Origin of the sequence: Deinococcus sp. AB2017081 (assembly GCF_034440735.1) — a bacterium.
Classification (GTDB): domain Bacteria; phylum Deinococcota; class Deinococci; order Deinococcales; family Deinococcaceae; genus Deinococcus; species Deinococcus rufus.
This window is the reverse complement of record NZ_CP140098.1, coordinates 2,057,824-2,956,217: the sequence shown is the minus strand read 5'-3', so window position 1 is coordinate 2,956,217 and position 898,394 is coordinate 2,057,824. Positions and strand designations below refer to the sequence as shown.

The window sequence follows — 898,394 nt, the reverse complement described above, 5'->3', positions numbered from 1 at the left end:
TGGGCGACCCGGCGCTGGCCGCCCGCCTGATCCCGCTGGCCGTGCTGGTAGGGATCGCCGTGGGCGTGCTGGTGTGGCGGGTGTTCGCCGTACAGGCCACTGCGCCGGCCGTCAGCGCCCAGGAACGCATGGTCGAGCGCTTCGCCCACCGCAACGGGGGCCGCTTCACGCTGGGTGACCTGAGCGAGCGCAGCCCCTTGAGCGCCGAGCAGGCCCGTACCGTGACCACCCGCCTGGTGGGCGCGGGCCGCCTGATCCGCGACGGCGACACGTTCCGGCTGTCATGACCACCCCGGACGCGCTGGCGACCCTGCTGGACGAGGCGAACCACGACCCCTGGGAGAGCGTACAGGCGGCCCTGGCGCTCATCGACGGGCAACCGCACCCCCGCGTGGGCTGGCTGACCACCCACCTGCGGGCCACCAAACATGAGTACTGGACAGTGATTGCTGCCGCCACCGGCACCCCCGCCCCGCCCGACGACGCCGGCCTGACGCGCCTGATGACGTGGGAAGTCCAGGCTGCCCGGTCACTGCGGCCGGAGGCGCTGGACGTGGCCGTGGCGCATGCAGGCCGCACGTTCACCGTCGCGGGTCTGCTACGGGTGAATGCCCGGCACACCGCGTGGCACGCCGGCCAGATCGCTGCCCTGGCGCCCACCGAACGCCGTGCGTGACGTGCCCACCGAGCGGCCCTTCCTGACCGATCCCAGCCCAGCCGGAGAGCGTCCGGCCGGAGCCGTGCCGGACGCTCTGTACGATCTCGCTGTGAACCGCGCGTGGCTGGTCGTGCGCGGCGTCGGCCACGCGGACGCGCTCTCGGCGTGGCATGCCCGCACGCGCTTCGCCCGCCGCGTGCCGCTGGAGCAGGTGCGTCGGTCGCTGGCAACCCACCCCGGCCCCGGCGAGTGGCACTGGGCGGGCGGCCCGCAGGGCACATGGGTGCCGGGCCGCGCCCCATTTCCGTAACCGGGACGGACGCTCAGCGCGGGCGTGGCAGGGCGGGGGCGTGCCCATCCTGCACCACCGTCCGCGCCGCGATCTCGACCGCCCGCGTGATCTCCGGCTGCGGCAGGTAGGGCAGGGGAGGGCGGTCGGCCGGCCACGCCAGCGCCACCGCCGCGTTCGCCGGCACGTGCAGGAAGCCGCACGGCACGTGTCCCCGCCCGGCCTGTGCCAGCCGGTGCCGGGCGTGGTACAGCACGAAGTTGCACACGTACAGCCCGGCCGTGTTGCTGATGTGCCCCGGAATCCCGGCCGCGTGCCATGCCGCCAGGATCGCCCGCAGCGGCAGGGTGCTCAGGTACGCGGGAGGAGCGCCGTCCTCGGGGCACGCGGGGGCGTCCTGGTACGTGGCGCCGGCGTTGTCGGGAATCTGGAAGTCCATGACGTTCAGGCCCACACGCTCCAGCGTCACGTGGGGGCGGCCGGCGGCCAGTCCGGTCATGAGCACGGCGTCCGGGCGGTGGGTGTCCAGCAGGGCGTCCAGCGCCCGGCCCGCCGCGTGCGGTTCCACCGGCAGCAGCGCCGAGGTCACGTGCGTCTCCCCGATCTCCATGCCGTCCAGCGCCCCTGCCGCGTGGGCACTGGGATTGTCCGGGTGCGTGTGGAAGGGCTCGAACCCGGTCAGCAGCAGCGTGGGCATGGGCGGAGCATAGCGGGGACAGCCCAGGCGCTAGCCTGTCCCGCATGAGTGCCGACCCGCAGGCCGTGACGGTTCACGCCATCATCACCCCGCACCCCGAGCACGTCGCCGAGGTCGAGGCCGAGCTGCGGATCATGGTGCGTGAGACGCGCCAGGAACCCGGCAACCGGCGCTACGACCTGCTGCGCGAACAGACCCCGGACGGCATGGTGCGCTTCCATGTGCAGGAGCGCTATCGCGACCTGGACGCCGTGCAGGCCCACCGCGACTCGCCGCACTATCAGGCGTACCGTGCGAAGGCCGCCACGTGGTTCCTGGAAGCCCCGCAGGTCACGTTGCTGTCCGACGTGGAGGTGGGCGGCTGACCGTGGAACCGTCACACTGCACCCGGCAGGCCCGCCCGGCCCGGCCTATGCTGCCCGTATGCCGGAACTGCCGGAAGTCGAGACCACCCGCCGCAAGATCGAGCCGCTGCTGCGCGGCCGCACCATCCTGAGCGTCACCCACGACGCGCCACACAAGTACCGCGACACGCACCTGGCCGTGGGCCGCCGCGTGCAGGGCCTGTCGCGCCGGGGCAAGTACCTGATGCTGCAGCTGGCCGCCGCCGATGCTGCCGAGGACGATCCCCACGATCTGGAATTCATCGTCCACCTGGGCATGACCGGGGGCTTCCGGCTGGAGAGCGGGAAGCACACCCGCGTGGTGCTGGAGACCGACGCGGGCACCCTGCACTTCGACGACGCCCGCCGCTTCGGCAAGATGGCCGTCGTGCGCCCCGGCGAATACGCGGGCATGCCGACCCTGGCCGCCATGGGGCCGGAACCCCTCTCGGACGATTTCCGGGAGGCGGAGTTCGTGGCGCTGGCACGAGTCGCGGGCGCGGTCAAGCCGTGGTTGCTGTCGCAAAAGCCCGTGAGCGGCGTGGGCAACATCTATGCCGACGAGGCGCTGTGGGAGGCGAGGATCCACCCCGCCCAGACCCGCCTGACCGCTGCCGAGGGCAGGCGCCTGTACCGCGCCATCCGTGAGGTGATGGGCCGCGCCGTGGAGGCCGGCGGCAGCTCCCTGGGCGACGGTGTCGGCAATTACCGCCAGCACGACGGCGTGCCCGGCGCGTACCAGCACGAGCACCACGCCTACGGCCAGGAGGGCACCCCCTGCCCCCGCTGCGGCACCGACATCGTCAAGACCGTGCTGGCCCAGCGCGGCACGCACTCCTGCCCGACGTGCCAGGTGCTGCGTGCAGAAGGCAAAAGGCGGAAGGCAGATGACTGATCGACGGTCTGGCCTTCCGCCATCTGCCATCAGCCGTCCGCGCGCCGGACTCGCAGAGCCGCAGAGCGGAGGCGCATATGACTGACCTCACCGCCATGCGCGTGTCCTACGCCCGTGCCGAGCTGCGCCGCGCCGACCTGAATCCTGATCCGCTGGCGCAGTTCCAGGGCTGGCTGGACGAGGCGCTGAGGGCCGAGCTGCTGGAGCCGTATGCCATGCAGCTGGCCACGGCGTCGGCCAGCGGGCGGCCGTCGGTACGGACTGTGCTGCTGCGCGGGGCCAGTCCGGAGGGACTGACCTTCTACACCAACTTCGAGTCGCACAAGGGCCATGACCTGGGCGCGAACCCGCACGCCGAAGTGCTGTTCGTATGGGGGCCACTGGAGCGGCAGGTGCGGGCCTCCGGTGCCGTGACCCGCGTGCCCGACGCCGAGGCCGACGCCTATTTCCACGTCCGGCCGCGCGACTCGCAGCTCGCCGCGCACGCCAGCGACCCGCAGAGTGCCCCCATATCTGACCGGGCGGCGCTGGACGCGAAGGCCGCCGCGCTGGCGGCGCAGTACCCGGAGGGCACCGTCATTCCCCGCCCGATCTTCTGGGGCGGCTACCGCGTGCACGTGCAGGAGTGGGAGTTCTGGCAGGGCCGCGAGAACCGCATGCACGACCGGTTCCGCTACACCCGGCAGGAGGGCGGGCAGCAGATCGGCTGGAACATCGACCGCCTGATGCCCTGAGCGTGTTCCCGGCGCAGGAACCCGGTGCGTGTAGCCTGCGCTGCTGTACACGGGTGTGGCGGCGCGGCATCCTCATACGGTGAGCAACCTCTATACCGCAGAAGCTGTCGCCACCGGTGGCCGCGCCGGACACACGAAGTCCACCGACGGTCGCCTGGATCTGGGCCTCAGCGTGCCCGCCAGTATCGGCGGCGACGACGGCCCCGGCACGAACCCCGAGCAGCTGTTTGCGGCAGGCTACGCCGCGTGCTTCCAGGGTGCCCTGGGCGTGATTGCCCGCCGCCAGAAGCTCGACCTGGGCGACGGGACGACCGTCACGGCGCGGGTGGGGCTCCAGCGGGCCGGGCTGTCCTTCGGTCTGGACGTGGAACTCGTCGGCCATTTTCCTGCCCTGAGCCCCGAACAGGGCCTGGAACTCATGCACGCGGCCCACGAGGTCTGCCCATATTCCGTCGCCACGCGCGGCAATGTGGACGTGCGGCTCAGCGTGGTCTGATCGCCGGCGCGGCGGGCTCCGGTGGTGGAGCTTCGCCCGGTTCGGCGAACCTCAGCGGCCGGGACTGCCGGCTACGTCCCGGGCGTCCAGGGTGGGCTCACTGCCGTCGTCGCCCAGCAGGGCTGCGCGTTCCTGTGGCGTCAGGGCGACCATCACGCGGCGCAGTACCACGTCGACGGCCTGATCCGCGCTCTCGTCCAGGGTCAGGCCGTCGAGGAGCGGGACGTCCTGCTTGCGGGCCAGGTCTTCCAGCTCCTCCTGCATCATGCGGATCTCTCGGAAGTACTTCATGTAGCGGTGCATGGGGCGGCTCGCGGCCGTCTCGGCGTCGCGGGACTGGAAGTGCCGGCGGTGCTCCTGCTCGTCGGGCAGGCTGACCAGCATGGGAATCACCAGGGCACCCTCGAAGGCCTCGGCCCGCAGGTACCCGGGCACCAGATGCACCCCCTCCAGCACCAGACTGCTGCCCTCCTGCACGCTGCGCTGCACGACGGCGTTCAGACCCACGCTGACCTGCTGCACCTGATCCCGGAAGCCGGCCAGCAGCGCGGCGCGGCCGGGCTGTTCCGGGCGGGCGGTGCCAGGCGGCAGCAGCGCCTCCCACGCGCTGAAGGTGCTGGCGTGCAGGGTCGGCAGCAGGGCCGGCGAGACCATCGCCCGCATGACCTCCCGGATGGAATCGGTGCTGACCACCCGCGCGATCCCCAGCCGGTACGCGATCTCGGCGGCCAGGAAGCTCTTGCCGGTGCCGCTCACGCCGCCCAGCAGCACGATCACCGGGCGGGGCGGGCGGCGGATCACACGCAGCAGCCGGTAGCGGGCGCTGATGTCCGGCCCGACCTCGTCGCGCAGCAGTCGCTCGACCTTCTCGCGGATCACGCGGCTGCGCACCACGCGGTCGTCACTGCCGCGCAGGTCGCGCTGTGTGATCCGGGCCACCCGGCGGGCCACGTCGGGAGCGACCCCGGCTGCCAGCATGGACTGGGCCAGGATGCCCTTGGAAAAGGGCGTGGGCGCACTGTCGTCGCTGCCCTGCACCCCCAGCTTGCCCCGGTTGCGCCGCAGGTAGCGGTACGTCTGGCGCAGGGCGGGGCCGTAGGTGTCCTCCAGCATCTGTTCGGTGCGGTTGTCGATCTCATCGGCGCTCAGGTGGCGCACTCCACTGCGCCGGAACTGCACGTCGAGGGCGCTGGCCGTCGCGTAGGCCTCGCGCCCGGTCAGGCCGGTGTCCTCCAGGGTGCGGGCCAGCACCCCCCGGCTGAACGGCAGGTTGCCCTTCTTCGCCGTGACCTGGATATCCACGAACGCCGGGGTCTGCCGCGCCGCCTCCGTGCTCACGGTCTCGCCACTCACGTCCTGGGCGACCTCGACCATCAGCGCCTGGAGTTCGTCGGCAGTCACCAGCGTGCGCCGCGCCAGCCGCAGCTGCTGCTCGACGCGCCGTGCGGCCGCGGCCGCCTCTCCGGCCGGTGCGCCGGCGTTCACGAGGGATTCGACGATCAGCCCCCGGCTGAACGGGAACGCGTGGCGGGCCGTGCCGATGCGCAGGTCGGGGTGGGTGATGGCAGTGAACCTCCGGTGTGATGTCAGACGCGCCCTGCGCTGCTGGGGGGTAGTGTACCCCCGCCGCCTGACAGATCCCTGTCAGGAACGACGTTTCACTGGTCGCGTCAGGGCCGCGTGGGCGCCGGATCGCGGCTGACCGCACCGTCCAGCAGCAGGTTCAGCGCCAGGCGCATCTCCTCCTTGAGGGGACGGTCCGTGCCGTACGCGGCCCAGCGCAGCGCGACCATCAGGTAGGTGTCCGCGATCAGGTTGCTCACGCGCTGGAGGCTCAGGTCGGTGCGCAGCTGTCCCGCCTGGTGCAGCGGCCGCAGGATCATCTCGATGACCTTGCTCAGGGGCAGCGCCTGGTATGCCGTGCGGGCACGTTCCGGGTTGGGGTTCAGCACCTCGTACGCCAGCGGCGGAAACAGGTCGCGCTCGGTGGTGTTCTGGTCGGCCAGCTGGTCCCAGACCTCGTACAGCACGGTCAGGGGCGCGGCTCCCTCGCGCAGGCGGAGGTCCGCGTGGTCGCGCAGGCGATCCATGACCTCGCTGCCGTAGTCGAGGAGCACCGCCTCCTTGTAGGGGTAGTAGTTGAAGAAGGTGCCCCGCGAGACGTTGCTGGCGCGGGCGATGTCGGTCGCCGTGGTCGCCTGGAAGCCGCCGCGCTTGAACAGCTCGATGGCCACCCCGTAGATGCGGGCACGCCGCCGTTCCTTCTGTCGTTCGCGCAGGGAGCTGGAGTCCATTGCTCTCATGTTATACCGACCGGTTCAAAATTACACCACGTCCAAGAAAGCGCGGCGGCCGGACGGATCCGTCCGGCCCGCCTGACACGCCGTCCGGCCGCGTGCCGTAGGCTGGGGATCATGAGCGTGATCCTGGGCATCGACATCGGCGGCAGTGGTATCAAGGGCGCACCCGTGGACACCACCACCGGACAGCTCCAGACCGAGCGCGTCCGCATTCCCACGCCGGACGGTGCCCGGCCCGAGGACGTCCGGGACGTGGTCCGGCAGCTCGTCGATCACTTCGCGCTGCCCGGTGCGGTCGGCGTGACGTTTCCGGGCATCGTCCAGCACGGGCATACCCTGAGTGCCGCCAACGTCGACAAGGGCTGGATCGGGCTGGACGCCGACACGCTGTTCACCGACGCCACCGGCCACGACGTCCACCTGATCAACGACGCCGACGCTGCCGGGCTCGCCGAGGCGAGATTCGGGGCGGGGGCGGGTGTCCCCGGCACCGTACTGGTGCTGACCTTCGGCACCGGGATCGGCAGCGCCCTGATCCAGGACGGCACGCTGATCCCCAACACCGAGCTCGGGCACCTGTGGCTGCGCGACAAGCATGCCGAGACCTGGGCCTCGGACCGGGCCCGCGAACTCGACGACCTGAACTGGAAGCAGTGGAGCAAGCGCGTGAGCACATACCTGCAACATCTGGAACTGCTGTTCAGCCCGGATCTGTTCATCATCGGCGGCGGCGTGAGCAAGCGTCCGGAGAAGTGGCTGCCGCACCTGCAGCTCGGCCGCAGCCGCGTCGTGCCCGCCCAGCTCCAGAACGAGGCCGGGATCGTCGGGGCCGCCATGATGGCCGCGCAGTCCCGCGGGCGCACCACCCGGCCGGCTGGCCCGGTGATCGGTCAGGCCACCGTGCCGCGCAAGCTGCGCGCCGATCCGACCCTGGCCTCGAAGAAGGCGGCGCCGTCGGGCAAGGCCAAGGTGGCCGCGGGCAAGAAGGCCGCCCCGAAACGCTGAGGGAGCCGCCCGCTCGGCCCTCCGGGAACCCGGCACGGGGCTGCCCCGTACCGTGATGCGTATGGGATTCCTGAAGAGAATGATGGCCGCCGTCGGAGTGGGAGGAGCCCGCGTGGACGCCCGCGTGAACAGCACGTCGGTGAGGATCGGGGAGGCCGTGAGCGGCGTGGTCGTGATCCAGGGCGGCAGCGTGGATCAGCGCATCGAGCGGATCAACCTCGGCATCGCCACGCGCTACCGCCACGAGGACAGCTACATGACCCACCAGCTCTCGAAGCAGCCGGTGGTGCCGGGCTTCGACCTGCGCCCCGGCGAGACCCGCGAGTTCCCGTTCAGCGTGCCCGTGCCGCACAACACGCCCCTGAGCCTGCCGGGTACTCAGGTGTGGCTGGCGACCGACGCCGACATCGCCGGCGCGGCCGACCCGGGCGACCAGGACCACCTCCAGATCCTGCCCAGCCGCGAGCAGGAGACCCTGATCGGGGCCGCGCAGCGCCTGGGCTTCCAGCTCGCCTCCAGCGAGGTCGAGTACCACCACGGCCACATCGTGCAGGAACTGGCGTTCCGCCCTCCCTATGGGCAGTACCGGATCAGCGAGATCGAGATGATGATGCTCCCGTCGGGCGGCGGCCTGGACGTCATGCTGGAGGTCGACCGCCGCGCCACCGGCATGGCCGCCCTGTTCACCAGCGAGTTCGAGCAGCGCGGCCGCTGGCACCTGTCGGCCGGCACGCTGGCCCAGGGTCAGGACGCCGTGGCCCGCGAACTGGAAGCACGGATCCGGGCACTGATGTAGAGAGCACGCCGTCACTGGTGCTGACGCGACTGCGAGATGTTCAATCTCACGGTCGCGTTTCGTTCTCTGCCCCTGCCCTAGCATGCCGGCATGACTGCTGACGCCTTCACGCCCCGGCTGCTGACCTGCGACGTGCTGTACACCGGCGTGGGCGGCGGGCACGCGCCGGGCGGGGTGGTCGTGGTGGGGGAGACCATCGCCGCGACCGGATCGCCGGACGACCTGCGCCGCGCCTACCCGCACGCCACCGTGGAGCACGTGGGGGGCGTGATCGCGCCGCCGCCCGTGAACGCGCACACACACCTCGACATGAGCGCCTACGCCTTCCAGGCCCTGCCCTACTTCCGCTGGCTGCCGGAGGTGGTCGTGGCCCAGCGCGACCTGCGCGGCGTGGCAGGCGCGCAGGCGGGCGCGGATACGCTGGCGGGACTGGGTACGGGCGGCGTGGGTGACATCGTGTGGGCGCCGGAGGTGATGGACGCCCTGCTGGATCGGGACGACGTCTCGGGCACTGTGTACTTTGAGGTGCTGGGGGCCTTCCCGGAGCAGGCCGACGACCGGTTTGCGGCGGTGCGGGCGCGCATCGAGGGCTGGCGGCGGCGCGGCCTGCCGGACCGCGTGCGCCTGGGCCTCACGCCCCACACGCCGTTCACCGTCAGTCACCGGCTGATGCGGCTGGTCATGGACTACGCGGCGGGCGAGGGGCTGCCCGTGCAGATCCACGTGGCCGAACATCCCAGCGAGCCGGAACTGTTCGCCACCGGCGCGGGGCCGCTGTGGGAACACCGCCTCAAGCCCTTCACGCCCGACACCTTCGCCCAGATCATCGGTCGGGAGCCGGAACCCGGCCTGACCCCGGTGCGCTACCTCGACGAGCTGGGAGTGCTGCGGCACGCGCCCACGCTGATCCACATGGTCAACGTCACTGCGGACGACATTGCGCGGGTGGCACGGGCCGGGTGTGCGGTGGTGACGTGCCCCCGCAGCAACCATCATCTGGAGTGCGGCGCGTTTCCATGGACGGATTTCGCGGCGGTGGGGGTGGAGGTGGCGCTGGGAACCGACTCCGTCGCCAGCGGGGGATCGCTGGACGTGCGCGACGACGTGGCGTTTGCCCGGACGCTGTACCCGAATCTCGATCCCCGTGTGATCGTGCGGGCGGCCGTGAAGGGGGGCAACCGCGTGCTCGGTCGCCAGGCACCGTTCCTGCGGCGGGGAGAGGTGTGGCGCGACGCCTATGTCTGGGAGACGGCGGCGGCCGAGGGCTAGACGCCATCCAGTCGGCGGTGTAGGGGCGCCGGCAGGGCCGACAGGCCGCTCATGGCCACGGTCGCCGCACCATCAGCCGCCACGTGCACGGCCTCCGGTGGCCGACCTCCGGAACGCGAGCCGGCTGCTCAGGGTATCTGGCTCAGGGCGTCTGGCTCAGGACGGCCTCGCAGGTGCCGTTGGCGACGGCCTTGCCCAGCCGCTCGTAGGTCAGTTCGCCGCGCAGGGGGCTGGCGGCGGCCTCCATCACGCGGCAGGTGTAGGTGATGCCCTCGCCCTCGCCGACCCAGCGGAAGCGGGCCACCCGCCGGCTGCGGTCGAAGTCGGCGACGGTGAAGCCCGCCTGACTCCGCTCGAAGGCGGTGATCTGATCGCTGGCGTTCACGCTGCCACTGCCGCCGGGGACATCGACCAGATCCCGGATCGAGATGGTGGAGGTGACCGAGCGGCCGTCGACCAGTCCGCTGACGGTCCACGTCTGTCCGACGACCAGCGGGCCGGCGCGGCGCGGCGCCGGGCCGTTCGTGTCGCGGTCGGCGAGCATGGCGTTCAGGGGGGCACACGCCCCCAGGAGGGGCAGCGTCAGCAGGGCAAGACGGTACATGGAGGCAGCATACGGGCCGCAGATGAGGGTGCACACATCCTGGGCACCGTGCTCCGGCGGGTTGCCGGCCGGGCCGCCCAGGCTGAGTCGCCCGCGCTCAGGTTGCTTTCGCACGTCTCACTGAAATCGTGACGTTCCGGTCAGGCTGCGGGCGGTATACTCGCGTGTCATGTTCCGTGTCCTGAACAAAATGTTTGATACCAACCAGCGGGACGTCGCACAGATCGTGAAGACGATCGTGCAGCCCGTGAACGCCCTGGAAGACGAGACGAGGAAGGTCGAGGATCTGGCCGCCGCGTTCATGGAACTGCGCCGTCAGGTTCAGGAGGACGGCAAGTCTCTCGACGACGTGGTCGTGCCGGCCTTCGCCCTGATCCGCGAGGCGGGCCGCCGGTCCATCGGCAAGCGGCACTACGACGTGCAGCTCATCGGCGGCTACGCCCTGCACAAGGGCCGCATCGCCGAGATGCGCACCGGCGAGGGCAAGACCCTGGTGGCGACCCTGGCCCTGGCCCTGAATGCTCTGGAGGGCAAGGGCTGCCACCTCGTCACCGTGAACGACTACCTGGCGCGCGTGGGCGCCGAGGAGAACTCGCTGCTGTTCCGCACGCTGGGGCTCACCGTGGGTCTCGCCAACCGCGAGCTGCAGCCACACGAGAAGCAGGCCGCGTACGGCTGCGACATCACCTATGTCACCAACAGTGAACTGGGCTTCGACTACCTGCGCGACAACATGGCCCAGAGCCGCGAGGCGCTGGTGCTGCGCGCCGACACGCCCCTGAACTTCGCCATCGTGGACGAGGTGGACTCGATCCTGATCGACGAGGCCCGCACGCCGCTCATCATCTCGGGCGCGGCGGAGAAGGCGACCGATCTGTACTACGTGTACGCCAAGCTGATCCGCCGCCTGAAAAAGGGCCTGCCCGCCGAACCGGGGGTGCGCGCCGAGGCGACCGAGGACTACACCATCGACGAGAAGGGCAAGCAGGTGCACATCAACGAGGCCGGCATCTCCAAGATCGAGCGCCTGCTCTCCCTGAACGACCTGTACAGCCCCGAGAACATGGACAAGGCGCACATGATCACCCAGGCGATCCGCGCGTCCGAGCTGTACCACCGCGAGAAGGACTACATCGTGAACGCCGAGGGCGAGGTCATCATCATCGACGAGTTCACGGGCCGCAGCATGCCCGGCCGCCGCTACGGCGAGGGCCTGCACCAGGCGATCGAGGCCAAGGAAGGCGTGAAGATCGAGAACGAGAACCAGACGCTCGCGACGATCACGTACCAGAACTTCTTCCGTCTGTACCGCAAGTTCTCGGGCATGACCGGCACGGCCAAGACCGAGGAGAAGGAGTTCCTCGACATCTACGGCAGCGACGTGCTGGTGATCCCCACCAACCGCCCCGTGGTGCGCAAGGACGCCGAGGATCTGGTGTACCGCACCAAGCTCGGCAAGTACCGCGCGGTCGTGGAAGAAGTGCGCGAGATGCATGCCCTGGGGCGCCCGATCCTGATCGGGACGGCCAGCATCGTGACCAGCGAGCAGCTCAGCGGCCTGTTGCAGGACGCGCAGATTCCGCACTCGGTGCTGAACGCCAAGTTCGAGGCGCAGGAGGCGAGCATCATCGCGCAGGCGGGCCGGTCGGGCACCGTCACCATCGCGACCAACATGGCCGGGCGCGGCACCGACATCAAGCTCGGCGGCGACGCGGAGTTCATCATCGGGGAGGCCATCGAGCAGCAGCTCGGCATCAGCCGCTTCTCGCCCGAGGCCGAGAACTTCATCAAGGCGGTCAGCCGCGACGACCCGCAGGCGGCGGAACTCGGGCTGCTGATCCCCGGGATCACGCCGGAGTTCATCGCTCAGGCGCAGCAGCTGCACCGCGACACCATCGCCGACCACACCCGCGTGCAGGAACTCGGCGGGCTGCACATCATCGGCACCGAGCGCCACGAGTCGCGCCGGATCGACAACCAGCTGCGCGGGCGTGCCGGCCGCCAGGGCGATCCCGGCAGCAGCCGCTTCTACGTGTCCTTTGAGGACGACCTGATGCGCCTGTTTGCCAACGACCGCGTGGTCGCCATGATGGATCGGCTGGGCATGGACGACACCCAGCCGATCGAGGCCAAAATGGTCACGGGGGCCATCGAGAAGGCGCAGGCCCGCGTGGAAGACCGCAACTTCAGCACCCGCAAGCAGCTGCTGGAGTTCGACAACGTGATGAGCAAGCAGCGCGACACCGTGTATGCCCAGCGCCGCGAGGTGCTGCTCGGGCCGGACGCGGACGTCGAGGAATCGACCGAGGGCATGATCGCGGACTTCGTCGACATGCAGCTCGCGACCCACCTGCCGATCGACCAGAACGCCGACACCTGGGATATCGACGGCCTGCGCACGGCCGTGATCGATGCCGTACCGCAGCTGGAGGGCTTCGATTTCGAATCGCTGCGGGCCATGAGCCCTGCCGATGCGCAGAACGCCATGCTGCAGGCTGTTGCGGACGCCTTCGACGCCCGCCGCGAGGAACTGAGCCCGACCATGCTGAACTCGCTGTCGCGCTACGTGCTGCTGCAGGTCGTGGACCAGCACTGGAAGGAGCATCTGCACGGTATGGACGTGCTCAGGCAGGGCATCGGCCTGCGCGGCTACGGCCAGCGCGACCCCTTCACCGAGTACAAGTTCGAGGCGACGAACATGTTCAACGACATGATCGACACGCTGAAGGCCGAGGTGACGAAGTTCATCTTCCGCATGCAGTTCGGCGGCGCCGCGTAGGCCAGCCGGAATCACGACGGGGGGCGGCCGGTGTCTGGGCCGCCCCCCGTCCCGTTCTGCCGCGTCCTGCCCCCGCCAGGGGGGGCCACTGGGGGCCGTGCTGGACGGGGTTTCTGTCAGAGTGGTGTCCGGGCCGGATCCATACCGTGAGCCATGTCCCAGCGTCCTTATCTGACCGGTGCGCAGGCGGGGTCCTGCCGTTCCGGACACGCGGCGGTTCGCCATGCCCACTGATTTCGGTGTCCAGCTCGACTGGGTTCCGCACGCGGCGGTGGACACCGCCGTGCCGGCGGATCTGACCGGCCCCCTCCAGATCGGCCCGTGGCAGGTTCACGTCAGCATGGAGGGCGCGCACCGGTGCGTCTGTGCGGCGTCCGGTGTGGTCTCGCTGCTGCACGGCCACCTGTACGGCACGGACGTGACGGCGATCCCCGCCCTGTACCGCCAGCATGGAGCGGCGCTGGGACGCGTTCTGGAAGGGGCGTACACCCTGCTGGTGCTCGACGCACAGCTGGGTACGGTGCGCGTCTTCACGGATCGGGTCGGGTCGCACCGGCTGTATGCCGCCCACGATGGTGACCATGTGGTGCTCGCCACGCGCGCGGACTGGCCGGGATTCCATCCCCGCCCGCTCGATCCGGCCGGCGTGGCGGCCTACCTGGCCACCGGTACCATGTTCGGCGGTCTGACCCTGCACCACGGGGTGCGGGCGCTGCCCCGCGCCACCGTCGCGCTGCTCGGGCGCGACCGGCTGGAGTGCACCGAATACTGGACGTTCGCTCCCGGCCCCCTGACGGGCGGCGTCACCGAGGCGCTGACGCGGGACCTGGCGGCCCTGCTGCGCGAGGCCACCCTGCGGCGCGTGCCCGCGACGGCCGGCCCGCTGCATCTGTCGCTCAGTGGCGGCTACGACTCCCGTGGACTGCTGAGCATGCTGTCTGGGACTGGCCGGGACCTGCATACCTTCTCGTACGCCCTGGGGGCGCCGGGGCGGGGGACGGACTCCAGCGTGGCGGCGCAGCTGGCCCGGCACTATGGAGCGCAGCACACCACGATCAGTGCCTACGGAGGCAACTTGCTCTCCACGGTGCGGCACAATGCGCAGTGGGGGCAGGGGGTGACCCACTTCTGTGACGAGGCCGACGCGTGGGCACTGCTGACGACCCTGGCCCCCACGGACGTGTTCACGGGCGAGCAGCCCTTCGAGCTGTGCACCCACCCCCTGAAGACCGTGCCAGAACAGCTCAAGAACCACCACCTGACCGGCTTCTCACCGCTGGCGTGGCTGCGGGATCACGTCCCTGCCGGCCACTATGCCACCCTGCGTGACGCGTGGCAGGCGGAACTGGACATGATCACGGTACGCACCCTGAACTGGGATCATCCGGCGCAGCGTGATCTGATGCTGATGCTCGACCAGCACCTGCCCCACGTGCTGCTGCCGTGGCGTGAGTGCTACGCGGGACGGGCGGCGCGCGTCCATACCCCGTTCCTGGACTCGCAGGTGCTGGAGTTCCTGGGCCGTGTGCCGCTCCCCGCCCTGGCGGACAAGGCCCTGTTCCGGGCGGCCCTGATGCATCTCGATCCGCAGCTGGTGCGGGTGCCGATCGCCGGCCGCCAGGGCTACGAGCCGGACTGGAACGCACAACTCATCGGGCAGCGGGTGGACGTGGAGCAGAGCGTTGCCCGGCGCCCCAGCCGTGTGGACGAGTTGCTGGATCCCGGCCTGATCCGCACGCTGTTGGGCGGCCTGCGGCACCCCACCCGGCAGGCCGTGCTCAAGGCGGGGCTGCGCACCCATCTGGGCCGACTGCGCCGCACCCCGCTCGGCACCCGCGTGCTGGGCGTCCCGGGCCTGCGGATCGGCCACGTCGACCACGCGACCTTCCTGATGCGTCTGTTGACCCTGCGTGAGGCCGACCAGATCGTGCAGTCGCGTCCCGCCCCGATGCGCCGCGTGGCTGCAGGTGGCCCGGATCGTCCCCCACGCCCCACGTACTCCGCCCCGGCTGGCGACTGAGTCGGCCGAACCGGGTTCAGCCCTCCAGCCTGCCCGTCAGTGACGGAACTCCGGCGCGCTGTCGCGGCCCCGTGCCACGTCGCGCACGCCCCGGCGACCGAAGGCGTGCGCGAGGTCACGCTCGGGCAGGCGCAGCACGGTGGGGCGGCCGTGCGGGCAGGCCCACGGCTGCTCGCACGCGCTCAGGGCGGCCAGCACCAGCTCGGCCCGCGCGTGATCCAGCATGCCGGCCTTGAGGGCGGGCGCGCACGCCAGCCGCGCCAGGACGTCGCGGCGTGGATCGGGCGAGTCGCCCAGCGCGGCCTCCACGATCTGTTCGTGCAGCCGGGGCACCGCCAGCGCGGCCAGGGTGGCGGGCACGGTGCGCAGCCGCGCCAGGCCCGCGCCGAAGTCCTCCAGGGTCAGCCCCCAGGTCTGGAGGTGCGCGGAACGCTCGTGCAGGCGGGCCGTCTGCTCAGGGGTCAGGTGCAGCAGTTCGGGTTCGGGGAGCTCCAGGGGCGGGGCGTCCTCCAGGCCACGGATCAGGCGCTCGTACAGGGCGCGTTCATGGGCCGCGTGCGCGTCGACGACCCACAGGTCGCCCTCGCCGTGGGCCAGCACGTACAGGCCCTGGTACACCCCGACCAGCGTGAGCACCGGGAAGGACGTGCCGCCCGTGTCCCGCACCGGGGCCGGCGGGGCACTCAGGGTCGGGGCCAGCCGCGCCAGGGGATGCGCAGCCAGGGCGGCGGCGACCGCCTCGCGCACGCGGGCGGCCACGGCCCCCAGATCCGCCAGCGCGACCATCTGCTTGGCCGGGTGCACATTCGGGTTGTGATCCTCGGGCGCGACCGTCAGGTCGAGGACACACAGGGGGGCAACCCCGGCCGGCAGCAGTTCGGCGTAGCCCTCGATGACCGCCTTCTCCAGTTCCGGCGGGGCCAGCACGGGCCGGCCGTTCACGCTGAAGTGCATGCGGTCGCGCCGGGCCCGCGTGAGTTCCGGGCGCGACACCACGCCGCGCACGCCCGGCCCGTCGACCGTGAGCACGCGGTTGGCGCTGAGCGGCCCGTACACACTGGCGACCGCGCCCCGGTGGTCGGCCGGTGCGTGGGTCAGGCGGGGCTCGCCGTCCACCGCGACGCGCCAGTGGATGTCCGGATGGTGGAGCACGTAGCGGCCCAGCAGCGCCGTGATCTCGCGCACCTCGGTGGCCGTGGGCAGCTGGGTCCGCCGCCGGGCGGGCAGCGCCTCGAACAGCGCCAAGACCGTCACGGTCGTGCCCGCCGGAGCGGACGTGCGGCCTAGCCGGATGTCCTCGCCGTGGGCGTGCAGCTCGGCCGCCCCCACCTGCGAGGCCGGTCGGGTCACCAGGTGCAGGCGCCCCGCCTGAGCCGCCGCCCACAGCGCCTCGCCCCGGAAGCCCAGGGTCGTGACCCGCTCCACGGCCGCCACATCGGGCGGGAGCTTGCTCGTGGCGTGCCGCACGGCCGCCAGCGCCACCGACGCGGCCGGGATGCCCACGCCGTTGTCGCGCACCCGCACCACGCGCAGGCCGCCGTCCTCGATGTCCAGCTCGATGCGGGTGGCACCGGCATCCAGGGCATTGTCCACGAGTTCGCGCACCACGTCGAGCGGGCGCGACACCACCTCGCCCGCCGCGATCAGGCGGGCCACGTGGGGCGGGAGGACGTGGATCACGGTGGCAGCGTAGCGCACCTGCACGGGGCCGATTGAGGCGTGGATTCCGTCCAGGCCGGCCTGAAGCGTCCGGGCGGTCACCACCCGGCCCGACCGGTCGCGCTTACAGCAGGTTGCAGGGGGAGTGCATGAACCTCTCACTCCCCCTGAACCGAGCGGGGCGAGTGACGGACACGGCAGCGATTGGACGTGGAAGTGAGGGGTATCCGTTCAGCCCCGGCGCGGAATTGAACACCGCTGTCAGTCCTCCAGCGGCGCGACCCAGATGTTGCGGAACTGCACCTCGCTGCCGTGATCCTGCAAGACCACCGGCCCGTCCGAGGCGGCCTCCGGCTCGCCCAGCAGTGTGCTGCCACTCAGGGCCACGTCGTCCTGCACCTTCTCACCGTTCAGGTACACGGTCACGCGGGCGTCGGCGGTCTTCTGGGTGCCCTCCCAGCGGGCGGCCCGGAATTCGATGTCGTAGCTCTGCCACGCGCCGGACGGCAGCGCGGCGTTCACGGCCGGGGCGTGCTGTCCGTACACCGCGCCCAGGTCGTCCTGGCCGGTCGGCGGCTGCCCATAGGAATCGAGAATCTGCACCTCGTAGCGCCCCTGGAGGTACACGCCGCTGTTGCCACGCTCCTGTTCGGGCAGGCCACCACGCGTGACCGGCACCTTGAATTCCAGGTGCAGGTGCATGTCCCCGAAGGTCTCGGCGCTGCGCAGGTCGTTGCTGCTCGCGGCGTCGCCCGGCTTCGCGGTGCTGCGCACCGTCATGCGACCGCCCTGCACGGGCCAGTCGGCCGCGCCGCCGCTGCGCGACTGCCACGCGGCGGCGCTGTCGGCCCCGGACGCCAGCAGCACCGTGGCGCCGGTGGGTGGGGCCAGATACGCCAGCGGGCGCAGGTCGATGTTGCGGTAGGTGACCTCGGCCCCCTCGGCCTGGAGGGCAATGCGGCCTGACCGCAGGGCCGAGCCGTCCGGGGCACGGATGCCGGTCACGCGGCTCGTCACCTGACCGTCCACGACCTGCACCGCCTCGTCGCCCGACACGATCAGTTCCACGTCGTTCCAGCCGCTGGCATTCTCGGGCACGTCGGTGGCCCGCTGCACGCGCTTGTAGCTCTCGGCGGGAAACTGGGTCGTCAGCGCTTCCCCGAACGGGTCATACCTGGGATCGCCGTCGCTGCCGCTGCTCACGGTCGTGGACAGGTTCGTGCCGTTGATGGCCCACAGATCGCCGGTGTTGCCCTCCATGATCTGGAACTCCATCGAACTGGGCCAGATGGTGTCCGGGCCGGTCAGGTGGTACAGGATGCCCGCATCGCGCGGCAGATCCTTGCGGGGCGCGAAGGTCGTCTTGCCCCAGCGGTACTGGAGCCGCAGGCGGTAGTCGGTGTACGGCGCGGTGGTCGCCACGTAGCCGAAGTCCCGCTCCGCCCCGGTGTCCTCGACCTGCAGGACACGCAGCTCGCCGTCCTGAACCCGGAAGATGCCGGCCGGGTCGCGGCCGGCGCCGGTCGAAGGCAGCCACGTCATCCATCCGCCCAGATCCCTGCCGTTGAACAGGGGGGCCCACGCCGTCTGGGGCTGCAGGGGCGCGGCGGGCGCTGGGGTCGGGGCCGGCGTGGCCGGTGCGGCGCAGGAGGCCAGGACACTGCCCAGCAGCATCGTCAGGACACCACGGGCCGGGCGGGTGTGGTGACGGTCTCGGGCATGGGCTGGGGCTCGGGGGGCAGTGAACATCGGTCTCCTCCACAGCGAACCCCGGTGATCTCCGTGGCCGGCTACCTCACTGTCGTGTGTGGGTGCCATAGGCAAGTGAGCCGACCCACAACTGGCTCCGGCGCTTCTCCTCACGCCCTCCTCAAGGCGGAGTGCAGGGCGTGCGGCTCCAGTCGGTGCACCCGGTGCGTCGCCCGGCACCGTCCGGCACGCTGCCGGCCGGGATCGCTGCTCCTGCGGCCGCGCCGGAGACGGGCACGGGCGGCCGCGGGTGGCCGTCCGGTTGCCGCTCATGGAGGTGCATACCGGGCGTTGCAGATCGCCTCATGTGCCGCGATCAGGGAAGGATCTTGCCGGGGTTGAGCAGGCCACGCGGGTCGAGCAGGGCCTTCACGCCGCGCATGACGTGCAGCGAGTCCCCATGCTCGCGGGCCAGATGGGTGCGCTTGTGCAGCCCCACCCCGTGTTCGCCGGAACACGTGCCCCCGGCGTCCAGCGCCAGTGAGATCATGTGATCGTACACGTCGTTCACCGTGGCCCATGTTGCGGCGTCGTCCGGGGCCGCGTGGAACAGCACATGGAAGTTTCCGTCGCCCACGTGTCCCAGGAAGGTCGCGTCGAGGCCGGCGGCGTCGCAGCGTTCACGGCTGGCGGCGAGCACGTCGGGCAGGCGGTGCAGCGGCACGCACACGTCGGTGCTCAGCCGGGCGTGAGTGGGGTGCAGCGCCTTCATCGCCGGATACGCATGGTGCCGTGCGGCCCACAGTGCGGCCCGCTCTGCCGCGCTGCGGGCGGTGTCCACGTGCAGTGCCCCGGCGTCCCGGCACAGGTCGGTGCACGCGGCCACCGCGTCGTCCAGGGCGCCTCCGCTGGCTGCCGCGAGTTCGATCCACAGGGTCGGCACCTCCGGGTAGGCCGTGCCCTCGTAGGCGTTCACGGCGCGGATCCCGTGCTCGTCGATGAGTTCCAGCCGCTCGGGCTGCAGCGCGGCGCTCATGATGGCCACGGCGCAGGCCGCGGCGGCCTGCACGGTGGCGAAGGTGCCGCGCACCACCGTCACGTGGGCGGGCAGGGGCCACAGGCGCACCGTGAGCTCCGTGATCACCCCCAGCGTGCCCTCGGCACCGATGAAGAGGTGTTTCAGGTCGTAGCCGGCGCTGGTCTTGCGGGCGCGGCTGCCCGCGCGGATCACGGTGCCGTCCATCAGGGCCACGCGCAGTTCCAGGACATTGTCGCGGGTGGTGCCGTACCGTACCGCCGCCGTGCCGCTGGCGTTCGTGGAGGCCATGCCGCCCAGGCTGGCCTCGGCGCCGGGATCGACCGGGAAGAACAGGCCGTGGGAGCGGGTCTGCCGGTTCAGTTCGGGATAGGTCACGCCGGGTTGTACGGTCGCCTGGAACCCGCCGGGCTCGATGGACAGCACCCGGTTCATACCGCTCACGTCGAGGGACAGGCCGCCGTGAACCGGGATCACCTGCCCTTCCAGACTGCTGCCCACCGCGAAGGGCGTGACCGGGAAGCCGTGGGTGACGGCGAGCCGCAGGGCATCCACCACATCCGCCTCGCTGTGGGCGAACAGCACGGCGTGGGGCGGGTGGATCGTCGGGTGGCTCTCGTCGCGCCCGTGGGCCTCCAGCACGGGGGCGGCGGTACTGAGCTGCTCGCCGTAACGGGCACGCAGGGCGTCCAGGGCGTCGGTGTTCACGGGGCACTCCTCCGGGCCGGGTCGGCCCACGTCCTTCATCCTGCCGGGTCTCCATCCTGGCAGGTGCAGCCCGGCGGCGGCCCGACCACCGGCGGCCGGGCCTTCATCAAATGGCCGCACGGCCCGCCCGGTGGCGGCCCATGCCAGACTGAACCTACCCATGGCTCTGCCCTACCTGAACCTCCGCGAGATGGAAGAGGCCGCCGCCGCCGTCCTGTCGCCTGCCGCCCTGGCGTATTACGTGGGCGGAGCGAACGACGAGGTGACCGTCCGTGCCAACCGGGACGGCTACGCCGCGCTGAAATTGCGGCCCCGCATGCTGGTCGACGTGTCGCAGGTTGACGTGTCCACGACGGTGCTGGGCATGCCGCTGGCCTTCCCGGTCGGCATCGCGCCGTGTGCCCTGCATGGTCTGGCCCACCCGGACGCCGAGGTCGCCACGGCCCGCGCCGCTGCCGGCCTGGGCAGCGTCATGACCCTGAGTACCCTGAGCCACCGATCCCTGGAGGACGTGGCGCTCGCCGCTCCGGGGCAGTGGTGGTTCCAGCTGTACGTGTACCGCGACCGCGAGGTGAGCCGCGCCCTGATCCAGCGGGCGACCGCCGCCGGAGCGCGGGCACTGGTGCTCACGGTGGACGCCCCGCAGCTGGGCCGGCGGGAGGCGATCATCCGCACGCCTGTCCATGTCGAGCCGGGCACGGTGTTGCCCAACGTCGGCCCGCGCCGGCCCGGCAGCGAGCATCTGGACGACCTGAGCTATTTCAACTCGCTGCTCGATCCGGGGCTGTCGTGGGCCGATCTGGCGTGGCTGCGGGCCCAGACCGACCTGCCGATCGTCCTCAAGGGCCTGCTGACGGCCGAGGATGCCGACCTTGCGGTGCAGCACGGCTGCCACGTGTGGGTCAGCAACCACGGCGGGCGGCAGCTCGACACCGCCGTGACCGCCCTGGACGCCCTGCCGGAGATCGTGACCGCTGTGGCCGGCCGCGCCGAGATCTACCTCGACGGCGGCGTGATGCGCGGCACCGACGTCCTCAAGGCCGTGGCGCTGGGGGCGAGCGCCGTCTTCGTGGCCCGCCCCGCGCTGTACGGTCTGGCGCTGGCCGGCGAGGCGGGCGTCCGGCACATGCTGGAACTGCTGCGCGACGAACTGCGGCTCGCCGTGGCGCTGTGTGGCAAGGCCCGGATCGGCGACCTGGGGCCCGACCTGATCTTCCGGGGCTGAGCCGCTGCCCGTCAGGGCACGTTCAGGTCGGGGTGGGCGCGGTGTCGGCGCTCCCACTCATCTCGCGCTGCCAGCGGTGCAGGAGTTCCAGGGCCTGCAGGGGGGTCAGGCGCGACACGTCCAGCGTGGCGAGTTCGCGCACGAGCGTCCGGTCGTCGCCGCCCGCATTCAGGGCGGTCAGCAGCCGCGCCGCGCGGGCCGTGACGTTGCCCGGCAGCCCGGCCAGCCGCGCGACCTCCACGCCGTAGCTGTGCCGCGCCGCGCCCGGCACGACCTGATGGTAGAAAGTCAGGCCGCCGCTGCCGCCCTCGCGCGCCTCCTCCTCGGCGGCCACGTGCAGGTTCACGAGACCCGGCAGCTCAGCCTCCAGCCGGGTCAGTTCGAAGTAGTGGGTGGCGAACAGGGTGTGTGCGCCGGTCGCGTGCAGGTGCTCCAGCGCGGCCTGCGCGATCGCCAGGCCGTCCAGGGTGCTGGTGCCGCGCCCGACCTCGTCCAGAATGATCAGGCTGCGGGCGGTCGCGCCGTGCAGGATCGCGGCCAGCTCGCTCATCTCGACCATGAAGGTCGAGCGGCCCCCGGCCAGGTCGTCCGACGCGCCGATCCGGGTGTGGATCGCGTCGTACACCGGCATCTGGGCGTGGTCGGCGGGCACGAAGGAGCCGATCTGGTGCAGCAGCGCACAGATCGCCACGGTGCGCAGGTAGGTGCTCTTGCCCGCCATGTTCGGCCCGGTCAGCAGCAGCAGGAAGCGGCCGGCGTCCAGCGCGGCGTCGTTGGGCACGAACTTCCCGCCGGTCGCCCGCTCCACGACCGGATGCCGCGCCTGCGTCAGTGCGATCTCGGCGTCCGGCACGGTCTGGGGGCGCACCCACGAGCAGTCCACCGCCAGCTCGGCCAGTGCCGACAGCACGTCCAGCTCGGCCAGCGCTCCCGCCGCCTCCGAGAGCGCCTCAGCATGGGCAGCCAGCGAGTCGCGCAGCTCGGTGAAGACCTGGGTCTCCAGCCGGGACGCCGCCGCGTCCAGCCGGGCGATCTCGCGCTCGCGCTCGCGCAGGTCGGGCCGGGTGAAGCGGGCACGGTCTTTCAGGGTCGCCACCTGCCGGTAGTCGGGCGGCACCTTGCCCAGGTGTGATCCTGTGACCTCCAGGTAGTAGCCGAACACGCTGTTGTAGCCGACCTTCAGCGACCCGATGCCGGTGCGCGTGCGCTCGGTGGCCTCCAGCTCGGCCAGCCACGCCCGGTGCGACAGCGAGCCGCTGCGAACCTCGTCCAGCTCGGCGTGGAAGCCGTCGCGGATCAGGCCGCCGTCGCCCAGGCGCAGGGGCGGGTCGTCGACCAGCGCCGCCCGGATGCGTGTGACCACGTCCGGCAGGGCCGACAGCCGCGCCCGGACGCCGCCCAGCAGCCCGACCTGCTCGCCCAGCAGCCGGGTCGCCTCGGGCAGCAGTTCCAGGGTGCGCGCCAGGGCCGCCACCTCGCGCGGGGTGGCCCGGCGGGTCGCCACCCGCGCCGCCAGCCGCTCCAGATCATGGGCGCGGTACAGCAGCGACCGCACGCCGCCGCGCAGATCGGCCGCCCGCGTGAGCGCCTCCACGGCGTCCAGCCGGGCACGGATGCTCAGCTCGTCCAGCAGCGGGGCCCGCAACCACGCGCGCAGCCGCCGCCGCCCGCCCGCCGTGCGGGTCTGGCACAGGATGTCCATGAGGGTCACGCCCTGGGGCGACTGCGGCGTGAAGACCTCCAGCGCCCGCAGGGACGACTCGGCCAGCCGCATGTGCGCGCCGGGCTCGAAGCGCACCACCCGGCGCACCATGCCCAGCTGCCCCTGGAGCGTCAGCCGCGCGTAGCCCAGCACCGCGCCGCAGGCCCGCAGCAGGGCCGGGGTGGACAGGGTGCCCGGCACCTCGCCCAGCGCCGTGTCCAGTTCGCTCCGGCAGCCGGCCTCGCCGAAATTGGCGGGCGACAGCATGACCGGAAAGCGGGCCTGGAAGTCGGCCAGCAGCGCGGCGTTGCCCGCCAGTTCGGGGGCCAGCAGCACCTCGCGTGCCCGCCAGCGCGACAGCTCGTCGTACAGCGCCAGCCGCGTGTGGAAGGCCGCGCAGCGGAACTCGCCGGTCGAGACGTCCAGCAGCGCCAGCGCGTAGCCGTCACCGGTCGCCACCGCCGCGAGGTAGTTTTCGTCCACGCCGAGGTGCCGCTCCTCGGTCACGGTGCCGGGCGTCAGGAGCTGCGTGACCTTGCGGTCGACCAGTCCCGTGCCGGGTTCCTCGACCTGATCCGCGACCGCCACACACACGCCCGCCGCGAGCAGCTTCTCCACGTTGCCGTCGAGTGCCCGCAGCGGAATCCCGGCCATGGGCGTGGAGAAATCCTTGCTCGACTTGTGCGTCAGGGCGATGCCCAGCAGCCGGGCGGCGCGCTCGGCGTCCTCACCGAAGGTCTCGTAGAAGTCGCCCACCTGGAACAGCAGCAGCGCGTGCGGGAGCTGCGCGGCCACCTCGTCGCGCATGGTTACGTACTGCTCCAGCATGGGCGGCAGCGCACCCTGTCCGGTGCCCTTGAGGACGCTCTGCGCTGGCTGGGCACGCATAGGGAAAGAGGATAGCGCGGCCCCGCAAAGGAGCGCAGGGAGAGGGGGAACGATTGGGCGGTCACGGCGCGGTCACTGCCTGCGGCGCATCCTCGATCAACCCGATCCGGAAGGGGACGGGCCAGGGAGACATCACATGACCATGAGCATCACTGGAACCGCTGGCGTCGCTCTCACCCACTCGCGCAAGATCTGGTCACCGGTCACGGATCAGCGGCGAATCGAGATCGCTCTCGCCGATGGCCGTCACCTCGTCGTGCCAGTGTCGAGTGAGATCGAGTTCCTGGCGCTGAGCCTGCTGCTGAACGAGCCCAACGTCGTGATGCTTCCGGACGGGGCTCTCGTGGGCTGGCGCTGACCGTCCTCAATCACCTGACTTGAACCGCATCCCCACTCATCCCCTGATCCGCGCCGTCCTTCTACCCTCGGGGCATGGCGTACGATCCCCGCATGGCCTATGACCGAGACCGCCTCCTGACCGACGGTGACGTGCAGGCCCGCAAGGCCCCCGGCTGGTGGGGCGACGACGGCCGGCTGTGGCGCGAATTCGCGTTCGACACGTACCAGGCGGGGGTGGACTTCGCCGTCCGGGTCGCCGCGCACGCCGAGGAGGGGGATCACCACCCGGACATCCTGATCGGATACCGGAAGGTGAAGGTCACGTATTTCACGCACGACGCGGGCGGCATCACGGATCTGGACATCGCGGGTTCACAGGCCGTGAATGCGCTGTACGGGGCGTGAGCGAGCTTCCCGAGGCCCACGCCGACTGGGACGCACTGATCCCGGCACGCCGTTTTGAGGTGTTCCTGACGGTGGGCCCTGAGGATCTGGACGAACTGGAGCACGTGAACAACGTCGTGTACCTGACGTGGTGCGAGCGCGTGGCCCGAGCGCATGCCGCCAGCCTGGGCATGGACACGCCCGCCCTGGCCGCGCTGGGGGCCGTGCCCGTCGCGCGGCAGCACCGCATCACGTACCACGTGCCGGCCGTCCTGGGCGACCACGTGCGCGTCCGCACCCTCCTGACCGAGAGTGCCGGCCTGCGCTCGGTGCGGGTCTACACGATCGACCGCGTGAACGACGGTGACCCGCCCCAGGGGGTGCGGCTGGCCGAGTGCCGCACCGACTGGGTGTGGGTCGATCCGGTCAGTGGCCGCCCGAAACGCACGCCGGCCGAGGTCATGGAGCGCTTCGGGTTCGGCGTGCGGTAGAAGCTATCCGCCGTCGTCCGTGCCCGGAGCCTCGGCCACCACGTCCGATCCCGGCTCGATCACAGTCAGGGATCTCAGGGTCTCGCCCTGGTGCCAGCCGTACTCGGGGTGCTTCAGGCCCAGCGCGGCGGCGATCGCCTCGGCAGCGCTGCGTTCGGGCTCGCCGTCCAGGCAGAACAGCAGGAAGCGCCGCCCACCGGGCGCGATGCGGATGAACAGGTCGGGGCCGATCTCCAGCTGCTGGGTGCGGTTCAGGCGGGCGGCGCGGCCCTGCGCGTAGGTGATCGCCTCGCGGATCTTGACGGTGACGGTAGGGTTACTCACGGCGGGCTCCTGTGGTCTCGGCCCTCAGGCCGCGCAGCAGCATGTCGGCGAAGGTGTCGGCCACGTCGCGGGGGGTGAGGGGCCCGCCGGGCCGATACCACGTGTACGCCCAGTTCACGGCCGACAGCACCAGATAGGCTGCCGACTTCGGGTCGAGATCGGGGCGGAACGCGCCCGCATGGACGCCCTCCGTGATCAGTTCGCGGTAGAACGCATCGATGGAATCGCGCCAGCTGGTCACGCGGGCGTAGGCGGCGGGCGACAGGTGCTTCCACTCGTGGAAGAACACGGTGGCGCTGTCCATGTTGTCGGCCACGACCTGGATGTGGCGGCGCATGGCCTCGCGCAGCTTGTCCTCGGGCGGCAGGGGGACGTCCCGCAGGGTGAACAGCGCGGCGTCGAACTGCCGGGACGCGCGGTTCACGATCTCGACGAGCAGTTCCTCCTTGCCGCTGATATGCGCGTACAGGCTGCCGCCCTGCATCCCCAGCTCGCTGGCGAGGTCGCGCATGGACGTGGCGTGGTAGCCGCGTTCCGAGAACAGCCGGCTGGCGGAATCGAGGATCTGTTCTCGGCGGGATTTGACGGGATCGGTCATGGGAGCGGTCGCGCCCGGAGCGCGGTGATCCGAGGGTAGCACGCGCCCAAACGCCCGTTTGGCCTGACCGGACGACGCGTCTGGACGGCCTGTGGCGCGGTGGTAGAACTGGACACATGACCCGCACGCCCCTCGCTCCTCAGGACGCTGCCCCCCTGGACGCGCCGACCGGTATCCGCCGCGCCGTGCGTGACGTGCCTGCCTATCCCTTCACGCCCACCGACGCGGCCATCAAACTCGATCAGAACGAGAACCCCTACGACTTCCCCGAGCGCCTCAAGGCCCTGGCCGTGGCCCGCCTGATGGAACGCCCGTGGAACCGGTATCCCGACCTGCATGCCGATGAGCTGCGCCGCCGCATCGCTGCCCTGGAGGACTGGGACGAGCACGGGGTGGTGGTCACGCCCGGCAGCAACGTGCTGATCAAGCTGCTCACCGAACTCGCCGGGATCGGGCAGACGGTGCTGACTGTGAATCCCACCTTCAGCGTGTACACCCTGGAGGCCCAGCTGCTCGGCGCGAATCTGGTGCAGGTCGCCCTGAACGACGACTTCTCGCTGCCGGTGGCGGGCCTGCTGAGGGAACTGCGCACCCGGCCGCCCGGCGTGCTGTACATCACGCAGCCGCACGCGCCGACCGGTCATCTGGACGCCCAGGCTGACGTGCAGACGCTGCTGGAGGCCGCCCACGGCTGGGTCGTGGTGATCGACGAGGCGTACCACCAGTACAGCCACAGCGATTTCCGGTCACTGGTGCAGGCGCACCCGAACGCCCTGAGCCTGCGCACCTTCAGCAAGGCCTGGAGCCTCGCGGGCGTGCGGGCCGGCTACGCGCTGGCTGCGCCGGAACTGGCCGCGAACATCCAGAAGCTGGTCTCGGCCTTCACCATGAACGCCCTGACCCAGGCGGTGCTGGAGGTGGCCCTGGAGCACCCCACGTATGTCCACGAGCGCGTGACCGAGGCCGTGGCCGAGCGGGGCCGGATGCTGGACGCGCTGCGCGATCACCCGACCTGCATGGCCCTGCCCAGTCAGGCGAATTTCTTCCTGCTGCGCACCCCGGACGCCGACGCCGCGTACCGGCACTTCCTGAGTCGCGGGATCGTGGTGCGCCGCCAGGATCGCCTGCACCTGCTGGCCGGCTGCCTGCGCGTGGCGGTGGGTACTCCCGCCGAGAACGACGCCTTCCTGGCCGCTGCCGCCGACCTGCGCTGAGTGGCCGACCCCTTCTTGCCGCCCGCCGGCTATGGCCCCCGCTCGACGCTGGTGCGGGGGTGCACGGCCTGCGGTGCGTGCTGCGCGGCCCCGGACATCGCGGCGCTGGACAAGCCGCTGGGCGTGCCGTGCGTGCATCTGGGAGCCGGGTGCCTGTGCGCCATCTACGCCACCCGGCCGCAGGTCTGCCGCAACTATGCCCCGGACTGGGTCTGCGGCGAGGTCGCGCCGCTGCAGACGCTGGAGGCCCGTGTCCGCCGCTTTCTGGAGATTTACGGCCTACAGGATGAGCTGCCCCAGTAGCGCACAGCCCAGTACGACGGCCCACGCCGGCACCCGCCCCGCTGTGAGGGCCGCATATCCCAGCAGGGCCAGCGCCAGATCACGCGGCCCCCGGATACCCCCGGTAAAGACCGGCGAATACAGCGCCGCCAGCAGCAGCCCGACCACGCCAGCGTTCACGCCGGCCAGGGCCGACCGGGCCGCCGGCCGGGCCGACAGCGCCGACCACAACGGCAGCGCCCCGGCCATCAGCAGCAGGCCCGGCAGGAACACGCCGACGGTCGCCAGGACGGCCCCCAGGGCAGGGGAGACGGCCCCCTGCGCCGCGCCCAGGTAGGTGGCGAAGGTGAACAGCGGCCCCGGCACCGCGTTGGCGGCCCCGTAGCCCGCGATGAAGGTCTCGTGGCCCAGGAACTGGGGGACGAATCCGGTCTCCAGCAGCGGCAGCACGACATGCCCGCCGCCGAACACCAGGGCACCGGCGCGGTACGTGCCGTCCAGCAGCGCCCAGGCGGGCGACATCGGAGCCAGGAGCGGCAGGATCACCAGTCCCGCCCCGCAGGTCAGGAGCAGCAGCACGCCCGTCTGGCGCGACACCGGCACCGGCGGCAGGTGCCCTTCCTGAACCTTTCCCGCCGGGAGGACGCGCCACCCGATCACGGCACACGCCAGCAGCACCGCGATCTGCCACCCGGCCCCCGGCAGCGTCACCAGCAACGCGGCCACGCCCAGCGCCAGCGCGACCCGCACGCGATCCGTGACCAACGTGCTCCACATTCCCGCCACCGCCTGCGCGACCACGGCCACCGCCGCGACCTTCAGGCCAGCGAGCCACCCGGCTCCGGTTACGTCTCCCACACGCGTCACGCCCAGCGCGAACGCGGTCATCAGCAGTGCGCTGGGCAGCGTGAAGCCCAGCCACGCGGCCAGTGCCCCCGGCCACCCGGCCCGCAGCAGGCCCACCGCGAAGCCAGTCTGCGAACTCGCCGGGCCGGGCAGGAACTGCGCCAGCGCGACCACATCGGCGTAGCCCTGCTCGGTCAGCCACGCGCGGCGCTGTACAACTTCCGCCCGGAAGTACCCCAGGTGCGCGACCGGCCCGCCGAAACTGGTCAGGCCCAGCCGCAGGAACACCAGAAAGACCTCAAGCACGCGCATGGGGAACAGGGTATAAGGCTCGCACGTCACGCCCCGGTCAACGGGAACAGCCCCGGCGCGGGGCCAGGGCTGTCAGGCACAGGGTACGCACTCAGTCGTCAGCGGCCTGCCCCGAACCGCCGGGCTCCGGCTGGCCGCGCCCCGGCACCTCGGGGTTCTCGACGAACACGGTCGGGTCGTACTGGTCGAAGCCGATCTCCTTCTCGTAGTCGCCGATCTTCGCGTGCAGCCGCCGGACGTCGCCCTCGATCTGTCCGTAGTCGAAGGTGTCCCAGATGGCGGTCGTGCGCGGATTCTGGCCATCAAAGTCCGGCACCTCGCGCGTCTTGCGGATGCCCTCTTCCAGCGCCTTGCGGCTCTCGACGCCCAGGTTCCGGAAGGCGACCTGCATGACGTCGCGCTGGAAGTCGCGGGGGCCGTAGATCCCGGCGCGGTACACGGTCTCCTGGAACTGCGCCCAGTCGGGAATCAGTGTGGCGGCCGGCATGGAGAACTGCCCGATGATGCTGCGGATCGCCTCCAGCGTCTGCTGGGGGTAGTAATACAGGTACATCCGCACGCCTTCCAGGAAGAAGTTGTAATGCGCGGCCTCGTCCACGGCGATGGTCTGGGCCACCTTGGCCAGCACCGGATCCTGCACACCCGCCAGGTGCGGCTTCTCGCTCTTGCCCTGGGCGATCTTCATCATGTTCAGGTAGTTCAGCTGCGTGGCCCGCTCCTGGAACACGGTGTACACCAGATTGTGAATCGCGTCCGGGAAGGGCAGTTCCCACGTCTGCGACTTCAGGCGGTGCTTGTATTCCTCGATGTACTGCGGGCTGCGCTGGCCAGTGAACAGCAGGGCGTTCTCCCACGCATCGGCGTGTTTCTCCTCCTCGCTGCCCCAGCGCATCTGGAAGTGCGAGCGGCCGTGGCTGCGTCTCACGAGGTGGATCAGGGAACTCGTGAAGTCCGGCGCGTACTGCTCTACGGCGAAGAAGCCCTGGATCACGGTGATCAGCTCGGGCGGCAGATCCTGACGGATGGAGCGCCACTCGAAGCTGCGATCCGGGTTCCAGTTGCGCGTCTCCTGGCTGCGGGCGGTGTACCAGCGGTACAGGCCCAGGAAGCCACGTTCGATCAGGCGGTCTTTTTCACGGTTGCTCAGCAGCGCGGCCGGGGTCGGCGGGCGCTCCTTGAGGGTATCGGGGGGCAGGATATCGGCCATGCTGGATGCCTCCTCATGTACCGCCGGTCAGAGGCGCAGATTGTGGACGGTACCAGTCCACCGTACGCCCTGGCGGGGCGCGGGGCCGTAATCGTGAACGCGGTTCAACATTCTGGATGTTGAGACGGCGCACATCCTGACCTCAGGGGATGTACCTGCCTCACATGCGCCCCGGATCGTCGGGCTCTCGCGGTATGGTCGTGCCAGATGAAGCCCCTGTCCGGTGTGGCCGTCGGTCTGTCGATCCTGCTCACTGCGTGTCCGGCGAGTCCGGCTCCGGTGCCTATGTCCCGTCTCGACGTGAAGATCAGCGGCGTGGCCAGTGCTCCTGTCGTCATCACCGATTCCATCACATCGGCCGTGGTCTTCGACGGCACCATCGAGGGCAGCAAAACCTTCGAAGCTCTGGCGGCGGGCAGAGCGCTGCGGGTCGATGGCCACCCGGTCGTGGGGTATAACACGCCGGAGCCGCAATACGTTACCGTGACGTCCACGACAGCCGTGACCCTCACCTACACCCTGACGCCCGCGCCCGTGCCGAAGCCTCCCATCGGGAACGTGCGTGGCACGGTGCGGCTCTCGCTCGGAACGCCGCCGGCCCCAGACAGTGGTGCTGTCGGCTGGACGGTCTTCTACGGCTACAGCACGCGCGGAGCCTTCCAGGTGTCGCCTGGGACAGTCAACACCCAGCTCGGGTTCGACATGGTGCTGAACGAGGATGCAGGGATCGCCTCGGCCGGTGTCGGTACTGTCGTCGATGCCCTGACCTTGGGCTGCACCGTGACGGCGCGTGCCATCAGCGATCCCGCCGCCAGGATCAGCCCGATTGGCGCGCAGAACGACGGCGCGTTTTCCCTCTACACGCCGGGTGCGGCGGAACTCCCCCTGTATGCGGTCGTGAGTGAGACCGACCGCACCCGTACTGAACTGGTCTACGCCGACCGGCCGGTGACCGCGACCGTGAAGGCACAGTGCTCCGGTGCAGCCGTGACCGTCAACCTCCAGCTCACGCGCGGCTGGAACGTCGTGGCGCACGGCTCCGGTCACGGTGTGGCTGGACAGGTCAACCTGACATCGTCGGGCATGTCGCCACTGAACCTCCTGCTCATCCCCTGAGGTCAAGTGGTCTGATCGCGTCATGGGCGAGGTATCGGGCATCGTGCCCCATCCTCACCATCTCGTCAGGCCCGTGCCCGCTACACTTCGCGCATGACCACTGCGCCCGCCACCCTTGTCGGCCAGCCTGCGCCCGACTTCACGCTGCCCGCGTCGACCGGGCAGAACATCACGCTCAGCTCGTACCGGGGGCATCAGCACGTGGTGCTGGTGTTCTATCCGCTGGATTTCAGCCCGGTGTGCAGCATGCAGCTGCCCGAGTATTCCGGCCGCCAGGACGACTTCGCCGATGCCGGCGCGGTCGTGCTGGGCGTGAACCGCGACTCGGTGCATGCCCACAAGGCCTGGGCCGCCGAGTACGGCATCGAGGTGCCCCTGCTGGCCGACATGAAGCTGGATGTGGCCCGGCAGTACGGCGTCGCCATCGACGAGCGCGGCATCAGTGGCCGGGCGATCTTCGTGATCGACCGCAGCGGCGTCGTGCGCTACCAGCACGTTGAGGAGACGACAGGCGCGTACACGGTGCGCCCCGAAGCGGTGCTCGCGAAGCTCCGCGAACTGTAGGCGTGCCGGAGGTCATCAGTTTCATCAACCTCAAGGGCGGCGTCGCCAAGACCACGACCGCCGTGCAGCTGGCCGACACGCTGGCCTTCATGAAGCAGAAGCGCGTGCTGGTCATCGACCTCGACCCGCAGACCAACGCGACCCTGGCCCTGATCGGCGAGGAGCGCTGGGCCCAGGCCGACGAGGCCGGGCAGACCCTGGCGCACCTCTTTCTGGATCAGGTGAACGGCACGCAGGGCTTCGAGGTGAACCGCGCCATCATCCGTGGGGCCAGCAACCTGAACCGGGTGCCCGAGACCGTGATCGACCAGCTCCCCGAGGACTCCCGCTATGGCCGGGTGGACGTGCTGCCCAGCTCGATCCGCCTGATCGACGTGCAAGACCGGATGCAGGACATCGCCGCCCGGTCGTTCTACGCCGTGAATCCCATGGAGGTCGTCCGCAAGTTCATTGCGCCGCGCTTTACGGCCTACGACTACGTGCTGCTCGACTGCCCGCCGAATCTGGGCTTCATCACGCAGAACGGGCTGGAGGTGAGCGACCACTACGTGATCCCCACGATTCCCGACCGGCTCAGCACCTACGGCATCCCGCAGATCGCCGGACGCATCGGCGAGATCCGCCGGGCACGCGACCTGAAGATCCGCTGCCTGGGCGTGGTCATCACCAAGTACCAGTCGAGCAGCACGCAACATCGGCAGGGCCTGGAACGTCTGCCCGGTGACCTGGAACGGGCCTTCGCGAACACGGGCGAAGCGGTGCCGCCGATCCTGAAGACGGTCATGCCCCAGACCAATGCCAGCGCCGAGGCCATGGGTTTCGACCGGCGCACCAGCACGTACCGCGACAAGTACGGCAGCACTCAGGTCGGCGGGCAGGCCGCGTACAAGTACGGCCTGGATCTGGCCGACGAACTCGAAGACCGCCTGATGCCCGCGCCGCGCTGAGTCGCTACAGCGCCAGCGGATCGACGACCATCGCGGTCTCGACCTCGAAGGCCTCCGCGTAGCGCACGCGGCCCAGGGTGCCCCAGTAGCTCTGGCGGGCACGGCGGCGCTCGACGATCTCCGGCGTGACCGTCTCCGAGATCGCCGCGCCTGCGAACTGGCTCTCGTGCGCCAGGATCGCGGCGGCCCAGACCTCCTGCACGGCCTCGACATCCACCAGCAGGGTCGGGGTGATGTCGGCGTTGCCCTGGTACAGCAGCACGCGCGAGACCCGGTGCGGCTCGCCGCCCACGTACGCCTTCTGGAGCTGCGCGAGGTGCACCGCCCGCTTGCTCAGGTGATAGGCGCCGAAGTGATCCGGGTGGCGGTCGTTGAAGTGCGGCACGACCAGCACCTTCGGCCGCAGCGCACGCAGCACGGCGGCCAGCCGGTGTGCGGCCTTGGCCGTGTCCACGATCTCGCCGTCGACCAGTCCCAGCTGCCCGCGCCACGCGAGGCCCATGAGCTGCGCCGCCCGCGCACATTCCTGGCCCCGCACGTCCGGCGTGCCCTGCGTGCCCTTCTCGCCGCGCGACAGCTCCAGGATGCCCACCTTCTTCCCGGCCTGCGCCACCCGGATCAGGGTGCCGCCCGCGCCGATCTCGGCGTCGTCGGGGTGGGGAGCCAGACACAACCAGTCCAGCGGCTGAACGTCACCATGTACCGTCTCGAAGCCCGCGTTCATGCGGCCAGGATAGGGCCTGGGCAGACGTGTCCTCCCGCTTGACACCCCCCGCCTGCGTTCCTATACTCTCTGAGCTTCCGTCGGAAGTGTGGTCCGCGCCAGTGTAGCTCAGTGGTAGAGCAGCTGATTCGTAATCAGCAGGTCGTCGGTTCAAGTCCGACCCCTGGCTCCAGAACACAAGTGCCCCCGTCCTGGACGGGGGTTCCTTCTTGTGAGGCTGCTCAGGAGGAAGCGTGTCCAGCAGCCGTCACGGGACGAGCCGCCGCTGGGTCAGGCGCCCCTCCGGTTCCAGGCGGTGGCGACGCAGGACATTGACGCCGGGTTCACGTGGCGGGCCCGCGTGGGCGGTGCCGGCCGTGAGCGGCAGCCCGAGTACCCGCCGCCTCGACCACGTCACCCCGTCCAGTGGGAGCGGGCTGGTCAGGAGGTCTGGCCGTGTGCGAGCAGGTCGTCACAGAACACCCCGGCGATGTCCGGGTCGAACTGCGTGCCGGCGCTGCGCCGGATCTCGGCCAGGGCGTCACCCGGCAGCCATGCCCGCTTGTAGGGTCGCTCGCTCACCAGCGCGTCGTACACGTCCACCACGCTGAAGATCCGGGCCAGGAGGGGGATGTCCTCGCCAGCCAGACCGTCGGGGTAGCCCGTGCCGTCCCAGCGTTCGTGGTGCGAGCGCACGACGGCGCGGACCTCGCGCGGCACGAAGATCTCGTCGCGCAGCATGTGGTCACCCATGATCACGTGCGCCTGCATGACCGTGCGCTCATCCGGGGTCAGCGGACCGGCCTTCAGGAGCAGGGCGTCGGGCACCGTCACCTTGCCGATGTCGTGCAGGTACGCGCCCCAGCGCAGGTGCTGCAGCTGCTCCGGGGCGAGGGCCAGCGCCTGTCCCAGCTGTCCGGCCAGGGTCGTCACGCGGTCCGTGTGCCCGAAGGTCTCCCCGTCCCGGCCCTCGATCACCCGGCCCATGGCGCGCACGGCGGCCTCCCGGGTCTGCTGCAGGTGGTCCAGGGCGGCGGCACGTTCCAGCGCGTGGTCGATCCGGGCCGCGACCACGTCCAGCAGCGTCAGGATCTCCGGCTCGATCGCCACGTGTTCGTCGAGATGCATCAGACCGATCACGCCGACCGGCTGCCCGCCGGAGCGCAGCGGCGCGGCCACCGCAGAGCGCATGCGCGATACGCCGGGCACGGCGTAGGGGGACATCAGGTAGTCCTTGACCGCCACGCTGCGGTTCGTGGCGAGCACCTCACCGATCACGCCACGAGGCGTGTGGGGGATACCGAGCACGTCCGCCACCTGGCGGCGCGACTCCGGATCGCCCTCCAGCACGCTCAGCTGCACCAGACCCTGGGCGTCCACATTCACGACCGCCCCCACGGTGAAGCCGCTCAGCGACAGCAGGGTCGTGAGGGCCTCGCGGGCGATGTCCTCGGGGTGGGTCAGGCGCTCGAAGCGGGCGGACAGCTGGGCGAGCAGTTCGAACTGCCGGGCGGTGCGCTGCGCGCGTTCCAGCGCCCGCCAGCGGCTGTACGCCACACCGGCGGCCTGACCGAGCAGCATCAGGGCCCGGGCGTCGGCCTCGCCGAGGTGCTCGTCACTCTCGGTGGTGTCGGCCGACAGCACGCCCAGCACGTGGCCGTCCGGATCGAGCAGGGGCACGCCCAGGTAGGTGGCGGGCACCGGACGCCCCGCCAGGAAGTGGGCGTCCGGCAGGAGCTGGGCACGGTTCAGCAGCTGTGCCGTGCCGGTCTCGATCACGCGCCAGCCCAGGGCCTCGCCCCGCCGCAGCTGGCGGCCCCGGGCCTCGGCCGACCGTCGTCCGGCCGCCGCGATGACCTCCAGTACGTCCTGTTCCGGCCGCAGCAGGGCCAGCGTGGCGGTGGTCGCCCGGGTCGTCTGCAGGGCCAGCGTCACGCAGCGGGCGAACACGTCCTCGGCCGACTGCGCCAGGAGGACCACCGTGGCGATGTCCAGGGGCGGTTTGGGCGACAGGTGATCCCAGCTGTCCGGCGTGAAGGCGTGATCCGGCATCATGTCCCCGCCCCGCCCGGCAGGCGTTGACTGACGCTCAGGGTGGGACGAGGCCGCATGGACTCACTGTACGCCGCCCGGGCTCTGCGGCCCGCCGGATTACCCCTGCTGGGCAGGGTACTTACGCTCCGCTCACGCCCCGGCGGGCATGCTCGTGGGGCGCTGCGCGGTGCCGTGGCGTCCGGAGGAGCGCCTATGTCCACCCTGTCCCTGCCGAGTCGCCACGTGCCGAGTGCTGACGTCTCCAGCGTCGACGGCCCACGATGCCACCTCGACCTCGGTGCGCCGTCCCGGTGCCACCTGACGCCCCGGCAACTGGACATCTGGGCCCTGCTTGCCAGCGGGTACAGCAATGCAGCCATCGCCGATCACCTGGGCCTGACCCCCCGGTGGATCGACAATGCTGTGGGCGCGCTGTACGGGGCGCTGGGCATCGACACGCTGGACCGGAAGGTGAACGCCCGCGTCTACGCGACCGTGCTGTACTTCCAGCGGAGCGCTGCCGGATGGCCATGACCGGGTGATCCCACGGAGCGCTGCCGGGATCACCCCATCCGGGTTCGGATCACTCCCACTCGATGGTCGCGGGCGGCTTGCCCGTGATGTCGTACACCACCCGGTTGATCTCGTGCACCTGGTTCACGATGCGGTTGCTCATGGTGGCCAGGAACTCATACGGCAGCCGGGCCCACTCGGCGGTCATGAAGTCGTCGGTGGTCACCGCCCTCAGCGCAGCCGTGTAGCTGTAGGTGCGCTCGTCGCCCATGACGCCCACCGACTGGATGGGCGTGAGGATCGCCAGCGCCTGCGAGCAGCCGTCGTACAGGCCGAATTCGCGCAGACCCGAGATGAAGATGTCGTCGACCCGCCGCAGGATGTCCATCTTCTCCTCGGTGATCGCGCCCAGGCAGCGGATCGCCAGGCCGGGGCCGGGGAAGGGGTGGCGCATGCGGATGTGCTCCGGGAGCCCCAGCAGCCGCGCGATCTCACGCACCTCGTCCTTGAACAGCGTGCGGAAGGGTTCCACCAATTTGAAGTTCAGGTCGTCGGGCAGGCCGCCCACGTTGTGGTGGCTCTTGATGTTCGCTGCGCCCTCGCCGCCGGCGGACTCGATCACGTCCGGATACAGCGTGCCCTGCGCCAGGAAGTCGAAGTGCCCCAGGCCCCTGGCCTCGCGCTCGAAGGCCCGGATGAACTCGCGGCCGATGATCTTGCGCTTCTGCTCCGGATCGCTCACGCCGTCGAGCGCCCCCATGAACTCGGCGCGGGCATCCACCGTGATCAGGTTCACGCCCAGCGGCCTCAGGGCGGCCTCGACCTGCTCGCGCTCGCCCAGGCGCAGCAGGCCGTGGTCGATGAACACGGCGGTCAGCTGCTCGCCCACGGCGCGGGCCAGCAGCAGGCCCAGGGTGGAACTGTCCACCCCGCCCGAGATCGCCAGCAGCACCTTGCCGTCGCCGACCTGCGCCTGCACGTCTGCGATCAGCTCGTCGATGATGTGTTCGGCGTTCCAGTCGCGGGTCACGCCGCAGATGTCCAGGAAGTTCGCCAGCAGCTGCCCGCCCTTGGGGGTGTGCACGACCTCCGGGTGGAACTGCACGCCGTAGCGGCGCGTCCCCGCGTTCTCGATGGCCGTCACGGGCGTGTCCTCGGTCTCGGCCACGACCTCGTAGCCCTGTGGGAGCGCCGTGACCGAGTCGCTGTGGCTCATCCACGCGACGAATTCGCCCTGGATGCCGGCAAACAGCTGCCCGCCGTAGCGGGTCAGGTCGGCCTTGCCGTATTCGCGTTTGCCGGCCCGCTTCACGTCTCCGCCCGCCTGCTGCGCGAGGTACTGCATGCCGTAGCACACGCCCAGGATCGGCACGTCCAGCTCCAGCACGCCCGCCGCCGGCTTCGGGGCCGAGTCGTCGTAGACGCTGCTGGGGCCACCCGACAGCACGATGCCCTGGGGATGTTCCTGCAGGATGCGCTCCAGGGGCGCGGTGCCGGGCAGGATCACCGAGTACGCGCCGAGCTCGCGGAACCGCCGCGTGATCAGCCGCGTGAACTGACTGCCGAAATCCAGAATGACGACGCTCATCAGACAGCGATTGTGTCACGCCCGGCCGTCTCCCCGTGACCGCCGGGGCAGACGGGTGGCCGCGCCGCCCGGCTACGGCCCCAGATTGATCGTGACGGGCTGGGTGCGCGGCGCCGTCACGCTCAGCTCGCCCGGTGCGTATCCGTCTGCGTCCACCCGCAGGCGATACGTGCCCGGCTCCGGCAGCCGCAGCTGGCCCGGCACGCGCCCCAGATCCTGGCCCGGCGTGAGGTTCGCGTCCGGCGGTGCCGACACCACGCTCACGCGGGCGGTCGCGCCGGCCGCGCCGCGCAGCGTGAACGCCACGTCACAGCACACGGCGGTCGCGGCCGGGGCCCGGCTGATCCGGTTCACCACCCCGGCAGCCAGCACGGTCAGCAGCGCGGCGCCCAGTACGGGCAGCAGCCAGCGTGGTGCCCTTCGCCGGGACGCAGGCGGCTCCGGAGCGGTCTTCACGACCCGCCAGGAATCGTCCTCATCCCAGCCGATCCGGATCGGTGCGCCGGCCACGTGCCGCGCCGGGAGCCGACCACTGGGCAGTTCCGGTGCGGGTTCAGGTTCCGGTGCCCGCCGCAGCGACGCCGGGAGGCGCTCGACGTTCCGCATCTGGAGACGTGGCCGGGGTGACGCGTCGGGCGCGGGCTCGGGATCCGTCGGCGTCCCCGGCCATGCCGGGAGGTCGTCCTCGCCCAGCACAGCGGAACCGTCCCCGGTGCCGCCCGCTGCGCCGCCCGCGAAACCGATCTGGATGCGGGTGGGGGGCGCAGCCTCGGCCTCGGCCCGCAGGCGCTCGGCCTTGCGGGCTGCCGCCGCCTGCATGTCCAGCATGGCCTGGGCCCGGCGCTCCTCGTTCTGCCGCCGCCGCCGCTCCTGCGGGGTCTCCACGGTGCCGGCCGGGGCGTTCGAGTATGCGGGCACGGGCGACCCGGTGGGAGCGCTGTCCGGCGCGGATGGCGGAGCAGGAGCCTCAGGACTGGGCCCGGCCTGAACGGCCCCGACAATGTGGCTGTCCGGCACGGCCTCCGGTGCAGACTCGACGGCGGGAGGTGCCGGCTGGGGGGTGGCCGCCTCCGGCACGGGGGATGCGGGGGGAGCGGAGGACTTGCGCTTCCTGCCCCGTCCGGAGGTGCGCTGGGATGCCGGTGGGCTGCTCTGGCCCGGATCGGTACGGGAATCGACGTCCGGCGGCGTGGGCGCGGCGGCCTGGATCTCGGCCACGTCGCTGCCCAGCACGATGGGGCTCCCGTCGTGGCGGGTCTCCGGGGTCGGGGTGGCGGGTGCAGGCGGGATCGGAGGTGCCTGGAGCGGCGCGGCCACGATCTGGGGCGCGGTGGACATCCCGTGCGGTGCCGGATCCGGCGTGTCGCTGGCGTGTGGCGTGGGGTCGGCGGGCGGCGAAATCGGGGCGGCGGGACGATCCAGCAGTGACAGGGCCGTCCGGGCGTCCATGCTGTCCGGAGCCTCGCGCAGGGTCGACAGGGCCGCCGGCAGCCCACCGATGCTGTCCACGGTACGCGCCAGATCACGCAGGTCTCCGCCGGTCGTGGGATCGTCCTGCCACGGCAGGCCGGCACCGGCCAGGACGACCCGGCCGTCCACCTCCCACAGCTGGGCGGCGCTGATCCCCCCGTGGGTCAGCCCGTGCATGTGCAGCGCAGCCAGCGCCTCCAGGCCGTCGCGCGCCGCGAGCAGCGCGTCGCTGGCCGGCGTGGCCTGCATCGGCAGTTCCGTGACCACGTAGCCGCCGGTACCGTCGTCGCCATGATCGACGATGGGCAGCAGCTGGGGGTGTTCCGGCAGCGCCGGCAGCCGGGGCGTGTGGGGCAGGACGTGCAGCAGCACGGGCATACCCGTCAGGCGATCGGTCGCCCGCAGCGTCTGGATGGCGGCGTGTTCCGGGCCCGCCGGCACGTGCCGGGCGGCCACGTAGGAGCCGATGGACTTCACGACCGCAAGTATAGATGCTGCCGTCCCGCGGCGGCGGCACGGTTCAGGCGTCCGTCTGTGACGTCGTGGCTTGCTGCGGCTGTGTTCATGCGGTACTAATGGCGCATATGCGTGAAGCCGTGATGGCTGCCCTGGGCACCGTGAATGATCCTGAACTGCACCGTGATCTCGTCTCGCTCGGCATGATCGAGCGTGCCGAGGTCGACGGGGCCGGGGTGGCCCACGTGAAGGTGAACCTCACCACCCCGGCGTGCCCCCTGAAAGACCGGATCGAGGGCGATGTGCGCGCGGCGGTGCAGGCGGTGCCCGGCATCCACGGCGTTGTCGTGACCTTCGGCGCGATGGTGCGCGCCGCCGCGCAGCCCGCCCTGCCCGGCGTGAAGCACGTCATCCTGGTCGGCAGCGGCAAGGGGGGGGTCGGCAAGAGCAGCGTGGCCGTGAACCTCGCGGCCAGTCTGGCCCGGGACGGCGCCCGCGTGGGTCTGCTCGATGCCGACGTGTACGGCCCCAGCGTGGCACACATGATGGGCCAGGGCGCCGCGAAGGTCACGGCGAACGCTGAGCGCAAGATGCAGCCCCTGGAGGCCCACGGACTGAAGTTCCTGAGCATGGCCAACCTGTCTCCAGCCGGCCAGGCGCTGGTGTGGCGGGGCCCCATGCTTCACTCGGCCATCCAGCAGTTCATCAAGGATGCCGCGTGGGGCGAACTCGACTACCTGATCGTGGATCTGCCGCCCGGCACCGGGGACGTGCAGCTCTCGCTGACCCAGACCGTTCAGGTCACGGGTGCGGTCATCGTGACCACCCCCCAGGACGTGGCACTGATTGACGCGGCCCGCGCCATCGACATGTTCCGGAAGGCCAGCGTACCGGTGCTGGGCGTCATCGAGAACATGAGCTACTTCGTCGCGCCCGACACGGGCCTGACCTACGACCTGTTCGGCCGGGGCGGCAGCCGCCGGCTGGGCGATCAGTTTCCCCTGCTGGGCGAGGTGCCCATCGACGTGGATCTGCGTGCGGACGCGGATCAGGGCACCCCGGGTGTCCTGGCCCACCCCGGTTCTGCAGCGTCGATCGCGCTCGCACATGCGGCGCGCACGCTGGCCGGCCAGATCAGCGTGCGTTCCCTGGCCAGCCTGCCGGATCAGCTGACCGTCGTATGAGACCGACTCTGCTCTACTGCGCCACCACCGGGACAGCGCCGGTCGCGGCTTCACTGCGCAGAGCCGGTCTCTCTGTCCTTCTCTGCTTCGCAGCTCTACGAGTCCCTTCGGCCGGATTGAATCGGTTCAAGGAACCGACTCAATCGGAATCGGTATGAGCGCGCTGCCCGCCCTCGGCACGCCCATGCCGGAGCGCACCAAGTCCCGGCTGCTGGAACTCGTCAAGCGGCACGGCCCGCTGACGGCGCAGGATCTCGCACAGCGGCTGGAGGTCAGTGTGCCCGCCGCGCGGCGGCACCTGGGTGACCTCCAGGAGCAGGAGCTGATCGTGTGCCGCACCGAGCGTCCGGGTGGGCGTGGCCGGCCCCAGCACGTCTTCACGCTGTCCGAACGGGGCGAGGCCGCGTTTCCCAAGACCTACTCGACCCTGTGTGTCGATGTCCTGCGGCATATCGAGTCGCTGTTCGGAGAGGGTGCCGTGCTGCGCGTCCTGGATGCCCGCAACGTCGAGCTGGCCGGGCGCCTGCGCGACGATCTGGCCGCTGCCGGTTCCCTGGGCGAGCGCGTGCAGACCCTGGCAGCCCGGCTGGACGAGCAGGGCTTCGATACCACCGTCGAGCAGGACGGCGACGTGTGGTACCTGACCGAGCGCAACTGCCCGAACCTGACGGTGGCCCGGCAGTATCCGCAGCTGTGCGAGTCCGAACTGGGCCTGTACCTGCAGGTGCTCGACGTCCCGGTGCAGCGGGATCGACGCATCGCGTGCGGGCAGGCGGCGTGCCGCTACCGTATCGGCTGAAGGCGCACGCACCCATGACCACTCCGCCCCCGGTCGTCGACGTGACCGGCCCCCTGCATTCGGTGGTCGCGTGGCCACCGGCGGTGCTCGACACCTGGATGCGGCGGCTGCAGCGTGACCTGAACGTCGCCGGATTCGGGACGCCGCACCTGAACCTGCGGGCACCCTTCCAGACGCCGCTGTCCAGCAGCGAGCTGGTCTCCGGCCTGCGCTCGGCCCTGCGTGACCTGCCGGCCTTCGAGGTGCGTCTCCGGGGCTGGAAGCGCCTGCCCGGTGTGATCTTCCTGGAGTGCGAGCCGGATGGTCCGCTGCTGCACCTCCATGACCTCGTCCTCGGGGTGGGGCCGAGCAGCCGGGCACCCTACGACGGCGCGGACTACCGGCCCCACCTCACGCTCGCGCTGGGCGTGCTTCCCTGGGCCGCGGACATGCTGTGGCAGGACGTGCAGACCCGTCAGCCGCCGGTCAGCACCTTCACGGTCGAGGCCCTGAGCCTGACCCGTGAATCCAGGGGGGAGGTGCAGGAACTCCACACCTTTCCGCTGCGTCCGGCGGTGGAGGCCAGGCCGGACAGGTCGTCTGGTTCTGAGGCCACCACGTTCTGATCCATGGTGCAGGTCACACCGAAGGCTCGTCCTTGACATGAAGAGACCAGCGGCGGAGCGCCGATCTCGTTGTCGGCAGCGCCGGATCGGGCGAGAGGAGAGCGCTCCAGACGATCACCGGGGTGCGGTGAGCATGTCGGAACACCCTCCGGGAGCCGGAACTGGCAGCGCGCTCTCAGGCAGGTGCCGTGGTTGCTCGGGCGAGTGGGTGCACCGCGCCGTCAATGCAACCCGATCCGCGATATGGGACCTGAGTGCCAGACCCGCCTCCTACCTCTGTCTGCTCACTGGGCCTCATGCAAATGAGAGGAGCGAAGGATACCGTCCTTCTTGTGTGTCGTGTGCAGGGCTGATAAATCATAAATAACATTGATTTCTCAATCAGAGGCAGTTTAGTGATATTTTTGTGCGCTTGACGTATCTTAGATTGTCTGAAGTATTTTAAAATGATCGTAGAATCAAAGCGAGGCGCAACGAATGATGTGTCGATCCCAATCCTGACTCATCTCTGTGTTCAGAAACGGTTCGAACCATCTGATGGACGGCACCCTGATTGGGGTGGCCCGAATGGCGAACCACACCGTTTCGGCGCGTGAAGTGACGTGGCTGGGACAGACAACAGACGATTCTGAAACTCTCATGAACGAGAGTCACATCGCTGGTGCTACAGCACATCTGCCGCCTCCGCCGGGCAGAGGGCGGGCTCGGCTGGCCCGTCGTGAGCACGGGGGTACGGCCATCATCACGGTGCTGATGACGGGCATGACGCTCACGGCCGTGATCGTGGCGACCACCCAGGTCAGCCTCGGCACCCGCCGCACGGCCACCGACGACGCGGCCAGCGCCCGTCTGCTGCTGGGTGCAGAATCCGGGATGGCCCGCTTTCTGGACTGCACCCGCCAGGGCATGAACTTCGGCAGCGCCACGAATGCGGCGACCCTGGACACGGCGCTGGCCAGCACCGCGTGCTCAACGGGCGGAACCATGAAAGCCTTCACGGTGACCGACGCCAGTGTGTCGATGAAGGTGGTTCGCACCGTGCCGGCCTCGTTCAGCAGCGTGAATGAGCTGAATGCCGTGGACATCACGAGCACGGCGACCAGCAGCCTGGGCCGCAGCAGCGTCACCCAGCGCTTCGCGGTGTCGCAACGGAACCTGCCCCGCCTCACCGTGCCCGGCGCGGTCACGTCGTACCCCGGCGTGAACCTGAACGGAAACGCCAGTGTGGGTGGGGCCACGTTGGGCGATCCGGCCGGTGCGGTCTACCCGTCCTACCTGAGTCTGAAGCGCAAGAGTGCCCTGGGTGTCTCGGAGGGCACCCCGGTCGTCATGGACGCGAGCGCCAGCAATGCCCGGCTGCTCCGTTCGCTGGTTGCCGGCAGTTACGTCCGGATGCCGCTGGTGTCCAGCGTGACCGGCACCCTGGGAGTGGGTGCCCCGACCGGCCTGTTCCGGGTGGATGCCAGTGACGCCGCCGCACAGACCGTGACCCTGACCCCGACGGATCTCCCGGCGTCCCTGCTGACCCCCTACGTGCCCGTCGCGGCCAACGCAGATCTGGTGCTCAACGGCCTGACGGGCCTCACGGCCAGTAGCATGACCGTCCACAACAGTGAGACCTTCCTCCAGGGCGACCGGGTCGCGGTGACCCTGGGCGTTCCGCCGATCACATACTCTGCGACGGTCAGCTCAGTTCCCGCCACCACGGCGTCCGGCACGTCGTTCGGCGTGACGTGGTCGCCGACGACGCCGAATGCCGTGGCCCTGGCGACCTTCAACGAAGGCCAGCCCGTCTCGAAGTCCACGCTGGGTGTGGTCACGGCCGGCACCTTCAGTCCAGGCAAGGAAGCCCCGGTGGGCGGCGTCATGTCGCTGGCGAGTACGACCATCGTGCCCAGCCCACTGGGCGACACGCTGTTCACCAAGACCTTCGGCACGACCCCCGACGATCTGAGGGCGATGTCCAGGGTCGTCGACGAGTCAAAATTCTCGGCGGCCGGCCGCACCGTGTCCGGAGTGACGTGGCTCACCTCGACCACCCATTCGGTGAACCTGAACGCCAACCCGAAACTCAACGGCACCGGCATCCTGATCGTCGACGGCGACCTGACCATCAACCAGACGCAGTCCGACGCCTGCAACATGAACGGCCTGCTCTACGTGCGCGGCAATCTGCGCATTCAGGGCAACCTGCAGCTGTGTGGGGCCATCGTCGTGGAGGGCAGTGTGCTCGATGGCAACAACGATGTGGTTGCCATCGACAACACCACCACGGAGTTCCTGGGCACCGGGCGCAAGATCCAGTACGACCCGAAGGTGTTGTACGACATCACGCAGGGCACCGGAGCCGTGACCTTCGCGCCGCAGGCCGGCACCTGGCGGCAGCAGTGAGACGCGGCCCAGTGCAGGGCTTCACCCTGATCGAGCTGCTGATCGGCCTGGCGATCCTGGGCATCGTGCTGGGCATGGCCGTGCCCGTGTATCTGCGGTACCTCGCCACCCTGGAGACCGCGCAGGTGGCCGGGGCCTACCAGCAGCGGCTGGAGGCAGCGCGTGGCCTGGCCCGCCGGGGAGCACAGATCCGGCTGAGCGTGACCGCCGGCAGCAACGTCGCCACGGTCGAGACCTTCACGGCGGGCGCGTGGACACCCACCAACACCTACACCCTGGGCAACGCCAGAGCCAGCGCGGCCAGAGCGGTCATCCTGTATCCGCCCTACGGCACGCTGGACGCCGCGCCGGTCACCGTCTCCTTCGCGTCCGGCCGCAACGCCGCCATCACCCGGAACGTACGGATCATCAGCGTGATGGGCAAGAGCGTGACACCATGACCGGATCTTCTCCATCCACCCAGGGCTTCACGCTGGTCGAGATGCTCGTGGCCATCTCGCTGCTGGCGATCATCATGCTGGCCACGGCGGGGGCGCTGCCGGGCCTGAACCGCGTGAACCAGACCAGCAGTCAGGAGCAGCGGGCCGTGCTGCTCATGCGGGCCGGGTTCGAGCAGGCGCGGCAGCAGCTGGAGGCGGATTTCGACCGCACTGCGCTGTCCGTGACCCTGACCGGCAACGACGAGAGTGGCGTGACCTGTGGTGCTCCCAGCATGGCGACACTCCGCAGCGGCACCATCGGCACGAGCCCCACACCACGGCCCATGCTGATCCAGGTGAGCATCACCTGTCAGCTGGGCACGGGCAGCACCGCCCCGACCCGCACCTACCGGGTGGACATCGCGAGGCCCGCGTGACCCGCACGGACGGCTTCACGCTGATCGAGATCCTGGTCGCCATGGCGATCTTCGCGGTCGTGACCATCGCCGCGCTGGAACTCCAGGGCAGCACCACCCGGCTCAGCGGCGTGCAGATCAGCCAGGCACAGCGCCTCCAGACGCTCAGCGACACCAGCGGCTATCTGGCCGACCAGATCCGGGCCGGGGCGGGCGTGTACACCGGGCTGAGCCTTCCGGACGGACTGGGCGGTACCAGCACATGTGCCCTGACCGGGACGCAGCCCTGCCTGGCCGTGCTGGTGCCTGTCACCCAGCCGCTCACATGCACGGCCGATCCCAGCACCATCGTGGCGTGGCGGCTGCATGCGTTCCGGTACGTCCCCCGCACCAGTCTCCCTGCGACCTACAAGGGCAACACCGTGCACGACGCCGACGCCTATGGCCTGCTGGAGGTGCGGATCAGCGACCCCGCCAACCCGGCCCCGGCTCCCGGGGCATGTGGCACCGAGCACGCCACCATCCCGACCAGCGTTGCCGCGTATCAGACCAGTTCCAGTGCGGTGACCGCGCCCCTGGCCGACGACCTGTCCATCCCGGCGGGCACCGTGCCCTTTGCCTTCGACGCCACCACGAATGTCGTGACCCTGCGGCTGCAGTCGGCCAGCCGGACGCAGGGCAAGCTGAGCCTGACGCCGGCCACCCCCTACGAGCTGAAGGTCAAGACCCGCAACCGGTAAGGCCCCTCGTGTCGTGACCGGGTGGCGTGTGCCTGCCTGAACGGTGGGGAAGATCTGCGCCCTGACGGTGAGGTCATCGAGTGGTCTCACCGCCACGAGGTTCCACCTCTGCAGGTGATAACGGAGATGCCCACCAGATGAGCTGGTGGGGCATCTCCGCTACACGGCTCCGGTCACACGCCGGCGGGCACCTTCAGCAGGCTCGCCAGGGCGGCCGTGAAGCCGTCGTAGCCGGCGAAGTCCAGCTGCTGCTCGTTGTCGCTCAGGGCGGTGGCGGGGCTGGGATGCACCTCGACGTGGATGCCGTCCGCGCCGACGGCCAGGGCCGCCTTGGCCAGCGGGATCAGCAGGTCGCGGCGTCCGGCGGCGTGCGTGACGTCCACGATGACCGGCAGGTGCGTCTCCTGCTTGGCGAGGGCCACGGCCGACAGGTCCAGGGTGTTGCGCGTCCACTTCTCGAAGGTGCGGATGCCGCGCTCGCACAGGATGACCTCGTTGTTGCCCTCCGAGAGGATGTACTCGGCGGCGTACAGCCATTCCTCGATGGTCGCGGACAGGCCGCGCTTGAGCAGCACCGGGCGGCGGGCCCGGCCGACCTCGCGCAGCAGGGCGAAGTTGTGCATGTTCCGGGCGCCCACCTGCAGGATGTCCGCGTACTCGGCGACGATCTCCACATCCCTCGTGTCCATGACCTCGGTAATGAACAGCATGCCGTTGTCCTTGGCCACGCGGTTGCCGAGGATCAGGCCGTCCACGCCCATGCCTTGGAAGCCGTAGGGGCTGGTGCGGGGCTTGTATGCCCCGCCGCGCAGGATCTTCACGCCACGCGCCGCGAGGAACTGGGCCGTCTGCTCCATCTGCTCCTCGGATTCGATCGAGCACGGCCCGGCGATGATCGTGGGCGCCGCCCCTCCGCCGATCCGCACGCCGTCGATGTCGAGCACCGTGTCGTCGCTCTTGACCTTGCGGGACACCAGCAGCTGCTTCTTGTCGTTGGATTCCTCCAGGGCCAGACTGGCCTTGAAGATCTCCTTGAAGATCGCCTTGACGGCGGCAGCGGTGAAGGGGCCGGGATTCAGGCCCTCGAGTTCGCGCAGCTGCTGATCCTCGCGGGCGGGATCGTAGTGGTTCGGTCGGCCTTCCTGGGTCTTGGCGTGCCCGATCTGCGCGACGACCTCGCCACGGCGCGACAGCAGCGTCAGGAGGTCACGGTTGATCTGATCGACCTCGGCGCGGAGGTCATCGATGGAGCGTTGCGTCATGGGCGCAGTCTAGTTAAGGCCTCCCCGGGCCGGGTCAACCGTACTAGTCAAATGTAAAGAGTTGTCCATGTACTCGGTGGGCGTGGTGCTTACCTGTGATCCGGCGTGTTCACCATGTGGACAGCCACGCGGGACAGCGCCGTGTAGAGTTCCTGCGCGTCGGCCGGGGCGATCTGCGGCGTGGCTGCCAGGGCCGCGGCCATGCACGCCATCCACGCCTGTGCCCGCCGGGGTGTGACCTCGTGCGGCAGGTGCCGCGCCCGCAGCATGGGATTGCCGTAGCGCTGGTGAAAGAGTGGCGGCCCGCCCATGAATCCGGTCAGGAAGGCCAGCTGCTTCTCGGCTGTGACGGTCAAATCAGGAGGGAAGATCGGGGCCAGCTCAGGGTCGGCCGCCACATGCGTGTAGAAGGTCTGCACCAGCGCGGCCAGCGCCTCCGGCCCGATGCGCTCGTACAGGGTGCCGCCCGTGGTCAGGGCAATAGGCGCGGTCATGGCCTCAGGCTAGCGCTGTAGCCGACGAGAAGGGGAGGACACGCGGCCCTCCCCCTGGGTGTGGTGCAGCTCAGACGTCGCGGCGGTCGAAGGCGAAGATGCTCATCAGTCCGAAGCCCGCTGTGTAGATCAGCAGCAGGATCAGGGGCTGCACGATGTCGCCCTGCTGGGCGTAGATGCCCAGGTGCGAGGTCAGCAGGATGCGCTGGATCGTCTCCGGGAACACGACCAGTAGGCGCATCAGGATCAGGGTGGCGAAGGTGGCCAGGGCCGCCGCCGCCGTGTTCAGGTACAGGACGCCGTACAGCAGGGACAGCGCGGCGATCGGCATGAGCGCCACGCCGGCCAGGGCGGTGCCGCGCACGACCTCGGCGAAGGCCGCGCCGCTGGACAGCTGCCCCACCCCCACGAACAGCCCGGGCCCCAGGCCCGTGCCGCCCAGGAAGGTGCCGAAGCCCAGCGGGATGCCGGCCAGCAGCGAGCCGACCACCGTGGTGGTCAGCAGGATGAACGGATAGGTCAGGGCCACGATCAGCTTGCTGGCGATCACCTTCGTGCGGTCGACCGGCCGCAGCAGCAGCGGAGCCAGGGTGCCCTGCGCGACCTCCGCACCGATCATCTCGGCGACGGTCAGCGCGATGAACAGCGGCAGCAGGTACTGGATGGTCACGCCGATGCTTACGGCGGGAAGCTGCCAGCCGCTGATCAGGTTGACCCGGATCAGCTCGGTCAGGCGCGGCGCGAAGGCCCAGACCAGCGGCAGCAGCAGGGTCACCAGCAGGGCCAGCTTGACGCTGCGCGCTCCGAACAGCTTGCGGTACTCGAGCATCAGCAGGGTCAGCATGGGCGGCCTCCGGGCACGGGGTCAGGGAACATGGGGCAGGGAACAGGCATCAGGCCTGCTCCACGCGTTCGCGGTAGTACTCGTACAGGTCGAAGTGATCCGGGCTGGCCTCGAACACCCGGATGCCCTCGGCACCCAGGTGGGCCAGGGCGTCGGGCACGCGGGATTCGCCGCCCAGGTGCGCCACGGCATACGGCGTGCGGGTGCTGACCTTGCGCACGAAGGGCAGGCGTTCCAGCACGGCCGCCGCCGCCACCGGATCGTCCACCCGGAAGCGGTACGCGGCCTGACGTGCCCGCAGATCCACCGTGTCGACCAGCCGCCCGGCGGTCAGGATGCCGACCGTGTGCGCGTAGGTGGCGATCTCGCGCAGGTGGTGCGTGCTGAGGATCACGGCGCAGCCGCTGGTCGCCAGGCTGGTCACGATCCGGTGGATCAGGCCGATCCCCAGTGGATCGAGCCCGCTGGTGGGCTCGTCGAGGATCAGCACCTTGGGTTCGGCCAGGATGGCGCTCGCCACCCCCAGGCGTTGCCGCTGGCCCAGCGAGTATTCCTGCACCTTGCGGTCGGCCATGCGCGTGAGTTCCAGCAGGGCCATGACCTCGCGCAGGCGCTCGCGCCCGATCCGGCGGCCACCGGGGGCCATGGTGGACAGGTTGGCATGCACCTGCAGGTTCTGCGTCCCGGTGAGCTGCGGATAGAACTTCGCGGGGGCCTCGACCACGGCCCCCAGGTAGGCCCGTGCCCGCGAACCGTCGGAATGCACGTCGCGGCCCAGCAGGCGGATCTCGCCGTCGGTCGGGAACGCGAGTCCGGTCATGGTACGGATCAGGGTGGTCTTGCCCGCGCCGTTCGGGCCAGTCAGGGCGTAGACCTCGCCCGCCCGGACGGTCATGTACACGTCTTCAAGGATCGTGCTGGAACCGTATTTCTTGTACAGGCCGCGCACCTCAACGGCAGGAATCGCCGGTGCACCTGGTTTCGTCGCCGTCACCCGGACAGCCTAACCCACGAATCTCCACTAAGTTCTTACAGTTTTCACACGGCGGGCCACCGACGCGTCGCAGGGAAGTGCGCGTGCCGAGGCCGCCGACCGACTGCGTGGGATGACGATGAGAACGCGCGCGCAGCAGACATGAGAAGGGGGGCAGGCCGATTGGGTCTGCCCCCCTCCTCATGTTCCAGATTCGGTCAGAATTTCTTGAACCGAGTCAACTTGAAGGGCGCCTCTGGCGTGCCGCCCTGCAGCTTGTTCAGCTGGCCCTGCGCCACGACCAGATCGCCGCCGACCGCTGTCAGCGTGGTGGGGAAGCGCAGGCCGGTCAGCGGCTCCTCGCTGGTCACCGTGCCCGAGGTGTAGTCCGCGTTGAGTGTGACCTTCGCGATCACCTGCTCGGCATTGCGAACCACATACAGCGTGCGGCCGTCGAGCAGCATGCCGTCGCCCCGGGTCAGGCCACCCATGACGCGGCTCACGGCCTTCGTGCGCAGGTCGATGCGCCACAGGTCACCTGTGTTCAGCTGCACGGCCAGCAGCGCCCGGCCGTCCGGCGTGGCGACGATGCCGTTCAGGTTGATGCCGGGGCCGTATTTCAGGGGTGTGCCTGCCAGATCCAGCCACGCGCTGAGCTTCAGATCCGGCGTGACCCGGAAGATCACGGGGCGCGTGGAATCCGTGACATACACGTTGCCGTCCGGGGCCGGCGTCAGGTCGTTCACGTAGGCGTCCGGTGAGGGCGGCGTCTTGAGGATCGCCACGGGGAAACCGTCGGTGCTGAACACGGTGACCGTGCCGGTCGCGCCGCCGGCAGCCCACACGCGGCCCAGGGTATCGACCTTCAGGCCCAGGGCACTGCCCCGGCCCTGACCGCCGCCCTGGTTGAAGACGCTCACTGCGCCGGTATTCGCGTTCACGGCGTAGATCGTGCCGTTCGCCGCACTGCCGGCGTACAGCACGCCCTTGCGGGCATCGTAGGCCACCCCCTCCGGGAAGTCCTGCGGGCCGGGCAGGGTGTAGTCCCGCACCGTGATGTCGCCGCGGGTGATGATTCCGCAGCGCTCGCGGGCACCGGTCATCCCGGAGGGGTCGCTCTTGTAGTCGTCGGGCTGGGCATGGATGACCAGAGTGCGGTTCAGCACGCCGGTCATGCCGGTCAGGCTGAACTTGTCGGTCGTGAAGGTGGCCCGCCCGGTGCCGTCCGCACCGACGGTCAGCATGGGGGCGTCGCCACCGTGCCCGTACTTGTTGCCGGCCGTGGGGGAATCGTGGTTGCCGCTCATGCCGGGGTCGAAGTGCCCACCTGCCCCGCCGAAGGGCACGATGGTGTTCGTCGCCGCATCCACGCCCGGCGTGCACTTGCCCAGGTCATGCACGTGCATGCCGTGCTGCCCGGGGGTCAGGCCCGTGGCCGTGACGGTCACGCGCACGCCAGCTCCCACCTGCTCGAAGGTCGCGGTACCGGCTGCCGCCCCGTCGGGCGTGCGCAGGGACGCGGTGGCCCGCAGCGGCGTGGTGGCCGGGGCGGCCATCGCCATCGGCATCTCGGCCCCGCCTCCCAGCGCCAGGCCGCCGGCTGCCAGCGCAGCGGTCATCCCCAGGGTGCCCAGAACGAGTGCGCGCATGTCAGTTTCCTCCCGTGTACAGCACGCGGTACAGCACGCCGCTCTGGTCGTCCGTGAAGAGCAGGCTGCCGTCGGTGTAGGTCGCCACGCCGGCCACCCGGCCGAACTGCTTCCAGACGTCACCGTCCTGGAACACGAAGCCCGTCACGAAGGGCTGGATGCCAGTGGGGCGGTTCTGGTCATCGAACACCAGTCGGGAGATCTCGTAGCCGCTGGGCTGGTCGCGGTTCCACGATCCCCGGTACGCGATGAAGGCGTCGTTGCGGTACTCGGCCGGGAACTGCGTGCCCGAGTAATAGTTCATGCCGATCGCGGCCGCGTGCGCGGTGTAGTTCAGCACGCTGCCCTGGGTGGTCGCGCAGTACGCCTCTTTCGTGATCTTGCCGGGGATATTGCCGACATTCACGTAGGGGTCGGGCACCTTGTTGCCGTAGCAGAAGGGCCAGCCGTAGTTCTTGCCCCGCTCGATGACATTGATCTCTTCAGGCGGAATGTTGTCGCCGTGCCAGTCGCTGCCCTGGTCGGCCCCGTACAGCACGCCGGTCGCCGGGTGCCACCCGAAGCCGATGGTGTGCCGCAGCCCGCGGGCATAGACCTCGCGGGTCTTGCCGTCGGGGCTGATCCGCAGGATCGTCGCTTCCTCGGGGTTCTGGGTGGGCGAGTCGTTGTTGGTCGAGCCGAAGGACGCATACAGGTAGCCGTCCGGCCCCCACTGCACGTCGCGGGCCGGGTGCTGGCCGGCGTCGGGGAAACCATCTGCGAACACGCGGGGCACACTCAGCGAGCCGTCCTGGGCCATGTCCATGACCCAGATGGTCTTCTCGCCTACCACGTACATCTTATTGTTCTTCACGTCCAGGCCGTGCGCCAGCTTCATGTTCTGGGCGACCTGCTTTCTCTCGACAGCCTCGATTTTGCCGTCCTTGTTGACGTCCTTCATGTACCAGACGTCGCCCTGGGCACGGCGCGACAGGTAGATGCCGCCGTCAGGCATGACGTGCAGCATCCGGGCGTTGCCCAGACCGGTCGCCATGACCTTGATCGTGAAGCCGGCGGGCACCTTCAGCCGGGAGAGCTTGTCGGGCGTGAATTCCAGCGGCGTCGGTTCGTTGCGGGTCGCCGTGACCGTCACGGGGGCCTCGCCGGGCGCGATGGGCCGGGGGGTGGGCGGGTCAGTCTGGGCCAGAGCCGGTGAGGACAGCAGGGCAGCGGAGAGAAGACCGGTCAGGATCGATTTCATGGTGTGCTCCAGGACAGAGGAAGGAAGGACGCCCTCGCCGTCAGGCAAGGGCATCCGGAACGGGCACTCAGCGGACAGTCGGCAGCCAGCGCAGCAGCGCGGCGTTCATGGCCTGCGCCTTCTCGAAGGTGGCCGCGTGGCCGGCACCGGGAATCTGAACCAGGGTGCTGCCGGAAATCGCGTTCTTCATCTTCAGCTGCAGTTCGGTCGGGGTGACGTTGTCCTCGACCCCGGCCACGATCAGCGTGGGCACGGTGATGGTGGCCAGAACCGGGTTGGCGTCCGGCCGGGTCGCCAGGGCATTCCCTCCGCCCACCGCGCCGTTCAGGCTGGCGTTCTTCACCAGGGTGCTCAGGTGCGCGACCTGGTTGGGCATGGTCGTGCGGCTCACCGAGGTCAGCATGCGCGGCAGCAGGCCGGGCACCAGGCTGGCCACGCCCATCTGCTGCGCCTGCTGCGCGTTCCCGCGCCACGACGCCGCCTCGGCCACGCCTGCCGGGTCGGCGGTCGTATCAATGAGGATCAGGCCCCGGAAGCGCTCAGGAGCCATCTTGTACATCTGCAGCAGGGTCATGCCGCCCATGCTCATGCCGCCCACCACGGCCTTGTCGATCTTCATGGCGTCCATGAACGCCAGCATGGTCATCGCGTAGTTCTCGATGCTGGCGTTCGCGTCCGGCGCGACGCTCTTGCCGAAGCCGGGAAGGTCGACCGTGATCACCTGGTAGCCCGGCAGATTGCGGTTGTTCTTGAACAGCTCGCCGTTCAGCGGGTAGCCGTGGATCAGCACCAGGGGCTGGCCCGTACCGGAGGTCTTGTAGAACACCGATGCGCCGTTCACGGTCACGCTGCCGCTGGTCATCGGCATGGCGGGCATCTGGGCGCCGGCGCCTCCGGCGAGGGCGGACGTGCACAGCAGGGCGGTCAGGGTCGTTAGGGTGGTCTTCTTCATGGGAAACCTCGTTGTGTGGGCGTGAGCCGGAGTCCTTCTCCTCGCAGGGAGATGACGGAGCCGAACCGCAGTGCGGGCCGGTGGTGACCTCCGGGTGAATGCCTTACGGGCCCACAGTCCCAAACGAACCAGACCCTGATTGAGAACGAATCACTTTGTGAATCGACCGTCAGCATGGTCTCAAGTTCACGTCAGGACTTGATGCAGCGACATTGAAGCACCTGGCCTTGACAGCGTGCTGGCAGCCGTCCATTGACCTTCAGTTCAGCGCCACGAAGAGCGGCTGTTCAGACGGACGGGCGGCCCCCACCTTGACGGCGCGACGGTGCAGTTCGCGCACCGCCCGCTCGCCCTCGTTCCCCACATCGAGTGAGAACTCGTTCACGTACAGGTCGATATGGGCCTGCATGACGGCGTCGGACATCTCCAGCGCGTGCTGCCGGATGTACGCGCGGGCGGCCTCCGGGTGGGCGTAGGCGTACTCCAGGCTGGCCCGCAACGCCGCGTTCAGCTCCTGCTGGGTCTGCTGTGGCAGATCGCGCCGCACCAGGATCGCGCCCAGCGGAAGCGGCAGCCCAGTGTCCTGTTCCCACCACGCGCCCAGATCCAGCCGCTGTGTCAGGCCATAGTCCTGGAACGTGAAGCGCGACTCGTGGATGATCAGGCCCGCATCCACCTGCTGGCCCTGGTACTCGCCGCGCTGAACGGCGGGCATGACCTCGTCGTAGCGCATCCGGACGACCTGTACCTGTGGGAAGACCATCCGGAGGAGCAGTTTCGCCGTGGTCAGCGCGCCCGGCGACGCCACCACCCGTCCGTTCAGGTCGTCGACATCGCCCCGCGTGACGACCAGCGGCCCCACCCCCCGGCCCAGTGCCCCGCCGGAGCGCAGCGCCACGTACTGATCCATGACCCCGAAATACGCGCGGTAGCTGATCTTGGTCATGGGCAGGCGGCCCTGGACGGCCCACTCGTTCAGCGTCTGCACGTCCTCCAGCACCTCGCGCACCGGCAGCGGCCCCTGTACCAGTCCTGCGTGCAGCGCATGGAAGATGAAGGTGTCGTTCGGGCAGAAGGAATAGCCCAGTTCCAGGGTCGCGGGCAGGGCAGAGGGGGACGTCATGCCCCGAGGGTAGCGCCGACGCGGGCACAGGAATGGAGCGGGCTGCGCACGTCGCCGCGTGAACCGCTCAGCTGACCGTCAGACGCGGCCGCTACGCTGCCCGGCATGACCCGCCGCGTGCTGCTTGCCCTCGCCGCCCTGAGCCTGACGTCCGCCGTGGCCGGTGGCGGCGGTGCCCCCGCCGGTCAGCCGCCGCTTCCCCGCACCTGCCGTGACGGCTACGTGCGCCCGGATCTGGCGGCACTGAGCCGGGATCTCCAGGCGGCCCGTGCCCGCTGGACGGCCTCCGGCGTGACCTCGTACACCTACGACCTGCACCAGATCGCTGCGCCCGTCCTGTTCCCGGATACCCGCGTGACCGTCCGGGCGGGCCGCGCGGTCAGCACCGCGATTCTGCCTGGCCAGGAGGGTACGCCGAACCCGCTGGCGAGACAGACCATGGAACAGCGCTTCGACGACATCGCCCGGACACTCGCGTTTCAGCGCGGCCGGACGTGCCCCGAGGTACGCGTCACCTTCGACGCGCAGACCGGCCACCCGACCTACCTCTACAGCGGTCTTGGCGACGCCGGGATCGCCGACGGCTTCGGCGAGTGGACGGTCACGACCTTTACGCCGACCCGCTGACGATCAGCGCACGTCGCGCAAGACGTCCCGCGCCGCCTGGGCGTCCCGCGCGATCTGGGCCTTCAGCTCGTCCAGGCCGCTGAATTTCTGCTCGCCGCGCAGGTGGGCGAAGAACTTGACCTGCAGCTCCTGGCCGTACAGGTCGCCGTCGAAATCGAAGACGTTGACCTCGAAACGCCGCGCCTTGCCGTCCACCGTGGGCCGGAAACCCACGTTTGCCACGCCGTGCCAGCGGGTGCCGTCGTCGGCCAGCACGACCACCGCGAAGACGCCCAGCGGCAGCGCCTTGCCGTCGGGCACGCGGATGTTCGCGGTGGGAAAGCCGATGGTGCGGCCCAGGCGGTCGCCCTGCACGACCACGCCCTGCGCGTCGTAGTGGCGGCCCAGCAGCCGCTGCGCGCCCTGGACATCGCCGGTCTTCAGGTATTCGCGGATCCGCGTGCTCTTGATGTCCTCGCCGCCGAGCTGGTGCATGGGCAGGGCGACGACCTCCGGCGCGACGGTGCGCAGGTCATCCACGCCGCCCGCCCGGCCCTTCCCGAAGTGGAAGTCCTCGCCCACCACGACCGTGCGGGGCCGCAGTGAGCGCAGGTCGTCCAGAAAGGCGTCCTTGGGCCGCGCCGCGAACTCGGAGGTGAAGGGCACGGCGATCGTCTCGTCTACCCCGTAGCGGGTCAGCAGATCCAGTTTCTCAGGCAGGGTCGAGAGGAACTCCACGCCCTGCATCAGGACCCGCGTGGGCGGGTCGAAGGTGTAGACCACGCTGGGCACGCGGTGCTGGCGCGACTTGGCCTTGAGCTGCGCGATCAGCGCCTGGTGACCCAGATGCACGCCGTCGAACGATCCCACCGCCACGACCGTCTCGGTGTCGGGGCGCTGGCTGGGGGAGACGTAGGTCTTCACCGGCCCGGTGCCACGGGCGCGGTTCGCAGCAGCCCGTACAGCGCCGCCGTCACGGTGGACGCGCTGCCCACCAGCGTGCCGTCTTTCAATCCGTCCAGCACCGCCTGGGGTTTCATCCACAGCACCTCGATGTCCTCGTCCTCGTCGTGCGGCAGCTTGCTCTCGCGCAGGTTCGTCGCGTGGAACACCGTCAGCGCCTCGTCGCAGAAGCCGGGGCTGGCGTAGAAGTGCGTGAGCTTCTCCATGTCGCCGTCCAGCCCGGCCTCCTCCTGGAGTTCCCGCCGGGCCGCCGCCGCGGCGTCCTCGCCGTCGTCCACCAGCCCGGCCGGGGCCTCCACCGTCACCGCGCCCACCGCGCGGCGCTCCTGGCGCACGAGCAGCATCTCGCCCGCGTCGTTCAGGGCCAGCACCGCCACCGCGTCCGCGTGCCGCACGATCTCCCACTTCCCGTCCATCAGTTCCAGCCGCACGATGTGCCCGTCGTAGATGACCTTCGTGTCCCTGCCTGCGTCGTTCATGTCCCGATCGTAGAGGGTTTCTTGCCACCACGGCACGCCGTGGCCCCAGACTGGTGGCCTGGGTGAACCCCGCGCCCCGCGCACCCGTACTGCTGGAGAGACCCATTCTCGTTCCCGGAGGCACCATGAACTGCACGCCGCACAGCTCCGCCCCGAAGGCCCGCCATGCCTGACCCGACTCCACAGACCGCCCTGGTCATCGGGGCGGGGCAGGCCGGGGGGCCGCTGGCCGGCGCGCTGGCAAAGGCCGGCTGGCACGTCACCCTGATCGAGCGCGGGCACGTGGGCGGCACCTGCGTGAACGAGGGCTGCACGCCCACCAAGACCATGATCGCCAGCGCCCGCGCTGCCCACTTCGCCCGTGCATCGCACGACCTCGGCGTGGACGCCACGCCGACCGTCGACCTGCCGCGCATCGTCGACCGCACGCAGGGCATCGTGCAGGCCTTCCGCGAGGGCAGCGAGGCCGCGCTGCGCAAGGCCGGCGTGACCCTCCTGCGCGGCGACGCCCGCTTCACCGGCGTGCGGCAGGTCGAGGTGACCGTGAACGGCGAGGCCCACACCCTGAGTGCCGACCACGTGGTCATCAACGCCGGGGCGCGCCCCCGCTGGCCCGACCTGCCCGGCCTGGACGGCGTGGGGGCCATGGCCTCCAGGGACATCCTGCTCCTGAAGGAACTGCCCGCGCACCTGCTGATCCTGGGCGGCGGGTACATCAGCCTGGAATTCGCGCAGCTGTACGCCCGCCTGGGCAGCCGCGTGACCGTCGTCGAGGCCGGCGACCGCCTCCTGCCCCGCGAGGACGCCGACGTGGTCACCGCGCTCCAGGGCGTGCTGGAGGCCGAGGGCGTCACCTTCCGGCTGGGCGCACAGGCCCGCCGGGTCGTCCGCCACGGCGACACCCTGTCCCTGGACATCACCGGGGATGGTGGGGACGAATCCCTGAGCGGCTCGCACCTGCTCGTCGCCGTGGGCCGCGTGCCGAACACCGACACGCTGAACGTCCAGGCCACCGGCGCGCAGCTCGACCGGCACGGCTTCATCGTCGTGGATGACCATCTGAATGCCGCCGACGGCGTATATGCCCTGGGCGACATCAAGGGCGGCCCCGCCTTCACGCATATCTCCTACGACGACCACCGCATCGTCCGCGACGCCCTGCTGCACGGCACGCAGCGCAGCACGGAGGGCCGGATCGTGCCGTACACGCTGTACACGGATCCGCAGCTCGGGCGCATGGGCATCGACCGCACGCAGGCCCGGAGCCTCGGCCGCCCCACCCGCGTGTACACGCTGCCCATGACCAGCGTCGCCCGTGCCATCGAGACCGGCCAGACCGCCGGCGTGATGCGTGCCGTGGTGGACGAAGCGACCGACCTGCTGCTCGGCGCGACCGTGCTGGGCCCCGAGGGCGGCGAGATCATGAGCGCCCTGCAACTGGCGATGCAGGGGGGCCTGACCGCCACCGACCTGCGGGACACCACCTTTGCGCATCCCACCCTGTGCGAGAGCATCAACAACCTCTTCATGACCACGCCCGAGACACTCACCGGCCAGGATTGAAGAGGACGGCGGCGGTACAGTGACGCATGAAAGTCCTGTTCATCGGCGGTACCGGCATCATCTCCAGCGCCAGCACGCAGTTCGCCCTTGACCGCGGTGTGGAGCTGTATCTCCTCAACCGCGGCGAAAGCTCGCGCCCTACCCCTCAGGGCGCGCATGTCCTTACCGGCGACATCCGTGACGCCGCCTCCGTGACCGCAGCCCTCGGCGACCACGAGTTCGACGCTGTCGTCGACTGGGTCGCCTTCACGCCCGAACACATCGAGACCGACCTCGCCCTGTTCACCGGTCGCACCCGCCAGTACGTGTTCATCTCGTCGGCCAGCGCGTACCAGACGCCGCCCCAGACCCTGCCCGTCACCGAGAGCACGCCCCTGAGAAACCCCCACTGGCAGTACTCCCGCAACAAGATCGCCTGCGAGGATCGCCTGATCCGCGCGTACCGCGACGGCGGCTTCCCCGTCACCATCGTCCGGCCCTCGCACACCTACGACCGCACGCTGCTGCCCTTCGACGGCGGGTATACAGTCGTGAACCGCATGCGGCAGGGTCGGCCTGTCGTCGTGCACGGCGACGGCACCAGCCTGTGGACGCTGACGCACCACGCCGACTTCGCGAAAGGATTTGTGCCCCTGCTCGGGCACCCCGCCGCCATCGGCGAGACCTACCACATCACCGGCGACGAGTGGCTCCCGTGGAACGCCATCTACGAGATGGTCGCCCACGCCGCCGGCGTGAAGGCCGACCTCGTGCACGTCCCCAGCGACGTCATCGCCGCCGCCGACCCCGAGTGGGGCGCGGGGCTGCTCGGCGACAAGGCGCACTCCATGATCTTCGACAACCGCAAGATCCGGCGGATCGTCCCGGACTTCCGGTGCACCATCCCCTTCCACCAGGGCGCGCGGGAGATCATGGCGTGGTACGACGCCGACCCCGCCCGCCAGCGGGTGGACGAAACAATGGACGCGACGATGGACGCGCTGGTGGCGCGGAGCCGGGGCTAAGCGGCGCTGCGCCGGGCACCGTGAGCGTCAGCACGTCACGGGTCGCGTGCGACGGTCGGTGGAGGCGTCAGGGGCTGCTGAGCGCGCGATTTCGGCATCATCCGCGCCTCTCGACGGTCTGCGGGTGTGGATCGCGTGCCCGCGTGCCGTCGTCGCGCAGCGACGGAAGGAGCGTCGAAGGCCTGTGCGGTACAGGGAGCGGGCGACCAGCGCCCTCCCTTCGCGGACTCCACCAGACCGGGGCCACACATGAAGACTCCGCCAAGCTCGGGTCTGCTCCGTACGCCGTTACGCGTATCGCCCCTCCAGCGGCGTGCGGCTACGCTGGGGGCAATGAGCGACGACGTCATCTGCCCGAAGCGCTGAGGCCCGGCCCCGGCGCGTGCCCCGCCGCGCTGCGGCGTGTGGCCTGACCTGTCGTTGCACTCCATTCCCCTGGAGGTTCTGTCATGACCGTAACCGCTTCCCCGGCGGCGTCCCCGCGGGCGTCCGTGGACATGTCCGCTCCCAACCGTGACCTGAGCGCGCGCGAGATCGCGCTGGATGTCCGCAACCTCGTGAAGGGCTTCCGCAAGAGGTCGGGCGGGACGCTGCTGCGCCCGCAGTACGCTGAGAGCCGCGCGGTGGATGACGTGAGTTTCCACGTGCGCCGCGGCGAGATCTACGGCGTGCTGGGCCCCAACGGCTCCGGCAAGAGCACCCTGATCCGCGCCATGAGCACCCTGCTGATCCCCGACCAGGGCACGGTCAGCGTGTTCGGGCTGGACGTGGTGCGCGACGAGGCGCAGGTGCGGCGGCTGCTGAACCGCGTGTCGGTGGACGCCGCGTTCTACAAGAAGCTCTCGCCGCGCGAGAACCTGCTGTACTCGGCGCAGCTGTACGGCCTCGACCGCCACGTGGCCGAGGAGCGTGCCCTGGTGACGCTGCGCCGCCTGGGCCTGAAGGACAAGGCCTTCCAGGAGCCGCTGGAGGAGATGAGCCGCGGCATGCAGCAGAAGGTCGCCATCGCCCGCGCGTTTCTGACGAGTCCCATCGTGGTGCTGCTCGACGAGCCGACGACCGGCCTCGACCCCAAGTCCCGCCGGGACGTGCAGGAGTTCGTGCTGGAACTGCGCGACGTGCACGACGCGACCATCATCCTGACCACCCACGACATGCCGGAGGCCGAGCGTCTGTGCGACCGCATCGCGTTCATCAGCGGCGGGAAGTTCGTCGCGGAGGGCACCGCCGAGCAGCTCCGCGCGCTGGCGGGCCCCGGCAGGACGCTGGAGGACGCCTTCATCGAGCTGACCGGGGAAGACCTGGCCACAGAGGAGACCGCATGACCACCCCGCACGCCTCCCCGCCCACGCCCGCGCCCGATCCGGCGCGCACGACGCCGGGCACGCTGGCGCACCAGATCCGCGCGGCCTTCGCCTTCGTGTTCCGCGATTTCCACCTGACCCGGCGGTACTGGTCGTGGGTGCTCGTGTTCACGTTCTACGACATGGTCTCGGCGGCGTCGATCATGCTGATCGGCGTGGCGGCGCAGAACCCGCGCCTGACCCTGACGCTGCTGCTGGGCGCGGTGATGTGGTCGTTCCTGGGCCGACTGTTCGGCGAGATCGCCAACTCGATCAGTTACGAGCGCTGGGAGGGCACCATCGAGTACACCTTCATGGCCCCCGTGAGCCGCCTGACGCACCTCGTGGGCGTGAGCCTCTTCGCGGGCGCGTACGCGCTGCTGCGCGGGGTGCTGGTGTTCCTGTTCATGGGCCTGTTCGTGGACATCGGCGCGAGTGTCACTCAGGTGCTGCAGTGCCTCGTGGTGTTCATGGTCGCCTCGCTGGGCTTCATGGGCATCGGCCTGATGGCGGCGGTGCTGCCCGTCATGAGCACCGAGAACGGCGCGCAGGCCACGAACATCATCCAGGCGGTGTTCCTGCTGATCTCCGGCGTGTACTACCCGGTCAGCGTACTGCCGGCGTGGATTCAGCCGATCAGTGCCCTGTCGCCCGCCACGTACGCGCTCGACGCCTGCCGCAAGATCCTGGGCGTGAACGGCACGGGCACGGCCTTCCAGCTGGGTGTGGGGCTGGGCGCGGTGCTGCCGGAACTCGGCATCCTGCTGCTGTTCGGGGCGGTCACCATTCCGCTGGGCCTGTTCGTGTTCGGCAGGGCCGAGACGTGGGCTAAACGAACGGGCAAGCTCAAGCGCGCCGGGTAGGCGTAGCGTGGGCACATGCACCGCGTCAACGATCTGATCGTCCTCGACCTCGAAACGAACGTGAACGGCACCCACCGGGTGTTCCGCCCGTCGGCGGTCGTCATGCCAGACGGCACGCTGACCCTGATCGACACCGGCCTGCCCGGCATGGCCGACCTGATCGACGCGCAGCTGCGCGAGGCCGGATTCTCGCTGGGCGACGTGACGCAGGTCATCGTCACGCACCACGACCTCGACCACATCGGCAGCCTGGACGACATCGTGGGGCGCACGGGCGCGCCGGTGCTGGCGCTGGAGGCCGAGGCCCCGTACATCGACGGCCGCAAGCGCTCGCAGAAGATGCCCAGTGAAGAGGAAACCGCGCGCCTGCTCGCCGACCCCGACCTGCCCGAGGGCCGCCGCGCCATGCTGACCCGCCCGCCCGTGAAGGTACCCGTGACCCGCACCCTGCACGACGGCGAGGAGCTGCCGGGCGGCCTGCGGATCATCGCCACCCCTGGGCACACCGTCGGCCACGCCAGCGTGTACGTGACCGGCAGCCACACCCTGATCACCGGCGACGCCCTGACCGCCGAGGACGGCATCCTGAAGGGCCCGAATGCGGGGGCCACCCCGGACATGCCGACCGCGCTGGAGTCCGTGAGGAAACTCGGCGGGCTGGAGGACGTGCAGACCATCCTCGCGTACCACGGCGGACTGGTCACCCAGGACGCCGCCGGGCAGCTCCGGGGCCTGTCCAGCTAAGTCCGTTCGTGCCGTCCGTTACCCGGGCCGGCGCTGCATCAGCATCGTCCGCTTACACTGCGCGACCAGCTCACCGTGCTGATTGAACGCCCGGTGCTCGACAGTCACCACGCCCTGCGTGGGCCGCGAGCGGCTCTCCCGCGCCTCGACCACCTCGGACTCGGCGCGGAGGGTGTCGCCGTGGAACACGGGCCGGGGGAACGTCACGTCGGTCAGGCCCAGGTTGGCGACCAGGGTACCCAGGCTCAGCTCGTGCACGCTCAGGCCGACGAGCACGCTCAGGGTCATCATGGAGTTGAACAGCGGGCGGCCGAATTCACTGTGGGCGGCGGCCTCGAAGTCCAGGTGCAGCGGTTGCGGGTTCATGGTCAGCGTGGTGAACAGGATGTTGTCGGACTCCGTGACCGTGCGGCGGATGCGGTGGCGGATGACCGTGCCGACCGGCAGTTCCTCGAACCAGCGGCCCTGGGGGCGTTCCAGATCCTCATTCATGCGCTGTCCTCCTGGCTCAGGATCGCGCGGGCGCGGGCGAGCATGGGTTCGTCCACCATCTGCCCCTCGAAGCTGAAGGCCCCGTGGCCGGCTGCCCCAGCGGCGTGCGCGGCGTCCAGCAGGGCGTGGGCGCGGGCGACCTCGGCGGGCGTCGCGCCGAAGACCTCGTGCGCCAGGGCGACCTGGGCGGGATGGATACACAGCTTGCCCGCGTAGCCCAGGGCGCGGCCCTGCGCGGCGTCGGTGCGGAAGGTGTCGGCATCGTTCAGGGCCGTCACGACGATATCCAGCGCGGCCACACCCGCCAGCCGCGCCGCCAGCGCCACCTGCGAGCGGGCGTACAGCACCTCCAGGCCGCCCGGCGTGCGCGTGCCGCCCAGGTCGGCCACGTAGTCCTCCGCGCCGAAGTAGGCCCAGGCCACGGCAGGGTGACTCAGGATGTCGTGCGCGTGCCACACGCCCGCGCCGGTCTCCAGGCCCGCCAGCAGGGGCAGGGTCAGGCCGTGGGTGCCCATGGCGTCCACGACGAGTTGCACGTCTGCCACGGCCTCCAGCTTCGGCACGACCACCCCGGCCAGTTCCGGTGTGAGCACGGCCAGATCGTCCGCGAAATACGGCGAGTGCGGGGCGTTCACGCGCACAAAGACCGGCAGCTTCGGCGCGGCGGCGATCAGGTCGCGGGCGGCGTCACGGGCGACCGGGCGGGCGCTGGCCTTCGCGTCCGGCGTACCCGGAATGGCGTCCTCCAGATCGATCACCACGGCATCTGGGGCACTGCGGGGCAGTTTGGCGATCAGCTCCGGGCGGTTGCCGGGGGCGAACAGCACGGAGCGGGGGCGGGCCACGGCCAGGGTCATGGCTCCGAGGATAGCCGGGGCACGGCGGGGGAGCCCTGCGCTGCCCGGCCCAGCCCGCGCAGGGTGGGCGAGAGCAGGCCGAGCACGCACACCACGGCGCTGAGGGTGCCGCCCACGACGAACAGCCCCCGCACGCCGATGGCCTGCCCGAGTGGCCCGGCGATCGCCAGCCCCAGCGGCCCGGCCAGCCCCATGACGGTGCTCAGGAGCGAGAGCACCCGCCCCTGGAGCTGGTTGGGCACGCCGCTCTGGAGCAGTGCGGTCATGGGCGCGTTCCCGAAAGAGAAGCTCAGGCCGCTGACCACCCACCACACCACGCCCAGCCAGAAGGTCTGCGCCGGGGCCAGGGCTGTCAGTGCCAGCGTGCCACACGACACGGCCAGGGCCAGCAGCACGGTCACGATCCGGTTCTTCGGTGCCAGCACGACGGCCAGCACGCCGCCCGCGATCATGCCGACCCCCGACAGGCCCTCCATCAGCGCGACCTGCGCCGCGCCGCCGCCGAAGTGCGCCTTGACCAGCAGCGGGGTCAGGGTGAAGGTCGGCATGATGGTCAGCACGACCACGGCCAGCAGCAGGTACAGCCGGCGCAGACCGGGGTGCTGCCACACGGTGTCCACGCCCTCGCGGAATTCGGCCCACACGCTGCGGCGCTCAGCGCGCGGCGTGCGGATCTGGGGAATGGAGTAGATCAGCAGCGGCACCAGTCCCAGCAGCGCCGTGACCACGTCGATCGACAGGGCCGCGCCCAGCGGCATCACCGAGATCGCCAGCGCCCCCAGCGGCGCGGCGGCAATCGTCATGATGCCCATCAGCGTCTGGTTCAGTCCGGCGGCGCGGTCGAGAAACTCCGGCGGCACCAGCATGGCCGTGCTGGCCGCCGACGCCGGTGCCTGGAACGCCTGCATGCAGCTGCGAATGAACATCATCACGTACACGTGCCACAGCTGCACCTGATCGGTGGCAAACAGCACGATCAGCACCACCATGCACGCGGCGCTCACAGTGTCGGCCACGATCATGATCACGCGGCGGCTGTAGCGGTCGGCCAGCGTGCCGCCCAGTGGCCCCAGCAGCGCCTGGGGCAGCAGGGCCGCCATGCCGGCGGTGCTCAGGGCGGCCACGCTGCCGGTGGTGTCGGTGATCCACCACAGCAGCACGAACTGCGTCAGGGCCGAGCCGATCAGCGACAGCGCCTGCCCGACGAACACTGCCCAGTAGCGGCGCTGCCAGCCGGGGCCGGGGTGGAGCGTGGCCGGGGTCAGCGTGTCCATGCGATCAGCTCCTCTTTCAGCGCGGCGGCCTCGGCCGTGTCCAGGCGGGTCGCGTGGATGAACTGGCCCGACCAGTACCCGTCGCAGGCCAGGCGCACGGCCTGGGCACGGCCGACCGGGATCCCGTCCATGCGGGCGGCCTGGGTGGCCTCGCCCAGCTCCGGCCCCAGCCTGTCCAGCATCTGCACGCTGTCCAGCAGCGGCGAGAGCGCCACGATCAGCGACCGTTCCTGGGCATCCTCCTGAAAGCTGACCTCGATGTAGGCCCGCAGCCACGCTCCTGGCGGTGTGACGCTGTTGCCGTGGACGGCTGCGACCCGGTTCATAAACCGGCGGTTAAGGTCGCGGGCCAGCTCCAGCACGAGCGCCTCGCGGTTGGGGAAGTGGTGCAGCAGACCGCCCTTACTCACGCCCGCCGCGTGGGCCACGGTCTCCAGCGAGAAGGTCGGGCCGACCTCCAGCAGCACGCTGGCAGCGGCCTCCAGAAGGCGGGCTCGGGTCTGCTCTGGGTCGCGGGTGCGGGGCATGGATTTAACATACCGTCCAGACGGTCGGTAAGGAAGAGGGTTATGATCGGATACCGTAGTCTGGTTGGGGGGACGGCACGGTCAGGGGATTGTGGTTTCGATAGGGCTGCGTGCGACCCCTCTGCTTCGCAGCTCTACGAGTCCGCTCCTCCGGGCCACCTTCTTTTATGGGGAGGTAAGGACACACCCGTCTGGCACATCCTCTTCGCTCCTTCCCAGGGGACTGGGCTCCGGAGCGGACGGTGTGGTTCGCGTGGGTTCTGAGTTGAAAGAAAGCCCGTGACTGTACGGTGCCCCCGCTGCCTAGTTCCGGTCGTTGACCATCCCGGCGCACGGCGGCTACACTGCCCGGCATGATCGCGGCTGCGAACAACGTGAATGACGATCCTCGCTAGGGGACGCCACGCCGCTTGCCGCGCCCCCGACCCCACCACGGAGTCGGGGGCGTTCCAGTGAAGTCCAACACCCCGTAAGGAGCCCCATGACCACGGAACCCCAGCCCGCCACCGAGACCCCCGCCCAGTCCCTGCCCCGCACCTTCACGCGCGACCTCGCCGCGCACGACGGGCAGCAGGTGCGCCTCCAGGGCTTCGTCCACGCCCGGCGCGACCTGGGGGGCGTGCAGTTCGTCGTTCTGCGCGACGTGTCCGGTATCACGCAGTGCGTGGGCAGCGGCCTGAGCCTGCCGCTCTCGGAGAGCAGCGTGGAGATCACCGGCACCGTCAAGGCGCACCCCAAGGCGCCGGGCGGCTACGAGGTGCAGATCTCAGACTTCCGTGTGATCAGCGCGGCGGTCGAGGCTCCCCCGGTCGAGATTCCCAAGATGGAATGGAACGTGAACCCCGAGACCATGCTGGACTACCGCGTGGTCACGGTGCGCGGCCTCAAGGAGCGCGCCGCGCTGAAGGTGCAGGCTGAACTCGTGGCAGGGTTCCGCGACCACCTGATCACCGAGGGCTTCACCGAGATCAGCACGCCCAAGATCGTGTCGGCCGGGGCCGAGGGCGGCGCGAACCTCTTTCCCATCGACTACTTCGGGCACCCGGCGTACCTGGCACAGAGCCCGCAGCTGTACAAGCAGATCATGGTGGGCGTGTTCGAGCGGGTGTTCGAGGTCGCGGCCGTGTACCGCGCCGAGGAGCACGCCACCAGCCGCCACCTGAACGAGTACCTGAGCCTCGACGTCGAGATGGGCTTCATCGACGACGAGGAGGACGTGATGGCCCTCCAGAACCGCGTGCTGGCCGCGATCATGGTGCGCCTGCGCGAGCGGGCCGGGGCCGAGTTCGCGCTGCTGGGCGCGACCATCCCCGACGTGCCCGCCCACATCCCCCGCATCACGCTGCTGGACGCCCGGGCGCTCGTCACCGAGAAGTACGGGCACCAGGTCGGCGGCAAGGATCTCGACCCCGAGGCCGAGCGACTGCTGAGCCAGCACTACGCCGAGGAACACGGCAGCGACTTCGTGTTCGTGACCAAGTACCCCCGCGCCGCCCGGCCCTTCTACGCCCACCCGGACGCCAACCCCGACGGCACCCAGAGCACCGACATCACGCGCGGCTACGACCTGCTGTTCCGGGGCATCGAGATCACGTCCGGCGGGCAGCGCATCCACGACCACGCCATGCTCATGGAGTCCATCGCGGCGTACCGCCTGAAGCCCGAGTCGCTGGAGGGCTACACCGAGGTCTTCAAGTACGGCATGCCTCCCCACGGCGGCTTCGCCATCGGGGCCGAGCGCCTGACGGCCAAGCTGCTGGGGATCAGCAACGTGCGCTACGCCCGCGCCTTCCCGCGCGACCGCCACCGGCTCACGCCGTAAGTCCAGTCGCTCCAGCCCGGGCGGGCTAGCATCCAGGTATGGACGTACTGATCGAAGAGTTCGCGCAGTTCACGGTGGGCGGGCAGCGTGTATACGGCATGCTGCACCGCCCCGATGGCACGGCCCCGGCGCACGGCTGGCCCAGCGTGGTCATCCTGCACGGCTTCACCGGCAACCGGGGCGGCGACCACCGGCTGCTGCCGCTGCTGTCGCGCTTCCTGGCGGCGCGGGGCGTGGCGAGCCTGCGCTTCGACTTCCGGGGCAGCGGCGAGTCGCAGGGCGACTTCAGCGAGATGACCGTGTCGCGCGAGGTCGAGGACACGCAGGCCGCCTTCGCGTATCTGCGCCGCCAGCCCGGTCTCGACCCCGAGCGCACCATGCTGCTGGGCTTCAGCATGGGCGGCCTGGTCGCGGCGCTGAGTGCGCCCGCCGTGAATCCGCACCGGCTGGCGCTGTGGGCCCCCGCCCTGCCCGAGCTGTGGCTGCCCTTCCTGCGCGGCGGTCTGTTGCCCCCGACCATCACGGACTACGGCGGCTGGCCGGTCGGCCGCGACTTCCTTCAGGAGATGGTGCGCCTGCGCCCGCTGGAGGTCGTGGCCACGTGGGGGGGCGAGGCCCGTGTGTTCCACGGGGACGCCGACCAGACCTGCCCGCCCGAGTTCGGCGTCCGCTACGCCCGGGCGCTGGGGGCGGACGCCGTCGCCATTCCCGGCGCGGGCCACACCTTCGACTCTCTGGATCACGTGGACATGCTGCTGCGCGAGACGGCGCGGTTCCTCACCGGGGGGTAGGGCAGGCCGTCTCTGGAACCTTGCTCATTCTCGCGCTGCTCGGGTTCGCCTCTGGCTCACCTGGGTCTGGGCCACCCAGATGGTGTGCCATCCACCCCTGGCCTCACGTGCCCGTGCCCGCCGCACGTCCACTGCGTAACCCGCCCGTTCCAGCGCGGCCGTGAAGCGCGGCACCGCCTCCACGCTCCACACGGCCAGCACGCCGCCGGGGCGCAGGGCAGCGCGGATGGCCGCCAGTCCCTTCGGCGCGTACAGCCAGTCGTTGCCGGTGTGGGTCATGCCCTCGGGGCCGTTGTCCACGTCCAGCAGCACGGCGTCGAACTGCTGCCGGGAGGCCCGCAGCAGCCCCGCCACGTCGCCCACGTGGACACGCGTGCGGGGATCGCGCAGCGGGTGGGCCGCGACCTCGCCCAGCGGGCCCCGGTTCCACTCGACGACCTCGGGCACGAGTTCCGCGACCGTGACCACCCCGGTCTGGCCCAGACCGCGAAGCGCGGCGGCCAGTGTGAAGCCCATGCCCAGGCCGCCGACCAGCACGTGCGGGTGGGGCCGCCCGGCGACCAGGGGCACGGCGTAATCCGCCAGTGCTTCCTCGCTGGCGTGCTGGCGGCTGTTCATCAGCTCGCTGACATAGCCGCTGATGCGGATGCTGAACTCCTCGCCGCGCTGCCACAGTTCCAGCGCGTCGGGCGAGCCAGGAATCGTGGCGCGGCCCAGCGGCACCCAGGGCTTCACGGCGCGGCCGTCCGGGGGCAGGGAACAGGAAAGGAACCGGGCATCACGGGAGTGTACCCGCCCACGCGGTACCAACGAACCGCGCCGCCTGGACTGTTCCGGGCGGCGCGGTCAGAAAGCTGACTCAGTGGTCGTGCGAGTCGGGCGTGTGGGCGTGCCCGTGGTCGAGTTCCTCGCGGGTGGCGTCGCGCACGCCCAGCACGGTCACGTCGAAGTTCAGGGTCTCGCCGGCCAGGGGCGGGTTGAAATCCACCTGCACGGTGTCACCGTTCACGGCGATCACGGTGAAGGGAATCACGCTGCCGTCCTCGGCCTGGGCGTAGTACGTCGCGCCGATCTCCACGTCGTCCTCGAAGTCGGTGCGGTCGAGCTCCTCGACGTTCTCCTCGTCGCGGGCGCCGTAGCCGTCCTCGGGAGCCACGGTGACCTGCACGCGGTCGCCGGTGGTGTGGCCTTCCAGGGCCTTCTCCAGACCGGGGATGATGTTGCTGTGGCCGTGCAGATACGTCAGGGGCTCGCCGGACTCGCTCTGGTCGATGACCTCGCCGTTCACGGTGAGTTTGTAGTCGAGATCGACAACTTTGTCCTGGGTGATGTTCATGGGGGTCTCCGATCCTGCGGTGAGGTGGTGCAGCCCCCGGAGTGTACCCCCTGGCCTGCGTGGCGGGAATGACCCGGTTTTTTCATGTGGGAATCATCGGTCGCCGTTTATCCGCGCTCAGCGCACGCGGAAGGCCCAGCTGACCCGCCCGGCCGTGGTCACGAAGCTCACCCGCACGGCTGCTCCGGCGGGCAGCGGTCGCCGGGGCAGCAGCACTGCCGCGCCCTGCGCTGCCAGCACGTTCCGCCCCGCCTGGGTGTCCGCCTCCGCCCCGCCCTGGAAGGTCTGCGCGGTCAGCAGGCACGCCGCGACAGGGCGGCCGTTCACCTTCAGCGCGGCGTTGCGCACGGTGGTGTCCGGGCCGAGCAGCAGCGCCACCGGCGCTCCCAGCGGCCCCGGGTTCCCCGGACACGACGCCATGGGGTCGGGCCACTCCGAGGTGGCGGCCACCGTGTAGGGACTCACGCGGCCCGGTGCGGGAAAGCGCACGGGGTACGTGCCCGTGCCCTCCAGCCCCCGCTGCACGTCCAGCACGGCGGCCGACTGCACCGGGCCCGAGTCGTCGTGCGCCACGCCCAGCGCCGCGCGGGACAGGCGCGGGTCGATCAGCTGCGGCAGGTGGAACGCACCGGTCGCCCAGTACGCCACGGCCCGCTCAGCGCCAGAGTCCGCCTGCGACGACACGAAATAGTGTCCGGCCGCACAGGTCTCGCCCGCCGCCGTGCGGTGTGGGCTGGCCGGGTCTTCGCGGTGCTCGCCCCGGTCGGTTCGCACCAGATACCGGGCGTGAGATGTGCAGCCTGGAGCCCAGTCGGGCTCGCCGGTGACCGCCGCCACCCCGGCCAGTGCCCGCACTGCGTTTACAGATGTCATTGGAGAGTGCTCGGCCGGTGCCGGTGGAGGAGACGCCGGCGTGGCAGGTGCCGGGGAGGTCGGCTCAGGCGTGGCTGCTTCGGGTGGCACCGGTTCTGGCGCTGGGAGCGGCGGCACCACCACTGTCGGAGGCACACCCACCGGTTCCGGTGACGGCGCTGGCGTGGAGGAGGCTGCCTCTGGCCCAGACCGCTGCCCCGGCAGCCAGCCGGCCGCCCACAGGCCGGCCACGCCGAGCCCGAAGAGAACGGCGAACAGCAGCAGCGCGAGCACGGCGCGGCGGATCATGTGAGGTCATGGTACGGACGGCAGGGACGCGTGGATCACCGCCCACGCCTATCCTGCCTTCATGACCGCTCCCCGCCCGGACTTCCCCATGCACGTCAGCGTCGAGCAGGCCCGCGAGATGCTGGCCGCCCTGCTCCCCGCCCCCGCGACCGAGACCGTGGGCCTCGCGGACGCCCTGGGCCGCACCCTGGCCGCGCCCCTGGGTGCCCTGGTCAGCCATCCCAGCGCCACCGAGAGTGCCCTGGACGGCATCGCATGCCGCGAGGCCGATACGTGGGCGGCCACGGCGGCGGCCCCGGTGCGCCTGCGCGTGGTCGGGGAGAGCCGCGCCGGGCTGCCTTTCACCGGCACCGTGGGCGAGGGCGAGTGCACGCGCATCTACACGGGCGCGCCCATGCCCCCCGGCACCGAGGCGATCTGCCCGGTCGAGGAACTGGCTGATGACGGCGACGACGTCCTGCTGCGCCGTCCGGCCAGCCCCGGCGACGTCCGCCCCGAGGGCGGCGACTTCCGTGCCGGAGATGACGTGATGGCGGCGGGCCTGCTCCTGACCGCCCCCCGCGTGGCCCTGGCTGCCGCGCTGGGCCACCGTGAGCTGGCGGTACGCCGCCGCCACCGTGTGGCCCTCCTGAGCACCGGCGACGAGGTCGTGGAGCCCGGCGAGCCCCTGAGTGCCGGTCAGGTCTACGACTCCAACCGCTACGGCCTGGCCGCCATGCTGCGCGAGTGCGGCTGCGACGTGCTGATGCTGGGGCACGCGCCGGACTCGCCGGACGCGCTGCACGCCGCCATAGAGAGCGCGGGCGGGGCCGACCTGCTGGTCACCAGCGGCGGCGTCAGCATGGGCAGATACGACTTCATGCGCGACCTGCTGATCGAGCATGGCCGCGTGGCGTTCTGGAAGGTGCGGATGCGGCCCGGTGGCCCCGCGCTGCTGGGGGGGTGGCAGGGCCTGCCGGTGATCGGCCTGCCGGGCAATCCGGTCAGTTCCCTGGTGGTCTTCCACGTGATCGTGCGCCCCGCCCTGACCGGCCAATCCCTCCAGTCGCTGACCCTGCGGGCCGCCACACCCTTCCGCGCCCTGCCGGACAAGACGGCGTTCTGGCGCGGTGTGATCGACGGCGGCACCGTGCGTGACTACGGCAGGCAGGGCAGCGGCATCCTGCGCTCGCTCAGCGACGCCGACGCCCTGGTGATCGTGCCCGAGGGCCGCGCGGTCGCGGCGGGCGACGACGTGCAGGTCGTGCTGCTGTAGGACAGGTCGGGGGAACAGGTACCGGCCTTCATCACGTCTTGATCTGGCGCTGACCCGGCGGTGGGACGGTAGGCTGTGCTCTGCACTGAACAACTGTTCACGGGCACGTGCCATCCGTTTAGGTGGCCGCGCCCTGGAGGTCGACCCATGAACCGATCCCGTCTCACGCTGTCCCTGGCCCTGCTGACGGTTCCGCTGGCGGCGGCCCAGACCGTGGCCCCCGCCCCCCTGACCGTGCCTGGCGACACGCGCCCCGACGCACCGGAACTCGCTGCCCGTGGGCAGTACGCCGTCGGCGTCCGCACCCTGAACCTCGTGAACAGGGGCCAGCAGGACATCGTGAATGCGCCGAAGGAGGGAGCGATCCCGCGCTACGACCGCCCGCTCACCGTGGAGGTGTGGTACCCCGCGCCCGGCGTGAGCGGCAGCGGCAGCACCACGTACCCCGACGTCCTGGGCAGTGGCCCCGGCGACCCCAGACGGCCCAACACCCCCTTCGAGACGCCGGGCCGCGCCACCCGCGACGCGCCCGCCGTGCAGGCCGGGCCGTTCCCGCTGGTGATCCTGTCGCACGGGTACCCCGGCAGCCGCATCCTGATGTCGTACCTGGGCGAGAACCTGGCGAGCAAGGGGTACATCGTGGCGTCGATCGACCACACCGATTCCACGCACGGCGACAAGGCGGCATTCGCGAGCACCCTGGTGAACCGCGCGCTGGACGACACGTTCGTGATCGGCGAGATGGCGCGGCTGGGCGCGGCCGGCAGCGGGTCGTTCCTGAGCAACGTCGTGAATGCCGACCAGACCGGCATCGTCGGGTACTCCATGGGCGGGTACGGCGCGCTGAACGCCGCCGGGGCCGGCTTCGGCCCGCAGATGGCCCCCCTGGTGCCCGGCGGCGCGTTCGCGCAGCGGCAGGTCGGCAACTACACGGTCGATCCACGCATCAAGGCCGTCGTGGCCCTCGCGCCGTGGGGCGGAGACGCCGCCGTGAAGGCCATCGGCGTGAACTTCGGCGGCAAGTACGGCTTCTGGGAGGATGCCGGGCTGGCGAACCTCAAGGTGCCCACCATGTTCATCGTCGGCGACCGCGACGACGTCGCCTTCTACGAGGGCGGCGTGAAACCCCTGTTCGAGAACGCCGTGAACACGGAGCGGTACATGGTCGTGTACCAGAACGCCTCGCACAACAGCGCCCCCAACCCGCCGCCTACCGCGTCCCTGGGCAACTTCGACGACTACATGCACTACGCCGAACCCGCGTGGGATCTGGGCCGCCTGAACAACCTCAACCAGCACTTCGTGACGGCGTTCCTGAACCTCAAGCTCAAGGGCCAGGCTGCCGCCGCCGAGTACCTGAACGTTCCCGTGCAGAAGTCCAACGACATCAAGTTCAGCCGCAACGCCGACGGCACCCCCAAACCCGACGACACGTCCTGGAAGGGATTCAAAGATCGGACGGCACGCGGGATCGAGCTGTACAAGCTGATGCCGAAATAGTTAAGTAGATCGAAGTTGATCTTTAGATCAACCGAGCGGACTCGCAGAGCTGCGAAGCAGAGCGAGTATCGAAAAAAGTACGTCGTAGCGAGAATGGAGAGATTCCGGCGCTGTCGCGGAAGCTCGTAATGGTAGCTACGACGTACTTAGCGGAACTCGCCGACCCGCAGCAGCGGCCCTCCCCGTCCGTCGATCCGGGCGGGGAGGGTCTCGGTGCGGACGACCGCGCCCGTGTCCGCATCCACCGTCTCGAAGGTCGCGCGGCGCTGCGCCGGGAACAGCGTGAGCAAGGTCATGGTCGAGCGGGCCGTGCCGGGATGGCCCACGTAGTCTCGCCCGCCGATGCCGCCGCTGGACAGGATGTTCAGACGGCCCAGCCGACCGGGGTAGTACGCGGCGTGGTGCCCGTGGACGTACAGCAGCACGTCGCCCGCCTCCATGACCTGCCGCAGCGCGTCGGCGTCGCGGATGACCTCGCCGGGGCGGTTCTTGTCGGCGCTCACCCCGGCCAGCGGCAGGTGCCCCACGACCAGGCGGAGGCCCGCCGCCCGTGCCGGGGCCGACGCGAGCTGTGCGGCCAGCCACGCACGCTGCGCGGCGTCCACGTCCGGCCCGCTGGCATCCAGCGACGCCACGAACACCGAGCCGTCGGCCAGAGTGAAGCTGGAGCGGAACGGGAACGCAGCCCGGTCGGTGGAGGTCACGTCCGGCACGTGCGCCGCCCAGTACGCCCGTGCCTCGCGCCGGTCGCGGGGGGCGGCGGGGCTCGCGTCGTGATTGCCCAGCGTGAACACGAACGGGATTCCAGCGTCGGCCAGAGGTCGCCGCACGTCCCGGTCGAAGGCGGCCCACATGGCCCGCACCTGCACGTCGGTCAGGCTGGCCTTCTGCCCCCCGATCAGGTCGCCGGCCGACAGCACGGCGTCAGGCTGCCACTCCTGTGTGATGCGCGTGATGCTGCGACCCAGCGCGGGAGGGTACGTGATGCTGCCGTAGGGGCCGTTGAAGTCGCCCAGGATCGCCACTCGCACGGTAGCTGCCGGCGCGTTTGGAACTGGTGGCGTGGCCGACAGCATCAGCGGCAGCAGGAGCAGGAGAAAGAGGCGCGGCACGTCCGCAGTTCATCACGGTTCCTTGAGCCGGGCATCAGCCGGAGCTGACGCGGGTGGCCCAAGCTGGGGTATGCCCACCGATAACCGCGATCCCCTGCCCGTGAATCCCACCCTGATGCCGCACACAGAACCCGTCCGCGACGACCAAGCCGCCGAGCAGGGCCATCTCCCCGACGTCCTGCCCGACGCGCCGGGCGTTCCGGTGCCCACCACCGACGGTCTGAGTGCCCAGGAGGTCACGGATCTGGTCGGCGGTGGGGATGCCTCCATGGTCGAGGCCAACCGGGCGCTGGAGCAGGCCGAAGGGCTCGATCCGGACACCGAGAGCTGACGGGGGGGGAGCTGACCCTATCCTGCGGGCATGCAGTCCATCGCCGACGTCCGTGCCGCGTGCGCCGCGCTGCCGCACTCGCAGGAGACCTTTCCCTTCGGCCCGACCACGCTGGTCTTCAAGGTCGCCGGGAAGATGTACGCCCTGACGGACATCCACGCCGACCCCGTCACGGTATCCGTGAAGGTGCGCCCCGAGCGCGGCGATGAGCTGCGCGCCGCCCACGATGCCATCACGCCCGGGTACCACCTGAACAAGCGCCACTGGATCACCGTGACCCTCGACGGCCGGGTGCCGGGCGACCTTGTCCGGGAACTGCTGGCCGGCAGCCACGCGCTCGTCGTGGCGGGCCTGACCCGTGCGCAGCGGGCGGAGCTGGGCCGGTGAGGGTCATCCTCGGCGCGGGCGAACAGCGCTGGGACGGCTGGGTGCCCACGCAGCGCGCGGAACTCGACCTGCTTGACCCGGACACCTTCGTCGCCTTCTTCAGCGACCGGCGGGCCGATGCGTTCCTCTGCGAGCACGTGTGGGAGCACCTGACGGTCGAGGAGGGCGAGCGCGCCGCCCGGCTGGTCTTCGGATACCTGAAGCCCGGCGGGGTGCTGCGCGTGGCCGTGCCCGACGGGCACCACCCCGACCCGGCGTACCGCGCGCTGGTCGCCGTGCACGGCCCCGGCCCTGCCCACGACCACGAGGTGCTGTACACCCTGGAGACCCTCGTGCCCGTGTTCACGCGCGCGGGATTCGACGTGCAGCCCCTGGAGTGGTGGGACGCGGCGGGCACCTTCCACCACGTGCCGTGGCAGGTCAAGGACGGCCCCATCTACCGCAGCCGTCTGCTCGACCACCGCAATGCCGAGTGGCGAGAGGGCAGGGGAGGGCCGGGCTTCACGAGCGTGATCCTCGACTGCCGCCGCCCATGAGGGAGGGTCACAGTCTGGCCGCTGGCACTGCTCGTGGTGCAGGGCCGAGGGCCAGTGTGGTCAGCCTGCCTTACTGGAGCAAAAACAGAAAAGCCGTGCCGGTTGGCCTTTTCCCTGTCTCCCCCTGAGGGGAGGTGCCCCGCAGGGGCGGACTCGCAGAGCGCGAAGCGAGGGGTTTGCCCACCGTGCTACCGAACCCCCCGCTCTGCGCTGGCCCTGAGGCATTGCCCCCACCCCGCCTCCGAGCAAAAACCAGGCTCGAATTACGCTATTTACATATCGACGGAATGCCGCTAAGCTGAAAGGTGAAACGCCCCACCATCCCACTCTGCACGAGGTTCCCGCATGATCGTCGAAACCAAGCTCATCGGCCGCCGCACTCCGTTCGAACGCCGCCCCATCGACCTGCCCGACGGCCCGCACACCCTGCGCGGCCTGCTGACGCATCTCGTCCACCACGAGGTCGCCGCGTACCACGAGCGGCAGGCCGGCGTGGGCATGCTGCGCGTCATGACCGAGCGCGAGCTGCAGGACGGCGCGGCCGGTGGCCGCGTGGCGGTGGCCCCACAGGAACGCGGCGTGGCCGTCAGCGCCGACGACGCCACCCGCACCGCCCTGACCGCCTTCGGCGACGGACTGTACTACGTGTTCATCGACGACCGGCAGGTCTCCGACCTCGACGCGCCCGTGGCCCTGCGCCCCGACAGCACCCTGCTGATCGTGCGCCTGACCGCACTGGCCGGGGGCTGACCGTGGACGTTCAGGAACTCCTCCGCTCGTACGAGCAGCCGTGGAAGGCGGACTTCGAGACGCGGCTGGGCACCCTGCCGCCGGAGCTGGCCGGTCCCCTGCGATCCGTCCACCGGGGCTCCGGCGATCCCCAGGAGCGCGAGCGGGTGCAGGAGGCCGTCACCGCCGCCCTGCACGCCAGCGACGCTGCCACCCGCCACGCCATCGCCGCCGTGTTCTTCCCGCACTTCCCGGACGTGGCCGCCCGCACGCTGGACGCCCTGCTGACCCGGCACCCGTACCCGCAGGGGTACGCCCGCCGCGCCTTCCGCGCGCCCGGTCACGTGCTGGCCGCGGCGCACGCGCAGGCGTGGCTGTGGCAGACGTGGCACGTGACCCGCGAGTACCCGCAGCCCATCGAGTGGTTCGCGGTACACGCGGGTCTGCTGAATGCGTGGCAGGCGCACGGCCTGGGCCTGCTGCTGGGGCAGGCGGTCAGCGACGGCGACGAGGAGGTCTTTCAGATCCTGCGCGACACCGCCGGCACGCAGCACCCGGTCGCCCGCATGGGCCGCCATGTGCCCGCCGCCCTGCTGTCCAGCACCCGCGAGGACGCCTGGGCACTGGCCGAAGGCCTGTTGCTGGCCGCCCAGCGCCAGGAGGGCCTGCGACAGGTGATCCTGGAGACGGTGGACGAGGCCAGCGTGGACGCCTTCACGCGGATGCTGCGCGTGATCCTGCGCGACGACCTGCTGCGCTTTGCCGCCACGCTGCGGGCCGCGTGCGTGTGGTTCGGCCTGAACTACGACGTGACCGACGTGAAGACCGTGCGGGCGCTGCTGACCCAGGCGCTGAGTTATCTGGAGGACAGCGAGGCGGCCCGCGCGGCCGTGACCTCCGGCGCTGCGGTGGATTCCTACCTGGCCCTGTTCGTGCTGGGGATGCGCGACGCCGTGCAGGCCGCCGACGTGGCCCGCCCCCTGCTGACCGACCCGGACGCCGCCCTCCGCATGGCCGCCGCCCAGTACCTGATTGCCGCCGACCTCCTGACCGACGAGGATCGCCGCACGCTGCTGCGGGACGCCGACCTGCGCCTGGCCGCGCTGGCCGGGGGGGCGGTGAGCCGCTGGGGAACCAGCAACACCGTCTTCACCTTCGAGGAGTACGAAACCTACGCCCTGCGCCTGCCGGATGCCGCGCGGCACGACCCGCTGTTGTTCCCGTGGCAGGGGCACGTGCCCGCCCGCAGTGACGCGCTCGATACCCTGCCCATCCTGCGCGGTGAGCGGCCCTTCTCAGCGCTGGCCCCGCACCTGGGTGGCATGAGCATCTACGGCAAGACCGCGCTGCTGCGCCAGCTGGCCGAATATGCCAAGTCGCACCCGCTGGACGCGCCGACCCGGACACTGCTGCTCACCCTGCTGCAGGATCGCAACAGCAGTGTGTCGCAGGAGGCCGTGACCGTCATGGCCCACTTCACCCCGCACCCGGACGAGGTCGCGGTGGTGCATACCCTGCTCAGGCGCAAGAGCGCCGACCTGCGCCGGGGTCTGATCCGCCTGCTGGCCGCCGACAGGGACATCGCGCAGAGCAGTGCCCTTGCGCTGCTGGGCACCACGAACGCCGAGCAGCGGCAGGCGGGCCTGCAACTGCTGCTGGAAACGGGCCGCCCCATCCCCGAGGGTTTCACCCCGAAGAACGTCACCGAGCAGACGCTGCTGGCCCGCCTGACTGACCCCGGCGCGCAGGTCACGCTGCGCGACGGGCTGGGCCTGTTCGACCCGGCGGGCCTGACCCGGCCCACGCCGCCCGCCGTGCGGGAGCGCGACTACCCGGCCGACCTGCAACGCGGCGCGGAGCTGCTGCGCTCACTGGACGCCGTGATCGTCGCCCACCGCGAGACACCCCTGACCGGCATGGGCTGGGACGGGCAGGAGACGATCCTGCTGGGCAACGTGTCGGGCTGGAACCTGAGGCCCCGCGAGAACCGGCCCATGCCGCTGCTCGACCTGTGGCAGGGCTGGTGGCAGGCCCGCCCGGATGCCCAGGACGGCGACCTGACCCGCATGCGCTGGACACTGTCGCACTTCGTGGAAAGGACGGACACCACGGCCGGCGAGCTGGAGGGGGAACTGGACTCCGGCGCTGACCTGAAGGCGGAACTGCTGGAGATCCTGGGGCTGGATCAGGACGATCTCGACGTGCTGGAGGACGCCGACGCCGACGAGCAGGCCGAGCACGAGGCGGCCATGACCTCCGCCCAGATCCTCCAGACCCTGCGCCGCTAGACGCTGCACCGCACGCTGGGGCCGCTGGTCGCCCTGCGGCTGGAGCACCCCGATCTGGTGGGGGCGGTGGTCAGCTTCCTGCACGGCGAGCACGCCACCCCCACCGACACCGACATGGCCCTGGACGCGTGGGAGACGGCGCTGTCGTACCTGCCGCCGGACGCCGAGATCCACGTCGATCCGCAGTATTCGTGGCGCTCCCAGGATCCCCGCGACCTGCTGTCACCGCTGCGGCCGTCCGGCGCGTGGACGACGTGGACTTCAGAACAGACCCAGCGCCTGTGGAACCTGACCGTGTACCAGGGCACGGCGTTCCCGAAGCTTCCCCGTCAGCGCCCCACCACCGTGCTGCTGCTGCACGCCTACGCGCACGGCTGGGCGACCCGTGACGACCTGTACGACCAGCTGATCGGCGAACGCCCGGAACGGCAGGGCTACTACTACAGCACCGATTTCGACGACCTGAGCACCTACACCCGCCGCACCGTGAAGGCCGACCTGCCCACCCACCCGGACTGGCGGGCCGCCGTGAGTGCCGTCCGTGACCGCGTGCTGGAGGTCGAGCTGGGGCGCGGCGACCTGGAGACGCCCGCCACCCGGCCCGCGCTGGCGGTGCAGGGCCTCCACGGCGCGGCGCTGACCCTGCGCCTGCTGGCGGGGCTGGGGAAGAATCCCCTGAAACGCGGCTACCAGGGCAGCAGCGAGAGCCGCGACGTGACCTTCAGCCACCTGACCCGCGTGTCGTTCCCGCAGCCCGGCGACACGGCCGCGAGCCTGCGCACCCAGGCCCACGCGCTGAAGATCCCGGATTCCCGCCTGCTGGATCTCGCGATGTTCGCGCCGCAGTGGGCCACGCTGGTCGCTGGGGCGCTGGGCTGGAAGGGCCTGGAGGGCGGCGTGTACTGGCTGCACGCCCACACCCGCGACACCAACTGGAGTGTGCCCGCCGACGTCCGCGAGGCGTGGGAGGCCGAGATCAGCGAGCGCACGCCCCTGAGCGCCACCGACCTGACCGAGGGCGCGGTGGATGTCGCGTGGTTCCACCGCACGTACAGGGCGCTGGGAAGGGAACGCTTCGCGGCCCTGCTGGACGCCGCCAAGTACGCGAGCAGCAGCGGCGGCCACAAACGCGCCGAACTGTATGCCCGCGCCGTCCTGGGAGAGCTGGACGAGACCGACCTCCGTGCCCGCATCCGTGAGAAACGCAACCAGGACGCCGTCCGGTCGCTGGGGCTGCTGCCGCTGGCCCGTGCGAAGGCGAAGGCCGCGAAGGAGCTGGAGGGGCGCTACCGCGTGATCAGCGACTTCCGCCGTGAGGCCCGGCAGTTCGGGGCGCAGCGGCAGGCCAGCGAACGCCTCGCCGCCGACATCGGCCTCCAGAACCTGGCCCGCACCGCCGGGTACACCGACCCGCAGCGCCTCGTGTGGGCCATGGAAGCCCGCACCGCGCCCGACTGGACACAGGCCGTCACGGTGGACGGCGTGACCCTGGGCATCGCCCTGACCCCCGGCGGCGAGGCCAGCGTGACCCTCCGGCGCGGCGAGAAGCCCCTCAAGACCCTGCCGCCCGCACTGAAGAAGGTGCCCGAGGTCGTCGCCCTGCGCGAGAGCGTCACAGAGCTGAACGCCACCCGCAAACGGATGCGTGCCGCGCTGGAAGAGGCGATGATCCGGGGCGACCACTTCCAGCCGCAGGAACTGCTTGATCTGGCGGCGCACCCGGTGATCGCCCCCATGCTGCGCGGCCTGGTGTGGATCGTGAACGAGGCGCACGCGGGCTGGTGGGACGGCGACACGCTGCACACGCCGAGCGGCCCGCAGCCCATCGGGGATCACGCGCTGCGGCTGGCGCACCCGCACGACCTGTTCGTGGGCGGCCACTGGACGGCGTTCCAGGCGCAGGTCATGGATCGTGGCTTGGCGCAGCCGTTCAAGCAGGTCTTCCGTGAGTACTACCCGCCCACCGCCGCCGAGCTGGACGCCCGCCGCAGCACCCGCTTCGACGGCCACCACGTCCAGCCCACGAAGGCCGCTGCCCTGCTCAAGACCCGCGGCTGGGTCGCTGTTCCCGAGGAGGGGGTGCGCAAGACCTGGCACGCCGAGGGCATCAACGTCTGGATCGACACCAGCCTGGGCTACGGCACGCCCAGCGAGGTCGAGGGCACCCCCCTGACCGCCGCGTACTTCGTCCAGCGCGACGGGCAGGAGGCCATGCCGCTGTCGCAGGTGCCGCCGCGCGTGTTCAGCGAGACCCTGCGCGACCTCGATCTGGTCGTGTCCGTGGCCCACGTGGGCGGCGTCGATCCCGAGGCCAGCCACAGCACCGTCGAGATGCGCGCGGCCCTGCTGCGCGAGACCCTGCGCCTGTTGACCCTCGATAACGTCCGCGTGATGAACGACCACGCCCTGATCGACGGCCACCACGCCCGCTACACCGTCCACCTGGGCAGCGGCACGGTTCACCGGCAGCCCGGCGGGTTCCTGTGCCTCATCCCCGTGCACAACCAGCACCAGGGCCGCGTGTTCCTGCCCTTCGCCGACCCCGATCCGCGCACGGCCGAGGTGATCAGCAAGGTGCTGCTGCTGGCCGAAGACCGCAGGATTCAGGATCCGACGATTCTGGAACAGCTGCGGTGAGGGGGCGTGCCAACCCCTCGCTTCGCGCTCTGCGAGTCCGCCCTTCGGGCACCTCTGCTTCGCAGCTCTACGAATCTCCTCAAGGGGAGGCAAGGAAAAGGCTGACCGGCACGCTTTTATTGGCTCCCGTTGAGGGGAGCTGGCCGCGGAGCGGACTGAGGGGTTCGCCCGCCCCCTCAGAAGCTCACCCCAGCGCCGGCAGCCCCACCCGCTCGCGGTACGCCGCCACCGGCTACGCCCGGCCACCACCCTGCCGTACCCACTCCACTGCGCCGTCCGCATCGCGCTGGAACCGGAACGCCTCGCCCACCGCGCCGAAGCCGGCCTCGGGCGCGGGAGCCAGCGTGTCGGCGTCCACCACCGTCAGCTCCGTGACGCTCAGGCCCGGGTCGCCCTGCGGGGACAGGGACACCAGACGGCCATTCAGGTTCACCACGTCGTACACGCCCCAGTCGGTCGCGTAACGCCCGGTGAAGCTGTCCAGGTCGAGGCCCGGCGCGTCCGTCTGCTCCTTGTCCGGAGTCTTCGCCGCCACATCGATCACCTTCACCAGATTCGTCGCCCACTCGGTCGCCGGGCCGCCCAGGCAGTTCGTCAACACCGACACAGACAGTCCTGACGCCGGATCGAGCCACGACTGCGTGATGTGCCCCGGAAACCCGCCCGAGTGACCCACCAGCGCCCGCCCGTTCACCTCGTCGATGATGAAGCCCAGCCCGTACCAGCGCCGCACGGGGCGTGTCACCTCTGATTCCCTGCGCTGCATCAGTCGCTTTGAGGCGTCGGCCAGCAGCTCGGTGCGCCCCGGCGTGTGCGCGGACAGGTAGGCGGTCACGTCTTCGGCGGTGCCGTAGAAGCCGGTGGCCGCCGCCATCGCCCGCGTGTCGCTGGACGGCAGCACGCGCCGCGCGTCGTTCCCGGCCAGCCGCCCGCTGTGCCCCGCCGCCAGCTCCGGCTCCCGCGCCGCCCGGAGTTCCGGCCCTAGGTTCATTAGCTTCAGCGGCCCGGTGATGTGCGCCGCGATGTAGTCCTCGTACGACTGCCGGCTGGCGGCCTCCACGATCAGGCCCAGCAGCGAGTAGCCCATGTTCGAATACTTGAAGTGCTGGTTTGCCGGGAAGACGCTCTGGGCGCGGCATAGCTCAATCAGCGCCTCACGGTTGGGGAAGTCGTGCAGCTGCTGCCAGTAGTCGCTGTCGGCCCCGTCGCGGTTGATGCCCGACTGGTGCCCCAGCAGTTCCCGAACTGTCAAGGCCGCCGCGGGCGAGCCCTCCAGTTCCGGCAGCCAGTGCCCCGCCGGGTCGTCCAGCCGCACGATCCCGGCCTCAAGGAGCTGTAACACCGCCGTCGCCGTGAAGGTCTTGGAGTGCGAAGCGATGCGGAACAGGTGCCCCGGCGTGAGCGCTTCGCCAGTCGCCTCGTTCGCCACGCCCAGCGCAAATGACGCCGCCAGCTCGCCACCCACCCGCACCGCCACCTGCACGCCCGGCACCCGCGCCAGATCCCGCTGGTACTCCAGCCAGGACTGGAGGTAAGGGGCCAGGGCGCGGACGGTGTCGAGGAGAGGCATGCGGCGAAGGTAGCGCGTCTGGCCGTTCGGACGCACGGCGGTTCAGGTGGGCTGGACGAACGGGCAAGGGCGTCCCGGTGTGCCCAGGACGCCCCGCTGTTCAGAAGCTCAGAACGCCGTTTCGAGTGCTCCCAGCGCTGCGTCGGCATCCGTCACGCCCGCCTGGGCCATGTCGGGCCGGCCGCCGCCCTTGCCGCCGCCGGCCGCGGCGAGCTTGCCGATGAGCTGGCCGGCGTGGGCACCGCGGGTCACGGCGTCCTTGGTGGCCTTGACGACCAGCCCTTTATCGCCCGCCAGCACGACCATGTCCGCGCCGCTCTGGTCGAGGAGTTTGTCGGCGGCGGCGCGCAGGTCGTTGCCCTCGATGCCCGCGAGCTTCAGGGTGGCCACCCGGAACCCGCCGAGGTCGCGGGTCTGCGCGGCGCTGCCGGTGCCGCCGCCCATCTGCGCCTCGGCGAGCTGGCGGCGGACGGCGGCCATGTCCTTGTCGGCGGCCTTGAGCTGCGCCTGCAGGCCGGTCACGCGGGCTTCCAGACCATCCGGGCTGGTGTTCAGCAGCGCAGAGGCCTTCGCAGCACCGTTCAGGCGTTCGCGCACCCACGCGGTCGCCTGCTCGCCCGCCAGCGCTTCCACGCGGCGCACGCCGGCGGCGACGTTCTCGTCGGACAGGATCACGAACGCGCCGATGTCCCCGGTGCGGGTCACGTGCGCGCCGCCGCACAGTTCCATGGAGCTGACCGGCTGCCCGGCGTAGTCCACGTTCCCGCCGACCCGCACGACGCGCACGGTCTCGCCGTACTTCTCGCCGAACAGCGCGGTCGCGCCCGCGGCCTTCGCCTCGGCGATCGGCATCTCCTGCCACGTCACGGGGAAGTTCGCGCTGACCCAGCGGCTCACCAGGGTCTCCACGGCGGCGATCTCCTCGGCGCTCAGGGCCGTGCCGTGCGAGAAGTCGAAGCGCAGGCGGTCGGCGGCGACCAGCGAGCCCTTCTGCTGCACGCCGCTGCCCAGCACCGCCCGCAGCGCCGATTGCAACAGGTGCGTGGCGGTGTGGTGCCGCTGGATGGCCTGCCGCTCGCCGGATACGACGCCGCGCACGCTCACGCCTTCCTTCAGCTCGCCGGACTCGACCAGCACGTCGTGCAGGAACACGCCCTGCGGCGTCTTGCGGGTGTCGCGCACCACGCCCATGCCACCGTCCCACTCGATGCGGCCCGTGTCGCCCACCTCGCCGCCGCCCTCGGCGTAGAAGGGCGTGCGGGACAGCACGACCGTCGCCTCCGACCCGGCGGGCAGGTGGTTCAGGCGCTCGCCCGCGCCGACGAGCGCCACGACCTCGCCGTCGGCTTGGAGGTGGTCGTACCCGACGAACTCGGTGGGGGAGAGGCCATCGAGCGCTTCCTGGTTCCCGCCGAACAGCTCGGACTTGCCGTACTTGCTGCCCGCCCGCGCGAGGTTCTGCGCGTTCTCCAGGCTCTCGGCGTACCCGGCCTCGTCCACGCTGATGCCGTACTCCTCGGCGATCTCCTTGGTCAGGTCGACGGGGAAGCCGTAGGTGTCGTACAGGATGAACGCGTCGTTGCCGGACAGCGTCGCGCCCTTCTCTAGGCCGGTCAGCAGTTTCCCGAGGCGCTGGATACCGCCCTCCAGCGTGCGCAGGAAGCTCTCCTCCTCGGCCTTCACGGTCGCCTCGATCTTCGGCAGGTTCTCGCGCAGTTCCGGGTACGCGTCGCCCATGCGCTCGGCGACGATGGGCACGAGCTTGTACAGGCTCGGCTCGCGCAGGCCCAGCAGGTAGGCGTGGCGGCACGCGCGGCGCAGGATCTTACGCACCACGTACCCGCGCCCGGTGTTGCTCGGCTGGCTGCCGTCCGCGACGACCATGCTGACCGAGCGGATGTGCTCGGCCACCACACGGTGCGACACGCTCTGCGGGCCCTCGTACGGCTGGCCGCTCAGCTCGGCCACGCGCGCCACGATCGGCGCGAACACGTCGTTGCTGTAGAAGTCGTACACGTCCTGCACGACCGTGGCGATGCGTTCCAGGCCCATGCCGGTGTCGATGTTCTTGAACGGCAGATCCTTCAGCACCGGCGTGCCGTCGGGCAGGGGTTCCTGGCGGTCGAACTGGGGGAACACGCAGTTCCAGATCTCCAGGAAGCGGGCGCTCTCGCGGGTGTCGGCGTACTCGGCCCAGGTGTCGTCGCCGTACTTCGGGCCGCGGTCGTAGAAGATCTCGCTGCACGGGCCGCACGGGCCGTTCGGCCCCTCCTTCGGCGCGTCGGCCGGCCAGAAGTTCTCGTCCGCGCCGAACCGCAGGATGCGCTCGGGCGGCAGGCCGTTCTCCTGCGTCCAGATCGCGAAGGCCTCCTCGTCGTCCTGGTAGATGGTCGCGTACAGACGCTCCTTGTCCAGGCCCATCCACTCGGGACTCGTCAGGAACTCCCACGCCCACGTCAGCGCCTCACGCTTGAAGTAGTCGCCGAAACTGAAGTTCCCGAGCATCTCCAGCAGCGAGCAGTGCCGCAGCGTGCGCCCCACGTTCTCGATGTCCCCGATCCGCAGGCACTTCTGCGCGGTGGTCACGCGCTTGCTGGCCACGCCGTCGAACACGGCGGGCGCGCCCATGAACTGCTCCTTGAACGGCTGCATGCCGGCCACGGTGAACAGGGTCGTGGGATCGGGGGCGATGGTGGAGTAGCTGGGCAGACGCAGGTGGCCCTTGCTCTCGAAGAAGTGCAGGTATTTCTCGCGGATCTCGGCGGTGGACAGCGGGCCAGTCATAAAGGACAGTCTAGCGCGGGGCGGGAAAGGGACAGGAACTGTCGTCCGCCTTCAGGCGAGGGGCAGCGTGTACAGCGTGACGTCGAAGCCCAGCACGGTGCGCCGCCCGACCGGCGTGAAGCCGTGGCCCTCGTACAGCGCGCGGAGTTTTGGGCGCGCGGTCGCGGTGTCCAGTCTCAGCGCGCCCACGCCCCGTACCCGCGCCTCCCGCGCCGCGTGGTCGAGCATCCACGCCGCCAGCCCCCGGCCCTGCGCGTCCGGGTGGACGGCGAGTTTGTGCAGGTACAGGGCGTCGCCGGGTGCGTCGTCCGGCCAGAACAGCGGATCGTGGGGCAGCAGGGACAGGCACGCCGCGGCCAGCGCCCCGTCCCACGCGACCCGCCACGACGCCGCCGGGTAGTGCCGCAGCAGGCGCTCCGGCGTTAGGGTGTGCGGGGGCCACAGCGGCTCGCCGCGCGCCTCCAGGGCGAGGGCGGCGGCGGTCAGGATGCGAGACGCGGCGTCCACGTCCCCGGACGTCACGGTCAGCGGCGGAGTGGCGGACGTCAACGCCGGCTCCCCTGGACAGGAAGCCGGCGCGCCACGAGGACGGGCATCCTCAGTCCATGTCCACGGCCCACCACGCCTCGCGCTGGGCGGCCAGGCGGGCGCGCGGGTCGCCGATGGAGTCCAGCGCCTTGGCGAGGCCCTGCCAGTCGGGTTCGCTCATGGGGTCGATGGCCAGGGCGCGCTGGTGGAACTGCGCGGCGTCCTTGGCCTTGCCGGCGGCGGTGGCGGCCTTCGCGGCGATGCCGAGCAGGCTGAACTGCTTCTGCTCCAGGCGGGCGCGCACGTCGTCCACCCACGGGCTGTCCGCGCCCGGCAGGAAGTTCCCGTACTGCCCGATGAGTTCGCGCATCTCCTCCAGGCCCAGGGTGCCCTGTTCGGCCTGCGCGGTCAGGAGTTCGAAGCGCTGCACGTCGTACTCGGGGTTCAGGTCGCTGTTCAGCGCGTAGCGGCGGTTCGCGCTGACCACCGCGTCGTTGCTCAGGCTGCGGCGCAGGCGGTGCAGGGTGGTGTGGAACAGCGAGCTGGCGCGCGCCTCGTCCTTCTCGGGCCACAGGGCCTCGGCGGCCTCCCAGGAGGTGACCTCCTTGTGCTCCAGCAGATAGAAGAACAGTTCCAGCGCCTTGCGGCTCACCCACGACACGGGCGCGCCCTGCCACACGACCTGCGCGGTGCCCAGGCCCTTGGCGAGCATGCCGCTCTCGCCCTGCAGGGTCAGGCCCGCGCGCCTGAGGCGGGCATCGACGGCGGTCGTCAGGTCGGCGGGCGTGAAGGGCTTGGGCAGGTAGTCGTCGGCCCCCAGGTTCATGCCGCGGCGCACGTCGTTGCGCTCGGCGTGGCTGGAGAGCAGCATGAACGGCACGCTGGCGAGCTGCGGGTTCTCGCGGATCTTCTCCAGGAACTCCAGGCCCGTCATGTACGGCATGACCACGTCGCTGACCACCAGATCCGGCGTGAAGACCTTCAGGAGGTCGAGCGCCTCCACGGGATGGCTGCTGGTGCGAACCTCGTGCCCGGCGCGTGAGAGGATCACGCTCACGAGCTTCAGGATGGCGGCGTCGTCATCCACGACCAATATCCGGGGCATGAGGAAAGTCTAACAGGAACGTGCCGCCTGTGAGGACGGCTGTGTGGGGTTCCTCACGTCGTCTGAGACGCACCGGACGTCTGATGTGCCCTACCCTGGAAGGCATGACCGCGCCCCTGACCGTGATTCATGCCCATACCCTGACCCTGGATGACGTGCAGCACGATGTTGAAGCGGTGGTCGTCGGCGGTGGGCGCGTTCTGGCGACGGGTTCACGCGAGGAGATGCGTGCCCTGGCACCGCGTGCGGAGGTGCTCGACCACCGCGACCTGCTGCTCACACCGGGCCTGTGCGATGCCCACATCCACCTCGTCATGTACGGCGCCTCCCTGTCCGAGGTGAATCTGGCCGGGGCCCGCAGCGTGGCCGAGGTGCAGGCCCGTGTGGCCCAGCGGGCCCTGGCCACGCCGGCCGGCACGTGGATCCGGGGGGGCGGCTTCCTGCTTCCGGAACTGGGCCTGAACGACTACCCACCGGCCACGCTGCTCGATGGCGTCAGCCCGCACCATCCGGTGATCCTGTATTCGCGCGACCACCACATGACCTGGGTGAACTCGGCGGCGCTGCGGCTGGCGGGTGTGACCGACAGCACGTCCGATCCGGCCGACGGGAAGATCGTCCACCCTCTGGGCTGTCTGCTGGAGGGTGCGTCCGATCTGGTTGCGGCACACCTTCCCCAGCCCACGGACGCCGAATGGCTGGCCCACGCACGGGCCGGCGCCGACGACCTCGCCGCGCGGGGATTCGTCAGCGCGCACACCATGGCCTACGAGGAGCCCGGTGCGCCGCGCGCGCTCCAGACCCTGGCGACCAGGGGAGAACTGCCGCTGCGCGTGTGGGCGTGCCTGCCGCACCAGCGGTTGGAACAGGCCCGCGACCTGGGCCTGGCGGGCAGCGCCGGCGGGATGTTCCAGTGGGGCGGCGTGAAGTTCTTTGCCGACGGAGCGCTGGGCAGCCGCACCGCGTGGCTCCACGCCCTCGGCTTCGCGGATGGGTCGGGCACCGGCATTGCCCTTGACCCGCCGGAACTGATCGTCGAGCGTGGGCGACAGGCCATTGCGCTGGGCCTCACACCCGTCACGCACGCCATCGGTGACCGGGCCAACACGGAAGTGCTGAACGCCTACGACCAGCTCCGCCCCGACGCCGAGGCACGCGGCATCCGCCTGCGGATCGAGCACGCGCAGCACCTGCGGCCCCAGGACATCCCGCGCTTCCGGGGCCTGACCGCCAGCGTGCAGCCCATCCACCTCCAGGCCGACGCCGCCATGATCCGCACGCTGCTGCCGCATCTGGAGGGCACCAGCTACGCCTTCCGGTCGCTGCGGGACGCCGGGGCGGTGCTCGCCTTCGGCAGTGACGCGCCGGTCGCCCCACCGGAGATCCGCGCCACCTTTGCCGCCGCCGTGTCCCGCGTCGGCGACGACGGTGGTCGCCTGGCCCCCGGCGAGGCCCTGACCGAACTGGACGTGCTGCACGCCTACACCCGTGGCCCCGCGCAGGCCGTGGGCTGGGACGACGAGGGCATCATCCGCCCCGGTGCCCGCGCCGCCTTCACGCTGTGGGACCGTCTGGGGGGCAACGCGCGGGCGCTGGTGCTGTAACCCTCACCAGTCGCCCCGAACGCAGCGCAGCCGCACCTCCAGCCGCCGGATCGGGATCAGCACGGCCGCGCCCCATGCCCACAGCGTCCCCTCCTCGGCCGCCGCTGCCTGGATGTAGCCGCCCATGCGGGCCCAGTCGGCCCCGGTGCCGCATCCGGCCACCCGCAGCGCCGCCAGTAGATCGGCGTGGATGTGCTCGCTCACCATCAGCTCGCCGCACGTCAGCGGGCCGGTCAGCGGCGCGGCGCACCCCGACGCCACCGCCGGCCACCCGCCCCCCTGGGCCAGGAAACTCCCGATGAACACGGGCAGCGTCCCGGTAAACCACGCCGGATCGTCGAAGGCGGGCAGGTTCGCGCAGCCGATCTCCAGCACCCGTTCCTGAATCCGCACGAACGGGGCCTCGTTCTCACTGACCAGTGGCAGCCGGGCAGCCAGCGCGGTTCGCGTGTCGGCGCAGGCGTTCACCGGGGCCGCGTGGGCGGTGCCCAGGAGCATCGGCAGGAGCACCAGCAGCGTCAGCAGAAAGCGCGGGATCACTTCTGGACGCTACGCCGGATTGGGGCGGCATGGAAGACGGCACCGAGACGTGCCCGGTGCCGCGTGGTGGAGATGGTCAGCCCTTGACGACGATGTTGATGATCCGGCCGGGCACGTAGATCTCCTTCACCGTCTCCCTGCCCTCGACGAAGCGGGCCACGTCGGCATTCGCGCGGGCAGCGGCCATCGCCTCGTCCTGGGTGGCGGTCTTGGAGATCGTGACCTGCCCGCGCACCTTGCCGCCCACCTGCACCCCGATGGTCACAGTGTCTCGGGTGGCGGCGGCCTCGTCCACGGCGGGCCAGGACTGCGTGTGCACGCTGCCCTCCAGCCCGCGCTGGTGCCAGATCTCCTCGGCGATGTGCGGGACGACCGGGGCCAGCAGGCGGTTGAAGATGTCCAACGCCTCGTCCCACGCGGCGGTGCCGGCGGCGGGCGAGCGCTTGGCCTTCACCAGCGTGTTCGTCAGTTCCATCAGCGAGGCGATGATGGTGTTGAAGCTCAGGCGGTCGAAGTCGCCCGTCACCTTCTTCAGGGTGCTGTGCACGGCGTAGCGCAGGTCGGCCTCGGTCGTGGTCTCGGCGGGGCCGCTCGTGCCGTCCTCGAAGTACACGTTCCACACGCGCGACAGCCACTTCGCGGGGCCGTTGATGCCCTGCGGATCCCACGGGCCGCCCAGCTCCCACGGCGCGATGAACATCAGGTACGTGCGCACGGTGTCCGCGCCGTACTCGCGCACCAGGTCGTCCGGGTCGACGACGTTCCCGCTTGATTTGCTCATCTTCTCGCCGTCCTCGCCCAGGATCATGCCCTGGTTGCGCAACCTTGCGAAGGGCTCGCTGTGCTTGGTCAGGCCCAGGTCGCGCATGACCTTCACCCAGAAGCGCGAGTACAGCAGGTGCAGGATCGCGTGCTCGATGCCGCCCGTGTACAGGTTCACCGGCATCATGCCGTCCTTGCTCGGGTCGAACGGGCCGTCGTGGTAGCCGGGGCTCAGGTAGCGGTACATGTACCAGCTGGAGTCCACGAAGGTGTCCATGGTGTCCGTGTCCCGCTCGGCGGGGCCGCCGCACACCGGGCAGGTCGTTGCCAGCCACGCCCTGTCCAGCTTCAGCGGGCTCTGGCCGGTCGGGGTGAACGCCACGTTCTCCGGCAACCGGACGGGCAGCTGATCCTCGGGCACCGGCTGCGCGCCGTGCTCGGGGCAGTGCACGAAGGGAATGGGCGTGCCCCAGTACCGCTGGCGGGCGAACAGCCAGTCGCGCAGGCGGTACGTGGTCTTCGCGGTCGCGATGCCGCGCGCCTCCAGCCGCTCCACGATCCCCGCGATGCTGGCCTTCCCACCGGGCAGGCCGTCGAACTCGCCGGAGTTCACGATCACGCCCTCGCCGGTGTACGCCTCTCCGGCGTCCGCGGCCATCGGCTCGCCGCCTTCGGCACGGATGACCTCCACGATGTCCAGGCCGAACTGCCGGGCGAACGCGAAGTCGCGCTCGTCGTGGGCGGGCACGGCCATGATCGAGCCGGTGCCGTACGTGACCAGCACGTAGTCCGCCACCCAGATCGGCAGCTGGTGCCCGGTGATGGGGTGCGTGGCATAGCTGCCGGTGAACACGCCGGTCTTCTCGCCCTCCTGCTGGCGTTCCACGTCCGTCTTGCGGCCCGCCGCCGCCACGTAGGCCTCCACGGCGTCACGCTGCTCGTCGGTGGTCAGCGCGCCCACCTTGGCGTGCTCGGGGGCCAGCACCATGAACGTCGCGCCCATCAGGGTGTCCGGGCGGGTCGTGAACACCGTCTCCGGCCCGGCCGGCGTGTCGAAGGTCACCTCCGCGCCCACGGACTTCCCGATCCAGTTCGTCTGCATCAGGCGCACCTTCTCGGGCATGTCGGTATCGCTGAAGTCCAGCAGCTCGTCGGCGTAGTCCGTGATCTTCAGGTACCACTGGCTCAGGTTGCGTTTCTCCACGGCCGTGCCGCAGCGCTCGCAGTGGCCGTTCACGACCTGCTCGTTCGCCAGCACCGTCTGATCCTTCGGGCACCAGTTCACGAAGCCGCCCTTCTTGTACGCCAGGCCGCGCTTGTAGAACTCGATGAAGAACCACTGGTTCCAGCGGTAGTACTCGGGGTCGCTGGTGGCGAACTGGCGGCTCCAGTCGATCATGGTGCCCATGCGCCGGAACTGCCCGACCATGCGCTCGATGTTCGCGTATGTCCACTTCGCCGGATCGACGTTGTTCTTGATCGCCGCGTTCTCGGCGGGCAGCCCGAAGGCGTCGAAGCCCATCGGGAACAGCACGTTGTACCCGCGCATCCGCAGCCAGCGCGCCCGCGCGTCCGGGGCCACGTTCGCGTACCAGTGCCCGATGTGCAGGTTTCCAGAGGGGTACGGGAACATCGTCAGCGCGTAGAACTTCTCGCCGGGAGCAGATTCGTCGAAGGTGTACAGGCCGCTCCTCTCCCACGCGTCCTGCCACTTCTGCTCGATGGCGTGCGGGTTGTACCGCTCCATGCGCGGCTCGGGGATGTGGATGGGGCTCTCGTTGTTCGTCTGGGTCATGGCTGTACTCCTTGGAAGGGTCAAAAAAAGCCCCGGCACGCAGCCGGGGACGCTCGAACACACCTTGCGGTCAGTCGAGGCGTCCCCGGATGGCAAGCGCAGAGCGGATCATGCCTGAAGTGTAGCGCAGCCCGGCGGGGAACGTCATGCGCCGACCGGCTCACCCCAACCGCCACCACAGCGCCAGCAGGCCCACGAGCAATACGGGCGGCGTGAGCACCAGCCCGGCGCGCAGGTACTCACCCCACGACACGCTCAGGCCGCGCCCCTTCAGGACGTGCAGCCACAGCAGCGTGGCGAGGCTCCCGATGGGCGTGAGTTTCGGCCCGATGTCCGCGCCCACGAGCGCCCCGTACGCGAGGGCCCGCTGCGCGTGGCCGCTGACGCCGCTCTCCTGGATGCCCAGGATGGCGGTCAGGAGGGCGGGCAGGTTGTTCAGGCCCGCGCTGAGTCCGGCGACGCTCACGCCCGAGGCGAGCACGGCGGGGAGGGTGCCGTGGGCGGCCCAGCCGCCCAGCCACGCGCCGTACGCGCCGGTGACGCCCGCTCCGCGCAGGCCCGACACGACCGTGTACATGGCGAGGCTGAACGCCACGACGTTCCACGGCGCGCCGCGCAGGACGGCGCGGCTGCCGACGTTCCCGCTGCGCGCCGCGACGATCCACACGGTTGCGGCGCACGTGACGACCACGGCGCTCAGGGGAATCCCGGCCCCCTCGGCCAGGAACGCGCCGGCGAGCAGCAGGGGCGTGACCACCCACCCGGCACGGAACACGCCCCAGGAGGTCACGGCGCTCGCGGGCTCCGGCAGCGCGGCCACGTCGTAGCGCGCCGGCAGCGTGCGCCCGTACACGGCGAGCAGCACGCCCAGGCACGCGAGCACCACGGCCGCGTTCACCGGGAGCATCACGCCCGCGTACGTCCCGAAGCCGATCCGGAAGGCGTCGGCGGCGATGATGTTGGTCAGGTTGCTGACCGTGAGCGGCAGGCTGGCAGCGTCCACCACGAAGCCCACGGCCAGGGCCACGGTCAGCGTGGCGGCGCGGCCCAGGTGCAGCAGGCCCGCGAGTTCCAGCACGATCGGCGTGAGGATCAGCACCCCGCCGTCGTTGGCGAACAGGGCGGCCACGACCGCGCTGAACACGACCAGCAGCGCCAGCAGCCGCCGTCCGTGCCCGCCGCCCCAGCGGGCCACGTGCAGCGCCGCCCAGCGGAACAGGCCCGCCGCGTCCAGCAGCAGGCTCAGCACGATCAATCCGACGAGGCTCAGGGTGGCGTTCCACGTGGCGTGCCACAGCCCCGGCAGGTCGGACACGGCCACCACGCCGGTCAGCAGGGCCACCGCGGCCCCCAGCGTGGCCGCGCGCGCCGCGCCGAGGCCCAGGGGTCGCCAGATGACCAGGGCGACGGTCGAGAGGACGATCAGGACGGCCAGCACGCGCGGAGTGTAGCGCCCGCACATCACCCCCGCCGACCGATACCGTCCCTTGGTGATGCACGTTACACTCAGGGGCACGATGCGACCTCAGCTCCGCCGGATCCGCTGGCTGCCCCGACTCGTGCTGTCCCTGCTGGCCGTGGGACTGGCCCTGACCGGGCTGGTCTATGCCCTGACCGACCACCCGAAACCGGTGCAGGCCGCCGACGTGACGTGTCCGGCCGACACGCCCCCACTGAAGGCCGGGCAGGACGTGAAGCTCCTGAGCTGGAACGTGCAGTACCTCGCCGGGCGCGGCTACGTGTTCTTCTACGACACCCTGGCCGGCGACGGCCCGGATACGCGCCCCACCCCGGAGTCGATCGCCCGCACGCTGGACGAGGTGGTGGACGTGATCCGTGCCGAGAACGCCGACGTGGTGATGCTTCAGGAGGTCGACCGCGATTCGAAGCGGACGGACTACGCCGACCAGCTCCAGCTCATCCAGGCGCGACTCGGCGGCGCGTATCCCTGCACGGCGACGGCGTACTACCACCGAGCCGCGTTCGTGCCGCACCCGAAGATCATGGGGAAGGTCGGCCTGAGCCTGAGCACCCTGAGCAAGACCAGCATCGCCGCTGCCACCCGCTACCAGCTGCCGCGCATCTGTGGCGACCCGGTCACGGTGGCCTTCAACTTCAAGCGGGCGGTGCTGGGCGTGACCCTGCCGGTGCAGGGCAGCCGGCCGCTGACCGCCCTGCACACCCACATGGACGCCTTCGCGCAGGGCTGCACCACCATGCAGAACCAGGTGGCTGCCGTGCAGGAGCTGCTGGATACGACTCCGGCCCCGTGGGTCATGGGCGGCGACTTCAACCTCCTGGGCACCCGTGCCGCCTACGACCGCCTGCGCGAGCGCGAACGGGCCTACTTCAACCCGGATACGGAACTCACCCCACTGATGGACAACTACGAGTCCTTCCCCAGCCGCGCCCAGATCGACTCTGGCGAACCGGAGTTCATCACGCATTACGCCAACGACCCGGCGGTGGGCCGGCCCGACCGCACCATCGACTACTTCTTCTACTCAGCGGGTCTGCCGCGCACCGCCGAGCGCGTCCGGCAGGACGACCCCAAGATCAGCGACCACTACGCGATGCTGACGACGGTGAGGCTGCCCTGAGGGCAGTGCAGAAGGCTCAAGGCAGCAGGCAGATGGTGAAGAGATCTAGAGCCTTCTGCCTGTTGCCATCTGCTGGCGCGTCAGCGCCCCCTCAGTCCTGGCTCGTGATGAACGGCAGATTCCGGTCGTACTGGGAGCGGTCGAGGCCGTAGCCGTACACGAAGGCGTCGGGAATCGTGAAGCCCAGGTACTCGACGGGCACCTCGACCTTGCGGCGGCTGGGCTTGCTTAGCAGGGCGGCGACCTTCAGGCTGGCGGGGCCGCGCCCCTCCAGGTAGTGCAGCAGGTAGTTCATGGTGATGCCGGTGTCGACGATGTCCTCGACCAGGATCACGTGGCGGTCACTGAGGGGAAACTGGAGATCCTTGACCAGCCGCACTTCACCGCTGGACTGCTTGGCGTTGCCGTACGAGCTGGCCTGCAGGAAGTCGATGGTGCACGGCACGCCCAGGGCCCGCACGAGGTCGGCGTGGAACATGAACGCGCCGTTCAGCACGCAGATCAGGTGTGGCTCACGGCCCCGGTAGTCGTCGCGGATCTTCGCGGCGAGTTCCTGGATACGCGCCTGAAGCTGCTCCTGGGTGATCTGGACGGGGCCGGTGCCGGGGGTGAGGCTCATAGGAGTCTCAGGCTAACACGGGCCTGTACGGCGGGCGAGGCGCGGCCCGTATACTCCGGCGCATGAGTGGCCTGCCGCCCCTGTCCCTGGAGTCCGTCCCCGGCGTGCTGGGCCGCATCGTGATGGAACGGGCCGCCGACTACCGCGCGGCCGATCCGGACGTGGGTGCACCGCGCACCGGCACCCGGCACTTCGAGGCCGCGCTGCGGGCCCCCGGTCTCTCCCTGATCGCGGAGGTCAAGCGGGCGAGCCCCAGCCAGGGGGCCATCGCGCCCCTCGACCCGGCGCAGGCGGCGCGGGCCTACGAGGCGGGCGGCGCGGCGGCCATCTCGTGCCTGACCGAGCCCCGGTACTTCGACGGCACCGCCCAGGCGCTGCACGACGTGGTCGCGGCCGTCCGCGTGCCGGTGCTCCGCAAGGACTTCGTGGTGCATCCCGTCATGCTGCGCGAGGCCGCCGAGTGGGGCGCGTCGGCGGCGCTGCTGATGGTCAGCGTGCTGGGCGGGGCGACCGGGGCGTATCTGGAGATCGCCCACCACCTGGGCCTCGACGCCCTGGTCGAGGTGCACGACGAGGCCGAACTGGACATCGCGCTGGTGGCGGGGGCGCGGATCATTGGCGTGAACAACCGTGACCTCACGACGCTGCATATCGATCTGGCCGTCAGCCCCCGGCTGATCGCGCGGGCACGGGCCGCCGGCTTCACGGGCGTGCTCGTCGCCGAGAGCGGCTACCGCACCCCGGCGGATCTGGAACGTGTCCGGGACGTGGCCGACGCGGTGCTGGTCGGCACCAGCTTGGCAGGCAGCGGTGACCTGACGCGGGCCGCCCGTGACCTGATGGCGCCGCGCTCTCTGACGGAGGGGTGAGGGCCAGCCCCCCCAACGCTCAACCTTGGGATGATGGGAACGGGGAACGCACTCCGTAGACTGGGCAGGATGACGACGGCCACCTCCGCTCCGCCCCGGTACGTGCGCTGGCTCGTGCTGGGCGGCGCCGTGCTGCTGCTGGTGGGTGTGGCGCTGCTGCCGGACGTGCGGGCCTTTCTGGTGCGCGGCTACGCGGCGCTGACCTCGACGGATCCGGCGGTCACGCACGCCTTCGTGGACTCGCTGGGGTGGGCGGGGCCGCTCGCGCTGATCGCGGGCTTTGTGGTTCAGGCGGTGCTGCCGGTGCTCCCGGCACTGGTCATGATCGCCGTGACGGCGCGGGCCTACGGGCCGGTGGAGGGCTTTTTCATCGTGTACGCGGGCACGCTGCTGGGCGCGGCGGCGGGCTACGGCCTGGGGCGCTGGGTCGGGGACGCGTTGGTGCGGCTGCTGGCCGGCGAAAGTGCCCGCCTGAAGGCCCACGCCTTTGCCGAGAAGTACGGCGTGCAGGGCGTGGTCATGATCCGCCTGATGCCGGTGCTGTCGTCGGACGTGATGAACCTCGTGGCGGGGGCGGCCCGGATGGGTTTCCGGCCCTTCATGCTCGCCACGGCGGTGGGGGCGCTGCCGGTCACGGCGCTGGTCGTGTGGCTCAGCGGCAACGCGCAGCGGCTGTTCTGGGGCGTGGGTGTGCTGTCGGGCGTCGTGGCGCTGGCGGCGATGGGCCGCTGGTGGCTGGCCCGCCGGGCTGGTCAGGACACCGGCCCCCGGCCGCCGGTCGGGTAAACTGCGCTCCATGCGCCCGCCGATGAGCTGGACGGCGGGGTGTGGGAGGGTCATGACGGACAGCAAGACTGACGCTGCGGCGTCCGCGTACGAACGCGCTGGCGTGAGCATCGATGCCGGGCACCGCGCGGTGGAACTGATGAAGGGTGCGGTGGCGCGGACTCACACGCCCGCGGTGCTGGGGGGGATCGGGGGCTTCGGCGGCCTGTTCCGCGCGGCCTTCTCGCACCTGAGTGACCCGGTGCTGGTCGCCAGCACGGACGGCGTGGGCACCAAGACCAAGGTGGCGGTGCGGGTCGGCAAACACGGTGGCCTGGGCGCGGACATCGTGAACCACTGTGTGAACGACATCCTGGTGCAGGGGGCCCGACCGCTGTTCTTCCTCGACTACGTCGCCATGGGCAAACTTCGCCCCGAGGTCGTGGCCGAGGTCGTCACCGGGGCCGCGCGGGCCTGCGAGGCGCTGGGCGTGGCCCTGCTGGGCGGCGAGACGGCCGAGATGCCCGGCGTGTACGTCGAGGGGGAACTCGACATCGTGGGAACCATCGTGGGTGTGGTCGATCGCCCCGCCCTGATCGACGGCACGCGGATCGAACCCGGCGACGCCGTGATCGCACTGCCCAGCGCGGGCCTGCACACCAACGGGTTCTCGCTGGCCCGCCTGGCGCTGGACGATCTGGACTGGAACGAGGCCCGTGCCGATCTGAACGGGCGGACCCTCGCGGACGTGCTGCCGGTGCCGCACCGCGCGTACCTGCCCGCCTACGATGCCCTCCACAGCGCCGGGGTCGACGTGCGCGGCATGGCGCATATCACCGGGGGCGGCCTGGTAGACAATCCCCCGCGCGTCTTCCCGGCGGGCGTGGGCATGCGGATCGAGACCACGTCGTGGACGGTGCCGCCTGTCTTCGAGCTGATCGTCCAGCGGGCCCAGGTCGAGCGCCGCGAGGCCTTCCGTGCGCTGAACATGGGCGTGGGGTTCCTGTTCATCGTGCCCGCCGCGCAGCAGGCGTCGGCGCTGGACGCGCTGGCGGCGGCGGGCGAGCGGCCCTGGGTGATCGGTGAGATGATCGCCGGTCAGGGCGTCACCTTCGCTGGCGGTCAGCCTTGACGCAGCGGCTCGCCCCGACCGGCTTCACCGCTCCAGACCGGGCCACCGCCACCGAATTCTGGGTCGTCCGCCACGGCGAGAGCACGTGGAACGCCGACGGCCGCTACCAGGGGCAGGCCGACGTGCCCCTGAGCCACATCGGGATTCTCCAGGCGGCCACGCTGGCCGAGCGTCTGACCGGGCAGGGCTTCGCGGCCGTGTATTCCAGCGACCTGCTGCGGGCCTCGCAGACGGCCCAGGCGGTGAGCGCCCGGCTGGCCGGTGCCCCCACCGTGCAGCTCGACCCCGGCCTGCGTGAGATTGACGTCGGGCAGCTCTCGGGTCTGGTCATTGCGGACATCCGCGAGCGCCACGCCGACTACCTGCAGGCACTGCTGGTCGATCCGTGGGCGACCCGCCGCCCTGGCGGCGAGAGCATGGAGGATCTGTATGCCCGCTGCGGCGCGGCCTTCCACGCGCTGCGGGAGCGGCACCCGGGACAACGGGTGCTGGTCTTCACGCACGGCGGCGTGGTGCGCGTCGCGGTGGGGCTCGCGCTGGGTGGGGTGCCCGCCAACGCGTGGTCGCGCCTGAGCGTCACGAACACCAGCATCACGCGGGTGCTGCTCGGCGACGGCAGCGGCACCCTGCTCGGCTTCAACGACGACGCCCACCTGGAGAACCTGCTGGAAGCGACCGAGGCGGACGACGTCCTCGGCCAGTCGCCGTGAGCACGCCCGCTCCCGACCTGACCGCCCGCTACGTGGCCGGCGATCCCCGTGCCCTGGCCCGCGCCGTCACCCTGGCCGAGGCAGGCCTGCCCGCAGCCCGGCCCCTGCTGCGCGCTGCCCGGAAGCACGCCGGACACGCCGTCGTGCTGGGCGTGACCGGCAGCCCCGGCAGCGGCAAGAGCACCCTGACCGACGTGCTGATCGCGCAGCTGCGTGCCCGTGGGCAGCGGGTCGCGGTGCTGGCCGTCGATCCCAGCAGTCCGTATTCCGGCGGCGCGATCCTGGGCGACCGCATCCGGATGCTGCGCCATCACGCGGATGCCGGCGTGTTCGTCCGCTCGCTGGCCAGCCGGGGGGCCCTGGGCGGCCTGTCGGCCCGCACCATGGGCGTGCTGGCCCTGCTGGAGGGGGCAGGCTTCGACTGGGTGATCTTGGAGACCGTCGGCGTCGGTCAGTCCGAGGTCGATGTGGCCGCCGCGTGCGACCACACCCTGCTGGTGCTCACCCCGGCCGGGGGCGACGGCGTGCAGGCCTTCAAGGCCGGGATCATGGAGATCGCGGACGTGGTGGCCGTGAACAAGGCCGACCTGCCGGGGGCCGACCGCACCGTGCGCGAACTGCTGGCCGCACAGGGCCTGGGGGCCCACGACGCCGGCACGTGGTTCGCGCCCATCCACAAGACGGTGGCCGCGACAGGAGAGGGCGTGGAGGCGGTCATCGACGCCGCCCTGGCGCACCGTGCCCACCTGGGCGAGGCCGGCCTGCGCGCCCGCCGCGAGGCCCGCGCCGAGTTCGAGGTGCGGGCGCTGGTGCAGGAGCGCCTGCACCGCCGTGCCCGCGAGGTCAGCCACGACCTGTATGCCCGCGTGGCCGCCGGCGAACTGGATGCCGAGACGGCGGCCGATGAATTGCTGGGCCGGACATGAAGGCCGGGCCGCTTGCCCCGGTGCTGGTGCTCGCTCTGGCGGCCCAGCGGCTGCTGGAACTGCGGGTGGCCCGCCGCAACGAACGCTGGGCGCGGGCGCACGGCGCGGTGGAATATGGACAGGCCCACTACCCGCTGTTCTTCGTCCTGCACCCGGCGTGGATGCTCTCCACGTATCTGGAGGGGCGGCGCTCGGCCGGGCGGGTGAACCTCCCGGCCCTGCTGGCGCTGCTGCTGGCCCAGCCCCTGCGCTACTGGGTGATCCGCACGCTGGGGCGGTACTGGAACACCCGCATCCTGATCGTGCCGGGTGGGGAACGCGTGACCGGCGGCCCCTTCCGGTACGTGACCCATCCGAATTACGCGGTGGTGGCGCTGGAGATCGCCAGCGCGCCGCTCGCGGTCGGGGCGTGGCGGACGGCCCTGGCCTTCACGCTGCTGAACGCCGCGCTGCTGCTCCTGATCCGTATCCCGGCCGAGGAACGTGCCCTGGCGACCTACCGCAGCGCTCCGTCCTCTCAGGGCTGAGGAAAGCGCCGCTCCATCACCAGGCCGCGTGGGGTGTCGGCCAGCTGCACGGCGGGCAGGATCGTGAGGCCCTGCAATTCCAGGCGCGAGCGGCCCGGCTCGTTGGTGCGCTCGACCGCGCACGCCACCCACTGCACCAGGTAACCCAGCTTCGATGCCTGCACCACGGCCTCCAGTTCCGGCAGGCCGTCCGTGAAGTGCTCCGTGACGATCACGGCGTGCTGTGTGCGTTCGGTCGGCTCGGTGTCGAAGCTCCACCATCCGGACTCCGTGTCGCGGGTCACCAGCACGGCGGGTACACCGCGCAGGGACGCGAGCGACCGCGCGAGGTCTTCTGCACCCGGCAGGCCGATCACCGCGTCGAATTCCGGCAGACCCACCACGAATTCGTCCACGATGCTCAGAACATCCTTCTCGCTCAGGTTCTGCAATCTGGACATCAGCCGTTCCTCGCTGGGCAACAGGGACGACACGACGGAACGAAATGACGGGGCCATGCCCTATGGTAGCCGAGTCCCGCCCTCCCAGACACTCTCCCCCCGCTGTCCGCCCTGCCGGTGGCACCCGCGTGGATGGCGGAGTAGGGTGCTCTGCATGCAGGCCACCGCGACCGTCATCGCCGCCCGCCACGCGGCGGCCATAGCCGTGGCGGTCACGGCCGGACACTTCATCAACGACGCGTACAGCGCCATGCTCACGCCACTGACGCCGGCGCTCCAGGCCAAGTATGGCGTGAGTATCGCCGCCGTCACGCTCCTTGCCAGTGTGTTCAGCCTGACCAGCTCGGTGCTCCAGCCCGTGCTGGGCATCGTCGGGGAGCGCCTCGACCGCCGCTACGCCGCGGCCCTGGGCCCGCTGATGACCGGCGTGGGCCTGACCCTCATGGGCTTCGTGCCGTGGTTCGGGGCGCTGGTGCTGCTCGTCGCCGTGGCCGGGCTGGGCAGCGGGTTCTTCCATCCGGCCGGGGCCGCGTATGTCGCCCAGCACAGCCCACCGGATCGGCGCGGGCTGTGGGCCAGCCTGTTCAGCGCGGGCGGCACCGGCGGGATGGCCCTGGGGCCAGTGTTCGCCGGCGTGGGCCTCACGCATCTGCCATGGTTCGCGCTGATCGGCGTGGTCGTCGCCGCCGTGACCTTCGCCGTCACGCCCAGCGGCGTCCAGAAGGCGCGCCGGGTGTCGGTGGCCGAGTACGTGGGGATCTTCCGAGGGCCGATCGTGTGGCTGTGGGCCATGGCGGTGCTGCGCAGCCTCGCCAGCATGGGCTACAACGCCATGCTGCCGTTCATCCTGCTCGGCCGGGGCTACGGGGCGCGCGAGGTCGCCATCACCCTGGCGGTGTTCGCCGTGGCCAGCGCCCTCGGCGGGATCCTGGGGGGCCGCCTGAGTGACCGTCACGGCCGGACGCCGGTGCTGCGCGGCGCGATCCTGACCACCATTCCCTTCTTCGCCGCGCTGATCCTGTCCAGTCCCGGCGACTGGTGGTTTTACCCGCTCACCTTCCTGGTCGGGGCGGCCGTCAATGCCAGCATTCCCGTCGGGGTGGTCACCGCACAGGAGTACGCGCCCGGCCACGTCGCGGTCGCCAGTTCGATCATGATGGGCTTCTCGTGGGGCTTCGCCGGTCTGCTGGTCTTCCTCGTGGGGGCGCTGGCCGACGTGACGACCCCGACCACCGCCGCCCTGGTGGCGCTGACCCTGCTGATCCCCAGCGCCGTGATCGCCACGAGGTTGCCGGAGCCGCAGAAGGCCGACTTCAGCTGAGGTGCGTGTCCGTCAGGGCTGACTCCAGTGCCCGGTGCGTTACCCCACCAGGGCGGTCGGCCGGTCGGCCACCTGCACGGCATCCATGATCAGTCCCAGCGCGCGGCGGCGCAGGGCAGGATCCGGCACATTCACGCTCAGGATCAGTTCGTCGGCCCCGGTGTCCTCGGCCAGCGCGTGCAGACGCTCCGCCACCGTCCGCGGATCGCCGATGATCGCCCGGCGGCGCATCCCGTCGGCCACCGCCCGCTCCTGCGGGGTGTACGGGTACGCCTTCGCCTCCTCCACGGTGGGGAAGGGCGCGCTCTCGCCGCGCGTCAGGCGCAGGAACATCAGGCCCAGCGGCAGGCTCTGCTCCTCGGCCTCGGCCGCGGTCGGGGCCGTGACCACGCTGGCCGCCACGATCACCCGCGGCTCCGGGAACGCCGCCGAGGGCTCGAAATGCCGCCGGTACGCGTCCGCCGCCCGCCGCGCCAGGTCGGTGTCCGGGTTGATGTGCCACGCGAACGCCAGCCCCGCCCCCGCCTGCGCGGCCACGTGCGCGCCGTGGCCGCTGCTGCTCAGGATCCACAGCGGCGGGAACAGCCCCTCGCCCGCCGGGGCCGCCACCGTCCCCGCGAAGGGATGCCCGGCCGGGAACTCGCCCGTGCCGTACGCGATCAGGTCGGACAGCTGCCGCTCGAAGGGTTCCTCCATCATGGCCCCCGCGCCCCGCAGCGCCCGCGCCGTGCGTCCGTCCGTGCCCGGCGCGCGGCCCAGGCCCAGATCCACGCGGCCCGGCGCGAGCGCGCCCAGAAGACGGTAGCCCTCCGCCACCGACAGTGGCGAATGGTTCGGGAGCATCACCCCGCCCGAGCCCAGGCGGATGGTCGAGGTCACCTGCGACGCCGCCGCCAGCACCGCCAGCGGCACGCTGGACGCCAGCGCCCCCATGTTGTGGTGCTCCGCGACCCAGTAGCGGTGGTAGCCCAGCGCCTCGGCCTCCTGCGCCAGCCGCAGCGCCTCGTGCACGCCCCCCGCCGCGTCCATGCCCAGCGGCACCGGCACCAGATCGAGAACGGACAGCGGCAGGGGAGAGGAAGCAGTCATGCCCGCGAGTGTGCGCCGGTTGGCGCGGGCAGACGCTGGACTGGATTACGAAGTGCTTTGCCCACTGACCCTGTTCCCCACACCCCTAGCCCACAGAGCCCCCGTGCCCTTTCCTCCGGCCCACGCGCGCCTATCCTGGGCCGTATGGAGTTTCGCGCTTGAACAACGACATTCCCGCGCACGTGCCCGGCGGTCAGGGCGAGGTGATGGCGCACGCTGTGGACGCCTGCGTGCACTGCGGGTTCTGCCTGCCCGCGTGCCCGACGTACGCGCTGCTGGGCGACGAGATGGACAGCCCGCGCGGCCGGATCATCCTGATGAAGGAGGTGCTGGAGGGCGGCCTGCCCCTGATGGACGCCGCCCCGCACCTCGACCGTTGCCTGGGCTGCATGGGCTGCGTGACCGCGTGCCCCAGCGGCGTGCCCTACGGGGAACTGATCACGGCCTTCCGGGGCTGGAGCGAGCCGCAGCGCACACGGTCGCCCCTCGACCGCGCCAAGCGCTACGCGATCCTCAAGGCGCTGCCCGCCCCGAAGCTGTTCAGCGTGGCCGCCCGCGTGGGCCAGTTCGCCAAGCCGCTCGCGCCGCTGCTGCCCGACGCGCTGCGCAGTCCCCTCGACCTGCTGCCCGAACACGTGCCCGCCATGCAGCCCAGCGCGCCCTTCACGCCCGCGCGGGGGCAGAAGCGCGGCCGGGTGGCGTTCCTCGTGGGCTGCGCGCAGCAGGCGCTCGCGCCGAACTTCAACGCCGCGACCCTGCGCGTCCTCGCGCGCAACGGCATCGAGGTCGTCGTGCCGGACGGCCAGGGCTGCTGCGGCGCGGCGGCGCTGCACACGGGCGCGCGGGACGAGGCCCTGAACCTCGTGCGGGCCAACCTGAACGCCTTCAACCCCGACGACTACGACGCGATCCTGTCCAACGCGGCCGGGTGCGGCGCGGGCCTCAAGGAGTACCCCATGGTGCTGCACGGTGAGCCCGACGAGGCCTGCGCCCGCGCGTTCGCGGACAAGGTCATGGACATCAGCGAGTACCTCAACGCCCTGCTGCTCGACGGCACCCTGGAGCCGATGGTGCCCGCCTCGCGCCCCCTGACCGTCGCGTACCACGACGCATGCCACCTCGCCCACGCGCAGGGCGTGCGGGCCGCCCCCCGCGCCCTGCTGCGGCACATCCCCGGCGTGACCGTGCTGGAGGTGCCCGAGGGCGACCTGTGCTGCGGCTCGGCCGGCACGTACAACCTCGAACAGCCGGAACTCGCCACGCAGCTCGGCCAGCGCAAGGCGCGGAACATCCTCTCGACCACGCCCGACCTGATCGCCAGCGGCAACATCGGCTGCCACACCCAGATCCAGAGCCACGTCCGCCGCCAGGGCAGCCCCGTGCCCGTCATGCACACCGTGGAAGTGCTCGATCTGGCGTACCGGGGGGAACTGTGATGGCTTCGCCTTGCAGAGGGCCGAGGGCCGAAGGCACAGAGCCGGATGCCTGGTGCCCCCTGCCCTGTGCTCCCGGCCCTCGGCGCGCCGGAGGTGCACCATGATCCCCGAGAAGCAGGCCCTCACCAGCACCTCTCCCGTGCACAAGCCGGTGTCCGGGGGCGGCTCCTCGAACGCGCTGGCCGCCGACCTGACGCGGGCGCTGGGGGCGCGGAAGGTGCTCAGTGGCCTGTCGGAGCGGCTGAACTACCGGTACGACGCGATCCAGTTCGGGGTGACGCCGCACTGCGTGGTGCTGCCGGAGAGCACGGCGGACGTGGTGGCGGTCATGCGGGCGGCGCGGGCGGCGGGCGTGCCGGTCGTGGGGCGCGGCGCGGCGAGCGGCCTGTCGGGCGGCGCGGCTCCCATGGTGCCCAGCGTGGTGATCTCGTTCACGCGCATGACGCGGCTGACCATCGACCCCGCGCGGCGCGAGGCACAGGCCCAGCCGGGCGTGATCACGCTCAAGGTCTCCGAGGAGGCCAGGCCACACGGGCTGGTGTACCCGCCCGATCCCGCCAGCTTCCGCACGAGCACCATCGGCGGGAACCTCGGGGAGAACGCGGGCGGCCCCATGTGCTTCAAGTACGGCGTGACCGGCGACTACGTCAGGGGCCTGGAATTCGTGGACGTGGACGGCGACGTGCACACGCTGACCCGCGACGCCTACGATCTCGCGGGCCTGCTGATCGGCTCCGAGGGCACCCTGGGCCTGATCTCGGACACCACCCTGCGCCTGACCACGCCCGCGCGGTTCACCCGTACCCTGATGGCCCACTTCCCCGAGGTCGGGCAGGCCGCCGAGGCCGTGAGCCGCGCCATCGCGGCGGGCGCGGTGCCGAGCAAGCTGGAGTTCATGGATCAGGCCTGCACGAACGCCATCGAGGACTACCTGCACCTGGGCCTCCCGCGCGAGGCGGGCGCGCTGCTGCTGGTGGACACCGACGGCGACGACCTGGACACCGTCGAGGAGGAACGCGCCCTGGTCGAGCTGGCGTGCGTCGCGGCGGGCGGGCAGGTGCGCCGCGCCGCCACGGACGCCGAGGCCGCGTCGCTGTGGCAGGCGCGGCGCAGCGTGTCGCCGGCGCTGGGCCGCATCCGTCCGCAGCGCATGAACGAGGACATCGTCGTGCCGCGCAGCGTGCTGCCCGAGGTCGTCCGTGAGATCCGCGCGCTGGGCGACGCCTCGGGCCTGACCCTGGTGCAGTTCGGGCACATCGGGGACGGGAACCTGCACCCGAATATCCTCTTCAACCCCCGCACCGAGTCGGCCGAGGCCGTGCACGACCTCGCGCACAAGATCGCCCTCGTCGCCATCCGGCACGGCGGCGTGCTCAGCGGCGAGCACGGCATCGGCACCATGAAACGCGACTTCATGACGGATGCCGTCGATCCCGTCACCCTGGGCGCGCTCCGGGACGTGAAACGCGCCCTCGACCCGAACGGCGCGCTGAACCCCGGCAAGATCCTGCCGGACGAGGCGGGGGAGGGTGCCCATGACCATCCTTGACCTCTCGCCCGGCGACCAGACGGTCACGGTCGGCGGCGACACGGGGCTGCTGGACGTGTACGCGGCCCTGCCCGCCGGGCTGTACCCGCCGTTCCCGCCGGTCGAGCTGCCGGGCGGCGTGGGCGGCCTCGTGGCGCGCGGGGGGTTCGGGCAGACGTTCTTCTTCGGGGCGGAGGTGCTGGGCGTGACGTTCCGCGCGCCGTCCGGGCGGGTCGTGCGGGCGGGCGGGCGCACCGTGAAGAACGTGCAGGGCTACGACCTGACCCGGCCCTTCGTGGGCAGTTTCGGCGCGCTGGGCGAGGCCCTGGAGGTCACGTTGCGCCTGCGGCCGGGGCTGGCGTTCCGGCACGTCGCCGCCCCCGGCTCCCTCTCCGACGTGTCCACCACGGCCGCCCGCTTCGCGTGGGAGCACGGCGGCGACCTTCACCTCCTGCACTTCGGCCACGCCCGCGAGGTCGAGCACGCGCTGTCGGCCCTCCCCGGTGCCCGCGAGGTCACGGAACGCGCCGACCTCCGCCCCCTGTTCCCGGATGGGATGGGCGTGGGCGACGGCGGCCCGCTCCGCGACGGGCGCTTCGGCTGGGTGAACGGCAGGGACGTGCCGGCCATGCCCGCGCTGTTCGGGAAGCTGGCGGCGAGCCTGTAGGACTTGCCGGAAGCGGGCTGCACAAGCTCAGTGTGCCTTGTCGGAGTCTGTGCCTAGAGCGGCTCCGAAGATTTGAGCCGGTGCGAGATCAACGGCCAGGACAGCGTCCTGATCATCCTTGTCTGTTCGGGTTTTCCAGGCGACAACGAACTGGGCGTGACACACTTCGCCGGCCCGGAGCGCCGGATACCGGACGGTCACGCCGGCGACCGATGCCTTGATGCAGCCGAACTCGAAGAACTCCGGCCTGTCGTGGAACCACCGCGGGGGCAGGTGAAAGTGTGCCTGCTCGGCGTAGAACTGGAGGGCGGTCGGCTCGATCGTTCCGAGGGCCACTTGCGTCAGTCCGTGCTCCCACGAGCGGGCGACGACAGACTGCCTGGACTCCCATCCCGTCTCCGTCCACAGCGTGTCCAGGCCCCACGTACAGCTGAACTCCTGGCACAGATGCTCGGGCTGATCGACTTCGCTCCGAACCCGCCACATCACGCCCCAGCACTCATCCACCCACTGTTCCTCCAGCTGGCCGGGATCCAGTCGCCCCAGCAGCAGTGCTCCGCTTGCCCCAGGCAGCGCGAAGGCCTCCGACGTGAAGGCACTCCCAGCCATCTGCTGGGAGCCGGACGGCTGGAGGACGCTCGATCCGATCGCAGCCCTGAGCAGGAGTGACCCCAGCGGGGTATAAATCGCCACGGCTGAGTGATCATTCCTACTCACTTACAGCGCTCGCGTCTGGAAGACCATCACGTCGCTGCCGCGTTCCAGCGGGCCGCCCTGGAAGGAGCCGGTCACGCGGGGGCTCTCGAACCCGGCGAAGCGCAGCAGCCACTCGACCTCGTAGCGGGTGTAGTACCGCTGGGTCAGGGTGTAGTGCCGGCGCTTGAGGGTGCCGTCCGGCTGGGTCGTATCCACGTGGTACTCGGTGGTGATGTGCTGGCGCACCTTGTCGTGCCGCTGGACGAGGAACACGTCGGTGCGTGCGCCGTCGGGCGTGTGGAAGGTCTCGCCCTCATGCCGCAGGGTGTTCGCCTTCCCGAAGCGCGGGACGTACAGGTCGAAGGCGAAGGGGGCCCCGGGGGTCAGGTGCGCGTGGATGTTCTCGAGGGCCTGGAGTTGCTCGTTCGGCGTGTACAGGTGCATCAGCGCGTTGAAGGGGGCGATGGCCAGCGCGAACTTCTGGTCAATGCGGAAGGTGCGGGCGTCGCCCTGTTTGAACGCGAGGGTGAGGTTCTCCTTTGCGGCACGTTCGCGGCCGCGCTCGATCATGCGTCCGCTGGGTTCCAGGCCCGTGATATCCACGCCCCGGCGCGCGAGGAACGCGGTGACGCGCCCCGTGCCCGCGCCGATCTCCAGCACCGGGCCGCCGGCGCGCTCGCCCAGGCCCCCGTAGAAGTGCAGGTCGTCACGGTAGACGTCGTACTGGTGGTCGTAGAGGTCGGCGAACGCGTCGTAGTCCACGAACCTGACTGTAGCGTTCCTGGTCTACCCGAACAGCTTCAGGAACGCCTCTCTGCTCAGAACGCTCAGCTGCGGGGGACGGGCACCATCCTTCGTGCCGTACGCGCGGCGCAGGACGTTGGCCCAGCGTCGCAGGCGGGTGCGGTCGGCGGGCGGCAGGTCGTGCGTCTCGAAGCCCACCAGCGCCAGCAGCGGAGCCAGGGCACTCAGGCAGTACACGACCTGGGCATCCGCGTATTCCGGGCGGGTCTTCAGGTCATGTGCCAGGGCACGGAAGTCCTGACGCCCACGCGGAATGCTGCGGCGGGGGCCGAGATCGACCAGCACGGGGTTATTGACATGGAACTCCACGCCGGACATGCCCCGCTCGGGCCGGAAGCCGTCCTTCAGCGTCAGGCCGCCGACCGGAAAGCGGGCGCGGCCCACGCGGAACAGGTTGTCGGCGCGGCTCCCGGCGGGCCGGATGCCGCCCACCCGGTCGAAGGCGCGATCCAGGGCGATGAACACGCGGCGTTTCAGGGCGGGCCAGTCGACGGGGGTCAGACCATCCACGCGCGACAGGGGCACGCTGCGGTAGCCGCGCTCACGCAGGGCCACGAGCAGACCCGGCAGCAGGGGCACGGTGACCCGGGCACCGGGGCCGGCATCGTGCAGGACGACCACGTCACCGGGCATCACGCGGGCCAGCAGGCGCTCCTGCACGGTGTCCGGAGTGGCGCCTTCCCGCCAGTCGCCACCCTCCACGCTCCAGTGGGCACCCGTCAGGCCCGCCGCCCGCTGGCCCAGCACGGTCGCCAGCGTGTAGGCGCCGTGCGGCGGGCGGTGCAGCGTCACGGACTGGCCCGTGACCGCCGAAATCCGCCGGGCGGCGTCGCCGGGATCGCGGTACGCGCCCCACGGAGAGCGCCACCACGCATGCACGTGCTTCACGGCGTGGGCCTGCACCTCGTGGCCCTCGTCCAGCATGCGCCGGATCAGCGCCGGGTGAGCCTCGGCACGGGCGGCCAGGACGAAGAAAGTGGCATGCATACCGGCGTCGCTCAGCGCGTCCAGCACGGCCGGCGTGGTTGCCGGATCGGGGCCGTCGTCGAAGGTCAGGGCGATCTCCAGCCGGGCGCGGCGGCCGCTGCGGAGTCGCCCCAGGTTCGCCCACTGTGCCAGCACGAACGGCACGCCGATATAGGCCGTGAGCCCCAGCGCGAGCCAGCGCCGGTTCACGCCCGCCCCAGCCGCCGCAGCAGGGTGGCGGCCACGCGGTCGGCGGCGTCGGGTACGCCCAGCGCTGCCGAGGCTGCCGACATGCGGGCGTGCTCGCTGCTGTCCAGGGCACGCAGCACCGCGACGCGCAGGGCGTCCGGCTGACGGGCCCACAGGGCGGCCCCGTGGCGTTCCAGGTACAGCGCGTTGTGTTCCTCCTGGCCAGGAATGGGCTCGTGGATGACCAGGGGGATGCCCAGAGTGGTCGCCTCCGCCACGGTCAGGCCGCCCGCCTTGCCGACGACCAGATCGGACGCGGCCAGCAGTTTCGGGAAGGCGGTGGAAAACCCCAGGCGGTGGATGGTCGCGCTTCCCAGCTGCTCCACGCCGCGCCCGCGTGCTCCGGCCATGACCAGCACCTGCACCGGTCGGCCCAGGTTCGACAGCTCGTGCAGCACGCGGCCCTGGGCCCGGAACGCGCCGGTGCCGCCGCCCGAGATCAGGATCAGCGGCTGATCGGCCCACAGGCTGTGGCGGGCCCGCAGCGCGGCGCGGTCGGCCCCGATCAGGGCGCGGTACGCGGCGGCGATGGGAATGCCCGTGACCTCGATGCGCTCTTCGGGAATGCGCCAGCGGATCATCTCCTCGCGGGCCTGCGCGGTCGGCACCATCAGCACATCGGCGTCGGGGCGCGCCCAGTGGTGGTGGATACGGTAGTCCGTGACCACCAGGGCGTTCAGATAATTCTGTCCCAGCTGCCGCCGGGCCGCGTCGGCCAGGGCGGTGGGACTGGGATACGAGCTGACGACCACCTCAGGCCGGAGGCGCTGCACGTCGCGCCGCAGGCCACGCAACCCCAGCGCCCGGAACGAACCGGTCACGACGCTGGGCTCGTTCTCACGGTCTGTCCAGTTGTAGAACGCCCGGTACATGCCGGGGGCGTGTTTCAGCCACAGGGCGTACGTGCCCGCCGTGATGGCCCGCTCGGCCGCGCTGAGGTAGGTCAGGAAGTCGGTGTGGTGGGCCTCCACCGGGGTGCCGGTGGCCTCCAGCGCCCGGCCGACCGCGTCGTTCGCCTGGTGGTGCCCGTTGCCGAACGACGCCGAGAGGATCAGGGCACGCAGCGGCCCGTGGATCACGTGCGCCTCAGCAGCAGCAGGCCAGCGGCGGCGAACACGACGTTAGCGAGCCACGCCCCCACTTCCGGCAGCGCGGGCAGCGCACCGGCCACGGTCAGGCCCACGAAGAACAGAAGGTAGTACGCGACCGCGATCATCAGGGCGATGCCCAGGCTGACGCCCAGCGTCCGCCCGTAGCGCAGCGCGAAGGGCAGGGCGGCCAGCGCGAGCACCACGTTGCCGAAGGGCAGGGCCAGCTTGCGGTTCAATGTCAGGCGGGCGTCCTGTCGGTCGGCCGGGGTGGCGGCCGGGTCACGCAGGGTACCCGTCAGCTCGCTCCAGCCCAGCGCGTCTGCGCCGATCGCGTCGGCGTACTGAGCCAGCGTCTGCTTGCGGCTCAGGCCGGTATCCACCATCAGGGGATCGGTGGCGTTCTCGGGGATGATCACGTTGGGGAAGGTCGCCTGCACGGCTGTCCGGAACGCGGCAGGGTCACCCTCGGGCACGCGCGACAGGGCGGCGGCGGCGGCGTAGTCCACCGTGAACACCGCGTAGTCCGTGAGCACCAGACGGTTGTCCTCGAAGGTGCCGCTGTTCGCGAAGATCAGCGTGCCGGTGCGTGGTGTGTCCGGCGACCACTTCTCCAGGCGCACGCCGGTCATGCGCCGCGTGGCCGGATCGTATCCGCCCATCGCCAGCGTGAGGTTGCCGCCCAGATCCACGGTCTTGCCCACCAGTTGCCCCAGCCCCGCTCCGGTCAGGGCATCCCAGTACAGACCACGTGTCTCGACGTTGGCGCGGGGCGCGACCCACAGGCTCAGCCACACGCTCAGCAGCGTGACCAGCAGGGCGACCACAGCGACCGGCCGGGCGGCGCGGCCCAGCGAGATCCCGCCCGACTGCACGGCGATCAGCTCGCGCTCGGTGCTCATGCGTCCGAAGGCCACCACCGTCATCAGCACGACCGCCATCGGGAAGACCTTCACCAGCGTGTCCGGGAGCTGGAACGCGATCCACTGGCCGATCAGGCCCACCGGTACCCCGGCCAGCCACTGGCTGGACACGAAGAAGTACCCGAAGCTCAGGATGGCCGTGAACAGCAGCGTACCCGCCAGCAGCGGCGGGATCAGCTCGGCGGTGACGTAGCGGGTCAGGCGGGTCAAGCCTGGTTTCCCCTTCCCGACAGCGAACAGGATCGTCGCCTCGGCCGCCACCACGCCGTCTACCTCGGCGCGGCAGGTGGTCTTGCCCAGGCCCCGGCGGGCGAACTCCAGTTTTGCGTGCAGGTGCAGCGTGTCGCCGGGCACGACCTTGCGCTTGAACCGCGCGCCCTCGACCCCGGCCAGGTAGCCGATCATGCCGGGCTCCAGCGAGTCCTGCATGCAGAAGAAACTCGCCTGCGCCAGCGCCTCGACGATCAGCACGCCGGGCATCACCGGCTCCTGCGGAAAGTGGCCGGGAAAGAACGGCTCGTTGATGCTCACGTTCTTGATGGCGTGCACGACGCCACCCTCCACACTCAACACCCGGTCGACGAGCAGGAAGGGAAAGCGGTGGGGCAGGGTCTTGAGGACGTCCTGGATCAGGATCGGGTTCATGGGGGCTCCTTCGGAGGGGGCTGTGGGTGCTGGGCAATAAAAGAGGGGAGGGGCTGTCTGGGCCGCCTCCCGTCCGTTCCTCATCGCTCAACGCCCAGAGCTCATCGCCAGATCGTTACCGTCTCAGGTAATTGTCGCTGCTGACCAGCGAATCGCCCAGCACCGGGATCATCTCCAGCGCCATGCCGGTGCCGACCGCGACGGCCTCGACGGCGTTCTCGGCTACGGCCACAGGAATGCCGGTCGTCTGGCGCAGCAGTTCGTCGAAGTTGCGCAGCAGCGAGCCGCCACCGGTCATAACGATCCCGCGGTCAATGATGTCGCTCACGAGTTCCGGTGGGGTGATCTCCAGCACGCGCTTCACGCCGTCCACGATCTTGGTCACGGGCTCGGACAGGGCCTCGACGACGTCGCGGCTGTCCAGCGAGATCGTCTTGGGCAGGCCGTTCACGAGGTCACGGCCCCGCACCTCGGCGGTCAGGTTCTCGGCGTCGTCGAGCAGCATGGCCGCGCCGACCTTGACCTTGATCTCCTCGGCGGTGCGCTCCCCGATCAGGACGTTGTGCTTGCGCCGCACGAAGCGGATGATGCTCTCGTCGAACTCGTTGCCGGCGATCCGCATGGATTCGGACACCACGATGCCGCCCAGCGAGATCACGGCGACGTCGGTGCTGCCCCCGCCGATGTCCACGACCATCGAGCCGATCGGTTCGGCGATCTTCAGGCCCGCGCCAATTGCGGCGGCCAGCGGTTCCTCGATCAGGAAGGCGCGTTTGGCGTTGGCGTTCAGGGCGGCCCGCAGCACAGCGCGTTTTTCCACGTCGCTGACGTTGCTGGGCACCCCGACCATCAGCTGCGGCTTGAAGCCGAACAGGCGGCCCGCGCTGCCCTGCACCTTCTGCAGGAACATCGAGATCATCTTCTCGGTGAGGCCCTCGTCGGCGATCACTCCGTCCTTGATGGGCCGCACGGCCACGATCCCGCCGGGCGTGCGCCCGATCATGCGGTAGGCTTCCTCGCCACCGCCTTGACCTGTTTGCTGTCGCGCGACATGGCGATCACGCTGGGTTCCTGCAATACCAGGCCGCGACTCTTGCTGTAAATCAGGAACGTCGCCGTTCCCAGGTCGATACCGATGTCTTTCTGACAGCCTCACACTCATCCTCCGGGACAAACCATCCAATCGTAAGCACGGGGGTAATGAGAGGCCCCTGAACGCATGTTAAGGCGTGCGGGAGCGGGTCATGGGCGGCTCAGGAACGCGGTTTGATATATGCCGCAAGCGCCGCCACCACACCGGTCACGCCGGTCAGGATGAGGGCCCGGTCGAGCGGCTCCATGTCCGGCAGCCCCAGCTGGCTGAGCACAGTCGTGGTGACGGTTCCTGCCGAGCGCAGCAGCAGCGGAGCGCCGCTGTTTAGGGACGCGAAAGCGCCCAGCGTGAGCGCTCCCAGCGTCAGTGCCAGAAGGATCAGCAGGGCCACCGCCAGCCATGCCACCCACTTTCATGGTGAGGTCACTGTCATGCGAGGGTTCCGTCCACGTGTACCGGGGGCATTCTAGTGACCCGCGTGTGGTGCGCCGTGAAGAACCTCACAGCGTCTATTCTTCATGGTGTGTCCCTGCCCGCCCGTGTCCGAGTGACCTGCCCGCCCCTGCCGCTGGCTCCGGCCCTGCGCACCGCTGCGGCCCGCCTGTGCCCTGGTGTTCCACCGGAGGCCGTCACGCACGCGGCCCTGGCGATTGCCGGCGGGTCGGTCATAGGAGCACACCTGCGCTGGAGTGAAGGAGACGTGCAGGCGATCGACAGCGGCTGGAGGGGGCGCGGTATCGAGGAAGCGCTCACAGCGGCCCTGGCCGGAACCTAACGCCCGTTTGGTAGGCTGACGTATGACCGCCGCCACCACCGCCAGCGAGGGCATGGCCTTCGCGCTGTCCGACGACCAGCGCCTGATCGTGCAGCACGTCCGCGAGTACAGCCGCGCCGAGATCGCGCCGCACGCCGCCGCCTTTGACCGCAGTGGCGAGTATCCCCGCGGGCAGCTGCGCGGCCTGGCCGACCTGGGCCTGCTGGGGGCCACGGTTCCCGAGCGCTGGGGCGGGGCGGGCCTGGACTCCGTGACCTACGCCCTGTGCCTGGAGGAGATCGCCGCCGCCGACGCCAGCGTGGCCGTGATCGTGTCGGTGCAGAACGGCCTGCCCGAGCAGATGATCCTGAAATACGGTACCGACGAGCAGCGCGAGCGCTTCCTGCGGCCCCTCGCCAGCGGCCAGCACCTCGGCGCGTTCTGCCTGACCGAGTCCCATGCGGGCAGCGACGCCGCCAGCCTGTCCCTGAAAGCGGTGCGTGACGGCGACGACTGGGTGCTGGACGGCACCAAGGCGTGGATCACCAGTGGCGGGCAGGCCGACACGTATCTGGTCATGGTCCGCACCGGGGGCGCGGGGGCACGCGGCATCAGCTGCTTTATCGTGCCGCACCCCAGCGCGGGCCTGACCTTTGGCACCCCCGAGGAGAAGCTCGGCCTGCACGCCTCCCACACCACCACCGTCACCTTCGACGGCGTGCGCGTCCCGCACGCGAACATGGTGGGCGAGGAGGGCCAGGGCCTTGTTATCGCGCTGGCGAGCCTGGACGCCGGGCGCATCGGCATTGCCATGCAGGCCCTGGGGATCGCCCGCGCCGCACTGGAACACAGCGCCCGCTACGCGACCGAACGCGAGCAGTTCGGCAGGAAGCTGCGCGAGTTCGAGGGCGTGTCCTTCAAGGTCGCCCGCATGGCGGCCCGGATCGAGAGTGCCCGGCTGGTCGCGCTGAAGGCCGCGTGGCTGAAAGATCAGGGCCGCCCCTACGGCAAGGAGGCGAGTATTGCCAAGCTGCTCGCCTCCGAGACCGCCGTGGACGTGACCCGCGACGCCATCCAGATCTTCGGCGGCAATGGCTACAGCCGCGAGTATCCCGTCGAGCGTCTGTACCGCGACGCCAAGGTCACCGAGATCTACGAGGGCACCTCCGAGATCCAGCAGCTGGTGATCAGCCGCGCGGTGTTCGCGGAGCTGGGGGACTGAGTGGCGTTGCCACCGCTGCGGCCCTCATTTCCGGGAGTAGGTGGTACCACCGATGACCAGCCTGCTGCGCTTCGCGTCCCAGAAGAAGCCGTAGGTGCGATCCACCCGGCCGCTGCGGTAGCGCAGTTCCAGGGTGTAGCCGCTCACGTGGTACGTTCCCTCCTCATCCGGCCGGCTCGACCCGGCCGACCCCGTGGTACGGGTCGCCCCGTTGTCCATGGTGCCGTACAGGTTCTGGCTGGCTGACCGGGTGAAGCGGCCGTCCGGCGTGAAGGTGTAGTACTGCCGCCAGACCGAGGTCGCGCCCCACATCAGCGTGCCGGAGGTGTACGCCGTCTCCAGGCCGTAGGTGCCGGTCAGGCGTTCGTTCTTCTGGAAGGGCAGGCCCGGCACCGCCTTCAGAGCCTCCCACTGTCCGCCGCGCTGCACCTGCAGGGCGCCACCGATCCGCCGCCAGCGCGTCCACTGTCCCGGCTCGCCCGTCACCGACGCGGCCACGTTCAGGTCGTGGGGTGTCCAGCGCAGGTTCAGGTACGCCCGCCCGTCCCTGAGCAGCAGCACCGAGCGCTCCTCGCCGGTCACGTTGACCCCGTCGTACCGGTTGTCGTAGGAATGCACGATGCCCTCGATCTGCGCGGATGTCGCCCCCGCCCCCGGCGTCGTGCGGTACAGGTTGAAGATCCGCTCCTGCTCGGCCTGCTCCCGCCTCGCGGCCTCGACCGGCGAGAGGCCGGCCGGCGCGCCGGCGGGCGTGCAGATCGTCTGGGTGGTGTCCGAGTCGGCGCCGTAGGCCTGCTGGCCGTACAGCAGCATCCGCCCGTCGGCACCGGTCAGGGCGCGGAACATGTTGTAGCGCGGGGCGTCGTCGCCCACGCCCCGGTACACCCCGGCCTCGACCACCAGATCCTCCAGCATCCGGTTGTCGTAGTCGGCGTCGATCTGGATCGCGCCGGTGTTCGCGTCGTAGGTGAAGCGCCCGGCCAGATCCTTGAGCGTGTATGGCGCGTTCGCCTTCCACTGGCGCTTCAGGTTCGTGGCCCGCAGGCCGTGATCCGCCCACAGGGTCAGGGTGTAGCGGGTGGTGCCCTCAAGGGTCTCGTTCTCGTCGGTGTCCTTCTGCACGCAGGTATAGGCGGCGGATTTCAATGCACCGCCGGGCCGGAACGGGGCCTGCCCTCCTGCCGCCACCAGCCGGGTCAGGATCGCAGAACGGTAGAACGGCCCGAATTCCGTGGCGGTCACGAACGGCCCGCCGGTGCCCGCTGTTCCTGGCGTGGTCGCTACCGGCGCCGGCGCGGCCGTGGCGGTTCCCCGGCGGATCTGGGCGGTCAGCGCGTACTCCTGGGGGTACTGCCGTCCCAGATCCGCGTGTCTCATCAGGAGGTCGCGCAGGTTCGCGCAGTCGGTGGCAGGGTTCTGACTCTCGCCCGTCAGGAGACGGTTCACCTCCTGCCGCCGTGCCAGCGCCGCCGAGCTCAGGCGATTCACGAGTTCCGGACTGGAACGTCGGAGGTACGTTTCGATGGCGGGCAGTCCGAAGGTGGCCTGCCACGCGGCATAGCCCCTGTCCACCCCGGCCCGCTGTGCTGGGGCCTGAGCCACGCACCAGTCCCGGATCAGTCCCCCCAGCTGCGCCGAGACGAACAGCGTGGAGGCCGCCTTGACCACCGCGTCGGTCGCTGTGGTGTCGGCGGCCTGGGTGCCACCTCGACCGGTCATCCCTGCGCCCACCAGCGCTGCTCCTGCCAGCAGCGCACGCCGTCTCCGCGTCCTGTCCCGCATCACGTCCCCCGGAGGTGGGCAGCTCCGCCGCCTCCACCCGCGCCGGAGTATAGGGGGAACTGACGGTGCGGTCATCTGCAGGGATGGCCCCCGGTGCCATGCTCCTCGGGGGCGGCCATTCCCGGGTTCTCCCGACCCTTAATGCATCCCGATCCGACTGCCGCGCTGCCCTCACCACTGACCGGCACACTCGGGTATGACCGTTTCCGCGCTGCTGGCTGTCTCGGCCCTGGCTGCCCCCTTCACCCTCCAGACGGCTCAGGGCCGCGACTGGTCACTGTCCAGCGCCCTGGGCCGCGAACGGATCCTGATCGTCCGCAATCCGACAGCGGCGTATCTGGACGCCATGCGGGCACAGGACACCGAGTTGCAGGTGCGTGATCTGCGCGTGGTGGCGCTGGTGCCGCCCGGCGACGCCCGCCTGAATGCGCCCGGCTCGCTGATGCTCACGGTGCTGGCCGATCCGGGGGGCAAGGTGGGTTCCCGGTACGGTGCTGCCGCCCTGATCGGCAAGGATCGCGGCATCAAGGCGACGTATCCGTCACCGCCGTCTCTGTCGACCGTGAACGCCCTGATCGACACCATGCCCATGCGCGAACAGGAACGGCGGCAGCGCGGGCGCTGAGCCGGCACGCGCCGCCGCCGACCGGGGGTGTCACACTGTGGACGATGCTCCGTCAGTTCCTGTGGATTCCCGGTCTGGTGCTCGTCGTGGCCGTCCTGGCCGATATGCTCGTCACGTGTATCCAGTCCGGCGAGGGTCGCCTGAGCCGGGCCATCCACCGACCGCTGTACTGGATCGTCACGACGGCGTCGAGGATCAGTGGGCGGCGCACCTGGCTGTCGTGGAGCACGCCCACCCTGATCGTCGGGACGCTGATCGCATGGACACTGCTGGTGTGGTTCGGCTGGACCCTGATCTTCTGGTCGCAGCCCGGAGCCCTGCTGGGTGCCGAGAGCGGGCAGGCCGCGACCTTTCCGGCCACCTTCTACTTCGTCGGGTACACGCTGAGCACCCTGGGTCTGGGCGAGATCATCGCGCCCGAGACCTTCTGGCGGATCATGACCGACATAGCGTCGATCAACGGCTTCTTCCTGCTGAGTTTCGCCATCACCTTCATCGTGCCCATCGCCCAGGCCCGCAGTGACCGGCGCGAACTGGCCCTGCACCTGCACCGCGCGGGGCCGGATGCCCAGAACCTGATCCTGCGGGCCCACACGGATCACGACCGGGGTCTGCTGAGCCTGACCACGGACCTGCACCTGATCCTGAACCGCATCGATGCGGCGCACCTGAACTCGCCGTACCTGCACCGCTTCCACGATCACGACCGGCAGGACGCCCTGGATCTGACGCTGCCGGCCCTGGGCGAGGCGCTGCTGATCATCCAGGGAGCGCTGGACAGCGACCGCCCACCCGGCCTGCAACGCGCGCTCGCGTCGGTCGACTCGCTGACCCGCACCTTCGAACGCGTGCACCACCAGCCCCTGCCGCCCACTCCACCCCCCCCGGATCTGGACATCCTGCGGGACGCCGGACTGGCCGTGCGCAGTGCGGACGAGTACCGCGAATTCCTGCACACGCACGACGCGCTGCGCCGCCGGCTGGCGGCCATGGCGCATGCCGGTTCCTGGCGCTGGGATCAGGTGGCGCGGGTCGAGAGCCGTCACTCGGCGCGGATCTGAGGGCGTGTCCGGGTCAGTACCAGCACCCGGTCGTCCGGCGCTCCCGCCTCGCCCGTCACCACAAAGCCCACGCGGGCCGCCAGCCGCAGCGACGCCGCGTTCTCCGGGCTGATGATGCAGAAGGTCTCCGCGCCCGGCAGGTGCGCGTCCCGCCAGCCCAGCACCGCGCCCACCGCCTCGCCCGCGTAGCCGCGCCCGTGCGCCCACGGCAGCGTCACCCAGCCCGCCTCGGGAACCGCGTCCAGTTCCGGCTGCCCCGCCAGCAGGTCACGCTTGAAGCGCCCCAGCCCCACCTCGCCCACGAAGCGTCCGGACTCGCGTTCCTCGGCCACCCAGTACCCGAAGCCCAGCAGCGCCCAGTGACCGGGGTGCCGCAGCAGCCGCGTCCACACGTCCTGCCGCGCCAGAGGTTTGCCGCTCGTGTACCGCGTGACCACTGCGTCCTGCCACAGCTCCACGCACGAATCCAGATCGTCCGCGCGGTGCGGGCGCAGCAGCAGGCGCGGAGTGGTGAGGGTGGGGGCGGTGGTCATAACTCGTCGAAATACTCGACATCGACCCGGCGAACGCGGTAAGTCTCCCGCGTAATCACACCGACCCCGTAGTCGATCATCAGGCGCGCCAACGTCGCCCCGTCGATCAGGATGATGTTGCCGATCTGGGCTGCCGTCTTCATTGCTCCGTCGCTGAACGCTGCGGTCGTGATGAAAAAGCCCTTGGACGCCCTGTGATAGGTCAGGCTGCCCGCGAAGGTGCGGATTTCCGGACTATGAACCGGGTTCTGCCATTTCTTGGCCTGAATGTAGACGCGATCCAGGCCCAGCGGATCCTGCTTGATGAGGCCGTCAATGCCGTTGTCTCCACTCTTTCCGATGGCCATTCCTGCGTCCCTCGCGCTGCCCCCGTAGCCCATGGCGACCAGCACGGCCACCACAAGCCGCTCGAATTGCTGCGCTGAGACGGTCTGGATTTGAGTCTGCAATTCTTTGACGAGGGCGTGATCCAGGGTGGCGGAGAGGGCTTCAAGCTGCTCCTCAGGGGAGAGGGTGGGTTGGGCCGCGTCCGGTACGACGGTGACCGTCGAATCGGCGGGCTCCCCGCCTGCCTGGAACTGCTGGAACTCGGGGAAAGCGAGCAGATCGCGTGTCGATACAGTGTTGGGGCGCTGTGCCAGCAGGTTTCTCCCGCGATCCGTAATGGTCACTGTTCCTCTCGATGGGCTGCTCAGAGCACCGGCCTTGAGCAGGTACGTCTTGGCCCACCCGATGCGGTTCGCATACGTGGCCTGCCGTCCGCTCGGCAGCATCTCGGCGAGGTCAGCCTCGGAGAGAGCAAAGTCGCTGGCGAGTCGTGCGTAGAGGTCGCGAACCATCCAGACCTCTCCATCGCTGGCGGCCACGAGAAGCGGTCGCATGAAGGATTGGTAGTCGGGAACGGGCACACCGTAGGCTACCCCAGGAAGATGGGCTGCCCACCTGAAAGTGCCGCGGCTCGCTCAGGTTGACTGTTCGACCTTCGAGCGCCCGCTCAGGCCGGGTTCTTCTCGTTCATCTGGGCTTCGAGCACCACGCGCATGGGCTGTGGTTCGCGGTTCAGAAGCTGGGTCAGGGTGGGGTCGGTGGCCGCGAATTCTTCCCGGCGGCTGGCGTGGAAGAGCCCCATCGTCACGGCGATTCTGTCCTCCGGCATGCCGCGTGCGACCAGCAGAGCCCGGAAGTCGTCATCGGGAACAACCGTGCGGCGGGTGGGATGGCCGGTCAGGGCAGAAAGCAGCTCTCCGATCTGGGCGAGATCAAGTGCGTGCGCGGCCGTCAGGGGTGGCGTGGGGCCGTCAAAGCGTCCCTCATCGGCCAGGATGATCGCGGCGGCCTCCGCCAGATCGGCGTGTGTTGTCCATGACACCGGGCCGTCCTGCGGGGCACTCACCTCGCCTGTCGTCCACGCTGGCCCGAGCAGAAACCGCGCACTGTCGGCATAGAACCCGTTGCGCAGCGACGTGTAGGGCTGACCAGATGCCCGCAGCAGCGCCTCGGTCGCCGCATGAAGGCGCATGGGCGGAAACAGCGAGTCCTCGCTGGCGGCCATGTGACTCGTGTACAGCACCCGCTGGGCACCGGCACTCCACGCGGCCTCGAAGGCGGTGCGGTGCAGGCGCAGCCCGTCCTCGCCCAGAACGCCCGACGACACCACCAGTACCTGTGTGGCGCCTTCAAAGGCGTGGCGCAGGGCGTCTGGATCGGCAAAATCGCCCTGCCTGACCCGGACGCCACGCTGGGCGAGCTCCTGCGCCCGGTCTGGATCGCGGACGCTGACCCCGACCTGCCCGGCCGGCACCCGCGTCAGCAATTCCTCTGTGATGGCCCTGCCCAGTTTGCCTGTTGCTCCAGTCACGATGATCATCGATACCTCCCTTTGAATATCACTGATAACACTACACGTTTCCAGCGATAACAGATGAGGAGTACAGAGCCTTGGGTGCAGCTCCGGCCGGCGGCCTCTATAGTCGGCACATGACCACCGCACCCCCGGACACCGTGGTCGACGGGCAGCGGGAGCGCATTGTGGACGCGGCCATCGCCCTGCTGATCCGCGATGGCCGCGACGCCCTGACCACGCGCAATGTGGCCGCCGCTGCCGGCGTGCAGGCCCCGACGCTCTACCGGCTGTTCGGCGACAAACGCGGACTGCTGGACGCCGTGGCCGAGCAGGGCTTCGCCCGGTACCTGCACCAGAAACAGGGCAGCGCAAGCGGCAAAGACCCGCTGGATGACCTGCGCGACGGGTGGAACCTGCATGTGGCGTTCGGTCTGTCACACCCGGCCATCTACGTGCTGATGGTGGGCGATCCGCGTCCAGATCGCGCACTCCCGGCCGACACCGCCGGCCGGGGCTACCTCCATCGGAAGATCCGGGCACTGGCCCAGGCCGGGCAGTTGCGGGTCAGCGAGGAGCAGGCGGCCCAGCTGTTCCATGCGGCAGGCAGCGGTGTGGTGCTCACCCTCCTGTCCCTGCCCGAAGACCAGCGAGACCTCAGCCTGTCGGTACTGGCACGCGAGAGTGTGCTGGCAACCATGACTGGCGGCGCGGCCCCGCGAAGCGGCACAGGGCTGTCACAGGCCGCCGTGACCCTGAACGCCCTGTTGCCGGAGTCGGCGGCCCTCTCCGCCGCCGAACGCCTGCTCATGACCGAATGGCTCACTCGCATCGCTACGCCTGCTCTGGAGGAAAGGCGACAATCCTGACGGCACCGTCCTGGGCGAACCACTGCGCATTCACGATGCCGTCCACTCCCGACGGAAGCTGCACCCGCTGCCGGGCGACAGTCAGGTTTTCTGGAGGCTCCTCCTGAACGAAAGGCCGCCCACCCGAAGGTGAAGCGACCCCATCGTTCGACTCTGAAGCTTCGTTCAGTCCGTGTACGCCCCGACGCTCGCGCTGCTGACCAGCTTGGCGTACTTGGCGAGCACGCCGCGCCTGTACCTCGGCTCCGGCTGCACCCACGCGGCGCGGCGGCGCTCGATCTCAGCGTCATCAACGTGCAGCGTCAGTTGCAGCGTCTCGGCGTTCAGTTCGATGGTGTCGCCCTCGTGCACCAGGGCAATCGTGCCGCCGACGAAGGCCTCGGGCGCGACGTGGCCCACGACCAGGCCGAAGGTGCCGCCACTGAAGCGCCCGTCGGTGATCAGGCCCACGCTGTCGCCCAGGCCCTTGCCGATGATCGCGCTGGTGGGGGAGAGCATCTCGCGCATGCCGGGGCCGCCTTTGGGGCCTTCATAGCGGATCACGAGCACGTCGCCGGCCCGGATCTGGTCGGCCATGATCGCGTGCATGCACTCCTCTTCACTGTCGAACACGCGGGCGGGGCCGGTGATCTTGATGCTCTTCAGGCCGCTGATCTTGGCGACACTGCCCTCCTCGGCGAGGTTCCCGCGCAGGATGGCGAGGTGCCCCTCGGTGTAGATCGGCTGGTCGTAGGGGCGGATCACGTCCTGCCCGGCGTCCGGCGCGTCCTTCTCGTCCGCGAGGTTCTCGGCGACCGTCTTGCCGGTCACGGTCAGGCAGTCGCCGTGGAGCAGGCCCTCCTTCAGCAGCATCTTCATCACGCGCGGGATGCCGCCGACCTCGTGCAGGTCGGTCGCCACGTACTGCCCGCTGGGCTTGAGGTCACAGAACACGGGGGTGGCCTCGCGGATGCGCTCGAAGTCGGCGAGCGTCAGGTCGATGTCGCAGGCGTGCGCGATCGCCATGAGGTGCAGCACGGCGTTGGTGCTGCCGCCCACGGCCATGATCACGGTGATGGCGTTCTCGAAGGCCTTCTTGGTCAGGATGTCCAGCGGGCGGATGTCCTGCTCGATGAGTTTCAGCAGGGCGCGGGCGGAGTCGGCAGAGGACACGGCCTTCTCGGCGTCCACGGCGCTCATGGTGCTGGAATACGGCAGGCTCATGCCCATGGCCTCGAAGGCGCTGGACATGGTGTTCGCGGTGTACATGCCGCCGCAGCTGCCGTTGCCGGGGCACGCGCGCTTCTCGATCTCGGTGAAGTCCTCGCGGGAGATCTTGCCCGCGCCGTAGGCTCCCACGGCCTCGAACACGGACACGATGGTCAGGTCTTTTCCGTCGTAGTGGCCGGGTTTGATGGTGCCGCCGTACACGAACACCGCCGGGATGTTCAGGCGGGCAATGCCGATCATGGCCCCCGGCATGTTCTTGTCGCAGCCGCCGACCACGATCACGCCGTCGTGGCTCTGCCCGCGGCTGACCGTCTCGATAGAGTCCGCGATCACCTCGCGGCTCACCAGCGAGCACTTCATGCCCTCGGTGCCCATGCTGATGCCGTCGGACACGGTGATCGTGCCGTAGATCTGCGGCATGCCGCCGCCCTCGCGGATGGCCCCCGTGATGTGGTCGGCGAGTTCGCCCAGCCCGTTGTTGCATGGCGTGATGTTGCTCTGCGCGTGCGCCACGCCGATGATCGGCTTCTCGAAGTCGCCGTCCTCGAAGCCCACGGCGCGCAGCATCGCGCGGTTCGGGGCGCGCTCGTCGCCCTGGGTGACGTGGTGGCTGTTCCAGTTGAGCTGCTTCTTGCCCGTGGTGGTCATGCCTCAGGCTACTCCCAGAGTGCCGGTGACCACTCCGGAGGTCTAAGGGTCTGTGCGGCTGACCGGAACCGGCCGGTCTGCGGACGTCCATGCGAAACCCGACACGGCGCGGCGGCAGCGTCGCCCGGGTGGCAAGTCGTAAGGCAGCGCCTGAACCGGCTCAGTAAGATTCGTGTCGCACCACGCCGCCTACCGTGCGGTGGTGCCTGAACGACTGCCTGAGCTGGGAGAACCGGTCGGTGAACTGCATAGTTTCACCCAGAACGCCGGGCCGCTCCGGGTGCTGTTCATGTCCGAGCTGCGCCCACCCCTGGGCGAGGCGGTGGGCGGGCGCAGCGCCTCGCTCCAGCAGTGCATCGTCAGCGACGCCACGCGGGCCGGCGACGCCATCCTGATCATGGGAGAGACCGCGCCCAACCTCGTGGTCATGCAGCTGTCGGCCGGCCAGCCCGACGCGGCCGCGCTGCTGGAGCATGCCCGGTTGTCGTGGCCGCAGACGGCGTTCCTGGCCTTCACGGCGGGGCCGGATGTGAACGCTCACCCCCTGGTCGAGACCTATGGCGACATGACCTGCCTGACCTCGCCGGATCTCGCGTCCCTGCACGCGGCGGTCGAGCAGGAACTCCAGCGGCTGTGTTTCGGTCTGATCCGGGGGGTGTCGCTGCCAAACCTGCTTCAGATGTTGCACTGGGAGCGGCGCAGCGTATCCCTGCTCGTCCGGCGCGGCGAGGGCCGGGCGTGGGGTCGTCTGCACCTGCGGGCCGGCGACATCGTCGACGCCTATGTGCACGAGTCCGGGCAGGCCGGCGAGACCGCCGCACTGGAGCTGCTGTCGTGGGAGCACGCGGTCACCACGCTGGAGCGCTCGTACCGCAACCAGCACACCGTGATCCGTACCCCGCTCCAGGGCCTGCTGATGGAAGCCATGAAGCGGCAGGACGAGTCGAGCCGCGCGCCTCCCACTGTGGCGGAGGCCGGCCCGACTGAGAACACGGATCCGTCCTCCGGCACGGTGCCCCCGCCCTCCACCCCGTCGTCTCTCCGCCAGCCCGAGCCGCTGCGCGATTCCACCCCCCGTGAGGTCTGTGCTATGTCGAACATCAACGCCACCCTGGAAACGGCCCTGAACACCATCGACGGAGCGTTGGCTGCCGCCCTGGTCGACCACAGCAGCGGCATGCCGCTGGGCAAGATGGGCAGCGGCGTCAATCTGGACATGGCCGCCGCCGGCAACACCGAGGTCGTCCGCGCCAAGCTCCGCACCATGGAGATGCTGGGCATCAAGGGTGGCATCGAGGACATCCTGATCACGCTCGACACGCAGTACCACATCCTGTACCTGATTCCCAGGCAGCCGCTGTTCCTGTATCTGGTGCTCAACCGCGACCGCGCGAACCTGGCCATGGCCCGCTTCAAGCTCAAGGCGCTGGGCAGCGAACTGACCATCTGATTGGCCCCCACCGCGGTTTGGCCGCGTACGGCACAGGCCCCGTCTCCGTGTGGAGGGCGGGGCCGTCTGGGATCAGCGGGGATCAGCCGATGTTCAGCCCCACGTCGAAGGTTGCCGCATAGCCCCTGCTGGCATCACCCTTCACGTCCAGCAGGAGCTGGTTCCCACCGTTGCGGTAGATCCCGTCGGTGGCGTTGGGCGTGTCGGCCTTCGTGCCCTTCTGGCGGTAGGGCGCGCGGGCGAACACGGCCGTGTTCACGTTCTCGGGGAAGAACAGCTGTGAGGTGAACTCGCCTGTGGCCCTTCCACTGGCGTCGAGCGGGCGCAGCTTGAAGTGGATGTGTACCGCCCGGCCCTGGTACCACCCCGGATAGATGGTCGTGAACCTCGCCCGGCCCTGCGCGTCCGTGACCTGCGAGCCGCGCAGGAAGTCCCCGGTGTTGCCCTGCACGTCCGAATACACGCCCAGCGCGTCGCAGTGCCACACGTCGATCAGGACGCCGCTGCGCGGCGTGCAGCCGCCTACCGCGACCCGGCTGACCACGAAGCTCAGGGTGAGCGGGACGCCGGCACTCAGCCTGCCCGTGGTGCTGTCCCTGCGGATGTCCGAACGGCGCGGCTCGCTCTCGACGAAATACGGCCCCTCGGTCATGGCCGGGCGCACCACGCAGCCGGGCAGGCCGGCCGCGCCGCTCGTGCCGGCGCTGGTGCCCCCGGCCCCTGACATCCCCCCGGGGCCGCCGCCTCGCTGGGCGAGCACACCACCCGCACCCAGGGCAGCGGCCCCACCCCCCAGGCCCAGCAGGCGCAGGGCACGGCGGCGGCTCAGGATCGTGCCGGTCATCCCATCGTCGGTGTCCCCGTCCAGATGGAGTGGGCTCAGGTCGGGTCGGTCGCTCGGGTTCATGTCGGGCCTCCTGTGGGCGGAGTGCCCGCCTGCACTGATGGTGCACCGTGCGGGTTAGCACACGGTTGGAAGGCGCGGGCGTGATCCTGCTCCGGTCGATCCGGCACCCGCAGGACGGAGGGGACAGGCACCGTCGTCCCTGTCCCCACTGTCCCGGTCTTCCCGTGGCCTCAGTTCGAGGGCGGCGTGGCCGGTTCGGCCGGCGTCGCGGGGGCCGGCGTGGCCGGCGCGGTGCCGGGAGCGGGCGCCGCTGCCGGTGCGGGCGCCGGGGCCGCGACCGTGACCACCTCGGGGCGCGACTCGATCTTCAGCTTGGCGATCTGGGTGTCCAGGTAGCGCTGCGCGGCCTCGCGGCCGAGCTGCTCGCGGATCAGGGGCGCCGCGTCGGCGGCGGGGGTCACGCCGGCCTCGGTGCGCTTGGTGACGACCAGCACGTGCCAGCCGAACTGCGACTGCACGGTCTGCACGGCGCCGACCTTGCCAGTGAAGGTCGCGCGGTCGAAGGTCTCGACCATCTGGCCGGGGCCGAAGCAGCCCAGGTCGCCGCCCTGGGGAGCGCTGCCGGGATCCTGGCTCTTGTCGGCGGCGACCTTCGCGAAGTCCGCGCCGGCCGCAAGGTCGGCCACGATGGTCTGGGCCTCGGCCTGGGTGGGCACCAGGATGTGCTTGGCGCACGCCTCGGCCGCTTTCGCGAACTTGGCCTTGTTCAGGTTGTAGAAGCCCGACACGACCGCGTCCCCGAAGGTAAAGCGGCTCTGGAGCGTCTGGAGATACGCGCCCACGACGGCCTGCCGCTCCAGTTCCACCCGCAGATCGTCGCTGCCGGTATACCCGGTGCCGTTCAGGGCGTCCTGGAAAGCCTGATCAGACTCGAAGTCGGCGCGGGCATCCTGAACCTGCTGATCCAGCGCCGCCGGATCGGCGGTGGTGTTCACGCGGGCCAGCTGGTACGTGGCGCGGTCGCGCAGGTACTGGGTCAGGAACTCGGGGCGGGCCGACGCGAATTCGGTCAGGTAGGAGTCCTCAAAGGGGATGCCCTGGGCATTGACCACGCGGGCCGCCGCCAGCCGGAACGCCCGCTCGAATTCCCCGAGGGTGACATTCTCGGTGCCGACCGTGCCGACCAGCGTGGCCGGATCCTTGGCCGGCGCAGCGGGGGCCGGCGCCGCGGGAGCCGGCGCGGGAGTGGTCGTGGCCGGGGGCGTGGCCGGCGTGGACGGGGCAGGCGTGGTCTGGGCACCGGCCGCGCCGCCCAGCAGGGCGATGGTCAGCAGAAGTTGTTTCACGTTGCCCACTGTAGCGTTCCTGGCCCGTGGCCGATTAAGGGCGGGGTGAACGTCCTGAGCGGGCTGCTACAATCCCCCCCGTGCGCCTGACGTTAGTCGAGACCAGCGATCCCCGCGTGTACGACGACGTGGTCGCCCAGCTGCCCATCACCAGTGCCCTGCAGGGCTGGGGCTACGGCGAGGCCCGGCGCGTGCTCGGGCACGTTCCCCAGCGCTACCTGATCCAGGAGGCGGGCCGTACGGTCGGTGCGGTGCAGCTGCTGCGCCGGCGGCTCGTCCCCGGCCTGAGCACCCTGTATGCCCCGCGTGGCCCCGCCCTGGAGAGCCTGGATCTGCTGCCGGACGTCGCGCACGCGCTGCGCCGGGTGGCACGGCCGACCGACGCCCTGCTGAAGATCGAGCCGCCGGTACCCCTCCCGGCGGTGGACGGCGCGGTCATCCCGGACGCCTATGGCCCCTTCCGCCGCGCGGAGAGCGAACAGCCCGAGCACACGATCATCGCTGACCTGACCCGCAGCGAGAAGGAAATGTTCGATGGCCTGTCCAGCATGGCCCGCCGCAACGTCCGCGCCGCCGAGAAGCAGGGCGTGGTGGCGGGCCGCGATGACGACTTCGACGCCTTCTGGGAGATCTTCACCGCCACCAACGACCGCGCGAAGCTGGGGGCCTTTCCCCGGAAGTACTACGAGACCATGCTGCGCGAGGGTAGTGGACACGGCGGCGAGGCCTACCTCGTACTGTCGCGCTCCCAGGGCCGGGCGCTGGCGGGCGGCTTCTTCCTGGGCATGGGGAAGGGGACGTCGTACCTGTTTGGCGGCAGCATCCGCGATGACCGCGTGGACGACGTGGGGCAGCCCCTGAAGGATGCCAAGGCCCCCGATGCGTTCTACTGGAACGCCATGCTCGACGCGAAACGGCGTGGCTACGAGCTGTTCGACTTCTGGGGCATTCCGCGCGTCCTGGACGAGTCCAAGCACTCCTATGGCGTCTTCCGGATGAAGCTCAAGTTCAGCGAGCAGCGCGTGTGGTATCCCGCGTATGACCTCGTGCTGAACCCCGCCGCCCCGGCCATCGTGAAGGCGCTGCGCTGGCGCAAGACCCGCAACAACCTCCGCAAGCGCGGCAGCGCCGACGACGTCCTGTAAGGGCAGCGAGGAGGTCTGGGGAACGACGGGCGGGCACCCCCGCCCCGCGTTCAGTTCAGCGTCCTGGCCGAACTGGGCACCATACCCAGCAGCAGCTCCAGGCGGTCGATCACGGTCGGAGCCCGCAGCACGTCCTCGCGCTGAGCGCCGTCCAGGGGCAGCACGTTGGCAGCGAAACTCGCCATGAGCAGGGGATCGGCCGGCGCTCCCTGACGGATCTCGTCGGCGTCGGCGGGGCGCAGCCGCAGCAGGGCGGCAAGCATCTGCTGGGCGCTGGCGTGTTCGGCATCCGGGCCGACGCCGCTGTCCTCCAGGGGCCACCGCCGCACGTCGGCGCTCAGGTACGGACGATCCAGATGGAACTCGGTGACCTCGAAGCGGTCGCCGCCGACCACCAGGATCGTGCTGGTGCCGTCGTCATGGAGCTGCGCCTGCTTCAGGTGGGCCAGGGTTCCGACCCGCGACACGCGCTCCTCGAAGGGCCTGGGGGATTCCTGCGAGGACGCCAGCACCCGCACGATGCCGAACGGAGAGCCCGTGTCCTGAACGTCCCGCAGCAGCGCCCGGTAGCGTTCCTCGAAGACGTACAGCGGCAGGGCCACGCCAGGGAACAGCACCAGATTGGGCAGGGGAAACAGGGGGACGAACATGCTGCCAGTCATCGTGGGCCTGTTCCGTCACGCGGACTTGCGTAAAAGGTACACATGCCGGCCACGGCTCCGTTCACTCGCTGCCGTCAGGATCGGCAGTTTTTCTCCGGCGGCGGGTGGGGGGCGGCGGCGCGTTCCAGGCCTGGAGCTGCGCGTGGGTGGCCCCCAGGCCCGTCAGGGTCACGGTGTCCTGCGGCGTGAGTCCCGCGCCGCGCAGCAGTTCCGGTCGGCGCTCCAGGGTGCGGGCGAGCGCCTGTGCCCGCCGCCACGCCGCGATGGCCCCGTGGTTTCCGCCGCGCAGCACGTCCGGCACCTCCAGGCCATTCCATTCGGGCGGGCGCGTGTATTCGGGGTAGTCCAGCAGGCCGGAGCTGAAGGAATCGGCGCGGTGCGAGTCGGGATCACCGATCACTCCCGGCACCAGCCGCGCCACGGCCTCCAGCACGCACGCGGCGGCGGCCTCGCCCCCCATCATCACGAAGTCCCCGATGCTGAGCTGGCGGGTGACCAGGGTGTCCACGCGGGCATCGAAGCCCTCGTAGCGGCCACACAGCAGTGCCAGGTGCGTGCGGGTCGCGAACTCCTCGGCGAGCGCCTGCGTGAACGGCTGGCCGGCTGGGGTCAGCAGGATCACCTCGTCGGCCGGGGGCACGCTGTCCAGGGCGCGTGCCGTGACATCGGCGCGGATCACCATGCCTGCGCCGCCGCCGTAGGGGGTGTCGTCGACCTTCAGGTGGCGGTTGCCCGCGAACCCGCGCATGTCCACGAGATTCACGTCGATTAGCCCACGTGACCGCGCCTTGCCCACGATCGCCTCCTGGGCGTAGGGGGCCAGGAGTTCCGGGAACAGGGTCAGGAACGAAAAGGTCAGCATTCAGGCCACGGGGGCGTCGTCCGGGTCGGCGTTCGCGGTGTCCAGCAGATCCTCGGGCGCGTCGGCGGTGAGGGACAGCGAGGCCGGGCGGCCGCGCGCGTTCAGGACGACCACCACATACGGCGCCTGGAGAGGCACCAGCGCGTCGCCGGCGCTGTGGCGCACCACCAGCACGTCCTGATGGCCCATGTCCCGCACGTCCACCACCTCGCCCTGCACGGTGCCGTCCGGGCCGCTCACGCTCAGGCCGCGCAGCTCGTGGTAGTAGTACACGCCCGGTTCCGGTGCCGGCAGTTCCGCGTCGGCCGCGTAGACCCCCAGGCCGCGCATGGCCTCTGCCGCGTCACGGGATGCGACCCCGGCCAGATGCAGCGCCACCCCCTGCGTCAGCGGCTCGACCCGGCGGATCTTCAGCCAGCCACGCTCCTCCACGTACACCCGCTCCAGTGCCCGGAACTGGGCCGGATCGCCCAGCACGTAGACCTTGATGCCGCCCTGCACGCCGTGTGGCCCCAGCAGGTGTCCCAGACGGGTTGTCTCCGTGTCCGTCACTGCTTGCGGGGGGCGTCCAGATCGACGTTCACGCGTTCGCGGGGATCGCTGGCCGCCCGAACCAGCGTGCGGATCGCCTGGATCACGCGGCCCTGGCGGCCGATCAGGCGGCCTTCCTCGCCCGGCGCGACCCGCACGATCACGGTCGGCCCCCGCCGCGACACGCGCACCAGCGGCGGCTGATCCACCACGCTCTGGGCCAGGTACAGGGTCAGGTCGACGGGATCGCTCTTCATGCCCGGCATTGTAGTGCAGCGGTATCACCCAGGGCAGACCACAAAAAAGGCTCCCGCAGGAGCCTGATCTGTGCCGCGTGCGGCCGTTAGAACTTGACGCCCTGGCTCTTGAGCACGCGCTTGGCGGTCTGGGTCGGCTGGGCTCCCTGGGCAATCCAGTGCTCGGCACGCTCGACATTGATCTTGACGTGGTTGTCGCTGGTCTTGCGGGGATCGTAGTGGCCGAGGTTCTCGATGTAGCCACCGTCACGGGGACGGCGGGCATCGGCGACGACGACGCGGTAGTGGGGGTTGTGCGTGGAGCCGAAACGGGACAGGCGGATCTTGACCATGATGGGAAAACCTCGGGGTATGGGTGGTGAGGGGTAAGCTCCCGCCTAGGTCGCGGGGGTCATGCGCCCGTCAGCAGCCAACCGGGAAGCGCACCGCAGGAGAGTATCAGGCCGGGGCAAGGCGTGACAAGGGGCACGGCGGACATCAGAAGCCGGGATTGATGTACGTGTCGCCGCGTTTGACCGAAAACCCCATGCGGCCCGGCCCGAACACCGGACTGCCCCCGATGCTGCCCAGCGGCGTGCCCTGCTGCACCCGGTCGCCCACACTGACCGTGGGCTCGCGCAGGCCCATGTACGCGGTGAGCAGGCTGCCGTGATCCACGATGATCACGTAGCCCAGCGTGCCGTACAGCGAGGCGGCCAGGACGTTCCCAGCGCGTGCTGCCGTGGCGGTCGAGGCGTCGGCCCCGCCCAGCACCACCCACAACGCGCCCTCCCGGCCGTAGGGGGCGGCCACCCGTCCCCCCGGCAGGGGGAAGGCCAGCGGCCCACTGGTCTGTGGCAGCGGCGCGAGCTGGATGTCGACCTGCTGCTGCTCGGCCTGCACCTGGGTCTGGCGGGCCTGCAGGGCCGAGCGCTCCTGCTGGAGCTGCTGCTCGCGCTGCCGCTGGGCCGCCAGCTGCGACGCCGCGACCCGCCGGCGTTCCTGCTCGGCCCGCACCCGCGCCAGCCGGATCGCCTCCAGCCGGGCACGTTCCTGGGCCTCACGGATGCGGCGGGCCTCCTCCTCACGGCGGCGGCGCTCCTCGGCCAGCCGGCGCTGGCGCTCGGCCTCGATGCGGGCACGTTCGGTGACCACCTGTGTGAACAGCGAGTTGATGGTGCCCGTCGTGAGCGCCTGTTCGGCCTGCCGCCGCGCCGCCAGGGTGCGCTGTCCGGCCTCGGTCTGGCGGAGCTGGGCCAGCAGGGCGGTCTGCTGCTGGCGCTGGGCCTGCAACCGGGTCAGGGCAGCGGTGCGCTGGGCCTGGGCCGTCTTCACCGCCTGGGCCTGCTGCGTCTGCTGCGCCTGCTGCGTGCGGAGGACCTGCACCTCGCCGCGCAGGGTCTCGATCACCTTCACGTTGTACTGCCCCGCCAGGTTGGCGTATTTCACCCGGATCAGCAGATCCGACAGGCTGGTGGACTGCGACAGCAGCTGCAGGTAGCGCCCGCTGCGGTCTTTGTACTGGGTGGCCAGGATCTCGCGCACGTCGCCCCGCAGGCGGTCCACGCGGGCCTGGGTGATGGCCAGCTGCGAGGTCGTGTCGGCCAGCGCCCGTTCGGCCAGCGCCACGCGGGCGGTCAGGGTGGCGACCTGCTGCTCCAGCGCCCCGACGTTGGCGGCCAGCGTCTCCAGCCGCGCCAGCGTCTGTTTCTGCTGGGCGCTGAGACTCGCGATGTTCGCCCGCAGGGTCTGGAGCTGCTGCGCCTGCTGGGCACTGAGCTGCTGCTGCTGCTGGAGCTGCTGCTGGAGCTGTTCCAGGCGCTCGCTGGTCGTCTGCGCGGCGGCGGTGGTCAGCAGGGCGGCCAGGGCCCACACCCGGCCGGCTCTGCCCGGAGCGGTCTGGCGCACGCTATTCCAGCTCCTGCAGGTAGCGCTGGGTGGCGAACAGGCTGCCCAGCAGCCCCACCAGGATGCCCAGCAGGCCCACGCCGCCCAGCACCGGCATGAGCGTCGCCTGATCCGTCACGACCGGGAAGACCGGCGCGAGCTGCTGCACGCGGCCCACCAGCTGCAGGTAGCCGGGGGTCAGCACGGCCAGCGCGATCACGGCCGCCAGCACGCCCACCATCAGGCCCTCGATCACATGAGGCATGCGGATAAAGGCCCGCGTGGCCCCCAGCAGGCGCATCACCGCGATCTCGTTGCGCCGGGCGTACATCGCCACCCGCACCGCGTTCAGGATGTTGAACAGCGTGCCCAGCAGCAGCAGGCCGACCAGCGCGTAGCCCACGCCGCGCACGGCCGTCAGGGTCTTCACCGTGGGATCGACGTAGCCGGCGCCGTATTCGACATCCTCCACACCCGGCAGCGCCGACACCGCCGCCGCGACAGTGCGGGAGTCCCCGACCCGGTTCACCCGCAGCCGCAGCGTGTCCGGAAAGGGATTCCCGACCAGGGCGGCGGCGTCCCGCGTGTACGGCGAGTCCTTCGTCATCTCGGTCAGCACCTGCTCACGGGTGACCAGTGTGGCGGCGCTCACCTGCGGCAGCGACCGGGCGGTCTGCAGCAGTCCGGCAGCATCTGCGCCGTCCTCCAGGAACGCCGCGACCTCGACCTGCGATTCGAGCTGTGCCAGGGTGCGGTTCACGTTCAGCGTGAGCAGCAGCACGGCCCCCAGCATCAGCAGCGTCAGGGTCATGGTGACCAGCGTGGCCAGGGTGGCCGTCAGGTTCTCGCGCATCGCGAGCAGCGCCTGTCTGAGGTGGTAGATCATGGGCGGCCCCTGGCCGGGCGGAGGGCGGACGGCAGGTGGCAGAAGGCCAGAACGGCCTCAGCGGCCTGCGATCCGCCATGTGCCGTGTGGCAACTGCTCCCCCTCACAGCGCGTACCCCCCGTAGGGATCGTCGCGCACCAGGCGGCCCTTGCGCAGGGTCAGGGTGCGGTGGCGGTAGGTCTCCACGAGATCCTTGGCGTGGGTGGCGACAACGACGGTCGTGCCGCGCAGGTTGACGTTCTGGAGCACCTTCAGCACCTCGCGGCTGTTGTCCGGGTCGAGGTTGCCGGTCGGCTCGTCGGCCAGCAGCAGGGGAGGGTTCGAGACGATGGCGCGCGCGATCGCCACGCGCTGCTGCTCCCCCTGCGACAGCTGCAGGGGCAGGGCGTATTTCTTGTGCTCCAGGCCCACGGTGCGCAGGGCCAGGGTGACGCGCTGGGGCCACTCGCGCTGGGGCACGCCGGTCACCCTCAGGGCGAAGGCCACGTTGTCGAAGGCATTCAGGTGCGACAGCAGCAGGTTTTCCTGAAACACCGTGCCCATGCGCCGGCGCAGCAGCGCGGTGCGCCGGCCCCGGTAACGGGTCAGCGATTCGCCGGCCACCCGCACCTCGCCCTTGCTGGGCAGCGCCCGCTTGAGCACCAGATTCATGAACGAGCTCTTGCCGGCGCCGGAATGCCCGACCAGATACGTGAATTCGCCCTTGCCGATGTGCAGGTTCAGGTCGTCCAGGGCCAGGGTACGGGTGACGGGATACTCCAGGGACACGTGCCGGAATTCGATCACGCGGCGCTCCACGGGGAGGGCGGCGGTGTGGTGCAGGAGGGAGTGGACATGCTCGACAGGAAGCATAGCCCAGCCCCCCCTGCGAACCATGAAGGATCGCTGCACCGCCGGCCCCGGATTCTCACCCACGGTGTCACGGGTGATCCAATCGTCCTCATCGGCGCACCCTATCCTGACAGCGTGAACGCCAAACGCCTGACCGTGCTCCTGACCGCTGCTGTCGCCACGGCTGCGGTCGCCTACGCCCAGATGGGGGCCTACACCCAGGCCGACCTGACCAAGACCGCCACCGGGCGCACCCTGCTGGAGGTCATCAGTGACCTCAACCAGTACTACCTGTATCCCGTCGATCAGGACAAACTGCTCCGTGGCGCGATCAACGGCGCGATCGGCAGCCTGGACGACGAGTTCACCTACTACTCCCAGCCCGAGGACACCGCCATCGACGCCGAGAACCTGAACGGGGAGTTCTTCGGGATCGGCGTGCAGCTCATCGCCGCGAACGCCGACGGCACCGGTGGCAAGATCGACAACGTCTACCGGGGCGGGGCCGCGTCCTCGGCCGGGGTGCAGATCGGGGACACCTTCCTCAAGATCGGGGACACGGATGTCAGCACCAGCAAGCTCAACGAGATCGTCCGGCTGGTGCGTGGCGCCAAGGGCACCACCGTCAGCGTGACCTTCGCCCGCGACGGCAAGCCCTACGTCGTGAAGATGGAGCGCCAGCCCGTCACCATCGTCAGTGTCGAGCAGACCATCCTGCCGGGGAACATCGGGTATATCGGCCTGAACACCTTCTACAACGCCAAGGCCAGCGAGCAGTTCCGGGCCGCCGTGGCGAGCATGAAGCAGAAGAACGTGGCGGGCCTGGTGCTCGACCTGCGTGACAACGGCGGCGGTCTGCTCAACGCCGGCGTGGACGTGGCCGACCAGTTCCTCCAGAGCGGCCCCATCGTGTCCCTGCGCGACCGCATCGGCAAGGCCACGGTGTTCGGGGCTGCGCGCCCGGCCGCCTCCGACTACACCGGCAAGCTCGTCGTCCTGATGAACAAGAACTCCGCGTCGGCCTCCGAGGTCGTCGCCGGAGCGCTGCAGGACACCGGCCGCGCGAAGGTCGTCGGGGAGCAGTCCTTCGGCAAGGGTGTGGCACAGATCCCGATCGACAAGCTGCCGGACGGCGGCAAGGTCGCCATCGTGAACAGCGCGTGGCTCACGCCGAAGAACCGCGAGATCCACAAGAAGGGCATCACGCCCGACGTGGTCGTCACCGACACCCGCTACACGGTGCCGCTGAACTTCACGGGCGGTGGTCTGAAGGCCGGCGAGAAGGTCACCCTGACCGTGGCCGGCAAGCCCGTGACCGTCACGGCCGACAAGGAAGGCAAGTTCAGCTACACCGGCGAGGCCGCCCGGCCCGCCCGCAGCGCCGCCCAGGGCGAGGCCATCGTGGACGTGAATACCGACGCGATCCTCAAGGCCGGACTGGCGCAGCTGAAGTAACGTCACAGGTAGCGGCAGGCTTTCCCACCTGAGGAAGCCTGCCGCTCATGCTGTCCATATTCAAGGGCACGTGACGCCCCGCTCAACGGCAGTTCACACGATTCCCAGCGGGTCGTATGTTCTGGGGCTCAACATGGTCGCATTCCACAAGGAGGCACCATGACGGCACTGAAGAACCTTCAAGATCTCTACGTCGAGCAGCTCAAGGATCTCTACTCTGCCGAGACCCAGCTCGTCGAGGCGCTGCCGAAGATGGAGCAGGCCGCCACCGATCCCCAGCTCAAGGAAGGCTTCCGCATGCACCTGGAGCAGACGCGCCAGCATGTAAACCGGCTGGAGAGCGTCTTCGCGGATCTGGGAGAGGAACCCGGCGGCCACACCTGCAAGGCCATGAAGGGCCTGATTGCCGAGGGAGCCGAGATGATCGATCAGGACGCGGCCCCGGCCGTGAAGGATGCCGGCCTGATCGCGTGTGCCCAGCGCGTCGAACACTACGAGATCGCCGGCTACGGCACCGTGGCCCGCTACGCCGAGGTTCTCGGCAAGAGGCAGCACCTCGAGGCCCTCCGCACCACCGAGACGGAGGAGAAGAAGACCGACAGCCAGCTCACGGAACTGGCGGGTTCGATCAACCAGACGGCCATGCGGGCCTGAAGATCCACGTAGCCGACGCAGGGCACGCTCCCCACTGCCGGGAAGCGTGCCCTGCGTCGGCTACGTGGATTACAGCGCGGCGATCACGGCGTCGGTAAATTCTTTGGTATTCGCGGTGCCGCCCAGGTCACGGGTGCGCGGCCCCTCGGCCAGCACCTTGTTCACGGCGGCGTCCAGGCGGCGGGCGGTCTCGTGGTCACCGATGTGGTCGAGCATGATCACGGCGGCCAGGATGCTGGCGGTGGGGTTGCTGATGCCCTGCCCGGCGATGTCGGGGGCGCTGCCGTGCACCGATTCGAAGATGCCGAACTTGTCGCCCACGTTGCCGCTCGCGGCGATGCCCAGGCCGCCGACCAGCCCGGCGGCGAGGTCGCTCAGGATGTCGCCGAACATGTTGGTCATGACCATCACGTCGAACTGACGGGGGTTACGCACCAGCTGCATGGCGGCGTTGTCCACGATCATGGTGCTGGTGTTCAGGCCCTCCACCGTCTTGCAGTGATCCAGGATGGTGTTCAGGAACAGCCCCTGCGTGACCGGCAGGACGTTCGCCTTGTGCACGACGGTCAGGCGCTTGTCGCGCTTCATGGCCAGGTTCGCGGCGTAGCGGCCGATGCGGTCGCTGGCGTCTTTTGTGATCACCGTGTCGGCAATGGCGACGTCGCCGTAGCGGCGCTCCTGCTCGACGTACAGGCCCTGCGTGTTCTCACGCACGATGACGAGGTCGACGTTCTCGTAGGCACCGGGCACCGGGCGCGTTTTCGTGGGACGCACATTGGCGTACAGGTTGTACTTCTGCCGCAGGTGCCGGATCGCGCCGTAGAAGCCCTTGGGTTTCTCGCCGGTGGGGCTGGTGGCCGCCCCGAAGAGCGTGGCGTCGGTGTTCTCCACGGCGTCGTAGGTGGCCTGCGGGACGCTGGTGCCGTGGTCGAGGAAGTATTCGTACCCGGCCTCGGCATGGACGTACTCGGCGTCGAAGCCGGCGGCGTCGAGCACGCGGCGGGTGGCGGGAATGACTTCGTGGCCGATGCCGTCCCCTTCGATCAAGCAGATGCGGTAGTTCGCCATATCCGGAACAGTGTAGTCCAGTGTGGCAATGGCACCCTGTTCCGTCACGGTGACAGGCCGTCACCGGCACCGTGACGGGCGATGCGGCCCGCCAGTTCGGCGGCCAGGAGCGGCCCCAGCAGGAATCCCTGGCTGCCCAGGCCCCGTAGGTGCCACACGCCGGCCGTGTCGGGCCCAGCGACCAGTCCAGAGACGCGGGTGCCGCTCCACGCACCCGTGACGGCCGTGTCCATCAGGGGAACCAGGGCCAGGCCCTTTCTCAGGAGCCATTCCAGGGAGGTCAGGGGCAGCACCTCCGGCCGCCACCGTGTGGCCGGCGCCTCGAAGGTCGCGCCGAGCACGCCTCCGTGAGCGGCCGGGGCGAGGTAGGCCCCGAAGCTCACGGGCGCGGGAGTGGCCGCCCGGTGCAGCCGCAGCATGGTTCCGGCGCGGTGCGTGCCGTCCAGGCCTGCCCATGTCGTCCCGACCGATCCCCCGCAGTGGACGACGTGGGCGGCGGGCAGGGTACGGCCGTCGTGCAGCGTCACCGAGGCCGCCGTCCATGCGGTCGCGCGGGCGCGGATCACTGTGGCCCCCGACGCCTCACGGACGGCGCGGGTGAAGGCGGCACCGTCGACCCACCCGCCCTGGGGCAGATACAGGACGGCGGTGTGGCCGGTGGTCAGCGCGAAGGGCACCTGCGCTGGGTTCTGCCACTGCGCGTCCAGCCCATCGGGGCGGTGCCGGTCGAACTTGGCGCGGGTCTTCTCGTCCGGCACGGGCCGGTAGACGCCCGCGGCGCCGTGCGGAATGTCGAAGCCGGCGGTCACGAGCGCCCGCAAGAGCGTCCACGTGAACGGCAGGCCCTCCAGCGCCCGCTCCGGCACCCGGCCCGCCTGTCCCCGCACTGGATTGAGCAGCGCCGAGGGCACCGTGCTGGCGGCGTGGATGCCCGCATCCACCACAGTGACCGGGCGCCCGGCGCGCGCCAGGAAGTAGGCCACGCACGACCCGGCGACGCCGCCGCCAATGACGACGACCGGGCTCATCCCGGTGCCCGCACGGCCCGCAGGCACTCGCGTTTGCCGGGGGCCCCGGGGCGACGCTGGGTGTCCAGGCCAGCAGCGGTCAGGGCGCGGCGCACATGTCCGGCTGCGGAATACGTGGCGAGGACACCGCCCGGCGCAAGAGCCTGGGCCAGCCGCGCCACGACCTCCGGCGTCCAGACCTCGGGGTTGCGCGCAGGGGAGAAACCGTCGAGGTACAGGGCGGTGGCCCAGTCCTGCGGCAGCGCGGAGGTCGTGATGTCCTCGAAGTGGATGGTCAACGTGATCCCGCCGGAACCGAGGTGAACGGATTCGACGGGAGCGGTCGTCGGCCAGCGTTCCAGCAGGGCCGTCCAGACCGGATGGCTGTCGCCGTCCGCCACGCCGCGCAGCACGTCCACCGGGGCGGGATCGAACTCCCACGCCACGTACTCCAGGGGAACGCCACGCCGGGCCACGTCCTGTACGGTCGCGCGGAAGTTCACGCCCAGGCCGAAGCCGACCTCCAGCACGCGGGGGGCGGGGTGGGTATGCGTGCCCGAGCCCTCGACGAAGACATGCCGCGCCTGGGTGGCCGCGCCGTGCCGCGAGCTGTAGGCCTCGCCGTAGCGGGCGCTCAGGGCCGTGCGCGAACCGTCCGGGGTGGTGATGATCGTCGGGTCTTCGGACGGCATGCCCGCCAGGATAGTGCGGCCGGCCCACCGCCTTCCGGGCCGGCCCTGCTACCCTGACCCGCGATGAGCGCCGCCCCCCCCGTCCAGTCCCGCCTGATCCTGGGGATCGACACGTCCTGCGATGACACCGGCGTGGGTATCGTGGAACTCGCGCCAGACGGCTCGCTGAGCGTGCGGTCAAACCGGGTGTGGTCGCAGACGGTGCACGCCCAGTACGGCGGCGTCATGCCGGAACTCGCCAGCCGCGAACACGTCGAGCGGATCGCGGCCATCACCACGGACGCGCTGGAGCAGGCCGGCGTGACCCTGGCCGACATCGGCGCGGTGGCGGCCACGGCCGGTCCCGGTCTAGTCGGGGCGCTGCTGGTCGGCCTGATGTACGGCAAGGGGCTGGCACAGGCGCTCGACGTGCCGTTCTACGCCGCACATCACCTGGAGGGTCACATCCACGCCGCCGCGGCCGAGGGAGATCTGCATGCCCCCTACCTGGCCCTGGTCGTGTCCGGCGGGCACACCCACCTGTTCGACGTGCCCACCGAGGGGCAATACGTGCTGGTCGGAGCCACGAAGGACGACGCGGCGGGCGAGGCCTTCGACAAGATCGCCCGTCTGGCGGGCCTGGGCTATCCGGGCGGCCCGGCGATCAGCGAGGCGGCCATACGCGGCGATCCGGACGCCGTGCCGTTCAAGGAACCCCTCCAGGGACAGAAGGGATTCGACTTCAGCTTCAGCGGCCTCAAGACCGCCGCGCTCCTGGCCCACCGCGCCGGGGCAAAACCCGAGGATCTGGCCGCCAGTTTCCAGCGCATGGCCGTGCAGTTCCTCGTCAAGACCACGGTGCGGGCGGCCGATGCGACGGGGCGGGACACGGTGGTCGTGTCGGGTGGGGTGGCGGCCAACCGGGCACTGCGGGGGGCCTTTGCGCGCACTGGCCTGAACGTCGTGTTTCCCGGTGCGGGGCTGAACACCGACAACGGCGCGATGATCGCGCTGGCGGGGGCTGCCGCACTGCGGGAGGGTCGCCCGGCCAGTCCGCTCGACGGTGGCGCGAGTGCATATGCGCCGCTGGCGAACGCCTGAGGGTGAGGGAGGCCAGAACTCCAGCGGTGGGGGTGGTGGAGACGGATTGCCCCACCCCTGCCTGCCGGCAGGGGGAGCCAAGCGCTGCGCTCGGCAAAGTGCGTGTTGGAGGGCGCTAGTGGCCATGTTCTCCAGGCTGTGTACGCTGCGTACCTTCTCCCTCCATTCACGCCGTCCGCGCCCGTGCGCTTCGCGCCCGATGGCATTCGGTCAGGGGCAAGGTGGGGGCCACATCGTTTGACCCCTCCCCCTTGTGATGCCTGATGCGCCACAGCGGTTCCGCCGTGCCAGCCGCTCTTGTGCTCCCCCCCTCCTTGTGGGGGAGGGCTGGGGAGGGGGTTGTGGCGGGCAACGTTTTCCCCGTGCTGGACGACCAACCATCCATGCCCCAGATCATGCACAACGCCCCCGGACACAGGTGCCAGGGGCGTCAGCTCACGCCTTCACTACGCGCTCGGGCGCTGGGCCTTCACCCGTTCACGCGCATCCTTGGCCAGCTCGCGGCGCAGGATCTTCATGGCGGCCGTCTTGGGCAGTTCCGAACGGAATTCCACGCTGCGCGGCACCTTGTAGGCGCTGAGCTGCTCGCGGCAGTGGGCGATGAGTTCTTTGTCGGTCACGGTCTGGCCGGATTTCAGGGCCACGACGGCGTGGACGCTCTCGCCCCGGTACTCGTCGGGGATGCCGACGGCGGCGGCCTCCAGGACGGCGGGGTGCGTCATCAGGATCTCCTCGACCTCGCGGGGATAGATGTTGAAGCCCCCGGCGATGATCAGATCCTTCTTGCGGTCGACGATCCGGAAGTAGCCGTCGGCGTCCATGGTGGCCATGTCGCCGGTCTTGAGCCAGGTCTGGCCGCCGTACTGTGCCAGCGTGGCGGCGGTCTCTTCGGGGCGCTGCCAGTAGCCCTGCATGACCATCGGGCCGGCCACCCACAGCTCGCCGGTCTCCCCGGTGGCGACCGGCTGGCCCTGGTCGTCCATGATGATCGCGTCCACGCCGGGGAACGGCAGGCCGATGCTGCCCTCGTGCTGCTCGCCGAAGATCGGGTTGGTGTGGGTGATGGGGCTGGCTTCCGTCAGGCCGTAGCCCTCGACCAGATTGGCGCCGTTGGTGATCTCGCGGAAGCGCCGGGCGGTCTCTAGCAGCAGCGGCGCGCTGCCGCTGATACACGCGCGGATGGTGGTCAGATCGTGCACGGCCGTGTCCGGGTGGTTGTTGATGGCGTTGTACAGCGTGGGCACGCCGGGGAACAGCGTGGCCCTCGTGCGCGAGATCCCGCCCAGAACCATGCGGATATCGCGCGGGTTGGGGATCAGCACCATGGTCGCGCCGGTCATGACGCTCAGGTTCATGGCGACCGTCATGCCATACACGTGGAAGAAGGGAATGGCGGCCAGCGTGACCTCCTGGCCCTCACGCAGCCCCTGCATCCACGCGCGGGCCTGCTCGGCATTGGCCACGAGGTTGCGGTGCGACAGCATGGCCCCCTTGGGCGTGCCGGTCGTGCCGCCGGTGTACTGGAACAGGGCAGTGTCGCCGCTGCTCTGGGTGATGTGCGGCGCCTCTGGCCGCTGTGACCGGATGACGTCTTTCAGGCGCATGACCCGTTCGGAGGACGGCACGGTCACCCACGTGCCCTCCCGCCGCGCCTTCACGGGATACAGCAGGTTCTTGGGGAACGGCAGGGCGTCCTGGATCCCGGTCACCAGCACGCGCCGCACCGGGACGTGCTCACGGATCTGGTCGTAGCGCGCGTAGAAGGTGTCGAGCATGATCAACGTCTCGGATCCCGAGTCACTCAGCTGGTGCTGGAGTTCGCTGGGCGTGTACAGCGGGCTGGTGTTCACGACCACCGCGCCGGCCAGCAGCGCTCCGTAGAAGGAGGTGACGAACGCGGGGCAGTTGGGAAGCATGATCGACACGCGGTCGCCGGTCTTCACGCCCATCTTGCGCAGGGCCGCAGCCAGACGCCGGGCGTCGTCGAGCAGGGCGCGGTACGTGGTCGTGGCCCCCAGGAAATCCAGCGCGACCCGCTCTGGCCACGTGGCGGCCGCGTGTTCCAGCAGCTGCGGCAGGGTGCGGTCCGAGGGCTGGAAGTCGTGTGGCACGCCACGTTCGTAGTGGGCAAGCCAGGGTCGGGGCTGGGAGTGGGTCATGGCGTCCTCGGGGGTGATGGCAGGAGTGGCGGCGTCGCGGGTCACGTCCGGGAGGGAGCGGCCACGCAGCGTGGTGGCGGGGGAGGCAGCGCTGGAACTGCACCGGGTTCTAAATTGAACTCAGTATAAGTAAAATGTCCCCCGACTCAAGTTCACCCTTCGGGGGACACCGGGCTGCCGCAGTGTCGGGGTGCGCCCTGTTAGCCTGCCGGTATGCGCTACCGCACCTTCGGCGAGCCGGACTACGCCGCCCTGCAGGCCCTCGACGACGTCATCGTGCGGCACGAGGATCCGGCCTTCGGCACGCTGCCCGACCGGGAACAGGCGGGCCGGCGCTCGACCAGCCTGCCGGCCCTGAAGTTCTACGAGCGCAGCGAGCACTCCTTCGTGGCCGAGGACGACCGTGGCCTGCGCGGCTTCACCTTCGCCCAGCACGTGTGGCAGGGCGACCGGCCCATCGTCCTGATCCGCAGCGTGTCCGTGGCCCCGGACGCGCCGGCCGGCACGGCCGAGGGCCTGTTTCAGGCGGTCATCAAGAGTGCCTACGACAGCGCGGTGTACGAGCTGCACTTCCCGGTCACGCCGGCGCTGCACGCCAAGGCCCGCGAGGAAGGGACGGTCAGTCCCGGCCCCTACGGGATCTGCCACCTGGGATCGCGCACCGAGACGGCGCCCGGCCTGCGCCTGGGGTCGCCCCACGGATTCACAGGGTGACACAGACACAGCCCCGTGGCGACGGCATAATGCCGCTATGAGTACCCCACCCACCCGCGTCCTGCTGGGCGTCCGCGGCATGAGCAAGGAGGCCGGGACGAAGGTCGCCACGGCCCTGCTGTCCACTCCCGGTGTGAGCCGTGCCACCCCCGACGAGGGCCAGATCGAGGTCTACTACGACGCCACGCAACTCACGGTGATGGACCTTGTGCGCGCGGTGCGGGCCCAGGGCTTCCTGGCCGGCATGCTCTGAGGTGGCCCTCGGCTACGTCGGCGTGCTGACCATCCGCGTGGAGATGCCGTGGGTGGGCAACCTGAAGGAAAAACGCGCCCTGGTGCGTCCTGTCGTGGAGCGGCTCAAGGCCCGCTATCCCCTGACGGTCGCCCGGCTGGACGGTCTGGATGCCCACGACTGGGAGGTGATCGGTGTGGCGACCATCAGCAACGACTACGGCTGGGTCGAGGAGACCCTGAAGATGGCCGCCGACTACATCGCCAGGGAGGGGCCGTACCGCGTCACCAGCGAGCACACCGTCATCACGCCGCTGGACGGGGATGACGGTGCGGATACGGATGATGGCGAGGACGGACCGTGACCGGAGCATGAGCCCCGGCCGCGCGGCGTCCTCTATTTCGCGCTGACCAGTTCAGTCTTCAGCGCCTGGAAGGCCTCGGGGCGCGACAGCACCCGCCAGTTCAGGACGTTCGCGCCGGTCAGGTCGCCCACGGCATTGGCGGTGCAGTCGTAGCGGGCGGTCGTCTTGCGCATGATCGGCCACACCACGGCCGCCGCCCGACCGGCCACGTCCCGCCGCGCCACCGGCCCGAACAGGCGCGAATCCTCCGAGCCGTTGGCGGTGCGGTTGTCGCCCATCACGAAATAGGAGCCCGCCGGCACCGTGATCTCCGGCTGGTTCGGCACCACGCCGTACGTGTCCGCGGTGGTCTGGGTGGCCAGCGGGCTCTGCGAGTCCCAGCATCCCTGTTCGCGCCAGTAGTCGGTCGTCCATGACGAATCGAGCTTCACGCCGTTGACCAGCACCTCACCGGCCTGCACCTTGATCCGGTCACCCGGCAGGCCGATCAGGCGCTTGATCAGGAACGGGCGGTAGGTGTAGAGCCCGAGCGCGCTCTTGTTCAGGTTGGCGATCTTGGCCGAGGCCTCCCGCGGGGGTTTGAAGATCAGGATGTCGCCCCGGCTGAATTCTCCCACGCCGGCCTTGTGCAGCCAGGTCTCGTACTTCGGCACGAAGACGCGTTCGCGGTCGCGCAGATTCGGCATCATGCTCACGCCATCCACGCCCACCAGGGTCGCCACGAACTGCGTGATGACCACCGCGAACACGATGGGTTCCAGCAGTTCCTTCCACAGTTTCTGGAGAGCGGTGGGGGCGGCCGTACGGAGTCTCGTCATGCACCGCGCAGGATAGCCCATCCCCTGTGCCGCGCCGCGTGCCAGGACACCACGGCCAGGCGGCCCGGTGGGGGCAGGGGTTTCCGGGAGGGCAACCTGTGCAGTAGGTTGGGACTGTGCCGCTCGCAGGACAGGTGGTTGGAGATGGAATCCGGCTCGTCCGCCCGGTCGGCCGGGGTTCCCACAGTCTGGTGTACTTCGCCGTGACCCGTGAGGGCCAGCCCTGTGCCGTGAAGATCTTTCCTCCACACCTCGCCGCGTTCGCCGACCGCGAGTTCCAGCACGCCCGTGATCTCGACCACCCCCGCCTCGGACGCATGATCGGCCGCGCGCTCGTCGATGACCAGCCGGCCCTCGTTGCGGTGCTCGCCCGTGGCGAGGTGTTCTTCACGCGCTACGCCCAGCGCCCGGCTGCCACGCACGACCGCCGGGCCTTCCTGCTGTCCTTGGCGCACATCCTGGACGGACTGGCGTACCTGCATGGGCTGGGGCTGGTGCACCGCGACATCAAGCCCGAGAACATCATCGTGGAACCCGATGGCAGCGCCAAGCTGGTCGACTTTGACCTGTCCGGCCCTGCGCTGGAGACCTTCGACGTGCCCACCCGGTTCGGTACCGCCGCGTTCCAGAGCCCCGAGGCGGCCCGTGGGGAACCGCTCGGCCCGGAGAGCGACCTCTACGGCATGGGCATCCTGCTCGGCTGGGGAATCCACGGGTACCTGCCGGAGCCCGGCGAACCGTGGCCGGAGACGGCAGATCCGCTGGCCCAGCTGCACGAGGCCCTGATCCGGCCCCACCGCGAGGAGCGCCTGACCGACGCGCAGGCCGCCCGCCGCGATCTGCTGCGGCTGACGGGCCTGCCGTACTGACCCGGTCGCTGCCGGGCGACCACGGTCAGCGGAGCACGATCCGGGCCTCGTTCGGGCGCAGCGCGGCGCCGGCCACGGGCTGGTCGCCCACGCTGCTCAGGAGCGTGCGCCCCTGCGCGAGGTCGCCCAGGGTCTGGGATGCCGAGCCGAAATTGAGCAGCACGGTCACCACCTCGCCGTCCAGGGTGCGGCGGAAGGCGAACACGTCCGCCGCGCCGCTGTCCTCACTGACGTAGGCACCGCCCACCAGCGCCGGGTGGTCACGCCGCAGGCGGGTCAGGGCACGGAAGTAGTTCAGGTCGCTGGCGGGATCCGACTCCTGCTGCTCGACATTCAGCGAGGCGAAGGCGTCGTCCACCGGGAGCCACGGCTCCACGTGCCCGGCGGTGAACCCGGCATTCGGCTGGGTGTTCCAGTGCATGGGCGTCCGCTCCGGGTCGCGGCTCGCGGCGGGGACATCCGGCTGTTGCACTCCGGCCGGATCGACCATCCGCTCGGGCGGGATGGGGACGTTCTGGAGACCGATCTCGTCGCCGTAGTACACGGTCGGCGTGCCGCGCAGGGTCAGCAGGAGCGTCTGGGCCACGCGGTACTGGGCGGCGCCCACGCGGGACTTGAAGCGGTGCTGGTCGTGGTTGCCGAGCACCCAGTTGGGCCATGATCCCGCCGCCACGCACGCTGCGTCGTAGCGGTCGGCGAAGTCGCGCACCCCGGCCGCGTGCCACGGCAGCAGGATCAGGTGGAAGTTGAAGGGCAGGTGCACCATGGGCTGCGCCGGGGTTCCCGCATACGGCAGGAGCTGCTCGACCGGCAGGTAGATCTCACCGACCATCATGCGGTCGTCGTACTCGTCGAGCACCTGGCGCAGCTCGCGGATGTACGCATGCGTCTCGGGCTGATCCTGTGTATAGACGTGCTGCAGCCGGGCATGCTCCACGCTGCCGGGCGTCCAGTCAGGGTTCTCGGGCTCGTCCAGAAAGCGGTCGTCCTCGGCCAGCAGCCAGATCACGTCCACGCGGAAGCCGTCTACGCCGCGATCCATCCAGAAGCGCAGCACGTCGCCCATGGCGCGGCGCACCGCAGGGTTGCGCCAGTTCAGGTCCGGCTGGCTGGGCAGGAACTGGTGCAGGTAGTACTGGCCGCTGGTGGGGTCGAGCGTCCACGCCGGGCCTCCGAAGAACGACACCCAGTTGTTGGGCGGCCCGCCGTCCGGCGCCGGGGCGCGCCACACGTACCAGTCGCGCCGGTCGCTGTCTGGCCCGGTGATCGCGTCCCGAAACCACGCGTGATCCGACGAGGTGTGGTTGGGCACGTAGTCGAGCATGACCTTCAGCCCCAGCCGATGCGCCTCCGTGACCAGCGCGTCGAAGTCACCCAGCGTGCCGAACAGCGGGTCGATGTCGCAGTAGTCGGCCACGTCGTAGCCAAAATCGCGCATGGGGCTGGTGAAGATGGGGGAGAGCCACACGGCCTCGACGCCCAGACTCGCCACATACGGCAACCGGGCGGTGATCCCGCGCAGGTCGCCCACGCCGTCGTCGTTGCTGTCCTGAAACGACCGGGGATAGATCTGGTAGATGATGCCGCGCTGCCACCACTTCAGCTCGCCTGCCGCTACGATCTGCTCGTTCATGGAAGCAGCGTACCAGGAACCGGAACAGTACTGAATCGATTCAGATGAGGATGAGATGGGGCACGGGCTCGGCCCGGTGCCCCGGAATCTGCTCAGGTGGTGCGGGTGCCCCGGGCGTAGGCGTCGACCACGTCATGGGATGCCCCCAGGGCCGCCGCTGCGGCCTGTACCCAGTGCGGGTCGCCCAGGTGCGGCCGGGCGATGGCGATCAGGTCGGCGTCCCCGTTCTGCAGGATGCCCTCGGCGCGTTCGGGCGTGTCGATCATGCCGACGGCCATGATCCCCAGGTTGGGGTGTGCCGCGTGGATCTGGGCGGCAAACGGCACCTGATAGCCCGGCCCGGCGGTGATCTGCTGCTCCGGGGTCAGGCCGCCGGAACTGACGTCCAGCACGTCCACACCCTCGCGCAGGAGCAGTCCGGCCAGCTGGGTGGTCTGGTCGGCGTCCCATCCGCCCTCGGCCCAGTCGGTGGCACTGACCCGTACGAAGACGGGCTTGTGCTGCGGGAAGGCCCGGCGCACGCCGCGCACGACCTCCAGCAGCAGGCGGGTGCGGTTCTCGAAACTGCCGCCGTACTCGTCGGTACGTGAATTCGCCAGCGGCGACAGGAACTGGTGCAGCAGGTAGCCGTGCGCCGCGTGCACCTCTACGGTGTCGAAGCCGGCGATCTCGGCGCGGCGTGTGGCGGCCACGAAGGCCCCCGTGATCCGCGCGATGTCCTCGGTGGTCATGGCGACCGGGATGGGGAATGACGCGTTGTAGGGTGCGGAATCCGGGCCGATGACCTCCCACCCGCCCCGCTCGGGCGGTACGGCCCCCTTGCCACGCCACGGCGCGTAGGTGCTGGCCTTGCGGCCGGCGTGCGCGAGCTGGATCCCCACCCGGCCGCCCTGGGCGTGGATGAAGTCCGTGATGCGGCCCAGCGGCGCGATCTGCTGATCGTCCCACAGGCCCAGATCCTCGGGGCTGATGCGGCCCTCGGGCGAGACGGCCGCCGCCTCGGTGAAGATCAGGCCCACGCCGGCCAGCGCGTACTGTCCCAGGTGAACCAGATGGAAGTCGTTGGCATAACCGTTTCTGGCCGAGTACATGCACATGGGTGACACGACCACACGGTTGGGCAGGGTGACGGATTTCAGGGTCAGTGGCTGGAACAGCCGGGGGGTGGGCTCGGACATGGCCCGACTGTAGGCGGGCATCCCGGACACCGCCAGACGGCGTTCACTTCACGAATGACTGAGCCGGGTCACCGTTCTGGTGTCCCGCCGGCACGCCGCTGCCCGAGCGCCACGTGGCGGGTCTGCGCCTGAACGGCCGCCGCGTGCCAGAAGCCCGTCTCCAGCGCCACCAGATCCGCGTGACCGCCGCGCCCCGGCTGGCGGTGGTCGGTGGTCTCCAGCCGCGTGAGCAGCGAGTCGTGCTGCTGTGCTGCCGCCGCGTACACCGCGCGCTCTGTGGCGTGGTGGGCGGCGTGAACCAGGGCACCGTACGCCCCGCCCAGTTCCTGCAGGTCGCGGACGCTCGCGGCGTACACCCACGGGCCGTACTCGCCCAGCAGGGCCAGGAAGCCGGTGCCCTCGGCGTGCAGCACGGCGGCCAGCACCGCGCGGCGCGGCGTGTCGGGGGCCAGCCACGGCCGCACGCGGCGCAGGTCGCCCGCAAACTGCGCCTCGGACGCGAACTCGGCTGCTGCGCGGTCGGCATCGGCGGGCCGGGTGATGTCCCGCAGCTCGGTCATGTGTGTAAGGCGGGAGCGCTGCGCTGGGGTAAGGCGGACGGCGCGGGGGGTGGGCAGGCCCAGCGCCGCCCAGTCGAACCCGGCCACGGTCAGCTGCTCGCGCTGGTGTAGCTCGCCACCGCGTAGCGCCAGAACAGCCGCGTGGCGACGAACAGGGCGGCGGCGACCAGCGGCGAGGCCAGCGCCACCGACAGGCCCAGCGTGCCCATCAGCGCCTGGGCGGGCACGGTGGTCACAAGGGCCACCGGCACCACGAAGGTCAGCACGAAGCGCACCGGCACCGGGAACGCCGACGCCGGAAAGCGGGCCGCGCCGAACACGCCGCTGAACAGTTCGGTCACGTTCTGGAATCCTCCCCATATGGTGTTTCAAAGAACCCTGTCACACCCAACCCCTCAAGAGTCGCCTTGACCTCTGCCCTCGGCTTGTCCCGACCACCCTTGGTAGAGATGTCATTGAAGTTCACGTACACCCTCAGCCCTAGGCGGTACATCAGGGAGTTGACCTCCTTCCAGTTCTCAGCCCCAATCTCTGCCCTCAGCGCTGAGATGTTCGCCTTCATCTGGTCAGTCTGCCGCCTCACCACGTCAGGGATGAAGAGGTTGCCTCTCAGGGTCACTACATCGTCCCTGGTGATTCCCAGGTTAGCTGCCTCCAGCCTCTCCCCAATCTTGAAGTGACCAAATGCAGCCTCCTTAGCGTCAAAAACCCCGAAAAGAGAATCATTGACAGTCACGCCCATGTCAGACAACACAGCAGATACCTTCTCATACTGTGCAGCCTTGTCCTCTATTTCTAGGTTAATACCGTCTAGCTTCTGCTGATGTTCCTCAATCTGGTCTTGGAACCGTCTAATAGTCGCTTGGAGTGTGTCTGAATCATCCAAGTCAAACGCCTTGTCAATGCGCTTGGATATTTTATCAATCTCTGCAATAACCCCCTTCCTGCTTTCCTTGAGGGCTTGCAGGTTGGTATACAGGTCTCTGGTGCCTAGAATAATCTGGGTCAGTTCCTCGGAGTATTTATCAGCAGAAGCATACGTAGCAGCAGAGTCCAAAAACTCAGTCACAACTTCCTTGATGAAGTTGAATACAACAGTACGCCGACACTCGGTATGGAGATGCTTACCAGTATTAATATAGTCAGCCCTCTTAACCCTGTTGTACTTCTTGCAGCCGTACACAAAGGTTAGCGGTCTGGTGCCGTCCTTCTTTGCCCTGGTCTGCCAGGGGAAGACCTTAGCAGCGCTACCACAGTGGGCGCAGTAGACCAACTCAGCAAACGGTTTATCTACTGTCGCCTTACTTCTTGTCTTGAGTTGTGCCGCCTCTTTAACTGCCTTGTACAGGTCATCAGAGATAATTCTAGGATAGGTAAAAACCCTATGATGTTCTCTTTCCTTGTTGTACCACTGCTTCTGGGGTAGTCCTGCGTAGATATCCAGCTTCTCAAGCAGGTATCTCAGGGTGTCATGGTTGAAAGGCTGACCAGTGCCGGTCTTGAATCCCTGTTCCCTGGCATAGGCTACGGCTTTGCCCTGGTTCCGAGTCCTGACAAATTCCCCCAAGAAAGAAACAATGCTGTCTTTCTGGGATTCATCAACTAAGACTTCTTTGAACTTCTTTCCATCCTTGGTAGTGGGGTTAGAGACGTATCCAAAGGGGAGGGCATAGACGTTAGAACCCCTGATGAACTGTTCTAGCTTGCCGTCATCAAACCTACCTGCAATGGTGTTCTTTTCCCACTGAGAAAAGAAACCATCAATAGCAGTCCCTTCAATAGCTTTTCTCTTTGTGGGGTACATCATCCCTTTGTCTACAATAGCAATCTTGCCCTTAGCATCATAGATTTCTTCAATAAACTGTCTCAGGACAACTTGGTCTCTCGCTGCACGGTCTACCTTCTTCCAGACCACATACTTAACCTTGCCCTGTTCCAGCAGTTCAATAACCTTGTTGACGTTTTTCCTCTTCTTGAACTCTGCCCCTGTGTGGGTGTCGTGAATCCAAGCCCCCTCAAGGTACGTCCATCCCTGGGATTCCCCAAACTCCCTGGCTGCCCTGTACTGCTGTTCATCGGATGTGTTGTCATCCTGACCCTTGGTAGAAACCCTGGTGTAGACGCAGAAATACTCTCTTCTGCCGTACCTGTCTCCGGTCATAGTGTGCCCTCCTCTCCCGCTTCCAGACGGAATTAGGCCCACAATACCTCTTGTGCATCCGTAGCACTAGAGGCTACAGTAGCTATGGGCTTAGACCCTAGGAGGGCACACAATGGCAGAACAGGAAATCAGGTCTCTCAGCAGCTACTTTGAGGACGGGGCAATCTTCGGAGAAGGAGACAACGCTAAGCAACTTTCACCCCTCAAAATGCACAAGGTCATCACGTCTCACCTGTCCAAAGGTGAACCACTTTACAAGAAGGTTTTTGCTGTACAGGAACATTTCTACGTTGACGCAGAAGGGAAGGTTCATACTTTTGCTAGTAGCGGAGAATTTAGGACTGAACGGGCAAAGAATCACGCTGAGGATTGGGTCACCAGAAGTAACAGGAACGGTAAGGAGGTTGTGACTCCTGCCATTCCTTACCGTGATTACGCCATTCTGGATGTTGCGGCGTTTGAAAAATGGGTTGCAAAGACTCTCTTGGATAATCCACAAACCTTGGCAGTGCTGAGGGGTAGAGGGGGAGAGGCAAAGAAGACCACTTCCAACAAGCCTTCATTGAAAGACTTCATGAGTGGTAAAATCCCTGACCTTGATGCACTTGCAGATGCCCAACACGCTACCGTTGCAACTCGGAAGGCGAGAGGGGCAGGTCTGGCCTCAGACCGGAAAAAGAATCAGGAGTCTTCAAAAAGCGGTGCCAAAAAGAAGTAGACTTCAAGAACTCAACATCAACCCACACAGGGAAGGTGCAGAGTTCCTAGCAGAAGAAGATTACCCAGAAGCAGCAGAATAGGCAAAACCCCCTCTGAAAAAGAGGGGGCTTTCTTATGCGAGGTAATCTATTTTCTTGTCGTTACTGTTCTGACTGTTGACCAGAGTGGTCACGTTGCCAAATGACCTATTCGCAACAATTCTATTTCCTGGCTGAGTTGTAGAGGTTTCTGTCTGGATTCCAATTCCGCTATACTGAATAACATTGTTTTCAATCACGTTCCCACCTGTACTGCCATAGTTCATGATAGCGACGCTAGATGCACCTGTAGCAAGCGTAGAGGGCACCTGACAAGAAACGTTATTGCTAGAGATAGTGCAGTATGTACCAGAATCGGAGTTGTAGAAGCGGTTCAGGTATCCTGTTCCGGCAGTCACTCCGGGCCTAAATTCTGGCCCTGCTATGTTGTCTCTAACAACAAGACGTTTAGCGCCTTGGTTAAAGATGCCTACACCTGTGAAGTTCTGAGACCTGATGTAGAAGCGGTTGTTAAGAATCTGGCTACCAGACCCAGTACCGTTGAACCTAATGCCATAGTCTCCAAAGTCTCTGAACGTATTACCTTGGAACAGTACGTCTTGGGCACCGTCAATGACCTGACACCCCCATCCACTAGAAGTACCGTTCTGAATAAGGTTGTTGATAACTTTGATGTTTCTGGTTTCAGACCTGCTGATGGAGATTGCTAGACCTTTATAGCCGTTAACCGTATTGTCTGTATATGTACAATCTTCTGAACCTGCTGCTTCTAAACCATATCCGAGGATTTTAGCGTCTCCACCATCAATGTAGTTTGAGGAGACAGTTGCATATTTAGTGTAGTCCAAAGAGATTCCGAAAACAGTATTGCTGTTATTGGTATTAGGTGCAAGCATCCTGTTCCCGTGAATGACAACGTCTTCCACTCCTCCCCATGTCTCAATAAATAGAATTGTTTCGTTGGCATCTAGAGTAATATTGGAAAAATCCCACACATTATTGATACAACGGAACATCTTGGAGATAGCGGTAGGTACTTCTGAATCCTTACCGTGGAACTGTGCTGTGGCAGGGCCATTGGTAATCTTGTTATTTTCAAACCAGACGTTTTGAGAACGCTGAGTCATGATTGCTTCACGGTAAACACCGTCAATTCTGTTGTTAAAAGCATACAGGCCGTTGATGTTCTTACCGTAGATAGCGCCTGCACCGTAGTTTTTCAGAGTGCAGTCAATAATTTGAACAAGTTTCGTAGAGTTGCTGATGAGTCTTGCCAGGGCAAACCCAAAGCCATATGTTCCAGTCAGGTTACCCCTGTTACCGTCTAAGGTTAGACCGTTGATGACTGCGCCTCCGCTAAGGAATAGCAGGCTGTTTGTTGCCCCTGTGAGTTTAAATCCACATCCCTCATACATTGCAAGGAGGATGGTGTCAGCAGGAACAGTAACGCCACCATCAACTGTGTACATCTTGTCTACAATGACAGTCTGACCAGCGAGGTTATTTAGTGTGGTTGTCACGGTAGCTGCTGAAACCGTGGCAGGAAGGTTGAGAATAGGGAAGTTACCTCCTGTGACAGAAGTAGTCCCTCCACCCCCTCCGCTTGGAACATCAATAAAGTCAGGACTTCCAGTGGTTGTGTTGACCTTGAGAAGCTTGCCGTTATTGCTTGTGTTGGTTAGTGCAGTGTATAGCTTTTTAGTAAATTTGGAATAATCAAGATTTGTCATTTAAACTCCTTACCTAGATGATGCAAATAAGTATTCAACATCCATAAAATCAACATCTGTTACTGACACCGATGAACTACCAACAGTCTTGGTGACTGCTACGCCATAACCTGTTTCTGACCCTGCGGTAATTGCAAGGCTTGTGCTGTTTGTTCCTACCGTGGCATTGTCTATCTTGAATGTGATGACACCAGCGGCAGTAGTGTTTATTTCAAACTTTCTCAGAACACCAGTTGAGGCTAAGACTCCGGTATCAATAACAGTCTCAACACTATTATTCCTTATAACTGCCTGCCACTTGCCCGAGTTAACTCCATCGGTATACCTAAAGTAAGCACCATAGGTAGAATCTCCTGTTACGGAGTCTATATAACCAACTCGGATGACATAGGTTTCTGTGGTGTTGGAAAGTGTTGCCAATGACAGGATTGCCCTAAGGTTTGTTGTGCCCTGGTTAAACCTGATGATAGGTACAGGGTTGGCAATAGCGACTCTTCCGGTAGGTGTTGTACCAGTAACAAACCTGACGGTACCAACAGCGTTATTGAGACCAGTGATGTTGCTTTGCGAGATGCTTACGCCAGTGCCAGACGCATACTGAACCCATTCATTCGTAGATACACTGCTGACAAATTCATTAGAAGTGTAGAACCTTCCTAATCTGTCCTGTGTCTTCGTTGTTAGAACTGTGCTGTTGTCGGGGGCAGTAATCTTTGTGTTGTCTACAATCCATGTGGCGTTAGTCCCGCTGCTGTTGGTGGTGACAAACCTAACAGTACCGTTGACTGTCCCGCCTCCATCGTTGGTGTGAATGACAACATTACCCTTCCCGTACAACCTAGTTTCATAGAATGAAGAAGTGCTGTAAATCTGGTACAACCCTCCTGTAAAGGTGTTGCCTGCTGCATCCTTGAAGTCAAAGCCGTTCACTGACTGGCCTGATGTAGGGCTAGGTCTGCTTAACATCAGGAGGTTGGTGTCTTGTGCAGAGTCATACGGGATTCTCTGATACTTGGTAAATGTGTTGGTTAGGTCAATACGGGCATAGCTTGTTGCAGCGATACCAGCCAGCTTCTCCGAGTCATCCACGACACCTGAGTTATTGGTGTCATAAGTTGCCTTAGCCATATCACCTGAACCGCTACCGCTTCCTCCGTCTGTGATTCCATATCCTGCAAGAGTTGTAGGCTTATTGGTCAGAGTGGAGAAATCATGTGAATGGGTAGTGCTTGCTTTACCAGACAGCGCAGAGTCAACCTCTGTCTTGGTGTAGGCGTCAGTAATGCCAAATCCACTTAGCGTAGTTGGCTTGCTAAGGATTTTTGACCAGCCAACAGAGGTAATTTGTGAATCCGTCAGCCCCGTAATCGTTCCAGCAAAAGAGGTCAATATCCCGTTGGTGAAAGTGAACCCAGCACCGTTCAGGTTAATGGTGTTGGTTGGAGAAGGAGTCAATCCACCTGTGTAGTTCTGAATCGTATTCTCTGAGAAGTGCATTGCAGAGAAGGCAGTCACGTTCCCTGCTGTTCCTCCAACTCCTGTAGAGGTACGGTTTGCCAGGAATCCTAGCTTGATGAAAGCAGTTCCCGTTGGGAAGTTAACGGACACGACTTGACCAGTGTTGGTAAAAGTGCCTCCGATGACTCCGCTATACGTAGTCCAAGTAGTAGGAATAGGAGTGTTGCCAACGTTTGTAAAGTATTGGTAGCTAGACGCTGAGTAACATGTGCCGATTGGGGTACCGACAGGCCACCCGTTCACATCATCTGGGTTGGCAATTGTCCAAGGCGTTGTCAGAGTCACAACGTTTGTGGAGAGGTTGACGTTAGCTGCCGTATATTGTCCTAGACCTCCAACATTCCTGCTGTAGCTTTTCGCAGGCCAGTAATACCCCTTGGTGTTTTTGAAGCTGTGGATTTTGATGTAGTTATTCGCTGCTGTCGCTTGCGTATCCCAAGCAGCCGCAGAGGTAAGCGTAATGGTTGTATCCCCTGGCTTTAAAGGGGCAGCAAGGGTGGTGTAGGTATCATTGTCAAAGGTGTAGTGAATCGGAAGGATTGAGTTGAGGTCTACATCGTAAGAGGTAGATGTCCCGTAGGCGTAGTTATTGCCCGTCACTAGGTTCAGTGTTTTTGCCGCAAAGGTAAACCTATAGTATTTAGCTGGGTCTACAGGAACAAACTCATCCTGAGTGTGGACGGCGTTCAGAACAGCAGTAGTGAATGACCCTCCCCCGGAGTACACCTCAGCAGCATTGAAGGTGAATTGAGAGAAGTTGGTGTTGTCGCCTGTCGTGCCAAACCCGTTGGTCAGCAGGTTCATTCCTCTGGACTGTGCCTGCACCCTGGTATACGCATCAGTGATGCCGTGACCAGCAAGGGTGGTCGGCAGAGAGGTCAGCTTAGAAAACCCAACTGACTTCACCTGATAGTCTTCAATATTTGACCCTGCATCCTGGCCTAGGTGGAAGACGTTTGCATAAGCCAGCTTCCAGACAAAGGCGTCAGTGGACGTGCCTCCAGACAAGTAGACATGACCAGTGCTGGAGAAGGTACCGCCTTCCCCGGCATACATCATCCTGACGTAAGTCCTCCACTTCCCAGTCCCGGCAGTAGAGGTAATCCATGTGTCTGTAGCGCCCGTGCCGGTAGGGTTGCCTGAACCAAACAGGGAGTAGCCAACGGGAATGTTGGCGATAAGAACCATTGCATAGACTTGGTTCGCTTGAGGCACCACACCCTGCCAGAAGCCACCTAAGCCAGGAGAAGCAGTAGAAGCGTTCTTAGTGATGGTCAGAACGTTCTTAGACTTGTTGGGGGCTGTTGCGTCTACATCCCTGGTGATGACAACAGCGCCATTGCCGAGGTTGTTGTAGGCGACAATGCCGTTATTGGTGGTGGCAAAGTCTGGGTCTCCGTAGAGGGGCTTGCCCGTCCTGGCGAGGATGGAGGAGAGGAAGGCGTCTGTCTTGGCTGTACCGCCTCCCAACGCCAGGGCTTGCCCGTCTGTGATGCCGTACCCAGACAAGGTGGTTGGTTTGCTGGTGAGGCTTGCGAAGGTGTGTGTATGGCCGACTGCTGCGGCATCCGTAATGCCGTACCCAGCCAGGGTGTTTGGGAGGTCACTCAGGCTAGAGAAGCTATGGGTATGGGAGACATTTGCCTTTCCAGCTAGCAACAGGTTTGCATCTGCCTTGGTGTAGTAATTTGTTAAGTCAGTGAATGTAGTAGAACCAGAAGAGTAGTCAACAACGTTAAGGCGTGTTGACTGTGTTATGGTTTTAATCCCCACACTACTAGGTGTAATTGGGGTAGTAATTGAATCACTCATGGTTTACCTCAAACGTTATTCATTTCATCAAATATCTTTTTAACGAGTCGCCTTACTACTTCTCTTTCTGCCACGTCAACCCAGGGCATATCCAGATAGAGTCCAATCATGGGAATGGAACCGTCTACGGTCTCTAGCCATGTGTAGGCGATATTGACAACCCAAGCTTCCTTCTCTGCGCCTTTAAAAGACTCAAGCGTAGCATTAGCTTCCCTAATAAGTCCTCTGATGACTGCCTCTACGTTGAACCTTTCGAGTAATGTTTCAATGTTCATAAAATCCCCTTATAAATACTTCTTACCTGCTGCCAGCCTTCTTATTCTGTCTGAGAGGCCAAGCATTGCACGTCCATTGACTAATCTAGTCACTGTGGCAATATCGTCTTTATCTGCGTACTGCAATATATTGTTGTGCTGGAAATAAGCCCCTGCTACTAATGCGCTGATACCATGCTGTAGGCAGAGGTCAGGATGAGTGTGTAACTCAAACCCAATTAGTTTCCCATACTTGGTGTAATTACTTTTTCCCGTCAATTGCAGGTAGCCCCTACCTCTGTACAGGTAGCCTTCTCCTGAGAGTTCAGAACCGTTCCCTAGCTTGTCGGCATAAACCCTGCTGCCGATTGCCTGGGGCTTGTAGGCGTAGACCTGGGCTGCTGCTATGTTGGGAAACTTAGAGGGGAAGACTTCAAACAATCTTTTGGCAGAGTAATTGAGGTTTTCTTCTTGAGGCTTAAAACTAGACTCATGGCCGATTTGCGCTAGCCAGTGCAGGACTCTCAGAGGAGTAGTTATCTGGAAGGTCTCTGCTGCCTTGTTCAGCTTCATGGCTACAGTGTCGGCATCTTGGACAGCGTAGCCATTGTTCATAGCCTTCAGGAGGCCAGAGGTTATCAGCATCCCTCTCTCTGCTTCTTGAAGAACTTGTTGACTGCGAGAAGGACTAGGAAGAGTCCTATTAATCCAAATATTACCAGAGGGTTAATTGCAGCGGTTGTAATAACCCCGTAGACAATGTAGGCAACATAGATAAGCATTCCACTTAAGGCGAGACCCTTAAGCTTCTTGTCTGAGATATTGTGGACTAACTCTGACAACTGCCAGATGATTAAAGCCCTAATAATAAAAAGAATAGCGAGAATAATTGAAGTCATTAACTGCCCCCTATGAATGGAATAGGGATGCCCAAAAGCCCCCCGATGATGACAACCAATCCCAGCAGGAAGAGGGCTACATACTTAATCCAGTCTGCGCCCCAATCAAAGGCTTTCTTGGTTCTGGTGTCTCCATCATCCTCCTCTTCTTCTACAGCTTTAACCCTATCTAGCAGAGTATCCATTTTGTCGTTAATGCTGTTTATCTGGTATGGCACTGCCTCAAATCGTTTCATGAATTCCTTGAACTCTGCATGACCGGATTTCAGATATTCAATATCCTTTTCCATCCCTGCTATTTTTGCTAATACGTTGATATTATCCATTAATGCTACTCCGCTGCTAACCTAGCTTCTATAAGTGCTGATTTCAGGGTTAGCCTTTTCGCTAACTCAACAGACACCGTGCCTGTACCTTCATCAATACTTATATTATTCACTTGTTCTACGATGGTCTGCCCTTCTAGTAGTCCATGAATCGTGATGTACTGCCCTGGCAGAGTCTTTAGCCAGAAAGAATCAAGGATACTGTTGAAGCTAACTGGTTCTGATGGTGCGGAGTGTTCATCGTAGACAGATAGTGCCCATTGGGTTAACGTCTCAATATCTTCAATCCCAGATGGATTGGCTATCTTCTTTTTTAACCTACCAAGTCTGTTGGGTCTGTCAGGATTGGGCGCAATAGTAATGCTGTATGTGGTGACTAGGGTTGAGTTCCCCTGATTGGTGGTTCTCTTGGCTGACGCTACCAACACGTTATATGTGTCGGAGAAGTCCTTTTCATACCTGACGTTGAATATCTCATCACCGTTGGCAAACTTGTATAATTCTTCAAGATTGGAATAATTGTGGACATAATAGGTTGGCTTGTTATCTGCTATCCCTGCGTATTCAAGGGTTGCGTTACCACCTAACTCTAGAATCTTGCTGACTATCTGCCACTTATCGGCATCAGTGTATTTCAAAGACCATGAGTAACCAGTAAGGGCATTTGTAGTCCTGATAAAGGAGATGCTGTCTGATACTCGGTTTAGCCAGTCAAGGTGGTTCTCTTTGTTAACTTCCTCAAACCTAAAGGAGTGGTACTTACAAGCGACTGAGTCAACCATGAAAAAAGCTTGTGCGTTATAGGCACCGTTGTAGTAGCTTTTATTGAAGCTGGCTTGGTTGCTGTAGGTGTAATCCTCTCCGTCAACGTTGAAGGTGATAGAGAGACCAACATAGAAGGTTGTTGCGTCCTCGGAGTAGCTGAAGACTGCCTTGAAGGGCGAGTTGTACAACATGAAGTAAGGAATGATTTTCCTTCCAAGCACAGAAGTAAATGGGTCAATCCTAATGTTCATCAAGAAGTTATTGGTACTCCCGTTCTTGGTCTTGATATACAGGTAGTATGGCCCTACGTTAAATAAACCCCCTGGTGTTGTCTGTGAGGGATTAATTGGTGCAGCAGTGGTATAAATACCGTCTCCTACGTTTTGTGTTTCTGTGGAGGTTTTATTTGACCAGTTATGTGAACCAACGTAGTAAAAGTTACGTGGGAATCCTGTACCCTCCATCTTGAGAATGTAGGAGGTCTGGCGGTTGTTGATTAACCACCTTGGGTAAATCTTCTGTCTGACTCCTGATGCTGCACCGTAGTAGGAGACGCCTTGGCCGTCATCAATGGCATTGACGTATGTCCCTTCAGAGTCGCTGTAGATATCGGCTACAAAGTAGCTGTCTCCGTACTGCCCCCAGTATGATTCAACCTCTGCTTCATTGAAGTCTGAATTGCTTCTATCCTGAATAGGGCTAGCTTCTGGAAGGTATTCATACTTATAGTTGGATAACTTATAGTCTCCAACAATAATGTCATCTTTGAGGAGTTGCAATATCTCAGTACAGCTTACATCCACAAAACCTGATTCAGTTGGAGAATACGTGTCAATGACTCCATGTAGGTAGGGCTTGCCGTCTGCATAAATAACTACCTGCCCTTGTCCTTCTGGAGTCGTAATCGCCCTGTCAAAATCAGAGAATGAAGAAAGAACGGAGAAGCTGAAACTACCAATGTTGTTGTATGACTTCTTGGTCTTGATGTTGGCCACATTCTTAAAAAATGAATAGGTGGCGTAAGTTTGTGGTGTCACTAGCTGTAGTTCAAAAATCATAAGTATCGTTCCTGCCATGTCAGTAGGGCTGTTCCTACACCGTCCATGTATATAGTGTTCCTGCCTGTCTCAAGGTATGGGAGTAGCGTCTTCTTTCCTGGGTAGTACGTGATACCAGCACTTGCAGCAGGAGGGTTGACAACAACATCACTGGTTATCCCGTTGAAGACAAAGTAATTACAGTTGTTTGCGGTAAATCCAAAATCATTTCCCCATACTGAATTGAAGCCGTTATGGATGACAATAGACGCATTTGCCCTATTGCTGCCGCTGTTGACGACGATGTTTGAACCATCCGTTATCTGACTGAACTGAATGATTGGTATATTCTTATGGATGGTTGCCATGATGTAATCATGGGGTAGAGTGGCGGCAAAGACTGCCTCCCAACCTTTGAAGTCTGCTTTATTTGTCGTGGAGTTATAAGCTGCCTTATTGTGCGCTTGGTTGACGGTATACCTGTTCCCATCGTAGTAGACTGCAATCTGATTGCCTTCAAACACTAAGCCCATAATTGCAAAGGTCTCGGTATACACAGTCTTTTCTAACAGAACGATATTACCAAAAGACAGTTTAAACTTAGGTGTTGCGCCAGAGTTATCAAGGCGTAATGTATAAGACCCGACAGTAAATATTGTGCTTGTTGTCGTGATTGACGGTAAGTATACCTGGCTAAAAATACTACCGACAAACGGCACAGTAACTTCTTTGCTGGCATACATCCCTTCATGAGTTAATGGTAAGATTGCTTGAATATACCCATAGGAACAGGGGAGGGCTTTAATTGCTGAATCTTCCAGAACAGTAAAGTCTAGAGAGATAGGCAGTACATAACCTCCATTCTTAGGCTTACGTGGAAGGCTAGAACTGTCCCATGACACTAAGTAATAACATTGGGGTTTGGCCCCCAGAACTAATTTAAACTCTGGCTTGTTCAGTGCAGCTTGTAGCTTCTCTAGTTCTTTCTCAAGGTCTAGAAAGCTGTCTGCTTTCAGGATTCCGCTAACAGAGATGTTAAGAGACTGTTTTGCCTTGCCAACAATCTTTTTCCTGTTGGTGTCTATAACCTGCTTATTATTTGTGGGCTGAATATCAAACTCAGTGATTATTAGTTTTGGTGAGAAATAGTCACCTATGATTGCGTAGTCCATTGTTACCTCTGTAATAATTTTAGTATGTTGGTTTTACCTAGTGCCCCAAATAAGAAATAGGGGGATTTCTCCCCCTATCGTTATCCAAGTGCTTTGATAAGCCTTTTCTCAACCAGACTTGCTACTTCTTCTGGATTAGACGCTTCATTGACATATATGGTCACGTTAGCGGTTCTTGTTTCAGTCTTGGAGGTTGCCCCTCCACTACTTGACCCTGTGCCGCCTACGGTTCCCGTATCAACGCTTGGAGTGTTAGCGCCGTTCACGCCTTCCAGTTCTGGCAACATACTCAGGTTGAATGGTTTCCATCCGAGAATGTCAATCCCATTCAGGAACCCTGCTATTGCATTCCATACTGTCTTGATGACGTTATAGATAGCCGTGATGATTGCAGAAGTGACCTTGAGGAAGAATGTCAGAACAGGCAGCAGCGGTTTAATCACAGACTCTAGAACTACCTTGAGGATATTCAAGAGAGGTTCTAGGACTGAGGCAAGGAGTTCAACCACAGGGGCAAGGATGTCCATTGCCACAAGGAAGATTTCTCCTACCCTCTGGAACACTAGCCCCAACTGAGGCATGTTCGCTAGAAGACCTCCAATCAGGTCTATGAAGTAAGCAAACTGTGGGAAGACGGCTTTTAGGCCAGTCACAGCGGCATTGAAGATGCCTACTCCCGCATTTTCTGCTGCTTCATGATTCGCCTTGGCGGTGTCCTCAGGTGTCGCACTTCCAGCCGCTAGCTTGCTGTTGTTGTCATAGATTGAAGCGTAAGCAGTAGATACGGCAGAGGACAAGTCTTTGACAAATTGTGCTAGTGCCTGCTTCCAAGCCTCTAGCTGCTTCCTCTGTGCCTTCTCAGCTTCCGTGGCAGTCTGCTTGATTTGGTCTCTTTCATGGGCGTAGGCATCATCAGCTAGCCTTTTCCTCTCGGCAAAGTAAGCTTCAATATCTTCCTTCTGCTTGGTGGTGAGACCTTCCTTATCCAACTGTCCTGCTAGTTCCTGCTTCAACGCCTCATCAGCGGCATTCTTTCTGACCTCTAGCGCTTCAAGTTGTGCTGCTGTGATTCTGTCCACGTAAGAGAGTTCAATTTCTGCCCTCTCTTGGTCGGTGGTTGCCAGTGACAGTTTTGCTGCCTTCTCATCCTCAAGCTTTTTCAGCTTGAACTCAGCGAGGGTTGTAGCGTTAGCCAGTTGGCTTGTCACGATGGAGTTGTCAGTAGCCAGGATGGAGTCTGCCGCAGCCTTCTCAGCCTTGGCCTTGGTGTCTGCTGCCTCCTTGTCAGCCTTGGCCTTGTTGGTGTCAAAGGTGGTGCCTAGCTGCCCCTGCTTGACTGTCCTAGCGGCTTGTACGTCGCCCTGAACTCCTCTCAGCCTGTCTGCCTCTGCCCTCATCAGGGCTGCCCCTGCCACGTCACCAGCGCCTTCTAGAACGTCTGCGTACTCTCCGGCAGAGGAGATAAGGTCATCGTATTTCGCAATGAGGGTGTCAAACCCAGCGAGACCCTGGGAGACAAACGCATCCTTACTGTCAGGGTCTAACTGAAGGTCGGCAAACTCCTTGTCAAGCCCTTTGAGTTGTCCTGCAATGGAAGAGAATCCTTTGACAGCTTCCTTGACCTTTCTTGCAGACTCATCAGAGACGGTTTTGATAGCATCGTTAATCTTGTCTACTGCCCCTAAACCACTCTCTCCCATTGCTAGGAATGAGTCTCGCAGGGCTTCAAGCTGTGTCTTGACCAGCGCTATACCAGCAGTATCTAAGCTTGAAAGTCCCTCAAGGTAAGCACTAACAATCGTATCGGCAGCATCAGAGTTAATTCTGACTCTTTCCTCTACAACCTTCTTATCCAGTGCGATTTCTTGAGATGTGATTTCAGCAGCAGACCTATTCCTGATGCCTGCAATAGTTGCAGTAGCGCTATTGCTGATAGCTACTCTAGTTGCCTCATACGCCTTAGTGAGGTCGGTTGTCTCGGCCCCAGCAAGTGTAGCTTCACTCAGTTCCTTATTGTAGGTCTCCTCAATCTTGTCTAGTTTGGCTTGTGTCTCGGCGTTTACCCTGTCTATCTCTATGGCGAGGAGTTGAGGGGCATACTTCTTCTTGATTTCAAGTGTTGCCGCCTCATTCCCTTCTACTGCTGCCAATTCAGCCGCCATAGCATTTTGAAGGGTTGTGACTCTGGTAGAGAAGTCTTCTGCCGCTATGGTCTGGTTGAATCCGTCAACAGCAGCAGTGACCTTGCCTTGTGCCTCTGCAAGCTGCCCAAGCGCATCAATTAGCCCTGCGGTCTGGGTCTGTTCCGCAGCCTTAGCCCTAGTCGCCTGTTCGGTGTAGAGAACTTCTAACAGCTTCTCTTTCTTGTAGTCCTTGGAGGCGCTAAGGACTTTTATCTTGCTGGCAATCTCTTCATCAGACATTGCCTTGGTGACTGACTTGAGGTTGGCAAGACGCTTTTCATAGTCAGCATCTAGCTTCTTTTGGTTTGCCTCATGCTTGGTCTTCGCATCTTTCGCAGCAGCAGCGGACATGGAGACAGCGGCATATGCAGATGCCTGACCAAGCAGCATCTTAATAGTAGCGTTGCCAGAAACCCCAGCTTCTTTGATGTTGGCGTTGATTTCATCTAGCCTACGCTTGTAGTTAATTGCTTGGTCTATTGTTATCTTGTTGTTATTAACTAAGTCTTTCTGACGTACAAGAAGGTCAGTCAACGCCTTAGCATTTTGCTTGACAGCGGCATTGGCCTCTTTGTCCTTCTGTGCCTGTTCTCTGGCTGCCTCTTTCGCTGTGAGTGCGGCTTCATGTGCCTTCCCTGCCGCAAGTGCAACGGCAGTGTACGCAGTGGCCTTGCTGAGAAGCGACTTGACACCAGCATCATTGGCAATACCTTCTCTCTGTGCCGCCTTAGCAAGGTCTTCTACGGATTGCCTAAAGTTGATAGCGTTATCAACCGTCATCTTGCCAGAGTCAACAAGACGCTTGTTGGAGGCAAGGAGACGGGTGAGAGAGGTTATCTCATCCTCTATGGCCTGCTTGCGCTTGGTGGCAGCGTCAGCCGCCTTCTTCGCTGCATCTTCAGATACCTTGGCAGCAGCGTTGGCGGCATCCACTCCGTAGTTCTGGAGGGCAGCCGGGTTGGACGCACTGTAGGAGTTGGCAGGGGGTTTTGGGAGGGTTGCGTTGGCAACGTTGACTGGAGGCGGCGTCTTGAGGTTTGCCTGAGTTGCCGCCACGACACCCCTTAAAGCACCTGTGTAGCCCTTCACGGCAGTAGCGGCAGTGTTATAGCCGTCTTCTACCTGCTTCATCCCTTTGGCAATGGTCGCTGAGTTTGCGCTAGCAGCATCAGCCTTACTCTTGATGTCGCTTACGGCAGAACCGAAGACATCTCCAATGACTCCAGAGACGGCAGACATGGCGACTTGTAAGGCATTCCCTACGGATATTCCAAGAGTTTTCAGAATGCCAAATACAGGTTGAAGCATCTGTGCAATTCTGTTGACTAGGCTTGATAAGCCTGTAACGATTCCTCTTGCGGCTGCTTGGAGTCCAACAAGGACAGGAACCCAAGGTTCAACAAACGCCCCATATAGGATGAGTCCTACACCAGACAGCATCAGCCCTACGCCCTTCACAATCTGTCCTATGGTCTGTGCAGTCAGCTTAAAGCCTTCTACAAAACCCTTCCAGAGAGTGTCAGAGTTATAGGTAACAAACTTGACGCCTTCTACAATCTTGCCGTAGATAGCAATGATGTTCTCAATAACTGGTTTGAGGAAGTCTCTAATGCCTAGGAAGTTATTCTTGTAGGCAAGGTATAAACCAGCAATAGCAGCAACAACAAGCGTAACAGGCCAAATAGCACTAGAGATGCTTGCGCCTATGGAGGTCATTGCGCCTCTGACGGCAGTTGAAGCAGCCAGCATTGCAGGCTTGATGGTGCCGACTGCACCAACCATCATCCCAATGACCGGGATAAGGGCAAGGACAGCGAGGGTGGCAGAGACGACGGCAGCAACCGTCACCTTGATTGGGGCTGGGAGGGTCTTAAACCAGCCGGTCGCCTCGGCAATCTTGTCTGTGAGGAAGGCAATAGCAGGGGTAAGCCCCTCTGCTACCTGCGTCCTGACCTCCTCCATGTTTGCCGCTATGACCTTCTGCTGTGTGGCAACGCCTTCTGAAGAGGCGCTGTAGGCGTCTAGCTTGTCCTTGGACTGGTCGAGGATGACGGCCAGGGTTGCTTGTGCCTCTGCCTGCTTGAGGGCTGCGCCGGTCAGCTTGTCCTTCCCCTCCGCTTGCAGCTTGGCTTTCACGATGTCTTGGTCAACGATGTACCCAAGTTCCTGAATGCTGTCTGTCTCGCCTCTGAGGGCAGCCGCTACGATTTCCTGTGCGTCTGCAACGGACTTCTCCCCCTCAGTCCAGCTAGAGAGGGCAGCCGCAAGGGTGGTGACCTGGGTAGACATCACGCCGACTTGGTCGGCACCAAACCCAATGGCCTTGAACGTCGCCCCAACGTCAGCAGCGAGGGCAGCCGCCTCCTTGGAGGTCAGCCCCATAGCAGCGGCGTTGGTGTCGGCCCACTTCATCACGTCATCAGACGCTTGTGCGAACACGGTAGAAATCTTCCTAACCTGTCCCTGAGTCTTGGAGGCGGTATCCGTCATAGCGGAGACAAAGCCCAATAAGGCGGCAGTATTCAGCGCCCCTGCAATAACGTCTCCGATACCAGACCATGCAGTAGACACAGACTTAGCATCAGCCGCCAGAGAGGTAGAGGTATCTTGTGATGCGGTCTCAGCCCTTCTCAGGCCAGACAATAGGTTGTTAATATCTGCTTTGACTTCTACCCAAATGGTGCTAACGTTCATGCGCTACCTCTTATAAACTTCTAATTCTTATAGTAATTACTTTTGAACCTGACTCTAAATTAGGAATAGTCAGTGTTGTAGGGCTTTGTGTCCATAGTGAAGGTTCTAGGGCGATACCATCCACTGATACTGAGAAGACGTTGCCCGCAGAAGACAGCGTAAAGACGCTTGTTCCTGTGGTTGTTGTGGTGAATTCTTCTCTGACTATTCCTGTTCTTGCGCCTTGCTGTAAGACCTGTACATAGTCGCCAGTGTTCAGGTTGGGAAAGGTTAGGGTTGTACCGCTAACGGAATACAGAGACGATTCCATCTCAAACCCGTTGACCTTTACAGAGGCCACAAGGTCTGTAGACGGTAGTGTGAATGTTGTCTGGCTTGCTGTAACGTTATAGGCACTGGGCGTGACACCAAACAGGTTGTCTACCTGCGCCTTGCTGTAATACCTGCTGTCGGATTCCGTCTTCTGGTAGTAACGGGCATCTGAGTCAGTCTTGTTGAAGTACTGCGAGGTATCTATCCCAGTACCAGAGATGTTGATTTCTTCAAGGCGCTGATTTAGTGCCGTAATCGCAGTGGACAAGTCAGCATAAATAGGCGTAGGCGCAATGCCCACAACACCTGAATATGTCCTGACTTCATCAATAGAGACGCTAGGCTTGACCGGCACATACGCTAGGAATGAGTCAATAAGGGTGCCATTGTCATAGAATTCAATCTTGTATCTCGCAGCAGCATCCGTGTTATTCCAAACATTGATACTAAAGTTGCCGTTTGTATCTGAATAGGTTTCTACATCAAAGTTTGCTGGGTAGACAATACCGTTGATGTAACCAGACTCTACTAAGAAGAATCTTACCTTCACGTTTATTAGGTTTTGTCCTTTGGGGTTTTTAATTGTCCCTGTAATAGTTGTCTGCATTATTCTCCATTGGGTATTTGAACACCATCATTCAAAAATTCCTTGACTTTCTTCTGAGACTCACTGGCAAAGTCATATCCTGTTGCGCCCATTCCAATTTGCTTAGAAAGCAGGTTGAAGCACTTCTCTACCGACAGATGAAATACTTCATCCGGTAACTCTAAAATCTCAGCGTATGTCCAGCCGTACTCCCTGCTGAGAATGGAGTAGAAATCCCCAGTATCAATCTCTACCTTGTTCTCAGCAGCTTGTTTCTTATGCCACTCCCTTACCCATTCTGGTTCAGAGGATTCATCAGGAGTATTGCTTTGGACTTTCCCAAAGATGGATTGACCTCAAATATTGCCTCAAGTGCGGTGTCATATTCGTCATACTCTATTTCTACTAAGTCGCCTGACTCTTTGGCATCAGGGTAGAGTCTTTCAAGTAGCCAGAGGTTATGGTCTGTACCAAGTTCTGTTGCGAGGTCTACAGTTGTGTTCTGGACGGTCTCTACGTACTTCTCTGCTTCATCAGTAGAGAGGTTCAGAGACTCCAATTCTCCTGACTCCATTGCAGCTTGAATCTTCATTAGCCTTCTCTGCATAGCCTGAACTGCCTTAAGCTTCTCTGCCTTTTCATTCATTAGCCTCTGAACATCAAACACTTTAAGACGCTTGGGGCTGTATACCTTACCATTAATTGTTACTGCCTCTTTTGTTCCTGCTAGCTTTTCTTCTACTGTTCTTTTTGTCTTCATATATGTTCTCCCTCTCTTACCTGAGATACTAATAGTTTATTATGGTCAGTATTTACTGTGCCCTTGAACGAGAAAACCCCCACTGTTTCCAGTGAGGGTCGGTAAGAGGGGGCTATGATTAGGTAATGCTGTATTCAATCTTGTAGACGGGGCCGGTAGCTGGTCTCATTGCATCCCACTGAATACCAAGCTTGACTTCTGAATCTTTACCAAAGGAGAGGTCTCCGCTGACCATAACAGATGCAAGGTATAGAGTGATAACAACGTTCTTCTTTTCGGTTGTATCGTAGCCCGTAAAGACGACTAGACCCTGGTTCACGGCAAAGCTGTTAGCGCTACCAGTCATAGAGTCAGAAGCAGCAGCGTAGTCAGCAGCAACACCAGAGGTCATGGCGGTGAACTGTTGCAGGTCAAAGTTATTGACAACTGCTTTGAGGCTGACGCTTCTGCCGGTGACAAGCTTACCAATAGCGTAGTCGGCAGACTGAGAGTTAATCTCACTGAGTTCTACAGCGTATGAGAAGGTTACGGCATCTGAGAAGTCAGAGATGGTGACAGCAGTACCACCAGTAGGGGTGTATACGATTGTCTTAGGTACTACTTGAAGCATTTTCTTTGTTGGCATAATTTATAAATCTCCTATATCAAGTTAAATCTTAGTGTCATATCTCCATTGGGTAACTGAAGCATTCCCTTTGGGCTTATAACATAAGTGTAAATCTGGGTATTATTGAACTGCCCCATAAGAAGGTCTACTATTCTAGGGGCATCATAACCGCCTATATAAAACTTTAAACTGACTTCTTGAAGGAAGGTCTTTCCTTGGTTGAGTCTAGGGCTGGTAAACTCAATGTTGTAAATGATGTAGGCTTTATCAGACCCAGGGGTTTTATAATTCTCTGGAAGAGTGTTGTAGGCAATTGCAGTAGGCGTAGAATCACTAGCAGTATCACTAAATGTGCCAATTAGATTCATTAAGTCGGGCAAGGAAGTCAGCGCAGAGTAAACAGCATCTATCAAAGGTTCTATAGGTTTCATAGATTGTTTTTCACCCTCTGCGCTAGATTCTTCTCCTCATCCTGTAACGGTTTGAGGAGGTATGGCGTTCCTTGGATAAAGCCTCCGTTCTTGGTGGCGTGACCCTCATGGACGTTCAAGGCATACTCCGTATTTGCCGACACTCTGACCTCAAACTCTCCAATCTTCTCAATCTGAATGGACTGCTGTAGGTTGCCAGTGTCCACAGGGACTAATTCTCTTGCCCCTTCCTGAACGGCAACGGCAGTCTCTTCAATCGCCTTCTCAATAGCGCCTCTTAGCTGTTGAATTATCTTTTGGTCAAACATCAGTGACCTCTAGTAACTGCGCTGTATTCCTTTGCCTACCCTTTCTAAACCCAATGACTTTGTAGGTTTTGCCGTCTGTCTTGAGGCGTTGTCCGACAGTCAGGATAGATTGGGTATGTAGAACGTAAGCACCGTTGTCCACGTAAGATTCAACTGAGTAGCGCTTGATGTAGTCTTCCTTGCTAAGCGGTGCGAAAGACCCAAGGATTGTTTCTGCATCAGTGTAGATAGCCCTCTCTCTTCCTGGGATACCAAGCTTGAAGCTGGTCTGGAGGGTGAGGGTAGTTACTGGGTACTGCACGATGTCCCCACAAGCACAGGAACCGAGATAAAAGACGAACCGTTACCTATACCCAGCTTACCGTTTAATTCTCTCTGGGAAATAAGTAGCTGCTTCTTCACTGCCTCTAGGTCTGAGAAGGTATAGCTACCTGACTCTTCTCCCAAGGATTGCAGCCGTTCTGGGTTAGTGCTAATTGCTAAATGGACTGCTTTAAATACTTGGTACTTATTCCCAAGCTTGGAGTCCTCTAGTAACTCTCCCCATTCTTCATCGGAATAACTATAAGGGGGGTTTTCCTTGGTGTCCCTGCTAATTTGCCTAACCCTGTACAGTGCGTAGCTAAGACTAGAAAAGTCTCTGGTAGGTGGTGTTGAAGGATAGGTAAACATTATTGGTCTCCAAAAGAGGGGGCATTAAAGCCCCCACTATTAAACAATCTTCTTGGTAACTCTTGCAGCAGACTGTAGTGCCTTCTGTGCAATACCAGCGTACCAATCAATTCTTGCTGTCCAAACAGGTGCAGAAGCGTTCTGGTCAGGGCTGATTAGCTTAGCCTCAGGGGTAGATGCCTGGATACCGTGAACTCCGTCAACACCAAATCTGACAGCGTAGACTTCTCCGTCTGCGAGGATGGAAGCGTTGGTTCCTAGCTTACCTGCCCTGTAGATAGGAACTCCACCGTAGGTAGAAATCCTTGTGCCGACAGTCTCAATAGAGTTGAAGGCAAGCATTCCAGAACCCTTAGCAAGTGCGTTGATTTTAAGAAGGGTCTTATCGTTCATGAACAGTGCAGAAGCGTCTGAGTCAAGGGAAAGAAGCAGGGAGTCAATGTCTGCAAGGGTAATCATGGTAAGTGCGTCTAGAGTTTCCTGTGAAGTACCAGTAAGCAGCTTCTTAAGGCCGTCAAAACCGTTAGCGTCTGTCGCTACATCTCCATTGAAGAACTGGTTCTGGAAGGCAATACCAGTGTATTTAGACTTAGCTGCAATCTGCGCTGCAAGCTGGTCATTGATGTCTGAACCAGTGACCTGTAGGAAGTTGTCAACCTGTGCCTTACCACCGAGTCTGCCGAGGGAGGCGGTAAGCCTTGTGAAGCCTACGGTCTCTTCTGTGTAGTCTGCGTTGATAGCACGGGTGTTGGAGACGGTGCCTACGCCCGGTGCCCTGGTGTAGACGTATGCTGAACCTGGGATGTTCTCAAAGGGGAGAAGTCCTACCAGTGGGTTAGCAAGGTATGTATTGAAAATAACTCCTGCCTGTACATCATCTTGCATGAGTTTTGCTGCTTCTACGAGTGTTAGTGCCATATTATGTTAATCTCCTGAAATTATTTATTAATTATTTTTGATAAACCGCTTGCAAGTTTCTGTTCAACTGGGATGTGTGTGTCATCTGACCTAGCAACACCAGTGTTAGGAAGAACAATAGTTTTCTTCCCGACTATAAAAGGATAGTCTTCAATAACTTGTTTGATTCCTGCTGCTAAATCCTCTGCATCTCCAAGCATCTTGGTTGCGAGTGTTCTAGCCTTAGCGTCAACAATACCTGCTTCATCAAGGGCGGAATTCAACGCCTTCTCTTTTGCGGCTTGTGTCTCTGCTTCCTGCTTAGCAGCTAATGATGTTTGTATCTCTGTTAGGCCACTTGTGAGAGTCTGTACAGTTCCTTTTAAGGTCTCTACTTCCTCTTTGTATTGCCTAAGCTTTTCCCTCTGTTGCCAGTTATCATTCTCTAACCTCTGTTCTTTGGTTAGCGGCTGGTCTGGTGTTCCAGTGTGGGGCTTTGCATCCTCTACCACCTTGGTAGACTCTGTGTTTGTTTCGGTTTCAATTGACATTCAATGACTCCATTAAGTTAAGTTGCAGTTCATCACTACATACTTATCTTAATGGCGGTATGTTTTCTGTTGCCCTTGTTAAACCACGACTGCCTGTAAATAGGATGAAGAAAAGGGATGAATAGGCATTGTAGGCGCATCTTCGTAGGGAATGTTGCCTTTGTCATGCCAAGGCGTACAAGCGCAATCCTTCTTATGCCTAACACCATATTTCAGTTTGACATGTTTGATGTGCTTAAACTCTTGGTAGGCGAGATTCTGAACATCATGCCAGACCCTAGAGGACTCTGTAAGCAAGAGACGCCTAACGTTATATGTAGACTGGTCTTTAAAAACCTTCCTAATTATTGGTTGTATCTGCTTGGGGGATTTACCCTCAGCAATCTTTGTCGCAATAAGTTTAAGAAGGCTATCTTCTGACGCCTTGGAGAAATCCCAGATGCGTTCTGAGAGGGCTACGCCTTTCCAAGGCTTGTTGACCCATTCATCCAGAATGGCTGCCTTGATGGTCGGAGACATGAAGAGGGATGTCCTAGCCAGGTCTTCCCCTGCGGTCTTGGCAGCCAGGAAGGTTTCAACCTGCCCCCTCTCATGGGCGTAAATGGCGTTCAGCATCTCGGCCAGGAAGGGGAGGAGGGCTGCAAAGCGCTTGCCTGCAAAGGAGGTAGGGGAGACACCCTTAGCCAGGAAGAGGCGTATCCCCTCAGGGTCAGCCTTGAAGAAGGCGCTGAGGTCGGCAGGGCTACCCCCTACCATCGAGGCCAGTTCTGGTAGGGCTGCCTCAATCACGGCGCTGTCCGCTTTTGCGCTTGCCTCTACAAGCCTCAGCAAGGTGTCATGGAGAGTCTGTGCGGTACTCACCTAGGGTCATCCTCTCAGGAGGGCTGTAAGGCCGTCTGGTGAAGCTGCCCCCTCCGTAGCCAAGGCGTCTAGTTCTGCTTGCGTGTTTTCCACAACATCAGCGGCATCAAGCAGAGTCTTTCTGGTGATACTACCGAGGCTATAGAGTTCCTTAGCCTGCTGGAAATTCAAGTCAGCAAGGATTGGGTTGTATCCCGCCACAAACACCTTGAATCCAGACTTACTAAAGCTGGTGGTGTAAGTGTAGTCAATCAGCTTAAAGATGGTGTGGTGTAGCTTCTTGATGAAGTTAGATATCTTCATCTGCTTCTCTGTGACTGCTGCTTGAAAGTCAGACTGCAAGTAGGCCAAGGCGACACCTGAGGGGGCTTGGCCTGTCAGGAGGCTTAAGGAGTTGGTTGCTACTGCTATCTCCTTGGTTAGTTCCTCAATAGATTCTTTGAGGGGCGTTATCTGAGGCATCTCTACTCTTCCAAACTTAGCGTCAGGGTCTTCTGTTTGAAGGGTCATACCTGCGCCCATAATCATAGGCTTAGCCTTGCCGTCTTCATCGTAGGCAGGAGTTACACCAGTAGCCGTATAGATTGGGAATCCGTGGTAGTGAGTAACTAGGCGTAAAGATGTGAGGGCATCATTCAGCGCCTCTTGCAAGGTAACAATGTGGTGAATATCGGAGTTGCTGTTAACCCCTGTTTCTAGGTTGTTGACCACAAACACAAGGGGGCCAATAGGCGTAGATTCAGTGCTGATTAGCTTGTAGAGTCCGCCTGATGTAATTTCATACCTTTCTATCCTGTCGGAATAAAAGACCTCTAGAGTCTTGCCGACTTGGATAAGTACGGAATCTTGTTTACCGTATTCATCGTATCTAACAATTGCCTTGTCGGAACCAAAGACGGCAAGGTCTATCCCTTGTAGGAATTCCTCAGGGGTAGAGACCATGATTCCACCGTCAGCGTCTCTTGGGAACGTGAAAACCAGCTTGACAACAGCATATCCGAAGAGTCCTTGGTATCTGGCAATGCTGGTGATTTTAGATTCAAAATCTATAGCTTCATGCCAAAGGGCGATATACTCCGCTAGCTTGGCATCCTCTGTTTCAATGCTGGAATACTTGCCTACTGTCGCTGAGGCAAACCTGTTGACAGTCTTGCTAATCCAGTTGTCAGAGACAAGGGTGTCCTTGATGGTTCTACCGAGTGGAAGCTGTACAGCCTTGGTCGGATAGTCGGTTACAAAATCATTGTTGTAATAGTTCCAGACCTTTTTACTTGATGCAATTAAGTTCAATTCTTTGTTTGTAAGATTCATCTAATTCCTCCGATTACTACCTGTCCTGATTTGCCCCCGCTAAGGATTGGGCGTAGGGCAATTTCCACTGCATCTAGTGAGTCGTCATGGACTCTGGCATTAGGAAAAGCTGACCATTCAGTCTTAAATACTCCCTCAGGGTCAAAGTCTGGACTGAGGGTAATTCTCTTGTTCTCAAAGTAAGGGGCTAGGAGGGTCATCCTTGATTCTTTGCCCTTACTGGTATGGCTAGGGATAACAGGAAGGTTGCTGGTCTTGAATAGCATCTGGTATGTAGCTTTCTGTGCAGCGTTGGACTCTACGGTTATCTTGAGAGGTCTGACGCCTTTATCCTTCCAGTAATTAAACTCCCCTTGGATATTCTCTAGGGTTGTGGGGAAGTCATGCCTACCCCTGTGCATCCTCAGGAGATATATCCTGTTGGTTTTCCTATGGTGTCCAATACTTGTGATGACGGTAAAGTCCGCTGTCTGCTTCTCCGAGATAGCAAGGTCTACGCCCATGTAGATATTGAGTTCTTTCCAAGGGGGGATTTCCTCTGCCAGTCTTAGCCATTCTGGTTTCAGGAAGGCACCCTTGAAGCTGCTGATATCGTTCTGATACTCCCTGAGGAATAAGGTAGAACCTGTCTCAGCCCTCCTCAGCAGAAGCCGTTGCAGAGGCCACCTGATAGGGTCTAGAACCTCTACTGCCTCCGTCTTGATTGCTACATCTACAATCACATCATTAGCATCTCTGATGTATTCATACTCCAACTCTTCTAGGGAATGGGATTGAATAGCAGACTGAACAATGGAATAGAAGGACTTGTTGCCTAGAATCTCGGAGTAGAGGTCATCCTTGGACTTTCGTGTTCCCAGGACAATAGTTCTGCCCCCTGCGAACACCAGGGAGGACAACTCCCCAAAGAATCTCTCCGAGAGTTTCAGCCTCTCAGCAGGGCTATCCGCCTTCTGTGAATCCGTGAGGTCATCACAGATGAGGAGGTCACAGCGAGACCCAACAGCAGCCGTACCTACGCCTATGGCCTTGATGGTCGGTTCTGTGTAGACGTTCTTCCTCTTGAGAGTCAGTCCTTCTGCACCCCATATACCGTTACCCTTCACGTCACCAAACAGTTTCTTGATTCTGGGGTTTGTCTCTAGGATGGTCTTAACTCTGTTCAGCATTCCGCTAGCCAGAGAGTCTGAGATGGTGACAATAAGTATCCTGAGTTCAGGGTTATAGAGAACCTTCCAGAGGAGATAGGCTGTTAGCGTAGAGGACTTGAGGTGTTCTCTAGGGGCAAGCAGCATGACCTTTGTGTAGGTCTCAAAGGAGTCTACCCAGCCTAGCTGATGTGGTCTGATGAACTCCTCTGGTATTTGGAGTATCTGTCGCTGGAAGAATTCAAAGTCTCTTTCCCCTGCGTCTCTGATTATTTTAAGTTGGTCTGCTGTGTTCAATTCTTTTTTCATTGGGGGGTGTGTCCATGTGCGGCACCTGCCTCAGCCTCGCTGGGGTAGGCTGGGAGGGTGCGAAAACTTGTGCTGCTGGCTGCCCTGCTGTCCTGTGGGGCTTCTGCCGTCAACCTTTCGGAGTTAAAGGCAGAGGAGATATGTGTTGAACCTAAATTCGTAACTATGGTAAGGGGAGATTATTTACAGGACTTAATACCTGAAGTATCTGTTGAAAATTCGACATCTCTGATAGACCTTGGTTTTGTCATAGGAAAGTCAATCAGATGTAAATATAAGCTACTAGGAAGCACTGACTTTTCCTACTTCGGTAAGCTTGATATTGGCAATGTAACAGCGACACTTTCCCTATATCCGATTGGTCTTCCGAGTCACAATACATTGCTAGTGAGAAGTGGTTATGAAACAACCTATTACACTGAGAAAATTTCTATTAGTGCTATTAACTTGAAGGTGGCACAATATGCCTATACTCTTTACGACGCTTTTATCAAGGATTGGAAGCAGGCACATCCTGAGGGCGTGAAGTGAAGCCTTTGCTGCTAGCTGTCTGTGTGTTATTAGCAGGGTGTCAGAAACCCGAGACTATGGCACAGAAGTATGAACGATTATATAAAGAGTGTATGGACTTCTCTTCCGCTGAGTATAAGCACATTGATACAACTCAATCTCTAGAGGAATACCTACGTGGTTCACAAGGTATGTGTTCAGGTATTGCCAAGGATAAAGTTATGTCGGAGATAGACCAGTAATCCCCTTTTTTCTTTGGGGGATTTTTGTTAGGTACTCCTAAAACTTTTTACCCTAAACCCAGTTAGAGGAACTAGTTAAACAATCTCTCTGCCACGTCAGCAGCAAGGCTGGTCAGTTCAGGGGTGGACAGGTTCTCTGTAGAGACCTGGGCTACCTCTGTTTTCGTGATGTCGGTAGGCTGACCGTTGATGAGTCTGTAGGTATCTAGGAGGGTCTTTAACTCCCTGGCTGATGCAGTCGGCTGTAGCAGAGGGAGAGAATCTGTGATGGTTTGAAGTAGGGACTCACTCAGCCCCCTATACACTTCCATCTCAGTCAAGACTCTCTTAGTGTCAGAATCCCTAACAATCGCTTCAATGACCTCTTTATCCTTCTGTGACAACTCCTCTAGCCTTGCCTTCCACTTTCCCGAAGAGGAATAGTTGTAGATAGTTTTGGGAGATTTCCCAGTGATACTAGCAACCTCTTCCATACTCCTCTCTTCTCCGAGATTGCACCAAATCCTAAAGCAGTCGTCTTCTGTATACTTACGCTTTTGCATCCTGCTTCCTGAGTCTCTGGAGTTCTGCTGACTTGGCTAAGATGAATGCCTCTGCTGTCTTCTGTTGTAATGCTGCATCCTGCTTCATCATCTTCTCTACTTCTAGTGATACTTCTTTCTTACTCATGTTGTTTTCTCCTTGGGGGGTTTTTAGTACCTGAGTCTGTTGGACAGGCTTGCCCTGAAATACTCAGGTTGAAGAGGAATGACATTCACTTTGCCGACATAACCAATAGCTTTAAAGTAAACGATAGCGACAGCAAGGACTTCATCTCTCTTGAGGCGACTCTTGAAGATGATTTCCTTGACCGTGCTATCTTCCCTTCTATTCTCTGTGTTGTAGCTAAAGATTGAGAAGACCTCTACTCCCTGCTTCCTGCATTCCTCTTTGATTGCTATGTGTTCTATTGGTTTTACTGCCATGCCTTATTGTATTTTCTTCTTGGGGGGTTTTGCCCCTGTTTCACCCGTCAGCTTCTTCAACTTCTGCACCATCTTCTCTTCTTGGTCATCATCCCAAGATTGAAGCAGGGAATATACCTGAGAGGTTTTGGGCAGCCCTAGTATTGCTGCTGCCCTGGCAGGGGAGACCTCAAGGTCTTTGTAGTCCGAGGGTGTCAGGTCATACCCTGGTAACCCTATGCACTCTGAACACTGGTACTGCCTATAGCTATGAGGGATGTAGCGACTCTTGCAGGTCTTGCACTGTGGCCTATGGTGGTACGGGATGGTGTAGCCTGCTTTCGATAGCCTCACAAGCAGCTTGAATTTATAGGTAAGGTCATCAGACGTGACATACCTACGGAGTTGCCCTTTGGTAAATCCGAGTCTTGTTGTTATCTCGGCATAGCTTGTGTTGTTAGCTTTCAGGAGGGTTTCTAGTTCTGAATTCATTGAACCTCATATGATGTAAATACGTCTTTTGGAATAAGGTATAAATAAGTGTCTGAGTCATTCTGTTTGTTCTTTACTACTCGGGGGGAATTATCTTTTATCCACTCTCGGAGGTCATCTGACCTCATGGCGTACAGGGTGGAGTCATTCACAAAATAGATAAGGTAGACATCTGCCTTAGTAGAAACAATGCCTGAGTCCTTGCCTCTAGAACTGAACTCTATTGCTAGGTTGTTACTGATACTCTTGTCTGTCTTTATCTCTATTGTTAGTTCTTTCCCGTGCGGGGTTTCTATCTTTAAATCCCAATCCTTAAAGTTACCCTTGTCTCTCGCTGAATCAATGACTGTATTGCCTCTATTGATAAACCATTGGGTAACTGTATCTTCTCCTGCTTCCCCTTCCTTCAATAGCTTTCTAAAATTGTTGTAATCATCCTTAATCATAATAGTCTTAACCTCTACAACTATTATATTAAGTGTTTGTGAATAATACTAATTAATCTCTGTAATTGTCAGTGCGTCTTCTCCATAGACAGAATCAACAGTCTTCTTACCGTCACTGCCCCAATGTACCGTTACTTCAATGAACTCTTTATACCTTGTCGTCAAGTTACCAAAGGCTTTCCACCACTTGTCCTTATTCCAATCATACGCCTTGATAATCCGAGTAGGATAGATAATGCCATCAAAAGATAACTGAGGAATGATGGTGTCCAATACTCTCTTTTCCTCCTCATCCGTTGTTGTTTTCCTGATGATATTTAGTGTACGCATTTGCTTGTGCCTCCTGTGCTTCCTGCTGTGATGCAAAATAACCAACAGATTTGATTCCATTGGGGGTTTTTATCGTCGCCTTCCATTTTTTGAAGCCCTTACGCTTCTTTTCGTAACTCACTCCAATAAATATCTTGGGGTTATTGACAACCCTTCTTTTTTCTTGAGGGGGTTTTTCCCTGTGGTACTTAATGACTGAAAGGTCTAAGCCTAGCTGTAGTAGGTCATACTCCGATACATCTAAGCTTCCTAGAAACAGCTTCTCTACTTCTTCTTTGTGGTTTAGAAACGTGCAGTAGATATGCCCGCCTCTGGTCACATAGAACTCTTCTCCAGAGAACATGGCATACCAGCGCTTGTTTCCTTCTAGAAAACCTACCCTCTTACCTTCTTGGTTTCTAATCACATTCTTATATCGTTTAGACATGCCTACCCCTGAGGATAGGCGTTACCCTATCCAATCAATTTGTAATTCTTGTGTTGCTTCCTCTTGCCTGAGAGGGTTTGAGATAAACTCCCCTGTGATAGTCCATGTTCTAAGCAGAACTGTCTGAGGCTGAATACCGTCAGGATTTCTCCTGAGGGGGTTTCTACAGCCCATGATTTAGCAGCGGGCTTGTTCTCCCTGTTCCACTGCTTCTGCTTCTCCGAGGAAGGAACACCTTTGCTGTACTGGTTGCCCTGCATCTGCCTCTGCTTGGCCTCTCTCAGTTGGGGGTTACGCTGGTAGGCAGCCTTTAGCCCCTCAGAACGCTTCTGTAGGGTCTCGGCGCTAGGGGTGTAGCTTCCACCCTCTCCCCCTGCTGTGAGGTTCACTAGGCGGGAATGAGGCGCAAGGGCAGCTATCCAGAATCGTTCCCTCTCCTGCCACCCCTCCTCAACCTCTTCTAGGATGGTCATGATTGGGGAGAGTGCATCCTTCTTGAGGCTGGCTATCCAGTTGGTTTTGTAAGGCCCATCTTTGGTGTCGGAGATGTGTTGAGACAGTCGCCTCTTCGAATGGTCGGTCTTTCCTATGTATCTGATTTCTTGTGTTCTAGGGTCTGATAAGCTGTAAATGTATGTAGTCATAGTTCCTCTTTAACTTACCTTAAGTATAACATTTGATGCTGAATAAACAAAATAAAAGGAGGCCATTTGGCCCCCTAGCTAATACAGATACTCTAGTGTTTCTTATTCCAGCTTATCAATCAGCTTTGCAAGTGCATCAGGGTCTAGAGACGCAATACGCACATCTACTGCATTGTCACCAGTACCAAACTTGAGAGAGGCGCTGTTTTTGACATCCAATGCTGTGATAGTGATACTCGGAACGTCACCAACCTTCCTTTCGTTAATCCAAGTCCTGATAGATGTGATGAAGTTGCTGAATCTAGATGCTAGGTCAGCCTGTAGCTTCTCCTCCATGTACTTACTTTCTGAATCTTCAATAATGTATCCTGCTTTAATACCCATAAAATACCTCTTTCGGGTTTCCCCTTCCTTTGATTTGTATACTTCATTATACCAGCAATGTTTGAATAACCAAAATCACTTAAGATAGCAGACAAGGTTATTAGCTTCATTCCAGTAAATACTATTGTTATCAAATGTAGCGAGGACTGATAGGTGTCCTTCCTTGTCGTTGTACACTAGGTAATTATCCTTGGGGGTTTTTTGATGCTTCTCCGTAAAGACTCCTACTGCTGTCCAAAGTCCGTAGGTGTCTGGAACAGGCACAGTTATCCAAGATTTGAAGTTGTACTTAATTGCGATACCTACGCATGACTCATAATTAACTGCTGAGACTTGCGCTGTTGCCGTGGCATAGAGGGTTAGTGCTAGAACTGCTGTAAGTATTTTTTTCATATTTTCTCCTTAATCTGCTGCTTCTTTGTACACATGGGCTAGTAAGTAACCCTGTGCATTCTTGCCGTAATTCTGTGCATTAGGTAGAACTCCGTGTTCACCTAAGGCGTTACTAAGCCTACCAATGAAGTCAGTACCCTCTTCCTCTTGGATTGTGTCTAGTGCTGAGGCTAGCTGCCCCTTGGTGAAGTGTCCGTTCTCTCGCCTTATGTGTTCAACTGCCATGACCTCTAGTGTCATTTCAGGCTTAGTTGACTTCTTTCTAGGAAGCTTCTTAATTGCCTTAGCGCTGACACCCTCAAACCTGAGGTTGTGTATTGGCATTGGGGGTTTTTTACTCTTGAATTCTTTTATCAACTTGGCTTGCCACTCTAATGCCCTCTCCCTGCTATCACCTAGGAGGTTTTCTATGTCTTCGTAAAAGGTCACAGACTCGGCAGTAAGGTTACCGTTCTTGTTCTTGAGTCTTCTTCCGACGATGTAGAAGAGTCCATTAGGGTCAAACGGTCTTTCTGGGTTTTCCCCTTCTTCCAGTTTCACAAAACCTAGTCTGATGAGACACTTCAAGCCTTCAATGATAGTGTTTCTACTCCATCCTCTGTAGCTTTCAATTTCGTGGAGGGTTGTCAGGGTGCCTACTTTGCCTTCTCTCCACTTATGAGAAGCTATTTCTAGGTCTCCTGCATTTCTGCCATAGAAGCTGGCATCTTTCCTGTAAACCATGTCCTGTAGGAAGAGGTAAATATCCCAAGCAGCGTTAGACCTGAGTAGTGCTGATTCTGGTATTCTGAAAAAGTTTGAAAAGTCCTTTGTAAAGAAGGTAGTCATGTTAGTTCCCCTTGATTGCCTCAAGGATTTTTAGGGTTAGGTAGTTACTAACGGTTCTGTTTTCCTTGCGTGCGTTTTTAGTTATCTGTGCTTTAAACTCTGGTGTTACTCTCAGTGCTATCAATTCTGTCTTGGTCTCGTTCATAAGTCTCCTGATGTGTAAAATGTTGTTAAACAGATGGAAGAAAGAAAATGCCCCTGGCCTAGGGGCTTTTTTTTTTCTTGTCTTCCTTCTTTACTTCTTAAGTATAGCACATCTTCTCATAAAGTCAAGCATTGTATTACATTACTGATATAAACCCTTGCTTCTTTATACCTACAGTAAAGCAGGGGTTGTTGGATAACTCAAGTTGGTTTTTCTTCGGGGGGATTTTAACCACTCTAAAGACCCTAGTTGTCAGTCCACTGACACCCCATGTCAATCCACTGACACCCTTTGTCAGTCCACTGACACACTTGCCTCAAAACGTGTCAATCCACTGACACCCCCATGTCAATGCACTGACACCCCAGCCCCCCTTGTTTTTGCCTGAAACCCTATCCAGTACAGCGAAAAACGCCGCCTATTTCTTCCCTTAGTAGATAACGTTTAGTAGATAACCTATAGCAGATAATCTCCCTCGCCCTAGGTCGGGCGAAAGTAGGTCTTGAAAACATCTAAGGTCAAGGTCAAAAGATAGGGATGAAGAAGAATCAGAATTAGTGACCTCAGGAAAATCCCCCAAGGTCAACAACAAGCACTTCTTCTATTCCTGTCTTTTCTCAACAGTAACATCCACTGATGAGAGACTTCTAATTAATCCTACGTCCACAAGAAACCCCCTGGGAATTATCGCAGAGGGTAGGGGAGAGTCCTTGGACATTGGGCAGGGCAAGAAATAGTCCTGAGAGTTTTCGCCCCTGGGAAAAACAATCCTTGCCTTCTCCATCCCTTACCTGTAAGCTGGTACTAATCAAACAACAGAGGTTAAGACTATGGAAGACAAAATACTACAGGCTTATTTTACAGCAGCAGAAAGAAGGCATGACAGGCTAAAGGCAGCCTTTGAGGAATTTGCAGAGGGTATCTCGGATGACCTTATTAACCTGTCCCTAGAGATGGAGGCGTTGAAGGCAGACCTCCAAGACCTGAGGGCAGCAGGTGTGACCCTCGGAGACACCCTCCAAGCCTCACAGGAGGCGCTAGGGGAGGCCACAGTTGACCCTTCTGCTATCCTGGCCTCTCTCAAACCCTGAACCCCCTTCCACAGGGGGTTTTTTCGTGTCGCTGATTTGGGGGTGTCTCGGCTGGTGCGGCTTGGTAGTCTCGGCTATGTCCATCGCAGAAATACCGCCGGTTGTGAGTGCTGCCGCTGCTGCACTGCCTCCTGTCAACTGGCCTCTAGAACTCCTAAAGCTGTTTGTTCCTCCCATACTGACCCTTATAGGTGTCTACATAGCCTTTAAGCTTGCCAACCGTGGGAGAAAGTACGAAATCCTCTACAAGGAGAGGTATAGGGCAACAGAGGAAGTAATAGGACATTTGTATAGTGTGTCCGGTGCAGTTATTAATATGAAAAATAGGGCGTTTGAACTTTCAGTTTTCCAAAATGATGAAAAAATACTGGCAAGTGGTGAAGCTTCTGCAAAACTTCTGACGCTAGTGGATGAGTTCAATCCTAAATATCTAGTGGTACTTAAGCCAGAGGACAGAGATAGCTATTTTGACCTTATGAGGAGACATTTTACTCTTCACACGATGATTATTCAGTTTAAACACGATAGGAGGCAGTTAGCAGAAATTCCAGATATAGAGGAACAAGAACAAATAACAGCTATGATGGGCAAGGTGGACGCTGTATTCTTTCAATATAACGTAGACAGCTTGGAACTTATCTCTAAGCTTTACAACAGTCTGGAACTGCCGCAGAGGTAAAAGGTTCACGCCCCAACCCGTGAGGGCTGAGGCGCTGGAAGTGTCTAGGAGGGCACCTAGACGACTAAATAGTAGCACCCAGACGGTGTAGAAGGCTGAACAACCATTCTGGGGAAACTCTGGGTCTTCACGAACCAGAACGCGGTCGTGCTCAGGCCCAGCCAGATGCAGTACACGATCACCAGCGCCGACACGTACAGCAGCGCCGCTGCCAGCACCCCGCCCGGCGTGACCGTCAGGGCCGCGCAGGCATAGGCGATCAGGCCCAGCCCGATCACGATGTCCGGCACGCGCAGCACGTTCAGGTGTCGGGTGCTCACGTTGAACTGCGCGTCGATGGGCTTGAGCAGCGTGAAGTCCATGTTCCCGGTGCGCACAGCCTCCGCGACCTTGCTCATGTTCGGCTGCACGAATACCGCGATAAAGCCCTCGGTGAGCATGAAGAAGCCCGTGACCAGCAGCGCCTCGCGGAACGTCCAGCCGCCCACGGTGGTCGTACCCGGCTGCCCGAACAGCACCCCGATCCCCAGCAGCGCGACCCCGACCTCGCCCAGGCTGGCGAGCACCGCGCCCACGAAATTGGCCCGGTACTCCAGCTGCGCCGAGATGGTCGCCCCGGTGAAGATGCGGACGAGTCGCAGATAGCGCCTCACGGGGTGCTCCTGCGGAGGGGAGATGGGTGATGAGGCATGAGGGATGAGAACCGCTCCGCCGTCTCATGTCCTGCCGTCATGCGCCCACCGCGCCGTATTTCTTCAGGCCGGCCCGCCACGCCGTCCAGCGCACCACCCAGAACACGGCCAGCCACGCGGCCAGGATCAGCGCCCCCTGCGCAGCCTGGACAGGCGTCGCCTTGCCCGCCAGCAGCTGTGACGGCAGACCCAGCATGTATGGGAAGGGTGTCCAGACCGCGATCCTCTGCACCCACTCCGGATAGAAGGTCAGTGGCGCGAACATGCCGCCCAGCGCGGCGTACACCAGCCACACGAGTTCCTGAAAGGACGTGCTGGAGTCCGTCCAGAACGCCAGCAGCCCGATGGTGTACTCCCACAGGAAGCGGGCCCCGAAGCCCAGGACGACCAGTCCCAGCGCGGCCGGATACGCCCACAGCTGGCCGGTGAACTGCGCGCCGGACAGCCACGTGAACGCGCCCACCAGCGCCAGCATCGGGATGATGCGGATGAACCGCTCGGAGACGTGGCCCAGCAGGTGCTGCCAGAAGGGGTCGAGGGGCCGCAGCAGCTTGGGCGACAGCGTGCCCTGCCGGATCTCGAAGTCCAGTTCGTGCGAGACCCACACGACCAGCAGCTGCGACACCAGCCACGTGGACAGGAAGTACGTGGCGAAGTCCGTGGGCGTGTAGCCGCGCACCGCGCCGCCGGGGGCGGCCGCCGCCTGCGCCATCCAGACCAGCATCATGACCAGCGACAGCGTGCCGGACAGCATCCAGATCACGACCTCGGCGCGGTACTCGGCCATCAGCGCGAACTGCGTGGCAAACAGCACCCGCACCTTGCGTCCCGTGGCCCGCAGACGGGCGGTCATGCGGGCACCTCCGGCTCCGGGCCGGTCACAGCGGTGCCCGGTCTGTTCGCGCCGAACAGTTCGGCCATGACCGTCTCGATGGGCGGGTCTTCCACCGTCAGGTCGGCCACGTCCAGATCGGCCAGCAGCCGGGCCGCCCGAGCGCTGACCTCGGCCCGCGGCACGGTCAGCTCGGCGCTCAGGCCGTCGGTGCTGACCACCTGTCCATACGCGGCCAGCGCGTGCGCCGGAGTGGGCTGGCGCAGCTGCACACGGATGGTCTTGCCCCCGCTGCCCTGCCCGGCCAGCGCCGCGAGGTCTCCGTCGAAGACCAGGGTGCCGGCGTCGATCACCAGAATCCGCTGGGCCAGCGCCGTCACGTCGGCCATGTAGTGGCTCGTCAGCATGACGGTCGCGCCGTAGCGGCGGTTGTACTCACGTACGAAGTCCCGCACGGCCTCCTGCATGTTCACGTCCAGACCGATGGTCGGCTCGTCCAGGAACAGCACCTGCGGCCGGTGCAGCAGGGCTGCCGCCAGCTCGCACTTCATGCGCTCGCCCAGGCTGAGCTTGCGCACCTGTTTGGTCAGGATGCCGCCCAGATCCAGCACCTCGGTGAACTCGCGCATGGTGTCGCGGTACTGCTGATCCGGGATCTCGTAGATCGCCTGGTTCACCAGAAAGCTGTCCAGCGCAGGCAGATCCCAGATCAGCTGCTGCTTCTGGCCCATGACCAGTGTGATCTGCTTCAGGAACGCCGTCTCGCGCCGCCGGGGGTCGAAGCCTGCCACCCGCGCCGTCCCCTCCGACGGGTGCAGGAGCCCGGAGAGCATCTTCAGGGTGGTCGTCTTTCCGGCACCGTTCGGCCCCAGGAAGCCCACCACCTCGCCGGGCTGGAGGTCGAAGGACACGCCCCGGACGGCCTCGACCTGCCGGGTCTTGCGGTTCACGAAGGACTTCAGGCTGCCCAGCACACCCGGCTCCTTCTCGTGCACGGCGTAGCGCTTTTTCAGGTCACGGACGTGGACGGCGGCGTCCGGCGGGGAAGTCGTCATAGATGTGCACAGAATACGTCGGGGACGGATTTTATATCTGGTGTAGGCCACATGACGTAACAGACCGCTCGATGCCATATATGCGGCATCACCGGCGAGAATTTGCCTCTACAGTGGCCGTGTGACCCCCAAAAAACTCTGGCCCCTGAGCGCTTTGACCCTTCTGCTGACCGCGTGCCCCGCCACGACTGTTCCAGCCCCAACACCGGTGAACGGGGTGAGCGGCACAGTGATTGAGGTGAAGTCGTCCAACCCGACGCTGACGACTGGCCCGTGGACGGGAGGGGCCGGACGGGTCGACGGCTTCATGGATATCGCGCCCCTGACCTCCCACCAGACCGAGGTCGTGACGACGGGAGCCCTCGCCGCCAGCGGAGACTTCACCCTAAGTATGCCCACCACGGTTCCCACGACTGCGCTGATGCCATTCAATCCGGAGACAGTCGTCCTGACGGGGTTGTTCGTTTCCCTGACCAATGGCGAGGCCACCTGCACGGGCACGCCGACCTTCAGCACCAGAAGCGCTCAGCAGTCATCTCTGCGCCTGGGAGCCATCGGAACCGTCTCTGGGGAGATGCGGCCACAACTCCTGACAGAGACGCAGACGACCCAGACCACGGCGCAGGGCGAAGTGATCAAGACCTCCAGCGTCCTGCAGGAGGGTGCACTGGTCTACTTCGATGCCCCCGTGACCCTGAACGGCACCGTGACCTGCTCTGGCCCCGTGGCTTTGGCGCCTTCCGGGACAGTCACCGGGAAGGTGGTGTTCAACGCTAAGTTCGTGAAGGGTTGGAACAAGGCGAACATCACCCTTGACCAGAACGCGGTGGTCACCACCACGTCGTCCACCGTCAATGCAGACATCACCCTGAACATCACTTTGACGGCCGGGAGTCTTCCGACGGACAAATGGACAGTCGTGTCGCCTATCCCGACCAGCCAGGGCGTGAAGGCTCCTCGCAGCTTCTTCATGCGCTGAGTTCCCTATCCCCTCACCAGCACTTCACAATCTGGGCTGATGGCCCCCCACGGCGGTATCGCTCGCCGTGGGGCTTTTCTACACTCGGGATGTGATCCGGCCACCTTTCCTGCTCCTGACGGGCATTGCCCTGCTTCTCGCGGCCTGTGGCGGCGGCCCGGTGGAACCGCCGCTGGAACCCGCCGTGGCCATTACTGGCCTGTCGGGCGTCGTGGTCGAGGATGCCTCCACCCAGGCCGGGGTCACGACCAGGGCGTGGAGCGGCGGGGCAGGCACCGTCCGCGGCGAGATCATCGTCGGCAGCGGGGATACGGCCCGAACCGAACACATCGCGTCCGGAACCATCTCGGCGAGCGGTGACTTCACGCTGGAGCTGCCTGCGCAGTTGGACAGCGCCCTGCTGCACACCTTCACCGGATCCTCGTTCGATATGGAGGCGACGCAGCCGACCGCGGTCGGCAACACCACGTGCACCGGCACGCCGAGGCTGAGCACAGCCGGCGCACGCGGCGTGACACTGCTCGTGAACGTGCAGTCGGCCGTCAAGGGGGGCATCCTGCCCGTCGTGCAGACGCCGCCGGCCACGCCCGGAGCGGCCACCTCGTTCCAGCTGGGCGGCGTGGTGTATGTGGACACGCCGCTGTCCATCGTGGGCAGCGTGTCGTGCCGGGTCACGTACTCCGGCGAGACGACCTCCAATACGGTTACCTACCGGCTGAATCTCGCGGCCGGCTGGAACAAACTGACCATCGCCGAGACGGCGGGCAGCGGGTCGATGCCGGGAGCGCCCACCCAGAACTTCACCCTGACCAGCGGCGCATTCCCGACCGATGCGTGGCTGTTCTCGCCCAGCACCGCTGTCGTGCCCGTGAACCCGGAGTGGCTGCGGCCCAGGAGCCGCTGACCCGGACGGAGCAGACAGAGCCCCCCGGCGGGTGGGCCGCAGGTGCGAACTGCTGGCGTGACCGATCCCGCTACGGTGAGGCATGGCTCTCGGTTGTCTGGCGGCGCTGTTCGGCGTCAAGGAAGCACCCCCTCCTCCTACACCCACGACTGAGCGCACCGTGCCGGACACGCTGCCGATCGAGGTCAAACGCTACTTCTTCAGCCGGGACGAGAACGCCTTCTACACGGCCCTTCTGGAGGGGACACAGGGCACGACGTACCGCGTGTTCCCGAATGTCCGGCTGAACGACCTGTTCCGGATCACGGAAGTGGGCTCGAAGGCGGCGACCCTGGGCCGACTGCGCGACAAGCACGTCGATTTCCTGCTGGTAGACGCCGCCCAGGACTTCCGCCCTGTGCTGGGGATCGAACTCGACGGCCGCTCGCACGCCTCGGAGCGCCAGCAGCACCGGGACGCGGTCAAGGACGTGGCGTTCCGCAGCGCCGGCCTGCCACTGCTGCGCCTGCCGTCGCGGGCCTATTTGCCGGCCGAGATCCGGGCCGAGGTCACGCGGGCGCTTCCTCGGCGCTGAAGGCCTGCCAGCAGCACCATCTGCCGGCAGGCTGGCCGCTAGACTCCGTCCATGACGCGCCGGGATGGTGATGCACGGACACAGACACTGGAGCGCACCCAGACGCAGCGCCCCCGGCTGTACCGGGTGATGCTGCTGAACGACGACTACACGCCCATGGACTTCGTGGTCATGGTGCTGGAGCGGTATTTCCGCAAGGCTGAACAGGACGCGCAGCTGATCATGCTGGCGGTGCACCACAAGGGCCGGGGCGTGGCGGGCGTGTACCCGCGCGACGTGGCCGAGACGAAGGTGGCGCAGGTGACCTCGCACGCGCGGGCCGAGGGCTATCCCCTGCAGGTCGTGGCAGAACCGGAGGCCCAGGAATGATCGGTGAACATCTGCAGGTGACGGTGGGGCGGGCGGCGGACTACGCCCGCGAGGCGGGACACGAGTACGTGACGCAGGAGCACCTGCTGCTGGCCCTGACCCACGATCCCGAGGCGCGGGAGGCGCTGCTGGCCCTGGGGGTGGACGTGCCCCGCCTGCGCGACGACCTCCAGGACGCGCTGGCTGATCTGGAGGTCGTCGACGATGCCGAACCGGACTTCACGCTGGGGGTTCACCGGGTCGTGCAGGGCGCGGTGCTGCAACTGCACGCCAGTGGCAAGGGCCACGAGCAGGCCGACGGTGCGCGGGTGCTGGCCGAGCTGCTGGAGGAACCCGACAGCCCGGCCCGCGCCGCGCTGGAGGCGCAGGGCGTGTCGCGTCTGGACGTCCTGAGCTACGTGTCGCACGGCGTGGCGAAGGTGGACGGCCGGGGCCGCGAGCGGGTCACGGCGGGCGTGGACGGCCCGGACGCTGGAGCCGAGGCCGAACCGCAGCAGAGTCCGCTGGAGGCCTACGCCGCGAACCTGACCGAACAGGCGCGGGCCGGCGAGTTCGATCCGGTGATCGGCCGCGACCCCGAGCTGGAGCGGGTCGTGCACATCCTGGCGCGGCGCGGCAAGAACAACCCGGTGCTGGTGGGCGAGCCGGGCGTGGGCAAGACCGCGCTGGCCGAGGGCCTTGCACAGCGCGTGGCCGACGGCAAGGCACCGGGCTTCCTGAGGGGCGCGTCGGTGTATGCGCTGGATCTGGGGGCGCTGCTGGCCGGTACCCGCTTCCGGGGCGATTTCGAGCAGCGTCTGAAGGGCGTACTGGCCGAGCTGGACGGGCAGAACGCGGTGCTGTTCATCGACGAACTGCACATCCTGGTCGGGGCCGGGGCCACCGAGGGCGGCAGCGTGGACGCCGCGAACCTCCTGAAGCCGGCGCTGGCGCGGGGCAGACTGCGCGTGCTGGGCGCGACCACCCCGGCCGAACTGCGCCACCTGGAAAAAGACCGGGCGCTGTGGCGGCGCTTCCAGACCGTCGAGGTGCCCGAGCCGTCCGAGGCCGACGCCCTGGCGATCCTGCGCGGGCTGGCCGGGCGCTATGCCGAGCACCACGGGGTCACGTACACCGATCCGGCGCTGGACGCGGCGGTGCGGCTGTCGGTGCGGCACCTGCGCGACCGCTTCCTGCCGGACAAGGCCATTGATGTCCTTGACGAGGCCGGCGCAGCCCGCAGCAGTGCGGGCACGGGCGGCGTGATCGACGTGCCGGACATCGAGGCGACCGTGGCGCGCATGGCCCGTGTGCCGGTCGGCGCGGTGAAGGCCGAGGAGATCAGCTCGCTGGCGACCCTGGAGGCCGACCTGAAGACCCGCGTGTACGGCCAGGACGAGGCGGTCAGCGCGGTCGCGTCGGCGGTCAAGCTGGCGCGGGCGGGCCTGCGCGACGTGCAGAAGCCGCAGGGCATGTTCCTGTTCGCCGGGCCGACCGGCGTGGGGAAGACCGAACTGGCCCGCGCCCTGGCCGACCGACTGGGTGTGCCTCTGACGCGCTTCGACATGTCCGAGTATCAGGAGCCGCACACGGTGGCGCGGCTGATCGGCGCGCCTCCCGGCTACGTGGGTTTCGACCAGGGCGGCCTGCTGACCGACGCCGTGGCGAAATCGCCCCACGCGGTGCTGCTGCTCGACGAGATCGAGAAGGCCCACCCGGACGTCTACAACATCTTCCTGCAGCTCATGGATCACGGCACGCTGACCGATCACGCGGGCAAGAAGGTCGACGGGCGCGGCCTGGTGCTGATCTTCACGACCAACGCGGGCGCGGCCGACGCGAGCCGCCCGGCGCTGGGCTTCTCCCGCGAGGGCCGCGCCAGCGAGTCCGCCGAGGCCGTGAAGCGCACCTTCACGCCGGAATTCCGCAACCGCCTGGACGCCGTCATCCACTTCCGGCCCCTGTCGCGCGAGGTCATGACGGGTGTGGTCGACAAGTTCCTGCGCGAACTCGCGGCGCAACTCGCCGAGCGGAACGTGACCATGACGGTGACCGACGCGGCCCGCGCCCGCCTGGCAGAGCTGGGATACGACCCCACCATGGGAGCCCGTCCGCTGGCCCGAGTGATCGAGGAGCGCGTCAAGCGTCCTCTGGCCGACGAGCTGCTCTTCGGCCGCCTGAAAGACGGTGGCGCGGTCACGGTGGATGTCGGCGCACAGGGCTTCGACCTGCGCTGACCCGGCGGTTGCCGCAGGTCGGCTGCGCCCTCATCTCCTGACTGGAAGTGAACGAACCATTCACGCACATGAAGTGAGATTGGGGGTCATTTCACGGGGGTAACGGGACTGGACTGGAGACTCAGGCCATGAAGAACATCCTTCTGATCCTGATCTCCGCTTCCATGCTGGCCGCGTGCGCGCCGGAGGCTGACACCTCGACCTCGACGACCGGCACCACGACCTCGGACACGGCGACGACCGACACCGCCACGACGGGCACCGATACCACGGCGACCGACACCACCACCGACGCGACCGCGACGGACACCACCGACACCACGGCTGCTGACGGCACCACCGACAACGCCGCCGATCCCGGCACCGACAGCACGCTGACCAATGCCGATGACGCCACCGTGGGCGAGGAGATGGACATGGCCGCCGGGGATGGCCTGGAAGGCACCGTGACCGCGTTCGACGGCACGGCCCAGACCTTCACGCTCAACGAGAACGACGCCAATTACGCCGTGACGATCACGCCGGACACCGTCTTTGAAGGCGCCGCCACTACCGCAGACGAGTTCTTCGGCACCGACCGCGCCAACGCCTCGGTCGCCGTCGAGGGCGAGATCAACGAGGGCCAGAGCGAACTGATCGCCAACAAGATCACGCTGAACTGATCTGAAGGCCCGGACGCCGCGCCGGCTGGAGTGGACTGCACTCCAGCCGGCGCGCGGTCGTCTCGGGCCAGAGCCGGGATGGTCATCCCAACGGTGAATGACTTCGCGTCATCTGCCCGCTATGCTCGCGGCGTGCGAGTTCGTGTGATCATCGGCGTGCTGCTGGCGGCGGTCGTCGCCACGGTGGCTCCCGCCGCGCCGTTCCTGGCCCGGTACGGAGCGGTGCCCCACCGACCCGAGACCCCGGTCACGGTACTGCTGGCAGGCGTCGCTCCCAGGTACGACGAATCCGCCCCCGTGTGGCCATGGCCGGCGAAGGCGGAGGACTACACCGGGACGACGGACACCATCGTGCTCGCGCAGATCCGGCCCGGTGGGCAGCTCAACCTGCTCAGCATCCCGCGCGACTCGTGGATGAACATTCCCGGCTGGGGCTGGGGCAAGATCAACGGTGCGAATCCGCACGGTGGCCCCGACATGCTGGTCGGCGCGGTCGAGGATCTCACCGGGGTGAAGGTGGACGGCTACGCCTTCCTCTCGCTGTACGCCCTGCGGGCCCTGGCGGATGCCGCCGGCGGCGTGACACTGGATGTGCCCACCCGCATGAAATACGACGACAACGCGGGCAGGCTGCACATCGATCTCCAGCCGGGCGTGCAGCGCCTGAACGGCACCCAGGCCGAGGGCTTCCTGCGTTTCCGCCACGACGCCCGGGGGGATATCGGGCGGGTGGAGCGCCAGCAACTGTTCCTGGCTGCCCTGAGCGATCAGGTGAAACGCCCCCTGAACTGGTGGCGTGTGCCGCTGATGGTCAGTGCGTTGGATCGCAACACCCGGACGAACCTGGATCGTGCGACGGTCGGGTCGATCCTCGGCGCGGCGGCCGGCGGCCTGAAACTGAAGACCCTCACGGTGCCCGGCTCCTTCGGCTTCCGGGGAGCAGCCAGCGTCTGGGCGGTGGATCAGGCGGCGCTCGACCGTCTGATCGCCACAGATTTCCGCGATCCGGGCGATCCACGGTTCCTGACGGTGGCCGTGGTGAATGTGGGGGCCCCCGCCGGCAGTGCGCGGCGTCTGAAGATGCGTCTGGAGGAGCTGGGCTACCGCCGGGTGACGGCCACGAATGGGCCGGGCGACCAGTCGGGCACGACCATCACCGGGGCGCTGGCCGGGCGGGTGCAGCGGGATGTGGGCCACGGCACCGTCGCGCCGGAGGGCAGTGTGCCCGGTGCCGACATCACGGTGCGGCTGGGAGCCGACACACCGGCAGAGTGACCGGCGTGCCGGCGACGACCCGGACAGGCCGCCAGCTCACCCGTAGTCAGGCAGGGTATCCGTGAACTGACCATCCAGCAGATGCAGCACCCGGCCGGCGTGCTGGGCCAGCCGCTCGTCGTGGGTGACCAGCAGCACGCCGGCTCCGGTTTCCCGCGCCAGTTCGACCAGCAGCGCGGCGACGGTCTGAGCGTTGGCACGGTCGAGGCTGCCGGTCGGCTCGTCGGCCAGGACGGCGGCCGGGTGGGCGGCCAGGGCTCGGGCCACCGCAACGCGCTGGCGCTCGCCGCCGCTCAGCACGCCGGGCATGTCCCGGCCACGCCCCGCGAGGCCCACGCGGGCCAGGAGGTGCTGCGCGTGTTCCGGGTCTGGCCGTCCGGCCAGTCGGCCCGGAATCAGGACATTGTCCAGCACACTCAGGTCGTCGAGCAGGTAGTGGTGCTGGAACACCAGGCCGATCCGGCCCGCCCGGCGCTGGGCCCGGCGCTGGGTGTCCAGGGTGTCGGCGCGTTCGCCGGCCCAGTACACCTCGCCGTGCTGCGGGGTGTCCAGGCCGCCCAGCAGGTGCAGCAGGGTGCTTTTGCCGCTGCCGCTGGGGCCGGTGACGGCGACGACCTCACCCGCATGGAGCTCCAGCGAGACGCCGCGCAGGACGGTCACGTCGCCGTAGGCCTGGGTCAGGTTCACGGCGCTCAGGGCGGGGGGGGTCACGCGGCGCATGCTACCCGAAACCGGCGCGGCGGCCGCCGACCGCAATCCTGGTAGCGGTTCGCCGTGCGCCCGACAGGATAGGATGCACGGGATGTCCCGGCAGGAAATCCTCAGACGCAACCCGCTGCTTCACGATGTTCCCGATGCCGCCCTGGACGAACTGGCCACGATCGTCACCGAACGGCGGCTGGCCCCGGGCGAGGTGCTGATCACCCAGGATGACCAGGGGGAAGCCCTGCACCTGCTCACCGAGGGCATCGTGCGCGTCAGCCGCGTCAGCCTCGGGAGCCGCGAGCGTGTCATGGGCGACGTGTACGCGCCGGGCGTGATCGGCGAGACGGCCGTGCTCTCGCTGTCCAGCGAGCGCAGCGCGACGGTGACCGCCCTGACCGCCGTGACCACACTGATGCTGTACCGGCCCCATTTCGAGCAGCTGCTGCGGCGCTATCCCCGGTTGCTGTGGAACCTCAGCCGCATCCTGGCCGAGCGCGTGACGTTCCTGAACGATGAACTGATCGCCTTCGGCATGAACACCGAGGCGGCGCTGAGCCACGTGTTCACGCACCTGTACGCCCAGCGGGTGCAGGCCGGCGTGCCGCGCCCGGAACTGCTGCCCCTGAGCATGCAGGACATCATGCTGCGGATCTCGTCGAGCCGCGAGACCGTGTCGCGCGTGATGCGCAAGCTGGAGAAGCAGGGCATGGTCAAGATCGGCACGCAGGGTGTCATCCTGCTCGACCCGGACGCGCTGGAACGGATTCCCCTGGAGCAGCCGGACGCGGGCGAGTAGGACTGGAGCACCGGGCCGGCGGCGCCGCCGTGTCCGGATCGGCTGGATCTGGGGGCGTCCGGCATGGGCGCCGCGGTGCTGGACGGTATGCTCACCGGCATGCGTATTGTCCGGATCCAGCATGAGGGCGCGGCCCGGTGGGGCCAGCTCGACGACCAGACCGTCCACCTCCTGACCGGTCTGGGTGGTCAGACGACGGGGGAGACCGTGCCGCTGGACGCCACGGCCCTGCTCGCCCCGGCCGAGCCCAGCAAGATCGTGTGCGTGGGCCGCAATTACCTGGATCACATCCGCGAGCTGGGCAACGACACGGGCGACCTGCCCAAGGAACCGGGCATCTTCCTCAAGGGGCCGAACACCCTGGCCGAGCCCGGCGGTACCGTGGATCGCCCGGACTGGACTGAGAACTTCCACTTCGAGGGCGAGCTGGCCCTGGTGATCGGCACGCGGGCGCGGCACGTCACGCCCGACACGGCCCTGGCTCATGTGGCCGGGTACACCTGTGGTCTGGATCTCACCGCGCGCGACCGCCAGAAGACCGACCTGCAGTGGTTCCGGGCCAAGGCGGCCGACCGCTTCTGCCCGCTGGGGCCGTGGCTGGAGACCGAGTTCGACCCGGCCGACGTGCGCGTGATGACCCGCGTGAACGGCGAGACCAAGCAGGATGGCCGCACCGCCCACATGATCTTCGACGTGCCGGCCATCCTGGCCTACGTGACCCGCTTCGTGACCCTGGAACCCGGCGACGTGGTGCTCACCGGCACTCCCGAGGGTGTCGGCCCGCTCCAGAGTGGCGACACCGTCGAGGTGGAGGTCGAGGGTATCGGAGTGCTGAGCACCCGGATCGGCTGAGGCGATCTCGCCGAACCGTCCGCCCGTCCGGAGGGACGCCGGTGGCTGGCAGGACAGACGATGGGCGTCGGCAAGGCGCTGCGGCAGCGCGGCGGGACAACCTGCTGTGCACCGCGCCGGACTGTGGTGTCTGGTGTGGGTTGACGGGCCAGACGGCGCGGACTCACGATGACGTGTGCCGGGATGACTGGCACATCTGGAGTCGGCCGCAGGTCTGGGCGCGCCGTCTGCCTGCGGTCAGGCCGTACGCCTGGATCCGGTCACGACGAGCGGCGTGGTGGTGTGGAGGAGGTCACGATGGGACGATGGATGCGGGCAGGCGTGGGGGTGGCGTGTTTCTTGATCGGACTGGGCACCGCCGAGGTGATGCGTGTCCGGGCCCAGGGCGCGGTGCCGGCGACCGGGCGCTACTCCATCTCGATGGGATGCACCGACACGTCATGCCACGTGTTTGTCCTCGACACGTCGACCGGCCAGACCTGGACGAAATGGGTCTCCAAGATTGGCAACGCTTCGTGGCAACGAGACGGCACACTGCCCTAGCGCGAGCCGCAGTGCTGCGGATGCATGGCGGTCATCCCCGGCGTGTGGGGGCCGGGGGTGACCGCCATGCATGGGCCGCCTACTTCAGCAGGGTGCGGCTGATGATCACGCGCTGGATCTCGTTGGTGCCCTCGTAGATGGTGTTCAGCTTGCTGTCGCGCAGCAGCTTTTCGACCGGGTACTCGCCCACGTAGCCGTAGCCGCCGTGCACCTGGATCGCCTCGTTCGCGGCGTCGAAGGCCATCTCGCTGCAGTACGCCTTGGCGATGGCGCTCTCGAAGCCGTGCGGCTGGCCCTGGTCGACGAGCCACGCGGCCTTCTGGTACATCAGGCGGCCCGTCTCGATGCCCATGGCCATCTCCGCGAGCTTGAACTGGATCGCCTGGAAGTCCGCGATGGGCTTTCCGAACGCAGCGCGCTCCTTGGCGTACTTCACGCTCTCGTCCAGGGCCCGCCGCGCGATGCCCACCGAGCCGGCCGCCACGGGAATGCGGGTCTTGTCGAGGGTCTTCATGGCGATCTTGAAGCCGTCCCCGAGGCCCCCGAGCTGGTTCTCTTTCGGCACGCGGACGTTCTCGAACACGAGCTCGCTGGTCAGCGACGCGCGCTGGCCCATCTTGTGCTTGATCTTGTTGTACGAGAACCCCGGTGTGTCCCTGGGCACGACCAGGGCGACGGTCGCGCGGTGCCCGCCCTGCCGATCCGTGGTCGCGAAGACCACGGTCAGTTCGGCCACGCCGCCGTTGCTGATCCACATCTTGGTGCCGTTGATGACCCACTCGTCGCCGTCAAGCACCGCGGTCGTGTGCATGGCGGCGGCGTCCGAGCCGTTGTTCGGCTCGCTCAGGGCGAACGCCGCGAGACTGGGCTTCTCCGTCAGTGGCGTCAGGAAGCGCTGCTGCTGTTCCTGGGTCGCGCCGACGAGCAGAGGCGTGATGCCCAGCTCCGAGGCCATCAGGATCGTATAGATGCCCATGCAGCCGTAGGCGAGCTCCTCGCCGATCAGGCACTCGTCGAGCATGCCCAGGCCCAGGCCGCCCGCGTGGTCGGGAATGCCGACGTTCAGCAGCCCGACCTCGAAGGCCTTCTCCACGACCTGCCACGGCAGCTCCTCCTTCTGGTCGTACTCGCTGGCGACCGGGATGATCTCCCTGCGGGTGAAGTCGCGGGCCAGCTGCTGCAGCTGGCGTTGCTCGTCGGACAGGCTGAACTCCATGGGGCACTCCTTGGGGGCACGGGGCAGGGCCACCGGCCGCATTGTTTTGAACCGAGTATAAACCCAGGGCCTGCCGTGCGCACCCCCGTCCGTGTTACAGGCTGAGCTGCACGATCAGGCGTTCGAGGGTCACGGCCGGATCCAGCCCGCGCTTCATCGCCAGATCGGCATCGAGAATCCGCTCCAGGTGGACACGGATCTTCGGCTCGTTCAGCCGACGGGCGACCTCCAGGGCCTTCTTGGCCGGGTAGGGTTTGACTCCCAGGCGCTGCGCGGCCGCCGTCTCGTTCACACGGCCCTCCTGCAGGGTCAGCGCCACGCAGCGGGCGACCAGCGAGTACTGCCACACCACGGCCCCCAGCAGCCGGAAGGGATCCTCGCCGGAGGCCATCAGGCGGCGCAGCTGCATGACCGCCTCGGCGGGCCGTCCGGCAGTCGCCGCGCCCAGCATGGCGAAGCTGTCACCGGGCGGCTCACGCCCCACGACCGCCGCCACACGCTCACGGGTAAGGGAACCGTCCAGCAGTTCCAGCTTGGTCAGTTCGCCCGCGATCCCGGCCAGATCCAGGCCAAACACGTCGGCCAGATAGACGGCGGCATCCCGGCCCAGGGCCAGCTTCATGGTCTTCGCACGGGCCAGGATCCAGCCGGTCACGTCGCCCGGCCGGGCGGGGCCGGGGGTGGGAATCACCTCGCCACGGCTCTCGTACACCTTCAGGCGGGTGGCGGCCGGTGACTCGTCGAGCACCGCCACGGTCACGGCTGCGCCCGCGAGCAGTTCCAGCAGCGCCTTGTCGGGCTTGGCGCCGGCCAGATCCACGACCACCCCGCCGTCGCCGAACAGGCCCGGCGACAGGTGCGGAATCAGCTCCGCGGCGCTCACCTCCTCGCCCGCCAGCCACGGCAGGTCGCGCACGTGCAGGCCGCGACCGGTCAGCGTGCGGCGCAGGGTTTCCTCGGCCAGGAAGCGCGGGCCGGAAAAGACGATCAGGGGCACGGCGGAGCGTGGCCGCCCGACGGCTCGACCGGGAGAAAGCCCAGGGTATGACGGGCCCGGCACAACTCCCGTGTCATCGCCTCGGCGCTGTCCGGCCGCTGGCGCGGATCGCGGTGCATGGCGCGGAGCAGCAGCGGGTGCAGCACCTCCGGGCCGGGCAGCGGAGCCAGGACATCGTGCAGGCCGGCCAGCCAGCCCAGCGCGTCCTCGAAGGGCGGGTGCCCGGCGAGGCAGTCGAACAGCAGCACGCCCACCGAATACAGGTCGCTCCGGGGATCGCCACGGATGCCCCGGAACTGCTCGGGGGCCATGAAATGCGGCGTTCCCATGCGCGTGCCGCTGTGGATATCCAGCGGCAGCGCCCTGGAATGGCTCATGCCGAAGTCGATCAGCCGCACGTTCCAGAACCCCGCTTGGCCCCGGAACAGCAGGATGTTCTCCGGCTTCACGTCGTGGTGCGTGACGCCCTGTGCATGCAGGTAGTCCACCGCGTTCAGGATGCCCAGCGCGACCTCGATCGCGTGTGCGGGGGTCAGGGGGCCACGGTCCAGACACTCGCGCAGGGTGCCGCCCTCGATGAAGGGAAAGACCAGCTGGCGGGTCGTGGCCGCCAGGGGGGAGACCACCAGCGGGTGGTTCAGCGACGCCGCCACCCGCCCCTCGTGCTGGAAGCGCACGATGGCGTCGGGATAGTCGACCGTCAGGGTCTTGACGAACACCGTGCGGCCTTCCCACATGGCCAGGGCGCACCGCACGCCACCGTGCTCGCTGAGCGGTTCCAGGGCGCCGAGCCCAGGGATATCCCTTAGTTCCTGCACGGTCTCACTCCGTTCATTGTTCCACGAATCGGTTCGACACACCATGGCGACCGGCTGGACGCCGCCCCGTGAACAGCGCGGAGACGGGCGCCCGGCGGCCGGGCGTGCCGGGCCATACACATCGACCCGGTGCCGCTGCAGCGGTACCGACGAGAGCGGCGCCGGGTCGCCCGCGTCATGGAGTGATGCCGCTGCGGCGTCCCACACGCGGCCGTCACGGCGGCCGGGGCCACCGTCTCGCCAGCCGGTGCCGTCAGTTCAGCAGGATCGAGTTGGTGAGGGTACGGATGACCGTCTCGTTCCGGGAGTAGTCCTTCTGATTCCCGGCGATGGTCAGCACCAGCATCCGGCCACCCAGGCTGGTCACCATCAGTTCCCGGCGCAGGTCATCGCCCTGGGACGCGCTGGGGGGTGTCGTGAACACGAATTGGGCCCAGGGCGTCCGGCCGACCTGAACCACTCCGGCTTTCAGGGTCTTGATGTTCGGCACCTGGGCGCGGATCACCGAGGGAAACTGCGCGACGAGTTTCTCGATCTCGTTCACGGCCAGCTTGCTCGTCCGCCATTCGAAGGCCATGCTGACCTTGCGATCCTCGGTCATGAACACGGCGTCCGGACGCCCGGCTGCAGCGGGGAAGGCCGTCCGGATCCCCTCGCCGCTGAGGGTCAGCAGGCGGGCATTGGGCTCCACCGACAGGGGAAGGTTCGCCAGTTTCACGGGCACCGCAGCGGCCGACGTGCCCAGCACGGCGGCGCACAGCAGCGGGATCAGGGAAGAGCGGGTCATCTTGTCGTCAACCCTACCGGCCCGCCCCCACCTGCTCATGAGGCAGACATGAGGATCGTGCGGGGCCGGTCACGTGGTGATCAGGGCGACGTCAGCCGTCTGCCATCAGGGGAGGCGCGGCGTCCGGATCCTGCGGCACCGTGGTGTCCAGCTCGGCGGCCACCGCCAGCCACCGCCCGTGGCGGGCCAGCACCACGCTCATGTCCTGGAGCCGCAACACCAGCAGATCCTGCAGGTACTGGGCCGCGAACCCCGGCAGCACGGCGGCCAGCCGGCCCTGGAAGTCCTGGCGCAGGGTCAGCGCCCGGCCGCCGATCAGCAGGGTCAGGGGCTCGTCATGCAGGTGGAGGCTGATCGGCTGACCGTCCAGCGGGAGGTCGAGCTGGGAGGACGTCATGGGCGGCGGCAGCGTCTCGGGTCGGTGCAACGCCACGTGCAGCCGTTCGGTCAGGCGGGCCGCCAGGGCCGCTCCCAGCCCGATGCTCCGGCTGGCGTCGTGCACCGACTGCGCGAGGTCGCTGGCCGACATGGTGTCCAGCCGGGTGAGCAGGGTGGAGATCCCCTTGCGCGCGAAGGACAGCAGCGCCTCCTGCGACGCGACTCGGTACCGCTCAGCGCTGTGTGCCCCCAGGGTGTCGGCATCCACCCGACCGTCCCGGAGCCACTGCGCTGTCGCCCGGGCCAGGCGCAGGGACGCGTAGGCACCCGCCGGTTCGAGCAGCAGCGCCACGGCACGCCCGGTCGCCATCCGGCGCCCCAGTTCCTCCTGGGGCGACACGTCGGCCCGGAGCAGGGCGAAGTCGCCGCTCAGAAACACCCGGAAGGTGCCGGACGGCGTCGTGAGCTGGACACGGCGCGACTCGGCAGGTTCTGCCGGCCGAAGCAGGGCCACCTGCGAGTCTGCCAGCAGCTGCCACTGGGCGCCGATGAACTGCCAGCGCCAGTCGACAGCGCGCCAGCGGGTCGCCTGACCACCCGGCAGATACACCACCAGTTCGTCGGCAGCGTCGTCCGGGGCCCCCAGCGACAGCTCGGGCTGCTGGGCATACAGCACGCTGTGGTGCGGTACCGTGCCCATGGTCGTGGACGGCCCCCCGGACAGCAGCGGCTCGAACTTGGCCACGAGCGCGCGCACCGTCTCCCGGATGGCCGGCCGCTCCCGGGGATCGCGCGGCAGCGGGTAGGTCTCACGCAGGGCCCGGATCAGCGCGTCGCGTTCCTCGGGGGTGCGCCGTTCCCGGCTGATCGCGTCGATCCGGGCAGCCAGCACATCCTCGTCCGGGTGTCTGGGGAAGGGGGCCTCATGAATCTCGGACAGGGCGGCCCGCAGCCGCGCCTCGCCGTCCCGGCTGACGAGCAGACCCGAGACGGCCTGCGCCAGCTCCTCCTGCACCGACCGGTCGAGCAGACTGACCAGCGGATCGTTCGAAACCGGCACCGCCAGCCGTTCCCGCCCGGCGTGGAGCAGGCGCTCGGCGTTCTCGGCCATGGCATACAGCACCCGCAGGCTCAGGAGATTCAGTTCCTTCGACCACTCGGTGATCCACCCGCGCAGTTCCCCCACCACGCGGTCGTGCCATGCCAGGCGCTGCAACTCCTCCCAGGCCAGCGCCTCTTCGGGCCGGGCAGTGATCGGGGCCTGCCACGCCGCCTGCGGAATGGCCCGCTGCAGCACGGTCGTGCCGGTCTGGGGTGCCTGTCCAGTTCTGGTGAACGCCCGGAACTGCCGGTCGGCCTCGATCAGCCGGCGCTGCAGTGCCGGCTCGAGTTCCCTGCCCAGCAGGTCGCTGCGCAGGTTGAGCAGGGACCGTTTCCCACCGCGTGGGACGCGACCCTCGACCAGATCCGCGACCTTGTATTCGTACAGCTCGAGGAGTTCCATCCAGCGGCTCATGACGGGCCTCCGGCGCGCCGGAGCCGGCACACCGCCGCGTCCGGCGGGGTCAGGTGGCGGTCGGTGCGGCGCCTCATGGACGTCCAGTATGCCGCGCCGCGCCCCCCACGACCACCTGACCGGTTGGGGGCGACGCCCGTCGCTGGAGGCCGGTTGTAAGTTCTCCGCAAGGGGCGGCGGGTATAACTTGAGGCAATGAGCGCGTTGTCCGGCACGTCCATCCCAGCGGTACGGAGAGCATCGTGACGCCGCTGCTGCTCACGGCGCTGTTCGTCGTGGGCCTGCTGCTGTTCGTGAGGGCCTCCGAGCGCGTGCTGACCATCATCAGCGCGGTCGCGGTGCTGGCGATCCTGGGCCTGCTGGCGGCCGTCACCCTGCACCAGCCGCTCGGGGCCGGCAAGGGCCAGTTCACGCTCTCGGGGATCGGCCGGCTCCAGGGCTTCCTGGCCGTCGCGGCCGTCGTGGTGGCGAGCGCCCCCTTCCTGCTGGGCCGCGCCGCGCAGTCCATGCGCCGTTCCCGACCGACGCCCAGGCCGGTGCGGATCCAGCGCACCGCGCCGCCCTCGCCACCGTCGCGCCGGACGACCATCACGCAGACCGTCGCGGATCTGCGCTTTCAGGACTACGAGGTGCTCGACCGGATCGGCATCGGCGGCATGGGCAGCGTGTACCGGGCCAAGCGCCGCCAGGACGGCCGGATCGTGGCGCTGAAGGTGCCGCAGGAGAAGTACCTGGCCGACGCCAAGTTCGTCAAACGCTTCTACCGCGAGGCCGAGGTGCTCAAGCGCTTCAGTCATCCGAACATCGTGCGGGTCTACGACTACCGGATGCAGACCCCGGAGCACTACATCGCCATGGAGTTCCTTGACGGCGACAGCCTGGAAGGTGAACTGGAGAAGCGCACCCTGACCTTCAGCGAGAGCGTGCAGGTCATCCGTGCCCTGGCCGACGCGCTGCGCCACATCCACATGCAGAACGTCGTGCACCGCGACATCAAGCCCGCCAACGTGATGGTGCTGAAAAACGCCTTCGTGGACGGCCAGCTGCGCGAGGGCGGCGTGAAACTCATGGATTTCGGGATCGCGGTCGGCAAGGTGCTGACCCGCCTGACGATGACCGGGGCGCGGGTCGGCACCCCGATCTACATGGCTCCCGAGCAGGCCAAGGGCAACCGCGTGGACGCCCGCAGCGACGTGTACTCGCTGGGACTGCTCGCCTACGAGATGGTCACCGGCCAGACCGCCTTCCGGGGCTCCTACGAGGCCGTCGTGCACCAGCAGGTGTTCGAGTCGCCCAAGCCGCCAAAACAGGTGCGCCTGGAGGTGCCGGGCAAACTCAACGACCTCGTGCTGCACATGATCGAGAAGGATCCCGCCCAGCGGCCCACCCTGGACGACGTGATCGCCCGGATCGACGCCGGCGTCATGACCGACGAGGTCTTCGACGACCCGGTCGCGCTGGCCCTGTCGGTGGGGGAAAAGCGCGGGACGCTGCGGCTGCTCGACGTGCGCGGCAAGCTGCGCCAGAGTCTCAAGGATCAGGGCAGCGGGGCCAGCAGCCTGCCCACCGCGCCCAACGCCGTCGCCGGCGATCCGGACGGCAACCTGTACGTCACCATGGCCGAGTACCGCCAGGGCAAGAGCGGCGGCCTGATCCGCAAGCTCAGCCCGGACGGCCGCGAACTCGTCAGCTTCGGGGCGTATGGGCTGTCGGCGGGTGAACTGCTGCAGCCGGTCGATCTGGCGGTCACCCAGAACCACGTCTTCGTGCTCGATGCCGAGGCCCACCACGTGGTCGTGTACGACCAGCAGGGGCGTTACGTGCGGCAGTTCGGGGGCCGGGGCCAGGGCATGGGCCGCTTCGAGAAGCCCCGCTCGATCGTCGCGTCGCCCGACGGTCATATCTACGTGCTGGATACCGGCAACAACGAGGTGCAGCGCTTCAGCGCCCAGGGCGAGTACGTGAGCCGCTACGCCTTCCGGCTCGACCGCACCAGCGAGGCCCTGCGCCAGCTCGACGGCCTGGGGATCGACCAGTACGGCGCGGTGTACATCGTGGACGGCGTGGCCCGCAAGCTCCGCAAGATCGAGGCCGACGGCACGCCCGGCGCGACCTTTGCCCTGGACACCCTGGTGGGCGAGCCCTCCGACGCGCCGTGGCTGATCGAGGTCGCGCCCGAGGGGCAGATCTTCGCCGTGCGGCAGGGGGGGCAGGTGCTGCGCACCTTCAGCAACGTGGGCGACCTGATTACCCAGACCGACATGTACGCTCCGGTGCTGGCGATGTCCGTGCTGACCCGCGAGCCCACCGCGCAGCGCATCCCGGCGTAGCCTGCGGGGCATGGCGCTTCCTGTCCTGACGCTGTACACCCGTGCCGGCTGCCACCTGTGCGAGCTGGCCGAGGCCCACCTGACCGCCCTGGAGTTCCGCTACACCCCGGTCGATGTGGACAGCGACCCGGCGCTGCGGGCCCGCCACGGCGACGACGTGCCAGTGCTCGCGCAGGGAGAGCGGGTGCTGGCCAGAGGCGTGCTGGGGCGGCAGCGGCTGAGCACGCTCAAGCTGATCCTGCTGCGCGAGACTCCGTCGACCTGACGTGCTGCTGGCGACGTGATGCCACCGTTGCCCGCCCGGTCGGACGCTATGGTGAGGGATATGATCGCCACCACCTCCCTTCATGTGTTCCCGGCGGCCCGCGCGTGAGCTGGCTCGAACGCCTGCGCGACGGCCTGAGCAAGACCCGCAAGCAGATCAACGACACTGCCGGCTTCCTGGGCCAGGACGTCCGGGACGTTGTCACGAACCGCCTGGACACCATCGAGGATCTGGAATACGCCCTGATCGCCGCCGACGTGGGCCGGGCCGCCACCGAGGAGATCCTGGACGACGTGCGCCGCAGCGAGGGCCGGAACCTCCAGGACGCCCTGATGGACGCCCTGACCCTGCAACTGGAACCCGACGCCCGCCGCGCCGAGTTCCGCAAGCTGGGCTTCGCGCCGGATGCCCGCCGCAAGACGGTCGATCCGAAGGGGCACGTGGTCATGGTCATCGGCGTGAATGGCGTGGGCAAGACCACCACGATCGCCAAGCTGGGCCAGTACTACATGACGCGCGGCAAGAGCGTGATGTTCGCCGCCGGCGACACCTTCCGCGCCGCCGCCGGGGCCCAGCTGGGCGAGTGGGGCGACCGGCTGGGCGTGCCGGTCGTGCAGGGGCAGGACGGCGGTGACCCGGCCGCCGTGGCCTTCGACGCCGCCACCGCCCGCGCGTCACGCGGCACCGATCTGCTGTTCGTGGACACCGCCGGCCGGCTGCACACCAAGCACAACCTGATGGAAGAACTGAAGAAGGTTCGCCGCGTGATCGACAAGGCCGATCCGGGCGAGCCGACCGAGGTGTGGCTGGTGCTGGACGCCGTGACCGGACAGAATGGTCTGCAGCAGGCCAAGAAGTTCCACGAGAGCACCCCGCTGACCGGCGTGGTCGTCACCAAACTCGACGGCACCGCCAAGGGCGGCATCCTGGTGCCGATCGTCCGGGAACTGGGCGTGCCGATCAAGTTCATCGGAGTGGGCGAGCAGCCCGGCGATCTCCAGCCCTTCGACAGCCAGGAGTTCGTGCGGGCGCTGTTCGACGTGGATATCCCGAAGGGGTGAGCGGCGGGATTCAGGGGCGGGGAGCTGGACTACTCGTTCTGCGCTCCCGGCCCGTCACGGAATCGTCAGATCACCCCGCCAGCCCGGTTCCAGCGCCAGCAGCATGTCCAGCGGCGTCTGGCCGTGCTTGAGCAGATAGGTCAGGAAATTCATGTGGCGTTCCTGCGGCTCACCGTCAGGCAGCAGGTGGGCGTTCAGGCGGGTCAGCTGGCCGCTGCGGTCGTCCTCCTGGCGGGCCAGGGCGCGCACGGCGAGGGTCTGGAGGCGTTCCAGCCGGGGCAGGGTGCGCGTCAGGGTGCGCTCGGCGGCCCCGGTCAGGGTGGGATCGAGGTCGGCGATCTCGCGGGCGATCTCGGTGAACTGCGCCTCCAGGCTGGCCAGCCGGTCACGGGCCAGCGCGGCGGCTCCCCGCTCCCGCGCCAGCGAGCGCCCCAGCACGCCGTCCGGGTCGGCCTGCACCTGCGCGGCGGTGGCGTCCAGGCGCGTGAGCAGCCGCGCGACATTCGGCTCCAGCCACGTTACGCTCAGGCGGGGCCACAGCAGCGGCTGCTGCAGGCCGTGCAGGGGATAGACGTCTGTGAGCTGTGCCCCGTAGGCGATCTCGCCCGGCCCGACCACGAAGGCCAGCGTGGGCAGCAGCGTGTCCTGCACGATGGGGCGCAGGCCCGCCGCCGGGGTCACGCGGGTGGGGTCGGCGTCCAGCAGGGCCAGCAGGTCGGGCAGCGGGTAGTCGCGGGTGTCAGTGCGCAGGGTGCGGCCGTCCATACGCAGCAGGCGGCGCTGGCCGTCGTCCTCCTCGATGAAGACGTTGGTGGCCCCGGCCGGTCGGCGCAGCTGGGGTGTGAAGCCCGCTGCCTCCAGCCGTCCCGCCGCCGCTTCGATCCGGGCCGATGATGCCAGCGGATCATTCAGCTCGCGGGCCAGCGCCGGAGCCATCAGGCGGGCCAGCGCGGGATGCAGCGGGTCGAGCACCAGCACGCCCGCCCGGCCCAGCAGTCCGTGGATCAGCCGGGCGAACACGTCCGCGACACTGCCGCCGGGGGTCGTTGCGGTCACGAGGCGCTGCCGGACAGCGGACACATAGTCGGCCGGCGCGTCGAAGGCGTCCAGCAGGGCCAGCGTCTGGGCGGTGAACTCCACTGTCCACGGCAGTCGGCCCACCGGCCGGCCCTGCGGCAGCTCGAGGGCGAGGTGGTGGAGCGTCTCCGACATGTCCAGCAACGCCGTGGACGCGACTTCGGCGGCGTCGTGATCCTGGCTGGCAATCCAGTACACGGCGACCACGGGGGCGTCGTCGGTGTGTAGCTGCCGGGCCAGCAGCGCGGCGTCAGCTCCCTTGTGCACCGAGTACGCCGGGCCGGTCAGGACACCCGCCTGCTGCCCCGTGACGACCACCCGCGACGCCGGATGCGCCAGCCGGGTCAGCTGCGCCTCCACGTGGGCATCCAGGGTGCCCAGATCGGTGTGGTAGGCCCGCAGCGCCCCCACCAGCGCGTCCCGGTCGATGTCCGGCCGTCCGGCCGCCGCCGCTCCCTCCAGATCGCCCGGCGTCAGGCGGACGAAGTCGCCCAGATTCCCTGCCATGTACTCCGCTGCCACGCTCCGCGCCACATCAATCCCATTCCTTCCTGTCCGGACACGCGGCCGCACAGCTCAATTCAGTGTCAGAAGCCGCCGACGCGGTTCCAGTGCTCCCGATCTTTTCATGGATTTCCCGGCCAGACCGTCCGCAGTCGCGGCCCCCGGAATCCCCGGCTCGCTCAGCGCAGCGGCTCCTGCATGGCGCGTACCAGACCGTCGCGGTCGGTCAGGACGATCCGGCGGTAGCCGATGTCCAGCAGGCCCCGGCTGCGGAAGTCGCCCAGCAGCTTCGTGATCGTCTCGCGGGTGCTGCCCACAACGTGCGCAAGGTCCTGGTGCGAGACCCGGTCTTTCAGGGCCAGCGTGCCGCCCGGCGGCCACCCTCCCTCGCGCTCGGCGAGGTTCAGCAGGGCCAGCGCCAGCCGCTGCGAGACCTCCAGAAAGACCAGTCCCGACAGCCGCTCCTGCACGCCGCGCGTCTGGCGGGTCAGCTGCTCGCCCAGCGCCACGGCCACCGCCGGGTGCGACTGCCGCACACGCGACAGCACGTCCTGGCCCAGCATCAGCGCCTCGGTCTCGTCCATGGACTCGGCATACATGCCGTACGGCGCTCCCGGCGTGAGGCTGTTCACGCCCAGCAGCTCGCCCGGCCCATGGACATCCAGCGTGACCTCGCGGGCACCGGTGCCCAGCCGGTACAGCCGCACGGCCCCACGCACGAGGATGAACAGGGTCTGCGCGGCATCCTCCGGATGGAACAGCAGTCCACCCCGCGACCAGCGGCCCGCCCGACCTGCGCTCTGCAGTTGCGCCTGCGCGTCAGCAGGCAAAGCACCAAACGCTCCGGGCAACATGCATAGCAGTATGCCGCACCCACCGCCCGGCGGCGGCGCGGCAGCCCGGCCGGCCCCGGCACGCATTACAATCCCGGCAGCATGACCGTCTCGCCCCTGCCCACGCGGCTGTCGCTGTTCGACCTGCCGCTCGATCCCGTCACGCTCGACCAGGCCCTGGGCCAGCTGGGCACCTGGATGTTCCAGGAGGCCCGCGCCCCGCACACGGTCGTCACCCTGAACCCGGAATTCATCGTGCAGTGCCAGACCCAGCCGGACTTCGTGAAGGCCATCCAGGCCGCCGATCTGGTCACGGCCGACGGCGTCGGGATCGTGTGGGCCGCCCGGCAGCTGCTCCAGCAGGAGGTGCCGCGTGCGCCGGGCTTCGACCTCGTGACCGGCCTGATGCAGCGCCACCGGGGCGACCTGAAGGTCTTCTTCCTGGGAGCCAAGCCCGGCGTGGCCGAACTCGCCGCGCAGAACGCCGCCCGCGACTACGGCATCGGGGTGGCCGGCACCCACCACGGCTATTTCGACCTGCCGGAAGACCAGCGGGTCGCGGAACTCGTCGCCGCCAGCGGGGCGCACCTGTTGCTGACCGCCATGGGCGCGCGGCGGCAGGAGACCTTCAACCAGTACTGGCGGCAGGTCATGGGCGTGCCCGTCATGATCGGCTGCGGCGGCGTGCTGGACGTGCTGGCCGGCAGCGCCCAGCTTGCGCCGGACTGGACGCGCCGCATGGGCGTCGAGTGGATCTGGCGCGTGGCCGGCGACCGCAAGCGCTGGGGCCGGGCACCCCGGCTGTTCCAGTTCACGCAGATGGTGCAGGCGGAGAAGAGACGACCGAAGGGCTGAGGGACGAGTATTGAGGGATGAGGTCGTGGCTCAGCCCGGCACGTCCGTCAGTGCGCCGTCCAGCAGGTTCAGCAACTCCTTCACTTCGTCCGGTGTGATGCTCAGCGGCGGCCCCAGCAGGAGGTGGTCGCCGCGCACGCCGTCCACCGCGCCGGTGCCGGGATAGGTCAGCAGGCCGCGTTCCCGCGCCGCCGTCGCCACGCGCTCCGCGAGGCCGGGCGTGGGGGAGGCCTGTCCGGTGGCCGGATCGCCCAGCACCACGCCCAGCAGGAGGCCGTGGCCGCGCACCTCCAGTATGTGTGGGTGGCGGTCTTTCAGAGCGTGCAGGCCCGCCAGGAGCTGTGCCCCCCGCTCCCGCGCCGCGTCGACCAGCCCCTCCCGCTGCACGATGTCCAGCACGCTCAGGCCCGCCGCCACGCTGACCGGGTGCCCGGCATACGTGAAGCCGTGTTTGAAGGCCCCGCTGCCGTCCATGACCGTGCGGTACACGTCCGCACTCGCCATGACGCCGGCCAGGGGTGCGTAGCCCGCCGCGAGGCCCTTACCCAGCACCACGATGTCCGGGGTCACGTCGCCGCCCAGGCGCACGGCCAGCGGTGCTCCGCAGCGGCCCATGCCGCTCATGACCTCGTCCGCGATGAACAGCACACCGTACTCCCGGCAGATCGCCGCGATCCGTGCGTGGTAGCCGGGATTCGGGGCCAGCGCCGCGTCCGACGCCCCCACCACCGGCTCGCACATGAAGGCGGCGACCGACTCCGGCCCCACGGCCTCCAGCACGGTTCGCAGGCGATCGGCATCATCCTCGCCGGACAGCGACGGATCGGGTTTCGGCAGCTTGGGCCATGCCTCCTCACGGATCAGCGGCGTGTACACCTCGCGCCGTGCGCCCATGCCGGACGCCGCCAGGGCGCCCAGCGACGCCCCGTGATAACTGGGCACCCGCGTCACGACCCGGTAGCGCCCCGGCTCGCCGCGTTCCACGTGGTACTGCCGGGCCAGCTTGATCGCACTCTCGCTCGCCTCGGAACCGCCCGACACGGCCCACAGCCGGAAGTCAGGCAGGGCCAGGAAGGCCGCGAGGCGGGTGGCATAGTCCTCCAGCACATCGCTTGTGAGCTGCGAGCCGTGGACGAAGGCGAGCGTGCGGGCCTGCGCCGCCATCGCCTCGGCGACCTCGTCCCGGCCGTGCCCGATGTTTGCCACGAGCGCTCCGGACGAGCCGTCGAGATAGCGGCGGCCAGCGGCGTCGTAGATGTAGATTCCCTCGGCCCGGACGGCGGTGGGGTAGGATCTGGTGCTGCGGTAGAAGACGTTGGACATGGAGTTCCTTGCGGGGATCACAGTCGGAGGCTCACCACGTGTCCCCACCGCCGGGGGGCGGCCACAGGCCCAGCGCCTGCCGGATCGAGACGACCTGACCCAGGTGGTACACGCCGTGCCCGGTGAAATTGACGAGGATGACGCCCCACGGCTGTCCCTGGGGCGTGGATGTGGAGGCGAGGTCGGGGTCGCGGGCGAGGTCGCGCAGTCTGGCCTGGGCACCGAGCAGGTCACGGCGCAGGGTGTCCCACTCGCCGGGATCGGGCCATCCTCCGGCTGCGTGTTCGGGCCACGGGCGGGCGGTGCCTGTGGCCGCGTCCAGCAGCCACTGTTGCCAGAACTGGACGTGGGCCACGACCTGCGCGACCGAATGCGGCAGTCCGGCGGGCACGCGGGCGGCGTCCCCGGCGCTCAGGCCCTCCAGGGCGGCGTCCCACGACACGTTCGCGCGGCCGCCCCGGAACAGGTTCCCGACGGCCCGCATGGCCGGGTCGTTCACCACGTGTCGCCGCCGCCGGGTGGGGGCCACGCGCCCAGCGCCTGCCGCACCGTCACGATCTGCCCGAAGTGGTGCGCGGTATGCAGGGCGAAGTCGGCCAGCAGTTCCCCGATGGTCTCCTCGTGGTTCACGGGGTTCGCCAGGTCGGGCCGCGCGGCATGCGTGTCCACGCGGGCCAGCAGTTCATAGAACTCGTTGCGGACACGGCCCCAGTCGGCCGCTCCGACCTCCGGCCACGTGTCGGTCGCGTGTTTCGGGTACGGCTGCGCCTCGCCCATCTCGATGATGTCGAGCATCCAGCGGTTCCACCAGTTCACGTGTGCGACCAGTTCAGCCACCGAATGCGGCAGGCCCTCCGGGCGGGTGGCGGCCAGCTCGCCGTCCAGGCCACTCAGGGACGCCTCGACGCCCACGAAGGCCTGTCCGCCCCGGAAGAGTTTCGGCAGCAGGCGGGCGAAGGCCAGCTGGGCGCGGGCCGCGCGGTCGTCGGGGGTGGGATCGGTCATGCCGTCAGTCTCGCACTGGTCTGGCCGGGTACGCTGCAGCCATGAAGAACTCCGGTGCGCCCCGCGTGATCGCCACCGCCCGCGACCTGAGGGTGCCGGTGCTCACGTGGGCCGAGGTGAACACGGTGGTCGGTGCGGCGCTGGGCGTGGACGGCCTGATATTGACTGAACACGACGTCGCGCCCGAGTTCTTCGACCTGCGCAGCGGACTGGCGGGCGAGACCTTCCAGAAGTTCACGAACTACCGTGTGCCCGTGGCTGTGGTCGTCCCCGACGCCGCCGCGTACGGCGGGCGCTTCGCCGAACTGGTTCACGAGCACCGCCGTCACCCGCTGATCCGCATCGTCTCTTCCGAGGCCGAGGCGAGGGCGTGGCTGGAGTCGTTGCCGTGAATCCATGTCAGTACCGCTGGGCGACGGTCTTGGTCTGGAGGAACCAGAACAGGTAATCCGGGCCGCCCACCTTGGCGTTCGTGCCGCTCATGCCGTAGCCGCCGAAGGCGTGTGTGCCCGACAGCGCCCCGGTGCACTTGCGGTTGATGTACAGGTTGCCCACGTGCAGCCGCTGCCGTGCCGCCGCGATCTTCGCCGGGTCGCGGCTGTAGAAGGACGCGGTGAGGCCATAGTCGCTGTCGTTCGCCAGCGCGATGGCGTGCTCCCAGGAGTCGGCCCGCGTGAAGGTGAGCACCGGCCCGAAGATCTCCTCCTGGAACAGCGGATCGCGGGGATCGACATCGGCCAGGATGGTGGGGGAGACGAAGCCGCCCGTGCGCCCGCCGGTGTCCGGCCGGTCGCCGCCCAGCACCAGCCGTGCCGCGCCGTGGTCGGCGGCCAGCATGTCCATGATCCGCGCCGCGCTGCGCTCGTGGATGACCGGCCCGAGATCGGCGTTGTCTTCCGGCAGGCCGCCCTTCAGGCCACGGGTCAGGGCCGTGACCTTCTCCAGCAGTTCGTCGTGGATGCTGGCCTCCGCGATCACGCGGGAGCACGCACTGCACTTCTGGCCGCTGTAGCCGAACGCGGCTTGCACGATGCCCAGCGCGGCAGCGTCGATGTCGGCGTCGGCACAGACCACCGTGGGGTCTTTCCCGCCCATCTCGGCGATCACGCGCTTGAGCCACTTCTGGCCCGGCTGCACCTTGGCGGCCCGCTCGTAGATCCGGCAGCCGACGGCCCGGCTGCCCGTGAAGGCGATCATGCGCACGCCCGGATGGTCGACCAGCGGATCGCCCAGCACGTCGTTGGTGCCGGTCAGGAACTGGATCACGTTCCGGGGCAGACCCGCCTGGAACAGCAGCTCGACCATCAGGTAGCTCGACAGCGGGGTCTCGGGGGCAGGTTTCCACAGCACGGTGTTCCCGGCGGCGATGGCTCCCAGCGCCATGCCCAGCGGGATCGCGCTGGGGAAGTTCCACGGGCTGATGCACGCGATCACGCCCAGCGGTTCGTAGTGCATGGTGACGTGCTCGTCCGGCATGGGGTAGACCGGCTTGCCCTGCGCCCAGCGAAGCGTCTCACGGGCGAAGACCTCGAAGTGATCCACGCTCTCGGCGACCTCGCCGTCGGCCTCGGCCCAGTTCTTGCCGTTTTCCAGGGTCATGACGGCGTTGAACTCCAGTCGCCGGGCCCGCAGCAGGTCGGCGGCCCGCTTGAAGATGCTCGCCCGTTGCAGGGGGTCGCTGAAGCGCCAGTCCTCGAACGCGGTCTGGGCCGCCTGCACGGCGCGTTCCAGCTGATCCGGCGTGGCGTTCTGGAACGTCCACACGACCTCGCGTGTGTCGGCCGGATTCACGACATCGGTGGTGCCGCTGCCCTGCTCCTCCCGCCCGGCGATCAGCAGGGGGAACGTGCGGCCCACATGGGTCTCGCGCACGGCATGGAAGGCGGCCCGCTGGGCGTCCGCGACGGCGGGGTCGGAAAAGCGGTGGTAGGGCTCGTGTTCGAAGGGCAACAGGCCCGCGCTCAGGGTGTCGGTCATGGCTACGCTCCTTGTGGTGGCGCGAGCGTAACACGTCGCCTGGAATGGCGGAAGAGGCGCTGTCAGACGGCAAATATCGGTGGTGCTTCCCGGTCTGGCGACCCCGTGTTCGACCCGGCGGCTTTGCACATGTAAGGCGGTCATGCCCCGGTCATATATCGCCGGTCACCCTCCAGGCACAGACCCGGGACAGGGTCTGCGCCCGGCCCCAGGAGGTCACGATGCATGTCCCGGCAGTTCCGCACGGTTCCCATCCCATCGGCAATTACCGCGTTCAGCTCGATTCCGGCGTGGGGGGCACCTTGATCGAGGTGCAGGTCGCCGGGCGGTGGCACCTCGTCACGCCCCGCACCCCGGACGAGGGCCGGACGCTGATCGCGCTGCTGCACTCCCCGTTCGCCACGGTCGAGGACGGCTGGATCGTCGGCCGCCGCTCGCCCACACCGTAGGTCAGGGGCTCCTGCCGGCCCACAGCGCCGCCCCGATCAGGCCGGCGTCGCCACCGAGCTGCGCATGAACGACCTCGGGCCGGTAGCGTTCCGGAAAATGGGTCAGGGCCGTCCGCACCCGTTCCAGATAGCCGCCGCGCAGGCCCACACTGCCCCCCAGCGCCACCCGCGTGATGCCCAGCAGGGCGGCCACATCGGCACACTTCCACGCGATCATGGCGGCTGACCGGGCATAGATCGCCGCTGCGCCCACGTCGCCGGATTCGGCTGCGTCGCACAGGGCGCGGGCGTCCGCGAACCCCAGAGCCGTGGCCTGCCTGCCCAGCGCCGTGCCGCTCGATTCGAACTCCAGCGGCCCCAGGTCGCCCAGGAGCGGCACCGCCACGCCGGGGGTCCACACGGCGGGCACGCTCACGAAGCCCAGTTCGGCGTCCAGGCCGTTGCCGGCCAGATGCAGGCGCCCGCCCAGGATCAGCCCGGCCCCCACCCCGGTGCTGACCGTCACGAACATGAAGTCCGGGGTGTCGCGGCCCGCCCCGACCTGGGCCTCGCCCCATGCGGCGGCGCGGGCGTCGTTCAGGGCGCGGCACGGCAGGGTCAGCCCGTGCTCCACACGCTCGGCCAGGGGCACGTCGATCCAGCCGGGGAAGGTGTGCGTGGCGGTCGCCGTGACCCGCCCCTGCGCGACGGCACCCGCGCACGCCACGCCCACCGCGGCTGCGTGCGCGGCCAGCGGGGCGGCCAGCGCCAGGGCAGTCGGGATCACGGCGTCCGGCGTGGAGGGCTTCGGGGTCGCCGCCTGCACCCGCGCGGTGATCCGGCCGTCCTCGACCAGCGCCGCCCGCATGGAGGTGCCGCCGATGTCCAGCGACAGCAGGGCCCCGCTCATGCGCGGCCCCCGACGGTCAGCGGGAAGACGCCCGTGAACAGGCGCGGCCACGCCAGATGGGCGCGGCCCACCTCCAGCGGCAGGCCGGTGCCGGCGAAGTGCGTGTCCCACAGCGCCCGGATGCGCGGCGTGATCAGCTCGCGCAGGTGCGCCTCGGCCGCTGCCCGCTGGTCGCCCAGGTCGAAGGGACTGGGTGCCACGAGCCGCCCCCGCACCTCGGCCCGGGTCTGGCCCTGGTACAGCGCGTCGTCGACCATGCGGGCGAACAGCGCTCCGGTGTGGGCCGATCGGTCGGTGACCGCCGCCGCCAGCTTCCCGAAGGCGATGGCGCTGCCCAGCGTGTTGCCCGCCGTGTTCCACGCGCTGTAGCCGGCCAGCTGCGCCAGCGGCAGCGTCTGCATGAGTGTCCACAGTCGCCACTCCGCGCCGTTCGGATACGCGATGTCGGCCACGCTGACCGTGCGGCCGGCGCGCAGGTCGTCGCGCAGCGCGTCGACAAACGCGGGCAGGTGCCGGTGTGCGGTGTCCACGGTGGCGTAGTCCGGCTGCCGGTGTGCCTGCCGCACCCCCGGCGTGTTGACCGCCAGGACGAACTCCGCCTCGGCGGGGGTGTCGGCCAGCACGCAGCCGGCGGCCCGCAGGTGGGCCCGGACGAGTTCGCCGGCCGGGCGATCCTCGTAGGCCATGCCCGTGCGCGCGCCGTCCAGACCGCTGTAGCGCACCCACACCCGTGCCGGCGCGGGGTGTAGTGCCCGGGCGATCAGGGCACACGGCACCTCGTCCGCGCCGGGGTAGATGTCCAGGTGTTCCCACACGCCCAGGGCGTCGGCGCGGGCCTCCAGCAGCCGGCGGTCGTGGGCGGCCAGACCGTACTCGCTCGTGTCGTCCAGGGTGATGCACAGGTGGTTCAGGACGCCGGCGTGCAGCAGTTCCAGTGCCCGCAGGTGCAGGGTCCGGTTGCGCTCCCGCGTGGCCAGCCAGTCTGCCAGGATGTCGGCCGGAATCGCCGCGTGCGCTGCGTCCAGGGCGCTGCGTTCCCCCTCGCCGTGCCGGGCGTGGCGGTCGAAGGCCGTCGAGTAGGCCCGCAGCTCCCGGCCCCACTGGCCGTAATACGGCTTTTCCTCGTGAGGATCGTTGTCGTGGGCCACCCGCACGATCACGCCGAAGGCCAGGATCTGTATGCTCGGATGGACATCCCGGATGCGGCGCAGCACCTCCAGTCGTCCCAGCGCCGTGTCCAGGCGGTCGGAGACGCGCCGGGCGGGGATCATGCCGCCCAGACACAGGGTCTCCAGACACACGACCAGCACGTCCGCCATGGGGGCCTCGGCCTCCAGCCAGCGGCCCAGGAGACCGGTGTCGCCGGGGGTGTGGAAGTCCGGCAGCGCCGCCGGGGGTGGCACCGCCACGTCTGTGCCGGTCATGCGTGCCAGCGCGGCGGGCAGCTCCAGGGTCGGGGGGCGGGTGTCGGGCGGGATCAGCAGCACACGGGAGGGCATCCCGCCCAGCGTAGACCACTCCGGCACGGCAGCGCCCCGCCGGACTCCGGCGGGGCGCTGTTGAAATCTGTGCTGGCGCGACTCAGGCGGCCAGGGGTTTGGTGCGGGTGTCCTTCCAGATGCCACGGCTGCCGGCACGGAGGAGGTCAGGACGCTCGGTCGAGGAGGACGGCACGGACAGAGTGGGCTGGGGCCGGACGGGACGCTCTACGTGGATGGTCTGCATGAAGGCCTCAGCGGAACTTCGCGGCGAGCGCACTGACGTTCAGCGTGCCGGCCCCCAGTTCGGGGTTGTAGATGGTGTCGAGGTTCGGCTTGGCACTCGTCTGCACGGCGGAGGCCACCACGCTGCTGGTGACGCCGGCGGACATCGCCAGGGCCAGGGCGCCGGTCACGGCCGGCGCGGCGAAGGACGTGCCGCTGGCCTTCACGAGGCGGCTGTCGGGGAAGGTGGTGAGCACCAGCTCGCCGGGCGCGGTCATGGTCATGTTCTTGGCGTACTGACTGAACGCGGACTTCTTCAGGGTCAGGTCGACGCTGCCCACCGAGATCAGCCCGCTGTTCAGGGGAAGCTGCGTGGTGCCCAGGGCGGCGCCGGGGTACACGATGCCCTGCGTGCCGGCGTTGCCGCTGGAGTTGACGACCAGCACGCCCTTGGCAAGTGCTGCAGCGATCGCCGTGTTCAGGGCGACCGAGTTGCTCGTCGCGCCCAGCGACATGTTGATGATCTGTGCGCCGTTGGCGACGGCCTTGTTCACAGCCGAGGTGACCACGGAGATCCGGCCGGCGCCCATGGGGTTCAGGACCCGGTACGACTGGAGGGTCGCCTGGGGAGCGATCTGGAGGATCACGCCGGCGACGGCTGTGCCGTGACCGTACTTCATGGCTCCAGTCGGATTTTCCTCCTGAGGCGTGGCGTCACTGGCCACGAAGTCCCAGTCGTTCACGGTGTCGACGCGGTCGCGGAGCAGCGGGTGATTCAGGTCGATGCCCGTATCCAGCACCGCGACCCGGACGCCGGCCCCCAGTTCGGGAATCCGCCGCTGTCCGTCAGAGATCCCCAGCGCGTTCCAGTATGCGGAGGCGCTGGCCAGATCGGCGCTGTTCAGGAAGCTGGCTCCACCGGCCCACGTCAGCGCACCGCCGGCCCACGTGGTCAGGCCGCCCGCCCACGTGGTCAGGCCGCCGGCCCACGTCGTCAGGCCCAGGGCCTCCGCTTCGGGATCCTCGGCATTCAGCACCTTCATGACTGCGTCGTCCTCGACCGCCAGGACGCCGGCGTCCAGCTGGCCCAGCCCCTGGGTCTTCAGGCTGCTGCTCGACAGGGTGCGGGCGGTGGCGGCCGGCACCGCGACGACGGCGCGGCTGGTGGCATGGTCGAGCACCAGCACCTGTGCGCCGGGCAGGGTCGAGGTCAGGCCGGCGCTGCTCACGCCAGGGCCGACCCGGAGGGTCACCAGCTTGTCGCCCGCACCCGCACCCACCGGCACCGGCGTGTCTGCGACCTGCGGCGTGGTGCCGCAGGCAGTGATCGCCATGGCCATGACGGCCAGGGACATGAGGCTAAGGGGTCGGGTGCGTGTGGTCATGGGGGTGGCCTCCGGAAAGTGCGGCTGGTTCTCCGATCGGGGGAACCGTGAAGTTCTACACACTGAGTCTCCGGCAGGTGTGTGACTGTCCCGTGACCACCACGTGGGAACGACCGATCCCCCCCTGGGGGGGATTACGGGGGAATTCGGCGACACAGCCGGCATTTCCGGCCAAAGTCACATTCAAGTCACAATGCGGTGCGCTGTGACCCCCGTGCGTCCAAAAGAACCGTGCTGGTGCTGGAATCGTCGTGTCAGAGTTCTGTCAGGATGGCTGCCGGGACGTGTCCGCCCGGCACGTCGGCCCCGGCAGGATCACCCCATCGTCTTGAGTGTGGTGACCACGTCCGCGATGACCTGCTGCGCGCTGCCATACAGCATGCTGGTGTTCTCCTGGTAGAACAGCTCGTTCTCGATGCCGCTGTAGCCGGCGCCCCGGCCGCGTTTGACCACGATGACCTGCGCGGCGCGGTCGGCATCCAGGATCGGCATGCCGTAGATGGGACTGCTCCTGTCGTGCCGCGCCACCGGGTTCACCACGTCGTTGGCGCCGATCACCAGGGCCACATCGGTCAGGGGGAAATCGGCGTTGATCTCCTCCAGGTCGAAGATCTTCTCGTAGGGCACGCCGGCCTCGGCCAGCAGCACGTTCATGTGGCCCGGCATGCGGCCCGCGACCGGGTGGATGGCAAACCGCACGTCCACGCCGGCGTCTTCCAGCAGCCTCGCCATCTCCTGCACCTTGTGCTGGGCACCGGCGACCGCCATGCCGTAGCCGGGCACGATGATCACGCGCTGGGCGTAGCGCATGGTCGCGGCGGCGTCCAGGGCGCTGAGTTCGCGCATGGTGCCTGCCACGCCGCTCCCGCCGGCCAGCGCCTCGCCGGTCATGGGCGTGAAGATGATGTTGCGGATCGGGCGGTTCATGGCCCGCGCCATCAGCTGCGTGAGCAGGGTGCCCGACGCGCCGACCACGATCCCCGCGATGATCAGCGCCGGGATGCCCAGCACGTAGCCCTCGAACCCCACCGCCAGGCCCGTGAAGGCATTCAGCAGCGAGATCACGACCGGCATGTCGGCCCCGCCGATGGGCACGGTGAGCACCACCCCGAGCACCAGCGCCAGCACGAAGAACGGCACCAGCACGGTACCCGACGCGCCTGCCGCGACCGTCACTATCCCCAGCAGCACCACGATGGCGGCCAGCACGGCGTTCACCGTATTCTGGGCCGGTAGCCGCCACGCGCGCTTCACAACGCCCTGCAGCTTCAGGAAGGCGACCACCGAGCCGCTGAAGGCCACTGAGCCGATCAGCGAGCCCAGCACGGCCAGGGTCGCGGGCAGCGCTCCGGTGATCTCGCCGCGCGCGAATTCCAGGGCGGCAATCGCCGCCGCCGCACCGCCGCCCATGCCGTTGTACACGGCGACCATCTGCGGCATGTCGGTCATCTTCACGACCCGGCCCAGGTACCACGCCGCGCCGCCGCCCAGCAGGATCGCCAGCAGCATCAGGCCGATGTTGCGCAGGCCAGGGCTCAGAACCGTTACGACGGTCGCGAGCACCATGCCCACACCCGCCCACACGATGCCGCGCCGCGCCGTGGCCGGCGACGCCATGGCGCGCAGACCCAGGATGAACAGCGCCGCCACCACGACATACGTCAGGTCGATGAAGGTCTGCATGCCTACTTCACGCGTTCCGCATCCGGCATGGCGGAGGCTGTAGGCCGGTCGCTGCGGAACATCGCCAGCATCCGCTCGGTGACCACGTAGCCGCCTGCCGCGTTCGCCGCGCCCAGCAGCACCGCAACGAAGCCGATGGTCTGTTCCAGGGGGGTGACGGCGTGCCCCAGCGCGACCATAGCACCGACCAGCACCACGCCGTGCACGAAGTTCGAGCCGGACATCAGCGGCGTGTGCAGGATCACCGGCACCCGCGCGATCACCTCGTAGCCGGTGATGGCGGCCAGCATGAAGATGTACAGGTAGAACAGATCCATTCCGGTGTCCTCCAGGGAGATCAGGTCAGGTTCAGGGTCTGGCGGACGCGGTCATGAACGACCCGCCCCGCGTGCGTGAGCGCCGTGCCGGCGATGACCTCGTCGTTCCAGTCGAGATTCAGCGCGCCGCCGGCCAGGGCCGGAGCGATGAAGTTCAGCAGGTTCTTCGCATACATCTCGGAGGTGTGCACCGGCATCCGCGACGGCACGTGGGTGGGGCCGACCACGCGCACGCCGCCCAGCACGACCTCCTGATCGGCCACGGTGCCCTCGACGTTGCCGCCGGTCTCGGCCGCGAGATCCACCACCACCGAGCCGGGGGCCATGCCCGCGAGCATGGCCCCCGTGACGATCACCGGAGCGCGGCGGCCGGGAATGGCCGCCGTCGTGATCACCACATCGCTGTCGGCCACCGCCCGCGCGAGCTTCTGCGCCTGGGCGGCGACCTCGCCCTCGGTCAGTTCACGGGCATAGCCGCCGGTGCCGGCCGCGCTCACGCCGGTATCGACGAACCTCGCGCCCAGCGACTCGATCTGTTCCCGGGTCTCGGGCCGCACGTCGTAGGCCGACACGACCGCCCCCAGGCGCCGCGCCGTGGCAATCGCCTGGAGGCCAGCCACACCGGCCCCCACCACCAGCGCCCGCGCCGGCCGGATGGTGCCGGCCGCGTAGGTGAGCATCGGGAAGAACTTCGGGGCCAGCGACGCCGCGATCAGGGCCCCCTGGTACCCGCTGGCCGCCCCCTGCGACGACAGCACGTCCATCGCCTGGGCCCGTGAGATCCGCGGCAGCAGCTCCATGGCGAAGGCTGTGATTCCCCGGTCGGTCAGGGCCTGCACCCGCGCCGCACTGCCGTACGGCTGGAGCAGCCCCAGCAGCACGCTCCCGGGCCGCAGCCGGGCCAGCACCTCGTCTGGTGGCGGCCCCAGCGTCCACATCAGGTCGGCGCAGGCCAGCACCTCGGCCGCCGAATCCACCCACGTCACGTCCGGGTAGGCATCTTCCGCGAAGGGCGCACGGGCCGCCGCACCACGCTGCATCACGACCGCTGCGCCCAGCCCGGCCAGTCTGCGGGCCACGTCTGGCACCACCGGCACCCGGCGCTCGGCCGGATCGTCACTGACCACCACTCCCACCACTGCTGCCATGCGCCTCCCGAATGACTCGTTCGTCGTGACTGCTGCTGCGTTGTCGGTGATCCACCCTATCCCGCCGCACGGCTGCCCGGAAAGGGCCGATCGTCCGGGTGCGGGGTCAGCCGGCCCACGCCCGGACGACTTTCAGCGTCTGACCGTCACCGTCCACCACGGCGACCAGCGCGCCGTCCAGCGTGACCACGTGGCGGCCCACGGCCGGGTGCGTGGGGCGCTTGCCCTGGCGCAGGTGCAGGGCCAGCGCGGCACCGGCCTCGATGCGGGGAAACTCCAGCGCGTCCAGATCGTCCAGGCCGGTCGCGTCCTGCACGGCATCCAGGGGCACGGTGTCCTGAAGGTGGTGGCGGCCCACGCGGGTGCGCACCAGTCCGGCCAGATGCGCGGGCACGCCCAGTGCCGCGCCCACGTCGCGGGCCAGCGAGCGCAGGTATGTGCCGCTGCCGACCCGCGCCCGGAGCAGCAGCGTGGGGTGCTCGCCCAGCGGCTCGGGCAGCGTGAACGTCCGTCCGGCGTCGTCCGGCGCCCAGCCGTCCGGGGTGGGGGAGAAGGTGCGCGGCGCGGCCTGCACGCTGGGGAAGGTGCCCAGCAGTTCCAGCTCGTGGATCACCACGGGTCGGGCGGGCAACTCGATCTCGCCGCCGGCTCGCGCCACCGCGTAGGCCCGCACGCCGCCGACCTGAATCGCCGAGTACTGCGGGGGAATCTGCTGCTGTGGGCCGGTGAAGGTGGCGAGCACGGCCCGGATGGCCTCCCCGTCCAGCGGTGGCACGTCCCCGGTCACGTCCACCGGCCCCTCGGCGTCCAGCGTGACAGTCGAGGCCCCCAGCGCCACCCACGCCAGATAGTCCTTGCTGTCGGCCTCCATGAACTGCACGACCTTGGTGCTGTCGTCCACCGCGAGCACCAGCACGCCGGTCGCCAGGGGATCGAGCGTGCCGGTGTGCCCCACGCGCTTCGTCCGGCGGGCACGGCGGGTGCGGTCGACCACGTCGTGCGACGTCAGCTTCAGGGGTTTGTCCACGGCGATGACCGGCATGTGGCCGAGGCTACCAGAGCGGATCGTCTGCCCCGGTGCGGCGGTGGGTCTGTCCGGTGCGGGTCTACACTGATCGGCGTGTTGCGTGCCGTCTATGCCATCACCGGTCTGCTCTTCGTGCTGACCGGCCTGTACCTGTACTTCCTCCCGCCCGGGGTCGCCGCGCTGCTGGGCGTGGCTCCCCTGTGGCTGGCCCGCGCCAGTGGGGGCGTGGTGCTCGCATGGGGTGCGGTCACGCTGGCCGGCAGTGCCCGGCCCGACACCCTGCGAACCGGGGCGCTGGTGGGCGGCAACCTGCTGCTGGTGGCGGCCCTGCTGCCGCCGGTGATCGCCCAGGGCGGCGTGCTGCCGGCCGCCCTTCGCACGGTGCTGCTGGGCGTCGCGGCGGTGCTGGCGGTGCTGGCGGTGCTCGCCGTGGTCAGCCATCCGTCCGTCCGGCGGCGGGGCCTGTGAGCGAGCGTCTGCACAAGCGTCTGGCCCGGGCGGGGATTGCCTCGCGCCGCGCGGCCGAGGCCATGATCACCGCCGGGCGCGTCAGTGTGAACGGCGTGACCGCCACGCTCGGCCAGTCCGTCACCGACGCCGACGACGTCCGCGTCGACGGCCAGCTGATCGAGCTGGAGCGTGCCCCGGCCCGCACCTTCGCGCTGTACAAAACCACCGGGTACGTCACGACCGCCAGCGACGAGTACGGCCGCCGCACCGTGCTGGACGCCATGCCGCCCCTGCCCGGCCTGCACCCGGTCGGCCGCCTCGACCGCGACTCCGAGGGCCTGCTGATCCTCACCACCGACGGCGACCTGACCCTGACCCTGACGCACCCCCGCTACGGCCACGAGAAGGCGTACCGCGCGTGGACCGACGGGGAACACGACCCCACCGCCGACGAGCTGGACGCGCTGGTCGAGGGCATCACGCTCTCGGACGGCCCGGCCCGTGCCATCAGCGCGTCCCCGGCCACGGGCGGGGCGTTCATCGTGCTGGGCGAGGGCCGCAAGCGTCAGGTGCGCCGGATGCTCGCCGCGATCGGCCACCCGGTCGTGCGCCTCATGCGCTACCGCACCGGCGGGCTGTGGCTCGGCAATCTGGATGTCGGGGAATACCGCGAACTCGGCCCGGACGACATGGCCGACCTGCTGCGCCCCACTGGGGCCGGCTCGCCCAACTGGGACAGGAACTGGGAACTCATGCGCAGACGCTGGGGGTGAGGAGTGGGGCGGAGAAAGGAAAGACGCACCGGACAGCAGGTCTGGTCATTCCTGATCCTCCGGTTTCCATCTGCGCTATCCTCGCCACGCGGGGGAATGCACGGCCGCGCCCGGGCGTGAGCCCTGGTGAGGAAAGTCCGGGCACCGCAGGGCAGGATGCCAGCTAACGGCTGGTCGGCGAGTCGAGCGTCCACCCGAGCGCCCGTACGGGTGGGAAGCGGCGAAGCCGAAGGACAGTGCCACAGAAACCAGACCGCCAGCGTGCAGCGTGCAGAACGTGGAGCCCCGGCGCGGGTGGCCCGCTGGTCAGGGTGAAACGGTGCGGTAAGAGCGCACCAGGCCCGCAGGAGACTGCGGGCGTCTGGTAAACCCCATCCGGTGCAAGACCCGACAGTGCGCGAGGGCGGCCCGCCCGATGACCGCCAGGATGGTCGCTCGAGGCGCCCTGGCAACAGGCGTCCCAGAGAGATGGCCGCGCAGCCACGCAAGTGGCGGACAGAACCCGGCTTACAGTTCCCCCGCACCACCAGACCCCCGGCGGAAAGCCGGGGGTCTGTTATGCCCGCCGGGCGTCCAGCGCCGCCAGCACGAAGCCGCCGATCATCAGCACGCCGCCGATGGGCGTGATCGCCCCCAGCCAGCGCACCCCGCTCAGCGCCAGAACATACAGGCTGCCGCTGAAGATCACGGCCCCCAGCGTGAGCCACAGCCCGGCACGCTGCGGGCGGCCGGTGCTGCCCAGAGCGATCAGGGCCAGCGCGGCGTACATCTGGTAGCGCACGCCGGTCTCGAAATTCGCCAGCAGTTCGGCAGTCAGCTGTGATTTCAGGGCGTGGGCACCGAAGGCCCCGAGGGCGACGCCGAGTGCGGCGAGTACCGCACCCGCCTGAAGGGCGGGAAAGAAACGGGGCTCAGGAGTCATGCATGCAGGGTAGGTCGGGGGAGGGAGTGGGAACGTCCTGCCGGTGGGGCCGGGTGGGGGAGCAGCGTGGAAGCCCATTCCCCACGGCCTCCAACCACCGCAGAAGGTGGTACTTTATGCGTCAGGGACGGCACTGCGGTGACTCCGGCCCGCTCCGCACCCTCTGCTGCACTTCGGCGCTCCGGGGGAACCCAGTGGGAAAACGGGACGGGTTCCGGGGGAAAGCGGGGGAAAACGTGGGAACGGGTGGTAAATCGTGGTAGGGCTTGTTACACTCCGTGCAACAGCCTGAAACGGTTCCTCATGCACCTTTTCAGGCTGATCGGCCTGCCTGCTCCGCGCCACGTCTGGTGGGACGGAGTGGGAACGCAAAGGAGTGAGGTTGCCGTTCGGAGAGTTCCCGTACACCATCGACGACAAGGGACGTGTGGTCATGCCACCACCGTTCCGCGAGTTCGTCGAGGACGGGATGATCCTCACGCGCGGGATGGAGGGCTGCCTGTACGTCTTCCCGCTGGCGAGCTGGCGGCGCGTGGAGGAACAGCTCGAGGGCCTGCCCCTGACCGACGCCGAATCGCGATCCTTCGTGCGCTTCTTCTACTCCGGCGCGAACAAGGCCCGGCTGGACAACCAGAGCCGCGTGTCCATCCCACAGACCCTGCGTTCCTTCGCACAACTCGACGGCGACGTGATCGTGGCCGGAGCGCCGGGGCGGCTCGAACTGTGGAGTCCCGCGCGCTGGGAAGCCGCCATCACCGCCGTGCAGGACAACCCGCCCAAACCCGAACTCCTCAGCAATTTCGTGGCCTGACCGTGACCGATTCCATGACCGATCCCACTCCATCCCCCCTGACCCACCGGCCGGTGCTCGCCGCCGAGGTGATCGAGGCGCTGGCCCCCGCTCCGGGCAAGGTGTTCATTGACGGCACGCTCGGCGGGGCCGGGCATACCGGTCTGCTGCTCGATGCCGGCGCGACAGTGTATGGCATCGATCAAGATCCCTACGCGCTGGAGCGTGCCCGCGCCGCCGCCCGGCCCGGTCTGACCGTGCTGGAGGGCAACTACCGCGACATGCGGGCGCTGCTCGCGGCGGCCGGCGTGAGCGCCGTCGACGGCGTGCTGCTCGACATCGGCGTCAGCTCCTTCCAGCTCGACGACACCCGTCGCGGCTTCTCGTACCACACCGACGCCCCGCTGGACATGCGTATGAGCCAGTCCGGCGAGAGTGCCGCCGACGTCGTGAACACCTATCCCGAGGAGGAGATCGCCGCGATCATCTACGAGTACGGCGAGGAACGTCACTCGCGCCGCATCGCGCGGGGCATCGTGTATGCCCGCGAGCGCACCCCCATCGAGACGACCGTGCAGCTCGCAGACATCATCAAGCGCTCGTATCCAGGCTTTTCCAAGGGCATCCATCCGGCGCGGCGGTCGTTCCAGGCGCTGCGCATCCATGTGAACGACGAACTCGGAGCGCTGCGCGACGGTCTGGCCGGGGCAGAGGCGCTGCTGGGGCCCGCTGGGCGGCTGGCGGTCATCTCCTTCCATTCTCTGGAAGACCGCATCGTGAAGCGCTTCATGCAGGGCAGCGAGATCCTCAGCCCATTGACCAAGCGTCCGGTCGTGGCGACCGAGGCTGAGCAGGCGGAGAATCCGCGTGCCCGCAGCGCAAAACTCCGCGCAGCCGAACGGCGCGGGCTGGCCGGGGCGGCCCTGTGACCGGCCGGCGGCTGCACTGGCCCACGCTGGATACCAGTCCCGGCACGTGGCGGGGGCGGGCACTGCGCTACCTGCTGATCTACCTGCTGCTGCTGCTGGCGCTGGTGGGGGTGCGCTACATCAACCGTGACGTGCGCCCCACCCTGCGGGCGGCCGTGGCGCAGGAACGGCAGCTGCTGAGCCGGCGCGAGGAGCTGGCCCTGGAGATCCAGTCGCTGTCGAACGTGCAGCGGATCCGCCAATGGGCCTTCGCCAACGGCATGCACCGCTTTGCGGAGGCCGGCAAGACCAGTCAGACCATCCCGGCGATCCGTCCGGGCAGCGCTTCCGACACCCCGTCATCATCGCCCCGTACCGTGGAGGTCAGGACCGAGTGGAAGTAAAGATCCGGAACCGTTCCCGCGTCATGCAGTTCATCGCCACCCTGATGTTCCTCAGCCTGGTGTGGGCGTACGCCCAGCTGGAATGGGGCACCCCCCAGGGCGTGAAGGTGAAGCTGTTGCAGGCGCGAGGCAGCATCGTCAGTGCTGACGGCAAGGTGCTCGCCCGCAGTGTGGGCGACCGGCGGCTGTACCCGCAGGGCCAGCTGGCCGGGCAGGTGCTGGGTATCCTGGGCAAGAGTCAGGGGCTCGAGGGGCTGGAGTATGCCTTCGACCGGGAGCTGGCCTCGGGTCAGGATCTGAAACTGACCATCGACACCGGCATCCAGGCGGCAGCCGAGTCGGCGCTGGCGCGGGCGGTGCCCAAGCACCAGGCCGAGTACGGCTCGGTCGTCGTACTCGATACCCGCACCGGGAAGGTGCTGGCCGCGGCGAGCTACCCGCCGTTCGATCCGAACGACTGGCGGCCGTACCCGCAGGAGGCACGCCGCAACCGCCCCTTCCTGGACGTCTTCGAACCGGGCTCCACCATCAAGGGGCTCGTCGTGGCCGCCGCGCTGAACGAGGGCCTGACCACGCCGGGCACGTCCTACAGCACGCCCATGCGCCGGCATGTCGGCGGGCGCTGGGGCAGCGTCATCAACGACGCAGTCGACCACCCCCCCAGCCTGACCACCCAGGGCATCCTGCGGTACAGCAGCAATGTGGGCATGAGCCACATCGTGGAACCCTTCACGCCGCAGAAGATGCGCGATTACCTCACCGCGTACGGCTTCGGCACCTACGTGAACATGCCGACCGTGCCCAGTGCCAAGGGCTCGCTCCAGCCGCTGCGGCGCTGGGACGATCTGGTGCGCGCCACCAACGCCTTCGGACAGGGGATGAGTTCGACGGTGCTGCAGCTCGCCGCGGCCTACAACGCCCTGGCGAACGACGGCACCTACGTGTCGCCGCGCCTGATCGAGGGGACGGCTGGCGACCGGCGCACGGTGCTCCGTCCCGAGACGGCCCGCGTGACCCGCGACATGCTCCGCAAGGTCATCGAGGAAGGCATCCCCGGTATGGCGGGCATCAAGGGCTACGAGATCGCCGGCAAGACCGGCACGGCGCAGGTCGTCGTGGATGGCCGCTACTCCTCGACGCTGTACGACAGCGTGTTCGCCGGATTCTTCCCGTCCACCGCCCCGCGCGTGACGGTGGCCGTGATGGTGCACGGTGCCAAACACGACTATCACGGAGCCCAGCTGGCAGCCCCGATTTTCAAGGACATCTCGACCGAGGTGCTGTCGAGCTGGGGTGCCGCGCCCTCCCTCAAGGAAAACACCACCCAGGCCCCCTGATGGTGACCTCCCTGGTGGCGGTCACCGGGCGGCGACCGGGGTGCTCGGCGCACCGGTCACCGCAGATCTGACATGTGAGTCCTGTGAGAGTCTCGGGGACTGTCCCGAGGACTTCGGGTGTACCGGTGAAGTGACATTGGGTGACTGCTGGGTCAATTGTCAATCCCTATACATTGATGCCGGACTTTTGGATCAAACGTCAGGGTTCGGTGGGTCTGACGGGCCAATAAGCCAGAAACATAATGAGAGCATGAATGAGTAGATGAGATAAGATCTCATGAAGTGCAGACGTCTGGTACGACGTTGTTCGTAGATTCATGGAATCACAGAGATATTCTCTGCTCATCAGATGAGTCGTTCGGCCCCATCTTCTTAGAAAATTGCCATGTGACCCCCTTAGTCTCATCTTCGAAGTTCAGGGGGGTCGTTGTCCCTGCCCACAGGCTTCAGTGCCCGTCCGCAGACCACATCCGGGTGGGCTGATCATCGCCGCCCCGGATGCGAGCATCGTCAATCGTACCAAGGAGAGTCATGTCCCACGTCCTACTGCGCTGGATGACGTCCATCGCTTGTGTTATGACGGCCCTGGCCGGGGCCACCCCCGTGCTGCCCGATCCGTCGCTGGCGGCGGCTGCCGTCCAATCTGCCCTGAGTGTGCCGCAGACCGCTTCCTCCCAGGCGGAGGCCGCCACACTCCGTGCGGCGGCGGTCGCCCAGACCGAGGCGGCATCGCGCACTGTGCCCAGCGACACTGTGGCCTACACGCCGGTGCGGGGCAAGGTCGCCATCGTGCGGGCCACCGCCTACAACAGCATCCCCAACCAGACGGACTCCACGCCGTTCATCACTGCCACCGGCACCCGCACCCGTCCGGGAGTGGTCGCCCTGAGCCGGGATCTGCTGCGGCAGTTCCCGTACGGCAGCCGGATCATGATCGAGGATCTGAGCGGACGGTACAGCGCCCAGCTCAAGGGCCGCGTGTTCATCGTGGAGGACACGATGGCGGCGCGGAAGACCAACAGCCTGGATATCTGGATGACCACGCGCAGCGAGGCCATGCGGTTCGGTGCCCGGCAGGTGCGCATCACCGCCGTACGCTGAACGGCCGTTACCGACGAGACGCGGGCGTTCCCCAGGGAACGCCCGCGTCGCTGTGCTCCGTCTGGCGCGGCACCGGCCGCCACGACGCCGGTGGACGGCACTGCGGGCGTGGCGCGGGGGGTCTGCTATCCTCCGCTTCGCATGTCCACCGTTCCCCGCGCCGAATCTCAGACTGCCCTGGCGTGGTCGCTGGCCCGCGCCCACCTGGGACGACGGCGGATGCAGAACGTGCTGACGATCCTGGGCATCGCCGTGGGCGTGATGGCCCTGATCGCCGCGTTGAGCCTGACCAACGGCTTCACGCGGGCGCTGGTCGACGCGACCCTGCGGGCCAGCCCACACCTGAGCCTCACTGCCTTTACGCCGGCCGTCCGTGACCGCGAACTCGAAGCTGCCCTGAGGACGGATCCGGACGTCCAGGCCTTCACGCCCTTCGTGGCTGACAAGGGGTTGCTGACCCGGCCGGCCGGCGATGGCCGCCGCGCCGGCTTCGATTTCGTGACGCTCTTCGGCGTGACGCCTGATGCCTCGCGGGTGCTGCAGCTCCAGCCGGAGGAGAGTCAGGTGCTGTCCACGCTGAAGCCCGGCCAGATCATGCTGGGATCGGCGCTGTCCCGCTCGATCGGGGCGTTTCCGGGTGATGAGCTTCGCCTGCTGAACAGCACGCAGCGCCGAACCTCCCTGCGGGTCGCCGGGCTGTTCACGACCGGGAACTATTTGATCGACAGTGCCTACGCGTTCACGGCGCTCGAGACCCTCCAGACGCTCCAGGGCACTGCCACGGTCACCGGCTATCAGCTGCGGCTGCACGACCCGGATCGGGCACCACAGGTGGGCCTGCGCCTCACCCGGGTGAGGTCGTACAGCCCGTTGCCATGGCAGGACATCTACGGCACGTTGCTCGATCAGCTCTCGCTGCAGAAGAAGGTCATCTCCTTCGTCGTGTTCCTGATCGTGATCGTCGCCGCCTTCGGGATTGCCAACGTCCTGACCCTGGCCGTGTTCGAGAAGACCCAGGAGATCGCCATCCTGCGGGCCATCGGGGCCACCCGCAGTCTCATCACCCGGGTGTTTCTGTTCGAGGGGCTGGTGCTGGGGATTGGCGGTCTGCTGGTCGGTAATCTGCTCGGGCTGGGAATCAGCGCGTACTTCACGGTTCGACCGTTTCAGCTGCCCGGTGACCTGTATTTCCTGACGTCGCTGCCGGTGGAGGTGCGCTGGACGGATCTGCTGGCCGTGAACGCGATGGGGCTCGGCACGACCCTGCTCGCTGCCCTGATCCCGGCCCGCCGCGCAGCGGGAATCGAGCCCGCCCGGGTCATCCGCTGATCCCCGGACGCGGGAGCGAGCGGTTCGAAGATGAGCGTCCACGCAGGTGCCACGGCCGCGGATGGGCGCCGGGCTGGACGTCAGTACGCCCACTCAGTCCGTGCGGACGGCGACCTGGACGGCAACGGGCCCAGGCTGATCCAGCCGGTCATGCACCTGACGGTGACCTGAAACACTATTAACATTCCACCCAGGGAGGCTCATGGCCCGTCATGTTCCCCCCCGTAGGCTTCATGGCGGAGGTACCACATGAACAAGCTTCTGATGATCCCCGCGGCCCTGCTGCTCTCGACCGCCGCTGCCGCCCCGAAGATCAGTGCCCAGAGCATCATCGTCAACCCGACCACCCCCGATCTGACGGTCGCCGTCCGGATCGACAAGGACACCAGCGGGAACCAGAACCCCGCGTACAAGGTCGGGGACGGCATCACCGTGAGCGCCACCGTGAACCGTGACGCCTACGTCTACCTGTTCAACGTGAACCCCGACGGCACCGTCGACCAGATCCTCCCCAACCGCCTGAGTGCCGAGAACCTCGTCAAGGCCAACACCACCAAGTCCTTCCCGGCCGAGGGCGACAACTTCAAGTACACCGTCGCCGGCCCCATCGGGCAGAACAAGGTGCTGGCCCTGGCCAGCCTGACGCCGCTGAACCTCGACCAGCTCAGCTCCTTCAAGACCCAGCAGGATCAGTTCGCCACCGTGAACGCCAAGACCCAGGCCGGCCTCGCGCAGGCCCTGAGCATCGTGGTCACGCCGCTGCCGCAGAACAGCTGGGTCAGCGACACGGCGTTCTACACCGTGGCGGCCGTGAACCCGGTCGCGACCGGCAGCCTGTTCATCGGCACCAACGTGGCCAACGCGACCGTGATCCTGAACGGCCAGCGGCTGGCGGGGCGAACGTCACGTACTCCAACCTGCGGGCCGGGAACTTCCCGATCCGGGTGCAGGCCCCCGGCTTCCGGGACTACACCACCACCGTCTCGATCCGTGGCGGCACCACCACCAACGTGAACGTCGAGTTCGCGCAGGTCGTCGCGCCGACCCCCGCCCCCGCCGCCAACTTCACCGTGAGCATCCGCAGCGGCGTGAACGGTGCCCGCGTGTTCGTGGACGGCACCGAGGCCGGCACCATCCGCAACGGTGGGCTGGACGTGCAGGTGTCGCGTGGTGCCCACGAGATCGTGGTCATCGCCCCCGGCTTCCGCACCTTCATGAGCACCTACAATGTCACCACCAACGGCCAGATCACCATCAACCAGGTGCGCTGAGTCCCTGAGCAGGTGACCGCCCCCTCCGCGAATCGTGCGGAGGGGGCGGTTCCGTTGTCTGATCGCTAGCGGGGGCCAGCGCCCAGCAGGTCGTGCAGCACCCGCGCCGTCATGCCCCAGATGTCGTGACCTTCCCAGGGGTAGGTGTACAGCGTGACCACCGAGCCGTCCGGCAGCGAGCGCTGTTCCTCGCGGGGCACGATGGCCCGTAGGTCGCTCACGCGCGGAAGCAGCAGCTTCACGACCTCGGCCGACAGGTGCAGCGCCGGCTGGGCTGGCAGGCGGGCCAGCACTGGCGTGACATGAAAGCCGATCGGCGTGAATACGTCGTCCAGCTCTCCGAGCACTGTTACGCCCGCCGGATCGAGACCGACCTCCTCCTGCGCCTCACGCAGGGCGGCTTGCACGGGGGTCTCACCGGCGTCCAGGCTGCCGCCGGGAAAGCTGACCTGCCCCTTGTGGGTGGGCAGATCCGCTGACCTGACTGTGAGCAGGACGCGAGGATCAGCCTCGCGGGTCAGGCCGACCAGCACGGCGGCGCGGCGGTAGTCCGGCAGGTGCAGGGCGGCGCGCTGCCGACCGGAGGCCCATGCCTGCCAAGGGTCGAGCATGACATCGTCGGGGAGGGGGGGCGTACTCAAGTGTCCCCGCCCTCGGGCAGGGCCTCCAGGCGCTGCTGCGTGTGCTCGCGCAGGGCGAGTTCCGCGTCGATGCCGTGGGCGCCGGCCCACGCGACCACCGCCGCGAGCACCTGCGCGATGCCCTCGCCGGAGTCCGGCGCCGTGTTCAGCACCGCCTGCACCTCGGCACGGGTGCCCCGGTGCCCGGCCAGCCGCTGGGTCTGCGCCTCGCGGGACAGGGCCCCCAGGCCGCTGGGAACCCGCTGGGCCGGCCGCCGGGGTCGATCCCCGTGCTCGGCGGCCTTGATGGCCTGCCACGTGCTCACGACCTCACGGCTGTCGGCGACCGTGGCGTCCCCGAAGACGTGGGGATGACGGCGGACGAGCTTCTCCACGATGTGGCGCTCGACATCGGCGTAGGTGAAGGAGCTGTTCTCCTCGGCGATCACGCTGTGGAAGGCCACCTGGAGGAGGACGTCGCCCAGTTCGCCCGCCAGCTCGGCTGTCTCGCCGGCCGTGATGGCATCCACCGCCTCGGCCGCCTCCTCCAGCAGATAGGGTCGCAGGGACTCGTGCGTCTGTTCCTGATCCCACGGGCACCCGCCGGGGCCGCGCAGGCGGCGCATGATGGACAGCAGTTCCTGCATGGAGGCCATGCTACCGCGCTGGTTTCCATGTGGCCGCCAGAAACTGGTCATCTGTGCCCCATATGATGCCCGCTGTCATGGTTCGACTTCCACATCCCCGTCCGCTGTCTGCCGCCGCTGCGCTCGCTCTGCTGGGGCTGACGGCAGCCCTGGCCCAGACGTCTGCACCGGCCACTCTGCCGGCCGCATGGACACATGAACGGCTCTCCCAGGCCACCTTCGTGATCGCCGACCCGGAGATCCGGGGCAATGCCGGTCTGGTCAACGACTCGCAGCGGGCGGGCATCCTGAAGGCCATGCGCAAGGATTCCGGCGACGCCCTGAAACGCCGTTATCCCCAGGCCGTGCTGTCGTCCGGGGCAGTCAGCTCGGATGCCATCCGCGTGACACCGGTGATGGAGGCCCCGGCGGCGCTGCGGCCGTGGTCGAGCCTGACCGCCAGCCTGACCTTCGATCTGCCGGAGGGTTCCACCGTGGTCGTCAAACAGCGCTTCAGCCTGCTGACCCTGTGGCAGCGTGGATCGGGTGCGGCCAACTTCGCCTTCGACCAGATCGCCAATCGGCTCCCCTGACCACCGGCCGGAGGCGTCCCGTGGGCCGCCGTGTGTCGATCCCCCTGCGCCGGGCCGGGTCTTGGTGTACCATGGGCCTCATGCTTTTCGAGGAGACTTCCTTTGGTGCAGCTTGATTCCGGCGCGGTGGCAGAGGGCCGCGTCACGCGCGTGACTGATTTCGGCGCGTTCATCCAGTTCGAGAACGGCGAGACTGGCCTGGTGCACATCTCGCAGATCGCCCACTCCTTCGTGCGGAACATCCACGATCACGTCCGAGAGGGCGAGAACATCGAGGTGAAGGTGCTGGGCCGCGACGAGCGTGGCCGCCTCGATCTGTCGATCAAGGAACTGCTGGAGGAACCCGAAGAGGTGCCGAGGCCCCGCGCCATCGGTCGCCAGAGCCCCCAGTTCGAGGCGAAGCTGCGCTCGTTCATGCGGGACGCCAAGGAGCGCACGCACGGAGGCGGCGGCAGCGCGGCCAAGAAGCCTGCCGGCGGCAAGCGCAAGAAGTAATCCAGCACAGGACGGCACCCCGACCATGACATCGGGGTGCCGTCCTGTGTTCCATATGACGCATGATCCGGTGGGAGTTCCGCGCCTGGGATCCAGGGATCGGCCGTCGGCCCAGGGCTCCACGTCTTCCCGTCACCGTTAACATTCATATAACCGCACACTGGCACACTCAGATCCATGAAACGACCTCTGTCCATCCTGGCCCTGACCGGTACCCTGGCGCTCGGTGCCTTCGCCGGATTTCAGGTCAACGACCGATTCTCTGAAGCCTCCACCGTGACCGCGGCCGTGCCCCAGGGGCAGATGATCCCGGCCGTCGCGCAGGCGACGCCGACGGCGCCCGCCACCTACGACAATGGCCGCGCCCGCACCGAGTCCGAGGCGAACACGGTGAACGTGGTGAAGGCCCGGCAGAACGGTCTGGTGTACATCAGCGTGACCGAGAGTGCGGACACCAGCCCCCAGGCGCAGCTGCGTCAGCAGTTCCAGCAGCAGCTCCCCTTTGGCTTCGCCACGCCGGATAACAGCCAGCCACAGACCGGCACCGGCAGCGGCTTCTTCGTGAACGCCCAGGGCGACATCATCACGAACAACCACGTCGTGGAGGGCGCCAGCGAGATCACGATCCGCCTGCACGGCAACAAGGCCACGTACAAGGCCAAGGTCATCGCGCGTGCCCCCGACTTCGACCTAGCCCTGATCCGTGCCGAGGGCGTGCCGGCGTCCGCCATCCAGCCGATTCCGCTGGGCGACAGCGACAATCTGGACGTGGGCCTCAAGGCCATCGCCATGGGCGCACCCTTCAACCTCGACTTCAGCGTCTCGGAGGGCATCATCAGCTCGCTGGAACGCACCGTGCGGGTCGGGACGAAGGAGATCTACCAGAGCGTCATCCAGACGGACGCCGCGATCAACCCCGGCAACTCGGGCGGGCCGCTGCTGAACTCCAGTGGGCAGGTCATCGGCGTGAACACCCAGATCCTGACCGGCGGGGCGGGCCAGAGCGCGGGCGTGGGCTTCGCCATCCCCGTGAACACCGTCAAGAAGATCCTGCCGCAGCTCCAGGCCGGCAAGGGCGGCGTGATCCAGACCCCCACGCTGGGGATCCAGTTCACGGATCTGAGCGGCCTGACCAGTGACCAGCGCTCCCAGGCGAAGCTGCCCGCCAGCGGCGCGCTGATCCAGTCCGTGGCTCCCAACAGCCCCGCCGCCGCCGCCGGCCTGAAGGGGGGCAGCAACCGGGCGCTGAACCTCGATCCGTCGGGTCAGGCGGGTGCCCAGGCCACCGTCTCGACCGACGGCGACATCGTCACGGCCATCGACGGCCAGGCGATCTCGGCGGGCGACGACCTGCGCCGCGCGATCATCGGCAAGAACATTGGAGACACCGTGAAGCTGACCGTCGTGCGGGGCGGCCAGACGCGAACCGTGAACGTCGATCTGAAGGCCTTCACGTTCCCGACCACCGCCCAGCAGTAAGCGCACCCACCCGGGGCGGAGGTCAGGTGGCCTCCGCCCCGCCGTGCTGTTCCGGGGCAGCGAACAGCGGCCCCAGATCGGTCATCACGCCGGTCGCCTCGGGCACACCGAAGGTGTACGTGCCGAAGACCGCGTGGAATTCCTGGGGCGAGAGCTGCCGGGGCTGCCCGCTGGGGCCGCATGCCAGCACCTCCTCGCCGCGCACGGTCAGGCGGTACTCGCCCAGTTCGCGCACCGTAGCCTTCTTCCCCCGCCCGGCACGCAGGAGGGCGGTGACCCGGTATTCCCGGCCCCCCCGCGCGGCGAGGAACACGAGCAGGTCGTTGGGCGTCATGCGCGGCAGGATACCAGAGTGGCCCGGTCGCCCTACTCGACGACGGTGCCCGCTCCGGCCAGCGCGGCGCTGACCGGCTGACCGGCCCGCGCGTCTCCGAAGATCACGCGCCGCACACCGCCCTGCACGGCCTCGGCGGCGCCCAGCACCTTCTTCTTCATGCGATCCTGTGCGAATTCCAGATACGATTCCACATCATTCGCCGGAATCGAGGGAATCAGGCTGGATTCGTCGGGGTAGGCCCGCAGCAGGCCCGGCACGTTGGAGAGCAGCAGCAGCGCGTCGGCCTTCAGGGCGACCGCCAGCGCGGCGGCGGCGCGGTCGCCGTCCACGTTGATCGCCACGCCCTCGTAGCTGCTGGCGGGCGGCGTGAGCACCGGCAGGTAGCCGGCACCCAGCAGCAGCTCGATCAGGCCGGTGTTGACCTTCTCGACGGTGCCGGTGTGGTCGCCGCGCAGCACCTTCACCTTGCCGTTCTCGACTGCCCGCACCGAGTCCTTGTGGCGGCCCTCGAAGATCCGGCCGTCCAGGCCCGACAGGCCCACGGCATTCACGCCCAGTCGCTGGAGGCGCTCGACGATCCCCTTGTTCATCTTGCCGCAGTACACCATCTCGAAGATCTCCAGCGTCTGCCGGTCGGTGAAGCGCGAGGTATAGCCGCTGGGGCTGGTCACGAACTTCGGCGGGTGCCCCAGCGCCTCGGCCACGCGGTTCGTCTCGCCGCTGCCCCCGTGTACCAGGATAAGTTTCTCGCCCGCTGCCCACCGGGCCGCGATATCGGCACATACCGCGTCGTAATCGATGCCTGCACTGCCGCCCACCTTCACCACGATCATGCCGCTGAAGGTATCACATGGAAAGTCAATCCGAGAATCACATCTCAAATGCAAGGGAAAGCGTGTGGTCAGAGCACCACGGCGATCCAGAGGGCCGCCAGGACGACATCGCCCACGATCCACAGCACCGCGATGCGCCAGAAGACCCGCTGGTAGCTCAGCTTGCGGGTCTTATGTCGGAACACCTGCTGGGCCAGCAGCGATCCGGCCCACCCGCCCCATGCCTCGGTGCGGTGCAGCGTCCGTTCGGGCACACGGCGGCGTCCGCCGGACGCCAGCACCTTGTCGCGCCAGATCGACACGAATGCGATCAGGCCCCACACGACCTGCCACGCCACGAGCACACGGAACGCGGCGGCCAGCGCGTCCACGTGAACAGGGGAGACGGTCACTGCATCGTGCGCGGCAGGGCGTCACCCGGCAGGATCTTCCTCGGCTCGCGGAACTCGATGTCCTCCCACTCGCCCTCCTCGATGACCGCCAGGGCCGGATTCAGCGTCCGGAAGTGGGCCACGACCGCCTGCACCAGATCGTCCGGCGTGCTCGCGGCCGACGTGATGCCCACGCTGCTCACCCCGCTCAGGTCGATCCTGTCCAGATCCGCCACGGTCTCCAGACGCTCGGCCCGCCCACAGGACTCGGCGGCCAGCTCCAGCAGGCGCATGCCGTTGCTGGAATGCGTGCTGGTGAGCACCAGGAAGGCGTCCACCTGCGGCGCAATGGCCTTCACGGCGTCCTGGCGGTTTTTGGTGGCGTAGCACAGATCCTCGCTGGGCGGCACCACCAGCGCCGGGAAGCGGGCCTTCAGGATGTCCACGGTGCGGCGGGTGTCGTCCACGCTCAGGGTCGTCTGGGTCAGCACGACCAGCTTCTGCGGATCGGGCACCTCGACGGTGTGGGGGTCGTGCAGGCCCTCGCCGGTCTTGCCGAGCACGCCCACCAGAATGGTGCTGTCCGGGGCCTCCCCCCGCGTGCCGATCACCTCCTGGTGCTGGGCACTGTCGCCGATCAGCAGGATGGTGTACCCCTCGCGGGCGTACTTCTTGGCCTCGGTGTGCACCTTCGTGACCAGCGGGCACGTCGCGTCGATGGTCGCCAGACCCAGGGCCCGCGCCCGCTCGCGCACCCTCGGGCTGATGCCGTGGGCGCTGAACACGACGGTCTCGCCCCCCTGGGGCAGCGCCTCCACCGCATCGAGATCCTCGACAAAATGCACCCCGTGCGCGGCCGACAGCCGCTCGACGACCGTGTGGTTGTGGACGATGGAGTGATACACCGTCACCGGCCGCTCCTCGGTCACGGCGGCCCGCTCGACCGCCTGGATCGCCATGACGACCCCCGCGCAGAACCCACGGGGCCGGGCCAGGAACACGCGCTCAATCATGGTCATACCTCGACGACGGGCACACGACAGCAGAGACCTTCATCCTGACAGTCTACGGAAGGCCCGTCCCGCAGACCGTGCGCGGGCCGCCGCTCGCCCACCCGCCAGGTCAGTCCACCAGATCCTGCACGACGTTCGGCTGCCAGCGTTCTTCGGGAACCGGGCGGCTGCCGGTGTTCCACACCTCCTCGAAACTCGCGTTCTGCTCGGCCACAGCTGTGGGGTCGTCGGTGGCCAGGGCCGCCTCGGCCAGACCCAGGCTGCCCCACGACGCGAAGTGGAAGTTCATGCTGCCCGTCACCACGATCTCGTTGTCGACCGTCAGCGTCTTGGTGTGCATGTTCGCGGTCGTGTAGCGGGCCTCGAAACGGTCTTCCAGGCCCCGGCGGCGCAGTTCGCGGCGCAGCAGCGCGACGCCACTGCGGTTCGGGGCGGCCCCGATGCCGTAGCTGACCAGCAGCAGCCGCACGTGCACGCCGCGCTGCATGGCAGCCAGCACATGGGTCATGTATGTCGTCCACTCGCGCACCGGGCACGTGGACGGATTGAGGTACGCATACCAGCAGGTCAGGGGTGGGCCGAAGTCCGCCTGCATGAGATCGACCTGCGTGAGGGCCCCGTCCAGCAGGGCCAGATGGGCCAGATCGGCGTGGTCGACCCCAGTGCGGCGGTACAGCATGAAGGCCCGCGCTGTCCCGGTCGCAACGGCGGCCCGCGCCGGCGCCGGGTGGCTGGGGGGCGGGGCGGCCTGCATCGTGCAGCGTGCCGCGACGTCGCCAGCCGCGACGTCGGCCGGACAGACCAATTCCAGGCTGTGCCGCCACAGATCGTCGAAGACTGCCACCCCGCTCTGCGCGACCGGGCCGGACACCCGCAGGCCCAGGTCGCGCAGGTCACGGCCGCCGGGCTCGCTGGACGGCAGATGCCAGTCGGTGTAGTTGTACCCGGCCACGGTCATGTCCGTGCCGTCGATGACATGCAGTTTCACGTGGCTGTGTGGAAGGTAGCGGTAATTCAGCACCGTCAGCGTCCAGCCCACGCGGTCGTCGCGCAGCGGCACGCCCAGAGAGCGCAGGTCGCGGGCGGCCAGCAGCGGCTGGGTCGCGCCGTCCGGGCGGATCACGTCAGGGAACCCGCCCAGCAGCAGCCGCACGGTCATGCCCTGCGGGTACGCGGCGGGGTCGGCGGCCACCTTCGCGTACAGGTCGCGCACTGCCTGAGCGAAGGTCATTCCGGGATTTCCGGCCCCCGCCCGCCATTCCATGGTCGTGAGCAGCACCTCGCTGCGGGCGGCGCGGATCTGTTCGGCGGTGATCTGGAAGGCATCCCGTGGCGTATCGGCGCTGCGGGGCGTCCGCAGGAACCCCAGGAAGGCGTTCCCGCACGTCAGGTCTGGCCCGGCCTCCTGGCGCGCCAGCTCCCACAGGCGCAGGGCCAGACGGCCGGTGGGGGCCTCGCACGGCGGTGGGGGCACCGACAGCGGCGCCGGCGGCTGCATGGAGCCCGGCCACAGGGGCAGGTCAGCCGCCCCGGCGACCGGGAGAGTGAAGGCCAGCAGCACCAGAACCGGCACCAGGCGCCGCAGGGAGAACAGCATCACCGGGGTAGCATAGGCAGCTTAGGTGAAGACCTGTTGAAGATGTGACGCACGGAACAGCGGTCGGCTTGAAGCCTGCTGTCACCGGAGCCGTGACAGCGGTTCCCTCACCTCAGTCCACGACCTCAAAGCCCAGCTTGTGCGCCTCTTCGACGAAGAAATTGATGTTTTCGGACAGGGTCTGCTGGCCCAGGCTCTTGCGGCCGTGCTCGCCGGTCGCGGCGATGATCAGCGTCTCGGCCAGACACGCGGGCACCGCGCCCTCTCCGAACTGGAGGTCAATGTGGCTGGTCATGCCGCCCGGCGGGCGCACCACGCCGCCCGGAATGATCCGCACCCCCGGCACGGTCCGGACGCTCTCGTCCACGTCGGCGGGGCGGCCCTCGTCGAAGATCCACGCGCCGGGCTGCACGTGCTGCGGGAAGATGACGGGATTGGGGTCGCTGGTCGCGGTGAAGATCAGCGCGGCCTCGCGCAGGCCGTCATACGAGGTCGTCGTGATGATCTCGGTGTCCTTCACGGCCCGGCGCAGGGTGGCGGCGCTGCGTTCCAGGCGTTCGAGGTCGCGCCCGACCATGATCAGGCGTTTGACCTGCGGGGCAATGGTACGGGCGATCCCGAAGGCGACCACACCGTTCGCGCCGACCACCGCCGCCGTCGCCTCCCTGAGGTCGCGGCCCGTGGCGGCAAAGTGCTCCAGAATGCCGGGAATCGCGGCCTTGATGGTGCCCGACGTGTACGCCCCGCCGTTCGTGATCGTGATCTCGGGCACCGCGGCCTGCACGTCCAGGCCCTTGTTGCCCACGACCGACCAGAACGCGCCCAGGCCGAAGACCTCGGCGCCCAGCTCACGGGCCAGCCGTGCCCCCTCGATGGCCCGGCGCGTCGCCAGCTCCGGGTCGTCGCGGAACACGTCGGGCAGCAGGGGGCTGGAGAGCAGGTAGCAGCGGATGCTCTTGCCATCGACCGTGCGGATGCCGTGGAGTTCGCCGACCTTCATGGGCCGCAGCGTCCGGGCCAGATCCCGGACGCTGGCCTCGCTGACCAGCCCCCGCTCGACCAGAGGCCGCAGCCACGCAAATCTCCGCGCCTGCCAGAAGTTCTCCAGCGTCATCGGATGGATCATGAAGGCCGTGACGACCTCGTCGGCGCGCTGTCCGGCCAGCGGCACGGCGTCACCCAGCCGGGGTTCGGTGCCGTCCAGGATGCGGCCCAGGTTCTCCTTGAAGCGCCACGTCGCCGCGATCAGCAGGCCCAGCGCCGCCAGTTTCGCCGGTACCGGCGTGGGCAGCAGCCCCACCGTCAGCGCGAAGGCGAACAGGCCCGACAGGGTGCCCAGCGTGACAAAGCCCCAGTACCCGCTGACGGCCGCGTACACCACGACCGGCAGGGCGGCGGCCCACAGGGGCACAGCCTGCGTGACGGCCAGCCCGGCCAGCACGCCCAGCAGCACCAGATTGCCCCGGCCGCGCGGCGGCATCGGGCCGTACAGGCGCGGCGGCGGATTGAGGTGGCCCAGGTACGCGGCCAGCGCACCCAGCACCGCCACCTCCGGCACCTGGATGCTCGCGGCCATCAGCACAGCCACGAAGCCCTTGGCCGCGTCCAGCAGCGCCGTGGTCAATGCCAGCCCCGGCCCCACGCGGCGCAGGACGTTCTCGACGCCCAGGTTGTACGCGCTGTGCATGCGTCCGTCCACGCCGACGCGGGCCAGCAGGGTGTGCCCGACCGGCGCACTTCCCACGAGGAAGGCCACAGCGAGCAGCAGCATGGACACGAACAGCATGGGCGGCATTCTATACCGGCCGCCCTGACGGCCCGGTCGCTCAGCGGGGCGTGGCCGACTCCATGTCCTGCTGCACTTCCCAGACCAGGTCCCGCCAGACCCAGCCGCTGCCCGGAAAGCGCAGCCCCGTGCGCAGCTCGCCCAGCAGCCGGGCGCGGGCCTCGCGCAGGGTGATCTCGCCGCGGTCGACCAGGTGGCCCAGGGGCGGCATCGGCTCCGGCAGGCGACCGGAACGGCCGGGCACCGCCTGGAGTCGCAGGCGGAACCACTCGAAGCGGTCTCTGGCCTCCAGCCGACCCTCGCGCCGGGCCTTCACCACGAACTGTGCCACCTGGACGACCGGCACCTCCGCCTCGCGGGCCACCGCCCGCACCGAGCGACCGCCCTCCAGATCGAACAGGGGCTCGGCACCCCGGTAGTACCGGCTGGGGCTGCCGATGACCGCACAGATCTCCTTCCATTCGTCGGTCGTGCGGGCCCAGTCGGACATCACGTGGTTGAACGCGCCCAGTGCCCGGCCGGTCACGGCGCGGCGCTCGAAGGCGAACGACCCGACCTCGGCCAGCAGGGGACTGGCATACAGGGCATCCAGACCGATCCAGTCGACAATCCCGCCCGACACGATCTCACCGCCCACGAACGCGACCGTGTAGGGCACCTCCGTCTGCACCTCCAGCACCCCGGTCTGCCGGGTCGCATGGATCAGTTCGAGTGCGCCCAGCAGCGGAATATCACTCAGCAGGCCCTGCATGCTAGCGACCGTACCATGGGCCCGCCGGGCCACTGCGGATCACGTCCATCCACGCGCCGCCCAGTTCCTGTGCCACGTCCGAGGCGATCAGACCATATCCGTGTGCGGCCCCGGCCCGCTCGCCGGCCCGAGCGTGCAGACGCACGCCGGCGACCGCCGCGTCCGGCGCGGTCATGCCCTGGCCCAGCAGCGCCACCAGGACGCCCGACAGTGTGTCGCCCATGCCGGCGCTGGCCATTCCCGGATGCCCGCCCCGCGCCACGCTCAGCCCGCCGGCGTGGGCCACCACGCTCGGGCCGCCCTTCAGGACGACCACGCCGCCCAGCCGGTCGTGGAGGGCTCGCGCGATCCCCAGCGGATCCGCAGTGATCTCGGTGGTGGCGCAGCCGAGCAGTCTGGCGGCCTCGCCGGGATGCGGCGTCCAGATCACCCGGTCGTGCCCGGCACCGGCCAGGTCTGGCTGCAGGGCATCGGCGTCCACGACGGCGGGAATCTCCCACGAGAGCAGCTCGCGCGTCACCGCGACCGCCTCCGGCCCCAGCCCCATCCCGACCGCCACGGCGTCGGGCCGGGGCGCGTCACGCAGCCGTGTCAGGGCAGGTGTCCACGCCGCGTGCCGCCGCACCATCAACTCGGCGGTGATCAGCGGTACGTCGGCGGTGGAGTGCACGGTGACCAGACCGGCCCCGGCCCGCAGTGCGCCCACCCCGGCCAGGGCCGGAGCGCCGGTGGTGCCGGGGTGGCCGCCCACGATCCACACCCGCCCGGCGGTGCCCTTGTGGGCGTCGGCATGGCGGCGGGGCAGCAGGGCCGCCACCCGCGCGTCGGTGGGCCACGCCGCCAGTGCCTCCTGTTCGATCCACGCCGGCATGACCGACAGCGGAGCGACCGTCACCTCGCCCGCCAGGGCGGCGGCGGGGCCGAACAGCAGGGCCGGCTTGATGCCCATGAACGTCACGGTCGCGTCGGCCTGCATGGCCCCGTCCGGCACGTGGGCGTCGGTCGCGTGTACGCCGCTGGGCACGTCGATCGACACGACCTGCCCAGCGGCGTGGCGCCAGGCGTTCACCATCCCCGTGAGTTCCGCCAGCGCCGGGCGCAGCGGGGGCGTGAAGCCGGTGCCCAGCAGGCCGTCCACGACCACGGCCGCGCCGCGCAGCTCACGGCGCAGGGTCGCCGGCCCCAGCGCGGCCACGGCGCCGCCGACCGCCCGCCAGCGCCGCCGGTTCAGCACGGTCAGTGGGTGGGTCGAGGGCCGGGCGAGCACCGCCGCCTCCATGCCCCGCACCATCAGGTGCCGGGCGGCCACGAAGGCGTCGCCGCCGTTCGCGCCGCCGCCCGCCAGCAGCAGGATCCGGCCCCCGCCTGCGCGGGCCGACACGGCATCGGCCACCGCCCGCCCCGCGTCTTCCATGGTCAGATCCAGCAGCCGCGCTCTGTCCAGCCGGGCGTCGATGCGGCGGGCACCGTCCGGGCCGAGCACCCACTGCGGCGAGCCGGGCGTGGACACCGGTCAGCCGACCGCGCTGCGCAGCGCCAGCGCCACCAGCACCACGATCACCACCAGCAGCGCCATCCGGCCCCAGCGCAGCACCGGCGTGGCGGCAAACTGCTCCTTCATCTCGGCCTCCGTGTCGTCCTTCGAGCGGCGCATGCCCAGCCGCTGGCCCCGGCGGATCGCGCCGACGGCCTCGCCCACACGGCCCTGACGCCGCAGCGCCACGCCCAGGTTGTGGTGGGCGCCGTCGAACTCGGCGTTCAACCGGATCGCCTCGCGGTAGCGGGCCTCGGCGGCCCCGGCGTCACCGGCCTCCAGGCTGAGGTTGCCCAGGTTCGTCATGGCGCGGTAGTGTCCGGGATCGCTCGCCAGGGCCTCCTCGAACAGGTCGCGGGCACGGTCGGTGTCGCCCAGGGCGGCGGCCCTCACCCCCAGGGTGTTCAGCGCCTCGGCCCGCGTGAGGGCCACGGTCAGCGCCGGGGCCAGGCTGGCCTCCAGATCGGCCTGTTCGGGCAGGTCGGCAGCCCGTGTGGACACCGCCGTCAGCGCGGCCTCGATGGCGTCCAGGTCGAGGTGTCGGCGCAGCACCGTGAACTCGGGAGCCGTGCCCCCCGCCAGCGCCTCGCGCAGGTCGCGCAGGGCCCGCCGGGCGGCGGGCGCCCGCCGGGCCCGCACGGCCTCCAGAATGCCGACTACGGCCGACAGCGCGTCTTCGAGCTCGGCGTCAGCCCGGCCCACGCGGGCGGTGGCCAGGGCACGGCGCCACTCACCGGCCCGGATCAGGTCACCCAGATCCGGCAGGGCCAGATCCGGAGCGTCCTGGCGCGTCACTCCGGCGGGATCGGTCATGGCGAGAGTATACTGACGCGCCTGCCGGACGGTTCCACACGCGCCGGTCACGATGGAGTCAATGGAGTCAGCCGTGTCCCAGTCCCAGCCCGATGCCCACAGTGCCGCCCACGGCGATCCTGCCCGTACCCCACCCCTGTACTCGCCGGCCCGCGTGCGGGAACTGCTCGACCGGCACGGGCTGCGGCCCACGAAGAGCCTGGGTCAGAATTTCCTGATCGACGGCAACATCCTGCGGGCCATCGCGGAGGCCGGCGGCGCCGCGCCCGGTGTGCCGGTGCTGGAGGTCGGCCCCGGCCTGGGGGTGCTGACCGGCGAGGCCGCCCGACGTGGCGCCCGCGTCACCGCGCTGGAAAAGGACGAGCGGCTGCGTCCCGTGCTGGCCGAGACGCTGGCCGGACTGGACGTGCAGATCGTGTGGGGCGACGCGCTGGAGTTCGATTACGCGTCGCTGGAGCCCGGCACGCGGGTGGTCGCCAACCTGCCGTACTACATCACCGGCGTGCTGCTGTCACGGTTCATGAACGCTCCGGCCATCGAGTCGGCCACCGTGCTCGTGCAGAAGGAGGTCGGCCAGCGCCTGACCGCCCGCCCAGGCGAGGATGCCTACGGCTTCCTGAGTGCCCTGGCCGCCCTGCACGGCACTGTGCGGCATGTGCGCGACGTGCCCCGTGGGGCCTTCCTGCCCGCCCCCGACGTGACGAGTGCCGTCATGCGGCTCGATTTCGACCGCAGCCGGCCGCTGCCGGAACCGGCGCTGCTGCGCTTCGTCGAGGCGGCCCTGCACCACCGCCGCAAGACGCTGCGCAACAACCTGCGTCTTGTGGGATACGCTGCAGACGCCATCGATGCAGCCCTGACCCGCACGCAGCTGCGGCCCGACGTGCGGGCCGAGGACGTCCCCCTGGCTGCACTGCAGTCCGTTGCGCGGGAACTCGGCGTGGTACGGTAAATCAGGTCACCGACCAGTTCAACCCCACACCATCACCCAGCAGGGGCCAGCACGCCGGCCCCGGAGGTCTTCACCGTGAAGTTCTACGTTATCGGCGATGTCACCGTCGACCACCTGTATCACCTGACCCGTCTGCCGCGCTCCGGCGAGGAAGTCACGCCGCTCCAGGCCAGCATGAAGCCCGGCGGCGCCGGCGGCACGATCAGCGTGACCCTGGCCCGCCTGGGACACACGGTCACCCTGGCCGCCCGGGTCGGGGTCGATCCGTTTGCAGACTACGCCCTGAGCCACGTGCGGCAGAGCGGCGTCGGCGAGGGCGCCATCCAGCGCGACGAACACCTGCTGACCAGCACCATTACCGTCATGCAGACCGGCAGCGGCGAGCGGGCCATGATCAGCGACGGCGCTGCCAACCGCGAACTCGATCCGGTCAAGCTGAAAAAGAAGGACATCGAGACCAGCGACGCCCTGATCGTCAACGCCTACGCCCTGATCGAGGGGCCGCAGCGCGAGTACGCCCGGCAGGCCATCGCGTATGCCCGGAATGCCAAGAAGCCCGTGCCGGTCTTCGTCGACCTCGGTACCGGGGCCGTGAACAAGGCCAGCACCAGCCTGCTGGACGACGTCATCGGAGCCGACTACCTGACCCTCAACCAGCACGAACTTCAGGCCCTGACCGGCACCGGCAGCATCAGCGCCGCCCTGGCGAAGCTCGGCCAGGCGGGGGCGCAGCGCGTGGTGGTCAAGGTCGGCAAGATGGGCTCGATCACCTGGACACCCACCGATACCGAACTCGTGGACGCCGTGCTCCCAGAGGGCGATGTCGTGGACACCACGGGGGCCGGCGATACCTTCACCGCCACCTTCGCGCATGCGGTGCTGGGCGGCGTGAACATGGCCGAGGCGGCGCGCGCCGCCAACGCCGCCGGTGCCCTGGCGGCGACCAGCCTGGGAGCGCAGGAGCGGCCGATCACGCCAGCGGATCTGGAGGGCGTGCTCCCCAAGGTGCGCAAGACCCGCGAACCGGCCCGCGATCCGTCCTGAGCCTCGACTGAACGTCGCCCTGTAGGTCATCGGCCCCGTCAATCACTTGACGGGGCCGATGTTCGCTGGAGACGGCGGTCGTTGAGACATGCAAGCAGAGCAGGACGTACAACGCACGCGCTGTCGCGGTCGAGGAGAGCGCCCGGGAACACACTTGATGTGCAGGGGTGGAGTGCAGTGCAGATGCAGATGCGCCGATCTGCGACGGCCGCTGCCCACACCATGTCGGTGGTGGTCTCCACCACCTGTCCACCAACTGCCACACAGCAGACACCCCCCTGACCGGGGGGCGTATCCTGCATCCGATGAAACACACCGCCTTTCTGATCGGTGCGCTGCTGCTCGGCGCGGCCGGCGCTCAGACCGTCGACCTCCGTATTCTGGAAACCACGGATCTCCATACCAACGCCCTGGGGTACGACTATTACCAGGACAAGCCGACCGGCGAATACGGCCTGGAATACACCGCCACGCTGATCAAGCAGGCCCGGACGGAGAAGGTCAACACCCTGCTGTACGACAATGGTGACCTGATCCAGGGCACCCCGCTGGGCGACTACGTGGCCCGGATCAAGCCCCTGGCGCCCGGCACCATGCACCCCATGCACGCGGCCATGGCGCTGCTGAAGTACGATGCCGGCAACCTGGGTAACCATGAATTCAACTACGGTCTGCCCTTCATCCAGCAGGTCGTCGCGGCGTCGCCCATGCCCATCGTCAGCGCGAACACCTATGCCGAGGACGGGGACGGCAACCCGGCCAACGACAAGAATGCCTTCACGCCGTATCTGATCCAGCGCAAGCTCGTGCGCGATACCTATGGCCGGCCGTACTACATCAATGTCGGCGTGATCGGCCTGCTCCCGCCGCAGATCGTGCAGTGGGACAAGAGCCACCTCGATGGCAAGGTCACCACCCGCGACATCGTCGAGACGGCCCGCAAGTTCGTTCCCGAGATGAAGGCCCGGGGCGCAGACCTCATCGTCGCCATCGCGCACAGCGGTATCACGGCCGACTACCAGCCCGGCCAGGAGAATGTCGCCACCGAGCTCACCAAGGTGGATGGGGTGGACGTGGTGCTCTCCGGCCACAGTCACCAGGTGTTCCCCGGCCCGGTGTACAAGAGCATTCCCGGTGCGGACATCGACAACGGCACCATCAACGGCAAGCCCGTCGTCATGGCCGGCTTCTGGGGCAACGATCTCGGCATCGTGGATCTGACCCTGACGAAGAAGGGCAACCGCTGGGTGATCAGCGCCGGCAAGGCGTCGGTGCGCCCGATCTGGGACGCGGCAGCCAAGAAGAGTCTGGTCACGCCTGATCCGCAGATCGCCGCCGCCGTGAAGGCCGCCCACGAGGGCACCCTGACCTACGTGCGCGGCAAGGTCGCGGATCTGACCGCGCCCATCACCTCGTACTGGGCGCTCGCGCAGGACGATCCCAGCGTGCAGCTCGTCAGCAATGCCCAGACCGCGTACGTCAAGAATGCCCTGAGCACGACCGAATACAAGGATCTGCCGGTGCTGTCGGCCGCCGCGCCCTTCAAGGCCGGTGGGCGCAGCGGCCCCAGCTACTACACCGATATTCCGGCCGGCACGCTCGCCATCAAGAACGTTGCCGACCTGTATGTGTACCCGAACACCGTGCAGGCCGTCGTGGTCACCGGTGCGCAGGTGCAGGACTGGCTGGAGCGCTCGGCTGGGCAGTTCCGCCAGATCGACCCGGCGAAGACCGAGCCCCAGGTGCTCGTCGACGACAGCTTCCCGACCTACAACTTCGACGTGATTGACGGCGTGACCTATGAGATCGACGTCACGCAGCCCAGCCGGTACGGCAGCAAGGGCGAGGTCGTGAATGCTGGCGCCCACCGGATCAAGAACCTGCAGTATCAGGGCAAGCCCATCGACCCCGCCGCGAAGTACGTCGTCGCCACCAACAACTACCGCGCCTCGGGTGGTGGCAGCTTCCCAGGCCTGGACGGGAAGAATATCGTCCTGGCGGCTCCAGACGAGACCCGGCAGGCCCTGGTCGGGTTTTTCAGTGAGCAGAAGACGGTGAACCCCACCGCCGACGGCAACTGGAAGCTCACCCCCATCCCCGGCGTGACCCTGCTGTACGTCAGCAGTCCCGCCGCCCAGAAGGCCCTGCCCGCTGGCGCGACGCTGGTACGTACCCGCGAGGACGGGTTTGCGGAGTACACGATCAAGTTCTGATCACTGAAGTGGTATGGCCCGCATCGACCGACCACGGACTGCGGGCCATTTTCACATCGGTTGGAGCTTATTCGTCTCCCTGTTTGACCCCTCCACTGACCACGTTCGTGACCTTAACCGTGACCGGCTGACCATTGCTGCTGGTACCGTAGAATTCCAGGTCACTCACACGGCCTACGCTCGCATCGGTCGCGACAACGAGGCTCCCCAGGCCACCATCCAGTCCGATGTTCAGATCTGCAGGCACGCCGTTGGCAGGTGTGGTGGGGTCATCGGGCGTACCCACGAAGGGACAGGAGTTCAGGCCATTGCGCGTTTTACAGAGGTACCCGGACGTGAGATACACGTCAGCCTTATTCACCTGAGGTGATGTCGTCGACGTCGTGGTTCCACTTGCTGTTGAGAGGACATCTCGGACGATCCGGTAGCCAGTGATATACACGGCGTCTGAGCCGGGCCGAGTCATGAAGGTGAAGGTCACGCCCTTACCGGGTGTGATGGTCCATGAGACCTTTGCAGGAGCTGTGTCAGTCGCCGGGGTGACGGCTTTGGTCGCCACTTCGACCGCCTCGGTATCGTTCACAAAAATACCGACGGATGCGCGGCTGTTTCCAGTAACCTGACCCGGGGCGCTGCCGCACGAAGCGATCAGCAGGGCGAGCATGGGCAGAGCAAGCAGCTTCTTCATTCAGTGTCCTCCGTCAGGGGAGCGTCTTTCAGGTGCGGGTTGAGGATGTAGAAGGCGAGGCGCTTCATGCCGGCGAGGAAGTCCACATTCTCGACAATGACAGCACGCCACTCATCACTGATTTCTTGCGCTCCGTTCTCGGCCGGCGGCTGAATGACGACCGGGGCGAAATTCAGGATGCCCCGCACGCCAGCGTCCACGAGCGCCTGGGCGGCGTCCTGGGCACGATCCGGGGGGACGGCCAGGAAGCCCATGTCCACAGTGTTCTGGGCAACGAAGGCTTTCAGATCGTCCATGTGGCGGACGGTCAGGTTGCGGATCTGCTGCCCCACGATGCTGGGGCTGACGTCAAAGAGGCCAGCGTACTGGAACTGGTAATCGCTGGCACCGGGGTAATTGGCAATGGCCTGCCCCAGGCGGCCCATCCCGACGATGACGACATTCCATGTCTGGTTCAGGCCCAGCACCCGCACGAGTTCGCGTTTGAGCACCGGCACCGTGTAGCCCATGCCGCGCGTGCCGAAGCGGCCAAAGTACGCGAGATCCTTGCGCACCTGAAAGGCACTGACCCCGGCGCGTTCGGCCAGGTCGCTGCTGCTGGTGCGGCTCACGTCCTGTGTTTCGAGCTGTTCGAGAATCCGGAGATACGTGACGAGCCGGCTGATCGCGGCGGTGGGAATTTCCGCCACTTCACCGCACCCGGAAGTGGTCGAGGCCATTCTCGCTCAGGCGGGTCTCGGTGCGGGTGACGGCGTCCCCGGTGTATGGCCCGACCAGCACCGTGACCTTCTTGCCATCCGGAGCGTTCACGGTGGGGTTGTAGCCGAGGTCGCGCAGCGTCTGGACGAGTTTCTGGGCGCTGTCCACGCGGTCGAAGGCACCGACCTGGAGGTACGTCGGGCCACCCGGAACGGCGGCCGGGGTGCTGGATGCCGCCGCAGTGGTGCGGCCACCCGATGTCGGTGTGGCACCGGTGCTGTTGCCCTGGGTGAGACTGCGGTTCCGGGGGGGATACAGCAGGGCACCCGGGTACGCCCGCTGGATATCGGCCAGGGCCTGCCGCGCTGTGGCCTCGTCCTCGAAGGGGCCGACCTGCGCGACGACCTGCGAGCCGAGGTCGATGGGGTAGACGGTGTACCCGAGGGCACTGACCGGCGCAGCCGCGTTGCCGGCGGCCTGCGCGGTGCTGAACGTCCCCAGGGTGATGCGGTAGTCACTCCGCAGCGGAACCCGGGACTCACTGGTGGCGACCGCACCACCGGATCGGGGCGTCGCTGAACCGGCGGCCGGGGGCTGGGCTTCAGGTGTCGTGGTGCCGGTCTCCGGAGTCGCGGCTGCCCCGGTGGGTTCGGCGGTGGGCGCGGTCGAGCTGATCGGTGGCGTCGCCTCCACGGGGGCGGCCGCAATGGTCGGGGGTTCGGCGGCGCTGCCGTCAGCGGCGACGTCGGGCGTGCCGGTCGGCTGGGTGCCGGTGGCCTGATCCCCGGCAGTCGCCGTGTCGGTCGCCCCGCCGGGTGCCGCCGGAATGGCGCTGGTGTCGGCAGTCGGTGTCGTGGGTGCGGTCTCGGTCGCGGGCTCCGGCGTGGTGGTCACGCCGGCCGTGCGGGGGTCGGGGCGCAGCAGCAGCAGGCCGAAGCCCACGAGCAGCAGCAGCACCAGCACGCCGATCAGGATGTCGGGCCAGCGGCGGGCCCGGGGCGCCGACCCCGTCACTTCAGGGCTCCCTGTGCGCGGACGCTGCCGAGGGTGGCGGCGGTTTTCAGAGAGGTGCGGGCCTCCTGCTCACGCTGCTGCGCACGCTGGGCCAGTCCGAGCATGTACCACGCCTCGGCGTTGCGGGCGTTTTCGGTGACCAGGCCGCGCAGCACCGCCTCCGCTTCAGGGTAGCGGGCACTGGCGAGCAGCGCGGATGCGAGGTTCTGGCGGGCGGTGGGCGTGGGGTCGAGCTTCACGCTCTCGGTCAGGGCGGTCGAGGCCAGGGTGTAGTCCCCGGCGGCGTAGGCACTCAGGCCCAGCCACAGCGAGGCGTCGGCGCTGGGGGCGGCCGCGTGGCTCGCCCCGAGGGCCTTGAGGGCCGCCGCGTACTGTTTCTGCCGGTAGGCGGTCACTCCCTGAACGTACTGTGCACGGGCCAGGGTCATTCCGGTCGGGTTGAGGGTCAGCGCGGCGCTGGCCTCGCTGCTGGCCTCGCTGCCGTGGTTCAGGCTGAGGTGCACGCCGGCCAGCGCCACGCGGTACGCGGCATTCCGGGGCACGAGCCGAACCGCGTTCTGGTAGGCAACGAGCGCACCGGGCCGGTCGCCCCGAGACAGGCGCAGCTCGCCCAGCCGGGCGAAGGCGGCGGCGTTGCGGCCGTTCTCGCGGGTGGCATTCTGGGCCGACACCACGGCTCCACGCGTGTCGCCTGCGGCGGCCAGCAGGTTCGCCTTGCGCAGCAGCAGGTCGCTGCGGTCGGCCGGTGCCGTCACACGCGTCAGTGCGGCGTTGAGTTCCCTCAGGCCGCGGTCCGGCAGACCCTGCGCGACATAGATGTCGGCCAGCAGGAGCGCAGCGTCGGCGCGGCCGGGCGCGCGTTTCAGCAGGGCATATACGCCCGGCAGCGCGGCCGCACCCTGGCCGGACAGCGTCCGGGCCTGGGCCAGTCGGAACTGCGCGTCCTCATCCGCAGGATCGAGGGCGACTACGGCCGCCAGGGTCGTGGTCAGGGCCGCGAAATCCGCCCTGCGAGTCTGCTCGGTCGCCAGGGCGTCGAGCACCTGCCGCTGTGCGGCGGGCGAGGCCTTGTCTTTCATCAGGGCTGCGGCGTCGCCGTACAGCTTCAGGGCGTCCTCGTAGCGGCCGGCGCGGGTGGCGATCACGCCCAGGTTGTATGGCCCCTCAAAGCGGTCGGGTGCCAGGGCCGTGAACTGACCCAGTTCGAACGCCGCTCCCCTGTCGTCCTTCTGCGCGAGCAGGGTCAGGGCCAGCCCGAAGTGCGGCTCCGGGTTGGTGTAGTTGGCGGCCACCAGCGCCTCGTACTGCCGGCGGGCCTGCGCGAACTGGCCGGCCTGGAATGCGAGCTGCGCCGTTTTCAGCAGCTGCTGCTGTCCGGCAGTCAGGGGCGTGATGGTCACCGCCGGGGCGGGGGTGGCCCCAGGGGTCGGCGCGGTGGCCGGATCCGTCGCTGAGGGCGCTCCAGGCACGACCGGCACCTTCAGCGTGTTGGTGGCATTGCTGGTGTTGAGGGTGTTCTGAATGCTGGTGGTCGTCACCGTCTCCACCAGGGTCTGGGCAGAGGCGGACGTGGCGACGGCCAGCAGCAGGCCGGTCAGTACGTAGTGGATCGGTTGCGTCACCTGAAAGCCTCCTGGAGTGCGGAAACGCGTATAGCGTAGCATTCACGTCTTGCTGAACCCTTACTCATCTGTCACAGCATGCCGGAAAGAACACGTGTCTCAGGCGGTGCCGGCGACCGCGCCGGGGCGTTTCAGGGCGAGCTGACCGCAGGCGGCGCCGGCATCCTTTCCGCGCGAGCGCCGCACGCTGACGTCAATGCCGCGTGCCTCCAGCGCGTCGTAGAAGGCCTGGATCTGATCCTCGCTGCTGGACTCGAAGCCCGAACCCTCCCAGGGGTTCATGGGGATCAGGTTCACGTGGCTGACCAGCCCGCGCAGCAGCCCGGCCAGTTCCTCGGCCTGCCACAGGTGGTCGTTCACGCCGCGCAGCATGGCGTACTCGAAGGTCACGCGCCGCCCGGTCGCTGCCTGGTATTCGCGGGCGGCGTCCATGATCTCCGCGACCGAGTTGCGGTGACCGGTCGGAATGATCGTGTTGCGGGTCGCGTCGTCCGGGGCGTGCAGGCTGATCGCCAGCTTGATGCCCAGGTCGTCCTCGGCGGCCAGCTGCCGGATGCCCTTTGGCAGGCCCACGGTCGACAGGGTGACGCGGCGCTTGCTCATGCCCAGGGCCAGGGGGTGCAGCAGGATCCGGGCCGCCGTCATGGTGTTCGCGTAGTTCAGCAGGGGCTCGCCCATGCCCATGAACACCAGATTGCGCAGCTCACGCGGCTCCAGCCCCTCGCCGCCCGCCACCGCCAGGATCTGCCCGACGATCTCGCCGGGGGTCAGGTTCCGGCCGAAGCCCATCGCGCCCGTCGCGCAGAACGCGCACTTCGCGGGGCAGCCGACCATGGTGGACACGCAGATGGTCTTGCGATCCAGATAGGGCATGTACACGGCTTCCATCTGCCGGCCGTCGTGCAGCGTGAACAGGTACTTCACGGAACCGTCCGCGCTGCGCACCGTCTCAATCTCCCGGTAGGGGCTGAGGTGGTACGTCGCCGCCAGCTCTGCACGCAGTTCGGTGGGCAGATTGGTCATGGCGTCGAAGGTGCCCACGCCCTGTCCGTACACCCAGTCCAGCAGCTGCCGCCTGCGGAAGCCCTCCAGGGGGTAGGCGTCGGGGTGCAGGTCGAGAAGAAGCTCCATCCCTCCAGTGTATAGGGGGGCGCTGGGCTACACCGTGGCCGGCAGCAGCGGCGTGGCGCGGCCACCCACCCAGACGTCCATACCCTGTCCGGTCTGTTCGAACTGGGCGCTGAGCTGCGCGGGCGTGCCGGGCATGCGCTGCGCGGCGCGGAGCAGGTTGGTGTCGGCCGGCAGGCGGTTGAGGTGGCCCAGCACCCCCACCAGGCACGCGAGCATGTTGCTGCTCGCGGCGTCCTCCAGAAAGCCCTTCAGCGGCCCGAAGGCCCGGAAACTCACGTCGGCGCGGTTCGGGCCGCCCGCTGTGAAGACGATCAGGCCGGTCGTCCCCGTCGCGCGGTTCACGGCCGAGATCGCGGCCTCGTCCACGTTGAAGGTGTCCAGCGCGGCCAGATCCGGCACATCCACGACGAAGTTCGGCCGTTCCGTCCGGGCCGTCCACGCCCGCCGGGCCCCCAGCCCCAGGGCCGAGAGGTCGCTCTCGACCTCCGCCACCATCACGGTGCCCTGCCGCAGCAGCCACTCGCCGCCGCAGAGCTGCGCGTCCTGCGTCTCGCCACCCATGCTGACCGTCATCAGGTCGGAGACCGGCTGGGTGGCGGCCCACCACGTCAGGGCCGCCACGGCTGCGCTGTCGGAGCTGCCTTTCTCTCGGGCAGGGGTGAACACCCTGAGCGAGAGGGTGGTCGCATCGCCCCCCTCCACGAAGACGCTCAGCGGTGCGCCGGCCACCGACGCGCGTGCCTGGAGGTCTCCCGCCGTCTCGGGGAACACCGTCACGCGCTTTCCACCGTCTGAGCCGGTGGGGGAGAAGGTGCGGTACAGGACGGAGTCAGGGTTCATGATGGGTCATTCCAGCACGGACGTCGCCAGGCGACCAGATGTTGTTTACGCGCTGACCCACTCGCGCAGCAGTTCCTCAAGGTGCTCGTCGTCGAGGTCGTCGTGCTCGGCGAGGGCCTTGATGTGGTCGGTGACGCGGCGCAGGGCGTCCTCGCCGTAGTGCAGGCCCAGTTCGCGGGCCTTGTAGGCGATCGCGTGCTTGCCCGTGACCTTGCTGGCCGCCTGGATGCGCCGGCCCACGCCGAAGGCCCCGGGCGGAATGGCCTCGTAGGCGCCGGGATTCAGGTAGATGGCTTTCAGGTGCATCCCGGCCTTGTGGTTGTACGCGAATTCACCGGTCAGGTAGTTGTTCCAGGGAATCGGCAGGCCGACCATCCGGGCGATCATGGCGTCCAGCTCGGGCAGCAGTTCCAGGTTGTACTTCTCGACCAGCCCCTGCGGGTCGAAGGTGAACATGCGGGCCAGGAAGCCGCCCAGCGGCGTGATGCCGTTGCGCTCCCCGATGCCCAGGATGGTCGTGTCGATGTGGGTGGCCCCGGCCTCGACGGCCTCGTAGGCGTTGCTGACCGCACAGCCGGTGTCGTTGTGGCCGTGGAATTCGATGCCGCACTCGGCGTGGATCACCTTGCGGACTTCCCGCACCAGCGTGTACACCTGCCGGGGCGTGGCCACACCCACGGTATCGGCCAGCCCCACGCGGTGCACGCCCAGGTCGCTGACGGCTCGGTACACGGCCATCAGATCCGCTTCCTCGCTGCGGAAGGTGTCCTCGGCGCTGAAGCGGATCTGGAGTTCCGGATGGTTGTCCTTGATCCAGCCGATCACCTTCTGGGCCGACGCAATGATTCCAGCGATGTCTTTGCCGTGCGAGAACTCGCGCAGGAAGGAGCTGGTGCCGAACAGCAGATCCAGGCCGTGGACGCCGGTATCGACCGCCCGCTGCACGTCGTCCATGTGGCAGCGCACGTGGGTCAGGAACTTCGACTTCAGGCCCAGCGACGTCAGTTTCAGGATGTCGGCGTGGGTCTGGGCGCTGACCATCGGGGTGGTCACCTCGATGAACTCGGCCCCGAAGGCATCGAGTGCGCGGGCGATCTCGACCTTGTCATCCGATTTGAAGTTGCCCCGGGCGAACTGCTCGCCCTCCCGCAGGGTGGAGTCGATGATCGCCCACGAGGTCGCGGGGATCAGCGGGACGTAGTTGACGGGAGCTTCGGGGAGTTCTGGGGTCATGGGTGCCTCGTGCGTGGCATTCTGCCTGTACGCCTGATGAATGTCAAGAAATTTGGATAAATGGTTTTCGAATGAAAGCTTATTGGGCGAGCCGTGGTTTGAGTGAATTCTGAATCAGTGGGCTGGACTCAGAGGCGGCGACGTTCGATCACTGCCCTAAGGCTGACGTCAGTATTTCGAATCCTTTTCGCAGAAAAAACAGGCAATCGCCGGACGTGAGCTGCAGCACGCCGTGATGGCCAATAACGACATGGCACTTGACGTCCACTTGGAAGAAGTTGAGGCGGCCGTAGAGCTCATCCGCAATTTCCTGCACAGCTTCTACGACAGCTTCGCTGGAATGTGACAAGTAAGTGGAAATGTGACATACATTATCCGAATCGTCGTGTCTATACACAATGGCCTGATGTGCATCTGTGATCTGCCCAAGACATGCCTGCACAAGATTCAGTTCAATAAGTGCTATGGCACCACTTCCGGACATTTAATTCCCTGACTCCATGCATTCTGTTCGCGCGATACCAGTCATGTCATTCACGCCGGGTGCAGACCCGCGAACTCCAGCCCGGTCGTCTCCGCCCAGCCCTGGCTGATGTTCAGACTCTGGATGGCGTGGCCGGCAGTGCCCTTCACGAGGTTGTCGATGGCCGACATCAGCACGACTCGTCCCGTGTCCTGATCCATCTCAAAGCCCAGGTCGCAGTAGTTCGTGCCGTCGAGGAGCATGGGATCGGGGTAGCGGTGGATGCCCTTGGCGACCTTGACGATGCGGATGAAGGGCTCCTGGCCGTACACCTCGCGGTACGCGCTCCAGACGTCCTTGTCGCTCCAGCCGTCCGGCACCCACGCCTGCACGGTGGTCAGGATGCCCCGGACGCGCGGCGTGCTGATCGCGGTCAGGTGGATGGGGAAATTGCCCGGCAGTTCCTGTCTCGCCTCGGCGGTGTGCCGGTGCCCGACGGGCTTGTACACGCGCAGGCTCCCGGCCCGCTCGGGGTGGTGCGAGCCGTCGCTGGCGCTCGCCCCGGCGGCCGACGACCCGACGAGGCCGGTGGCGATGACGTCTTTCGGGAGCAGCACGCCCAGTTTCAGCAGCGGGTACAGCGCCAGGATCACGCTGGTGGCGAAGCAGCCCGCGCATGCGATCCGGGTCGCGCCGACCAGTTCCTCACGGTGCAGTTCCGGGTTGCCGTAGACCCATTCGCCCAGCTTGTCCGGGGCGGGGTGATCCTCGCCGTAGGTGGCGCGGTACACGGCCGGGTCTTTCAGCCGGAAGTCGGCCGACAGGTCGATGATGATCCGGCCCTTCGCCTCGAACTCGGCAATCCGCTTGGCGGCGCTGTTATGCGGCAGGGCCAGCACGACCACGTCGGCGGCGTCCAGATCGGCGGCTTTGCGGAACTTCAGGTTCGTCCGCCCCCGCAGGTTGGGATGCACCAGACCCACCGGCGTGCCCGCGTTGCGCTCGCTGGTCACCTGCGTGACGTTCAGGTGGGGGTGGTTCAGGGCGAGGCGCAGGAATTCCCCGCCCGCGTAGCCGCTGCCGCCGACGATGGCGACGCTGAGTTGTTCGGATCCCGTCATGGCGAAGAGGATAGCGTGCCCACTGGAGACTATCCGGATGATATGTCTATGCCCACCTGAATATTGCAATTGAAAAGCCCGCCTCGATCATGAGGCGGGCGGCGTGACCGGTGTGCTCAGGCCTTGGCGGGCTGGCCCCCGGACTTGCGCCGGCGGTTCCACTCCTCGAAGTACACGACGAGCGGCGCGACGATATAGATGCTGGAGTACGTCCCGATGATGATGCCGACCAGCAGGATGATGCTGAAGTCGCGCAGCACCGGTCCGCCGAAGATCAGCAGGCTGATCAGCGGGAGCATGGTGCTCACCGAGGTCATGATCGTGCGCGACAGCGTCTGGTTGATGCTGGTGTTCACGATCTGGCGGTACGACTTCCCGCGCATCTCCTTGATGTTCTCCCGGATCCGGTCGGACACGATGATCGAGTCGTTCAGCGAGTAGCCGATCAGGGTCAGGACGGCCGCCACGGTGGCGATCGAGAACTCCAGCCCCAGCAGCGCGTACAGGCCCATCACGATGCCCACGTCGTGCACCACGGCCAGGATCGATCCCAGACCCATGATGAAATCGAAGCGGAAGCCCACGTAGATCAGGATCAGGGCCATGCCCAACAGCACAGCCTTGATGGTCTTGTCGGTCAGTTCCCGGCCCACGGCCGGACCCACCGTCTCGGTGGCCTGCACCTGACCGCCCGGCACCTTCGCGATGGCGGTGCTCAGGGTGGTCGTCTCGGCGGCCGTCAGCTGCGGCACCTTCACGGTGTACTGGGCTCCGCTCTGTGCGGGTGTGATGTCGCGCTGGATCGCGGCGCTCTGGGCCGTGACCTTCTCGATGCCGGCCCCGGCCACCGCCGCACGCACCTGTTCGGTCGTGCTCGTGCCGTCGGCCCGCACGGTCAGGGTCGTGCCAGAGGTGAAGTCCACGCCGTAGTTCAGACCCCGAGTGGCGAGCACGCCCAGTCCTGCCAGTGCCAGCAGCACGCTGGCCGTGGTCACGATCGGCGCCGCCTTGATGAAGTCGAAGTTCGTGTGTTTGATCCACATGGGTGCCGTCATGTTCGGCCTGCGGGCCGCCAGCCACTCCAGGAACCACTTGGCGAACACCAGGTTCGAGAACGTGCTGGCGACCACCCCGATGATCAGCGTGACCGCGAAGCCCTTGACCGGACCGGTGGAGTAGTTGTAGAGCGCCAGGGCCGACAGCAGGTGCGAGGCGTTCACGTCCAGGATGGCGGCCGTGGAGTGCTGGTACCCGGCGTTGATCGAGTTGCGGATGCCCTTGCCCTTCTGCATCTCCTCCTTGATGCGCTCGAAGGAGATGACGTTGCCGTCCACGGCGGCCCCGATGGTCAGCACGAGTCCGGCGATGCCGGGCAGCGTCAGGGTCGCGCCGAAGCCGGCCAGCATGCCCAGGATCACCACCGACGAGAACAGCAGGCCCAGCGCCCCGACCAGCCCGAACCACAGGCCGTAGTAGAAGAACAGCATCAGGAACACCAGACCGATGCCGACGACGGCCGCGATTGCGCCGCTGCGGATGGCGTCGGCCCCCAGCGTCGGGCCGACCGCCCGCTCGGCTTCGGTCTTGATCTTGATCGGCAGCGCCCCGGATTTGAGCACCAGTGCGAGCTGGTTGGCCTCCTCGGCGCTGAAGTTCCCGGTGATCTGCACGTCGCGGAACAGGCGCTGCTGGATGGTCGCCACGCTCTGGATCTGGTCATCGAGCACGACGGCCATGAGTTTGCCGACATTCTTGCCGGTGAAGTCACCGAAGGTCGCTGCGCCCTTGTCGGTGTTCTGGAAGGTCACCACCCAGCGCGACGATTGTGGATCGGTCGCGGCCTGGGCGCTGGCAATCACCTCGCCCGTCGCCTGCACCGGCCCGAGCTGCGCCAGGGTGTAGCCGCTGCTGCGCGGACTCCTTGCCAGCACGGCCTGATCGGGCTGTGCGCCCTGCTGAACGATCCGGAATTCCAGCCGGGCCGTGCGCTGGATGATCTCGCGGGCCCGCTGCTGCACCGCCGGGGTCGCGCCGGGGATCTCCACGACCACGCGCCGGCCACCGGACACGGTCACGGTCGGTTCGGCCACGCCCAGCGCGTTGATGCGGTTCTCGATCACGGTCTTGACGCGGTCGAGTTCGTCGCGGGTGGCGGTGCCGGATTCCGGGGCCAGTTCGATCCGCAGGCCACCCTTGAGGTCGAGGCCCAGCGTCACGAACTCGTACCTGCCTGGATCCCACACCGTCCAGAGGTTGTCGCGGTGCTCCCACGGCCGCCAGATGTACGCCAGGCTGGCGAGCAGGGTGAGCAGCAGGAAGAGGGGCGTCCAGCGGGAGGTGGAGGATCGGCCGGTCGGGGCGCGGCGCGGTGGTGGGGGCCGGCGGTCGTTGCCGCCCCGGTTGCGGTTGGTGTTCTTGTTGCCGTAGGTCACGGGTCTGTCTCCTGATCGATTGAGGGGTCAGCGGGAAGGGCCGGTCCAGGTGTGGCCCGTCACCCACCATCCGTCTGCCTTCGGCCCAGCACCGTCAGGTCGGGTCGCTGTGCCTGGACGCCCCACATCGCCGTGGAGAGCGCCGCCATCAGCACGGTCGGCCCTGCCCATTCCGGCAGCGGAGCGGGTGGGGGGAGCACCGGCACGCCCGGCGACGGCTGGGGCACTGCCCGCAGTTCCGGCGTGAGCGGCGTGACGGTTCCTGCCGTCAGGCGCGGGGCCTGTTCCGGCACCCGCGCGGGCGTTCCCAGCATGACGGCCAGCACCGACAGCACCGTCAGCAGCCCCGGCCACGCCGACAGACGGGCGTGCCACGTGGGCGGAATGGTGCGCAGTCTGCTCAAAGCGCCACAGCATACCAGACCCGTCCTGATCGTCCGGTGACCGGGGCGCGTTCAGCGCCCATTCAGCCATGTTAGCCCCGCCCTAACCGCGCCCGCGCACCGTGGGGGTGTGGACGGAACTGGAACCCCCGCCACAGAACCCCAAGGAGTGTGACCCGTGAACGAACAGATTCCCCGACCCGACACCGCCGCTCGCACCCGCAAGACGGCCCGCCTGCCGCTGATCGCACTGGCCGCGCTGCCGCTGACCGTGGGCGTCGTGCTCGCCCAGCAGAGCACCAGTGGCACCGCCGCTGCACCCACCGCGCAGGCCCAGCGGGTGCAGCCCGTTCAGCCCGGCCAGACCCCCACCACGCCCGTCCAGCCTGGACAGGCGGCTCCCCGGCCGGTCAGCGGCACCAATTATGCCGACGTGTTCCTGCAGAACCTCGCCGCGCAGCTCGGGATCACCACCGCCAAGCTCAAGTCGGCGGCCATCGCGGCGGGCAGCGCCACCATCGACCAGGGCGTGAAGGCCGGCGATGTCCCCAGCGACCGCGCCGCCGAGATGAAGCAGCGCCTGGAGCAGAACCCCTTCGCCATCGGCGGCGGGCGGGGCGGCCCCGGAGGACATGGCGGGCATGGCCCCGGCATGGGCCGGCACGGTGGTCCAGACGGCCCGGACGGCAGAGGCCCCGACAGCCCGCATGCCCCCGATCCGCAGGGGGCCCCCGACGCGCCGGCAGGCACGACGTCGGGCACCAGCGGAACCTGACCGCACCACACAGCGCAGGGGCCGGACGTTGCGTGTCCGGCCCCTGCGCTGTGGTCATGCTCGGGCTTACGCCGGCGTGACCTCGACCATCTCGCTGGCCTCAATGATGTCGCCTTCCATCACGTTGTCCCAGTCCACGTTGATCCCGCACTCGTAGCCGGTCTGCACCTCACGGACATCGTCCTTGAAGCGCTTGAGGCCCACGATGGTGCCCTCGTACACGACCTGCTTGCCACGCGTGACCTTGGCCTTGGCGTTGCGCTTGAGCGAGCCGTCCGTGACGTACGACCCGGCGATGTTGCCGCTGCGCGGGTGCTTGATGATCATGCGGACTTCCGCACGGCCCAGGTACTTCTCCTCGAACACTGGCTCGGAGGTGCCCTTGATCAGGCGGTCGACCTCGTCGATCAGCTCGTAGATGATCCGGTAGGACTTGATGTCCACACCCTTGCTGTCGGCGATCTTCTTGACCCCCCCGGCGGCGGTCACGCTGAAGCACAGGATGGTGGCCTCGGCGGTGCTGGCCAGCAGCACATCGGCCTCGCTGGGCGCGCCGATGCCGGCGAACATCACGTTGATCTTGACGTCGTCGGATTCCTTGCGGGCCAGGATGCCCTGGATCGCCTCGACGCTGCCCTGGGTGTCGGCCCGCAGGATCAGGTTGACGGTGCGTACCGAGCCGAGCGACCCCATCATCTCCTCCAGGGTCAGGCGGCTGCGGACGCGGGCGTTCTCGACGTCGCGGCGGTCACTGGCGCGGGCCTGCACGATCTCGCGGGCCGCATGCTCGTTCTTCGCGGCGACGACCTTCTCGCCGCTGTCCGGCACCTCGCTGAAGCCCAGCACCTGCACGGGCGTGCTCGGCCCGGCGGACTTGATGCGGCCCCCGTTCGTGTCGGTCATGGCCTTGACCTTGCCGTACTTCTCGCCCACCACCAGGAAGTCCCCGAGGTTCAGCGTGCCCTGCTGCACCATGACGGTGGCGAGCACCCCGGCCTGCTTGTCGACCTTGCCCTCGATGATCACGCCGGCGAACTCGCCCTTCGGATCGGCCCGCAGATCCTCGATCTCGGCCGTCAGGATGATGTACTCCAGCAGGTCCTCGATCCCTTCACCCGAGCGGGCACTGACCGGCACCACGACCAGATCCCCACCGTACTCTTCGGGCACCAGATTCAGCTGGGTCAGGTCGGTCTTGACGCGATCCGGATCAGCCTGCGCGAGGTCGATCTTGTTGATCGCGACGATCATCGGCACCTTCGCAGCCTGCGCGTGGGCGATGGCCTCGCGCGTCTGGGGCATGAGGCTGTCGTCGGCGGCAATCACGATGATCGCGATGTCCGCGACGTTCGCGCCGCGCGCGCGGATGGTCGTGAACGCCTCGTGGCCCGGCGTGTCGATGAACACGATGCGGCCCTTGCTGGTCTGCGCCTCGAAGGCCCCGACGTGCTGCGTGATGCCCCCCGCCTCCTTGGCCGCGACCTTGGTCTTGCGGATGTAGTCCAGCAGGCTGGTCTTGCCGTGGTCGACGTGACCCATGATGGTCACGACCGGGGCGCGGTGGGGCAGTTCGGTGGTGGCTGTCGCGGCCGGACGCTCCTCGACCTGGGTGGCCGTGGCGGCGGGTGGGGTCGGACGGCCCTCGCTGGACATCTGGCCGGGCGCGGGCTCCGGCGGTGCCGTCACGGCGGGTGCCGTCGGCTGCGCGGCCGTGGCGGGCGCCGATGTCGGGCCTGTGCCCGGCTCCGCCGCATCGACTGTGGGAGAGACATCCTCCACCTGACCGCCCGTGACCTGGGTGCCTTCCTCGGCGAGGATCTGTTTGATGAGTTCGACGGTGTCCTCCTCGATGGTCGAGCTGACGCTCTTGTACTGCACGCCGAGGCCGTCGAGGATCTCGAGCATTCGGTGGTTCTCCACGCCCACTTCCTTGGCGAGGGTATAGATTCGGATTTTCGACATGCTCACCTCCGGTGAGTTCCGCGGGCCCTGGGGCGGCGCGGCATGAACTTGGTCGATGACATCACTCGCTGGCTCCGAGCTGGACGCTGAGGGCCGGGGCCTGGGCCCCGAAGGTTCGGCGCAGCCGCCGATCCTGCCAGCACGCGGGGGTGTCAGCGCAGACATACGCGCCCCGCCCGGTGCGTGGCCCCGGCACGACCCGCCACACGCCGTCCACGCGGGTCACGCGCCGCAGCTCGGGCTGGGGCCGCCGTCGGCGGCACGCCACGCAGCTGCGTTCCGGCACGTGCCGGTAGGTGGGGGTGGCGCCCTGGCCGGTCACCGGGTCACTCCTGCGCGTCGTCCGGGCTGGCGGTCGCCACCGACTTGCTGTCCTTGAACAGCGCATCGAAGGCCGACTTGGCGGCGTCGCCGTCGCTCTTGCTGCCCTGCTCGTCGGCCAGCGCCTGCTGCATGGCGCTGTCGAGGTCGCTGATCGCGGCCGTCTCGCGCAGGTCGATCTTGAAGCCGGTCAGCTTGGCGGCCAGGCGGACGTTCTGCCCGCCCTTGCCGATCGCCAGCGACAGCTGATCCGGCGTGACGGTCACGGTCGCCTCGCGGCGGTCGACCATCACATCGATCAGTCCCACCTTGGCGGGCGACAGGGCGTTGCGGATGAAGTCCCGCGTGTTGCCGTCCCACAGGATCACGTCCACGCGCTCGCGGCCGAGTTCGCCGGTCACGGCCTGGATGCGGTTCCCGCGGTGCCCGATGCACGCGCCGATGGGATCGACGTTGCTGTTGTGGGAGAACACCGCGACCTTGCTGCGCTGTCCGGCCTCGCGGGCGATGGCCTTGACCTCCACGATGCCGTTGGCGACCTCGGGAATTTCCTGGCGCAGCAGGTAGTCCAGCAGGCGCTCGTCGGCGCGGCTCGCGAGGATGGTCGGCCCCTTGGGCGTTTTTCGGACTTCTTTGAGGTAGATCTTCACGCGGTTGCCGGGAGTCAGCTTCTCGCCCGGGATCTGCTCACGGGGCGGCAGGATCGCCTCGCCGGCGCCCAGTTCCACGAACCAGTTGCCCTTGTTGTCGCTGCGCACGACCTGGGCGGTCAGCACCTGGCCCTCGCGATCCTTGTACTCGTTGAAGACCACGTTGCGCTCGGTCTCGCGCATCTTCTGGGTCAGGGTCTGCTTGGCGGCCTGGAGGGCGATCCGCGAGAACTTCTCCTTCTCGACCGGGAACTCCATCTCCATGCCGATCTCGACGCCGGAGTCCAGCTCCAGCGCGTCGGCCAGCGAGATCTGGAGGTGCTCGTCCTCGACCTTCTCGACGACCTCGCGCACGACGAGCACTTCCAGCTCGCCGCTCTGGGGATCGAGGTGTACCTCGATGCGGCGATCCGGCTCGACGTTGCGGGTGTAGGCCTGCGCCAGCGACTGCTCGAAGGCCTCGATCAGCTGCAGCTCGTTGATGTTGCGGGCCTGCGCGACCTCGCGCAGCGCGTCCGCGAAATTGAATTCCGGCTGGGTCATCTCACTCTTCCTTCCGGCCCCATGGCCGGCCATGCGGGGGGCGTCAGCGGTGTGACGGGGGAAACTCGGCCAGGTTCGCCACCATGGTTCCGGCCTGAAGCGTCACGTCGTCCCCGTTCACGTCGAAGGTCACGGCGTCGCCCTGCACCGCCTTGATGGGCGCGGTGAAGGCGTGCCCGTCGGCACGGACGCGGGCCTTGAGGCCCACCATGCGCTCGAAGTGCCGCGCGCGCAGCAGCGGACGTTTCGAGCCGGGGGACTCGAACTCCAGACGGTACTCGCCGGGAATCGGGTCAAGGCGGTCGAATTCCGCGTCGGCGGCGCGGCTGGCGGCCGTCAGGTCGGCCATGGTCACCGGCTGCTCGTCGAGCCGGTCGATCCGCACCAGCACGATGCGTTCGCCCCCGGCGAGGTGCTGCTGTACCTCCAGCACCTCGAAGCCGAGTGGCTCGACGGCGGCCCTGGCAATGTCCTGAAGTCTTGAGTTGTCGGCTGTGGTGTGTCTGGCTGGGTTGTTATTCATATTGTGTCGGCCCCGTGCTGGCAGCCTGGAAACCACCCCCTTCACGAAAAAAGGTGGGTCAGCCCCACCCCTCGTCCGAGGAATCCAGACGGCAGTATACCGCACCGGGTCGGTGCGGCGATGGTGTCGCTCACACTCGCGCGGTGGGTGCCGTCCCTACTTCTGGGCGTCGATCACGATCACGCCGCCCTGCAGGCGGGCGAATTCGGCCACCGCCGGCCCCTCGCGGCGCTGCATGTTGCTCAGGCTGCTGCCCTCCGGAGCACGGGCCACCGCGTCCCCGATGCGGATCTGGGCGCTGGCGATGGGCCGCGCCCACACGATCGCGTCGGCGTAGCCGCCCTGTCCGGCGTGCGCGACCCCACGCAGCGCCCCCACCACGATCACGTCGCCTCCGGCGATGACCTCGGCGCCGGGGTTGACGTCGCCCAGCACGATCACGCTGCCCCGGTATTCACGCCGGTTGCCGGCCCGGATGCTGCCGGGGACAATCACCGTGCGGGCACTGTCGAGCGGACTGGCGGTCGGCGCGGCCGGGGCTGTGCCGGGAGCACTCACCGTCACGCGCGGTGCCCGCACGCGGCCCGGTGTGCCTCCCGCCGACCGGATGGCGTGCAGCGCGGCCTCCAGTGCCTCGGGATCGGCGTCTCCACCGACTTCCAGTGTGACGGACTGCCCCCCCAGCTCGCCCCGGCCACGCAGCGCCTCCGACACGCTCTGCGCAGTATCGCCGGGTTCGAGCAGGAGGTTCAGGCCACCCAGGGTGCCGCGCAGCTTCATGATGCCCAATCTAGCGTCGGGGCGGGCCGGTGTGCGCCCCCGGACAGAGGCTGGCGCCGGGCACCACAGCGACGGGCACCCCACACTGGAGTGCCCGTACCGGAGGGGTGGTGGTCAGGCCCGGCGATCGGCGCTGCGCTTGGCCTTCGCGGCGGCGTCGGCCACATCGTTCGCTGCCTTCTCCGTCTTGTCGGCGGCTGTCCGGGCCGTCGCCTGCACGTCGTCCCGGGCCTTCGCGGCACTCTGTTCCATGTTGGATTTCACGTCGCGGGCGGCATTGCGGGCACTCGCCGCCAGATCCTGGGACGAGTCGCTGGCCTTCGCGGCGGCGTCGCTGGCAGCGGCCTTCACGTCGGCGGCCACCTCCTTCGCCTGGGCCGCCACGTCCGGCGCGTGATCCTTCGCGGTATCGGCCGCCCCGGTGACCGCTTCACGGGCGGTGTCAGCGGCCTTGCCGACCGCATCCTTGACGTCACCGGCGACTTCCCTGGCCTTGTCGACGGCGGCGCTCGCCCCGCCGGCAGCGGCGTCCTTGACGTCGCCCGCCTTGTCGGCGATCACGGCCCCGGCACTGCTGGCGGCGTCCTTCGTCTTCTCCCAGCCCTTGGTCACGCTCTGGCCCACGTCCTGCGCGGCATCTTTCAGGCCCAGTTCGGACAGCTTGGCGTCGAGGGCCCGGCGGTTCTGTTCGCGGCTGAAGTAGTACGCGCCGGCACCGATCAGTGCCCCGAGCACCAGCAGCCGCTTGATGGGAAAATGACCTTCGCTACGGTTCAACATGAGGCCCAGCCTACGCGGCACACACAAACGCGGGATGAGCCTGTGTTTACACCGGGTTTACGCCCCTGGACGCAGCAGCCCCACACGGGTGGCGAGGGTGCGGGCGAGGATCCATTCCTCGGGCTCGTCCAGTCCGGTCACGCGCACCAGCACGCAGTCCCGGTCCAGGTAGAAGGCGGTGATCTTCGCCCACGCGTCCTCCTCCGTCTCGGCCGTCTCGTCGATGTCCTCCAGGGTGCCCCACACGTCGCCGTCCACATCGGCGCTCTGGAGGGCCTCGGCGTGGGCACTCAGGGTGTAGGCGTCGACGGCCTCGTCGCGGGTGTAGGTGCCGCCGGGTTCGCGCACGGCCAGCGTGTCGTCACGTTCGTACAGGCTGTCCAGAAAGTCCTGCCACTGCCCGGCATCCAGGGTGACGACGGCGGCGTCCTCGAACGGGGGGGAAGAAGTCATGCCCGGAGTGTAGCCGCGCAGACTCCTGTCCCCCGTGCGCCGTAGACTCCTGGCATGCGCCACACCGTAGCCCGCTCCGGAGCCGCCCACCGCATCGTCCCGGCCGTGCGCTGGCTGGGGGTGCTCGCCACCGTCGTCCTCCTGCTGACCGTGTTCCCCGGCCACCTGGGCAGCGCCCAGTCCGGCGGCGGCTTCGGCGGAAGCTCCAGCGGGGGATCGTCGGGCGGTGGGGGCGGAGGGGGCGGCTACTCGGGTGGCGGCGGGTATTCCGGTGGGGGCGGCTACTCGGGGGGCGGGGGCTTCGGGCCGGTGATCATCAACGGTGGCGGCTACGGCGGGGGCTACTCCGGAGGCGGTGGCCTGAGCGGCTTCGGGATCGTGCCGCTGATCATCTTCGGGGTGGTGATCTTTGGCGTGGTCGGGGCGATGCGGCGCAGCCTGGGGGGCGGCGGGGCCCGCGGCGTGGGGAGCGGCATGCTCTCGACCCTGAGCGGCACCGCGCAGGCGGTCAGCGTGCAGCTGCTGCTGGCCGAGGGCGACGAGGTCAAGGGTGCCCTGCAGCGCGTGGCCCAGACTGGCGATCCCGACACCAACGAGGGCCTGGCCCGCATGCTTCAGGAGGCTGCGCTGGTCGCCCTGCGGCACCCCGAGCGCTGGGTGTACGGCAACGTGGAGCGGGCCCAGGGAGCCCCCACCGCAGCCGAGAGCCAGGTCGGCGCGTGGGCGACCGAGGCCCGCGCCGCATTCACCGACCAGACGACCAGCAACTACCAGAACCGTGACCCGAACTCTGGCTACTCCCGCCGCACCGACTATTCGTACAGCAAGGACGCCGGTGACCAGTACCTCGCCGTGACCATCGCGGTGGCGGCCCACGCCCTGGGGACGCTGCCGCCGGCGGGTGTGACCACCATGGCCGAGGCGCGCGCGGCCCTCCAGACCATCAGCGCCGTGAGTGCCGGCGACCTGATCCGCGCCGAGGTCGTGTGGAGTCCCGACATGGAGGGTGAGTTCCTCAGCGAGGATGAAGCCATCCAGAAGTACCCGAAGCTGACGAAACTCTAGACGCGCCCCGTAGCGTGGGCGGATGGCCCGCCGTACCGCTCCCAGTTCGTGGCCGCCGCCCGCGGCCCCACCGCAGGTGTGTGCGCTGTGTGGCCGGGCGGTGCCGCTGCTGACCGAGCACCATCTGGTGCCCCGGTCGCGGGGGCGACGGCGCGGCCTGAAGCCCCAGGAACTGCCCACGGTACAGCTGTGCCGCGCGTGCCACCAGTTCCTGCACCGCACCTTCAGCAACGAGGAACTGGAGCGCGAGTTCCACACCCCGCAGCGACTGCTGGAGCACGACGCCGTGCGCCGCTTCGTGACGTGGCTGCGCACCCAGCCGGCGACCCGAACCGTGCGGGTACGCTAGGTTCTGTCCGCAAAGTGTCATCCACAGGCAAGAATGACGTGTGGTACGACGCTATGAACTGACGGACGAGCAGTGGAGCCAACTGGCTCCACTGCTCCCACCTCAACGCCAGCGCACCGGACGGCCCTCCCTCGATCACCGCTCGGTTCTGAACGGCATCCTGTGGATCAAACGTTCCGGAAGTGCGTGGCGCGACCTCCCCGAACGCTATAGCAACTGGAAAACGGTGAGCTCTCGGTTCTATCGTTGGCAGCAGCAAGGCCTCTGGACACAGCTTCTCGCCCGTGTACAGGAACGAGCAGATCATGCCAGCCACGTCAACTGGGACGTCCACATGATCGACAGCACCATCGTGCGCGCCCACCAAAGTGCGGCAGGCGCAAAAAAGGGGACGGCGACGAAGCGCTCGGCCGCTCACAAGGCGGCTTCGGGACGAAGATCCACTTGAAATGTGATGGCCATGGAAGGCCGGTGGCCTTCCTGCTGACCGCTGGGCACCGCAATGAGATGCTGATGTTCGAGGCGCTGCTGGACGCCGGGCAGATCAAGCGCCGGAGTCGGGGCCGGCCCCGACTCCGGCCCACGTACGTCCTGGCGGATCGGGCGTACAGCGGCGACAAAGCACACCGGCTCTGTCGAAAACGAGGAATTCGTCTGGTGGTTCCTCCAAAGCGGGATCACCGGCGTCCCCGGTCATACGACCGGGGACTGTACCGACGTCGCAACGTCATTGAACGGCTGGTGGGTCGCCTGAAGCGCTCTCGGAGAATCGCGACTCGGTTTGAGAAGCGGGCGTGTCACTACGCCGCGATGGTCACCATCGCCTGCATCATGGAATGGCTTTGAAGGTTTGCGGACAGAACCTAGCGGTCTACACGCGCGCCGGTACCTCCGGGCTGGAGGGTGTGGCCGCGCGGGCCATGGGCATCCAGCGGCGCAACAGTGCGGGCACGCCGTGGGTCGCGACGAGCACCAGCACGGCATAGCGCAGGGCCCGCACCAGTCCCAGATCACGCAGGCCCTGCGGCAGCAGCGCCAGCCCGAAGTACACGGCGAAGACCACAAGCAGGCCCACCACGGCGACGAGCACCCGGCCCGTGGCCGTGTCCGGCGTGCGGAAGTTGGGGCGCGAGGCCCAGAAGCCGGCCAGCATGCCCAGGCCAGCCCCGTACTCACGCGGACTGCCCGCCGGTAAGAAGGCCGCGACGGCCAGAGCGATCCCGGCCGGTACCCAGCGCATCAGATCCCGGTTCGGCACGGTGACCCGCGCGGCCATGACGGCGAAGGCGGCCCCCAGCAGCAGGCCCACCACGATGTCCTGCACGTAGTGGACGTTCAGCGCCAGGCGCGACACGGCGATCAGGACGATCAGAATGCCGGCGGCGATCCAGACCCCGGTGCGGCCGAGCTGCGCGGCGATCCCGCCCCACAGCGTGGCCGCCATCTGCGCGTGGCCGCTGGGGAGCCCCGGCCCGCCCGCCGTTGCACGCGCCGCCTCCGAGGCCACCGACGGATCGACGGTGAACGGCCGGGGCTCGTTCAGGCCGTACTTCAGGGCGGTGTTCACGAGGTAGCTGGCCGCGAAGGCCACGCCCAGATCACGCCCGCCGGTCGGTCTCAGCAGCCACGTATACAGCGCGAGCACCACGATGAATACCTCGTCACGCCCGAGGGTCGTGACTGCCAGCCAGAATGCTTCCATCCCGACATTCTGAGGCCCGTCTTCCCACAGTCCTAGGGGGTCAGCCCACGGCGCGGGGCGGCGCTACAATCCGGAGCATGAGCGCCCCCACTGCCGACGTCCTGCGCGAGGTGCAGCACGCTTCCGAGTACGCGCTGGAACTGCGCGAGATCACCAAGAGGTTCCCGCTGGTGCTGGCCAACGACCGCATCTCCATGCGCGTGAAATGGGGCAGCGTGCACGCCCTGTGCGGCGAGAACGGCGCGGGCAAGAGCACCCTGATGAAGATCGTGTACGGCATCCAGCCGCCCACCAGTGGCGAGATCGTCGTGGACGGCGAGGTCGTGAACCTCCACGACCCGTCCGACGCCATCAAGCGCGGCATCGGGATGGTCTTCCAGCACTTCATGCTGGTCGAGACCCTGACCGTGACCGAGAACGTCATCCTGGGGATGGAGCCGACGGCCGGCACATCAATCAATTACGGCGCGGCCCGAAAGCGCGTGGGCGAGCTGATCAAACAGTTCAACTTCGACCTGAACCCGGACGCCATCGTGGGCGAGCTGCCGGTCGGCCTCCAGCAGAAGGTCGAGATCCTCAAGACGCTGTACCGGGGGGCGCGCATCCTGATCCTCGACGAGCCGACGGCGGTGCTCACGCCCAGCGAGACCGACGAGCTGTTCGACTTCCTGGTCAACCAGTACGCGAAGAGCGGCAACGCGGTCGTGTTCATCTCGCACAAGCTGCACGAGGTGCTGCAGATCAGCGACACGATCTCGGTCATCCGCGACGGGAAGATGATCGGCACGATTCCCACACCCGGCGCCACCACCGAGATCCTGGCCCGCATGATGGTCGGCCGGGACGTCTCACTGAAGGTCGACAAGGCTCCCGCCCGGCCCGGCGAGGTCGCGCTGGACGTGCAGGGTGTGGTCGTGAAGGGCGAGCACCGCAATGCCGTGGACGGCGTGAGCTTTCAGGTGCGGGCCGGCGAGATCGTCGGGATCGCCGGGGTGGAGGGCAACGGCCAGAGCGAACTGGTCGAGGCGATCACCGGCCTGAGTGCGTACACGGGCAGCATCCTGTACCAGGGCCGTCCCGCGCATGGCGTCCCCGGCGTCGAGGCCGCCGGGGTCGCCCACGTCCCGGAAGACCGCAACGAGCGCGGGCTGGTGCTCGACATGACCACCGCCGAGAACTACATCCTGGGCAAGCACGACAACGCCCCGTACGCCGGCCGTTTCGGCCTGCTGAACCAGGACGTGATCGACCGCAACGCCCGCGACCTGAGCGAGAAGTACGACGTGCGGCCCCGCAGTGCCAGCCTCCAGGCCAGCCGCTATTCGGGCGGCAACGCGCAGAAGATCATCGTGGCCCGCGAGATGAGCAAGGCCCCGAAGATCCTGGTGGCCAGTCAGCCCACGCGCGGCGTGGACATCGGTGCGATCGAGTTCATCCACGCCCGGATCGTCGAGGCCCGTGACCAGGGCCTGGCCGTCCTCCTGATCAGCGCCGACCTGGGCGAGGTCATGAATCTGGCCGACCGGATTCTGGTCATGTACGAGGGCAAGGTCGTGGGCGAGGTTCAGGCCGACCGCGCCACCGAGACGCAGCTGGGTCTGCTCATGACCGGCAGCGGCGACGGTGGGCACGGAGCGAGCGGGCGCAGCGGCGAGGTCAGCGCCACCCAGGAGCTCGGCGAGCGGAACTGAGGGTCAGTCCGGTCTTTGTCTCTGGCTCCAGTCCCCGTCGATCAGCCGCAGGAGCCCCAGCGGATTCGCGGCCTGCAGGGCCGGCGGCAGCGCTGCGTCCGGGAAGTTCTGGTAGGCCAGGAGCCGCGTGAAGCGCGTGATGGCGTGGGTGCCCACGCTGGTGCCCGCGCCCACCGTGGTGGCCGGGTAGGGGCCGCCATGCACCGTCGCGTGCCCGACCTCCACGCCGGTCGGGAAGCCCCCGAAGAGCACCCGACCGGCCCGATCCTGCAGAGCGGCCAGTAGGTCGGCCAGTGCCGGCAGTTCGTCCGGCGCCGCGTGCAGCGTGGCGGTGAGCTGCCCTTCGAGCCCACGCATCAGGGCCGTGACCTCGGCCACATCGTCGTAGCGAACCGCGAGACTGACCGGGCCGAAGACCTCGGACTCCAGCGCGGGTGTGAAGTCGCGGGCAGCGACGCTGTAGAGCTGGGCGGTCGCCCCGGTGTCGCTGGGTGTCCCGGTCGTGATCGCACGCACGCCGGAGTGTGCCCGGACGCCGGACGTCCCCTGATTGAAGGCGGCCTGGATGCCGCCCGTCAGCAGCGTGCAGGCTGGCGTGGAGTCCAGCTGTGCGGCGGTCGCGTTCAGGAAGGCATCGCCCGCCTCTCCAGACGGCACGAACAGCAGCCCCGGCTGGGTGCACAGCTGTCCGCCGGAGCCGCTGATGCTGGTCGCCAGCGCCGCCGCCAGTCCCGCGCCGCCCCGCTCAATCCCCGCCGACGTGAACACCACCGGATTGACCGAACTCATCTCGGCATACACGGGAACAGGCACCGGCCGCTCCTGCGCGGCCCGCAGGAGCGCCAGCCCGCCAGCGCGGGAGCCCGTGAATGCCACCGCCTGCACCAGCGGATGCCGGGTCAGGGTCAGTCCGGCGTCGTGGCCGTCGTCGTAGACAATGCCGAAGACGCCAGAGGGCAGACCGGAATCTCGCGCCGCATCCGACAGCGCCTGCGCGGCCAGGGCGGACGTGCCGGGGTGCGCCGGGTGGGCCTTCACGACCACCGGACAGCCCGCCGCCAGCGCTGAGGCCGTGTCGCCGCCCGCCACCGAGAACGCCAGCGGGAAGTTGCTCGCGCCGAACACGACCACCGGCCCCAGCGGCACGCGCATGGAGCGCAGGTCAGGTTTCGGCGGCGTGCGGGCCGCGTCCGGGGAATCCAGGCGGGCCTCCACCCACGAGCCCTCGGCGGCCACGCGGGCGAACAGCCGCAGCTGGTTGGCGGTGCGGGCCAGCTCACCGCGCAGCCGGGCCTCGGGCAGGGCGGTTTCGAGCATTGCCCGAGCGACGATGTCATCTCCCAGGGCTTCAAGATTCGCGGCAGCGGCGGTCAGAAACTCCGAGCGCACTGCCCCGGTGGACTCGCCATAGGAGCGGGCGGCATCGGATGCAGCCTGCACGATGGCGTCCAGCGCTACGGCGTCCGTGACTGGGTAGGCAGGCTCCAGCGCCTCGCCCGTCGCCGGATTCATCCCCCGGAACTCCCGAACCGTCATGCCTGAGCGGCCCGCAGCAGGTCGCGCACCATCGCCTGCTCGTCGGCGGTCAGTTCCAGGCGGGGAGCACGCACGCGGGCGTTGCCGTGGCCGACCTCCTCCTGCACGAACTTGATGAGCTGCACGAACTTGTTCACGGTGTCCAGGCGCAGCAGCGGCAGGAACCAGCGGTACAGCTCCTGCGCCTGTGCCCACTCGCCGGCGCGGGCCAGTTCGAACAGACGCACGCTCTCGGCGGGGTAGGCGTTCACCAGTCCTGCAACCCAGCCGGTCGCGCCCGCCGCCACGCCCTCCAGCGCCATGTCGTCCAGGCCGACCAGGATGTCCACCGTGTCTGGCAGGGCCGCCCGCAGGGCCGTGACCCGCCGGGAGTCGCCGCTGGATTCCTTCACTCCGCGCAGGTTGGGGTGCTCGGCGCTCAACTCCGCGACCTGCGGGGCCAGGAAATCCGTGCGGTAGGCGATGGGGTTGTTATACAGGATCACCGGCAGCTCGGTCGCGGCCAGCACGGTCGCCACGTGCGCCTTCATCTCGCGCCAGTCGCTGGTGTACACGTAGGGCGGCAGCACCATCAGGCCCCGGCAGCCGATGTCGCGGGCGGCCTGGGCGAGCTGCACGGCCCCGTGGGTCGACAGGCTGGCGATGCCGGGAATGACCGGCGCGGTGCCCAGCGCGTCGACCAGGGTTTCCAGGATGGCGGTCTTTTCGTGATAGTCCAGCGTGTTGCCCTCGCCCAGCGATCCCAGCGGGATCATGCCGGCGTTTCCGGCGTCCATCATCCAGCGGGCGTGTTCGCGCAGGAACCCGTGATCGACGCTGCCGTCGGCATTGAAGGGCGTGGTGATGGCGGGAAACACGCCCTGGAAGATGGGATTCGTGGTCATGGTGGGGCCTCCTGGGAGAGAAACTGTGGATTTAGTGGTCGGCCAGCAGATCGGAGAGGGGCAGCGGCACCAGCGGCGGGCGGACGCCGCTGAAACGCCAGCCATACAGGGTTTCCGTGGCGGGACCGCAGACCCGTCCCTGGCACGTGCCCATGCCGCAGCGGGTCTTCAGCTTGGCCTCCGTCCAGCTGTGCTGTCCGCGCAGGGTGGCGTGGGTCACGTCCTCGCAGCGGCAGACGGTCGTGTCCGGTGACGGCAGTGCCCGCAGTTCGGGCCGGAGGGTAAACGCTGTGTCCAGCGCGGTCTGGAACGCCCGGTGCCGGGCAGAGGTGGCGGCAGCATCGCTCAACCGCTCAATCTGACCGGTCGCCGCGCAGCCGGCCACCCGGCCCTCGTGGCAGGCCATGTCCACGCCGCCCACGCCGGTCACCTCGCCGGCTGCGTACACGCCGGGCACGCTGGTCTGGCTCCATGCATCCACCCGTACCGCGCCCGAGTCTGTCAGGGCGCAGCCCAGCAGCGCGGCCACCCGCGTTTCGGGTACCAGGCCGAAGCCCGCCGCGAGCCAGTCGCACTCGAGCGTCACGTCCCGGCCGCCCCGGCGCAGCGTGACGGTTTCCAGATGCCCGTCACCGTCGGCGTGGAGGGGATACGTCCCCGGCCAGTACGGCACGCCGCGCAGCGCCCACGCCAGCCCGGCGGCCTCGCGTGTCTTCCCGCCCAGCCGCGCCGCCGCCAGTCCGAACCGCGCTGCGCTGACCATGGGGGCCTGCTCGGCCACGCCCAGGACGACCGCGCCCGCCGTCCGGAGCCCGGCGGCCACGGCCAGCAGCAGCGGCCCGCTGCCCGCCACGACCACCCTCTGACCGCGCACGACCAGCCCGGCCTTGACCATCGCCTGGAGTGCCCCCGCACCGACCACTCCGGGGAGCGTCCAGCCGGGGAAGGGGAGAAAGCGCTCGACGGCCCCGGTGGCGAGGATCACCCGCCGGGCGGGCTGCCGGCTCAGGCCCTCCGGACTGCTCAGGATCAGCTCCCTGTGTGTACCGTCGCCCTCGACCCACGCGACCTCGGTCTGGCCGCGCCAGCGCACGTTTGGGCAGGCGTCGAGCTCCCGGAGCAGGGTCGTGGCCGGGCCGGGTCTGTCCGCGTGGGCGCCGCGCCAGATCTGACCGCCCCGGCCGGGCTGGGCGTCGATGACGAGCACGTCCGCGCCGGAACGGGCTGCGTGCAGGGCGGCCGTCAGGCCCGCCGGGCCGGCGCCGATCACGGCGATGTCCACAGGCGCGTCAGTCCGCATGGTCACCCGTCAGCAGGGTCACGCGCTGGCCGTTCCTTGCGGGGGTCACGCAGGTGCGGACAATCCGGCCGTCGACCACGGCGCGGCACTCGTGGCAGCTGCCCATGCCGCACAGCGCTCCGCGTGGCTCTCCGCTCCGGCTGTGGCGCAATGTCCGGTATCCGGCATTCTGGAGGGCGGCCAGCACGCTCGTTCCCTCGGCCACGGTGACGGCACGGCCCTCGATCATCAGCTCAGGCATGGGCGACCTCCGGCCTGAAGCGCTCCACCCCGAAATCGAAGGCCGACAGCGCTGATGGGGTGCCGAATACCTGCGCAGCCAGCAGCTCCGCCGTTCCCAGTGCCGTCGTGATGCCCAGGCCCTCGTGTCCGGTCGCGACGAAGACCGTCGTCCGCTGTGGGTGTGGCCCCACGATCGGCAGATGATCCGGTGTCGCGCAGCGCTGGCCCGTCCAGATCCGCAGGGCGGCGAGGTCACCCAACTCCGGCAGGAAGTCACGCGCCCGCGCCAGCATGCGCCGCAGCAGCGCCCAGTCGAGTCCGGAGTCTGGTTGGTCGAACTGACGGCTGGAGCCGATCAGCAGTTGCCCGGTGGGCCGGGGCTGCACGTTGAAGGCCACGCTGTCGTCGTCGCTGGCGTGGGCACTTTTCAGGTACCCCAGTTCGACGAGCTGGTGGTGCACACTCGGCGCCCGGCGCTCGGTGATCAGCAGGTGACCCTTGCGCTGGCGCAGTGGCAGCTCGGGCAGCAGCTCCAGCGAGCCGATCCCGCCCGCGACGACGATCAGATCGGCGCTCAGGTGCTGGCCCCCGGCGAGCCGCACGCCGGAATCGTCCAGGGCCACCGCTTTCCCCCGGATCAGGGCCGCGCCGCTGCGCTCCAGCAGGAAGGCCGCGGCGACCGGCGCGTAGACCACGCGGTCGCCCGGGACGCGCAGACCGCCGGCCAGCCCATCCCGCAGGGCCGGTTCCAGCCGGGCCAGTGCCGGGGCGTCGAGCAGGTCGGCCTCGCGCCCCGCTTCCCGGTAGGCCGCCTGCTTTGGGGCGACCGCCTCCAGCTCCTCGTCGTCGCTGGCGACCCAGATCGTGCCGCTCGGGCGGTACTCGGCGCTGGCAGGGAGCGACGGGGCCAGATCCTCCCACAGTTCCAGACTGCGGGCGGTCAGGGCCAGCTGCGCGGGGCTGTCGTCCATGACGACCAGATGACCCATGCCTGCCGCCGTCGCGCCGCCGCCCACTGCGCCCGATTCGACCACCGTGACGCGGGCACCGTGCCGCGCCAGCACGTCCGCGCACGCCGCGCCAACCATGCCGCCGCCGACCACCACTGCCCGCAGAACCGACGTCACGGGGCCGCCGTCATCCCGGAATGCCCCACGCGAAGGGATCGCCGTCCTGCACGACCAGTTCTCCGACCGCCGTGATGTACGCCCGCCCGGTGATGACCGGATGCACCTCGTCGCCCCGCACCGTGTACGTGCCCTCAAAGGCGCTGCCGATCACGCTCTGCTGGTGCCAGACCTCGCCGGGCATCAGCTGGCCATCGGCGGCCAGACACGCCAGTTTCGCGCTGGTGCCGGTGCCGCAGGGGCTGCGGTCGTAGGCACGGCCGGGACACAGGACGAAGTTGCGGTGCGTGCCTCCGTCGCCCGGCGCGTGCCCCATGAGTTCGATGTGGTCGATCACCGCACCATCCCGTCCGGTCACGCCCTGGGCCTCCAGCGCCCGCCGGATCGTCCACGCCACATCAGTCAGTTCATCGATGCGCTCCGGGCCGAGTCCGGCACCGCCCAGACCGGGCTGCGTCATGTCCACCAGATAGAACCAGTTGCCGCCCCACGCCACATCGCCGCGCACGGGGCCGATGCCGGGCACGTCCACCGTCACGTCCTTTGCATGGCGGTAGGCGGGCACGTTCGCCACACTCACGCGTCCGTCTTCATGCAGCGTGGCCGTGACGATGCCCACCGGCGTCTCGATGCGGTGCTCGCCCGGCGTGATCCGGCCCAGGTGCGCCAGGGTCGCCACCACGCCGATCGTGCCGTGGCCGCACATGCCCAGCGGCCCCACGTTGTTGAAGTAGATGACGCCGGTCACGCAGTCCACGTCTCGTGGGGGCACCAGCAGGGCACTGACCAGCACGTCGTTGCCACGCGGCTCGTTGTTCACGCGCTGTGCCCACGGCGCGTACTCGCCGGCCAGGGCCTCGCGCTGCTGGGCCAGCGTGTGCCCCGGCAGTTCCGGGAACCCCGAGAGGATCACGCGCGTCGGTTCTCCCGCCGTGTGCGAGTCGATGAACGTCAGGGCGGTCATGGCTCCAGCGTAGGCTCCGGGGAGCTGCATGTCTTGTACGGACTCGAAGCCTCAGACGCCGAATCCGGCATAGTTAGAGGAATGACCCGGCCCGGTGCTCCGTTCCCCGTCCCGGCGCTGCCGACCGGCACCCTGGCCGGACTGACCACCCTTCTGGATGTCCTGCCGGACACGGTTGCCTTCGTCAAGGACGTGCAGGGCCGCTACCTGTATGCCAACCGCACCCTGATCTCACGCCTGCGGCTGGACAGCCCATCTGCGCTGATCGGCCGGCTGGCCCAGGACGTGTTTCCCGGCGGACTCGGCACAACGTATACCCGGCAGGACACGCAGGTGCTGGCCGGGCACGACCTGACCGAACACCTGGAACTGCACCTGTATCCCGGCGGCCAGACCGGGTGGTGCCTGACCACCAAACGGGCGCTGACCGGAGAGGGGAGACTGACCGGTCTGGTGGGCCTGTCGCGTGACCTCGCGCTGCCCGCTCCACACGCCAGTGCCCTGGCCGCCGCCATGACCCGCCTGCACGCCGACTATGCCCAGCCCCTGGGCGTGGCCGATCTGGCCCGCAGCGCCGGCCTGAGCGTCAGCGCCTTTGAGCGGCAGACGCGGCGCGTGTACGGGCTGACGCCCACGCAGCTCCTGACCCGCGTGCGGGTAGATGCTGCCACAGAGCTGCTGCGGAGCACGGATCTGCCGGTGGCGCGGGTGGCGGTCGAGTGCGGGTACTTCGACCACAGTGCGTTCACGCGGGCGTTTCGGGCGGCGGTTGGACTCACGCCGAGTCGGTATCGGGCGTATGTGCGGGGAGGTTGAAGGTGGGCGCCTGCGGCGGGCTACCCCACCCCCAGCCCCTACCCCAGAGGGGCAGGGGAGCGGCGCTGCGCTGAGCAAAGTGCGCGTTGGGCAGCGCTGGTGGTCGTGTTCTCCAAGCTGTGGAGGCTGTGTATCTGCCCTTTGCGTTCTCGCCGTCACCGCCCGTGCGCTGCGCGCCCGATGGCATTCGGTCAGGGGCAGGGAGGGTGTTTCGGCTTTGAATGCAAGGAATTTGTTGTCAGGGTCGCTGGCCGGCTTCCTTGGCTCCCCTTGAGGGGAGCTGGCCGCGTAGCGGTCTGAGGAGTTAGATCGCGGCCCCATCGTCAATCCAATGCCCTCACGCCGCCACTGGCGACTCCACCTGCCGGCTCGTCAGATGCACACCTGCACTGGCCACGATCACACAGGCCATGGCCGCCCACTGCAGGGGCGTCAGGCGTTCATGCAGGAAGATCAGGCCGCTCAGGGCTCCGAAGGCGGGTTCCACACTCATCATCACGCCGAAGGTGCGGGCGTTCAGGACGCGCAGGGCGCTCATCTCCAGGCTGAAGGGGAGGGCCGCCGAAAGGGCCGCCACGCCCAGCCCGGCCGCCAGCACCGGCAAGGAGAGCAGCGCCGTGCCCGCGTGCGCCACGCCCACGGGCACGCAGATGACCGAGGCGATCAGCAGGCCAGCGGTGACGCCGGTCACGCCGGGTACCCGGCGGCCCACCACACCTCCCAGCACGATGTACAGCGCCCAGAATGCGCCCGCCAGCAGCGCCAGCGCCACGCCCAGCCCGTCGACTGCCGAGCCGGCATTGCCGCCATGCGGAGCGATCAGTGCGATCCCCACGCCCGCCAGCGCCACCCACACGAAGTCCAGAACCCGCCGCGACAGGATCAGCGCCAGCCCCAGTGGCCCGATGAATTCCAGCGTGACTGCCAGCCCCAGCGGCAGCCGACTCAGCGCCTGGTAGAACGCCAGATTCATCAGGCCCAGGGTCAGGCCGTAGGGCACGATGGCCTGCCAGTCGGCGCGCCTCAGGGCCTGCAGCCGGGGTCGGAACAGCGCCAGCAGCAGCAGGAAGGCCAGTCCCACGCGCAGGGCCGTCGCTCCGGGCGGGCCGACCTGTGGAAACAGCATCTTGGCGAACACCGCGCCCCCCTGGATGCTGAGCATCGCCAGGATGACCGCCGGAACCGGGGGGAGGGCAGGCACACGCACCGGGGCATTAGAGCAGGTCGCCGGGGTGGGTGCTCAGGGCCGGCACACGCTGGATGTGGACGTCCACCTCATCGACTGCGTGGCGACAGGGCCTCCCACACGCTCCGGCGCCGACGGTTCACTGCTCGTTCTGCGCATCCCGCGCGGCGAACACGCGCCGGGCCGTGTTGACCGCGCTCAGGCCAGCCGGGACGCCCGCGTACACGGCGACCTGGTGCAGCACGTCACTCAGGTCACGTTCGCTGACTCCGGTGTTCTCCGTGGCGCGGATGTGGCCTTCCAGTTCCTTCTCGCGGCCCAGCGCCGCCAGGATCGCCAGCGTGACCATGTGGCGCTCGCGATCCGTCAGGTTGCCGCGGCCCCACGCGCTGCCCCACGCGTACGCCGTCAGGAAGCGCTGGAAGTCCGCGCCGAAGGCGTCCGGGTCGAGGGCCGCCGCCACGTACTGCCCGCCCATGACCTGGGTGCGCTTGCTCAGGCCGCGCTCGTACTGCTCCTGGGGAATGCCGTTCGGATCGTCGCTCATGCCTGAGGGTAGCGGGCACGGGGCTGGTGGGTGCTGGGACATGTGGCAACAGCGCCGCGCCGCCCCGATCCTGGGGCGGCGCGGCTCGTGGTCATGTCAGCGGCAGGTACTCACGCCCACTTGATCAGCCCGGCCTCGAGGTCGTTGCTCAGGCCGTCGATCTCGGGAACCATGCGCACGCCCACCGAGTACAGGCCGCTGTCCTTCAGGGGCACGTCGGCGCGGAACGTGCCGTCACCCTGGCTGGTGAGCGGCACGCGGGTGATGTGCCCGCTGCGGTCGAGCACCGCCTCGACGCGCAGCTGATCGAGATTGATGCCGGCAGCATTGACCTGGGCGGTCACGGGCACGGTCTGACCCGGCTGCGTCGTGGCGGGCAGGGTGGCCTGGGCGCTGAGGCTGGTGTACGGCCACTGCTGGCGCACCCAGGTCTTCCAGCCGGCGATCTCTCGGGCCTGGGCACCGCCGCTGGCCGCAACCGCTGCGCCACGCGCCGCGAGCGGCAGGTAGTACTTCTGTACGTAGTCGATGACCTGACGCTGCATCGAGAACCGGGGCGAGCACGTCTCGATGGCGCGGCGCACCGTGTGGGCCCACGAATCGTCGCCGCCCGCGGTGCCGTAGTAGCGCGGCACGATGTCGTGTTCCAGCGTGTGGTACAGGCTGAAGGCGTCGGCGTCGTCCTGCACGTTCAGGTCGGCGTACTCGCGCTCCTCGCCGATGGGCCAGCCGTTGGTGCTGTCATAGCCCTCGCGCCACCAGCCGTCGAGCACGCTGAAGTTGGGCGAGCCGTTGAAGCTGGCCTTCATGCCGCTGGTGCCCGACGCCTCCAGGGGGCGGCGGGGGTTGTTCAGCCAGATGTCCACGCCCTGCACCAGATGCCGCGCCACGTTCATGTCGTAGTTCTCGAGGATCACGATCTTGCCCCGGAACTCGGGCTCCTGGCTGACCTTGTAGATCTCCTGGATGAAGGCCTTGCCGGGGTTGTCGGCGGGGTGGGCCTTGCCGGCGAATACGAACTGCACCGGGCGATCCGGGTTGTTCACGATCCGGCTCAGGCGGGCGCGGTCACGGAACAGCAGCGTGGCCCGCTTGTACGTGGCAAATCTCCGCGCGAAGCCGATGGTCAGGGCCGTCTCGCTGAGCAGGGTGTCGGTGGCCGCCACGTCGGCGGCCGATGCGCCGTTGCGCAGCATCTGCTCGCGCATGCGGCTGCGGACAAAGGCGATCATCTCGCGCTTCATGGTGAGCTGCACGCCCCGGAGCTGCTCGTCCGTGAGCTGCTCCACCGCCGTCCACATCTGCTCGTCTTCCAATCTCTCCGTCCAGTCGGCGGGCAGCACGGTCGAGAGCAGGTCGCGCATGGCCTGCGACGTGAAGGTCAGGTTGTGTGCGCCGTTGGTGACGTGCCCGATCGGCACTTCCTCGGGCTCGGCCCCCTCGTACAGGAAGTTCCACATCTTGCGCGAGACCTCGCCGTGGAGCTCCGACACGCCGTTCGCCGCGCGGCTCATGTTCAGCGCGAAGACCGTCATGGAGAAGGTCGGCACCAGGTGGTTGTCCCAGACCTGTTCGTGCCTGGCCAGCGCGTACAGGTCGTCGCGCGTCGTGGCGAGACGGCCCGGCCACTTGCCCAGGTAGCGGTCGACGAGGTCGTAGCCGAAGGCGTCGTTGCCGGCGGCGACCGGTGTGTGCGTGGTGAACAGGGTGCTGCTCGCCACCGTCTCCAGGGCCGTGCGGAAGTCCAGGCCGGACTCCACCTGCTCGCGGATGCGCTCGAGCGACAGCAGCGCGGCGTGGCCCTCGTTCATGTGGTACACGTCGCCCGGAATGTTCAGCGCCCGCAGGGCACGGATGCCGGCCACACCCAGCAGGACGTACTGCTGGAGCCGCAGTTCCTGGTTGCCGCCGTACAGGCGGGCCGTGAGCTTCCGGTCCTCCTCGCTGTTCTCGGGCACGTTGGCGTCGAGCAGGATCACCCGGATCCGGCCCACGTTCAGGTTCCACAGGCGGGTGTGGATGTCCCGGTTCCCGATGCGCACGCTGACGCGGGCCTCCTGGCCATCCGGGGTGGTGGCGGGCGTGATCGGCAGCGTGGTCAGGTCGAGTTCGTCGTACGTCTCGTTCTGCCAGCCGTCCTTGTCGAACAGCTGGGTGAAGTAGCCCTGGTGGAACAGCATGCCCACGGCGGTGAAGGGAAGGCCCAGATCGCTCGCACTCTTGCAGTGGTCACCGGCCAGCACGCCCAGGCCACCCGAGTAGATGGGCAGCGACTCGTGGTACGCGTATTCCATGGAGAAGTACGCGACCGGTTTCATGTCCGGCGCATTGCGGCTGGCCCACGTGTCCGTCTTGCCCATGTAGGCGTCGAAGTCAGCCATGACCTGCGCATAGCGGGCCAGATACGCGGGGTCGGCCGCCACCTGCTCCAGCCGGGCCTGCGGCACATCGAGCAGGGTGCGCACCGGATTGTGGTGGAAGCGCTCCCAATTCTGGGGATCGAGATCCTGATACAGCGCCTGGGCCTGGGGGGTCCACGACCAGTAGAGGTTGTAGGCCAGCTCGGACAGCCGGGCCAGGCCGGGCGGCAGCTGGGGCAGCACAGTGACTTTGCCAATGACGTTCATACCTGTTGAGCTTACACCACGTCCTGCCGGCCGGGCAGGCCGACGGAGTGCGGCGCAGCGGGGAGAATCCGCCTGTCTGGACAGGATGGCGGCCGGCAGCGGCTCCGGTGACCGGTGTGATCCGGGCGCGGCATGAACCCGCTCTGGCCGCGCATCCGGGCTTGCGGGGCGGCGTCCCGGACGCCACAATGGAACACGCACCATGACTGCCCCTGCTCCCATACGGACGCCCGCCCGGTGGCTTCCCCTGGAGGATCACCCGGCCGCGCTGTCGCCGCTGGACGTGGGCATCGTGCGCGTGGGGCTGGAGGGTCGTGTCCGCGCCCTGCTTCACGCGCTGCACCTCCCGGACACCGACAGCCTCAGCACGCGCCTGCTGACCCAGCAGGGCGGTCGGCTGGCCGTGCACGCCGCCCATCTGGACACGCTGACGGCGGCCCTCAGCGCCGAGCAGATCCTGGCTGTGCACGTGGCGCTGGGGATCGCCGCCGACGCCGGTCCCCCGGCGGTGCCGTCGGCCCGCCCCCGCCCGGAGTTCATCCAGCAGGCCGCGCCGGGCACCCGCTCGGTGGCCCAGCCCGGCGTGTCCCGCCCGGCCGATTCGCCGGCCACCGTCCTGGCCCGCGCGATCGTGGCGCACGCGGACGACCTGGGCGTGCTGACCGCGTACAACGCGGCCCTCGTCACCGAGGCGCTGCGGGGGGTCACGTGGCACTGGCTGGAGCAGCGCAGCGCCCTGCACCTGGAACTGCTGTGCGGTCTCGACACGGTCGGCGGGGCCGGTGCGGAGCTCGCGAGCGCCGCCATGCATCAGGTACAGTCCACCCTGAGCGGTGGCCGCCGCAGCGCCGCGCGCGGCCTGATCGACGCCGCGCGCACCCAGCATGCGGCGCTGGCGGCCCACCACGCCGCGCAGCGGCAGACCCGGCGCGCCGTGATCCGCGCGTCCGTGCAGGTGGCCTCGGTGCTCAGCCGCGCCGGCTGGCTGAACCGTCCGGCCGATGCCCGCTGGCTGACCCCCACCGAACTGCGTGACGCCCTGGACGGCACCCTCGACCCCGCCACCCTGCGGGGTCTGACGCAGCTGCGCCGCTTCCAGCACGCTCCGCCCCCACCGACCCCCACGTGGACCCTGGTCGACCGGCAGTACAGCGTGGTGCCGCTGTCGCCGGGCGTGCGCGACGGCGAGCTCCACGTCTGGATCCCCGGTCAACCCGTCCCCGGGGGCAGCATTGTCCTGTGCGAGGAGGCCCGCCCATGGCACCGGGCACAGCTTGCAGAGGCCGCCGCCGTGATCCTCGACCGCGCCGGGCCCCTGTCGAGTGCAGCGCTACACGAGCGCGGTGCGGGGCGCCCGGCCGTGAGTCTGCGCGGCCGCCGTCCCGAGTGGCTGCAGCCCGGCGCGTATGTGCGCGTGAACGCCCATCAGGGCACCGTGACCCTGCTGCGCCGCGCCGACGATGCCCTGGCCGGGGCCTCCACGCCGGCCGAGTCCCCCGTGGCCGGCGGCCACGGGCCGGCGACGGCTCACCCCGCCGACGAGGTCGTCCTGGCCGGACCACCTGCGGCGGTTCCGGCGCGCGCCGTGCCCTCGGAACTGACGGCCATCAGTCTGGACTTCGATCCGGTGTGATCCAGCCGGCCGGTCACGGCACCGTGGCGATGGCCCTCAGCAGCCGGTCAAAGAACGCCGGATCGTCCACGCCGACCGCGACCCGGGCGTTGGGCGCCCGGCCGGTCACGCCATAGACATCACAGGTGGTGCGGCCGAAGTTCGGCCCCTCGTGCACCTCCACCTGCACGTCCATCGCGGTCCACTCCAGCAGCTCCGGCCACAGCACGGCGGCGACCGCCAGGGGATCGTGCAGCGCTCCTCCGTTCAGGCCGTAGCGCTCGCGGTAGACCCCGGCATAGAAGGTCAACAGCTCCGCGCTCACGGCGCCCGCCCGGGTGCCCAGGTCGCGCAGCGCCTGCACGCGCTCCGGGGTGGCAATGCACTGCATGGTCACGTTCAGGCCGACCATCCGCAGCGGCACGCCGGAGTCGAACACGATCCGCGCCGCGTGCGGGTCGGCCAGCGCGTTGAACTCGGCCGCCGGGGTGCGGTTGCCCAGCGCGGTGCTGCCGCCCATCCACACGACCTCGCGCAGCAGCTCCGGCAGGTCCGGGGCCAGCCGGAACGCCAGCGCCACGTTCGTGAGGGGCCCGGTGGCGATCACCGTCAGCCCGCCCGGCTGGGCCCGACCGTGCCGGATCAGGGCTGCGACCGCGTGCTCGGCCTGTGGGGGCTGCGTGGGGTCGGGCAGGTTCTGTGCCGGTAGCCCGGTCGCGCCGTGCACCGCCGCCGCCGTCACCGCTCCGCGCACCAGGGGCCGGTCGGCGCCCGCGTGGTACGGGCGGTCGGCGCCGGCCAGCGCCAGGGTGACTCCGGCGTTGCGTACCGTCAGCGCCAGGGGAACGTTGCCGTGCACCGCCGTGATGGCCCGCACATCCAGATCCGGGCTCGCCAGCGCCAGCAGCCACGCGACCGCGTCGTCCAGGCCGGGATCGCCGTCCAGAACGACAGGCAGGGGAGACGTGGGGAGGCTCATGGCCGCAGTGTAGGGCAGCCGGAACGCGGGTTCATACGAACCCCGATTGAATCCCGCAGGATTGCGGGATCAATCCGACCGAAGGGAGAAGGAGAGACGACGGACTCCGGGAGATGGACGTACATCCGGTTCGGTTCCGGATGTACGGGAATCGGACGGAATCCGTATCAGGTGCCCGGCACCGGCTGTCCGGCCACGGCCGGCCGCTCGCGCAGGTGCTTGAGCGCGGCCGAGGCGTGGGCGGCCGGATTCGCGCTGCGCCAGCGGGCCGCGACCACGCCCTCGGGATCGATCAGCACCGTCTCCCGGGCGGCCATGTTCAGCAGGCCCGACAGACCGCCCATCACGCCGTAGGCGCGGCACACCTCGCGGTCACTGTCCGGCAGGAGCGGATAGCTCAGGCTGCAGGTGTCACGGAAACTCGCCTGCCGCGCCTCGGTATCGGTGCTCACGCCGATCACGGTCGCCCCCAGCCGCTCGAATTCCGGCAGCGCCGACTCGAAGCGCTGCGCCTCGATCGAGCAGCCGGCGGAACTGGCCCGGGGATAGAAGAACAGCACCACCCAGTGGCCACGCAGGGCGCTCAGGCTGATCGTGCGCCCGTCGTCGCTGCGTTTCTCGAACACGGGTGCGGGGTCACCGGGGCGGACACTCATGCCGGGCATTCTACCGGTCGGGCCCGGATGCTGCCGTGCAGGACACCACGGTGACCGGGACGTCGGGCCGGGCCGCTCCGTAGAATGCGCCGATGTCCGACCCGCCCCGCCCGCCTGTCCGCGTGCCGCGTCCACTGGCCCGGCCGCTGGACGTGTACCGCGCGCAGACTGTCGTGGCGGCGGTGTCGGGCGGCGCAGATTCGGTGGCGCTGCTCGTGGCGCTCCACACCATCGGGGCGCGGGTCGTGGTGGCGCACCTGGACCACGCGCTGCGGCCCGAATCGCCTGCCGACGCCGCGTGGGTGGCGGCCCTGGCGGCGGATCTGGGCGTGCCTGCGGTGCGGGAGCGGGTCGAGGTGGCTGCCGTGGCCGCCCGGCGCGGCTGGAACGTGGAGGACGCCGCCCGCCGGATCCGCTACGACCTGCTGGGCCGGGTGGCCCGGGCCCACGGTGCCCGGATCATTCTGACCGCCCACACCCGCCGCGACCACGCCGAGACGGTCCTGATCCAGCTCCTGCGCGGCGAGGCCGTCCTGACCGGCATCCCTGCCCGGCGCGGCCCGGTGCGTCGGCCCTGGCTGGACGTGGGCCGCGCCGACCTCGAGGCCTTCTTACACGCCAATGGTCAGACGTGGCGCGAGGACGCCTCCAACGCCGATCCTGCCTACTCCCGGGCGTGGCTGCGCACCCAGGTCATGCCGGTCCTGACCGCCCGCTATCCGGGGCTGGAGGTGGCCCTGGCGCGGCTGGCCCACTTCCAGACGCAGGACGACGCCGCGCTGACCGCCGGGGCGATGGCCCTGAGCCCCCACGCGCCGCGTGAGCGGGTGCCGCTGGCGGTGCTGCGCCGCCGGGTGCGCCAGGACCTGCGGGCGGCGGGCCTGGACGTGCATGCCGGTCACCTCGACACGCTCGTGGCGGCCCTGCATGCGGGCCACACCACCCACCTCACCCTGCCCGGTGGCCGGGACGTCACGGTGACGGGCGGCGACCTCCATCTGAAGCCGCTGGACTTCGCGCCGCCCGCCTTCGACAGACCGGACGGCTGGACGCTCCGGACGCCGGCCTCCGGTGACCGGATCGGCCTTCCGGGCGGGACACGCCTCGTGAGCGACGTGCTCACCGACCGGAAGGTGCCGCGTGCGGATCGCCGCCGGGTGCCGGTGCTGGTCGATCGTTCCGGACAGGTGCAGTGGATCGGCCTGCACCCGCCGGTGTGGGCCGGCGGGGCGCGGGAGACGGCGGATCAGCGTGCCGATCCGCTGCACACGGCCATGGGGGAGGCCCTCGTGCTGGCCCACGAGGCCGCCGCTGGCCACGAGGTGCCGGTCGGGGCGGTCGTGCTGGGGCCGGAGGGCACGGTGATCGGGCGCGGGCGCAACCGCAGCCGTGAGCACGGCGACATGACCCGCCACGCCGAACTGGACGCCCTGCGGGAGGCCGCCGTGACCCTGGGCACGCCCTACCTGACGTCCTGCACGCTGGTCGTCACGCTGGAACCCTGCCCGATGTGCGTGGGCGCGGCGCTGGAAGCCCGGATCGGGCGCGTCGTCTATGGCGCAGCGAATCCGAAGGCCGGAGCGCTGGGCGGCGTCACGGATGTCCTGGCGCACCACTGGGGCGTGCGGCCCACCGTGGTTGCAGGTGTCCGGGCCCGCGAGGCCACCCGGCTGCTGCGCGAGACCTTCGCGGCGCTGCGGGGCCAGAAGGCGGGGGCTGCCGGTCAGGAACCGGTGCCCGAGGAGGGGGCGAGCCGGTGAGGTCAGACTGCGTGACCGGTGCGTTCCGGGCCGCCACCCGTCCCCGCAGCGCCACAGGGCTCAGCCTCCCGCTGTGGCGCAGATGATGCTCGTGCCGAGCCGCCCATCGAACGCACGGACGACGGCCCGTCCGCACCCCGCCTCACACTTCCAGCGGGGCGGGGACGGCCTTCTTGCGGCTGTCCAGCACCGCCAGGACGCCAGACACGCACACCAGGGCCATGCCGGTCAGCGCCACGGCGTCCGGCAGGTGGTGGAACGCCAGCCAGCCCACGATGGCCGCGAAGACCAGTTGCAGGTAGGTCAGCGGAGCCAGCAACGAGGCGTCGGAGGTGCGGTACGCGACGGTCAGCAGGTAGTGGCCGCTGCCGCCGGTCAGGCCCAGCACGGCCATCAGGCCCAGGTCGGCCCACGACACCGGGCCGCCCTGCCGTGCGAGCAGCACCGCCCCGATGCCGAACACGCTGCCGGTCAGGGCCGAGTGGTACAGGAGGTGCAGTGACGGCACGCCCTGGAGCACCCGCGACAGCAGCTGATACCCGGTGTTCAGGGCGGCAGCCAGGAAGGCCAGGGCCACGCCCACGGCGTCGAGGTTCCCACCCGGCCGCACGATCAGCAGCAGGCCCAGGAAGCCGCCCACCGTGCCGATCCAGCGCAGCGGCCCCGGCCGCTCCCCCAGCAGCGGCACCGCCAGCACCGTGACCAGCAGCGGCGCGAGAAACGAGATGGCGGTCGCCTCGGCCAGTGGCAGGCGGGCAAACGCGCCCATCATGACCACGGTCAGACTGGCCAGGCACAGCGAGCGCACCAGCACCAGCCACGGCGAATATGCGGCGTCGCGTGGCGCGGCCCGCAGGGGGCGGGGCAGCAGGGCCGTGAGCAGCAGCGCCTGCGTGCTGTAGCGCACCGCGGACACCAGCGCCGGCGAGTGATCCTGGACGAGGTGCTTGGCCAGCCCGTCCTGCCCGGCGAAGATCAGCAGGGCCAGCGCGTACAGGCCCAGACCGCGCAGGGAGGCGGCCGCGTGGGGCGTGGTGGCCGTGGTGGCGCTCACCGGCGCGGGGCGAGGTGGGGAGGACAGACGGCTCGGCTCAACAGGATCATGTCACCTCAGACTCCGGGCCGCTTCGCCCTGGAGTGCCGTTACCCTAGCTGCTGCGGGGGCACGCTGTCCGGGGGTGTCCGGACACGTCGAACACGAGAGACCGGGGCTCATGGCCACCGGACACGGTTCGGCGCCGTGTCGTTCATACCGGCGCGGTGCCGTCCTGCCGCAGCGGGAAGCCGGTCGCCTCGGCATAGGCGTCGCGTACCGACGCGATCAGGGTCGCGGTGTCGGCCGTGCCCGGCACGTCGAGCAGGCGCACGATCTCGCTCGGGTCGAGGGCCGGGTTCGCGCACGCGCGCATCAGCGCGTAATGCACGAGGCTGGTGCCGGGCCGCGCTCCACCAGCGGGCGTCCACGATTCCCGCAGGCGGGGCAGCAGCAGACCGGCGAAGGCCACCACCTCCTGTCCGTGCCGGCGCAGTTCGCCCTGAAGGGCGCCGACCGAGTTCACGCCGACATACTGGAGCAGGCCTGCCAGCCGCTGCGGACGCTCCGGGTCGGGCCAGCCGGTCAGGAGCAGCACATTCAGCGCGGCGGCCACCTGCGCGTCCAGATCGTGAACCGGGGCATGGTCGAGCATGTACTTCACACTCTGGGCGTCGATGTACACGCTGTCCGGCGTGTCACGCACGCGCTCGGGCAGGGTCGCGGCGTAGTCCTTGGACAGGCGGTCGAGCGCCATGAACTCCTCGTCGGCCATCTCCAGCAGGCCGGCCAGCCGGTAGAAGCGCCGCCGCACCTCGCGCGGCACGGCCTCGCGGTTCTTGTAGCCCAGGTCGTGTTCGATCTCGGCCCACGCATGCTGCAGGATCGAGCGGATCTGGATCTCGAAGGGATGCGATGCGAACGCGGCAGCGTCCGGCCCGCTGCCCAGGGGGCGCACCACGTAGTGCACGCCCATGTACCCGAATCGGTCGGGATCGTGCATCCGGCTCTTGTCGATGGAGTGGTTCCAGTCCACGTCGAACTGCGCCTCGACCAGCCGCGACACCGCCTGCAAGTCGGACTCGAAGTACGTGATGACGCGCACCGCCACGAGGTCCGTCACCTCGTCCAGGGCGTGGTAGCGGCCGGGCTTGCGCAGCAGCTTGTCCGCCAGGCTGGCGGGGCGCTTGACCCGGCCGGTCACGTGGTGGATGTTCAGGCCGGAGCGGTCGAGCAGTGCATTCGTGTGCGCCACCGCCGCGTCCCGCAGGCGCTCGTACTCCGGAAGGGCCGCCTCGTACGCCTGAACCAGCACGTCATTCATGTCTGCGGCCCAGCATACGCCCGCGCCGCGTCCGGGTCGGCTCATTTCCGCCCGCCACCCGCGTGCTACACCGGCGTATGCGCCTCCCCCCGCGCCTTCTGGTCCTGCTGCTGGCTGCCCCCGCCCTGCTGTCGGCCGCTCCCTCCGGTGCTCCTGACGTGTTCGTGGCGTATCCGGAGAACGGCGCGACCGTCGCCTTCGACCACGTGATCCTGGAGGGCAGTGTCCGTCCCGGCGGCGACCTGCGGATCGGCGGTGCGGCCGTGCCGGTCGGGCCGGACGGCCTGTTCATGGAGTGGTGGCCGTTGCGGCCCGGTGTGAACACCCTGACGCTGGTCACCACCCGCGCCGGGCGCACCGGTACCCTGACGTGGCGCGTGACCCGCACGGTGCCGCGTACCCTGCTGGCCCGACCGACCGCCATCGAGCCGGGCAGCGTGCTCCCCCGGTCGGCCGTGACGTTCTGGGACGCCGTGAACGACACCCCGGCCGAGCGGGCCGTGAGGATCGAATTCCGGGGGTCACCCGGAGGCCGCGCGGCGTACCGGCTGGCCGGCAGTCCGCCGGTGCCCATGCTCGAGGGGCCGGCCGGGACGTACCGCGCGGTGTACACCCTGCCCACCACGGCGCGGCTGCTGGACGCCGCCGTGGGTGTCACCCTGACCGGGCCGGACGGCCGCACCGTCACGGCCACGGCCCCCGGCCGCGTGACGAGCACACCGGCCGGCCCGCGCGTCGCCACGCAGCGGCCCGGCACGGTGCGGGGGCTGGCGCTGAACGACTCGCAGACGCTGCTGACCGATCTGGATGGCCTCGCCCGCCTGTACCCCCGGGACGGCATGACCTTCACCGCCGTGGGCCGCGTGGGCGAGGATCTGCGCGTGCGCCTCGCGCCGGGGGTGCCGGCCCTGGCGACGGCCGCGCAGCTCGACCTGTCGCTCGGTTCGGTGCTGGCCGCGCGGGGCGGCGCGGTCACCGTGGACGGCGGCACTGAACTGGCCACGGGGCCCGCCGCACCGCTGCCGCTGCTGGCCCAGGTCTCTGCGGCCCCCGACGTGTCCGACGTGCCGCAGGTCGCGGGAACCCCTGAACTCGCCCCGCTGCCGATCCGTCCCGCCCCGCCGGCACCCGCATCTCCCCGTGCCGGCGACCTGCGCGTGCGGGTGCCGCTGGGCGGCGTGCGGCTGCCGTACACGCTGGAGCAGCGGTCGGGCGGTTCGCAGCTCCTCCTGACGCTGTACGGCACCCTCACCGCGCCGCTGACCGGGCTGTCCGGTGTGGCCGATCCCCTGCTGCGCAGCGTGGAGGTGCAGCCCGGTACCCCCGGCGTCACGGTCGTGACCCTGACCCTCGCCCCCGGCCAGGCGTGGGGCTTCCAGGCCGGCTATGACGGAGGTGATCTCCTCGTCACGGTGCGCCGGCCACCGGTGCTCGATCCGGCCCGGCCCCTGAGCGGGCGCGTGGTCGTCCTTGATCCCGGCCACGGCGGCACCCAGAAGGGCGGGGCCGGGAGCCTACGGGTGCCGGAGAAGAACCTCGTGCTGCCCATCGCCCTGCGGGCGGCCACCCTGCTGCGGGCACAGGGGGCCACGGTGGTGCTGACCCGCACCACCGACGTGACGCTGGGCCTGTACGACCGGGGGATGATCGCCGAGACCGCCCGCGCCGACCTGCTCGTCAGCATCCACGCCAATGCCCTGCCGGACGGCCGCGATCCACGCGGCATCCGGGGCCCCGAGGTGTACTTCTCGCACCCGCAGGCGCAGGGCGTGGCCGCGTCGATCCTGGCGGGCCTGCGCCGCACGCTGCCGGAACTCGGCCCCGGCGAGGGCCTGAAGGGCGCGGCCGACCTGGCCCTGACCCGGCCGACGGCGCAGCCCAGCGTGCTCGTCGAGACCGCCTACCTGACCGATGCCGGGAATCTGCGCGTGCTCCAGAGCCCGGCCGGACAGGAGCGGCTCGCCCAGGCGATTGCGGCAGGGATCGCGGATCACTACGCGGCCCAGCTCCGGTAGACCGTTGCCTCGCCTCCGGTCTGGGTCACGGGTGCATGGTACGTTCGCGCCATGACGACCGACGCAACGAAGTCCAGAAAGACCGCCTTCATCACCGGGGCCAGCAAGGGCATTGGCGAGGCCGTGGCGCAGGCCCTGGTAGAGGCCGGGTACGCCGTGACGATCACCAGCCGCAGCGACCGCGAGATCACCGCCGCCGCCGAGAAGATCGGGCAGGGCACGCGGGGAGTGGTCTGCGACGTGAAGGATCCGGCCGCCGTCCAGCGTGAGGTCGATGCGCACGTGGCGGCCTTCGGCGGTCTGGACGTGCTGTTCGTGAACGCGGGGGTGGGGCACTTCGCCAACGTCGAGGACATGACCCTAGAGCAGTGGCAGGACGTGATCGACACGAACCTCAGCGGCGCGTTCTACACCATCAAGGCCGCGATTCCGGCGCTCAAGGCCCAGGGCGGCTACATCTTCACCCTCTCCAGCCTGGCCGGGAAGAATCCCTTCGCGGGCGGCGGCGCGTACAACGCCAGCAAGTTTGGCCTCAACGGCCTGTCCGAGGTGCTGACCCTGGATCTGCGCCACCACGGCATCAAGGTCACGCAGATCATGCCGGGCAGCGTCGCCACGCACTTCGGCGGGCACACGCCCAGTGACGCCGATGCGTGGAAGATCCAGCCCGAGGACATCGCGCAGCTCACGGTGGATCTGCTGGCGATGCCCGCCCGGACGCTGCCCAGCCGCGTGGAAGTCCGGCCCAGCCAGCCGCCGCGCAAGTAGGCCGCTCCTCCGGATGAGGGACGGCGGCCCGCGGCCCGCCTGCTAGAATGCCGCGCGTGTACACGAACCGCCGCGCCCAACATGAGTACGAACTGCTCGATCGGTTCGAGGCGGGCATCGTGCTGACCGGCAGCGAGGTCAAGAGTGTCCGTGCCGGCGGCGTGGACTTCCGCGACGCCTTCGCGCGGCTTCAGGGCGGCAACATCGAGCTCGAGGGCCTGTACATACCCACCTACACCCAGGCCACCTACAACAACCACGAGCCCCGGCGCACCCGGCGTCTGCTGCTGCACCGCGAGGAGATCGGCAAGCTGCGGCGCGGGCTGGAGCAGAAGGGCCTGACCCTGGTGCCCACGCGGCTGTACCAGAAGGGCCGGGTCTTCAAGGTCGAGGTGGCCCTGGCGCGTGGCAAGAAGCTCCACGACAAGCGCCGCGCCGAGGCCGACAAGACCATGCGCCGGGAGCTGCGCGAGCTGTGATGGCGGGGCGCACGCGGCGTCTCGGCGTCCGGTGGCGGCTGGCGGTGCTCGGCAGCACCCTGGTCGCCGGGGTGACCCTGGCGGGACTGGGCGGGGCGCAGGTGACGTTCACGCAGCTGAAGCTGGCCGGCCAGACGGTGCAGAGCATCCAGCTGTACGGTGCGGAATACGCCAGCGAGACCATCCTGGGCCGCGTGCTGCGGATCACCCGCGACGACCGCCTCGTGACCGTGACCGGTTTCGGCCATACCCTGCTGTTCCCGCTCGACGAGGATCAGCAGCGGGCGACCACCGACTTCAACACCGTGCAGCTCGACACGGCGCGCCGCCGGGCACGCACGGCCACGCTGGTGAATGGAAACCTGTATCTGCCGCTCGACACGCTCGCGGCCGGGCTGGGGGCCAGCTACGCCAACGGGGCCTTCACGATCGCGCCGGCCCAGCTGCTGGGCGTCAGCAGCCGCGCCGGCCGGGACAGCGACCGGCTGGTGCTGGACCTCAGCCGGGACGTCGAGGTCATCGACGAGCAGCGCGGCTCGGGCGTGGTGCTCACCCTGCGCGGTTTGAGCGGGCAGGCGCGGCGCTACACCACGCGCGGCGCCTTCGTTCCATCGGCCGAGGTCAAGCAGGTGGGGAGCGACGTCACCGTGACCGTGCCGCTGCCGGCCTCGGACGGCTACCGCACCTACAAGGTGGTGCGCGACACCGGCGTGCGGGTGGTGCTGGACGCCGGCCCCGGCATTCCGCGCAGCAGCCCGGACCTGCTCACGCGGGTCACGCGGCCCCTGATCGTGCTCGACCCCGCCCGCGTGCCCGGCGTGGGCCGCGACGTCACGCTGGACGTGGCCCGCCGCGCCGCCGAGCTGCTCACCAAGGCGGGCTGGCGCGTGCAGGTCACCCGGGATCCCGGCAGCGCCCTGAGCCTGGAGGACACCCTGAAGCTCGCGCGGCAGAGCGACGTGTTCCTGGCGCTGGATCTGGGCCGGTTCCCGAATTCGGCCCGCAGCGGCGTGACCGTGTACGAGCAGACCGGCCGGGCCAGTGCCCAGATCATCAACGACATCCGCGCGGGGCAGGCCCCGCCCTACGGCACGCTGGTGGTGGCGGGTACCGGCAGCTCGCGGCGGCTGGGCGACCTGCTGCGTGGCGAGCTCAAGGGCGGCGGCGTGACGGCCAAGCAGGAGAGCACCTCCCGCGTGTTGACCCTGGGCGAGGCCCCACAGGCGGCGCTGCTGCTGGAGCTCGGGTGGGCGAACAACGCCACGGATCTGGCGAATCTGGGGGTCGACGGCCGTCTGAAGATCATGGCGGACGCCGTCGCCCGCGCGGTCGCCACGTACCTGACCGCCCGGGCGAACAACAACGCGAACGTCTCGGCCACCACACCGGAGGCCCGGCCATGAGGCGGGTGCTGTCGCTGTTCAACGTGCTGTGCGCGGCGCTGCTGGCGGTCGCGGTGCTGGCCTCGCAGGCGGTGCAGCGCGTCCCGCCCACGCCCGAGCCGCCGGCCCTGCAACTCGCGGAGCGCTCGGTGCTGAGCGTCAAGGTGTACTTCACCGACCCGCAGGTGCAGCGCGTCCTGCCCGAGACCCGCACCATCCAGGTCACGCAGCGCAACCCGGCCGCCGTGGCGCAGGCGTCGCTGGCGGTGTGGGCGGCCGGGCCGGCGCAGTCCGGGCACCTGGGCGCGGTGCCCCGGGGCACCGCCGCGCCGAAGGTCTACCTGCGCGGCACGCACTACTTCGTGGATCTGCCCGCCGCGTACGGCAACCTGCGCTACGGCACCAGCGGAGAGCGCATGCTGCTGTGTACCATCACCCGCACCCTGCTGGAGACGCGCGGCCAGGACGTGACCTTCGTCCTGAACGGGCAGCCGGTCGAGACCCTGGGCCACATGGATCTGCGTGAGCCGTTCACGCGCCAGGACTGCGCGGATCAATGAGGGGCGGATCAGTGAGGGGGAGGTCAGGTCAACCGCTCTGAGGGTCTGACGGTGCGGATTCGTCTCGCCCTCTGACCTCCAGATCTGCTGACTGCCGGTTTCATGCTGCACTCAATCACCCTCCAGGGCTTCAAATCCTTCGCCGACCGCACCCGCCTGGAGTTCGGCCCCGGCGTGTGCGCCGTGATCGGCCCCAATGGCAGCGGCAAGAGCAACGTCGTGGAGGCGCTGCGCTGGGCCACTCACCACGCGCGGGCACGCGAACTGCGGGCCGGGCGCGGCACCGAGCTGATCTTCCACGGCAGCGGCGGCAAGGCGCCCCTGGGGCTGGCCGAGGTGCAGGTCGAACTGCAGACGGAGGCCGGGCGCGTGAACCTCGCGCGGCGCGTGTACCGCGACGGCACCGGCGAGCAGGATCTGAACGGCCGCGCCGTGCGCGTGCGCGACGTGCAGGGCGCCCTGCGCGGCACCGGCCTGGGGCCCGGGGGGCTGGCGGTGATCGGCCAGGGCGAGGTCAGCGGGGTCGTGCAGGCCGAGGGCCGCACGCTGCTGGGCTATGTCCAGGAGGCCGCCGGCCTGTCCCGCGCCGTCAGCGCCCGCCAGGAGGCCGAGGCCCGGCTGCGCGAGGCCGACACCCACCTGAATCAGCTGAACCTGATCCTGGGCGAGCGCGAGGCCGGGGCCGTGCGCCTGGAACGCGCCGCCGACGCCGCCCGCCGCCACCGTGCCCTGAGCGCCACGGTGGCGATGCTGGAGGATGCCCTGCGCCGCGAGCGCCAGCTGGCCCTCCAGCGCGAGATCCACGCAGCCCAGGCCGACGTGGCCGCCATGGAGGCCCGCAGCGCCGCGCTGGGGGCCGAGGTGCAGGCGGCGGCCCGCGCCGTCGAGGACGCCCGAGAGGCCGCGCAGGAGGCCCGTGCCCGTCGCGATGCCCACGCCGGTGCCCTGGAGACCCTGCGGGCCGCCCGTGAGGCCGCGGCGCAGGCGGCCCGCTACCGCGACCATCTGACCCAGGAGGCGGCGGCCCTGACGGCCGAACTGGCCGCGCTGCCGGTGGAACCCCCGGTGGGGGAGGCCCCGGATCTGGCCGCCCACGAGACTGCTGCCGCGCAGGCACGCATCCACGCCGAGACGGCCGAGCGTCACCTGCGGACGCTGGACGATGCGGTGGCCCGCGCCCGTGCCCAGGCCGCCCGCGCCGCCGAGGCCCACGCCCGCGAGGACGCCAGCCGCGACACGCTGCGCGCCGAGCTCGACCGCGCCGAGGGCAACCTGGGGCAGGTGCTGGAGTCGCTGGACGCCGCCCGCGAGCGGCTGACGCTGGCCCGCCATGCCCGCGAACATGCCGAGGCCGCGTATGCCGCCCTGCGCGATGAGCGCGAGGCCGCCACGGCGCGGGATCGTCACCTGAGCGGTGAACTGTCGCGCCTGCAGGCCAGCGTGGCGCCGTTGCGCCGCGAACGCGAACGCCTGGAAGCGGCCCTGAACTCGTATGCCCGCTACGGCGAGGGCGCCCGCAACGCCCTGCGGCTCGACCATCCGGGCATCGTGGGGTCGGTGGCCGACCTGTTGACCGTGCCCGCCGAGTACGAGGTGGCCCTGGGAGCGGCGCTGGGCCGCCGGCTGGAACAGGTCGTCGTGCAGCGGGCCGACGACGCCCGCGAGATCATTGACGAACTCAAACGGTCGGGGGGCCGGGCGACCTTCCTGCCGCTCGACCTGATCCGGGCCCGGCCCCGCCGCGACGGACTGCTGCTGCGCGAGGCCGGCGTGCTGGGCAACCTGGCCGACCTGTGCCCCAGCGATCCGCCGCTGGTCGCCGAATCGATCCTGGCCGATACGCTGGTCGTGGATGACCTGCGCACCGCCAACCGGATCGCGCGGGCCCACGCCAGCCGCCCCCGGCTGGTCACCCTGGACGGCGAACTGGTCGAGCCCGGCGGCGCGATCACCGGGGGCCGCCAGCGCGACGGGGGCGGGGGCGTGCTGGCCGACCAGCGGCGTTTCCAGGAACTCGACGCGGAACTGGAGGCCACCGACACCCAGGGCGTGACCCTGAACCGAGCGCTGGAGGACGTGCGCGCGTCGCTGGCGGCCAGTGTCGAGCGACACGACACCGTGCTCGCCGCCCGCGAACGCGCCGCCCGCGAGGAACACGACGCCGAGCGCCGCGTGACCGAGCTGGACGCCCAGGCCCGCAGCCTGGACGCCAACCGCGAGCGCCTGCTGACCCGGCTGACGCCGATGCCGGCCCCGCCGGAGGCTGCCACCCCCCTGCCGGATCTGGAGGCCCTGGACGCCGATCTCCTGGCTGCCCGGCACGCGGCTGAACAGGGCCGGGTCGCCGAACGCGCCGCCGCCGAGACCCTGGCCCTGGCGCGCGAACTGGACGCCGCGTGGCGGGCCCACCGTGCGGCGTCCACGCGCGCGGGTGCGCTGCAGGCGCGGCTGGACGTGAACGCGCAGTCGGCCACCGCTCAGGGCACCGCCCTGGACGCCGCCCAGGCCGAGGTCGCCCGCCGCGAGACCGCACTGGGCACCCTGGACGAGCACGAATTCCCCCGCGCCGAGCAGGCCCGCGAGGCGGCGGCGCTGGCCTACGCGAATCTGATCGGCACCCAGAACGCGCTGCGCACCCGCCTGGACGAACAGCGCCTGCTGATCGCCCGCCGCCAGGGCAGCGTGGAGGACATCGCCCCTGGCGTGCTGCCCCCCGGCACCCCCCGTGAGTGGACGGCGACCCTGACCCGCACCCGCGCCGAGCTGGACGCCCTGGGGCCGGTGAACGCCCGCGCCGAGATCGAGCACGCCGAGGCCCTGGCCACCCTGGATGCCCAGCGATCCGAGGTGCAGGACGCCATGAGCGCCGCCACGGAACTGCGCACCCACCTGGCCGAACTGGAGGCCGCCGAGGGCACCGCCACCCGCGCCGCCTTCACCCGCGTGAACGCTGCCTTCCGCGAGTACAGCGCCGAGCTGCTGGGCGGCGACGGCGACCTGGAACCCGAGGAGGACGCTGGCGGCCGCCTGACCGGGCTGCGCCTGGCCGTGCAGCCCAGGGGCAAGCGCACCCGCTCCATGACCCTGCTGTCGGCCGGGGAGCGCACCATGGCCGGCCTGGGCTTCCTGTTCGCCCTGAACCACGCGGGCGGCGAGGGCAGCGCCGGCGGCCTGCCCCTGGCCGTGCTCGACGAGGTCGATGCGCCGCTCGACGAGGCCAACATCCGCCGCTTCACGGCCTTCCTGACCCGCTTCAGCGAGCGCGGGGCGCAGTTCCTGCTGGTCACGCACCAGAAGGCGACGATGGAGGTCGCGCAGGCGCTGTGGGGCGTGACCACGGATCAGAGCGGCGCGAGCCGCGTCCTGAGCATCCGTCGCCCCGACGAGGTGCGGGCCGGCTGATCCGGGACGCCGCGTTCACGACCGAGCCGCGCTAGAGTGCCCACAGACGACCGATCCCGTTCCTCCCCCCGCGAGACCACCCATGCCACACACCCCAGACCCTGTCCAGACCCTCCGCGACCACATCACCGCGTGGCAGCGCGGCGAGACGACCCGAGACGACCTCATCCGCGTGTTGCTGCGTGTGCCGCCGGAAGACGGACAGGTCGTCCACGACGTCATTCACGACCTGTGCGGCGGGGACGTCCTGCCCGGCACCACGCACGGCACCACCGCCGACGACTGGCGGGCCGAGCTGATGGCCTCGCGTGCCCGCACGTGGCGCGTGCCGGAGGTGGCCGGGCTGCTGGTCGGCCCCGAGGTGCTGGTGCTCACGGACGGCCGCACGGGCGCGGTACTCCGGGAGTCCGGCACCCAGTGCCTGCCCGCCAGCGTGTGCGCCTCCATGATGCTGCTGTGCGAGACCATCGTCATGGCGCACACGGCGCTGGATCAGGAGGAACTCCTGAAACTCCAGCGCCAGCGCGTGGACGCCACCTCCACGTCGCTGTCGGAGATCGACCGCATTCCCTGAGCTGGAGCAGGTACGAGGACGCCGGGTTGAGCTTCCCCGGCGTCCTCACTGTTTCGTATCAGGGCAGCACGAAGGCCGCCGCGTCCTGTGGCGGCAGGCTCAGGTGCAGGTAGCCGCCGCTCACGCTGACCTTCGCGTCCTGCCCGGCGAACAGGGTCTTCGTGGCGCGGATGTCCGCTGCGCCGAGCTTCAGCCCCGCGAGTTTCAGGCTGTACGTTTCACGGGTCTTGCCGCCGTGCCACGCGGCGAGCACCCGCTGACCCTGCACCGTGCGCGTGAACAGCAGGAGGTTGCCGGCCTGCGCGTCCGGCACGTTCAGCAGCGCCAGCGTGCCCCGGCTCAGGGCCGGACTGGCCTTCCGCGCGGCGATGGCGTCCCGTGCCACGTCGTACACCGCCCTCTCGTCGGGAGTCCACTGATTCTCGAAGCGCATCTGGCGGCGGTTGTCCGGGTCGGCCCCGCCGCGCTGTGCGATCTCGGTGCCCTGCCACAGCACCGGGACGCCGCGCAGGGTCATCAGGGCCCGCAGGCCGTACTTCGTGCGTTCCCGGCCCACGTCCTCGAACAGGCTGCCCTGGGCGAAGCGGGGAACATCGTGGTTGTCGAGAAACAGCGCGACCTCGCCGGGCCGGGGCAACTCGCCCTGACGCTCCAGCACGGCCCGCACGGTGTCCAGCCCCTGTCCGCCCATGATCGAACTCTTCATGGCCGCCTGCATGCTGAACAGGAACAGCGAGTCCAGGCCCGCCTTCTGCCAGTCCGCGACGGTGCCGGTGTCAGCGTCGTACCACTCGCCCAGCGTCCACGTACCGGCGGCCCGGTCGCGGGCGAACAGCGTTTTCAGGAACGGCCCTTCCACGTGCTTGATCGCGTCGTAGCGGTAGGCGTCCACGCCCTGGGTGCGCCAGAAGTCGTCCGCGCCCAGCAGTACGTCCGCCACCTCGGGGTTGCTCTGCTTCAGGTTGGGCAGACCGGCCAGGGGACAGTCGATGTCCTTCTGGGCGCTCGCCTGACACTCGGCGTCCGTGGTGAACCACTGCGGCCTGACCTTCACGGCGGCGGCCTCGTAGCCGTAGTGGTTGATGACCTGATCGAGCACGACCTGCATTCCGCCCCCGTGCGCCGCCTTCACGAACGCGGAGAAGTCCGCGAGCGTCCCGAAGTGCGGATCGACACTGCGGAAATCGGCGGGCCAGTACCCGTGGTACGGCGCGGTGCCCGACGTGTTCGCCGTCTGCTGCTGGTACACCGGCGTGAGCCACACCGCCGTCGCGCCCAGCGCCCGGATATAGTCCAGTTTCCCCGTCAGGCCCGCGAGATCGCCCCCATGCCACGCGCGGGGATCGTCCAGATTCACCCCCTGGTTGTTGGCGGGATTGCCGTCAGCAAAGCGGTCCGGCATGACCTGATAGATGACCTGACCCTCGAAGGAGGGAAGGGGAGCGGTCTGCGCACCGGCCTGAACGGAGGCGAGCAGCGCACCCAGCAGCACGAGTGAACGCATACCGCGCATGCTAGAGCGTCTGCCGGCCCTTGCGTCCGCACGCCGCGCGGCGCACCCTGGACGGCGTGGACTCCCTCTCCCTGAAGCCCGGTGAACGTGCCGACCTGCCCGGCCTGCCCGCCCAGGTCGGCACCCTTCACTTCCCGGCCGGTACGGTGCTGCCGCCCACCTCTCACGAGCAGGACGAGATCAGCTTCATCCTTGCCGGCGTCCTGCAGGCCGAGAGCGGCGGCCAGCGCACCACGCTGCGGGGCGGCGACGTGTCTTTCATCCCGGCGGGCGAGCGCCACAGCGCGGTCGTCGAGGAGGCCGTGACCCTGAGCTTCGTGCTGCTGGCGCGTCGGTAACGGCCTGCTGAGGGGCGCTGGCATCAGCCCGTGTTGCGCACCCCGGCCGCAATCCCCTGGATGCTGAGCAGCAGCGGGCGCTCGAACTCGTCCAGGCCGCCGTCGGTGGCGCGGGCGCGGCGCAGCAGTTCCACCTGGATGCGGTGGATGGGGTCGATGTATGGATTGCGCAGGCTGATGCTCTCCTTCAGGCGCGGCTCGTTGCCGAGCAGTTCCGCGCCCACCACGCCGGACACCAGCGCCACGGTCTCCTGATACGCGGCCCGCAGCTGATCGGCCAGGGGGTGCTCGCCGGTCAGGCCCAGGTACTCGTCGAAGATCAGCGGGTCGCTCTTGGCCAGGCTCATCTGCGCGTTGTCGAGCACGGTGCGGAAGAAGGGCCAGCTCGCGTACATCTCACGGGCGAGATCCACGCCGATCTCGGTCAGGCCCTCGCGCAGGCCGTACCAGCCGGGCAGGTTGGCCCGGTTCTGTGTCCAGCTCATGACCCAGGGAATGGCCCGCAGGTTGCTCAGGCTGGGCGCACCGGGCCGCCGCACCGGGCGCGACGCGATGTTCAGGCGGGCGATCTCGTGGATCGGCGTGACCTGCTCGAAGAAGGGGATGAAGTCCGGGTGATCAACGAGGTCTCGGTATGCGGCGGCACTGGCCTTCGCGGCGCGCGTCATGGCGTCCGTCCATGCAGGGTTCAGGTCGTCGTCGCGCCGGGCGGCGGCCAGCAGCAGGCCATACAGCGCCTGTTCCAGGTTGCGCCGCGCCAGGATGGGGTGCGAGTACTTGTCGGCCAGCGCCTCGCCCTGCTCGGTGATGCGCAGCCCGGCGTCGATGGTGCCGGCCGGCTGCCCCAGGATCGCGCGGCTGGCCGGGCCGCCCCCGCGCCCGATGCTCGTGCCGCGCCCGTGGAAGAAGCGCCAGCGGACGCCCGCCTTTCGGCACACGTCGCTGACACGTCGCTGGGCCTCGTGCAGCGCCCAGTTCGCAGCCAGGAACCCGGCGTCCTTGTTCGAGTCGCTGTACCCCAGCATGATCTCCTGCACGCCGTCGCCCAGCACCGCGCGGTACTCGGGCAGGCTCAGCAGTTCCCACACGACGTGCGGCGCGTTGTCCAGGTCATCCAGCGTCTCGAAGAGCGGCACGGGCAGAATCCGGAAGCCGACCTCGCGGGCCAGCAGCAGCGGTTCGAGCACGTCGCTGACCGACTCGGACATGGACACGATGTAGCGCCCGAACGCCGCCGGCCCGACCTGCCGGGTCGCCCGCTGCACCTCGCGGATCGGGCCGATGGCGGTCTCCAGGTCGTCCGGCAGCGCCTCGCCGGCCGGCCACAGCGGGCGGCGGGAGCGCAGTTCGCGGGCCAGCACCTCCTGTTTGGCATGTTCTGGCAGGGCCAGATACTCGGCCTCCACTCCCGCCTCGCGCAGCAGGGCCGCGACCGCCGCGCCCGTCTGCGCGGAGTGCTCGCGGACGTCCAGGCTCACCAGATGCTGCCCGAACACCCGGGTGATCACCAGCAGCGGCGTGAGCAGCGTGTCGGCCGAGCGGTGCTGCCCGTCGGCGTGCAGCTGCTCGTGCAGCGCCTCCAGCCGGGCACGCAGCTCCACCGGCTGCCCGTCGCGCACGGCGTTGTGCAGGGCGCGCAGTTCGTCGCGGTAGCCCTCATGGCCCCCCTCCTCCTGGCTCAGGTCGGCGTAGGCCTGCTTCACGGCATCGAGCAGCAGTTCCCGTGCCCGCTCGCGGTGCACTTCCAGCGCCTCGCGGGTCGCCTCGGGCGTCACGAAGGGGTTGCCGTCGCGGTCGCCGCCCATCCACGACGAGAAGCGCACCGGCACCTCGGCCTCGGAGTCCACGCCGTACACCTGCTTGAACGCCCGGCGCAGGTCGCGCTGCAGTTCCGGCAGCGCCCGCGCGATGCTGGTGATGTAGTTCAGGCCGCCCTTGACCTCGTCCAGCACGGTGGGCTTCAGGCGGCGCAGCTCCGGCGTCGTCCACATCGCCTCGACGTGCGCGGTCACGCGGTCGAGTGCCCCCTCGTCCGACAGATCGGGGATGGCGCGGGCCACCTCGACGAGGTGGTTGCGGATGGTGCGCCGGCGCATCTCGGTCGGGTGCGCGGTGAAGGTCAGGCCCAGATCCACGCGCTCGATCAGCGCCTCGACGTCGGCGGCGCTCAGGCCCTGCGCCTTGAGGTCGGTCAGCGCCTGCTCCAGGCTCTGGGGCCGCACGCCCGTGACCGACCGGAGCACCCGCACCCGCTCATATTCCTCGGCCAGGTTCACGAGCTGGAAGTACCACGTGAAGGCCCGCGCCAGATTCCCGGCGTCCTGCCCGGACAGCCCGCGCAGCATGGCGTTCAGCTCCGCGTCGTCGCCGCCGGCCCGGACGTCGCGCACCAGCGCCCGCGTGCGTTCGACGAGGTCGAAGAAGGCCTCGCCCTCCTGCTCCTTCAGTACCGTGCCCAGCGTGCGGCCCAGCAGATTCACGTCACTCCGGATACTCATGGCCTCAGTCCTCCCCACCCACCGTGGTGCGCGTGGGTCTGTCGCGTGCGGTGATCCGGCCCCGGACGGGCCGACGTGTCGCGGCTGACGGGAGACATCCCGCCCGGCCGCTCACTCCTCGACGTAACGGTAGCGCTCAATGCCCACCGCTCGGCCGTCCTCTATCTGGACAAACACGGCATTCAGCTCCGCCCGCCCCGAGGCCACCCCGAAGCGGTGCGGGCGCTCGGTCAGGAACTTCTGGATGGGAGCGGCCGCGTCCGAACCGATCACGGAGTCGTGCGGGCCGGTGAAGCCCACGTCGGCCTGGAACGCCGTGCCGCCCGGCAGGAGGCGCGTGTCGGCCGTCGGGACGTGGGTATGGGTGCCGATCACCGCCGCCACCCGGCCGTCCAGGTGCCATGCCAGCGCCTGCTTCTCGCTGGTCGCCTCGGCGTGCATGTCCACGAACACCGCGCCCAGGTCGTCCCGCGCCAGCAGGTCATCCATGGCCCGGAACGGATTGGCGACCGCCTCCATGAACACGCGCCCCAGCACGTTCACGACCGTCAGCCGCTCGGTGCCGCCCGGCGTCGTCACGTCGAAGCTGCGCCAGCCCACCCCCGGCGCTCCCGGATCGCTCAGGTTCAGGGGCCGCACGATCGGATACTTCAGTTCGTCACCCATGAGCGCGTAGATGTCCTTGTGGTGCCACGCGTGGTTGCCCAGCGTCAGGCAGTCCGCGCCCGCCGCCAGCGCTCCGTCGGCGGCGTCGCGGTGCATGCCGAAGCCCCCGGCCGAGTTCTCCATGTTCACGATGGCGAACTCCGCCTGTTTCCTCAGGCCCGGCAGCTGGGCGGCCAGCACCCGGCGACCCGGCTGGCCGAACACGTCCCCCACGAACACCACACGCATCATGCCGGGCAGCGTAGCGCGTGGGCGCGGGTGGCTATGCTGCCCATGTGATACAGAATTCAGGTGAGCCGAAGGCGAACCCGAGCAAAGCGAGTATGAATGACATGCGGAACAGGAGCTATGGAGGGACATGCCGATCTTCCCACGGCATGTTCTGGAATTGCGGAGGTTCCGCATGACGCTGCCCACCGTGACGCTGTCCGATTCCCCGCCCACCGATCCCGTCACCCTGGTGGTGCGCCGCCGCATCCGTTCCGGCCAGGAAGGTGCCTACGAGGCGGCACTGACGCGCCTGAGCGAGCTGCTGGCCCGTGTGCCCGGATTCCGGGGCACCGGCATCCTGCGCCCGTCGGGCGGCAGCCGCGAGTACACCGTCGTGGCCCGCTTCGATTCGCTGACCAGCGCCGCCGCGTGGGAACTGTCGCCCGAGCGCACGGCGTGGCTGGACACCATCGCGGACCTCGTGGACGATCAGCTCAGTTTCGAGCGGCAGCCGGGGCTGGACTTCTGGTTCACGCCCCCTGCCGCGCCCACCCTGCGCCAGCCGCCCCGCTGGAAGATGGCCGTGCTGACCCTGCTGGTGCTGTACCCGGTCAGCGTGGGGATCACGCTGCTGCTGTCGCCGCTGACGGGCGGCTGGCCGCTGGGGGTGCGGGCGCTGGCGCAGATGCTGCTGGTCGTGCCGGCCATGACGTATCTGTTCATGCCGGTGGCCACGCGGGCGGCTGGGCGGTGGCTCACGCCGTAACTCGCCCGTAATGCTGCAGGCGGATGGTCTGGTCAGGAGGACTCCATGACACGCATCCTGGTCACGACGGACGGCAGCCCCCTCGGTCACCTCGCCCTCGACCACGCCCACCCGCTGGCCGACGCCCTGCACGCCGACGTGGTCGCGCTATACGTGCAGGTCGACCCGGCCCTTGCCCTGGCCGGCGAGTTCGCGTATGTTCCGCCCGCGGATCCCGTGGCCCTGACGGCCGAGGCGGACGCCATGGGCGCCGAACTCCGTGCCCGCTGCCCCGGCGCGCGCGTGCGTGTGGAGGACGCCCACGGGCTGGGCGTGCCGCAGGTCATCCTGCGCGCCGCCACCGCAGAGCACGTGGACCTGATCGTCATGTCCACGCACGGGCGCAGCGGGCTGGGGCGCATGCTGCTCGGGTCGGTCGCCGAGGGTGTCCTGCACGCCTCGCCGGTGCCGGTGCTGCTCGTCCGGGCCGGTCAGGTTCCCGCGCCGTGGTCGTCGGAACCGGTCGGCGTGGGCGGCAGCGTCTGCTGAGCACACAGGCCGCGCGTCCCGCCGTCAAGTGTGGGACGCGCCGCTGGCTCCCCACCGCGTGACCCGCTACACTGGCGCGTTATGCCCAGGCCCCGCGTGAAACCTGAAGTGATGAGCCCTGTCGGCGGTGACGCCCAGCTGCGGGCCGCCGTGGAGGCCGGTGCCGACGCCGTGTTCTTCGGTGTGAACTTCGGACACGGGCGGGCCGACGGCGCCGGGGCCGGCTTCCATGCCCGTGCCAAGGTGGGCTTTGATGCCGACGCGCTGCCCGACCTCATGCGGGGGCTGCATGAACGTTGCGTGCAGGCGTTCGTCACGTTCAACGTGCTAGTGTTCGACCGCGAACTGCGGCAGGCCGAGCGTCAGATCATGGCCCTGGCCGAGGCCGGCGTCGATGCCCTGATCGTGCAGGATCACGGCGTGGCGCGGCTGATCCGCGACATCTGCCCGGATCTGCCGGTGCACGGCAGCACCCAGATGAGTGTCACGTCGGCCGAGGGGGCCGAACATGCCCGGCGCTTCGGCGCGAGCCGCGTGGTGCTGGGCCGGGAACTGAGCCTGCGCGACATCGAGCGCATCGCGAACCAGACGGATCTCGAACTGGAGACCTTCGTGCACGGGGCGCTGTGCGTGTCCTACTCGGGGCAGTGCTTCTCCAGTGAGGCGTGGGGGGGGCGCAGCGCGAACCGGGGCCAGTGTGCCCAGGCGTGCCGGCTGCCCTACGACCTGTACGTGGACGGAGAACGGCGTGACCTGGGCGACGCCCGCTACCTGCTGTCGCCCGGCGACCTGTACGCGCTGCACCAGGTGCCGGAGCTCGTGCGGATCGGTGTGAACTGCCTGAAGATCGAGGGCCGGTACAAGGACGCCGAATTCGTCGCCCTGACGACCGCCGCGTACCGGAAGGCCGTGGACGAGGCGTGGGCCGGACTGCCCCTGAGCGTCACGCCCGCCGAGGAGCAGGATCTGGAGCAGGCGTACTCGCGGGGGCTGGGGCCTCATTTCATGGCGGGCACCAACCACCAGACGGTCGTGCGCGGTCGGGCCCCCCGGCACCGGGGCGTGCGCGTGGGCACCGTGACCGGCACCACCGAACGTGGCGTGCTGGTGGCGCTGGAGGAGGCCGTGAAGCCCGGCGACGGTCTGGTCTTCGATCCCGCCAACTGGCGTGCCCCGGAAGGGCGCGAGGAGGGCGGCTTCCTGTACGGCCTGTGGCGGGATGGCCGGCAGACCGAGGACGTCCGGATCGGGAGTGCCTACGAACTGCGCTTCGGGCGCGGCGCGGTCGATCCCGCCCGCGTGCGGGTGGGCGACCCGGTGTGGCGCACGCACGATCCGCAACTGGCGGCCCGCGTGAAACCCCTGGTCGACGCCGCCGATCCCGTCCATACCCGCCCGGTCGCGGCGCACTTCCGGGGACACGTGGGCGAGCCGCCCGCCCTGACCCTGACCGACGACCACGGCCATCGCGTGACCGCCACCCTGCCGGACGCGCTGGCCCCGGCCCGCAACCGCGCGCTGGACGACACGATGCTGCACGAGCAGCTCGGGAAACTGGGCGGCACCGGGTATCACCTCCAGGCCGTGACCACCGATCTGCGCGGCGAGGGCTTCCTGCCGGTCAGTGCCCTGAACGCCCTGCGGCGTGACGCCGTGGCGCGGTTGACCGATGCCCGTGGGCGTGCTCCACTCCGGCAGATCGCGCCGCACCTCGACGCCACCCTGGCCGCGCTTCCCGCTCCGTCCCGGTTCCCGGACTCCGACGCCACCCGCCTGCACGTCCTCGTTCGCACGCCGGAGCAGCTGGACGCCGCGCTGGAGGCCCGGCCCGACTCGATCACGCTGGACTATCTGGAGCTCTACGGCCTGAAGCCCAGCGTCGAGCGGGTGCGGGCCGCCGGGATTCCGGTGCGGGTCGCCAGCCCGCGCATCCTGAAACCCACCGAGCAGAACCTCCAGAAGTTCCTGACCGGGCTGGACGCCGGGATTCTGGTGCGCTCCGGCGGTCTGCTGGAGGGGCTCCAGGGACACGCGGGCCAGGAACTGACCGGCGACTTCAGCCTGAACGCCGCGAACGTCCTGACGGCCCGCGCCCTGCTGGCACTGGGCCTGACCCGTCTGACCCCCACCCACGACCTGAACGCCGCCCAGATTGCAGAGCTGGCCGGGCTGGTCGGGCCGCAGCGGCTGGAGGTCATCGTGTACGGGCACCTGCCGGTCTTCCACACCGAGCACTGCGTGTTCTGCCGGTTCCTGAGCAGCGGCACCGACTACACCAACTGCGGGCATCCGTGCGAGTCTCACCGGATCGCCCTGAAGGACGAACGCGGCGTGCAGCACCCGGTCATGGCCGATGTGGGCTGCCGCAATACCGTCTTCGAGGGCCGTGCCCAGATCGGGGCCGCCCATCTGCCCGCGTGGCACGCCGCCGGCCTGCGCGATTTCCGCGTGGAGTTCGTCCACGAGACCCCGGATCAGGTCGCGACGGTCATGGCCGCCCACCGCGCCTACGTGGCTGGCGAGATCGGCGCCGCGGCGCTGACCCACCGGCTGGATGCCGTGACCAGTCAGGGCGTCACCGAGGGCAGCCTGTTCGTGCCGCCGGACTTCGGCACCCTGGAGCCCCTCCCCCTGATCGGGGTCTGATCGTCGGCCGGATCTTCAGGATGGGTGAAGATCCGGCGTGTGGCCTGCCGCCGGGGGAGCCCGCTCCTGACCGGGTGGACAGGTCGATCCGGGCCGCCTCCCCCGATCCGGCGGGGCCTCATCCGCGGCTCCGGCCCGCCCGCTACGCTGGGTCATGCAGCGAGACGCGCACCCGGTCAAGATTGAACGGCACGACGTCCACGCCCGCGAACACCACACCAATACCGGGTGCCGCCCGGTGCAGCACTACCACGAGACACCGCACGGGCTGTACGTGGCCCGGCCGTTTGTGGCGCACCCGCGCGTCCGGTACTGGCAGGCGCATCTGCTGCCCGAACATCATCTCGTCGTGTGTCGGTACGATTTTCACGACCGCCGCGAACACGACTATTACATCGACGTGGCCCAGATCACCCGCGAGGGTGACGTCTGGACCGTGCGCGACCTGTACCTGGACATCGTGCTCCACGACGGCCTGATGGCCGAGATCATCGACACCGAGGAGCTGCTGGCCGCCCGCGACGCCGACTACCTCACCGAGCGCGAGATGCACCGCGCCGTCACGGTGGCGCACGACACCCTGGCGACCCTGGCCCGTGCCCGCTACAGCCTGCGGGACTGGCAGGACGCCCACGGCCTGACCCTGGCGTGGCCGGCCAGACCGGTCGTGACGGCGTGATCGACAGCGTGACCTGAACTTCAGGGTCAGTGAGCCTCGCCTCAGCCAGTGGATACGCATGGCAGGCAGACTGCCGGTCACATGGCCCGATTCTCTTCCCGCAGTCTGAGTAGCCTCCCCGCCGGGCGCGGCACCCGCGTGGCCGGCAAGAAGGTGCTGGTGCTGATCCTGGCCGGGGGCAAGGGTCAGCGGCTGGGCGTGCTCACCCACGAGCGTGCCAAGCCGGCCCTGACCTTCGGCGGCACGTACCGCCTGATCGATTTCGCCCTGAGCAACTGTATGCACAGCGGCCTGTCAGACGTGTGGGTGCTGGAGGAATACCAGCTGCACACGCTGAACGACCACCTGACCAACGGACGGCCGTGGGATCTCGACCGCACCCACGGCGGGCTGGAGGTGCTGCCCCCCAGTCCCGACACGCTGACCGGCACCCTGGAGGACGCCGGGAACGCGGATGCCCTGCACGCGAACCGGCACCTGATCCGCTCGTACGCGCCGGACGTCGTGGTCGTGCTGTCGGCCGACCACGTGTACACGCTGGACTACGGCGACGTGATCCGCCACCACCTGCAGGTCGGGGCCGACGTCACGATGGTTACGACCGACCTGCCCGACGGCGAGGACGGCCGGCGCTTCGGGAACGTGGCCGTGACCCGCAGTGGGCGCGTGAAGCGCTTCGACTACAAACCGGACGAACCGCGCGGCGGGCAGATCACCACCGAGGTCTTCGTCTATGACGCGCCCGCGCTGCTGCGCACCCTGGACGACCTGCGCCGCGACACCCCGGCCGGGAGGGGCCTGGGCGATTTCGGGCACGCCCTGATTCCCGCGTTCGTCGCGGCGAAGACGGCCCACGCCTTCCCGCTGGACGGCTACTGGCTGGACGTGGGGCTGCCCGGCGCGTACCTGCGGGCCCATCAGGATCTGCTCTCGGGGCGCTCGGTGGCGCTGGACACCCCGGACTGGCCGATCCTGAGTTCCAGCATTCCCCGGATGCCCGCGTGGCTCGCGGGGGAGGCCCGCGTGTCGGACAGCCTGATCTCGTACGGCTGCCGGGTGGAGGGCCGGGTGACGCGCTCGGTGCTGTCGCCCGGTGTGACCGTCGAGGCGGGTGCAGTGGTCGAGGACGCCGTGATCCTGCGTGACGCGACCATCCGCGCCGGGGCACACGTGCGCCGCGCCATCGTGGACGAGGAGGCCGTCGTCGCGGCCCGGGTGGACGGTGGGGACGGTGTGGCGGTCATCGGGGCGCGGGCCCACATCGCCGCTCCCATACGCGGCGACATGCAGGTGGAACCGGGCCGGCGCTGGCGGCGGGGGTCGCGGCCCACGGTCACCGGCGACGTGTGACCTCTGCGTCAGACGTGGCCCGGTACGCTGCGCCACGTGATCGACGTCAGCCACTACACCAAGCGGTACGGCCGGCATGAGGCGGTCAGCGACCTCAGTTTCAGCGTGCAGCCGGGCGCGGTCTTCGGCCTGCTGGGCAGCAACGGGGCGGGGAAGACCACGACCATCCGCGCTCTGGTCGGCCTGACCCGCCCGAGCAGCGGCACGGTGCGTGTGCAGAATGTCGACGTGTGGCGGGAACCCGTGAAGGCCAAGGCGGCCTTCGGGTACATCCCGGATCGCCCGTACCTGTACGGCAAGCTGACGGCCCGTGAACTCCTGCGCTTCGTGGCGCAGCTCTACCGCGTGCCTGCGGCTGATCCGGAGATCGACCGCTGGCTGGAGTTCTTCCGCCTGAGTGATTTCGGCAACGAACTCATCGAGACGTACTCGCACGGCATGCGCCAGAAGGTCGCCATCATCGCCGCGCTGCTGCCCGATCCACCGGTGCTGATCGTCGACGAACCCATGGTGGGCCTCGACCCGCACGCGGCGCGGCAGGTGCGTGAGCTGTTCCGCGCCCATGCCGACCGGGGCCGCACGGTGCTCCTGACCACCCATTCGCTGCCGCTCGCGGAGGCCGTGTGCGACCGGCTGGTGGTGCTCGACCGGGGCAAAGTGCTCGGTGAGGGCACCATGGACGACCTGCGGGCGCGCACCGGCACGGCGGCCGGCGGGGTGCACGGCGACAGCCTGGAACGCATCTTCTTCCGCCTGATCGACGAGGAGCAGCAGGAGGAGCTGCGCCGCCGCGAGGCCGCGCCGCACGCATGACGACCACGCCTGCGCCCGTGCCGGTGACCCGTGTCCGGCCCCCCAGCCTGCTGTCCCTCAAGGTGACCACGCTGCGGCACACGCTGGAGCGGGCCTCGAAGCCCGGCCTCGCGCTCCTGATGCTCCTGGGCGTGATGCTGGTGTGGGCCGAGGTCTACGGCGTGTGGCGGGCCCTGACCTTCCTGGGCACCTTCGGGGACATCGGCACCAATGTCTTTGCCCGCGTGCTGGAGATCGGCCTGATCACGCTGTCCAGCGGCGTGACCTTCAGCGCCACCACCGCCGCGATCAGTACGCTGTACCTCAGCGACGACCTGAACTTCCTCCTCACGCAGCCGCTCGCCACGTGGCGGGTCTTTGCCCTGAAGGTCAGCGAGACCTTCCTGAACGCCGCGCTGGTGCCGGTGTTCCTGACCGTGCCGCTGCTGCTGACCGTCGCCGTGTATTTCCACGCGCCGTGGTGGGCGTACCCGGTCATGATCCTCGCGGCCATCCTGACCTTCGCCGCGCCGGTGGGGCTGGGGGCACTGCTCGCCGTGGGGCTCATGCGTGTCGCCCCGGTCGGCCGCGTGCGCGAGGTCAGCACCGCGCTGGGGGTGCTCCTCAGCGCCGGGCTGGTGTACGCGATCCGTGCCCTGCGCCCCGAGGTGCTGGTGCAGAAGATGCAGGATCCCACGAAGGTCGAGGCTCTGCTGCGCGATTTCGCCGGGCCGTCCAGTCCGCTGCTGCCGCCCTCGTGGGCCGCCCAGGGCATCTGGCAGGCCGCACACGGTCAGCTGGCCGCGGCGCTGCTGCCGCTGCTGGTGCTGACGATTGGACTGTTGCTGGCCGCCACCATCCTGGCGACGAAGGCGTATCAGGAGGGCTGGGCACGTGCGCTGGACTCCAGCACGCCGAAACTCGATCCCACGCCGAAACGTGCCCGTGTCATCGAACGCCTGCTCTCGCGCCTCGGCCCCGGTGGCAGCCTGGCCAGCAAGGATCTGCGTGTCACGCTGCGCGACCCGACGCAGTGGAGCCAGCTGCTCGTCGTCGCCGCGCTGGCGGGCGTGTATCTCGTCAGCGTCCGCGCCGTCCCCATCCCCATCCCGCAGTTCCGGGGCATCCTGGGCTACATCCAGCTCGCGTTCCAGGGCTTCATCATCGCCGGGATTGCCGTCCGGCTGGCATTCCCCGCTGTGTCCACCGAGGCGAGGGCCTACTGGCTGCTCCGCACCGCGCCCATCGCCCCCCGGCAGATCGTGGTCAGCAAATTTCTGGGCGTCCTCCCGGTCACGCTGGTCGTGGGACTCGTGATGGGCGTCGCCAGCGCCGTGTCCATGAGCCTCGGCCCCACGCTGCTGCTCCTGAGTGTGCTGGTCAGTCTCAGCAACGCCCTGGTCATCACCGCGCTGGGCGTGGGTCTGGGCGCAGCGGCCCCGAAGTTCGACGCCGACAATCCTGCCGAGATTGGCGTCAGTGCCGGGGGGCTGGCCTACATGGGCCTGAGCCTCGCGTACAGCGTGCTGTGTCTGCTGCTGCTCGCCCGGCCCGCCGCCGGGAGTGTCCTGCGCCCCGACCTGTATCCCGGCTTCAGTGCGCTGGGCACGCCAGAAGGGGTGCTGGGCCTGATCGGCCTGGGGCTGGCGACCGTATTCGGAACGTGGCTGAGCCTGACGTTGGGGTGGAAGAGGCTGGACGGGCTGGAGTGAATGATCAGGGTTTCAACCGCTTCATCCAGAACACCTGATAGGTCTTGTAGACACCCAGAACTGTACCTGTCGTCGACTGCACACCCGTCAGTTCCCAGCCCGCCTGTCCGAAGGCATTCATGACCGTGACCCTCCAGGGTTCGAAATCATTGCCTCCCTTGAGACCATTAGGGTCGACCTTGACCCCCGTGGCGGTCAGGATCAGGCTGGGTAAACTGGTGCCCGAGCGGCTGGCGAACAGGATGCGCCCAGCCACCGTCCAGGAGTATTCCTGATCCTTGACCTATTTACGGTCTTTCGAATACACGTCAGCGAAGCTCAATACGCCATATTCCCAGACCTGCTGGGCCTGGGCGACCGATGACGTGAGCAGGGCCGCGAGGAGCAGGCTTTTCATGTGATGCACTCTAGAGGCGGCCATGCTGGTTCGTTGCCACAACTCCGCAAGTGGCCGAATGCGAAAACGGGGCCGAGACTTCTGCCTTGAAGTCGGCCCCGACTACGTTGTCGTTACTTCACCAGTTCAATCCCCGCCAGTTCGTCCACGGGCAGACCCCAGGTGTTCATGGCATCGATGAAGGGGTCGGGGTCGAGCTGTTCCACGTTCCACACGCCGGGCTGCATCCACGTGCCATTCAGCATGAGCATCGCGCCGATCATGGCGGGCACGCCGGTGGTGTAGCTCACGCCCTGCGCCTGCACCTCGCGGTAGCACTCGGCGTGATCCTTGACGTTGTAGACGAAATGCACATTGGGCTGGCCGTCCTTGCCCGGCCCCTTGGCCTGCACGCCGATACAGGTCTGGCCGGCGTAGTTCTCCGCGAGGCTCTCGGGGGCCGGCAGCACCGCCTTCAGGAACTCGATGGGCGCGATCTTCTGGCCCCGGAAGTCGATGGGCTCGATGCTGGTCATGCCGATGCCCTCCAGCACATTCAGGTGCTTGATGTAGTTCTCGCCGAAGGTCATCCAGAAGCGGGCACGTTTGATCGTCGGGAAGTGCTTGACGATGCTCTCCAGCTCCTCGTGGTACAGCACGAAGCTCTTGCGGGTGGCGACCTTGGGGTAGTAGATGTCCTGGGAGATCTCCAGCGGCTGGGTCTCGACCCACTGGCCGTTCTCCCAGTAGCGCCCGTTGGCAGTGATCTCGCGGATGTTGATCTCGGGGTTGAAGTTGGTGGCGAAGGCCTTGCCGTGGTCGCCGTTGTTGCAGTCCACGATGTCCAGTTCGTGGATCTCGGTGAAGTGGTGCTTGGCCAGGAATGCCGTGAAGGCCTGGGTCGCGCCGGGGTCGAAGCCGCAGCCCAGCAGTGCCATCAGGCCCTTCTCCTTGAACCGATCCTGGTACGCCCACTGCCACGAGTACTCGAACTTTGCCACGTCCTTCGGCTCGTAGTTGGCGGTATCCAGATAATGCACGCCGGTCTCCAGGCACGCGTCCATGATCGTCAGATCCTGGTAGGGCAGGGCCACGTTGATGACCATGACGGGCCTGAAGTCGTTGATGAGCTTCACCAGCTCCGGCACGTTGTCGGCGTCCACGGTGGCGGTGCTGAAGGTGGCCCGGCTATCTGGCATGTGCTGCTTAATTTCCGCCACGATCTTGTCGGCCTTGCTGACGGTGCGGGTGGCGATCAGGACGTCGGTGAAGACGCTGTCGTTCTGCGCGCATTTCTTGGCGACGACGTTCGCGACGCCGCCCGCTCCGATGATGATGACCTTGCTCATGGGGCGCAGTTTACTGTCCTGGCAGTGAGGGGCTGGTCAGGGTAGGCTCGGGCCATGACCCGGCCCCCACCATCCAACCCGCTGAGGGCGCTTCCGCAGCGCGAGGTCACGCCCGAGATGAGGCGGCGCACGGCGCGGACGTTCTGGCTGATCTTGCTGGCCTTCGTGACCGGGATCGGTGTCATGGTGGCGACCCTGGCGTGGCAGGGCCGGGCGGCGCGGGACTACGCGCAGGCGGTGCGTGCGGCGGCGCTGGCCGGGAACCCCTCTCCCAACGTGGGCTACACGGTCGCGTGCGAGCAGGTCAGGCCGGGGCCGCTCCCGCGTGGCGTCGAGTCCTGCGAGGTCTCGGTGGCGGCCGGTGAGGTCAGCGTGAAGCTGGCGTTCCAGGGAGGGCGTGAGTTCACCCTGAGCCGCTGAGGGCACCCGTCTTGAGTGGGCGTTCATGTTGTTGAGAACGATTCCTATCTGGGGGTAGGGTTTGGGGGTTCCAGCCATCCTCTCGACCGCCTTTCTACCCGCCTGGAGGCCCCCATGAGCGACGACAAGATCTTCAAGCCCAGCGAACCCACCGACATGACCGCGCCGCGGGAGAGCACGACGGCGCTGACCAACGCGCAGGGCGATCCGGTCGCCAGCAACGAGAACTCGCTGACGGCCGGACAGCGCGGCCCGGTGCTGCTCCAGGATCACCACCTGCTGGAGCGCATGGCACAGTTCAACCGCGAGCGCGTCCCCGAGCGTGTGGTGCACGCCAAGGGCAGCGGGGCCTTCGGCACGTTCCGCGTCACGCGGGCCATTCCCGAACTGACCGTCGCGCAGCTGTTCCAGACGGAAGGCACCGAGTGCCGCATGCTGGCCCGCTTCTCGACCGTGGCCGGCGAGCGCGGCTTCGCCGACACCGTGCGCGATCCGCGCGGCTTCGCGCTCAAGATGTACACCGAGGACGGCAACTGGGACATGGTCGGCAACAACACGCCCGTGTTCTTCGTGCGCGATCCCGTGAAGTTCCAGGACTTCATCCACAGCCAGAAGCGCCACCCCGCCACCGGCCGGCGCAGCGAGACGATGATGTTCGACTTCTGGGGCCTGCGCCCCGAGACGCTGCACCAGACGCTGTACATCTTCGGTGACCGGGGCATTCCGCGCGGCTACCGCTTCATGAACGGCTACGGCAGCCACACGTACAGCCTGTGGAACGCTGCCGGCGAGCGCTTCTACGTGAAGTGGCACTTCCACAGCCAGCAGGGCGTGCAGAACCTGACCGAGGAAGAGGCGACCGAGATCGCCGGGAAGAACCCCGACTTCTACTTCCAGGATCTGCACGACGCCATCGAGCGCGGTGAGTTCCCGAAGTGGAGGGTCAGCATTCAGGTGATGCCCGAGGCCGAGGCCGAGACGTACCACATCCATCCCTTCGACCTGACCAAGGTGTGGCCGCACGCCGACTATCCCCTGATGGAAGTGGGCGAGTTCGAGCTGAACGAGAACCCGAGGAACTACTTCGCCGAGATCGAGCAGGCGGCCTTCGAGCCGAGCAACATGCCGCGCGGCTTCGGCGCGAGTCCCGACAAGATGCTGCAGGGCCGCCTGATGAGCTACGCCGACGCGCACCGCTACCGGATCGGCGTGAACTACGCCCAGCTCCCGGTGAACAAGGCCGCCTCGCCGGTCAATACGTACAACCGCGACGGCCAGACGCGCTTCGACGGCAACTACGAGGGGGCGCCGGTCTACGAGCCGAACTCCTTCGGTGGCCCGGTCGCGTCCGGCGAGGCGGTGCAGGAGCCGCCCCTCAAGCTCACGGGCGAGGCGGGACGCTACGGCTGGCCGGAGACGGACGAGGACTACTTCGCGCAGCCGGGCGCGCTGTTCCGTCTGATGAAGCCCGCCGAGCAGCAGCGCGTGTACGGCAACTACGCCCGCCACCTGGGTGCCACGCCGCAGTTCATCCAGGACCGCTACCTCGGGCACCTCGACAAGGTCGATCCCAAGCTCGGCCAGGGTGTGCGCGACGCCATCAATGCGATGAAGGCGGAGGCCGACCCGCAGATCCGCACGGTGCTCACCGAGACGCACACGTACGCGGCCGGCGGGCAGATGAAGCCGCAGCCGCAGGCCGTCGGCACCGACGACTGAATCCCACCCCGCCCGTCACGACCCCGCCGCGACTGGCGGGGTCGTTTTGCTGACCGACGTGTCAGACGGCACTTTCCGCTTGCACTCTGTCGCAATTGCTTCATACTGTCTTTAGGTCAATCGATTACAATTCTCACCGCATCACATCCATGCAGTTGCGCGTGTCGTCCGGCTCCGTGCCGGCAAGGGGGATATGTGTTTCCAGCGGCCTTCGAGTACGTCCGTGCCCACTCCGCCGAGGAGGCCCTGTCGCTGCTCGCGCAGCACGGGTCGGACGCCCGCATCCTGGCGGGCGGCCAGAGCCTCATTCCCGCCATGCGCTACCGCCTCGCGCGGCCCACGGTGCTCGTGGACATCGGGCCACTCAAGGAGCTGAAGTACCTGCGCGACGACGGCCCCGGCGGGTTCCTGCGCGTCGGCGCGATGACGGCCGACATGACCCTGGAGCGCGACAAGCACGTGCGCGCCCGCTACAGCCTGCTCACCGACACCAGCGACGTGGTCGCCGATCCCGTGGTGCGCTGCGTGGGCACCGTGGTCGGCAGCCTGTGCCACAACGACCCCTCCGGCGACTGGGGCGCGGCCGCCCTGGCCGCCCGCGCGGTCATGGTCGTGCGCGGCAAGGACGGAGAGCGCGAGATCCCCATCGACGAGTGGCTGGTGGACTCCTTCCAGACTGCGCTGCAGGAGGGTGAGATGGCCGTCGAGGTGCGCTTCCCCACGCCGGACGCCCGCACCCAGGGCGCGTACCAGAAGATCGAGCGCAAGGTCGGCGACTACGCGACCGCCGCCGCGGCCGTGCAGCTCACGGTGGACGAGGCCGGGCGTGTCACGCACGCGGGCGTGGCCCTGACCGCCGCCGGCCCGCGCCCCGTGCGCGTGGACGCCGCCGAGCGCATCCTGGTCGGGCAGACGCTCTCCGAGAACCTGATCCGCGCCGCGAGCGACGAGGCCCGCGCCATCAGCGAGCCCTTCGCGGACACCCGCGGGGGCGTGGACTACAAGAAGGACATGGCCCGCGTGCTCGTCGCGCGGGGCCTGCGCAAGGCCGCCGGCCGCCTGAACCTCGACCTGGGAGCGTCCGCATGACCACCGCCGAACCCACCGACACCGCCGAGACCACCCACCGCATCACCCTGAAGATCAACGGCCGGGCGTACAAGCAGGACGTCGAGCCGCGCAAGATGCTCGCCTACGCGATCCGCGACACGGGCCTCAGGGGCACGCACGTCGGCTGCGACAGCTCCTCGTGCGGGTGCTGCGTGGTCGTGCTCGACGGCGACACGCCCGTCAAGTCGTGCACCATGTTCGCCGTGCAGGCCGAGGGCCGCGAGATCACCACCGTCGAGGGGCTCGGCGCGCCCGGCGCGCTGCACCCCCTGCAGCAGGCGTTCTGGGATCAGCACGGCCTGCAGTGCGGGTACTGCACGCCGGGCATGCTCATGACCAGCTACGCCATGCTCCAGCACCACACCGACCCCACGGATCAGGAGGTGCGCGAGTTCCTGGGCGGGAACCTGTGCCGCTGCACCGGCTACAACAACATCGTCAAGGCCGTGCAGCAGGCCGCGCAGGCGCTGCGCGACGACCAGGCCGGGAAGCTCGACACGCTGGCCGCCGCGGCCACGGGAGGGAGCCAGTGACCACCACCCCCAAAGAGAAGCACGCCATGGGCAAGGGCATGAAGCGCAAGGAAGACCCGCGCTTCCTGACCGGGCAGGGCAACTACGTCGACGACCTCGTCATTCCCGGCATGCTCAGCATGGCGATCGTGCACAGCCCGTACCCGCACGCGCGCATCCGGTCGATCGACAAGACGGCCGCGCTGGCCGTGCCCGGCGTGAAGGCGGTCATCACCGGGGAAGACCTCGTGGCGGCCAGTCTGGGGTGGCTGCCCACCTTCCACGGCTTCGACAAGCAGATGGTGCTCGCGGTCGGCAAGGCGCTGTTCCAGCACCAGGAGGTCGCCGCGGTGTTCGCCGAGACGCGCGAGGCCGCCATGGACGCCGTGGAACTCGTCGAGGTGGACTACGAACCGCTCGACCCGGTCACGTCGCCCTTCGACGCCATGAAGGACGAGACGATCCTGCGCGACGACCGCGACGACAAGACCAACCACATCTACCACTGGGAGAGCGGCCACCGCGACGAGACCGACGCCGCGCTCGGCGACGCCGAGGTCGTCATCAACGAGAAGGTGTACTCGCCGCGCTGCCACCCCGCGCCGCTGGAACCCTGCGGGTGCGTGGCGCAGTTCGACGCGATGGGCCGCCTGACCTTCCACGTGACCAGCCAGGCCCCGCACGTGTACCGCACCGCGATCTCGCTCGTGACCGGCATTCCCGAGGACAAGATCCGCGTGGTCGCCCCGGACATCGGCGGCGGTTTCGGGAACAAGGTGCCGGTGTACCCCGGGTACGTGTGCGCCATCGTGGGCGCGCTGATCCTCAAGACGCCCGTGAAGTGGATCGAGACGCGCACCGAGAACCTGACGACCACCGGTTTCGCCCGCGACTACCACATGGACGTGACCATCGGCGCGAAGAAGGACGGCACCGTGACCGCCCTGAAGGTCAAGACCGTCGCCGACCACGGGGCCTTCGACGCCGCCGCCGACCCCACCCAGTACCCGGCGGGCATGTTCGGCATCGTGACCGGCAGCTACGACTTCCCCGTGGCGTTCACGGAACTCGACGCGTACTTCACGAACAAGGCCCCGGGCGGCGTGGCGTACCGCTGCTCGTTCCGCGTCACGGAGGCCAGTTACGCCATCGAGCGCGGCATGGATCTGCTGGCCGGCGAGCTGAAGATGGATCCGGCCGAGCTGCGCAAGAAGAACTTTGTGCAGAAGGACGAGTTCCCGTACAAGAGCGCGCTGGGCTTCACGTACGACAGCGGCGACTACGCGGGCACCCTCGACCACGCCCTGAACCTCATCGGCTACGACGAGCTGAGAAAGGAACAGGCCGAGAAGCGCGCCCGCGGGGAACTCATGGGCATCGGGCTCTCGACCTTCACCGAGGTCGTCGGGGCGGGCCCCAGCAAGCACTTCGACATCCTGGGCATCAAGATGTTCGACTCGGCCGAGGTGCGCATCCACCCCACCGGCACCGGCATCGTCCGCGCCGGCACCAAGAGCCAGGGCCAGGGCCACGAGACGACGTGGGCGCAGATCGTCGCCGAGGAGCTCGGCCTCGACCCCGAGAACCTGCTCGTGGAGGAGGGTGACACCGACACCGCCCCCTACGGCCTGGGCACCTACGCCAGCCGCAGCACGCCGGTCGCCGGGGCCGCCCTGGCGCTCGCCGCGCGCCGCGTGCGCGAGAAGGCGAAGAAGGTCGCCGCGCACCTGCTGGAAGCCGCCGAGGACGACGTCGAGTGGAAGGACTACCAGTTCTCCATCATGGGCGCGCCCGAGAAGTCCGTGACCATGAAGGAGGTCGCCTTCGCCGCGTACACGAACCCCGGCGAGGGCAACGAACCCGGCCTGGAAGCCAGCCTGTACTACGACCCCCCCAACATGACCTTCCCGCACGGCACGTACATCGCCGTGGTGGACGTGGACGGCGAGACCGGCGAGGTCAAGGTGCGCCGCTTCCTCGCCGTGGACGACTGCGGCACCATCATCAACCCCACCATCGTGCAGGGGCAGGTGCACGGTGGCCTCACCGAGGGCTTCGCGATCTCGTTCATGCAGGAGATCCCCTACGACGCGCAGGGCAACAACATGGCCCCCAACTTCATGGAATACCTTGTGCCCACCGCGGTCGAGAGCCCCGTGTGGGAGACCGGCCACACCGTCACGCCCAGCCCCCACCACCCCATCGGCGCGAAGGGCGTCGGCGAGAGCCCCAACGTCGGCAGCCCCGCCGCCTTCGTGAACGCTGTCATGGACGCCCTCTCGCCCCTGGGCGTCAAGCACATCGACATGCCCCTCACCCGCGAGAAGATCTGGCAGGCCGTGAGGGACGCTCAGGGACAGAAGGCCGGGGATTGAGCGGGGGAGAACCCCTCCGCCCTCCGGGCACCTCCCCTCCCTGCGGGCTCTGCGAGTCAAGGGGAGGCAACGAGCACATCTTTGGCTCCCCTTGAGGGGAGCTGGCCGCGCAGCGGACTGAGGGGTTTGCACGTCGCCCAACCGCACACCCACTCCCCCCGCCCCTCACCGGGCGGGCTCTCGTTGGAGGAGAATGACCTATGACTGAACCGCACGTGTCGGCGCGGGATTCGGAGTCGATTCCCGACGTGCCGCAGCGTCTGGCCGAGCTGGCCCGCGAGGGGGCGGCGGTGGCGGTGGCGACCGTGATCTCGCGCCGCGCGCCGGTGAGCGCGCAGGTGGGTGATAAGGCGCTGATCCACGCGGACGGCCGCATGGAGGGCTTCGTGGGCGGGGCGTGCTCGCGGGAGATCGTGCGGCGGCAGGCGCTGCTGTCGCTCCAGGGCGGGCAGGCGCGGCTGGTGGTGATCGTGCCGGGCGCGGCTCCGCAGGACGCCGAGCACGCCTTCGCGGAGCGCGTGACGGTGCCCATGAACTGCGCGTCGGAGGGCGCGAGCGAGGTGTTCATCGAGCCGCTGCTGCCGCCGCGGCTGCTGGTCGTGGTGGGTCACACGCCGGTGGCGCAGGCGATCGCCACGCACGCCCGCGTGATGGGCGACCGCGTGTGGCGCGTGCTGGACGACGACGAGGCGGGCGCGCACGGCGAGGGGCCGGACGTGGTGCCCCTCTCGGAACTCGCGGACAGGCTGGCGGGCCTGCCGGCGGCGCAGCGCGCGCGGGCGCGGTCGGTCGTGGCGTCCCAGGGCCACTACGACGAGTCGGCGCTGGAGGTGCTGCTGCGGGCCCAGCCGAACCCGGTGGGCCTGCTCGCTAGCCGCAAGCGGGCGGAGAACGTGCGCGAGACGCTGCGGATGCTCAGCTCGTTCGGCGACGCGGAACTGGGGCGCATCCGGGGGCCGGTGGGCCTCGACCTGGGGGCCCGCACGCCGCACGAGGTCGCCGTGAGCGTGCTCGCCGAGATGGTACAGCTCGACCGGGCGGGGAAGGGGAGGGTGCCGGTGGCGGCTGTGCCGGAGCCTTCGGCCGAGACACCTTCAACCGAACCGTCCACTCCCGCGCCGTCCAGCCCTACATCGCCGACTCCCGCCGCTTCGTCCTCGCTGCTCTCGGCTGTGATGGGACTGGGAGAACTCCCGGTGACGCAGGCCGCTACCGCGACCGATCCCGTCTGCGGCATGACCGTCACGCTGCCCGCGAAGCACACGGCGGAACACGGGGGGCAGGAGTACGCCTTCTGCTGCCCGCACTGCAAGGCGCGCTTCCTGAAGGAGCCGGCGAGGTACGTGGCGGGATAGATGCTGAACGGAGGTGGCTGCTCCGGGGGCGGTCTGCGCTTCACCGTGCGGGGGGCGCGGGCATCCGATCCGTCAATCTTGACTTGATCGCTCGGAATACTCCACTATCGGGGACATGCGACCGATCCTGCTCACCCTGGGCCTCCTGGGCACCATGTCCAGCGCCAGTGCCGCCGACCTGGGCGGCGTCAAGACGTACCTGGACGGCAAGCTGGGGACGCAGCTCAGCGGCACGCTGGCCCTGAAGACCGCAGCGGACGCGTATTACGACCTCGCCCGGCAGGCGAGGTTCGACTACCGCGCCCTGGCCCGCACCCCGCAGGCCCGCGCCGCCGTGCTCGCCGCCCGCCGCGGCTGGACGCAGGCCAGCCCCGCGTACGAGGACATCGAGGGCATCGTGGCCGGCGTGGAGACGCTGAGCGCCTTCGACGTGATCCTCGACGCCGGCACCAGCGGCGCGGAGGGCGGTGAGGACGTCGTGCCCTTTGACCTGACCCTGCCGTCCGGGAAGGTGCTCGCCAAGCCCGGCAACCTCTTCGGCGTGACCGAGGGGACGCTGTGGGGCACAGTGAAGGCCTTTGGCAGTGGGGTGCCCGCCGACCTGAACGGCAACGGCCGGATGGACTTCGGCGACACCATGCCCGACGCGGACGTCCTGAAGGCCGCCGCCGCCGAGCTGCACGCCCAGAGCGGGAAGCTGCAGCGCGCGGCCCGCGCGTGGAGCCCCACCCGCCAGGACGTGTTCGGGGCGCTGATCGGCAACGTGCCCACGGTCGGCCCCGTGTTCTTCGAGGACTGGAAGACCAGCCCCTTCGTGCTGGGGGCCCGCAGCCAGCGCACGGACTTCGTGGTGATCTCCCGCCTGTCCGACCTCGCCGGGAACGTCAGCTCGTGGCGGGCCATGTACCGGGGCCTGAGCGCCGATGTGAAGGGCCGCAACCCCGCCCTCGACACGCAGATCCAGGCGGGGCTGAACGAGCTGGCCACCTACGTGGGCCGGTTGGTCAGCCGCGAGCAGACCCGCCGCTACACGCCCGAGCAGGCCGAGGCCGTGCAGCGTGAGGCGCAGAACCGCGCCACCGTGATCACCGGGCGGCTCACGCAGGCCGCCGCGCTGCTGGGCGTGAAGGTCGACTGACATGTGGCTCCGGATCCTGCTGATCGCCGCCGCGTGCGGCGTGCTGCCGGGCGCGCGGGCGGCCACCGCCGACCTCGCCACCGCCACCGAGACCCTGCGGGCCCGGCTGGCCGACGCCTCCCTGGAGGTGGAGTTCGACCGCGCCGAGGCCACGCGGCTGGTCGGTCAGGCGAGCGCCGCGTACGCGGCCGTCGCCCCCCGGATCGCGGCGGTCGATGCCGACGCCGGGGCGCGGGTGCAGGCCGCGCTGGCGGCCGCCGGCACCGCAGCCGGGCAGGGACGTCCGGCCGCCCTGGCGCGGGCCGGGGCCCAGGCGTGGACGGCCGTCCTGCACGGCGTCACCACCGGCCTGGAACGCAGCGTGCAGGCCGCCGACGCGCCCGCCGCCCGCGAGTGGCTGGCCGCCCGCGAGTACCGCGTGGCGAGCAGCCTGACCCGCGGGAACGCCGACGCGACCACCGCCGTGGAGGCCCTGGCGGCCGGCGACCTCGCGCCCGCCGACGCCCTGACCGCCGTGCGCTCGGATGTGCTGGGCGCGTACCAGGCCCGGCTGTCCGACGCGCTGCGCGCCCTGGCGGACGACCGCGCCCGCGGTTTCACGACCCTGGCCGCGGGGCACGCGGCGCTGGCGCAGGGCTACTTCGCGCTGCTGCGGGATGCCTTCGTGGCGCAGCGGGGCGAGGCCGCCGCCACGACGCTGGACGCCCACCTTGCGGCCCTGCCCGCCAGTCTGGACGCCGTGAATGCCGCCCTCGCCGACTTCCGCGCCGCCCCCCTGAGCGGGCGTGAGGTCGCGGCGCGGGCGTCGCAGGTCACGCGCTTCCTGGGTCTGGTGCCCGTCGAGTACGGGCGCGGCGTGAAGCTCGACGGCACCCGCGCGGTCGTCACGCAGACGGTCGAGGTGAACGAGGCCCGCACCTTCCTGAGCGGGGCCCGGTCGGCCCTGGCCGACCTGACGCCCCTGCTCCCGCCGGCCACGGCCGCGCCGCTGACCCGCGCCATGACCGCCCTGCACGACCGGCTCGCGCCGGAGGCGCTGGCCCGCACCGTGCCGGCCCCCGACACCCTGCGGGCCGACGTGGAGACGCTGCTCCAGGGCCTCCGGACGGCCTTCCCGCGCGAGTGGCAGCGCGCCGACGCCGGAGCCGACCTCGACGTGGTGCGCACCCAGCTCGACGCGGTCGTGGCCGCGGCCCAGGCCGGCGAGTGGACGGCCGCCGAGACCGCTCGCCTGGACGCCTACGCCCTGCTGGAGAGCGGCACCGAGGCGCGCATCGCCGTGTTCAACCCGGAGCTCAAGGCCACGCTGGAGGGGCTGATCTGGAACGGGCAGCATCCGGCCGGGCTGGCGGCTCTGATCCACGCCCGCGCGCCCGCCGCCGACTTCCGGGTCACCCGCGCCGCCCTGGACACCACCCTGGCCGACGTCGCCCGCATCCTGGGCACCGAGACCGCCCCCGGCGCGGTCGCCACGAACGCCGGGATCATCGTGTTCCGCGAGGGCCTGGAGGCCGTGCTGATCCTCGCCGCGCTGATGGGCAGCCTGCGGCGCGGGGCCGTCCGGCACCTGCGCCGCCCGATGTGGCTGGGCGCGGCCGGGGCGTTCGCAGCCACCGCGGTCACGTGGTTCGTCCTGCAGGGCGCGCTGTCGCTGCTCGGCCGCTACGGCGAGAAGCTGGAGGCGGTGGTCAGCCTCGTCGCCATCGGCGTGTTGCTGCTGATCATGAACTGGTTCTACCACCAGGTGTACTGGACAGACCGCATGGCCTCCATGCAGCAGCACAAGCATGCCCTCACCCACGGCGCGGGGCACCGGGCCCAGTGGTGGGGGCTGGCGGTGCTGGGCTTCACCAGCATCTACCGCGAGGGCTTCGAGACGGTGCTGTTCCTGCAGTCGCTGGTGCTGCAGGTCGGCGCGGTGCCGGTGCTCGGCGGGGCCGCGGCGGGTCTCGCGGCCGTGTGCGGCGTGGGGCTCGCCGTGTTCCGCTGGCAGGCGAAGCTGCCCATGAAGAAGCTCCTGATCTGGACGGGCATCCTGATCGCGGCCGTGCTGGCGGTCATGGTGGGCAACACCGTCCACACGCTGCAGCTCGTGGGCTGGCTGCCGGTGCACCCGCTGCCCGTGGCCCTGCCCGCCGCGCTGGGCCTGTGGCTGGGCGTGCACGCCACGTGGGAGGGCGTGGGCCTGCAACTCGCGTCCGTGGTGGCCGTGGTCGGCTCCTTCCTCGCCGCCGAGGCGCTCAAGGAACGCGACCTCGCTGCCCGGCGCTCGGGCAAGCCCGTCTCGGCCTGAGGTGCGGGTGGCGGCAACCGGAGGAATGAGCGTTCCTCCGGTCTGTCGTATGGGTCGGCGGTGGGCGGCGCTACGTCGGATCCGGTGTGTGGGCCGGCGGCAACCCGTCGGGCCCGCTGCCCACTGCCTGCTCCACGGCACCCACGATCTCCGCGACGCTCAGGGTGAACGCGCCGGCCTCGCCACGTGCGAAGGCCGCCTCCCAGTGGCGCAGGCCGGACAGGTCGCCGGGCAGGGGCACGTGGGTCTCGATCAAGGCCGTGACCGAGGCGCGCAGCGACGCCTCGGCGATGGGCGAGTGGGACAGTTCGGTCTGCTCACCGTGAGGAGTGCGCAGGCGCAGTCCCTCCACGCGGATGTGCACGATGCCCCCGCCGGGGCTGTCGTCGCGGGCCAGGATCAGCACCGTGGATCTCGGCTCGCCGGGGCGGGTGGCATACGACCAGCGCTGGCCGGGAGCGAAGTCGGGCATGGAGCCATGGTAGGACACGCCGGGACGCGCCGCTGTCTTGCCCGCGCTCCGGCTGGCCCGGCCGCACGCGCTAGCCTCGCGGCATGAGTGCCGATGGTCTGCCCGAGCGGTTCGATGTGGTCGTTCACCCCGCGCCGGAGCTGCGGGGCGAGCTGCGTGCCCAGCCCAGCAAGAACTACACGACCCGCTACCTGCTGGCGGCGGCGCTGGCCGACGGTGAGACCCGCGTGGTGGGCGTGGCGACCAGCGAGGACGCCCACGCGATGCTGGCCTGCCTGGAGGCCTGGGGCGCGGGCGTGGAGCTCGTCGGCGACGACGCGGTGATCCAGGGCTTCGGCGCGTCCCCCCGCGCCGGCGTGACCCTGAATCCCGGCAACGCGGGAGCGGTGGCCCGCTTCCTGATGGGCGTGGCGGCCCTGACGACCGGCACGACCGTCGTGACCGATCACGCCGACTCGCTCGGCCGGCGGCCCCAGGGGGATCTGCTGGCCGCGCTGGAGCGGCTGGGCGCACGGGTGACCAGCCGGGACGGTACGCTGCCCGTCACGATCAGCGGCCCGGTGCGGGGCGGCGTGGTCGAGGTCTCGGCCGAGCGCTCCAGCCAGTACGCCTCGGCGCTGATGTTCCTCGCGCCGCTGCTGGAAGGTGGCCTGGAACTGCGCCTGACCGGCGATATCAAGAGCCACGCGCCGCTGCGCCAGACCCTCGACACCCTCGCGGCCTTCGGGGTGCGGGCCAGTGCCAGCGACGACCTGAGCCGCGTCTCCATTCCCGGCGGTCAGGTGTACCGGCCGGGGCGGGTGCTCGTGCCCGGCGACTACCCCGGCTCGGCCGCGCTGCTCGCGGCGGCGGCGCTGCGGCCCGGCGAGCTGCGGCTCTCGAACCTGCGCGAGCACGACCTCCAGGGCGAGAAGGAGGCCGTGGCCGTGCTGCGCGACATGGGCGCGGACATCGAGCGCGAGGGCGACACGCTCGTCGTCCGCGGCGGGCGGCCCCTGACCGCCGTGACCCGCGACGGCGACGGCTTCACCGACGCCGTGCAGGCCCTGACCGCGGCCGCGGCGGGCGCGGAGGGCACGACCACGTGGGAGAACGTGTACACCCTGCGCCTCAAGGAGTGCGACCGCATCAGCGACACCCGCCGCGAACTGCAGCGCCTGGGCCTGACCGCCACCGAGACCACGGACTCCCTGAGCGTCACCGGGGCGGAGCGGATCGCGGGCGGCGTCACGGCCGACGGGCACGGCGACCACCGCATGATCATGCTGCTCACGCTGCTCGGCCTGCGCGCCGACGCGCCCATCACCATCACCGGCGCGCATCACATCCGCAAGAGCTACCCGCTGTTCTTCCGGCACCTCGAACACCTCGGCGCGACGTTCGAGTACCGGCCGACCGACGGGCACTGAACCGCTGGTGGTGGGCGGTCGCTCATTGCCCGGCCCGCGCACCTTCATGGCCCTGCCGGCCCCCTCTCACCGCCGGGTGATCCACTGGGATCATGCCCTCCCATCTGCGGTATGCGGCTCTAGGCCTCCTGGCCGTGTCCTGTGCGAGCGCTCCGGCTGCCGCCCAGACCACCCCGACCCTGAAGGCCCCCGACGGGTTCCGGATCACGGAATTCGCGGACGGGTTCAAACAGCCCCGCTTCATGACGGTCGCCAGCAACGGTGACGTGCTGCTCAGCGACATGGGGGCCGGCTCGGTGTACGTCCTGACCGACGCCAATAAGGACGGCCGGGCCGAGGGCAAGCACGTCTACGTGACGGGCCTCTCGCAGCCGCACGGGCTGGCCATCCACGGCGGCTTCCTGTATGTCGCCGAGACGGACAAGGTCGTGCGCTTTGCCTACAAGCCCGGTGACACGAAGGCCAGCGGGCAGCCGCAGACCCTGCTGACGCTCCCCAGCGGGGGCGGGCATTCCACCCGCACCGTCACCTTCGGCCCGGACGGGAAGATGTACGTGGCGGCGGGCAGTTCCTGCAACGTCTGCGAGGAGAGCGACGCGAAACGGGCCGCCATCTGGGTGTATGACGCCGACGGCAAGAACGGCAAGGCCTACGCGACCGGCCTGCGCAACGCCGTCGGGATGGAGTGGGTCGGGAACACGCTGTACGCGACCAACAACGGCCGCGACCAGCTCGGCGACGACATCCCGCCCGAGGGGTTTTACAAGGTGACGTCCGGCGGGTTCTACGGCTGGCCGTACTGCTACACCACGAAGGCCGGTCAGGCGCAGGTCTGGGACAAGGACTTCGGGAAGAAGACGGCGGCCGCGTGTGGGAACGCCACGCCCGCCTTCGCCCTGACCACGGCGCATTCCGCGCCGCTGGGAATGGCCGCGTACAGCGGCTCCTCGTTCCCGGCCAGCTTCAGGGGCCAGCTGTTCATCGCGCTGCACGGCAGCTGGAACCGCAGCGAGAAGAGCGGGTACAAGGTGGTCACGGTCGATCCCGCCAGCGGGAAGGTCAGCGACTTCCTGACCGGCTTCCTCCAGGGGCAGAAGACGGTTGGGCGCCCGGTCGATCTGGCCGTCATGCCCGACGGGGCGCTGCTGCTCACCGACGACGGGGCCGGCAAGGTATGGCGCATCCAGTATTCGGGTTCCTGAATCGCCCGGAGGGCAGTGCGGCGCCGGTGTGCTGGCCCGTCCGGACACGGCATGACCCCGTCCATGGTGACGGCACCGACGTTTCGTGAGCACTTCTGTCACAGCGAACGCGCTAGACTCGGGGGCGTGTTTGTTTTCGAGCCCCTGACCGCTCTTCCGGCGGCCCGGTCATGAAGCTCAGCCGTCTGCCCCCCGGCTTCGGACTGGATACCGCCGCGCAGGGTCTGGCGCTGCGCGAGGGCGCGGTTCAGGGCATCACGCGCGAGTGGACGGACTCCGGATGGCGGGTGGCCGGTACGGTGCACGACGGCGGCACCGAGTACGACGCCAGTGCCGAACTGTTGCCGCCCCCCGATCCCCAGCTGCGATCCTCCAGCTGCACGTGCGGGCGTTACCGGTGCCGGCATGTGGCGGCGCTGGTTCTTGCCACCGATCCGCCGAGTACGCCCAGGCCGGCGGCGCCGGCCGTGTCCAGCGCCGCCACCGGCTCGCTGCCCCCTGTGGACGATGTGCTCGATGCCCGCACCCAGCAGTGGCTGGCGTCCTTTCAGGAGCAGCCGGGCCAGTCGCGCGGGCGGCAGTTCGAACTGCGCTATGTGCTGCGGCTGCTCGCCGCGTCCAGTGGCAGCGGTGCCCGCCGGGTCGCGCTGCAGATCATGCGGCTTCCCGTGCGGGGCGATGTGCCGGACCTGCGCGCGGCCGAGCGGTACGCCATTCCGAAGACCCTGTCCACGGCGCCCGGGTTCGTGCGGCGCGACGCCCGGATCCTGCGCCTGCTCGAGATGGCGACCGCGCCGGCCCATGAACCCGGCCGCTACGGCGAGGAACTGTACGCCCTGACGGATCATCCCGCCGGCGACCTGCTCATCGACTCCCTGCTGGACTCCGGCCGGCTGTGCTGGGAGCGGGTCGAGCGGCCGCTGCACCGTGGCCCGGAACTCGCCGGGGAACTCGCGTGGGCCAGCGATGCCAGGGGCGCCCAGACGCCCACCCTGAAAGCGCCCCAGGCGCCGGACGCGCTGATCCTGCCGGTCACGCCGGCGTGGGCGGTGTTGACGGACTCCGCGCAGCTCAGCCGCCTGAGCGTGAACGCCTCGGCTGATCAGGTGAGTCGCTTCCTGGCCGGCCCGACCCTGGCGCCGGCGCAGGCGACGGCCCTGGCCCACGCGATCACCGCCGCCGGGCTGCACCTGCCCATCCCGCAGACCGTCCAGATCCGCGAGGAGGATCTGCCGTACACTCCGCAGCTGCACCTGAGTGGCCGCACCGCCACCGTGTATGTCCGCGACGGCTGGGCGCGCCGTCCCGAGACGCGGGTGTTCCCGGCCGCCGAGCTGCGCCACGCCTACGGCGGCCTGGCCGTGCCGGACGGTGCCCACACCTCGGGCCCCACCCTGTACCGGGGCGGCGTGCTCACCCGCGTGACCCGCCGCCCCGATCGGGAGCGCGACGCCGAGCGCGACCTGCACCTCGCCGGCTTCCAGCGCCTCCAGGAACTCCACGACGGAGACTTCACGTTGCCCGGCGACCTGGGCGACCTGCTGGGTCTGGACAGCGACGAGGCGTGGACGGACTTCATGCGCCAGGGCCGCGCCGAACTGGAGGCCCAGGGGTTCACGGTGCTGCTGCACGCTGACTTCCCGCTGAACTACGCCCAGATCAGCGACTGGTACGGGCACGCCGACGACAGCGCCGGCGGGTGGTTCACGCTCGATCTGGGCATCGTCGTGGACGGGCAGCAGGTTTCCCTGATCCCGGTGCTCGCCGACCTGATCGCCCGGCAGCCCGAACTGTTCACCCCCGAGGCGCTCGCGGAACTCCAGGATGACGAAACCATCACCGCGCTGCTCGCCGACGGCCGCCGCGTGGCGCTGCCGGCCGGCCGCATCCGCGCGATCCTGAGCGTGCTGGTCGAGCTGAACCTGCGCGACCTGCCCCCCGGCCCCCTGAAGCTGCCGCTGCTGGACGCCGCCCGCCTGGCCGAGCTGGAAAGTGCCGTCCAGGCCCGCTGGCTGGGCGCGGAGCGTCTGCTCGACCTGGGCCGCCGCCTGCGCGATTTCGGCGGGATTGATCCCGTGGCCCCGCCGCCCGGCCTGCACGCCGACCTGCGGCCGTACCAGCAGCAGGGTCTGGCGTGGCTGCAGTTCCTGCGCCAGTACGACATGGGCGGCATCCTGGCCGACGACATGGGGCTGGGAAAGGCCCAGCCGCTGGATGCCCGCGTGCTCACGCCGTCCGGCTGGCGGCGTATGGGCGACCTGCGGGTCGGGGACGACGTGATCGGCCGGGATGGCCGTCCGACCGCCATCACGGGCGTCTATCCGCAGGGCGGGCGGCCGATCTACCGGGTCACCCTGACCGACGGCGCGAGCGTGCTGGTCGACGAGGATCACCTGTGGGCCGTCCAGACGCCCGTGCGCAGGAAGCGGGGGCAGCCGTGGCGCGTCCTGAGCACCGCCGAGATCGCGGCCGATCTGCGCGACGCCGCCGGCAACCTCAAGCACTATCTGCCGATGGTCGAGGCTCCTGTCTTCGATCCGCAACAGCTGCCCGTCGATCCCTACACGCTCGGGGCCCTGCTGGGCGACGGCCACCTGAGCCACGGCATCGGCATGACCACCGAGGACGTGCTGGTGGCGTCACTCGACCTGCCGGCGGGCGTGTTCGCCCAGCACGCCGCCCGGCTCACGGAGACGGTCTCGACGTACCGGCTGGTCAGTGCCGGACAGTGGACACCCAATGCCCTGAAAGATGCGCTGCGTGCCCTTGGCCTGCATGGTCTGAACGGGCACTCGAAGTTCATCCCGCCGGCGTACCTGCTGGGCACCCCGGCGCAGCGCCTCGCCGTGCTTCAGGGCCTGCTCGACACGGATGGACATGCGGGCGTAGTCGTCGAGTACACCAGCGTGTCGGAGGCGCTGGCGCGTGGCGTGGTGGAACTCGTCCAGTCACTGGGCGGCACGGCGCGGATTTGCCGCAAACTCACGACCCACGTCTACTTCGGGGAACGGAGGTTCGGCACGGCGTGGCGGGTCACGCTGAAACTGCCAGCGCACCTCGACCCGTTCCGCCTGCCGCAGAAGCTGGCCGCGTACCGCCGGCCCACGAAGTACCCGCCGTCACGCGGCGTCCGCCTGGTCGAGTACGTCGGGGTGCAGGACGCGCAGTGCATCAGCGTCGCGGCCCCCGATCGCCTGTATGTCACCGAGGCGTACATCGTGACGCACAACACCGTGCAGACTCTGGCCCACCTGCTGCTGGAGCAGGACTCCGGCCGTGCCGACCGGCCCAGTCTGGTCGTCGCGCCGACCAGTGTGATCGGCAACTGGCAGGCCGAGGCCGCAAAATTCGCGCCGTCGCTGCGGGTGCTGACGCTGCACGGCAAGGATCGCCGGGCGAGCTTTCCCCGCATTCCGGCGCACGACCTGATCCTGACCACCTACCCGCTGCTGCCGCGTGACCTGGAGGAGCTGTCGGCCTTCCAGTACCACCTCGTGATTCTGGACGAGGCGCAGAACATCAAGAACAGCAAGACGGCCGCCGCCAAGGCCGCCGGCAGCCTGGACGCCCGCTACCGGCTGGCGCTGACCGGTACGCCGCTGGAGAACCACCTGGGCGAGCTGTGGTCGCAGTTCAACTTCCTCGCGCCGGGGCTGCTGCACGACGAGCGCACCTTCCGCGAGCTGTACCGCACGCCCATCGAGAAGCGCGGCGACCCCGTGCGCCGCTCGGCGCTGGCCGCGCGGGTGCGGCCGTTCATCCTGCGGCGGGAGAAGCGCGACGTGGCCCGCGAACTGCCGCCCAAGACCGAGATCCCGGTGCGCGTGACCCTGGACGGCGACCAGCGCGACCTCTACGAGACCGTGCGCGTGACCATGCAGGGCCGTGTGCAGGAGGAACTGCGGGCGCGGGGGCTGTCGCGCAGCACCATTGCCATCCTGGACGCCCTGCTCAAGCTGCGCCAGGCGGTGACCGATCCCCGGCTGGTGAAACTGGAGGCGGCGGCCGGCGTGCAGAACAACGCCAAGTTCGACTGGCTGCAGGGCAACCTCCCGCAGATGCTGGAGGAGGGCCGCCGCGTGCTGATCTTCAGCTCCTTCGCCACCCTGCTGGGGCATCTGGAGCCGTGGCTGAAGTCCGAGGGCATCCCGTACTCGATGCTGACCGGGCAGACCCAGGATCGCCAGACCCAGATCGACGCCTTCCAGGCCGGCACCACCCATGTCTTCCTGATCACCCTGAAGGCCGGCGGCGTGGGCCTGAACCTGACGGCGGCCGACACGGTCATCCATTACGACCCGTGGTGGAATCCGGCCGCCGAGGATCAGGCCACGGACCGGGCGTACCGCATCGGGCAGGACAAGCCGGTGTTCGTGTACAAGCTGATCGCGGCGGGCAGCGTCGAGGAACGCATCCTGGATCTCCAGTCCCGCAAGGCCTCGCTGGCACGCGGCATCCTCGACGGTGGCCTGAGCGACGCCACGCAGCTCACGGCGGCCGATCTTGACCGGCTGTTCGCGCCGCTGGAGGACGGCGAGGAGCCGGAGGCCCGCCCGGGGAGCGTGGGGGAGACGGTTGGCCCTTGAGTGCGGCTCCCTGGCGCGGTATGCTCCGCGCATGTCCGTTCGCGGTGCGTGGTGGTGGCCCAGTCTCGCCTGGGTGTAACGCGCCGTCCTCCGAATGATCGCGCCCAGGTGGAAGTCCTCCACCGGGCGTTTTTCCTGTTCCCCCGACCCAGGAGCCGCATGACCCAGTCCGCCCCACCCGCCGACCCGCCCGTGCGCCCGGTTCATCTGGCCGCCACCGAACTGAACGCCGACCTGGACACCCCGGTCACGGCCTACCTGAAAGCCGCGCAGGGCGAGGAGGTCAGCTTCCTGCTCGAGAGCGTCGTGGCCGGCGAGACCCAGGGCCGATATTCCTTCATCGGTGTGGGGGCCCAGGGAACCTTCGAATACCACGCCGGGGTGGTGCGCAGCACTGGCGTCTTCGGGACGTACGACGGCCCGGAGGCCGATCCGCTGGCCCGCCTGTACTCGGTCACGACCCGGCCCGCCGAGGTGCCCGCCGGTCTGCCTGCCTTCGTGGGCGGCGCGGTCGGCTACGCGGCCTACGACATCGTGCGGGCGTACGAACAGCTCCCGGACGGCAACCCGGACGAGCTGCGTGTTCCCGATGCGTGCTTCATCTCGCCGCGCGGCATGGTCGTCTTCGACCACCTGAAGCACCGCCTGATCGCCGTGGCGACTGCCGAGGATCCCGCCGCCGCCCACGCCGAGGTCGACGCCCTGGTCGCCCGGCTGCGCGGGCCGCTGCTGGAGGTGCCGGGCCAGCAGCCGGTCGCCGCGCCGCAGTTCACCAGCAATTTCACGCCGCAGGGCTATCAGGACGCGGTGGAGCGGGCGCTGGAGTACATCCGGGCGGGCGACATCTTCCAGGTGGTGCCGGCCCAGCGCTTCAGCGCCGATCTGGGAGAAGTGCAGCCCTTCGCGCTGTACCGGGCACTGCGCCGTGTGAATCCCAGTCCCCACCTGGGCTACCTGCAGCTGGGGCCGGTCACGCTGGTCGCCAGCAGCCCCGAGAGCCTGCTGGCCAGTGACGGCCACACGGTGACCACCCGGCCGATTGCCGGCACCCGTCCACGCGGCGCGACGCCCGCCCAGGACGAGGCCCTCGCCGCCGAACTGCTGGCCGACGAGAAGGAACGGGCCGAGCACCTGATGCTGGTCGACCTGGGCCGCAACGACCTCGGGAAGGTCAGCGCCTACGGCAGCGTGCGCGTCCGGGATGCCTTCACCATCGAGCGCTACAGCCACGTGATGCATATCGTGTCCAGCGTGACCGGCACCCTCCGCGACGGCCAGACGCCGCTGCACGCACTGGCCAGTGTGCAGCCGATGGGCACGGTGAGCGGCGCGCCGAAGATCCGCGCCATGCAGATCATCGACGAACTGGAACCCGTGCGGCGTGGCCCCTACGGCGGCAGCTTCGGGTACATCGCGCTGGACGGCAGCATGGATATGGCGCTCACCCTGCGAACCATGGTGATCGCCCACGGACGGGTGCACATCCAGGCGGGTGCGGGTGTCGTCGCCGACAGCAATCCCGCCAGTGAGGAACTCGAGACACGCACCAAGGCCGCCGCCCTGATGCGGGCGGTGGAACTCGCTGCCGGGGGCCTGTAATGGGCCACGTGAAGATCTACGGCCACGCCGAGTTTCTCGCGTCGCGCCGCCAGCAGATCTCGGACGCGATCCACCGCGCCACCGTGCAGGAACTGCGGTTTCCCGAGGACAAGCGCTACCACCGGTTCATCGGTCTGGCCGCGGACGACTTCATCCACCCGGACGACCGCAGTGGCGCGTACATCGTGGTTGAGATCCACCTCTTCAGCGGCCGCAGCGAGCGGACGCTGCGGGCGTACCTGCTGGCCCTCCAGGCGGCGCTGGAGGACTACGCTGGGATCGCCCCGAACGATCTGGAGATCATCCTGCTGGAGACCCCGCCGGCCCACTGGAGCATCCGTGGGCAGACCGGCAACGAACTGCAACTCCCCTACGAGGTGAACCGGTGAGCGCCCCCCGCATCCTCCTGATCGACAACTACGACTCGTTCACGTACAACCTCGTGCAGTACCTGGGCGAGCTGGGCGCAGACCTGACCGTGTGGCGCAACGACGCCTTCACCCTGGACGACGTGCGTGAGCTGAACCCCGACGCGATCGTGGTGTCGCCCGGCCCGTGCACGCCGCTGGAGGCCGGACTGAGCGTGGACGTGATCCGCGATCTGGGGCCGCAGTACCCGACGCTGGGCGTGTGCCTGGGCCACCAGAGCATCGGGCAGGCGTACGGGGCCACCGTGGGCCGTGCCCTGCAGCCGGTGCACGGCAAGACCAGCCCGGTGCGCCACGACGGCACTGGCCTGTTCGCGGGCCTGCCGGGGGGCGTGACCGTCACCCGGTATCACTCGCTGGTCGTGCGCGACCTGCCCCCGGAACTGGTCGCCACCGCGTGGACGACCGATCCCGGCGAGGAGATCGTGATGGCGCTGCGCCACCGCGACCACCCGGTCTTCGGGGTGCAGTTCCACCCCGAGAGCATCGCCACCGAGCACGGCATGGACATGCTCCGCAACTTCCTGGCCGAGGTGCAAGCCTTCCGGCGTCCGGTGCCCGCATGATGCACGCCCGCCTGATGAACGGCGAACAGCTGTCGCAGCACGAGGCCGCCGCCTTCATGCGCGAGGTCATGACCGGCGAGATGAGCAGCGTGCGGCTGGCGGCGGCGCTCGCCGCTCTGCGCGTGCGTGGGGAGACCGCCGAGGAGATCGCGGGCTTCGCCCAGGCCATGCGCGAGAACGCCGTGCCGGTGAAGGTTCGGCCCCGCCCGGTGCTGCTGGATGTGGTCGGCACCGGCGGAGACGGTGCCCACACCTTCAACATCTCCACCACGACCGCCTTCGTGGTCGCGGGGGCGGGGGTGCCGGTCGCCAAACACGGGAACCGCGCCGCGAGCAGCCGCGCCGGCAGCGCCGACGTCCTGGAGGCCCTGGGTGTGAACCTCGACGCCGCTCCCGAGGTCGTGGCGGACGCCGTCGACACCCTGGGCATCGGCTTCATGTTCGCCCGCAACTACCACCCGGCCCTGCGGCACGCGGCGGCCGTGCGCTCGGATCTGGCGTCGCGCACGGTGTTCAACATCCTGGGGCCGCTGAGCAACCCCGCCGGGGCCACCCACCTCGTGGTCGGCGTGTTCCGGCCCGACCTGACCCGCACCCTGGCCGAGGTGCTCTCGCTGCTGGGTGCGGGCGGAGCCACGGTCGTGTACGGCGACGGCCTGGACGAGTTCAGCGTCTCCGGTGTGAACACCGTGTCCGGCCTGCGCGACGGCGTGATCATCGACCGCCAGCTCCACCCCGAGGAGGCCGGCGTGGGTCTGCACCCGCGCGAGGCCATCGTGGGCGGCACCGCCGCCGAGAACGCCGAGATCACCCGGTCGCTGCTCACCGGCGGCGGCACCCCGGCCCAGCAGGACATCGTCGCGCTGAACGCCGGGGCAGCCCTGCGTACGGGGGGCGTCGTGGGCTCCATCCGCGAGGGGGTCGAGCAGGCCCGCGAGGTCATGCGCGGCGGGCAGGGCTGGGACGTCCTGCAGCGCTACGCCGCGCATACCCGCCGGGGGTGACCCGCCGCGTGGCAGCGCTGCCTTAAGGCGACCACAAGCCGCACTGGATCAGGTGTTTCCTCCTTCCCCGTAGCCTGGAGGGTGGAGGAACAGCCATGACGGACACCAAGGCGCGGCCCGGCACCGACCGGGCGCTGAGCTTCACGGTCAACGGGCACGAACGCACGCTGGACATCCCCGTTCAGGCCACCCTGCTGGACGTTCTGCGGGAGAGACTGCACCTGACCGGCACCAAGAAGGGCTGCGACCACGGGCAGTGCGGCGCGTGTACCGTCTTCGTCGACGGCGAGACGCAGCTGAGCTGTCTGACCCTGGGCCTGTCCTGCGAGGGCCGGGCGGTCACCACCATCGAGGGGCTGGCCGCGGCGGGTGAGCTGCACCCCATGCAGGCGGCGTTCATCGAGCACGACGCCTTCCAGTGCGGGTACTGCACGCCGGGCCAGATCATGAGCGCCGTCGCGTGTGTCGGGAAGGCCCAGGCCGGCGACCCGGACGCGATCCGCGAGTTCATGAGCGGCAACCTGTGCCGCTGCGCCGCGTATCCGCAGATCGTGGCGGCAGTGCAGGATGTGGCCGGACAGGCGGTCACGGGAGGCCCGAGATGAGGCCCTTCGAGTACGCCCGCGTGACCGACGTGGCCGGCGCTGTCGGGCAGCCCGGCCGCTTCCTGGCCGGCGGCACCACCCTGATCGACCTGATGAAGCTGGACGTGGAACGTCCCGCACACGTGACGGACATCTCGGCCCTGCCGCTGACCGACCTCGTGGAGCACCATGGGGGCGTGCGGATCGGCGCGCTGGCGACGATGGCACAGGTGGCCGAGCACGTGCTGATCACGTCCCGGTATCCGGCCCTGAGCAACGCCCTGCTGGCGGGCGCGTCGCAGCAGATCCGCAACATGGCGAGCATGGGCGGCAACGTCATGCAGCGCACCCGCTGCCCGTATTTCCGAGACACGGCGTTCCAGGCGTGCAACAAGCGCGAGCCGGGCTCGGGCTGCGGCGCGATCCAGGGGCACCACCGCAAGCAGGCGATCCTGGGCACGTCGGAGGCCTGTATCGCCCTGCACGCCTCGGACGCCTCGGTGGCGCTGGTGGCGTACGACGCGGTGCTGACCCTCCAGGGGCCAGACGGCGAACGTGAGGTCGCCCTGCGGGACTTCAATCTGCTGCCCGGCGACACGCCCCACCTCGAACATGACCTGCGGGAGGGTGAACTGATCACGGCACTCACCCTGCCCGCGCCGATCGCCGGGCACGGCGTGTACCTCAAGGTTCGCGACCGCGAGAGCTACGAGTTCGCCCTGAGCTCCTGCGCTGCCGTGCTGGACGTGCAGGACGGCGTGGTGAGGGCCGCCCGGGTGGCCCTGGGTGGGGTGGGCACGAAGCCCTGGCGCTCGCCCGAGGCCGAGGCTGCCCTGACCGGCCAGCCCGCCACCCGCGAGACCTTCGAGGCCGCCGCCCACGCCGCGCTGGCCGGAGCCGAGCCGCTGCCCCAGAACGCCTTCAAGGTGCCGCTGACCGCGCGGGTCATCGTCCGGGCGCTGCTGGCGGCCCAGGCCGGCGAGAGCGCCGACGGAAAGGGGATCGCATGACCGTCACGGATCAGCAGACCTATGTCGGCCGCCGCTTCGACCGCGTGGACGGCCCCGCCAAGGTGCGTGGCGAGGCGACGTTTGCCGCCGAGCACGCTATCGAGAACCTCGCGCACGCTGTCCTGATCAGCGCCACTGTCCCGCACGGAACGATCACGACCATCCGCACGGCCGCCGCGAAGGACGTGCCCGGCGTGCTGGACGTGTACAGCTGCCGCACACCCGGCTGGACCCTGAAGGACGTGAAGGGCTACCCGAAAGGCCCGGCCGGTACCGGCATCCTGCCGTTCCAGTCGCCCGAGATCTCGTACCGGGGCGAACCGGTGGCGCTGGTGGTGGCCGACACGCTGGAGGCCGCGAAGCACGCCGCGCTGCTCGTCGAGATCGAGTACGAGGAGCGCGTGCACCGCGCCACCCTGGACGAGGCGCTGGAGTCGGGCCCGGCATCCGACCGCAAGACGCCGAAGGCCCTCCAGCACTCGCGTGGCGACGCAGCGAAGGTGCTCAAGACCGCCGATGTGATCGAGCGCGCCTACGCCACGCCCACGCACCACCACAATCCCATGGAGATGCATGCCGTCATCGCCGCGTGGGACGGCGACGAGCGGGTCACCATCTACGAGCCGACCCAGTGGATGCAGTCCGCGCAGGGCACCCTGGCGGCCACGCTGGGCCTGGAGCCGGACAACGTGCATGTCATCAGCCCCTATGTGGGTGGCGGCTTCGGGAACAAGGCCACGACGTGGCCCCACCTGCTGGTCACGGTGCTGGCTGCCCGCACCCTGAAGCGCCCGGTCAAGCTCGTGCTGACCCGCGCACAGATGTTTGCTGCCGTCGGGTACCGTGCCGCCACCCGCAGCGCGTACCGCGTGGCGCTGAAGGGCGGCCGGGTCGCCGCGATGGATCTGCACGCCCACACGCAGACTGGCCCTGTAGACCTGTTTCCCGAGCAGGTGGGCACGGTGCCGAAGATGCTGTACGCCAACGGGAACATGGACTTCACCCAGACGCTGGTGCGCACGAACGCTGGCCCCAACATCATGATGCGGGCCCCGGGCGAGGCGAGCGGCAGCTTCGGTCTGGAAGTCCTGATGGATGAACTGGCCGAGGCGGCAGGCACCGATCCCGTGGAGTTCCGCCGCCAGCACCACGCCGATACCGACCCCGAGAGCGGTCTGCCGTATTCCAGCAAGCACCTGCTGGAGTGTTATGACCGCGCCGCCGACGCCTTCGGGTGGTCGAGGCGCACGCCGCAGCCCGGCAGCATGCGGGACGGCGACACGCTGATCGGCTGGGGCATGGCGACCGCCGTGTACCCCGTGTATTCCAGTGCGGCCACCGCCCGCGCCCGCCTGTGTGCGGACGGCCGGGTGGAGATCGAGGCGGGATCGCATGACATCGGCACCGGCACGTATACGATCCTGGCTGGTATCGCCGCCGACGCGCTGGGGGTCGGGGTCGGTCAGGTCAGCGTGAAGCTGGGCGACAGCCGACTGCCCAAGAACGGCTACAGCGGCGGATCCCGCACGGCCGGCAGCGTGGGCAGCGCGGTGCTGGCCGCCGCGCAGGGTCTGCGGGCCGAACTCACCGAACGCGCCGTGAACGACTCCGACAGTCCGCTGCACGGCGTGTCCCCCAGCGAGATCCGGGCCGCTGACGGGCGCCTGTACGCTGGCCGGGCCTCCGACACCCTGACCGACATCCTGCGGCGCAGCGGGAAGGATCAGCACGAGACGTACCGCGAGATCGTCCCCAGTGGGGGCGGCCAGAAGGAACTCGATGCCCTGAAGAAGGGCGAGGACGGCAGTGTGGAGGCGGTCACCGACACCCACGCCCGCTACTCCTTCGGCGCGGTGTTCGTCGAGGTGCGCGTCGATCCGGACTTCATGACCCCGCGCGTGTCACGGATCGTGGGCGCCTTCGACATCGGGCAGGTGCTGAACGCGAAGACGGCCGAGAGCCAGTTGACTGGCGGCCTGATCTGGGGCGTGTCCGCCGCCCTGCACGAACACGGTGAGACGGATCCGGCCACCGGTCTGCTGCTGAACAGCAACCTCGCCGAATATCACATTCCAGTGAACGCCGATATCGGCGAGGTCACGGCAATCGCCCTGGAGGGCCATCCGGATTATCACACCAGTGCGCTCGGCGCACGGGGGGCGGGAGAACTCGGGATCGTGGGAACGCCGGCCGCCATCGCCAACGCGATCTACCATGCGACCGGCAAACGGATCCGCAGCACGCCCATCACTGTGGACAAACTGCTGGACTGACCGTCAGCCGTGATCCGTGGGGGAGGGGGCCGCCGGGTCGTCCTCCCCCTGATTGTCCTGACGGCTCAGGGCTGCCGCGTTCCGCAGCATCCAGCCCTGCAGGGGCAGCCCCTCCAGCCAGTCCTGCACGCTCGGGATGCGCCCCAGGTCTTCCAGGACATGCTGCTCTCCGATCAGGCGCGTGGGCACGTGTCGGCCGTCACTGGCGCGTTTCAGGGTCGGCCCGAAGAACTGCTCGCACAGGAAGATCCCGAAACTGCTGTGCAGCACGGCACGGTGCCGGGCGTCGGCCCAGTGGCCCTTGGTCTGGTCGAACCAGCCGTGGACGGCCAGGTAGTCGTCGGGCACGCCCCCGAAGCGGCGGGCACTGCTCTGCGCGTGGTGCCAGGGGTGCGCCATGTCAGAGCGGCAACCCGGTGGCGTAGCGCCGCCCGAACAGCTGGGTCACGCGGTTCAGCCGCTGCACCGCCGGATCGTCGCTGTCCTCGATCACCTGACGGGGCACGTCCAGCTCGGTGCCGGCGTCGTCCTCGTGATCCAGGGTCAGGTCGATGGGCGGCCGGCCGGGCGTCAGGGCCAGCAGGGACTTGGCCAGGGCGATCTCGAAGGCGGGCACCTGCGTGTCGATGACATGGAACAGGGTCAGCCCGGTGTGATCCAGCAGGTCACCGAGCTGGTCGTCGGTCAGCCACGTCGGCAGGGGTTGCTGCCGGCTCTGGAACCCCCGGTAGGCCTCCCGCACCGCCGGATCGAACTGTCCCGGTGTGTCCAGCAGCGCCGTCAGGGCCAGATCGGCACGCTCATCGACCTCCAGATCGTCGAAGTCCGCGCCCCGCATGGCCTGGATGGTCAGGCGGCGGGCGGCGGCCTCGGCCTCGTCCCGGGAGTCGTACAGGCCCGCTGGATTGACACCGTCCAGGGTCAGCGTGTGGTCGTCATACCACTCGTCGTTGAACTGCGCGAGTCTGTGGATCAGCAGATAGGCCGGACGCAGCTCGCTCATGCCCGTATATTATGTTACTGGCGTAATTGCGACAAGGGCAGGGTTCACCCCAGTGCCGTCAGCCGCCGGTGGTAGTTCATCTGTCCCAGGTGCCAGTTCAGGTGCCCATGCAGGTGGATCAGGAAGAATCCCGTGGTCATGCCGTCCGGGAAGCCTGGAAGTTGCCGGGCGTTCACCTCGTCCAGGCGGAGCGGTTCCAGCCGGCCCAGCGTGTCGTGGACGACTGCTGTCACGCGCTCCAGACCCGCGATCAGCTCAGCACGCGGCACGTCCCGCCGGGCGAACTCGGCCGGCCGGTCGCGCTCGTACGGCACGCCGCCCAGCTCCAGCCCGATGAACTGCGACAGATTCCCGATCAGGTGCAGCGCCAGATTTCCTGCCGGATTGATGATGTCGCCCTGCACCCGCCACAGCGAGGCTTCATCGGGGTACGCCTCCAGCTCGCGGATCACTGCGGCAAGGTCGCGGGCGTACAGGTCCTGGAGGTCGGCAAGCATGACCCACGATACGGCAGACCCGTCAGTCGACCTTGCGGGCCAGCGCGAGGTGCACGGTGGTGCGTGGCAGTTCCGGCCGGTCACGGATGATCCGCGCCGCGTACCGGTTGAAGACCCCTTCCAGTTCGCTGCGAAGATCAGCCAGCGTCGCGGCGTCGAAGCGGGCCGTCATCCAGAGGTTCAGCGCGTTGCCCTCGGGCACCAGCACCTCCTGTCCGATCTGCTCGACCGGGATCTCCTGCTGGGTCACCAGCCGGTTCTGATACAGCCAGATGCGGATCGCCCACCGGGACGCGACCTCGTCGGTATCGTGAATCACGGCCTCGCGCAGGGACGCCCACATGGGGCCATAGGTGCGGTCGACGATCTCCTCGGCCGCGTAGCCGCCCGCCGGGAGCAGCACGAACTCTGCCGCTGTCACGCGGTAGAGCTGGCCTGGCGAGCGGCTGCCACGCACGGGTGTGGCCTCGCCGACCCCTTCCAGGATGCCCGCCTGCACGTACCGGCCAACCCAGTACGCCATCTGGTTCGCCTTCACGCCCCGGTGCGCGGCGGCCTGGGCGACCGTGTGGGGTGCCAGGAAGAAGGGCAACAGGTTCAGGGTCCGCTGGTGGTCGAGCAGCAGCCCGATCACGGCCGGGTTCTCGATGATCAGGCGTTCACGCACGGTGGGATCACGGTAGCAGGCATTCAGGCACCGTTCACTCAAAACGCCGCCTGGGTTTTGAGCGTCCCCGAATCTACAGTTCTCTTCAGAAGGACGGCCCCGCCGCGCGCCGCGCACCGTCCCCACCACCGGGAGGCACCACCATGAAGACCGTGACCACGTCCGCCCTGATCGCCCTTGTCGTGATCGCCACCATGGCCAGCCCGGCGAGCGCCGCCACCGGGATCCTCATGGGTGACCGCACGGTGTCCACCACGCGTGACGGCCTGCTCGTGAGCGACCGCGCCGCAGCGGTCACCCGTGACGGTCTGCTGATGTCCGACTGATCCGGTGTTCCGTGCCACGGCCGGCCCCCGGATGAAGATTCCGGGGGCCGGCCGTGTGTCATCTCACCCCGGCGGGAGCAGCAGTTTTCCTTCCAGCGGGGTGCTCAGGACGATGCTGGTGTCGCACGTGAAGCCCATGGCGATCAGGTCGGTGAGCATGGCCTCCAGCGCGCCCACGTCGGGCACGGCGACCTTCAGGATGCAGGAGTTGTCGCCGGTCACGCTGTGGCATTCCAGTACGCCGTCGTGCCTGGTGGCCCAGCGCACCAGCGTGGGGTCGTTGCGCCCGCTGTCCTGCACGCCGATGAACGCCGTGATGGTGCGGCCCAGAGGCTTGCTCGCCACGCGCACGCCGTAGCCGAGGATCACGCCGGCGTCTTCCAGGCGGCGCACGCGTTCGGTCACGGCCGGGGCGCTCAGGCCCACACGCCGGCCGAGTTCGCGCATGCTCAGGCGGGAGTCCGTCTGAAGTTCCTTCAGGATGCGGTGGTCGAGGGGATCAAGGCTGCCGCCGGTCTGTCGCACCCAGCCATCTTAGCATTTGCAAGGTCTACGGTGGCGTTTGCGAGGTTCGCGTGCGCCAGATCTGGCACGCGAAGGGCAGTCTGCTCATTCAAATCGGGGGTGGCCGGCCCGGACAATGGGGCAACACACGTTCAGATGCTCAGGCGCACCGGAGGCCCCATGACCCGATCCACCCTGCACCCCCAGGCGACCACCCGGTCGCAACAGATGCTCCCCCGCAACCACCGGGCTCCGAAATGGGCCGATGTCCCCGACGAGCAGTGGTACGACTGGAAGTGGCAGCTGAAAAACCGCATCAACAGCGTGCCCGAACTGGAAGAAGTCATCCGCCTGACCGACAGCGAGCGTCAGGGGGCCAGTGCCGAGGGCATCTTCCGCCTCGACATCACGCCGTACTTCGCGTCCCTGATGGACGCCGACGACCCCACGTGCCCGATCCGCCGGCAGGTCATCCCCACGCACCACGAGCTGGAGAGCTTCACCAGCATGATGGAGGACTCCCTGGCGGAGGATAAGCACAGCCCCGTGCCCGGCCTCGTGCACCGCTACCCCGACCGGGTGCTGATGCTCGTCACGACCCAGTGCGCCAGCTACTGCCGCTACTGCACCCGCAGCCGCATCGTCGGCGACCCCACCGAGACCTTCAACCCCGCCGAGTACGAGGCCCAGCTGAACTACCTGCGGAACACGCCCCAGGTGCGCGACGTGCTCCTCAGCGGCGGCGATCCGCTGACCCTCGCGCCGAAAGTCCTGGGCCGCCTGCTGGCGGAACTGCGCAAGATCGAACACATCGAGATCATCCGCATCGGCACGCGCGTGCCCGTGTTCATGCCCATGCGCGTGACCCAGGAACTCTGCGACGTGCTCAGCGAGAACCACCCCGTGTGGATGAACATCCACGTCAACCACCCGCGCGAGATCACCCCGGAAGTCGCCGACGCCTGCGACCGCCTGACCCGCGCCGGCGTGCCCCTCGGCAACCAGAGCGTGCTGCTGCGCGGCATCAACGACCACCCGGTCATCATGCAGAAGCTCGTGCGGGAACTCGTCAAGATCCGCGTGCGCCCGTACTACATCTACCAGTGCGACCTCGTCCACGGGGCCGGGCACCTGCGCACCACCGTGTCCAAGGGCCTGGAGATCATGGAGAGCCTGCGCGGCCACACCAGCGGCTACTCCGTGCCCACCTATGTGGTGGACGCGCCCGGCGGCGGCGGCAAGATCCCCGTCGCGCCCAACTACGTCCTCTCGCACAGCCCCGAAAAACTCATCCTGCGCAATTTCGAGGGCTACATCGCCGCGTACAGCGAACCCACCGACTACACCGGCCCCGACATGGCCGTGCCCACCGAGTGGCAGCGCCGCGAACCCGGCCAGAGCGGCATCTACGGCCTGATGGAAGGCGAGCGCATCTCCATCGAGCCCAAGGAATTCAGCGAGAGCCGCAACCGCCCCGGCGCGACCAAGCACCGCCTGAACAGCCGCGAGGACAAATGGGCCGCGCACGGCATCGGAACGGATGCTGGAGTGACCGACACCGCGCCGGACGGGATGGTGCAGGAGCCGGTGGTGGTAAGCGGGGATTGAGCGAGAATCGGAGACATGGGTGCTTTCGACGTTCTCGTCGTGTCGCAAAAGTGCGATCAGTGCGGCATTGTCACGGACTTCCGATACCAGTTCAAGTACGGCACCCCTTGGCAGAAGCAATATGTTCTCGGCGACAGAGTTGATTGGGAAGGCAATCCAAATCGTTGGAATGGCCAACCCATGCCCGGCCTCATCGCTGTCGATGCAGAGCGAGAAGCGTGTCCCAACTGCCAGTGCGAATATGAATTCAGCATTGTGTACATCGACGATGGAATGTTTATCGGAGCCGGACGCAACGGCGGACGATTCAACTTTGGCAATGATGATTACGCACTGCCAATCGGACAGTACGCCCGGCTAACCGTTGAAGACACAAAGTAAGGAGCTTCCTATGACCACCCTTCCCAAACCCCGTCAGCCTGAACTCAAAACCGCTCTACCCGGCCCCAAAACGGCCGCGATCATGGAGCGCGATTCACAGCACCTCTCCACGTCGTACATGCGGCCCTACCCGTTCGTGCCGGATCACGGCGAGGGCGTGTGGCTCACCGACGTAGATGGGAATACCATGCTGGATTTCTTCGCGGGCATCGCGGTGTCCACGACCGGGCACGCGCACCCGCATGTGGTGCGGGCGGTGCAGGAGCAGGTCACGAAATTTACGCACGTGTGCCTGACCGACTACCCGCAGGAGATCACGACCAGCCTCGCCGAGCGCATGGTGAAGCACGTCGAGAAACCCGGTGAGAAGTGGCGCGTGTTCTTCGGGAACAGCGGCGCGGAGGCGGTCGAGGCGGCGGTCAAGCTGGCCCGCAACCATACCGGGCGGTCGCACATCATCAGCACCATCGGGTCGTTCCACGGGCGCACGTACGGGGCGATCACGCTGACGGGCAGCAAGACGAAGTACAAGCGGGGCTTCGGGCCGCTGCTGCCGAACGTGTCGCACGTGCCGTACCCGAACCCGTTCCGTCCGCCGCTGGGCGCGACGGCCGAGACGTGCGGGCAGGCCGTGATCGACCACATCGAGGGGCTGTTCCAGACGATCATCCCGGCGGACGAGGTCGCGGCCATCATCATCGAGCCGATGCAGGGCGAGGGCGGGTACATCGTGCCGCCGGCCGACTTCCTGCCGAAACTGCGGGCGCTGTGCGACCGGCACGGCATCATGCTGATCTTCGATGAGGTGCAGGCGGGCATGGGCCGCACGGGGAAGATGTACTCGTTCCAGCACTCGGACGTGCAGCCGGACATGATCACCGTGGCGAAGGGCATCGCGTCCGGGATGCCGATCTCGGCCATGCTGGCGAAGGAGAGCGTCATGACGTGGCCGGTCGGGTCGCACGGCAGCACGTACGGCGGGAATCCCGTGGCGGCGGCGGCGGCGCACGCGACCCTGGATCTGCTGGAGGGCGTGGTGAAGCACCCCGGCTGCGGGGCGAGCCTGATGGACAACGCGGCGGAGGTGGGCGCGTACCTCATGGCCGAGCTAAGGAGCATGCAGGCGGAGTTCCCGTTCATCGGGGACGTGCGCGGCGAGGGGCTGTTCATCGGCATCGAGTTCGTGACGCCGGACGGCCGTCCCGACGGGAAGCTGCGGGACGCGGCGAGCATGGCGATGTTCGGGCGCGGCCTGCTGAACCTCGACTGCGGCGAGGCCGTGATCCGCATCTCCCCGCCCCTGATCCTGACGCGCGAGGAGGCTGCGACTGGGCTTGCACTCATGCGGGAGGCGCTGCGGAGCCTGAGCTGAGGGCGGCGTCAACTTTTTCTTGACAGCAAGTCGAGTGTCAATGTAAAGTTGACACATGGAAAACAAGAGCGACCGGCCCACTGCCATCCGCCGCCCCGCCGCCGGCATGACCGTCCTGCTGGCCGCGATCCTCGCGTTCTACACGACCCAGATCGACAGCGTGTGGCGCTACCCGCTCGGCATCGTGGCGATCATCCTGGTGGTCGTCGCGATCCGGAACCTGCGCCGCGGCGGGCAGTGACCGCCGAATCGGCCCTCGACGAGCGGCTCTCCGACGCCATCGGCGCGTCCATGCCCGGCCTCTCGGAACGGCTTGCGCACGACCCCCAGGCGCACCTCGACGTGATCCGGCAGGTGGCCGCCGCCCGCGACCACGTGGACAGCCTGCTGCAGTCGTCCGTGGGCGCGGCCCGCAGCGCCGGGCACTCGTGGGAGGCGATCGGCAGCACCCTGGGCATGACCCGGCAGGCCGCGCAGCAACGCTTCGGGAAGGGCACTCCGGAGTCCGGCAGTGCTGCAGCGGCCCAGCCCGAGACGCGCCGCCTGACCCTCCTGACCTCGCTGAACGAGATGGACATCCTGAACCGCGCCGGGCGGTACGGGTGGCACTCGGTGGGCTTTGGGCCGCTGTACCACACCGTGCAGCGCGACACGGTGCAGTGGGAGCACCTGCGCGTCCTGGCCTTCGATCCCGGCCGGGCGGCCCTCACGGCGCAGGGCTGGCAGCAGGTGGGCAGCCTGTGGTTCCCGTGGGCGTACTACGCCCGCCCAACCGGTGAACCCGCCCTGGACGGCCCCGGCGAGGGCCTGGAGTTCGCCGCGCGCTGAACGTCATCGCTCGAATGTCCACCCTCGAAGTGGGCGCACGTCCAGACGATCTGCCGTGCGCCCGCTTCAGGTCGTCCACCCCTACCCGACCGTGCCCGTCGCCATCGGGTACGAGCCGATGATCTTCGCGTAGCTCGCCTTGCGCAGCACGCCGGCCAGCGCCTGCGCCACCTGCGGGTCGCGGGCGTCGCCCTCGATGTCCACGTACATCAGGTAACTCCACGCGCGGTCGCGGCGGGGGCGGCTCTCGATGCGGCTCAGGTTCAGGCCGCGCAGCTCGTTCAGCGTCTCGACCAGGAATCCCGGCGTGTGGCGTACGGCGAAGACCAGGCTGGTCTTGTGCGGCGCGTCGCTCGGGGCGGGCTCGTGGCGGTTGAGGATCATGAAGCGCGTGAAGTTGAACGGCTCGTCCTCGATGTTGCTCGCCAGGACATTCAGGCCGTACAGCTCGGCTGCGCGGCGGCTGGCGATGGCTGCCAGATCGCGCTCGCCGCTCGCCGCGAGGTTCTTGGCGCTGCCGGCCGTGTCGTGTGCGGCGACCGGCTGCCACCCGTGTTTGCGGATCAGGGCGGTGCACTGATCCAGGGCGGGCTGCTGGCTGGCCACCCGGCGCACGTCCTCCAGCGCCACGCCGGGCAGCGCCATCAGGCAGTGGGCGACGCGCACGACCACCTCGCCGGTCACATGCAGATCGGTCTCGCTGAGCAGGTCGATGGCCTGGTGGATCGCGCCCATCAGCGAGTTCTCGACCGGCAGCACGCCGTGCGCGGCCTCGCCGGACTCGACGGCCTGCGCGACCTCGTGGAAGGTCGGGTAGCCGCGGGTTTCGGTCGCGCCGGGCACGGCGTTCAGGGCGGCGATCTCGCCGTACGATCCGGGGTTGCCCTGGTACGCGACGGTCAGTTCTGGGGCCGGCGTGGTCATGCCCGCAAGGCTACCGCAGGGCGCGGGCGGCGGGCCGCGCCGCGGGTAGACAGTCTCGCCAGGCCGGAGCTGCGCGCCCCCGGAGCCGACGGTGAGCAGATTGGAGGCGCATGCGTCGGTGCCGGTCGGGGCGGTGCTCGGAGTCGCGACCTGGTTCAGCCCGCCCGGAGTTCGCGGTGCAGGCGGTCGGCGGCGACGAGCAGCACGTCCCACACGCTGGAGAACGGCGGGGCGTACGACAGGTCGGAGTCGAACAGATCCTGCACGGTGGCGCGCTGCTGGAGGAAGGCCGCGACGACATCCACCCGCTTGGCTGAGTGGTGGTTGTGCGCGACGATCTGCGTGCCGAGCAGCCGCCCGGTGCCCCTCTCGGCGGTGAGGCGCACGTGGATGGGCCGCGCGTCGGCGTAGTAGCTGGCGTGGTCGGTGCTGCTCACGTCCACCGAGTGGGCCTTCAGGCCCAGCGCGTCGGCGTCGGCCTGGGTGAGGCCGGTGCGGGCCACGCCGAGCTCGAACACCTTGAAGATGCCGGTGCCGAGGATGCCGGGAAAGGTCGCGTCGCCGCCCGCCATGTTCACGCCGGCCACGCGGCCCATGCGGTTGGCGGTCAGACCCAGCGGGATGTGCGCCTTACGCCGGGTGACGCGGTGGGTGGCCTCGGTGTTGTCGCCGGCGGCGTAGATGCCGTCCACGGTGGTCTCCTGCCGGGCGTTCACGGCGACCGCGCCGGTCTTCCCGATCCGCGCGCCGGCCGCCTTCGCGAGTGCCACGTTCGGCTTCACGCCCACGGCGACGACCACCACGTCGGCGCGCACCCGTCCGTCGTCCGTCTGCACGCCGGTCACGCGGCCCCCCCGGCCGGTCAGGCCGGTCACGGTGGTGCCGCAGCGGACGTCCACCCCCTGCTGTTCCACGACCTCGCGCACCCGGCGCTGGAAGTCGTGGTCGAGGACGCGGCCCGCGATGTCCGGCCCCTTCTCCAGCATGACCACGCTCAGGCCGCGCGCCCGGAAGTTCTCCGCGAGCTCCAGCCCGATGTACCCGCCGCCGACGATGCACGCGCGCTTCGCTCCCTCCAGGCTCGCCTGGATGGCCTGCCCGTCCGGGATGTCCTTGAGCACGTGCACGCCGCCCAGATCCGTCACGGCCCACTCGGGGCGGACGGGGGAGACGCCGGTGGCGATCAGCAGGCGGTCGTAGGGTTCGGTGGTCGTGCGCCCGGCCGCGCCGTCCCGCACGGTCAGGGTGCGGGCGGCGGCGTCGATGCCGGTCACCTCGGTGTTCAGGTGCACGCCGATGCCGCGGGCGCGCATCTGCGCGGGCGTGCGCGCGACCAGCGACTCGAAGTCGTCCACGTCGCCGCCCAGCACGTACGGCAGCCCGCACGCGCCGTAGCTGACCCACTCGCCGCGGTCGAGCACCACGATCTCGGCGTCCTTGCTGAACCGTCTCGCCCGGCTGGCCGCACTCATCCCCGCGGCCACGCCGCCCACGATCACGATTCGCATGCTCCACCGTATCCCGCCCGGCGGGGCGCGGCCTTTACCGCCCGTACACCTGCGCCCAGTACGTGGCGAACGCGGTCGCGGCCGTGCCGTTGCTCTCGGCCAGTCCCACCCGCATCCAGCGGGCGTCCATGACGATCCGACAGTGCGGCGGGCTGTCCAGCAGGGCCCGCACGGCCTCGTCCGGCGTCAGGGCGTCGTAGGCCAGGGTCTCGGCGACTTCCGGGTCGGGCCAGCCGGCCGCCGCGGCGCGGGTGGGCGGCGTGCTGCCGGTCACGGGATTCACGTGCCCGCGGAAGTCGTACTGCGGGAGCTCCGCGGCGTGCTGGGCGGCGGCGCGCGACAGGGTGCCGTCCCACGCGAGCGGCCCCACGCCGGGGTGGAGCGTGTCGCCGCAGCGCTGCCCCTGCCGCCGCGCCTCGTTCAGGCGGCGCAACAGTTCCTGCTCCCACACGGCGCGCGCGCCGAGGTCGAGTTCCGCCGGGCGCGCGTACACCAGCGCGGCGCGGCCCCCCTCGACCGCCACGCCGAAGCGCGGGTAGCCCACCCGCTGCCCGCACTGGTTCGCCAGCGAATCCCGCACCCGCTCCCAGCTCGTCAGCCGCGGGACGACGACCATGCCGGCCGCCTTGACCGGCAGTCCCGCCGCGCCGAAGGCCGCCCGGTCGACCTTGAAGCCGCGCAGCAGCCGCCCCGCGAGCTCGTTCAGGCGCGCGTCCGGCCGGGCGTCCTGCCCGCAGCTCCGGAAGTCCTGCCGCACCACCTGCGCGAAGGCCAGCGCGTCCGCGACCCCCGAGCCCGGCGCGGGGGGCCACGGCAGCGCGGCCAGGGCGTCCTCGGTCACAGTGCTCACGGCCACGGTGTCCGCGTGGGCGGCCGGGGCGGCGAGCACCGCGGCCAGCAGCGGCCCCACGGGCAGAAGTCTGTCCAGGACGCGCCGCGCGGTGGGGGAAGCCATGCCCCCAGTGTCCCGGCACGCGCCTGTCACCGCCCTGACCGCCCCCCACATGAAGACCCCGCCCCGGCCCGCAGTTCAGACGCCTGCCGCGCCCCGCCCCCCGCGCGGACTACCCTGGGGCATGACCCAGACCGCGCCCGCCCCGATGACGCCCGAAGTCCCGGAGTACACGCCCCTGCACCGCGCGCGCCTGATCGCCCCCGGCCCGGTCGAGGTCGCCCCGGACGTCCTGCTGCAACTCGCGCAGCCGCAGATGCACCACCGCGCGAAGGAGGGCATCGCCAAGCTCATGGAGGCCCGCGCGCAGCTCACGCAGCTCCTCGGTGACCCGTACGACGCCGTCATCACCACCACGTCCGGCACCGGGGCCTTCGAGGGCGCGCTCATCAGCACCACCCCCCCCGGCGCGCGCGTCGTGAACGCCCAGGCCGGCAAGTTCAGCGAACGCTGGGGCGAGATGGCCGGCCGTTTCGGCTACGACACCCATATCGTCGCGGCTCCGTGGGGCCACGTGCTCGACCCGCAGGAGGTCGCCGACGCCGCGAGGGACGCCCACACCCTCCTGATCACCCACAGCGAGACGAGCACCGGAGCCCTCCACGACCTCCATGCCATCGCGCAGGCCGCCCGCGCGCAGAACCCCGACCTCATCATCATCGCCGACTGCATCACCTCCTACGGCGTCGCGGAACTCCGCCCCGCCGCGTGGGGCGTGGACGTCATCGTGTCCGGCAGCCAGAAGGGCACCGCCACCCCCCCCGGCCTGGGCTTCGTGCTGTTCAGCCCCCAGGTGCAGGAACGCATGATCAGGAACCCCGAGAAGGGCTTCTACCTCGACATGACCCGCGAACTCGCCGGACAGAAGGCCGGGAACACCCCGCAGACGCCCGCCATCAACCTCATCTACGCGCTCAGCACCGCCCTCGACCGCCTGCTCTCCGTCCCCCTGGACGTCCTGTGGGCCGAGCAGCGGCGCAAGACCGACGCCCTCATCGCCGCCGGCACCGCGCTGGGCGCGCCCGCCTGGGCCCCCCGCACCAGCCCCGCCGTCGCCGTCCTCACGCCCCCCGCCGGGATCACCGGGCGGCAGGTCGCAGGCCGGCTCGCCGAGATGGGCCAGCGCGCCCTGCCCGGACAGGCCCCGCACGAGGACACCGTGTTCCGCGTCAGCACCATGGGCTACGCCGACCGGTACGACGCGCTGGCCATCGCGGGGATTCTGGAAGATGCGTTCGCGGGGCTGGGGGTTCGGTTCGAGCGGGGGGTGGCGGTTCAGGCCGCGTGGGCGGCGCTCAAGGACTGAGGGTTCTGGAGGTGCCTGCGGCGCGGCCCCACCCCCCAGCCCCCTACCCCGGAGGGGCAGGGGGAGCGGCGCTGCGCTGGGCATGTGGTCGCCATGCCGGTTGTGCGGCCCTCGTGGTGGTTCCGTCGGCGTGGGGTGGCGTACCTGCCACTTGCGTTCACGTCGTCAGCGCCCGCGCGCTTCGCGCACGATGGCATTCGGTGAGGGGCAGGGGGGGTGCTCCGGTTTTTGAACCGCTCCGGCCCGAGTGGGTCGGTGTTGACGCACTTCAAGCCGTGAATCTGCGTTGCCCGACCTGCACGTCAAACGAAATTGCCCCCTCTCCGATAGTTCGTCGGGAGGGGGCGGCGTTCGTGGTGTGGGGTCAGCCCGTGACGGTCGTCCGGCGGGCGCGGGCCCGGAGGATCGGGGGCAGCACCAGGGCGATGACGACGATCAGGAGGATGAAGACGGTCAGGGGGCTCTTCAGGAAGATGGTGGCGTCGCCGTTGCTCTGCTGGAGGGCGGTGCGGAAGAAGGATTCCGCCGTGGGCCCCAGCACCACGCCGATGATCGCGGGCGTGACGGGGAAGTCGAAGCGGCGCATGCCGTAGCCGATGACGCCGAACAGCGCGAGCAGGAACAGGTCGAACACACTGTTGTTCAGCGAGTACACGCCCACCGTGGAGAACACCAGGATGCCCGCGTACAGGAACGGCCGCGGGATCAGCAGCAGGCGCGCCCACACGGGGGCGAGCGGCAGGTTCAGCAGGAGCAGCATGACGTTGCCGATGTACAGGCTGGCGATCAGGCCCCACACGAGGTCGGCGTTCGTGAGGAACAGCAGCGGGCCCGGCTGGAGGCCGTACTGCTGGAACGCGGCGAGCAGGATCGCGGCGGTGGCGCTTGTCGGCAGGCCCAGGGTCAGCAGGGGCACGAGCACCCCGGCGGCCGAGGCGTTGTTCGCGGCCTCCGGGCCGGCGACGCCCTCGATGGCCCCCTTGCCGAACTCCTCGGGGTGCTTGCTGAGCTTCTTCTCCAGGGTGTAGCTGAGGAAGGTGGGGATCTCCGCGCCGCCGGCGGGAATCGCGCCGAAGGGGAAGCCCAGGGCCGTGCCGCGCAGCCACGGCTTCCACGAGCGCCGCCAGTCCTCGCGGCCCATGGTGGCCCCGCCCTCGAGCTTGATCACATCCTGGGTCTTACGGTAGCGGCTGGCCACGTACAGCGTCTCGCCGATGGCGAACAGGCCGATGACCACCGTGATGAAGTCGATGCCGTCGAGGAGTTCCGGGCGGCCCAGCGTGAAGCGCGCCTGTCCGCTCTGGAGGTCGGTGCCGATCAATCCGATCGACAGGCCGAAGAACAGGCTGATCAGGCCGCGCAGCGGGGAGCCGCCGAAGGTCGCGCTGATGGTCACGAAGGCCAGCAGGATCAGCGCGAACTTGGCGCTCGGCGGGATCGTCACGGCGATGTCCGCGATGGCCGGGGCGAAGAACGTCAGCAGGATCGTGCCGATGGTGCCGGCCACGAACGACCCGATGGCGGCGGTCGCCAGGGCGGCGGCGGCGCGGCCCCGGCGGGCCATCTTGTTGCCCTCCAGCGCCGTGATGATCGAGCTGCTCTCGCCGGGCGTGTTCAGCAGGATGCTGGTGGTGCTGCCGCCGAACATCCCGCCGTAGTAGATGCCCGCGAACATGATGAACGCGCTCACGGCCGGCAGTTTCGCCGTGACCGGCAGCAGCAGTGCGACCGTCAGCGCCGGCCCGATGCCCGGCAGCACGCCGACCAGGGTGCCCAGGGTCACGCCGATCAGCGCCCACAGCAGGTTCAGCGGATTCAGGGCCGTCTCGAAGCCCGCGAACAGGGCGGTGAGGGCCTCCATTACAGGATCCCCCGCAGCACGCCCGCCGGCAGGTTCAGGCCCAGGCCGCGCGTGAACACCACGTACGACACCAGCGCGACCGCCAGCGCGATCCCGGCCATCAGGGCGTAGCGGCGCTCTCCGAAGGCGTACGCCACCGAGAAGTACATGAGGGCCGTGCCGACCACGAAGCCCAGCGGCGCGAGCAGCACGCTGCCGAGCACGAAGCCGCCCAGGATGATGCCCGGGGACTTCAGGTCAGCGGGCGCGTCGGGGTCGGTGTCCTCCTCGGCGCTGGGTTCGGCGCGCTCGCCGCGCAGGGTCTGTACGGTCAGCACGATGCCCAGCGCCAGCGTGCCCACGGCGACGATCAGCGGAAAGACGCGCGGGCCGACCACCGCGTTGATGCCGAAGGGAATCTGCGTGGTGCCGATCAGGAGCAGCACGCCGATCACTGTGACGCCCAGCGCGACGAGCAGGTCTGGAATGCTCACGCCGGGTCGGGCAGGCACGGAAGCGGGTGGAACAGGGTCAGTCATGGACGACCTCCTCGGGAACAGCATGAATCGTGGAACGGGGCCAAGGGAAGGGGGCGGGTGACCGGCCGGGTCACGCCGCCCCCAGAGACGGGCGTTACTTCACCAGTCCGATGTCCGTCAGTACACCCTTGATGCGGGCGGCCTCGACCTTCAGGAACAGCGAGTACTTGCTGCCGCTCATGTACAGGTCGGTCCACTTGCGGGCCTTCAGGGTGTCCTGCCACGCTTTGCTGGCATGCATCTTGTCCAGCGCGGCGATCATGGCGGCCCTGTCGGTGGCGCTCACGCCGGGAGCGGCGACCACGCCGCGCCAGTTGGCCAGTTCCACGTTGAAGCCCTGCTCACGGAAGGTGGGCACGTCGATGCCTGCCTGCCGCTTGGGCGCGGAGATGCCGATCGCCCGCAGGCGGCCCGCCTTGATCTGCGCCTCGAACTCGCCGTAGCCGGCGATGGCTCCCGCCACCTGGTTGCCCAGGACGGCCGCCAGCGCCTCGCCGCCGCCGCTGAAGGGCACGTAGTTCATCTTCTTGCTGTCCACGCCGGCCGACTTGGCGAGCAGGCCCAGCAGGATGTGGTCGGTGCCGCCGGCGCTGCCCCCGGCAACGGCCAGACCGTTGTTGGTCTTCCAGGCGGCCGCGAAGTCCTTCATGTTCTTGTACGGGCTGCTGGCGGGCACGACCAGCACCTCGTACTCGCCGGTCAGGCGGGCCAGGGGGGTCACGCGGCTCAGGTCGACCTTGCTGGAGTTCGTGAGGATCGCGCCGACCATCACGAGGCCCATGGTCATCATCTGGCTGCCGTCGCCCTTGGCATTCGACAGCTGGGCCAGACCGATGGTGCCGCCGGCGCCGGGCACGTTGAACACGGTGACGGGCTTGACGATGTTCTCGTCCTGCATGACGGTCTGCATGGCGCGGCTGGTCTGGTCCCAGCCGCCGCCGGGGGCAGCGGGCGCCATGATGCGCAGGTTCGTGAGGCCCTGGGCCAGGGTCATGGGAGCGGCGAGCAGCAGGGCGGACAGAACCAGTACAGTCTTCTTGGCGTTCATGGAGCCTCCGGGTGACGGCCGCATCGGTGCAGCGTCAGGGACGTGGGTTGTGATTCGCCCAACCATAGCCCCACACGCGGCGCGGTTCAAGGCTTATGTGCGTCTGGCACGGTGTTTTGCATGACCGTAATGCACACTGGTGAACGGAATGCACGATTGGAACCGGCGGGGGGTGGAGCGGGTTCTACAATCACGCTCAGCACGTATGGTCACCTTACGCCCGTTCCGTTCCGGCCTGCAGGGCCGTCTGGTGCGCTGGCATCTCCTGGTGCTGTGCGGCATGACGGTGCTGCTGCTCGGCGTACAGACGGCGCACCTGTACCGCGAGGCCAAGGGCCGGCTGGGCGAGCGGGCCATGACCACCAGCCGCATCGTCGCGTCCCTGCCCGAGGTCGTCCGCGCTGCCGGGCGCGGCAGCCAGGACGCGGCCCTGAACACACAGGTCAACGCCATGCGGATCCAGGCTGGCGCCGATTTCATCGTGGTCGGTGATCGGCGCGGGATCCGGCTGGCGCACCCGCTGGACGACCGGCTGGGCAAGCCCATGGAGGGGGGCGACAACGTGGCCCCGCTCTCCGGGCGCGAGGCGATCTCGGTGGCACGGGGCAGCCTGGGGCTCAGCGTGCGGGGCAAGGTGCCGATCTGGGCGGGCGGGCAGGCGGGCACGCAGGTCGTCGGGGTGGTCAGCACCGGGTATCTCATGCCGCAGGCGTGGCACCTGGTCGGTGCGGCGCTGGTCAGTCTGCTGCCGTGGGTGCTGCTGGCGCTGGCCCTGGGCACCCTGGGTGCCGTGTGGGCCGCCCGGCGGCTGCGGGCCGAGATCCTGAATCTGGAACCCGAACAGATCGCCGCGCTGGCCCGCCAGCAGCGGGCGGTGCTGGCCGCGCTGCGCGAGGGGGTGATCGCCGTGGACGGGGCCGGACAGATCACGCTGGCCAGCGGCCGGGCGGCGGACGCGCTGCTCACGCCCTCCACGCCGGTGTCGCTCGCCCGCGTGTGGCCGGAACTCGCAGAGCTGCACCCGGGCGCGCAGCGGCAGCAGAACCTGGAACTCCGGCTGCGCGGCCAGCCCTTCCTGGTGAACATCGAACCGCTCGACGGCGGCGGCTTCGTGGCGGGCTTCCGCAACCGCGCCGAGGTGGTTGCTCTGGCCGACGAACTCACGCATGCGCGGGGATTCGTGGACGTGCTGCGGGCCCAGACGCACGAGTACCAGAACCGCCTGCATGTCCTGTCGGGGCTGCTCCAGCTCGGCCGGCACGAGGAGGCGCTGCGGGTGCTCAATGCCGAGATCCGCGCCGACGCTGAATTCCGGCAACTGCTGCGAGACGTGCAGGTGCCCCGGCTGGTGGCCCTGCTGGCGGGCAAACGCGAGCGGGCGCAGGAACTCGGGATCGACTTCCAGGTCGCCGAGGGCAGTCTGCTGTCGCCGGTGTGGGAGCGGCACGCCGACACGCTGGTCACGGCGGTCGGGAACCTGACCGAGAACGCCTTCGAGGTGCTGGCCGGACAGCCGGGTTCGGTCACGGTGCTGATCGGTGAGGATCCGGACGGTGTCCAGATCGAGGTCGAGGACTCCGGCCCCGGTGTCGTGGCAGACGTGCTGGAGCGGCTGTACACGCGGGGCGCCAGCAGCAAGGGGGAGGGCCGCGGCTACGGGCTGGCTGGCGTACACGCCCGCGTGCAGGCACTGGGCGGGCAGCTCCGGTACGTGCGGCGCCGTGGGCGCACGGTGTTTCAGGTGAGCCTGCCGCCGCCGGTGGGCGTGCCCGTGTCCGGTGCGGCGGTGGGCGCGTGACGCTGCGGGCCGCCACGGTGCGCGTCCTGCTGGTCGAGGACGACCAGCGGGTCGCCCGGATCAACCGTGACCTGCTGGAACGCGATCCCGACGTGCATGTGGTGGGCAGCGCCGCCACATGTGCCCAGGGTGACGCGCTGGCCCAGGCGCTGAATCCAGACCTGATCCTGCTGGACGTGCATCTGCCCGACGGCAGTGGGCTGGGTCTGCTGCGCCACTGGCGATCGGTCGGGCGCACCACCGACGTGGCCCTGATCACCGCCGCCGACGACGAGGTGAGTGTGAGGCTGGCCTTGGCGCACGGGGCCTTCGACTACCTGATCAAGCCCTTCACCGGCGCGCGGCTGGCGGAGCTGCTGGCACGGCACCGCGGACGCCGACTGCCCACCACGCCCGGCCAGCAGGAGGCCCGCCTGGATCAGGGCCGCCTCGACCGGCTGCTGGGGGTGCATGGGCGCAGCGCCGAACCCCTGCCGCGTGGGGTGGATCCGCACACCCTGGAACGGGTCGCCCACGCCCTGGCCGGGGCCGGCGGAGGCGTCAGCGCCGAGGACATCGGAGATCGACTGGGCCTGAGCCGCGTGACCGCGTGGCGCTATCTGGAGCACCTCGTCCGCACCGGCCGCGCCAGCCTGGAGCACCAGTACGGGCATTCCGGCCGCCCGGCCAAGCTCTACACGCCCACGCCGGAGCGTCCCGATCCGCCCGAATGATCCCGGGTGTGTTCCGGACTCGGGGTGTTCGAGTGCGGGCGAACCGGCCCGGCCAGCGCGCCCCCAATGGCCTACACTGAGGCCGCTGTGCGCGTCCTGCTTCCGCCGCTCCTCCTGGTCGTCCTCGCGCTGGGCCTGACCGGTTGTGTGCCGCACTGGCGCGTTCAGGACACACGGACACCCGCCCTCGACGTGACGGGGCCGGCGCCGGACGTGATCGTCCTGGGAGTGTCCGGGCGCTGCTCGCCGCCCTGTGTGGCCCCGCGCGACAACTGGGACTACCTCAGTTCGCGGGGCACGCTCGACGCGGTGGCGGAGGTCTACAGCGCGGCCGGCTACACCGTGCAGGTCGCCGGATACGCCAGCCACCCGGCCCACACGCACACGTCCCCCTACCTGAGCCGCCCCCAGCCGGGCTTCGCAGCGCTGGTGACCGATCTCCAGCGCGTTCAGGAGACGTGGCTGGGCGCCGCCCGGCCTCCCCGACTGGTGCTCGTGGCGCATTCGCACGGGGTGGTGTGGTCGCACCTGCTCACGCGGGTCTTCCCGACGGTGCGCTTCGAGATGCAGGTGGATCTCGACGGGCTGTGTGTGGCGTGGCGTTCGGATTACCGGTCGTCGGTTCAGGCGCTGCCGGCCGCGTCGGCCGACCAGCCGCAGCCGCTGGACGCGTGCGAGCCGGTGCGGGTCGCCGGGCGCACCGTGCCCCTGAAGGACGTGGTGTGGCCCAACGTGGCGGCGAACCTGGAGGTGCAGAGCAAGAGGGTACCGGCCCGGACCGGGCCCAGCGGGGGTCTGCCGGTCAACTACCTGTTCGAGACGTCCCGCAACGTGCGCCTGGACGGCAGCGCCGCCGGCATCACCCGTTTCGTGTCGGTACGGGAGGATCACAGCGCCGTCACCTATCCGAACAGTGACTCGGTGCGCTGGGTCACGGCACAGCTGCGCGAGAGGCTGACGACATGGCCACCGCCTCCGGCCCGATCCGGGCCCGGGGGCCCGGCAGACGGCCCTCCGGCCGGTGCACCGCCCTGATCAACTTTGGGCGGATCGGGGACTGTCCGCTGCCCCCCGCTCAACGACCGTCGTCTCCAGCCACGCCAGCGCAGCCCCGGCGTCGTGTACCTGGGGCCCGCGCTCCGGCTCAAACCAGGCCAGGAGGTCATCCATCGTTGCCGTGACGGGCCCGAACACGACCTTGTGATCCCCGTCGTTCAGGTGCAGCAGGCCCAGTGGCGATCCGGCAGGCCGGCTGCCCACCGGCAGCGGCGGCCCCAGCCACACGGCGTCCACCTCCGCGCCGTCGGCCGGATTCAGAGTACCGGGCAGGCAGCCGTAGTTCACCGGAGCGGGCCGCGGTTCGGTGCGGTACGGCACCACCCGGTTCCCTTGCCACACGAAGCGGTCGGTGGTGCCAGCCGTCCATTCCACCACGCCCACCCACGCGGCACTCACGGCTGCACCTCGTACAGCTCGACCTGCCGCAGCACCGTGCCGCCCAGCGACAGCACCGCCCGGTACGAGCCCGGCTCCGGGGCCTCCAGCGTGAAGGTGGCGCGCCGCTGGTCACCATCGACGTACACGCTGTCCTCGGCCAGCTTGCGGGGGCCGTCGAACCACTGCACCTTCAGGTAGCCGGCCTCGAAGCGGCCATCGACCTGCGCCTGCACGGTGAGCATGGCCCCGGCTCGGGTCAGCGTGGCGCCGGTCACGCGGGCCGGCATGGTGACCTCGACAGGTCGGGGCACGGCGGGCACGAACGCATACCGGCAGCCGCTCAGCCCCGTGGCGAGCAGGCCGGCAACGATCACGGTCAGGGCAGGGCGGGACATGGCGTGATGGTAGACCATGCCCGTGAGGTGCCTGTGCTCTCCTGCAGTGTCCGGCGCTCAGGGCAGGCGGCGCGCCTCGATGAACGCGAGCACGTCCTGGCGCGTCGGCCCCAGGAAGGTCAGGAAGCGCGTCATGGCCGCGATGATGGTGATGTGGCCCATCCCCGGCAGCACGGTGAAGGTCACGGGCACCCCGGCGGCGTCCAGGGCTGCCTTCATCTGCTCGCCGTTCTGCGGGTAGACCGTCCGGTCACTGCCGGCGACCAGCAGCAGATGTGGGGGCGCGTCCCGGCGCACGTGGCGGGCCGGCATGACGTCGTCGGGCAGGGCGCCGTCGGGGAAGGCCCGCGCACTCGACATTCCCCGGAAGTCGTAGGAGTATGGCCCGGCCACGCCGATTACGCCGCGCACGGCGCGGATGGGCACACCCGCCTCGCGCAGCCAGCGCTCGTTGTCGACGGCCTCGACCGCGTTGAAGGCCCCGGCCGAGTGGCCCATGACGAACAGGTTGTCCGGATTGCCCCCGAAGGTCTTCGCCGTGTCACGCAGCACCCGGAGCGCCGCCGCGGTGTCCTGCACGTAGGCCGGGTAGCGGTTCGCCGGAGCCAGCCGGTAGTTCATGACGGCCGTGACATACCCGGCGCGGGCCAGCGACTCGCCCACGAACTTGTGTCCTTCCTTGTCCCCCCCCTCCCACGAGCCGCCGTGGACAAACAGCACCACGGGCGCCGCGCTGGCCCCGGCCGGCGCGTACACGTCCATGCGGTTGCGGGGATCGGTGCCGTACACGACATCAGTGGTGACGGTCAGGCCACCGGTCGAGACGACGCGGTTCAGGGTGTTCTGGGCCCCCTGCTGGGAGCATCCGGTGATGGCCACGCCGAGCAGCAGGGCGCCGGCGACGAGGGCCAGGCGGTAACGGGAAACGGACAGGGCACGCATGACGTGCAGCATAGGCCGCGGCCCACCCGCCACACCGTGTCGGTGGCCCGGCGCTGCTTGATCAACCCTTGTCGCTCCGGGCGGGCCACATCGGCATGGCCGGTGGCCCGGAGCGCAATTCCCACACTCTGCTCCCCTCCATCACGCTAGCCTGACCCGGATGCCCGGTGCCGAACACAGCGACGTCCTGATCGTGGGTGGCGGCCCGTCCGGAACGGCTCTGGCCGCTGAACTCTCGCGGCGTGGCGTGGATGTCCGGGTGCTGGCCCCCCACCCTCCCGGCCCCTACCCGGCGACCTACGGCGCATGGCTGGACGACCTCCCGGTGTGGGCCCAGGGGTGTGCGGCCCAGGTCTGGACGGACGTGCGGGTCTACACCGGCCCCGAGCCCACGCCGCTCCTGAGACCCTACGCACTCCTCGACAACGCCGCCCTTCAGCGGGCGCTGCACGCCCGCGCCGGAACGGGGCTGCGCTGGACCGTGGGCCGGGCCACCCACGCCGAACCGTGCGCAGCCGGGACGCTTGTTCACGGCACACGCGAGGAGCGCTGGACAGCGCGGCTGGTCGTGGATGCCAGCGGGCACGGCGGCCGTCTGGTGCGCACCGCCTATCCGGACGGCCCGGCCTTCCAGACCGCGTGGGGTCTCACGGCGCGGTTCGACCGGCCGCCGGTGCCGCCGGGCTCCATGGTCTGGATGGATTACCGTCCGCCCAGTGGGCCCACGTCGGTTCCCACCTTCCTGTATGCCATGCACCTGGGGGGCGACCGATTCTTCGTCGAGGAGACCAGTCTGATCGCCCGGCCCGGCGTGAACCGCGCGGCCCTGGAGGCCCGACTGCACGCCCGCCTGAGCGCCGCCGGCACGCCCCCGCGTGAGGTGCTGAGCACCGAGTGGGTGGCGTTTCCCATGAACGGAGCGCTGCCCACGCCCACATCGGTGCTTCCCTTCGGGGCGGCGGCCGGGCTGGTGCATCCGATCAGCGGATTCCAGGTCTCGGCTGCCCTGCGGGTGGCTCCGGCACTGGCGGGTGTCCTGCACGCGGCCCTGCGCAGCGGTGCCGATCCCGTCCGGGTCGGCTGGGATCTGCTGTGGCCGCCGGAGCGCCGCGCCGCGCGGGAAAGTCATCTGCTGGGCGTCCGCGCCCTGCTGGGCCTGCCGGGGCCGGCCCTCCCGGAGTTTTTCGGCACCTTCTTCGACCTGCCGCCCGCGCAGTGGCGGGCCTTTCTCGACCCGGACACCCCGGCCGGGACGTTGTCGCGGATCATGCTGCGGCTGTTCGCCGTGGCCCCGGCCCGCGTACGCGCCTCACTGGCACGGGCCGGTGTGGCCTCTGCCGGGGTCAGTGCCCACGCCCTGTGGGCCGCCATGAAGACGCCCCCAGCGTCCTCCCATCCCCCGGGCGGCCACAACACGCACCGTGGAGGCATGACCCAGGACGACCGCAACACCGAGGGCGTGCGTGAGCACGAGGACATCGCCCAGCACACCGAGGTCACCGACGGCATGCAGGGCGCGACCGGCAGCGCCGACGCCAACGGCCTCGACCCCGAGGTCAACGCGGCCGCCAAACTGGCCGAACTCAAAGAGCATCTGGCTCCGGTCATCGGGAAGTCGTAGGCGCTGGGCGCATACTGCCCGCATGTCCCTGCTCGACATGATCGGCCCGGTGATGATCGGCCCCAGTTCCAGCCACACGGCGGGCGCGTGCCGCCTGGGGCTGGTCGCCCATCACCTGCTGGGCGAGGCGCCACGCCACGCCACCCTGGAACTGCACGCCAGCTTCGCCAAGACCGGCCGGGGCCATGGCACCCACCTGGCCCTGGTCGCCGGCCTGCTGGGCCTGCGCCCCGACAACGAGCGCCTTCCCCGCGCCGTCGAGGTCGCGCAGGCGGCCGGCCTGAGTGTCGAATTCCGGGATGCCGACCTGGGCGACGTCCATCCCAACACCGTGCGGATCGACGTGCAGGGCGAGACCCAGCGCCTGGTCATGCAGGGCAGCAGCACCGGCGGTGGCGTGATCCAGGTCACCAACGTGCAGGGGCTGGGCGTGAACTTCAGCGGAGCCAGTCCCACCGCCCTGCTGCGGTACACCGACGCGGTGGGCATGATCGCCCGGATTGCCAGCACCATCGCGGCCGACGGCGTGAACATCGCTGCGCTGACGTGTACCCGTGACACGCGCGGCGGACACGCCCTGCTCGCCATCGAGCTGGATCAGGCCCTGAGTGCCGAGGCCCTGGCGTTCCTGAACCGCTGGCCCGACGTGACCTGGGTACGGATGCTGCCCAAACTCATGGACGGCTAGGCGGCGTCACTCCCGGCGAGGGCCGGTAACCCAGTGTCCAGCTCACCTCGTCTGCGGCGTCTCTCAGGGTGCGCATCAGGGCCGCACGGGCACGGAGCTGCGCCGTCGGCACGCTCACGCCCAGCGCGGCCAGGACGGTGCCGGAGCTGTCCAGGATCGGGACGGCCACCCCTCCGGTACCGTGGGCCCACTCGTCCTCGGTGACGGCGGCAGCGGCGTGCCGGATGGCCTGGGCCTCGGTGGCCCAGGTGGTGGGATCGGTCACGGTGCGGGGCGTGTAGGCCAGTGGGGCGTCGGGCAGTGGCCGTCCTGTCAGCGCCAGCAGCAGCTTCCCGCTGGCGGTCGCATGCGCCGGCAGGTCGAAGTCCAGCTCACCGGCGACGGGCGGCCCATCACGCCCCTGCACCGATCGGGCCACGCAGAGCACGCGCTGGCCGTCCAGCACACACAGGAACGCCAGCCGGTGGGTGGTTCGCGCCACCCGCTCCATCGCCGCGTGCGCCGGGCCGTACCACGGCAGGCTGCCGTACAGCGCACACGACAGTTTCAGCAGCCGCCACCCCAGCCGGTACCGGCCCCGCCCCACCCGCGTCACCAGACCCGTCTCGCACAGCGCCAGCAGCTGCTCGTGCAGGGTGCTCGTCGGCACGCCCAGCTGCCGCGACAGATCCGACAGGCGCCACTCGGTGTGATCCGCGTCGAAGGCGCTCAGGACGTCCACCGCGCCCACGAGCAGGGAAGAGGAGGCCACGTTCCCAGGATGGCACGCTTCCGGCGGGGCCGGAACGGCCTGGAGCACGGGGTCGGGCCCCACCACGTCGTTACAGCGACAGTCCCGAGATCACCTCCGCTGCGCGCGCCACCCCGTCCTCGGCCCGGATACGGGCGCCCAGGGCCGCAGCCCGGTCACGCATCCCGGTGTCCGTGACCGCGCGGGTCAGGGCGTCGGCCAGCGTCCGGTCGTTCAGGGCGCGGCGGGGCACCGGGGCTGGCCCCACGCCCAGCTGTCGCACCCGTTCGCCCCAGAACGGCTGGTCTCCGAAGAACGGCACGACGATGTTCGGCACGCCCGCCGCGAGCCCCGCGGCCGTCGTGCCCGCTCCGCCGTGGTGCACCACGGCCGCCACGCGCGGGAACAGCCAGTCGTGCGGGACGCTGTCCGTCACGAACACTGTCTCCGGTACTTCGGCAGCGCTCAGGCCACCCCAGCCGCTGAGGAGCACTGCCCGCTGCCCGCTGCGCGCCAGGGCCGCCACGACCGCGCGGGTGGTCGCCTGCGGATCCGGGGTGGTCATGCTGCCGAAGCCGATGGACACCGGGGGCGGGCCGGCGTTCAGGAACGCTTCCAGCGCGGGCGGTGGCGTCCAGGCCTCCTGCGGCAGGAGCCAGGAGCCGGTCAGGTGCTGCGAGGCGTCCCAGTCGGCGGGGCGGGGCAGCACCGCCGGGCTGATGCCGTGCAGGGTCGGCAGAGATCGCAGGGGGCGCGGGCCGAACAGCGGTGCGGCGGGAAGGCCCAGCACCTCGCGCCGCGCGCGCGTGTCGGCGGCGCGGAACATCTGCCACATCACCTGCCGCGTCAGGACGTGCGACAGGCGGTTCGCCCAGCCGCCCAGCCGCGCGGTGGCCGGCGGGAAGATCGCCCCGGGGAACGCCCGCGTGGGATGGAACGGCACCACGTGCGCCTCCACGAGCGGCACGCGCCGCTTCTCCGAGAGGGCCTGCGCGACGTTCAGCCCCCCGAGGCCCGCCACGAGCAGGTCAGCGTCCCGCGCGGCCACGAGGCCGTCCTCGGCCCACAGCAGCGCCCCCTGCTGCGTGGCGCGCGCGGACACCCGGTTGATCGCCAGCATGTTCCCGCTGGCGAGCGCGGCGCGCATCTCGGGACTGTTCACGACCTCCTGCACGTTCCCGCGCATCGGGGCGAACTCCAGCCCCGCGCCCGTCACGAGGTCGCGGAACGTGTCATGCGAGGCGAGCCGCACCGCGTGCCCGGCCCGGCGCAGCCCCAGCCCCAGCGCCACGTAGGGCTGCACGTCGCCCCGCGAGCCCAGCGCGATCAGCGTGATGTTCATGCCCGTTCCGCCGCCAGCAGGGCCAGCAGCCCGTCCGCCACGCGCGCCGCCGTCACCTGCGGGTCGGGGAGAGGGTCGCCCGACAGCGCGCCCTGTACGGTGTGGCCCAGCACCAGCGCCAGGCCGGTGCGCAGCAGCTCGCCGGTGTCCACGCCGCGCAGCTCGGGGCGCGCGGCGAGCGCCTGCGCGCCCAGATCCGCCGTGCGGGTCAGCCCCTCGGCGAACGCGCGGCCCAGGTCGCGGCGGATCAGGCCCTCGGACAGGATCACGCGCAGCAGCCCCGCCTCGTCCTGCGCCAGGGCCGTCAGGGGCGCGGCCAGGAACGCCCGCAGGAAGTCCCGCAGGTTCAGGGCCGCCAGCGCCGCCGGATCGAGCGAGTCGCGCGCCTGCGCCCCCAGCGCGCCGAACAGGCCCAGGAGCAGGTCGTCCTTGCTTCCGAAGTGGTGGTAGAGGGTGCCCTCGGCCAGTCCCGCCTGCCGCGCGACGGCGCGCATGGTCGTCCGGTGGAAGCCGGCTTGCGCGAAGCAGGTCTGCGCCGCACGGAGGATGGTGGCCCGCCGCTGGGGATCGTCCGCAGGGCGGGGAGAAGTGCGCTTTAATCTGTCACCCTTTCCCGAGTGAGTGTTCACTCATTCATGATGCTCAACCGCAGGCTGAGATGCAAGAGGGGCGGTTGCTTTCCGGTCAGACCGGAAGATGCCGTTGCGACCTGCATGGCACAGGCGGAGGATGACGGCACATCCATCAGGCCAGGAGCGGGGAGGCGAGCCCAGGCCATCGCTGCAGCTGCCGCCATTCCGCACCACGCACACTGCCGCCCACCGGAGGACACCCATGACACCCCCCGCCCCCACCGAACCCGCCCCCGTCGTCCGCGCCCCGCGCGGCCCGCAGAAGACCGCGAAGGGGTGGGTGCAGGAGGCCGCCAAGCGCAAGCTCATGAACAACCTCGACCCGGACGTCGCCGAGCACCCGGACACCCTGGTCGTGTACGGCGGGCGCGGCAAGGCCGCCCGCAGCTGGGAGGCCTACCACACGATCGTGGAGACGCTCGACCGGCTGGAGGACGACGAGACGCTGCTGATCCAGTCCGGCAAGCCCGTCGCCGTCCTGAAGACGCACGAGTGGGCCCCGCGCGTGCTGCTCGCCAACAGCAACCTCGTGCCGCACTGGGCGAACTGGGAAACCTTCGACCAGCTCGACCGGGCGGGCCTGATGATGTACGGCCAGATGACTGCCGGAAGCTGGATCTACATCGGGACGCAGGGCATCCTCCAGGGCACCTACGAGACCTTCGCCGGAGCGGCCCGCAAGCACTTCGGCGGCAGCCTGAGGGGCACCGTCACCGTCACCGCCGGGCTGGGCGGCATGGGCGGCGCGCAACCCCTCGCCGTGAAGCTCGCCGGTGGCGTCAGCATCACTATCGAGATCGACCCCACCCGCATCCAGAAGCGCCTCGACACCCGCTACCTCGACGAGGTCGCCACGAGCCTGGAGGACGCCATCGCCCGCGCGGAAACGTACAAGGCTGAAGGTGTCGCCCGCTCCATCGGTGTGCAGGGCAACGCCGCCGAGCTCGTCCCGCAGCTCGTCACGATGAACTGGACGCCTGACCTGATCACCGACCAGACCAGCGCGCACGACCCCATGTGGGGCTACCTGCCCGTCCTTGCGCCCGACGAGGACGCCGCGGAATTGCGCGAGCAGCGGCCCGACGAGTACCGCCAGCGCGCGTACGACGCGATGGCGGCGCACGTCCGCGCCATCCTCGACCTCCAGCGGCGCGGCGCGGTCGCGTTCGACTACGGCAACAACCTCCGCCACCGCGCCCGGGAAGCCGGTGTGGAGAACGCCTTCGACTACCCCGGCTTCGTGCCCGCGTTCATCCGGGACTCCTTCTGCGAGGGGCGCGGCCCCTTCCGCTGGGTGGCGCTGTCCGGCGACCCCGAGGACATTCGCGCCACCGACCGCGCGCTGCTCGACCTCTTCCCCCACGACGAGCGCCTGCAATCCTGGCTCACGTACGCCGCCGACCAGATCGCCTTCCAGGGCCTCCCCGCCCGCATCTGCTGGCTCGGGTACCGGGAACGCGACCGGGCCGCGAGACTCTTCAACGAGATGGTCGCCGACGGCCGCCTGAAGGCTCCCATCGTCATCGGCCGCGACCACCTCGACGCCGATCGGTTGCCAGCCCCTACCGCGAAACCGAAGCCATGCTCGACGGCAGCGACGCCGTGTCCGACTGGCCTCTCCTGAACTTCGGCGTCGGCATCGCCAGCGGGGCCAGCTGGATGAGCTTCCACCACGGCGGCGGCGTCGGCCTGGGATTTTCGCAGCACAGCGGCCTCGTCATCGTCGCCGACGGCACCGAAGAAGCCGCCCGGAAACTTGCCCGCGCCCTGACCAACGACCCCGGCATGGGCGTCATCCGCCACGCCGACGCAGGCTATGACCTCGCGCTGGACGTGGCGCGGGAGAGGGGGCTTGATCTGCCCAGCCTCGGCATCAGAGACCAGAGGTGACGTGAACAATAGGCGCATGAAACCCTTTGTTCTGCCCCTCCTTGGCCTCCTGCTGACCGGTTCGGTCGGTGCACAACAGCACGGGCACGACCCTAAGCTGGCCGTCACAGTCACCACGAAGACGGGGAAGACGGTAGAGGTGAAAGGGCCAGAAGTCGCTCTGGAACCCGATCCTGACTTCTCTTGGGGTTGGGAGAGACCGTCTGTCCTTCCAAATCGATCGGGGAGCTTCATTGCCGTGCATTACTACAGAAACATACATACGAAGTACTGGGATGCGAATGTGTTTCTCGTTCGTCCAGACGGCCGAACCGAACAACTCAAGAACGACACCGTGCTCAATATCCAGTGGAGTGAAGACGGACGTTACCTGATCGGCACGGGCGATAACACCATCCGGCTCTGGAACCTGAACGGTGGCGCCCGGCAGGTCACCTTTCCCGACATCCGGGCCAGCCGCGTGACAGGGAAGACCCTGTGCCTGAACGTGAACTGGTACAGCCCCACGACGGGCCAGCTCAGCCGCACTGCTGAACTCCATCTCGCCCTGCCTTCGCTGACACAGGTCTCAGACAAAGACACCGACGGCGACGTGACCTGTGGGGCGCGCCCATGACCCACCTTCCCTACGGCGGCATCGCCACCTTCGCCCGCGCGCCCATCGTCCACCCGGCCGCGGAGTGGCGGGCGGACGTGGCCGCGCTCGGCGTGCCCTTCGATATCGCCCTGGGGTTCCGCCCCGGCGCGCGCTTCGCCCCCCGCGCACTCAGAGAGGCCAGCCTGCGGAGTGTGCCGCCCTTCACGGGACTGGACGGCGTGACGCGGCTGGCGGGCGTGACCTTCGCGGACGCGGGGGACGTGGTGCTGCCCAGCCTGGAGCCGGAACTGGCACGGCAGCGGATCACGGAGGCGGCCCGACTGGTGCGGGAACGCTGCCGCCTCCCGGTGTTCCTGGGCGGCGACCACAGCGTCACGTACCCGATCCTGCGGGCCTATGCGGACGTGCCGGAGCTGCACGTGGTGCAGCTGGACGCGCACCTGGACTTCACGGACACCCGCAACGACACCCGCTACAGCAACAGCAGCCCCTTCCGCCGCGCGTGCGAGGAGATGGAGAACCTCGTGCACATCACGACCATTGGCCTGCGTGGGCTGCGCTTCGATCCGGAAGCGGTCGCGGCGGCCCGCGCGCGGGGGCACGCCCTGATCCCCATGACGGACGTCGCGGGTGACCTGACGCGTGTGCTGGAGCGGCTGCCGCGCGGGAAGAACGTGTACCTCAGCGTGGACGTGGACAGCTTCGACCCCAGCGTCATTCCCGGCACGAGCAGCCCCGAACCGGACGGCCTGACCTACGCGCAGGGCATGGCGATCCTGGCGGAAACGGCGCGGCACAACACCGTCGTCGGCCTGGATGTCGTGGAACTCGCCCCGAGCCTCGACCCCACCGGACGCAGCGAACTGCTGATGGCGCGGCTGATCATGGAGACGCTGTGCGAGGCGGGCCTGGACGGTGACCGTCATGCCTGAGACGCTGTTCACGAACATCAGCCAGCTCGTCACGCCGGCCCCCGGCGTGCAGCGCGGCGCGGCCATGGGCGACCTGAGCGTCATTCCCGATGCCGCCCTGCTCGTCTCGGGCGGGCGTGTTCAGTGGGTCGGCCCGCGTGCCGAGGCTCCCGGCATGGTGCAGGAGCACGACCTGGGCGGCGTGGCGGTCGTACCAGGACTGGTCGACCCGCACACGCACTCCATCTGGGCCGGGGATCGCCTCGCGGATTTCGAGGCGCGCGTGCAGGGCGTCCCGTACGAGGAGATCCTCGCGCGGGGCGGCGGCATCCGCAGCAGCATGCGGGCGACAGGTGCGGCCAGCGTAAATGAGCTGGTGGCCCTGGCCCGGCCACGGTTGCACACGCTGCGGGCGTCTGGTGCGACCACCATTGAAGTCAAGAGCGGCTACGGGCTGGATTTCCGTGCAGAGGTGCGGATGCTGGAAGCTGTCCGCAGACTGCGACGGGAGCTGTTCGTGATGCCGACGCTCCTGATCCACGTCCCACCCACGGAAGGACGCACCGACTACGTCCGGGCCGTCTGCGAGGAACTGATTCCTGAGGTCGCCAGTTCCGGACTTGCTGAAACGGTGGACGTCTTCTGCGAGAAAGAAGCCTTCACTGTCGAGGAAACCCGTCAGATCTTCGTGGCCGCCCGCGCCAACGAGCTGGACTTCAAGCTCCATGCCGACCAGTTCCACGCCATCGGTGGGACGGAACTCGCCTGCGAGCTGGGAGCGCTCAGTGTGGATCATCTTGAAGCCAGCGGCCCAGCTCAGATCGCTGCCCTGGCGGCGTCGAACACCGTGGCGACCATCCTTCCCGGTGTGACGCTCCACCTGGGCCTGCCCGCCGCACCGGGCCGGGCACTGATCGACGCGGGCGCGGCGGTTGCCGTGGGCACCGACCTGAATCCCGGTTCCTCACCCGTGTTCAGTGTCCAGTTGGCCCTGGCCCTCGCGGTGCGCCTGAACCGCCTGACCCCCGCCGAGGCGTTGACCGCCTGCACCGTGAACGCGGCGGCGGCTCTGGGACTGGGCGACCGGGCAGCCCTCGCGCCCGGCCAACGGGCCGACTTCCTGGCCCTGCACAGCGCCGACTGGCGCGATCTGGCGTACACCCTGGGGGCGAATCCGGTGCGGGACGTCTGGATGGACGGTCGGCATGTCTGATCTGCCATTTGAAATCACTGATGAACTCCGCACCCAGCTCCTTGCTATCGGATGGTCTGAGGATCGCCGTGTCGATATATCGGCGGATGTAGCCCTGGCCGAGAAGAACGGCTGGCAGATTTTCCCCCTTGCGCGGGCAGTTCTTGAGCAGTTTGACGGTCTGGGGCTACGAAACAACATTCAATTCAACCTGAATGATGTTGGAACGAGTTGGACATATGACATTCAAACAGACGGCGACCCCAACTTCCCGGAGTTTGAACGATCTCACCAGCAGAAACTCTATCCGCTGGCCGTCGAGGACGCCTGGTCGCCACTCTTTATTACGGACTCAGGCCTGATTGTTCAATTTACGGACGATGAGCCACACTGGCGTGGATTGACCCCTCAAAAAGATTTTGAAGATCTTTTCGGGCAGATGTATATCTATCGTTCCAATAAGGAGCACCTGTGATTCTCGACCAACACCTGTCCCTGTCTGAATTCCTCTCCGTCGTGCGTGGCGGCGAGTCCGTGGAGTTGTCCGAGGCGGCGCGTGGACGCATTCTCCGGGCACGGGCGGTGATCGAGCGGATCGTGGACGGCGACGCCGCGGTGTATGGCGTGAACACGGGGTTCGGGAAGTTTGCGTCGGTGCAGGTGCCGCGTGCGGGGCTGGAGGAACTGCAGCTGAACCTGATCCTGTCGCACGCGATCGGCGTGGGGGAGGCCCTGCCGACCGAGGTGGTGCGCAGCATGCTGCTGCTGCGCGCGCAGTCGCTGGCGCTGGGGCATTCCGGCGTGCGGCCCGAGGTCGTGGAACTGCTGCTGGCGCTGCTGAACGCGGGGGCGCTGCCGGTCATCCCGGCGCAGGGCAGCGTGGGGGCATCCGGCGATCTCGCGCCGCTGGCTCACCTGGCGCTGGGCCTGATCGGTCTGGGCGACATGGAGTACCGGGGGACGGTGCGGCCCAGTGCCGACGTGCTGGCCGAGCTGAACCTGACACCGCTGACCTTGCAGGCCAAGGAGGGGCTGGCGCTGATCAACGGCACGCAGCTGATGGGCAGCCTGCTCGCGCTGGCCGTGGCCGATGCCCGGACGCTGCTGGGCACGGCGAATCTGGCGGCGGCCATGACCGTCGAGGCGATGTACGGCTCGCACCGGCCCTTCCAGCCGGACGTGGTGGGCCTGCGCCCCCATCCCGGCGCGGTCGCGGTCGCGGAGGAGCTGCGGTTCTTCCTGCGCGACTCGCAGATCGCCCCGTCGCATCTGGTGGGGGACGGGAAGGTGCAGGACGCGTACTCGCTGCGGGCCGCGCCGCAGGTGCACGGCGCGAGCCTGGACGTCCTCGCGCACGCCGAGCGGGTGCTGGCGGTCGAGTTCGCGTCCGTGACGGACAACCCCCTGATCTTCCCGGAGACCGGCGACGTGGTCAGCGGCGGGAACTTCCACGGGCAGCCGCTCGCCGTGACCATCGACGCGCTGAAGGTCGCGGTGGCGGAACTCGGCAGCATCAGCGAGCGCCGCTGCGAGCAGCTGTTGAATCCCGCCCTGTCGGGCCTGCCGGGGTTCCTCGCGCCCCAGGGCGGCCTGAACAGCGGGTTCATGATCGCGCAGTACACCGCCGCCGCCCTCGTCAGCGAGAACAAGGTGCTCGCCCACCCGGCCAGCGTGGACACCATTCCCACCAGCGCCAACCAGGAAGACCACGTCAGCATGGGGGCGCACGGTGCCCGGCAACTGCGGGCCATCCTGGAGAACGTGCAGAACGTCATCGGAATCGAACTGCTGTGCGCCGCGCAGGCCCTCGACTTCCAGACCCTCCACGCCGGGCGTGGCGCTCAGGCCGCGTGGGAACACATCCGCGCACACATCCCCAACATGACCCGCGACCGCTACTACCGCCCCGACCTCCTGAGGATCGTGGAGATGGTGCAGCGTGGAGAGCTGCTGCAGGTGGCCAGGGAGGCGTGAGCCCACACCCGCACCGCAGGGCCCGGAGCGAGCCATCCGACTATAGTCCATGGGCGGCGGGCCGCGGGCGGCGTACGCTGCCGGTGAATCTCGACAGCCGGGGGGACGGTGGTCGTGCGTCCGTCCGGGAAGGTGGGCCTCATGAACAAGCGTTCTGGCATGGTGGCGGGCAGTGTCCTCGTTCTCGGCGGCGGGATGCTGTGGGCGGCGCTGGCGGCTGCCCCCGCGGCCCCGGCTGCCCCCGAGGATGCGGTGGCGGCGCAGGTCAAATCTGGACTGTCCGTGTACGCCAAGAGCTGCCAGGGCTGCCACGGCGACAAGCTCCAGGGCAACCGTGCCCCGGCGCTGGTGGGGGCCGGAATGCTCGGGAAGTACGCGGGAGGCGATCACACCTACGCCGACCTTCATACCAAGGTCTCAAAGACCATGCCCAAGAACGCGCCGGGTACCCTGTCCGAACAGCAGTATCTGGATGTGGTCGCGCTGCTGTTCGAGCGGAACGGCGTGGCCCTCCCCGCCGGTGGTCTGAAGAAGGACGACCTGAAGGAGGCCGCCCTGAGTGCCCGCGCCGCGCAGGTTGCGGCCGGTCAGGCGGTCTACGCCAAGAGCTGCCAGGGCTGCCACGGCGACAAGCTCCAGGGCAACCGCGCCCCGACGCTGATCGGTGCGGCGTTCGTGGCGAAATACAAGACTGTGGGAGCCCTGCACGCCAAGGTCAAGACCATGCCGAAGAATGCGCCGGGCAGCCTGACCGACCGGCAGTATGTGGATGTTCTGGCCTTCGTCCTCGACCGGAACGAGGTGGCTGGGGGCACGGCCTCCATCGGGGCCGACGACTTCGAGAAGCCCCTGAAATAACGCTGGGGTGCGGCAGAATCCGGGATTGCGGGACGGGTCATGGCGGGCTGGCGGGGCATCCGGTAGGCTGGTCGTCTAGACCACTGACCCGAGGTTCCCCCTATGACCCTGGACGACATCCTCAACGCGCCCGCTCCCGCCTCGGCGTGGATTCTGGCCCAGGACTGTGCCGAGACCGGCCTGAATGCCGACGACATCCGCGCCGAGATGCTGCGCCGGATCGGTGAAATGCGGGACAGCATCCAGCGCGGCCTGAACTCCGATGCCCCCAGCATCACCGGCATGGTCGGCTGGAATGCCAGCGGCCTGTGGAACGCCGCCGATGCCCTGCAGAGCCCGCTCCTGAAGCGCGTGCAGGCCTACGCCATGGCCGTGAACGAGGAGAATGCCCGCATGGGCCGGATCGTCGCCGCGCCCACCGCCGGCAGCGCGGGCACGATCCCCGGAGCACTGATCGGCGTGGCCGACCACCTGGGGATTCCCGACGAACGGCTGGTCGATCCCATGATCCTGGCCGCCGGAATCGGCAAGGCCATCAGCAAGCGCATGTTCATCAGTGGCGCGGCCGGGGGCTGTCAGGCCGAGATCGGCAGCAGCGCCGCCATGGCCGCCGCTGCCATCGTGGAACTGCTGGGCGGCAGTCCTCGCGCCGCCGTCCACGCCGCCAGCATGGCCCTGATGAACACCATCGGTCTGGTGTGCGATCCGGTCGGCGGCTACGTCGAGGTGCCCTGCGTGAGTCGCAACGCCTTCTACGCCGTCCACGCTGTCAGCGCCGCGCAGCTGGCCCTGGCGCAGCTCGAATCCTTCATCCCGCCCGACGAGGTGCTGGGCGCTATGGCCTCCGTGGGCCGCATGATGCCCGCTGCCCTGCGCGAGACCGCCGACGGTGGCCTGGCCCAGACTCCGACCGGGCTGGCCGTGACCGCCCGCATGGAGGGCCGGGGCGACGGCGAATTGCCCGGCGGCATGGTCGAACTGCCAATGGCGTGAGGTGAAGGGAAACCGGGCCGATCTCGTGGTGGGGTCGGCCCGATGCTTGTGATTCAGGTCAGCGTCTGAACAGGGTTCGCCTGACCGTCAGGTGGCCCATGCTTCCCGCTGCGCAGGCCGCGATGACGGCCAGCACGGTCACGGCCTCGTCCACGAATCCTGGGTCACGTGGGGCCACGTCGCCCAGCACGGCCTGTAACGCCACCACGGTCAGCCACGCGCCCGGCAGATATGCCAGCGCGCCCACACCGACCTCGAGTACCCCGGTGCGCAGCGCGCCGAGAGCAGCGCCTACCAGCGCCACGGTGATCATGATGCCGAACCACAGCCCCGCCGGTGTGGCGTTCCGCCAGGAGACATGCACGACGAGAACCTGAACGGCACCAATCAGCGCAAACATCGCTCCGGCTGTGATGGCGGCTCTCCACCAGAACCGATGGGCTGCCACCTGCGTCTCCAGTGCCCACCCCGCATCCTCCACGCTCGCCGCCTCGTTCTCCATACCCTTCTTCCAGTCTTCCGGGGTCATGTCAGCGCTCCTTTTAGGCTGCGGGCAGGTGTACTCCGCTCGCGCCGCTCCCGCGCCAGCGTCAGGCCGGTCTCGGTCAGGCGGTAGATGTGGCGGGGGGGCTTGCCAGGGTGCGGAGAGTCCTCCCACTGGGCGTCCAGATAGCCCTGCTCGTGCAGGCGCTGGAGAATGGGATACAGGGTGCCGCTCTTCAGGTCGGTGGCCTTACTCAGGTCGTAGCCGTAGGTGTGGGCCGGGTACGTCTGGAGAAGGCTCCCGAGGACGGCCAGCGAGTGTGGGCTGGAGTTTGGAAGACGGGGCATGGAGTAATAGCAACATATGTAGACTTTGAAGTCAAGCAGGGTTGGGTCGCCCCGCTGTTGCGCTAGACCGGAAGCGATACACCCAGTGCGTCCCTCAGTTGCGCGTGCGACTGCATGAAACGGGTCACGCCCACGGCCTCCAGCTCGCTCCGGCTGTCGTGGGTGTGGTGGCCGCCCGCCAGCAGGCCCCACACGGTTGCGCCAGAAGCCACGCCTGCCCGCGCCCCCGGCACACTGTCCTCGATCACCACGCACTCACGCACATCCACCCCCAGCTGCGCGGCGGCGTACACGTACAGCGCCGGATCGGGCTTGCCCACGCCGCCGACCAGCGAGGGATCATAGGCATGGACGCCGACCAGATCGGTCAGTCCGGCGCCATCCAGTTTCAGCGTCAGCCGGTGTTTCTCACTGTTGCTCGCCACCGCACAGGGAATGCCAGCGGCCCGCAGCGCACGCAGGGTGCCGGCCGCCCCCTCGATGACGGGCACGTGGGCAAACGCCCCGTTGAAGCGCTCGCCCAGCATCGGCAGGAAATCCTCCGGGGCCTTCCAGCCGCGTTCCTCGTCCAGTTGACGCAGCACGCCCTCGAAGCGCTGGCCGCTGGTCAGGCGGGTGATCTCGGCGGCGCTCAGGTGCAGGTCGCGCTCCGCGAAGATCTCGGCCCACAGCGCCCCGATCAGCGTCTCGGTGTCGATCAGCACGCCGTCCAGATCGAACAGCACAGCGGCGAAGTCAGGGTGTGGCATCAGGTGTCGCTGTCCGGGCCGTGTTCCCACCCGGCCAGGATGTGGATGTGGGTGTGGAACACGACCTGCCCGCCGCCCGCGCCGCAGTTCACCAGCAGTCGGAAGTCCTGCGCGTGTTGCCGGGCGACCTTCACGGCCGTCAGCCACAGGTCGCCCATCTCGGTCGCGTCGGTGATCTCGTCCACCCGCGCCGTGGCCCGCTTGGGGATAACCAGCAGGTGGATGGGCGCCTTCGGGGCGATGTCGCGGATCGCCAGGTACTGGTCGTCCTCATACACGATGTCGCTGGGAATCTCCCGCGCGATGATGCGTTCGAACAGGGTGGGCTGGGCACTCATGCCTCCACTCTACGCGGCCCCGTTCCGGCCGTATGGGCGGGCTGCCCCCACGGCCCGACAGACCCTGCCGGCCTTCATGTGCCGTTCATCTCGGGGGGTGTCGTGATCCGGTTCGCACCTGCCCCGCTTATAGCCACATGTCAGCCACGGGCGGCAGGGGACACGACACCCGCCACCCCACCCCCTCGCACCACGACCTCACGTGTCCACGCTCCGGCGTGTCCACCGGTCACCTGCACGTTCCAAGGAGCACACCATGACGACGATTGACGAGTCCATCAGCACGGCCACCGCCACCACCGACGGCCTGAACCGCCGCGCCGCCCTGGGATTCCTGGGCAAGATCGGTCTGGGCACCGCTGCGCTGGGCCTGACCGGCACGGGTGCCCTGGCGGCGCCCGCCAAGAACATTGACGGCGATGTCCTGAACTTTGCCCTGAACCTGGAATACCTGGAAGCGGCGTTCTACCTGGCTGCCGTGGGCCGCGTGAATGAACTGAAGGCCATCGGCGGCGGGGCCGAGATCCGGCTGCCCGCCAGCCTGGACATGACGCGCGGCATGCAGTTCAAGGACAGCAACGTGCAGGCCCTGGCCAACGACATCGCCGAGGACGAACTCCAGCACGTCAAGTTCCTGCACGGCGCCCTGGGCAAGGGAGCGGCCATGCGCCCCGTGATCGATCTGGCCGGGGCCTTCGACGCCGCCGGGCAGGCCGCGAGCGGTGGGGCCATCAAGGGCTTCAATCCCTTTGCCAACGACCTGTTCTTCCTGCACGGCGCGTTCATCTTCGAGGACGTGGGTGTCACCGCGTACAACGGCGCGGCCACGCTGATCACCAACCCTGCATACCTGCAGGCGGCGGCGGGCATCCTGGCCGTGGAGGCCTACCACGGCGGCGCGATCCGCACCATGCTGTACCAGCAGCGTCAGGTCACGGCGGCGGCCGGCCTGTACGTCGGGCAGGTCGTCCAGGCGATCAGCAGCCTGCGCGGCAAGGTCGGCGGCGGCAAGGACATGGGCCTGAGCGACGCCAGTGGTCGCGCCGTCATTGCGCCCGCCGACAAGAACGGCGTGGCCTACGGCCGCAGCACCCGCGAGGTTCTGAACATCGTGTACCTGGCCCCCGGTGCCACCAAGGGCGGCTTCTACCCGAACGGCCTGAACGGCACGATCAAGTAAGCGGTCGTCACGCCCTGGTCTGGGTCTGATATGACCCGCGTGGCGTGATGGAGCAGATGGGCCGGGATCACTGCTTTCACCCCCTCCCCCTGCGGACGTTTGATCCGAATCAGCACGGTGACCGTGCCAGCTGTACCTCTGACTCCCTCCCCCTCCGTGTGGGGGAGGGCTGGGGAGGGGGGAACGGGCACAGCCCGTCGGCGTGCTTGACAGGGCTATAGACACCCGCCGCCCATCCATATGCAAGACCCACCTCCACCCACTGTGGCCTGACCAGATTCAGGCCACAGTGTTCTGTCGTGCGCTAAACTGTGACCGTGAGCCCAGACATCACCCCGGCGCTGCTTCGGGCGGCGGCCATGCAGACGGTGCGCCCGGCCGCAGACCTCCAGTCCGCCCTGAACGTCATGGGCTTCGTCCAGGCCGACCCGATCCGTGCGCCGGCGCGTGCCCAGGATCTGACCCTCATGCAGCGGGTGCGGGGGTACCGGGCCGGCGATCTGGAACGGCTGTATCCCACGCTGGATGCCGAGGAGGACATGATCCCGAACTACGGGTTCGTGCCCCGGCACGTGCAGGCGCTGCTGCACCCGCGCGTGGTGGCGTCCACCCGCATCGAGGGCGAGCACCCGGCGCTGCTGGACGACGTGCGGGCGGTACTGAGCGAACGCGGCGAGCTGCACCCCAGAGAGTTGGTCGCCCTGCTGGGGAAGCGCACGGCCACGACCTACTGGGGCGGGCAGGGCACCGCCACGACCCGCGCCCTGGACGCGCTGCACTACCGGGGCGAGGCCCGGATCGTGCGCCGGGAGGGCGGCGTGCGGGTGTATGGGGTGGCACCGCACCTGAGCGTCCTGCGCGAGACGCCGCTGCCCGAGCACGAGCGCCTGCGCCGGGTCATCCACCTGCTGGCCGCCCTGTACGGGCCGCTGCCACAGGCCAGTCTGGGGTATCTGGTATCGCTGTCGGGCTTCGGCCTGCCGCATCTGCGTCAGGAACTGCGGGCCGCCTTCCGGCACGCGGTCAGGGCTGAGCTGAACGCGGCGAAGGTGGACGGCGTGGCCTACGTCTGGGCACCCGAGCGTGATCTGGCCGATGTCGCGGAGGCACGCGGCGTGCGGATCGTGAATCCCTTCGATCCGCTGGTGTGGGATCGGCGCCGCTTCGAGCATCTGCACGGCTGGGCGTACCGCTTCGAAGCGTACACGCCGCCCGCGAAGCGGGTCATGGGCTACTACGCGCTGCCAGTGTTCCACGGTGACCGCGCCGTGGGGTGGGCGAACCTGAAGGTGGAGGGTGGAGAACTGCATGCAGAACTGGGATACGCGCCCGGCGTGCGGCAGACCGCCACGTTGTGCCGGGGGCTGGACGCCGAGCTGAACCGTTACCGGGCGTTCCTGGGACTCGGCGCTTCGGCCGCTGACCAGACCTGAAGTACCTGGGTCAGTGCGTTCCCGACGCCGCTGCCCGGTGTGCGCTGCGCCTGCCGGGCCGTGGTCAGGACATTCAGGGCCAGCCCGGCGCGTTCCTGGGCGGCCAGTTCGCTCAGAGTGAGCCTCAGGCCGTGGTGGGCGAGTTCCTCCCGATAGGCGTCCCTCAGCGCCGGGCCGAGCCGCTCACGTTCGGCGGCGTCCAGGCGGATCGCCAGCAGGTGTGCCAGATCCTCGCCGGGCACAGACGGGTGGGTCTGGCCGTAGTCGATCAGCACAGGCGGGCGGCCGTCACGCGGCCACAGCACCTGTCCGGCGTGGATGTCGCCGTGCACCAGCGTGACGGTGCGGGCAGCGGACAGCAGATCCGGCAGGGCGGCGGCGACGGCCGTGACCGCGCCAGCCGCCTCGCCGTACTGTGCCGGTGCCGCCGCCATCCGCTGTGCCCGAGCCAGAACCTCGTCGGGCTGCCACCCCCACAGGCCGGTCAGGGCCGGGTGCCCGTGGCCGGCTGGCCCGGCCCAGAAGGCGTGGTGGCGAGCCAGCAGGCGTACCACATCCAGCAGCCCGCGTTCCCGGTCGGGATCCGTGGAGAAGGCCCCCCACCCGGTCGTGTCGTTGGTCAGGTCGCGCGTCAGCAGGTGTGCGTGTGTGCCGGACGTGGCCGAGTGCAGATGTGGGGCATGTGCCACCGGCGACAGGGGCGCGAGGTCGCGCAGGTACGCCGCCTCGCGTTCCAGGCGGGTGCACGCGCGGACATCGTGCCACGTCAGCGGCAGGTATTTCAGGAAGAGTGGGCCGTGGGCCGAACGGTAGCGGGCGAAGGCCGCGCCCTCGCCCGTCCACGTTTCCAGTACGCGGCGTGACCCCGGAAAGGCGTCCGCCAGTGCCCATGGCCACACGTGGGCACTGACGGCTGGCCCACCGCGTCTCAGGGCACTCCAGCCTGCGTGCAGGCGTGCTCTCACGGGTGCAGGTGCAGGCCGGGCCTCACGTCAGCAGGCTCACCACGCCGCCCACGGCACTGCCCACGACCGCCATCCCGACGACGAACGCGCCCAGGCAGCCGAGCGGCCCGCGCGAGCGGCGCACCTGACGGTAATGGCCACCCTGGACGTAGTGCCCCCGGTGTCCGCTGGAGTGACTGTGCCCCAGGAAGCCTCCCCGGTGGCCGCTGGAATGGCTGTGGCGCAGGAAGCCGCCGCGACGGTGGCCGCTGCGGCTGAACGAGAACGACCCGATGGAGAATCCACTCATGCCCTCCGGTACGCGGGGGGAGGCGTGGCGGTTCCCACGCTGACCCGCCGTACAGGCATGAGCACGTTACACACATCACTCATGCCCGTATGATGGACGTATATGAGTTCAACGACAACCGAGCGCAAGTACTTCGGCACCGACGGCGTGCGGGCCGTGGCCGGCGAGTATCCCCTGACGGCCGCGTGGGTCATGGCGCTGGGTGCCGCCGCCGGCGAGGTGCTGGTGCAGGAGCGTGGCAAGGCCCGCGTGGTCATCGGCAAGGACACCCGTCAGAGCGGCGACATGCTGGAGGCCGCCCTGGCCGCCGGTCTGACCAGCCGTGGAGTCGATGTCGTCCATGTGGGCGTCTTGCCCACGCCGGGCGTCAGCTACCTGACCCGGCACCTGACGGCCGACGCCGGGGTCGTGATCAGCGCGTCTCACAACCCCTACGAGGACAACGGCATCAAGTTCTTCGGGGCCGACGGCCAGAAACTCAGCGACGGCACAGAGCTGGAGATCGAGGCCGCCATCGACCGCGTGCCCACCCTGGCCCCGGTCACGGGTGTCCAGATGGGCAGCGTCACCAACTACACCGAGGCCGAGCGGCTGTACGTGCAGTACCTGTGCCGCCACGCCCCGGATCTGCGCGGCCTGCGGATCGTGCTGGACTGCGCCAACGGCGCGGCCTTCCGGGTGGCGCCCAAGGTGTTCCAGGCCGCCGGCGCGGACGTGTTCGCCGTCTACACCACGCCGGACGGCCACAACATCAACCGGGGCTGCGGCAGCACGCATCTGGAACATCTGCAGCGCATCGTGCGGGACGGCCCCTATGACCTGGGCGTGGCCTTCGACGGCGACGCCGACCGCGCCCTGTTCGTGGACTCGCGTGGCAACGTCGTCCACGGCGACCACATGCTGCTGCTGAACGCCCGCGCCCGCGGCGAGAAGGCCGTCGTGACCACCATCATGGCGAACATGGCGCTGGAGGTGAAGCTCCAGCAGTCCGGTATTCCCCTGGAGCGCACCGCCGTGGGCGACCGCTACGTCCACGAACGGCTGCACGGGCAGCACCTGCACCTCGGCGGGGAGCAGAGCGGACACATCCTGTTCCTGGACGTGTCGCCGACCGGTGACGGCGTGCTGACCGCACTGCTGACCCTGGGCAGCATGCAGAAGCTGGGCACCACCCTGGATTCCCTGCACGACGACCTCGTGATGTTCCCGCAGACCCTGGTGAACGTGCGCGTGGGCGACAAGAAGGCCATTGCCCGCGACGACGTGGTGCGCTCGGCCGTCGAGCAGGCCGAGGCGCGGCTCTCGGGGCGCGGCCGGGTCAATCTGCGCCCCAGCGGCACCGAGAACCTGATCCGCGTGATGGTCGAGGGCCAGGATAGTGCGGAGATCCACGAGATCGCGCGCGAACTTGCGGCGCTGGTCGAGCAGCGCGGGCAGCTCCAGGGCTGACCCTGCCCGGTCGGGTCTCATTACGTTCACAGTAGAATGTCGGGCATGACCTCCGGAACTCCCGACACGCTGGTGCTGATCGACGGGCACGCCCTGGCGTTCCGCTCGTATTTCGCACTGCCACCTCTGACCAGCACCTCCGGCGAGGCGACCAACGCCATCGTGGGGTTCCTGCGGCTCACCCTGCGGCTGGTGCGCCAGAAGAGCAACCAGGTGATCGTGGTGTTCGACCCGCCGGTCAAGACCTTCCGGCACGAGCAGTACGACGGCTACAAGTCCGGCCGCGCCGAGATGCCCGCCGACCTGCCCGGCCAGATCAACCGCATCCGCGAACTCGTTGATGCGATCGGCCTGCCGCGCCTGGAGGAGCCCGGCTACGAGGCCGACGACGTGATCGCCACCCTGACCCGCATGGCTGAGGGCACCGGCATGCAGGTGCGGATCGTGACCAGCGACCGCGACGCCTACCAGCTCCTCGACGACCACGTGAAGGTCATCACCAACGACTTCAGGCTGCTCGGCCCCGCCGAGGTGCTGGAGAAGTACGGGGTGACGGTGCGCCAGTGGGTCGATTACCGCGCCCTGACCGGCGACGCCAGCGACAACATCCCCGGCGCGAAGGGCATCGGCCCCAAGACCGCTGCCAAGCTGCTTCAGGAGTACGGCACCCTGGAGGCCATCTACGAGGCGGCCAGGGCCGGCACCCTGAAGCCCGACGGCACCCGCCAGAAGCTGCTGGACTCCGAGGCGAACGTGAAGTTCAGCCACGAACTGTCGTGCATGGTCACCGACCTGCCCCTCAAGGTCGACCTGGGCCGGGGCCGCCTGCCGGGCGATCCGGCGCGGCTGGAGGCACTCCTGACCGAGCTCGACCTGCACTCGGTGCGCCGCGACGTGGCCGGCCTGGACGGGCGCGAGGCCACGCTGCCCGATGCCATCCACGACGAGACCGCACGCAGCGGCCCCGCCGCGCCGGAGCGGGATCAGGGCCACGTCGCGCTGCCCACCGTGGACGTGCAGCCGTGGAAGACACCGGGCCAGACGGTGGTCTGGGGCTACGTCCTGTCCCGTGAGGACGACCTGACGGCTGCGCTGGTGGACGCCGCGACCTTCGAGGCCGGCACCGTCCGCACGGCCCCCACGCAGGAACCAGCCGAGTGGAAGAAGGCCGAGGTCTACGCCGCGCCGGTCGGGCTGTTCGGAGACGGCGAGTCGGCTGCCCCCCCCACCAAGGCCCAGCAGAAGGCCGCCGAGAAGGCCCAGCGAGACATCGAGAAGGCCGCCGCGAAACTGCGCGAGCAGTACCCGGCCACCGTGGACGACGCTGAATTCGTCGGCCAGCGGCGGATCACGGCAGCGGGGGCCAAGGCGCTCGCCACCCACCTGAACGTGCGCGGTCTGTCCGTGGAACCCGGCGACGATCCGCAGCTGATGGCCTACCTGCTCGACCCGGCGAACACCAGCATGAGCGCCGCGTCTGAACGCTACGCGCAGGTGCCGTGGCCAGCTGACGCTGCCGGCCGCGCCGCGATCACCGCGCACCTGCTGGACATCCTGCCGGGGCAGCTCGACGAGGCCCGCACCACGCTGTACCGCGACATGGAGGTGCCCCTGTCGGCCGTGCTGGCCCGCATGGAGGTGCGCGGCGTGCGGCTCGACAGCGAGTACCTGCGCGGGCTGTCGGCCTCGACCGGGGCCCGCCTCGCCACGCTGGAGGCGCAGATCCACTCGCTGGCCGGGCGCGAGTTCCAGATCCGCAGCCGCGACCAGCTCGAAGCCGTGCTGTACGACGAACTTGGCCTCGCCAGCGGCAAGAAGACCAAGCTGACCGGCAAGCGCTCGACCGCTGTGGCCGCGCTGGAGCCCCTGCGGGACGAACACCCCATCATCCCCGCGCTGCTGGAATACCGCGAGCTGGAGAAGCTGCGCGGCACCTACCTCGATCCGCTGCCCAGCCTTGTCAATCCGCGCACGGGGCGGTTGCACACCACCTTCGCGCAGGCCGCCGTCGCCACGGGCCGCCTGAGCAGCCTGAACCCCAACCTCCAGAACATCCCCATCCGTTCCGAGACCGGCCGCGAGATCCGCAAGGGCTTCATCGCCGATCCGGGCTACTGCCTGATCAGCGCGGACTACTCGCAGATCGAGCTGCGGCTGCTGGCCCACATCGCCGACGATCCCCTGATGCAGCAGGCGTTCCTGGAGGGGGCCGACATCCACCGCCGCACGGCCGCGCAGGTGCTGGGGCTGGACGAGGCAACCGTGACCCCGAACCAGCGCCGCGCGGCCAAGACCGTGAACTTCGGCGTGCTGTACGGTATGAGCGCCCATCGGCTGAGCAACGACCTCGGCATTCCCTACGCCGACGCTGCCGGCTTCATCGAGGTGTACTTCAGCACGTATCCCGGCATCCGGGGTTACATCGACCGCACGCTGGAGTTCGGGCGGCAGCAGGGCTACGTCGAGACGCTGTACGGCCGCCGCCGCTATGTGCCGGAACTCGTCGCCAGCAACCGCACGCTGCGGGAAGCGGGGGAGAGATTGGCCTACAACATGCCGATCCAGGGCACGGCCGCCGACATCATCAAGCTCGCCATGATCAAGCTGGATCGGGAGCTGGACGCGATGGGCGCCCGCCTGCTCCTTCAGGTTCACGACGAACTGCTGATCGAGGCGCCGGAAGACAAAGCTGATGCAGTCGCCGCGATCACCAAAGAACTGATGGAGGGGGCCGCGCAGCTCAAGGTGCCGCTGGCGGTCGAGGTCGGCGTGGGGCCGAACTGGTACGACACGAAGTGAAATGACCCTGGGGGCTGTCATGAGACGAGCAGTGGTGATCGGAGGCAAGGGCAAGGTCGGAACCTATCTCGTTCCCATGCTGGTCGAGGACGGGTTCGAGGTCGTGAATGTCAGTCGCGGCGAGTCCAGGCCGTTTGTTCCCCACGGCTGCTGGAAGCGCGTCCGTCAGGTGGATCTCGACCGGAATCATCCGGCCTTCCCGCAGAAGATCGTGGAGCTCCAGCCCGATATCGTCGTGGACAGCATCTGTTTCCGTGAAGTGGACATGACGGCGCTGATCGACGCTTTGGCCGGGCACGTCACGCATTACCTCGTCACCGGGAGCATCTGGGCACATGGCCCGGGGTCAGTGGTGCCTGGCACCGAGGACGATGACCTGAACCCGATCGGCGATTACGGAACTGAGAAGCTGAAGATGCAGCGGGTGCTTGAGCGCCGGTACGCCGCGTCGCACTTTCCAGGCACGATCGTGCATCCGGGCCACATCGTGGGGCCGGGCCACCTGCCGATCAATCCGCAGGGCAACCAGAACCCCAGGGTCTTCGAGGCCCTGATGGCTGGAGAGCCGGTGGTGCTGCCCCACCTCGGTATGGAGACCCTGCACCACGTCCATGCCGAAGATGTCGCCGGGGTGTTCCGGGCCGCCATCCGGGCGGTCGGTGTGAGTCACGGTCAGGCCTTTCACGCCGTGTCGCCTGCAGCAGTGACGCTCCGAGGGTATGCCAGCGCCGTGGCCGCGTGGTTCGGCCAGGACGCCCATCTGGTCTTCAAGGCCTTCGACGTCTTTCGAAGCGATGTGGCGGCGCACGATGCCGACGCCACGCACGAGCACATCACGCGCTCGCCCAGCCATTCCATGCAGAAGGCCCGGCGTCTGCTGGGGTTCGCGCCCCGCCACAGTAGCCTCGACGCGGTCAGAGAAGCGCTCGACTGGATGATCGCCCATGAGGTCGTCGCCGTTCGGCAGGCCCGATAGAGTTGGCCAGACCGGGGGAAGGCTTGTCCTCGAAGTGGAGCGAGCGGAGCAGTTCGCCGCGTCAGACCGCCGCCCACTCGGAGGCGCAGCGGCATCCGCTGTCAGGCGACGGGTGGGCGGCGGTCTGATAGCGGGTCGCGCTGAGCGGCGTCCCGGCGTAGCCTGCGCCCATGACCATCAGGGCGCTGTTCTGGGATATCGGTGGGGTGCTGCTCACTAACGGCTGGGATCGGGAACAGCGGGCGGACGTTCTGGCTCGCTTCGGGCTGGACGCTGGCGAGTTCACCGAGCGGCACAAGCTGGTCGTGCCGGAACTGGAACTGGGCCGCATGACGCTGGACGAATACCTGACCCAGACGGTGTTCTACGCGCCGCGCGACTTCACACCAGACGCCTTCCGCGCGGCGATGGAGGCCGAGAGCCGCCCGCACGCGGAAGCGCTGGCCCTGGCGCGTGACCTGTCGACCCGCCACCGCTGCTACTCGCTGAACAACGAGGGCGCCGACCTCAACGACCACCGCATCCGCACCTTCGGGCTGCATGACGTGCTCCTGGGCTTTTTCACATCCTGTTACCTGGGCGTGATGAAACCCAACCCGGCGATCTACCGGCTGGGCCTGAAGCTGGCGAACGTGCGCCCGGAGGAGGCCGTGATGATCGACGACCGCGTGCAGAACGCGGAGGCGGCCCGGTCGGTCGGGATGCGGGCCGTGTGCTACAGGGACGCCGCGCAGCTCCGGGAGGAACTGGCGGCGCTGGGGGTCGAGTAGATCAGACCTTGACGAATTCCTGCACGCCCATCACGAACATGACGGCCCCGCCCACCGGAACCTCGACCGGGTCGCTCACCATGCTCTCGTTCTGCTCGCCCATCGGGACGCTGGGTGCGACCAGGCGGGTGCGGGTACGGCAGGTCTGCCTCACGAGCTTCTTGAGATCCTCCAGGCGCTCGTCGCCCACGCCGATCATCAGGGTGGTGTTGCCCTCGCGCAGGAAGCCGCCGGTGCTGGCGAGCTTGGTCACGTCGAAGGAGTGGTCAGCCAGGACGCGCATCAGCGCGGAGGCGTCGGCATCCTGAATCACGGCGAGAACCAGCTTCATGCCCGGCAGGATAGCAAACGGGGCGTAAGCCTGCGGTCAGGTACACGGCGACAACGACAGAGGCCCCGCGTGGGGGCCTCAGTGAACACGGTTCAGGTGCTTTACGCGACCTGCTTCTTGCGGCTGGGCTTCTCGGCGGCCTGCTCCTGGCCGAGGGCCTGCGTTTCTTTCAGGCGGAAGATGACCAGGCTGCCCACGAAGGTGCAGGTGATCATGCCGTGGGCGTTCAGGAGGCTCAGGGCGGTCATGACTTCCTCGCGGGTCATGCGCAGCTGCTCGCTCATGTACAGGGCGCTGTCGGCGCGGCCTTCCAAGTAGTCGCGCACCTTTTTCGCGCTCTCGGTCAGGGGCGTCGCGGGCACATCGGCCAGACCGGGATCGGCCAGACCATACACGGCGCGGGTGCCGGTGCCGGGCAGACGGCGCACACGGCCCTGGTCGAGCAGGCTGGCCAGCGCTGCGCGCAGGTGCGACAGCGCCAAGCTGGTCGTCTTGGCGAGTTCAGTTTCGACCCATTCGGGCTTACTTTCCAGGGCGCGCAGCACCAGCTTCTCGTTGGCGCGGCGGGTTTCCTGCAGATCTTCGAGGGTAGGGGGGTTGAACATGCGGGCCTCCAGGGAGCACTGCGGCGCGGGCCTTGTCCGGTACGGACGCAGGTTGAGGGGGGTCAAGCGAGCAGAGGGGACATCGGCAGGGGGGCTGATCGCTGGACTGAGTTCAAGTGCGCCGTTCAGCGCAACTTTCCTATTATATTCACTTTTTCTCTCATTTTGGATGAGGGGAGGCGCGATTGACATTATGGTTCGGGACAAGATTTCCCTTGCTGACGCCAGAAATCATCCTGTCCCCCCGGAAGGTGTCCCCATCGACAGGACACATGTCGGGCGGGTCGACCGGGCCAGCTCCGTTCCGGAGTCGCGCAACCTTCTGCTCCTGGCCGGCGTACCCTCCAGCATCTATGCCACCTGACACCGTGCCCCGGCGTACCCCCATGCTCGACCTGAACGGCCTGACCAAGGAGTACGGTGCGTTCCGGGCACTCCGGGGCGTGACGCTGACTGCCACCGACGCCGAGGTCTTCGGGCTGCTCGGGCCGAACGGTGCCGGGAAGACCACCCTGCTGCGCATTCTGGCAACCCTGCTCCAGCCCACCGGGGGAAGCGGCACGGTCTGCGGGCTGGATCTGCGGCGAGACGCCGAGGCGATCCGCCGGGCGGTGGGGGTCGTGAACGGCGGCATGGGTCTGCCGGCGCGTCTGACCGGGCGCGAGATCCTGCGCTCGTTCGCCGGGCTGTACAGCCTGAACCGCGCCCACACCGAGGCCCGCATCGCGGAACTGGACGAGCGGCTGGAACTCGGCCGCACGCTGGACATCCGCGCCAGTGAGTATTCGTCGGGTATGAAGCAGAAGGTGGTGATTGCCCGCGCGGTGCTGCATGACCCGGCCCTGTTGATCCTCGACGAGGCCGCCAGCGGCCTGGACATCTTTGCGCGGCGCTCCCTGCTGGATTTCGTGCAGGCCAGCCGGGCCCCCGGCCGCCTGACCGTGTATTCCACCCATGTCATGAGCGAGGCCGAGGAGGTCTGCGACCGGGTGGCGATCCTGCACCACGGACAGCTGCTCACGGTCGGGCGGATTCCCGAGGTGCTGCACGCGACGGGTGAGCGCACCCTGGAGCGTGCCTTCTTTGAACTGGTTCGTGCCCATGACCAGCGCGCCGGGGTGGCCCATGCCGTCTGAACGGCTGCGTCCGGCACTCGTCTGGCGGATTGCGGCGCGGGATCTGCTGTCCACGATCCGCGACCGCCGCACCCTGACCGCCACCATCCTGATGCCGCTGCTGCTCATCCCGCTGTTCACCCTGGGGCTGCCGCTGCTGCTGGGCAACCTGATCGGCGGGCAGCAGCAGGCCCGCCAGAAGCTGGGCGTGGTCGGCACGCTGCCAGCGGCCCTGAGCACAGCGCTGACGCGCGACGAGCGCCTGGGCGACGGCACCCTGGTGCGGGCGGGCGTGACCCTGGTGCCGGTTACGGACGCCCGCGCTGCCGTGCAGGCCGGCACAGTCGACGCCGCTGTCCGGCCCGCCACGGCCATTCCCACCCGCGCCGGGGCGGGGCAGGGCACGCTGGAGGTCTACGCGAAATTGAACAACCTGCGTGCCCAGGCCGGGGCGTATTCCAAGGTGCAGGACGTCGTGACCGCCTACAACCGCACCCTGACCATTGAGCGGCTGAAGGCCCTGGGCCTGGATGCCGGCGTGCTCACCCCGGTCACGATCCGGAGCGTGGATGCCAGCCCCCCGCAGGAGCAGCGCAGCGGCCAGCTGGCGTTCCTGATCCCCATGCTCATGCTCCAGTTCATCCTCAGCGGGGCCATGGCGACCGCCGTGGACGCCACCGCGGGCGAGAAGGAGCGCGGCACCCTGGAGAGCCTGCTGGTGGCTCCCGTGCGCCGGGGCGAGGTGGTGGCCGGCAAGCTCCTCGCCACGACCATCACCGCCCTGACGAGTGCGTGCTTCAGCGTGCTGGGCTTCATCCTCAGTGGGGTGCTGGTCGCCGCGTTCACCCGTGGCCGCACCGGTCAGGGCAGCGAGATCACGCAGGCCATGGGTGGGCAGCTCACCCTCAGCGTGGGCGGGGCGCTGGCGCTGCTGGGCGTGTCGCTCAGCGCCGCGCTGGTGATCAGTGCGCTGCTCATCACGGTCGGCATCTATGCGAGGTCGTTCAAGGAGGCGCAGACCTACATCGCGCCATTCACACTGGGCATCGTGCTGCCTGCCGTCCTGCTGCAGTTCAGCGATTTCCTGACCCTGGGGGCCGGCCTGTACGCCCTGCCGCTGTTCGGCGGCATGCTCAGCCTGCTGGAGATCGTGCGCGGCAGCGTGAATGGCGTGCACGTCCTGCTGGCGATCGCCGCCAACCTGATCGGCACCGTCCTGCTGGGCCTGCTGGCCCGGCGGTCGTTCGGACGCGAGGAGATCATCTTCCGGAACTGATCACCTGCCGGCCGGTGGCCGCCAGCGTGGCCCTGCTGACGATCTGGCGGCCCACCGGCCCTAGAATGCACGGCGATGCGGGTGGCGATCATCGCGGATGTTCATGGCAATGCCGATGCTCTGGATGCCGTGCTGAACGATCTGCAGCAGCAGGGCGCCGACCGGGTGATCGTGAACGGCGACGTCGTGAACCGGGGCCCGGATTCCGTCGAGGTGATGGAGCGGCTGCTCGGACACCCCGGTGTGCAGTTCACACTCGGCAACCATGACGACCTGCTGCGGCTGTGGCACGCGCGGAGCGCCTCGCTGCCCACGGCGTGGTTCGACGATCCGTTCTGGGGTGCGACGGCGTGGAGCGCCGATCAGCTCGACCGGGCGGGCCTGCTGCACGTGCCGGCCGCGTGGCCCATGACCCTCACCCTGGACGTGCCGGGCCTGCCCCGCGTGCTGATCGCGCACGGCACCCGCCAGCACTACCGCGAGGGCCTCAGCGAGCGCACGGCTCCGGAACGGATCGGAGTGCTGCGTCAGCCCGCCGACGGTTCACCGGCCGATGTCCTGATCGGGTCGCATATCCACCGCCCGGCGCACGCGACGGTGGACGGCGCGCTGATCGTGAACACGGGTGCCGTGGGCTTCCCGGCGACCGGCGATCCCAGGGCACAGTTCGTGCTCCTGACGGCCGGGGATGGCATCTGGACACCAGAGTTCCGGCTCGTGCCCTACGACCGCAGCGGCGTTGTGGCCCGCTTCCGCACGAGCGGCATGCTCGACACCGGCCTGAGTGCCGCGATCTTCCGCGAGGAACTGCTCCGTGCCTGCAGCCTGTATACGCCGTACTGGGACTGGACGGAACGCGATACCGTGATCCGCACGCCCGATTCGTGGTCACGGTTTCTCTCGGATCACGCCGCCACCACCCACTGACCCACACCGGGTCCCGATGGCGGGCAACACGACAGACCCGCCCCCAACAGGGAGCGGGCCGGACGTCGGTCGGCTTACTTCAGGGTGGGGGGGATCAGCACCGCGTCGATGCTGTAGGCCACGCTGTTCCCGGCCGTCATGGGCACGGAGTTGGCGAGCATGCCGCCGGTGATGGTGTCGCCGGACAGCACTCCGATCATGGTCATGGTGCCATCGGCCTTGAGGTCGATGCTGCTGCCTTCCACGCTCTTGAGCTGGGGCACGTTCAGGGCGGCGTCAATGACCTTGCCGGTGACCACGTGGAACAGCAGCACCTGACGCAGCTTGGCCGGATCGGCGTTCAGCGTGTCGAGGGTCGCCTGGGGCACCTTGGCAAAGGCGTCGTTCGTGGGCGCGAAGACGGTGTAGTCGCCACTGCTCAGGGTCTCGGCCAGACCGGCCTTCAGGATCAGGCTGACCAGCGTGCTGTACTGCGGCATGCCCTGGAGCAGCTCCACGAGGTTGGCCGGCGTCGCCGCGGCGGTGGTCGCAGCCGGAGCCGCCGTGGTGGTCGTGGCCGGGGCAGGGGTGGTCGTCGTCGCGGCCGCTGCGGCCGTGTCGGTCGTGGTGGTGGTGGCGGGCGCGGCCGGAGCCGCCGCGGTGGTGTCGGTCGTGGGAGCGGCGGCCGCCGGTGCCGCCGGAATCACCAGGTTGGGCGGCAGCAGCACCTTGTCGATCACGAAGATGGTGCCGTTGTCGGCGGAGATGGGTGCACCCTCGACCTTGCCGGTGCCGACCGTCTGCGTCGTGCCGTCCGAGGAGACGTCGATGCTGCTGCCCTCGGCGCTGGAGACCTGCTTCACGGCGGCGAGCTGTTCGCCGGTGCGTTTGCCGGTCGCCACGTGGTACAGCAGCACCTTGCGGAGCGTGTCGGGATCGCTGGCGATCAGCGCCAGCTGCTCCTGATCAAGCGCCTCGAAGGCGGCGTTCGTGGGCGCGAAGATCGTGTACTCGTTGGCCGTGAGCTGCTCGGTCAGGCCCGCGTCGCTGAGCAGGTCGCGCAGCGTCGAGAAGCGGTCGTCGCTGACCAGCACGTCGTACAGCGTGTTGGTGCTGGCGGCCGGAGCGGCCTGGGCCACGGGCTCGGTCGCAGCCGCTTCGGTGGCCGGCGCAGCTTCGGCGGCGGGCGCCGGGGTGGGTTCGGTCGCGGGCGCCGCGGCGGTGTCGGTGGTCGCCGGCGGAGTCGCGGCCGTGTCGACCGTGATGGTCGCGCCGCTCAGCGGCAGGGCCGGAATGGCCGAGATGTCGACCGGAGCGGGGGCCGCCGGAGTCGTGGCGGCGGGCGCCGGCTCAGCGGCCGCGGCCGCCGGGGCCGGTTCTGCTGCCGGGGCCGGCTCCGTGGCGGGGGCCGGCTCGGCTGCCGGAGCCGCCGGAGCGGGCGCGGCCTCGGCCACCGGCTCGTTGACCATCGGTGCGTCGGCCTCGGCGGCGGGCATCAGCACCGTGTCGATCACGTGGACGACGCCGTTACAGGCCGCCACGTTGGTGCGGGTGACATTGGCGTTGTCGACCTTCACGGCCGAACCGCTCACCGTGACCAGGATGCTGGAACCCTGCACGGTCTTCACCGAGGACAGGGTGGCGACCTGCGCCGCTGCGACCTTGCCGCTGACCACGTGGTACAGCAGCAGCGACCGCAACATGGCCGGATCGTTCAGCGCGGCGGCCAGCGTGTCGCTGGGGAGCTTGGCGAAGGCTGCGTTCGTCGGTGCGAACACCGTGAAGGTGCCGCCCTGCAGGGTCTGGGTCAGGCCAGCCGCATCCACGGCGGTGGCCAGCGTGCTGAAGTTGGGATCGCCGGCGACGATCTGGGCGATGGTCTTGCACGCGGCGGGCGTTGCGGGCGCGGCCGGGGCGCCGCCACCACCGGCGATTGCCGGGGTTGCAAGCATCAGGCCGAGCGTCACCAGACTGGTTTGCTTCTTCATCACATCTCCTCCGAATGGAACTGGGTTGCCAATTGTCCGAAACTCAATCTTTCCCAGAACAGCGCGGATTGCAAGCTGGGACGGGCCCGAACCGCGCCGTATAAACGAACGCACGCCACGATCCGGATGACCTCTCATAGGTGCCTCATGCGCGGATCAGGGTCGGGGGAAGGGCGCCCACACCCACCCCGGTGGCGGGCAGTCGTCGGTCAATGGAGAGGTAGGACATCACCTCCCGGACGGTTCCGGTTCGCTGACCTCACGTCATGTGCGATCTGGTCGGATGTGGTGGTCGCCCCACCGAGACCGGCCCGTGCGCTACTTCCCGAAGAACTGCGGGAGGTCGGCCTCGCTGACCAGGATGTCGCGCGGTTTGCTGCCCTGATGCTTGCTGACGATACCCATGGCCTCGAGCATGTCCATCAGCTTTCCAGCGCGGGCGTGGCCCACCGACAGGCGGCGCTGGAGACGGGACACGCTGCCCTGCCCTTCCTCGATACAGATCTGGGCGGCCTGCCGCAGCAGGGGGTCGCTGAAGTCCATGTTCGACTTGTCGGCCACTGGCCCGGACGCCTCGATCCCACCCTCGAAATCCGCCCCGTAGGTCTCGACAAACACGTCCTCGAAGACCTGGCGGCGCAGCTCCTCGGTGATGCGCACCGACTCCAGCTCGCTGATGTACGGGCCCTGCAGGCGCAGCGGCTTCACGAGCCCCGGCTGGTAGTACAGCATGTCGCCCATCCCGGTCAGGCGCTCGGCCCCCATGGCGTCCAGGATGGTGCGCGAGTCATGGCTGCTGCTCACGGCAAACGCGATCCGGGCCGGCACGTTCACCTTGATCAGCGAGGTCAGGATGTCCACGCTGGGCCGCTGCGTGGCCAGCACCAGGTGCATGCCGGTGGCGCGGGCCATCTGCGCCAGACGCATGATCGCGGACTCGACCTCCTTGGGGCTCGTGATCATCAGGTCGGCGAGCTCGTCGATGATGATGACCAGATGCGGGAGCTCCACATCGCCGGTCTGGCGCATCTTGGCGTTGAACTGCTCGAGGTTCTTGGCCCCGACCTGCGACATCATCTTGTACCGCCGCTCCATGTGGGCGACCGCCCCCAGCAGGACGCCCGCGGCATCGACCGGATTGGTCACGACACTGCGCACCAGGTGGGGAATGCCGTCGTAGGGCGTCAGTTCGACCATCTTCGGATCGATCATCAGAAAGCGCAGTTCCGTGGGCAGGTACTTGAACAGCAGTGACGTGATCAGGGTGTTCACGCACACCGATTTCCCGCTGCCCGTGCTGCCGGCGACCAGCAGGTGAGGCATCTTGGCGAGATCACCGACCATCAGTTCACCGTCGATGCTCTTGCCCAGGATCACGGGAAGCCGCGCCCGCGTCGAACGGAACGACGGGGCTGCCGCCGCCTGGTGGAAGGTGACGGGCTCGCGGTCGGCGTTCGGCACCTCCAGCCCGATCACGCTCTTGCCCGGCACCGGCGCCTCCACGCGAACGCCGCCCACCGCCAGCGCCCGCGCCAGATCGTTGCTCAGGCTCGCGATGCGGCTGATCTTCTCGCCGGGGGCCGGCTCGATCTCGTAGCGGGTCACGGTCGGGCCACGGGCGAAGTCGACCACCCGTGCCTGCAGGTTGAAGTGCCGCAACGTCTCGTCGATCAGTCCTGCCCGCTGCCGCGCCGAGGCGTCCAGCTGCGCGGTGTTCACGGCGGCCAGCGGCACCGGGTCGAGCAGGTCGTACCCCGGCAGGGTCAGCGGCAGGGCACCGACGGCAGGCCGCATGGCGATCTCGTCCACATCCGGCCCGCCGTCGTCCGGGTCGTCCCATGGGGCAGGGGCGGGGGCCTTCGGCGCGGCCGCCTGAACCCCGCCCTGTCCCAGCAGCACATCGGCCGCGCGGGGCGGTACGGGCGGCAGGGTGGTGCGGGCGGCCGGTTCCGAGCCGTCGGGGCCGAAGGGCAGGTCGTCGTCGTCCCAGCCGCTGAATGGATCGAGGCCCGCCGCGGCCGGTGCGGGCAGTGGGGTCACGGCCGCCGGCTCCGGGTCAAGGAGCGCCACTGCACTGGGGGCGGTGCTGCCCCGCGACAGTCCGGGAAGGGGCGCGACCGGCGTCGCCCCCACTGCCGCCAGGGGAGCCTGGAAGTCGAAATCGAGGCGGGGCGGCGTGGGCTCGCGGATCGTGCTCATCGCCTCGGCTCGGCGCAGCGCTTCCTCCTGTGCCCGCGCCAGACGCGCCTGCCAGCCCTCCAGATCCGCCAGCGTGCCCTGGGGATCGGTGGCGAGCGCGCCCGCGAGCCCGCCCGCCAGCTCGGTCGGTGCCCGGTCGAAGGCGGCCGCCAGTTCAGGCCAGCCGGCGTAGGTCTGTGCACGCTCCTGCCACGCCACGAATTCCGACGACAGGGCCTGCCATCCCAGGGCACGCTCGCGGTGCGCCGGCCACTCGCGGGTCAGGATCGCCGTGTCGGCCTTCGCGAGGGCCTTCTCGGACAGCTTGCGCTCGCGCTCCAGCCGCCCGGCGCGGCCTGCCAGGCGCTGCACCTCCATGACCATCGAGCGCCGCAGCCGTTCGAGCGCGCCACATGCCAGCGTGCTGGCCAGTTCCGTACACAGGTCATGCCGGCCCGCACGGATGTCGTTGGCGACAGCCTCCACGTTTGCACCGGCGTCCGGGGCCTCGGTGGCCACCAGATCCCTCAGGTCGCGCCCGGCGTTCGCCACAAAGGTCTTCGTGACCTCGCGCCACGCAGCCAGATCCTTGTCGAGGTGCTTGAGACCCGCCTCGTCGAGCGTCTTGACCGTCCGCTGGGTGGTCTTGAGTTCGTCGTGCTGGGCACGCAACTCCTTCGAGTGCGGATACAGGCGGCGCAGGGCATCCAGCTCCCGGGCCTGGGCCGACAGGGTCTGCCGCGCCTCTGCACGCGCCATGGCCGCCCCGCGTCCCTCCTGCCGGGCCTCAATCACGCCCTGCACTCCGGCACTCGCTCCGCCCAGCAGCACGCTCAGCTTCCGGAAGATCCCCTTGAGGATCGACAGCGGGGCGAGCCGGAGCATCAGTTCCAGACCCAGCGTGAAGGTCACCACCGGCAGCAGGATGGCCGCGTAGCTCACGGCCCGCAGCAGGGGGGTCATCACGATCTCGGCCAGCAGGCCCGCTGCGCCGGCCTGCACGACCTCGTGTGCGGCCATGACCGACAGGGCCACGATCACCGCGCCGGCCACCCGCCGGGTCAGGTTCTTCAGGTCACGGCCCAGGAAGACCAGGACGCCGTAGGCGACCGGCACCACCGGCAGCAGATACGCCCCCCAGCCCAGCCACAGCAGCAGCCCACCCCGCGCCTCGGTCATGATGCCCGCCGATCCGGCCCGGCGGCCCTCGTCGGCCGGCACCAGCAGCACGGTCACGGCCAGGAAGATCCCCAGCGCGAACAGGACGAGTCCAAGCGCCTCACCGTCAAAACGGCTGACCGGGGGAGCGCTTTTCGCACGAGCTTTCGCCATGCCGTGCAGTGTACTCCACCGTACCGCCAGAACCCACCCCATTGCGCGGCTGGCACGGCATTTGAGCGCACATCCTCGGGCGCACACGGCGCATACTGCGGTGGTGACCCTGCACCTGCCCGTCGCCCTGATCCATGCGCTGTGGGCGCACGCCGAACGGGACGCGCCGCGCGAGTGTGTCGGCGTCCTCGGCGGTGTGCTGGACGGTGAGACTGGCCGCGCCGAAGCCCTGTACCCGCTGGCGAATATCTCTGGGCGGCCGACCACCGAGTATCTTGCGGATCCCGTTCATCTGCTCCGTGCCCTGAAGGTCATGGCGGCCGATCGGCAGCACCTTGTCGCGCTGTATCACAGCCACCCGCTGGGCCCGGCGCGGCCGAGTGCCACCGATGCCCAGCTGGCGCAGTACCCTGTGCCGTATGTGATCGCGGATCTGAGCACGCGCACCCTGGCCGCGTTCCGCCTGCCTGGGGGCACGGTGGTACCGATCACGTCTGGTTGATGCCCCTTGGGTCGATGCGGGCCCGGCGGTCACCCGCGAATGTGACCGCCGGGCAGGCGCGCAGGAGCCGTTATTTGCTCAGGCTGCCGATGATGCTGAACATCGGGAGGAACATCCCGGCCACGATGGTACCCACGATGCCGCCCAGGAACACGATCATGATCGGCTCGATCGCGGCGGTCATTCCCTCGACCGCCTCGTCGACCTCGCGGTCATAGAAGTCGCCCACCTTGTCGAGCATGGAGTCCAGGGAGCCCGTCTCCTCACCGATCGCGACCATGCTGACCACCATGGGTGGGAAGATCTTGCTGGTCGCCAGACTGCTGCTCATCTGGTCACCGACCATGACTACGTTCTTGGCATTCTCGATCGATTCCTCGACGATGGCGTTGTTGGCCGTGCCCTTGGTGATCTCCAGGCTCTCGATGATGTTCACGCCGGAGCTGATCAGGAGACCGAAGGTTCTGGCAAAAGAGCTGATGGCGCTCTTCTGGAGCAGGTTTCCGAAGATAGGAATGCGGAGCTTGACGTCGTCGATGACACGGCGACCCTTCGGGGTCGAGTAGTACCAGCGGTACAGGAAGGTGACGGTGATTCCGATGGCGAGGATGTACAGCGTGCCGTGCTGGAGGAAGTTGGAGGTGGCCATCAGCACTTTCGTGATGCCTGGCAGGGGGGCGTTCAGCTGGGCCAGGATTCCGGCGAACTGGGGCACGATGGTCGTGAGCAGGAAGTACGTGATCAGGATGGCGAAGATCAGCACGATGACGGGGTACGTGAGGGCACTCTTGAGCTTGCCGCGCAGCGCGAGATCCTTTTCCTGGAAGGCCGCGATGCGTTCCAGCACCGAGTCGAGCGTCCCGCTGGTCTCGCCCGCACGAACGAGGTTGACATACAGGCGGTTGAAGAGTTTGGGATACTTGACCAGGGTCTCACTCAGCGGTGTTCCGCTCTCGACGTCCGTGCGCATGGCCTTCACGATCTCCTGAAAGCCCTTGTGTTCCATCTGACGCTGGAGGATCGCCAGGGACTGCACGAGCGGCACCCCGGCGTTGATCAGCGTGGCCATCTGCTTGCTGAAGATCGCCACCTGTTTCAGGCTCGGGGGGCGGTCGCTCAGGAAGGGAATCTTGACGTCGGCATTCAGCCCGCCCTTCGGCGGCTTGATCTCCACGATCATGAGGTTCTTCGCACGCAGGGCGTCACGCACCTGCGCCAGCGAGTCGGCCTCCATCTGGGATTTCAGCACTTTCCCGGAGCGGTCGCGCACACGGTATTCGAAGACGGGCATATCCAGCCGAGTATAGTCAGGGGGTCTTGCGGCCACCTTACAACGCGTGCGAACCGCGTTGTGCCCGCTGCCAAACGGACTGACCCATGCCAGAGCATCCACCATCCATTGACCCGGCCCAGCCCCTGCCTGACCTCCTCGCGCACGCGGTGCGGGTGCTCCAGAGCGGGGGCGTGGTCGCCTACCCGTCCGAGACCGTCTGGGGGCTGGCGGCCCATCCGGACGCCCCCGGCGGCATCGGCCGGCTCGTTGAGGTCAAGGGCCGCGATCCCCTCAAGCCCCTGCAGGTGTCGTGCGTGGACGCCCGCACGGCGTGTCGCCTCGCGCACCGGGACGAGGCCCTCCTGACCCTCGCTGCCCTGTGGCCCGGCCCCCTGACTGTCGTGGCCCGCGCGTCCGACCACTGCCCGCCGGCGCTGGCCCCGGACGGCCACGTGGGGCTGCGGGTGCCGGATCATCCGGTCGCCCGTGCCCTGCTGGCCGCCGTCGGGGGGATGCTGGTCACGACCAGCTGCAACGTGTCCGGTCATGCGCCGGCGGCCACCGAGGCCGACGCGCGGGCCACGGGACTGGCCGACGTGGTGCTGCCGGACGGTGGGGTGCCTGCGGCCGGCCTGGCGAGCACGGTCGTGCGGCTGCCCGGTGCGGCGATCGTGCGTCACGGCAGCGTGTCTGCGCAGGAGATCCACGCGCTGCTGGCCCGTGGGCACCGCCGGCCATGACGCGCACACGTGAACTGATCGGGGCGGCCCTGCTGGCGGCGGGGCGCCCCGTGAGTGCGCGGGAGCTGTCAGCCGTCCTCGAGCTGAGTGAGGACGCCACCCGGATCGAGGTCGCCGCGTACATGGCCGAGGTCACGGCCCACGGCCTCGGGTTTCAGGTCGAGGAAGTCGCCGGCGGCTTCCGGCTGGTGGTGCCGGCGGATCTGGCGGTGGCGCTGGCCCCGCTGCTGGCCCCGCCGCCGCTGCCGGCCCTCAGCGCGGCGGCCCTGGAAGTGCTGGCCGTGATCGCGTACCGCCAGCCGGTGACCCGCACCGAGATCGAGGCCATGCGCGGTGGGAGCGCGGGCACCGTCGTGACCCTGCAGGAGCGGGAACTCGTGAAGGTGGTCGGCACCTCCGACGCCGTCGGCCACCCGCTGCTGTACGGCACCACCGACCGCTTCCTGCTGGACTTCGGGCTGGGCAGCCTGCGCGATCTGCCGCCGCTGGACGGAGCTGACTTCGCCCACCTGTTGCGCGGCTGAGCGCATGGGGCGCGTCCGTGCCCCGCACGGGGGGAGGGGGACGCCGGGTGGGTTGCCCTTGGCGTGCGGATGAATGAAGATGTGAACGGCCACGGGTCGCGGCACCCCGCTTCCTGACCGGCTCCTTACGCATGACCCATTCCACGGCCAGTCTCGAAACCTTCGATTTCCTGGAACTGCTCTACCTCCTGACGGACCAGGGTCGGAGTGGCGTCCTGACGGTCTTCCGGCCCGACGGGCAGTTTCAGGCCTGGCTGGAGGGTGGCCGGATCCGGCATCTGGAATTCGGGCGCGACCGGGGCACCAAGGCCCTGGTCACCCTGATGTCCGATCCGCGGGGCCGCTTCCAGTTCGATGAGGGGCTGAGCCATCCGGATCCACGGATGGACGCCCCGCTGGACGAGGTCACGCTGGAGCTGCTGGACACGCTGCCGCCGCCGCCGGTGGGCTTCGACGGACCGGCACGGTTCACCTCTCGGGAGCGGCTGGCCCGGATCCGCTGGACACTGCGCGAACAGGCCACCCTCCAGCTGGTCGATGCGCAGCGGCCGGTCGCAGAGATCAGCGTCGATCCTGACGCCCGTCGGCTGCTGGAGAAACTGCACCGCATCGGGCTGCTCGTCAGCCGCAAATCCCGCGTGGCGCGGCTGACCGTGACCGTCACCCGCGAAGTACGGGGCGTGGCCCTCGTGGACGATCTGATCTTCCGGCGCTGGAAGGAGGACATGGTGCGCCTGCCCCAGACCATCGCCGTGCGGACGGACGACGGGGACGTCTACACCCTGCCGGTGCGCAGCGGCAACAACCTGGCGGCGCTGCTGATGCTGCCACCGGAACTCCTGATGCGCACCAGCCTGCGGGCCGGCGACAGCGTGCTCGTCCGGCCGCTGTAGGCGGCGGGCCCGGCGGGCAGCGTGCACAGCCGTGTACCGGCCGGGGCCAGCCCCGCTACACTGGCGCGGTATGTCCGGCCTGCCCTCTGCCACAGCCCTCGTCCGCGCGGTTCAGACGCGGGACACCACCCCACAGGCCCTGCTGGACGTGGCCCTGGCCCGCGTCCAGGCGGCTGCGCCGCTCAACGCCCTGGTCAGTGTGAATCCCCACGCCGCACAGGACGCCGCTGGCGTGGCGGCCCGCGTGGACGCCGGCGAGACCCTGCCGCTGGCCGGGCTGCCGATCATCGTCAAGGACAACATCAACGTCACCGGAACCCGCACGACCTGCGGCAGCCGCATCCTCGACCGCTATGTCAGCCCCTACACCGCGACGGCCGCGCGGCGGCTCCAGGACGCGGGTGCCGTGATCATCGGCAAGGCCAACATGGACGAGTTCGCCATGGGCTCCAGCACCGAGAGCAGCGCCAGCGGCCCGACCCTGAATCCGTGGGATCCCGCCCGGGTGCCGGGCGGCAGCAGCGGTGGCAGTGCCGCCGCCGTCGCCGCCGGACTCACGGCGGTGGCCCTGGGGAGTGACACCGGTGGGAGTGTCCGCCAGCCGGCCGCGCTGTGCGGCGTGTACGGGCTGAAGCCCACCTACGGCCGCGTGAGCCGGTTCGGGCTCGTCGCGTACGCCAGCAGTCTCGACCAGATCGGGCCGCTGGCCCACCGGGCGGAGGATCTGGCCCTGCTCATGAATGTCATGGCCGGACACGATCCGCACGATCCGACCAGCTTGGACGCGCCGCCCGCCTTCCGCACCGGCACTCCGGACGACCTGCGCGGCCTGCGCGTCGGCGTGATCCGCGAGAGCCTGGACGGCAACACGGCCGGCGTGACGGCCACCCTGACGGCCACCCTGGACGCCCTGCATTCGGCCGGCGCGACCGTGCAGGAGATCAGCGTGCCCCAGCTGCGCTACGCGATCGCTGCGTACTATCTGATCGCCATGCCCGAGGCCAGTTCGAACCTCGCCCGTTTCGACGGGATGGTCTACGGGCACCGCGAGCCCGGCAGCGACGTGACCGCCAGCATGACGCTGACCCGCGAACGCGGCTTCGGGCGTGAGGTGCAGCGCCGCATCATGATCGGTACGTATGCCCTGAGCAGCGGCTACTACGACGCCTACTATTCGCGCGCCATGAAGATCCGCCGGCGACTCGCCGACAGCTTCACGGCGGCGTTTGCCCACGTGGACGTCCTCGTGACCCCGACCAGCCCCTTTCCGGCATTCCGGCGCGGTGAGAAGACCAGTGATCCCCTGGCCATGTACGCGGCCGACGTGGACACCGTCGCCGTGAACCTCACGGGCCTGCCCGCCCTGAGCGTGCCGATGGGCTTTGAGACGGTCGACGGCACCGCGCTGCCGGTCGGCATCCAGTTCATCGCGCCGGCCCTGAACGACGAGCTGCTGCTGCGGGTGGCGGGTGGCCTGGAGGGACTCGGTGCCGTGCAGGCCCGTGTCGCGCCGGCCTACGCGTGACCGCTGCCGGATGGCCGGAGCTGCCCGCGTCGCGGACCTGATGCGCCGCACGCGAGGCGGGACGTGGCGGTCGGTTCGTCGACCGGATCCCGATGTCAGGGGCTGATGTCGGAGCAGATCCGGTCGCGGCCACTGTTCTTGGCCCGGTACAGCTGCTCATCGGCCAGGGAGATCAGCTTCTCGTGGTTGGCGACGTGCGGATCGGTGGCCACGCCGATCGACAGGCTCACCTTGAGCCGCGGATGGATCTGCGACCAGTCGTAGCCCCGGACGATGTCCTGCACGCGCTCACACACGCTTATGGCCTGCGTGAGCGAGGTGTTCGGCAGGACGAACAGGAATTCCTCGCCGCCGTAGCGGCCGACCGAGTCCGCGGCGCGGACGGCTGCCTGGAACAGCTGCGCCACCGTGCGCAGCACCTGATCGCCCACCAGATGGGAAAACTGGTCATTGATCTGCTTGAAATGGTCGATGTCGGCCATGCCGACGCTCAGGGCGCGCCGCGTCACGCGGGCCTGGGCAAATTCGTCCTGCAGGAGGTTCTCGATATGACGGCGGTTGAACAGCCCGGTCAGGCCGTCTTCTGACAGCTGGCGCTCCAGGAGCCGGGACTGTTCCTCAAGCATGTGCACCAGGCTGCTCTTCTCGGTGTTCGAGCGTTCCAGCGCCTCGTTGGCGCGGGCGAGTTCGATGGTGCGCAGGCGGTAGATCTCGGCCTCGGACTTGGCCCGTTCCACCTCCAGCTGCGACATCATCGACCGGGTTCTCATGGTCGAGGCCTGGTCGTGGATCTCGCGCTCCAGATCATGGTGCAGGCGGTAGAAATTGAAGGCGTCGGCGTGTTGCCCCTCGTGCGCCGCGATCTCGGACAGCTGCTGGTAGGTCAGCATCTCCAGATCGCGCATGCTCCGGTCCCTGGCCGCCGACAGGGCCTGCAGGTAGTACTCGCGGGCCAGCGCGTGTTCGTGGGCGTCATGGTACACGCGGCCCAGCTCGTAGCGGTTCCACGGCTCGTTGGCACTCAGGTTCGCCGCCACGGATTGGTCGATGGCCTCCCGCAGCAGCCTCGTCCCGCGCTCGACATCGCCCAGTCGGGCGGCCGCCTTGCCGGTCATGGCCAGCCCGAGGTTCATGGTCGGCAGGTTGCCCGTCTCGCGGGCCAGCGCGACCGCCTGCTCGGCCGCCTGGGCACACAGCTCGATCTGGTTCAGATCGAAGGCAATCGTCGCCAGCGTGTTCAGGGCGTCCTCCTGACCGTGCAGGACATCCAGGCTCCTGAACAGCTCCAGACTCTCCTGCACGAACTGCTGGGCCTGCAGCAGATCGCGGTTGCGGTAGCTGAGCGTGCCCAGGTTGTGCAGCAGCAGCGCCTCGCGCAGGCGGTCTTTGTGGTCGCGGGCAATGCGCAGCGCCACGCTCAGCTGATCCGTGGCCTTGGCGTAGTCCTGAAGGTTGTTGTACACGGCCGCGATGAAGTTCGCACAGTCGGCCTGGAGTCCGGGATCGTCCAGCCGCACGCCGATGTCCTGGCCCTGGGTCAGGTGGGCGAGGGCGTCCTCGTACTCGCCGGCCACGAGACAGTAGAACCCCTGGGTACGGTGGGCAAGGCCCAGCACGCGTTCATCGGTGCCGTGCCGCGCCAGGGTGATGGCCCGGTGTGCCAGCTCCGCACCGGTCATGCTGTCACTCTTGCGCAGGCTCCAGGCCCGGTCGACGAGTTCCTGCACTTCCAGGGTCTCGGGACTGCTCGCGGCCACGCGCCGCGCCGGGATCTCGACGAGGGCGCTCTGGGTGACCGTGGCGGGACTCTCCGCCGGGCTGCTGCCGTGGATCAAATTCACGAGATGCTGCACGATGTCCGGATCGAACTGGGTGCCGGCCTGCCGCTGCATCTCGTCCAGTGCCGCCTGCACGGGCCACGCGTCCTTGTAGGGGCGTTCGGTGATCAGGGCATCGAACACGTCGGCCACGGCCACGATCCGGCCGCTGATCGGGATGTTCAGGGCGCTCAGGCCGCGCGGATAGCCTGTGCCGTCCCAGCGTTCGTGATGCGTCATGGCGATTTCCTCGGCCACGCGCAGCAGCCGCGACGTGCTGCCCTCCAGCACCTTCGCGCCGATGATCGTGTGGAGCTTCATGCGCTCGAATTCCTCGGGCGAGTAGCGGCCACTCTTGAGCAGGATGTCGTCCCCGACACCGATCTTGCCGATGTCGTGCAGGCGGGCGGCCCAGCGCAGCAGGTCCGTCTCCTCCTGCGGCAGCCCCATCGCCTCGGCCAGGGACGCGCTGAGCTCCCCGACACGGCGCGTGTGCTGGCCGGTGCGGTCGTCGCGGTACTCGGCGGCCAGCCCCAGGCGATTGACGATCTCGATCTGCACCGCCTCCAGCTCGGCCGTCCGCAGCCGTACGGTTTCCTCGGCCTGGATCCGCGCCAGCTGGGACGCGTCGTTGAGCTGCCGGTACATCTCCGTCTCGCGGCGGGCCCGTTCGGCCTCGAACCGGGCGGTCAGGGACTGGGTCTTGCGCTCGTTTTCCTCGGTGAACAGTTCGCGTTCCAGATCGCGGTATGCCCGCAGGTACGGATATGCCTCGGCCAGCCGGCCCTGTGCCTCCAGTCCGGTGAACAGACTCTCCAGGATCGAGAGTTTGGAGGCGTGCAGTTCATGGGCCGTGGCCAGGGCCAGCGCCGAGTCCAGATGGACGTGCGCCTCCTGCGCGTTCGAGCGGCGGAATTCCAGGCGACCCAGGCTGAGCATGGCGTTCACCCGTCCCTGCACGTCGTTGGTCTCGGTCGCCCAGTACGACGACAGCCCGAACATCGACAGGGCCTCGTCGAGCGCGCCCTGGTCGAAGTGAACCTGTCCGACGTTGTCATACAGATCGATCAGGTGGTGCGTCAGGTCGTGGCTGCGCGCGAGATCGATGGCCTGCGTCAGGATGGACTGGGCCTGCTCGAATTCGCCCAGATCCTTGTGGGCCAGGCCGCTCATGCCCATCGCGCCCAACTCGGTCTCCACGTCCTCGCAGCGCCGGGCCTGTTCCAGACCGGGTTCCAGGAAGGACAGGGCCTGGGCGGGCTGCGCCATGGTCAGAAAGATCCGGCCGATATTGACATTGCATGCCGCACGGACGTCGTCCGGGATCTCGGTGTACTGGTCACACAGCTTCTGGCACTGGTACAGGGCCGCCAGCGCGTCGGCGTGGGCCCCCAGATACGACCACACCATGCCGATGTTGTTCAGGCACAGGCCCTGGCCCACCCGGTCGCCGTTGCGGGCCCGCAGCTCCACCTCACGCTGCAGGGCATTGACCGCGACGTTGAACTGGCTGCACTGCTGGGCGGCCGTGGCCAGCATGGACAGCGCCTCGACCTCCTGGGCGTCCTCACCCAGTTCGCGGGCCTTGTCGGCGTACGCCCGGCACGCGTCCACAAGTTCCTCGGTCTCGCCCTGGGCCGCCAGGGAGACGCAGCGGGCCGCGTACAGGTTCAGCAGCTCGGTCGGAGTTTCGGTGTCCCCGGGTGCGGTCTGGGCCACAGCCGTCGGCACGCCCATGAGATCGTTCATCGTCTCACCCATGGTATCGCCTGTCGGTGGCCGGCGGGCCGGTCAGGGGCTGGAGCGAATCGAGGGCCACACGGAACATCTCGGACACGCCGCCCGCGTGATCCGGGCAGACGGTGTCGGAATACTGGACATCCAGCGGGAACGGGGCAGAGGCCACGAAGTCAGCCAGCGTGCCCTGCAGCCGGTCTTGCCAGCCGCGCAGGGCCGAGATCCGGTTCACGCCAGACGGAAGTCGCAGCAGGCACGCGAAGGTCGCGCCGTTCAGGCGGTACGCGCGGTCCTCGGTGCGCCGCACGCCGTCCAGCACGCGGGCCAGGCGACCGATCAGGTCGTTGCCGCCCGCGTAACCGATCGTGGCATTCAGGAACCGGATGTTCGCCACCTCGACGACGGACAGCACGAAGCCGCTGCGGTGCCGTGTGGCATACGCGAGTTCCGCCGACAGGTCGGACAGGAACGCCTGCCGGTTCCCGAGCCCGGTGTCCTCGTCGGTCAGGGCAGTCCGTTCCATGGCCTGCATGTGCAGGTGCCGCGAGAGGTTCACGGCGATGGACTGCGCGGCCGATTCGAGCAGGGGCACGGTATCCGGCTGGCTGCGCTGGACACCCTGCGGATCGAAGGCATGGATCGTGAGCGTCTGTCCGTTCACGTCGCACTGCACGCTGACACCGCCGCGCCGCGTGCCGGCCGCCGTGACGCCGTCGATGGCCGCGCCGTCCTGCTGGTAGCACCCCAGCGCGGGTGAGTGGTCGCCGGCGTGCGGATACCACGCGGCGCAGGCGGCGTAGCCGGTCAGGCGGGCCAGCACCGGCAGGCCCAGCCGCATCAGATCAGACACGCTGGAGGCCTGTTCGAGCTGCCGGGAGAGCAGGTTCAGGAGCTCTGCTTGCTGGATGGCCCGCAGCAGCTGTTCGGTGCGCTGCTGAACCCGCGCCTCGAGCCCGGCGTTCAGCATTCGCAGTTCCTGCTCGGCCGAGCGTCGCAGGTCGATTTCCATGTTCAGCCGCAGCGCCGGATTGACCAGCGAGGCCACCGCTTCGAGCTGGGCATAGATGGTCACGTCCCAGGTCACGCCCGGTGCGCCCACGACGGCCAGCGTGCCCCACACCGTGTCTGCGCCGGCCAGGGGCAGCAGGGCCGTCATGTGGTGGTGGACGCCCCAGTCGGGGGTGTACAGCGGCTCGTAGCCCTCGACGCTCGGCAGCTCAGCCCACGGGATCCCGGTGGAACCGGCCGCGCCGCGCACCAGCCACGGCAGTCCCGCGGCCCGGTGGCCACCGTCGGGCCGGGTCAGCAGCGCCACGCCGCGCAGCTGCAGGTTGGCGGCCAGGGTCGCCTCGACCTCCTGCAACACGCCGTCGGTCGAGGTCACGCGCAGGATCCGGCGGCCCAGGTCGAGGAGCATCAGGGCGTCGCTGGACAGGTGGTGGTAGTGGGGCAGCGACTGCTGCTGCGGCGGAGCGCCGGGCCGGCGGTACCCGGCACCGCGCACCGTCTCGATCAGGTGATCGCCCGCCTTGCGTCGCACCCGTTTCACATAGGCGTCGACGATGCGGTCATCTCCCGCAAAGTCCAGTCCCCACACCCGTTCCAGGATCTCGGCGCGGCTGAACAGCCGGCCCGGATGCCGCTCCAGCAGCTCGAAGAGCGCCTCCTCCTTGGCGGTCAGGGCCGCGCGGGTGACGTCCGGCGGGAGGGTCACTGCGCCACCGTCCGGATGCCCGGGGACGGTGGGCTGGCCGGGTCACGGCCGGGATTCATGGCAGGGAAGGCGGGGTGAGCATCACACATCTGACATCCGTTCGGTACCAAAAATCTGGCTCCACATCGTCGTCCAGGGACGATCGTGCAATGTGAAGTAAACCTCATGCCCCATCGTCTCAGGCCGACGCTTACAGATTCCTTCCATGAGATCCGTGTGGACACGGTGCCGGAGGTGGCCCCCGGCGGGTGTCCGGCTACAGCACCCCACCCCGGACGCGCATCTCGGTTCTCAGGGCCTGGGCATTGATGGCCCGGACGCGCCCACCGTGCCGCTGCGCCGCCCACGCGGCCGTGATCCCGGCGGCCTCGCCCATGGTGTGACAGTTCTGCTGCACGCGGATGCTGGACTGCGCCTCGAAGGTGCTGCTCGCGGCCCGGCCCGGCACGAGCAGGTTCACGATCCCGACCGGTACGATGCAGCGCAGCGGGATCTCGTGATACGCGTCCTTCGCGAAGTACGGCGCGGAGCCCTCGCGGTCGTGCAGCAGGCGCTCGCCACCCTTCACGGAATGGATGTCCACGGGGTAGTGGTTGCGGCAGATGCCGTCGTCGAAGCGCGCGCAGTCGAGGATGTCCTCCAGCGTCAGCGTGTAGTCGCCTGTGATGCGGCGGGACTCGCGCACGCCCACCATCGGCGCGACCACCCCGATGAACGCCGATTCGCAGCCGGGCAGGAACGCGCGGCAGAACGCAGTCAGTCGGTCGATGGCCTCGCGGCCGTCCACCTGCGCGGCCGACAGCTGCCACGGATCGGCCCCGTCGTGCAGGTCTGGGCGGATGCGCGGACAGTTGAAGCTGACCTCGCCGAGCCGCCCCGGCACGCTGAAGCCCTGGAAGTAGTCGCCGTCGCGTTCCAGCAGCACGCCCGAGTCCACCGCGCGGCGGAACAGCGGCTCCAGTGTCGATTTCTTGTCCCACACCATCCAGAAGTGCAGGAAGTGCTCGCTCTCCTGCCATTGTCCCTGCGCCCGCAGGAACGCGCACAGCCGTGCCGTATCCACGCCCGCCAGCGTGAAGCGCAGGCTCATGGCCTGATGCACGCCGTCGTCGTCGCCGCCACGCATGGGCACCCCGCACAGGGCCGCCACATCCGCGTCGCCCGTGGCATCGATGAACGCCGCCGCCCGCAGTGCCTGGAGGCCGCCCTTGTTGTGGACGACCAGCGCGTCGATGCGGTCACCGTCCAGGACGGGCTGCACCACATGGGTGTGGTACAGCACCTCGCCCCCCGCCTCGAGCAGCATGTGCTCCAGCACGAATTTCATGCCCTCGGGGTTGAACCAGTTGTCGTTGCCGCCGGGATCGGTCGCGCCGTCGCCCCGGGCCTCCAGCCGGCGCTTGAGCTCATCCGTCAGGCCCCGGTTCAGGTTCTCGCCCGCCGAGACGTTGCGCATCAGGGGCGTGACCCACGCGTTGGTTCCGGTGCCGCCCAGGCTGCCCTGGGCCTCGATCGTCAGCACCCGTGCGCCTGTGCGCGCCGCCGCGATGGCGGCCATCGCCCCGGCGGTGCCGCCGCCAGCCACGATCACGTCCCAGTCTCTGTCCAGCGTGCGGTAGGGGAGGGTCATCGAGCCGTCACGCTAGCGCAGGCGCAGCCGCCGTGAGTGAATCGGCGCGGTGGGGGAGGGCCTCCATGCCTGCGGGGCCCATGCTCTGCTCGCACGCACGGCGCCGGACGTCCACTCCACTGCGAATGCTCCGGAGTCGGGCCGCCGTATTCGGCCGCTCAGCACCGCGCCCCCCCGGCGCGCGACACGGGCCTCAGCCCTTCACGGCCCCCTCCAGGCCCTTCATGAAGTAGCGCTGGCCGAAGGCGAAGACGATCAGGATCGGGATGATGGTGATCACGGCCCCTGCCATGACAGCGCGGCTGTTCGTGCTGAAGGTGCCGGACAGTTCCAGCAGCCCGGCCGACAGCGGCATCAGGTTCTTGTCGGGCAGCATGACGCGGGCCCACAGGAAGGAGTTCCAGTACGCGACGAACTCGAAGATCGAGAACGCGGCGATGGTCGGCATAGCGAGCGGAACCATGATGCGCCGCCAGATCTTCAGCTCGCTGGCCCCGTCGATGCGGGCGGCCTCGATCAGCTCCAGCGGCACGCTCAGGTAGGCCTGCCGGATCAGAAACAGGCCGACGATGCTGGCGATTCCGGGAATGACGATGGCGAGGTACTGCCGGGCCGCGTCCAGCACGGGATTGGTCTGCTGGAGCAGACCCAGCTTGATCACGGTGATGTAGTTGACGATCAGGCCGGACTCGTTGGGCAGCACCATCAGCGCGAGGATCGCGTAGAAGATCAGGTCGCGGCCGGGAAAGCGCATCTTGGCCAGCGGGTACGCGGCCAGCGTGGCGAGCGTGACGGTCAGGGTGACGCCCAGCGTGCAGACGATCACCGAGTTCAGGATCAGCCGCCAGAAGGGCACCGTGGTGCCGCGCCACATCTCGGCGTAGTTGCGCAGGCTCACGGCGGCGGGCAGGATCTTGGCCTCGTAGATGTTCCCGGTCGATTCCAGCGACGTGATCAGTGTCCAGTAGAAGGGATACAGCATGATCAGCGCGATCACGATCAGCACGGCGTAGGCCAGGGTGTTGACCGCACGTTCGCGGCGGCGGCGGCGGGCCTTGAGCTGCGCGGCGGCGGCCGCGTAGGCGTCGGTGGTCACCGGGGCGGCGGAGAGGGTCGCGTCAGCCATCGACCTTGCCCCCACGGGTGATCCGGAAGTTGATCAGGCCGAACAGGATGCTGATCACTGCGATGATGATGCCTCCGGCAGCGGCCAGGCCGTACTGGAAGTCCTGGAAGGCCTTGGAATACGTATAGAACAGCGCCGAATACGTGCTGCCCGCCGGGCCGCCCTGGGTCATGACGTAGATCTCCTCGAACACCTTGATGGCGCTGATGGTGGACAGCAGGCTGCACACCAGGATGGTCGGGCGCAGGCCCGGAATGGTCACGTTCCAGAAGACCTGCCAGCGCGTCGCGCCGTCGATGGTGGCGGCGTCGTCGAGTTCCTGGCTGACATTCTGGAGGCCGGCCAGATACAGCACCATGTAGTAGCCGATGCCCTTCCACAGCGTCACGAACATGACGGCCAGCAGCGCGGTCGCCGGATTGTTCAGCAGGCCTCGATCCTCGCGCATCAGGCCCAGCGACATCAGCACCGCATTGACCGGGCCGCCCTGCTGGTACATCCAGTTCCACATCAGGCCGGCCACCGCGAAACTGGTGATGGCCGGCACGTAGTACGCCGTGCGGAAGAAGGTGACGCCCTTGAGGGGGCGGTTGACCAGCAGCGCCACCAGGATGCTGATCACCTGGATGACCGGCACGACCAGGATGTACTTCAGCGAGTTGCGCAGACCGCTCCAGAACTGCTCGTCTTGGGCCAGCGACCGGAAGTTGTCGAGGCCCACCCACTCGGGCGGACTGATGATGTTGTATTTCGTGAAGCCCAGGTACGTGCCGAAGAACACCGGCCAGGTGTGGAACATCATCAGCAGGATCAGGAACGGCAGCATGAAGGCGTAGGCGGCCACGGTGTTGCGCAGCGTCACCCGCGCTCCCGCGCTGCCCACGCGGTGCTCGTCACGGCGCGACCGGCGCCGGGGGGTGGAGGTCATGGGCGGTAGTGTACGCAGTTCCCGGCGACGTGGCATGAAAAACCGGCCCGCGCACAGGGCGTGCCGGGCCGGTCAGGGGAGGTTGAGACTCAGACCTTAATGGCCGTCGCCGTCTTTGGCCTCGCGCTTGCCCTCGCTGTACTCGGCGTTGGCCTCGCGGTTGTGCACCTCGGCCTTGGCGCGGTCTTCCAGGGCCTCGGCCTTATGCTTGGTGTCCCCGGTCACGGCATGGGCCACGTTGTGTCCGGCCTCGCGGGCACGGTCGGCGGCCTCGTTGACCTTGGCCTTGGCGGCGTCCAGCATGTTTCCAGCGGTGCTCTTGTCACTCATCAGTCGAGTCCTCCTGAATTGAATTCCCGGAAATGGGTGAGTCCAGCGTGCACCGCCCGCTGCCCGGGGACATGAGCCGAATGTCAGTGCGCGTCCATCAAGGCTCCGTGGAGTCTTTGGGCAGCACTCATGTGCCGGTACCGCCCCTCCGGCGATGCCGTTAAGGTCACATGGACACTTACGTGCCGCCTCATGTTCTGAAGCGATACAGTGGGCCCCGACATGACGACCCACATCAAGGTGCCCGCACAGGGCGAGAAGATCAGCATGCAGTCCGGCAAGCTCACCGTGCCTGACCGTCCCATCATTCCCTTCGTGGAAGGCGACGGCACCGGCCCGGACATCTGGAACGCGTCTGTGCGCGTCATCGACGCGGCGGTGGCCAAGGCCTACGGTGGGCAGCGCCAGATCGAGTGGCTGGAGGTCTACGCCGGCGAGAAGTCCGTGCAGGTCTACGGCGAGGGCCAGTGGCTGCCCGAGGAGACCCTGACCGCGTTCCGCGAGTACCTGTTCGGCATCAAGGGCCCGCTGACCACGCCGGTTGGCGGCGGGATCCGCAGCATCAACGTGGCGCTGCGCCAGGAACTCGACCTGTATGCCTGCGTGCGCCCCGTGCAGTACTTCCAGGGCGTGCCCAGCCCGGTCAAGCGCCCGCAGGACGTGGACATGGTCATCTTCCGCGAGAACACCGAGGACATCTACGCCGGGATCGAGTACAGGGCCGGCACGCCCGAGGCCGCGAGGATGCGCGACTTCCTGGTGGGCGAGATGGGCGTGACCAAGATCCGCTTCCCCGACAGCAGCTCCTTCGGCGTGAAGCCCGTGAGTCAGGAGGGCACCGAACGCCTGGTGCGCGCCGCCATCCAGTTCGCGCTGGACAACGGCCGCAAGAGTGTGTCGCTCGTGCACAAGGGCAACATCATGAAGTTCACGGAGGGCGGCTTCCGCGACTGGGGCTACGACCTGGCCAAGCGTGAGTTCGGCGCGGTCGAGATCGACGGCGGCCCGTGGTGCCAGCTCCCGAACGGCATCGTCATCAAGGACGTGATCGCCGACAACTTCCTGCAGCAGATCCTGACCCGTCCCACCGACTATGACGTGATCGCCACCCTGAACCTGAACGGCGACTACGTCTCGGATGCGCTCGCCGCGCAGGTCGGCGGGATTGGCATCGCGCCCGGCGCGAACATCAACTACGTGAGCGGCCACGCCATCTTCGAGGCGACCCACGGCACCGCGCCGAAGTACGCCGGCAAGGACGTCATCAACCCCTCGTCCGTGATCCTCTCGGGCGAGATGATGCTGCGCTACATGGGCTGGACGGAAGCCGCCGACCTGATCCTGAAGTCGCTGGACGCCACCATCCAGCAGAAGTTCGTGACCTACGACTTCGCCCGCAGCATGGAAGGTGCCCACGAGGTCAAGACCAGCGAGTTCGCGAACAAGATCATCGAGAACATGGGCTGATCCAGCCGGAACAGCGGGGGGGCGGAGAGGCAATCTCCGCCCCCTTCGGCTGTCTCGCGCCTTATACGGACTCCGGGAGATGGACGGACATCCGGTTCGTTCCCGGAGTCCGTCCGTTCTCCTTCTCACCCCGGTCGGATGTTATCCCGTGTTCAACGGGATTCAATCGGAGTCCGTATTACCCGATCGCCAGCATCCGTTCGATCGGCACCAGTGCCCGCTCGCGGATGTCGGCCGGAACCGTCACGCGCGGTTCCAGGTTCAGCAGGGCGTCGCGGATGTTCTCCAGCGTGATCATCTTCATGTACTCGCAGCACGCCGTGCGGCTGACCGGAATGAAGGTCTTGCCGGGCACGTCGTTCTCCAGGCGCGTGACCATGCCGGTCTCGGTCACGACGATGAATTCCTGTGCGGAGCTGGCCCTGGCGCGGTGGATCATGCCCTCGGTGGAGTAGAGCTTCAGGTCGGGCAGCGCCCCCAGTACCCGGCTGGAGCATCCGCACTCGGGGTGGATCAGCAGCTCCGCGTCTGGGTGCGCGAGCTGCTGGCCCTGCACGTCCTCCGGGCGGATCGCCTCGTGGACGTGGCACGCGCCGTCCCAGACGTCCATGGCGCGGCCGGTCTCGCGGATCACGTGGGCGGCCAGGAAGCGGTCGGGCGCGAAGAGCACCGGCACGTCCGCCGGCAGGCTCGCCACGATCTGCACGGCGTTGCCGCTGGTGCAGCAGTAGTCGCTCTCGGCCTTCACGTCGGCGGTGGTGTTCACGTAGGTCACGACCAGCCCGCCGGGGTTCCTCGCCTTCCAGTCGCGGATGCCCTGCGCCGTCACGGTGTCGGCCAGCGAGCACCCCGCCCGCAGATCCGGCAGCAGCACGGTCTTGTCGGGGCTCAGGATCGCGGCGGTCTCGGCCATGAAATGCACCCCGGCGAACACGATCACGTCGGCGTCGGTGCGGGCTGCCTGGCGCGACAGCCCCAGCGAGTCGCCCACGAAGTCTGCGATGCCCTGAACCTCGGGCCGCTGGTAGTTGTGCGCGATGATCACGGCGTTGCGCTCCCGGCGCAGCCGCTCGATGTCGGCGCGGATCTGCGCCTCGTCCGGCAGCACCTCCAGCTGAAGCAGGTCACGGTGCGGCACCTGGGGGCGCGGGACGACGGGCGTGGGCTCGGTCACAGCTTGCGGGGTGTGGGTCATCGCAGATCCTCGGGCATGGGAATGAAGTTCAGGCTGATGTCGAGCGCCGGGGCCGAATGCGTCAGGGCTCCGGCGCTCACGTAGTCCACGCCGCTGGCTGCGACGCGGGGCAGGCGTTCCACGGTCATGTTGCCGCTGGCCTCCAGGGTCACGTGCGGGGCGAGCCGGTCGCGCACCCGCACGGCTTGGGTCAGCAGGTCATCGTCCATGTTGTCCAGCAGCACGCGGTCGGCCCCGGCGTGCAGGGCCTCCTCCAGCCCGGCCAGATCCGGCACCTCGCACTCGATCTTGAGCAGGTACGAGTGGTCGCGGGCACGGGCGATGGCCTCGCGGATGCTCCCGGCCGCCGCCACATGGTTGTCCTTGATCAGGATGCCGTCGTCGAGGCCGGCGCGGTGGTTCACGCCGCCGCCGTGACGCACGGCCGCCTTCTCCAGATCGCGCCACAGCGGGGTGGTCTTGCGGGTGTCGAGCAGCCGGGTGTGGCCGCCCCCGAGCGCGTCCACGTGCCGCCGCGTGTGGGTCGCCACGCCGCTCAGGCGCTGCAGCAGGTTCAGCGCGAGGCGCTCCCCGGTGAGCAGACTGCGGGCCGGGCCTGTGACCGTGCCGATGGGGCCACGGTTCCGCGCTGCGCCGTCATCGGTCGTCCACTCGACCGTCACGGCCGGATCAACCAGCGCGAACACGCGGGACGCCACCTCCAGGCCGCTCACGACACCGCGTTCCTTGAGCAGAACTTCGGCATGGGCGCGTTGCGTGGCGGGAATGGTCGCCAGCGTTGTGGCGTCCCCCCGCCCGATGTCCTCTGCCAGTGCCGCGCGCAGGCGGTCGTCGAGGCTCAGCATGGCCGTACTCCGGACATGGGCGGGTTCATGAGGGTCACGTGTGCCGTCACGCGCCGAACCCTAGCACGGCGGTTCCCACCGGCACGTGCTCCGGCTCGCCGCCCGTGGCCAGACGCTGCACCGTGTGCACGGGTGTGCTCTCTCCCGGCACGCCCTGGTGCGGGAAGCCCTCCTGCGGGAAGTCGGTGCGGAAGTGGCCGCCGCGTGACTCCCGGCGGGCCAGCGCCCCGCGCAGCATCAGGCCGCCCAGCAGGCGTAGGTTCGCGGCCTCCAGCTGCGGGCGTTCGGTGCCCTGGGCGTTGGGTTCGTGCCCCGGCCACTGCGACACCGCCCGGCTCAATGCCTCGCCGCTGCGCCGCAGTCCGGCGGCTCCGGCCAGTACGTCACGCAGGGCCGGCAACCCGGCCGGGTCGGCACCGGGCGCGGGGCAGGACACACCGTCCGACAGTGGCAGCCGGCCCTCGGCCAGGGCGGCGCGGGCCGCGCGGGCCCCGAACACCAGTCCCTCCGACAGGCTGTTGCTCGCCAGGCGGTTCGCGCCGTGCAGGCCGCTCGACGCCACCTCACCCGCCGCGTACAGGCCCGCCACGGTGGTGCGCCCGGCGGCGTCGGTCAGGACGCCGCCCATGGTGTAGTGCACGGCGGGCTGCACCGGGATCAGGTCACGGCCCAGCTCCAGACCCAGTGGCCTCAGCGTCTCGGCGATGGTCGGGAAGCGGGCGTGCACGAATGCCGCCCCGAGATGCCGCAGATCCAGGCTCACCCCGCCGGTGGCCGCGATCTCGGCGGCGATGGCGCGGGCCACCACATCGCGCGGGGCCAGTTCCGCCAGGGCGTCGTAGCGCGGCATGAAGCGCTCGCCGTGGGCGTTCACGAGCACGCCGCCCTCGCCCCGCGCCGCCTCGGTGACCAGATAGGCCGCGCCGCCGCGCACCACGGCGGTCGGGTGGAACTGCACGAATTCCAGGTCACGCAGGGCCGCGCCGGCGCGGTAGGCCAGGGCCAGGCCGTCCCCGGTGCCCTCGGGCGGCGCGGTGGTCACCGGGTACAGCCGGCCAAAGCCCCCGCTGGCGAGCAACACCCCTCCGGCCCGGATGGTGACCGGCCCCTGCGTCCCGAGCACATCCGCGCCGACCACGCTGCCGACGTCGGCACTCACGCGCAGGTTCTTCACGTGGGTGCCGTCCAGCAGCCGCAGCATCGGCCCCTCGGCAGCCCGCAGCGCCCGCGTCAGGGCCGCGCTGATGGCCGCGCCCGTCGCGTCCCCGGTGTGGCGGATGCGGGGGCGAGTGTGCCCTCCCTCCAGCGTCAGGGCGGGCGAGAAATGCACGCCGAGGTCGCGCAGCTGCTCCACGTGGGCCTGGGCCTCGGCCACGAAGGCCTGCACCGTCGCCGGCTCGCACAGGCCCCGGCCGGCCCGCACGGTGTCCTGCGCGTGGGCCTCCTGATCCGCCGGCTGGGCCGGCGCGGCGATGCCGCCCTGTGCCCAGCGCGTCGAGCCGCCGTACAGGGCGACCTTACTGACCAGCACCACGTCAGCGCCAAAGGATCGGGCGGTCAGGGCGGCGTAGGCCCCGGCGACCCCACCGCCCACCACCAGAAGTTCCGTGTCGATGCTTCTCACGACCACAGCGTACGGGCCGGTGCGCCCCGCCGATCCCTGCTGTGCCCCCCATTCTCACGTGCTCTATGCTCCGCGCATGTCTCGCGTGATCCTGGCCCTGCTCGGGGTGATCCTGCTCGCCGTGGTGGCGCTGGCCCTGTTGTGGTTGCTGGGTCAGGTGATGGTCGGTGTGGGGGCCTTCGTGGTGGGCACGGCCGCCGTCCTGTCCCGCCTGCTGTGGTTCCTGATCGTCACCGGGGTGCTCTCGGGGCTGGTGTACTTCGTGGCCAGCGCGTGGCGGCCCGCCGCGCGGATCGCCACCCCCGGCGTGCCGTCCGGCGTCCGGCTGGACACCGCCGCGACTGCCTTCGCGGTGCCCGCCCCGGCGGGCGGCCCTGCACAGAGCACAGCCCAGGGCCGCCCGCCGGAACACGCCGCCCCGGTCAGCGCTGCGCCGGCCGCCGCACCAGCCGGGCCCGCCGCCGACCATCCCGCCCGCTTCGACGGCCGGGCCGGGGTGTATGCGGCAGCCCGGCCCGGCTATCCCGAGGATCTTGGAACCTGGCTCGAGGAGGCTGGTCTGCTGGACGCCCCCGTGGCCGACATCGGAGCAGGCACCGGCCTGTTCACGCGGCTGCTCCTGGCGAGCGGCGCGACCGTGCAGGCCGTGGAACCGAACCCGGACATGCGGGCGCAGCTCCTGACCGCCCTGGCCGACGCCGTTCAGGCGGGTCGGCTGACGGTTCACGGCGGCACCTCCGAGGCCACAGGGCTGGCCGACGCGGCGGTGGGGCTGATCACGGCGGCGCAGGCGGCGCACTGGTTCGATCCGGAACCGACCGTGGCCGAATTCCGGCGGGTGCTGCGCCCCGGCGGGAGGGTGCTGCTGGTGTGGAACGACTGGCGGGGCGTGGAGCGGCCCTTCAACCGCGCCTATGGCGAGGCCATCCGCCCGTTCCTCGCCGCGGGCACGCCGGACGTGGCGACCCGTGTGCCGGAAGACCGCCTGCCCGCCCTGCTGCCCGGCGGCTTCGAGCGCCGCGAGTTCACGCACGAGGTCACCCTGACGCGCGAGCGCCTGCACGCCCTGGCGGCCAGCGTGAGCTACCTGCCCGGCCCGGACGACGCGGGCTATCCGGCCATGACCCGCGCCCTGGACGACGTGTTCGACATCTATGCCCTACGCGACTCGGTCACCTTCGGCTACCGCACGCACGCCTTCCTGGGCTCTGTGGAGGAGCCCGTGACCTGACCGCCGACGCTCCGGCGTGTTACGCTGGGGACAGAACGTGGCCCGCCGGGCCGGAAGGAGGAACGCTGCCATGACCACCGCCATCGACGATCCGCACCGCACCGGGTACGCCGCCGAGGTCGTGGCGAATTCCCTGCTGGACTGTGCCCGTGCCGAGGGCCGGCAGCTCACCCAGATGCAGGTGCACAAGCTGGTCTTCATTGCCCACGGCTTCACCCTGGCCCTGCTGGGGCGGCCGCTGATGTACAACACCGTGCATGCATGGCGCAACGGCCCGGTCGTGCGGCGCCTGTGGCAGCACTGGGGCGAACGCGGCACGCGGCCGATCGACGCGCCGCTGCCGGTGTCCCCCGGCGAACCCGACGTGACCGGCGACCCCGAGGTCATGGAGGTCATCCGCTCGGTGTGGAACGCCTACGGCAGCATGGACGGCGTGGAACTGTCGCGCCTGACCCACTCGCGGGGCAGTCCGTGGTCGCAGGTCTACGGCCAGACCGGCGACCTGATCCCCAACGAGATCACCCGCGAGTACTACACGGGCCTTGCCCGCAGTGCCTGAGGGCGCGATGCCTGAGACCGCAGTGCCTGACGCCACCGTGCCAGATCCAGCTGTGCCGCTCCCACCAGTCGTCAGCGCCGTGCCCCCCCAGGACGCCGGCGCGTCCCCCATCGCCCGCGCCATCATTCAGGGCGCGGCGGCCGAGCGCCGCAACGCCGATCTCGATACGCGCACCCGCGAGCTGCGCTACCGCGAACTCGTCGACCAGCGGCTGCTGCGGCTCCTGATCGGCCTGAGCGTGTTCGGCGTGTCCGTCCTGTGGCTGGTGGCGGATGTGACCCTGACCCTGGGCCAGGGCTTCGGCACGCTGTTCGGGCAGCCGTTCCGCCTCGACCCGACCATCATCATCGCGTTCCTGACGACCAGCACGGCCACGGTGATCGGCCTGTTCCTGGTCTTCCTGCGCTGGCTGTACCCCAGCGGCTCGGGTCGCGGCGAGGGGCGCGACGGGTGACCGGGCCGGCGGGCCTGATCCCGCACCCCCCTCAAAGGCGACGTGACGGGCGCTTCAGTCGTCATCCCCACGTCTGGTACACTGCGTGGCTGTGACGCGCGTGGCCTCTCCCTGACACTGGAGTCCCCGGGCGCCCGCCCGGAGGACTTTTGAGCTACTGGCGCAACACACTGAAACCCCTGCTGGACGCGGAAACCGGCACGATGTTCAAGCAGGCCCCGATCCGCGTGACCCTGGCCTTCCCGAACCGCTATTCGGTCGGCATGGCGTCGCTGGGTTATCAGGTCATCTACCGCATGTTCAACAACGAGGAGGGCGTCGCGTGCGAGCGTGCCTTCCTGCCCGACGATGTGGACGCCTTCGAGAAGACCGGGCAGGCCCTGCCCACCGTGGAGAGCGGCCGGGATGCCGGGGACTGCCAGCTGTTTGCCATCAGCGTGTCGTTCGAACTCGACCTGACGAACATCATCCGGACGCTGGACGTGGCCGGCCTGCGCCCCCTGCGCGAGGAACGCGACGATTCGGACGCCGTGGTCATGATCGGCGGGCCCCTCACGAGCAGCAATCCCTACCCGCTGACGCCCTTCGCCGACGTGATCGTGATCGGCGACGGCGAGCAGATCGTGCCGGTGGTCAGTGAAGCCCTGCGCGAGGCCGCCAGCCGCGAGGACTTCTACGACCTGATCGACGGAATGCCCGGCATCTTCCTGCCGGCGCGGCACAGCCACGAGCCGACATGGGCGACCGCGCCCAAGGAACTGCTGCCGGCATACTCGCAGATCGTCACGCCGCACTCGGAACTGAGCAACATGTTCCTGGTCGAGGCTCAGCGCGGCTGCCCGCGGCCCTGCACCTTCTGCCTGGCCCGCACCATGTACGGCCCCAACCGCAACAACCAGGCCCAGGAACTGCTGGACGTGATTCCCGACTGGGCCACCAAGGTCGGTCTGGTCGGCGCGGCCCTGTCGGACTTTCCCCATACCAAGTTCGTGGGCCGCACGCTGACCGACCGGGGGATCAAGCTCGGTGTGAGCAGCATCCGCGCCGATACCGTCGATGCGGAACTGGCCGAGATCCTCAAGGCCGGCGGCCTGCGCACCTTCACGGTCGCCTCCGACGCGCCCAGCGAACGCCTGCGCCGCTGGCTCAAGAAGGGGATCACCACCGAGGATCTCACCAAGACCGCGCACATCTCGCGTGACCTGGGCTTCAAGGGCATCAAGGTCTACATGATGATCGGCCTGGGGCCGGAGAACGACGACGACATCACTGAACTGATCTCGTTCACGAAGGAACTCGCGGCCATCAACCGGATCGCGCTGGGCATCAGTCCCTTCGTACCCAAGCGGCACACGCCGCACTTCGCCGATCCCTTCGCCGGCGTGCAGGTGATCGAGAAACGCATGAAGCGCATCCAGAAGGAACTGCGCACCACCGCCGAACTCCGCAACGTGTCCGCCAAGTGGGCGTGGGTGGAGAGCGTGATCGCGCGGGGCGGCCCCGAGGTCGGCATGGCCGCGTATCAGATCTACCGCAACGAGAGCATCGGCGCGTGGAAGAAGGCGCTGGACGACGTCGGCTGGACGGATTCCTTCGAGGCCAACGCCCCCGCCATCGACCTGCCGCCCGGTCAGTATGAGCCGCGTGAGGTGTCGGCCCACGCGCAGGGCCTGGCCGTCTAGGAGCGCTCGAGCACGAGGATCTGGCCACGGTTGAGTACGTCCCTGATAGAATCTGCGGTCAATATTCTGTACACTGACGTATGACCGAGCCGCGTGCCACCTTTCCCAGCGTGCGGGGTCGGGGCGCGGCGTTCAACGTGCCGGTGCGGTTCGAGCGCCTGTCGTACGACCCGCACGACACGGCCGAGGAGGGCTTCGAACTGCGGGAGCACGCGCCCCGCACGCAGTTCTTCCGCGACCACGCCCGCACCATCATCGCCACGAACACCTCGCCGGACATTCCGTACCGCGCCAGCATCAATCCGTACCGGGGCTGCGAGCACGGCTGCGCGTACTGCTATGCCCGGCCCACCCATGAATTCCTGGGCCTGAGCGCGGGCCTGGACTTCGAGTCCAAGATCATGGTGAAGCTGGAGGCTGCCCCGCTGTTGCGCAAGGAACTGGCGGCCCGCAGGTGGACACCGCAGGTCATCGCCATGAGCGGCGTGACCGACATCTACCAGCCGGCCGAGCGGCACTACCGCCTGACCCGCGCGTGTCTGGAGGTGCTGCTCGACCACCGCAACCCCGTGTCGCTGATCACCAAGAACGCGCTGATCACCCGCGATCTGGACGTGCTCGCCGAACTCGCCCGCCGGAACCTCGTGCGGGTGGCCCTGAGCATCACCACGCTGGACGAAGCGCTGCGCCGCAGCATGGAGCCCCGCACCAGTACGGCTCAGGCCCGGCTGGACGCGGTGGCCCGGCTCACGGAGGCCGGCGTGCCGGTCAGCGTGATGGTCGGCCCGGTCATCCCTGGCCTGAACGACGAGGAACTGCCGCGCATCGTCCGCGAGGCCGCCCGTGCCGGAGCGGTCAGCGCCGGGTACAACGTCGTGCACTTTCCCGGCGTGACCGCCGACCTGTTCATGGACTGGCTGACGCGCGAGCAGCCGCAGCGCCGCGCCCGCGTGGAGGCGCTCATCCGTGAAGTGCGGGGCGGCGAACTCGACGACCCCCGCTTCGGGCAGCGCATGACCGGCACCGGGCCGTATGCCGAGCAGCTCCGTGCGCTGTTCCGGGCCGCGGTGCGACAGGCCGGGATGCGCGGGCACGCCTCACCGCTGGACACGTCCCGCTTCCGGGTGCCTACGGCCATGCCGTCGCTGTTCGACCTCCCGGACTGACCTGTCAATCGGCAGGCGCGGCGCCACGAATTCCAGTCAAGCTCACGCCGCGCCCGTGGTGATCGCGCAGAATACCGGGCATGAGCGAAGCAGCGAACCGCCCGCAGACGATGGCGGAGAAGATCCTCTCGCGGCGGGGCGACCGCGCCGTGTATGCCGGTGACCTCGCGGTGGTCGAGGTGGATCAGGTCATGGTCGTGGATTCCATCGCGCAGAGCTTCATCGAGCGCATGCAGAGGGATCTGGACGCGCTGCCGAAGTTCCCCGAGCGCGTCAGCATCGTCATCGACCACGTGGCCCCGGCGTCGACCGTCAGCGTCGCCCAGGCGCAGAAGGAGGCCCGCGAGTACGCCGCGCAGACGGGCGTGCGCCTGTTCGACGTGGGGCGCGGCATCTGCCACCAGGTGCTGATGGAGGAGGGGCTGGCCCGTCCCGGCTGGATCGTGCTGGGCAGCGACAGCCACTCGACGACCTACGGCGCGGTGGCGGCCTTCGGCACCGGCATGGGCGCGACCGACATCGCCCTGGCCGCCGCGAGCGGCAAGACGTGGCTCAGGGTTCCGGAGAGCGTCAAGGTCAGCTTTACCGGCGACCTGCGCCCTGGGGTGACCGCGAAGGATGTGGCGCTGGAGATGATCCGCGTGCTCGGCGCGGACGGCGCGACCTACCAGAGCATCGAGATGCACGCCGCTGACCGCTTCACCCGTGGCGAGCGCATGACCCTGGCGAACCTGTGCGTCGAGGCCGGGGCGAAGGCCGGACTGGTCGTGCCCGGTGGCGAGATCCTGACCGGCTACGGCTACGACGTGCCGGACTGGGTCTACCCCGACGACGGCGCGACCTACGTGCAGACCGTCGAGATCGACCTGTCGGCCCTGAACCCCCGCATGTCCGCCCCGAACGAGGTCGACAACGTCTACGACGTGGCCGAGCTGCGCGACCAGCTGCGGGACACCCCCATCGATCAGGTATTCATCGGCACCTGCACCAACGGGCGCATCGAAGATCTGCACGCCGCCGCCGCCGTGCTGCGCGGCCAGAAGGTGGCCCCCGGCACCCGCCTGCTGGTCATCCCCGCCAGCTCCGAGGTCATGGAACAGGCCATGGCGGACGGCACGCTGCTGACCCTCCAGCGGGCCGGGGCGGTGCTGGGCACGCCGGGCTGCGGGCCGTGCATGGGCCGCCATCAGGGCGTGCTCGCGCCGGGCGAGGTCTGCGTGAGCACCAGCAACCGCAACTTCATCGGCCGCATGGGCGACAAGGACGCGCGGATCTATCTGGCGTCGCCCGCCGTGGCCGCCGCGACCGCGGTCATGGGCCGGATCGCGCTTCCGTCGGACGTGGGGCACGCGGCAGTGGGCGCGTGAGCGACGGCGAACCCTTCTGGAACGTCCTCGACGCGCTGGTGGCCGCCTCGGAGGTCGTCGTGGAACGCCCGGCGGGCAGCCCGCACCCGCGCTATCCGGACAGCACGTACCCGCTCGACTACGGCTGCCTGCGCGGCACCCGCTCCAGCGACGGGGCCGACATCGACGTGTTCGTGGGTCGGCCCGGCGCGCGGGACGTGACGGGCATCGTGGCGACCGTGGACGCCGTGAAGCGCGATGCGGAGGTCAAGGTGCTGCTCGGCTGCACGCCCGCGCAGGCCGACGCGGTACGGGCCTTCCTGGACTGGCCGGGCTCGTTCGGCGGCGTGGTGACGCTGCGGAAACCCGCAGGGCGAGCCGGTGACTGACGGCACACGGCCCCGGAACGTCCACGTTCCGGAACCGGCGGGAGGCAACTCACAGCGGTGTTCAGGTTCGCCCCGGGGCGGAACCGATGCCCCTCACTCCCCCTGACACCTGCTGTCAGTCGAGTGGAGTGAACTCGAAGGTGTCGGTGTCGCTGCCGCGCAGGACGCTGGCGATGTGCCGGCCGAGGTAGCTGCGCCCGGTGATCTCCTCCAGCGCTCCCCACACGGCACCGAGCGTGAACGTGCACTCGCGCGGGCTGCCCTGGGGTTCGCCGGCACTGCACACGGTTTCCCGCGTCTCGATGATGATCCGGCCAGCGTCTTCATACGAACGCGTCACGGCACACAGCCGGGTGCCGCTGGCGCCCAGGGCGGTGTTGAGCAGAGGCGCGAGTTCCGGGGTGGGCAGCGCCGTGTGGGAGACGCCGAGTTCCCGGGCGAGGCTGTGGCCGCGCACGCGCCCGGCACGGATGAACACCACGGCGGCTCCGTCGGTGCCGAGCGTGTCCTCGACGCCGGTGATGACGGCCTTGAAGCAGACGATGTTGCTGAAATCTCCGACATGGGGACGGTACTGGTGGGTCATGGTCACTCCTGGGGACGCGTGGGGAATTACAGGATGGCGGCGACGGCCTGCGCGGTCTCGCGCGCTTCCATGTGCAGCAGGCCGAGGTTGGCGTCCGGTGGCGTCACGACGGCGAGGACGGCCCGGGCGCCGGCGGTGTAGAAGAACACCTGTCCGGAGTGACCCGCCACACTCATCTCGCTGAGCGTCCCGGTGCCGAGCGTGTCGCTGATCCGCTTGCCGAGGCCGTTGGCCGTGGCCGCCATGGCCGCCACGCGCGAGGCGTCGGTGTTGTCGCTGAAGGACTTGGCGATCGGCAGCCCGTCGGACGTGGCGACGAGGGCACCGCGCACGTCGGGCATGGCGCGGCGCAAGGCACTGAGGGCAGTGTCGAGGCGATCAGTCTTGCTTGCAGTCATGGAACGCTCCTTTCCGGGTGGGTGCAGGACACGCGTCACGCCCGGTCATGTCTCTAACTTAATATTCGAATATAACAATGTTCTCACATGGCCTGGGGTGAAGGGTGTGCCCCCGGCGGAGGCCTCCTGCCGCGGTGGGAGTCGGCCAGGCCGCGGTTCCCACATGGGCCTCGGGTACACTGCCCGTGTGAAGCAGGGCATCCACGTCTACAAGGCCACGCTGTTCAAGGCCCTCAGCCACCCCCTGCGTCTGGCCATCCTCGACGCCCTGCGAGACGGGGAAAAAACGGTGACCCAGCTTCAGGAGCTCACGGGCGGTGAGCAGGCCACCATCAGCCAGCACCTCAAGGTGCTGCACACCCAGCACTTCGTCGCGTTCCGGAAGGACGGAACCCAGGTCTACTACCGCAACGAGGATCCGGAAGTGTACCTGTTCCTCGATCTGGGCCGTCAGGTCTACGAGCGGCAGCTCCACCGCCAGCGCGATCGTATCGACGCCATCCGGGAGCTGTGACGCCGGACTGGGACGCCTTGAACAGACGCCTGTGCGGAGTGGCCCGCGTCCCGGTCTACCCTGGAACCTGAGAGGACGTTCCATGCCCAGAATCTGGAAATTTGGCGACAGTGTAAATACCGACGACATCCTGCCCGGCAAGTTCGCGCCGTTCATGGCGGGCGAGGATGTCTTTCAGACGTTCGCCTTCCATTACATCCGCCCGGAATTTGCCGCCCAGGTGCAGCCCGGCGACGTGCTGATCGGCGGGCGCAACTGGGGCCTGGGCTCCAGCCGCGAGTACGCCCCGGCTGCCCTGAAGAAGCTGCGAATCGGCGGGATCGTGGCCCCCAGCTTTGCCCGCATCCACTACCGCAACCTGCTGAACCTGGGCATCCCGGCCTTCGAATACGACCTGACCGGCCTGCTGAACGACGGCGATCAGGTGTCGCTGGACGTGAACTCCGGCGTGCTGACCCACCCAGGCGGCACGGTGCAGCTCCCGCCGCCGCCGGAATTCCTGCGTGAGGCGCTGGCCGAGGGCAGCATCCTGGCCTTCTTCAAGAAGCACGGCCGCTTTCCCGGCGAGAAACCCACCTAGATCAGGTGTCAACAGACATGTGTTCTGTTGAACGGGTGGAGCGGGTGAATGGTGCCGAGCAGTCGGGAGAATGGAAGCGTCAGGCGGTCTGTGTCTGACGCTGGAATTCGGACGACTGCTCTAAACTGAGCGCATGGCGACGCTGGAAGTGGAATGCCCCGTGTGCTTCGAGGTGCTGGAACTGACCGATGACGACCGGGCGGGGCTGGAGGTCGGGGACGTGATCGTGTGCGATTCCTGCAACGCGGAGATGGAGGTGACCCGTAACGCCGGCGGCGAGGACTTCGAGCTGGAGCTGCTGGGCGTGCTGACGACCTGCCCGAACTGCGGCGAGGAGTTCGAGGTCACCGAAGACCTCGTGGCCGCGGCCCCCGTGGTGCAGAGTTCGGACGGGGTCGAGGTCAGCATCGTGCCGTGTCCACACTGTCAGGCGAGGATCGAACTCGAATTTGCTCCGGACAGCGACGCAGCTGTCTAGCTGATTTCACGCGACAGGATTCAGAGCGGCTAGCGTATCAAACGCAAGGAGTAACCATGTCTGTCATTCAATTTGAAAACCCTGAAACCGGTGCGACCATCGAACTGACCAACCCCGAGCTGGGCGAACTCGTCATCGACGATGAAACCGGTGTGGAATACGAGGTCGTGTCCATCGACCCGCCCCGCCTGGAAGCCGCGCCCAACGAGGCGGAGGACTGGGGCGAGTAAGTGGCCGGCACCCAGCGGTCAGTCCGGGCGACGTCCGGCTGACCGCTGGGTGTAGAGCACCCCTCCCCGGAACCCACCATGGCTGAACTTGCCGTCCTGTATGACCGCATCCGCCCCGACGAGAAGATGCTCTTCGAGGCCCTCGACGGGCTGGGCGTGCCCTACGACAAGGTGTACGTCCCGCAGCTGAAGCTGACCTTCGATGACCACGGAGCCGCGCAGGTGCCGTGGAGCGTCGCCCTCGAGCGCTGCGTGAGCCAGACGCGCGGGCACGCGGTCACCCGCGCCCTGGAGGGCTTCGGCGTCCAGGTCATCAATCCGGCGCACGTCATCGAGCTGTGCGGTGACAAGCTCGCCACGAACGCGGCGCTGCACTCGGCCGGACTGCCCACGCCCCGCACCGGGGTGGCCTTCGACGGCGACACGGCCCTGGAGCTGATCGAGGAGATGGGCTATCCCATCGTCCTGAAGCCCACCGTGGGATCGTGGGGCCGGATGGTCAGCCGCCTGAACGACCGCGCCGCCGCCGAGGCGGTCATCGAGCACAAGGAGGTGCTCGGTGGCCCCGCACATGGAGTCTTCTACGTGCAGGCGCTGGTCGACAAGCCGCAGCGTGACATCCGTGCGTTCGTGGTCGGGGGCGTGTGCATCGGCGCGATCTACCGCACCAGTGCACACTGGATCACCAACACGGCGCGCGGCGCGACGGCCAGCAACTGCCCGGTCACGCCCGAGATCGCTGACCTGGCGGTGCGGGCCGCGACGGCGGTACAGGGCCAGATCGTCGCCATCGACCTCGTGGAGGATCCGCACGCCAGCAATGCGTGGGGCGGTCTGACCATCATCGAGATCAACCACACCATGGAATTCAAGAACTCGGTCTCCACGACCGGTGTCAATATCCCCCGCACGATGGGGGAGTACGCGATCAGCCAGCTGCGCTGACGTCGGGTTGAGCACGTTCCGGCGCGCCGTGCCCAGTACACTGCGGTCAGATACGGGCACCGGGGAGGCGAGGACGGTGGACAGCGAGCATGAGGTGGAGCCGGAAAGCACACAGCGACGCAGCGACCCACCGGAGGGGCCGCACCCGGGTGCCCATGCTGTCGTTCCGGCCGTGGCGACGCCGGTGCGGTTGCGGCTGGGGGTGGATGGCGACCTGGAACTGCACCCGGCGACTCCACCGGTCGCCCGGCAGGCCGCGTATACACGGCTGAGCGGCGTGACCCTGCAGGCGCTGCTCGGCGCCCGCTGGGGCATCCCGCAGCACCTGCTTCCACCCACCCGACTGCACGGGGACGCCACCGTGGCCGCGCACGCCGTGCTGACGGCCGATCTCCGTGACCCGGCCGGGCCGGACGGACACTGGCTGAACCTGGTGTGGCAGGCCGACGCGCCGGCCGGCGCACCCAGCGTCCCGGTGCCCCGTCGGGTAGCGATCCCCCCGGACGTCCTCGCGTGGGCCGATCTGAGCCCTGAAGACGCCCTGAGTGCGGCGGGCGAACTCCTGCGCGAGTGCGGCGTCGCCCATGTCGAGGTGACCGACGGTGTCAGTCTGTACCAGCTGATCGTCGGCGACGGCCCGGTGCCCGACGGTGGTCATCGGCTGCTCCTGGGCTCTGCGGCGGAACCCCTGGGTCAGATCACCCTGAGCGTGGCCCCGGAGGCGGCGCCGGACGCGGTGCACGGCGCCGCGTGGATGCTGGGGCAGGTCTGCCGCCAGGCGATCCTGAGCAGCGAGGTGCGGCGCAAGGAACATGCTGCCCTGCGCGGCACCGACCTGCAGCGCGCCGTGCTGTCGGTGGTCGGGGGCGACGCGCCGCCGGAGGCCGCCCTGTATGCCGCGACCCGGCTCCTGCATGCGCAGGCGGGAACCCGGGTCATGGCCCATGCCGCCGGCGCGGTTCCGGAGGCCTACGGCGGCTGGCTGACCGACGATCTGCGCCGGCAGGTGACCGCGCGTCTGGCCGCCGGTGGGGATACGCGCCCCACCTACGCTGTCACGCCGGCCGAGCATGCCCCGGTGCTGATCGTCCCCCTGCCCGCCCAGGGCCTGCGGCGCGGGGCGTGGGTCTTCCAGCTCAGCCGCCGGCCGTGGTTCGTGCGCCCACATGTGCTCGACGCGCTGCTGGAGGCCGCCCGCCACCCGGTGCACCTGCACGGGGCGTGGAGCCCCCCGTCGCCGGAGCCCCTCGTGCCCGAGGAACGGGCGCCGCGCAGCGTGCTGGGTCTGCTCCAGAATCTGGTCGATCTGGACGCTCCGTCGGCCGTGGCCGCCCAGGGCCTGCACTACCTGACCCCGTCAGGCAGCGGCGCGTGGGGTGCGTATCTGGCGGTGCGCACCAGCCCGGACGATGGCCCCGGCGGCGGCACCGTGATCCTGAGCAGCATCCTGCGCACCGGGGCCGACCACGATCATCCCCCACCCAGCGCCGTGCAGGCCGTGGTGGCCGCGTTCTGGCACACCGTGGGCCGGGCGGGCGGCCTGAGCCTGAGTGCGCCGCACCCCCTGCTCGGCGCAGCCCAGCGGCGGCTGTCGCTCGCGCCGGTGCGCGCGGCCGGCACGGGCCGGGTCACGGGGGTCTTGCTGGTCGGCAACGGCCCCGAGGATGCCCGTACCGATGCGCAGCTGCCCACCCTGCTGGCGGTGCTGGCCCAGCAGGTGGGGCAGGCGGCGGAGCGGCAGCTGGCCCTGCGGCAGCTGTCCCGGACGCGGGAGCAGACCTTCCGGGTGCTGGGGCGGGTGCTCGAATACCGCAGCTACGAGACCAAGGGACATACGGACCGGGTGACGAGCATGGCGCTGCAGTTGGGCCTGCGCCTGAACCTCAGCACGGATCAGCTCACGGTGCTGCGCTGGGGCGCATACCTGCACGACATCGGCAAGATCGGGATCACGGACGCCATCCTGCACAAGGACGGCCCCCTGGACGATCACGAACGGCGCGAGATGCACGAGCACGTCATCATCGGGGAGGCGCTGCTGCGCGAACAGGATCTGGTGCCCGAGGGTGTACTCGAAATCGTGCGGTTCCACCACGAACGCTGGGACGGGCGCGGCTACCCCGATGGAACGCGCGGCGAGGCCATCCCCCTGCTGGCACGGGTGTTCTCGGTGGTGGACGTGTACGACGCCCTGATCAGTGAACGCACCTACAAGCCCTCGTGGACGCAGGAGCAGAGCCTGTCCGAACTGGCGCGGCTCTCCGGGCACGCCCTCGATCCTGTCCTGACCCGCGTGTTCTGCGACATGGTGCGCCGCGGCGACCTGAGTGAGGGCACGGGAGCCGGCGGCGCCCCGCTGACGCCCCCCGGGGTCTCGGCCGACTGATCCGGCGTGGATGGCCTCCCGGGCCACACCCGACACATCTGCACAGCGGCGCCTGTGCGTGCCCGGCGCGGCGCAGGGCCGCCCCTATACTGCCGGGCATGAAGCTCGTGATCGTCGGCGTCGGGAAGCTTGGGCTGGCCCTGCTGGAGGGTGTGACGGCCCGTGGAGTCATCCCCGCAGCCCAGATCGGCCTGCTGGACGCCAACGCGGCACGGGTCGAGGACATCGCTGCCCGCACCGGGGCCCGCGCGGTCACGCGGGCCCACCTGGGGGACGCCGAACGCATCCTGGTGGCCCTGCAGCCGCGCGTGTTCCCGGAGGTGAGCGAGTGGCTCGCCCGCGAGAACATCGGGTACATCAGCACCATGGCGGGCGTGAGCGTGGCCACGCTCGTGCGCCGGCTGGGGACACAGCGCGTCGTGCGGGTCATGCCCAACCTCGCGGCCACCATCGGGCGCAGCCAGACGGCCATCACCGGCCCGCGCGAGGCCCAGGACGCCGGCGACCTGGCGTTTGCCCGCGACCTCTTCGGCGCGGTCGGGGACGCCTACGAACTGCCCGAGCACCTGTTCAACGCCTTCACCGGCATGAGCGCGAGCGGCCCCGCCTACGTGGCGGTCGTGGCCGAGGCGCTGGCCGACGGCGGCGTCCGCATGGGGCTGCCGCGTCCGCTGGCGAACGAACTCGCCGCGAAGCTCCTCGTGTCGACCGGGGAACTGCTCCAGCGACGGGCGCATCCGGGCCTGCTCAAGGACGAGGTCGCCAGTCCTGGCGGCACCACCATCGCCGGTCTGGAAGCGCTGGAAGCCGCCGGTGTGCGCGGCGGTCTCATGAAGGCGGTGATCGCGGCCACGCGGCGCGGCACCGAACTCGGTCACGATCAGGAGTAACGCGGGCCGGCCGGTCAGACCGCTGTGACGCCCCTCCACCTACACTCGCGCGGACATGACCGCTCCTGCCTCTCTTCCTGCCCGCCACCGGATGGGCGCGGCGCTGCTCGTGCTGGCCCTGGGTGGGGTTCAGGCGGCCCCGCTGCCCGGATACTACCCGTACCAGTCCGGCACCCGCTGGACCTACACCAGCGGTGAGATGCAGGTCGTCGGCCCGGCGGTCGTGCACCGGGGCGTGACCGTCACGCCGGTCAGCCATCTGTACGGGGGGACGACCTACTCGCAGGATCTGCTGGAACTTCGGGCGGACGGCAGCGTGTGGCTGCGCGGCGTGAACACCGGGGGCCGCCTGGCGTGGTTTTCGGTGCCACTCACGGTGTACCCGCCCGGCCCGCTCCATCCCGGCATGGCCTGGTCGAGTGCGAACACGGCCATGACCCTGCGCAGCAAGGTCACCGGCATGAGCGCCCTGAAGCTCCCCAGCGGCACCTTCAACGCCCTGACGATCCGCACCGACACCACCGTGAAGGGCCGCGTGACCACCCAGACCACGTATTTCGTCCCGACCCTGGGCATCGTGCGCTACCAGACGGCCGACGGCTCGGTCATCGACCTGCAGCGCTAGCGCCCTACTTGCGTCTGGCGCGGTACGTCAGGAGCTGGGCGTACATGCGGGTGCGGGCCCCGGCTCCCTTCCAGAAGCCGCGCTTCTTCTCCTTCACGACCTGGGCCACGCTGGGCAGCTCGATGTAATCCCAGCGGGCGCCGGTGGCCTTCAGGTGGGCCGTGATCGCCGGTTCGGGCCAGCGCTCGTCGGTCAGGTGGGGCACGGCCAGCAGCCACTCGCGCCGGGCGGCCCGCTGCCCGCTCAGGTGCGGCGTGAGCTTGTTGCCCCAGTCGGTCACGAAGCCGCCGCCCTCGAACACGCCGATGCTCATGTCCAGGGTGCCGTCGAGCACCGGCTGTACCAGGCGCTCCAGGTGGGCGGGGGTCAGCCCGGTCAGGTCGGCGTCGAGCATCACGACATACGGCGCGTCGGTCGCCGCGAGGGCCGCTCCCAGCGCCCGGCCCTTGCCCCCGTTCTCGTGCAGTTCCACCACCGTGGCGCCGGCGGCCCGTGCCACGGCCGCCGTGTCGTCCGTGCTGCCGTCCGAGGCGACGACGATCTCCGGTGTGAACTGCTGCGCGACCCGCACGACGTCCGCGACCGTCCCGGCCTCGTTGAAGGCAGGGATGACGACCGCGATGCGCGGCCCGGGACGGTCGGACATGCCGACCATGCTACGGGGTCCCGACCATCATGGGCGATCCCGGCCACGGGGCCCGGCCCGGTCCGGCGCAGCGTGCCGTACACTCCGGTGTTATGGATCTCAAGTCGCAACTCAAGCACGCGGTCGAGGCCGCCGCCGCCCAGCTCGGCATGCCGGTGGACGCCGCCATCCAGGAGACCCCGGCCAGCAAGCCCGGCGACTACGGCACCCCCGCGGCCTTTCAGATGGCCAAGAGTGCCGGCGGGAATCCCGCGCAGATCGCGGGCCAGCTTGCCCAGACGGTGCAGCTGCCGGCCGGTTTCAAGCGGGTCGAGGCCGCCGGGCCGTTCCTGAACTTCTTCCTGGACGGCGGGGCCTTCGTGCAGGGTGTGGTCGCCACGCCCTTTGCGATGCCCGCTCAGGGCGGCAAGGTCGTCATCGAGCACACCAGCGTGAACCCGAACAAGGAACTGCACGTCGGGCACCTGCGCAACGTGGTGCTGGGGGATTCGATGGCCCGCATCTTCCGTGCGGCGGGGCACACGGTCGAGGTGCAGAACTACATCGACGACACCGGGCGGCAGGCCGCCGAGAGCCTGTATGCCATGGAGCACTACGGCCGCGTGTGGGACGGCGTGCAGAAGTACGACCACTGGCTGGGCGAGGGCTACGTGAAGCTGAATGCCGACCCCGTCAAGCCCGAGCTGGAGGCCGGCATCCGGGACGTGATGCACAAGCTGGAGGCCGGCGTGCTGCGGCCCCTGGTCGAGCAGACGGTGCGGGCCCAGCTGGAGACCTGCTTCCGCATCGGCGCGACCTACGACCTGCTGGTGTGGGAGTCCGACGTGGTCGGCAGCGGCTTCCTGGCCCAGGCGCTGGACATGCTGGAGGGCAGCGAATACACCTCGCACCCCACCGAGGGCAAGTTCGCGGGGGCCTTCGTCATGGACGTCTCGCCGTTCATGCCGGGGCTGGAGGAACCGAACGTCGTGCTGCGCCGCTCCGACGGCACGGCCATGTACGTCGCCAAGGACATCGGCTACCAGTTCTGGAAGTTCGGGCTGTTCGAGGGCATGCAGTTCCGGCCCTTCATGGACGACCCGAGTGGCAAGACCATCTGGACGAGCGTGCCGGATGGCGATCCCGACACCGGCCGCCGCTTCGGCCACGCGGGCGAGGTCATCAACGTGATCGACTCGCGCCAGAAGCACCCGCAGATGCTGGTGCGGAGCAGCCTGGGCGTGGCGGGCGAGCGGGAGAAGGAGCAGCGCAGCATCCACCTCAGTTACGAGTTCGTGAACCTGAACGGCCAGACCATCAGCGGCCGTAAGGGGATCACGCTGGCGGTGGATCACGCGCTGGAGGAGGCGGGCCGCCGGGGCTTCGCGGAGCTGAGCGCCAAGAACCCGGAACTCGCCCAGCGCCCGGACGCGCCCGAGATCGCCCGGCGCATCGGTGTGGGGGCGCTGCGCTTCGCGATGCTGCGCAACGAGCCGAGCCGCTCCTTCGACTTCGACCTCGACAAGGCGAGTTCGCTCAGTGGCGACACTGCGCCGTATATCCAGTACGCCGCCGTGCGTGCCGCCAACATCCTGCGCAAGGCCCAGGAGGCCGGGTACGCCGTGGACGGCACCGAGGCCGACTGGGAGGCGATGCCGGATATCGACGTGATGCTCGCCAAGCAGGTGGCGAAGCTGCCGGAGGTCGTCGAGCAGGCCGTCCGCGCCCACTCGCCGCACGGTGTCGCGCAGTACGCCCTGGATCTGGCGACCACCTTCAATGCCTGGTACAACGCCAAGGACAAGCGCGGCAAGCCCGCCACGAACGTCCTGCTCTCGGAACCCGGTCTGCGTGAGGCGCGGCTGGCCCTGGTCGCGCGCCTGCGTCAGGCCTTCGAGGAGACCCTCGACCTGATCGGCATCGAGATTCCTGCCGCCATGTGACGTGATGGCGGCAGGACAGATCCGGGGGGCTGACGGTGTGGATTCGCCACGGTCAGCCCCCCGGTGGTCTCCGGCCATCCTGTTCACCCCCACGCCGGCACCGCGCCGCCGACGGCTGAGCGTCGGGGCGCGGGTCACGGGGACAGTGGTGTCGTCCGGAACGGAGTGGGCGTTGCACACCGCTACGGGCGTGCGCCGATTCTGACCCGGCCACCGGCGCACATTGCCGGCGGGAATCCGGGAGACGGTGGAACCGGAGCGGGGCGGACGGATCGCCAGTCGCACCGGCAGAACAGGCCTCGAATTGGTACTAACCTCCTCCGAGGTGTGTGCACTCTAGCGGCCGAATCTGATGGGCGGCTGAACGCGAAAGTGCTGTGCTGAACGCTTAAGACGGTGTGCCGTGCAAGCGCTTACATGGCAGATCGGTGAGGGCGGAGGGTCGCTGCCTCGTTCCTCAGCTGCCGGTCAGCCGGATGGCGATCCACAGTGCCAGCGGACTGACCAGCAGGGCCGGCAGCAGGCTCCCCACCCGCACCCGCCGGTCGTCGAAGCCCAGCCCCGCCAGCATCAGGTTCCAGCTGATCCCGATGATCGTCACGCCGCCGACGCCCGTGACCAGCAGGACGTACAGGTTGGTGCGGAGCCCCTCGGGATCGGCGCCTCCCAGCACCCCGGCCGCAAGGGCACCGGCCCCCAGACTGATCCCGCCCTGCACGACCAGCACGGTCAGGGCGCTGAACCCGACACCGAGGCCGTACACGCCGGCCAGCGCCAGCGCCGCGATTCCGTCCAGCACGCTCTTGAGGACATAGGTGGAGCTGTCGCCGGTCAGCCCGTTCTGCAGGCCGCCGATCACGGTCATGGGGCCGACACAGAACAGCAGGCTCGCCGCCACGAAGCCCTCGGTGAAGCGTCCACTGCCCCGGAAGCGCGTGCGCAGGCGCTCGCCCAGACCCTCCAGGCGATCCTCGAGGCCCAGCGCTTCACCGATCACGGCCCCGACGGCCAGGCCCAGCAGGGCCAGGATGACGCCGGGCACCGCCCCACCGCTCACGCGGTTGAGGGCCCCCGCCATGTCCAGTCCGATGAACAGCACGGCCAGGCTCAGGGTCTGGAGCAGGGTGCGCTGGGTGCGCTGGGGCAGGCGGCCGCCCACGCCCAGGCCGATCAGGGTGCCCAGCACGACGACGACGACGTTGACCAGGGTGCCGGAGAGCTGGGAGAGCAGGGTCATCGCCGGTGATGCTAGTGCACCGGTCGGCACCTCATGACCCCCACCGGGAGTCCTGACCACACCTTTACAGTTGACCGTGCCCTGACCGTGCGTGTGTTACGCTCGGCGCACCTTGATGCGCGTCCTCGACCGATCCGGAGTTCCGTGCCCAGGGGGCAGCGGCCCCGGCGGCGGCGCGTGGGTGACCGAACTCAACCGACCTGAATTCCTGCTGGGGCCGCCGTGTGGCGGCCCCACGCGCTTTTCCGGAGGGCTGCATGACCTTGAGTGAACAGTTCCAGACCCTGCCCAAGCTCCTGAAAGTTGCCGAAGTGGCAGACTTCACTGGCACTCACGAACGCACGGTGCGCCGATGGATCCGTGACGGCCGGCTGGGCGCGGTCGAGCACGAGAGCGGTCTGAGGGTGCCGCGCCGTGCCCTGTGGCGCTTCCTGGGCCTGGATCTGGCCCTCAGCGCCTGAGGGCCGACAGGGTTCGGCTCTCGGCGGGCTCGCCTGTGGGCTGCGACACCTGCGGTGGGCTGACCTCCCGGTGTGACGTGGATCGACGGGTATCCTGACCTCGATGTGGACAGGCGGAGCGAGACGGGTCGTCCGGTGCGGGCGTCGGCGCGCCGGGGCAGGTCGGCCATGAGTCTGGCAGCTGCCCTCGACGCCGGGCGGGCCGACGTACACGCGATCTACGCGGCCCTGCCCAAATCCGAACAGGCGACGGCCGCGTCCCTGGCGCTGGCGTATGGCCGCCCTACGCTGGCGGCGGAGTGGGCAGGCGATCCCCGACATCCGCAGCCCCAGACGGCAGCCGCCGCACTGCTGCGCCTCGGGCAGGCGTCCGCGGCCCAGGTCATGCTGGATGACCTGCCGGACACCGCCCGCACGGCCGTGCTGCGGGCACGCGCACACTGGCAGCTGGGGCACCGGGCCGATCAGGTCGACGTGGCCCGGATCCTGGCCCGGCGCGAGGGAGACACGCCCGCACTCACGGCGGCGGTCACGCTGGCCGGTGAACAGTCCCTGGGGGCACCCTACGCCGCGCTGCGCATCCTGGCCGAGGGTCTGAAGGTCGCTGAGCAGACCGGCCAGCCGGCCGACGCCCACCTGCTGGCCATGGTTGCGCACGCGCAGGTGCACGTGGGCGGCACCCGGGGCCGCCGCACCGCCGAGCGCGCCCTGGAACGCAGCGTGGCCCGCAGTCCGGCCCGTGTGCTGTCTCTGCTCGCCCTGAACCGGGACGCCGACGCCCTGCGCGAGGCACGCGACGGAGAACTGCATCCCGTGTGGTGGGAGGCCCTGCGTGGCGGGCGGCCAGCGCGGACTGCCCGCGTGTCCAGTCCGCCCGACGACGGCTGAACACGCCACCCCGGGCCTATCCGCCAGTCACGTCCAGCCGGGCCAGGCCTCGGATCACGAAACCGCCCGTGTACTGTCCGAGCTCGTCCGGATCGCACAGGCGCAGCTCGGGCAGGGCGCGGCACAGCGCCCGCAGGCTCAGCGCGAGCTCCAGGCGGGCCAGCGGAGCGCCCAGGCAGTAGTGGATGCCCAGGCCGAAGGTCAGGTGGGGATTCGGCTGGCGGGTCAGGTCGACCTCGTCCGGACGGTCGAAGGCGGCAGCATCGCGGTTGCCACTGGCGTATAGCAGCGCGACCCGGTCACCCGGATGCAGGTCGGCCCCGTGCAGGGTCAGCGGTTCCAGGACGATCCGCTCGAACATCGGCAGGGGGGTGTCGAAGCGCAGGAGTTCCTCGACGGCCGTGCGGAACACCGGCAGGCTGCCGTCCTGTCCGGCGGCCTGAACCAGCGTGCGCCACAGGTGGGGGCGGCGCAGCAGCGCCAGGGTTCCGGCCGACAGGCCGTTCACGCTGGCCTCGTGTCCGGCATTCAGCAGCAGGATGGCGGTATCCACGAGTTCCTGTTCGCTCAGGCGGTCACCGCCGTCACTGGCGTGTGCCAGCGCCGTGATCAGGTCGTCCTGGGGATCGCGGCGGCGCTGGGCACGCAACTCGCGCAGCAGCGCACTGAACTCCTGAACCGCCCGTTCGGCGGCGTCCTGATCCTGAGGGGTGGCCGTGGGCTCGTAGAGTTTCACGATGGCCGCCGACCATGGCCGCAGGTGATGGCGCTCGGCTTCCGGAACGCCGAGCAGTTCGGCGATCACCGCGACGGGCAGCGGTTCGGCATACGCGCTGACCAGATCGAAGGAACCGGTGCCGCGCAGGGTGCCGAGCTGGGCGGCCAGCATGGCCTCGATGCGCTCCTGGAGCGCCTCCACACGGCGTGGCGTGAATGCCAGCTGCACCAGTGAGCGCAGCCGCGTGTGCTTGGGGGGCTCGCTGTCGAGGAGGTGGTTACTGTTGAAGGCGTCGAACGTCGCCTGGCGCGGATCCGGGAGCGGCCAGCCCAGCTCGTCGCGGGAGTAGCGGTGCAGGGCGCTGCGGCCGAAGCGGCGATCTCTCAGCACGCTCCCGATGTCCGCGTGGCGGGTCAGGACGACACGGTTCAGGTGCGGATCGTAGACGGCGGGGGCCGTCCGGCGGAGCTCGGCCAGGGTCGGATACGGGTCGCGCACGAAGGCCGGATCGGTGACGGGCAGCGTGACCTGGGGCAGCGTGGTGCCGCCGGACTCACGCACCCTGCTGGGTCTCCCGGGCCCGCAGGGGATCGTGGCTGCCGGCGCTGTCGTCCTGGGCCGCGCTGACCACCGGGACGCCGTCCGTGGGCAGAACCTCCCCGGCGGCCGGCATCTGTGGCGGGGGCATCAGCTCGTGAACGGGCAGTCGGGGAGCGCCCAGGGCCGTGTCGGCCGGCAGCTGGTGCAGCGCGGACATCTCGTTGAACGACGACATCAGCGAGCGGTATGCACTCAGGAAGTGCGCGTACTCCCCCCGGACACCGGACAGCCGCGCCGTGAGTTCCGAGTGGCGCTCGGTGAATTCCCGTTCCAGTTCCATCAGGCGCTGCGCCTGCATCCGGTCGCGCTCCAGCGTCAGGTCATGCAGCTGCCGCTCGAGTTCCGCGAAGCGGGCGCGGAACACCGCCTCCAGCGCGGCCGTGCGGGCCTGGTGCCGGGACTCCAGTTCGGCCGCGCGGCTGTGGGCGTCGCGCAGCACGCCCTCGCGCTGCGTGGTGGCCTGGGCCACCAGCAGTTCACTCTCGCGCGCGGCGTTTTCACGCAGCTCATGGGCGATCCGCTCGGCCGAGACCACGGCACGCCGGATCTCGTCCTCGTGCTGCTTGCGCTCGTCGAGCTGCTTCTCGAGATCCGTGAGGTAGTCCTGCTGCTCCTGCTGGCGCTGCAACAGCACCTCGAAATCCTCGGCGAGGTCGTTCAGGAAGGCGCGGACGCTGTGCCGGTCGTACCCGGACAGCCGCTGTGGAAACTCCTGGTGGCGGATGTCGAGCGGCGTGGATTTCACGTGAACAGACTCCTTCCCACCCGGATCAGGGTGGCACCGGCCTGCACGGCGAGGGGGTAGTCGGCGCTCATGCCCATGCTGAGTTCCGGCAGGCCCAGGTCGTGCGCTCGGGCGGCCGTCTCCTGGAACACCCGCAGGATACCCGCCGGATCCGCGCCGGCCCGCTCATCGGGCGCGATGACCATCACGCCGCGCACCTGCAGGCCGGTGGCCTGAACCGCGGCGAGCGTGGCGGGCAGATCGTGGGGAGGGACGCCGTGCTTCTGGACCTCGCCGTTGTGGAGCTGGATCAGCACGTCCGGGGCGTGGCCCCAGCCCTGGGCCGCCTGCGCGATGGCCTCGGCCTGCCACACCGCCTCGATGGTGTGGATCAGGGCGACCCGGCCGAGGTACTTGATCTTGTTGCGCTGCAGTGGCCCGATGAAATGCCACTCGAGCTCGGGGCGCTGCGTGGACTTGTCGCGCAGCTCCTGACCCCGGCTCTCGCCCAGCGGGAACGGGCCGTGGGGCAGAATCTGGGCGCCGATCTCGTCCAGGGTATGGCCCTTGGTCACCGCGACCAGTCGGGCGCTTCCGGCGGGTCGGCCGGCATCACGCTCCGCGGCGCGCAGGCCCGCGAGCACCTGGGGCACGCTCACCGGTCGGGCCCGGGCCGGTGCAGGGGTGTCAGGGAATGGGAGCCGCTCATCTCGATGATTGTCCCGCACGCGGGCGGCCAGCTCAAGTCCATCGTGGCCGGCGTCTGCACGCCGTTCCTCCGGAGCGCATCTTCACCCTTCTCAGCATCCGAGCCGCAAGTGTGGGAGCAGGCCGCGCCGTGCCCGGCCCCCCAGCGCACTAGAGTGTGGCGGCGCTGCGGGGCGACTTCAGGCCAGTGCGCGACACTAGGAGAATCATGCGACACCCCCTCACGCTTGCCGTCACCGTCCTCCTCGCTGCGCCTGCCGTCGCCCAGACGGCCGGCACCGTGCAGGATGTCACGGTCGTCGGCACCAGTGAACTGCTGGCCAATTTCCTGAGCGCCACCCTGACCATCCAACCCGGTGCGCCCCTCTCCAGCGTCAACCTGCGGCAGGTGGAACAGGAAGTCATCGCCAGCGGCTATTTCAAGACGGCGGTGGCCGAACTCCGCACCGTCAACGGCCGGGATACCCTCCAGATCACGGTCACGCCCAACCCCACCATCGGGGCGGTGGACGCCACCGGGCTGACCTTCCTGCCGGCCGACGGCTTCAAGAAATCCATCGGTGAACTGCTGAACATCGCGCCCGGCGCGACCCTGAACACCCAGCGCCTCGATCAGGCCAGGGAAGCGCTCGCCACCAACTACTCGGCCGAGGGGTATCCCTTCGCGCCGAGCATCAGCACGGATGTCAAGACCGCCGCCGACGGCACCGCCACGGTCAGCTTCGTGGTCGACGAGACCGCGCCGATCAAGCGGGTCGAGGTGGCCGGCGTGACGCAGCTCCCGGCCGCGACCGTCACCGCGATCTTCAAGCCGCTCTACGACGCCAAGAAGTTCACGCCCGACGCGTACTACGCGGCAGTGAACCAGCTCCAGCAGGCGTATGACCAGGCCGGCTACCTCCAGAGCGGCGTGAACACCCGCACCAGCGTCCTGACCGACGGTGTCCTGAAGGTCAACGTGGTCGAGGGCCGGGTCGCGGCGGTGGACACCAGCGATCTGGGCGAGGTCACGGGCACCCTCCAGACCCAGACGGGCAAGCCGGTCACGCTCGCCAGCCTCCAGGCCGATGTCCGCACCCTCGCCAACCAGACCGGCAAGCCCGTGGGCTTCGCGCTCCAGCCCGACGCGCAGGATCCCTCGCGGGTCACCGTGCTCTTCGGCGCGGCCGATGTCGCGAGTGGGCCGGTCAAGAGCATCGCGGTGAGTGGCAACAGCCTGATCCCGACGGCGCAGCTCCAGGCCGCGATCAAGACCAAGGTCGGCGATACCTATACCCCGCAGCTCGCCCAGGAGGACTTCCTGGCGCTGCGCGACCTGTACCGCAAGCAGGGCTACGAGATCAGTACGCGCGACGCCATCGCGTTCGACCAGGGCGTCCTGACCTACACGATCCGCGAGGTGAAGCTGGTCGGCTACGAGCTGCAATGGGCGGGCAAGCACCGCACCGTCGACCGCGTGATCCTGCGCGAACTCCCGGCGCCCGGCAGCGCCTTCAACCTGAATACCCTGCGCGCCTCGCTGGGCTCGATCGCCCGCCTGGGCTTCGTGAAGGTGACCACCGAGACGGTGCGCAGCGATCCCCAGAATCCGGAGAACGTCACGTATGTCCTGGGCCTGAGCGAGACCACGACCGGCATCCCGGTCAACCTGGGCCTGACCTACGATTCCTTCGCCGGCGGATTCGGTGGCGACGCCGCATATACCAACAACAACGTGTTCGGTCTGGCGCACACGTTCTCGGTGGGGATCGGTGCCCAGCAGAACCAGGCCGGGCAGAACCTCGTCGGCAACGTGTCCTACACCATCCCGTGGCTGGATCTGGACTTCCTGGACTTCCGTAAGACGCCGACCAGCGTGGGCGTGTCGGCCGGCAGCACGGTCACAGGCAACACGCCCATCCTGACGACCGACGGAAGCGGTACCCTCACTGGCACGGACGGCACCACGGTCGTCACGCCCGATCCCGGCAGCGATACCGGCTTCGACTACACCACCCGCACCACGAGCTTCAGCGTCACGGCAGGCCGCAGCCTGACCCAGAACCTGCGGGCCAACCTCGGGGTCGGGGTGTCGTACCGCACCTACTACATCGAGGCCCTGGAGGCCGACAGCACCACGGCGGTGGATGGTGCCAACGCCAAGGTAAAGGTCAAGTCCACGGACGTCGCCGGGACGGTCAGCGAGACCGAGGTGCTGGTCACCCCCGCGTACGCCACCCCGCTGATCCCGGATGCCTCGGTCACGACCCGGCTCAGTGGCAGCCTGACCTACGACAGCACCGACAACCCCGAGTTCCCGGGCAGGGGCCTGCGCGGCGGGCTGGCCGCCGGCTACAACATCGGCCGCCAGGGGGATACCCCGCTGTCGTGGGCCGATGCCCAGGTCGGGGTCAGTACGTACTACGGCTTTGGCCGCACGCTGGAGAAGGAACTGAACGTGCAGACCAAGCAGCAGGTCTTCGCCGTGCGCGTGAATGCCGGCACGATCCTGGGTGCTGGCACGGCGCCGGCCGGTACCGGCTACTCGATCGGCGGCGGCAGCAGCAACACCGCGTTCCAGCTGCGTGGTCTGGACAATGCCCAGCTGTTCGGCACCAACTACGTGACCAGCAGCGCCGAATACCGGTATGACTTCGGCCTGAAGTCCGGGATCGCGCAGGGCCTGTATGGCGTGCTGTTTGCCGATGCCGGCACCGCGTGGAGCGACACCACGGCTGCGACCCTGAACTACGGCTTCGGCGCGGGCGTGCAGCTGAACCTGGGGATCGGCGGCACCCTGCTGCCCAGCCTGCGCTTTGACTACGGCTACTCCCCGCAGAACGGCAGCGGCAAGTTCTCGTTCCGCCTCGGCAACTTCTGGTAATACAGCGCCGATGGAACCGGACATCCTCATGACCGGGATGTCCGGTTTGCCGTGTGGGCGCTACCATGCCCGGATGACCTCCGACCTGTCTGCTCTTCGTGGAGGTGCCGCGTGGAAGGCCTGATGCTCGCGCGGGTGCTGCGTGACCTCGCGCCCATGCTGCCGGCCCGCACCCTGGGCTGGGTGTTCCCGGACGAGACGACCGCCGCCCTGCTGCTCGACGGTGTGGGGAATCTGGTGCTCGGGTACCGGCCACCGCAGCCGGTGCTGTTCGTGTCGCGCGAGCGGCTGCGGGGGGATCCGCGCAGTCCCTTCCAGCGAACCCTGGCCGCCCGCGCCCGTGGCGACCTGCTCCGGGTCGAGCAGCTCAAACTCGACCGGGTGGTGGCGCTGCACTTTGCCGGCGAGAGTGGCTTCGTCGATCAGGCGCCCACCCGGCTGATCTTCGAGGTCACCGGCCGCAACGCCAACGTACTGCTGCTCGAGGAGGGCGAGGGGTTTGGCGGCAGGATCCTGATGGCGGCCCGTGAGGTGACCGGCCGCCGCAACCGCTTCCGCACCATCCGCAGCGGGGGCCCGTACACGCCGCCGCCGCCCTACGACAAGCCCGATCCACGTACGCTGACCGACGCACAGGCCCAGGCGCTGGCATCGGTGCCGGTGGAGCGCTGGCGAGATCACCTGGACGGACTGGGGCCGCTGCTGGGGGCGGAGCTCGTGCGCCGCGCCGGACTGGAGCCAGGGGACGTTCCCGGGCAGGCGTGGCCGCAGGTGCTCGACGCGCTGCGCAGCGTGGTGGCCGATCCCAGCGTCAGCGAGGGCACCATGCAGGGCGGGGCCCGTGCGGCGGCCCGCAGCGAGAAGGCAGCGGCCCTGCGCAGGGCGCTGCGCGAACCGCTGGACAAGCGGCTGACCCTGCTGCACAACCAGCTCGCCGACGTGGGCCGGGCCGAACGGGGCCTGGAGGATGCCCACGCTGACCGCGCCGACGCCGATCTGCTGATGGCCTATGCCGCGCAGGTGCCGCCCGGGGCGGCCAGCGCCGAGCTGCCGGCCTTCGACGGCAGCGGCCTGCGCGTGGTGGCGCTGGAGCCGCAGCTCAGTGCCGTCCAGAACGCCGAGAAGCGGTACACGCGGGCCCGCCGCCGCGAGGACGTCTACCTGCGGCTCGCAGAGCGGGAGCCGGGGCTGCGCGCCGAGCTGGCCGAGGCCGAGCGCCGCGCCGCCAGGCTGGAGACCGCCACGCTGGACGATCTCGAAGCGCTGGAGGCCAGCCTGCACGATGGGCGGCCCGAGAAGAGCCCCTTCGGCATCCGGGCGATCACGCCGGGCGGCCACGAGGTGCTGATCGGCCGGAACAACAAGGAGAACGCCACCCTGACCCACCGGGTGGGCCGCAGTACGGACTACTGGTTCCATGCCCAGGGGTATCCGGGGAGCCACGTGCTCGTCCGCACCGGCGGGCGCGACCTGGCCCCGCCGGACATCCTGTACGCGGCGCAGCTGGCCGCCGCACACAGCAGGGCGCGGGGCGGGGGCAGCGTGCCGGTGGACTACACCCGCGTGAAGTTCGTGTGGCGGCCCCGCGGTGCGCCCGCCGGACAGGTGCACTACACGGATCAGAAGACCGTGTGGGTCGACGCCACCATCCCGCCCGCCGCTGCAGGCAGTCCGGCCTGATCCCGCCACCCATCAGGGGGCCGGAACTGCCGGGCACGTCAGCATTAAGGCGAAGCTCATGGAATGCTACACTCCGGGCGTGTCCCGCCCGTCAGCGTGGTCGTATGTGGTGCTCCTGCTCTTCGTGGGAGCTGTCGGGTACGCGTCCCTGACCGATCAGCCGGCGCTCCTCGGCGGCGCGGCGCTGCTGCTCGGTGTGGTGTCGTGGCCCCTGGGCGGAATGCTGCGGTGGCTGGCGCCGGTGGCCTACGCCCTGGGATTTCTCGTGTCCCTCACGCTGCCCGGCCACGAGGCGAGTCTGCTGGAACTGCTGGGCGTCCTGCTGATGCTCGGCGGCCTGGGCTTCATCACGCTGCGGGATCAGGGATCGGCACGGGAACTCGCGTGGCAGCGCAACACCATCGCCGCGCTGCGGGCCGGCAGTGAACGCCTGGCCGAGGCCCGGGACGCCGACGCGATCATCCGGGCCGGGATCAACATCCTGGACAAACTGCAGGTCGCGCCCAACATGGCCTTCGTGGCGTACCGCCAGGGCACGCCCATGATTCTCGCCGCCCGGGGGGCCTTCGAGGGTTTCCTGGAGCGGCCGATTCACCCCAGCGACAGCGACAGCCGGTCGGTTCAGGCCGACCACTGGGTCGCCGAGGAAGTGCTGGCCCTGCTCAAGAAGCCCCAGCGCCGGAAATACCACGTGGCCGCCGTGTACGGCCGGGCCACCACCCACCTGGGCGTGCTGATCCTGACCCGCAACGAGGACGTGGAGTTCGACGAGGACGAGACCAGCGTGATCGCGTCCTTCGCGCGTCTGCTCGGGGCACAGCTGGGCCAGTGGAACGCGATCCGCGAACTGCGCGACGCCAACGACCTGACGCTGCGTTCGCTGGGGGCCGCACTGGAACGCCGTGACGACGACACCGGTGGACACACCACCCGTGTCGTCCGCAGCTCGGAGCGTCTCGCCAGCCGGCTGGGCTGGGCCGAGGATCAGGTCAAGGCGCTGCGCTGGGGCGCGTACCTGCACGACCTGGGCAAGCTCGCGATCCCGGACGCCGTGCTGCACAAGCGCGGCCCTCTCGACCCGCAGGAGCGGCGGATCATCCAGACGCACACCACCGTCGGGTACGACATGCTCCAGGATCTGCACTTCCTCCCTGCCGAGACGCTGGATCTGGTGCGCTACCACCACGAGCGCTGGGACGGCACCGGGTACCCGGCCGGGCTGCGCGGCCAGAACATCCCGGACACCGCCCGCCTGTTCACGATCATCGACGTGTACGACGCCCTGACCAATGCACGGCCCTACAAGCCGGCGTGGACGCGCGACCGTGCCCTGAACGAGATCCGCATGCAGGCCGGTCGGCAGTTCGATCCCCAGTACGTCGATGCCTTCCTGCGCATGATGGCCGAGCAGGACGACGCCCACCTCGTGCTGTGACCGGATCGGGGGCGTGACCACGTGCCGCGCCGGCCCGGTCACCGGGCCCGGCGCGGCCTACCGTCAGCCCAGCGCGTCCAGATCGGCCTGGGTGGGTGCATAGGCCCCGGCGTGGGCGCACGCCACGGCCGCTGCCTTCAGGCCCACGCGCAGGTGCTCCGTCCACAGCGCCTCCGGGCGGCGGGTGGCGCTGGAGAGCAGCCCGGCACACAGGGCGTCCCCAGCCCCCACGGTGTCGGCCACCGTGACGGGAACGGTCGGGAGGTTCACGGTGCCTGCCGAGTGGTACAGCGTCGCGCCCTGCGCTCCACGTGTGATGACGATGGGGGCGTCGTGGTTCAGGCCGCGCAGCAGGCGCAGCGCCTCCTCCTCGGTGGTCTTCGGGAAGAAGAAGTCCAGATCCTCATCGCTGAACTTGATCAGGTCGGCCACCCGCAGCACCCGCTCGAACACGGCCGGGTAGTCCGGGTGCCGGTGGGTGATCCGGGCGTTGGGGTCGAAGCTGATCTTCACCCCGGCCGCCCGGGCCGAGTCGATCACCTCCAGCAGCGTGTCGGCCAGTGGCCAGCGGCTCAGGCTGATGCCGCCCACGTGCAGCCAGCGCGCGGCGCCCAGCCAGCCGTGGGGCAGCGCGGCCGGGTCGAACAGCAGGTCGGCGCTGTTCTCGCCCAGGAACCGGTACGCCGGCGGACTGGCCGAGTACACGACGGCGATCAGCGTCGGTGCGGCCACCTGCTGCAGGAACCGCGCGTCCAGCCCGGCGGCGTCGCTGGCAGCCTTCAGGTCATCCCCGAAGTTGTCCTGGCCCACGGCCCCGGCAAAGGCGCTCGGCACCCCCAGAGCCGCGCAGGCCCGCGCGACGTTCCATGCGGCGCCGCCCGGGTGCGCGTGCCACGTGCTTCCGCCCCCGGTCACGAGGTCGATCAGGGCCTCACCCGCACACACGATCAGGGGCAGGGCAGGGGGCGCGGCCGGAGCAGAGGGATCTGACATACGCTCCCGATCGTACCGTGTGACGCCCGTTCCACCGATCATGGTCTGATCATGGGCCACGGAGGATGATCGGTACAGGCGTCGTTCCGGCCGCACTTCCGGGGGGGAGACACTCGCCGGAACGCGCCCACTCCACAGGAGGGGACAGCATGACCACCCACACCACATCCGCCTTGCCCGGTGGCGACATCCCGCACGTCGGTCCGCACGACCTCAAGGCCCTGAGCCGCGAGGTGAAGGCCCTGCATGCCCGCGTGCGCGAGCTGGCCGCCTCCGACCGGCTGGAGGAGCTGCTGAAGATCATTCCCCGACCCGGCTGGACGACCCCGGCTGAATTTGAACTCGTGCGCGGAACCGTGGCGTACATGAACCGGCAGGTGGCCGCGCTGGATGAGGCACAGGACATGCTTCTGAAGGGAGCGAATCTGGTCGGCGCCCGCACCTGAACCCGCCAGAGCTGGCGGCCAGGGCGAGACCTGCTGGCCGCCGTCGTGTGTCCTCGGCAGATGGCCCGACAGGACGGCGCTGCGACAACATCTACCGCCAGTGTGCGCCCATCGGCCGAAACCCGGAGGTGGCCCGAAGCTTCGGGCGCCAGGGTGCCGTGTCGAGGTTCAGCGCACGGCCGCCCTGCCCATGAGCCTCCTGCACGGTTCGGTCAGACACCTGCTGGACGGGCCGCCAGCCGGGTCATGCGGCGGCCACCACACCTCGTCCCCAGCCTTCGGCCGGCGGCGGTGATGATCACATTTGTGGACGAGGCCTCGACATCGCTGCGGGTGCTCTGGGCGCACGTCATCCGCTGTCCAGCGCCGGGGCGGGTTCGATGCCGGTGGCCCAGATCTGGGCACCGCGCCGTTCCAGCCGCACGCGCGGCAGGGGAGCGCGCGCCTTGCCGAACTCGGCCACGCCGGCCTGAAGCGGATCGAACACGCTGTAGTGGCAGCGGCAGCCCAGGCGCGGATGCGGCGCGTCCTGCGGCGGTCGGTAGTTGAAGGCGAAGGCCAGCACCTCCGGGTCGCGCACGAGGTTCACGGTGCAGCCCAGGTGCGTGCAGACGCGGGAATACGCGACGAGATGGGTGGCCGTGTCACCGGATGTGGTCTCCAGACCGCCCGACACCGCCTGGGGCACGCGCAGCAGCGTACAGGGCCGTCCCGCGTAGGTGAAGGTCTGCTCCGACCATTCGGCGCTCAGGGCCGCGACGGACGCGACCCTCCGGGGTGGGTGCGACTCGAAATCCGGTGATCCGGCCCGTTCCCGGCCGAAGGTCACCCGTGCTCCATACCATCCCAGATAGCCGAAGGCCCCCAGCGTTCCTGCCACCGGCAGCATCCACCAGCGCTCCAGCACGTGGCGCCGGGTCAGCTTCACTGGCCCGCCTTCTGCCAGTCCTCCAGCAGCGTCAGCAGCAGGGTCAGGTCGCGCCCGGACAGCTGCGGATACGCGGGCATGGCGCCCTTGCCCTGCCGGATGATGGTCGCCATCGCGGCGCGGGTCAGGGTCGAGACGCGCAGGTTCGGGCCGATGCCGCCGCCGCCAGCCGGGCCGTGACAGCTCGCGCAGTTCGCGGCGTACACGGTCAGCGCGGGGTCGCTCTGCTGCAGCCGGGTCCGCAGCGCCGTGATCAGCTCGTCCGCCTCCCGGCCCGATGGACTCAGCGTGCGGTAGCGCTCCAGCGCGTCCAGGGCGTCCCGACTCTGCCCGAACCGGGCGAGCGTATAGCCGAGCAGCAGCTGCGACTCCGGATCGCTCGGCGCGAGCTGCGCGGCGGTTTGTACCAGCAGCGCCGCCTGCGTGGCGTCCTGCTCGCTGATCTCCTGACCCGTCTGCTCGCCGCGCGTGAGCAGTAAGATTCCCAGCCGCCGCAGCGCCACCGGCTGCCTGGGGTCGAGTTTCAGCGCATTCCCGTAGGCGGTGAGCGCCTGGTCATAGGTGCCGGAGTCGAACGCGGCCTTCCCCCACGCCAGGTAGTCGGTATTGGTCTTCGTGCGCTCGGCGGTCGCCCGGAGCTGCGGCAGATCCAGCACCGCCTGCACGTTGGCGGCCTCGCCGGTGTCCAGCGACGCGAGCTGCCAGCGCGGCACGACCGTGAACGCGGCGATGGCCGTGACCAGCAGCGCGGCCACAGTGCCGATCAGGGCCAGCCGCCGTGCCCCACCACGGCCCGGTGCAGGCGGCAGGGCGTCCAGGGCACGCAGGGTGCGGGCGGCGCGGCGTTCCAGATCCGGGCGGCGGTCACCTGCGGCGGGGTCGGCCAGTTCCATGTACAGCCGGTCGCGTTCGGCCATCAGGTCATCCCGCTGCGCCGCGTCCGGGTCGGCCACCTGCCCGCGCCTCAGCGGTTCCAGGGTCAGGTACAGCGCGGCGAGCACGATCAGGCCCAGCACCACGAGGCCCGCCATCAGCGCTCCCCGCCGGGGCGGGTGTCGCGCCTGACCTGATCCAGATACGAGTCGTAGGGCTCGGGTTCAGTCAGAGGCGCAGCCGGAGTGCCCGGTGACCGGCGCCGCAGGAACGTCCACCACACGCCGCCGCCGGCCACCAGGGCCAGCAGCGGGCCGCCCCACAACAGCAGGTTCCGGCCACTGCGGGGCGGGTCGAGCAACACGAAGTTGCCGTAGCGCTGGGCAAAGAAGGCATAGATCTCGTCGCTGGGCTTCCCGGCCGCCACCTGCTCGCGTACGCTCTGGCGCATCTTGATGCTGATATCGCTGCGTGACTGTTCGATGGACTCGCCGGTGTCGCACAGCGGGCAGCGCAGGTTCTTCTGGATGGCGACGGCGCGGGCCTCCTGCGCCGGGCTCAGGGCGGGGGCGGCAGCCACGGCACTTCCCAGCAAAGAGGCGGTCAGAAGAACTGCAGTGAGCCGAGCTGCCATCAGATGCCGGGAACGCCGATCGCGCTCAGTCCGGCATTCAGGCGCTCGCGCGTCAGGCCGCCCCGATCCATGTACTGCACGACGCCCTGTTTGTCGATGAACACGGTCTCCGGGATGCCCGATACGCCGTAGTTCACGCCGGTGTCGATGCCGGGATCGCGCAGGTTGGGGTACGCCAGACCGTATTCCTGGATGAAGTCGCGGGCGTTCTTCTCGCTGGTCTCCTGAAACAGGATGCCCAGGATCGCCACGTCGGACGCGCCGCCCTGTTTGGCCGCCAGTTCGCGGAACATCGGCGCCTCCTCGCGGCAGGGCCCGCACCACGACGCCCAGAAGTTCAGCACGACCGGGCGGCCGCGCAGCTGCTCCAGGCGTACAGGAACGCCGTCGAGACTGGTCAGGGTGAAGGATGGTGCCGTCTTGCCGATCAGCGGCCCGCCGGTGGTGGCGTTGTGGGACGGCCGCAGCAGTGTGTACCCCAGCACCGCGACGAGCGCGGCAGCGAACAGGGGGGGCATGAGTCGTCGCCACGCCGGGACGGGGGCGGCAGGAGGACTGGACTGGGTCTTGGAGGTGGTCATCGGCTTACTCGGTCTCCAGAAGTGCATGGGGGGTCGTCAGTCGGTCGCGGGTGCCAGCCCTGCGGCCACCGTCCGGGGCGCGACGCGGCCCGGCGGCACCAGCGTGAGTCCGGCCCCGACACAGATGATCAGGGTGCCCCACCAGATCCACGACACCAGCGGGCTCTCGATCAGGTGGACGCTGACCCACCGTGGGGTGGCGGCGCTGTCCTGGGCCGTGAGCACCAGATACGTGTCGCCCAGCAGGGAATAGCGCACGGCGGGGGCAGGGAAGCCGGTGCTGCCCGCCTGGGTGTAGGTATTGATCCGGGCCTGGAAGGGCCGGCCGTCGATCAGGACGGTCGCCACGGTCGAGCCGCCATAGGGCCGCAGCTCGCGCCGGATGCCCTGCACCTGCACCTGCTCGTGCAGCAGGGTCGTGGGGGCGGCGTTCACGGTCAGGGTGGCCTGCGTCTCGGCGCGGTATGCCCCGCTGAACGCGAGCCCCAGCGCCACGACGACCAGACCCACGTGCGCCAGATACGCTCCGTAGCGGCGGGGATTGGCCCGGAGCGTGGTGCCCAGTCCGCCCGCCTGCCGCGCCGCGCGGGCGGTCAGCAGGCCCAGGCCCAGCAGGTTGTACGCGCCCAGCGCGATGGTCGCCAGCACACCGGCGCTGCGGATGCCCAGACCGAAGGCGATCAGGCCCGCCCCCAGTCCGGCGACCAGCAGGGGCCGCAGCGCCCGCCACAGCGACTGTCCGTCGGCCCGCCGCCACGGCAGCAGCGGCCCCACGCCCATCAGGGCGAGGAGTGCCAGCCCCAGCGGAATGGCGAAGGCGTTGTAGAACGCCGGGCCGACCGAGGCGTCCCGCCGGCCCTGCCACGCCTCGACAAAGGTGGGGAACAGCGTGCCCAGCAGCACCATGAACGCGAACACCAGGAAGATCCAGTTGCCGGCCAGGAACGCGCCCTCGCGGCTCACGGGTTCGGCCAGGTCGGCGTCGTCGCGCAGGCGGGGAGCCCGCCACGCGGCCAGAGCGATGCCGGACACCAGCAGCAGCGCCAGGAAGCCCAGGAAGACCGGCCCGACCGGCCCGCCCGCGAAGGCGTGCACACTCTGCACGATGCCGCTGCGGTTCAGGAACGTGCCCAGCACGGTGCTGGAATACGCCAGGACGATCAGCCACACGTTCCACGAGCGCATCAGGCCGCGCCGTTCCTGGATCTGAACCGAATGCAGGAACGCCGTGGTCAGCAGCCACGGAATGAAGCTGGCGTTCTCGACCGGATCCCACGCCCAGTAGCCGCCCCAGCCGAGCGTCTCGTAGCTCCACCATCCACCGGCCACGATCGCGGCGGTCAGGAACGTCCACGCGACCAGCGTCCAGCGGCGCGTGACCGCAACCCAGTGGTCGCTCAGGCGGCCCGTGACCAGGGCAGCCACGGCGTACGCGAAGGGCACGCTCAGGCCGACGAAGCCCAGGTACAGCAGCACCGGATGCACCGCCATCATCCAGTGGTTCTGGAGGGCCGGGTTCGGCCCCCGGCCGTCGGCGGGGACGGTCGCCATCGGCGTGAACGGCGAGGCCACGCTGGCGCACACGCCCACGAAGAACAGCAGGCTCACGAACATCGCGCCCAGGGCCCACGGCCGCAGCGCGTCGCGGCGCAGCGTCAGGCTCAGGATGAAGGTGTAGCCGGCCAGCAGCCACGCCCACAGCAGCACGCTGCCCTCCAGCGCCCCCCACAGGCTGGTGATCTTGACCCACAGCGGCGAGGCCCGCATGGAATGTTCGGCCACGTACCGCACCGTGAAGTCGTCCTGGAGCAGCGCGACCATCAGCACGGCGCACGCCACGGTCACCAGGGCGAAGACCGCCCACGTGGCGCGGCGGGCCGCCTCGGTCACGCGGGCGTCCGGGCGTACACCGCCCACCGCGGCGAGCCCCAGGCCGGCCAGCGTGAACGCCAGCGCGGCCAGCAGGGCGATCTGCCCCAGCGCACCGAGCGGACTGGACGTAAAGGAGATCAGGTTCAGCACGGCCCGGGCCTCACTCGCTCCGGCGCAGCAGCTGATCCATGTCGGCCTGCGTCTTGGGCACGTTGTATTCCTCGGAATGCTTCACGATCAGCTCGGAGGCGTGGAAGATGCCCCCCTGGAAGGTGCCGCGCACGACCACGCCCTGGTTCTCCCTGAACAGGTCGGTGACCGCGCCCGTGTAGGTCACGGGGTAGCTCGCGCCGCCGTCGGTGACCGTGAAGGCCAGTTTCAGCGTCTGAGGGTCGTACGTCGCGTTTCGCACCAGTCCGCCGATCCGCAGGGGGCGGCCCTCCAGCGTGGCCTGCTGCTGGGCGTACTCGGTGGGGGTCACGAAATACTCCAGGCTCTTGCCCAGGTTCCCGAAGGCGATGAACCCCGTGAGCCCGACCAGCGCCACCACGCCCAGCACGACCGGCAGCGGCGAGCGCCGGCGCTGCCGGGCCTGGGGCAAAGGGGACGGGGTGGGTGGCAGGGGAGACGTCATGGCCGGCTCCGGTCATCCGGCGTTCCGGCCCGCAGCCGCAGCCACATCCACGCCAGATACGCCGCGAGCAGCCCGAAGGTCACCACGTACACCACGATCACGTAGGCCGCGTACTTATCCACGGGCAACCCCCAGGGTGCTCACTGCATCCGGCATCTCCAGCTCGTCGCGGGCGTCCTCGCGGGCGGCCAGGATGGCCCGGACGCGCAGCAGGTACACGTACAGCAGCGTGAAGGCGACGGTCGCCACCAGCAGCACCCAGCCGTAGACCGGTGCCGCGTCGAAGCGCACCTTGCCCAGCAGCTTCAGGGTCTGGGTCTGGTGAACTCCGCGCCACCACTCCACGGCCATGTAGTTCACCGGCACGTACAGCGTGCCCACGAGCCCCACCACCGCCGACACGCGGGCGCGGCGCTCGGGGTCGTCGATCATGGTGCGGATCAGCAGGTACGCGCCGTACACGACCAGGCTCAGGGCCGTGGTCGTCAGGCGGGCGTCCCACACCCAGTACGTGCCCCACGTGGGCTTGGCCCACAGCATCCCACCCACGATGGTCACGACCGTGAACAGCACCCCGATCTCGGCGCTGCTCATGGCCAGCCGATCCCAGCGGCGCTCGCGGCGGATCAGGTACAGCAGCCCGAACAGGCCGGTGCCGCCGTAGGCGAGGTAACTCAGCCACGCGCTGGGCACGTGGACGAACATCAGGCGCACCAGCGAGCCCTGGTTGATATCCAGCGGCGCGCTCAGGCCCAGCCCCACCGCCACCAGCAGCGTGAGCAGGGTCGCCGCGCCCAGCAGCGTCGTCGTGAGATCTCTTCGCATGTCGCCTCCCATTCTGAACCTCCCACCGTGGCCTCACCGTGAGGCGGTGCGGGAGCACCGTCCAATACCGGCACAATCGCAAGAAATGGGGTTTGCGGGCAAGTGCGAGTGTCCCCATCCGACCAAGGTCTATGCTGTGCCCAGACCCCTGTCCCCCTCCGGAGCGTCCTGTGCAGACCTGTACCACCATCCAGTTCAGCACCCGTGTCGGATCCGCACGGCGGTGCGCCGCGACCTGACATGCGCGTCGCGGCCCTGTACGACATCCACGGGAATCTGCCCGCGCTGGAGGCGGTGTGGGCCGACCTCTTGCCCCGGCAGCCGGACGTGCTGGTCTGTGGCGGCGATGTCGTGAGCGGGGCCATGCCGCAGGAGACCCTGGCCTTCCTGCGCTCGCTGCCCGTACGGGTGGAGTACGTGCGCGGCAATGCCGACCGCGAGGTCGTGGCCTTCGCGCAGGGGTTGGTCGATGACGCCCTGCCAGACTCCGTCCGAACCCTGACGGCGTGGGTGGCGGCGCAACTCGGGCCGGATGACCTCGCGTTCATGGCCGGGTGGCCCCTGACCGGCACCCTGAAGGTGCCTGGCGTGGGTACGGTGCTGTTCTGCCACAGCACGCCGCACGCCGACACGCCGGTCTACACCCGCGAGACGCCGTTGGCGCGGGTGGCCGCCTACTTCCAGGGCGTCACCGCCGATGTGGTCGTGGTCGGCCACACCCACATGTCCTTTGACCGACAGATCGGTTCTGTGCGTCTGGTCAATGCCGGCAGTGTCGGGATGCCCTACGGCGAGCCCGGTGCCCACTGGCTGTGGCTGGACGGTGGCGTCTACCACCGCCGAACCGCCTACGACCGGGTACGGGCTGCGGATCGCGTCCGCGCCAGCGCGTGTCCGCAGCGGGACGATCTGGCGGCCAGCCTTCTGGCCCCACCCAGCGAGCATGAAGCGCTGGAGGTGTTCGGCCGGCTGGCAGAGGCGCAGGAGTGATCCGGTTCAACCCTCGGCGGCGAAGGGGAACAGCAGGGTCGCCAGGATCACGGTGCCCACGTCCAGGGCGGCCAGGAACGACAGCCACGTGGCGACCTCAGGCGACCAGCCGCCGTCCAGCAGCAGGGCCGTCGCCTTGACCGTGGCGATCACGACCGGCACCACGATCGGGAAGGCCAGCGCCGGCAGCAGCGCCTCGCGGGCCCGCAGGCTGACCGTGATGCTGCCGTAGAAGGTCGTGCCGGCCGCAAAGCCCGTCACGCCCAGCAGCGTGGTCAGGGCCAGCGCCGCCCACGGCACGGCCCGCCCCGCGCCCGCCGCGCCGAACAGGATCAGACCGGTGGGCACCGCGAACGCCGCGACCAGCAGCAGCGGCCCCAGCACTCCCAGCAGCTTGCCCAGATACAGAGCGCCGTGTGGCCCCGGCAGCAGCAGCAGCTGTTCCAGCGCCCCCGCCTCCTGTTCCTGCGCGAAGGCCCGCTGGGCACCCACCGCGGCCGACAGCGCCAGCGCCGTCCACAGCGCCCCCGCCGCCACCGACGCCGTCTGGGTCGGCGTGCGCCCGTCGCTGCCCCCCAGCGCGAGGCCCAGGATCAGCAGCACCAGTCCGGCAAAGAATGCCGTGGCAAGCACGGACTCGCGCGTGCGGCCCGCGACCCGCAGATCCTTGGCGGCCACGGCCCACGCCAGCCGCAGGGCCGCATTCACGCCTCCACCAGCTGTCCGCCGGTCAGGCGCAGGGCGTGGGGAGCCACCTGCCGGGCCAGTTCCGGCTCGTGGGCGGCGATCAGCAGCGCCACGCCGCGTCCCTGCAGGTCGCGGAGCAGCTCGATCACCAGTGCCCGCCCCGCGTCGTCCAGGTTGGCGAAGGGCTCGTCGACCAGCGTGACGGGCCGGGCCAGCAGCCACGCCCGGGCCAGGGCCAGCCGCTTGCGCATCCCGGCCGACAGGTGCCGCACCCGGCGTGTCGCCGCCCCCTCCAGGCCCACCCGTGCCAGGGCAGCCCGCACGTTACCGGGCTGCCCGTACACCCGCAGGGCGAACTCCAGGTTCTCCGCGCAGCTTAGATCCGGGTACAGCCCGGCATCGACCGGCATGAGATGGATGACCTCGCGCACCGAGCGGCCGTCGCGCAGGTCGAAGCCCAGCACCCGCCCCTCGCCACGGGTGGGCCGCAGCGCCGAGGCCACCACCCGCAGCAGGGTGGTCTTGCCTGCGCCGTTCTCGCCCAGCAGGGTCACGCCCTGCCCGGCGGGGACGTCCACGGTCACGCTGCGCAGGATCACCTCGCGGCCCAGGCGCAGCCACACGTCTCGTAGCTGGACGGCGTGGGGGGTGGTGGGTTCGGGGGAGGTCAGACCAGCGCCTACCGGATCAGCCATGCCGGCATCACCTGCGAGAAGAAGGTTGCCAGCCGCGTGAACTGCCCGCTGACCATCAGCAACCCGACCGCCACGAGGATGGCGCCGCCGACCTTCTCGAAGATTCCGGCGTAGCGGTTCAGGCGGCGCAGGTTCAGGCGGTGCCACAGCAGCGCGGCCAGCAGGAAGGGCGCGGCCAGCCCCAGCGTGTACGCGGCCAGCAGGCCGACCCCGCTGCTCAGGCTGGCGCTGCTGGCGGCCAGCCCCAGGATGCTGCCCAGTGTCGGCCCCAGGCACGGGCTCCACCCGAAGGCGAAGGCCGCGCCCAGCGCCACCGGCCCGTAGCCGCCCGCGTCGGCCAGCGCCCGCGTGTCGCGCATGAGCAGCAGCGGGCGCACGGCTCCCAGCATGACCAGCCCGAAGAAGATGATCAGCACGCCGGCCACCTGCCCCAGCAGGATCTTGTGGGGGGCCAGCACCGCCCCGAGGGTGCTGGCCGTCGCTCCCAGCGCGATGAACACCAGGCCGAAGCCGGCGATGAAGCCCAGCGCACGGGCCAGCGGAGCCCGCGCCCCACCGATCACGCCCAGGTAACTGGGCACCAGCGGCAGCACACATGGACTCAGGAAGGACAGCAGGCCTGCCGCGAACGCGATCAGCAGCGTCGGAGAGGCGGCGGCACCGGTCATGCGCGGAGTCTAGAGGATTGCTCCGGCGGTCGGCGGGGCAGGCGTCCTGTGGCCGGGTTCAGGGCTGGCCCGGGTCATCCAGCCCGGCCAGCCCCAGGTCGCCCGCAAAGGTGCCCTCCCACGCGTTCAGGATGCGCCCGCCCTGCACCAGCAGCACGGCGGGGTAGGTGCCGACCCGCAGCGTCCGGGCGAAGGCCGTGGCGTCCGCGCCGCGCCACGCCGGCACGCCCGTGGGCGCCGGCGCGGGAATGTCCTCGGCGTTCACGGCCCGCACCGGCAGTCCACTCGCCAGGATCGCCGTCCACAGGGCACCCAGGTCGCCGCAGTCGTGGCTGTAGACCACGACCACCTCGCGCCCCGCGCTGACCCATGGATGCGCGGGCAGGGGTTCGCCCAGGCGCACGCGCGCCTGCGCGGGCATGACTCCCACGGCCAGGAGCAGGGTCAGCAGGGGGGCGCGGCGTCGGCTCATGCCGGCATGATGTCCCGCCGGGCGTCGGGTGTCGTGGGGAATCCGTGAGAGGGCCGCCGCCGGGGGATCACGGCGTGCTGGGAACCGGCACGGTCTGCGGCGCGTTGCCGGCGCTCCGGGCCGCCTTCACGGCCGCCGGATCGGGCGTCTCGTCGGGCAGCGGCTGGGGGCTGGGATCGGGCGCGTACGCGGGCAACTGCTCGATGTACACCCGGCGCTGGACGATGTTCTCGGGGGGCGTGAACTCGGTCGCCTGGCGGTTGGTGGTGCGATCCACGCTGATCAGCACGGTGCGGGGGTCGGTGGCCGGCCGCCGGTACGAGGTCTCGCGGTACTGGGTGGGCGTGGGGGCGTCAGCCTGCACCTCGGTGTTGGCGGCGTCGCGGTACTGCGGGTCGAGCACGGCGATCTTCACGTCCCGCAGGTAGCGGGGATCGGGCGTGTCGGCATACAGGATCCCCGGCGGCTCGCTGAACTGGCGCACCGTCTGCCCCTGGTGCGCGAGTTCCATCATGCGGCGCCAGATCGGCGCGGCGACCTGTCCGGAATAGTAGTACTCGGGGTTGCCACCGCCCTGCTGCTTGCCCACCCACACGGCCCCGGTGTAGAGCGGCGTGGTGCCGACGAACCACAGATCCTTGACGAAGTTGCTGGTGCCGGTCTTCCCAGCCACCGGCCAGTCGCCGAATTTGGAGCGGGCCGCGAGACCGCCCTGAGGCTCCGTCCAGTCGTTCACGACGCCCCGGATCATGTCCAGGCCCAGGAAGGCGACCTGTGGGGTCCAGACGCGCGTGGGCCGCAGCGGATCGTTGGCGGCGTCGTACAGCACCTCACCCCGGGCCGTGGTCACCCTTGAGATGTAGCGAGGTGCCCGGTACAGCCCGCCGTTCACGAAGGGAGCATAGGAAGCCGCCATCTTGATCGGGGTGGTCTCGACGGCGCCCAGCGCCGCCGCCAGCCCGGTGCCGTCGTTCGGGGGAATGCCCAGTTCGCGCAGCTTGCCGAAGAAGGTCTGCAGGCCGATCCGGTCAGCCAGGCGCACCGTGACCAGGTTCAGCGAGCGGTCGAGGGCCTCGCGCAGGGTCATGGCGCGGTTCTGGGTGGCGCCCTCGAAGTCCTTGGGGGCATAGACGCCGCCCGCGCAGCCCGGACAGGGATAGGAGACGGGCTTGTCGTCCTCCTCGTGGGCCTGGGTCAGGCCGGTCGACAGGGCCGTGGTGTACAGCAGCGGCTTGATGGTCGAGCCCACCTGCCGCTGGCCCTGCGCGGCGTTGTTCCAGTCGGCGGGGGGTTCGCTGCCCCGGAGTTTCTGACCGATCATGCCCAGCACCTCGCCGGTGTAGGGGTCGATCACCGTCGCGGCCAGGGTCGCGCCGGGAGGCAGGTAGGTGGTGTCGCGGCTGGCGGTCTCGGTGGCGTTCTGCACCTTGGGGTCGAGCGTGGTATACACGCGCAGCCCGCCGGAACCGTAGACCTTGTCACGCCCGAAGCGCCGGACGAGTTCCTGTTCGACCTGTCCCATGAAATGAGGAGCGCGGGTGGTGACGACGGCCTTGAGTTCCTTTTGCGTGCGGTCGACCAGTTTTGCGCTCGTTACATTCCCGTTGGTGTCGTAGATGACCTTCCATCCGCGCGGCTGGAGTGGTTCCCTCCATGCGGCGTCGGCCTGGGCCTGCGTGATCCACCGGTCCTCGACCATGCGGGTGAACAGGGTCTTCATCAGGGGCCGCATCGCCTTGTAGTCGAAGTAGCGACCGGCCCTAGGCACCAGCACGGTCAGGTACGCACTCTGGGCCAGGGTGAGTTTCTTCGGCGTGGTGCGGAAATACGCCTGCGCCGCCGAGTAGATGCCGTACAGCTCGACCGGCCCTCCGTCGCCCCAGTAGATGGTGTTCAGATACGACTGGAGGATCTCCTCCTTGGTGAACGAGCGCTCGACCTGTACGCTCAGCAGCCACTCCTTGACCTTTCGGTCTGGGGTACGGGCCTGGTTGTACTCGGCCAGCAGCAGGGTGTTCTTCACCAGCTGGTTGGTCAGCGTGCTGCCCCCCTGCGCGGTGTCGCCCCGCGCGACCCGCTGCACCTGCCGGCCCAGGCCGTAGGGATCCAGGCCGTAGTGCTCGAAGAAGCGCCGATCCTCGTTGGCGATCAGCGCCGCCTCCATGAAGGGACTGATCTCGTCCAGGGTCACGATGGTGCGGCTGATCGCCTGCTCCCCGATGCGCGGGATCAGGGTGCCCAGCGGGGTGCTGTCGCGGGCGTAGACCTTGGTCTCCGAGCCCAGCGAGCGGGTCAGGTTGTCGAGTTGCCGGTAGTCGGGAAGTTCACGCCACCATTTTGTGCCGTACGTGGCGGCCACACCGATCCCGGCGACCAGCGCGGCGATCAGCAACGAGAACAGGAATTTGAAGAACCGCAGGACAAAGATCAAGGTGGACGCTCCGTTCTGCCGGCCCTCCGGGCTAGCGTCGCCGCGCTTCCACCAGCTGGTTCACGCGGCCGCGCAGGTTCTTCCCGGACAGCGGCTTGTATACGATATCGTCTGCGCCCACGAGTTTGGCGTGGTCGCGTGTCTGATCATCGTCGAAGCCCGTGAGAAGAAGGACAGGAACGGAACGCAGGCGCTTGATGCGCTTGACCCGCGAGCAGATCTCGAAGCCGTCCATGTGGGGCATCTTGACGTCCAGGAGCATGGCGTCGGGCGTGTGGTCGCGCAGGTAGTCCAGCGCGGCCTTGCCATCCGACACGGCCACGATGTCATGCCCGTCGGCCGACAGGATGACCTCCAGCATGGTGCGGATGGCCGGTTCGTCGTCCGCGACGAGAATGGTGTACGCCATGCGGGGCATCATAGTGCAGCGAATCTGACGCTGTTCACACAGAACCGGGTGCATCTGGGGCGGCTGCGGTGCCCACACGACGGCCGCCGGCGTGGCGGCGTGGCCCCGCCCCAGTCCTGCGGTGTGAACGGTCGGCCCAGTGCCGGACGGGAGCCCGTCCACCGGCACTGGGCCGGCGGTCAGTTGACCGGGTCGGGGAGGTCGTGGCGGAAGATCGTGTCCGCGACCCGCACGTCGTTGCGGCCCTGGGCCTTGGCGGCGTACATGGCGGTATCGGCGCGCGCCAGAACCTGATCCGGATGCTCACCGGCCCTGGAACTCGCCACGCCGAAGCTGGCGGTCACCCCGCTGACCGGCCCCAGCACCAGGCCGCGCAACTGCGTGCGCAGGCTGTCGAGCCGCGCCCGGATCTCGGCCCGGTCGTGCCGGGGCAGGATCAGCAGAAATTCCTCGCCGCCCCAGCGGGACGCCACGCTGCCCGGCGGCAGGTGACGGATGGCGCCGGCCACGCCGCGCAGCACTGCGTCGCCGGTCGCGTGCCCGTAGGTGTCGTTCACGCTCTTGAAATGATCCAGATCGAACAGCACCAGGGTGAAGGCCGTGTCGCCCTGGGCCAGGGCCGCGAGGTGCTCCTCGGCGGCGCGGCGGTTGGCCAGGCCCGTCAGGACATCCGTGTAGGCGGCCGTGCGGGTGGCCATCAGGCGGTGGTGCTGCACCCCGATCGTGCGGTTCAGGACGATCAGCACCGCGCCGGTGAGCAGGAACTGGGCCGAGGCCGCCGCCAGCTTCAGGCGCATGTCGTCCGGCACTGTCATGGTCACGTGCCACGCGCAGATCGCGGTGGCCAGGATCAGGATGCCGCTGGTGACGACGGTGGCCAGCCGGGACGGAAAGGTCAGGAACGCCGCCGCGTAGATCACCGCGAACCAGTAGGTGTTCTCCATCAGGGTCACCGACGTGGCCGGCATCACCTCGTACTGGTGCGAGAGCGCGAGCAGCACATACGTCGCGCCGCCCAGGTAGGCGGTCTGGAGTGCCGCCGAGAGAGTGATCCGCTTCAGCACCAGCAGGCCCTGAAGAACGATCAGCAGCGCGGACATGCCTGGCAGGGCCCAGATGTCCAGCGGATCGAAGGCCGGCCGCTGCAGGGCCAGGGCGACCGCGCTGGCCAGCGTGACCAGGATCACCAGCGCCAGGAACATCTGCCGCTGGCTGCGGTGCCACTCGGACGGGTTCAGGGCCAGGTTCGGGGCAGGGGATGGACTGGGCAATCGGACTCCAGAAGCGGAAGGTCGGGATCGGGGGTGACGACCGGGAGTCTATCGTTTCACGTTCATGGATTCAAAAGGATCTGGGGGCGTTCCTGTGCCGTCCACGCGGGCAGCCCGCCGGCCAGCCCCACACGTGGGCCGCGCCGGCCGCGGTCTGCACGTCATTCGCCGCTGCGCACCACGTGGTGCACTCGGCAGCGGGCCTCGTAGCTCTCGAGGGCCCCCACCAGCACCACGGGGTCATCGAAGCGGGCCGGCTCCCCTCCGATCAGGCGCTGTGACCGCGTGGCCGGCGCTCCGCACACCGTGCAGATCGCGGTGAGCTTCTCCACGCTCTCGGCGCGCGCGAGCAGATCCGGCATCCACCCGAAGGGCTCGGCCCGGAAGTCGAGGTCCAGGCCAGCCAGGATCACCCGCACCCCCTGATCCGCGAGCTCCAGGGCCAGCGGTACCACCTCGCCGTTCAGGAACTGCACCTCGTCGATGCCGACGACATCGGGCAGGGGAGGTGGCTCCGCCCGCAGCAGTGTGTCCTCACCTGCCAGGTGGGCCCGGATGTCGGCGGCCCCGCGCACCGCCACGGCATCCACCGTGCGGCCGGCGTGACTGGCCACCGCCGCGGCGTGGTAGCGGTCATCGATCGCCGGCTTGTAGACCTGCACCCGCTGGCGGGCGATCACGGCGCGGGTGACGCGGCGGATCAGCTCCTCACTCTTGCCGCTGAACATCGGGCCGACGATCACTTCCAGGTGACCGCCGTGGTAGGGGGACTTCAGCACGGTGGGAGTATGGCAGACGGTGCCGTTTGCCGGCACAGGCCATGAAAAGATCCCGCATTGCTGCGGGATCCGGTCGATGTCGGTCTTACTTCTTCTTGGTGCGGTACGAGTCGCCGAAGCGCTTGTTGAACTTGTCCACGCGGCCCTCGGTGTCGACGAAGCGTTCCTCGCCGGTCCAGAACGGGTGCACGCCGCTCCACACATCCACGTGGATCTCGGGACGGGTGCTCAGGGTCTCCATGACGACCTTGCCCTGGTAGATGATCTTGGTGGGAACGACCTTCGGGTGGATATCCTTCTTCATCTGTCTGCCTCCTCCGTCACGTCTTGCCGGTTCGGGCCGGGTGTGCGTCACGGACAACCGAAGGAGTATACACGAGACAGGGGTCAGGCGGGAGGGGCCCCGGCCACGACCTGAAGCCACGGCCAGCGGCGGACATAGCTCGCCATCTTGGCCCCGAACAGCTGAGGCGTGTGGTTGCGGCCGTTCAGCCGCAGCCGGCCTGCGGCGAGGTCAGCCAGGCCATAGGGCGTATACACCCCACCCCTGGCGTCGATGCCCACGCACGTGCACACGGCCAGGAATTGATCGATGCCGACGCAGACGCTGCGCAGCGGTGGCCGCTCCAGACCGGTGTGCTGCGGGAACCACAGGTGCACCCTGGCCTGATTCCGGATCTCCACACGGACGTCCAGATCGCCGAAGATCCGGGCGGCACGGCGGATCACGCGATCCTCGGCCTCGCTGCTCAGGTCGTCGTCCCAGTAGAACACGTCGTAGTCGAGGATCTGCGCCTGGAGATCCTGCCCGCTGCGGACATTCCACACCGTCTGGAACAGGGCGCCGGCCACGAGGTGCGTCTGTGCGGTGCCCAGCTCCGGCAGCCGGCTGATGATGGTGGCGTTCACCGGGTTGCGGCGCACACTGCGGAGAAGGTCGTCTCCGGTCACGCGTGCTGCGCGCCGTCCACCAGCGCCGGGAAGTGTTCGGCACAGGCCCAGCCGCGCTGCCATCCGGGCCAGGTGTGGCCCAGTCGCAGCGGTCCGATCAGTCCTCCGGGCACCTCCATTCCCCGGGCGCCCAGCACCGCCCCGGTCACGCACGCGACGGTGTCGCTGTCGTCGCCCTGCATGACGGCGGGCTGGATCGCGGCCAGCCACGTCTCGGCCCGGCCATACGCCACTGCCGCCTCCAGCGTGTCCAGCACGAAGCCGCTCTGTGAGGTCACGTGACCGTCCAGGCCCGAGCGCACGCGTGAACGCACCTGGGCGCGGGCGGCCCGGTCTCCGGCCGCGTAGGCCGCCGCCGTGTCCCGCAGATCGATGCCCAGGACACCGGCCTCGATCAGGACGCTGCGGGAGTCGAGCCGGTCCATCACGTCCAGTCCGGCCGTGGCGGCCTGCGCGTACGGCATGGCTGCCGCCAACGCGTCCAGAAACGCCGTGAAGAACACCGAGGCGGCGACGCAGCGAGGATCGGCGTGCGTCAGGGCCGTCACGACCGCCGACTCCCGGGCCAGCGCGCCGCCACGGAATCCCGCGATCCAGACCGCGGCGACCCGCATCAGGCCGCCGTTGCCGGCGCTGTGGTGGCCGCTGGCCGCCCATGCCCACGCCCCGCCGTCCAGTCCCGGTGCGGCTCGGCGCAGGGCGCTCCCGGTGAGGGCGCCCACGTCCGGCGGGCCGGCGTCCAGCCACTCGCGCAGCGCGTGGCGGACGCCCGCGTGTCCGGTCCGGCGGGCGTAGCCCAGCAGGGTCGCGACCACCATCTGCGAGTCGTCGGTCGCCTCGCCGGGGGCGAAGCCGAACACGCTGCCCGGCTGGTACGAGTCGATCATGCCGTAGCGGGCGTGGATGGCCTCGGGGGTCTTGAATTCCGTGGCGGCGCCCAGCGCGTCGGCGGCGCTCAGGGAGAGCAGGGTCGATGTGGCGTCGGGCATGCCCCGGATGCTGCCACGTTCCTGGGGAGGTGTGGCGCTGCCTGCCCCCATTCCGAAAGGCTTTCGTCAGGGTGCACGCACTACACTCCGGGCGTATGGTTCGCGGTGATCTGTCCGTCTTCCCGTTTCTGTCTGTCATGCAGATGCTGCTGGCCAGCGGACGTGTCGGGCGGTTCAGTGTGGATCATCCCCGTGGTGGTCAGCTCTGGATCGACCGGGGGGACGTGGTTCACGCCGCGACCAGTGTGCTGAAGGGCGAGGCGGCGCTCCAGCTGCTCTCCAGCCTGGATGCCGGGCTGTTCACGTTCGAGCCGGACGTGCAGCCCCCCGAGCGGACCCTGAATCTGCGGCGGGACTCGGCGCTGCGCCGCATGATCGAGGAGAGTGACGGCTGGACGGCGTCCCTGCGCACCTTCCCAGACTGGACGCGCAGCCTGCGCTTCACCGACCGCTGGACCGAGGCCCAGCCGGTCAGCCGCACGCAGTACCGGGCCCTGAGCCTGCTGGAGAACAACGAGAACATCCAGGTGATGCTTGAACGCAGCGGCGAGGCGCCCCGCGCCGTGCTGGAGACCCTGCGCCCCTTCCTGACGGCCGGCCTGATTGAACAGGTCTGATGTCCCGCGGCTCGGGTGGGTTGCCGTGTGGTGGGCCATCCCCGACACGAGTCCTCAGTCCTGAGCGTCTGGCACGTCGTTTCCTGATAGACTGCGAACACCGCACCATCTCAGGCTGGCCGCCCACCTGACGACCATCACGCATCCGGAGGACTCATGAGCGCCATCACCAGACCCAGCGGCAGGGAAGACGGTTTCAACGGACGGGACGAGCCGGCCCGCCCGGCCCCCGTCGCCGCTCCGCATTCCAGCTGGCGCTTCCATGACCGCTACGACCTGTGGGTCGACTGGCTCCAGCGCGAGCACCACGCGTGGGCACCGTACCAGAACGTGCTGCACCGCACCTTCAGGTCGCGCGAGGAGACGCTGCTGCAAGCCGAACGCTTCATCAGCCGGGGCGAGTTCCCCATGCAGCGGGGCGCGAAGGGGATGGCCGGCGCCGCGCCCGTGACCCTGCTGCGCAACCGGCGGGAGGCCCTGCTCGCCGCGTTCCGCGAGGCCGAGGGTGACGGCGTGACCCTGATCCGCGAGGTGCAGTTTCCCATCGGGGAGTACGCCCTGAGCGTGAAGGTGACGTGCGAGCGCATCGCGGGCGAGGTGCGCGCCACCTTCGCGAGCGCGGCCAATCCCCTGCGCAGCCTGGGTGGCCGCCCGGTGAAGCTCACCCGCCTGATCGAGCACCCGTACGACGTGCTGGGCCGGGCCGAGGGCACGCTGGAACTGCTCGACCGGGGCGTCCGTCTGGGTGGCGACCTGAGCGAGTTCGCCGGGAGCGTCACCGTGACCGGGGTGCCGTACCTGCACGCCACGGTCGCCGTGCCGCGCGGCCTGCTCAAGAAACCGCTGCTGTACCGCTACGAGGTCATGGAGCCCGCCGCCGATCCGCCCGTGTGACCTGTCCAGCGGCCCGCCACATGCACCTGCCACAGCGCCGCCGTATACTCCACGGTGCAGTGACCGGGAAGAGTACCCGGCGGGCACCGACAGGAAGCCGAGGCCGCGACTGAGAGCCCCGGCCGGAAGGCCACCGGCGAACGTCACCCGCGAGCATGACGGCAGAACTCCGCCAGGAGGGCGTGGAGGAGTGTAGAGCCGTCCGGGTGCGCCCGACACAGCGCATGTCGAGTGCTCCACATGCAGTGGGGAAGAGCGGTGGTACCACGGGACTCACGGTCTCGTCCGCAGACGGAGCGATCCGGAGGGCGGGCGTTTCGCCGTGCCGCCGGAACCAGGGGAGGTCGCCGCATGGTCACGTTCTACCCAACCCAGACCCAGGCCCGCGCTGACGCGGCCGCACGTGCCCTGCGCGACAAGGTGCTGTGCTTCGTCGTCCGGGGACAATCTCTGCTGGTCTTTGAGGATGCCGACGTCACCGATGCCGGCGTGCAGGTTCCGGCCGGCGGCGTCGAGGTGGGGGAGACGCCACGCCACGCTGCGGTTCGGGAACTCTTCGAGGAGTCCGGGCTGGTTCTGTCCGCCCCCCGTCACCTCGTCTCGTACCGATGGGAGTCGCAGCTTCCGGAGCGGTTGACCCAGCAGGTCGGCCACGCCGTTGCCTGTGAGTCCCCGGCCTCCACGCCGGACATCTGGACACACCACGCCGACGGGTATGCCTTCGCCTTCCGCTGGGCCCCCGCCCTCGACTGGGAGATGGACGCCGCCCTGCCCGGGCTCAGCCCCGATCCGACCAGCTCACCGCCATCCCTCTCATCTCAGGAGTTCCGCGCATGACCGATCCCACCCTGTCCGCCGACATGTCGCCCGCGTCCGATTCTGCTCTGGGCAAGGCCTTCGACCCGCAGGCCATCGAGCCGAAGTGGGCGGCCCGCTGGCGCGACGAGCCCTTCCGCGCCGACGCCACGAGTGGCCGGGAGCCCTTCACCATCGTGATCCCGCCGCCGAACGTCACGGGGAACCTGCACCTGGGGCATGCGCTGGACAACACCCTGATCGACACGCTGATCCGCTACAAGCGCATGGCGGGCTTCGAGGCGCTGTACCTGCCGGGCATGGACCACGCCGGGATCAGCACGCAGGTGGTCGTGGAGCGGCAGCTGCGCGAGCAGGGCGTGAGCCGTCACGACCTGGGGCGCGAGAAGTTCCTGGATCACGTGTGGGAGTGGAAGGCCGAATCCGGCGGCATGATCCTGAACCAGCTGTCGCGCCTGGGCGTGAGCGCCGACTGGACCCGCGAGCGCTTCACCATGGACGAGGGCCTGAGCCGCGCCGTGCGTGCCCAGTTCGTGAAGCTGTACCACGACGGGGCCGCGTACCGGGGCGAGCGCATCGTGAACTGGGATGTGGCGGCCCAGACCACCCTGAGCGAGCTGGAGATCGACCGCGAGGTGCGCAAGGGCAAGATGACCACGCTGTCGTACAAACTGCGCGACCCTCAGGCGGCGGCCAGCAACGGCGAGCCCGGCGAGATCCGGATCGCCACGGTGCGCCCCGAGACGATCTTCGCGGATCAGGCGATCGCCGTGCATCCGGCCGACCCGCGCTTCGCCCACCTGATCGGCCAGGAGGCCCGTATTCCCCTGACGGAGCGCTACGTGCCGATCATCGCAGACGAGGCGGTCGAGATGGAATTCGGTGTGGGGGCGCTGAAGATCACGCCGGCCCACGATCCCACCGACTTTGAGATCGGGGAGCGCCACGGCCTCGCGCGGCCCAGCGTGATCGATCTGACCGGAAACCTGACGGGCGACCTCGTGCCCGAGGCCTTCCGGGGCATGGAACGCTTCGCAGCCCGCAAGGCTGTGGTCAGGGCCCTGACCGAGTCCGGCGTCCTGATCGAGGAGAAGGATCACGACACCGCCATCGGCCTGAGCGAGCGCACCAAGGTGCCGGTCGAGCCGATCATCTCGACCCAGTGGTTCGTTCACATGAAGCCCTTCGCGCAGCAGGTGCTGGACGGCCTGGACAGCGGTGAGATCCAGCTCACGCCCGAGCGCTACGGCAAGGTGAACCGCGACTGGCTGGAGAACATCCGGGACTGGAACATCAGCCGCCAGCTGTGGTGGGGGCACCAGATTCCGGCGTGGTACGACGACCAGGGCAACATCTACGTGCCGGATCCCGAGAATCCCGATCTGGACTGCGATCAGGATCCCCGCTACGCGCACCTGAGTCTGCGCCGCGACCCCGACGTGTTCGACACGTGGTTCTCCAGCAACCTGTGGCCTTTCTCGACCCTGGGCTGGCCGGACACCGACAGCGAGGACTTCCGCAAGTTCTATCCGACCCAGGTGCTCGTGACCGGCTACGACATCCTGTTCTTCTGGGTGGCCCGCATGCAGATGGCCGGCTACGGCCTGACCGGTCAGGCTCCCTTCAGCACGGTCATGCTGCACGGCCTGTACCTCGACGAAAAGGGCCAGAAGATGTCCAAGAGCAAGGGCAACGGCATCGATCCCCTGAACCTGTTCGACCAGTACGGGGTGGACGCGTGCCGCTTCGCCTTCGCGTTCCTCTCGACCGGTGGGCAGGACATCCGGCACGATCCCCGGCGCTTCGAGCAGGGCCGCAACTTCGCCAACAAGCTGTGGAACGCTGCCCGCTTCGCCCGCATGCGTCTGGCTGAGGGCACGGCCGCCCTGACCGGCACCGACGACCTGACCCGCTATGTCCGGGCCGCGTCTGAGACCCCCACCGGCACCCTGCCCCGCAGCCGCGACATCCTGGCAGCGCTCAGGGAGCGCCCGGATCTGGGGCTGGCCGACCGCTGGATCATCTCGCGCTTGAACGCCGTGACCGCCGAGGCCACCGCGCATCTGGACGCCTACGACCTGGGGGCGGCCATCCGCGCCCTGTACGCCTTCACGTGGGACGAGTTCTGCGACTGGTACATCGAGGCCGCCAAACCGGCCCTGAGCGCCGGCAACCTGGGCACCATGGCGACCCTGAAGGCCGTGCTGGAGCACATCCTGAAACTGCTGCACCCCTTCATGCCCTTCGTGACCAGCGAGATCTACGCCTCTCTGGGGCACCGGCAGCAGCTGGCCGTGCATACCTGGCCCGTTCAGCGCCCGGAACTCCACGACGCCGAGGCCACCCGCGCCTTCGATGCCCTGCGCGCCGCCGTGGCCGCCGCCCGCAGCCTCAAGAGCGAGCTGGGCCTGAGCCCGCAGGATCGTCTGGATGTGCTGGTCGAGGGCGATCTGGCGGGTACTGTCCACGACAACGCTCCGGTCGTGACCGCCATCGCCCGCGTGAACCTCGTGCCCACCCTGGAGGGCCGCACCCTGACCCTGGTCGAGCAGGGTGTAACGGTTCGCGCCCCGCTGGAGGGCACCGTGGACATCGCCGACTGGCTGGGCAAGCAGCGCAAGCGCCTCGCCGAGTTCGACAAGCAGATCAAGCAGGCGCAGGGCAAGCTGAGCAACGAGGGGTTCGTCGCCCGCGCCCCCGCCGAGGTGATCGAGGAGGAGAAGCGCCGCGTGGCCGACTTCGGTGCCCAGAAGGAGCGGCTGGAAGGTGTGCTGGCGCAGTTCAGCTGACGAAGGATCCGGCGGCTACAGCCGCCGGCGTGTCCCGGCCGTGACGCTGCCCAGCAGCAGGCCGGGCAGCACCGGCAGGGTATACACGGCCACGAACCCGGCCACGGTGCTGGCGCTGATCAGCTCGCCCAGCGGCCGGCCCACGGCGGCCGACAGTGGACTGCCGAACCACGCCACCGCCGTCCACAGGCCCCCCTCCAGCCCGGAGCTGTTCACGGTCTGTGCCAGCCAGCGCACCGCGAGCAGGCCCAGCGTCTGGGCGGCCAGCGCCGGCAGGACATACAGCACGCCCCGCGCACCCGGCGCGGCGCGGCCCGCCAGCCAGCCGATCAGCAGCGGCCCCAGAACCGGAATCCACCCGACCAGCACGGCGACCAGGAGCAGCATGCCCACGTTGATCAGCGCCATGGCTCACCCTACGCCCGGCTGCCCTGCTGCATGTGCCGGGGGTCTTCATGGTTGACGGGGGCGTGCGGCGCCCTGCGGCAGTCGGCACGGTGCATCTGCTGACGGGTCTGCCGGGCGCAGGCAAGACCACGCTGGCCCGGCAGCTGGAGGCCCAGCACGCTGCCCTGCGCCTGACTCCGGACGAGTGGATGAATCCGCTGTTCGGCGCAGGAGAATCCGGCGGGAAGCGGTGGGTGCTCGAAGCCGACCTGCTGTGGGGTGTGGCAGCCCGCGCCCTGACCCTGGGAGTGGACGTGATCCTCGACTATGGCTGCTGGGCCCGTGAGGAGCGCGACCTGTTCCGTGCCCGCGCGGCGGCCCTGGGCGCAGCCTTCGAACTGCACGTGCTGCAGGTGCCCATCGAGGTGCTGTGGGAGCGGCTCGACCACCGCAACCGCCAGCGCCCGCCCGATACCTTCGCCGTGACCCGCGAGGAACTCGACGAGTGGGTCAGCTGGTACGAGGTGCCAGGGCCGGATGAACTGATCGCCACCGACCAGCCCCCCGTCACGGTGCACGTCTGGACGACCCCGTGACTTCCGCCACCCTGACCGGACTCGCGGCGTGGCTGACCGTCACGCTGGGCGAGACCGGCACCCTGAAACGCGGTGGCCCGGAGGACGTGACCCGGCTGGCCCTGGCCCTCGAACCGCGCGACCTCCCGGATGATCTGGACGCCGACGCCGCCTTCGTGCACCGTTCCCGCCACGTGGACGGCCACTGGCCCGGCTTGGGCATCCTGGGTGCCCACGACGGCTTCGACCTCCACCTGACCACCGGCCCGAACCGGCGGCTGGCCGCGGCGCTGGGCTGGCAGGATGTCGGGGAGGTCGCGTGGGAGGGCCGGGTGGTCGGTATCGTGGCCCGGCCGCCGCAGTCCGCGTGGGAGGAACTGCGGGCCGCCCTGCACGCCGAACTCGGCGGCGAGGACTCGTCGATAGCACCGCAGAGCGAGACCATCCGCCGGGTCGCCGTGATGAACGCCATGACTCCGGCGCTGGTCGGGCACGTCGCTGGCCTGGGGGCGGACGTCTACCTGACCGGCCAGCTCCGGCCGTCAGCGGTGCCGGCGGCGCGCGCTGCCGGGATCGGCGTCGTGGCCCTGGGACACCGGCGCACGGAACTGTGGGGGCTGCGGACGCTGGCACGGGAGCTGGAGGCGGCGTTTCCCGGACTGGACACGCGGGTGTACGGCTCGCCCTAGCTCCGGCTCCACTGAGCGGCCTGGGCCAGTGCCCGCGCCGCCGTCTCCACCTCGGTCGCCGTGGTCGCCGCCCCGAAGCTGAAGCGCAGCGACGACCGGGCATCCGGCTCGCTGAGGCCAATCGCGGTCAGGACGTGGCTGGGCTGCATGGTGCCCGCGCTGCACGCGCTGCCCGCGCTGGCGGCGACCCCCAGCATGTCCAGGTTCATCAGCAGGGCCTCGCCGTCCGCGCCGGGGATGGTCAGGTTCACGACCTTGGGGCTGCCGTCCGGGGCGTGGTTGAGGGTCACGCCTGGAATGGAGGAGACCGCCTGCACGAAGTGGTCACGCAGGGCCATCAGGTGCGCGTGGGTGGCAGTCCGCTCGGCCTCCGCGTGCGTGAGGGCCACACCCGCCGCATACACGCCTGCCGTGTCCTGGGTGCCGGGGCGGACGCCCCCCTCCTGACCACCCCCCAGCGTCACCGGCGGCAGCGTCTCGCCGCGCCGGACATACAGGAACCCCACGCCGCGTGGCCCGCCCCACTTGTGGGCGCTGAAGGTCGCGTAGGTCACGCCCCAGCCGGGCAGATCGACCGACAGCACGCCGGGTGCCTGCACGGCATCCACGTGGTACGGCACGCCCCGTGCCGCCGCGAGCCCGGTCAGGGTGGCCGTGTCCTGCACCGTGCCCAGCTCGTTGTTGGCGTGGTGGATGGACACCAGCGCCGTGTCGGCCTGCAGCGTGTCCCGCAGCTGTTCGGGATCGTAGCGGCCGTGCACGTCCGGTGTCAGGAAGGTCACCGCCCACCCGTGGCTCTGGAGCCAGCGGGCCGGAGCCAGCACGGCGGAGTGCTCGGTCGGCGTCGTGATCAGGTGGCCGGGGCGGCCATGCTGCTCCTGCCACGCCCGCGTGACGCCCAGCAGGACGTGGTTGTCGCCCTCGGTGCCGCCGCTGTTGGCGATCACGGTGCGGGGATCGACGTGGAAGGCGGCGGCCACGCGGGCCCGGCCCTCCTCCAGCCGCTCGCGGGCCGCCTGCCCGGCCGCGTGGACACTGGCGGGATTACCCGGCAGCGCGGCGGCCTGGGCGTAGGCCGCCAGCGCGTCGGGCCGCATGGGGTGTGTGGCCGCGTAGTCGAGGTAGATCATCGGGGACTCAGGGGGTCACGGTGGCGAAGTCCGTGCCGTCCCGGCGGATGATGAACACGGCGTCGCCACTCACGCTGGTGCTGGCGCTGGTCGCCGCGAGGCCGCGGAGCGCACCGGCGTCGGCGGCCGGCATGATCTCGCGCTCGCCGCTGTCGTCCCGCACGACGACCGAGTACGACCCGTCGGCCAGGTCGGCCGGGAAGGTGTAGCGGAAGGTGACGTTGCGTGATCCGGCCGCGGTGTCGCCGGCGGCAGGCGTCTCGGGCTCCGGCGTGGCGGTGCCGGGGGTCGCAGGAATCGATTCTGGCGTGACCGGAGTGTCGGTGCCGTCGGCGGGCGTGGTGTCCGGCGTGGGCGCGACTTCCGGAGCCGGGGCCTCAGGCTGGGCGGGTTCCGGCTGCACCGGCGTGACCGGCACGTACACCGGGGGCAGGGGCAGGCTGTCGGCCGGTCGACTGGGGGCGCTGTAGCGGGCGACCGCGACCGTCAGGACGACCGGCCCGCCGGCCTCGACCCGCACGAAGGCGGCGGGGGTCTGGTCGATCACGGTGCCCGGCTGCTTCTCGCTGGGCTGCTCGCGCACCTGCGTGACGACCAGGCCGGCCGCCCGCGCGTGCTGCTTGGCCTGCTCGGCCGTGAGGCCCGTCAGGAGCGGCAGCCACGTCTCCTTGCCGGAGATCCCGGTGCTCACCATGACCTGCACCAGCTGGCCGCGCTGGGCCGACGAACCGGCCTCCGGGAGCTGCGCCACGATCCGGCCCTCCGGGGTGTTGGACAGCGTGCCGTCCACCCGCACGACCTTGCCGAGCACCATCGCGCGGTCCTTCAGGGCGTCCCGCGCCTGGGCGACGTTCATCTCCTCCAGGCGCGGCACCTCGATGGCGGGCGGGTTGTTCACCGTCAGCGTGACCAGGCGGCCCAGCGGCAGGTTGGTGCCGGCCGGCGGATCCTGGCGGATGATCGAACCGATGGTGCGGCCCCCTGCCTGTCCATAGTCGTACTGCACACGGAAGCCCAGCGCGCTCAGTCTGGCGGCGGCGGCCTTGGCGTCGGTGCCCGACACGTCCACGACCTCGCGCACCGGTGGGTTCAGGAACGTCTGGGCTGCCTGTGCTCCCAGGTATCCTGCTCCGCCCAGGAACAGCAGGCCCGGAAGGAAGGTCAGCCACGCGCCCGGCTGCCGCCGACGCCGCACCCGTCCTCCGTTCAGTGCCGTCAGGGTCGGTGCATTCAGGGAGTCGACCTCCTCCGCAGAGCGGGGGCTGTCCAGGGCGCGCAGGTACGCGACCCGCGCGGCGTGTCCGTCCACAACGATGTCGGCGTCCGTCAGGGCGTAGCCATGTTCGGCGAGTCGCCCGGCGAGTGTGCGCACCGCCTCGACGGCCTCGACCGGCTTCTTGCCCCCCTGGGCCACGAAGGCGTCCAGCGGCGAGCCGGCCAGGGTCTGCCAGACGGTGTAGTACGCGCCGGGCCGCGCCACCACGTCGGTCAGGCCGGCCGGACTCAGGGCCCGGAGCACGGCCCGGTAGGTGTGGAACACGTGCCGGCCCGCCGGAGACGAAATGCTGAACCACGCGACCGTCCGCGTCACACCCTCGGCCGCACGCACCTCGGACAGGGTGACGTTCCCGTCGCGCGACACCTCGCGCAGAACCTCATACTTCCCGTCGATCCTGGTGGCAGGGGGTGGGGTGGCCGTCATGCGCCGCCCAGCATAGCGCGTGGACGTGAGTGCGCCGCCCCAACGTGCTCATCCCACCGGCCTTGCCCGTCGTGAACCGGTGGCGGAGCGGGGGATGGCGTCACACGCCCAGCACGCGCGCCGCCCAGTACGCCGCGAAGCCCCCCAGGATGCCCGCCGCGAGGTTCTGCGTGCGCCACATCAGCGCCGCGCCCGCCAGCGCGCCCACCAGCCGCCGGGCCCACTCGGGGCTGCCCAGCACCTCCGGCACGACCAGCGCCGCGAACACGCTGACCGGCACGAAGCGCAGGAACGCCAGCCAGAACGGCGGCAGCGCCGCGCCGCCCAGCTGCAGTCCCAGCCAGCGCACCGGGTACGTCACCGCCCACATGAGCGCGATCACCAGCAGGGGGCTCACGCTGCGCTCCGCCGGGTGGTCAGCCACGCGCCCAGCAGCGCGCCGCCCACGCCCGCCCCCAGGATCACCAGTCCGCCCGGCAGCACCCGCGACAGCCCCCACGCCGCCAGCCCCGACGCGACCGTCACCACCAGCGCCGTCCGCGAGACCACCAGCGGCACGAGCAGCATCAGGAACGCCAGCGGGAAAATCACGCCCACCCCCAGTGCCGCCGGATCCGGCAGCACCTGCCCCGCCAGCGCGCCCAGCAGCGTGCTGGCGTTCCACACCGCGTACAGGCTGAGTTCCGTGCCCAGCAGGAACGCGAAGGTCAATCCGCCGGGATCGCGCGGGCCGTGCACGGTGCTCATGCCGTACGCCTCGTCCGTCAGGAACTGCGCCGCCACGAGGCGCTGCCGTGCCGAGAGGGGCAGCGTCTGCGCGAGGCTCAGGCCGTACAGCACGTGCCGGGCGTTCAGAAGGAACGTCGTCAACACGATTCCCAGCCCGGCCGCCCCCGCCGCGAACAGGCCCGCCGCCGCGAACTGGCTGGCCCCCGCGAAGACCGTCAGGCTCATCAGCTGCGTCTCCCACACGCCCAGGCCCGCCCCGCGCGCCGTGACCGCGTACGCCACCGCGAACGGCACCATGCCCGGCCACAGCGGCACCATCACGCGGAAGCCGCGCCAGAACGCGGGCCAGAAGGGCGCAGGGGACGTCACGATCCCAGAGTAGGGCAGCCGACGGTCGGCGGAGCGGGCGTCCTGTGGACATCGGCGGCCCAAGCGCGGTCGACCGGAGGGGTACGAGATCGGCCCGCCGTCCAGGGCCTCACCTCCATTCCTCCGCCCGCCGCGCGTCGTCGAGTCCCACGTCCCGGCCCGCCCACGGACTCAGGCCCAGCGGCGCGTACCCCCACGCCCGCGCGCCCGGATCGCCGTAGAACGCGGCGAGGGTGAGCGGCTGGTGGTCGCTGCCCAGGTGCGGCGCGATGACCGCGCGCGTGTACGCCAGGTCGTCCGCGTCCAGGGTGGGGAGGCGGCCCGCGAAGGCGGCGGCCCGGCCCTCCTGCGATAGCATGGCGCGCAGCGTCCGGGGATCGCCCGTCCGCGCCACGTGCACCGCCCGCCACGCGGCCTCGCGCACCGACCCGCGCAGGGCGGCCAGCGACGGCGGCTCGGACGTCCACAGCGGCACGCTGACCCACCCGGTCTGCGCCAGCGTGTGGCCGGCACGGAACCGGGCGGCGTCGTTCACGAGCCGATCCGTCCAGCCGCCCCCCTCGTCGTCCAGCAGCGTCAGGCCCACGCGCACCGGAGTGGGCGGCGCGTCCAGTTCCGCCGCCGCCTCGCGCAGCACGTCCGCGGCCACCCCCTCGGCGTCGAGGGCCAGCCACGCGTCCAGGACGGCGGCGGCGTCCCCCCGCGCCATGGGGTTCGCGGCGACCAGGGGTGGCACGGCCACGTCGGCGGTCGCCTGCGCGCCGCCCACGACGGCGTCAATGTACGCCTGAAAGCGTGCGGGGCCGCGCGGCACGGCGTACACGGCGCGCAGGCGCGGCAGCGTGGACACCAGCGTGAACGGCATGCCCGGACTGTACCCGCCGCGTGGGGGGCGACACCTGCGCCGAATGGCCGAGGCGCTAGACCACCCGGCGATCCGGCAGCGTCTGCCCGCGCCCCAGTCGGCGCTCCAGGGCCCGCACGCCGCGCGTCAGCGTGAAGGTCAGGAAGAAGTACACCACGGCCAGCACCGCGTACACCTCGAACTGCCGGTACGTGGCGTTCGTGATGTACCGCCCCTGGCTGAACAGCTCCTGGAGCGTCACCGCGCTCGCCAGGGAGCTCCCCAGGATCAGCGACACGAACTCGTTCCCCAGCGCGGGCAGCGCCACCCGCCACGCCTGCGGCAGCACGACGAAGCGCAGCGCCTGCGCGCGGCTCAGGCCCAGGCTGCGGGCCGCCTCCGTCTGCCCGGCCGGCACGCTGGTCAGGCCGCCCCGCACGATCTCGCTCGTGTACGCGGCCGAGTACAGGCCCAGCGCCAGCACCGCCGCCGGGAAGCCCTCCAGCGTGAGCCCCAGCGCCGGCAGGCCGTAGTACACGACGGACAGCAGCACGATCAGCGGGATGCCACGCACCACCTCGACATAGGCGTTCCCCAGCGCGCCCAGCACCGGCACGCGCAGCACCCGCACCGCGCCCAGCGCCGTGCCCACCACCACCGACACCACCAGCGCGCACGCGCTCACCGCCAGCGTGAGCCCCAGCCCGGACAGCAGCAGCCGCGGGTACTCGCCGGAAAGGATGGTCTGGAAGCCCGTGAGCAGCTCGCCCATCCGTGGCCTACTCGCGATCCTTCACGTACTCGTCGTGCACCAGCTTCAGCAGCTCCAGCCGCGACTTCTCCGGGTGTCGCCGCCGCCGGGCCGTCACCGCCCGCTCCAGCGCCCCCCGGTTGCCGCGCGTCATGAGCAGGATCCGCTCCTCCCACCGGGCCTCCTCGCCCAGCGGCCGACCCACCACGCGCTGTCCATCGCCCGGACGGAAGTACCGGAGCAGCACGAACGCCGTGACCGCCAGCACCACGATCAACAGGAGGGTCATCGGCCGTTCCCGCCCACCGTTACTTCTGCACGATCCACTTGTTCAGCAGCGCCTGGTACGAGCCGTCCGCCTTCATGCGCGCCAGCGTCCGGTTCGCGGCGGCGGCCAGATCGCTGCCCCTCGCGAACACCATGCCGTAGTCCTCGGCCGCCAGATCGGCCCCCGCCTGCGCGAACTGCCCCGGCAGGCGCTTCTTCAGGTCGGCCACCGTCGGCGCGTCGCCCACCAGCGCCGCGATCCGGCCCGCGCGCACGTCCGCCAGCCCCGCCGCGAAGTCGTCGTAGGCCTTCAGGGTCGCGCCCTTGGGCTTCAGCACCTCATCCGCCACGAACTGCCCGGTCGTGTTCGCCTGCACGCCCACGACCTTGCCCTTCACGTCCGCCGGCCACGCGAACTTCCCGGGATTCCCGCCGCGCACGATGAACACCTGCGCCGAGCGGTAGTACGGCGCGCTGAACGCCACCACCTTCGCCCGCTCCGCCGTGATCGTGATCCCGCTCATGGCCATGTCCACCCGCCCGGACGTCACCGCCTGCGGCATCAGCGCCCCGAACCCCACCGCGCGGATCTCCAGCCGCACGCCCAGATCCTTCGCCACCGCCCGCGCGATGTCGATGTCGAAGCCCTGGACGGTACCGTCCGGGCCCTTGAACTCGAACGGCGCGAACGTCGGGTCGGTGCCCAGCACCAGCACACCCTTCTTCTTCACCTCCGCCACCGTCGCCGCCAGCGACACGGACGAGCACACCAGCGCGGTCAGCACCATCAGGGAACGCTTCATGCCGCCCAGGATACGGCCCGCGTACGCTACGGGGTATGGACTGGCCCCCGCCCCCCGACTTCGTGCACGGCGACCCCGTCCCCCCGCCCGCCACGTGGACACGGCCGGGCCTCGTCATGGTCTTCAACCTCGAATGCCCCGGGTGCGTCTCACGCGGGATTCCCTTCCTCAAGCGCCTGCACGCCGAATTTGGCGATGCCGTAACCCTGTTGGCCCTGCACACCAGCCTGGGCCACCGGCTGCTGCCACGGGAAGGCGTCGTGCCCACCCTCGTGAAGTTCGCCGCCGACTACGCGAAACTCCCGTTCCCCGTCGCCCTCGATCTGGACGGCGGGATCGCCCGCGCGTGGCACATCGAGGGCACGCCGCACTGGTTCGCGTTCGCGCCCGGCGGAGAGCTGCTCCGCAGCGTGTACGGCAGCCAGGACAACGCCCAGACCAGACTCCAGTACCTACTGGAAGAATGGGCCGGGCGCGGCGAGGACGGTATCTAGCGGGCGTCGGAGGTGGCCTGAGCCGGGACGAAGATGCCGGATTTGAGGTTATCGAGGGGAAGGTTGGACACCCGGACGAGAATGGCTTTGAACACGCCGTCTCGTGGTGCCTGACTGATGACGCTGGGGTCAGCTGTGAAAGAGACGTGCGGTGAGTAGGACTTGATCGTGACCACGCCATTCTCACCTACCGGCGCATAGTCAGCGGTGTACTGCTTCTTCCGTTGGGTCAGGAGCATCACCACCTCGCCTGTGGGCAATGACGTTCTTATCCGATGGGTGTACTGGGCCACTCCGCCAAACTGGGTCTCTGAGGCCGGACTGACCTGATTGAGGAAATCGAATGCGACGTCCTGATAAAGGTCGTGTCCGGAGATGTGACCGAGGGCGTAGGTCGCTTTGGACGTGCGGATCGATGGAGTGTCATAGCCCGAGAGGCTGACCGACGAGTTCAGCCTGATCAGTCTCGTGATGAGCCCTATGGAAAAGTATCGAGCTCCATCCTTCACGCCGTCGGTTCGCCAAGTCATGTGTTCGCGGCCGTCTGACTTGAAAACTCTGATGAATCCATCGCTGCCGACAGTGGCCGACAAGTTCAAGGCTTTCGCGAGAGAGATGGCAGTCTGTTCGCTGACATATGTTCTTGGTTCAGAGTAAAGAATGGGGTCTGTCGGCTGATTCTTGACGATGTAGCAGGTGATGCCGTCTTCCTTACCGCTGCTGATGATATCAACAGAATCTGCAGAAGGTACTGTTCCTGTCACACAGGACGGCTTGGGCAATTTGCCGTTGAACACTGGCAGCGTTATTGTCGGCCCGCCACCTCCCGCCAGCGCGTACAGTCCGGCGCTGACGGCAAGGGCGAGGGTTCCGGCGGCAAGCAGGAGTTTTGGCATGGTGTAGACCTTCGCCATGCCCAGGGTCACGCGGGTGGGGGGGCCCAGTTCGTGGATCGCCTGGGTCATGGCCTGGGTGGGGGAGAGGCCGGTGAGGGTCAGGTGGTCGGTGCGCGTGAGGACGTGTTCTTCGAGTTCGTCCCACAGTTCCTGCTGCCGGGCGGGCGGGAGGCCCCACGTGGCGCGGCGCAGGTACGTGGTCAGGGCGCGGGGCGCGGTCGCGGCGGACGTGGTCATGCGCCGTTCCCGCCGAGCTGGTGGACGGCCCCGGTGAACGCGGCGAATTCCTGGCGTTTGGCGCTCAGCGCCTCGCGGCCCCGGTCGGTGATCGCGTAGTACTTGCGCGGTTTTCCGTTGCGGCCGGGCTCGCCGATCAGCGCGCCGAGCAGGCCCTCGCCCTCCAGCCGGTGCAGGGCGGGATACAGGCTGCCCTCCTTGAAGTCGAAGTAGCCCCCGGTGCGCTCCTTCGCGGCCTGGATGATGGCGAAGCCGTAGAGGGGCTGGTGTTCGAGGATGGTCAGGAGGATCAGGTCGAGGTTGCCGCGCAGCAGGTCGGGGTTCATGGGGCCTCCGGGGTTAGAGGGGTGGGGCGTCGGCCGAGTGGCGTCCCGCGCGGTTGCCGCCCCTGCATAGCTATGTCTGTCTACATAGTCTGTCTGGGTTGGGTGTTTGTCAAGCCCAGTCTGTCTGGGTAGTAAGGGCATGCTCCGCCGCTGTTCTGGGCCATCATGCCTTGTGCTGCCCTGGATGCTGGAATGCCCCGCGTGCCTCCTGACCGAGATCGAGGCGGACACGTACGCCGACGCCTGGGAGGCCCGCGATCCGACCCGCGTGCCCCCGGAGGTGCCCCGCTGGCGCTTCCTGCGCTGGCTGGAGGCCCAGGGGGTGCTGTTGCACGGCTCGCGCGACGGCGGGCTCACACAACTCGAACCGCAGGTCAAGGACTACGGGCAGCCGGACGACTTCAGCAACCGCATCGGCGTGTACGCGACCTCCGACGGCGTGTGGGCCATGATGTACGCCCTGCGCGGCCCCCGCGTGACCGGCCTGATGGACATGGGCCTGCGCCAGCGGGTCGGCGACGGCTGGTCGGCCATGCGCTACTTCATGTCCGTGGGCATGGACGGGTCGGGGCACACCGACGGCCGAGCCCTGCTCGCCCCCGGCACGGTCTACGCGCTGGATGCCGCGGGCTTCGAACCGTCACCGCCCTACTGCCACCCCGGACTGGGCGAGGTGCAGGAGGCGCACTGGATTTCTCCGGTCGCGGTACGGCCCCTGCTGGCCGTGCCGGTCGCCCCGACGGACTTCCCGCTGCCGTTGCGTGTCCACGACACGGCGGTGATCCGGGAGCGGGCGCGGCGCGAGCCGTGGGGCTTCCCGTGGCTGGAGCCATGACAGAAAGGGCCGGAGCGGTCAGCTCCGGCCCCAGGATGGTGTGAACTTCAGTCGATGCTGGCGCGCCAGCGCCACTCGGAGGCGCGCTTCATGACGTGGGCGAGGCCGCCGGTCATGGCGAGCTTCTGGTTCCACGGGAGTTTCATCCACCCGACCGCCATCAGGCCGCCAAGGCTCACGAACTCGCCCAGGGTGGTGGGCTCGTACGCTTCCATGTCCTCGCCGCGCGACAGGCGCATGAGGTTCTTGCCGGTCAGGCGGCCCTGCTGCCCGGCGTGCTGGGCGGTGGTGGGCACGGGCTTGCCCTCCTGGTTCAGCGCGAGGCCCATGTCACCGACCACGAACACGTCGGAGTAGTTCTTGACGCGCAGGTACTCGTCCACGACGATACGCCCGCCCGGTCCCTTCTCGATGTTCTGGCCGGACACGATGTCGCGGGCCTGGATCCCGCCGGTCCAGATGATCTTTCCGGCGGGAATCACGATCTGCGTGCCGTCAGCCTGCTGCACGGTCACGCTGTCGGCGGTGGCCTGCATGAGACGGTGGCCGACCAGCACGTTGATGCCGTAGTCCTCCAGCGTCCGCATGGCCTTGCCGCGCAGGGCGTCGTCCAGCACGGGGAGGATCTTCGGCCCGGCCTCGACGAGGTGGATCTTGAAGGGGGGCAGGCCGCGTTCCTTGGTCAGCAGGGCTGCCCGCTGGGCCAGCTCCGTGACCAGTTCCACGCCGGTCAGGCCCGCGCCGCCCACGACGATGTCGCGGTTGCCCCGGTAATCGCTGCTGTAGGCCCGGTTCACGAAGTTGAAGATCTCGTCGGCGTCGCTGAGCTGCTTGAGTTCGGTGGCATTCTCGGACAGGCCGGGAATCCGGTAGAAGTTGGTTACGCTGCCCAGACCGACGACCAGGGTGTCGTACGTGAGGACACGGCCGTCCTTCAGGGTGACTTCCTTCTCGTCGAGATTCACGCCCTCGACCTGGGCCTGTTCCAGGCTCACACCGGTACCGCGCAGCAGGGGCGCGAGCGGCAGGGTCACGCGGGTGTTGTGCGCCGCCGCCTCGTGCAGTCGGGTCTCGAAGGTGTGGTAGGCGTTCTGCTCGATGAGCAGGGTATCCATATCGGGCGTGGGTTTCAGTTTCGTAGCCACGGCGAGGCCCGCGTAGCCGGCACCAAGAATCAGGGTCTTCATTCGGTATCTCCTGTGAACAGATTCACGAGCAGAGGTGGGAGTGGTCACCGCCCGCAGAAATCCGCCGGGATGACATCCCAGCTTTCACCGAGTGTACACCTTACATAAATTCGGGCCGTGGCACCGGCAACTGTCTTGACCAGATGAACCCTTCACGGATCGCCGCTCAACCCTCGCCGGCGGCAGGGCTGCAGAGCGTTCAACGTCGCGGCGTCTGACTGCGGTTTCCAGTTCCGCCCAGGGGCTCAGGAAATGCCCCAGGGCTCCACTTCCGACCGGTGCCCTGTCAGCAACTCGCTCCACTCGTTTCAGAGACATTGAGGGCAACCCTCAATATCCCTGAAATCTGCTGTGAAGCTTCAGTTCGGCCGTCACGACCCGCTTCAGGGTGATGTTGTTCTTCCACATGCCCAGGGCCAGCGTCTGCACCGGCAGGTCGTCCACCGTCCGCACGGTACTGCCCGGCAGCCGATCCCGGAGCCAGGCCACCTCGGCGGCCAGCCCCAGCACGCTGTCGCGTTCGCCGGACTGCAGCGCAGTGAGCGCTTCCTGGGCCGACGCGACGGCCACAAAGTCGAGATCGCGGGTGTCGGCCCACCCGAAGGCGTCGTCGGCCGCGAGGCCCCAGTGGTTCGTCAGCACGGCCAGGTGACGGGGGGTGGCCGTGGTCGTGAGCTGGGCCCAGCCGCTGCGCGTGTACGGCAGCACCTGCATCAGTCCCTGCGTCTCGGCGGTGCTGACGATCCCCCCGGCGAGCATGTCGCACGACTCCGGCCGCACGCCCCAGTCGACAGGATCGGGCGACGTGCCCCACGCGGCCTGGACGTTCCAGCCGACCGGTACCCCGATCCGCCGGGCCACCCGCTCGATCATGGCCGCCTCGGTGCCGGTCGCCGCGCTCCCATCGCTGCTCACGAAGGGTGGCAACGTGGACGGGAGACACACGTTGAGCACGCCCGCCGCCTTCACCCGCGCCAGCGAGTTGTCCGGCGGGAGCTCGCGCAGCGCGAGGTATGACAGCACCCCCAGCACGATGAACACCGTGCTGCCGGATGGCCGCCAGCGCCGGCGCACGGGGGGCGGGGCCGGCGGGCGGCTCACCGCCGGAACTCCCGGTATGACAGCGTGCACGCCACCACCGCCAGCGTGACCACCACCGCCACGTCCAGCCCCAGGGGATGTTCGTGGTAGTCGATGATGAAGTGCCGCAGCAGGTCAATCGCGTAGGTCAGGGGATTGGCGCGCACCAGCAGCACCAGCCACGGCGGGAACACCTGCTGCTGCTGCTGCACGCTCAGGCTGGGATCGAGCGGGAAGACGCTGCTCGCCAGGAAGTACAGCGGCAGGATCAGCGCGTTGGAGAACACCCCGAAGCCCTCGAAGGACTTCAGACGGCCCGCGATCAGCAGCCCCACCGCCGTGAACGACAGCGACACCAGGAACATGGTGCCCAGCACGCCCGGCAGGATCGACGGCGGGATCGGCACGTCCACATACGGCCCCAGCAGGAGCACCAGCCCGCCCTGCAGCGTGGCGACCGTCGCGCCGCCCAGCAGTTTCCCGAAGAACACGGCGCTGCGCGGCACCGGCGACGCGAAGACCTCGCGGAAGAACCCGAACTGCCGGTCGTAGATCAGGCTGACCGCCGACTGGATGCTGGGGTACAGGATGTTCAGCACCACGACGGCAGGAAAGATGTACTGCATGTAGGTGAACGGCACCACGAAGGTCGTCTCGCGCAGCCCTGTGCGGAAGTAGGGGGTCAGGCCCACCCCGAAGATGATCACCCACAGCAGTGGCCGGGAGAACGCGCCCACCAGCTGCCCGCTCTCGCGGACGCTGCGTTTGACCTCGCGCGACCAGATCGCATACAGGCACGCGGCGTAGTACCGGGCGCCGGTCGTCCGGCCCTGGAACTCCCGGCGCGTCAACGGAATCCCCGGCCGTCGGTGGGGGAGGCGTGGGGCGCGGCCACCGACGGCCGCTCCTCGCGCAGTGCCCGGCCGGTCAGGCTCAGGAAGACGTCCTCCAGGCTGGCCGCCTGCACGCTCAGGCCCGAGAGACGCGGCAGATCCGGCGCCAGGCGGGCGAGCACCGGAGCGGGATCGGCCACGCGCAGGCGCAGCGTGTCGCCCTGCTCCTCGACGACCGCGTCGGGCACGCCCACGGTCAGGCCGGCGCGCAGGTCATCGGGCACGCCGCGCAGCGTGACGACCATGCCACCCAGGCCGGCGCGCAGCTCCTGGGGCGTGCCGAAGGCCAGCACCTCGCCCCGGTCGATGATGGCGACCAGATCCGCGTCCTCGGCCTCCTCGATCTGGTGTGTGGTCAGCAGGAGGGACACGCCCGTCTCGCGCCGGAGTGCCTGCAGGTACCGCCACACGGCGCGGCGGCTCTGCACATCCAGCCCGGTCGTCGGCTCGTCCAGGATCAGCAGATCCGGGTCATGCATGACCCCCCGCGCGATCTCCAGCCGGCGCTTCATGCCGCGCGAGAGGATACGGGCCGTGGCGTTCTGCCACTCGCCCAGTTCGACCACGTCCAGCACGTGTTCGGCCCGCTGCTGGCGCTCCCGGCCCCCCAGGCCGTAGATGCGGCCGTGAAAGTCGAGGTTCTCCAGCACGGTCAGCCGCTCGTCCAGGCTGGGTTCCTGGAACACCAGCCCCAGCCGCCGCCGCACGGCCGCCGCATGTCGCCGGACGTCCAGGCCCGCGATGTCCAGGCTGCCGGTCTGGAGCGGCAGCAAGGTGCTCATCAGCGACACCAGGGTGCTCTTGCCCGCGCCGTTCGGGCCGAGCAGCGCAAAGAAACTGCCACGCGGCACCCGCAGCGACACGCCGCGCAGGGCCTGCACGTCCCCGTAGGTGTGCTGCACGCCCTGGATGTCGATGACTTTGGCCGCACCCACCGTCAGTCGTCGTCCTTGAAGCTCTCGGACTGAGGCCGGCGATCCGCCACCGAGGCCGGGGTGATGCCGGGGCGGTTCAGGCCGTGTTTGGCGAGCAGCTTCTGCACCTCGCCGCGCTGGATCAGGCGGGTGATCGCGCCGTCCACCTGTGCGCGCAGGCTCGGGCGGTCGCGGCGCAGGCCGTAGATGACATACCACGTCATGTTCGGCAGGCCGACCACCGGCCGGGCACTCAGGCCGACCTTGTCCAGGCTGGGCACGCGGCCATACAGCTGAGACGCGAAGACCATCCCGACCTTCGACGTGCCGGTACTCAGGTCGCTGACCAGCCGCCCGGCCGTATTCACAGGCCGATCCGTGAACTGACCGCGCCGCGTCGTGTACATCAGGTATGCGGGCAGCCCATTGCGTTCCATGCTGATGGGAAGGGTTTTCGGGAGCGTCGCCAGATTCGTCACGGCCCTGTCGCGACTCGCGAACAGGTAGCTGACCTTGAGGTAGGGCCGCGTGGCATACATCTGCTCATCGGCCGGATAGTCGAACGCCGGGGTGGTGCTCCCCACCAGGCCGGGGTAGATGTCGCAGCGGTGCGCGAACAGCCGCATCAGTTCGGTGCGGTCGAGCGGCTGCGCCGGGGTATCGAGGTTCGGCAGCGGTGTGCGGTGGAGATAGAATTCCGCCTTGCGGCCCAGTGAGCGGGCCACGGCCATTGCCATGTCCTGCTCGAACTTCCAGATGGGATTCTGCTGATCGAGGCAGAACGTCATGGCGCTGCTGCTGCGCAGGAGACCGGTGGTACTGGTCGGTGAGTTGGGATCCTGCTGCGCCGCGCCCACGCCGGTGAGCGACAGGAGCACGAGGCCCGTGATAGCGCGTGTCATCTCTCTCCAGTATGCAGATCCCGAATGCACGGGGCGTGCGCCCGTGGAGTCCTCCTCCACCCGCGCACGCCGTTCCTGCCAGTCCGGGGAATCGTCAGGGTCAGTTGAAGGCGAAGACCCACAGCACGCCGCCGCGGGGCGTGTCCTTGGTCAGCTGGGCCATTGGGCCGGCCCACAGCGGGATCGCGCCGCCGTAGCCGCTGAACACGGCCACATACTGCTTGCCGTTCACGCTGTAGCTGATCGGCTGGCCGATCACCCCGGAGTTCGTCTTGAACGACCACAGTTTCTTGCCGCTCCTGGCGTCGAAGGCCACGAAGTCGCGGTCGGCCGTGGTGCCCGTGAAGACCAGGCCGCCGGCCGTCGTGAGCACCCCGCCCCACAGCGGGGCCTTGAAGGTCTGGCTCCAGACCTGTTTGCCGGTCGCAGGATCGACGGCCTGGAGGTTGCCGACGTAGTTCAGGTTCGGCACGGCGTTCAGTTCGAACTCGGCACCGACGTAGGCCTCGCCGGCCGCGTACTTCGTCTGGGCGCCCTTGATGGTCATGCACCACTCGTTCGAGGGGATGTACACCAGCTTGGTCTGGGGGGAGTACGCGGCCGGATGCCAGTTCTTGCCCCCCAGGAAGCTGGGGCACGCGTTGACCTGCTTGCCCAGATCCGGCCGGTGCTGCGGATCCCAGATGGGACGGCCGGTCTTGTCCAGCCCCTTGTACGCGGTCACGGTCACGTACTTGTTCGCGCCCACGTACTTCACGCCACCGTTCGTGCGGTCGAACCGGTACAGGTAGCCGTTGCGGTGTGCGCTGACGATGCTCTTAGTGCTCTTGCCGTTCACCATGGTGTCGATCAGGATCGGCTCGTTCACACCGTCGTAGTCCCACGCGTCGTTCGGTGAGTACTGGAAGCCGGTCTTGATCTTGCCGGTGGCCACGTCCACGGCGATCAGTGACGAGCTCCACTTCAGGTCATCGGTCGGTTTGCGGCGTGGATCCATCCACGGGCTCGGATTCCCGGTGCCCCAGTAGATGGTCTTGCTGGCCGCGTCGTACGCGCCGGTCAGCCACGTGGGAGCCCCGCCCTGCGCCTCACTGCCGTCGGGATACGAGCCCTTCATGGTGGTGTAGGACTTCCACTGGCTCTTGCCGGTCTTGGGATCCATGCTCTCCAGGAAGCCGCGCACGCCGTACTCGCCGCCGTGAACCCCGGTGACCAGGCGGCCACTGGCGATCAGCGGAGCCGACGTGATCGTGTAGCGCTTCTTGTAGTCCTCGATGGTGCGGTCCCAGACGATCTTGCCGGTCTTCGCATTGAAGGCGAGCATGTGGGCGTCCAGCGTGCCCATGTAGACCATGTCCCCGTACACGGCCACGCCGCGGTTCACGACGTCGCAGCACGACGTGATGTCGTCCGGGAGTTCGCGCTCGTATTTCCACAGCATCACGCCGGTCGTGGCGTCGAGTGCGAACAGCTTGTTCATGGGGGACGTGATGAACATGATGCCGTTGTTCACGATGGGTGCGGCCTCGTGTCCCTCGGACTGCCCGGTGGAATATGCCCAGGCCGGCTGCAGTTTCGACACGTTCGCCGGGGTGATCTTGTCCAGGGCCGAGTAGCCCCAGTTCATCTGGTTGCCGCGCGTCGACAGCCAGTTCGACGCTTCCGGCGCGGCCAGCCGGGCGTCGGTCACCGCCGTGTAGGCGCTCATCTGCGCCGACGCCGCGCCGCCCAGCACCACACCGGTCGCCAGCAGTGCACCCAGCCGAGCCATCATTCCGACCTTCTGCGATCCCTTCATGTTCCTCTCCTACGCTCCGGCATGCGCCGGTCGAAGTGGTCGAACGACCCGGACCGTCCGGGCCGTGGGTCACGCGGGTGGAGCTACTTGGGGCCGACCTTGCCGGTGAACCCGGCTTTCGCGACGACCTGACCGGTCGCGTCGACCTTGATCGGCAGGGCGGGCAGGCGCTTGGGCGCTGGCCCGCCGAGCACCGTCGCGTTGTCGCCGGCGTCGAAGATGCTGCCGTGGCACGTGCAGATGATGTGACCCTTGCCCATGCCCAGCGTGCCGATCTCTTTCGTGGGGCAGCCCTGGTGGGTGCAGATGCTGGAGTACGCCACCACGTCGCCGGCGGCGTTGGGCTGGCTGCTGGCCTGCACCTTGCCGCTGGCCAGTTTCACGAGCACCACGCCGCCCTTGGTCGCGTCTCGCGGCTTCTTGGTCTTGGGATCGACAGCCAGCGCCCACACGGCCACCCCGACTTTCAGATCGGCCGTCTTGACGGGCTTGCCCTTGCTGGGGCCGTCCTGGTAGAGCAGCAGGTCGCCCGCCCTGGCCGGGTCGGTGGCGGTCTGCGCGGCGCCGGAACCGCTCACGACCACGGCTCCAGCGGCGGCACCGGCCGCGGCAGTCAGTTTCAGGAAGGTACGACGGGTGGGTCGGGCATCAGTCATGGGTGGTCTCCGTTCTGAATCCCGCAACGGTGCGGGTCGGGTGCTGCCGGATGAGGACTGTGATTTGTAAGATCGATCTCTACTGTAGGCAGGCCGGGTTGGTAGGGGGTTGGACATCCGGTGCTCCAGACGGGGCCCTTCCGGAAGGCGGGGCATGGATCGTCGACACCGCCCGAGGGTCACGGCTCAGGCGCACGATCCCGAGACGACGCCGCCCGCGCCCCCATCCACGGAGTCGTGGACGGAGGCGCGGGCGTGTAGGCAGGACGGTCAGCTCAGACGGGCACCACCAGGGTCGCGATCCTCAGCAGCCTGAGGGTGCCGTCAGATCAGGGAGGCGAGCGCTCCGCCGACCAGGATCAGGACGAGCACGATCCCCATGGCGAGCAGGGTCTGGCGGGGGGTGCGCTGTGGACTCATGCCGCCCGTCCGTGGTTGCTGCCGGTCTCGGGGTGCAGGCTGCCCAGCGCCGCCTTGAGGTGCTTGTAGACCTCGCGCTGGAGATCCAGATCCTCGGGCAGCTCGTAGCGCAGCTGTTCCATCGCCTGCACCAGGTGGGCACCGCCGGGCGAGCGCTCGTGGTCGGGCCGGGCCCAGTCGGGCAGGTCGGGGGTGCTGGCCGGCGCCCTCTTCGCGTCGTCCCATTCAGCCCACTGCTTGGGCAGGTCGTACAGGTAGCGGCCGATCCCGAAGTGCACGGCGCAGCGCTTCAGAGCATCGCTGCTGGCAGCCTTCAGGGTGCCGAGGTCGCCTTCCGGGGCCTCGCCGATGTCCTCGCGTGATACGCCCAGGATGGTCAGTCGGCCCTTGACGGTGGGCAGGCGCGTGCCCGCCACCACCTCGACCTCGAAGCTCCACGCATCGGGGCAGATCGCGTCCAGGCGATCCTGCACGGCCCGTGCGTCGATGTGCGCGAGCATCAGGGCCCGCTTGCGGTCCTTGCTGATGGCGCCGGGTTTCCACCCCACCAGATGCGCGGGAAACGGGGCCTGGAGTCGTTTCTGGACATCGCTCAGCTTCATGCATTTAGTCTATAACATAACGGCGTTACGGTCAAGACAGAATGATCTGCTGGTGCTTCATGGATCTGCCATACGGGAGCGGGTAGCTGGTGGTGGTCAGTCGTGGAGTAAAGTGCGTCCTGCACGTCTATTTTGGGATGACGCGATGAAAGGCTGCGACTGGCTGCGGCTGGAGACTCTGAAATGCAAGTCGTCCGGCCAGATCAACCGGATGTCCGGAGCGGTGCCCGGCGTCTCGACAGGACGACAGGCCACAGGAGCTTGCCTGTGGCCTGCTGTTTCGGATCTGCGCCTGGGGGTGGCGCAGGTCGAGGAACTACTTCGTCTCGGTCAGGGTGAAGCTGCCGGTGCCGCTGTAGCTGTAGACGCGCCAGCGGTACGTGCCGCTCGCCGCCGAGTAGGTCACGCTCTCGGTGCTCGTGCTGCCCAGGCTGGACGCCACGGTGCTCCACGTGCTGCCCGAGAGTTTCTGGAGGTACAGGTCGAAGTCCGTGCCGCTGGGCCCGCCCAGCACGCCTTTGAGGGTTCCCCCCGCGTAGCTGAAACCGGTGGTCGAGGGCTTGTAGCTGCTGGAGCCCGAGGCCGTGATCGAGCCGGTGTAGGTGGTGGTGCCCGCCGGCGGCGTGGTGGTGCCGCTGCCGGTGTACAGCAGCAGGTTCGGGCTGCCGGTGCCGGCGCCCATGACCTTGCCGGTCGTGGCCGCTCCGAGCATGGCCCCCGCCACGGCGCTGGAGGTGGTGTTGCCGCCGGCGATCAGCAGGGCCGCCGCGCCCGCCACGTGCGGAGTGGCCATGCTGGTGCCGCTGATGGTGTTCGTGGCCGTGGTGCTGCCGATCCACGTGCTGGTGATGTTGCTGCCCGGTGCGAACAGATCCACGCACGAGCCGTAGTTGCTGAAGCTGCTGCGGGCATCGGTGCTGGTCGTCGAGCCGACCGTGATGGCGCTCGCGGCGCGGGCCGGCGACACGTTGCAGGCGTTCTGGTTCTCGTTGCCGGCCGCGACCGCCATGACCAGGTTCTTGCTGGCCGCGGTGTTCACGGCGTCGTCCACCGCCTGGCTGGCGCCACCGCCCAGGCTCATGTTGGCGACCGCTGCCGCGCTGCCCTTGTTCGTCACGGCCCAGTTCACGCCGGCGATCACACCGGAGTTGGTGCCGCTGCCGTCACAGCCGAGCACCTTCACGGCGACCAGCGTCACGCCCTTGGCCACGCCCCAGGTGGCGCTGCCGACCGTCCCCGCCACGTGGGTGCCGTGGCCCTGGCAGTCGGAGTTGTTGCCGTCGCCCGTGGTGTTCGTGCCCCACACGGCCCGCCCGCCGAAGTTCGTGTGCGAGGTGTTGATCCCGGTGTCGATGATGTAGACCTTCACGCCGCTGGCGGTGCTCGTATACGTGTAATTGCCGTCCAGCGGCAGGGTGCGCTGGTCGATACGGTCGAGGCCCCACGTTGCGCCGCTCTGGGTCGCGGTGGCCCGCATGATGCCGTCCTGCTCGATGTACTTCACGCGGGGGTCGGCACGCAGGGTCTGGAGGTTCTGGGCGCTCAGGGTGGCCGCAAACCCGGACAGGGCCTGTCCGTAGATGTGCTGGATGGTCACGCCCTGGGGATCGAGGTTCAGGCTGCGGATCAGGGCGCCGGCCCCCTGGGTGGACACGGACGACCCCACGGCGCCGTCACTGAAGACCACGATGTACTGGCCGGGAATGGCATCCGGGTTGGAGGTGCCGAGCACCGGGGCCGGGGTGCCGGCCACGCGCTCGGGAACGCTGCCGGTGGCCGTCGGCACTCCCGACTGGCTACAGGCGGCGAGCATCAGGGTGGTGACCAGCGTGCCGACAGCAAAACGAATATCCGTCATCCGAACCTCCAGGGGGGACGTGGGTGTCGAGAGAATTGTGCTTGACGTCGCTGTTCTACCGGGCCGCTATCGCTGGGATCATGACTTGTCTAGATGATATCGGCGGTGTTCCGGATTGACCACACAATCGAAAACCGCCGTGCTGCAGATGCTTTCCTTTGCCAGTACAAATATGAGATCGCGCCCAGTTTCTTACATCCGGCGCAGGCCCGCTTGACACGCCGGTGCTGGTCTGGATCTGCGGCGGGGAGCAGGACGTCCAGACGCACTGTGCCGGTGACCCTCCAGACTGCGTAGGATGCGGCCATGAGCCGTTCGGCCACCCTCACCCGTACGACCAGCGAGACCGCCATCACGGTTCGTCTCGATCTGGATTCCGCTGCCTATGATCCGCCGGCCACCGGGCACGGGTTCTTCGACCACATGCTCGATGCGCTGGCCCGCCACAGCCGCCTGGGCCTGAGCGTGACCGCGACCGGCGACCTGCACATCGAGCCGCACCACCTGATCGAGGACACCGGCATCACGCTGGGGCAGGCGCTGACGCAGGCGCTGGGGGACCGCCGGGGCATCGAGCGCTACGGCAGCGCCTTCGTGCCCATGGACGAGACGCTGGCGCACGTGGTCGTCGATCTGTCGGGCCGGGCCCACCTGGCCTTCGAGCCCGAGACGCTGGACATCTGGGGCCACGCCGGCGGCATGACGCACTACCACCTGCGCGAGTTCCTGCGCGGGCTGTGCAACCACGGCGGCATCACCCTGCACGTGCGCGTGCTGGCGGGCCGTGAGGCACACCACGTCATCGAGGCGGTGGTCAAGGCCCTGGCGCGGGCCCTGCGCGACGCCGTGACGGTCACCTCCGACGTGCTGCCGAGCACCAAGGGCAGCCTGTGAGCGCGGCGGTGCTGCTGCTCGACTACGGGGCCGGGAATGTCCGCAGCGCGGCCAAGGCCCTGGAACGCGCCGGGATGACCGTGACCGTCAGCGCCGACCCCGCCGACGTGCCGCACGCCGACGCGCTGGTCGTGCCCGGCCAGGGTCACTTCCGGCAGGTCATGGAGGCCTTCGACTCCAGCGGATTCCACGGCCCGGTCATGGACGCCGCGCAGGCGGGCACCCCGCTGCTGGGGATCTGCGTGGGCATGCAGATGCTGCTCTCCGACTCCGAGGAAGCGCCGGGCGTACCCGGTCTGGGACTGGTGCCGGGCACCGTGCGCAAATTCGACGCCGCGCCGGGCCACAAGGTGCCGCAGATGGGCTGGAACGGCCTGGAACTGCGCGGCGATCCCCCGCTGCTGCGCGGGCTCGGCGCCGACGCCTATGCGTACTTCGTCCACTCGTACTACGTGCCGGCCGACATCCCCGTGGACGACGGCGCGCTCTCGCACTACGGCGTCCCGTTCTGGGCCGCGTTCAGCCGGGGAAACCTGCACGCCACGCAGTTCCACCCGGAGAAGAGCGGCGCGGTCGGTCTGGGCATCCTGGAGCGGTTCCGCCGGTACGTGCTGCAGTGATCCCGTCCGGATGACTGGACGCGTCCCGTGACGTGCTCCGTCCGGTGAGCGACAATCAGGCATGACGCAGACCCCCGTGGCCCCCACCGTAGATATCGACTGGTCGACCCTGGGCTTCAGCTATATCCGCACCGACTTCCGGTACCTGTCGCACTGGCGTGAGGGCGAGTGGGACGCCGGGACGCTGACGCGCGACAACGTCCTGCACATCTCCGAGGGTTCGACGGCGCTGCACTACGGACAGCAGTGCTTTGAGGGCCTCAAGGCGTACCGCTGTGCCGACGGCAGCGTGAACCTGTTCCGGCCGGATCAGAACGCGGCCCGCATGCAGCGCAGCTGCGACCGCCTGCTGATGCCGGCACCGAGCACCGAGGCCTTCATCGAGGCGTGCCGGCAGGTGGTGGCGGCCAACGACCACTTCATCCCGCCCTACGGCACGGGCGGAGCGCTGTACCTGCGGCCCTTCGTCATCGGCGTGGGCGACAACATCGGCGTGCGGTCGGCCCCGGAGTTCATCTTCAGCGTGTTCTGCATCCCGGTCGGCCCGTACTTCAAGGGTGGCCTGACGCCACAGAACTTCATCACCTCGCCGTACGACCGCGCCGCGCCGCATGGCACCGGGGCCGCCAAGGTGGGCGGCAACTACGCCGCGAGCCTGCTGCCGGGCCAGGAAGCCAAGGCCCGGCACTTCGCCGACGCGATCTACCTGGATCCGGAGACCCACACCAAGATCGAGGAGGTCGGCAGCGCCAACCTGTTCGTGATCACGAAGGACGGCCGCACCTTCGTCACGCCCCAGTCGCCCAGCATCCTGCCGAGCATCACGAAATACAGCCTGCTGCACATCGCCCGGGAACGGCTGGGCCTGGACGTCGTCGAGGGCGACGTGTTCATCGACGGCCTGGACGCCTACGCCGAGGCCGGGGCGTGCGGCACGGCGGCCGTCATCACGCCCATCGGCGGCATCCAGCACGGGGAGCACTTCCATGTCTTCCACTCGGAGACCGAGGCCGGACCGGTGACCCGGCAGCTGTACGACGAGCTGGTCGGCATCCAGTTCGGAGACCGCGCCGCGCCCGACGGCTGGATCGTCAAGGTCTAGGACGCCGGGCATCGCACACTTCCGGGCGGCCGTCCAGGGTGACGGCCGCCCGCTTCGTCCACGCAACATTTGCCAAACCATGATCTTCGGTCCACGCGCCGCCCGCCGCTCCTGAAGCGCGACCCTGCCCGCTACACTCGGAACATGACTGAACCGCTTCCGCTCGACCACGGGCACCTGCAAAAGCTCGTCACGGCCGATCTGGTGCGCCCGGATCACCTGCTGGGTGCCCATCCGGTCACCGAGAACGGCGTCGAGGGTGTGCGCTTCGCGGTCTGGGCCCCGGCGGCTCAGCACGTCAGCGTGGTCGGTGATTTCAACGGCTACAACGGGTACGACAACCCCATGCAGCGGCTGGAGTTCGGGTACTGGGGCGTGTTCGTGCCCTCGGCCCGGAAGGGCCAGCGCTACAAGTTCCGCGTGACCGGCGCCGACGGCCGCACCCTGGACAAGAGCGATCCCTATGGCAGGTTCTTCGAGGTGCGGCCCGCGACGGCCAGTATCGTGTGGGACAGCGACTACGTCTGGCACGACGACACGTGGATGGCCGACCGCACCCAGCGCTTCGACCGGCCGGTCAGTGTGTACGAGGTGCACCTGCCCAGCTGGAAGAAACGTGACGACGGCTGGTTCCTGAACTACCGTGACCTTGCGCATCAGCTCGGCGAGTACGTGGTGTACATGGGCTACACCCATGTCGAACTGCTGGGGGTCATGGAACATCCCTTCGACGGCTCGTGGGGCTATCAGGTGACCGGGTACTACGCGCCCAGCAGCCGCATGGGCAGCCCGGAGGACTTCAAGTATTTCGTGGATCACCTGCACGGCCTGGGGATCGGCGTGCTGCTCGACTGGGTGCCGGGACACTTCCCGACCGACGAGTTCGCGCTCGCCAAGTTCGACGGCGGCCCCCTGTTCGAGTACGCCGATCCGCGCAAGGGCTTCCACCTCGACTGGAACACGTACATCTTCGACTACGGCCGCAACGAGGTCGTGATGTTCCTGATCGGCTCGGCGCTTACATGGCTGCAGGACTACCACATCGACGGCCTGCGCGTGGACGCCGTGGCGAGCATGCTGTACCTGGACTTCTCGCGCACCGAGTGGGTGCCCAACATCCACGGTGGCCGGGAGAACCTGGAGGCCATCGCCTTCCTCAAGCGTCTGAACGAGGTCGTGCACCACATGGCGCCCGGCTGCATGATCGTGGCCGAGGAGAGCACCGCCTTCCCCGGCGTGACCACCCCGACCCCGTTCGGCCTGGGCTTCGACTACAAGTGGGCGATGGGCTGGATGAACGACACCCTGCGCTATTTCGAGGAAGACCCGCTGTGGCGCAAGTACCACCACCACGCCCTGACCTTCTACAACGCCTACCGCACCACCGAGAACTATGTCCTGGCGATCAGCCACGACGAGGTCGTGCACCTGAAGAAGAGCATGGTCATGAAGATGCCCGGTGACTGGTACGCGCAGCGCGCCGGCTACCGCGCGTTCCTGGCGATGATGTGGGCCACACCCGGCAAGAAACTGCTGTTCATGGGGCAGGAGTTCGCCCAGTCCACCGAGTGGGCGTACGAGGATGGCCTGCCGTGGTACATGGCCGATCAGCCGGATCACCGGGGCGTCATGAACCTGGTTCGCCGGCTCAATGCCCTGTACTGCCAGCGGCCCGACTGGCACACCGGTGACCTCAAGGACGAGGGCCTGCTGTGGATCGATGCGGATGCCACCGACGAATCCGTGTACGCGTTCCTGCGCCGCGATCCCGGCAGCGCGGCGTGGAGCCTGGTCGTGGCCAACCTGACCCCGGTGTTCCGCGAACAGTACCCGGTCGGCACGCCCCAGGGAGGCGACTACCGCGTGCTGCTGTCGACGGACGACGGCGAGTACGGCGGCTTCGGAACCCAGCAGTCCAGCCTGACCGCCTCGGACGAGGGCTGGAACAGCCAGACGCATTCGCTGCGGCTGAACCTGCCACCCAACAGTGTGCTGGTGCTGGAGCCGGTGCAGCCGCCGGCGGTGAGCGACCGGCGGTGACGACGCCACACCCACCCGGACGCCCGGACGCGTGGACCGCTGCCAGTCTGGGACTGCTGGCGGTGCTGGCGGTGCTGCTGTTCCTGCCCCTGCTGGGTGGCCCCACGCCCAGCCCGTGGCTCGTCGCCTCGCTGCTGCTCGTCCGGATCGGGGTGCAGGTCATGCGTGCCCGCTCGAACGCGGCCCTGCGCCGTCCGGCGTCGTGGGCCCTCGACCTGATCCTGGTGGGGCTGCTGTTCTGGGTGCTGGCCACGCCACCGGCCGCCTGACCGGCGCGGCGGGGCTGCAGGGGGGGAGCCACGGCTCCGCCCATCGGCGAGCGCGCACCGGGATGGAGCCCTGCCGTCCCGGTGCGGTGCCTTCTCTGAATCTTCGAACTCCGTTCAGAGAATGAACCGCATGCCGTCCGCGCTGTCGCTGCTGCGTTCCCTGTGTCCACCGGCCCACGTGCGCCACGTCTACGAGCGTCTCCTGGGCACCGAGGTCGAGGTGCAGGTGGTGGCCGACTCGCGCCGGAGGGCCGATGAGGCCGAGGGCGCGGCGCTGGCCGAGATCGAGCGGCTGACAGACGTCCTGAACCGCTTCGATCCCGACAGCGAGCTGCGCCGCTGGCTGGCCTACCCGGATGACCGCACCGCGATCGGTGCCGATCTGGAGGCCGTGTTGCGGCTGACCGACCACTGGCGTCAGGTGTCCGGAGGAGCGTTTCATCCGGGCGCGGACGCCCTGGGGGCCCTGTGGGCAGCGGCGGCACGAAACCGCTCGTTGCCCGATCCTGCCGCGCTGGGGAGGCTGGTTCACGACCTCTGCGCCGATCCGTGGACGCTCCACGGCGACGGGTCGGCCACCCTGCATGCCCGGTATCCCCTCGGGCTGAACGCGCTGGCCAAGGGGTATATCGTCGACCGCGCCGCCCACGCTGCGGCCGCAGTGCCGGGCGTGCGGGAGGTGCTCGTGAATGCGGGTGGCGATCTCCGGACGGCCGGGCCGCGTGGCGTCGTGGTGGCGGTGGCCGACCCACGCTCCCGGCGCGACGACCTGCCACCCATGGCCCGCGTGCGTGTGACGGACGCGGCCCTGGCGAGCAGCGGCAACGCGCACCGGGGCGTGGACATCGCCGGGCACTGGCACTCCCACGTGATCGACCCGCGCAGCGGGAGGCCGGTGTCGGGCACGGCCGGTGTCACGGTCGTCGCGCCGGACTGTGCCACCGCCGACGCGCTCGCCACCGTGGCCGGCGTCCTTGACGTGCCCGCTGCACTGACCGTGATCGACCGCCAGGTCGGCTGTGCGGCGCTGATCGTCACGGACACCGGCCACATCCATCCCAGCGCCGGCTGGGCCGCTCTAACGTCGGGCTAACGCCCCCACGGAAGAGTCGGGCCACGTTCGGTCCATCCCCCGTCCCCAGGAGTATCCACCATGACCCACACCCGACGCCGATTTATGGGCACCCTTGCCGCCGCCACTGCCACCCTGACCCTGGGCCGATTCGCCGGTGCGGCGGCGCCGGCCACTGCCGGCAAACCCTGGGCGGCCGGGATGGCACTGGACATCGCCTTCACGGTCGCCACGAAGGCCACCGGACGCGTCAAGCGGCCGTACGTGGCGGTCTATATCGAGGACGGCCAGGGCGCCACGCTGCGCAACCTGACCGTGTGGCTGTCTCAGAGCCGCCTGAACCCGCGCTGGCTGGCCGAACTGCGCCGCTGGACGCGCCAGAACTCGGAACTGGTCAGCACGGTCAGCTCCGCCACCCGCAACCCCGGCACGTATGCGGTCGCGTGGGACGGCAAGGACGACCGGGGCAAGGTGCTGCCACAGGGCGACTACTACGTGGTCATCGAGACGGCCCGCGAGCACGGCCCGTACTCGCTGGTGCGAGAGAAGGTGACCGTGGGCGCGGCCGCCTTCAGGAAGACCCTGGGCGTCGACAACGACATCGAGGCCGCCAGTGTCAGCTTCGGCAAGGCCTGAGGGCGAGGGTGAGGCGGGCGGCGTCCCGGCCCGACCGGCCCGCCGCGCGCGGAGCAGCCGGGCCCAGACCAACGTCGCCCTGCGGTGGCTGCATACCTACACCTCCATGATCAGCCTGCTGGTCGTGCTGTTCTTCGCGGCGACCGGCATCACCCTGAACCATCCGGACTGGGTGTTCGGCAGCGGTGAGGTTCGGAGTGAGCTGACCGGCACCCTGCCCGCCGGGTGGATCACGGCCGGCACCGTGAACTGGCTGACCGTCGCCGAGTCCCTCCGCGCCGACCAGGGGCTCAAGGGCCGCGCCGGCGACACCCGCGTGGACGGCCAGGAGGCCATTCTGTCGTTCCTGGGGCCGGGCTACTCCGCCGATGCCGTGATCGACACGGCCACCGGCCGCTACAGCGTGAATGTCCTCCAGCAGGGCGGACTGGCCGTGATCAACGACCTGCACCGGGGCCGCGACGCCGGCACCGCGTGGCGGTGGGTGATCGACGTGAGCGGGATCATCCTCGCGCTGGTGGCGGTGACCGGCATCGGCATCCTGCTGTACCTCCGGAAGACCCGCGCCCAGGCCCTGACGGTGATGGGGATTGCCAGCGTGATCGTCGTGATGCTGGCGTGGCGCGCGATCAGCTGATCCCGGACGACGCTTGCGCGGCATCCCGGTCTGTCGGCGGGCTGCCGCTCGACCACGTCCGGCTCGCGCGTCTCTTGGGCCTGCGGAGGCCCAGGTCGCGGACGCGGCACCGTGCCGGGCTGGGGCCAGGGCAGGCCGGGGCGCTATGCTCCGCCGCATGTCCCTGAGCCGCACCCCGCAGACGCCCGCTGATGTCCGCGCCTTCTACGACGCCCACCGTACGGTTCGGCAGTATGTCACGGCTCCGGACGGTTCGCCGATCCCGCTGCCCGACGACCACCTGGACGCGGTCCTGCACGCCGCGCAGCGCGCGCCGACCGACGCGACCGCTCAGCTGTACTCGCTGGTGCGGATCACGCGCCCGGAGCTGCGGGCGCGGCTGGTCGAACTGACCACGAACGCGCACATCGCCACGGCCAGCGAGGCCTTCGTGGTGTGCGCCGATGTCCACCGCGTGTCGCGGGTGCTGGAGGTGACCGGGCGGCAGCCGGGTGAGTGGCCGGCCATCGCGGTGCATTTCGGTCTCGGGGACGCCGTCATGGCGGGCACCAACCTCCTGACCGCCGCCGAGATGCTGGGGTACCAGGGCTGCTGGATCGGCGGCGTGATGAACGGACTGGACGGTATCATCACCGCGCTGGCGCTGCCGGCCGGTGTGCTTCCGTTCGCGGCCCTGACCATCGGCCGGTCCGCCGAGGACACGCCCTACCGCCCCCGCGTGCCGCGCCCGCTGGTCATCCACACCGACGCGTATCACGTCGCCACAGATCAGGAACTGCGCGGAGCGGTCGAGATCATGAACCCAATCGCGGCGCGGGGCGGCCAGCCCGGCGACTGGGCACGGCTGCTCAACGCGTATTTCGGCACGGGCGGCAGCATGGGCACACGCGAGCCGGTGCTGCGGGCCGCCCTGGCGCGCCAGGGGCTCGCCGCGCCCGGATCAGCCGGCACCTGACCCCGCGCTCAGAACTCGGGCAGCCGTGCCATGACGTGCCGGGCCCTCGGCACCTTGCGGGCCCGCTGGCCCTCGAAGCCGTACGGTTCGTTCATCAGGAACCAGTACAGGTCGTGCAGCGTCGTCATGGCGATGTACGCACGGTAGAGGGCCAGGAGGTCACGCGAGGCGCCGGGCAGAAACGACAGCGCGGCGTTCAGGGCGTCGTCCGGGGGCAGCAGGTCCAGGGTGCCGGTCTTCAGGAGGGCCAGATCGCGCAGGGGATCGTCCAGGCCGGCCTTCGTCCAGTCGATCAGCAGCACCTCGCCCGCCTCCGAGATCAGGATGTTGTCGTGCCACAGGTCCAGGTGGCAGAACGCGGCCGGGCGGGCCAGGGCCCCCGCCTCCAGCGGCGTCTCGACCGCCGTGAACAGATCCTCCAGCGGGAAGGCGGTCAGGGCGCTGCGGAATCGGCGCAGCCGCTGCTCGACCCGCGCCACGTCCACGGTGCCCTGGGTGTCGCGGTGCAGGGCCTGCAGGGCGCTGCGCAGGCTGGGCAGCGCCGTGGGCACGTCCTGGGGACGCAGCGGGCGACCCGGAAAGCGCCGCATGACCAGTGCCTCGATACCGTCGAGCTGCGCGACATCGACCACCCACGTGCCCATGCCGGCCCGGCGCAGGTTCTGGGCCTCGCGGGCATGGTCGCCCCGCTGGTTGCGGTAGACCTTCACGACCAGATCCCCGCCTGGCGTGGCATACACGCGGCTCTGCATGCCGCTGTCCATCGGCACGAGGGCCCCGTAGCGCGCCTCCAGTTCGGGAAAGCGCGGCACGGCCCCGGGGGGATCGGGCTGCGGGGGCACACTCAAGGGTGGCACTCCACGCCAGGGCCGGGCCTCACAGATCCAGCTTCTCCAGCGACGACACGAGGCGCGGATCCAGGCTGCGCCCCGCCTGTGACCGGACACGCTCGATGCCGCCCAGCCGCACGTAGGCGTTGGCGACCGCCAGGATGCGCGCGTACAGCGGGATGTCCTCGCCCGTCAGCCGATCCGGTTCGCCCTGGCCGTCCCAGCGTTCATGGTGGTGCCGGACGGCCCGCTGGGCCTCGGAGAGGTGCCCGACGCCGTGCAGGAAGTTCGCGCCGACCAGCGCGTGCCCGGGCTCGCCGTGGATCTTGCCGATGTCGTGCATGGTCGCCGCGTACCACAGTTCCTCGAGTTCGCGGTCGGCCAGTCCGATCTGCTGCCCGATCTTCAGGCTCAGGGTGGCCACGGCCTGCGCGTGGCCCAGCGCGTCGAACTCCCGGCTCTCGATGGCCTCGACCACCGCGCCGGTGATCTGACGCGCCGCATGTTTCCAGTCCTCGCGGCTGTCCAGGATGCCCAGCAGGGGGGCGATCGCCGCGGCCCAGCGCGTCACCGCTTCCTGCGCCGTGGGGGTCACGCCTTCATCGCCGGAGCGGTCGAGTACCAGGGCGCCCACATAGTGCCCCCGGTCGCTGATGGGTACGACCAGCGACAGCGTGACGGCCTTCATGCCGCACTCGGTCAGGAGCGACTGGAGGTCCGGGGAATTCTGCTCGTACAGTTCGCGCGTGCCGTCCGACAGCAGGCGGGTGCGCAGGGTCGACCACGGCCCGCTCAGGGCGACGCCCACCAGGGCCCGCGAGTAGTTGTGCACCGCGCCGACCGTGTCCTGACCGCGCCGCACGATGGCGTAGGCGGCCACCCGGCCGCCCAGCAGCCGGGCGGCATGCACCAGGGCGGCCTCCAGGATGCCCTCCTGGGTCGGTCGGGCCAGCAGGTCCGCGAGCACCCGAGTCGCGTCCGGGGTGTCCGCGGACCCCGCGCGCGTCTCGGGAGGGGTGGAGGGCACAGTGGTCTTGGGGCGGCGTCCAAACACGTGACGCCAGTATACGCGCGCTACTCTGCAGCGCATGGCCCCTGCACCTTCATCCCGGGAGAGCGTCACGGCCCCGGTCATCCGGGCCTACGCCCGCTACGGCCGGCAGGCCGGCACGTGGCTCCAGGGCTACGCGGCGCGCGGGGGCCGCGTGTACTGCGGGGCCGGCTGCTCGGCGTGCTGCAACATGCCGATCCGCGTCAGTCTGGCCGAGGCGCTCGTGACGGCGCAGGCGATCACGGCCGATCAGCGCCGGGGCATGGCAGATCACGCCGCGGCCGTGATCGCCAATGCCCGCAGCGCACCGTCGGACGAGGCCTATGTGCACCGGCACCGCACCGAGGTCGGCTTCTGCCCGCTGCTCGACCGTGCCACCGGCAGCTGCACCGCCTACGATGTCCGGCCCACCCGCTGCCGCGATACCTTCAGTGCCTTTCCGGCGGTGTACTGCGCCGTGGGCACGCTGGAGGCCATGAGCCCCCGCCAGCGCCGGGAATACCACCGGGAGGTCGCCCGCACGCCGGGGACCGACGGCGAGTGGCACTTCATCGCGCCGCTGGAGCACCTCTCGGAACCGGTGTGGACAGCGGCGGCGCGGGCCATGCAGGACGCCTGGAGCGTGCAGGTGTGGGGTGACTTCTGGGTGCTGACCACCCTGGCGGACCATGAGCCGTTCATGCGCGCCATCGAGGCGGGCCGTGCCCGGCAGGCCTGGGACGCCGCCCGCCGCCTGGATCTGGCCCACCCGGCCGTGCTGGAGATCGGCTGAGCATGTGGCCCGGGGTCAGCGGCGCCGGATCTTGCGGCTGCTGCGCTTCATGCCGTGATCCGGCCGCACGCCGTCGGCGACCAGGTGCAGCCACTGGCTCAGGTAGTATCCGGCCACGACCGGCACGACCACCTTGAGGCTGACCGGCTGCGGCACCTCGGGCAGGGGAACCCCCGGCGCGACGTAGCGCAGCAGGCCCACGACCAGCGCGACCATCAGGGCCACGTAGGCCAGCCGGGTCAGGGGGCCGAGCACCCATGAATGTGACAGTCCCCGGTGGCTGAACAGCAGGCCGTACGGTACCCACAACACCCCCAGGATGCCCCAGTGGCGCTTGCTGTCCACGCGGCCCTCGGCGAGGTCCAGATCCGGCGACAGCAGGAAGGTGCCCACCGCGAAGCCCAGCGTGAAGGTCAGCGCCTGCGCCTGCGTGACCACGATCAGTTCCTGCCGCGACGCCACCAGTGCGGCGGCCGCCAGGACGCTGTAGGCCCCGATGTTGATGAGGTTGTGGACGCGGCCGCTCGGCATCCGGACATTGTGCCAGCGCGGAGGAGTTCTGTCATGCGCGTGGCCGGTTCATCTTCGGTCAGCCCGGATGCTCCATCCTGGGCGCATGACGCGCCTGCTCCGCCCTGCCTGTGCCGCCGGTGCCCTGACGCTGCTGCTCGCCGGCTGCCAGCTGTTCCCCTCCGGTGGGCCGGGCCAGCACACGATCCACGCCGGGGCCGCGCTGACGGTGCCCGTGTCGCAGCCGTATCAGGGCACGTGGACCGTCACGGCACTGCCGGTGTGGGCGACGGTGTCGAAGACCTCCGGAACCGGTGACGTCGCGTTCACACTGACGGTGAACCGGGGGGCGGGCGTACCGGTGAACGCGACCGCCACCGGGCTCACCGGTACCCTGGCACTCACCTGGAAGGGGCGGGACGGACGTATGGGCGTCACCACATGGCCCATATCGGCGCTGAACTACCGCCTGTCGGGGCAGGTCACCTCCGGCGCCACGGTTCAGGGGACGCAGGTGCAGGTGCGTTCCGCCGCCCCAGTCACCACCACCGCGACGGCGCGGGGCGTGATCGTGACCTACCGCGACAGCCCCAGTGGGCTCCAGGCGCAGTCGCGCGGCACGATGCCGGCGGAACGCGCCCTGAGCACCCTCCGGGCCGGCGGGATCGCCGTGGGCCGCGCCGCGCCGCTGGGTGCCCGGTCGGCCCTGCTGCGCGTGGCCGCCACCGAAGCGGCCATCGCCGCCCTGAAGGCCGACCCACAGGTGCTGTCGGTCACCGAGAACGCCGTGCTGCGGCCGCAGGCGACGCTGGCCGCGCCCGTCGTGCCGACCGATCAGTTCGCCCCACTGCAGTGGACATACCGGCTCGTGGGGTATCCGGCGGTGTGGCGCGACATGGCGACCACGCCCTACACCCGTCCGGTGACGGTCGCGGTCATCGACAGCGGGGTGCGCTATGACCACCCGGATCTACAGGGCCGGCTGTGGCGCTCCGGCGAGGGGGCCCTGGACGTGCTGGAGGCCGTGGTGGACACCGCTGGAACCGGGAACGGCGACGGCGACGGCCCCGACACGGATCCGACCGATCCGCTCACGCCGGGCCGGACGCTCGGCAGCCACGGTACCCATGTCACGGGCATCATCGCCGCCCGGTGGGGCGACAACGGGGCCACTCCCGACTGCCCGTCGTGCAGCACGACGGGCGTGATCGGTGCCGTCAACACCGCGAACGTGAAGGTGCTGCCCATCCGCGCCATCGACGCCGAGGGCAACACGGACGTGGCGCAGGTCGCGGTGTCCGTGCGCTATGCGGCCGGTCTGCCGGTGGTGCTGGGCGGCAAGACCTACACCTCTCCGCACGCGGCGGAGGTCATCAACCTCAGTTTGGGCGGCGAGATCAGCGCGGCCACGGCACAGCCCATGTGCGACGCCATCTCCGAGGCGGTCGCGGCCGGTTCGCTGGTGGTCGTGGCGGCGGGCAACGGGTACAACGAGACGCCGTACTACCCGGCAGCCTGCGACGGGGCGGTGGCGGTGGGCGCCGTCACCCTGTCCGGGGCCAGCGCGCCGCGCCGCGCCACGTATTCCAACGCCTATCCGCAGGTGCAACTGTCCGCACCGGGCGGTGCCGACTACTTCCAGACCCCCACGTACTACAACGGAGCCACCTGGGATCCGCAGGGGGACGGCAGCCCGGAGCCGTTCGTGGACTCGGTGCTGTCGACCGGGTGGGACTACACGAAGAACCTGCCCAACTACGAGGTCGAATCCGGCACGAGCCAGGCTGCCCCGCAGGTCTCTGCGCTGGCCGCGCTGCTGCTCAGCAAGGGCATCACGACCACGGCGGCGGCGACCCTGGAGCGCCTGAAGGCGACGGCCACCGACCTGGGGGAAGTGGGCCGAGACCGCGCGTTCGGTGTCGGCATGATCAACGCTGCCGCTGCCCTGGGAGCCCCGGCCGTCAGCGACACCCTGGGCCTGCGTCTTCAGGACGACCGGGGTCGGGCCGTCCAGCCGCCGCTCGACGCGATGGGACGCTTCACCGCCTACGTGGGCGAGGGCACCTTCCGCGTGATCGCTGGCCGCGACCGCAACGCCAACGGCGTGTATGGCGAGGTCGGCGAGCCGCGCATCGAACGTCAGGCCGTCCTCGGCCCAGACACGCCGACCGCCGACGTGGGCGAGCTGACGCCGCAGTAGGCCGGCCGGCTCCCCTCAGCGCTGGACGTCGATGACCGTCCGCCCGCGCACATGGCCGGCCAGGATCTCGTCGGCCAGCGCCGGCACCTCGCTCAGCCCCCGGAGCTGCGTGACCCCCTTCAGCCGCGCCGGGGGCAGGTCGCGGGCCAGCCGATCCCAGGCTGCGCAGCGCAGCGGCGTGGGACACGTCACGGAGTCGATGCCCAGCAGGTTCACGCCGCGCAGGATCAGCGGGAACACCGTGGTGTGCAGGTCGCTGCCGCCCGCCAGTCCGCACACCGCGACGCTGCCATGGGTGCGCGTGGCGGCGTAGGCCCCGGCCAGGGTCGTGCCGCCCACGGTGTCGATCACGCCCGCCCAGCGCTCCTTCTCCAGGGGGCGGGTCAGGCCGCTGACCTCCTCGCGGCTGATCACGGAGCTGGCCCCCAGGCTCCGCAGGTAATCCGCCTCCTGCTCGCGGCCCGTGCTGGCGGTGACGGTGTGACCGGCGGCGGCCAGCAGCGCGACCGCCGTGCTGCCGACCCCCCCGGCGGCTCCCGTGACCAGCACCTCGCCGTCGCCGGGCGTCAGGCCGTGGGTCTCCAGCGCCAGCACCGCGAGCATGGCGGTGAAGCCCGCCGTGCCGATCCCCATGGCCCACACGGCGTCTGTGCCCTGGGGCGCGGGCACCAGCCAGCCCGAGTCCACCCGTGCCAGCGTGGCGTAGCCGCCGTCGTGCCGCTCACCGATCCCCCAGCCGGTCAGGATCACCGGATCACCGGGTGTATACGTGCCGGTCTCGTCGGCCAGGACAGTGCCCGCCAGGTCGATGCCGGGGGTCATGGGATAGCGGCGCAGCACGCCGGGCCGCCCGGCGACCGCCAGGCCGTCCTTGTAGTTCAGGCTGGAATGGCTGACGTGTACCACGGCTGTCCCGGCGGGCAGCTCCGCCGACGGCAGGGTCTGGATCTCGGGCCGGATGCCAGAGTCGTCCTTCAGGACGCGCAGGGCACGGTACGTGTCGGGCAGGGGAGATGTGGTCGTCATGGCAAACCTCCAGGGCAGGACGGGGAGCACGCGGGCAGTCAGGTGCGTCCACGCTAGCGTCCCCACCGGCGGAACACCAGCCGGGGGCCGGACTGACGTGCCGGCGTGTTAGACTCGGGGCTGCCATGGAGCCTCCCAGTACTGGCTCTCTCACTTCGCCCGGTGAACACCGCCTGCGGGCGGCGTTTTTGCTGAGGTCGAACAACTTTCCGGTCGCCGTGATCCCGCTGGTGCGGGCACGGACAGCATGTGCCGTTCGAACGACCGGGGCGCGGTTACGGAGCGCGCCCATACATGAATGACTACATAGGTGTTGTGGCCCTGCTCGTTCTGGTGCTTCTCAACGGGTATTTCGTGGCGGTCGAGTACGCGCTCGTCAGCGTGCGCCGCACCCGCATCGATCAACTCGTCGAGGAGGGCAACGCGGCGGCGAGGGCCGTCCAGAAGGTGCTCGGCCGCCTGGATCTCTACATCGCGGCCGTGCAGCTGGGCGTCTCCATGATGAGCCTGCTGATCGGCTTCGTCTCGGAGCCGGCCATCGAGCATCTGGCCGAACCGCTGTTCGTTTGGGCTGGGGTGCCCGAACAGTTCCAGCGCCCCGCCGCCTTCACGCTGGCCTTCATCCTGGCGACTTCCTTCCACATCGTCCTGGGTGAACTCGTGCCGAAGTCGGCGGCCCTCCAGCGCAGCGAGCTGCTGTCCCTGCGCCTCGTGCAGCCGCTGGTCGTGTTCACGACGATCTTCCGCCCGGTCATCACGGGCCTGAACGCCCTGGGCGGTGTGATCCTGCGCCTGTTCGGCCTCAAGGCCGTCGCCGGGCACCACACGGCGTACTCCGAGGAGGAGATCCGCATGATCGTCTCGGCGTCCAGTCAGGAGGGGGTGCTGGAGGACAGCGAGAAGGAACTCGTGTACAACGTCTTCGATCTGTCGGACACCACCGTGCGTGAGATCATGACGCCGCGCGTGGACATGGTGGTCGTGGACGGGGCCTCGCCGCTGCGGCGGCTGCTGGAGCTGAACACCGAGCACGCGTACTCGCGGGTGCCGGTCTTCCAGGACACGGCCGACAACATCGTCGGGATCGCGCACACCAGCGACATGCTCGCCCATCTGGAGAACCTCGACCACATGACGGTCGCCGACGTGATGCGCCCGGTCTTCTTTGTCCCCGAGGGCATGAAGATCAAGGATCTGCTCGCCAAGATGCGCGAGAAGAAGAGCCACCTGAGCATCGTCGTGGACGAGTTCGGCGGGATCACCGGACTGGTCACGCTGGAAGACGCCCTGGAGGAGATCGTCGGGGAAATCTACGACGAGACCGACGAGGAAGAAGTGCCGCAGATCGAGATCCTGGGCGAGGGCCGCTACCTGATGGACGCCAGCCTGACGGTACACGAGGTCGAGGAGCGTCTGGCCAGCAACATCGAGGACGGCGACGCCGAGTACGACACGCTCGCGGGCTTCATGACCGACCATTTTGGCGACATCCCCGAGGTCGGCCAGACCTTCGTACAGGGGGGCTGGGCCTTCACCGTGGATCAGGCGGATCATCGCCGGGTGACCCGGGTGCTGGTCGAGCGGCACACCGCCCAGCCCGACGACGCCCTTCACCTGGAAACCGCCGAGGAATGACCATGCCCACTCCTGAACAGCCCACGCCTGACCACGCACACGACAACGCCCTGAACGTGATCCCGGACGCCGCCCTGCTGGAGGCGGCGCGGGCGGCCTTCGCCCGCGCCTATGCTCCGTACAGCCGCTTTCGCGTCGGGGCCGCCCTGCGCACCGCCGACGGTCAGGTCTTCCGGGGCGTGAACGTCGAGAACGCCAGCTACGGCCTGGGCCGCTGTGCCGAACAGAGCGCCGTACAGGCCATGGCCACGGCTGGTGCCCGGTCGTTCACCGACATCGTCGTGTACTCCGAGGCGACCCCCCCGGCCAGTCCGTGCGGCGCGTGCCGACAGGTGCTCTTCGAATTCGCCCCGGACGCCCGCGTGGTGTGCGTGAACCAGCACGGGCATGTGGTCAGCGGGCTGGTGCGCGACTTCCTGCCGCACGGCTTCCGCCTGGAGCAGCGCGATGACGGCCATGAGGTCGGCACGCCGTAGTCCCAGGACTCATCCAGCGGCCAGGCCGCCCGCTCTATATGGAGCGGGCGGCCTGCGTCTTGAATGCCTCAGCGGGTGGCGAGATCGGCGTTGGCGAGGCCGCTGCCGAAGGTCTGCTTCTGGCCCACGTTCTCGGCGCTGCGCTTCAGGTACGCCTTGAGCTGGTTGGTGCTGAATTCGGGGTGCTGCGCCTTGACGAGCGCCGCCACGCCGGCCACGTGCGGGCTGGCCATGCTGGTGCCGGCAAACCACGCGTACGCAGGAGCGCCGGTCGTGTAGTCGATCACGCTCGACAGGATCAGGTGGTAGAAGTACGTCGCCGGGCGGTTGGGGCGGTTCACGGCGTCGCACCACGACAGGCCGTTGGCCGGGTTCGTGCCGCAGTCACCACCGGGCGCGGCGATGTCCGTGCTGGCCCCGTAGTTCGAGTAGAACGCCAGGACGTCCGGGCCGTTCGCGACGAGCTGGCCGCCGACGGTCTTCAGCGCGGTCACGCCGGTTGCCGAGACCGACATGATGCCCGGCACGTCCGACGGGATGTGAGCGATGTTGCCGTTCGAGTTCTCGGCGGCATTCCCGGCCGACGCGATGATCAGGGTGCCCTTCTTGTCGGCATAGTTCATGACGCGCTGCCACGCGAGCCACGAGGCGTTGTCGTCCCGGTTCGAGCGGTCGAGGGTGCCCCCGAGGCTCATGTTGATGACGTTCACGCCACGGTTGGCCGCATCGATGATCGCGTCGAAGATGGGCCCGTCGAAGCCGCCCACGGCGTCCACAATGCTGCCGTCGGTGTCGGTGTAGCGGTAGCGGTCGAACACCTTGTACGCCGCGATCTTCACGCCGGGGGCCACGCCGATGATGCCGCCGCCGCCTGCCTTCCCGGCTACGGTGCCGGCCACGTGGGTGCCGTGATCCTCGTAGGTGACGGTGGTGGTGGCGCAGCCGTCGGCCTCACTCCAGTTGGGGTGGGCGTCGAAGTCGATGTACCTGCTGTACACCGGATACCCGGTCGTGCCGTCCCGGCCGGTCTCCTGGCAGTAGTTGGTGCCCTTGCTGAACGCGAGCTGCCCGACCATGTCCGGGTGGTCGCTCATGACGCCGGTGTCCAGCACCCCCACCGTCACCTTCGTCTGTGCGGCACCGACCCGCTCGGCGGCCACCTGGGCACCGATCCGGCGCATGTCCCACTGGTAGCCGTAGAGGGTATCGGCAGCCGTCACGCTGAAGGCCCCACCGGTGTTCGCGGCCGTGGCCAGGACGCGATCCGTGTTCTTCGGCAGCTCATAGCGGTGCTCGATGCCGACCGCCAGCACGGCGGTGTCCTTCTCCAGCGCTGCGCGGGTCGCGGCCGTGCCGGTGATGGTCGCGACCCCGGCGTTCCCGATGGCCTTCGTGACCTTCCCGCCGGCCTTCGTGATGCGGGCCGAGGCGTCGGCGGGCAGCTTGCCATTCCGGAACACGACCACGAGGCGCTGGCTGCCGTGAACCGCCTGGGCACCCAGGGTGGCATCCGTGGAGGCGGGCGCGGTGGTCTGCTGTCCACACGCGGCGAGGGTCAGGGACAGGGAAACGGCAAAAACGGACGCCAGTACGTTCTTCTTCATGGTGCCTCCAGTTGTGGTCGGTGCTCCGCAGACCATACCGCCGGAGTGTGAGGAGTGGTTCAGGATGTTCATGTGATTGTGAGTGGTCGATACCGCTCTGACGGTGTACTCGGCCCGGCAGCGGTTACCTCCCACCGGGTATGGTGACGCGGATCAGATTCAGTGCCGTTGTTAGCGGGCCTGGGTGGCAGAACAGGCGTCCTGGCTATCCAGAGTGCTCCCAGCCTCGGCCTGGGAGTCTCCTGTGCCGGGCACCTCGGAGCACCTGATCCCTGTGCGGGACGAGGACGCGCCGTCTGGTGGTGCGTGCCAGGGCGTGCACGGTGATCTACTCCGCCTTCGCTCCCCGCGCCGGGCGCGGTATCATGGGGGCATGACCGTTCTCCTCACGCCACCCTAGCGAGAGTCGAGAACGCATTCCCACCGACGACCGCACCACGTCCGGGCCGACACGCAGGAGCAGGCCCGCAGGAGTACCCATGACCTCACCCGAAGCCAACCCAGCCGCGCTGGGGCACGAGATTGCCCGCCGCCGCACCTTCGCCATCATCTCGCACCCGGACGCCGGGAAGACGACCATCACCGAGAAGCTGCTCCTGTACGGAGGCGCGATTCAGGAGGCGGGCAGCGTCACCGCCAAGGAAGGGCGTTCCCACACCAAGTCCGACTGGATGACCATCGAACAGCAGCGCGGTATCTCGATCAGCTCGTCCGCGCTGACCTTCGAGTATCAGGGCCGCCACATCAACCTGCTGGACACGCCGGGGCACCAGGATTTCAGCGAGGACACCTACCGCACCCTGACCGCCGCCGACAGCGCCCTGATGGTGCTCGACGGTGCCCGTGGCGTCCAGACGCAGACCGAGAAGCTGTTCGCCGTGTGCCGCAACCGCCACATCCCGATCCTGACCTTCATCAACAAGATGGATCGTCCGGCGCTCGATCCCTTCGACCTGCTGGCGCAGCTGGAAAATGTCCTGAGCATCACCGCCGTGCCCATGACCTGGCCCATCGGGGATGGGCCGGACTTCAAGGGTGTGTATGACCTCCAGACCTCGCAGGTGCTGGCCTTCGAGCGCACGTCGGGCGGCAAGCACCGGGCCCCCATGCAGACCTCGGGTCTGGATGATCCGAAGCTCGATGATCTGGTGGGCCGAGACCTGGCCGCCAAGCTCCGCGAGGACGTGGAACTCATCCAGGCGGCGATGCCCGAATTCGACCCGTCCGGCTTCCTGAACGGCGAACTCACGCCCGTGTTCTTCGGCAGCGCCATGAACAACTTCGGCGTGGAGCACTTCCTGGCGAACTTCGTGGAACTCGCGCCGCCCCCCGGCCCGACCGACACCACCCTGGGCGACCGCGCCCCGGAGGCGGGCTTCGCGGGCTTCATCTTCAAGCTGCAGGCGAACATGAGCCGCGCCCACCGCGACCGGACGGCCTTCATGCGGGTCATGAGTGGCCATTTCGAGCGCGGCATGGACGTGACCCACACCCGCACCGGGCGCAAGCTGCGGCTGTCGCAGGCGCACACCCTGTTCGCCCAGGACCGCGAGAAGGTCGAGGAGGCGTATCCCGGCGACATCGTCGGCCTCGTGAACCCCGGCGTGTTCCAGATCGGCGACGTGGTCAGTGTGGACGCCAAGGTGCAGCTCCCCAGCTTCCCGCGCTTCACGCCCGAGACCTTCGCCACGCTGGGCCTCAAGGACGTCGGCAAGCGCAAGGCGTTCATGAAGGGCATTGCGCAGCTCTCCGAGGAAGGCGTCGTGCAGGTCTTCTACCCGACCGACGGTGCCCGCGATCCCTATCTGGGGGCCGTCGGCCCGCTCCAGTTCGAGGTCTTCCAGGCCCGGCTGCTGGAGGAATACGGCGTGGATGTCGAGCTGAACATCACGGGCTACCAGCTCGTGCGCTGGCTGGCGGGCGATCCGACCAGCGTGGCCCGCTTTGCCCGCCACGTCGAGGACGACCAGGGCCGCCCGGTCATGCTGTTCCGCAGCCGATACGACCTCGAATACACCGCCGAGCAGCACCCCGAGATCGAGTTCCTGCCGCTGCCCAAGGATCTGACGCGGGTGTAGCCCGGCCATCCCGGCCCACTGACAGATTGGCGTGACGGCACCGTGGGTACCCTGACCCGGTGCCGCTCCTGCGTATGCTCCTGACCCTGTTCGTGCTCGGCACGGCGGTCGCCGCCGCTCCCACGCCGACCGGCTATGTCCTCCAGGGCATGCCGCTCGTCCGGCAGACCTACAACGCCTGCGGCCCGGCCAGCATCTCGCAGGTGCTCGCATACTTCGGCCTGAACGTCTCCCAGGCCGAGGTCAGCCGCTACACCCGCCCCAGTGACCGCTCGTACATGACCGCGCAGGCCATCGTCACGTTTGCCCCCATGGTGGGTATGCAGGCCCGGCTGTACTCCGGCGGCTCGCTGGACACCGTGCGGGCCGCGATCCGGCGGGGGCTGCCGCTGATCGCCCTGCAATCGCACATCACGGCGCAGGGCCGCGTGATTCCCCATTGGCGCGTGGTATCGGGCTACGACGACGCCACCCGCGTGGTGTACCTGATGGATCCCCTGCTGGGCTACGTGAAGATGGGCTACGCCGATTTCACCCGCGTCTGGGCCGACCACCACGGCCAGTTCGCGGTCATGTACCCGCCGAAGCTGCGCGGCACGGTGAAAGAGGCCATCGGGTAGGTAAGATCGAGGGCATTCACCGCTCGTTATCTCGTTGATTCCGGCTCCCTGACGACAGTCCATGTTCCGACCTTGGTCGGACAGACCGGCACACCGCGTCCTCAGACACACTCTTTACACTTCCCTCAGTCGGTTTTTAAAAGTGCTTGGGATTGCAGTGCATGACCTCGCCCTGTCACCCCGACTTGGAGGAACACCATGAAGACATCGCCTAGAAACGCGTTGCCGCTGATGCTCCTGCTGGGCAGCATGGCCACCGCCGCGCCCGTGACCTACACGGTCATCTCCAACCCCACCCTGAACCTGATGACCGCCGAGAGCAGCACCGTGGTCGAGAACATCGTGGCGCGGACGCCCGAGGTCAGCGGCACCCTCAGTTTCGACTCGGCGGCGAAGGTGGGCAGCGGCAAGGTCACGGTGAACGGGGCCAGCATCAAGACCGGCATGACCGCTCGTGACGGCCACATGCGCTCGGAGGCGTGGCTGAACTTCGACAAGACCCCGGCCATCGTGTTCGAGACGACCGGCGTGAAGCACGTCTCGGGCGACCAGTACGACGTGATCGGCAACCTGACGCTGAATGGCGTGACCCGGCCCGTCACCAGCCGGGCGACTGTGAAACTGACCCCGGCCAGCGACGCCACGCGGGCGGCGGGTGCCAAGGGTGATGTGCTGGCCGTGTCTACCGCGTTCAAGGTCAAGCTCAGCGACCACAAGGTCACGAACGCCCGGATTCCGAACCAGGTCAGCGACACCCTGGCGATCTCGCTGAAGTTCATCGCCAGCAACAAGTAAGGTCGGCGGGACTGCTCTCCGTGCAACGCTTCCGCTCATGGTTCGCCGGTCTGGCCGTGCTCGCGCTGGCACTGCTGGCCGTGACCGTCGTGGTCGCTGCGACCTACACCCGCAGCGCCACGCTGGTGCAGCTCGTCCAGCCGGCCGAGGCGGGCACCGCCGACCTCTTCGGCTCGGCCACCGGCCCCGGCACGCCCATCGGCTCACCCCAGGTGATGATCATCCGCGATCAGGGCGCGTTTCTGGAGGGGCAGACCGACAGCGGGGCGCGGTATGTCAGCGACACCTACCTCCGGGATAACGGGATCTATCCCCTCCAGCTCAAGAGCGTGGAACTGATCCGCACCGTCGTGGCGCTGTCGTGTGCCGCCGCCGCCCTTCTGTTCGCGGCGCTGTGGTGGCTGGCTGGCCGGCGCGCAGTCCGCGTCCCGGCGTAATGCACAACGGCTGACGCTCGCCGCGGATCAACGCCAGCCCCGCCCCCACTCTCCTGTGGGGGCGGGGCGTTCTGCTCGGAACTGTCCAGACCGGTTGCCCCGCCGGCGTGACGGGGCATGAGGTCAGCGCAGTTTCGCCTGAATCCACCCGCTCAGGTCGCTGATCTTCACGCGCTCCTGGGCCAGCGTGTCGCGGTCGCGGACGGTCACGGTATCGACCAGCGCGGCGTCCTCGCCCTTGCCCACGGTGTCGAAGTCCACGGTGACGCAGAACGGCGTGCCCACCTCGTCGTGGCGGCGGTAGGCCTTGCCGATGTTGCCGGAGTCCTCGTACAGCACGCGGCCCAGGCCCAGCCCCTGGAGGTCGGCCTTGATCTTCTTCGCCACGTCCGTGATCTCCTCGCGGTTGCGGGCCAGCGGAATCACGGCCACCTTGATCGGCGCGAGGTGCGGCCGGAGTTTCAGCACGATGCGCTCGTTGCCGTTCTCCAGGGTCTCCTTCGTGAACGCCTCGGAGAGCACGGCCAGGAACGCGCGGTCGACCCCGGCCGAGGGCTCGATCACGAAGGGCACGACCGGCTTGTTCGTCTCGGGGTGCGGGATGGTCAGTTTCGCGATCGAGTCGTTGTTCTCCTCGACGCTCGCCACGAGGCCCAGCTCACTCTGGTTCTTTGTGTGGCTGCCCAGGTCGTAGTCGCTGCGGTTGGCGATGCCCTCGATTTCCTCGTGTCCCAGGGTGGGGTAGTCGTACATCAGGTCGTAGGTGCGCTTGGAGTAGTGCGCGAGGTCTTCTTTCGGCACGTCCAGGATCTCGATCTTGCTGCGCGGGACGCCCTGATCCTCCCACCACGTCAGGCGCTTTTCGAGCCAGTGGGCGTGCCAGTCCTCGTCGGTGCCGGGAACGCAGAAGAACTCGATCTCCATCTGCTCCAGCTCGCGCACGCGGAAGATGAAATTGCGTGGCGTGATCTCGTTGCGAAAGGCCTTGCCGATCTGCGCGATCCCGAAGGGCAGGCGACGGCTGGTGCTGTCCACCACGTTCTTGAAATTGGTGAAGATGCCCTGCGCGGTCTCGGGGCGCAGATAGCCGTAGCTCTCGTCGTCCGCGACCGGGCCGATGGTCGTCTTGAACATCATGTTGAAGGGCTTGGGCTCTGTCCACTCCCCGACCTCGCCGGAGAACGGATCGCGTACGCCCGCCGCCCGCAGCGCCTCGGAGGCCTGCGCCGGGCTGGCGTTCAGGGCGGCCACCACGGCCGGGAAGTTGTCGGCGCTCTGGCCCATGGCCTGTGCCACCTTCGCGATCACATCGGCCTTCTGATCCTTGACGAGGTGATCGAGCCGGTAGCGCTTGTTGTTCTTCTTGTTGTCGACCATCGGGTCGGAGAAGGTCGCCTCGTGGCCGCTGTGGCGCAGCACCATGCGGTGCATGATGATGCTGGCGTCCAGGCCCTCCATGTCGTCGCGCTCGTAGACGTTGGTGCGCCACCACGCGGCTTTCAGGTTGTTCTTCAGCTCCACGCCCAGCGGGCCGTAGTCGTAGAACCCCTGGAGGCCGCCGTAGATCTCGCTGCCCTGGAAGATGAATCCACGGCGCTTGCACAGACTGACGAGTTCTTCCATCGATGTTGCGGGCATACGTGCTCCTGTTCGAGCCATACACGACTGTCCCCAGACGGCGGCAGTCGTGCGCGCTCGTCTGGGGACGCAGAAGACTCCACGCGGTTCCACCCCAGTTCCGGACACCGCGTTCTGCGGCCAGACCGGCACTTTTGTGACTTCAGCTCCCCGCTGCCCTTCCCGCGCTGTGATCCGCCCGACTTCCACCGTCTCGGGCTCGCTCGTGGTCACGCGGCGCGGTACTCCTGCGGATCGACGCCTGGGCGTCAGTGTGCGCCAGGACGGGGGAGACGGTCAAGGGATCCCAGACGGGAAGGTGTCAGCTGCGGGCGCACGGCCCCGCAGCAGGTGGCTCGGCCACGCGGTCGGCTCCAGTGGCCCGCCGCGCTGGCACCCCCCTAGACCCCCCGACGCCCTGCGCAGGTGAGGCATGGTTTGTTCAATCCTCATGTTAGGTTCACGCTGTGAAACGCCTTCCTGTTCTGGTCATTCCCGCCCTCACCCTGCTCACGCTCAGCGCCTGCACGCCCGTCGCCCGCGGCACCCAGGCCGATTTCCCGGTCGAGCAGCCGGACGCCCTGACGCCGACCACGGTGCTGCCCGGTCAGACCGTGTTCGTCACGGTGCCCTACGGCCGCGCGGCGATCGAAGACGACACCGAATACGACCGCTACTTCGATGCGATCTCCTTCGATTACAGCGGAGTGCGTTCCAGCGGCGACAAGGTGCCGGACGCGTATGTCAACGCGCCGTGGTTCACCCTCAAGAGTGTGGACGGCCCGGCGGGAATCACGGTCACGCTCATGAAGGCCAACATCGGCCGGGTCGTGAGCCAGACCAAGCTCAACGGCTCGCAGGTGAACGTCAAGTACGGCGAGCGCTTCCGCCTGCACTACAAGGTCAGCGTGGCAGCCGACTACAAAGCCCCGGTCACCGACGCCTCCTCTGAAGCGAAAGCCGCAGCCCTGTCGAAGCTCAGCCCCGAGCTCATCGCCTCACTGAAGACCGTCATGGGCGGCCTGACGCCGGTCAAGGTCACCTTTGCCGACGGCACCAGCACCCCCAAGACCGCCTACCTGCTGGTCGACACGCAGCCGTCGAAGTAGTCCAGACTCGGATGGCGGGCCGGACGCAGGCTGTCCGGCCCGCTTCTGCGTTCTGCTAGCACGATCTGCCCCACCCGACCATGCGTGGTGACCGGACATTACGGCCCTGCGCCGCTATCCTGGGCCGGATGTCTTCACGTGCTCCAGTCCGGCTTCCTGCCTACACCCCACACCCCGACTTCGACCACGAGAGTGACCACCTGGACGGCACGGTGGCCGCCATGATCCGCCAGATCGAGTTCTGGGAGAACCGCGACAACCTGATGGGCGCGGATCTGGAGACCAGCATCATCCTGGGCGACGAGGCCGGTGAGCACGCGGCCATGCTCTCGCCGCACGTCAAGGAGCCGTACTTCGGCTCGCTGAAGGTGCGCGTGGGGGGCCGCGAGCAGACGCTGTACATCGGTCGCCACGGCTTCCGCGACGTGAAGGGGCCGTACACGGTCGTGTCGTGGGACTCGGAGGTCGGCAGCCTGTTCTATTCCGACGTGCTGGGGTGGACACCGCGCAAGGGCGGCACCGGGGTGATCCGCCGCCGCCGTCAGCTGGACATCACCCAGAAGCAGCTGCTGCGCGTGACCGACCTGTACGACGAGGACGCCGGCGGCGACACCGGGGGCCGTGAGGAGGTGCTGCTGCGCCGGCTGGAGGAGGGCAGCACCGCCGGCATGCGCGACGTGGTCGAGACGCTCCAGCCCGAGCAGAACGCGGCCATGCGGGCTCCGGCCGGCACCCCGGTCATCATCCAGGGGGCGGCGGGCAGCGGCAAGACCACCATCGGCTTTCACCGGCTGGCGTGGCTGACCAATTCCGACCGGGGCGTGCACCAGGTCCGCCCCGAGGCCAGCATGGTGCTCATGCCCAAAAAGGTGCTTGCCGCCTACGCCGGGCGCATCCTGCCGGAACTGGGCCTGAGCGGCGTGAACGTGACCACGCCCGAGACCTGGGCGGTCGGGCTGCTGGGCCTGGAGAAGCTGGAGGTCACGGACCGCACCCTGAGCCTGCTGCTGACGGACCGCGACAACACCCGCCGGGCGCTGGCGTGGCGGCGCGCCAAGCTGCTAGGCGACGCCCGGATGCTCGACGTGATCCGCACCCACCTGTGGACTCGCTTCAACGCCGCCATCACCGGTCGCGGCCTCGCGGAGCCGGTCGAGGTGCCGGGCCGTGACCCCGTCACCCTGAGCATCACCGACACCGACCTGCACGGCCTGCTGCGCGACGTGTTCGCCGCCGATCCCCTGGACGGCTACCGTGCCGGCCTGAAACGGGCGATCGAGGCCGAGGCGCTGCACCGCCTGAACGTCCCCGAGGACGCCGAGACCACCGTGCTGCGGCAGCTCGGCACGGCGATCCAGGCGCTGCTGGGCCGCGTGTTCGCCAGCACCACGCCCGTCACCGAGACCCGCCGCCTGCTCGCCAGCCCGGAGGCCCTGGCCGTGAGTGGCCTGCTGACCGAGCGCGAGATCGCCCTGCTCCAGACCGATCCCCTGAGCGGGATTCCCACCTCGCGCCGGGCCTCGGCCGATGTGATCGAGATTCCGCTGATGCTGACCATGCAGGCCTTCATGGGAGGGATCGGGCGCACGGTGGGCCGCACGCTGGAGGTCTTCGACCACGTGGTGCTCGACGAGGCGCAGGATTACAGCCCCCTGCTGTACGCCCTGCTGGCCCGCGCTACCCGCCCCGGCCATGTCACCGCGCTGGGCGACCTGAATCAGGGCATGCACGGCTACAAGGGCCCCAGCACGTGGGAGGCGGTGCAGGCGCAGCTTCCCGGTGCGCAGGTGCTCACCCTGAACCGCACCTACCGCAGCACCCGCCAGATCACCCAGCTGGGCGCCCGGATCGCCGCCACCTACAACCGCGCCGCCCAGGTGCAGGGCGTCGACCGCGACGGCCCCGAGGTGCAGCGCTACACCGCCCCCCCCGCCGAGGCCGCCGAACTGCGCCTGCTGGCCGGGGCCGTCCGCGATGCCCGCGCCGCCGGGCATACCAACATCGCCATCGTCACGCGGCGTGGGGTGGATGCCGACCGCCTGAGTGCTGCCCTGCGCGACCATGACACCGATGCCCAGCCCATCACCACGCAGGAGCACCGCTATACCGGCGGGCTGGTCATCCTGCCGGTGAACCTCGCCAAGGGGCTGGAGTTCAGTGCCGCGATCGTCGCCAGTGCCAACGCCGAGACCTACGACGAGAGCACCGAGTACGAGCGCCGCCTGCTGTACGTGTCGGCCAGCCGCGCCCTGCACTGGCTGGCGCTGGTCAGCGTGGGCGAACTGCACCCCCTGATCCGCGAACCCTGAGTGGGATAGGAAAACGCCGCCCCGACGTGCTGCGGGGCGGCGTCATAAGAGATTAAGACCTTAGTTGGTGCAGTCTGCGACGGGGATACCCTGCACACTCTGCGCAACGTTACTGACTGATCCGTCGCGGCTCTGGCCCTGAATATTCAGGAACGTTACGCCCTTGACGGTGAAGGTGTTGACTGGATCAACGACAATGGCCTGTGCGCTCAGGCCGGCTGCCTTAACAGAAAGCGGCGCAACCCCAGCTCCCACTGTTATTTCGAAGATCGAAGGGTTGCCAGAGTATCCGTTTCCACCGCCTGAAGTGCCAGTCAGAACCGTTGCTTTCCCACCCTTGCTTCCTTCGAGCTGGAAAGCAAAACGCGCCGCATCACCGTCCCAGTCCAACGTGGCTGATAGCTTCGTGGAGAAGTTGTCACAGATAATCGAGCTTCCAGCAGGATAGACCGTGCCCGTAGCCGTGTCGGTATAAGCAGTGGGAAGCGAATACTGACTTTTGTATTCCAGAAGGCTCACGTTTCGAACCGGATCAACCACAGTGACGACCCCGCCGCCACAGCTCGCCAGAAGTCCCGTCAGTCCCATCGCCGCCAGCATCAGTTTCTTCATGACCCTCACTGTGCCGCCGGAACCTGATGCCCGTGTGATGTGGCCTTGAGAGATCGTGAGGGCAGCGCAAACGCAGAAGGGCCGGCGCAGAGGCCGACCCACCGACGAAAACGGGATTATCTGGAGAGCTGCTGGGCAGTCTGCACGGTGCAATTTGAGTACACGGGAATGGTACCCGCCGATCCGAGGATCGTGCTCGCCAAGCTGGTTTTGGAGCCGGTGGTGGTCGTAATCGTCAGATCCGCATAGAAACCAGTGCCCTGTTTATTGGTCGCGGTAACGGGCTGAGGCGTGCGCACTGTGGGATTGGGTTCGACGATGATGCCGGTAGGCAGCAGACCTCCAGTGGCGGAGTCCGCGTCGAAGATGATCTGGTAGGTGCCGTCAGATTTTTTGATGACTCCTGGGTCGGAGGGTGCGAACGTCTTATCGAAGACCGTTCCCTCTGTATCCGTGGTTTTCCCTTTCAGCTGTGCCCGGATAGATGTGATCGTCCCTCCAGTCGCAAAGCTCACGACCACCTGGGTTTTGGTGGCCCGACCGGCCGCCGCACCAGAAATATTGTCGCAGCCGACATATTGGGGTCTCGGTGACGTGCCCGTCGTGTATTCAGTCTGAAGATCGATGAAGCGGACACTGCCGCTCCCATCTGGTGTAATGCCACAGCTGGCAAGGAGGGCAGTCGAACCGATCAGGCCAAGCGCTATTTTGTTCATGGTTCCCAATGTTACCTTTCCGCCTGATGGGATCGTGATGCGACCTTGAGAAAACGTGAGGGCAGGGCTGACCGGCGCGTCACCGTGCCCGCTGAGGTTTTTCATGTTCCGGTGAGTAAGCTCTGTTCGTGCGTGCCCTGAAGATGGTGTGGTTGATTGGATTTCTGGGGGCCTGTGCGCCGACCATGACAGCGCCCGAGTCCCGCGTGGTGCCGCAGACGGCGTTTTCGGGGCGCCTGTTGAGCGTGATCCTGACCAATGCCGGCCCACACCCGCTGCTGCTGGAAAATACATGCCCCAGGCCGTTCGAGGTGGTGGTGGCCGGGTCGGGCAGCGGCATCGGCGCGGCGGCCTCGGCCCAGCAGCTGGAGACGTGCTCGACCCTGAAATTCCCGCCCCAGCCGTGGCCGGTGGGCGCCACCGTGATGGCAGCCGTGATCCTGAACCTGCCGTCCGGCGAGCACACGCTGTCGCCGACAGCGGTGGTGCGCGTGAAGGTCGCGCCGACCGGGAAGGCGGCGGGCGAGTACCGCACCCTGCGCGTGGCCGCGCCCGCGATCACCTTCAACGTGCCGTAGCGGGGCTGACCGGCGTCAGGCCATGGGCAGGGGAGCCGTCAGGGCCGCCGCCTCGGGCCGGGCCGTGTCGACGGTGGCCGGAATCAGGGGCAGGTCGTGGCCCGCCGTATCGACCGTACGGCCATACAGCATGTGCGGCGTGGCGTGCTCGATCCGTACCCGGTAGACGCCGGGGCGGTCGGCCCCCACGGCATGCGGCACGACGGTGGGGTGGCTGCCGCGCGTGTGGCCCTCCAGAAAGCCGCTGGAATGCGCGTCGCCGCGCAGCAGGACTTCCTGCACCGTGCCGACCTTCGTGGCGTTGTTGCGCGCGCTCCATTCCTTCTGGCGGGCGACCAGCCGGCCCAGGCGCTCAGTTTTGACCTCGCGGGGCAGATCGGCAAAGTGCGTGTAGCTGGGCGTGCCGGGGCGCGGCGAGTAGATGAACATGTATGCGCTGTCGTAGCCGACCTCGTCGTACAGGGCCAGCGTGTCCTGAAAGTCGTCCTCGGTCTCGCCGGGGAAGCCCACAATGATGTCGGTCGCCAGCACCGCGTGCGGCAGGTGGCGGCGGATGTCCGCGACGTGCTTCAGGTACTGCTCGCGGGTGTATTCGCGGGCCATGCGGCGCAGCACGCGGTTGCTGCCGCTCTGCACGGGCAGGTGGATGAATTCGCAGATGGCGGGGGTGTCGGCCATGGCGGCAGCCACATCTTCCGTGAAGTTCATCGGGTGGCTGGTCGTGAACTTCACACGGCGCACCCCGCTCTGGCCCACCAGCCGCAGCAGGTTGGCGAAGCTGGGATACCCGGCGAGCTGCGCGCCCTGATCCACCCCGTAGGCGTTCACGTTCTGCCCCAGCAGCGTGACCTCCTGCACCCCGGCGGCCAGCTGCATGTCCAGTTCGCGCAGGATGTCGTCGGGCGAGCGGCTGACCTGCGGGCCGCGCGTGGTCGGCACGATGCAATACGTGCAGTGGTGGTCGCAGCCGCGCATGATCGTCAGGTGTGCCTGCAGGGTGCCCTGCGGGGGCGGGGGCACGTGCCCGTGCAGTTCATCCCGGAAGTTCAGCGCCCAGAAGCGCTCGTTGCCCTCCAGCGCCCTCCCGATATCCAGCAGGCTGCCCGGCCCCAGCACGATGTCCACCCCGAAGGCCCGCGCGATCTGCTGGCCCTCGTCGAGCTGCGCCAGGCAGCCCATCAGGCCGATCACCAGCGGCCGCCGCGCCTTGATCTTGCGGAGGTCGCCCAGCAGCGACCGCACCTTCTCGACCGGCTTGCCGCGCACGGCGCAGGTGTTGATCAGCACGACATCGGCCTCGTCCACGCTGGAGACGATGTCCGCGCCCAGCGACACGAGCTGGCTCTGCACCAGATGCGTGTCGTACTCGTTCATCTGGCACCCGTAGGTGATCAGGTGTGCTCTCGTAGTAACCACACTCCTCAGGCCTGACCGATGGATTCGGCGGCTCAGATACGCGGTAAGCCGCGGTTGCAGATTTTACCCTGCGGCGACGGTGGCCCAGGGTTGCCTCACTGTCTTGGATGTGGTGGCAACCGGCCCTACAGCGCCACGGCCATCGCCATCGCGCAGCGTCACCCGGAACTGCACACCACCAGCTGGTGGGGGAGCTGAAGCATGAACAAGACCGAACGCACCATCCTCGTCAGCGCTGGCATTGTCGGCCTGGCCGTCATCCTGGGCAGTGTCATCATCGCGGACAAGCTCAGCCGCTCGCTGGACGAGAAAGATTTCTGGGCCGGGAGCAACATCCCGCAGGTGGCTGGCGACGTCCACAACGTCACGTCCGGAGTCAGTCAGGGGATCGCAGCCGTGAACCAGGTAATCAGCGGCTGGACACGGGTTTAGTCAGCGTCGTCGACCGTTCGATGTGAGTGATTTGTAATGTGAATCCAACTATCATCACATCAAAGCGGAGGTGACAAATATCAGTCACAGCGTTGAAATCGTCCGAAACGCGGGACAAGGCGAGATTATTTGCCAAATGTTGGTTTCATCTTTTGTCTGGACTGTCATTTGGTTAGGCCCTTGGGGGTCAAATGCTAATAATTTGCGTATATTTTCCTTATTTATTGCCATCTGCTCTTTTCCATTTGGAGTGATTGTTTCTTGGCATGCCTTTAAGAGATTGGCGGCATCCAAGAGAACTATGCTCTTCTGCGGCTACATCATCGCTGCGCTGGCAACGATTATCTCATTTATTTGGCCAGCTAATATGCCTTTATTCTGCCATGAGAACATTGGAAGCATATATTTGATTGGTTTTGAATACAATCATGGAGCGTGGTCATTTCTTTTCGCGACGATTTCTTTCTACGTTGCAGCTTTTATATTAAATAGTAAACAGGCCACAGTTAATGGGAATATTGCAGTGACAATTGTGCGAAGTTGTTTAGTGTTGGGTTGGACATATAATTTTGCCCCGCTTATACCAGTGTCTGTATTTGGCTGTTAATTCGTTCACACGACTGAGCACCCGTAGGTGATCAGGTGTGCTCGCATGCTCACTCCTTGGGCCTCACCGATGGATTCGGCGGCCCGTCCGGGCAGTGCCCGGCGCAACACCGGAGTTTACCGTGTGGTGGCCAGCTGCGGAGGTTTCGAGACGACTGGCCGGGTGGCAGGTTGAATGGCGCTGCGGGCGAACCCCTCAGTCACCTTCGGTGCCAGCTCCCCTGGGGGCAGCCAACGCACAACATCATTGCCTCCCCTTGAGGGGAGGTGCCCCGAAGGGGCGGAGGGGATTACCCGGAGCGTCACCTTGGAATTGTCGAACTTGCTCCTGACCTCTCCACCTCACGGCTGCGCTGGCACCGGCTGCGGCGTGGGCACCGCTGCGCCCGGCACCACGGTGCTGTCGCTGACCTTATTCAGGTCGACCACGTAGCCCAGCAGCTCCTTGCCCAGCAGCACGGTGCGCAGCGTGCCGCTGATCTTCATGCCGTCGATCGTGGCGTGCAGGTTGGCGCGGTGCTGGTCGCCGTTCTCGAAGAAGCGCAGCTCCAGAGCGCCGCCATTGCCGGTGGCCTTGAAGGTGCCGCTGCCGGCGTAGCTCTTGCGGCTCTCGTCGTTGACCAGCACGGCCGAGGCGCGGCCCTCGCGCTGCTGGATGGTCAGGGTCAGGCGGTAGGGCACGCGGCCGGTGCCGCCCACGCCGATGCCCTCGTACAGGCCGTTCACACGGCGTTCCAGGGCGGTCTGGGGACTCAGGTACGCGCCGAAGGCGCAGCTGCCGAGGAGGGTGGGAAGGAGGATCGGCAGCAGGACGCGGGCAGCACGTGGGCGCATGGGCGGAGCGTACCGGGCACTCATGAAGCTGGGCTGACTTACTGGACGCGCTTCATGCTCAGTGCCGACGAGAAGCCGTTCACGCGCAGGCTGCCCGCAAAGGCGTCATGCCGGATGGTGCCGCTCAGCAGCGCCCCGGCCTTCAGCGGCACGTCGCGCAGGCCGATGCCGAACACGGTGGCGTTCAGGCGTGGCGAGTCGCCCGCACTGATGTCGGCGGTCAGCAGGTCGCCGTCCGTGGCGGGCAGCAGTGTGCCGGTCGCCTGGAAGGCGTCGCCGCTCGTGCGGTTCACCAGCGTGCCCCGGATATCGTGGGTCACACGGTTCTCGGTGAAGGTCAGGCGATAGGTCTGGACGGTCAGCAGCACGCGGGCACTGCCCTCGAAGGTGTGGACGGGCTGCCGGGCCGGAGCGGGGGCACACGCCGCCAGGAGCAGCACAGCGGGGACGATCCACCTCACTTCCCGGCCTCCAGCGCAAGGCCCAGGCCCAGCAGGCGGTCGTCCTGCCCGTGCCGTCCGACCAGCTGCACGCCGACGAACGGGGCCGCGCTGGGCAGGGCCAGGGTGGGTGCCCCGAGCAGGCTGAACGGCGCGGTCAGGCGCAGTACGGCGCGGCGCAGGGGCACGCGGCCGTCACCGATGTCGACCTCGTCCTGGCCGATCAGCGGGGGCGGGGTGGGCACGGCGGGGGCCAGCAGCACGTCGTAGGCGGTCAACAGGCCGTCCAGCAGAGCCCCATACGCGGCGCGGCGATCGAAGGCGGCGCGGTACTCGGCCTCCTTGATCGCCTGCCCTTGCCGCAGCGCCCCCAGCGTGAAGGGCAGGAAGCCGGGGTCGTCCTGCCGCAGCGCGTCGGCGTGGACGTGGGCGGCCTCGGACAGGACGATGGGGGAGTAGGCGTCCAGCACCTCGGGGAAGGTGACAGGCTGGACGGTCGCGCCGCGCGTCTCCAGTTCGTGGGCGTAGGAGGTCACGGCCGCGTGTACGGGGTCGTCCGTCCAGCCCGCCGGCAGCCACAGGCCGACCCGCACGCCGTTCCAGTCCTGTGGACTGAAGGTGCTCCCGGTCAGCGCCCTGTGCACCCGCGCGACCGTCGCCACGTCCCGCGCCAGCGGCCCCGCGTGGTCGCATGTCCACGACAGGGGCAGGACGCCGTCCGTGCTCCACGCCGGGTGGCCCTTCGTGGGCTTGAACCCCACCACGCCGCACCACGCCGCCGGCACCCGGATACTGCCCCCCGTGTCGGTGCCCAGGGCAAAATCGACCTGACCCAGGGCCACGCTCACGGCCGCGCCACTGGAACTCCCGCCGGGCACCCGCGAGGGCTCGTGCGGGTGGGTGGTGCCGCCGTGGCCGTTCATGCCCGTGATGCCCAGGGCGATTTCGTGCAGGTGGGTCTTGCCGGTGGCGGTGGCTCCCAGTTCCAGCAGGCGGGCGACCAGCGTACTGTTGCCGGGATCGGGCACCGGGGCGCGGGTGCTGGCGTGCAGCGGCCAGCCGGGCACTCCGTACAGATCCTTGACGCTGAAGGTCAGGCCGTCCAGCGGGCCGCCCGGAGTGCCGACAAGGGGCTGCTCCGGGCGGTAGGCCCACGCACGCTGCGGGTCGTCGGTGGGCGGTGTGGTCATGGCGTCAGGGTAACGGTTCAGAACGGCAGGATCGGTTCCTGCTTCCACTGCCCCTGCGACAGCGTGAACGGCCCGAAATTCTGGAGGCCCAGCGGACCCAGGTCGGCGGTGAAGCCGCCATCCAGCCGGTACGTGACGAGCTGCCCACGGGCAATCTTCAGGAACGAGGCGGCGGTGTTCAGCGTCACCGGGATCGACACGTTCGCCACCTGATCGGCCGTGCCGCGTGCCGGCACGCCCACGTTCGGCAGGTTCACCCGGCCCACCGTGCTCCCGTCGATGATCACGTCCGAGGCGATGTTCGCCATCCGCAGCGCGATGGGGTTGGGATTGCCCACCCGTAGGTTCAACGTGAGGTCGGCCACGGGGGTACCGCCGAAGCCGCCCGGCAGCGACAGGCGGGTCAGGCGCACGCTCTGCACCGTCACGGTGGGCACCTGGATGATCTGGGTGGGGGCACACGCCGTCAGGGCCACGGCACTCAGGGGCAGGGCGGCGAGGAGCATCGTCGGGGAGCGGCGCATGGGTCAAGCGTACCCTGCCGACCTGACCGGAGCCATAAGACGGCCCCGATCCGGACGCTGCTACGCTCGGGGCCATGACCGTCTTGAGAAACAGGTGCAGGGGGTTGGCCGTGCTGGGTGCGCTGGCCGTCGCCGGACTGGGCAGCGCCGGTGCCGCCAGCGTGGATTTCGGGGTGGCGTACCGCTCGGGCGGCAACACGCTGCTGGAATCTGCGTGGGCACGGGTGGGCGTCGATGACCTGAGCGTGCTGGGAGGCGCGGTGCGGCTGGGGGCCTCGACCCGCGCCGTCGATGCCGCCTATACGCGCACCCTGGCGGCAGCGCCGCTGGGCGCGGTCACCTCGACCAGCAGTGTCGCGGTCACGTACGCCGGTGGGGTGCGGCTGGCGTCCCGTGCCACGGCCACGCTGGGGCCGGTCGCGCTGGATGTGGGCGGGTCGTATTTCACGGCCTCTGCCGGCGCGGTCGATCCGCTGGCCGTGTGGAGCGAGTCGGCGGTGGATCAGCGTGACCGGGGCTGGACGGCCGACGCCACGGCCCGCTACCGCGTGAACCGCACGCTGGTGGCGGTGGTCGGCGGCGAGTTCGGAGCCCAGCCCCAGGGTCTGGCGGGCGTCGAGCTCCGCCGCGACCTGACCCGCACGCTGCCCCCCGCCGAGGACGACGACCCGGCTGCCCCCCCCGAGACCGAGGTGAGCGGCACCGTCACGTGGCGCGTCGGGGCCAGGGCCGGCCGCGACGTGCTGGGGGTCACTGCCGGCGTCAGCTACGGCACCCCGCAGGGGCTGAACCTGCGGCTGGACGGCGTGCTCGGCCCGGACAGCGCGGGCGTGAGCGCCAGCGCCGGGGCTGCCGATGTGCTGGGCGAGGGCAGCACGCTGCGCGTGTACGGGGCCTACGAGCCGTGGCGCACGGTGGGCACCCCCCTGCGGGCGGGGGTGGAGGTCACCGCGTTGGTCGGCTCTGGCACGCTGGGGCTGACTGTCAGCGGGGGGCGTGACCTCAGCGGACAGGCCGGCGTGGCTGCCCGCGCCACCTACCGGCTGGAGCTTCCAGGCCGCGAGCCGTGACGCGGAGTTGGGTGGCCCCCACAGCCTAAAGTCCGCGTCAGAGGGAGGCGCGCCTTCTCATGAGCGTGGACACGATACTCGGGGCATGACCATCAGACCCCACCTCCTGACTTCCCTCGTGGCTGCGCTGATCGGTGTGAGCCACGCCCAGACCGCACAGGACATCGTGAACCGCGTCGACGCCACCCAGAGGAACTCCAAGGACATCTCCTTCCGGCTGGCCGGCACGGCGTCCCTGGATACCGCCCAGCAGAAACTCGACCTGCTGGTCAAGACCATTCCCGCGCAGAACCTGATCCGCGTCCAGTTCGCCGCCCCCGACGCGCTGGCCGACAACATCGTGGTGGCCGACAAGACTGAGGTTCGGCAGTACCTGTACCTGACCAACCAGATCACGGTGACCAGTGCCGCTAAGGCTGCCGGGAACGCCGGGCTGACCGGTCTGGACTTCACGCAGCTGGGCAACACGGCGGCGATGCTCAGCTCGTACAACGTGAAGCTGCTGGGCAGCACCGGCGCGGCCGGCAAGCGCATCTTCCAGCTGGAGGCCACGCCCAAGTCGGGTCAAGACAGCCGCACGCTGGTGTGGATCAGCGAGGCGGGGTGGCGTCCGACCCGCCTCCAGGTCAACAACGCGGCCGGCAAGACGATCGCTGACCTGACCGTGTCGGCCTTCAAGACCAACGCCGGGCTGACAGCGGCCACCCTGCGCCAGCTGCCGAAAGATGCCCAGGTGATCCGGCAGTAGCGCCGGTGGGCACGGGGCGGCCATCCGGAGTGTCCGGGCTGGCCGCCCTCTGCGTGGTGCCGCACAAGACTGGACACGGCAGAACCCCCGCCGGAGGGGCGGGGGCTGGTCGATGAACGCTGTAGGAGGGATTCAGTTCAGGACGCGCCGGGCTCCGTCGTAGCGGCTGGCCCAGTACTGGTTGCTGAACAGCGGCTCGACCATGGTCTTGCCGTAGTACGAGTTGGCGCCGGCCATCATGCCGTCACCCAGGTAGATGCCCACGTGGCTGGCGGTACGGCCCATGGTGTTGAAGAAGACCAGATCCCCGGCCCGCAGGTCACGCCGGCTGACCGGGGTGCCCATGGCCCACTGGGCCGCAGCGGTGCGCGGCAGGGAGATGCCCATCTGCTGGAACACGCGCAGCGTGAAGCCGCTGCAGTCGATCCCGCCGCCGCCTGTTCCCCCCAGCACGTAGCGGATCCCCAGGTACCGGGTGGCGGCCGTCTTCATGAACGCGCCGCCAGCACGGGCAGGTGCGGCGGCGGGTGTGGGGGCCGGCTGTGCCGGGCTGGGCGCGGCCGTCCCGGTCTGCAGTCGCTGACCGACCGCGATGGTGCTGCTGTTCAGCCTGTTGAGCTTCATGAGCGTGACCGCATCGGTGTTCAAGGCCCGTGCGATCGAGTACAGGGTGTCACCGGTCTTGACGGTGTACGTGGCGGCGCTGGCGGTGGACAGGCACAGGGCGGCGGCGGTCAGCAGGGCACGGGAGACATTCATCGACGAACGGAGTTTACCTCACCTTCATCCTGGCAGCCTTAATTGTGGGGGGAAGTGCCCTCGCGTATGCGCCTATGCGGCGTTTATGCGTCGTGAGCATCAGATGGGGGTAAGACCCGCTCATTCATCTCACGTTAAAGCTCATGCGGCACCGGTGGCGATGGAGCCCGCTGGGCACGTCATGGAGCGCAAACGTGAACTTTTAGAGTTCCTCATGCTAGGCTCATCCGCCGTGTGGCCGCTGGCGGTGCGCTCTGGTCGGTCGCCCACCGCTCCGATCCGGCGCTCCTATACTTCAGATCAGCGCCGTGCCACCATCCCAGACCGCTGGAGGACGCATGAAAGAACCCATGACCACGGAGCAGATTCTGCTGGGTCTCAAGCACTACCGCCGTATTGCCCGCCAGGACATGCTGCGCGCCACCGAGACGCCCCACCCCGAGGCCTTCCTGAAGCACGCCGAGTCCCGCCGTGAGATTTACGCCGCGCTGGGAAGTTACGCCGAGGCCCATGCCAGCGACGAGGTCATCGAACACGCCCTTGAACGCTACCGGGCCCTGCCCTTCGTGACGGGCACGGCCGAACACGAGCACCCCGACATCAAGGGTCACGAGAACGCCCTGGAGAATTTCTTCCTGCTGGTCGGCCTCGATCCGAAGTCGCGCCGCGAGGCCCGCAGCCGCCGTCCCCGGCTGGACACCGTGGCCCCGGCCGAGTCCACCCGCCCCGGCTGATCCGGCGCCCGGGCCAGTGACGGGGTGGGCCGCCCGATGCCCCCAGGCCGTGCCATGGCCGCTATGCTCTGGCGCATGCCGCATCCCGACTTCATCGGACTCGTCCACTCGCTGCAGGCCACGGCCGAGGCCGCGCTGGGCGACCTGAACGCCGCCACCGCCAGCGCGGCCCGCGACGGCCTGCTCGCCGAGGGCCGCGCGGAACAGACCGCCCGCCGCAGCCTGACGCTGCTGACCATGCTGGCCGAGAAGACCCGTGGCAACCTCGACCTGACCGAGGCCGAGGTGCTGACCGGGGCCATCGGCGCCCTGCGTGCCCGGCTGAACCACTGACGTGCGGGCCGCCGTTCAGCGCGTGAGCCGGGCCGTGTGCCGGGTGGACGGCGAGGTCACCGGAGAGACCGGGCCGGGGCTGCTCGTGTTCCTGGGCGTCGCGCCGGGCGACGACGGCGCGGCGGCCGCCCGTCTGGCAGCCCGCATTGCGAAGCTCCGCGTGTTCGGGGACGACCGTGGCCGGATGAACCACTCGGTGACCGACATGGGCGGCGGGATCCTGAGCATCAGCCAGTTCACGCTGTATGCCGACACGCGGTCGGGCAACCGGCCCAGTTTCCTGGGGGCCGCCCCCCCAGAGCAGGCCCGCGCCGTCTACGCGAGCTTCAACGCCGCCCTGCGTGCCCTGGGGCTCCCGGTGGGCGAGGGGGTGTTCGGGGCCCACATGGTCATCGACGCCACGAACGACGGCCCGGTCACCCTCATCCTGGAGCAGGACTGACATGGCCGCGCAGCGGCCGGCTCTCACCTGCACGACGTATTCTCCGCGCATGATCCGCCGCGTCCTGCTGCTCACCGCCCTGCTGTGCCCCTGGGCCGGGGCCTACACCGTCAAACCCGGCGACACGCTGTACTCGATCGCGCGCACGTACCGCACGACCGTGGCGCAGCTCCAGGCGCTCAACGGTCTGAGCGGAACCGCACTGACCGTGGGGCAGACCCTGAAGGTCGGTACTGGAACCCCGCCTGCGGCCAGCACGCCGCCCTCGGCGACCAGCAGGCCGGGCCTGCCGCCCCCACTGCCGGCCGAGCAGCTCGCCCCGACCGACGCCACCGCCCGGATCGCCGGGGTCGACATCGCGGTTCCCGCCAGCCTGCGCATGGGCGAGGCCTTCGCGGTGCGGCTCAGCGGCGCCCGTGCCGCGCAGGCCACGGTGCGCTTTCCCAGCGAGGTCGGCGAGGACGTGCGTGAGCCGGATGAGGTGCTGACGCCGACCGGGGCGGCCGGGGCGTACCGGGTGCTGGGCCGCGTGGTGCTGGGCAAGACCACGCCGGTCGTGTACGAGGTACGGGTTGGCAGCGAATACGTGCGTGGGCGCATTCCCGTGACCGGCCTGGATCAGCGCATCCAGCATCTGAACCTGCCGCCCCGGATCACGGGCGTCCTGACCGATCCCGCCCGCCAGGCCGAGGAGGCCGCCGTCGAGCGGGCCTACGCCCTGCGGACGCCGCAGGCGTGGACGCAGCCCTTTGCCCCGGCCCTGCGGGGGGTCACCCCGACCTCCAGCTCCTTCGGGCAGCCTCGCACGTACTCGGCGGGCGGGCCGGTCGCGTACCACTTCGGCACGGACTATCCCGCGCCCACCGGCACGGCCGTCCTGGCCGTGAATGACGGTACGGTCGTGTTCGCCGGGAAGGTGCCGGTGCGCGGCAATCTGGTGATCATCGACCACGGGGCGGGCGTGACGAGTCTGTATTTCCACCAGAGCCGCGTGGACGTGAAGGCCGGGCAGCGTGTCCGGCGTGGCGACCGGGTGGGCGCGGTCGGCACGACCGGCCTGAGTGCGGGGCCCCACCTGCACCTCGAACTCCGGGTGCGCGGCGAGGGCACCAGCCCGGCCGGCTGGATGGGCCGCCTGTGGCCGCGCTGATCCTGCACGGACCGATGCACTAGCCTGCGACCATGTCCGACCTGCCCACCACCGCTGCACTGAACGCCCTGGGCGAGGGCCGCCTGCCCGGCCTGATCGGGATCGAGTTCACGCATGTGGAGCGTGGACTGATCCGCGCCGCACTGGCCGTGCGGGACGAGCTCCTGGCCCCGAACGGCTTCCTGCACGCGGCCAGTGTGGTCGCACTGGCCGACACCGCGTGCGGCTACGGCACCCGGCTGCTCCTGCCGGAGGGAGCGGGCTTCACGACCATCGAGCTCAAGAGCAACCATCTGGGTACTGCCCGCAGCGGCACCATCACCTGCGAGGCCCGCGCCGTCCATGCCGGGCGCAGTACCCAGGTCTGGGATGCCGAGGTGCGCGACCCGGCCGGCAAGGTCATGGCGCTGTTCCGCTGCACCCAGGCCGTGCTGCACCCGCGTTAGGCCGTGCCCACCGCCCGGCACTTCCTGTCCCACCCGGACACCACCACCCGGGAGGTCGCCCGTGGGTACGCCCGGGGGGCATTTCTGATGGACAACGGCGACGGGGTGCAGTGGTATTCGGTCGATCGCCGAGCCGTCGTGCCGCTGACCCGTGAAGGCGGCCTGCACATATCGCGCCGGCTGGCGCGCGAGCTGAAGCACTTCGAGCCGCGCATCGACACATCCTTCGAGGAGGTGCTGGCCGGATGCCGGGGTCACCTGCCCGGCAGCCCCCCACGCGACGGCGAGTGGATCAGCCCGGAACTGGCCGACCTGTACCGGCACCTGCACGGCACGGGTCTGGTGCACTCCTTCGAGGCGTGGCGGGACGGCGAGCTCGCCGGGGGGGTGCTGGGCATCGCGCTGGGCGGCGCGTTCATCGCCGAGAGTAAATTCCATCGCGTCACCAACGGCAGCAAGGCCGCGCTGATCCTGCTGGCCGCGCACCTGCACACTCAGGGCTTCACGCTCTTGGACGCGCAGATTCAAAATCCGCACCTTGCCATGCTGGGCGTCTACGAGATCGCGAGTAGCGAATACCGGCGGCAGCTTCAGGAAGCGCTGCGCCTGGATGTCAGCCTAGAGGCCGACAGCTAAGGACGGCTTGGGCCAGGGGTCATGCCCACGTCATTCGCCGGGGTGACCATGCGATGTCGCCGCCACGTGCGGCACATCCCCGGAGGTTCTGCATGGCATCCACTACCGTCGTTCACGAGACTGCCCTGTCGCGCCTGCTCTTTGCCGATACCCGACTGTCGCTGCTGTGGCTCGCGCTTCGGCTGTATGTGGGCTGGGCGTGGCTCCAGTCAGGCTGGCACAAGGTCGGTGATCCGGCGTGGGTGGGTGCGAACGCCGGTCAGGCGGTCACGGGGTTCCTGCGCGGAGCCCTGGGCAAGGCCAGTGGCGAGACCCCGCAGGTCAGCGGGTGGTATGCGTGGTTCATCGAGAACGTGGCCCTGCCCAATGCCCCCGTGTTTTCCTACCTTGTGGCTTTCGGCGAGGTCGCGGTCGGCGTGGCGCTGATCCTGGGGCTGTTCACGGGCATCGCGGCTTTCATGGGCGGCCTGATGAACGCGAACTACCTGCTGGCGGGCACCCTCTCGACCAATCCGCTGCTGTTCATCCTGGCGACGTGGCTGGTGCTGGGGTGGCGCGTGGCCGGGTGGCTGGGCCTCGACCGCTGGGTGCTGCCGCGCCTGGGGGTGCAGGTCAGCGACGGTGCGCCGGACACGTCACCGCGTGAACCGTCCCAGACATGACTGAAGGAGGCCGGATCCCACGATCCGGCCTCCGCCATCGAGACGGTGGGGTGGACACTGCGGTCAGCCGATCAGCGTGCCCCACAGCAGGTAGCCGTTCAGGGCGATGATCAGTCCGGCGAAGATCCAGCCGAGCACCGTCACCCACGGGCGGCTGACCAGCACGCCCATCACGTCGCGCCGGGCGGTGAACATCAGCAGCGGTACCAGGGCGAAGGGCACCCCGAAACTCAGGATCACCTGCGACAGCACCAGCGTGGAGGTCGGATCCAGGCCCAGCAGGATCACGATGAACGCCGGCAGCATGGTGATGGTGCGGCGCAGCCACAGCGGAATGCTGAAGCCCACGAAGCCCTGCATGATGACCTGCCCGGCCATGGTACCGACCGCGCTGGAACTGATGCCGCTGGCCAGCAGGGCGATGGCGAACGCGATGGCCGCCACCGGCCCCAGCAGCGGGGTCAGCGTCTGGTACGCGGTCTCCAGGTTGCCGGCGTCCTCGATGCCCTTGCCGAAGAACGTGGCGGCGGCGACCGCCAGCATGCTCATGTTGATCAGCCCCGCCAGACCCATCGACAGCATCACGTCCACCCGGTTCAGACGGCTCAGGCGCAGCTTCTGCGTGTCGTCCGCCGTGGCGACCCGGCCCTGGGTCAGCGCCGAATGCAGGTAGATCACGTGGGGCATGACCGTGGCCCCGATGATGCCCACCGCGAGGTACACGGCGTCCACTCCCTGGAAGGTGGGTACGAAGCCGCGCCCGAGTGCACTCAGTGACGGATGCGCCACGATGAACTGCACCAGATACGCGCCGCCGATGATCAGCACGAATGCCCCGATGGCGATCTCCAGGGGCCGGAAGCCGCGCCGTTGCAGGGTGAGCAGCCAGAAGGTGATGACCGCCGTGATCACCGCGCCCCAGAACAGGGGCAGGCCGGTCAGGAGCGTGATCGCGATGGCCGCACCCAGGAACTCGGCCAGGTCGGTCGCCATGGCCACGAGTTCGGCCTGCACCCAGTAGAAGCGCGTCAGGGGGCGCGGCCAGCGGTCACGGATCAGCTCGGGCAGGTTGCGCCCGGTGGCGATCCCGACCTTGGCGCTGAGGTTCTGGATCAGCATGGCCATCAGGTTCGCTGCCAGGATCACCCACAGGAGCGAGTAGCCGAACTGGGCCCCGCCCTGGATGTTGGTGGCGAAGTTGCCGGGATCCATGTACGCGATCGAGGCGATGACGGCCGGCCCGAGAAAGGGCAGGAGGCGGGCGGGGCCACGGCGACGGCTGCGGCCGTGCAGCACGTCCGAGGCATGGTTCGACATCCGTTCGTCGAGGCTGCTGGAAGAAGGGAGGCTGACCGACATGCGTGAATATTAGGCTTGCCTAAAAAAATTGTCCAGTCCTCCTCACTGTGCAAGCCTTCACGTGGTGGGGTGGGGTTCTGGCGTCTCCCTAGCCATCTGCCTGCGCCGGGCACCACCGGCGCTTACCCTGGCGGGATGACCGCACCCGCTCCGACTGCTGGCACGCCTCCGGCCACCACGCCCCTGCGCGTGCTGATCTGCGACGAGATGAATCCCGGCAACCTCGAGCACGCCGGCTTCCAGATCGACTACCACGGCAACATGGACCGTGCCGAGACGCTGCGCCGGCTGCCCGAGTACGACGCCCTGATCACCCGCAGCCGCACCAAGGTCGACCGGGAACTCATCGACGCCGCCGGCCCCCGCCTGAAGGTGATCGGACGCGGCGGCGTCGGCGTGGACAACATCGACCTCGACTACGCCAGCCTGCGCGGCCTGCTCGTGCTGAACGCCCCTGAAAGCAACAACGTCTCGGCCGCCGAACTGGCCCTGATGCACCTGATGGCCGCCGCCCGTGGCCTGACCGGCAGCGACGCCCGCACCCGCGCCGGCACGTGGGATCGGAAGTTCCTGGGAATCGAACTCAAGGACAAGACGCTCGGCATCGTCGGCCTGGGGCGCATCGGCTCGATCGTGGCCGACCGGGCCCAGGGCCTGCGCCTCCATGTGGTCGCCTACGATCCCCACGTGCCCGAGAGCAAGTTCGAGCGTCTGGGCGTAACCCGCGCCGCCACGCTGGACGAGCTGCTGACCCAGGTGGATTTCCTGACGGTGCACACCCCCCTGACCGAGGAAACCACCGGCATGATCGGCGAACGGGAACTGGCCCTGCTGAAGAAGGATGCCATCGTCGTGAACGCGGCGCGGGGCGGCATCGTCGAGGAGCGGGCCCTGGTGGCCGCGCTCCAGTCCGGTCACCTCTTCGGCGCGGGCGTTGACGTGTTCGTCGAGGAACCGCCCACCCCGGATCACGTGTTCCTCCAGGCCCCGAACCTGGGCATCACCGCCCACCTGGGGGCCAACACCCGCGAGGCCCAGGAGCGCGTCGGCGCGGAGATCGTGTCGCGTGTGCTCGACGCCCTGAAGGGTGACGTGAGCAAGGGAGCCGTGAACGCCCCCGCGCTGGACGCCAAGACCATGGAGGCGCTGGGCGGCTACCTGACCCTGGGCGAGAAGCTGGGCCGCATCCTGGCGCAGCTGCTCCCCGGTGCCCACGACGTCGAGGTCACGTTCCGGGGCGAGTTCCCGGCCGATCCTGCCCCGGTGGTCACCTCCGCCCTGGTCGGCTACCTGAGCGGCAGCACCGACGAGCGTCCGAACATGATCAATGCCCGCGCGCTGGCCCGCGAGCGTGGCCTGAACCTCGCCGTGCGCGAGCAGGCCGACAGCCCGGATTACCAGACCGAGGTGATCGTGAAGGTCACCAGCCATGCCGGCGACCGCGACCGCACCCGCACGGTGGGCGGCACCGTGTTCGGCAAGAGCCCGCGCCTGACCCGCCTGCGGGACTTCCGCGTGGAGCTGGAACCCGAGGGCTACATCCTGATCGCCAGCAACGAGGACAAGCCCGGCGCCGTCGCCAAGCTCTCGACCCTGCTGGGCACGTGGGGCGTGAACATCGCCGGCATGGCGCTGGGCCGCGCCCAGAAGGGCGGTCAGGCCCTGTTCACCCTGACCCTGGACGACAGCCTGAGTGCCGAGCAGCTTCAGGCCATCCGCGAACTCGACGTGATCGAGAGCGCGTACCTCGTCCGGGCCTGAGCGATCCGGCCACCGGGACACCGGCCCACCCCCGCCCCCGGCGCTGATCTACAGTGCCGGGGTGACTTCTGCTCCCGAATCCGGTGTGGTGCTGGCTCTCGACGCGACGGATCTCGCGGCGGCTCTCCAGCGTGGCGACTTCACGGCGGCCACCGCGACCGAGGTGTACCTGCGGCGTATCGAGCGCCTCAACCCGTCCCTGCATGCTGTCATCACCGTGAACCCGCAGGCGGCGGCCGACGCTGCCGACCTCGACCGCCTGCCGGCGGAGCAGCGCGGCCCCCTGCACGGCGTTCCGATGCTGATCAAGGACAACATCGATGTGGCCGGGCTGCCCACCACGGCCGGCAGCGTGCTGATGGCGCGGCATGTCCCCCAGCACGACGCGCCGGTGGTTGCGCGGCTGCGGGCGGCCGGTGCGGTGATCCTGGGCAAGGCCAACCTGACCGAATGGGCCAATTTCATGACGGTCGGCATGGCCAACGGGTATTCCTCACACGGCGGGCAGACCGTGAACCCGTGGCGGGCCGGGCTGGACACCGGTGGCAGCAGCAGCGGCAGCGGCGTGGGAGTGGCGGCCCGGCTGTGCGCCGCCGCGATCGGCACCGAGACCAGCGGCAGTATCGTCAGTCCCGCGCACCAGAACGGCGTGGTCGGGCTCAAGCCGAGCATGGGACTGGTGCCGCGCACCGGAATAGTTCCCATCAGCGCATCCCAGGACACGGCTGGCCCGATCACCCGCAGCGTCCGCGACGCCGCCCTGCTCCTGGGCGTGATCCAGGGGCTGGACGACCGCGATCCAGCCACGCAGGCCGCGCCGACTCCGGGCACGCTGCCCGGCACCCTGGCGGGCACGGTCGTCGGTGTAATCCGCGACGAACCGCACGTGTCTCCGGCCGATCAGACGGCTCTGGACGCGGCGGTGGCCGCGCTGGAGGCGGCCGGAGCCACGGTGCAGGACGTGACGTTTCCCACGCGCACCGAACTCGGCGCGGCCGGGTGGATGCTTGATGTCCTCGTCTATGAGTTCCAGCGTGACCTGAATGGCTACCTGGGGGGCGTGACCGACGGCCCCCGCAGCCTCCAGGCCGTGATCGACGGCAATGACGCTGCTGCAGACACGGCCCTGCGGTACGGGCAGACCCTCCTGCACGCGGCCCAGGGCACCCGTGGCGATGCGAGCGAGGCGCACCATCACCGCTCTCGGGCCCGAGACCTGGATCTCAGCCGTGACCGGGGCCTTGATCCGCTGTTCGCCTCGGGCGTTCACGTGGTGCTGTTCCCTGGGATCCATGGCTGCCCGCTGGCGGCCAAGGCCGGGTATCCCAGCCTGGCCCTGCCCACCCGGCCACAGGACGGCGCGCCCGCCGGTGTCCTGCTGGTCGGTCCGGCCGGCCGTGACCACCCCCTGTTGACGCTGGGTGCCCAGCTGAGTGACGAACTCGGGGGGGTCACGCTTCCGGACGTGTGATCCCCGGCGCTGCCGAGTGAACCACCGTGTCCCTGCTTGCATGACGGCCCCGCAGCCACTAGCATGTCAGGCCGCGTGGGCGGTTAGCTCAGCGGTAGAGCGCTCGCCTTACAAGCGATTGGTCGGGGGTTCAAATCCCTCACCGCCCACCACAGAAAACCCCGCCTGGAGCGGGTTTTTCAATTCGTAAAAGGGCTCACCGGTTCGCCGTGCGGAGGCCGTGCGGAATGCCCCCACCCGGATGTGACATTTCCTGACGGACGCCGGCCACCAGCCCAGTACCCTGGAGAGACATGCCGCGACCCGCTGGTCACCCGCGCACCACCGTCCCGTCCCTGGCCCACCGGCTGGCGATGGCCTTCGCGGCGCTGGCCGCCCTCGGTGCCCTGCTCCTGATCGCCGTCATCGTCCCCGCCGAGACCGCCCGGCTCGAGGCCCAGCAACGGCACGTCCTGACCCAGGCCGCGGTCGTCGCTGCACGAGCGCTCGACCGCACCATGGAGGAACGCTATCAGGACGTCCTGCTGACCCGGTCGCTCATCGAGATGCACTCCGGCACCCCGGCGCAACAGCGCCGCGTGCTCGAGCACCTGCGCGGGGCCAGTCCCGAATTCGCGTGGATTGGCGTCACCGACGCGGCAGGACACGTGCGCGCGGCGACCGGAGGCCTGCTGGAGGGCGTCAGCGTCGCACGGCGGCCATGGTTCCTCCGTGGCCGCCGCGGGCCGATCGTCGAGGACGTGCATCCAGCGCTCCTGCTGGCCGCCGTGTTACCGAAGCCGGCCAATGGGGAACCCCTTCGGTTCATCGACATCAGTGCCCCCATCCTCGATCCAGCCGGCCGGGTGGTGGGCGTGCTGGGGGGGCACTTGAGCTGGGGGTGGGCGCAGAGCGTAGAGCGCGACGCCCTCGCCCTGACGGGGAACGCTCCAGCGGTGGAGGTCTTGATCCTCAACCGGCAGGGCGAGGTGATCCACGGCCCGGCCCCCCTGCTGGGCTCCGCCCTGCCGGGGGTGACGGCGGTGCGGCGCGCGTCACCGGGAGCGCAGGGCACGGTGGCGGCCACCTGGGACGGCCAACCGTACGTCGCCGGGTACGCCGTGACTGGCGCCCGGACGATCTACCCGGGGTTGAGCTGGCGGGTGGTGGTTCGGCAGAACGCGGCGGTCGTTCAGACGCAATCGCTCGCCCTGCGGCGGCAGATTGAGCTGTGGGGCGTCATAGGTGTGGCGGTCTCGGCGCTGGTGGCCTACCTGGCGGCCCGCGCGGTCAGCCGGCCGCTCGGCGTGCTGACGGTGGCGGCCCAGCGCCTGGCGCACGGGGGCGACGCGCCCGGGCTCCCGAGGGTGCGGCAGTACGCGGAAGTCGATCACCTGTCGTCCGCCCTGCAGGACCTGTGGGACGGCCGCCGGGCCGCGCAGCTGGAACAGGCCCAGTTGACCGCCACGCTCGAGCACCGGATCGTGGCCCGCACGGCGCAGCTCACCGAATCGAACGCGGCGCTCGACGCCTTCACCGCCTCGGTGTCCCATGACCTTCGGGCGCCGATCCGGCATGTGGCGGGGTACACGGCGATCCTGCGCCGCGCGCTCGCGCAAGGGGATACGGCGAAGGTCGAGAGGGCGGTGAACGTCATCGAGCAGGCGGCAACACACATGGGAGTCATGACCGACGCCTTGCTCGAGTTTGCCCGCACCTCACAGGAGCCCGTCAAACGCCATCCGGTCGACCTCGGGGCCGTGGTGACGGCCGCGCGGGGGGAGCTCGCGCCAGACATGGACGGCCTGGGGGTGGAGTGGCACGTGGAGCCGTTGCCGACCGTGCTGGGGGACGCGACGCTGCTCCAGCAGGTCATGGCGAACCTGCTGTCGAACGCGGTGAAGTACTCGCGGGGTCAGCAGCCGGCGGTGATCCGGGTGACCGCGCGGGCCGCCGAGGGCGAATGGCTCGTGGAAGTACACGACAACGGCGTGGGCTTCCCACCGGATCAGGCGAGCCGGCTGTTCGGGCTCTTCCAGCGGCTTCACCGATCCTCGGAGTTCGAAGGCACCGGCGTGGGCCTCGCGAACGTCCAGCAGATCGTCGTGCGGCACGGGGGGCGCGTGTGGGCCCACAGCCGACCGGGGGAGGGCACCACGTTCGGGTTCAGCCTGCCGCGCCTCGGGTGACCCGCCCCCTCAGCCCACCCGCGTCAGTTCGTCGATTCCCAGCGCCCACGCCGTCCGCTCGGACTTGTAGACACTCCGGTACTGGTTCATGGTGAAGCCCACGCTGGCATGCCCGAGCTGCTTGCTCACCACCTCCACCGGCACACCCCGCATCAGGCTCAGGGAGGCGTAGGTGTGCCGCAGACCGTGGATGCTCACGTACCGCACGCCTGCCTGCGCGCACAGGCGCTGCATGGTGCGCCGCAGGTTGTGCGGATCGACCGTCGCGCCGAAGGTGTTGGTGAACACCCGTCCGGAGTCCTGCCACGGACGCTGGCGCACGTACCCTGTCTTGTGGCCCCGCACCGGGCCGCTCAGCGCGTCGCGGCAGAGCTCCTGGTACGCCCGCTGCTCGCGGAGGAGCTGCACCGCACTGGGGGAGAGGTGCACGGTACGCCGGGAGCCCTGGGTCTTGGGCGTCGTGACGTAGGTCTCGCCCTCACTCTGCGCGATGACCTCGGTGACCTGGGCGGTCGCGTCGGTGAGGCTCACGTCCGCCCAGCGCAGCCCGCACACCTCGCCGCGCCGCATGCCGGTCGAGAGGGCGAAGATGAACCAGCGGCCCGCCGGATCGTGCCGGGCCACCTCGACGAACTTCGCGGCCTCCTCGGCAGTGAAGGCGGGGAGCTCGCGGGCCTCCCGGCCCCGGGCCGGCGTGGGGCGCACCAGCTGGGCCACGTTGCGGGTGACGAGTTCCAGGCGGTGGGCGTCGCCCAGGGCGCTGACGAGGAACTGGTGCACCTGGCGCTGGGAGCTCGCGCCCAAGCCTTCCTCGTTCAGGTGGTCGAAGAGCCGGCGCAGGTCGCTGGGGGTGAGCTTCTGGAGCCGCTTCGTGCCGAGCTGGGGGCTGATGTAGCGCTTCAGGTGGCCGCGCTGGATGGCGGTCGTGCGCACGGCGCGGGTGCTGGCGCGGCTGGTGAGCCAGCGGGACAGGTACTCGCCGAGCGTCTCGGCGCTGGGATCGACGACCCCGCCGCGCAGGGCGTCGGCCATCTTGAGGGTGACGGCGTTCTGGGCCTCTTTCCGCGTCTTGGTCACGCCGCTGAAGCGCCGGCCCTCGATCATGACCTCCCAGCGAATGGATCCGGAGGGGAGTTCGCGGATGTTGCCCTGACCAGGTTTGCGGGGCTTGGCGGGGCGGGGGGTCATGGCTGCTCCGGTGGATCTATGGGATCTGGTATAGTGGGTGCCGACAGGTCCCCATCTCCGGATGGGGGCTTGTACATTTGGGGCTTGCCCAGGATCATATCAATTGATTTTAGGTGGTTTTCACAAGCCGCCACCTCATGTAATACACCCTAAAGGTCACGATATATGGCAAGCGGAAAGATTCGAGTGCCATCACCCATTCCTAAGCTGTTAGTCAGGGTGCCAAATATATCCACCAAGTCGGAGAATTGCCTTTTTGCTGCGGGTGTAGCGAATTGTTTCGGTACGTGGACTCGGGCCTTCCTTGTATCTTGTGCCTCAATGTAAGCAACGGAGAATGGTATTGAAGTGCATGAACCGTATGTACTTGCAAAGAGGGATGGAGGCATGGTGAAGTGCTTATCCTCTACCATGGCGTGCAAGTTGTTTGGACTCTCCAAAAATACGAAGGTTTGTACTCCAAAGCCGCTCATGGCGGCGATCGCAGCTACACCTGCCACTGCTGAGGGATTCGACAGCGCCTCAATTTCTAAGCCTTGCAGAGAAGCCACAGCGCCTCCGAGGGCGGACACCGGGAGAAGAGTCAATGCTCCGCGAGCGGTTTTGATTTTACCCTTCATGTGTTCAATGACTAAGTCAAAGGCCGCATGATGTAAAATCGTAAGATCCGCTCGTGACACTGTGTCGGAATTGGTAGTTCGAACAATTGGCGAGCTACTTTCCCAGGTGGTGTTGTATTGCGCCTTTCCACTCAACCCTGCAAGAAGGCCAACGGGAAATCCCGCAACGCCTCCAAGTACGCCAGCGATTGCCGCTGCAGTCGGAGAGACCCCACCTTCAGCATTGAATGAACCGCCCTCGCCGTCACCACCGGTCTCCTCGCTGGCTACATCCAAAGCTCCTTCGACTTCGTGTCTCAGGAGTCGGAGCCCGCCCTCAATTTGGGCGAGGTAGGAAAACACTCGACCCTCATCGAGGTATATGAACTCACGGACGGTTGAGGATAGATTTTCGGCGCTCGCGGGCGTCTTTCCGGAGCCGCTCGTGGCGCTCTTGCTCGCGGCCGGCTTTTTCACGCCTTTCCTGGTCACGAGCAGCCTCGACTTCCGCGATGAACTCCACCGTTGCACGCGCGGGAGTGCCAACAGGCAACCGCTTGAGCAGGGCAGGGAGTAGGTGCTTCATAGGTAGTAATCATAGTGACACCTCACTGACGGCTTTATGTCAAGTGCTCCATTCACGGTCTACGTCTTCCCTTCACCACCCCACCACGCCCAGCAGCCGCGCCTCGCCGGGCAGCGCCAGCAGCGCCGCGTCCGGCAAGGCGGCCCGCGCGTCCGGCAGCCGCTGGTAGCGGGTCAGGCGGTTGTACGGATCGCTGCTGGTCACGTCGAGCACGTACGGCCCGGCACTCACCCATGCCGTGGCCGACTGCTCCTGCGCGTGGATCACCCGGCGCATCGCGGCCGCCAGCGACACCCGCCCCGCGTCCCGCACCAGCAGCACCGTCTCGGGCGTCAGGCCAAAGGTGTCCAGCGCCACCCGGATCATCGGGTCGGGCATCACGAGCAGGCTGGCGATGTGGTTCGTGACCGCCTCCAGGTGCGCGGCGGCCTCGTCATCGTCCACCTCGCTGCGGATGCCGTCCTGAAGGCCGGCCCGCTGGATCAGGATGTGCGCCAGTTCGTGGTGCATCGTGAAGCGCTGCCGGGGTGCGTACTGATCGCGGCGCAGGGTGATCACGCTGGGGGGCCCATGGCTCGCGGCATTGCGGGCGCCCGGCACGACCCGCACCCCCAGGGCGTGGGCGAGGCGCTCGGGATCCGTGAGGTGGCCGGTACGGGCGTGTTCGCGCAGGGCGTAGGCGACGGCGCCTTGGGTGCAGTCGCGCACTCAGTTGCTCCCCGGCACAATGCCGGCGCGGGTCAGGTCGCGGTACAGGTCAAGCCACGCCTCGGGATCGTCGGGCTGCCCCTCGCGCCAGTTGAAGCCCGCGAGGTACTGCTGCCAGCGGGCGTCCCGGAGTTCGGGGAAGCGCTTGCCGTAGAGCTGCACCGCCTCGTGCAGGGCGTCAGGGAGAGGGCGATCAAGGGGTGCAGGCAGTGGAGATTGAACGGCCTTGTTTGAGTCAGCCGCTTGAGCCGCAAGCCATCGCTTGGCTTCCCTATAGGTCTCGTTCGGGAATGGATCGCGACCGAACTCTTTACGGAAGCTGTCGAGAGTGGATTTCTCTACCTCTGCAAAGGTCGGCAGAGCGTAGACCAGCTGAACTCCAAGCGCCTCCTGCATCTCTTCCAGAGTCCAATCCAGCGCGGTTGCAAGCTGTCCTACACGAGAAGCTGTCATGTTTAGAATGTCCACTTTGCCGCGTTCCAGATCGCTGACTGTCCCCTGAGATATGGCATCTTCCGTACGAGCGGCGACATCTTCCTGCTTTAGATCCAGGGCCACTCGCCGGGCGCGTAGTGCCGTGCTCCACGCTGGTCGTGGCTTTTTCGGCTCAGGCCCTCGTGGCATAAAGATCCGGCACGAGGCTGAAGTAACTAGGAACATGCCGCATAGTACGGAGAGTGTGACTCAGGCGTTCCGCATACCCTAACGTTACCTCCGTACCGTATTGACGTTACTAGTGAAGTCTCCGTATAGTATCGGCATGCCAATGCTTCTGCCTGGACTCAAGAGCGCCCGTACGCGGGCGGGCCTGACTCAGGAACAGTTGGCCGCCGCCGCAGGCGTGTCGTCTGCAACGGTGTTCAAGCACGAGCAGGGTCAAGTAAATGGCGTGAGTGGACGGACGCTTCAAGCGCTAGCAACAGCATTGAAGGTTGACGCCCGCTCTCTTTTTTTACCAGCCCACTCGGAAGGTTCCGAGTAAAGCCGTAAAGAAGAGGACGGTGCCTTGCCCGCGCTGCCCGCCTACCGACCGCCCAGGAGGTCACCCCCGCATGAAACCTTCCTCCATCCTCGTCCAGTTGCTGGTGCGCGCGGTACAGCATCCGGCCATCCGTGCGGAGCTTCAGGCCGTCGTGCGCGACGCCATCGCGGAAGATCGCCGCGCTCTGAGACCACATCTCTACGAGGGCGTCAGTTCACTTGGGGCGTGGCGTCGATGAACAGGTGCCCATTCAGCGTGCCGCCCACGGCGTCCCGACGCAGCACCAGAGACTCCACGGTCGCAATGGACGCGCCGAAGATCCGGGCCTCGAACAACACGAAGAGGTCGCTCTGTTCCAGGCCCATGCAGGCCACCGCGTCGTCCAGGGTGAGCTGCAACCGCGCTGCCTCCGGCGGTTCCAACTTGCCTACTGGGAACGCCAGCTTCCCTGTCACGAGCACACCCTGTACCAGAAAGGTCACTTCGTCCATGGATGACCCCTCCCGTCAAGGCTACGCCGGACGGCCCGCATGAAGCCCTACATGACCGTCCCCGAAGTGGCCGAGCTGCTCGGCGTGGATCGCAAAACCATCTACGCCGAGATCGAGCACGGCCGGCTGGCGTGCGTCCGCCTGGGCCGCATCATCCGCGTTTCCGCCACCGCCCTGACCGAGTGGGAGCAGGCGCAGACCGAACGCCCCACGAGCTCGACCACTGTCACCTTCACAACCAGAAAAGTCGACTGAGCAAAGAAACACCCCCTGCGTCAACGCCGGTGGAACGGCTCAGCAGGGGGGAGGAGAGACCCCATGATACACGCTGCCCCCCAGTCCCCCCCCACCCGCGCCCACGCGCCCCGCTGTGCCCACTGTGGCCGGGCACTCACCCGGCCCGGCACGGTCATCCCCTTCGTGGGCGTGGTCGGCCCCGAGTGCCAGCACAAGTTCGGCCACCTGATCGCCCTGGTGGCCGAGGTGGAGATGCTCCAGTTCGACATCGACGACCAGGGCAGCCTGCGGCTGGCGCACGCGATCTTCAGCCGCCTGCACGGCCTGGGCTTCGTGGTCACCAAGCACGCGGATCAGGAGCGCCGCACGCTGTGGCTGGAGGTGGATAGCCGCAAGGTGCTCAAGCGGGGCGACGCCATCGTGAAGTCCTTCGAGCGCACCCGCGCCGAGTTCGCCCGCGACCTCCAGCTCGCCCAGGCGGAGCGCGACCGGGAACCCGATTACGGCGGCCCCCGCAACCTGGGCGACCAGGAAAGTGCGTGGGGGCGGGCGTGATCACCCTCGCGTGTGCCGTGTGTGGCGTCCTTCCGACGTTCCTGCCGCCGACGTCCGTCGAGGGGCAGCCCTGGGTGTGCGCTGGCTGCCGCGCTGTTTCCACTGACCGCCCTGAAAGCGCTGTTGATCGCCGCATGCGCGAACAGACCCTGCCCTGCTGTGGCCCGGACGGCTGCACGGGCGGCGCGAGCTGCTGGCATGACGAGCCCGACAACATCCCCGAGGACTGGGCGTGACCGCCTACGTCACCGCGCCCCTGCGTCACCTGCTGGATCGTGCCCGCCGCGTGGCCCTCCAGCGCGTCCTGGCCCTGCTGCTGCTCGGCACGCTGCTGGCCCTGGCCCTGCACGTCCTCCAGCTCCAGCAGATCGCTGAGGCCCTGCTCAACGGCGGCATCGCGCTGCTGCTGGCGCTCCGGACGGTGCGGCTGTGAGTGGCCCGCGAGACCGCCACGCGGAGCGGAACGCCGCGCAGGTGCGGCTGCTCCGGGCGCTGGTCGGCAGCGGGTACGCCCCCAGCGTGTGGTGCCTGAATTCAGGGTGCCACGCGCCGATCCGCGCCGACGCGGCCACCTGCCCGGAGTGCGGCACGGCAACGGCGGGCCACGCCCCCCGTCCGCCGCTGGTGGGTCGTCGCGACCTCGTGATCCGGACGTTCTACCGCCCGGCCGTCATCGTGGCCGACCTACACGAACAGGGGCTGGGCGAGATCCAGGCGGTGCGCAGTGGGCACCCGGAGATGATCCGGCTGTTCCGCCTGCCCCGGTGTAGCTGCGGGGAACTGATGGAGTGCGGCGACGTGCTGTGCGCCGATTGCGAGGCCAGACGATGATCCGCCATCGCTACCGGCCCCAGTCCGCCCGCGCCCGCGTGCTGCACGTGTTCACGCTGTACACCGTCGTGGACGCCCTATTGCTCGCACGGGCACTTAACCTGCCGTACGAGACCGTCGTGATGGCCCTGATCGACCTGCACCGGCACGGCCGGGTGCTGCGGGCACCGGAGGGCAACCCCCGCCGCCGCGCCGTGCGCGTGGCCTACCACCGGGAGATCCGGTAGATGCGCCGCGCCCTGCCGTACCTCCTGCTGCTCGTGTGCGTCCCGCTGGCGCTGTACCTCACGACGCTGCTTGAACCCACCTCGCCCGCCCTGCTCAAGTGCGCGTTCGGCCTGACCGTCACGGTCGAGGTCGCCGCGCTGCTGTCCCTCTTCGCCCGCTGGACGGGCCGCCCCGAACTCACGTCGTCCCACCCCCAGGAGGCTCCATGACCGCAACGAAGCTCACCCACGACACCATCGGCAACCTGCAGGGCGGCGGCATCGGCGAGGTGGTGAACGACGCCATCAACCGCTGCATGCAGGATTGCGAGGGCCGCCCCGGCCTCGACAAAGACCGCGTCCTGACCATCAAGGTCGCGTTCCGCCCCGTGCTGAACAAGGGCCTGGACGGTGCGGAGACCTTCAGCACCGTGGCCGTCAAGCCGCAGGTGGCCGTCAGCGTGCCCGCCCAGGCGGCCGGCCCCGAGTTCCTGCACGTGTCGCCCGGCGCGACCGCCAGCGGGGAGCCCGAGGTGGCCGCCGTGTTCGCCCAGGAAGGGCTGTTCGTGCGCGTGACCGCGACAAAGGAAGGGAACTGATGACGAGTCTGGATGGGAACGCCATTGCCGAGGTCGAGCGCCTGGTGCAGAGTGGCGAGACCGTCATCGTGCCCGGCCCGGAGCCCCGGGGCGTGTACTACCTGCGCCACCCGAACGGCGAACTGGAGCGCCACCGCGCGGAGCTGGACGAGAGTGGCGCGACCCTGCGCGATCTGGAGAGCCTGACGCTCGCCCTGACCGACGGGCTGAAGGCGGGCACGGCGCTGATGGTGTACGTGGACGACGCGCAGGTGGTCTTCGCGCAGGAGAACGCGGACGGCACCCACCGCTGGGTGACCGCGCTGCCCCTGCCCACGCACCCGGCCTTCGCGCTGGTCAGCACATGGGTCAAGCCCACCCTGATCCCGCAGAAGGAGCTCGTGCGGCTGCTGCGCACCCAGCTGAGCCCGTACGTGGACGCCACAGTGATCCCGACCTTCAGCACCCTGAACTTCACCGACAACCGCGAGGGGGCCAGCAGCGTCGCGCCGATGCAGCATGCCCTGGACCGGCGGATCGTGCAGCGCGTGAATGCCGCGAACGGCCAGGACGTGCCCGAGTCCATCCTGCTCACCCCGCCGGTCTACGACATCCCCGAAGACCGCGACGAGGAGTACGAGGTCAAGGTCTACGTCGAGTTCGACCACGACGAGAAGAAGTTCGTGCTCCAGGTGGTGCACGACGACCTGCGCCGCGCCCGCGAACGCGCCGTGAGCCGCGTGATCGCCGCGCTGCGGGCCCACGCCGGCCCGAACCTGCCCGTCCTGTACGGCAAGCCGAACTGAAGACCCTCCCGAACGCGCCCCCGGTCACCACGCCGGGGGCGGAAAGGACGCCCCGTGACCGACACCATCACCGTCCATGCGATCCACGGCGAGGCCCGGGCCGACAGCCGTGAGCTGGCCCGCGCCCTCGGCAACCACCACGAGAACGTCCTGAGCCTGATCAGCGACTACCGCGCCGACTTCGAGGCCCTGGGACTTCTCCGGTTTGAAACCGGGAAAACCCAGGGTCGGGGCCGACCCCCTCAGTACGCCCTGCTCAGCGAGGATCAGTGCTACTTCCTGCTGACCCTGGTGCGCAACTCCGAGACCACGGTGCCGCTCAAGCGCCAGCTCGTCCAGGCGTTCGCCGCCTACCGGCGCCAGTCCGGCGTGGACGTCCCGGAGCTGCCCACGGATCCGGTGGAACTCCTGGCCCTGAGCCTCCAGGGGTTGCAGCAGCACCGCCGCCAGCTGGCCGCCCTCGAGCACCGGCTCGACACCGCCCCGATCCGGGCCAGCAGCGAGATGCGCAGCCGCGTTCACGCCGCGTGCCAGGACTTCGGCCGCGTCCATCCGCGCGGGTACAGCGGCGCGTACCGGGCCTTCAAGGAAGCCTTCGGCTTCGCCGGCGCGTCCCTGGCCGCGTACGACGACCTCCCGCAGCACCGCTTTGGCGAGGCGCTGGGCTGGCTGGACGTCCAGGTGCGCACCTTCAGCGCCCAGCGGCCCCTGCTGGATGAAGTGGGTGACTGATGACCCCGCCCGCCATCCGTGGCCTGACCCTCCGGCACCCGTGGCCGCGCCTGTTCCTGCTGGACGACGGCCCCAAGCGTGTGGAGAACCGTGACTGGGCTCCGCCTGCCGCGATGGTCGGCCAGCTCCTGGCCCTGCACGGAGGCCTCCCCCCGAAGCCCGGCGACCACGCCTACCTGACGGAGATCCGCCAGGCCCTCACCTGGGTCGGCGACATCTTCGACGACCCCGATCCGGTGGACGTGTTCAGCGACGACGACCTGCTCCAGGAGTTCTGCGTGCCCGGCATCTACGGGGTGGCCCGCCTCGCGGACGTCGTGACCTCCAGCGACGATCCGTGGTTCACCGGACCCTTCGGCTGGGTGCTCGAGGACTTCGTGCCCATCGACCCCCCACTCGTCGACCGCAGCCCCAGCCACCGGGGCCTGTGGGTGATCGAGGCCGGCACCCTGGCCGGGCTGCGCCACCGGTACCTGGCCGCCACCCGGCCGAGTGCGCCCGCCATCGATGCGGGTCTGGACATCCTGGGCCGCGTGGTCGCCCGCCGGCCCCTGTGCGCGGCGGACGGGGACGCCGTCCGCGCCCTGATTGCCCACGGCCACCTGCACGTCACCCCGGAGTTCGACCGCACCGATCCGTGCCCGTACCGGCTGACCGAGACGGGACGACGGGCGCTGGCCCAGGGAGCGCGCCAGCCATGAGCCGCCGCGAGAAAGGCACCTACGTCGTGCTGGATCGGCGCGTGGTCGCGTACACGAAGACCCACTGGGACGCCAGCAGCGGCGTCCTGACGGCCCTGGCCGAGCAGGCGAACTACGCCGACCCGGTCATGAAGGTCGCGCAGCTGATGCTGGAGACAGGCCTGGGCCAGCGTGCGGTCGAGAAATGCCTCGCGCGGCTGGAAGCGGACGGCCTGGCGGTGCGGTCTGCGAATGGCTGGGCGTACCCGCGTGCGAACCAGGGTGCGAACGGCGGCGCGAACGATGCTGCGAATCAGGGTGCGAACAGCGGTGCGAACGAGGACGCGAACGAACGTGCGAACCGTGATGCGAACGGCGGTGCGAACCACGGTGCGAACGATGGTTCGCTGACACCACCAGAAAACGACGTGCAGGACGGCAATGGCGAAGCGCCTAAGGAAGAGGAAGGAACAGAAGGAAGAACAGAAGAAACACCCCCTACCCCCAAGGGGGATCAGGGAGGGTCATCAGGTTCAGGAGCGCCAGCGCCGGAATCACCAACCACCCCACGCCCCCGCCGCGCCCCCACCCCGCCGCCCCAGCTGCCGGCCGACCTCGCGGCGGTGCCGGGGATGTCGGAGGCGTGGCAGCGCTGGCTGACGTACCGCGTCCAGGCCAGCATCAAGACCACCGAGAGCACCGCCGAGGAGCAGTTCCGCAAGCTCCGGACGCTCCAGCAGGACGGCGAGCATCTGCCCACCGCCGTGGCCCGCGCCATCGAGTTCGGCTGGAAGAGCTTCTTCCCCGACAAGGATCGCCAGCGCCGCCCGGCCCCGCCCGCCGCGCCGCCCGCCGATGCCCCGACACCGAGCATGGCCGAGCTGCTGGCCAACGCCCCCCTGCACCCCCAGAGGAAGGTCTCATGACCCATGAACCGTTGCCCACCACCGTGCAAGACGCTCTGCACGCCCACCTCGGCCAGGCCCGCGAGAACGCCCAGGCCCTGAGCCCGAAGATCCGCCCCGGCACCTCGTTGGCCAGCGCCCTGGCACGGGTGGACACCGGCACCAGTCGCCCCCTGCCCACCCTGGTCGACCTGAATCGCTGGCACGCGCACCCGGCCGGCCTGGACGACGAGCAGCACGCCCGGCTGTGCGCCGGCGGCCTGATCGAGGTCATGGACGACGAAGGCCACACGGCGGCCCACGCCTGCCCCCGCTGCGAGGCCGGGCGGCGCTCGGACGTCCTGCTGGGGCGGCTGGAGCGTTCCGGCATCCCGCCGCGCTACCTGGAGCTGGAGTGGGCGGATCTGGTGACGGATCTCGACCCGTTCCCCCGGCTGCGGGCCGCGACCGGCCGGATGCCGCAGATCCTCGCCGCCAACGACAGCCTGCTGCTGAGCGGCCCGCCCGGCGCGGGCAAGACCCAGGTGGCTGTGCTGGCGGCCAAGGCGGTGCTGGCGGCCGGGCACAGCGCCCTGGTCGTGAACCTGGGCCGGCTGGCGCTCGACGTGCGCGAGGGATACGGGGACCGTGGCGACGGCCTGACCGAGGGCGCGGCGCTGCGGCTGCTGACCGCGCCGACCCTGCTGATCCTGGACGACCTGGGGGCCGGGGAGACGGACACGGCGAAGGTGGAGCGCCGCCTGCTGTACCTGGCCCTGGAGGAGCGGCAGAACGCGCGGAGGCCCTGCGTCATCACCACGAACCTGAGCCCGGCCGAACTCGCCGCGTCCCTGGGGGCCCGCAACCTGGGCCGGCTGCAACCCCTGGAGATCGTGGAGATGAAGCACGGCCGGAACTTCCGGCTGCGCGACGGCCACCGGAGCGCGTGGTGAGCGCCGTCAATGCCAGCGTCGCCCGCCGGCGGGGCGTGACCGGCCAGACCACCCGCCGGGTGCTGGCGGCCCTGGAGCGCCCGGCCCGCACCCCGGATCTCGTCCTGGAGCTCGGTCTCACCCACGAGGACGTCTGGAGCGCCCTCAAGCACCTGCACCACGTCGGCTGGGCGACCCGGCTCCAGCGGGGCGTGTACCAGATCAGCGAGGCCGGCCGCGTGGCCCTGACCACCTCCGGCCCGGATCAGGCGAAGCCCATCCGCGTGAACGCCAAGGCTCCACCCGTGGGCACCCACTGGACGCCTGAGCGCACCGCGTGGCTGGAACGTCACTACGCGCGCCTCGGGCCGAAGCGCTGCGGCGACCTACTGGGCGTGCACTGGCAGGCCGTCCACGCGAAGGCGACGACACTCGGCCTCCGCTTCGGCGAGGTGGACGGCTACCAGCTGCTCACGGATCTGGCCGCGCTGCTCCAGCGGGAGTACACGACCCTGTACACCCGTGCGAAGCGCGCGCACGTGCTGACCTTCCCCGGCACCGTCGCCACCCAGGAGCGCCGCAGCAAGGCGATGGTGCCGGACTGGTGGGTCGACCAGATCGTCGAGGAGATCCAGCCCCCCGCCGAGGACGACGTGGCCCTGTCCACCCTGCGGGCCACCCTGGGCCTGAGCAAGACCCAGATGGCCCGGCGTGCGGGCCGCGACGCCCGGCTCCGCACCCCTCCGGGGCACGGTTCGAAGGGGAAGCAGGCCCAGCTGTATGTCAGCGCGGCGGTGGCCGAACGGATCACGGCCCGGTACCGGCAGCGCCGCCGCACGCCGTCCGCCCCGGTCGTCGGTCGTGGTGGCGTGCTGGGCGCGATCACGGCCGCCGGTGCCCACGGCACCAGCGAGCGCGAGCTGTACGAGGCCCTGCCGTGTTCCCGCGCGGCGGTGCGCCTGTATGTCCGGAGTCTGGTGCGGGACGGGGCCATTGAGCGCTGCCGGCCGGGCACCACCCTGGATCCGTTCGTATACCGGGTGGCGGCGCACCACGGCGAGGCCCAGCCCGCTCAGCGCACTGTGGTCATTCCCGGACGGCCGAAGGCGGGTCACGTGGCCCAGGCGGCCGACTGATGCGCCGCGACCTGAAGACCGGCAGCGTGGTGCGGGTCGTGCCGGGCCGCCACACCCGGCCGGCGGTCGCCGCCCTGCGTGGCCAGCGGGCCACCGTCCTGGGGTGGTCAGAGGCCGAGAACACCTACCGCCTGGAGTTCGCTGACGGGCAGCAGCGCCTCATCCACCGCGCGGAACTGGAGCCCGCGTGACCCGGCCCCCCGCCTCCGAGGCGCAGGTCGAGGCCGCGATCAGCGACCTCTTCCTGCGGGCCGGGTGGTACCCGGTCAAGACCGACGCCGCCCTGGTCACACGCGGGTCGCGCCGCCGCGTGAAGTCCGGCCACATCCCCAGCGGCTTCCCGGACATGACGTATCTGCTGGGCCTCCCTGGCACCGGGTTGTGCCTGGCCGCCCTAATCGAGACGAAGACCGCGACCGGTCAGGCCAGAGACAGCCAGGTGGAACGCCACGCCGAGCTGCGCGACCTCTACGGCATCGCCGCCCACATCGTCCGCGACCCTCGCGAGGCCGCCGCCCTGATCGCCATGGCCCGGCGCGTCGTCGGGGCGTTGAAAGGAGTGACCCTGTCATGACCATCCCTGACCTGCACTGGGCGCGGCAGCATGCCTACACGGGCTGCATGTACTACACCCTCTACGCGCTGACGGGCGACGTGGCCCTGCTCGCCCCCGAGTTCACGGCCGACCACAACTTCGCTCGGTGGACGCTGGCGGCCATCGAGCGCGGCCTGATTCCCGAGACCACCTACAGCGACAGCGCCGCGTGGCAGGGCCGCGAGCTCGGCACCGACGCCCTGCGCCCCCTGCCGCTGGAGCAGTGGTTCCCGGCGGTGTGGCGCTGTCCCGAGGAGGACGGCGAGACCGCGTGGGCCCTGGCCGCCCTGTGTGTCCGCAGCCGTCGCCGGCAGCGCTCGCAGCACATGGTCGCCCTGATCATCCTCTGGCAGGACGGGTGGCGGTTCGGCGTCAGTGACAGCACTTCCGAAGTGGACGGCGTGCAGTGGTTCGACGGGGAGGAGGCGTGGCTGGCCAGCCACTACGCCACGGCGCTCGAGGTGCACGTCCTGCGACCGCTCGCCCAGGCGCAGCAGCCCTGGCACATCGGTGAGGACGAGATGCCCGCGCTGATCGAGGCCGTGCCGTGAGCGTCCAGGCGTACTTCCACACCCAGGCCCGGCTGTGGGTGCGCTACGACGGCCTCACCCTGACGCTCGCCGCGTACCGCCAGCTGTGCCATCACATCAGCCTGCACGCCGACGAGCTGACCGCCACGCCACTGGAGAGCGGCCGCCAGATCGTCCCCCTGACCTATGAGGGGCGCGCCGTGCACTGGGTGTGGTGCCCGAGCTCGCAACTGATCGTGACCGTGCTGCCCGCCCGCCTGCCCCGCGACCGGCCCAGGGGCAGCCGCACCGGGGCCGTGCGCCGCCAGTCCCACGACAAGACGCCGTACCGCCGCCCGCGCTGCCGCTGGGACGAGGTGGACGAGTGACGCCCCCGCGCCTCACCCGCCGCCAGCAGCAGGCGCACGACCTGCTCCAGCGGGGGTGCTCCGACAAACAGATCGCCCGGCGGCTGCGGATCACTCCCGAGACGGTCGCGGGGCACTGCCAGGCCGTGTATGCCGCCCTGAACGTCGCGAACCGCCGCGCCCTGCTCGCCCGCCCCGTGCCCTCAAGCGCCCATCACCAGTTGCACGCCCTGCGGGACGAACTCGCCGCCGAGCTGCCGCGCCTGCCCGCCCGTCCGCTGAGTGACCCCAGCATCCTGATCCGTCACGTGCTGGCCCGCCTCGACCGCGTCCTCGCCGCGCTGGAGTCCTGATGCCCCGACCCCCCCGCACGCCCGCCCACCAGGCCGCCCGCGCGCTGCTCCGCGGTACCGTCGGCCAGCACTGCGCCAGCCCCCACGCGGCCCTCACCACCGCCATCCCCGAGGAGGAGTGGCACGCCCTACTCGAAGGCCGCGCCACCCGGTTCTTCATGACCAACGGGCAGCGTGCCCGCAAGGCGGTCAAGAAACGCCATCCGATGCGTCCAGCAGGGAGCCAATGACCAAGCGGTACACCTTCTTTCACAATGAAAGTGACAGCAAGGAGGCCCGTCGCCGGCGCGTCAACCCGGCCGACGTCACCGCCCTGGAGCAGCGTGCGGCCCAGTTGACCCACCTGCCCGGCCACGGCCGCGCCCTGATCGTCGCCCAGGCCCGCGCGGCCTACGCCCTGCGCCTGGACTTCCTGCGCCACGGCCTGCCCGGCGACTTCACAGCGTGGCTCAGCCGCCACAGCGGCATGGCCTACACGACCTGCTACCGTCGCTGGAAGGCCGGCCGGGCGCTCGCCATGGGCAGCAAGCCCACCCGGAACCAGAGTGGGCTACTCCAGGAACAGCGCGAACGCGAGACGACGCCGGTGGCCGAGATCGACTGGGACGACGACTGAGCTTCACTGATCGGGTTGAAACGCGGACAGCGGCAATGTTCGAGGGCGGTACTGCAGGAATGAATTCCACAGCACTGACCATTGCTTAGCTTCAGTGGAGGGGAGCCCAGCCGCCAGCAATCGAAACAATATGTATCCCAGCGTGCCGAAAGCTCGTGCCAACTCAGCATGGATGGGCTCCTGCAACGCTTGCCCTGCCCCGTCCATTAAGCGTCGAGAGAACTCTGCTTCGTCCGGGAACAACGCTCGGCCGACCGCAAACTCCAGCTGTTGCCAGTGACGTTCAGGGCTATCACCCTTGGCTGGCTGGCCCCCGAGCGCGTCAATGTGGATATATCGACCCTGCCGTGCAAGGTCGTCCAGAATCTCGGCAGCCGGTCTGAACCACATTCCAGTCTTGAGATAATTGAGCCCCCAGCGCGCATCTTCCCGCCTCAGATATTCGGTAGGGAAAAGATCTGCCACTGCATCCGAGAGGTACAGCACTCGGTGTCCTATTGCGCGGAAATCCTGCGCTCCTGGCCACTGACCGGTGTGTTCTTTCATCGCCAGTGCCCAGGCCACCTTGAGCATGCGTTCAGTGCCGCCAGCCAGGTCGATCATGAATAGGAAGCGGGCAGTCTCTCCAGCGTAGAGAGGCTGCCCGACTCCAGCGATGCCGCGGCGCAGTAGGGCTGCAGAACGCTCCATTTCCTGATCCAGGCTGTAGACGCGAAGGATGCGTTCTTTCTCGGTCATGCCGCAGCGTAACTGCACACAACAGCGTCTGGATGCGCATTTGCGTGTCACACACGCCGCCACTCTGCTTTCATGACGCGCAAGGCGCGCAAAGCGCAGCCCAAGGGGCCCGCTGCAGCCGAAAGGGGCAGGTCGGCGTCTGAGCCCACGACGTTCGCGCAGGCCTTCGCCCGACTGACCCCACAGCGCCGCGCATTCGTCGCCAGCTACCTGGAACGCCCGAACGCCACCCGCGCCGCTAAAGCCGCGAACTACAGCGAGAAAACGGCCCGCTCGCAGGGCCAGCGCCTGTTGACATCTGCTGACGTCAAAACCGCCCTGCGCCTGGGCTGGGCCGAAGCCGGCATGGGGGCCGAGGAAGTCCGCGCCAGGACAGAGGAAGTCGCCCGCACGACCCTGGAGGACTTCTTCAGCTTCGAGCGGCAGGAGCACCGGCCGTACACCTACCGTCCGGTCGCGGAGCTCCTGACCGAACTCTTCGCCCAGATCGACTTCGAGGAGCGCTTCGCCCAGCGCGCCGGCCTGAGCGGTAAGGAACTCAAGGCCCACGCCGCCGCCCAGCTCCAGCGCCGCCGGGACGCCACCCGCATGGAACTGGAGATGGAGGCCGACCCCTACGCCACCCGCTGGGTGCCCGGCCCGCCCGTGCTGCGGGAGGTGCCGCGCCTGGATCTGGCCAAGGCCCGTGACCTCGGGGTGCTGCACCTGGCGAAGAAGATCAAGCCGACCCCGAACGGCCTGGCCCTGGAACTCCAGGATCCCGAGCAGGCCCGCGTGCTGATCGGCCGCCTGCATGGGTTGTGGGCGAAGGACGACGACGCGCCCAGCACGGATGACGGCCTCCCTGAGGGGACGGGGCTGGAGGACGCCAGCGACGAGCAACTGGCGGCCGAGCTGACCCGCCTGCTGGGCCAGGGGGCCGGGTGACCGCGCCGGCGATCTACCCCAGCCGCGAGGCCGCGATCCGCGAGAGTCTGATCCGCCACGCGGCCGTGCGGGCGATCCAGATCCGCTCGGAGATGATCCGCCGCGCCAGCCTGCTGCGCGAGGCGAACGCCAGTGCGCCCCTGCGTCTGGCCCTGATCGAGCGCTGCCGCCGCGACCCCGCCTTCTTCATCGACACCTTCGCCTTCACGTTAGACCCGCGCAACGTCGCCGAGGGCCTGCCTGGTGTGCTCCCCCTGCGATTGCGCCCGAAGCAGACCGCGTACGTGGCATGGCTCGACGACCGCCTGAGAGCCCGCCAGAACGGCCTGACCGAAAAGTCCCGCGACGAGGGCATGACGTGGGTGATCTGCGCGTACTACGTGCACCACTGGCTGTTCTGGCGGGACTTCCAGGGCGGCATCGGCAGCCGCAAGGAGATGCAGATCGACCGCCTCGGCGACATGAACTCGATCTTCGAGAAGATCCGGTTCATCATCGACAAGCTGCCCAAATGGCTGCGCCCGCGCGGCTTCAAACGCCGCGTGCACGCCAGTTTCATGAAGATCCTCAACCCGCAGAACGGCAACGCCATCACCGGCGAGGCCGGCGACAACATCGGGCGCGGCGGCCGCAGCACCCTCTACTTCGTGGACGAGCACGCGGCCATCGAGCGCCCCGAGAGCGTGGACAGCGCCCTGTCGGCCAACGCGAACACCATCATTTACGGCAGCACCCCGAAGGGCGTCGGCAACCTGTTCTTCAAGAAGCGCTTCAGCGGCAAGATCGCCGTGTTCACCTTCCACTGGCGCGACAACCCCGACAAGAACTACGAGGCCCGGCACCTCGACGCGGACGGCGACCTGGTCACGATTCATCCCTGGTACGAGTGGGCGGTCGACCGTATCGACGACCCGGTGATCATCGCCCAGGAGATCGACATCGACTACACGGCGTCCGTGCAGGGCATCGTGATCCCGGCGAAGTGGGTGCAGGCGGCGCTGCACCTGGCGCTGCCCGCCGAGGGGCCGAACCAGGGCGGCCTGGACGTCGGCGCGGAGGGCGGCGACAAGACCGTGTACGCCCGGCGGCACGGGCCGGCGCTGCTCCGGGTGCTGGCGTTATCTGGGGACGGCATTGAGGACGACGTGCGCGAGCTCGCCACGGCCGACCACGTGCAGGTGCTGTATTACGACCGGCTGGGCGTCGGCGCGGGCATCACGCGCACCCTGCACCGCGACCGCGAGACCCTGCCGTTTCACATCGAGGGACTGGCGAACTCCCAGAAGCCCAGCGCGACCGAGTACGGCGACCGGCCGGAGCTCACTGCCCGGCAGCGCTTCGACAACTACGCGGCCGAACTGTGGTGGCGGCTGCGCCTGCGCTTCCAGGCGACGTTCCGGCGGGTGGTGAAGGGCGAGGCGATCCCGGACGACGAGTGCATCAGCCTCGCGGCCCTGAAGGATCACCCGGACGTGCAGAAGGTCATCGCGCAGCTGTCTCAGCCCACCTACAAGAAGACCGGCACCACCGACAAGATCGTCGTGAACAAGTACGGCGAGGGCAGCATCAGCCCCGACTTCGCCGAGGCGATCATGTACGCCTTCGCGCCGCCGCCCGACCTCGAACCGGCGCGGCCTCCAGCGGGCGGGGGCTATGGCCTGGGCGAGCGGCCCTGAGTGTCACCCACGCGGCCACGCTGTCCCGTGAAGGTCAGCGCCAGCGCTGGCCGAAAGGAGACTCCTATGGAACGAACCCGTGCGAAGTTCAAGGTCGTCGGCAAGACGGAAGGCACCGACGGTACCGGCAACGTCTCGCTCCAGGCCGTGCACGCTGGCAGCGAGGAAAACGAGGCGTTCTTCCGGTACACGCCTGCCGGCAGCATCAACCTGAACATCCTGAACCCCCAGGCGATGGCGGCGTTCGAACAGGGTGCCGAGTACTACGTGGACTTCACGAAGGCCGAGTAGCCGACACCTGAGTGCTGATCCTGGCCGCCCTCCGGGGCGGTTTTTCCGTGTCACCCACGCGGCCACACTGCCCGTATGACCCTCACCCTGCCCGCGTCCTATGCCCCGGCACCGGCCGCGCGTGTCCTGAAGCAGGGCCAGGGACTCGTCAGCAAACGCGCCGGGGACGCCACCCTGACGCTCACCGCCACCCTGTTCGCCGGCGACCACTGGGCCGGGGGCGCGGGGTGGAGTGGCCCGCTACCCCGCAACGCCGCCGACGGCGAGCTCACCGGCCTGGTCACGGGCGAGATCCAGCGCACCTTCGTCTCCCGGAACCTCCTGCGCGACGTGGTGATCCGCCACCGCAACGGCATCGCCGGGCGCGAGCCCCTGTGGACGCTCAGCCCCCGCCGGGGCCTGAAAAAGGCTGAAAAGCCGACCGCCGACGAACAGGGCCGCATCGACGCCTACTCCGCGGCGCTGACCGAGTGGTGGGACGAGAGCGGCGCGTGGCCCGCCGTGCAGCAGGCCCTCGACACCGCCCTGTGGAGCGGCAGTGGCCACCTGCGGCTGTTCATCAGCGCGGACGCCCTCGACGACCTGGCCCCCGACGCCGACGGGCGGCCGCAGCGCGGCATCCGCTCGGGCACGCCCCTGGCCGACGTCATGAAGAAGCTGAGCGTGCACGCGCCAGCGTGGGCGCAGAGCGCGGTCACCCGCGACACCGACGGCCGCGTGACCGGGGCCGTGCACACCTGGACGGACGACGGCGGCCGCCCGCACTCCGAGGTGCACGAGCGGGTCGGTGGGAAGACCGTGCTGCACCCGGATCTGCTGCCCGCCGGCACCGACGCCGACGGCCGCCCGGCGGTCGAGTACCCGGTGCCCGACCTGCTGCTGTACGAGCTGCGCCTGACGCCCCTGGTCACCGACTCGATCCGCCGCCTGAGCCGCTGGCTGGACAAGACCCTGACCATGGGCAGCCGCAACATCGACCTGGGCGGGTTCACGGAGACGACCCTGCTCAACGCCCAGATGCCCGAGGGCGAGTACGTCACTGAGCCTGGCACCGGCCGGAAGGTCTGGAAGGCCCCCCGGCCCCACCTGCGCGGCGCGGGCGTCGTGAACTACGTCACCGGGTTCCCGATCCTGAAGCCCGACCCCGACACCGGCAAGATGGTGCCCGGTGGCGTCAGCACGCCCAGCATCGTCTACAAGGATCCGACGCCCTTCGCCGTGTTCCAGGACTCGCTGAACACCGCGCGGGAACTGATCTACGACGAGGCCCAGCAGCTGCACGTGCTGATCACCGGGGACGCGGCCGCGAACGGCATCAGCCGCCAGCAGGCGGTGAATGACTTCCTCTCCGGCCTGGAGACCACGCGCATCCAGCTGGAGGCGCTGCTGCGCTGGCTGCTGAGCACCGTCCTGGCACTGGCGCTGCACCTGAGTGGGCAGGCGGGCGCGGCCCAGGATCTGCGGGTGCGGGTGCAGGCCCGCGCGAGCGCCGTGCAGCCCACCCCGGCCGAGGTCGAGACCGCCCTGAAGCTCCACCAGACCGGCAGCATCAGTGAGGAGACCTTCCTCCAGCGCGTCGGGGTGGAGGACGTGCAGGCCGAGCGCGACACCCGCGCCTCCGAGGGCATCACCCCCGCCATCGCCCTGCGCCTGTGCGAGGCCGCCCCCGCGCCGTGGATCGCCACGCGGGCGCTCCAGCTGGCGTTCCCAGCGCTGGGCATCGCCGACGCGGACGTGGCCGCCCAGAAGGCCATCGACCTGATGGAGACGGGGAGCGAACCGGGCGGCACAGACGCACAGGACAATCTGCCGGACGACGGCAACGACGATCTGGAGGCTGAGACCGGATGACATGCCCCCACTGCAAGGTCTGCCCATGACGACATACGATTCCCGCCCGGACACCTACGCCCACATCACCGAGGTGCGCGGCCTGCTCCTCGCCGTGGCGGCTGACCTGACGCGCCGGGCCCACGCCCACGACCTGAGCAAGCTGGCCAGCCCTGAGGTCGAGGTGTTCGACCGCGTGACGCCCCGCCTGCGGGAACTGGAATACGGCAGCGAGGCGTACAAGGCCAGCTTGGCTGAGATGGGCACAGCGCTGACCCACCACTACGCGCACAACGACCATCACCCGGAACATCACCCGGACGGCGTGCAGGGCATGACGCTGATTCAGGTCGTGGAGATGCTGTGCGACTGGATGGCCGCCACCAAGCGCCACGCCACAGGCGATATCCGCAGGAGCATCGATCTGAACGCGGCCCGCTTTGGCTATGGCGAGGAGCTGAAAACCCTCCTGCTGAACACCGTGGCGGAGCTGGAACGGGGGGCGCTGCGCCACGCGGACACGGATATCGAGGCGTTCCGCCGCTGACGGCCGGGCATCCCCATGGCCGACCTGCGCCTGACCGAACTGCTGCGCGTGCTGGATCTCGCCGCCCTGCGCGAGCAGCGGCATATGAGCACCATGCTGCGGGCGGTCGTGCGCCAGTACCGGGCCGTGTCGCTGGCCGACGTGACCCGCCAGCTGCGCGAGGCCCTCGACGCGCCCGACACCCGCAGCGCCAGGGCCCGCACTGACCTGGTCTTGAAAGCGCTGGACATTGCCGTGAAGGAACTGAAGCTGCCGCCCGCCCAGGCCGAGCGGATCGTCCGGAGCGCCGTGCGGGGCCGCGTGCAGTCGCTCGACGAACTGATCCGGCTCCAGAATCCGCAGTTCAGCTTCAACGATCCCCGCGAGGTGCAGGCCCGCGCCGTGTCTGTCGCCCGCCGCGACATGAACACGTACTGGGCGAAGGAACAGCGGCGCTTCCGGAGCGACGTGGCGCGGGTGACCCGCCAGGCGATCCGCACGGGGCTGAATTCAGAGCAGGCGGCTGACCTGCTGCAGGCCCGCCTGAAGGTCAGCCGCAACCGGGCGGTGCTGATTGCGACGGATCAGCTGCTCACCGCTGCGGCCACCGCCGACCGTCTTCGGCAGCGCGACATGGGCATCACCGAGTACGTGTGGCGCAGCCAGCACGACCAGAAGGTGCGCGACCGGCACCGGGTGCTCGATCGCCTGGGCCGCCGGGGCGTGCGCCGCCGCTGGAGCGGGGAGCCGGACGGGATCTACCCAGGTAAAGAAATCCGGTGCCGCTGCCGCGCCGTGCCGGTCGTGCCGGCTGCCCTGCCCCGCGCGGCCTGAGCGCGGTTGTCACCCACCGCCGCAGCCTGGGCCATGGAACCCGAACGCCTCGCCACGCACCCCCACACCCCGACCCGGCCCGGCACCGTCGTGCAACTGCCCGGCTGGCACGGCACCTTCACCGTGCTCTCCAGCTTCGTGGCGTACCAGGACAGCAAGCCGCGCCACTGCTACCTCCTGCGCGACGAGAACGGTGACCTGTGCGCCTCAATCAACACCTGGCACACGCCCTTCGAGTGGGTCAGTGATCGCCTGGGGCAGCTCCAGGCAGCGGCGCGGGAAGAGGCGGCGCTGCGCGAGGCCGTCCGGCGGGCCGTGGGCGAGGACTGAGCCCCGCGTGGGTGTCACGCCCGCCACGACACTGCCTGTATGACCCAAGGGGCTGCCGCCGACACCACCGCGCAAGGCGCGACCACCACTTCCTCTGCCCAGACCGGCGGCACAGACCATCTGCGCCTGACAGACGCCGAGTGGCGCGCCAAACGCAAGGGCGAACTGGCCGACGCCGCCGTGGACAAGCTCGTGCAGAAGGTCATCGACCTGGAAGCCGACGCCCACAAGCTGCGCCAGCGCCAGACCCCCGAGGGCAGCCGCGTGCTCACCGCCGACGAGGCCAAGGCGTATGACGCCTACGTGGCCCTGGGCAAGCCTGAGACCCTCAAGACCGAACTGGAGACCGGCAAGGCCGCCGTCACCGAACGGGACACCCTCAAGCGCAGCGCGGAGATCGCGGCCGTCGCCGACGTGGTCAAGGCCAAGACCAGCGTGCTCACGGAGCGGCTGAACCTTGATGAACTGACCGCGAAGGTGCAGGGTGAGGGGGACAAGAAGGCCGTGCACGTCTTCGACAAAGGCGGCAAGGATCTGGGCGAACTCCGCGCCTACGCCGACCAGCACTGGGCCGACTACGTCCCGTCGCTGTTCCCGCAGGGCGGGTCGCAGCAGAACCAGGGCACCGTCGTCACGCCCCAGGCCGGGGCCGGCACCACCAATTCCAGCACTGGCGTCACCGGGTATGCCGCGCAGGTGCTCGCCGCCCGGCAGGCCGCCGCCAATCCCACTCCCCCCACTGGAGGAACCGCATGACCCTCAAGACGTATGGCCTCCCGGCCTTCGTGGCCGACCGGGCCACCATGAACACCTTCGGCACCGGTGTTCAGATCGACTTCTCCAAGTTCACGGACGCGAAGTACGGCGTGGCCGGCAAGCGCCGCATCCCCGCCGGCACCGTGATCGAACCCGTCACCGACGTGGGCGCGCCCGCGTACCTGTGCGGCCCCGCGTCCGGCACCGCCGGCAAGCTCGCGCTGCTCCTGAAGACCGATGCGGAGGAAGACAGCAAGGTCGACGCCCACACCGGCTACGGTGCCTTCGCCGCCGGGGTCGTGTACGAGACCCTGCTGCCCGACGCGAGCGGCGCTCCGCGCGTGCTGTCCGCTGCCCTGAAGACCCAGCTCGGCGCGCGCTGGACGTTCATGAAGTACGAGGACAAGCGATGAACCTGACCTGGGCTGCCGTGATCGCCGCGCTGTCTGCCAACCGCGCCCTGATCCAGATCGCCAACACCCCGCCCGCCGCCAGCGAGTACCTGGGGGGCCGCTTCCTGCCGCGCGTGCAGATGCCGGACTACGACATCGACGGCGGCCTGATGGAAGTGCGCTCCGTCATGGCCGGGCACGTCGGCATGGACAGCGCGTACCCGCAGGGCAGCGCCATCCAGCTGTCCACCTACGGCCACAAGACCGCGAAGCTGGCCCAGTCCATCCAGCTCGACGAGGCCCCGGCCCGCAACCTCCAGAAGCTGCTCACGCTGGCGCAGGCGGGGCAGACCACCGGCCGCAGTGTGCAGGACTTCATGGGTGAGGCCGGCCTGAACCTCTACACCAAGGGCATCGTGCAGTCGCTGGACGACTCCGCCGAGTACCTGACCCTCCAGGCCCTGACGCGCGGCAAGATCGACTGGACGTTCAACGGCCGCCGCCTGCAGGCCGACTACAAGGTGCCGGCCGAGAACCGCATCAGCCTGACCGGCACGAACAAGCTCTCCGGCACCACCTCCGGGTTCTGGAAGGCGATCAGCGACGCCGAGAAGATCGTGAAGGGCTCGGTCGGCATCGTCACCAGCCAGAAGACCCTGCAGACGATCATCGACAACCCGGTGCACCGCATCCAGGTCGTCAGCGACACCTACAGCCCGGAGCGCAACATCCGCACTGTGCAGGTGCGCCGCACGCAGAGCCTGCAGGCAGATGGCAACGGCGGCTTCGTGATCGGCGCGACCGGCGACCAGGCGCAGAGCACGACCATCATCGGGTACGGCCGCGAGGGGCAGATCATCGACCCGACCACGCCGGGCGAGACCATCGGGGTGCAGATGGCCCCCGACAACGTCATCGCCGTGATCGGCCGCAACACCACGGGGCAGCTCGTGAGCCTGTCGGGCACCCCGATCCCCGAGCAGGCCCTGGGGTACTACCACGTGGCTCCCACCGTCGAGGGCACGTGGCGCGGGGAACCGCTTGGCCGCTGGGGCCGGCTGTTCACCCCTGAGGCCAACCCGTACCAGCTCGTGGCGGAAGGCGTGGAGAACGGGCTGCCCGTGATCCGCAACGGCAAGCGCCTCGTCATCATCGAGAGCGAGGCCTGATCGTGGGCGAGATGGTGAAAGTGACGTCCCTGGGCCAGACCTTCACGGCCCAGGGGCAGGGGTACGGCCCGTTCATCGCGACGGCGGAGCGGCCGTATCTCGAGGTGCCCCTGAGCATCGCGCTGGTGAGCGGAGCGCCGGTGTACGAGGAGGGGGAGGCTACGGTCAGCCCGGAGCAGGTCACCGCTCCCCTGACCGTGGAGGCCGCCCGCCAGCTGCTCGGCCTGCCTGTGGATCCGGAAGGCGCGGGCAGCCTGCCCTGGCTGCGCCGCTCCCTGGACGAGTCCGAGCGCCAGCGCCTGGACGCCCTGCGCGACCGGGATCAGGTGCAGGCCGAGTACGGCACCTTCAGGCAAGCAGCCGACCATGCTGGAGCGCAGGCCACCAACGCCCGCGTCGCCCTGGAGCAGCGGGTCACCGAGCTGCAGGGCGAGCTCGACACCGCCCGCGCCCGCATCGCCGAGCTGGAGGGTACCCCGGTGCCCGGCGAGACCCCGAGCGACGTGGCCCCGGCCCCGACCGGGACGCCTCTCGTGGCCGGCCTGCCCGTGCCGGAACTGCTGGTGCAGCATGGCTTCGACACCATGGAGAAGCTGGACGCGGGCCTGGTCGTGCCGGACGGCGCCACCGAGTCGCCCGTGATGGCCGTGACCGGCATCGGCAAGAAGTCGGTCGAGGCGTACCAGAAGGCTGTGACCGACTGGAAGGCTGAGTCGGCATGACCCTGACCGGCCCCACGTTCCCCCTCGACCGGGACGCCGCGCTGGAGCACCTGCGCGACGCCCTGGGAGCGAACTATGCCGGGCCGATCGACGACCCCACCCTGGAACGCGCCCTGGGCGTGGACGCCGTGACCGTGGAGGACGCGGTGCACCTGCGCCCGTGGGCGACCGCCGCGCGGCTGATCCGCGACAACACCGAGTACGAGGTCAGCAAGGGCCTCAACGCCCGCATCGACCGCAAACTCCAGGGCCTGGACGCCCAGCAGGCCCGCGCCGACACCACCGCCGGGATTCAGGTGCCTGACCCCAGCGACGACCGCTGGCCGCCCCGGAGCGGCGTGGTGGACACGCAGGCGGTCTTCTGATGCGGGTCGATGCCCGCCCGTTCTTCGTGCTGGCCGTCCAGGGCGGCGGCACGGGGCGCTGCCTGCGGCCGGACTTCAATGCCCGGAGCGTCGGTGTCGGCGGCAGTGCCGGGGCGCTGGGCACGGTGGGCGTGGCGGCGACGCACACGGTCACGGCGTTCTCGCCCCTGCCCGCCGGCCTCACGCCGGACGCCGTCGTGACGATCGACGACACCACGCCGCCCGGCCGGTACCGGGTGATCACCGTCGCCCCCACACCCGTCGGCGCGGACGTATACCTGGCCGCCGATCCGGCCCCGACCACCGCCCCCTACGTGCCGGACATCACGCCGGACACGCCGCGCACCGCGCAGAGGCTGCCGTATGTTGCACCTGACGAGTAGCCTGGATCTCTACGGCAACCCCACCCTGCGCCGCCGCCTGGAGCGTCTCGGTGACCTGCCGGTCGAGGTGGCCCGCGAGATCGCCAGGGGAGCCGCCGCCCGCCTGACCCTGGAGGCGAAGGCGGCCCTCCAGACGCAGGGGCCGCGCACCCTGGGCCGCCGCACCGGGAACCTGATCACGCACACCCGCGCGACTGCCCGCGACACCCCGAACGGCGCGACGGCCGAGCTGCACACGCTGTTCTACGGCCGGGTCAATGCGCGGGGGATGACGATTCACGCCAAGACCGCGCCGTATCTGGTGTTCCGGATCGGAAACCGCCTGCTCCGGAAGCGCTCCGTGGTCATCCCGGCCCGCGACTGGGATCGCCTCGCCATGGAGCGCACCCGCGCCGCCCTGCCGGGGCTCACGCGCCAGGCCGTCGTGGCCCGCATGCGGGTGAGCGCGTGAGGCCCAGCGAGAACGTCAAGCGGCTCCTGGCGAACCTGGGGGCCGAGGTGTACGCCGAACTGAGCGGCGACAATCCCGCGTGGCAGGCCCCCATCCTGCGGGCGGTCACCGAGACGGCCGTGAAGCCGTGGATGATCTTCACCATCGTCGGGCCGCTCGACGAGGACACCCACCGCGCGGACCTCGGCATCACGGCGCAGGTCGCGTGCCTGGTGTTCGTCAACGTCGCCTTCGAGATCAGCGAGAGCGACGAACACTACCTGTCCGTGTTCGACGCCCGCGTGGCCGCCGTGCGGGCGATCCAGCGCGTGCTCCGGGACGCGCCGGCGAACCTCACGCCGTACTGGCGCGGCGAGGAGGAAGCGGAACTGAACGGGGCCACCATCAGCCAGTCGAAGATCGTGATCGCGTGGGACGAACCCGCGTGAGGGAGGACACATGACCGGCAAGCACTACCGCTACGTGGGCACCGGCGAGGTCGGGGAGATCATTCCCGGCGTCGGCCTGGTGAGCAAGGAACCCATTCAGGCCCGCGACGACGCGCACCAGCAGGCCATCGAGGCGAGCGGGGTCTACAAGCCCACGACCGCGCCGAAGAAGGCCGACCCTGACAAGGAGACCGAGTAATGCCCTGGGAGAACATCGACGCGAACATGGGCCGCTACGGAGCGCTGTGGGTCGCCGTGCAGACGGCCTTCGGCACGCCCGCTGCGGCCCCCACCCACGCCCTGCGCGTGCGGACGTTCCTGCCGCCCACGAAGCAGTACACCCGCACCGCCGACGAGTACGCCGACAAGAGTATGGAGAGCAAATTCGAGCGCGTGCAGGGGCTGGCGCTCGACACCCGCTCGCTGACCATCGAGGCCACCGTGCGTGACCTCGCGCTGCTGTACCAGGCTGCGCTCGGGGACGCCGTGACCGGCACCCTCACGCCGAAAACCGGGGACTTCGCGGTGTACGCGCCGGGCGTGCCGCTGACCATCTGGCAGCCGCACCCCGGCGGGCACACCATCGCCAAGGACGTGCAGATCACGTCGCTCGAACTGACCGTCGCGGCCCGCGCGAACGTCACCGCGCAGATCGGCCTGGGCATCACCAGCGTGGACGACCTGGGTACCCTGCCCGCCGCGCCCACCATCAGCCAGGAGGTGCTGCAGTTCCGGCACTTCTGGGTGAAGTACGACGGGGCCGTGATGAAGCCCGAGTCCGGCACGGTGCGCCTGACGGTGCCGATGTCGGCGGTGGACGCCGCCCAGGGCCTGCTGGCGGACGACCGCGCCCTGGCCCCGCTGGGCTGGGAGCGCAGCGGCCCGCGCGTGGCCCGCATCGAGTTCGCGACCGCCGGCACGCCCGCCGCCCTGCGAACCGGGTACGGCGTGACGGATCCGGCCAACCTGAAGACCGCCGAGGCCGGCTTCACGCTGCCCGGCGCGACGCCCAAGGTGCTGAGCCTGAAACTCAACCCCGCCCAGGTCAAGGGCCACGACCCCAGCAATGGCCTGGATCGCTTCACGGTCTCGCACGCCATCGAGGGTGTGAGCGTGGACGGCCTGCCGCCCTTCAGCGTGACGATCCCGGCCTGAAGGTCTGTCCCGACCCGCCGCCCTGCACCCTGGGGCGGCGGTCTGCTGTCACGCCGCCGCCGACACTGCCCCCATGCCGAAAGTGAAGCCCGCTGCCCTGCCCGGATTCCACGCCGACGTCACCCTGACCACGGGGGTGAGCGTCCGCCTGCGTAAGGTCGACCTGACCGCCATGCAGCGGGCTGCGTTCACCTCGCTGGTCATGGGTGCCCATGCCCAGGCGGGGCGCGAGCACGCCGAGGCCGCCGGGGAGTTCCTGCGGCGGGTGCTCAAGGAGACGGAGACGGCGGCGGGCGAGATCCCGGACGAGCTGCTGAACTTCCCGGAGCTGATCCTGAACCACAACCGCGACAGCGACGTGGCGCTGCTGCGGGCGAGCTGCATCGAGCCGACGCTGGACGGTCTGGTCGAGCTGTATGCCGGCGACATGACCCTGCCCGACCTGGGTCTGGGGCCGGACTACTCGCTGCTGCTGGCCTACGCGCGGCAGCACAGCCGGGTGGCCGCCCCCGGCGCGCTGGAGGTCGCGCAGGCCACGATGTTTCCTGCGGAGCGCGGCGACGGTGCTGGACGGGATGGCGAAGCGGTACGGGAAGCGGCCGAGTGACCTCGTGCGCCCCGGCGCGGTCGAGGGGCACGAGCGGCTCGATCTCGATCTGGGCGTCTACTTCTACGCCATGGGCGAGCGGGCATTGAGCGAGGCGCAGCGACTGGATCGGGAGGCGAAGAAGGGGTGACGGGACGCAGATCATGCGCGTCGATTCCTATCGTTTGTTTTGGTTTAATGCATGATGCACTTGATTCACAAAATCAGTCATTGAATCATTATTGATTTGTTTGAATGACTCTGATTTTACGACTTTATCTTCGATCCAACCTACGATAACAAAGGTGGGTTGCGTACCCCCATTGGTAAGATAAATGCCAACGTCATCTACGCCCGCACTATTAATGAACGATAATCCAGCAGCAAACCATAAACTATAGGTGTCCATCGAGACACCAGACTGTCGATAGCCAGTAACTTGACTCCCTTGGGAATCGACGCCCAGATCTTCGGCACTGTGGTTTGTGGATCTCGCTGTGGTTGCCATTCCCTAGCCTAGCAAGTCAAGACGAAGGCGCATGGTGCCACTCGTTCCCGTGTCACCCGCCCCGCCACCGTGAGGCATGGCCCCCAGCGTCGCCGATGACATCCTGCTGCGACTCAACACGCAGGCGACCGGCACCGCCGACGTCCAGCAGCTGTCGCGCAGCATCACCCAGCTCACGGCCGAGATGACGGCCACCGGCAACGCCGCCCAGGTCAGTGAGACCAAGCTGGAACTGATCCGCGACGAGCTGCTGCGCACGGCACGCGGCTTCCAGGCCGGCAGCCGCGAGGCGACGCAACTGGCCCAGGCCGCCGCCCAGGTGCAGGCCCGGATCACAGCGATGGGCACGGCCACCGCCCGCGCCACCGCCGAGACGCAGCGTCAGGCGGCTGCCGCTGCACGCGCGGCCACCGAGACCCAGAGACAGGCGGCCGCGTCCCAGGCGGCAGCGGACGCGGCGGCGGCCCAGGCCCGTGCCCAGGCCCAGGCGAACACCCTCACCGCCCGCCTGGGCGGTCTGGCGACAGACGCCAGTGCGGGCCTCGGCACCCTCCGGGCCGGGCTCGCGGCGGTCATCGGGCCGCAGATCATCGGCGGGTTCCGGTCGCTGGTGTCGTCGGTCACCGGCCTGACGGACGAGGTGAACCGCGCGAACAGCGCCGGGCTGGTCTTCGAACTCACCATGACCCGCTTCAAGGTCAATGTCGACGACGCCGACCGGGTGGCCGCGCGGCTGGCCCGCACCTTCGGCGTGAGCGTCTTCGAGATCAAGGACGCCATGGCGACCATGGTGCGCGCCGGGGCGCGGGATCTCGGGCAGCTTGAGGGGGCCATGAAGGGCGCGGGGGCCTCGGCCATCCTCGCGGGGCGGCAGGCCAAGGACGGCTTCGACGGTCTCGCGGCGGCGGTGGCCACCGGCCTGAGCAACAGCCTGAACGGCATCAGCGTCGCCGAGAACGTCGGCCCGGCACTCGACAAGGTCGCCAAGGCCGCCGGTACCACTGCGGACGGCCTGAGCGATGTGGCCCGCGCGAGCACCGTGCTGGGCCTGGTGAGCCGCGCCACCGCCACCGAGGTCGAGGCGCTGCCCGCGATCCTGAACGACTACACCCGCTCGCAGGCCGAGAGCCGGCAGGCTGCCCAGGAGCTGCGCCAGGAGCTGGGCACCGCCCTGATGCCGGTGGTGACGACCCTGACCGGCGAGGTCACCCGCAGCCTCCAGGCCGGCACCGACTGGGCGCGGGCCAACCGCGACACGCTGGTGCCGTCGCTGAAAGAGGTCGGGGTGTTCCTCGTGGACACCGGCAACGCCCTGAAGGTCGTGCTCGCGTTCATCGGCGACCTGGGCACCGCCGTGGGCGGCGTGGGGACGGTGCTCGTGGGCTTCGGGCTGACCGTCGCGGGCGGCCTGACCGGCGGCATCCGCGCGGCCGTGACGGAGATCAAGGCGCTGTTCGCGACGTCGGTGGACAGCCTGCTGGCGTTCCAGACCGCGTGGAACCAGCTGCGGCGCGGCGACTTCGCCGGCGCGAAACGCACCATCGCCGAGGCGATCCAGGCGAACCTGGAGGCCTTCCGCGCCGCGCCCGGCAACGTGGTCGCGGGGGTGCAGCAGGGAGCGCAGTGGGGGGTGGAGACCGTGTATGCGGGTGCGGACAGCCTGTCCACGGTCGGCACCCGGACGAACACGGCCATCACGCAGGGCAACGCCAGCGGCGCCCGCGTCCGGGACGCGCTGGGGCTGATCTCCCTGCCGGAGTTCCTGAAGGCCCTCGGGGTGGGCGGCTACCGGATCACGCAGGACTTCGGCGCGACGCCTTACGCCCAGGCCAATCGCGGAACACCAGGGTACGAGGACGGTACGCACAAGGGCCTGGACATCGGTACCCCCGAGGGCACCCGCCTGTACAGCCCGGTGTCCGGCACGCTCGCCTTCGCGGGCTGGAACAAGCAGGGCTTCGGGAACCTGGTCAAGATCATCGACGAGCAGGGCCGCTCCATCCTGCTGGGGCACCTCAAGGGGCTCAGCGACGACCTGAAGAAGCAGCTCGCCAGTGGGAACAAGACGGTTACGGCCGGGCAACTGCTGGGCTTCACCGGGAGCACCGGGAACTCCAGTGGGCCGCACCTGCACTTGGAGGTGCGGGACGCGCAGGGGAGGGCGCTCGATCCGGCCAGCCTGAAAGCGGGGGGCAGCACGGCTCCGAGTCCTCCCCCCACCTCAACGGCGCCCCCACCCGCTGGCCAGCCCGTCACCTTCACCGACGCCCAGATCACGAAGGCGCGGGCACTCCAGGCCGCCATCGACGCGGCCGTGAAGGCCAACGACCCGAAGGCGTGGAACGGCGCGACGGCGGCCATGCAGCGCTGGGAGAAGCAGAGTGAGGGCAACCGGGCGGCGCTGGATGCCGTGCGGGCCACGGCCCAGCGCACCGCCCAGGCGAGCCGCGACGCCACCGAGGAGCAGATCCAGGGGCAGCTCCGCGCCGCTCGCACCCTGGCCGAGGAGGAAGCCCGGATCAAGGCCAGCGGCACGCGGGGCGAGCGTGAAGCGCTGGACAGCCGGGTCAAGGCCTTCACGGACGGCGGGGTGGCCCAGCGCGAGGCCCTGGAGCGGGCCCGGCGGGCCCTGGCCGGCGAGACCCAGCTGCGCGAGCAGCAGCAGCGCGATCAGGAGACGGCCGAGCGGGAGGCGACCGCCCGCGCGAAGGAACAGGCCCGGATCCGCGCCCAGATCGCCAGCGAGGGGCGAGCCCTGACGGTGAGCGGCGCCCAGCAGGCCGCCCAGCGGATTCAAGAGCTGAACAGCCAGGAGCTGGCCGCGTTCAAGGGTACCGCGGCCGAGCGTCTGAAGGTCGTGCAGCGCCAGTCGCAGGATGAGTACACGGCGCGGATGCGGGTCACACAGGCCCAGCGCGACGCGGCCCTGCGCGAGTCCGCGAACCAGGGTGGGCCGAACCAGGCCGAGCGTGACCGGCAGATCCGGGTTCAGTACGAGCAGACCCGCCTAGAACAGCAGGGCGTGCGGCTCGAGACCGTCCGGCAGGCCACGGCCGCCGTCACCCAGGCCCAGGAGGACTACACCGCCGCGCTCGACGAGGGCACCCGTGCGGGCAACGAGGCGCTGGCGACCCTCGACCGCACGCAGCTGGGCGGACGCGAGCTGGCGGCCACCGCCCAGACGCTGATCCCGGCACAGACGACCTTCGACGCGCTCCAGATCCGGATCCACGCGCTGCGGGCCGACCTTTCCACCCCCGGCGTGGCCGAGGCGTGGATCGCCAGCATCGAGGACATGGCCAAGGCCGGGCGCCTGACCGCGCCGCAGGTGGCCGCGCTTAAAGAGCAGATCGTGGGGCTGCGCGATGAGACGGCCACCCTGATCGACCTGGGCGGCGCGGTGCTGGATCCGGACACCGGGAAGCTCCTGTTCAAGACCGAGGCGCAGGTGCGTGGCATCGGGGTGGCGGCTGACGGCACCACCCAGAACTTCTTCGACCTGCAGAACGCCATCGAGAACGTCGGCCGGTTGAGCGAGAGCGAACTGGAGACGCTGCTCCAGCAGTCCGGGCTCGCGGCCGACGAGGCCGAACGCCTGCGGGCCGCGTGGGACGCGCTGTACGGCACCCTGGGCACCGGGCCGCTGCTGCCGGACTCCCTCCAGGGCCGGGGCGTGAGCGACGGAGCAGTGCCAGGCCCGGAGGATCCAGCGACCGGGGTCCTCGCTGCGGGCGAGAAGGACGCCCTGCTCGCCCGCATGGAGACCATGCATCTGGACGACATCGGGAAGGTCTACGCGGGCCTGATCCTGAAGGGGGTGCAGGACACTCCGCTCGGCCAGCTGATCGGCGGGTACCTGCGTGATCAGGCCCAGGCCATCCAGGACGCGCTGCTGAGCGACGGCGGGGCCACGCAGGATCTCACGGCCTCCGGAGAGCGCCGGGGCGTGCGCGACGAGTCCGGGCGGGCGGTGTCCACCGAGCCTGAACTGACCTTCCTGACCGACGACCAGGTGCGCGGCATCGGGCAGAAGACCGACACCATCGGGCAGGACTACTACGACCTGGAGCACGTCATCCAGAACGTGATGACCATGAGCCGGGACGAGATGACCGCCCTGATGGTCACGGCGGGTCTGCTGCCGGCGCAGATCGCGAAGGTCACGGCCGCGTGGGAGGACTTCCACCAGGTGGCCGATCTCCCGGTCGCGGGCATCGAGGCGCGGTTCGAGGGCTGGGCCACGAAGGTCGACACCCTGGTGGCCGATCTCGACGACGGCGCGATCTCCCAGGAGGACTTCAACCGCCAGGCGCTGGACACCGTTCCGGCGCTGGAACGCCTGGCCCAGGCGGCGGACGCGCGGGGCTTCGCCGAGCTGGCCGGGTATTACCGGACGGCGGCGGCGGGCCTGAAGGAACTCGTGACTGGCGCGGGCACCGTCACCCAGACCCTCACGACCGCCGAGCAGCAGGCGGCCGACACGACGGTGAGCCTGCTCGACCTGACCACGCGGTACCGCGATGGGGCCATGGGCCAGCAGGAGTTCGTCACAGCGGCCCAAGCCGCACTGGACAGTCTGGAACAACAGGCCCAGGCGGCCGAGCGGGTCGGGAACACGGAGCTGGCCGCGTACTACCGCCAGCTGGCGGCCGAGCTGCGCGAGCTGGGCGGCGCGGCCCTGACGACCGCAGGAGGGTTCCAGAAGTTTGCCGAATACGCCGGGTACACCCAGCAACTCGCGGGGGCTTTCGGCAAGCTCGCCGGCGCGACCGGCAACGGCGACCTGGAGGCGAACTTCAACGGCATCGCCAATGCCGCCGGGCAGGCCATTGCCCTGGCTGGCGACGTGGCCCGGATCCTGGCCAACCCGGCCGACGTGGGCGCGTGGGTGGGCGCGATCACCAAGGTGGTGTCGGGGATCGCCGACGCTGCTGCTGGATATCGTCGTGCCCGCGAGGAAGCGGCCAAGGCCCGCAAGGAATTCGAGTCCGGCTTCAAGGTCATCGACGCCAGCGCCTTCAGCAGCTTCACGACCCGGTCGCGCGGCTTCTGGGCCGACCTGTTCGGCGGCGGCCCCGAGGTCGTCAAGCAGATCGACGAGACGGCCGCGACCATCGCCCGCACCATCGAGTCCGGAGTCAGCTCGGGCTTCACGCGCGGGATCACGAACTTCCTGAACGGCACCGGGAGCCTGCTCGACGGCATCCGCGACGGCATCCGGGGGGCGGTCATCGACGCGATCACTCAGGCCATCATCCAGGGAGCGATCATCAAGGGCACCCTGGGGGGCCTGCTCACCGAGCTGACGACCACGCTCGCCGGCGGCGGGGACGCGACCAGCGTGATCACCCGCATCGGGGAGGCGCTACCCGGCGTGGCGCAGCAGCTGGAGGCCACCTTGACCCCGCTGCGCCGCACCATCGACGCGGCCCTCCCGGCCAGCTCGCCCAGCAGCGGGGGCAGCAGCCCCACGCTGGCGTCCAATACGGGCACCCTGCAGACCGGCACGCCCACGGTCGTGATCGACGTGCTGCGCGAGGCGCGGGATCTGCTGCGGAGTGCGAACGACACCGGGCGGCTGCTCGCCGAAGCGGCGCGGACGTTCGACGGCGCGGTGGATCGCTTCGGCCAGTATGTGGATCGGGTGGCCGGGCCGCACGCCAGCAGCACGGCGGGGGCGCGCTGAGGCGGAGATCTGCTCTCGGTGTCGACGTGAGGCAACGCAGTCAGACCGGGTTCGCTACCGTGGGCGGGTGAAGCGCACGAGGAACTGGAAGTGGATGGGACTGGGATCGGTGCTGGTGGCGCTGTGCACCGCGTGTGCGCCAGGGGCGACGGCAGGTCAGGACGACGCCATCTATCGGATGAGGGGCAACGTGGCCCCGGAGGCGATGCCCCTGACCGTCCATGTCGACGGCGTCGGCACCGTCCAGGCCGTGAAGGATGGCGGTCAGGTCGACTATTTCGGCGAGCGGTTGCAACCCTTCGAACTGAACCTGCCCGCGCCACGAGGCCCGTCGCGCCCGCTGTCGAGCCTGTGGGCCCGGGACTGCCGGGTGACGCTCAGCGTCGATCCCAGCATCGTGCAGATCCTCCCCGTCGCTCAGGGAGTGAACGGCGTCGCGTACTCGGGCCAGAATCTCCTGGAGACGCCGCCGTTCAGGATGTGGAGGACGCTGCCGGCCCGGGCCAACCGGGCATCATTGAGTCTGCTGTACGTCACCCATGACGCGCTGGTGAACGGTGAGGCGGCGTGCCCGGTCGCGTCCGGCGGCCTGCGCACTCAGGTGATCACGTTCCACTTCCGGGCCGGGTGGAACATAACGTGGTGGGGGCCAGGAAGGGTGAGCACGGACTGGGAGCGCAAGGTGGTCTGGCTCCCGGATGCGGACTGAACCCAGGCCCCGGCCCGTGACCTGACGGCCCCCGCCGAACCCGCCCGCGTGTCACCCGGCCCGGCACCCTGACCCCATGGTTGACCGTGCCGGGGCCCGCTGATGGCCGCCATCCAGAACGTCCGGCTGATCGTCTCGGACTGGGACGGCACCTACCGCCACGACCGCTACCTGGAGCACGCGGATCCCCCGCTGCGCATGAACGTGCCGGCGTCCGGGTTCGAGGCGGGCCGCACCGGGTGGGGCGGCTGCCTGGAGCTGACGTGGCAGGCGATGTGGGCGACCCTCGACGTGCAGGAGCGGGACATCGTGGAGCTGGAGGCCATGTACGCCGCGTACAGCGGGGTGTGGTTCCGCGAGTTCGCCGGCGTGGTCGTCAAGTCCGGCAACTCGCAGGCCCCCGGCCACTCGAACTTCAAGGCGGTGGGCCTCAAGAAGCGCCTGACCGAGGTGCGCTGCGACCTCGTGACCCTGCCCGAGCAGGACGCGGGGCTGAGCCTCCGCGCCGTCGTCACGGCCGCCACGACCGGCGGCGACCTGGGCAGCGCCATCCTCGACGACCCGAGCGTGCTGCCCGAGCTGGGCGTGATCGTGGCCGCGTTCAGCCCCTATGGGCGCAAGGTCAGCGACGTGCTGGACTACCTGTGTGCTCAGGCCGGGGCCACGTGGGACGTGGACGCCCTGCGCCGCGTGTTCGTGCACCTGACGGCGGATCCGCCCGTACTCCAGCTGACCGAGGGCACGCAGGTCGTGCCGACCTTCGAGGACACCGACAGCGAGGCGCTGGTGACCGGCGTGTGGTTCGGCCTGGGCAGCCGTCCGGACGGCACGCCGGAGGTGGAGGCCGTGACGGCGCCGGAGGCGGCGGCCCTGGGCGTGGCGGTCAAGGACGTGCCCCTGGACCCCAGCGTGCCGGCGTGGCAGCTCGCCCCTGTGACGGGCGAGACGTTCACCAACACCTCGACCGAGGCCGAGTTCATCTACGAGATCCTCTCCGACCAGGGGGCGCAGGACGGCGGGGCGCTGTTCACGCTGATCGACGCCGCGCAGCCGGGCACGGTGCTGTTCCGGGTGCCCGCACACCGCCGCGTGGACCTCTGGGCGCAGTGGCTGGGGATGACCTCCACGGTGCTGATGGACGTCGCCACCGACGACGGCAGCGTGCTGGAACAGGTCACCCGCACCACCCTGGACGGCAGGGTCACCCTGCGGGAGGCCTACGCGCCGCCCCGGATCCGGGGGGATCGGGCGCTGACGTACACCTTCCACCTGTCCCCTGGGGCGCAGCTGATCCTGTACGAGTTCCGGCCCGAGCGTCCGGACACCGACCTGCTGACCCGGCTGGCGGCCTTCCACTACGTCCTGCCTCACCGCGACCCGGCGGTGATCACGGTGGACGGGATCCTCGTCGAGGGCAGCAGCGTGATCGGGCCTGTCACGCCGCGCCCGATGCTCTCGCTGATGCGCGAGGACGGCAGCACCTACGAGAACACCGTCGAGAGCATCACGACGCACCTGAAGCTCGTCGGGGGCGTCCGCACCATCCTGCGGGCCGGGCAGCGTGAAGGGGCCGAGGCCCGCGCCGCCCGCTGGCTGGGCCAGCTCGCCCTGATGGACGCCACCCAGGACGCCGTGCGCGCCCGGAGCGGAGCATGACGCTGCGCGTGCGGAGCGGCGGGCAGCGCCTGGGAGGGGTGCTCTACGGCGGGGTGCTGGTGCCCCTTGGCCCCGAGTGCCGGCTGACCCGCCCGGCGTGGAAGGCCAGTGGATCGGTGGAGCAGACGCCCACCGGGCGGGTCTACGCCACCGATCCGGCGACCGGGATCATCCCGCAACCGTCCCAGGCGACCCTCACCTGGGTGGTGCGCGGCGTGAGCCCGCTGCGGGCGGAGCAGGCGCTGGCGGCCCACCTCGCGCTGCTGGACGCCGTCAATGAGCTGTGGGAGCACCAGGGCCGCCTGGACGTCCTGCGGCTCGCCGAGGCTCCGAGTCCCGAGATGGGGTTCGGCGGCCTGTCGTGGCGGGGCTCGCACGTCTACGACCTGATCAGTCCCCTCTACACCCTGCCCACGGGCTTGCGCTCGCGCACGCCCATCGCCCCTGGAGGCCTTCCGTGAAACTGCTCACCGTCACTTCCGGCCCGACGTGGCCCGGCAACGCCCCCCTGCCCGATGTGGGCACCGGGGTGGGCACCGTCATCTTCCGGCCGGTTTCTCGGGTCGCGAGCGGCACCGGCACGACCATCGGGGAGTCGATCGCGCGGCTCGTCGTGACGGCCCAGGGCACCATCGAGCTGCGCGGCACCGACTACGTGCCCTTCCAGCTGTGGGGCGGTGTGCCGGCCGACGGCGCGGTCGAGGCCCCCGTCTACGAGGTCGAGGAGTACCTGCACCTGTACGTGGGAACGCCGCAGGAGCGGGCCGCGGTGCAGTACTTCCGCATCCAGCCGTATGAAACGGTGGGGGACGGGATTCCTGAGGGCACGTGGGACTACCGGACGGTGCCCGAGAACGCGGTGCGGTACGTGGCGGGGCCGGAGATCCGTCAGGCCTTCGAGGAGATCCGGGGCGGGCGGGTCATCCTGGCCGATGCGGAGGCGGCGCGGCTGGCCCTGCTGGATGGAGCGACCGGTCTGGCGGCGCTCACGGCACTGGTGGAGCCCGCACTCACCGAGATGGAGCAGGCCACGGCAGACGCCCTGGGTGTCACCGGCATCAACCCGGCCTACGTCAGCGCCACCACGGCCGATCCGCCGGCCGCACCCAATGGCACGCGGGGGGCGCGGCGCACCGTGGCCGGCGGGCTCCAGCGCCTGATCCGCACGGCTGGCGCGTGGGTGCCGGAGGGCACGCCGCTGCTGGGTGAAGGCAGCGTCGCGTTCCCGTACATTCCCAATTTCAATATTCGCGAGGAGGTCACGGTCGACGGGGCGGGCGGCCTCCAGACGCTCACGATGTTCACCGCCGAGGGCATGGGCCTGAAGGCGGACGACCTGACCGATAACACGGCCAAGCTCCAGCGGGTGTATGACAGCCGGGAGTACGTCGTGTACACGGGCCGGGGCGGCGGCGATTACAGCGTGGACGGCACCGTGACTGCCTCCGGTCTGAACGGGCAGGTGTACGTCTGGCAGGGCCGCGCCCGCCTGAAACAACAGGCCACCCGCACGCCCCTCCTCAAGCTCAGCGGCACCGACGTGCAACTCGTCAACCCCAGGATGGCCGGCCTCGGAGCGGGCGAGTGGAACGGCTTGAGCAGCAACCTGGGCCGCCTGCTGTGGATCACGGGTGGGAGCAATTTCAACGTGCTTGGCGGCCTGCTCACTGGCGCTGGCTACGCGGGCCTGTTCGTAGAGCTCGTGAGCGACCTGCTCGTGGACGGCCTGCGCGTCATCGGGCCCGGCGACATCACACCCGGGGGCAACTACAACTTCGGGATCAAGCTCCACTCCAACTGGGACGAGGATGGCCGCCCGAACGCCACGATCCGCCACTGCCACGTGTCTCGCACCGCCCAGGGCTACTTCACGGGGCCAGGGTGGGACTTCTCCCGGCTGCTGCGCAATGTGGCTGAGTATATTCTGGGCCAGCACGGGTTCTACCTGAACCCCGGGCACAACATGGAGGTGGATCACAACCGCACCTTCCAGACCGCGCTCAACGGGATCAAGGTGCAGTCCTCGTTCGCCAACCGGGGCAGCAGCAAGCGTAACCTGCGCCTGACGAACAACCTCGCGGTGGACGCGGGCAGCTGGGGCTTCGTGGTGAGCCAGGGGGATACCGTGGGCGACCTCGCCCCAGACGGGAACCCGGTGCCCGAGAGCCTGTTCCTGAACCCGACCGTGGCGAACAACACGGCTAGCACGTGTGTGGGCGGGCTGGTGGTGGAGGACTCCCGGGGCCTGACGTATGTGGAGAACCGTGCCCTGGACTCCCTGGGCATCGGGCACTCCTTCCGGAACACCACCGGACGCGGCTGGGGGAACGAAAACGTCAACAGCAAGACCAGCGCGATCCAGATGCTGGAGCCGGTGTCCGGCGGCACCCTGGAGTTGGTGAGGTGGAAGGTCGCGGGTGCGTGTCTCGACCTCAGCGGCCTGAGTGCCAGCAGCGACCAGCGCAGCATGATCTCGATCCAGAACACGGGGCAGACCGTGAAACTCTGTGGCGACTTCGACATCGGGGCCGGTACCCCGGACTATGCGCTGTACGAGACCTCGCCGGGCACGCTCAAGCTGAGTGACCTGACGCTTCCTGGCCTGAAGGTCGATGGGACACCCCTGCTGACGCGCATGACCGGCACGCTCGCGGAGTTCCACAATGTGGCCGGCGTGCGGTGGTACGGCATCCCGGTCTACCCGGCCAGCGGGGTGACGGGGAGCGGCTACAGCGTCGTGACTGTACCTGGCGCGGTGCCGCCCACCGGGTACTACTACAGTGGGCAGCGCTTCCGTCCGAGTGTGCAGCTCACGACGGGGCCGCTCGAGACGGTGGTCTCCAGCCCGGGCTACGTGGGCACCGCGTGGGCGGCCTCGACCGCGTTCACGGCTGGGACGATCATGACGGTGTCCACCCGCGCGTACCGGGCCACCATGGGCGGCACGACGGGCACGGTGGCCCCGACCCACACCACCGGCAGTGCGACCGACGGGGGCGTGACCTGGGAGTATGTCGGGTCGGCCGCGACCACCATCACGGTGCCGGTGGACGCCCTGAGCCGGGCAGGGGGGATCGTGACGGGCACCGTGCAGATCACGGCGGGAACCGCGCTGCTGTTCAGTGACAGCTGGGCGGTGACGACGATTCGGGATTCGCCGGTGGCGGGGGAGAACTCGATCTTCCACCGGAACTCGGACACCACGCGGGACAACAAGGATCATCACATCATCGGGCCGAATGCGTCGGCAAACCGGCTCAAGAGTGTCAAGTTCCGGAGCTACCAACTGCTGCATGACGCGCCGGACGGGATCTGGAACGTTGCTGTCATTCGAACGGGCACGACGGCCCAGCGCCCCACAGCCAACCTCTATATCGGTCTACTGTACCGAGACAGCACGCTCGGGAAATACATCTGCGTCCGGCAGGTCACGCCGTCCGTGGTCTGGGAAGACATGATGGGCACGACGGTATAACCCCGGCACCATCACGCTCAGCGCCGCCGCGATGTACAGCTCTTTCGGGCCAGTCAGATCGCCGCTCACCAGCGCGTTGCCGAGGGCGAACAGGAACACGCCCAGCAACATCACCTCCTCGAACTGGCGAGAGCGGGCGGCACGGGCGAGCCGGTACAGGGCGAGGCCCAGCGCGATCACCAGCCCCGTGCCGGCCACCCACCCCAGCTCCGCGAACGTCTCCAGCACGATGTTGTGCGGATACCGGGCGTAGGGCATCAGGGACGCGGCCAGTCCCCCCAGGCCGATGCCGCCCGGCACGTCCTGGATCCAGCCGGTCGTGATGGCCCACAGGGTGTCGCGCCCGGAGGTGACCCCGTAGCGATCCTCACGGGCGAAGCGGGCCAGCACCCCATCAAGCACCATCGGATTGAAAAACACGGCCAGCCCCGCCCCGGCACTGGCGAGCATCACGGCCAGGCCGGGCAGGGTGACGCGCCGCACCAGCAGGGGCAGCAGCAGGGCCAGCACGATCAGCAGGGAGGCGAGCGGGCCGCGTGAGCCGGTCAGGACGATGATCCCGAGGATGGGGGCCAGCGCCCACAGCCACGGGCGGCGCAGGCGCCCCGTCAGCACGCTGACCCCGACCCACAGGGCGGCAATGCCAGCGGCACGGGCGAGCCAGATGGGGTTGCCGTCTTCCCCGATGGCGAGGCGGCCACTCTCACTGACAATGCTGGGCAGCGCGGGCAGCGTCCCGGCCACGATCAGCACGCACACAAGACCCAGGGCGTTCAGGTACTGGCGCAGGTGGTCGCGGGCCTGGATCAGTAGGGGCGGCAGGATCAAGGTAAACGCCAGCGTGAGCAGCACCAAGGTCTGTTTGCTGTCGCTGTACGGCGTCATGTAGGTGACTTCGGGCGCGGTCAGCACGGCGACCCCCGCCAGTCCCGCCACGCCCAGCATGACCAGGGCGCTGCGGGTCAGTCGCCACCCGACGATGACGGCGCACAGGGCCGCAAGCCCGGCCAGCGGCAGTTGCAGGTTCGGCAGGAACGGGAACAACCCCCGGAGGTGATCGTGCAGCAGAAACAGCACTAGTGCGAGGATGCCGACCGTGCGCGGGGTCATGGCCCCAGTGTACGGGGCGGGACATGCTGCCCTGACCACGCCCACCGCCCCAGCACGCGGGCCTGCACGCCACCGGGGGCCAGCAGGCGCAGACGGATCTCGACGGGGTAGACGGGCGGCAACACCTGCATCAGCGACGGCTGCCCGGCCTGGACGGTGATGGTTCGCAGATGCGTGCAGGTGGTCACGCAGGCCAGGGCGTCGAGCTGGTATGGACCGGGCGGGGCGGTCAGGGTGAACCGAATGTCCTGATAGCGCTTTGACCGGTCTTCGCCCACCGAGGTCACGGCCACCGTCACGGGCCGCGTGTCCACCGTGCGCCACAGCGCGAGGGGCGGCAGGAGGGTCAGGCCCAGCAGCGCCCCGCCGAGCAATGCGGCCCGCCCGGTATCGGCCCGTGTCCACGGTGGCGCACTCACCAGCGCCGCGCCTCCGAACACGTAGAGCAGGACACCGGCAAACGGCCCCGGCAACAGGAGCGGCGTGTCGGCCAGCCCCATTCCCAGCGGCATGGCGACCCCCGCGATCAGCAGGGGCCGCCGGGTGCGCCACGCCGCCCACGCCAGCGCCCCCAGCAGGAGGTATTCAGCGAATGTCCCGATTGCCCCTGTCTCCCCGAGCGTTTGCAGCGCGGCGTTGTGGCTCATGACCTGGGGCTTAAACGTCCCCGCCACGTCCTGGCAGCGCACGCCCCGCTGCTCCAGTTCGCCCCACCATCGGCACGGGTCAAGCGGCTGCAACTCGCTGCCCAGCAGCCACCGCCCCACGCCGCCCACGGGATGCGCCTCGATGACCGTCCGGGCGTTGCTCCAGAGGATGTCCCGCCCGCCCACCTGCGTCGTGCTCAGGCGGGAGAGCACCGTACCGCCCCCGAGGGTGGCCGCCAGCAGGAGGCCCACCACGCCGAGGACAGGCACGATCAGCAGCCAGCGCCGCCCCCGCACCGCCGCCCCGAGGGCCAGCCCCAGGAGCAGGGCGAACGCGGCCCCCCGGCTGCCGCTCCAGAGCACGGCACCGAGACCCGACACGGCCAGCACCGGAGCCCACACCCGCCCCACGCCACCGAACGCCGCCACGGCGACGGCCAGCGCTCCACCGAGGCCGATAGACGTAGCCGCAAACACCGGATGGGTCAGGCGGCCCGCTCCGGTGGCGAGGGTGTAGGCCACGGCGATCCCGAGCAGCGCCAGCAGCCCCCAACCCAGTGCCCGCCCGTGTTCATCCTGCCACCGCGTGCCCAGCCCGATCAGGCCCAGCACCAGCGCGGCGTGCAGCTCGGCCGCGATCAGCGCCCACTCCGGGCGGGGGGCGGTGGCTGCCGCGATCACGGTGAGCAGCACGTACCCGCCCAGCCCCACCTGCACACCCAGCGGCAGTGCCCGCAGGCCCACCCAGCCGAGCACGGCCCCGAGGACGCCGAGGCCGGGAATGGAGGGAAGGGCCGCCAGGAAGGTACGCAGCGCGGTCACTCGCCTGACCGGTACAGCTGCCACGCAATGCGGGCAAACGCCGTGGCGACTCCCACCAACGCGACCGCCTGAAAGACCGCGAACCAGCCCCAGACCACACTGCCCCGGCTAAAATTCAGCGCCGCCTCGGGCACGAACAAGATCGCCGCGCCGTACCCCAGTCCCGCCCCCACCGCCCACGCTGCCGATTTCACGTGGGTGAGCATACCTGTCCCCACTGCGAGCAGCCTCGCGCCCCCTGTCACCCCACCCCCCACCCTGGGCGCATGGGCGTTTCCTCCCGCACCCTCGCGCAGCGCGCCGCCGCCCTGCGGGATCGCATCGCGCTCGGGGCCGTCACCCTGACGCCGGCCGTCACCCTCAGCGCCACACCAGACAGTGTCACCTCCAGCGGCAGTGTCGTCCTCACCGCCCAGGCCTCGAACGTCCAGGCCGTCGAGTTCTACCGCGAGGACGTCCGCGTGGCGACCTTCACCGCGCCGCCCTACACCTACAGTGAGCCCCTGAACGCGACCGCCAACGGCATCCGCACCTACCGTGCCGTCGGCCTGAGCGTTCAGGCCACCGTGGAGGCCAGCGCCACGGTCACGGTCGCCATCCCCGCCGTGACGCTGCGGGTCAGCACCGCCCGCATCACGCAACCCGGCACCGTCACCCTCACGGCCGACGTCGCTTCTGGCGTCACGGTCGCCTCGGTGGCCTTCGCCCGGAACGGCACCCCCCTCGGCATGGACAGCGCCGCCCCGTTCACGTTCAGCGAGTCCCTCACGTATCTGGACAACGGGACGCGCTCCTACACCGCCACCGTGACCGACACGGCGGGCCGCAGCGCCGCCAGCGCCTCGGTGCTCGTCACTGTCGCGATCGCCGATACCGCAGCCCCCACCCTGAGCCTGGACGTCTCGCCGGATCCGGTCACGGCCGCCGGCAACGTGACCCTGAACGCCGCCGCCGCCGACGACCGGGGGGTGGCGAAGGTCGCCTTCTACGTAGACGGCACGCTGATCAGCACCGACACCACCGCGCCGTACAGCGCCACCAAGGCCGTCACGGCCGCCGACAACGGTGACCGGACGTTCAAGGCGATCGCCACCGACACCTCCGGCAACACCTCGCAGGCCACCCGGATCGTCCCGGTGCGGATCGTCACGCCAGGGATTCTGTACGCGGAACCGGCCGATCCCTGGACGGCCTACGACTGGAACGACAGCGTGGGCGCGAGCAGTACCGACGCCGCCACGCTGGTGATCACCACGGCGCTGCTCGACCAGTACGGCCGGATCGCCACCGATCCGGCCGACGGCATCGCCAAATGGTTGTTGGATTTCCGCGACCTGCCCGCGAACATCCGGAACCCGCGCAACATGACCACCGGCAAGCGGGCCATCTACATCAAGGCGGGGAACCGCTGGGTATGGTGCGTGCACGGCCAGGCCATGGGCGTCGGCGGCGGCGGCACCTCGCGCGGCATCGTGGGCTGCGCGGGTGGCAGCAAGTTCACCTTCAGCGACTTCAGCTTCCACGGCCCGCACACCCACATGGCGACCGGCCAGTACGCGGGGGCGGTGCGCCCCGAGGGGGCCAAGCACTCGGAGCTGCGGCAGGTAAACCTGCGGCGCACCCAGGGCTTCCGGGCCCAGAAGGCCCAGCTCGGGGACAATAACACCCAGGGCTTCGTGATGCGGATGGCGCACGGCTGGAACACCAACGGGCAGATCCGGGACACCAGCACGAACACCGGCTGGAAGCTCGGCAGCACCGTGGACGTCGACCGGCAGGTGGCCAACCTGTGGCAGCTCGCGAGCTCGACCGTGCGCCGGTACCAGGTCGAGTACTGCATCAGCGAGCAGGAGCCGGGCGACTCCTACATCGAGGACACCGGGAACAGTTACGACGTGCAGCTGTACGGCGCGACCGATTACGTGCGGGTGATCTGGCGCGTGGAGGCCAGAGGGGCCTACCCGATGAACCTCGGCAGCGACTACAGCGGGGGCGGGTTCATCTACGACGGCAGCACCTGCAAGTGGCTCAGCACCGAGGAGTGCTACGCCCTGGAGACCAGCAACTACGGGTTTGCGCATGCTGGCGGCGGGCACACCCGCTTCCGGGACGTGGTGGCCTACAACCGGGGTGTGGCGATCGGGGGCGTGCGGCCGGACGGCACCCCCGACACCATGCACTATGACCGCGACTACGGCAGCAGCGCGGACACGTCTGGGCGCATCACGGACGGTCTGCGCGGCGGGTGGGGGGCGCCGACCGACAGCGACCCCAACCGCCGCAAGGATGGCCCGGATAACGGCACGAGCGCGCGTGGGACGGTGTTCAGCCGCATCGAGCGGTTCAATGGGGGAGTGGGCGCCATTCCCCAGTCGGCCCTCGACGGCGCCATGGCCGAGATCCAGGGCAAGCGCGACGCGGCGGGTGTCGTGGTCGGCCGGCGCAACCCGGCGGCGTGAGGAGCGAGATGACCCGATTCCAGATCCAGCGCGATGCCCAGGGCCTCACCTTCGTCGCCGAGGTGCCGGACGCCCAGCCCGGCGAGACCTTCGCGACCCGCCGGGAGGCCGACGAGCAGCTGCTGGATTCGATCCGCAAGCAGGACATGACGCCTGAGGCCTGGGTGTCCCTCGAGTACCTGCGCTTGAACTGAATTCCATCGGTGTGTCCCAGTGGGCCGTGCCGGGTGTCACGCCCAGGCCGACCCTGGGGGCGTGAAGACGACGCGCGCCCTGATCCTGCTGCCCCTGCTGCTGCTGGCGTGTAAGGCACCGCCGCGCCAGGAACAGCAGACCCCGCCGACGACCACCCCGCCGCCGGTCGTCACGCCGGCCCCAGCGCCCAGTCCGGCCCCCGTGCCCACACCAGATCCGGCACCGGTGCCCACGCCAGTGCCTGACCCGGTGCCCGCCCCTGAACCGGTGCCCGTGCCCACGCCGGAACCCGCACCCAGCCCTGCGCCGGAACCCGCACCCAGCCCTGCGCCGGAACCTGTCCCCGCCCCTGCGCCGGATCCCGTCCCGGCGCCGACGCCCGCCCCAGACCCGGTGCCGACCCCCACGCCCACCCCGGTACCGACGCCTGCGCCCACGCCCACCCCGGCACCGGTGCCCGCGCCTGTCCCTGTCCCCACGCCGCCAGTCGTCACGCCTCCCGCACCGGCCTACAGCGGCCCGCTGGTGATCACCAAGGGCGGCACGTACAGCGGCAACTGGGAGAGCCTGGACGCCACCGTGCCCGCCGTCTTGGTCAAGACGAGCGAACCCGTGGTGCTCCAGAGCTGCCGCGTGCGGGGCAAGGGCCACCTGATCAGTGCGCCCTGGATCAGTGCCCAGCTCACCGTGCGCAGCTGCAGCGGCACGGCGCTCAACCCCGACGTGGTCACCCGCAGCCTGGGGCGCTTCATCCACGCCGAGGGCGCCCAGTCGGTGGTCGTCGAGGGCAACACCCTGGAACGCACGAGCGGCATCTACATCAACGCCCTGAGGCCGAAACCCTCCGGCCCGACGGTGGTGGTGCGGTACAAAGTGGCCCGCGACCTCGACGGCCGGTTCAGCGACGGCCGAGGCGGCTGGCAGAAGACGTTCCAGCGCGTGCAGTTCGTACAGCTCAACGCCGTGAAGGCACCTGGGGTGGACATCGGCTGGAACCGCGTGGAGAACACGCCGCTGTCTGGCCACGTCGAGGACGTGATCAACATCTACGCCAGTGTCGGCACCGCCAGCTCGCCGATCCGCGTGCACGACAACCTGATCCAGGGCGCATACGGCGTGCCGGTCAGCATGGACTACACGGGCGGCGGGATCATGCTCGGCGACGGCAAGGGATCGGCCTACCAGCAGGCCGTGAATAACACCGTGCTGGAGACGAGCAACTACGGCGTGGCGGTCGCGGGCGGCTCGAACATGCTCGTGCAGGGCAACACGGTGCTGGGTACCGGCAAGGCCCCGGACGGGACGCTGCTGGACGCGACCCCGGACGCCGGGCTGTACTGCCGCAACTATCCGAAGGAACCCCGCGCTGAGGGGAGCATCGTCTTTAGGGACAACACGGTCGGCTGGGGACGCCCCAAGGTCAGCAAGCCCGATGCCCGCTGGGACTGGAGCTGGGGTACGGCCGGGTGTGCGGACGCCGGCGGGAACGTGAAGGTGGGCACCAGCGCGGTGCCGGCGACCGCCCTGCTGGATGCGGTCGCCGCGTGGGATCTCCGAGTCGCGGCGGCGGGGGTGCGTGTCGGTGCGCCCTGAGCCTCAGTCCACCCGGCGTGGGTCTTCCCGCACGTGGGCCGCGGTGCTGGGCGTGGGGTGGCTGACAGCCACGGCCGCGCTCCTCGCGCCTCCCGCGCCCCCGTCGTGCCACCTGCAGGTCATTCCGGATTACACGCTGGTCGTGGCGTACCGGGCCGTGCTGCGGCCATCGCCCGCGTGCGCGTGGAACACGGTGCTGCGCGTCCGGAAGTCCAGCACCCTGAACGTGGTTCGAGACGGCGCGCCCTACCAGCCCATCCAGCCCGAGCGGGGTGCGTGGGAGGTCGCGTCCGCCGCGCACCCCGTCACCCGGCCCGTGCCGAACGCCGAGCTGTGGACGCTGCTCCGCCCACCCTGGCGCTGGGAATGGTTCGACGAGAACGCCCCGAATACGGTGACCGGCACACCCGGCCGGTGGCGGCCAGCGGAGGTGCTGCGTGCCGCCCCGTGACCCACTGTTCTGGGATGGGGTGGCGTGGGCCACCCGCATGCACCTGGTCGGAGTGCACGTCCTGTTCGGAGTGATCGCCATCATTCGGCAGAACCTCCCGCTGCTGTTCACGGGGTACAGCGCCTTCGACGACTCGTTCCCCTTCGCCACGTGGGGCCTGTGGAACCTGGCAGCGGCCTTCTTGCTGTTCGTGGTGCCGTCGCGCGTCCCTTTCGGCATGATCGTCACCCCGTTCAGCGCCCTGCTGCTGTTCTGGATCGGAGCCATGTTCTGGCAGGGAGGGGGCCTCATCTTCGGCTCGGCGTGCTTTTACGGGTACGGGCTGCTGGGCGGGGCACTGTTCATGCGCTCGCTGTGGCTGACCATGGTGCGCGTCCGCTGGTTCCAGCGGTACGTCATGAGGCAGCGGCATGGCTGAGGGGTCGACCAAGACCGCCCTGGACACGGCCATCACGCTGCTGGGCGGCACCACGGGTCTGGCCGCCCTGGGCGTGCTGATCCGGGGCATCTTCACCGGCAGCAGCGGGCAGGAGAAGGAGATGCGCGAGGGGCTCGCCGAGCGGGTGGGCGTCCTCGAAGCGCGGGTGACGAGCCTGGAGGCCCGGCTGGAAGCCGTGACCCGCAACCGCGATGCGTGGCGCTGGGCCGCTCTGAGCGCCCGGCTGAAAGCTGAAGAGCTGGCCGGCAAGTGTGGCGTGCCGGCACCGACCTGGATCGACCCCAAGGAGGACTGAGTGACCCCATTTGATTTCGCGGCAGCAATCAAGTCTCGGCCGGGTGGCGGAACGCGGGCCGACCTGGTTGGGTTCTACGGCGACCCAGCAGCTGGGTGCACCCAGACGGGCAAGGGGCAGTTCACGCCATCGGCCGCGTTCGCCGCCCAGATCGTCAGCCTCCCGACAGCGAATCTGCCGGGCTTCCCGCCGTTTGGCACGCAGCCGGTCGCCGCCATCCGCCTGCACCGCGAGGTCGCCCCCGTGTTCGCGGCCACGTGGGCCGAGCTCGACCGGCGGGGCCTGACCCGGCACCTGCACACCTACAGCGGCAGCACGGTCTACCGGCACATGCTGTGGAACTACGCCAATCCCGTGAGCCTGCACGCGTACGGTGCTGCCATTGACTTCGACGCGGGCACGAACGGGTACGGTCTGCCCCCGGCCCGGATGCAGATGCATCTCGACGTGGTGCGCTGCTTCGAGGAGTGTGGGTGGCACTGGGGCGGGCGCTGGAACCCCACCGACGGCATGCACTTCCAGTGGACGGATCCGCTGCCGGGCGTGCCGGTCATGCCGTGGCAGGACGCGATGGCGCAGCCCGCTCCGGAGCCAGGGCCGCCCGGCCTCACCGTGCAGCTGCGCGACCTGCGCGGCGAGCTGGTGCCCGCCCCCCGCACCCGCCAGTGGGTCTACAACAACACCCTCGTGACCATCGACGGCCTGGCCGTCACCCTGGAGCGCCGCCCATGACCCAGCCCCCACCGATGGACAAGCCCGTCACGCAGTCCCGCACGTACCTCGGCGCCGCCCTCCTGCTGCTGTGGCTGGCCGGCACGGTGGCCCTGCGCGTGCGGGGGCTGCCGGATCTGCCCGCCGAGTTTCTGGTCATCCCCGCCGCGCTCATGGGGGTGGGGATCCGGGACGCCATCAGCCGGAACACGATCGAGACCCGTGAGGCGAAACAGGCCGCCCAGGTGGCGGCCCAGGTCGCCGTGAGTCCGACCGATCCGCGCGGTGCGGCGATCGAAGCCGTGCCGGACGCCCTCCCCCTGACGCATCCCGCGCACACGCTCCGCGACTGATCAGCCCCGTCTCACGCCCGGCCCCGTGCCCACTCTGGAGACCACCATGAAGAACGTTGCGTTACTGACCAGCCTGCTCGCCCTCGCCGGCACCGCCACCAGCGCCCAGGAGACCGCCCTGCAGACCTGGGTGGACACGCACCTGCCCGTGCTGATCACCAAGGCCCAGGAGCTGCTGCGCCCCCCGTTCACCATCGGCAAGCTGATGGCCCTGGCCGAGGAGGCCGTCACGGCGGTACAGGAACTGAAGGGGGTTTTCAGCGGGCAGCAGCGGGCGAAGGCGGCCCAGCTCGTGCTGATCGTCGCGGCCCGCGCGGCGCTGCCGGACATGGTCGAGCCGTGGGTGATTCCGCTGCTGAGTGGAGACGGCATCACCGCGTTCATCGAGGCCGCGTTCCAGAAGGTCTTCGGGCCGGAGGCGGTGCCGGCCGCCGGCATCCCGGTCGATCCCAGCGGGGGCGACAACGCGCTGGGCCGTCCGGCCACCGACAGCGACTTCGCGCCGAGCTTCAACGACGCGCCGCTGGACACCACACCCAAGCCCTGACGTATCGGACGACTTGAGCCAGAGGCGTTCATGTGGCGTACCGGTCAGATTTGGGGGACGTCGCGCCGAGTACGGTCAAGCGGTGCCGAAGACGCCACCACCCCGGTTCGACTCCGTTCCCACCTGGGTGCTGGTCGTGCTGGTCACCGTGGCCCTCATCCTGTTCGTCGCCCTCATCATGCAGGGGCTCACCGCGCGAGGCTGAATCGGTCAGAAGAAGGTCAGCCGACACACATGGACGGCGCGCATGGAGGGGAGCAGCACACCGCAGGACGGTCAACGATCGGTCGTGAGGACGCCCCGGCACTCGCGGCATTCACAACGGGGAACACGCCCTGACCGGTGGTTCTTCGCTCGGCACCCGGCGGTACCGCACCATCCAGATGGGCATTCGATGTCAGATGACTGCAGTTCGAATACTGTGGGCGGCGTCGTGCCCCCCCGATCCCTGCCCACCGCTGAGCGGCCACCCCGAGAGATCCTGCTGCAGATCATCGACGAACTCACTCAGGATCGTCCTGACCGCGACTTTCGCCTGTATGAGGTCATGGAGCGTCTGAAGGTGGGCGACTCGACCATCCGCGCGTCCTACGCCCGGTTTTACGTGACGTCATACCTGTGCGCAGACGCCCCACACTGCCGGCACCGCGACTTGGATCGCGTCGGCCCCGGCTGGTACCGTCTGCGTGACGGCGGCGGCAACTGAGCTCCCCTATGCTCAGAACCTGACGTTTGGGACGTCATGGTGTGCAACCGGTCACGTGCGGAGGAGATCAACGTCGTTCATCGCCCCATCCCGGCCGACACCGGGATGGGGCGATAGTTCGTTTCAATCCTGAATCCGCAGCACCCACCACTGCGACCCATTCCACTCGACGTCGAACCGGGCGATCTCCAGCGTGACCGGCCCGCACGCGAGCACCCACACGTCGCGCGAGGGCTCGCCGAGCCAACAGCGCCCGCCGGCCCGGAACTGATCCAGCTCCTGACTGAGCCGGTACGTGCGGCCGTCCATCTCGATCACCAGCGGGGTGCCCGAGGACGTCAGCTGTGGCGCCGAGCACGGCCGCTGGGTCGCCTTCACCCCACATCCTCCAGATTCAGCCAGTCCAGGGTAAAGAAGGCGGCATCGACCAGGGGGCGCACCAAGTCATCCACCTCGGCCGGCCACGGGCCTGAGTACAGTCGGACGGCGATCGGCAACCGCCGGGTGGAAGGCCGCAGCACCAGGGTCGCGCCGTACTCGTCGGAGAGGTGGCGGCGGAGCTCCGCCAGACCGTCTGGGACGACCTCCCATGCGGCCGGCACCAACAGCGTCAGCACGGGCCGGGGTTCGTCCATACCAGAAATCTAAAGCCGGATTTGGCACACAACTGTGACGGTTCAACTGGGCGGGTTGCCGACCGTGTGGGTGCGCCACCACCGCTGAACCTCGCCCGCAAGCCGCACCGTCCCGTACACACCAGCACCCGTCACGACTGGTAAGGCGGCCGCTTCCTAATGGTGGGTCGGATCATTCCACGCGGCCACGAAGGCCCCAGCACTGCCCACCGCCATCCCGAGGAAGAGCCGCGTCGCGTACCCCATGAGGAGCCCCATGCCGACACGGCGGGCCGTGAGCTTCGGGACGCGGGCGGGGCGGGCCATGGCCGCAGCGGACGGGGTGAGCACGCTCCCGGTGCCGCACCCCGCCGTGGCCCAGCGGCCGACCGATCTCCAGGGCTGGCGGGTGGTCATCGCCGTGCGGAATGTCGTGCGTAATGCGACGCGGAACGACCCGGTACCTCCGGGGATGGGGTGGCATGAGCGGAGGCGGGAATGCCGTCCAGAACGCGACTGGGGGGGATGACGCGGGAGGGCGGGGGCGGGGCGGGGCCGGGGATACGGTCACCTTACAAGCGATTGGTCGGGGGTTCAAATCCCTCACCGCCCACCACGGATTGGCCCGCTGCGCGCGGGCCATTTTCAGTTCCGGGAGAAGGAGCCGCGTGCGCGGCCTGACGCCGGGACACCGCCAGGGCACACTCCATGCGGCATGGCGCGTGCTTCATTCGCGAAGACCGGACAGGATCTACGCTGCTACAGTTCCATCACGACACACCAGAGCCCGGGTCACCCCGGGCGGTCTGCCTTCACCCAAGGAGGTTCCACCATGGACGAGAACAGCAGTGGTGCCCCCCCGTCGAGCGGGGTGTGGCGGTGGATCGGCCGACACGCGGCCATCGTGACGGTGGGACTGACCGGCCTGGCTGCATGTGGCCACGCGGTTCCGGACAGCGCCGGCGGGTCACCGACCAGCCGTCCGCTCCTCACGGCCCAGGCCATCGATCCGGGTGACAACACCCTGAGCAACGAGCCGTTCGTGGCCGTGACAAACGGCTGGGGGCCGGTGGAGCGCAACCGGAGCAACGGAGAGACGGGCGCGGCGGACGGCCGCCCCATCACCGTGGACGGCACCGTCTACGCCACGGGATTCGGTGTCCATGCCGCGTCGTCGATGACCTTCAACGTTCAGGGGCGCTGCCGTACCCTCACCGGAACCGTCGGAATCGACGATGAGGTGGGCAGTCGCGGCAGCGTGGTGTTCCAGGTCTTCGGGGACGGTGTCCGACTCTTCGACAGCGGTGTGCTGACCGGAGCCAGTCCGGCCCGTGCCATCTCGGTCGACATCACGAACCGGACCGAACTGCGGCTTGCCGTGACCGACGGCGGCGACGGCGGGTCGTACGACCATGCCGACTGGGCCGGCACCATGCTCAGGGCGTGTGGCGCCGCTCCGGCCACGGTGGCCCCAGCACCGGTGGTACGTCTCAATGCCGGTGGAGCGGCCCAGACGGTCGACGGCGTGACGTGGGCGGCGTGCGCGGATGTGGCGGCGTGCCAGGGCTATGTGCGGGGCGGCTTCGCCTACACGCCGGCCGTTCCACCAGCCATCGCCAATCCCGCGCCCCCGGCCAACGCCACGGTGCTCCAGTCGGAATGGACCGGCGGTGAGTCGCAGGGCATTCCGGCGGGCGCCTCCGCGTTCAGCTTCCGCATTCCGGTCGTCAACGGCCCGTACCAGGTGCGGCTGCAGTTCGCGGAACTGAGCAAGACCGCGCCCGGTCAGCGGGTGTTCGACGTCCGGCTGGAGAACGCCACCGTGCTGAGCAGCTTCGACGTGTTCCAGGCGGCCGGCGGCGCGGCCCGCAGTGTGGTGCGCTCGTTCGACGTCACCGTGCAGGACGGTGCGGTCGACCTGGACTTCATCCGGGGCGTGGAGAACGCCACGGTGAGTGCCGTGGAGATCCTGCCCAGGACGGTGGCGTGGACGGCCCGTACGCCCGCGCCCAGCACGCTGTACGAGGCCCAGGGCGCCGCAGTGAACGGCAGGCTGCACGTGTTCGGCGGGTTCTACACCAACCTGAACGGGACGAAGCCCGCCGCGACGCGTGGGGCGTGGGTGTACGATCCCGCGACCGACCGCTGGGCGACCCGCCGCGAGATGCCCGAGGCCCTCACCCACGCCGGCACGGCCGTGGATGGCGCGGCCATCTATGTCGCCGGTGGATTCCTGGGCAACCATCCGGGGCCGCAGACGGCGCACGTGTGGCGGTACGACACGGTGCTCGACACCTGGACGGCGATGCCGCCGCTGCCGGCCGCGCGGGGTGCCGGCGCGCTGGTGCGCCTGAACCGGCGCCTGCACTATTTCGGCGGCACCGAGCGCAGCGCGACCGGGGCGTACATCCGCGACACGCCGGAGCACTGGGTGCTCGATCTCGATGCCCCCACCCGCTGGATGCCGCGGGCCCCCCTGCCCAGGGCGCGCAATCACCTGGCGGGTGTGGTGCTCGGCGGCCTGATCTATGCCGTCGGTGGACAGTCTCTGGGCAATGAGGCCTACGGCAACGTGACGAACGTCGATCGCTACGACCCGTCCACGGACCGCTGGACCGCGGTGGCCCCCCTGCCCATGCCGCTGGGGCACATCACGGCCTCCACGGTGGCGTGGCAGCAGCGGCTGGTGACGGTCGGAGGCGTGACCACGGCCCGGACCGGCGGGCAGAACGAGGGCGCGGAGTCGGGTGCGGTGCTGTCCTATGATCCGGCCGCGAACCGCTGGTCGGCGAGAAGCGCCCTGCCCGCCGTGCGGCAGTCTCCAGTCGCGGACGTCATCGCGGATCAGCTGATCGTCACCACCGGTGCAACGTCCAGTGGCCCGGTCGACACCACGTGGCTGGGCCGGTGAACCGGGGCGCCGGCTGATTCCTGAGCGTTCGAGACTGTTCCGTCAGTCTTGCAGGGACGTTGATCTGAACACTGCCTGTGGCCCGATGTCGTAGTCGGTCATTGCGTGGCAGGGGGCGCAAGTGCGGTGGTCGTCCAGACACGATTGGGCCGTCCATGCGGGCGACTGGGGGCATGGCGATCGGTTCCCAGCATGCCCCCCCAAATAGTGTCGAACCGGTATCAGGGCTTTGGCGGATCGTAGGGAGGCACCACGTCCGCGTGTACCTGTACCCGCGTCTCATTGCCCGAGGTGTCCTGCGCGACCACCGTGTAGTCGTGGGGCACAGTTGGGTCGCCACCGGTGTAGGCGAGTGTTCCAAAATCATCGTCGTCAATGGGTCGGCTCGGGTCGTCGGTGCTGGCCACCAGCCGCACGCCCTCGAAGATCTCGACCCGGGCCACTCCGACGGTATCCCTGACCTTGATGAAGATCACAGACACGCCCCGGTAGCCCTCTGATCGCGCTTCCAGCAAGGGACGTTCCAGATCTACCCCCAGCCCCGTGGTGGAGTAGTATGGCCGGCTGAAAGTCACGCCGAAGGTGGCAACGGTGGGGTTGGGTGTCGCCAGTCCCTGAAGTTTCTGATACAGCAACACATCGGTGTATCCACTTTCCGGTTCCGGCGACGTGACCTGAATGCGCTCACCCAGTTTGCTTGTCTCCAGCACCGTCACGCCGTGAGTCTCGGAACCAGTCGTCTCGAAGAAGGAATAGTCGGACAGCGGTACGGCGTAGCGCTGACCGCCGGCGACTTCCGGCGTCTGGACGATCAGCTTCAGGTCGAGGGTCTGGCCCGGCAGCACGTAATTGACCGGCAACACGGGCTCCAGACTCACCTCGCCGATCAGGGTGCGCAACCTAAAGGTGACGGAGTCTTCGGAAGGCCCACCCATTGCGGTGATCGTCTGGTTGCTCTGGAGATCGTAGGCGAGGGCAACGCCGCTGGTCGTGGCGGTGAGGCCCGTCGCCTCGAAGTCATAGGTGCCTGGCGCGAGACGGATTTCGGCCGTCATCTGAGCAGGAGTCAGTTCGATGTAGTCATGGCTACCGTTCGGATTCTGGTTGCCGTCGGCATCGAAACGAAGGGGAACGCTGCCTCCGTCCGTGCTGTATTCCTCGTAGACCTTCACATGCACAGACTGGACGGCGGAGGTGCCATCGTCTTTGAATGGAACCCCCTGGGGCTTCAGTGAGGCGCTCTTCACGCCATCCAGACCGCCAAGATGCAGAGTCAGCGGAACGAGCGTCGGCACAGACGCGGTCGTGGGCGTCTGGGAGCCGCATGCCGCGAGCAGGGCGGTAACAGCGACGGTGCCAAGTGAACGGATCAGAACCGGGGGCAATACTCGCATGGCGTCTCCAGTGATGTGGTAAAGCAAGATGTGGGCATGACGGGGCGATGGACGTCCTGAACTCCGGCGGCCTAGGTACACGGCACGGCCTGACGATAGAGAATGGGTTTCTCGATCAGTGCTGTGCAGCCAGTGAATAGATCAGGCGCGTCGGGCGCATGACGTCCCGCACGAGTGATCTGAACTGGATGACTGAACTGTAGTGGGATGGCGTGTCGTCGGGTAGGGGGTTAACCCACGTGGCCTGGATCGGCTGAAGCTTCATGAAGCCGTCCCAAGCAGGTGTGTCGCCGCACCCTCGACAATCAGGACGCAGATCGAACGGGCCGGGTACTACACATCACTCGTTGTCTTCGCTCAGATGAAACAACCCCGCCAGGAGCGGGGTCGTCACAACCGTCGTGTTTTGAACCTGAATCAGTGCAGGCGCGTGACCTTCACGCAGCGCCGACCCTGGTTGTCGAAGTAGGTCTTGCCGATGCGGTAGGTGCCGGGCAGGCCCACGATTTCGGCCACACTCGCTTCCGGGGGCTTGGGATCACTTTTGCGGATGTGGATGGCCTCGACGGTGGTGTCCACGAGCGACGCCCCGATCTGGTCAATTCTACGAAGAGTCGACATCCCACCAGAGTATCCCACCGGGCCTCAGCGTCACCGGAGCCCGGTCACACTCGCCGGACAGCGGTCACGGCGCGTCGTGGCCACCCGGATCGCCACCGGCATCCAGGTGCTCGGCATCGACGTCGATGGTCGGATGACGTTTCTGGAACCGGACCGTCAGGATCCCGTGGGCGAGCTGCGCCTCGCCGGTCTGGGGCAGGACGTCCTGAGGGAAGGTGAGCGAGCGGCGGAACGCGCCTGAGGGCCGGTCGCCGCCCAGCAGGCGACCGGGTGCGCTGCGTTCGCCCGCCACCGTCACGGTGGGGCCCTCCTCCAGCAGTTCCAGGGTGTCGGCCGCCACACCGGGAACATCCAGATGCAGCACCAGGTGCGTGTCCTCGTCCGTCCAGTCGGCGGCGGGGATCCACGGGCCGCCCGTGCCCAGGGTCTCGACCTGCTCCCGCAGGGTCATCAGCTGGTGCAGTCGCGCGAGTACCGGCTCGTTCATGCCCTTCACGCTAGCATCAGATGGCGTGGGATTCCGTAGACTGCCGCGCGTGATCCGCGTCCCGATCCTGACCGCGCCGACCGCCTCCGGGAAATCGGCGCTGGCCGTCCGGGCGGCGCTGGCTGCACCGGTTCCGGTCGAGATCATCGCGGTCGACGCCTTCACGGTCTACCGGGGCCTGGACATCGGCACGGCCACCCCCACGGTCGCCGAACGTCACGGGGTGCCCCACCATCTGCTCGATATCGTGGACGTGACAGAGAACTATGACGTGGCCCGATTCGTGGCGGATGCCGAGGCGGCCGTCCAGGCCATCGTGGACAAGGGCGCCGTGCCCCTGCTCGTCGGCGGCACCGGCTTCTACCTGCGGGCCCTGCAGCGCGGCCTGCCCACCACGCCGCCGTCGGATCCCGAGATGCGGCGCGCCGTCGAGGCCGAGTTGATTGCCCGTGGGCTGGAGGCCCTGCTGGCCGAGATCCGCGCCGCTGATCCGGCGGAGGAGGCCCGGATGCAGCGCAATCCCCGTCGGGTCGTCCGGGCCGTGGAACTGCTGCGGCGCACCGGGCGTGTGCCGGGGGACTACCCACTGCGGCCACCGGCCTTTGCGTGCGAGGTGATCGCGTACGGGCGTGCGGCGGACGAGACCACCCACCGGATCGCGGAGCGCACCCTCGGCATGCTGCGTGCAGGCTGGCCGCAGGAGGCGGCGTGGCTCGCCGCGCATGTCGATCCGGACACCGAGCCGCAGCCGACCGTGTGGCAGGCACTGGGCTACCGGGACGCCCTGGCGGTGCAGCGCGGACACCTCTCCGTCGGGGCGGCGGCCACACGGATCGACCTTGCCACGCGGCAGTATGTGAAACGGCAGGCCACCTTCATCCGGACCCAGCTCGGGGCCACGCCGCTCACCGAGGCGGAGGCCGCGCGGCTGCTCGCGGCGCGCCTGGCCGGGGGTGCCGGCGAGGTCTAGGACTCTGTGACCTCGCTAAGTAAACCGTTCAGGTCAGCTGGCCCCAGCACGCTAGAGTGGCGGCACGTCCACATCGCGTCCCGGTGCACCGACCGGGCGCATACGCCTTCTTTCCGTAGGGGGAACTGATGAAACCACGTGTCCTGGGCATGATTCTCGCGGGCGGGCAGGGTTCACGTCTCGCGCCGCTCACGCAGAAGCGCAGCAAGCCCGCCGTGCCGTTCGGCAGCAAGTACCGCATCATCGATTTTGCCATCAACAACTTCATCAACTCGGGTGTGTTCAGCATCTACGTCCTCACGCAGTACAAGGCGCAGAGCCTGACGGAGCACATCCAGCGCGGATGGCGCTTCGGCACGTTCCTGAGCGACTATTTCATCACGCTGGTGCCGGCCCAGATGTACCGCTTCGAGGAACTCGGCCCGGTGTGGTACCGGGGCACCGCCGACGCCGTGTACCAGAACCTGCACCTGATCGACAACCACGACTCGGACTACGTGGCGATCTTCAGCGGCGACCACATCTACAAGATGAACGTCGAGCACATGCTGCAGCACCACATCGACACGCGCGCCGACCTGACCATCGCGGCGTACCCCATGCCGCAGTCGCAGGCCCACCAGTTCGGCATCATGCACGTCGATGACCGCTGGAAGGTCACGGACTTCCTGGAAAAGCCCAAGGATCCGCCCGCGATCCCCGGCCAGCCCGGCATGAGCCTGACCAGCATGGGCAACTACATCTTCTCGCGCCGGGCCCTGGAGGAACTGCTGGAGACCAACATGGCCGGCGGCGAGGAGGGATTCGACTTCGGCGGTGACGTGATCCCACGCGCCCTGGCCGACGGCTACAACGTGCAGGCCTACGACTACCACCGCAACCCGGTGCCCGGTCAGGTCGGCCCGAACACGTACTGGCGCGACGTCGGCACCCTGGACGCCTATTACGAGGCGAACATGGATCTGGTGAGCGTGAATCCCGAGTTCGACCTGTACAACCCCGAATGGGTGCTGCGCACCAGCAGTGAGTTCAGCCCGCCCGCTAAATTCGTTCACGAGACCGACGGCCGCAAGGGCCAGGCCTTCAACTCGATCATGGCCGGGGGCTGCATCCTGAGCGGCGGTACCGTCCGCGACTCGGTGCTGGGACGATCCGTCCGGACGCACTCGTACTCGCTCGTCGAGAGCAGCGTCCTGTTCGACGACGTCGAGGTCGGCCGCAATTCACACGTCCGCAACGCGATCATCGACAAGAACGTCCAGCTGCCGCCCGGCACCAAGATCGGCCTGGATGTCGAGCACGACCGGGCCCGGGGCTTCACGGTCACCGACAAGGGCGTCGTGGTGGTGCCCAAGAGCTACACCTTCTAGGCACCGCTCGAACGGCAGACGCCCCGGCATCCCCGGGGCGTCTGCCGTTCACCTCGGTGCCTACACCAGGGCAGGCTCGGTATACACGCCATAGACGCCCTTGAGCACGTCCATCTGCTCGCCCAGGGTGGCGTAGGCGTGGGCACACTCCAGGAAGGCCGGCATGGAGTTCGCGCCGGTCACGGCGGTGTCGCGCAGGGCCGCCAGTGCGGCGTCCACGCGGGCAGGGTCACGCTCACGCCGCACCTGGGCCAGACGCGCTTCCTGCACCTTCTCGACCTGGGGGTCGATCAGCTGGATCGGCACCTCGACGGCGTCCTGCACGAAGTCGTTCACGCCCACCACGATCCGGTCTTTCGTCTCGACCTCCCGCTGGTAGCGGTAGGCGGCCTCGGCCATCTCCAGCTGGAAGAAGCCCGAATCGATGCCGGCCTCGACGCCGCCCATGGCGCGGATCTGCTCGATGTAGCCCAGCGCCGCCGCCTCGATGTCGCCCGTCAGTTTCTCGACGTAGTAGCTGCCGGCCAGCGGATCGACCACGCCGGCCACGCCGGTCTCATACGCGATGATCTGCTGGGTGCGCAGGGCGATGGTCGCGGCCTCCTCGGTCGGCAGGGCCAGCGCCTCGTCGAAGGCGTCGGTGTGCAGGCTCTGGGTGCCGCCCAGCACGGCGGCCAGGGCCTGGATGGCCACGCGGGCGATATTGTTCAGTGGCTGCTGGGCGGGGAGGCTCACGCCGGCCGTCTGCGAGTGGGTGCGCAGCATCCAGCTCCGGGGATTTTTGGCACCGTACCGGTCGCGCATCTGCCGGGCCCAGATCCGGCGGGCCGCCCGCAGCTTGGCGATCTCCTCGAAGAAGTCGTTGTGGATGTCCCAGAAAAAGGAGATCCGGGGCGCGAACTCATCGATGTCCAGTCCGCGTTCCAGCGCCTTCTCGACATAGTGGAACCCGTCCGCGAGCGTGAACGCCAGTTCCTGGACGCCGGTCGCCCCGGCCTCACGGATGTGGTAGCCGGACACGCTGATGAAATTCCACTTCGGCACCACCTTCGGGCCCCACTCGAAGGTGTCGATGACCAGTTTCACGCTGGGGGCGGGCGGATAGATGAACTCCTTCTGCGCGATGAATTCCTTGAGGATGTCGTTCTGGATGGTGCCGCCGACCTGTCCCAGATCCTTGCCCTGTTTCTGCGCGTTGGCGATGTACATGGCCCAGACCGCGTTGGCCGGGCTGTTGATGGTCATGGACGTGGTGACGGCGGTGGGGTCGATGCCCCGGAACAGGATTTCCATGTCGGCCAGCGAGGACACGGCCACGCCGCACTTGCCGACCTCGCCGCGGCTGAAGGGATGATCCGAGTCGTAGCCCATCAGGGTCGGGAGGTCGAAGGCCGTCGAGAGCCCGGTCTGCCCGGCCCCCAGCAGCGCGTGGAAGCGCTGGTTGGTCTGCTCGGCGCTGCCGAAGCCCGCGAACATCCGCATCGTCCAGAGCTTGCCCCGGTACACGCTGGGCTGTACACCACGCGTATACGGGAACTCGCCGGGATAGCCCAGGTCGCGTTCCGCGTCCCAGTCCTTCAGGTCGTCGGCCGTGTAGATCGGCTCTGGCTCCATGTCCGAGAGGTTCTTGAAGGTGTACTTGCGCTCCGGGAACTTCTGTGCGGCGGGGCTGTAGACGCTGTGCATCCACTCGTTCTTCGTCTTCATGCGGTGACCTCCGAGACCAGGGGAGAGGCGGAACCAAACGCTCGTTAGGTATGACCCAGGATAGCAGGATGCGCCATGTGGCCGACGCCGATGGCTTGGGGCCCCGGTACGATCGGAGCAGTGATCCAGCCCGACCTGCCCACTGTCCATGACCTGGCCCGGTACAGCCTCGCCGCGCAGCACCCCCGCACCCTGGAGTGGAGCAGTCGTCCCGACCGCCTGAGCCGGCTGGCCGGGGAGCACACGATCGACCTCGACCTCGCCACGGACCGTGACATCGCCCAGCAGCGCGCCGCGACCCTCCAGGCCGGGCCGCCCGTGGAGGCCTATCTGAACACGTGGCACGCCGTCACGCCAGACCTGCAGGCCATGCTCAGCATCCGGTTCACAGGCGGCGACGTCTCGCGGCCCTTTGTGGACGTGAGCGTGACCTCCCGCCCGGTCACGCCCGCCGACCTGCCGGCCCTGGTCACGGCGGCCAGATCGTACGCAGCGTTTGGCCCTCCCCGGCTGCGCTTCTGGTCATGTGCAGCGCTGGACACCTTCGCTCACCTCGGGCCCGACCTGCGTGTGCTGGCCGCGCCGCTGGCCGACCTGCGGGATCGGCCAGCGCCTGACGATCTGCGCCTCACCCCGACGCGGGACAGCTCCCACCACTCCCAGGCCGTCGCAGCCTACGCCGCCGTGGATGTCGACCACCCGGCGCACCGCGGGCAGGCCGGCGTCATCAGCGTCGACGACCTTCAGGAGGCCATCGACGCCGGCACCATGTTCGATGTCGTGTGGCAGGGGCAGTGGAGCGGGTACGCCGGGACGCTCGCGCACAGCCAGCTCGGGCTGGACGCGCAGGTGGTGCAGGAACTGCTGCTCACACCACCGGCGCGCGGGCACGGTCTGGGCGCGGCCCTGAGTACCCTGCTCGCCCGTCAGGTGCCACCGACCGGACAGGTGCTCAGCGGTACCATCCACGGGCGCAACCGGGGCGCGCGGCAGGCAGCGCTGCGGGCCGGTCGCCACGACGTCGGTGGGTGGTGGTGGGTGCCACTGGCATGACGGTTCAGCGGTCCCCAGGGGCCGCGTGTTCCCGCCTGACGTCCTCGCGGGCCTGCTCGACGTACTGGGCGCGCACCGTCCGCGCCGCCCGCACCGTGAACAGCATGACGATCCCGGCGAACAGCATCGTGAAGTAGAGGTAGCCGCTGGGTACGCCCACCCCGAAGGCATCGCCCACGAGGTTCGAGCCCACCAGCAGCAGGAACGCGGCGGCCAGCAGCTTCAGCGGTGGGTGCGTGTCGAGAAAGGCGCTGATCGGGCCGCTGGCGACGATCATGATGACCACCGCGATCACCACCGCCGTGACCATCACGGGCACGACCCCGCTCACGCCGATGGCCGTCACGACCGAGTCCAGACTGAACACGATGTCGATCAGCGGGATCTGGAGGATCACCGACGCCAGCGACACCTGCCCCACCTGTGCCGTGCCGGTGCCCAGCGGATCGGCCGCCATGCGCGACAGCTCACGCACGCTCTTGACCATCAGGAACAGGCCGCCGGCGATCAGCACGAGGTCGTGGACGCTGACGGCGTGCCCGAACACGCTGAACAGCGGCTGCGACAGCCGCGTCAGCCACGCGATGCCGGTCAGGAGCGCGATCCGGGTGACGACCGCGAGCCCCAGGCCGACCGTGCGGGCCAGGGCCTGCTGCGATCTGGGCAGCCGCGACGCGAGCAGCGTGATGAACACGATGTTGTCGATGCCCAGGACGAGCTCCAGCAGCGTCAGGCTGAGGATGCCCACCCATCCGGCCGGCGTGCTCAGGACGTGCAGGAACTCGGCCATCCGGTCACGGTACTGCGCCGGCACCGGCGCTGACAGGGTCGTTGCTGAAGGTGTCGCTCACGTTCCAGGGTCACGTGGGGGGCGCACGGTGGGGGAGGGTGCCATCCGTTCCGAGTGCGTACACTGGAAGCCTGATGACAGTTCTGTCGCGGACACTGCAGGCGTGCCGGCGCCGACCTCCAGAGGCCGGGACGGTGGGCCGGTGAGCCGTCCGCCCGTGTCCATCCACGTCATCAACCTGCAGCCGGTCGCGCTGACCGTGATCGGCGTGCTGCTCCTGCTGCTGTTTTTCAGTCAGGTGGCGCCGTCGCTGCTGGCGATCACGCTGGCGATCATCCTGGCCACGGCCCTCAATCCGCTGGCCCGCACGCTGGAACGCTGGATGCCGCGTGCGGCGGCCGGCACACTGACCGTGCTGCTGGTCGTGGTGGCCGTCCTGGGGCTCGCGTACGTGGCCGTTCCCCCGGTGGTAAGACAGCTCAGCGGCCTGAACTCCGGCGCGACCCTGAACCTGGGGGTCATAGAGCAGAGCATCGATGCGTGGCTCGACCGGCACCCCGACGTGGACAGCGTCGTGCCCGAGGGGGCGGTCGGCCAGCTCAGCCAGCAGGTCAGTGCCCTGACCAAGAAGATGACCGCCATGCTGCCCAGTGTGCTCGGACTGGTCGCCGGGGGACTGGCGACCGCGCTGGTCACGCTGGTCATGGTGGTGTTTGCGCTCGGGAACCCCGTGCCGCTGGTGAACGGCGTGCTGGGGGCGGTGCCGCCCACACACCGCCTCAAGGCGGCGAGGGCGCTGGCACAGGTGCTCCGGCACATGGGGGCGTGGGGCCGGGCCACCCTGCTGATCATGGCCGTGACCGGCACCATCACGGCCGGCGGCTTTCTCGTGCTGGGCGTGGAGAACTGGCTGGTGTTCGGGATTCTCGCCGCACTGGGAGAACTCGTGCCCACCATCGGGCCGATCGTGGCCACCCTGCCGCCGGTGCTGTTCACGCTGGCCGAAGACCCGCAGAAGGCGCTGCTGGTGCTGGTGTTCGTGCTCGTCTTCCAGCAGCTGGAGGGCTTCGTGCTCGCGCCATTCCTGGTCGGTGGGGCGGGACAGCTGCACCCGCTGTCGGTCACGGTCGGGGTGGTGCTGTTCGGCGGCGTGTTCGGACTGGTGGGCGCGTTCCTGACGGTGCCCTTCCTCATCGTGATCAAGGCGCTGTACCAGCATTCCTACCTGTGCGACGCCCCGGACATCCCGGATGCCGTGGCCATGGCCCTGATCAGCGGCGTGGTGGAGGATCAGCTGACCCGCGAGGACGAGGCCCGTGCCGAGGCGCAGAAGGCCGCGACCGAGGCCCGGGACGCTGCGCTGGCCCGGCAGATGGAGCGAGGTGAACTGGATCTGGAGGCCGTGCTGGAACCGCAGGACGACGGCCGTGTTCCTGGCCGGGCGGCGCCCGAACCGTAACCCGCCGGAACCTGATAGAATTCATGTTTGGGTGTCCCGCCCCGCAGTCGTGCGGCGGGCTTTTTCGTGCCTGACAGAGCAGAGGAACAGAGCAGAAGGCTTAAGGCAACAGGGCTGACAGCTGACCGCTCCATGCAAGGGAGCTGAACTATGGAATACCGGAACATCGCCATCATTGCACACGTCGACCACGGCAAGACCACACTCGTGGACGCCCTGCTGCGCCAGACCCTGGAACTCAAGCACGGTGAGGAGATCACCGAGCGCGCCATGGATTCCAACGACCTCGAAAAGGAACGTGGCATCACAATTCTGGCCAAGAACACGGCCGTCGAGTACAAGGGCATCAAGATCAACATCGTGGACACGCCCGGTCACGCGGACTTCGGCGGGGAGGTCGAGCGCGTGCTGGGCATGGTGAACGGCTGCCTGGTGCTCGTGGACGCCGCCGAGGGGCCCATGCCCCAGACGCGCTTCGTGCTGCGCAAGGCCATCGAACTGGGCCTTAAGCCCATCGTGGTCATCAACAAGATCGACCGTGGCGACGCCCGCCCAGAAGAGGTCGTGAACCTGACCTTCGACCTGATGGCCGAACTCGGTGCCAACGACGACCAGCTGGATTTCCCGATCCTGTACGCCATCGCCCGCGAGGGCAAGGCCTACAAGGATCTGGACAAGCCCCAGGACGACATGCACGAGCTGTTCGACATGGTGCTGGAGCACATCCCCGCGCCCGCAACCGATCTGGAGGCCCCCTTCCAGATGCTCGTCACGAACCTCGACTACAACGAGTACCTGGGCCGCATCGTGCTGGGCCGCATTCAGCGCGGCACCGTCAAGAAGGGCGAGTTCGTGCAGCTGATCCACAAGGACGGCACCATGACCAAGTCCCGCGTGGTGCAGCCGTTCACGCACCTGGGCCTGCGCCGGATCGAGGTCGATCAGGTGAGCGCCGGGGACATCGTTGCCCTGGCCGGGATCGAGGACGCGCAGATCGGCGAGACCGTGGCCGACCTGGCCGATCCCGAGGCGCTGCCCATCATCACCGTGGACGAGCCGACCGTGAGCATGATCTTCCAGCCGAACACCAGCCCGTTTGCGGGCAAGGACGGCAAGTACGTCACCAGCCGTCACCTGAACGACCGCCTGAAGCGCGAGGTCATGACCAACGTGTCGCTGAAGGTCGAGGAGATCCGCCCCGACGAGTTCAAGGTCTCCGGACGCGGGGAGCTGCACCTGTCGATCCTGCTGGAGACCATGCGCCGCGAGGGCTACGAGGTGCAGGTCGGCGCTCCCCAGGTCATCATCCGCGACATCGACGGCGAGAAGCACGAGCCGATCGAGCATCTGGTGCTCGACATGCCCGAATCGCTCTCTAGCGCTGTGATCGGCGTGCTGGGCAGCCGCAAGGGCCAGATGGTGAACATGGAGCCCATGGGCAGCCGCGTGCGCGTGGAGTTCAAGATCCCCAGCCGCGCCCTGTTCGGCTTCCGCACCCAGTTCCTGACCATGACGCAGGGCGAGGGCATCATGAGCCACATCTTCGACGGCTACGCCCCGTGGGCCGGTGAGATCAAGAGCCGCCAGAACGGCTCACTGGTCAGCATGGAAGACGGCCCGGCCTTCGCGTACTCCATCTGGAAACTCCAGGATCGCGGCGCGTTCTTCATCGACGCCGGCGCGGAAGTCTACGTCGGCATGATCGTCGGCGAGAACGCCCGCGAGCAGGACATGAACGTGAACGTCTGCAAGAACAAGAAGCTCACGAACGTCCGCTCCAGCGGCGCCGACGACGCGCTGACCCTGATCCCCCCGCGCAAGCTGAGCCTGGAAGACGCGCTGGAGTACATCAGCGAGGACGAACTGGTGGAGCTGACCCCGCACTCCATCCGCCTGCGGAAGAAAGTGCTGAACCCCAGCTTCCGCAAGTAAGCGCAAGGGACATCGACCGGCCGGGAGCGTGTGCTTCCGGCCGGTGTGTGTTCAGGTCGGAAGGAGTCAGCGGGCGGCGCAGCGTGGCGTCGTGCTCTACCGCACCAGACCGCCCCGGGTTCGCTGGCCGCGATCATGGACAGGTCGCCCAGTTCCGCCGCGACCCCTGCGACCAGCCGGGACGGGACGCCCGAGCTGCGCTGCGGCGGGCGGACGTCCAGCAGTGGCACGTCCGGCCAGGGCATGAGGGCGGTGGCGAAGCTGATCACAGCGCCGTGGTGCTGCCGGACGGTGGTGCGGGAGGCCCGGCGGTACAGGGCAGCCAGCGGCGTTGCTGGATCGGGCGAGGACAACGCGGAACCGGGCTCGGCACACGGTGCCGAAGATGATCTAGAACTGGATATGTACGTTGGATGATGGTTCAGTCTTGAGTCCAGAAGCATCGGCCCGAGCATGTCCTTCGTCGATGCCACGGCGCCCTTCACGTGGACTCCGCCAGTGCTGCGAGCAGCGTGTCGATTCCGGCTGGCATTCCTGCTCGGCCTTGCAGCACGGTTCCGTGCGTCCTACGGTAGGGCATGGACGCGCCGCCCCCCGTTCCCGTCACCGTCCGCCTGGCCACGCGCGCGGACGTGCCCGCGATCCTCGACATCTACAACCACGCGGTGATCCACACGACCGCGTCATACGACCTGGAGCCCGTGAGCCTGGACTCCCGGCTCGCGTGGTTCGACCACAAGGTGGACGGCGGGTGGCCGGTGCTCGTCACGGTGGGTGGGGGAGGAGTCACGGGCTGGGCGACGTTCGGGCCGTTCCGCGAGAAGCCCGGCTACCGCTACACGGTGGAGCACTCCGTCTACGTCCGCGACGACTGCCGCGGCCAGGGCCTCGGACGTGCCCTCGTGGACGCTCTAATCGCAGAGGCCCGCGCCCGGGGCCTGCACAGCATGATCGGCGGGCTGGATGCCGACAACACCGGCAGCCTTGCGTTCCACACGCGGCTGGGCTTCGAGCCGGTCGCGCACTTCCGGCAGGTCGGGCACAAGTTCGGGCGGTGGCTCGACCTGATTTTCGTCCAGCTCCTGCTGGAACCCGGAAGCACTGCCGGGAGCGGAACGCGCCTGGACGTGGCACCGTAGTGGAACCATGACGCGCCCCAGCCTCCACCTGCGCCACCCGCGGCCGTGATTCCCGAGCTGCACCTCCTGCCGCCGGCCCTGTCGTGGATCGTGCACCCGGCCGCCGCCTTCGCCCTGATCCACTGGGCGGGCATCCTGTACTCCCGGCGGGGCCGGGTGCCGGGCGACGTGCTGTGGGCGGCGGGCATCATCGTCGTGATCGGCGTGCTCGGGGCCGCCTGGGTCGCGCACCCGGCGGCGGGGATGCTATTGGGCTTCTTCGGGCAGCGGGCCTTCCGGCGCTGGAGCGGGCACGTCCCCGCACTCCTCGCGGGCCTCGTGGCCGCCGCGGCGTTCATGGCACTCGGCGCGACGTGGCTCATGTTCCCCCTGACGGTCATGGCCGTGATCTGGGCGACCACCGCCGGGCTCACCGGACGGCAGGTCGACCTGGATGAGCGACTGCCTCAACCGGCCGCATTGCCGGAACACGCGGGCGGCCTGCCCGTCATCGGCACGGAGAACCGAGAAGCGGTGCCGGTCACGTCCACCAGCACCGTCACCGCTGCCACGCGCACCGCAGTTCCGGACGCCTTCACGGCCCTGCACCTCGACGAGCGGCTGCCCGGCGACATCCGCGCGCAGCTCGCCGCGCTCGACCTGCGCACCGCCGAGGCCCTCACGCACCTGCGCGCGCTGGGGCAGGAGGGCAGCGAGGGCGCGTACGTGGCCCGCACCATCCGCGACGAGTACGCGCCCGCCTCCGTCCGCGCGTACCTGAACCTCCCCCGCACCCGCGCGGACGTCACGCCCATCGAGGACGGCAAGACCGGCCGCGACCTGCTGCGCGAACAGCTCGACCTGCTCCTGAACGCCGTGCAGGACATCCTCGACGCCACGCTGCACGCGGGCGGGCAGGAACTCCTGACCCACCAGCGGTTCCTGCGCGAGAAATTTGGGAAGAAGGCCCGCGAACTGGACGTGTGAGCCGGGCGATGCCCGCGGCGAGAGGAGGGGGGTTGATGGTCAGTGACCCCTCCCGACCGCCTTCCGATGTCCTTTTGTTAGTGCATACACTCCCGTTGAGCTTCGTCCAGTTCGACCACTCCGAGGACGGCCCTGCCGCGGGTTACGCCCTGCACAGAATCACTCCGGCGGCCGGGGTATCCTGTTTCCGATGACGACCGCCCACGCCGACCCGATGCCCCGCGCCCATGCCCTGCTCAAGCAGATCTGGGGGTACGACGCGTTCCGGGGCGTGCAGGGCGACATCGTCCGCACGGTCACGGACGGCGGGAACGCGCTCGTGCTGATGCCCACGGGGGGCGGCAAGAGCCTGTGCTACCAGCTGCCCAGCCTGCTGCGCCCCGGCGTGGGCGTGGTGGTCTCGCCCCTGATCGCGCTGATGAAGGATCAGGTGGACACCCTGCGGCAGCTGGGGGTACGCGCGGCGTTCCTGAACTCCAGCCTGAGCCTGCCGGAGGTGCGCGACGTGGAGGCCGCGCTCGCGGCGGGTGAGCTCGACCTGCTGTACGTGGCCCCGGAGCGGCTGCTGCTCCCGCGCACGCTGGAACTGCTGGAGCGCGTGGACGTGGGCCTCTTTGCAATCGACGAGGCGCACTGCGTGTCGCAGTGGGGGCACGACTTCCGGCCCGAGTACCAGGGGCTGCGCGTGCTGCCCGAGCGCTTCCCGGCCATTCCGCGCGTGGCGCTGACCGCGACGGCAGACGACCGCACGCGCGCGGACATCCTGAACGTGTTGGAGCTCGGCGGCGCGCGGCAGTTCGTGTCCAGTTTCGACCGGCCGAACATCCAGTACCGCGTGGCGAACAAGGAGGGCCCCAAGACGCAGCTGCTGGACTTCATCCGCGCGGAGCACGCGGGCGATGCCGGGATCGTGTACTGCCTGTCGCGCAGGTCGGTCGAGGAGACCGCGCAGTGGCTCGTCGCGCAGGGCGTGGACGCCGTGCCGTACCACGCGGGCCTGTCGCAGCGGGAGCGCAGCACCGCGCAGGAGCGCTTCCTGAACGAGGAGGGCCTGATCGTGTGCGCCACCGTGGCGTTCGGGATGGGTATCGACAAGCCGAACGTGCGCTTCGTGGCGCACCTCGACCTGCCCAAGAGCATGGAGGGCTACTACCAGGAGACGGGCCGCGCCGGCCGCGACGGCCTGCCGAGCACCGCGTGGATGGTGTACGGTCTCGCGGACGTGGTGAACGTGCGCCGCATGCTCGCGTCCAGCGACGCGCCGGAGGAGGTCAAGCGCGTGGAGGCCGGCAAGCTCGACGCGCTGCTCACGTACTGCGAGGCCGCCACGTGCCGCCGCCAGCTCCTGCTCGCGTACTTCGGCGAGGACTACGCGGGCCCGTGCGGGAACTGCGACGTGTGCGTGAACCCCCCACGGGTGCGGGACATGACGCGCGAGGCGCAGATGGCGCTGTCGGCCGCGATCCGCAGCGGCAACCGCTTCGGCGCGGCGCACCTGACGGACATCCTGCTCGGCCGCGAGACGGAGAAGGTCGTGGCCATGCACCACAACGCCCTGCCGACCTTCGGGGTGGGCGCGGCGCACGACGAGAAGACGTGGCGCGGCGTGCTGCGGCAGCTCGTGAGCCTCGGGTACCTCGCGGCGGGCGAGCACCACGGCCTCATGGCGACCGGCAAGGCCCGCGCCCTGCTGAAGGGCGAGACGACCCTGGCCCTGCGCGAGGACAGCCTGATCCCGCGCGTGAGCAAGCGCGAACGCGAGCGCAGCCGGGGGAGCGGCGCGGGCCGCGCGCCGGTGGACGCCGCCGACCAGCCGCTGTTCGAGGCCCTGCGCGCGTGGCGGCTTGGGAAGGCGCGCGAGCTGGCCGTGCCGCCCTACGTGATCTTCACCGACGCGACCCTGAAGGTCATCTGCGAGCTGCGGCCCGGCAGCCACGCCACGCTGGGCACCGTCAGCGGCGTGGGGCAGCGCAAGCTCGCGGACTTCGGGGACGAGGTGCTGGGCATCGTGCGCGACCACTCGGCGAGCGCCGCGAGCCGCCCCGCGCGCGAGCCCACGCCCGCGGAACTCGGCGCGCGGTCGAACGGGGCCGTGCTGGGCCTCCTCAAACCCCGGCCCGCGCCCGCCCCGGCCCCCCTCCTCGACGACGTGGTGCGCAGCGAGCCGAACCCGGAGGTCGCGGACGCCCTGCGCGAACTGCGCCGCGAACTCGCCCGCGAGACCGGGCACAGCGCCTTCGTGATCTTCCCGAACGCCGCGCTCGACACGCTGGCCGCGCGGCAGCCGCGCACGCTGGCCGAACTCGTGGGCCTGCCGGGGCTGGGGCCCAAGCGCATCGAGGCGTACGGCGAGCGCATCGTGGACGCGATCAACACCGCGATCGACGGCTGAGATTCAGGACGGGGCCGGGCCCTCCCCGGTCGCCCCGCCCCGCCGGGACTGTGCCTGCGCCTCGATCTCGCGTTGCAGGAAGTAGTTCAGGGCGGTGCGGATCAGGGCGATCGCGCCGAGCTGCCCGATGTCCTGCCACGACGGTGCGACCGCCGTGCGCAGGATATCGGCGGCGAGCAGGAATTCCAGCGACACCGCCAGCCAGCGCCCCAGGCGCAGCCGCAGCGTCTGTTTCGCGTCGTCCGAGCCGCCGCTGTGCAGGAACACCGTGTGCACCGAGCGGACGATCGCCTCCGCGACGGCCACGGCGATGATCAGCGCCGCCGCGAGTTCCGCGAGGGTGGAGACCGACTCGGTGAGGGTCTGGACGAGGGCACGCAGCGGCTCCACGGTCAGCCCAGCTCCCATCTCAGTGCGCCCACGTTAATGGGCCCACTTCACTGTGCCCACGTCACGAAGTCGCGCAGGTCGCGGGCCAGGGCCTCCAGGCTGGGCCCGTGCACGTACATCATGTGCCCCGCCTCGTAGAAGGTCTCGCGGACGTTGCCGCACAGCTCCGGGTTCAGCGCGAGGTGGTCGAGGGTGTGGCGCGTCGCGTGGTACGGCGTGGCGAAGTCGTAGTACCCGGACGCGACGAGCACCTTCAGGTGCCGGTTGTGGTGCAGCGCCTCGCGCAGCGTGTCCGAGACGCGCACGTGCCGGTTCTCGAACTCCCGGTAACTCCACGGCCGGACGCGCCCGGTCAGGATCTCGTACGGCAGGTCGGACTCGAAGCGCAGCTCCACCCGCACGAGGTGGTTCATCGCGGCGGCATACGGGCCGAGGATGGCGGTCATGCTCGCGTCGTCGGAGGGTTCCGCGCCGGCGTGGTCGCGGTCGAGGCCGGTGAAACGGCTGTCCAGGCGGCCCACCGTGAGGCCGCGCCCGCGCAGCAGCTCCTTGCGGAAGCGCGCGAGCGTCACGCGCAGGTCGCAGCGGAGGATGAATCCCTCGTCCAGACCCGTCAGCCTGGCGTAGGTGCGGGCGACCTCCTCCCGGCGGGCATCGCCCAGCCGGGCCCCCAGGTGCAGCGCCGCGGCGTACTCGCCGTCCGCGAAGGCCTCCGCCTCGGCGAGCACGTCCGCGAGTGACCGCTCACCCTCCAGCGCGCCGTGGTACCACGCGGTCGCCGCCTGCGTGGGCAGGTGCACGACGTACGGGAGGTCGTGGCCCGGCGTGAAGTCCACCGTGGAAAAGTCCAGGATGGCGCTCACGAGCATGATGCCGTTCAGGAACAGGCCGTGCCGCCCCTGGAGGTACCCGCTCAGGCCCGCGGCGCGCGTGGTGCCGTAGCTCTCGCCGACCAGGAACTTGGGGCTCAGCCAGCGGCCCGCGCGGGTCACCCACAGCCGGATGAAGTCGCCCACCGACTCGATGTCGCGCGTGAAGCCGTGGAAGTCCCCGGGCTTCTCGCCCTTCTCGGCACGCGAGAACCCGGTGCTGACCGGGTCGATGAACACGAGGTCGCTGTCCGTCAGCAGCGTGTGGGCGTTGTCCGTCAGGTCGTAGGGTGGGCCGGTCAGCGCCCCGGCATCGCCCATGACCACGCGGCGCGGGCCGAGCACGCCGAGGTGCAGCCACACGCTGCTGGAGCCGGGCCCGCCGTTGAACGAGAACGTGACCGGCCGGGTGCGCGGGTCGTGGTCGCCGTCGAGCGCGTACGCGATGAAGAACACGCGGGCCCTCGGCTTCGTGCCCTCGGACTGGCCGTCCTTGCCGTGCGCCTCGTCGGCGAGCACCATCGTCCCGGCCGTGACCGTATACGCGAGCTCGCGTCCGTCCACGGTCACGGTGTGGCGGGTGACGCTCACCTCGTCGCGGGGGGGATCGGTCTGCGGCACGTCGGCGGGGGCATCGCTCATGGCCCGAGCATAGAGCCGCGCGCGGCTACAGCGTCAGGGCGAGCTCCACGGCCTCGCGCAGGCCGCCGTCGTCCACGTCCGCGACCACGTACCGCGACGCGGCCCGCGCCGCCTCGACGGCGTTGCCCATGGCGACCGGGTGGCCCACGACCTGCATGGCGGCCACGTCGTTCTCGCCGTCGCCGACCATCATCACGCGGTCCATGCTCAGACCGTAGCCCGCGGCGATCCTCTTCACGGCCGCGCCCTTGCCGATGCCTGCCCTGGTGACCGAGATGAACATGATGTCCGGCATGGCAGGACTGCCGGCCGGGTGCAGGGTCAGGCCGTCGTGGGGCTCGGCCATGACCTCGGCCTGCTCGCCCAGCGGCACGACCCACTGGGCCCGCACCACCGGCCCATTCAGGCTCGAGGGGGCGCGGGGAACGTAGGGCAGCCCCAGCAGGGCGGCGTGGCGTTCGGCCAGGTCGCCCGGCAGGTTGAAGCCGTACTCGGTGTCGGTGTAGACCTCCAGCAGACGGCCCGTGGCGTCGGCGTGCGCCAGCAGGGTGGCCACCGCTCCGTCCGGCATCGGCTCGGACAGGCTGTCGCGGGTGCCCACGTTCACGATGCTCGCGCCGTTCTGGAACACGTGCCAGCCGTCGCCGTCGAGGCGCCGCGCGTAGTCCAGGGCATGTCCCACCGCTGGCCGCCCGGAGCACAGGGCAATCCGAACCCCGAGTGAGCGGGCGTGGGCCATGGCCGCCCACACATCGTCCCGGACGGTATTCCCTGTGCCCACCAGGGTGCCGTCCACATCCACACAGATCAGTCCAAGCATGCGGCCCAGTGTAGGGGTCGCCCGCCAGATCGGGGCACGACGGCGCTACGGCCGCCAGTGTCCCTCGTGCCCCAGCACCGCGCAGCCACCGACGTGGACACCCATGACCGTGGTGCCCTCCAGCTCGATCTCGACCTCGACCTCGCCGGGGGATCCCAGGGCGTGGCCCTGGTAGATCACGCCGCAGGCCCGGCCAGCCCGCACCGGCAGGCGACCGTGGTGCGCCAGCAGCCCCATGACGGCCCCGGCCGCGCTGCCGGTCACCGGGTCTTCCGGGATTCCCACCAGCGGAGCGAAATCCCTCGACGCGAAGCGGTTCACCCCCATCGGCGTGTACGCATACACCGAGCCGACCCCCAGTTCCGCGCTCAGCGTCTCGATCGCCGGGAAATCCGGTTCGAGCCCGTCGAGGATCACCGGGTCGAGCAGTGGCACGAAGACCGACCACAGGCCGCTGCTCGCGCATGCCAGGGGCAGGCCACGGTGGATCATGCGGTCGCTGATGCCCAGGGCCTCGGCCAGGCGGTGTCGGTACGCGGGCGGAACCGCGCGGGTCTCATGGCGGCGCTGGCGCATCCACACCTGGACGGGCACGCCCGCGTCGCTGACGAGCCGCAGCGGGACGCGGCCGGCCAGGGTCTCCAGTTCCAGCGCCTCGCCCTGCCACAGGCCGGCCTGAGCGAGCATCAGGCCCAGGGCCACCGTCGCGTGGCCGCAGAACTCGACCTCCTGGGTTGGGGTGAAATAGCGCACCCGCACGCGGCCGTCGCCCCGGCGGATCACGAACACGGTTTCCGGGGCATCCAGAAATGTCGCCAGTGCCTGCAGTTCCGCGTCGCCGAGCGAGGCGGCGTCCAGCACCACCCCGGCACGGTTGCCCTGACCGGGGGTCGGCGTGAAGGCCCAGACCTCGCTGTACGCGATCATGCCGTCACTGTAACGCACCGCGGCGTCCGCCCGAATCCGCATCTGAGGCCCACGTGAAGATGCCGGCACCGCTCCATCATCCGGCCGGGAACGGTATGTTCTACGTTGAATCAGGAGGATCAATTATGCCAATGGAGGATCTGACGGCCAACCACATGATGCGCCACCTGAGCAGTGCCCTGGATCGGGGCGAGGACATCGGACACTATGGCCGGCTGGTGTACGCCATCGTCGCCCGGCATTTCCTCGACGAGGACACGCTGGTGGATCAGCTGGCGAAGGATCGGGACTTCGGCGAGACCGAGGCCCGCGCGCTGGTGCAGCAGGTGCAGGAGCGGGAGTACAGCCCGCCCAGCCGAGCGAAGATCATGGAGTACCAGGGCAAGCAGGACTTCCCGATCATCCCGGACACCACCGATCCGGACGAGGGCAACGTGTACCGTGACCTGGAATTCCCGCAGACCGTGTACGACCACATCAGCGAGTACCACGAGCAGAAGGCCTCGGACTGAGCAGGGCCGGATCGGCGTGGATCCAGTCCGCTGTCACTCGCCGCGCCGCGCTCGGGCGTGTCCGGGACGCGCTCAGCGCAGCTTCGCCAGGGTGGCCTTGGCCGCCTCCAGATCGCGCTTCTCCCAGAAGGTGTCGGCCGGCAGGGCGACCGCCCGGTCGAGCTGCGCCGCCGCTTCGGCCTTCTTGCCCTGGAGGATCAGGGCGTTGGCGTACTCGATCTTGTGGATGGCGACGTTCGGTTCCAGAGCGATCGCCTTCTCAAAGTTGGGGACGATCTGGTTGCGGTCTGCCCCCGAGGCCCGCACCGCGATGAAGCCCTTGGCCACCAGGTTCGCGTTCCACAGGCCCAGGGCCACGTAGCCGCCGGCCATCTTCGGATTCAGCGACAGCGCCTTGTCGAGGTTGCCCTTCATGTCGGTCGCCAGGCCGAGGCTCTGCAGGATGCCGCTGAACTGCGCGAGCCGGCCCTGTGCGCGGGCGAGTTCGAAAAACGCGTCGGCGTTGTTGGGATCGCGGGAGATCGCTGCCTTGGCATAGTCCTGCGCTTTGGTGAACAGGGCCTTCTTCTGGCTGTCGGGCACCAGGCTGGCCCCGCCCGTGGTGGCCTCGGCCGCCAGCGCCAGACCGGCGCTGGTATTCAGGGCGGCGGCGGCCGACGCGGCCTCCTGCCACTTGCCCTGGTCGTACAGGGCCTGGGCGGCCTGCTGGCTCTGGGCCAGGGCAGGAGCAGACAACATGAGGGCAAGGGTCAGGGCAGTCGTTCGCATGGGGTTCCTCCGGTGACGGTCTGGGCTGTGAATGCTGACGCGGAGTATACACATCATGGCCTGAATGGAACCTGACGATCCCGTCAGGGTGGGCACTCCTGGGTTGTTCTGGACGCAGTTCATGTGCCGGGCTCCCCCCGTTCGGGTGCTACGCTCGTCGCAGCATGGACTGGAAGAGCGTGCTGGCCGACCTGCGCCGCCACCTGCCGCCCCCGGCCTCCGGGCGGCAGCAGCGCGGCAGCCTGCGCTGGCTGGAGGCCGAGATGCGGGGACGCGGCGCGAACCCGGCGGCGCTGCGCAACATCGTGTACCGCGACATCGGAACCGCCCGCGACAAGGCGGCCCTGCACGGCATCCTGAGTGACCTCGCCCGCGAGACCGGGCGCGACCTGCCGGCGGGCGATGCGGTGGCCGTCTCGGCGGCGGTGCCGGACACCCTGGAACTCCTGGGCCGGTCCAAGAAGCGGGCCTACAAGCAGTTCCTCGCCGGTGTCCGGGCAGGCCGTGCCCCCCGGCTGATCGTGACCGGACGCGCCGGTGCGGGCAAGACGGTGCTGCTGGATCACCTCGACCGGGCGCTGCGGACTGCGGACGTGGCCGTGACCCGGCTGCTCCTGTCCGGTGACGCCACCGACGTGTCCACGCCGGGCACCGGGCGGGGATCGTCGTACGCCGAGATCGCGCAGGCCCAGGTGGACGCGCTGCGCGTGGCCCTGCCGGCGGCCGGCGCGGTGCTGATCCGCGTGACCGACGACCTGCAGATCGGCGGCCATCCGCCGCGCCACGTGGACGGCACGCCCGCGAGTCCGGCCGGCTGGGTGGCGGCCACCGTGCTGACCCACCTGCGCCCCGGCGTGGCTGCCCTGATCGCCACCGAATCGCGCCGTGGCCTGCAGGACGTCCCGGCCGAGGTGATCGATCTGCGCCCCCCCAGCAGCGCCGAGGCGCGCACGTACCTCATGACCACCCTGGGCATCGCCCGGCACGAGGCGGACACGCTGGTGCGCGAGACCGGCCGGCATCTCGACCGCCTGACCCTGCTGGTCAGTCTGAGGTCCGGCGACACCGACGCCGGGAACATCCGCTCGGATCCGGACACCCGCCGCGTGGTCGAGGCGGGGGGCGCGCTGAACGCCGTGAATCTGCGGGATCCGCATGCCGCGTGGCCAGCGGCGCTCGTCACCGCCGCGCTGGGCACCGATCCGCAGGGGCTGCCGCCACACGCGCGCGCCCTGCTGCGGCCCGTGGATGACGGCGGCGTTCACCCGACCCCGGTGTTGCGGGCCGCCTGGGACGCCGCCGGCCGTCCCGAGACCGACGCGGTACATGCCCGGATCGTCGCCACCACCGAGCCGGCGCTCGCCGCGTACCGGCTGGCCGCGCTGGCGCACCTCGGCGATTGGGCGGCCGTGTGTGCCGCCGTGCAGGCCCACCCGGACGACGCCCGGCACCTGCCGCCCCTGTGGCCCCTGATCCGCCGGGCCGGCTCCCTGCCCGAGCGGGAGCAGCTGGCCCGAGCGGTGGTCATGCACCACGCGGGCCGCGGCGAGTACCGGGAGCCGGCCCTGCGGGACGCGCTGTTCACCCTGATGGAATCGCCCCGCGACCCGGTGCGGGCCTGGGCGCGGGTCAAGCTGGCCGAGAGCAGCCTGGAGATCGGCATGGTGGACTCCGCCCGCCGGCAGCTGGAGCACCCGGACGTGGTGGGGATGGACGCCCGTGATCCCTGGGGGGTGGCCGCCCAGGCCGACGCGCTGCTGGTTCACGCGGCGCTGGCCCGCTGGGAGGGAGATCTTGATGCGGCGACCCGCGCCGTGTCCGATCCCCGCACGGCGGTGGGCGGGCCCCGGGCCCTGCTGTGGCGCGGCCTGATTGCCAAGGATGCCGGGCGCTGGGACGACGCGCTCGTGGCCCTGCAGGGCGTGCCGGTCAGCAGTCCGCTGCTCTCGGCACGGGCCCGCTATCAGGAGGGTGACCTGCGCCTGCGCCTGGGCCAGCCCCAGGCTGCCCTCGACGCGCTGCTGGACGCCGCGGCGCGGCTGGACGCGGCGGGCGGGTCGGCCGAGGAGGCGTCGCGGGTGCTGGCCCGCAGCGCCACAGCCCTGCGCCGGCTGGGCCGGCCGGCCGAGGGCCTGAGCCAGCTCGGGCAGGCGCTGGAGCGGGTGCCTGACGACCCCCGCCGGCGTCCAGACCGGGTGGTGCGTGCCCGGCTGCATTCGGAGGGCGTACCGATCCTGCTCGCCCTGAACCGGCCGGACGACGCCATGGCCGAGGCGGCGCGGGCGCTGTCCCTGCTGGAACGGAACGAGGCCCGACCCGCCGAGACCCGCTACCGGGAGCGGCGTACCCGCTACCGCCTGGCCCTGGCCTACCTGACCCGTGGCCTGGGTGTGCCGTATCTGCCCCCACTGGGTGGGCCCCACCGGGATCACCCCGATCTGGCTCAGGCCCGCACGCTGCTCGACGCCCTGATCCATGCCCAGACCCCAGGCGGCGACCGCGAGACCATCCTGACCTTCGACATGCACCTCAGCCGCGCCCTGGCCGATCCGGACAGCGCGGCGGCGCTGGCCAGCACCGAGGCTGCGCTGGCCCTGACCCGTCACCCCTACGAGGAGGCGCAGGCCCGATCCCAGCGGGCGGAGGCCCGGCTCCGGGCCGGTCAGGTGGAGGCCGCCCTGGCAGACATCAACCGCGCCCACGCCCTCCTGCGCCGGGTACAGGGGCCGGGGGCCCCCGATCCTGGCCTGTGCGCCCAGCTCGTCACGCTGGAGGCCCGCGCGACCATCGGCGAGGGGGTGGCGACCCTGACGTGGGTTCGCGGCGCGCTGGACGATCCGGCCCTGCGTCCCTTCCAGGCAGGCGTGTGGCGGGACATCGGAGCCGCGCTGGAGGCGAACCATCCCGACGCCGCGTCCGTCGTCCGGGCGTTCGTGCCGGGCCCGGTTCCCGAGGCCCTGCGCCCCGCCGACGCGCTGCGCGTCGCGATGACCGCCGCCGGGTCATCCACCCGAACCGGGCGCAGCTAGAGCGCGTATGCTGGGCAGCGTGAGTTCCACCGATCCACACCCGCGTGGCCGCGCTGCCGTCCGGCTCCTTCAGGGATACGTCTGGCATCCCGAGGCGGCCGACGTCGATCTGGAGCACTTCCTGCCCCGCGAGCTCGATCTGCCGCCCCCGACCAGCGACGAGCAGGAGGGCGCCCACGTGCTGTGGGATCAGGTGCAGCCGCCCTTCGCCTTCTTCGAGAACGGCGAGCCGACGGCCAGTCAGACCTTCTACCAGTTCACGGTGCTGCGTGTGTACGACGAGCGGCCCAGCAATGACACCCTGCACGGCGACGCCACCGCCGCCAGCGAGGCCCTGAATCCCCTGCTCGACGGCACGCCCGATGGCGTGGGCTGGCAGCTGTGGGAGGATCTGAGAGAGCTGTGAGCACCAGCAGTCGGGAGCGGCCGTGATCCGCTGGCTTGACCTTCGCGTCGACGGCGACCCCCATCCGCGGCGCTTCGACTCGGCCGGTGCGGTGCGCGAGTACCTGCGGCGGGTCGAGCGCCTGGACGAGGAGGCGGTCGACCGCCTGCTGGAGCACGGCGAGATCGGCCCACCGGTCGCCCGGCGCGGCTACACGCTGCGGCCCCTGCGCCCGGAATGACCGCCGACACCGAGCGGCCGGGCAACGGGTCGGCAGGGCACGTCGTGGCGGTGCCGATCTACGCCGGCGTGAGCGAGCTGGAACTGGGCATCATGGTGGCCGTGTGCCGGCTGTGCGGAGGCGAGGGCGCCACCCGCACCGTCAACCGCTCACGGGCCAGCATCCTCACGGCGGGCGGCCTGGTGAGCACTCCACACGTGCTGTACGCGGCGCTGCCCCGGCCAGCGGGACTCCTGATCCCCGGTGGCCCCGGCGCGGCCCGCGCGGCCCGCGATCCCCTGCTCCGCGCCTTCCTGGCCTCGCACGCGGCCCTGCCGGTCGGGGCCAGCGGCAGCGGCGTCCTGCTGTGCGCCGAGGCCGACACCCTGACGGGGAAGGTCGTGGGCGGCCCGGCCGAACTGGTCGATACCCTGTGGGGCCACGGCGTCTCCGATGTCCGCCCGGATCAGAGCGTGACCGACGGGACGCTGTGCACCACGCCTGCCGGATTCGCCGCCCTGCACGCGGCCGTGCATGTCGCCGGGCTGGTGTGGGGGGCCGAAGCGGCCCAGGACGCGGCCCGCCGCCTGAATCCTTTCTCCTGAACCGGAATCAGTCGTCCAGCCCCTCGCCCCCGCGCACACCGTCGAACAGGCCGCGCAGCGGCAGGTGCGGTACTGGCACCCGCGTCCCGCCGAGGCTGAAGCTCTCCCAACCCAGCATCCGCTCCTCCAGCTGTGCCCGCTCCTCGGCGGTCATGCGGCCCAGGATGCTCGTCTCGCCCATCTGGGTGCCGTGGGCGGCCAGGGCGGCCGTCTTGTTCGCGGCGTAGGCCCCGACGGCCATGCGCACGGCGATGGTGCCCTCGGACACGCCGTAGAGCATGGGATCGAGATCCTGTCCCATGCGCGACAGCCCCTGCGCGGCCTCGGTGGTCATGGCGGTGTAGTACAGCCGCTGGGGGCCACCGTCCGGCAGGTGGCCGGAGCTGAAGAACGCCGCCACGGTGGCGCGGTGAACCTTCAGGTGGTCGATGTGCCCGTAGCCCCCGTGCGGGTCGAAGGTGATGACCACATCGGGCTGCACGTCATCCATGACAGCCTTCACCCGGGTCTCGATCGCCAGGGGGTCGAGGTTCATCAGCGCCAGGGGATCGTCGTGCCGGGTGCGTTCGTAGCGGCCCGAGTCATGGAAGTCCAGAAAGACCGGTTCCGGGATCTCCAGGGCGCGGCACGCCTCGCGGAGTTCCTGTTCGCGCTGGGCACCCAGGTCGTCCACGGTCATGCCGGGCACCGTGATCTTGCCGGCCTCGCCGCGGGTGGCGCACGCCAGGACGACCCGCACGCCCCGGCGGGCATAGTGCGTCAGCGTGCCGCCGATGCTGAAGGCCTCGTCGTCGGGGTGGGCGAGCACGGCAAGCAGGGTGGGGGTGGGTCGGGCAGTCATGCGGGCAGTGTAGGTGACGGTCGGCAGCGCGGGGGGCCGCCGGTCACGGTCACGGCGCCTCGCCGGCCTCTACAAGTTCCAGACCCCGGGTGTAGAAGTCCCAGAATTCGTCCGGCCACGTCTCGTACAGGCGGCGGCGGTTCGTGGCGTCGGCGGCCTCCAGCGCGGTTCCCAGGGCGCGGTAGAAGCGGCTGCCCTGTGCCTGCATGGCCTGCGCCGTCCAGTACGGTTCCGAGGCCAGCAGGGTCGTCAGGCGGTCACGATCGGTCATGCCTCCATGATGCGGGCCGGGCAGGCCGTCTGGTACGCTCCTGGGCATGGCAGCAGGGCCGCGCATCCTGGCGATCACGTCCGAGAAGGGCGGGGTGGGGAAGAGCACGCTGGCCGTGAATCTGGCGGGGGCGCTGGCCGCCGGGGGCAGGCGCGTGGTGCTGATCGACGAGGACGGCCGGGTGGGCAGTGCCCTGCGCTGGGCGGCCCGCCGGCCGGAGGGCCTGGGCTTTCCGGTCGTCACTCCGGAGGCCGCGAAGCCGAAAGTGCTGAACGCCGCCGACATGGTCATCATCGACACCGAGGGCCGTCCGAAGCGCCGTGACCTGCGGACGCTCGCCGAACGGGCGGACACCATCCTGATTCCCAGTGGCCTGAGCGCCCTGGAACAGGACGCGACCCGTGACCTCGCGGATTACCTGGGCGAGCATGGCGCGGCCCGGAAGGTGCAGGTCGTGCTGTGCCGCGTGCCCCCGGTGGGCAACTCTGCCGACGACATCCGCGAGGACCTGCGCGACACCGGCCTGCACGTGTGTAACGCCATGATCCGCCACTACGCGGCATTCCAGAAGGCCGCCGACCTGGGCGTGCTGGTGCGCGATGTCCGCGATCCCCGCGCCGCCAGCGCGTGGGCCGATGTCGTGGCCCTCGCGAGTGAAGTGGGCTGAGGGGATGTCCCGGTTCACGTATCTGGACTCGGCGAAGAAGAAGGGCAGGGGCCGCAAGAAGGCCGCCAAGGCCGAACGCAGGGCGCGCCGCCATGCTCCCGAGGACGCAGCCCGGACTCCGGTGCCCGGGCCCCAGGACGAAACGGCGGGCCTCGCCCGGGCGGACGCGCCCGTCACGGTCTACGTGCGGCGCGAGACCGTGCGCGCGGTCTGGCGCGAGGTCAAACGGGACGGCGGCGAGAGCGTGAGTGAACTCGTCGAGGATCTCCTGCTGGCGTGGCTGCGGGAACGCACCCGGTGACGGGCCCGTGGCGCGGGGTGGGCCGCTGGGCCGGACTGGCGCTGGCGCTGCTCGTCACGGTGCCGGGCGTGCTGCGTCCCCTGTCGGGCAGCCTGCTCAGTACCGTGAATCTGGTGTTCCACGAGGCTGGGCACGTGGTGTTCGGTCTGTTTGGCGAGACGGTCATGCTGCTGGGCGGCAGCGTCATGCAGGTGCTGGTGCCGCTGGGCTGTGCGGCGGCGTTCCTGGCGCGGCGCGACCGTTACGCGGCGGGCATCGTGACGCTGTGGGCGGCCCACTCGCTGGCAAGCGTGGCCGCGTATATCCGCGACGCGCCGACCCGGAACCTCGACCTGATCACGGGTGATCCCGATACCCACGACTGGTGGCAGCTCCTGGGCGCGGCCGACGCCCTGCACCTGGCGGCCCCGCTGGGCAGCGCCGTCGCCTTCCTGGCCTTCGTGGCGATCGTGGCCGGGGTGCTGCTGGCCGTGTGGGACGAGCTGACGTAGACCCATCGGTCACACTGGACGCCCCGCCCGATGCCCTACCCTGATCCCATGGCTCCTGCTCCCTCCGCCGTGACCGGCCGCTTCGCGCCGAGTCCCACCGGGGCGATGCACCTGGGCAATGCGCGGACGGCGCTGCTGGCGTGGCTGCACTCGCGCGCGGCGGGCGGGCGACACCTGCTGCGCTTCGAGGATCTGGACACCGGGCGTGTACGCGCCTGGGCCTACGACGTCACCCGGCGCGATCTGGAGTGGCTGGGCCTGGACTGGGACAGGGAATACCGTCAGTCGGAGCGGCTGGATCGGTACGCCGCTGCGCTGGAGACGCTGGACACCTACCCGTGCACGTGTACCCGCAGAGAGGTGCTCGCCGCCGTCGAGGCCAGTGCCGGCGCCCCGCACGGCGACGAGCCGGTGTACCCCGGCACCTGCCGCACGGCGACGGCCCACCCGGATCGCCCGGCGGCGTGGCGCTGGCGGGTGCCGGATCAGACGGTGTGCGCCCACGACGATCTACGCGGGTGGACGCTGTGCCAGCACCTGCCCTCGCAGGTCGGGGACATGGTGCTGCGCCGCAACGACGGCGTGTACGCGTACCACCTCGCGGTGGTGGTGGATGACGCGCAGATGGGCGTGACCGACGTGGTGCGCGGCGAGGATCTGTGGACGGCCACGCCCCGGCAGGCGGCGCTCCAGACCGCGCTCGGCGTGCCGCCTGTCCGCTACCACCATGTGCCTCTCATGAAGGATTTCCAAGGAGAGCGTCTAGCCAAGCGCGGCGGCGCCCCCGGCGTCCGGGAACTGCGTGAATCGGGTGCTCCGGCAGGCGCGGTCGTCGCGGCCCTGGCGCGCAGTCTCGGCTGGGACGTGCCCGATGAAGTCACGCCGGCTGACCTTCTCCCTCTGTGGCGGACGTGGCGTCCCTGAGCGGGCCAGAGATGAGGGAAAACTTAGACGAGTTGTCTAAGTTTTTGCTGTACCGGGTGCAAGCCGGAATCCTACCCTGAAGCTCCAATGACCCTTCATCTGCCTGACTATCCGATGCCGGATGAGCGTGGACGCTTCGGCCGTTTCGGCGGTCGATACGTTCCCGAGACCCTCATCCCGGCCCTTGACGAACTCGAGACCGCGTACCGCACCGCCAAGACCGACCCGGCGTTCCTGACCGAACTCGACCGGCTGCTGCGGGAGTTCGTGAACCGGCCCAGTCCGCTGTACCTCGCCCAGCGGCTCACCGCCCACGCGGGCGGCGCCAAGATTTACCTCAAGCGCGAAGACTTCAACTACACCGGTGCCCACAAGATCAACAACTGTCTGGCGCAGGCGCTGCTGGCGGTGCGCATGGGCAAGAAGCGCGTGATCGCCGAGACCGGGGCGGGGCAGCACGGCGTGGCGAGTGCCACCGCCGCCGCCCTGCTGGGCCTGGACTGCGTGGTCTACATGGGAGCCGAGGACATCCGCCGCCAGGCCCTGAACGTCTTCCGCATGCGGCTGCTCGGGGCCGAGGTGCGCGAGGTCACGTCCGGCACCAGCACCCTGAAAGACGCCACCAACGAGGCCATCCGCGACTGGGTCACCAACGTGCGCGATACCTTCTACATCCTGGGCAGTGTCGTCGGGCCTCACCCGTATCCGGCCATGGTGCGCGACTTCCAGTCCGTGATCGGAGAGGAGACCAAGGTGCAGCTCCGCGCCGCCGAGGGCCGCGAGGCACCGGACGCCATCGTCGCGTGCGTGGGCGGTGGCAGCAACGCCATCGGCATCTTCGCGCCCTACGCCTACCTGCCCGATGACCAGCGCCCCCGGCTGATCGGCACCGAGGCCGCCGGCGAGGGGGTCGAGTCCGGCCGGCACGCCGCCAGTGTCGCCGGAGGGCGCGTCGGCGTGCTGCACGGCTCGATGATGTACCTGCTCAATGACGACGAGGGCCAGATCGTGCCGCCCCACTCGATCAGCGCAGGGCTGGACTACCCCGGCATCGGCCCCGAACACTGCCTGTACTCGACGACCGGCGTGGCCGAGTACGTGCCCGTCACCGACGCCCAGGCGCTGGAGGCCCTGCAGCTGTGTACCCGCCTGGAGGGCATCATTCCGGCCCTGGAGAGCGCCCACGCGATCTACCACGCGGTCGAGCTGGCCGCGACCATGCGCCCGGATCAGGTCATCGTGGTGAACCTGTCGGGGCGCGGCGACAAGGACGTGGCCGAGGTCGCCCGGCTGCTCGACCGCGCCGTGCCGGAGGTGCGCGCATGACCGTCACGCAGGCTCGCGGGGTCGCCCGCATCCACGCCGCCTTTGAGCGTGCGCGTGCCCAGGGCCGCGCCGCGTTCATTCCCTTCATGACCGCCGGCTATCCCAGCGCCGACGCCTTCCCGGCCGTGGCCGACGCCCTGCTCGCCCACGCCGACCTGATGGAGGTCGGCATTCCGTACTCCGATCCGCTCGGGGACGGCCCCACCATCCAGCGGGCCAGCGAACAGGCGCTGGATGGCGGCACCAGCACCCGGCGCACGCTGGAGCTGATCGCCGCGCTGCGGACGCGCCACGACACGCCGATCGTCGTCATGACCTATGTCAATCCGATCTACGCGGTCGGCCCGCGCGAGTTCATGCGGCTGGCGGCCGAGGCCGGCGTGGACGGCCTGATCCTCCCGGATCTGCCGCCGGATCAGGATCTGGAGATCGCGGATCTGGCCGCCGAGTACGGGCTGGCCGTGACCTTCCTGATCGCCCCGACCAGTACGCCGGCGCGTGTGGAACTCGTGGCGCGGGCGTGCACAGGCTTTCTCTACGCGGTCAGTGTCACCGGCGTGACCGGCGCCCGTGAAGGCAGCGCCCTGGGCGAGGTGCCGGCCATGCTGGCCCTGGCCCGGCAGTTCGCCACGGTGCCGGTCGCCGTCGGCTTCGGCGTGAAGGATGCCGCCACGGCCGCCGAGGTCGCCCGCGTGGCCGATGGCGTGGTGGTCGGCAGCGCCTTCATCACCGCCATCCAGCGTGGCGAGGACGTGGGCGCGCTGGCCCGGGGAATCGCGCAGGGTTGCCGGATCGCCTGAGCGGTGCAGGGGGGCTCCGGCCCCCTTTGCCCTGCGGCCTCAAATCAAGTATTGGATGTGAAATGCGGAACACGTGTCGATATTGGATCGATGCAGTAGGCCGTCACGGTTCTGCAACGACCGCCGCGCGGGGCCGCGTGATCACCTGCATCACCACCCACGCCGCCGCCGTCAGCACGGCGCACACGATGTACACGTCCCGGTAGCCGAAGACCTGCGCGATCGTGCCCGACACGATCCCGGCCAGCATGCTGCCGACGTTCAGGGTGTTCGAGAACAGGGTGGTCGCGGCGCTGACCCGGCCGGGCATGAGCTGCTGGAAGTACGTCATTCCCAGGCCCGCCAGGATGGCCAGCACCACGGCCCGGATCACCTGGGCGGCGACCAGCAGGCCCAGGCCCTGGGCCAGGAAGATCATCACGAAATGGATGGCGAACACGCCCATCGCGGCCTTGACCATCCATTCCACGCCCGGCAGGCGGCGCAGCGTGACCAGTGCCAGCATGATCGGGATCTCCAGCAGGGCACACAGGCTGATCAGGAAGCCCACCTGCGAGGTCGTGCCGCTCAGCGTATCGGTGATGAACAGGGGAAACATCGTCATGGCCATGACCATGCTCATGCCGTACATCACGAAGGCGACAGAGACCCACGTGATCGGCCGGGCCGGTGTGGCGCTGCGGGCCAGGGTGACCGTGTGGCCGGCCGGGGTCGCCGGGAGGGCCACACTGCGGCTGCGCCACACCGGAATGGCCGCCAGCAGCAGGCACGCGGCCGCCAGCAGGAACACGCCAGGGAAACCCAGCCGGGCCAGCGCGGCGGCCCCCAGCCCTGGCCCGACGACGAAGGCCAGCGAGAACATGGAACGCAGCACCGTCTGCCCGCGCTCGGCCAGGTCGCCTGGAACCGTGCTCATCTGCGTGCGCGCATACGCGAACAGCTGTGGGAATGCGGCTGCCCCCAGCCCCATGACGAGCACGCCCACCAGCAGGGCCGCCGCGAAGCTGTGGGCGGCGGCCAGTCCGGCCTGCCCGGCGGCGGCCATCGCCAGCGTGAACAGCACCAGCGGGCGGCGGTTGCTCAGCCGATCCGACCAGCGGGCCAGCCGGGTACTGAGCAGCACCGCGCTCACGGCGTTCAGGGTCAGGAAGACGCCCAGCAGCAGCGGCGTCATGCCGATCCGCTGCACCCCGTACAGCGCCAGGAATGGCCCCGACAGTGAAACGCCGAAGCCCAGGAAGAACACCGACAGAGCGAGACCGGTAAACCCGGGCAGCCGCAGCAGGGCGGGCAGGATGGCGCGGGCCGAGGGGGTGTGGGTGGTCATGGGCGCTGTCCGGTCATGCTGGCCTGATGGTACTCCCGGCGCGTACTTAATCCATTCAGAGACGCTTAGGCCAGTGGTAGCCTCGGGGACATGACCACCGTGAAGACCCTGCCGGCCCGCGCCGACGCCCCGAAGGCACAGACCTGGGACATCGAGGCGCTGTACGCCACCCCGGGCGAGTGGGACGCCGAGGCCGACCGTCTGCCCGCCGCCATCGATGCGCTGGGCGCGCACGCAGGTCACCTGGGCGACTCGCCTGCGGCCCTGCTCGGCTACCTGACCCAGGCCGACGAGGTGCAGTTGCGCGTCCAGCGCCTGCTGTCGTACGCCTCCATGAGTGCGAGTGTCGATGGCCGAGATGCGGTGGCTGCCGCCCGCCGCGACCGCGCCACCGGACTCTCGGCGCGCCTGGGCAGCGCCGTCGCCTTCGCTCAGCCGGAACTGCTGGCGCTGCCGGACACGACGCTGGACACGTGGCTGGCGCGGCCCGACTTCGCGGCTCAGCGCGTGCGTCTGGAGCGGGTGCGCCGCAACCGCCCACACGTCCGCTCGGCCGAGGTCGAGGCGCTGCTGGGCGCGGTGCAGGCTCCCTTCGCCAGCGAACGTGGCATCCACCCGGCTCTGGCGAACATGGATCTGCGCTTCGGCAGCGCGGGCGGCGAGGAGATCACTCAGGGCAACGTGGATCGCCTGACCAGCGCCGGCAACCGCGACGTGCGCCGCGAGGCCTGGGAGCACTACGCCGATGCCCACCTGGCCGTGAAGCACGCTCAGGCTGCCATGTATGCCACCAACGTCCGCCAGAGCGCCTTCCTGGCCCAGGCCCGTCAGTACCCGGATGCGATCACCGCCAGCCTAGCCCCGGACGCGATTCCGGTCGGGGTCGTCACGACGCTGCTCGATACGTACCGTGCGAACACGCCCACGTGGCACCGCTACTGGCGCGTGCGCCGCGAGTGGCTGAACCTGCCGGAACTGCGCGAATACGACGTCAAGGCCGCCCTGGTGCCCACCCGCGCCGTCAGCTATGAGCAGGCCGTCGAGTGGATCGCGCAGGGCATGGCCCCCCTGGGCGAGGCCTACGTGCAGGACATGCGCCAGGGACTGACCACCGAGCGCTGGGTGGACTACGTGGAGAACGCCGGCAAGCGCCAGGGGGCGTACTCGAACGGTGGCGGCCGGGTCAAGCCGTTCATCTTCATGACCTGGAACGGCACCATGAACTCGTACTCCACGCTGGCGCACGAGATCGGGCACTCGATGCACTCGCTGCTCTCGACCCGTGCCCACCCGTACAGCGTGCCCCGGTACACCCTGTTCCACGCCGAGGTCGCCAGCAACTTCAACCAGGCCATGGTGCGCCAGCACCTGCTGGCCCAGGCCCGCGCCGCCCGCGACACCGAGTTCGAGGTGCAGATCATCGAGGAAGCGCTGTCGAACTTCCACCGCTACTTCTTCATCATGCCCACCCTGGCGGCCTTCGAACTGGAGTGCTACCGCCGGATCGAGGCGGGCGGCACCCTGAGCGCCCCGGATCTGACCCAGCTCACCGCCGACCTGCTGGCCCAGGGCTACGGCGACGGCGTGACCATGGACCGTGATCGCAGCGGCATCATGTGGGCCCAGTTCTCCACCCACCTGTACGCCAATTTCTATGCCTACCAGTACGCGACCGGGATCAGTGCCGCGCACCAGCTGCTCGAACAGTTCGCCTCCGATCCCGAGACCGCCCGCACCACCTACCTGCGCTTCCTGGAATCCGGTGGCAGCGCCGATCCCATCGACGCGCTCAGGGAGGCCGGCGTGGACATGCTCAGCCCGGAACCGGTGCAGGCCACGTTCCGCACGCTGGCGGGCTACGTGGATCGCCTGGAGGAACTGCTGACCCAGCGGCGCGGATAGGGAAGACGACGAACCGGGAGCCGTTGAAGGGCTCCCGGTTCGTCGTGCCGATCTGTTCTTACGCCTGGGGTTGCTGAACCTGCATGCCGCCGGCGGGCGACACGCCTTCCAGGGCACCGTAGTCGTCCTGGAAGTGCATCAGCACGCCGCCGAACAGCGTGTCGAAGGTCTCCTGGGGCATCTCGGCCAGGGTGGGGTAGAAGCCCACGTACTCCAGCCACACGTTGCCGTCGGCGTCGATGCTGCGCGCGAAGGCCCGCTCGCGGTTGCGGTCGTTGAGCATGTTCACGACCTCGTTGCGCCGGCCGTTGTACTGCTTCTGGGTCACGCAGGTGATCTCCAGACGGCTGGTGTTGTTCGGGCCGTCGTTCACGCTGACCAGCACGGCCGCGTCACCCATCTCGAAGCGCCAGCCCATGCGGATGAAGCGCTGGCCGTTGTTGTCCTCCATGTCCAGCTGGACGTCCTTTTCCTTCAGGTACTTCGCGAGCGTATCCAGTGTCAGGAGTGCCGTGTCCATCGTCATTTAAAACATCCTCCTCGGTGGGGTGAGACACATCAGGTTGAAGCTGTGTGTGGCGTAAGACCCGGAAGATTCTAACACCGCTCCCCCGCCGGGCCAGGACACGCGCCTTCATGTCGGGCGGGGCCGCCCCGGGTCAAGGACGGGACACGATGAGGATGCGGACCGGGGCCACACCCTCGCTCATGATGCCCAGCACCCGCGCGGCGTCGTCGGACAGGTCGATGATGCGTGACGGTACCCCGAAGGGCCCCCGATCGTTGATCAGCACGGTCACCTCGCGGCCCGTCCGCTCATGGATCACCCGAACCCAGGTGCCCATCGGCAGGTTCAGGTGGGCGGCCGTCATCGCCGTGCGTGGGTCGCGCCGCCCGCCGTAGTACACGGCCTGCCCCCGCTGGAAGACGGCAGCCGGTGGCGACGCCGGCAGCGACACTGTGCGCAGCACGGCCGCGTGGTCAGGCATCCGGAGGGTCTGGCCCGCCCGCAGCATGCCCGGATTGGCCTCCCGGAGTGCGGCCACGCTGATGCCCAGCCGGCGGGACAGCGACCACAGGGTGTCGCCCGGCTGCACCGTGTAGGTCTGCGCGTGGGCTCCGCCCAGCAGCGCCAGCCCCAGGATCACGGCCAGCGGCCTCACAGCTGTTCCTTCTCGGCCAAGCTGAGCACCTCGGAGCCTGTCTCTGTGACCAGCACCAGATCCTCGATCCGCACGCCCCCCACGCCCGGCACGTACACGCCGGGTTCGATGGTGATCACCATGCCGGGTTCCAGCACCTCCTCGCTGGTGGCCCGCAGGCCGGGGGCCTCGTGCACATCCAGTCCGACCCCGTGGCCCAGAGAATGGGCGAAGTACTCCCCCAGGCCGTGCCCGGTCAGCAGGTCGCGGGCCAGCCGGTCGAGGTCGGCGGCCCGCATGCCCGGCCGGACTGCGGCCACAGCCGCCTGCTCGGCCTCCAGCACGGCGCGGTACAGGCGGCGCAGTTCGGCTGACGGCTCGCCCACCGCGACCGTGCGGGTCATGTCGCTGTGGTAGCCGTCCACCCGTGCTCCCATGTCCACGGTCACCAGTTCGTCATCTCCGATCACGCGGGACGAGGCCACGCCGTGCGGCTTGGCACCGTTCGGCCCGCTGGCCACGATGATCTCGAAGGCCGACTGTGCTCCGGCACGGCGCATGGCGAGTTCCAGCTCCAGGGCCACGTCCAGCTCGGTGACCCCGGGACGGATCGTCGGCCGCACCTGCGCGAAGGCCGCATCCGCGATGCGCTGGGCCGCCCGGATCGCGTCCAGTTCCCGCGCCGTCTTGGTCACGCGCAGGCCGTGCACCAGGCCGCGCACCGGCACAAGCGAGGCGTCCGGCCAGTGGTCGCGCAGGTCATCCAGCAGCGCCACCGTCAGGTGATCGGCCTCGAAGCCGACCCGCAGGCCGCCCGCAGCGTCCCTGGCGTGGACATAGGTCTCGGGCGGACGGGCGATGAACTGCGGCACCGTCGCCTCCTCGGAGGCCTGGACGGTGTAGCGCGCGTCGGTATACAGGGTCGCGCCGTGGGCTGTCACGAGCACCTTGCCGTCCTTGCCCGAGGAGAAGCCCGAGATGGCCCGTACATTGGCGGGATCGCTGATCCACAGGGCATCGACTCCTGCCCGGCGCATGGCGCTGCGCAACTGATCCAGTGCTGTCATGTCAGGCAACGGTAACATGCAGCCCGTTCGCCGGTCATGACAGCGCCGCCTCCCGCCGGGTGCGGCCGTGCGGTGTTCCCTTCTTGGGAACATCCGCCGGCCATCCGGTCAGGCCCGTATACTCACTCTTCGGGAACAAGCAGACGTGGTCGCGCGGCGACCGTCAACCCAAGGAGGAAGCACCGTGAAACTTCACGAGTATCAGGGGAAGGACATCCTGCGCCAGTTCGGCGTGAATGTGCAGGACGGCAAGGTGGCCCGGACGCCCGACGAGGTTCGTGCCGTCGCACGTGAATACGGTCAGCCGGTCGTCGTGAAGGCGCAGGTGCACGTGGGCGGGCGCGGCAAGGCGGGCGGCGTGAAGTTCAGCCCGACCGAGGACAAGGCCTTCGAGAACGGCGAGAAGATCCTGGGCATGGACATCAAGGGCCTGACCGTGAACAAGGTGCTGGTCACGAAGGCCGTCGACATCGACGCCGGTACCGAGTACTACGTGGGCATGATCGTCGACCGCAACGTCCAGAGCTACACCCTGATGGCCTCGGCGGAGGGCGGGATGGAGATCGAGGAGGTCGCCGCCGCGACCCCGGACAAGATCATCAAGCACCGCGTCGATCCCGTCACGGGCCTGCGTCCCTACGAGGCGCGCGATGTGGCCATCCGGGCCGGCTTCAAGGGCAACCTGAACAAGATCGCGGACATGATGGTCAAGATGAGCGAGGCTGCGTTCGCGCGTGACGCCGTGCTCGTCGAGATCAATCCGCTGTTCGTGGGCCCCGACGGCGTGCCGCTCGCCCTCGATACCAAGTTCGAGATCGACGACAACGCCATGTACCGCCACCAGGATCTCGCCGACTGGCGCGAACTGGAAGCCGAGCACCCCCTCGAGATCGAGGCCAGCAAGTACGGCTTCGCCTACGTGAAGCTCGACGGCAACGTCGGGGTGCTGGGCAACGGCGCCGGCATCGTCATGACCTCGCTGGACGTCGTGAACCGCGCGGGCGCCAAGCCCGCCAACTTCCTCGACATCGGCGGCGGGGCCAAGGCCGAGATCGTGTACAACGCCGTGAAACTGGTCAGCAAGGACAGCGATGTCAAGGCGATCTTCATCAACATCTTCGGCGGCATCACCCGTGCCGACGAGGTCGCCAAGGGCGTTATCCAGGCCCTGAAGGACGGCATCCTGACCAAGCCGGTGCGCATGCGCATCGCCGGCACGGCCGAGGACGAGGCCAAGGCGCTGCTCGCGGAAGTGAACAGCCCGCTGATCCAGATGTACCCGACCATGTTCGAGGCCGCCGACGAGGCTGCGAAAGAAGCCAACGCCGTGAGCCAGGGGAGCAAGTAAGATGGGTATTCTCGTCGATAAGAACAGCAGGGTCATCGTGCAGGGCATGACCGGCCGCGAGGGGGCCAGCCACTCCCGCGCCATGAAGGAATTCGGCACCCAGGTCGTCGCGGGCGTGACCCCCGGCAAGGGCGGTCAGGACTTCGAGGGCTGGCCGGTGTTCAACTCGGTCGCCGAGGCGAAGGCCGCGACCGGAGCGAACGTCAGCATCATCTTCGTGCCCCCGGCCGGCGCCGCCGATGCCGTGCTGGAAGCCGCGCACGCCGGCATTCCCCTGGTCATCCTGATCACCGAGGGCGTGCCCACCGTCGACATGATGCGCGCCGTGCAGGAAGTCCGTGAACTCGACGAGCGCAGCCGCGCCCAGGGTGGCGAGGGCGTGCGCCTGATCGGTGGCAACTGCCCCGGTCTGGTCACGAACGGCGAGGCCAAGGTCGGCATCATGCCGAACAAGATCTATGCCACCCCCGGCCGCATCGGCCTGATCAGCCGCTCCGGGACGCTGACCTACGAGGCCGCCAAGCTCCTGAACGACGCCGGCATGGGCACCAGCACGACCGTCGGCATCGGCGGTGACCCCGTGATCGGCACCACCTTCGCGGACGTCCTGCCCCTCTTCGAGGCGGATCCCGACACCGACGCCGTGGTGGTCATCGGTGAGATCGGCGGCGCGGACGAGGAAGCCGCCGCCGAGTACATCAAGTCCAGCATGAAGAAGCCCGTCGTGGCCTTCATCAGCGGCCGCAGCGCCCCGAAAGGCAAGCGCATGGGTCACGCCGGCGCGATCATCATGGGCGACGTGGGCACCCCCGAGAGCAAACTCGCGGCCTTCCAGGCGGCGAACGTGCCGGTGGCCGACACCATGCCCGAGATCATCGATCTGGTCAAGCAGGCGCTGGGCAAGTAAGACCAGCTTCCGCACGTGGGGGAGCACGGCCGGGGGGCTGTGTTCCCCCGCTGCATGTGGCCGGGTGGAACGCCAGCCCAAGGCCGGGATCACACCGGCGTCAGGTGGCCGCGTACACTTGACGTATGACCCTCCGCGCCCTGCTGCTCTCGCTGTCCGTTGTGGCCGGCGGCCACGCTGCCGCCCTCACGGTCGCCGGTTCGGCAGACGGTGCCGGGCCGGACGCGCGGATCGCCGGGTTCGTCGTCAGCGCGTATGGACAGCCGATTCAGGAACTCGTGAGCGTGCCCATCACTGGTGGCCGGTTCAGTCTGGAGATTCCGACGACCGTGCCCCCGGCGCGGACTCAGACCACCCTGACACCGCGCAATGTCACGTGGCCGGGCGTGATCGACCCGGTGACCGTCAGCGCGCCGGTGCAGTCCGCCGAGCTGAAATTCTTCGTCTACCGGGACACCAACGCCAACGGACACCGCGACGAGACGGAACCCATGCGGGAGGCCCCTCCCACCAGCGGGCCCGCGTCGCTGTTCGTGACCTGGGTCAGCAGCGACGTGACCGTCACGGCCAGCAAGGGCTACAGCGCCACCCTGGTGCGAGGCTGGAATGCCTTCCTCGTCGAGGTCGGCCGCGCGGTGGCCGTCCGTCCCTTCGGCGATGACCAGGTGCTGCGCGTGCGGGTGGGCCGCTGACACACCGGTTGGATCGCCACGCGGGATCTGCCGGGTCTCGGCCCCCCAGCTCCGGGGCACCGGATTCTGCACCAGATCGTAGATAGGACTGGATATGAAGTGGCGAGCGTGAGGGCGGGGACGGAGCAGAACCGTCACCTCGACTCTGCCGGATGTCGACATATTCCGGTTCCACTTCCCCCGGTCAGCGACGGATGGTCGTCTCGTACGCCTGGAGATACTGCGGCACGATCTGATTCGGATGAAACCGGGTCACCGCTGCCTCGCGGGCGGCGCGGGCCATCGCCGTGTACAGGTCACGGTCACGGAGGATGTTCAGGGCCGCGTGTGCCATGCCGTCCACATCCCCGACCGCGCAGAGTATCCCGTTCACGCCGTCGTCGACGACTTCCGGAATGCCGCCGGCCCGCGCGGCGACCACCGGTACCTCGCAGCTCATCGCCTCCAGGGCCGCCAGTCCGAAACTCTCGTTGGAGCTCGGGAGCAGGAACAGGTCACTGATGCCGAGGATCGTCTCGACATCGGGGAACGAACCCAGGAACTGTGTCCGGCCGATCACGCCCAGCTGCCGCGCGAGTTCGAAGGCGCGGGGCCGTTCCGGGCCGTCCCCGACCATCAGCAGACGCGCCGGCATCTCACTGGCGACCCGCGCGAACACCTGCACGACGTCTTCCGCCCGTTTGACCGGCCGGAAGTTGCTGACGTGAACCAGCAGCGCCTCGTCCGGGTGGGCGAAGCGGGCACGGACGGCGGGATCGGCGATCCGCGTGAACCGGTCGCCGTCCACGAAGTTGTGGATCACCTCGATCTCCCGGTCGACACCGAACACCTCGCGCGTCTGCCCGGCCAGGAAGTGCGAGACCGCGGTCACATGGTTGCTGCGCTCGATGGCATGGCGCGTGGTATGCCGGAACGCCGGCTCGGCGCCGACCAGTGTGACGTCGGTGCCGTGCAGGGTCGTCATGACGTGCGAGCGGCCGGTGATGGCCCGCGCATGGATCGCCGCAGTCGCGTGCGGGATGGCGTAATGCGCGTGTGACAGCTGCACCCCGTGTTCGAGGATCACCTCCGTCAGGGTGTTGGCCGCCGCGAGTTCCGGATACGGCTGCTCGAACAGGGCATAGGCGAAGGAACTGACCTGGTGGAAGTACGGGCCGCGCATCCCCCCGTGCCCCGACAGGCGAAACGGCTGGGCCGTGCCGACAAAATGCACGTCGTGGCCCGCCCGGGCCACCTGCAGACCCAGTTCGGTTGCGACCACGCCGGAGCCGCCAGCACTCGCGTGGCACAGCACGGCAATCTTCATGAAGGCGTCCAGCAGCACGGACAGGGGGAACAGGAGCAGCGCATGGCTGCGGAGTATAGCGGCCCTGACGCCGGCCGTCCGTCATGGGCGGTTCAGTCGGGGGGCGCCGGACAACCCCACCGTTCACCCTCGGTGCGGCCGGATCAGAAAAACCTTACGGACACATCACGTGATCCACATCATACTCTCAGTGTGATCGCCCTTCTCACAGATTCGACCTGTGATCTGCCCCCGGAGCATGCCCGGCAGCTCGGCATCCATGTGGTGCCGCTGACCGTCCACCTGCGGGAGCGCCGGCTCTACGACTGGCAGGACATCGACCCGGATGCCGTCTACGACCACATGAAGACTGGCGGGATGGCCACGACCGCTCCCGTCGAGGTCGAGGCCTTCACCCGCCGCTACCGCGACCTGCTGCGCACCCACGACGAGGTGGTGTCGATCCACCTCTCAGGCAAGCTGTCGGATACGGTGAACCGCGCGCGGCACGCGGCCCAGACACTGGGCGTGGCCCACCGCGTCCACGTGATCGACAGCGGCCTGGCCTCGACCCCGCTGGCGGAGGCGGTGCTGGCCGCCCAGCGGACGGTCGTCGCCGGTGGGCACGCCCAGGACGTGAACCGTGTGATCGAGGACATGCGCTCGAGCATGTCGGCGGAATTCAGCGTGGCGACGATGGAGTACCTGCGGCGTGGCGGGCGCATCGGCCGGGCCCAGGAACTGGTGGCCAACATGCTGGGCGTGCGCCCGATCCTCCAGTTCAGCGACGGTGAACTCAAGGCCGTACGGCGCATCAAGGCCGACGTCGCCCCGCAGGACATGCTCGACAAACTGCGCGAGCGGTTCGGGCGCGAGCCGATCAGCGTGACCATCGCCCACGCGGGCCGCGACACCGGGCGGATCACGGCGCTGCGTACCGCCGTCGGCTCCAGCGGCCTGAACGTCCGCAAGGGCCGCGTGCAGCTGATCGGCCCGGTCATCGGTGCCCACGTCGGCCCCGGCACCTACGGCTTCATGGCGTGTCCCGTGGCGTAGACGGGAACGCAACGAGCGGCCCCCTCCACGTGTGCTGGAGGGGGCCGCTCCTGTTCTATGGGCCTACGCCTCAGCGACCTCGCCGCTCTGCTGCACCCGCTCCAGGTACGCCGCGCCGCCCTCGACCTCGGCGCGGTGTCCGTTGGCTGCGCCGAACACCAGGGTCTCGGCCAGCGTCTCGGACATCACGTACTCCTGCCACGCCTCGGCCGCTGCGCGGGCGTCGCCACTCAGTTCCAGGTGCAGCGTGATCCGGTCGGAAACCTGGAAGCCGGCCTGCTTGCGCCCCTCCTGGATGCCGCGCACGAGGTCTCTGGCCAGGCCCTCCAGCTCCAGTTCTCGCGTCAGGGTCGTGTCGAAGGCGACCAGATACCCGGCCTCCTCCATGGCGGCGAAGCCCTCGGGGGATTTCGCGTCCACCAGCACCTCGTCCGGCCCGAGTTCGAAGCGCTCGCCGGTGGGGGAGACGACCTCGAAGAACTTGCCGTCACGCACCGCCCGCGCGACCTCGGAGGCGTCGGCGGCCTGGAGCGCCGCCCGCACCTGCGGCACCGCCTTGCCGAATTTCTTGCCCAGCAGCGGCAGGTTGGGGCGCAGCTGGTAGCTCACAAGTTCGGCGTACTGGTCGAGCAGCTCGACCTCCTTGACGTTCAGTTCCTCGCGGATCTGTCCGGCGAAGCGGCCCAGGCCCTGCGTCATGGCAGCGGTACGCGCCCGGAGCATGACCCTCGGCAGCGGCTGGCGCTGACGCAGCCCGGTCTGTCCGCGCACGGCGCGGCCCAGGCTCACCACGCGCAGCACGGCGTCCATCTCGCCGACCAGGGCGGGGGCCGCCTGCGCCTCGTCCACGACCGGCCACGCCGACAGGTGCACGCTCTCTGGTGCGCCTGGGGTCACCGTGCGCACCAGATTCTGGTACAGCGTCTCGGCCAGGAACGGCGTGAACGGCGCGGTCAGCTGCGTGACCGTGACCAGTGCGGTGTGCAGCGTCGCGTAGGCGCTCACGTCCACCTGCCCGTCGCCACTCCAGAAGCGCCGGCGGTTGCGCCGCACGTACCAGTTGCTCAGATCCTCGACCACGAATTCCTGCAGGGCCCGGCTGGAGGCGGTGGGATCGTAGCCCTCCAGCGCGTCCGTGACAGTCCCCACCAGCGCCTGCACCTTGGCGAGCAGCCAGCGGTCGACCTCGGGGCGCTCGGCCACGGGCGGCGCGGCGCTTAGATCCGGCTGGTCGAGGTTCGCGTACAGCACGAAGAAGGCGTAGGTGTTCCACAGCGTCAGGAAGTACGAGCGGAACGACTCCCCGATGGTGTTCAGCCCCACCCGCCGCGACAGCTCGGGCGGCGCGGACACGTAGGTGTACCAGCGGGCGGCGTCAGCCCCGTACGCCTCGAAAACCTCCCAGGGGTTCAGCACGTTCCCCTTGGACTTGCTCATCTTCTGGCCCTTCTCGTCCAGGAAGTGCCCGGCGCAGATCACGGACTTGTACGCCACCGAGTCGAAGACCATGGTGCCGATCTGGTGCAGCGAGTTGAACCACCCGCGCGTCTGGTCGATGGCTTCCGCGATGTAGTCGGCGGGGAAGCCTCCGTGCTCGAAGACCTCACGGTTCTCGAAGGGGTAGTGGTGCTGCGCGAAGGGCATCGCGCCCGAGTCGTACCACACGTCCATGACGTAGGGCACCCGCCGGAAGGTCTTGCCACCCTGCTCGAAGGTGATGTCGTCCACGAAGGGCCGGTGCGGATCGAAGCCGGCCTGGTCCACCTCGGGCCGGCCGCTGAGCTCGGCCAGTTCGGCAAACGAGCCGATCACACGGTACTCGCCGTCCTCGGCCTCCCACACGGGCAGCGGGGTGCCCCAGTAGCGGTTGCGGCTCAGGTTCCAGTCGATCAGGTTCTCCAGCCACCCGCCGTAGCGCCCGTCCCGGATGTGCGGCGGGTGCCAGTCGATACTCTGGTTCAGCTCGATCAGCCGCGCCTTCATGCTGGTGTTGCGCAGGTACCAGCTCTCGGTCGCGTAGTACATCAGCGGCGTGCCGCAGCGCCAGCAGTGCGGGTAGCTGTGGACGAAGTTCTTCTCCCTCCACATGATCCCGCGTGCCCGCAGGTCGCGGATGATGTCGCTGTTCGCGTCCCGGAAGAACACGCCCTGCCACGGCCCGAAGCGGTGCTTGCCCGTCTCGTCGACGCCGACAATCACTGGCAGCCCGTAATTCCTCGCCAGCCGCATGTCGTCTTCCCCGAACGCTGGAGCCGTGTGAACGATCCCGGTGCCGTCCGAGTCCGAGACGTAGGTGTCCAGACCGCTGATCCACACCGCCCTGCCCTCGCCCTCGGCGTCATAGGCCTCGGTGAAGGGTGGCTCGTAGGCCACGCGCTCCAGCTCGGTGCCCCGGAACGTCTTCACGACCTCGGCGTCCTCGCCCAGCACCTCGGCCAGCAGCGAGCGCGCCAGGATCAGCGTGCGGCCGTCCTTGTCCTTCGCGGCCACGTATTCGAAGTCCGGGTGCAGGGCGACCCCGACGTTGTACGGCAGCGTCCACGGCGTGGTCGTCCACACCAGGAACGCTGCGTCGGTGTCCAGCCCCAGCGCGGCCGCATCGCGCAGCGCGAAGGTCACGTAGATGCTCGGATCCTGGATGTCCTTGTAGCCCTCGGACACCTCGGCATTGCTGAGCGTCGTGCCGTCCTTGGGGCAGTACGGCGCGACCCGGAAGCCCCGGTACAGCAGGCCCTTGGTGTCCAGCTCCTTCACGCTCCACCACACGCTCTCGATGTAGTTCGGGTGCAGCGTCATGTACGGCTCGTCGAGGTTCACCCAGTACGCCATGCGCTCGGTGAACCTGCGCCACTCCTGCTCGTACTCGAACACCGTCTCGCGGCACTGCGCGTTGAACTTGTCGATGCCGTAGGCCTCGACCTCGCGCTTGGAGGTCAGGCCCAGCTTCTTCTCGACGGCGATCTCGACCGGCAGGCCGTGCGTGTCCCAGCCAGCCTTGCGGGCCACGTAGCGGCCCTGCATGGTGCGGAAGCGTGGGAACAGATCCTTGAGTGACCGGCTCTCGACGTGGTGGATCCCGGGCACGCCGTTCGCAGTGGGCGGCCCCTCGTAGAAGGTGAAGGGCTCGCCGCCGGCGGTCTGCTCCAGCGAGCGCTCGAAGATGCGCTTCTCCTGCCACCAGCGCAGCAGATCTTCCTCCAGGCGCGGAAAACTGGGGTTCGATTCGACAGGACGGAACATCGGACGGGGTTCAGAGGTGGTCATGGGGCTCCTGGGAGAAACGGGGTCTCGGTGGCGTCAGTCGACGATGAACAGCCGGGCACCGGTGGTGGTGCGGGAACGGTGCGGCTCGGCGTGGTCGGCGACCTGATAACTCGTACCAGGCGTGAGCGTGAAGCTCCGGCCGTCGGCCAGCTCGGTGACCAGTTCGCCCGCCAGCACGTACAGGATGTGGCCCTTCTCGCACCAGTGGTCGGCCTCGTAGCCGGGCGAATACTCGACCATCCGCACGCGCAGCGTCCCGAAGGTGCAGGTGCGCCACGTGGCCTCGCCGGTCACGCCGGGGTGCGTGCTGACCGGCACCGTGGCCCAGTCGGTCACGCCGAAGGGAATGTCGGTCATCTGCACGGGTGACCACGGACGGGAATCGGGCGGCTGGACATGAGCTGACCTCCGGGACAACGAAAAACGACGCGCCTCAGCGTGTGCTGGGACGCGTCGCCGGTGCGGCGTGCGTGGTACCACCCAACTTCACCGCCCGCAGGCGGCCTCGTTGCTGTCCCTCTGACGCGGGGCGTGCGGGCAGGTCTAGTGGGCCGCAGGGGGCCGTTCTTCTGCCGGCGCGGGAGGTGATCTTCGGTGCTCGCGGCTGGCCCCGGGCTTCCACCATCCCCGGTTCGCTGCTGGCTGCTCGGCGTGCCCTACTGTCCTCACGATCGCCTGTGGAATCGTTGACCCCCGCTTGCGGAGGTGGCCATATGGTAGGCCCGCCGGGCTGGCCGGTCAATGACCGGATGGCGCACGCGGTCTGGCGTGGTGACATGACCCCGTACACGAGGCCACCCCGGCGGTTTATGCTGTGAATATTAAGCCCCATCAGGTTCACTGACCGTCCAGATGGAGCGGAAGACGCTCAATTCTGTCCAGCCCGCCCGTCAAGTCCAGATCCTTCAGGAGACCACCATGCAGTTCACTGTTCATACGCACAGCACGTGCCCGGCGCAGGCGCTTCCGGCCGGCCGTGGGGGGCGATGCGTCCGTGAATGACACGGCCCAGCACGCCCTGCCCTTCCACGAGCTCCAGCAGAAGATCCTGCCCGAGCTGCACCTGATCGCGGCCGGCTACGGCATCGAGAACTACCGCAAGCTGAAGAAGGACGCCCTGGCCCTGGCGATCATGCAGCGCCAGGCCGATGCCGAGGGCCAGCTGCTCGCCCAGGGGTATCTGGAGGTCAGCCCCGACGGCTACGGCTTCCTCCAGTCGGATCTGCTCGATCAGCACTCGCGCAGCGTGCTGGTCACGGCCGGCGTCATCAAGCAGTACCACCTGCGCACCGGCGACTCGGTGATCGGCCGGGCGCGGCGGGCCCGCGAGAACGAGCGCTACGGATCGCTGGTGCAGGTCGAGGCCGTCAACGGCATGGATCCGGAGGCCGCCCGCAAGCGGCCCAAGTTCGACGACCTGACCCCCACCTTCCCCGAGGCCCAGCTGGTGCTGGAAGACCCGGCCATGGGCGACGGCCTGAGCCTGCGCGTCGTCGACCTGCTGGTGCCGATCGGGCGCGGTCAGCGTGCCCTGATCGTCGCGCCGCCCAAGGCCGGCAAGACCACGTTGCTCAAGAACATCGCCAACTCGATCACCAAGAACTACCCCGACGTCACGGTCATGGTGCTGCTCGTCGACGAGCGCCCCGAGGAGGTCACGGACTTCCGCGAGAGCGTGCGTGGGGCGCAGGTGGTCGCCTCGACCTTCGACGAGCCGCCGCAGCACCACGTCCGCGTGGCAGAATTCGTGCACGAACGCGCCCGCCGGATCGTCGAGGAGGGCGGACACGTCGTGATCCTGCTCGACTCGATCACCCGACTGGCCCGGGCCAACAACCTCGTCACGCCGCCCACGGGCCGCACCCTGTCCGGCGGTCTGGACAGCAACGCCCTGCACTGGCCCAAGCGCTTCCTCGGGGCGGCCCGCAACATCCGCGAGGGCGGCAGCCTGACCATCCTGGCGACCGCCCTGGTCGAGACCGGCAGCCGCATGGACGACGTGATCTTCGAGGAATTCAAGGGCACCGGGAACGCCGAGCTGGTGCTGTCCCGCCGCCTGGAGGAGCGCCGGATCTTCCCGGCGCTGGACATCCTGAAGTCCGGCACCCGCCGTGAGGAGCTGCTGCTGCAGCCCGACGTCCTGAAGAAGATGTGGCTGCTGCGCAAGGTGATCAGTGACATGGATCCGGCCGACGCGATGGAGATGCTGCTCTCGCGCATGGGCAAGACCCGCAACAACGTCGAGTTCCTGCAGGGGCTCGCCGGCGGATGATCGGGCGGTTCTCTCCCCCCGGCCGCCCGCTCGCCGCCCTGGCCCGCCCCCTGCTCGCCGTCGCGGCCGCCGCCGCGGTGGGCGGGGCCACGGCCCAGGCGGTGCAGGGAGGCGCGCTCTTCTCCCCGGTCGCCGCAGGCGCCCTGACGGATCCGGCCCGGCTGCTCCGGCCGGCGGCCGACGTGACGCTCACGCCGTCCGCCCCGGTCCGCCTCCTGACCGTGGTGGTGCCGTCGACCGAGTCTGCGGCACAGATCAGCCGGCGGTACGGGGTCGATATGGCTGCCGTACGGCTCCTGGCCTCGGCACGCGGCACGCGGCACGCGCAGGTGTCCCTCGCTCCGGCCTCGCGGGAGCGTGCTCCCCTGTGGCCCCGCTCCGTGCAGCCCTACCGAGTCCGGGCCGGTGACACGCTGGCCGGGATCGCCGCCCGGCACGGCATGCGGATCGTGGACGTGCTGGGTGTGAATCTTGAGCGGCGCAGCCTGGACCGTGTCCAGATCGGCGAGGTGCTGCACCTTCCCACCCAGGAGCGCGGGGTGCTCATCCGGATCAAGGCGGGGCAGTCCGCCCTCTCGCTGATCGCCGGTTACGGCGCCGACCTCGCGGCGACGGCCCGCGCGAATGGCGTCCTGCCCACGGACATGCGGATCGGCGACGCGCTGCTGCTGCCGGGCGTCACTGCCGCGGGCTTCCAGCAGCAGCTCCTCGCACAGCGTGTGGCCGAGCAGCGGGCGGCCGTGGCCTACGACCAGCAGCGCCGCTACGAGCGCTTCCTGGCGCAGAAGCAGGCGCAGCGTCGCCGCGAACAGGTGGCGGCGGTGGCCCGCCAGGTGCAGTACGAACGCTTCCTGGCGTGGCAGCAGTCCGCCGAACGGCAGGCGCGCATCCGGGCCTACGAGGCCCAGGAGCGCTTCGAGGCCGCCCAGGCGGCGGCTCGTCAGCGGGCCCAGGAGGCCGCCCGGCTGGCCGCCGCCCGCCCGCCGTCCCCGGCACGCGCCGAGGGCCGGGCAACCGTCCAGCGGGCGTCGACCGGTGCGGTGCGGCTGGCGTGGCCCATGCGCACCTTCCGCATCACGAGCCGCTACGCCGAGCGCGACATCGAGTTCCACCGTCAGGTGTTCCACGGAGGCGTGGATCTCGCGGCCCCCTACGGCACTCCGATCTATGCCGCGACGGATGGCGAGGTCAGCCGCAGCGGCTACGGCGACTACGGCCTGAACGTGTTCGTCGAGAGCGGTTCCAGCACGCTGGTGTACGGGCACATGAGCCGGACGGCCGTCGTGGCCGGGCAGCGCGTGTCTCAGGGACAGCTGCTCGGCTACGTGGGCTGCTCGGGCATCTGCACCGGGCCCCACCTGCATTTCGAGGTTCGTCTGGACGGGCGGACGGTCGATCCGCTGGCCCTGCTGCCGTGACCGACGCCGGGGCCCACCGGGAACTGCACCTGCTGGTCGTCGACGACGAGGCGCAGATCCTGGAACTGCTGGAGCTGACCCTCAGCCTCCAGGGGTTCTACGTCTCGACGGCGGCGGGTGGGCCCCAGGCGCTGGAGATGCTGCAGACGTGCGCCGTGGACGTGATCGTGATGGACGTCCTGATGGCTCCGTGGGACGGGTTCGAGACCGTCCGGCGCATGCACCGGGCGCAGCCGGTGCTGCCGCCGGTGGTGTTCCTCTCCGGCCTGAACCGCCCGGACACGCTGCCGGATCTCGGCCCGTCCGTCCAGCTGGAGTATCTGGTCAAACCCTTCCGCCCGTCCGAGCTCGTGGCCGCCATCCGCCGGGTCTGGGACGGACGCTCCTCTCCCTCTTCGTCCAACTGACCCCATTGGAACCGGATGTCTGACCCTGGTGATGGGGTCAGTTGCCGCCTACGCTGTGGCCATGGATGAGACGACAGGAACGCCACAACTGAAGCAGGGGTTCGCCGAGATGTTCAAGGGGGGCGTGATCATGGACGTCGTGACGGCGGATCAGGCCCGGATCGCGGAGGCGGCCGGCGCCACCGCGGTCATGGCCCTGGAACGCGTGCCCGCCGACATCCGTGCCGACGGCGGCGTGGCCCGCATGAGTGACCCCAAAATGATCAAGGAGATCATCGCGGCCGTCACGATCCCGGTCATGGCCAAGGTGCGGATCGGGCACATCGTCGAGGCGCAGATCCTCCAGGCACTGGGCGTGGACTTCATCGACGAGTCCGAGGTGCTCACGCCCGCGGACGAGCAGTTCCACATCCTGAAGTCCGAGTTCACGGTGCCGTTCGTGTGCGGGGCCAAGAACCTGGGCGAGGCCCTGCGCCGCGTGGGCGAGGGTGCGAGCATGATCCGCACGAAGGGCGAGGCCGGCACCGGCAACGTCGTCGAGGCCGTCCGCCACGCCCGCACCGTGCTGGGTGAGATCCGCGCGATCCAGGCCCGCCCGCGCGAGGAACTCATGACCGTCGCCCGCGACCTGCAGGCACCCCACCACCTCGTCGAGTACGTCCATGCCAACGGAGCCCTGCCGGTCGTGAACTTTGCCGCCGGCGGCGTGGCCACCCCCGCCGACGCCGCCCTGATGATGCACCTGGGGCTCGACGGCGTGTTCGTGGGCAGCGGGATCTTCAAGAGCGACAACCCGGAGCGCCGGGCACAGGCGATCGTCAAGGCCGTGACCCATTACCGCAATCCGCAGGTGCTCGCCGAGATCAGCGAGGATCTGGGCGCGCCGATGACCGGGATCAACATCGACGACCTGATTCCGGCCGAGCGACTGGCCAGCCGTGGCTGGTAAGACCGCTCCAGTGGTGGGCGTGCTGGCCGTCCAGGGCGCGTTCCGCGAGCACCGCCGTCACCTGGAGGCGCTGGGTGCGCTGGTGCGCGAGGTGCGCCTGCCCGCCGATCTGGACGGTGTCGACGCCCTGGTGTTGCCGGGAGGGGAGAGCACCGCCATGGGCCGCCTGCTGGACGCGTTTGATCTGTGGTCACCCATTCGCGCCGTCTACGACCGCGGTGGGGTGCTGTGGGGAACGTGTGCGGGGGCCATCCTGCTGAGCACGGAGATTCTCGGCGCGCCGCCGCAGGACGGCGGCCGGCAGCGCAGTCTGGGCCTGCTCGACGTCACGGTGCAGCGCAATGCCTTCGGTCGTCAGGTGGACTCGTTTGCCGTTCCACTGGAGGTGGCCGGTGTCGACGGGCTGGTCGAGGGCGTGTTCATCCGGGCCCCGGCCTTCGACCGGATCGGCGAACACGTGGAGGTGCTCGCCACACATCACGACCGAGCGGTCATGGTGCGCGGTGCGCGGCTCCTGGCCACCGCGTTCCACCCGGAACTGACGCGCGACCGTCGCCTGCACGCCCTCTTCCTGCAGCAGGTCGAGACCGAGCGGCAGGGGCATGAACACGTTCGTCGGTCTGGCCGGCAAAATATTCACGAGCCTGTATAATCGTGAATCATTTCACTTACTGCCGCTGTGAAGGCGAAGCTCGGCGTTCTGAATTCATTGGGACGTCGCCACGCCGCTGTGTGGTCGGCATAGGGTAGGGGGGTGGCCACGACATCGTTCCCCCATGACGGAGCCACGCTGCATATCACCTCGACCGGCAGTGGGCCACCGGTCGTGCTCGTGCACGGGCTGAGCGGTTCAGGCCAGTGGTGGCGGCACAACCTGGCCGCGCTGAGCGCCCATCACCGGGTGCACGTTCTGGAACTGGCGGGATTCGGGCTGGCACGGCGGCAGCGCGCCCTGGGTGTCCGGGCCGCGGCCCGCCTGATTGCTGCGTGGATGGAATCACAGGATCTCCGGGAGGTCGCGCTGGTCGGGCATTCCATGGGGGGCCATATCTCGCTGCATGTGGCGGCACTCGCTCCCGGGCGCGTCACCCGGCTCGTGCTGGCCTCGGCGAGCGGCATGCTGAGGCAGCCGCTCCACCGTTCCATGCTGGCCCTGCCACGGGCGCTGGTCACCGGGCGCAAGCGGTTCCTGCCGCAGATCCTGGGGGATGCGCTTCGTGCCGGGCCGCGCAACCTGCTGATCAGCAGCCGGGATCTGCTCCGCGACAGCGTTCAGGACGTCCTGCCGGAACTGCATGTTCCCACGCTGCTGATCTGGGGCGCCCGTGACGCCCTGGTGCCACTCGAGGTCGGCCGGCTGCTGGCCAGGTCGATGCCCGGAGCCCACCTGGAAGTCATTCCCCGCGCCGGACACGTCGTGATGGTCGATGCCGCGGTCACCTTCAACGATCTGGTGCTGGAGTTCATCGACCGCCCGATCTCCCAGGCCAGAGACAGCGCTTGAACCGTGGAGCAGCCGGCCGGGCCCTGTTCCTGGATGTCCACGGCCTGCGTACCCACGCGTGGGTTCGAGGTCGGGGCCGCCCCCTGGTGGTCGTGCCGGGGCTGGGCTGCGCGTCATGGATGTACGTCCGTGTGGCCAGGGAACTGGCGGCCCACCGCACGGTGTACGTCTATGATCCGCCCGGTCATGGGTACAGCGAGGGCACGTGGGCCTTTCCTGTGTGCATTCAGCATCTGACCGATCATCTGGCCGCGTGGCTGCACGTGGCGGGCCTTGAGGGCTGCGATCTGTTCGGGCATTCGCTCGGAGGTGAGGTTGTCTTCGATCTGGCCGCACGGTATCCCGGCCTCACGACGGCCGTGGTGGCGTGCGCCCCGACGGGGATTCCCGAGAACCCCAGCGTGCCGGTACAGCTCCTGCGCCTCCTGCGTGACCTGCCCCGCGAGCGCCTGAGCCTGCTTGTCCCGGGGATGCGGGCGTACGCGCACTGCGGCCCGCGCCGCATGGCGCTGCTGGCGCACGACCAGTCGTTTCACGACACCGGGCCGCTGCTCCGACGGGTGGAGGTGCCCACCCTTCTTCTCGATGGCTTGAGCGACCCGGTCATCCGGTCGTGGACGGTTGAGGCGATCCGGGAAGCGATTCCCGGCGCGGTGATCCGGGAAATCGCCGGCGGCACCCACGCGCTGACCGATTCCCATCCGCGGGTGGTGGCCCGGTACACCATCGATTTTCTCAACGCGCTGAACAGGTGAAGCAAATATTCACGATCTAGGTTAATCGTGAATTCTTTCACTAACTGATGCGCGAAGAAGGCGTGGGATCACTCTCCACGCCCGTCCTCACCTCACTCCGATGCGGTCGCCAGCTGGATGCCCAGGTCGCCCAGCTGCGTGTTGTCAACAACGGAGGGGGCCACGGCCATCAGATCGATGCCACGGTTGTTCTTGGGGAAGGCGATGACCTCACGGATACTCGATGCGCCGGTCATGACCATGACCAGCCGGTCGAAGCCCCACGCGATGCCGCCGTGGGGCGGGGTGCCATAGGTCAGGGCGTCAAGGAAGAAGCCGAACTTGTCCTGCGCCTGCTCCGCCGTGAAGCCGATCGCCTGGAACATCTGGCTCTGTACGGCCGGGTCGTGAATCCGGATGCTGCCGCCACCGACCTCAAAGCCGTTGAGCACCAGGTCATACGCCTGGGCACGGATCTCGCCCTGCCGCTCCGTGCCGAAGAGGGCCACATCGTCCGGGTGTGGCGCGGTGAACGGGTGGTGCATGTAGGTCCACGTCCCGCTCTCCTCGTCGAGATCGAGCTGGGGGAAGTCCACGACCCACGACACATGGAAGGCCGGACCGCCGGCGGTCAGGTCGAACACGTCTCGCAGCGCCAGCCGCACCGCCCCGAGGGCGGACACCGCCGACTTCCACGGCCCCGCGCTGAACAGCAGCGTCCCGCCGTCGGGCACGGCCGTCAGGTCGAGCAGCGCCGCCGTCTGGGCGGTCACGAACTTGCTGATGCCGCCGGTGAAGGTGTCTCCCTCGCGGCGCAGCCACGCCAGCCCCCGCGCGCCGTTCTGCTTCGCCACACGCTCCAGCTCGTCGATCTGCCTGCGGGTCAGCTCCGGCGCGGCGATCACCTTCACGCACGGAGCCTCGGCAAAGGCCTTGAAGTCCCCACCCTGGAACAGCGCCGTCACGTCGCTGAAGGCCAGATCGAAGCGAAGATCCGGCTTGTCGCTGCCGTACGTATCCATGGCATCGTGGTAGGTCAGGCGGGGGAACGGAACGGGCAGGGTCACACCGAGTGCGTCCTGGAACACGTGCGACAGCAGCCGCTCGTTGAGCTCCAGCACGTCGTCCTGCTCGACGAAACTGAGTTCCATGTCGAGCTGCGTGAAATCCGGCTGGCGGTCGGCCCGCAGATCCTCGTCGCGGAAACAGCGGGCCAGCTGGTAGTACCGGTCGATCCCCGAGATCATCAGGAGCTGTTTGAACAGCTGGGGCGACTGCGGCAGCGCGTAGAACTCACCCGGATTCAGGCGGCTGGGCACCAGGAAGTCGCGTGCCCCTTCCGGCGTCGACTTGGTCAGCATGGGGGTCTCGACCTGCACGAAGCCCTCGGCCGCGAGGAACGTCGTGATGGACGCGACCGCCTTCGAGCGCAGCATCAGGTGCCGCTGCATCTCGGGACGGCGCAGATCCAGATAGCGGTATTTGAGGCGGATGTCCTCGGCCACGCTGTCACCCTTATCCAGTTCGAACGGTGGCGTCTTCGCGGCGTTCAGCACGCGCACGCGGGCAGCGATGACCTCGTAGTCGGCCGTGCCGCCCTTGCGCTGTGACTCGGGCCGGGCCTGGTATGTGCCCTCGATCTCCGCGACGTACTCGGCGCGCAGCTGATCCGCCTGCGCGAAGGCAGGGGAGTCCGGCTCCACCTGTACCTGCACGAGCCCGCTGCGGTCGCGCAGTTCCAGGAAGATCAATCCGCCCAGGTCGCGCCGACGGTTCACCCAGCCCTGGAGGGTGACGGTCTGCCCGGCGTGCGCCGGCGTGAGCTGGCCGATGTAGGCGGTGCGTTTCATGCGTTCTCCTGAACAGGGGTGTGGGGCTCGGGGCTGGGGGGCTGCGATGCGGCCTCGGCCAGGAAGGTATGGAGGTCACCAGCGGGAACGACCGACTGCACACCGGTCGAGAGGTTCTTGATGCTCAGCACGTCCCGCGCCATCTCGTCGGAGCCGATCAGGGCCACGAGCCGTGCCCCGCGCCGCTCGGCATCGCGGAAGGCGGTGCCGGGTTTCACGGCGCGGTAGGCGAATTCGGCCCGTGCGACCTGCCGCGCCTTCATCGCGACCGTCGCGGCGTGGCCCACGTAGTCGTCGTCGAGCGCGGCCACGTACAGGAGCGGCCCGCCCTGACCGGGCACGTCCAGCCCCTCGGCGTCCATGGCGATCAGCAGGCGCTCGATCCCGAAGGCCCAGCCGATCCCCGGCACCAGCGGCCCACCCAGCTGTTCGGCCAGACCGTCGTAGCGCCCGCCGCCGCCCAGCGCGGATTTCGCGCCCACGCCCTCGTGGTGCAGTTCCCAGGCGGTGCGCCGGTAGTAGTCCAGGCCGCGCACGATGCTGGGGTCGATGTCGTGGGCCACGCCCCATGCCGTCAGGTACGCCTGCACCGCCTCGAAGTGCCCCCGCGCCTCGTCGCCCAGGAAGTCCAGCATGGGCCTGACGCCCAGCTCCGCGATCAGCGCCTGATCCCCGGCGCTCTTGGAGTCGAGGATCCGCATGGGATTGCGCTCCAGCCGCTCTTTCGAGTCGTCCGACAGGCGCTCCACGTGGGCACCGAACAGCTCACGCAGGTAGGCGTTGTACGCGTCCCGGTCGGCCGGGTCACCGATGCTCCCGAGTTTCACGCGCACGCCGCTCAGGCCCAGCGCCGCAACCACGTCCACCATGAGAGAAATCGCCTCGGCATCCACCAGCGGATCGGTGCTGCCCAGCACCTCGTAATCGACCTGGTGGAACTGACGCAGGCGGCCCTTCTGGACGTTCTCGGCACGGAACATCGGGCCATGAGTCCAGAGCTTCAGGGGCGAGGGTAACTGTTTGAGGCCGTTCTGGAGGTAAGCCCGGACAATACCTGCCGTGCCCTCGGGCCGCAGGATGAAGCCGCCGTGGTCACCGAAGTAATAGACGGTGAACATCTCCTTTCGGACGATGTCCGTACTGCCGCCCACGCCACGTTTGACGAGTTCAGGGTCTTCAAAGACCGGGGTGTTCAGGAACTGAGCGCCGGCCCGCTCCAGTACCCGGCGGGCCGTGTCCTGCACATGCTGGAAGGCGGCTGCCCGTGTGTCGAGGCTGAGCTTCGGACTGCCATCCGGCAGATGATCCTGTGTTCCCTTGGGCCGCTGAATCGCCATAACCAACGGAGTGTAGCGCCCCGTGGCACACGCCGGCAGGGGAGAGGGCGGCCCCCGCCGGTGCGAGAGCCGCCCCGTGTGGACGCTCGTCTACTGGCGGACGCTGTACGGCAGGCCGGTGGAGCGTTTTGCGCCGACCTCGACGAACAGCCAGCTCCCACCGATGGGCGCGTCGGCCGGGATGGTCAGGACGATCTGAGAATCCGTCCAGCTGACGACTGCATTGGCCGGGAACACGTAGCCGCCCGTGCCGCGTTCATCCGCACCGAGACGGACCTTGCCGATGTTTGGCCCACCCAGGTAGCGGCCCTGGATCACGACCTGGCCGCCACGCGGCGCGGCCTCGGACACCTTCACGAGCATGGGGGTGACCGTCACCATCTGTTCGGCGGTCTGGATCTGCTGACGCGGCGCACAGGATGCAAGCACCCCGGCGAACAGTAAAGGAGCAACAAAGAAACGCAGCATTAGGCAGCCTCCAACGGCAGTCTAATGACCTTTGATATGACCGGTCAAACGCCCCCCCCCAATGCCGATACCTCGGCCACCCCAGCGCCAGGGGCGACATCCATTCCCTCCATGACCGGTCAGCGGGTGCTGGTCATCTTCAATCCAAAAAGTGGCAGCGGCGACAGCGGGCTGCCGGTGTTCCTCGGTCTGCTTCGTGCTGCCGGTGCCCAGGTGGTCGAGCGCGATCTGGACGCCGACACGCCGATGAGCGAGTACGTCCGTGACGTCGAGTCCTTCCACGCCGTGGTCGCGGCGGGTGGAGACGGCACGGTCAGTTCGGTGTCCTACGCCAGCCGCTACAAGAATGTGCCGCTGCTCGCGTACCCGGCCGGAACGGCGAATCTGATCGCCCAGAACCTCGACCTGCCGACCACGCCGGAGGAGCTCGCGCGGGTGGTGGCCACCGGGCACGCCGTCCGGGTCGACATGGGCGAGGTCGAGGTGCGCGGACAGACCCAGGGGTTCGCCATGCTGGCGGGCGCCGGAGCCGACGCCGCCATGATCAAGGGCAGTGAGGAACTCAAGGAGAAATTTGGCGCACTGGCCTATGTCATGAGTGCCATGAAGCAGATGAACCCCAAGAAGACGACCTTTACGCTGACCATCGACGGCCAGCCGAGGGAATTCGAGGGGATCGGCGTGATGGTCGCCAATTTCGGCATGGCGAACTTCCGACTGCCGATCACGACCGACATCAGTCCAAGTGACGGGCGCTTCACCGTCATCCTCATGCAGGCGGGCAACCTGCTGCGGCTGGTGCCCAACATCATCGACTCGGTGCGATCGAAACTGAATCTGGGTGATCCGCTGTTCGCGGGTAACCTGGAGACCATCGAGGCCCGGGAGGTGACGGTCGCCGCCGCCGATCCGTTCCCGCTCCAGTACGACGGCGAACTCCACGAGGAAACGACGCCGTTCACGGCGCGCATCCTGCCCGGTGCCGTGCGGTATCTGACTCCCAGTACCGAGGCGGAACTCACCACCTGAACTGCACAGAGCTCTGGCCGTCCCGTCGAAGGCGATTGGGACGGCGTTTTTTGTGCAGGCTCACAGAAAGGCCAGGAAGGGGCCTCGGCGTCGCGCCGAGGGGTCAGGGTGCTGGCCGTCTGCGCGCCTGGGCGGACGCGGATCGCCGGATGGGCACCTCCGAGGCCGCTCCGATCAGTGTCCGTTGATAATGCATGTTATCATCGGAAGTGATGGCAAACGATCTGATCCCGTTCACCGGCGACCGCCTCAGCCAGGCGCGCGCCTTCACCGGCCTGAGCGATGAGGCCCTGCGTGTCCGGGCGGTCACCGCGGCCCGGGACAAGGACTTCGACGCACTGTGGAACCTCACGCAGGCGTACCTGCTGAGCGACACCAGCTCAGGTGTACGTCTGAGCCCACACACGCTGCGTGCGTACCGCAAGGGCGTCGAAGTCCTTGTCGGACACGCGCATGAACAGGCGTGGAACCTGCTGCACCCGGGGCGGCGGGAACCGGGCATGTTCGTGGCCTCCCTCACGGCATCGGGGCTCACGCCGGCCACGGTCATGGCGCGGGTCGCTGCCGCATCGGCACTGTACCGGGCGCTGCGCTGGGCCGGCGCCACCGACGCCGACCCCTTCGCAGACGTGAAACGCCCGAAAGACCGGACGAAGGGCATCGTGAAGAACCCCCCGTACCGCGCCGATGTCGTGCAGGCGATGCTGGCCGAGTCCGATGCGCAGGAGCGTGTCCTGCTGCTCCTGATGGCCCACGCGGGGCTGCGGATCGCCGAGGCACTGGCCGTGCGCTGGGAGGATCTCGACCTGCCGGCCCGGCGTCTGCGGGTCGTGCACGGGAAGGGTGACAAATCCCGTGTGGTGCCGCTGAGTGCCCGCCTGCGTGACGCGCTGACGACGCTACGGGCGGAGACCACATCGGTAGGCGGGCATCTGACGACCTTCCGGGCCTATTCCAGCGCGTATGAGCGACTCCAGAAGGTCGCCCTGAAGGCCGGGGTGGCACACGAGTTTCGCGGCTTCCACGCGGGGCGCAAATACGCGGGAACCCAGCTCTACGCCGCCACGAAGGACTTCACACGTGTGGCCGGGTTCCTGGGCCACGAGCAGGTCGACACGACGCGCCGATACGTCGAGGTGCCCGAGGATGACCTGAACGATGTCGTCGAGGGCTTCCGCTGACTACCACCGTCGCGCCCGCGCCTCCATCCGGAACGCGACCCCGATCATGACCAGGGCCAGCAGCAGTGCAGGAATATCGCCCATCCGCACATAGAGCGTCGTCCCGGCCAGCAGCTGCGGGCGCACGTGCAGCACCTGGAGGGTCTCCCCTGCGCTGAGCGTCTGCACCGGCTGACCCAGGTCGTTCACGCTGCCGGCTACGCCCTTGTTCACGCTGCGCACCAGCCAGCGGCGCGTCTCGATGGCGCGGATACGGCCCATGGCAAAATGCTGCTGCACGCCCCAGCCGTCGTACCACCCGTCATTGCTGGGATTGACGAGCAGCCGGGCACCCTGCTGCACCAGACTGCGGGCCACGGCAGGAAACACCGAGTCGTAGCAGATATAGGCACCGTACAGAACGCCCCCGAGACTCAGCGGCCGTGGCGTGCCGCTGGCCTCGACACCGCTCAGGTCGAACCGGAGGGCATTCTCGATGATGCCGTACAGCGGGCGCAGCTGGGCGTACAGTGGGAAATACTCGCCGAATGGCACGAGCTTGCTCTTGTCGCTCCAGCTGGTGGCGCGTGACTGGGCGTCGATGGCGGCCACAGCGTTGAATTCTGGTTTGGCATTCCCGGCGCCGACGCCACTGATGCCAGGGCCGGGAAAGGCCGCCAGCAGCTCAGGCCGGCCAGGGGCGGTGATGGCCGTCTCGCTCCACACGGCGATCTCGCCTTCTGGACGATTCAGCGAGGCGGCCCGCTGGAGGCGTTCCTGTTCGGCTGGACTGACGCTCCCGACGGCCCGGCCGAAGGAATCGAAGGCGGTGCGCAGCACCAGTGCCGGCTGCACCGGGCCCTGACCGGGGGTGCGGGTCACGCCGTAGGCAAGGGCTGCCGCCCACGCCACGGCAGCCAGGATCACCGGCCGAGCCCGGCCCCATGGATCGCGGCTCAGCACGAACGACGCGAGGCTGGCCGCCGTGACGGTCACGAGCACACTGCCGAGCAGCACACCGCCCAGATCCGCGATCTGGATGGCGGGCGACGGCAACAGGGTCGAGCCCAGCGTGGGCCACGGGAAGGCCAGCGGCCCCAGGAAGCGCAGCCATTCCAGGATCACCCAGCCGCCGGCGAGGCCCCACACCCGTGCGGCCGGATCACGCAGCCGTGTGGCGATCGGGTACGCCATGACCGCCAGGAAGGCGCCCTCGAGGAAGAACAGCGCGAAGGCCAGGACGCCGGTGCCGGTGCCCAGGAGTTTGTTCAGGAAGGTGGTCAGCCACCACAGATGGATGGTGAACAGCCCCACACCCGACCACAGCAGCCGGACACTGACCTGCCGGGCGTCGTGGCCCTGGGCGGCGTACCACAGCACGGCGGCCAGGGGCAGGAAGGCCAGCGGGCTCCACGGGAGCGGCACGCTGCACAGGGCGAGGAGCACGCCGAGCAGGGCGGCCGTGACGGGAACACTCAGCGCGGGCACGCCCGCCATCATAGGGGGTGGGGGGGGAGGACACGGACACGTGGCCGAGGATGCTCTAGGATGCACGTACCTTGAGAGTGGCCTTCATCAGTGATATTCACGGGAACATTCACGCCCTGACGGCGGTGAAGCGCTTCCTGACCGACAACATCGTCAATCAGGTCGTGGTGGTCGGTGATCTGGTGGGGTACGGGGCCAGTCCCGGCCCGGTGATCGACTTCGTGAAGCGCGAGGGCTGGGCGACCGGTCTGGGATCCAGCGACATGCGGGTCGCCATTGATCTGGGTGACCGCAACGACCGCAAGGGCGTGGCCGACCAGGTGCTGGTCTGGACGAAGAAGATGCTCTCGCCGGAACAGATGGACTTCCTGCGCCGACTGCCGCCGGGAGGCCGGATCACGACGCCGGTCGGGCGCATCCGGTATTTCCACGGCAGCCCCCATGACCCGGAAATCCGTATGGATCTCATGGCGAACGAGCGGGATCTGGAGGCGCTGGCCGACTCGCTGGCGGCCCGCGTGGTCGTGGTGGGCGGGTCGCACGTTCCCTTCGTCCGCATGATCGGTGAGACGACCTTCGTCGACCCCGGCAGCGTGGGGCTGACCCTGAACCACGAGCCCGGCGCGGACGTGGCGATCGTGGACTGTATCGGCCGCAAGCCGAAGGTGACCCTGCACAAGGTCACCTACGACTTCGCGTCGAGCGCCTTCGACATCATGGCGTGGAACCTGCCGCCCGTGATCGCGGACGTGATCAAGACCGGCCGCATGGGCTGACGGACGGCGGAACAGGGGTCGGCGACCCCTGTCGTCGCCGGATTACGCCGGAACCGTGGTGGCCTCCACGGCCTCGTCGAAGCGGCGCACCAGGCCCGTCTCGCCCAGGATGGCCTCCAGGGCGGTCATCAGGGCACGGTACGGAGCGGGGTGGGCGGCCTCGCCCATCAGGCCCAGGCGCCAGATGACGCCTGCGGTGGGGCCGAGGCCACCGGTCACGCTGATTTCACGCTCGCGCAGGGCCCGGCGCACGGCCGCGTCGTCGAGTCCGTCGGGCAGACGCAGGGCCAGCACCGTGGGCAGGCGGTCTTCAGGGCGCTTGACGTAATGGGTGAAGCCCAGCGGCGTCAGGGCGGCCAGGATCGCGGTGCCCACGTCGTGTACCCGCTGCTGGCGGGCGGGCATGCCCTCTTCCAGGGCGGCCCGCAGGGCCGCGTGGAACGCGTAGTGCAGGTTCACGGGCACGGTGTGGTGGTAGGTGTGCTCGACCCAGTAGTCGCGCAGGCCCTCGAAGTCGCAGTACCACAGCGGCGTGGGGGTGCGGCGGGCGCTGTAGCGCGCAAACGCACGCTCGCTGATGGCCACGGGTGCGAGGCCGGGAGGAGCCGACAGGCACTTCTGTGCCCCGGTGTAGGCGTAGTCCACGCCCCACTGCTCCATGTGGAAGGGCTCCATGCCGGCGGTCGTCACGGCGTCCACGGTCAGCAGGGCCCCACTGCTGCGGACGAGTTCCGCGATCTCGGGCACCGGGTTCAGGACGCCGGTGCTGGTCTCGCCGTGCACCACCGCGACCATCTGCACGCCGTCGAGATGCGCGGCGACGTCTTCAGGGCGGATCGCCTCGCCGAGGTGGGCCGTGACCAGGCGCACGCGGGCACCGTAGCGGGCGGCCATCTCGGCCATCCGGCGGCCGAACGACCCGTTGGCGCACACCAGGATCTCGTCGCCCTGCTCGACCAGGTTCGCGAAGCCCGCCTCCATGCCCAGGCTCCCGGTGCCGGCCAGCACGGCGGTGAAGGCCTCGGGTTCGGTGCCGTACATGACGCGCAGATCCGCCTGGATCTCGCGGTTGAGCTTGAACACCTCGGGATCCATGTGCCCGAGCATGCCGCGCATCAGGGCCTGCTGGGCACGGGGGTGGATCGGGGTCGGGCCGGGGGTCAGGAGGATGTGGCCGAGGTGCAGGTCGTCGAACATGCCGACAGGATAGCCGGGCGCGCCCCTTCACGCAATCATGTTGCTCAGACGTGGGCCTCTGACCAATGGCCTGCAAGAATTATCTGAAATTGTGGTTCGCGGTGCTCGAATATTGCTCAGATGATGCGTGCCGTGGAAGTGAAGGAAGAGAAATCCATGTGGCGGTGGAATTCTCTAGCATGCGGGGTATGACCGTCTTGCCTGCCCTGCGCGCCGTGCTCTTCGACCGGGACGACACCATCGCCTACACCGACCGCAGCGTGTACCGTGACGCGGCGGCGTGGGGCGCGGCCCACTTCGGACTGGATCCGGCGCAACTGGGGCACACGCTGGCTGCGCTGTGGCAGGAGTCCACGGTGACCGATCACGAGCGGTCATGGTGGCACCTGCGCTCCTTGGAGGACGAACAGACCTTCTGGGACACGTATGGCCGCGAACTGGAGCGCCGGCTGGACCTGCCGGCCGGTGCCGGAGCGGAGTTCGTGGCCCGTTTTCCCTACGAGGTCTATATCAAGGCAGTACCGGGAGCGCGGGAGGTGCTCACGGCCCTGCGGGCCCGTGGGCTGAAGGTCGGCGTGCTGAGCAACACCCTGCCCAGCATCGACCGCACGCTGGAGGCTGTCGGGCTGGGCGACCTGATCGACGTGGCCGTGGCGAGCTGTACCGTCGGCGCCCACAAGCCCGAGCCGGCCGGGTACCTGCATGCGGCGCAGGCGCTCGGGGTGCAGGTGCCCGAGGTGCTGTTCATCGACGACAAGCTGGAGAATGTCGAGGCCGCCCGGAGCCTGGGCATGGCGGCGGAGGTCATCGACCTGACCGGCCAGCGTCCCGGCGCGCTGCACTCGCTGGACGACGTGCTCACGCTGGTCGATGCCCGGACGGCGCGCGCGTGACCCGGCCTCCCCTGCTGATCGACGGGCATCTCGATCTCGCGTACAACGCCGGACTCGGGCGTGAACTGACCGGCAGCGTCGAGCAGCTCCGCGCCGCCGATCCGGTGTCCGGGCAGGTGGCCACCACGACCTTTCCGGAGATGGCGGCAGCGGGGCTGAGGCTGTGCCTGGGCACCCTGTTCGCGGCGCCGCGCACCCCGGACGCAGACGGCTACACCGACGCCGCTGGAGCACGCGCCCAGGCCCTGGCCCAGCTGGATCAGTACCACCGCTGGGAGGATGCCGGGCACGTCCGGCTGCTGCGGAGTCGGGGCGACGTGGCCGTCCATCTGGAACAGCCTGACGCACCGCTGGGGGTCGTGCTGCTGATGGAAGGGGCGGATCCCATCCGCACACCGGACGACCTCCCGTTCTGGGTTGACCAGGGAGTGCGGCTGATCGGCCCGGCGTGGGGCCGCACCCGCTATTCCGGCGGCACCGACGCCCCAGGCCCCCTGACGCCCGAGGGCCGCGACCTCGTGACGGCCATGCGGGAGCTGAGCGTCACCGTGGACGCCTCGCACCTTGACGACGCTGCGTTCTGGGACGTGGCGGAGATCGGGCCGCGCGTGATCGCGTCGCACAGCAATGCCCGAGCCCTGATCCCCGGCAACCGGCACCTGACCGATGACATGGCGCGGGCCGTGGCGCAGAGCGGCGGGGTCATCGGCCTGGTGTACCTCAGCCGCTTCCTGCGCCCGGTGACCGACGACGTGCGCGTTCCGCTGGAGGCGCTGGCCGAGCACGCCCGGCACTACGCGGCGCTCGTCGGCTGGGAGCATGTGGCCCTGGGCACCGACATGGACGGCGGCTTCGGGGCCGAGAAGACGCCTGAGGGCATCGGGCGCTATGCCGATGTCCCCCGCGTCCTGACGGTACTGCCTGAAGACGTCCGGGCCGATGTGGCGGGCGGCAACTGGGCGCGGTGGCTCACCACGCATCTGTAGCTGGCACGCACCACCTGGCCGCCCACCCTCAGTCGGCAGCGCTACGCTGGGGGGATGAGTCCTGATCTCGATTCCCGCGTCCACGCCATTGACGACGCGACCCGCACAGCCGAGGCCGCGCTGCGCCCGCAGCTGAAGGATGACGGGTGGACGTTCGTGACCCCCACGCCGGCACTGGCCGGGAACGCCCGCGTGTCGCTCCGGGCCGCGCCGTCCGCCACGGCGGCCCAGGTGAGCGAGGCGCTGCCCGGAGAGGCCCTGGAGCTGCTGTGGGACGGCCCGGCCGGCTGGCAACGGGCGCGCACCCTGCACGACGGGTATCTGGGGTGGGTGCAGCGTGACGCCGTGAGCACGGGGCAGCCGGGCGAGCTGCGGGTCACGGCGCTGCGGGCCCACGCCTACGCGGGGCCGAAGGTCAGCCAGCCGGTGGTGGCGGAGCTGTGCCTGGGCAGCCGCGTGGCACCGGCCGACGGAGAGATCGTCGAGGAGCAGGGCCGCCGCTGGGTGCCGGTGCGCCTGCCCGACGGCACCGGGGCGTGGGTGCAGGAGGTCGTGCTGGCCCCGCTGGGCACCGTGGACGCGGCGGCCCTGGCCCTGCGCTTTCTCGACACGCCGTATGTGTGGGGCGGGCGCAGCGCGTGGGGGCTGGACTGCTCCGGGCTGACGCAGGTGGTGGTGGCCCAGTGCGGGCACGCCCTGCCACGGGATGCGGATCAGCAGCACGCGGCGCTCAGGGCCGTCGAGTCGCCCCGGCGCGGGGATCTGGCCTTCTTTCCCGGCCACGTGGGCCTCATGCTCGATGCGTCGCGGATGATCCATGCCAACGCCACCCACATGCGCGTGACGGTCGAGACGCTGGGCGAGGGCGACTATGGGCGGCGGCTTGCGGCGTCGCTGGAGGGCTACGGGCGGTGGACGGCGTGAGTGGGGCTGGCCTGACCTGGCAGACGCTCGACCTCCACACCGCGCAGCCTTTCGGGATTGCCCGCTGGACGCAGTCGGTCTACCCGCGCACCATCGTGACCCTCGACCGCGACGGCGTGCAGGGCCGGGGCGAGGCAGCCCCGAACGCCTTCTACGGCGAGACGGGCGGTACGGTGGAGGCGGTCTTGCCCCTCCTGATGGACGCGCTGGAGGATCCGTGGGACTGGGACGGCCTGGGGGCACGGCTGGCAGCGCGGATGCCGCAGGGGCATCCCAGCGTGAAATGTGCGCTGGAGATGGCGGCCGTCGAGTGGTGTGCCACCAGCGTGGGCCTCCCGGTGTGGCGGCTGCTGGGACTGAGCCCCTCGCCCCTGCCCCAGAGCAGCTACACGGTGTCGATCGCGGACCTGCCGGACATGCGGCGGCAGGCCCGGGAAGCCGTGGCGGGCGGCCACACCATCCTGAAGGTGAAGCTGGGCACGGAGCGTGACGAGGCGATCCTGGAGGCCCTGCGCGAGGAGGTGCCGCACGTGCGGCTGCGCGTGGACGCGAATGCCGCGTGGAGCCGGGCCCGGGCCCGCCGCCTGCTGGGCGTGCTGGAGGCCGCGCGGGTGGAACTGGTCGAGCAGCCGCTGGCCGCCGGGGATTTCGACGGTCACGCGGAGTTGCGGGCACGTTCCGGGGTGCCCATCGTCGCGGACGAGAGCCTGCACCACGTGTCAGATGTCGTTCAGCTGGCACGGGCCTTCGACGGCGTGAACCTGAAACTCGCCAAGCTGGGGGGGCCGCTCCAGGCGCTGCGGGCCCTGCGGATCGCACGGGAGCATCACCTGACCGTCATGATGGGCTGCATGATCGAGAGCAGTCTGGGCATCAGCGCGGCGGCGCACCTCGCGGGCCTGTGCGACTGGGCCGATCTGGACGGTGCTCTGCTGCTCGCGGACGATCCGTTCAGCGGGCTGGAGTGGGAGGCAGGCTCGTTGAACCAGCCGCTCGCGCCCGGCTGGGGCGTGACCCGGCGATGACGCCGCAGGTGGCGATCCTCGGCTGCGGGAACCGGGGCGCGGACGTGTACGGCAGGCACCTGACCGCACAGGGGGCCACGGTCGGGTACCTTGTCGATCCGCGTCCGGCACGGCTGGCCGAAGTCGCCGTGCGGCTGGGGGTTCCAGAGTCAGCGACCTTCACCCACTGGGACGACTTCTTCGCCCTGGGACGGGTCGCCGACGCGGTCGTGATCGCCACGCCGGATCACCTGCATGTGGAGCCGTGTGTGCGGGCGCTGGCCCTCGGGTACCACGTGCTGCTGGAAAAACCGATCTGCCTGGACGAGCAGGAACTGGACGTCATCGCGGCGGCGCAGGCGGCGTCCAGTGGCACGGTCACCGTCTGCCATGTGCTGCGGGCCACGCCCTTCTTTCTGGACGTGAAGCGGGTGGTCGAGTCCGGCGTGCTGGGGCAGCTGATCGGGATCACATGGACCGAAAACGTCGCGTCGTGGCACTACGCGCATTCCTACGTGCGGGGGAACTGGCGCCGCAGTCCGCCCGCCGCGCCGTTCATCCTTGCCAAGGCATGCCACGACCTCGACCTGCTGCGCTGGCTTGCCGACAGTGCGCCGGTCGCGGTCAGTTCGACCGGCCGCCTGAACCACTTCCGGCCCGAACACGCGCCGCCCGGGGCCAGCGACCGCTGCGTCACCTGTTCGGTCACGGACTGCCCCTACGATGCCCGGCGCATCTACGGCCCGCGGCCCGCCGGACAGTGGCCGGTCACGGTGCTGATGGCAGGTGGCGTGTCTCTGACGGACGCGCTGGAGCATGGGCCGTATGGCGAGTGCGTCTACGCCGGGCACAACGATGTCGTGGATCACCAGGCGGTGACGGTGGAGGTCGCGTCGGGCCTGACCGCCCAGCTCACGGTCAGCGCGTTCACGCACAACAACACGCGCACCTTTAAGCTGGTGGGCTCACACGGCGAACTGCGCGGACACATGGAACGCGGGGCGCTGGAGATGCACGACTTGCGCACGGGCGAGGTCTCGGCGTGGACGGTCGAAGCGACCGGGAATCATGGGGGCGGGGATGTCGGACTCATCGCCGGTTGGCTGGCGGCTCTGCGCGGCGAGGCGGAGTGGCCGTCTCCCCTGCTGGCGTCGCTGGATTCGCACCGCATGGCGTTTGCGGCCGAGCGGAGCCGGGGATCAGGTGTGGTTGTTGCTCTGGAGGGTTGAGTTGTTATGCGGGGATAACATAGAAGTGTACAAGTGAATAGTTTCACGATCAGCTGGGTTCGTGAAAATGTCTCGGCCATTGTTTTCCCATGGCAACTCTTGGTGCCTCAACGCCCCGTCACAGACCTAAACCTCATCTATGCTGTCTGCGTGCATCTCGACGACCTGCCCGTGCTGCCCACCAGCCCCGGCGTGTACATCTTCCGCAAGGGCGGTGTGCCCATCTATATCGGGAAGGCGAACAACCTGCGCTCGCGGGTCATGCAGCACTTCAAGGCCGGCGGCAAGAGCGGCAAGTTCACCGCGCTGGCCGAGGTGCTGGAGTTCATCACCGCCCGCAACGAGGTCGAGGCCCTGGTGCTGGAGGCCAACCTCATCAAGCAGCACCGGCCGCACTACAACGTGCTGCTCAAGGACGACAAGCACTATCCGTTCCTGAAGCTGACCAACGAGGCCTTCCCCATGCTGGTGGTGACCCGGCGGGTGCTGAAGGACGGGGCGCAGTATTACGGGCCCTACCCGGACGCCTCGGCGGTGCGGCGGGTCAAGCACCTGATCGACACGATGTTTCCGCTGCGCAAGAACAGTGGGCTGCCCCTCCAGAAGAAGGCGCGGCCGTGCCTGAACTTCCACATGGGCCGCTGCCTGGGGCCGTGCGTCGACCGGGCTGATCCGGCCGACTACGGGCGCGTGGTGGACGATGTCCGGGCGCTGCTGGAGGGCCGCGCCGCGCCGGTGATCGCCCGGCTCCGGGCCGATATGGCCCAGGCCGCGAAGGGGCAGGATTTCGAGCAGGCCGCCCGGCTGCGTGACCGCGTACAGGCGGTCGAAAAACTGTTCGGCACCGAGCAGCACGCCTTTGTCAGCGACGAGACCGACCTGGATTTCCTGGGCGTGGCGCAGGCCGGCGAATACGCCATGGTGCAGCTGTTCCGGATGCGGGCCGGGCGCGTGGTGGGCCGCGACAAGCGCTTCCTGACCAACGCCGAGGACGGCACGCTGGGCGAGGTCGTTGAGGCCTTCGTGCAGGACTACTACACCCAGGCCACGCACGTCCCGCCCCTGATCCTGCTGCCCGAGGGCTTCGATGATGCGCCGCTGTGGAGCGTCTTTCTCTCGGAGAAGGCTGGGCGTAAGGTCGAGATGCGCACGCCCCGGCGCGGCGACAAGGTCGATCTGGTCGCCATGGCGCAGCGCAACGCGAGCACCGGCCTGGAGAGCGAACTGGCCCTGCTGGAACGCCGGGGCGACCATCCCGGCCTGGACAGCCTGCGCGAGGTGCTGGCGCTGCCGGATCGTCCGTGGCGCATTGAGGGCTACGACAACAGCAACCTGTTCGGCACGAATATCGTCTCGGGCATGGTCGTGTTCGAGGGTGGGCGGTCGCGGCGCGGCGAACACCGGCGGTTCAAGGTCAGGGGCCTCGATCATCCGGACGACTACACCAGCATGAAACAGACGATCCTTCGCCGCTTCACCGGCAGCCTGTCAGACAAGCTGCCGCTGCCGGACCTGATGCTGATCGACGGGGGCCGCGGTCAGGTGAACGCCGCGCTGGACGCGCTGAACGAGGCAGGGGTGCAGGTGCCGGTCGTGGGTCTCGCCAAGCGCGAGGAGCGGCTGATCCTGCCGGGCCGCTTCGGAGCACAGTGGTGGCTGGAGTCGGGCAGCGAGATCGGCGTGAACCGGGAACTGCTGCTGCCCCACACCCATCCCGCCCTGCGGATGCTGATCGCGGTGCGCGACGAGGTGCACCAGTACGCGATCACGTACCACCGCAAGCTGCGCGGCGACCTGATGCTCCGCAGCGTGTTCGACGACCTGCCGGGGATCGGGCAGAAACGGCGGGACGCGCTGCTGGAACACTTCACCAGCCTGGAAGATCTCGCGTCGGCCAGCGTGGATCAGATCGCGGCCGTTCCGGGCATGACGGGCCGGGCGGCGCAGAGCGTCAAGACCTTCCTGGCGCAGCGCGAGGCGAACATGGTGCCGGTCAGCGAGTAGGTGCAGGGTCATGGAACGTGGCGTCTCCCCTGCTGCCGCGTCCCTCTGCCGCCTCAGCCGCTCCACCACAAGCAAAGCCGCCTGCGACTTATCGCAGGCGGTGGTGTGGGGTGCAGCGGATGGTCATGCGAGGTGCAGTCGAACCAGCAGGCGGCGCAGGTCGAACGCCGGGCGGGCGGGAGCGGCGGGGCGGGCCTTGCGGGCCAGACGGGCCAGGTGGTCGCGGCGGGCTTCCTCGCGGAGGTACTCGGGTCGGTGCTGGGCGTGGTACAGGTGGGCATTGAGATTCACGGTGGTCTCCGGGTGAAGCCGCTGCCCCTGTGGCATCCTTGCTCGGCCCTCTCTCGTGTTCCTATGGTGCGCTGTCACCCCCCTGACGCACATGCGCGGGGTGGCTCACCGCCGACTGAGCCGGGTGGCCTAGAACCACTGAGCCAGACGCACCGGGCCGCGCACGGAGCGTGAAAGAAGGCGCAAGTCATGACCGGACGGGGTGGAGTGTAATGACCGGATGATCCGTCAGCTCCGCTCCGAACTGCTGCCTCTTCTCCGCGTGCACTGGCGGCTGGTGCTGGTGGTGCTGCTCGGAGTGCTGGGGCCGCTGGTGCTGATCGCCCACGTCACCGAGGAGATCTTCGACGACGGCGGCTACGCCTGGGATCGCGCGATTCTGTCGTGGTATGTCGCGCACCGGACACCGGAACTCACACGGGCGGCCGAGACGCTGGCGCTGCTGGGCGGCATCCGGGTGCTGCCGGTCGTGACGGCGGCGGTCGCACTGCTGCTGGCCCGCTACCGCAGCCGCGCCCACGCGTGGTTTCTGATCCTGGCCGTGGCCGGCGCGACGCTGCTGAACGGGCTGGCCAAGATCTCGTTCCAGCGCCCCCGGCCCGAGGAACTGGGCGCGGTGCTGACCGAGCCCGGCTATTCATTTCCCAGCGGGCACGCCATGGCGAATGCCGCCTTCGGGATCGCGCTGGGACTCGTGTTCTGGAAGGGCCGCTGGGGCTGGCCGGTCATGCTGCTGGGCGTGGCATGGGCGCTGGTCATCGGGGCCAGCCGCAACTATCTGGGGGTGCACTATCCCACGGACGTCATGGTCGGCTTTCTGAGCAGCGTGGCGTGGGTGGTCGGACTGTATCTGGTCGTGCGCCGACGCTGGACCGTGCTGGCCGCCCCCGATGCCCCGGCGAGTCCGCACCACACGACCTCGCCGGAAGGGAACGCCGTGGTCAACCAGCGCTGACCGCAGTGCCCAGGCTGAAGGCCGCGTGCACCGAGCGCGTCGCATCGTCCACGTGAGCGGGGGCCGACACGCCCTTCTGACCGCGCATGCCGCTGCCCACGATCGCCAGGACGGCCACGTTGTCCTGCTGCTCGACCTGCAGTTCCAGGCTCACGCCGGCGCGCAGGGCGTTCAGGGTGCGCTCGGCATCCACGGTCTGCACAGCCAGCGACACGTTGCTCATGCTGGAACTCTGCGACACCATCAGCAGGGTGACGTTCTCGCGGGCGATCGCGTCGAACACGCTGGCGATCACCTCGGGGATGCCCAGCACGCCGGCTCCGCTGACATTGATGATGCTGACGTTGCGGATGGCAGTCACGGCCTTGACCGGGTGCCCGGCCTCGTCGCGCGGTTCGGCCTGCACGAGCGTCCCGGCGAAGTCCGGGTCAGAGGAGTTCTTCAGCCGCAGCGGAATGCCGCTGTCCTGCAGGGGCGTGACCGCCAGGGGGTGCAGCACCTTCGCACCGAAGTACGCCAGCTCCATGACCTCGCCGTAACTCAGGACATCGATGTTGCGGGCGTCCTTCACGACCCTGGGATCGGCACTCATGACACCGTCCACGTCCTTCCAGCCCCAGACCTCGGTGGCAGACAGGGCCTTGCCGATGATGGTCGCGCTGAAGTCCGTACCGCCGCGCCCCAGGGTGGTGATCGCACCTTTCTCGGTCTCCCCCATGAAGCCCGAGACGACCGGGGTCACACCTGCACCCAGCAGCCCGCTCAGGCGATCCTTGATGCGCCCGTATGTCCCGGGCAGCGGCCGCGCATTGCCGAAATGGGTGTCGGTCACGATCCCGGCCTCGCCGCCGGTGAGGTGGTGGGCCCGCTGTCCGAGCTGCTCCAGCGCGAGCTTCATGAGGGGGGCCGACAGCCGCTCCCCGAAGGCGACGATCAGGTCACGGCTGCGCGGCGTGAGTTCGCGCAGCAGATACACGCCGTACACCGCCTGGCGCAGGGTCTCGTGCATCTCGCGCAGTTCGCGCACGGTGTCGCTGTCCGGGGCCGCACCGAGTTCCTGGGCAGCCGTGAAGTGCCGGGTGCGCATGGCGGCGATCTCATCGTTCGCTCGGGCGATATCACCGGCCTGGGCGGCATCGGCGATCTGGAGCAGCTGGTTGGTCACACCGGCCATGGCGGACACCACGACCACCACCCGGATGCCCTCCTGAATACTGCGGGCCGCCAGGGTCGCGCTGTGGCGGATCGCCCGGGCGTCCTGCATGTTGGTGCCGCCGTACTTCATGACCAGGAGGGTGTCGCTCATGGGGTCAGTATGGCGCGGTGGTCTCCGGAGGCGGTGGGAGGTCTGGGCATTTCCCCGCCACCGGCCACTGAACCCAGAGTTAGATGCAGTGTAAGTGAATATATTCACGATTACGCCAGATCGTGAACTTTGTGTCTCATATGACTTTCTACTCGATCAGCGGCGGTCTCGATGACCAGTACAGCGATCCGGGCTGATCCAGTCTTCGGTCTAGGTTGGTGTCCTGTTGACACGAACCTGGCATCAGCCTTTGCGCGTAGACTGGGGCACGCGGGGTAAGGCTTTCCGACGTGGAGAGGCCCCAGGACTGGAGGGACGCATGAAAGTAGGCATCAACGGCTTCGGCCGCATCGGTCGACTGGTGTTCCGCGTGCTCGAAGCGCGCGGCGTCGAGGTGGTCGCCATCAACGACCTCACGGACAACAAGACCCTCGCCACCCTCCTCAAGTACGACAGCACGGCCGGACGCTTCAACGGCACCGTCGAGTACGACGACGCGTCCCTGACGGTGAACGGCAAGAAGATCCACGCACTGGCCGAACGCGATCCCGCCGCCATCAAGTGGGGCGAGATGGGTGTGGACATCGTCATCGAGTCCACCGGGATCTTCACCTCGCGCGAGGGCGCGGGCAAGCACATCGAGGGCGGCGCGAAGAAGGTCATCATCACCGCGCCGGCCAAGAACGAGGACATCAGCATCGTGCTCGGCGTGAACGAGCAGGACTACGACCCCGCCAAGCACCACATCATCAGCAACGCGAGCTGCACCACGAACAGCCTGGGCGCGCCCATGAAGCTCCTCGACGAGGCCTTCGGCATCGAGAAGGCGATCATGACCACCGTGCACTCGTACACCAACGACCAGCGCGTGCTCGACCTGCCGCACAGCGACCTGCGCCGCGCCCGCGCCGCCGCCGTGAACATCATCCCGACCAGCACCGGGGCCGCCAAGGCCGTGTCGCAGGTCTACCCCGCCCTGAAGGGCAAGTTTGACGGCACCTCGCTGCGCGTGCCCACGCCGGTCGGCTCGATCAGCGACGTGGTCGTGATCCTGGGCCGCGACGTGACCGCCGAGGAAGTCAACACGGTCTTCCGCAACGCCGCCGAGGGCAGCCACAAGGGCATCATCGAGTACACCGAGGACCCCATCGTGCTGCAGGACATCGTGGGCAACCCGCACAGCGCGATCATCGACGGCGGCCTGACCATGGCGATGGGCAGCCTGGTGAAGTTCTTCAGCTGGTACGACAACGAGTGGGGCTACAGCAACCGAATTGCCGATCTGACGCAGCTCGTGCAAGACAAGGGCTGACGCTCCGCCGCAGGTGGCGAGCGAAGCGAGTGATCTAAACCGCGCCGGGCCGCCCCGGCGCGGCAGGAGAGCAGCCAGACGGGTGGTTCCGCTGGCTGCTTTCGCCTCAGGAGGACGTATGCAGAACCTGAACCACCTCGACGTGAAGGGCAAGCGCGTGCTCGTGCGCGTGGACTACAACGTGCCGGTCAAGGACGGCGTCGTGCAGGACGACACCCGCGTGACCGCCAGCCTGCCGACCCTGCGGGCGCTGCAGGCGGCCGGCGCGCGCAACATCATCCTGATGAGCCACTTCGGGCGGCCCAAGAACGGCCCCGAGGACAAGTACAGCCTGAAGCCGGTCGCGCCCGTACTGGAGCAGGTGCTGGGCCAGCCGGTGACGTTCATCGGCGGCACGGCCGACAGCGACGACACGCTCGCGGCGGTGCAGGCGCTGCCGGAGGGTGCCGTGGCGCTGCTGGAGAACGTGCGCTTCAGCGCGGGCGAGGAGAAGAACGACGCCGACCTGAACGAGAAGTTCGCGCGGCTGGGCGACGCCTTCGTGCTCGACGCCTTCGGCAGCGCGCACCGGGCGCACTCCTCCGTGAGCGGCGTGGCCGGGAAGCTCCCGCACGCGGCGGGCACCCTGCTCCAGACAGAGGTGGACGCGCTCGGCAAGCTGCTGGACGGCGCGGAGCGGCCCTACGTGGTCATCATTGGAGGGGCGAAGGTCAGCGACAAGCTGCTCGTCATCGAGAACCTGCTGCCCACCGTCGACCGCATGCTGATCGGCGGCGGCATGGCGTACACCTTCGTCAAGGCGCAGGGCGGGAAGATCGGCAGGAGCATCCACGAGGACGACTTCCTGGACAAGGCGCGCGAGCTGCTCGGGAAGTATGGCGACAAGATCGTCCTGCCGACCGACACGCTGGCCGGCGACGCCTTCAGCGCCGACGCCAACACCCGCGTGGTGCCCACCAGCGACATCCCGGACGATTGGGAGGGCATGGACATCGGCCCGGCCAGCCAGGCGGCGTTCACGGCCGCCCTGAAGGGCGCGAAGACGGTGTTCTGGAACGGCCCGATGGGCGTGTTCGAGTTCGAGAAGTTCGCGTCCGGCACGAACGCCATCGCCAAGGCCGTGGCCGATCTGGGGACGGACACGTACTCCGTGATCGGCGGCGGCGACTCGGTCAGCGCCATCAACAGGAGCGGGCAGGCCGACCGGGTGAGCCATATCAGCACCGGGGGCGGCGCGAGCCTGGAACTGCTGGAAGGCAAGGCGCTGCCGGGCGTGGAGGCGATGAAATGAAGAACCTGCTCGCCCTGAACTGGAAGATGAACAAGACCCCCAGCGAGGCCCGCTCGTGGGCGGCCGAACTCACCGAGCGCTTCGAGGAGGGCGACGCCGAGCTGGCCGTCATGGCCCCCTTCGTGACCATTCCCACCCTGGCAGCGAACCTGCCGGCGGGCGTGGGGCTGGGCGCGCAGGACGTGTCCGCGCACGAGTCCGGCGCGTACACCGGCGAGACGAGCGCCGCCATGCTCGCCGACCTGGGCGTGCGCTACGTGGTCGTGGGCCACAGCGAGCGCCGCGAGTACCACGCCGAGTCGGACGCCACCGTGGCCGCCAAGGCGAAGCTCGCGCAGGCGAACGGCGTGACCCCGATCGTGTGCGTGGGCGAGAAGCTCGACGTCCGCGAGAAGGGTGAGCACGTCGCGTACACGCTGGAGCAGCTCGCCGGCAGCTTGGACGGCGTGGGCGCGGACGTGGTCGTCGCGTACGAGCCCGTGTGGGCCATCGGCACCGGCAAGACCGCGACCGCCGACGACGCCGAGGAACTCGCCGCCGCGATCCGCACGGCGCTGGAGCAGCGCTACGGGAAGCGGGCCGCGGACATCCGCGTGCTGTACGGCGGGAGCGTCAAGCCGGACAACATCGCGAGCATCTGCGCGAAGCCGAACGTGAACGGCGCGCTGGTGGGCGGCGCGAGCCTGAAGGCGGCGGACGTGCTGGGCATGAACGACGCGCTGAAGTCGAGCTGAACGACCCTCTGCCCTGCCAGACGTGGCGGGGCACTCCCCATCTTACATTAGTGAATTAATTCACGATATTGCCAGATCGTGAAATTTCTGTCCGCCGCATCCCCCGCCCTGCCGAAGTCTCTCTATACTGACGCGCGATGAGCTCCCACACCACCATCCGCGACCTGAAACAGCACGTCGGCGAGACGGTCACGCTGGCCGCGTGGCTGACCGACAAGAGCGGGAAGGGCAAGATCCAGTTTCTGAAACTCCGCGACGGCAGCGGCTTCGTGCAGGGCACCGTGTTCCGGGGCGACGTGACCGACGAGGTCTTCGAGGCCGCCAAACGGCTCACGCAGGAGCAGGCCGTGACCGTCACCGGTGAGGTGCGCGCCGACGAGCGCGCCCCGGGCGGCGTGGAACTCGCCGTGCGCGGGCTCTCTCCCATCTCGGAGAACCACGCCGAGTACCCGATCACGCCCAAGGAGCACGGCATTGAGTTCCTGATGGATCACCGGCACGTGTGGCTGCGCCACCGCCGCCCGTGGGCGGTCATGCGCGTGCGGGACTCCATTCAGCGGGCCATCGTGGACTTCTTCCACGGCGAGGGCTTCGTGCGCTTCGACGCGCCGTTCTTCACGCCGAACGCCGCCGAGGGCACCACGGAGCTGTTCGAGATCGACCTGTTCGGCGAGGACAAGGCGTACCTGAGCCAGACTGGGCAGCTGCACGCCGAGGCCGGAGCCTTCGCGTTCGGCAAGGTGTACACCTTCGGGCCCACGTTCCGCGCCGAGAAGAGCAAGACGCGGCGGCACCTGCTGGAGTTCTGGATGGTCGAGCCGGAGGTCGCCCCGAGCAGCCACGTCGAGAACATGAACCTGCAGGAGCGCCTCGTGTCCTCCATCGTGCGGCGCGTGCTGGACGAGTGCCAGACGGAACTGGAGCTGCTGGGCCGCGACCAGGCGAAACTGCGCGGCGCGGCCGAGGGGAACTACCCGCGCATCACGTACACCGAGGCGCTGGACATCGTGCGGCGGCACATCGAGGAGCGCGACCTGCCGCCCAACGTGCAGGAGGACGTGCAGCCCGTCGAGTGGGGCGACGACCTGGGCGCGCCGCACGAGACGATCCTGGGCCACCACTTCGACCGGCCCGTGATCATCGAGCGGTACCCGGCCGCCATCAAGGCCTTCTACATGCAGCCGGACCCGGCGGATCCGCGCGTGGCGCTGTGCGACGACATGATCGCGCCCGACGGCTACGGCGAGATCATCGGCGGCAGCGAGCGCATCCACGACTACGACCTGCTGAAATCCCGCATCGAGCACGAGGGCCTGCCGCTGGAGGCCTTCGACTGGTACCTCGACCTGCGCCGGGTGGGGAGCGTGCCGCACGCGGGCTTCGGCATGGGCCTGGAGCGCGTGGTCGCGTGGATCACGGGCATCGACCACATCCGCGAGGCGATCCCGTTCCCACGGATGCTGACGCGGATGCGGCCCTGACGGCACGCCGGTCACTCCACTGCTCCCCTGGCATGTGACCGGGGAGCAATGGAGTGGCCGGCCGCACGCGAACGGCGCGGCCATACGCCACCGCGCGCAGACCTCACCGGTATCAGATGTTCGTGCCGGAGGCAAGCGGATCTGACGGCTCCCATTTGACAACGTTTTCAGAATCCGTGTAAGCTCACGTTGTTCCACAATCCGTCCGCGCTGCACGGCAACCGCGCCGTGCCATACTCCGCCATCTGCCCTGCCGTGCAGGGGAAGGATCCGTATGACCCGAGCCGTGACCATCCGCGACATTGCCAGCGCCGCACACGTGTCGATCAGCACGGTGTCGCGTACCCTGAACGGTCAGGCGACCGTGGCCCCGGACAAGCGCCAGCGGGTGCTGGAAGCCGTGAGTCGGCTCGGCTACCAGCCGAACGCCCAGGCCCAGGGCCTGGTCTGGGGACGCAGCATGACCATCGGTGTGCTCACGCAGGACATCGCCAGCCCGTTCTACAGCGAGGTCGCGCGCGGCATTGACGCCGGGTTCGCCGGCAGCGGCTACCAGCCGGTGTTCGTGAACGGCCACTGGCAGATCCAGGACGAGGCCGAGGCGATGGTGGCCCTGACCCGCCGGCAGGTCGACGGGCTGATCATCCTGGGAGGACAGCTGGGCGTCTCCCAGTTGCGTGCCCTGGCGGCCCGGTATCCGCTCGTGCTCGTCGGTCGCCGGGTGACCGGCCTGGACGACGTGTCGCTGACGGTCGACAACGTGCAGGGAGCTGCCATGGCCACCCGGCACCTGCTCACGCTGGGGCACCGCCGGATCGGGCACGTGGCGGGCGTGGCGACCCAGCAGGACGCGATCGACCGCCTCCAGGGGTACCGGCTGGCCCTGGCCGAGGCCGGCGTGCCCTTCGATCCACGTCTGGTCTTCGAGGGTGATTTTCACGAGGCGAGTGGTATCCAGGCTGTCGAGCACTGGCTGGGTCTGGGGGTGGGCCTCTCGGCCATCTTTGCCGCGAACGACCAGATGGCCTACGGTGTCCGGCTGGGCCTGTACCGGCGCGGCATCCGGGTACCCGACGACATCTCGCTGGTCGGCTTCGATGATCTGCCGGCCTCGCAGTTCACGCTGCCGCCCCTGACCTCGGTGCGCCAGCCGCTGTTCGAGATGGGCCGCCACGCAGCCAGCACGGTGCTGCTGCGCCTGCGGGAGCCGGAGGTCCGTCCAGAAGTCAGCGCCCTGCCCCTCACCCTGAGCGTCCGCGAGTCCGTACGCTACGCGCCGGAGCGTGCCCTCTGACACCGGCGTCCCCGGCTGTCCTTCAGTTCTGAAAAGGTTTTCGACTCCCGCCTTCACGACGGTGGCCCAGCGCGGCACACCGGAGGTCATCCATGCCACGAACCCGTTCCGTCCTGTCCACCGCGCTCCTCGTGACCGTCGCCCTGTCCGCATGTGCGCGGGTCGAGCCCCAGGCCAGCGGCCCGACCTTCCAGGCCCTTGACTATGGCACCACGCCCCCCCCAGGGGCCAAGGGCGGCCCCACCAACACCAGCGGCGCGATCCTGACCCCCGCGTGGACGGCGAACGCCGCCGCGAAGGGCAAGGCCCCATCCAACGAGTTCTGGTCGTCGATCCTGTTCAAGCGCAATGCCGGGAACGCCTACAGCGAGAACATGTTCGCGCACCCGCTGGCCATGCACGCCCGCTCGGGCGGCCTGGAGATCAGCTACCCGACCACTGTGCAGGTCGTCGGAGCACCGGGTCTGGAGAAGTACGAGTACCCGTACACGCCGGACCTGACCCTGGGGGTCGCGGGCCTGAACTCACCGGACACGAAGACCGACGACTTCGGGGACTGGACGACCACCGCGTACTGGGCCGACGGCACGCGCACGCTGCGGGCGACCTTCGGGCACGGCCTGCCGTTCGTGTATGCCACCAAGACGGGCGGCAACGCGCAGATCACGACCATTGCCACGCCGACCGTGTGGTCGAACCAGGGCAACGTGCTGGGCGTGACCATCAACGGCCGCCACTACGGCATCTTCGCGCCCAGCGGCAGCACGTGGTCGGTCAGCAATACCGTGCTGACCTCCACACTGGGCGGCAAGGACTACTACTCGATCGCGGCGCTGCCGGACAACACGGTCGCCACGCTGAACGACTACAAAACGTATGCCTACAACTTCGTGACGGGCAGCACCGTCACCTGGAATTACAACGCGGGCACAGCCACCATGACCAGTACGTACGCGGTCACGACGACGGCCAAGGAGGGCACGGCGTCCGGCACCGTCATGGCGCTGTACCGCCACCAGTGGATGAATTCTGGCAGCGTGAACACCGGGTACACGTACGTGTCGCCGCGTGGGCAGATGAAGGTGGTCAAGGGCAGCACCAGCTTCACGACCTCGCAGAAGTTCCAGGGCGTGCTGCCGTACTTCCCGGACAACGGCACGGCCAACACGCTGAGCAGGACGCAGCTCGCCGCCTACGTGAACGAGGCCAACACCAGCGCGACGCTGAACCCCACAGGCGACTCGTACTGGGTCGGCAAGGGGCTGGGGAAACTGGCGGAACTCGTGCCGCTGGCCGAGCAGGTCGGCAACTCGGCAGCCCAGACGGCCTTCCTGGACGCCATCCAGCGTGTCCTGCAGGACTGGCTGGACGGGCAGGGCAGCAACTTCTTCTATTACAACCCCACCTGGGGCACCCTGATCGGCTACCCACAGGGCTACGGCAGCGAGGAAGAATTGAACGACCACCACTTCCACTGGGGGTACTTCATCAAGGCTGCCGCGCTGCTGGCCCAGTACCGCCCCGCGTGGGTGACCGGGGCCACGCCGCAGGGTAAGACCTGGGGAGCCAGCATCAACGACCTGATCATGGACGCCGCGAACTGGACGACGAACACGAGCCAGTTCCCGCGCCTGCGCAACTTCGATCCCTACGCCGGGCACTCGTGGGCCGCCGGGCACTCGGGCTTTGCGGCAGGCAACAACCAGGAATCCAGCAGCGAGGACATGAACTTCAGCACGGCGCTGGTGACCTGGGGGGCCGTGACCGGCAACACGGCCATCCGAGACCTGGGCATCTACCTGTACACCACCGAGACCACCGCCATCGAGCAGTACTGGTTCAACCAAAGCGGCGCGGTCTTCCCGGCGAACTTCGGCAAGCCGGCCGTGGGCATGGTGTGGGGCGACGGCGGCGCGTACTCGACGTGGTTCAGCGCCGAGAAGGAGGCGATCCAGGGCATCAACCTGCTGCCGATCACGGCCGGCAGCGTGTACCTGGGCCGCAACCCCACCTACCTGAAGACCAACTACGACTTCCTGGGCCGCGAGCCGAATTCGTGGAAGGACATCTTCTGGAGCACCTACGCCTTCTATGACGCCGCCGGGGCGCTGGGCAAGTTCGGCAGCGGCGGCTACACGCCGGAAGACGGCGAGACGAAGGCGCACACCTACCAGTACCTGCACGCCCTGAATGTCATGGGGCAGGTGGACACCACCGTCACCGCGAACATCCCGACCTACTCGGTGTTCAGGAAGGGCACGACGCGCACCTACGTGGCGTACAACCCGACCGCCAGCGCCGTGACCGTCACCTTCTCGGATGGCGCGACGCTGAACGTGCCCGCCCGGCAGGTGCTGTCCTCGCGTGGGACGGCCACGCCGCCGCCCACGTGCTCGACCGACACCACGGCCCCGAGTGCTCCCAGCGGCCTGACCTCGCCCGGCAAGACCAGCACCAGCGTGAGCCTGTCGTGGTCGGCCGCGACGGACAACTGCGGCCTGGGCAGCTACGAGGTCTACGTGAACGGGGCACTGAACACCACGGCCAACGGCACCAGTGCCACGGTGTCGGGCCTGAGCCCGAACACTGCCTACACCTTTAAGGTGCGGGCCAAAGACGCCGCCGGGAACGTCGGGGCATTCACGGGCGACCTGGGCGTGACCACGAGCGCGGCGAGCACCTCCACGAACCTGCCGGGCACCGTGACCACCAGCGGCGGCGCGATCGCCAACGGGGCGAGCAGATCATTCCCGGTGAACGTCACATCGGCGGGCACGTACCGCCTGTCGGTGCAGAACGCCTCCAGCCTGAACAGCCGCCTGATCAACGTGGCCTTCAACGGCACGAACTACGACCTTGCGGTGGACGCCGGGCAGACGGTCATCGCGGACTACCCGAACGTCGGCACGGGCGCGAAGACCATCGTGATTACGGCCAAGAGCGACGGTGTGGTCATCGGGACGGTCAGCGGCGCAAACCTCAGCGCGCCCAGCGATCCCTGCGCCGCCGATACCACCGCGCCCAGCGTGCCCACGGGCCTGACCTCGGGCAGCAAGACCAGCAGCAGTGTCAGCCTGTCGTGGAGCGGCAGCACCGACAACTGCGGCGTCAGCAAATACGAGGTCTACGTGAACGGGGCGCTGAACGCCAGCCCGACCGGCACGTCGGCCACGGTGAGCGGTCTGGCGGCGAACACCGCGTACACCTTCAAGGTGCGGGCCGTGGACGCGAGGAACAACGCCAGCGCCTTCACGGGCGACCTGAGCGTGACCACGGCGACCGGCGCGACGGTGGTACCGGGGGTCGTGACGACCAGCGTGGGGGCCATTTCCAACGGCGCAAGCAGGAGCTACAGCCTTCAGCTGAATGCCACCCGCAACGTCCGCCTGCTGATCACGAACGCCAGCACCACGGCCAGCACGGGATTCACGGTGAACTTCAACGGCACGAACCTGCCGCTGTCCATTGGCGTCGGGCAGACCATCCCGGTCGATTTCGCGGGCGTCACGGCCGGCACGAAGACCGTGACCCTCACCGCCACCACGGCGAACGTGAACCTGGGCAGGCTGGAGGCCGTGACGTACTGAGCCTCACCCTCCCCATCACCGGATGTCGCTCCACCGGCCCTGGCAGGTTCAGGGCCGGTTCGTCTGCTCCCCTGGCGACCGGAACGCCTCCAGCGCAGCGTCCAGGGTGCCCAGCCGCGCCGCGATCAGCGTGGCCGGATCACGGTGGTAGCCGCCCGCCATGACGGTGACCAGCGGCACCCGCGACCGAGCCGCCCAGCGGAAGACCACGTCGTCCCTGGCCCTCACGCCCGCCACACTCAGGGCCAGCCGGCCGAGCTGGTCGCCCTCCAGCACGTCGGCCCCGGCGAGGTAGCAGGCGAAGTCCGGGCGAAAGGCGGCCACGGCGGGCATGACCACGCCCTCCAGCGCCGCGAGGTAGGCCGCGTCCCCGGTGGCGTCGGGCAGGGGCACGTCCAGATCGCTGCGTTCCTTGACGAAGGGATAGTTGTTGGCAGCGTGGACGCTGACGGTCATCACGCGGGGGTCGTGCTGGAAGATGGCGGCCGTGCCGTTGCCCTGGTGGACATCCAGATCGATGACCACGACCCGCTGGGCCTGGGCGGTGTCGAGCAGCCAGCGCACGCTGATCGCCACGTCGTTCAGGAAGGAAAAGCCCTCGGCGTGGTCGGCATAGGCGTGGTGCGTGCCGCCGCCGAGGTGGAGACCCAGACCGCTGGCCAGCGCGTCGCGGGTGGCGGCCAGGGTTCCGCCGCTGCTCGCCACGCTCCGCCGGACGACGTCGGGCGACCACGGGAAGCCCAGCGCCCGCTCCTCGGCCCGGGTCACCTCGCCCGCCCGCCAGCGGCGCAGGTAGTCCGGGTCGTGAACCTGCCCGGCCAGCGCCCAGTCAAGATCCGGGGCGTCCTCCAGCTGGACGCGCTGCGCGGCTCCCTCCAGGAGCGCCGCGATGAATTCGCGCGGCGGAAACTGACGGCGGGGGGCCGGGCCGGGAAACCGCCCCGCGCGGCGGGACACGGTGTAGGCCCGGACGGGGGGCAGGGGGTCGGGCATGGGTGCAGGGTAGCGGCCTGTGCGCCCCAGGGCGCGGCATCATGGATGGATGGGAGCCGTTCTGGAACGCCTGGGCCTGACCGTGCCGATCGTTCTCGCGCCGATGGCGGGCGGGGTGGGCACGCCGGCCCTGGTGGCGGCGGTCTCGCAGGCGGGCGGGCTGGGCAGCATCGGGGCGGCCTACCTGACACCGGAACAGATCACTGCGCACGGGCAGGCGGTGCGGGCGCACACCGACCGGCCGTTCGCGGTGAATCTGTTCGCGCCGCTGCCGGTACCGACGGTCAGCGCAGATCAGGTGGCCGGCGCGTGTGCGGAGCTGGCTCCCTTTCACGCCTCGCTGGGCCTGCCGGCTCCTGCCCTGCCGGAGCACGTGCAGGAGGACTTCGAGACCCAGTTCGCGGCGGTGGTGGCCCTGCAACCCGCCGTGTGCTCGTTCGCATTCGGTCGGCTCGTTCCTGCCCACCTGTCGCAGCTGCGCAGGGCGGGCATCCTGGCGGTGGGCACCGCCACCAGCGTGACCGAGGCCCGCGTGCTGGAGGCCGACGGCGTGGACGCCGTGGTCGTGCAGGGGGGCGGGGCCGGCGGGCACCGGGGCGGGTGGCAGGAGGACGCGCTGGCCGACACGGTGGCCCTGACCCGTGCGGCGGTGAACGCGGTGCGCGTGCCGGTGATCGCGGCGGGTGGGCTGATGACTGCTGCTGATGTCCGCGCGGTGCTGGGCGCTGGCGCCACGCTCGCCCAGTGCGGCACCGCGTTCCTGCTGGCCGACGAGGCGGGCACGTCGGCCGCGTACCGGGCGGCGCTGACGGTGGGCGGCGAGACGGTGCTCACGACCGCGTTCAGTGGGCGCACCGCGCGTGGGCTGGCGAATGCGGTGAGCCGCGAGGTTCACACGCCGCTGCCGTACCCGCACCAGAACGCGCTGACGAGACCGCTCCGGGCGGCGGGGGCGGCAGCGGGCCGTGCCGACGTACTGAGCGTGTGGGCCGGGACAGGGTACGCGCAGGCGACCGCTGCGCCGGCAGCGTCCATCCTGGCCCGCCTCACGCCGTGACCGTCATCCTGAGGCCCCTGGCACCGGGCGACGAGGACGCAGCCGTGCGCTGGGCCGCCGACCCGGAGTTCTGCGCCGCCGCCGACTGGACACCCGGACTGTCCGCCCGCGCGGTGCGCCGCCACTGGCACGCGATCATCGCCGGGGGGGATCCGACCTTCCGGCGCTGGGGCGTCACGCACGGCGGTGGGCTGGTCGGCTACGTGGACCTCGCCCACCTGGACGGCCGGTCGGCGGAACTCGGCATCGCCATCGGCGACCGTGCGCTGTGGGGGCAGGGGCTGGCGCGGCAGGCGTGCGTGCAGGTGCTTGAAATCGCGTGGGCGCTGGGCCTGGCCGAGGTGACGGCCCTGGTGCATGAACCGAATGACCGCTCCCACGCCCTGATGCGCTCGCTGGGGCTCGTGGAGGCTGGTCAGGTCGAGCCGGAACGGTACCGGGGCGCGGTGGTGCCGGTGCGGCGGTACGTGATCCGGCGGCCAGACTGACGAACGGTTCCCCATCCATCCGGCCAGGACCCGGCCCGTCCGTTCAGGCGGCGCGTTCCGGCGGGCTGCGGCGCACCATGTCGGCATGACGACCTTCTCTGATCTGTCTACATCTCTGGCCGACGCCGTCGATGCCACCGCCAGCAGTCTCGTGTCCGTGCGCGGAGGCCCACCGATCAGCGGCAGCGTGATCGGCGCGGGTCTGGTGCTCACCGTCGCTCACGTGTTGAATGCCGACGACGTGACGGTCGTCACCGCCACGGGCCAGAACCTGGCCGCCACGGTCGCGGGCCGCGACCCGACCACCGATCTGGCACTGCTGCGGGTGCCGGGTCTGGACGCTCCGGCCCTCTCTGCCGGTGGCCCGGTTCGGGTCGGCGAACTGCTGCTGGCGGTGGGCCGCCCGGCGCACGGTGTCCAGGCGACGCTGGGCTTCATGGAACGCGGGGCGCCGGCTGGCGGCCCCGGCCGGGGCTGGCTGCTCAGCGGCGCGGCACCGTTCCGGGGCGTGAGCGGTGGGGCGCTGGTCGATGCCCGTGGCGGTCTCGTGGGCATCCTGAATGCCGGCGTGTCACGCGGTGACCTGCTGGCGGTTCCGGCCGACCGTGCCCTGAAGGTGGCCGGTCTGCTGGACGCCGCTGGGCGCGTGCCCCGTGGCTACCTGGGCCTCTCGACGCAGCCGGTGCGTTTTCCCGGCGAGTCCGGTGAGGACGCGGCAGCGGATCCCCGGCGCGGCGGGCCGCACCTGCACGGCCGGGGAGGCTGGGGTGGCCGCGAGTGGGGCGGCCGTGGCCCGGACGGACGGGGTCGCGGTGGCCCGCACTGGGGTCGGGGCGGCGGTCGGCTGGGCCTGACCGTCGTGCAGGTCGAGCAGGACAGCCCAGCCGGGTTCGCGGGCGTGAAGGTCGGGGACATCCTGCTGGCACTGGATGGCGAGATGATCCGCCACCCCCGCGAACTGCTCGACCGTGTCCGCGACCGGGCGGGTGAGCCCGTGACCCTGCGGGTGCTGCGGGGCGGCGAGGAACAGGATGTGGCCGTGACCGTCGGGGAACGCTGAGACCGGCGGTGACCATGCCGGACGCCATCCCCGCCGTACGATCAGGCATGACCGACGACCGGCCCACCCGCCCGACCGTGCGGGTGCTGCTGGCCGCTGGAATGCTCGGGGCGGGGGTGCGGGCCATTCTCGCGGACGCCGGGCTGGACACGGCAGACGACGCCGACGTGCTCATCGTGGACGACTCGTGGCTGGCCGACCCCTCGGAGCTGGCGGGGGCTCCGGCAGTGGTGGCGCTCGGCGGAGCCGCGTGGGCGACCGTGCTGCCGGCGCTGTCGGCAGGCGGCTGGGCGGTGCTGCCCGTGGATGCGACCCCGGCGGAACTCGTCGCCGGGGCGCTCGGGGCGGCGGCGGGACTGGCGGTGCTGCCGCCCGCGCTGCTGGGTGCCGACGAGGATGTGCCCGACGACCTGCCGCTGACGGCCAGTGATGTCTCCCTGACCCCCCGCGAGCGGGACGTCCTGATCCTGCTGGCCGAGGGCCTGAGCAACAAACGCGCCGCCCGCGACCTGGGCGTGTCCGAGAGCACGGTCAAATTCCATGTCCAGGCGCTGTATTCCAAGCTGGGTGTGCAGAGCCGGGCGGGTGCGGTGGCACGCGGCATCGCCCTGGGTCTGGTCAGCGTGTAGGGCGGGGGACGGCGGCTGCCGGACGTGGTGGAGATGACCCGCAGCCTTGATTCTGCATTATCATATCCAATTCAAGAAACAACCCAGGTTCAGCCTCAGTGGCCGGTTCGCGACCATGCCCTGAGCAACGGCTCATCTCCCGACCCTCCCCTGCTCCACGGTCTCCAGCAGCAGCTTTGGCGTGAAGTTCAGGACGTCCGCCGCGACGAGGTGGGCGGGGATGCCGTGCACGTGGCGCATCGAGCGTTCCACGGGGACACCGTGCAGGTGGCCGTAGACCACCAGATCCGGACGGGCCGCCTCGATCACGCGGGTGATCGGATTCGGCCGGTACGGCGCGGTGGCGGGCGGATAGTGCTGCATCAGGATCAGCACGTCGCCCGGCTGACGCAGGCGTTCGGCGGCCTGGACACTCAGGGACAGGCGTTCGGCCTCGCGCACCAGCAGGCGCTCGTCGTCGGGGGCGAGCGGCTCGTGGCCGGGGGTGAGCCAGCCGCGTGTGCCGCAGATCACGACCGTGCCGACGCGCACGGCGTCGTTCACCACCGCCAGCATGCCCGGCGGCAGGGCGGCGCGCAGTTTGGCGGCGGTGGGCCACCAGTAGTCGTGGTTGCCGCGCAGCAGCACCTTCGTGCCGGGCAGCGCGGTCAGAGTGCCCAGATCCTGCATCGCCTCCGGCAGTCGCATCGCCCACGACAGGTCACCGGGAAGGAGCACCACGTCGTCCTCTGTGACGGTTTCTCGCCAGCGGTCATAGATGGCCTGGGGGTGATCCGCCCACTGCGGCCCGAACACCGTCATCGGTTTGGGCGTGACAGTGGCGAGGTGCAGGTCGGCGATGGCATACACGCGCATGGGGGCCTCCGGGCCTGAACAGCAAAATCCTCCCACGGTGGGGAGGATTCTGTGACCTGTGGTCGGGGCGAGAGGATTCGAACCTCCGACCCCGTCGTCCCGAACGACGTGCGCTACCAGGCTGCGCTACGCCCCGAACTTCCCGACCACGGCCCCGCCGGAAGCAGGGCAGGGCGTAGTCTACGCGGCCCCCCCGGTGCCGTCAAGCGCGGGCGGCGGGTCACCCGTCCTCGTCGATCCATGCCGCGTCGTCCGGAACGTCTGCAGCCGCGCCGGCTGCGGCCGACACCTCGCGGATCGCGGCCCAGATGGCGTCGCCCGCGAAACCACGCCGGGCCAGAAAGGCGTAGGCACTGGCCCGTGGATCGCGCTTGCGGGCCAGGGCGGGCCAGCGCCGCTCCAGCAGGGCCTGCGCCGTCTGCGCCTCCTGGTCGGGGTCGCGCGCCTCCACAGTCTGCTGGATCAGGGCCTCAGAGACGCCCCGGCGCTTCAGGGTCTGCCGCACGCGGAACCGTCCCACGGTATGACGTCCACCCTCGGCGCGGGCCACGTGGGCATCGTCCTGGTAGCCGAGTTCCTGCACGCGCGCGAGCACCTCCTGCACCAGCGCCGGGTCTGCGCTGCGCTTCTCGAGCTTGCCGCGCAGCTCGGCCTCGGTCAGGGCGCGGCCGCCCAGGGCCCGGAACGCATAGGCAAGCAGCGCGTCCCGCTCTTCCTGCGGCGAGCGGGGTGCGGGTGGCGGGTTCGACTCACGGGAGCGGCGCACACTCCAGTATGCCGCTTGCCACGGCCCGGCACTCCGGATATAGTCACGAGGTTGCCATCCGACAGGGTGGACACCCTGCACGCTGTGCAGGTCGCGTGGACGTTCCGTCCAGCGCTCGCGTTTCCCGCCCGGGAAGCCGCCCCACCCCCAGACCGGGCCGGTGGGAGAACAGGAGTCACGACCATGGCCTTACGTCACAAGTCCGCCCAGAAGCGCCACCGCCAGAGCCTCAAGCGCCGCATGATCAACCGCAGCCGCAAGAGCACGATCAAGACCTACACCAAGAAGGCGCTCGAAGCCGTCACCGCCGGTGGCGACATCGCCGCCGCCCAGAGCAAGGCCGAGAGCCTGATCGACAAGGCCGCGAAGGGCAGCACCCTGCACAAGAATACGGCGGCCCGCAAGAAGAGCCGCCTTGCCAAGGCCATCAACAAGGCCAAGGCCGCGCAGCAGGCCTGAGCTCAGGCCCCAGCGGATCGGGGGGAGCATGGACATTGTGTCCATGCTCCCCCCGATCCGCTGGCCTGCCGGCGGCGCGGCCCGCTAGTCCTGCCGGGTCTCCGTCAGGTCGAGCACGCCGGTGAACTTGTCCAGATCGACTTCCAGGGTGTACTTCCCGATCTCGCCGGCGGCGAGCAGTTTGAGGGCCCACTCGCCCTTCGGGCACGCCTGCCCGGCGACCTGGGCCCCCTTGGCATCGAGCAGCCGCAGGGTGACTGCCCCGGAGCGGACGGTGCAGCGGCCCTGGACGCCGACAGTCTGGCCGGAGTCATAGATCTGGTAGCTGTAGCGGTTGGTGCCGGTGGCGTTGAGCATGTATGTGGGCGTCAGGGTGACGTACCCCGCCCGGAGACCGAACGTGAAGTACATCAGCGTCAGCACCAGGGCGAGGGCAACGAGAAGCAGGCGCATTGCCGGCAGTGTACCGTGTGCGCTCCCACAGTCGGCTGACAGGTTCGACCGGCCGGGTCACGCGGGTGGCGACCGCAGGGCCACACCCAGCCGCTGGACACCGTCCCTGAGCGCGTCGATCGGCAGGTGGGCGAAGGCCAGCAGCACGGCCGGGCCGTGCCCCCCCCCGGTCAGGGGCTCAAGCGGCGTGAGCGCGACGCCGTGTGACGCCGCGTGGCCTGTCACCGCTGCCGCACGCCAGCCGGGCGGCAGCGGCACATACACGTGCAGGCCTGCGCTGGCCGGCCGGGCCGACCACTGCGGCAGATGGTCGGCCAGCGCCGCGAGCAGCACCTCGTGCCGGTGCCGGATGATGGGCCGGCTGCGGCGCAGGTGCCGGGTGTACGCTCCGGACGCCAGGACGTCGCCGAGGGCCAGGGCATCGAGCGTACCCGGCCCCCGGTCGGTCAGGGTGCGGGTGGCGGCCAGGATCCGGATGACCTCACGTGGCGCGGCCAGGAAGCCGCTGCGGGTGGCGGGGGCCAGCACCTTGCTGAAGGTGCCCAGCAGCACCGTGCGTTCCGGGGCCAGACCCTGCAGCACCGCAGGCGCGCGGCCGGTGTGGTGCAGGTCTGCGGCGTAGTCGTCCTCGAGGATCAGGGCACCGCGGCGACGCGCCCACGTGATCAGGGCGTGGCGTCGGGGCGCCGGCAGCGTGGCGGTCGTCGGGTACTGGCAGCCCGGCGTGACATAGACGACGGTGGCGTCCGCATCGGGCAGGGCGTCGGTCTGGAGGCCGGACTCATCCACGGGCACCGACCACACCCCGGCTCCGGTGGCGGCCAGCGCGGCCCGGGCACCGGCGTAGGTGGGCGCTTCGACGACCGCGCCCCGGCCCGCCTCGAGGAACACGCGGGCCAGGGCGTCCAGGGCCGCCTGCGTCCCGGCCGTGAGCATGACCATGTCCGGCGTGACGCGGGCGCCGCGCTCGGCGTTCAGGTACGCCGCCACGGCCCGGCGGGTCTCCAGTGGCCCCAGGGGGTCGGCATGGCGCCCGGCCCGCTGGCCCGCCTCGCCGGCCCGATGGGCCAGCGCGTGGGTCCACGCGGCCTCCGGGTACAGCTCCGGCACGTCCTGCCCCACCCGGAAGTCGACCGCATACCCGCCGGCAGGCAGGCCGGGCTGACCGCGCAGCACCCGCGTGGCCCACGCGCTCAGGGGCGGCGCGGCCGCGTCCGGCGGCGGGGCGGCAGGACCGGGAACGCGGATGACCGTGCCGCTGCGCCCGCGCACACCCAGGTAGCCCTCGGACTGGAGCTGGGTCAGGGCGTCGACCACGGTATTACGCGACACGCCCAGCCGGGCGGCCAGCGGCCGGTGACCGGGCAGGCGGGTGCCGTCCGGAATCAGGCCCCGTGTCACCGCGTCACGCAGGCTGCGGGCCACGCGGGTGTGCAGCGCCTCGCCGGGGTGGGCGTCGAGCAGCCGCAGCACGTCCCAGCGGTCACCTCCCGTGTCCGGTGTCAGCGGCCGAACTCCCGGACGAGCCACGCCCGCTGGCCGCCCTCGGCCTCCAGCGCCTGCCCGGCGACGTCGAGAAAGCGGTCCCGGGCCGCGTCGGCGTCGGCCGAGGTCACACCGTGGGCGGCAGGATCGGCGAGCAGGCCCTTCAGGAACGGATACACGGGCTGTTCGCCCAGATCGCGGCCGTGCACCCGGATCGGGGCCGGCCAGCGCAGCAGGTAGTCCAGGGCATACGGGCCGGGTTCGAGCACGCAGCCGCCGGGGTAGGGGATGCGGCGCGGCGCGGGAAAGGTCACGGCGGGGTCGCTCATGTCCACAGTGTGCACCCGCGCCGGGGGGCACGGGTGTACGGCGCGGCGCGGGCAGGAATCAGCCGACGGCCGGGGAGGTCTCCAGGGCGTCGAGCACGGCGCGGGTGAAGGTGGCCGTATCGGCGGTGCCGCCCAGGTCGCGGGTGGGCGACTGACGCAGCGCCAGGGCCACGGCGCGGTCGATCTGGTTGGCGGCGTCGGGGCGCTTGAGGCCGTGGCGCAGCAGCATGCCGGCGCTCATGATCGCGGCGGCGGGATTGGCGACGCCGCGTCCGGCAATGTCCGGCGCACTGCCGTGGATCGGCTCGAACAGGCCGGCCCCGTCGCCCAGGGACGCGCTGGGCATCAGACCCAGGCTGCCGGGAATCACGGCGGCGAGGTCGCTCAGGATGTCCCCGAACAGGTTCTCCGTGACGATCACGTCGTAGCGGCTGGGATCGGACACGATCAGCATGGCGACCGAGTCCACGTATTCGTGGTTCAGGTGGATGCCCCGGTACTCTCGGTCACGGAGCGCGGTCACGTCGCGGCGCCACAGCTCGCTGACTTCCAGCACGTTGGCCTTGTCCACGCTGGTGACCCGGCCTTTCCGCTGTTCGGCGGCCCAGAACGCCACCCTCGCCACCCGCTCGACCTCGGGGGTCGTGTAGCGCATGGTGTTGTACGCGGTCGCGCCGTCGATCTTGCGGTCGCCGTCGAAGTACACGCCGCCCAGCAGCTCTCGCACGATCAGGATGTCCACGCCACGGGCGAGCTCCGGCTTCAGGGGAGACAGGTGCTCCAGGCCGGGCTGCACCCGCACCGGGCGCAGGTTGGCGTAGCAGCCCAGGGCCTTGCGCAGCGCCAGCAGGCCGCTCTCGGGGCGCTTGGGACGCGGCAGGGTATTCCACACGCTGTCCTGTGCACCGCCCACGGTTCCGAGCAGCACGGCGTCGGCTCCCGCCAGGGCGTCGCGGGTGATCTGGGGGAAGGGATCGCCGTGGGTGTCGTAGGCGATCCCCCCGATGGCGTGTTCCTCGATGGTGACGTCGGGAGCGACCTCACGCAGGATCTGGGTGGCAGCGGCGGTGACCTCGGGACCGATCCCGTCGCCGGGCAGGGTGATGACTGTGGGCATGGTGTTCCTTGCGGGGGAGAGTGAGGCGGTGGACATCCGGATGTCCAGTCGTGGTGCCGGTGCGTTCAGCTTAAGTCGTGGGCGGCCGGAATGCCCCGAGTTCGGGGGGCAGATCCTCGTCGTACAGGTCCCGCCAGGTGGTGCCGTCGAACGAGACCTCGGACTCCATGAAGGTCTGCGACAGGGGGTCGTCGTCGTGCAGCGCGTCGGTGGGGAGGTCGAGCTTCACGGCGAGCGGCACGGGCAGGGCCGTTCCCTCCGGCACGTCCAGCTCCTCGCCGTAGGTCTCGCCCAGCACGGACGCCGTCCACGCGGCCCAGTGCGGCGGGTCGCCCGCACCGGTCGCGTCGCGGAGGTTCTCGTTCAGGGCGTCCAGACGCTCACCGGGCAGGTCGGTGTCCGCCCACTCCACGCGGCCGTCGGCATGGACGATGACGCTGACGGTCTCCAGGTCGAAGAGGCTGGCGAGTTCGGGTGGCAGTCCGCCGCCGGGCAGCGCGGCACGGTCCGGGTCATAGGCGATCCAGTCCTCGCCGTCGAGCGTGTACGCCGCGCCGTCCTCCACCGGGACGAACTCGATGCCCCGGCGGATGGCGAACACGCGGTTCATGGGGCTCTGGAGCGGCGCGGGGCGGCGCAGCTCGAACACGGTGCGGCGGGCGACAGGAACGCCCTCGCCACCGAGTTCGGTGTGGATCTCGCTCCAGTCCTGCACCGAGGTGCCGTGCCACTCGCGGACGATCTCCTCGGTGCCCTCCAGCAGCGCCTCCGGCGGCTCCGGGTCGAGGTCGATGCGGCCCTCGAGCCAGTGCTCGGCACGGAGCTGTGCGATCAGTTCACCCTGCAGCGAGAACGCCGGGTTGTCCTGCAGGACGCGCAGGAACGCCTGGGGATCACGGGGCGCCGACGGCGAGACCCACGTCAGGCCGTCCATCGAGTGCTGCTGGCCGCGCAGCCGCAGGTGCCCGCCCTCGACCGGCAGCAGCACGTCGTCAGTCTCCGGAGCGCTGGGCCCGATGACGAGTTCGCCGGTCAGCTGGCGGTACGGGGCGACGGGCACGCGCTGCACATCCTCGGCGGTCACGAACCGCCCCGGCACCCGCCCGGACAGCACTTCCGCCGAACGGTACTCGCTGGCCCACGCCTCACCGGTCAGCTGCGTGTCGGCCAGCGTCCGGGTGATCAGCGCGTGCAGGGCGGCGTCCGCCGGGCCACTCACGATGGTCGCGTTCCCCTCTGCGTCGAGCTGGGCCACGAAGGGATGGACGGCGGGCATCAGGCCCAGCGCCCGGCGGCGTTTGGCCTCACCCATGGCCGTGCTCCCGGGTCGCGAGCAGGGCCGCGCCGAAGCCCAGCATCACGCTGCCGGCCACGCGATCCACGGCGCGGCGGGCACGGCGGTAGGCCTGCTGCATGGGCACCGTGGACATGCCGGCGGCGACCAGCGCGAACCACACGGCGCTGAGCGTCACGATGATCGCGAAGGCGGCGAGCTTCATGCCGCTGCCCGCACCCGTCCCCAGCACACCCGAGAACACGCTGCCGAAAAACACGGCCGCCTTCGGATTGGAGATGTTGGTCAGGAAGCCGCGCCACAGGGCGCCCAGGTCGCTGGCGGGGGCGGTTTCGAGCCCACTGGCCTCACCTGGCTTCAGGCTGCTGCGCCACAGGGTCACGCCCATCCACAGCAGGTACGCGCCGCCCGCGACCCGCACCGCGCCGCTGATCCACGGAAAGGCCTCGAACAGCAGGCCGATGCCCAGCAGCGCCAGGCTGGCCCACACCGCGATGCCCAGCACCACGCCCAGCCCGGCCAGCAGTGCGGCGCGGCGGGTGCGGCTCAGCGCCGTCTGGCTGACCAGCAGCACGTCCGGGCCGGGTACGACCAGCACGACCACGTGCAGCGCGGCCACGGCCAGCAGAATCTTCGTGTCCATGACTGTCTCCTTGCCGGCGCGGCCGCGGTCGGCCGCCGGACGCGCCGGGCACGCCGACAGTGTAGGCGGACACGTCCGGGGAGACCAGCGACTGCGTAGACGGCGGGCGGCCCACGGCGCCTTCCGGGCGTTCGTCAATCCTCCCCGAAGCCACGCTCATGCGGTGACGGGATGGTCCGGCGCTAGACTGCGGATCCGATGACACGCCACGCGCCCGTTCCCGCGATCCTCGTCCTGTGCGCCGCGCTGGCCAGCTGCGGCTCCACCACGACGAGCAGTGCCGATCGCCTGACCCTGCAGGGCACCGCGGCCGGCGTCAGCTTTCCGGATGCGGTGGTGTACCTCGCCAGCGGTGACGCCACGCACACCGGCGTGACCGGCCAGCTCACGGCACCCGGCACCTTCCGCCTGGACGTGGGTACGCCTCCGCCGGCCGCCGACGCCTTCGACCTGCTGACGGTACCGGACGGGTGCACCGTCAGCGGCGCGGCCCAAAACCATCCGAAGGTGCAGTTCTACGACCGGCTGGTCGTCGCCAGCCCCGAGGGCGACCCGCTGGGACACATCCGCGAACTGGTCAAGGCCGGCGGCACGTTGCCGTTCTCCCGCGTGGCCCGCGTGTACAGCGACCGCGCCGCGACCGTTCAGGCAACGATCCGCTGCGGCGGAACCACCGAGGTGAACTACGACGTCACCCTGCGCCGGGGCTGGAACGCCGTGGAATTCTCGGACGCCCAGACGGTCTCCATGAAAAGCCTGGGGACGGTCACCACGGCCTTCGAGTCCAGCCTGAACCTGCCGTACATCTCGGTGGTGCTGGCCCCGGAACTCCTGACCTTCCGGGACAACGCAACGGCCCAGGTCGCCGCGACCCTGTACCAGGAGGGTGGCCTGGGCGGCACCTTCACCCTGAAGACGGACATCGAGGGGCTGACCGTGACCCCCAGCGAGGTCACGCTGGGCGGCCCGCTGTCCGTGGGTCCCCGGCCTGGCAGCGGGCTGCGCCGGCTGGGGCTGGGCACCCAGGCCCTGCGCACGACCCTGGCATTCACGTATACCGGCGCGGTGAACGGCGTGCGTCCCTTCGTGATCACGGTGACCAACGAGTCCGGCCAGCAGGTCGGCCGGGGCGACGGCACCCTGGACGTGCAGCGTCCCTGACACGCCGCTGGACAGGCAGCGCCGCACCGGCGGCACCGGCACTAGCATGGGCCGCGTGACTGACCGACCGCTCAACTGGGTACCGGCGGCCCTGCTGGTCGGCCTGCTGTCGTGCGCCCCGGAGGTGCCGGCACCGGGGCCGGTCGCTGGCACGGTCGTCGATCCGGGCCGGATCGAGGGTCAGGTGCAGGGGGCCAGCTTCCCGGAGGCCCGGGCCCTCCTGGCGGGCGGTGGGCACCTGTTCACCGGCGTGGCGGGCTCGCTGCACTCTCCCGGAACCCTGACGCTGCCCCTGGACGCCGCCCCCGGCACACCCACGGCGTCTCCCCTGCTCCCGCTGGACGGAACGTGCGCGTTCAGCGGCCCGCCGCCGGACGCGGCGCTGAGCGTGGGCGACCGCGTGACGATCCTCAGCGCCGGGGACGACCCGCTGGGTCAGGTCACCGAGTCCCTGAGCGGCGGGCAGCCCGTCGTGCGGATCCACAGCGACCGCGCCACCACTGTCAGCGGCACATTGACCTGCCCGGAACAGCTCCCGGTGACGTACGCGCTGACCCTCCGGGCAGGCTGGAATGCCGCCACCGTGAACGCCACGGCCAGCGGCACGGCCATCACGGATGTCCCGGCAGGTTCCCGCAGCCAGCTGACCGGAGCGGCGGCGACCCCGGCGGTCACGCTGCTGCTTCCCGAGACGGGCCTGCGGTTCGAGACCGCCGCACCGGTCGAAGCGGTGGTCACCGTCCGGCAGGTCGGCGGCTACAGCGGGCCGATCACGCTGTCCACGGACCTGCCGGGGCTGACGATCCAGCCCGCGACCCTGACCCTGCCGCCGCTGGGCCTGCACGCCATGGGGAGCGCCCTGCACCCCCAGCAGATCACGACCCGCCTGCGCTTCCACTACGCGGACGGCCCCAACCTCCGGCAGCCGTTCACCGTGATCGCGACCGGCCGTGCCGGCGACGAGGTCGGCCGCGCCCGGACCACGGTCGAGGTGGCGCGGTCAGGCTTCACCCTCTCGGCCCGCAGTACCGAGCTGGAACTGGATCCGGCGGCCCCCCGTCCGGTGCCGCTGTGCGTGTCCAGTGAGGGGCCGTACCACGGCGCGGTGATGCTTGGCGCTGCCGATCTCCCGCCCGGCGTCACGGTGTCGCCCACCACCGTGGATCTGCAGGACTACACGTGCGGCCTCGTGACCCTGCGCGGCGACCGGCTCACCCGTGGCAGCACCACCCGCATCCGCCTGACGGCCGAGGGCGGCGGCTACCAGGCCCAGCTCGCCGCGACCCTGACGGTTCTCGGGCCGGCAGTGTCGCTCCGCCTGACAGCGCCGACCGTGACCGTGTACCAGGGCCACGCCACGACCGTACCGGTGCAGGTGACCGGCGAGTACGGCTTCAGCGGCCCGGTACAGGTGGGACTCCGTGCCCGTGTGGACGGCGTGGAGACAGGGGTGGTCACGGTCACCGTCCGCGCCGGTGAGACCACGACCGCGGAGGTGCCGCTCCGGGCATCACCGACGGCGGCGCTGGGTGTCCGTCCCATCGTGCCCGACAGCCCGGAGCAGCTCAGCCCGCCGCCGGAAGACGACAGCGGCACGCTGCGCGTCCGGCCCCCACGGTTCCCGGTCGTGGCCGGTCGCCTGCTGGCCCCCGCCACGGTCGGCGTGTGGCAGCGGACAGACACCGGAACCCCCGCAGTGTCCAGCACGCTCACCCGCTCGGACACCGGCGGTCGGATCTCGGTGCAGGTGCCGGGCAATGTCGACCAGCTGATTGCCACCCCGGACGGTGTGCTCGCCCTGGCCGGGGCGGCGGCCAGCGCCCTGGTGCACGACGACGGACGGGTCGAGCTCCTCACCGCGCCGCCCGCCGGCCCCGGGCACGATCTGGCCGACGCCACCGACCTCGCCGGACTCGTGTGGTTCACGCGTCCCGGAACGGCGGAGCCCTCGCAGCTGTGCACCTGGAATCCGCGAACCGGACAGGTGCGGGTCGTGGACACGACCGGCATCGACAGCACCTACGGGAGTACCCTCACCCTCAGTCCGGATCGCCGCACCGTGCTCGTCCTGCCCCGCCACGCCGGCGTCGCGCTGACCGTACAGGCCGCGACGGGAGTCGTCACCCGCCACGTCCTGGTGGGCGGCTACACCAGCGCGGCCGTGTCGGATCAGGGCGACGTGTGGTTCGCGCGCTACAACACCCTGAGCCGCAGCCCGGCCCGTGGCGCGGCCGAGTACGTCAACGTGGGCACGGGGCAGCTGATCGGCTTCGATGCCAGGCATCCGGAGACGCTGTGGGGACGTGACGCCGGTTCGGTCTACCGTATCGACACGGGGAGCGGCACCTCGACGCGGATCGCCCTGTCGGATGGCCCGCCCCTGCGCGCCGTCCCGCTCGGCAGCGGTGGTCTGGCCGCCATCACCTCCGACCTCAGCGACGCCGGCACCGAGCAGACGTACCTCACCGTGGTCAGCCCGTAGGGCCACTCCTCCGTACCGGCGCTGTCCCGTTCCGGCGGTCAAGGGCGCCGGAGAGCGCCCGGCCGCGCGACGGTCATTCCATCTTCAGGTCGATCACCGGCGGCTTCTCGGCGTCCTCTGCGGCCGGCGCGTCGCTGCGGCGCTTCACGTCGGGAATGGCAATCGGCGTGCTGCGATCCATCCCGACCGGCTGGCCGTCGGCGTCGGCCCAGCGGGTGCCGGGCAGGGCGGGGCCGCTGCGCCGGGCAGCAGGCGCCGGGCTGCTGGCCTGCTTGGCCGCGCGGATGATCGAATCGACCTCGGCCTGGCTGAGCAGTCCCTTGCTCTCGAGGGTGCCCAGGATTCCGAGCACCATCTTGCGGGTGAACGCTGCTTCCTGCTGGTCGTCGTTCTGGGGGGGTCGTGGCGCCATGGCCGCAGGGTAGCGCGTGCTGCTCCCCGGCCGGTGACAGGGCGCCGAGTTGCGTCAGGAGTGACGGTTGTCCGGGTTCACGGTGTTATCCTGATCGGGTCTGACAGCGTGGCGTGAGTCTTCACCCACACGGCAAACCCGCCAGCCCGACAAGGGGTGGATGACGGCGGGCGGAAGCTTCAAGGAGGTCTGACGAATGTACCGAGGGAGAGAGGGGCAGTGGGCATTCCTGCTTCACCGCTTGTCTGGACTGGCCATCCTGGCGTACCTGATGCTGCACGTGTTCAGCATCGGGTCATTCGTGTTCGGCGAGCGGTTCTACATGGCGATTCACGAGACCTACGACCTGTGGCCGTTCCGGATCGGTCTGGTCTTCGTGACGGCCGGGGTCGTGTACCACGCCTTCAATGGCCTGCGCATCATCGTGATGGACTTCACCGGCGCGGGGGTCGCGTACCAGCGCCAGATGTGGTACGCGGTTCTGCTGATCAGTGCGGCGTCGTTCGTGTACGCGGCCCTGACGCTGTGGCCGCGCCTGGTGGGGGGCTACTGATGATCCGCGCTCGAACCTTCACAGACGCCCGGCAGCAGGCCCACAGCAATGCAGAGCTGAACTGGTGGGTGTTCATGCGGATCAGCGGGCTGATCCTGGTCTTCCTGGTGCTGGGCCATGTGTACATGACCTTCATCCAGGTCAGTGAATCGGACGCGACCTTCGACGCGGTGGTGGGCAAGCTCGCCAACCCGGCGTGGAAGTTCTACGACTGGCTGATCCTGTCCCTGGCCCTGCTGCACGGCGCGAACGGCGCGCGGTACTCCATCGAGGATTACGTGCGCTCGCGGCCGACCCGCGCGTGGGTCAAGGGGCTGTTCTACACCGTGGTGGCGCTGCTGTTCGCATTCGGCACCGTCGGGCTGTTCTCGATCTAACAAAGGCGGCATTGATGCATCACCGGTATGACGTGCTGGTTGTGGGGGCGGGTGGAGCGGGCCTGATGGCCGCGCTGTACGCCGCCAAGGGAAACGTGTCGGTCGCGTGTATCAGCAAGCTGTACCCGACCCGGTCGCACACGGGCGCGGCGCAGGGCGGGATCGGCGCGGCGCTGGGGAACGTGGCCGAGGATCACTGGGAATGGCACATGTTCGACACCGTCAAGGGCGGGGACTACCTGACGGATCAGGATGCCGCCGAGGTGTTCGCCAAGGACATCATCGAGGCGGTGTACGAGCTGGAACACATGGGCCTGCCGTTCTCGCGCACGCCCGAGGGCAAGATCGCCCAGCGGAAGTTCGGCGGTCACACGCGCGACTTCGGCAAGGCGGCGGTCGAGCGCAGCTGCTACGCCAAGGACCGCACCGGGCACATGATCCTCCAGACCCTGTACCAGCAGAACGTCAAGGAGGGCACGACCTTCTTCAACGAGTTCCACGTCACGGACCTGATCATCGAGGACGGACGCTGCCGGGGACTGGTCGCGTACGAACTCGCGACCGGCGAGCTGCACACCTTCCATGCCAAGGCCGTGATCCTGGCGGCCGGGGGCTACGGGCGGATCTTCAAGATCACGTCCAACGCCCTGACGCTGACGGGCGACCTGATGAGCATCTACTACCGCAAGGGTCTGCCGCTCGAGGACATGGAGTTCTACCAGTTCCACCCCACCGGGCTGGCGAAGCTCGGGATCCTCGTCACCGAGGGCATCCGGGGCGAGGGCGGCATCCTGCGCAACAAGGACGGCGAGCGCTTCATGGAACGCTACGCGCCGACCATCAAGGACCTTGCGCCGCGCGACATCGTGTCGCGCTCGATGATCACCGAGATCCGCGAGGGACGTGGCGTGGGCCGCGACGGCGACGCCATCTACATCGACCTGACGCACCTGCCGAAGGAAGTGATCGAGGGCAAGCTGGCCGAGATCACGGATCTGGCGCGGACATACCTGGGCCAGGATCCGGTGAAGGATCTCGTGATGGTGCAGCCGACCGCGCACTACGCGATGGGCGGGATCCCCACGGATCTCAACGGCCTGTGCCTGAGCGACGGCAGCGGCGGCAGCGTGGAGGGCCTGTACGCGGCCGGCGAGCAGGCCTGTGTGAGCCTGCACGGCGCGAACCGTCTGGGCACCAACAGCCTGGGCGACCTCGTGGTGTTCGGCCGACGGGCCGGCATCGCGGCGGCGGCCTACGCGCGACAGGTCGAGCTGCCGACCATGCCCGAGAACCCCGAGCGCGACAGCGTGGACATGTTCGACCGCCTGAAGCACAGCAAGGGCACCGACAATGCCGCCGCGATCCGCAAGGCCCTGCAGGAGTCGATGATGAACAACGTCGGCATCTTCCGCAACGGGCCGGACATGGAAAAGCAGGTGGACATCGTCCAGGAACTCAAGGCCCGCTACGCGAACGTGGGGGTCAGTGACCCCGGCCGCCGCTACAACAGTGAGCTGGTCGAGGCGATGGAACTGGGCTTCATGCTCGACTGTGCCGAGGCCATGACGACCAGCGCCCTGAACCGCACGGAGTCGCGCGGCGCCCACGACCGCGCGGACTATCACGATCGCGACGACGCCAACTGGCTCAAGCACACCATGGCCTACCGGGATCTGGACAAACCCGGCAACGTCATCATCGGGTACAAGCCGGTGTCCCTGAAGGGCTTCACGCGGGCCTTCGAACCCAAGCCGCGCGTGTACTGAGAAAGGACGGAACATGACACAGACGGTCTCCCCCAGCACCACGCCCGGCCCGGTCACGGCCGCTCCTGGCGTGACCCTGCTGAAACTCAAGGTCAAGATCAAGCGCTTCGATCCCGACGTCGACAAGAAGGCCCACTGGGTCACCTACGACGTGGAGGCCCAGCCGGGCGACCGCGTGGTCGACGTGATCAACGAGATCAAGTGGTACCAGGAACCCGGCCTGACGTTCCGCCGCTCGTGCCTGCACGGCATCTGCGGCAGCGACGCCATGCTGATCAACGGGCGCAACCGCCTGGCGTGCAAGACGCTGGTGCGCGACGTGGCCAAGGACGGCGGCACCATCACCGTCGAGCCGATCCGGGGCCTGAAGGTCGAGAAGGATCTGCTGGTCGACATGGAGCCGTTCTTCGACTCCTACCGCGCGATCATGCCCTACTTCATCAACGAGTCCCCCGCCCCGGCCGCCGAGCGCATCCAGTCGGAGGCCGAGGCCGACCTGATGGCGCACTCCAGCAACTGCATCCTGTGCGCGTGCTGCACCACCTCGTGCCCGATCTTCTGGGTGAACGGCTCGTACCTGGGACCGGCATCGATCGTCCAGGCCCACCGCTTCATCTTCGACTCGCGCGATGAGGCGACGCAGCAGCGGCTGAACATCATGAACCAGAACACCGGCGTGTGGCGCTGCCGCACCGCCTACAACTGCACGGAAGCGTGCCCGCGCGACATCCCGATCACGCAGCTGATCGAGGAAGTCAAACGTGCGGTGATGTTCCAGCAGGCGTAGATCACCTCCACGGCGGCGCGGTGGGCTATACAGCCCACCGCGTCTGTCGTTGGGTGGTTCCGGCCAGCGCACGACCCCGCCCCGCGCACGGGCAGTCGCGATCTCATTCCGCGTGGCCCTGCCGGGAGAGCCACCGACGTTGACGTCGACCACCAGAAGCACGTCCGCACCGTCGATCCTGTGACGTGCAGGACATCCGACCCGCCCAGGATCGCTTCACGCCCCTGAGCGGATCGTCAGGACTCTGCGGCGGGCGTTTCGGGCAGTGAGACGGCGTCGACGGTGTCCTGAACGTACATGCGGCCGCACAGTCAGCCGATGATGGAGCGGACTGGTGGGGTCATGCGGGCGCCGATCGTGCTGCGATGCCACCCACGCCCTGCAGCTGACGTGCGCGTGACAGCAGGTCAAGGACCCATCAAGGCCCTGTAACAGGAGGGTGAAGCGGGAGGAGGCGCAGGGACACACAACTGAGATTCCGGTCGTCACACTGGGGGATACAGACGCCAGGAGCGTCTCCATCTTCTGTGACGGGCGGCCGTCACTCCGGCCCAAGGACGACCATGACCTCATCCACTTCATCCATGTCACCGCCCACCCCCATCGAGATCCTGCTGGTCGAGGACAGCGAAGCCGACATCCTGTTGACCCAGGAGGCCTTCGCCGGCGCGGGCGTGTACAACCGGCTCCGGGTGGCGCGGGACGGTGTGGAGGCGCTGCAGGTGCTGCGGGCCCCCGAATCGGCCCGGCCGGACGTGATCCTGCTCGACATCAACATGCCACGCATGAATGGCCTGGAAACGCTCGCCGAACTCAAGCGCGATCCCCTGCTGATGACCATACCCGTGATCATGTTGACCACCAGCGCTGCTGAGGAGGACATCATGCGGTCGTATCAGGCCAACGCCGCCAGCTACGTGGTCAAACCGGTGGAATTCGAGCGCTTCTACACGGCCATCCGGGCGCTGGGGCAGTACATGCTCAGCGTGGTGCGGGCGCCCATGCCACGCGACGACCGGCTCTGAGCGACCGGCTCTGAGCGGGCGCCGCGTGACGACTGTCGGCGAGCCGAAGCTGCCCGGGCCGTTCAGGACTCGCTGACCAGCCCCTCCAGGAAGCAGACGGCCTCTAGGAAGCGGTGCCCCTGGATGCGGGCGGCGCTGCGCACCTGGCGCCACTCCAGGCGCACCCGGGCGATGCTCAGAGGGTCGCCGCCGGAGCCGGCGAGGCGCGTGGCCCGCTGCTCCAGGCCCGTCGCCTTGATCGAGAGCGTCCGGTACTGATCCTGGTGCCGCCGCGCGCCGTCCAGGGTGCTGTCGAGCTGCTCACGGGCCTCGTGTTCGGCGAGGTGCAGGTCATGCTGCGCCTGGAGGACACCGGGCGAGGCGTCCCCGGCATCACCCGCCTGCCACTGTGCGTAATTCAGGGTGTGGCGTGCCCGCAGGACGTTGGGATGCAGCGGCACGCCCAGCGCGAAGCGCGCACTGTCCAGATCGGTGTTCACCTCCGGCAGCGGGAGATCGGCGTCGGTCATGTCGATCAGGGGGGTAAAGGTGTCCAGGAAGGTGTCGGTCTGGGACGACATGAGGCGGTTGTGCGCCAGCTGGCCATCGACGGCCTGTCCGCTGCGGGCCGCCGCCTCCAGCTCCTGGACGGTCAGGCGCAGCACCTGGCCCTGGGCCACGGCCGCCGCGACCTGATCGGCGACCTCGATCCGGGCATGGTCGGAGCGCAGGCGGGACAGCCGGTCTTCCGTCTGCCAGCGCCGCACCTCGGCGAGGCTCGCCTGGACGTCCCACTCGGCGGCGCGCTCCAGGCTGGCCATGGCGGGGCTGGCCCGGATGGCCCCCAGACTGCGCACAGCGATTTCCGAGTGGGCCCGGGCCAGCAGCAGGGGCAGGTCGTGGGCCCGCCGGCCCCACCGCACCGGGGGTGGCGTGGGGAGCGCGCCCCGGGCCACGCCCTCCGAGGGCACCGGCACCGACTCGGCGAAGCGCGCCAGATCGACCGTGGTGACCTCCAGCCACTTGTCGGCCCGGCCGTCCCCGACGCGCTCCCGCATCAGCTCATAGACGTCCTGCAACACGGCCACCACGTCACGCGGACCGAGCGCCCGCACCGCCGGCCAGCCCCGGCGCTGCACCGCGCCCTGGATGGTCAGCTGCGCCTCGCGCACGCCGAGTTCCTCGCTCAGACGGCTGCGCAGCCAGTCGCGGTAGGGATCGGGGACGGTCGTCACGCCGGCGTCCCGCCCGCGGCGTGGACATGACGCTGACGGGCGCTCTCGTAGAGCATCAGGGCCGCGGCAGTCGCGACATTCAGGCTGTCGGCCCCGCCCGCCGGATTCATGGGGATGCGGACCGCGCCGTCGGTGCGCCACCCGGCGGGCAGCCCCTGGTGTTCGGTGCCGAGCAGCAGCGCCACGCGGCCGGTCAGGGGCACGTCCCAGTACGGGCGGGACGCGTCGGGCGTGCACGCGACCAGCCGGAAGTCCCGGCCGCGCAGCCACGCCAGGGCCGCCGCCTCGGGCCACGCGACCACCGGCACGGTGAACACGCTGCCCTGACTGGCCCGAATCACGTTCGGCCCGAAGGGATCGGCCCCGCGTCCGAGGACGATCACGCCGGCGGCCGCCACCGCGTCGGCCGTCCGGACGATCGCGCCCACGTTGCCCGGTTTTTCCAGGCCGTGCAGCACCACGACCACAGCGTCCCCCGGCGGCTCCAGGAGCGTCATGTCCGGGACGGCCGCCACGCCGATCACCCCGTCGGGGTGGTCGCGCATGCTGACCTTCTCGAATGCGGGCCGCGACAGTTCGGCCACCCGCCCCGGCAGCCCCGGCGCGAGCTGCGCCGCCTCGGGGGAGTACAGCGCCGGGCACACGTAGACCTCGTGGACGTCCACACCGGCCTGGACGGCGCGGCTCAGTTCACGGGCACCCTCGATGACAATGACATGGTCGTGCTCACGGTCCCGGCGGGCGCGCAGGCGCACCAGCCGCTTGACCTGTGGGTTGTGCAGGGAAGTGATGACGTCAGGGAGCACCATTGCGGCCATTATGCGCGTCCCGGACGTCGCCCCCCTGGCCGGGGGCAGCCGTGGTCACCACCCGACGGCGCTCATGTCGGCGTGCGCCCCCCCCGCCGGCACGCTAGCGTGGCGACATGCCGCTGGCGTACCCCCCGTTCAAGTCCTGTCCGTGTGGCACCGGCCGCAGCTATGCGCACTGCTGCGGGCCCGCGCACGACGGTTCCCGTGCCGCCGCGACCCCCGAGGCGCTGATGCGGGCGCGGTACACGGCGTATGCCCTGCATCTGGAGGCCTTCGTGCTGAACACGTGGCATCCGGACACGCGGCCCCCGCAGCTGCGCCTGGAACCCGGCACCCGGTACACCGGGCTGACCGTCCATGACGCCACCGGCCTGGAGGTCGAGTTCACGGCGACCCTGCGCCAGGGCACCCAGACCGTGAAGGTGCACGAGCGCAGCGTGTTCACGCAGCTGGGCGGCCAGTGGGTGTATGTGGACGAGGTGACCCCCCCCAGCGTGGAACCGGCCGGAGCGTGACGCCGGGTCGGATCCGCGAAACCCGGGGCGACCGGATCACATACTGGTGACATGACGACCCCACGCCAGGCCCCGAACGTGACGTTGCCGCGCATGTCCCTCTCTCCATCCGGACGCCGTGTGTGGCCGCTGCTGCTGGGCGCCCTGCTGCTCGTGTGGGTGATCTCGCAGGGCGTGAAGGTGATCCCGGCCGGTTTCGTCGGCGTGGTCTTCAGCTCGTTCAGCGGCGTCAAGCCCGTCGTGTTGCAGGAAGGGATTCACTTCGTCGTGCCGTTCGTCGACAAGGTGAACCTGTACGACGCCCGCCTCCAGGAGGTCACCCTGGCCCACGACGCCCCGAACGCCAACGACTCCGAGGGCGCCATCCGTGCCCGCAGCAAGGAGGGCCTGGACATCACGGCCGACGTGACCGTGCAGTTCCGCATCGACCGCGCCCGGGCCGCCGTCCTGCACAAGGAGCTGGGCCGCAACTACCTGCAGACCGTGATCCGCCCCCAGGTGCGCAGCAAGGTGCGCGACGCCATCGGGCAGTTCAGTGCGGCCGATATCATCAGCACGCAGCGCCAGGCGGTGGAGGCGAGCATCACGAAGGCCCTGCGCGACGTGTTCTCGCGCAACAATCTGGTGCTCGACTCGGTGCTGCTGCGCGAGCTGCGCATTCCGGAGTCCATCGCCAAGGCCATCGAGCAAAAGCAGGCGGCGGAACAGCAGGTCGCCGTGGAACGCAACCGGCTCCAGCAGAGCAGTATCAGTGCCCAGCGGGCCGTCGTGGAGGCGCAGGGCGCGGCGAAGGCGGCCATCGAGCAGGCCAAGGGGGAAGCGCAGGCGCTGTCGCTGCGCGGCCGGGCCCTGCGCGAGAATCCGCAGCTGATCCAGCTGACGGTCGCCGAGAAGCTCGCACCGACCATCCAGACGGTCATGCTGCCCAGTGGCGGCAATTTCCTGCTCGACCTGAAATCCCTGGGCAGCGTGGGCGCCACCGGCACGACCACGCCGGCCAAGACCACGCCCTGAGCGGCTAGGATGCAGCCATGACGGCCGTGCTGATCCTGATGGTGATCTTCGGCGGGATCGCGCTGATCACGTATGTCGACAACACCACCAAGGCGCAGCGGCGGGCGCTGCCGAAGCCGGACGTCCCGCCGCCCGCCGCGCTGCCCGCACCGACGGGTTCAGGTGGCGCGGAGACCCTGATGCCACCCCTGCCGGAACCCGCCCGGTCAGTCGCGTGGGGGATCCTGTGCGAGGTCACGGACGCGCTGGCCGCCGGTAACGGCGACGCCCGTACCACCTATCTACTGACCCAGACGCGCGACGCCTACCTGCCGGACACGCTGCGGGCGTACCACGGTCTGACGGACGGAGCGCGGCGCACCCTGGCCACCCAGGGCCAGCCCCCCGAGCTCCTGCTGCACGAACAGCTGCGCCTGCTGGAGGACGGGGTGCGCGAGGCCCTGCGCCACGACCACGCCACCGCCGACCGTCTGCTCGCCCAGGGACGCTTCCTGCGGGAGCGCTTCGGGCCGGCGGGCGGCGACCTGACACTCCCGGCGTCGTCACGTCCGCTGGACTGAGTCCACGGCGGCGGTGTGGCGACCACGCAGGGGCTAGCCTGACCCGCATGGACACGCCGCTGACCGAGACCTTCCACACGACTGCCTTCCTGGGGCTGGGGGCGATGGGGGCGCCGATGGCCGCCCATCTGTCCGCCCGCAGCCGCGCCTCGGGCGGCCAGACCCTGGTGTGGAACCGCACACCGGGCCGGGCGCAGGAGCACGCCGCACAGCACGGCAGCGTGGCGGCCACGCTGGAGGACGCCGCCGGAGCCGACCTGATCGTGTCGTGCCTGCCGACGAGTGCCGAGGTCGACGAGGTGCTGGACGCCGCCCACGCGCACCTGAAACCGGGCAGCGTGTGGGTGGACTGCACCAGCGGTCACCCGGACGCCGCGCCCCGGCAGCGGGATCAGCTGTCATCCGCCGGTGTGCGCTTCCTCGACGCCCCGGTCAGCGGGGGCACGGTCGCCGCGAAGGCCGGCACCCTGACCGTCATGGTGGGCGGCCCGGCCGACGTGCTGGACGCAGTGCGCCCGCAGCTGGCCTTCGCGGGCAAGGTGGTGCGCGTGGGCGATACGGGCGCGGGATTCGCGGTCAAGGCCGTGAACAACGCCCTGCTGGCCGTGAACCTGTGGGCCGCCGGCGAGGGGCTGGCGATCCTGGGGCTGCGCGGCGTGGAACTGGGCGCGGCGCTGGAGGTGATCAACGCGAGCAGCGGGCGCAGCAACACCACCGAGAACCTGATCCCGCAGCGGGTGCTGACCCGAGAGTTTCCGGCCACCTTCGGCCTGGGGCTGCTCGCCAAGGACGCCGGCATCGCGCTGGACATGGCCGAGCAGGCCAGGGGCAGCGCGCCCGTGATCGCGCAGGTGACGGGCCTGTACCGCGCCGCGTCGCGCGTGGTCGGGGCGCAGGAGGATCACACGGCCGCCCTGAAGCTGATCGAGCAGATGAACGGCGTGGTGCTCCGGTGACCGCCCCACTGTTCGGCATCGTGACCGACGGTGGTCTGGACGCCTACGGCGGCCTGAACAACGCCGTGCCGGTCGCGCCGTTCTCGGTGACCTTCGGGGAGACGTCCTACCGCACGGACGAGCTGTCCCGCGAAGCGCTGTTCCGGGAACTGGCCACCAACCCGGCCCATCCGACGAGCAGCCAGCCGACGCCGCAGGACTGGCTGGAGGCGTACCGCCGCGCCGGGACGAGGGACGTGCTGGCCGTGACCATCAGTGCCGGCCTCAGCGGCAGCCGCAACGCGGCCGAGCAGGCCCGCTCCCTGGCCGGAGCCGATGTGGCCGTCTCGATCCACGACTCCCGCACCCTGTCGGCGGCGCAGGCATTCCAGGTGCATGCGGCCGCGACCGCCGCCGCCCGGGGCGAGACGCTCGAGACCGCCGTGGCGTGGATGGAGGCCGTGGCGCAGGAGACGGAGCTGTACTTCACCATCGAGACGCTGGAGTACCTGCGCCGGGGCGGACGGATCGGGCGGGTGCAGGCCACGCTGGGCGGTCTGCTGGATCTGAAGCCCGTGATCACGGTCGACAAGGCGACCGGCACCTACACCAACGTGGGCCGCGCCCGCTCCTACCGGGGGGCCATCGTGGCCGTGGCCGACCGGGTCACGCGCACCTACGCCGAGGGCACCCCACTGCGCCTGGGCCTGCTGTACGGCAACGAACCGGCCGATTCCGACACGCTGCTGGACGTGCTTGCGGCGCGGCACCCCATCGTGTGGTCAGGCACGGCGGGCGTGAACCCGGTGCTGAATGTCCATACCGGCCCCCGGGCGCTGGGGGTGGCCGCCGCCCCCGGCCCGTGGCCCTGGGAACGCTGACGGCGGTCAGCCGGGGGCGAACACCGGCCGTGGGCCGGCCGCGTGGGGGGAACGCAGCCACGCCAGCAGCGCCGCCCGCGCCCCGGGCCGGAAGCCGCCGGTGATCACAGCCGGGGCATCCACCAACAGGGCGGCGTAGGGGTTGTACAGCGCGACGTGCAGATCGGGAGTCAGTCCCGCGAGGGCCGGATGCCGGTGGCGACCGGTGGTCACGAGCACCAGCGTGCGGCCCTCGTCGTCGGCTTGACGGCGCAGCGCGGGCCAGTCGAGGTCGTCGGCCGTGTCGTAGGCGTGGAGCTGCACGTCGTAGAGCGTGCCCAGGTCGTGGGCCACCGTATCGGCGTCCACGCCGCGCTCGCTGACATTCTCGCGGTAGGCATAGCGCTCGCACACGAGCAGGAGGCGCGAGCCCGGCGCTGGTGGCTGGGGATCGCGGTACACGCTCAGCCCCCGCTCCCAGCCCAGCGCCATTAGGGCCGCGTCGTCCTCGGGATTCAGGGACAGGTCGGCGTGGGCCGGGGTCTGCCGCGCCAGCGTGCGCAGCCGCTCCACGCTCGCCTGCACGGCGGCCGGATCGAGGTCTCCGTCCAGTGCGGCGGCCACGGCCTCCAGCGTCTCGACCTGAACCTCCCGGCGGCCCAGCGCCATGACCATGTCCGCCCCGGCCTTCAGGGCCAGCACGGCGGCCTCGCCCCGGCCGTAATGGTCGTCGATCGCCTTCATGCCCATGGAATCCGTGACGATCACGCCCTCGTAGTCCCATTCCCCTCGCAGCAGGCCGGTCAGCACCGGGCGTGACAGCGTGGCGGGCAGCTCGGGGTCGATGGCGTCGAAGATGATGTGCGCGGTCATCACAGCCGGGGTGTGCGGCAGCAGGTCGCGGAACGGGGCGAGCTCCAGGGCGTCCAGCTGCTCGCGGGTTTTGGACACGCGCTGGAGCGAGTAGTGCGAATCGAGGTGGGTGTCGCCGTGGCCGGGGAAATGCTTGACACACGCGGCGACCCCCGCGCGGGCGTGTCCGGCCAGCGAGGCGCGGCCGTGCCGGGAGACCAGCGCCGGCGTGTTCCCGAAGGCCCGCTCGCTGATCACGGGATTGGACGCGTCGACATTCACGTCCAGCACCGGCGTGAAGTTCCAGTTGATGCCGACCGAGCGCAGTTGCCGCGCCAGGGCGGCATGCACGTCCTGCGTCAGGGCCGCGTCGTCGGCCGCGCCCAGGGCCATGGCGCTGGGCGCATACGGCCAGAACGTCGGACGGGTGATCGCGCCGCCCTCGTGGTCGATGGCGATCAGGGCGTCCTCGCCCAGCACGGCCCGCAGGTCGGCACACAGCGTGCGGAGCTGGGCGGCACTCTCGACGTTCTTGCCGAACAGACACACGGCCGTCACGCCGTAGCGCCGCAGGTGCGCGGCCGTCTCCGGATCGAGCACCGGGCCGGGGATGTCGACCATCGCCAGGGCACCGGGAAGGGGGGATGTGGTCACCGGCCCAGAGTAGTCCACGCGCCCGTGGACGTGGCACCGTACAGGTGCACACCAGCGGCATGAGAGCGGCCCGAATGAGTTCTCAGGCACGTGCCCGTGGGGAACGCTACAGTCTGGGCGTACCACGACACGACGCAGCGTTTCCACCAACATCCTGAAGGAGTCCACATGAACCGTGCCAAGACCTGGCTGCTGACCGCCGCCGTGCTCGCAACCGCCTCCAGTGCCAGCGCCCAGAAGACCACCATGGAATTCTGGACGATCTCGCTCGCACCGCTGTTCAACGACGAGATGAACCGCCTGGTCGCGGCCTTCCAGAAGGAGAACCCGACCGTGGAGCTCAAGTGGGTCGACGTGCCCGCCGCCGCCATGGAACAGAAGCTGCTGGCCGCCGTGGCCTCGGGCCGGCCGCCGGCCGCCGTGAACCTGTCGTCGGACATGGCCGTCAAGCTCGTGCAGCAGGGGGCACTGGAACCGATGACCCTGACCGACGCACAGAAGAAGCTGTACTTCGCGTCGCCGCTCTCGACCTTCACCTTCGACGGCAAGGTCATGGGCGTGCCGTGGTACTGGGCACCCAAGGTCGTGGCCTACAACAGCGACATCTTCCGCAAGGCCGGTCTCGATCCGGCCAACCCGCCGCGCACCATCCAGACCCTGATCGCGGCGGCCAAGCAGATCAAGGACAAGACCGGCAACTACGGCTTCATGCCGAACATCAACGGCATCAACATGCTGTACGTGTTCCAGGAAGCGGGGCTGCCGGTGTTGAGCAAGGATGGCGGAACGGCCGTGTTCAACGGGGCCGAGCACGTGAAGCTGCTCGAGACCTACGTCGACCTGTTCAAGAAGGGCTACATCCCCGAGGACACCATGCGCCGGGGCTTTGCCGCCGCGACCGAGCTGTACTCGTCCGGGAAACTCGGCATGCTGATCACCGGGCCGCAGTTCATCCTGCGCGTGGCGAACGACAACAAGGCGATCTACGACGTCACCAAAGTCGCGCCGTACCCGATCAACATCGCCGGCAACGTGATCCACACGCCGCTGATGGGCTTCACGGTGCCCAAGGGCGTGAAGGACAGGGCGATGGCGCAGAAGCTCGCGCTGTTCCTGACGAACGACGTGAACCAGCTGCAGTTCTCCCGCGTGACCAAGACGACCTTCCCTTCGACCGTGAAGGCCAGCACCGACAAGTTCTTCAAGCAGGCGGGCCAGAACGCGATCGACCAGGGCAAGCTGGTGTCCAGCACGGAACTCAAGAAGGCGCGTGACCTGACGCTGGTGTACCCCGACGCCAGCAAGCTGAACAAGGTCTTCAAGGACAACGTCGAGGCCGCCATGGCCGGCCAGAAGACCGCCAAGCAGGCGCTCGACGACATCGTGAAGGCCTGGAACGCCAGCCTCTGAATCTGTGGTGCACCGCACGGGGGTGTCCGGCCGCTGGCCCGGATGCCCCCTTCGTGTGCGCCACCGTCACCCCCCCGTCAGGAAGGACGTCCACCATGACCCGAATGAATCCATTGCTGAAGCTGGTGCTCAGCGGCCTGCTCCTCGGCCCGGCCCACGCCGTGCCAGTCACACTCTCCCCCACCCCGCAGGCGCGCGCCCAGGAGCCGCGCACCGCGCTGGTGCCCACGCCGAGACGCGCGACCTTCCCGGCCGGCACCCTGCCGCTGACCGGTCTGGGCGTGCGGGTGGTCGGCACCGCACCTGAACTGGGCTGGGCCGTCCGTGACCTGAAGGCCGAGTGGCTGGCCCGCCTGGGCACCGCGCTGGGCGACGCCGCCGCGACCGGCCCGGCGATCACCGTGGGAACCATGGCCGATGCCGGACTGGCCGCGCGGGCCAAGGCCGCCGGACTGGACACCACGGTTGCCGAGGGCTACGCCCTGTGGGTCGACCAAGGCGGCGCGTGGATCGTGGGGGCCGACCCGAAGGGCGCCTACGCCGGTGCCCAGACGCTGCGGCAACTGCTGACGCCGGACGGCCTGCGCTACGCCCAGGTCAGCGACTCGCCCGCCCTGAACGACCGGATCGCCATGATCTACCTGGATCAGTACAGCGCCCAGGTGAACGACCGGCTGATTCCCCTGCTGGCGCAGCTGAAGTACAACGGCGTGCTGATCATGAGCAACTACGTGCAGTGGGACACGTCCAAGGCCGGCGGCTACGCCCACCCCGGCGGCGCGACCAAGGCCGAGGCGCGGCGCGTGGCCGAGCTGGCCCGCTCGTACGGGCTGGAACCGATTCCGCTGATCGAGACCCTGAGCCACGCCGGGTGGATGTTCTACGGCGGCAAGAACCAGGATCTGCGCCAGGATGTCGAGAGCCAGAATCCGTGGGCCTACGACACCCTGAACCCCGCCACCTACGACCGCGTGGTGCTGCCGATCCTGAAGGAGGCCGTGGAGGTCTTCCGTCCGGCCCGGCTGCACATCGGCCATGACGAGCTGCGCAGCCGCGACCGCTTCCCCGCGCGCGACAACGGCAAGGCGGTGGGCCTGGAGACGCTGGTCACGGACGACATCCTGAAGCTGTATGGGGCGCTGAAGGCCCAGAACGTGGCAACCATGCTGTGGCACGACACGGCCTTCGCGGACTCTGTGATCGGCACGCTGCCCGCCCGGCTGCCCAAGGACATCCAGGTGGCGTACTGGAACTACACGGCCGGCACCAGCGTGGGCATGCTGGGACGGATCAAGGGGCTGGGCTTTCCGGTGCTCGGGGCCAGCTGGCAGGATCCCGGGAACCCCGAGGGCATGGCGAAGGCCAGCGTGGCCGCCGGGGCACGGGGCATGATCCAGACGCGCTGGAGCGGCTACTTCGGCAACCCGAGCATCTGGGACGGCCAGGCGGATCAGGGCGTGCCCTTCGTGCGGGCGGGGTCGGCGTACTGGAACCCCGACGGGCCGGTCGTGACCGACGCCGTCGCCCGGTTCCGCGACCTATACGCTCCGACGGCGTACCGCGCCGTGCCAGGAGCCACGGTGAACCTGTCGCCGGTGGTCACTCGCTCCCTGGCCGACCCCGACAACAAGGGCTGGATCTTCAAGGGGCCGGACATCGACCTGTCGGCCCTGAAGACCGGCGTGACCCGGGTGGGGGCCTACACCTTCGACGTGCAGGGGGCCGTGATGCTGCGCGGTTCGCGCCCGGCGGCGAAGGAGCTGCCGGAACGCGCGACCGTCGACGTGAACCGCCGCGCCGACGCCGTGGCCTTCCTGCACACGACCGGCTGGCCCGGTGCCCTGGCCCGCGAGGCCATCGGCCGCTACGAGGTCGCCTACGCCGACGGCACCACCCTGGCCGTGCCGCTGGAGTATGGACGGAACATCCGCGCGTGGACGGACACCGTGCCGTCGAGCATGATCCAGGCCCCGGGCTTCTCCGGCCAGACCCGCGACGGCCTCGCGGTGAATGTGCCGGTGCTGGAGTGGGCCAACCCGAAGCCCGACACGGTCATCCGTTCGGTGACGCTCGTCAGCGACGGCAAGAATGCCAACCCCACCCTGATCGGCCTGACGCTGATCGGCGACCGGCCGTGAGCGCCGGGGGACCGGGCCGCGCGACGACCTTGACACCCCTACACCCGGCCCCTACCCTGAGCGCACGTTTGTTTTCGACTGACTCCCTCCCGTGCCGCCCCTTCCCCCACATGGTGGGCGGGGCGGGTCTCGCGGAGGGCTGTGGAGGCTCTATGAAGAAACTGCTGCTCACTGCCCTGCTCGCCACCCTTCCCGCCGCGTCGGCGGCCGGCACCCTGGTCTTCGGCGCGAACGGCGATCCGATCAGCCTGGAATCCGGGAACATCACGGACGGCATCTCGATCCTGGTGCAGCGCCAGATCTACGACACCCTGGTGGACTTCAAGGACGGCACCACGGATCTGAAGCCCGGCCTGGCGACGAGCTGGAAGGCCACCGCGAACAACACCTCGTGGACGTTCACGCTGCGCCGCAACGTGAAGTTCACCGACGGAACGCCCATGAACGCCGACGCCATCGTGTTCAACCTGACCCGCTGGTGGGACAAGGCGCACCCCTACGGCTTCCGCGACCAGGGCCGCACCTACGAGATCGTCGGTGACCTGCTGGGCGGCTACAAGGGCGACGCCTCGGCCGTGATCAAGGACGTCGTGAAGGTCAACGACACCACCGTGCGGGTCGACCTGAACAAGCCCAGCTCGGTGCTGCCCAACGTGCTGGCCGCCGGCTACTTCGGCATCGCCAGCCCCACCGCGATCCGCAAGGACGGCGCGAAGTACGGCACGCCCGCCAGCAGCCCGGTCGGCACCGGCCCCTTCATCTTCCAGAGCTGGCGCACCGGCGACCGCGTGACCCTGACTGCCAACAAGGCGTACTGGGGCCAGAAGGCCAGCGTGGACACCGTCGTGATCCGCGCCATCAAGGACGCCTCGCAGCGCCTGAATGAGCTGAAGGCCGGCACCATCGACTTCGCCAACGACTTCACGCCGGACGCCCTGAAGAGCATCCAGGCCGACCGCAATCTGGTCGCCGTCAAGCGCCCCAGCTTCAACGTGGGCTTCGTGTCCATGAACAACCGCAACCAGTACCTCAAGAACGAGACGGTGCGGCAGGCGATCAGCATGGCCATCAACAAGAAGGCCATCGTCGACTCGTTCTGGAACGGCCTGGGCACCAGCAACGCCAGCTTCCTGCCGCCGGTCATGGCATGGGCGAACTCCACCAAGGTGCCGGCCGACTACAAGTTCGACCCGGCCGCCGCCAAGAAGATGCTGGCCGACGCCGGCTACCCCAACGGCTTCTCGATCGACCTGTGGTACATGCCGGTCAGCCGCCCGTACTTCCCCACCCCCAAGCCGATCGCCGAGGCCATCGCCGCCGACCTGAGCGCCATCGGGATCAAGGTGAACCTCAAGACCGAGGACTGGGCCAAGTACCTCGAAGACCGCAACAAGGAACCGGGCTTCGACATGTACATGATCGGCTGGACCGGCGACTACGGTGACCCGGACAACTTCTACGGCGCGTACTACGGCGCGAACGCCAGCGACGACATCAACTGGGCGCCGGCCAACCTGGTGTCGCTGCTGGAACAGGGCCGCGCCGCGACCTCGCAGGCCGACAAGGCCAAGGTCTACGCCCAGATCCACGAGATTACCTACAACGCCGCGTACCGCGTGCCGGTCGTGCACTCGTCGCCGCTGGCCGCGTCGCGCAGCTACGTCAAGAACTGGATCCCCAGCCCGCTGGGCAGCGAGCCCTTCAACACCATCCGTCTGGTCGGCAAGAAGTAACGCTCCACGCTCGGGAGGGCAGATCCATGACGGATCTGCCCCCCTGTGCTGTCCACCCCACGCCCCCTGGAGGAACCGCCCTTGGGCACATATCTGATCCGCCGCCTGCTCCGAACCCTGCTGGTCATGCTGGGCATCAGCCTCGTGGTCTTCGTGTTCGTGCGCTCGATTCCGGGCGACCCGGCCATCGCCATGCTCGGCGAACGCGCCACCCCCGAGGCCGCCGCCCGCCTGCGCGAACAGCTGGGCCTGAACAAACCGTGGTTCTTCAATCCACAGAATCCGCTGGACGCCCAGTACCCCAAATACGTCGCGGCGCTCGTGCAGGGCGACCTGGGTGCAGGTCTCAAGAGCAACATCCCGGTCCGGGATGAACTGAGCTCACGCTTTCCCGCCACGGCAGAACTGAGCCTCGCGGCGCTGATCTTCGCGCTGGTCGTCGGCCTGCCGGCCGGGATTCTCGCCGCGCTGCGCCGCAACTCGGTGTGGGACAACCTCGCCACGACGATCTCGCTGGTGGGGGTCAGCATGCCGGTGTTCTGGCTGGGTCTGCTGCTGTCGTACTTCTTCGCCGTGAAACTGGGGTGGCTGCCGCCCAGCGCCCGCACCGGCAACGAGAACCTGCTTGAGCCGATCACTGGCCTGTACCTGCTCGACTCGCTGTTGCGCGGCGACCTGCGCTCGTTCTGGGACGTGCTGCGCCACCTGATCCTACCGGCCATCGCGCTGGGCAGCATTCCGCTGGCGATCATCGCGCGGATCACGCGCTCCAGCCTGCTGGAGGTGCTGGGCCAGGACTACGTGCGCACGGCCAAGGCCAAGGGACTGGCCCCGAACCGGGTCACGCTGGGGCACGCGCTGCGCAACGCGCTGCTGCCGGTCGTGACCGTGATCGGTCTCCAGGCCGGGGCGCTGCTGGGCGGGGCGGTGCTCACCGAGACGATCTTCTCGTGGCCCGGCATCGGCTCATGGGTCTACGAGGCCATCGGCCAGCGCGACTACCCGGTCATCCAGGGCGGGGTGATCTTCGCGGCGCTGGTCGTCAGCGTCGTGAACCTGCTCGTGGACCTCAGCTACGCGGCCCTCGACCCGCGCATCCAGTACAGGTGACGCCATGACTGCAGCAACCGCCCCCACGCCCGCCCGCCGGCCCCGCCAGGACAGCATCTTCTGGCGGCGCTTCCGGCGCAGCGGCCCCGGCAAGGCCGGCGCGGTCATCGTCGCGCTGTTCGTGCTGCTGGCCGTGTTCGCGTCGGTCATCAAGCCCTACGACCCCACCACGGACCGCAACTACCGTCTGAACCTCAAGCCGCCCAGCATCGCCGCGCTGTGGAACCCGGAGGTGGCCGAGGTTTACCGCGACCCGGTGACCGGCACCACCAACGCGTTCGCGTATCCCTTCGGCACCGACAACCTGGGCCGCGACGTGCTGGCCCGCACCCTGCACGGCACCCGCATCTCGCTGAAGGTCGGGGTCGTCAGCACCGTGCTGGCGCTCCTGATCGGCTCGCTGCTGGGGGTCGTGGCCGGGTACTTCGGCGGATGGTTCGACACCGTCATGGGCTACCTGACGGACGTGATGCTGGCGTTCCCCGGCATCCTGCTCGCCATCGGGTTTGCGAGCATCTTCAGCACGGACAATCCGCCCCTGCTGATTGCGGCGCTCGACCGGGCCTTCGCGCTGAACAGTCCGCAGCTGGTGACCGCCATGCTGGCCGTGTCGCTGGTGCAGGTGCCGGTCTACCTGCGGCTGGCCCGCGCCGTGGTGCTGAGCATCCGCGAGCGCGAATTCGTGCAGGCGGCCGGGGCACTTGGCGCGTCACAGTCGCGTACGATCTTCCGGCACATCGTGCCGAACTCCCTGTCGCCGCTGATCGTGCAGGGCGCTCTGAGCATCGCCACCGCGACCATCGAGGTCGCCGCACTGGGCTTCCTGGGCATCGGGGCACAGCCGCCCCTGCCCGAGTGGGGCACCATGATCAGCGATTCGCGGCAGTACTACGTCGATGCGCCGTGGACGATGGTCTTCCCCGGTCTGGCCATCTTCCTGACGGTGCTGGGCTTCAACCTGCTGGGCGACGGCCTGCGCGACGTGCTCGACCCCAGAAGCACGCAGTAAGCGTACACAGAGGAGAGGCACCGGAGCGCTGAACTCCGGTGCCTCTTCAACTGTGCTCACGCCAGCGCGGTCAGCAGCGGCGTCAGTTCATCCGAGTGGAAGCGCTGGCCGGTCGCGTGGGCCAGCTGCCGCGCCAGGCGCAGGGCCGGCAGCCGGCTCAGATCCATGACCGTGGCGGCGGCCTCGGGGCGGGCCCGGCCCGTCAGGTCGACCACGGTGTGGTACGGCTGAAGCAGGCCGGGCAGCAGGGTGCCCCCGGTGACGACCACCAGATCGGCGCGCTCGGCCAGGGTGGCGACGGACGGATCGGCGCGGCTGACCGGATAGCCCCGCAGCCCGGCGGGCAGGTGCCGCGCGGCCGCCTCGGCCTCCGGAACCGTGTCGCCCACCACGCCGATATCGGTGAAGCCCTGCCGGGTCAGCGGCAGGGCCAGGGCCAGATCGCGGGCGCTGTGACCGAACAGCAGGGCGCTGGCCCCGCGTGTGGCGTAGCCGCTCGCCTCGATGGCATCGGTCAGGGCATCGGCCAGGGCGAACGTGCCGTGCACCCCGCCCGCGAAGGCGACGGCATCGACCCGGCCGACCCGCTGCGCCACCGGATCGGCCTGCGTGACGGACACCAGCGCCGCCTCCTGCGACGGGTGCACCAGTGCCCCGCTGAAGCGCAGGGTTCGGCACGCCTCCAGGGTGGCGGCAAGGTCGTCGTGCGGCACGGCCACGCCGACCAGACCCAGGTCGCGCAGCGCGCGGGCCGCCGCCCCGGAATGGCCGATCAGGGCAACGGGCGAATCAGGCGCAGGCATTGATGAGAAGTGTAGCGTCCGCCGGGGGTCACAGGGCCGCCGGCCGGGTTCTGAGGGCCAGCGCCCCGGCCACCAGGAGCGCGAGCACGCCCAGCCCGACCCCCACCGTGACGGTCAGCACCTCGGGCCGCGCGAGATACACACCCAGGAACGCCCACACGAGCACCAGCGCGACAGCCACGTCGCGGAACCGCCACAGGAAGAATGCACCCAGCAGTGCGGCGATCACGACCAGCACGGCCGACCACGTCGCCGGGGTCAGCCCCAGGGCGCCCTGCGTGACCCCGGCACTCACTAGATACGCCGTGATGTTCGCCATGGTGGCCACGCTGATCCACGCCACATACAGGCTGGCGGGGAGCTGGAGCGTCCAGACCTCCGCGCCGCGCGGTGGCAGGTCACGCACGGTCACATACAGCCAGATCAGGCTGGCCAGCAGCGTGAGCATGATCACTACACTCAGGCCGTAGCGCAGGCTCTGGAAGGCCAGGAGCCACCCCACGTTCAACAGATTGCCCAGCAGGAAGGGCCAGAACAGCCGGTCGAGCCGGGGCCCGCGCTGTGCCGGCAGCGCCTGGTACACCGCGAATACCGTCAGCCCCAGGAAGATCGGCCCCCACACCGCGAAGGTCAGGCCGGCGGGGGTGAAGGCGTTGGGCAGCGCGTCACTGACCTCCTTGTTCGAATTCCCGAACAGGGGCAGCGCGTTGCTGAGGTAGTTCATGACCAGCGTCAGGAGGGTCGCGGCCAGCAGGATCAGCTGTCGGGGAAGTCCGCTCATGCCCTCACCATAGGTCGGCGCCGCGGCGCTGGCTGTCAGAAGCGTGACGGTCGTCACGCTCGAGGCCAGCTGGGATGCTCAGGTCGTGTAGTCGGCGTTGATGCTCACGTACTCGGCGCTCAGGTCACAGCCCCAGGCCTCACCGTGGGCGTCTCCGACCCCCAGACCGACCTCGAACACGACCTCGTCGGCCTTCATGCTGGCACTCACGGCGGCGTCCTCGTACGGCAGCGGGCGGCCCGCGAAGACCGGATGGCCCTGCACGCTCACGGTCATGCGCTCCACGTTCACGGCCACGCCGGCACGGCCCACCGCCATGATCACGCGCCCCCAGTTGGGATCGTTGCCGTGCACGGCACTCTTGAGCAGCGGGCTCACACAGCACGTGCGGGCGGCCCGCAGCGCCTCGGCCTCGGACTGCGCTCCGGTCACGCGCACCGTCAGGAGCTTGCTGGCCCCCTCGCCGTCGGCGGCGATCTGGCGGGCCAGGTCGCGCATGACGCCTTCCAGGGCACTCAGGAACACCGGCAGGTCGACCGGCCCGGCCTCGCCGTTGGCGAGCACGACGGCCATGTCGTTGGTGCTGGTGTCGCCGTCCACGGTCACCGCGTTGAAGGTGCGCGCCACGATCGCCGGGAACGCCGCCCGCAGCGCGGTCTGACCGATCTCGGCGTCGGTGAAGGCGAAGGCGAACATGGTGGCCATGTCCGGGTGGATCATGCCGCTGCCCTTGGCCGTGCCCACGATCCGTGCCCCGCCGGGCAGGGTGGCGTGTGCCAGCTTGACCCGGGTGTCGGTCGTCATGATCGCGTGCGCGAACGGATCAGCGTCGGTGCTCAGCTCGTCCGGCAGGTGCTCGATACCGCTGAGCACCCGGTCCATCGGCAGCAGGTGCCCGATGATCCCGGTGCTGGCGGTGAGCACCTGCTCGGCGGGCAGGTTCAGGACGCTGCCGAAGGCGTCAGCCATGTCCTCGTTGTCGTTCGCGCCGCGTGCGCCGGTCGCGGCGTTGGCGTTCCCGGCGTTCACGACCAGCCCCCGGACGGGCTGCCCCCCGGCATACACGTCGCGGTTGCGCACCACACACGCCGCGGCCGTGGTCGAGCGCGTGCCGGCGAAGGCCCACGCGCAGGGCGTGGCCGACACCACACCGCTCAGGTCGGTCTTGCCGCTGGGTTTGATGCCGGCGGCCATGACGGCAGCCTGGAAGCCCTGGGGAAACGGAAAAGTGCTCACGCCCAGAGTCTAGCGGCCCGCCGCCGCTCCACCGCGCGCCCGGCTCATCCCGCGACCGTTTGCCTGCGCCACACCCGCACCCCTCCCGAAGGCGCCAGGGTACAGAGGCGGTCTCCCCCTGGCACTGCGCTCCCGCCGCTGTACACCGGTTTCAGAAGATGCGCGGGTTGGGCGGGGTGTCCAGCGTCATGCCGGGGGGGGCCTCGTCGGCCCAGACCTTCATGTGCGTCAGGCGGGCACTGCCAAACGTGGTGGTGAAGGCCACGTCGCTGGCGTCGCGGCCCTGCGCGATGAGCACCCGGCCGGCGCGGGGCCGGTTGTGGCGGGCGTCGAAGGTGCGCCACTGGCCGTCGAGGAACACCTCGAACCACGCGTGGAAATCCATGGGCACCGGATCCGGCACGATGTCGATGTCGGGCATGTACCCGCACACGTAGCGGGCCGGAATGTTCAGGGCGCGGCAGAACGCGACACCCATGTGCGCGAAGTCCCGGCACACGGCGCGGCGGGAATCGAAGGCCTGCTTCGCGGTGGTGGTCGACGTGCTGCCGTAGCCGTAGGTGCATTCGGCATACAGGAAGTCGCTGATCGCCTGTACCTGCGCCCAGCCCCCCTGGATGTGCCCGAACCGGTCCCACGCCTCGGCGCTCACGAGGTCGCTGTCCACATAGCGGCTCGGCAGCAGGTAGCCGATGGTCTCGTCCGGCAGCTCCTCGACCGGAGTCTTGCGCAGGCCGTGCAGCTGCGGATCGGGATGCCGGGTGATCTCGGCCAGCAGGTCGTGCCCCAGCGTGAAGGTACCGGGCTGCGCCAGCGCCCGCCAGATGAGGTTGCCGTGCATATCGGTGTAGGTGTGGATGCCCTCGGCCGCGCCCAGGGTGCGCTGGGCCAGGATCCGCTGGCGGGTACCGGTCGCGCCCAGCCGATCCGTGGGCTGCACGACGAACAACATGGGGGTCGGGAAGGGCACCTCGAAGGTGAGGGAGAACCCCGCGCGGACTCGGACGGGGTTCTCGATGGCTCCGGGCTCGGCGTGATCTGGAACGGCAGGGAAGGACTCAGGCGGGGCCATGACCCTCAGTGTGACGTGTGGACGTGCCCGTACGGGTGTGAAGCCTCCTCAGAACAGTGTTCACGTTCGCCCACTCCGCTCTTTTGGCCTTGACGCTACGCTGGCCATATGAACCGCCTGGCCCAGGAATCGAGTCCGTACCTGCTGCAGCACGCCGATAACCCCGTGGACTGGCATCCGTGGGGCGAGGCCGCCTTCGCCCTGGCCCGGGAACGCGACGTCCCGGTGCTGCTGTCGGTGGGGTATTCCACATGCCACTGGTGCCACGTCATGGCCCACGAGAGCTTCGAGGACGACGCCACCGCCGCCCAGATGAACGAGCACTTCGTGAACGTGAAGGTCGACCGCGAGGAGCGGCCCGACGTGGACGCCGTGTACATGGCCGCCACGCAGGCGATGACCGGCCAGGGCGGCTGGCCCATGACCGTGTTCCTGACCGCTGACGCCCAGCCCTTCTACGCCGGCACGTACTTCCCGCCCCGCGACGGGCACGGCCTGCCCAGTTTCCGGCGCGTGCTGGACTCGGTCACACGGGCGTGGACGACCGAGCGAAGCCAGCTGCTGGGCAGCGCCCAGGCCCTCAGCGACCACATCCGCGAGGCGAGCCAGCCCACGGGCGGCGCTGACGCCCTGCCAGCGGATGCCTCGGCGCGGGCGGTGGACAACCTGCGCCGCGCCTTCGATGCCCAGCACGGCGGCTTCGGCCGCGCCCCGAAGTTCCCCGCCCCCACGACGCTGGACTTCCTGCTGACCCGCCCTGACGGCCGGAACATGGCACTGGGCACGCTGCGGGCCATGCTGGCGGGCGGGATCCATGACCAGCTCGGCGGCGGCTTCCACCGCTACTCCGTGGACGAGCGCTGGCGCGTGCCGCACTTCGAGAAGATGTTGTATGACAACGCCCAGCTGACCCGCACCCTGCTGCGGGCGTGGCAGTCCACCGGCGACGACACCTTCGCGGACGCCGCCCGCTCGACCCTGGCCTACCTGACCCGCGAGATGCGGGATGCCACGGGTGGTTTCTACTCCGCCCAGGACGCCGACACCCAGGGCGTCGAGGGCCTGACCTTCACGTGGACACCGCAGGAGGTGCGCGACGTGCTGCCCCCCGACGACGCCGACCTCGTGCTGGCCCACCTGGGCATCCGTGACGAAGGGGATTTCCTCGACCCGCACCGCCCGGAGTACGGCCGCCGCAGCGTGCCACACGTGGCCGTGTCGGCCGAGCACTTGGCCGTGCAGCACGGGACGACGGTGCCAGAGATGATGGCGCGGCTGGCAGACCTGCGCTCGCGCCTGCTCGTCACACGCCAGACCCGCCCGCAGCCCGGCACCGACACGAAGGTGCTCGCGTCATGGAATGGCCTCGCCCTGGCCGCCTTCGCGGACGCCGCCCGCCTCCTGCGTGACGACACGTACCTGGAGACCGCGCGGGGCATCGCCGCCCTCATCGACGCCCAGTTCCGTCTGCCCGACGGCACGCTGCGCCACACCTGGGCGCAGGGCGTGGCCCGCGTCGAGGGCCTGCTGGAGGATCACGCCCTGGTCGCCCTGGGCCTCGTGGCGCTGCTTCAGGCCGGCGGCGACCGGACACACCTGCACCGCGCCCGCGAGCTGTGGCACGTGGTCGTGCGCGACTTCTGGAACGACGACGCCGGCGTGTTCATGGCCTCCGGTGGCCGCGCCGAGGCGCTGCTGACCCGGCAGGCCCCCGGCTTCGACTCGGCCGTGATCAGCGACAACGCCGCCGCCGCCCTGCTGGCCCTGTGGATGGATCGCTATTTCGACGAGCCGGGCGCGGCTGAGCGGGCCCAGCGCACTGTGAACGCCTTCGCCCCGGACATGCTGGCGGCCACCGGCGGCTTCGGCGGGCTGTGGCAGGCCGCCGCCTTCCTGGCCGCCCCCCACGCCGAGGTCGCGATCCTGGGCACGCCGGCGGAACGCGCTCCACTGGAGGCCATCGCGGCAACGGTGCCCCTGCCCTTCGTGGCGCTGTCGTACACCACGCCCGGCGACGACCTGCCCGTGCTGGAGCAGAGGCCGGGCGGCGGGCTGGCCTACGTGTGTGTCGGCCGCACCTGCGACCTTCCCACTCGCGATCCCGACGTGTTCCGGAAGCAGCTGGAAGGGTTGCAGGCACGGCTAGATCGGGTGGAACAGACGCAGGAGTGAGGGGGGTGGCGTCTGAACCCCTCAGTCGGCTTCGCCGCCAGCGTCCCTAAGGGGGGAGCCAAGAAGGCGTGGCACAGTGTTCTCCTTGCCTCGTCCCCAGGGGAAGTGTCCCGCATGGGCGGATTCAGAGAGCCGCGAAGCGGAGGGGTGAGCACGCAGCACCGTTGAAACCACCACCCTCGCCGACTTCGGGGGAACTTTGAGTAGCTTGTTTTGAACCGGCGACGGATGTACCCCTCCCCTACCTGCGCCGGTATTCCTGAACCCCGTCCGGGGCGGCCACGAAGGCGTGCGTCGCCATGCCCAGGAAGAAGCCCGTCTCGACGACGCCCAGCGTGCCCTTGAGCTGGCGCTCCAGCACGGCGGGATCAAATTCGGGCGGCAGCTGTCCGTCGTAGATGTAGTTGCCGTTGTCAGTCACGTAGGGCTGGGCTCCTGGCTGACGCAGCCGGCCGCCGGGCAGGATGGCCCGCAGACGTTCGATGGTGCTCAGGAACCCGAAGCGGGCGATCTCGATGGGCACCGGGGCCTTCTGGCCCAGGTGGGCGACGGTCTTGGTGTGGTCGGCAATGATGACCAGCGTGCCGGTCTGAATCTCGGTGAGCTTCTCGCGCAGCAGGGCGCCGCCCAGACCCTTGATCAGGTCGAGCTGCGGGTCGATCTCGTCCGCGCCGTCGATGGCGATGTCCAGTGGACGCGGGTCGAGCGGCTCGACCACGATCCCCACCTGCCGCGCCAGCACGTCGCTGGCCTCGCTGGTGGCCACCCCCACGATGCCGGTCAGCTCGCCGCTGCCCACACGCCGTCCGATCTCCTCGATGGCGTATTTCGCCGTGCTGCCGGTGCCCAGGCCGACGCGCATGCCGCTGCGCACGAGATCGGTGGCACGGACAGCGGCCTGCTGCTTCAGGGCCTCCAGATTCAGGGGCTCACCCATGCCGTGCTTGATCCTTCGTCATGGCGGCGGCGACGGCATCGGCGTGGCCGTCCACCTTCACATTCAGCCACGCCTTCACGAGGCGGCCGTCCGGGTCGATCAGGAAGGTCTGACGGCGGATGCCCTGGGTGACCTTACCGAAGCTGGTCTTCTCACCGAAGGTGCCGATGTTCCGCAGGAACGCAGAGTCCATGTCGCTCAGAAGCGGAAACGGCAAGTCGTACTTGGCCGCAAAGGCCCCATGGCTGTCCGCGTCATCGGCGCTGATGCCCAGGATCGCGGCGCCGTGGGCGCGCAGCAGCGCGTTGTCGCGGAAGTCGCAGGCCTCCTTCGTGCAGCCGGGGGTGTCGTCCTTGGGGTACGCGTACAGCACCACGTAGCGTCCCCGCAGACCGGACAGGGTGTGGACGCTGCCGTGGGCATCCGGCAGGGCGAAGTCGGGGAAGGGTTCACCGGGAACCGGGATGTGGACGGGGGTCGTCATGCGCCCAGGCTAACGCAGCCCCGGCGGGCGGCGTGCCCTGCACCTTTAGGCAGTTGAGCGCAGTGGGGCGAGGGTGCGTATGCTGGGGGCGTGAAGCTCGCGCCGTACATCGACCACACCCTCCTGAAGGCCACGGCCACGCCCGCCGACATCGAACAGCTCTGTGCCGAGGCTCGTCAGCACGCCTTCTACGCGGTGTGTATCAATCCCGTGTATGTCCCGCTAGCGGCCCGGCTGCTCTCGGGCAGCGGCGTGAAGGTCGCCACCGTGTGCGGCTTTCCGCTGGGGGCCGTGACCCCGCAGCAGAAGGCCGACGAGGCGCGCACCAGCGTGGCACTGGGCGCCGACGAGGTGGACATGGTGATCCATATCGGCGCGGCCCTGGCGGGCGACTGGGCCGCCGTACAGGCCGACGTCCAGGCGGTGCGTGACGCCACGGCGGGGCATGTCCTGAAGGTCATCATCGAGACCTGCTACCTGAACGAGGAGCAGAAGCGCCGGGCCACCGAGGCCGCCGTGCAGGGCGGCGCCGACTTCGTGAAGACCAGCACCGGCTTCGGCACCGGCGGCGCGACCCCCGAGGACGTGCGTCTGATGCGCGACGTGATTGCTGGCCGCGCACAGATCAAGGCAGCGGGCGGCGTGCGCTCGGCCGCCGACGCGCAGGCCATGATCGAGGCCGGTGCGACCCGCCTGGGCACCTCGGGCGGCGTGGCGCTGGTGGCCGGCGACCGGATGGGCGAGGGCTACTGATGTCTGAACCCGTACCCGGCGTGGATGCCGGGGGGCCCACGGTCGTGCTGGCGTCCGGCAGCCCCCGGCGGCGCGAGCTGCTGACCCTGCTCGGCGTGCCCTTCACGGTGCAGGTCAGCGGCGACCCCGAGGAGAGCGTCACGCAGGAACCGGCCGCCCTGGCGGGTGAGCTGGCGCTCCAGAAGGCGCGGACGGTGGCACGCGAGATCCCCGGCGCGGTCGTGATCGGATCGGACACCGTGGTCGCGCTCGGGAGCCGGTTGCTGGGCAAGCCCACGGACGCCGACGAGAACGCCGCGTTCCTGAGGCTGCTGTCGGGCCGCACCCATCAGGTCTACACGGGCGTCGCGGTGGTCGGCCCTGACCGGGAGGACACCGAGGTGGCCCGCGCCGACGTGACCTTCCGGTCGCTCAGTCCCGCCGAGATCGCGCACTACGCCGCGTCGGGCGAGGGGCTCGACAAGGCCGGCGGCTACGGCATCCAGGCGCTGGGCATGGCCCTGGTGGAGCGGGTCGAGGGTGAATACAGCACCGTGGTCGGGTTTCCGCTGTCGGTCGTGATCCGCCGGCTGCGGGCGGCGGGCGTTCCGGTGTGGAACGACCTCCGTGGGCACGTGGCGGAGGCTGGCCCGGCGTGAACTGGCGGCGGCTGCTGCTGGTGTACGCGCTGCTGCTGGGACTCAGCATGGTCGCGACCCGGTTTCAGGTGGTCGCTCCGACCGCGCTGCGCTCCACGACCGTGCCGATCACGCGGGTGAGCGTGACGGTCGCGGACAACCTGCGCCACGCCTACGACTCGCTGGTTCACGAGCGTGCCCTGGCCCGCGACAATGCCGAGCTGCGCCGCCAGAATGACGTCCTGCGCCAGCGCAACGAGCTGCTCACCCGCGAGGCGGCCCGCCTGCGTCAGCTGGACGTGATCACCCGGACGCAGGCGCCCAACGCCGTGGGAATCGCGCAGGTCGTGGCGGTGTCGCCGACCACGCTCACCGCGCGGCTGACGCTGAACCTGGGCCGCAATGCCGGCGTGCGCATCCGGATGCCAGTGACGGTGCCCGGCGGCCTGATCGGCCAGGTCACCGACGTGGCCGCGTCCCAGTCCACGGTGGTCGCGCTCGTGGATCCGGAGAGCAGCGTGGGCGTGAGCCTGGACGGCAACAAGGGCGGCCGGGGGCTGGCCCGGGGCCTGCCGCCAGACCGACTGCGGGCAGAGTTCTCGCGCTCGGTGCCGGTCAAGGTCGGGGACGTGCTGGTCACGAACAGCCTGGGGGGCGTGTTCCCGGTCGGCATCCGCGTGGGCACGGTCGAACAGGTCATGCCGCTCGGCCCGAACGACGTGAGCCGCGTGGTGATCGTGAAACCGGCGGTGGATGTCGGCGTGGTCGAGGACGTCACGATCCTGGAGGGCCTGTGACCATTGAGCGGCCCCGCCGCCGCTCGATCCGGATCCTGCGGGCGGCCGGATATGTGGTGGCGCTGATCGCCGTGCAGGGCCTGCTCTCGCGCCTTGCGGACGCCGCCGCCATCGCCGCGCCGGATCTGTTCCTGCTGACCGGCGCCGGCGTGGCGTGGCGCTTCCGGCCCGCGTGGGCGCTCGTCGCCGCGTTCGCAGTGGGCCTGCTGCAGGACGTCCTGGGGGGCGGCCTGCTGGGGCTGCACGCGGCCGGGGTGGCCGGCGGGGCGCTGCTGGTGATGGTCGTGCGGCGGTACTTCTCGAACAGTGGCCCGGTGCAGGGCCTGCTGACGGTGGTGGCGGCGGTCGTGGGCGAGTGGGCGGCCTTCCTGGCCCTGACGTACTGGCTGCGCTCGGATCTGGTCACGGTGCCGCTGCTGGTGAGGACGGTTCCGGTGCTGTTCGCCGGAACGCTTATCCTGGCAGGCGTGTGGGAACGCGTCATCACCTGGGGCCTGGGGCCGCGCTCGTCCCCCGAGGATCTGTCGTGAGCCGGGCCGGCGACGCCCTGGATCGCCGTGACCGCCTGCGCCGGCGGGCCAGCGGCCGGGCTGGCGGCGCGTCGGCGTTGTCACCTGTCCGGGCCCGCTCGAACGGCGCCGCGCGGGTCACGTGGACGGCGCTGTTCTTCAGTGTCGCGCTGGGAGCCCTCGGGGCCCGGCTGTACCAGCTCCAGATCGTGGAGCACAGCCAGTACGCCGTGCAGTCGACCAGCAACTTCCAGCGCGATGAGGTCGTCCGGGCACTGCGCGGCGAGATCCGTACCCGCGACGGCGTGCTGCTGGCGACCAACCGGCAGGCGGTCGATCTGGTCTACACCGGGCGGCGCGACCCGGAGGAGCGGGCCCTGGCCCTGCCCTCGTGGGACAAGATCGTGTATCTGGCGGGCATCGCCCCGGAGATGATCGCGGCCGGAAGGCCCATCGAACCGGACCGCAAGACGGAGACCGAGGTCATCCTGGCCCGCAACGTGCCGGAGAAGAACCTCGCGGCGCTGTACGAATACACCGTGCTGATCCCGTCGCTGGAACTGCGCCCCCGCCTGGAGCGCATCTACCCCCAGCACAAGATGGCCGCCCACCTGCTCGGCTACGTGCAGGAGGCGACCGAGGCCCAGGTCAAGGACGAGGGCTACACCGTGGGCGACCTGGTGGGCCGCGCCGGGCTGGAGTACAGCCTCCAGAAGACCCTGGAGGGAAAGAACGGCCTGCTGCGCCGTGAGGTGACCGCCACCGGCCGCCCGCAGACCGAGCGGGTCATCGATCCCGGCCAGCAGGGACAGGACATCACGCTGTCGATCGACTCGGTGCTTCAGCGCACCGCGGAACAGGCCCTGCGCGACTCCCTGAAGGAGGTCAACGCCGGGCGTGCCAAGTACAAGGTGCCGCCCGAGACCGTGGCACGCGGCGCGATCATCGCCATTGATCCGCGCACCAACGAGGTGCTCGCCATGGCGAGCAGCCCCACCTACGACCCCAACTGGTTCTCGCGGGTGCCCAGTCCGGATCCGGAGGCCCGCACCAAGGCCCTGACCTCGAACAGCGTGGACGCCGTGATGCAGAACCGCGCCGTGCAGACCTTCGATTCGGGCAGCGTGTTCAAGCCGACCTCGACGCTGGCGTTCATCGAGAAGTGGGGCAACCGCACATACAACTGTGCGCCGTCGATCCGGTTCGGCGGCCCCCGGTACAACTGGCACCGTAGCGGCAGCCTGGGGAACGTGGACGGAAAACTCGCCATCGCGTTCTCGTGCAACACGTGGTACTACCAGGCGGCCATCGCCGCCGATCCGATCACGTACGCCAACTACCTGGGTCGCCGCGCGCAGGAGCTGGGCTTCGGCCGCGAGACGGGGCTGGAACTGACCGGCGAGAAGACCGGCTACATCCCCAGCCCGGAGCACTTCAAGGAGACCTTCGCGAAGGCGAACGAGCGCCGCCGGGCCGCCGGTGAGGAGCCGCTGGTGTACTACCCCGGCCAGGCACTGTCCTTCGCCATCGGGCAGGATTCACTGCTGGTCACGCCCGCCCAGGTCACGTCGGCGCTGTCGACCATCGTGAATCTGGGCGTACGCCGGCCACTGTCGCTGCTGCATGCCGTCGAGGGCAAGCCCGTCAGGCGGCCCAGCGAGCGGGTGCCGGGCAACGTCAAGGATTTCCAGCTGATCAAGGACGGCATGGCGATCACCACGGCCGGGACGACCCGCTGGGGCACCGCGCAGCATGTCCTGGGACCGAACTACTTCCCGGTGCGTACCGGCGGCAAGACCGGCACCGCCGAGAACGGCGTGAGTTTCCGCAAGGGCTACGCGTATACCAACGCGTGGTACGAGGGCTACGGCCCGATCGGGAACGGCCAGACGCCGAATTTCCTGGTCGTCACCTTCTTCCAGAACGGCGGCGAGGGTTCCGGCCCCGGCCTGAGCGCCGCCGCCAAGATGTTCGGTGCCCGCTGGTGCGTGAAGCTGGACGAGCGCAACCACGCCCTGCCCGGTCAGACCCCGTGCACCGGCGAACTGGAACAGATGCACGCCCGCATTGCCAAGGATGCCGCGAAGGCGAAGGCAGCGGCGCAGGCCAGCACCGCGCCCACGCCGACCACACCCTGACCAGTCCGGTCAGGACGACACCGCCGCGTCCTCCAGCACCGCCTCGACGTGGATCTCGGCGTTCAGGGACGCGGCGACCGAGCAGTACTTCTCATGGCTCAGGTGGGCAGCCTTGCCCAGCGCCTCGGCGGTCACGCCGGGTCCGCTGGCGATGTGCCGCACGGTGATGTGCGTGTAGCGCTTCGGGTGGGTCTCGGCCCGCTCGCCCTCGACCTCGATCCGGTACGTGCTCAGAGGAGTGCGCTTCTTGGCCATGATGTCCACGATGTCCACCGCCGTGCACGTCGCCAGCGCCCCCAGCAGGGCGTCCATGGGCGACACGCCGATCTTGGTGGGCGAGTTGTCGATCAGGAGCTGCTGCCCCGAGGGATTGACCCCCACGTACCGCTGTTCGCCCAGCCAGGTGATGTTCAGTGACTTCTTCATGCCGTCAGGCTAGCGCGGCGGCGGTGCGGCGGGCGCGGCTGGAGTAGAGCTGTGGTGACGCCTCTGAGCTCTGTGCTCTGGGTCAGACTGAGGCGCCTCAGCCCTTCCCCGTCACTCGACCCCTGTCCCTCATCCCGTTCCCTAATCGTCCTCTTCCGGCAGCGGCAGCCGCACGCGGAAGGTCGCGCCGCCGCCCGGCGTGTCCACGACGTCGATCGTGCCGCCGTGAGCTGTGACGACCTGTTGCGCGATGGTCAGTCCCAGGCCAGCCGAGCCGGCTTCCTTGCCCCGGTAGAACTTGTCGAAGATCTTCGGCTTGACGTGATCCGGCACGCCGGGACCGTGATCGACGACGCGCACCTCGATCTCGCCGGGGCGCGGGCTGGCCTCCAGATAGACCCGCTCGGGCGATCCGCTGACCCGTAGGGCGTTGGTCACCAGATTCACGAAGACCTGGGTGAGCCGCCCGGGGTCGCCCACGATCTCCAGGTTCTCCTCCGGAGCGCGCACCCCGAAGTCGCGGCCGACCTGGCGCAGCAGGTGGCCCAGGTTCATGAAATGCATCTCGATGCTCTGTACGAGTTCGCCGCGCGACAGCTGCAGCAGGTCGTTCACCAAGCGGGTCATGTTCTCCGCGACGCGCTGGGCGTCCAGCAGGGTCTGGCTGCCGCCCACCTCGCGCTCGGCGCGGCGCAGGTAGCCGTGCAGGGCCGTCAGCGGGGTGCGCAGCTCGTGGCTGGTCTCGGCCAGGAAGGTCTTCTGCATGTTTAGCGCTTCCTCGAGCTGCCGGGCCTGGATCTCCAGGCGCTGGCTCTGGCGCTCGGCCACGTTGCGCAGGCGCTCGACCTCGTCCAGGCGGGTCTTGAGGTCGCGGTTGAGCTGCCGAACCTCCTGCTCAGCCAGGGCGCGGCTGACCTGGGCATCGACCTCCGCGATGGCGCGCTTGACGGCGGGGGCCAGGCGTTCCAGACGCTGCTTGAGGATGTAGTCGGTCACGCCCTCCCGCAGCGTGTCCACGGCGGTCTCCTCGCCCATGGCCCCGGTCACGATGATGAAGGGCACGTCGGGCAGGGTGGCGTGGGCGGCACGGAACGCACTCAGGCCGTCGTAGGTCGGCAGGGCGAAGTCACTCAGGATCAGGTGGGGGCGACCGTCGCGCAGGGCCTTCAGGAAGCCCGCTTCGTCCTCGACGCGGGTGATCTGCACCGTCCACGGCACCTCGCCCTCCAGATGGAAGGACACCAGCTCGTGGTCGAGTTCGTTGTCCTCGAGGTGCAGGATGCGCAGCACCTCGCCGGGCCGGACGCTGCGGTACATCCCCTGGACATCTGGAGCGCCGGTCACTGCGGAAACCTCCGGGGCAGCGTGACCGTGAAGGCCGCCCCCTCGTCGGGCGTGGACGTGGCCGAGACCCGGCCACCGTGACGGCCGACGATCCGTCTGACATTGGCCAGGCCGATGCCGATCCCCTCGAATTCGTCGGCGCGGTGCAGTCGCTGGAACACGCCGAACAGTTTATCCGTGTAACGGGGATCGAAGCCCACGCCGTTGTCCCGAACCGTGATGGACACTTCATCGTTTCCGGTGACCGCGCTCACGTCGATGACGGCGTGCTCACGGGTTCGGGAATACTTGAGCGCGTTGCTGAGCAGGTTCGTGAACACCAGATTCAACATGGTGGCGTCGCCGGTCACGACCGGCAGGTCACCCACGTGCAGCGTCACGTCCCGGCCCTGGCGATCGGGTTCCAGCGCGCCCCACGTGGTCTGGATCAGGGGCCCGAGGTCGACCGCGCCGACCCGCAGTTCCTGGCGGCCCATGCGCGAGAACTCCAGCAGGTCGTCGATCAGCGTGCTCATGCGGGACGCCGATTCGGTGATGATCCCCAGGTACCGGTGGCCCTTCGTGCTGAGGCTGGCCTGACCGGCCTCCTTGCTGAGGAGGTCCCCGAACCCCACGATGTGCCGCAGCGGTGTCCTCAGGTCATGGCTGACCGAGTAGCTGAAGGCCTCGAGTTCCCGGTTGGCGGCCTCCAGCTCCATCGTGCGCAGCTGCACGCGTTCCTCCAGCGACTGGTTCAGCGCCGTGAGATCCTCCTGCGCGGCCGTCACGCGGTCTTGCAGCGCGTCGTTCTCCAGGGCAGACGCGAAGCGCTTGGCGAGTTCCTGGGCCAGTTCGACGTCACGCTCGGTCAGGGCGTGCCGGTACGCGAGGCCCAGGATCCCACACAGGGTGCCGTCCTGGGCCGTCAGGGGGAGCAGCATCGCTCCGGAGGCGTTCACGGCGTGCAGCAGTGGATGCATCGGCAGCGACAGCCGTTCGCCCGTGGCCATGACGGCCGCCAGGGCCTGGGTCACCTCGGCCCGCAGGTGGGGCGCGTCCCAGCCGGGATGCCGGGCCGAACGGGCGGCCAGGGTCAGCGGCCCGGCACGCCACAGCGCGGCGCTGTCCACGAACCGCGTGGTGAGCAGATCCAGCGCCGAGACATACGGCGCGTGTCGGTAGCCGCTGCCGGCCGCGCGGCGGGAGGCGAGCTGGCCGGACACGTCCGCCGTGAGCCGCGCCGCGTTCTCGGCGTACACCGAATCGTCCACATCGGTCGAGGTGCCCACCCACTCGATCACCTGACCGCCGGAGTCCAGCACGGGCTGGGCCCGGGTGACGAACGTGCGGTACGTCCCGGTCTGCCCGAGCAGCCGGTGCTCGGCCTCAAAGGGCCGGGTGGCCTTCACGGCCGTGTCCCAGCGGTGACGGTACGTGGCCCGGTCCGCCGGATGGATGAGCGACGCGAAGTCCTGGCCCGAGCGGGCCTGTCCCACGTACGCCGTCCACTGCCGGTTGTAGTACACCGGGCGGCCGTCGGCATCGGTGAGCCACACGATCTGCGGCAGGCCCTCCAGCACCCCCCGGTACCGTTCCTCGTTGCGCTGCGCGAGGCGTTCCGCCAGCAGGCGGTCGTGGATGTCGGTCACGCTGGTGACCCACTCGACCACCTCGCCGCGCTCGTCCCGGAACGGCGCGTGGGTCAGGGTGAACCAGTGGCGCTCGCCCCCTGGCAGGGTCAGCTGCATGTCACGGCGCACCGGCCGCTGCGTGGCCGTGGCGGTGTCGCGCAGCGTCGCGTAGGCCACGCGGTCTTCTGCAGACAGGCACGCGGTCAGGTCGTCTGTGCCCAGCAGTTCGTGGTGGCGGGCGTTCACGAAGGTCACGTGACCGGCAGGATCGCTGACCCGCACGATGAACGGTACGGCGTCCAGCAGACCGCGGTAGCGCCGCTGCGCGGCCTGCACCGTCTGCTCGGCCTGAACACGTTCGCTCACGTCGCGCACGACCTCCAGCAGGCCCAGCCGCCGCCCGTCCGGATCGAGCACCTCGCTGCGCTGGGCCTCGCCCGCAAAGACCGTGCCGTCCCCCCGCACGTAGGGGGTGGTGATCGACTGGAACGACTCCCGCGCCGCCAGCCCCAGATCGGCGTGCAGCACCGACAGCGGCTGACCGATCAGCCGGTCGTCCGGCAGCCGGAACTGGGCCCGCAATACCGGGTTCACCAGCCGGATCAGCCCGACCTCGTCGGTGAACGCCGCTGCGTCCTGCATGGAGTGGAAGATCGCCTCGAACTCGGCGCGGGCCTGCTCCTGGCGGCTGCGGGCCACGGCGAGAGACACGTTGAGTTCCTCCGCGCGGCTGCGCGCCCGCACCTGCGCCTGAACCACCAGATACGCCAGTCCTGCCGTGAGCAGGCCGCCCAGCAGCGTGAGCAGGGGCGTGATCGCCGCGAAATCCTGCCCGAAGGCGCTGTCGGCCGTAAACCGCAGCGTCCACCGCTGCCCGGCCAGGGTGCGCTCCTCGGTCTGCCGGAATTCCACGGCACCCGCCGCGGCCGGTGATCCCAGCAATTCGCCGTCCAGCCGGATCTCGGTGGTCATGGGCCGGACGGTCTGCGGCGAGAGCAGCCCCTGCACCAGCCGGTCGGCACGCACCGCGATGTACAGGAACCCGTCGGGTCGGGGCGTGTTGCTCCCGACACGGGTGACCGGCACCACCATCACGAAGCCGTCCAGCACCTGACCGTCTGCACCCGGCTGCCGCAGGGTGAGCCGTCTGGAGCCCTGCACCGTGCCACTCTGCTCGCTGGCCCCGAGCGCGGCGCGGCGGCGGGGCTCGCTGTACAGGTCGAAGCCCAGTGCCCGGTAATCCGCTGTGCCGTTGGTGTACAGCAGCGCGACGGGCGCGCGGGTCGGCTGCGGTGACGGGCCCTGCTGCAGGGTCCAGGACGGTGAGACCCGCCGCCGCATCTGGGCCGTGAATGCCGCCGCCTCCGTCCCTGGCGGCAGCAGCGCGGCGTAGCCGATGGTCTGGATGCCCGGGTACTCGTCTGTGAGTTTCAGGTTGGCGGCGAACGCACGGAAGTCGTCCGGATCGAGCAGGTCGGGATGCACCTGCCACGCAGCACGGGTGGCGTAGAGCAGGCGTTCGTACTCTGAGATCCGGGCGGTCAGCGCCTCGCTCACGGCCGCCGTCTCCCGCTCGAAGCGGCTCTCCTGCTGGTCGTGGACGAAGCGGGACAGCACCAGCGACATGGTCGTCGTGAGGATCAGCACCAGCGCCATCACGATCAGCGGGGCACGCCCGGCCCAGCGTCCTGTCCTCAGTCGGGTCACCTCGCCTCGTCCTGCGGCGTGGCGAGTGCATTCAGGAAGACGGACACCGGCACGTCGCACCCGGTCCATGTCTGGAAGGCCAGGCGCGCCTGCTGGGCGAGCATGCCCAGCCCGTTCTCGGCCCGCAGGCCCGCCGCCCGCGCTTCACGCATCAGGCGGGTCTGGGCGGGGCGGTACACCATGTCGTAGACCACGGCCGACAGGGGCAGGCGCGTCAGGTACGCGGCGTCCAGCGGCGTCTGTTCCGGCGCGTCCAGGCCCGCGCTGCTGGCGTTGATGACCAGCGTGACGTCGTCCCACGGGACGTCGGCGGCCACCCTGGCCCGGGCCTGATGGTCGGCGTCCGGTGCAGCCCACGCCGCCGCCAGTTCCTCGGCCCGCACGTGGGTGCGGTTCACGACGTACACGTCCCGCTCCAGCAGGATCAGCGCGGCGTACACGGCCGCCCGCGCCGCGCCGCCCGCGCCGAGCACCACCACGGCCCCGTCCCGCGGGCGGTCTCCGACACCGGCGGCCCCCGCCTCCACCAGGGCGTCGAACAGGCCGGGCGCGTCAGTGTTGTCGCCGGTCAGGCGGCCGTCGCGGTGGATCACCGTGTTCACGGCCCCGATGGCTCTTGCAGCCGGTGTCAGGTCGTCCAGCAGCGCCACGACCGCCTCCTTGTGCGGGAGGCTGATGTTCGCCCCCAGCACGTCTGGGCGGCGCAGACCGCTCACGGCCGTCGCCAGGTCGGCCGGGAGCACCCGCACGGCCTGATAGTCGCCGGCCAGTCCGGCGTGGGCGAAGGCGGCACGGTGCATCCTCGGCGACAGGGAATGGGAGGCAGGATCGGCGAACAGATAGGTTCGGCAGGGCGGTGTGGCGGGATCCAGCACAGTCACCTGTCCAGTGTACGCGCCGCCCCCGGCGGGGGATCGGTGGCACGTGAGCCGCGCCGCAAGACCCGGCAGGTCGGGCCGGGCCGCCACGCGCGTGCCCCGCCGTCCAGCCACCGGGACACGAATGTGCGGTGGGCCACGACGCCCCTGCCGGCGACTCCCGACAATGGGCAGGACGCGATGACCCACGATTCTTTCCCTCCCCGCCAGTCCGCCTGGGGGGAGGGTGCGCTATGGTGCGCCCAGGAGCCCCGTTGACTGACCCTGCCCAGAACGCCCCGGCCGACGCCCCCATGGACAAGGCCTCCACCGTGCCTGCCGTCAGCGCGACCGTCACCCTGAATGACCAGCGCGAGGCCTATGCCCTGCTCGGTGCCGGCGACGCAAACCTGCGCCGCATGCGTGAACTGACCCGCGCCCGGCTGGTGGCCCGGGGCGAGACCGTGACCATGACTGGTGACCCCACCGATGTCCAGCAGGCCGAACGCATGGTGCGCGACGCGCTGGATGTCGTGCGCAGCGGCGGGGAACTGACCCCAGACAGCCTGCTGCGCTCGGCCCGTCTGAGCGGTGAGGGCCGCAGCCTGGCCGCCGAGACGCAGGTCACGGGACTGAACCTGCCGCGCGGCCTGAAACCCAAGACGCCCGGCCAGAAGCTGTACCTCGAGAAGATCGAGAAGAGTGACATCACCTTCGGGGTCGGCCCGGCCGGCACCGGCAAGACCTACATGGCCGTCGCCATGGCCGTCCAGGCCCTGAAGGCCAAGAAGGTCAAACGCATCATCCTGACCCGCCCGGCAGTCGAGGCCGGCGAGAAACTGGGCTTTTTGCCCGGTGATCTCCAGGCCAAGATCGACCCCTACCTGCGTCCACTGTACGACGCGCTGCAGGACATGCTGGATCAGGAAAAATTCGAGTCATACCTGACGAGCGGTGTAATCGAGATCGCGCCCCTGGCCTTCATGCGCGGGCGCACCCTGAACGACGCCTTCATCATTCTCGACGAGGCCCAGAACACCACCGGCGAGCAGATGAAGATGTTCCTGACCCGCATGGGGTTCTCCAGCCGTGTGGTCGTGACCGGTGACGTGACGCAGATCGACCTGCCGCGGCACATCACCAGCGGTCTGGCGGTCGCCAAGCGCATCCTGAGCAGCATCGAGGGGATCGCGTGGCACGAGTTCACCGATGTGGACGTGGTGCGCCACCCGCTGGTCGGACGGATCATCAAGGCCTACGAGTCCGCCGAGGAGGCCGAGCAGGACAAACGTGCCGCCCGGCGCGGCGAGTTCGCCACCATCCCTGAAGGCGAGAGCGACCCACCGGTCCGGCAGGACTGAACCTCACCGGGGCCCACCGCCTCCGCCGTGTCCTGGCGGGCGGTGGGCTCCGCGCTACGCTGGAGCCATGATCGATCTCGTCGTCCGGAAGACGCCTCCGGCTGGCCTGCGCCCGGTGCTGCGCGCGGCCCTGCACGCGGCCATGCAGCACTTCGGCGTGGAGCACCGCGAGGTCACGGTGGTGCTGGTCGGTGACCGCGCGATCCGTGCCATGAAGCTGGAGACCTGGGGCGAGGACGCCGCCACCGATGTCCTGAGTTTCCCCACCTGGGAACCGGGCGACCCCTTCATGCCGCCGCATCTGGGCGACATCGTGATCAGTCTGGACACCGCCGGGCGGCAGGCCACGGCCCGTGGGCACTCGCTGACCCGCGAGGTGGCGCTGCTGGCCAGCCACGGCCTGACCCATCTGGTCGGCCACGACCACCCGCACGCCGACGGCCTGGGCTTCGAGGAAGGAGCGACCGGGCCGGAGTGGGCGGTCTTCCACGGGGCGTGGGACGCGGCGGCCTCGGCGCTGCCCAGCGGGGCGTGAAGTCCGGCGGCTCGGCGTGGAGTGGCCGGCGGTTCGGCCGCTCGGCCGGGTTCGCGTGGGCCGGCCTGCGGCAGACCTACACGTCGCAGCCCAATTTCCGGATCGAGGTGTGGTGTGCGGTGCTCGCCGTGGGAGCGGCGATGTGGCTGCGGGTGTCGGTGGCTCCCATCGTGCTGTGCTGTGCCCTGGTGCTGGCCCTGGAACTCGTGAACACCGCCGTGGAGGCCGTGGTGGATCTGGTCAGTCCGCAGTGGCATGCTCTGGCGAGGACGGCCAAGGACGCGATGGCCGGCGCAGTGCTGGTGGCCGCCGTGGGCTCGCTCGGGGTGGCGGCGGCCGTGCTGCTGCCCGCCCTGTGGGCCCGGCTGACGTGATCCGGGCCCCCGGCTGACGGTGGGCCGCGCTGCTGACGGTGTGCGCCCCGGATGCCATAGTGCGCCCGTGACCCGCACGCCCACCCTCCCCCGTCCCACGGTGTCGATCCGGGGGCGGCGGCCCCGTGACCTGCCTGTCCTGCAGCGCTGGCTGACCGACCCGGACGCCGAGTGGCGGCGCTGGGACGCGCCGTACTTCCATGCGGCCGCGACGACGGCCTCGCTGCGTGCGTACGTGCAGCAGCTCGCCCAGTCGCCGACCCGGCCCGACGAGCGGGTCATCGACCTCGATGGCGAGTGCGTGGGCATGGTCAACCGCTCCGAGGAGGAACCGGCCGGGGGCGGGTGGTGGGATCTGGGCGTGCTGATCTACGACCCCGTGCACTGGGGGCAGGGCATCGGCACGCGGGCGCTGGCGCTGTGGGTGCAGGCCACCCTGGATGAAACGGACGCCCACGTCCTGACGTTTACCACCTGGGGCGGAAACGACCGCATGATCCGGGCGGCGCGCCGGCTGGGCTTTTCCGAGGCCGCCCGGATCCGTGAAGCGAGGCTGGTCGGCGACCAGCGCTACGACAGCGTGCGGCTGGATCTCCTGCGCCGTGAATGGAGGCCGCCCACCGCACCGGCCGGGGTGCCCGATGTCCCTGAACCCTGACGGCTTCCTGGCCACGCAGGATCTGAAGGACCGGGGCTGGACACCTGCCCTGATCACGCGCTACCTGGGGGAGCACGACCGCACGCGGCCAAACGGCCTGAAGATGGGCCGTCGCCGGCTGCCCCCCGTCAAGCTGTATGCCGAGGCCCGCGTGGACGAGACCGAACGCCGTGACGACTTCCTGGCCGCCCAGGCACAGGCGGCCGACCGGCGCGAGCGGACGGAACGCCACCGCGCCGAGCGGGCCGCTCGGCGGCAGCGGCAGATCGAGGAGGCCGCGCGGTCGTACACGCCGACCATCGAACCCCGGCCACTGCGGCGCGGCGCGGTACGGCAGGCACGCGACCCCCACCTGCCGGGGCTGGAGGTCGCCTTCCAGCACCATGCAGAGACGATCGGGAAGCTGAGTGCCGACGAGGCCGAGCAGCTCCAGGCCATGCTGCGGCAGCGGCTGGACGAGGCACTGAACGCGGTCTATGCGTGGTATCCGGTGCCAGGACGGGAGCGCACCCCCAGCCCGCAGGAGGCCCGGCCAAGTGACTGGCGGCAATGGGACTGGGAGTGAGGTTCGCGGCCCGGGCCCCTGTGATGCGATCTCTCGCCTTTCATATCCAGTCCGTGAGACTCAGGGGCAGGTGGGCGTGTCAAGTTGCCGACAATCGCCAACCGATGAGATCATATCCAGTCCGTGAACCACGCGGGATGGCCAGCGTGACCGAGGCTGAGGGCCAGCCACAGCGACATGCCCGTTCAACGGAGGTGACCTCAGCGCCGTTCAGGTCTCCAGGCCGTGCTCCAGATCGCCCAGCAGGTCGCCGATGTCCTCGATCCCGACGCTCAGGCGCAGCAGATCCGGCGTGATGCCCAGGCGGCGGCGTTCGGCTTCCGGCAGGGCGCGGTGCGATGTACCCCACGGCCACGAGATGGTCGTTATGACGTCCGCCAGGCTCGGGGCCAGCGGGATGCGCCCGGCCACCGCCCTGACGAAGCCCGGCGCGTCGTCGATCTCGGCGCTGAGCATGCCGCCGAAGCCGTGCGGGAACAGGTCCATCGCCAGGTGGAACTGCGGGTGGTCGCTCAGACCGGGGTGGTAGACGGCCTTCACGCGCGGATGGTTCGCCAGGACATCGGCGACCGCCTGGGCATTGCCGCTGTGTGCCCGCATCCGCAGGCCCAGGGTCTTGAGGCCCTGCATGGTCATCCACGCATCGAAGGCGCTCATGGTGCCTCCCAGCCGCAGCAGGCGCGTGCGGGCCGCGGCGATCAGGTCGGCCCGTCCGCACGCCACGCCTCCGAAGGCGTTCGAGTGCCCGCTGAGGTACTTGCTGACCGAGTGTGTGACCAGATCTGCGCCGTGCTGCGCCGGGCGGAACATGGCGGGGCTGGCGAAGGTGTTGTCCACCGACAGCAGCGCTCCGTGGGCGTGCGCCAGCGCTGCCAGCGCGGGCACATCCGGTACGGTCAGCAGCGGGTTGGTCAGGCTCTCGACGTGCAGCACACGGGTGCTGGCCCGGAAGGCTGCCTCGACCTCGGCGTGGTCGCAGGCGTCGACGAAGGTGACCTCGATGCCCAGACGCGGGAATTCCTCGGCCAGAAGCGCGTAGGACACACCGTACAGGCGCGAATCCGCGACCACGTGGTCACCGGCCTTCAGCACCCCCAGCAGCGCGGCACTGATCGCGGCCATGCCGCTCGCGGCGACCAGGGCAGCCTCGGTGCCCTCCAGCGCGGCCAGCGCCCGCTCCAGCGTGGCGGCGTTCGGTGTGCCGTTGCGGTAGTAGAACGCGGCCGGCTGCTCGCCGGACATTGCCCGGTCGAGGGTCTCCAGATCCGGGAAGGCATACACGGTGCTCTGGTAGATGGGTTCGGCCAGGGGGGCGCTGCCGGCCGGCCGGGCCTCCTCGCCGGCGCGGGCGGCCACGGTGGTCAGGTCATAGGTGGGGTCAGGCGTCATGGTCGGCAGCATACGCGGGCGGGGCAGCGTCGGCGCCCGGCGACGGTGGGTGGAGCCTGGGTCAGGGGTATCGTGGGCGCATGGTCACCGTCGTCACACATCCCCTGGTTCAGCACAAACTCTCCCTGATGCGCGACGAGCGCACCGGCGTCAAGGAATTCCGCGAACTGGCGGCCGAGGTCAGCCTGCTGCTGGCGTACGAGGCGATGCGCGATCTGGAGACGGAGCCGCACCCCCTGAACACGCCGCTGGTGAGTGGCGATTTCCCGATGCTGACCGGCAAGAAGCTGGCGCTGGTGGCCATCCTGCGGGCCGGGCTGATCATGACGGATGCCATCGTGCAGCTCGTTCCGGCTGCCAAGGTGGGGCACATCGGGCTGTACCGTGATCCCCAGAGCCTGCAGCCGGTCGCGTACTACAACAAACTCCCCGCCGACATCGCCGAGCGCCGCGTGTTCCTGACCGATCCCATGCTGGCCACGGGGGGCAGCGCCAGCGCCGCGATCTCCAGCCTGCAGGCCGCCGGGGCGACCAGCATCAAGCTCATGAGCATCCTGGCCGCGCCGGAGGGGATCGCCGTGATCGAGCGCGACCACCCCGAGGTCGAGATCGTGGTCGCGGCCATCGACTCGCACCTGAACGACCACGGCTACATCGTGCCGGGACTGGGCGACGCCGGCGACCGGATCTACGGCACGAAGTAGGTTCGGCACCTGACGCTGGTCTGCACCTTCCGCATGGCGTGACGGGCCAGGCCAGCCCTTAGAATCCCGTCAGTTATGGATCCGCTGCATGCGCTGTTCGCGCCTCTGGGAATCGCCGACCCGCTGGGCCGGGGCTTTCTCAGTGTCGTTCTGACCTTCATCACGGCCTGGGTGTTCACCTGGCTGTTCATCCCCCGCCTGCGGGCCTTCGCGGTGCAGGCCGGCTGGGCCGACATGCCCAATGCCCGGCGACTGAACACCGAACCCCTCCCGAACGCCGGCGGGCTGGCGATCTACGCGGGCTTCCTGCTCAGCGTGGTCGTCGCGTGGGCGCTGCGCCCGATCGTGATCGAGATCGTGAACATCCAGGTGCTGGCGATCCTCCTGGGCGCGTCCCTGCTGGTGCTGGTGGGCTTCATCGACGACCAGTTCGGCCTGTCGCCGGCATTCCGGCTGCTGGTGCAGACCCTGGCCGCTGTGCTCCTGGTCGTGAACGGTCTGAAGGTGGATTTCAACGCGATTCCCTTCCTTCCGGTGCTGCCGGAGGCCGTGAACGGCCCGCTGAGCACGCTGCTGACCATCGTGTGGATCGTGGGGCTGACCAATGCCGTGAACCTGATGGACGGCGTGGACGGCGTGGTGGGCGGCGTGGGCTTTGTCGTGAGTGCCGTGCTGCTCGCCACGGCGGCGCAGTTCCCGGATCGGGCGGCGGCGGTGATCCTGCTCGCCGGCCTGTCGGGCGCGGCGCTGGGCTACCTGCGCCACAACTTCAACCCCAGCCGGATCATCATGGGCGACGCCGGCGCGTACCTGTTCGGCTACACGCTGGCCGCCGTGAGCCTGCTGGGCACGCTCAAGTTCAGCGCCGGGGCCAGCCTGCTCGTGCCCCTGATCGTGCTGGCGCTGCCGGTGCTGGACACGACGCAGGTCGTGATCGGCCGGCTGGCACGGGGCATCCGCAATCCGCTGGGGCACCCGGACAAGACGCACATCCACCACCGGGTGCTGGCCCGCACCGCCAGCGCCCGGCGCACGGCCGTGATCCTGTGGGGCGTGGCCCTGCTGTGCGGCATGACCGGCATGGCCCTCCAGGGGGTGCATGGGCCCGTGATCGCCGCGACCGGCATCGGTGTGGCCCTGTGCCTGTGGTTCGTGGCATACCGCCGCATGCGGGCACTGAACGTGGCGCCCACCCCGGACGACGCCCCCTCCTCTCCTCTCCCCACCGAGTCCAAGGAAACCCACCCATGACCGACCGCACCATCGTCCTGGCCTTCGGCACCCGCCCCGAGGCGACCAAGATGGCGCCCGTGTACCGCGCCATCGAAACCACTCCGGGCCTGCGCCCGATGATCCTCTCGACCGGCCAGCAGCGCCAGATGCTCGACGGCGCACTGAACGTCTTCGGCCTGACGCCGGACCGTGACCTGAATGTCATGACGGACCGCCAGACCCTGGCGGGCCTCACCGCCCGCATCGTGGCCGAGGCCGGCAAGACCCTGAAAGAGATGGGCGCGGACATGGTGCTGGTGCACGGGGACACGACCACCAGCTTCTGCGTGGCCCTGAGCGCCTTTTACGAGGGCATCCCGGTCGGGCACGTCGAGGCGGGCCTGCGCTCGGGCAGCCTGCGCGAACCCTTCCCGGAGGAGGCCAACCGGCGCCTGACCGGGGTGCTGACCACGCTGGACTTCTCGCCCACGTCCGGCAGCCGCGCGAACCTGCTGCGCGAGGGCAAGGACGGCGGCGGCATCTTCGTGACCGGCCAGACCGCCGTTGATGCCGTGCGCGAGGTCGCCGGCCGCGTGCCCCTGCGCCCGGAGTGGCAGGCCCGCGTGGACGCCGGGCAGCGCCTCGTGACCGTGACCATGCACCGCCGCGAGAACCAGCCCATGATGCGTGAGATGGCCGCCGCCCTGGGCCGGGTGGCCGCCGCGCATCCGGACACCCACTTCATCTACCCGGTGCACCTGTCGCCCGCCGTACAGGAAGCGGTGCGCCCCGCACTGGAGCCCGTCCCCAACTTCGAGCTGACCGAACCCCTGGACTACAGCGACATGGCGCCCCTGATGGCGGCGTCGGTGCTGCTCGCGACCGACAGCGGCGGCCTGCAGGAGGAGGGCGCAGCGCTGGGTGTCCCTGTTGCCGTGCTGCGCAACGTGACCGAACGCCCCGAGGGGCTCGAGGCCGGCGTGCTGACCCTGGCCGGGAACGATCCCGAGCGGCTGGAGGCCGTGCTGGGCGGACTGCTCTCCGACCCGGCGACCCTGGACGTGATGCGCCGCACCCGCAACCCCTACGGCGACGGCCAGGCCTCCCGGCGCATCGCGCAGGCCATCGCGTGGCACTTCGGGCTGGTCGACCGCCCCGCCGACTGGAGCTGAGAGCTTGACCCGGCCACTTGCCGTCGTGCTCAATCCGCAGGCCGGCGGCGGCAGTGCCCGCCGGGCGTGGCCGGCTCTGGAGCGCGAGCTGACGCGCCGTGGCCTGTCCTTCGAGCGGATTGAGGAGAAGAGCGGAGACGCCGCGCTCACGCGTGTCCTGGCCCTGCCGCCGGATGTGGCCGTGCTGGCCGTCGGTGGCGACGGCACGGTCGGGGCACTGCTGCCAGCGGTGGTCGGCACCGGTCGCCCGCTGGGGATCGTCCCGCTGGGCACCGGAAACGATTTCGCCGGGCACCTGGGCCTGAAGCCCGGCCGGTTCGGCGACTCCCTGGATCGCCTGTCGTTCCAGCCCCGCCCCGTGGATGCCCTGGAGGTCACGGTTGAGGTTGGCACCGGGGCCGGACGATCGGCCGTGCTGCTGAACGGTCTGGGCATGGGCTTCGATGCCCAGGTGGCCGCGAACATGATCCACGCGCCCCCGGCCCTGCACGGCTTCGCGCGGTACGTGTGGTCAGCCGTGCAGACCGTGCGCGAACTCACCCTGACCCCGGTGACCGTGACGGTCGACGGCGCGGTGCAGTACACCGGCCCCAGCGCCCTGGTCGCCGTGATGAACGGCACCCGCTACGGCGGGGGCTTCCGGATCAGTCCGCGCAGCGACATCCGCGACGGCCGGCTGGATGTCCTCGCCAGCCGCGCCGTCACCCGGGGCCGCCTGCTGGAGCTGATGCTCCGGGTGCTGCCCGGCCGCCACCTGGGGCATCCGGCCGTGACGGCCGGGCAGGGTCAGGCCGTCACGGTGGAGTGGGCGCGTCCTGTCGCCCTGCATCTGGACGGGGATCTGGCGGGCACCGTCCAGCGGGTCAGTGCGCGGGTGCTCCCCGGAGCGGTTCTCTTCCTGACGGCTTGACCGGACGAACACAGACGGCCCGGTCGGCGAACCTCCGCACCCACGGAAAGCGCAGCCTGGACGCATCCGGGCTGCGCTGATCCCACTTCGCCTGTTCAGTCGTGCGCGGCGGCGAGTTCCCTGCCGAACTGCTGGGCCTCGGTGCTGCCCGCCAGGGCGTTGGTGCTGCTCTGGCCGCCGGCGGCGGCGTTGGACACGAGGTCGAAGTAGCCGGTGCCGACCTCACGCTGGTGCTTGACGGCCGTGAAGCCGCGCTCCTGCGCCGCAAACTCGCGCTCCTGCAGTTCCACGAAGGCGCTCATCTGCGACCGGGCGTAGCCGTAGGCCAGGTCGAACATGCTCATGTTCAGGCTGTGGAACCCGGCCAGGGTGATGAACTGGAATTTGTACCCCATCTTGCCCAGTTCCACCTGGAACTTCGCGATGGTGTCGTCGTCCAGGTTCTTCTTCCAGTTGAAGCTGGGGCTGCAGTTGTACGCCAGCAGCTTGCCCGGGAACTGGGCGTGCACGGCCTCGGCGAACCGGCGGGCGTCCTCAAGATTGGGGATCGAGGTCTCGCACCAGATCACGTCGGCATAGGGGGCGTACGCCAGCGCCCGGCTGATCGCCTGTTCGATGCCGGGCCTGACGTAGTAGAAGCCTTCCGGGGTGCGCTCACCGGTACAGAAGGGCTTGTCGTTGTCGTCGATGTCGCTGGTCAGCAGGTTCGCGGCGTCGGCGTCGGTGCGGGCGATCAGGACGGTGGGCACGCCGCTCACATCGGCCGCGAGACGCGCCGCGTTCAGGGTACGGATGAACTGCGAGGTCGGCACCAGCACCTTGCCGCCCAGGTGGCCGCACTTCTTCTCGCTGGCCAGCTGGTCTTCGAAGTGGACTCCCGCCGCTCCGGCCTCGATCATGGCCTTCATCAGCTCGAAGGCGTTCAGTGGCCCCCCGAAACCGGCCTCGGCATCCGCGACGATGGGCACGAAGTAGTCAATGTCGTGCTTGCCTTCCGAGTGCTGGATCTGGTCGGCGCGGCGCAGGGTGTTGTTGATGCGCTTGACGACCTCCGGCACGCTGCTCGCGGGATACAGGCTCTGATCCGGGTACATCTGGCCGGCGTTGTTGGCGTCTCCGGCGACCTGCCAGCCGCTCAGGTAGATGGCCTTCAGGCCAGCCTTGACCTGCTGCATGGCCTGGTTGCCGGTCAGGGCGCCCAGGGCGTTCACGAAGGGCTCGTCCTTCATCGAGCGCCACAGCTTGTCCGCGCCGTGTCTGGCGAGGGTGTGCTCGATGGGCAGGCTGCCGCGCAGCTTCACGACGTCGTCGGCGCCGTAGTTGCGCGTGATGCCCTGCCAGCGGTCCTCGGTCTGCCAGGTCTTCTCCAGGATCTCGGCGGGGGTTCTGGGGGTGGGGGTCATGGTGTCCTCCTGGGGGTGTGAGGGGCGGACTCCACTGCAGACAGTGGAGGGCATCGGCGCCGCTGTGGGCAGTGGCCGAACGGGTGCCCTCAGTGTGCGTGACCACCGCCCACCGCATTCATGGTGTACTGGTCGAACCATTCCGTACACCACTCAATCGAGTACACCACCTGCGACGCGGACGGGAAGCGCCATGGCCACCGCCCTCTGGCGAGTGCCAGGGCCGCCGCCGTGTCGTGGCGCGGCCGCAGTCAGGTCGCTCGGTTCGGGTAGAGCGTGTCAGTCACGTGGCGACCGGGGTCGCTCAGGGCAGCCACGGCGGCCCGGGGTGATCGACCACTGCCAGCTCCGGTGCGCACTGGCAAGCATGCATGCAGCTCGGAGCCACCGTGGCGGCTGGTGCCCCGCTGCGCCGGCTGTCAGCTCCGGTGCAGCCAGTCGCTCAGGGTCTGTTCGAACTCGGTGTGGTGATCGTGGTGGTACAGGATGCCATGGAAACCGGCGCGGTTCGCGGCATCGATGTTTTCCTGCACGTCGTCCACGAAGGCCACCTGTGCGGCGGGAACGCCCATGGCATCCTCCAGGGCCGCGAAGCTCTCCGGGGCAGGCTTCTTGTGACCCAGCTCGTTGCTGAACACCAGGGCATCGAACCGGGAGAACCGGGGATCGCGGCGCAGATGGTCACTCACCACGGGGTAGTTGTTGCTCAGCAGGCCCACGCGCACGGCCGGGGGCAGGGCCGCGAGCGTGGTGTACATGGGCAGGTTGTCGTGAATGCTGCCCAGGTACAGGGGCTCGAATTCGCTGTAGGCCAGGGTCACGCCAGTCTCGGCCTGGAGGGTCGTCCAAAAATCGGGCAGCGTCCACGCCCCGACCTCCAGCTGACGCACGTGGCGGAAATAGCTGTCACGGACTCGTTCGACCGGCACGCCGCTGCGGTCGGCCACGTTCTGGGTGCTGCGGCCGTCGAAGGTGCCCACCGTGAACACGCCGCCCCAGTCGAAGGCCACGTGCCGGGCTGTACTCACTACATCGCTCATCGGGGACATTGTCCCGGACGGCGCAGCTCCGCACCCCGCGCTGTGCAGACCGGCCAGGCGCAATCGGCTCAGCTGCTCTGGGCCGCCAGCAGCAGGCCGCGGCGCTCCCAAGCCCGCAGGTTCAGGACGTACAGCTCCTGCCATGGGGCGCTCCAGTCCGCGTCTGCCCCCAGGCGGCGGGTGCGGCCATGCCGCAGGACGTGCCCGACATGCAGCTCCAGCAGCGCCGCGATGCCCACACCGGAATGCACGTGGACATCCACTTCCTCACTGGGGGCGGGCAGTCGGCCGGCGGGCCGTGTCTCGGTCAGGACAACGGCGCTGCCGCTCGCGTGATCGCGCAGCCATGTCAGGAGCTGCACCGCCGCACCCGCCCCCGGGTCGCGGTCGTTCCAGCTGAGGAGCACCGAGGTGCCGGCTCCCAGGGTGTACGGCCGCACCGACAGCTCGCCCGGCTCCATGTACCACGTCTCGCCGCTGCCGCTCGCGCCGGCCTCGCGCAGGGCCGCGTCGTGTGCAGCGATCTGGCGCGTGTGCTCGGGAGTGCCGCCCGGAATACCGGCACCATACGGCGTGAAGTGCAGCGTGGCGGGCAGGGCTGGCCCCGGTACCGGCCGTCCACCCAGCCGCGCCCGACTGACCTCCGGCAGCACGGCCAGCGCCCGATCCGCGCCGAGCAGGCCGTGCAGTTCCTCGTCCGTGAGCCCGGCGAGATTCAGGGTGAATGCCACGGCATGAGCATATCGGCCCCGTCCTGACACGATTGGTACAGAACCCCCCACCGGCACGCCTATACTGGGAAGAATGACGGCCAGCAACGCCTCCAGCGCCACGTACACGGCAGATGTCCAGACCGTCGCCGCGACCCTGCTCGCCCACACCGGCCCCCTGGTGCTCCTCGCCCACGAGAATCCGGACGGCGACGCCCTGGGCAGCGTGCTCGGCTTTGCGCGGGCACTGCGCGCACACGGGCGCGAGGTCTATGCCCCGATGGCCGTGCCGCGCTACCTGCGGTTCATGGTCGCGCCCGGCGAGCTGAACGACCTGCTCACGGCGTGGCCCCCGGACGCGCTGGCCGTGGTGCTCGACGTGGACAACAACGACCCGGCGCGCGTGGCAGGTGCGCCGCTGGCCGACTTCGCCGGGCCGGTCGTGAACATCGACCACCACGGCACCAACCGCCGCACGGCCACCGCGGGCATCGTCGATCCGTCGCGGCCCGCCACGGCGATGATCGTCGCGGACGTGATCGATGCCATGGGGCTGCCGTGGAGCGAACCGGTGGCGACGCCACTCCTGTTGGGTCTGAATACAGACACCGGCAGCTTCCGGTTCAGCAGCGTGACTCCGGAGACCTTCATCTGCGCGTCCCGCCTGCTGGCGCACGGCGCGCGGCTCGCGTGGCTGAACGACGAACTCGGCCAGCACCCGCAGACCTATTACACCCTGCTGCGGGAGGTGCTGAGCACCCTGGAGTTCCGCCACGACGGCCGGGTCGTGCTGGCGCGCGTGGACAGCGCCATGCTGGAACGTACCGGCGCGACCTGGGAGGACGTCGAGTCGTACGTGAGCCTGCTGCGCGCTGCCGAGGGGGCCCGGCTGGCCGTGATGGTCAAGGACTTCGGGCCGCAGGTCAAGCTGTCCATGCGGTCGCGGGGTGGCGTGAGCGCCCAGAATGTCGCCGTGGCCATGGGCGGTGGGGGCCATGTGCCGGCGGCCGGCGCGACCGTGCCTGAACCGTATGCGGTCATGCGGCCCCGCCTGGACGAGGCCATCCGCACCGAACTGGAGCGGGCCGAAGCCGGCGCGGAACCGTCCCGCCCGGCCTGATCTCTGCCCTGTCCGGAGGTCATGGAGCCAGCACCGCGTCGATCCCGGCATTGATCCATGCGAACGCGCGGCGGCTCTGCGGCAGTGTGTACGTCACATCCGAACCGTGCTGCATGAAGGCGTAGACGACCCGCCGGCCGTCCTTCAGTTCCACGTAGCCGCTGAAGGTGAGGAGCCGCCAGCCGTTTCCGCCCTTCCCGCCGAAATACGCGACCTGCCCCTGCCGCTGGACACGCAACTGGGATTGGCCATAGCCCAGCGCCATGACCTCGCGCTGCCAGCGGGTCGCGCGGGGCGACAGGCCGGGCGTCATGAACTCGGCCGCCACGAGCGAGCCCCACTCGTAGGGCGTGGAGATGTTCATGCTCCGCAGCGTGGTGTCCGGGTCGAAGCGGCGATCGAAGTACAGATCGAGCTGCCGCTGGACATAGTCGGCCCGGTACCGCCGCGCATCGGCATCGATCAGGGCCGCCAGCCGCGCCCGCTCGGTGCCCCGGGCCGATGCCCAGCGCCGGGTGCCGTTGAACGTGGCAGACAGGCCGGCCTCGGCCACCCACCACGTCCGGGTCGGCAGGATCAACCGCGTGCGGCACAGGCCCAGCCGGTCGGCGACGTCCTGCACCGCCTGGAGCCCCACCCGTCGGTGCAGGATGTCGGTGGCGGTGTTGTCGCTGTGCTGGATCATGCGCGTGGACAGGTCGCGAACCGTGGTGCCGTCGTAGGGGTACGCGCCGAGCGACTGGTTGGCCCGCGTCACGTCGAACCGCTCGGTGGGCTGCACGGTACCGGCGTCGACGGCCCGCAGCAGCGCCCACAGCACTGCCTGCTTGTAGGTGCTTGCCAGCGGGAATACGCTGTCCGGATTGGTGCCGACGGCCCGCACGGGAACCAGCGTCTCGGGATCCACGACCGCCACCCACAGGCCCACCCGACCGGCCAGCGGGATCGGCGGCGCCGGGGCCTTGGCGACGGCGGGCGCTGCTTCCAGGCAGCCATCGGGCCGTCGCCGCCGATCCGTCTCCGGCACGGTGACGGGAGACGGGGTCGTCATGCGCGGCAGCACCACATCCGGGCGGGGGCCGTCGTCCGGTCGGCGGCACCCCACCGCGAGCAGCGCCACCATCCCCAGTGCCACCGACCGGGCCCACCGCCCCCCACGACCCCACGGTGTCATGCGACGACCGATTCCCGGGCAGCCTCAGCACACGCGGGCGGGAGCGGGTGGCCGGGCGGCAGCACGCCCACAGGTGGTGACGGCCGAACCACCTGCGTCAGATGGAGACGGGTTCCAGCGCGACTCCCATGGCCCCCGGCCCCGCGTGGGTGGCGACGACCGCACCGATGGCGTGATCCCCGAGATCCTCGAAGGTCGCGCCGGCCAGGTCAGCCCGCACTTCCTGCAAGAATGCCTCGCCACCGACGGTGTACAGGAAGGCCACGCGCACCTGGCCGTGACGCACGACATACGACCGCACGTGGGCCACGAGGTCCTGCACCGCCTTCTTGTGCCCGCGCACGCGCCCACCCGACTCCACCCGGCCGCCCCGCACGACCAGGATCGGCTTGATGTTCAGCAGGCCGCCCAGCAGCGCCTGTGCGCCTCCGATGCGGCCGTTGATGCGCAGGAAGTCCAGGGTGTCCACCGTGAAGCGCAGATCGGCCACCGTCTGCGCACGCTCGAGTTCGGTGACGATGTCAGCAACACCCTTGCCGGCGCGGGCGAGTTCCGCCGCGCGGATCACGCGCATGCCCAGGCCCATGCTCACCGACTGGGTGTCCACGACCGTCACCTTGCCGCCGAACTCCTGCGCGGCCAGCCGGGCGCTGCCCACCGTGCCGGACAGCTGCCCGCTGATGTGGATGCTCAGCACGTGGTCGGCGCTGCCGAGCGCCCGGCCGTACGCCGCCGCGAACTCCGCCGGGCTCGGCTGGGACGTGCTGGGCGTCTTCTTGCCCGCCTTCAGGCCCGCGAACAGATCCGGGGGCGTGATCTCCAGGCCGTCCTTGTGCATCTTGCCGTCAAACAGCACGTACAGCGGCACGCTCTCCACCCCGTACTGGGCGCACAGTTGCGGGCTCAGGTCACTCGTCGAGTCGGTGACGATGGCAATGGTCATTCGCCGAGTCTACCGTGAGCCGCGCACGCTTCAGCCCTTCTGCTTCGGCACCCACTTCTTGCGCCCGCCCGTGCCGGGCTCGCTGGTGGCGCGCTCGCCCTCCTCCAGCGTGTTCTCGCCCACGTGGTCGAGGTGCACGTGCTCGGTGATGGGCGACGTGTCCGGAGCTGCATCGGGGGCGGTCTCGGCGGGAGGAGCCTCCGGACTTGCAGCCGGAGCGGCGGCCCTCGGCGTCCACTTCGGGCGGCCGGACGGGCCGGCGGCCGGGGCGGGCTCGGGGGTCGGAGCCGTCTGGACGGCCGGGCTTGGGCTCGAAGCGGGCGCGGACGCCTCCGTGACGGCGGGGGACTCGGCCACTGGAGCTGCGGCCTTCGGGGCCCACTTCCGGCGCTCGCCGGGGGCGGCGGGCTCCGCCGTGTCGGTGGTCGGTGCGACTGCCGGGGTAGCTTCTGGGGCTGGAGCGGCCTCGACCGGGGCGGGTGTCGGCGTGGCCTTCGCGCCCGGCGTCCACTTCCGGCGCTCCCCGGTGGAGGGCGCAGCCGTCGCGGCCGGTGTGTCGGCGTCCGGGGCGGGCTCTGCTGTGACCGGCTGAGCCGCGCTGTCCGGCGTCACCGGGGCCGCCACCACGTCGTCCGCCTTCGCCTTCGGGGCCCACGCCCTGCGGGCCGGGGCCTCGGAAGCAGCGGCGTCGGCCTGCGGAGCCGGTGCCGGCGTGGGGTTCACGTCGTCCGCCTTCGCGCGAGGCGACCACGCCTTTCGGGCCGGGGCCTCCGCTGGGGCGTCGGTGGCCGGCGCCGTAGCTGCGCGCACGTCATCGGCCGGTGGAGCCTCGGGAGTCTGGGCCGCCCCACCCGCTGGCGTCGCGTCGCCCTTCGCCTTCCAGCTCTTGCGGGCCGGGGCAGGATCGGGCGTCGCGGGCACCGGCACGGACTCGGGCTGCACAGGCCCCGGCTGCACGTCGTCGGCCGCGGCTTTCGCCTTCCACGCCCGGCGGGGAGTGGCCTCCGGGTGGGCGGCCTGCGGCTCGGGCTGCGTGTCGGCGTTCGCGGTGGGGCTGCCGGGCTGGGCGTTGATGACGTCGGCGCTCGTCTCCCCCACCACGGCCGCCGGGGCTCCCTCGGCGGGGGCGTCGCCGGTGCGGGCCATCGGCACCTGGGCGTTGGGCGCGCTGGCGACCTCCGGCTGTTCCAGCGGGGTGGCGTCGGGAACGGGGCCGGTCGGCTGGGCGGCGGGCGTCCGGAAGGTACCATCGGCGCGCTGCACGCTCTCCAGCAGGAGCTCCGCGACGTCCTTCACGACGATGTCGTCGCGGGACTGCTTCTCGGGGCTGGAGTTCATCATCGCCTTGCAGAACGGGCAGCCGACCGCGAGCACCTTGCCGGTCTGCTCGTACTCGGCGCTGGCGGTCTTCGCGCCGTCCAGGCGCGCCTGGATCTCGCGGAAGCGGTTGTCGGAGACGCGCTCGCGGCCCTCCTCCTCCTCCTTCCAGAACTGCGCGCCGCCCGCCCCGCAGCAGAACGAGTTCTCGCGGCTGCGCTCGAGCTCCAGCACCTCGCCGGCCATGCGGGTGATCAGGGTGCGGGGGGCGTCGTACACGCCGTTGTGGCGGCCCAGGTAGCACGGGTCGTGGTACGTGACGTGCTCCGCGAGCTGCGCGGTGGGCAGCTTCCCGGCCGCCACCAGCGTCTCCAGGTACTCGGTGTGGTGGATGGTGCGGTAGTCCCCGCCGAGCTGTTTGTACTCGTGCCCGATGGCGTTCATGCAGTGCGGGCACGTGGCGACGATCAGCTTGGGGTTCACGGTGTTGAGGGTCTCGACGTTCTCCTGGGCGAGCGTCTGGTACAGGAACTCGTTGCCGCTGCGGCGGGCGGCGTCGCCGGTGCACGCCTCCTTCTTGCCGAGCACGGCGTAGTTCACGCCGGCCTTGTCGAGGAGCTGCACGAAGCTCCGGGCGACCTTCTGCGCGCCGGGGTCGTAGCTGGCGGCGCAGCCCACCCAGTACACGACGTCGGGGGTGGGGTTCTCGTCGATGGTGGGCACGCGCAGGCCCTCGGCCCAGTCGAGGCGCTTGTCGCGCGAGATGCCCCAGGGGTTGCTGGCGCGCTCCATGCCGCGGAACGCCGTCTGGAGCTGCTGCGGGAACTCGCCGGCGACCATGACCTGATGGCGGCGGATGTCGATGATGTCGAGCATCTGCTCGTCCTGCACCGGGCAGACCTCCATGCACGCGCCGCAGGTGGTGCACGCCCACACGGACTCCTCGTTGATGGCGTACTCCAGCAGTGGGTGGGCGGTGCTCGCGCCGGACTCGAAGGCCGCGGGCTTCAGCGTGAAGGGGCTGGGGTGCGACGCGATGACGTTGAGCTCCATGCGCTTGTTGATCTCCAGCGCGGCCGGGCTCAGCGCCTTGCCGGTGGCGTTCGCCGGGCACACGTCTTGGCAGCGGTTGCACTGGATGCACGAGTACGCGTCGAGCAGGCGCGGCCACTCCAGCTCCTCCAGCTTCTCGACCCCCAGCTTCGGCTCCTCGGCCTCCATCGCCTCGGTAAGACCCTTCATGGGCGGCAGGACGCCGCTGCCGACGGGGCGCTTGAGGGCGTAGTTCAGCGGGGCCATGAAGATGTGGATGTGCTTGGTGTACGGGAAGTACGCCAGGAACGCGAGGACGCTGCCGAGCGCGCCCCAGTACCCGAAGATGCGCCAGCCCTGCGTGACGGCCTCGGACGCGCCGCCGAACAGGACGCTGCCGAGGGCGGTGCTGAACGGCTGGAAGGCGTCGCCGCCCTCCTGCGCCATCTTGGCGGCGTTGCCGAGCACGCGGCTGCCGACGTGGAAGATGATGAACCCCGACACGATCAGCGAGTCGCGCAGGATGTAGTTGGCCCTCAGCAGCGGGTGAAGCAGTGTCTTCTCGGTGAAGCGGAAGTCGCGCCTGCTGGGCAGGAACAGGCGGCGCACGACCAGCGAGACCACGCCGACGAGCACGAGGACGCTGAGCAGGTCGGCCAGGGCGTTGTACAGCGCGAACAGCGGATTGGCTTCCGAGTCGATGTGGAAGTTGATGTACCCTTCCAGGCCGTCCACGACGTTCACGAGCAGGTAGTACACGAAGCCGTAGAAGATGAACGAGTGCAGCACGCTGATGGCCGTGCGCCGCCGGAACGTGCGCTCCTGCGTGAGGCTGACGCGGATCGCCGACAGCACGCGCTGTGCGGGCCGGTCGAAGCGGGCCTCGCTGGCGGCGGCCCCGCGGGCCACGCGGCGGTACAGGCGGTAGAAGCCCCACAGGCCGAAGCCCCCGGCAACCAGGGCGAACAGGGCAAAGAGGATCTGGTGGGTCAGGGGCAGCAAGGGACAACTCCTTCGGGCAGGGCGCGAGGCGGTGATCTAAACTTGTACTGAGTCAAAATATACCGTATCGCACAGGTCAGCCGTGCACCGTATCGCAGAGGTCAGCCGTGCACCGTATCGCACAGGTCAGCCGTGTACCGCATCCCGCGTCAGGCCGAGGTGCAGGAAATACACCTCGTCGCCCTGCGACTCCGAGGCCTGCTCGAAATACTCCATGACCAATGCCAGCATGCGCTCCCGCAGTTCACGGGCCTGCTCGCGGCGCAGGCGCATCACCCCCCACTCGTTCAGCGGCGCGTCCCAGCCGCCGGCCGAGGCCTGCGCCAGTTGCAGGGGTGTGACCTCGCGGCGGATCAGCGCTCCCTGGGGCGTGGCCTGGAGCAGCACCAGCCAGTCTGGCGACAGCCGGCGGTATTCCTGGGTGTAGCCCTGGAGCAGCCGCTCCCAGCCGGGGCCGTTCAGGTGCCCCAGCATGTCCTCCAGCGGCATGACGCGGGTGGGATCGACCAGAAATTCCAGCGCGACCGCGCGGAACTGCGCGGGGCGGCTGCCCTCTACCTCGGTCAGCAGGCCCAGTTTCACGAAGCGCTTGACCCAGTACGCCAGGGCGCTGTGGGAGTAGCCGGTCGCCTCGGCCACCGCCGCGACCGTCTGGGCCTCCAGCATGAAGGGAGCGAGCAGCCGCGTCTTGGACGAATCCAGCAACACCTCGACAGCGGCAGGATCGTCAATTGTAACGCGTGACATATCGAAAGTCTACCGGTTTTTTTTCATCGCGCCGGCAGTAGCCTCCGTCCAGCGCACCATCCCCCGCCTTCAGGAGGCCAGTCATGAACCGAATCCTCGATCCGTCCCGCGTGACCCGTACCCTCGCCGTGGCCGCCGCCCTGCTGCTGGGCAGCGCCCATGCCAGCGAGACCGGCGGCGGCGATCCACCCCTGTTCTGCAAGGTCTGGCTGTGTAGCAGCAAGTAACCCCCGTGTGACCTGACCCGGTCGCGGCTGTCCTGCCGCCGACCCGTCCAGTCCTGTCCCCGCGTCACCTCCGCCCGTCGGAGGTGGGCGTCGTTCCTTCACCATCCAACACCGTCCAAGGAGTGTTCCCATGCGCCGATCCATCCCGACCCTGCTGCTTCCCCTTGTCCTGGCCGCATGTGGCGGCGGGGCTACGCCGAACCCGAATCCCAATCCGAACCCGACTCCGGTCAACCAGATCCGTGCCCGAATCGTGGCGTGCCCGCTGGTCAACCAGTCGTCCGATCCCGCTGCCAGTGCATGTCTGGCCGGTACCTACTCGGGCAAGACCCTGAGCGGCGCGGACTGCTCGCTGGTCGTCCAGGCGAACGGCGACTACACGTTCACCAGCCCCGCCCTGAGCACCACGTATGTCGCCAGCGACCGCACCATCCGCGTGTTCGGGCACCAGAACGTGGGCGGCATGCATCAGGTGATCTGGCTGATCGGTGATCCCATACAGTCCGGCGACTCCTACGACCTGGACTTCAAGTATGCCGACGGGCTGGGCAGGACGCTGGAGATCGAGGCGACCAAGCGCCCAGCCGCAGGCGGCACGCTCAGCAGTACCTGCACCGCCGTCCTGAACTGATCCTCCCCCCACGCCCGGACGCCCGCCACCCCCCGGCGGGCGTCCCCATCACCGGTTCCGGCATCCGGCCCGTCACGCGGTGCCGGCCCCCCCAAGTCTGAACTTGCTCCACCGAGCACAAAAGCCCTAGCGTGACCGGGTGAGCCTCACTGCTGCCGAACTGCAAACGTACCTGAGTTCGCTCGTCACGGGCGACCTGAAGCTCTCCACCATGATCTGGGGGCCGCCCGGCATCGGCAAGAGCGCCGTCGTGGCGCAGGTGGCCGCAAAATACGACTTCGACTTCGTGGACGTGCGGCTGTCGCAGCTCGCGCCTACGGATCTGCGCGGCCTGCCCGTGCCGGAGGCCGACGGCCAGGGGGGCGGCACCAGCCGCTGGTACCCGCCGGAGTTCCTGCCGCGCGGAGGCCGCGGCATCCTGTTCCTCGACGAGGTGAACATGGCCCCGCCCACCATGCAGGGCATGGCCCAGCAGCTGATCCTCGACCGCCGCGTGGGCAGCTATGTCCTGCCGGACGGGTGGTTCGTGTGGGCTGCCGGGAACCGCAAGGAGGATCGCGCCAGCGTGTTCGACATGCCCGCGCCGCTCGCCAACCGCTTCCTGCACCTGACGGTGCGGCCCGACTTCGACTCGTGGCGCGCGTACGCACTGGGGCGCGGCCTGCACGAGCACGTCATCGCGTTCCTGACGTTCCGCCCGGAACTGCTGCATCGCCTCGACCCGCAGCAGCCCGCGTGGCCCAGCCCCCGCGCGTGGGAGATGGCGTCGCGCCTGCACCGCGCCGGCCTCGACGCCGCGCCCGCCATCGGCGAGGCCGCCGGGGCCGAGTTCAGCGCCTTCGTGCGCCTGTACGAGCAACTCCCGGATCTCGGCATCGTGCTGGAGGGCCGTGGCGGCGGCCTGCGGCTGCCGGACGAGCCCAGCGTGCGCTACGCCGCCGTCGTGGGCCTCGCCGCCCGCGCCGCCACCGCCGACGAGGCGTACCACGCCTTCACGTGGCTCGCGGACACCGCCGGCCCCGAGTGGCTGCAGCTGTACGTGGCCACCCTGGTCAGCAAGTTCCAGGCGATCGGGCAGCTCGCCGACCTCGCTGACCTCGTCGCCCGCGACGAGCGTCTGGCTGCGCTGGTGCAGGGCACGCTGGAGCTCACGGAGGGGATGTGAGGGCAGGGGGCAGACGGCAGATGGCAGATGGCCAGACGCACCCAACGCCGTCAGCCTTCTGCCCTGAGCCTTCAGCCAGGGTCACGCCATGAGCGCCCCCATCCCCGTCACGCCGGAGTTCCAGCGCCTCATCTCCGGCTCGCGCCTGCGGCTGCGGGGCAAATCGGCGTTCTTCGCCACGCTGCTGCTGCACGCGGAGTTCGTGCCGTCGCGGGAGGTGGCGGCGGCGGGCACGGACGGCGAGCGGGTGTACGTGAACCCCGAGGTGGCCGCCAGTCTGCCGAGCGACGTGCTCGACGGCCTGCTGCTGCACGAGGTGCTGCACGCGGCGCTGTCGCACGTGCAGCGGCGCGGCCCGCGCGAGAAGAAGCGCTGGAACAGATCCGCCGACCTGATCGTGAACGGCATGGTGGACGCGGCGGGCCTGCCCACGCCGCCGCAGTCGCGCCGGGACGAGCACCTCGAGAAGCTGAGCGTGGAGGAGGTCTACACGTCCCTGGAAGGCGAGGCGGAGGGAGACGGCGAGGACGAGGGCGACGACCTGCTCGACAGCCCGCCCGGCGACGCGCCCGCGAAGCAGGGGAAGCCCGGGCAGAGCCCGCAGCGGCAGTGGCAGCAGGCGCTGGCGCAGGCGCGCAGCGTGGACGCCATGGGCGGCGGCAAGGGCGACGATCCGCTGGGCCTGCACCGCGAACTCATGCGCCTCGCGCCCGCGCGGCTGGACTGGCGGGCGCACCTGTGGCGCTTCCTGGCGCGCACGCCGGTGGATTTCGGGGGCTTCGACCGGCGTTTCGTGGGGCGGGGCCTGTACCTGGAGGCGCTGGACGACGAGTCCCTGACCGCCCTGATCGCCGTGGACACCTCGGGCAGCGTGGACGACGACGCCGTGCGCGCGCTGGTGGGCGAGGTGCAGGGCGTGCTCGGCGCGTACCCGCACGTGAAGGCCACCCTGTACTACGCCGACACCGAGGCGTACGGCCCGCACGTCCTGACCGCGGGCGGCGACATCCCCCCGCCGCAGGGGGGCGGCGGCACGGACTTCCGCCCGATCTTCCGCCTGCTGGACGAGCACGAGCCCGACGTGCTGATCTACCTGACGGACGGCTACGGTGACTTCCCGGAGGCGGCCCCGGCCCTCTCGACCCTGTGGGTGGTGCCGCCGGGCGGGCTGGAGGACGAGGGCTTCCCCTTCGGCGAGGTGCTGCGGCTGGAGGAGCACGCGTGAGCGCGACCGAGCTGCCCGCGGCCTTCGTGCCCGACCGGACGCTGGTGCCGGGTTCGGACGCGACGTGGTTCGTGTTCGACGGGCACCGGCTGGTATTGCGAGGCGGCGACGCCCTTCCGACTGGGACAGAGCTGCCGGTGGTGGACGCCGTGGCCCTGGGCACGCTGGACGGCATGCCGCTGTTCGCGGGCGGGCTGGACGGCGACGTGCCGCCCGGCTTCGAGGCCGTGCCCCTGCGCGCCGCCTTCGGAAAGCTGGACGAGGCGCACATGGGCGTGGCCGGGTACGCGGCGCAGCTCGTGGACTTCGTGCGCACGCACCGGTACTGCGGGCGCTGCGCCACACCGCTCGTCGAGTCGGGGCACGAGCGCTCGCGGGTGTGCCCGGCGTGCGGCCTGACCGTGTACCCGCGGGTGGCCCCCGTGGCGATGGTGCTCATCCGCAGAGGCGAGGGCCCGCAGACGGAGCTGCTGCTGGCGCGCGGGCCGCACTTCGCGCCGGGCATGTACTCGGCGCTCGCGGGCTTCGTGGAGCCGTCCGAGACGCTGGAGCACGCCGCCCACCGCGAGGTGCGCGAGGAGGTCGGTGTGGCCATCACCAACCTCGCGTACGTCCTAAGCCAGCCGTGGCCGTTCCCGCACTCGCTGATGGTCGGCTTCGACGCCGTGTATGCCGGGGGCGACATCGTGCCGCAGCCGGGCGAGATCGAGGACGCCCGCTGGTTCCCGGTCACGGCACTGCCCACCGTGCCGCCGCGTTTCTCGATCGCGCGGCAGCTCATCGACCGGGCGGTGAACCGCGCCCTGCACAGCGACGGGCGTGCGGGGGACGTGGCATCATTCCCGGGATGACGTTCCCGGAACTCGACCCGCGCACCCTGACGATCCTGGGCGTCGAGGGCGCGCTGGAGGCGGCCGCCATGCCGCGCGCCACCGCCGACACCCTCAGCGGCCTGAGCGCACACCCGGACGCCCGCGTGCGCGCCCTGGTCGCCCGGCACCCCAACACCCCGGTTGAGATCCTGGGCACGCTCGCCGCGGCGTACCCGGCGGACGTGCTCGCCAACCCGGGCCTGCCGCTCATGCGCCTGGCGCGGCCGAACTTCCTGGCCACGTTCCCCGCCGACAGCGTGATCGCGCTGCTGAACGCCGAGCACGCCCCCGCGTGGATCACAGACGCGGCACTGCGGCACGAGGACTACTCGGTGCGCACCGCGCTCGCGTCGCGCGCCGGCCTGAGCGCCGAGCGGGTGGCGGCGCTCGCGCAGGACGCCGGGTGGCAGATCCGCGAGGCGGTCGCGCGACGCGACGGCCTGCCGGAGGCGCTGGTGCGGCAGCTCGCGGCCGACGACGACTACGACGTGCGCAAGGCCGTCGCCGCGCGCCCCGACCTGCCGGGCGACGTGCTGCGCACCTTCGTGGGCGACCCGCACGGCCTCGTGCGGGCCAGCGTGGCGCGGCGGCTCGACCTGCCGCTCGACTGCATGATCTCGCTCGCCGCCGACGGCGACGCCGACGTGCTCGCCACCCTGGCCCGGCGCGTGGATCTGCCGCGGGGCGTGCGCGAGTGGCTCGCCACGCACGACCAGGCCACCGTGCGCGCGGCGGCCCTCCAGGGCTGGACGGTGCCGCCCGCGTGGCTGGCCCGCGCCGCGCAGGACGCCGACCCGGACGTGCGCGCCGCCCTGGCCCGACGGCCCGACGCCGATCCCGCGTCGCTGGTGACCCTCGCCGCCGACGACAACGAGAGCGTGCGCCGCGCCGTGCTGGAACGCAGCGACCTCCCGGACGACGCCGTGCTCGCGCTGGCCCGCTCGCCCGAACAGGACATCCGCCTGCACGTGGCGAGCGCCGAGGGCCTGAGCGGCGCGGTGCTCGACGTGCTCGTGCGCGACCCCGACCCGAGCGTCCGCACCGTCCTGACCGTGCGGCCCGACCTGGGCCCCGCACGCCTGGTGGCCCTGGCCGCCGATCCCAACCCCGAGGTGCGCCGCGCCGCCGCGTATGCCCCCGCGACTGGCCCCGACACGCTGGGAACCCTCGCCCGCGACCCGAACGCCGGGGTGCGCCGCGCCGCCGCGCAGCACCCGCACCTGCCCCCGGCCGCGCAGGCGGCCCTGGCCGCCGATCCCGACGACGGCGTGCGCCTCGCCGTGGCGGGCCGCGCCGACCTGTCTTCGGAACTCCGCGCCGCCCTGCTTGCCGACGCCGACGCCAGCGTGCGCGCCGAGGCCGCCGGCCCGTGACCGACGTCCGCCTGCCCGTGGGCGACGTGCAGTTCAGCGTGAGGGCGGCCGTGCTGTGCGTGCGGGACGGCCATCTCCTGACGAACACCGGCGTGGACGAGCGCGGCGACCCCTTCTGGTTCCCGCTGGGCGGCGCGCTGGGCACCGGGCAGGACGCCGTGACGGCCGCGGCCCGCGAGTGGGCCGAGGAGACCGGCTGGCCCGCCGGGCCCCTCACTCTCGCCGGCATCGGCGAGAGCGTCTTTATCAAGGACGGCCGGCCCCACCACGAGCTCACGTTCTACTCGCGCATGGACGCGCCCGCCGGGTTCCCCACCGGAGCCTTCGGCGTGCTCGACGACGACCGCTTCACGTGCGAGTGGCTGCCCCTGACCGCCCTGGGCACGCGGCCCCGCCTGGAAGCCCAGGTGCGCGCCATGCTGGACGCCCCGCCGGGCACGCTGGCCCACGTCGTGCAGCGCGAGGACGGCTGGGCGGCCCCACCCGGCACGCCCGACGTCCGCTTCCCGCTGGGCGGCCTGAAGTTCAGCGTCCGGGTGGCCATCGTGTGCGTGCGCGGCGACCGCGTGCTCACGAACAGCGCGGACGGCCTGCCGTTCCACTTCCTGCCCGGCGGGGCCCTCGGCGCGGGCGAGGACACCGCCACCGCCGCCGCCCGCGAGTGGAGCGAGGAGACCGGCGTGCCCCCCGGCCCCCTGCGCCTCGTGGGCGTGGTCGAGAACTTCTTCGGCCCGCCGGACAAACGCCAGCACGAGCTCGGCTTCTACTACCGCATGGACGCCCCGGACACCCTGCCGGACACGCCGTTCGCCGTGAAGGACAACGGCGACGTGACGTGCCAGTGGGTGCCCGTGGCCGAGTGGGCGCAGACCCCGGTGTACCCCCTCGCCGCCGCGTCGCTGCTGGACGTGCCGGCTGGCGAATGCAAGCACATCGTCAGCCGGGGGTGACGCGCACGAGGACGGTGGTCACACGCCCCCTCACCCTTCCGGCGCGGCGCGCCTCCCTCCCTCTCCCCCTGTGGGAGAGGGATAACAGAAGCTCAATTCTTGCGACCACCAGCGCCGTCCGACACGCACTGTGCTCAGCGCCGCTCCCTCTGCCCCACTGCGGTACGCGGACTTGTGGGGGGCGGGGCTCTCTTCACACCGGTGACAGGTTCGCGAACTTCACCAGCAGTTTCTTCGTTCCCGCCGACGGGAAGTGCACCGTGACCTCCTGCCGCTCCCCCATGCCCGCGACCGCCAGCACCTGCCCCTCGCCGAACTTCGGGTGGCGCACCTTCTCCCCGCCGCGGTACGCCATGCCCTCGGTCATGGGGCTGGTGTTCTTGACGGCGCTGGGCGAGGCGGGCACGGTGGGCCGGTACTGTTTCCACGTCTTGGCGCGGTACTCGACGACCTGCCCGTAGGGGTCGATGGTGTCGAAGCCGTCCCCCAGCTCCTCCAGAAATCGGCTGTCCTCGGCGCTGTTGGTCTTGCCGTACTGCATGCGGTTCTCGGCGGCGGTGAGGAACAGGCGATCCATGGCGCGGGTGATGCCCACGTAGAACAGGCGGCGTTCCTCCTCGATGCCGCCGGCCTCGACGAGGGCTCCCTTGCTGGGCAGCAGACCTTCTTCTGCGCCGACGATGAACACCACGGGGAATTCGAGGCCCTTGGCGTTGTGCATGGTCATGAGGGTGACGGCGTCCTCGGGGGTGCCCTTATTCTCCTGCCTGGTGCGCATGTCGTCGACGCTGGAGAGCAGCGCGGCGTCGTCGAGGAAGTCCTGAATCGTGCCCTCGTTGTCCTGCGACCATTCCTCGGCGGCGTTCACGAGTTCCTCGAGGTTCTCGACGCGCACCTGGCCCTCCTGACCCTCGGCCTTCAGGAGGTCGAGGTAGCCGCTCGTCTCGATGACGTAGCGCAGGAAGGGGGCGGGCTCATAGTTCTCGGCGGCCTCGCTCATGGCGGCCATGAGATGAGCGAAGTCCACCGCCTTCTGAGCGCCCCGGTCGAGGATGCCGTCGTCGGCCGCGCGGGCGCATGCCTGAAGCAGGCTGACCCCCTGGATGCGCGCCCAGTCGAGCAGCTTCTCCAGCGCCGTGTCGCCGATGCCGCGTTTGGGTCGCCCGATGATGCGGCGCAGGGCGACGTCGTCGCTCGGGTTGATGGCGAGGCGGGCGTAGGCGAGGATGTCCTTGATCTCGCGGCGGTCGTAGAAGCCGACGCCCCCGACGATCTTCGCGGGGATCTGCACGCGGCGCAGACTCTCCTCCATCACGCGGGACTGGGCGTTCGTGCGGTACAGGATCGCCATCTCACTGAACTTCCGGCCCTCGACGTTGTGCAGCCGGGTGAGCCACTCGGCCACGAAATCCCCCTCGGCGCGGTGGTCGGTGGCGCGGTGGAACACGACCGGGTGCCCGTCCTCCTTGACAGCCCGCAGGGTCTTGTCGAGCCGCTCGGTGTTCTTCTCGATCAGGCGGTTGGCGATGCCGAGCACGCGGGCGCTGGAGCGGTAATTGTGCTCCAGCATGTACACCTTCGCATCGGGGTAGTCCTTCTGGAAATCGAGGATGTTCTGGATGTCGGCACCGCGGAACTTGTAGATCGACTGGTCGGGATCCCCGACGACCAGCAGGTTCCGGTCTCTGGAGGCCAGCAGCCGCGTCAGCTCGTACTGCGCCTTGTTGGTGTCCTGGTACTCGTCGACGTGAATGAACTTCGCGCGGTTCTGCACGGCGTTCAGGACACCGGGCACCTCGCGGAACAGGCGCACGGTCTCGGTGATGAGGTCGCCGAAATCGATGGCGTTCTGGCCCTTCTTGCGCGTCTCGTAGCGGCGGTAGGCCTCGGCGGCGGCGTCCTTGGGAATGCCGCTGATGTACGGTTCATAGGCGCGGTCGAGGTCGTCGGGGGTCTGCAGGTTGCTCTTGGCGCGGTCAAGGATGCCGCGCAGGGTGCGGGGGGTGGTGTCCGGCCCGATCCCGGGGATGCTCCCCATGATCTCCTTGAGGAGGTCGAGCTGGTCGTCGTCGTCGTAGATGACGAAGCCGCGCCGGAGGCCGATGTGCTCGCCGTACGCGCGCAGGATGCGGACGCCGGCGGAGTGGAAGGTGCTCATCCACAGGTCACTGGCACCGGGGACGAGGTGGCTGGCGCGCTCGCGCATCTCGGCGGCGGCCTTGTTGGTGAAGGTCACGGCGAGGATCTCGCCCGGCTGCACGCCGTAGTGGGCGATGAGGTGGGCGATGCGGTAGATCAGGGTGCGGGTCTTGCCGCTGCCGGCACCGGCGATCACCAGGGCGGGGCCGGTGTAGTGGTCGGCCGCCTGGGCCTGGGTGGGGTTGAGCGCGTTGAGGAGATCCGGCGCGGTGGTCACCGTGGAAGTGTATCAGGATCGGTTCTGTCCTGAGCGTAACGGGGGTGTTCCCACACCGGGCACGGTGTTCGGCGTGCCTAACCCTGTTAGCCTCGCCCCGATGAGTCCGCGTCCCACCACCGTCCTGAATATCGCGCTGGGCAGCATCTTCATCGCCCTGATCGTGCTGGGCCTGAAGTTCCTGGCGTACACCATGACGGGCAGCGTGGCGCTGTACTCCGACGCGCTGGAGAGCATCATCAACGTGGCGGCGGCCGTGGCCGCGTTCGTGGCGCTGCGGGTGGCCGCCCGGCCCGCCGACGCGAACCACCCGTACGGCCACACCAAGGCCGAATACTTCAGTGCGGTCGCCGAGGGCGTGCTGATCGTGCTGGCCGCCGTGAGCATCGCGCGCGAGGCGATCCCCGCGCTGCTCGCGCCGAAAGCGGTGGACGCGCCGTACGTGGGCCTGCTCGTGAACCTGGGGGCCAGTGCCATCAACGCCGTGTGGGCGACGCTGCTGCTGCGCACCGGCCGGGCGTCGCGGTCGCCGGCGCTCCTTGCCGACGGGCGGCACGTGATGAGCGACGTGGTGACGAGTGTGGGCGTGCTGGTGGGCGTGGTGGCGGCCAAGCTGACGGGGCTGTCGTTCCTCGACCCGCTGCTCGCGCTGCTCGTGGCGCTGAACATCCTATGGAGCGGGTGGCAGCTCATGCGCGAGTCGGTGGGCGGCCTGATGGACGCCGCGGTGGACAAGGCGACCGAGGGCCGCATCCGTACCCTGCTCAGTGAGCACGGCGAGGGCGCGCTGGAGGTGCACGACCTGCGCACCCGGCACGCGGGCCGCATGACCTTCATCGAGTTCCATCTGGTCGTGCCGGGCGAGATGTCGGTCGAGGAGGCCCACCGCATCTGCGACCGCCTGGAGGAGGCGCTGCAGGCCGAGATGCCCGACGTCAGCGTGACGATTCACGTTGAGCCGCAGGAGAAGGCCAAGCACCACGGCGTGCTGGTGCTGTAGATCCGATCCGGACACGCGGCCCGCTGGGCCGGAACAACATGAACATAACTGAATGACATCGTTCCTTTTCGCTGACAGGCCCGTGCCTATACTCGCCCCAGACCAGAAGGATCGGAGGACGTGGCATGGGCGAATTAGACGTACCGAACGACGTGCATATCCGCTCGACGGTGGGGCCGACGCGCCCACCGAGGGGCGAGCAGGTTCAGGTGACCGTGGACGGTGTGGCACAGCGGGCCTGGGTGGGCGAGCCGCTGGTGGACGTGATCAACCGCGCGCAGATAGAGCTGGCGCAGGTGTGCTACCACCCGCAGCTCGGGCCGATCCAGACGTGTGACACGTGCTCGGTCGAGATCGACGGAAAGATCGGCCGGGCCTGCGGCACGAAGGTGGCGGCCGGCATGGTGGTACGCACGCAGACCGAGGCCGCCCGCACCGCGCAGCGCGACGCCTACGACCGGCTCGTGAGCAACCACGACCTGTACTGCACCGTCTGCGACAACAACAACGGCAACTGCACGGTGCACAACACGCTCGGCCTGCTGGGGATCCAGCACCAGACGCGTCCCTTCCAGCCCAAGGGCTACGCCAAGGACGAGACCAACCCCTTCTACCGCTACGACCCGGATCAGTGCATCCTGTGCGGACGCTGCGTCGAGGCCTGCCAGAACGTGCAGGTGAACGAGACGCTGACCATCGGCTGGGAGATGGAGCAGCCGCGCGTGCTGTGGGACGGCGGCAAGCCCATCGGGGAATCGAGCTGCGTGAGCTGCGGCCACTGCGTCACGGTCTGCCCGTGCAACGCGCTGATCGAGACCTCCATGGTGGGCGAGGCCGGCATGTTCACAGGCATCCCGCTCCCGGTCTGGAATGCCGCGATCGACGTGGTCAAGGGCGTCGAGGTCAGCGCTGGCCTGAAGCCCATCATGAACGTCTCGGAGATCGAGTCGGCGGCGCGTGACCGGTACATCAAGAAGACCAAGACGGTCTGTACGTACTGCGGCGTGGGCTGCTCGTTCGACGTGTGGACGGACGAGCGCCACATCCTGAAGGTCGAACCGGGCCTGGGACACGCCAACGGGATCAGCACCTGCGTGAAGGGCAAGTTCGGCTGGGACTACGTGAACAGCGGCGAACGCCTGACGACGCCCCTGATCCGCGACGGCGACCGGTTCCGTGAGGCGAGCTGGGAGGAGGCGCTGGATCTGATCGCGTGGCGCTTCGGCGAGATCAAGGCCCAGCACGGCCCCGACGCCCTGGCCTTCGTGGCGAGCAGCAAGAGCACCAACGAGGAAGTCTTCCTGGTGCAGAAGTTCGCCCGGCAGGTCATCGGCACCAACAACGTGGACAACTGCTCGCGCTACTGCCAGTCGCCCGCGACCAAGGGGCTGTCCCTGACGGTCGGCATCGGCGGCGACAGCGGCACCATCCGGGACATCGAGCAGGCCAGTCTGGTCATCACCATCGGCAGCAACACCGCCGAGAGCCACCCGGTGCTCGCCACCCGCGTCAAACGCGCACAGAAACTTGGCCGCACCCGGGTGATTGTCTTCGACCTGCGCGAGCACGAGATGGCGACACGGGCCGACCAGTTCATCCGCCCGAACCCCGGCACGGACTTCGTGTGGATCAGCGCGGTGAACAAGTACATCCTCGACAACGGCCTGGAGGACGCCGCCTTCCTGCGCGAGCGCGTGAATGGCCTGGACACCTACCGCGAGTCCATCAGCACCTTCACCCTGGAGTACGCCGAGCGCGAGACCGGCATTCCCGCCGCGACCCTGGAGGCGCTGGCCCGCCAGATCGCCGCCGAGGAAGGGGTGTGCGTGCTGTGGGCGATGGGCGTGACCCAGCAGTGCGGCGGCAGCGACACCAGCGCCGCGATCTCGAACATGCTGCTGATCACCGGCAACTACGGCCGCACCGGCACCGGGGCCTACCCCCTGCGCGGCCACAACAACGTGCAGGGCGCGGGCGATATGGGCGCCATGCCCGATCAGGTCAGCGGCTACCAGAAGGTGGGCGACCCGGTGGTCGTGGAGCGCCACCAGCGCGAGTGGGGCGTCACCCTGCGCCCCGAGCGCGGCCTGGACAACACCCAGCTCATGGACGCCGCCCTGGACGGCACACTGAAGTCCCTGTGGATCACGGGCGAGGAGATGAGCCTGACCGACGCCAACGCCAACCACCTGGCCGAGGGCTTCGAGGCGCTGGAGTTCCTGGTGGTGCAGGATCTGTACTTCACGAACACCGCCCGCTATGCCGATGTGGTGTTGCCCGCCGCCGCCTCGCTGGAGAAGGAGGGGACGTTCACGAGCACCGAGCGCCGCATCCAGCGCCTGTACCGCGTGATGGAACCCCTCCAGGGCACCAAGGCCGACTGGGAGATCACCCTGGCCGTGGCGCAGCGCATGGGCGCCGACTGGACCTACTCGCACCCGTCCGAGATCATGGCCGAGATCGCCCGGCTGACGCCGTACTTCGCCGGCGTGACCTATGACCGTCTGGAGGGCTACCAGACGCTGTGCTGGCCGGTCGCCGAGGACGGCACCGACACGCCGCTGCTGTATACCGAGCGCTTCAATTTTCCCGATGGCAAGGCGGTGCTGCACCCGGCCGAGTACAAACCCCGCCAGGACGCCCCCACCGCTGAGTATGACCTGCACCTGAACAGCGGGCGCATGCTGGAGCACTTCCACGAGGGCAACATGACCTTCCAGGTGCACGGCATCGCCGAGAAGGCCCCGGACGCCTTCGTCGAGGTCAGCCCGGAACTGGCCGCAGAGCGGAACATCCAGAGCGGGCAGTGGGTGCGGCTGGTCAGCCCGCATGGCGCGATCCGGCTGCAGGCACTGGTCACCGGGCGCGTGAGTGGCAACGAGCTGTACGTGCCCCTGAACGTCCGGAAGGCCGAGAACGCCGTGAACCGCCTGACCGGCAGCCAGGGCGACAGCCAGACGAACACCCCGGCGTATAAGGACACCAGCGTCCGCATGGAGCTCCTGCACGACGTGGGCGACAACCCGTTGCCCGCCACGAACCACCGCTGGGGCCACCCGACCCCGCAGAGTGGCGTGGAGGTCGAGCGCAAGTGGGCACGCCCCGACTACGTGTACCCTGGCGGCGCCCTGCCCATGCACGGCGACGCCCTGAATGTCCGGGTGGACGCGCTGGGTGCAGACGACTGAAGCTGTTCTCCCTTCCCACTTGTGGGGGAGGGCCGGGGTGGGGGCACGCAGGTCACACGCCCCCCACCCGTGCAGGAGGCCCCATGGCAAAAGCACTTGATTTCACCCCACGTGTTCCGACACCCCACGAACAGCTCCAGTCCGAGGTCGCGGTGTCGACCGACGCGCTGCTGGAGGGACTGTACCTGCTGCGGCAGCTACACGAACACGGTGTGCTGGACGTGCTGGGCAAGACCGTGCGCGGCGGCGAGGGACTGGTCGCGTCGCTGCTCCACATCACGGGCGGTGAGAGCGGCACCACCCTGCTGCGCAACGTCACGGAACTGGGCAAGACCCTGTCGGCCCTCGACCCGCGCGAGGTCGGCATCCTGGGCAGCGCGGTCACGGCCGGGATCGGCGAGGGCGCCCGCCATGTCGCGTCCGGAAAGGGCATCGGTGTCGGTGAACTGCTGGGGCTGCTCAGAGACCGGGACGTACAGGTCGCTCTGGGCGCGATCCTGGCGCTCCTGAAAGGCATGGGACACGCCCTGCGCGAGGCGAACGGCGATCTGGCACAGACCCCGAACCAGACCGAGGTCGGCCGCTGAACGATCCGTCAGGCACGGCAGAGCCCGGGTCAGCGGGCTCGGTGCGGCTGCCCGTGTGGCGCTACGGCGGAGGGTGGCACGGCCACGACGACGCCGTGGCTATCGAGGAACCGCTGGAACTGCGCCTGCACACCCCGGATGGCCCGCTGCCTCTCGGGGTGCTGATGCGCACGCCGGGCGACGACCACGATCTGCTGCTGGGCTGGCTGGTCTCCGAGGGGCTGATGCCCCAGGCCCTGACCCTGGCCGCCGATCCGGAGAACGCCAACGTGTGGCACCTGTCCACGCCGGAGCACGCTCGGCTGGCGGCGGGAGCGCGCCTGTCGGTGTCCTCCAGCGCATGCGGAGTGTGCGGGTCGGGCAGCGTCGAGCGCCTGCTGGCACGCGCCATCCCGCCGGAGCCGTTCCCGGTGCCCATCGATCCTGCCGTCCTGGCCGACCTGCCGCGGCGGCTGATGACTGTCCAGCCGACCTTCGCCGCGACGGGCGGTGTCCACGGGGCAGCGCTGGTCACGCTGGCGGGTGACCTCCTGGTGGCCCGGGAAGATGTCGGACGTCACAACGCCGTGGACAAGGTGGTGGGCTGGGCACACCGCCGGGGCGTGCTGCCACTGTCCGGCCAGGTGCTGGTGGTCAGCAGTCGGGCCGGCTTCGAGATCGTGCAGAAGGCGGTGACGGCGGGGATCGGCGCCGTGGTGTCCGTCGGCGCGGCGACGTCCCTGGCCGTGGACACGGCAGCGGCGTTCGGGGTGGTGCTCTGCGGCTTTGCGCGGGACGGCCGGTTCACGGTGTACACCGGTGCAGGCTCCCTGGCCACGCTGGCGATCGTAGGCGATCACCCTCTGTGAGCAATGATCGCCAGGACGGTTAATTTCGCCGATGGACGCCGCCGCTAGACTCCTACCACATCAAACGGATGAAGGGCAGGAGGTCACATGGGAATTCTGGATCGCGAGCATTCCGTCGCCGGGCCGGGCTGGAACCGCTGGCTGGTGCCCCCCGCGGCGCTGGCGCTGCACCTGAGTATCGGGCAGATCTACGCCTATTCGGTGTTCAACAAGCCCCTCTCGCGGCTGGTCAGTGGCGACGTGAGCGCCGAGACCGGCGCACCCGGCGACTGGTCGCTGTTCCAGGTGGGCCTGATCTTCAGCGTGGCGCTGTTCTTCCTGGGGGCGAGTTCGGCCCTGTTCGGCAAGTGGGTCGAGCGTGAGGGGCCACGCAAGACCATGGTGGCGTCGGCCCTGCTGTTCTGCGGGGGCTTCTTCATCGCGGCGCTGGGCGTGAAGCTGCACGCGCTGTGGCTGGTGATCCTGGGCAACGGCGTCATCGGTGGGATCGGACTGGGCCTGGGGTACATCAGCCCGGTGAGCACCCTGATCAAGTGGTTCCCCGACCGCCCCGGTCTGGCCACCGGCATGGCGATCATGGGCTTCGGCGGCGGCGCGCTGATCGGCAGTCCGCTGGGGACGGCGCTCATGGCGCAGTTCTCCGGTGACGGCACGCTGGGTGTGGGATCGACGTTCCTGATCATGGGCGCCGTGTACCTGCTGTTCATGCTCTTCGGCGCGTTCCTGGTGCGCGTGCCCGCCGAGGGCTGGGCGCCGGCGGGGTATGTCCCCAGGGCCAATGCCGCTGGCAGCATGATCTCGAACCACAACGTGCTGGTCGATCAGGCCTTCCGCACGCCGCAGTTCTGGCTGCTGTTCGCCGTGCTGTTCCTGAATGTGACCGCGGGCATCGGGGTGCTCGGGCAGGCCAGCGTGATGATCCAGGAGATGTTCAGTGACCGTGTGCTGGGTGCCGGCAACGGCGTGACGGCGGCGGCGGCAGCCGGCTTCGTGGGCCTCCTGAGCATCTTCAACATGGCGGGCCGCTTCTTCTGGTCGTCCACCAGTGACCGGATCGGACGCAAGCCGACCTACATGATCTTCTTCGCGCTGGGCGCGGTGCTCTACTTCCTGATCCCACTGTTTGGGAACATGGCGAGCCTTCCCCTGTTCGTGGCCGGGTTCTGCGTGATTCTGTCCATGTACGGCGGGGGCTTTGCCACCATCCCGGCGTACCTGCGCGACATGTTCGGGACTGCGAATGTCGGAGCGATCCACGGTCGCCTGCTGCTCGCGTGGAGTGCCGCCGCCATCGTCGGGCCGACCCTGGTGAACGGCTTCCGCGACAGCCAGATCCGCGCCGGCATTCCGGCCGCACAGGCGTACTCCACCGTGATGTACATCATGGCCGGGCTGCTCGTCGTGGGCTTCGTGGCCAACCTGCTGATCCGCCCCGTCGCCAGCCGGTACTGGGCCGACCGCGCGGCCGGACGTCCGGTGGCCGCCGATGACTGACCCCACCCCCGGAGGATCCACCATGACGACCGACCCGGCACGCACCGAGCCCATCTCCCCCATCGCGTACTTGGCCTGGCTGGTGCCCGGCCTGCCCCTGGTCTGGGGGGTCTGGCAGACCATGATCAAGGTCGTCCAGCTCTTCCAGTAGCGCCGTTGCTGCACGGCCTCGGGGCGGATCGGCTCAGGGATCGATGCGGTCGAGGAAGGAGGTCACGGCCTGGACGATCGCCGACTCTGCCTGCGCCCGGGTCACGGTCGGGCGCCCGTCGCCCTTCTGAGGGCCGTAGCGACCGAAGAATGCGTGCACGGCTCCGGGGATCACCGTCAGGGTCGAACCGTCCGGCAGCCGGGCCAGACCGTCACGGACGTCCGTCTCGGCGGCCACACCATCCTCCTCGGCCAGCAGGGACAGGGCGGGGAGGCGCCGGCCTTTCAGATCGACGTTTCCTGCCGGGTATGCGGCCATCAGGATCAGGCCATCCAGCGTGTCGGGGTGGCCCGAGGCGTACTGCGCGGCCATCGCGCCCCCCAGGGAGTGCCCCGCGATCACCACACGTCGGCCCTGACCGTACCGGGCGATCACGGCATCCGCGCGGTTCACTCCCGTCACGGCAAGGTCCAGGGGAAAGACCGGGATCACGGTCTGGACGCCGCGTTCCGTCAGGGCGCGGCCCAGCCACTCGTAGGCCTGGGGTCGCACCAGGCCGCCCGGATACAGCACCAGCAGGGTGGAGACCTCACGGCCGATGGGCGTGATGACGATGGCCCTCCCGCCGACATCCTCCAGGGTGACCCGGGATGGCGCCGCGCCGTTCGGAGGCACGCTGTCCTGTCCGAGCACCAGCGGAGGTCGGACCGCGGCCTGCCGCGCGGTGGAGATGACGTATCCGGAGAGCAGGGCAAGCAGCGCGGTCAGCCACACGCGCACACGGGCGGGGAGACGGGCACGGACAGGACGCAGGGTCGGCATGGTGGCCGCATGATGCACCGGACACCCGCAGCACACGTGGGCGCCACGACACGCTTTCCGTGCACCGGATGCGGTTCAGCCGGTGCCGGAGCCCGGACGGATGCTCTAGCATGGCGGCGTGACCACGTCTGCCGAGCGTCCCACCCGTCCGCTGGCCTCGAAGCCGGCCGGGTACGTGGAGCTGGCCCGGTACTCCAGCCTGGGCCGCCTGTGGGCCATGCTGGGCAGCGCCGTGCGGGAAGGGCGCTCGGTCAGCCTGGTGCGGGGTGACGGCGCCGACACCTGCCGCCGCCGGATCGCGGGCGCGGCCCTCCAGAACGCGGCCATCTTTCTGGATACGGCCCGCATCCTGAAGGAACTGGAGGACGCGTTCGTGCCGCACCCGGCGCTGGTGGCGCTCCTGGCGGGCGATCCTCAGCCCCTGCGGACCGAGGTGAACGCCCACTACGAACTGCGCGTGGATTTCGTGCTGGCCCTGACCGCGCGGCGCGACCTGATCGTTCGTCCCGAGTTCCGGTTCGCACCCATCGTCCGTGGGCTGAGTGACCTGCCGGACGACGTCCCCCTGGAGCCCCGTCGACTCGGCCGGGATGAACTGCACCTGCTGGTCCAGCGCGCGTGCGGCCTGGCGTGAGCGGCCCGGTCACCCGTCGCTGGGCGTGCGCTTCTTTGGCTTGGTCGCGGCGAAGGCGGCGAGGCGGGTGGTGACCTGGGGCGGCGTGCGCAGGAGCAGATCACGGGAGTTCGGATGCGTCTGCGCGAAGGCCTCGACGCGGTCCATCAGGGTGGCGAACACGTCGGCGGGCATGTCCAGCGCCGGGGTCAGGCGCACGGTCCGCTTGCTGCTCAGCGACAGGTTGGCCATGACACCGCCCAGATGCAGTTCCCGCAGGGCGAGGATGGCCGTCGCCTCGAACACGATCTCGCGCAGCATGGCGGGCAGCGGCAGCCCCACCATGGGCCGGAACTGCAGGGCCAGCAGCAGACCCTGACCGCGCACGGCTTCCAGCAGCTGCGGAAAGCGGCGGTGCAGCGCTTGCAGGCGACTGAGGCCGATCTCGCCCAGTTCCCGGCTGCGGGTGGGCAGGTCGTTGTCGATCAGGTATTCCAGCGACTTCAGACCCACGGCCATCGCCAGCGCGCCGCCACCGAAGGTATTGCTGTGCCGCTTGCTGCTCAGGCCGCCCAGCATCGTCTTGTAGATCGGCGCGCGGACGATGGTGGCGCCCACCGCCGTCATGCCCGCACCCAGCGGCTTGGCGAGCGTGATGAGATCCGGATCCAGGCCCTGCGCGGCCGACTCGAACCAGTGTCCGGTGCGGCCCAGACCCGTCTGGATCTCGTCGGCGATGACCGGGATGCCGTGGCGGCGGCAGATCTCGCCCAGACCGGACAGGAACCCGGCCGGCGGGATGTTCACGCCGCCCTCGCCCTGGATCGGCTCGACGACGACCGCGTAGATCGTGTCCGGCCCCAGCCGACGGATGACGCGCTTCAGGGCATCCAGATCGCCGTACGGGCTCGTGACCGCGCCGGGCACCAGCGGACGGAAGATGTCCTGATACTCGGGATTCGGCGTGAGGCTCAGCGAACCGAGCGTCTTGCCGTGGTATGCGCTGCCGAACGAGATGGCGTACTTCGCCCGGGGCCGGTACGCCTTGGCGAATTTCAGCGCTCCCTCGATCGCCTCGGTGCCGCTGGAGCAGAAGAACACCTGGCTGTCTGCGTGGCTGGGCAGTTCCCTGGCCAGCAGCCGCACGAGGTTCGCCTCCAGCGCAGCCCGCCACGGACTGCTCGACTGCTGCGGCAGGCCCATGGCCCGGTTGTGCGTCAGGAACTCGTGCATGAACGCGGTGATCGCGGGCGGCATCTCTCCGAACGGCATGGCGGCGTAGCCGCTGGCGTTGATGCGGCGTACTCCGTGCTCGTCCTCGAGTTCCCAGGGGGTCACGCGGGAAAACGGGCCGGACAGGCCGAGCACACCCAGGCCGTACAGCAGTTCCTCGTTGCCGTACTGGAGTTCGAGCTCGCGGACACGCTGGCCGCTGAGCTGCTCGTGCAGGACATCCTGCGTGCGGATAAAGCCACTGGGGAGGGCGGACATGCCCGCCAGTGTAGCCGGGGCGCGGGTCATGGGCTCACCTCGCGCAGCAGGGCAGGCACGCCGCCGGGGTAGGCGTGCGCGTCCAGACCGTCGGCCCGCAGGTAGCGGGCGGCCAGCCCGGAGCGCACCCCGCGCTCGCAGACCACGACCAGCGGCGGCGCGAGGGTCGCCAAAGAGTGGGTGCCCTCCTCGATGGCGTTCAGGGTGACCGGCACGACCGGCAGGGTCGTCAGCGCCCCGAGCGGCTGGGCGGTACGCAGGTCGTCCGGGCGCAGGTCAATGACGGTGCCGGTGGCAGGCAGGGGCATGGCCCGAGCATATGACCCGCCAGCACAATCCGAGCGATCTGGTCAGGTATCCTGCGGCCCATGGAAGAGATCACACCGCAAGAAGGCCAGCGCCGGGTGCAGGCCGGGGCCGTGCTCGTGGATGTCCGCGAGCAGAACGAGTACGACGAGGTGCATGCAGAGGGCGCGCTGCTGATCCCCCTGAGCGAGTTCGAGGCGCGGCACGGGGAACTCCCGAAAGACCGCGAGCTGGTCATGATCTGCCGCAGCGGTGCCCGCAGTGCCCGCGCCGGCGAGTATCTGGAGCAGCAGGGCTACTCGCAGGTCGCCAACCTGACCGGCGGCACCAACGCGTGGGTGGAATCGGGCCTGCCCAGCGTGAAGGGACAGGACTGATGGACGACACCACTCCTGTCACTCCGGCTGCCCCGGTGGCTGGCCTGCCCACCCAGGAGCAGATCCTGGAATCCCTGAAAGTCGTGAAGGATCCGGAGATCCCGGTCAATGTCGTTGACCTGGGCCTGATCTACGGCGTGGACATCGACGCCAACGGTGTCGTGGACATCACCATGACCCTGACCAGCGTGGGCTGCCCTGTGCAGGACCTCATCCGCGCCGACGCCGAGATGGCCGTGGGCCGTCTGGACGGCGTGACCGACGTATCGGTCGAGTTCGTGTGGACGCCACCCTGGGGCCCCGACAAGATGACCGAGGACGGCAAACGCCAGATGCGGATGTTCGGCTTCAACGTCTGAACAACTGACCGTCAGAAGAGTGAACCGTCGAATGGCAGGAGTACGCCATTCGACGGTTCGAGTTTTAGATTCTCAGCCGATCAGAGCGCATGTGCTGCCACCGGCCTCGTATCGCAATCAGTCGTCGCTGCTGCGGGCGATGCCCAGGATGTTCAGGAACTGGGCCAGGGCCATGGCGAAGCCGGCCACGTAGGTCAGGGCGGCGGCCGTGAGCACCGAGCGGGCACCGTTGCCGCCGTCTCCACCGCTCAGGCCGCGCTGCTGGAGGTAGTTCAGGGCACGGCGGCTGGCGTCGAACTCGACCGGCAGCGTGACCACATGAAACAGCAGCGCGAAGCCGAACAGGATCGCGCCCAGCCAGATCAGGCCGGTGATCTTCAGGAACACCCCGGCCAGCAGCAGCAGCGGGGCGAGGTTCATGCCCAGATTCAGCGGCACGGCCATGTGCCCGCGCAGCACCAGCGCCGGCATCCGCACCTTGTCCTGGATGGCGTGGCCGACCTCGTGCGCGGCGACGGCCATGGCGCCCACGCTGGGCACGCCATACACGCTCTCGCTGAGGTTCACAGTCTTGCGGATGGGATCGTAGTGGTCGGTCAGGTTACCGGGCACTGCCTGCACCGGGATGTGGCCCAGACCGTTCTCGTCGAGCATCAGTCGGGCGACGTCGGCGCCGGTCATGGAGCGGGCGTTCCGCACCTGACCCCACTTCTTGTAGGTGCTGCTCAGGTACGCCTGGATGGCCATGCTGGCCACGAAGACGATGAGGATCAGGACGGTATACGGGCCAAGAATCATGTCAGGTACTCCTCCTGGAGTCGGGACAGGGGGTGTCCGTGACACCCTCCTCCACATCTTAGCGTGACCCGCTCAGGTTTCATGAAAATACAGGTGCAGGAGCTTCACCCCGCGAACCGTGTCAGAGCACCGGACGTGGCATGGAACGGACATGGAAGCGAACCGCCGTGCGCTCCTCCTGCTGCACGTCCAGCTTCACGAACTCGGGCTGGGCATACAGATCAAGGCGGTCGTCCACGAGATAGCCACGTGCGATCGCCAGCGCCTTGACGGTCTGGTTCACGGCGGTCGGGCCGATGGCCTGGATGTCCACCTGACCCTGGGAGCGCAGCAGGGCGGCCACCGCGCCCGCAATGGCATTCGGGCGCGAGGTGCCGGAGACGCGCAGAATTTCAAGATGTGGCATGGAGTCGGGCGTCACGTTGAACCCAGTCTAGGCACGCCCTGATCAGTCCAGCAATGCCCCCGGCGGCGGGAGAAATGCCCTGCTGGACGCCTTTTTTAGCTTACACTTCGGGGGGCCACCCCCCCCTTGTGACCCTGGCTCAGCGGCTCTTGAGTTCCGTCCAGATCCGGTCGTACAGCCGCTGGGGCCGCCCCGACGGCAGTTCGCCGATGAAGTCCAGGGTGCCATCGGTGAGCCACGTGGGGGGCGGGTTCAGCGCCGGCACCTCCTTCAGGAAGTCGTCCAGCAGGGGCTGGGCCGCCGCATTGGGGGTGGCGTAGTACGTGTAGTTGCTGATCGCCGCGCCGACCTCGGCATCCAGGATGTAGTTGATGAAGCGGTGCGCCAGCTCCGGGTTCGGGCTGCGTTTCAGGACGACCAGGGTGTCCATGCTGATCGTCGTGCCCTCACGCGGGAGGACGACCTGCACGTCCTCGTCCTCCTCGGTGGCGATCAACAGGTCGCCCACGTAGATCTGGCCCACGTCGATCTGCTTCGCCAGCAGCTTGTTGCGGGTGCCCGGCCCCCCGTCGAAGCCCTGGAAGCCGCGCTTGGCGACGGTGCGGCGCAGCAGGTCACGGGCCGTCCGGAGCTGGGCAACGTCGGTGGAGTTCGCGCTGAACCCCAGGTACTTCAGGGCCGCCCCGACCACCTCGCGCGGGTCATCGAGCAGCAGGAATTTCAGGGTGTCCCGGGAGCCGAAGATCTCGCCCCAGCTGTCGGCCTTCGGGGTGTAGCGGGAGGTATTGAAGGCCAGTCCGGTCGCGGCGTACTGGTACGGTACCGAGTACACGTTGCCCGGATCGTAGGCGGCATTCAGGAATCCCGGCCCCACGTTCTTCAGGTTGGGCAGCGCGGTCTTGTCCAGCGGCTGGAGCAGCCCGCCGCGCACCATGCTCTGGACAACGTAGTTGCTGGGGACGGCAATGTCGTACTGGGCGCCCCCGCCCTGCAACTTGGCGAGCATCGCCTCGTTGCTCTCGTAGGTGTCCAGAATGACCCTCACGCCGTTCGCCTTCTCGAAGGCCGTCACGATCTCCGGGTCGATGTACTCCGACCAGATGAACACCCGCAGCGTCTTGCCGTCGCCCTTCACCGCAGGGGCGGCGGCCTGGGGGGCGGTGGAGGTCGCCGGAGGCTTCACCACGCGGTAGCACCCGGCCAGAATCGCCGGAGCCAGCAGCAGGGCCAGCCGCCCCCTCATGCCCTCCCCCGGCGCGGACGCAGCAGGGCATTGGCCGCGATGATCACCACGACCGTCACGAGCACCAGCAGGGCGCTGAGCGCGTTGATGTCGGGGGTGACGCCACGCTTGACGTTGGTGTAGATCAGCACCGGCAGCGTACTGAAGCCCGAGCCGCTGGTGAAGTACGTGACCACGAAGTCGTCCAGGGACAGGGTGAAGGCCAGCAGGGCGCCGGCCAGGACGCCCGGCATGGCCAGGGGCAGCACGACGTGCAGGAAGGACTTCAGACCACTGGCCCCGAGGTCGCGGGCCGCTTCCTCCAGATCCCGCCCGTACCCGGCGAGGCGCGATCGCACGGTCAGGGCCACGTAGCTGATCTGGAAGGTCACGTGCGCCAGCAGCACCGTCCAGAAGCCGTTGTCGAACGTCCAGCCGATGCGCTCCAGCCCCACGCGAACGAAGGCGTAGAACATCAGCAGGCTCACGCCCATCACGACGTCCGGCACCACGATCGGCATGACCAGCAGGAAGGTGAGTGGCGTGCGGAACGAGAAGGAGTAGCGCCACAGCCCCAGGCCGACCAGCGTGCCCAGCACGGTACTGACCAGCGTGCTCAGCAGCGCGATCTCCAGCGTGTGCGCCACGGCCTCGCGCACGTCGGCACGCGAGAACAGCACTCCGTACCACTTCGTCGTGAAGCCCGCCCACGTCGCCCCGAAGCGCGAGTCGTTGAACGAGAACACGATGACCACCAGGATCGGCAGGTACAGGAAGGCGTAGACCAGAACGGCCCACGCACTCAGGGCAGGGTGGGTGCGTCTCACGGTGCCCCTGCGGGGCGCAGAGGGCGGAGGGCAGAGAGCAGAGAGCAGACGGCACCAGGCACCTGGCCCTCTGCTGTCAGCCCTCTGCGGAGCGAAGCGCCCCCCCTCATACGAGTTCCTCCAGGCCTTTCTGGCCGGCGGTCCGCGCATATGTCCACAGGCCCACGAGCACCACGCCCATCAGCAGGAAGCTCAGGGCGCTGCCGTAGGGCCAGTCGCCGGCCTGTCCGAACTGGTTCTGGATGACGTTGCCGACCAGGGCCGTCTTTGCGCCGCCCAGGATGTCGCTGACCACGAAGGTGCCCAGCGCCGGGATGAAGGTCAGGATGATGCCCGCCACCAGCCCCGGCAGCGTCTGGGGGAACACGCCGGTCAGGAAGGCCCGCACCGGGGACGCGCCCAGATCCTCGGCGGCCTCCAGCAGCCGCCAGTCGATCTTCTCGACGCTGGAATACACCGGAAGGACGAAGAAGGGCACGAAGGCGTACACCATGCCCAGGAAGGTCGCGGCCAGACTGGGCACCAGATCCAGGGGCCGCAGGATCAGGATCCACGCGTACACCCGGATCAGGAAGTTCGTCCAGAACGGGATGATCAGCAGCAGCAGCAGCAGGTTCTTGCGCCGCGCGTCCTGCCGGGCGATGTAGAACGCCAGCGGATAGCCCATCAGCACGCACAGCAGCGTGCTCAGACCGGCCACCCACACCGAGCGCCACAGCACCCGCGCGTTGTCGCTCACCCACTCCTGAAACAGCGCGTCGTAGCCGGCCACCCGCTGCCAGCTCTCCAGTGTCCATGGGCCACCGACCCGCGCCAGATCCGTGCGTGTCAGGAACGAGTACGCGAGCATCACCACCGCTGGCAGCACCACGAAGGCCACCAGCCACAGCGTGCCCGGCCCCAGTGTCCCCAGGAAGCGGCGGAGGGTCAGCATGGGGTGCCTTCGGCACGCAGAGAGCAGAGGGCAGCGAGCTGACAGCCAGGAGCCCTCGGCCCTCTGCGGTCAGCCCTCTGCGGCGCGAAGCGCCTCACGTCTCCTCCAGCACGATCAGGTTGTCCGGCGGAAGGTACAGGGCCACCTGCTCGTCGTAGTCGAAGTCCTCGTCGGCGCCGATGTCGGCGTTCAGCTGGAAGGCCACGAGACGCTGGCCGGCGGCCTCCAGCAGGTACTGGTTCTCGGCGCCGGTGTACACGATGTCGTCCACGCGGGCGCGGATCTCGTTGCCCTCGGTCTCCTCGTCGCGCTCCATGCGGAGCTTCTCAGGGCGCACACTCAGGGTCACGTCCTGGCCGACGCGCAGGCCCGCTCCGTGGGTGGTACGCAGGAGGCCGTGCGCGGTGCGGATCACGGCAGCCGGGCCGTCGAGTTCCTGCACAGTGCCGGGGATCAGGTTGCTGCTGCCCAGGAAGTTCGCGACAAAGGCCGTGCGCGGCTTCTCGTACAGTTCCTCGGCGCGCCCGAGCTGCTCGATGCGGCCCCGGTTCATCACGGCGATCCGGTCGCTCATGACCAGCGCCTCCTCCTGGTCGTGCGTGACGAACACGAAGGTGATGCCGAGGGTCTCCTGCAGGTTGGCGAGTTCCACCTGCAGCTCCTTGCGCAGCTTGAGATCCAGCGCCGACAGCGGCTCGTCGAGCAGCAGCACCTGCGGCTCGTTCACGATGGCGCGGGCCAGGGCGACGCGCTGGCGCTGCCCGCCCGACAGCTGATCCGGACGGCGGGCCGCGAACTCCGCGATCCGCACGGACTCCAGTGCCCGGCCCACGCGCTCGCGCTGCTGCGCCCCGGTCACGCCCTTCATGCGCAGGCCGAAGGCCACGTTGTCGTGCACGTTCAGATGAGGGAACAGCGCATAGCTCTGGAACACGGTGTTCACGTTGCGCCGGTGCGGCGGCACGCCGGTCATGTCCTGCCCGCCGATGATGATGCGCCCGGCGTCCGGCTGCTCGAAGCCCGCCAGCAGGCGCAGCAGCGTGGTCTTGCCGCAGCCCGACGGCCCCAGCAGACTGAAGAACTCGCCGCGCCGGATGTCGAGGTCGATGTCGTCCAGCACGCGGGTCTCGCTGCCTCCCGCGCTGCGGTAGCCCTTCACGACATCCACCACGCTGACGGCCGCGTCGGGCGAGAGGTCGCGTGTCCGTTTTCCCTTGAAGGCGACGCCGGTTATGGGCGGGGCTCCATGTCAGATTCTGGGCTCATGTCCGTGATTGTAAGGAACTCACGGGGCCACGTCCCCCTTTTGCCGGACGCAGCGCTCATGACGCCGGGATACGGTGCCCGACAAGTCCCTGTCCCGCCCAGGAGGTCGACCATGAATGCCGAAGCCACCCTCGTGCCCCTGATGTTCTTCGGGAGCATCTTCGCGTTCCCCCTGGTGCGCCGCCACCTGATCCACCGTCACGAGATGGAGCGGCTGCATGTCCTGCGCCCGGTCCCGGTCGCGCCGGCCGCTGCGCCGCCCGACCCTGCGGACGACACCCCCACGCTGGCCCTCCGCCTGCCCGAGCCGCACCGGCAGTACGCCCTGGCCCTGCTGTGCCGCCTTCAGGACGCGCCCTACGATCAGCTGGACGTGCCGGCGCAGTACGTCCTGCGGCAGGCCCGCCTGGACTACCTGCCGACGACCCTGCGGGCCTACCTGACCCTCACCCCGGCGGCGCGGGCCCACCTGCATGCCCGAGGTCACAGCCCCGAGAGCCACCTTCAGGCGCAGTTGGAGACCATCGCGCAGGGCGTCAGCGCCGTACTGGGACAGGATCAGACGGCGGCCCAGCGGATGCTCACGCAGGGGGCCTTCCTGAGGGATCGCTTTGTGCAGGGGCACCGTGAGGACGGCCCCGCCACCGTGCGCGAGTTCCTTCAGTCCTGAGGGTCGTCCAGGGGAGGTTCAGCCACGGTCACGCCCAGGAAACGGGCCAGGGCCACGAGCTGTCCCTCGTCCACGGTCACGCCCGCGAGCTCCGGCAGGCCCAGCGCGATGCCCCTCAGATCGGAATGGCGCAGGTCGGCCCCGGTCAGGGTCGCGCGGTGAACGTCGGTCCGGGTCAGCACGCAGCCGCGCAGCACGGCCCCAGGTAGGGCAGCGCCGGTGAAGACCGCGTCGGTCAGGTCACAGTCGCGCGCGTGCAGCCGCGTGGCCTGTGCTCCATTCCACAGCGAGAAGGGCGCGGTCACGCCTGTCAGGCGCACGTCCTTCATGACCACCTGCGGGAGCTGCGTGCCCAGCATCCGGCCGCCCCTAATCTCGACCCGCGTCAGGGCGGCGTCGGTCAGGCGGGCTGCGCTCAGGTCACAGCCTTCCAGACGCACGTCTGATAGCCGCACCAACGTCCAGGCCACGTCGCGCAGATCGGTTCCCCGCAGCACACAGCCCTCCAGGGCCACGGCGTGCAGGCGGGACGGCACGCGCCCGCCCTCGATGACCACGCCCCGGTAAGTCGTCTCGGGTTCCAGCGCGGCCGCCTCCAGCGCCCGCAGCCCGCCCCTCGGAAACCTCGGCGGGTGGGGGCTGGTCACCGCGTCAGCACCTCGTGGCCGCGATCCGTGACCACGACCGTATGCTCGAACTGGGCGCTGGGCTGCTCGTCCTGGGTGATCACCGTCCATTTGTCGCTCAGCAGGCGGGTCTCGGGGCGGCCCAGGTTGATCATCGGCTCGATGGTGAAGACCATGCCCGGCACGAGTTTCAGACCGGTATACCGCACGCCCCGGTGGCGCACGGTCGGCTCCTCGTGCAGCCTCTTGCCGATGCCGTGCCCGGTGTATTCCTCGACGACCGAATAGCCCCGGCCCTCGGCCAGGGTCTGGATGGCGTGGCCGATGTCGCCCAGCCGTGCGCCGGGCTTCACGACCTCCAGCGCGGCGTCCAGCGCGTCCCGCGTGGTGTCCACCAGCCCCTGCACCTCCTTGCTGACGGTGCCGACGGTGTAGGTGGTGCACGCGTCGCCGTAGTATCCCTCCAGCAGGACGCCGATATCCACCCCGACGATGTCGCCATCCTGCAGCACCCGGCCGTCCGGGATGCCGTGGCAGATGACCTCGTTCACGCTGGCGCAGATGGTGCCGGGAAAGGGGCTGGATTTGGGGCCGTAGCCCAGATACGCGGGGATCGCCCCGGCCTTCCGGATATGTTCCTCGGCCAGGGTGTCGAGTTCCTTCAGGGTCACGCCGGGCTTCACGTACGGTTCCAGCACGCGGAAGGTCTCGGCGACGAGCGCCCCGGCGCGGCGCATGATCTCGATCTCACGGGCGGATTTCAGGGCGACGCGGCTCATAGCACACGAGGCTAACATGAGCCGCTCCACCGTACCGGAACGTGCGGCAGCATGCACGCGGTGTGGGCTACGCTGCGCGCATGAAGGTCGTCATCAGCGTGGACATGGAGGGCGTGTGCGGCGTCAGCAGCTGGGTGCAGGTCAGCCCCCCGGAGTTCGGCGGGCTGGTCAGCAGCGCCGAATACGAACGGGCCCGCGAACGCATGACCCTGGAGGCCGCCGCCGCCGCGCACGGAGCGCTGGACGCGGGCGCGACGGACGTGCTGGTCAACGACAGCCACGACACCATGCGCAACCTGATTCCCGAGCTGCTCCCAGGCGGCGTGCGCTTCACCAGCGGCAACGACAAGCCGCTGAGCATGGTGCAGGGCGTGCAGGAGCCGGGGGTGGGGGCGCTGCTGTATGTCGGTTACCACGCGCGGGCCGGGAGCATGCGCGGGCCACTGGCCCATACCTGGAACGGCTTCATCCGCGACGTGCGCGTGAATGGCAGCTCGACCGGCGAGTATGGCCTGAACGCCCTGCTGGCCGGCCATTACGGCGTGCCGGTGGTCTTCGCGTGCGGCGACGACGTGGCGATGGCCGAGATCACGTCCGAGCTGGGGCCGCAGGTGGTCACCGTGGCCGTCAAGGAGGGCCTGAGCAGCTTCGCCGCCGCGCACCTGCACCCGCGCGAGGCCCAGCGCCGCATCCGCGAGGGCGCCGAGCAGGCCGTGAGGAGCGCTCCCGATGCTGCACCGTATTCGGCCGTGTGGCCCGCCGCCGCACAGCTGTCGTTCAACCACCAGGCCCGCGCCGACGCCTGCGAGCGCGTGCCCGGCATCACCCGCGTGGACGCCGTGACGGTGGGCTGGTCAAGTCCCGACGCCTTCCACCTGTTCCAGACCTTCCGCATGCTCGCGAAGGTGGGCGAAGTACGGCTGGACGGCTGATTCTCATGCCCTCTGGGTAAGGTGGCCGCATGCGCCCGCGTGCCCTGCTGCTCGGTTCTGCCCTCGCCCTCTCGTCGACCGCCGGCGCGGCCGTGTGGCTCGGCGCCGACGCCGGGATCGGCGGCTTCGGGGTGCATGCGGGCACCTCCGTGCTCAGCATCCCGCTGGTCGGTCGTCTCGGCCTGGAGGGCAGTGCAGAGAAGGGCTGGACGTCGGCGATCGCCAACCGCTACGCCGCCGGCATCACGCTGCGCGACCTGAACATTCCCATCTCGCGGGTCGATGCCTTTGCAACCGTGGGCGCGGAATACCGCAATTCGTTCGCCCTGTACGGCGAGGGCGGCCTGCGCGGGCCGCTGCTTGGCCCGGCGGGATGGCGGGCGTATGTGCGAGGCAGTACTGCCGGAACCCTGGGCGCCGGTGTGGGCATCGAGCTGCGCTTCTGACGCGCTCACAGACACGGCGGGTCGCCCTGCGTCACACTGGGCGGGTGACCTGCCGTGACGACATCCTGACCGTGGCCCGCGTGCTTGCGCGGGCCAGTGCCGATGGCACCTTTTCCAGCCAGGAGGTCGTGGCCGCGCTGCGGGCCAGGGGCACCATGCATCTGGATACGACCATCCGCCGCCACGTCGCCAGCGAGATGTGCCGCAACGCCTCCGGGCCAGGGGCCGGGAAGTACCACGATCTGGAGCGGGTCGAGCGCGGACGCTTCCGGCTGATCCCGACGTGAGCGCCGCTCAGCCCAGGCTGGCCCGCAGGCGCTGCACGTCGCGCTGCCAGTCGCGCCGGTCGTCGGACTCCTCCCACAGCTCCGGCAATTCGCTGTCCGGGCCGAGGACACGCTCCAGCGCCTCCAGCGCCGGTTCGCGCTGGTCACTCAGCGTGCGGCCGTCCGTGCCCTCGACCCACGCGAGCAGGTCGTCATCCGTGATGTTGCGGTGGTCGCCAGACGTGATCGCCGCGATGACCTCGGCGGCGGCGATGGCCCGCGAGCCCTCCTCGGCCTCGATGTAGTCGAGGTCCGGGTCGAGGACGACCTCCAGCGCTTCCCGCAGCGCCACTGCGCCGTCCTCGACCACTTCCCTGATGAAGTCGGCGGCGCTGTCGTTGTCGAAACTGCCGGTACCCCAGGTGCCCATGCCTTCAGGGTACGGGGCGACGCGACATTCTGCCGTTCATGGTTAGACCAGCGTTGACGCCGGGGCCTGCGCCGCGTGCCCGTACCGCTCCTGAACATACTTCTCCATCAGCGCCTGGAAGTCCTCGGCGATCCGGGGGCCTCTGAGGGTCGTCAACAGCTTGCCATCCTGGTACACCGGGGCGCGGGGGTCTTCCCCGGTACCGGGCAGGGAAATGCCGATATTGGCGTGCTTGCTCTCGCCGGGGCCGTTCACGATGCAGCCCATCACGGCGACCTGCATGTCCTCCACACCGGGATACTTCTGCTTCCACTCGGGCATGGTGTCGCGGATAAAGTCCTGAATCTTCTGCGCCAGTTCCTGGAAGAACGAACTGGTGGTGCGGCCGCAGCCGGGGCAGGACGTGACCTGCGGGAGAAACTGACGCAGCCCCAGGCTCTGGAGCATCTGCTGGGCGACCTCGACCTCCAGCTTGCGGCTGGCACCGGGTTCGGGGGTCAGGCTCACGCGGATGGTGTCTCCGATGCCCTCGGTGAGCAGCGGAGCCAGGGCCACGGACGACGCCACGATGCCCTTCATGCCCATGCCGGCCTCGGTCAGGCCCAGGTGCAGGGGGTAGTCGCACAGTGGCGCGAGCTGCCGGTAGACCTGCCACAGCTCCGGCGCGCTGCTGACCTTCACCGAGATCAGGATCTTGTCATGCGCCAGGCCCAGTTCCTCCGCGTACGCGGCAGATTCCAGCGCCGACACGACCATCGCGTCGATCATGACGTCGGTGCCGCTCTTTGGGCTGCCGGCCGCCGCGTTCTCGTCCATCAGGCGGGCGAGCACCTGCTGGTCCAGGCTGCCCCAGTTCACGCCGATCCGCACCGGCTTGTCGTACTCCCTGGCGACCTCGATCATGGTCGCGAAGTTTGCGTCGTGGTGCTGGCCCGCCCCGACGTTGCCGGGGTTGATGCGGTACTTGGCGAGCAACCGCGCCGTCTCGGGGAACTCGCGCAGCAGGATGTGCCCGTTGTAGTGGAAGTCCCCGACGATGGGCACGCTCAGGCCGACCTCGGCCATCCGGGCGACGATCTCGGGGATGGCGGCGGCAGCCTCACGGGTGTTCACGGTGACCCGCACGATCTCGCTGCCGGCGCGGGCCAGCTGCGCGATCTGGATCGCGGTGCCCTCGGCGTCGGCGGTGTCGGTGTTGGTCATGCTCTGCACGACGATGGGGTGGGCACTGCCGATGGGCACGCCGCCCACGTCCACGGTCACGGTCTGCCGGCGGGTCGTCATCTGGAACTTCCGGCATTCCAGGACAGGCCGTGGACGGATCGGCCCGTCCTTCTACCGCTCCAGTTCCAGATGTTGTTCATCCTCGCCGTGCTCGGGTTCGCCTGCGGCTCACCGGAATTCTTCTTCATGCAGGCAGTGTACGCGGGCGGGTGCGGGACGGTCAGGAAGGTGCGTTACGGCGGCGGCCCGCCTCCTGCGCGTGGTCGAGAATGGCGTTCAGGCCCAGGGTGATGCCCCCACGTGGCCCGCTGGCTCCGTACATGCCGGCCCGCTCCAGGCTGGCGGCGCCGTGGAGCAGTGTCCACAGGGCCACGACATGGTCGGTGTCGTCCGGATCGCCGCTGAGGGCTCCCACCAGTCCCAGCAGCGTGAGCCACAGCGCCTTGCCCGCATCGGTCTTCAGGCCGGGCAGGGCTAGGGTCTCACCCGGCACGAGCAGCAGCGCGTAGGCATGCGGGTTCGTGCGCGCGTAGTGCAGGTAGGCGCCAGCTGTCGCCTGGAGCGCGTTGCGGGGCTCGTGTCCCTCGGCAGCGCGCAGGATCTCGCCCTGAAGATCGCGGGCGGCCCGCTGGGCCAGGCGGCGGAGCAGGGCGGCGCGGCTGTCGAAGTGCCGGTACAGGCTCCCGGCGCGGACGCCCAACTCCTCGGCCAGAGGTCGCATACTCAGCGCTTCCTCTCCGCCGGCCTGGAACCTCTCCCAGGCGACGTCCTCAATACGTTCGGTCGTGAGTTTGGATGGGTAGGGCATGCCGCGAACAGTGTACGTCTTGACAGATGCCCCGCCAAGACGTACGGTGTTTTCCATGAAAACGAACACCGTTCACCCACAGGAGGTTCCCATGATCAGCGCGTCCGATGTCCTCGCCTTCGCACTGGAACTCGTCGCCGTCGCGGCCCTGACCACCTGGGGGTGGCGCACCGGGGGCTGGCTGGGAGCCGGCGCGGCGCTGCTGGCCTTCGCGGTCGTGTGGGGCACCTTCCTGTCCCCCCGGGCGGCACTCCCGGTCACCGGGGCGGCGTGGCCGGTCGCCAAGTTCGCTGTCTTCGCCGTGGCGGCCGCTGCCCTGACTGTGGTGGCCGGCGCGGTGCCGGCTGCCGCGTTCCTGGGCCTGGGCCTGCTCAGCGTGATCCTGGGAGGCACCCGCTGATGCGCCCGCCGATCCGACTTGCCCAGTTCGGCCTGATCAACGCCTACCTCGTGCCCGAGGCGGACGGCATCACGCTGATCGACGCGGGGATGTCCGGCATGGAACGCCGCGTCCTGAGCACCGTGAAGCGCCTGGGCCTGCCCCTGAAGCGCGTGGCCCTGACGCATGCCCACGACGACCACATCGGCGCGATTGACGCCCTGAAGGCCGCCGTGCCGGAACTGGAACTGCTGGTCGGCGAGAACGACGCGGCGCTCCTGGCCGGACGGGGCGTGAAGACGACTCCCACCCGCGTGCTGCGCGGCGGCGACCGGGTCGGTTCGCTGACTGTGTTCGACACGCCGGGACACTCGGCCGGTCACGTCGCGTATCTCGACGGGCGTGACGGCACGCTGTACAGCGGCGACACCTTCGTCAACGTCCCGAACCTGCACGTCGCCAGCGTCCTGAACACGGTCTTCCCACTGCCCACGCTGGGCACGTACGACCTTGACCAGACCACCGTCAGCGCCCGCGCCATGCTGGACATCCCGATCCGGTTCCTCGCCACCGGCCACGGGCGTGTTGTGGAAGATCCATTACCCGCCATGCGCCGCGCCGTGGCCGACGCCGAGAGCGGCCGGGAACCCGGCGCCGTGGCACGGGCTGTGGCCCGGGCGGTGGGCCGGATGACCGGGATGGGCTCGGCGGCCGGAGTGGCGGGCAAGAACGCGGTTCTGGGCACGCCACGCGACTGAAGCGGGAGAGAACACGCGGCGGGGCGGTCAGTGCTGAACTGACCGCCCCTGTCGTTCGGGAGGCATCCACTCGGAGGGGGGCATGACCCGGGTGTGGGGGGCCACGGCACAGCGTCGTCGTAGCCTCTCTGGCGGCAGTCCCAGCCCGGCCTCCCCTGCTCCTCACACGCCCAGGTAGGCCTTGATGATGTCGGGGTCACCCATCAGGTCGGCGCTCTGTCCCTCCTTGACCAGCTTGCCGAGTTCGAGTACGTAGGTGCGGTCGGTCACCCTGAGCACCTGGCGGACGTTCTGCTCGACCAGCAGGACGGTCAGGCCCAGCTCGCGCAGGCTGCCGATCACGCGCATGACCTCGGACACGACCAGGGGGGCGAGGCCCAGGCTGGGCTCGTCCATCAGCAGCACCTCGGGCTCGCTCATCAAGGCGCGGCCGATGGCGACCATCTGCTGCTCGCCGCCGGACAAGGCCGCCGCCGGAGAAGAACGCTTCTCGGTCAGGCGCGGGAAGAAGTCGTAGACCTTCTGGAGATTCGCGGCGCGGTTCGCCTTGGTGCGCGGCAGGTACGCGCCCATCAGCAGATTTTCCTCGACCGTCATCTGCCCGAACAGCTGCCGACCCATCGGCACGTGCGCGACCTTCATCTCGGTGATGCGGTGGGGCGGCACACCGTTCAGGTTCTGGCCCCGGTACTCGGCCGCCCCGCCGCGTGCCCGCAGCATGCCCGACACCACCCGCAGGATCGTGCTCTTGCCCGAGCCGTTGCCCCCGACCAGCCCGACCAGTTCCCCCTTGTCGACGTGCAGCGACACGCCGAACACGACCTGCACCTCGCCGTACGCGACCTCCAGATCCCGCACGTCCAACACACGCTCGCCGGGGATGAAGCCGGGGCGGTGGACGGTGGTGGCGGTCATGCGCGGCCCCCAGCCATGACGGCAGGGGATGGCCGATGGAGGATGGACGCTCCCACCACGGCACTCTTCCCATCCTCCATCCTCAATCCTCCCTTCCCCAGTTCAGTCATCGTCATCCCCCAGATACGCCCGGATCACGTCCGGGTGGGCGGCCACGTCGTGCGGGTCACCCTCGGCGAGCCGTTCTCCGAAGGCCATGCAGATCACGTGATCCGACAGGCTCATGATCACGTGCATGATGTGCTCGACCATCACGATGCCCAGCCCGGACTGCGCCAGCTGGCGGATCAGGGCGACCATCTCCTGCTGGCCCGGCGGGTTCAGGCCGGCGATGCTCTCGTCGAGGAACAGTAGCCGGGGCTCCAGCGCGAGCGCCTTGGCGAGTTCCAGGCGGCGGCGGCGGGCCAGGTTCAGCTGCGACGCGGGCTGCGCGGCCCGGTCGGCCAGGCCCACGCGCTCCAGCACGTCATAGGCGTGGTTCTCGGCCGCGCGCCCACGGTACTTCAGGAACGCCGCGACCAGCACGTTCTCCAGCACGCTCAGATCTTCGAAGGGCCGCTCGACCTGGAAGGTGCGGGCCATCCCGAGTTTCGCGCGGACCTGCGGCTGGGCATGGGTGATGTCGCGGCCGTTCAGGGTCACGGTGCCCTCGCTGGCCCGGACGAAGCCGGTCAGGGCGTTGAACAGCGTCGTCTTCCCCGCTCCGTTCGGGCCGATCAGGCCCAGGATCTCGCCGGGGCGCACGGCCAGAGAGATGTCCTTGACGGCCACCACGCCGCCGAAACGCACCGTGATGTTGCGGGCTTCCAGCAGCGGAGGGCCGCCGGGCGCGTGGATGGGCTGACCGCTGAACTCGGTCACGCTGGCGATCTGCGGGCCGCTCACCGGGCCGTCCCGAGCTTGCGACCGCCGCGCTGGAACAGGCCCATCACGCCGTTGGGGGCGAACAGCGTGACCACCAGGATCAGCACGCCGTAGATCAGCAGGTTGGCACTGGCGAACACGTTGCGGAAGACCTCCCCGAACACGGCCAGCAGGATCGCGCCTATTGCTGGCCCCTGGATGGTGCCGCGCCCGCCGATGATCGCCATCAGGGCAATCTGTACGCTGATCGGCAGTTCCAGCAGCGTGTGCGGCTCGAAGGCCTGGAGGTAGATGCCGTACAGGGCCCCGCCCAGCGCGGTCAGCGCGGCGCTGATCATGAAGGCGATCACCTTCATGCGGGTGGGGTCGATGCCCAGGGCGCGGGCCCCGTCCTCGTCCTCACGCACGGCCTGCAGGGCGTAGCCCAGGCGCGAGCGGCGGATCAGGTGCGTGACGACCAGGGTCAGGATCACGAACCCGGCGGCCAGGATGTACTCGGCCTTGCGGTCGAAGAGATCCAGTCCGAAGAAACGCGGCAGATCCGGCATGAACAGGCCCTCGCTGCCGCCGGTCCATTCGGAGTTGATGGCGACCAGCCGGATCACCAGCGCCACCGCGATGGTCGACAGCGTGAAGTAGCTGCCGCGCAGCCGGAAGGTCAGCCCGCCCCACACAGCGGCGAGCAACGCGGCGATCACCATGGCGATCAACGTGCCCCACCACGGCGCGAGCGGCCCGCCCAGGAACGCGGGAACGCGCTCCGGCGTCGCCAGGATGGTCATGGTGTACGCGCCCACGCCCAGCAGCGCGGCGTGCCCCAGGCTGGTCTGTCCGGCCCAGCCGCCCAGGATGTTCCAGCTCATGGCGAGCCCAGCAAAGATCAACGTGGACACGCCGAAGTTCATCGCCTTGCCGAAGAGCAGCGGATACAGCGCGATCACGACGACCAGCGCCACGCTGAGCCACACGTTCCCGAAGGTCAGGGCGCGTGGGCGGGAGGTGGGGGGAATGGCGGCAGCGGTCATGCGCTGGCCTCAACGGCGCTGTGAGCGGTGAGCTGTGAGCTGTGAGTAACACAAGCGTATGCATGTGCCACAGCCCTTCTGTTCCTCAGAGCCCAGAGCCCAGAGCCCATAGCCGTCTGCCCTCTGCCGTCTGCTCTCTGCTCTCTGCTCATACCCGCTTCACCGTTTTCCCGAACAGCCCTTCCGGGCGCAGCAGCAGCACCAGCAGGAAGGCGATCAGCCCGTAGGCATCGCGGTAGTTGTTGCTGATGTAGAAGGCCCCCAGGGACTCGATGGTGCCCAGCACCAGCCCCCCCACGACCGCGCCCGGCAGGTTGCCCAGACCGCCCAGCACCGTGACGATGAAGGCCTTGGTCGTGTAGTTCTCCCCGACGGTGGGAAAGGCGTACAGCAGGGGCATGAGCAGCACGCCCGCGATCGCGGCGAAGGCCACACCCAGGCCAAAGACGATGGCCTGGATGCTGCCGGTCTTGACCCCCTGGAGTTCCGCGCCCAGCGGATTCTGCGCGGTGGCCCGGATGGCACGGCCCAGTTCGGTGCGGTACAGCAGGAAGTTCAGGCCGCCGATGGCGACCAGTGTGCCGGCACCAGCCACGATCAGGGGAATGCTGAGCTGCACGCCCCCGAGCTGCACGGTCTGGGTGGCGTAGGCCACGTTGATGTTCTGCGGCTGTGCCCCGAAGGTCAGCAGCAGCGTGTTCGAGATGATCAGGCCCAGCCCCAGCGTGGCGAGCATGCTGGCCTCGGTCAGGCGGTCGCCCAGGCGGGCCAGGATCACGCGCTGGATGACGTAGCCCAGCGCGAAACCCACGGGCGCGGCGACCAGCAGACTGACATACGGATCGAAGTTGAAGGCGCGGAACAGCGCCAGCGTGATGAACATGCCGATCGCCAGGAAATCGCCGTGCGCGAAGTTGATCACGCGCATGACCCCGAAGATCAGGCTCAGGCCAGTGCCGATCAGCGCGTACAGCCCGCCCGTGAGCAGGCCCTGCGCGATGGTCTGAATGAGTGCCGTGACGGCCGCTGGATCCATGTGTGCTCCTGTGGTGTGCGTGCTGCAGGTGTGGGAACCCGGACGGCCGAGCGGTGTCGGCGCCGTCCGGGCGGTGTGGTGGTTACTTGCCGAGGATCAACTTGCCGCGAGCCGCGCTGGCCGGGCCGACGGTCACGAACCTGCCGTTCTGCACCTGCGTGATCAGGCCGACCACCGAGTTCTGATTGGTATAGCCGCCGTAGGTGCGGAAGGTCACCGGCCCGAAGGCAGTCTTCAGGTTGGTCTGGGCCAGCGCGGATCGCACCTTCTCGGGATCGCTGCTGCCGGCCCGCTTCACGGCGTCCACGGCCGCGAGCATGGCGGCGTAGCTCTGCGCGGCGTGCTGGCTGGGTTCCGCGCCGTTCAGGGCGGCCTTCAGGCGGGTGTACAGGCTCTGCGCACCGGGGTAGCGCACGTCCGGGTTCCAGACCATGGTGACCAGGAAGCCCTCGGCGGCGTCGGCCGCGCCGGTCAGGAAGGCGGGCAGGGCGAAACCGGTGGCGATCCCGGCGATCACGCGTGGTTTCAGGCCGACCTCCTTAACCTGCTTGGTCAGCGCGACGGCGTCCTGCTCGTAGCTGGCAAAGATCACCACGTCGGGGTTCTGGCCTCGGTAGCGGTTCAGCAGCGGGCGGAAGTCGGTCAGACCCTGGTCGTAGGTGTCCCTGCCCAGGATCGTGTAGCCAGCAGCGGGCAGCAGTTTCGTGGCGTCGGTCAGGACGCTCTTGCCGAAGGCGTCGTTGCTGGTCAGGATCACGGCGGTCTTCAGGCCCGGCGTCTTGCGCAGCTGGTCGATCAGCGACCGGGTATACACGCTCGACTGGTTGTTCACGCGGAAGGTGTAGGCGTTGCCGGGCTTCGTGATGGTCTCGTCGACGGCAGTCGCCACGATCAGCGGCACCTTCACGCGGGCCATGTACTGCGACAGCGGTTTGGTGATGCCGCTGGCATACGCACCGATCACGACCGGCACCTTCTGGTTGACTAACTTCTCGGCGGCCGACAGGGCCTTGTTGGTGTCGCTGGCGTCGTCCTCGATCGCCAGCGCGACCTTCTGGCCGTTCACGCCGCCCCGCGCGTTGATCTCGTCGATGGCGACCCGGAAGCCCGCCTGTTGCATCTGTCCGAAGGTGGCGAAACGGCCCGACAGGCTGGTGACCGCTCCGATCTGGAGCGTGCCCTGGGCGGCGGCCGTCGTGGCGACGGCAAGGAGGACGGTGGTCAGGCAACGCTTCATCATGGGCACCTCGGGAGGGGGAGCAGCCGGGCTCAGCGCTCGAAGAGGATCTTGCGGGGCACGACGCTCTTGGGATACACGGGCACGAAGGCCCCGTTCTGCACCTGCTGCGCGACCATCACCAGAGGGTTCTGGTTGCGGAAGCCGTCATAGTCCTTGAAGGCGATCGGGCCGAAGGCGGTGTTCATGGTCACGCTGTTCAGGGCGGCCCTGACCTTCTCGCGGTCGGTGCTGCCGGCGGCCCGGAGCGCCTCGGCGGCGACCAGCACGGCGGCGTAGCCCTGCGCGGCGTGGTAGCTGGGATCAGCCCCGCCCAGCGCCTTCTTCAGGTCGATGTTCAGTTTCTGGGTGCCGGCGTAGCGCAGCTGCGGAATCCACGCGGTCGCCGTCACGACGTTCTCGGACGCGCTGCCCGAGTCCTTGATGAAGTCCGGCAGCGCGAAGCCTGCCGCGCCCCCGGCGAACAGGCGCGGCTTGACGCCGACCTCGCGGGCCTGCCGCATCACGGTGACGCTGTCGGCGGCGTAGCTGACCATCAGGACGCCGTCCGGGTTCTTGGCCTTCATGCGGTTGAGCACGGGCCGGAAGTCAGTCAGGCCCTGGTCGTAGCGCTGATCCTCGATCACCTGGATCCCGTACTGCTTCGCAAAGCCCTGCGCGGCGTCGGCCACGGACTTCTCGAAGGCCCCGGTGCCCGCGATGATCGCCATGGTCTTGAACTTGTTGTCGCGGAAGATATTCAGGATCACACGGGCGTACTCGGTGGCGGGCTGGTTCATGCGGTACGTGTAGTCGCTGCCCGGCTTGGTGATGTCGTCGCCGCTCGACGTGAACACGAGGTTCGGCACCTTCTGGCGGGCCAGATACTGCGCCTGCGCCTTGACCAGCGAGCTGGAGTACTCGTTGAGCACCAGCGGCACGCCGGCGTTGACCAGGCGCTCGGCGGCGGCCAGTCCCTTGTTCACGTCGCTCGCGTTGTCCTCGATGACCAGTTCGATCTTCTTGCCGAGCACGCCGCCCTTGCGGTTGACTTCCTCGACGCCCACCTTGAAGCCGGCGAGCTGCATCTTGCCGAATTCCGCGAAGCGCCCGGTGACGGACGTGATCGCGCCGATCTTGATGGTGGCCTGGGCAGACACGGTGCCGCTCAGGGCAAGGGTCACGAGGGCGGTCAGGGACAGGACTGTACGCATGGATGCTCCTTGGGATGTGGCGGGGCCACGGGTGGGGATCACGTGTGGTGGTGCTGGACGGCCTGGGCCACGCGCTGCAGGTGCGAGCGCATGGCCGTCTCGGCGGCGGGGCCGTCGCGCTGCCGCAGGGCGCGTTCGATGGTGCGGTGTTCCTCGTGGCTGAGCTTCAGGTGCCACGACTCGTTCAGCAGCAGCGGCCCGGCCAGGCGCATCTCACGCAGCAGCAGTTCGGAATGCCGGATCACGCGGCTGTTTCCGCAGGTCTGCACGATGATCTGGTGGAAGCGGGCGTCCAGGTCACGGAAACTCTTCGGGTCACCGATGGCGGCGGCCCCCTGGGCGTCGAGCACGCCGCGCAGCGCAGCAAGATCGGCCGAGGTCATGCGTTCGGCCGCGAGCCTTGAGGCGATACCGTCCACGCCGGCCCGCAGGTCATACAGCTCCAGCACGTCACTCAGTTCCAGGCGGGCGACCTCCACGCCCCGGCGGGTGTGTTCGACCGCCAGCCCCTCGCCGACCAGCAGCAGCACGGCCTCTCGCACCGGCGAGCGTGACACCTGGAGCTGGCGGGCGAGTTCCGGCACGCTCAGACGGGTACCGGGGGGCAGGTCGCCGGCCAGGATGGCGGCGCGCAGGCGGTCACGGACGAGATCCACGACACGGGTGCTGGCAACAGGTTGCAGCAAGGACACTCCTTCCGGGAGGGGACGAATTGTGGTGCACGGTGAGTGTTACATGTAAACGGCTTAAATGCAAATCGTTGTCGCTTGACCACGAGGGGGACGTCCGGGCAGACTGCACACACACAACACGAAGGCAACGTTTGCCCCTCGCGGCACGACCACCTGAATTCCAGGCGGCCGTGCCGCGTTCCCTTGACCTTCCCAGGAGTGCCATGACCGATTCCCCCGCTGCCACATCCATCCTGACCGCCCAGCACGACGACACGCCCGGCTATACCGATGTGCTCGGCGCACCGCAGGGCAGCACCGTGCGTGTGCGGCTGCGAACGACGCTGCCCGTCACGTCCGTCACCCTGAGATGTGTGCGGATCGGGGAGGTCGAGGGCGTGCCGGCCCGCGAGATCTCGGTACCCCACGGGGATGGGCGCTGGTTCGAGGCCGACCTGCCGGTACACGACGCCCGCGTCCGCTATGCGTGGCAGCTGAATCTGCCGGACGATCACCTGAACCTCTCGCGCCTGGGCCTGCACCACACGCGGCGCGGCTTCCGGGACTGGTTTCAGTACCTCGCGGGGTACGTGGCCCCCGAGTGGGCGTGGAACGGCGTCTTCTACCAGATCTTCCCCGACCGCTTCCGCAACGGCGACCCCGGCAATGACGTGAGAAGCGGCGAGTACGAGTACGCGGGCCGCCCGGTGCAGCACGTGCCGTGGGACTCGCCCGTGACCCGCGAGGGTGACGTCCACGCGCACTACGGCGGCGACCTCGTGGGCATCACGCAGGCGCTGCCGTACCTGACCGACCTGGGGATCACGGCGCTGTGGCTCACGCCGATCTTCACGTCGCCCAGCAACCACCGCTACGACATCACCGACTACCGCCACGTCGATCCCCACCTCGGCGGCGACGCCGCGTGGGAGGAACTGGTCACGGCGGCCGGTGAAGCAGGCATCCGCATTGTGCTGGACGGCGTGTTCAACCATATGGGGAGCGCCAACGCCCTGTTCCGGGCAGCCCTCGAGAGCGAGGATGCGCCCGAACGCTCGCTGTTCACGTGGCGCAGCGAGCCGGGCAAGCCGCCGTACCATTCGTTCTTCGACGTTCCCACCCTGCCCAAGATCGACTACCGCAACGGATTCGCCGTGCAGGAGTTCCTGGCCGGCGAGGAGAGCGTGGTGCGCCACTGGCTGCGCCGGGGTGCGGCCGGATGGCGGCTCGACGTGGCCCAGATGATCGGCGCGGGCGGCACCGACGCCGACAACCTGCTGCTGCACCGCACGCTGAAACGCGCCGCCCGCGAAGAGCGGCCCGACGCCTTCGTGTTCGGTGAGCGCTTCTTCGACCCCGAACACGCCCTGGACGGTCAGGGCGAGGACAGCGCCATGAACTACCACGGCTTCGGCCTGCCCGTCATGCAGTGGGCCGCCGGGCGCTCGCACTTCGACGCTCCCAGCCGTCTGGGCGGCTCGGAACTCGTGGACATCCTGTGGGACGCCTACCACGCGCTGCCGCCGCAGGTCGCGCTGGGCATGGTCAACCTGCTCGAATCGCACGACATCGGCCGGGCGCTGCACCGGCTGGGGAACGACCCGGCCCGCTATCTGGCCGTGTTCACCCTGCTGATCGCGTATCCCGGCGTGCCCTGCCTGTACTACGGCACCGAGATCGGCCTGAGCCAGTCCAGGCCCGGCACCATGCCGTGGTGCCGCGAGCCGATGCCGTGGGACGAGACCCGCTGGAATACGGCGCTGCGCACCAGGGTGCAAGCGCTGGTGCGGGTCAGGCGCGACACGCTGGCGCTGCAACGTGGCCACCTGACGTTCCTGCGGGTCGGCGAGGATGCGGTGGCGTTCCTGCGCGAGTACACGCACACAGACGGGCGCACGGAGCGGGCCGTGGCGGTCGCCAGTCGATCTGCCGAGTCGCATCTCGTGACCCTGAGCCTGCCCGGCGGATCGTGGCTTGACGTGCTGAGCGGCGAACCAGTCGGCACCGGGACGATCACCCTGGATGCACATGGCGGGCGGCTGCTCGTCCAGGGCTGACGTCAGCGGCACCGCTGCCCATGACGTGACGTACACTTGTGCCACATGGCACATGCAGCGGATTCGGCACTGTACAGCAACTGGGTCACGCTCCTCGGCTGGCTGGAGGCCGAGGCCCAGGCCCGTGGCCTCACCTACACGAAGGTCGCGGACTTCCCGGACTACATCTACCGCATGGAACGGCCCTACGACCTGCCCACCACGGTCATGAGCGTGTCGCTCAGCAGCGGCGGTCAGCCCCTGCTGGTGGCCGCGGTCAGCCCCCGGCACGTCGACCTGAAGGGCGTGTCCCTGCGCCTGATGGGCGGCAGCAAGCACTGGCACCTGCACGCCGGCGAATCTGGACTGCTGGAGGGCAAGCGTCCCTTCACCCGTGAACGCCTGGCCGGTGTGCTGGACGGCGCCGTGCGCGGCGTGGCCGTGTGAGGCCGGACTGAGCACCGGGGGTCTCCAGAGCACCAGCACAGGCCGCTGGCTTTACTGGTTCATCATGGGTGAGAGCTGAACTCGACCGCAGGAGGCGGCGGCCATCGCCAGGCCGCCGCCTCCTGCTGGTCGATCACGGCAACAGCCGGAAGGCGATGAAGCCCGCTCCGATGCCGATCAGGGTGCCTGCCAGCACTTCCAGATAGGTGTGGCCCAGCAGCACGCGCAGGGGCGTTGGGGCAAAGCCCTCGCGCACCACGGCCCGCAGTTCATCCACGAGTTCGTTGAGCAGGCGGGCCTGCTGGCCGCTGCTGTGGCGCACGCCCGTGGCGTCGTACATGACGATCAATGCAAACACGGCGCTCACCGCGAACAGCGGGCTGTTCATCCCCTCGGACAGGGCCACGCCGGTCGTGAGGGCCGCGACCATCGCGGAGTGGCTGCTGGGCATGCCACCCGTCTCCATGAAGGCGGTGGGGCGCCACCGCCGCTCGATCAGCAGGATGAGCAGCACCTTGAGCACCTGGGCCCCCGTCGAGGCCAACACGGCGGTCCACAGCCAGCGGTTGCCGACCAGGTCAGCGAACGAGGTCACCCGTCACTCCGCTGGTCTGGGACTGCTGCCGCCGCGCGGCCTGCACGGTATTGGCCATCAGCTGCGCCACGGTCATGGGGCCGACGCCGCCCGGCACCGGGGTCAGCGCCGACGCGACGGCGGCCACGTCCGGGTGGACATCCCCGGTCAGGTGCGCCTTGCCGTCGTCCCCGACCACACGGTTGATGCCGACGTCGATCACGACCGCGGCGGGCTTCACCATGTCCGGCGTGATCAGGTGGGCCCGCCCGACCGCCGCCACCAGAATGTCCGCCTCGCGGGTCACGGCGCCCAGGTCGCGGGTGCGGCTGTGCGCGACCGTGACGGTGGCGTCGGCGGCCAGCAGCAGTCCGGCCAGCGGGCGGCCGACGAGCTGGCTGCGGCCGACGATCACGGCCCGGCGCCCGGCGACGGGCACCCCGTAATGCTCCAGCAGGGCCATGACCCCGGCGGGCGTGCACGGGGCCAGGGTGGGCCGCCCCGACCACAGCCGCCCGATGTTCATGGGATGCAGGCCGTCCACGTCCTTGTCAGGATCGATGGCGGCCAGCACCGGCTCCTCGGCGATGTGCGGGGGCAGGGGCAGTTGCACGAGGATGCCGTGCACATCGGGGTCGGCATTCAGGCTGGCGACCAGGGCCAGCAGGTCGGCGGACGGCGTGGTCTCGGGCAGGGCGTGGACAGTCGAGCGCAGCCCGGATTCACCGGCCTTCTTCGCCTTGCCGCGCACGTAGCTGACACTGGCGGGATCGTCGCCCACCCGCACGATCACGAGATGCGGGGGCCGCTCCAGCGTGGCGGCCTGCCGGGCCGCGGCCGCGATCACGGCGGTGGCGGCGGGCGGCCCGGCCAGCACGGTGGCGGCGTTTCCGGTCATTCCTCGGCCTCGGGCGTGGTGGGCACCGTGCCCAGCGTGCGGCTCAGGCCTGCGAGCACCCCGTTCACGAAGCGGCCCGAGTCCTCGCCGCCGAACTTCCGGGCGATCCGAACGGCGCTCTCGATGACCGGCGGATGGGGTTCCGGACGGAACATCATCTCCAGGGTGGCCAGCCGCAGGATGTTCAGATCCGTCTGGGCCATCTGCTCGAAGCTCCAGCCCCGGATCGTGCGGCGCAGCGTGCCGTCGATCTCGTCCTGGTGGGTCAGCAGGCCCTCCATCAGGTCGTGCGCGAAGGCCAGGGCGTCGTCACTCAGGGGGACGAAGGTGTCGTCGCCGTCACGCATGGCCCCTTCGGCACGGGTGAAGGCGGCCCGCAGCGACTGGTCGCCGCGCTGCGCCTCGAACAGGGCGCGGAACACGAATTCCCGCGCGGCGCGGCGCGTGCCGACCGGCGCGGCGGCCCGATCACGTCGGCGGGTCAAGCGCCACTTCCCCGGGGCAGACAGATGTTCTGCACGGTGATGTTCACAGCCCGCACGTTCAGGCCGGTCATGAGTTCGATGTTCTCGCGGACGGCCGCCTGGGCCCGCTGGGCCAGCGCCACCACGTTCAGGCCGTAGTCCACGTTCAGGCCGACATCCACCGTGACGTCCTGGCCGTCCCGGGTGACCCGGAGGGCGCGGGGCCGGCGGGTGCTGGGCTGCTGGCGGAGCACCTCGCCGACCTTCAGGGTGGCAGACGCGACGGACGCACCGTCGATGCCGTCCAGGGTGGTACTGGCGATATCCAGCAGCACGTGTTTACTGATGTCTACTTCGGGTGTTGCCATGCGAGATGCCTCCGGGCGCGGTCACTGTGAACCGCGACACTGCCCCGCAGTCTAGCCGCTGGTGACCGGATCCGGCGCGTCCGCCGGAACAGACCCGCCGGCGATGACTCCACGGTCGGCCAGCAGAGCGTCCAGACCGGGCTCGTCCAGAACGGCCACCTCCAGTTCACGGGCCCGGTCGAGTTTGCTGCCGGCGTCCTCGCCGGCGATCAGGAAGGAGGTCTTGCCGGTCACGCTGCCGGTCACGCGGCCCCCGGCCTGTTCCAGCTGCGCCTTGATCGCGTCGCGCGGGCGTGACAGGGTGCCGGTGATGACGAAGTTCAGGCCGCTGAGCTGCGTGCCGCGCACCACCGCCGCCTCCTGGGGGTTCAGACCGGCCGCCCGCAGTCGGGCGATCAGGTCCCGCATGCTGGGATCGGCCAGTGCCCCCGCGACACTCTCGGCGATGACCCCGCCCAGGCCGGGCACGGCAGCGATCTGCTCGGGGGTGGCGGCCAGCAGGGCGTCGAGCGTGCCGAAGGCGTTCGCCAGCGCCTGGGCGTTGCGTTCTCCCACGTGGTTCACGCCCAGGGCGTTCACAAGGCGCCACAGCGGGCGGGTCTTGCTCGCCTCCAGCTGTCCCAGGATGTTCTGCGCCTTCTTGTCCCCGCCGCGCTCCAGGCCCGAGAGCTGCGCAGCGGTCAGGGCATACAGGCCAGCGACGTCCTGCACGAGTTGCTGCTCCAGCAGCTGCGCGATCAGCTTCTCGCCGATGCCCCGGATGTCCATCGCCCCGCGCGACACGAAATAGCGCACGCGCTCGAACTGCTGGGACGGGCACGCGGGATTCGGGCAGTAGGTGTTCGCGTCGCCCTCGGCCCGCACCGCTTCATGGCCGCACTCGGGGCAGTGGGTGGGGAAGGCGAAGGGCACGGCGCCATCCGGGCGCTTCTCCGGGATGACGCGCATGATCTGCGGGATGACGCCGCCGGATTTGCGCACCACCACCGTGTCGCCCACGCGCAGATCCATGTCGCGGATGTAGTCCTCGTTGTGCAGCGTGGCGCGGCTGACCGTGCTGCCCTCGATCAGGCGCGGCTGCAGGTGTGCCAGGGGCGCAAGTTTCCCCGTGCGGCCGACGTTGATGGTGATGGACTCCAGCACCGTCTCGACTTCCTCGACCGGGAACTTGTAGGCGATGGCCCAGCGGGGGGCCCGGCTGGTGAATCCGGCCTCCTCCTGCAACCGCAGCGGATCGAGCTTCAGGACGGTGCCGTCGGCATCGAACTCGAAGGACTGCCGGCGGGCGATCATGCGGGCGTGGTAGTCGGCGGCGGCGGCGACGCCGTGCAGCGTCTCGGTGTCGGCACTGACCGGGAACCCCTGCGCGGCCAGCCACGCCAGCACCCCCGACTGTGACGTGACCGGTACGCCGTCGCGCTTGCCCAGCATGTAGAAGATGGCCTTCAGATTGCGCGAGCGGGTGACCTCGGGATCTTTCTGCCGCAGCGCTCCGGCGGCGCCGTTGCGGGGGTTCTTCAGCAGCGGCGTGCCCAGTTCCTCGGCCTGCGCATTGAAGGCGGCGAAGTCGGCGCGGCTCATGTAGACCTCACCGCGCACCTCCAGTTCACCCGTCAGGCCGGGAAGCTGTGTGGGGATGCCGGGCACCGTCAGCACCTGCGCGGTGACGATCTCCCCCACTGCGCCGTTGCCGCGCGTGGCGGCCCACTGGAGTTCGCCGTCCACGTAGTACAGGTTCACGCTCAGCCCGTCGATCTTGAGTTCTCCCGTGAAGGTGAAGTCGTCGTACTCCACCGGCAGGTTCAGGGCACGCGCCAGCTTCTCGCGCCAGTCCGCCAGCTCATCATCGGAAAAGACGTTGTCCAGGCTGGTCATGCGGGTGGGATGGGTGATGGGCTGGAAGGCCGTGCTGGGGGCACCACCCACCGCCTGCGCGGGGCTGCCGTCCGTTCCCGCCTCGGCGGCGGCCCGCCCGACCCACTCGGGATGGGCGGCCTCCAGCGCCCGCACCTCGCGAACCAGCGCGTCGTACTCGCTGTCGGTGATCTCGGGGGCGTCCTGCTCGTGGTACGCGCGGTTGTGGCGGGCCACGTCCGCACTCAGGGCGAGGTAGGTCTCGAACGCGGGCTGATCCATGCCCTGAGCGTAGCACTGCGCCCAGTTCCGCTCCCATCAAAACGGCATCAGCTTCGGACGCTAGCGTGGCGGACGGAGTGCCCAGCAGGACTCCACCCCTACCCCATCCCATGGTTCCAATGGGTCTAGACACCTTCAAGTTTTCTTATACTCTGTGCAGGCAGACCCCACGTCCACCCTCTGGAGGAACCACCATGAAGAAGATCCTGACCCTGGCCCTCGCCATGACCGCCACCCTTGCCTCCGCCCAGACCCTGCGCGTCGGGATGGCATACGACGCCGGCGGCAAGTTCGACAAGAGCTTCAACCAGAGCGCCTACGAGGGCAGCCTGCGCGCCAGCAAGTCCCTTGGTGTCCAGCTCAAGGACTTCGAGCCCAGTGACCCCAGCCAGGTCATCCAGGGGATCCGCTCGTTCGCCAACGAGGGCTTCGACCTGACCATCGGCGTGGGCTTCGCCAACAACGCCAGCATCTCGCAGGTCGCCAAGGACAACCCGGACCTGTACTTCGGTCTGGTCGACGACGTGTCCCCCGAGAAGAACGTCGCCAGCCTGACCTTCAGCGAGGAGCAGGGCTCGTACCTGGTCGGCTACCTGGCCGCATTGAACTCCTCGACCGGTGTGGTCGGCTTCGTGGGCGGCATGGACATCCCCCTGATCCACAAGTTCGAGGCCGGATACACCGCCGGCGTGAAGGCTGCCAACCCCAGCGCCCGCGTGATCGCACAGTACGTGGGCACCACCCCCGAAGCGTGGAACAACCCCGGTAAGGCCAAGGAGATCGCCGGCTCCATGCGCACCCGTGGCGCGGACGTCATCTTCGCGGCGGCCGGCGCGAGCGGCAACGGCGTGATCGACTACGTCAAGCAGACGCAGTGCCTCAAGGCCGGCAACCTGCCGTCCGGCGTGACCTTCAAGACCAACAACTTCGCCAAGATTACCAAGAGCGCCAGCTACAAGGCCGCCTGCGCCGGCAACACCCGCCCGATGTTCTTCATCGGCGTGGACAGCAACCAGAACTACCTGGGCGACTTCGACAAGAACCCCGCCACCATGAACCACGGCCTGACCAGCATGCTCAAGCGTGTCGACAACGCCGTGTACGCTCTGATCAGCGACGTGAAGGGCAACAAGTTCAAGGGCGGCCAGCGCGTGTTCGGCCTCAAGGATGGCGGCGTGGGCTACGCCGTCGACCAGTACAACAAGGCCCTGATCACCAGCGCCCAGGTGCTCAAGGTCGAGGCCGCCAAGGCCAAGATCATCAGCGGCGCAATCAAGGTGCCCACCAAGTAAGTCCAGCGTCTGCCACGCGGCGGCCCTTCCGGGGGTCGCCGTTTTCTGTCACCCGCTACACTGGATCGGTGCCGACCCATCCGGAACTGGCGCTGGCCCTCGTGAGGATCGCCACAGGTGCCATCCTCGTCATGCACGGCTGGCAGAAGGTCTTCTCGGCTGGACTGACCGGCGTGACCCGGCAGTACGCGGCGGCCGGTCTGCCCCTGCCCCTGTTGGTGGCCCCGGTCACGGCCACGCTGGAGCTGCTGGGCGGCCTGCTGCTGCTGCTCGGGGTCGGCGCACGGGGGCTGGCGGGCGTGCTGGGCGGCGTGACCGTGCTGATCGGCGCGGCCCGCTGGGCACACGGAGCGCTGCCGGCCCCGGCGGTCGAGATCACGGTGCTGCTGGCGGCAGGCTGTGCAGCGGTGCTGGTCGGTGGGCCCGGCCGGCCCGGGGTGGACGGCCGCGCGGAACCCGGGCGCCGGAGCCGCAGCCGCCCGTGACCGTCAGCGGTCGGTTCCCCCGCCCTGCGGCAGCGGCCGACCGGTCTCGTCCACGACCCGAACCTCGGCATACGTACCGGGCACCTGGATCAGCGTCCACGGGCTGGTCAGCGCCTGGGTGGTGATCGCACCGGCTCCGGGCGACCGCACCTGCGCGATCACGGTCAGGACACCCTGGGCCACACGGGCCCCCACGACCTGCACGCCGTACCCGCCGGTCGGTTTCTGCCCCAGGAAGATGCCCACGGTCGTGGTGCCCTGCGCGGCGACCGGGGCGGGTGCGCTGGTCTGGCGGCCATAGGCCTGGGCGTACAGGGCGGCCACCTGGGAGGCGGTGGTGGCGACCTGGATGGTCGCCGAAGGAACGGCGGCGTTCGTGCCGCTGCCGAGAACGGTGTAGGTCACGCGGCCTCCGGGGGCGGATGAGGGCGCGGCGGGGGTCGCCGCCAGGGGAGCCGTGACGTACAGGCCGGTGCGCCGGTAGTCACGCGGCGTGGGCTCCACCGCCAGTGGCGCGTCGGGCAGCGAGCCCTCGGCCAGCACCGCCACATACAGCGGCCCCTGACCCAGCAGCGCGGTTCCCACGGCGTCGGCTTCGGCGTCCGTGAGGGTGCCGGCCCCGCGCAGGGTCGTGGCCGGCGCGGCGGTCACGGTGCCGCCCGTGCCGGACAGTTTCGACCACCGCGTGCCGTCGGTGGCGTAGACCGCCAGCACGGCGGGATCGCTGTCCGTGACCTGCACGCGGCCATCGGTGGCCGGCGCGGCGCGGAACGAGACCGTGGCGGGCCACGACGCGACCCGGAACGTCGCGCGGCCGTCGATGCCCAGGGTGCCGCGCACCGCGCCGGCGGGGAGCGGGCCCCCCACGCTGGCCTGCTGCCCGCCGATGGTGATGGACGAGCGGCCAGCATCGGAGGGGCCGTAGACCCACACGATATGCTCCTGCACGGCCCCGTACAGCACGGCCTCGTGAACGTCGAGGGCGCCCGGGCCAGTCGCGCGGCAGCCGGTCAGACCAGCACCGACGAGCAGCAGGGCCACGGAGATTCGCTTCATACCCGCAGCGTACCCGCTGACACTGACGGTCTCCTGAGCAGCACGTACAGGCATCTTGGCGCAGATCCGGCCGCGCCCGCCAGGAGCTATGGCGTGGACACGGAGCCGGTCGTGCCCGCCAGCAGCTCGCGGGCGTGTCGCAGCGCCGCCTCGGAGGTGTTGCCGCTCAGCATCCGGGCGATCTCGTCCAGGCGGGCCGCATCGTCCAGGCGCTCCACGGCGCTGACCGTCCGGCCGTCCTCGACCCGTTTGGACACTCGGTAGTGCTGGTCGGCACGCGCCGCGATCTGTGCGAGGTGCGTCACGACGAACACCTGACGCGTGCGCGCGAGCCGGCGCAGCTGATCGGCCACGGCGGACGCGGCGCTGCCGCCGATCCCGGCATCGACCTCGTCGAAGACGACCGCCGGCGTGTCGGCCCCCAGCACGGTGCTGATGGCGAGCATGACGCGCGACAGCTCGCCGCCGGAGGCGACGTCGGCCAGGGGCGCCAGATCCTCACCGGGGTTGGCCGTGAAATACAGGGTCACGTCGCTGATGCCGTGGGTGGTGGGTTCCGGGGTGGGTTCCACCCGGAACTCGAGCCGCGCATGCGGCATGCCCAGTTCACGGATCACGCCCACGAGCTGCGCGGCGAGCGGCCCGGCCCGCGTGACCCGGGCCCCGTCGAGCGCCCGGCCGGCGGCGAGCACCCCGGCGTGCAGACGCTCGACCTCGTGGTCCAGGGTGCCGGCATCGAGTTCGTCACGGGTCAGGGTCGCCAGTTCGTCCTGCACCTGGATGTGGAAGGCCAGCACGTCGTCCAGACCGGGCCCGTATTTGGCCCGCAGGCGGCCCAGCGCCCCCAGCCGGGCCTCGACGCGCGCCAGTTCCTCCGGATCCGGGGCGTTGCTGTCGGCGACCGAGCGCAGCTCGCCCGCCACCGCCTGGATCCCGTCCAGCGCCGTCCGGAGTTCGGTCTGGAGGGCCGCACTGACCGGGTCGTACCGGGCACCGGCATTCAGCGCACGGATCGCCTCGGACAGGTAGCCGACCGCGTTCTCGTCGGCATCGACGATCAGGTTCAGGGCCAGTGCCGCCCCCTGGGCGATGGTGTCGAGGTTCGCCAGCCGGTTCAGGTCGGTCTGGAGCGGTTCCTCCTCGCCGGCCTGGGGGGCGATCTCCGCGATCTCGTCGGCCTGGAACTGGAGCAGGTCGATCTGCCGGGCCCGTTCACGCTGGGTCGAGCGCAGGGTCTCCAGGCGCGCCCGGGCCTCCTGCCACGCCCGGTACGCGCCCACGTAGGCGTCCAGGTCGGCCGGCACCTGCTTGTCCAGCAGGGCCCGCTGGTTGGCCGGGCTGAGCAGGCTGACCGCACTGTGCTGCCAGTGGATGGTCAGGCGCTGCTGGGCCCAGTCCTGGAGTTCCCGCACCGTCACGACCTCGCCGTCCAGCCGGGCCGTGCTGCGGCCCTGGCTGTTCACCTTGCGGCTCGCGGCGTCCTCGTCCCAGAAGCCGGTGACGAGCAGGTGCTCCTCGCCCGTGCGGATCAGGTCGGTGTTCGACCGGGCGCCCAGCAGCAGGCCCAGGGCGTCCACGATGATGCTCTTGCCTGCCCCGGTCTCACCCGTGAAGACCGTGAACCCGTCCTCGAGTTCCAGGGTCAGTTCACGGATGGTCGCCAGGTTCCGGACTTCCAGCCGCCCCAGCAGCGGCCCGGCCGGGGGCGGGGGCGCGGCGGGGGCTTCGGGAACGCGGGCAGCGCGGGCCTTGCGGGTCACGTGTCCGAGTGTAATGCCTGCGCGTGCTCCTGCCGGGAACGGCGTCTCAATCCACGGCCGACCGCGTGCGGCGGCGAAGCTCGACGACTCCTCCAGGACGTGCCCGGAACCGGGATTATGAATACGTCGTTACAATGCCCCCACACTCGTACTGGCCTCCGGACAGACAATGCCGGGCAGGACCGCTGCTCGGACGCCCCTTCGGCCCGGGCCGGCGACAAGGAGACCACATGACCAACGATGCAACCGGCGGCGTCAGCAAGCGCAGCCTCATCCTGCTGGGCGGCCTCGCCGCTCTCGCCCTGAGCCGTGACACCCGCCGCGCCGTGGTGGACGCCACCGCGCAGGCGTGGCATGGAGCGGGCACCACCCTGGACGACCGCGTGAAGCCGGCACTGGCCCAGGCCGCCCTGCACGCACAGGAACTGGCGAGCGAGGCCACCCGCCGCAGCGCCGCCGGCCTGGAGACCCTGCGCGAGGAGGCTCCGGTGCGGGCCCACGCCCTGCTGGACACCGCCCGTGAGACCGCGGGGGCGCTGGCCCACGTCGCCCAGGACAACGCCTCTGGCCTGATCGGCACGGCGGGCGCGGCCACGCAGCAGACCCGCCGTCACGCCGGCAAGGCCCTGGAGTCGGCCCGCAAGACGGCCGCCGGCACCCTGGACGACGTGGTCAAGCCCGCGCTGTCGCAGGCGCAGGGGGCCGGGCTCGGCCTGCTGGCCGGCGTGCAGGAGCGTGTCCACGAGGTGCTGGGCGAAGGCGCCGACACGCTGGAGAGCCGCCGCCGGCAGGCCGAGAAGACCGTGGCCCGCGCCCGCAGGGACGCTGAGAAGTCACTGCGTTCGGCCCGCCGCGAGTGGAACCCGCAGAAGCTGGAACGCGCCGTGGATCGCAGGGTCGCCGGTCTGCAGAAGGATCTTGGCCGCGAACTGAAGGTGCTGGAAACGCAGGCCAAGCGCGCCCGCCGGGACGACCGCAGCAGCCGGCCCGGCGGCGCCCTGACCGCCGCCATCCTGCTGGGCACCGGCGCAGTCGTCCTCGCCCGCGTGCCGGTGGCCCGGCAGGGCATCCTGAGCGCCGTGGGCCGTGTCAGCCCTGAGGCCGCCGAGGCGCTGCACCAGGCAGGACGGAACGTGCGCAACATCGTGGGATCGGTGTGGATGGAACGGCTGGAGGAACCCAAAGCGCCGCCGGCCGCCGCCGCGACTGCCCAGGTCGGAACGGCCGCGGCGTCCGCCCCGGCCCAGCCGACCCAACCCACCCCGCCGGCGGGCGAACCGGGCCGGGATCCCGGCAGAAGCGACGCCAGCAAGAACTGAGTGCGGTACCAGCAGGCGGGGAGGAGTGATGGCCACTCCTCCCCGCCCGCCGTCCGCCCGGTGGGTGGGCACTCCTGTCCGGTGACCGCAGTTGCCGCACCGCCGTACGACTGTCTCTTCAGCATGGACACCATTAGTGTCATGAGTTCATGGCGAGCAGGAGGTCAAAATGCTGGGCCGGCACACTGCAGAACACGCAATCCGGCGCCGCTGCGCTACCCTAAATCCAGGGGATCTGCGCGGTGAAACGTGCGGAAACGGGCACGGTGTTCCCGGCGTTGTGACAAAAAGGGCTTGGGATGGAAGCGGTTCACTGTGGACACTGGACTCTGTACCTCTGTTCACGTTCCCGCCGGGCCATGCCCGTGATCTTCCGAGGAGTCCCATGAGCCTGACGTCCAGCACGCCACTGTCTGACCTGGGGATCGACCGCGCCACCATCCACCTGAATCCCGGCGTGGACGCCCTGTACGCCCACGCCATCCGCCGGGGAGAGGGCGTCCAGGCGGCCACCGGCCCGCTGACGGTGCGGACGGACAAGGGCGGACGAAGTCCCAAAGACCGCTTCATCGTGGAGGACGACCTGACGCGGGAAACAGTGTGGTGGGGCGGGTTCAACACCCCGATCTCGCCGGACGTGTTCGACCGCCTGCTGGCCCGCATGACCGACTACGCCGCCGGAAAGGAACTGTTTGTCCAGCAGGTGTTCGCGGGTACCGACCCGGATCACCGTGTCGCGGTGCGGATGGTCACCGAGATGGCGTACCACAGCCTGTTCATCCGGAACATGTTCGTCCGGCCCACCGCCGACGAGCTGCGCAGCTTCGAGGAAGACTGGACGGTGCTGAACATCCCGTCGTTCAAGGCCGACCCCGAGCGCGACGGCGTGCGCAGCGGCACCTTCATCCTCGTGAACTTCACGCGGAAGATGATCATCGCGGGCGGCACGCAGTACGCCGGCGAGAACAAGAAGGGCATTTTCAGCGTCCTGAACTTCCTGCTGCCGCAGTCCGGCGTCATGCCCATGCACTGTTCGGCGAATGTGGGCGACGGGGGCGACGTGGCGCTGTTCTTCGGCCTGAGCGGCACCGGCAAGACCACGCTGAGCGCCGATCCGACCCGGCAGCTGATCGGTGACGACGAGCACGGCTGGACGGAGCACGGCGTGTTCAACTTCGAGGGCGGCTGCTACGCCAAGGTCATCCACCTGAACCCGGAGGCCGAGCCCGTGATCTTCCGCACGACCCGGACGTACGGCACCGTGCTGGAGAACGTGGTGCTCGACGCCCAGGGCGTCCCGGATCTGGACGATGGCAGCCTCACCGAGAACACCCGCAGTGCGTACCCGATCGAACAGGTGCCCAACCACCGGCCCGGCGGCCAGGCGGGACATCCGAAGCACATCGTGTTCCTGACCGCCGACGCCTTCGGCGTGCTGCCGCCCATCAGCCGTCTGAGCCCCGAGCAGATGGAATATCAGTTCATCAGCGGGTTCACCGCGAAGATCCCCGGCACCGAGGAAGGCGTGACCGAGCCCAGCCCGACCTTCAGCACGTGCTTCGGTGCGCCCTTCATGCCGCGCCACCCCGGCGAGTACGCGCGGCTGCTGGCCCGCAAGGTGCGGGACAGCGGTGCCCGGGTGTGGCTGGTCAACACCGGCTGGACCGGCGGCATGTACGGTCAGGGCCACCGCATGAGCATCGCGCACACCCGCGCCCTGCTGAACGCCGCCATCAGCGGTGGGCTCGACGGCGTGGCCTTCGGGCGCGAACCCTTCTTCGGCCTGGAGATTCCCACCGAGGTACCCGGCGTGCCCGCCGAGGTGCTCAATCCGCAGCAGGCGTGGGCGGATCCCGAGGCGTACGCCCGCACCGCCCACAAGCTGGCCCGGATGTTCCGCGAGAACTTCCAGCGATTCGAAGCGGGCGTCGATCCGGCCGTGACGGCCTCCATGCCGAATCCCGACGCCTGAGCCAGAGCACGACCTGACGGAGGCGGTGGCGATCACGCCACCGCCTCCGCCCTGTTGACCCTGCGCTGACAGAGACCGGTCACCATGACTGCACCCACCCGGCACCAGCAGACATGGAGGCAACGATGACCGTCCTGAACCGCCCGGAACCCCAGCCCACCCCTGCAACCGCGCCCACACCAGCCGATCCCGACGCCGCGCGAACCCGTTCGCTGGCAGCGGTGCTGTTCGCCCTGCTCGCGGGCGTTGCTCTGGCGAATGTCGCGGTGGCCTCCGGACTGCTGCTGCTGGCCGCCGCCGTGACCGTCACCCTTGCGCCGGCCCCGATCATGGATCAGGGGGCCGACAGAACGCGGCCCCCCGGCTGACCGTGTGCCGGCCTACTCCTTGACGCCCCCGGCGACCGCGCCGCCGACGAAGAACTGCTGGAAGCCATAGAACAGCGCCACGATCGGCAGCGCCCCCAGCGTGGCGGCGGCGGCGAAGATACCCCACTTGGTGCTGAACTGCCCGGACGTGAAGGACAGCAGCATCACGCCGACCGTCCATTTCTCGACGCCGGTGAGCAGGACGTTGGCCAGGATGAATTCGGCGTACGTGCCGATGAACTGGTTCAGGAAGATGAACACCAGGATCCCGCCTGACAGCGGCAGCACCACCCTCAGGAAGGTCTGCCAGCGGGTGGCCCCGTCGACCATGGCGGCCTCTTCCAGCGATTCGGGCAGGGATTCCACGTAGCCCTTGAAGATCCAGGTGTTGAAGGCGATTGCTCCCCCGGAGTACGCCAGGATCAGGCCCGTGAAGGTGTTCGTGAGGCCCAGGAGCACCATCAGGGTGTACACGGCGACCAGCGCCAGGAACACCGGGAACATCTGGATGAAGATGAAGAACAGCAGCATCTGGAAGCGGCCGGGGAAGCGCAGCCGCGCCATGGCGTAGCCGGCGGTCGTCGAGAGCAGGATGGCGAGCAGCCCGGTCAGGCCGGACACGAACAGCGTGTTGCGCACCGACAGCAGGAACTTGCTCTCGTTGCCCTGGCCGGTGAACTGGGCCGGGGTCATGAACAGCACGATCACGGCCAGTGCGGCCACCAGGATCCGCATGGTCCACGTGCGTGTCCGGGTCAGTCCCACGCTGTCGCGGCCCAGGCGGGTCATCAGGGCCATGATCAGCAGGGCCGCCAGGGCCGCGCCTCCGATCACGGCCAGCACGACCTGCCAGCCGGGCACGGTCAGGCCGTCGAACAGGCGGCCATAGTTCTCGAGACTGAGCACCTGCAGGTTCGGCAGCAGGCCCGTGCGGTACAGGATGTTCGGGTTGCTGAAGTCCGGGAACGCGAACAGCGAGTTTCGGGGGTCGAACGCGGCGATCACGACGTAGAACAGCGGATAGACCGCCACCAGCACGACCAGGATCAGGAAGAGGTGGGTGAGCTGGTCGCCCAGCACGGCCAGGTAACTGATCTTGCGACCCGTGCGCGCCTCCCCGATCTTCTGCCCGGCCAGACTCAGCAGCGCCAGGACGCCGCTGGCCGCCAGCAGGAACAGCAGGAAGCGCACCCAGCCGCGTTCCACAAAGTAGATGGTGAAGCTCTTGGGTCGCCCCTGCATGTTGCGCGACAGCGCCGCACCGAGCACGATGAACCCGATGACGAGTGCCGCCACGACGATCCACGGCGCAGCGCGGCGCAGGGCGCTGGGTTCGCGGTGGACATAACCGCCGGGCGGCAGGGACGGCGTGGACTTCTGGGGCGCGGTGGTCACTTGCGGGCCTCCTCGAACACGCCGGCCGCCTTGAAGTTCACGAGACTGATGGCGAGGGTCAGGAAGAAGATGATCAGGGCGATGGCGCTGGCCAGGGCGTAGTTCTGCCCGCCGCTGCTCGCGAAGGCCGTGTTGTAGCCCCACGACAGCAGGATGTCGGTGCTCTGCGCGGTGCTCTCCCGACCTTCCTGGGCGGGGCCGCCGGCCGTGAGCAGATAGATGATCCCGAAGTTGTTGAAGTTGAACGCGAAGGCCGAGAGCATGATCGGCGTGAACGACGTGCGCAGCAGTGGCAACGTGATGTTGGTGATCTGCTGCCAGCGGCTCGCACCGTCGATGCTGGCCGCCTCGTACAGATCCTCATTGATGGTCGCCAGGGCCGAGATGGTGGCGGTCATCATATACGGGAAGCCCAGCCACAGGTTCACCAGCAGGATGCTCACCTTGGCCCACAGCGGATCACCGAGCCACGGCACCGCCGCGAAGCCCAGCAGGCCCAGCGACTTGTTCACGATGCCGAACTGCTGGTTGAACAGCGCCACCCACATCTGCACGCTGATCACCGCCGGAATCGCCCACGGCAGGAACAGCAGCGTGCGGTAGATGTTGCGGCCCTTGAGCCTCTTGTTGAACAGCAGGATGCCCAGGATCAGGCCCGCCAGGGTGTTCAGGATGACCGTGCCCAGCGCGAAGATCACCGTCCACACGAAGACCGGCCACAGCGCCCGGCTGGCGCGGGCGAAGATGTCCTGGAAGTTCCGCAGGCCCACGCGCTCATAGCGGTTCAGGCGCGTGGCGTTGGCGACCTCCAGCGACTGAGGCACCGCGTTCTGCAGCGTGATGGCCGTGCCCGCCACGCTCTGAACCTTCGCCCGAACCGGCACCGAGGCGTCCTCGTCGTACAGGATGACGGTGTCGCCGCGGCAGGTGGCCGAACGGCACTTCAGGTAGGTCTGGAGGGTCTGGCCCTCCGGCAGATCGGCCAGGGTGACGGTGCGGCGGTCGGCGCTGACAGTCGCGCCGGTGCGTACGCCGCTGTCGGGGTTCCCGCTGTTCTCGCCACTGTAGTTCGTGAAGGCGTAATTGACGGTCAGCACGACCGGCAGCACCGTAAACGCCAGGATGAACACCAGCGCCGGAAACAGGTAGTACCAGTTGGCGATCCATGGAACCAGCCGGTAGGTCAGCGGCATCAGCACGAGCAGCGCGACGACGACCCAGACCAGGATCAGGTACGGTGGCGCGGCGGCCCACACCTGACTGGTCACGGACGAGATCGCCCACCCGACCAGTGCGGCAACACCGAGCATGACCAGCAGGACGCCGATGGCGATGAGCACGCCGCGCGTCCCGGCCGGCGGCACCGTGGGCCGCCGTGCCGCTGCCGCCGGCGGTGTCATGGTCTCTATCATCAATTCCTCCCCTTCGAAAATGGTGCATTCATCATGAATTGAACCCTGCCGCGACGCAATACCCGCCAGATCAATGGTTCAATACCACCTTCATGCTACTCACATGTCGGTCGTTGTATTGAAAACGGCGGAATCACATGCCTCGTTGAAACGAAGCACGGATTCCGCCGTTTTTTCCCGGTATGGCCGGGAATCCCGCTGGGCGTCTCAGTAATCCGTTGCCGGTTACTTGATGTTGCCGTTGATTTCGGTGACGGCCTTCTTCAGGATCGAGCCGTAGTCCTGGTTCGGCTTCTGGACGCTCTGGGCGATCGCGGCGCTCCACGGTCCCCACACGGCGCCCATGGCCGGCACGTTGGGCATGGGGGTGCCCGCCGAGATGCTCTTGCCGAAGCCCACGACGACCGGGTCGGCCTTGAGCTTGGTGCGGGCGCTCAGGCTGACGGGAATGCGGCCCCCGGCCTTGTTGAAGGACACCTGCGCGTCGCTCACGGCGACGGCCTTGGCGAACTGGGCCGCGATGGCCTTGTTCTTGCTGTAGGCGTTGATCATGGTGCCCTGCACGCCCACGAAGGGGCTCCACTTGCCGGTCGCGCCGGGAGGCGTCGGGAAAGACGTGATGCCGTAGTCGACGCCGGCCTTCTTGATGTCCCCCATGTCCCACGGGCCGGTGAGCAGCATCGCCAGGCGGCCGTCCACGAACGCGCTCTTGGCCGCGCCGCCGTCCACGCCTTCCGGCACGAGGTTGTACTTGTACCGCAGGTCGTTGAGGAACGCGCTGGCCTTGTCGGCGCCGGCGTTCGCCAGACCGACGTCCTTGGTGTTCAGGCTGCCGCCGTTGGCCTTGAAGACATAGCCGCCGTACGCGCTGATCACGCCGTACTGCATGTACGCGTTCGAGAGGTCCGCCAGGTACCCGAACTTCCCGTTGCCGGTGTTCGTCTGCGCGACTTTCAGGAACTCGGCCCACGTGGTGGGGGCCGTCGGCACGAGCTTCTTGTTGTACACGACCGCGACAGCCTCGGCGTACATGGGCAGGCCGAACAGCTTGCCGTTGTACGTCATGGCGTTCACGGCAGTCTTGTCGAAGTCCGTCTTGGAGGTCACGTACTTGTCCATCGGCTCGATCACGCCGGCGGCGGCCAGCGCCCCGAGCTGGTCATGCGGCAGGGTCAGCAGCATGTCCGGGCCCTGGCCCTTGGGGGCGGACTGGATGAACTTGTCCTTCATCTGGTCGAGCGGCACGGTGACGATGTTCACCTGGTTGCCGGTCTTCTTCTGGAACGCTGAGGCCTGCTCCTTGAGCCATGTGAGTTCCGGGCCACCGAAGTGCGACCACACGGTCAGGGTGGCAGCGCCAGCCTGGGAGGCGAGGGCGAGAGACAGCACGGTCACGGCGATTCTCTTCATGAGGCTCCTTCGTTCAGCGGCGTCCTGTACAGAATGAACCGCTTCCATTATGGTTGCGCGCCACAGAGCAGCGCCCGGGGCGCTGCATGGACTTGAGCACTGTGGCTCGGTTGGGGGTTGCTCGGAGGGCATTATAGAAAGCCGTACCTGACTTGACAATGATCAATTGATTCATTTTTATCGCTATAGGCCTCGCTTCGTAATCCGACCGCCACTCCAGGCGGCGATCCGGTGCGGATCGGGACATCCCCACCCTGGCTCTGCCGGCGGGCCGGCCTATCATCCGCGCATGACGGGCACCACCCCCCACGCCGCCCGCAGTGGCCGCACCAGAACGGTGCTGTTCCTGACCATCTTTATCGCGATGCTCGGCCTGAGCATCCTGTTTCCCATCATTGCGCCGCTGGGCCGTGAACTGGGGCTGAGTGAGACCCAGACGGCGTGGTTCGCCACGGCGTATTCGCTGATGCAGTTCGTGTGCTCACCCCTGTGGGGAGCCCGCAGCGAGCGTCGGGGGCGCCGGCCGGTGCTGCTGCTCGGCCTGACCGGATTTGCGGTGTCGTTCGGTCTCTTCGGCCTGATCGCCGAACTGGGCCTGCGGGGCGTGCTGACGGGCGTGCCCCTGTTCGCCCTGCTGGTGGCCACGCGCGTGCTGGGCGGCGTGCTGTCGAGTGCCACGCTCCCCACGGCCCAGGCCATGATGGCCGACCTGAGCAGCACCGGCGACCGGGCCGCCGGCATGGGCCTGATCGGGGCCGCCTTCGGCCTGGGTGTGGTGTTCGGCCCTGGCCTGGGTGCCGTGCTGAGCGGCCTGGGATTGACGGCGCCCGTGTACTTCAGTGCAGCCCTGGGAGCCGTGACGGCCCTCGTGGCCTCGCGTGTGTTGCCCGAGACGCGGCACGTCACCGCCGCCACCGCTCCGGGAGCCAACCGCCGGAGGCTGCTGGGTCGCCCCGGCATACTGATGTTCCTCGCACTGAGCGCCGTCACCACCCTGGCATCGGTGGGCATGGAGCAGACCATCGGGTTTTTCGTGCAGGACACCCTGCACCTGACGCCGGCCGGCGCAGCGCAGCGGATCGGCGGCATGCTCGCCGTGTTCGGGATCGTGGCGGCGCTCGTCCAGGGCGGCGCGATCCGGCCGCTGTCCAGGCGGGTGTCACCCACACCGCTGATTGCCGCCGGACTGGCGATCATGGCCGCCGGGATGGTCGTGCTGCCGGGCATGACCGCGTTCTGGCCGATCACGCTGGCCCTCGCGGTGATCGGCGTGGGTAGCGCCATCGTCAGCCCCAGCCTGAGTGCTGCCCTGAGCCTGAGCGTGGGCGACGACGAGCAGGGCACCGTGGCGGGCCTGAACTCCAGTGCCCTGGCGCTGGGCCGCATGACCGGCCCGCTGATCGGCACCGGCCTGTACCAGCACGCCGGGCACGGCGCCCCGTACCTCCTCAGCGGCTGCGTGCTGGGCGCGGCGCTGCTGTGGACACTGATCGTCCGGCCCCGGGTCAGCGTGCACGTGCCCGCCGCGGCGCCCTGACCCGTCCACGCCGTATGCTGGCCGGATGACCCGACCTCCCTCCCCGACCCGCCGGCCGGTGCCCGCCAATCCGGCCCGTGAACTCGGCGTGCGCGTGCTGATGCGCGTCATGGCCGGCGATTCCTTCGCCGCGCCTGCGCTGGACGCCGCCCTGCACGCGGCCCGGCTGCCCGCGCGCGACGCCGGGCTCGCCACCCACCTCGTCTACGGCACGCTGCGCCACCACGCCAGCCTGCGGGCAGCGCTGGCCCCCATGCTGGATCCCGGCACGCACCCGAAGGTCTGGACGCTGCTCATGGCCGGCACCTTCGAGAAGCTGCACCTGGACACCCCCGCCCACGCGGTGGTGAGCGAGTACGTGAATCTGGCCAGAGACGCCCGCCTGGCCCCGCCGGGCCTCGTGAATGCGGTGCTCCGCCGGGTGGAGGCTGTTCCGGTCTCCCCCGCCGCCGAACTGCCGGAGTGGCTGGCCACGATTCTGCGCGACGCCTACGGCCCCCGCGCCGACGCCGTGATGGCCAGCCTGCTGGAGCCGCAGCCCCTCTGGCTGAGCCTGTCGGACGCCGGGGTGGCCTCGCTGGAGGCCGATGGCAGTGTGGTGACGCCCGGCCCCCAGGGCATCGACCGCGTGGAGTTGGCGCAGCCCCTGCGGACGACCGCCGCGTACCAGGAGGGTCAGGCCCAGCCAATCAACCCGGCGAGCATGGCCTGCGTGGCGGCCCTGGGTGATGTGACGGGCGTGCGGGTGCTCGATCTTGCTGGCGGTGCGGGCATCAAGGCCGCCATGCTCGCGGCGCGGGGGGCCGACGTGACCAGCGTGGACGTCCTGCCCGGCAAACACGCCGCCGCCCGCCGGAACATGAAGCGCCTGGGGCTGAGTGCTCAGTTCGTCACGCACGACCTGACGCAGCCGCTGGACGTGCCACCCGCCGACCTGGTGCTGCTGGATGCCCCCTGCACCGGCACCGGCACCCTGCGCAGTCACCCCGAGATCAAGCTGCGCGTGACCCCGGACGAGGTCACGGCCGCCGCCGGACTCCAGGCACAGCTCCTCGAGACCGCCGCGCCCCTGGTCGCTCCGGGCGGGGTGCTGGTCTACTCGGTGTGCTCGGTCGCGCCCCAGGAGGGCCGTGATGTGGTCGCGGCGTTCCTGGCCACCCACCCGGAATTCGTGAGCGATCCGGTTCCCAACACGGAGGTGCCGCACGTGCCCGCCGGTCCCGGCCTCCTGACCGTGCCGGAAGACGGCATCGACGGCTTCTTCATCGCCCGACTGCGCCGCGCCTGAGCACCGATGACAGGAGGGGCCGGACGATCGATCGTCCGGCCCCTCCCCTCTGTCTGGTTCTACAGCCCCAGCGCAGCGTCCAGCGCGATCTCGACCATGGCGTTGAAGGTCACCTGACGTTCCTCGGCGGTGGTCTCCTCGCGCGTGACGAGGTGGTCGCTGATGGTCAGGACGGTCAGCGCCTTCACGCCGTGCTTCGCGGCCAGGGTGTACAGCCCGGCCGCCTCCATCTCGACGGCCAGCACGCCGTAGTCGGCCCAGATGCGGTACTGGTCGAAATCGTCGTGATAGAAGGTGTCGCTGCTCATGATGTTGCCGACATGCGTGGTGTGGCCGCGCTCCTGGGCAATCCGGTGGGCCGCCGCCAGCAGCCCGAAATCCGCGATGGGCGCATAGGTCTTGGCCCCGAAGCGGATGGTGTTGATGTTGCTGTCGGTGCACGCCGCCTGCGCCAGCACGATGTCGCGCACATGCACGTGCTCCTGATAGCTGCCGGCGGTGCCCACCCGCACGAGGTTCTGGCAGCCGTACCCGGTGATGAGTTCGTTCACGTAGATCATGGAGCTGGCAATGCCCATGCCGGTGCCCTGCACGCTGACGCGCTGGCCCCGGTACGTGCCGGTGTAGCCGTGCATGCCGCGCACGGTGTTGTGCAACACGGGGTTCTCGAAGAACGTCTCGGCGATGTGTTGCGCCCGCAGGGGATCGCCGGGCAGCAGGACGGTCTCGGCGATCTGGCCCGGTTCGGCGTTCAGATGAATGGTCATGAGGCCCAGGCTACCAGGGACAGGGTCTACTGTCCGGACAGGGCGGACGCCACCGCCTCCAGAAACGCCTCCGGCTGCGCCGTCTGCCCCTGCGCCAGCGTGGGCTTTCCGCCACCCTTGCCGCCGGTCTGGGCAAGCACCGTCCGCAGCAGCGCTCCGGCATCCATATCCGGATTGGCCGTGGCGATTCCACACCGCCCGGACGGAGACACGGTGGCCACGATATCCGGCGTCTCCACGAGCATGAGCAGTTCGGTCAGCACGGCCGGATCGTCGACGTGGTGGCGCTGGAACGACCGCCCCCCGATGTCCACCCGGGGAGCCGCGTCCAGCAGGGTGCGGGCCAGCGCCCGCCTCGTCGCGGTCAGGGCGTCGGCGGTCGCCCGCTGTTCTGCCCGCAGCCCCTCCACCCGTTCGGTCAGGCGTTCGACGGGCACGCTGAAGGTCTGGGCCAGCGCCCGGCCGTCGCGGTAGACGCCGCCCAGGTAGGCGCTGGCTTCCTCACCCGCCATGAAGACCACGCGGGTCAGCCCGCCCTTGATGCGCTCGGTGCGCAGGATGACCACCGGCGCGGCCATCGCGGCGTGGGGCACATGGGTGCCGCCGCACGCGCTCACGTCGAAGGGCACGCCATCCACGTCCTGAAAGATCACGAGGCGCACGTCGCCCCGCACCTTCGTGGGCCGCCGCAGCGGGTACCGGCCCAGGTCGCCCTCGGGCACCACGGGGGTGTCCAGGGTCAGGTCGTGGCGCCCGAACACCTCGCGCAGCAGGGTCTCGGCGGCCTGCACGTGACCCTCGCCCGGGTCGCCGCGCAGGTCGATGGTGCACTCGGGCGAGGTCATGCTGACGGCCTCGACCGCGAAGACCGGGTTCACCCGGTGAAAGGCCTGGGCCAGCAGATGCTCCCCCGAGTGCCGCTGCGTGTGCCGCCAGCGCGTCCCAGGATCCACAGCACCACTCACGGGCATCCCGACAGCCGGCATGGGGCCCTCCAGCTCGTGCCAGATGGCCCCGGTGGCCTTGTCCTTGCGGGTTGCCGTGACCGCGGCGTCCCCACCGGCCCACGACATGCGGCCCACGTCGCCCGGCTGCCCGCCGCCCTCGGGATAGAACGCGGTGGCGTCGAGCTGCACCCGCTGGCCGTGCACCTCGGTGACGGTGGCCGTGAAGTCCAGGCGGGGCGGCAGGTCGTCGTACAGGGCGCGGGTCATGCGGCGCAGGGTAGCGCGGCCGGTGGCGCGGTGACGGGAAGACGACCCCCGGATGCTGCCGAGGGCCGTCTCTTCTCCTGCTCTCTGGTTAACGTCAGCCCATCAAAGGCGGCAGTACGTCAGCATCCGGTTCAGATCTCGACGTGGGTGGGGGCGGTGGCCTGTCCCTCACCGCGCTTCGGGATGCGCAGGTTGGGCATCATCAGCGTGGCCAGGAAGGCCAGCACGGCGATCACGATGCAGTACACGTAGATATGCGAGATCGTCTGCGCGAACGCGACCTTGCTGGCGCGGGAGCTGGACAGCGCCACCTGTTCGCCGTCGTCGATGCCCTTCAGGGCACCGGTCAGGGCCTGCTGGGTCGCCTGTGTGCGGGCCGCGGTCTCGGCCTGCGCGAGCCCCTGCTGGAGCCCGGCGAGCACCTGGGCGCGGCCCTGCGGGGTCGCCAGGGCTGCGGCCGGAATCTGCGCCACGCGGGCGCGCAGGGCCTCGGGCAGCTGGGGATTGGCCGCGAGTGCCTGCACCTGTGCGGCGTTCCCGGACGTGATGGCGTCACTCACGGTGGCTCGGAGCGGAGTGAACGCGGCCGTCACGCCTGCTCCCACGCCGCCCTGGGGAAGCTCGCGGAACTGGGCCTTGGCCGCGGCGGGCAGCGTCGTGTCCGCCTGGATCGCGGCGATGGCCTGACGGTCGCCACTCTCGATGGCCCGGGTGACGTTCTGGCGCAGCGAGGCAAACTCGGCCTTGATCTGGTCGTTGGACTTCGGCGTGGAGGTTCGGTCCTGCGTCCCGGTCGCCTTACCCGAGCGCACCTGCTCGCTGATCCCGGTCAGGGTGCTGGCGACCGTGCCCTGCTGTGTGGCGGCCTGGGCGGCAAACTGCGTGGCGAGGTTCTGGGTCAGGCCGGTCGTGAGCACCGCGCCGAACACGGCGGTGCCGATGGTGCTGCCCATCTGCTGGAAGAACTGCCCGGCGCTGGTCGCCACACCGATCTCCCAGGGTTTGACCGACAGCTGCAGCGCATTGGTGTACAGCGGCAGGGTCGGCCCGATGCCCAGGCCGAGCAGCACCATCCGCAGGATCACGCTGCCGTAGGACGTATCGGCATTCAGGGTCGACAGCGAATAGAAGCCCACGGCCATGAGCACCAGGCCGCCCAGCATCAGGGGCTTGTACTGGCCCATGCGCGCGGCGATCTGGCCGCTGCCGATCGCCCCGACGATCAGTCCCAGGGTCAGCGGGATCGTGGCGGTACCGGCGGCCGTGGCCGACACGCCCTGCACCTGCACGAGGTACAGGCTCAGGAACAGGATCGCGCCCAGGAATCCTGCGCCGATCAGGAACCGGGCCAGCGCGCCCCACGCGAAGGTCGGGTTGCGGAACAGCGTGAGCGGCAGAATGGGGCTGGCGTGGCGGTTCTCTGCGACCAGGAAGGCGATCAGGCTGGCGACACTCAGGCCGAACAGGCCCAGGATGACCGGACTCGTCCAGCTGTAATTGCCGTCCGCGCCCCACGTCAGGGCGAGCAGCAGCGGCACGGCGAACAGCAGGATCAGGAAGGCACCCAGCCAGTCCACGCGGGCCTGGAGGCCGCTGGCCAGCCTGGGCATCTTGGCGAAGATGAACGCCAGCGCCAGCAGGCCCAGCGGCAGGTTCACGTAGAACACCCAGCGCCACGAGATGTTGTCGGTCAGGAAGCCGCCCAGCAGTGGGCCGATCACGCTGCTCAGACCGAAGACGGCCCCGAACAGACCCTGGTAGCGGGGCCGATCCACAGGCTCAAAGAGGTCGGCGATGATCGCGAAGGCGACCGAGCCCAGGGCGGCCGCGCCCACACCCTGGAGCGCCCGGAACACCACGAGCTGCATCATGCCGCCGCCGAACAGGTTGCCCAGGAAGGGCTCGCCCGACAGCCCGCACAGCATCGAGCCGATCAGGAACACCACGATGCCGAACATGAGCACCGGCTTGCGGCCGTACAGATCCGAGAGCTTGCCGTAGATCGGCACCAGGGCCGTATTGGTGAGCAGGTACGCGGTCGTCACCCACGAGTACAGCGACAGCCCGTTCAGATCCTGCACGATGCGCGGCATGGCGGTCGAGACGATGGTCTGATCCAGGGCACTGAGGAACAGGCCGAGCAGCACGCCGAACAGGATCAGGCGTTTGGTCGGTAGATCCAGCGTCTGGGCGTAATCGATGCGGCCCTCGGGGGCGGCGGTGGGGGTGGTCATGCGGTCTCCTGTGGCGCGGACGGCGTGAGTTCGAGTTCCTCGAGCAGGCCCTGCAGGTGCTGCTGCGCGGCGTGGACGGTCTCCGGACGGAGCCGGGCGAAGGTGGTGACATACGCGGTCACGAAGGCCGTGTCCATCTGCTCCAGCACGCCACGCCCGGCCTCGGTCAGGGCGACCAGCTTCTCGCGGCGGTTGTCCGGGTTCTCGGCGCGGGTCACCAGGTCACGCTGTACCAGCCGCTCCAGCATGTGGCTGGCGGCCGGCACGCTCAGGTGGATGTGCTCGGAGAGCACCGTCACGGTGGTGGGAGCGGCGGCACGCAGGTGATGCAGGGCCGTCATCTGCGAGAACGACAGGTCCAGATCCTGCAACTCGTCCTGCATGCTGCTCATCACTTGGCTGGAGATGTGCTTGTGCAGGCGGCGCATGGTATGGCCCAGCAGCTCCGAGGCACTCCGGATGGCACCGGGATCGGGCCCGTCCGGCGGACTCATTCTTTCATTCCTGCAACAGTCTCAGCCATAAGACGGTATGATGCTCCTCACGGTTGCATCCGTCAAGCGGTCAGCGTGTGGCCGCGCCCCGGTACACTGGCGGGATGCTCGTGTACCACCTGCCCGGCACCTTCGACACCCGCGAGGCCCACCTCGACCTGCTGTGGGAGGCGGGCGCCACCGGCCTGGAGGAACGCGCCGGCCTGATCCGGGCGTACTTTGACGACCGCACCGTGCTGCCTGCCCCAGTGCAGGACGGAGAGTGGCGGCAGGAGGCCGATCAGGACTGGCTGGCCGAGTTCAAGGCGAACCTGCGCCCCGTCACCGCCGGGCGCGTGACCATCGTGCCGCCGTGGCTGAGCGCCGAGGTGCCGGCCGGACAGGTGCCCCTGATCATCGAACCCGGCATGGCCTTCGGCACCGGCCACCACGCGACGACCCGCATGGCGGTCGAGGCCCTGTCGTCCCTGGAACTGCACGGCCGGACGGTGCTGGACGTGGGCACCGGCAGCGGCGTGCTGGCGATTGCCGCCGCGCTGCTGGGAGCGGACGCCGCGCTGGGGGTGGACATCGACCCGCTGACGGTTCCGATTGCCCGCGAGAACGCCGAGATCAACGGGGTACCCCACGGCCGGGCGGTGTTCGAGGAGGGCACGCTCGGCAGCGACCTGCCGGAACACCACACGCCGGACGGCCCCTTCGACGTGCTGGTCGCCAACCTGTACGCCGAACTGCACGACCTGCTGGCGGGCGAGTACGCCGCCCACCTGATCCCCGGCGGGCCGCTGGTGCTGACCGGCATCCTGACCTCCAAACTGCCGCTGGTACATGCCGCGCTGGAACGCGAGGGGTTCACCGATGTCCACGTGCGGCAGGACGGCGAGTGGGCACTGGTGACGGCCCTCGCTCCGCAGTGAGCTCACCGAGCGGCCCCGCCGGGGGGCACCGCGTGCTGGTGCCGGCCCTGAGCGCCACCATGACCCTCGGCCCGCGCGAGGTGCGGCACCTGAAGGTTCTGCGCGTGCAGGTGGGTGACACGCTGAGGGTCTTCGACGGCCACGGGCACGAGGCGCTGGCGGTGGTGACCGTGCTGGATGACACGCGGGCCGAGCTGGAACTGGGCGGCGCGCTGGCCGGCGTGCCCGAGACACCGTACCCCCTGACCCTGGCCGCCGCCCTGCTCAAGGGGGACAAGCTCGCCGAGGTCGTCCGGGCCGCCACCGAGCTCGGCGTGGCCCGCGTAGCCCTGCTCATCACTGCCCGCGCCGACGTGCGCGAGATCGGTGCCCAGAAACTCCAGCGCCTGTCGCGCATCGCCGCCGAGGCCGCGAAGCAGTCGCGCCGGGCGGTCGTGCCCGTGGTCATGGAACCCACACCGCTGCACGCCCTGACGTGGGAGGGGCACCTCTACGTGGCCCAGCCCGGTGCGGTCAACCGCATCATGGACGTCCTGGACTGGACAGCTCCGGTGACCGTCCTGACCGGCCCCGAGGGCGGCCTGACCGACGCCGAGGTGACGGCCCTGACCACCCGTGGAGCGCAGCCCGTGACCCTCGGCCCCCGCATCCTGAGGGCCGAGACGGCGCCGGTGGCGCTGCTGGGCGCCATCGCCGCGCTGGGCCGCTGAGCGCCCCTGTGGGCTATGGTTTCTGCTGGCGGTCGGAGGGCAGGACGGGCACCCGGTGTCGGCACCGCATCCCGCTGTCAGGCCGGGACGTCAGCGGGTGGCGTCGCCACCGGCAGCAGTTGACGCCAGGACTTGACATCCCCCACGTGCACCGTGACGTAGCGCTCGAGGGCCCGCCACAGCGCCGGACGCTGGGCCGCCGGTACCGGCGCGTCCATGCTGGCCCGAACCGTGCGCCGCACGACGCTGCGCAGGAAGTCCAGTGCCTCGGGTGGATACGCGGGCAGGCTGGAGCACGCGCTGCACAGCAGCTGTCCACCGAGCGGATCGGGGTGCGCGGGATCGGGCGCGCGGCAGCGGGCGCAGTGGCTGGTGTTCTGGACGAAGCCCGCCAGCGCCAGCAGCTTGTGGCTCAGCACCAACGCCACCCATTCGGGATCGGGCTGGTGGGACAGTCCGCGCAGCGCTCCCGCAAAGAGTTCAAAGGCCTGACCACTGAACTCGCCCTCCTGGAACAGCGCGTCGGCGAACTCGGCCAGCAGGTGCGCGAAGGCATGGCGCTCGGGTTCGGCCAGCCGGGGCAGCGCTCCTTCCAGCACCGCCTGCTTCACGCTGGCGAGGTCGTTGTTCGGCCCCTGGTAGACATGGACATCGACGTGGTGGAACAGGTTCAGGTAGCTCGCCAGCGGGCCGCGCACCCCGCCCCGCGCCACCGCCTTCACCTTGCCGTGCGGGGTCAGCAGGGTCACGATGATGTCACCAGCCGGAGTCACACGCCGCCGGATGACGATTCCGCTGCGGTTTGCGGTGCGTGACCTCACGCCACACAGTGTAGCCGCGCACGCCTGCGGCGGGCTGTGCCAGCGTCCACTATCCCCACGGCACCTGGCAGGTACACTCCAGGGCAATGAGTGACGCTCACCGCCGCGACCACAGCGTCCGTGACCTCCTGAGGGAACTCTTTCCGGACACGCACCGTGAACTGTTCGGACAAGACCAGTCCGCCGCCCCCCCCACCCTGGGCCTGTATCCCGTCGCCGACGGCCGCCTGGCCCTGGTGCACGGCGACCAGCTGGCTGAATTCACCCCTCTTGATCCCAGGGGCAACAAGGCACTGCACTGCGACCTGTGCCACTACACCCGCAGCCGCAGCGAGGCCGCCGTGTACCGCGTGCACGTGGGCCGCCGCCTGACGCGCTACGTGACACTGTGCGTGGGCACGGACGGCTGCCAGAAGCGCGCGGGCACGCGCGGCCTGGGGCTCCTCGCCGACCGCATCTTCCCCATCGAGCCGATCGGCGCGGAATGACGCGGCGGGGTCAAGCGCGGCCGCCCACGTGGCGCGACTGTCCGCGGTGCCGCACGCCGATGACCCGCTGGCGCGCGCTGGAGGCTGTCCCCGAACGCCTGTGGATCACGTGGGATCCGGAGCGCTGGTGGCTGCCGGTGCCGCTCATGGGCGTGGCGCTGCTGCCGCTGGCGGCCGCGCTGGGCCTGACGGGCGGGCGGCGGTCGGGCGGTCTGGTCACGGCCCTGGGATTCCTGTGGGCCGCGCTATGCGCGTGGGCAGTCCGGGCGTGGCGGCTGCGCCTGCGGGGTCGGCTGGCCGCGCAGGCGAGTCCCGACGACTGGGTGTGCCCGGCCTGCCTGCACCGCCCCGCGCCGTGACGGCCGTCCGTGAAGGCCGGCTCCAGCCCGCGCGCAGGACGGCCCGGCGAGGGCCCCCTACACTGGGGGTGTGACCGATCTCTGGGCGGACGTCGTGACCGAACTGCGGCTCCTGACTGGCCTGCTGGTGGCCGCGCTGCTGAGCGGCCTGATCGGCTGGGAGCGAGAGGCACACCGTACCGGTGCGGGCCTGCGGACGCACATGCTGGTGGGAACGAGCGCGGCGCTGTTCATGGTGCTCGCCGAGGAGCTGATCGTGCAGTACGCGTCGCCGCAGAGCGGCGTGCGCTTCGATCTCGTGGGCGTGCTCGCCGCCGTGGTCAGCGGGGTGAGCTTCCTGGGCGCGGGCACCATCTTCTCCTCCGGTAAGGGGGAGCGCACGCGCGGACTGACGACCGCCGCCGGGCTCCTCGCCACCGCCGGGGTAGGGGTGGCGTGCGGGCTGCACCTGTACGTGTTCGCGACCGGCGCGACCCTGCTGTTCCTGTTCGTGCTGCGGCCCCTCCAGGCGCTGACGGAACGGTCGGGGACGTCCCCCCGGACGCGCGACGTCGAGGACTGACCACAGCTCGGGGACACGACACCGAGTCGCCAGACCCCGATCTTGCCCCTTGATTGAATATTGTATACAATATCCACTATGACCTCCTTCGAGCGACCCACACTGGTGCGCGACGGCGTGTACGAGCACCTGCGCCGCGCGCTGCTCGACGGCGACCTCGTGCCGGGTGAGCGGCTGGGCGAGGTGGAACTCGGGCAGCAGCTCGGGGTGTCGCGCACGCCCATCCGCGAGGCGCTGGTGCGCCTGACCCAGGACGGCCTGCTGACGACCGAGGCGAACAAGGGCGTGCGCGTCCGCACCGTCACCGCCGCCGAGGCGAGAGACGCCTACGTGGTGCGCGAGGAACTCGACGGTCTCGCCGCCGCGCTCGCCGCGCAGGCCCACACCGCCGCCGACGCGCGCGGCCTGACGCTGGCCCTGGACGCCCTGGACGCCGCCCGCGGCACCGACTACCGCGAGCAGACGCGTCTCGACCTCGCGTACCACCGCGCCGTGACCGCCGCCGCGCACAACACGGTGCTGGGCATCCTCGCCCGCGACCTCGAACAGCGCGTGGCGCTGATCAAGCACCAGACGCGCACGTACAACGCCCACCCGGACACGGCCGCGCAGCACGCCGCGATCCTGCGCGCTGTCCTCGACCGCGACGCCGACGCCGCCCGCGACGCCGCCCGCACGCACGTCCGCACCTTCGCTGCCCTCGTCCTGCACGACCTAGGAGCCACCCCATGATCGACCAGCTGTACCGCAAAGCCGTCCTGACCGTCTCCGGACAGAAGGCCGTCGAGAAGATCGTCCGCTCGCGCGGGTGGAGCGTCGCCCAGCGCTTCGTCGCCGGCGAGAGCATCCAGACCGCCCTGGACGCCGTGAAGGAACTGGAGAAGGACGGGATTCTCAGCAACCTCGACCTGCTCGGCGAGTTCATCGACTCGCCCGAGAAGTGCAACGCCTTCGCAGACAACGTCCTGAACCTCATGGACGCCGCGCACGCGCAGGGCATCACGCCGTATGTCAGCGTGAAGCTCAGCAGCGTCGGCCAGGGCCAGACCGTGGACGGCGAGGATCTGGGCCTCACCAACGCCCGCCGGATCGTCGGCCGCGCGAAACAGTACGGCGGGTTCGTGTGCCTCGACATGGAAGACCACCCGCGCGTGGACATCACCCTCGCGCAGCTCCGCACCCTGACCGGCGAGTTCGGCCGCGAACACGTCGGCAGCGTGCTCCAGAGCTACCTGTACCGCAGCGAGGCCGACCGCGCCGCGCTGGACGACCTGCACCCCAACCTCCGGATCGTCAAGGGCGCGTACCTGGAACCCGAGACGGTCGCCATGCCCGTCAAGGCCGACGTGGACGCCAGCTACCGCAAACTCGTGTACGCCCACATGAAAGCCGGGAACTACGTGAACGTGGCCACGCACGACGAGAGCATCATCCGCGACGTGCAGCACTTCGTGCTCGCCAACGGCATTTCCAAGGACGCCTTCGAGTTCCAGATGCTGTACGGCATCCGCCGCGACCTCCAGAAGAACCTCGCCGCGCAGGGCTACCGCGTCCGCGCGTACATCCCGTATGGCCGCGACTGGTATGCCTATTTTTCCAGAAGGATCGCCGAGCGGCCCGCGAACGTGATGTTCGTGCTGCGCGGGATGGTCAGGGGCTGACAGGAATGGCATCAAGTTCCCTACAAGACGCCTTGCAAGATCTCGATTTGACCGATGAGTGGGTGAACGTTGTTGGGGATGCAAAGATTGTATCCGCGTACGGGCTCTTCCTGTCATCAGATGACAAGAATACTGAACATTACAGATGGAAGTTATTCAAATCTGCATTGGATCGTCAGACGAATAGCACTGATGTGCAACTGGAAAAACTGTTCGAACTGGCTTTCTCAGAAGAAGATTTGGCCCTCCGGTCGTCAATGCTGCATGAGCTTATCGGACAGCAAGGAATCCCACAGGATTTGCTTCTAAAAGCCTCACAGACGGGAAATAACAGCGTAAGCCGGAGAGTGAACGTGATTCTGGATCAAACGAAGCACCCCACGGAATAAGGAGACCATCATGCTGAAAATCCAAGACTACCGCCCGCAGGCTTTCATCGACTTCACCCTGCCCGAGAACGTTGAGGCATATCAGGCCGCGCTGAAAAAAGTCCGGGCCGAGCTGGTCGGGAAGCACTACCCGCTGATCATCGACGGCGAGCGCGTCGACACCGCCGAGAAGCTGACCTCGCTGAACCCCTGTGACACGTCAGAGGTGGTGGGCACGACGGCCAAGGCGACCATCGACGACGCCGAGCGGGCGCTCCAGGGTGCGTGGACGGCGTTCGAGTCGTGGAAGACGTGGGACATGGACGCCCGCGCCCGCATCCTGCTGAAGGCCGCGGCGATCCTGAAGCGCCGCCGGCTGGAGGCGTGCGCGCTGATGAGCATCGAGGTCGGCAAGAACTACGCCGAGGCCGACGTGGAGGTGGCGGAGGCCATCGATTTCCTGGAGTACTACGCGCGCAGCGCCATGAAGTACGCGGGCTTCGGCGCGGCCGAGACGACGTGGTTCGAGGGCGAGGAGAACGGCCTGATGTACCTGCCGCTGGGCGTGGGCGTGAGCATCAGCCCGTGGAACTTCCCGTGCGCGATCTTCCTGGGGATGCTCGCCGCGCCCATCGTGGCCGGGAACTGCGTGATCGCCAAGCCCGCCGAGGACTCCGGATTGATCGCGGGCATGATGGTGGACATCCTGCTGGAGGCGGGGCTGCCCTCCGGGGTGCTCCAGTTCCTGCCGGGCGTGGGGAAAGAGGTGGGCGAGTACCTGACGACGCACGCGCGGACGCGCTTCATCACGTTCACGGGAAGCCGCGCGGTGGGCCTGCACATCAACGAGGTGGCCGCGAAGACGCAGCCGGGCCAGAAGTGGATCAAGAAGGTGATTCTGGAGCTGGGCGGCAAGGACGGCCTGATCGTGGACGAGACCGCCGATCTGGATGTGGCGGTGACGGCGGCCGTGCAGGGGGCCTTCGGCTTCAACGGCCAGAAGTGCAGCGCCATGAGCCGCCTGATCGTGGTGGACAGCGTGTACGACGACGTGGTGAACGCCTTCGTGGAGCGCACGAGAGCCCTGAAGGTGGGTACGGGTGAGGAGAACGCGAACGTCACGGCGGTCGTGAACCAGATGAGCTTCGACAAGATCAAGGGGTACCTGGAGATCGCGCCAAAGGAGGGCACCGTGCTGCTGGGCGGCGAGGCCCCCGGCAAGGCGAACGGCAAACAGGGCTATTACGTGCAGCCGACCATCGTGGGCGACGTGAAGCGGGACGCGCGGCTGGCGCAGGAGGAGATCTTCGGGCCGGTCGTGTCGGTGATCCGCGCGCGGGACTGGCAGGACGCGCTGGACATCGCGAACAGCACCGAGTACGGCCTGACGGGCGGCGTGTGCTCGCGCGACCGGGCGCGGCTGGAACAGGCCCGCCGCGAGTTCGAGGCGGGGAACCTGTATTTCAACCGCAAGATCACCGGGGCGATCGTGGGGGTGCAGCCCTTCGGCGGCTACAACATGAGCGGCACGGACTCCAAGGCGGGCGGGCCGGATTACCTGGCGAACTTCCTGCAGCTCAAGACGGTGACCGAGCGCTGGTAGGCCAGGCCGGGCGTCCGTTCCGTCGGGGGGATTGACATGAGATCCCTCCCGAAAGGCGAGCGATGGACTGCTCATGCAGAAAGTCCGTGTTGAAAATTTGTGCCAAATGGCAAGTCGTGTTGGACAGGTTGACGCGATCGACAGGACGTGCCACCTCCATTCTGTGGCCTGTATCGACCCAATTTCTCGTTTCTTGATCTGACTCCAGAGTCATCTAGACAGCTGAACCCCGGGGGGAATGGAGAACACTACCATTCGCCCCAAGTTTCATTCTGTTTTCACCCTGATCCGCGCGTTCACCACGAAGCCCGGCCCATCCCCCGCACCCGCTGGGGAACGCCACCCGCCATGGTCTGCCGAGGAGTTCCAGATGTCGTACACCCGTTCCCTGCTCGCTGCCACCCTTGCCCTGACGCTCGCCGCCTGCGGACAGCAGACGGCCAGTCCCACTGCCAGCGCCCCGGCTGTCACCGATGGCACCGGCGCGTACCTCGTGGGCTTCCGGCAGGACGCGCTGGGCACGCAGAGCCTGTCCGAGCAGGCCACCGTGCAGGCGCAGGCGATCACGGCGGCGGGCGGGATCGTCACCAGCCAGTGGGCCGACATCAGCGCGGCGGCCGTGAAGCTCTCGCCGGCGGCCGTGACGAAACTGCGCGCCAACCCCCTGGTCGAGTACGTCGAGCAGGAGGCCGTGCACAAGGCGCTGGGCGGCAAGCACATCGGCACCGTGACCGCGAAGCCCGCCAGCGGCGTCATCACCACCCAGGCGCTGTACAGCGCCAGCGGCGAGTACACCTGGGGCGACAACGCGCTGCGCGTGCCGGCCCTGCAGGCTGCCGGCTACACCGGCGCGGCCACCACGAAGGTCGCCGTGTGCGTGCTCGACACCGGGATCGACGGGAACCACCCCGAGTTCCAGCGCAAGCTGAAGGGCTTCCGGAACTTCACGGGCGAGGCGAACCGGGGCGATGCCTACGCCCTGAATGACGTGTCACACCACGGCACGCACGTGGCCGGCACGGTGTTCGCCCAGTACGGTGCGGGCACCGGCGCGGCCGGCGTACAGCCCGGCATGAACGCGAACGGCGTGGGCGGCGTTGCCACGGGGGCCGACCTGTACATGGGCCGCGTGCTGGGGGACACCGGCAGCGGCAGCAGCAGCGGGATCATCAACGGCGTGAACTGGTGCGTGGCGCAGCTCAAGTCCCAGGGCGGCACCGAAGACCGCGTGGTCGTGTCCATGAGCCTGGGCGGCGGCAGCAAGAGCCAGACCGAGCAGCGGGCCTACACCGCCGCGTACAACAAGGGGGCACTGATCATCGCGGCGACCGGGAACGACGGCGCGGCCGTGTCCTACCCCGCCGCGTACACCAGCGTGGTCGGTGTGGCGGCCGTCGACAGCAACCTCGCCAAGGCGGACTTCAGCAACTTCGGCACGCAGGTGGATCTCTCCGGCCCCGGCGTGGCGGTGCTCAGCAGCGTGCCGCTCGGCCAGGGCGCGGCGGCCAGCGCCTCGGGCGGCGGCGTGACCTTCACCGACGTGACCGGCGCGGACAACAGCGCCAAGGTGACCTTCAGCGGCAGCGTCGTCAAGGCGGGCGACGGCAACGGTACGGCCGGCGGGAATCAGTTCTGTGGCACCAGCACCCGGAATACAGCCCTGGCCGGCACTATCGCCCTGATCTCGCGCGGCACCTGCACCTTCGAGGAGAAGGTCGCCAACGCCAGCGCCAGCGGCGCGAAGGCCGTCATGATCTACAACAACGCCGCCGGCCCGCTGGGCATGAGCCTGACCAACACCTACGCCATCCCGGTGGTGGGCATCCTTCAGACCGACGGCCAGACGCTGCTGGGGCAGCTGCCGACCACGGGTACGGTCGCCGTGACCAGCGCCGACTACGAGTACTTCGACGGCACCAGCATGGCGACCCCGCATGTGTCGGCTGCCGCCGCCGTCGTGTGGGCCGCCAAGCCCACCCTGACCAACACGCAGCTCCTGAACCTGCTGACCAGCACCGCGAAGGATCTCGGGACGGTGGGCCGGGACAACAACTTCGGCTACGGCCTAGTCGATCCGTACAAGGCGATCACCGGCAACTGATCACACGCTCTCCCCTGCCCCCCACCACGTGTGGGGGTTTTTTAGTGGATGTCCTGTGCCATCAGCGTGTCCACGATCAGGGCGCCGCCCAGGATCGCCGGAATCCCGCCGCCCGGATGGACGCCGGTTCCCACCTGCCACACGATCCGGCCCACGCGGTACGGCTGCGGGTGCAGAGGGCCGCCCCGCCACCGCGGGTACGCCGCTCCATAGATCGCCCCACCCGCGTGTCCACCCGCCGCGTAGTGGGCCGGGGTCAGGGCAAGTGGCGCAGCGGCCGGATCGAATAGCCGGGGCACGCCCAGCACCCGCGCCGTGTGCTCGATCTGTCCCTGCACCCACGGATGGGTAGCGTCAAGCACGCGGCCGGTGGCAGGAGCGGTGAGGAGCACCGCCAGCCGCTGGCCGTCCTGATGTACCAGGGCCAGGGTCGACGCCGGCAGCGCCCCGGCATGCACGGCCGACCCGAACATCCGGAAATCGTCGGGTGTCACGACGCTGGTGTGGGGCAGCTCCAGTCCGGCGGCCGCGCGGCCGTACAGCGCGATGCCGCTGACCGTGCGGCGCGGTACCGGACCGGATGCCGGCCGACCACGCAGCGCCGCGAGCCGACCAGGATCTACTGCGCTCACCACGAGATCGTGTGAGACCGCATCAGTGCCATTCAGATGGAGGGTCGTGCCGCTGATGCGGGTGACCTCCACGCCCTCGCGGATCGTCACGCCACGGGCCTGAGCAAAGGTCGTCAGAACGTCCAGCACGCGGCCCATACCGTGACGCGGACGGGACACATCCGGCCCCGCCAGCGCAGGGAGCATCGCATACAGCGGCGGCGCGGCCTGCGGCGTCACTCCGGCATTCAGAGCGTGGGTGGCGATGGCGTGCGCCAGGGCCGGCGGCAGCCGCAGCGCCCGCACCCACCCGGCCGCCGAGCGGTGCGGCCCACTGACTGTCAACAGCGCCCGTGAGGCCCGCAGGAACGTCGGATCCGTCAGGTGCGGCGGCGTGGTCAGCAGGGTCGTCAGGTGCGGCGCAAGCGGCGCGACAGCCTGGACGTAGCGCCGCCACTCGCCATGCAGCGCGTGATCCGCCGGCACCGGGAGGGGCACGGCCCCGGCGGGCGTGTGGTGCAGTCCCAGGCCGCCGGGCAGCGGCCGCAGATCCAGCGGGTTCGCCTCTCCCAGGCGCGCCAGGAAGGTGTGCCACACGGCCGGAAGCGTGAACAGGCTGGGGCCGGTGTCGATCTCCATGCCGGCGCTGGTCTCCCGACGGAGCTTGCCGCCCGCGCGGTCGCGGTCGTACACGGTGACCCGGTGCCCCCGCTGACCGAGCAGCGCCGCGAGTGCCAGTCCGGCGAGTCCGCCCCCGATCACGCCGACCGAGCGCGGTCTAACCACGGATTACGGACCGGGCCACGGCCCACGCACGAGCAGGGCCACAAGCGGCACGCCCGCGACTGCGCCCACGATCCACGGCGTGACGATGCTCAGCGGATACAGGCGCGCCGCGTGCTCCGGCGTGGGCCGACGCAGCAGCGACACCGCCATGCCGCCGCACGTCAGGGCCAGCGCCAGTGCGGTCAGGATGGAAACCGGACACAGCAGCGCGGCCGCCACGGCGAACCACGCCAGGGCATAGGTGGCCGTGCCGCGCACGCCCAGCGTCGTGGCGACCGTGGCCGTCCCCGCGTGGCGGTCTGCGGGGATGTCCTGCGCGGCGTCGAAGGCGTGCTTGCCCACCGAGTACGCCATCAGGGCGAGCAGGGGCAGCCACGGCACCGGTGTCCCCAGCGCCAGCGCGGGCAGCGCCAGCGGCAGCGCGTACGCGACGTTGCTCAGGCCGTCGAGGACTGGGCGGGCCTTCAGGCGCAGGGGCGGCAGGCTGTAGGCTGCGAACAGCGCGGCGGAGAGGGCCAGCACGGCCGTCGCGCGGGGCGGGAGGATCAGGGCGAGCGCCGTGAGGGCCGGCAGGTTCCAGGCCAGCGTGACCCGCAGCAGGGGCGCGGCCTCGACCTCGGCCAGCCGGGCCCCCTGCCAGCCTCCCTTGCGGCTCGACCGGGCGTCCTCCTCGCGATCCCACAGGTCGTTCAGACCGTAGATCAGCAGGTTGAAGGGCAGCGTCAGGTACGCCGCGAGCAGCAGCAGCCCCGGATCCAGCGTGTACAGCCGCCCCGTCAGCCACACCCCGGTGACCAGCGTCCCGATGGTGTTGATCCACAGGGCCGGCCGCGACACGGTCAGCTGACGTCGCAGGGGCAGGGTGGCAGGGAGGGTGAGGCTCTGGCGCATGACCACCGCCAGTGTAATCGCGCTCCCGCCGGGCCACATGCCCCCGCGCCCCGCCGGCACGGCACGAACGCTTACGTTCCCCGACCATGACGTGACCGACAATACGGGAACATGGATCCTCACTCCGACCTCACCCACACGGCGATGTACACCGCGTCTGAGGTGGAGTCCCGCACCGGGGTGCCGGCCACCACGCTGCGGCAGTGGGAGCGCCGCTACGGCTTCCCGCGTCCGGTTCGCAACGCCAACGGCTACCGCCTGTACTCGCCCGAGGACGTGACCGAGATCGGCCGCATGCAATCACACCTGCTCATGGGGGTGTCGGCGGGGCGCGCGGCCGAATTGACGCTGGCGGGCATCGACCCGCATCCCGTGACGCCGGGAACGGGGCCGAATACCCTGCGGCTCGTGGCCGACCTCACGACCGCGCTGCTGGACTCCGATCTGGCCAGGGGCCACGCGCTCCTGGGCGAGGCGCACGCCCACCTGCCGGTCGAGGACGTGCTGACCCAGGTGATCTCGCCGACCCTGATCGAGATCGGGGCACGGTGGGAGCGTGGGGAGATCACGGTCACGCACGAGCACCAGGCGACGGCGTTCCTGCGCTCCCGTCTCAATGCCCTGATGGACGCCGCCGATTCGCCGGGGGCGCCGGGCCCGCTGGTGGTGGCGGCCTGTGCACCGGGTGAGCGCCACGAACTGGGCCTGATGATGTTGACCCTGGCGCTGCGCCGCCGGGGCGTGCGGGTCGCGTTCGTGGGAGCCGATTCACCACTGGGCGACCTGGGCGTCTACGCCCGGCAGCGCGGTGCGGCGGCCGTCGCCCTGGGCCTGCAGGGCGACTGGGCGCTGCCCGGCACCCGTGCACAGCGTGCCGACCTGGACGACCTCGGGCTCCCGGTGTTCCTGGGCGGGGCCCTGGTGGATGCATGGCCTGAACTGGCCGACGAACTGCGTGGCACATACGCCGGGCCCGACGCGGCGACGGCCGCCGACATCATCGTCCGGGCACTGGGAAGGGCCGGTGGCGACCGGCAGGAGGACACATGAGGGAACAGGTCGCATGAGGATTCTGGTCACCGGCGCGAGCGGGTTCGTGGGCAGTGCAGTCGTCCGGGCCCTGCTGGAACGAGGGCACGAGGTCTGGGCCGGCAGCCGGGGGGGCCGCCCCGTGGCGGGCGCCCATGCCGTGGGTCTGGACGTGACGGATCCCGGCAGCGTGCAGCGGGCCGTCGGGCAGGCCGACCCGGAGGCGGTGGTGCATCTGGTGGGCATCATCGTCGAGAAGGGGACGCAGACCTTCGAGCGCGTCCACGTGGACGGCACCCGCAACGTTCTGGCCGCCGTGCCACGCACGGCCCGCTATGTCCACATGAGTGCCCTGGGCGCCGATCCACAGAGCGCCAGCGGCTACAGCGCCTCCAAGGGCCGCGCCGAGGCACTGGTGCAGGGCAGCGGGCTGACCTTCACCATTTTCCGGCCCAGCCTGATCTTCGGGCCGGGCGACGACTTCTTCGGGCGGGTATTGCGTGAGCTGGTCAGCACCGCGCCCATCGTGCCCCAGATCGGGGACGGGTCGTTCCCGTTCCGCCCGGTGAGCGTACAGGACGTGGCGACGGCATTCGCGGGGGCTGTGGAAACCGGCACAGGCCGTGGCGAGACCTATGCCCTGACCGGCCCGGACGAGTTCACGTTCCGGCAGCTGCTGGAGCTGGAACTGCGTGCCCTGGGCAAGACCAAACCCATCGTGCCCGTGCCCCTGGCCCTGATGAACCTCGCCGTACCGCTGATGCAGGTGCTGCCCAATCCTCCGATCACGAAGGATCAGTACGCCATGCTCAAGGCCGGCAACACCGCCCCGAACGAGCCGGCCAGGACAGTCTTCGGCCTGCCGATGCGCCGCCTGGCCGACGACCTGCCCGGGCTCCTGGCCCAGCACCGGAGCTGAGCCGTCCTCGGCCGAGTCCGTCAGGGCACGCGGCGCGGCAGTTCCTGCAAGACGGTCACGTCCAGCGGGGGCTGACCCTGCCGGAACGCCGCGAGATAGCCGCTGACGGTGCCGCCCGCCTGCACGACGAATTTTGCCAGGGCCCGGGCGGTGCCGCCACTGGCAATCACGTCCTGCACGATTGCCACCTGGCGTCCCCGGAGTCTTGCCGCGTGCGGGCCGTCGAGCCACAGCGTCTCGGCCACGCCCAGGCTCAGGCTGGGCACGTCCTGGATCAGCGGCTGCTGCATGTAGGTGCGGCGCTTCTTGCGGGCGCACACGTAGGGCAGCCCGGAGCGGTCGCTGAGTTCATGGGTCAGCGGCAGGGCATTCGTGACGACCGTCAGCAGGATCTCGGTGCCCGCCGGGATCAGCGGGAGCATGGCCTGGGCCGCCGCGTTCGTGAACTCCGGATCGCCGATGAACTCGACGAGCGGCACGCGCCCCAGGTTCCCGGTGCGCACCGTCGGCAGGACGCGCTCGACGTCCCCGATCCGGACGGTCAGGTCAGACGTCACGGCGCTCACGTGTACAGCGGCAGGTGCCCGAGCGCTGTCACCTCCGGCCGCTCGTCGCCCTCGGTGAACACGGCCAGCACCGCCGCGACCTCGCCCCCGACCTCCTCGATGATCTGGCGCAGCGAGTGCAGGGTGCCGCCGCTGGACACCACGTCGTCGACAATGGCGACCTTGCGGCCCCGGATCTTGTCCACGTCGAAGCCGTCGAGCACCAGCAGCTGCGGCTTGCCGGTGGTGATGCTCACGACCTCGCGCGCCACCGGGTCGACCATGTACGGCTTCTGCGTCTTGCGGATCACGATGTATGGCTTGCCACTCTCGCGGCTGATCACGTGGGCCAGACTCAGGGCCTTGACTTCCGGGGTGACGAGCACGTCGACGCCGGCCGGGATCAGTTTCGCCAGTTCCCGGCCGGCCTCCTCGGTCACCTCGGTGTCGCCCAGCATGTTGAACAGGGCCACGCTGACCCCGGGCGCGACAGGAACGACGGGCAGGTCACGGGTCACGCGACCCACGTGGACGGTGTGGGTGGTCATGCCCGCAAGTGTAGTGCAGGGCCGTGTCCAGCGCGGTCAGCGGAGCGGCCGGATGTAGGGCAGGAGGCCACGCCGTCAGGAGGCCTCACCCATGTCACTCCCAGCGTAGCGACGGCACTTCAGGCGCAAGCCCGACACCTGATTGAATCTCGCAAACAGCTTCCAGCACGGCGTTGAGCAGAACCCTGGCACGAAGAGAGGGTTAATGAAAGCCTCCACCGGTCGTCCAGACACCTGTAATCAGTTGACTTGTTTTGTCAGCTATAGAAGATTACTCTTTTCATCAATGATGACGACCTCCTCCACCCTCTCGCGCCCGGCCAGAACGGATCTGAGTGCCCTGAAGTTCAATCAGGTCACGGTGGTCGTCGTGACCGCACTGGCGGTACTGCTGACCCTCCCGGCCCTGACGCTGCTGCTGGGCGCGGCCATGCTCGTCGGTGCCATCGCTCCGCAGGTGTCGCCCATGCGTGCCGCGTACCGCGTGCTGGGCCGACCCCTGGGCCTGTCACCCGAGGTCGTGGACGAGGATCCCCGGGCCCACCACTTCGCGCAGGGCGTGGGGGGCACCTTCCTGCTGGCGTCCGGACTGTTCACACTCGCTGGCCTGAGCCTGGTCGGCACCGTGCTGGGCGTGGTCGTCATTGCCCTGGCCGCACTGAACCTGTCCCAGCGCATCTGTGTGGGCTGTCTGATGTACTTCCAGTACCGCCGCCTCCGTTACGTCATCCTGAAGCGCTGACGCGCCCACCAACCACCAGTACTGCCACAAGGAAATCCTGCCATGTCTGACATCGAGTCCCTGAAAAAAGAAGTCCCGCCCTTCCAGATCTTCGACCTGATCCCGCAGTACGCCGCGCAGGGCTTCATCGACCCCGAGCGCATCGACCTGCTGAAATGGGCCGGCGTGTACCCGCAGCGTCCCCAGGAAGACGGCTTCCTGATGATGCGCGTGCGCGTGCCGGCAGCAGAATTCAGCACCGCCACCATGCGCGAGGTCGCCAACATCGCCGAGGAGTACGGCCGGGGCTTCCTGGACGTCACGGATCGTCAGGCCTTCCAGTTCCACTGGCTGACCATCGACAAGATCCCCGAGATCTTCCAGCGCCTGGAACCGCTGGGGCTGCATCCCAAGGGTGCGTGTGGCGACACCGTGCGTGCCGTCATCGCCTCGCCCCTGGCCGGTCTGGACGCCCGCGAGATCATCGACGTGCGCCCGCTGGCCCACGCGATGGAGGGCACGCTGACCGGCAATGCCGAGTTCCAGGATCTGCCGCGCAAGTTCAAGATGAGCATCACCGCGGTGCCGGAGCTGGAAGGCATCCACATGATCAACGACATCGGCTTCCTGGCGCACAAGGTGAACGGCGAGGTCGGCTTTGACGTGTGGGTGGGCGGTGGCCTGGGCGCCGTCGCGCACCTCGCGCAGCGCCTGGGCGTGTTCGTGAAGCCGGAGGAGATCGTCGAGGTCGGCCGCGCCATCGCCGGGGCGTACCGGGATCATGGCTACCGCCAGAACCGCAAGAAGAGCCGCCTGAAGTTCCTGATCAAGGACATCGGCGTGCAGAAGTTCAGAGAGATCGTCGAGACCGAGTACCTGGGACGCTCCCTTCAGGACGGCCCGGCCGCGCCCACGGCCCGCTTCGGCGGCAACGACGTGCTGGGCGTCAATCCCCAGGCCGACGGCCTGAACTACGTGGTCGTGGCGACCACCGTGGGGCGCATCAACCCCGAGAAGGCCCGCGCCCTGGCCGATCTGGCCGACCGTTACGGCAAGGGTGTGCTCCGCACCACCGCGTTCCAGAACATGGTCATCCCGCACGTGGCCTCGGAGGACGTGGCCGCACTGAGCGCCGAACTCGCCGCCATCGATCTCGCGCCGAAGACCACGCTGCGTGGCACGACGATTGCCTGCACCGGCAACCAGTTCTGCCGCCTCGCGCTCACCGAGACCAAGGAACGCACCGCGAATCTGGTCGATCACATCGAGGCCCGGTTCAGCGGCCTGGACGTGCCCTTCACCATCAACCTGACCGGCTGCTCCAACGCGTGCACGCGGTATCAGGTCGCCGACCTGGGCTTCATGGGGGCCAACAAGACCGACCCCGACGGCACGGTGCACGAGGTCTTCAATGTGCATCTGGCGGGAAGCATCGGGCAGGCGCACCGCACCGGCACCAAACTGAAGGGGGCCGTGCCCGCCGAGCGCCTGAACGAGTACACCGACGCCGTGCTGGCCGACTTCGAGGCCAACAAGGCACCGGCCGAGAGCTTCGTGGAATACAGCGACCGCATGGGCCACGAGCGCTTCGCCCCGGATGCCGTGCTGAATGGCGGCAGCCTGAGCAGCAAGGCCCTGGTGACGGCATGACCGCCACCGCGGAACGCCCCACCGTGGCCCCGGGCCGCGTGGTGTGGTTCACCGGCCTGAGCGGCGCGGGCAAGAGCACCCTGGCCAGCGCCCTGTATGCCGAACTCCAGACCCGTGGCGTCGCCGTGGAACTGCTGGACGGCGACGCCGTGCGCGAGAACCTGAGCAAGGGCCTGGGCTTCACGAAGGCCGACCGTGACACCAACGTCCGCCGGATCGGCTTCGTGGCCGGCCTGCTGGCCAAGCACGGCGTGACGGTGCTCGTCAGCGCGATCAGTCCCTACGCCGACACGCGCCGCGAGGTGCTGGGCGCCTTCGACAGTGCCCTGGAAGTGTTCGTGGACGCGCCGCTGGAGGTCGTCACCGAACGGGACGTGAAGGGGCTGTATCTGAAGGCCATCGCCGGCGAGATCCCGCACTTCACCGGTGTGAGCGATCCCTACGAGCGGCCGGAGTCGCCGGATCTGCACCTGCGCACCGACCACATCACCGTCGAGGACGGCGTCCGGCAGCTGCTGGACAGGCTGGGCGCATGACCATCTCGGACGGCCCCCGGCCCACGGCGCCCACTCCGGCGACCTTCACGCCTGAGACCGATCCCACCGACGTGATCCGCTGGACACTCGCGGCGCACCCCGACGTGCTGATGCCCAGCGCCTTCAACCTGAACGGCGTGGTGCTGATCGATCTGGCCGTCCGGGCCGGCTACCGGGGCAAGGTCGTCTTCGTGGACACCGGCTACCACTTCCCCGAGACCCTGGCGACCCGCGACCGGCTGGCGACGCGGTATCCGGAACTGACCTTCGTGACCCTCAACGCCGGAGCGAGCCCCGAGGACGGCCAGACCGACCCGGCGCTGTACGCCAGCGACGCGGATGCGTGCTGCGCCGTGCGGAAGGTGGCCCCACTCCAAACCTACCTGCGCGACACGGCTCCCTCCGCGCTGCTGAATGCCCGCAGCCGCGACCAGGCGAGCACCCGCGCCGACATTCCCTTCGTCGAGGACGGCGGCGCGCGGGTGAAGGTCAATCCCCTGGCGCACTGGACGCGCGAGCAGCTGGAGGCCTACGCGACCGCGCACGACCTGCCGGTGAACCCCCTGTACTTCGACGGCTTCCTGAGTGTGGGCTGCTGGACGTGCACCCGAGCCGTGCGCCCCGGCGAGGACGCCCGCGCAGGCCGGTGGGCTGGCAAGGGCAAGACCGAGTGCGGGCTGTGGGCCGGGGAGAACCGGCTGTGAGCACCGGGCACGGAACCTTCCGAAGGCGATGTCGCCGGAATTGATGCGCTCCTTTTTTTTGCTCGACCAGTTGACCTCTTTCATCCACTGAATCCCACTCTGGAGACCCGATGCCCACGCTGATGACCGAACCCACCTCCCTGCCCACGCCCCTGGGCGGCACGCTCGTGAACCGTGTCCGCCGTCCCGGCCACGACTTCGATCCGGCCAGCCTGGACGGCCGCCCCCGCATCGAGATCAGCGAGCGCACCTACGCCGATCTGGAACTCATCGCCACCGGCGCGTACTCGCCGCTGACCGGGTTTGTCGGCGAGGCCGACTACGCCTCGGTCATCGAGCGCATGCGCCTCGCGGACGGCACGCCGTGGAGCATCCCGATCACCTTCCCCGTGTCCCGCGAGGACGCCGCCCGCCTGAGCGGTACCGTGGTTCTGACCTTCGGCGGGCAGGACGTGGGCACGCTGGAGATCCACGAGCACTACGACGCCCGCAAGGCCTGGGAAGCCCGCGAGGTCTACCGCACCGAGGACGCCGCACACCCCGGCGTGGCCGCGCTGTACGCGCAGGGCGACGTGAACCTGGCCGGGCCGGTCACGCTGTTCGAGGTGCCGCGCGGGGCCTTCCCCATGCACCACCGCACGCCCGCCGAGGTGCGCCAGGTCATCGAGGCGCGGGGCTGGCGCTCGACCGTGGCCTTCCAGACGCGCAACCCGATCCACCGCGCCCACGAGTACCTCCAGAAGGTCGCGCTGGAACTGGTGGACGGCCTGCTGCTGCACCCGCTGGTCGGCACGACCAAGGGCGACGACGTGCCCGCCACGACCCGCGTCGAGGCCTACGAGGTGCTGCTGGAGAAGTACTACCCGCAGGCCCGCACGCTGCTCAGCGTGTACCCGGCGGCCATGCGCTACGCCGGCCCACGTGAGGCGATCATCCACGCGCTGTCGCGCCGCAACTACGGGGCCTCGCACTTCATCGTGGGCCGCGACCACGCCGGCGTGGGCAGCTACTACGGCACCTACGACGCCCAGGAGATCTTCCGCGCCTTCACGGCCGAGGAACTGGGGGTGCGCATCCTGCGCTTCGAGCACACCTTCTACTGCCAGTCCTGCGGTCAGCTCGTCAGCCCGCGCACGTGCCCGCACGACAGCTCGCACCACCTCGTGCTGAGCGGAACCAAGGTGCGCGAGAAACTCCGCGCCGGCGAGAACCTGCCCGCCGAGTTCACCCGTCCCGAAGTGGCGGAAGTGCTGCGCCGCGCGTACACCCGCGCCGACTGAGCTGCGCCGACTGTGCCGCACCGTTCAGAATCCTGAAGATCGTCCCGGTAGTCGTCACACGTTCGGCCTGACCGGGCACCGCACCATACTCGGGACTTCCCCGGTGATACCCATTTCCCCCCTCAAGGAGGAGCCCATGAGCCGTTCCCCGAAGATCCGTACCCGCCGAGCGTCCGTGGCCGCCCTGGGGGTCACCCTGACCCTGGCGGCGGCCCTGATCCTGACTCCAGGTGCCAACGCCCAGCCTGCAACGACCGTCCGGCTGGGATTCTTCCCGAACCTAACCCATGCCCCGGCCCTGATCGGCCTGCAACGCGGCACCTTCCAGAAGGCCTTTGGGAGCGCGAAACTCGATGCCCGCCAGTTCGTGTCCGGTACCACCCTCACCGAGGCCTTCGCCGCCGGGCAGATCGACATCGCGTATGTGGGCCCCGGCCCGGCGATCAGCGCGGCGGGACGCGGGATGCCCGTGCAGTTCATCGCCGGCGCCTCCGAGGCTGGCGCGGTGCTGGTGGCCCGCAAGGACAGCGGTATCACGTCCTACAAGGAGCTGGCCGGCAAGACCGTGGCCGTGCCCAGCCTGGGCAACACCCAGGACATCAGCCTGCGCCACATCCTGGGCGAACAGGGCCTGAAGTCGGCCGCTGATGGTGGCAACGTGACCATCGTGCCCATTCCGCCGTCGGATACGCCCGCCGCCTTTGCGGGCAAGCGGGCCGACGCGGCGCTCGTGCCGGAGCCGTGGGGCGCGGTGCTGGAGGCGCAGGGCAACAAGGTGGTCGGCAGCGAGAAGACTGTGTGGCGGAACGGCAAGTACCCGACGACCATCGTGATCGTGAATACCAAGTTCGCGCAGGCGAACCCGGCGCTGGTCACCGCGTTCCTGAAGGCCCACACCGACGCCGTGGCCTTCCTGACGAAGAACCCGGCAGCAGCCCAGACCGCGGTCAATGCGCAGCTGGAGAAGCTGACCGGCGAGAAGGTCGATCTGCGCGTGCTGCAGCGTGCCCTGTCGCGCACCCGCTTCACGACCGCGCTGGATCTGGACGCCCTGAAGGACTACGCGGCGCTGAACGTTGAGGCCGGGTACACGCGCACTGCACCGGATCTCGCGCCGTTCGTGAGGAAATAACCGCATGACGGTCTCCCGCGCTCCCGGTGACACGGTGCCCCGGCCCCGCACCGCCGCCGGCCGCTGGCGGGCCGCCGCGTGGCAGCTGGGCGGTCTGCTGGTCATCCTTGCCGTATGGTGGCTGGTCACGGATGTCCTGAAGCTGTATCCGGCGTATGTCTTCCCCAGTCCCCGCGCGGTCTGGACGGAAGTCTCATACGGTCTGTGGGGCACCGGCCCGCAGGACGGCAAGCTGCTGGCCGCCATCGGTGGGAGCCTGCGCCGCGTGCTCACGGGGTACCTGATCGCCGTCGTTCTGGGCGGCGTGGTCGGCCTGATCATGGGCGCGTGGCCGCCGATCCGCACGGCGCTGGGCGCGTACCTGACCGGCATCCAGAGTGTCCCCAGCATCGCCTTCGTGCCCTTTGCGATCCTCTTCCTGGGCCTGAACGAGCGGGCCGTGCTGTTTGTGGTGATCCTGGAGGGCTTCATCCCCGTGGCGCTGGCCGTGTCGGGGGCGCTGCTGAACGTACCGCCGGCGCTGCGGATCGCGGGCCGCACCCTGGGGGCCCACGGCCCGGCCCTGACGTGGCGCGTGCTCCTGCCCGCCGCCGTGCCGAACGTCCTGACCGGTCTGCGCACCGCGTGGAGTTTCGCGTGGCGGGCCCTGGTCGGCGGGGAACTGCTGATCGCCGGTTCCAAGAGTCTGGGCGAGCAGCTGGAGGTCGGCCGCAACACCGCCAACGTCGCGCTGGTGCTGGCGACCATCATCATCATCGGCGTGATCGGCGGCGTGTTCGACGCACTGCTGCGCTCGCTGGAGGCCCGCGTGCGGCGTGACTATGGCCTGGAGGTGGCACAATGACCGCGACCGTGAACCGCGACCCCGCGCCCACCCCACAGGATGCCGGCAGCGCCGTGCATCCTGCCGGCGCGAGTCTGACACTCGACAACGTCAGCTACCGCTACCGGGGCCGTGCCGGGCTGGGGCCGATCGACCTGCACGTCTCGCCGGGCGAGTTCCTGTGCGTGGTCGGGCCGTCCGGCAGCGGCAAGAGCACCCTGCTGAGCCTGCTGGCTGGCTTCCTGCGCCCGCAGCAGGGCGTGATCCGCTTGGGCGACGAGACCGTGCGTGGCCCCCACCCCAGCCTGACCCTGGTGCAGCAGGAGGGGGCCCTGTTCCCGTGGCTGGATGTGGCCGGCAACGTGAAGTTCGGCCTGAAACGTCTGGGCCGGGCCGACCGGGACGCCCGCGCGGCCGAGGCGCTGCGGCTGGTCGGCCTGGACGGCTACGGTGCCCGGCGCGTGCATGAACTGTCGGGCGGCCAGCGCCAGCGGGTCAGCCTGGCCCGCGCCCTGGCCGTGAAACCCGGTCTGCTGCTGCTCGACGAGCCCTTCAGCGCCCTGGACGTGCAGACCCGCACCTCTCTGGCTGACGAACTGCTGGGCATCTGGTGGCAGCAGAAGGTGACCGTGGTCTTCGTGACCCACCAGCTCGAGGAGGCCCTGCACCTGGGCCAGCGGGTCGTGGCCCTGCGCGACGGTGAGGTGGCGCTGGACGCCCGCACCCGCGGGCTGTCACTGGAGACCCTCCAGGCAGCGCTCCAGACCTGAGCCGCGCAGGCATCGGAGCAGACCGCCCACTCGCAAAGGAGTGGGCGGTGTCGTGGATATCGGGGGTCGGACGGTCATCGTCCACCCCCCGGCGGTCAGTGGGCGGGGGCCATCGCCTGCCCGGCCTGCTCCTGTGCCAGCCGGTTCCAGTCCACCCGGCGCCGACGCCACTCGAAGATGATGACCTTGCTCAGTTCCTCCAGCCCCCGCGCCAGGAACACGCCCCACGCCCCCAGCGGCGTGTACAGCCCCAGGACGATGGCCAGCGGCAGCCCGACGATGAAGGCCCCGACGATGTCACCGATCAGCACCCCCTTGCCGTCGCCAGTGCCGGGCAGCACCCCGCCGCCGATGATCATGTTCCGCACCTTGATGACCTGGCTGACCGCCGTGATCAGGATGCCGATGACCGCGAGCTGCTGTACGTCCGCCCCCACGCGGGGGAACACGCTGGGCACGGCCAGGGCGCTCAGGGCGTACAGCGCTCCGCTGATCAGCGCCGTGATCAGACCCGCGTGCAGGATGCGGCGCAGCCAGTCCTGGGCAGCCGCAGCGTCTCCGGCCCCCAGGCTGCGCCCGATGAACACCGTGGCCGCGCTCATCAGGCCGAAGGAGGAGATGAAGAACACGCTCTCCAGGTTCGCGGCGATCTGACTGGCGGCCAGCGCCTGGGTGCCCACGCGGGCGAACACGGCGGCGTACAGGAAGCCGCCGAGGCTCCACGCGAACTCGGTGAAGGCGATGGGCGCCGTGAGCACCAGCAGCGGCGCGGTGACCTCCCGCCACGACCGGGGGTGCGGCACATTCAGCCGGGCCAGATGGCGCGGCCCGTAGATCTGCACCGCCAGATACACGGCCTTGAAGCTGTTGGCCGCGACAATGGCCCACGCCGCCCCGACCACGCCCAGCTGCGGAAACGGCCCCACGCCGAACACCAGCGAGTACGCCAGGACGCTCTCGATGGCCACGCTGAGCACCGTGGCGACCAGCGGTGTGCGGGCGTGCCCCAGTGAGCGCAGCGCCCCGCTGTAGACCCAGCCCAGCATGCCCGGCACCAGCGAGATCATCAGCACCTGAAGGTAGGGCGTGGCGACCCGAGTCACATCCGCCTCGCCGCCGGCCAGCGCCAGCAGCGGCCCGGCGACCCCATACACGCCGGCGGTGATCAGGGCACCGAGAACCAGACTCAGCACGGTCGTGATGGTGATCACCGTGTCCACACCCGCCCGGTCTCCCGCGCCCGCCCGCCGGGCCACCAGGATGCTGGTGCCGGTGCCCAGCGAGCCCAGCGTGACAAAGAACAGGAACCCCAGGCTCCCGCTGAGGCCCACCGCCGCCACCGACACCGCGCCGAGCGTGCCGACAATGATCTGATTGATGAACCCCAGCAGGAGCTGGATGACCATCTCCAGACTGACCGGGACGGCGATGCCCGCGATCTCCCGTGCCGGCGACTTGATCGATTCAGATGACACGGCAGGTGTGGGCGCGAGACTCATACCGCGCCACACTACACGGAGTTGGTCGCCTCGGGATCAGCAGGATGGCGGACACCACGCCACGTCCCTCAGGGCGAGACGGCGACAGCGTCCGGGACGGCATGGAACGCCCCCCGCTCTCCCACGGTCAGTCGGGCAAAGGGCACGTGCGGATCATGCGGCGTGCAGATCACGGCGCCCTCCTCGGCCCACTGCGGGAAGTACCGCCGCCGCGTCTCCAGGGTCGTGACCGGGTACAGGTCGAAGCCCATGATGTACGGCAGCGGCGCGTGGTTCAGGGTGGGCAGCAGGTCGGCCGTGTACACCAGCGTCTGCCCTCCGGAGCGCAGCACCACCCCCTGCATGCCGAGTGTGTGCCCCGGCAGCGGCAGCACGCTCAGGCCCGGCCGCAGGTCGTGCTCGCCCTCCACCACGTCGAACAGTCCGGCGTCCACGAGCGGCTCGAAGGTCTGCGGGATGTAGCTGGCACGGCTGCGTTCGTGCGGGTGCCGCGCATCATGCAGTTCCTGCCCCTGCACCACATAGCGGGCGTTCGGGAAGGTCGGTTCGCCCAGCGCGGTCACGCTGCGCCCCACGTGGTCGAAGTGCAGGTGGGTGCAGATCACGAGGTGGATGTCCTCGGCGCCCAGGCCCACGGCCTCCAGGCCCCGGAACACCGACTCGTCGCGCTCGGCGGCATACATGTGGTCGAACTTCTCGCCGCCCTGATCCCACAGGCCAGTCTCCACGAGGATGTTCTCGCCGCCGCGCTGGATCAGCAGTGGATTGACGCGCAGCGGAATGCGGTTCAGGTCGTCGCTGTCCGTGACCCGCGACCACAGCACCTTGGGCACCGTGCCGAACATGGCTCCTCCATCCAGGCGGAACTGCCCGTCGGTCAGGGACGTGACACGGAACTCACCGATGCGGCGCTCTTGAACCCAGGACATGCCGCGCAGCCTAACAAACGTCCGCTCGGGCCGTGGCCGGTCCGGTGTTCAGCTCACAGGCGGAACATCGCCCGCTGGCCCGGCTGCACCAGATCCGTGTACTCCGGATGGCGGCGCATGTACGCAGCGACGAAGGGGCACATCGGCACGACGTGCAGCTGGCGGGCACGGATGTCATCCAGCGCGTACTTCACCAGCGCACTGCCCAGTCCCTCGCCCTCGTGGCCCTCGTCGATCTCGGTGTGCGGCAGCATGCGGGCTCCGGCCACGTCCTGGTACTCGGCGTAGCCTGCCACACGGCCATCCACGGTGATCTCGTAGCGGCGGCGGGCCTCGTTCACGGTCACGTCGGTGGTCATGCGGGCCAGCCTACCCGAGACCGTACAGTTCCGGCGTGATCACGGGCGCGATACACAGCGCCGTCGCCTGTTCCCACACCGCCGACCGGGTGACCAGTCCCCGCGTGGCCGCGCCGACCGTGCCCCGCCCCCGCTTGATGTCCACCGTGCCCAGCATCTCGTCCATGACCGGGCCGAGTTCCTCTCCGGCCCGCACCCGCCCGGCCACGGCGGGGGGCAGGCGCAGTTCCGACGTCCGCGTCACATGGATCACACCTCCGGGTCGCGCCACCGCCACGATCCCGAACAGCCACGCCGCGCCACGCTCGAAGCGCACACCGCCCTCCAGACCGAAGCCCCACGTGGCTCCGGGCACCTGCAGGGCAGCGCGGGCACGGTTGACCGCGCCGCGCCGGGTCTGCCCCACCCCGAGCGGCTGATCCGGCACGCCGCTGGGCACCGCGACGCCGCGCACCTCCGGCGGATCGCCCGGCCCGGCATCCAGGGCCGCGAAGACCCGCGCCACCGCCTGCACCTTGGTCGGGTTGGTGCTCCCCACCACCACACCCATCACAGCAGAGGGAGCGTGCCGTACTGCCGCCGCAGGAGCGCCACCTGCCCCCAGTGGTACGCGCTGTGCACCGCCAGATCCGCGAGCACCTCCCGCGCCCGTGACGACGGATCGCCCGCCAGAACCTGCGCCTCGGCCAGCCCGCTGCGTAGATCGGCCAGATGGTGCTCGAATTCGGCGCGGGTGGGCGGCTGATCCGGCCACACGCTCAGGGTCACGGGCCACGCCTCGGCCCGGCCGCTGGCCAGATCCAGGCTGGCACGCTGGGTCACCGACAGGTGGTAGACCAGCCCGGCCAGCGTGTAGGGCACGCCGGGCATCCGCCGGGCCGCCTCGTGCCAGTCCAGCCCGCTCAACAACTCGTCCACACTGCGGAAGGACGTGCCGCCCAACAGGGAATGCTGCAGAAGATTCACGCGGGTCAGCTTATCCCGGCCCGGAGCGTCCTCTGTCTGCGGGTGGCCCAACCGGGCGGGACACGGCCAGCAACGCGACCACCGGCGGATCGATGGCCCCGGCCCGGTGCGATCCGTCAGAACTGAAGAGCGTAGCGCGTGCCATCGTTGCCGGTACACTCGCCGATGCCGTGCTCGGTCTCGTCGACGGTCAGGGTACACGTCAGCGTGAGCACGGGCGCGGTGGCCGTTCTGGCGATCAGGTTGCCGATCCGGGCCACCGGCGGATGACGCGGGCTGTCGAGCCGGGTGCCCACCCCGACCAGACCATTCGTGAAGGCCGCGCTGCTCGCACCGAACCCCACACTCAGCCCCCACCCGGCGGGCAGGGCAGCACCGGCACCGGCGCCGTCCACGATGGCGGTGCGCCCGGTGTAGGTCTGCCCACCGATGGTGATCGTGGCGTTGTCCGGCGCGAACGGATCGCCCACGCGTGGGCGCAGGCTCCCGGCGACGAACGACACCCTGCCCTCGGTGCCGGTCACGGAATTCACGATGCGGCCCTGGCGCGGGCCACTCACGGCAGGAGCACACGCGGCCAGGAGCGCGGCGGCCAGCACGATCAGGGCGGCGTCTTTCATGGTGGGCTCAGTGTAGGGTCTGGAGCTGACGGGCCCGTGAACCGGCGTGGGCTGGGCTGGAGCGCACGTTCATGAGTCGGGCCTGTCGGCCGGATCGTGATGGGCGAAGTCGTGGACGAACTGCTCCTGCGTCCGCGTCTCGATCGCGTGGGGGCTGCGTGTGTGGCGCACCAGCCGGATCGCGTCCTCGGGGGTCATGCCGGCCTGCACCAGCACGCACGCAGCGGTCAGACCCGCGCGGCCCAGCCCGCCCCGACAGTGGACGACCACCGACTGTCCGTCGAGCAGGAGGGTCATCAGATCGTCGACATATGTGCTGAAGGCGTGTGGGTCGCGCGGGACGCCGCCGTCGGGGATCGGACAGGGCACGACCGTCAGGTGCCGGGCCTCGGCCTCGTCGTGGTAGCCGTCCATGCCCAGCAGATCAAACTCGAAATCCTCGATCAGCGGAGCGATCACCTGGGTTCCGTCGCGCGCCAGCGTCTCCAGATCAGCCCGCAGGTCGCGGTCGTGGGTCACGCCGGGCTGGTACACGCTGAGCCCCTTCTTGCCCGGCGCGAAGGTCAGGCCCAGCCGCCCCGGCCACAGGCCCGTGGCAATCCAGTCCACCCGGATCGGGCCGCTCATGCGGGGTCGTCCCGCAGCCAGCGGGCGGCGTCCAGGGCGTGGTACGTGATGATCGCGTCGGCCCCGGCTCGCCTGAAGCCGGTCAGGGTCTCCAGCACGGTGCGCCGCTCGTCCATGTACCCGGCCGCCGCCGCCGCCTTGATCAGCGAGTACTCGCCGCTGACGTTGTATGCCACGACCGGCAGGTCGAACTCGCGCCTCAGCAGGCTCAGCACGTCCAGATACGCCAGCGCGGGCTTGACCATCAGGGTATCGGCCCCCTGCTCGGCGTCGAGGCGGGCTTCCCGCAGGGCCTCGCGGTAGCCGCCAGCCGGATCCATCTGGTACGTGGCGCGGTTACCGACGCTCGGGGCCGACCCCGCCGCGTCCCGGAAGGGGCCGTAGTACGCGCTGGCGTACTTCACCGCGTAGGCCATGACCGGCACGTGCGCGTAGCCGGCGGCGTCCAGCGCGGCACGGATCGCTCCGACCTGGCCGTCCATCATGGCGCTGGGAGCGACCACGTCTGCTCCGGCCTGCGCCTGCGACACGGCGGTGCGGGCCAGCAGATCCAGGCTGGGGTCGTTGTCGACCGTCCAGGCATCGGCCCCGGTCTGGCCGGGCACCTCGCGCAGCACGCCGCAGTGCCCGTGGCTGGTGTACTCGCACAGGCAGGTATCCGCGATGACGGTCACCTCCGGCACGGCCGCCTTGATGGCCGCCGCCGCCCGCTGGATGATGCCGCCGCTGTCGTAGGCCCCGCTGCCCTGCTCGTCCTTGTCGTCAGGAATGCCGAACAGGATCACGCTGGGAATGCCGAGGGCGTGCGCCTCGTGGGCCTGCTGCACCGCGCTGGCGACCGAGTGACGGCTCACGCCGGGCATCGTCGCGATCGGCGTCACGTCGTCTCGCTCGTGGACGAAGATCGGGTGGATGAACTGCGAGGGGTGCAGCTGTATCTCGCGGGTCAGGGCCCGCAGGGCGGGCGTCCGGCGCAGGCGGCGGGGGCGATCCATCATGGCCTCACCCTAGCGCCGGGGTGGCATGCGGGTCGGTGACGATCGTCCGGGTCGCGCCTGTCCCGAACCGTGGATCACGGGTTGAGGAGCCGGCGCACCGCGAAGCGCACGCGGCCCAGGCTGGTGACGTCGTCGAAGGCGGTCACCAGGATCTGTGGGCCGAAGGGCGTGAGCAGCACCGGGCCGCTGTCGAGATCGAGCAGCAGCTCGCTCCAGCCGGCCGCGTCCAGCGTGGTCTGGAGGCTGCCGATCACCGCCTTGCCGGCGGCGACGAGCCCGAGTTCCCGTTTCAGGAGACCCGGCTCCAGCCCGGCCGAACTCAGGACTGAGCCGTTGTGGTCGATCAGCAGGACGTGGGTCATGCCGCGTACGGCCATCAGCGTGTCGAGCATCAGCCCTCCACGCGCGGCAGGGGCAGGAGGTCGAGCGCCACCCGCGCCAGGGCCTGCTGGGCACTGCGGGTGTCCTGGCCACGGGCCAGCGCCACGCCGATCACGTGCTGGCCACTGGTCACCGCGACCACCTCGACCCGTTCGCTGGTCATGGTGAGCCGCGTGACGTCTCCGGCTCCCAGGCGGCGGCCCACCCGGTCGAAGGTCGCCCGCAGCGCCGCCAGTTCGGCGGCCAGGGCGTCGCCGCCCTCGCCCTGCGATTCGATGGGCAGGCCGTCTGGCCCGACAAGGGCAGCCGCGACCCCGCCGGACAGGCCCTGGAGTGCGTCGATGATCACAGCATGGCCCCCAGTTTGCGGGCGGCGTCCCGGCCATACAGCCGCGCCTGCCCGAGATTGCTGCGGGCATCCAGGGCCAGCAGCAGGTAGTACTCGGTCTTGATGGGATGCAGGTACACGCTCAGGCGCTCACCGCGCACATACAGTTCGCGCGCGTGTCCGCCGCCCAGCGTGTGGGCGTACGAACTGCCCGCCGAGCGCAGCAGTCCGGCGTGCTCGGCCACCAGCAGGCTCAGGTCGGCGCTGCCGGCACTGTGCCCCTCGATGAGCAGGCCGTCCAGTCCGCCGATGGCGGCGGCCCACGCACCGTCCACGTCATTCACGAGTTGCGTCAGTTCGGCAAGCATCGCCGCGCATCATAGGCGCGGCACTGTTGCACAGTCCTGACAAGACCGGGCACGACGGGGAGCGCGTGCGCCGCGGCCGACCGTACGGCGCCAGGGGACGGCCGGCGCCCGGCTCTGGCCACCGGTGGTCTCGGGCACCGATTGCCGCGCTGGCGGGGGGTTTCACGCGCCACCGACGCACCGGTTCCGGGCCGGCGATGCGGTACACTGTGGGTATTGAGGGCACGGCAGCTATTACGCTAGAGACATAATAGTGTGGTAGAATCGTGTCATACCCGGTGCCTGCGCCGGGACTCGTCCTTCCCTCCGCGAGCGGGCTGCCTGCCCGCCGCGCCCCCGACTGGAGCCACATGACCGGAATTCATCCCGTTGACATCACCAGCGAAGTCAAGACCAACTTCATCAACTACGCCATGAACGTGATCGTGGATCGTGCGCTGCCCGACGTGCGCGACGGTCTGAAGCCCGTACAGCGGCGGATCATGTACGCCATGCTGCTGGAAGGGCTGTACGCCAACCAGAAGCACGCCAAGTCGGCCTCGGTGGTCGGCGAGGTCATGAAGAAGTACCACCCCCACGGCGACTCGTCCATCTACGACGCGATGGTGCGCCTGGGCCAGTGGTGGAACATGCGCTATCCCATGGTGCATCCGCAGGGCAACTTCGGCAGCATCGACGGCGATCCGCCGGCCGCCATGCGCTACACGGAAGCCCGCATGACCAAGGTCGCCGAGGAGGTGCTGGCCGACCTGGAGAAGGAGACGGTCGACCTCAAGCCCAACTACGACGAGACGACCGAGGAACCCACGGTGCTGCCGTCAGCTGTGCCGAACCTGCTGATCAACGGCGCGTCCGGCATCGCGGTGGGCATGGCGACCAACATCCCGCCGCACAACCTCACCGAGATCTGCAACGGGCTGCTCGCGCTGATCGACAATCCGGCCCTGACCCTCGACGGCATGATGGAGCACGTCCGGGGGCCGGACTTCCCGACCGGCGGGCGCATCTCGCAGGCGGGCATCCGTGAGGCCTACGCGACCGGCCACGGCGGCCTGAAGGTGCGCGGCAAGGCCCGCATCGAGGAGAAGAACGGCCGCAACCAGATCATCATCAGCGAGATCCCGTATCAGGTGAACAAGACCAACCTGATCCAGACGATCAGCGCGATGTACAAGGCCGGCAAGATCCCGGACATCAGCGCCCTGCGGGACGAATCCGACCGCAAGGATCCGGTGCGGATCGTCGTGGAGCTCAAGCGCGGCGCGATCCCCACCCTGGTGCTGAATCAGCTCTACAAGTACACGCAGCTCCAGGGCACCTTCACGATCATCAACCTGAGCATCGTCAACGGCGAGCCGCGCGTGCTGCCGCTGGTCGACACCATGCGCTACTTCCTGACCCACCGCCGGGACGTGGTGACGCGCCGGACGCAGTACGACCTGCGCAAGGCCGAGGAACGGGCCCATGTCCTCGAGGGGCTCCTCAAGGCACTCGATCACATCGACGAGGTCATCTCGCTGATCCGTGCCAGCAACACCGGGGCCGAGGCCCGCGACTCGCTGATGGCCCGCTTCGGGCTGTCGGAGATCCAGTCGCAGGCCATCCTGGACATGCGCCTCCAGCGGCTGGTGGGCCTGGAACGTGAGAAGCTCCAGGGCGAGTTCGACGAACTCCAGAAGACCATCGCGTTCCTGCGCTCGATCCTGGGCGACGAGGGGCTGCTGTGGAAGGAGATCAAGAAGGAAGTCCGGGCCATCCGTGACAGCTACGGCGACGAGCGGCGCAGCACGATCACGCAGCTGGAAGACGACATCTCCAAGGAAGACCTGATCGCGGTCGAGGACATGGTCATCACCATGACCAAGGCCGGCTACCTGAAGCGCACGAATCTGGACGCGTACCGGGCCCAGGGCCGGGGCGGACGCGGAAGCAGCGGCGGCAAGCTCCGCGAGGAGGACGTGAACACCCGCGTCTTCGTCGGATCCACGCACGACTTCCTGCTGTTCTTCACGGACAAGGGCCGAGTCTTCCACGAGAAGATCTACGACCTGCCGGAAGCCGGGCGCGACGCCAAGGGCACGCACATCCGCAACCTGCTGCCCAGCCTGCGCGAGGACGAGAACATCGCGTCTGTGCTGAGCGTGAAGGGCTTCGAGGAGGCCGGGTGCTTCATCTTCGCGACCCGCAACGGCGTCGTCAAGAAGACCCTGATCACCGACTACGGCAACATCACCTCGGCGGGATTGATCGCCATCAACCTCCAGCCGGGCGATGAACTGATCGGCGTGGGCATCGTGCAGGACGGCGACCACGTCGTGCTGGCGACCCGGAACGGCAAGGCCATGCGCTTCGAATCCAGCGAGGTGCGCGACACTGGCCGCGCCACGCAGGGGGTCATCGGCATCCGGCTGCGTGAGGGCGAGCAGGACGCCGTGGTCAGCATGGCCCTGGTGCCCGGCGGCGACGAGGCCAGCGAACTGCTGGCGGTCAGCGAGTGCGGCCTGGGCAAGCGCACGCCGGTCGGGGACTACCCGGCCAAGGGGCGCGGCGGCATGGGCGTGATCACCCTGGACGTCACCGAGAAGACTGGCAAGCTCGTGACCCTGGCCCTGGTGGCCGGCAACGAGGAACTGATGGTGCTGACCGAGAAGGGCACCGTGATCCGCACGCGCGTCGAGGAAGTGCGCGTGACGGGCCGCAATGCCCAGGGCGTGAAGGTCATCAACATCGGCGACAAGGACAGCGTGATCAGCGCCTTCCCGATCCGCCGTGAGGACGAGGTCTGAGCGACTGACCTCCGACCTCAGGGTGCCCGGTGCCGGTCTGGCCGGGCATCCTGCGTTTGGCGGGTCGCGGGGGGCAGGTGCTGACTTCCGCTGCCACCCACGTCTTCATGGCCGCCTGCCGTGGCGTCCGCCGTGTCCCCGCCGCCCCTGTCCCGCACAAGATCCATGAGCCGGCCGTGAGCATCGGTCTAAGACTGACCACACCGGTTTTTGCCGGTATAGCCGGGAAAACGGGTGGCGGATCCAGCGCCCTTCTGTGTGACATAAATGATGATTAAAGAAACAAAATTGTTTACAAAAAAGTGATTTTCGGTTACACTGTGAGCACGTCGGGAAAGGGCGTTCCATCACCCTCGACCGACCATCACTTTCACCCTCACTCCGCCCGAGGAGGCGACTTCAATGACCCAGACGTCCAATGCCACGCGCACCTATGTCGACACCGTGACCTACCGCCCCGGTGCCGTGATCCTGTACCCCGGCAAGAGCGACATGCTGTACCGCGTCAGCTCTGGCCTGATCCGCGTCCATACCATGGATGACGACGGCAACGGCCTCACGCTGCGGTATGTCAAACCCGGCGAATACTTCGGCGAGGAAGCCCTCGCAGGCGTGAACCGGGCGTACTTCGCCGAGGCCGTGACGGATTCGAGTGTCGACGTGATCAATCCGGCCCTGATGACCGCCGAGGACAACCTCATCGTGACCACGCACCTGGTGCGTACGCTGGAACGTGCCTACGAGAGCATCTACCGTCTGGTGGGCAAGCGGCTGCGCGCGCGGATCGCCGGTGAGCTGCTGGAGCTCAAGGACACCGCCCTGGCCACCCAGCTCGACAGCGGCGAGACCATGATCTATGCCACCCACGACGAACTGGCCGCTGCTGTGGGCAGCGTACGCGAGACGGTCACCAAGGTCGTGGGCGAACTGTCGCGTGAAGGTGTGATCAGCGCCGGCTACGGCAAGATCACCCTCAAGAACGAGGCGGCCCTCGGCGAGATCGCCGCCGCATAACCAGATCGTTTCCCCACCGCCGCCCGCACCCTGTGCCGGGCGGCGGCGTTCTGTGCGGGGCCGGTGCGTGGAGGGAGCGTTCACCCGTCTAGGCGTGGAAGACCGCGTGTTTCATCGTCCCACACGCCTTCTGGCCGACTGACAGACGGTGTTGCCGACCGTGTGACACCATACCGGCACGTTCGGCATTCACACCTTCACATGGGCCCACTAGACTCGCGGCATGACCGTGTCCTACACCCCCGAGCGTCCCCTTCGTGTCGCCGTGATCGGCTCTGGCCCCAGCGGCGTCTTCGCCACCGAGGCCCTGCTGAAGTCCGACCTGAGCGTCGAGGTGGACGTCTATGACCGTCTGCCCACTCCGTACGGTCTGGTGCGCTACGGCGTCGCGCCGGATCACCTGACCATCAAGAGCGTCACGCGCGGCTTCGAGAAGACGCTGTCCGATCCACGCGTCCGCTTCCTGGGCAACGTGGAGTTCGGCCGTGACCTGACCCACGAGGATGCCCGTGCACACTACGATGCCGTCATGTACACGGTGGGGGCGAGCAGCGACCGCCGGCTGGGCATTCCCGGCGAGGAGCTGCGCGGTTCCATGAGCGCTACCGAATTCGTCGCGTGGTACAACGGCCACCCGGACGCCGCCGCCCGCGACCTGACCCTGGCGGCCACGGGGGTCGCCGTGATCGGTGTGGGGAACGTGGCCCTGGATGTCAGCCGCATCCTCGTGAAGACGGTGGCGGAACTGCGCGAATCGGATATCGCCGCCCACGCGCTGCCGGTGCTGGAGCGCAGCGCGGTCAAGGACGTGTGGGTTCTGGGCCGGCGTGGCGCGGCACAGGCCAAGTTCACGACCAAGGAGCTGCGCGAGTTCGGAGAACTGGACGACGCCGATCCCATCGTCAAGCCGGCCGAGGTGCAGGTCGACGAGGCGGCCGAAGCCGCAATCACCGACAACACCGTCAGGAAGAATCTGGACGTGCTGCGCGACTTCGCGGTCCGCACGCCCGAGGGCAAGGCTCGCCGCATCCACCTGCGCTTCCTGGTCTCCCCCACCGAGATCCTCGACGACGGCGCGGGCAACGTGGGCGGCCTGAAGATCGAACGCAACACCCTGGACGACCACGGCAATGCCGTCGGCACCGGTGAGTTCGAGGTGCTGCCCGTGCAGCTGGTGCTGCGCTCCGTCGGCTACAAGGGGGTGGCCCTGCCGGGCGTGCCCTTCGATGGCCGCCGGGGCGTGATCCCCAACACCGAGGGACGGGTGGACGGCCGGCCCGGCGAGTACACCGCCGGCTGGATCAAACGCGGCCCCAGCGGTGTGATCGGCACCAACCGCAAGGACGCCACCGACACCGTCGCGCATCTGCTCGCGGACGCCCGAGCGGGCACGCTGTCTGCGGCGGCGCACCCGACCCGTGCCGCCGTGGACACGCTGCTGGCCTCGCGCGGCGTGGACGTCTACTCCTTCCACGACTGGCAGGTGCTCGACGCGCACGAACTGGCGCAGGGTCAGGCCCAGGGCCGCCCCCGCCACAAGGTAGTCCTGCGCGAGGAGATGCTGACGCACCGCCGCAGCTGAGATCCGAAGGAAACGGCGCGGCTGCACATCAGTGCGCCGTGCCGTCTTTTTCCCTGTCACCCCGGCGGGCCCGCCGTCCGCAGCATCCCGGACGGTGCCGCTCCCCGCGCTGACCTACAGACCGACGTGCGGCCGGGGGTCGAGCCCGCGCTGGCGGACGAGTTGACGCACTTCCTGGCAGCGGCAGCCCCGGTATGTGCACAGCAGGCCCTCCGGGTGCTGGGTCAGGAAGGCGGTGGTGGTGTCCACCAGGGCACGGACGGAGTACAGCTGCAGTTCCGACGATCCGACCCGCGCGGTCCGGAAGAGACCGGTCAGCGCGGGAACCAGATTGTCGAAGTCGGCCGAGCAGTTCGGAAAGGCCGTGGGCATGACCCCCTGCGGCGTGTGGACATAGCGCGTCAGCAGCGGCATCCCGGCCAGGTGCTCACCGTAGTGGATGGACGTGTTGCTGCCGTGATCCACACCCATGAGCAGGGCGTAGCCGTCCAGATCGTACAGGGCCCCGACCGGCCGGTACGGGCTGTCCAGGGTCTGGGCCGCCGTGATCGCGGCCGCCTGCTCCCCCAGCGCGATGAAGCTCAGGGTGGGATGGGCCGAGCGTAGGGCAGCTGAGCGCTCCACCATCTCCTGCGGTACGCGGCCGATGTCGCGGCTCACGCGCATGTCCCGGTGAAAACGCGGCGTGGACAGCGCCCCCGGCCGGGACATCAGGGTGGAATATGTGAAGGCAGGCGCCACCAGGGTGGCGGTACTCGCCACCAGCGCGTCGACAGCGCCACGGGCCCCGCCCTCCAGGGTGCCGAAGGATTTCAGGCTGGCATGCACCATGACGTGCTGCGTGCCGTCCAGTCCCAGTTCCGCCAGCCCCCGCTCCAGGTCTGCGGGTGTGACAGAGGGCTTGCGTAACAGGTTCAGCACGCCCCCAAGTGTAGCGGAGGTGGGCTGGCACACGGCAACGCTGGTCACGTGTTCCCACACGATACCGGGCCGCCCAGAACAGGCGGCCCGGTGGTCACGGCGCCACGTGGCACCGTCCTGCGGTCACTTCACGAACAGCATCTGACGGTACGTGGGCAGGGGCCAGTGCTGCTCGGCCACGACCTTCTCCAGCTTGTCGGCGGCGGTGCGCACCTTGAGCATGGCGGGCAGGACATGGTCGCGCATGTGGTGCGCCTTCTCATGCACCTCGTCGCCTCCCTGGGCGGCGTTCTGGTCAGACAGGGCCTGAACCGCGTCATACAGCTCATCGGCGGCGGCACTGACCTCACCGGCCACGCCACGGGCGGCGCGGCTGTCCCCGGCGGCATTCAGCTCGCCCAGGTACTTGATCGCGGCGGGCAGGATCATGGTGCGGGCCATGTACTCGGTGGTCTCGCCCTCGATGTTCACCGTCTTGAAGTAGATGTCGTACATGATTTCCTGGCGGGCCGCGAGTTCACGGTCGCTGAGCACCCCGAACTTCTGGAACAGGGCCTGGTTCTTGGCGTCCGACAGGTGCTCGATCGCGTCCAGCGAGGTTCGCAGGTTCAGCAGCTTGCGGGTGTGCTCCGCTTCCTGGTGCCACTCGTCGGAATAGCCGTCGCCGTTGAAGACGATGCGCTTGTGCGCCGCGTAGGTGCTCTTCACGAGGTCGGCCACCGCCGCATTGAGATCGGCGCCGCCGTCGAGCTTCGCCTTCAGGTCGGCAGTCAGCGCCGACACGGCATCGGCCACGATGATGTTCAGCACTGTGATCGGGAACGAGATGCTCTGGCTGCTGCCGGCCGCACGGAACTCGAACTTGTTGCCGGTGAAGGCGAACGGGCTGGTGCGGTTGCGGTCGCCGGCGTGACGCGGCAGCGGGGGCAGCACGCTGGTGCCCAGGCCCAGCAGCCCGGCCGATGCGCCGCGTCCACCCTGACCGCTCTCCAGCCGGTCGAAGATCTCGGTAAGCTCGCTGCCCAGGAAGATCGAGATGATGGCCGGGGGCGCTTCGTTCGCGCCGAGGCGGTGGTCGTTGCTCGCGCTGGCGACCGAGATCCTCAGCAGATCCTGGTGCTCGTCGACGGCCTTGATCACGGCGGCGCAGAAGAACAGGAACTGCATGTTCTCGTGCGGGGTGTCGCCCGGCTCGAGCAGGTTCTCACCGGCGTTGGTGCCCATGCTCCAGTTGCAGTGCTTGCCGCTGCCGTTCACGCCGGCAAACGGCTTCTCGTGCAGCAGCGCCACCAGACCGTACTTGCGGGCCGTGTTGCGCAGGATCTGCATGATCAGCTGCTGGTGATCCGCCGCGACGTTGCTGTCCTCATAGATGGGCGCGATCTCGAACTGACCCGGAGCGACCTCGTTGTGCCGGGTCTTGACCGGGATGCCCAGGGCGTACATCTGCGTCTCGGCGTCGGTCATGAAGCTCAGGACACGGTCCGGGATGGCTCCGAAGTAGTGGTCTTCCAGCTCCTGGCCGCGCGGGGGCTGTGCCCCGAACAGCGTGCGGCCGGTCATGACCAGGTCGGGCCGGCGGTAGAAGTACTCCTCGGCGATCAGGAAATACTCCTGCTCGGCCCCCAGGGTGCTGCTCACACGCGTGCCCTCGCTGGCCCCGAACAGGGCCAGGGCCGGGGTGACGGCCTTGTTCAGCGCCTCGACCGAGCGCAGCAGCGGCGTCTTGGTGTCCAGAGCCTCGCCCGTCCACGACGCGAAGGCAGTGGGGATGCTCAGGGTGGCGCCGTTGGCATGGCGCATGATGAAGGCCGGGCTGCTCGCGTCCCACGCGGTGTAGCCACGGGCCTCGAAGGTGGCCCGCAGGCCCCCGGACGGGAAGGAGCTGGCGTCGGGCTCGGCCTGGATCAGTTCCTTGCCGCTGAAGGTGGCGATGGCGCTGCCCTCTCCGGTCGGCGAGACGAAGGAATCGTGCTTCTCGGCGGTCGCGCCGGTCAGCGGGTGGAACCAGTGGGTGTAGTGCGTGGCGCCCTTCTCCATGGCCCACGTCTTCATGGCCAGCGCGACCGTGTCGGCGATGGTGGGATCCAGGGTATCGCCGCGCTCCAGCGTGGCCTGGAGGCTCTTGTAGACCGGCTTGCTCAGGCGGGTCTTGAGCTGTTCCAGGGTCAGGACGTCGCTGGCATACACGTCGGTGAAGATGTCGTGCGGGGTCGAGGCCTGCTCGGTGTCGAGTCGCCAGTTGCGCGCGGCCGAGATCACGTCGAAGTCATGGTTCATGGGGCTCCCTTGATCAGGGACGTCCGTACAGTGGCAACGGCGTGGCATCCCTGCACGCCGCCCTGAGCCGGAGTCCTGACACTGCCGCCGAGTATAGGAGCCAGCTGTTGCGGGGGTCAACGCATTCCCCTGCACAAGTCGTCACTCTGCGCCGCCCTTCCACGGCCGTACGGCACGTTCCGTGCAGGTTGTCAGAGCTGACGTGACGCCTGGGCGACTCCGCGTTCCACAACCTGCACGGGCCGGATCTGCCGACGTGCGGGGTGGCCGGCGCAGCCGTCACGGCGTCGCGCATAATCACGGCAGTCCACCCGCCCCGCCGCGACCCTCCGGGCAGTCGCCCGGCCGGCCCCTGGAGGTTCCCCGCACCATGAGTCGTCAGAAACCGTCCCCCACCGACAGCGCCGCCCCACCGTCACGCGAGAGCGTCCTGGCCGAACTCCAGCAGGGTGAGGTCAAATTCCTGCGCCTGCAGTTCACAGACATCCTGGGCACCACCAAGAACGTCGAGGTGCCGAAGTCCCAGTTCTTCAAGGCACTGAACGGCGACGTGACCTTCGACGGCAGCGCCGTGGAGGGATTCACGCGGGTCGAGGAATCCGACATGCTGCTCCGGCCGGACCTGAGCACCTTCCTGATCTACCCGCAGTTCTCCCGCGAGGAGGGGGAGCGTGGCCGGGTCGCGCGCCTGATCTGCGACGTGGCCCTGCCGGACGGCACCCCCTTCACCGGGGATCCCCGGCATGTCCTGAGAACCCAGGTGGAACGGGCACGGGCGCTGGGCTTCGAGATGTTCGTGGGCACCGAGCCGGAATTCTTCCTGTTCGAGCGCACGCCGTCCGGTCTGGGCAGCACCGTCACACACGACAAGGCCGGGTATTTCGACCTCGCTCCCATCGACAAGGGCGAGCGCATCCGCCGGGAGATCGCCAACAAGCTCGTCGAGATGGGCTTCGAGATCGAGGCCGCGCACCACGAGGTCGCGCCGGGGCAGCACGAGATCGACTTCCGGTACGCACCGGCCCTGGAAACGGCGGACCGCATCGCGACCTTCAAGTTCGTCGTCAAGCGGGTCGCGCTGGAATATGGCCTGCTGGCGAGCTTCCTGCCCAAACCCATGCCCGGCGTGAACGGCAGCGGCATGCACTGTCACTTGAGCCTGTTCCGGGGCGGCGAGAACGCCTTCGCCGATCCGTCCGGCGACCACGGGCTGTCCCGGACTGCCGAGCAGTTCATCGCAGGCGTCCTCGACCATGCCCAGGGCATCACGGCGATCACGAATCCGCTTGTGAACAGTTACAAGCGGCTGGTGCCCGGTTTCGAGGCGCCGGTGAACATCGCCTGGAGCACCAGCAACCGCTCGGCACTGATCCGCATTCCGGCCAAACGCGGCAACTCCACCCGCGCCGAGGTGCGGATGCCGGATCCCAGCTGCAATCCCTACCTGGCGCTCGCCGTCATGCTGGCCGCCGGCCTTGACGGCATTGAGCAGCAGATGGAGCCGCCGCCCGCGATCCAGCGCAACATCTTCCGCATGACGGTGCGCGAGAAACGCCACCACCGGGTCAAGGAACTGCCCACGGACCTGCGCGAGGCCGTCGAGGAGTTGCAGAAGGACACGGTCATCGCCCAGGCCCTGGGCGACCACGTCCTCGACCACTTCGTCGAGGCGAAGATGGCCGAGTGGCGCGAATATTCGTCGACGGTACACGCGTGGGAACTGGAGCGGTACCTGGATCTGATCTGACCACCCCCGCCTGCCCCCACTCCGCGCCGCCACACGCCGCTCTTGCGCGTCCTGCCGCGTTTCGTTGTCCTCCATCGTAAAATGCGGCGGGCCGAGTCAGGAGATTGCGCCCAGGGCTGTTTAGACGCAATGTATGAAACAACTTCTCAGGCCCCACGCCGGATCGTTTCAATTCGTTCATGAGTAACGCATTGACATCAAATCAAGGCTCAGCCTAGAATTGCGGCATCACCACACCGCACGCCATCCGGACGGAGGGCGCTGCAACTGCACCCGGAGGATTCATGAAGAACACCGCCCTGAGCCTGTCTGTTCTGGCCGCCCTTGCCCTCGGTTCCGCCAGCGCGCAGACCACCATCCGTATCGCCTCGCTGAGCCCGCTGTCCGGCGGCCAGAGCGACCTCGGCACCCAGATCCGCAACGGCACGCAGCTGGCCGTCAACGAATACAAGGCCCAGTTCAAGAAGCTCGGCTTCGACCTGCAGCTCGTGCCGTACGACGACCAGGCCGACCCCGCCACCGGCACCGCCGCCGCCCGCAAGATCGCCGCTGACCGTCAGATCCTCGCGGTCGTGGGCACCCTGAACTCGGGGGTCGCCATCCCCGCCTCGGCCGCGCTCCAGGCCAGCCGCGTGGCGATGGTCAGCCCCGCCAACACCGCCAACCAGGTCACGGATCGCGGCCTGCCGAACATGAACCGCATCGTCGCCCGTGACGACGCCCAGGGCGGTGCCGGCGCGAACTTCCTGGCCGGGAAGCTCGGGGCCAAGAAGGTCTACATCCTGAACGACAAGACCGCGTACGGTGAAGGTCTGGCCGGCGAGGTCGAGAAGGCGCTGAAGGCCAAGGGCGTGTCCGTCGTCGCCAACGAGGGCACCGAGGAGAAGAGCGACTTCTCCAGCATCGTCGCCAAGATTCGCCTGCAGAACCCCGACGCCGTGTACTTCGGCGGCATCTACAACCAGGTCGGCGTGTTCATCAAGCAGCTGCGCGAAGCCGGCGTGACGACCCCCGTGGTCGGCGGCGACGGCCTGGACAGCGGCGAACTGCCCACCATCGTGGGGGCCGCCAACGCCAACAAGATCTACTTCACGACCGTGGCCGCGCCCATCGACGCGCTGCCCGCCGCGAAGGTCTTCGCCGCGAACTACAAGAAGACCTTCAACGACGACGCCCAGGGCTTCGGGGCCTTCGGCTACGACGCCGCCAAGGTCGTCCTCCAGGGCATCCTGAACGCCGCCCGCAACAATGGCAACAAGCTGCCGACCCGCACCCAGGTCGAGACCGCCATCCGCAAGGGCAACTTCACCGGGCTGCTGTCCGGCGCCGTGAGCTTCAACTCCGTGGGCGACCGCCGCGCCGCGACCATGTACGTCGTGGGCGTGACCGCCGGTGCGTTCAAGCTCGACAGCTCGATCAACGTCAAGCCCGTCAAGCAGTAAGAGCAGCTTCACAGGCTCGTTCAGCGGGGGCCGGGCAGCGCGCCCGGCCCCCATACTGTTGCGGTCAGCCGGTGGGCCTACCAATTCTCCTCGCGGTGTGTAAGTGTTGTGCATCACTCCCGAACTGCCCCGCTGAGAGCCCACCCTGCTGCACCCACCAGCCGCTGTTTCTGAAAGGAGTTGAATTCATTGGATCTCGCAGTCCTGTTGCCCTTCCTGGTGAACGTGATCGTCGGCGGCCTGGTACTGGGTGCCGTGTACGCCATCATCGCGCTCGGCTACACCATGGTGTACGGCGTCCTGCAACTCATCAACTTCGCCCACTCGGAGGTATTTGTCACGGGCGCGGTCGTCGGCTTCGAGGTCTTCCGGCTGCTCCAGAACGTCCAGATGGACGGCTACCTGAAACTGCTGATTGCCCTGCTGGCGGCCATGCTGATCTCGGGCACGCTGAACGTGCTGATCGAGCGCCTGGCGTACCGGCCCCTGCGGAACGCGCCCAAGCTCGTGCCGCTGATCACCGCGATCGGCGTGTCGCTGATCCTTCAGGACGTGCTGCGCGTGATCGAGGGCCTTCAGGGCCGCTTTGATCTGACGTACACCCTGCCGGCCGCCTTCACCACCAAGTTCTGCGCGGCCACCAGCTCGTGCGCGTCCATCGGGAACGGGTTGCGGACGGTCGGCATCGACCTCCAGCTCAAGGACGTGATCCTGCTGATCGTGGCGGGCCTCAGCCTCGCTGTCCTGAATTACCTCGTGAACCACACCCGTCTGGGCACCGCCATCCGCGCTGTCGCGCAGGATCGTGTGACCTCGGGCCTGATGGGCATCGACGCCAACCGCATGATCTCCGCGACCTTTGCCATCGGCGGGGCGCTGGGCGGCATCAGCGGCGTGCTGTTCGGGATGAAGTTCGGTACCGTCAATGCCTACTCCGGCTTCGATCCGGGCATCATCGCCTTCACGGCGGCCGTGCTGGGCGGCATCGGCAGTATTCCCGGCGCGGTGCTGGGCGGGCTCACGCTGGGCGTGATCCAGAACCTGATCGGCGTGACGAACGTGCTGGGGAACGTGGTCGGCAGTGCCAACCTGGAGGCCATCGATGCCTCGTACCAGCGCATCGGGGCCTTCATTGTGCTGGTGCTGATCCTGATCTTCAAACCGACCGGCCTGCTCGGCAAGAGCAACGTGGAGAAGGTATGACGGCCGCCGTGAAGACGCCGCCGTCGATGAAGCCGGCCCCGGCGCCCGAGCGCACGGTCATGCTGGTGCTGATCTTCCTGGTGACCAGCGCCCTGCTTCTGGTCTCGCACAACGGCCCCCTGCTCGAGGGTCTGGGCGGCCTGGGCACCTTCCTGCGGAATCCCATCGTCGAGGCGCTGCTGGTGTCGCTGTTCCTGGCGAACATCCTGTTCGCGCACCTGTGGCGGGCCGCGCCGTGGGCCAGGGCCGTGGTCGGACTGGGCAGCCTGCTGATCGTGCTGCCCCTGGCCGGCCGCGAGGACACCAGCCTGCTGGATCTGTCGATCCAGATCATGATCTTCGCCGCGCTGGCCCTGGGCCTGAACATCGTGGTGGGGCTCGCGGGGCTGCTCGACCTGGGTTACGTGGCCTTCTTCGCGGTGGGCGCATACACCTGGGGCATCTTCGCGTCGCCGCGCTTTGCCGAGGTGCTGCGCTACTACGGCGAGAATCCCGGCGCGACGAACGCCGGCACACTGGCGATCGGGCTGTTCCTGGTGGTCGTGACGGCCGCGAGCATGGTGTACGTGAACCGCCTGACGGCCCGCACCGCGCCGACCCGCACGACCACGTGGAGTTTCCGGCTGGCGAGCATCGGACTGATCGCCGGGCTGGTGCTGGCCGCCCGCGCCACGATCGTCCTGATGTCCGGACAGGCCGGCAGTCTGGCCAACGGCATCAATCCCGGCTTCTTCTGGCTGTTCCTGGCCCTGAGCATCATGGCCGCCGCCATCGTGGGCGTGCTGATCGGCCTGCCGGTGCTGCGCCTCAAGGGCGACTATCTGGCGATCATCACGCTGGGCCTGGGCGAGGTGATCCGCGTGCTCGCCAACAACCTCGACCTGTACACGGCCGGGTCGCAGGGCATCACACCGATCAAGAGTGCCAGTGTGCCGTGGTTCAACGCCATGGCCGGCGCGCTGGGCTTCACCGAGGATCAGTACTATCTGCTGTTCCTGTACTTCCTGGTGCTGGTCGTGATCGCCGTGATCCTGACCGTGAACGTGCGTCTGGATCGCAGCCGGATCGGCCGGGCGTGGATCGCCATCCGCGACGACGAGGTCGCGGCGCAGGCGATGGGCGTGCCGCTGGTGCAGACCAAGCTGATCGCCTTTGCGACCGGCGCGAGCTTCGCCGGGGTCATGGGCATGATCTTCGCGGCCAAGCAGACCTTCATCAGCCCCGAGTCCTTCAACCTGTTCCAGAGCATCGGCGTGTTGAGCATGGTCATCCTGGGCGGCATGGGCTCGTTCCCCGGCGTGATCCTGGGCGCGGCCGTCGTGACGCTGCTGAACCTGCGGATCCTGCCGGGCCTGGGCGAGGCGACCGCCAACCTGGGCATCCCGCAGCAGGTCAATCCGGGGCAGCTCCAGCGCCTGATCTTCGGGATCATCCTGGTCGCCATGATGCTGCTGCGCCCCGAGGGGCTGCTGCCCAGCCGGCGGCGCACGCTGGAACTGCACCATGACGACAACCAGGAGGACGACTCCGGGCACGGCAGCGGGGGCGGCCTGAACGCCGGCCCGATCGAGGTGCTGAGCCCCGGCCTGGCCCCGGCCTCCGAGAACGAGCGCAGCGGGGGCACGAAATGACCGGCGCACCGATTCTCGACGTGCAGAACGTCACCAAGCAGTTCGGCGGCCTGACCGCTGTGAACGATGTGACCATGACCATCCCGTCGGCGTCCATTGTGTCCGTCATCGGGCCGAACGGCGCGGGCAAGACCACCTTCTTCAACATGATCACCGGCATCTACACGCCGACCAGCGGCACCATCCGCCTGGCGGGCAGGGAACTCGTGGGCCTGCGCCCCGATCAGGTGACCGAGGCCGGGATCGCCCGCACCTTCCAGAACATCCGCCTGTTCTCGACCATGTCCAGCGAGGAGAACATCATGGTGGGCCGCCACGCCCGCCTGAAGAGCGGCTTCGTGGACGCCGTGCTGCGCACCCAGAAGTTCCGCGAATCCGAGCAGGAGGCGCGTGACGCCGCCCGGATCATGCTGGACTTCGTGGGCTTGGGGAAGTGGCGCCACGAACTCGCCACCAACCTGCCCTACGGCGACCAGCGCAAGCTGGAGATCGCCCGTGCCCTGGCGACCACGCCCAAACTGATCCTGCTGGACGAACCCGCCGCCGGCATGAATCCCCGCGAGACCGAGGATCTCAAGGCGCTGATCCGCCGTATCCGCGACGAGCTGGGCGTGACGGTGTGCCTGATCGAGCACGACATGCGCCTGGTGATGACCCTGTCGGAGTACATCACGGTGCTGGACTACGGCAGCAAGATCAGCGAGGGGCTGCCGCATCAGGTGAGAAATGATCCGCGTGTGATGGAGGCGTACCTGGGCCGTGGCGCGGCGGCCGGCGAGTACGGCAAGGAGGAACGCCCGAATGCCTGATCCCGTCAAGAGCGGTGCGCCGATGCTCGAACTCAGCGACATCCACACCTACTACGGCCACATCCACGCCCTGAAGGGCATCTCCATGACCGTGAACGAGGGCGAGATCGTCGCCCTGATCGGCGGCAACGGGGCCGGCAAGACCACCACGCTGCGCACGATCAGCGGCATGATGAAACCCCGCACCGGCACCCTGGCGTACCAGGGCCGTACCATCGCCGGGATTCCCGCGCACGACATCATGCAGCTGGGGATCTCGCACGTGCCGGAGGGCCGCCGGATCTTCCCGCAGCTGACCGTGCGTGAGAACCTGGACGTGGGCGCGTACACCGTCACGGATCGCGCCGTCGTCGAGACCCGCGTGCAGGAGGGCTTCGGCTACTTCCCGCGCCTGAAGGAACGCGAGCACCAGCTGGGCGGCACCATGTCCGGCGGCGAGCAGCAGATGCTGGCGATCGCCCGCGCCCTGATGGTCGCGCCGAAGCTGCTGCTGCTGGACGAGCCGAGCATGGGCCTGTCGCCACTGTTCGTCGAGGCGATCTTCGATATCGTCGAGAAGCTGAACCGCGAGCACGGCACCACCGTGCTGCTGGTCGAGCAGAACGCGAACATGGCCCTGCAGATCGCCCACCGGGCGTATGTCATGCAGACCGGCGAGATCAAGCTGTCGGGCAAGGCCTCCGACATCGCGCAGGACGAGAGCGTGCGCAAGGCGTACCTGGGCGACGAGTAACCCACCTCCATGTGGCGGGCTGACTCTGAACGGAGCAGCCCGCCCTTCCATTCATGAGGTCAGGATTCTGACAGTGCTGCCGGGGGCTGATCGCTACGGTGAGCCATGCGCCTGTGGACTGCCCCTGCCCTGCTCACGCTGTCTGTCCTGACCGCCTGCGTACCCGCCCCGATGGCCTTCGATCCGGCGTACCAGCCGGTGCCCGACAACTTCGGGCCGAACAACGTGAATACCGAGTGGTGGTACGCCTCGGGCGTGCTGCCGGAGTCTGGACTGGCGTTCCACTGGGCGCAGTTCAAGGTGAATTACCGGGGCGCACCGTACTACACGTCGCACGTGGCCGTCACGGATCTGCGCGGCAATACGCTGAACTTCATCGAGAACAACGTGCAGACGGCTTCGTTCGCCTTTCCGCCGCTGAAGCTGTCTCAAGACACGTGGACGCTGACCCAGGAGGGTGCGGCCTACCGCCTGAATGCCGGCCCGCTGAAGCTCACCATGACGCCCACGAAGGCGGCCGTCGTCCACCCGCCCGGCTACTCGGGCACGGCGGAGGTCGGACGGATGTACTACCAGAGCATCACGCGGCTGGCGGTGAGCGGCACGGTGGAGGTGGGTGGCGAGGCTCGCGAGGCGAGGGGCACGGTGTGGTTCGACCACCAGTGGGGCGACCAGACGCCGGGGCGGCAGGCCCTGTGGGACTGGTTCGGCCTGCACCTGTCGGACGGCTCGGATCTGATGCTGTACCGCGTGCGGGACGGCAGCGGCCGGGTCGTGCAGGTCGCGGGATCGCGGGTCGGGGCGGACGGCGTGGCACGGGTCGTGCCGGAGGTGACCATGACGCCGGGGCGCACGTGGACGAGTCCCAGCGGACGCACCTACGTGCTCGAGTGGACGATCACCGCGCCGTCCGTGTCGCTGACGGTCAGGCCGCTGCGGGATGACCAGGAACTGCTCAGCAAGACAACGGCCATCGCGTACTGGGAGGGGGCTGTCCAGGCCACCGGCACCGCCGACGGCCAGCCGGTGACCGGTCAGGGCATGGGCGAATTCGTGGGCGGCGTGCTGACCCGCGCCGAGGGGCCAGCCATTCCGACCGGGCGCTGAGGGCTGCACAGTTCTCCTTACCGTGCAGCACCGTTCCTGCTGACGAACACGATCTGAATCTGTCTCTGACCCGCCCGCTCCTGACTGTCGTTGACGGCATGACGCGGGCGGGTTCGTCTGTCGTTGACGACATCGGTTGCTCTGTGACGCTTCCCACCCGGCTTAACCCGCAATAAACTTGACATGACCACACTCAAGTTTCAGAATAGGGAGAGCATGATTGTCCACCTTCTCCCCCACCCCGGAGGTGCTCCTTGAATCCCGAACGTTTCACCGAGGCCAGCGCCCAGGCCGTCGCCGCAGCCCAGCAACTCGCGCAGGCCAGCGGGCAGCAGAACCTGACCATCTACCATGTCCTTCGTCCTCTGCTCGACAACGACACCGCCTCCCGCGCGGTCACGGCCGCCGGGGGGGATCTGAACGCCGCCCGCAGCGGTATTGACGCCGAACTGGCGAAGCTGCCGCGCGTGCAGGGTGGCGTGGATCAGCTGTACCTCGACCCGGCGCTGAACCGGGCGTTCCAGAAGGCCGACACGCTGGCCGGGCAGCTCGGAGACGCCTTCGTGGCGGCCGACACGCTGCTGCAGGCCCTGCGCGGCGAGTACCGGGGCCGGGGCCTGCCCAGCGAATCCGACCTGAACCGCGCCGTGAACGAGGGGCGCAAAGGAAAGACCGTGAAGAACAAATCTGCCGAAGGCCAGTTCGATGCCCTGAACAAGTACGGCACGGATCTCACGCAGCGGGCCCGCGACGGCAAGTTCGATCCCGTGATCGGGCGCGACGAGGAGATCCGCCGCGCCATGCAGATCCTGCTGCGCCGCACCAAGAACAACCCCGTGCTGATCGGAGAACCCGGGGTAGGCAAGACCGCCATCGCCGAGGGCCTCGCCAGCCGCATCGTGTCCGGCGACGTGCCCGAGGGCCTGCGGGACAAGCGCATCGTGTCGCTGGAGATGGGCAGCCTGCTGGCCGGCGCGAAGTACCGGGGCGAGTTCGAGGAACGTCTCAAGGGCGTGATCGATGACGTGCTGGCGTCGGCCGGCGAGATCATCCTGTTCGTGGACGAGCTGCACACCATCGTGGGGGCGGGCAAGACCGAGGGCAGCCCGGACGCGGGGAACATGCTCAAGCCCGCGCTGGCACGAGGCGAACTGCACCTGATCGGCGCGACCACCCTGGACGAGTACCGTGAGATCGAGAAGGACTCGGCGCTGGAACGCCGCTTCCAGCCGGTGTTCGTGGACGAACCCACCGTCGAGGACACGATCAGCATCCTGCGCGGCATCAAGGACCGCTATCAGGTGCACCACAACGTCGAGATCACCGATCCGGCACTGGTCGCTGCCGCCCGGCTCTCGAACCGCTACATCACGGATCGGCAGCTGCCGGACAAGGCGATCGACCTGATCGACGAGTCCGCTGCCCGCCTGCGGATGGTGCTGGAATCCAGCCCCGAGCGTGTGGATCAGCTCCAGCGCCGCAAGCTCCAGCTGGAGATCGAGCGCGAGGCTCTGAAGCGCGAGAAGGATCAGGACTCAATGAGTCGCCTGGGCGACCTGGAGGATGCCCTGAAGAAGGTGTCCGACGAGCTGGGCGACGTGCGCTCACGCTGGCAGGCCGAGCAGGGCGAGGTGCATGCGCTGAAGGCCAAGCGTGACGCGCTGGATCAGGTGCGTACCGACATCGAGCGGGCCAGGCGCGACTACGACCTCCAGAAGGCCGCCGAGCTGGAGTACGGCAGGCTGCCGGTGCTGGAGAAGGAGGTCGCGGAGCTGACCGCCAAGCTCAAGGGCGCGGAATTCGCACACACCCAGGTCACCGAGGAGGACGTGGCCGCCGTCGTGAGCCGCTGGACCGGCATTCCCTCCAGCAAGCTCATGGAGGGTGAACGCGAGAAGCTGCTGCGTCTGGAAGAGGGACTGCACGCCCGCGTGATCGGGCAGGATCGCGCCATCGTAAGTGTCTCAGACGCGATCCGCCGTGCCCGCGCCGGGCTGAACGATCCGGATCGCCCGCTGGGCAGCTTCATGTTCCTGGGGCCGACGGGCGTGGGCAAGACCGAGCTCGCGAAGGCGCTCGCGGAATTCCTGTTCGACAGCCAGGACGCCATGATCCGCATCGACATGTCCGAGTACATGGAGAAGCACACGGTGGCCCGCCTGATCGGGGCGCCTCCCGGCTACGTGGGCTACGAGGAGGGCGGCCAGCTGACCGAGGCCGTGCGCCGCCGCCCGTACTCGGTGCTGCTGCTCGACGAGATCGAGAAGGCGCACCCGGACGTGTTCAATGTGCTCCTCCAGGTGCTCGACGACGGCCGCCTGACCGACGGGCAGGGCCGCACCGTGGACTTCAGGAACACGCTGATCATCCTGACAAGCAATATCGGCAGCCCGCTGATCCTGGAGATGCAGCACCGGGGCGAGGACGCGGACGACATCCGTGACGCGGTGCTGGGCGAACTCCAGGGCCACTTCCGCCCCGAGTTCCTGAACCGTGTGGACGACATCATCGTGTTCGACGCGCTGACCGAGGCCGACCTGACCCGGATCGTGGAGATCCAGCTGGGCAGCCTGAGGAAGCGCCTCGCCGAACGCCGCGTGACGTTGCATCTCAGCGACGCCGCCAAGGCCCGCTTGGCGCAGATCGGTTACGACCCGGCCTTTGGGGCGAGGCCGCTCAAGCGCGCCATCTCCCGCGAGATCGAGACGCCACTGGCCCGCGAGATCCTCCAGGGGCATGTGCCGGACTCCAGCACGCTGAACGTGGACTACGACGGCTCCCGCTTCCAGTTCGGCACCGCTGTCCTGAACTGATCGGCCGTGAACTGATCGGCTGAGCCCACCCCTGACCCGCGCCGCCCTGGACAGACCTGGGCGGCGCGGGTCTTGATGCCCGATCCCCTTTATCCCAGGTATTCGGCCAGCCGATCCCACGTCTCGCTGATGCCGTGCAGCATTCCCATGTCCATGACGGTCTTCAGACCTTCCGGGGTGGCGTAGGTCGAGCGGCTGACCAGACGGGTGCCGCCGGGCACGGCCTCGAAGGTCAGGTCGACCAGCGTGGCCGGCATGTCCCCGTTGATGGCTCCCTGTGCGTCCGAGAAGTAATCGGTGTAGCGCAGCCGATCTGGGGCTGAGATCTCGTCGTAGACGCCCAGGCCCCACGATTCCATGCCGTAGAACTCGCCCTGGTTCTGATCCTCGCACTTCATGCAGTAGTGCCAGCGACCGCCGGGCCGCAGATCGACGTCGCATCGGGTCAGCGTCCAGCCACGCGGCCCCCACCACTGTTTCAGGTGCTCGGCCTGTGTGAAGGCCTGAAAGACGCGCTCAGGCGTGGCCGGGAAGGTGCGCTCCAGCACCAGCACACGGTCGTCCTCAATGTGGTGGGGCAGCAGGGTGGGGGCGTGCGTCATGGGGTACCTCCGGAATCGGGCGTGGGGTCGTCGGGCGGCAGCGTCTGCAGGTAGTCACCCAGCCGGTCGAGGCGGCCTTCCCACAGCTCGCGGTAGTGGGCGAGCCAGGTGTCAAGGTCGCGCAGACCGTCGGGGCGCAGGTGACAGATCCGGCGGTTGGCCTGCGGCTGCACATGGATCAGCCCGGCGTCGCTGAGCACCCGCAGGTGTTTGGACGTCTGGGGCTGGTTCAGATGCAGCTGTCGGGCGATCTCACCGACGCTGAGCGGCTGGTGCCGGAGCAGTTCCACCATCTGGAACCGGTGTGGATCGGCCAGGGCGCTGAATGTGGTCTGGAGTTGGGAAACCGGGTCACCTCCTGTCGGGTGTGGGGCTGGAGTGCTCCCACTATTATGCTCCTATCAGAATATTCCTGTCAAGGCATACAGGTACCGACGGTCTGTAGTCCGGTTCGCTTACGTACATTCCGTTCACCGGTGTTCCCATCACAGTCACGTGAATGCTCGCGCCGGGCGGCGATTCTCAGGCGTAGGCTCGGCACATGTCCTTCCCGACCGCGCCGTCCCGAACGGAGGAATCGGCCGCGACCGACCCGCCCACCCCCACCGCGCTGCTGCGGATGTTCATCGGCGTGGCCCTGTCCGGGATCGGCGGCGGCCTGCCCGCCCACGCCCGGCGGGCCCTGACAGATCGCCGGTGGCTGACCGACGCCCAGTTCGCGGAGTCGTACACGCTGGCACAGCTCACGCCCGGGCCCAATGCCGTGAACCTGGCAGCCATGATCGGTGCCCGGCTGTGCGGCCCGGCCGGGGCCAGCACGTCGGTCGTGGGCATCCTGCTGCCCGGCCTGGTCGCCATGCTTGTCGCTGCCGCCGTGACCCTGGGCGCCGGCCCCGGCCTGCCACCGGCGGTTCAGAGCGGGTTGCGGGGCGCGGCCTGCGCGGCCCTGGCGGTCATGCTCACGGCCGCGATTCCCGTCGTGAAGGTCGGTCTGGGTGTCCGGGGTGGCCTGATCCTGGCGGCACTGGCCGTGGTCGGCCTGGGAGTCCTGCGCCTCGATCTGCTGCCTGTCTTCGCCGTGCTGGTCGGGGCCGGCCTGATCCTGAACCGACCCCGCCGCGTCCCCCCACCCCCCGAGGACGACCGTGTCTGATCCCGGCCCGTGGCCCCTGGTGCTCGAATTCGCCCGCCTGGGCCTGATCTCCTTCGGCGGCACCAACATCGCCGAGATGGAACGGGTGCTGGTCGGCCAGCAGCAGTGGATCACGTCCACCACGCTCGCCAACGGCTTCGCCCTGGGACAGCTCATGCCCGGCCCGAACATGCTGGCGGTGACGTACTACGGCTACGCCGCCGCCGGCCTGACAGGGGCACTGGCCGCCACCCTGGGCTTCTACGGCCCCACTGCCCTGCTCAGCGCCGCCGCCGCCCTGGCGTGGCGACGCTTCAGCACGCACCCGTGGCTGGTCGCCTTCCGCGACGCCCTGTTGCCCTTCGGTGCGGGCGTGCTGCTGGCCGGCGTGCTGGTGCTGGGGCAGACCAGCGTCCACTCATGGGCCGGAGCCGCGCTGGCCGCCGCCGCCTTCGTCATCCTGTGGCGCACGAAGGTCAACTCGGTGTGGGTCGTGATCGGTGCGGCGGTGGTGGGGGCGCTGCTGGGGCTGTGACGTCCCTGCACCGGAGCCCATGGCCCATCCGCCCGCTCAGTCCAGCACGGGCACGCCCCGCGCCGCGAGCGCCCGCGCGAAGGCGTCCGGATCGGCGGGCGTCAGGTAGTACGCCGTGCCGCTGCGCTCGACGATCACACCGCCGCGCGTGTTGGAGGCGATGGCCTGCACGTTCCGGTACTCGGGGCCGGTGAAGGTGTAGTTCCCGGTGTGGTAGCCGGGCAGGCCGACGCCACCCACCTTCAACCCCAGGCCACCGCCGGTACGCCGCACCCGCAGGTCGCGGTACGGCCACTCGAAGGTGCCAGAGAAGCGGCCGACGCGCAGGCCGGTATCAGTCAGGGTGTAGGAGAGCCGACGGGGCACCTGTGCGAACAGTGCGGCGAGGCCCACGCCCAGCAGCGTGAGGAACACGCTCCCGCCCAGCGGCAGGGGTCTGCCGGCTCCGTCCTCCGGAATCCAGGCGGTCACGATCAGGGCCAACGGGGCCAGCCACACCAGCGCCCGGAACCAAATGGGCGAGGTGGGCGGCGCGGCGGAGATCCGGGACGTCATGGCGTCACATCCTCACGTCCGGTCGGCGGCGCGGGAGGAGCGGCCCGAGGACGACGCGCCGCCCCAGACCTGCGTCACGGCCTCCTCGACGCTCTTCACGCCCGCGTGCCCGGCCAGTCCTGGCGGGACGACCAGGCGCGTGTACCCGGCCCGGCCCGCCTCCTCGGCGCGGCGCTGGGAGGCCTGGGTGGAGCGCACCTCGCCCGCCAGCCCGACCTCGCCGAACACCGCGACGTCCCCGGGCAGTGCGCGGCCCACGACGGCGGAGTACACCGCCAGCGCGATGGCCAGGTCGAGCCCCGGATCGAGCACCTTGAGTCCCCCGGCGAGGTTCACGTAGATGTCGAGCCCGCCCAGCGTGAGGTCGAGCCGGCGTTCCAGAACGGCCAGGACGACGTCCACGCGCCGCGGATCGAGCCCGACGACGACGCGGCGGGCGTTCGGGTACGGGGTCTTGCTGGCCAGCGCCTGCACCTCGAGCAGCATGGGCCGCTGGCCGTCCACGGTGGCGGCCACCACGCTGCCCGGCACGCCGACGGGCCGCTCGGCCAGGAAGGCCTGCGACGGGTTCTCGACGGCGATCAGGCCCTCGCCGCGCATCTCGAACACGCCGAGTTCCCCGGCCTGCCCGAAGCGGTTCTTGACGCTGCGCAGCAACCGGAACGCGCCCACCGTCTCCAGGAACACGGTGGTATCGACGATGTGCTCCATGACCTTCGGGCCGGCGACTGTGCCGTCCTTGGTGACGTGCCCGACGAGTACCGTAGCGGTGCCGGTCTCCTTGGCGGCGCGGGTCAGCATGGAGGTGCCGTCGCGCACCTGGGCAACGCCGCCGGGGGCCCCCTCGCCCTCCACGGTCACGGTCTGGATCGAGTCCACGATGCACAGCGTGGGGCGGTGCTCCTGCATGAGGCCGGCGACGTGTTCGGCGCGGGTGTCGCGGGTGAGCTGGATCTCCGCCTTCACGCCCAGGCGGTCGGCGCGCAGGCGGATCTGCTCCAGAGACTCCTCGCCGGCGACGTACAGCACGGTTCCGCCGGAGTTCGCCACGCGGTCGGCGACCTGCAGCAGCAGCGTGCTCTTGCCGATGCCGGGTTCCCCACCGATCAGGGTGACGCCCCCGGCGACCAGCCCCCCGCCGAGCACGCGGTCGAGTTCGATGATGCCGCTCGACGTGCGCGGCTCCTCACGCCGCCCGACGCCGGACAGCGGCGTGAGCTTGCCACCGGTGATGCCGCCGTACGCGCCGCCGCGGGCCTTCGGGGCGACCGCGGAGGGCACGTCCTCCTCGAAGGAGTTCCACGCCTGGCAGTTGGGGCAGCGGCCCAGGGGTTTGCTGGCCTGATAGCCGCAGCTGGTGCAGACGTACTTCGCGGCGACCTTGGCCACGTCAGCCGCGTGGGCCGGGGCGGGCGTCGGCGCGCCAGTACATGCCGTCCGCCGTGGCCAGATAGTCGCCGTCCACCAGTTCGCGCAGCAGCACGGTGGGATCCTCGACGGTGGAGTGGTCGGCGAGGATCTGGTCGACCTGCCCCTGGTCGTAGGACACGCCCGCCTCGAACAGGCCGGTGAGGTAGTCGAGGATGGCGAGCTGGTGGGCGCGGCGGCGGTCGCTGGGCCACCCGGTGATGCGGCCGTGCTCGTCCTGGAATGCGGCGATACTCTTCGTCATGGGTGCATGCTACCGGGCCGCCGTGCCCGGGGGCAGGCGTGCCCTCACACTGACGGACGCCGCGGGATCATGACCCGATCATGGCCAGCCCGGTACGCTGATCCTCATGAGGAGAATGACATCCCGGGGTCGTCCGCTGCTGCCCTCCATCCTCGCGTGCGTGCTGGCTGGCGGCGCGGTGCTGGCCGCCCCCAGCGCGTACCGGCTGGTCGTGAACGGGAAGGCCACGACCGCACAGGCGATCGTCGTGAACGGCCAGACCTACGTCCCGCTCTCGGCCCTGACGGCCGCGGGCGTGCAGGCGAAGACGGAGGCCACCACCCTGTCCCTGACGCTTCCGGGCAGCGTCGCCGGCGGGTCGAATGGCGTGGCAGCCGTGGCCGGCTGCATGAACCAGACCCTGTTCAACGGTGTGTGGCGCTTCCGGGTGCTGTCGGTCACGCCCGTGGCCACGACCTTCGTGAACAAGCCGGGCTGGGAGGTCACGGCCGAACTCCGCAACGGCACCGCGCAGGCGCTGGCCCTGGGCGACACCGGATTCCTGGCGAACAACCTGAGTCTGGCGTTCTCGGACGCGACCACACTCCCCTTCGGGGACTGGAGTCCGAACCGGGCGCAGTGGGATCACAACAAGACCATCCCGCCCGGCGCCGCGTACAGCGTGAAGGGCCAGTTCGAGGCCACCCCGGAGACGGCTGGCAAGGCGCCCACGAAGGTGCTGTACATCCGGGCGGGCAATGTCCGCAGCGGGCTGCCCTGGAGCGCGCCCGATCCGGCCTTCCGCGTGGATCTCGGCTGCCGGAAGTGACACGGCTTCCGTGCGGTGCCCGGATGGCCGCCCATCCTGGTGGCTACACTGCAAGGCGTGCCTGAACTCACCATCCTGCACACCAACGACATCCATGGGCACCTGACCGCACTGGCCCGCCTGACGACCGTGGCACGCGCCGAGCACGCGGCGGCGGCGGCAGCGGGCCGCACGGTGTACCGCTGGGACGGCGGCGACGCCATCGACCGGCGCTTCGAGCCGTGCCGACTGACCCGGGGGGCCTCGCTGCCGCCGGTGCTGGCGGCGTCCGGAGTGACGCTCCAGGCGGTCGGGAACGACATCGGGTTGCCGTACGGAATGCTGGCCCTGGAACACGTGGCAGCCCGCGCCACGTACCCCATGCTGGCCGCAAACCTCCGTGACGGCACCGGCCCCGTCGTGAACGGCATCCGCGAGAGCGTGCTGCTGGACGCCCCGGACGGCACCCGGATCGGCGTGTTCGGCCTGACCGATCCGTGGAACGGCGTGTACCGCGTGTACGGCCTGAACATGCCGGACGAGCAGGACGTCGCGGCGCGGCTGGTCGCGGAACTGCGGGCTGCCGGGGCCGGACTCGTGGTGCTGCTCTCGCATCTGGGACTGGACGCCGACCGCCGCATGGCTGCCGCCGTGTCCGGTATCGATCTGATCGTCGGGGCACACTCCCACGACCTGCTGCCCGTGGGCGAATGGGTCGGGCGCACACTGATCGTCCAGGCGGGCAACTACGCCGAGCACCTGGGCCGGGTGGACGTGACCACGGATGCCGGCGGACAGCTCCTGGCGGCTGCGGCCCACGTGATTTCCATTCCCCACGACGCCCCCGAGGACGCCGTGGTGATGCGGGCCATGGACGACCTGAACGTGGAGCTGGACGGCATCCGTGGGCAGGTGATCGGCGATCTGGACGACCCACTCACCCTGGATCATTTCGGAGTATCCCCGGTGGCACAGGTCGCTGCCGTGGCCCTGAGACACCGGGCCGGGGCAGAGATCGGCCTGATCGGGAGCGGCGCCTTCCACACCGGACTGGCGGCCGGCCCCGTGACCTTCGGAGCGCTGGCCGACGCCCTGCCGGTGACGGTGAACCCGCTGGTGTCCCGCGTGAGCGGTGCGGCGCTGCGGCGGGCACTGGAGCGCGGAGTCGAACCGGAGGTGGTGTCGTTCCGTCTGCGCGGCCTGCGCGGCTCTCCGATCGGGGTTCCGGCGGTGGCTGGCGCGTCCGTCCACGTCGACCCCACCGCAGCCGCCGGGCAGCGGGTCATCGCCGTGACGGTGAACGGCGAACCGCTCGACCCCGACCGCCTCTACACCGTGGCGCACACCGACCTCGACAACGAGGAGTTCTCGTATCTGTCCGGCGACGGCGTGACGCTGCTCGGCTCGGACTACACGGTGCTGGTCGAGGACGTGCTGCACGAGTACCTGCGGGCTCACTCGCCGGTCGGCACACCCGAGGTCGCATGGCACGGGCTGACGCCGACGTGAACCGCCCCGGCGCACCCCGATGACGGTGCGGATCTGTGCGTGGCTGACCGGAATGCTGGTGGTCGCCACCGCGGGAACCCTGGGCAGCGCCGCGACACCGCGACCGGGTGCGCCGGAACGGACGTGCGGCGAGGCGGTGCGTCCCACGCTCAGCGCGTCTCCCCTGCCCGGCGTCGTGACCGGCCGTGTGGCGTTCTATGCCGCCGAGTACACCCCTGCGACCCTGACCGTCATGCGCAGCACCGGCATGGGCACCGTGAACGCCGTGCAGCCGATCGCGAGCACCTACAAGCCGCTGGTGGTCGAACTGGCGCTGCGTGACGTGGACAGCGGCCGGCTCCGTCTGAACACGCCGCTGGCCACGACCGCCGCCACCCGCAGCATCGAGTTCTATCCGGCCGGCACGAACACGCTGGCGACCCTGGCTCAGCGGGCCATCGTGCGGAGTGACAACACGGCGGGCGATCTCCTTCAGCAGGCAGTGGGCACCCAGCACGTGACCCGCTCAATCCGGGAGCGCAGTCCGTGTACATCGGTGTTCCTGACGGGCAAGGCGGCGTGGGCAGCACAGGGGTTCCTGCAATCGGCCATGGTGGGTGACGACCTGCTGGCCGGTGCCCAGCGCTACGCGGCCCTGCCCTTCGAGGAGAGACTGGCGACCGCCACGCGCCTGAATGCCAACGCGATGACCTATACCGGGCCGGAGGTCGAGGGGGCCATCGACTCCTATTTCCGGGGGCCGATGTATGACCCGCGCATCGATCTGGCATTCCAGCACACCAGTACTGCGAAGGCCTACGCTGACCTCGTGGCGCGGGTGTACGGTGGCGACAACCTGGGGCCGCAGACCCGGCGGCTGTTCCGCTCCTGGCTGAAGGATGGGTGCTGCCAGCCGAAGTCACCGACCCTGAAGGCCGCCTACTGGGGGACGAAGGCCGGCAGCGGCTGGCGGCTGCTCACGCTGACCGGCCGGGTCGAGACGCCCGACGGTCGTGTGTTCGCCTACGCGTACCTGAACGACGGCAGCGACACCCTGGAGGCGGAGGACATGGAGCGGCAGATTCCCGCCGTGGTGGCGTGGATCGACCGCAACCTGCGGACGCTCGCCACCTCCCGATAGACCGGGCCGACAGACCGGGAGGACGGGGACACCTCCCCGCCCTCCCGGTACGCCCAGCGCCCTGCGTCCTATGCCAGGATCTGCGGCGGCGCGGGCATGCTGCGCTCGAACTGGATGCCCTCGTCACCCAGAACCACGCGCACCTCCTCGCCGTCGTTGCCGACGAGCTCCATCGCCAGGGGATCTTCGATCTCCTCGCGCACCAGGGTGCGGAGCTGGCGGGTGCTGCCCACGGCGTGCTTGGGGCTGCGGGCCTTGAGCTTGCCGACCAGCCACGACGCGATCGCCGGGTCGAAGGTCACGGTCAGCTCGCGGCTGGCGAGCTCCTCGCGCATCTCGCCCATGAGCTGCTGTGCGACCCGCACCAGCTCTTCCTCGCCCAGGCTCTTGAAGCGGATCACTTCATCCAGGCGGTCGAGGAACTCCGGCGTGAAGATGTGCCGCAGCGGCTGGTTGTTGTCCGGTGTGACCGGGCTGAAGCCCACGGTGGGGTTCACGTTGAAGCCGGTGTTGCTGGTCATGATGATGATGGTGCGGCGGAAGTCGACGGTGCGGCCCAGGCCATCGGTCAGCCGGCCATCGTCGAGCACCTGCAGGAAGGTGTTGTACACGTCGGGGTGGGCCTTCTCGATCTCGTCGAGCAGGATCACGCTGAAGGGCTGGCGGCGCACGGCCTCGGTCAGGCGGCCACCCTGCTCGAAGCCGACATAGCCGGGAGGCGAGCCGATGAGCTTGCTCACCGAGTGGCTCTCCTGGAACTCGCTCATGTCCACGCGGATCAGGGCCCGTTCACTGCCGAACAGGCTGCGGGCCAGCGCCTTGGCCAGGTAGGTCTTGCCGACCCCGCTGGGACCGACGAACAGGAAGCTCGCGGCCACGCGGGTGCGGCCGCCCAGACCCACGCGGGCGCGGCGCAGGGCGCTGGAAAGCGCCTTGATCGCGTCGGGCTGGCCGTAGACCTGATCCTGCAGGTTCTGATCCAGATCCACGAGCTGCGTGGCGGTCTCCTCGCTGTAGATCCCGCCCATCGAGTTGATGACCGCCTCCATGTCCTCGCGGGTCACGACCGGCTCGCCGTCCTCGTTCTCCTGCACCGGCAGGCCCACGCTCATGTTCAGGCGCACGCGGCTGGCGGCCTCGTCGATCAGGTCGATGGCCTTGTCCGGGAAGTTGCGGCCGGGCAGGCTGCGCTCGCCGATGCGCACGGCCAAATCGATGGCGCTGTCCGGGATCTGCACCCCGTGGTGCTCCTCGTACTTCGGGCGCAGGCCGCGCAGGATCTGGACGGTCTCGGCGGGGCTGGGTTCCAGTACGATCACCGGCTGGAAGCGGCGTTCCAGCGCGGCGTCCTTCTCGATGTAGCGGTGGTACTCGCCGGTGGTGGTCGCGCCGATCACCTGGATCTCGCCGCGCGAGAGCGCCGGCTTGAGGATGTTCGCGGCGTCGAGGGTGCCTTCCGCGCCGCCCGCCCCGACCAGGGTGTGCAGCTCGTCGATGAAGGCCATGACCTTGGCGTTGCGGAGTTCCTCGATGATCTGGCGGAGCCGCTCCTCGAACTCGCCCCGGTACTTGGTACCGGCCACGACGCCGCTCAGATCCAGGCTGACCAGGCGCGTGCCGTGCAGGTTGGGCGGAGTCCGCTTCTCGTGGATCGCCAGCGCCAGCCCCTCGACGATGGCGGTCTTGCCCACGCCGGGGTCACCGATCAGCACGGGGTTGTTCTTGGTGCGCCGGGTCAGGATCTGCGTGACGCGGCGGATCTCCTCGCTGCGCCCGATCACCGGATCGAGGCGGCCCTCGCGGGCCCACTTGGTCAGGTCGCGGCCGTATTCGTCGAGGAACGGCGTGGCGACCGGCTTGGCCGGCTTGGTGCTGCTGCCGTCCCCCTGCGCCAGGATGCGCCAGCGGATGGTGTCGACGTCCTTGGTCAGCTCCTGCAGGATCCGGAAGGCCACACCGTCGCCCTCGCGGATGATGCCCAGCAGGATGTGCTCGGTACTGGTCACCTGGGCACCCAGGCTGCGGGCCTCGGCACTGGCGAGTTCCATCACACGGCGGGCGCGGGGCGTGATGCTCGGCGCGTCGTTCAGGCGGCTGCCCTCACCCCGGCCGATGATCTCCTCGACCCGGCGGCGCAGGCCGTCAAGGCTGGCGCCGAACTCGGTCAGGATGGTCGCGGCCGTCCCACCCTCGCGCATCAGGCCCAGCAGCAGATGCTCCGGGCCGACCATGGCATGCCCCAGGCGGTTGCCCTCCTCACGGGCGTAATGGAATACCAGTCTGGCGCGGTCGTCGTATCGGTTCATGGAAAACCCCCAGGGGTGGGAGCGCGGTCGGAAGCGCAGGGCTGGCGGGGCGGCACACAGGTCGGTCGGGAATACGTTGAAACGCGGCGCAGCGGGCGTGAATGAACGTGGTCGAACTGCTGTGAGTCTAGGGTATCGTCCGGGTGCGTGTCATGGCGCAGCCAAACTCACGTTCTCTCGGAAGGGGGTGTCCTGTCGGCAGCGTACCCATGCGGGCCTGACGGAGTTCTTTCCTCCCCACGCTCTACGCTGGGGCATGTCCGAGTCCGATGCCCCAGCGCCACGCCTGGCCCGCCACGTCATCTTCGGTGAGCAGCACGACCGCATCCTGAACCGCCTGGAGTCGCTTGACCCCGATCTGGCCGGCCACGTCCGCGACTTCGCCTACGACACGGTGTACGAGCATCCCGCCCTGGATCTGAAGACGAAAGAGCTGATCGCGTGTGCCCTGCTGGTCTCTCTGGGCAGCCCGCCGGAGCTGCGCACCCACCTGCGCGGTGCCCTGAACGCCGGCGCGACCGAGGCCGAACTGCGCGGCGCACTGCTGATGTGTGTGCCGTATCTGGGCTTCCCGCGCACCATCGCGGGATTCGAGCAGCTCAGAGCGCACCTGGCAACCACAACCGAACAACGGTGAACCGGCCGCTGCCAGTCCACCGTTCAAGCCACGTCTGGCTCAGAACACGTACTTGATGCCGACCCGCGCCTTGAACTGCACGCCGGGGCGGACGAAGCGGTCACTGATCCCGGCGTAGTTGGGATCGTTGGTCGCGTAGGTGTCCGTCGTCTTGCCGGCGGCCGTGTTGTTGACCCGGTTGATCGTGGACTTGAAGAAGTAGTCCGCGCCCAGATCCCCGACGAGGCTCAGGTTGCCGCTCAGGGCGTAGCTCACCATCGCCCCGCCCCCCAGACCGAGGCTGCTGGTCGAATACGTGGCGTTGATGTTCGAGCCGTAGTCCTCGGTGGACTTGAACATGCCGTAGCGGGCACCGGCGTACAGCGTGGTGTCGACACCGGGTGCCAGCTCGCCCAGCCCGTAGGTGGCATCCAGGCCGACGATCGTGTGCGTGCCGGACTCGGTGGCTCCGGAGGTCTTGTAGCTGGCGAAGGTGCCGGCGCCCAGGTCACTGCTGTCCCGGATCGCGTCCGCCGCGCGGGCATACGCCACGCCGAACTTCACGCCGACGGGCCCGACGAGGTTGGGGGAGTGGATGAACGCCTCACCGCTCAGGCCACCGGCGTACCCCCCGGTCAGGCCGAGTTCGAAGGTCTGGGCACCGGCAGTGGCGGCGGTGGCGAGGGCGGTCACGGCAACAAGCGAGGTCAGCTTCATAGCTGGACTATGCCGCAGCCCGCGCCCGGGCAAGATGAGAAGTCTGACGGAGGGATTGCGGCCTTTTTTAGGAGGTCTTGGGATGCTGTCCGGGCTCCGCACGGCCGGGACTGCCGCCAGAGTGAACTCTCTGCTAAACTTGAACTCGGTTCAATTTGTCATGCTGGGTGTTCCTTCCGGCCCATCCGGCCCCATCCACAGCCCCCCTGGAGGCACCATGAAGATCCTGACCCTGGTACGCCAAGTTCCCGATGCGGAGGCCCGCATCAAGATTCAAGGACAGGCCGTCGACCTCGACGGCACGACCGTCGTGATCGACGGCATGGACGAGTACGGCGTGGAGGAAGCCCTGCGCCTGCGCGAGGGCGGCGCTCCCGTCGAGGAGATCGTCGCGCTGGCGGTCGGCCCGAAGCGCAACGAGGACGCGCTGCGCACGGCCCTGGCGATGGGCGTCGACCGCGCCATCCATGTCGAGACCGACGAGAAATACGACCCCATCGCCCTGAGCCGGATCGTCGCGCAGGTGGCTCAGGCCGAGGGCGCGACCCTGCTGCTCGTCGGCGGCCAGGAGGCCGACTGGGACTCGCAGGCGCTGGGGGCGGCCAGTGCCGAACGTCTGGGCTGGCCGCAGCTGACGTGGACGAACGAGCTGACGGTCGACGGGGACACCCTGAGTGGCCGCCACGACGTCGACGACGGCAACGAGAGTTTCCGCGCGACCCTGCCCGCCGTGGTCACCACGCAGCAGGGCCTGAACGAGCCGCGCTACCCCACCCTGCCGAACATCATGAAGGCGAAGAAGAAGGAGCTCCGCAAGGATGACCCGGCCACGTACGGCGTTTCGCCCACCGTGACGGTCGTGGGGGCCGAGATCCAGACCCGGGCCCGGCGCAACACCATGATCGACGGCAAAGACCCCCAGGCCGCCGCCCAGCACCTGCTGGAGCTGCTGCGCAACGAAGCGAAGGTGCTCGCATGATCCTGATCGTCGCTGAACACGCGGGCGGCAAGCTCGCCAAGTCCACCCTGGAAATGGTCACCGCGGCCCGCGACTCGGGCCGGGAAGGCCCGGTCACACTGCTCGTGCTGGGACAGGGCGTGGCAGGAGTGGCGAACGAGGCTGCCGTCGTGGCCGACCAGGTGCTGGTGGGCGATCTGCCGGCCCTGGCGACCTACAACGCCGAGGTCTGGGCCGCCGCGACGGCCCAGATTGCCCGCGAGGGCGAGGCCACGACCGTCCTGATCGGCGGCAGCCGTTCGGGCCGCGAGTATGCCCCGCGCGTGGCCGTGAAGCTCGACGCGCCGTACCTGGAAGATGCCATCCGGCTCAGCGCCAGCGGCGACGCCCTCCAGGCCCAGCGCTACACCTATCTGGCCCGGGTCACCGAGACGGTCGAGGCGAGCGGCCCGGTCATCGTCGTGACGGTCAAGCCCGGCTCCTTCGCGGCGGCATCAGCGGCTGCCCAGCCCGGCGAGCAGTACGACGTGGAGCTGGAACTGCCCACCCCACGGGTCGAGGTGACCGGCCGCAGCGTCGAGAAGACCAGCCGCGTGGCCCTGACCGAGGCCGACGTGATCGTGACCGGCGGACGCGGCGTGGGCAATCCCGAGAACTTCACCACGTATGTCGAGGGCCTGGCCGATGCCATCGGTGCCGGCGTGGGAGCGACCCGCGCCGTCGTGGACGCCGGCTGGCGGCCCTACGCCGAGCAGGTCGGGCAGACGGGCAAGACCGTGCAGCCCGGCGCGTACATCGCCCTGGGGGTCAGCGGGGCCGTGCAGCACCTCAGCGGGATGGGCAAGAGCAAGAACATCATTGCCATCAACAAGGACGCCGAGGCTCCGATCTTCAAGGTGGCGGACTACGGCATCGTGGGCGACGTGAACGTGATCGTGCCCGCCCTCATCGAGGCCGCCCGGAAGTAGATCCGGCGTCATGCCACGGGGGAGACCGGACTGGCCTCCCCCGTCGCCGTATGGGCACCGGCATTCAGAGAGTATTGAGAGTCTGCGTCCACGCAGACGGCCGTGTCCGACACTGACGCATGCCATCCAGAGCGTCCGCCGCCACCCCCGATCCTGCCGAGGTCACCACATCGGTCATCGTCACCGGAGCCGCCCGAGGTATCGGCCGAGCCGTTGCGGAGCTGTACGCGGAACGCGGCGCCCGAGTCATCTCGGTGGATCTCACCCTGCCGCCGACGCTGCGGGGCCACACGCGCCTGAAAGCAGACATCACCACGGCGCGGGGCCGTGCCCGGATTGCCCAGGCGGCCCATGCCCAGGGCGGGGTGGACGTCCTCGTGAACAACGCCGCGTACCAGGGCGCACACGGCAGTGTGCTGGAGGTCAGTGAGCGCGGCTGGGCCCGCACCCTGTCGGTGAACCTGACCGCGCCGCTGCTGCTGGTGCGGGAGCTGATCGACGCCATGCCGCGCGGTGCCGCTGTGGTGAACGTGGCGAGCGTCCAGGGTCTGTTCGCCGAGCAGGACAACGCCGCCTACAACGCCAGCAAGGGCGGTCTCGTGAACCTCACGCGGGCGATGTGCCTGGATCTCGCGCCGCGTGGCGTGCGGGTGAATGCGGTCGCTCCCGGCGCGATCAGCACCGAGGGGGTCATGCAGGCCATCGAGGGCAGCGCCGACCCGGCGCAGACCCGCCGCGATTACGAGGATCTGCATGCCCTGCGCCGCATCGGCACCCCGCGCGAGGTGGCCGAGGTCGTGTACTTCCTGGGCAGCGACGCCGCCAGTTTCGTGACTGGAGCGATCCTGCCCGTGGACGGCGGCATGACGGCCAGCTTCATGATGGCCGGGCGGCCGGTCTGACCCGCACGAACGAAAAAGACCCGCCATGTGGCGGGCCGTGTGGTGGCGATGCGCGGACTTGAACCGCGGACCTAACGATTATGAGTCGTTCGCTCTAACCAGCTGAGCTACATCGCCGGGGCGTTCTCCGGCTGCCCGGTTCCCCGGGCCGCATCAGAGTACCGCCCCGACGCGAATCGCACAAGCCCTGCGCTGACCCGCCGCCGGATGCCGGCCAGCAACGATCCATTGACGCTCTCCCGTTCACCCTGAGGTTCATCATGACCACGCCTGTCCACCCCATCCCGACCGTCGGCCGACGGCTGGCGGCCCGCCCCGGCCCGCTGCTCCTCGCCCTTGTGCTGGGCGCGTGCTCCCAGCCCCCACAGCCCGTCACGGCTCCAGGCGACCCGTATGCGAACGGCGCGAGTCACCCGTGGATCCGGGAGAACGCCGCTGCGTCCACTGCGCCGCAGACGCGCACGGCCCTCTCCGAGCTCGAGTACAGGACGGCCACGAACGCGTGGGGGCCGATTGAACCCGGCAGGAGCAACGGCTCCTATGCAGAGGGGGACGGCACGGGCATGCGCATCGGTGGAGCTGCGTTCACGACCGGCCTGGGTGTACACGCGGGCAGCGAGCTGACCTACGCCCTGGACGGCACGTGCACGACCTTCATGGCAAAGGTCGGCGTGGATGACGAGGTCGGGGCGCGGGGCAGCGTGGTCTTCGAGGTGATCGGAGACGGAACGAAGCTGGCCTCGACCCCCACCATGACCGGTGGCCAGCCCGCACAGGCCCTCACGGCCACCCTGAAGGGAGTCAGGACGCTGACCCTGCGCGTGACCGATGCGGGCGACGGCATCGCCTACGACCACGCCGACTGGGCCGACGCCTACGTCGAGTGTTCGCCGGTCACGGTGACGCCTCCCCCACCCTCCAACACCTTCACCTTCCAGGGCATCAAGGCCCAGCCGGTCGGGGTCTCGGAGGCGCAGGGCGAGGTGGTCGGCGGGAAGCTGTACGTGTTCGGCGGCTTCGACAGCCTGAAATCCTGCTGCACGCCCACCAACCGCGCCCAGGTCTATGATCCGGCCGCAAACACCTGGACACCTCTGAAGGCCATGCCGGGCACCGGCGTCACGCACACCGGCATGGCGACGGACGGCACCAGGATCTACTACGCGGGCGGCTACGTGGGTAAGGTGGCCGGCGATGGCAGCTGGAGCGGGCAGATCTTCGGCACGACCGACGCCTGGGTCTACACCCCGGCCAGCAACACCTACACGCGACTTCCAGCCCTGCCCGTGCCCCTCTCGGCCGGACAGCTGGAATATCTGAACGGCAAGCTGCACTACTTCGGGGCCACCAATCCGCAGCGCACCGAGGATCTGGGCGACCACTACGTGCTGGGCGTGGCGGAGGGCGCCAAGGCGTGGACGCGGGCGGCGACCATGCCCCACCCCAGGCAGCACATGGGCTCGGCCGTGATCGGCGGGAAGATCTACGCCATCGGCGGCCAGACCGGGCACGACGAGCATCTCGTGACGCAATCGTTCGTCGACGTGTACGACCCGGCCACCGACACGTGGACCGCCGCCGCGCCGCTTGTGCCGGCCCGCAGCCACATTGCCAACTCGACCTTCGTGCTGGGTGGGCGGATCGTGGTCGCCGGCGGCGAGACGGCCCACAACAAGACCATGGCGAATGTGGACGCCTATGATCCCGCGACGAACCGCTGGACAGCCCTGACGCCACTTCCACAGGCCCGCGCCTCCAGCGTGGCCGGCCCGCTGGGAGACGGCTTCCTGTACACCGGCGGCAACGCCACAGCGCAGGGCTGGAAGGCGACGCAGCAGCCCTGACGGCTGGAGGTCATCACGACGGCGCGGCACCCGGTTCCGGGTGCCGCGCCGGCTCCGTCTGAGCAGGACAACAGCAGAGAACCCGGAGGCAACATCCTCCGGGTTCTCTGGTTGGTGGAGCTGAGCGGGATCGAACCGCTGACCTTCTGAATGCCATTCAGACGCGCTCCCAGCTGCGCCACAGCCCCTCTTTTGTGCTTGCCCTCTTCAGGGCTCAGCTAGGTTAACAGCGGTTCCCGAGGTTGTCAACTGGGCGCCTGCACCGCGTCATGGGGCACCTGCGGACTGCGGGCGGCGAGTTCCACGTAGCCCTCGATCAGGTGGATGATCACGGGGTTGTGGGTGTGGACGCCGTGGGCCTCACCGCTGCCGCCCTCATCGATGAAATGGGCAATGACCGCCGCCTCGCCGTCGCGGGCCAGGAGGAAGGCGCGCTGGCCCTGCGCGGCGACGCTGGGCAGCCCTGTGAGGCTGCTGACCAGCAGGTGGACGCCCCGAGGTGTGAGGCGCTCCAGCGACCGCGCCATGGCGGCGTCGCCGGCCATGTGCAGGCTGCGCCGGGCATTGAGCGTCAGATCCTCGCACAGGCTGCGGATGGCGGCTTCGCCGTACAGGTGGTACACCGCTTCCGGCGCTGGATCCGGGGCCAGGCGGGTCAGATCGCGCTCGAGGGCGCCCAGCCGGTCATCGAACGATCGCCGGGCCCGCGACAGGTACTCCCGGGCGCTCAGGGGCGCATACTCCAGCGGATTCTGACCCACCTTGGCGGCCAGACCACGCCCCTCGAGGCGCTCGAGCGTCTCGTAGATCTTGGGACGTGGGATGCCCGCCTGACGGGCCACGCGGGCAGGGACGGCCCGGCCCAGGGCCAGCAGGGCGGTGTACGCGCGGGCCTCGTATTCGGTCAGGCCCAGCGCTTGCAGGTGAATCACGGCGCTCATGTAGTCCGTAGCATATGCGATCCGGCGTCCACTCCAGAACCACCTGCCCAACCTGGAACGGGACGGAGGCGGCCGAAACACCGTCCTCTCCATACCCCACGGTTCGCCGGGGCCGACGGCACGGGTTCACACACCGCGGTCATCCGCACCATGCCCTCCCCACCGTGCCCTGCGGCCGGAACCGCTCCGGCACCCGGTGCGATCGATCCACGCCACACCAGTCGCTGTGAGCGGTCAGGACGCGGGGCGTGTGGGGGTGTCCGTTGCGACCGTGATGCCCATGGGCCAGCGGCACCGCAGCGACCCACAGCGGTGTTCAGTTGCGCCCCGGGGCTGTGACGATGCCCCAGGGCTCCACGGAGGCCGCTGCCCTGTCAAGGACTCGCTCCGCTCGGTTCAGAGGCAGTGAGGGCATCTCTCACTGCCTCTGAACTCTGCGGTCAGGTCTGTCGGCGCAGCAGCACACTCTTGAGGTACAGGCTCTCGGGCACGCTGAGCAGGTGCGGATGATCGGCGGGCTGGTAGGTCACGTCCAGCACCTCGGCGTCGCAGCCGGCGGTGGCGGCGGCCACCCGGGACGCGTCGAGCAGGTCGTCCACGCGGATGTAGTGGGCACACGTGCTGACCAGCAGCAGCCCGCCGGGGTCGAGCATGCCCAGCGCCAGCGCCGCGCCGTCGGTGAAGATCCGCTTGGCTCCGGGCACGTCGTCCCGGCGCTTGGCCAGGGTGGGCGGGTCGAGCACAGCCACCTGGAAGCGGCGGCGATCCCTGGAGAGGGTACGCAGCACCTCCAGCGCATCGCCCCAGCGTACGCCGACCTGCACGCCGTTGGTTCGGGCGGCTCCCTCCAGCGCGGCCAGGGCGACCTGATCCTTGTCGACGGCGACGGCCTGTGCCCCAGCCTTCGCCGCGTGCAGACTGAAGCCTCCGGTGTACGAGTACACGTCGAGGAAGCCCTGCCCCGGCTGCACCATGGAGCGCAGCATCCGGCGGTTGTCGCGCTGGTCGAGGAAGAATCCGGTCTTCTGGGCGTCCATGGGCGCGAAGTGCAGCTTGAGATCGTCCTCGTGGAAGGTCACCCGCTCCGGAACCTCACCCCACAGGACGCCGGAACGCAGGTCGAGGCCCTCCCGGCGGCGCTCCCCGGTATCGCTGCGCTCGTAGGCGGACTCGGCCCCCGTCTCGGCCTTCAGGGCCTGCACGATCACGTCGCGGTGGCGCTCCACGCCGGCGTTGCGCAGCTGCACCGCCAGCACGGAGCCGAACTGATCCGCCACGACACCGGGCAGCCCATCGGCCTCGGCATGCAGGACGCGCATGGCGTCGGTGCCGTGGATCCGCCCGGCGCGGCGTTCCAGGGCCGCACGCACCCGCCGCCGGTAGAACGCGGCGTCGATGTCCTCGCCGGTCCACGTGAGCAGGCGCAGGGGAGTACCGCCGTCCGGATTGAAGTAGCCCCGGGCCAGTACCGGGCCGGTGGGGCCGCGCACGTCCACGACCTCGCCCGGCTCGATGCCCGCGTCGCTGCTGGCGATGTCGGCACGGTGCCCGAAGGGGTAGCGGCCCGCGATGCGCCGGACGGCGGCGGCCTGGAGGGTGACGGTGGGACGGCGCTTCACGGGCCAAGGCTAGCAGAGCGTGTGACCCGCCTGTCAGACGCAGTCGCTATGGTGGCGGGCAGCGTCCACCCGTCGTCCCCGTCCCCCGCCTGACCGGAGGCCCCCCATGTCCAGCCGACGTCCCCATGCCCGTCTCCTGCTCGCGCCGCTGCTGGCCGCATGCGGCACCATCCCCACGCCCAGCGTGCCGCTCCCGGACACCACCGTGCCGCTCGCCAACACCTTCATCACGCAGGGGAAGGTGGTGTACGTGGATCAGGACGGCCTGCGCGGCTCGACCCTGCCCGCCGCCCTCCAGGGACTCACGATCCGAGGGGACGCGCTGTACGACGCGGCCTCCGGGGGAACCCTGGGAACCGTGAAGCTGTATGTCCGGCCCTCCCTGGACGCGCTGGAGGGCCGGTGCATGCGCGTGCCGGGCGTGCTGGGCGCACCGACCCTCTACGCCTGTGAGCCCCAGGACGAGACGGCGCAGGGGATCGGTACGCTGAACGTGCAGGCGCGGGCCAGCGTGCCCTTCACGCTCAGCGGCCCGGCGCTGGACACCGCCGCCAGGAGCGGGCGCGGCTATTTCGGCTTTCAGGTCGTCACGGGCACGGCCATCCAGGGCGAGACGGTGGAGCTGACCAACCTCAAGGCGCAGGCCCGCCTGTGACGCCCACCCGGGGCGGGCACCAATTGTGGCCTTGATCTGATCTTCACCTGTCCGGCGGCCTACGCTGACGTGTGCCTTCCACCGCGTCCGTATGGCGGCGCTCCGTCACCCTGCGCGTCCTGGTCGCGGGCAGCGTCCTGGGCGTGGCCGCCCATGCCAGCCCCGCGACCGACCTGTTCCGGGCCGCAGCCGACGAGGTGGCGCGCGACTATTACGGCTGGTCGGCGGCGGATCTGGATACCCTGACCCGCAAGTACCGTGCGGTGCTGGACGAACGGTGCGCCGCCCAGACCGAGACATGCCCGTATGGCACGGCGCGCGAGGTGCTGACCCAGCTGTTCACCGAACTCGGCGACGCCCACACCAGCGTCCGCGACCCCGACGCCGCCCGGAGGCTCGACGAGATCTCCCGCAACCTGCCGGTACAGCGCTCGGGCGTCCGGGTCGTGCGGGTGGACGGCGGCCTGCTGGTGGTATCGGTGATCCCGGGCAGCCCGGCGGCCGAGGCCGGCCTGCAGGCGCGTGACGTCCTGACCACCGTGAACGGCCAGGCGGCCGGTCGGCGCGGCCTGGAGAACGCGGCCGTGGGGCCGAACGAGTTCACGAAGCTGGAACGCGAGTGGGAGACGCTGGCCGTCACCGTCCGGCGGGCCGGTGCAGCCGACGTCGCCCTCAGTCTGGAAACCACGGCCCTCGCGCCACGCGACGAACCGACCCTCGCGTGGGCCGGTACGGACGGGCAGGTGGCGGTCGTCACGATTCCCTCCTTCCTGCCGGCCGACTCGGCCGACCTGTTCCTCAAGCGGGTGCAGGAGGCCCAGGCACGGGGCGCCCGGGGACTGGTCGTGGACCTGCGCTTCAACTCCGGTGGGGGGCTGAACCAGTGTGTGGCCGCAGCGAGCATCTTCGCGCCGGTGACGTACCGCATGCAGTTCCGCTGGGGAGCCCAGACCATGCTGGGACTCAACGGGGGCGTGCCCCGCCGCCCCCCTGCGCCGGGCACGCCCCCGCCCGCCACGCGGGTGTGGTCAGGCCCGGCCGCCGTGCTCGTCGGCCCCGACACCGCGTCGTGTGCCGAGGTCTTCGCGTATTACGCCCAGCAGGCCGGCGTGCCGGCGGTGGGTGAGGTGACGCGCGGGGTGTGCAACAGCGGCGTGACCTTCGAGGCCCTGCCCGATGGCGGCCTGCTCACGGTCACGGTGCTGCGCGGCTTTCTCACCGAGACCCAGCCCCTTCCGGAACGGGTCACGCCCGACGTGGTCGCTCCGCTGGACGTGGCGGCGCTGACCACCACGGGCCGGGACACGACGCTGGAGGCGGCACTGGGAGCGTTGAGGGCGCCGGCAGCGCTGAGTCCGGCACCACCGTGAGCGCCTTGCTCAGCGCGACCAGCGCTTCATCAGGGTGACGAGCCGCTCAGGCGTGACATTGCGGTACTCGTGGCCGTCCACCCGGACGAGCGGGGCGTCCTCGGGGGCGGTCGTGGCCCCACACTGACTCAGGGTGAGTTCGACGTTCCCGTCGGCTGTCACCATGCCCGGACTGATCCGCAGGGCACTCCAGACGGCGTCCAGCAGGTTCTCGCGGTCATCAATGGACAGGTGTTCGGTACAGATTTCCAGACGGGTGACGGGCACAGCGGAGCCTCCTCTATGGCGCGGCCATGCTAGCGGATCGCGGCCCGGTCGGGTTCGGCAGGGCGGCGCGCCGGGAGCATGCCCGGCGCGCCGCTGTCCTGCGGTGACCTACGACTGGACGCCCGGCTCGGGATGCGGATCCGGGGCGGCGGCCGCGCGCAGCCGCCGTGCCCGCAGGTTCAGGAACTCGACCGCCAGCGAGAACCCCATGGCGAAGTACGTGTATCCCTTGGGAATCTTGAACCCGAACCCGTCGGCCACCAGGTTCACACCGATCAGGAGCAGGAAGGCGAGGGCCAGCATCTTGACCGTGGGGTGGGCCTGCACGAACTCGCCGATCGGCCGTGCCGCGAACAGCATGATCGCCACCGTCACCACGACGGCCGCCACCATCACCCCGATGTCATCGGCCATCCCGACCGCCGTGATCACCGAGTCCAGACTGAAGACGATGTCCAGCACCATGATCTGAGCGATCGTCGCCGCGAAGCCCCGGGAGACGGCTCCGGTGACCTTCGCATCGCCCGCACCGACCGCCGCGCCGTGGCCCTCGAGCTGCTCGTGCATCTCGACCACGGCTTTGTAGAGCAGGAACAGGCCACCTCCGATGAGGATCAGGTCGCGCCCCGAGAAGCCCATGCCCCCGATGGCGAACAGATCCGTCTTGAGACTGTAGACCCATGTGATCGAGAACAGCAGTCCCAGGCGCATGAGCAGCGCCGCCATCAGACCGACGGTTCGGGCCCGCTGCTGCTGCTCCGGCGGGAGCTTCCCAGCCAGGATCGAGATGAAGATGACGTTGTCGATCCCGAGCACGATCTCGAGCATCAGCAGTGTGGCGAAGGCCAGCCAAGCCTCCGGCTGGGTCACCCAGGCGAACAGTGATTCCATTGTGTAACTCCACAGTTGGGGGAAGGGGACGCTGCCACGCACGTCCAGGACACCGAAGAGGGAGAATTCCCGTCACCGCGCCCGTGCGGCGCGTCGCCAGCCATGTTCGTGGAGAAAGTCTACACCGTTCATGTCAGGCACATGAAGGCCCTTCATGGACGGGGGTCAGTGGGGGGTGGCCCCGTCCAGATACACCGCCAGCAGGGCGCGGGCGGTGCCCGGCGGATCGGCCGGCGGCGTCCCGGTCACGAGTGGATACAGCAGCGCCAGGAAGGCCCGCGTCAGGGTGGCGGGCGGCAGATCCACGCGCAGCTCCCCGCGCGCGGCCGCGTACTCGAACAGCTCGGTCAGGCCACCCATCCACACGCGGCGATACGCCACCTCGAAGGCGGCGCGGCGCGCGGCATCGATGTGGCGCAGCTCCCCGGCCAGTTGCAGGCCCACACGCTGCTCGGGGGCGCTGGCGATCAGACCGTCGATCAGGGTGTGCAGCTGGGTGCGCAGGTCGTGCTGCGCGGACGCGGCGGCCACCAACCGTGCCAGCCCCCCCACCGCGCCGTCGAGCAGCGACAGGAACAGCGCCTCCTTGTCGGCGAAATGGTGATACAGCGCCGGTTTGGTCACCCCGACCGCCTGGGCCACCTCGCGCATGCTCACCCCGTGGTAGCCGCCCTGGACGAACAGCCGCGCGGCCTCATGCTGAATCCGGGCGCGGGTCGTGTCGGGCACGGGCTGGGACTGCGGCTGGGATGCGGGCGGAACACTCACGCCCGCCATGATATGGGGGGGTGCTGGCACGGCCCTGACCCGCACCTTTACACTCGGGGTGACCGACAACCCACCGCCCCCCCGTTCCGGAAAGGAGCTGCCCCGAATGCGCCACGTGCCCCTCACCGCGCTGTGTACCGTCGTCCTTCTGGCTGCCTGCTCACAGAGCACCCCGGAGGTCGCCCAGGCCACCTCTACCTCGTCGTACGCCGCCCGGCCGGAACTGCAGGACGCCGGCAGCCAGGCGATCCTGCGCCGCTATGCCGGCGACCCCGGCCTGCTCGCCGCGCTTCAGGAGGCTTACGGCGAACGGGCGACCGTGCTCCACCGTCCGGCGGCACCACAGATCGGCGGCCTGGATCTCGCCAGCGAACGGCTGGCGTACATCAAGCGCACGGGCTGGGGCACCGTCAGCAACTACAACACGCAGTACGGGGCCTACGCGACCTCGGGCAGCCTGCCGTATCCGGGGCTGGACTGGTCGCGCGACGGGTGCAGCGCCCCCGACGGCCTGGGCCTGGGCTACCGCGAGGACTTCCGGCCCGCGTGCAACGGCCACGACTTCGCGTACCGCAACCTGAAGGTCTACCAGCGCACCGACGCCAACCGCCTGAGCAGCGACGACGCCTTCTACGCGAACATGAAGGGTATCTGCGCCGCCAAGAGCTGGTACGCCCGGCCCGCGTGCTACACGGCCGCGTATGCGTACTACGAGGGCGTGCGTGTCGGGGGCGGCAGCTCGTTCTGAGGGCTGGGACTGCGGACTGGCCTCACTCCTCGGCGGCCCACACGTCCTGGGGCGTCTCGCGGCGGCGAACCAGCGTCCACTGATCACCCTCGCACAGCACCTCGGCGGGGCGGGAGCGGGTCAGGTACGTGCTGCTCATGGCGGCGCCATAGGCCCCGGCCTCGGCGAATGCCAGCAGGTGCCCGCGCTCCGGGGTGGGCAGCGGCACGTCCCGCGCCAGCACGTCGCCGCTCTCGCACGCGGGGCCGGCGATGTCCCAGGCCTGCTGATCCGGGGCACTCCACAGCGGGGCCACGGGATGCACCGCTCCGTACAGCATGGGCCGCAGCAGCTCGGTCATGCCGGCATCGACCAGCACGAAGTTCCGCCCGGTGTGCTTGGTGCCGACCACCCGTGTCAGGAGCTGCCCGGCCCGCGCCACGAGGTAACGGCCGGGTTCCACCCACAGCTCGGCCCCGAACGCCTGCGCCGCGTGCCGGGCCTCGCGGGCAATGCCATGCAGGTCGGCGTCCAGGCCCCAACCGCCGCCCGCATCGAGCACCGTCAGCGGGCCAGTTCGTTCACGCAGGTCTGTCAGACGGCCAAACGCGGCCGTAAAATCTCCCGCGTCACGGATCGCGCTGCCGATGTGGACGTGCAGGCCCAGCGCGTCGTGACCGGCTGCCCGCAGGGCATCCAGCACCCGTGGGGCCTGTTCCAGCGTGACGCCGAACTTGCTCCCGGCCGCGCCCGTGGCGAGGTGGTCATGCGTACTGACCGCCAGCGCCGGATTCACGCGCACCAGCGCCCGGGACGCCGGCGGCAGCAGCGAGACCTCCTCGGCACGGTCGACGATGAAGGTCGCGCCCAGCCGGGCACCGGCCGCGTATTCCGCCTCGGATTTCGCAGGGCCGTTCACGAGAATGTTCGCCCCCGCCGCGCCGATGTGCTCGGCCCGGGCCAGTTCGCCGGCACTGACACACTCGAAGCCCACGCCCGCCGCGTGCAGGCGGCGCAGCAGCGTCAGGTTCGGATTGGCCTTCATCGCGTAGTACACGCGGGCGTCCCCAAAAGCGTCCCGCACCCGGGCCAGCGCCGCGTCCAGTTCGGCGGCGTCGTAGACGTACAGGGGCGTGCCGTGGGCGTCGGCAGCGGCTTGCAGGGCGTCACGGGGAATGCTCACGCAGCGAGTGTACCGGGCGGCGCGGATCCGGCGGGGCGGGGTGGCCTCGTCCAGTCTGGCCGGGGAGGTGGGAGGGGGTGGAGACGCTAGAGGTGGCTGTATCTGGTTTGGAGGTTTATGGAGCCCGTTCCCTGGGGACACTTGATGTACCAAAAGAATCCGCCGTGTCAAGGCAGAACAGAGGGATGGCGTCCAGCACACGGGCAAGCCGTGCCCGACACCCCCCTCCCCAACCCTCCCCCACAAGGAGGGAGGGGGCAAACATCGCGACCAGCACAGCGCAATTTCTATTGCACATCGAGCGTGGTAAGGGGGAGGGACTAAAAGATGCGTTCCAGCCGCGCTCCATCGCACTGCACATCTAGCGTTTCAATGGAGCTGAGTAATTCTTGCTTCCACTTGCGGAAAGACGACCCGAGTGGGCGGACTCGCAGAGCTGTGAAACCGAGGGGTTCGCTCGCTGCCCGGCCGCGTCCCCGAATTGCCCTCCTGCTCACGCCGGCCACCACACCGAACCTGTTAAGCTGCGCGGCTGTATGAGCGCTCCGTCTGCCGCGACCACCTCCACCGTCTCCCCTGCCGCCGGCACGGGGCAGCGGGTGCTGTGCGCGATGTCCGGGGGTGTGGACAGTTCGGTCACCGCGTCGCTGCTCAAGGAACAGGGCTACGAGGTGATCGGCGCGATGATGCGCTTCTGGCCCGACGACAAGCGGGTGGACACCTTCGACACGTGCTGCTCGCCCGACGCGGCCTACGAGGCGCGGCGCGTGGCCGAACAGGTAGGCGTGCCGTTCTACCTGCTGGACTACCGCGAACAGTTCCAGCGCCACATCGTCGGGCCGTTTCTGGACGAGTACCGCAGGGGGCGCACGCCTAACCCCTGCGTGAACTGCAACACCAAGGTGAAGTTCGACGAACTGGTCAAGAAGGCCCGGATGCTCGGCTGCCGCTACGTGGCGACCGGGCATTACGTCAAGCGCGTCGAGAACGCGGCAGGCGAGGTCGAATTCTGGCGGGGCGACGATCCCCGCAAGGATCAGACCTATTTCCTGTGGGGCACGCCGCGTGACGCGCTGCCCTACATCCTGTTCCCGGTCGGAGAGCTGGAGAAGCCCCGCGTGCGCGAGATTGCCGAGGAACGCGGCCTGCTGACCGCCCGCAAGCCCGAGAGCCAGAACATCTGCTTCGTGCCGGGCAAGGTGCAGGACTTCGTGGCCGAGTACGTGCCGCAGGCGAGCGGCGCGATCCGCGAGATCAGCAGCGGGGAGCGGGTGGGCGACCACCTGGGCACGCAGTTCTACACGCTGGGCCAGAAGAAGGGCCTGGACCTGTATCAGTCGCATGTGGTTCGCTATGTGGTTCACCTCGATCCCGACACGAATACCGTGTGGGTGGGCGACCATGCCGACTGCCTGTGGACGGGCCTGCGGGCGAGCGCGGCGAACTACCTGCTCGATCTGGCCGACCTGCCGGCCGAACTGGAGGTGCAGGTACGCTACCGCTCGACACCCGTGAAGGCCCGCGTGATCCGTGCCGACTCAGATTCCTTCGAGTTGTCGTTCGCGGAGCCGCAGTTCGCCGTGGCCCCCGGCCAGAGCGCCGTGCTGTACGCCGGCCCTCGGCTGCTGGGCGGCGGCCTGATCGACGACCACACGCGGGCGTTGCCCGAGCTGCGCTGACCATGAGGCCCTGACGCTCAGTACTTGCGCCAGGATTCGACGAGACCCTCCGGCTCACGGCCCTGCTGGAAGTCGATCAGGAAGTCGCGGGTCAGGCTGGCCCCCCGGTACACCAGATCGGTCGTGGTGCTGGCGATGTGCGGAGTGATGACCACGTTCTCCTCGGCCCACAGGGGATCGTCCTGCGGCAGCGGCTCGGGATCGGTCACGTCCAGTACGGCCCCCGACAGCTGTCCGCTGTGGAGGGCGGCGATCAGGTCATCCCGGACGATCAGATTGCCGCGCCCGACGTTGACCAGCCACGCGCCGCGCCTGATCCGGCCCAGGATGTCGGCATTCACGATACCGACCGTGTCGGGCGTGCTGGGCAGCAGCAGCACGACGAAGTCGGCGGTCTCCAGGAACTCGTCGCGCTCGCTGTCGGTGGTCGCCGAGGAAATGCCGTTCAGGAACACGTCGAATGGACGCAGCAGGTCTTCCAGATTCCGGCCGATGTGCCCGAAGCCCCACAGCACCACGCGGGCACGGTCGAGGCTGACCAGCCCGGACTCGCTGATGGTCTTCGGTGAGGCCCACTCGCGGCGGGCCTGCGCATCCCGGAAGCGGTGGAAGCCGCGTGCGGCCGTGAGCATTCCGGCCAGCGCGTGCACCGCCACGGCCCGCTCGTGCAGCCGGTTGGCGTTGTAGAGCTGCACCCCCGGCGGGATCAGATTCCGGATGTGGTCGATTCCGGCAGTCAGGGTCAGCACCCACTTCAGGCCCGGCGTGGCGAGCAGGCGATCACGGGTCTCCGCTGAGGCAAACCACAGCACGACCCCCGTGGCCTCGCCGTCCGGCACGTGCCCGTCAACGTAGTACGCCAGGTCGCAGCCCGGCACACTGCGCTCGGAGGTGGTCCTGAGGGCTCGGAATTCAGGGAGATCCGGGAGCAGTACACGCATGACGGCTATTGTGCCGGAGGCGCGTTAAGGGAACGCCACTCGCTGCGGCTGAGTTCCATGTGGACATCCACCCGTCCGGGGCGTTCGGTTCGGCCGGTCTCGTGGAAGCCACACGCCGCGAAGGCCCGCTGGGCGCGGCGGTTGTGCCCGAAGGTGGTCAGCCGGATCCGGTGCAGCGGTGGGTCACGGATCTCGAAGGCCCAGCGCAGCAGGGCATTCACGCCGCCGCGCCCGTACCCGTGGCCCCACAGCTCCGGGTACCCGATCATGATCCCCAGCGTGCCGGTGGTGGCCGCCAGCGGAGGCGGGGGCCGCAGGTCGTACAGCTCCGCGCTGCCGATCAGGACACCGCGCGCGTCCAGGATGCCGAAGCCGGCGCGCTCGCCGCCGCGCTCCTCATCCTGCATGATGCGGCGGAACAGCCACTCGGGCAGGTGGATCGGCTTGGCGTCGTTCCAGTCGGCCAGCTCACGGTTGCGGAAGAAGCCGTGCAGGGTCCGCCACTCGGCCGACGTGAACTCCAGCAGCGGCTTGAGGGTCACGCGCGCTCCGTCCCCCGATTCACCGACCGGCGGAGGTGTGGACGCGTGCTCGGGCATGCCGCTCAGCCTAGCGCCCGGCCGGCGTGAGGGCACCGAGGGCCCGCGTGACATCCCGCGTCAGGCGCTCCAGATGGAAGGCGTCCCCGTGGGCCCGCTCGACGGTGCGCGTGGCAGGATCGACGACCAGCAGGGCCAGCACCCGCCCCCCGGCGTGGCGGATGAAGACGCCGGGGTGGCCGCTCAGGGCCGCCTGATCCGCCGCGTCCAGGGTCGTCCAGGCGGGCGCGTCCGGGCGCAGGCCCAGGTGCGCGGTCGGCAGGCCGAAGTCCCGCAACTGGCCCTCCAGCCACTCCAGCGCCGCCGGGGTGCCGCCGATGATGCCCTGCTCGACGTGCGGCGAGGGCCGGTTGTACGTGATCGGCTGGCCGTCGCGGCGGCGCAGGTCGCCTCCGGCGGCCCGTACCAGCGCGTGCCCGGCGGCGATGTCCCACTCGCTGCGCGGCGACATCGTGAAGGTCGCGTCGGCGTGCCCGGCCGCGATCCGGGCCAGTTTGAGGGCGATGCTGCCGCTGGGATGCAGGCCCGGCAGGCCCACGCGGTGCAGTTCCCGCCCGTGCTCGGTGTCGGACACGGCGACGCGCCACGGTGCGGAGCCGGTGCCGGCGGCCCGTGGCCCCCGGTAGCTCACATCGCCACCCACTGTCCCCGCGAAGAGTTCATCCGTGGCCGGCGCGTACACCACGCCCAGCACCGGCTCCCCGGCCACCGCCAGGCCGATGCTCACGCAGTAGTCGTCGCTGCCGGATGCGTATTCCTTCGTACCGTCGATGGGATCGACGATCCACACCCGCTCCCGGACCAGCCGGCGGTCGCTGTCGGCCTCCTCCTCGCTCAGGAGGCCGTCGTCGGGGAAGGCGGCGGCCAGCCCAGCGGTGATCAGGTGCGACGCCTCTCGGTCGGCCGCCGTGACAGGATCGTCGATGGAGGTCTTGTGCTCGACGGTCAGGCCGGCACGCAGGTGGGCACGCAGCAGCTCGCCGGCCTCCAGGGCGAGGCGGGTGGCGACCTCCAGGTCACGGGTTCGGGGCGATGACGTCATGGCTGGAGCATAGCGGGCCGGCCGGCGGTGGCCGGGGCGAGCAGCGCCGCCGCCGGGCACAGGTCGAGGAGCACGCACGTGTCGCAGCGCGGATGCCGCGCCCGGCAGGTCTCACGCCCGTGCCGGATGGCCGACACGTGGAAGGTGTACCGGTCGGCCCATTCGCGCGGCAACACCCGGTCGAACCAGCGCTCGACCTTGACGGCGTTCCACGGCTCCGGCGTGAGCCCCAGCCGCCCCGCGAGGCGCCAGATGTGCGTGTCCACCGGCATGGCGGGCCGGGCGAGGTCAAATAAGAGGACACAGCTCGCGGTCTTCATGCCCACGCCGGGCATGTCCTCCAGCAGGGCACGCACCGCGTCGTCCGGGAGATCCCGCAGGTCGCGCAGGCTCAGCTCACCGCGCGTCTCGTCCAGATGCGCCAGCGCCGCGTGGATGTAGCCGGCCTTGATCCTGGACAGGCCGCCGCCCGCCTCCTTCAGCACCGTCTCGATGCCGTCCGGGCCGTCGGCCAGGGCCGCTTCCCAGCGGGGATAGACCGTCTTGAGCGCCGCGAACTGCCGCCGGGTGATCGGCGCAGTGTTCTGCTGCGAAAGGATCGTCGAGATCAGGCCGTCCAGCGGCTCTGCCATGCGCGTGGGCACCGGCGGATCCGGCAGGTACCGTTCGCGCAGCCGCCGGGCGACCTCGGGCAGGTGCGGCGGGGCGGGCAGCGTGTCCGGAGTGGGGCGGGAAGCAACCTGGGCAGTCACCCGCGCAGCGTAGGCCGCCCCGGCCGCTCAGACCGTAGCGCCCCTCCCAGGCGTCACGCCCGGCGGGCCTGCACGACCTTGAGAACCACGGGAATGACGCTCACGACCAGCACCACCGCCACGATCAGCAGGACGTACTGGTCGAGGTTCGGGATGAGCTTCCCGAAGAAATAGGCGAGTGCCGGCAGCGAGACGCCCCACAGCAGCGCCCCGAGCACGTTGTACGCGGTGAAGATCCCCAGCGGCATGCGGCTCACGCCCGCCAGGGTGGGCACCAGCGTCCGGACGATCGGCACGAAGCGGGCCAGCACCACCGACTGCCAGCCGTAGTGCGTGAAGAACTTCTCGGCCTCGGTGACATACGAGGGCTTGAAGAACCGCGATTCCTGGTTCCGGAACACCGCCGGCCCGAACCGGTGACCGATGAAATACCCGGCCACGCAGCCCAGGATGCCGCCGGCCACCACCGCCGCCATCACCCCCACCAGTGACAGGTCACCGCTGGCCGCGAACAGCCCGGCGGTGATCAGCAGGCTGTCGCCGGGCAGGAAGAAGCCCAGCAGCAGGCCGGTCTCGGCGAACACGATCAGGAAGATCCCGATGTACGAGAACGCGAGGATGGTGTGGATGAGTGACTCCATGGACGCACGGTAGCGCGGCCGGTGTTCCGCGCACGTCACCCAACCGGAGGAGCGGGGCGCGGCCGGCTCAGCGGGCGCGCAGGGTCACGCGGTTTCCGGCCGCGTCCACGGCCTCCAGATCGGCCCAGATGCCGGTCGTCTCGGCGTAGAACTCGACCTCGCGGCCGGGGGTGATGTTGATCTGGTTGCCGTCCACGAGCATCTGCACGACGCGGGTGTTGTCGCGGGCCGTGCCGGTCACGCGGATCAGGGTGCCGGACCGCTCGAAGCGCGTGACCGAGATGGCGGGGCGCTGGGCATCCACCGTCACCGGCAGGATCACGGTGCTGCGGTTTCCGGCGGCGTCCTGCGCGGTGATCGTGTACTTGCCGGTGCTGCCCTGGATCAGGGTCTTGAACTGGAAGCGGGCCAGCTTGCGGCTGCCGGGCAGGATCGGGATGGGCGTGCCGTCCACCGTGATCTGCGTGACCCCCGTGTCGTCGAGTACGTAGCCGTCCACGACAAACGACCGTGCCCGGCTGGCCGCACCGTCCGCATTGCTGATCGTGATGCGCGGCTTGAAGGTGTCTGTGGTTCGGGCACAGCTCCCCAGGCTGGACGCCAGCCCGACGGCCACGGCCCCCGCACTCAGGACGGTCACGAGGGAGCGGGCGCGGCGCATGGCCCGGAGTATACCGGGCACGCCGGCCCGGTCACCTGACCCGTCCCACATGGACGTGCCAGACGCCGCATACAATGCCCCCCGTGAGTGCGTCCGCCCGCCCCCCGTCCCGCCCCTCCGCCCCCGGTATCCCGGAAGGCACCCGCGACGTCCTGCCGCCTGAGTGGGCCCAGCGCGAGGCTCTGCGCGCCCGGCTGGCGGCGACCTTCAGCGCCTGGGGGTACCGGGGTGTGGAGGTGCCGGCCCTGGAGTACGCGAGCGCCGCGCATCCTCAGGACGCGCTGGCCTTCAAGCTGATCGACTCGGGCGGACAGGTGCTCGCGCTGCGCAGCGAGTTCACGACCGCCGTGGGCCGGCTGGCCCGCACGCGCTTCCCGGCCGGGCCGTTTCCGCTGCGGCTGCAGTACGCGGGCCGCCTGTGGCTGCGGGCCCTGACCAGCGAACTGGGGCGGCTGCGCGAGTTCAACCAGTCCGGCGTGGAACTCATCGGCGTGGAGAGCGCCCACGCTGACGCCGAGCTGCTGCACCTGGCCGACGCCGCCCTGCGTGACGTCGGCGTGGACGCCCGGCTGGAACTGGGCTTTCCCGGCTTCGTGGACGCCGTGCTGGAGGACGCCGGGCTGCACGGCCACGCGCGTGAAGAATTGCACCACGCCATCGACCGCAAGAGCGGCGCGGACGTGGATGTCCTGGCGCGGCGCGACGGCCTATCGGCCGGGGTCACGGCCACGCTGCATGCCCTGACCGAGCTGTACGGCGGTCCGGAGGTGCTGGACGAGGCGGCAGCCCTGGCCCAGGGCGCACGTGCCCGCGCGGCCGTGACGCACCTGCGCGAGGTCGCGGTTCACTTCGGCCGGCCGCTGCTGTTCGATCTGGGCGTGAGCCGCCGCTACGACTACTACACCGGCGTGACCTTCCGGGCGTATTCGCCGGGACTGAACCAGCCGGTGCTGGGCGGCGGCCGCTACGCGCTGGAGGGCGGCCTGCCTGGGGCCGGCTTTGCCATCGGCCTGGAGCGTCTGGCCCGCGCGGCCGCCGCCGCCCTGCCCCCCGAACCCGAGGTGGTGCTGGCGCTGGATCTGGCCGGCGCACAGACTGCCCGCGCCGCCGGCCTACACGCGGAGCTGGCGTGGACGGACGACCGCGCCGCCCTGGACGCCTACAGCCGCGAGCGCGGCATCACGCGCTGGATCGCGGGCCACACGTGGCAGGAGGTGGGCGCATGACCCCGCTGCCGGATCGTGCCCCCGATCACCTGACCCTGGCCCTGCCGAAGGGCCGGATCCTCGACGACGCCATTGACCTGCTGTCGCGCGCTGGACTGCCCCTGACGAAACCCGAGAAGTCCCGCGCCCTGCGCCACGAGTTCCCCGGCGTGACCGTGCTGGAGCTGAGGAACCAGGACGTGCCGGTGTACGTCGATCTGGGTGTCGCGGACGCCGGGATCGTGGGCAAGGATGTGCTGGTCGAGTCCGGCCGCACCGTGTATGAGCCGCTCGACCTGCGGTTCGCTCCGTGCCGCCTGTCCCTGATCCGGGAAGTGGGTGCCGCCGGGCCGGTCAACCGTGTGGGCACGAAATACCCCCGGGCCGCGCGCGCCTATCTGAACGCACAGGGCGTTCCGGCCGAGATCGTGAAGCTGAACGGCAACATCGAACTCGCGGCCCTGACCGGCCTGGCCGACGCCGTGATCGACCTCGTACAGACCGGCGGCACGCTGCGGGCGAACAATCTGGAGGAACTGGACGTGCTGTTCCACTCCAGCGCCCGCCTGATCGTGAACCGCGCTGCCCTGAAGCTCCGGCGCGACCGCCTGCACCCGCTGATCACCCGGCTGCGTGGGCTGGTGGCGGACTCGGTGCCGGGCTGACCATCCCCTACCGAGCTTTGTCCAGCGCGGCCGTCATGCGCTCCAGCGCCTCGGTCAGGATCGCGCGGCTGGTGGCAAAGTTCACGCGGATGAAGCCCTGGTACTGGGTCTTATGGGCATCAGGCGCGAAGACCGGGCCATCGTGGACGGCGATCCGGGCCTCGTCGAGCAGGAACTGCTGGATGGTGCCGGCACGGGGGTGCTCGCGCAGATCAAGCCATGCCAGGTAGGTGGCCTCGGGGGTGTAGGCCCGGATCCACGGCGCATGCTCGCGCAGGTAGGCCATCAGGAAATCGCGGTTGCCCTGGAGGTACGCCACGGTGTCCTGAAGCCACGGCCCCGCCCCCTGAAGGGCCGCCCGCCACATGGTCACGCTCAGGGCTCCCTCGTGGCCCATCAGGCCGCCGGCGGCCGAACGCACGCGCTTGACCAGGGCCGCGTTGTGGCCCACCATCGCGCCGATGCCCAGGCCGGCGGTGTTGTACGCCTTGCACGGCCCGGTCAGGGTGATGGTGCGGCTGCGCACGCGCGGGTCGGCAGCGAAGGCCTCGAAGGCCTCGCCGGTGAAGCGCAGGTCCGCATGCAGCTCGTCGCTGACCACGAACAGGTCGCGGGCGATGGCCAGGTCGCGCAGCTTTTCCAGCTCCCCCGCCGTCCACACCCGCCCAGTGGGGTTGTGCGGATGGCACAGCATGAGCAGGCGGCTCCCGCGTGAGGCGGCGTCCAGGGCGGCCCAGTTCACCTCGTACCCGTCCTCGCCCTCGCGCAGGGGCACGCCCGCGACCCGGCGGCCCAGATCGGTGATCGCCAGATGGAACGGGTGGTAGATGGGTGTCATGGTCACGACCGGTTCGCCGGGGGTCGTCAGGGCGTGCACCGCCGCGTAGAGCCCTGGCACCACACCCGGCAGCAGGGCAATCCCATCGTCCTGAAGGCCGTCCAGCCCCTGCGTGGCCAGATGCGCTCGCAGCAGCGTGAGCAGGTCGGGGTCGCCGCGCAGCTGGTGGTAACCCAGGCCACGGGTCAGCCGCTCCTGAAGCGCCTCCAGAATGGCCGGTGCGACCGGATAGTCCATGTCGGCCACCCACAGCGGGATGACGTCCGGGCCGTACAGCGTCCACTTGATCGAGTCCGGGTGGCGCAGCGCGGTCACGTCCAGGGCGTCGCGCGTGTCGGCAGCCTGCGGGGGAAGGCTCGTCATGCGTCCGAGCATACGCCGGGCGTGTGAACGTCCTGCAAGACCGCGCGTACACTGGCGGGGTGTTGGCGATCATGGGCGCAATGGACGAGGAGATCGAACTGCTGTTGGCGGATCTGCGGGAGCGCGAGGACGTCACGCTGCCCGGCGTGACGGTACACCGGGGCGTGCTGGACGGCGTGCCGGTGCTGCTCACGCGCGGCGGGATCGGCAAGGTGAACGCGGCCATGACGACCACGTACCTGCTGGTGCACGGCGCGAGCCGCGTGGTCTTCACGGGCGTGGCCGGCGGCGTGCACCCGGAGCTGCGGGTCGGCGACATCGTGGTCAGTACAGATCTCGTGCAGCACGACGTGGACGTGACCCCCCTGGGCTACGAGGTGGGCACGGTGCCCGGTGAGCTCCCCGCGTGGCCCGCCGACCCGGAGCTGCGGGCCGCAGCAGTGCGGGCGGCGCAGGCCGTGGAGGGCGTGCAGGTCGTCGAGGGCCGCGTGGCGAGTGGCGACCAGTTCATCGCGTCGGTGCCGGGCGTGACCCGCCTGCGCGAGACCTTCGGCGCGGCGTGCGCCGAGATGGAGGGCGCGGCGGTGGCCCAGGTCTGCGCCAAGGCCGGCGTGCCCTTCGTGGTGATCCGTTCGGTGAGCGACACCGCCGACACCGGCGCGGACGTGGACTACCGCGAGTTCATGCCCCGCGTGGCCCGCCACGCCAAGCAGGTCGTGCGCGGCATGCTGGCTGACCTGACTGCCGCGCCGTGAGTGACGGTGCCGTGACCGGGCTGGGCGCGGAGTCCGTCACCGCCCGGCTGCCCGCACCCGCCCGGTTCGTGCTGGGCCTGGGGATCCTGACCGCCTTCGCAGCGCTGGGGCAGGGTCTGGTCACGGCGCTGCACCTGCCGCTGCCGGGCTCCGTGACGGGCATGGCGCTGCTGTGGGCCGCGCTGGGTACACGGGTCATCCGGCTGCACTGGATCGCGGACGCCGCCGACGGCCTGCTGGGCATCCTGGGCCTGCTGTTCGTGCCCGCCACAGTCGGTGTTATCGGCTACCTGTCGGCGGGAGCGGCGTGGGGCTGGTGGCTGCTGGTCATGGCGGCGGGCCTGCTGGTGGGGGCCGGGCTGGCGGGGGTGCTGGCGTCGCGGCTGGTGCAGGCAGAGCCGTGACATGGATCGCCGTCACGCTGCTGGCCTTCGCGCTGGGTGTGGTCGCCCAGGCCCGGCTCCGCTCACCCGTCGCCAACCCGACCCTGATCGCCACGCTGGCCGTCGCGGCGGTGCTGCTGGCCCTGCGGATCCCCTACGACACCTACCTGCGGGACGTGACCCCGCTCCAGAATGTCCTCGGCCCGGCGGTGGTGGCCCTGGCCGTGCCGCTGTACCGCCTGCGGTCACTGCTGGCCCGGCAGTGGCGGGCGCTGGTGATCGGCGGGCTGGCCGGCACCCTGGCCGGCGTGGCGGTCGACGCGGGCCTGGCCCACGCCCTGAACCTCAGTGACGACGCCCAGCGCTCGCTGCTGACCGCCCCGGCGACGAGCCCGGTGGCCCTGCAGCTCGCGGGCCTGACCGGGGCACCCCCGGCCCTGGCCGCCACCCTGGCGGTGCTGTCGGGACTGCTCGGGGCACTGATCCTGCCGCCCGTGCTGTCGGCGCTGGGCGTGCGGCACCCGCTGGCCCGTGGGATCGCCCTGGGGGCCGTGTCGCACGGCATCGGCACGGCGCGGGCCCGCGAGGAAGGTGAGCTGACCGGCGCGGCCAGCTCGATTGGCATGGGCCTGGCCGCCCTGACCGTGACAGTGGTGGTGGCGGTGCTCAGCCGGGGGTGACCGGAGCCGCTGCCGGGCTCCCGCCAAACCAAGCCTCGAAATTGTCCAGAATCGTGCCGCTCTCGCCGGGGGCCACGTCCAGCAGCTCCACGGGGTCGCCCGCCTGCACGTGCCCCTCGCGCAGTACCCGGGCGTACACGCCGGGCCGCCTCATCTCGCGGAATTGTTTCACGAAGTCCGGGTCGCCCATGCGCTCGGCCAGGGTCACGCACGGCACGCGGGCCGAGGCCACCTCCAACACCACGTCCCCGATGCGCAGGCGCTGCCCCAGCCGCATGGGTGCGGACTCCAGTTCCGAGACGAGCAGGTTTTCCCCGAAGGTGCCGGGGGCCAGTGTCCGGCCCAGCACGCCCTCCCACGCCGCGTAGTCCGGCGCGGTGTAGAGGTACACGGCCTGCTCCGTGCCCCCGTGGTGCGCGGTGTCCAGGATGTGGTCGCCGCTTAGGCCGAGACGGCCCACCTGGACGGGGCCGCTCACGGGCTGCTTGTGGATGCCGCTCCAGCCGGACTTGCTCTTCACCACACGCGGCTGGCCCACACAGACGCTCAGGAGTTCCATACCGGCAGTGTATCGGGGAACCCACGCTTGACGCCCCCCGCCGCAGCCGGGATGCTGGGCGGATATGGCGCGCAAGGTCAACCCCATCCAGGACCGTGCGCGGCGCACGGCGCTGGAGAAGGCGGCGTACCTCGCCATCTACGAGCAGGGCTACGCCGGCGTGACCCTGGCCGACATCGCCGCGCACGCGGGCGTGAGCCGGGGCACGCTGGTGTACCACTTCGGCAGCCGCGCCGGACTGCTGTCGGCGGTGGTGCGGCGCTTCACGCGGACGATCGGCGTGGCGACCCGGCGGGCCCTGCGGCAGGCGGCGACCCCCGAGGACAAGCTGCGGGCCTACGTCGAGAACCAGTTCTACGGCGTGGAGAACACCCGGCGCTTCTACACGGTCTCCCTGGACTTCCTGGCCGCCGCCACGCGCGACGACGCCCTGATGGCCGTGCAGCGCGACTTCCTGCGGGAGACGCTGGCCCTGGATCTGGAACTGGCCCGCCTGTCGGGCGAGACCGGCGCCCCCGCGCGGGCACGGCAGCTGCGGGCCCTCGTCGAGGGCCTGAGCGTGCGCTTCCTGGCAGACCCGCACCCGGAACTCGCGGCGTACCGGTCGGACTGCCTGACCGGCCTGCGGGCGATCCTGGGGTGGCCGCAGCCCGATCGTTCCGGCTGAGCCGGCTACAGGGCGCCGACTGGCAGGGCGGACAGCGCGGTGTGGAGTTGCCGTGCGCCCTCGATCAGGCGGGGGCCGGGGCGACCCAGGCCGCTCTCGTGGATGGCGACGACCGGCACGCCCAGGCCACGGGCCTCGATCAGTTCCGGGCGCAGCCGCTTCGCGCCGCACCACGAGCACACGATCAGGTCGGTCCGCGCCGCCCGCACCTCGTCCAGCGTGACGGGCGAACTGCGGCCGGGCCGATCCCCCAGCGCGTTCACGGCTCCCAGCCGCTCCAGCAGCTCCGTCACCCACGACTCGCGGGTCGCCGCGATGATCGGGCGGGGCCACCACTCGACCAGCACACGGGGCGGCTTGGGGAAGGTCAGGCGCAGGGTGTCCAGTTCGGCGTCGAGCGACGCCGCGACGGCCTCGGCCCGCGTGGACAGCCCGATGGCGTCCCCGATGATGCGGATATCCGCCAGGGTGTCCTCCACACTGACCGGATCGAGCACCAGCACGTTCAGCCCGGCGTCACGCACGCCCTGCACCACGCGCTCCTGACCGGGCACGCTCAGGCTGGCGAGCACCAGATCCGGGCGGGTGGCGACCAGGGCCGGGATGTCGATGTCCAGATCCAGACCCACGCGCACGGCCGACTCCAGGCCGGAGGCGTCACTGTGGTCGTCGGCGGCCACGACCCACCCGGCGGCACCCAGGGCGGCCAGGATGTCGGAGTTGCTGGCGACCAGCGAGGCCAGTCTGGGGGGCCGATCCATGCGTGAAGTGTAGCGCCGTGAGGACTCACAGAACTGCGTGCAGGGCGGTCATTTGCCCCCTGACCGTATGGTAGGCTCGCGATCATGAAGAATACGTTCGCCGTCACCATGACGCTGCTGCTGGCCCTGACCCTGGGCGGCTCGATTGCCGGGTACCGGATCGCTACAGCCGAGCACGAGGAGCCGGCGGCCGAGGCCTCGCAGTCCGCGTCCGAGTCGGCGCCCAGCCCCAACAGCGCGGTGACCGGGCCGGCGGATGACCAGGCCACGACCGGCGACGTGGCCGCCCAGAACGAGGGCGGCACCCAGACCGGCGAGAACGGGGCGGTGGCCGCTGCGGGCGGTGCCGACGGCGCGGACGGCGGCGTGCCCGCGACCAGCGAGACCACCCCCCCCGGCGGCGGCGCGACGGCCGGCGAGACCGGTCAGGAACCCGTCGAGCAGGCGGCAGCGGCCTCGACCGCCGGAGACGTCAAGGCCGGCGAGACGATCTACGCCTCCAACTGCTCCGGGTGCCACGGCGCGGACGGCAAGGGCGTCGTCGGCCCGAGTCTGGTCACGGCGGACGGCCCGAAGGCCTGGACGGATGCGCAGCTCCTCACCACCCTGCGCGAGGGCAAGACCCCGGAGCGCCAGCTGAGCACCGCCATGCCGCGCTTCACGGCCGAGCAGATCAGCGACAGCGACGTGACCAACCTGCACGCCTACATCAAGACCCTGAACTGATCCCAGCCACGACGACCGGGGAGCCGCGACAGTCTCTGCGGCTCCCCGGTCGTCCGTCGTGACTTCAGATCGGCCCGTGTGTATCACCGTGTCCGTGGAGCGCAGGGACGGCGGTCTCGTCCCCACGTGGCGGACTCCATGAACCACGAAACGTGATGCCGTCGGAACCCGGCGGAGGCACGGCGCGTACCGTACGCATATGCCCCTCTTTTCCCTGCCTGACCTGATCAAGTCCTCTGGAGGCCTCCCGAATGGCGTGACGCGGCCGACCTGGGTGGTGCTGGACGTGACTGGCGCGTACCCCGAACGGCAGCCGTCCACCCCCCTCCAGG

General features: G+C 69.0%; 891 protein-coding genes, 6 tRNA genes, 1 other RNA gene and 5 pseudogenes (2 of these 903 only partly in view). 475 read left to right on the top strand and 428 right to left on the bottom strand.

The annotated features are described in order from the left end of the window. The 3 genes in view from U2P90_RS14380 to U2P90_RS14370 are tightly spaced (at most 1 nt apart) and all read left to right on the top strand, a layout consistent with a single transcriptional unit that may run on beyond the window. On the top strand, window positions 1–287 hold the 3' portion of the coding sequence (locus U2P90_RS14380; RefSeq protein WP_322472677.1) for a hypothetical protein. 208 nt of this gene lie to the left of the window's left edge; only the last 287 of its 495 coding nucleotides appear in the window; its start codon lies beyond the left edge, outside the window; the stop codon is at window positions 285–287. Then, window positions 284–676: a hypothetical protein gene (locus U2P90_RS14375; protein ID WP_322472676.1), complete on the top strand. Its 393-nt coding sequence runs from the start codon at window positions 284–286 to the stop codon at window positions 674–676. Before U2P90_RS14380 ends, U2P90_RS14375 begins: the two co-directional genes overlap by 4 nt. A gap of 1 nt (window position 677) precedes the next feature. Next, window positions 678–968 (top strand): hypothetical protein, encoded by a 291-nt coding sequence (locus U2P90_RS14370; RefSeq protein WP_322474708.1) that lies wholly within the window; start codon window positions 678–680, stop codon window positions 966–968. Between the two features lie 13 nt (window positions 969–981). Here U2P90_RS14370 and U2P90_RS14365 read toward each other — a convergent pair whose 3' ends face one another. Next, window positions 982–1,644: a pyroglutamyl-peptidase I gene (locus tag U2P90_RS14365; protein ID WP_322472675.1), complete on the bottom strand. Its 663-nt coding sequence runs from the start codon at window positions 1,642–1,644 to the stop codon at window positions 982–984. A gap of 44 nt (window positions 1,645–1,688) precedes the next feature. Between U2P90_RS14365 and U2P90_RS14360 the strand changes: the two genes are divergently transcribed. The 4 genes from U2P90_RS14360 to U2P90_RS14345 all read left to right on the top strand — a co-directional run bounded on the left by U2P90_RS14360 (window position 1,689) and on the right by U2P90_RS14345 (window position 4,152). Continuing rightward, entirely contained in the window at window positions 1,689–2,009 is a 321-nt protein-coding gene (locus tag U2P90_RS14360) for a putative quinol monooxygenase (RefSeq protein ID WP_322472674.1), read from the top strand. A gap of 58 nt (window positions 2,010–2,067) precedes the next feature. After that, window positions 2,068–2,922, top strand: a complete 855-nt coding sequence (locus U2P90_RS14355; protein WP_322472673.1) for a DNA-formamidopyrimidine glycosylase — start codon at window positions 2,068–2,070, stop codon at window positions 2,920–2,922. A gap of 77 nt (window positions 2,923–2,999) precedes the next feature. Beyond that, a complete protein-coding gene (pdxH, locus tag U2P90_RS14350) occupies window positions 3,000–3,656 on the top strand; it encodes a pyridoxamine 5'-phosphate oxidase (protein WP_322472672.1) in 657 nt (218 codons plus the stop codon). A 79-nt stretch (window positions 3,657–3,735) separates the two neighbouring features. Next, window positions 3,736–4,152: an organic hydroperoxide resistance protein gene (locus U2P90_RS14345; protein WP_295814812.1), complete on the top strand. Its 417-nt coding sequence runs from the start codon at window positions 3,736–3,738 to the stop codon at window positions 4,150–4,152. Between the two features lie 51 nt (window positions 4,153–4,203). Here U2P90_RS14345 and U2P90_RS14340 read toward each other — a convergent pair whose 3' ends face one another. Then, window positions 4,204–5,715 carry a 2-phosphoglycerate kinase gene (locus tag U2P90_RS14340; RefSeq protein ID WP_295814924.1) on the bottom strand — a complete coding sequence of 504 codons (1,512 nt, stop codon included), beginning with the start codon at window positions 5,713–5,715 and terminating at the stop codon, window positions 4,204–4,206. Between the two features lie 107 nt (window positions 5,716–5,822). Beyond that, complete coding sequence (locus U2P90_RS14335; protein WP_295814815.1) at window positions 5,823–6,446, bottom strand: TetR/AcrR family transcriptional regulator; 624 nt, start codon at window positions 6,444–6,446, stop codon at window positions 5,823–5,825. A gap of 120 nt (window positions 6,447–6,566) precedes the next feature. On the opposite strand from U2P90_RS14335, the gene ppgK reads away from it, so the two are divergent. From ppgK to U2P90_RS14320, 3 genes are all read left to right on the top strand, one after another. Further along, on the top strand, window positions 6,567–7,457 hold the full coding sequence (gene ppgK / locus U2P90_RS14330) for a polyphosphate--glucose phosphotransferase (protein ID WP_322472671.1): 891 nt from the start codon (window positions 6,567–6,569) through the stop codon (window positions 7,455–7,457). Window positions 7,458–7,518: 61 nt separating this feature from the next. Beyond that, window positions 7,519–8,253, top strand: a complete 735-nt coding sequence (locus U2P90_RS14325) for a sporulation protein (RefSeq protein ID WP_322472670.1) — start codon at window positions 7,519–7,521, stop codon at window positions 8,251–8,253. Window positions 8,254–8,343: 90 nt separating this feature from the next. Next, complete coding sequence (locus U2P90_RS14320) at window positions 8,344–9,522, top strand: amidohydrolase family protein (RefSeq protein WP_322472669.1); 1,179 nt, start codon at window positions 8,344–8,346, stop codon at window positions 9,520–9,522. A 142-nt stretch (window positions 9,523–9,664) separates the two neighbouring features. Here the strand turns inward: U2P90_RS14320 and U2P90_RS14315 are convergent, their stop codons facing one another. Next, the gene (locus tag U2P90_RS14315; protein WP_295814827.1) at window positions 9,665–10,126 is read right to left on the bottom strand and encodes a hypothetical protein; all 462 of its coding nucleotides are present in this window, start codon (window positions 10,124–10,126) and stop codon (window positions 9,665–9,667) included. A 169-nt stretch (window positions 10,127–10,295) separates the two neighbouring features. On the opposite strand from U2P90_RS14315, the gene secA reads away from it, so the two are divergent. Both secA and U2P90_RS14305 read left to right on the top strand, forming a co-directional pair. Then, complete coding sequence (gene secA / locus U2P90_RS14310) at window positions 10,296–12,905, top strand: preprotein translocase subunit SecA (protein ID WP_322472668.1); 2,610 nt, start codon at window positions 10,296–10,298, stop codon at window positions 12,903–12,905. Window positions 12,906–13,128: 223 nt separating this feature from the next. Beyond that, a complete protein-coding gene (locus U2P90_RS14305) occupies window positions 13,129–14,925 on the top strand; it encodes an asparagine synthase-related protein (RefSeq protein WP_322472667.1) in 1,797 nt (598 codons plus the stop codon). Window positions 14,926–14,961: 36 nt separating this feature from the next. Here the strand turns inward: U2P90_RS14305 and mutL are convergent, their stop codons facing one another. From mutL to U2P90_RS14290, 3 genes are all read right to left on the bottom strand, one after another. Further along, a complete protein-coding gene (gene mutL, locus U2P90_RS14300) occupies window positions 14,962–16,605 on the bottom strand; it encodes a DNA mismatch repair endonuclease MutL (RefSeq protein ID WP_322472666.1) in 1,644 nt (547 codons plus the stop codon). Between the two features lie 240 nt (window positions 16,606–16,845). Further along, window positions 16,846–18,333: a 3-keto-disaccharide hydrolase gene (locus tag U2P90_RS14295; protein WP_322472665.1), complete on the bottom strand. Its 1,488-nt coding sequence runs from the start codon at window positions 18,331–18,333 to the stop codon at window positions 16,846–16,848. Window positions 18,334–18,649: 316 nt separating this feature from the next. Continuing rightward, entirely contained in the window at window positions 18,650–20,017 is a 1,368-nt protein-coding gene (locus tag U2P90_RS14290; RefSeq protein WP_322472664.1) for an FAD-binding oxidoreductase, read from the bottom strand. 160 nt (window positions 20,018–20,177) lie between these two features. Between U2P90_RS14290 and U2P90_RS14285 the strand changes: the two genes are divergently transcribed. Then, window positions 20,178–21,242, top strand: a complete 1,065-nt coding sequence (locus U2P90_RS14285) for an alpha-hydroxy acid oxidase (RefSeq protein ID WP_322472663.1) — start codon at window positions 20,178–20,180, stop codon at window positions 21,240–21,242. Window positions 21,243–21,264: 22 nt separating this feature from the next. On the opposite strand, the gene mutS is transcribed toward U2P90_RS14285, so the two are convergent. Continuing rightward, window positions 21,265–23,832 carry a DNA mismatch repair protein MutS gene (gene mutS / locus U2P90_RS14280; RefSeq protein WP_322472662.1) on the bottom strand — a complete coding sequence of 856 codons (2,568 nt, stop codon included), beginning with the start codon at window positions 23,830–23,832 and terminating at the stop codon, window positions 21,265–21,267. Window positions 23,833–23,968: 136 nt separating this feature from the next. On the opposite strand from mutS, the gene U2P90_RS14275 reads away from it, so the two are divergent. The 3 genes from U2P90_RS14275 (at window position 23,969) to U2P90_RS14265 (ending at window position 25,046) form a co-directional block, all read left to right on the top strand. Beyond that, window positions 23,969–24,190 (top strand): hypothetical protein, encoded by a 222-nt coding sequence (locus tag U2P90_RS14275; protein ID WP_322472661.1) that lies wholly within the window; start codon window positions 23,969–23,971, stop codon window positions 24,188–24,190. Between the two features lie 74 nt (window positions 24,191–24,264). Beyond that, the gene (locus tag U2P90_RS14270; protein WP_322472660.1) at window positions 24,265–24,576 is read left to right on the top strand and encodes a 4a-hydroxytetrahydrobiopterin dehydratase; all 312 of its coding nucleotides are present in this window, start codon (window positions 24,265–24,267) and stop codon (window positions 24,574–24,576) included. Next, window positions 24,573–25,046, top strand: a complete 474-nt coding sequence (locus U2P90_RS14265; protein ID WP_322472659.1) for an acyl-CoA thioesterase — start codon at window positions 24,573–24,575, stop codon at window positions 25,044–25,046. The genes U2P90_RS14270 and U2P90_RS14265 overlap by 4 nt, the downstream gene beginning before the upstream one ends. Window positions 25,047–25,049: 3 nt before the next feature. Here the strand turns inward: U2P90_RS14265 and U2P90_RS14260 are convergent, their stop codons facing one another. Both U2P90_RS14260 and U2P90_RS14255 read right to left on the bottom strand, forming a co-directional pair. After that, window positions 25,050–25,370: a hypothetical protein gene (locus tag U2P90_RS14260; RefSeq protein WP_295814854.1), complete on the bottom strand. Its 321-nt coding sequence runs from the start codon at window positions 25,368–25,370 to the stop codon at window positions 25,050–25,052. Continuing rightward, window positions 25,363–25,968 carry a TetR/AcrR family transcriptional regulator gene (locus U2P90_RS14255; RefSeq protein ID WP_295814856.1) on the bottom strand — a complete coding sequence of 202 codons (606 nt, stop codon included), beginning with the start codon at window positions 25,966–25,968 and terminating at the stop codon, window positions 25,363–25,365. The genes U2P90_RS14260 and U2P90_RS14255 overlap by 8 nt, the downstream gene beginning before the upstream one ends. 116 nt (window positions 25,969–26,084) lie before the next feature. Between U2P90_RS14255 and U2P90_RS14250 the strand changes: the two genes are divergently transcribed. Together U2P90_RS14250 and U2P90_RS14245 are read left to right on the top strand one after the other, a co-directional pair. Then, complete coding sequence (locus U2P90_RS14250) at window positions 26,085–27,182, top strand: pyridoxal phosphate-dependent aminotransferase (protein WP_322472658.1); 1,098 nt, start codon at window positions 26,085–26,087, stop codon at window positions 27,180–27,182. Next, complete coding sequence (locus tag U2P90_RS14245) at window positions 27,183–27,485, top strand: YkgJ family cysteine cluster protein (protein ID WP_322472657.1); 303 nt, start codon at window positions 27,183–27,185, stop codon at window positions 27,483–27,485. It begins immediately after the preceding gene. On the opposite strand, the gene chrA is transcribed toward U2P90_RS14245, so the two are convergent. Continuing rightward, window positions 27,462–28,622 carry a chromate efflux transporter gene (chrA, locus tag U2P90_RS14240; RefSeq protein WP_322472656.1) on the bottom strand — a complete coding sequence of 387 codons (1,161 nt, stop codon included), beginning with the start codon at window positions 28,620–28,622 and terminating at the stop codon, window positions 27,462–27,464. The two genes, U2P90_RS14245 and chrA, sit on opposite strands and share 24 nt — an antisense overlap. Window positions 28,623–28,713: 91 nt before the next feature. Next, window positions 28,714–29,829: an acyl-ACP desaturase gene (locus tag U2P90_RS14235; protein WP_322472655.1), complete on the bottom strand. Its 1,116-nt coding sequence runs from the start codon at window positions 29,827–29,829 to the stop codon at window positions 28,714–28,716. A gap of 207 nt (window positions 29,830–30,036) precedes the next feature. Here U2P90_RS14235 and U2P90_RS14230 point away from each other — a divergent pair, with 207 nt between their 5' ends. The 3 genes from U2P90_RS14230 to U2P90_RS14220 all read left to right on the top strand — a co-directional run bounded on the left by U2P90_RS14230 (window position 30,037) and on the right by U2P90_RS14220 (window position 32,456). Further along, window positions 30,037–30,945 (top strand): hypothetical protein, encoded by a 909-nt coding sequence (locus tag U2P90_RS14230; protein WP_322472654.1) that lies wholly within the window; start codon window positions 30,037–30,039, stop codon window positions 30,943–30,945. A 93-nt stretch (window positions 30,946–31,038) separates the two neighbouring features. Then, window positions 31,039–31,509 carry a peroxiredoxin gene (locus tag U2P90_RS14225; protein ID WP_295814869.1) on the top strand — a complete coding sequence of 157 codons (471 nt, stop codon included), beginning with the start codon at window positions 31,039–31,041 and terminating at the stop codon, window positions 31,507–31,509. Window positions 31,510–31,511: 2 nt separating this feature from the next. Continuing rightward, window positions 31,512–32,456, top strand: a complete 945-nt coding sequence (locus U2P90_RS14220; RefSeq protein ID WP_322472653.1) for a ParA family protein — start codon at window positions 31,512–31,514, stop codon at window positions 32,454–32,456. A gap of 4 nt (window positions 32,457–32,460) precedes the next feature. On the opposite strand, the gene bshB1 is transcribed toward U2P90_RS14220, so the two are convergent. Next, window positions 32,461–33,180 (bottom strand): bacillithiol biosynthesis deacetylase BshB1, encoded by a 720-nt coding sequence (gene bshB1 / locus U2P90_RS14215; RefSeq protein ID WP_295814875.1) that lies wholly within the window; start codon window positions 33,178–33,180, stop codon window positions 32,461–32,463. A gap of 97 nt (window positions 33,181–33,277) precedes the next feature. Here bshB1 and U2P90_RS14210 point away from each other — a divergent pair. Beyond that, window positions 33,278–33,352 (top strand) — tRNA-Thr (locus tag U2P90_RS14210). 248 nt (window positions 33,353–33,600) lie between these two features. On the opposite strand, the gene U2P90_RS14205 is transcribed toward U2P90_RS14210, so the two are convergent. Next, window positions 33,601–35,214, bottom strand: a complete 1,614-nt coding sequence (locus tag U2P90_RS14205) for an HD domain-containing phosphohydrolase (protein WP_295814881.1) — start codon at window positions 35,212–35,214, stop codon at window positions 33,601–33,603. Window positions 35,215–35,406: 192 nt separating this feature from the next. Between U2P90_RS14205 and U2P90_RS14200 the strand changes: the two genes are divergently transcribed. After that, the gene (locus U2P90_RS14200) at window positions 35,407–35,727 is read left to right on the top strand and encodes a helix-turn-helix domain-containing protein (protein ID WP_322472652.1); all 321 of its coding nucleotides are present in this window, start codon (window positions 35,407–35,409) and stop codon (window positions 35,725–35,727) included. A gap of 49 nt (window positions 35,728–35,776) precedes the next feature. Here the strand turns inward: U2P90_RS14200 and guaA are convergent, their stop codons facing one another. Beyond that, window positions 35,777–37,294 carry a glutamine-hydrolyzing GMP synthase gene (guaA, locus tag U2P90_RS14195; protein WP_295814887.1) on the bottom strand — a complete coding sequence of 506 codons (1,518 nt, stop codon included), beginning with the start codon at window positions 37,292–37,294 and terminating at the stop codon, window positions 35,777–35,779. Window positions 37,295–37,366: 72 nt separating this feature from the next. Next, window positions 37,367–39,241, bottom strand: coding sequence for a PEGA domain-containing protein (locus tag U2P90_RS14190; protein ID WP_322472651.1), 1,875 nt, complete (start codon window positions 39,239–39,241; stop codon window positions 37,367–37,369). 107 nt (window positions 39,242–39,348) lie between these two features. On the opposite strand from U2P90_RS14190, the gene U2P90_RS14185 reads away from it, so the two are divergent. From U2P90_RS14185 to U2P90_RS14155, 7 genes are all read left to right on the top strand, one after another. Continuing rightward, the gene (locus U2P90_RS14185) at window positions 39,349–40,404 is read left to right on the top strand and encodes an Mrp/NBP35 family ATP-binding protein (RefSeq protein WP_295814891.1); all 1,056 of its coding nucleotides are present in this window, start codon (window positions 39,349–39,351) and stop codon (window positions 40,402–40,404) included. 154 nt (window positions 40,405–40,558) lie between these two features. Next, window positions 40,559–41,203: a helix-turn-helix transcriptional regulator gene (locus U2P90_RS14180; protein WP_322472650.1), complete on the top strand. Its 645-nt coding sequence runs from the start codon at window positions 40,559–40,561 to the stop codon at window positions 41,201–41,203. A gap of 14 nt (window positions 41,204–41,217) precedes the next feature. Next, window positions 41,218–41,808 (top strand): 2'-5' RNA ligase family protein, encoded by a 591-nt coding sequence (locus tag U2P90_RS14175; protein ID WP_322472649.1) that lies wholly within the window; start codon window positions 41,218–41,220, stop codon window positions 41,806–41,808. 753 nt (window positions 41,809–42,561) lie between these two features. Further along, window positions 42,562–44,199, top strand: a complete 1,638-nt coding sequence (locus U2P90_RS14170; protein WP_322472648.1) for a hypothetical protein — start codon at window positions 42,562–42,564, stop codon at window positions 44,197–44,199. Further along, a complete protein-coding gene (locus tag U2P90_RS14165) occupies window positions 44,196–44,639 on the top strand; it encodes a type II secretion system protein (protein ID WP_322472647.1) in 444 nt (147 codons plus the stop codon). The genes U2P90_RS14170 and U2P90_RS14165 overlap by 4 nt, the downstream gene beginning before the upstream one ends. Further along, window positions 44,636–45,055, top strand: a complete 420-nt coding sequence (locus tag U2P90_RS14160) for a PulJ/GspJ family protein (protein ID WP_322472646.1) — start codon at window positions 44,636–44,638, stop codon at window positions 45,053–45,055. Before U2P90_RS14165 ends, U2P90_RS14160 begins: the two co-directional genes overlap by 4 nt. Further along, entirely contained in the window at window positions 45,052–45,774 is a 723-nt protein-coding gene (locus tag U2P90_RS14155) for a PulJ/GspJ family protein (protein WP_322472645.1), read from the top strand. Before U2P90_RS14160 ends, U2P90_RS14155 begins: the two co-directional genes overlap by 4 nt. Before the next feature lie 173 nt (window positions 45,775–45,947). On the opposite strand, the gene U2P90_RS14150 is transcribed toward U2P90_RS14155, so the two are convergent. From U2P90_RS14150 to U2P90_RS14115, 8 genes are all read right to left on the bottom strand, one after another. Continuing rightward, complete coding sequence (locus U2P90_RS14150) at window positions 45,948–47,036, bottom strand: bifunctional 3-deoxy-7-phosphoheptulonate synthase/chorismate mutase (protein ID WP_322472644.1); 1,089 nt, start codon at window positions 47,034–47,036, stop codon at window positions 45,948–45,950. An 89-nt stretch (window positions 47,037–47,125) separates the two neighbouring features. Further along, window positions 47,126–47,530 (bottom strand): globin, encoded by a 405-nt coding sequence (locus tag U2P90_RS14145; protein ID WP_322472643.1) that lies wholly within the window; start codon window positions 47,528–47,530, stop codon window positions 47,126–47,128. A 70-nt stretch (window positions 47,531–47,600) separates the two neighbouring features. Continuing rightward, window positions 47,601–48,374 (bottom strand): ABC transporter permease, encoded by a 774-nt coding sequence (locus U2P90_RS14140; RefSeq protein ID WP_295819951.1) that lies wholly within the window; start codon window positions 48,372–48,374, stop codon window positions 47,601–47,603. 49 nt (window positions 48,375–48,423) lie between these two features. Then, entirely contained in the window at window positions 48,424–49,368 is a 945-nt protein-coding gene (locus U2P90_RS14135; protein WP_295819949.1) for an ABC transporter ATP-binding protein, read from the bottom strand. Window positions 49,369–49,565: 197 nt separating this feature from the next. Then, window positions 49,566–50,996 (bottom strand): superoxide dismutase family protein, encoded by a 1,431-nt coding sequence (locus U2P90_RS14130; protein ID WP_322472642.1) that lies wholly within the window; start codon window positions 50,994–50,996, stop codon window positions 49,566–49,568. Window position 50,997: 1 nt separating this feature from the next. Beyond that, the gene (locus U2P90_RS14125; RefSeq protein ID WP_322472641.1) at window positions 50,998–52,236 is read right to left on the bottom strand and encodes a sorbosone dehydrogenase family protein; all 1,239 of its coding nucleotides are present in this window, start codon (window positions 52,234–52,236) and stop codon (window positions 50,998–51,000) included. A gap of 67 nt (window positions 52,237–52,303) precedes the next feature. Further along, complete coding sequence (locus U2P90_RS14120) at window positions 52,304–53,188, bottom strand: alpha/beta fold hydrolase (RefSeq protein WP_322472640.1); 885 nt, start codon at window positions 53,186–53,188, stop codon at window positions 52,304–52,306. A 259-nt stretch (window positions 53,189–53,447) separates the two neighbouring features. Further along, window positions 53,448–54,311 carry a 1,4-dihydroxy-6-naphthoate synthase gene (locus tag U2P90_RS14115; protein ID WP_322472639.1) on the bottom strand — a complete coding sequence of 288 codons (864 nt, stop codon included), beginning with the start codon at window positions 54,309–54,311 and terminating at the stop codon, window positions 53,448–53,450. Between the two features lie 105 nt (window positions 54,312–54,416). On the opposite strand from U2P90_RS14115, the gene U2P90_RS14110 reads away from it, so the two are divergent. Next, window positions 54,417–54,938, top strand: a complete 522-nt coding sequence (locus tag U2P90_RS14110) for a DUF6174 domain-containing protein (RefSeq protein WP_322472638.1) — start codon at window positions 54,417–54,419, stop codon at window positions 54,936–54,938. A gap of 3 nt (window positions 54,939–54,941) precedes the next feature. On the opposite strand, the gene U2P90_RS14105 is transcribed toward U2P90_RS14110, so the two are convergent. Together U2P90_RS14105 and U2P90_RS14100 are read right to left on the bottom strand one after the other, a co-directional pair. After that, a complete protein-coding gene (locus U2P90_RS14105; RefSeq protein WP_295819938.1) occupies window positions 54,942–55,841 on the bottom strand; it encodes a bifunctional riboflavin kinase/FAD synthetase in 900 nt (299 codons plus the stop codon). Beyond that, window positions 55,838–56,359, bottom strand: coding sequence for an NUDIX hydrolase (locus U2P90_RS14100; protein ID WP_322472637.1), 522 nt, complete (start codon window positions 56,357–56,359; stop codon window positions 55,838–55,840). Before U2P90_RS14100 ends, U2P90_RS14105 begins: the two co-directional genes overlap by 4 nt. 165 nt (window positions 56,360–56,524) lie before the next feature. Here U2P90_RS14100 and U2P90_RS14095 point away from each other — a divergent pair, with 165 nt between their 5' ends. From U2P90_RS14095 to U2P90_RS14075, 5 genes are all read left to right on the top strand, one after another. Further along, complete coding sequence (locus U2P90_RS14095) at window positions 56,525–57,922, top strand: mercuric reductase (protein WP_322472636.1); 1,398 nt, start codon at window positions 56,525–56,527, stop codon at window positions 57,920–57,922. 26 nt (window positions 57,923–57,948) lie between these two features. After that, complete coding sequence (locus U2P90_RS14090; protein ID WP_322472635.1) at window positions 57,949–58,926, top strand: SDR family oxidoreductase; 978 nt, start codon at window positions 57,949–57,951, stop codon at window positions 58,924–58,926. A gap of 449 nt (window positions 58,927–59,375) precedes the next feature. Next, complete coding sequence (locus U2P90_RS14085) at window positions 59,376–60,251, top strand: ABC transporter ATP-binding protein (RefSeq protein ID WP_322472634.1); 876 nt, start codon at window positions 59,376–59,378, stop codon at window positions 60,249–60,251. Further along, window positions 60,248–61,132: an ABC transporter permease gene (locus tag U2P90_RS14080; protein WP_322472633.1), complete on the top strand. Its 885-nt coding sequence runs from the start codon at window positions 60,248–60,250 to the stop codon at window positions 61,130–61,132. Before U2P90_RS14085 ends, U2P90_RS14080 begins: the two co-directional genes overlap by 4 nt. A 15-nt stretch (window positions 61,133–61,147) precedes the next feature. Further along, on the top strand, window positions 61,148–61,876 hold the full coding sequence (locus U2P90_RS14075) for an MBL fold metallo-hydrolase (protein ID WP_322472632.1): 729 nt from the start codon (window positions 61,148–61,150) through the stop codon (window positions 61,874–61,876). An 18-nt stretch (window positions 61,877–61,894) separates the two neighbouring features. Here the strand turns inward: U2P90_RS14075 and U2P90_RS14070 are convergent, their stop codons facing one another. The 4 genes from U2P90_RS14070 to U2P90_RS14055 are packed head-to-tail and all read right to left on the bottom strand — an operon-like array spanning window position 61,895 to window position 65,026. After that, window positions 61,895–62,368 (bottom strand): MaoC family dehydratase, encoded by a 474-nt coding sequence (locus U2P90_RS14070; RefSeq protein ID WP_322472631.1) that lies wholly within the window; start codon window positions 62,366–62,368, stop codon window positions 61,895–61,897. Beyond that, a complete protein-coding gene (locus tag U2P90_RS14065) occupies window positions 62,365–63,225 on the bottom strand; it encodes an HpcH/HpaI aldolase/citrate lyase family protein (protein ID WP_322472630.1) in 861 nt (286 codons plus the stop codon). Before U2P90_RS14065 ends, U2P90_RS14070 begins: the two co-directional genes overlap by 4 nt. Next, window positions 63,222–64,499, bottom strand: coding sequence for an MFS transporter (locus U2P90_RS14060; RefSeq protein ID WP_322472629.1), 1,278 nt, complete (start codon window positions 64,497–64,499; stop codon window positions 63,222–63,224). The genes U2P90_RS14065 and U2P90_RS14060 overlap by 4 nt, the downstream gene beginning before the upstream one ends. Next, window positions 64,487–65,026 (bottom strand): TetR/AcrR family transcriptional regulator, encoded by a 540-nt coding sequence (locus U2P90_RS14055; RefSeq protein ID WP_322472628.1) that lies wholly within the window; start codon window positions 65,024–65,026, stop codon window positions 64,487–64,489. The genes U2P90_RS14060 and U2P90_RS14055 overlap by 13 nt, the downstream gene beginning before the upstream one ends. A gap of 481 nt (window positions 65,027–65,507) precedes the next feature. Here U2P90_RS14055 and aspS (U2P90_RS14050) point away from each other — a divergent pair, with 481 nt between their 5' ends. Beyond that, complete coding sequence (gene aspS, locus U2P90_RS14050; RefSeq protein ID WP_322472627.1) at window positions 65,508–66,848, top strand: aspartate--tRNA(Asn) ligase; 1,341 nt, start codon at window positions 65,508–65,510, stop codon at window positions 66,846–66,848. A 50-nt stretch (window positions 66,849–66,898) separates the two neighbouring features. Continuing rightward, entirely contained in the window at window positions 66,899–67,639 is a 741-nt protein-coding gene (locus U2P90_RS14045) for an alpha/beta hydrolase family protein (RefSeq protein ID WP_322474707.1), read from the top strand. 24 nt (window positions 67,640–67,663) lie between these two features. Here the strand turns inward: U2P90_RS14045 and U2P90_RS14040 are convergent, their stop codons facing one another. The 3 genes from U2P90_RS14040 to U2P90_RS14030 all read right to left on the bottom strand — a co-directional run bounded on the left by U2P90_RS14040 (window position 67,664) and on the right by U2P90_RS14030 (window position 69,848). Continuing rightward, window positions 67,664–68,374, bottom strand: a complete 711-nt coding sequence (locus U2P90_RS14040; RefSeq protein WP_322472626.1) for a spermidine synthase — start codon at window positions 68,372–68,374, stop codon at window positions 67,664–67,666. A gap of 124 nt (window positions 68,375–68,498) precedes the next feature. Then, window positions 68,499–68,975 carry an FKBP-type peptidyl-prolyl cis-trans isomerase gene (locus U2P90_RS14035; protein ID WP_295814433.1) on the bottom strand — a complete coding sequence of 159 codons (477 nt, stop codon included), beginning with the start codon at window positions 68,973–68,975 and terminating at the stop codon, window positions 68,499–68,501. 117 nt (window positions 68,976–69,092) lie between these two features. Next, window positions 69,093–69,848, bottom strand: a complete 756-nt coding sequence (locus tag U2P90_RS14030; RefSeq protein ID WP_322472625.1) for a CAP domain-containing protein — start codon at window positions 69,846–69,848, stop codon at window positions 69,093–69,095. Between the two features lie 349 nt (window positions 69,849–70,197). On the opposite strand from U2P90_RS14030, the gene glp reads away from it, so the two are divergent. Both glp and U2P90_RS14020 read left to right on the top strand, forming a co-directional pair. After that, the gene (gene glp, locus U2P90_RS14025; RefSeq protein ID WP_322472624.1) at window positions 70,198–71,391 is read left to right on the top strand and encodes a gephyrin-like molybdotransferase Glp; all 1,194 of its coding nucleotides are present in this window, start codon (window positions 70,198–70,200) and stop codon (window positions 71,389–71,391) included. Between the two features lie 147 nt (window positions 71,392–71,538). Then, on the top strand, window positions 71,539–72,891 hold the full coding sequence (locus U2P90_RS14020) for an alpha/beta hydrolase family protein (protein ID WP_322472623.1): 1,353 nt from the start codon (window positions 71,539–71,541) through the stop codon (window positions 72,889–72,891). 146 nt (window positions 72,892–73,037) lie between these two features. Here the strand turns inward: U2P90_RS14020 and U2P90_RS14015 are convergent, their stop codons facing one another. Then, on the bottom strand, window positions 73,038–74,003 hold the full coding sequence (locus U2P90_RS14015) for a metallophosphoesterase family protein (protein WP_322472622.1): 966 nt from the start codon (window positions 74,001–74,003) through the stop codon (window positions 73,038–73,040). Window positions 74,004–74,073: 70 nt separating this feature from the next. On the opposite strand from U2P90_RS14015, the gene U2P90_RS14010 reads away from it, so the two are divergent. The 6 genes from U2P90_RS14010 to U2P90_RS13985 all read left to right on the top strand — a co-directional run bounded on the left by U2P90_RS14010 (window position 74,074) and on the right by U2P90_RS13985 (window position 80,911). Further along, window positions 74,074–74,334 (top strand): hypothetical protein, encoded by a 261-nt coding sequence (locus U2P90_RS14010; protein ID WP_322472621.1) that lies wholly within the window; start codon window positions 74,074–74,076, stop codon window positions 74,332–74,334. Window positions 74,335–74,364: 30 nt separating this feature from the next. After that, the gene (locus tag U2P90_RS14005) at window positions 74,365–74,721 is read left to right on the top strand and encodes an MmcQ/YjbR family DNA-binding protein (protein ID WP_322472620.1); all 357 of its coding nucleotides are present in this window, start codon (window positions 74,365–74,367) and stop codon (window positions 74,719–74,721) included. Next, window positions 74,718–75,257 (top strand): class I SAM-dependent methyltransferase, encoded by a 540-nt coding sequence (locus tag U2P90_RS14000; RefSeq protein ID WP_322472619.1) that lies wholly within the window; start codon window positions 74,718–74,720, stop codon window positions 75,255–75,257. The genes U2P90_RS14005 and U2P90_RS14000 overlap by 4 nt, the downstream gene beginning before the upstream one ends. A 345-nt stretch (window positions 75,258–75,602) precedes the next feature. Beyond that, window positions 75,603–76,007: a hypothetical protein gene (locus U2P90_RS13995; RefSeq protein ID WP_322472618.1), complete on the top strand. Its 405-nt coding sequence runs from the start codon at window positions 75,603–75,605 to the stop codon at window positions 76,005–76,007. A gap of 2 nt (window positions 76,008–76,009) precedes the next feature. Beyond that, window positions 76,010–78,274, top strand: coding sequence for a hypothetical protein (locus U2P90_RS13990; protein ID WP_322472617.1), 2,265 nt, complete (start codon window positions 76,010–76,012; stop codon window positions 78,272–78,274). A gap of 66 nt (window positions 78,275–78,340) precedes the next feature. Then, the gene (locus U2P90_RS13985) at window positions 78,341–80,911 is read left to right on the top strand and encodes a DUF4132 domain-containing protein (RefSeq protein WP_322472616.1); all 2,571 of its coding nucleotides are present in this window, start codon (window positions 78,341–78,343) and stop codon (window positions 80,909–80,911) included. A gap of 232 nt (window positions 80,912–81,143) precedes the next feature. Here the strand turns inward: U2P90_RS13985 and U2P90_RS13980 are convergent, their stop codons facing one another. From U2P90_RS13980 to U2P90_RS13965, 4 genes are all read right to left on the bottom strand, one after another. Continuing rightward, window positions 81,144–82,481, bottom strand: a complete 1,338-nt coding sequence (locus U2P90_RS13980) for a serine hydrolase domain-containing protein (protein WP_322472615.1) — start codon at window positions 82,479–82,481, stop codon at window positions 81,144–81,146. A 108-nt stretch (window positions 82,482–82,589) separates the two neighbouring features. Further along, complete coding sequence (alaS, locus tag U2P90_RS13975; RefSeq protein WP_322472614.1) at window positions 82,590–85,265, bottom strand: alanine--tRNA ligase; 2,676 nt, start codon at window positions 85,263–85,265, stop codon at window positions 82,590–82,592. A gap of 51 nt (window positions 85,266–85,316) precedes the next feature. Beyond that, the gene (locus U2P90_RS13970; RefSeq protein WP_322472613.1) at window positions 85,317–85,814 is read right to left on the bottom strand and encodes a GNAT family N-acetyltransferase; all 498 of its coding nucleotides are present in this window, start codon (window positions 85,812–85,814) and stop codon (window positions 85,317–85,319) included. Window positions 85,815–85,863: 49 nt separating this feature from the next. Continuing rightward, window positions 85,864–86,898: a response regulator gene (locus U2P90_RS13965; RefSeq protein ID WP_322472612.1), complete on the bottom strand. Its 1,035-nt coding sequence runs from the start codon at window positions 86,896–86,898 to the stop codon at window positions 85,864–85,866. A 104-nt stretch (window positions 86,899–87,002) separates the two neighbouring features. On the opposite strand from U2P90_RS13965, the gene U2P90_RS13960 reads away from it, so the two are divergent. Beyond that, on the top strand, window positions 87,003–88,502 hold the full coding sequence (locus U2P90_RS13960) for an amidohydrolase (RefSeq protein ID WP_322472611.1): 1,500 nt from the start codon (window positions 87,003–87,005) through the stop codon (window positions 88,500–88,502). 3 nt (window positions 88,503–88,505) lie between these two features. Here the strand turns inward: U2P90_RS13960 and U2P90_RS13955 are convergent, their stop codons facing one another. From U2P90_RS13955 to arsB, 3 genes are all read right to left on the bottom strand, one after another. Continuing rightward, entirely contained in the window at window positions 88,506–89,042 is a 537-nt protein-coding gene (locus U2P90_RS13955; protein ID WP_322472610.1) for a hypothetical protein, read from the bottom strand. A gap of 76 nt (window positions 89,043–89,118) precedes the next feature. Beyond that, window positions 89,119–91,599, bottom strand: a complete 2,481-nt coding sequence (gene leuS / locus U2P90_RS13950) for a leucine--tRNA ligase (protein WP_322472609.1) — start codon at window positions 91,597–91,599, stop codon at window positions 89,119–89,121. A gap of 160 nt (window positions 91,600–91,759) precedes the next feature. Further along, window positions 91,760–93,037, bottom strand: coding sequence for an arsenical efflux pump membrane protein ArsB (gene arsB / locus U2P90_RS13945; protein WP_322472608.1), 1,278 nt, complete (start codon window positions 93,035–93,037; stop codon window positions 91,760–91,762). Between the two features lie 79 nt (window positions 93,038–93,116). On the opposite strand from arsB, the gene U2P90_RS13940 reads away from it, so the two are divergent. Next, on the top strand, window positions 93,117–94,199 hold the full coding sequence (locus U2P90_RS13940) for an endonuclease/exonuclease/phosphatase family protein (RefSeq protein WP_322472607.1): 1,083 nt from the start codon (window positions 93,117–93,119) through the stop codon (window positions 94,197–94,199). Between the two features lie 91 nt (window positions 94,200–94,290). Here U2P90_RS13940 and hpt read toward each other — a convergent pair whose 3' ends face one another. Next, entirely contained in the window at window positions 94,291–94,818 is a 528-nt protein-coding gene (gene hpt / locus U2P90_RS13935; protein ID WP_295815764.1) for a hypoxanthine phosphoribosyltransferase, read from the bottom strand. Between the two features lie 62 nt (window positions 94,819–94,880). Between hpt and trpC the strand changes: the two genes are divergently transcribed. The 6 genes from trpC to U2P90_RS13905 all read left to right on the top strand — a co-directional run bounded on the left by trpC (window position 94,881) and on the right by U2P90_RS13905 (window position 99,747). Further along, window positions 94,881–95,687 (top strand): indole-3-glycerol phosphate synthase TrpC, encoded by an 807-nt coding sequence (gene trpC, locus U2P90_RS13930; protein ID WP_322472606.1) that lies wholly within the window; start codon window positions 94,881–94,883, stop codon window positions 95,685–95,687. Window positions 95,688–95,756: 69 nt separating this feature from the next. Beyond that, entirely contained in the window at window positions 95,757–96,473 is a 717-nt protein-coding gene (locus U2P90_RS13925) for a TVP38/TMEM64 family protein (protein WP_322472605.1), read from the top strand. Window positions 96,474–96,525: 52 nt separating this feature from the next. Continuing rightward, window positions 96,526–97,584 carry a phosphoribosylformylglycinamidine cyclo-ligase gene (purM, locus tag U2P90_RS13920; RefSeq protein ID WP_322472604.1) on the top strand — a complete coding sequence of 353 codons (1,059 nt, stop codon included), beginning with the start codon at window positions 96,526–96,528 and terminating at the stop codon, window positions 97,582–97,584. After that, a complete protein-coding gene (locus tag U2P90_RS13915; RefSeq protein ID WP_322472603.1) occupies window positions 97,581–98,294 on the top strand; it encodes a histidine phosphatase family protein in 714 nt (237 codons plus the stop codon). The genes purM and U2P90_RS13915 overlap by 4 nt, the downstream gene beginning before the upstream one ends. Then, window positions 98,291–99,220: a methylmalonyl Co-A mutase-associated GTPase MeaB gene (gene meaB, locus U2P90_RS13910; RefSeq protein ID WP_322472602.1), complete on the top strand. Its 930-nt coding sequence runs from the start codon at window positions 98,291–98,293 to the stop codon at window positions 99,218–99,220. The genes U2P90_RS13915 and meaB overlap by 4 nt, the downstream gene beginning before the upstream one ends. Further along, entirely contained in the window at window positions 99,217–99,747 is a 531-nt protein-coding gene (locus tag U2P90_RS13905; RefSeq protein ID WP_295815772.1) for an isoprenylcysteine carboxyl methyltransferase family protein, read from the top strand. The genes meaB and U2P90_RS13905 overlap by 4 nt, the downstream gene beginning before the upstream one ends. On the opposite strand, the gene U2P90_RS13900 is transcribed toward U2P90_RS13905, so the two are convergent. After that, complete coding sequence (locus U2P90_RS13900) at window positions 99,738–100,244, bottom strand: hypothetical protein (protein ID WP_322472601.1); 507 nt, start codon at window positions 100,242–100,244, stop codon at window positions 99,738–99,740. The genes U2P90_RS13905 and U2P90_RS13900 overlap by 10 nt on opposite strands. A gap of 97 nt (window positions 100,245–100,341) precedes the next feature. Here U2P90_RS13900 and U2P90_RS13895 point away from each other — a divergent pair, with 97 nt between their 5' ends. Further along, window positions 100,342–101,508 carry an MFS transporter gene (locus U2P90_RS13895; protein WP_295815776.1) on the top strand — a complete coding sequence of 389 codons (1,167 nt, stop codon included), beginning with the start codon at window positions 100,342–100,344 and terminating at the stop codon, window positions 101,506–101,508. A 39-nt stretch (window positions 101,509–101,547) separates the two neighbouring features. Here the strand turns inward: U2P90_RS13895 and U2P90_RS13890 are convergent, their stop codons facing one another. Then, window positions 101,548–102,597 (bottom strand): LLM class flavin-dependent oxidoreductase, encoded by a 1,050-nt coding sequence (locus tag U2P90_RS13890; RefSeq protein ID WP_322472600.1) that lies wholly within the window; start codon window positions 102,595–102,597, stop codon window positions 101,548–101,550. Window positions 102,598–102,755: 158 nt separating this feature from the next. Between U2P90_RS13890 and glcF the strand changes: the two genes are divergently transcribed. From glcF to U2P90_RS13875, 3 genes are all read left to right on the top strand, one after another. Further along, a complete protein-coding gene (gene glcF / locus U2P90_RS13885) occupies window positions 102,756–104,033 on the top strand; it encodes a glycolate oxidase subunit GlcF (RefSeq protein ID WP_322472599.1) in 1,278 nt (425 codons plus the stop codon). A 100-nt stretch (window positions 104,034–104,133) separates the two neighbouring features. After that, complete coding sequence (locus U2P90_RS13880; protein ID WP_322472598.1) at window positions 104,134–105,582, top strand: FAD-binding oxidoreductase; 1,449 nt, start codon at window positions 104,134–104,136, stop codon at window positions 105,580–105,582. Next, window positions 105,569–106,228 (top strand): FAD-binding oxidoreductase, encoded by a 660-nt coding sequence (locus U2P90_RS13875; RefSeq protein ID WP_322472597.1) that lies wholly within the window; start codon window positions 105,569–105,571, stop codon window positions 106,226–106,228. Before U2P90_RS13880 ends, U2P90_RS13875 begins: the two co-directional genes overlap by 14 nt. 27 nt (window positions 106,229–106,255) lie before the next feature. Here the strand turns inward: U2P90_RS13875 and U2P90_RS13870 are convergent, their stop codons facing one another. From U2P90_RS13870 to U2P90_RS13835, 8 genes and pseudogenes are all read right to left on the bottom strand, one after another. Next, window positions 106,256–106,921 carry a hypothetical protein gene (locus tag U2P90_RS13870; RefSeq protein ID WP_322472596.1) on the bottom strand — a complete coding sequence of 222 codons (666 nt, stop codon included), beginning with the start codon at window positions 106,919–106,921 and terminating at the stop codon, window positions 106,256–106,258. 24 nt (window positions 106,922–106,945) lie between these two features. Beyond that, a complete protein-coding gene (locus U2P90_RS13865) occupies window positions 106,946–107,686 on the bottom strand; it encodes a class I SAM-dependent methyltransferase (RefSeq protein ID WP_322472595.1) in 741 nt (246 codons plus the stop codon). A 24-nt stretch (window positions 107,687–107,710) separates the two neighbouring features. Continuing rightward, window positions 107,711–108,904, bottom strand: coding sequence for a polysaccharide deacetylase family protein (locus tag U2P90_RS13860; RefSeq protein WP_322472594.1), 1,194 nt, complete (start codon window positions 108,902–108,904; stop codon window positions 107,711–107,713). Continuing rightward, window positions 108,901–110,019, bottom strand: a complete 1,119-nt coding sequence (locus U2P90_RS13855) for an MGDG synthase family glycosyltransferase (RefSeq protein ID WP_416173944.1) — start codon at window positions 110,017–110,019, stop codon at window positions 108,901–108,903. Before U2P90_RS13855 ends, U2P90_RS13860 begins: the two co-directional genes overlap by 4 nt. Beyond that, a complete protein-coding gene (locus U2P90_RS13850; RefSeq protein ID WP_322474706.1) occupies window positions 110,019–111,164 on the bottom strand; it encodes an LptF/LptG family permease in 1,146 nt (381 codons plus the stop codon). Before U2P90_RS13850 ends, U2P90_RS13855 begins: the two co-directional genes overlap by 1 nt. Window positions 111,165–111,173: 9 nt before the next feature. Next, window positions 111,174–111,599 (bottom strand): annotated as a pseudogene (gene fabZ, locus U2P90_RS13845) (3-hydroxyacyl-ACP dehydratase FabZ); the annotation flags it as partial. A gap of 115 nt (window positions 111,600–111,714) precedes the next feature. Further along, window positions 111,715–112,736 (bottom strand): annotated as a pseudogene (locus U2P90_RS13840) (rod shape-determining protein). A 116-nt stretch (window positions 112,737–112,852) separates the two neighbouring features. Then, entirely contained in the window at window positions 112,853–113,098 is a 246-nt protein-coding gene (locus U2P90_RS13835) for a hypothetical protein (RefSeq protein WP_322472592.1), read from the bottom strand. Between the two features lie 117 nt (window positions 113,099–113,215). On the opposite strand from U2P90_RS13835, the gene U2P90_RS13830 reads away from it, so the two are divergent. Beyond that, window positions 113,216–113,467: a hypothetical protein gene (locus U2P90_RS13830; RefSeq protein ID WP_322472591.1), complete on the top strand. Its 252-nt coding sequence runs from the start codon at window positions 113,216–113,218 to the stop codon at window positions 113,465–113,467. Window positions 113,468–113,489: 22 nt separating this feature from the next. Beyond that, the gene (locus U2P90_RS13825; protein ID WP_322472590.1) at window positions 113,490–114,668 is read left to right on the top strand and encodes an acyl-CoA dehydrogenase; all 1,179 of its coding nucleotides are present in this window, start codon (window positions 113,490–113,492) and stop codon (window positions 114,666–114,668) included. Between the two features lie 24 nt (window positions 114,669–114,692). Here U2P90_RS13825 and U2P90_RS13820 read toward each other — a convergent pair whose 3' ends face one another. Next, complete coding sequence (locus U2P90_RS13820) at window positions 114,693–116,387, bottom strand: hypothetical protein (protein WP_322472589.1); 1,695 nt, start codon at window positions 116,385–116,387, stop codon at window positions 114,693–114,695. A gap of 259 nt (window positions 116,388–116,646) precedes the next feature. On the opposite strand from U2P90_RS13820, the gene U2P90_RS13815 reads away from it, so the two are divergent. Then, window positions 116,647–117,075 (top strand): DUF4174 domain-containing protein, encoded by a 429-nt coding sequence (locus tag U2P90_RS13815; RefSeq protein WP_322472588.1) that lies wholly within the window; start codon window positions 116,647–116,649, stop codon window positions 117,073–117,075. A gap of 44 nt (window positions 117,076–117,119) precedes the next feature. Beyond that, window positions 117,120–118,136: an ion channel gene (locus tag U2P90_RS13810; protein WP_322472587.1), complete on the top strand. Its 1,017-nt coding sequence runs from the start codon at window positions 117,120–117,122 to the stop codon at window positions 118,134–118,136. On the opposite strand, the gene U2P90_RS13805 is transcribed toward U2P90_RS13810, so the two are convergent. The 3 genes from U2P90_RS13805 to U2P90_RS13795 form a co-directional block, all read right to left on the bottom strand. After that, window positions 118,118–118,669, bottom strand: a complete 552-nt coding sequence (locus tag U2P90_RS13805) for a GNAT family N-acetyltransferase (RefSeq protein ID WP_322472586.1) — start codon at window positions 118,667–118,669, stop codon at window positions 118,118–118,120. The two genes, U2P90_RS13810 and U2P90_RS13805, sit on opposite strands and share 19 nt — an antisense overlap. Continuing rightward, on the bottom strand, window positions 118,666–119,577 hold the full coding sequence (locus U2P90_RS13800; protein ID WP_322472585.1) for a restriction endonuclease: 912 nt from the start codon (window positions 119,575–119,577) through the stop codon (window positions 118,666–118,668). The genes U2P90_RS13805 and U2P90_RS13800 overlap by 4 nt, the downstream gene beginning before the upstream one ends. Before the next feature lie 86 nt (window positions 119,578–119,663). Beyond that, a complete protein-coding gene (locus U2P90_RS13795; RefSeq protein ID WP_322472584.1) occupies window positions 119,664–120,536 on the bottom strand; it encodes an NAD(P)H-binding protein in 873 nt (290 codons plus the stop codon). A 110-nt stretch (window positions 120,537–120,646) separates the two neighbouring features. Between U2P90_RS13795 and U2P90_RS13790 the strand changes: the two genes are divergently transcribed. After that, window positions 120,647–121,378: a TetR/AcrR family transcriptional regulator gene (locus tag U2P90_RS13790; protein ID WP_322472583.1), complete on the top strand. Its 732-nt coding sequence runs from the start codon at window positions 120,647–120,649 to the stop codon at window positions 121,376–121,378. A 165-nt stretch (window positions 121,379–121,543) separates the two neighbouring features. Here U2P90_RS13790 and ilvD read toward each other — a convergent pair whose 3' ends face one another. Beyond that, window positions 121,544–123,235 (bottom strand): dihydroxy-acid dehydratase, encoded by a 1,692-nt coding sequence (gene ilvD / locus U2P90_RS13785; RefSeq protein WP_322472582.1) that lies wholly within the window; start codon window positions 123,233–123,235, stop codon window positions 121,544–121,546. A gap of 202 nt (window positions 123,236–123,437) precedes the next feature. Between ilvD and U2P90_RS13780 the strand changes: the two genes are divergently transcribed. Continuing rightward, entirely contained in the window at window positions 123,438–124,685 is a 1,248-nt protein-coding gene (locus U2P90_RS13780) for a DUF4388 domain-containing protein (protein WP_322472581.1), read from the top strand. Window positions 124,686–124,767: 82 nt separating this feature from the next. Here the strand turns inward: U2P90_RS13780 and U2P90_RS13775 are convergent, their stop codons facing one another. Beyond that, window positions 124,768–125,592, bottom strand: coding sequence for an intradiol ring-cleavage dioxygenase (locus U2P90_RS13775; protein WP_322472580.1), 825 nt, complete (start codon window positions 125,590–125,592; stop codon window positions 124,768–124,770). A 170-nt stretch (window positions 125,593–125,762) separates the two neighbouring features. Continuing rightward, the gene (locus U2P90_RS13770) at window positions 125,763–126,878 is read right to left on the bottom strand and encodes a peptidylprolyl isomerase (protein ID WP_322472579.1); all 1,116 of its coding nucleotides are present in this window, start codon (window positions 126,876–126,878) and stop codon (window positions 125,763–125,765) included. A gap of 80 nt (window positions 126,879–126,958) precedes the next feature. On the opposite strand from U2P90_RS13770, the gene U2P90_RS13765 reads away from it, so the two are divergent. After that, window positions 126,959–128,023 carry a lipid II:glycine glycyltransferase FemX gene (locus U2P90_RS13765; RefSeq protein ID WP_322472578.1) on the top strand — a complete coding sequence of 355 codons (1,065 nt, stop codon included), beginning with the start codon at window positions 126,959–126,961 and terminating at the stop codon, window positions 128,021–128,023. 50 nt (window positions 128,024–128,073) lie between these two features. Here U2P90_RS13765 and U2P90_RS13760 read toward each other — a convergent pair whose 3' ends face one another. The 8 genes from U2P90_RS13760 to ftsE all read right to left on the bottom strand — a co-directional run bounded on the left by U2P90_RS13760 (window position 128,074) and on the right by ftsE (window position 133,874). Next, window positions 128,074–128,673 carry an LON peptidase substrate-binding domain-containing protein gene (locus U2P90_RS13760; protein ID WP_295815825.1) on the bottom strand — a complete coding sequence of 200 codons (600 nt, stop codon included), beginning with the start codon at window positions 128,671–128,673 and terminating at the stop codon, window positions 128,074–128,076. Window positions 128,674–128,746: 73 nt separating this feature from the next. After that, complete coding sequence (trmD, locus tag U2P90_RS13755) at window positions 128,747–129,547, bottom strand: tRNA (guanosine(37)-N1)-methyltransferase TrmD (protein WP_295815827.1); 801 nt, start codon at window positions 129,545–129,547, stop codon at window positions 128,747–128,749. Beyond that, a complete protein-coding gene (gene rimM, locus U2P90_RS13750) occupies window positions 129,548–130,099 on the bottom strand; it encodes a ribosome maturation factor RimM (RefSeq protein WP_322472577.1) in 552 nt (183 codons plus the stop codon). Continuing rightward, window positions 130,096–130,335: a KH domain-containing protein gene (locus tag U2P90_RS13745; RefSeq protein ID WP_295815830.1), complete on the bottom strand. Its 240-nt coding sequence runs from the start codon at window positions 130,333–130,335 to the stop codon at window positions 130,096–130,098. The genes rimM and U2P90_RS13745 overlap by 4 nt, the downstream gene beginning before the upstream one ends. Window positions 130,336–130,421: 86 nt before the next feature. Then, window positions 130,422–130,667 carry a 30S ribosomal protein S16 gene (gene rpsP / locus U2P90_RS13740; protein WP_295815832.1) on the bottom strand — a complete coding sequence of 82 codons (246 nt, stop codon included), beginning with the start codon at window positions 130,665–130,667 and terminating at the stop codon, window positions 130,422–130,424. Between the two features lie 145 nt (window positions 130,668–130,812). Continuing rightward, window positions 130,813–132,222 (bottom strand): murein hydrolase activator EnvC family protein, encoded by a 1,410-nt coding sequence (locus U2P90_RS13735; RefSeq protein ID WP_322472576.1) that lies wholly within the window; start codon window positions 132,220–132,222, stop codon window positions 130,813–130,815. A gap of 1 nt (window position 132,223) precedes the next feature. Continuing rightward, window positions 132,224–133,087 carry a cell division protein FtsX gene (locus U2P90_RS13730; protein ID WP_295815835.1) on the bottom strand — a complete coding sequence of 288 codons (864 nt, stop codon included), beginning with the start codon at window positions 133,085–133,087 and terminating at the stop codon, window positions 132,224–132,226. Between the two features lie 103 nt (window positions 133,088–133,190). After that, window positions 133,191–133,874 (bottom strand): cell division ATP-binding protein FtsE, encoded by a 684-nt coding sequence (gene ftsE, locus U2P90_RS13725; protein ID WP_295815843.1) that lies wholly within the window; start codon window positions 133,872–133,874, stop codon window positions 133,191–133,193. Window positions 133,875–134,054: 180 nt separating this feature from the next. Between ftsE and U2P90_RS13720 the strand changes: the two genes are divergently transcribed. Both U2P90_RS13720 and U2P90_RS13715 read left to right on the top strand, forming a co-directional pair. Beyond that, a complete protein-coding gene (locus U2P90_RS13720) occupies window positions 134,055–135,374 on the top strand; it encodes a S41 family peptidase (protein ID WP_322472575.1) in 1,320 nt (439 codons plus the stop codon). Window positions 135,375–135,533: 159 nt separating this feature from the next. Further along, window positions 135,534–136,028, top strand: coding sequence for a ferritin-like domain-containing protein (locus U2P90_RS13715; protein ID WP_322472574.1), 495 nt, complete (start codon window positions 135,534–135,536; stop codon window positions 136,026–136,028). A gap of 69 nt (window positions 136,029–136,097) precedes the next feature. Here U2P90_RS13715 and U2P90_RS13710 read toward each other — a convergent pair whose 3' ends face one another. The 3 genes from U2P90_RS13710 to mnmD are packed head-to-tail and all read right to left on the bottom strand — an operon-like array spanning window position 136,098 to window position 138,795. Further along, window positions 136,098–137,096: an isocitrate/isopropylmalate dehydrogenase family protein gene (locus U2P90_RS13710; protein WP_322472573.1), complete on the bottom strand. Its 999-nt coding sequence runs from the start codon at window positions 137,094–137,096 to the stop codon at window positions 136,098–136,100. A gap of 44 nt (window positions 137,097–137,140) precedes the next feature. Further along, window positions 137,141–138,124, bottom strand: coding sequence for an NAD(P)/FAD-dependent oxidoreductase (locus tag U2P90_RS13705; RefSeq protein WP_322472572.1), 984 nt, complete (start codon window positions 138,122–138,124; stop codon window positions 137,141–137,143). Then, on the bottom strand, window positions 138,121–138,795 hold the full coding sequence (gene mnmD, locus U2P90_RS13700) for a tRNA (5-methylaminomethyl-2-thiouridine)(34)-methyltransferase MnmD (RefSeq protein ID WP_322472571.1): 675 nt from the start codon (window positions 138,793–138,795) through the stop codon (window positions 138,121–138,123). The genes U2P90_RS13705 and mnmD overlap by 4 nt, the downstream gene beginning before the upstream one ends. Before the next feature lie 63 nt (window positions 138,796–138,858). Between mnmD and tsaD the strand changes: the two genes are divergently transcribed. Beyond that, entirely contained in the window at window positions 138,859–139,875 is a 1,017-nt protein-coding gene (gene tsaD / locus U2P90_RS13695) for a tRNA (adenosine(37)-N6)-threonylcarbamoyltransferase complex transferase subunit TsaD (protein ID WP_295820687.1), read from the top strand. Between the two features lie 446 nt (window positions 139,876–140,321). On the opposite strand, the gene U2P90_RS13690 is transcribed toward tsaD, so the two are convergent. Beyond that, window positions 140,322–142,034 carry a long-chain-fatty-acid--CoA ligase gene (locus U2P90_RS13690; protein WP_322474705.1) on the bottom strand — a complete coding sequence of 571 codons (1,713 nt, stop codon included), beginning with the start codon at window positions 142,032–142,034 and terminating at the stop codon, window positions 140,322–140,324. Between the two features lie 213 nt (window positions 142,035–142,247). Here U2P90_RS13690 and U2P90_RS13685 point away from each other — a divergent pair, with 213 nt between their 5' ends. Genes U2P90_RS13685 through U2P90_RS13675 form a run of 3 tightly spaced genes read left to right on the top strand, consistent with a single transcriptional unit; the run spans window position 142,248 to window position 143,344 of the window. Continuing rightward, window positions 142,248–142,748, top strand: coding sequence for a DUF1999 domain-containing protein (locus U2P90_RS13685; RefSeq protein WP_322472570.1), 501 nt, complete (start codon window positions 142,248–142,250; stop codon window positions 142,746–142,748). A 37-nt stretch (window positions 142,749–142,785) separates the two neighbouring features. Then, window positions 142,786–143,001, top strand: a complete 216-nt coding sequence (locus tag U2P90_RS13680; protein WP_295820693.1) for a heavy-metal-associated domain-containing protein — start codon at window positions 142,786–142,788, stop codon at window positions 142,999–143,001. 1 nt (window position 143,002) lies between these two features. Next, on the top strand, window positions 143,003–143,344 hold the full coding sequence (locus U2P90_RS13675) for a DUF503 domain-containing protein (RefSeq protein WP_322472569.1): 342 nt from the start codon (window positions 143,003–143,005) through the stop codon (window positions 143,342–143,344). Window positions 143,345–143,376: 32 nt separating this feature from the next. On the opposite strand, the gene lepB is transcribed toward U2P90_RS13675, so the two are convergent. Beyond that, on the bottom strand, window positions 143,377–144,162 hold the full coding sequence (gene lepB / locus U2P90_RS13670) for a signal peptidase I (protein ID WP_322472568.1): 786 nt from the start codon (window positions 144,160–144,162) through the stop codon (window positions 143,377–143,379). A 116-nt stretch (window positions 144,163–144,278) separates the two neighbouring features. Here lepB and U2P90_RS13665 point away from each other — a divergent pair, with 116 nt between their 5' ends. Beyond that, window positions 144,279–145,031, top strand: a complete 753-nt coding sequence (locus U2P90_RS13665) for a serine/threonine-protein kinase (protein WP_322472567.1) — start codon at window positions 144,279–144,281, stop codon at window positions 145,029–145,031. A gap of 25 nt (window positions 145,032–145,056) precedes the next feature. Here the strand turns inward: U2P90_RS13665 and U2P90_RS13660 are convergent, their stop codons facing one another. From U2P90_RS13660 to U2P90_RS13640, 5 genes are all read right to left on the bottom strand, one after another. Further along, window positions 145,057–146,664 (bottom strand): alpha-amylase family glycosyl hydrolase, encoded by a 1,608-nt coding sequence (locus tag U2P90_RS13660; RefSeq protein WP_322472566.1) that lies wholly within the window; start codon window positions 146,662–146,664, stop codon window positions 145,057–145,059. A gap of 92 nt (window positions 146,665–146,756) precedes the next feature. After that, entirely contained in the window at window positions 146,757–147,842 is a 1,086-nt protein-coding gene (locus U2P90_RS13655) for an NADH:flavin oxidoreductase/NADH oxidase (protein WP_322472565.1), read from the bottom strand. Between the two features lie 68 nt (window positions 147,843–147,910). After that, window positions 147,911–148,402, bottom strand: coding sequence for a hypothetical protein (locus tag U2P90_RS13650; protein ID WP_322472564.1), 492 nt, complete (start codon window positions 148,400–148,402; stop codon window positions 147,911–147,913). Window positions 148,403–148,491: 89 nt separating this feature from the next. Next, the gene (locus U2P90_RS13645; protein WP_322472563.1) at window positions 148,492–148,743 is read right to left on the bottom strand and encodes an ABC-2 family transporter protein; all 252 of its coding nucleotides are present in this window, start codon (window positions 148,741–148,743) and stop codon (window positions 148,492–148,494) included. After that, window positions 148,740–150,563 carry a recombinase family protein gene (locus U2P90_RS13640; protein ID WP_322472562.1) on the bottom strand — a complete coding sequence of 608 codons (1,824 nt, stop codon included), beginning with the start codon at window positions 150,561–150,563 and terminating at the stop codon, window positions 148,740–148,742. The genes U2P90_RS13645 and U2P90_RS13640 overlap by 4 nt, the downstream gene beginning before the upstream one ends. Before the next feature lie 112 nt (window positions 150,564–150,675). On the opposite strand from U2P90_RS13640, the gene U2P90_RS13635 reads away from it, so the two are divergent. Next, window positions 150,676–151,281: a hypothetical protein gene (locus tag U2P90_RS13635; RefSeq protein ID WP_322472561.1), complete on the top strand. Its 606-nt coding sequence runs from the start codon at window positions 150,676–150,678 to the stop codon at window positions 151,279–151,281. 114 nt (window positions 151,282–151,395) lie between these two features. Here the strand turns inward: U2P90_RS13635 and U2P90_RS13630 are convergent, their stop codons facing one another. The 19 genes from U2P90_RS13630 to U2P90_RS13540 form a co-directional block, all read right to left on the bottom strand. Then, a complete protein-coding gene (locus tag U2P90_RS13630) occupies window positions 151,396–153,051 on the bottom strand; it encodes a right-handed parallel beta-helix repeat-containing protein (RefSeq protein WP_322472560.1) in 1,656 nt (551 codons plus the stop codon). Window positions 153,052–153,060: 9 nt separating this feature from the next. Continuing rightward, window positions 153,061–156,381, bottom strand: coding sequence for a beta strand repeat-containing protein (locus U2P90_RS13625; protein WP_322472559.1), 3,321 nt, complete (start codon window positions 156,379–156,381; stop codon window positions 153,061–153,063). Between the two features lie 8 nt (window positions 156,382–156,389). Next, window positions 156,390–156,656, bottom strand: coding sequence for a hypothetical protein (locus U2P90_RS13620; RefSeq protein WP_322472558.1), 267 nt, complete (start codon window positions 156,654–156,656; stop codon window positions 156,390–156,392). Between the two features lie 9 nt (window positions 156,657–156,665). Beyond that, the gene (locus tag U2P90_RS13615; RefSeq protein ID WP_322472557.1) at window positions 156,666–157,208 is read right to left on the bottom strand and encodes a glycoside hydrolase family 19 protein; all 543 of its coding nucleotides are present in this window, start codon (window positions 157,206–157,208) and stop codon (window positions 156,666–156,668) included. A 65-nt stretch (window positions 157,209–157,273) separates the two neighbouring features. Further along, window positions 157,274–157,534 (bottom strand): hypothetical protein, encoded by a 261-nt coding sequence (locus U2P90_RS13610; protein WP_322472556.1) that lies wholly within the window; start codon window positions 157,532–157,534, stop codon window positions 157,274–157,276. Next, the gene (locus U2P90_RS13605) at window positions 157,534–157,860 is read right to left on the bottom strand and encodes a hypothetical protein (protein WP_322472555.1); all 327 of its coding nucleotides are present in this window, start codon (window positions 157,858–157,860) and stop codon (window positions 157,534–157,536) included. Before U2P90_RS13605 ends, U2P90_RS13610 begins: the two co-directional genes overlap by 1 nt. 5 nt (window positions 157,861–157,865) lie before the next feature. Then, complete coding sequence (locus tag U2P90_RS13600) at window positions 157,866–159,701, bottom strand: hypothetical protein (protein ID WP_322472554.1); 1,836 nt, start codon at window positions 159,699–159,701, stop codon at window positions 157,866–157,868. Then, window positions 159,680–160,834, bottom strand: coding sequence for a hypothetical protein (locus U2P90_RS13595; protein ID WP_322472553.1), 1,155 nt, complete (start codon window positions 160,832–160,834; stop codon window positions 159,680–159,682). Before U2P90_RS13595 ends, U2P90_RS13600 begins: the two co-directional genes overlap by 22 nt. An 80-nt stretch (window positions 160,835–160,914) precedes the next feature. Next, window positions 160,915–165,711: a hypothetical protein gene (locus U2P90_RS13590; RefSeq protein ID WP_322472552.1), complete on the bottom strand. Its 4,797-nt coding sequence runs from the start codon at window positions 165,709–165,711 to the stop codon at window positions 160,915–160,917. A 10-nt stretch (window positions 165,712–165,721) separates the two neighbouring features. After that, complete coding sequence (locus U2P90_RS13585; protein ID WP_322472551.1) at window positions 165,722–166,630, bottom strand: hypothetical protein; 909 nt, start codon at window positions 166,628–166,630, stop codon at window positions 165,722–165,724. Window positions 166,631–166,898: 268 nt separating this feature from the next. Further along, entirely contained in the window at window positions 166,899–167,369 is a 471-nt protein-coding gene (locus U2P90_RS13580) for a hypothetical protein (RefSeq protein ID WP_322472550.1), read from the bottom strand. Window positions 167,370–167,487: 118 nt separating this feature from the next. Then, complete coding sequence (locus U2P90_RS13575; protein ID WP_322472549.1) at window positions 167,488–167,994, bottom strand: hypothetical protein; 507 nt, start codon at window positions 167,992–167,994, stop codon at window positions 167,488–167,490. A 14-nt stretch (window positions 167,995–168,008) separates the two neighbouring features. Continuing rightward, window positions 168,009–168,407 (bottom strand): hypothetical protein, encoded by a 399-nt coding sequence (locus tag U2P90_RS13570; protein WP_322472548.1) that lies wholly within the window; start codon window positions 168,405–168,407, stop codon window positions 168,009–168,011. Then, window positions 168,404–168,715 (bottom strand): HK97 gp10 family phage protein, encoded by a 312-nt coding sequence (locus tag U2P90_RS13565; protein ID WP_322472547.1) that lies wholly within the window; start codon window positions 168,713–168,715, stop codon window positions 168,404–168,406. Before U2P90_RS13565 ends, U2P90_RS13570 begins: the two co-directional genes overlap by 4 nt. 711 nt (window positions 168,716–169,426) lie before the next feature. Further along, window positions 169,427–170,305 (bottom strand): major capsid protein, encoded by an 879-nt coding sequence (locus U2P90_RS13560; RefSeq protein WP_322472546.1) that lies wholly within the window; start codon window positions 170,303–170,305, stop codon window positions 169,427–169,429. Window positions 170,306–170,325: 20 nt separating this feature from the next. Further along, window positions 170,326–170,835, bottom strand: coding sequence for a hypothetical protein (locus U2P90_RS13555; protein WP_322472545.1), 510 nt, complete (start codon window positions 170,833–170,835; stop codon window positions 170,326–170,328). Window positions 170,836–170,913: 78 nt separating this feature from the next. Further along, window positions 170,914–171,696 (bottom strand): hypothetical protein, encoded by a 783-nt coding sequence (locus U2P90_RS13550; RefSeq protein ID WP_322472544.1) that lies wholly within the window; start codon window positions 171,694–171,696, stop codon window positions 170,914–170,916. A gap of 6 nt (window positions 171,697–171,702) precedes the next feature. Then, window positions 171,703–173,007 carry a phage portal protein gene (locus U2P90_RS13545; RefSeq protein ID WP_322472543.1) on the bottom strand — a complete coding sequence of 435 codons (1,305 nt, stop codon included), beginning with the start codon at window positions 173,005–173,007 and terminating at the stop codon, window positions 171,703–171,705. Next, window positions 173,004–174,464 carry a hypothetical protein gene (locus U2P90_RS13540; RefSeq protein ID WP_322472542.1) on the bottom strand — a complete coding sequence of 487 codons (1,461 nt, stop codon included), beginning with the start codon at window positions 174,462–174,464 and terminating at the stop codon, window positions 173,004–173,006. Before U2P90_RS13540 ends, U2P90_RS13545 begins: the two co-directional genes overlap by 4 nt. A gap of 57 nt (window positions 174,465–174,521) precedes the next feature. Here U2P90_RS13540 and U2P90_RS13535 point away from each other — a divergent pair, with 57 nt between their 5' ends. Then, window positions 174,522–174,995 carry a hypothetical protein gene (locus U2P90_RS13535; RefSeq protein ID WP_322472541.1) on the top strand — a complete coding sequence of 158 codons (474 nt, stop codon included), beginning with the start codon at window positions 174,522–174,524 and terminating at the stop codon, window positions 174,993–174,995. Window positions 174,996–175,287: 292 nt separating this feature from the next. Here U2P90_RS13535 and U2P90_RS13530 read toward each other — a convergent pair whose 3' ends face one another. The 11 genes from U2P90_RS13530 to U2P90_RS13480 form a co-directional block, all read right to left on the bottom strand. Next, window positions 175,288–175,758 (bottom strand): hypothetical protein, encoded by a 471-nt coding sequence (locus tag U2P90_RS13530; RefSeq protein ID WP_322472540.1) that lies wholly within the window; start codon window positions 175,756–175,758, stop codon window positions 175,288–175,290. Then, the gene (locus U2P90_RS13525; protein WP_322472539.1) at window positions 175,745–175,885 is read right to left on the bottom strand and encodes a hypothetical protein; all 141 of its coding nucleotides are present in this window, start codon (window positions 175,883–175,885) and stop codon (window positions 175,745–175,747) included. Before U2P90_RS13525 ends, U2P90_RS13530 begins: the two co-directional genes overlap by 14 nt. Window positions 175,886–175,908: 23 nt before the next feature. Next, a complete protein-coding gene (locus U2P90_RS13520) occupies window positions 175,909–176,181 on the bottom strand; it encodes a hypothetical protein (RefSeq protein WP_322472538.1) in 273 nt (90 codons plus the stop codon). Window positions 176,182–176,184: 3 nt separating this feature from the next. Further along, on the bottom strand, window positions 176,185–176,652 hold the full coding sequence (locus U2P90_RS13515) for a hypothetical protein (protein WP_322472537.1): 468 nt from the start codon (window positions 176,650–176,652) through the stop codon (window positions 176,185–176,187). Continuing rightward, on the bottom strand, window positions 176,649–177,098 hold the full coding sequence (locus U2P90_RS13510) for a hypothetical protein (RefSeq protein WP_322472536.1): 450 nt from the start codon (window positions 177,096–177,098) through the stop codon (window positions 176,649–176,651). The genes U2P90_RS13515 and U2P90_RS13510 overlap by 4 nt, the downstream gene beginning before the upstream one ends. A 48-nt stretch (window positions 177,099–177,146) precedes the next feature. Continuing rightward, window positions 177,147–177,371: a hypothetical protein gene (locus U2P90_RS13505; RefSeq protein ID WP_322472535.1), complete on the bottom strand. Its 225-nt coding sequence runs from the start codon at window positions 177,369–177,371 to the stop codon at window positions 177,147–177,149. Between the two features lie 16 nt (window positions 177,372–177,387). Continuing rightward, on the bottom strand, window positions 177,388–177,855 hold the full coding sequence (locus U2P90_RS13500) for a hypothetical protein (RefSeq protein ID WP_322472534.1): 468 nt from the start codon (window positions 177,853–177,855) through the stop codon (window positions 177,388–177,390). A 26-nt stretch (window positions 177,856–177,881) separates the two neighbouring features. After that, window positions 177,882–178,499 carry a GIY-YIG nuclease family protein gene (locus U2P90_RS13495; protein WP_322472533.1) on the bottom strand — a complete coding sequence of 206 codons (618 nt, stop codon included), beginning with the start codon at window positions 178,497–178,499 and terminating at the stop codon, window positions 177,882–177,884. 102 nt (window positions 178,500–178,601) lie between these two features. Continuing rightward, window positions 178,602–178,883: a hypothetical protein gene (locus U2P90_RS13490; protein WP_322472532.1), complete on the bottom strand. Its 282-nt coding sequence runs from the start codon at window positions 178,881–178,883 to the stop codon at window positions 178,602–178,604. 75 nt (window positions 178,884–178,958) lie between these two features. Next, window positions 178,959–179,276 carry a hypothetical protein gene (locus tag U2P90_RS13485; RefSeq protein WP_322472531.1) on the bottom strand — a complete coding sequence of 106 codons (318 nt, stop codon included), beginning with the start codon at window positions 179,274–179,276 and terminating at the stop codon, window positions 178,959–178,961. Between the two features lie 9 nt (window positions 179,277–179,285). Continuing rightward, entirely contained in the window at window positions 179,286–180,104 is an 819-nt protein-coding gene (locus U2P90_RS13480) for a hypothetical protein (RefSeq protein WP_322472530.1), read from the bottom strand. A gap of 975 nt (window positions 180,105–181,079) precedes the next feature. Between U2P90_RS13480 and U2P90_RS13475 the strand changes: the two genes are divergently transcribed. Next, window positions 181,080–181,340 carry a hypothetical protein gene (locus U2P90_RS13475; RefSeq protein WP_322472529.1) on the top strand — a complete coding sequence of 87 codons (261 nt, stop codon included), beginning with the start codon at window positions 181,080–181,082 and terminating at the stop codon, window positions 181,338–181,340. A 76-nt stretch (window positions 181,341–181,416) separates the two neighbouring features. Then, entirely contained in the window at window positions 181,417–182,019 is a 603-nt protein-coding gene (locus tag U2P90_RS13470) for a hypothetical protein (protein ID WP_322472528.1), read from the top strand. A gap of 56 nt (window positions 182,020–182,075) precedes the next feature. Here U2P90_RS13470 and U2P90_RS13465 read toward each other — a convergent pair whose 3' ends face one another. The 3 genes from U2P90_RS13465 to U2P90_RS13455 all read right to left on the bottom strand — a co-directional run bounded on the left by U2P90_RS13465 (window position 182,076) and on the right by U2P90_RS13455 (window position 184,598). Continuing rightward, window positions 182,076–182,672 (bottom strand): ABC transporter permease, encoded by a 597-nt coding sequence (locus tag U2P90_RS13465; protein ID WP_322472527.1) that lies wholly within the window; start codon window positions 182,670–182,672, stop codon window positions 182,076–182,078. A gap of 76 nt (window positions 182,673–182,748) precedes the next feature. Then, entirely contained in the window at window positions 182,749–183,564 is an 816-nt protein-coding gene (locus U2P90_RS13460; protein WP_322472526.1) for an ABC transporter permease, read from the bottom strand. Then, window positions 183,561–184,598, bottom strand: a complete 1,038-nt coding sequence (locus tag U2P90_RS13455; protein WP_322472525.1) for an ABC transporter ATP-binding protein — start codon at window positions 184,596–184,598, stop codon at window positions 183,561–183,563. Before U2P90_RS13455 ends, U2P90_RS13460 begins: the two co-directional genes overlap by 4 nt. A 121-nt stretch (window positions 184,599–184,719) precedes the next feature. On the opposite strand from U2P90_RS13455, the gene U2P90_RS13450 reads away from it, so the two are divergent. From U2P90_RS13450 to U2P90_RS13420, 7 genes are all read left to right on the top strand, one after another. Next, on the top strand, window positions 184,720–185,577 hold the full coding sequence (locus U2P90_RS13450; RefSeq protein ID WP_322472524.1) for a hypothetical protein: 858 nt from the start codon (window positions 184,720–184,722) through the stop codon (window positions 185,575–185,577). 91 nt (window positions 185,578–185,668) lie between these two features. Further along, on the top strand, window positions 185,669–186,481 hold the full coding sequence (locus U2P90_RS13445) for a hypothetical protein (RefSeq protein ID WP_322472523.1): 813 nt from the start codon (window positions 185,669–185,671) through the stop codon (window positions 186,479–186,481). Between the two features lie 82 nt (window positions 186,482–186,563). After that, window positions 186,564–187,055: a DUF2726 domain-containing protein gene (locus U2P90_RS13440; RefSeq protein WP_322472522.1), complete on the top strand. Its 492-nt coding sequence runs from the start codon at window positions 186,564–186,566 to the stop codon at window positions 187,053–187,055. Between the two features lie 51 nt (window positions 187,056–187,106). Next, window positions 187,107–187,424, top strand: coding sequence for an ATP-dependent Clp protease adapter ClpS (clpS, locus tag U2P90_RS13435; protein ID WP_295819677.1), 318 nt, complete (start codon window positions 187,107–187,109; stop codon window positions 187,422–187,424). Continuing rightward, window positions 187,421–189,640: an AAA family ATPase gene (locus U2P90_RS13430; protein WP_322472521.1), complete on the top strand. Its 2,220-nt coding sequence runs from the start codon at window positions 187,421–187,423 to the stop codon at window positions 189,638–189,640. The genes clpS and U2P90_RS13430 overlap by 4 nt, the downstream gene beginning before the upstream one ends. Window positions 189,641–189,768: 128 nt before the next feature. Continuing rightward, window positions 189,769–190,302, top strand: a complete 534-nt coding sequence (locus U2P90_RS13425) for a hypothetical protein (protein WP_322472520.1) — start codon at window positions 189,769–189,771, stop codon at window positions 190,300–190,302. A gap of 132 nt (window positions 190,303–190,434) precedes the next feature. Beyond that, window positions 190,435–191,577 (top strand): LCP family protein, encoded by a 1,143-nt coding sequence (locus tag U2P90_RS13420; RefSeq protein WP_322472519.1) that lies wholly within the window; start codon window positions 190,435–190,437, stop codon window positions 191,575–191,577. A 36-nt stretch (window positions 191,578–191,613) separates the two neighbouring features. On the opposite strand, the gene U2P90_RS13415 is transcribed toward U2P90_RS13420, so the two are convergent. Next, on the bottom strand, window positions 191,614–192,297 hold the full coding sequence (locus tag U2P90_RS13415; RefSeq protein WP_295819687.1) for an ABC transporter ATP-binding protein: 684 nt from the start codon (window positions 192,295–192,297) through the stop codon (window positions 191,614–191,616). An 82-nt stretch (window positions 192,298–192,379) separates the two neighbouring features. Between U2P90_RS13415 and U2P90_RS13410 the strand changes: the two genes are divergently transcribed. Together U2P90_RS13410 and U2P90_RS13405 are read left to right on the top strand one after the other, a co-directional pair. Further along, a complete protein-coding gene (locus U2P90_RS13410) occupies window positions 192,380–193,078 on the top strand; it encodes a Crp/Fnr family transcriptional regulator (protein WP_322472518.1) in 699 nt (232 codons plus the stop codon). A gap of 99 nt (window positions 193,079–193,177) precedes the next feature. Next, entirely contained in the window at window positions 193,178–193,930 is a 753-nt protein-coding gene (locus tag U2P90_RS13405) for a fumarylacetoacetate hydrolase family protein (RefSeq protein WP_322472517.1), read from the top strand. Window positions 193,931–194,552: 622 nt separating this feature from the next. Here U2P90_RS13405 and U2P90_RS13400 read toward each other — a convergent pair. The 5 genes from U2P90_RS13400 to U2P90_RS13380 form a co-directional block, all read right to left on the bottom strand. After that, window positions 194,553–195,689, bottom strand: coding sequence for an acyl-CoA dehydrogenase family protein (locus U2P90_RS13400; RefSeq protein ID WP_322474704.1), 1,137 nt, complete (start codon window positions 195,687–195,689; stop codon window positions 194,553–194,555). Between the two features lie 94 nt (window positions 195,690–195,783). After that, complete coding sequence (holA, locus tag U2P90_RS13395; RefSeq protein WP_295819697.1) at window positions 195,784–196,686, bottom strand: DNA polymerase III subunit delta; 903 nt, start codon at window positions 196,684–196,686, stop codon at window positions 195,784–195,786. Then, a complete protein-coding gene (locus U2P90_RS13390) occupies window positions 196,677–197,441 on the bottom strand; it encodes a serine/threonine-protein kinase (protein WP_295819698.1) in 765 nt (254 codons plus the stop codon). The genes holA and U2P90_RS13390 overlap by 10 nt, the downstream gene beginning before the upstream one ends. A 316-nt stretch (window positions 197,442–197,757) precedes the next feature. Further along, complete coding sequence (locus U2P90_RS13385) at window positions 197,758–198,291, bottom strand: hypothetical protein (RefSeq protein ID WP_295819700.1); 534 nt, start codon at window positions 198,289–198,291, stop codon at window positions 197,758–197,760. A gap of 91 nt (window positions 198,292–198,382) precedes the next feature. Continuing rightward, a complete protein-coding gene (locus U2P90_RS13380) occupies window positions 198,383–200,185 on the bottom strand; it encodes a hypothetical protein (RefSeq protein WP_322472516.1) in 1,803 nt (600 codons plus the stop codon). Window positions 200,186–200,427: 242 nt separating this feature from the next. Here U2P90_RS13380 and U2P90_RS13375 point away from each other — a divergent pair, with 242 nt between their 5' ends. The 3 genes from U2P90_RS13375 to ftsY all read left to right on the top strand — a co-directional run bounded on the left by U2P90_RS13375 (window position 200,428) and on the right by ftsY (window position 203,841). Further along, window positions 200,428–202,515, top strand: coding sequence for a protein kinase domain-containing protein (locus tag U2P90_RS13375; protein WP_322472515.1), 2,088 nt, complete (start codon window positions 200,428–200,430; stop codon window positions 202,513–202,515). 10 nt (window positions 202,516–202,525) lie between these two features. Then, on the top strand, window positions 202,526–202,780 hold the full coding sequence (locus U2P90_RS13370) for a glutaredoxin family protein (RefSeq protein WP_295819708.1): 255 nt from the start codon (window positions 202,526–202,528) through the stop codon (window positions 202,778–202,780). 104 nt (window positions 202,781–202,884) lie between these two features. Next, the gene (gene ftsY / locus U2P90_RS13365; RefSeq protein ID WP_322472514.1) at window positions 202,885–203,841 is read left to right on the top strand and encodes a signal recognition particle-docking protein FtsY; all 957 of its coding nucleotides are present in this window, start codon (window positions 202,885–202,887) and stop codon (window positions 203,839–203,841) included. A gap of 54 nt (window positions 203,842–203,895) precedes the next feature. Here ftsY and bshC read toward each other — a convergent pair whose 3' ends face one another. Beyond that, complete coding sequence (gene bshC, locus U2P90_RS13360; RefSeq protein WP_322472513.1) at window positions 203,896–205,425, bottom strand: bacillithiol biosynthesis cysteine-adding enzyme BshC; 1,530 nt, start codon at window positions 205,423–205,425, stop codon at window positions 203,896–203,898. Between the two features lie 176 nt (window positions 205,426–205,601). Further along, window positions 205,602–206,276 carry a Crp/Fnr family transcriptional regulator gene (locus U2P90_RS13355; RefSeq protein WP_322472512.1) on the bottom strand — a complete coding sequence of 225 codons (675 nt, stop codon included), beginning with the start codon at window positions 206,274–206,276 and terminating at the stop codon, window positions 205,602–205,604. A gap of 81 nt (window positions 206,277–206,357) precedes the next feature. On the opposite strand from U2P90_RS13355, the gene U2P90_RS13350 reads away from it, so the two are divergent. Further along, window positions 206,358–207,110 (top strand): WecB/TagA/CpsF family glycosyltransferase, encoded by a 753-nt coding sequence (locus U2P90_RS13350; protein ID WP_295820628.1) that lies wholly within the window; start codon window positions 206,358–206,360, stop codon window positions 207,108–207,110. A 30-nt stretch (window positions 207,111–207,140) separates the two neighbouring features. On the opposite strand, the gene U2P90_RS13345 is transcribed toward U2P90_RS13350, so the two are convergent. Genes U2P90_RS13345 through U2P90_RS13335 form a run of 3 tightly spaced genes read right to left on the bottom strand, consistent with a single transcriptional unit; the run spans window position 207,141 to window position 209,438 of the window. Then, a complete protein-coding gene (locus tag U2P90_RS13345) occupies window positions 207,141–208,433 on the bottom strand; it encodes an aspartate aminotransferase family protein (RefSeq protein WP_322472511.1) in 1,293 nt (430 codons plus the stop codon). A gap of 31 nt (window positions 208,434–208,464) precedes the next feature. After that, entirely contained in the window at window positions 208,465–208,935 is a 471-nt protein-coding gene (locus U2P90_RS13340; protein WP_322472510.1) for a DinB family protein, read from the bottom strand. Next, entirely contained in the window at window positions 208,929–209,438 is a 510-nt protein-coding gene (locus U2P90_RS13335) for a DinB family protein (RefSeq protein ID WP_322472509.1), read from the bottom strand. The genes U2P90_RS13340 and U2P90_RS13335 overlap by 7 nt, the downstream gene beginning before the upstream one ends. A gap of 41 nt (window positions 209,439–209,479) precedes the next feature. On the opposite strand from U2P90_RS13335, the gene U2P90_RS13330 reads away from it, so the two are divergent. Next, entirely contained in the window at window positions 209,480–209,830 is a 351-nt protein-coding gene (locus tag U2P90_RS13330) for a DUF4180 domain-containing protein (protein WP_322472508.1), read from the top strand. A gap of 7 nt (window positions 209,831–209,837) precedes the next feature. On the opposite strand, the gene U2P90_RS13325 is transcribed toward U2P90_RS13330, so the two are convergent. After that, on the bottom strand, window positions 209,838–211,415 hold the full coding sequence (locus tag U2P90_RS13325; RefSeq protein ID WP_322472507.1) for an L-glutamate gamma-semialdehyde dehydrogenase: 1,578 nt from the start codon (window positions 211,413–211,415) through the stop codon (window positions 209,838–209,840). Window positions 211,416–211,636: 221 nt separating this feature from the next. Between U2P90_RS13325 and U2P90_RS13320 the strand changes: the two genes are divergently transcribed. Then, window positions 211,637–211,864, top strand: a complete 228-nt coding sequence (locus U2P90_RS13320; RefSeq protein ID WP_295820613.1) for a hypothetical protein — start codon at window positions 211,637–211,639, stop codon at window positions 211,862–211,864. A gap of 1 nt (window position 211,865) precedes the next feature. Here U2P90_RS13320 and U2P90_RS13315 read toward each other — a convergent pair whose 3' ends face one another. The 7 genes from U2P90_RS13315 to truB all read right to left on the bottom strand — a co-directional run bounded on the left by U2P90_RS13315 (window position 211,866) and on the right by truB (window position 220,031). After that, a complete protein-coding gene (locus U2P90_RS13315; RefSeq protein ID WP_322472506.1) occupies window positions 211,866–212,753 on the bottom strand; it encodes an ROK family protein in 888 nt (295 codons plus the stop codon). Then, window positions 212,750–214,252 carry a DUF4127 family protein gene (locus tag U2P90_RS13310; protein WP_322472505.1) on the bottom strand — a complete coding sequence of 501 codons (1,503 nt, stop codon included), beginning with the start codon at window positions 214,250–214,252 and terminating at the stop codon, window positions 212,750–212,752. The genes U2P90_RS13315 and U2P90_RS13310 overlap by 4 nt, the downstream gene beginning before the upstream one ends. Window positions 214,253–214,485: 233 nt before the next feature. Next, window positions 214,486–215,841: a S8 family serine peptidase gene (locus U2P90_RS13305; protein WP_322472504.1), complete on the bottom strand. Its 1,356-nt coding sequence runs from the start codon at window positions 215,839–215,841 to the stop codon at window positions 214,486–214,488. Window positions 215,842–216,156: 315 nt separating this feature from the next. Continuing rightward, complete coding sequence (locus tag U2P90_RS13300) at window positions 216,157–217,524, bottom strand: NAD(P)(+) transhydrogenase (Re/Si-specific) subunit beta (RefSeq protein WP_322472503.1); 1,368 nt, start codon at window positions 217,522–217,524, stop codon at window positions 216,157–216,159. Between the two features lie 2 nt (window positions 217,525–217,526). Beyond that, on the bottom strand, window positions 217,527–217,841 hold the full coding sequence (locus tag U2P90_RS13295; RefSeq protein ID WP_322472502.1) for an NAD(P) transhydrogenase subunit alpha: 315 nt from the start codon (window positions 217,839–217,841) through the stop codon (window positions 217,527–217,529). Window positions 217,842–217,861: 20 nt separating this feature from the next. Beyond that, the gene (locus U2P90_RS13290) at window positions 217,862–218,989 is read right to left on the bottom strand and encodes an NAD(P) transhydrogenase subunit alpha (RefSeq protein WP_322472501.1); all 1,128 of its coding nucleotides are present in this window, start codon (window positions 218,987–218,989) and stop codon (window positions 217,862–217,864) included. Between the two features lie 106 nt (window positions 218,990–219,095). Next, window positions 219,096–220,031, bottom strand: a complete 936-nt coding sequence (gene truB, locus U2P90_RS13285) for a tRNA pseudouridine(55) synthase TruB (protein WP_322472500.1) — start codon at window positions 220,029–220,031, stop codon at window positions 219,096–219,098. Between the two features lie 78 nt (window positions 220,032–220,109). On the opposite strand from truB, the gene U2P90_RS13280 reads away from it, so the two are divergent. The 3 genes from U2P90_RS13280 (at window position 220,110) to rnpB (ending at window position 221,765) form a co-directional block, all read left to right on the top strand. Beyond that, window positions 220,110–220,484 (top strand): hypothetical protein, encoded by a 375-nt coding sequence (locus tag U2P90_RS13280; protein WP_295820591.1) that lies wholly within the window; start codon window positions 220,110–220,112, stop codon window positions 220,482–220,484. Then, a complete protein-coding gene (locus U2P90_RS13275) occupies window positions 220,481–221,239 on the top strand; it encodes a pseudouridine synthase (protein WP_322472499.1) in 759 nt (252 codons plus the stop codon). The genes U2P90_RS13280 and U2P90_RS13275 overlap by 4 nt, the downstream gene beginning before the upstream one ends. An 88-nt stretch (window positions 221,240–221,327) precedes the next feature. After that, window positions 221,328–221,765, top strand: an RNA gene (rnpB, locus tag U2P90_RS13270) — RNase P RNA component class A. Between the two features lie 30 nt (window positions 221,766–221,795). On the opposite strand, the gene U2P90_RS13265 is transcribed toward rnpB, so the two are convergent. Then, window positions 221,796–222,161, bottom strand: a complete 366-nt coding sequence (locus U2P90_RS13265; protein WP_322472498.1) for a DUF423 domain-containing protein — start codon at window positions 222,159–222,161, stop codon at window positions 221,796–221,798. A gap of 382 nt (window positions 222,162–222,543) precedes the next feature. Here U2P90_RS13265 and mraZ point away from each other — a divergent pair, with 382 nt between their 5' ends. From mraZ to U2P90_RS13230, 7 genes and pseudogenes are all read left to right on the top strand, one after another. Continuing rightward, on the top strand, window positions 222,544–222,972 hold the full coding sequence (gene mraZ, locus U2P90_RS13260) for a division/cell wall cluster transcriptional repressor MraZ (RefSeq protein ID WP_322472497.1): 429 nt from the start codon (window positions 222,544–222,546) through the stop codon (window positions 222,970–222,972). Between the two features lie 14 nt (window positions 222,973–222,986). Next, entirely contained in the window at window positions 222,987–223,880 is an 894-nt protein-coding gene (gene rsmH, locus U2P90_RS13255; RefSeq protein WP_322474703.1) for a 16S rRNA (cytosine(1402)-N(4))-methyltransferase RsmH, read from the top strand. Beyond that, a complete protein-coding gene (locus tag U2P90_RS13250; RefSeq protein WP_322472496.1) occupies window positions 223,877–224,263 on the top strand; it encodes a hypothetical protein in 387 nt (128 codons plus the stop codon). Before rsmH ends, U2P90_RS13250 begins: the two co-directional genes overlap by 4 nt. Then, window positions 224,254–225,600 carry a peptidoglycan D,D-transpeptidase FtsI family protein gene (locus U2P90_RS13245; protein ID WP_322472495.1) on the top strand — a complete coding sequence of 449 codons (1,347 nt, stop codon included), beginning with the start codon at window positions 224,254–224,256 and terminating at the stop codon, window positions 225,598–225,600. Before U2P90_RS13250 ends, U2P90_RS13245 begins: the two co-directional genes overlap by 10 nt. A 531-nt stretch (window positions 225,601–226,131) precedes the next feature. Next, window positions 226,132–226,701, top strand: a complete 570-nt coding sequence (locus U2P90_RS13240; protein ID WP_322472494.1) for a 3D domain-containing protein — start codon at window positions 226,132–226,134, stop codon at window positions 226,699–226,701. 141 nt (window positions 226,702–226,842) lie between these two features. Then, the gene (locus U2P90_RS13235) at window positions 226,843–228,030 is read left to right on the top strand and encodes an ABC transporter permease (protein ID WP_322472493.1); all 1,188 of its coding nucleotides are present in this window, start codon (window positions 226,843–226,845) and stop codon (window positions 228,028–228,030) included. 249 nt (window positions 228,031–228,279) lie between these two features. Beyond that, a pseudogene (locus U2P90_RS13230) lies at window positions 228,280–229,301 on the top strand (DUF4384 domain-containing protein). Between the two features lie 65 nt (window positions 229,302–229,366). On the opposite strand, the gene U2P90_RS13225 reads toward U2P90_RS13230, so the two are convergent. Continuing rightward, window positions 229,367–229,912 carry an NUDIX hydrolase gene (locus tag U2P90_RS13225; protein ID WP_322474702.1) on the bottom strand — a complete coding sequence of 182 codons (546 nt, stop codon included), beginning with the start codon at window positions 229,910–229,912 and terminating at the stop codon, window positions 229,367–229,369. A 26-nt stretch (window positions 229,913–229,938) separates the two neighbouring features. Further along, window positions 229,939–230,568 (bottom strand): MazG family protein, encoded by a 630-nt coding sequence (locus tag U2P90_RS13220; protein WP_322472492.1) that lies wholly within the window; start codon window positions 230,566–230,568, stop codon window positions 229,939–229,941. A 77-nt stretch (window positions 230,569–230,645) separates the two neighbouring features. Between U2P90_RS13220 and U2P90_RS13215 the strand changes: the two genes are divergently transcribed. From U2P90_RS13215 to U2P90_RS13205, 3 genes are all read left to right on the top strand, one after another. Then, window positions 230,646–231,140 (top strand): hypothetical protein, encoded by a 495-nt coding sequence (locus tag U2P90_RS13215; protein ID WP_322472491.1) that lies wholly within the window; start codon window positions 230,646–230,648, stop codon window positions 231,138–231,140. A gap of 102 nt (window positions 231,141–231,242) precedes the next feature. Next, window positions 231,243–231,635: a S1 RNA-binding domain-containing protein gene (locus tag U2P90_RS13210; RefSeq protein WP_295818335.1), complete on the top strand. Its 393-nt coding sequence runs from the start codon at window positions 231,243–231,245 to the stop codon at window positions 231,633–231,635. Between the two features lie 177 nt (window positions 231,636–231,812). Further along, a complete protein-coding gene (locus U2P90_RS13205) occupies window positions 231,813–233,114 on the top strand; it encodes a S1C family serine protease (protein ID WP_322472490.1) in 1,302 nt (433 codons plus the stop codon). Between the two features lie 22 nt (window positions 233,115–233,136). Here the strand turns inward: U2P90_RS13205 and U2P90_RS13200 are convergent, their stop codons facing one another. From U2P90_RS13200 to U2P90_RS13160, 9 genes are all read right to left on the bottom strand, one after another. Further along, window positions 233,137–233,448, bottom strand: a complete 312-nt coding sequence (locus U2P90_RS13200; RefSeq protein WP_322472489.1) for a hypothetical protein — start codon at window positions 233,446–233,448, stop codon at window positions 233,137–233,139. A gap of 32 nt (window positions 233,449–233,480) precedes the next feature. Next, window positions 233,481–234,284: a [LysW]-aminoadipate kinase gene (locus tag U2P90_RS13195; protein ID WP_322472488.1), complete on the bottom strand. Its 804-nt coding sequence runs from the start codon at window positions 234,282–234,284 to the stop codon at window positions 233,481–233,483. Window positions 234,285–234,352: 68 nt separating this feature from the next. Further along, window positions 234,353–234,676 (bottom strand): DUF1294 domain-containing protein, encoded by a 324-nt coding sequence (locus U2P90_RS13190; protein WP_322472487.1) that lies wholly within the window; start codon window positions 234,674–234,676, stop codon window positions 234,353–234,355. Beyond that, window positions 234,673–235,668: a 4-hydroxy-3-methylbut-2-enyl diphosphate reductase gene (gene ispH / locus U2P90_RS13185; RefSeq protein WP_322474701.1), complete on the bottom strand. Its 996-nt coding sequence runs from the start codon at window positions 235,666–235,668 to the stop codon at window positions 234,673–234,675. Before ispH ends, U2P90_RS13190 begins: the two co-directional genes overlap by 4 nt. A gap of 109 nt (window positions 235,669–235,777) precedes the next feature. Further along, on the bottom strand, window positions 235,778–237,265 hold the full coding sequence (locus tag U2P90_RS13180; RefSeq protein ID WP_322474700.1) for a phospholipase D-like domain-containing protein: 1,488 nt from the start codon (window positions 237,263–237,265) through the stop codon (window positions 235,778–235,780). Between the two features lie 112 nt (window positions 237,266–237,377). Continuing rightward, the gene (locus U2P90_RS13175; RefSeq protein ID WP_322472486.1) at window positions 237,378–239,051 is read right to left on the bottom strand and encodes a glycerol-3-phosphate acyltransferase; all 1,674 of its coding nucleotides are present in this window, start codon (window positions 239,049–239,051) and stop codon (window positions 237,378–237,380) included. Window positions 239,052–239,091: 40 nt separating this feature from the next. Continuing rightward, window positions 239,092–239,802 (bottom strand): DUF4388 domain-containing protein, encoded by a 711-nt coding sequence (locus tag U2P90_RS13170; RefSeq protein ID WP_322472485.1) that lies wholly within the window; start codon window positions 239,800–239,802, stop codon window positions 239,092–239,094. Window position 239,803: 1 nt separating this feature from the next. Beyond that, window positions 239,804–241,216, bottom strand: a complete 1,413-nt coding sequence (locus U2P90_RS13165; RefSeq protein WP_322474699.1) for an NAD(P)H-hydrate dehydratase — start codon at window positions 241,214–241,216, stop codon at window positions 239,804–239,806. A gap of 99 nt (window positions 241,217–241,315) precedes the next feature. Then, a complete protein-coding gene (locus U2P90_RS13160) occupies window positions 241,316–242,149 on the bottom strand; it encodes a tetratricopeptide repeat protein (RefSeq protein ID WP_322472484.1) in 834 nt (277 codons plus the stop codon). A gap of 73 nt (window positions 242,150–242,222) precedes the next feature. Between U2P90_RS13160 and rsmA the strand changes: the two genes are divergently transcribed. The 3 genes from rsmA (at window position 242,223) to cpdB (ending at window position 246,358) form a co-directional block, all read left to right on the top strand. Then, window positions 242,223–243,101, top strand: coding sequence for a 16S rRNA (adenine(1518)-N(6)/adenine(1519)-N(6))-dimethyltransferase RsmA (gene rsmA / locus U2P90_RS13155; protein ID WP_322472483.1), 879 nt, complete (start codon window positions 242,223–242,225; stop codon window positions 243,099–243,101). A gap of 75 nt (window positions 243,102–243,176) precedes the next feature. Next, a complete protein-coding gene (locus tag U2P90_RS13150; RefSeq protein ID WP_322472482.1) occupies window positions 243,177–244,145 on the top strand; it encodes a carbohydrate kinase family protein in 969 nt (322 codons plus the stop codon). A 305-nt stretch (window positions 244,146–244,450) separates the two neighbouring features. Further along, window positions 244,451–246,358: a 2',3'-cyclic-nucleotide 2'-phosphodiesterase gene (gene cpdB / locus U2P90_RS13145; protein ID WP_322472481.1), complete on the top strand. Its 1,908-nt coding sequence runs from the start codon at window positions 244,451–244,453 to the stop codon at window positions 246,356–246,358. A 67-nt stretch (window positions 246,359–246,425) separates the two neighbouring features. Here the strand turns inward: cpdB and U2P90_RS13140 are convergent, their stop codons facing one another. The 11 genes from U2P90_RS13140 to U2P90_RS13090 all read right to left on the bottom strand — a co-directional run bounded on the left by U2P90_RS13140 (window position 246,426) and on the right by U2P90_RS13090 (window position 258,005). Continuing rightward, complete coding sequence (locus U2P90_RS13140) at window positions 246,426–247,046, bottom strand: hypothetical protein (RefSeq protein WP_322472480.1); 621 nt, start codon at window positions 247,044–247,046, stop codon at window positions 246,426–246,428. Then, window positions 247,043–247,735, bottom strand: coding sequence for a redox-sensing transcriptional repressor Rex (locus U2P90_RS13135; protein ID WP_295818356.1), 693 nt, complete (start codon window positions 247,733–247,735; stop codon window positions 247,043–247,045). The genes U2P90_RS13140 and U2P90_RS13135 overlap by 4 nt, the downstream gene beginning before the upstream one ends. 1 nt (window position 247,736) lies before the next feature. Further along, window positions 247,737–248,759, bottom strand: coding sequence for an SPOR domain-containing protein (locus tag U2P90_RS13130; protein WP_322472479.1), 1,023 nt, complete (start codon window positions 248,757–248,759; stop codon window positions 247,737–247,739). Then, window positions 248,756–250,381: a tetratricopeptide repeat protein gene (locus U2P90_RS13125; RefSeq protein ID WP_322472478.1), complete on the bottom strand. Its 1,626-nt coding sequence runs from the start codon at window positions 250,379–250,381 to the stop codon at window positions 248,756–248,758. The genes U2P90_RS13130 and U2P90_RS13125 overlap by 4 nt, the downstream gene beginning before the upstream one ends. A gap of 99 nt (window positions 250,382–250,480) precedes the next feature. After that, entirely contained in the window at window positions 250,481–251,512 is a 1,032-nt protein-coding gene (gene rlmN, locus U2P90_RS13120) for a 23S rRNA (adenine(2503)-C(2))-methyltransferase RlmN (RefSeq protein ID WP_295818363.1), read from the bottom strand. A gap of 27 nt (window positions 251,513–251,539) precedes the next feature. Further along, entirely contained in the window at window positions 251,540–252,352 is an 813-nt protein-coding gene (locus U2P90_RS13115) for a PhzF family phenazine biosynthesis protein (protein ID WP_322472477.1), read from the bottom strand. A gap of 45 nt (window positions 252,353–252,397) precedes the next feature. Beyond that, window positions 252,398–253,585, bottom strand: coding sequence for a homocitrate synthase (gene lysS, locus U2P90_RS13110; RefSeq protein WP_322472476.1), 1,188 nt, complete (start codon window positions 253,583–253,585; stop codon window positions 252,398–252,400). Window positions 253,586–253,733: 148 nt separating this feature from the next. Beyond that, window positions 253,734–254,069: a hypothetical protein gene (locus U2P90_RS13105; protein ID WP_322472475.1), complete on the bottom strand. Its 336-nt coding sequence runs from the start codon at window positions 254,067–254,069 to the stop codon at window positions 253,734–253,736. Between the two features lie 50 nt (window positions 254,070–254,119). Then, window positions 254,120–255,169, bottom strand: a complete 1,050-nt coding sequence (gene argC / locus U2P90_RS13100; protein ID WP_322472474.1) for an N-acetyl-gamma-glutamyl-phosphate reductase — start codon at window positions 255,167–255,169, stop codon at window positions 254,120–254,122. A 116-nt stretch (window positions 255,170–255,285) separates the two neighbouring features. Further along, window positions 255,286–257,601, bottom strand: a complete 2,316-nt coding sequence (gene secD / locus U2P90_RS13095) for a protein translocase subunit SecD (protein ID WP_322472473.1) — start codon at window positions 257,599–257,601, stop codon at window positions 255,286–255,288. A gap of 59 nt (window positions 257,602–257,660) precedes the next feature. Continuing rightward, window positions 257,661–258,005 (bottom strand): hypothetical protein, encoded by a 345-nt coding sequence (locus U2P90_RS13090; RefSeq protein WP_322472472.1) that lies wholly within the window; start codon window positions 258,003–258,005, stop codon window positions 257,661–257,663. Window positions 258,006–258,162: 157 nt separating this feature from the next. Here U2P90_RS13090 and U2P90_RS13085 point away from each other — a divergent pair, with 157 nt between their 5' ends. After that, complete coding sequence (locus U2P90_RS13085; RefSeq protein WP_322472471.1) at window positions 258,163–258,759, top strand: hypothetical protein; 597 nt, start codon at window positions 258,163–258,165, stop codon at window positions 258,757–258,759. Between the two features lie 66 nt (window positions 258,760–258,825). Here the strand turns inward: U2P90_RS13085 and infB are convergent, their stop codons facing one another. The 7 genes from infB to U2P90_RS13050 form a co-directional block, all read right to left on the bottom strand. Continuing rightward, window positions 258,826–260,721 carry a translation initiation factor IF-2 gene (gene infB, locus U2P90_RS13080; protein ID WP_322472470.1) on the bottom strand — a complete coding sequence of 632 codons (1,896 nt, stop codon included), beginning with the start codon at window positions 260,719–260,721 and terminating at the stop codon, window positions 258,826–258,828. Between the two features lie 61 nt (window positions 260,722–260,782). Further along, window positions 260,783–261,043 (bottom strand): YlxR family protein, encoded by a 261-nt coding sequence (locus U2P90_RS13075; RefSeq protein WP_322472469.1) that lies wholly within the window; start codon window positions 261,041–261,043, stop codon window positions 260,783–260,785. A gap of 4 nt (window positions 261,044–261,047) precedes the next feature. After that, window positions 261,048–262,235: a transcription termination factor NusA gene (nusA, locus tag U2P90_RS13070; protein ID WP_322472468.1), complete on the bottom strand. Its 1,188-nt coding sequence runs from the start codon at window positions 262,233–262,235 to the stop codon at window positions 261,048–261,050. A gap of 43 nt (window positions 262,236–262,278) precedes the next feature. Further along, the gene (rimP, locus tag U2P90_RS13065) at window positions 262,279–262,758 is read right to left on the bottom strand and encodes a ribosome maturation factor RimP (RefSeq protein ID WP_295823420.1); all 480 of its coding nucleotides are present in this window, start codon (window positions 262,756–262,758) and stop codon (window positions 262,279–262,281) included. Window positions 262,759–262,914: 156 nt separating this feature from the next. Next, window positions 262,915–263,538: a septum site-determining protein MinC gene (locus U2P90_RS13060; protein WP_295823421.1), complete on the bottom strand. Its 624-nt coding sequence runs from the start codon at window positions 263,536–263,538 to the stop codon at window positions 262,915–262,917. 114 nt (window positions 263,539–263,652) lie between these two features. Further along, complete coding sequence (locus tag U2P90_RS13055) at window positions 263,653–264,318, bottom strand: desiccation-associated late embryogenesis abundant protein (protein ID WP_322472467.1); 666 nt, start codon at window positions 264,316–264,318, stop codon at window positions 263,653–263,655. A gap of 57 nt (window positions 264,319–264,375) precedes the next feature. Next, entirely contained in the window at window positions 264,376–264,771 is a 396-nt protein-coding gene (locus U2P90_RS13050; protein ID WP_322472466.1) for a hypothetical protein, read from the bottom strand. A 54-nt stretch (window positions 264,772–264,825) separates the two neighbouring features. Between U2P90_RS13050 and U2P90_RS13045 the strand changes: the two genes are divergently transcribed. The 4 genes and pseudogenes from U2P90_RS13045 to U2P90_RS13035 all read left to right on the top strand — a co-directional run bounded on the left by U2P90_RS13045 (window position 264,826) and on the right by U2P90_RS13035 (window position 267,031). Further along, on the top strand, window positions 264,826–265,836 hold the full coding sequence (locus tag U2P90_RS13045) for a DUF1517 domain-containing protein (RefSeq protein ID WP_322472465.1): 1,011 nt from the start codon (window positions 264,826–264,828) through the stop codon (window positions 265,834–265,836). Window positions 265,837–265,858: 22 nt separating this feature from the next. Next, complete coding sequence (locus U2P90_RS13040) at window positions 265,859–266,185, top strand: HNH endonuclease (RefSeq protein ID WP_322472464.1); 327 nt, start codon at window positions 265,859–265,861, stop codon at window positions 266,183–266,185. Between the two features lie 40 nt (window positions 266,186–266,225). Further along, window positions 266,226–266,402, top strand: a pseudogene (locus U2P90_RS20180) (transposase); the annotation flags it as partial. Window positions 266,403–266,431: 29 nt separating this feature from the next. Then, the gene (locus U2P90_RS13035; protein WP_416173934.1) at window positions 266,432–267,031 is read left to right on the top strand and encodes an IS5 family transposase; all 600 of its coding nucleotides are present in this window, start codon (window positions 266,432–266,434) and stop codon (window positions 267,029–267,031) included. A 25-nt stretch (window positions 267,032–267,056) separates the two neighbouring features. Here U2P90_RS13035 and U2P90_RS13030 read toward each other — a convergent pair whose 3' ends face one another. Continuing rightward, window positions 267,057–267,887 carry a phosphatase PAP2 family protein gene (locus U2P90_RS13030; protein WP_322472463.1) on the bottom strand — a complete coding sequence of 277 codons (831 nt, stop codon included), beginning with the start codon at window positions 267,885–267,887 and terminating at the stop codon, window positions 267,057–267,059. 77 nt (window positions 267,888–267,964) lie between these two features. Here U2P90_RS13030 and U2P90_RS13025 point away from each other — a divergent pair, with 77 nt between their 5' ends. Beyond that, on the top strand, window positions 267,965–269,578 hold the full coding sequence (locus U2P90_RS13025; RefSeq protein ID WP_322472462.1) for an ABC transporter ATP-binding protein: 1,614 nt from the start codon (window positions 267,965–267,967) through the stop codon (window positions 269,576–269,578). A gap of 3 nt (window positions 269,579–269,581) precedes the next feature. Here the strand turns inward: U2P90_RS13025 and U2P90_RS13020 are convergent, their stop codons facing one another. The 6 genes from U2P90_RS13020 to U2P90_RS12995 are packed head-to-tail and all read right to left on the bottom strand — an operon-like array spanning window position 269,582 to window position 275,611. Continuing rightward, on the bottom strand, window positions 269,582–271,114 hold the full coding sequence (locus U2P90_RS13020) for an aldehyde dehydrogenase (NADP(+)) (RefSeq protein ID WP_380103095.1): 1,533 nt from the start codon (window positions 271,112–271,114) through the stop codon (window positions 269,582–269,584). Then, complete coding sequence (locus U2P90_RS13015; RefSeq protein WP_322472460.1) at window positions 271,111–271,998, bottom strand: dihydrodipicolinate synthase family protein; 888 nt, start codon at window positions 271,996–271,998, stop codon at window positions 271,111–271,113. The genes U2P90_RS13020 and U2P90_RS13015 overlap by 4 nt, the downstream gene beginning before the upstream one ends. A gap of 31 nt (window positions 271,999–272,029) precedes the next feature. Next, complete coding sequence (locus U2P90_RS13010) at window positions 272,030–273,298, bottom strand: FAD-dependent oxidoreductase (RefSeq protein WP_322474698.1); 1,269 nt, start codon at window positions 273,296–273,298, stop codon at window positions 272,030–272,032. Then, window positions 273,288–273,539, bottom strand: a complete 252-nt coding sequence (locus U2P90_RS13005; protein WP_322472459.1) for a (2Fe-2S)-binding protein — start codon at window positions 273,537–273,539, stop codon at window positions 273,288–273,290. The genes U2P90_RS13010 and U2P90_RS13005 overlap by 11 nt, the downstream gene beginning before the upstream one ends. After that, the gene (locus U2P90_RS13000) at window positions 273,532–274,647 is read right to left on the bottom strand and encodes an NAD(P)/FAD-dependent oxidoreductase (protein WP_322472458.1); all 1,116 of its coding nucleotides are present in this window, start codon (window positions 274,645–274,647) and stop codon (window positions 273,532–273,534) included. The genes U2P90_RS13005 and U2P90_RS13000 overlap by 8 nt, the downstream gene beginning before the upstream one ends. Window positions 274,648–274,657: 10 nt before the next feature. Further along, a complete protein-coding gene (locus tag U2P90_RS12995) occupies window positions 274,658–275,611 on the bottom strand; it encodes a proline racemase family protein (RefSeq protein WP_322472457.1) in 954 nt (317 codons plus the stop codon). 81 nt (window positions 275,612–275,692) lie between these two features. Between U2P90_RS12995 and U2P90_RS12990 the strand changes: the two genes are divergently transcribed. After that, window positions 275,693–276,427, top strand: coding sequence for an AraC family transcriptional regulator (locus U2P90_RS12990; RefSeq protein WP_322472456.1), 735 nt, complete (start codon window positions 275,693–275,695; stop codon window positions 276,425–276,427). A 337-nt stretch (window positions 276,428–276,764) separates the two neighbouring features. Here the strand turns inward: U2P90_RS12990 and U2P90_RS12985 are convergent, their stop codons facing one another. From U2P90_RS12985 to glgP, 3 genes are all read right to left on the bottom strand, one after another. Then, on the bottom strand, window positions 276,765–277,628 hold the full coding sequence (locus U2P90_RS12985; RefSeq protein WP_322472455.1) for an EamA family transporter: 864 nt from the start codon (window positions 277,626–277,628) through the stop codon (window positions 276,765–276,767). A 124-nt stretch (window positions 277,629–277,752) separates the two neighbouring features. Next, a complete protein-coding gene (locus U2P90_RS12980; RefSeq protein WP_322472454.1) occupies window positions 277,753–278,160 on the bottom strand; it encodes a carboxymuconolactone decarboxylase family protein in 408 nt (135 codons plus the stop codon). 110 nt (window positions 278,161–278,270) lie between these two features. Then, window positions 278,271–280,787, bottom strand: a complete 2,517-nt coding sequence (gene glgP / locus U2P90_RS12975) for an alpha-glucan family phosphorylase (RefSeq protein WP_322472453.1) — start codon at window positions 280,785–280,787, stop codon at window positions 278,271–278,273. A gap of 202 nt (window positions 280,788–280,989) precedes the next feature. Here glgP and U2P90_RS12970 point away from each other — a divergent pair, with 202 nt between their 5' ends. Further along, on the top strand, window positions 280,990–282,420 hold the full coding sequence (locus U2P90_RS12970; RefSeq protein ID WP_322472452.1) for a PEP-utilizing enzyme: 1,431 nt from the start codon (window positions 280,990–280,992) through the stop codon (window positions 282,418–282,420). Between the two features lie 13 nt (window positions 282,421–282,433). Here the strand turns inward: U2P90_RS12970 and U2P90_RS12965 are convergent, their stop codons facing one another. Both U2P90_RS12965 and U2P90_RS12960 read right to left on the bottom strand, forming a co-directional pair. Further along, a complete protein-coding gene (locus U2P90_RS12965; RefSeq protein WP_322472451.1) occupies window positions 282,434–283,378 on the bottom strand; it encodes a nucleoside hydrolase in 945 nt (314 codons plus the stop codon). 167 nt (window positions 283,379–283,545) lie between these two features. After that, entirely contained in the window at window positions 283,546–284,034 is a 489-nt protein-coding gene (locus U2P90_RS12960) for a peroxiredoxin (RefSeq protein WP_322472450.1), read from the bottom strand. A 92-nt stretch (window positions 284,035–284,126) separates the two neighbouring features. On the opposite strand from U2P90_RS12960, the gene tilS reads away from it, so the two are divergent. Continuing rightward, entirely contained in the window at window positions 284,127–285,794 is a 1,668-nt protein-coding gene (gene tilS, locus U2P90_RS12955) for a tRNA lysidine(34) synthetase TilS (RefSeq protein ID WP_322472449.1), read from the top strand. Between the two features lie 142 nt (window positions 285,795–285,936). Here tilS and U2P90_RS12950 read toward each other — a convergent pair whose 3' ends face one another. Next, the gene (locus U2P90_RS12950) at window positions 285,937–286,848 is read right to left on the bottom strand and encodes a DMT family transporter (RefSeq protein WP_295815474.1); all 912 of its coding nucleotides are present in this window, start codon (window positions 286,846–286,848) and stop codon (window positions 285,937–285,939) included. 193 nt (window positions 286,849–287,041) lie between these two features. After that, a complete protein-coding gene (locus tag U2P90_RS12945; RefSeq protein ID WP_322472448.1) occupies window positions 287,042–288,151 on the bottom strand; it encodes a GTP pyrophosphokinase in 1,110 nt (369 codons plus the stop codon). 77 nt (window positions 288,152–288,228) lie between these two features. Here U2P90_RS12945 and U2P90_RS12940 point away from each other — a divergent pair, with 77 nt between their 5' ends. The 7 genes from U2P90_RS12940 to U2P90_RS12910 all read left to right on the top strand — a co-directional run bounded on the left by U2P90_RS12940 (window position 288,229) and on the right by U2P90_RS12910 (window position 297,331). Then, on the top strand, window positions 288,229–290,166 hold the full coding sequence (locus tag U2P90_RS12940; RefSeq protein ID WP_322472447.1) for an N-acetylmuramoyl-L-alanine amidase family protein: 1,938 nt from the start codon (window positions 288,229–288,231) through the stop codon (window positions 290,164–290,166). A 51-nt stretch (window positions 290,167–290,217) separates the two neighbouring features. Further along, window positions 290,218–290,934 (top strand): SDR family oxidoreductase, encoded by a 717-nt coding sequence (locus U2P90_RS12935; protein WP_322472446.1) that lies wholly within the window; start codon window positions 290,218–290,220, stop codon window positions 290,932–290,934. 47 nt (window positions 290,935–290,981) lie between these two features. Beyond that, window positions 290,982–291,413, top strand: coding sequence for an SsrA-binding protein SmpB (smpB, locus tag U2P90_RS12930; RefSeq protein ID WP_295815480.1), 432 nt, complete (start codon window positions 290,982–290,984; stop codon window positions 291,411–291,413). Next, window positions 291,413–292,816 carry an N-acetylmuramoyl-L-alanine amidase family protein gene (locus U2P90_RS12925; RefSeq protein WP_322472445.1) on the top strand — a complete coding sequence of 468 codons (1,404 nt, stop codon included), beginning with the start codon at window positions 291,413–291,415 and terminating at the stop codon, window positions 292,814–292,816. The genes smpB and U2P90_RS12925 overlap by 1 nt, the downstream gene beginning before the upstream one ends. Beyond that, complete coding sequence (locus U2P90_RS12920) at window positions 292,813–293,355, top strand: GerMN domain-containing protein (RefSeq protein ID WP_295815484.1); 543 nt, start codon at window positions 292,813–292,815, stop codon at window positions 293,353–293,355. Before U2P90_RS12925 ends, U2P90_RS12920 begins: the two co-directional genes overlap by 4 nt. A 102-nt stretch (window positions 293,356–293,457) precedes the next feature. Beyond that, on the top strand, window positions 293,458–296,757 hold the full coding sequence (locus U2P90_RS12915) for a chromosome segregation SMC family protein (protein WP_322472444.1): 3,300 nt from the start codon (window positions 293,458–293,460) through the stop codon (window positions 296,755–296,757). A gap of 82 nt (window positions 296,758–296,839) precedes the next feature. Further along, complete coding sequence (locus U2P90_RS12910) at window positions 296,840–297,331, top strand: hypothetical protein (protein ID WP_322472443.1); 492 nt, start codon at window positions 296,840–296,842, stop codon at window positions 297,329–297,331. 58 nt (window positions 297,332–297,389) lie between these two features. Here U2P90_RS12910 and U2P90_RS12905 read toward each other — a convergent pair whose 3' ends face one another. Continuing rightward, window positions 297,390–298,835, bottom strand: coding sequence for an alpha-amylase family glycosyl hydrolase (locus U2P90_RS12905; RefSeq protein ID WP_322472442.1), 1,446 nt, complete (start codon window positions 298,833–298,835; stop codon window positions 297,390–297,392). Between the two features lie 65 nt (window positions 298,836–298,900). Here U2P90_RS12905 and U2P90_RS12900 point away from each other — a divergent pair, with 65 nt between their 5' ends. Further along, window positions 298,901–299,182, top strand: a complete 282-nt coding sequence (locus U2P90_RS12900; protein ID WP_322472441.1) for a cupin domain-containing protein — start codon at window positions 298,901–298,903, stop codon at window positions 299,180–299,182. 23 nt (window positions 299,183–299,205) lie between these two features. Here the strand turns inward: U2P90_RS12900 and U2P90_RS12895 are convergent, their stop codons facing one another. Together U2P90_RS12895 and U2P90_RS12890 are read right to left on the bottom strand one after the other, a co-directional pair. Continuing rightward, entirely contained in the window at window positions 299,206–301,680 is a 2,475-nt protein-coding gene (locus U2P90_RS12895) for a phosphoenolpyruvate carboxylase (protein ID WP_322472440.1), read from the bottom strand. Window positions 301,681–301,791: 111 nt separating this feature from the next. After that, a complete protein-coding gene (locus U2P90_RS12890; RefSeq protein WP_295815495.1) occupies window positions 301,792–302,577 on the bottom strand; it encodes a TIGR00282 family metallophosphoesterase in 786 nt (261 codons plus the stop codon). Window positions 302,578–302,749: 172 nt separating this feature from the next. Between U2P90_RS12890 and U2P90_RS12885 the strand changes: the two genes are divergently transcribed. From U2P90_RS12885 to U2P90_RS12855, 7 genes are all read left to right on the top strand, one after another. Further along, window positions 302,750–303,322: an antibiotic biosynthesis monooxygenase gene (locus tag U2P90_RS12885; protein WP_322472439.1), complete on the top strand. Its 573-nt coding sequence runs from the start codon at window positions 302,750–302,752 to the stop codon at window positions 303,320–303,322. Window positions 303,323–303,367: 45 nt separating this feature from the next. After that, on the top strand, window positions 303,368–303,850 hold the full coding sequence (locus U2P90_RS12880; RefSeq protein WP_322472438.1) for a universal stress protein: 483 nt from the start codon (window positions 303,368–303,370) through the stop codon (window positions 303,848–303,850). An 81-nt stretch (window positions 303,851–303,931) separates the two neighbouring features. Further along, window positions 303,932–306,496, top strand: a complete 2,565-nt coding sequence (locus U2P90_RS12875) for a U32 family peptidase (RefSeq protein WP_322472437.1) — start codon at window positions 303,932–303,934, stop codon at window positions 306,494–306,496. Between the two features lie 154 nt (window positions 306,497–306,650). Next, the gene (locus tag U2P90_RS12870; RefSeq protein ID WP_295815501.1) at window positions 306,651–307,175 is read left to right on the top strand and encodes a DUF402 domain-containing protein; all 525 of its coding nucleotides are present in this window, start codon (window positions 306,651–306,653) and stop codon (window positions 307,173–307,175) included. Between the two features lie 81 nt (window positions 307,176–307,256). Next, a complete protein-coding gene (locus U2P90_RS12865; RefSeq protein WP_322472436.1) occupies window positions 307,257–308,525 on the top strand; it encodes a glucose-1-phosphate adenylyltransferase family protein in 1,269 nt (422 codons plus the stop codon). A gap of 36 nt (window positions 308,526–308,561) precedes the next feature. Beyond that, window positions 308,562–309,338: an ABC transporter ATP-binding protein gene (locus tag U2P90_RS12860; RefSeq protein WP_322472435.1), complete on the top strand. Its 777-nt coding sequence runs from the start codon at window positions 308,562–308,564 to the stop codon at window positions 309,336–309,338. After that, window positions 309,335–311,029, top strand: coding sequence for a putative ABC transporter permease subunit (locus U2P90_RS12855; RefSeq protein ID WP_322472434.1), 1,695 nt, complete (start codon window positions 309,335–309,337; stop codon window positions 311,027–311,029). The genes U2P90_RS12860 and U2P90_RS12855 overlap by 4 nt, the downstream gene beginning before the upstream one ends. 4 nt (window positions 311,030–311,033) lie before the next feature. Here the strand turns inward: U2P90_RS12855 and U2P90_RS12850 are convergent, their stop codons facing one another. Together U2P90_RS12850 and U2P90_RS12845 are read right to left on the bottom strand one after the other, a co-directional pair. Continuing rightward, window positions 311,034–311,285 (bottom strand): hypothetical protein, encoded by a 252-nt coding sequence (locus U2P90_RS12850; RefSeq protein WP_322472433.1) that lies wholly within the window; start codon window positions 311,283–311,285, stop codon window positions 311,034–311,036. Between the two features lie 254 nt (window positions 311,286–311,539). Continuing rightward, window positions 311,540–312,754, bottom strand: coding sequence for a saccharopine dehydrogenase family protein (locus U2P90_RS12845; protein ID WP_322472432.1), 1,215 nt, complete (start codon window positions 312,752–312,754; stop codon window positions 311,540–311,542). A 54-nt stretch (window positions 312,755–312,808) separates the two neighbouring features. Between U2P90_RS12845 and U2P90_RS12840 the strand changes: the two genes are divergently transcribed. From U2P90_RS12840 to U2P90_RS12805, 8 genes are all read left to right on the top strand, one after another. Then, window positions 312,809–313,174 (top strand): hypothetical protein, encoded by a 366-nt coding sequence (locus tag U2P90_RS12840; protein WP_295815513.1) that lies wholly within the window; start codon window positions 312,809–312,811, stop codon window positions 313,172–313,174. Between the two features lie 156 nt (window positions 313,175–313,330). Then, window positions 313,331–314,893: a catalase gene (locus U2P90_RS12835; protein ID WP_380103579.1), complete on the top strand. Its 1,563-nt coding sequence runs from the start codon at window positions 313,331–313,333 to the stop codon at window positions 314,891–314,893. Between the two features lie 195 nt (window positions 314,894–315,088). After that, a complete protein-coding gene (locus tag U2P90_RS12830; RefSeq protein ID WP_322472430.1) occupies window positions 315,089–315,982 on the top strand; it encodes an FAD binding domain-containing protein in 894 nt (297 codons plus the stop codon). Next, window positions 315,979–316,536, top strand: a complete 558-nt coding sequence (locus U2P90_RS12825) for a (2Fe-2S)-binding protein (protein WP_322472429.1) — start codon at window positions 315,979–315,981, stop codon at window positions 316,534–316,536. Before U2P90_RS12830 ends, U2P90_RS12825 begins: the two co-directional genes overlap by 4 nt. After that, window positions 316,533–318,890, top strand: a complete 2,358-nt coding sequence (locus U2P90_RS12820; protein WP_322472428.1) for an aerobic carbon-monoxide dehydrogenase large subunit — start codon at window positions 316,533–316,535, stop codon at window positions 318,888–318,890. Before U2P90_RS12825 ends, U2P90_RS12820 begins: the two co-directional genes overlap by 4 nt. A 200-nt stretch (window positions 318,891–319,090) precedes the next feature. Next, on the top strand, window positions 319,091–320,245 hold the full coding sequence (locus U2P90_RS12815) for an XdhC family protein (protein WP_322472427.1): 1,155 nt from the start codon (window positions 319,091–319,093) through the stop codon (window positions 320,243–320,245). A gap of 115 nt (window positions 320,246–320,360) precedes the next feature. Continuing rightward, a complete protein-coding gene (locus U2P90_RS12810; protein ID WP_322472426.1) occupies window positions 320,361–321,383 on the top strand; it encodes an imelysin family protein in 1,023 nt (340 codons plus the stop codon). Between the two features lies 1 nt (window position 321,384). Continuing rightward, window positions 321,385–323,676, top strand: a complete 2,292-nt coding sequence (locus U2P90_RS12805) for an FTR1 family protein (protein ID WP_322472425.1) — start codon at window positions 321,385–321,387, stop codon at window positions 323,674–323,676. 70 nt (window positions 323,677–323,746) lie between these two features. On the opposite strand, the gene U2P90_RS12800 is transcribed toward U2P90_RS12805, so the two are convergent. Then, on the bottom strand, window positions 323,747–324,148 hold the full coding sequence (locus U2P90_RS12800; protein ID WP_322472424.1) for a hypothetical protein: 402 nt from the start codon (window positions 324,146–324,148) through the stop codon (window positions 323,747–323,749). An 83-nt stretch (window positions 324,149–324,231) separates the two neighbouring features. Here U2P90_RS12800 and aroA point away from each other — a divergent pair, with 83 nt between their 5' ends. The 10 genes from aroA to U2P90_RS12750 all read left to right on the top strand — a co-directional run bounded on the left by aroA (window position 324,232) and on the right by U2P90_RS12750 (window position 338,809). Further along, window positions 324,232–325,557 carry a 3-phosphoshikimate 1-carboxyvinyltransferase gene (gene aroA, locus U2P90_RS12795; protein WP_322472423.1) on the top strand — a complete coding sequence of 442 codons (1,326 nt, stop codon included), beginning with the start codon at window positions 324,232–324,234 and terminating at the stop codon, window positions 325,555–325,557. Window positions 325,558–325,649: 92 nt separating this feature from the next. Beyond that, entirely contained in the window at window positions 325,650–326,759 is a 1,110-nt protein-coding gene (locus tag U2P90_RS12790; protein WP_322472422.1) for a PQQ-dependent sugar dehydrogenase, read from the top strand. A 170-nt stretch (window positions 326,760–326,929) separates the two neighbouring features. Next, on the top strand, window positions 326,930–331,345 hold the full coding sequence (locus U2P90_RS12785) for an SNF2-related protein (protein ID WP_322472421.1): 4,416 nt from the start codon (window positions 326,930–326,932) through the stop codon (window positions 331,343–331,345). Window positions 331,346–331,504: 159 nt separating this feature from the next. After that, complete coding sequence (locus U2P90_RS12780) at window positions 331,505–332,944, top strand: anthranilate synthase component I family protein (RefSeq protein WP_322472420.1); 1,440 nt, start codon at window positions 331,505–331,507, stop codon at window positions 332,942–332,944. A gap of 8 nt (window positions 332,945–332,952) precedes the next feature. After that, entirely contained in the window at window positions 332,953–333,333 is a 381-nt protein-coding gene (locus U2P90_RS12775; protein ID WP_322472419.1) for a tautomerase family protein, read from the top strand. Then, window positions 333,330–333,938, top strand: a complete 609-nt coding sequence (locus U2P90_RS12770; RefSeq protein WP_322472418.1) for an anthranilate synthase component II — start codon at window positions 333,330–333,332, stop codon at window positions 333,936–333,938. Before U2P90_RS12775 ends, U2P90_RS12770 begins: the two co-directional genes overlap by 4 nt. After that, complete coding sequence (gene trpD, locus U2P90_RS12765; protein WP_322472417.1) at window positions 333,935–334,942, top strand: anthranilate phosphoribosyltransferase; 1,008 nt, start codon at window positions 333,935–333,937, stop codon at window positions 334,940–334,942. Before U2P90_RS12770 ends, trpD begins: the two co-directional genes overlap by 4 nt. 95 nt (window positions 334,943–335,037) lie before the next feature. Next, window positions 335,038–335,547 carry a (2Fe-2S)-binding protein gene (locus U2P90_RS12760; protein WP_322472416.1) on the top strand — a complete coding sequence of 170 codons (510 nt, stop codon included), beginning with the start codon at window positions 335,038–335,040 and terminating at the stop codon, window positions 335,545–335,547. After that, window positions 335,544–336,536, top strand: coding sequence for an FAD binding domain-containing protein (locus U2P90_RS12755; RefSeq protein ID WP_322472415.1), 993 nt, complete (start codon window positions 335,544–335,546; stop codon window positions 336,534–336,536). Before U2P90_RS12760 ends, U2P90_RS12755 begins: the two co-directional genes overlap by 4 nt. Further along, window positions 336,533–338,809 carry a xanthine dehydrogenase family protein molybdopterin-binding subunit gene (locus U2P90_RS12750; protein ID WP_322472414.1) on the top strand — a complete coding sequence of 759 codons (2,277 nt, stop codon included), beginning with the start codon at window positions 336,533–336,535 and terminating at the stop codon, window positions 338,807–338,809. The genes U2P90_RS12755 and U2P90_RS12750 overlap by 4 nt, the downstream gene beginning before the upstream one ends. A 3-nt stretch (window positions 338,810–338,812) precedes the next feature. Here U2P90_RS12750 and U2P90_RS12745 read toward each other — a convergent pair whose 3' ends face one another. Genes U2P90_RS12745 through U2P90_RS12730 form a run of 4 tightly spaced genes read right to left on the bottom strand, consistent with a single transcriptional unit; the run spans window position 338,813 to window position 340,976 of the window. Next, window positions 338,813–339,208 (bottom strand): DUF6915 family protein, encoded by a 396-nt coding sequence (locus U2P90_RS12745; protein ID WP_322472413.1) that lies wholly within the window; start codon window positions 339,206–339,208, stop codon window positions 338,813–338,815. A 1-nt stretch (window position 339,209) separates the two neighbouring features. Next, a complete protein-coding gene (locus tag U2P90_RS12740) occupies window positions 339,210–339,812 on the bottom strand; it encodes a hypothetical protein (RefSeq protein ID WP_322472412.1) in 603 nt (200 codons plus the stop codon). A gap of 44 nt (window positions 339,813–339,856) precedes the next feature. Next, on the bottom strand, window positions 339,857–340,309 hold the full coding sequence (locus tag U2P90_RS12735; protein ID WP_322472411.1) for a DinB family protein: 453 nt from the start codon (window positions 340,307–340,309) through the stop codon (window positions 339,857–339,859). A 22-nt stretch (window positions 340,310–340,331) separates the two neighbouring features. Further along, on the bottom strand, window positions 340,332–340,976 hold the full coding sequence (locus tag U2P90_RS12730) for a hypothetical protein (RefSeq protein WP_295820323.1): 645 nt from the start codon (window positions 340,974–340,976) through the stop codon (window positions 340,332–340,334). Window positions 340,977–341,119: 143 nt separating this feature from the next. Here U2P90_RS12730 and U2P90_RS12725 point away from each other — a divergent pair, with 143 nt between their 5' ends. Next, entirely contained in the window at window positions 341,120–341,302 is a 183-nt protein-coding gene (locus tag U2P90_RS12725) for a hypothetical protein (protein WP_322472410.1), read from the top strand. A 63-nt stretch (window positions 341,303–341,365) separates the two neighbouring features. On the opposite strand, the gene U2P90_RS12720 is transcribed toward U2P90_RS12725, so the two are convergent. Further along, window positions 341,366–341,827, bottom strand: a complete 462-nt coding sequence (locus U2P90_RS12720; RefSeq protein WP_295820326.1) for an Lrp/AsnC family transcriptional regulator — start codon at window positions 341,825–341,827, stop codon at window positions 341,366–341,368. Between the two features lie 159 nt (window positions 341,828–341,986). Between U2P90_RS12720 and ablA the strand changes: the two genes are divergently transcribed. From ablA to U2P90_RS12695, 5 genes are read left to right on the top strand one after another with little or no spacing between them, the layout of a single operon-like run. Beyond that, the gene (ablA, locus tag U2P90_RS12715; protein ID WP_322472409.1) at window positions 341,987–343,414 is read left to right on the top strand and encodes a lysine 2,3-aminomutase; all 1,428 of its coding nucleotides are present in this window, start codon (window positions 341,987–341,989) and stop codon (window positions 343,412–343,414) included. A gap of 15 nt (window positions 343,415–343,429) precedes the next feature. Beyond that, the gene (locus U2P90_RS12710) at window positions 343,430–343,795 is read left to right on the top strand and encodes a hypothetical protein (RefSeq protein ID WP_322472408.1); all 366 of its coding nucleotides are present in this window, start codon (window positions 343,430–343,432) and stop codon (window positions 343,793–343,795) included. A gap of 10 nt (window positions 343,796–343,805) precedes the next feature. After that, entirely contained in the window at window positions 343,806–345,167 is a 1,362-nt protein-coding gene (locus U2P90_RS12705; RefSeq protein WP_322472407.1) for an acetyl ornithine aminotransferase family protein, read from the top strand. A gap of 55 nt (window positions 345,168–345,222) precedes the next feature. Then, window positions 345,223–345,408 (top strand): hypothetical protein, encoded by a 186-nt coding sequence (locus tag U2P90_RS12700; protein WP_322472406.1) that lies wholly within the window; start codon window positions 345,223–345,225, stop codon window positions 345,406–345,408. Further along, window positions 345,405–345,995: a hypothetical protein gene (locus U2P90_RS12695; RefSeq protein WP_322472405.1), complete on the top strand. Its 591-nt coding sequence runs from the start codon at window positions 345,405–345,407 to the stop codon at window positions 345,993–345,995. The genes U2P90_RS12700 and U2P90_RS12695 overlap by 4 nt, the downstream gene beginning before the upstream one ends. A gap of 81 nt (window positions 345,996–346,076) precedes the next feature. Here the strand turns inward: U2P90_RS12695 and U2P90_RS12690 are convergent, their stop codons facing one another. The 3 genes from U2P90_RS12690 to U2P90_RS12680 form a co-directional block, all read right to left on the bottom strand. Continuing rightward, on the bottom strand, window positions 346,077–346,919 hold the full coding sequence (locus tag U2P90_RS12690; RefSeq protein ID WP_322472404.1) for a prephenate dehydratase: 843 nt from the start codon (window positions 346,917–346,919) through the stop codon (window positions 346,077–346,079). Between the two features lie 155 nt (window positions 346,920–347,074). After that, the gene (locus tag U2P90_RS12685) at window positions 347,075–348,427 is read right to left on the bottom strand and encodes an FAD-dependent oxidoreductase (protein ID WP_322472403.1); all 1,353 of its coding nucleotides are present in this window, start codon (window positions 348,425–348,427) and stop codon (window positions 347,075–347,077) included. Window positions 348,428–348,461: 34 nt separating this feature from the next. Next, window positions 348,462–349,382 carry a CAP domain-containing protein gene (locus tag U2P90_RS12680; protein WP_322472402.1) on the bottom strand — a complete coding sequence of 307 codons (921 nt, stop codon included), beginning with the start codon at window positions 349,380–349,382 and terminating at the stop codon, window positions 348,462–348,464. A 121-nt stretch (window positions 349,383–349,503) separates the two neighbouring features. Between U2P90_RS12680 and U2P90_RS12675 the strand changes: the two genes are divergently transcribed. Continuing rightward, window positions 349,504–350,685: an aminotransferase class V-fold PLP-dependent enzyme gene (locus U2P90_RS12675; protein ID WP_380103123.1), complete on the top strand. Its 1,182-nt coding sequence runs from the start codon at window positions 349,504–349,506 to the stop codon at window positions 350,683–350,685. A 364-nt stretch (window positions 350,686–351,049) separates the two neighbouring features. Here U2P90_RS12675 and U2P90_RS12670 read toward each other — a convergent pair whose 3' ends face one another. The 3 genes from U2P90_RS12670 to U2P90_RS12660 form a co-directional block, all read right to left on the bottom strand. Next, window positions 351,050–352,546 carry a tripartite tricarboxylate transporter permease gene (locus U2P90_RS12670; RefSeq protein ID WP_322472401.1) on the bottom strand — a complete coding sequence of 499 codons (1,497 nt, stop codon included), beginning with the start codon at window positions 352,544–352,546 and terminating at the stop codon, window positions 351,050–351,052. Further along, window positions 352,546–353,064: a tripartite tricarboxylate transporter TctB family protein gene (locus U2P90_RS12665; RefSeq protein ID WP_322472400.1), complete on the bottom strand. Its 519-nt coding sequence runs from the start codon at window positions 353,062–353,064 to the stop codon at window positions 352,546–352,548. The genes U2P90_RS12670 and U2P90_RS12665 overlap by 1 nt, the downstream gene beginning before the upstream one ends. A gap of 94 nt (window positions 353,065–353,158) precedes the next feature. Continuing rightward, a complete protein-coding gene (locus U2P90_RS12660; protein ID WP_295821378.1) occupies window positions 353,159–354,112 on the bottom strand; it encodes a Bug family tripartite tricarboxylate transporter substrate binding protein in 954 nt (317 codons plus the stop codon). Window positions 354,113–354,317: 205 nt separating this feature from the next. Between U2P90_RS12660 and U2P90_RS12655 the strand changes: the two genes are divergently transcribed. The 3 genes from U2P90_RS12655 (at window position 354,318) to U2P90_RS12645 (ending at window position 357,658) form a co-directional block, all read left to right on the top strand. Further along, on the top strand, window positions 354,318–355,910 hold the full coding sequence (locus U2P90_RS12655) for a sensor histidine kinase (RefSeq protein ID WP_322472399.1): 1,593 nt from the start codon (window positions 354,318–354,320) through the stop codon (window positions 355,908–355,910). Then, on the top strand, window positions 355,907–356,623 hold the full coding sequence (locus U2P90_RS12650; protein WP_322472398.1) for a response regulator: 717 nt from the start codon (window positions 355,907–355,909) through the stop codon (window positions 356,621–356,623). The genes U2P90_RS12655 and U2P90_RS12650 overlap by 4 nt, the downstream gene beginning before the upstream one ends. Before the next feature lie 87 nt (window positions 356,624–356,710). Beyond that, window positions 356,711–357,658, top strand: coding sequence for a hypothetical protein (locus U2P90_RS12645; protein WP_322472397.1), 948 nt, complete (start codon window positions 356,711–356,713; stop codon window positions 357,656–357,658). On the opposite strand, the gene U2P90_RS12640 is transcribed toward U2P90_RS12645, so the two are convergent. From U2P90_RS12640 to U2P90_RS12630, 3 genes are read right to left on the bottom strand one after another with little or no spacing between them, the layout of a single operon-like run. Beyond that, window positions 357,659–358,078, bottom strand: a complete 420-nt coding sequence (locus tag U2P90_RS12640) for an inorganic diphosphatase (RefSeq protein ID WP_322472396.1) — start codon at window positions 358,076–358,078, stop codon at window positions 357,659–357,661. Further along, window positions 358,075–358,455, bottom strand: coding sequence for a hypothetical protein (locus tag U2P90_RS12635; protein ID WP_322472395.1), 381 nt, complete (start codon window positions 358,453–358,455; stop codon window positions 358,075–358,077). The genes U2P90_RS12640 and U2P90_RS12635 overlap by 4 nt, the downstream gene beginning before the upstream one ends. A 57-nt stretch (window positions 358,456–358,512) precedes the next feature. After that, window positions 358,513–359,397, bottom strand: coding sequence for an alpha/beta hydrolase (locus U2P90_RS12630; RefSeq protein WP_322472394.1), 885 nt, complete (start codon window positions 359,395–359,397; stop codon window positions 358,513–358,515). A gap of 160 nt (window positions 359,398–359,557) precedes the next feature. Between U2P90_RS12630 and U2P90_RS12625 the strand changes: the two genes are divergently transcribed. Together U2P90_RS12625 and sdaAB are read left to right on the top strand one after the other, a co-directional pair. After that, complete coding sequence (locus U2P90_RS12625) at window positions 359,558–361,018, top strand: lycopene cyclase family protein (protein ID WP_322472393.1); 1,461 nt, start codon at window positions 359,558–359,560, stop codon at window positions 361,016–361,018. Between the two features lie 22 nt (window positions 361,019–361,040). Then, window positions 361,041–361,706, top strand: a complete 666-nt coding sequence (gene sdaAB, locus U2P90_RS12620) for an L-serine ammonia-lyase, iron-sulfur-dependent subunit beta (RefSeq protein ID WP_322472392.1) — start codon at window positions 361,041–361,043, stop codon at window positions 361,704–361,706. Here sdaAB and U2P90_RS12615 read toward each other — a convergent pair. The 3 genes from U2P90_RS12615 to U2P90_RS12605 all read right to left on the bottom strand — a co-directional run bounded on the left by U2P90_RS12615 (window position 361,693) and on the right by U2P90_RS12605 (window position 364,407). After that, window positions 361,693–362,457 carry an IclR family transcriptional regulator gene (locus U2P90_RS12615; RefSeq protein ID WP_322472391.1) on the bottom strand — a complete coding sequence of 255 codons (765 nt, stop codon included), beginning with the start codon at window positions 362,455–362,457 and terminating at the stop codon, window positions 361,693–361,695. The genes sdaAB and U2P90_RS12615 overlap by 14 nt on opposite strands. Before the next feature lie 70 nt (window positions 362,458–362,527). Continuing rightward, on the bottom strand, window positions 362,528–363,778 hold the full coding sequence (locus U2P90_RS12610) for a glycosyltransferase (RefSeq protein WP_322472390.1): 1,251 nt from the start codon (window positions 363,776–363,778) through the stop codon (window positions 362,528–362,530). Continuing rightward, on the bottom strand, window positions 363,775–364,407 hold the full coding sequence (locus U2P90_RS12605) for a TetR/AcrR family transcriptional regulator (protein WP_322472389.1): 633 nt from the start codon (window positions 364,405–364,407) through the stop codon (window positions 363,775–363,777). The genes U2P90_RS12610 and U2P90_RS12605 overlap by 4 nt, the downstream gene beginning before the upstream one ends. A 67-nt stretch (window positions 364,408–364,474) precedes the next feature. On the opposite strand from U2P90_RS12605, the pseudogene hutU reads away from it, so the two are divergent. The 8 genes and pseudogenes from hutU (at window position 364,475) to sdaAA (ending at window position 372,826) form a co-directional block, all read left to right on the top strand. Continuing rightward, window positions 364,475–366,300 (top strand): annotated as a pseudogene (hutU, locus tag U2P90_RS12600) (urocanate hydratase). Window positions 366,301–366,316: 16 nt separating this feature from the next. Continuing rightward, window positions 366,317–366,916: a hypothetical protein gene (locus U2P90_RS12595; protein ID WP_322472388.1), complete on the top strand. Its 600-nt coding sequence runs from the start codon at window positions 366,317–366,319 to the stop codon at window positions 366,914–366,916. Then, window positions 366,913–367,830 carry an arginase family protein gene (locus tag U2P90_RS12590; protein WP_322472387.1) on the top strand — a complete coding sequence of 306 codons (918 nt, stop codon included), beginning with the start codon at window positions 366,913–366,915 and terminating at the stop codon, window positions 367,828–367,830. The genes U2P90_RS12595 and U2P90_RS12590 overlap by 4 nt, the downstream gene beginning before the upstream one ends. After that, the gene (gene hutI, locus U2P90_RS12585) at window positions 367,823–369,022 is read left to right on the top strand and encodes an imidazolonepropionase (RefSeq protein ID WP_322472386.1); all 1,200 of its coding nucleotides are present in this window, start codon (window positions 367,823–367,825) and stop codon (window positions 369,020–369,022) included. The genes U2P90_RS12590 and hutI overlap by 8 nt, the downstream gene beginning before the upstream one ends. Then, entirely contained in the window at window positions 369,015–369,476 is a 462-nt protein-coding gene (locus U2P90_RS12580; RefSeq protein WP_322472385.1) for an SUKH-3 domain-containing protein, read from the top strand. Before hutI ends, U2P90_RS12580 begins: the two co-directional genes overlap by 8 nt. Next, window positions 369,473–370,975, top strand: a complete 1,503-nt coding sequence (gene hutH, locus U2P90_RS12575) for a histidine ammonia-lyase (RefSeq protein WP_322472384.1) — start codon at window positions 369,473–369,475, stop codon at window positions 370,973–370,975. The genes U2P90_RS12580 and hutH overlap by 4 nt, the downstream gene beginning before the upstream one ends. Before the next feature lie 141 nt (window positions 370,976–371,116). Beyond that, window positions 371,117–371,833 (top strand): c-type cytochrome, encoded by a 717-nt coding sequence (locus U2P90_RS12570; protein ID WP_322472383.1) that lies wholly within the window; start codon window positions 371,117–371,119, stop codon window positions 371,831–371,833. Window positions 371,834–371,935: 102 nt separating this feature from the next. Beyond that, window positions 371,936–372,826, top strand: coding sequence for an L-serine ammonia-lyase, iron-sulfur-dependent, subunit alpha (gene sdaAA, locus U2P90_RS12565; protein WP_295818389.1), 891 nt, complete (start codon window positions 371,936–371,938; stop codon window positions 372,824–372,826). Window positions 372,827–372,884: 58 nt separating this feature from the next. On the opposite strand, the gene U2P90_RS12560 is transcribed toward sdaAA, so the two are convergent. From U2P90_RS12560 to U2P90_RS12545, 4 genes are all read right to left on the bottom strand, one after another. Further along, window positions 372,885–373,355: a hypothetical protein gene (locus U2P90_RS12560; protein ID WP_322472382.1), complete on the bottom strand. Its 471-nt coding sequence runs from the start codon at window positions 373,353–373,355 to the stop codon at window positions 372,885–372,887. After that, on the bottom strand, window positions 373,352–373,657 hold the full coding sequence (locus tag U2P90_RS12555; RefSeq protein ID WP_322472381.1) for a PadR family transcriptional regulator: 306 nt from the start codon (window positions 373,655–373,657) through the stop codon (window positions 373,352–373,354). The genes U2P90_RS12560 and U2P90_RS12555 overlap by 4 nt, the downstream gene beginning before the upstream one ends. Window positions 373,658–373,719: 62 nt before the next feature. Continuing rightward, entirely contained in the window at window positions 373,720–374,406 is a 687-nt protein-coding gene (locus tag U2P90_RS12550) for an HAD family hydrolase (RefSeq protein ID WP_322472380.1), read from the bottom strand. Then, window positions 374,406–374,744: a histidine triad nucleotide-binding protein gene (locus tag U2P90_RS12545; protein WP_322472379.1), complete on the bottom strand. Its 339-nt coding sequence runs from the start codon at window positions 374,742–374,744 to the stop codon at window positions 374,406–374,408. Before U2P90_RS12545 ends, U2P90_RS12550 begins: the two co-directional genes overlap by 1 nt. A gap of 256 nt (window positions 374,745–375,000) precedes the next feature. Between U2P90_RS12545 and U2P90_RS12540 the strand changes: the two genes are divergently transcribed. Next, complete coding sequence (locus tag U2P90_RS12540) at window positions 375,001–375,924, top strand: ferritin-like domain-containing protein (RefSeq protein ID WP_295818401.1); 924 nt, start codon at window positions 375,001–375,003, stop codon at window positions 375,922–375,924. A 359-nt stretch (window positions 375,925–376,283) separates the two neighbouring features. Continuing rightward, window positions 376,284–377,357, top strand: a complete 1,074-nt coding sequence (locus U2P90_RS12535; protein ID WP_322474696.1) for a DNA glycosylase AlkZ-like family protein — start codon at window positions 376,284–376,286, stop codon at window positions 377,355–377,357. Here U2P90_RS12535 and U2P90_RS12530 read toward each other — a convergent pair. Beyond that, window positions 377,309–378,322 (bottom strand): phosphotransferase family protein, encoded by a 1,014-nt coding sequence (locus U2P90_RS12530; RefSeq protein WP_322472378.1) that lies wholly within the window; start codon window positions 378,320–378,322, stop codon window positions 377,309–377,311. The genes U2P90_RS12535 and U2P90_RS12530 overlap by 49 nt on opposite strands. 22 nt (window positions 378,323–378,344) lie before the next feature. After that, entirely contained in the window at window positions 378,345–378,611 is a 267-nt protein-coding gene (locus U2P90_RS12525; protein WP_322472377.1) for a hypothetical protein, read from the bottom strand. Window positions 378,612–378,713: 102 nt separating this feature from the next. On the opposite strand from U2P90_RS12525, the gene glmM reads away from it, so the two are divergent. The 4 genes from glmM (at window position 378,714) to U2P90_RS12505 (ending at window position 384,605) form a co-directional block, all read left to right on the top strand. Beyond that, window positions 378,714–380,060: a phosphoglucosamine mutase gene (glmM, locus tag U2P90_RS12520; protein ID WP_322472376.1), complete on the top strand. Its 1,347-nt coding sequence runs from the start codon at window positions 378,714–378,716 to the stop codon at window positions 380,058–380,060. 45 nt (window positions 380,061–380,105) lie between these two features. Continuing rightward, window positions 380,106–382,859: a DNA polymerase I gene (gene polA, locus U2P90_RS12515; RefSeq protein WP_322472375.1), complete on the top strand. Its 2,754-nt coding sequence runs from the start codon at window positions 380,106–380,108 to the stop codon at window positions 382,857–382,859. A gap of 19 nt (window positions 382,860–382,878) precedes the next feature. Beyond that, window positions 382,879–383,835: an NAD-dependent epimerase/dehydratase family protein gene (locus tag U2P90_RS12510; RefSeq protein ID WP_322472374.1), complete on the top strand. Its 957-nt coding sequence runs from the start codon at window positions 382,879–382,881 to the stop codon at window positions 383,833–383,835. Between the two features lie 170 nt (window positions 383,836–384,005). Further along, window positions 384,006–384,605 (top strand): HAD family hydrolase, encoded by a 600-nt coding sequence (locus tag U2P90_RS12505; RefSeq protein ID WP_322472373.1) that lies wholly within the window; start codon window positions 384,006–384,008, stop codon window positions 384,603–384,605. 1 nt (window position 384,606) lies between these two features. On the opposite strand, the gene U2P90_RS12500 is transcribed toward U2P90_RS12505, so the two are convergent. Both U2P90_RS12500 and U2P90_RS12495 read right to left on the bottom strand, forming a co-directional pair. Further along, the gene (locus tag U2P90_RS12500) at window positions 384,607–384,936 is read right to left on the bottom strand and encodes a cyclic-di-AMP receptor (RefSeq protein WP_295818415.1); all 330 of its coding nucleotides are present in this window, start codon (window positions 384,934–384,936) and stop codon (window positions 384,607–384,609) included. 101 nt (window positions 384,937–385,037) lie between these two features. Next, complete coding sequence (locus U2P90_RS12495) at window positions 385,038–385,541, bottom strand: transcriptional regulator (protein WP_295818418.1); 504 nt, start codon at window positions 385,539–385,541, stop codon at window positions 385,038–385,040. A 386-nt stretch (window positions 385,542–385,927) separates the two neighbouring features. On the opposite strand from U2P90_RS12495, the gene U2P90_RS12490 reads away from it, so the two are divergent. The 3 genes from U2P90_RS12490 (at window position 385,928) to U2P90_RS12480 (ending at window position 388,859) form a co-directional block, all read left to right on the top strand. Then, a complete protein-coding gene (locus tag U2P90_RS12490) occupies window positions 385,928–386,677 on the top strand; it encodes an ATP-binding cassette domain-containing protein (RefSeq protein ID WP_322474695.1) in 750 nt (249 codons plus the stop codon). After that, window positions 386,667–387,932 (top strand): ABC transporter permease, encoded by a 1,266-nt coding sequence (locus U2P90_RS12485; protein WP_322472372.1) that lies wholly within the window; start codon window positions 386,667–386,669, stop codon window positions 387,930–387,932. Before U2P90_RS12490 ends, U2P90_RS12485 begins: the two co-directional genes overlap by 11 nt. Window positions 387,933–388,007: 75 nt before the next feature. Continuing rightward, window positions 388,008–388,859, top strand: coding sequence for a metallophosphoesterase family protein (locus tag U2P90_RS12480; RefSeq protein ID WP_322472371.1), 852 nt, complete (start codon window positions 388,008–388,010; stop codon window positions 388,857–388,859). 74 nt (window positions 388,860–388,933) lie between these two features. On the opposite strand, the gene U2P90_RS12475 is transcribed toward U2P90_RS12480, so the two are convergent. Together U2P90_RS12475 and U2P90_RS12470 are read right to left on the bottom strand one after the other, a co-directional pair. After that, entirely contained in the window at window positions 388,934–390,826 is a 1,893-nt protein-coding gene (locus U2P90_RS12475) for a fasciclin domain-containing protein (RefSeq protein ID WP_322472370.1), read from the bottom strand. 318 nt (window positions 390,827–391,144) lie between these two features. Next, on the bottom strand, window positions 391,145–394,336 hold the full coding sequence (locus tag U2P90_RS12470) for a DNA translocase FtsK (protein ID WP_322472369.1): 3,192 nt from the start codon (window positions 394,334–394,336) through the stop codon (window positions 391,145–391,147). A gap of 103 nt (window positions 394,337–394,439) precedes the next feature. Here U2P90_RS12470 and U2P90_RS12465 point away from each other — a divergent pair, with 103 nt between their 5' ends. Further along, window positions 394,440–394,838 (top strand): M67 family metallopeptidase, encoded by a 399-nt coding sequence (locus U2P90_RS12465; protein ID WP_322472368.1) that lies wholly within the window; start codon window positions 394,440–394,442, stop codon window positions 394,836–394,838. Between the two features lie 70 nt (window positions 394,839–394,908). On the opposite strand, the gene U2P90_RS12460 is transcribed toward U2P90_RS12465, so the two are convergent. Next, a complete protein-coding gene (locus tag U2P90_RS12460) occupies window positions 394,909–396,129 on the bottom strand; it encodes a type II secretion system F family protein (protein WP_322472367.1) in 1,221 nt (406 codons plus the stop codon). Between the two features lie 86 nt (window positions 396,130–396,215). Between U2P90_RS12460 and U2P90_RS12455 the strand changes: the two genes are divergently transcribed. The 4 genes from U2P90_RS12455 to gatA all read left to right on the top strand — a co-directional run bounded on the left by U2P90_RS12455 (window position 396,216) and on the right by gatA (window position 399,793). Beyond that, window positions 396,216–396,851, top strand: coding sequence for an L-threonylcarbamoyladenylate synthase (locus U2P90_RS12455; protein ID WP_322472366.1), 636 nt, complete (start codon window positions 396,216–396,218; stop codon window positions 396,849–396,851). Continuing rightward, a complete protein-coding gene (gene scpB / locus U2P90_RS12450; RefSeq protein ID WP_322472365.1) occupies window positions 396,848–397,375 on the top strand; it encodes an SMC-Scp complex subunit ScpB in 528 nt (175 codons plus the stop codon). Before U2P90_RS12455 ends, scpB begins: the two co-directional genes overlap by 4 nt. Before the next feature lie 131 nt (window positions 397,376–397,506). Next, entirely contained in the window at window positions 397,507–398,268 is a 762-nt protein-coding gene (locus tag U2P90_RS12445) for a DUF4388 domain-containing protein (protein ID WP_295815356.1), read from the top strand. A gap of 70 nt (window positions 398,269–398,338) precedes the next feature. After that, the gene (gene gatA, locus U2P90_RS12440) at window positions 398,339–399,793 is read left to right on the top strand and encodes an Asp-tRNA(Asn)/Glu-tRNA(Gln) amidotransferase subunit GatA (RefSeq protein WP_322472364.1); all 1,455 of its coding nucleotides are present in this window, start codon (window positions 398,339–398,341) and stop codon (window positions 399,791–399,793) included. A gap of 95 nt (window positions 399,794–399,888) precedes the next feature. Here the strand turns inward: gatA and U2P90_RS12435 are convergent, their stop codons facing one another. The 6 genes from U2P90_RS12435 to U2P90_RS12410 form a co-directional block, all read right to left on the bottom strand. Next, window positions 399,889–403,359: a diguanylate cyclase gene (locus tag U2P90_RS12435; RefSeq protein ID WP_322472363.1), complete on the bottom strand. Its 3,471-nt coding sequence runs from the start codon at window positions 403,357–403,359 to the stop codon at window positions 399,889–399,891. Window positions 403,360–403,363: 4 nt separating this feature from the next. Further along, window positions 403,364–405,061 (bottom strand): winged helix-turn-helix domain-containing protein, encoded by a 1,698-nt coding sequence (locus tag U2P90_RS12430; RefSeq protein WP_295815351.1) that lies wholly within the window; start codon window positions 405,059–405,061, stop codon window positions 403,364–403,366. A gap of 256 nt (window positions 405,062–405,317) precedes the next feature. Then, window positions 405,318–406,691, bottom strand: coding sequence for an FAD-dependent oxidoreductase (locus U2P90_RS12425; RefSeq protein WP_322472362.1), 1,374 nt, complete (start codon window positions 406,689–406,691; stop codon window positions 405,318–405,320). 193 nt (window positions 406,692–406,884) lie between these two features. Next, window positions 406,885–407,817: a carbohydrate ABC transporter permease gene (locus U2P90_RS12420; RefSeq protein WP_322472361.1), complete on the bottom strand. Its 933-nt coding sequence runs from the start codon at window positions 407,815–407,817 to the stop codon at window positions 406,885–406,887. Next, window positions 407,810–408,745, bottom strand: a complete 936-nt coding sequence (locus tag U2P90_RS12415; RefSeq protein ID WP_295815348.1) for a carbohydrate ABC transporter permease — start codon at window positions 408,743–408,745, stop codon at window positions 407,810–407,812. The genes U2P90_RS12420 and U2P90_RS12415 overlap by 8 nt, the downstream gene beginning before the upstream one ends. Window positions 408,746–408,841: 96 nt before the next feature. Next, a complete protein-coding gene (locus U2P90_RS12410; protein ID WP_322472360.1) occupies window positions 408,842–409,075 on the bottom strand; it encodes a hypothetical protein in 234 nt (77 codons plus the stop codon). 222 nt (window positions 409,076–409,297) lie between these two features. Between U2P90_RS12410 and icd the strand changes: the two genes are divergently transcribed. Then, window positions 409,298–410,542: an NADP-dependent isocitrate dehydrogenase gene (gene icd, locus U2P90_RS12405; RefSeq protein WP_322472359.1), complete on the top strand. Its 1,245-nt coding sequence runs from the start codon at window positions 409,298–409,300 to the stop codon at window positions 410,540–410,542. 178 nt (window positions 410,543–410,720) lie between these two features. On the opposite strand, the gene nadA is transcribed toward icd, so the two are convergent. The 3 genes from nadA to U2P90_RS12390 are packed head-to-tail and all read right to left on the bottom strand — an operon-like array spanning window position 410,721 to window position 414,206. After that, the gene (gene nadA / locus U2P90_RS12400) at window positions 410,721–411,737 is read right to left on the bottom strand and encodes a quinolinate synthase NadA (protein WP_295815342.1); all 1,017 of its coding nucleotides are present in this window, start codon (window positions 411,735–411,737) and stop codon (window positions 410,721–410,723) included. Then, window positions 411,734–412,582, bottom strand: a complete 849-nt coding sequence (nadC, locus tag U2P90_RS12395; RefSeq protein WP_322472358.1) for a carboxylating nicotinate-nucleotide diphosphorylase — start codon at window positions 412,580–412,582, stop codon at window positions 411,734–411,736. The genes nadA and nadC overlap by 4 nt, the downstream gene beginning before the upstream one ends. 46 nt (window positions 412,583–412,628) lie before the next feature. Next, complete coding sequence (locus U2P90_RS12390; RefSeq protein ID WP_322472357.1) at window positions 412,629–414,206, bottom strand: L-aspartate oxidase; 1,578 nt, start codon at window positions 414,204–414,206, stop codon at window positions 412,629–412,631. Between the two features lie 76 nt (window positions 414,207–414,282). Between U2P90_RS12390 and U2P90_RS12385 the strand changes: the two genes are divergently transcribed. The 7 genes from U2P90_RS12385 to U2P90_RS12355 all read left to right on the top strand — a co-directional run bounded on the left by U2P90_RS12385 (window position 414,283) and on the right by U2P90_RS12355 (window position 421,033). Next, window positions 414,283–415,437, top strand: a complete 1,155-nt coding sequence (locus U2P90_RS12385) for a class I SAM-dependent methyltransferase (RefSeq protein WP_322472356.1) — start codon at window positions 414,283–414,285, stop codon at window positions 415,435–415,437. A gap of 70 nt (window positions 415,438–415,507) precedes the next feature. Beyond that, complete coding sequence (locus U2P90_RS12380; protein ID WP_295815335.1) at window positions 415,508–415,996, top strand: Panacea domain-containing protein; 489 nt, start codon at window positions 415,508–415,510, stop codon at window positions 415,994–415,996. Window positions 415,997–416,003: 7 nt separating this feature from the next. Next, the gene (locus U2P90_RS12375; protein WP_322472355.1) at window positions 416,004–416,450 is read left to right on the top strand and encodes a hypothetical protein; all 447 of its coding nucleotides are present in this window, start codon (window positions 416,004–416,006) and stop codon (window positions 416,448–416,450) included. A 149-nt stretch (window positions 416,451–416,599) separates the two neighbouring features. Beyond that, a complete protein-coding gene (locus tag U2P90_RS12370) occupies window positions 416,600–418,132 on the top strand; it encodes a B12-binding domain-containing radical SAM protein (protein ID WP_322472354.1) in 1,533 nt (510 codons plus the stop codon). Window positions 418,133–418,212: 80 nt separating this feature from the next. After that, window positions 418,213–419,298, top strand: a complete 1,086-nt coding sequence (locus tag U2P90_RS12365) for a PA0069 family radical SAM protein (protein WP_322472353.1) — start codon at window positions 418,213–418,215, stop codon at window positions 419,296–419,298. Between the two features lie 80 nt (window positions 419,299–419,378). Next, on the top strand, window positions 419,379–420,665 hold the full coding sequence (locus U2P90_RS12360; RefSeq protein ID WP_322472352.1) for a 3-isopropylmalate dehydratase large subunit: 1,287 nt from the start codon (window positions 419,379–419,381) through the stop codon (window positions 420,663–420,665). Then, window positions 420,662–421,033 (top strand): inorganic pyrophosphatase, encoded by a 372-nt coding sequence (locus U2P90_RS12355; RefSeq protein ID WP_322472351.1) that lies wholly within the window; start codon window positions 420,662–420,664, stop codon window positions 421,031–421,033. Before U2P90_RS12360 ends, U2P90_RS12355 begins: the two co-directional genes overlap by 4 nt. A 115-nt stretch (window positions 421,034–421,148) precedes the next feature. Here U2P90_RS12355 and U2P90_RS12350 read toward each other — a convergent pair whose 3' ends face one another. Beyond that, entirely contained in the window at window positions 421,149–421,619 is a 471-nt protein-coding gene (locus U2P90_RS12350; RefSeq protein WP_295815329.1) for a hypothetical protein, read from the bottom strand. 26 nt (window positions 421,620–421,645) lie between these two features. Then, window positions 421,646–422,017, bottom strand: coding sequence for a roadblock/LC7 domain-containing protein (locus U2P90_RS12345; protein ID WP_295815328.1), 372 nt, complete (start codon window positions 422,015–422,017; stop codon window positions 421,646–421,648). A 187-nt stretch (window positions 422,018–422,204) separates the two neighbouring features. Here U2P90_RS12345 and U2P90_RS12340 point away from each other — a divergent pair, with 187 nt between their 5' ends. The 8 genes from U2P90_RS12340 (at window position 422,205) to U2P90_RS12305 (ending at window position 428,665) form a co-directional block, all read left to right on the top strand. Then, window positions 422,205–422,531: an ArsR/SmtB family transcription factor gene (locus U2P90_RS12340; protein WP_295815327.1), complete on the top strand. Its 327-nt coding sequence runs from the start codon at window positions 422,205–422,207 to the stop codon at window positions 422,529–422,531. 82 nt (window positions 422,532–422,613) lie between these two features. After that, on the top strand, window positions 422,614–423,111 hold the full coding sequence (locus tag U2P90_RS12335; RefSeq protein ID WP_322472350.1) for a homoaconitate hydratase: 498 nt from the start codon (window positions 422,614–422,616) through the stop codon (window positions 423,109–423,111). 133 nt (window positions 423,112–423,244) lie between these two features. Beyond that, window positions 423,245–423,589 carry a hypothetical protein gene (locus tag U2P90_RS12330; protein WP_295815322.1) on the top strand — a complete coding sequence of 115 codons (345 nt, stop codon included), beginning with the start codon at window positions 423,245–423,247 and terminating at the stop codon, window positions 423,587–423,589. Window positions 423,590–423,645: 56 nt separating this feature from the next. Then, window positions 423,646–423,819, top strand: coding sequence for a lysine biosynthesis protein LysW (gene lysW / locus U2P90_RS12325; RefSeq protein ID WP_295815321.1), 174 nt, complete (start codon window positions 423,646–423,648; stop codon window positions 423,817–423,819). 78 nt (window positions 423,820–423,897) lie between these two features. Then, window positions 423,898–424,764, top strand: coding sequence for a lysine biosynthesis protein LysX (lysX, locus tag U2P90_RS12320; RefSeq protein ID WP_322472349.1), 867 nt, complete (start codon window positions 423,898–423,900; stop codon window positions 424,762–424,764). Window positions 424,765–424,936: 172 nt separating this feature from the next. Beyond that, entirely contained in the window at window positions 424,937–427,150 is a 2,214-nt protein-coding gene (locus U2P90_RS12315; RefSeq protein ID WP_322472348.1) for an HD-GYP domain-containing protein, read from the top strand. 98 nt (window positions 427,151–427,248) lie between these two features. Further along, entirely contained in the window at window positions 427,249–428,040 is a 792-nt protein-coding gene (proC, locus tag U2P90_RS12310) for a pyrroline-5-carboxylate reductase (RefSeq protein ID WP_322472347.1), read from the top strand. Window positions 428,041–428,095: 55 nt separating this feature from the next. Continuing rightward, complete coding sequence (locus U2P90_RS12305) at window positions 428,096–428,665, top strand: hypothetical protein (RefSeq protein ID WP_295815314.1); 570 nt, start codon at window positions 428,096–428,098, stop codon at window positions 428,663–428,665. A gap of 4 nt (window positions 428,666–428,669) precedes the next feature. On the opposite strand, the gene U2P90_RS12300 is transcribed toward U2P90_RS12305, so the two are convergent. Beyond that, window positions 428,670–429,311: a glycosyltransferase family 2 protein gene (locus tag U2P90_RS12300; protein WP_295815312.1), complete on the bottom strand. Its 642-nt coding sequence runs from the start codon at window positions 429,309–429,311 to the stop codon at window positions 428,670–428,672. A 92-nt stretch (window positions 429,312–429,403) separates the two neighbouring features. Here U2P90_RS12300 and U2P90_RS12295 point away from each other — a divergent pair, with 92 nt between their 5' ends. Further along, a complete protein-coding gene (locus U2P90_RS12295; protein WP_322472346.1) occupies window positions 429,404–431,233 on the top strand; it encodes an arginine--tRNA ligase in 1,830 nt (609 codons plus the stop codon). Window positions 431,234–431,690: 457 nt separating this feature from the next. Here U2P90_RS12295 and U2P90_RS12290 read toward each other — a convergent pair whose 3' ends face one another. Then, window positions 431,691–432,470, bottom strand: coding sequence for a DUF554 domain-containing protein (locus U2P90_RS12290; RefSeq protein ID WP_322472345.1), 780 nt, complete (start codon window positions 432,468–432,470; stop codon window positions 431,691–431,693). A 257-nt stretch (window positions 432,471–432,727) separates the two neighbouring features. On the opposite strand from U2P90_RS12290, the gene U2P90_RS12285 reads away from it, so the two are divergent. Further along, window positions 432,728–432,931 carry a helix-turn-helix domain-containing protein gene (locus U2P90_RS12285; protein ID WP_295815307.1) on the top strand — a complete coding sequence of 68 codons (204 nt, stop codon included), beginning with the start codon at window positions 432,728–432,730 and terminating at the stop codon, window positions 432,929–432,931. Between the two features lie 168 nt (window positions 432,932–433,099). After that, window positions 433,100–433,819 carry a hypothetical protein gene (locus U2P90_RS12280; protein ID WP_322472344.1) on the top strand — a complete coding sequence of 240 codons (720 nt, stop codon included), beginning with the start codon at window positions 433,100–433,102 and terminating at the stop codon, window positions 433,817–433,819. A gap of 16 nt (window positions 433,820–433,835) precedes the next feature. On the opposite strand, the gene U2P90_RS12275 is transcribed toward U2P90_RS12280, so the two are convergent. Genes U2P90_RS12275 through U2P90_RS12265 form a run of 3 tightly spaced genes read right to left on the bottom strand, consistent with a single transcriptional unit; the run spans window position 433,836 to window position 436,520 of the window. Continuing rightward, a complete protein-coding gene (locus U2P90_RS12275; RefSeq protein ID WP_322472343.1) occupies window positions 433,836–435,098 on the bottom strand; it encodes a cytochrome P450 in 1,263 nt (420 codons plus the stop codon). Further along, entirely contained in the window at window positions 435,091–435,882 is a 792-nt protein-coding gene (locus U2P90_RS12270) for a DivIVA domain-containing protein (protein WP_322472342.1), read from the bottom strand. The genes U2P90_RS12275 and U2P90_RS12270 overlap by 8 nt, the downstream gene beginning before the upstream one ends. Next, on the bottom strand, window positions 435,879–436,520 hold the full coding sequence (locus U2P90_RS12265) for a YggS family pyridoxal phosphate enzyme (protein ID WP_322472341.1): 642 nt from the start codon (window positions 436,518–436,520) through the stop codon (window positions 435,879–435,881). The genes U2P90_RS12270 and U2P90_RS12265 overlap by 4 nt, the downstream gene beginning before the upstream one ends. Window positions 436,521–436,777: 257 nt before the next feature. On the opposite strand from U2P90_RS12265, the gene U2P90_RS12260 reads away from it, so the two are divergent. The 3 genes from U2P90_RS12260 (at window position 436,778) to U2P90_RS12250 (ending at window position 442,547) form a co-directional block, all read left to right on the top strand. Beyond that, complete coding sequence (locus U2P90_RS12260; protein WP_295815299.1) at window positions 436,778–439,432, top strand: BamA/OMP85 family outer membrane protein; 2,655 nt, start codon at window positions 436,778–436,780, stop codon at window positions 439,430–439,432. 111 nt (window positions 439,433–439,543) lie between these two features. Then, window positions 439,544–441,112: an NFACT family protein gene (locus tag U2P90_RS12255; RefSeq protein ID WP_322472340.1), complete on the top strand. Its 1,569-nt coding sequence runs from the start codon at window positions 439,544–439,546 to the stop codon at window positions 441,110–441,112. A 79-nt stretch (window positions 441,113–441,191) separates the two neighbouring features. Beyond that, window positions 441,192–442,547: an HD-GYP domain-containing protein gene (locus U2P90_RS12250; RefSeq protein ID WP_295815296.1), complete on the top strand. Its 1,356-nt coding sequence runs from the start codon at window positions 441,192–441,194 to the stop codon at window positions 442,545–442,547. A gap of 63 nt (window positions 442,548–442,610) precedes the next feature. Here U2P90_RS12250 and U2P90_RS12245 read toward each other — a convergent pair whose 3' ends face one another. Further along, window positions 442,611–443,540, bottom strand: a complete 930-nt coding sequence (locus U2P90_RS12245; protein WP_295815295.1) for a carbohydrate kinase family protein — start codon at window positions 443,538–443,540, stop codon at window positions 442,611–442,613. A gap of 149 nt (window positions 443,541–443,689) precedes the next feature. Here U2P90_RS12245 and U2P90_RS12240 point away from each other — a divergent pair, with 149 nt between their 5' ends. After that, entirely contained in the window at window positions 443,690–443,986 is a 297-nt protein-coding gene (locus tag U2P90_RS12240) for a hypothetical protein (protein WP_322472339.1), read from the top strand. Between the two features lie 349 nt (window positions 443,987–444,335). On the opposite strand, the gene U2P90_RS12235 is transcribed toward U2P90_RS12240, so the two are convergent. Genes U2P90_RS12235 through ccsA form a run of 8 tightly spaced genes read right to left on the bottom strand, consistent with a single transcriptional unit; the run spans window position 444,336 to window position 450,333 of the window. Continuing rightward, window positions 444,336–444,914, bottom strand: coding sequence for a ubiquinol-cytochrome c reductase iron-sulfur subunit (locus tag U2P90_RS12235; RefSeq protein WP_322472338.1), 579 nt, complete (start codon window positions 444,912–444,914; stop codon window positions 444,336–444,338). After that, on the bottom strand, window positions 444,911–445,945 hold the full coding sequence (locus tag U2P90_RS12230) for a c-type cytochrome (protein ID WP_322472337.1): 1,035 nt from the start codon (window positions 445,943–445,945) through the stop codon (window positions 444,911–444,913). The genes U2P90_RS12235 and U2P90_RS12230 overlap by 4 nt, the downstream gene beginning before the upstream one ends. Beyond that, window positions 445,945–446,421 carry a cytochrome c-type biogenesis protein CcmH gene (locus U2P90_RS12225; protein WP_295815289.1) on the bottom strand — a complete coding sequence of 159 codons (477 nt, stop codon included), beginning with the start codon at window positions 446,419–446,421 and terminating at the stop codon, window positions 445,945–445,947. Before U2P90_RS12225 ends, U2P90_RS12230 begins: the two co-directional genes overlap by 1 nt. Further along, window positions 446,421–447,002: a TlpA family protein disulfide reductase gene (locus U2P90_RS12220; protein ID WP_322472336.1), complete on the bottom strand. Its 582-nt coding sequence runs from the start codon at window positions 447,000–447,002 to the stop codon at window positions 446,421–446,423. Before U2P90_RS12220 ends, U2P90_RS12225 begins: the two co-directional genes overlap by 1 nt. Window positions 447,003–447,038: 36 nt before the next feature. Continuing rightward, a complete protein-coding gene (locus U2P90_RS12215; protein ID WP_322472335.1) occupies window positions 447,039–449,024 on the bottom strand; it encodes a heme lyase CcmF/NrfE family subunit in 1,986 nt (661 codons plus the stop codon). 10 nt (window positions 449,025–449,034) lie between these two features. Beyond that, the gene (gene ccmE / locus U2P90_RS12210) at window positions 449,035–449,508 is read right to left on the bottom strand and encodes a cytochrome c maturation protein CcmE (RefSeq protein ID WP_322472334.1); all 474 of its coding nucleotides are present in this window, start codon (window positions 449,506–449,508) and stop codon (window positions 449,035–449,037) included. Beyond that, the gene (locus U2P90_RS12205) at window positions 449,505–449,630 is read right to left on the bottom strand and encodes a hypothetical protein (RefSeq protein WP_322472333.1); all 126 of its coding nucleotides are present in this window, start codon (window positions 449,628–449,630) and stop codon (window positions 449,505–449,507) included. The genes ccmE and U2P90_RS12205 overlap by 4 nt, the downstream gene beginning before the upstream one ends. Continuing rightward, window positions 449,623–450,333, bottom strand: a complete 711-nt coding sequence (gene ccsA / locus U2P90_RS12200) for a cytochrome c biogenesis protein CcsA (RefSeq protein WP_295818434.1) — start codon at window positions 450,331–450,333, stop codon at window positions 449,623–449,625. The genes U2P90_RS12205 and ccsA overlap by 8 nt, the downstream gene beginning before the upstream one ends. 240 nt (window positions 450,334–450,573) lie before the next feature. Here ccsA and U2P90_RS12195 point away from each other — a divergent pair, with 240 nt between their 5' ends. Continuing rightward, window positions 450,574–451,323: a metallophosphoesterase family protein gene (locus tag U2P90_RS12195; RefSeq protein ID WP_322472332.1), complete on the top strand. Its 750-nt coding sequence runs from the start codon at window positions 450,574–450,576 to the stop codon at window positions 451,321–451,323. A 6-nt stretch (window positions 451,324–451,329) separates the two neighbouring features. Here the strand turns inward: U2P90_RS12195 and U2P90_RS12190 are convergent, their stop codons facing one another. The 11 genes from U2P90_RS12190 to U2P90_RS12140 all read right to left on the bottom strand — a co-directional run bounded on the left by U2P90_RS12190 (window position 451,330) and on the right by U2P90_RS12140 (window position 460,675). Then, the gene (locus U2P90_RS12190; RefSeq protein WP_322472331.1) at window positions 451,330–452,031 is read right to left on the bottom strand and encodes a heme exporter protein CcmB; all 702 of its coding nucleotides are present in this window, start codon (window positions 452,029–452,031) and stop codon (window positions 451,330–451,332) included. Then, entirely contained in the window at window positions 452,028–452,705 is a 678-nt protein-coding gene (gene ccmA / locus U2P90_RS12185; protein ID WP_322472330.1) for a heme ABC exporter ATP-binding protein CcmA, read from the bottom strand. The genes U2P90_RS12190 and ccmA overlap by 4 nt, the downstream gene beginning before the upstream one ends. After that, on the bottom strand, window positions 452,690–453,373 hold the full coding sequence (locus U2P90_RS12180; protein WP_322472329.1) for a cytochrome c biogenesis CcdA family protein: 684 nt from the start codon (window positions 453,371–453,373) through the stop codon (window positions 452,690–452,692). Before U2P90_RS12180 ends, ccmA begins: the two co-directional genes overlap by 16 nt. A gap of 58 nt (window positions 453,374–453,431) precedes the next feature. After that, complete coding sequence (locus tag U2P90_RS12175) at window positions 453,432–453,845, bottom strand: penicillin-binding protein (RefSeq protein ID WP_322472328.1); 414 nt, start codon at window positions 453,843–453,845, stop codon at window positions 453,432–453,434. Between the two features lie 67 nt (window positions 453,846–453,912). Further along, window positions 453,913–456,276 carry a transglycosylase domain-containing protein gene (locus U2P90_RS12170; RefSeq protein ID WP_322472327.1) on the bottom strand — a complete coding sequence of 788 codons (2,364 nt, stop codon included), beginning with the start codon at window positions 456,274–456,276 and terminating at the stop codon, window positions 453,913–453,915. Between the two features lie 31 nt (window positions 456,277–456,307). Then, the gene (locus U2P90_RS12165; protein WP_380103159.1) at window positions 456,308–456,685 is read right to left on the bottom strand and encodes a response regulator; all 378 of its coding nucleotides are present in this window, start codon (window positions 456,683–456,685) and stop codon (window positions 456,308–456,310) included. Window positions 456,686–456,864: 179 nt separating this feature from the next. After that, window positions 456,865–457,956 (bottom strand): sensor domain-containing diguanylate cyclase, encoded by a 1,092-nt coding sequence (locus tag U2P90_RS12160; protein WP_322472326.1) that lies wholly within the window; start codon window positions 457,954–457,956, stop codon window positions 456,865–456,867. Between the two features lie 161 nt (window positions 457,957–458,117). Next, window positions 458,118–458,735 carry a thymidine kinase gene (locus U2P90_RS12155; protein ID WP_322472325.1) on the bottom strand — a complete coding sequence of 206 codons (618 nt, stop codon included), beginning with the start codon at window positions 458,733–458,735 and terminating at the stop codon, window positions 458,118–458,120. Window positions 458,736–458,820: 85 nt separating this feature from the next. Continuing rightward, the gene (gene rpmE / locus U2P90_RS12150) at window positions 458,821–459,039 is read right to left on the bottom strand and encodes a 50S ribosomal protein L31 (RefSeq protein ID WP_295818451.1); all 219 of its coding nucleotides are present in this window, start codon (window positions 459,037–459,039) and stop codon (window positions 458,821–458,823) included. Window positions 459,040–459,122: 83 nt separating this feature from the next. Continuing rightward, window positions 459,123–459,686 carry a nucleotidyltransferase family protein gene (locus U2P90_RS12145; RefSeq protein ID WP_322472324.1) on the bottom strand — a complete coding sequence of 188 codons (564 nt, stop codon included), beginning with the start codon at window positions 459,684–459,686 and terminating at the stop codon, window positions 459,123–459,125. Continuing rightward, complete coding sequence (locus tag U2P90_RS12140) at window positions 459,683–460,675, bottom strand: ADP-ribosylglycohydrolase family protein (protein WP_322472323.1); 993 nt, start codon at window positions 460,673–460,675, stop codon at window positions 459,683–459,685. The genes U2P90_RS12145 and U2P90_RS12140 overlap by 4 nt, the downstream gene beginning before the upstream one ends. 95 nt (window positions 460,676–460,770) lie before the next feature. Between U2P90_RS12140 and U2P90_RS12135 the strand changes: the two genes are divergently transcribed. The 4 genes from U2P90_RS12135 to U2P90_RS12120 all read left to right on the top strand — a co-directional run bounded on the left by U2P90_RS12135 (window position 460,771) and on the right by U2P90_RS12120 (window position 465,791). Then, a complete protein-coding gene (locus U2P90_RS12135; protein WP_295818457.1) occupies window positions 460,771–461,292 on the top strand; it encodes a DUF4388 domain-containing protein in 522 nt (173 codons plus the stop codon). Window positions 461,293–461,448: 156 nt separating this feature from the next. After that, window positions 461,449–462,186 carry a hypothetical protein gene (locus U2P90_RS12130; RefSeq protein ID WP_322472322.1) on the top strand — a complete coding sequence of 246 codons (738 nt, stop codon included), beginning with the start codon at window positions 461,449–461,451 and terminating at the stop codon, window positions 462,184–462,186. Between the two features lie 351 nt (window positions 462,187–462,537). After that, window positions 462,538–463,023: an NUDIX domain-containing protein gene (locus U2P90_RS12125; RefSeq protein ID WP_322472321.1), complete on the top strand. Its 486-nt coding sequence runs from the start codon at window positions 462,538–462,540 to the stop codon at window positions 463,021–463,023. Beyond that, the gene (locus U2P90_RS12120; protein ID WP_322472320.1) at window positions 463,020–465,791 is read left to right on the top strand and encodes a valine--tRNA ligase; all 2,772 of its coding nucleotides are present in this window, start codon (window positions 463,020–463,022) and stop codon (window positions 465,789–465,791) included. Before U2P90_RS12125 ends, U2P90_RS12120 begins: the two co-directional genes overlap by 4 nt. A gap of 15 nt (window positions 465,792–465,806) precedes the next feature. Here U2P90_RS12120 and U2P90_RS12115 read toward each other — a convergent pair whose 3' ends face one another. Beyond that, on the bottom strand, window positions 465,807–466,199 hold the full coding sequence (locus tag U2P90_RS12115) for a hypothetical protein (RefSeq protein WP_322472319.1): 393 nt from the start codon (window positions 466,197–466,199) through the stop codon (window positions 465,807–465,809). A 62-nt stretch (window positions 466,200–466,261) separates the two neighbouring features. On the opposite strand from U2P90_RS12115, the gene U2P90_RS12110 reads away from it, so the two are divergent. Together U2P90_RS12110 and U2P90_RS12105 are read left to right on the top strand one after the other, a co-directional pair. Then, a complete protein-coding gene (locus U2P90_RS12110; RefSeq protein WP_322472318.1) occupies window positions 466,262–466,774 on the top strand; it encodes an AAA family ATPase in 513 nt (170 codons plus the stop codon). After that, window positions 466,771–467,442 (top strand): Nif3-like dinuclear metal center hexameric protein, encoded by a 672-nt coding sequence (locus U2P90_RS12105; protein ID WP_322472317.1) that lies wholly within the window; start codon window positions 466,771–466,773, stop codon window positions 467,440–467,442. The genes U2P90_RS12110 and U2P90_RS12105 overlap by 4 nt, the downstream gene beginning before the upstream one ends. Here U2P90_RS12105 and U2P90_RS12100 read toward each other — a convergent pair. From U2P90_RS12100 to U2P90_RS12065, 8 genes are all read right to left on the bottom strand, one after another. Continuing rightward, window positions 467,439–468,572, bottom strand: a complete 1,134-nt coding sequence (locus tag U2P90_RS12100; protein WP_322472316.1) for a cysteine desulfurase family protein — start codon at window positions 468,570–468,572, stop codon at window positions 467,439–467,441. The genes U2P90_RS12105 and U2P90_RS12100 overlap by 4 nt on opposite strands. A gap of 7 nt (window positions 468,573–468,579) precedes the next feature. Next, a complete protein-coding gene (locus U2P90_RS12095; RefSeq protein WP_322472315.1) occupies window positions 468,580–470,274 on the bottom strand; it encodes a PASTA domain-containing protein in 1,695 nt (564 codons plus the stop codon). Window positions 470,275–470,374: 100 nt separating this feature from the next. Then, on the bottom strand, window positions 470,375–470,671 hold the full coding sequence (locus U2P90_RS12090; RefSeq protein WP_322472314.1) for an AzlD domain-containing protein: 297 nt from the start codon (window positions 470,669–470,671) through the stop codon (window positions 470,375–470,377). Next, a complete protein-coding gene (locus U2P90_RS12085) occupies window positions 470,668–471,321 on the bottom strand; it encodes an AzlC family ABC transporter permease (RefSeq protein ID WP_322474694.1) in 654 nt (217 codons plus the stop codon). Before U2P90_RS12085 ends, U2P90_RS12090 begins: the two co-directional genes overlap by 4 nt. A gap of 160 nt (window positions 471,322–471,481) precedes the next feature. Then, entirely contained in the window at window positions 471,482–472,237 is a 756-nt protein-coding gene (locus U2P90_RS12080; RefSeq protein ID WP_322472313.1) for a hypothetical protein, read from the bottom strand. A 55-nt stretch (window positions 472,238–472,292) separates the two neighbouring features. Then, entirely contained in the window at window positions 472,293–472,988 is a 696-nt protein-coding gene (locus U2P90_RS12075) for an amino acid ABC transporter permease (protein WP_322472312.1), read from the bottom strand. Window positions 472,989–472,995: 7 nt separating this feature from the next. Further along, a complete protein-coding gene (locus tag U2P90_RS12070) occupies window positions 472,996–473,256 on the bottom strand; it encodes a hypothetical protein (protein ID WP_322472311.1) in 261 nt (86 codons plus the stop codon). Between the two features lie 19 nt (window positions 473,257–473,275). Beyond that, a complete protein-coding gene (locus tag U2P90_RS12065) occupies window positions 473,276–474,037 on the bottom strand; it encodes an ABC transporter substrate-binding protein (RefSeq protein ID WP_322472310.1) in 762 nt (253 codons plus the stop codon). 35 nt (window positions 474,038–474,072) lie between these two features. On the opposite strand from U2P90_RS12065, the gene U2P90_RS12060 reads away from it, so the two are divergent. Then, window positions 474,073–474,531 (top strand): peroxiredoxin family protein, encoded by a 459-nt coding sequence (locus U2P90_RS12060; RefSeq protein WP_322472309.1) that lies wholly within the window; start codon window positions 474,073–474,075, stop codon window positions 474,529–474,531. On the opposite strand, the gene U2P90_RS12055 is transcribed toward U2P90_RS12060, so the two are convergent. Together U2P90_RS12055 and U2P90_RS12050 are read right to left on the bottom strand one after the other, a co-directional pair. Next, the gene (locus U2P90_RS12055; RefSeq protein ID WP_322472308.1) at window positions 474,528–475,664 is read right to left on the bottom strand and encodes a permease prefix domain 1-containing protein; all 1,137 of its coding nucleotides are present in this window, start codon (window positions 475,662–475,664) and stop codon (window positions 474,528–474,530) included. The genes U2P90_RS12060 and U2P90_RS12055 overlap by 4 nt on opposite strands. Further along, the gene (locus U2P90_RS12050) at window positions 475,661–475,990 is read right to left on the bottom strand and encodes a PadR family transcriptional regulator (RefSeq protein WP_322472307.1); all 330 of its coding nucleotides are present in this window, start codon (window positions 475,988–475,990) and stop codon (window positions 475,661–475,663) included. The genes U2P90_RS12055 and U2P90_RS12050 overlap by 4 nt, the downstream gene beginning before the upstream one ends. Window positions 475,991–476,162: 172 nt before the next feature. On the opposite strand from U2P90_RS12050, the gene U2P90_RS12045 reads away from it, so the two are divergent. After that, window positions 476,163–476,825 (top strand): hypothetical protein, encoded by a 663-nt coding sequence (locus tag U2P90_RS12045; RefSeq protein ID WP_322472306.1) that lies wholly within the window; start codon window positions 476,163–476,165, stop codon window positions 476,823–476,825. Window positions 476,826–476,872: 47 nt separating this feature from the next. On the opposite strand, the gene U2P90_RS12040 is transcribed toward U2P90_RS12045, so the two are convergent. From U2P90_RS12040 to U2P90_RS12000, 9 genes are all read right to left on the bottom strand, one after another. Further along, on the bottom strand, window positions 476,873–478,012 hold the full coding sequence (locus tag U2P90_RS12040; RefSeq protein WP_322472305.1) for an NAD(P)/FAD-dependent oxidoreductase: 1,140 nt from the start codon (window positions 478,010–478,012) through the stop codon (window positions 476,873–476,875). 330 nt (window positions 478,013–478,342) lie between these two features. Further along, the gene (locus U2P90_RS12035; protein WP_322472304.1) at window positions 478,343–479,113 is read right to left on the bottom strand and encodes a substrate-binding periplasmic protein; all 771 of its coding nucleotides are present in this window, start codon (window positions 479,111–479,113) and stop codon (window positions 478,343–478,345) included. Then, window positions 479,110–479,943, bottom strand: coding sequence for an ABC transporter permease (locus U2P90_RS12030; protein ID WP_295820405.1), 834 nt, complete (start codon window positions 479,941–479,943; stop codon window positions 479,110–479,112). The genes U2P90_RS12035 and U2P90_RS12030 overlap by 4 nt, the downstream gene beginning before the upstream one ends. Then, window positions 479,940–480,920: an ABC transporter ATP-binding protein gene (locus U2P90_RS12025; RefSeq protein ID WP_322472303.1), complete on the bottom strand. Its 981-nt coding sequence runs from the start codon at window positions 480,918–480,920 to the stop codon at window positions 479,940–479,942. Before U2P90_RS12025 ends, U2P90_RS12030 begins: the two co-directional genes overlap by 4 nt. Before the next feature lie 2 nt (window positions 480,921–480,922). Then, a complete protein-coding gene (locus U2P90_RS12020; protein ID WP_322472302.1) occupies window positions 480,923–481,801 on the bottom strand; it encodes a hypothetical protein in 879 nt (292 codons plus the stop codon). Between the two features lie 100 nt (window positions 481,802–481,901). Continuing rightward, window positions 481,902–483,599 (bottom strand): PQQ-dependent dehydrogenase, methanol/ethanol family, encoded by a 1,698-nt coding sequence (locus tag U2P90_RS12015; RefSeq protein WP_322472301.1) that lies wholly within the window; start codon window positions 483,597–483,599, stop codon window positions 481,902–481,904. A gap of 83 nt (window positions 483,600–483,682) precedes the next feature. Further along, window positions 483,683–484,255: a ubiquinol-cytochrome c reductase iron-sulfur subunit gene (locus U2P90_RS12010; protein WP_295820414.1), complete on the bottom strand. Its 573-nt coding sequence runs from the start codon at window positions 484,253–484,255 to the stop codon at window positions 483,683–483,685. A 416-nt stretch (window positions 484,256–484,671) separates the two neighbouring features. Next, window positions 484,672–485,277, bottom strand: a complete 606-nt coding sequence (gene ddrA / locus U2P90_RS12005; RefSeq protein WP_295820417.1) for a single-stranded DNA-binding protein DdrA — start codon at window positions 485,275–485,277, stop codon at window positions 484,672–484,674. Between the two features lie 316 nt (window positions 485,278–485,593). Beyond that, on the bottom strand, window positions 485,594–487,135 hold the full coding sequence (locus tag U2P90_RS12000; RefSeq protein ID WP_322472300.1) for a S8 family peptidase: 1,542 nt from the start codon (window positions 487,133–487,135) through the stop codon (window positions 485,594–485,596). A 306-nt stretch (window positions 487,136–487,441) separates the two neighbouring features. On the opposite strand from U2P90_RS12000, the gene hisB reads away from it, so the two are divergent. From hisB to U2P90_RS11955, 9 genes are all read left to right on the top strand, one after another. After that, window positions 487,442–488,029, top strand: a complete 588-nt coding sequence (hisB, locus tag U2P90_RS11995; protein ID WP_322472299.1) for an imidazoleglycerol-phosphate dehydratase HisB — start codon at window positions 487,442–487,444, stop codon at window positions 488,027–488,029. Beyond that, complete coding sequence (gene hisH / locus U2P90_RS11990; protein ID WP_322472298.1) at window positions 488,026–488,649, top strand: imidazole glycerol phosphate synthase subunit HisH; 624 nt, start codon at window positions 488,026–488,028, stop codon at window positions 488,647–488,649. Before hisB ends, hisH begins: the two co-directional genes overlap by 4 nt. 61 nt (window positions 488,650–488,710) lie before the next feature. After that, window positions 488,711–489,751 (top strand): branched-chain amino acid aminotransferase, encoded by a 1,041-nt coding sequence (locus U2P90_RS11985; protein WP_295820425.1) that lies wholly within the window; start codon window positions 488,711–488,713, stop codon window positions 489,749–489,751. 144 nt (window positions 489,752–489,895) lie between these two features. Then, complete coding sequence (locus tag U2P90_RS11980; RefSeq protein WP_322472297.1) at window positions 489,896–491,791, top strand: 1,4-alpha-glucan branching enzyme; 1,896 nt, start codon at window positions 489,896–489,898, stop codon at window positions 491,789–491,791. Then, on the top strand, window positions 491,788–492,060 hold the full coding sequence (locus U2P90_RS11975; RefSeq protein ID WP_322472296.1) for a hypothetical protein: 273 nt from the start codon (window positions 491,788–491,790) through the stop codon (window positions 492,058–492,060). The genes U2P90_RS11980 and U2P90_RS11975 overlap by 4 nt, the downstream gene beginning before the upstream one ends. 130 nt (window positions 492,061–492,190) lie before the next feature. Further along, window positions 492,191–493,153: an FAD:protein FMN transferase gene (locus U2P90_RS11970; RefSeq protein ID WP_322472295.1), complete on the top strand. Its 963-nt coding sequence runs from the start codon at window positions 492,191–492,193 to the stop codon at window positions 493,151–493,153. A gap of 60 nt (window positions 493,154–493,213) precedes the next feature. Further along, window positions 493,214–493,768, top strand: a complete 555-nt coding sequence (locus U2P90_RS11965) for a DUF2271 domain-containing protein (RefSeq protein WP_295817592.1) — start codon at window positions 493,214–493,216, stop codon at window positions 493,766–493,768. Beyond that, on the top strand, window positions 493,746–494,405 hold the full coding sequence (locus U2P90_RS11960) for a PepSY-associated TM helix domain-containing protein (protein ID WP_322472294.1): 660 nt from the start codon (window positions 493,746–493,748) through the stop codon (window positions 494,403–494,405). Before U2P90_RS11965 ends, U2P90_RS11960 begins: the two co-directional genes overlap by 23 nt. A gap of 157 nt (window positions 494,406–494,562) precedes the next feature. Next, window positions 494,563–495,360 carry a nitroreductase family protein gene (locus U2P90_RS11955; RefSeq protein WP_322472293.1) on the top strand — a complete coding sequence of 266 codons (798 nt, stop codon included), beginning with the start codon at window positions 494,563–494,565 and terminating at the stop codon, window positions 495,358–495,360. 8 nt (window positions 495,361–495,368) lie between these two features. On the opposite strand, the gene U2P90_RS11950 is transcribed toward U2P90_RS11955, so the two are convergent. After that, the gene (locus U2P90_RS11950; protein ID WP_295817597.1) at window positions 495,369–496,208 is read right to left on the bottom strand and encodes a phosphotransferase; all 840 of its coding nucleotides are present in this window, start codon (window positions 496,206–496,208) and stop codon (window positions 495,369–495,371) included. Window positions 496,209–496,236: 28 nt separating this feature from the next. Next, complete coding sequence (locus U2P90_RS11945) at window positions 496,237–497,244, bottom strand: HD-GYP domain-containing protein (protein WP_322472292.1); 1,008 nt, start codon at window positions 497,242–497,244, stop codon at window positions 496,237–496,239. 34 nt (window positions 497,245–497,278) lie between these two features. Between U2P90_RS11945 and U2P90_RS11940 the strand changes: the two genes are divergently transcribed. Next, entirely contained in the window at window positions 497,279–498,013 is a 735-nt protein-coding gene (locus tag U2P90_RS11940) for a YkgJ family cysteine cluster protein (RefSeq protein ID WP_322472291.1), read from the top strand. A 15-nt stretch (window positions 498,014–498,028) separates the two neighbouring features. Here U2P90_RS11940 and U2P90_RS11935 read toward each other — a convergent pair whose 3' ends face one another. Next, a complete protein-coding gene (locus tag U2P90_RS11935) occupies window positions 498,029–498,544 on the bottom strand; it encodes a metal-binding protein (protein WP_322472290.1) in 516 nt (171 codons plus the stop codon). Window positions 498,545–498,629: 85 nt separating this feature from the next. On the opposite strand from U2P90_RS11935, the gene U2P90_RS11930 reads away from it, so the two are divergent. Beyond that, window positions 498,630–500,723: a S8 family serine peptidase gene (locus U2P90_RS11930; RefSeq protein WP_322472289.1), complete on the top strand. Its 2,094-nt coding sequence runs from the start codon at window positions 498,630–498,632 to the stop codon at window positions 500,721–500,723. A gap of 15 nt (window positions 500,724–500,738) precedes the next feature. Here U2P90_RS11930 and U2P90_RS11925 read toward each other — a convergent pair whose 3' ends face one another. Then, the gene (locus tag U2P90_RS11925) at window positions 500,739–501,749 is read right to left on the bottom strand and encodes an MDR family oxidoreductase (RefSeq protein ID WP_322472288.1); all 1,011 of its coding nucleotides are present in this window, start codon (window positions 501,747–501,749) and stop codon (window positions 500,739–500,741) included. Window positions 501,750–502,043: 294 nt separating this feature from the next. On the opposite strand from U2P90_RS11925, the gene U2P90_RS11920 reads away from it, so the two are divergent. Next, window positions 502,044–503,384, top strand: coding sequence for a hemolysin family protein (locus U2P90_RS11920; protein WP_322472287.1), 1,341 nt, complete (start codon window positions 502,044–502,046; stop codon window positions 503,382–503,384). A gap of 2 nt (window positions 503,385–503,386) precedes the next feature. Continuing rightward, a complete protein-coding gene (gene cdd, locus U2P90_RS11915) occupies window positions 503,387–503,860 on the top strand; it encodes a cytidine deaminase (protein ID WP_322472286.1) in 474 nt (157 codons plus the stop codon). Window positions 503,861–503,928: 68 nt separating this feature from the next. Here cdd and U2P90_RS11910 read toward each other — a convergent pair whose 3' ends face one another. Further along, a complete protein-coding gene (locus U2P90_RS11910; RefSeq protein WP_322472285.1) occupies window positions 503,929–505,464 on the bottom strand; it encodes a S8 family serine peptidase in 1,536 nt (511 codons plus the stop codon). A gap of 479 nt (window positions 505,465–505,943) precedes the next feature. Here U2P90_RS11910 and U2P90_RS11905 point away from each other — a divergent pair, with 479 nt between their 5' ends. From U2P90_RS11905 to U2P90_RS11890, 4 genes are all read left to right on the top strand, one after another. Further along, window positions 505,944–507,542 carry a peptide chain release factor 3 gene (locus U2P90_RS11905; protein ID WP_322472284.1) on the top strand — a complete coding sequence of 533 codons (1,599 nt, stop codon included), beginning with the start codon at window positions 505,944–505,946 and terminating at the stop codon, window positions 507,540–507,542. Between the two features lie 59 nt (window positions 507,543–507,601). Next, on the top strand, window positions 507,602–508,162 hold the full coding sequence (locus U2P90_RS11900) for a C39 family peptidase (protein WP_322472283.1): 561 nt from the start codon (window positions 507,602–507,604) through the stop codon (window positions 508,160–508,162). Window positions 508,163–508,360: 198 nt separating this feature from the next. Next, window positions 508,361–508,957: a YceI family protein gene (locus tag U2P90_RS11895; RefSeq protein ID WP_322472282.1), complete on the top strand. Its 597-nt coding sequence runs from the start codon at window positions 508,361–508,363 to the stop codon at window positions 508,955–508,957. 20 nt (window positions 508,958–508,977) lie between these two features. Then, window positions 508,978–509,394: a hypothetical protein gene (locus U2P90_RS11890; RefSeq protein ID WP_322472281.1), complete on the top strand. Its 417-nt coding sequence runs from the start codon at window positions 508,978–508,980 to the stop codon at window positions 509,392–509,394. A gap of 123 nt (window positions 509,395–509,517) precedes the next feature. Here U2P90_RS11890 and U2P90_RS11885 read toward each other — a convergent pair whose 3' ends face one another. Beyond that, a complete protein-coding gene (locus U2P90_RS11885) occupies window positions 509,518–511,032 on the bottom strand; it encodes a glycine--tRNA ligase (RefSeq protein WP_322472280.1) in 1,515 nt (504 codons plus the stop codon). Between the two features lie 446 nt (window positions 511,033–511,478). Here U2P90_RS11885 and U2P90_RS11880 point away from each other — a divergent pair, with 446 nt between their 5' ends. Together U2P90_RS11880 and U2P90_RS11875 are read left to right on the top strand one after the other, a co-directional pair. Continuing rightward, window positions 511,479–512,120 (top strand): hypothetical protein, encoded by a 642-nt coding sequence (locus tag U2P90_RS11880; RefSeq protein WP_295817630.1) that lies wholly within the window; start codon window positions 511,479–511,481, stop codon window positions 512,118–512,120. A gap of 128 nt (window positions 512,121–512,248) precedes the next feature. After that, window positions 512,249–514,429, top strand: coding sequence for a HelD family protein (locus tag U2P90_RS11875; RefSeq protein ID WP_322472279.1), 2,181 nt, complete (start codon window positions 512,249–512,251; stop codon window positions 514,427–514,429). A gap of 60 nt (window positions 514,430–514,489) precedes the next feature. On the opposite strand, the gene U2P90_RS11870 is transcribed toward U2P90_RS11875, so the two are convergent. Beyond that, the gene (locus U2P90_RS11870; RefSeq protein WP_295817632.1) at window positions 514,490–515,041 is read right to left on the bottom strand and encodes a hypothetical protein; all 552 of its coding nucleotides are present in this window, start codon (window positions 515,039–515,041) and stop codon (window positions 514,490–514,492) included. Window positions 515,042–515,157: 116 nt separating this feature from the next. Beyond that, a complete protein-coding gene (locus tag U2P90_RS11865; RefSeq protein WP_322472278.1) occupies window positions 515,158–515,862 on the bottom strand; it encodes a hypothetical protein in 705 nt (234 codons plus the stop codon). A gap of 23 nt (window positions 515,863–515,885) precedes the next feature. On the opposite strand from U2P90_RS11865, the gene U2P90_RS11860 reads away from it, so the two are divergent. Continuing rightward, a complete protein-coding gene (locus U2P90_RS11860) occupies window positions 515,886–516,335 on the top strand; it encodes a hypothetical protein (protein ID WP_322472277.1) in 450 nt (149 codons plus the stop codon). A gap of 15 nt (window positions 516,336–516,350) precedes the next feature. On the opposite strand, the gene miaB is transcribed toward U2P90_RS11860, so the two are convergent. After that, window positions 516,351–517,751 (bottom strand): tRNA (N6-isopentenyl adenosine(37)-C2)-methylthiotransferase MiaB, encoded by a 1,401-nt coding sequence (gene miaB, locus U2P90_RS11855; RefSeq protein ID WP_322472276.1) that lies wholly within the window; start codon window positions 517,749–517,751, stop codon window positions 516,351–516,353. Window positions 517,752–517,952: 201 nt separating this feature from the next. Between miaB and U2P90_RS11850 the strand changes: the two genes are divergently transcribed. Beyond that, window positions 517,953–518,183, top strand: a complete 231-nt coding sequence (locus tag U2P90_RS11850; RefSeq protein ID WP_322472275.1) for a hypothetical protein — start codon at window positions 517,953–517,955, stop codon at window positions 518,181–518,183. 948 nt (window positions 518,184–519,131) lie between these two features. Here the strand turns inward: U2P90_RS11850 and U2P90_RS11845 are convergent. Genes U2P90_RS11845 through U2P90_RS11830 form a run of 4 tightly spaced genes read right to left on the bottom strand, consistent with a single transcriptional unit; the run spans window position 519,132 to window position 521,777 of the window. Further along, the gene (locus U2P90_RS11845; RefSeq protein WP_322472274.1) at window positions 519,132–519,623 is read right to left on the bottom strand and encodes a hypothetical protein; all 492 of its coding nucleotides are present in this window, start codon (window positions 519,621–519,623) and stop codon (window positions 519,132–519,134) included. A gap of 38 nt (window positions 519,624–519,661) precedes the next feature. Beyond that, entirely contained in the window at window positions 519,662–520,084 is a 423-nt protein-coding gene (locus U2P90_RS11840; RefSeq protein WP_322472273.1) for a hypothetical protein, read from the bottom strand. Further along, complete coding sequence (locus U2P90_RS11835) at window positions 520,081–521,253, bottom strand: amidase (protein ID WP_322472272.1); 1,173 nt, start codon at window positions 521,251–521,253, stop codon at window positions 520,081–520,083. Before U2P90_RS11835 ends, U2P90_RS11840 begins: the two co-directional genes overlap by 4 nt. A 17-nt stretch (window positions 521,254–521,270) precedes the next feature. Next, complete coding sequence (locus U2P90_RS11830) at window positions 521,271–521,777, bottom strand: LEA type 2 family protein (protein ID WP_322472271.1); 507 nt, start codon at window positions 521,775–521,777, stop codon at window positions 521,271–521,273. A gap of 74 nt (window positions 521,778–521,851) precedes the next feature. On the opposite strand from U2P90_RS11830, the gene U2P90_RS11825 reads away from it, so the two are divergent. Both U2P90_RS11825 and U2P90_RS11820 read left to right on the top strand, forming a co-directional pair. Then, entirely contained in the window at window positions 521,852–522,847 is a 996-nt protein-coding gene (locus U2P90_RS11825) for a hypothetical protein (protein WP_322472270.1), read from the top strand. A gap of 85 nt (window positions 522,848–522,932) precedes the next feature. Beyond that, on the top strand, window positions 522,933–523,595 hold the full coding sequence (locus tag U2P90_RS11820) for an outer membrane lipoprotein carrier protein LolA (protein WP_322472269.1): 663 nt from the start codon (window positions 522,933–522,935) through the stop codon (window positions 523,593–523,595). Window positions 523,596–523,727: 132 nt separating this feature from the next. On the opposite strand, the gene U2P90_RS11815 is transcribed toward U2P90_RS11820, so the two are convergent. Then, the gene (locus U2P90_RS11815) at window positions 523,728–524,354 is read right to left on the bottom strand and encodes a C40 family peptidase (protein ID WP_322472268.1); all 627 of its coding nucleotides are present in this window, start codon (window positions 524,352–524,354) and stop codon (window positions 523,728–523,730) included. Window positions 524,355–524,692: 338 nt separating this feature from the next. Between U2P90_RS11815 and U2P90_RS11810 the strand changes: the two genes are divergently transcribed. The 7 genes from U2P90_RS11810 to U2P90_RS11780 all read left to right on the top strand — a co-directional run bounded on the left by U2P90_RS11810 (window position 524,693) and on the right by U2P90_RS11780 (window position 528,757). Then, window positions 524,693–525,088 carry a hypothetical protein gene (locus tag U2P90_RS11810; RefSeq protein ID WP_295822103.1) on the top strand — a complete coding sequence of 132 codons (396 nt, stop codon included), beginning with the start codon at window positions 524,693–524,695 and terminating at the stop codon, window positions 525,086–525,088. A 75-nt stretch (window positions 525,089–525,163) separates the two neighbouring features. Next, window positions 525,164–525,421: a DUF1844 domain-containing protein gene (locus U2P90_RS11805; protein ID WP_295822105.1), complete on the top strand. Its 258-nt coding sequence runs from the start codon at window positions 525,164–525,166 to the stop codon at window positions 525,419–525,421. A gap of 1 nt (window position 525,422) precedes the next feature. Beyond that, the gene (gene dtd, locus U2P90_RS11800) at window positions 525,423–525,863 is read left to right on the top strand and encodes a D-aminoacyl-tRNA deacylase (RefSeq protein WP_322472267.1); all 441 of its coding nucleotides are present in this window, start codon (window positions 525,423–525,425) and stop codon (window positions 525,861–525,863) included. A gap of 49 nt (window positions 525,864–525,912) precedes the next feature. Next, window positions 525,913–527,013: a peptidoglycan DD-metalloendopeptidase family protein gene (locus U2P90_RS11795; RefSeq protein ID WP_322472266.1), complete on the top strand. Its 1,101-nt coding sequence runs from the start codon at window positions 525,913–525,915 to the stop codon at window positions 527,011–527,013. 32 nt (window positions 527,014–527,045) lie between these two features. Beyond that, window positions 527,046–527,459 carry a PaaI family thioesterase gene (locus tag U2P90_RS11790; protein ID WP_322472265.1) on the top strand — a complete coding sequence of 138 codons (414 nt, stop codon included), beginning with the start codon at window positions 527,046–527,048 and terminating at the stop codon, window positions 527,457–527,459. A gap of 3 nt (window positions 527,460–527,462) precedes the next feature. Continuing rightward, window positions 527,463–528,095 (top strand): leucyl/phenylalanyl-tRNA--protein transferase, encoded by a 633-nt coding sequence (gene aat / locus U2P90_RS11785; RefSeq protein ID WP_322472264.1) that lies wholly within the window; start codon window positions 527,463–527,465, stop codon window positions 528,093–528,095. Between the two features lie 92 nt (window positions 528,096–528,187). After that, the gene (locus U2P90_RS11780; protein WP_322472263.1) at window positions 528,188–528,757 is read left to right on the top strand and encodes a DoxX family membrane protein; all 570 of its coding nucleotides are present in this window, start codon (window positions 528,188–528,190) and stop codon (window positions 528,755–528,757) included. Window positions 528,758–528,820: 63 nt separating this feature from the next. Here the strand turns inward: U2P90_RS11780 and U2P90_RS11775 are convergent, their stop codons facing one another. Further along, window positions 528,821–530,074, bottom strand: coding sequence for an Nramp family divalent metal transporter (locus U2P90_RS11775; RefSeq protein WP_322472262.1), 1,254 nt, complete (start codon window positions 530,072–530,074; stop codon window positions 528,821–528,823). A 177-nt stretch (window positions 530,075–530,251) separates the two neighbouring features. Here U2P90_RS11775 and serA point away from each other — a divergent pair, with 177 nt between their 5' ends. The 4 genes from serA (at window position 530,252) to U2P90_RS11755 (ending at window position 535,516) form a co-directional block, all read left to right on the top strand. Beyond that, a complete protein-coding gene (gene serA / locus U2P90_RS11770; RefSeq protein WP_322472261.1) occupies window positions 530,252–531,877 on the top strand; it encodes a phosphoglycerate dehydrogenase in 1,626 nt (541 codons plus the stop codon). Between the two features lie 61 nt (window positions 531,878–531,938). Beyond that, entirely contained in the window at window positions 531,939–533,348 is a 1,410-nt protein-coding gene (locus U2P90_RS11765; RefSeq protein WP_322472260.1) for an amidase family protein, read from the top strand. Between the two features lie 77 nt (window positions 533,349–533,425). Continuing rightward, window positions 533,426–533,500 (top strand) — tRNA-Val (locus tag U2P90_RS11760). 141 nt (window positions 533,501–533,641) lie between these two features. Then, the gene (locus U2P90_RS11755) at window positions 533,642–535,516 is read left to right on the top strand and encodes an ATP-binding protein (RefSeq protein ID WP_322472259.1); all 1,875 of its coding nucleotides are present in this window, start codon (window positions 533,642–533,644) and stop codon (window positions 535,514–535,516) included. Between the two features lie 9 nt (window positions 535,517–535,525). On the opposite strand, the gene U2P90_RS11750 is transcribed toward U2P90_RS11755, so the two are convergent. The 4 genes from U2P90_RS11750 to U2P90_RS11735 all read right to left on the bottom strand — a co-directional run bounded on the left by U2P90_RS11750 (window position 535,526) and on the right by U2P90_RS11735 (window position 539,221). Continuing rightward, window positions 535,526–536,704 (bottom strand): tyrosine-type recombinase/integrase, encoded by a 1,179-nt coding sequence (locus U2P90_RS11750; protein ID WP_322472258.1) that lies wholly within the window; start codon window positions 536,702–536,704, stop codon window positions 535,526–535,528. 149 nt (window positions 536,705–536,853) lie between these two features. Beyond that, window positions 536,854–537,795, bottom strand: a complete 942-nt coding sequence (locus tag U2P90_RS11745; protein ID WP_322472257.1) for a hypothetical protein — start codon at window positions 537,793–537,795, stop codon at window positions 536,854–536,856. Window positions 537,796–537,961: 166 nt separating this feature from the next. Further along, entirely contained in the window at window positions 537,962–538,597 is a 636-nt protein-coding gene (locus U2P90_RS11740) for an ImmA/IrrE family metallo-endopeptidase (protein WP_322472256.1), read from the bottom strand. Continuing rightward, entirely contained in the window at window positions 538,598–539,221 is a 624-nt protein-coding gene (locus U2P90_RS11735; protein WP_322474693.1) for a helix-turn-helix transcriptional regulator, read from the bottom strand. Window positions 539,222–539,357: 136 nt separating this feature from the next. On the opposite strand from U2P90_RS11735, the gene U2P90_RS20175 reads away from it, so the two are divergent. Then, complete coding sequence (locus tag U2P90_RS20175) at window positions 539,358–539,579, top strand: helix-turn-helix domain-containing protein (RefSeq protein WP_416173932.1); 222 nt, start codon at window positions 539,358–539,360, stop codon at window positions 539,577–539,579. Between the two features lie 209 nt (window positions 539,580–539,788). Here U2P90_RS20175 and U2P90_RS11730 read toward each other — a convergent pair whose 3' ends face one another. Then, window positions 539,789–540,070 carry a hypothetical protein gene (locus U2P90_RS11730; RefSeq protein ID WP_322472255.1) on the bottom strand — a complete coding sequence of 94 codons (282 nt, stop codon included), beginning with the start codon at window positions 540,068–540,070 and terminating at the stop codon, window positions 539,789–539,791. A 39-nt stretch (window positions 540,071–540,109) separates the two neighbouring features. Here U2P90_RS11730 and U2P90_RS11725 point away from each other — a divergent pair, with 39 nt between their 5' ends. From U2P90_RS11725 to U2P90_RS11630, 20 genes are all read left to right on the top strand, one after another. Further along, the gene (locus U2P90_RS11725) at window positions 540,110–540,325 is read left to right on the top strand and encodes a helix-turn-helix domain-containing protein (RefSeq protein ID WP_322472254.1); all 216 of its coding nucleotides are present in this window, start codon (window positions 540,110–540,112) and stop codon (window positions 540,323–540,325) included. A gap of 63 nt (window positions 540,326–540,388) precedes the next feature. Next, entirely contained in the window at window positions 540,389–540,862 is a 474-nt protein-coding gene (locus U2P90_RS11720) for a hypothetical protein (protein WP_322472253.1), read from the top strand. Between the two features lie 232 nt (window positions 540,863–541,094). Beyond that, the gene (locus tag U2P90_RS11715) at window positions 541,095–541,295 is read left to right on the top strand and encodes a hypothetical protein (protein WP_295821638.1); all 201 of its coding nucleotides are present in this window, start codon (window positions 541,095–541,097) and stop codon (window positions 541,293–541,295) included. Continuing rightward, window positions 541,292–541,693: a hypothetical protein gene (locus U2P90_RS11710; protein ID WP_322472252.1), complete on the top strand. Its 402-nt coding sequence runs from the start codon at window positions 541,292–541,294 to the stop codon at window positions 541,691–541,693. The genes U2P90_RS11715 and U2P90_RS11710 overlap by 4 nt, the downstream gene beginning before the upstream one ends. Further along, window positions 541,690–541,920: a hypothetical protein gene (locus U2P90_RS11705; RefSeq protein WP_322472251.1), complete on the top strand. Its 231-nt coding sequence runs from the start codon at window positions 541,690–541,692 to the stop codon at window positions 541,918–541,920. The genes U2P90_RS11710 and U2P90_RS11705 overlap by 4 nt, the downstream gene beginning before the upstream one ends. Then, the gene (locus U2P90_RS11700) at window positions 541,921–542,130 is read left to right on the top strand and encodes a hypothetical protein (RefSeq protein ID WP_322472250.1); all 210 of its coding nucleotides are present in this window, start codon (window positions 541,921–541,923) and stop codon (window positions 542,128–542,130) included. Continuing rightward, the gene (locus U2P90_RS11695) at window positions 542,127–542,498 is read left to right on the top strand and encodes a hypothetical protein (protein WP_295821631.1); all 372 of its coding nucleotides are present in this window, start codon (window positions 542,127–542,129) and stop codon (window positions 542,496–542,498) included. Before U2P90_RS11700 ends, U2P90_RS11695 begins: the two co-directional genes overlap by 4 nt. Beyond that, complete coding sequence (locus U2P90_RS11690; RefSeq protein WP_322472249.1) at window positions 542,498–543,283, top strand: hypothetical protein; 786 nt, start codon at window positions 542,498–542,500, stop codon at window positions 543,281–543,283. Before U2P90_RS11695 ends, U2P90_RS11690 begins: the two co-directional genes overlap by 1 nt. 54 nt (window positions 543,284–543,337) lie before the next feature. Continuing rightward, a complete protein-coding gene (locus U2P90_RS11685) occupies window positions 543,338–544,015 on the top strand; it encodes a Rha family transcriptional regulator (protein WP_322472248.1) in 678 nt (225 codons plus the stop codon). Continuing rightward, the gene (locus tag U2P90_RS11680) at window positions 544,015–544,716 is read left to right on the top strand and encodes a hypothetical protein (RefSeq protein WP_322472247.1); all 702 of its coding nucleotides are present in this window, start codon (window positions 544,015–544,017) and stop codon (window positions 544,714–544,716) included. The genes U2P90_RS11685 and U2P90_RS11680 overlap by 1 nt, the downstream gene beginning before the upstream one ends. Then, a complete protein-coding gene (locus U2P90_RS11675; RefSeq protein ID WP_322472246.1) occupies window positions 544,713–545,621 on the top strand; it encodes a hypothetical protein in 909 nt (302 codons plus the stop codon). Before U2P90_RS11680 ends, U2P90_RS11675 begins: the two co-directional genes overlap by 4 nt. Further along, window positions 545,618–546,532, top strand: a complete 915-nt coding sequence (locus U2P90_RS11670) for an ATP-binding protein (protein WP_322472245.1) — start codon at window positions 545,618–545,620, stop codon at window positions 546,530–546,532. Before U2P90_RS11675 ends, U2P90_RS11670 begins: the two co-directional genes overlap by 4 nt. Further along, the gene (locus tag U2P90_RS11665) at window positions 546,529–547,647 is read left to right on the top strand and encodes a hypothetical protein (RefSeq protein WP_322472244.1); all 1,119 of its coding nucleotides are present in this window, start codon (window positions 546,529–546,531) and stop codon (window positions 547,645–547,647) included. Before U2P90_RS11670 ends, U2P90_RS11665 begins: the two co-directional genes overlap by 4 nt. Continuing rightward, entirely contained in the window at window positions 547,647–547,838 is a 192-nt protein-coding gene (locus U2P90_RS11660) for a hypothetical protein (RefSeq protein ID WP_295818907.1), read from the top strand. The genes U2P90_RS11665 and U2P90_RS11660 overlap by 1 nt, the downstream gene beginning before the upstream one ends. Then, window positions 547,835–548,221: a hypothetical protein gene (locus U2P90_RS11655; RefSeq protein ID WP_322472243.1), complete on the top strand. Its 387-nt coding sequence runs from the start codon at window positions 547,835–547,837 to the stop codon at window positions 548,219–548,221. Before U2P90_RS11660 ends, U2P90_RS11655 begins: the two co-directional genes overlap by 4 nt. Continuing rightward, on the top strand, window positions 548,218–548,793 hold the full coding sequence (locus U2P90_RS11650) for a hypothetical protein (RefSeq protein WP_322472242.1): 576 nt from the start codon (window positions 548,218–548,220) through the stop codon (window positions 548,791–548,793). The genes U2P90_RS11655 and U2P90_RS11650 overlap by 4 nt, the downstream gene beginning before the upstream one ends. After that, complete coding sequence (locus tag U2P90_RS11645; protein ID WP_322472241.1) at window positions 548,790–549,140, top strand: hypothetical protein; 351 nt, start codon at window positions 548,790–548,792, stop codon at window positions 549,138–549,140. Before U2P90_RS11650 ends, U2P90_RS11645 begins: the two co-directional genes overlap by 4 nt. Further along, on the top strand, window positions 549,137–549,472 hold the full coding sequence (locus tag U2P90_RS11640; protein ID WP_322472240.1) for a LuxR C-terminal-related transcriptional regulator: 336 nt from the start codon (window positions 549,137–549,139) through the stop codon (window positions 549,470–549,472). The genes U2P90_RS11645 and U2P90_RS11640 overlap by 4 nt, the downstream gene beginning before the upstream one ends. After that, complete coding sequence (locus U2P90_RS11635; RefSeq protein ID WP_322472239.1) at window positions 549,472–549,702, top strand: hypothetical protein; 231 nt, start codon at window positions 549,472–549,474, stop codon at window positions 549,700–549,702. Before U2P90_RS11640 ends, U2P90_RS11635 begins: the two co-directional genes overlap by 1 nt. Beyond that, the gene (locus U2P90_RS11630) at window positions 549,699–550,088 is read left to right on the top strand and encodes a hypothetical protein (RefSeq protein ID WP_322472238.1); all 390 of its coding nucleotides are present in this window, start codon (window positions 549,699–549,701) and stop codon (window positions 550,086–550,088) included. The genes U2P90_RS11635 and U2P90_RS11630 overlap by 4 nt, the downstream gene beginning before the upstream one ends. 3 nt (window positions 550,089–550,091) lie before the next feature. On the opposite strand, the gene U2P90_RS11625 is transcribed toward U2P90_RS11630, so the two are convergent. Beyond that, window positions 550,092–550,826 carry a hypothetical protein gene (locus tag U2P90_RS11625; RefSeq protein WP_322472237.1) on the bottom strand — a complete coding sequence of 245 codons (735 nt, stop codon included), beginning with the start codon at window positions 550,824–550,826 and terminating at the stop codon, window positions 550,092–550,094. Between the two features lie 72 nt (window positions 550,827–550,898). Between U2P90_RS11625 and U2P90_RS11620 the strand changes: the two genes are divergently transcribed. The 19 genes from U2P90_RS11620 to U2P90_RS11530 all read left to right on the top strand — a co-directional run bounded on the left by U2P90_RS11620 (window position 550,899) and on the right by U2P90_RS11530 (window position 563,798). Further along, window positions 550,899–551,753 carry a terminase small subunit gene (locus U2P90_RS11620; protein WP_322472236.1) on the top strand — a complete coding sequence of 285 codons (855 nt, stop codon included), beginning with the start codon at window positions 550,899–550,901 and terminating at the stop codon, window positions 551,751–551,753. Then, window positions 551,750–553,429, top strand: a complete 1,680-nt coding sequence (locus U2P90_RS11615) for a hypothetical protein (protein ID WP_322472235.1) — start codon at window positions 551,750–551,752, stop codon at window positions 553,427–553,429. The genes U2P90_RS11620 and U2P90_RS11615 overlap by 4 nt, the downstream gene beginning before the upstream one ends. Window positions 553,430–553,495: 66 nt before the next feature. Further along, complete coding sequence (locus U2P90_RS11610) at window positions 553,496–553,720, top strand: hypothetical protein (RefSeq protein ID WP_322472234.1); 225 nt, start codon at window positions 553,496–553,498, stop codon at window positions 553,718–553,720. Window positions 553,721–553,795: 75 nt separating this feature from the next. Continuing rightward, entirely contained in the window at window positions 553,796–555,571 is a 1,776-nt protein-coding gene (locus U2P90_RS11605; protein WP_322472233.1) for a hypothetical protein, read from the top strand. A gap of 25 nt (window positions 555,572–555,596) precedes the next feature. Continuing rightward, window positions 555,597–556,097: a DUF5662 family protein gene (locus U2P90_RS11600; protein ID WP_322472232.1), complete on the top strand. Its 501-nt coding sequence runs from the start codon at window positions 555,597–555,599 to the stop codon at window positions 556,095–556,097. Window positions 556,098–556,112: 15 nt separating this feature from the next. Then, window positions 556,113–556,910 (top strand): minor capsid protein, encoded by a 798-nt coding sequence (locus U2P90_RS11595; RefSeq protein WP_322472231.1) that lies wholly within the window; start codon window positions 556,113–556,115, stop codon window positions 556,908–556,910. A gap of 33 nt (window positions 556,911–556,943) precedes the next feature. Next, window positions 556,944–557,240, top strand: coding sequence for a hypothetical protein (locus tag U2P90_RS11590; RefSeq protein WP_322472230.1), 297 nt, complete (start codon window positions 556,944–556,946; stop codon window positions 557,238–557,240). A 39-nt stretch (window positions 557,241–557,279) separates the two neighbouring features. After that, entirely contained in the window at window positions 557,280–557,996 is a 717-nt protein-coding gene (locus tag U2P90_RS11585) for a hypothetical protein (protein WP_322472229.1), read from the top strand. Then, window positions 557,993–558,409 carry a hypothetical protein gene (locus tag U2P90_RS11580; protein WP_322472228.1) on the top strand — a complete coding sequence of 139 codons (417 nt, stop codon included), beginning with the start codon at window positions 557,993–557,995 and terminating at the stop codon, window positions 558,407–558,409. The genes U2P90_RS11585 and U2P90_RS11580 overlap by 4 nt, the downstream gene beginning before the upstream one ends. After that, window positions 558,406–559,557, top strand: a complete 1,152-nt coding sequence (locus U2P90_RS11575; protein ID WP_322472227.1) for a hypothetical protein — start codon at window positions 558,406–558,408, stop codon at window positions 559,555–559,557. Before U2P90_RS11580 ends, U2P90_RS11575 begins: the two co-directional genes overlap by 4 nt. An 11-nt stretch (window positions 559,558–559,568) precedes the next feature. Beyond that, on the top strand, window positions 559,569–560,279 hold the full coding sequence (locus U2P90_RS11570) for a hypothetical protein (protein WP_322472226.1): 711 nt from the start codon (window positions 559,569–559,571) through the stop codon (window positions 560,277–560,279). Then, entirely contained in the window at window positions 560,276–560,644 is a 369-nt protein-coding gene (locus U2P90_RS11565; RefSeq protein WP_322472225.1) for a hypothetical protein, read from the top strand. The genes U2P90_RS11570 and U2P90_RS11565 overlap by 4 nt, the downstream gene beginning before the upstream one ends. Then, window positions 560,644–561,027 (top strand): hypothetical protein, encoded by a 384-nt coding sequence (locus U2P90_RS11560; RefSeq protein ID WP_322472224.1) that lies wholly within the window; start codon window positions 560,644–560,646, stop codon window positions 561,025–561,027. Before U2P90_RS11565 ends, U2P90_RS11560 begins: the two co-directional genes overlap by 1 nt. Then, complete coding sequence (locus U2P90_RS11555) at window positions 561,008–561,478, top strand: hypothetical protein (protein WP_322472223.1); 471 nt, start codon at window positions 561,008–561,010, stop codon at window positions 561,476–561,478. The genes U2P90_RS11560 and U2P90_RS11555 overlap by 20 nt, the downstream gene beginning before the upstream one ends. Next, on the top strand, window positions 561,475–561,906 hold the full coding sequence (locus U2P90_RS11550; protein ID WP_322472222.1) for a hypothetical protein: 432 nt from the start codon (window positions 561,475–561,477) through the stop codon (window positions 561,904–561,906). Before U2P90_RS11555 ends, U2P90_RS11550 begins: the two co-directional genes overlap by 4 nt. A gap of 10 nt (window positions 561,907–561,916) precedes the next feature. Beyond that, complete coding sequence (locus U2P90_RS11545; protein ID WP_322472221.1) at window positions 561,917–562,105, top strand: hypothetical protein; 189 nt, start codon at window positions 561,917–561,919, stop codon at window positions 562,103–562,105. Further along, the gene (locus tag U2P90_RS11540) at window positions 562,105–563,061 is read left to right on the top strand and encodes a hypothetical protein (protein ID WP_322472220.1); all 957 of its coding nucleotides are present in this window, start codon (window positions 562,105–562,107) and stop codon (window positions 563,059–563,061) included. The genes U2P90_RS11545 and U2P90_RS11540 overlap by 1 nt, the downstream gene beginning before the upstream one ends. Window positions 563,062–563,134: 73 nt before the next feature. Then, entirely contained in the window at window positions 563,135–563,668 is a 534-nt protein-coding gene (locus U2P90_RS11535) for a hypothetical protein (protein WP_322472219.1), read from the top strand. After that, window positions 563,637–563,798, top strand: a complete 162-nt coding sequence (locus tag U2P90_RS11530; protein WP_322472218.1) for a hypothetical protein — start codon at window positions 563,637–563,639, stop codon at window positions 563,796–563,798. Before U2P90_RS11535 ends, U2P90_RS11530 begins: the two co-directional genes overlap by 32 nt. A gap of 27 nt (window positions 563,799–563,825) precedes the next feature. Here U2P90_RS11530 and U2P90_RS11525 read toward each other — a convergent pair whose 3' ends face one another. Then, the gene (locus tag U2P90_RS11525) at window positions 563,826–564,155 is read right to left on the bottom strand and encodes a hypothetical protein (RefSeq protein WP_322472217.1); all 330 of its coding nucleotides are present in this window, start codon (window positions 564,153–564,155) and stop codon (window positions 563,826–563,828) included. Window positions 564,156–564,231: 76 nt separating this feature from the next. Between U2P90_RS11525 and U2P90_RS11520 the strand changes: the two genes are divergently transcribed. From U2P90_RS11520 to U2P90_RS11500, 5 genes are all read left to right on the top strand, one after another. Next, window positions 564,232–569,841, top strand: coding sequence for a peptidoglycan DD-metalloendopeptidase family protein (locus U2P90_RS11520; protein ID WP_322472216.1), 5,610 nt, complete (start codon window positions 564,232–564,234; stop codon window positions 569,839–569,841). 67 nt (window positions 569,842–569,908) lie between these two features. Further along, window positions 569,909–570,550 (top strand): hypothetical protein, encoded by a 642-nt coding sequence (locus U2P90_RS11515; RefSeq protein ID WP_322472215.1) that lies wholly within the window; start codon window positions 569,909–569,911, stop codon window positions 570,548–570,550. Between the two features lie 102 nt (window positions 570,551–570,652). Next, complete coding sequence (locus U2P90_RS11510) at window positions 570,653–572,206, top strand: hypothetical protein (RefSeq protein WP_322472214.1); 1,554 nt, start codon at window positions 570,653–570,655, stop codon at window positions 572,204–572,206. Beyond that, the gene (locus U2P90_RS11505) at window positions 572,203–572,667 is read left to right on the top strand and encodes a hypothetical protein (RefSeq protein ID WP_322472213.1); all 465 of its coding nucleotides are present in this window, start codon (window positions 572,203–572,205) and stop codon (window positions 572,665–572,667) included. The genes U2P90_RS11510 and U2P90_RS11505 overlap by 4 nt, the downstream gene beginning before the upstream one ends. Then, window positions 572,664–575,681 carry a right-handed parallel beta-helix repeat-containing protein gene (locus U2P90_RS11500; protein WP_322472212.1) on the top strand — a complete coding sequence of 1,006 codons (3,018 nt, stop codon included), beginning with the start codon at window positions 572,664–572,666 and terminating at the stop codon, window positions 575,679–575,681. Before U2P90_RS11505 ends, U2P90_RS11500 begins: the two co-directional genes overlap by 4 nt. On the opposite strand, the gene U2P90_RS11495 is transcribed toward U2P90_RS11500, so the two are convergent. From U2P90_RS11495 to U2P90_RS11485, 3 genes are read right to left on the bottom strand one after another with little or no spacing between them, the layout of a single operon-like run. Continuing rightward, complete coding sequence (locus U2P90_RS11495; protein WP_322472211.1) at window positions 575,586–576,791, bottom strand: O-antigen ligase family protein; 1,206 nt, start codon at window positions 576,789–576,791, stop codon at window positions 575,586–575,588. The genes U2P90_RS11500 and U2P90_RS11495 overlap by 96 nt on opposite strands. After that, on the bottom strand, window positions 576,788–578,260 hold the full coding sequence (locus U2P90_RS11490; RefSeq protein WP_322472210.1) for an O-antigen ligase family protein: 1,473 nt from the start codon (window positions 578,258–578,260) through the stop codon (window positions 576,788–576,790). Before U2P90_RS11490 ends, U2P90_RS11495 begins: the two co-directional genes overlap by 4 nt. Then, on the bottom strand, window positions 578,257–578,454 hold the full coding sequence (locus U2P90_RS11485; protein WP_322472209.1) for a hypothetical protein: 198 nt from the start codon (window positions 578,452–578,454) through the stop codon (window positions 578,257–578,259). Before U2P90_RS11485 ends, U2P90_RS11490 begins: the two co-directional genes overlap by 4 nt. 72 nt (window positions 578,455–578,526) lie before the next feature. On the opposite strand from U2P90_RS11485, the gene U2P90_RS11480 reads away from it, so the two are divergent. The 11 genes from U2P90_RS11480 (at window position 578,527) to U2P90_RS11430 (ending at window position 586,009) form a co-directional block, all read left to right on the top strand. Further along, on the top strand, window positions 578,527–580,719 hold the full coding sequence (locus U2P90_RS11480) for an Ig-like domain-containing protein (protein ID WP_322472208.1): 2,193 nt from the start codon (window positions 578,527–578,529) through the stop codon (window positions 580,717–580,719). Between the two features lie 8 nt (window positions 580,720–580,727). Continuing rightward, window positions 580,728–580,913, top strand: coding sequence for a hypothetical protein (locus tag U2P90_RS11475; RefSeq protein WP_322472207.1), 186 nt, complete (start codon window positions 580,728–580,730; stop codon window positions 580,911–580,913). A 61-nt stretch (window positions 580,914–580,974) separates the two neighbouring features. Continuing rightward, window positions 580,975–582,507 carry a hypothetical protein gene (locus U2P90_RS11470; protein ID WP_322472206.1) on the top strand — a complete coding sequence of 511 codons (1,533 nt, stop codon included), beginning with the start codon at window positions 580,975–580,977 and terminating at the stop codon, window positions 582,505–582,507. A gap of 52 nt (window positions 582,508–582,559) precedes the next feature. After that, on the top strand, window positions 582,560–582,958 hold the full coding sequence (locus tag U2P90_RS11465) for a hypothetical protein (protein WP_322472205.1): 399 nt from the start codon (window positions 582,560–582,562) through the stop codon (window positions 582,956–582,958). Then, window positions 582,945–583,376, top strand: a complete 432-nt coding sequence (locus U2P90_RS11460; protein ID WP_322472204.1) for a hypothetical protein — start codon at window positions 582,945–582,947, stop codon at window positions 583,374–583,376. The genes U2P90_RS11465 and U2P90_RS11460 overlap by 14 nt, the downstream gene beginning before the upstream one ends. Next, window positions 583,369–583,692 (top strand): hypothetical protein, encoded by a 324-nt coding sequence (locus tag U2P90_RS11455; protein WP_322472203.1) that lies wholly within the window; start codon window positions 583,369–583,371, stop codon window positions 583,690–583,692. The genes U2P90_RS11460 and U2P90_RS11455 overlap by 8 nt, the downstream gene beginning before the upstream one ends. Beyond that, the gene (locus tag U2P90_RS11450; RefSeq protein WP_322472202.1) at window positions 583,693–584,424 is read left to right on the top strand and encodes a M15 family metallopeptidase; all 732 of its coding nucleotides are present in this window, start codon (window positions 583,693–583,695) and stop codon (window positions 584,422–584,424) included. It abuts the gene before it with no gap. Next, window positions 584,421–584,756, top strand: a complete 336-nt coding sequence (locus U2P90_RS11445; RefSeq protein ID WP_322472201.1) for a hypothetical protein — start codon at window positions 584,421–584,423, stop codon at window positions 584,754–584,756. Before U2P90_RS11450 ends, U2P90_RS11445 begins: the two co-directional genes overlap by 4 nt. A 46-nt stretch (window positions 584,757–584,802) precedes the next feature. After that, entirely contained in the window at window positions 584,803–585,303 is a 501-nt protein-coding gene (locus U2P90_RS11440; RefSeq protein WP_322472200.1) for a hypothetical protein, read from the top strand. Window positions 585,304–585,385: 82 nt separating this feature from the next. Beyond that, a complete protein-coding gene (locus U2P90_RS11435; protein ID WP_322472199.1) occupies window positions 585,386–585,508 on the top strand; it encodes a hypothetical protein in 123 nt (40 codons plus the stop codon). Window positions 585,509–585,736: 228 nt separating this feature from the next. Next, on the top strand, window positions 585,737–586,009 hold the full coding sequence (locus U2P90_RS11430) for a hypothetical protein (protein ID WP_322472198.1): 273 nt from the start codon (window positions 585,737–585,739) through the stop codon (window positions 586,007–586,009). Window positions 586,010–586,132: 123 nt separating this feature from the next. Here the strand turns inward: U2P90_RS11430 and U2P90_RS11425 are convergent, their stop codons facing one another. The 3 genes from U2P90_RS11425 to U2P90_RS11415 form a co-directional block, all read right to left on the bottom strand. Next, a complete protein-coding gene (locus U2P90_RS11425; RefSeq protein WP_322472197.1) occupies window positions 586,133–586,387 on the bottom strand; it encodes a hypothetical protein in 255 nt (84 codons plus the stop codon). Further along, window positions 586,384–586,644, bottom strand: coding sequence for a hypothetical protein (locus U2P90_RS11420; protein ID WP_322472196.1), 261 nt, complete (start codon window positions 586,642–586,644; stop codon window positions 586,384–586,386). Before U2P90_RS11420 ends, U2P90_RS11425 begins: the two co-directional genes overlap by 4 nt. Before the next feature lie 156 nt (window positions 586,645–586,800). Beyond that, window positions 586,801–586,950, bottom strand: a complete 150-nt coding sequence (locus tag U2P90_RS11415) for a hypothetical protein (protein ID WP_322472195.1) — start codon at window positions 586,948–586,950, stop codon at window positions 586,801–586,803. A 220-nt stretch (window positions 586,951–587,170) separates the two neighbouring features. Here U2P90_RS11415 and U2P90_RS11410 point away from each other — a divergent pair. After that, a tRNA-Leu gene (locus tag U2P90_RS11410) sits at window positions 587,171–587,239 on the top strand. A gap of 216 nt (window positions 587,240–587,455) precedes the next feature. Continuing rightward, window positions 587,456–589,534: an NPCBM/NEW2 domain-containing protein gene (locus tag U2P90_RS11405; protein WP_322472194.1), complete on the top strand. Its 2,079-nt coding sequence runs from the start codon at window positions 587,456–587,458 to the stop codon at window positions 589,532–589,534. 221 nt (window positions 589,535–589,755) lie between these two features. Here U2P90_RS11405 and U2P90_RS11400 read toward each other — a convergent pair whose 3' ends face one another. The 3 genes from U2P90_RS11400 to U2P90_RS11390 all read right to left on the bottom strand — a co-directional run bounded on the left by U2P90_RS11400 (window position 589,756) and on the right by U2P90_RS11390 (window position 592,036). Then, window positions 589,756–590,928, bottom strand: coding sequence for a hypothetical protein (locus U2P90_RS11400; protein ID WP_322472193.1), 1,173 nt, complete (start codon window positions 590,926–590,928; stop codon window positions 589,756–589,758). 417 nt (window positions 590,929–591,345) lie between these two features. Then, the gene (locus U2P90_RS11395; protein ID WP_295821090.1) at window positions 591,346–591,549 is read right to left on the bottom strand and encodes a hypothetical protein; all 204 of its coding nucleotides are present in this window, start codon (window positions 591,547–591,549) and stop codon (window positions 591,346–591,348) included. A 64-nt stretch (window positions 591,550–591,613) separates the two neighbouring features. Beyond that, window positions 591,614–592,036: an Hsp20/alpha crystallin family protein gene (locus U2P90_RS11390; RefSeq protein WP_295821091.1), complete on the bottom strand. Its 423-nt coding sequence runs from the start codon at window positions 592,034–592,036 to the stop codon at window positions 591,614–591,616. Window positions 592,037–592,085: 49 nt separating this feature from the next. Between U2P90_RS11390 and miaA the strand changes: the two genes are divergently transcribed. Together miaA and glgC are read left to right on the top strand one after the other, a co-directional pair. Continuing rightward, window positions 592,086–593,006: a tRNA (adenosine(37)-N6)-dimethylallyltransferase MiaA gene (gene miaA, locus U2P90_RS11385; protein ID WP_322472192.1), complete on the top strand. Its 921-nt coding sequence runs from the start codon at window positions 592,086–592,088 to the stop codon at window positions 593,004–593,006. A 128-nt stretch (window positions 593,007–593,134) separates the two neighbouring features. Beyond that, entirely contained in the window at window positions 593,135–594,376 is a 1,242-nt protein-coding gene (glgC, locus tag U2P90_RS11380) for a glucose-1-phosphate adenylyltransferase (protein ID WP_295821093.1), read from the top strand. Window positions 594,377–594,436: 60 nt separating this feature from the next. Here the strand turns inward: glgC and U2P90_RS11375 are convergent, their stop codons facing one another. Continuing rightward, complete coding sequence (locus U2P90_RS11375; protein WP_322472191.1) at window positions 594,437–596,083, bottom strand: methylmalonyl-CoA mutase family protein; 1,647 nt, start codon at window positions 596,081–596,083, stop codon at window positions 594,437–594,439. A 120-nt stretch (window positions 596,084–596,203) separates the two neighbouring features. Here U2P90_RS11375 and U2P90_RS11370 point away from each other — a divergent pair, with 120 nt between their 5' ends. Beyond that, window positions 596,204–597,136, top strand: a complete 933-nt coding sequence (locus U2P90_RS11370) for a hypothetical protein (RefSeq protein ID WP_322472190.1) — start codon at window positions 596,204–596,206, stop codon at window positions 597,134–597,136. A gap of 4 nt (window positions 597,137–597,140) precedes the next feature. Here U2P90_RS11370 and U2P90_RS11365 read toward each other — a convergent pair whose 3' ends face one another. Then, window positions 597,141–597,926 (bottom strand): TerC family protein, encoded by a 786-nt coding sequence (locus U2P90_RS11365; protein ID WP_322472189.1) that lies wholly within the window; start codon window positions 597,924–597,926, stop codon window positions 597,141–597,143. Between the two features lie 202 nt (window positions 597,927–598,128). On the opposite strand from U2P90_RS11365, the gene U2P90_RS11360 reads away from it, so the two are divergent. From U2P90_RS11360 to recQ, 5 genes are all read left to right on the top strand, one after another. Further along, window positions 598,129–599,385, top strand: a complete 1,257-nt coding sequence (locus tag U2P90_RS11360; RefSeq protein WP_322472188.1) for an AI-2E family transporter — start codon at window positions 598,129–598,131, stop codon at window positions 599,383–599,385. Window positions 599,386–599,535: 150 nt separating this feature from the next. Then, window positions 599,536–601,317, top strand: coding sequence for a translational GTPase TypA (gene typA / locus U2P90_RS11355; RefSeq protein ID WP_322472187.1), 1,782 nt, complete (start codon window positions 599,536–599,538; stop codon window positions 601,315–601,317). A gap of 578 nt (window positions 601,318–601,895) precedes the next feature. Further along, window positions 601,896–602,456: a GNAT family N-acetyltransferase gene (locus U2P90_RS11350; protein WP_322472186.1), complete on the top strand. Its 561-nt coding sequence runs from the start codon at window positions 601,896–601,898 to the stop codon at window positions 602,454–602,456. Between the two features lie 45 nt (window positions 602,457–602,501). Beyond that, window positions 602,502–603,422, top strand: coding sequence for a hypothetical protein (locus U2P90_RS11345; protein ID WP_322472185.1), 921 nt, complete (start codon window positions 602,502–602,504; stop codon window positions 603,420–603,422). A gap of 190 nt (window positions 603,423–603,612) precedes the next feature. Further along, a complete protein-coding gene (gene recQ / locus U2P90_RS11340; protein ID WP_322472184.1) occupies window positions 603,613–605,814 on the top strand; it encodes a DNA helicase RecQ in 2,202 nt (733 codons plus the stop codon). Between the two features lie 3 nt (window positions 605,815–605,817). On the opposite strand, the gene U2P90_RS11335 is transcribed toward recQ, so the two are convergent. The 4 genes from U2P90_RS11335 to U2P90_RS11320 are packed head-to-tail and all read right to left on the bottom strand — an operon-like array spanning window position 605,818 to window position 609,462. Then, window positions 605,818–606,222: a DUF1622 domain-containing protein gene (locus tag U2P90_RS11335; protein ID WP_322472183.1), complete on the bottom strand. Its 405-nt coding sequence runs from the start codon at window positions 606,220–606,222 to the stop codon at window positions 605,818–605,820. Window positions 606,223–606,251: 29 nt separating this feature from the next. Continuing rightward, entirely contained in the window at window positions 606,252–607,715 is a 1,464-nt protein-coding gene (locus tag U2P90_RS11330) for a S10 family peptidase (RefSeq protein ID WP_322472182.1), read from the bottom strand. Window positions 607,716–607,740: 25 nt separating this feature from the next. After that, window positions 607,741–608,535 (bottom strand): Cof-type HAD-IIB family hydrolase, encoded by a 795-nt coding sequence (locus tag U2P90_RS11325; RefSeq protein WP_295823056.1) that lies wholly within the window; start codon window positions 608,533–608,535, stop codon window positions 607,741–607,743. A 45-nt stretch (window positions 608,536–608,580) separates the two neighbouring features. Then, entirely contained in the window at window positions 608,581–609,462 is an 882-nt protein-coding gene (locus U2P90_RS11320) for a PhzF family phenazine biosynthesis isomerase (protein WP_295823058.1), read from the bottom strand. Between the two features lie 125 nt (window positions 609,463–609,587). On the opposite strand from U2P90_RS11320, the gene U2P90_RS11315 reads away from it, so the two are divergent. Then, window positions 609,588–609,974 (top strand): hypothetical protein, encoded by a 387-nt coding sequence (locus U2P90_RS11315; protein ID WP_322472181.1) that lies wholly within the window; start codon window positions 609,588–609,590, stop codon window positions 609,972–609,974. A gap of 72 nt (window positions 609,975–610,046) precedes the next feature. Here the strand turns inward: U2P90_RS11315 and U2P90_RS11310 are convergent, their stop codons facing one another. Beyond that, the gene (locus tag U2P90_RS11310) at window positions 610,047–610,742 is read right to left on the bottom strand and encodes a tetratricopeptide repeat protein (protein WP_322472180.1); all 696 of its coding nucleotides are present in this window, start codon (window positions 610,740–610,742) and stop codon (window positions 610,047–610,049) included. A 164-nt stretch (window positions 610,743–610,906) separates the two neighbouring features. Between U2P90_RS11310 and U2P90_RS11305 the strand changes: the two genes are divergently transcribed. The 4 genes from U2P90_RS11305 to U2P90_RS11290 are packed head-to-tail and all read left to right on the top strand — an operon-like array spanning window position 610,907 to window position 614,981. Continuing rightward, window positions 610,907–613,771 (top strand): hypothetical protein, encoded by a 2,865-nt coding sequence (locus U2P90_RS11305; RefSeq protein ID WP_322472179.1) that lies wholly within the window; start codon window positions 610,907–610,909, stop codon window positions 613,769–613,771. Between the two features lie 7 nt (window positions 613,772–613,778). After that, a complete protein-coding gene (locus U2P90_RS11300) occupies window positions 613,779–614,177 on the top strand; it encodes a DUF3208 domain-containing protein (protein ID WP_295818696.1) in 399 nt (132 codons plus the stop codon). A gap of 22 nt (window positions 614,178–614,199) precedes the next feature. Then, window positions 614,200–614,397 (top strand): hypothetical protein, encoded by a 198-nt coding sequence (locus U2P90_RS11295; RefSeq protein WP_295818695.1) that lies wholly within the window; start codon window positions 614,200–614,202, stop codon window positions 614,395–614,397. Beyond that, window positions 614,394–614,981, top strand: a complete 588-nt coding sequence (locus tag U2P90_RS11290) for a transcriptional regulator (protein WP_322472178.1) — start codon at window positions 614,394–614,396, stop codon at window positions 614,979–614,981. Before U2P90_RS11295 ends, U2P90_RS11290 begins: the two co-directional genes overlap by 4 nt. Before the next feature lie 7 nt (window positions 614,982–614,988). Here U2P90_RS11290 and U2P90_RS11285 read toward each other — a convergent pair whose 3' ends face one another. Then, entirely contained in the window at window positions 614,989–615,822 is an 834-nt protein-coding gene (locus U2P90_RS11285) for a PIG-L deacetylase family protein (RefSeq protein ID WP_322472177.1), read from the bottom strand. Between the two features lie 49 nt (window positions 615,823–615,871). After that, window positions 615,872–616,093, bottom strand: coding sequence for a hypothetical protein (locus U2P90_RS11280; RefSeq protein WP_322472176.1), 222 nt, complete (start codon window positions 616,091–616,093; stop codon window positions 615,872–615,874). A gap of 46 nt (window positions 616,094–616,139) precedes the next feature. Here U2P90_RS11280 and U2P90_RS11275 point away from each other — a divergent pair, with 46 nt between their 5' ends. The 6 genes from U2P90_RS11275 (at window position 616,140) to trpA (ending at window position 620,602) form a co-directional block, all read left to right on the top strand. After that, window positions 616,140–616,760, top strand: coding sequence for a ParA family protein (locus U2P90_RS11275; protein ID WP_322472175.1), 621 nt, complete (start codon window positions 616,140–616,142; stop codon window positions 616,758–616,760). A 4-nt stretch (window positions 616,761–616,764) separates the two neighbouring features. After that, a complete protein-coding gene (locus U2P90_RS11270) occupies window positions 616,765–617,061 on the top strand; it encodes a hypothetical protein (protein ID WP_322472174.1) in 297 nt (98 codons plus the stop codon). After that, complete coding sequence (locus U2P90_RS11265; RefSeq protein WP_322472173.1) at window positions 617,037–617,552, top strand: hypothetical protein; 516 nt, start codon at window positions 617,037–617,039, stop codon at window positions 617,550–617,552. The genes U2P90_RS11270 and U2P90_RS11265 overlap by 25 nt, the downstream gene beginning before the upstream one ends. 48 nt (window positions 617,553–617,600) lie before the next feature. Further along, a complete protein-coding gene (gluQRS, locus tag U2P90_RS11260) occupies window positions 617,601–618,476 on the top strand; it encodes a tRNA glutamyl-Q(34) synthetase GluQRS (RefSeq protein ID WP_322472172.1) in 876 nt (291 codons plus the stop codon). Window positions 618,477–618,563: 87 nt separating this feature from the next. After that, the gene (gene trpB, locus U2P90_RS11255; RefSeq protein ID WP_322472171.1) at window positions 618,564–619,802 is read left to right on the top strand and encodes a tryptophan synthase subunit beta; all 1,239 of its coding nucleotides are present in this window, start codon (window positions 618,564–618,566) and stop codon (window positions 619,800–619,802) included. Next, window positions 619,799–620,602, top strand: coding sequence for a tryptophan synthase subunit alpha (gene trpA / locus U2P90_RS11250; protein WP_322472170.1), 804 nt, complete (start codon window positions 619,799–619,801; stop codon window positions 620,600–620,602). Before trpB ends, trpA begins: the two co-directional genes overlap by 4 nt. Before the next feature lie 103 nt (window positions 620,603–620,705). On the opposite strand, the gene U2P90_RS11245 is transcribed toward trpA, so the two are convergent. After that, the gene (locus U2P90_RS11245; protein WP_322472169.1) at window positions 620,706–621,929 is read right to left on the bottom strand and encodes a sugar efflux transporter; all 1,224 of its coding nucleotides are present in this window, start codon (window positions 621,927–621,929) and stop codon (window positions 620,706–620,708) included. 90 nt (window positions 621,930–622,019) lie between these two features. On the opposite strand from U2P90_RS11245, the gene pepF reads away from it, so the two are divergent. Next, complete coding sequence (pepF, locus tag U2P90_RS11240; RefSeq protein ID WP_322472168.1) at window positions 622,020–623,831, top strand: oligoendopeptidase F; 1,812 nt, start codon at window positions 622,020–622,022, stop codon at window positions 623,829–623,831. Between the two features lie 58 nt (window positions 623,832–623,889). Here pepF and U2P90_RS11235 read toward each other — a convergent pair whose 3' ends face one another. The 3 genes from U2P90_RS11235 to U2P90_RS11225 form a co-directional block, all read right to left on the bottom strand. After that, window positions 623,890–624,357, bottom strand: a complete 468-nt coding sequence (locus tag U2P90_RS11235; RefSeq protein WP_295818676.1) for a YbjN domain-containing protein — start codon at window positions 624,355–624,357, stop codon at window positions 623,890–623,892. A gap of 133 nt (window positions 624,358–624,490) precedes the next feature. Further along, entirely contained in the window at window positions 624,491–624,994 is a 504-nt protein-coding gene (locus U2P90_RS11230; RefSeq protein WP_322472167.1) for an RlpA-like double-psi beta-barrel domain-containing protein, read from the bottom strand. Next, the gene (locus U2P90_RS11225) at window positions 624,991–626,040 is read right to left on the bottom strand and encodes a M24 family metallopeptidase (RefSeq protein WP_322472166.1); all 1,050 of its coding nucleotides are present in this window, start codon (window positions 626,038–626,040) and stop codon (window positions 624,991–624,993) included. The genes U2P90_RS11230 and U2P90_RS11225 overlap by 4 nt, the downstream gene beginning before the upstream one ends. 184 nt (window positions 626,041–626,224) lie before the next feature. On the opposite strand from U2P90_RS11225, the gene sucC reads away from it, so the two are divergent. The 3 genes from sucC (at window position 626,225) to U2P90_RS11210 (ending at window position 628,987) form a co-directional block, all read left to right on the top strand. Further along, window positions 626,225–627,388, top strand: a complete 1,164-nt coding sequence (gene sucC / locus U2P90_RS11220) for an ADP-forming succinate--CoA ligase subunit beta (protein WP_295818672.1) — start codon at window positions 626,225–626,227, stop codon at window positions 627,386–627,388. 1 nt (window position 627,389) lies between these two features. Further along, the gene (gene sucD / locus U2P90_RS11215) at window positions 627,390–628,295 is read left to right on the top strand and encodes a succinate--CoA ligase subunit alpha (RefSeq protein WP_322472165.1); all 906 of its coding nucleotides are present in this window, start codon (window positions 627,390–627,392) and stop codon (window positions 628,293–628,295) included. Between the two features lie 125 nt (window positions 628,296–628,420). Next, entirely contained in the window at window positions 628,421–628,987 is a 567-nt protein-coding gene (locus U2P90_RS11210; protein WP_322472164.1) for a hypothetical protein, read from the top strand. Window positions 628,988–629,171: 184 nt separating this feature from the next. Here U2P90_RS11210 and bshA read toward each other — a convergent pair whose 3' ends face one another. After that, window positions 629,172–630,293, bottom strand: a complete 1,122-nt coding sequence (bshA, locus tag U2P90_RS11205; RefSeq protein WP_322472163.1) for an N-acetyl-alpha-D-glucosaminyl L-malate synthase BshA — start codon at window positions 630,291–630,293, stop codon at window positions 629,172–629,174. A gap of 192 nt (window positions 630,294–630,485) precedes the next feature. On the opposite strand from bshA, the gene U2P90_RS11200 reads away from it, so the two are divergent. Further along, a complete protein-coding gene (locus U2P90_RS11200) occupies window positions 630,486–631,328 on the top strand; it encodes a DegV family protein (RefSeq protein ID WP_295818664.1) in 843 nt (280 codons plus the stop codon). Window positions 631,329–631,391: 63 nt separating this feature from the next. On the opposite strand, the gene ileS is transcribed toward U2P90_RS11200, so the two are convergent. After that, window positions 631,392–634,592 (bottom strand): isoleucine--tRNA ligase, encoded by a 3,201-nt coding sequence (gene ileS, locus U2P90_RS11195; RefSeq protein WP_322472162.1) that lies wholly within the window; start codon window positions 634,590–634,592, stop codon window positions 631,392–631,394. A gap of 33 nt (window positions 634,593–634,625) precedes the next feature. Then, window positions 634,626–634,949 carry a DHCW motif cupin fold protein gene (locus U2P90_RS11190; protein ID WP_322472161.1) on the bottom strand — a complete coding sequence of 108 codons (324 nt, stop codon included), beginning with the start codon at window positions 634,947–634,949 and terminating at the stop codon, window positions 634,626–634,628. A 637-nt stretch (window positions 634,950–635,586) separates the two neighbouring features. Here U2P90_RS11190 and rho point away from each other — a divergent pair. The 7 genes from rho (at window position 635,587) to U2P90_RS11155 (ending at window position 641,897) form a co-directional block, all read left to right on the top strand. Continuing rightward, entirely contained in the window at window positions 635,587–636,864 is a 1,278-nt protein-coding gene (gene rho / locus U2P90_RS11185; RefSeq protein ID WP_322472160.1) for a transcription termination factor Rho, read from the top strand. Then, window positions 636,861–638,282, top strand: a complete 1,422-nt coding sequence (locus tag U2P90_RS11180) for a peptidoglycan DD-metalloendopeptidase family protein (RefSeq protein WP_322472159.1) — start codon at window positions 636,861–636,863, stop codon at window positions 638,280–638,282. The genes rho and U2P90_RS11180 overlap by 4 nt, the downstream gene beginning before the upstream one ends. Next, a complete protein-coding gene (locus U2P90_RS11175; protein WP_322472158.1) occupies window positions 638,279–638,689 on the top strand; it encodes a response regulator transcription factor in 411 nt (136 codons plus the stop codon). Before U2P90_RS11180 ends, U2P90_RS11175 begins: the two co-directional genes overlap by 4 nt. A gap of 61 nt (window positions 638,690–638,750) precedes the next feature. Continuing rightward, window positions 638,751–639,638, top strand: coding sequence for a pyridoxal 5'-phosphate synthase lyase subunit PdxS (pdxS, locus tag U2P90_RS11170; RefSeq protein WP_322472157.1), 888 nt, complete (start codon window positions 638,751–638,753; stop codon window positions 639,636–639,638). After that, window positions 639,628–640,290 (top strand): pyridoxal 5'-phosphate synthase glutaminase subunit PdxT, encoded by a 663-nt coding sequence (pdxT, locus tag U2P90_RS11165; protein WP_322472156.1) that lies wholly within the window; start codon window positions 639,628–639,630, stop codon window positions 640,288–640,290. The genes pdxS and pdxT overlap by 11 nt, the downstream gene beginning before the upstream one ends. 102 nt (window positions 640,291–640,392) lie before the next feature. Further along, window positions 640,393–641,142, top strand: coding sequence for an alpha/beta fold hydrolase (locus U2P90_RS11160; RefSeq protein WP_295819881.1), 750 nt, complete (start codon window positions 640,393–640,395; stop codon window positions 641,140–641,142). Beyond that, on the top strand, window positions 641,139–641,897 hold the full coding sequence (locus tag U2P90_RS11155; protein WP_322472155.1) for an alpha/beta fold hydrolase: 759 nt from the start codon (window positions 641,139–641,141) through the stop codon (window positions 641,895–641,897). Before U2P90_RS11160 ends, U2P90_RS11155 begins: the two co-directional genes overlap by 4 nt. 92 nt (window positions 641,898–641,989) lie before the next feature. On the opposite strand, the gene aspS (U2P90_RS11150) is transcribed toward U2P90_RS11155, so the two are convergent. The 3 genes from aspS (U2P90_RS11150) to U2P90_RS11140 form a co-directional block, all read right to left on the bottom strand. Further along, a complete protein-coding gene (aspS, locus tag U2P90_RS11150; RefSeq protein WP_322472154.1) occupies window positions 641,990–643,726 on the bottom strand; it encodes an aspartate--tRNA ligase in 1,737 nt (578 codons plus the stop codon). Continuing rightward, window positions 643,723–645,063 carry a histidine--tRNA ligase gene (gene hisS, locus U2P90_RS11145; RefSeq protein WP_322472153.1) on the bottom strand — a complete coding sequence of 447 codons (1,341 nt, stop codon included), beginning with the start codon at window positions 645,061–645,063 and terminating at the stop codon, window positions 643,723–643,725. The genes aspS (U2P90_RS11150) and hisS overlap by 4 nt, the downstream gene beginning before the upstream one ends. 90 nt (window positions 645,064–645,153) lie before the next feature. Then, window positions 645,154–645,531: an IPT/TIG domain-containing protein gene (locus U2P90_RS11140; protein ID WP_295819893.1), complete on the bottom strand. Its 378-nt coding sequence runs from the start codon at window positions 645,529–645,531 to the stop codon at window positions 645,154–645,156. Between the two features lie 36 nt (window positions 645,532–645,567). Between U2P90_RS11140 and U2P90_RS11135 the strand changes: the two genes are divergently transcribed. After that, window positions 645,568–646,560 (top strand): diacylglycerol/lipid kinase family protein, encoded by a 993-nt coding sequence (locus tag U2P90_RS11135; RefSeq protein ID WP_380103290.1) that lies wholly within the window; start codon window positions 645,568–645,570, stop codon window positions 646,558–646,560. Between the two features lie 212 nt (window positions 646,561–646,772). Beyond that, window positions 646,773–647,741, top strand: coding sequence for a tyrosine-type recombinase/integrase (locus U2P90_RS11130; RefSeq protein WP_322472151.1), 969 nt, complete (start codon window positions 646,773–646,775; stop codon window positions 647,739–647,741). On the opposite strand, the gene lnt is transcribed toward U2P90_RS11130, so the two are convergent. Next, window positions 647,742–649,217: an apolipoprotein N-acyltransferase gene (lnt, locus tag U2P90_RS11125; RefSeq protein ID WP_380103292.1), complete on the bottom strand. Its 1,476-nt coding sequence runs from the start codon at window positions 649,215–649,217 to the stop codon at window positions 647,742–647,744. A gap of 62 nt (window positions 649,218–649,279) precedes the next feature. Between lnt and U2P90_RS11120 the strand changes: the two genes are divergently transcribed. Beyond that, window positions 649,280–649,984 carry a metallophosphoesterase family protein gene (locus U2P90_RS11120; RefSeq protein ID WP_295819904.1) on the top strand — a complete coding sequence of 235 codons (705 nt, stop codon included), beginning with the start codon at window positions 649,280–649,282 and terminating at the stop codon, window positions 649,982–649,984. Window positions 649,985–650,026: 42 nt separating this feature from the next. On the opposite strand, the gene U2P90_RS11115 is transcribed toward U2P90_RS11120, so the two are convergent. Continuing rightward, window positions 650,027–651,181 carry an alanine--glyoxylate aminotransferase family protein gene (locus tag U2P90_RS11115; protein ID WP_322472149.1) on the bottom strand — a complete coding sequence of 385 codons (1,155 nt, stop codon included), beginning with the start codon at window positions 651,179–651,181 and terminating at the stop codon, window positions 650,027–650,029. A 188-nt stretch (window positions 651,182–651,369) separates the two neighbouring features. Here U2P90_RS11115 and U2P90_RS11110 point away from each other — a divergent pair, with 188 nt between their 5' ends. From U2P90_RS11110 to uvrC, 6 genes are all read left to right on the top strand, one after another. After that, on the top strand, window positions 651,370–652,074 hold the full coding sequence (locus U2P90_RS11110) for an HAD family hydrolase (RefSeq protein WP_322472148.1): 705 nt from the start codon (window positions 651,370–651,372) through the stop codon (window positions 652,072–652,074). Next, window positions 652,071–653,060, top strand: a complete 990-nt coding sequence (locus U2P90_RS11105; RefSeq protein WP_322472147.1) for a dipeptidase — start codon at window positions 652,071–652,073, stop codon at window positions 653,058–653,060. The genes U2P90_RS11110 and U2P90_RS11105 overlap by 4 nt, the downstream gene beginning before the upstream one ends. A gap of 54 nt (window positions 653,061–653,114) precedes the next feature. Then, window positions 653,115–653,984, top strand: coding sequence for a C40 family peptidase (locus tag U2P90_RS11100; RefSeq protein WP_322472146.1), 870 nt, complete (start codon window positions 653,115–653,117; stop codon window positions 653,982–653,984). After that, a complete protein-coding gene (locus tag U2P90_RS11095) occupies window positions 653,972–655,009 on the top strand; it encodes a dipeptide epimerase (RefSeq protein WP_322472145.1) in 1,038 nt (345 codons plus the stop codon). The genes U2P90_RS11100 and U2P90_RS11095 overlap by 13 nt, the downstream gene beginning before the upstream one ends. After that, window positions 655,006–656,217, top strand: a complete 1,212-nt coding sequence (locus U2P90_RS11090) for a Gfo/Idh/MocA family protein (protein WP_322472144.1) — start codon at window positions 655,006–655,008, stop codon at window positions 656,215–656,217. The genes U2P90_RS11095 and U2P90_RS11090 overlap by 4 nt, the downstream gene beginning before the upstream one ends. Window positions 656,218–656,367: 150 nt before the next feature. Beyond that, the gene (gene uvrC / locus U2P90_RS11085; protein ID WP_322472143.1) at window positions 656,368–658,221 is read left to right on the top strand and encodes an excinuclease ABC subunit UvrC; all 1,854 of its coding nucleotides are present in this window, start codon (window positions 656,368–656,370) and stop codon (window positions 658,219–658,221) included. A 123-nt stretch (window positions 658,222–658,344) separates the two neighbouring features. Here the strand turns inward: uvrC and U2P90_RS11080 are convergent, their stop codons facing one another. Then, the gene (locus U2P90_RS11080; RefSeq protein ID WP_322472142.1) at window positions 658,345–658,512 is read right to left on the bottom strand and encodes a hypothetical protein; all 168 of its coding nucleotides are present in this window, start codon (window positions 658,510–658,512) and stop codon (window positions 658,345–658,347) included. Window positions 658,513–658,732: 220 nt separating this feature from the next. Here U2P90_RS11080 and U2P90_RS11075 point away from each other — a divergent pair, with 220 nt between their 5' ends. Beyond that, on the top strand, window positions 658,733–659,467 hold the full coding sequence (locus tag U2P90_RS11075) for a phosphatase PAP2 family protein (protein WP_322472141.1): 735 nt from the start codon (window positions 658,733–658,735) through the stop codon (window positions 659,465–659,467). Here U2P90_RS11075 and U2P90_RS11070 read toward each other — a convergent pair. Then, on the bottom strand, window positions 659,454–660,773 hold the full coding sequence (locus U2P90_RS11070) for an aspartate kinase (RefSeq protein ID WP_322472140.1): 1,320 nt from the start codon (window positions 660,771–660,773) through the stop codon (window positions 659,454–659,456). The genes U2P90_RS11075 and U2P90_RS11070 overlap by 14 nt on opposite strands. A gap of 319 nt (window positions 660,774–661,092) precedes the next feature. Here U2P90_RS11070 and gap point away from each other — a divergent pair, with 319 nt between their 5' ends. The 6 genes from gap (at window position 661,093) to U2P90_RS11040 (ending at window position 670,472) form a co-directional block, all read left to right on the top strand. Further along, window positions 661,093–662,085, top strand: coding sequence for a type I glyceraldehyde-3-phosphate dehydrogenase (gap, locus tag U2P90_RS11065; RefSeq protein ID WP_322472139.1), 993 nt, complete (start codon window positions 661,093–661,095; stop codon window positions 662,083–662,085). Between the two features lie 118 nt (window positions 662,086–662,203). Further along, window positions 662,204–663,376 carry a phosphoglycerate kinase gene (locus U2P90_RS11060; RefSeq protein ID WP_322472138.1) on the top strand — a complete coding sequence of 391 codons (1,173 nt, stop codon included), beginning with the start codon at window positions 662,204–662,206 and terminating at the stop codon, window positions 663,374–663,376. Further along, window positions 663,373–664,110, top strand: coding sequence for a triose-phosphate isomerase (tpiA, locus tag U2P90_RS11055; RefSeq protein ID WP_322472137.1), 738 nt, complete (start codon window positions 663,373–663,375; stop codon window positions 664,108–664,110). The genes U2P90_RS11060 and tpiA overlap by 4 nt, the downstream gene beginning before the upstream one ends. A gap of 137 nt (window positions 664,111–664,247) precedes the next feature. Beyond that, a complete protein-coding gene (gene asnS, locus U2P90_RS11050; protein ID WP_322472136.1) occupies window positions 664,248–665,591 on the top strand; it encodes an asparagine--tRNA ligase in 1,344 nt (447 codons plus the stop codon). 274 nt (window positions 665,592–665,865) lie between these two features. Further along, window positions 665,866–666,885, top strand: a complete 1,020-nt coding sequence (locus U2P90_RS11045) for a LacI family DNA-binding transcriptional regulator (protein WP_322472135.1) — start codon at window positions 665,866–665,868, stop codon at window positions 666,883–666,885. A 92-nt stretch (window positions 666,886–666,977) separates the two neighbouring features. Further along, window positions 666,978–670,472 (top strand): glycosyl hydrolase, encoded by a 3,495-nt coding sequence (locus U2P90_RS11040; protein WP_322472134.1) that lies wholly within the window; start codon window positions 666,978–666,980, stop codon window positions 670,470–670,472. Window positions 670,473–670,520: 48 nt separating this feature from the next. Here U2P90_RS11040 and U2P90_RS11035 read toward each other — a convergent pair whose 3' ends face one another. Beyond that, window positions 670,521–671,465: a histone deacetylase gene (locus U2P90_RS11035; protein WP_322472133.1), complete on the bottom strand. Its 945-nt coding sequence runs from the start codon at window positions 671,463–671,465 to the stop codon at window positions 670,521–670,523. 49 nt (window positions 671,466–671,514) lie between these two features. On the opposite strand from U2P90_RS11035, the gene U2P90_RS11030 reads away from it, so the two are divergent. The 4 genes from U2P90_RS11030 to U2P90_RS11015 all read left to right on the top strand — a co-directional run bounded on the left by U2P90_RS11030 (window position 671,515) and on the right by U2P90_RS11015 (window position 674,699). Beyond that, window positions 671,515–672,522, top strand: coding sequence for an NAD(P)H-dependent flavin oxidoreductase (locus U2P90_RS11030; RefSeq protein ID WP_322472132.1), 1,008 nt, complete (start codon window positions 671,515–671,517; stop codon window positions 672,520–672,522). Then, window positions 672,519–673,010, top strand: a complete 492-nt coding sequence (locus tag U2P90_RS11025) for a GNAT family N-acetyltransferase (protein WP_322472131.1) — start codon at window positions 672,519–672,521, stop codon at window positions 673,008–673,010. Before U2P90_RS11030 ends, U2P90_RS11025 begins: the two co-directional genes overlap by 4 nt. A gap of 85 nt (window positions 673,011–673,095) precedes the next feature. Beyond that, window positions 673,096–674,070, top strand: a complete 975-nt coding sequence (locus tag U2P90_RS11020; RefSeq protein WP_322472130.1) for a S1C family serine protease — start codon at window positions 673,096–673,098, stop codon at window positions 674,068–674,070. 47 nt (window positions 674,071–674,117) lie between these two features. After that, window positions 674,118–674,699, top strand: a complete 582-nt coding sequence (locus U2P90_RS11015; protein ID WP_295823546.1) for a helix-turn-helix transcriptional regulator — start codon at window positions 674,118–674,120, stop codon at window positions 674,697–674,699. 132 nt (window positions 674,700–674,831) lie between these two features. On the opposite strand, the gene U2P90_RS11010 is transcribed toward U2P90_RS11015, so the two are convergent. From U2P90_RS11010 to U2P90_RS11000, 3 genes are all read right to left on the bottom strand, one after another. Next, window positions 674,832–675,554 carry a metallophosphoesterase gene (locus U2P90_RS11010; protein WP_322472129.1) on the bottom strand — a complete coding sequence of 241 codons (723 nt, stop codon included), beginning with the start codon at window positions 675,552–675,554 and terminating at the stop codon, window positions 674,832–674,834. Window positions 675,555–675,613: 59 nt separating this feature from the next. Next, window positions 675,614–675,690, bottom strand: a tRNA-Pro gene (locus tag U2P90_RS11005). 84 nt (window positions 675,691–675,774) lie between these two features. Beyond that, window positions 675,775–676,320: a RecX family transcriptional regulator gene (locus U2P90_RS11000; protein ID WP_322472128.1), complete on the bottom strand. Its 546-nt coding sequence runs from the start codon at window positions 676,318–676,320 to the stop codon at window positions 675,775–675,777. Between the two features lie 183 nt (window positions 676,321–676,503). Here U2P90_RS11000 and rpsT point away from each other — a divergent pair, with 183 nt between their 5' ends. After that, window positions 676,504–676,779, top strand: a complete 276-nt coding sequence (rpsT, locus tag U2P90_RS10995; RefSeq protein WP_295823553.1) for a 30S ribosomal protein S20 — start codon at window positions 676,504–676,506, stop codon at window positions 676,777–676,779. An 84-nt stretch (window positions 676,780–676,863) separates the two neighbouring features. On the opposite strand, the gene U2P90_RS10990 is transcribed toward rpsT, so the two are convergent. From U2P90_RS10990 to U2P90_RS10965, 6 genes are all read right to left on the bottom strand, one after another. After that, window positions 676,864–677,232, bottom strand: a complete 369-nt coding sequence (locus tag U2P90_RS10990; protein WP_295823022.1) for a hypothetical protein — start codon at window positions 677,230–677,232, stop codon at window positions 676,864–676,866. A gap of 57 nt (window positions 677,233–677,289) precedes the next feature. Next, on the bottom strand, window positions 677,290–678,705 hold the full coding sequence (locus U2P90_RS10985; protein ID WP_322472127.1) for a PLP-dependent aminotransferase family protein: 1,416 nt from the start codon (window positions 678,703–678,705) through the stop codon (window positions 677,290–677,292). 29 nt (window positions 678,706–678,734) lie between these two features. Beyond that, window positions 678,735–679,046, bottom strand: a complete 312-nt coding sequence (locus U2P90_RS10980; RefSeq protein WP_322472126.1) for a hypothetical protein — start codon at window positions 679,044–679,046, stop codon at window positions 678,735–678,737. Window positions 679,047–679,104: 58 nt separating this feature from the next. After that, window positions 679,105–680,163 carry a 3-isopropylmalate dehydrogenase gene (gene leuB, locus U2P90_RS10975; protein WP_295823017.1) on the bottom strand — a complete coding sequence of 353 codons (1,059 nt, stop codon included), beginning with the start codon at window positions 680,161–680,163 and terminating at the stop codon, window positions 679,105–679,107. A 70-nt stretch (window positions 680,164–680,233) separates the two neighbouring features. Continuing rightward, a complete protein-coding gene (locus U2P90_RS10970; RefSeq protein WP_322472125.1) occupies window positions 680,234–681,475 on the bottom strand; it encodes a hypothetical protein in 1,242 nt (413 codons plus the stop codon). Further along, window positions 681,468–682,100 carry a LysE family transporter gene (locus U2P90_RS10965; RefSeq protein ID WP_295823014.1) on the bottom strand — a complete coding sequence of 211 codons (633 nt, stop codon included), beginning with the start codon at window positions 682,098–682,100 and terminating at the stop codon, window positions 681,468–681,470. Before U2P90_RS10965 ends, U2P90_RS10970 begins: the two co-directional genes overlap by 8 nt. Window positions 682,101–682,298: 198 nt before the next feature. Between U2P90_RS10965 and U2P90_RS10960 the strand changes: the two genes are divergently transcribed. Continuing rightward, window positions 682,299–683,261, top strand: coding sequence for a hypothetical protein (locus U2P90_RS10960; protein ID WP_322472124.1), 963 nt, complete (start codon window positions 682,299–682,301; stop codon window positions 683,259–683,261). Between the two features lie 55 nt (window positions 683,262–683,316). Next, the gene (locus tag U2P90_RS10955; RefSeq protein ID WP_322472123.1) at window positions 683,317–685,743 is read left to right on the top strand and encodes a hypothetical protein; all 2,427 of its coding nucleotides are present in this window, start codon (window positions 683,317–683,319) and stop codon (window positions 685,741–685,743) included. A gap of 73 nt (window positions 685,744–685,816) precedes the next feature. Here the strand turns inward: U2P90_RS10955 and U2P90_RS10950 are convergent, their stop codons facing one another. Next, entirely contained in the window at window positions 685,817–686,155 is a 339-nt protein-coding gene (locus U2P90_RS10950) for a hypothetical protein (protein WP_322472122.1), read from the bottom strand. A 196-nt stretch (window positions 686,156–686,351) separates the two neighbouring features. Here U2P90_RS10950 and sdhC point away from each other — a divergent pair, with 196 nt between their 5' ends. From sdhC to U2P90_RS10925, 5 genes are all read left to right on the top strand, one after another. Continuing rightward, window positions 686,352–686,708 carry a succinate dehydrogenase, cytochrome b556 subunit gene (gene sdhC, locus U2P90_RS10945; RefSeq protein WP_295821864.1) on the top strand — a complete coding sequence of 119 codons (357 nt, stop codon included), beginning with the start codon at window positions 686,352–686,354 and terminating at the stop codon, window positions 686,706–686,708. Then, on the top strand, window positions 686,708–687,085 hold the full coding sequence (locus U2P90_RS10940) for a succinate dehydrogenase hydrophobic membrane anchor subunit (RefSeq protein WP_295821862.1): 378 nt from the start codon (window positions 686,708–686,710) through the stop codon (window positions 687,083–687,085). The genes sdhC and U2P90_RS10940 overlap by 1 nt, the downstream gene beginning before the upstream one ends. 14 nt (window positions 687,086–687,099) lie before the next feature. Further along, window positions 687,100–688,851 (top strand): succinate dehydrogenase flavoprotein subunit, encoded by a 1,752-nt coding sequence (gene sdhA, locus U2P90_RS10935; RefSeq protein WP_295821860.1) that lies wholly within the window; start codon window positions 687,100–687,102, stop codon window positions 688,849–688,851. 13 nt (window positions 688,852–688,864) lie between these two features. Further along, window positions 688,865–689,638, top strand: coding sequence for a succinate dehydrogenase iron-sulfur subunit (locus U2P90_RS10930; protein WP_322472121.1), 774 nt, complete (start codon window positions 688,865–688,867; stop codon window positions 689,636–689,638). Between the two features lie 584 nt (window positions 689,639–690,222). Continuing rightward, complete coding sequence (locus tag U2P90_RS10925; RefSeq protein ID WP_295821855.1) at window positions 690,223–690,663, top strand: response regulator; 441 nt, start codon at window positions 690,223–690,225, stop codon at window positions 690,661–690,663. 62 nt (window positions 690,664–690,725) lie between these two features. Here U2P90_RS10925 and U2P90_RS10920 read toward each other — a convergent pair whose 3' ends face one another. Together U2P90_RS10920 and U2P90_RS10915 are read right to left on the bottom strand one after the other, a co-directional pair. Then, complete coding sequence (locus U2P90_RS10920; RefSeq protein WP_322472120.1) at window positions 690,726–691,877, bottom strand: hypothetical protein; 1,152 nt, start codon at window positions 691,875–691,877, stop codon at window positions 690,726–690,728. Further along, window positions 691,874–692,686, bottom strand: a complete 813-nt coding sequence (locus tag U2P90_RS10915) for a TrmH family RNA methyltransferase (protein WP_322472119.1) — start codon at window positions 692,684–692,686, stop codon at window positions 691,874–691,876. The genes U2P90_RS10920 and U2P90_RS10915 overlap by 4 nt, the downstream gene beginning before the upstream one ends. Before the next feature lie 116 nt (window positions 692,687–692,802). Between U2P90_RS10915 and U2P90_RS10910 the strand changes: the two genes are divergently transcribed. The 5 genes from U2P90_RS10910 to U2P90_RS10890 are packed head-to-tail and all read left to right on the top strand — an operon-like array spanning window position 692,803 to window position 696,594. Beyond that, the gene (locus U2P90_RS10910; RefSeq protein WP_295821848.1) at window positions 692,803–693,204 is read left to right on the top strand and encodes a YchJ family protein; all 402 of its coding nucleotides are present in this window, start codon (window positions 692,803–692,805) and stop codon (window positions 693,202–693,204) included. Window positions 693,205–693,255: 51 nt separating this feature from the next. After that, the gene (locus U2P90_RS10905) at window positions 693,256–694,218 is read left to right on the top strand and encodes a prohibitin family protein (protein WP_322472118.1); all 963 of its coding nucleotides are present in this window, start codon (window positions 693,256–693,258) and stop codon (window positions 694,216–694,218) included. Between the two features lie 17 nt (window positions 694,219–694,235). Then, window positions 694,236–694,778, top strand: a complete 543-nt coding sequence (locus tag U2P90_RS10900; protein WP_322472117.1) for a hypothetical protein — start codon at window positions 694,236–694,238, stop codon at window positions 694,776–694,778. 47 nt (window positions 694,779–694,825) lie between these two features. Then, entirely contained in the window at window positions 694,826–695,734 is a 909-nt protein-coding gene (locus tag U2P90_RS10895) for an NAD(P)-dependent oxidoreductase (RefSeq protein WP_322472116.1), read from the top strand. Further along, window positions 695,731–696,594 (top strand): DegV family protein, encoded by an 864-nt coding sequence (locus tag U2P90_RS10890; RefSeq protein ID WP_322472115.1) that lies wholly within the window; start codon window positions 695,731–695,733, stop codon window positions 696,592–696,594. Before U2P90_RS10895 ends, U2P90_RS10890 begins: the two co-directional genes overlap by 4 nt. Window positions 696,595–696,600: 6 nt before the next feature. On the opposite strand, the gene U2P90_RS10885 is transcribed toward U2P90_RS10890, so the two are convergent. Further along, a complete protein-coding gene (locus U2P90_RS10885; protein WP_322472114.1) occupies window positions 696,601–698,079 on the bottom strand; it encodes a glycoside hydrolase family 3 protein in 1,479 nt (492 codons plus the stop codon). Between the two features lie 168 nt (window positions 698,080–698,247). Here U2P90_RS10885 and U2P90_RS10880 point away from each other — a divergent pair, with 168 nt between their 5' ends. From U2P90_RS10880 to U2P90_RS10860, 5 genes are all read left to right on the top strand, one after another. After that, window positions 698,248–699,489 carry an ABC transporter substrate-binding protein gene (locus U2P90_RS10880; RefSeq protein WP_322472113.1) on the top strand — a complete coding sequence of 414 codons (1,242 nt, stop codon included), beginning with the start codon at window positions 698,248–698,250 and terminating at the stop codon, window positions 699,487–699,489. Window positions 699,490–699,593: 104 nt separating this feature from the next. Beyond that, window positions 699,594–701,627: a beta-N-acetylhexosaminidase gene (locus tag U2P90_RS10875; protein ID WP_322472112.1), complete on the top strand. Its 2,034-nt coding sequence runs from the start codon at window positions 699,594–699,596 to the stop codon at window positions 701,625–701,627. Window positions 701,628–701,779: 152 nt separating this feature from the next. Further along, the gene (locus tag U2P90_RS10870) at window positions 701,780–703,360 is read left to right on the top strand and encodes an ABC transporter substrate-binding protein (RefSeq protein ID WP_322472111.1); all 1,581 of its coding nucleotides are present in this window, start codon (window positions 701,780–701,782) and stop codon (window positions 703,358–703,360) included. 81 nt (window positions 703,361–703,441) lie between these two features. After that, window positions 703,442–704,470 carry an ABC transporter permease gene (locus U2P90_RS10865; RefSeq protein ID WP_322472110.1) on the top strand — a complete coding sequence of 343 codons (1,029 nt, stop codon included), beginning with the start codon at window positions 703,442–703,444 and terminating at the stop codon, window positions 704,468–704,470. A gap of 4 nt (window positions 704,471–704,474) precedes the next feature. Continuing rightward, complete coding sequence (locus U2P90_RS10860) at window positions 704,475–705,479, top strand: ABC transporter permease (protein WP_295821344.1); 1,005 nt, start codon at window positions 704,475–704,477, stop codon at window positions 705,477–705,479. A gap of 56 nt (window positions 705,480–705,535) precedes the next feature. Here the strand turns inward: U2P90_RS10860 and U2P90_RS10855 are convergent, their stop codons facing one another. The 4 genes from U2P90_RS10855 to U2P90_RS10840 all read right to left on the bottom strand — a co-directional run bounded on the left by U2P90_RS10855 (window position 705,536) and on the right by U2P90_RS10840 (window position 709,371). Next, window positions 705,536–706,282, bottom strand: a complete 747-nt coding sequence (locus U2P90_RS10855; protein WP_322472109.1) for a shikimate dehydrogenase — start codon at window positions 706,280–706,282, stop codon at window positions 705,536–705,538. Between the two features lie 28 nt (window positions 706,283–706,310). Continuing rightward, complete coding sequence (locus tag U2P90_RS10850) at window positions 706,311–707,063, bottom strand: tryptophan-rich sensory protein (protein WP_295821339.1); 753 nt, start codon at window positions 707,061–707,063, stop codon at window positions 706,311–706,313. A gap of 78 nt (window positions 707,064–707,141) precedes the next feature. Continuing rightward, window positions 707,142–708,299: a bifunctional glutamate N-acetyltransferase/amino-acid acetyltransferase ArgJ gene (argJ, locus tag U2P90_RS10845; RefSeq protein WP_322472108.1), complete on the bottom strand. Its 1,158-nt coding sequence runs from the start codon at window positions 708,297–708,299 to the stop codon at window positions 707,142–707,144. A gap of 151 nt (window positions 708,300–708,450) precedes the next feature. Next, complete coding sequence (locus U2P90_RS10840; protein WP_322472107.1) at window positions 708,451–709,371, bottom strand: transglutaminase-like domain-containing protein; 921 nt, start codon at window positions 709,369–709,371, stop codon at window positions 708,451–708,453. 108 nt (window positions 709,372–709,479) lie between these two features. Here U2P90_RS10840 and U2P90_RS10835 point away from each other — a divergent pair, with 108 nt between their 5' ends. After that, window positions 709,480–711,543: a thioredoxin domain-containing protein gene (locus U2P90_RS10835; RefSeq protein ID WP_322472106.1), complete on the top strand. Its 2,064-nt coding sequence runs from the start codon at window positions 709,480–709,482 to the stop codon at window positions 711,541–711,543. Between the two features lie 241 nt (window positions 711,544–711,784). Here the strand turns inward: U2P90_RS10835 and rpiA are convergent, their stop codons facing one another. Continuing rightward, a complete protein-coding gene (gene rpiA / locus U2P90_RS10830; RefSeq protein ID WP_322472105.1) occupies window positions 711,785–712,480 on the bottom strand; it encodes a ribose 5-phosphate isomerase A in 696 nt (231 codons plus the stop codon). After that, complete coding sequence (locus U2P90_RS10825) at window positions 712,473–712,964, bottom strand: peroxiredoxin (protein WP_322472104.1); 492 nt, start codon at window positions 712,962–712,964, stop codon at window positions 712,473–712,475. The genes rpiA and U2P90_RS10825 overlap by 8 nt, the downstream gene beginning before the upstream one ends. Before the next feature lie 90 nt (window positions 712,965–713,054). Here U2P90_RS10825 and deoC point away from each other — a divergent pair, with 90 nt between their 5' ends. The 5 genes from deoC to U2P90_RS10800 are packed head-to-tail and all read left to right on the top strand — an operon-like array spanning window position 713,055 to window position 717,778. Next, window positions 713,055–713,717: a deoxyribose-phosphate aldolase gene (gene deoC, locus U2P90_RS10820; RefSeq protein ID WP_322472103.1), complete on the top strand. Its 663-nt coding sequence runs from the start codon at window positions 713,055–713,057 to the stop codon at window positions 713,715–713,717. After that, window positions 713,717–714,355 (top strand): Maf family nucleotide pyrophosphatase, encoded by a 639-nt coding sequence (locus U2P90_RS10815; RefSeq protein ID WP_322472102.1) that lies wholly within the window; start codon window positions 713,717–713,719, stop codon window positions 714,353–714,355. The genes deoC and U2P90_RS10815 overlap by 1 nt, the downstream gene beginning before the upstream one ends. After that, window positions 714,352–715,131, top strand: coding sequence for a rod shape-determining protein MreC (mreC, locus tag U2P90_RS10810; protein ID WP_295817364.1), 780 nt, complete (start codon window positions 714,352–714,354; stop codon window positions 715,129–715,131). Before U2P90_RS10815 ends, mreC begins: the two co-directional genes overlap by 4 nt. Continuing rightward, complete coding sequence (locus tag U2P90_RS10805; RefSeq protein WP_322472101.1) at window positions 715,128–715,661, top strand: Rod shape-determining protein MreD; 534 nt, start codon at window positions 715,128–715,130, stop codon at window positions 715,659–715,661. Before mreC ends, U2P90_RS10805 begins: the two co-directional genes overlap by 4 nt. Then, the gene (locus tag U2P90_RS10800; protein ID WP_322472100.1) at window positions 715,658–717,778 is read left to right on the top strand and encodes a peptidoglycan D,D-transpeptidase FtsI family protein; all 2,121 of its coding nucleotides are present in this window, start codon (window positions 715,658–715,660) and stop codon (window positions 717,776–717,778) included. Before U2P90_RS10805 ends, U2P90_RS10800 begins: the two co-directional genes overlap by 4 nt. 9 nt (window positions 717,779–717,787) lie before the next feature. Here the strand turns inward: U2P90_RS10800 and U2P90_RS10795 are convergent, their stop codons facing one another. From U2P90_RS10795 to aroE, 4 genes are all read right to left on the bottom strand, one after another. Beyond that, window positions 717,788–718,204: an OsmC family protein gene (locus U2P90_RS10795; RefSeq protein WP_322472099.1), complete on the bottom strand. Its 417-nt coding sequence runs from the start codon at window positions 718,202–718,204 to the stop codon at window positions 717,788–717,790. A gap of 141 nt (window positions 718,205–718,345) precedes the next feature. Then, window positions 718,346–719,521 carry an ATP-binding protein gene (locus U2P90_RS10790; RefSeq protein WP_322474692.1) on the bottom strand — a complete coding sequence of 392 codons (1,176 nt, stop codon included), beginning with the start codon at window positions 719,519–719,521 and terminating at the stop codon, window positions 718,346–718,348. Between the two features lie 23 nt (window positions 719,522–719,544). Next, a complete protein-coding gene (locus U2P90_RS10785) occupies window positions 719,545–722,865 on the bottom strand; it encodes a PAS domain S-box protein (RefSeq protein ID WP_322472098.1) in 3,321 nt (1,106 codons plus the stop codon). Continuing rightward, window positions 722,862–723,746, bottom strand: coding sequence for a shikimate dehydrogenase (gene aroE / locus U2P90_RS10780; protein WP_322472097.1), 885 nt, complete (start codon window positions 723,744–723,746; stop codon window positions 722,862–722,864). Before aroE ends, U2P90_RS10785 begins: the two co-directional genes overlap by 4 nt. A gap of 290 nt (window positions 723,747–724,036) precedes the next feature. Here aroE and U2P90_RS10775 point away from each other — a divergent pair, with 290 nt between their 5' ends. The 5 genes from U2P90_RS10775 (at window position 724,037) to U2P90_RS10755 (ending at window position 727,215) form a co-directional block, all read left to right on the top strand. Then, window positions 724,037–725,083 (top strand): PhoH family protein, encoded by a 1,047-nt coding sequence (locus tag U2P90_RS10775; RefSeq protein ID WP_295817372.1) that lies wholly within the window; start codon window positions 724,037–724,039, stop codon window positions 725,081–725,083. Window positions 725,084–725,150: 67 nt separating this feature from the next. Then, window positions 725,151–725,618 carry an rRNA maturation RNase YbeY gene (ybeY, locus tag U2P90_RS10770; RefSeq protein ID WP_322472096.1) on the top strand — a complete coding sequence of 156 codons (468 nt, stop codon included), beginning with the start codon at window positions 725,151–725,153 and terminating at the stop codon, window positions 725,616–725,618. After that, complete coding sequence (locus tag U2P90_RS10765) at window positions 725,615–725,992, top strand: diacylglycerol kinase (protein ID WP_322472095.1); 378 nt, start codon at window positions 725,615–725,617, stop codon at window positions 725,990–725,992. Before ybeY ends, U2P90_RS10765 begins: the two co-directional genes overlap by 4 nt. Before the next feature lie 67 nt (window positions 725,993–726,059). Beyond that, complete coding sequence (locus tag U2P90_RS10760) at window positions 726,060–726,650, top strand: GNAT family N-acetyltransferase (RefSeq protein ID WP_322472094.1); 591 nt, start codon at window positions 726,060–726,062, stop codon at window positions 726,648–726,650. Beyond that, entirely contained in the window at window positions 726,634–727,215 is a 582-nt protein-coding gene (locus U2P90_RS10755) for a hypothetical protein (RefSeq protein ID WP_295817342.1), read from the top strand. The genes U2P90_RS10760 and U2P90_RS10755 overlap by 17 nt, the downstream gene beginning before the upstream one ends. Before the next feature lie 210 nt (window positions 727,216–727,425). On the opposite strand, the gene U2P90_RS10750 is transcribed toward U2P90_RS10755, so the two are convergent. Beyond that, a complete protein-coding gene (locus U2P90_RS10750; RefSeq protein ID WP_322472093.1) occupies window positions 727,426–728,604 on the bottom strand; it encodes a trans-sulfuration enzyme family protein in 1,179 nt (392 codons plus the stop codon). An 80-nt stretch (window positions 728,605–728,684) separates the two neighbouring features. Here U2P90_RS10750 and upp point away from each other — a divergent pair, with 80 nt between their 5' ends. The 4 genes from upp (at window position 728,685) to U2P90_RS10730 (ending at window position 732,602) form a co-directional block, all read left to right on the top strand. After that, the gene (upp, locus tag U2P90_RS10745) at window positions 728,685–729,308 is read left to right on the top strand and encodes a uracil phosphoribosyltransferase (RefSeq protein ID WP_295817338.1); all 624 of its coding nucleotides are present in this window, start codon (window positions 728,685–728,687) and stop codon (window positions 729,306–729,308) included. Between the two features lie 75 nt (window positions 729,309–729,383). Next, window positions 729,384–730,559 carry an MraY family glycosyltransferase gene (locus U2P90_RS10740; protein WP_322472092.1) on the top strand — a complete coding sequence of 392 codons (1,176 nt, stop codon included), beginning with the start codon at window positions 729,384–729,386 and terminating at the stop codon, window positions 730,557–730,559. Next, the gene (gene wecB / locus U2P90_RS10735; protein WP_322472091.1) at window positions 730,556–731,692 is read left to right on the top strand and encodes a non-hydrolyzing UDP-N-acetylglucosamine 2-epimerase; all 1,137 of its coding nucleotides are present in this window, start codon (window positions 730,556–730,558) and stop codon (window positions 731,690–731,692) included. Before U2P90_RS10740 ends, wecB begins: the two co-directional genes overlap by 4 nt. A gap of 4 nt (window positions 731,693–731,696) precedes the next feature. Continuing rightward, window positions 731,697–732,602, top strand: coding sequence for a diacylglycerol/lipid kinase family protein (locus tag U2P90_RS10730; protein WP_322472090.1), 906 nt, complete (start codon window positions 731,697–731,699; stop codon window positions 732,600–732,602). Between the two features lie 95 nt (window positions 732,603–732,697). Here the strand turns inward: U2P90_RS10730 and aceA are convergent, their stop codons facing one another. From aceA to U2P90_RS10715, 3 genes are all read right to left on the bottom strand, one after another. Further along, complete coding sequence (gene aceA / locus U2P90_RS10725; protein WP_322472089.1) at window positions 732,698–734,005, bottom strand: isocitrate lyase; 1,308 nt, start codon at window positions 734,003–734,005, stop codon at window positions 732,698–732,700. A 419-nt stretch (window positions 734,006–734,424) separates the two neighbouring features. Next, on the bottom strand, window positions 734,425–735,045 hold the full coding sequence (locus tag U2P90_RS10720) for an HAD family hydrolase (protein ID WP_295817325.1): 621 nt from the start codon (window positions 735,043–735,045) through the stop codon (window positions 734,425–734,427). 68 nt (window positions 735,046–735,113) lie between these two features. Beyond that, window positions 735,114–735,776 carry a hypothetical protein gene (locus U2P90_RS10715; protein WP_322472088.1) on the bottom strand — a complete coding sequence of 221 codons (663 nt, stop codon included), beginning with the start codon at window positions 735,774–735,776 and terminating at the stop codon, window positions 735,114–735,116. Window positions 735,777–735,849: 73 nt separating this feature from the next. Between U2P90_RS10715 and U2P90_RS10710 the strand changes: the two genes are divergently transcribed. After that, the gene (locus tag U2P90_RS10710) at window positions 735,850–736,875 is read left to right on the top strand and encodes a DHH family phosphoesterase (RefSeq protein WP_322472087.1); all 1,026 of its coding nucleotides are present in this window, start codon (window positions 735,850–735,852) and stop codon (window positions 736,873–736,875) included. Between the two features lie 19 nt (window positions 736,876–736,894). On the opposite strand, the gene U2P90_RS10705 is transcribed toward U2P90_RS10710, so the two are convergent. The 4 genes from U2P90_RS10705 to U2P90_RS10690 all read right to left on the bottom strand — a co-directional run bounded on the left by U2P90_RS10705 (window position 736,895) and on the right by U2P90_RS10690 (window position 743,090). Further along, window positions 736,895–737,926 carry a serine hydrolase gene (locus tag U2P90_RS10705; protein WP_322472086.1) on the bottom strand — a complete coding sequence of 344 codons (1,032 nt, stop codon included), beginning with the start codon at window positions 737,924–737,926 and terminating at the stop codon, window positions 736,895–736,897. A gap of 220 nt (window positions 737,927–738,146) precedes the next feature. Continuing rightward, a complete protein-coding gene (locus tag U2P90_RS10700; RefSeq protein WP_322472085.1) occupies window positions 738,147–738,992 on the bottom strand; it encodes a DegV family protein in 846 nt (281 codons plus the stop codon). A 30-nt stretch (window positions 738,993–739,022) separates the two neighbouring features. Next, window positions 739,023–742,343 carry a heterodisulfide reductase-related iron-sulfur binding cluster gene (locus U2P90_RS10695; protein WP_322472084.1) on the bottom strand — a complete coding sequence of 1,107 codons (3,321 nt, stop codon included), beginning with the start codon at window positions 742,341–742,343 and terminating at the stop codon, window positions 739,023–739,025. Between the two features lie 126 nt (window positions 742,344–742,469). Next, on the bottom strand, window positions 742,470–743,090 hold the full coding sequence (locus tag U2P90_RS10690; RefSeq protein ID WP_322472083.1) for a hypothetical protein: 621 nt from the start codon (window positions 743,088–743,090) through the stop codon (window positions 742,470–742,472). Between the two features lie 83 nt (window positions 743,091–743,173). Here U2P90_RS10690 and U2P90_RS10685 point away from each other — a divergent pair, with 83 nt between their 5' ends. The 7 genes from U2P90_RS10685 (at window position 743,174) to U2P90_RS10655 (ending at window position 749,533) form a co-directional block, all read left to right on the top strand. Further along, complete coding sequence (locus U2P90_RS10685; RefSeq protein WP_322472082.1) at window positions 743,174–743,317, top strand: hypothetical protein; 144 nt, start codon at window positions 743,174–743,176, stop codon at window positions 743,315–743,317. A gap of 130 nt (window positions 743,318–743,447) precedes the next feature. After that, window positions 743,448–743,948: a hypothetical protein gene (locus U2P90_RS10680; RefSeq protein WP_322472081.1), complete on the top strand. Its 501-nt coding sequence runs from the start codon at window positions 743,448–743,450 to the stop codon at window positions 743,946–743,948. Window positions 743,949–744,087: 139 nt separating this feature from the next. Beyond that, window positions 744,088–745,113 carry a MoxR family ATPase gene (locus U2P90_RS10675; RefSeq protein WP_322472080.1) on the top strand — a complete coding sequence of 342 codons (1,026 nt, stop codon included), beginning with the start codon at window positions 744,088–744,090 and terminating at the stop codon, window positions 745,111–745,113. A gap of 88 nt (window positions 745,114–745,201) precedes the next feature. Further along, a complete protein-coding gene (locus U2P90_RS10670; protein ID WP_322472079.1) occupies window positions 745,202–746,338 on the top strand; it encodes a DUF2201 family putative metallopeptidase in 1,137 nt (378 codons plus the stop codon). After that, window positions 746,335–747,189, top strand: a complete 855-nt coding sequence (nudC, locus tag U2P90_RS10665) for an NAD(+) diphosphatase (RefSeq protein WP_322472078.1) — start codon at window positions 746,335–746,337, stop codon at window positions 747,187–747,189. The genes U2P90_RS10670 and nudC overlap by 4 nt, the downstream gene beginning before the upstream one ends. Continuing rightward, window positions 747,186–748,583, top strand: a complete 1,398-nt coding sequence (locus tag U2P90_RS10660) for a hypothetical protein (RefSeq protein ID WP_322472077.1) — start codon at window positions 747,186–747,188, stop codon at window positions 748,581–748,583. The genes nudC and U2P90_RS10660 overlap by 4 nt, the downstream gene beginning before the upstream one ends. Next, window positions 748,580–749,533 carry an NUDIX domain-containing protein gene (locus tag U2P90_RS10655; protein ID WP_322472076.1) on the top strand — a complete coding sequence of 318 codons (954 nt, stop codon included), beginning with the start codon at window positions 748,580–748,582 and terminating at the stop codon, window positions 749,531–749,533. The genes U2P90_RS10660 and U2P90_RS10655 overlap by 4 nt, the downstream gene beginning before the upstream one ends. Before the next feature lie 193 nt (window positions 749,534–749,726). Here U2P90_RS10655 and U2P90_RS10650 read toward each other — a convergent pair whose 3' ends face one another. Further along, the gene (locus tag U2P90_RS10650) at window positions 749,727–751,949 is read right to left on the bottom strand and encodes an ATP-dependent helicase (protein WP_322472075.1); all 2,223 of its coding nucleotides are present in this window, start codon (window positions 751,947–751,949) and stop codon (window positions 749,727–749,729) included. Window positions 751,950–752,049: 100 nt separating this feature from the next. On the opposite strand from U2P90_RS10650, the gene U2P90_RS10645 reads away from it, so the two are divergent. The 6 genes from U2P90_RS10645 (at window position 752,050) to U2P90_RS10620 (ending at window position 759,217) form a co-directional block, all read left to right on the top strand. Then, window positions 752,050–752,949 (top strand): cation diffusion facilitator family transporter, encoded by a 900-nt coding sequence (locus U2P90_RS10645; protein ID WP_295816200.1) that lies wholly within the window; start codon window positions 752,050–752,052, stop codon window positions 752,947–752,949. A 125-nt stretch (window positions 752,950–753,074) separates the two neighbouring features. Further along, window positions 753,075–756,137, top strand: a complete 3,063-nt coding sequence (gene fdhF, locus U2P90_RS10640) for a formate dehydrogenase subunit alpha (protein ID WP_322472074.1) — start codon at window positions 753,075–753,077, stop codon at window positions 756,135–756,137. Window positions 756,138–756,220: 83 nt separating this feature from the next. Continuing rightward, entirely contained in the window at window positions 756,221–756,724 is a 504-nt protein-coding gene (locus tag U2P90_RS10635) for a DUF1641 domain-containing protein (protein WP_295816197.1), read from the top strand. 41 nt (window positions 756,725–756,765) lie between these two features. After that, window positions 756,766–757,572, top strand: coding sequence for a formate dehydrogenase accessory sulfurtransferase FdhD (locus tag U2P90_RS10630; RefSeq protein WP_322472073.1), 807 nt, complete (start codon window positions 756,766–756,768; stop codon window positions 757,570–757,572). 87 nt (window positions 757,573–757,659) lie between these two features. After that, entirely contained in the window at window positions 757,660–759,066 is a 1,407-nt protein-coding gene (locus U2P90_RS10625; RefSeq protein ID WP_322472072.1) for an OFA family MFS transporter, read from the top strand. Between the two features lie 22 nt (window positions 759,067–759,088). Then, window positions 759,089–759,217 (top strand): MFS transporter small subunit, encoded by a 129-nt coding sequence (locus U2P90_RS10620; protein ID WP_322472071.1) that lies wholly within the window; start codon window positions 759,089–759,091, stop codon window positions 759,215–759,217. 33 nt (window positions 759,218–759,250) lie between these two features. Here the strand turns inward: U2P90_RS10620 and U2P90_RS10615 are convergent, their stop codons facing one another. Next, the gene (locus tag U2P90_RS10615; protein ID WP_295816193.1) at window positions 759,251–760,039 is read right to left on the bottom strand and encodes an alpha/beta fold hydrolase; all 789 of its coding nucleotides are present in this window, start codon (window positions 760,037–760,039) and stop codon (window positions 759,251–759,253) included. Between the two features lie 118 nt (window positions 760,040–760,157). Here U2P90_RS10615 and U2P90_RS10610 point away from each other — a divergent pair, with 118 nt between their 5' ends. After that, window positions 760,158–760,673 carry a hypothetical protein gene (locus tag U2P90_RS10610; RefSeq protein WP_322472070.1) on the top strand — a complete coding sequence of 172 codons (516 nt, stop codon included), beginning with the start codon at window positions 760,158–760,160 and terminating at the stop codon, window positions 760,671–760,673. A 9-nt stretch (window positions 760,674–760,682) separates the two neighbouring features. On the opposite strand, the gene U2P90_RS10605 is transcribed toward U2P90_RS10610, so the two are convergent. Beyond that, a complete protein-coding gene (locus U2P90_RS10605) occupies window positions 760,683–762,143 on the bottom strand; it encodes an aspartate aminotransferase family protein (protein WP_322472069.1) in 1,461 nt (486 codons plus the stop codon). 26 nt (window positions 762,144–762,169) lie between these two features. Continuing rightward, window positions 762,170–762,451, bottom strand: a complete 282-nt coding sequence (locus U2P90_RS10600; RefSeq protein WP_295816188.1) for a rhodanese-like domain-containing protein — start codon at window positions 762,449–762,451, stop codon at window positions 762,170–762,172. Window positions 762,452–762,511: 60 nt separating this feature from the next. Here U2P90_RS10600 and U2P90_RS10595 point away from each other — a divergent pair, with 60 nt between their 5' ends. Together U2P90_RS10595 and U2P90_RS10590 are read left to right on the top strand one after the other, a co-directional pair. Next, on the top strand, window positions 762,512–762,826 hold the full coding sequence (locus U2P90_RS10595; RefSeq protein WP_322472068.1) for a rhodanese-like domain-containing protein: 315 nt from the start codon (window positions 762,512–762,514) through the stop codon (window positions 762,824–762,826). Beyond that, the gene (locus U2P90_RS10590; protein WP_322472067.1) at window positions 762,826–763,185 is read left to right on the top strand and encodes a metal-sulfur cluster assembly factor; all 360 of its coding nucleotides are present in this window, start codon (window positions 762,826–762,828) and stop codon (window positions 763,183–763,185) included. Before U2P90_RS10595 ends, U2P90_RS10590 begins: the two co-directional genes overlap by 1 nt. Window positions 763,186–763,302: 117 nt before the next feature. Here the strand turns inward: U2P90_RS10590 and U2P90_RS10585 are convergent, their stop codons facing one another. The 6 genes from U2P90_RS10585 to U2P90_RS10560 form a co-directional block, all read right to left on the bottom strand. Then, window positions 763,303–763,983, bottom strand: coding sequence for a zinc metallopeptidase (locus U2P90_RS10585; RefSeq protein WP_295816182.1), 681 nt, complete (start codon window positions 763,981–763,983; stop codon window positions 763,303–763,305). A 121-nt stretch (window positions 763,984–764,104) separates the two neighbouring features. Then, window positions 764,105–764,389, bottom strand: coding sequence for a stage V sporulation protein S (locus U2P90_RS10580; protein ID WP_322474691.1), 285 nt, complete (start codon window positions 764,387–764,389; stop codon window positions 764,105–764,107). A gap of 139 nt (window positions 764,390–764,528) precedes the next feature. Further along, the gene (locus tag U2P90_RS10575; RefSeq protein WP_322472066.1) at window positions 764,529–765,632 is read right to left on the bottom strand and encodes a polyamine ABC transporter substrate-binding protein; all 1,104 of its coding nucleotides are present in this window, start codon (window positions 765,630–765,632) and stop codon (window positions 764,529–764,531) included. Beyond that, window positions 765,629–766,438 (bottom strand): ABC transporter permease, encoded by an 810-nt coding sequence (locus U2P90_RS10570; RefSeq protein ID WP_295816176.1) that lies wholly within the window; start codon window positions 766,436–766,438, stop codon window positions 765,629–765,631. Before U2P90_RS10570 ends, U2P90_RS10575 begins: the two co-directional genes overlap by 4 nt. Before the next feature lie 106 nt (window positions 766,439–766,544). Next, window positions 766,545–767,372 carry an ABC transporter permease gene (locus U2P90_RS10565; protein ID WP_295816173.1) on the bottom strand — a complete coding sequence of 276 codons (828 nt, stop codon included), beginning with the start codon at window positions 767,370–767,372 and terminating at the stop codon, window positions 766,545–766,547. 94 nt (window positions 767,373–767,466) lie between these two features. Then, entirely contained in the window at window positions 767,467–768,531 is a 1,065-nt protein-coding gene (locus U2P90_RS10560) for an ABC transporter ATP-binding protein (protein WP_295816172.1), read from the bottom strand. A gap of 219 nt (window positions 768,532–768,750) precedes the next feature. On the opposite strand from U2P90_RS10560, the gene U2P90_RS10555 reads away from it, so the two are divergent. Beyond that, complete coding sequence (locus U2P90_RS10555; RefSeq protein WP_322472065.1) at window positions 768,751–769,308, top strand: hypothetical protein; 558 nt, start codon at window positions 768,751–768,753, stop codon at window positions 769,306–769,308. On the opposite strand, the gene U2P90_RS10550 is transcribed toward U2P90_RS10555, so the two are convergent. Together U2P90_RS10550 and map are read right to left on the bottom strand one after the other, a co-directional pair. After that, entirely contained in the window at window positions 769,299–769,955 is a 657-nt protein-coding gene (locus U2P90_RS10550; protein WP_322472064.1) for a pentapeptide repeat-containing protein, read from the bottom strand. The two genes, U2P90_RS10555 and U2P90_RS10550, sit on opposite strands and share 10 nt — an antisense overlap. Further along, on the bottom strand, window positions 769,952–770,713 hold the full coding sequence (map, locus tag U2P90_RS10545) for a type I methionyl aminopeptidase (RefSeq protein WP_322472063.1): 762 nt from the start codon (window positions 770,711–770,713) through the stop codon (window positions 769,952–769,954). The genes U2P90_RS10550 and map overlap by 4 nt, the downstream gene beginning before the upstream one ends. Before the next feature lie 80 nt (window positions 770,714–770,793). Here map and U2P90_RS10540 point away from each other — a divergent pair, with 80 nt between their 5' ends. Genes U2P90_RS10540 through U2P90_RS10530 form a run of 3 tightly spaced genes read left to right on the top strand, consistent with a single transcriptional unit; the run spans window position 770,794 to window position 772,378 of the window. Next, window positions 770,794–771,645 carry a M55 family metallopeptidase gene (locus tag U2P90_RS10540; protein ID WP_322472062.1) on the top strand — a complete coding sequence of 284 codons (852 nt, stop codon included), beginning with the start codon at window positions 770,794–770,796 and terminating at the stop codon, window positions 771,643–771,645. Window positions 771,646–771,674: 29 nt separating this feature from the next. Further along, window positions 771,675–772,091, top strand: coding sequence for a hypothetical protein (locus U2P90_RS10535; protein WP_295816163.1), 417 nt, complete (start codon window positions 771,675–771,677; stop codon window positions 772,089–772,091). A 44-nt stretch (window positions 772,092–772,135) separates the two neighbouring features. Beyond that, on the top strand, window positions 772,136–772,378 hold the full coding sequence (locus U2P90_RS10530; RefSeq protein WP_322472061.1) for a hypothetical protein: 243 nt from the start codon (window positions 772,136–772,138) through the stop codon (window positions 772,376–772,378). A 7-nt stretch (window positions 772,379–772,385) separates the two neighbouring features. Here U2P90_RS10530 and U2P90_RS10525 read toward each other — a convergent pair whose 3' ends face one another. Genes U2P90_RS10525 through U2P90_RS10510 form a run of 4 tightly spaced genes read right to left on the bottom strand, consistent with a single transcriptional unit; the run spans window position 772,386 to window position 774,819 of the window. Continuing rightward, window positions 772,386–772,787: a DUF4259 domain-containing protein gene (locus U2P90_RS10525; RefSeq protein WP_322472060.1), complete on the bottom strand. Its 402-nt coding sequence runs from the start codon at window positions 772,785–772,787 to the stop codon at window positions 772,386–772,388. Between the two features lie 42 nt (window positions 772,788–772,829). Beyond that, entirely contained in the window at window positions 772,830–774,071 is a 1,242-nt protein-coding gene (gene ispG, locus U2P90_RS10520; RefSeq protein ID WP_322472059.1) for a flavodoxin-dependent (E)-4-hydroxy-3-methylbut-2-enyl-diphosphate synthase, read from the bottom strand. Then, complete coding sequence (locus U2P90_RS10515) at window positions 774,068–774,199, bottom strand: hypothetical protein (RefSeq protein ID WP_322472058.1); 132 nt, start codon at window positions 774,197–774,199, stop codon at window positions 774,068–774,070. Before U2P90_RS10515 ends, ispG begins: the two co-directional genes overlap by 4 nt. 32 nt (window positions 774,200–774,231) lie before the next feature. After that, window positions 774,232–774,819, bottom strand: coding sequence for a TetR/AcrR family transcriptional regulator (locus U2P90_RS10510; protein WP_322472057.1), 588 nt, complete (start codon window positions 774,817–774,819; stop codon window positions 774,232–774,234). A 91-nt stretch (window positions 774,820–774,910) separates the two neighbouring features. Here U2P90_RS10510 and U2P90_RS10505 point away from each other — a divergent pair, with 91 nt between their 5' ends. After that, window positions 774,911–775,219: a DUF2568 domain-containing protein gene (locus U2P90_RS10505; RefSeq protein WP_322472056.1), complete on the top strand. Its 309-nt coding sequence runs from the start codon at window positions 774,911–774,913 to the stop codon at window positions 775,217–775,219. After that, complete coding sequence (locus U2P90_RS10500; RefSeq protein ID WP_322472055.1) at window positions 775,219–775,956, top strand: MBL fold metallo-hydrolase; 738 nt, start codon at window positions 775,219–775,221, stop codon at window positions 775,954–775,956. The genes U2P90_RS10505 and U2P90_RS10500 overlap by 1 nt, the downstream gene beginning before the upstream one ends. Window positions 775,957–776,118: 162 nt before the next feature. Here the strand turns inward: U2P90_RS10500 and U2P90_RS10495 are convergent, their stop codons facing one another. The 7 genes from U2P90_RS10495 to U2P90_RS10465 all read right to left on the bottom strand — a co-directional run bounded on the left by U2P90_RS10495 (window position 776,119) and on the right by U2P90_RS10465 (window position 782,918). Beyond that, window positions 776,119–776,871: an ABC transporter ATP-binding protein gene (locus U2P90_RS10495; RefSeq protein WP_322472054.1), complete on the bottom strand. Its 753-nt coding sequence runs from the start codon at window positions 776,869–776,871 to the stop codon at window positions 776,119–776,121. Between the two features lie 102 nt (window positions 776,872–776,973). Beyond that, window positions 776,974–777,756, bottom strand: a complete 783-nt coding sequence (locus U2P90_RS10490; protein ID WP_322472053.1) for an ABC transporter ATP-binding protein — start codon at window positions 777,754–777,756, stop codon at window positions 776,974–776,976. Next, window positions 777,753–778,760: a branched-chain amino acid ABC transporter permease gene (locus U2P90_RS10485; RefSeq protein WP_322472052.1), complete on the bottom strand. Its 1,008-nt coding sequence runs from the start codon at window positions 778,758–778,760 to the stop codon at window positions 777,753–777,755. The genes U2P90_RS10490 and U2P90_RS10485 overlap by 4 nt, the downstream gene beginning before the upstream one ends. Window positions 778,761–778,908: 148 nt before the next feature. After that, window positions 778,909–779,796: a branched-chain amino acid ABC transporter permease gene (locus tag U2P90_RS10480; protein ID WP_295816143.1), complete on the bottom strand. Its 888-nt coding sequence runs from the start codon at window positions 779,794–779,796 to the stop codon at window positions 778,909–778,911. Window positions 779,797–779,878: 82 nt separating this feature from the next. Next, a complete protein-coding gene (locus U2P90_RS10475; protein ID WP_322472051.1) occupies window positions 779,879–781,033 on the bottom strand; it encodes an ABC transporter substrate-binding protein in 1,155 nt (384 codons plus the stop codon). A 32-nt stretch (window positions 781,034–781,065) separates the two neighbouring features. Continuing rightward, window positions 781,066–782,226 (bottom strand): ABC transporter substrate-binding protein, encoded by a 1,161-nt coding sequence (locus U2P90_RS10470; protein ID WP_295816140.1) that lies wholly within the window; start codon window positions 782,224–782,226, stop codon window positions 781,066–781,068. Between the two features lie 38 nt (window positions 782,227–782,264). Then, entirely contained in the window at window positions 782,265–782,918 is a 654-nt protein-coding gene (locus U2P90_RS10465; RefSeq protein WP_322472050.1) for a GntR family transcriptional regulator, read from the bottom strand. Window positions 782,919–783,121: 203 nt separating this feature from the next. Here U2P90_RS10465 and U2P90_RS10460 point away from each other — a divergent pair, with 203 nt between their 5' ends. Then, on the top strand, window positions 783,122–784,954 hold the full coding sequence (locus tag U2P90_RS10460; protein WP_322472049.1) for a glycoside hydrolase family 13 protein: 1,833 nt from the start codon (window positions 783,122–783,124) through the stop codon (window positions 784,952–784,954). 45 nt (window positions 784,955–784,999) lie between these two features. After that, window positions 785,000–785,380 carry an NADH-quinone oxidoreductase subunit 15 gene (locus tag U2P90_RS10455; protein ID WP_322472048.1) on the top strand — a complete coding sequence of 127 codons (381 nt, stop codon included), beginning with the start codon at window positions 785,000–785,002 and terminating at the stop codon, window positions 785,378–785,380. Between the two features lie 133 nt (window positions 785,381–785,513). On the opposite strand, the gene U2P90_RS10450 is transcribed toward U2P90_RS10455, so the two are convergent. From U2P90_RS10450 to ligA, 5 genes are read right to left on the bottom strand one after another with little or no spacing between them, the layout of a single operon-like run. Continuing rightward, window positions 785,514–785,975, bottom strand: a complete 462-nt coding sequence (locus U2P90_RS10450; RefSeq protein WP_322472047.1) for a divergent PAP2 family protein — start codon at window positions 785,973–785,975, stop codon at window positions 785,514–785,516. After that, window positions 785,959–786,852, bottom strand: a complete 894-nt coding sequence (gene folD / locus U2P90_RS10445) for a bifunctional methylenetetrahydrofolate dehydrogenase/methenyltetrahydrofolate cyclohydrolase FolD (RefSeq protein WP_295816132.1) — start codon at window positions 786,850–786,852, stop codon at window positions 785,959–785,961. Before folD ends, U2P90_RS10450 begins: the two co-directional genes overlap by 17 nt. Next, window positions 786,849–787,337 (bottom strand): transcription antitermination factor NusB, encoded by a 489-nt coding sequence (gene nusB, locus U2P90_RS10440; RefSeq protein ID WP_322472046.1) that lies wholly within the window; start codon window positions 787,335–787,337, stop codon window positions 786,849–786,851. The genes folD and nusB overlap by 4 nt, the downstream gene beginning before the upstream one ends. Continuing rightward, window positions 787,334–787,684 carry an Asp23/Gls24 family envelope stress response protein gene (locus tag U2P90_RS10435; protein ID WP_295816127.1) on the bottom strand — a complete coding sequence of 117 codons (351 nt, stop codon included), beginning with the start codon at window positions 787,682–787,684 and terminating at the stop codon, window positions 787,334–787,336. The genes nusB and U2P90_RS10435 overlap by 4 nt, the downstream gene beginning before the upstream one ends. A 51-nt stretch (window positions 787,685–787,735) precedes the next feature. Continuing rightward, the gene (gene ligA / locus U2P90_RS10430) at window positions 787,736–789,820 is read right to left on the bottom strand and encodes an NAD-dependent DNA ligase LigA (protein ID WP_322472045.1); all 2,085 of its coding nucleotides are present in this window, start codon (window positions 789,818–789,820) and stop codon (window positions 787,736–787,738) included. 194 nt (window positions 789,821–790,014) lie between these two features. Here ligA and U2P90_RS10425 point away from each other — a divergent pair, with 194 nt between their 5' ends. Together U2P90_RS10425 and U2P90_RS10420 are read left to right on the top strand one after the other, a co-directional pair. Beyond that, entirely contained in the window at window positions 790,015–791,112 is a 1,098-nt protein-coding gene (locus tag U2P90_RS10425; protein WP_295816123.1) for a BMP family lipoprotein, read from the top strand. A 68-nt stretch (window positions 791,113–791,180) separates the two neighbouring features. Then, window positions 791,181–791,597, top strand: a complete 417-nt coding sequence (locus U2P90_RS10420) for a DoxX family protein (protein ID WP_322472044.1) — start codon at window positions 791,181–791,183, stop codon at window positions 791,595–791,597. Between the two features lie 3 nt (window positions 791,598–791,600). Here U2P90_RS10420 and U2P90_RS10415 read toward each other — a convergent pair whose 3' ends face one another. Both U2P90_RS10415 and U2P90_RS10410 read right to left on the bottom strand, forming a co-directional pair. Next, window positions 791,601–792,653 carry a protease complex subunit PrcB family protein gene (locus tag U2P90_RS10415; RefSeq protein WP_322472043.1) on the bottom strand — a complete coding sequence of 351 codons (1,053 nt, stop codon included), beginning with the start codon at window positions 792,651–792,653 and terminating at the stop codon, window positions 791,601–791,603. 86 nt (window positions 792,654–792,739) lie between these two features. Further along, window positions 792,740–794,413, bottom strand: a complete 1,674-nt coding sequence (locus tag U2P90_RS10410) for a DNA repair protein RecN (protein ID WP_322472042.1) — start codon at window positions 794,411–794,413, stop codon at window positions 792,740–792,742. Window positions 794,414–794,643: 230 nt separating this feature from the next. Between U2P90_RS10410 and U2P90_RS10405 the strand changes: the two genes are divergently transcribed. From U2P90_RS10405 to U2P90_RS10395, 3 genes are all read left to right on the top strand, one after another. Next, entirely contained in the window at window positions 794,644–795,732 is a 1,089-nt protein-coding gene (locus U2P90_RS10405; RefSeq protein ID WP_322472041.1) for a hypothetical protein, read from the top strand. 385 nt (window positions 795,733–796,117) lie between these two features. Then, window positions 796,118–797,704: a phosphoenolpyruvate carboxykinase (ATP) gene (gene pckA / locus U2P90_RS10400; protein ID WP_322472040.1), complete on the top strand. Its 1,587-nt coding sequence runs from the start codon at window positions 796,118–796,120 to the stop codon at window positions 797,702–797,704. A 125-nt stretch (window positions 797,705–797,829) separates the two neighbouring features. Further along, complete coding sequence (locus U2P90_RS10395) at window positions 797,830–798,072, top strand: hypothetical protein (RefSeq protein ID WP_322472039.1); 243 nt, start codon at window positions 797,830–797,832, stop codon at window positions 798,070–798,072. 12 nt (window positions 798,073–798,084) lie between these two features. Here U2P90_RS10395 and U2P90_RS10390 read toward each other — a convergent pair whose 3' ends face one another. From U2P90_RS10390 to U2P90_RS10380, 3 genes are all read right to left on the bottom strand, one after another. Then, window positions 798,085–799,467 (bottom strand): sugar ABC transporter permease, encoded by a 1,383-nt coding sequence (locus tag U2P90_RS10390; protein WP_295821475.1) that lies wholly within the window; start codon window positions 799,465–799,467, stop codon window positions 798,085–798,087. After that, window positions 799,464–800,867 carry an ABC transporter permease subunit gene (locus tag U2P90_RS10385; RefSeq protein WP_295821476.1) on the bottom strand — a complete coding sequence of 468 codons (1,404 nt, stop codon included), beginning with the start codon at window positions 800,865–800,867 and terminating at the stop codon, window positions 799,464–799,466. Before U2P90_RS10385 ends, U2P90_RS10390 begins: the two co-directional genes overlap by 4 nt. Window positions 800,868–801,104: 237 nt before the next feature. After that, window positions 801,105–802,289, bottom strand: a complete 1,185-nt coding sequence (locus U2P90_RS10380) for a maltose ABC transporter substrate-binding protein (RefSeq protein WP_322472038.1) — start codon at window positions 802,287–802,289, stop codon at window positions 801,105–801,107. Window positions 802,290–802,578: 289 nt separating this feature from the next. Here U2P90_RS10380 and U2P90_RS10375 point away from each other — a divergent pair, with 289 nt between their 5' ends. Then, entirely contained in the window at window positions 802,579–803,826 is a 1,248-nt protein-coding gene (locus tag U2P90_RS10375) for an MFS transporter (RefSeq protein WP_322472037.1), read from the top strand. 25 nt (window positions 803,827–803,851) lie between these two features. After that, window positions 803,852–805,114, top strand: coding sequence for an RsmB/NOP family class I SAM-dependent RNA methyltransferase (locus U2P90_RS10370; RefSeq protein WP_322472036.1), 1,263 nt, complete (start codon window positions 803,852–803,854; stop codon window positions 805,112–805,114). A gap of 59 nt (window positions 805,115–805,173) precedes the next feature. On the opposite strand, the gene deoD is transcribed toward U2P90_RS10370, so the two are convergent. The 4 genes from deoD to U2P90_RS10350 form a co-directional block, all read right to left on the bottom strand. Then, window positions 805,174–805,881 (bottom strand): purine-nucleoside phosphorylase, encoded by a 708-nt coding sequence (gene deoD, locus U2P90_RS10365; protein WP_322472035.1) that lies wholly within the window; start codon window positions 805,879–805,881, stop codon window positions 805,174–805,176. Window positions 805,882–805,907: 26 nt separating this feature from the next. Beyond that, on the bottom strand, window positions 805,908–807,095 hold the full coding sequence (locus U2P90_RS10360; protein WP_322472034.1) for an alanyl-tRNA editing protein: 1,188 nt from the start codon (window positions 807,093–807,095) through the stop codon (window positions 805,908–805,910). A 131-nt stretch (window positions 807,096–807,226) separates the two neighbouring features. Next, window positions 807,227–809,329 (bottom strand): MDR family MFS transporter, encoded by a 2,103-nt coding sequence (locus U2P90_RS10355; protein WP_322472033.1) that lies wholly within the window; start codon window positions 809,327–809,329, stop codon window positions 807,227–807,229. Continuing rightward, window positions 809,326–809,823 (bottom strand): MarR family winged helix-turn-helix transcriptional regulator, encoded by a 498-nt coding sequence (locus U2P90_RS10350; RefSeq protein WP_322472032.1) that lies wholly within the window; start codon window positions 809,821–809,823, stop codon window positions 809,326–809,328. Before U2P90_RS10350 ends, U2P90_RS10355 begins: the two co-directional genes overlap by 4 nt. A gap of 104 nt (window positions 809,824–809,927) precedes the next feature. Here U2P90_RS10350 and U2P90_RS10345 point away from each other — a divergent pair, with 104 nt between their 5' ends. Next, complete coding sequence (locus U2P90_RS10345) at window positions 809,928–810,740, top strand: 50S ribosomal protein L11 methyltransferase (RefSeq protein WP_322472031.1); 813 nt, start codon at window positions 809,928–809,930, stop codon at window positions 810,738–810,740. Then, complete coding sequence (locus tag U2P90_RS10340; RefSeq protein WP_322472030.1) at window positions 810,737–811,450, top strand: 16S rRNA (uracil(1498)-N(3))-methyltransferase; 714 nt, start codon at window positions 810,737–810,739, stop codon at window positions 811,448–811,450. The genes U2P90_RS10345 and U2P90_RS10340 overlap by 4 nt, the downstream gene beginning before the upstream one ends. Before the next feature lie 77 nt (window positions 811,451–811,527). Here the strand turns inward: U2P90_RS10340 and recO are convergent, their stop codons facing one another. Then, window positions 811,528–812,271: a DNA repair protein RecO gene (gene recO, locus U2P90_RS10335; RefSeq protein ID WP_322472029.1), complete on the bottom strand. Its 744-nt coding sequence runs from the start codon at window positions 812,269–812,271 to the stop codon at window positions 811,528–811,530. Window positions 812,272–812,357: 86 nt separating this feature from the next. Between recO and U2P90_RS10330 the strand changes: the two genes are divergently transcribed. From U2P90_RS10330 to U2P90_RS10300, 7 genes are all read left to right on the top strand, one after another. Then, window positions 812,358–812,759 carry a hypothetical protein gene (locus U2P90_RS10330; RefSeq protein WP_295816489.1) on the top strand — a complete coding sequence of 134 codons (402 nt, stop codon included), beginning with the start codon at window positions 812,358–812,360 and terminating at the stop codon, window positions 812,757–812,759. A 59-nt stretch (window positions 812,760–812,818) separates the two neighbouring features. Continuing rightward, a complete protein-coding gene (locus U2P90_RS10325) occupies window positions 812,819–813,118 on the top strand; it encodes a hypothetical protein (RefSeq protein ID WP_322472028.1) in 300 nt (99 codons plus the stop codon). A 70-nt stretch (window positions 813,119–813,188) separates the two neighbouring features. Further along, a complete protein-coding gene (locus tag U2P90_RS10320) occupies window positions 813,189–813,680 on the top strand; it encodes an MgtC/SapB family protein (RefSeq protein ID WP_322472027.1) in 492 nt (163 codons plus the stop codon). A 78-nt stretch (window positions 813,681–813,758) separates the two neighbouring features. Continuing rightward, window positions 813,759–814,412: a GntR family transcriptional regulator gene (locus U2P90_RS10315; RefSeq protein ID WP_322472026.1), complete on the top strand. Its 654-nt coding sequence runs from the start codon at window positions 813,759–813,761 to the stop codon at window positions 814,410–814,412. Beyond that, window positions 814,409–815,341: a proline dehydrogenase family protein gene (locus tag U2P90_RS10310; protein ID WP_322472025.1), complete on the top strand. Its 933-nt coding sequence runs from the start codon at window positions 814,409–814,411 to the stop codon at window positions 815,339–815,341. The genes U2P90_RS10315 and U2P90_RS10310 overlap by 4 nt, the downstream gene beginning before the upstream one ends. Before the next feature lie 399 nt (window positions 815,342–815,740). Then, window positions 815,741–817,312: an L-glutamate gamma-semialdehyde dehydrogenase gene (gene pruA / locus U2P90_RS10305; RefSeq protein ID WP_322472024.1), complete on the top strand. Its 1,572-nt coding sequence runs from the start codon at window positions 815,741–815,743 to the stop codon at window positions 817,310–817,312. 370 nt (window positions 817,313–817,682) lie between these two features. Then, window positions 817,683–819,413 carry a S8 family serine peptidase gene (locus U2P90_RS10300; protein ID WP_322472023.1) on the top strand — a complete coding sequence of 577 codons (1,731 nt, stop codon included), beginning with the start codon at window positions 817,683–817,685 and terminating at the stop codon, window positions 819,411–819,413. Between the two features lie 41 nt (window positions 819,414–819,454). On the opposite strand, the gene U2P90_RS10295 is transcribed toward U2P90_RS10300, so the two are convergent. Beyond that, window positions 819,455–820,810 carry a phytoene desaturase family protein gene (locus tag U2P90_RS10295; RefSeq protein WP_322472022.1) on the bottom strand — a complete coding sequence of 452 codons (1,356 nt, stop codon included), beginning with the start codon at window positions 820,808–820,810 and terminating at the stop codon, window positions 819,455–819,457. Window positions 820,811–820,813: 3 nt separating this feature from the next. After that, a complete protein-coding gene (locus U2P90_RS10290) occupies window positions 820,814–821,701 on the bottom strand; it encodes a UbiA family prenyltransferase (RefSeq protein ID WP_322472021.1) in 888 nt (295 codons plus the stop codon). A 111-nt stretch (window positions 821,702–821,812) separates the two neighbouring features. On the opposite strand from U2P90_RS10290, the gene U2P90_RS10285 reads away from it, so the two are divergent. Both U2P90_RS10285 and U2P90_RS10280 read left to right on the top strand, forming a co-directional pair. Continuing rightward, window positions 821,813–822,751: a MerR family transcriptional regulator gene (locus U2P90_RS10285; RefSeq protein WP_295816507.1), complete on the top strand. Its 939-nt coding sequence runs from the start codon at window positions 821,813–821,815 to the stop codon at window positions 822,749–822,751. 13 nt (window positions 822,752–822,764) lie between these two features. Then, window positions 822,765–823,649: a complex I NDUFA9 subunit family protein gene (locus tag U2P90_RS10280; RefSeq protein WP_322472020.1), complete on the top strand. Its 885-nt coding sequence runs from the start codon at window positions 822,765–822,767 to the stop codon at window positions 823,647–823,649. 20 nt (window positions 823,650–823,669) lie between these two features. Here U2P90_RS10280 and U2P90_RS10275 read toward each other — a convergent pair whose 3' ends face one another. Next, a complete protein-coding gene (locus U2P90_RS10275; RefSeq protein ID WP_322472019.1) occupies window positions 823,670–824,206 on the bottom strand; it encodes an adenine phosphoribosyltransferase in 537 nt (178 codons plus the stop codon). Window positions 824,207–824,211: 5 nt separating this feature from the next. Beyond that, a complete protein-coding gene (locus U2P90_RS10270) occupies window positions 824,212–824,742 on the bottom strand; it encodes a phosphoribosyltransferase family protein (protein WP_322472018.1) in 531 nt (176 codons plus the stop codon). A gap of 289 nt (window positions 824,743–825,031) precedes the next feature. Between U2P90_RS10270 and U2P90_RS10265 the strand changes: the two genes are divergently transcribed. The 8 genes from U2P90_RS10265 to U2P90_RS10230 all read left to right on the top strand — a co-directional run bounded on the left by U2P90_RS10265 (window position 825,032) and on the right by U2P90_RS10230 (window position 832,358). Continuing rightward, window positions 825,032–825,484, top strand: a complete 453-nt coding sequence (locus tag U2P90_RS10265; RefSeq protein ID WP_322472017.1) for a DUF4395 domain-containing protein — start codon at window positions 825,032–825,034, stop codon at window positions 825,482–825,484. 42 nt (window positions 825,485–825,526) lie between these two features. Next, the gene (locus U2P90_RS10260) at window positions 825,527–827,113 is read left to right on the top strand and encodes a nitrite/sulfite reductase (RefSeq protein WP_322472016.1); all 1,587 of its coding nucleotides are present in this window, start codon (window positions 825,527–825,529) and stop codon (window positions 827,111–827,113) included. After that, entirely contained in the window at window positions 827,110–827,649 is a 540-nt protein-coding gene (gene cysC / locus U2P90_RS10255; RefSeq protein WP_295816518.1) for an adenylyl-sulfate kinase, read from the top strand. Before U2P90_RS10260 ends, cysC begins: the two co-directional genes overlap by 4 nt. Continuing rightward, on the top strand, window positions 827,646–828,353 hold the full coding sequence (locus U2P90_RS10250; protein ID WP_322472015.1) for a phosphoadenylyl-sulfate reductase: 708 nt from the start codon (window positions 827,646–827,648) through the stop codon (window positions 828,351–828,353). Before cysC ends, U2P90_RS10250 begins: the two co-directional genes overlap by 4 nt. A gap of 110 nt (window positions 828,354–828,463) precedes the next feature. Beyond that, window positions 828,464–829,633, top strand: a complete 1,170-nt coding sequence (gene sat, locus U2P90_RS10245; RefSeq protein ID WP_322472014.1) for a sulfate adenylyltransferase — start codon at window positions 828,464–828,466, stop codon at window positions 829,631–829,633. 136 nt (window positions 829,634–829,769) lie between these two features. Beyond that, window positions 829,770–830,765, top strand: a complete 996-nt coding sequence (locus U2P90_RS10240; RefSeq protein ID WP_322472013.1) for an ABC transporter substrate-binding protein — start codon at window positions 829,770–829,772, stop codon at window positions 830,763–830,765. Between the two features lie 4 nt (window positions 830,766–830,769). Beyond that, window positions 830,770–831,609, top strand: coding sequence for an ABC transporter permease (locus U2P90_RS10235; protein ID WP_322472012.1), 840 nt, complete (start codon window positions 830,770–830,772; stop codon window positions 831,607–831,609). Beyond that, window positions 831,606–832,358 (top strand): ABC transporter ATP-binding protein, encoded by a 753-nt coding sequence (locus U2P90_RS10230; RefSeq protein WP_295816526.1) that lies wholly within the window; start codon window positions 831,606–831,608, stop codon window positions 832,356–832,358. Before U2P90_RS10235 ends, U2P90_RS10230 begins: the two co-directional genes overlap by 4 nt. 95 nt (window positions 832,359–832,453) lie before the next feature. On the opposite strand, the gene U2P90_RS10225 is transcribed toward U2P90_RS10230, so the two are convergent. The 11 genes from U2P90_RS10225 to U2P90_RS10175 form a co-directional block, all read right to left on the bottom strand. After that, window positions 832,454–833,857, bottom strand: a complete 1,404-nt coding sequence (locus U2P90_RS10225) for an MATE family efflux transporter (protein ID WP_322472011.1) — start codon at window positions 833,855–833,857, stop codon at window positions 832,454–832,456. A gap of 68 nt (window positions 833,858–833,925) precedes the next feature. Further along, on the bottom strand, window positions 833,926–834,786 hold the full coding sequence (locus tag U2P90_RS10220) for an MBL fold metallo-hydrolase (RefSeq protein ID WP_322472010.1): 861 nt from the start codon (window positions 834,784–834,786) through the stop codon (window positions 833,926–833,928). A gap of 53 nt (window positions 834,787–834,839) precedes the next feature. Next, on the bottom strand, window positions 834,840–835,145 hold the full coding sequence (locus U2P90_RS10215; protein ID WP_322472009.1) for a GNAT family N-acetyltransferase: 306 nt from the start codon (window positions 835,143–835,145) through the stop codon (window positions 834,840–834,842). 10 nt (window positions 835,146–835,155) lie between these two features. Beyond that, complete coding sequence (locus U2P90_RS10210) at window positions 835,156–835,695, bottom strand: inosine/xanthosine triphosphatase (protein WP_295816531.1); 540 nt, start codon at window positions 835,693–835,695, stop codon at window positions 835,156–835,158. Continuing rightward, window positions 835,695–836,111, bottom strand: coding sequence for a damage-inducible protein DinB (locus U2P90_RS10205; RefSeq protein WP_322472008.1), 417 nt, complete (start codon window positions 836,109–836,111; stop codon window positions 835,695–835,697). Before U2P90_RS10205 ends, U2P90_RS10210 begins: the two co-directional genes overlap by 1 nt. A gap of 116 nt (window positions 836,112–836,227) precedes the next feature. Beyond that, window positions 836,228–836,731 carry a hypothetical protein gene (locus tag U2P90_RS10200; protein WP_322472007.1) on the bottom strand — a complete coding sequence of 168 codons (504 nt, stop codon included), beginning with the start codon at window positions 836,729–836,731 and terminating at the stop codon, window positions 836,228–836,230. 69 nt (window positions 836,732–836,800) lie between these two features. Next, window positions 836,801–837,358, bottom strand: coding sequence for a cyclin-dependent kinase inhibitor 3 family protein (locus tag U2P90_RS10195; protein WP_322472006.1), 558 nt, complete (start codon window positions 837,356–837,358; stop codon window positions 836,801–836,803). After that, window positions 837,355–838,356 (bottom strand): porphobilinogen synthase, encoded by a 1,002-nt coding sequence (hemB, locus tag U2P90_RS10190; protein ID WP_295816537.1) that lies wholly within the window; start codon window positions 838,354–838,356, stop codon window positions 837,355–837,357. The genes U2P90_RS10195 and hemB overlap by 4 nt, the downstream gene beginning before the upstream one ends. Window positions 838,357–838,430: 74 nt before the next feature. Beyond that, complete coding sequence (locus tag U2P90_RS10185; RefSeq protein ID WP_295816539.1) at window positions 838,431–838,748, bottom strand: roadblock/LC7 domain-containing protein; 318 nt, start codon at window positions 838,746–838,748, stop codon at window positions 838,431–838,433. Continuing rightward, the gene (locus U2P90_RS10180; RefSeq protein WP_322472005.1) at window positions 838,748–839,086 is read right to left on the bottom strand and encodes a roadblock/LC7 domain-containing protein; all 339 of its coding nucleotides are present in this window, start codon (window positions 839,084–839,086) and stop codon (window positions 838,748–838,750) included. Before U2P90_RS10180 ends, U2P90_RS10185 begins: the two co-directional genes overlap by 1 nt. Continuing rightward, a complete protein-coding gene (locus U2P90_RS10175; protein ID WP_295816542.1) occupies window positions 839,083–839,433 on the bottom strand; it encodes a roadblock/LC7 domain-containing protein in 351 nt (116 codons plus the stop codon). Before U2P90_RS10175 ends, U2P90_RS10180 begins: the two co-directional genes overlap by 4 nt. Window positions 839,434–839,783: 350 nt before the next feature. Here U2P90_RS10175 and gyrA point away from each other — a divergent pair, with 350 nt between their 5' ends. The 3 genes from gyrA (at window position 839,784) to U2P90_RS10160 (ending at window position 844,815) form a co-directional block, all read left to right on the top strand. Beyond that, window positions 839,784–842,219 (top strand): DNA gyrase subunit A, encoded by a 2,436-nt coding sequence (gyrA, locus tag U2P90_RS10170; protein WP_295816543.1) that lies wholly within the window; start codon window positions 839,784–839,786, stop codon window positions 842,217–842,219. A 402-nt stretch (window positions 842,220–842,621) separates the two neighbouring features. Next, complete coding sequence (locus U2P90_RS10165; protein ID WP_295816545.1) at window positions 842,622–843,233, top strand: helix-turn-helix domain-containing protein; 612 nt, start codon at window positions 842,622–842,624, stop codon at window positions 843,231–843,233. 223 nt (window positions 843,234–843,456) lie between these two features. After that, a complete protein-coding gene (locus U2P90_RS10160) occupies window positions 843,457–844,815 on the top strand; it encodes an FAD-dependent oxidoreductase (protein WP_322472004.1) in 1,359 nt (452 codons plus the stop codon). Between the two features lie 114 nt (window positions 844,816–844,929). Here the strand turns inward: U2P90_RS10160 and U2P90_RS10155 are convergent, their stop codons facing one another. Both U2P90_RS10155 and U2P90_RS10150 read right to left on the bottom strand, forming a co-directional pair. Then, window positions 844,930–845,736 (bottom strand): AAC(3) family N-acetyltransferase, encoded by an 807-nt coding sequence (locus tag U2P90_RS10155; RefSeq protein WP_295816549.1) that lies wholly within the window; start codon window positions 845,734–845,736, stop codon window positions 844,930–844,932. A 123-nt stretch (window positions 845,737–845,859) separates the two neighbouring features. Beyond that, on the bottom strand, window positions 845,860–848,016 hold the full coding sequence (locus tag U2P90_RS10150) for a glutamine synthetase III (protein WP_322472003.1): 2,157 nt from the start codon (window positions 848,014–848,016) through the stop codon (window positions 845,860–845,862). Window positions 848,017–848,386: 370 nt separating this feature from the next. On the opposite strand from U2P90_RS10150, the gene glnA reads away from it, so the two are divergent. The 8 genes from glnA (at window position 848,387) to clpB (ending at window position 859,501) form a co-directional block, all read left to right on the top strand. Then, entirely contained in the window at window positions 848,387–849,763 is a 1,377-nt protein-coding gene (gene glnA / locus U2P90_RS10145) for a type I glutamate--ammonia ligase (protein ID WP_322472002.1), read from the top strand. Window positions 849,764–850,047: 284 nt separating this feature from the next. Beyond that, window positions 850,048–851,205: a branched-chain amino acid ABC transporter substrate-binding protein gene (locus tag U2P90_RS10140; protein WP_295820164.1), complete on the top strand. Its 1,158-nt coding sequence runs from the start codon at window positions 850,048–850,050 to the stop codon at window positions 851,203–851,205. A 189-nt stretch (window positions 851,206–851,394) separates the two neighbouring features. After that, entirely contained in the window at window positions 851,395–852,408 is a 1,014-nt protein-coding gene (locus U2P90_RS10135; protein WP_295820167.1) for a branched-chain amino acid ABC transporter permease, read from the top strand. After that, window positions 852,405–854,039 carry a branched-chain amino acid ABC transporter permease gene (locus U2P90_RS10130; protein WP_322472001.1) on the top strand — a complete coding sequence of 545 codons (1,635 nt, stop codon included), beginning with the start codon at window positions 852,405–852,407 and terminating at the stop codon, window positions 854,037–854,039. Before U2P90_RS10135 ends, U2P90_RS10130 begins: the two co-directional genes overlap by 4 nt. Then, the gene (locus U2P90_RS10125; RefSeq protein ID WP_322472000.1) at window positions 854,036–854,848 is read left to right on the top strand and encodes an ABC transporter ATP-binding protein; all 813 of its coding nucleotides are present in this window, start codon (window positions 854,036–854,038) and stop codon (window positions 854,846–854,848) included. The genes U2P90_RS10130 and U2P90_RS10125 overlap by 4 nt, the downstream gene beginning before the upstream one ends. Further along, on the top strand, window positions 854,841–855,581 hold the full coding sequence (locus U2P90_RS10120; protein ID WP_380103367.1) for an ABC transporter ATP-binding protein: 741 nt from the start codon (window positions 854,841–854,843) through the stop codon (window positions 855,579–855,581). Before U2P90_RS10125 ends, U2P90_RS10120 begins: the two co-directional genes overlap by 8 nt. Window positions 855,582–855,686: 105 nt before the next feature. After that, on the top strand, window positions 855,687–856,688 hold the full coding sequence (locus U2P90_RS10115; protein WP_322471999.1) for a lipocalin family protein: 1,002 nt from the start codon (window positions 855,687–855,689) through the stop codon (window positions 856,686–856,688). A gap of 254 nt (window positions 856,689–856,942) precedes the next feature. Further along, on the top strand, window positions 856,943–859,501 hold the full coding sequence (clpB, locus tag U2P90_RS10110; RefSeq protein ID WP_322471998.1) for an ATP-dependent chaperone ClpB: 2,559 nt from the start codon (window positions 856,943–856,945) through the stop codon (window positions 859,499–859,501). Window positions 859,502–859,590: 89 nt separating this feature from the next. On the opposite strand, the gene U2P90_RS10105 is transcribed toward clpB, so the two are convergent. Together U2P90_RS10105 and U2P90_RS10100 are read right to left on the bottom strand one after the other, a co-directional pair. Continuing rightward, entirely contained in the window at window positions 859,591–860,103 is a 513-nt protein-coding gene (locus U2P90_RS10105; RefSeq protein ID WP_322471997.1) for an SRPBCC domain-containing protein, read from the bottom strand. Further along, window positions 860,100–860,396 (bottom strand): ArsR/SmtB family transcription factor, encoded by a 297-nt coding sequence (locus tag U2P90_RS10100; RefSeq protein WP_380103370.1) that lies wholly within the window; start codon window positions 860,394–860,396, stop codon window positions 860,100–860,102. Before U2P90_RS10100 ends, U2P90_RS10105 begins: the two co-directional genes overlap by 4 nt. Before the next feature lie 248 nt (window positions 860,397–860,644). Between U2P90_RS10100 and U2P90_RS10095 the strand changes: the two genes are divergently transcribed. Together U2P90_RS10095 and U2P90_RS10090 are read left to right on the top strand one after the other, a co-directional pair. Next, a complete protein-coding gene (locus U2P90_RS10095; RefSeq protein WP_322471996.1) occupies window positions 860,645–861,256 on the top strand; it encodes a chromate transporter in 612 nt (203 codons plus the stop codon). Further along, window positions 861,249–861,770, top strand: coding sequence for a chromate transporter (locus U2P90_RS10090; protein ID WP_322471995.1), 522 nt, complete (start codon window positions 861,249–861,251; stop codon window positions 861,768–861,770). Before U2P90_RS10095 ends, U2P90_RS10090 begins: the two co-directional genes overlap by 8 nt. Window positions 861,771–861,806: 36 nt before the next feature. Here U2P90_RS10090 and U2P90_RS10085 read toward each other — a convergent pair whose 3' ends face one another. Genes U2P90_RS10085 through U2P90_RS10075 form a run of 3 tightly spaced genes read right to left on the bottom strand, consistent with a single transcriptional unit; the run spans window position 861,807 to window position 863,997 of the window. Then, window positions 861,807–862,325, bottom strand: a complete 519-nt coding sequence (locus U2P90_RS10085; protein WP_322471994.1) for a PH domain-containing protein — start codon at window positions 862,323–862,325, stop codon at window positions 861,807–861,809. A 12-nt stretch (window positions 862,326–862,337) separates the two neighbouring features. Further along, window positions 862,338–863,714 (bottom strand): DNA repair protein RadA, encoded by a 1,377-nt coding sequence (gene radA, locus U2P90_RS10080; protein WP_295820195.1) that lies wholly within the window; start codon window positions 863,712–863,714, stop codon window positions 862,338–862,340. A gap of 1 nt (window position 863,715) precedes the next feature. Next, window positions 863,716–863,997 carry a DUF2087 domain-containing protein gene (locus tag U2P90_RS10075; protein ID WP_322471993.1) on the bottom strand — a complete coding sequence of 94 codons (282 nt, stop codon included), beginning with the start codon at window positions 863,995–863,997 and terminating at the stop codon, window positions 863,716–863,718. Between the two features lie 106 nt (window positions 863,998–864,103). Between U2P90_RS10075 and U2P90_RS10070 the strand changes: the two genes are divergently transcribed. Genes U2P90_RS10070 through U2P90_RS10060 form a run of 3 tightly spaced genes read left to right on the top strand, consistent with a single transcriptional unit; the run spans window position 864,104 to window position 867,413 of the window. Further along, on the top strand, window positions 864,104–864,805 hold the full coding sequence (locus tag U2P90_RS10070; protein ID WP_322471992.1) for a hypothetical protein: 702 nt from the start codon (window positions 864,104–864,106) through the stop codon (window positions 864,803–864,805). A gap of 57 nt (window positions 864,806–864,862) precedes the next feature. Continuing rightward, the gene (locus tag U2P90_RS10065) at window positions 864,863–866,293 is read left to right on the top strand and encodes a bifunctional metallophosphatase/5'-nucleotidase (RefSeq protein WP_322471991.1); all 1,431 of its coding nucleotides are present in this window, start codon (window positions 864,863–864,865) and stop codon (window positions 866,291–866,293) included. A gap of 19 nt (window positions 866,294–866,312) precedes the next feature. Continuing rightward, a complete protein-coding gene (locus U2P90_RS10060; protein WP_322471990.1) occupies window positions 866,313–867,413 on the top strand; it encodes a serine hydrolase in 1,101 nt (366 codons plus the stop codon). A 68-nt stretch (window positions 867,414–867,481) separates the two neighbouring features. Here the strand turns inward: U2P90_RS10060 and U2P90_RS10055 are convergent, their stop codons facing one another. Beyond that, window positions 867,482–869,719, bottom strand: a complete 2,238-nt coding sequence (locus U2P90_RS10055; RefSeq protein WP_295818571.1) for an ATP-dependent Clp protease ATP-binding subunit — start codon at window positions 869,717–869,719, stop codon at window positions 867,482–867,484. A gap of 256 nt (window positions 869,720–869,975) precedes the next feature. Between U2P90_RS10055 and U2P90_RS10050 the strand changes: the two genes are divergently transcribed. Next, complete coding sequence (locus tag U2P90_RS10050; protein WP_322471989.1) at window positions 869,976–870,356, top strand: carboxymuconolactone decarboxylase family protein; 381 nt, start codon at window positions 869,976–869,978, stop codon at window positions 870,354–870,356. Between the two features lie 39 nt (window positions 870,357–870,395). On the opposite strand, the gene U2P90_RS10045 is transcribed toward U2P90_RS10050, so the two are convergent. Next, entirely contained in the window at window positions 870,396–871,052 is a 657-nt protein-coding gene (locus tag U2P90_RS10045; RefSeq protein WP_295818568.1) for a hypothetical protein, read from the bottom strand. Window positions 871,053–871,269: 217 nt separating this feature from the next. On the opposite strand from U2P90_RS10045, the gene U2P90_RS10040 reads away from it, so the two are divergent. From U2P90_RS10040 to U2P90_RS10030, 3 genes are all read left to right on the top strand, one after another. After that, window positions 871,270–872,031, top strand: coding sequence for an electron transfer flavoprotein subunit beta/FixA family protein (locus U2P90_RS10040; RefSeq protein ID WP_322471988.1), 762 nt, complete (start codon window positions 871,270–871,272; stop codon window positions 872,029–872,031). After that, window positions 872,028–872,978, top strand: a complete 951-nt coding sequence (locus tag U2P90_RS10035; protein ID WP_322471987.1) for an electron transfer flavoprotein subunit alpha/FixB family protein — start codon at window positions 872,028–872,030, stop codon at window positions 872,976–872,978. Before U2P90_RS10040 ends, U2P90_RS10035 begins: the two co-directional genes overlap by 4 nt. Before the next feature lie 119 nt (window positions 872,979–873,097). Next, complete coding sequence (locus U2P90_RS10030) at window positions 873,098–873,880, top strand: SDR family NAD(P)-dependent oxidoreductase (protein WP_322471986.1); 783 nt, start codon at window positions 873,098–873,100, stop codon at window positions 873,878–873,880. 40 nt (window positions 873,881–873,920) lie between these two features. Here U2P90_RS10030 and U2P90_RS10025 read toward each other — a convergent pair. Further along, window positions 873,921–873,997, bottom strand: a tRNA-Met gene (locus tag U2P90_RS10025). 143 nt (window positions 873,998–874,140) lie between these two features. On the opposite strand from U2P90_RS10025, the gene U2P90_RS10020 reads away from it, so the two are divergent. After that, complete coding sequence (locus tag U2P90_RS10020; RefSeq protein ID WP_322471985.1) at window positions 874,141–875,724, top strand: NPCBM/NEW2 domain-containing protein; 1,584 nt, start codon at window positions 874,141–874,143, stop codon at window positions 875,722–875,724. Between the two features lie 112 nt (window positions 875,725–875,836). On the opposite strand, the gene U2P90_RS10015 is transcribed toward U2P90_RS10020, so the two are convergent. From U2P90_RS10015 to U2P90_RS10005, 3 genes are all read right to left on the bottom strand, one after another. Next, window positions 875,837–875,912 (bottom strand) — tRNA-Ala (locus tag U2P90_RS10015). Window positions 875,913–875,969: 57 nt separating this feature from the next. Further along, the gene (locus U2P90_RS10010; protein WP_322471984.1) at window positions 875,970–876,665 is read right to left on the bottom strand and encodes a TrmB family transcriptional regulator; all 696 of its coding nucleotides are present in this window, start codon (window positions 876,663–876,665) and stop codon (window positions 875,970–875,972) included. Window positions 876,666–877,105: 440 nt separating this feature from the next. After that, window positions 877,106–878,284 (bottom strand): class I SAM-dependent rRNA methyltransferase, encoded by a 1,179-nt coding sequence (locus U2P90_RS10005; RefSeq protein ID WP_322471983.1) that lies wholly within the window; start codon window positions 878,282–878,284, stop codon window positions 877,106–877,108. Between the two features lie 106 nt (window positions 878,285–878,390). Here U2P90_RS10005 and U2P90_RS10000 point away from each other — a divergent pair, with 106 nt between their 5' ends. Both U2P90_RS10000 and U2P90_RS09995 read left to right on the top strand, forming a co-directional pair. Beyond that, the gene (locus tag U2P90_RS10000; RefSeq protein WP_322471982.1) at window positions 878,391–878,939 is read left to right on the top strand and encodes a hypothetical protein; all 549 of its coding nucleotides are present in this window, start codon (window positions 878,391–878,393) and stop codon (window positions 878,937–878,939) included. Window positions 878,940–879,010: 71 nt separating this feature from the next. Beyond that, on the top strand, window positions 879,011–880,309 hold the full coding sequence (locus tag U2P90_RS09995; protein ID WP_322471981.1) for a S41 family peptidase: 1,299 nt from the start codon (window positions 879,011–879,013) through the stop codon (window positions 880,307–880,309). Between the two features lie 9 nt (window positions 880,310–880,318). Here the strand turns inward: U2P90_RS09995 and U2P90_RS09990 are convergent, their stop codons facing one another. From U2P90_RS09990 to U2P90_RS09980, 3 genes are all read right to left on the bottom strand, one after another. Beyond that, window positions 880,319–880,576 carry an NAD(P)H-dependent oxidoreductase subunit E gene (locus U2P90_RS09990; protein WP_295818554.1) on the bottom strand — a complete coding sequence of 86 codons (258 nt, stop codon included), beginning with the start codon at window positions 880,574–880,576 and terminating at the stop codon, window positions 880,319–880,321. A gap of 108 nt (window positions 880,577–880,684) precedes the next feature. Next, window positions 880,685–881,467 (bottom strand): TerC family protein, encoded by a 783-nt coding sequence (locus U2P90_RS09985; RefSeq protein ID WP_295818553.1) that lies wholly within the window; start codon window positions 881,465–881,467, stop codon window positions 880,685–880,687. Window positions 881,468–881,632: 165 nt separating this feature from the next. Continuing rightward, complete coding sequence (locus U2P90_RS09980) at window positions 881,633–882,244, bottom strand: TetR/AcrR family transcriptional regulator (protein WP_380103378.1); 612 nt, start codon at window positions 882,242–882,244, stop codon at window positions 881,633–881,635. A gap of 97 nt (window positions 882,245–882,341) precedes the next feature. Here U2P90_RS09980 and U2P90_RS09975 point away from each other — a divergent pair, with 97 nt between their 5' ends. After that, window positions 882,342–882,983, top strand: a complete 642-nt coding sequence (locus tag U2P90_RS09975; RefSeq protein WP_322471979.1) for a phospholipase A2 — start codon at window positions 882,342–882,344, stop codon at window positions 882,981–882,983. Window positions 882,984–883,005: 22 nt separating this feature from the next. Here the strand turns inward: U2P90_RS09975 and lysA are convergent, their stop codons facing one another. Continuing rightward, a complete protein-coding gene (gene lysA, locus U2P90_RS09970; RefSeq protein ID WP_322471978.1) occupies window positions 883,006–884,145 on the bottom strand; it encodes a diaminopimelate decarboxylase in 1,140 nt (379 codons plus the stop codon). A gap of 536 nt (window positions 884,146–884,681) precedes the next feature. Between lysA and mnmA the strand changes: the two genes are divergently transcribed. Beyond that, window positions 884,682–885,824 carry a tRNA 2-thiouridine(34) synthase MnmA gene (gene mnmA / locus U2P90_RS09965; protein WP_322471977.1) on the top strand — a complete coding sequence of 381 codons (1,143 nt, stop codon included), beginning with the start codon at window positions 884,682–884,684 and terminating at the stop codon, window positions 885,822–885,824. 17 nt (window positions 885,825–885,841) lie between these two features. Here mnmA and U2P90_RS09960 read toward each other — a convergent pair whose 3' ends face one another. From U2P90_RS09960 to U2P90_RS09935, 6 genes are all read right to left on the bottom strand, one after another. After that, window positions 885,842–886,765, bottom strand: coding sequence for an NAD(P)-dependent oxidoreductase (locus U2P90_RS09960; protein WP_322471976.1), 924 nt, complete (start codon window positions 886,763–886,765; stop codon window positions 885,842–885,844). Window positions 886,766–886,770: 5 nt separating this feature from the next. Beyond that, window positions 886,771–887,364: a GNAT family N-acetyltransferase gene (locus tag U2P90_RS09955; RefSeq protein ID WP_295818543.1), complete on the bottom strand. Its 594-nt coding sequence runs from the start codon at window positions 887,362–887,364 to the stop codon at window positions 886,771–886,773. Between the two features lie 10 nt (window positions 887,365–887,374). Next, on the bottom strand, window positions 887,375–888,406 hold the full coding sequence (locus U2P90_RS09950; RefSeq protein WP_322471975.1) for a 3'(2'),5'-bisphosphate nucleotidase CysQ: 1,032 nt from the start codon (window positions 888,404–888,406) through the stop codon (window positions 887,375–887,377). Continuing rightward, window positions 888,403–889,158, bottom strand: a complete 756-nt coding sequence (locus U2P90_RS09945) for an endonuclease III domain-containing protein (RefSeq protein ID WP_295818538.1) — start codon at window positions 889,156–889,158, stop codon at window positions 888,403–888,405. The genes U2P90_RS09950 and U2P90_RS09945 overlap by 4 nt, the downstream gene beginning before the upstream one ends. Before the next feature lie 53 nt (window positions 889,159–889,211). Further along, window positions 889,212–889,799, bottom strand: coding sequence for a DedA family protein (locus U2P90_RS09940; RefSeq protein ID WP_295818537.1), 588 nt, complete (start codon window positions 889,797–889,799; stop codon window positions 889,212–889,214). Window positions 889,800–889,866: 67 nt separating this feature from the next. Continuing rightward, the gene (locus U2P90_RS09935) at window positions 889,867–890,460 is read right to left on the bottom strand and encodes a hypothetical protein (RefSeq protein WP_295818535.1); all 594 of its coding nucleotides are present in this window, start codon (window positions 890,458–890,460) and stop codon (window positions 889,867–889,869) included. A 74-nt stretch (window positions 890,461–890,534) separates the two neighbouring features. Between U2P90_RS09935 and U2P90_RS09930 the strand changes: the two genes are divergently transcribed. Both U2P90_RS09930 and hisG read left to right on the top strand, forming a co-directional pair. Beyond that, entirely contained in the window at window positions 890,535–891,686 is a 1,152-nt protein-coding gene (locus U2P90_RS09930) for an ATP phosphoribosyltransferase regulatory subunit (protein ID WP_322471974.1), read from the top strand. Continuing rightward, on the top strand, window positions 891,683–892,330 hold the full coding sequence (gene hisG / locus U2P90_RS09925; RefSeq protein ID WP_322471973.1) for an ATP phosphoribosyltransferase: 648 nt from the start codon (window positions 891,683–891,685) through the stop codon (window positions 892,328–892,330). Before U2P90_RS09930 ends, hisG begins: the two co-directional genes overlap by 4 nt. A gap of 7 nt (window positions 892,331–892,337) precedes the next feature. On the opposite strand, the gene U2P90_RS09920 is transcribed toward hisG, so the two are convergent. Next, window positions 892,338–893,531: a MalY/PatB family protein gene (locus U2P90_RS09920; protein WP_322471972.1), complete on the bottom strand. Its 1,194-nt coding sequence runs from the start codon at window positions 893,529–893,531 to the stop codon at window positions 892,338–892,340. Window positions 893,532–893,590: 59 nt separating this feature from the next. Between U2P90_RS09920 and U2P90_RS09915 the strand changes: the two genes are divergently transcribed. From U2P90_RS09915 to U2P90_RS09905, 3 genes are read left to right on the top strand one after another with little or no spacing between them, the layout of a single operon-like run. Next, entirely contained in the window at window positions 893,591–894,286 is a 696-nt protein-coding gene (locus tag U2P90_RS09915; RefSeq protein WP_322471971.1) for a 5'-methylthioadenosine/adenosylhomocysteine nucleosidase, read from the top strand. Then, window positions 894,283–894,690, top strand: coding sequence for a CidA/LrgA family protein (locus U2P90_RS09910; protein WP_322471970.1), 408 nt, complete (start codon window positions 894,283–894,285; stop codon window positions 894,688–894,690). The genes U2P90_RS09915 and U2P90_RS09910 overlap by 4 nt, the downstream gene beginning before the upstream one ends. After that, window positions 894,687–895,349 carry an LrgB family protein gene (locus tag U2P90_RS09905; protein WP_322471969.1) on the top strand — a complete coding sequence of 221 codons (663 nt, stop codon included), beginning with the start codon at window positions 894,687–894,689 and terminating at the stop codon, window positions 895,347–895,349. The genes U2P90_RS09910 and U2P90_RS09905 overlap by 4 nt, the downstream gene beginning before the upstream one ends. On the opposite strand, the gene U2P90_RS09900 is transcribed toward U2P90_RS09905, so the two are convergent. After that, window positions 895,336–895,908 (bottom strand): MOSC domain-containing protein, encoded by a 573-nt coding sequence (locus U2P90_RS09900; RefSeq protein ID WP_322471968.1) that lies wholly within the window; start codon window positions 895,906–895,908, stop codon window positions 895,336–895,338. The two genes, U2P90_RS09905 and U2P90_RS09900, sit on opposite strands and share 14 nt — an antisense overlap. Window positions 895,909–895,972: 64 nt before the next feature. Between U2P90_RS09900 and U2P90_RS09895 the strand changes: the two genes are divergently transcribed. After that, on the top strand, window positions 895,973–896,575 hold the full coding sequence (locus tag U2P90_RS09895) for a TetR/AcrR family transcriptional regulator (protein ID WP_322471967.1): 603 nt from the start codon (window positions 895,973–895,975) through the stop codon (window positions 896,573–896,575). Between the two features lie 5 nt (window positions 896,576–896,580). On the opposite strand, the gene U2P90_RS09890 is transcribed toward U2P90_RS09895, so the two are convergent. Beyond that, window positions 896,581–897,336: a helical backbone metal receptor gene (locus U2P90_RS09890; protein WP_322471966.1), complete on the bottom strand. Its 756-nt coding sequence runs from the start codon at window positions 897,334–897,336 to the stop codon at window positions 896,581–896,583. Window positions 897,337–897,420: 84 nt separating this feature from the next. Here U2P90_RS09890 and U2P90_RS09885 point away from each other — a divergent pair, with 84 nt between their 5' ends. Continuing rightward, a complete protein-coding gene (locus U2P90_RS09885; protein ID WP_295818501.1) occupies window positions 897,421–898,062 on the top strand; it encodes a c-type cytochrome in 642 nt (213 codons plus the stop codon). 199 nt (window positions 898,063–898,261) lie between these two features. Continuing rightward, window positions 898,262–898,394, top strand: the 5' portion of a protein-coding gene (sppA, locus tag U2P90_RS09880) for a signal peptide peptidase SppA (protein WP_322471965.1). The gene runs 1,481 nt beyond the window's last position; only the first 133 of its 1,614 coding nucleotides appear in the window; it begins with the start codon at window positions 898,262–898,264; the stop codon falls past the right edge of the window.

What these genes read in the sequence shown, in the direction of transcription:
- U2P90_RS13565 (WP_322472547.1), bottom strand. Translation starts at nt 168,715, where the DNA reads ATGTTTGACCAAAAGATAATTCAACAGCTAAGAGGCGCTATTGAGAAG.
- recQ (WP_322472184.1), top strand. Translation starts at nt 603,613, where the DNA reads ATGACGACCGCCCACGCCGACCCGATGCCCCGCGCCCATGCCCTGCTC.
- U2P90_RS10500 (WP_322472055.1), top strand. Translation starts at nt 775,219, where the DNA reads ATGCGCCCGCCGATCCGACTTGCCCAGTTCGGCCTGATCAACGCCTAC.
- U2P90_RS11495 (WP_322472211.1), bottom strand. Translation starts at nt 576,791, where the DNA reads ATGACCCCGCGCACGGTCGGCATCCTCGCACTAGTGCTGTTTCTGCTG.
- U2P90_RS13640 (WP_322472562.1), bottom strand. Translation starts at nt 150,563, where the DNA reads ATGACCGGAGACAGGTACGGCAGAAGAGAGTATTTCTGCGTCTACACC.
- U2P90_RS12610 (WP_322472390.1), bottom strand. Translation starts at nt 363,778, where the DNA reads ATGAACATCACGCTGATCGCGCTGGGCTCGCGGGGCGACGTGCAGCCC.
- U2P90_RS13300 (WP_322472503.1), bottom strand. Translation starts at nt 217,524, where the DNA reads ATGCAGACCTTCATCGACCTGACGTATGTCGTGGTGGCGGCGCTGTTC.
- ispG (WP_322472059.1), bottom strand. Translation starts at nt 774,071, where the DNA reads ATGACGACCCGCCGGCAGACCGTGACCGTGGACGTGGGCGGCGTGCCC.
- U2P90_RS12890 (WP_295815495.1), bottom strand. Translation starts at nt 302,577, where the DNA reads ATGATGCGTGTGGTGTTCGTGGGGGACGTGTTCGGCCAGCCGGGTCGC.
- U2P90_RS11060 (WP_322472138.1), top strand. Translation starts at nt 662,204, where the DNA reads ATGCAGAACCTGAACCACCTCGACGTGAAGGGCAAGCGCGTGCTCGTG.
- U2P90_RS12870 (WP_295815501.1), top strand. Translation starts at nt 306,651, where the DNA reads ATGCAGCGAGACGCGCACCCGGTCAAGATTGAACGGCACGACGTCCAC.
- U2P90_RS11545 (WP_322472221.1), top strand. Translation starts at nt 561,917, where the DNA reads ATGACCGGCAAGCACTACCGCTACGTGGGCACCGGCGAGGTCGGGGAG.
- U2P90_RS10645 (WP_295816200.1), top strand. Translation starts at nt 752,050, where the DNA reads ATGAGTCCGCGTCCCACCACCGTCCTGAATATCGCGCTGGGCAGCATC.
- U2P90_RS12460 (WP_322472367.1), bottom strand. Translation starts at nt 396,129, where the DNA reads ATGCCCGTCTTCGAATACCGTGTGCGCGACCGCTCCGGGAAAGTGCTG.
- U2P90_RS12675 (WP_380103123.1), top strand. Translation starts at nt 349,504, where the DNA reads ATGACCCAGACCGCGCCCGCCCCGATGACGCCCGAAGTCCCGGAGTAC.
- U2P90_RS12910 (WP_322472443.1), top strand. Translation starts at nt 296,840, where the DNA reads ATGCCACACACCCCAGACCCTGTCCAGACCCTCCGCGACCACATCACC.
- U2P90_RS14250 (WP_322472658.1), top strand. Translation starts at nt 26,085, where the DNA reads ATGACCCGCACGCCCCTCGCTCCTCAGGACGCTGCCCCCCTGGACGCG.
- U2P90_RS12300 (WP_295815312.1), bottom strand. Translation starts at nt 429,311, where the DNA reads ATGTCCGACCGTCCCGGGCCGCGCATCGCGGTCGTCATCCCTGCCTTC.
- serA (WP_322472261.1), top strand. Translation starts at nt 530,252, where the DNA reads ATGACCGCACCCGCTCCGACTGCTGGCACGCCTCCGGCCACCACGCCC.
- U2P90_RS13500 (WP_322472534.1), bottom strand. Translation starts at nt 177,855, where the DNA reads ATGTCTAAACGATATAAGAATGTGATTAGAAACCAAGAAGGTAAGAGG.
- U2P90_RS13710 (WP_322472573.1), bottom strand. Translation starts at nt 137,096, where the DNA reads ATGGCGAACTACCGCATCTGCTTGATCGAAGGGGACGGCATCGGCCAC.
- U2P90_RS12065 (WP_322472310.1), bottom strand. Translation starts at nt 474,037, where the DNA reads ATGAAGCGTTCCCTGATGGTGCTGACCGCGCTGGTGTGCTCGTCCGTG.
- smpB (WP_295815480.1), top strand. Translation starts at nt 290,982, where the DNA reads ATGCCGCGCGTGTACACGAACCGCCGCGCCCAACATGAGTACGAACTG.
- U2P90_RS10415 (WP_322472043.1), bottom strand. Translation starts at nt 792,653, where the DNA reads ATGAAGCGAATCTCCGTGGCCCTGCTGCTCGTCGGTGCTGGTCTGACC.
- U2P90_RS12010 (WP_295820414.1), bottom strand. Translation starts at nt 484,255, where the DNA reads ATGACTGATGCCCGACCCACCCGTCGTACCTTCCTGAAACTGACTGCC.
- U2P90_RS13940 (WP_322472607.1), top strand. Translation starts at nt 93,117, where the DNA reads ATGCGACCTCAGCTCCGCCGGATCCGCTGGCTGCCCCGACTCGTGCTG.
- U2P90_RS10315 (WP_322472026.1), top strand. Translation starts at nt 813,759, where the DNA reads ATGACCTCCTTCGAGCGACCCACACTGGTGCGCGACGGCGTGTACGAG.
- U2P90_RS12945 (WP_322472448.1), bottom strand. Translation starts at nt 288,151, where the DNA reads ATGAATGACGTGCTGGTTCAGGCGTACGAGGCGGCCCTTCCGGAGTAC.
- U2P90_RS12915 (WP_322472444.1), top strand. Translation starts at nt 293,458, where the DNA reads ATGCTGCACTCAATCACCCTCCAGGGCTTCAAATCCTTCGCCGACCGC.
- U2P90_RS12080 (WP_322472313.1), bottom strand. Translation starts at nt 472,237, where the DNA reads ATGCCGTTCACGCTGGTGTCCACGCTGCCGCGCCTGCGCGCCGTGTAC.
- U2P90_RS14200 (WP_322472652.1), top strand. Translation starts at nt 35,407, where the DNA reads ATGTCCACCCTGTCCCTGCCGAGTCGCCACGTGCCGAGTGCTGACGTC.
- U2P90_RS11375 (WP_322472191.1), bottom strand. Translation starts at nt 596,083, where the DNA reads ATGAAGACGAAGAACGAGTGGATGCACAGCGTCTACAGCCCCGCCGCA.
- U2P90_RS10030 (WP_322471986.1), top strand. Translation starts at nt 873,098, where the DNA reads ATGCCATCCAGAGCGTCCGCCGCCACCCCCGATCCTGCCGAGGTCACC.
- U2P90_RS12345 (WP_295815328.1), bottom strand. Translation starts at nt 422,017, where the DNA reads ATGACTGCAAGCAAGACTGATCGCCTCGACACTGCCCTCAGTGCCTTG.
- U2P90_RS10350 (WP_322472032.1), bottom strand. Translation starts at nt 809,823, where the DNA reads ATGAGTCCGCCGGACGGGCCCGATCCCGGTGCCATCCGGAGTGCCTCG.
- U2P90_RS11790 (WP_322472265.1), top strand. Translation starts at nt 527,046, where the DNA reads ATGTCCGACCTGCCCACCACCGCTGCACTGAACGCCCTGGGCGAGGGC.
- U2P90_RS09895 (WP_322471967.1), top strand. Translation starts at nt 895,973, where the DNA reads ATGGCGCGCAAGGTCAACCCCATCCAGGACCGTGCGCGGCGCACGGCG.
- U2P90_RS10585 (WP_295816182.1), bottom strand. Translation starts at nt 763,983, where the DNA reads ATGATTCTTGGCCCGTATACCGTCCTGATCCTCATCGTCTTCGTGGCC.
- sucD (WP_322472165.1), top strand. Translation starts at nt 627,390, where the DNA reads ATGGGTATTCTCGTCGATAAGAACAGCAGGGTCATCGTGCAGGGCATG.
- U2P90_RS13605 (WP_322472555.1), bottom strand. Translation starts at nt 157,860, where the DNA reads ATGGATAATATCAACGTATTAGCAAAAATAGCAGGGATGGAAAAGGAT.
- U2P90_RS12260 (WP_295815299.1), top strand. Translation starts at nt 436,778, where the DNA reads ATGCGACACCCCCTCACGCTTGCCGTCACCGTCCTCCTCGCTGCGCCT.
- U2P90_RS12505 (WP_322472373.1), top strand. Translation starts at nt 384,006, where the DNA reads ATGACCATCAGGGCGCTGTTCTGGGATATCGGTGGGGTGCTGCTCACT.
- U2P90_RS10580 (WP_322474691.1), bottom strand. Translation starts at nt 764,389, where the DNA reads ATGCCACATCTTGAAATTCTGCGCGTCTCCGGCACCTCGCGCCCGAAT.
- U2P90_RS12115 (WP_322472319.1), bottom strand. Translation starts at nt 466,199, where the DNA reads ATGGCGCTGATCAACGTGGGCATGCTGCTCCTGGTCGCCGTGCTGGTC.
- U2P90_RS11610 (WP_322472234.1), top strand. Translation starts at nt 553,496, where the DNA reads ATGGAACGAACCCGTGCGAAGTTCAAGGTCGTCGGCAAGACGGAAGGC.
- U2P90_RS13815 (WP_322472588.1), top strand. Translation starts at nt 116,647, where the DNA reads ATGACCGTTTCCGCGCTGCTGGCTGTCTCGGCCCTGGCTGCCCCCTTC.
- U2P90_RS10290 (WP_322472021.1), bottom strand. Translation starts at nt 821,701, where the DNA reads ATGCGCCAGAGCCTCACCCTCCCTGCCACCCTGCCCCTGCGACGTCAG.
- U2P90_RS12475 (WP_322472370.1), bottom strand. Translation starts at nt 390,826, where the DNA reads ATGAAGAAGCAAACCAGTCTGGTGACGCTCGGCCTGATGCTTGCAACC.
- U2P90_RS12670 (WP_322472401.1), bottom strand. Translation starts at nt 352,546, where the DNA reads ATGGAGGCCCTCACCGCCCTGTTCGCGGGCTTCGAGACGGCCCTGAAT.
- U2P90_RS12990 (WP_322472456.1), top strand. Translation starts at nt 275,693, where the DNA reads ATGACCCGGCCCGGTGCTCCGTTCCCCGTCCCGGCGCTGCCGACCGGC.
- U2P90_RS12480 (WP_322472371.1), top strand. Translation starts at nt 388,008, where the DNA reads ATGCGGGTGGCGATCATCGCGGATGTTCATGGCAATGCCGATGCTCTG.
- U2P90_RS10625 (WP_322472072.1), top strand. Translation starts at nt 757,660, where the DNA reads ATGGGAATTCTGGATCGCGAGCATTCCGTCGCCGGGCCGGGCTGGAAC.
- U2P90_RS11875 (WP_322472279.1), top strand. Translation starts at nt 512,249, where the DNA reads ATGTCTTCACGTGCTCCAGTCCGGCTTCCTGCCTACACCCCACACCCC.
- U2P90_RS12120 (WP_322472320.1), top strand. Translation starts at nt 463,020, where the DNA reads ATGACCGATCCCACCCTGTCCGCCGACATGTCGCCCGCGTCCGATTCT.
- U2P90_RS12060 (WP_322472309.1), top strand. Translation starts at nt 474,073, where the DNA reads ATGGACTGGCCCCCGCCCCCCGACTTCGTGCACGGCGACCCCGTCCCC.
- U2P90_RS11315 (WP_322472181.1), top strand. Translation starts at nt 609,588, where the DNA reads ATGCCAATGGAGGATCTGACGGCCAACCACATGATGCGCCACCTGAGC.
- U2P90_RS12685 (WP_322472403.1), bottom strand. Translation starts at nt 348,427, where the DNA reads ATGCGAATCGTGATCGTGGGCGGCGTGGCCGCGGGGATGAGTGCGGCC.
- U2P90_RS10900 (WP_322472117.1), top strand. Translation starts at nt 694,236, where the DNA reads ATGACGGCCGTGCTGATCCTGATGGTGATCTTCGGCGGGATCGCGCTG.
- U2P90_RS13905 (WP_295815772.1), top strand. Translation starts at nt 99,217, where the DNA reads ATGAAGGCCGGGCCGCTTGCCCCGGTGCTGGTGCTCGCTCTGGCGGCC.
- U2P90_RS10795 (WP_322472099.1), bottom strand. Translation starts at nt 718,204, where the DNA reads ATGAAGAAGTCACTGAACATCACCTGGCTGGGCGAACAGCGGTACGTG.
- infB (WP_322472470.1), bottom strand. Translation starts at nt 260,721, where the DNA reads ATGTCGAAAATCCGAATCTATACCCTCGCCAAGGAAGTGGGCGTGGAG.
- sdaAB (WP_322472392.1), top strand. Translation starts at nt 361,041, where the DNA reads ATGTCCCTGCTCGACATGATCGGCCCGGTGATGATCGGCCCCAGTTCC.
- U2P90_RS11910 (WP_322472285.1), bottom strand. Translation starts at nt 505,464, where the DNA reads ATGAAGAAGAACGTACTGGCGTCCGTTTTTGCCGTTTCCCTGTCCCTG.
- U2P90_RS10480 (WP_295816143.1), bottom strand. Translation starts at nt 779,796, where the DNA reads ATGGATCCAGCGGCCGTCACGGCACTCATTCAGACCATCGCGCAGGGC.
- leuS (WP_322472609.1), bottom strand. Translation starts at nt 91,599, where the DNA reads ATGACCCAGACGAACAACGAGAGCCCCATCCACATCCCCGAGCCGCGC.
- U2P90_RS12680 (WP_322472402.1), bottom strand. Translation starts at nt 349,382, where the DNA reads ATGGCTTCCCCCACCGCGCGGCGCGTCCTGGACAGACTTCTGCCCGTG.
- U2P90_RS13590 (WP_322472552.1), bottom strand. Translation starts at nt 165,711, where the DNA reads ATGAACGTTAGCACCATTTGGGTAGAAGTCAAAGCAGATATTAACAAC.
- tpiA (WP_322472137.1), top strand. Translation starts at nt 663,373, where the DNA reads ATGAAGAACCTGCTCGCCCTGAACTGGAAGATGAACAAGACCCCCAGC.
- lysS (WP_322472476.1), bottom strand. Translation starts at nt 253,585, where the DNA reads ATGACCCCAGAACTCCCCGAAGCTCCCGTCAACTACGTCCCGCTGATC.
- U2P90_RS13170 (WP_322472485.1), bottom strand. Translation starts at nt 239,802, where the DNA reads ATGCAGGGCCTGCTGAGTGATATTCCGCTGCTGGGCGCACTCGAACTG.
- U2P90_RS09940 (WP_295818537.1), bottom strand. Translation starts at nt 889,799, where the DNA reads ATGGAGTCACTCATCCACACCATCCTCGCGTTCTCGTACATCGGGATC.
- U2P90_RS10395 (WP_322472039.1), top strand. Translation starts at nt 797,830, where the DNA reads ATGACCGTCCTGAACCGCCCGGAACCCCAGCCCACCCCTGCAACCGCG.
- U2P90_RS12745 (WP_322472413.1), bottom strand. Translation starts at nt 339,208, where the DNA reads ATGGCGCACCCCTGGCACCACGCGCAGAGCAGTGCCCGCCGCTTCGGG.
- U2P90_RS11825 (WP_322472270.1), top strand. Translation starts at nt 521,852, where the DNA reads ATGACCGTCTTGAGAAACAGGTGCAGGGGGTTGGCCGTGCTGGGTGCG.
- U2P90_RS10750 (WP_322472093.1), bottom strand. Translation starts at nt 728,604, where the DNA reads ATGACGCCTGACCCCACCTATGACCTGACCACCGTGGCCGCCCGCGCC.
- U2P90_RS10930 (WP_322472121.1), top strand. Translation starts at nt 688,865, where the DNA reads ATGACACAGACGGTCTCCCCCAGCACCACGCCCGGCCCGGTCACGGCC.
- pruA (WP_322472024.1), top strand. Translation starts at nt 815,741, where the DNA reads ATGCTGAAAATCCAAGACTACCGCCCGCAGGCTTTCATCGACTTCACC.
- U2P90_RS13900 (WP_322472601.1), bottom strand. Translation starts at nt 100,244, where the DNA reads ATGGCCCCGTCATTTCGTTCCGTCGTGTCGTCCCTGTTGCCCAGCGAG.
- U2P90_RS14175 (WP_322472649.1), top strand. Translation starts at nt 41,218, where the DNA reads ATGACCACTCCGCCCCCGGTCGTCGACGTGACCGGCCCCCTGCATTCG.
- U2P90_RS14170 (WP_322472648.1), top strand. Translation starts at nt 42,562, where the DNA reads ATGACGGGCATGACGCTCACGGCCGTGATCGTGGCGACCACCCAGGTC.
- U2P90_RS13370 (WP_295819708.1), top strand. Translation starts at nt 202,526, where the DNA reads ATGGCGCTTCCTGTCCTGACGCTGTACACCCGTGCCGGCTGCCACCTG.
- U2P90_RS10100 (WP_380103370.1), bottom strand. Translation starts at nt 860,396, where the DNA reads ATGGTGGAACTGCTCCGGCACCAGCCGCTCAGCGTCGGTGAGATCGCC.
- U2P90_RS10425 (WP_295816123.1), top strand. Translation starts at nt 790,015, where the DNA reads ATGAAGAAGATCCTGACCCTGGCCCTCGCCATGACCGCCACCCTTGCC.
- U2P90_RS10265 (WP_322472017.1), top strand. Translation starts at nt 825,032, where the DNA reads ATGACGACCTCCTCCACCCTCTCGCGCCCGGCCAGAACGGATCTGAGT.
- U2P90_RS14270 (WP_322472660.1), top strand. Translation starts at nt 24,265, where the DNA reads ATGGCGTACGATCCCCGCATGGCCTATGACCGAGACCGCCTCCTGACC.
- U2P90_RS12690 (WP_322472404.1), bottom strand. Translation starts at nt 346,919, where the DNA reads ATGACCACGCCGGCCCCAGAACTGACCGTCGCGTACCAGGGCAACCCC.
- U2P90_RS12510 (WP_322472374.1), top strand. Translation starts at nt 382,879, where the DNA reads ATGAGACGAGCAGTGGTGATCGGAGGCAAGGGCAAGGTCGGAACCTAT.
- ybeY (WP_322472096.1), top strand. Translation starts at nt 725,151, where the DNA reads ATGATCGATCTCGTCGTCCGGAAGACGCCTCCGGCTGGCCTGCGCCCG.
- U2P90_RS14125 (WP_322472641.1), bottom strand. Translation starts at nt 52,236, where the DNA reads ATGAAATCGATCCTGACCGGTCTTCTCTCCGCTGCCCTGCTGTCCTCA.
- U2P90_RS14150 (WP_322472644.1), bottom strand. Translation starts at nt 47,036, where the DNA reads ATGACGCAACGCTCCATCGATGACCTCCGCGCCGAGGTCGATCAGATC.
- U2P90_RS13610 (WP_322472556.1), bottom strand. Translation starts at nt 157,534, where the DNA reads ATGACTTCAATTATTCTCGCTATTCTTTTTATTATTAGGGCTTTAATC.
- U2P90_RS12880 (WP_322472438.1), top strand. Translation starts at nt 303,368, where the DNA reads ATGACACGCATCCTGGTCACGACGGACGGCAGCCCCCTCGGTCACCTC.
- U2P90_RS10355 (WP_322472033.1), bottom strand. Translation starts at nt 809,329, where the DNA reads ATGACCACCCCCACCGCCGCCCCCGAGGGCCGCATCGATTACGCCCAG.
- U2P90_RS12635 (WP_322472395.1), bottom strand. Translation starts at nt 358,455, where the DNA reads ATGTCCCGCCCTGCCCTGACCGTGATCGTTGCCGGCCTGCTCGCCACG.
- U2P90_RS11885 (WP_322472280.1), bottom strand. Translation starts at nt 511,032, where the DNA reads ATGCCCGCAACATCGATGGAAGAACTCGTCAGTCTGTGCAAGCGCCGT.
- U2P90_RS11275 (WP_322472175.1), top strand. Translation starts at nt 616,140, where the DNA reads ATGGCAGCAGGGCCGCGCATCCTGGCGATCACGTCCGAGAAGGGCGGG.
- U2P90_RS11070 (WP_322472140.1), bottom strand. Translation starts at nt 660,773, where the DNA reads ATGAGCGACACCCTCCTGGTCATGAAGTACGGCGGCACCAACATGCAG.
- U2P90_RS11670 (WP_322472245.1), top strand. Translation starts at nt 545,618, where the DNA reads ATGACCCATGAACCGTTGCCCACCACCGTGCAAGACGCTCTGCACGCC.
- ddrA (WP_295820417.1), bottom strand. Translation starts at nt 485,277, where the DNA reads ATGAAGCTGAGCGATGTCCAGAAACGACTCCAGGCCCCGTTTCCCGCG.
- U2P90_RS11815 (WP_322472268.1), bottom strand. Translation starts at nt 524,354, where the DNA reads ATGAATGTCTCCCGTGCCCTGCTGACCGCCGCCGCCCTGTGCCTGTCC.
- U2P90_RS11780 (WP_322472263.1), top strand. Translation starts at nt 528,188, where the DNA reads ATGGCATCCACTACCGTCGTTCACGAGACTGCCCTGTCGCGCCTGCTC.
- U2P90_RS10225 (WP_322472011.1), bottom strand. Translation starts at nt 833,857, where the DNA reads ATGAGTCTCGCGCCCACACCTGCCGTGTCATCTGAATCGATCAAGTCG.
- U2P90_RS10620 (WP_322472071.1), top strand. Translation starts at nt 759,089, where the DNA reads ATGACGACCGACCCGGCACGCACCGAGCCCATCTCCCCCATCGCGTAC.
- U2P90_RS12135 (WP_295818457.1), top strand. Translation starts at nt 460,771, where the DNA reads ATGGTTCGCGGTGATCTGTCCGTCTTCCCGTTTCTGTCTGTCATGCAG.
- U2P90_RS12800 (WP_322472424.1), bottom strand. Translation starts at nt 324,148, where the DNA reads ATGCCCGACTTCGCTCCCGGCCAGCGCTGGTCGTATGCCACCCGCCCC.
- U2P90_RS13385 (WP_295819700.1), bottom strand. Translation starts at nt 198,291, where the DNA reads ATGACCCGCTCTTCCCTGATCCCGCTGCTGTGCGCCGCCGTGCTGGGC.
- U2P90_RS13980 (WP_322472615.1), bottom strand. Translation starts at nt 82,481, where the DNA reads ATGCCTCTCCTCGACACCGTCCGCGCCCTGGCCCCTTACCTCCAGTCC.
- U2P90_RS11570 (WP_322472226.1), top strand. Translation starts at nt 559,569, where the DNA reads ATGGTGAAAGTGACGTCCCTGGGCCAGACCTTCACGGCCCAGGGGCAG.
- U2P90_RS11555 (WP_322472223.1), top strand. Translation starts at nt 561,008, where the DNA reads ATGTTGCACCTGACGAGTAGCCTGGATCTCTACGGCAACCCCACCCTG.
- mnmA (WP_322471977.1), top strand. Translation starts at nt 884,682, where the DNA reads ATGAGCGCTCCGTCTGCCGCGACCACCTCCACCGTCTCCCCTGCCGCC.
- U2P90_RS10075 (WP_322471993.1), bottom strand. Translation starts at nt 863,997, where the DNA reads ATGACGAAGAGTATCGCCGCATTCCAGGACGAGCACGGCCGCATCACC.
- U2P90_RS11955 (WP_322472293.1), top strand. Translation starts at nt 494,563, where the DNA reads ATGTCCCTGAGCCGCACCCCGCAGACGCCCGCTGATGTCCGCGCCTTC.
- U2P90_RS12980 (WP_322472454.1), bottom strand. Translation starts at nt 278,160, where the DNA reads ATGAGCGACGATCCGAACGGCATTCCCCAGGAGCAGTACGAGCGCGGC.
- U2P90_RS13455 (WP_322472525.1), bottom strand. Translation starts at nt 184,598, where the DNA reads ATGACGACTTCCCCGCCGGACGCCGCCGTCCACGTCCGTGACCTGAAA.
- U2P90_RS11350 (WP_322472186.1), top strand. Translation starts at nt 601,896, where the DNA reads ATGGACGCGCCGCCCCCCGTTCCCGTCACCGTCCGCCTGGCCACGCGC.
- U2P90_RS12050 (WP_322472307.1), bottom strand. Translation starts at nt 475,990, where the DNA reads ATGAACCCCGACCTGCTGCGCGGCAACCTCGACCTGATCCTCCTGACC.
- U2P90_RS14235 (WP_322472655.1), bottom strand. Translation starts at nt 29,829, where the DNA reads ATGGCCGATATCCTGCCCCCCGATACCCTCAAGGAGCGCCCGCCGACC.
- U2P90_RS10980 (WP_322472126.1), bottom strand. Translation starts at nt 679,046, where the DNA reads ATGAGCGACCCCGCCGTGACCTTTCCCGCGCCGCGCCGCATCCCCTAC.
- U2P90_RS13470 (WP_322472528.1), top strand. Translation starts at nt 181,417, where the DNA reads ATGTCCATCGCAGAAATACCGCCGGTTGTGAGTGCTGCCGCTGCTGCA.
- U2P90_RS12220 (WP_322472336.1), bottom strand. Translation starts at nt 447,002, where the DNA reads ATGACCACCTCCAAGACCCAGTCCAGTCCTCCTGCCGCCCCCGTCCCG.
- U2P90_RS10895 (WP_322472116.1), top strand. Translation starts at nt 694,826, where the DNA reads ATGGACACGCCGCTGACCGAGACCTTCCACACGACTGCCTTCCTGGGG.
- U2P90_RS12835 (WP_380103579.1), top strand. Translation starts at nt 313,331, where the DNA reads ATGACCGCGCCGCGGGAGAGCACGACGGCGCTGACCAACGCGCAGGGC.
- U2P90_RS10670 (WP_322472079.1), top strand. Translation starts at nt 745,202, where the DNA reads ATGAGCGCCCCCATCCCCGTCACGCCGGAGTTCCAGCGCCTCATCTCC.
- U2P90_RS12875 (WP_322472437.1), top strand. Translation starts at nt 303,932, where the DNA reads ATGCCCAGGCCCCGCGTGAAACCTGAAGTGATGAGCCCTGTCGGCGGT.
- glp (WP_322472624.1), top strand. Translation starts at nt 70,198, where the DNA reads ATGACCGCTCCCCGCCCGGACTTCCCCATGCACGTCAGCGTCGAGCAG.
- U2P90_RS11625 (WP_322472237.1), bottom strand. Translation starts at nt 550,826, where the DNA reads ATGACCGAGAAAGAACGCATCCTTCGCGTCTACAGCCTGGATCAGGAA.
- U2P90_RS09955 (WP_295818543.1), bottom strand. Translation starts at nt 887,364, where the DNA reads ATGCCCGAGCACGCGTCCACACCTCCGCCGGTCGGTGAATCGGGGGAC.
- U2P90_RS13960 (WP_322472611.1), top strand. Translation starts at nt 87,003, where the DNA reads ATGACCGCGCCCCTGACCGTGATTCATGCCCATACCCTGACCCTGGAT.
- U2P90_RS11365 (WP_322472189.1), bottom strand. Translation starts at nt 597,926, where the DNA reads ATGGCCGAGTTCCTGCACGTCCTGAGCACGCCGGCCGGATGGGTGGGC.
- U2P90_RS12845 (WP_322472432.1), bottom strand. Translation starts at nt 312,754, where the DNA reads ATGAGCAAGGTCATCATCATCGGAGCGGGCGGCGTCGCGAACGTCGTC.
- U2P90_RS13630 (WP_322472560.1), bottom strand. Translation starts at nt 153,051, where the DNA reads ATGACAAATCTTGATTATTCCAAATTTACTAAAAAGCTATACACTGCA.
- leuB (WP_295823017.1), bottom strand. Translation starts at nt 680,163, where the DNA reads ATGCCCACAGTCATCACCCTGCCCGGCGACGGGATCGGTCCCGAGGTC.
- U2P90_RS11510 (WP_322472214.1), top strand. Translation starts at nt 570,653, where the DNA reads ATGGCCGCCATCCAGAACGTCCGGCTGATCGTCTCGGACTGGGACGGC.
- U2P90_RS10755 (WP_295817342.1), top strand. Translation starts at nt 726,634, where the DNA reads ATGTCCCTGAACCCTGACGGCTTCCTGGCCACGCAGGATCTGAAGGAC.
- U2P90_RS10605 (WP_322472069.1), bottom strand. Translation starts at nt 762,143, where the DNA reads ATGTCCGCCCTCCCCAGTGGCTTTATCCGCACGCAGGATGTCCTGCAC.
- U2P90_RS14100 (WP_322472637.1), bottom strand. Translation starts at nt 56,359, where the DNA reads ATGAACGACGCAGGCAGGGACACGAAGGTCATCTACGACGGGCACATC.
- U2P90_RS12535 (WP_322474696.1), top strand. Translation starts at nt 376,284, where the DNA reads ATGCAGACGGTGCGCCCGGCCGCAGACCTCCAGTCCGCCCTGAACGTC.
- U2P90_RS12070 (WP_322472311.1), bottom strand. Translation starts at nt 473,256, where the DNA reads ATGACCCTCCTGTTGATCGTGGTGCTGGCGGTCACGGCGTTCGTGCTG.
- U2P90_RS14360 (WP_322472674.1), top strand. Translation starts at nt 1,689, where the DNA reads ATGAGTGCCGACCCGCAGGCCGTGACGGTTCACGCCATCATCACCCCG.
- U2P90_RS12550 (WP_322472380.1), bottom strand. Translation starts at nt 374,406, where the DNA reads ATGCCACACCCTGACTTCGCCGCTGTGCTGTTCGATCTGGACGGCGTG.
- U2P90_RS13010 (WP_322474698.1), bottom strand. Translation starts at nt 273,298, where the DNA reads ATGCGGACTGACGCGCCTGTGGACATCGCCGTGATCGGCGCCGGCCCG.
- U2P90_RS10990 (WP_295823022.1), bottom strand. Translation starts at nt 677,232, where the DNA reads ATGCGCCTGCTTCTCGTTGCCCTCGCCCTGGTGCTGACGCTGATGTAC.
- U2P90_RS13650 (WP_322472564.1), bottom strand. Translation starts at nt 148,402, where the DNA reads ATGACCGAGCTGCGGGACATCACCCGGCCCGCCGATGCCGACCGCGCA.
- U2P90_RS13730 (WP_295815835.1), bottom strand. Translation starts at nt 133,087, where the DNA reads ATGATCTACCACCTCAGACAGGCGCTGCTCGCGATGCGCGAGAACCTG.
- bshB1 (WP_295814875.1), bottom strand. Translation starts at nt 33,180, where the DNA reads ATGAACGCGGGCTTCGAGACGGTACATGGTGACGTTCAGCCGCTGGAC.
- U2P90_RS10175 (WP_295816542.1), bottom strand. Translation starts at nt 839,433, where the DNA reads ATGCTTGCCGAACTGACGCAACTCGTGAATGACGTGGACGGTGCGTGG.
- U2P90_RS10635 (WP_295816197.1), top strand. Translation starts at nt 756,221, where the DNA reads ATGGCAAAAGCACTTGATTTCACCCCACGTGTTCCGACACCCCACGAA.
- U2P90_RS14115 (WP_322472639.1), bottom strand. Translation starts at nt 54,311, where the DNA reads ATGACGTCCCCCTCTGCCCTGCCCGCGACCCTGGAACTGGGCTATTCC.
- U2P90_RS13405 (WP_322472517.1), top strand. Translation starts at nt 193,178, where the DNA reads ATGCGTATTGTCCGGATCCAGCATGAGGGCGCGGCCCGGTGGGGCCAG.
- U2P90_RS13655 (WP_322472565.1), bottom strand. Translation starts at nt 147,842, where the DNA reads ATGTCCGAGCCCACCCCCCGGCTGTTCCAGCCACTGACCCTGAAATCC.
- U2P90_RS10300 (WP_322472023.1), top strand. Translation starts at nt 817,683, where the DNA reads ATGTCGTACACCCGTTCCCTGCTCGCTGCCACCCTTGCCCTGACGCTC.
- U2P90_RS10375 (WP_322472037.1), top strand. Translation starts at nt 802,579, where the DNA reads ATGACGGGCACCACCCCCCACGCCGCCCGCAGTGGCCGCACCAGAACG.
- chrA (WP_322472656.1), bottom strand. Translation starts at nt 28,622, where the DNA reads ATGCGCGTGCTTGAGGTCTTTCTGGTGTTCCTGCGGCTGGGCCTGACC.
- U2P90_RS12750 (WP_322472414.1), top strand. Translation starts at nt 336,533, where the DNA reads ATGACCGTCACGGATCAGCAGACCTATGTCGGCCGCCGCTTCGACCGC.
- U2P90_RS13790 (WP_322472583.1), top strand. Translation starts at nt 120,647, where the DNA reads ATGACCACCGCACCCCCGGACACCGTGGTCGACGGGCAGCGGGAGCGC.
- U2P90_RS13540 (WP_322472542.1), bottom strand. Translation starts at nt 174,464, where the DNA reads ATGAAAAAAGAATTGAACACAGCAGACCAACTTAAAATAATCAGAGAC.
- U2P90_RS13810 (WP_322472587.1), top strand. Translation starts at nt 117,120, where the DNA reads ATGCTCCGTCAGTTCCTGTGGATTCCCGGTCTGGTGCTCGTCGTGGCC.
- U2P90_RS09960 (WP_322471976.1), bottom strand. Translation starts at nt 886,765, where the DNA reads ATGCGTGTACTGCTCCCGGATCTCCCTGAATTCCGAGCCCTCAGGACC.
- U2P90_RS13140 (WP_322472480.1), bottom strand. Translation starts at nt 247,046, where the DNA reads ATGAAGAAGCTGCTTGCTCTGCCCATGCTCGCCCTGCTGATCGCTTCG.
- U2P90_RS10285 (WP_295816507.1), top strand. Translation starts at nt 821,813, where the DNA reads ATGGATCCTCACTCCGACCTCACCCACACGGCGATGTACACCGCGTCT.
- U2P90_RS13225 (WP_322474702.1), bottom strand. Translation starts at nt 229,912, where the DNA reads ATGCTCGACCCTTGGCAGGCATGGGCCTCCGGTCGGCAGCGCGCCGCC.
- trmD (WP_295815827.1), bottom strand. Translation starts at nt 129,547, where the DNA reads ATGCTGACCTTTTCGTTCCTGACCCTGTTCCCGGAACTCCTGGCCCCC.
- U2P90_RS11045 (WP_322472135.1), top strand. Translation starts at nt 665,866, where the DNA reads ATGACCCGAGCCGTGACCATCCGCGACATTGCCAGCGCCGCACACGTG.
- U2P90_RS12000 (WP_322472300.1), bottom strand. Translation starts at nt 487,135, where the DNA reads ATGACGGATATTCGTTTTGCTGTCGGCACGCTGGTCACCACCCTGATG.
- U2P90_RS11735 (WP_322474693.1), bottom strand. Translation starts at nt 539,221, where the DNA reads ATGCCACGAGGGCCTGAGCCGAAAAAGCCACGACCAGCGTGGAGCACG.
- gap (WP_322472139.1), top strand. Translation starts at nt 661,093, where the DNA reads ATGAAAGTAGGCATCAACGGCTTCGGCCGCATCGGTCGACTGGTGTTC.
- aroA (WP_322472423.1), top strand. Translation starts at nt 324,232, where the DNA reads ATGAGTGCCGATGGTCTGCCCGAGCGGTTCGATGTGGTCGTTCACCCC.
- U2P90_RS12380 (WP_295815335.1), top strand. Translation starts at nt 415,508, where the DNA reads ATGACCACCGCCATCGACGATCCGCACCGCACCGGGTACGCCGCCGAG.
- U2P90_RS14185 (WP_295814891.1), top strand. Translation starts at nt 39,349, where the DNA reads ATGCGTGAAGCCGTGATGGCTGCCCTGGGCACCGTGAATGATCCTGAA.
- U2P90_RS13040 (WP_322472464.1), top strand. Translation starts at nt 265,859, where the DNA reads ATGGCCCGCCGTACCGCTCCCAGTTCGTGGCCGCCGCCCGCGGCCCCA.
- rimP (WP_295823420.1), bottom strand. Translation starts at nt 262,758, where the DNA reads ATGAATAACAACCCAGCCAGACACACCACAGCCGACAACTCAAGACTT.
- U2P90_RS12840 (WP_295815513.1), top strand. Translation starts at nt 312,809, where the DNA reads ATGACCCGGCCCCCACCATCCAACCCGCTGAGGGCGCTTCCGCAGCGC.
- U2P90_RS10055 (WP_295818571.1), bottom strand. Translation starts at nt 869,719, where the DNA reads ATGAACCGATACGACGACCGCGCCAGACTGGTATTCCATTACGCCCGT.
- U2P90_RS11290 (WP_322472178.1), top strand. Translation starts at nt 614,394, where the DNA reads ATGACCGCCGACACCGAGCGGCCGGGCAACGGGTCGGCAGGGCACGTC.
- U2P90_RS13050 (WP_322472466.1), bottom strand. Translation starts at nt 264,771, where the DNA reads ATGACTTCTTCCCCCCCGTTCGAGGACGCCGCCGTCGTCACCCTGGAT.
- U2P90_RS11520 (WP_322472216.1), top strand. Translation starts at nt 564,232, where the DNA reads ATGGCCCCCAGCGTCGCCGATGACATCCTGCTGCGACTCAACACGCAG.
- U2P90_RS11595 (WP_322472231.1), top strand. Translation starts at nt 556,113, where the DNA reads ATGGCCGACCTGCGCCTGACCGAACTGCTGCGCGTGCTGGATCTCGCC.
- lnt (WP_380103292.1), bottom strand. Translation starts at nt 649,217, where the DNA reads ATGGCGGGCGTGCCCGCGCTGAGTGTTCCCGTCACGGCCGCCCTGCTC.
- U2P90_RS11690 (WP_322472249.1), top strand. Translation starts at nt 542,498, where the DNA reads ATGACGAGTCTGGATGGGAACGCCATTGCCGAGGTCGAGCGCCTGGTG.
- U2P90_RS11865 (WP_322472278.1), bottom strand. Translation starts at nt 515,862, where the DNA reads ATGAAAAACCTCAGCGGGCACGGTGACGCGCCGGTCAGCCCTGCCCTC.
- U2P90_RS14065 (WP_322472630.1), bottom strand. Translation starts at nt 63,225, where the DNA reads ATGACCCTGGCCGTGGCCCGCCCCCGCTCCGTGCTGTTCGCCCCCGGC.
- U2P90_RS13875 (WP_322472597.1), top strand. Translation starts at nt 105,569, where the DNA reads ATGACCATCCTTGACCTCTCGCCCGGCGACCAGACGGTCACGGTCGGC.
- U2P90_RS10590 (WP_322472067.1), top strand. Translation starts at nt 762,826, where the DNA reads ATGGACGACACCACTCCTGTCACTCCGGCTGCCCCGGTGGCTGGCCTG.
- U2P90_RS11940 (WP_322472291.1), top strand. Translation starts at nt 497,279, where the DNA reads ATGGCCCCTGCACCTTCATCCCGGGAGAGCGTCACGGCCCCGGTCATC.
- U2P90_RS10405 (WP_322472041.1), top strand. Translation starts at nt 794,644, where the DNA reads ATGACCAACGATGCAACCGGCGGCGTCAGCAAGCGCAGCCTCATCCTG.
- U2P90_RS13545 (WP_322472543.1), bottom strand. Translation starts at nt 173,007, where the DNA reads ATGAATCTTACAAACAAAGAATTGAACTTAATTGCATCAAGTAAAAAG.
- upp (WP_295817338.1), top strand. Translation starts at nt 728,685, where the DNA reads ATGGTCACCGTCGTCACACATCCCCTGGTTCAGCACAAACTCTCCCTG.
- map (WP_322472063.1), bottom strand. Translation starts at nt 770,713, where the DNA reads ATGAGCCGCGTCGCCCTGAAATCCGCCCGTGAGATCGAGATCATGCGC.
- U2P90_RS11305 (WP_322472179.1), top strand. Translation starts at nt 610,907, where the DNA reads ATGGACTGGAAGAGCGTGCTGGCCGACCTGCGCCGCCACCTGCCGCCC.
- U2P90_RS12740 (WP_322472412.1), bottom strand. Translation starts at nt 339,812, where the DNA reads ATGAGCGAGCTGCGTCCGGCCTATCTGCTGATCCACAGACTCGCGCAG.
- U2P90_RS12410 (WP_322472360.1), bottom strand. Translation starts at nt 409,075, where the DNA reads ATGAGTGACAAGAGCACCGCTGGAAACATGCTGGACGCCGCCAAGGCC.
- U2P90_RS13880 (WP_322472598.1), top strand. Translation starts at nt 104,134, where the DNA reads ATGATCCCCGAGAAGCAGGCCCTCACCAGCACCTCTCCCGTGCACAAG.
- U2P90_RS09930 (WP_322471974.1), top strand. Translation starts at nt 890,535, where the DNA reads ATGCCCCCCGTGAGTGCGTCCGCCCGCCCCCCGTCCCGCCCCTCCGCC.
- U2P90_RS14255 (WP_295814856.1), bottom strand. Translation starts at nt 25,968, where the DNA reads ATGACCGATCCCGTCAAATCCCGCCGAGAACAGATCCTCGATTCCGCC.
- glmM (WP_322472376.1), top strand. Translation starts at nt 378,714, where the DNA reads ATGAGTTCAACGACAACCGAGCGCAAGTACTTCGGCACCGACGGCGTG.
- U2P90_RS12020 (WP_322472302.1), bottom strand. Translation starts at nt 481,801, where the DNA reads ATGACACGCGCTATCACGGGCCTCGTGCTCCTGTCGCTCACCGGCGTG.
- U2P90_RS10940 (WP_295821862.1), top strand. Translation starts at nt 686,708, where the DNA reads ATGATCCGCGCTCGAACCTTCACAGACGCCCGGCAGCAGGCCCACAGC.
- U2P90_RS13295 (WP_322472502.1), bottom strand. Translation starts at nt 217,841, where the DNA reads ATGGATCTGTTCTACCTGTACATCTTCATGCTGGCCGCCATCACCGGC.
- U2P90_RS13410 (WP_322472518.1), top strand. Translation starts at nt 192,380, where the DNA reads ATGTCCCGGCAGGAAATCCTCAGACGCAACCCGCTGCTTCACGATGTT.
- U2P90_RS09950 (WP_322471975.1), bottom strand. Translation starts at nt 888,406, where the DNA reads ATGACGTCATCGCCCCGAACCCGTGACCTGGAGGTCGCCACCCGCCTC.
- U2P90_RS11090 (WP_322472144.1), top strand. Translation starts at nt 655,006, where the DNA reads ATGACGCCGCAGGTGGCGATCCTCGGCTGCGGGAACCGGGGCGCGGAC.
- U2P90_RS13680 (WP_295820693.1), top strand. Translation starts at nt 142,786, where the DNA reads ATGAGTACCCCACCCACCCGCGTCCTGCTGGGCGTCCGCGGCATGAGC.
- U2P90_RS13350 (WP_295820628.1), top strand. Translation starts at nt 206,358, where the DNA reads ATGACCGTCTCGCCCCTGCCCACGCGGCTGTCGCTGTTCGACCTGCCG.
- U2P90_RS12305 (WP_295815314.1), top strand. Translation starts at nt 428,096, where the DNA reads ATGACCGCTCCTGCCTCTCTTCCTGCCCGCCACCGGATGGGCGCGGCG.
- U2P90_RS10060 (WP_322471990.1), top strand. Translation starts at nt 866,313, where the DNA reads ATGACGGTGCGGATCTGTGCGTGGCTGACCGGAATGCTGGTGGTCGCC.
- U2P90_RS11130 (WP_322472151.1), top strand. Translation starts at nt 646,773, where the DNA reads ATGGCAAACGATCTGATCCCGTTCACCGGCGACCGCCTCAGCCAGGCG.
- purM (WP_322472604.1), top strand. Translation starts at nt 96,526, where the DNA reads ATGACGGACAGCAAGACTGACGCTGCGGCGTCCGCGTACGAACGCGCT.
- U2P90_RS12175 (WP_322472328.1), bottom strand. Translation starts at nt 453,845, where the DNA reads ATGAGCCGACGCCGCGCCCCCCTGCTGACCCTGCTCCTGGCCGTGGGA.
- U2P90_RS13175 (WP_322472486.1), bottom strand. Translation starts at nt 239,051, where the DNA reads ATGCTGTTCGTGTCCATGCTGCTGCTCGCTGTGGCCTTCCTCGTGGGA.
- U2P90_RS10230 (WP_295816526.1), top strand. Translation starts at nt 831,606, where the DNA reads ATGACCGCGACCGTGAACCGCGACCCCGCGCCCACCCCACAGGATGCC.
- U2P90_RS11535 (WP_322472219.1), top strand. Translation starts at nt 563,135, where the DNA reads ATGCCGAAAGTGAAGCCCGCTGCCCTGCCCGGATTCCACGCCGACGTC.
- lysX (WP_322472349.1), top strand. Translation starts at nt 423,898, where the DNA reads ATGGCTGAACTTGCCGTCCTGTATGACCGCATCCGCCCCGACGAGAAG.
- U2P90_RS10575 (WP_322472066.1), bottom strand. Translation starts at nt 765,632, where the DNA reads ATGAGGGGGCGGCTGGCCCTGCTGCTGGCTCCGGCGATTCTGGCCGGG.
- U2P90_RS10260 (WP_322472016.1), top strand. Translation starts at nt 825,527, where the DNA reads ATGTCTGACATCGAGTCCCTGAAAAAAGAAGTCCCGCCCTTCCAGATC.
- U2P90_RS11590 (WP_322472230.1), top strand. Translation starts at nt 556,944, where the DNA reads ATGGAACCCGAACGCCTCGCCACGCACCCCCACACCCCGACCCGGCCC.
- U2P90_RS13205 (WP_322472490.1), top strand. Translation starts at nt 231,813, where the DNA reads ATGAAACGACCTCTGTCCATCCTGGCCCTGACCGGTACCCTGGCGCTC.
- U2P90_RS11575 (WP_322472227.1), top strand. Translation starts at nt 558,406, where the DNA reads ATGAACCTGACCTGGGCTGCCGTGATCGCCGCGCTGTCTGCCAACCGC.
- U2P90_RS12290 (WP_322472345.1), bottom strand. Translation starts at nt 432,470, where the DNA reads ATGACCCTGCTCTCCCAGCTCTCCGGCACCCTGGTCAACGTCGTCGTC.
- aspS (WP_322472154.1), bottom strand. Translation starts at nt 643,726, where the DNA reads ATGAAACGCACCGCCTACATCGGCCAGCTCACGCCGGCGCACGCCGGG.
- U2P90_RS11730 (WP_322472255.1), bottom strand. Translation starts at nt 540,070, where the DNA reads ATGGACGAAGTGACCTTTCTGGTACAGGGTGTGCTCGTGACAGGGAAG.
- U2P90_RS13685 (WP_322472570.1), top strand. Translation starts at nt 142,248, where the DNA reads ATGCGCTACCGCACCTTCGGCGAGCCGGACTACGCCGCCCTGCAGGCC.
- U2P90_RS14020 (WP_322472623.1), top strand. Translation starts at nt 71,539, where the DNA reads ATGAACCGATCCCGTCTCACGCTGTCCCTGGCCCTGCTGACGGTTCCG.
- sdhA (WP_295821860.1), top strand. Translation starts at nt 687,100, where the DNA reads ATGCATCACCGGTATGACGTGCTGGTTGTGGGGGCGGGTGGAGCGGGC.
- U2P90_RS13330 (WP_322472508.1), top strand. Translation starts at nt 209,480, where the DNA reads ATGAAGAACTCCGGTGCGCCCCGCGTGATCGCCACCGCCCGCGACCTG.
- U2P90_RS10070 (WP_322471992.1), top strand. Translation starts at nt 864,104, where the DNA reads ATGAGGAGAATGACATCCCGGGGTCGTCCGCTGCTGCCCTCCATCCTC.
- U2P90_RS13315 (WP_322472506.1), bottom strand. Translation starts at nt 212,753, where the DNA reads ATGAGCGGGGCCCTGCTGTCGCTGGACATCGGCGGCACCTCCATGCGG.
- U2P90_RS10680 (WP_322472081.1), top strand. Translation starts at nt 743,448, where the DNA reads ATGCGCCGATCCATCCCGACCCTGCTGCTTCCCCTTGTCCTGGCCGCA.
- U2P90_RS10875 (WP_322472112.1), top strand. Translation starts at nt 699,594, where the DNA reads ATGAATCCATTGCTGAAGCTGGTGCTCAGCGGCCTGCTCCTCGGCCCG.
- U2P90_RS14085 (WP_322472634.1), top strand. Translation starts at nt 59,376, where the DNA reads ATGACCGTAACCGCTTCCCCGGCGGCGTCCCCGCGGGCGTCCGTGGAC.
- U2P90_RS10360 (WP_322472034.1), bottom strand. Translation starts at nt 807,095, where the DNA reads ATGACCCGCGCCCTGTACGACGACCTGCCGCCCCGCCTGGACTTCACG.
- U2P90_RS10815 (WP_322472102.1), top strand. Translation starts at nt 713,717, where the DNA reads ATGTCTGAACCCGTACCCGGCGTGGATGCCGGGGGGCCCACGGTCGTG.
- U2P90_RS12415 (WP_295815348.1), bottom strand. Translation starts at nt 408,745, where the DNA reads ATGACCTCCACCCCCCGGCGCCGGTCGCGCCGTGACGAGCACCGCGTG.
- U2P90_RS14230 (WP_322472654.1), top strand. Translation starts at nt 30,037, where the DNA reads ATGAAGCCCCTGTCCGGTGTGGCCGTCGGTCTGTCGATCCTGCTCACT.
- U2P90_RS12570 (WP_322472383.1), top strand. Translation starts at nt 371,117, where the DNA reads ATGAACAAGCGTTCTGGCATGGTGGCGGGCAGTGTCCTCGTTCTCGGC.
- U2P90_RS11335 (WP_322472183.1), bottom strand. Translation starts at nt 606,222, where the DNA reads ATGGGAGCTGGGCTGACCGTGGAGCCGCTGCGTGCCCTCGTCCAGACC.
- U2P90_RS13345 (WP_322472511.1), bottom strand. Translation starts at nt 208,433, where the DNA reads ATGTCCAACGTCTTCTACCGCAGCACCAGATCCTACCCCACCGCCGTC.
- ccmA (WP_322472330.1), bottom strand. Translation starts at nt 452,705, where the DNA reads ATGGCTGATCCGGTAGGCGCTGGTCTGACCTCCCCCGAACCCACCACC.
- U2P90_RS13160 (WP_322472484.1), bottom strand. Translation starts at nt 242,149, where the DNA reads ATGACCGATCCCGCCGGAGTGACGCGCCAGGACGCTCCGGATCTGGCC.
- U2P90_RS10540 (WP_322472062.1), top strand. Translation starts at nt 770,794, where the DNA reads ATGAAGGTCGTCATCAGCGTGGACATGGAGGGCGTGTGCGGCGTCAGC.
- U2P90_RS13480 (WP_322472530.1), bottom strand. Translation starts at nt 180,104, where the DNA reads ATGACTACCTTCTTTACAAAGGACTTTTCAAACTTTTTCAGAATACCA.
- U2P90_RS12825 (WP_322472429.1), top strand. Translation starts at nt 315,979, where the DNA reads ATGACCACCGCCGAACCCACCGACACCGCCGAGACCACCCACCGCATC.
- U2P90_RS10125 (WP_322472000.1), top strand. Translation starts at nt 854,036, where the DNA reads ATGACCGGCGCACCGATTCTCGACGTGCAGAACGTCACCAAGCAGTTC.
- pdxS (WP_322472157.1), top strand. Translation starts at nt 638,751, where the DNA reads ATGGATGAGACGACAGGAACGCCACAACTGAAGCAGGGGTTCGCCGAG.
- U2P90_RS10925 (WP_295821855.1), top strand. Translation starts at nt 690,223, where the DNA reads ATGTCACCGCCCACCCCCATCGAGATCCTGCTGGTCGAGGACAGCGAA.
- U2P90_RS13965 (WP_322472612.1), bottom strand. Translation starts at nt 86,898, where the DNA reads ATGCCCCGGATATTGGTCGTGGATGACGACGCCGCCATCCTGAAGCTC.
- U2P90_RS12435 (WP_322472363.1), bottom strand. Translation starts at nt 403,359, where the DNA reads ATGAACGATCTCATGGGCGTGCCGACGGCTGTGGCCCAGACCGCACCC.
- U2P90_RS11010 (WP_322472129.1), bottom strand. Translation starts at nt 675,554, where the DNA reads ATGCGCGTGTATGCCATCGCCGACCTGCACCTCGCCACTGTCACGCCC.
- U2P90_RS10860 (WP_295821344.1), top strand. Translation starts at nt 704,475, where the DNA reads ATGACTGCAGCAACCGCCCCCACGCCCGCCCGCCGGCCCCGCCAGGAC.
- U2P90_RS11300 (WP_295818696.1), top strand. Translation starts at nt 613,779, where the DNA reads ATGCTGGGCAGCGTGAGTTCCACCGATCCACACCCGCGTGGCCGCGCT.
- typA (WP_322472187.1), top strand. Translation starts at nt 599,536, where the DNA reads ATGGAATACCGGAACATCGCCATCATTGCACACGTCGACCACGGCAAG.
- U2P90_RS13045 (WP_322472465.1), top strand. Translation starts at nt 264,826, where the DNA reads ATGCGCCACACCGTAGCCCGCTCCGGAGCCGCCCACCGCATCGTCCCG.
- U2P90_RS10950 (WP_322472122.1), bottom strand. Translation starts at nt 686,155, where the DNA reads ATGGCGCCACGACCCCCCCAGAACGACGACCAGCAGGAAGCAGCGTTC.
- U2P90_RS13615 (WP_322472557.1), bottom strand. Translation starts at nt 157,208, where the DNA reads ATGAAGCTGAACAAGGCAGCAGAGACCTTCCAGATAACTACTCCTCTG.
- U2P90_RS11755 (WP_322472259.1), top strand. Translation starts at nt 533,642, where the DNA reads ATGCCGCGACCCGCTGGTCACCCGCGCACCACCGTCCCGTCCCTGGCC.
- U2P90_RS13745 (WP_295815830.1), bottom strand. Translation starts at nt 130,335, where the DNA reads ATGAAGAGCGATCCCGTCGACCTGACCCTGTACCTGGCCCAGAGCGTG.
- U2P90_RS11405 (WP_322472194.1), top strand. Translation starts at nt 587,456, where the DNA reads ATGGACGAGAACAGCAGTGGTGCCCCCCCGTCGAGCGGGGTGTGGCGG.
- nusA (WP_322472468.1), bottom strand. Translation starts at nt 262,235, where the DNA reads ATGACCCAGCCGGAATTCAATTTCGCGGACGCGCTGCGCGAGGTCGCG.
- U2P90_RS11695 (WP_295821631.1), top strand. Translation starts at nt 542,127, where the DNA reads ATGACCGCAACGAAGCTCACCCACGACACCATCGGCAACCTGCAGGGC.
- U2P90_RS11190 (WP_322472161.1), bottom strand. Translation starts at nt 634,949, where the DNA reads ATGACCGACATTCCCTTCGGCGTGACCGACTGGGCCACGGTGCCGGTC.
- U2P90_RS12470 (WP_322472369.1), bottom strand. Translation starts at nt 394,336, where the DNA reads ATGGCGAAAGCTCGTGCGAAAAGCGCTCCCCCGGTCAGCCGTTTTGAC.
- U2P90_RS13515 (WP_322472537.1), bottom strand. Translation starts at nt 176,652, where the DNA reads ATGAATTCAGAACTAGAAACCCTCCTGAAAGCTAACAACACAAGCTAT.
- U2P90_RS14145 (WP_322472643.1), bottom strand. Translation starts at nt 47,530, where the DNA reads ATGACCGCGCCTATTGCCCTGACCACGGGCGGCACCCTGTACGAGCGC.
- U2P90_RS13795 (WP_322472584.1), bottom strand. Translation starts at nt 120,536, where the DNA reads ATGATCATCGTGACTGGAGCAACAGGCAAACTGGGCAGGGCCATCACA.
- U2P90_RS11720 (WP_322472253.1), top strand. Translation starts at nt 540,389, where the DNA reads ATGATACACGCTGCCCCCCAGTCCCCCCCCACCCGCGCCCACGCGCCC.
- U2P90_RS14305 (WP_322472667.1), top strand. Translation starts at nt 13,129, where the DNA reads ATGCCCACTGATTTCGGTGTCCAGCTCGACTGGGTTCCGCACGCGGCG.
- U2P90_RS10150 (WP_322472003.1), bottom strand. Translation starts at nt 848,016, where the DNA reads ATGAACCATGACTTCGACGTGATCTCGGCCGCGCGCAACTGGCGACTC.
- U2P90_RS10775 (WP_295817372.1), top strand. Translation starts at nt 724,037, where the DNA reads ATGGACAAGGCCTCCACCGTGCCTGCCGTCAGCGCGACCGTCACCCTG.
- U2P90_RS13775 (WP_322472580.1), bottom strand. Translation starts at nt 125,592, where the DNA reads ATGAACCCGAGCGACCGACCCGACCTGAGCCCACTCCATCTGGACGGG.
- U2P90_RS12855 (WP_322472434.1), top strand. Translation starts at nt 309,335, where the DNA reads ATGACGACCACGCCTGCGCCCGTGCCGGTGACCCGTGTCCGGCCCCCC.
- U2P90_RS12085 (WP_322474694.1), bottom strand. Translation starts at nt 471,321, where the DNA reads ATGGTGCCGCTGTGGCCGGGCATGGTGCCGTTCGCGGTGGCGTACGCG.
- gatA (WP_322472364.1), top strand. Translation starts at nt 398,339, where the DNA reads ATGTCCGGCCTGCCCTCTGCCACAGCCCTCGTCCGCGCGGTTCAGACG.
- U2P90_RS12180 (WP_322472329.1), bottom strand. Translation starts at nt 453,373, where the DNA reads ATGACCGGTGCCGCCGCCTCTCCGACGCTGCTGATCGCGTTCGCGGCA.
- U2P90_RS10380 (WP_322472038.1), bottom strand. Translation starts at nt 802,289, where the DNA reads ATGAAGAGAATCGCCGTGACCGTGCTGTCTCTCGCCCTCGCCTCCCAG.
- U2P90_RS12925 (WP_322472445.1), top strand. Translation starts at nt 291,413, where the DNA reads ATGGCGGGGCGCACGCGGCGTCTCGGCGTCCGGTGGCGGCTGGCGGTG.
- U2P90_RS12350 (WP_295815329.1), bottom strand. Translation starts at nt 421,619, where the DNA reads ATGACCCACCAGTACCGTCCCCATGTCGGAGATTTCAGCAACATCGTC.
- U2P90_RS14295 (WP_322472665.1), bottom strand. Translation starts at nt 18,333, where the DNA reads ATGTTCACTGCCCCCCGAGCCCCAGCCCATGCCCGAGACCGTCACCAC.
- U2P90_RS11845 (WP_322472274.1), bottom strand. Translation starts at nt 519,623, where the DNA reads ATGCGCCCACGTGCTGCCCGCGTCCTGCTGCCGATCCTCCTTCCCACC.
- U2P90_RS12245 (WP_295815295.1), bottom strand. Translation starts at nt 443,540, where the DNA reads ATGTCAGATCCCTCTGCTCCGGCCGCGCCCCCTGCCCTGCCCCTGATC.
- trpD (WP_322472417.1), top strand. Translation starts at nt 333,935, where the DNA reads ATGATGCACGCCCGCCTGATGAACGGCGAACAGCTGTCGCAGCACGAG.
- U2P90_RS14205 (WP_295814881.1), bottom strand. Translation starts at nt 35,214, where the DNA reads ATGATGCCGGATCACGCCTTCACGCCGGACAGCTGGGATCACCTGTCG.
- U2P90_RS09935 (WP_295818535.1), bottom strand. Translation starts at nt 890,460, where the DNA reads ATGCGCCGCGCCCGCTCCCTCGTGACCGTCCTGAGTGCGGGGGCCGTG.
- U2P90_RS13485 (WP_322472531.1), bottom strand. Translation starts at nt 179,276, where the DNA reads ATGAAAAAAATACTTACAGCAGTTCTAGCACTAACCCTCTATGCCACG.
- U2P90_RS13715 (WP_322472574.1), top strand. Translation starts at nt 135,534, where the DNA reads ATGACGGCACTGAAGAACCTTCAAGATCTCTACGTCGAGCAGCTCAAG.
- guaA (WP_295814887.1), bottom strand. Translation starts at nt 37,294, where the DNA reads ATGAGCGTCGTCATTCTGGATTTCGGCAGTCAGTTCACGCGGCTGATC.
- U2P90_RS10825 (WP_322472104.1), bottom strand. Translation starts at nt 712,964, where the DNA reads ATGACGACCCCCGTCCACATCCCGGTTCCCGGTGAACCCTTCCCCGAC.
- U2P90_RS11455 (WP_322472203.1), top strand. Translation starts at nt 583,369, where the DNA reads ATGGCTGAGGGGTCGACCAAGACCGCCCTGGACACGGCCATCACGCTG.
- U2P90_RS11110 (WP_322472148.1), top strand. Translation starts at nt 651,370, where the DNA reads ATGACCGTCTTGCCTGCCCTGCGCGCCGTGCTCTTCGACCGGGACGAC.
- U2P90_RS12165 (WP_380103159.1), bottom strand. Translation starts at nt 456,685, where the DNA reads ATGGCGTACACCATTCTCGTCGCGGACGACGAACCGGCCATCCGCACC.
- U2P90_RS12960 (WP_322472450.1), bottom strand. Translation starts at nt 284,034, where the DNA reads ATGAGTGTCCGCCCCGGTGACCCCGCACCCGTGTTCGAGAAACGCAGC.
- U2P90_RS11985 (WP_295820425.1), top strand. Translation starts at nt 488,711, where the DNA reads ATGACGCAGACCCCCGTGGCCCCCACCGTAGATATCGACTGGTCGACC.
- U2P90_RS13490 (WP_322472532.1), bottom strand. Translation starts at nt 178,883, where the DNA reads ATGGGTATTAAAGCAGGATACATTATTGAAGATTCAGAAAGTAAGTAC.
- hisG (WP_322471973.1), top strand. Translation starts at nt 891,683, where the DNA reads ATGACCCCGCTGCCGGATCGTGCCCCCGATCACCTGACCCTGGCCCTG.
- U2P90_RS11810 (WP_295822103.1), top strand. Translation starts at nt 524,693, where the DNA reads ATGAAAGAACCCATGACCACGGAGCAGATTCTGCTGGGTCTCAAGCAC.
- U2P90_RS12335 (WP_322472350.1), top strand. Translation starts at nt 422,614, where the DNA reads ATGCCCAGAATCTGGAAATTTGGCGACAGTGTAAATACCGACGACATC.
- U2P90_RS14225 (WP_295814869.1), top strand. Translation starts at nt 31,039, where the DNA reads ATGACCACTGCGCCCGCCACCCTTGTCGGCCAGCCTGCGCCCGACTTC.
- U2P90_RS12195 (WP_322472332.1), top strand. Translation starts at nt 450,574, where the DNA reads ATGCGCGTCGCGGCCCTGTACGACATCCACGGGAATCTGCCCGCGCTG.
- U2P90_RS12665 (WP_322472400.1), bottom strand. Translation starts at nt 353,064, where the DNA reads ATGACTGACCCTGTTCCACCCGCTTCCGTGCCTGCCCGACCCGGCGTG.
- U2P90_RS14010 (WP_322472621.1), top strand. Translation starts at nt 74,074, where the DNA reads ATGCCCACCGATAACCGCGATCCCCTGCCCGTGAATCCCACCCTGATG.
- U2P90_RS14325 (WP_322472670.1), top strand. Translation starts at nt 7,519, where the DNA reads ATGGGATTCCTGAAGAGAATGATGGCCGCCGTCGGAGTGGGAGGAGCC.
- U2P90_RS11700 (WP_322472250.1), top strand. Translation starts at nt 541,921, where the DNA reads ATGCGCCGCGCCCTGCCGTACCTCCTGCTGCTCGTGTGCGTCCCGCTG.
- U2P90_RS10165 (WP_295816545.1), top strand. Translation starts at nt 842,622, where the DNA reads ATGACCCAGACGTCCAATGCCACGCGCACCTATGTCGACACCGTGACC.
- U2P90_RS13525 (WP_322472539.1), bottom strand. Translation starts at nt 175,885, where the DNA reads ATGAGTAAGAAAGAAGTATCACTAGAAGTAGAGAAGATGATGAAGCAG.
- mutS (WP_322472662.1), bottom strand. Translation starts at nt 23,832, where the DNA reads ATGCGTGCCCAGCCAGCGCAGAGCGTCCTCAAGGGCACCGGACAGGGT.
- U2P90_RS12755 (WP_322472415.1), top strand. Translation starts at nt 335,544, where the DNA reads ATGAGGCCCTTCGAGTACGCCCGCGTGACCGACGTGGCCGGCGCTGTC.
- U2P90_RS11320 (WP_295823058.1), bottom strand. Translation starts at nt 609,462, where the DNA reads ATGATCGCGTACAGCGAGGTCTGGGCCTTCACGCCGACCCCCGGTCAG.
- U2P90_RS14055 (WP_322472628.1), bottom strand. Translation starts at nt 65,026, where the DNA reads ATGCCCCGCACCCGCGACCCAGAGCAGACCCGAGCCCGCCTTCTGGAG.
- U2P90_RS11325 (WP_295823056.1), bottom strand. Translation starts at nt 608,535, where the DNA reads ATGCTTGGACTGATCTGTGTGGATGTGGACGGCACCCTGGTGGGCACA.
- U2P90_RS12940 (WP_322472447.1), top strand. Translation starts at nt 288,229, where the DNA reads ATGCGCCTCCCCCCGCGCCTTCTGGTCCTGCTGCTGGCTGCCCCCGCC.
- U2P90_RS11475 (WP_322472207.1), top strand. Translation starts at nt 580,728, where the DNA reads ATGACCCGATTCCAGATCCAGCGCGATGCCCAGGGCCTCACCTTCGTC.
- U2P90_RS11040 (WP_322472134.1), top strand. Translation starts at nt 666,978, where the DNA reads ATGCCACGAACCCGTTCCGTCCTGTCCACCGCGCTCCTCGTGACCGTC.
- U2P90_RS13475 (WP_322472529.1), top strand. Translation starts at nt 181,080, where the DNA reads ATGGAAGACAAAATACTACAGGCTTATTTTACAGCAGCAGAAAGAAGG.
- hemB (WP_295816537.1), bottom strand. Translation starts at nt 838,356, where the DNA reads ATGATGGATCGCCCCCGCCGCCTGCGCCGGACGCCCGCCCTGCGGGCC.
- alaS (WP_322472614.1), bottom strand. Translation starts at nt 85,265, where the DNA reads ATGACTGGCCCGCTGTCCACCGCCGAGATCCGCGAGAAATACCTGCAC.
- gyrA (WP_295816543.1), top strand. Translation starts at nt 839,784, where the DNA reads ATGACCGGAATTCATCCCGTTGACATCACCAGCGAAGTCAAGACCAAC.
- U2P90_RS10035 (WP_322471987.1), top strand. Translation starts at nt 872,028, where the DNA reads ATGATCCTGATCGTCGCTGAACACGCGGGCGGCAAGCTCGCCAAGTCC.
- gluQRS (WP_322472172.1), top strand. Translation starts at nt 617,601, where the DNA reads ATGGCTCCTGCTCCCTCCGCCGTGACCGGCCGCTTCGCGCCGAGTCCC.
- U2P90_RS14140 (WP_295819951.1), bottom strand. Translation starts at nt 48,374, where the DNA reads ATGCTGACCCTGCTGATGCTCGAGTACCGCAAGCTGTTCGGAGCGCGC.
- U2P90_RS11795 (WP_322472266.1), top strand. Translation starts at nt 525,913, where the DNA reads ATGATCCGCCGCGTCCTGCTGCTCACCGCCCTGCTGTGCCCCTGGGCC.
- U2P90_RS10495 (WP_322472054.1), bottom strand. Translation starts at nt 776,871, where the DNA reads ATGACCGCCACCACCGTCCACCGCCCCGGCTTCATCCCCGGCGAGCGT.
- U2P90_RS10310 (WP_322472025.1), top strand. Translation starts at nt 814,409, where the DNA reads ATGATCGACCAGCTGTACCGCAAAGCCGTCCTGACCGTCTCCGGACAG.
- U2P90_RS11310 (WP_322472180.1), bottom strand. Translation starts at nt 610,742, where the DNA reads ATGCGAACGACTGCCCTGACCCTTGCCCTCATGTTGTCTGCTCCTGCC.
- U2P90_RS12965 (WP_322472451.1), bottom strand. Translation starts at nt 283,378, where the DNA reads ATGAGCCTCCCCACGTCTCCCCTGCCTGTCGTTCTGGACGGCGATCCC.
- U2P90_RS11580 (WP_322472228.1), top strand. Translation starts at nt 557,993, where the DNA reads ATGACCCTCAAGACGTATGGCCTCCCGGCCTTCGTGGCCGACCGGGCC.
- U2P90_RS13635 (WP_322472561.1), top strand. Translation starts at nt 150,676, where the DNA reads ATGGCAGAACAGGAAATCAGGTCTCTCAGCAGCTACTTTGAGGACGGG.
- U2P90_RS11705 (WP_322472251.1), top strand. Translation starts at nt 541,690, where the DNA reads ATGATCCGCCATCGCTACCGGCCCCAGTCCGCCCGCGCCCGCGTGCTG.
- U2P90_RS10105 (WP_322471997.1), bottom strand. Translation starts at nt 860,103, where the DNA reads ATGACGCACGCCCCCACCCTGCTGCCCCACCACATTGAGGACGACCGT.
- U2P90_RS12970 (WP_322472452.1), top strand. Translation starts at nt 280,990, where the DNA reads ATGACTGCCCCTGCTCCCATACGGACGCCCGCCCGGTGGCTTCCCCTG.
- U2P90_RS11440 (WP_322472200.1), top strand. Translation starts at nt 584,803, where the DNA reads ATGAAGAACGTTGCGTTACTGACCAGCCTGCTCGCCCTCGCCGGCACC.
- U2P90_RS11980 (WP_322472297.1), top strand. Translation starts at nt 489,896, where the DNA reads ATGACTGAACCGCTTCCGCTCGACCACGGGCACCTGCAAAAGCTCGTC.
- hutI (WP_322472386.1), top strand. Translation starts at nt 367,823, where the DNA reads ATGCCTGAGACGCTGTTCACGAACATCAGCCAGCTCGTCACGCCGGCC.
- U2P90_RS12815 (WP_322472427.1), top strand. Translation starts at nt 319,091, where the DNA reads ATGACTGAACCGCACGTGTCGGCGCGGGATTCGGAGTCGATTCCCGAC.
- U2P90_RS13890 (WP_322472600.1), bottom strand. Translation starts at nt 102,597, where the DNA reads ATGACTGCTTCCTCTCCCCTGCCGCTGTCCGTTCTCGATCTGGTGCCG.
- U2P90_RS11015 (WP_295823546.1), top strand. Translation starts at nt 674,118, where the DNA reads ATGACCGACGACCGGCCCACCCGCCCGACCGTGCGGGTGCTGCTGGCC.
- U2P90_RS11180 (WP_322472159.1), top strand. Translation starts at nt 636,861, where the DNA reads ATGATCGGGCGGTTCTCTCCCCCCGGCCGCCCGCTCGCCGCCCTGGCC.
- glnA (WP_322472002.1), top strand. Translation starts at nt 848,387, where the DNA reads ATGAGTCGTCAGAAACCGTCCCCCACCGACAGCGCCGCCCCACCGTCA.
- U2P90_RS13055 (WP_322472467.1), bottom strand. Translation starts at nt 264,318, where the DNA reads ATGTTGAACCGTAGCGAAGGTCATTTTCCCATCAAGCGGCTGCTGGTG.
- U2P90_RS10050 (WP_322471989.1), top strand. Translation starts at nt 869,976, where the DNA reads ATGTCCGAGTCCGATGCCCCAGCGCCACGCCTGGCCCGCCACGTCATC.
- U2P90_RS11650 (WP_322472242.1), top strand. Translation starts at nt 548,218, where the DNA reads ATGACCATCCCTGACCTGCACTGGGCGCGGCAGCATGCCTACACGGGC.
- U2P90_RS12455 (WP_322472366.1), top strand. Translation starts at nt 396,216, where the DNA reads ATGCCAGAGCATCCACCATCCATTGACCCGGCCCAGCCCCTGCCTGAC.
- U2P90_RS13025 (WP_322472462.1), top strand. Translation starts at nt 267,965, where the DNA reads ATGAGCGCCCCCACTGCCGACGTCCTGCGCGAGGTGCAGCACGCTTCC.
- U2P90_RS12935 (WP_322472446.1), top strand. Translation starts at nt 290,218, where the DNA reads ATGACGACCGACGCAACGAAGTCCAGAAAGACCGCCTTCATCACCGGG.
- U2P90_RS10525 (WP_322472060.1), bottom strand. Translation starts at nt 772,787, where the DNA reads ATGGGCACCTGGGGTACCGGCAGTTTCGACAACGACAGCGCCGCCGAC.
- U2P90_RS12295 (WP_322472346.1), top strand. Translation starts at nt 429,404, where the DNA reads ATGGATCTCAAGTCGCAACTCAAGCACGCGGTCGAGGCCGCCGCCGCC.
- U2P90_RS11630 (WP_322472238.1), top strand. Translation starts at nt 549,699, where the DNA reads ATGACCAAGCGGTACACCTTCTTTCACAATGAAAGTGACAGCAAGGAG.
- U2P90_RS13570 (WP_322472548.1), bottom strand. Translation starts at nt 168,407, where the DNA reads ATGAAACCTATAGAACCTTTGATAGATGCTGTTTACTCTGCGCTGACT.
- U2P90_RS10130 (WP_322472001.1), top strand. Translation starts at nt 852,405, where the DNA reads ATGACGGCCGCCGTGAAGACGCCGCCGTCGATGAAGCCGGCCCCGGCG.
- secA (WP_322472668.1), top strand. Translation starts at nt 10,296, where the DNA reads ATGTTCCGTGTCCTGAACAAAATGTTTGATACCAACCAGCGGGACGTC.
- U2P90_RS12785 (WP_322472421.1), top strand. Translation starts at nt 326,930, where the DNA reads ATGAAGCTCAGCCGTCTGCCCCCCGGCTTCGGACTGGATACCGCCGCG.
- trpA (WP_322472170.1), top strand. Translation starts at nt 619,799, where the DNA reads ATGACCGTCACGCAGGCTCGCGGGGTCGCCCGCATCCACGCCGCCTTT.
- U2P90_RS14080 (WP_322472633.1), top strand. Translation starts at nt 60,248, where the DNA reads ATGACCACCCCGCACGCCTCCCCGCCCACGCCCGCGCCCGATCCGGCG.
- U2P90_RS12545 (WP_322472379.1), bottom strand. Translation starts at nt 374,744, where the DNA reads ATGAGTGCCCAGCCCACCCTGTTCGAACGCATCATCGCGCGGGAGATT.
- U2P90_RS10330 (WP_295816489.1), top strand. Translation starts at nt 812,358, where the DNA reads ATGAGTGACGCTCACCGCCGCGACCACAGCGTCCGTGACCTCCTGAGG.
- U2P90_RS13995 (WP_322472618.1), top strand. Translation starts at nt 75,603, where the DNA reads ATGATCGTCGAAACCAAGCTCATCGGCCGCCGCACTCCGTTCGAACGC.
- U2P90_RS10140 (WP_295820164.1), top strand. Translation starts at nt 850,048, where the DNA reads ATGAAGAACACCGCCCTGAGCCTGTCTGTTCTGGCCGCCCTTGCCCTC.
- U2P90_RS20175 (WP_416173932.1), top strand. Translation starts at nt 539,358, where the DNA reads ATGCCAATGCTTCTGCCTGGACTCAAGAGCGCCCGTACGCGGGCGGGC.
- U2P90_RS12630 (WP_322472394.1), bottom strand. Translation starts at nt 359,397, where the DNA reads ATGCGTGCCCTGTCCGTTTCCCGTTACCGCCTGGCCCTCGTCGCCGGC.
- U2P90_RS13380 (WP_322472516.1), bottom strand. Translation starts at nt 200,185, where the DNA reads ATGAGCCGCTGGATGGAACTCCTCGAGCTGTACGAATACAAGGTCGCG.
- U2P90_RS10185 (WP_295816539.1), bottom strand. Translation starts at nt 838,748, where the DNA reads ATGCTCGACACGCTGATGGCCGTACGCGGCATGACCCACGTCCTGCTG.
- U2P90_RS12500 (WP_295818415.1), bottom strand. Translation starts at nt 384,936, where the DNA reads ATGAAGCTGGTTCTCGCCGTGATTCAGGATGCCGACGCCTCCGCGCTG.
- U2P90_RS13215 (WP_322472491.1), top strand. Translation starts at nt 230,646, where the DNA reads ATGGTTCGACTTCCACATCCCCGTCCGCTGTCTGCCGCCGCTGCGCTC.
- U2P90_RS10965 (WP_295823014.1), bottom strand. Translation starts at nt 682,100, where the DNA reads ATGGACACGAAGATTCTGCTGGCCGTGGCCGCGCTGCACGTGGTCGTG.
- U2P90_RS11075 (WP_322472141.1), top strand. Translation starts at nt 658,733, where the DNA reads ATGATCCGTCAGCTCCGCTCCGAACTGCTGCCTCTTCTCCGCGTGCAC.
- U2P90_RS10850 (WP_295821339.1), bottom strand. Translation starts at nt 707,063, where the DNA reads ATGAGCGGACTTCCCCGACAGCTGATCCTGCTGGCCGCGACCCTCCTG.
- tilS (WP_322472449.1), top strand. Translation starts at nt 284,127, where the DNA reads ATGTCCGACCCGCCCCGCCCGCCTGTCCGCGTGCCGCGTCCACTGGCC.
- U2P90_RS12375 (WP_322472355.1), top strand. Translation starts at nt 416,004, where the DNA reads ATGCCTGAGACCGCAGTGCCTGACGCCACCGTGCCAGATCCAGCTGTG.
- U2P90_RS12385 (WP_322472356.1), top strand. Translation starts at nt 414,283, where the DNA reads ATGTCTCGCGTGATCCTGGCCCTGCTCGGGGTGATCCTGCTCGCCGTG.
- U2P90_RS13495 (WP_322472533.1), bottom strand. Translation starts at nt 178,499, where the DNA reads ATGACTACATACATTTACAGCTTATCAGACCCTAGAACACAAGAAATC.
- pepF (WP_322472168.1), top strand. Translation starts at nt 622,020, where the DNA reads ATGACCACCGTGAAGACCCTGCCGGCCCGCGCCGACGCCCCGAAGGCA.
- rpmE (WP_295818451.1), bottom strand. Translation starts at nt 459,039, where the DNA reads ATGAAGAAGGATATCCACCCGAAGGTCGTTCCCACCAAGATCATCTAC.
- trpB (WP_322472171.1), top strand. Translation starts at nt 618,564, where the DNA reads ATGACCCTTCATCTGCCTGACTATCCGATGCCGGATGAGCGTGGACGC.
- U2P90_RS13015 (WP_322472460.1), bottom strand. Translation starts at nt 271,998, where the DNA reads ATGACCACGAATCCCATCTTCCAGGGCGTGTTTCCCGCCATCACCACG.
- U2P90_RS10455 (WP_322472048.1), top strand. Translation starts at nt 785,000, where the DNA reads ATGGCACATGCAGCGGATTCGGCACTGTACAGCAACTGGGTCACGCTC.
- U2P90_RS11390 (WP_295821091.1), bottom strand. Translation starts at nt 592,036, where the DNA reads ATGAACGAGCCGGTACTCGCGCGACTGCACCAGCTGATGACCCTGCGG.
- cysC (WP_295816518.1), top strand. Translation starts at nt 827,110, where the DNA reads ATGACCGCCACCGCGGAACGCCCCACCGTGGCCCCGGGCCGCGTGGTG.
- U2P90_RS12425 (WP_322472362.1), bottom strand. Translation starts at nt 406,691, where the DNA reads ATGACCCTCCCCTACCGCACGCTGGACAGAGACTGGGACGTGATCGTG.
- U2P90_RS13415 (WP_295819687.1), bottom strand. Translation starts at nt 192,297, where the DNA reads ATGCGCCGCGTGACCCCCCCCGCCCTGAGCGCCGTGAACCTGACCCAG.
- U2P90_RS13060 (WP_295823421.1), bottom strand. Translation starts at nt 263,538, where the DNA reads ATGAAGCTGCGCGGCACCCTGGGTGGCCTGAACCTCCTGCTCGAACCC.
- U2P90_RS12285 (WP_295815307.1), top strand. Translation starts at nt 432,728, where the DNA reads ATGACCTTGAGTGAACAGTTCCAGACCCTGCCCAAGCTCCTGAAAGTT.
- ablA (WP_322472409.1), top strand. Translation starts at nt 341,987, where the DNA reads ATGACCCGATCCACCCTGCACCCCCAGGCGACCACCCGGTCGCAACAG.
- U2P90_RS13760 (WP_295815825.1), bottom strand. Translation starts at nt 128,673, where the DNA reads ATGTTCGTCCCCCTGTTTCCCCTGCCCAATCTGGTGCTGTTCCCTGGC.
- U2P90_RS10790 (WP_322474692.1), bottom strand. Translation starts at nt 719,521, where the DNA reads ATGTACCGCAGCGTCCGGCCCGGCGAGGTGCTGCGCATCCTGCACCTC.
- U2P90_RS11525 (WP_322472217.1), bottom strand. Translation starts at nt 564,155, where the DNA reads ATGGCAACCACAGCGAGATCCACAAACCACAGTGCCGAAGATCTGGGC.
- U2P90_RS12895 (WP_322472440.1), bottom strand. Translation starts at nt 301,680, where the DNA reads ATGAGTATCCGGAGTGACGTGAATCTGCTGGGCCGCACGCTGGGCACG.
- U2P90_RS10240 (WP_322472013.1), top strand. Translation starts at nt 829,770, where the DNA reads ATGAGCCGTTCCCCGAAGATCCGTACCCGCCGAGCGTCCGTGGCCGCC.
- U2P90_RS12495 (WP_295818418.1), bottom strand. Translation starts at nt 385,541, where the DNA reads ATGTTCAACCCCCCTACCCTCGAAGATCTGCAGGAAACCCGCCGCGCC.
- U2P90_RS10740 (WP_322472092.1), top strand. Translation starts at nt 729,384, where the DNA reads ATGGATCCGCTGCATGCGCTGTTCGCGCCTCTGGGAATCGCCGACCCG.
- rlmN (WP_295818363.1), bottom strand. Translation starts at nt 251,512, where the DNA reads ATGGAGCTTCTTCTCGACCTGCACCCCGACGCCTACCCCCTGGAGGGC.
- U2P90_RS11775 (WP_322472262.1), bottom strand. Translation starts at nt 530,074, where the DNA reads ATGTCGAACCATGCCTCGGACGTGCTGCACGGCCGCAGCCGTCGCCGT.
- U2P90_RS11830 (WP_322472271.1), bottom strand. Translation starts at nt 521,777, where the DNA reads ATGCGCCGCTCCCCGACGATGCTCCTCGCCGCCCTGCCCCTGAGTGCC.
- U2P90_RS10535 (WP_295816163.1), top strand. Translation starts at nt 771,675, where the DNA reads ATGCGCCCGCGTGCCCTGCTGCTCGGTTCTGCCCTCGCCCTCTCGTCG.
- U2P90_RS14030 (WP_322472625.1), bottom strand. Translation starts at nt 69,848, where the DNA reads ATGACATCTGTAAACGCAGTGCGGGCACTGGCCGGGGTGGCGGCGGTC.
- rpsP (WP_295815832.1), bottom strand. Translation starts at nt 130,667, where the DNA reads ATGGTCAAGATCCGCCTGTCCCGTTTCGGCTCCACGCACAACCCCCAC.
- U2P90_RS11970 (WP_322472295.1), top strand. Translation starts at nt 492,191, where the DNA reads ATGCCGTCCGCGCTGTCGCTGCTGCGTTCCCTGTGTCCACCGGCCCAC.
- U2P90_RS13925 (WP_322472605.1), top strand. Translation starts at nt 95,757, where the DNA reads ATGACGACGGCCACCTCCGCTCCGCCCCGGTACGTGCGCTGGCTCGTG.
- pdxH (WP_322472672.1), top strand. Translation starts at nt 3,000, where the DNA reads ATGACTGACCTCACCGCCATGCGCGTGTCCTACGCCCGTGCCGAGCTG.
- ligA (WP_322472045.1), bottom strand. Translation starts at nt 789,820, where the DNA reads ATGGATCAGCCCGCGTTCGAGACCTACCTCGCCCTGAGTGCGGACGTG.
- U2P90_RS12015 (WP_322472301.1), bottom strand. Translation starts at nt 483,599, where the DNA reads ATGAAGGGATCGCAGAAGGTCGGAATGATGGCTCGGCTGGGTGCACTG.
- U2P90_RS11115 (WP_322472149.1), bottom strand. Translation starts at nt 651,181, where the DNA reads ATGTTCGACGACCTGCACCTCGGCCACATCCTCCTGACCCCCGGCCCG.
- polA (WP_322472375.1), top strand. Translation starts at nt 380,106, where the DNA reads ATGACCTCCGGAACTCCCGACACGCTGGTGCTGATCGACGGGCACGCC.
- U2P90_RS11140 (WP_295819893.1), bottom strand. Translation starts at nt 645,531, where the DNA reads ATGCTGCGTTTCTTTGTTGCTCCTTTACTGTTCGCCGGGGTGCTTGCA.
- U2P90_RS12490 (WP_322474695.1), top strand. Translation starts at nt 385,928, where the DNA reads ATGCTCGACCTGAACGGCCTGACCAAGGAGTACGGTGCGTTCCGGGCA.
- U2P90_RS12865 (WP_322472436.1), top strand. Translation starts at nt 307,257, where the DNA reads ATGGCCCGATTCTCTTCCCGCAGTCTGAGTAGCCTCCCCGCCGGGCGC.
- U2P90_RS13520 (WP_322472538.1), bottom strand. Translation starts at nt 176,181, where the DNA reads ATGGCAGTAAAACCAATAGAACACATAGCAATCAAAGAGGAATGCAGG.
- U2P90_RS13690 (WP_322474705.1), bottom strand. Translation starts at nt 142,034, where the DNA reads ATGACCCACTCCCAGCCCCGACCCTGGCTTGCCCACTACGAACGTGGC.
- U2P90_RS13440 (WP_322472522.1), top strand. Translation starts at nt 186,564, where the DNA reads ATGGCTCTCGGTTGTCTGGCGGCGCTGTTCGGCGTCAAGGAAGCACCC.
- U2P90_RS10910 (WP_295821848.1), top strand. Translation starts at nt 692,803, where the DNA reads ATGCCGCTGGCGTACCCCCCGTTCAAGTCCTGTCCGTGTGGCACCGGC.
- U2P90_RS10970 (WP_322472125.1), bottom strand. Translation starts at nt 681,475, where the DNA reads ATGGGTGAGGCCAAACGCCGCCGGGCGCTGGGCCTGATGCCCGCCGTC.
- glgC (WP_295821093.1), top strand. Translation starts at nt 593,135, where the DNA reads ATGAAACCACGTGTCCTGGGCATGATTCTCGCGGGCGGGCAGGGTTCA.
- U2P90_RS12920 (WP_295815484.1), top strand. Translation starts at nt 292,813, where the DNA reads ATGAGGCGGGTGCTGTCGCTGTTCAACGTGCTGTGCGCGGCGCTGCTG.
- U2P90_RS13115 (WP_322472477.1), bottom strand. Translation starts at nt 252,352, where the DNA reads ATGAACCCTGACTCCGTCCTGTACCGCACCTTCTCCCCCACCGGCTCA.
- U2P90_RS10195 (WP_322472006.1), bottom strand. Translation starts at nt 837,358, where the DNA reads ATGAGCGGCCCGATCCGGGTGGACTGGATTGCCACGGGCCTGTGGCCG.
- U2P90_RS11035 (WP_322472133.1), bottom strand. Translation starts at nt 671,465, where the DNA reads ATGCCCGACCCCCTGCCCCCCGTCCGGGCCTACACCGTGTCCCGCCGC.
- U2P90_RS12810 (WP_322472426.1), top strand. Translation starts at nt 320,361, where the DNA reads ATGCGACCGATCCTGCTCACCCTGGGCCTCCTGGGCACCATGTCCAGC.
- U2P90_RS12780 (WP_322472420.1), top strand. Translation starts at nt 331,505, where the DNA reads ATGACCCAGTCCGCCCCACCCGCCGACCCGCCCGTGCGCCCGGTTCAT.
- U2P90_RS13660 (WP_322472566.1), bottom strand. Translation starts at nt 146,664, where the DNA reads ATGAACGAGCAGATCGTAGCGGCAGGCGAGCTGAAGTGGTGGCAGCGC.
- U2P90_RS11480 (WP_322472208.1), top strand. Translation starts at nt 578,527, where the DNA reads ATGGGCGTTTCCTCCCGCACCCTCGCGCAGCGCGCCGCCGCCCTGCGG.
- U2P90_RS12280 (WP_322472344.1), top strand. Translation starts at nt 433,100, where the DNA reads ATGAGTCTGGCAGCTGCCCTCGACGCCGGGCGGGCCGACGTACACGCG.
- U2P90_RS10160 (WP_322472004.1), top strand. Translation starts at nt 843,457, where the DNA reads ATGACCGTGTCCTACACCCCCGAGCGTCCCCTTCGTGTCGCCGTGATC.
- U2P90_RS10040 (WP_322471988.1), top strand. Translation starts at nt 871,270, where the DNA reads ATGAAGATCCTGACCCTGGTACGCCAAGTTCCCGATGCGGAGGCCCGC.
- U2P90_RS11135 (WP_380103290.1), top strand. Translation starts at nt 645,568, where the DNA reads ATGACCGGTCAAACGCCCCCCCCCAATGCCGATACCTCGGCCACCCCA.
- U2P90_RS14320 (WP_322472669.1), top strand. Translation starts at nt 8,344, where the DNA reads ATGACTGCTGACGCCTTCACGCCCCGGCTGCTGACCTGCGACGTGCTG.
- lysW (WP_295815321.1), top strand. Translation starts at nt 423,646, where the DNA reads ATGTCTGTCATTCAATTTGAAAACCCTGAAACCGGTGCGACCATCGAA.
- U2P90_RS13220 (WP_322472492.1), bottom strand. Translation starts at nt 230,568, where the DNA reads ATGCAGGAACTGCTGTCCATCATGCGCCGCCTGCGCGGCCCCGGCGGG.
- U2P90_RS09900 (WP_322471968.1), bottom strand. Translation starts at nt 895,908, where the DNA reads ATGGAACTCCTGAGCGTCTGTGTGGGCCAGCCGCGTGTGGTGAAGAGC.
- U2P90_RS11560 (WP_322472224.1), top strand. Translation starts at nt 560,644, where the DNA reads ATGCGGGTCGATGCCCGCCCGTTCTTCGTGCTGGCCGTCCAGGGCGGC.
- U2P90_RS13320 (WP_295820613.1), top strand. Translation starts at nt 211,637, where the DNA reads ATGCATGTCCCGGCAGTTCCGCACGGTTCCCATCCCATCGGCAATTAC.
- U2P90_RS10855 (WP_322472109.1), bottom strand. Translation starts at nt 706,282, where the DNA reads ATGCCTGCGCCTGATTCGCCCGTTGCCCTGATCGGCCATTCCGGGGCG.
- nadC (WP_322472358.1), bottom strand. Translation starts at nt 412,582, where the DNA reads ATGCTGAGCCTCGACGACCGCCTGCGCGCGGCACTGGCAGAGGACATC.
- U2P90_RS13325 (WP_322472507.1), bottom strand. Translation starts at nt 211,415, where the DNA reads ATGACCGACACCCTGAGCGCGGGCCTGTTGCCCTTCGAACACGAGCCC.
- U2P90_RS11605 (WP_322472233.1), top strand. Translation starts at nt 553,796, where the DNA reads ATGACCCTCACCCTGCCCGCGTCCTATGCCCCGGCACCGGCCGCGCGT.
- U2P90_RS13310 (WP_322472505.1), bottom strand. Translation starts at nt 214,252, where the DNA reads ATGCCCTCCCGTGTGCTGCTGATCCCGCCCGACACCCGCCCCCCGACC.
- U2P90_RS10460 (WP_322472049.1), top strand. Translation starts at nt 783,122, where the DNA reads ATGACCGATTCCCCCGCTGCCACATCCATCCTGACCGCCCAGCACGAC.
- U2P90_RS11270 (WP_322472174.1), top strand. Translation starts at nt 616,765, where the DNA reads ATGTCCCGGTTCACGTATCTGGACTCGGCGAAGAAGAAGGGCAGGGGC.
- sdhC (WP_295821864.1), top strand. Translation starts at nt 686,352, where the DNA reads ATGTACCGAGGGAGAGAGGGGCAGTGGGCATTCCTGCTTCACCGCTTG.
- U2P90_RS11750 (WP_322472258.1), bottom strand. Translation starts at nt 536,704, where the DNA reads ATGACCCCCCGCCCCGCCAAGCCCCGCAAACCTGGTCAGGGCAACATC.
- deoD (WP_322472035.1), bottom strand. Translation starts at nt 805,881, where the DNA reads ATGACCATTCATCTGAACGCCGAACCGGGCCAGATCGCCGAGACCGTC.
- U2P90_RS13165 (WP_322474699.1), bottom strand. Translation starts at nt 241,216, where the DNA reads ATGGAAGACGCGGGGCGGGCGGTGGCCGATGCCGTGTCGGCCCGCGCA.
- U2P90_RS14035 (WP_295814433.1), bottom strand. Translation starts at nt 68,975, where the DNA reads ATGAACATCACCCAGGACAAAGTTGTCGATCTCGACTACAAACTCACC.
- U2P90_RS11905 (WP_322472284.1), top strand. Translation starts at nt 505,944, where the DNA reads ATGACCTCACCCGAAGCCAACCCAGCCGCGCTGGGGCACGAGATTGCC.
- U2P90_RS13105 (WP_322472475.1), bottom strand. Translation starts at nt 254,069, where the DNA reads ATGTCCGGAAGTGGTGCCATAGCACTTATTGAACTGAATCTTGTGCAG.
- U2P90_RS12445 (WP_295815356.1), top strand. Translation starts at nt 397,507, where the DNA reads ATGACCCATTCCACGGCCAGTCTCGAAACCTTCGATTTCCTGGAACTG.
- U2P90_RS10510 (WP_322472057.1), bottom strand. Translation starts at nt 774,819, where the DNA reads ATGCCCTACCCATCCAAACTCACGACCGAACGTATTGAGGACGTCGCC.
- U2P90_RS10705 (WP_322472086.1), bottom strand. Translation starts at nt 737,926, where the DNA reads ATGACGACCCCGTCTCCCGTCACCGTGCCGGAGACGGATCGGCGGCGA.
- U2P90_RS09885 (WP_295818501.1), top strand. Translation starts at nt 897,421, where the DNA reads ATGAAGAATACGTTCGCCGTCACCATGACGCTGCTGCTGGCCCTGACC.
- U2P90_RS12660 (WP_295821378.1), bottom strand. Translation starts at nt 354,112, where the DNA reads ATGAACGCCAAGAAGACTGTACTGGTTCTGTCCGCCCTGCTGCTCGCC.
- U2P90_RS11850 (WP_322472275.1), top strand. Translation starts at nt 517,953, where the DNA reads ATGAACAAGACCGAACGCACCATCCTCGTCAGCGCTGGCATTGTCGGC.
- U2P90_RS10000 (WP_322471982.1), top strand. Translation starts at nt 878,391, where the DNA reads ATGTCCAGCCGACGTCCCCATGCCCGTCTCCTGCTCGCGCCGCTGCTG.
- U2P90_RS10235 (WP_322472012.1), top strand. Translation starts at nt 830,770, where the DNA reads ATGACGGTCTCCCGCGCTCCCGGTGACACGGTGCCCCGGCCCCGCACC.
- U2P90_RS14285 (WP_322472663.1), top strand. Translation starts at nt 20,178, where the DNA reads ATGGCTCTGCCCTACCTGAACCTCCGCGAGATGGAAGAGGCCGCCGCC.
- icd (WP_322472359.1), top strand. Translation starts at nt 409,298, where the DNA reads ATGACGACCCACATCAAGGTGCCCGCACAGGGCGAGAAGATCAGCATG.
- U2P90_RS12595 (WP_322472388.1), top strand. Translation starts at nt 366,317, where the DNA reads ATGAAACCCTTTGTTCTGCCCCTCCTTGGCCTCCTGCTGACCGGTTCG.
- U2P90_RS10215 (WP_322472009.1), bottom strand. Translation starts at nt 835,145, where the DNA reads ATGACCACCGACGTGACCGTGAACGAGGCCCGCCGCCGCTACGAGATC.
- U2P90_RS11680 (WP_322472247.1), top strand. Translation starts at nt 544,015, where the DNA reads ATGACCCCGCCCGCCATCCGTGGCCTGACCCTCCGGCACCCGTGGCCG.
- sat (WP_322472014.1), top strand. Translation starts at nt 828,464, where the DNA reads ATGCCCACGCTGATGACCGAACCCACCTCCCTGCCCACGCCCCTGGGC.
- U2P90_RS11805 (WP_295822105.1), top strand. Translation starts at nt 525,164, where the DNA reads ATGCCGCATCCCGACTTCATCGGACTCGTCCACTCGCTGCAGGCCACG.
- U2P90_RS10840 (WP_322472107.1), bottom strand. Translation starts at nt 709,371, where the DNA reads ATGGCCCCGCCTGAGTCCTTCCCTGCCGTTCCAGATCACGCCGAGCCC.
- U2P90_RS12525 (WP_322472377.1), bottom strand. Translation starts at nt 378,611, where the DNA reads ATGAGTGGATTCTCCATCGGGTCGTTCTCGTTCAGCCGCAGCGGCCAC.
- U2P90_RS11415 (WP_322472195.1), bottom strand. Translation starts at nt 586,950, where the DNA reads ATGGCCCGCCCCGCCCGCGTCCCGAAGCTCACGGCCCGCCGTGTCGGC.
- U2P90_RS10115 (WP_322471999.1), top strand. Translation starts at nt 855,687, where the DNA reads ATGCGCCTGTGGACTGCCCCTGCCCTGCTCACGCTGTCTGTCCTGACC.
- U2P90_RS14095 (WP_322472636.1), top strand. Translation starts at nt 56,525, where the DNA reads ATGCCTGACCCGACTCCACAGACCGCCCTGGTCATCGGGGCGGGGCAG.
- U2P90_RS12360 (WP_322472352.1), top strand. Translation starts at nt 419,379, where the DNA reads ATGAGCGAAGCAGCGAACCGCCCGCAGACGATGGCGGAGAAGATCCTC.
- ilvD (WP_322472582.1), bottom strand. Translation starts at nt 123,235, where the DNA reads ATGACCACCACGGGCAAGAAGCAGCTCAACTGGAACAGCCACCACGTC.
- U2P90_RS13600 (WP_322472554.1), bottom strand. Translation starts at nt 159,701, where the DNA reads ATGGCAGGAACGATACTTATGATTTTTGAACTACAGCTAGTGACACCA.
- U2P90_RS13705 (WP_322472572.1), bottom strand. Translation starts at nt 138,124, where the DNA reads ATGAGCCCGGTCGTCGTCATTGGCGGCGGCGTCGCCGGGTCGTGCGTG.
- U2P90_RS11235 (WP_295818676.1), bottom strand. Translation starts at nt 624,357, where the DNA reads ATGACGATGGACACGGCACTCCTGACACTGGATACGCTCGCGAAGTAC.
- U2P90_RS12100 (WP_322472316.1), bottom strand. Translation starts at nt 468,572, where the DNA reads ATGATCTACCTCGACTACGCGGCCACACACCCCATGCGGCCCGACGCG.
- U2P90_RS10710 (WP_322472087.1), top strand. Translation starts at nt 735,850, where the DNA reads ATGACGGCCAGCAACGCCTCCAGCGCCACGTACACGGCAGATGTCCAG.
- U2P90_RS13575 (WP_322472549.1), bottom strand. Translation starts at nt 167,994, where the DNA reads ATGCCAACAAAGAAAATGCTTCAAGTAGTACCTAAGACAATCGTATAC.
- U2P90_RS14315 (WP_295814827.1), bottom strand. Translation starts at nt 10,126, where the DNA reads ATGTACCGTCTTGCCCTGCTGACGCTGCCCCTCCTGGGGGCGTGTGCC.
- U2P90_RS11225 (WP_322472166.1), bottom strand. Translation starts at nt 626,040, where the DNA reads ATGACAGCACTGGATCAGTTGCGCAGCGCCATGCGCCGGGCAGGAGTC.
- U2P90_RS10325 (WP_322472028.1), top strand. Translation starts at nt 812,819, where the DNA reads ATGACCCGCTGGCGCGCGCTGGAGGCTGTCCCCGAACGCCTGTGGATC.
- U2P90_RS11395 (WP_295821090.1), bottom strand. Translation starts at nt 591,549, where the DNA reads ATGTCGACTCTTCGTAGAATTGACCAGATCGGGGCGTCGCTCGTGGAC.
- U2P90_RS13555 (WP_322472545.1), bottom strand. Translation starts at nt 170,835, where the DNA reads ATGTCAATTGAAACCGAAACAAACACAGAGTCTACCAAGGTGGTAGAG.
- U2P90_RS13005 (WP_322472459.1), bottom strand. Translation starts at nt 273,539, where the DNA reads ATGCCTGAGCTGATGATCGAGGGCCGTGCCGTCACCGTGGCCGAGGGA.
- U2P90_RS10435 (WP_295816127.1), bottom strand. Translation starts at nt 787,684, where the DNA reads ATGGCAACACCCGAAGTAGACATCAGTAAACACGTGCTGCTGGATATC.
- U2P90_RS12560 (WP_322472382.1), bottom strand. Translation starts at nt 373,355, where the DNA reads ATGACCCCGGAAGACTGGAAGAAGGGTATGGAGAACGAGGCGGCGAGC.
- U2P90_RS11100 (WP_322472146.1), top strand. Translation starts at nt 653,115, where the DNA reads ATGAGTCCTGATCTCGATTCCCGCGTCCACGCCATTGACGACGCGACC.
- U2P90_RS14005 (WP_322472620.1), top strand. Translation starts at nt 74,365, where the DNA reads ATGCAGTCCATCGCCGACGTCCGTGCCGCGTGCGCCGCGCTGCCGCAC.
- rpsT (WP_295823553.1), top strand. Translation starts at nt 676,504, where the DNA reads ATGGCCTTACGTCACAAGTCCGCCCAGAAGCGCCACCGCCAGAGCCTC.
- U2P90_RS10880 (WP_322472113.1), top strand. Translation starts at nt 698,248, where the DNA reads ATGAACCGTGCCAAGACCTGGCTGCTGACCGCCGCCGTGCTCGCAACC.
- pckA (WP_322472040.1), top strand. Translation starts at nt 796,118, where the DNA reads ATGAGCCTGACGTCCAGCACGCCACTGTCTGACCTGGGGATCGACCGC.
- aceA (WP_322472089.1), bottom strand. Translation starts at nt 734,005, where the DNA reads ATGACCCCCACCCCCAGAACCCCCGCCGAGATCCTGGAGAAGACCTGG.
- U2P90_RS13530 (WP_322472540.1), bottom strand. Translation starts at nt 175,758, where the DNA reads ATGCAAAAGCGTAAGTATACAGAAGACGACTGCTTTAGGATTTGGTGC.
- U2P90_RS12735 (WP_322472411.1), bottom strand. Translation starts at nt 340,309, where the DNA reads ATGCTTGCCGACCTCCAGGACCTGTACGCCCGCGACCTTGCCGCAGTG.
- cpdB (WP_322472481.1), top strand. Translation starts at nt 244,451, where the DNA reads ATGAAACACACCGCCTTTCTGATCGGTGCGCTGCTGCTCGGCGCGGCC.
- U2P90_RS14075 (WP_322472632.1), top strand. Translation starts at nt 61,148, where the DNA reads ATGCACCGCGTCAACGATCTGATCGTCCTCGACCTCGAAACGAACGTG.
- U2P90_RS13335 (WP_322472509.1), bottom strand. Translation starts at nt 209,438, where the DNA reads ATGACCGATCCCACCCCCGACGACCGCGCGGCCCGCGCCCAGCTGGCC.
- U2P90_RS14070 (WP_322472631.1), bottom strand. Translation starts at nt 62,368, where the DNA reads ATGAATGAGGATCTGGAACGCCCCCAGGGCCGCTGGTTCGAGGAACTG.
- U2P90_RS10555 (WP_322472065.1), top strand. Translation starts at nt 768,751, where the DNA reads ATGAATGCCGAAGCCACCCTCGTGCCCCTGATGTTCTTCGGGAGCATC.
- U2P90_RS13305 (WP_322472504.1), bottom strand. Translation starts at nt 215,841, where the DNA reads ATGACCACACGCACCCGACCCCTTAGCCTCATGTCCCTGGCCGTCATG.
- U2P90_RS14180 (WP_322472650.1), top strand. Translation starts at nt 40,559, where the DNA reads ATGAGCGCGCTGCCCGCCCTCGGCACGCCCATGCCGGAGCGCACCAAG.
- U2P90_RS14060 (WP_322472629.1), bottom strand. Translation starts at nt 64,499, where the DNA reads ATGGACACGCTGACCCCGGCCACGCTCCACCCCGGCCCCGGCTGGCAG.
- U2P90_RS10565 (WP_295816173.1), bottom strand. Translation starts at nt 767,372, where the DNA reads ATGCTGACCCTCCGCCGCTTCCTGGGGACACTGGGGCCGGGCACGCTG.
- U2P90_RS12885 (WP_322472439.1), top strand. Translation starts at nt 302,750, where the DNA reads ATGACGCTGCCCACCGTGACGCTGTCCGATTCCCCGCCCACCGATCCC.
- U2P90_RS11020 (WP_322472130.1), top strand. Translation starts at nt 673,096, where the DNA reads ATGACGACCTTCTCTGATCTGTCTACATCTCTGGCCGACGCCGTCGAT.
- U2P90_RS14335 (WP_295814815.1), bottom strand. Translation starts at nt 6,446, where the DNA reads ATGGACTCCAGCTCCCTGCGCGAACGACAGAAGGAACGGCGGCGTGCC.
- U2P90_RS10095 (WP_322471996.1), top strand. Translation starts at nt 860,645, where the DNA reads ATGTCCTTCCCGACCGCGCCGTCCCGAACGGAGGAATCGGCCGCGACC.
- U2P90_RS12125 (WP_322472321.1), top strand. Translation starts at nt 462,538, where the DNA reads ATGGTCACGTTCTACCCAACCCAGACCCAGGCCCGCGCTGACGCGGCC.
- asnS (WP_322472136.1), top strand. Translation starts at nt 664,248, where the DNA reads ATGAGCTCCCACACCACCATCCGCGACCTGAAACAGCACGTCGGCGAG.
- U2P90_RS13355 (WP_322472512.1), bottom strand. Translation starts at nt 206,276, where the DNA reads ATGTTGCCCGGAGCGTTTGGTGCTTTGCCTGCTGACGCGCAGGCGCAA.
- truB (WP_322472500.1), bottom strand. Translation starts at nt 220,031, where the DNA reads ATGCCGGTCATCGCCGTGGACAAACCCCTGAAGCTGACGTCGCACGAC.
- U2P90_RS12365 (WP_322472353.1), top strand. Translation starts at nt 418,213, where the DNA reads ATGACCGAGCCGCGTGCCACCTTTCCCAGCGTGCGGGGTCGGGGCGCG.
- nadA (WP_295815342.1), bottom strand. Translation starts at nt 411,737, where the DNA reads ATGACCCACACCCCGCAAGCTGTGACCGAGCCCACGCCCGTCGTCCCG.
- U2P90_RS14160 (WP_322472646.1), top strand. Translation starts at nt 44,636, where the DNA reads ATGACCGGATCTTCTCCATCCACCCAGGGCTTCACGCTGGTCGAGATG.
- ileS (WP_322472162.1), bottom strand. Translation starts at nt 634,592, where the DNA reads ATGACCACCTCTGAACCCCGTCCGATGTTCCGTCCTGTCGAATCGAAC.
- U2P90_RS13020 (WP_380103095.1), bottom strand. Translation starts at nt 271,114, where the DNA reads ATGACGGTTCGGGAGTTCCGGGGGATGAATCCGGCGACGGGCGAGGCG.
- U2P90_RS12805 (WP_322472425.1), top strand. Translation starts at nt 321,385, where the DNA reads ATGTGGCTCCGGATCCTGCTGATCGCCGCCGCGTGCGGCGTGCTGCCG.
- U2P90_RS12700 (WP_322472406.1), top strand. Translation starts at nt 345,223, where the DNA reads ATGGAAAACAAGAGCGACCGGCCCACTGCCATCCGCCGCCCCGCCGCC.
- U2P90_RS14275 (WP_322472661.1), top strand. Translation starts at nt 23,969, where the DNA reads ATGACCATGAGCATCACTGGAACCGCTGGCGTCGCTCTCACCCACTCG.
- U2P90_RS10220 (WP_322472010.1), bottom strand. Translation starts at nt 834,786, where the DNA reads ATGTCCTGGGTTCAAGAGCGCCGCATCGGTGAGTTCCGTGTCACGTCC.
- rsmH (WP_322474703.1), top strand. Translation starts at nt 222,987, where the DNA reads ATGACCGATCCCACTCCATCCCCCCTGACCCACCGGCCGGTGCTCGCC.
- U2P90_RS10660 (WP_322472077.1), top strand. Translation starts at nt 747,186, where the DNA reads ATGACGTTCCCGGAACTCGACCCGCGCACCCTGACGATCCTGGGCGTC.
- U2P90_RS09890 (WP_322471966.1), bottom strand. Translation starts at nt 897,336, where the DNA reads ATGGATCGGCCCCCCAGACTGGCCTCGCTGGTCGCCAGCAACTCCGAC.
- U2P90_RS11675 (WP_322472246.1), top strand. Translation starts at nt 544,713, where the DNA reads ATGAGCCGCCGCGAGAAAGGCACCTACGTCGTGCTGGATCGGCGCGTG.
- U2P90_RS13585 (WP_322472551.1), bottom strand. Translation starts at nt 166,630, where the DNA reads ATGCAGACAACTATTACAGGGACAATTAAAAACCCCAAAGGACAAAAC.
- U2P90_RS10370 (WP_322472036.1), top strand. Translation starts at nt 803,852, where the DNA reads ATGACCCGACCTCCCTCCCCGACCCGCCGGCCGGTGCCCGCCAATCCG.
- U2P90_RS10485 (WP_322472052.1), bottom strand. Translation starts at nt 778,760, where the DNA reads ATGACCGCTGCCGCCATTCCCCCCACCTCCCGCCCACGCGCCCTGACC.
- U2P90_RS13030 (WP_322472463.1), bottom strand. Translation starts at nt 267,887, where the DNA reads ATGGAAGCATTCTGGCTGGCAGTCACGACCCTCGGGCGTGACGAGGTA.
- U2P90_RS11930 (WP_322472289.1), top strand. Translation starts at nt 498,630, where the DNA reads ATGACGCGCCTGCTCCGCCCTGCCTGTGCCGCCGGTGCCCTGACGCTG.
- U2P90_RS10615 (WP_295816193.1), bottom strand. Translation starts at nt 760,039, where the DNA reads ATGCCGACCCTGCGTCCTGTCCGTGCCCGTCTCCCCGCCCGTGTGCGC.
- U2P90_RS12995 (WP_322472457.1), bottom strand. Translation starts at nt 275,611, where the DNA reads ATGACCGCCCTGACGTTCATCGACTCGCACACGGCGGGAGAACCGACG.
- U2P90_RS12555 (WP_322472381.1), bottom strand. Translation starts at nt 373,657, where the DNA reads ATGCCCCGTCTTCCAAACTCCAGCCCACACTCGCTGGCCGTCCTCGGG.
- U2P90_RS10345 (WP_322472031.1), top strand. Translation starts at nt 809,928, where the DNA reads ATGCTCGTGTACCACCTGCCCGGCACCTTCGACACCCGCGAGGCCCAC.
- U2P90_RS14110 (WP_322472638.1), top strand. Translation starts at nt 54,417, where the DNA reads ATGACCCGCCGCGTGCTGCTTGCCCTCGCCGCCCTGAGCCTGACGTCC.
- U2P90_RS10475 (WP_322472051.1), bottom strand. Translation starts at nt 781,033, where the DNA reads ATGAAGCGTTGCCTGACCACCGTCCTCCTTGCCGTCGCCACGACGGCC.
- scpB (WP_322472365.1), top strand. Translation starts at nt 396,848, where the DNA reads ATGACGCGCACACGTGAACTGATCGGGGCGGCCCTGCTGGCGGCGGGG.
- U2P90_RS11820 (WP_322472269.1), top strand. Translation starts at nt 522,933, where the DNA reads ATGACCATCAGACCCCACCTCCTGACTTCCCTCGTGGCTGCGCTGATC.
- U2P90_RS11620 (WP_322472236.1), top strand. Translation starts at nt 550,899, where the DNA reads ATGACGCGCAAGGCGCGCAAAGCGCAGCCCAAGGGGCCCGCTGCAGCC.
- aspS (WP_322472627.1), top strand. Translation starts at nt 65,508, where the DNA reads ATGACCACGGAACCCCAGCCCGCCACCGAGACCCCCGCCCAGTCCCTG.
- U2P90_RS11330 (WP_322472182.1), bottom strand. Translation starts at nt 607,715, where the DNA reads ATGAGCGATGCCCCCGCCGACGTGCCGCAGACCGATCCCCCCCGCGAC.
- U2P90_RS12040 (WP_322472305.1), bottom strand. Translation starts at nt 478,012, where the DNA reads ATGAAGACCCTGATTCTTGGTGCCGGCTACGCGGGCCTCGCCGTGGCT.
- U2P90_RS13430 (WP_322472521.1), top strand. Translation starts at nt 187,421, where the DNA reads ATGATCGGTGAACATCTGCAGGTGACGGTGGGGCGGGCGGCGGACTAC.
- U2P90_RS12705 (WP_322472407.1), top strand. Translation starts at nt 343,806, where the DNA reads ATGACCACCCTTCCCAAACCCCGTCAGCCTGAACTCAAAACCGCTCTA.
- U2P90_RS10385 (WP_295821476.1), bottom strand. Translation starts at nt 800,867, where the DNA reads ATGACACCGCCGGCGGCAGCGGCACGGCGGCCCACGGTGCCGCCGGCC.
- clpS (WP_295819677.1), top strand. Translation starts at nt 187,107, where the DNA reads ATGACGCGCCGGGATGGTGATGCACGGACACAGACACTGGAGCGCACC.
- U2P90_RS13400 (WP_322474704.1), bottom strand. Translation starts at nt 195,689, where the DNA reads ATGGAGTTCAGCCTGTCCGACGAGCAACGCCAGCTGCAGCAGCTGGCC.
- U2P90_RS10960 (WP_322472124.1), top strand. Translation starts at nt 682,299, where the DNA reads ATGACACGCCACGCGCCCGTTCCCGCGATCCTCGTCCTGTGCGCCGCG.
- U2P90_RS10270 (WP_322472018.1), bottom strand. Translation starts at nt 824,742, where the DNA reads ATGACCACCCACACCGTCCACGTGGGTCGCGTGACCCGTGACCTGCCC.
- U2P90_RS10905 (WP_322472118.1), top strand. Translation starts at nt 693,256, where the DNA reads ATGACGACCCCACGCCAGGCCCCGAACGTGACGTTGCCGCGCATGTCC.
- U2P90_RS11835 (WP_322472272.1), bottom strand. Translation starts at nt 521,253, where the DNA reads ATGACCACACCGCCCACCGACGACCCGCAGCGTGCGTGGGCCTACCGC.
- U2P90_RS13805 (WP_322472586.1), bottom strand. Translation starts at nt 118,669, where the DNA reads ATGACCACCGCCCCCACCCTCACCACTCCGCGCCTGCTGCTGCGCCCG.
- U2P90_RS11920 (WP_322472287.1), top strand. Translation starts at nt 502,044, where the DNA reads ATGAATGACTACATAGGTGTTGTGGCCCTGCTCGTTCTGGTGCTTCTC.
- U2P90_RS10915 (WP_322472119.1), bottom strand. Translation starts at nt 692,686, where the DNA reads ATGGTGCTCCCTGACGTCATCACTTCCCTGCACAACCCACAGGTCAAG.
- U2P90_RS12330 (WP_295815322.1), top strand. Translation starts at nt 423,245, where the DNA reads ATGGCGACGCTGGAAGTGGAATGCCCCGTGTGCTTCGAGGTGCTGGAA.
- U2P90_RS13180 (WP_322474700.1), bottom strand. Translation starts at nt 237,265, where the DNA reads ATGCTGTTCTCCCTGCGGCGCCTGGTGCCGGTTCTGGTGCTGCTGGCC.
- ppgK (WP_322472671.1), top strand. Translation starts at nt 6,567, where the DNA reads ATGAGCGTGATCCTGGGCATCGACATCGGCGGCAGTGGTATCAAGGGC.
- U2P90_RS12230 (WP_322472337.1), bottom strand. Translation starts at nt 445,945, where the DNA reads ATGGCGGGCCTCGTGGTGCTGGGCCTGATCGTGCTCGCCGCGCTGTAC.
- U2P90_RS13560 (WP_322472546.1), bottom strand. Translation starts at nt 170,305, where the DNA reads ATGGCACTAACACTCGTAGAAGCAGCAAAACTCATGCAAGATGATGTA.
- U2P90_RS11870 (WP_295817632.1), bottom strand. Translation starts at nt 515,041, where the DNA reads ATGAAGAAACTGATGCTGGCGGCGATGGGACTGACGGGACTTCTGGCG.
- hisB (WP_322472299.1), top strand. Translation starts at nt 487,442, where the DNA reads ATGAGCCGTTCGGCCACCCTCACCCGTACGACCAGCGAGACCGCCATC.
- U2P90_RS10515 (WP_322472058.1), bottom strand. Translation starts at nt 774,199, where the DNA reads ATGAAGAAGAATTCCGGTGAGCCGCAGGCGAACCCGAGCACGGCGAGG.
- U2P90_RS14365 (WP_322472675.1), bottom strand. Translation starts at nt 1,644, where the DNA reads ATGCCCACGCTGCTGCTGACCGGGTTCGAGCCCTTCCACACGCACCCG.
- U2P90_RS11565 (WP_322472225.1), top strand. Translation starts at nt 560,276, where the DNA reads ATGACCCTGACCGGCCCCACGTTCCCCCTCGACCGGGACGCCGCGCTG.
- U2P90_RS10690 (WP_322472083.1), bottom strand. Translation starts at nt 743,090, where the DNA reads ATGTCACGCGTTACAATTGACGATCCTGCCGCTGTCGAGGTGTTGCTG.
- U2P90_RS11585 (WP_322472229.1), top strand. Translation starts at nt 557,280, where the DNA reads ATGACCCAAGGGGCTGCCGCCGACACCACCGCGCAAGGCGCGACCACC.
- ccmE (WP_322472334.1), bottom strand. Translation starts at nt 449,508, where the DNA reads ATGACGTCTCCCCTGCCACCCACCCCGTCCCCTTTGCCCCAGGCCCGG.
- U2P90_RS11285 (WP_322472177.1), bottom strand. Translation starts at nt 615,822, where the DNA reads ATGACTGCCCGACCCACCCCCACCCTGCTTGCCGTGCTCGCCCACCCC.
- U2P90_RS11030 (WP_322472132.1), top strand. Translation starts at nt 671,515, where the DNA reads ATGGGAGCCGTTCTGGAACGCCTGGGCCTGACCGTGCCGATCGTTCTC.
- U2P90_RS12140 (WP_322472323.1), bottom strand. Translation starts at nt 460,675, where the DNA reads ATGCCCGACGCCACATCGACCCTGCTCTCCCTGAGCGCCGCCGACGCG.
- U2P90_RS12725 (WP_322472410.1), top strand. Translation starts at nt 341,120, where the DNA reads ATGAAGACCGTGACCACGTCCGCCCTGATCGCCCTTGTCGTGATCGCC.
- bshC (WP_322472513.1), bottom strand. Translation starts at nt 205,425, where the DNA reads ATGGCAGGGAATCTGGGCGACTTCGTCCGCCTGACGCCGGGCGATCTG.
- U2P90_RS12760 (WP_322472416.1), top strand. Translation starts at nt 335,038, where the DNA reads ATGACGGACACCAAGGCGCGGCCCGGCACCGACCGGGCGCTGAGCTTC.
- U2P90_RS11530 (WP_322472218.1), top strand. Translation starts at nt 563,637, where the DNA reads ATGGCGAAGCGGTACGGGAAGCGGCCGAGTGACCTCGTGCGCCCCGGC.
- U2P90_RS11210 (WP_322472164.1), top strand. Translation starts at nt 628,421, where the DNA reads ATGACCCTCCGCGCCCTGCTGCTCTCGCTGTCCGTTGTGGCCGGCGGC.
- U2P90_RS11505 (WP_322472213.1), top strand. Translation starts at nt 572,203, where the DNA reads ATGACGCTGCGCGTGCGGAGCGGCGGGCAGCGCCTGGGAGGGGTGCTC.
- U2P90_RS12130 (WP_322472322.1), top strand. Translation starts at nt 461,449, where the DNA reads ATGAGCGCCATCACCAGACCCAGCGGCAGGGAAGACGGTTTCAACGGA.
- U2P90_RS10250 (WP_322472015.1), top strand. Translation starts at nt 827,646, where the DNA reads ATGACCATCTCGGACGGCCCCCGGCCCACGGCGCCCACTCCGGCGACC.
- U2P90_RS12590 (WP_322472387.1), top strand. Translation starts at nt 366,913, where the DNA reads ATGACCCACCTTCCCTACGGCGGCATCGCCACCTTCGCCCGCGCGCCC.
- U2P90_RS11400 (WP_322472193.1), bottom strand. Translation starts at nt 590,928, where the DNA reads ATGCGAGTATTGCCCCCGGTTCTGATCCGTTCACTTGGCACCGTCGCT.
- U2P90_RS13195 (WP_322472488.1), bottom strand. Translation starts at nt 234,284, where the DNA reads ATGATCGTGGTGAAGGTGGGCGGCAGTGCAGGCATCGATTACGACGCG.
- U2P90_RS11245 (WP_322472169.1), bottom strand. Translation starts at nt 621,929, where the DNA reads ATGACCACCCACACCCCCTCGGCCCGCGCCATCCTGCCCGCCCTGCTG.
- U2P90_RS10470 (WP_295816140.1), bottom strand. Translation starts at nt 782,226, where the DNA reads ATGCGTACAGTCCTGTCCCTGACCGCCCTCGTGACCCTTGCCCTGAGC.
- U2P90_RS11965 (WP_295817592.1), top strand. Translation starts at nt 493,214, where the DNA reads ATGACCCACACCCGACGCCGATTTATGGGCACCCTTGCCGCCGCCACT.
- U2P90_RS11280 (WP_322472176.1), bottom strand. Translation starts at nt 616,093, where the DNA reads ATGACCGATCGTGACCGCCTGACGACCCTGCTGGCCTCGGAACCGTAC.
- fdhF (WP_322472074.1), top strand. Translation starts at nt 753,075, where the DNA reads ATGGGCGAATTAGACGTACCGAACGACGTGCATATCCGCTCGACGGTG.
- U2P90_RS11895 (WP_322472282.1), top strand. Translation starts at nt 508,361, where the DNA reads ATGAAGACATCGCCTAGAAACGCGTTGCCGCTGATGCTCCTGCTGGGC.
- U2P90_RS10505 (WP_322472056.1), top strand. Translation starts at nt 774,911, where the DNA reads ATGATCAGCGCGTCCGATGTCCTCGCCTTCGCACTGGAACTCGTCGCC.
- mnmD (WP_322472571.1), bottom strand. Translation starts at nt 138,795, where the DNA reads ATGCCGTCCGAAGACCCGACGATCATCACCACCCCGGACGGTTCGCGC.
- ccsA (WP_295818434.1), bottom strand. Translation starts at nt 450,333, where the DNA reads ATGCGAAGAGATCTCACGACGACGCTGCTGGGCGCGGCGACCCTGCTC.
- U2P90_RS11540 (WP_322472220.1), top strand. Translation starts at nt 562,105, where the DNA reads ATGCCCTGGGAGAACATCGACGCGAACATGGGCCGCTACGGAGCGCTG.
- U2P90_RS10020 (WP_322471985.1), top strand. Translation starts at nt 874,141, where the DNA reads ATGACCACGCCTGTCCACCCCATCCCGACCGTCGGCCGACGGCTGGCG.
- U2P90_RS13240 (WP_322472494.1), top strand. Translation starts at nt 226,132, where the DNA reads ATGTCCCACGTCCTACTGCGCTGGATGACGTCCATCGCTTGTGTTATG.
- U2P90_RS13580 (WP_322472550.1), bottom strand. Translation starts at nt 167,369, where the DNA reads ATGAAGACAAAAAGAACAGTAGAAGAAAAGCTAGCAGGAACAAAAGAG.
- U2P90_RS09985 (WP_295818553.1), bottom strand. Translation starts at nt 881,467, where the DNA reads ATGGAATCACTGTTCGCCTGGGTGACCCAGCCGGAGGCTTGGCTGGCC.
- U2P90_RS11420 (WP_322472196.1), bottom strand. Translation starts at nt 586,644, where the DNA reads ATGGACGAACCCCGGCCCGTGCTGACGCTGTTGGTGCCGGCCGCATGG.
- U2P90_RS12710 (WP_322472408.1), top strand. Translation starts at nt 343,430, where the DNA reads ATGGGTGCTTTCGACGTTCTCGTCGTGTCGCAAAAGTGCGATCAGTGC.
- U2P90_RS12625 (WP_322472393.1), top strand. Translation starts at nt 359,558, where the DNA reads ATGCCCGGTGCCGAACACAGCGACGTCCTGATCGTGGGTGGCGGCCCG.
- U2P90_RS13595 (WP_322472553.1), bottom strand. Translation starts at nt 160,834, where the DNA reads ATGGACTACGCAATCATAGGTGACTATTTCTCACCAAAACTAATAATC.
- U2P90_RS10685 (WP_322472082.1), top strand. Translation starts at nt 743,174, where the DNA reads ATGAACCGAATCCTCGATCCGTCCCGCGTGACCCGTACCCTCGCCGTG.
- U2P90_RS12055 (WP_322472308.1), bottom strand. Translation starts at nt 475,664, where the DNA reads ATGACCACGTCCGCCGCGACCGCGCCCCGCGCCCTGACCACGTACCTG.
- U2P90_RS13825 (WP_322472590.1), top strand. Translation starts at nt 113,490, where the DNA reads ATGACCGCCGCCACCACCGCCAGCGAGGGCATGGCCTTCGCGCTGTCC.
- U2P90_RS10835 (WP_322472106.1), top strand. Translation starts at nt 709,480, where the DNA reads ATGAACCGCCTGGCCCAGGAATCGAGTCCGTACCTGCTGCAGCACGCC.
- bshA (WP_322472163.1), bottom strand. Translation starts at nt 630,293, where the DNA reads ATGAAGATTGCCGTGCTGTGCCACGCGAGTGCTGGCGGCTCCGGCGTG.
- proC (WP_322472347.1), top strand. Translation starts at nt 427,249, where the DNA reads ATGAAGCTCGTGATCGTCGGCGTCGGGAAGCTTGGGCTGGCCCTGCTG.
- U2P90_RS10700 (WP_322472085.1), bottom strand. Translation starts at nt 738,992, where the DNA reads ATGACCATTGCCATCGTCACCGACTCGACGAGTGACCTGAGCCCGCAA.
- U2P90_RS12540 (WP_295818401.1), top strand. Translation starts at nt 375,001, where the DNA reads ATGACGACGATTGACGAGTCCATCAGCACGGCCACCGCCACCACCGAC.
- U2P90_RS12075 (WP_322472312.1), bottom strand. Translation starts at nt 472,988, where the DNA reads ATGGGCGAGCTGCTCACGGGCTTCCAGACCATCCTTTCCGGCGAGTAC.
- U2P90_RS14375 (WP_322472676.1), top strand. Translation starts at nt 284, where the DNA reads ATGACCACCCCGGACGCGCTGGCGACCCTGCTGGACGAGGCGAACCAC.
- trpC (WP_322472606.1), top strand. Translation starts at nt 94,881, where the DNA reads ATGAGTGGCCTGCCGCCCCTGTCCCTGGAGTCCGTCCCCGGCGTGCTG.
- U2P90_RS10120 (WP_380103367.1), top strand. Translation starts at nt 854,841, where the DNA reads ATGCCTGATCCCGTCAAGAGCGGTGCGCCGATGCTCGAACTCAGCGAC.
- U2P90_RS12905 (WP_322472442.1), bottom strand. Translation starts at nt 298,835, where the DNA reads ATGCGTTCACTCGTGCTGCTGGGTGCGCTGCTCGCCTCCGTTCAGGCC.
- U2P90_RS13290 (WP_322472501.1), bottom strand. Translation starts at nt 218,989, where the DNA reads ATGGCAGCAGTGGTGGGAGTGGTGGTCAGTGACGATCCGGCCGAGCGC.
- hpt (WP_295815764.1), bottom strand. Translation starts at nt 94,818, where the DNA reads ATGAGCCTCACCCCCGGCACCGGCCCCGTCCAGATCACCCAGGAGCAG.
- U2P90_RS10280 (WP_322472020.1), top strand. Translation starts at nt 822,765, where the DNA reads ATGAGGATTCTGGTCACCGGCGCGAGCGGGTTCGTGGGCAGTGCAGTC.
- tsaD (WP_295820687.1), top strand. Translation starts at nt 138,859, where the DNA reads ATGAGCGCCGCCCCCCCCGTCCAGTCCCGCCTGATCCTGGGGATCGAC.
- U2P90_RS12790 (WP_322472422.1), top strand. Translation starts at nt 325,650, where the DNA reads ATGCCCTCCCATCTGCGGTATGCGGCTCTAGGCCTCCTGGCCGTGTCC.
- U2P90_RS12655 (WP_322472399.1), top strand. Translation starts at nt 354,318, where the DNA reads ATGGTCACCTTACGCCCGTTCCGTTCCGGCCTGCAGGGCCGTCTGGTG.
- U2P90_RS09975 (WP_322471979.1), top strand. Translation starts at nt 882,342, where the DNA reads ATGCGCCACGTGCCCCTCACCGCGCTGTGTACCGTCGTCCTTCTGGCT.
- U2P90_RS12580 (WP_322472385.1), top strand. Translation starts at nt 369,015, where the DNA reads ATGTCTGATCTGCCATTTGAAATCACTGATGAACTCCGCACCCAGCTC.
- U2P90_RS13200 (WP_322472489.1), bottom strand. Translation starts at nt 233,448, where the DNA reads ATGACGCCCAACGACCTGCTCGTGTTCCTCGCCGCGCGGGGGGGCCGG.
- U2P90_RS11660 (WP_295818907.1), top strand. Translation starts at nt 547,647, where the DNA reads ATGCGCCGCGACCTGAAGACCGGCAGCGTGGTGCGGGTCGTGCCGGGC.
- folD (WP_295816132.1), bottom strand. Translation starts at nt 786,852, where the DNA reads ATGACCGGAAACGCCGCCACCGTGCTGGCCGGGCCGCCCGCCGCCACC.
- U2P90_RS14090 (WP_322472635.1), top strand. Translation starts at nt 57,949, where the DNA reads ATGAAAGTCCTGTTCATCGGCGGTACCGGCATCATCTCCAGCGCCAGC.
- U2P90_RS09920 (WP_322471972.1), bottom strand. Translation starts at nt 893,531, where the DNA reads ATGACGAGCCTTCCCCCGCAGGCTGCCGACACGCGCGACGCCCTGGAC.
- cdd (WP_322472286.1), top strand. Translation starts at nt 503,387, where the DNA reads ATGCCCACTCCTGAACAGCCCACGCCTGACCACGCACACGACAACGCC.
- U2P90_RS14130 (WP_322472642.1), bottom strand. Translation starts at nt 50,996, where the DNA reads ATGCGCGCACTCGTTCTGGGCACCCTGGGGATGACCGCTGCGCTGGCA.
- U2P90_RS11935 (WP_322472290.1), bottom strand. Translation starts at nt 498,544, where the DNA reads ATGCCGAGCGGCCGCGTCCACAACCTCATCAACATCGGGGCCTACAGC.
- U2P90_RS11635 (WP_322472239.1), top strand. Translation starts at nt 549,472, where the DNA reads ATGCCCCGACCCCCCCGCACGCCCGCCCACCAGGCCGCCCGCGCGCTG.
- U2P90_RS13425 (WP_322472520.1), top strand. Translation starts at nt 189,769, where the DNA reads ATGAAGAACATCCTTCTGATCCTGATCTCCGCTTCCATGCTGGCCGCG.
- U2P90_RS09980 (WP_380103378.1), bottom strand. Translation starts at nt 882,244, where the DNA reads ATGGCGGGCGTGAGTGTTCCGCCCGCATCCCAGCCGCAGTCCCAGCCC.
- U2P90_RS13895 (WP_295815776.1), top strand. Translation starts at nt 100,342, where the DNA reads ATGCAGGCCACCGCGACCGTCATCGCCGCCCGCCACGCGGCGGCCATA.
- U2P90_RS14120 (WP_322472640.1), bottom strand. Translation starts at nt 53,188, where the DNA reads ATGAAGAAGACCACCCTAACGACCCTGACCGCCCTGCTGTGCACGTCC.
- U2P90_RS10210 (WP_295816531.1), bottom strand. Translation starts at nt 835,695, where the DNA reads ATGGGTGTGGTGGTGGGGAGCACCAACCCGACCAAGGTGCAGGCGGTG.
- U2P90_RS13460 (WP_322472526.1), bottom strand. Translation starts at nt 183,564, where the DNA reads ATGACCGCCCGTCTGCGGGCCACGGGACGCAAGGTGCGGGTGCTGTTT.
- U2P90_RS10045 (WP_295818568.1), bottom strand. Translation starts at nt 871,052, where the DNA reads ATGAAGCTGACCTCGCTTGTTGCCGTGACCGCCCTCGCCACCGCCGCC.
- U2P90_RS12240 (WP_322472339.1), top strand. Translation starts at nt 443,690, where the DNA reads ATGACCACCCACACCACATCCGCCTTGCCCGGTGGCGACATCCCGCAC.
- argC (WP_322472474.1), bottom strand. Translation starts at nt 255,169, where the DNA reads ATGACGGGATCCGAACAACTCAGCGTCGCCATCGTCGGCGGCAGCGGC.
- sdaAA (WP_295818389.1), top strand. Translation starts at nt 371,936, where the DNA reads ATGACCCTGGACGACATCCTCAACGCGCCCGCTCCCGCCTCGGCGTGG.
- U2P90_RS10595 (WP_322472068.1), top strand. Translation starts at nt 762,512, where the DNA reads ATGGAAGAGATCACACCGCAAGAAGGCCAGCGCCGGGTGCAGGCCGGG.
- U2P90_RS11445 (WP_322472201.1), top strand. Translation starts at nt 584,421, where the DNA reads ATGACCCAGCCCCCACCGATGGACAAGCCCGTCACGCAGTCCCGCACG.
- U2P90_RS11925 (WP_322472288.1), bottom strand. Translation starts at nt 501,749, where the DNA reads ATGACGACCACATCTCCCCTGCCCGACACGTACCGTGCCCTGCGCGTC.
- rpiA (WP_322472105.1), bottom strand. Translation starts at nt 712,480, where the DNA reads ATGGGTGAGCCCCTGAATCTGGAGGCCCTGAAGCAGCAGGCCGCTGTC.
- U2P90_RS13510 (WP_322472536.1), bottom strand. Translation starts at nt 177,098, where the DNA reads ATGATTAAGGATGATTACAACAATTTTAGAAAGCTATTGAAGGAAGGG.
- U2P90_RS10085 (WP_322471994.1), bottom strand. Translation starts at nt 862,325, where the DNA reads ATGACGTCCCGGATCTCCGCCGCGCCGCCCACCTCGCCCATTTGGTTC.
- U2P90_RS13820 (WP_322472589.1), bottom strand. Translation starts at nt 116,387, where the DNA reads ATGACCGGTCGAGGTGGCACCCAGGCCGCCGACACCACAGCGACCGAC.
- U2P90_RS13235 (WP_322472493.1), top strand. Translation starts at nt 226,843, where the DNA reads ATGTCCACCGTTCCCCGCGCCGAATCTCAGACTGCCCTGGCGTGGTCG.
- U2P90_RS13265 (WP_322472498.1), bottom strand. Translation starts at nt 222,161, where the DNA reads ATGACTCCTGAGCCCCGTTTCTTTCCCGCCCTTCAGGCGGGTGCGGTA.
- U2P90_RS10600 (WP_295816188.1), bottom strand. Translation starts at nt 762,451, where the DNA reads ATGCCCCTGCCTGCCACCGGCACCGTCATTGACCTGCGCCCGGACGAC.
- U2P90_RS12095 (WP_322472315.1), bottom strand. Translation starts at nt 470,274, where the DNA reads ATGACGGCCACCCCACCCCCTGCCACCAGGATCGACGGGAAGTATGAG.
- U2P90_RS14355 (WP_322472673.1), top strand. Translation starts at nt 2,068, where the DNA reads ATGCCGGAACTGCCGGAAGTCGAGACCACCCGCCGCAAGATCGAGCCG.
- wecB (WP_322472091.1), top strand. Translation starts at nt 730,556, where the DNA reads ATGACCGACCGCACCATCGTCCTGGCCTTCGGCACCCGCCCCGAGGCG.
- U2P90_RS13620 (WP_322472558.1), bottom strand. Translation starts at nt 156,656, where the DNA reads ATGAACATTGAAACATTACTCGAAAGGTTCAACGTAGAGGCAGTCATC.
- U2P90_RS10870 (WP_322472111.1), top strand. Translation starts at nt 701,780, where the DNA reads ATGAAGAAACTGCTGCTCACTGCCCTGCTCGCCACCCTTCCCGCCGCG.
- U2P90_RS12485 (WP_322472372.1), top strand. Translation starts at nt 386,667, where the DNA reads ATGCCGTCTGAACGGCTGCGTCCGGCACTCGTCTGGCGGATTGCGGCG.
- U2P90_RS13625 (WP_322472559.1), bottom strand. Translation starts at nt 156,381, where the DNA reads ATGAGTGATTCAATTACTACCCCAATTACACCTAGTAGTGTGGGGATT.
- U2P90_RS10010 (WP_322471984.1), bottom strand. Translation starts at nt 876,665, where the DNA reads ATGAGCGCCGTGATTCACCTGCAAGCGCTGGGCCTGACCGAATACGAG.
- ispH (WP_322474701.1), bottom strand. Translation starts at nt 235,668, where the DNA reads ATGATTGAGCGCGTGTTCCTGGCCCGGCCCCGTGGGTTCTGCGCGGGG.
- U2P90_RS11600 (WP_322472232.1), top strand. Translation starts at nt 555,597, where the DNA reads ATGACGACATACGATTCCCGCCCGGACACCTACGCCCACATCACCGAG.
- lepB (WP_322472568.1), bottom strand. Translation starts at nt 144,162, where the DNA reads ATGACGAGACTCCGTACGGCCGCCCCCACCGCTCTCCAGAAACTGTGG.
- U2P90_RS10720 (WP_295817325.1), bottom strand. Translation starts at nt 735,045, where the DNA reads ATGAGCGATGTAGTGAGTACAGCCCGGCACGTGGCCTTCGACTGGGGC.
- glgP (WP_322472453.1), bottom strand. Translation starts at nt 280,787, where the DNA reads ATGAACGTCATTGGCAAAGTCACTGTGCTGCCCCAGCTGCCGCCCGGC.
- U2P90_RS10200 (WP_322472007.1), bottom strand. Translation starts at nt 836,731, where the DNA reads ATGAAAGACGCCGCCCTGATCGTGCTGGCCGCCGCGCTCCTGGCCGCG.
- U2P90_RS12225 (WP_295815289.1), bottom strand. Translation starts at nt 446,421, where the DNA reads ATGGCAGCTCGGCTCACTGCAGTTCTTCTGACCGCCTCTTTGCTGGGA.
- U2P90_RS12420 (WP_322472361.1), bottom strand. Translation starts at nt 407,817, where the DNA reads ATGGCTGACGCGACCCTCTCCGCCGCCCCGGTGACCACCGACGCCTAC.
- U2P90_RS11725 (WP_322472254.1), top strand. Translation starts at nt 540,110, where the DNA reads ATGAAGCCCTACATGACCGTCCCCGAAGTGGCCGAGCTGCTCGGCGTG.
- hisS (WP_322472153.1), bottom strand. Translation starts at nt 645,063, where the DNA reads ATGGCGATTCAGCGGCCCAAGGGAACACAGGATCATCTGCCGGATGGC.